The organism is Pseudomonas sp. R32 (assembly GCF_009866705.1).
Lineage (GTDB): Bacteria > Pseudomonadota > Gammaproteobacteria > Pseudomonadales > Pseudomonadaceae > Aquipseudomonas > Aquipseudomonas donghuensis.
Genome location: NZ_CP019396.1, coordinates 3,978,529 through 4,787,500, shown reverse-complemented (window position 1 = coordinate 4,787,500; position 808,972 = coordinate 3,978,529). Strand labels below are relative to the sequence as shown.

The window sequence follows — 808,972 nt, the reverse complement described above, 5'->3', positions numbered from 1 at the left end:
ATGTCGGCTCATCACATCCTGGGGCTGAAGCCGGTCCCAAGGGTATGGCTGTTCGCCATTTAAAGTGGTACGCGAGCTGGGTTTAGAACGTCGTGAGACAGTTCGGTCCCTATCTGCCGTGGACGTTTGAGATTTGAGAGGGGCTGCTCCTAGTACGAGAGGACCGGAGTGGACGAACCTCTGGTGTTCCGGTTGTCACGCCAGTGGCATTGCCGGGTAGCTATGTTCGGAAGAGATAACCGCTGAAAGCATCTAAGCGGGAAACTTGCCTCAAGATGAGATCTCACTGGAGCCTTGAGCTCCCTGAAGGGCCGTCGAAGACTACGACGTTGATAGGTTGGGTGTGTAAGCGCTGTGAGGCGTTGAGCTAACCAATACTAATTGCCCGTGAGGCTTGACCATATAACACCCAAGCAATTTGCGTCGAATGACCAGATTGCGGTGTTGTGAAGACTGCAAAGCCGAGAATTTGTAACTCACAAAACATCACATACCCGATTCGCTGGAGTGTCTTAAACAAGACCTTCTGGCAACAGAATTTCTTGACGACCATAGAGCATTGGAACCACCTGATCCCATCCCGAACTCAGCAGTGAAACGATGCATCGCCGATGGTAGTGTGGGGTTTCCCCATGTGAGAGTAGGTCATCGTCAAGATTAAATTCCGAAACCCCTATCTGCGTACGCAGGTAGGGGTTTTGTCTTTATGGCGTCTGTGGGAGCGGCGGTGCGACGCCTCGACTTGCCCCGCGATGCGATGTGGCTGACAGAAGGGTATCGCGGGGCAAGCCCGCTCCTACATCGGTTAGAATAGCGCCCTCGCGTTGACTCAGAAGTTCACTATGTCAGAATCTGCCGACCCCCATCAGCTCGCCGACCTGCCCCTGGAAAACCTGGTGGCCTGTCACGAATGCGACCTGCTGATGCGTAAGCCTGTGCTCAAACAGGACGAAAAGGCCCACTGCCCGCGCTGTGGCTACGAGCTCTACGCCCATCGACACAATGTGGTCCCGCGCAGCCTGGCCCTGGTGCTGGCGGCCTTGCTGCTCTACGTACCTGCCAACTTCCTGCCGATCATGCAATTGCACCTGCTCGGCCAAAGCTCCAACGATACCGTCTGGAGCGGCGTGGTCGGGCTGTACAACACCGGCATGCGCGGCGTGGCGGTGGTGGTATTCCTGTGCAGCATGGCCATTCCCTTGCTCAAGCTGTTATGCCAGTTGGTAGTGCTGTTGAGCATTCGCCTGAACATTGGCCGCAGTTACGGCTTGCTGCTCTATCGCATTTATCACCATCTACGCGATTGGGGCATGCTCGAGGTGTATTTCATGGGCGTGCTGGTGGCGATGGTCAAGCTGGTCGATCTCGCGGAGCTGAGCCTCGGCCTGGGTCTGGCCTGCTTTATCAGTTTGTTGTTGGTGCAGGTGTGGCTGGAGGTGGTGATGTCGCCCCACCAGATATGGAGTGCTTTATCGGGGGAAGACCTGCATGCGTGCGATTGATGCTGGCATTCTGGTTTGTGGTGAATGCCACGAGCTGAATCGCCAGGAGCCAGACAGTGACGCACAAACCTGCACCCGCTGTGGTGCAGTGGTGCATGCGCGGCGGCCGAACAGCCTGGTGCGAACCTGGGCGTTGCTGATCACCTCGGCAATTTTGTACATCCCGGCCAATGTGCTGCCGATCATGACCGTCAGCGCGCTGGGCCAGGGCAGCCCGGACACCATCATGTCCGGCGTTATTACCTTGATGAAGCACGGCATGCTGCCGATCGCTGCGGTGGTGTTCATCGCCAGTATCCTGGTGCCGACCTTCAAGCTGGTGGGTATTGCCCTGTTGCTTTATTCGGTGCAGCGCCACCAACCGTTGTCGGCGCGGCAACGAATCCTGATGTACCGCTTCATCGAATTCATCGGACGCTGGTCGATGCTGGATATTTTCGTGATCGCCATTTTGGTGGCGGTGGTGAATTTCGGCAGGATCGCCAGTGTCGAAGCCAATCTGGGCGCCGTCGCCTTCGCCAGTGTGGTGATTCTGACGATGCTCGCTGCAGTAACCTTCGATCCCCGACTGATTTGGGATAACACGGAGTCGGATGACGACCATGAGTGATTTGCCTACGGCTAAAACCCGCCCAGCTTCGAACTGGTCGGCCATATGGATATTGCCTCTGATCGCTCTGGTGATCGGTGGCTGGCTTGGCTGGCAGGCCTATCGCGAGTCAGGGGTGAACATCCAGGTCCGCTTTGAAAGCGGTGAGGGTATCGTCGCCAACAAGACCGAAGTGGTCTTCAAGGGCATGTCGGTCGGTAAGGTGAAAGAGCTGGTACTGGATGCCAAGGGCAACAATACCGGGGTCATCGCCACCATCGAGATGAACAAGGAAGCCGAGCCGCACCTGAATACCGGCACCCGCTTCTGGCTGGTCAAGCCGAGTGTCAGCCTGGCCGGGATCACCGGCCTGGAGACCCTGGTTTCGGGTAACTACATTGCCGTGAGCCCTGGGCAAGGCGAGCCGACCAAGCGCTTCAAGGCGCTGGATGAGGCGCCGCCGCTGTCTGACAGCGAGCCAGGCCTGCACCTGACCCTAAAGGCTGACCGCCTGGGCTCGCTCAATCGCGACAGTCCGGTGTTCTACAAGCAGATCCAGGTTGGCCGGGTAAAGAGCTATCGTCTGGCCGAAGACCAGGGCACGGTCGAGGTCAAGGTGTACATCGAGCCGGCTTACGCCGCCCTTGTGCGCAAACATACGCGCTTCTGGAACGCCAGCGGCATCAGCATCGATGCCGACCTTTCCGGGGTGAAGGTCCGTAGTGAATCGCTGGCCAGTATTGTCGCCGGCGGTATCGCCTTCGCCACGCCCGAGCACCGCAAGGACAGCCCGCCAACTGATCCGAGCTTACCGTTCCGTCTGTACGAAGACTTCGATGCGGCCCAGGCCGGGATTCGCGTCAAGGTCAAGCTGAGCGACTTCGAGGGCCTGCAGGCCGGGCGTACCCCGGTGATGTACAAAGGTATCCAGGTTGGTTCGTTGAAGACCCTCAAGGTCGATGCCGACCTGGCCAGTGCCATGGCCGATCTGACCCTCGATCCGCTGGCCGAAGATTACCTGGTCGACGGCACCCAGTTCTGGGTGGTCAAACCGTCGATCTCCCTCGCCGGTATCACCGGCCTGGAAGCGCTGGTCAAAGGTAACTACATTGCCATTCGCCCGGGCGACAAGGGCGCGTCCCCGCAGCGTGAGTTCGAGGCGCGGGCCAAGGCGCCGCCACTGGACCTCAAGGCGCCCGGGCTGCACCTGGTGCTGTACAGCGACAACCTCGGTTCGCTGGAAGTCGGCAGCCCGATCCTCTACCGTCAGGTCAAGGTCGGTACGGTGCAGAGCTACCAGTTCTCCAAAAAGAGCAAGCGCCTGCTGATCGGCGTGCATATCGAGAAAGAGTACGCCGGCCTGGTCAACGGTTCGACGCGCTTCTGGAATGCCAGCGGCATTACCCTGAGCGGTGGCCTGTCGGGCATTCAGATCAAGAGTGAATCGCTGCAGAGCCTGATGGCCGGCGGTATTGCCTTCGACACGCCAATCCCGAATGTGGCGCTCAAACGCCGTATTCCGTTCTTCCTCCTGCATGAAAACCAGGAAGCAGCCAACCGCAGCGGAACCACGGTGACCATCCGTGTCGATCGCGCAGACGGCCTCAAGGTTGGCACGCCGGTTCGCTTCAAGGGCCTGGATGTCGGCAAGGTCGAGCAGGTCGACCTGACCAAGGATCTGCAGGCGGTGCTGCTCAAGGCGCGGATCACCGAGGTGCCGGAGCGCATTGCCCGCGAAGGTACGCAGTTCTGGGTGGTCAAGCCGGCCCTGGGTATCGTCAAGACCGCCAACCTGGAAACCCTGGTCACCGGCCAGTACCTGGAAGTGCAGCCGGCAGTCAGGAGCGCAGGGCCGCAGCTCAACTTCAATGCGTTGCCACAGGCGCCGGACTTCTCCGAGCGCGAAGCCGGGTTGGCGCTGGTGCTCAGCGCCCCGCGGCGGGGTTCGATCAAGCCGGGGGTGCCAGTGACCTACCGCGAGATTCCAGTGGGCAAGGTCACCGGTTTCGAGTTGGGGCAGACGGCCGACCGGGTGCTGATCCATGTCCTGATCGAGCCCAGGTACGCAGCGCTGGTACGCGGTGGTAGCCGTTTCTGGAACAGCAGCGGATTTGGCTTCGACATCGGCCTGTTCAAGGGCGCAACGGTGCGTACAGAGTCGCTGGAGACCCTGATCGAGGGCGGAATTGCCTTTGCAACGCCGGACGGCGAGAAGATGGGTAACCCGGCTCGTCCACAGCAGACCTTCGCCCTGTTCGACAAGGCCGAGGATGAATGGCTGCAGTGGGCGCCGAAGATTCAGATTGGTAAGTAACAAACACCCTGGGCTGCATTGCAGCCCATTGCTGGAGCTGGCTTGCCAGCGATGAGGCCGGTCCAGGCTACCCATCTGGTGTTGCCTGGGTTGCGACCGCTTTGCGGTCGATCGCTGGCAAGCCAGCTCCCACAGGGTTAAAGGTCAATCTCAGGAATCACAGGCAATAAAAAACCGACCCTAGGGTCGGTTTTTCAACAAGCGTGTCGCTTAGGCAGCTGCAGCTTCTTTCAGCGCCTTGATGTGGCCATTCAGACGGCCTTTATGGCGAGCAGCCTTGTTCTTGTGGATGATGCCTTTATCGGCCATACGGTCGATAACTGGAACAGCCAGAGTGTAAGCAGCTTGCGCTTTTTCGGCGTCTTTTGCGTCGATGGCTTTAACTACATTCTTGATGTAGGTACGAACCATGGAACGCAGGCTGGCGTTGTGGCTGCGACGCTTCTCAGCCTGTTTTGCACGTTTTTTGGCGGAAGGTGAGTTGGCCACCGTCGAGCTCCTCGAAAGACTTGGTAAATAGCAAACAAAATAGGCCGCGAATCATGCCGATGAGTTGATCGGTTGTCAAGGGCACTTGCATGGTTCCGCTGAGTGGTCGTTCTGTACAAGGGAGTGATTCCCTTCTGCGGTACGACCTGTAAACTCGGGAGCTTTTGCTCTGCTTGCGTTGCGGCGCGGAGTATCGCACAACTGGGCGCGTTGCGGCACAGCCCTTTATCCTCAGGCGTGAAAAACTTTCGATGAATCTTCTCAAATCCCTGGCCGCGGTCAGCTCCATCACCATGATCTCGCGGGTGCTGGGCTTTGTCCGTGACACCATCCTGGCACGGGTGTTCGGCGCAGGCGTGGCCACCGACGCCTTCTTCATTGCCTTCAAATTGCCCAACCTGCTGCGGCGCATCTTCGCCGAGGGCGCGTTTTCCCAGGCGTTCGTGCCAATTTTGGCTGAATACAAGACCCAGCAAGGCGAGGAGGCGACCCGTACCTTCATCGCCTACGTCAGCGGCCTGCTGACCCTGGTGCTGGCCCTGGTGACTGCCCTGGGGATCCTTGCCGCACCCTGGGTGGTGTGGGTAACGGCGCCGGGCTTTGTCGACAGCACCGAGAAGTACCAGCTGACCACCGACCTGTTGCGGGTGACCTTTCCTTATATATTGCTGATCTCGCTGTCGTCGCTGGCCGGGGCCATCCTCAATACCTGGAACCGCTTTTCGGTGCCGGCCTTCGTGCCGACCCTGCTCAACGTGGCGATGATCGGCTTTACCCTGTTCCTCACGCCGTACTTCGACCCGCCGATCATGGCCCTGGCCTGGGGCGTGCTGGCCGGTGGCCTGGCACAGCTGTTGTATCAGCTGCCACACCTGAAGAAGATCGGCATGCTCGTGCTGCCGCGCCTGAACCTGCGCGATAGTGGCGTGTGGCGGGTGCTCAAACAGATGCTGCCGGCGATCCTCGGGGTGTCGGTGAGCCAGATCTCGCTGATCATCAACACCATCTTCGCCTCGTTCCTGGTGGCCGGCTCAGTGTCGTGGATGTACTACGCCGACCGCTTGATGGAGCTGCCCTCCGGCGTGCTCGGGGTGGCCCTGGGCACCATCCTGCTGCCAACCCTGGCCAAGACCTACGCCAACCGCGACCGCCACGAGTACTCGCGGATCCTCGACTGGGGCCTGCGCCTGTGCTTTTTGCTGGTGCTGCCATGCACCCTGGCCATGGCGATTCTTGCCGAGCCGCTGACCGTGGCGCTGTTCCAGTACGGTAAATTCAGCGCTTTCGACGCGGCCATGACCCAGCGTGCGCTGATCGCCTATTCGGTGGGCTTGCTGGCGATCATTCTGGTCAAAGTGCTGGCCCCAGGCTTCTATGCCCAGCAGAACATCCGGACGCCCGTGAAGATCGCCATCTTCACCCTGGTCTGCACCCAGCTGTTCAACCTGGCATTTATTACCCACCTGGCGCACGCTGGCCTGGCCCTGGCCATCAGCCTGGGTGCCTGCCTGAATGCCGGCTTGCTGTACTGGAAGCTGCGCCAGCAGCAGTTGTTCCAGCCACAACCGGGCTGGGCCAGGTTCCTCGCCAAGCTGGTGGTGGCGGTACTGCTGATGTCGGCGGTATTGCTGGTAGGCATGCATTACATGCCGGCCTGGGCCGAAGGGCAGATGCTCGAGCGCTTCCTGCGCCTGGGTGCGCTGATCCTGGCCGGGGTCGTGACCTATTTCGGCTGTCTGTTGCTGTTTGGTTTTCGCCCGCGTGACTTCGCCCGCAAGGCGTTGCATTAAGGCGTAACGGCGGTCAGACGTCGGTTTTACACATTCCACGCCACGGGGTGACGCTGCTGCCTGTCGTCAGCGCCCGGGTGTGGTTATAATCGACCACTTTATGAGCAAGAAGCGCGTTATGCAGCTGGTTCGAGGCCTCCACAACCTGCGCCCCCAGCACCGGGGCTGTGTCGCCACTATTGGCAACTTCGACGGTGTTCACCGCGGCCACCAGGCAATCCTGGCGCGCCTGCGTGAGCGAGCGGACGAGTTGGGCGTGCCCAGCTGCGTGGTGATTTTCGAGCCACAGCCGCGTGAGTATTTCGCCCCCGACACCGCGCCCGCGCGCCTGGCCCGGCTGCGCGACAAGGTCGCCCTGCTGGCCGCCGCCGGCGTCGACCGGGTACTGTGCCTGGCGTTCAACCAGCGTTTGAGCAAGCTCAGCGCCGCCGAGTTCGTCGACACCATCCTGGTCGATGGCCTGGGGGTGAAACACCTGGAAGTGGGCGACGACTTCCGCTTCGGCTGCGACCGTGTTGGCGACTTCGACTTCCTCGAACAGGCCGGTATCCTCCAGGGCTTTACCGTGGAAGCGGCGCAAACCGTCGAGCTCGACGGCCTGCGGGTCAGCAGCACGCAAGTGCGCGATGCGCTGGCCAGCGCCGATTTCGAGCTGGCCGAGCGTCTGCTGGGGCGGCCGTTCCGCATCCGCGGGCGGGTGTTGCATGGGCAGAAGCTGGCACGCCAGTTGGGAACGCCGACGGCCAACATCCAGCTCAAGCGCCATCGCGTACCGCTCAGCGGGGTCTACCTGGTCAGCGTCGAACTCGACGGCAAGAACTGGCCGGGTGTCGCCAACATCGGCGTACGGCCTACTGTTTCAGGTGATGGCAAAGCCCACCTGGAAGTACATCTTCTGGATTTTGCCGGCGATCTTTATGGCCGGCGTCTGACGGTGGAATTCCACCACAAGCTGCGTGAAGAGCAGCGTTTCGCCTCCCTGGAGGCGCTGAAGTCGGCGATCGATGCGGATATCGCCGCCGCACGTGCCCATTGGCACGGTCAACCGCTAACGAAGAGCCTGAAATGACCGACTATAAAGCCACGCTAAACCTTCCGGACACCGCCTTCCCGATGAAGGCCGGCCTGCCACAGCGCGAACCGCAGATCCTGCAGCGTTGGGACAGCATTGGCCTGTACCAGAAGCTGCGCGAAATTGGCAAGGATCGTCCGAAGTTCGTGCTGCACGACGGCCCGCCCTACGCCAACGGCAAGATCCACATCGGTCATGCGCTGAACAAGATTCTCAAGGACATGATTGTCCGCTCCAAGACCTTGTCCGGTTTCGACGCCCCGTACGTCCCGGGTTGGGACTGCCACGGCCTGCCGATCGAGCACAAGGTCGAAGTGACCCACGGCAAGCACCTGAGCGCCGATCAGACCCGCGAACTGTGCCGCGCCTACGCCGCCGAGCAGATCGAAGGGCAGAAGACCGAGTTCATCCGCCTGGGTGTGCTGGGCGACTGGGACAACCCGTACAAGACCATGAACTTCTCCAACGAAGCCGGTGAAATCCGCGCGCTGGCAGAAATGGTCAAGCACGGCTTCGTGTTCAAGGGCCTCAAGCCGGTCAACTGGTGTTTCGATTGCGGTTCGGCCCTGGCCGAAGCCGAGGTCGAGTACGCCGACAAAAAATCGCAGACCATCGACGTTGCCTTCCCGGTAGTCGATGACGCCAAGCTGGCCGCCGCCTTCGGCCTGGCCTCGCTGGCCAAGCCTGCCTCGATCGTGATCTGGACCACCACCCCGTGGACCATCCCGGCCAACCAGGCGCTGAACGTCCACCCGGAGTTCAAGTACGCCCTGGTCGATACCGGCGACAAGCTGCTGGTGCTGGCCGAAGAGCTGGTCGAATCGTGCCTGAAGCGTTATGCGCTGGAAGGTTCGGTGATCGCTACTGCGCCAGGTTCGGCGCTGGAACTGATCAACTTCCGTCACCCGTTCTACGATCGCCTGTCGCCGGTGTACCTGGCCGACTACGTCGAGCTGGGCGCCGGTACCGGTGTGGTTCACTCCTCGCCAGCCTACGGTGAAGACGACTTCGTCACCTGCAAGCGCTACGGCATGGTCAACGACGACATCCTCACCCCGGTGCAGAGCAACGGTGTGTACGTGCAGTCGCTGGAGTTCTTTGGCGGCCAGTTCATCTGGAAGGCCAACCCGGCCATCGTCGACAAACTCTCGGAAGTCGGTGCGCTGATGCACACCGAAACCATCAGCCACAGCTACATGCACTGCTGGCGCCACAAGACCCCGCTGATCTATCGCGCCACCGCGCAATGGTTCGTCGGCATGGACAAGCAGCCCGACAACGGCGAGACCCTGCGCAAGCGCGCGGTCAAGGCCATCGAAGAAACCAAGTTCGTCCCGGCCTGGGGCCAGGCGCGCCTGCACTCGATGATCGCCAACCGCCCGGACTGGTGCATCTCGCGTCAGCGTAACTGGGGCGTACCGATCCCGTTCTTCCTCGACAAGCAAACCGGCGAGCTGCACCCGCGCACCGTCGAGCTGATGGAAGAAGTGGCCAAGCGCGTCGAAAAAGAAGGTATCGAGGCCTGGTTCAAGCTCGACGCCGCCGAGCTGCTCGGTGACGAGGCCGGCCAGTACGACAAGATCGCCGACACCCTCGACGTCTGGTTCGACTCCGGCACCACCCACTGGCACGTGCTGCGTGGCTCGCACAACATCGGCCACGAAACCGGCCCGCGCGCCGACCTGTACCTGGAAGGTTCCGACCAGCACCGCGGCTGGTTCCATTCCTCGCTGCTGACCGGTTGCGCCATCGACAACCATGCGCCGTACCGCGAACTGCTGACGCACGGTTTCACCGTCGACGAGAACGGCCGCAAGATGTCCAAGTCGCTGGGTAACACCATCGAGCCGCAGAAGGTCAACGACACCCTGGGTGCCGACATCCTGCGCCTGTGGGTTTCGGCCACCGACTACTCCGGCGAAATGGCGGTTTCCGAGCAGATCCTGCAGCGCAGCGCCGACGCCTACCGGCGTATCCGCAACACCGCGCGCTTCCTGCTCTCCAACCTGTCCGGCTTCGACCCGGCCCGCGACCTGCTGCCGGCCGAAGACATGCTGGCGCTGGACCGCTGGGCCGTCGACCGTACCCTGCTGCTGCAGCGCGAGCTGGAAGAGCACTACGGCGAGTACCGCTTCTGGAACGTCTACTCGAAGATCCACAACTTCTGCGTGCAGGAGCTGGGTGGCTTCTATCTGGACATCATCAAGGACCGTCAGTACACCACTGGCGCCAACAGTGTTGCCCGTCGTTCCTGCCAGACCGCGCTGTACCACATCAGCGAGGCGCTGGTGCGCTGGATCGCGCCGATCCTGGCGTTCACCGCCGACGAGCTGTGGCAGTACCTGCCGGGCGAGCGCAACGAATCGGTCATGCTCAACACCTGGTATGAAGGCCTGAGCGAGCTGCCGGAAGGCTTCGAGCTGGGTCGCGCCTACTGGGACCGCGTGATGGCAGCCAAGACAGCCGTCAACAAGGAGCTGGAAAACCAGCGTGCGGCCAAGGCCATCGGTGGCAACCTGCAAGCCGAAGTCACCCTGTTCGCCGACGACGCCCTGAGCGCCGACCTGAACAAGCTGGGCGACGAGCTGCGCTTCGTGCTGATCACCTCGGCAGCCAGCGTTGCGCCGTTCGCCCAGGCTCCAGCCGATGCGGTCGAGACCGAAGTGCCTGGCCTCAAGCTGAAAGTGGTCAAGTCCGGCCACGCCAAGTGCGGCCGTTGCTGGCACTTCCGCGCAGACGTCGGCTCGAACCCCGAGCATCCGGAAATCTGCGCCCGTTGCGCCGACAACATCAGCGGCAATGGCGAGGTGCGCCACTATGCCTAACCCTGGTGTGGGGCGCTTCGGGCGCCTCAGCTGGCTGTGGCTGAGCGTGCTGGTCCTGGTCCTCGACCAGGCCAGCAAGTTCTACTTCGAGGGCGCGCTGAGCCTGTATCAGCAGATCGTGGTCATCCCTGACTACTTCAGCTGGACCCTGGCCTACAACACCGGTGCCGCTTTCAGCTTCCTGGCTGACAGCTCCGGCTGGCAGCGCTGGCTGTTCGCCCTGATCGCCGTGGTGGTCAGCGCCGTGCTGGTGATCTGGCTCAAGCGCCTGGGGCGCAACGAGACCTGGCTGGCAGTCGCGCTGGCATTGGTGCTCGGCGGCGCGCTGGGCAACCTGTACGACCGTATCGTGCTTGGCCACGTGGTCGACTTTATCCTCGTGCACTGGCAGAACCGCTGGTACTTCCCGGCCTTCAACCTGGCCGACAGCGCCATTACCGTGGGTGCGGTGATGCTGGCGCTGGACATGTTCAAGAGCAAAAAGTCCGGAGAGCCCGTCCATGACTGAGACCCGTATCGGCCAGAACACCGAAGTGACCCTGCACTTCGCGCTGCACCTGGAAAACGGCGACACCGTCGATAGCACCTTTGAAAAGGCGCCGGCGGTGTTCAAGGTCGGCGACGGCAACCTGCTGCCAGGCTTCGAAGCGGCGCTGTTTGGCTTCAAGGCCGGTGACAAGCGTACCGTGACCGTGGTCCCGGAAAACGCCTTTGGCCAGCCGAACCCGCAGAACGTGCAGGTCATGCCGCGCTCGCAGTTCCAGGACATGGAGTTGTCCGAAGGCCTGCTGGTGATCTTCAACGATGCCGCCAACGCCGAATTGCCGGGTGTGGTGAAAGCGTTCGATGATGCCCAGGTGACCATCGACTTCAACCATCCACTGGCTGGCAAAACCCTGAACTTCGAGGTGGAAATCCTCGCGGTCAAGGCCCTGTGAGCCTGGAGTCCGCCATGCAAATCAAACTCGCCAACCCCCGTGGCTTCTGTGCCGGCGTGGACCGGGCGATCGAGATCGTCAATCGTGCCCTCGAAGTGTTTGGCCCGCCGATCTATGTGCGCCATGAAGTGGTGCACAACAAGTTCGTGGTCGAGGACCTGCGCGCGCGCGGGGCGATTTTCGTCGAAGAGCTGGACCAGGTGCCGGACGACGTCATCGTCATCTTCAGCGCCCATGGCGTTTCCCAGGCCGTGCGCCAGGAAGCCGCCGGGCGCGGCCTGAAGGTGTTCGACGCGACCTGCCCGCTGGTGACCAAGGTGCATATCGAGGTGGCGCGCTACAGCCGCGACGGCCGCGAGTGCATCCTGATCGGCCACGAAGGCCACCCGGAAGTCGAAGGCACCATGGGTCAGTACGACACCAGCAATGGTGGCGCCATCTACCTGGTCGAAGACGAGGACGATGTTGCCAGCCTGCAAGTCAACGACCCGGATAAGCTGGCCTTCGTCACCCAGACCACTTTGTCGATGGACGACACCAGCCGGGTGATCGATGCCCTGCGTGCGCGCTTCCCGAATATTGGCGGGCCGCGCAAGGACGACATCTGCTACGCCACCCAGAACCGTCAGGACGCGGTCAAGCAATTGGCCGACGAATGCGACGTGGTATTGGTGGTCGGCAGCCCGAACAGCTCCAACTCCAACCGCCTGCGTGAGCTGGCCGAGCGCATGTCGACCCCGGCCTACCTGATCGACGGCGCCGAAGACCTGCAAAAAAGCTGGTTCGATGGCGTCGAGCGCATTGGTATCACCGCCGGTGCTTCGGCACCCGAGGTGCTGGTGCGTGGGGTGATCGAGCAACTGCGGGCCTGGGGTGCCACCGGCGCCGAAGAGCTCGATGGCCGCGAGGAGAACATTACCTTCTCGATGCCCAAAGAGCTGCGTGTGCGTTCATTGATCTGACCCGGCAGCCGCGCACAGCGGCTGTTCGCCGGGCTCCTCGCGCAGGCTGACCCGGCCTGTGTGCGCCAGTACCACCCGGTACTGGCTGTAAGGATCGGGGCGCTGGCAAATAAACAGCGTCCCGGCCTGAAACGCTCCCCCCGCGTGCAAGGGCACCCCCAGCCCACTGAAGCGTATCTGCCGGGCTACCGGTTGATTGCCGACGATACTCACCCGCTCAAGCCGCTGTTCGTACAGCAACTGTGGGCCATCCTGCTCCACGACCATGCGCCAGCCATTACTCCAGTTATCGTCGAACGCCTGCAGGCGAACCACCTGGTTGCGCAGCAAGGCCTCGCTGCGTGCAGTGCGCAAGGCCTGGGCCAGGTCCTTGGCGGCAGCTTGCTGTTGTAGGCCGCTGCTCATGGTGCTGTAGGTCGGCAGGCTGATCTGCGTCAGCATCCCCACCAGCGCTAGTGCGAACATCATTTGTATCAGTGTTACCCCCTGTTGCTTCACCGTGCATTCCTCCCTGGAAGTGCTTCTATAGAGTCAGGCCGGCGGACAGCAGCGTCCAGTCGGCCAGGTTGGCAAAGGGCTGTGGAAAAGTCGCAGGAGGAAGGCGCCATGGATGGCGGACGGCAACAAGGAATGAGCTTGCTCGAGGTGCTGCTGGCCATGCTGGTGCTGGGGGTGGGTGTTTTTGCTGCAGCGGCTGCGCAAGTGCGGGCGTTGCAGGCCACCGACAGTGCCTTGCAGAGTACCCAGGCTGCGTATCTGCAGCATGGCGAGCTCGAAGAAGCGCGCATCAACGCAGGGCCAGGCCGATGAAACGGCAAGCCGGTGTCGGCCTGGTCGAAGTGTTGCTGGCCCTCAGCCTCGGCTTGGTGCTGCTGCTCGGTGCCAGCCGCCTGTTTTTGGCCGCCACTTCGAACTGGCAGGCTCAGGGCGTTGCCGCGCAACTGCAGGAAGACGCGCGCCTGGCGTTGCAGCGTATGGCCCAGGATATTCGCATGAGCGGCATGTTCGGCTGCTTGCGTGAGGATGCAATCAGCCATGTGAACCCGTCCTCGGCACAGGCGTTTGCCCAGCCACTGGCGGTAGTCCGCGCAGCGGACGGCCAATTGCAGCAATTGAGCCTGATCACTGCTGAAGTGGCTGGCGCCGGTGGGCGGCCGAACTGGACGTTGGTGACCGATTGCATTCGCGAAGCGCGGGTCTATCCCGATGTCCAGGCCGCGCCGGCCGGGCACTACGCGATACCGATACGGCGCCAGACCTACCGCGTTGAGGGCACCAGCCTGATGTTCGGCAGCGGTGCCAGCTATGCGCCGCTGATCGACAACCTGGGCGAGCTGCGCGTCGACATCATCAGCCGGAGTGCCACCCGCATCGCCGGGCTGCGTCTGAGCCTGACCTTGCTTGACCCGCTGGCGCGGGTAAGGCCGCAGCAGTATCAACTGACGGTGGCCCTGCGCAATGGCTAGGCCCGGCAGCCAGCGCGGGGTGATCCTGCTGGTCAGCCTGGTGTTGCTGGGACTGTTGGCTTTGCTCGGCGTCTCGGCGATGGTCAGCGCCACCCTGCAGGCGCGTATGGCGGGCAACCTGCAGGCAGCCTTGCACGGCTTCGAGCAGGCGGAGCAGGCCTTGCTGGTTGGAGAGTCGAGCGTGTCGGGCGTGTTGCCGTGCAGTTACTGTTTACCGCCGCCGGAAGCTGCACGGGTGCGGGCGGCTGGCGTCTACCGCGGCGAAGGGCCGACCTCCGGCCTGAGCTGGCAAGGCGGCGCCAGCGGCTTCTACCTCGTACAAAACCTTGGCCAGAGTACCCACGCCGCGCACTGGCCCGCCAACCTCTGCGCCACCTTGTACCGGATCACCGCCGTCAGCCATGCCGGGGCAGGGCGCAGCGTGCTCGAAAGCATTTATGCACAGGCTGTAGAAGAGGGCGCTCAGCCACCCAGGCGCATTCTCTGGCGCCAGCTTCACTAGGAGTTCGACTTATGTCCACCCTGCAGAAAGGTTTGAGCCTGATTGAACTGTTGCTTGTCGTCGCCGTGGTCGGCATTCTTGCGGGCATTGCCTATCCCAGCTACAGCGAACAGGTCCGCAAGGCCGCACGCACGGAAATCGCCGGGTTGCTGTTCGAAAGCGCGCAGTTGCTGGAGCGTCACTATTCACGCACCGGCCAGTACGCCGACAGCGAGGCCCTGGTCACCCCATTGGCGTCCGGGACCGAGCACTACCGGCTGCAAGCCGTTCGTCATTCGACGTCATTCACCCTGACCGCCCGGCGCATACCGGGTGGTTTGATGACCGGTGACCGCTGCGCTGATTTCGTACTCGACCAGGCCGGTGTGCGCCGCAATCCCGGCGCCGTTGATGCTGGCCATGGCTGTTGGGGTGGTTGAGGTTTACTTCAGACGTTGGATCAATACATGACCAAGCAAGTAGTGATTGTCGGTGGCGGGGTGATCGGCCTGCTGACAGCGTTCAACCTGGCGGCCGACGTCGATCAGGTGGTGCTGTGTGACCGTGGCGCGCTCGGCCAGGAGTCTTCCTGGGCCGGTGGCGGCATTGTCTCGCCGCTGTATCCGTGGCGCTATAGCGCAGCGGTAACGGCCCTGGCGCACTGGTCGCAGGATTTTTATCCACAGCTGGGCGAGCGCCTGTTCGCCAGCACCGGGGTCGACCCGCAAGTGCACACCACCGGCCTGTACTGGCTGGACCTGGACGACGAAGCCCAAGCGCTGGCCTGGGCCGAGCGCGAAGGGCGGCCGTTGACGGCTGTGGATATCTCGGCGGCCTATGACGCGGTGCCGGTGCTTGGCGGCGGTTTCCGGCGCGCCATCTACATGGCCGGGGTTGCCAACGTGCGTAACCCGCGCCTGGTCAAATCCCTCAAGGCCGCCTTGCTGGCGCTGCCGAACGTGAGCATTCGCGAGCACTGCGAAATCACCGGCTTCAGCCGTGAGGGCGAGCGCATTAGCGGGGTGGAGACCGCGACCGGGCCGATCCAGGCCGATCACGTCGTGCTGACGGCTGGCGCCTGGAGCGGCGACTTGCTGCGGCCGCTGGGCCTGGAGCTGCCGGTGGAGCCGGTGAAAGGGCAGATGATCCTGTACAAGTGCGCCGAAGACTTTTTACCGAGCATGGTGCTGGCCAAGGGGCGCTATGCGATCCCGCGGCGTGACGGGCATATTCTGGTGGGCAGTACCCTGGAGCATGCCGGTTACGACAAGACCCCGACCGAGGAGGCGCTGGAAAGCCTGAAGGCTTCGGCGGTGGAATTGCTGCCGGCGCTGGCCGATGCCACCCCGGTGGCCCATTGGGCAGGGCTGCGGCCGGGGTCGCCTGAGGGCATTCCGTATATCGGTGAGGTGCCGGGGTATGCCGGGCTGTGGCTGAACTGCGGGCACTACCGCAACGGCCTGGTGCTGGCGCCGGCGTCCTGCCAGTTGTTTGCGGATTTGTTGCTGGGGCGTGAGCCGATGATCGACCCGGCGCCGTATGCACCGGCTGGGCGGGTGGCTGCTCTCTAGGGCCTCATCGCTGGCAAGCCAGCTCCCACAGGAAAGCAGATATCTTCAGATCCCTGCCGTACCTGTGGGAGCTGGCTTGCCAGCGATGGCCGCGCCGCACAATCAGCGCTGCGCCCCAGGCCCCTGCTCCAGGTGCGCCTGGCTGCAATACCACTGCGCCCCGCGATGCAATGCCCGGTCACTGGGCAAATGCACGCCGCAATGGGCGCAGCGGACCATCTTCAGCGGGTCTTCGAGGCTGTTGTTCTGCGTAGCAGCATTGCTGGCCTTGAACTTGCGCCACAGCCAGAAGGCGGCGGCAATCAGGGCAATCCAGAATAGTAGGCGAACCATGGTGTCCAGCTTTGTCAGTGAAGAGCCTTCAGTCTAGGGCTCAGGCATGAAAAAAGGGAGGCCTTGGCCTCCCTTTATCTTTTACACGATGGCTCAGTCGAACACACCGAAGGTCATGTAGCTGAACCAGGAGCGGTCTTCGTTGTTACCTTCCGCTTCGTGGTTCTCTTCTTCGATGACGTCACCGTTGGCATCTTTAGGCAGCAGCTCTTGCGGGATCGCGTCCTTGGCGTCCTGATACTGCTTGATCACGTCCTGGTTGGCGCGGGTCTCGCCCGGCGGCAGCGGCGGGGCGGTATTGATCAGGCCCAGGGTGGCCTTGGACAGCCACGAGCGGTTGTCGGCCTCGTTCTGTTGCGGCACGAACTGGCCATCGACCAGGCTCGGGTGATCCGGGTAGTTGAGCTTGAGGGTTTCCAGGCTGGTGGCGGCCAGTTCGTCCAGGTGCAGGCGCATGTAGGCTTCGGTCATCACCGCCAGGCCGTCGCCGACCGATGGGGTTTCCTGGAAGTTCTCGACCACGTAGCGGCCACGGTTGGCGGCAGCGACATAGGCCTGACGGGTCAGGTAGTAGTCGGCCACGTGGATTTCGTAGGAGGCCAGCAGGTTGCGCAGGTAGATCATGCGCTGCTTGGCGTCTGGCGAGTAGCGGCTGTTAGGGAAGCGGCTGGTCAGCTGGGCGAACTCGTTGTACGAGTCGCGGGCAGCACCCGGGTCACGCTTGGTCATGTCCAGCGGCAGGAAGCGCGCCAGCAGGCCGCGGTCTTGGTCGAAAGAGGTCAGACCCTTGAGGTAGTAGGCGTAGTCGACGTTCGGATGCTGCGGATGCAAGCGAATGAAGCGCTCGGCGGCAGACTTGGCAGCCTCCGGTTCGGCGTTCTTGTAGTTCGCGTAGATCAGCTCGAGCTGGGCCTGGTCGGCGTAGCGGCCGAACGGATAGCGCGATTCCAGAGCCTTGAGCTTGCTCGTGGCACTGGTATAGCTGTGGTTGTCCAGGTCGGCCTGCGCCTGCTGGTACAGCTCGGCTTCGCTCAGGTTTTCGTCGACGACTTCCTTCGAAGAACAAGCAGCGGTCAGTCCGAGGATGGCGATCAGCAGCAGGTGTTTCACTTGCATGGCGGCTTGCGTCCCTATGACGGCCGCTGTCTTGGGCGTGGCCGTCCTGTTATGATGAGCACCCCGATGCAACCCTCGGGGCAAAAGACGTCGTATTTAACCACAAGCGTGCAGTCGAAACCAAAGGCTGTGCCGCCCGCTGATTCGAGCATGTCCGAGATCATTCAACTTCGCGCAGAGGTGCCGTCCGAATTGGGCGGGCAACGCCTCGACCAAGTCGCCGCCCAATTGTTCGCTGAGCACTCGCGCTCGCGCCTGTCCACCTGGATCAAGGAGGGGCGCCTGACGGTCGATGGCGCTGTCCTGCGTCCGCGCGATATCGTCCACGGCGGTGCGCTGCTGGCGCTCGACGCCGAGCAGGAAGCCCAGGGCGAGTGGGTGGCCCAGGACATCGAGCTGGATATCGTCTACGAAGACGACCACATCCTGGTGATCAACAAGCCTGCCGGGCTTGTGGTCCACCCGGCTGCGGGCCACGCTGATGGCACCCTGCTCAATGCCCTGCTGCACCATGTGCCGGACATCATCAATGTGCCGCGCGCCGGTATCGTCCACCGCCTGGACAAGGACACCACCGGTCTGATGGTGGTGGCCAAGACCATCCAGGCGCAGACCCAGCTGGTCGCCCAGTTGCAGAGCCGCAGCGTCAGCCGCATCTATGAATGCATTGTGATCGGCGTGGTAACGGCCGGCGGCAAGATCAACGCGCCGATCGGCCGTCACGGCGGGCAGCGCCAGCGCATGGCGGTCACCGAGGGCGGCAAGCCGGCGGTCAGCCACTACCGTGTACTGGAGCGCTTCCGCTCGCACACGCATGTGCGGGTCAAGCTCGAAACCGGGCGTACCCACCAGATTCGCGTGCACATGGCTCACGTCAACTTCCCGTTGGTCGGCGATCCGGTCTACGGCGGGCGTTTCCGTATTCCGCCAGCGGCCAGCCTGACCATGGTCGACGCGCTCAAGACCTTCCCGCGCCAGGCCCTGCATGCGCGCTTCCTGGAGCTCGATCACCCGGTGACCGGCGAGCGCATGGGCTGGGAATCGCCGCTGCCGGATGACTTCGTCTGGCTGCTGTCGCTGCTCAAGCAAGACCGTGAGGCGTTCATCGGATGAGCGAGTTGACGCAAGCGCTGCTGTTTCCCGACTGGCCTGCGCCAGCCGGGGTGCGCGCCTGCGTCACCACGCGCAGCGGCGGGGTCAGCCTGCCGCCTTATGAAAGCTTCAACCTCGGCGACCATGTTGGCGATGCGCCGGCAGCGGTGGCCGAGAATCGCCGGCGACTGACCGTCGAGTTCGGCATTCAGCCGGCCTGGCTCAAGCAGGTGCATGGCGTGGTGGTGGCCGATGCCGACCCCAGTGTTATCGCCGAAGCCGATGCCAGCTACAGCGCGACCCCGGGCATTGCCTGCACGGTGATGACCGCCGACTGTTTACCGGTGCTGTTCTGCGACCGCGCCGGCACCCGGGTAGCCGCCGCCCACGCCGGCTGGCGCGGGCTGGCCAACGGTGTGCTCGAAGCCACCCTGGACCGCCTGGCGCTGCCGCCCGACGAGGTGCTGGTGTGGCTCGGCCCGGCTATTGGCCCGCAAGCCTTCGAAGTTGGCCTGGAAGTACGCGACGCGTTCACGACCGTTCATCCGGAAACTGCCCGGGCTTTCGTGCCCGGTGCCCAGCCCGGCAAGCTGATGGCCGATATCTACCAGCTGGCCCGCCTGCGCCTGGCAGCACGCGGCGTCAATGCCGTCTATGGTGGTGGCTTGTGCACCGTCAGCGACCCGCGCTTCTATTCTTATCGGCGTACCCCGCAGGGTGGCCGCTTCGCTTCCCTGGTCTGGCTGGCACCGCGCTGACCTGGATCAAGCCCGGCTAGCTTGAATCTTCCAGAATCACCCTTATCTACAGTGGTATCTCTGGCAGGTTTTTCTTCATCAGGTGTGTCCATCGCTCCGACCTGCCCATAAAGGAAGGTAACCCATGCGAATAGACCGTTTGACCAGCAAGCTGCAATTAGCATTATCCGACTCCCAATCCCTGGCCGTGGGCATGGACCATCCGGCCATCGAGCCTGCGCACCTGGTGCAGGCCCTGATCGATCAGCAGGGCGGTTCGATCAAGCCGCTGCTGATGCAGGTCGGCTTTGACGTCAACAGCCTGCGCAAGGCGTTGAGCAAAGAGCTCGACCAACTGCCGAAAATCCAGAACCCCACGGGCGATGTGAACATGTCCCAGGACCTGGCGCGCCTGCTCAACCAGGCCGACCGCCTGGCCCAGCAGAAGGGCGACCAGTTCATCTCCAGCGAGCTGGTGCTGCTGGCGGCCATGGACGAGAACAGCAAGCTCGGCAAGCTGCTGCTCAGCCAGGGCGTAAGCAAAAAGGCCCTGGAAAACGCCATCAGCAACCTGCGTGGCGGCGAGGCGGTCAATGACCCCAACGCCGAAGAGTCGCGCCAGGCCCTGGACAAATACACCATCGACCTGACCAAGCGCGCCGAAGACGGCAAGCTTGACCCGGTGATTGGCCGTGACGATGAAATTCGCCGCACCATCCAGGTGCTGCAGCGCCGGACCAAGAACAACCCGGTGCTGATCGGTGAGCCTGGCGTCGGTAAGACCGCCATCGCCGAAGGCCTGGCCCAGCGCATCATCAATGGCGAAGTGCCGGACGGCCTTAAAGGCAAGCGCCTGCTGTCGCTGGACATGGGCGCGCTGATTGCCGGTGCCAAGTTCCGCGGCGAGTTCGAGGAACGCCTCAAAGCCCTGCTCAACGAGCTGTCCAAGCAGGAAGGGCAGATCATCCTGTTCATCGATGAGCTGCACACCATGGTCGGCGCCGGTAAAGGCGAAGGCTCGATGGATGCCGGCAACATGCTCAAGCCGGCCCTGGCCCGTGGCGAGCTGCACTGCGTCGGCGCCACCACGCTTAACGAATACCGCCAGTACATTGAAAAAGACGCCGCGCTGGAGCGGCGTTTCCAGAAGGTACTGGTTGAAGAACCGAGCGAAGAGGACACCATTGCCATCCTGCGTGGCCTCAAGGAGCGTTACGAGGTGCACCACAAGGTGGCGATCACCGACGGCGCGATCATCGCCGCGGCCAAGCTCAGCCATCGCTACATCACTGACCGTCAGTTGCCGGACAAGGCCATCGACCTGATCGACGAAGCGGCCAGCCGCATCCGCATGGAGATCGACTCCAAGCCGGAAGTGCTCGACCGCCTGGAGCGCCGCCTGATTCAACTGAAGGTCGAGTCCCAGGCACTGAAGAAAGAAGACGACGAAGCCGCGATCAAGCGCCTGGAGAAGCTCACCGAAGAGATCGCCCGGCTGGAGCGCGAGTACGCCGACCTGGAAGAGGTCTGGACGTCGGAAAAAGCCGAAGTGCAGGGCTCGGCGCAGATCCAGCAGAAAATCGAGCAATCGCGTCAGGAGCTTGAAGCGGCCCGCCGCAAGGGCGACCTCAGCCGCATGGCCGAGCTGCAGTACGGGGTGATCCCGGACCTGGAGCGCAGCCTGCAGATGGTCGACCAGCACGGCAAGGCGGAAAACCAGCTGCTGCGTAACAAGGTCACTGAAGAAGAGATTGCCGAGGTCGTGTCCAAGTGGACCGGCATCCCGGTGTCGAAGATGCTCGAAGGCGAGCGGGAAAAACTGCTGAAAATGGAAAGCCTGCTGCACGAGCGGGTGATCGGCCAGGAAGAAGCGGTGGTGGCAGTCTCCAACGCCGTGCGCCGTTCGCGTGCCGGCCTCTCGGACCCGAACCGCCCGAGCGGCTCGTTCCTGTTCCTCGGCCCGACCGGTGTCGGTAAAACCGAGTTGTGCAAGGCGCTGGCCGAGTTTCTCTTCGACACTGAAGAGGCCATGGTGCGTATCGACATGTCCGAGTTCATGGAGAAACACTCCGTGGCTCGCCTGATCGGTGCACCACCAGGCTACGTAGGTTATGAAGAAGGCGGCTACCTGACCGAAGCGGTGCGGCGCAAACCTTATTCGGTGGTGCTGCTCGACGAGGTCGAGAAGGCCCACCCGGATGTCTTCAACGTGTTGCTGCAGGTGCTTGAAGACGGCCGCCTGACCGACAGCCACGGGCGGACGGTGGATTTCCGTAATACCGTGATCGTCATGACCTCCAACCTGGGCTCCTCGCAGATCCAGGAACTGGTGGGCGATCGTGAAGCGCAGCGTGCGGCGGTGATGGATGCCGTGGGTTCGCACTTCCGGCCGGAGTTCATCAACCGTATCGACGAAGTGGTGGTGTTCGAACCGCTGGGCCGCGAGCAGATCGCCGGTATCACCCAGATCCAGCTCGGCCGCCTGCGCAGCCGCCTGACTGAACGTGAGCTGAGCCTGGAACTGAGCCCTGAGGCGCTGGATAAACTGATCGCCGTCGGTTACGACCCGGTCTATGGCGCACGGCCGCTGAAACGGGCGATCCAGCGCTGGATCGAGAACCCGCTGGCGCAGTTGATCCTGTCGGGCAAGTTCCTGCCAGGCAGCGCCATCACGGCGAAAGTGGAGGGCGAAGAGATCGTCTTTGCCTGAGTTTTCGGTGGGTTACGCTAAGGCCTCGATTTTCGAGGCCTTTTTTCTTTGCATTTTTTCTCGAGTGCTTGTAAAGTGCGCCCCGCTGTATGTCGCCCCGCAGCTTCCCGGCAAAATTGGGAATCTGAAAAAAAGTTGCAAATCAGTAAGTTGAATGCAAATTAGGGGTTGACAAGGGTTTTGAAGGTTGTAGAATAGCGCGCCTCAGAGACATGAACGCAGCGATGCACAAGGTCGAAGAGTTCGAAGCGGTAGTGATACAGCACTCGAAATTGCAGCACTGTTGTAATTGAAATTGATAGTTCCGCGATAGCTCAGTCGGTAGAGCAAATGACTGTTAATCATTGGGTCCCAGGTTCGAGTCCTGGTCGCGGAGCCAAATTTCAAGCCGGGGTATAGCGCAGTCCGGTAGCGCGCCTGCTTTGGGAGCAGGATGTCAGGAGTTCGAATCCCCTTACCCCGACCATTTTTGGGTCGTTAGCTCAGTTGGTAGAGCAGTTGGCTTTTAACCAATTGGTCGTAGGTTCGAATCCTACACGACCCACCATTTTTGAAGCCGGTACGCTGGGTTCAAATCTTAAAAGGTTGGTTTGCCATTAGCAGCCAGCCATAAAAAAAGGCGCCTTTATTGGAGCCTTTTTTTTTACCGGGGTATAGCGCAGTCCGGTAGCGCGCCTGCTTTGGGAGCAGGATGTCAGGAGTTCGAATCCCCTTACCCCGACCATCTTCAGAAAGAAGGGCACCTTGCAAAAGGTGCCCTTTTTTCGTTTCTACAGCCTGCCTGATACTATCCGGCTATTTCCTGCAAGGGAGCTGCCCCATGACCCTGAAAACCTCCGTCTATATCGCCACCAGCCTCGATGGCTACATCGCCCGTGAAAGCGGTGAGCTGGACTGGCTGATGGTCGCCACTAGTTCCAGTGACGACCACGGTTACGCCGCGTACATGGCCACTGTCGACACCCTGGTCATGGGCCGCAACACCTTCGAGAAGGTCCTGACCTTTGGCGAGTGGCCGTATCCGCACAAGCGTGTGGTGGTGCTGAGCAGCACCTTGCAGCAGGCCGATATGCAGCATGGCATCGAAGTGCACCCGGGGCCGGTCGCCGACCTGGTCGAGCACCTGAATGAAACAGGCGCCAAGGGGCTGTACCTCGATGGCGGGCAGGTGATTCAGAGCTTCTTGCGCGAAGGCCGGCTGGATGAACTGACCATCACCCGCATACCGGTGTTGCTGGGCAGTGGCATCCCGCTGTTCGGGGCCCTGGCGAAGGACGTGACGCTGCAGCATATGCGCAGCACCACCTTTGAGAGCGGGTTTGTGCAGAGTACCTACCGGGTCCTCAAGTAAAACCTACACCACGGACTTGTGGGAACTGGCTTGCCAGCAGCACATTTACATCGACTGTACCGACGCCATCGCGGGTCAAGCCCGCTCCTACAGAAACACCGCCATACCTGTGGGAGCGGGCTTGCCCCGCGATGAGGCCCTCAAAGCCAATCCAACGTCAGTGCAACTTCAACCGCGGCTCAGTCCCACGCCCGATCCGGCTACCCAGCATCAGCATCAGCGTACGGAATGTCCCGTACAGCGCCATCTGGTGCATGCGGTACAGCGACACATAGAACATCCGCGCCAACCAGCCTTCGAGCATCACGCTGCCGGTCAGGTTGCCCATCAGGTTACCCACCGCCGAGAAGCGCGACAGCGACACCAGCGAGCCATAATCCCGGTACGCATACGTCGGCAACGGCTTGCCTTCCAGGCGCGCCTTCAAGCCCTTGGCCAGCAACGACGCCTGCTGGTGCGCAGCCTGCGCCCGTGGTGGCACGTTGCGGTCGCTACCCGGTTGCGGGCAGGCGGCGCAGTCGCCGAAGGCGAAGATGTTGTCGTCCAGGGTGGTTTGCAGGGTAGGGCGCACCACCAGCTGGTTGATCCGGTTGGTTTCCAGGCCGTCGATGTCCTTGAGGAAACCCGGCGCACGAATACCCGCCGCCCAGACCTTGAGGCTGGCCTGAATCACGTCACCATTGCTGGTGCGCAGCTCATCGGCGGTCACTTCACTGACCGCCGCGTTGGTCATCACCGTCACCCCGAGTTTCTCCAGGGTCTTGTGCACGGGCACGCTGATGCGCTCCGGCAGCGCTGGCAGTACCCGCGGGCCAGCCTCGATCAGGGTGATGTGCATGTCTTTGGGCTGGATACGATCCAGGCCGTAAGCCGCCAGCTCATGGGCCGCGTGGTGCAGCTCGGCGGCCAGTTCCACACCGGTGGCACCGGCGCCGACGATGGCCACGCTGATTTGCTCATTGGCCTGATCGCCGGCGTGGGCGCGCAGGTAATGATTGAGCAGTTGCTGGTGGAAACGCTCGGCCTGCTTGCGGGTATCGAGGAACAGGCAATGCTGCGCCGCGCCCAAGGTGCCGAAGTCGTTGGTGTTACTGCCCACTGCGATCACCAGGGTGTCATAGCCCAGGGTGCGCGCAGGCAGCAATTCGCGACCGTCTTCATCGAGGGTGGCAGCCAGCTGGATCTGCTTGGTTTCGCGGTCCAGGCCGCTCATGCGCCCGAGTTGGAACTGGAAGTGATTCCACTTGGCCTGGGCCACGTAGTTCAGTTCGTCTTCGGAAGAGTTGAGCGAGCCCGCCGCCACTTCGTGCAGCAGCGGCTTCCAGATGTGCGTCAGGTTGGCGTCGACCAGGGTGATGCTGGCGCTACCTTTTTTGCCCAGGGTCTTACCCAGGCGGGTCGCCAGTTCCAGGCCGCCGGCGCCGCCGCCGACAATCACAATACGGTGAGTCATGGAGATATCTCATAAGGTTTACGGAATTCGGGTCTTGAGTGGCAGGCCGCACGGGGCGGGCGTTGTGGGCGAGCGCAAGGCAGCTCATAGCACCAGATGACTCAAGAGGCGGCTCAACAAGCCGAGTGCAACGGTCACGACCACCACCAGCAGAAGGAGCAGCCAGGGCCGGAATGGCTTGCGCTCGACTTGGTGCTGGGGGGCTCGCAGGTATTCATCGACACGACGCTGGTCTTCGGGATTCAGGCGGCTGGTCATGAGGGCCTCGTCAGATAGACGCATGTGACTGTGGGAACGCTACAGTGTTCACTCTAGTCGCTCGAAGGTTGCCCAGCGTTCAGTCACTTGGCTGTCTTTATAACGAATGATTGCGCTTTGTATCACCGGCACAGAATTTATGCCATCGGGCTTTGGCAGGGGGCCAGCTCAGAGGCTTATTCCTACATCGAAAACGATGCTGCGCCCCAAATTACCGCGCAAGAAGTCCGGCGCATCGGGGTGGGCAAACAGCACCCGGGCGAAGGTCGGGCCCACCAGCGACAACGAGCGCCAGCCCTGGCGCAGGTATTCGGTGGGCGGCGGGAAGTGGCTGTTGAGGTCGAGTACTTCGCGCTTGAGGCTGGCAAAGGCAATGATGTCCAGCTCGCTCAGGTCCAGGCCACGCTCCTGGTAGTTGTGCGATTTTTTACGCAGGGTCGGCGCCAGGCGCTGCAGCAGTTCCTGGGCGCTGATCCGCCGGGGCCGGGCTTCGCGGCGTACCAGTTGGCTCAACGAGAAGGCACTGCGCCGACGCTGCAGCTCTTCGCGCCATTCGTCGTTCAGGCGCCGGCCTTCATCGAGGACAAAAAACACCTCGAAGGCGGCATCGCGAAACAGCACATCAGGCGGTTCTTGCCCGGCGGCGGCAAAGTCTTCGCTGCGGTAGGGAATGTTCAAGCCTTGCAGCAGGCGCTGGCATACCCAACGCTCACGTTCCCATTTACGGGCATTGGATAGAAACGCATTGGCTTGTTCGGCCTGAATGGTGAGCAGGCGCAAATAGTCTGAGTCGTCCATGGGCACAAGCTTAGCGTTCAATTGAGCTTTGCAGGAAATGTCTGCAAGCCATTGCTGCGCATGTAAACCAGCGCCTAGACTGCGCACCCGTTGTGGGCTCAGTGAATATCAGGGAAGAAGCATGAGCGTAGTGAAGATGGGCGGCATATTCGGTTCCGGCACGGTGGTCTGTGCCCTGGTGGTGTACGGCGTGGGCTTTTTGTTCTGGACGCCCACCGTGCCTTACGACACTGCAGATGGCCGCTATGTGGTGCTCAAGGAGGGCGACTCACCGCCCTACAGCGTCAAACTCATCGACCATCGCGGCGCAGAGGATGAAATCGTCCGCAGCTATGCCGAGTTCAACCCCAAGGTGCTCAGCGTCATGCCCGGCGACTACCGCTTGCGCCTGACCCTGAACGAGTTCGGCTGCTACGGCGCCTGGGCCGATGTGCAGGTGTCGGCGACCACCATCAGCGTCATCGAGCAGCAGCGCAACCCCAGTTGCCAGCCGCCGGACTGGCTGGTTGAAGGCGCCGTGTTCCGCCTGTTCGAGGCACCGAAAGCACCCGCCGAGGCTGATCAAGCCAACCCCGAGGTGTAGAGCCACTCATGACAGGGACGGAGGTGCGCATGGCCTTATCAACCTGGCGGGTATGGAGCGCGGTGACGGTGCTGTGCATCGCTTCCTTCGCGATGGTGACCTCCGAGTTCGCCCCTATCGGTTTGTTGTCACAGATTTCCGCCGATTTGGCGCAGGAGCCGGCCAGGGTCGGGCTCAGCGTGACCTTGTATGCCTGGATTGGCGCTGTCAGTGGCTTGCTTGCCAACAGCCTGAGCCGCTGGATCGCCCGCAAGCCGCTGATGATTGCCCTGATGTTGATGCTGGCAGCATCGAATGCGCTCTCGGCAATCGCCCCGGAGTTTGCCGCGCTGCTCGGTGCGCGGGCACTGGGGGCGTTGGCCCATGGCGTGTTCTGGGCAACCGTGGCCGCCACCGCCACCCTTATCGCGCCTGCCCGGCAGATGGGCCTGGCCACCTCGATCGTGCTGGGCGGTATTACCCTCGCCACCGTCATGGGCGTGCCACTGGTCAACCTGGTGGGCCAGTACGACGGCTGGCGAACCGCTTTTGCTTGCCTGGCGTTGCTCTGTGTCGCCAGTGCCGGGGCAATCGCCTTGGTAGTCCCTGACCTGGGCCTGGTCGCCGCAGCACCCGGCACCGGGTATGTGGCGGTGCTGCGGCGCCGGGATCTGCTGATCACCTTCGTCATCACCGGGCTGACGGCGGCCGCACATTTTGCCGCCTACACCTTTGTCGAGCCCTTTATCAGTCAGGTGCCAGACGTCACGCCGTGGCTGGTCGCGGCACTGCTTTTCGCCTTAGGCGCCGCCGGTTTTCTGGGCAACCTGCTGAGCGCGATCTTCATCGACCGCCACCTCAAACCCTTCATCCTCCTGGCCCTGATCGCCATGGCAGGGGCGCTGCTGACCCTGGGCCTGCTTGGGCCCGAGTTGAACCTGCTGGCCGTGGCGGCCTTGCTGATGGTCTGGGGCGTTGCCATCTCGGCACTGTTTACCGGTCTGCAGACCTGGGTGTTGAGCATCGCCGGCGCCCATACCGTTCCGGCCACGGCCCTGCATACGGCAGTGCTCAATGGCGCGATCGGCCTGGGGGTGATCATCGGCGGTGGAGCGCTTGAGAGTATTGGCCTGCGGGGCGCCATGCTGGGCGCCAGCATGGTGATACTCCCGGCCATAGTGCTGCTGCTCGCTTCAGGTACGTTGCGCCGCACAACGCCGGTATTTTCCGCAGCCACTGAGGCTGATCAAGCCAGCCCCGAGGTGTAGACTGCCCCCACGCCTATTGCCTCACTCGAACAAGGGTTATATGCCGTGATCAGTGCCGCCGTACTTTCCAGCCAGACCCTGACCATCGCCTGGGTCGCCTATGTGCCCGTGCTGATCTGGGCGGTGGCGCGTACCCGCTGGCTCGAACTGTTCGCCGACAGCCGTCGCCAGCACTTGCTGTTCGGCACGGTGTTCGCCTTGTTTGCCCTGTGGCTGGTGCGGCGCGACTTCGACACCGGGGTGTCTTATCACTTCATCGGCATGACCGCCGTGACCCTGCTGCTGGACTGGCCGCTGGCGATTGTCGGTGGCTTGCTGGCGCAGCTCGGCCTGCTGGCGCTGGGGCGCCAGGACCTGGCGGCGATGGGGGTCAATGGCCTGTTGCTGATCGGCCTGCCGGTGCTGGTCACCGAAGTGTGCGCGATCCTGGTGGAGCGGGCACAGCCGCGCAACCTGTTCGTCTATATCTTCTGTTCGGGCTTTTTTGCCGCGGCGCTGTCGGCACTCTTGTGCCTGCTCGGTGGGCTGGGGTTGCTGTGGATGGACGGGCGCTTCGTCATGCCGGAGTGGATCGAGGACTTTATCGGCTACCTGTGGCTGATCATCTTCCCCGAAGCCTTTATCAACGGCATGGTGGTCAGCGCCCTGGTGGTGTTCTGCCCGGAGTGGCTGGAGACCTTCAACCGGACCCGCTACCTGCAGGCCCCGTGGAAGGACGACGACCCCGGGCGCTGACGGCTCAGTGGCGCGGGTCGAGCTCGCCGGAGAACAGCTCGTCTTCGGCATCCGGGGCGACCGGAATCTTGTGCTCTTCAGCGGCCCAGGCACCCAGGTCGATCAGCTTGCAGCGGTCGGAACAGAACGGCCGGAACGGGCTGGTCGCGTTCCATTCCACAGGGGCGCCACAGGTCGGGCAATCTACGGTCATCGGTTGGCTCATGCTTGGCCTCCTCGCAAAGTCAGGTAAAAGTGGTGCAGGCGGTCGATCTCCGAATGCAGCCAGCCCAGGTCGCGGTCATTGACCAGCACATCGTGGGCGTGGCGCAGGCGCTCTTCGCGGCTGGCCTGGGCCTTGAGGATGGCCTGCACTTGTTCGGCGCTGGTCTGGTCGCGCAGCAGGGTGCGCTGCACTTGCAGCGCCTGCGGCGCATCGATCACCAGCAGGCGGTTGGTGCGCTTGTACTGGCCGGACTCCACCATCAACGGCGAGACGAACACCGCATAGGGCGACTCGGCCTTGGCCAGGTAGCTGAAGATCTCCTGGCCGATCAACGGATGCAGCAGGGCTTCGAGCCACAGGCGCTGCTGCGGGTCGGCAAAGATCAGCTCGCGCAGGGCGGCGCGGTTGAGCTGGCCGTCCTCGAGCAGCACACCCGGGCCGAAACGCTCGACGATACGGGCCAGCGCCGGGCGGCCCGGCTCGACCACCCAGCGCGCGGCCTGGTCGGCGTCGACCAGGTGCACACCCAGCTCGACAAAGCGCTGCGCAGCGGCGCTCTTGCCACTGCCGATGCCGCCGGTAAGGCCGAGAATCCAGGGAGTGAAAGCAGCGGTGGTCATCAGAATCCGGAATATTTCAGATAGGAAGTGGTTATTTGACCACCCCAGAGCAGCGCGATCCAGCCCGCGATGGCCAGATAGGGACCAAAGGGGATCGGCGTGCTGGCCTGCTTGCGCTGCAGGCGCAGCATAATCAGCCCGATCACCGCCCCCAACAAGGACGACAGCAGCAACGTCAGTGGCAGGATCTGCCAGCCGCCCCAGGCACCCAGCATCGCCAGCAACTTGAAGTCGCCATAGCCCATGCCTTCCTTGCCGGTAAGCATCTTGAACAACCAGAACACCGACCACAGGCTCAGGTAACCGGCCACCGTGCCCCACAGGGCATCTTCCAGCGGCACGAACATTTCGAAGGCATTGACGATCAACCCCAGCCACAACAGCGGCAATACCAGGGCATCGGGCAGCAGATGGTGCTCGATGTCGATCATGCTCATGGCCAGCAGGCCCCAGCTCAGCAGCAGCAGGGCCAGGGCGGTGCCGGTGACGCCGAAGCGCCAGGCGACAAACAGGGTCAGCCCCCCGCAGGCGAGTTCCACCAGCGGGTAGCGCGGGCTGATGCGCGCCTGGCAACTGGAACAGCGCCCGCGCAAGGCCAGGTAACTAATGACCGGTATGTTTTCCCAGGGGTGAATACGGTGGGCGCAATGCGGGCACTGCGACGGCGGCAACAACAGGTCGAAGCGCGGCGCTTGTGCCTCGCTAGGCAACTCCAGCACCTCGCGCGCCTCGGCCTGCCATTGGCGTTCGAGCATGATCGGCAGGCGATGCACCAGCACATTGAGAAAGCTGCCGATGATCAGCCCGAGCAACAGGGCGATGCTCAGGTACATCAGTGGCTGGCTGGCCAGGGAGTTCAACAGGTTCATGGTCAGATCACATTGCCCAGCTGGAAGATTGGCAGGTACATGGCGATCACCAGGCTGCCCACCAGCAACCCCAGGATCAGCACGATCAACGGCTCAATCAGGGCCGTGAGGGTGTCGAGCAGGTGGTCGATGGCCTGTTCATAGTGGCTGGCGATCCTGGCGAGCATATCGTCCAGTGTCCCGGCTGTCTCGCCAATGGCGCACATCTGCACCACCAGCGCCGGGAACAAGCCGCTGGCGCGCAATGCCACGTTCAAGGCTAGACCACTGGCCAGGTCCTCGCGCACCTTGTGTAGCGCCTGCTCATACAACGGATTGCCACACGCCCCGGCAACCGGCCCCAGCGCCTCCACCAACGGCACCCCGGCGCCGAACGACGTCGACAAGGTGCGGGCAAAGCGGGCGAGGGCGGCATGCCGGAGCAGGCTGCCAAGCACCGGCAAACGCAGGGCCAGGCGCACCAGCCACAAACGAAACGCAGGCTTGTGTCGATAACCCCAAACCCCCGCGGCACAAGCGCTGCCAAAAGTTATCAACAGCCACCAGAAGTGCGCCCCCAACCACTGCGACAGGCCGATCACCTGTTGGGTAAAGGCCGGCAGCTCGGCACCAAAGCCGCCGAACAGCGACTGAAAACGCGGCACCACCTCCAGCAGCAACAGCGCCGACACCCCAAAGCCCACCAGCAGCACCAGCAGTGGATAGGTCATGGCTTTTTTCAGCCGTGCGCGCAGGGCCTGGCGTTGCTCCTGCAGCGTCGCCACCTGGGCCAGCACGACCTCCAGGCTGCCGGACTGCTCACCGGCGTCCACCAGGTTGCAGTACAGCCGATCGAAATAGTGCGGGTGCCGGCGCAGCGCAGTGGCCAGGCTGCTGCCAGCGGCGATATCGGCCTTGATCGCCCCCAGCAGGCGGGCCATCGCCGGGTTGGCGCTGCTTTGGGCGACCACATCCAGCGCTTGCAGCAGCGCCACCCCCGCCTTGACCAGGGTGGCCAGCTGGCGGCTGAACTGGCTCAGCGCCTTGCCATCCAGTGGCCGGCGCCATTGCCACAGCGGCGGGCGCACACTGGCGATACGCCCCGGGCGAATCCCGCGCTGGCGCAACTGCGCCCTGATCAACGCCGGGCTGCGTGCGGCGCTCTGGCCGCTGATCAAGGCGCCCTGGGCGTTGGTGCCTTGCCAGTTGTACATCTGGTTGCTGTCGGTCATCGCCACATCCTTGCTGCGCGGCCTTGCACAAGCCTGGTAACAGCTCCAGGCCCCAAGCGGCGAGCAGTGATGCCCGCCGCCCACTAGAGTAGTCGAGCCAGGATGACCGAATGACCGTCACGGGGTGACAAAAGGTGTCTGTTCGGGCCTACTGGCGCGCCTGTTGGCGCCGCACCACTGCGGCCCGGCATGAACTGATTTTGTGAGGGAGAGTGTCCATGAAAGGGCAACGCGGTATTACCTTGATCGAACTGATGATCGTGGTGGCGATCATCGGCCTTCTGGCGACCATCGCCTTACCGATTTACACCAACAGCCAGGTACGCACCAAAGCCACGGCGGGCCTGGTAGAAATTTCTGCCCTGAAGACCGCCTTCGACCTGCGCCTGAACGAAGGCAAAGACATCGCCAACGTCGCCGCCCTGGGCGGCCAGGAGCGCACCGCCCACTGCGCCATTGTCGCCAGCGGCACCGCGGCCACGGGCGTGGGCAGCATCGTCTGCACCCTGATCGACGCCCCGGCCATCGCCACCGACAAAACCATCACCCTGACCCGCGCCGCGACTGGCTGGGCCTGCACCAGCACCCTCAGCGAAGACCTCGCCCCGGCAGGCTGCAAAGCCCTCTGAAACCGGCGCAATTGCTGTTAATAAACAGTGATTTGCGAAAGCGACCCGGCAGTGGTAGCGTTATCGCCACGCCGGTGTAGCTCAGTCGGTAGAGCAGCGCACTCGTAACGCGAAGGTCGCAGGTTCGATTCCTGTCTCCGGCACCAGTTCAGGTTCCAGTGAAGGCTACCAAAATCTCTGGAACCCCCGTAAAACCCGCCTTCTGGCGGGTTTTTTCGTTATGGCGTTCCGTCGGATTCCGACAGCTGCCAGCCGATTTAGGGGTAACGTTTGGGATAAAGTCGATTCGATAAAGGGGTTTACCCTTATGGCTCGTACTACTGCTCCCCTGACCGACACCGCATGCCGTTCGGCCAAACCTACTGACCGCCCCTACAAGCTTTTCGACGGTGACGGTCTTTACCTCCTCGTTTACCCCAATGGCCGCAAAGGCTGGCGCTTCAGGTATGTGAAACCGGATGGGCGAGAGGGGCTGACCTCGTTTGGCAACTATCCCGTCATCGGTCTTGCAGATGCTCGGCAGAAGCGTCTGGAGACTAAGCGGATGCTGGCTGAAGGCATTGATCCGATTGCGTCCAAGCAGCAGGCCAAGGCCGAGGCGATTGTCAGAGGCCACACATTCGAACGCGTTGCCTTGGACTGGCATAAGGAAATGTCCGTGAAGTGGGCACCTGGCCATTCCCGGACAGTACTGAGTCGTTTGAAGACTCACGTATTCCCGCTGCTAGGCGCACGGGCCATCGTGGATCTGGATACCTTCGACCTCATGCAGCCGCTTGAGGCAATCAAGAAGCGCGGCACGATTGATGTGGCTTTGAGGGTACAAAACTACCTGCAGAGCATCATGCGTGAGGCAAAGCGGCTGCGGCTGATCACGGTGAACCCGGCATATGACCTTGAGGGCTTCATCAGCGCGCCACGGGTTACGCACCGGCCTGCACTCCCGCTGTCACGCCTGCCTGAGTTGATGGATCGCATCGAGAGCTACAAGGGACGCACGCTCACTCGGCTGACCGTCATGCTCTCGCTGCATGTGTTCGTACGCTCCAGCGAACTGCGCTTCGCACGTTGGAGTGAGTTCGACCTGAAGCGCGGCATATGGGAGATACCTGACACGCGGCCCGCGTTGGACGGCGTTCCGTATTCGACCAGAGGGACGAAGATGGCGGGTGACATCCACCTGGTCCCGCTTTCACCGCAAGCGGTGGCGTTGCTCGAACAGATTCACGCGATCACGGGGTACTTCGATCTGGTGTTCACCAGTGACGCTCGCTCGTGGAAGCCTATGTCCGAGAACACGGTCAATAGCGCTTTGCGGAACATGGGCTACGACACCAAGACCGAAATCTGCGGGCATGGCTTCCGGTCCATGGCGTGCAGTGCCTTGGTCGAATCCGGGCTGTGGTCAGAGACGGCTATCGAACGGCAGATGAGCCACAGGGAACGCAACAATGTTCGGGCGGCGTATATCCACAAGGCCGAGTTCCTGGAGGAACGGCGAATGATCATGAGTTGGTGGAGCCGTTACCTTGAAGCGAACCGGCAGGAGCATATCTCGCCGCATGAGTTCGCGAATCAGACCGGGGCAAACGTTTCTAGCCTAAGAGCAAGGCGTGGCGCGGTCGAGTGAGCGCACGGCTTTGAAAGTTCGGTGATCCGCTTTCCATGCGGGTCCATCCAAACAGGGCTGCAAAGCCGCCCTGTTTGGATGGACCTCACCTAAAAAGTCAAAAGCACCAAATCGGCCGCTGGAAACCACGGGATTCCGTACGCGACCAATGCCATTTTCAACCACAAAATCGTGCGGGCGAGTCGCTTGACCCTCTCGGATTGCGGGCGTAGAAAAGACAGTGCAAAGGCTGTCGTTGACAGCAACCCAGGTGACCCGAGCCTTCAAGGTCACGCCGCTCTCGCGGTGGTTCTCCCCAAGGGCGATTCGCATCCGGCAGCTCGCCCGGTCATTACCCATGTGATGGATGCTCTTACACATATGGCCCTCGTGCGCCAGACACACCGTACCTCGCTGCCCTGCAGCAACCTATCCGCTTGGCCGAATATTGCGCCAACCTGTGCCCGTCTCTTTCTTCAGGAAAGAGACGGGCACTTCTACCACTGCTGCAGCCCTGATCGCACATGGTTTTGCGGCAATTCCCCTCGTGACAATCGGCGTGACAAACGCCGATGTCACCAGCAACAGCCATGTAGATGATGGTGCCGCAGACCAAGGAATGGACTGCACCTGACTGACAGTCAGGAATGCCCCGGTCATCGCATTGCTGCGTTCACCCGGCTCAGGATCTTCAGGTGCTGGTTTCGTCAGCCAGCACTGCCTCCACCCGCCCACCGGCAACGGTGTTAAGGAGGCCAGATCATGAGATGCCCTAGCTCCCGGACGTAAGGAGCCGCCAGTCCCGCGTAGTGGACATTCCCACAGGTCGCAGGGGCCTTGATCCCTGATAACACTCAGCATTCTTGGCGGGATGACGTGGGGCGAGGATCGGAGAGCGAACGATGAGGTGACTGACATGGCATTGGTGGGTAAACGCGATGGCCGTAATTTCGGCTACGGCAGGCAATTGAGTTACGCAGGACCGCAGGCACTGAAAGACATGTTCGGCGGTGGCCATTACGGAACGGTCAAAGCGCACTGTGACCGGTGGTTGGCATTCGTAAAGTGGTGCCGCTCCGAACAGGGGCCCGGTATCAATGATGCGCGGCAGGTTGATCGAAAGGTACTGGCCGACTACGCGGCGTATCTGCGCGACATTGTTAAGCGCGGTGATCTCGCCGTCAGCACCGCACAAAACCGCCTCTCCAGCGTTAACAGGACCATGGCAGCGCTTCGCGGTGATCAATACGTCAAATTGCTAAGTCCGAGTAAGGCGTTGGGTATGCAGCGCACCGGAGTTCGCCAGTCGGTGCCGCAGGGCCAAGACCCCGAACAAGTTAAGCTGATCGTCGGTGCGCTTTGCCGCGATCATCAGCAACGGGCCGCCGCAATTGTTCTGTTGGCGCGAGCCACCGGCATGCGCTTGCGTGAGGCCATCTTGGCTGACCTGCCAAGGCTAAGCCGTGAGGCTAACGACCTAGGCAGGATCAACATTCAGGATGGCACCAAAGGCGGCCGCGCCGGTGCCTCGGCGCCGCGTTGGATTGCGGTGGACGACCATGTTCGAGGTGCACTTAGTTTTGCACGGCAGGTGTCGCCTGCCGGTAGCCGCAATCTGATTGCGCCAAGCGAAAGCTTCCTGAATGTTTTGCAGAAAATCGTCCGCCCTGCCCGGGACATCCTGCATGCACACAATCTCAGAGGCTTCCATGAGCTACGAGCGGCGTACGCATGTGAGCGCTACGAGCAGATCACCCAGCACCGTGCACCTATCAACGGCGGGCAGTGTTACCAGTTATTGAAAAACCTTGATCGTCAGGCCAGAAGGCAAATCAGCTATGAGCTTGGGCACGGTCGGGTCGATGTGGTCGCGGCCTACATTGGAGGACGGTCATGAGCAAGCCATTCGATATGGAGTTGTTCTTGGCTGGCGTGCTCACCGGGTCGCACGCGACGCGGCAGCGCCATATACGTCAGGCGAAAATCATTCAGGCTGAAATAGCAGAGCGCTGGCAGCAACAGACACCTTGGTCTTGGCAGAGAAAGCATCTGATTTGGTTTCTCGAAACTCGTCTAGCTGGGCGGTGCGAGTCGACCAGGTATTACTACCTGCTGACAGTGCGAGTGCTCGCTCTTCGTTTAGAAAAACCATGGACCTTCTACTGCCGAGCGAGAACTTAATTTTGACAGTCACGATCGCCTGTAAACCAGCCGTTGTTGTCGATCAAAATTGGCAGGTGGATTGACGCAAAGGCCCCCATCAGACTTATGAGGGGCGCTTCGCTTCATTCAACTTCATAGCTGCTTGGGATCGCTGTCTTGACTTCAATAGCATGCCCGGCAATCCAGTCTATATAAAATTTAACCAATTGCTATATTGGTTGCATGTGTGGCGTAAGGCGGCTAGTTCACTTGCAGTTGTCCAACAATATGTAGAAGTTCTAAGGCTCTATTTGAAAATCACTCGAGGGGCGAATCTGAAGTGATTTTGAAGATCCTCCACAAGGCGTAATGGAACTCCTCTGACAAAAATGGATTCGACTGTTTTTGGTATTTTCTCACAGAGAGTATATAGTAACATGCCGTCCGATCCGCTCATGCGCGCATACTTAACATCAAGCCATATCTCGCGACAGTCCGCGAGATCTACAACTGACTGGAACCCTAGTGCATAGTCACGCATGTCCTCTGGAGTGAGAAGCAAGGTACAGAAATAGTTTCTACGTAAATCCCCAGCTTCACTCGCGAGCTTGAAGATCAGCGATTGCGTGCCTCGAGCAGACTGCCAGCTTAATTCTATGAGCGAGCTTCCGGATGGTCCGTATTGATTAAGAAAACTCTCAAGCTCTCGTTGTCCACCACCGCTCGCTCTCATTTTTGGGAGTTCATCTAGTGGATTGAACAAGAATCCATCGCTGTCAAGTGAAATTTCGAGGGCGCCACCTCGGAGTTGGACTTGAGAAGACCTACCATGCTTAATAGAATTTTCCGTCATTTCCTTAAGTACGGCAGCTAAATGAAGTTTAAAGTTTTCATCGTACACATCTCCTAGAGAGCATTTATTAACGAACTCCCAAATTTTTTCAGCATACGATCTACTCCCTCTAAGCTCATGTACGGTCGATTCATCTAGTAACTCAAGCGTTGGTTCAGGCACGCTATTGCCAATTGCCGTAATAAGGTCGTTCGATACTGACAGGGCTTTCGCATTTATGAATTCTCGCACCAAGTTGCAGGAAGCAATCGCAGCAACTTTCGCTGAATAGGTCTGAGCATTTCTAGTGCCCTTAGTGCCGCCACCGTTGTCGCTAGGTGATTTTACAAACAACCATGGTATTTCTCGTTGCCCGCATTGTGCTGCAACAGAGTGCCCCTCCATATCTCCACCAACTGCACTTTCATCATCCTTGAAAAGGTCTGCTGAGAAATTTTCGTCTTCGGACAAGATTTCGCCGCTATACACTGTTCCAGTGATGAGTTTTGAGCTTAGTCCTTGCCGCTTTATATCTTGGGTGAACCCGTGAAAAGTAGACTCGATAAGTGCAGATAAATCTCCATCGGTTACAATTGACTCTAATTTTGGCTGTGAACGTAAGGCCAGAGCGCCTTCTTTGGCGATAAAGTCTACGAGAGATACTATCCTGTTGGATACGATTACATCATGCAAGTCACCCACTGTCGGGTTGGAGTAACAGAATCCACAAAGTACAACCAACTGAGGTTGTAATGTGTGCAAAACTTCGGGTAACAACATTCCGACAGACTCAGCTCCGTAACTACCGCGCTCAGCGCTCAACAAACATACTGGGTATCCCGCCAGTACGCCAACTCTTAAGCGCCGCAGCCCATCAATACTCCTACGCTGCATCTTTGCGCCGCAGTCGTTCAAAGCCGAAACCACAGCTGATTTTTCGATACTATTTGATGTAACAAACAATATGGTAGAGTTTCGAAGCTCATTGGATAGATGCATATTATTCTCGTTGAGCGATGGTGGTAAATGAATTTGTGAGTCTGGCTGAGGTTCAATTCAAGAGATTTACAAATTATAAATCGAAACCTACTGGGGTAACAGTGCTCCACAAAAAAATCTGTGCATTGAGTATTCATGGAGGCGGTCATTCTTTAGGTTGGCTCTAGCGTTGGGGAGCCTAGACTCGAATAAAGAAGGTTTTGAAAGGAAAATCACTCCAATAACGGTCCATTTTCCAGGCGCCCGGTGGTCAGGTACTGGCCAATAATACCTTCATCTAAGAGGTGGTTGGCGATATGAGGCCTGAGGAGCTAACAGTAATAAGGGCTGTAACCACCTAATCTTCGTTAGCCGTCCTCATTGAGGGGTAGTAGGGCCTGCCCGGGTTATAAAACGTGAAAGAAAGAGTAGGGGGAAGGTGGTTAAAGTTAAGTGTTCAGCATCACGGATTATCATTGAAGGCTGACGAGCGCCCCCTAAGAAGAGCCTGTGTCACTGAATTGCATAAATCAAATGCATCTGATCTACCTCGGTGAAACCCATGAGCTACAGGTAGTTGAAGTTTAATTGGATTGGCGTCACTATCATGCTTGGCACTTATGGCTATGAAAAACTCGTGGTGCTCTAGTCAGCGGTTTTTAGTGTCTGAAACTACATCCAGCCACGCCGAGTTATTAGTCTCAGTTTGGCTGGATGTTTGTGTGGGTACTTCAATCAAATAGCTCGAGCTGTGTTTTTGTAGTCAATTTAACGGCGACTAAGGAGCAGTCGTCAATCGGCTGGAGTCGAGTGATCCGCCTGCGCAAGTTTGCGGCAAAGCGACTGGGGTCCTCAAGTGTGCTTTCTAAAAAACGCGGCCTAAGTTCCCAGGAGTGATAAGCTCCATCGGACATCAAGAACAAGTTTAGACTTCCATCCTTGGCGCAGATCTCGTCATAGTTTATGGATATCTCTTGGAACTGAAGATTTATTTTTCTCGATATTGCAGAGAAAAGTGTGCTTTTTCCGCCTGAATCCTTGAGTTCTGAGGGTTTATATAGCCCTTCATCTATTAGTTTTTGATGTAGTGTATGATCTTTGGTGATTTGCAATAGTTTTCCATTGTCTTTTATATAAACTCTGCAGTCCCCTACGTGACCAATTCTTAGCCCTTTTTGCCCAGCATAGCAGAACGTCAATGTCGTAGCAGCGTCAGAATAATTTGAGTCATGTGAAACCAGTTCGGATACTCGAATTTTTATCTGTTCGAATATCTGTTCAAAAGAATTATATTCTGTGAAGGCCGTTGACTGTAGACTGGTCAAATAATCAATCGCCGACTCAGAGGCGGCGCTTGCACCAGCATACGCACCGACGCCATCCGCTACAGCCATCAAAATCCCATCTCCCACTTTACGGGGGGGGAGAATAGAATCTTCATTATTTCTAGTCGGCTGTTTGGGGAACGAGAATGAACTTGAGCTTAGGAGCTTAATCATTTTATCTCTCCTTGGGTAGCTGCAACAAAGTCATCTCGCATTTCTTGCACCTCTGCATAACGATCATACGGGCGCCGTGCAGTGCTCTTTTTATATACTTCATGGATGGCCGGGTTATCCAACATCTCCAAGTCTTCCAATAAGACTCCCAAGGCAAAAATGTCGCTTCTTTTACTATATTCTCCTGCGAGCGAAATCTCCGGAGCCATATAGTTTGCTGTGCCCATTGCCATGGCGATTTTAGTAATAACTTCTGATTCAGAGCTTTTGTCAAGATTCTTAACTAGCCCAAAATCAGATAGTTTGTACACGCCGCCATTAAATCTAAGTATATTAGATGGTTTAATGTCGCGGTGAAGATAGCCTAACGAATGCAGGTATATCAATCCATCCGTAACCATCAGGAGAATATCATGCTTCTGAGCAGCGGTTAAACCCCCTTTGTCGATATCTTTCTGCAAGTCACCTTCAGCGAGGTCCATAATAAACCAAGGCTGTTCAGATTTAAGGTCGCAGAGGTAAATGTTAGCTACGTTGGTATGCACGCATGATGCTTGGTACGAAACTTCGCGAGCAAATCGTCTACGAAATTCGTCCCGTATGTCTTGCTGCAGATCACCAAGTGACTTGCGAGCATACTCTCCACATCTGTGGTCAGCGACATTGAAAAGTTCAATTTTTTCTACAAATCCAAAACCACCTTTTCCAATACCTTCGATTATCTTGTACTTATAATTGCCGTGATAGCCATCCATTCTCTGATCCACGCTTCCTGAATTTTTAAATCAATTAAACTGAAAAGCTACAATATTTCAAAAACTCACATGCCCTGCCCATCGCGACATCATAATGCCATGATGTCGCGTTCGGCGTCTCTAGCCTTGAAGGTAATGCTGCGACCGCCTAGCTTATCGGTTTACCTGCGGGGTCCAAGGTTCGAGGCGTGGTTTAGCTTGGGCGAAGCAAGAGGTAAGGGGCAAAGCGAAGCGGACGTGATCCTGTTGTTAGAGAATCACTGCAGCGGAGCGCCCAGCCACATAAAAAGCCTCATGAGACAGCGAGACGGCTCGAGCTCTGTGCCTTCCAAGCGCCTGACCTATGATTGCGGGTCACTTAAGACTAGCTTGGCTGGCTGAGGTTGTGCTTGAGATCGTTTCCAGGCCAGTAAGCAGAATGATGCCTTCTTGCACGGCACCTACCCTGTTGATGATGATGCCGTGAGAGAAGCGCTTCCAGCTTGCTCCTACCATTTCGCCACCACCGTAGCCGCAGCAATATCTGTTGCGAAAATAGATCCCAACCATCACAACTGTTCAAGCCTAGGAGTCTTATCGTTGACAGCAGCCAACACCCTGCGACGGGCTGTCATGGGTCATACCGTGTGAAAGTTGACAAAGGCGCTTCGAATGGCCCAAGGATAAATTTAGAGATAATGAGCTCTGTTTGCAGATTAATAGTCAATAAATTCAGTGGTTTCTGTTTCGATACGATTCCTGTCTCCGCACCAGTCAATAGATTCATGCAGTGCCAAGCAGTTGCATGCCCCCCTTAGAAGCCCGCCTAGTGCGGGCTTCTTGCTTCATGTGGTGCCATCCAGTTTCATCCAAGCGCTTGTCTTGTGAGTACCTCTGCGAGTCCCTTAGGTCAGTTCAATAATCTATGGGTACTCAGCATGCCTTTGACGGCTTTGCAGGTTAAGAATGCTGCACCACGCGAGAGGGAGCATACGCACACTATCGCGAAATACATCTTGCAGAGCATGAGCGGAATGAACAACTGCATTATAGAGCTACATCGGTTGGAATATATCATGTCCGTCACTGGGCAGGCTCATTTGCATTTTTAGATGCAATGTCGACTGATACCCCAATCTTTGATGAGACTGCAAGAGAAATAGTTTGTGGTCTTGCACCTTCCTTTTTTATAAGTGATAGGTATACAAAAGCTGTTGCTTTCAGAGACTACCTAAAGGCGCAGTGGCTGCTGTCAAATATAAATGTCAACTATTTTGGTTTTACAACCCTACTCAATGGTCAGACAAGTTCTTTACTGACAGTATCTAATCACATTGGAAACCGATCTGCTCACCAAAGATGAGGTTTGGCCGCTTCTGGCTGTGAGCTGCCGATCACCAGAGGCAGCCATCCACAACCCATAGCTGCTATTGGCGGATAAAAATGTGAAATTTTCTTAATAACTGATTAACCATAAGCGTGCTCCTCGCCCGGTAAAGTTTCGCGCTTTTACTGTGGAGAAAGTTCCCATGCTTCGAATGCTGTCCTTTGCTGCCCTCTTGACCACTTCATTCGTCTGCTTGGCTGCTGACGTTGTGCAAGGTGGTACGCAAACGCTGACCGTTTTGAGTTCCGGCGGCATCATGGGCGCTATCCGGGAAGTGGCGCCAGCTTATGAGAAGAAATTTGGCGTGAAGCTGGAAGTTCTCGCCGCTCCTTCGATGGGGGAGACCCCGCAGGCCGTCCCGAACAGGCTCGCCCGCGGTGAGCAGGCGGATGTTGTCCTGATGGTGGGTTCGGCGCTCGACAACCTGGTGGCCGGCGGTCAAGCCGATAAAACCAGCCGAGTAGATCTCGGAAAATCGTTCATTGCCATGGCCGTACGCAAAGGCGAACCGAAGCCGGATATAGGCACCATGCAGGGCTTGCGCACGGTGCTGCAGAACAGCAGCTCTGTCGCCTACTCCGACAGCGCAAGTGGCGTATATCTCTCCAAGACCCTGTTCCCTCGCATGCAGCTCGGTGACCAGTTCACGGCCAAGGCTCACATGATACCTGCCGAGCCCGTCGGCGCAGTGATCGCTCGCGGCCAAGCGCAGATCGGCTTCCAACAGCTAAGTGAGCTCAAGCCAGTAAAGGGCATCGACATCGTTGGTCTGATCCCGGCTGAAGCGCAGAAAATGACCATGTATTCGGGCGCTGTCGTCAGCAAGAGCCAGCACCATGCCGCAGCCCAGGCGCTCCTCGACTACCTGGCATCACCAGAAGCTGACGCAGCGATTAAGGACAGTGGGCTGATGCCACTGGACCATACAGAGCGCTGACTGCAAGTACCGGCACCGATACCAGGGATGTGGCAAGAAAGGCATGCATGTTCCACCCTCGTTGACAGCTACCTGCCAACCGTTACCAGTATTGTTGAAGGGGGAACGGGCTATCAATGGGTCGCAAGCAGTCCGTCGCGAACGGCTGCTATCGACCCGACCCGAAGCGGACGGTCGATGTTGGCCCCTGTTTTGTCGGCCGCGATCCCTATCGCTCACCGGCATCCGCACGGCCCGCAATAGAAGCTATGTCATCAACGTATCAACTGGTGGGTATCAGATGCTCAGGACACACTGCTGGGTACATTTGTACCCATACCTTCAGGTAAATAGGGGCGTATTTCTTCTATTTCAGCGTGGCTAAGACGAATTCTCGTGGCGTCGATCAATCCATTCACCTGGTCGGGCCTGCGTGCGCCTACGATAGCGCCGGAGACTGCCCGATTACGTAGTACCCAAGCAATGGCTACGGCCGCCGCTTTGACCCCATGCCTGGCACCGATATTTGCCATGACTTCTACCAAAGCGAGGTTCTTGCCGAGGCGAGGTTCCTGGAAGTCGGCGCTCCGCGATTTTCGCCAATCATCGTCGGACAGCTGTGCAATCCGCTCGCGGGTCATGCTTCCCGTCAGTAAACCAGATTGTAACGTCGAGTAGGCAATTACGCCGACCTGCGCTGTTGCACAATAAGGCAGGATCTGATCCTCGATATCACGCATCAAAGCTGAATACGGCGGTTGAAGGGAGGCGATATCGGTTACGGAGCGGGCTCGCTCAAGCTGAGAAACATCGAAGTTTGACACGCCAATCGCCCTTATCTTGCCCTGAGCCTTGGCTTGGGCCAAGGTCGCCAAAGCCTCCTCGATGCCTTCGCTGTTTCCATCTGCAGGGAACGCTGGCCAGTGAATCTGATAGAGATCGATGACATTCACCTGCAAGCGACGCAGGCTATCCTCGATTTCTTTCATCAATGACTGGGGGGCGAGCGAATGAGAGATCTCACGGGTTTCGGGATCCCACACCAGGCTACCTTTGGTGAATACCAGCGGGCGACGCGAAGCCGGCACCTGACGCAGCAATTGCCCAGTCAATATCTCGGCATGGCCGAGTCCATATACGGCTGCTGTGTCGATCCAGTTCACGCCGCGTTCTACCGCGTACTCCAATGCTGCCAGGCTATCGCCATCATCTTGCGCCCCCCAGCTGAACTCCCATCCTTGCCCGGCAATGGCCCAAGTGCCCATTCCAATTGGCGAAATCAACAACTCGGATGTACCTAGCCGATTCTTTTGCATGCAAACCTCTCGTCGATTGAGGCGCAGAGTATTCATTGAGAGGTTGCCGACGATAAGATAGCTAATCGTGTTTGAACTGCTGAGCTGCATTCATGAAATCCCCTTGCGACCTTTCCGAACTCGACGCCTTCGCCGCAGTGGCTCGCCATCACAGCTTTCGTAAAGCCGCCGACGAGCGAGGGGTATCTGCGTCAGCCCTCAGCCACGCCATGCGTGCCTTGGAAGGCAAGCTGGGGGTCAGACTCCTCAATCGCACCACTCGCAGCGTCACGCCTACCGAAGCAGGTAATCAACTTCTGGCCACGTTGGTTCCGGCGTTGGCACAGGTCGCCAAAGCGCTGCATGAACTGACCTTCAAACAGGAAATTCCCACCGGCACGCTGCGATTGAACGTATCGCGGCCCGCTGCCCGTCTCGTCGTTGCGCCACTGCTGGCGCCATTCACAGCAGCCTACCCACGTATCAACGTGGAGCTGGTGGCCGATGATGGGTTGAGCGACATCGTCGACAAAGGGTTCGATGCCGGAGTGCGCTTCGGCGAGAGCCTGGCTGGTGACATGATCGCCGTCCCGGTGGGCCCACCCCAGGGATTTGTCACCGTTGCTGCCCCCAGTTACCTCAGCAGACACGGGACACCGGACACACCGCAAAGGCTACTTGAGCACGCCTGCATTGGCCGACGCTTTCCCAGCGGCAAACTGTACAAGTGGGAATATCTTGCTGAGGGGCAGCCCATGCGCCTGGCCGTGGCAGGGCCGTTGATACTGGAAGATGACACCATGATGATTCAAGCGGCGAAGGACGGCGCCGGGATCGCGTACGTGTATGAGGAGATGGCAAGGGAATACATGGCTCGGGGGCAACTGGAGGAAGTTCTCGAAGACTGGAAAGCCTTGCCAAGCAGGTTTTTCATCTATTACTCCAGCCGGCGTCACGTACCGCCAGCGCTAAAGGCGCTGATCGAGTTTGTGCGTGAAACGCAGCATCGTTGAATAAATTGATGGCAGTACATGTGTTCGCCGCCTAAATGGGTGTCCGGAATCATTAGACCACCACAGCTACGTGTTCGGCTGTCGGTGCCGGGCATAGAGTATCGAACCACCCACGCCCGACGTGCCTCTGGTTTGCAGTTCAAACGTATCCGGATACCCCTTGATCAACTCACTGAGCTTTTTATAACCATGGGTGCGAGGGTCGAATTCAGGTTTCAATTTGCTGATGTTGGTGCCCAGCGCTCCCAAGTGAGCCCAGCCATCCTCGTCGGCAATGTCATCCAAGATCTTTGCAATGAAACTTACGGGTGCCTTGGGTAGCTTTTTTACCTTGGGCATGCTGGCGACTTTGACGGCCTCGATTGCGGCGGGTGGCTCAGGTTCGGGGCGATCATGCCCATTGCTCGCCGCAACAAGCACTTCACTACGCAGCAATTCGGTATAGATGAACTTGTCGCAGGCCGACACGAACGGCCTGGGGGTTTTTTCTTCACCAAACCCATAGACGGTCAAACCTTCTTCTCGTAGCCGAGAAGCGAGACGGGTGAAGTCACTGTCGCTCGAAACCAGGCAGAAACCGTCGAAGCGTCGGGTGTACAGCAGGTCCATTGCGTCGATGATCAAGGTGCTGTCTGTTGCGTTCTTACCTTTGGTGTACGCGAACTGTTGGATAGGTTGAATCGAATGGTCGAGTAGCACCTTTTTCCATCCACCCAACTGCGGGCCAGTCCAATCGCCATAAATCCGCTTGACGTTGGCGACGCCGTACTTGGCGATTTCTTCGAATAAACCTTCGACAATTGCCGCAGGGGCATTGTCAGCGTCGATTAACACTGCCAAGTGTTTTTGCTTGGGAGGGGAGGTATGGATGGTCATGGGACGTCCTTGAGGTGAAGACTTCAACATGCCGTTAAATTATGGATGAACAAAGGGACCACTGCTCGGCACTAGAGAGCGTGTTGTGCCAACGGGTTTGCGGTGATGTGCACATCGCAGCCGGTTAGCCAATGACTTTCAATCGACTGCTTTCGGCCCCAAGCGGCCCGTGGACAGCTAATGGTCATCTGGCGCTTGATTTTAACGAGTCGTCAGCCGCTTGTTGGCTATTGATTGCTGAAGAGTTGATCAAACGCCGAGGATTCAAACGGATGGGGTCACCCGTCATAGGCGTGAGTGAACAAACTCACCCAAGCTTCCAGTATGCTGAGTTCAACCTTGCGGCTGCAGGGATAATTGGTCTGGACATTACTTGCTTTCTGACTCTGTGGCAGGCGATGTATTTCTGCAACAGTTATTCGACCAGGTCCGCGCATGACGGGCGGCAGTCATCCGTTTTGCGGATTGGGAGTGCGTGCAGAGCATTTGCGAATGGCTGCAATGGGTTGAATCCACAGTCGAAAGCAGCCGTAAGAAATCAGTGGCTTTCGACCAAAAATTGAGCTTCCTTTAAGCTTGGCATTTCTTAGGGCAATCCAGCTGTGCCACGCTCAGTGTTAAATCCAACCATCCCCTGCACCAGATCCTCCACCAACACCTATCGTTTTCAGCACTGAAGCACGATCTTCGCTCATCCATACCTCCCAAAGCAGGCAGCCAGCCTTGCCTAAGCAACACTGGCGCTCGCCTGAAAAACTCAGTGCTTCAACTGAACCTTGCTCAAAGCCACTTCAACCAAGCTTCGGGCGTGTTCAATCTCATGCATGGCCGCCAAGGTCAGCACCTGTCCAGGTGGTCTGGGATGTAGTAGCACCGTCTGCTGAGCAATAGTCAGCGCGCAGACTAGATATTCGGAAGTCTGGACGAGAAGGTCTTCAAGGGATTGGTTGGGATGATGCGGTGGATCTGGGACGATTTTTAACATGGTGTCTCCCCGGTGAATGGAGCCGCCACGAATCTGCTGTCAAACAAATGGGTGGCAACTGTACGCGGGTTGACAGACCGAACACCGGAGAGCTCGGCGCACACGAAGGTGCCCCACGTACAATCGCCATAAAGGCTTGCACATGTCCACGGTGTAGTCGGCCTGTCAAAACCGGTCGTTGAATTGCCAACGACCGGCCGAGACTAGAGCCCCACCGGGACCACTGCAATGCTTTGAAAGCGGCAAAAGTATGATTGGGAAATGGACTACATGGAATCAGGAAATTCTGAAGATTTCCGCCGTTAAAGTACCGTTCTCGCGACTATTCGTTACAAATCCACAACACCTCTCTGGTGACCCTGCCATCACCCACGCCATCATAGGAGGTCACCGCAACCTGGCTCGGCCAGGCGCTGCGTTATATACGAAGGGCAACTAAAGCCCTCTTTTCTGCTGGGGCGATGGATGAAACAAGGGCGAGGGTGGGCGCTGGTGCTTTCGGTTGTGGTCTTGGCGGGCTGCGCCACGGCGCCGCCGAGGGATCAGAACAATCTGTGCAATATCTACCGCGAGTACCCGGACTGGTACGAAGATTCGCTGAAGATGCAGCAGCAGTTCGGCACGCCGCAACATGTGGCGATGGCGATCATGAAGCAGGAAAGCAGTTTCGTTTCCGATGCACTGCCGCCCCGCGATTACTTGCTGTGGGTAATCCCGTGGGGGCGGGTGAGTTCGGCCTATGGTTATGCACAGGCCCAGGACCCGGTCTGGGGTGAGTACAAGGCCGGCACCGGCAATGGTGGCTCGCGGGATAACTTCGATGACGCGGTCATGTTCATTGGCTGGTACACCGCTGGCACCCAGCGCCAGTTGGGGATTTCCAAGTGGGATGTCTACAACCAGTACCTGGCGTACCACGAAGGGCGCGGCGGTTTTAGTCGTGGGACTTATCGCAGCAAGCCGTGGCTGATGCAGGTGGCACGCAAGGTAGAGGCGCAGTCGCGGCTCTATGGTGCCCAGCTCAAGGCGTGCCGCCAGGAGCTGGAAGATGATCGCGGTTGGTTCTAGACCGTTCGGCGCAGGAGTGGGCGGGTCTTGATAAGACCTGCTGCAAGGGCCGCCAGAATGAGGGCAATGGCAATGCCTTCGTTGCGGTCGATGTGGTGGCCGAGCAGGAGGATGGAGCCGGCGATGCCGAATATCGGGATCAGCAGCGACAGCGGCGCAACGGTTGAAACCGGGTACTCGCGCAGCAACAGGTTCCAGCCCCAGTAACAGAAGTGCGTCGCCGCGTAGACCTGGAACAACAGCGATAACACGGTTACGCCCTCGATGTGGCTGGCCAGGGCGGTGAACGGCGCGCTGCCATGGCTGAGCCAGGTGAGCAGCAGCAAGGGGATCGGTGGGAAGAGGCTGGCCCACACCACAAAGGCAAACATCTCACGCACTTTCGAGCGTTTGATGATGACGTTGCCCAGGCTCCAGCTGAAGGCGCTGACCAGCAACACGCTGTACCCCGCGGTCGTCGCCTGGCCGGGGCTGTTGGCGATAATGCAGATCAAGCCCAGGGCGGCGAGTAACACGCCAACGCACTGGCCAAGGCTCATGCCTTCGCGAAACAGCAGCACGCCCCAACCCAAGGTGAAGAAGGCACTGAACTGGATCAGCAGGGCAGCGGTGCCGGGTGGTACGCCCAGGCTGATCCCCAGGTTGATCAGCGCCCACATCGCCACGCCGAAGATCAAGCCGTAGGCGACCAGCCAGCCCAGGGCCACGGGCGGGCGTTTGATCAAGAACACCCAGGGCAGGGCGGCGAGGCTAAAGCGCAGGGCGGTGAGCAACAGCGGGTCGATCTCGGCCAGGGCCAGTTTGCTGATGGGGAAGTTCAGGCCCCAGATGGCTGTCACCAGCACGGCGAGCAGCAGGTGTTTTGGTTGCATGGTGTTGTTATCCACAGGCGGGCAGGGCGCAACTATGCGCAATGCAGGCGCTGGCCCGCTTGCGCTATCGGGTCGCAAGTCGTTAGATTCGGGCCATGATTGCTATCGACCCGTCTGAACACATTCCCCGCGATGCGGTGGTGACCGCCGTTGATTATGCCGATGGCCATCACTTCGCCCTGCATACCCATCAGCGCGGGCAGTTCGCCTATGCGGCCTGTGGGGTGATCACCGTGTTCACGCTCCAGGGCAACTGGGTGGTGCCGCCGCAACGGGCCATCTGGGTGCCGGCGCAGGTGCCCCATGAGATGGTCATGAGCGGGCCGGTGACCATGCTCAACACGTACATCAGCAATGAGGCCGCAGCTCGGCTTGGCCTGCCGGGGTTGTGTCAGGTGTTCGATGTGTCGGTGTTTTTGCGTCAGTTGCTGATCCAGGCGGCGCAGGTGCCGGCGCTGTATGCGCAAGAACAGCGCGACGGTCATTTGATGGCGTTGCTGCTGCACGAAATCGCCAGCATGGCGCCGTTGTCGCTGAATGCGCCGCTGCCGGATGATCCGCGCCTGGCCCAGGCGTGCCAGCGGCTGTTGCAACAACCGTCGCTCGAAGTGAGCATCGATGACATGGCCCGGCAGGTGGGCAGGAGCCGGCGCACGTTCACTAGGCTGTTTCGCCAGCAGACCGGTATCAGCTTTGTCGAATGGCGCCAGCAGGCGTGCCTGTTGGCGGCGGTGGTGCGCCTGGGCAATGGCGAGTCGGTTACCCGGGTGGCGATGGACCTGGGCTATAGCAGCCCGAGCGCGTTCACCAGTGTTTTTCGTAAAGCCTTGGGGGCGGCGCCGAGTCGGTATTTCAGCAAGTAAGGGTGAGGCGTGCGGCAGGGTTATTCCCAGCCAAACAACTCACAAGCATTGCCCGTACTCGCCTCAGCCAACCGCTCAACCTCGATCCCCATGATCCCGGCCAGCGCCTGGGCAATCTGCGGCAGATGCTCCGGGCTGTTGCGCACGCCCGGGAACATCACCGGCGCCATGTCTGGCGCGTCGGTCTCCAACACCACGCTGTCCAGCGGCAACTGCGGCAGCACCTTGTGCAAGCGCAGCGCCTGCGGCCAGGTCGCGGCGCCACCGAGGCCGAGCTTGAAGCCGAGCTTGTGGTACTCGCGGGCTTCTTCAACGCTGCCGGCAAAGGCGTGGATGATGCCGCCGCGCTTGAGCTTGTAGCGCTTGAGCGTGGCGATCACCACGGCGTGGCTGCGGCGCACGTGCAGCAGGGCAGGCAGGTTGCAGTCGACGGCCAGTTGCAGCTGGGCTTCGAACAGCGCCTGTTGGCGCTCGCGGTCGAGTTCGGGCAGGTAGTAATCCAGGCCGAATTCGCCGACGGCGCACAGCTGGCGCTCACCCTGCAGGCGGGTCAGCCAGTCGCCCAGTGCGACCAGGTGTTCGGGGCGGTGCTGGTCGAGGTAGACCGGGTGCAGGCCGAACGCCGCGTACAGCTGCGGGTCGCTGCGCACCAGGTCCCAGACCCGCTGCCAGTTGCTTTGATACACCCCCAGCACCACCATGCGCTCGACCCCGCCGGCCCGGGCATTGGCCAGCAGGGCCGGGCGGTCGGGGTCGAAATCTGGAAAGTCCAGATGGGTGTGGGTGTCGATCAGGCGCATGTTCAGGCCGTGAAGATTCGCTGTTTGAAGGTTCGACCGATGGCGTGCACGCCCGGTTCGTATTGCTTTTGTTCAACAGCGGCGAGGGCCAGTTTAAGCGCGGTTTCGGCGATCAGGCCGTGTTGCTGGGCCATGGCGTTGACCGGCAGCGGCAAGAAGTCGAGCAACTGGTTGTCGCCGAAGGTGCCCAACTGCAGGCTGCGCGAGTCGGCCGGGCGTGCTTGCAGTACATCGAACACGCCTTGCAGCAGCACGTAGGAGGTGGTCACCAGGGCGTCGGGCAGGCGGCCGAGTTCTTCGATCAGTTGGTTCATCAGGCGCTGGCCGCACTCGCGGCTGAAGGCTTCGCCTTGCAGGCGGCTGATCTTGCCGCTGAAGCCTTCCAGGGCCTGGTCGAAGCCGCCGGCGCGGGCCTGGCTGACGCTGAGCTCCGGGCGGGCGCCGATCAGGGCGATGTGCGCGGGCTGGGTGGCCAGCAGGCTGCGGGTCAGTTGCTGGCTGGCGTTGCGGTCGTCGCTGACGATCGAGCAGAAGTGCGCCGGGTCCAGGCTGCGGTCGATGGCGATGATCGGCAGGCCCTTGGCTTGCAGTTCGCGGTAGCTGTCGTCTTCCGGCGGCAGGCAGCTGGCGACGAACAGGGCGTCGCAACGGCGGGCGCGGAACAGTTGCTGGAGCTGGCGCTCGCTCTCGGGCTGGTCGTCGCTGCTGGCGATCAGCAGTTGGTAGCCCTGGGCCCGGGCGCGTTGCTCCAGTTGCTTGGCGATGCGCGCGTAGCTGGGGTTTTCCAGGTCGGGGAGGATGAACCCCAGGGTGCGCGTGTGCCGGCTGCGCAAACCTGCGGCCTGGGGGTTGGGGGTGAAGCCATGGGCTTCGACCACCGCCCGCACCCGCTCGACAGTGCTGTTGCTGATGCGTTGCTGTTCGGCCTTGCCATTGATGACGTAACTGGCGGTGGTCACGGACACACCGGCCAGACGCGCGATATCGCTGAGTTTCACCGCATTTTCCTTGTTATTACCGAGACTGGCTGCAGAGCCTGACCGGGTATTGTCGCCGATCCTACGCGGGTGGCGCAGACGACCATTGTCGCAATTGTCCGACAATATGGGCAATGTTGTTCACATCGGTGTGAGCAACTGTCATTGGCAGGTAGCCAGCATATCAGGCGGTGCCTGGGTTACGACCGCTTCGCGCTCGATCGCCGGCAAGGCCAGCTCCCACAGCGTTGGCGCAGTACCTGTGGGAGCTGGCTTGCCAGCGATGAGGCCAGTGCAGCCAACAACGTAGGTGGTGCCTGGGTTACGACCGCTTCGCGCTCGATCGCTGGCAAGGCCAGCCCCCACAGCGTTGGCGCAGTACCTGTGGGAGAGGTGCAGCTCCAGCAATACGACAAGCAGGGCTTCATTGATCGCACATTATCGAGTAACGTGCTCGTAAATTTAGATTAAACGTTTCAGCAGGCGATTTTCTGCCGATCCAAGCGCCTGGACGGGGTCATTGCAACTGGCCCTCAGCTGAACAATTCACAACAATACCTCAGCACCCACCTGGTGCTGCAAAGGAGAAGGTCATGCTCGAGCTCACCGTGGAGCAGATATCCATGGGCCAGTCGGCTGTGGATAAGTCGGCGGCACTGCACCTGTTGGCCGAGCGCCTGGTCAGTGATGGCCTGGTCGCCGACGGCTATCTGGCCGGGCTGCAGGCCCGTGAAGCGCAAGGCTCGACCTTCCTCGGCCAAGGTATTGCCATCCCCCATGGCACCCCCGAAACCCGCGAGCTGGTGCATGCCACCGGCGTGCGCCTGCTGCAGTTCCCCGAAGGGGTGGACTGGGGCGATGGCCAGATCGTCTACCTGGCCATTGGCATTGCCGCGCGCTCCGATGAACACCTGCGCCTGCTGCAACTGCTGACCCGCGCCCTGGGCGAGACCGACCTTGCCGAAGCCCTGCGCCGCGCCAGCTCCGCCGAAGCCTTGCTCAAGTTGCTGCAAGGCGCGCCGCAAGAGCTGGCCCTGGATGCGCAGATGATCGGCCTGGGCGTGCCCGCCGAAGATTTTGATGAGCTGGTGTGGCGCGCCGCGCGCTTGCTGACCCGCGCAGAATGTGTCGGCTCAGGCTTTGCCGGGGTGTTGCAGCAGGTCGATCCGCTGCCGCTGGGCGAGGGCTTGTGGTGGCTGCACAGCGAGCAGGCGGTGCGCCAGCCGGGCCTGGCTTTCGTTACCCCGCAACAAGCGCTGCGCCACAACGGCCAACCGGTGCATGGCCTGTTCTGCCTGGCCAGCCTCGGTGCTGCGCATCAGGCCTTGCTTGAGCGCCTGTGTACGCTGTTGATCGAAGGCCGCGGCCAGGAGCTGTGCCGCGCCACCAACAGCCGCACGGTGCTCGAAGTGCTGGGCGGCGAGTTGCCCGCCGACTGGCCGAGCGCGCGTATCGGCCTGGCCAACGCCCACGGCCTGCATGCGCGCCCGGCCAAGGAGCTGGCGCAACTGGCGAAACACTTTGACGGCGAAATTCGCCTGCGCCTGATCGACAGCGCCCAGCCGGCGGTGTCGGCCAAGAGCCTGAGCAAGCTGCTCAGCCTCGGCGCACGGCGTGGGCAGATTCTGGAAATCATCGCTGAACCCAGCATTGCCAACGATGCCTTGCCTGCGCTGCTGGCCGCGATTGAAGCGGGCCTGGGCGAAGAGGTCGAGGCGCTGGCGCCGGTCGTCGAGGCGGTCATCGACGTGATGGCTGAGCCTGAACTTGTCGCGCCCGCAGCGGGCGCGCTGATCCAGGGCGTTGCTGCGGCACCGGGCATTGCCAGTGGCCCGGCGCATATCCAGGTGCTGCGCGAGTTCGACTACCCGTTGCGCGGTGAGTCGCTCCCCGTCGAACGGCAACGCCTGCAGCAAGCGCTGGCCAATGTTAACCACGAAATCGAAGCGCTGACCCAGCGCAGCCCGGCCAAGGCCATCCGCGAGATTTTCATCACCCATCAGGAGATGCTCGCCGACCCGGACCTCACTGACGAAGTCGACCAGCGCCTGCGCCAGGGCGAAAGCGCGGCGGCGGCGTGGATGGCGGTGATCGATGCCGCCGCGCGCCAACAGGAAGCCTTGCATGATGCGCTGCTCGCCGAGCGCGCCGCCGACCTGCGCGATATCGGTCGGCGGGTATTGGCCCAGCTGTGTGGCGAAGCCGACGTACCGGCGCCGGAGCAGCCTTATGTGCTGGTGATGGAGGAGGTCGGCCCGTCGGATGTGGCGCGACTCGACCCGCAACGGGTGGCGGGGATTCTTACCGCCCGTGGCGGCGCCACCGCCCACAGCGCGATCGTCGCCCGCGCCCTGGGTATCCCTGCCGTCGTTGGCGCTGGCGATGCCGTGCTGCTGATTGCCCCGGGCACACCGCTGCTGCTCGATGGCCAACGCGGCCGCCTGGCGGTGGCGCCAGCGGCTGAAGAGCTCGAACGTGCCCTGGCCGAACGCGACCGCCGCGAGCAACGCCTGCACGCAGCCAAGGCCCGGCGCCTGGAGCCGGCGGTCACCCGCGACGGCCATGCCATTGAGGTGTTCGCCAATATCGGTGAAAGCGCCGGGATCGAAGCGGTGGTTGATCAAGGCGCCGAAGGCGTCGGCCTGCTGCGCACCGAACTGATTTTCATGGCCCACCAGCAAGCCCCCGACGAAGCCGTGCAAGAGGCCGAGTACCGCCGCGTGCTCGATGGCCTCGACGGTCGGCCGCTGGTGGTGCGCACCCTCGATGTCGGTGGCGACAAGCCGTTGCCCTACTGGCCGATCGCCAAGGAAGAAAACCCTTTCCTCGGCGTGCGCGGCATTCGCCTGACCCTGCAACGCCCGCACGTGATGGAAAGCCAGTTGCGCGCTTTGCTGCGGGCCGCCGGCGACCGGCCGCTGCGGATCATGTTCCCGATGGTCGGCCAGCTCGAAGAGTGGCGCCAGGCCCGGGCCATGGTCGAGCGCCTGCGCGAGGAAATCGCTGTCAGCGACCTGCAACTGGGGATCATGATCGAGGTGCCGTCGGCCGCCTTGCTGGCGCCGGTACTGGCCCAGGAAGTGGACTTCTTCAGCATCGGCACCAACGACCTGACCCAGTACACCCTGGCCATCGACCGCGGCCACCCGAGCCTCTCGGCGCAAGCGGACGGCCTGCACCCGGCGGTGCTGCAACTGATCGACATCACCGTGCGCGCCGCCCATGCCCATGGCAAGTGGGTCGGGGTGTGCGGCGAGCTGGCCGCCGACCCGCAGGCGGTGGCGCTGTTGCTCGGCCTTGGCGTCGATGAGCTGAGCGTTGCGGCGCGCAGCATTGCCGAGGTCAAAGCCGAAGTACGTGAACTGAATTTTGAACATGCCCAGCAGCTCGCGCGCCAAGCGTTGCTGCAGGGCAGTGCCGGCGCAGTGCGGGCACTGGTGGAGACCCGTTGATGGCCAAGATACTGACCCTGACCCTGAACCCGGCGCTGGACCTTACCGTCAGCCTCGACAGCCTGCATGCAGGTCAGGTCAACCGCAGCCAGGCGCAGCACAGCCACGCCGCTGGCAAGGGCCTGAACGTCGCCCAGGTGCTGGCCGACCTCGGCCATAGCGTGACCGTGGGCGGCTTTCTCGGCCGCGACAACCTGGCGCCGTTCGAGGCCCTGATCGCCCGCCGTGGCTTTGCCGATTGCTTCGTGCGGGTGGCAGGCGAGACCCGTTGCAACATCAAACTGGTCGAAGCCAGTGGCCAGGTCACCGATATCAACGGCCCCGGCCCGCAGGTCGATGAGCAAGCGCGCCTGGAACTGCTGACCCGCCTTGAGCAGATCGCCCCCGGCCACGCTGCGGTGGTGGTCGCAGGCAGCCTGCCGCGTGGCATCAGCCCGCAGTGGCTGCAGATGCTTCTGGCCCGGCTCAAGGCCATGGGCCTGAAAGTGGCCCTGGACAGCAGCGGCGAAGCCTTGCGTGCCGGGCTTGCCTGCGCACCGTGGCTGGTCAAGCCGAACACCGACGAGCTGGGCGAAGTGCTCGGCAGTGCTGTGCATGACTTTGCCCAGCAGCAACAAGCGGCGACCCGCCTGATCGGCGAGGGCGTCGAGCATGTGGTGGTGTCCCAGGGCAAGCAGGGGGTCAACTGGTTCTACTCGGGCAGTGCCCTCGGCGCCGTGCCGCCCAAGGTCACGGTGGCCAGCACCGTCGGCGCGGGTGACTCGCTGCTGGCGGGCATGGTCCATGGCCTGCTGAGCGCCGATAGCCCTGCGCAAACCCTGCGCCGGGCCACGGCGATTGCCGCCCAGGCGGTGACCCAGATCGGCTTCGGTATTAACGACCGGGCACAACTGGCGCAGCTGGAAAGCCAGGTGCAGCTGACAGAACAACAAGAGGGTTGCAGATGAACATTGCCATCGTCACCGCCTGCCCCAATGGCCAGGTCTCCAGTGTGCTCAGTGCGCGCCTGCTGGAAGCGGCAGCGCTGCGCCAGGGCTGGAGCACCAGCGTCGAAGTGCACGACCCGCAGCAAGCCGAGCGCCAGCTGTCTGACGCCGCGATTGCCGCTGCCGACTGGGTGCTGGTGATCAACACCGGCCCACTGGACCTTCGCCGTTTTGCCGGCAAGCGGCTGTACCAGAGCACCCCGGCGCAAGCGCTGGCGGATGTGGAAAACTTTTTGCGTGAAGCGGCCGACAAGGCTGTGGTCTATCAGCCCGAAGCCGAGCAGGTGGCAGCCCCTGTCGAGCGCAGCGCCAAAGTCGTCGCGGTCACCGCGTGCCCGACTGGCGTCGCCCATACCTTCATGGCCGCCGAAGCGTTGCAGCAGGCGGCGCAGCAGCTGGGCTACCAGCTCAGCGTCGAAACCCAGGGTTCGGTGGGGGCGCGCAATCCGTTGTCGGCAACGGCCATTGCCGAAGCCGATGTGGTGCTGCTGGCTGCCGACATCGAGGTGCCCACCGCGCGTTTTGCCGGCAAGCGCATTTATCGCTGCGGCACCGGCGTGGCCCTCAAGCAGGCCCAGGCCACGCTGAAAAAAGCCCTCGCTGAAGGCAGGGAGGAATCTGCCGCGCAAGGTGCCAGCGCCGCCCCGGCCCGCAGCGAGAAAACCGGGGTGTACAAGCACTTGCTCACCGGTGTGTCGTTCATGCTGCCGATGGTGGTGGCCGGTGGCTTGCTGATCGCGCTGTCGTTCGTCTTCGGTATCGAGGCCTACAAGGAGCCCGGCACCTTGCCGGCCGCATTGATGCAGATCGGCGGCGAGGCGGCCTTCAAACTGATGGTGCCGTTGCTGGCCGGTTACATTGCCTATTCGATTGCCGACCGTCCGGGGCTGGCGCCGGGGATGATTGGCGGCCTGTTGGCCAGCACCCTGGGGGCGGGTTTTATCGGCGGTATCGTCGCCGGATTCCTGGCCGGTTACAGCGCCAAGGCCATCAGCCGCTGGGCACGCTTGCCGACCAGCCTTGAAGCACTCAAGCCGATCCTGATCATCCCGCTGCTGGCCAGCCTGTTCACCGGCCTGGTGATGATCTATGTGGTCGGTAAACCAGTGGCTGGCATGCTCGAAGGCCTGACCCATTTTCTCGACAGCATGGGCACCACCAACGCGATTCTGCTCGGGGTGTTGCTCGGCGGGATGATGTGCGTCGATTTGGGCGGGCCGATCAACAAGGCGGCCTATGCGTTTTCTGTCGGCCTGCTGGCCTCGCAGAGTTACGCGCCGATGGCTGCGACCATGGCCGCCGGTATGGTGCCGCCGATTGGCCTGGGCATCGCCAGCTTCATTGCCCGGCGCAAGTTCGCCCAGAGCGAGCGCGAAGCCGGCAAGGCGGCGCTGGTGCTGGGCTTGTGCTTTATCTCCGAGGGGGCGATTCCGTTTGCCGCCAAGGACCCGCTGCGGGTGATCCCGGCCAGTGTCGTCGGCGGCGCGCTGACCGGCGCCTTGTCGATGTATTTCGGCTGCAAGCTGATGGCGCCCCATGGCGGCCTGTTCGTCATGCTGATCCCCAATGCGATCAACCATGCCTTGCTGTATGTGCTGGCGATCGTCGCCGGTAGCCTGCTGACGGCGCTGGTGTATGCAGTGCTCAAGCGCGGCGAAGGGGTGGAGCTGGCGGTGCAGCCGGCCAAGGCCTGATCAGTTGCGCGGGCGCGGGTGCTTCTTGCGCAGGGGCACCAGCAGGTCGCTCAGGCCGTTGTGATCGACCTCGTGCATCAGGGCCAGCAGGCCGCCCAGCTCGCCCTTGGGAAAGCCCTGGCGGGCGAACCAGTTGAGGTAATGTCCCGGCAGGTCGGCAATCAGCCGGCCCTGGTATTTGCCATAGGGCATTTCACGGGTGACCAGCAGGACGAGGGCTTCCGGGTTCATGGCAAGGGTATTCTTGGGATGGATGGGCGCCAACATACATGCAATCTGCATGAAGGCCAAAGGACAGTTCATGCAGAACGCGTGAAAGTCATAAGTTCATTTAATTTCAAGCTATTGAAAATTAAAGATATTTTCTAAGCTCTCAGGCTGGCACGAACCCTGCTCCGATCTATTGCATCTTCCCTCATGCAAAGGAGCAATGTCATGACTACTCCCAACAAAGAAGTCGTCTCGGTTCTCAACGAACTGATCGAATTCAGCAAGGATGGCGAAAAGGGTTTCAAAACCTCTGCCGAGGATGTGAAGAATCCGGAGCTGAAAAGCTATTTCATCCAGCGTTCTGGTGAGTGCGGTAGCGCCGCTGTGGAACTGCAGCAGCAAGTGCGTATCCTCGGTGGCGATCCGGAAACCTCGACCAGCGTCAGCGGTGACCTGCACCGTGGCTGGGTCAACCTGAAGTCGATGCTCACCGGCAAGGATGAAGAAGCGGTGCTCAACGAAGTCGAGCGCGGCGAGGACCATGCTCTCAAAGCCTACAAGGACGCCCTGGAAACACTGGCCCGCCTCAACACCCTGCCAAGCAGCGAGGTCTATGCCCTGGTTGAACGTCAGTACCATGGCGTGCAGCGCAACCATGACCAGGTCAAGGCCCTGCGCAACCAGGCGCGCGCCAAGTCTTAAGCGGCTACTTCGACCCGGTTGCGACCGTTGCCCTTGGCACGGTAAAGCGCCTCATCGGCATCGCCCAGCAAGGTCGCAAGCTCTTGCTGGGCGCCTGGCGTGTGGCAACCGATGCCAATGCTGACGGTGACCGGTGCGGTGTCATCGGCAAATGGCGGCAGCGCCTCGACAGCGGCACGAATGCGCTCAGCTAGGAGCCGGGCACCGGGCAGTTCGGTCTCCGGCAACACCACCAGAAACTCCTCCCCACCGTAGCGTGCGGCCAGGTCGGCCGGGCGGCGGATGCTGCTGGCGATGGCGCTGGCCACCTGGCGCAAGGCGGCATCCCCACCCGGGTGCCCGTGGCGCTCGTTGAAGGCCTTGAAGTGATCGACGTCGATCATCAACACCGCCAGCGGCCGGGCATTGCGCAGGCTGCGCGCCCATTCCTGGCGCAGCACCTGGTCCAGGCGCCGGCGGTTGGCCAGGCCCGTCAGGCTGTCGGTGGCGGCGAGGGCGGCCAGGCCTTGTTCGGCGCTGTGCCGGCGACGCAGTTCGCGGCCCAGCAGCAAGGTCAGCCAGAGAATACCGATGCACAGCACGCCGGTGGCCACGCTGACCAGCACCGCTGTGCGCCGCCACGACTGGAACACCTCGTCGGCGGAGTGCGCAACGATAACGATCAGCGGCAGGTCGCCGACCCGGGCGAAGGTGAACAGGCGTTGTTTGCCGGTGCGCGTGGAGACCCCGGCAAAGGTGCCGCTGACATCCGCGCGCATGCGCTGAAAGTTCGGCCGGTCGCTGTAGTTCTGGCCGATGCGCGGCTCGTCGGGCGTAGCCGGGTGACGCACCAACAGCACGCCGTCGGTGTTCATCAGGTTGATACTGCTGTCGCTGCCGATGTCCAGGCGCTGGAACAGCGTGCTGAAGTACGACAGGCGCAAGGCCCCGGCAGCGACCCCGAGAAATTCCCCGTGGGGCCCGGAGATACGCCGGCTGAAGCTGATGCACCAGTCCAGGTCGCCCAGCCGCGCTTTGAACGGCTGGCCAATCAGCAACCCCAGGTTGGGGTTGTCGCGGTGTTGCTGGAAGTCCTTGCTGTTGGCGAAATTGGCCTGGCGCGGGATGGCGCTGGTGGAGTCGGCGACCACATCACCCTTGGCGTCGAGCCAGAGGATATCGCCGCGCACCGGTGCGGTAACGGCTTGGTTGAACAGAATCTGTTGGCGCAGCTCGGTGGGCACCGCGAGCAGTTCCGGGCGCTGTATGGCCCAGATCAGGCTTTGCAGGGACAGGTCATAGAGTTCGACATTGCGCACGATGTCGCTTTCGATCAGTTGCACGATATTGCTGGCCGAGCGCGCGGCGGCCTGTTCGGCGCTGCTGCGTTCGCGCATCAACAGGAAGGTGACGATGGCGACGATGGCGAGCACTGCAAGGCAACTGCCCAGATTGAGGATCAGCTCCGGATGAGACTTGTACAGGGCGGATCGCTGGGATCGGGTGGGCAACGTCATGGTCACTAATGCCGAAGACCGTCTAGAAAGTGCGGTGTTACTGCGCGGCGGCCGTATTCTAGGGGGGCAGGGATTGTCGGACAAGGATTTAATCGTGTCTTCTGACGAGTAGATGCAACTGTTTGCGGTGGGAGCAACTGTCGGTCATCTGGTTAACTGTGGGAGCCGGTCTTGCCGGCGATGGGGGGCGTAGCACCCCCGGCCCGGCTATGCCGGGCATCGCCAGCAAGGCTGGCTCCCACAGGGACTCAACCGCCTTCAAGCCGGCTGTTCTCGCCAGGGCGTTCCGCTTTTGAGCATGGCATTCAATCGCACGATCAATACCCGCATGCACGCAACCACCGCCACTTTCGCGCACTCGTAGCCGCCCGTGGCTTCAAGCAAAACCTCTAGGCACCTCGGATTAGCAACTTGTCATTCACCGCTCCCACTACCGGGTTGGGGCGATCAGAAAATGTTCAGCGGGTAGTCAACGATCACCCGGTACTCGTCGACATCGCTGTCGATATGCGAGTAGCCCTGGGTGCCACGATGCGAGGCCCAGCGCAGCAGCACCGAGAGATCCTTGAGCTGGCCTTCCTGGAACACGTACTGCAGGTCGACGTCACGTTCCCAGTGCTGGGCGTTCTCGCCATCGGCGTTGTACCAGTGGCCGTAGCCGACGCTGTTGGGGTCGACCTTGCTCATGTCCAGCTCACCGCGCGAGTAGGACACAATCGAGGTCAGCCCCGGGATGCCGGCCCCGGCGAAGTCATAGGCGTACTTGAGCTTCCACGAACGCTCGTTGGGGCCGTTGAAGTCCGAGTAGATCTGCGAGTTGTCCAGGAAGATGCTGTCACCCTGGTTGATGTAGTCGAACGGGGTGTTGCCGTTGACCCGCTGGTACACCGCGGTAAGGCTGTTGTAGCCGACGTTGACGGTGAAGTGCAGGCTGTAGGTGTTGTTGTCGATGTGCCCGAGCAGCGCCTGGCCGGTATCCTGGGTGTGATAGAAGTGCAGGCCCGGGTTGAGGCTGACCAGCTCGTTGAGCTGCCAGGTGTAGTCGACATCGAAGTAGTACTGGTTCCAGATGTCCTTGAGCTCGGCGGCATACAGGCTCGAGGTCAGGTTCGGCACGCCGCTCCAGGCCACGCCGGCCCAGTTCAGGTGACGGCTGTCGCGCTCGTCCTGCAGCTTGCCGTAGAAGGTGTCGATACGCCGGTGGCCGCTCTGGTTGTAGGGCTTGGTGAAACTGGCTTGACCGGCTTCGAGCATCACCCCGTCAAAGCTGTTGTTGGTGATGCTGACGCCGCGGAAGGTCTGCGGCAGCATGCGCGACTCGCCACCGGCGATCACCGGGTTGGTGAGGAACAGGTCGCCGGCCTTGAGCACGGTGTCAAACGCCTTGAGCTTGAGCGCAGCACCGGCGGTGGAGAACGAATCATGGGCCTTGCCCGGTTCGCCATCACCCTTGGTGTTGATCGGCAGGATGCTGGAACCGGAGGTGCCGCCTCCGCCGTCGAGTTTCAGCCCGAGCATGGCGTGGGCATCGAGGCCGAAACCGACCGTGCCCGGGGTGTAGCCCGATTCGAACTTGCCGAGAAAACCCTGACCCCATTCGCGGTTGTCACGCACACCCGGCAGCAGCTGGTTGCGGTTCAGGTAGTAGTTGCGTGCGTGCACGTTGAGACTCGACCCTTCGATAAAACCTTCGGCCTTTTCCTCGTCGGCCTGGGCAGTGAAGGGCATCGTTGCAGCCAATGCAACGAACAGCGGGGTGAAGCGTAAAGCAGTGTTCACCGGTGTGGACTCCTTGGGGTGAATGTACGGCAGTTTTTATTGTACGAAAGACGTTCTTGTCATGAACAAACGAGCCAGCGCGCTGGCACTTTTCGACACACGAAAAAAAAGCCGCTGATCGGCAGCGGCTTTGAAAGACAACCGCACAGGCATTCAAGTCACCTGTGCAGCCATCGAGGGAGTCGAAGGGGTGAAACGGGGCCCGATCAGCTCTCGGACGCGTCATCCGCATCAGCCTTTGCAGCGGTCTGTTCCAGGCCCTGGGCCTGCTCGGACTGGTGCTTGGCGATGACTTCCTGAAGAACCGTGGCACGCTCGGCGTTACGGGCAACAAAAGCCTGGGATTCTTCAGCCATGGCCAGTGGCGACAGCAACAGGGAGGACAGGACGAATACGCTGGCAACACCCATACTGTTGGACATTTGCAACAACCTTCTTGCTTGGCAAGTGTGAAGTAGGTCTGAGTAAATTAGTCGGAAATGGCTGAAAGAAACAGTTACTTTTGGGATAAGCACTGTTGCGTCAAAGGTAATAGTCATTGAATTTGCGTTGGCTTCAATCGCGGGCTACCCCACGACCGGTAGTGGCCAAGTGCCAATATCCTGCGCTGGATCAAGGTTGGGCAAAAAATTGCCACTAAAGTCGTACGCCCTGCCGATTCTCCCGACAATAACGAGTGCCTCCGATGAAGAGCAATTTGCCTGTGACCGGTCGCAATGTGGATTATCCCGGTGACGCCAATATCCTTTCCACCACTGACCTGACCAGCCAGATCACTTACGCCAATGACGACTTCATCAAGGTCAGTGGTTTTACCCGCGAAGAGCTGATAGGCAGCGCCCACCATATCGTCCGCCACCCGGACATGCCGCCCCAGGCCTTCGCACAAATGTGGCAGACACTGAAAAGTGGCCAGTCGTGGATGGGGCTGGTGAAGAACCGTTGCAAGAACGGTGATCACTATTGGGTCAGCGCGTTCGTCACGCCCATCTCCAGCAATGGCCAGGCCGTGGAGTATCAGTCGGTGCGGACCAAGCCCAGTGCCGAGCAGGTCGAGGCCGCCGAGCGCTGCTACGCGAGGATGTGCAGCGGTCCGCTGCGCTGGTGGCAGCGTTTGCCGGTGGTTGGTTTGGCCTGGCAACTGTGGGGCGGGGTGACCCTGGCGCTGGCGGCGGTGTTCGCTTTCAGCCGGCTGCTGTTGCCGGCCCTGCCATGGCAAGGTGTGCTGGAGCTGATCCTGGCCAGTGGCCTGGCGGCCTTGATGATCTTCATCGCCTTGCGCCCGCTCGAGCGCTTGCGCGTCCAGGCCCAGGCCATCGCCGACAACCCCTTGAGCCAGCAGCTGTACACCGGTCGACGCGACGGCATTGGCCAGATCGACTTTGCCCTGCGCATGCTCAAGGGCCAGTTGGGCGCGGTGGTCGGCCGTATCGGCGACACCTCGCGGCGCCTGGCCGGGCATACCGGTAGCCTGGCTCAATCGCTGCAAAGCAGTCACAGCAACAGCCTGGAACAACAGAGCGAAGCCGATCAGGTGGCCACTGCGATCAACCAGATGGCCGCCAGCGTCGCCCAGGTCGCCAGCAGTGCCCAGCAAGCCTCCCAGGCCGCCGACCAGGCCGAGGGCGAAACCCAGGCCGGGCATCAACTGGTCGACCTCAACCGCAGCGCCATCCAGAACCTGGCCAATTCGCTGAGCTCGGCCACTGAAGTTATCCACAATCTGGAAAGCCACAGCAGCGAGATCACCGGGGTGCTGGAGGTGATTCGCGGCATCGCTGAGCAGACCAACCTGTTGGCCCTCAATGCCGCCATCGAAGCGGCCCGGGCCGGTGATCAGGGCCGCGGTTTTGCCGTGGTCGCCGACGAGGTACGCGGCCTGGCCCAGCGCACCGCGCAGTCGACCCACGAAATCCAGCGGATGATCAGCGCCTTGCAAAATGGCGCGCGTGAAGCGGTGCAGGTCATGCAGCAGAGCAGCGAACATGCCGGGCACAGTGTCGAGCAGGCCCAGCGCGCCGCCAGTGCCCTGGACGGCATCAGCCTGCGGGTCAACCAGATCAGCGAAATGAGCCTGCAGATCGCCGCGGCGGTAGAGCAGCAGAGCCAGGTCAGCGAGAACATCAACCGCAACATCATCAGCATCCGCCAGGCCAGTGAAGCCACGGTGCAGGTCGGCCAGCAGAGCCACCTGAGCGCCACCGACGTGGCCGGGCTGGCGCAGGACCTGCGCCGGCTGGCGGATGAATTCTGGCGGCGTTGTCAGTAGGGCGGTTCAGAACCCGATGAAGCTGTAGTAGGTGCCGGGTTCGCTGCGAGTCTTCGCACCGCACGCCTCAAGCTCGGCACTCAAGGCCGGATCGATCACATGCAGCGTCCATGCTGCCACGGGCTGATCGAGCGGCGGTTGCTCAAGGGCCTGGGCCAGCGCCGCGGTGTCGGGCAGGTAAGCGGTAAAACCATTGCCCTTGAGCGCGCTGACATCAATGCCCAGCGCCTGGCAGATGGCGAGCTTGGCGCGGATATCGTCGCGATCGGCCTGGCGCGAACGCTCGATCAGTTCAGCCAGGCGCTTATCCACCAACTGATTGCCGTGAATCAGCGCCGGGCCGCTTTGCCAGGCTTCGCTCGGGCAGTCCTTGGCCTCGGGGCGCAGCGGGATGTGCGGGTTGATTTCCATCGGGTAGATACGGCACACCAGCGGGCGGATCTCGTAGATGCCGCAGCGGTTGTCGTCGTCGAGGTTGCGGCAGCGGCCGGGGTTGAAGGCGGCAAAGGTGATGGTCACCCAGGCCTGGCTGCTGCCGCAGGGCACCGGCCAGGAGCGGCGCGTGGCGTGCTCGCGCTGTTCTGCCGGCAGGCCCAGGCCATTGGCCAGGAAGGCTTCGGCCAGGACGATGACCTGGCCGCCGGTACCCGCCCACTGTCGGGCCTCGCTCAGGGTCAGGGGGACATGATGGCCGGTGCAGCACTTGCCACAGCCGGTGCAGTCGAAACGGATATCGGTAATGGGCGCGCTGTTCACGGTTGGCCAGGCGCCCATTCGGTGACGAAGGCAGCCTTGCGCTTTTTATCGAACAGGCACAGTTCGGTGCCCTTGCGGTTGTTCATGTGCTTTTGCGGGTAGCGGCCTTCGAGCAGCAGGGCGCTGTAGCCCACACGGTCGTCGAACTCGGCGGCCTTGCCCAGGGCCTTGACCTGTTTGAGCTGGCTGGCGCCGATGCAGCTTTTCAGCACCTGCTGTTGATGATCGCTCCAGGCCTGGCTGCTGGATGCCTGGGCGCCAGCGCTGAACACAGCGCAGCCGAGCAGGGTGAAGAGGAGGGCTTTCATCGGCGGGATACTCGCAAAAACGTGCGCACAATTGTGCCTGAGCCTCAGGCACATTCAAGCGCAACGCTTCGCGGCTATGTATCAGCGTTCTTCGAAGGCCACGGTGCGGGCGGCGACGATCAGGCAGTCGGTCAGGTCTGGCGAGGAGAACTTGGTCAGTACCGCGTTGGCCCCGGCATCCTTGGCTTTATCGCTGTTCATGGCGCTGTCCAGCGAGGTGTGCAACAGCACGTAGAGGTGCTGGAAATCCGGGGTTTCGCGCAGGGTGCGGGTGAAGGCGTAGCCGTCCATCTCCGACATCTCGATGTCCGACACCACCACGTTGATCTCGCGCTCGGTGCCTTGCAGTTCGAGCAAGGTGTTGATCGCGTCCTTGGCGCTGCGCGCGGTGTGGCATTCGATACCGAGGTTGCGCAGGGTATGCACCGACTGCTGCAGGGCCACTTGGCTGTCATCGACCACCAGGATGTTGGTGGCGGCCAGCACTGCGGCGTCTTCAGCGCTGAGCTCGGAAGTCACCACCTCGTGCGTCGGCGGGGCGATGCCGTGGATGACCTTCTCGATATCCAGCACTTGCACCAGGGTGTTGTCGACCCGGGTCACGCCGGTGATGAACGACTTGCTCCCCGACCCATAGGGTGGCGGCTTGATGTCGGTGCTCAGGCAATGGACGATCTTGCTCACCGCCTGCACATGCAACCCCTGCTTGGAGCGGCTGATGTCGGTGACGATCAGGCAGCCGCCGTCCGGGTCTTCCAGCGGCCGTTCGCCGATGGCCCGGGACAGGTCGATGACCGACAGCGAGTTGCCCCGCAAGGTGGCCACGCCTTTGACGTGGGGGTGCGACTCCGGCAGCTTGGTCAGCGGCGGGCAGGGGATGATTTCACTGACCTTGAGCAGGTTGATCGCCATCAGCTTGCCGCTGCGCAGGGTAAACAGCAGCAGCGACAGCGAATCCGCGCGGGCATTTTGCGACGCCATAGGCACCTTCAGGGCAGAGTAATAGGGGGAGATGCCAGGTTATCGACCCGGCGGCCCGTGGCTTTAATCACTCGGTGAAATCAGCGTAGACCCAAGCGCCGTGCCAGGCGACTGAGATTGGCCCGATCCAGGCCAAGTTCGCGGGCAGTGCTGGCCCAGTTGTGCTGGTGGCGCTCCAGGCACGCCTGGATCAGCTGGCGCTGGTAGTCATCCAGGGCCTGGCGCAGATCGCCGCCGGGCAGCGGTGCCTCGGCCAATGCAGTGGTGTCGATGGGGGCAGGGGCCGACTCAACCGGGCGCAGGTCCAGGTCGGCGGCATCCAGGGTGAGGATTTTCGGTCGCAGGCCATGCTGCCCCAGGGCCTTGAGCGCCGAACGGCCGATCAGGTGTTCCAGCTCGCGCACGTTGCCCGGCCAGTTGTAGGCAATCAGCGCGGCTTGGGCTTCGGGGCTCAGGCGCAGGCTGCCCAGGCCCATGCGCGAGCGGTTCTGCTCGAGAAAATAGCCACTGAGCAGCAGCACATCGCGCCCGCGTTCGCGCAGCGGTGGCACCAGCAGCGGGTATACGCTCAGGCGGTGGTAAAAGTCGGCGCGGTAGCGTCCGGCGCGCACTTCTTCGGCCAGGTCGCGGTTGCTGGCGGCGATCAGGCGCACATCGACGCGGTGCTCCTGGTCCGAGCCCAGGCGCTGTAGCTGGCCGCTCTGCAGCACGCGCAAGAGCTTGGCCTGCACGCTCAGCGACAATTCGCCGACTTCATCGAGAAACAACGTGCCGCCATTGGCCAGTTCAAACTTGCCGCGCCGCTCGCCCACCGCGCCGGTAAAGGCGCCACGGACATGGCCGAACAGCTCGCTCTCGACCAGGGTGTCGGGCAGCGCCGCGCAGTTGAGGCTGATCATCGGCTGCTGGGCGCGGCTTGAGGCTTGATGGATAGCCTGGGCCACCAACTCTTTGCCCACCCCGGTTTCGCCGGTGATCAATACCGTCAGGTCGCTACTGCCGACCAGGCGGATTTCTTCCAGCAGGCGTTTGAGCGCCTTGCTCTGGCCGATCAGTTCCTTGTGCTGCTGGCCGCTGGCTTGGCGGTAAACCTCGGCGCGCTGGTGTTCGTCTTCGGCGCGCAGGGCCAGGTGTTCGATGCGTTCGGCGACATTGACCGTGGCCGCCGCCAGGCTGGCAAAGGCCTGCAGGGCATCGAGTTCGACCTGCTGGAACTGTTCCGGGTTCAGCGCATCGAGGGTGATCAGGCCCCAGGGCCGTTCATCGACAAACAGCGGGCAGCCCATGCAGTCGTGCACCTCCAGGTGCTGATGCAGGCCCTCGACCAAGCCGTCGTAGGGGTCGGGCAGTTTGCTGTCGCTGGCAAAGCGGGTCGGCTCGCTGTGGCTGAGGATGGCCGCAAAGCGCGGATGCTCATCGACCTTGAAGCGCCGCCCGAGGGTATCGGTGCTCAAGCCGTCCACGGCCAGTGGTACCAGCCATTCGCCGTCCAGGCGCAACAGCGCGGCAGCGTCGCAGGGCAGCAGGCTGCGCATGGCTTCGAGCAGGCGCCGGTAGCGTTCGCGCTCGGGCAGTTCGCGGGACAGGTCGCTGACCAGCGGCAGCAAGGCGGTGAGCAGGGATTTTGCGGTCATAAAGACTCCTGTGGGTCAATATGACTATATCGCAGTCGTTGTCTTTATGACTCTTTATTTTGTAAGTTGTTGATTTATATAGATTTAATAGTTGGCACGAAAGCTGTAATAACCAAGGCATTCATCAAGAAGCCACAGGCTCAGGAGTCATCCATGCTTAATGCCCAGGATCGTGCAATCGTCAAAGCCACCGTACCCCTGCTGGAAAGCGGCGGAGAAGCGCTGACCACCCATTTCTACAAGCTGATGCTCAGCGAGTACCCCGAGGTGCGTCCGCTGTTCAACCAGGCGCACCAGGCCAGCGGCGACCAGCCCCGGGCCCTGGCCAACGGCGTGCTGATGTACGCACGGCACATCGACCAGCTCGAACAACTGGGCGGCCTGGTCGGCCAGATCATCAACAAGCATGTGGCCTTGCAGATCCTTCCGGAACATTACCCGATCGTCGGTAGCTGCCTGCTGCGCGCCATCGAAGAAGTGCTCGGCAAGGAGATTGCCACCCCCGAAGTGATCGCAGCCTGGGGCGCGGCCTATCAGCAACTGGCCGATATCCTCATCGGCGCTGAAGGCGATATCTATGCGCAAAAAGCCGCGGCCCCGGGTGGCTGGCGTGGTGCGCGCGAGTTCAAGCTGGTCGAGCGGGTCGAGGAGAGCAGCGAGATCGTCTCCTTCTATTTCGCCCCGGTCGATGGCGGTGCGATTTTGCAGGCTGAGCCTGGCCAGTACATCGGCCTGCAACTGTTCATCGACGGCCAGGAGCAGCGCCGCAACTACTCGCTGTCGGCCCTGAGCACTGCCGGCCAGTACCGCATCAGTGTCAAGCGCGAAGCCGGCGGCAAGGTCTCCAACTACCTGCACGAGCAGTTGGCCGTGGGCGCCACCATCAACCTGTTCCCGCCATCGGGCGAGTTCACTTTGAGCGCCAGTGAAAAACCGCTGGTGCTGATCAGTGGCGGCGTCGGCATCACCCCGACCTTGCCGATGCTCGAGGCGGCGCTGGACAGCGGGCGCCTGGTGCACTTCATTCACTGCGCACGCAACGGCGCGGTGCACGCTTTCCGCGGCTGGGTCGATGAACTGGCGGCGCGCCACCCGCAGGTCAAGCGCTTCTACTGCTATGCCGAAGACGATGGCGTCAGCCAGCCGGCGGACGCCGTGGGCCTGCTCAGCGCCGATCAACTGGGCGCATGGTTGCCGCAAGAGCGTGATGTGGACGCCTACTTCCTTGGCCCGAAAGCCTTCATGGCTACCATCAAGCGCCACCTCAAGGGCCTGGGGGTGCCGGAGCAGCAGAGCCGCTACGAATTCTTCGGCCCGGCGTCGGCGCTGGAGTAAACACGATTCGGTAACCGCGAACTGCAAGGATAAGGGCACAGCCAGCGATGGCTGTGCCTTGCGGCAATCGGTCGCCTTCTCAAACAGGGGGCTTGGCCTTTTTACTGCATGCAGACCAAGCGTCATGCGCCTGGCGCATCATCCTTCCAGCCGTATCAAGGAAACCGTATCGTGAGCATCAATTGGGCTGACAAACTGCGCAAGCGCCTGCATGGCTCGGCCGACTCGCTGGGCAACCTGTGCGTCGAGGCGTTCCACTACCTGGCCCTGTTCGGCATCGGTGGCATCACCGCCTACGCGGCCGTGGCCACCTTCATCGAGATGCTCGGCAAGGGCGTCAGCGTCGACGACATCCTGCTGCTGTTCATCTACCTCGAGCTCGGCGCCATGGTGGGGATCTACTTCAAGACCAACCACATGCCGATCCGCTTCCTGCTGTATGTGGCGATCACTGCGCTGACCCGCCTGCTGATTGGCGACGTGTCGCACCACAAAGCGCCGGACGCGGGCCTGTTGTACGTGTGCGGCGGCATCCTGCTGCTGGCGTTCTCGATCCTGGTGGTGCGCTACGCCTCGTACCGCTATCCGTCGACCAAGGCTATCGATGCCAGTGGCAAGGAGATCGAGGAAGCGAAGTAGCAGGGCACTGGGGGAGCGGGCCTGGCCCCGCGATCGGGCGCGTAGCGGTCGCAATCCAGGCAAAAAAAGGCGAGCCCCCTGGGGCTCGCCTTTTTACCGTCTGCGTTGCTGATTATTCAGTTGAAGCTAGCTTGCTCGTTCTCCAGAAACTCTTCCTGCAACAGCCCGTCATTCTGGGCACCGCTGTCGCTTTGCTGGGTGACCGCGCGTTTGCTGCGCAGCTTGCCGTAGAAGTGCTCCAGGGCGTGGTTGAGCTTGATCGCGGCTCCGTCGACAGCCTGGTCGAGGGATGCGGCTTTGTGGCTTACGGAAATCGGTTGATGGCCTTTTGGGCGTGCCTCCATCTGGCAGCGTTTGTCATGCGGACCTGGCTTGTCGCCATTCTCGTCGCGCAGGTGGACCTCGACGCGGGTGAGGTCTTCTTCGAAACGTTCGAGCGTGCTTTCTACCGTGCTGCGGACCCACTCTTCCAGCCGGATGTTGCCTTGAATATGGTTGTCGCTATTGACTTGGATTTGCATAGTTCAATCCCTTATTCAGCTAGCTCGCAAGAGAATCGATGGGGCCTTTGCGGCCTGTGAGAACCATCGCCTCTTGACTACAAGGTCAGGCACTTGGCCGAACAATTCAAGCCCTTTTGAAATAAAAATATCTTGTAGCAAAAAGCCCGGCGGCGGCCGGGCTTTTGCATGCGCTGGATCAGAACGCGACGGAGGTCTGCAGGTATATCGTACGAGGTTCACCCACGTACTTGCCCTTGTTGTTGTCGTCGAACGAGCGGGTGTAGTACTGGTGATTGAAGATGTTCTTCACCCCCACGGCAACGTTGAGGTTCGCCAGTTGCGGGCCGAAGTCATAGGCTGCGCGGCTGCTGAACAGCATGTAGCCGGGGATGCGCCCGGTGCTGCCGTCGGCGCTTTCGGCCGCGGTGTTGGCGTTGTCGGCAAACTGGTCGCTCTGGTAGGTGCTGTCGAGGTTGAGCTTCCACTGGCCCTCGCTGTAGCCGATGCCCAGGGTGCCTTTGTGGCGGGATGAGAAGGGCACACGATTGCCCTTGTTCGGCCCGTCTTCACGGATTTTCGCGTCGACAAAGGCATAGGTTGCGTACACGTCGAAACCCGCCAGTGCCGGGTTCAGGCCTTCGAGGGCGTACTTGACGCTGGTCTCGATGCCCTGGTGGCGGGTTTCGCCGCGGGCGATCACCGAATCGTTGGTCTGGTTGCTTTCGTACTGGTTGTCGAAATTGATCAGGAATGCGCCGATTTCAGCCTGCAGGTTGCCGTTGTCGTAGCGGGTACCCAGTTCCCAGGTGCGGGCTTTTTCCGGTTTGACTTCGCCACTGCTGACCCGGTTGGGCATCTGGCTATACTGCACGCTGCCGAACGAGCCTTCGGTGTTGGCGTACAGGTTCCAGCTGTCCGTCAGGTGGTACATGACGTTGAGCGCCGGCAGGGCGGTGTTGTAGTCGCCCTGGTAGCGCTGGCCGTTGAGCTTGTTGGACTGCTCGGAGTCGATCATCTCGTAGCGGATGCCCGGGGTGATGGTCCACTGGCCGATGTCGATGCGGTCGTCGAGGAAAATCGCGTGGGCTTCGGTGCTGCCACGGGTGTCGCGGTCGTTGCGGCTGGCGGTGGTCGGCAGCTGGTTGGCGGCGATCGGTTCGCGGTAGCGCAGCTCATGGCCGGCTTCGTTGATGTAGCGGTAGCCAACGCCGACTTCGTGCCAGCTCTCGCCGAGGGCAAAGCCCTGGGAGAAGCGCGTTTCGATGCCGCGTACCCAGTACTCGCGCGGCGACAGCGAGACGAAGCTGCCCTGGTCCAGGTAACCGCTGCGCAGGGTCTTGGTGAAGAAGCTGTTGACGCTGAACTGACGGGCGTCTTCCTTGTAGTCGTAGCCGAAGTTGAACATTGTCCGCCGACCCCAGAACTTGTCCATCAGGCGGGTCGACTGGTACGGGTCGGCATCGTAGTCGGCAGCGCTCAGGCCGCCGGGCATCTGCGCTTCGCCTTCGTAGTACTGGGCCATGGCGTGCAGGCTGTTGGCCTCATCGAGCTGGTATTTGCCCTTGAGGATCAGGTCGTCGATCTGTGTGTCGCTGTGCTCGCGCCAGTCGCCGCCGCGGCTGCCGGAGTAGAGCAGGGCGCCGCCCAGGCCGTTGGCGTTGGTGCCGCCAGCGAGCAGGTTGGCGCTGGTCTTGAAACCGTCATGGCTGGAGGACGGGCTGGTCTGGGTCTGGAAGCCGGCTTTCACCGTCGGCTCGTCGGGGATCGCCCGGGTCACGAAGTTGACGATGCCGCCGACGTTCTGCGGGCCATAGCGTACCGCGCCGCCGCCGCGCACCACGTCCACCGCGTCCATGTTGCCCATGCTGATCGGGGCGAACGACAGCTGTGGCTGGCCGTAGGGGGCGAAAGGCACCGGGATGCCGTCCATCAGCACCGTCGAGCGCGAGGCCAGGCGTGGGTTGAGCCCGCGAATGCCGAAGTTCAGCGCCATGTCGTGGCTGCCGGTGCCGTTGTTTTCCGGGGCGTTGACGCCGGGGATACGATTGAGCACTTCGCGCGCGGTGGTGGCGCCGCTGCGTTCGAAGTCCTCGCGGCGGATCACGTCGCGGGCGCCGGCATGTTCGAAGACGTTGTCCTGCTGCGCCGCGCCCAGCCAGTCGCCGACCACGGTGGAGGCGCCGAGCTCGACCGGTGCATGGGTTGCCGCGAGCGGTTGCAGGCTGAAGGCGTTGTCACCCTCGGCACGCGCTTGCAGGCCGCTGCCTTGCAGCAGCGCATCGAGGCCTTGCTGCGGGCTGTACTGGCCCTGCAGGCCGGGGCTCTGCACGCCGCTGGTAAGGTGCGAGCCGAACGAGATCAGTACACCGCTTTCGCGGCCAAACTGGTTCAGGGCGTTTTCCAGGCTGGTGGGGGCGATCTGGTAGGTGCGCGCCGGGGCCTCTGCTGCCTGGGCGGCAACGGCGGTGAAACTCAGGCTGGCACCCAGCAGCAGGGTGCGCAGGGCCTGGGCAAGTGGGCTCGGTCGAAGGGGCATGCAGGAGGTCCTTGAGAAGGTCGAAGCAAAGGGGTCTGCCTTCTCTGTCACGCGAGAATTGAAAACGGCTCAGGTCCGTTGAAAAAAATGTTTCAGGCCCGCGCTTCGACCGTCACCCAGTAGCGGGTAAAGCGTCTGACGCGCACCGGTAATGCCACTTCCAGCATGTCGAGAATGCGTTCGCTGTCGGCCAGTGGATAACTGCCGGAGATCAGCAGGTTGGCGACCTCTGGCGCGCAATTGAGCTGACCGCGCCGGTAGCGGCCCAGCTCGTCGAGAAACGCCCCCAGGGGCATGTGCGCAGCCACCAGCATACCGTCGACCCAGGCCCCGGCATTGTTGTCCAGCGCCTGAGTGGCCTGCCATTGCGGGCCGTTGAAGCGCGCTTGCTGGCCGCCGGGCAATACCTGCCCGGCCAGGCTGGCGCTGCCTGCAAACACCGCCAGCTGGCTGTACCCGGCAAACTGTCGCAGGTTGTAGCGGCCGCTGCTCAGGTGCAGCAGGCCGTGCGCGCTGAGCAGTTGCAACGGTCGGCTGTCGCCGGCCACCGTCAGTTGCAGCTCACCGTCCAACAGGCGTACCAGGCGCTGGCTGGCGTCGAAACGCACATCGGCGGCGCTGCGGGTGTTGAGCTGCAGCAGGCTGCCGTCGTCCAGGGCCAGGCGCCGGCGTTCGCCGACCGGGCTGCGGTAATCGGCCAGCAGTGTCGGCAGCGGGTTGTGCGAGTGCAAGGCCAGGCCACTGGCACTGCCGACACCGAGGATCAGCAGGGTTTTCAGCGCCCGTCGGCGGCTGGCCGAACGTGGCGCCTGCAAGGCGGCGTGGGCCAGGGGCGAGGACAGGCCGCGCAAGCGCTGGTTGACCCGCTGGATGTGCTCCCAGGCGCGCTGGTGGTTGTCGTCGGCCTGCAACCATTGCTGCAGGGCCTGTTGCTGACGTGCATCGAGGGCACCGCCCTGCAACTCGATCAGCCAGTGCACGGCCTGTTCGGCCACCTGCGGGGAAAACGCCTGATGGCCGTTCACAGGGCGAAGTAACAGCGCATGGCCGCCTTGCTCAGGTAGCGCTTGACTGTGGCCAGGGAGATGCCCAGTTGCGCAGCGATCTCGCTGTAGCCCAAGCCATCGACCTGGGCCATCAGGAAGGCGCGCTTGACCGCCAATGGCAGGCCGTCGAGCAGGCGGTCGAGCTCCAGCAGGGTCTCGAAAATGATTGCCCGGTGTTCTTCCGACGGCGCCAGTGCTTCGGGCAACTGCGCCAGCGCCTGGAGGTAGGCGCGCTCCAGGTCCTGACGGCGGTAGTGATTGCACAGCACGCGCTTGGCCACGGTGGTGAGGAACGCCCGCGGCTCGTTGAGCAGTGGCGTTTCGCGGGCCTGGAGCAGGCGCATGAAGGTGTCCTGGGCCAGGTCCGCAGCGCTGTCGGGGCAGCCCAGACGCCGGCGCAACCAGCCGGTCAGCCAGTTGTGATGGTCGAGGTAGAGGCCTTCGAGCGAGGAAGAGGGAGCGCTGGGCACCGTGAACACTCCGGCGCCGGGATGCGCAACAGAATAAGAATTGTTCGCATTGTAGTAAAGAGTGCCACTACTCGGCAATCGGCGCCTGACTGACGGGCGTAGCAGAGGATCGGGAAAATGTAAAAAACGTAAATACGCTTTACTCTCATTTGAGAATAAATAGCATTCGCTCCCTTGATGAATTTACGCAACCTTTACATTTCTCAGGGAGAGGTCCTCGTGTCCCCGACTTTCAGCAAATCCTGCCTCGCGCTCACCCTCTGCTCGCTGTACAGCGCCCACGCCAGCGCCCAGACCCAGCCACTGGAGCTGGACAACATGGTGGTGACCGCGTCGGGTTTCTCCCAGCAGATCAAGGATGCGCCGGCATCGATTTCGGTGATTACCCGCGAGCAGATCGAGAACAAGTCCTACCGTGACGTCACCGATGCCCTGCGCGATGTGCCGGGCGTGGTGGTCACCGGTGGCGCCAGCTCCAGCGACATCAGCATTCGCGGCATGGCCTCCAAGTACACCCTGATGCTGGTCGACGGCAAACGCCAGGACTCGCGCGCGACCCGCCCGAACAGCGATGGTGCCGGTATCGAGCAGGGCTGGATGCCGCCGCTGGAAGCCATCGAGCGTATCGAAGTGGTGCGCGGGCCGATGTCGTCGCTGTACGGCTCCGATGCCATGGGCGGGGTGATCAACATCATCACCCGCAAGGTCACCCCGCAGTGGTATGGCGGCATCCGCACTGAAGCGACCTTCCAGGACCGCTCCGACTCGGGCAACTACAACAGCACCAACGCCTTTATCTCCGGGCCGCTGGTCGACAACCTGGTCGGCCTGCAGCTGTACGGCCAGCGTTCGCGCCGCGACGAAGACCATATCGTCAACGGCTTCAACGAGCAGAGCACCGACAGTGCCACGGCCAAGCTCTCGTTCACCCCGGATGAACACAACGACATCACCCTGGAAGCGGGCAAGTCCGAGCAAGAGCGCAACGCGCACAAAGGCCGTTCGGCGAGCCGATCCGCCAGCCGCAACGACTACGACCGCACCAACTTCTCCATCACCCACTCCGGGCGCTGGGACAGCCTCACCAGCGAAAGCTACCTGCAGCGCGAGAAAATCGAGAACCCCGGCCGGCGCATGGAACTGGAAAACACCGTGCTCAATTCGCAGGTGTCGTTCTTCAGCGATTCGCACATCACCACCCTAGGCGGCCAGTACAAGTACGAAGACCTCAGCGACGAGGGCAACCAACTGGCCTCGGCGGCCAGCGTCAACCAACTGACCCGCTGGTCGTGGGCACTGTTTGCCGAAGACGAATGGCGCCTGACCGAAGCCTTCGCCCTGACCGGCGGCCTGCGCATGGACCGCGATGAAAACTACGGCACCCACTGGTCGCCACGCCTGTACGGGGTCTATCACCCGACCGAGCAATGGACCATCAAGGGTGGCGTATCCAGCGGTTATCGCTCGCCGGACATCCGCGCCGCCGTGGATGACTGGGGCCAGATCACCGGTGGCGGTGGCGACCCGGCAATCATCGTCGGCAACTCCAGCCTCAAGCCGGAAAAGAGCCTGAGCCAGGAAATCGGCTTTATCTGGGACAACCTTGAAGGTTTCTCCACCGGCCTGACCCTGTTCAACACCGACTTCAAGGACAAGATCACCGAGACCCGCCGCTGCACCGACAGCACCGGCAATGCCTCGGGCCAGTGCCAGATCGGCGGCACCTCGTACAAGTTCATCAGTGACCGGGTCAACGTCGATGAAGCGCAGATGCGCGGTATTGAAGCGACCCTGGACTGGGACATCACCCAGAGTGTGTCGCTGGCCACCAACTACACCTTCACCGCGTCCGAGCAGAAGAGCGGCCCGCAGAAGGGCAAGGCCTTGAACCAGATGCCACGGCACATGTTCAACGCTACCCTCGACTGGCAGGCTACAGACCAGCTGGGGACCTGGGCACGCCTGAACTATCGCGGCAAAACCTCGGATTACCTGGGCCGTACCACCATGTCCGACGGCACGCCGTCGTACACCTTCGTCGATCTCGGCGGCACCTATCGGGTGACCAAGAACGTCAAGCTGCTGGCCGGTGTGTACAACGTCTTCAACAAGGAAGTGGATTACGAAAACTACCAGACCGTACTGGATGGCCGCCGTTACACCGTGGGCGTCGATCTGTCGTTCTGATCCGTCTGGCCGGCGGCTTTGATTATGAGAATATAAATCATTATTATTGTGCGCTTCTCGTAATGGACGGATGCCATGAAAAGCAAAGCCGCCGGGCTGCCCCTCAGTTACCGCCTGGCCGTGACCTCCCGCAGCCTGGCTGCCGTGTTCGGTGGCTATCTGCTGGCGGCCATGGCCAGCGTCTGCATCACCCTGTTGCTGCCAGTGCCGCGTGCCGAGGCGGTGATCAGCGGCATGATGCTGTCCTTCCTGTTCTACCTGGTGGCCTTCCTCTGGTGCTTCGCCTGTCGTAGCGCCTGGCAGGCCTGGCTGGGTGTCCTGGTGCCAAGCCTGGTGCTGGCAATGATCAGCGGCCTGGCCTATTGGATGAAAAGCGCATGAAAGAGGGCTTTCGCCAGGCCATGGCCTGGCTGCACACCTGGACCGGGCTGATCTTCGGCTGGTTGCTGTTTGCGATTTTCCTGACCGGGACAATGTCCTATTTCAAGGAAGAAATCAGTCACTGGACGCAGCCGGAAGTGCCCAGCCGAGCGCTGGACCCGGCGGCGAGCCTGGACCTGGCCCAGCGCTACCTACAGGAGCATGCGCCGACGGCCGGCAGCTGGTTCATCCAGTTGCCCAACGCCCGCGAACCGGCATTGAGCGTGGGCTGGCCCAAGCCTGGAGGCGGGCGCCGCGATTTCACCTCGAAAACCCTCGACCCTGCCACCGGCAGCGAACTGCAGGCGCGCGAGACCCGTGGCGGCGAGTTCTTCTATCGCTTCCACTTCCAGCTGCAGATGCCTCACCCCTGGGGCCGCTGGCTGTCGACCTTTGCCGCGTTCATCATGCTTCTGGGCCTGGTGACCGGAATCATTACCCACAAGAAGATCTTCAAGGAGTTCTTCACCTTCCGTCCGGGCAAGGGCCAGCGTTCCTGGCTCGACGGGCATAACGCCATTGGCGTGCTGGTGCTGCCGTTTCACCTGATGATCAGCTACAGCAGCCTGGTGATCTTCATGGCTATGGTCATGCCGGCCAGCATCATTGCCAGCTATGGCGACAATACCCGTGGCTTTTTCAGTGACCTGTTCGGTGCGCCCGACGAGGTCAAAGTGGCGGGTACACCGGCGCCGCTGATGCCGTTGCCGCAGCTGTACGCCAAGGTTCAGGCACAAGCGCCGGGGGCCAACCTGTCGTGGGTCGAGGTGCAGAACCCCGGTGACCAGAACGCCCGGGTACGCTTCGTGCGCCATGCCGGCGACCGCATCGCTCACCAGCGTGGCGGTGGCTGGCTGTTCGATGGGGTCAACGGCACCCTTCAGGGCGGCAGCCAGATCGATGCCACACCGATGCTGATTTCCGGCGGCATGTACGGCTTGCACATGGGGGTTTTCGCCGGCCCATGGTTACGCTGGTTGTACTTCTTCTTCGGCCTGGCCGGCACGGCGGTGATCGGCACCGGCCTGGTGATGTGGCTGGGCAAGCGCCAGCTCAAGCATGCCAAGAGCGGCACCCAGCCGTTCGAGTTGCGCCTGGTCGAGGTGCTGAACATCGCCAGCATGAGCGGCCTGCTGATCGGCGTGGCGGCGTTCTTCTGGGCGAACCGCCTGTTGCCGATTGGCCTGGAGGGCCGTGCCGACTGGGAGATCAACTGTTTCTTCCTGCTCTGGGCGCTGTCGTTGCTGCACGCCATGCTGCGCCCGGGGCGCCGTGCCTGGGCCGAGCAACTGGGCCTGGGGGCCTTGCTGTGGGCGGCTTTGCCGCTGCTCAACGGCCTGACCACGGGGCAGGGCTTGAACCATTCGATCGCCGTCGGCGATTGGGCCATGGCCGGTTTCGACCTGAGCGCATTGGCCAGCGGGCTGTTCCTGGCCTGGGCCGCCACCAAAATGTGGCGGGCGCCGGTAGTGGCGGCCAAGCGTGCGCCGCGTGAGGCCAAGAGCGCACCCGGCACGTTGATCGAAAGCGAGGTGAACTGATGCTGGCCATTGCCCTGTTTGGTTTTGCCGGCTTTGCCGCCCTGTGCCTGGCCATGGAAAAGCACTACAAGGACCTGCTCGGGCACAAGCCCGGTCATGCGCGGCTCATGGCCCTGCGCATCGCCGGCTGGGTACTGCTGGCTCTGGCGCTGCTACTGGCCGTGCGCCACAGCGGCTGGGCCATGGGCCTGGTCGAGCTGTTCGCGGTGCTGATGGCCGGGGTCACCCTCTGGGTGTTCCTCTTGCCTTACCAGCCGCGCCTGTTGCTGGGCCTGGCAACGGCCAGCGTGGTGCTGGCGCCGTTGACTGCGATGGCATCACTGTAAGGTGGTGAACGAGCCGCTCGATCTGCCCGCCGACGGTGCATGTGACGCCGACGGGGCGAGCGGTCGCGCGCGCTTTGTGCAGGTGTTCCTTGCCCAGCGGGCGCAGATGGAAGCTCTGGTCAGCCGCCGTATCGGTTGCCGGGCCACGGCTTCGGACCTGATCCAGGAGTTGTTTTTGCGCTTCTGGCGGCGCCCGCAGGTCAAGGTCGAGGCACTCGATACCTATCTGCTGCGCTGTGCCGGCAACATCGCCATTGATCACCTGCGCAGCGAAGGCGCGCGAGAGCGGGTCACCGACAGCCTGCAGCTGGAAGTCGCCGACGATCATGTCAGTGAACCGCAAGCGGCCCTGGAGGCAAACAGCGACTTGCAGCGCATTGAAGCGGCGCTGCGGGAGCTGCCCGAGCGTACCCGGCAGATCTTTCTGCTCAACCGCATCCACGGGTGCAAGTACGCCGAGATCGCCAAGGCCATGGGCCTGTCCCAGAGCGCCGTGGAAAAACACATGATGCGCGCTCTGGAGGCGTGCAAGGCAAGTGTTGCGCTGCCGTCGGCCAGCCCGCGCAAGCCAGGGAAAGCACCATGACCGAGATCACCGCCGAGCACGAACAGGCCGCACTGGGCTGGCTGAGCCGGATCAACGAACAGCCGCAATTGGCCGAGCGTGCCGAGTTCAAGCGCTGGCTGCTGGCCAACCCGGCGCATGCCCGGGCCTATGCCCAGGCCCAGGCGTTGTGGCGCCTGAGCGAAGCACCGGCCAGCCTGCTGGCCGCCGAAGAGGACCAGGCCCTGCAAGGTTACCTGCGCGCCATGCAGCAACCGGCGCCGGGGCGCACCTGGCGCCGTGTTGCCAGCTGCGCTGCAGCCGCCTGCCTGGTGCTGGCGCTGGGAACGGCGGCAGGCTGGCATCCGGGGTACTGGCTGGACGACCTGCAGGCGGATTACGTTACAGCCGCGGGGCAGGTTGAGGAGGTGGTGCTGGCCGACAATTCGCACATGACCCTGGATGCCGGCAGTGCGGTATCGGTGGATTTCACGCACGGGGTGCGACAGGTGACGATCCGCCGGGGCGCGGCGTTCTTTCATGTCACGCATACCGGTGAGCCCTTTGTGGTCGACGCGGCAAACGGCCAGACCCAGGTGCTCGGTACCCGGTTCGAGGTCCGCAAGCACAGCGGCGGGGCCCGGGTCACCGTGCTCGATGGCCGGGTCGCGGTGACGGCGGCCCCCGGGCGTTTGCAGCAACAGCTGAGCGGCGGCCAGCAGGTCGCCTATCGCGACGGCACCGCCAGCGCCGTCGAAGCGGTGGACAGCGAATCACGCCTGGCCTGGCGCCAGGGCTGGCTCAATTACTACCAGGTGCCGCTGAGCACGGTGATCGACGACTTGGCCCGCTACTACCCGGGGCGCATCATCCTGCTCGACAGCGAGCTGGGCAAACGCAAGGTCAGCGCCAGCTTCCCGGCCAGCCAGCCACTGGCGGCGCTGGATTCGCTCGGTGCGGTGCTCGGCTTCAAGCGCAATACCCTGCTGGAGCGGGTCACGCTGATCCGCTGAAAAATATTTTTAGAAAGTGCTGAGGTAACCTCGTGCGACAACCGTGTAGTGAGTGAAAGTGCGATTCATTCGCATAAACATCACTCCTTCACAGGTCATCGGTCATGAAGTTCACACCCTCGCCAGCGCGTCGCTTTTCACGTTGGCTCAGTGTCGCGGCGCTGGCTGCGGGTAGCGCATTGCCCTTGGGTGTCGCCGCCGCGCAGCAGGTCTACAGCTTTTCCCAAGCGAGCAAGCCGCTGGTGCAGGCGCTCAATGACTTCAGCCGGTTGACCGGGCAAAGTGTGATCTACACCGCCGACCTGCCATCGATCAATGCTCCGGCCCTCAACGCCAGCCTCAGCGCCGAGCAGGCTTTGCAGCAACTGCTAGGCAATTCCGGCTTCGCCGTTCGCCGCGTCGATGTCCGCACCCTGACCTTCGAACCGCTCGATGCCGGCACTGCGCTCAAGCTTGAGGCGACCACGGTGAACTCGCAGGCCGACGCCGACTACAGCTATCAGCCGCCGCAAAGCAGCTCGGTGATGCGCAGCCAGGCATTGATCATGCAGACGCCCCAGGCCATTAACGTGGTACCGGCCCAGGTGCTCAAGGACCAGGCCCCGCGCAACCTCGACGATGCCCTGGCCAATGTCAGCGGCGTGACCCAGGGCAACAACTTCGGCGGCACCCAGGACACGGTGATGAAGCGCGGCTTTGGCGACAACCGCGACGGCTCGATCATGCGCGATGGCATGCCCATCGTGCAGGGCCGCAGCCTCAATGCCACCACTGAGCGGGTCGAAGTGCTCAAGGGCCCGGCCTCATTGTTGTACGGTATCCAGGACCCGGGCGGGGTGATCAACGTGGTCAGCAAGCGGCCGCAACTGCAACGCTACAACGCCCTGAACCTGCGCGGCTCTACTTATGGCAGCGGCAAGAACGGCAGCGGCGGCGGCCTGGACAGCACCGGCGCGCTGGGCGAGAGCAACTTCGCCTACCGCCTGGTGCTCGACCATGAAGATGAAGACTACTGGCGCAACTTCGGCACCCACCGCGAATCGCTGGTGGCGCCATCGCTGGCCTGGTACGGCGAAGACACCCAGGTGCTGCTGGCCTACGAGCACCGCGAGTTTCTCTATCCGTTCGACCGTGGCACCGCCATCGACCCGCGCACCAACCACCCGCTGGATATCCCCAGCACCCGGCGCCTGGACGAGCCGTTCAATGACATGCAAGGGCGCTCGGACCTCTATCGGCTGGAGGTCGATCATCAGCTTGCGGATGACTGGAAAGCCCACTTGGGCTTCAGTTACAACCGTGAAACCTACGACGCCAGCCAGGTGCGGGTGACCGGCGTCAACGCCGCGCGCGGCACCCTGACCCGCAGCATGGACGGCACCCACGGCGCACTCAGCAGCGACCGTTTCGCCACCTTGAGCCTTGAGGGCACGGTGCAACTGGCGGGGATGCAGCACGACCTGCTGTTCGGCCTGGATAACGAATACCGCAAGGTCTACCGCGCCGACCTGATCCGCCAGAGCAGCCTGAGCACCTTCAGTTACCTGAACCCGGTGTATGGCCGCGAAGTCGAAGGCACCAGCGTGCGTGACAGCGACAGCGCGCAGACCGACAAGCTGCGCAGCGACTCGCTGTTCTTCCAGGATTCGATCCACCTCGATGAGCACTGGATCCTGGTCGCCGGCGCGCGCTACCAGATGTACGACCAGCTCGCCGGGCGCGGGCGGCCGTTCAAGGCCAACACCAACAGCAATGGCCAGGCCTGGGTGCCGCGGCTGGGCCTGGTGTACAAGGTCGACGAGCAGCTGTCGTTCTATGGCAGCTACACCGAATCGTTCAAGCCCAATTCCAGCGTCGCCCCACTGAGCGGCGGCCTGGTGCTGGACTCGGGCGTGGAACCTGAACAGGGCAAATCCTGGGAACTGGGTGCCAAGCTCGACGTGCCGGGGGCGTTGACCGGCACCCTGGCGCTATTCGACATCCGCAAGCGCAACGTGCTGGTGGCCAACTTCGACTCGGCAACCGGCGACACCCTCTACAGCAATGCGGGCGAGGTGCGCTCACGGGGCGTCGAGCTGGACCTGAGCGGGCAGTTGAGCGAGCGCTGGAGCCTGATCGGCAACTATGCCTTCACCGATGCCGACGTCACCCAGGACCCCACGCTCGAAGGCAATCGCCTGCAGAACGTAGCGCGTCACAGCGGCTCGCTGTCGGCGGTGTATGACGCGGGCAGCCTGTTCGGCGGCGATCGCCTGCGCCTGGGCGCCGGTGCGCGCTATGTCGGTGAGCGGGCGGGCAACGCCGAGAATGATTTCGAGCTGCCGGGCTACACCGTCGCCGATGCCTTCGCCAGCTACGAAACCCGCCTGGACGAGCACAAGGTGCGCTTGCAGTTGAACGTCAAGAACCTGTTCGACCGCACCTATTACAGCTCGGCGGTGAACCGTTACTTCGTCTCGGTGGGCGATGCGCGTCAGGTCAGCCTGTCCAGCACCCTCGAGTTCTAAGCGCTGAAGGCGGCCCGGTAAGCACCGGGCGTGGCCCCCAGGGCCTGGCGGAAGCGGTTGCTGAAATGGCTGGCGCTGGCAAAGCCGCACAGCAGGGCCACTTCGCCCAGCGGCAGTTGGCCATGGCGCAGCAGTTGTCGCGCCTTGGCCAGGCGCCGGGCCAGCAGGTACTGGTGCGGCGGCAGGCCGAAGCTTTCGCGAAACATCCGCGCGAAGTGGTACTCGGAGAGGTTGCACAGCGCCGCCAGCTCGCCAAGGCTCAGGGGTTGATCGAGGTGGCCTTCGACATACTCGCGCAGTTGCCGGCGCTGGTGCGCGGCCAGCCCGCCTTTAAGACGCAGGCCCTGGCGCAGGTCAACCTGGCTGAGCAGGGCATGGTCGAGAATCTCGTGGGCCAGGCTGCTGGTCAGCAGGCGCTCGCCCGGTTCGTCCCAGTCCAGGGCGATCAGCTGGCGAAAACGCCGGGCCTGCTCGGGGTCGTCGAGAAAGGTCGCCTCCTGCAGTTGCAGTTCACGGGGTTCGCGGTCCAGCAGGCTGACGCAACCGAGGGCGAATTGCTCCTGGCTGATGTACAGGTGTGCCAGGCGGATCGAGCCGTTGACCACCCAATGCGAGGCCGATCCTGCCGGCATGATGCACAGCTTGTCGGGTGCGCCGGTGTGGCCGGGGCGGTCACGGCGAAAGGTGCCGGTGCCGTCGGCGATGTAACACGACAGGGTGTGATGGCTGGGAGCCTCGTAGTCGCGGGCGTCGTGACGGTTGTTCCACAGGGCTGCTGCCAGGCCGTCCCCCAGGTGCGCGCTGTGTTCCAGGCGGGCATGGGGTGAGTCGTGCATGGCTTTGAAGACTTGCAGCTGGTCCAACGGCGTCATGGTCCTTACCTCTGTGGGCCATCGTACTCCGCCAGGCCGGGGCTGACAGCTGTTGCCTGTGCAAAAGCGCAAGAATGTGCAAGTGCCGGATGAGGTTGCAGTTGCACACTGGTGGCCTGCAATCGAGGAGTGCCGCCATGAACCTGTCGTTATACCTGCTCACTGTGCTGATCTGGGGCACCACCTGGATTGCCTTGAAGCTGCAACTGGGCGTGGTCGCCATTCCTGTGTCGATCGTCTACCGCTTTGCCCTGGCGGCGCTGGTGCTGTTTGCCATCCTGCTGCTCAGCCGCCGCCTGCAACCGATGAATCGCCGCGGCCACCTGATCTGCCTGGCCCAGGGCCTGTGCCTGTTCTGCGTCAACTTCATGTGCTTTCTGACCGCCAGCCAGTGGATTCCCAGTGGCCTGATCGCCGTGGTGTTCTCCACCGCCACCTTGTGGAACGCGCTGAATGCGCGGGTATTCTTTGGCCAGAAGGTTGCCGCCAATGTGCTTGCCGGTGGCGCCCTCGGCCTGGCCGGGCTGGGCCTGCTGTTCTGGCCGGAGCTGTCCGGGCATGCCGCCAGCCGCGAAACCATTATCGGCCTGGGCCTGGCGCTGCTGGGCACCCTGTGTTTTTCGGCCGGCAACATGCTCTCCAGCCTGCAACAAAAGGCCGGCCTGCGGCCGCTGACCACCAATGCCTGGGGCATGCTCTATGGCGCGAGCATGCTCGGGCTGTACTGCCTGGTCAGCGGCATTGCGTTTGCCATGGAATGGAACACGCGCTACATCGGCTCACTGTTGTACCTGGTGATCCCGGGCTCGGTGATCGGTTTTACCGCCTACCTGACCCTGGTCGGACGCATGGGGCCGGAGCGGGCCGCTTACTGCACGGTGTTGTTCCCGCTGGTGGCGTTGAACGTCTCGGCGTTCTACGAGGGGTATCAATGGACGGCGCCGGCGTTGGCAGGCCTGGTGCTGGTGATGCTGGGTAACGTGCTGGTGTTTCGCAAGCCCCGGCCCAAGGTGGTCGAGCCGGTCGTGGCCTTGAGGTAGCAATCGCGGGTCAAGCCCGCTCCCACAAGTTGGGATTAATCTGTGGGAGCGGGCTTGACCCGCGATGAGGCCGACGCAGTACCTGATAAAAATGCCAGGTTTCAGGGACGTTCCAAGGGCGTAACTTGCGCTCAACACATCCGCAGCGTTCGAGGCAACGGTCATGGAAGTGATGATGGGCAAGTCCGATAAACCGGTGGTCGCGCCGCCCACTCTCAAAGATGCGGCCTGGACTGTCAGCCTTTCCCAAGTGGGCGAGGAGGGGCTGACGCTCAGTGGTTATTCCTTGCCAGGCTTGCAGGGCTCTCAAGGAGCAACCTTGCTCCTAGGCTGGATTGGTTTTCCACCGGGAGGGGATCCGGAAACCTACTCGGACTCGCATGCAATCGAGCGTTGGGAAGACTATCGCGGGCACGAGTTCGTGCTGCCCAGGCGCTATTTGCAAAGCGCACTGGGCGGCACTGGTGTGCTGTTTTTCGATCTCTCGGTGCTCAGCCTGCCGTCGCAGATTTCACCACTGATAACGGTAAGGGTGGTTGATTAGGTACTCGTACCGCCTACTTCCACACCTGCGGATTGACCAGATCCCGCGGCCGCTCACCCAGCAAGGCGCTGCGCAGGTTATCAATCGCGCGATTGGCCATGGCCTCGCGGGTTTCAGCGGTAGCCGAACCTACATGCGGCAAGGTCAGGGCGTTTTTCAGCTGGAACAACGGCGAGGCTGCCAGTGGTTCCTTCTCGTACACATCCAGCCCGGCGCCGCGAAGGGTGCCGGCCTGCAGGGCCTCGATCAGCGCCGCCTCATCCACCACCGGCCCACGGGACACGTTGATCAGGAAGGCACTGGGCTTCATCAGCTGCAGTTCACGGGTGCTGATCAGGTGCTTGGTCTGCGCCCCCAGTGGTACCACCAGGCAGACGAAGTCAGCTTCAGCCAGCAGCTCATTGAGGCTGCGGTATTGCGCGCCCAGTTCCTGTTCCAGGGCCGGCTTGCGGCTGTTGCCGCTGTAGAGGATCGGCATGTTGAAACCGAAGCGCCCACGCCGGGCAATGGCCGCGCCGATATTGCCGAGGCCGACGATACCCAGGGTCTTGCCATGCACGTCGCTGCCAAACTGCGCCGGGCCCACGGTGGCCTGCCATTGCCCGGCCTTGGTCCAGGCATCCAGCTCGGCCACCCGCCGCGCCGCGCCGATCAGCAGGGCAAAGCCGAGGTCGGCGGTGCTCTCGGTGAGCACGTCAGGGGTGTTGGTCAGGGCGATGCCGCGCTGGTTGAAGTAGGCCAGGTCATAGTTGTCGTAGCCCACCGAGACGCTGGCGACCACTTCCAGCTTGCTGGCGTTTGCCAGTTGCGCCTGGCCGAGCTTGCGGCCGACGCCGATCAGGCCATGCGCCTCGGGCAAGGCGTCGTTGAACTGGGCACTGATGTCGCCGAGCTTGGGGTTGGGCACGATTACGTTGAAGTCTTGCTGCAGGCGTTCGACCATCGCCGGGGTGATGCGGCTGAAGGCAAGGACGGTCTTTTTCATCGGCGAAATCTCTGCGGGCGGTGGAGAATGGGTAGCACGCTATCATTCTCCACCACCCCTGTGCAGCAAGATTTCAGGTGGCGATGCGCAGTTCGTGGGTTTTCAGGTCCGCTTCGTGGGCGGCGAGAATTTCCGGCAGAGAATTGCGCAGGTACTCGACCCAGGTCTTGATCTTGGCATCCAGGTACTGGCGCGACGGGTAGATCGCGTACAGGTTGAGCTCCTGCAGGCGGTACTCGGGCATCACCCGCACCAGTGAGCCATCACGCAGGCCCTCGATCGCCGAATAGATCGGCAGCACACCAACGCCCATGCCACTGCGGATCGCGGTTTTCATCGCGTCGGCGGAGTTCACCTGGAACGGCGCCTGGGTGATGTTGACCACCTCCTGGCCTTCGGGGCCGTCGAACAGCCATTTCTCCAGCGGGATCACCGGGCTGACCATGCGCAGGCAGGCGTGGTTGAGCAGGTCGCTGGGCTTGTGGGCGATGCCGTGGCGTTTCACGTAGTCGGGCGAGGCGCAGACGATGCTGTAGGTGATGCCCAGGCGCTGGGAGACAAAGCCCGAGTCCGGTAGCTCGCTGGCCAGCACGATGGACACGTCGTAGCCTTCGTCGAGCAGGTCCGGCACGCGGTTGGCCATGGTCAGGTCGAAGGTCACGTCCGGGTGGGTTTCGCGGTAGCGGGCGATGGCATCGATGACGAAGTGCTGGCCGACCCCGGTCATCGAATGCACCTTCAGTTGCCCGGCCGGGCGCGCATGGGCGTCGCTGGCCTCGGCTTCGGCTTCTTCGACGTAGGTGAGGATCTGTTCGCAGCGCATCAGGTAACGCTTGCCGGCCTCGGTCAGGGCGATGCGCCGGGTGGTGCGGTTGAGCAGGCGGGTTTGCAGATGGGCTTCAAGATTGGAGACCGCCCGCGACACGTTGGCGGTGGTCGTATCCAGTTGCACGGCCGCGGCAGTGAAGCTGCCGACTTGCGCGACGCAACTAAAAGCACGCATGTTTTGCAGGGTGTCCATGGGTCGCTCTCAAAGTAGACGACAAATTGTGACATGAAGTAACCGAGGCGGTCTTCAGACTAAAGCCGGATTATCACTGTTTTCGTAACAAAGATTCGCAGTAATGCACGCTTATCGCCAGTGCGGCGGCCCCCTAGAATTGCGTCTCCAAGCGTCATCCACCTTCTATGTCGGGAATTCGCAGCTGTGCCGCGTCGCATCATCAGAGCGCTCAATGCGCTCAGTGCCTGTGCCTTTAGCTTGACCTTGAGCGGCTGTATCGGAACCTGGGGCATTGCCCCGCAAAGCAAGACGCTGCAAGCCAATACCCTGACCACCGACGCGGCGATCCGTGAAGCCGCCCTCGACGCCCATTGGCCCGACCAGCAATGGTGGCGGGCCTACGGCGACCCGCAACTCGATCGCTGGATCGCCCTGGCCGTGCAAGACAGCCCGACCCTGGCCATGGCCGTCGCCCGTGTGCGTGAAGCCAAGGCCATGGCCGGGGTGGTCGAGTCGGCAGAAAAACTGCAGGTCAACGGCCAGTCGACGCTCAAGCGCCACAACTGGCCGCAAGACCAGTTCTATGGCCCCGGCGCGTTGTCCGGGGCCAACACCTGGGACAACAATGCATCGCTTGGCTTGAGCTACGCCCTGGACCTCTGGGGCCGGGAGCGCAATGCCAGCGAGCAGGCCGTGGACATGGCCCACATGAGCGTGGCCCAGGCGCGTCAGGCCCAGCTCGAGCTGCAGAACAACATCGTCAAGGCCTACATCCAGCTGTCGCTGCACTTTGCCCAGCGCGATATCGTCAAGGCCGAGCTTGAGCAGCAGGAGCAGATCCTGGCCCTGGCCGAACGGCGTCTGGCCGGTGGCATCGGCACGCACTTTGAAGTCAGCCAGGCGCAGACGCCACTGCCGGAAACCCACCGCCAGCTCGATGCCCTCAATGAGGAAATCGCCCTGGCCCGTAACCAGCTGGCAGCCTTGGCCGGTAAAGGTCCAGGCGAGGGCGCGCAGCTGCAGCGTCCACGACTGGCGCTGGGCACTGCGCTGAAATTGCCCTCGGCCTTGCCCGCCGAACTGGTCGGCCAGCGCCCGGACGTGGTCGCCAGCCGCTGGCAGGTCGCAGCCCAGGCCCGTGGTATCGATGTCGCCCATGCCGGCTTCTTCCCCAACGTCGACCTGGTTGCTGGCCTCGGTTTCATGGCCACCGGCGGCGGGCCGCTGGAGTTTCTGACCGGGCGCAAGTTCAACTACAACGTCGGCCCGGCGATCAGCCTGCCGGTGTTCGACGGCGGTCGCTTGCGCTCGCAACTGGGGGTTGCCGCGGCTGGTTATGACATCGCCGTGGCGCGCTACAACCAGACCGTGGTCGAGGCGCTCAAGGGTGTTTCCGATCAGTTGATCCGCCGTGAGTCGATGCACGAGCAGCAACACTTTGCCGCCGAATCGGTGGCCTCGGCGCAAAAGACCTATGACATCGCCATGATCGCCTTCCAGCGCGGCCTGACCGATTACCTTAATGTGCTCAACGCGCAAACTCAGTTGTTCCGCCAGCAACAAATCCAGCAGCAGGTCCAGGCCGCACGCCTGAGTGCCCATGCCGAACTGGTCACGGCCCTGGGCGGCGGCCTGGGCGCGGGCAACGATGTGCCCGGAGAAGACCGTCAGCAGGCGCCGAAAACCCCGGTAACCCTGGCAGTCTTCGACAAGCCGGGCCATGCCGAATGAGCGCACTGACCCTGCCGTTTCGCTGGCTGGCCACCCTGGAGTGGCGTCGCGGGTTCTTTGAATGGGTGCGCACCGACGGGGTCACCTGGGTGTACATCTTCAAGGTCCTCAGCGCCGCCTTCCTGACCCTGTGGCTGGCCATGCGCCTGGAACTGCCGCAGCCGCGCACGGCGATGATCACTGTGTTCATCGTCATGCAGCCGCAGAGCGGCCATGTGTTCGCCAAGAGCTTCTACCGGCTGCTGGGCACCCTGGCCGGCTCGTCGATGATGGTCGCGCTGATCGCCTTGTTCCCGCAGAACACCGAGCTGTTCCTGCCGAGCCTGGCGATCTGGGTCGGCCTGTGTTCGGCCGGCGCCATGCGCTACCGTACCTTTCGCGCCTATGGTTTCGTGCTCGCCGGTTACACCGCGGCGATGGTCGGCCTGCCGGCCTTGCAGCACCCTGACGGCGCGTTTATGGCTGCGGTGTGGCGGGTGCTGGAAATCTCCCTGGGGATCCTTGTCTCGACCCTGGTCAGCGCCGCGATTCTGCCGCAGTCGGCCAGTGCCTCGATGCGCAACGCCCTGTACCAGCGCTTTGGCGTGTTCGCCGGCTTCGTTGCCGAGGGCCTGCGCGGCGACAGCCAGCGCGACCGCTTTGAAAGCAGCAACGTGCGCTTTATCGCCGAGGCCGTAGGTCTGGAAAGCCTGCGCAGCGTCACCGCCTTCGAAGACCCGCACATGCGCCGGCGCAATGGGCGCCTGGGGCGGATGAACAGCGAATTCATGGCCATCACCACGCGCTTCAACGCCTTGCACCAGTTGCTGGAGCGCTTGCGTTTGCGTGGGCCGCTGCAGATCGTCACCGCCATCGAGCCGGGGCTCACCGCCCTGGCCGAGCTGCTCGACGCCTATGCCGGTCGCGGTCTCACCGAGGGTGATGCGGCGCGCCTGGCCGAACAGCTGGCGGCCTACAAGGAAGGCTTGCCGGAGCGCGTGCGCACCCTGCGTGCAGCGTATGTCGAGAGCGGCCCGAGCGATGCCGACCTGCTGGACTTCCACACTGCCTACGAACTGCTGTACCGCTTCGTCGACGACATGCACAGCTACGCCCAGACCCACGCTTCGCTGACCGAGCACAACCATGCCCGCGAGCAGTGGGATGAGCCCTATGTAGCGCAGACCAACTGGATGGCCTCGCTGGCGGCCGGCGTGCGCGCCTCGTTCATCCTGCTGGTGCTGGGCAGTTTCTGGATCATGACCGCCTGGCCGAGCGGGGCGATGATGACCCTGATCGCCGCGGCCACCGTCGGCCTCTCGGCGGCCACGCCAAACCCCAAGCGCATGTCGTTCCAGATGGCCTGCGGGACCTTGTTCGGCGCCTTTGTCGGCTTCTTCGAAACCTTCTTCGTGTTCCCCTGGATCGACGGTTTCCCGCTGTTATGCCTGGTGCTGGCGCCGGTGTTCGTGTTCGGCGCGTTCCTCGCCTCGCGACCGGCCTATGCCGGTTACGGGCTGGGCCTGCTGATCTTTTTTGCCACCGGTTCCGTGCCGGACAACCTGACCATCTACAACCCTTACAACTTCATCAACGACTACATCGCCATGGTCATCGGCATGCTGGTCTGCGCCGCTGCCGGGGCAATCATCCTGCCGCCCAACAGCCGCTGGTTGTGGAGCCGCCTGGAGCAGGATTTGCGTGCCCAGGTGCTGTATGCGATCACCGGGCGCCTGCGCGGCTTGGGTTCGAGCTTCGAAAGCCGCACCCGCGACCTGCTGCACCAGGCCTATGGCCTGGCGGTCGGCCAGCCGCGGGTGCAGAGCAAGTTGCTGCGCTGGATGTTCGTGGTGCTTGAGGTCGGTCATGCGATCATCGAACTGCGCAAGGAGCAGGCGATTTTGCCGGTGCACCCGTGCTACGCCGAATCGCAGCCCTGGCGCCAGGCCATCCGGGTCATGGGCCGCGCCCTGGCGCGCCTGTTCATGCAGCCGAGCGCGAGCAACCACGAGCGTGCGCTGGTGGCGGTGGACCATGCCATCAGCCGGGTGCAGGCCACCGACGAGCCGTTCGCCCGCCACTTCGACACCTCGGCCCTGCGCCGGGTGCAGAGCTACCTGCATTTCATCCGTACTTCACTGCTCGACCCTCAGTCGCCGCTGGCCGAACTGGCCCCGGCCAAAGGACTGCCCCATGCCTCGTGAAATCGCCTTCCATGGCGTCTACATGCCGACCATGACCTTGATGTTCCTGTTCGCCGCCGGCCTTGCCTGGGGCCTGGACCGGTTTATCGCCAGTCATGACGGCTACCGCTTCTTCTGGCACCCGGCGCTGCTGCGCCTGTGCCTGTTTATCTGCCTGTTCGGATCCATCGCCCTGACTCTCTACCGTTGAGACCCCTGTTGATGAAAAAGTTTTTCAGCCTGATCGCCACCTTGCTCGTGCTGGCCGCTGCCGTGGTGATCGGTCGCCAGCTCTGGGTGCATTACATGAACACGCCCTGGACCCGCGACGGGCGCGTGCGTGCCGACATCATCAACGTCGCTGCCGACGTGCCGGGTTATGTGGTCGATGTGCCGGTGCGCGACAACCAGTTGGTGAAGAAGGGCGATGTGCTGCTGCAGATTGACCCCGAGCACTACCAAGTGGCGGTCCGCCAGGCCCAGGCGCTGGTCGCCTCGCGCAAGGCCACCTGGGAAATGCGCAAGGTCAACGCCCATCGCCGCGCCGACATGGACAACCTGGTGATCTCGCGGGAGAACCGTGACGATGCCAGCAACATCGCCAACTCGGCGCTGGCCGATTACCAGCAGGCCCAGGCGCAATTGGCGGCGGCCGAGCTGGACCTCAAGCGGACCAAGATCCTCGCCACGGTCGATGGCTATGTCACCAACCTCAACGTCCATCGTGGTGACTACGCGCGCACCGGCGAGCCGAAGATGGCGGTGGTCGACAAGGATTCGTTCTGGGTTTATGGCTTCTTCGAAGAGACCAAGCTGCCGCACGTGCGGGTGGGCGACCAGGCCGAGTTGCAGATGATGAGCGGCGAGCGGCTCAAAGGGCATGTAGAGAGTATCTCGCGCGGTATCTATGACCGCGACAACCCGGAAAGCCGCGAGCTGATCGCTGACGTCAATCCGACCTTCAACTGGGTGCGCCTGGCCCAGCGGGTGCCGGTGCGGATTCATATCGATGAAGTGCCCGAGGGCTTTTTGCTGGCGGCGGGTACCACCTGTACGGTGGTGGTCAAGCCCGGCAAGGCGCAGGGTTGAGTTGATCGCGGGGCAAGCCCGCTTCTACAGGATCTAGGGGCGGGCCAATCGAAATTTTGGGGACTATGATCCTAGGGGTGGGGTGGGATGTTCAGATTGCGAGCTTATCCATTCGTTGTGGCGCTGCGGCTGGCCCCTTCCGCCTTTACGGCGTCCTACTTTTCTCTTGGGAAAAGTAGGCAAAACCGCTCGCTCCCGCATACGGCCCTACGCTGCGCTTCGGGTTCCTTCGCTTCGGTGCCTTCCAGGGGCATCGCGGCCTACGACTTGCTACGCCAAGTCTACGTCTCGCGACTTCGGCTTGGGCCGAAGGGTGCTACGCACCAGCCCCCTCCAGACACCTACGCTCAGCCTCCTGAAGTCGCGAAGTTACGGGCAGCGCCTGCACGGGCGTATCTGCGAAAGCAGATTATGGCGTAGCCAAACTGACCCCGAAGCGAGGACCGACCTGCTTCATCTTGATCTTGATCTTCATGCACGTAATTCCAGGCGCCGCCAAAAGCGACTTCAGGAGGCTGAGCGAAGGTGCCTGTAGGGGCAGTGCGCAGCACCTTCGGCGTTAGCCGAAGACGCGAGACGTAGACTTGGCGTAGCAAGTCGTAGGCCGCGATGCCCCGGAGGGCGCCGTAGCGAAGGGACCCGAAGCGCAGCGTAGGGCCGTATGCAGGAGCAAGCGGTTTTGCCTACTTTTCCCAAGAGAAAAGTAGGACGCCGTAAGGGCGGAAGGGGCCGGCAGCGGCGCCACAGCGAATGGATAAGCTCGCAGCCCGAACAACCCAACCCAACCCAACCCAACCCAACCCAACCCAACCCAACCCAAGGATCCCTAGCCCCCCAGGATTCCGTGAAGAACCAATTTCTTAGCGATGCATGAACTGCGGCGCGCGTTTCTCGGCAAACGCCGCCATGCCTTCCTTCTGGTCCTCGATGGCGAAGGTGGAGTGGAACAAACGCCGCTCCTGGCGCACGCCTTCGCTCAGGGTGGTCTCGAAGGCGCGGTTGACCGCTTCCTTGGCCATCATGCTGACCGGGCCAGAGTAGCTGGCAATCCGCGCCGCAGCCTGCAGGGCTTCGTCGAGCAGGGCCTGATCGCTGACCCGGCGGCTGACCAGCCCGCAGCGCTCGGCTTCTTCAGCATCCATGGTGCGGCCGGTGAGGACCATGTCCATGGTCTTGGCCTTGCCGATCGAGCGGGCCAGGCGCTGGCTGCCACCGGCGCCGGGGATGGTGCCGATCTTGATTTCCGGCTGGCCGAAGCGGGCGCTGTCGGCAGCGATGATCATGTCGCACATCAGCGCCAGTTCGCAGCCACCACCCAGTGCGTAACCGGCCACTGCGGCGATGCTGGGCTTGCGAAAGCTCGCCAGGCGCTCCCAGTCCACGGTCACGAAATCGCTGGTGTAGACATCCATGTAGCTGCGATCACGCATCGCCTTGATGTCAGCGCCGGCGGCAAACACGGTGTCGCCACCGGTCAGTACCAGGGCGCGGACGCTACGGTCCTGCTCAAGGTGGTCAAGCACACCGGCCAGCTCCGCGGCCAGTTCGCAGCACAACGAGTTGAGCACCTCGGGACGGTTGAGGCGGATCAGGGCCACAGCGCCGATCTGTTCCAGTTGCAGGTAGTCGAGTTTCATCCGTGCGATCTCGGTAAAGGGGAAGGGTCAGACGTGGCGGGCATCGACCAGCACCGGGCAGCCGGCCTTGTCGATGACCTTGCTGCTGATCGAAGGGTCGAGCATGCGGTCCAGGCGCGACAGGTGGCGATGGCCCATGACGATCAGGTCGCTTTCCAGGCGCTTGGCCTCGGCGACGATGGTCGATACCGGGTCACCGTTGACCAGGTTGCCTTCGGTCTGGAAGCCGCGGGTGCGCAGGTAGTCCACGGCTTGCTGCATGGTCATGTCGGCCATTTGCTGTTCATGGCTGGCGGCCGGGTATTCACTTTGGTCGAAGGCGCTGATGCGTCTGTTCTCCTCGGCCAGGGCGTAGGCCACGTCGACCGCCAGCAGCACATGCAACTGATGGCGCGCGGGTTCGCAGAAGCGGCTGACGGTTTCGAGGATGCCGCGGCTGCGCGCAGAGCCATCAATGGCGATCAGTACCGAGCTGTACATGGTGACGGGACCCATTCTGAATACAAAGAGCAGGCATTCTTGAAAAAGCGTGCGGCCGGGTAAATGGTGCGCGGTGCAATGACTAGTTGCGCAGAATGCAAGGGCTGGAAAACCTGCAGAAACTGGTAAGATTGCAGCGGATTCACTGAAATACATGAATGGATGCTTACCATGCACTTTCCGGATATGAACTTGCTGGTTGCGCTGGATGCGCTGCTCGATGAAGGCAGTGTGGTCGGTGCGGCTCGTCGCATGAACCTCAGCCCGGCGGCCATGAGCCGCACCCTGACGCGAATTCGCCATGCCGTCGGCGACCCGATTCTGGTCCGCGCCGGCCGCGGCCTGGTACCGACCCCCAAGGCCATGGCCCTGCGCACCCAGGTGCGCAGCGTGGTCGAACAGGCCGGGCAGGTGTTCAGCTCCAGTGACGAGGTTGACCTGCTGACCCTGGAGCGCTCGTTCAACCTGCGCGCCAACGATGTGTTTATCGCGCCGTTCGCGGCCCCCTTGCTGGAAACCATGCGCCAGCAGGCGCCGCGTACCGTGCTGCGTTTTGTCCCGGAAGGCGAGGGCGGTGACGAGGACGACAGCCTGCGCGATGGGCGCCTGGACCTGTACATCAGCGCCACGCGCAACCTCGGCCCGGAAATCAAGGTACAAAGCCTGTTTGCCACCACCTTCGTGGGCCTGGCGCGGGTCGACCACCCGATCTTCAACGATGAGATCACCCCGGAGCGCTTCGCCGCCTTCGAACAGATCAGCGTCTCACGCCGCGGTCGCGCCACCGGGCCGATCGACTCAGCGCTGGCGGGGATGGGCCTGAGCCGGCGGGTGGCGTTGATTACCCCGAGTTTTCACTCGGCGATGTTCTCCCTGCCCGAGTCCGACCTGCTGCTGCCCCTGCCCCAGCACGTGCTGCTCAGTGTTGCCCGTCTGGGCCTGCCGCTACGTTCGTTCCGCATCCCCATGGCGCTGGAATCGGTGACCATCATGCAGGCCTGGCACCCGCGCTATGACAACGATCCTGCCCATCGCTGGCTGCGCCAGACGCTCAAGGAGTGTTGCAGTAAAGCCTGAGTGTTAACGTCAAGATTGACGCTTTTGAGCGCTTATATATACCTGATCGTATAGTTGCGTCTCATGCAGCATAAAGCTGCGAATATGTCAGTTTTCGTCAGTAATCGGCCTCCATAGACTTGCCGGGTACCTCAATTACCCGGAGTTCTGAAGCCATGCGCCTGTACCTGTTTTACCGTGCCCCTGCGCCCGTTCCCGGGGGCAGGCCATGAGTTCGCTGGAGGCCCTGGCCACCCCGGGTGCGGCCGTCGTCGCCGCACCGGCACCTGCCCCGGCCAAGCCTGCGGCACCGGCGGCATTCGGCCCGCGCATCGTCATCGGCCTGCTCGGTGTGCTGCTGGCGGTACTCTGCGCCGGCCTCAACGAGATGGTCACGAAAATGGCCCTGGCCGATATTCGTGGTGGCATGCACATCGGGTCTGACGAAGGTTCATGGCTGGTCGCCTTGTACTCGGCGACCTCGGTCTCGGCCATGGCTTTCGCGCCCTGGTGCTCGGTGACCTTCTCCCTGCGGCGTTTCACCCTCTGCGCGATTGGCGCCTTCGCCCTGCTCGGTTTGCTCTGCCCGTTTGCGCCCAACCAGGAAACCCTGATGCTGCTGCGCACCCTGCAGGGCTTTGCCGGTGGGGCCTTGCCGCCGATGCTGATGAGCGTGGCGCTGCGTTTCCTGCCCCCTGGCATCAAACTCTATGGCCTGGCCGGCTACGCCTTGACGGCCACCTTCGGGCCGAGCCTGGGGCTGCCGCTGGCGGGCTTGTGGACCGAGTACGTCGGTTGGCAGTGGGCGTTCTGGCAGATCATCCTGCCGTCGTTGCTGGCCATGGCTTGCGTGGCCTGGGGGTTGCCGCAAGACCCGCTGCGCCTGGAGCGCTTCAAGCAGTTTGACTGGCGCGGTTTGCTGCTGGGCCTGCCGGCCATTTGCTCGATTGTCATCGGCCTGAGCCAGGGCGATCGCATGGGCTGGTTCAACTCGCCGTTGATCTGCTGGTTGCTGGGCGGCGGCCTGGCACTGTTGGTGCTGTTCATGATCAACGAATGGTCGCACCCGCTGCCGTTCTTCAAATTGCAGATGCTCAGCAACCGCAACCTCACCCATGCCCTGGTCACCCTCGGCGGGGTGCTGGTAGTGCTTTCGGCGGTGATCATCATTCCGTCCAGCTTCCTCGCCCAGATCCAGGGCTACCGGCCGGTGCAGACGGGCCCGGTGATGTTGCTGGTGGCGTTGCCGCAGTTGCTGGCCCTGCCGCTGACCGCAGCGCTGTGCAACATCCGCGCGGTGGACTGCCGCTGGGTTCTGGCCATTGGCCTGGGCATGCTGGCGGTGTCGTGCTTTGGCGGCACGATGATTACCTCGCAGTGGATTCGCGACAACTTCTACGTGCTGCAACTGTTCCAGATCTTCGGTCAGCCGATGGCGGTGATCCCGCTGCTGATGCTCGCCACTGGCGGCATGACCCCGCAAGACGGCCCGTTCGCTTCGGCCTGGTTCAACACCGTCAAGGGCCTGGCCTCGGTGGTCGCCGCCGGGGTGCTGGAGGCGCTGACCACGGTACGCCGGCATTTTCACTCGAACATGCTGGTGGACAACCTGGGCAATTCACCCCTGGCCGATGCCAGTGCACCGGGCCTGGCCAAGCGTATCCATGAACAGGCCGTGGTGCTGACCTCGGCCGACCTCTACCTGTGCATGGCGCTGCTGGCGCTGGCGTTGATCCTGCTGATTCCTTTTGTGCCCACCCGGATCTATCCACCCCGTGCGGTGGCATAGCGTTCCTGCTGAGAGAGATAGTCGTAATGACCCTAAGTAAAAACCATAAATTGGCCTTGATTGCAGCGGCGGTGCTCATCGTCGGCGGCATAGCCTTTACTGCCTTGCCCTCGATCTTCGGTTCGGGCGGCGTGCAATCGACCAACGATGCCTATGTCTCGGCCGACTACACCGTGGTCGCGCCGAAAGTCTCGGGTTTTATCACCCGGGTGCTGGTCGAGGACAACCAGCGGGTCAAGGCCGGGCAGACCCTGGCACTGATCGATGACCGCGATTTTCAGGCGGCCCTGGCGGCGGCCGAAGCGCAGTTGCTGATGTCCAAGGCCCAGGCGCAGAACGCCAGGGCGACCCTGGAACGTCAGGCATCGCTGATTTCCCAGGCGCAGGCAACGGTGGCAGCCGACGAAGCGGAACTTGCCTTCGCCAACCATGAACTGACCCGCCACAGCCGCCTGGCCGAGCAGGGCGCGGGCACCGTGCAGAACGCCCAGCAGGCGCGCAGCCGGGTCGACCAGGCGCGCGCGCGCCTGGCCAACTCCAGCGCGGCGCTGGCGGCGGCGCGCAAGCAGATCGATATCCTCACCGCCCAGGTCGATGCTGCCCAGGGTGGCCTCAAGCATGCCGAGGCGGCGCTGGAGCGCGCCCGCCTGGACCTGTCCTACACCACGATCGTCGCGCCCATCGACGGCATGGTCGGCGAGCGTGCGGTGCGCGTGGGGGCTTACGTCAACCCGGGGGCGCGGATGCTCTCGGTGGTGCCGCTGGAGCGTGCCTATGTGATCGGCAACTTCCAGGAAACCCAATTGACCCACGTGCTGCCTGGGCAAATCGTCGAGGTGAGCGTTGATACCTTTGCCGGTGAACGCCTGCGCGGTCGCGTGCAAAGTGTCGCCCCGGCCACCGGCCTGACCTTCGCGGCGGTCAAGCCGGACAACGCCACCGGTAACTTCACCAAGGTGGTGCAGCGTATTCCGGTGAAGATCGTCTTCGATGCCGACCAGCCGTTGCTGGAGCGTTTGCGGGTCGGCATGTCGGTCGTGGCCAGGATCGACACCCAGAGCAAGGCCAAGGCCGAGGCGGGTAACGAGGTCAGTGTTCGATGAGACTTGCATACACGGCTTCGCCCCTCGTGCTTGGCGCTACGCTGACCTTGAGCGCCTGCACCGTCGGCCCGGACTTCGAGGCGCCGAAAAGCACCGCGCCCTCGGCATGGCCTGCGCTGCAGGAAAAACCGGCCCCCAGCCAGCCGCAGAGCGCGCCCCTGGAGGCGCGCTGGTGGGAAACCTTCGACGACCGCCAGCTGTCGGCGTTGATCCAGCGCGCGGTGGAGCGCAACCTCGATCTGCAGATTGCCACCTCGCGGCTGATGCAAAGCCGTGCGGTGCGCATGAGCATCGCGTCCGACAAGTACCCGGCGGTGGACCTCGATGGCGGCTACAGCCGCACTCGCAACAGTGCCGAAGGCCTCGCTGACCCGTCCGGCAAGGGCGGCAAGTCAGCCTTCAACCTCTGGCAGGGGGATTTCACCGCGTCCTGGGAACTGGACCTGTGGGGCCGCGTGCGCCGTGAGGTGGAGGCCGCGGACGCCAGCGTCGAAGTGGCCGAAAACGATCGCCAGGGTGTGCTCTTGTCGTTGCTGGCCGAAACCGCCCGTGACTACATCCAGTTGCGCGCAGTGCAGAACACCCTGGCGGTGGTGCGCGAGAACCTGGATGTCTCCCGGCATAGCCTGCGCCTGTCGCAGATGCGTTTGAACGATGGCGTGGCGACCAACCTCGATGTCGCCCAGGCCGCCGCCCAGGTGGCCTCGATCGAGGCGCGGCTACCGACTCTGGAAGAGCGTCAGGCGCAACTGATCAACGCCCTGAGCCTGCTGGTTGCCGAGCCGCCGCGCAGCCTGCAGAACGAACTGCTCACGCCGGTCGAGTTGCCGCGCACGGTACAACGCTTTGCCATGGGCGTGCCGTCTGAACTGGCCGAGCGCCGCCCGGACATCCGTCAGGCCCAGGCGCAGTTGCACGCCGCCACGGCCAGCATCGGCGTGGCCAAGGCCAACTTCTACCCGAGCATTCGCTTGTCCGGCAGCGCCGGCTTTCAGTCGCTGCAGCTCTCGGACTTCGGTAACTGGAGTTCCCGCCGCTTTGCGATCGGCCCGCAATTGAGCTTGCCGATTTTTGAAGGCGGGCGCCTCAAGGGCGTGCTCAAGCTGCGCGAGGCGCAACAGCAGGAAGCGGCGTTGCAGTACCAGCAGGTGGTGTTGCGTGCCTGGCACGAGATCGATGATGTGCTTCGCTTGTACAACGCCAGTCAATTGCGTCGCGACCTGCTCGATGAAGCGGTGCGCCAGAGCCGGGTGGCCCTGGAAACCGCGCAGCGCCAGTACGTGGAGGGCGCGGTGGACTTTCTCAACGTCTTGACCGTGCAGGGCACGCTGCTGGCCAACCAGGAGCAGTGGGTAGAAAGCAGTGCCGCGACCTCGCTGGCGATGGTCGGGTTGTACAAATCCCTGGGCGGTGGCTGGCAATCTTTTGCGCCTTCGCTCCAGGCCGCTGCCGAACTCGACTGATGGCAGCGGTCAAACAGCCATGAAGCCGTGGCCAACAGCCTTCAACGCTGTTGGCGGCGTGCTGTTTGTGGGCTCTCATTTCATCCATATAAGGACGCAGGTATGAATATTTCCTTGCACGGCAAACGTGCGATCGTCAGCGGCTCCACGGCCGGTATCGGCTTTGCCATTGCCTTCGGGCTGGCAGAGGCAGGCGCTGAAGTAGTGATCAACGGGCGCAGCAAGGCACGGGTGACCCGCGCCATCGAACAGATCCAGCGCAAGCTGCCGGGCGCGCGGGTAACCGGCGTGACGGCTGACCTGGGGACTGCCGAAGGGGCCGAGACGCTGTTTGCCAAAGTACCGGATACCGACATTCTGGTGAACAACCTGGGGATCTTCGAACCCAAGGGCTTCTTTGACATCACTGACGACGACTGGCGGCGCTTCTTTGAAGTCAACGTGATGAGCGCAGTGCGCCTGTCGCGTCACTACGCCCCGGCCATGGCCGAGCGTGAGTGGGGGCGGGTGTTGTTCCTGTCGAGCGAATCGGCGTTGCAGATCCCGACCGAGATGGTTCACTACGGCACCACCAAGACGGCCTTGCTGGCGATATCCCGCGGCCTGGCGGAAACCCTGGCCGGGACCGGCGTAACCGTCAACGCGGTACTGCCGGGGCCGACTCGCTCCGAAGGCGTCGGTGGTTTCTTCAGCCAGATGGCCGAAGAGCAGGGTGTGCCCGCCGAGGAGCTGGAAGCCAGCTTCATCGCCGAGCATCGTTCCAGTTCGATCATCAAACGCTTGGCGACGGTCGAGGAGGTTGCCAGCCTGGTGGTCTACCTGGCGTCGCGTCAGGCCAGCGCCACGACGGGTGCGGCAATGCGTGTGGATGGCGGGGTGGTACGCTCGATTGCCTGATCACCTGCGGCCTGGGCGACGATGGTCGCCCAGGCCCGGGTTTCAGCTGGCGATTGCTGGCTGGCTGAGCGGTTGCAGGCCGTAGTCGAACTCGGCAAACAGACGGGCAAAGCGCTTGAGCGACTCCGGTGCGTCCATGCGTTCCATCACCACTTCAATGAACACCAGGGTGTCAGCGCCTTCGGCCTCGACCAGCGCGGCCTCCAGCTGGTCTTCGGTGTGCACGGTGAAATGCCGTGAGCGATCGCGGGTATCGAGCACCTGTGGCAGTTGCGCATAGCGCCACGGGTTGATGTCGTTGTAGCTGGAATTCTCGCCGAGGATCAGCCGCTCGATGGTGTAGCCATCGTTGTTGATCAGGAAGATCACCGGCTTGAGTTGGTGGGCGAGGATGGTCGACAGCTCCTGCACGGTCATCTGCAACGAACCGTCGCCAATGAACAGCATTTGCCGCCGCTCGGGCTGTGCCAGCAGGCTGCCGAGCAGGGCCGGCAGGGTGTAGCCGATCGAGCCCCAGATCGGCTGGGTGATGTAGGTCACGCCGCTGGGCATGCGCAGGCCATTGAGCCCCGCCGATGACGTGCCGCTTTCGGCAATGATCAGTTCGTCACCCTTGATCAGGTGGGCTATGCGCTGCCAGAAGCGCAACTGGCTGAGCGGTTGCTCGGGCAAGGCGCGCACCGCTGGCGGGGCGCTGAACGGTGGAATCTGCCGCGGCGTGGCCCGTAGCGTTGGTGGTTGCTGAACGAGCTTTTCCAGCACCTGGCGCATGCTCACCGCGTTGTAGTGCACTTTGCCCAGCGAGGCGGCGTAAGGCTGCAACTGGATCAGGGCGCCATCCTTGAACTTCTGCGAGAACAGCGCGGTGCTGGTGTCGGTGAAGCGGGCGCCGATACTGATCACGCAGTCCGCCTGCTCGATGGCTTCACGCACGCTTGGCGCCGAGCCCGCACCGGCATAGGTACCGAGAAACAGCGGGTGCGATTCCGGCAGCATGGCCTTGGCTGGCGGCAGGTTGGCAAAGGGCAGCTCAAGGCGCTCGATCAGCTCGAGTACCTGCGCGGTCAGACCAAAACGTTCGACGTCGATGTCCACCAGCAACACCGGGTTGCTGGCACTGGCCAGACGCTGGTGCAGTTGCGTGACCACGTTGAGCAACTGGCCCGGCTCGCTGCGGGTTTCGCTCAACTGCAGCGGCGTTTGGGGCACTTCGATGTGCAGGCAGGCCAGATCCGACGGCAGTTGCAGGTAGACCGGCCGGCGCTCGCGGAAACAGGTCTGCAGCACCCGGTCGATTTCCTGGGCGGCGTTTTCCACGGTGATGCGTGCCTGGGCCACGGTGAACTGGCGCAGGGTGACCATGATGTTGTCGTAGTTGCCGTCGCACAGGGTGTGGTGCATCAGGGCGCGGTCGATAATCGCGTGCAAGGGCGGCATGCCGGAAATCATGATGACCGGGACCCGCTCGGCATAGGCGCCGGCAATGCCGTTGAGGGCGCTCAGGTCGCCCACCCCGTAGGTCGTCAGTACCGCGCCAAAGCCCTGGGTGCGGGCGTAGCCGTCGGCGGCATAGGCGGCGTTGAGTTCGTTGCAGTTACCGATGAAGCGCAGTTGCGGCAGGGCTTCGACCTGTTCGAGCAGGGTCAGGTTGTAGTCGCCGGGCACGCCGAACAGATGGCGGATGCCGAATTCCTGCAGGCGACGCAGGAGAAAATCGCCAATGGTCATATCCATGATGGGGTCAACCTCGTGAGTCCTTTGAGGGGGCGGGCAGCAGGCTTTTAGCGTTTGCCGCGCAGATCGATGACTTTTCCGGCCTTGCCTTCAGAGCGCTTGAGGGTGTTGCACGGCTGCAGGACGATGCGCGTGCTGATGCCCACATGCACCTTGATCTGGTGGCTGAGGTGCTGGCAGGCGGCAAGCTGTTCCTCGGTGCTCAGGCGGCTGTGCTCAGGGCGCATTTCGACCTGGACGGTCAGCGAGTCGAGGTTGCCCTCGCGGCTGACGTGCAGCTCATGCACGGGGCTGAAGATGAACAGGTTCAGCAGCTGTTCCTCGATCTGGCTGGGGAACACATTGACCCCGCGAATGATCAGCATGTCGTCGCTGCGGCCGGTAATCTTGTCCAGCCGGCGCATGGCCCGGCCATTCCCTGGCAGCAGGCGGGTGAGGTCACGGGTGCGGTAGCGCACCATCGGCAGCGCTTCCTTGCTCAGGGTGGTCAGTACCAGCTCGCCGAACTGGCCGTCGGGCAGCACTTCGCCGGTTTGCGGGTCGATGATTTCCGGGTAGAAATGGTCTTCCCAGAGGGTCGGCCCATCCTTGGTGTCCAGGTGTTCCATGGCCACGCCCGGGCCCATGACTTCCGACAGGCCATAGATGTCCAGGGCCTGGATTCCCAGGCGTTGCTCCAGCTCGGTGCGCATCTGCTGGCCCCAGGGCTCGGCACCGAAGATCCCGACCCGCAGCGACAGCTCATGAGGGTTGATGCCCTGGCGCTCGATTTCCTCGGCGATGTTGAGCATGTAGGAGGGGGTGACCATGATGATGTCTGGCTGGAAGTCCTTGAGCAGTTGCACCTGGCGTGCGGTCTGGCCGCCTGACATCGGGATCACCGTGCAGCCGAGTTTCTCGGCGCCGTAGTGGGCCCCCAGGCCCCCGGTAAACAGGCCGTAGCCATAGGCGATGTGGATTCGGTCGCCGCGCTTGCCGCCAGCGGCACGGATCGAACGGGCCACCAACGAGGACCAGACGTCGATGTCGTTGCGGGTGTAGCCAACCACGGTCGGTTTGCCGGTGGTGCCGCTGGAGGCATGCAGGCGTGACACCTGGTCCATGGGCACGGCGAACAGGCCGAAGGGGTAATGCTCGCGCAGTTCGGCCTTGCTGGTCAGCGGGAAGCGGGACAGGTCTTCCAGGCTCTCCAGGTCATAGGGGTGCACGTCCCGGGCATGGAACTGCTCGCGGTACCAGGGCACGTTGTTGTAAGCGTGCGCCAGGCTCTGACGCAGGCGCAGCAACTGATGCGCGCGCAGTTCATCGAGGCTGGCATGTTCGAAGCGGTCGTCGACGGGCTGGGCAAAGGCAGCAGGCATCTGGGCGACGGGGGTTCTGTGCAGGGGTATCGATTTGGTTGGCATCCGATCTGCTCTCTTCATGGATGGACGGAATAAAAGGCAGGCAGAATCCCGCCGCCGTGCCACGCCTGGCAGGACCGTACGGGCCTGGCCGGCGTGGTGGCAGGGGTTGCGAAAAAAGGCTTGCGGGCTGCTGGCTCGACCGCTTCAGGCGGCCTGTGTCAGGCGTAGCAGCTGGTTGAAGATGTTTTTCTGGTGCATTTCTTCGGTGCCGCCGACGCTGGCGAACCCCAACGCATCCTTGACCAGGTTGGCGATGTCGCCTTCGTGGTAACCCAGGCTGCCATACAGCTTGAGCAGGCTGATGGCGCTGTTGATGAAGTCCTGGGCCGCGCCGAGCTTGGCGATCGAGCAGCTCATCAACGCCTGTGGATGGTCGTTGAGCAGCTGATCCAGCGCGGCATAAACCATCCAGCGGTTGCGCTCCATGCCCATGGCCAGGTCCACCAGGCGCTTCTGCACATACTGGTGGTTGTCGATAGCGCTGTTGAAGCTTTCGCGCTGCGCCGCGTACTGCATGGCCTCGGTCAGGAACGGAGTCGGCAGGTTGGCGGCCACCAGGCCGTAGTACAGGCGCCCCAGGGAAATGATCTTGATCAGCTGCTGCAGCCCGCGACCAGGCTGACCGAGCACCTGGGACGCCGGGATGGCCAGGTTGTCGAAATACAGCGGGCCGGTGGGCAGGTGCTTGTTGCCCAGCTTGTCGTCAGGCTCGCCGCGGGTCAGGCCCGGGGTGTCCTTGTCGATCATGACCAGGGCAATGTTGGCTTTGGCGTCAGTGTCCAGCTTGGTCACGATCAGCATGAAATCGGCCACTGGTGCGTGGGCGATATTGAACTTGCTGCCGTTCAGGCGATATCCGTCGGTGACCGGCGTCAGCAGGCTGTGGATGCTGCGCACATCGGTACCGGTACCGGGTTCGGCAATGCCGGTGGCACTCAGTGCACCGTTGAGGATCGCGGTCAGGTAGCGGTCTTTCTGCTCGTCGCTGCCGTACAGCATCAGCGCGCGAACCATGCCGGCCTGAGCGATCACCGAGAGCAACAGCTCCGGCGTGCGGATCGAAGAGGCCAGGCCTTCGAGGGCGGCGGTAAAGCCCCACCAGTCCTCGCCCAGGCCGCCATGGCTGGCCGGAATCACCAATTGCCACAGGCCGGCGTCGCACAGGCGTTGCCAACCGTAATGATCGAAACCGGGCGCTGCGGTTTTGCGGGCGGTGGCCAGCTCGGCACCGATTTCCCGATATTTCACCAGCAACTCATGTTGCTGCGGAGTCCAGGAGAGTTTCATTGCTAGGTTACCTTTGCAGTCTGTTCGCCGGCCGCAAGGCGCCCGGCGAAACCGTCATCCTTGAGCAGCTGCTCAGCCTTCCTGGAACGCCAGGACCTGATCCTTGAATGCTTGCGGTACAGGGATGGTGGACTGTTTGTCGTAGTCGAACATGACGTGGTAGGACTTGGCCTTGGCGACCACTTCCTTGCTGTCGTCCTGACGGCGCATGGTGTGCTCGATTTCAAAGCTCTTGGTGCCGAACTTCACGACTTCGCTGGTGACCACCAGGGTTTCGCCATACATGGCTTGCTTGATGTAGTCGCACTCACTGCGAACCATGATGTGCGGCAGCTTTTCGCTCTTTGGCAGTTTCAGCAGATCGTGCATGTAGCAGAGGTAGGCGTGCTGCATGTAGTCATAATAAATCGGGCTGCTGACATGACCCATCGAGTCGGTGTCGCGGTATTTGATTTCAATGACGGTGTCAAAACCCTTGTTGCTCATCGTGAACGTCCTTTTATTGATTTGTGGGGCTGAAGATTGCAAGAAAGTTGAAACATCGTTGAGCGGGTAGTTGTCACTTTTAACAACGTTTCAATTTGTTTCTTATCCTAGGCAAGTTGCCGTGCTATGGCTACTCGCATTCAAATAACCGAGTGCGGCGCTGCGTGATTGCTCAGGTTGAGCTCAGGAAATACGCGGGCTTGCTGGGTTTTAAATGGACGTTATGGTTCGTTATGAGACGCTGCGTCGATTTGTCGCGATGAAAATAAAATGGATTTGCAAGTTGCTCGCATTTCGTCGGCGATAACGAGTCTGGGTATCGGATATTTAACAATTTTGTTAAATGCGAGTTAAACCTGGCAGCGGCTCGGCTTTGCCCCGTTATTATCGGGGGGCGGTAAGCGAGTAGTTGTTGTCTCAACATTCTTTTAGCATGTCGGACAGGCGTGGACTGGTAATGAAAGGTTCACGGTTTGCCTCAAGGAGTGCAGTTGATATGTTGGAACAAACCAAGGTTGCCGTGGTGACCGGCGCGGCCAGCGGGATCGGCGCGGCAACTGCCCGGCAACTGGCTGACGAGGGCTATCGGGTCGCGTGTCTGGACCTCGATGAGCGCGGGTTGGCGGCGACGTTGGCGGCGCTTGGCCCGCAGCATCGCAGCTTCACCCTGGACTTGTGTGACGAGCAGGCAGTGGCGGCAACGTTTACCGAGATTGAACACTGGCAGGGGCGGGTGGACGTACTGGCCACCTGCGCCGGTGTCGTTGATACCGCGCCTTTCGAGCAGTTGAGCGTTGCGCGCTTGCGTCAGTTGCTGGATATCAACCTGATCGCGACCTTCAGTGTGGTGCAGCAGTCGGTTCGCCTCATGGCGCGTGGCGGACGCATTTGCACGGTGGCCAGTGTCGCCGGCATTCGCGGTGGCGGGTTGGCCGGCACACTGGGGTATGCCACCAGCAAGGGCGCGGTCATCACCCTCAGCAAAGGCCTGGCGCGTGAGCTCGGGCCGCGCGGCATCAACGTCAACTGCGTCGCCCCGGCAGTGATCCGCACGCCGATGCTCGACGACACCACCCGTGATGCCGGCAAGCTTGAACAACTGCATGGCATGACGGCCCTGCGCCGCGAAGGCAGCGCCGAGGAAGCGGCCGAAGTGATCTGCTGGTTGCTGTCGGGCAAGGCTTCTTTCGTCAGTGGCACCACCATCGCCGTCGATGGCGGCCTGGCGATGCTCTAGTTGTTTAGTTGTTTTCCATTCTCTTAGTACAGGACGTCATCATGGCTGTTTCCAAGGATAATCCGCTGGCGCTTTGCCGCACCTTCTTCTTCATCCCGGGGGCCGATCAAGCGGCACTGCTCGATGCGCTCAATGGCGGCGGCGATGTGCTGGTCCAGGAGCTGGAGGATTTCACCCCGCCATCCCGCCGCGCCGAAGCGCGGGCCTTGTCGGTGAGCATCATGCAGCACTGGCGCGAATGCGGGCGGATCAGCTCGGTGCGCATCAACCCGTTCGAAACCTGTGGCTACGAAGACCTTGAAGCGGTCATGGCCGCGCGTCCGCAAGTGGTCATGATGTCCAAGGTCGAGGCCTGCGAGCAGATGATCGAGCTGGACAAGCAGATCACTCGCCTGGAAGCGCAGTATGCGATCGAAGCCGGATCGACCTTGATCGTGCCGAATATCGAAACCGCCCTGGGCGTGGTCCGGGCCATCGAGATCGCCCACTCCAGCCCGCGGATCAAGGCAATGCTGGTCGCCACCGAAGACATGGTTGCCGACCTGGGGGCCGGGCGCAGTCGTGCCGGTACCGAACTCTACTATCCGCGTTCGCGGTTTTTGCTCGAATGTGCGGCCGCAGGGGTGCTGGCCATCGACTCGCCTTACACCTTTGCCGATGACGCCGGTGCCGAGGCAGACATGCAATTTGCCCGATCAATCGGGTACCAGGCCAAAGGCGTGGTCAATCCGGCCCATGTGGCCGTTGCCAACCGCTACCTGACGCCGACGGCGGCAGAGGCCGACCTGGCACGGCGGCAGATCGATGCGTTCGAACAAGCGGCCAGTACCGGCAGTGTGCGCGCCGAAGTCGATGGCCTGGTGGTGGAAGTGCCTAGTTACCTGCAATCACGGCGTTTGCTGGAACGCTACCAGCAATTGCAGCGGGTACAGGCTTCACGCGGCGGGAATGCGTGAATGGGCCAGGGCACTGTTGCTGCTGTCGAGCAGGTACGGGCGCCGGGTGAAGGCCGGGTTGGGGCTTGAGCACAGCAGCCCGGTCACCGAGCAACTGATGGCCTGCTCGATTTCCACCTGGCTGATCTGTGGCGCATCAAGGATGTAGGCCTTGACCATCGAGGTGATCATCTGCGCCGTCAGCCAGGCGGCCGACTGCAGGTTGGAGTGGGCCAACTGGTGGCTCCAGCGTTGCAGCAGGCACTCGATCGACTGGGAGATGCGCGCTTTGTACTGATGCTCGCTGGATTCGTTGCTGAGGAAGGCGAAATCCTTGTCGAGCAGACGATGCAGCTCCGGTTCCTGCAGGTGCAACTGCAGCAGGGCGCGCACCAGCAGCTTGATGTGCGCCTGCAGGTCGGCCACTTCGTACTGGCCGGCGACATCGAGGATTACCCGGTTCACCGACTGCGCGTGGCGTTCGTAGAGGGCGGCAATCAGCGCGTCCTTGTTCGGGAAGTACTGGTACACCGAGCCGACACTAACCCCGGCGCGCTGCGCCACCAGGTTGGTGTTGGTACCGGCGTAACCGTGCTTGACCACGACGGTGGCGGTAGTCTTGAGGATGGTCTCGACCATCATCCTCGAGCGGGCTTGTGTGGGTATCTTGCGCGGAAGTTGAGCTTGTTTCACGAATGACTCCAGAATTTACCTGATCGCATTTGTGAGAAAGACTGCCAGCCAGACCACGGGGCTCCGATCCTGGAGGTTTTTCCCTGAATGTCTTTGAACCGGCAGTGTTCTCTGCCCGCAAATGGGGCATGCAGGCCCTAACTCAAGGGCGTGCAAGGACACAGAGGGCTGGCCAGCCGTTCAAATACGGTAGGGATTCTTCGCCTTGGCGAGGCTTTGGAAAATGCTCTAGCGTGCAATTTATAGTTAGCGATAGGGTCAGCTATCGCAGGCGTTCACCCCCGAAAACCGGGAAGATCACAGCATCCGGTTCAGACCGAAACGTTTTTTCAGGACCTTTTGCAGCATACCGTTGGGCAGCCAGCTGGCCAGTAACGGCAATGCCCGGCTGCCATTGCCCAGGCGCACCAGCGTCGGCGTCGGGCTTTTCTGCACGGCATCGAGCACGCCTTTGGCGAATGTGGCGGCCGGTGTCGGGTTGTCCTGGGAGGCCCGGGCGCGGGCGCGGATGCCTTCGCGCAGCGGCCACCAGGGCGAGGTTTCGTCGAGTAATTGCTCGGCCTCGCGCCCGGCGTTACTGGCGAACTGCGAGGCAATTGCGCCTGGCTGCACTTCCATGACCCGTACAGCAAACGGTGCCAGCTCCAGGCGCAGGGTTTCGCTCAGCGCGTGGACTGCGGCCTTGGAAGCGCAATAGGCGCCGGCGAACGGGGTCACCAGAACCCCGGAGACGCTGCCAATGTTCACCACCAGGCCCCGATTGCGTCGCAGTAAGGCAAACAGTGCAGCGGTGACGCCCACCGGGGCGAAGACATTGGTCTCGAATTGCCGGCGCATCGCCTCGACGCCGCCGTCGAGCAGTGGGCCCATGGCACCGTAACCGGCGTTGTTGATCAGCACATCGAGGCCATTGCCGCGTTGCTCAAGCTCGTTTGCCAGTTGGCTCAATGCCGCTGGATCATTGACGTCCAGCTGGCGGGCGGTGAAACCCGAGGCTGCCAGGCGCTGAACATCTTCAGCCTTGCGCGCCGTGGCCCAGACGTCGAAGCCCGCGTTGTTGAAAGCTTCGGCCAGGGCCAGGCCGATACCGCTGGAGCAACCGGTGATCAAGACGCTTGGCATAAGTTGCTGTCCTTGAGCAGTGGGGGTACTGGATCATACTTCAGCGATCAATGTTTTCAGCGCATTTTCCAACTGTTCGGTGCAGATGCCGGTCCACAGCTGGCGCTGGCTTGCAGTGTCATACAGCAGTTGAGTGGGCACATGGGTAACCTGCAGGTCGCAGGACAATGCCTGAAAGGCGGCGAAGGTCAGTTGATAGAACTGAACGCGGTCCCGATAGCCGTTGTTGGCCAGGGTAGTCACATTGCGTTTGGCGTCGGCGCATGCCGGACAGGTGTCCGAATACACCAGGATCACCACCGGCTTGGCCAGGGACCGATGGTTATTGATACGTTCGAAGAGCCGCTTGAATTCGTCCTGAACCGCTGGCGATGTATCGACCATGACCTTACTCCGCTAGGCAGTGAAGTCTGCAGCGATATTCAACAGGGTTTTGCCGCTGGGGTAACCTGGCAAAAATACCAGGTGCTCAGTCGGCGAAGCTGCCTTGCAGGTGCTCGGCGCGGTAGTCGACGCTCTGTGGCCGGTAGCCGGAGCGCAGCGGTGGCAACGGCAGGCACTCTTGCCAGCTGGCGCCAGGTTGCAGCTCGCCCGGGCCGCGGTAGCGCGGTGCAGCATAGGTGTTTTCGGCAAGGTTGACGGTATCGCCCGGGGCATAGGCGGCGACCCGCCAGCGCAGTTCCAGCAAAGGCACCGAGTTGCCGTTGTTGATGTGCACTTGCAGCGGGCGATCGGCCGGGCACTGCTCGGGGGCGTAGGTCAGGCGCAGTTCCAGGCGGGCCAACTGGTTGGCTTCGCGGTTGTCTAGCCACACCACCCACAACGCCACCAGCCCCAGGCCGAGCAATGCTGCCAGGGAAATCGGCAGGGCCTTGGCCGGGTAGCGCAGCAGCAGGACCAGCCAGGTGAGGATCAGCAGGGCACCGATGAACATGGAATGAACCTTGTGTGCGGGGTGCTTTCATCCTAACCGTAAATCGGGTGGGCCTCAAAAAGCTTCGCCGGCAAGGCCGGCTCCCACAGGGATTGTGAATACAGATCCAGTGTGGGAGCCGGCCTTGCCGGCGATGGGCAGGCTACGGGGTTACTGCGCGATGGTCTTGATCGAGATCCCGCGCTCGATCGGCGTCGAGCGCCCGTAGACATCTTCAAAGCGCTCGATATCGTCCTCGCCCAGGTAACTGCCGGACTGCACTTCGATGATCTCCAACGGGATCTTGCCCGGGTTGCGCAGGCGGTGCACCGAAGCGATCGGGATGTAGGTGGACTGGTTCTCGGTGAGCAGGAACACGTTCTCGTCGCAGGTCACCTCGGCGGTGCCGGACACCACGATCCAGTGCTCGGCACGGTGGTGGTGCATTTGCAGCGACAGGCTGGCGCCGGGCTTGACGGTGATGTGCTTGACCTGGAAGCGCCCGCCCATGTCCACCGAGTCGTACGAGCCCCACGGCCGGAACACCTCGCAGTGGTTCTGGGTTTCACTGCGGCCCTGTTCGTTGAGGGTGTTGACCAGTTGCTTGACGCCCTGAACCTTGTCCTTGTGGGCAATCATCATGGCGTCCTTGGTCTCGACCACGACGATGTTCTCAAGGCCGATCACCGACACCAGCTTGCCGTTGCCGTGGATCATGCAGTTACGGCTGTCCTGGACCACCACGTCGCCCTTGGTGACGTTGCCGTTGTGGTCTTTTTCGTGCACATCCCACAGCGACGACCAGCAGCCGACATCGCTCCAGCCGGCCGACAGCGGCACCACGCAGGCACGCCGGGTCTTCTCCATCACTGCGTAGTCGATGGAGTTGTCCGGGCAGCAGGCGAAGGTGGCTTCGTCGATGTTCAGGTTGTCGCCGTCTTGCGTGCTGCGCTCCAGGGTCAGCAGGCAGGTGTCGTAGATGTCGGCATCGTGCTTTTTCAGCTCTTCGAGGAAGCGGCTGGCGCGGAACAGGAACATGCCGCTGTTCCAGAAGTAACCGCCGGCGCGGACGAATTCGGCCGCGCGCTTTTCGTCCGGCTTCTCGACGAACTGCGCCACCCGGCTGACGCCTTCGGGCAGCAGCGCATCCTGGCTCGACTTGATGTAGCCGTAGCCGGTTTCCGGTTTGCTCGCCGGGACTCCGAACAGCACCATCTCGCCGCGCTCGGCGGCCACGGTGGCCAGGGCCAAGGCGCGTTGCAGGGCTTTCTGGTCATCGATCACATGGTCGGCCGGAAGCACCAGCATCAGCTCGTCACGGCCTTCGTTGACCAGCTTCATCGCGGTCAGGGCTACCGCTGGCGCGGTGTTGCGGCCGAAGGGCTCCATGAGGATGCCCTGGGTTTCGAGTTTCAGGTTGTGCAGTTGCTCGCTGACGATGAACTTGTGGTCCTTGTTGCAGACCACGATGGGCGCGTCCATGCCGTCGAACACCAGGCGCTCGATCGTCTGCTGGAACAAGGTGTGTTCACCGGTCAGGGCCAGGAACTGCTTGGGGAATTGCTTGCGCGACAGGGGCCACAGACGCGAGCCGCTACCACCGGACAGAATGACTGGAATCATGAGTGTTCTCCAAAAATTGAAATAGGCAGGTGGTTAACGGGTGGATACCGGGCGCTTGACCCAGACCGGCGACAGGTTGCTGCCGGAGCCGGTGACATACAGCACCGCCGCTTCGCCGCGCTCCAGAGCCACAGGCTTCAGGTCGCTGACTTTCTTGTCGCCTTCATACAGCGCCAGGCTGACCTTGACCGGATTGATCTCGCGCTCGCCACGGGCTTTGGCGGCGACCGGCTTGACCACTTCGGTCTTGCCGTCGGCGGTCTTCAGGGTCAGGGCCTGGTCACTGAGGTTCTGTACCCGAACCAGGGATTTCTGCTTGTTCCTGAACGGTGGCTCCTCGATCAGTTGCGGCTGGCCCGAAGCGTTGTTGACCAGGGTGTAGTAGTGATCAGCGGCGAGCTTGACCGGCAGGCTCTGACTGCCGACCTTGGCGCTGTAATCACCCTGGGGCATGAAGCTGAAATCACTGCTGCCCTGGGCGGCCACCGCGTTGATCTGGGTATTGCCGACGCTGGCGCTCACTGGCTGGGCGCTGGCGTTGTAGATGCGCACGAAGGTCGAGCCTTTCGGTGCGGTTGGGCCATACAGTGCGGCATCGGCGCCGGCGAAGGCTTGCAGCGACAGCAGGCTGAGCCCTGCGGCCAGGGCGCAGGCTTTGGCGATGCGGTGCTTTGGGGTATGCAAGGTCATGTGCGTTTCCTCTTCAGTTTTCCGTCCGATGGGACGACAGGGCCAGGTCTTGATTGGCATTGCGGGTTTTTTTCAGCTGCGCGATCCACTGCGGATCGAATGCGCTGAGGTCGTTTTGCATTGGCAGATAACGTTCCGGGAACTCCCAGATCAGCACTTGCGGCGCGCTGTTCTTGAAGGCGTCGGTTTGCAGGTACTTGAGCATCGGCAGCAGTGGGCCATGGCCGTCTTCGGCGTAATTGACCACGTCGCTGCGCAGCGCCTGTTGCAGGGCACCGAGGAAGTTCCAGTTGGGGTTGGCGCTGTAGCTGGTGCCGATCAGCGCCACCGGGATTTCGTTGTCGGCGAACAGTGCGTCGCCGTTTTCACCTTCAGCCTGGGCTGGGCGGGTGCTGCGTTTTTGCAGGGTGTCCGGCGGCGGCAGCAGGTTGCTGAACAGTGGGTCGAGCGGCAGGAAGTTGGTCAGGTCGCCTTTGTACGGCGCGCTCTGGCGCTGTTCGGTGACAAACTGCTGCGGCTCGCCGTTGAGCAGGGTCTGGCGCGCGACGGCGGCGGCCAGGTGCTGGGCGACCACTTCGGCGCCCAGCGGCGTCCAGTGGGTGTCGGTGCGCAGGAACACCTGGCCACGGGCCTTGGCCTCCTGCAGCGGCGCCAGCAGGTCGGGGGCGAACACACCGGCCTGGCGGGCCTGGGCGTGGAACTCGTTGTACAGGTCAGTGTGCAGGCTGGCTGGGGTCTGCTCGCCGAGGTACTCCGGATACAACCGCGCCTTGGCCGGCACGATCGCCAGCACCAACTGCACGCCGCGTTGTTGCAGGGTGTCGCGTACACCGCGAATCAGCGCGAGGTTTTCCTGTTCGAACTGGTCGCTATTGGCCACCGGCTTGAACTCCTCGTCACTGAACAGCCAGTGCTCGCGGCCCAGCACCACGCCCGGGCGGCCTTCGTTGAACAGCTTGAAATCCAGCGCCGCCCACAGGTTGGTACCGATGCGCTTGAGCGGGAACTGCTCGTCGTAGTGGGTCTCGGCGGCCTTGGCCAGCTTGCCGTCGAGGGCAGTCATTTGCGCGCTGCGCTGGAAGCTGCCAAGGCCGCCCAGCGACCACAGGCCCAGGCCCAGCAACAGGGCGAGGAACAGCAGGGCGTAGAGTTTGCGTAATGATCGGGTCATGGTCGGCTCGCTCAGAACTGGAAGTAGAGGAACGGCGAGTAGCTTTGCGCCGAGAGCTTGAGAATCGAGGCAACGAACAGCAGCAGCACCAGCGCACGGGTGGCGTACAGGCCCCAGTCCAGGCCCAGGCTGCCGTCGGCGTGGACCGCCACGGGGCTGGCCTTGGCTTCGGGCTTGGCGTTGCGGTAGAAGTCGCGCAGGCCGAAGTACGCCAGGGTCGCGTAGGCCAGCACCAGGGTCGCCACTTGCAGGCCGGTGAGGCTGGCGCGGTTGAGCTCCGACAGTTGCCAGTCAGCGAAGCTGAACATGGCGCCGTACATGCGTGCGGCGACGTGCAGGTTTTCGGCGCGGAAGATCACCCAGCCCATCACCACCAGCAGGAAGGTGAAGGCCCAGCGCACCAGGTTGAAGCGCTGCGGCGCGGCGTTGATGCCCAGGGCCCGCTCGATCGCCAGCCACATGCCGTGCCAGGCACCCCAGACGATGTAGGTGAAGTTGGCACCGTGCCACAGCCCGCCCAGGAGCATGGTCAGGAACAGGTTGCGGTAGGTGGCGAAGGTGCCGCCGCGGTTGCCGCCCAGGGTGATGTACAGGTAGTCGCGCAGCCAGGTCGACAGGCTGATGTGCCAGCGCCGCCAGAACTCGGTGATCGACTGGCTGATGTACGGCTGCTTGAAGTTCTCCATGAAGCGAAAGCCCATCATCAGGCCCAGGCCGATGGCCATGTCGCTGTAGCCGGAGAAGTCGAAGTACAGCTGCGCGGTGTAGGCCAGGGCGCCGAGCCAGGCGTCGCCGGTGGTCGGGTTCTGCAGGGCGAAGCAATGGTCGGCGACCACCGCCAGGGTGTCGGCGATGAACACCTTCTTGATGAAGCCCTGCATGAAGCGTGTGCAACCCTCGGAGAACTTGTCCAGGGTGTGGGTGCGGTGGTTGAACTGATCGGCCAGGTCCTTGAAGCGCAGCACGGGGCCGGCGATCAGGTGCGGGAAGATTGCCACGAAGGCGGCGAAGTCGATCAGGTTGCGGGTCGCCGGGGTGTCGCCGCGGTACACGTCGATGATGTAGCTGATCGACTCGAAGATGTAGAACGAGATGCCGATCGGCAGCAGCACGTGGGTGAGGATGAACGGCTCAAGCCCGAACGAGGTCATGATCGCGTTGAGGCTGTCGACGCCGAAGTTGGCGTACTTGAAGTAGCCGAGGATGCACAGGTCGACCGCCACGCCCAGCAGCAGCCAGCGCTGGGCCGGTTTGGTGCGCACGCCGGCGGCGCCGACTTTCAGGCCGATCCAGTAGTTCCACAGGGTGACCCCGGCGAACAGCGCCAGGAAGTCCACCCGCCACCAGGCATAGAACACATAACTGGCCAGCAGCAACAGGGCGTTGCGATAGCGTTGCCCGCTCAAGTAGTACAAGCCGAGAAAGATCGGCAGGAACAGGAACAGGAACACATTGGATGAAAACACCATCCCGATCTCTCCTTGTCGTTATCAGTCGGGGCAGCAGCCCCCCAAACCCCCCGTGAAACCTCCCGGGAGAAACCAGATCAAATCTTTGCCTTGCACCAACCCTGTGGGAGCTGGCTTGCCAGCGAGGCGTCGTATCTGACACACCGCGGTGTTCCGATCGCTGGCAAGCCAGCTCCCACAGGGACAATGCAGATCCTTACTTTTTCTGTTCGGCCTGCGGGTCATAGACCCGGGTCAGGTCGCCGCCCAGGCGGAAGCTCTTGAACGGCTGCATGTCGTGCTTGCGCCCGAGCACATCGCTGTTGCAGCGGTAGAGGCTGCACCAGGGTTCGAGCCAGGCGTACTTGCTGTCGATCTTCAGGTCATCCATGTCCTGCTTTTCACCATTCTTGGCCTTGAACGGGCTCGGGTCTTTCGCCCCCGCCAGCACCCGTTCACCCAGGCGCTTGAGCGCGCCGTTGTTTTCCGGGCGCACATCGACACCGTTGGCCTGGGCGAAGCTGGCGATCATCGCCAGCGGCGGCAGGGCATAGTTGTGGTAGGCCAGGGCACGTTGCTTGCGCTTGAGCTCGTTGGGCAAAAAGCCCTGGGCGTCGACCTGGTTGGCGGCCACCCGGTATTCCTTCAACGACCAGTCGAACAGGTCGCGGCGGTCAGTGGCCACGGCGGTCGCCATCACCGACCAGGCCGCCCAGTAGGAGTGGTTGTTGATCTTCTCCAGCGGCAGGTCGCTCCAGTCCTTGACCACCTGGTCGGCCAGGCGCCCGAACCATTTCTCGATCAGCTCGGCCTGTTGCTGGTGCGCAGCCAACGGCTGGGAGTTGGAGAACTTCAGGTGCAGCCAGGCCGAGCTCAGGCTGCCCAGCGCCCATTTGCGCATCGACTTGCCGGTGTGGTTGTAGTCGGTGGACATCAGCGCATTGGCGCTGGCCCAGCTGCTCAGCCACTCCAGGGTGCAGTCGAGCTGCTGCGGGCGGCCATCGCGCATGTACTGCATGACCTGTTTGCTGACCCCGCGCTCAAGGGTGGTGATGCTCGCGGTGGAATCGCGAAAGGCTTGTTCCGAGGCCTTGTTCAGGGTCGCGCGGGCTTTGTCCGAGCCTTCGTACTTGCTGCGAAACTGCAGCTTGCCGGTGTAGGGGCGGGGGATGGCTTCGCACTTGAAGTCGCTGCCGCCGCTCTTGAGTTTCTCGATCCCGGCGTAGTAACCCTGGGGAGGAACCAGCCCGGCGGCCTGCACGGCCGGGCCGAACAGGGCCAGGGCCAGCGCGAGCACCTTGAAGCCCGCGCCTACAGGGGATGTGCTGAATGTGTTCATAAGCACCTCACTTGCGTTTGCACAGCGTGGCTGCGACTTTCTGGCTGCCGCTCTGCGGCCCCTGAACTTCCACGGCGAGCAGGGTCTGGGCGGCCCAGTCCTCGTCCTCGCGCAGCTCGAAGGCAAAGCGGCCATCGGTGTCGGCGGTCTGCGGCTTCTCGATCTTCAGGTCCTCGTGGCGGCCGTTCATGTACCAGAGGGTGGCTTGCAGGGTCTTGACCGAGGTGTCCTCGAACTGGATGTCCAGTTGGTGACGGCCATTGGTCAGGTCCTTGATCACGCCGTTACGGCCGTTGACCATCAGCTCGTTCTTGCCTGGCTTGAGTGTGGTGCTGGCGCTCATCTGCGCGGGCTTGCCTGCGCAGCCGTTGTCGACCAGGGCGAGCATCTGCCGCCAGATGGTTTCCTGGTCCAGGCGGTACAGCGGCGAGAACTCCCAGATGAGGATCTTCGGTGGGTTTTTCTGGAACGCTTCGCTGCCCAGGTACTGGATCATCGAGCCTTCCAGGCCGCCGCCAGGGAAGGCGACGTTGAGCACGTCGGCGCCGATGTACTGTTCGAGAAAGCCCGAGAAGTTGTAGTTCTTGCCGCTGTGGCTGGTGCCAACCAGGGTGATCTGCGGGTTGCCGGAATCGCCGAACAGGTCGTCGCTGCCACTCTCGCCCTTGGGTTCGGTGACGAACTGGTCCATGTACTGCACCGCGTAGCTGGTGCCGCACAGTTGCCCGGCGACGTTGTGCAGGGTGCCGGTCTTGCCCATGCGCCCGGACTTGTGGCTTTCGAACTCACGCTTGGGCACCTCGGCGAAGGCCGCCATCTTGTGCACGCTGTCGGCGACGATCTTCGCCGCGCGCTCGGCGCCGTAGGGGGTCCAGTGCTGATCGCCGCGGAAGTAGAAATCCTTGCCCTGGTCGGCGGCGGCCAACTGTTCGTTGGTCAGCGGCGACAGGTCGGGCACGGTGTAGCCCATCTTGCTGAAGCGCCCGAGCATGGCCTGGTAGTTGTGCAGCGCCTTGGTGTAGTTGAAGGCGGCCTTGTCGGCGGGTTTGAGCATGTTGCGGTTCACCAGGCCACGGGTCGGCTGGTAGACGATCACCAGTTCCACGCCCCTGGCCTTGAACGCATCGTGCAACTGCTGCAGGCGGCGGTAGCCGGCCGGCGTGGTGTCAAACTCGGTGCGCAGGTCTTCGCGGGTGCGGAACAGCCAGTCGCCTTGGGCTTGTATCAGGGTGGTGAAGTTCTGCTGGTAGCGGGTGGTGTAGCGGCTGGCGTCGTGGGCCTGCGGGCACAGCTGGCAGCACGGTTCGGCGCTGAAGCTGGGTGCTTGGGCCTGCTCGGCCGACGCCTGGGCACTGATCGCCAACAGGGCGGCGGCAAGGCCGGAAAGGCTCAGCAGCTTGGTCAGTTGTGGTTGCATAAGATTGGCTTCCTCAGTCCAGCATTTCGGTCTGGCGCTCGACCGGATCGATCAGCACGGCTTTGCCCTGGCGCACCATCAGGTCGAGAATCTCGTCCTGGCGCTCGCCCAGTACCCCGGAAAAACTGATGCCGCTGGCCTTGCTCGGGGCCAGCATCGAGACCCGGTACAGTTCCACGCTCAGCGGCGAGTCGATCGACAGCGGGCCGCTGCCGTTGGCCGCCAGCTCACCGCCGACGACGATCAGCGAGACCTTGGTGTCGAACGGGTCGAGGGCGATGTCGCGGTCGGTTTCCGACAGGTCTTTGATGTGCCCGTACACGCCCACCAGGCCGTTGGCCATGGCGACGTTCTCGTACAGGCGGATGTTCACGCTGTTGCGCACGCGAATGCCGTGGCGGCGGTTGTTGATCAGCTTGTTGCCCCAGATCAGGTTGTCGCCGCTCTCGTACAGGGTGATGCCGTCGGTGTGGTTGCGGTAGATCTCGTTGTAGGCGATCAGGTTGTTGACGCTGTTACGGTCGATCACCACGCCCGAGAGCTTGTTGTCATAGCTCTTGTTGTTGATGATCCAGCTGTCGTTGACCTCGCGCGAGACGATGATGCCGTGCTTTTTCTTGGTCCCGTACACGGTGTTGCCGGCGATGATCAAGCGGTGCGAGCGGTCGTGGGGGTCGATGCCGTAGACGATGTTGTCGCGGTAGGTGCTGTCCTTGACCACGAAGTCGCTGGTTTCGTAGCAATAGAAGCCGTACCACATGTCGCTGAATTCGGAGCCGATGATCCAGCCGGTGGGTTCCGAACGGCCCATCTGCTTGGCCATGTTCGGCGTGTACTGGGAGATGCTCACGCCGTAGGACTTACTCTTGGCGTAGCCGAAGCTGGCCATCTTGCTGTTGACGATGTAGGTCTCGGTGCCGCCCCAGGACAGCAGGAACGGGCGAAACTCCTTGGGCGAGCGGAAGGTCGCCGGGCCGTTGTCCTGCTCGCGCCAGCCGGTCACCCGGGTATCGCTGACGAACAGCTTGCCGTCGTTGACGATGAACGCGCCGCCCTCCTGGGACAGGCGCAGTTCCTTGACCTTGGCGTCGATCTCGAGCACGCCTTTTGGCCCGACCACGATCGGCAGGCGCGCCAGGTACACGCCCGGTGCGGTTTCGCGCAGGTACTGGCTGGGCACCTGCTTGCTCAACTCGGTGAAGTCGACATGGCCGTCGTCGATGAAGATCGCCTGGGGGATGCCATGCTGGCGCGCCACCCATTCGGCCATCTTGTTGTCGCCGCCGATGAACTCCTTGAGGCTGTTTTCCTGGAGCATGCGCCGCACCGAAACCTTGCCCTTGTGGCTGCGGACGATCTTTTTCTGCACGGCATCAACGGTGTAGCCGGACAGGTCCGGCAGGGTCGGTGCCGGGATCTGCAGCGGCTCGATCGGCGCGCTGCTGACGGTGTAGGTCTTGGCCTGCTGCAGCTCCTTGGCCACCGGCGTCGGCGCCTGGCCGTTGGCCAGGGCGATGCTGCTGGCCAGCAGCAGGGTGCCGGCCAGCAGGGCATGGAGCGTGTTCGGAGGAAGGCTCATTTCATTGCACCCCAGGCGTCAGAAGCGCCAGATCACGTCGACGAAAGCGCGGTGCATGTAGGAGTCCGCTTCCTTGCCATAGGCATCACCGGGCTTGAACACGCCGCCACGAAAGCGCACCAGCGCCGACGGCTCGTCGATCGACTGGCTCAGCGAGGCCGGTAACAGGCCTTGCTTGAAGTACTTGGTGACCACCAGGTCCATCTCCTGGCCGAGGTCTTTCTCGCCCTGGACCAGCGGCCGGTTGATGCCGTTGTCCTCGACCACGGCATTGATGCCACTGCTGCCGATGTTCTGGTCGCCATCGACGCGCCAGAACTTGTGGTAGATCAGGCTGGCGTCGTAGTCGTCGCGCAGTTGCCAGGAGGTGAACAGGGTCGCCGCCTGTACGTTGCCCAGCTCGCCGCGGAAGGCTTCGCCAAAGCGATGGACCCGCGAGCGGGTGCCGGTGAAGTTGGAGCGGTTGCTCTCAAGGCCGGTCTGCTCGTAGTTGCCCGAGCCATCGCTGCCACCGCCGCCGCTGCCGCGGGCGTAGGCGGCACCGACCTGCCAGTTGGGATCCAGGCGCAGGCGGACACCGAGGTCGGTGGCCCAGGCATTGACGTCGCCACTCTGTTTGCCGCTGGCCACCTGCTCGCCGTTGACCGTGGTGGTGTTGAGCCTGTCGCGATCGCCGGTCAGCCAGGTCATGCTGCCCCAGTAGTTGACGCGGTTCTGGTTGCGCCAGTTGTAGGCGTCGCTGTTGGCTTCCAGGCCCAGCCAGGTGAGGTCGCCGGTGCGGGTCTTGTCCAGGGCATCGACGGTTTCGCCCGGGTTTTTCAGCTTGCCGTCGTCGTGGCTGTGGTGAGCGCGCAGGCCGACCCAGTGGCCGGGTGTCCACTGCGTGGCGACGTCGCCGTAAACGTGCAGGCGGTCCTTGTCTTCCGGGGCCAGCTCGGTGAGGTCGGTGCGGTACTCGCTGAAGCGCTCGGCCACGCCCAGGTTGGCGCGCAGCAGGGTGGTGTCGAAGGTCCAGTTCAGCGCTTCGATATTGGTGTCGCGCCACATGCCGTCGTCGTTGCGCAGGCGCTGGCGGCCGAAGCGCAGCTGCTCGCCGGGGTAGGCGGTCAGGCCGCTGTAGCCGACCCAGAACTCACGCATGGCCAGGTAGTTTTTGTCCGCTTCACGGCCATTGGTGCGGCCGCTGTCGGCCTCGGCCTGGTCACCGGACTGGCGCAGGGTGTCGGTCTCGATGATGTCGGTAGCCGCCACCGCCTGGCCCATGGCGAAGGCGCTCCAGTTGCCGCGCTCGCCGTACACCCAGGGGCGCAGGTCCAGGCCCAGGCCGTTGACGTCGCCGCCGGAACGGGTGCCCAGGTCGCGGTCGTCTTCGGACTGGCCGGTGATCTTCACGTCCAGGCCGAAGTTCTTTTCAGCAGTCATCGCTGCCAGGGTCGGGCAGGACCAGAGCAGGGCAAAGCCCAGGCCTACGCCTGCTTTCATCCACGGATTGAGTGTCATAGGGAGTCCTCGCCTTGTTCGGGTTGCGCTTGCAGGGCCAGGGCAGCGGGGCCCATGGCGCCACGGGCCTGGCGTTCTTGTTGCAACAGGCGTTGAGCCTGGGCCTTCTGCGCCGGGGTGAGTTGCTGATCGAGTTGGGCTGCCAGCTCGCGTGACTGGTCGCTGGGATTGGCTTGTGCCAGTTGGCTGAACACCCAGGCGTTGACCAGGTCCTGGCGGATGCCGTGGCCTTCGCTGAACAGCTGGGCCAGGGCGTAGTCGGCACTGAGCTGGCCGCCGCGGGCGGCGCTGAGCAAATGATCGACGGCTTTTTGCGGGTCGACATTGCCCAGGTAGCCACGGCGGTACAGCTGGCCCAGGTAGTAATGGGCGCTGACTTCGCCGGCGTTGGCGGCGCTGAGCAGATGGGTTTCGGCTTTCTGCGCGTCGGCCGCTACAGTCTTGCCTTCGTAGTACAGGCGGCCCAGCAGCAACTCGGCACGCGGCTGTTCGGCGGCGCGGCCCTTGTCGATGTACTCCATCAGCGTGTCGGTGTCGCCAAGCTCGGGGAAGTCATAGAGCAATTGCGCCAGGCTGACCCAGGAGCCGGGGTTGACCGGCGCCACCTGCTCAAGCAGGGCCTGGGCGGTTTTCTCGTCGGTCTGGCCGAGGCTGCGGTCGGCCAGTACGCGGGCAACGCTGTCGACCCGGGTGGCGGGGATCGCGCCATGCTGGTAGGCACTTTTCAGCTGTTCGATCAGTGCCGCCCGTTGCTCGGGCTGGGCGCGTTTCTGGTAGACGGTGGCCAGTTCCACATAGCAGATGTCGGTGCTGCTCAGCGCGGTCTTGCAGATGCGCTCGACCTCGTCCAGGTGCTGGTCATAGGTGTTCTGGGTGCGGTACAGCAGGACCTGGGCCAGGCCGGCTTCGGGGTAACCGGCGGCACGCCACTTATCGATCTGCTGCTGGGCGTTGGTGCCGGGGAAGCTCTGCGGGTATTGCAGGTAAAGCATCGCCAGCGGGATCAGGGTATTGCCCTCGCCATTGGCGAAGGCTTTTTTCAGCAGGGTTTCGGCTTCCTGGCGCTCGGCTTCGGTAGCGTCCGGCTTGGCGGCCAGCAGGCGTCCGAGGCGGGCTTGGGCACGCGGCGAGATATCGGCGGCAGCGCGGTAGGTGGCCTCGGCCTCCTTGAGCTTGGCCGGGTCGCGGGTTTCGATCTGGATATCGGCCAGGCCTACCTGCGCTTCGCTGTAACCGAGGTCGGCGAGCTGGCGGTAGTTCTGCTCGGCCAGGGCGGTGTCACCGCGCTTGAGCGCCTCGTTGGCCAGGCGCTGGTCGGGCAGGCCGGCACAACCGGCCAGGCTGATGGCCAGGGCCAGGCTGCACAGACTGAGGATATAGCTCGACCCCTGTGGGAGCCGGCCTTGCCCATTGGGGCTGCTGCGCAGCCCATCGCCGGCAAGGCCGGCTCCCACGCAGGGGGTGGCAATCTTGGTGTTCACCGGCATGTCTCCCTTAGAGCCCACGGGCCACGGCTTTATCGATCAGCCAGTCCAGCGACGGGCCACGGTTGCTGTCCACCGCCACCGGGCGGCCGGCCAGTTCGCTGGGCAGTGCACCCTCTGGCTTGATCTGCACGCGAATATCCGAAGACAGGTCTTCGCTGTTCAGGCTGGTGCTGCTGACGATCTCGCCCTTGCGCCAGTCGCCTTCACCGGCGATCTGGAAGTTGACGCGCGAGCCTGGTTTGACGTCGTCGAACTGGCGATAGCTGAAGCGCGCTTCAATGGTCGGATTGCTGGTGCGCGGAATCAGTTGGAAAATCACCTGACCCTTGCTCGCGTACTGGCCGTTATCCACCAGTTGGCGGGCGACCACGCAATCACAGGGGCTGGTCAGGGTGCCGCTCATCTGCTTGCCGAACAGCTCCTCGACCTTGGCCGGCTCCAGCTGCTGGTCATCCAGGTGGCCCTTGAGCATGTCCAGCATGCTGGTGCTGAACGAGGCCAGCGGCGCGCCCTTGACCACCTGGCCGCCGTTTTCCACCAGGCCCTGCACGGTGCCGTCGCGCGGCATGGTGACGTTGCTGGTCGGCACGCTGACCACCCCGGCCTGGGCATGGCTGACGAAGTACAGGCCATACACCGACTTGGCAATAAAGCCGAACGCCGCCACGCCGACCACGAACACGCCGAGGCTGAAGGTCACTGCGCGCAGGCGGCCGAACGCGCTCATGCCGCCGCTGGCATCCTTCTGTTTGCGCGCCTTGGTGAAGTTGTCGCGCTGCAGGGTGCTGAGCACATCACCGATGGTGATCAGCTCGCCGGACAGGTGCGAGGTGATGATGTGGCGCAGGGTGGCGATGTCACGCGGTTCGAGGTTCTGGAACTGCACGCCGGTGCGGCCGCTGGACGGGTCGAAAGAGCGCACCTGGATCTCGATGTCCATGGCCAGGCCGAGCTTGTCGACGGTGAACTGCAGGCGCCCGCGCAGCACTTCGCCAACCTTCAACGGGTGCTTGGCGTGGAAGCTCAGGCCGCCGGCGGAGAGGTCGTCGACCTTCACTTCCAGGGTTTCGCGGTTCCCCCCCAGGTAGCGCAGCTTGGCCGGGATGCGCACCCGCGCGTGCTGACGCTGGGCTTCGGACTCATGCACGACATTGACGTTGACGGCGGTATTCATGGCGATTTGTTCCTGTTTAATCCAATCGGGTTCCGGCTCACACGACCATGAACAGCACAGCAATGAAGATGCTGGCCGCCGAGAAGGTCATGGTCCGGGAGGACCAGGTGTTGAACCATTGTTGAAAGCTGGCGAGGTCGCGCTTGAGGGCAGTGGGCTGGCGGGTCCAGGACTGCTTGTCGAGGCGGAAGAACACGTAGATCTTCATGATCGCGCCGACGATCTGGTTGTAATAAAGAATCAGCGGGTAGGCCGGGCCGATGTTGTGACCCGAGCACAGCAGCATGATCGTCAGGATCAGCCGGGTGATGCCGATCCACAGCAGGTACACCAGCAGGAACGCCGGGCCGAACTTGAGGCTGGCGATCACTGCGACGGTCAGGCCCAGCAGGCTGGTCCACATCGACACGCGCTGGTCGAACAGCACCACGCTGGTGAACAGGCCGAGGCGGCGGATACCCAGGCCCAGGGCCCGGGAGTTCTGCCGCAGGTTGTTGCCGTACCAGCGGTACATCAGTTTGCGGCTGGCCTTGATGAAGCTTTTTTCCGGCGGGTGCTCGACCGTGTTGATCGCCGCATCCGGCACGTAGAAGGTGTCGTAGCCCAAGCGCATGAGGCTGAACCAGCTGGACTTGTCGTCACCGGTGAGAAACTTGAAGCGGCCCAGGCGCCAGTGCTGCAGCGAGTCGTTCTCGACGTCGGCGATGAACTCGGGGTTGGTCACCACGGCGGCGCGGAACACCGACATGCGCCCGGTCATGGTCAGCACGCGCTTGGACAGGGCCATCGAGCACATGTTGATGTGGCGTTGGGCGAAGCGCAGCTTGTGCCATTCGCTCATGATGTAGCCGCCACGCACTTCACAGAATTCGTTGGTGGTCAGGCCGCCGACATTGCCGAACAGCTTGAACCAGGGCACGGTCTTGCGGACCACGCCTTCGCCGAGCACGGTGTCGCCATCGATCACCGCGACCACTGCGTTCTCATCCGGCAGGTGGCGGGAGATGGCACGAAAGCCGTAGGCCAGGCCGTCGCGTTTGCCGGTACCGGCGATGCGCACGAAGTCGAGGGTTACACGTTCCGGCGGGTTGTATTTTTCCCACAGGCTTTTCACCAGCAGCTCGTCGGACATTTCCACCAGTGAACAGACCACCGTCGTCGGGTAACCGCAGTCGATCGCCTCGCGGATCACCGAGCTGTAGACCTGGGCGGTAGTCAGGGCATCGATGCGAAAACTGGTGACCATCAGGTACACGTGGGACGGGTCGGCCGCGCTACCGAGCTTGCGCACTTTGCGCCGCAGGTAGGGGTAGACCACGTAGAGGAACAGCATGCCGCGCACAAAGTGCGTGGCTCCCATGGAATAGCGCCAGATGCCGACGGCGCCGACCAGGAAAATGAAGTCCTTCGAGTCGGGGTCGAAAATGGAGTTGGGCAAGGCCAGGGCGATCAACATGAGCAGGCTCACGTAGAACAGCCAACCGGCGACCTGTAACAGGCCGTGCTTGAGCCTTTGCATGTTCTGCATCCGTATCGAATGGAAAGGGCGTTGATGGCGCGCGGGGCCGGGTAGCCCCGCGCAGCCTGTGGTTACCAGCAAATACCTTCGGTACGGCTGGCCGGGCAGGATGGTTTGTTCATGAAACCGACCAGGTCGATGACCTGTTTGCCTTCCGGAGCCTGTTGGGCCAGGGCACGGAATTTCTCGTCGCGGTTGCCCAGGACGATCACGTCGGCGTGCTTGATCACCTGGTCGAAGTCGGCATTGAGCAGCGACGACACGTGGGGGATCTTCGACTCGATGTAGTCCTTGTTGGCGCCGTTGACCCGCGCATACTCGACGTTGCTGTCGTAGATGTTCAGGTCGTAGCCCTTGCCGATCAGGCGTTCGGCCAGTTCCACCAGCGGGCTTTCACGCAGGTCGTCGGTGCCGGCCTTGAAGCTCAGGCCGAGCAGGGCGATCTTGCGCTTGTCGTGGCTCTCGATGATGTCGAAGGCGTTCTGCACCTGCGATTCGTTGCTGGTCATCAGCGAGTTGAGCAGCGGTGCTTTGACGTCCAGGCTGCCGGCGCGGTAGGTCAGGGCGCGCACGTCCTTGGGCAGGCACGAGCCGCCGAAGGCAAAGCCCGGGCGCATGTAGTACTGCGACAGGTTCAGGGCCTTGTCCTGGCAGACCACGTCCATCACTTCACGGCCATCGACGCCGACAGCCTTGGCGATGTTGCCGATCTCGTTGGCGAAGGTGACCTTGGTGGCGTGCCAGACGTTGCAGGTGTACTTGATCATCTCGGCCACTTCGATGTCCTTGCGGATGATCGGTGCGTCGAGTTCTTCGTACAGCGATTGCAGAAGGTCGCCACTGGTCTTGTCCAGCTCGCCGATGACGGTCATTGGCGGTTGGTCGTAGTCTTTGATCGCGGTGCTTTCGCGCAGGAATTCCGGGTTGACCGCCACGCCGAAGTCGACGCCGGCCTTTTTCCCCGAACAGTCTTCGAGGATCGGGATGACCACGTTCTTCACTGTGCCCGGCAATACGGTGCTGCGCACCACGATGGTGTGGCGGCTGGATTTTTCCCGCAGCACGAAGCCGATTTCGCGGCACACCGACTCGATGTATTCCAGGCCCAGGTCGCCGTTCTTCTTGCTTGGCGTACCGACGCAGATCATCGACAGGTCGCTGTCGCGGATGGCGGCGGCAAAATCGGTGGTGCCACGCAGGCGGCCATTGTCGATACCCTGTTGCAGCAGGGCTTCGAGGCCCGGTTCGACAATCGGCGATTTGCCTTGGTTGATCAGGTCGATCTTGGTGGTGGATACATCGACGCCAATCACTTCATGACCCCGTGCCGACAGGCAGCCAGCACAGACTGCACCCACATAACCCAAACCAAAGATGCTGATACGCATCGCATTCACCTCATGTGTTTATCACGCCGGCTCAATAAGAAGAGCCAGACCGGGTTGATTAACCAGCAGTTATCGGGCACACGGCGGCGTGGCAAAAAGATGTCACTTCGCCGTGTGCAGGCATATAAATATCAAGTGCAAAAGTCTTTGCACTTAAACTTGGCAGCCAAAGGCCAATAATTATGGGCGTGCCCTGTTATGCAGCCGTCTTTATTGCAGATCGGTTACCCGGAACTGCAGTGCTTGTTCTTTCAAGTGAATAAAATCCTTTGAAATCAACCACAAGGACGATTTGTAGGGGCGCGTTTCTCCTGGGTTCAACTGTAGGTCGGGCGACCGACACTCAAGTCAAAGTTGTCTGGATGCACAATGGCTGTGCGCTCCAATCAGTGATGTAAGTCATCTCTCACCTGTCGCTCGAGAATCGTTACGGGTGGTATGAGCGACGGCTGAGGGGATAAGTTCCGGGGCGAGTTCAAAGGTCGTGAAAGATTTTTTAATATTTTATCTGATGGCCATACTTTCACTTTGATAGCACTTGGCAGTTTCATCCCTGTATATAAAGGGCGAACGCGAGGGGGGATGTTTTTGTGCCAGTACCGGAAATTATTTTTCGAAATTCGTCAAAAAATTACGAACGGTCTTATGGCATTTTGCAATAAAACTAGGTGGGTGGTTTTTTGTCGTCAGTATTATGGCGATTGTTCAGGCGTCATCGCTGGCAAGCCAGTGCCCACAAAAACCTGTGGGAGCTGGCTTGCCAGCGATTGGGCTGTGAAGCGGCCCCAGAGGGTTACTCGTCCGGATGATCGCGCAGGAACACCAGGTTATCGGCCTTCGACAGCTCGGCACTGTAGTAGTAGCCCTGCACATCGAACTGCTTGAGCTGTTCGGGATCGTTGATGCGTTCCTGGATCACGAAACGGCTCATCATGCCGCGGGCCTTCTTGGCGTAGAAGCTGATGATCTTGTACTGGCCGTTCTTGAAGTCGCGAAATTCGGTATTGATCACCCGCGCCTTGAGGGCACTGCGCTTGACCGCGCTGAAGTACTCGTTGCTGGCCAGGTTCAGCAGCAGCTCGTCGCCTTGCTCGGCCAGGGCCTGGTTCAGCCATTCGCTGATGCGCGTGCCCCAGAAGGCATACAGGTCCTTGCCACGGGCGTTGGCGAGCTTGGTGCCCATTTCCAGGCGATAGGGCTGCATCAGGTCCAGCGGGCGCAGCAGGCCGTACAGGCCGGAGAGCATGCGCAGGTGATCCTGGGCGTAGCTGAAGTCGTCTTCGCTGAGGGTCTGGGCATCGAGACCGGTGTACACGTCACCCTTGAACGCCAGCAGCGCCTGTTTGGCGTTTTCCGGGGTGAAGGCCGGGGTCCAGCTGCCGAAGCGCGCGGCATTGAGACCTGCGAGCTTGTCGGAGAGGTGCATCAGTTCGCTGATCTGCGCAGGCGACAGTTCACGCAGTTGCACGATCAGTTCCTGGGAGTCGTCCAGGTACTGCGGCTGGGTGTAGCGTTGGGTCACCGGCGGGGTGTCGTAGTCGAGGGTCTTGGCGGGGGAAATCACCGTCAGCATCAGGTCGGCTCCTTTATTCGTGGCGCCGATTCTACGGGGCGGGGGCGGCGATCTCCAGCTATCAAGGTAATAGCCACAGACCATCCCGACACTTGGCGCTATAGTGCGCGGCGAGGAAAACGGAGAGCCCGATCGTGCGCATTGCCCTTCTCTTACTGGCCGGACTGTTCAGCGTTGCTGCTGGTGCAGCGCCTGCCCCGGTCGCCACCTTTGACCGCAGCCACTGGCCTGAGCCGCTCGACAGCCCGGCGTTGTTCGATGTCGCCTCGCGCGCCGAGATCCTCGGCTTCGCCCGGGTGCTGGGTGAAAGCGAGGTGCTTGATCAGGGCACCCTGGCGGCGCGGCTGAACCTGCGGCAGATCAACCTGGTGTCGATCAACAGCCTGCGCCAGCGCCTTTGGCAGCGCTTGTGGCGCAACTACGACCTGGCCCAGAAGAGCTGCGAGCAGGACGCCTCATTCTGCTATGCCATCGACGACCTGGCTGATTTTCGCAAACAGACGGCGAGCTTCGAGGTTGCCGCCGATTCCTTTTATGGCGGTTGGGCCGAGCCCGGCCGCGCTTTTCACGAGCGCTACCTGGACGAGTTGCTGCGCAAGGCCGCGCTGTTCCCGCAGACTGCCAGCGAGATCGAGCGCTTCTCCGACCTTGAGCGCAATGGCGACGAGCTCAACGACCGGCTGTTCATGCTGACCTTCGATGGCGGCCCGTCATTGGCGGGCGGTAGTACCGAAGGCCTGGCCGAGTTCCTGCGCCGGCAACGGCTGTCTGCGACCTTTTTTGTGTTGGGCAACAGTCTGCAGAACCGGCGCGACAAGACCTCGCTGGCCGACCTGAGGGCGCTTTACCAGGACCAGTGCGTGGGCTTGCAAGGCTGGCAGTATCGCTCCCACGGGCAGTGGCAGGGCTGGCAGGACTCGGTACTGCGCAGCCAGGCGCGGGTGCAGGGCGACTTGCCACAGCAGTATGTGCCGTTGTTCCGGCCGCCTTACGGCCAGCGCCGTGCCGACAGCCAGGCATTCTTCGCCGGCCAGCATTTGCAGGTGGTGTTGTGGGATATCGACGCCCAGGATCAGGGCGCGTTGAACAGCGAGCAGTCGGCCCAGCGGGTGCTGACCTTGATGCTGCTGTGGCGCAAGGGGCTGATCCAGTTTCACGACGCCCAGCCCAAGGCGCAGGAAGCACTGGCCTGGTTGCTCAAGCAAACGGCGCAGAGTGGAATTGGCTGGGAAGATTGCCGGAATTTCGGCGAAAAGCTGTGAAGATGTGAGGATCGCTTGGCGCCCGGGAATAAAACGCCGCAGGCATTTCACATGACTGGATTTATGACTGTAGCGGTGCTTTGCCCCTGCGCCAAGGGCTAATTGGCCGATCGAAAAATAAACTTCAAAAAAACGTAAAAACGCTTTTTTCGGTCATGGGTTTTGCGGTATTACGAAGACAGACCGCCGAACCCTGCAGCACAGGTGGCGTCCTACGGCCCATTCTTTGTTCGCAGCTCCCTACCCGTAACGACGCGGGCCCGGGGAGAACCGGCGGCCACTTCGCGGCGCAGCACCGTTCAGGTATTGCGTCGTCTGGCTCCCACAAAGGTGACCGAGTATGGATGATCAAGGACGCACCACTTCCTCCAACCAGCCAATCCTTTATGTGCTCGATACCAATGTACTGATTCACGATCCCAACGCATTGCTCAACTTCGAGGAGCATCACGTCGCCATCCCGATGACGGTGCTGGAGGAGCTCGACAAACTCAAGACCGGCAAACACACGATTGCCGCCGAATGTCGCCAGGCCATCCGCCTGATCGACCAGACCCTGGGCGATGCCACGCCGGCCGATGTCGAGCAGGGCGTGCCGATCCAGCGGGGCAAGAGTGGCCCCAAAGGCTTTTTGTCCATTCTCATGAGCCCGCGCAACGAGCCCAACCGCCTGCTGCCGGAAAACCTCGCAGACAACATCATCATCAACCAGTTGCTGGAGCTGCGTGGTCGACGCAAGGAAATGGACGTGGTGCTGGTCACCAAAGATATCAACATGCGCCTCAAGGCCCGCGCCTGTGGAATCGCGGCCGAGGACTACAGCACCGACCAGTTGGTTGACGACGTTTCCCTGCTGTCCAAGGGCTATCACAGCGTCACCGGCTCGTTCTGGGACCGCGTCAGCAAGGTCGAGACCCGCCAGGACCATGGCCGCACCTGGCACCGGGTGCAGATGATCGATAACCTGCCGGCCGTGCATATCAACGAGTTCATCATCGACGAACAGGGCTTCGTCGGCTGGATCAAGGGCATCAAGGATGGCGAGCTGGTGCTGCTCGACCTGCACCAGGAGCCACTGCTGCACCAGGAGGCCTGGGGCCTCAAGCCCCGGGACATTCATCAGAGCCTGGCGCTGTTCGCCTTGCTTGACCCGGACATTCACCTGGTCAACCTGACCGGCGCCGCCGGTTCCGGCAAGACCATCCTGGCCCTGGCTGCCGCCATCGAGCAGACCATGGTCAGCAAGCGCTACCGGCGCATCATCGCCACCCGTAGCGTGCAGGGGCTGGACCAGGAAATCGGCTTCCTGCCGGGTACCGAAGCAGAAAAAATGGAGCCTTGGCTCGGGGCAATCACCGACAACCTCGAAGCCTTGCACATGGATGACGAAAACACCCATGGCAGCGTCGAGTACATCCTCGAGCGTGTACCGCTGCAGTTCAAATCGCTGAACTACATTCGGGGCCGCAGCTTCCAGCAGAGCCTGATCCTGATCGACGAATGCCAGAACCTCACCCCGCACCAGATGAAAACCATCATCACCCGTGCCGGCACCGGTTCCAAGGTGATCTGCCTGGGCAACCTGGCGCAGATCGACACCCCTTACCTGTCCGCTACCAGCTCCGGCCTTACCTACCTGACCGAGCGCTTCAAGGACTTCCCCAACGGCGTGCACATCACCCTGCAGGGCGTGCCGCGCTCGATTCTGGCCGAATACGCCGAATCGCACCTGTAACCATCACGGAGGTTGTAAAAAAGCCCGCATCAGTCGATGCGGGCTTTTTCATTGCCGGTGACTTCATTTCCAGCCACGGCCAAAACCGCTCCAGCCGGTGAAAATCACGCTGATGATGGTGTCGTCCCCGTCGAGAATCAGCAGGTAAGGGCTTTGCCCGGTGTAACCAATGACCCCCGGCCGAATCTCGGTGACTTCACCCCCGCCTGCCGTTTCGCTGATCTGTTTGGCTAGCTGCTTGCTGAATGTTTTGCCAATGTATGGAGCAAAGACGGGTTGCAACTTTTCGTAGTCTTTCGCGTTAATGACCATAGCGGTGCCTCCTGGCGTCGGGTAATGGTGTCTTCAAGTGTGCAGCGTTGCCAGTTTCTACCTGCCCGAGCGCCAGCGTGTAATAGATGAATAACGCACATTAAAAGACGCTGGCATTGCCCGCGCTTGTCGCTAAGGCCTGACTCGAGGGTTTACAATCGGCTGTCCTGAAGCAGGAGTAACGCTGTGCTGACTCATCTCGATTCCCAAGGTCGCGCCAATATGGTCGACGTCACCGATAAAGCCGTGACTTCGCGTGAGGCCGTGGCCGAAGCGCGGGTGCGCATGCTCCCGCAAACCCTGCAGATGATCGTCGAAGGCGAGCACCCCAAGGGTGACGTGTTTGCCGTGGCGCGCATTGCTGGCATCCAGGCGGCAAAGAAAACCAGCGACCTGATTCCGTTGTGCCACCCGTTGCTGCTGACCAGCGTCAAGGTCGAGCTCAGCGCTGAAGGCAACGACACCGTTTACATCGTCGCCCGTTGCAAGCTGGCCGGGCAGACCGGCGTGGAAATGGAAGCCCTGACCGCTGCCAGCGTCGCGGCCCTGACCATCTACGACATGTGCAAGGCGGTCGACCGCGGCATGATCATCGATGGCGTGCGCGTGCTGGAGAAACTGGGCGGCAAGAGCGGCCATTACCAGGCGGATGAAGTCAAATGAACATTAAGGTGATGTATTTCGCCCGTTACCGGGAGGTTCTGGGTATCGACGTCGAGAAGCTCGACGGTTCGTTCGCTACCCTGGATGACGTACGCAAGGCACTGGTCGCAAAGGGCGGCAAGTATGAGGTGCTGAGCGAACAGAACCTGATGTGCGCGCGTAACGAAGAGCTGTGCAAGCTGGACGAGCCGCTCGAAGACGGTGACGAAGTAGCGTTCTTCCCGCCAGTGACCGGAGGCTGAGATGAGCGTTCGAGTCCAGGCCGAGGCCTTTGATCCGGGTGTCGAAGTCAACGCCATGCACGCGGCCAATGTTGGCGTGGGCGCGGTGGTGGGTTTTGTCGGCTACGTGCGCGACTTCAATGATGGCCAGGACGTGGCGGGGATGTTCCTGGAACACTACCCGGGCATGACCGAAAAGGCCCTGGGCAAGATCGTGGTTGAAGCCGAGCAGCGCTGGCCACTGCTCAAGGTCGAGGTGCTGCACCGTATCGGCGGCCTTGAACCGGGTGAGCCGATCGTCTTCGTCGGTGTCGCCAGTGCTCATCGCCAGGCCGCGTTCGACGCCTGCAATTTCATCATGGACTACCTCAAGACCCGTGCGCCGTTCTGGAAGAAGGAACAGACCGGGGACGGCCCGCGCTGGGTCGAAGGCAAGCAGAGTGATGAGGACGCTGCCGGGCGCTGGTAACCCTGTGGGAGCTGGCTTGCCAGCTCCCACAATGCTTTTGCTTGTTGAGTTTTAATACGAAAAAGTCCAGTATGGAATTATGAGTACAAAATAGTTCCAGGCCGCCCCTTGCCTGCCCGCCTTTCCCTCTGTCTTGCAACACACCTCCAACAACGAGCGAGAGAGACCCGTCATGAACAAGTTCACCCTGATCAGCGGTCTGGCCATGAGCCTGTTGGCCAGCAGCAGTCTGTACGCCGCTGGGGATACCCTGCGCATCGGCATCGAAGCCGCCTACCCACCCTTTGCCTCGAAGAATGACAAAGGCCAGATCGTCGGTTTCGACTACGACATCGGCAACGCCCTGTGCGCGCAGATGCAGGTCAAGTGTGAATGGAAAGAAGTCGAGTTCGACGGCCTGATCCCTTCGCTGAAAGTGAAGAAAATCGACGCCGCGCTGTCGTCGATGACCATCAGCGAAGAGCGCAAGAAGTCCGTGGACTTCACCCACAAGTACTACTTCACCTCATCGCGGCTGGTGATGAAAAAAGGTGCGGTGGTCGATGACCAGTACGAAAGCCTCAAGGGCAAGACCGTCGGCGTGCAGCGCGCGACCACCACTGATCGCTACGCCACCGAAGTGTTCGAACCCAAGGGCATCAAGGTCCAGCGTTACGGCAACAACGAAGAAATCTACATGGACCTGGCATCCGGACGGGTCGATGCGATTTTTGCCGACACCATTCCCCTGGAAGACTTCCTGTCCATGCCCCGCGGCGCGGACTACGCCTTTACCGGCCCAGAGCTCAAAGATCCGAAATATGTCGGTGAAGGCGCGGGGATTGCCGTGCGCAAGGGCAATGGCGAGCTGGTCAGCCAGCTCAACCAGGCCATCGACGCTATCCGCGCCAACGGCGAATACCAGAAGATCCAGGCCAAGTACTTCAAGTCGGACATCTACGGCGACTGATCGCCGACTCACTCAAGGCCTGGAGCCAGTCAGGCCTTGAGTTCCTTCAGGTGTTTGTACACCGTCGCCCGTCCCATCCCCAGCACATTGGCCACATAGTTGGCCGCACTCTTGCCTTTGAACGCGCCTTCGGCGTGCAGGGCCAGCACCAGTTCGCGCTTGTGGTCGCGGCTGAGCAGGTTGAGGCTCAGTTGCCGTTGACGCAGCCAGCTGTTGAGGAAGGTGTTGATGCGTTCTTGCCAGTCATCGCGAAACAGCGCATCGGGCTGCGGGATCAACTTGCTTGGCGAGAGGAACAGGTCCAGCGCCGCCTTGGCGTTCTCGAACAGGGAGATATTCAGGTTGATGCACAACACCGCCAGCGGCTTGCCGGCCGGGTCGCGCAGCACGGTGCTCAGCGAGCGGATCTTCTGCCCGTCCCAATTGAGTTTTTCGTAGGGGCCGATGTTGGTCTCGTCGGTGCCCGCCTCGAGCATGTCCTCCAGGGCCGCCTCATCGCCAATCTCGCGCTTGGACAGGTTGTTGGCGATGTAATCGATCTTCTGGCTGCGCAGATCGTGCAGCACTACTTCGGCGTGGGGGAAGAACAGGGTGGCGATGGCGTCGGCGATGGCCCGGTAGTTTTGCAGGGCGGGATCGGGGCGGGGTGTGGGCATTCGGGCAGGCTCCAGGCGGTGTCAGCGCCCTTGGCGAAAGGGCGCTGGGAGTGTGCCGCAATCGCGGCCGGGCGTCACCCTTGCAGGCGGCGCGGCGACAGCATTGCGGCGTTCAGGCCAAAGCCCTTGAGTGCTTCGGGCAAGTCCTCGCCACGCACCAGGGCGGCGCTAGCCTGGCCCATGGCCGGCGAGGTCTGGATGCCATAGCCGCCTTGCGCGGCAACCCAGAACAGGCCCGGTACCTGTGGATCGAAGCCGGCTACCAGGTCGCCGTCGGCAACGAAGCTGCGCAACCCGGCCCAGGTGCGGGTCGGGCGGCGAATGCTCAGGGTGGTGGCTTCTTCGATCTGGTAGATGCCCATGGCGATGTCCAGTTCTTCGGCCTGCACATCATGGGGCTCGACCGGGTCGGCATTGGCCGGAGAGCCGAGCAGCATGCCGGCGTCGGGTTTCATGTAGAACGATTCATCGAGGCTGACCAGCATTGGCCAGGCTTGGCTGTCGATACCTTCGGGGCCGGCGAAGATGAACGCGGCGCGGCGCTTGGGCTGCAAGCCCAGCGGCTGGGCGCCGGCCAGTTCAGCGATCTTGTCGGCCCAGGCACCGGCGGCGTTGATCAGCACGGGGGCGCTGAAGCTGCCACGGCTGGTCTGCACCTGCCAGAGACCGTCGGCGTCGCGGCGCAGTTGCTGAACCTCGCAGTCGCTGTGCACCTCGCCCTGCTGGCGGCGAATGCCGCGCAGATAGCCCTGATGCAGGGCGTCGGTGTCGATGTCGCTGGCGCTCGGGTCATACAGGGCGCCATGCACCTTGTCGCGGCGCAGCACCGGCAGGCGCGCGCAGGCCTGCTCGGCGCTGAGCAGCTCGACTTCCGGCACGCAGGCCTTGGCGCTCTGGTACTGGCGCTGCAACTCTTCAGGGTCGCCGTTGAGGTCGACGGTCATTTCCCCGCGCGGGCTGAGCAGCGGGTGCTCGGCGAAGCCTGCTGGCGGGTGGTCGAAAAACGCGCGGCTGGCCAGGGTCAGCGCGCGCACTTGTGGCGTGCCATAGGCGGCGGTGTACAGCGCCGCCGAGCGGCCGGTGGAGTGGTAGCCCGGCTGCGACTCGCGCTCAAGCAGCAGCACCCGGCCGTGGCCGGCCAGCCAGTAGCCGGTGGAGGCGCCGGCAATACCGGCGCCGATGATGATGAAATCAGCCTGTTGCATGGAGGTTTCCTCAGTCGGCGCGTGGCAGGCGGTACAGGGCGTTGGCCAGGGCGATGTCTTCAAGGCCCAGGCCGATGGAGCGGAAGAAGGCGTGGCGCTGGTAGGTCGGTTTTTGCGCTGCGCCACTGATCAATTGCGCCAGATCGCCGACGATCGCTTCGGCTTGCCAGCCATGTTGCTCGGAGGCGATGCGCATCTCACCGGCGCTGCCCGGGGTGGTCACCCGGTAATCGCAGTAGACGTCCATCTCGTTCAAGCTCGCTGGCGGCACTTCATGGGCGCGGACGGCATTGGTACTGATCGAGGTGATCAACGCGGGCTTGCTCAACTGGCGTGGGTCGAGCACCGGGCTGGCCGAGGAGGTGCACAGCAGGATCACGTCGGCATCCGCCACGGCCTGCTCCAGGCTCGCGCAGAGCACCAGACGTGGATCAAGATCGGTCAGGGCCTGGCGCTGCCCGGCCGACTGTTCGCTAAGGCTTGGCGAGTACAGGCGGATATCCTGCCACTCGCGCAGGCCGCGGGCGTAATGCAGGTGCGCGCGGGCAATCGGGCCGCTGCCGACCAGGGTCAGGCGCCGGGCGTCAGTGGCCGCCAGGGCGTCGACGGCCACGGCGGTGGTGGCGGCGGTGCGCGCGGTGGTCAGCTCGCCGGCATCGCACAGGAGCAGGGGTTGGCCGCTGTCCATGGACATCAGCAGGGTCCAGGCGGTGACCAGCGGGCCTTGCTCACGGACGATGTAGGGCGAGGTCTTGACCCCGTAGACGCGCTCCTGGGCCAGTACGCCGCCATAGTTGATGAAGTCGCCTTTGCCTGCCGGAAACTCCACCAGTTGCTGGGGCGGTTGCACCGCTTGCCCGGCCGCCAGGTCACGGAACAGGTTGCGCAGGATCTGCGGGACATCCACCTGGGCGAGCAGTTGGCGAGCGTGCTGTTGATCGATGACGAGAGGCGCAGACATGCGAAGCTCCAAATGAACTATTTTGTCTATTATGGACTTTTTGTTTATTTGGGCAATATCGGAAGGATTAAATGGACGAAAAGCATCGCGGGGCAAGCCCGCTCCTACAGGTTGGTGTAGGAGCGGGCTTGCCCCGCGATAGGTTCAGCGTTATCAGTGATGCTTGCGCGGTACCGGCTTGAGCAGCTCGGTTGGCGGCATCTCGCAGCTGATCTTGCGTCCCAGCAGCGCTTCGATGGCCGGCAGCTGGTAGGAGTCGTCTTCACCAGCGAAGCTGATTGACACGCCGCTGGTGCCGGCACGGCCGGTACGGCCGATACGGTGCACGTAGTCGTCCGGGTCTTCCGGCAGGGTGAAGTTGATCACATGGCTGATGCCGTCGATATGGATACCGCGGCCAGCCACATCGGTGGCCACCAGCACGGTGATGCGCCCTTCGCGGAAGCTCTCCAGGGTCTTGATCCGCTTGTGCTGCGGCACGTCGCCCGACAGTTGGGCGGCGTTGACGCCGTCGCGCACTAGGCGCTCCTCGATGCGCCGCACTTCGTCCTTGCGGTTGGCAAAGACCATCACCCGTTCCCACTTGTTCTCGGTCACCAGGTTGTACAGCAGCTTGTACTTGTCACTGCCGGCCACGGCATAGACGTGCTGCTCGACGGTTTCGCTGGCGACATTCTCCGGTTCGATCTCGACGATTGCCGGGTCCGTGGTCCACTGCTTGGCCAGGTTCATCACGTCTTCGGTGAAGGTAGCCGAGAACAGCAGGGTCTGGCGCTCGCTCTTGGGTGGGGTCTGGCGGATGATCTGCCGAACCTGGGGGATGAAGCCCATGTCGAGCATGCGGTCGGCTTCGTCCAGGACCAGCACTTCGACCATGTCCAGGTGCGCTTCGCCGCGCTGGTTGAAGTCCAGCAGACGGCCCGGGGTGGCCACCAGGATGTCGCAGTGGCGGGCTTCGAGGGCCTTGAGTTGCTTGTCGAAGTCCATGCCACCGACGAAGGTCATGACGTTCAGGCCGGTGTATTTGGTCAGTGCCGCGGCGTCTTTGGCGATCTGTACGACCAGTTCGCGGGTCGGGGCAATGATCAGCGCCCGAGGCTCGCCCATGTAGCGCTCTTTTGGCGGCGGGGTCTGCTGCAGCTGGGTAATGATCGAAATCAGGAAGGCTGCGGTCTTGCCGGTGCCGGTCTGGGCCCGGCCGATGGCGTCTTTGCCACGCAGGGTGTAACCCAGGACCTGGGCCTGGATCGGCGTGCAATACGGGAAGCCGAGGTCGTGGATCGCATGCATCAGCTCGGGCGAGAGCTTGAAGTCATGGAAGCGGGTCTTGCCTTCCTGCGGCTCGACGGCGAAGTCTTCCAGCTTCCAGGTGGAGGCTGCGGGTTTTGGCTTGCGCTCACGGCGCGGCTTGGCCTCAGCCGGTTTTTCGGCGCGAACCGGGGCAGGGGCCTCGGTCTTGAGCGGTGCCGACGGGGCAGGGGCCTGGGGTGCTGCGGGCGGCTGCTTCACGGGGGCAGCGGTTTCGGTGGCGAGTTGCTCAACCTCGCTCTTGCCGAACATCTTCTTGAGTGCTTTGAGCACGGTCATCTCATCAATTGGTTAAGGAATGTACGCCGGGCAGTGTAATGCAAGATTCGGGCGCGGCGTAGTGGATTGCACTGACAACTACAGGGAAGTCTGCTTTTAGCGCAGGCGTTCGCTCAGCCATTGGCCGATATCGTGGATTTCCTTGGGCAGCACCTCGTGCTCCATCGGGTATTCCTTCCACTCGGCGTCGACACCCCAATGCTGGAGGTGCTCAAAGGCGGTACGGCCCATCGCCGGCAGCACCACAGGATCATAAACACCGTGCAGGCACAGGGCCGGGGTCCGTTGCTGGCAGGCGCTCAGTTCGCGTTCCTGGGCGAAGGTCGGGGCATAGGTCGACAGGGCGATAACGCCACCCAATGCTTCCTGCCACTTTATATAGGCAGTGTGCAGCACCACCGCGCCGCCCTGGGAGAAACCGGCGAGGATGATGCGCGCCAGATCCACCCCCTTAGCCTGTTCGGCCTTGATCAGTTCGATCACCTGGTCGGCTGACGCCTGCAGTTGCTCTTCATCGATGGCCCGTGCCGGGGTCATGGCCTTGATGTCGTACCAACTGGGCATTTCATAGCCACCGTTGATGGTTACCGGGCGGGTGGGCGCCTGGGGCATGACGAAGCGGGTGGTCAGCAGCACTTCCTGCAAGGCCTCGGCGACCGGCATGAAGTCGTAACGATCGGCCCCCAGGCCGTGCAACCAGATCACACAGGCATCAGCGTTTTTTTGTGGTTCGAGAATCAGCGGGTGGGTCATGACTGCTCCGAAAGTGTGCGCGCGCTCTTGTTTGCGTGCATGAAATGAAGGCGCGTCGGGTAAATCCGGGAAAAACCTGTCGCAACGCTGCAAGTTTCCCTCTTGACGTGAACTGAAACGCTTTAGCCCCTCAGTGTGGTACGCGCTTTGCTATGAAACTCCTGATGCGAGGTTACACGTTTTGGACGGTAACACCCGTTAGCGGTCCCCAAGGCTGTCACAGAACAGCGCATTGCGCCAATTGACCCAAAAACAAGCCAACACGGGTCGGATGCGCCTCATAAGGGTGCGGTGCAATCCCGGCTCACACAACAAGAGCAAAACTGGAGGTTTGAATGAAGATGTTGAAATCCACACTGGCAGTGGTTACCGCTGCTACCGCGTTGAGTATCAGCGGTTTCGCACAGGCAGGTGCGACCCTGGACGCAGTACAGAAGAAGGGATTCGTTCAATGTGGTGTCAGTGACGGTTTGCCGGGCTTCTCGGTGCCGGATGCCAAGGGCAACATCGTCGGGATCGACGCCGACGTCTGCCGCGCGGTGGCCGCTGCGGTGTTCGGTGACGCCAAGAAGGTCAAGTTCAGCCAGCTCAACGCCAAGGAACGCTTCACCGCGCTGCAGTCCGGCGAAGTCGATGTGCTGTCGCGTAACACTACCTGGACCAGCTCCCGTGACGCCGGCATGGGCCTGGTGTTCGCCGGTGTTACCTACTACGACGGCATTGGTTTCCTGGTCAACAAGAAGCTGGGTGTTTCCAGCGCCAAGGAACTGGACGGTGCAACCATCTGCATCCAGGCCGGCACCACCACCGAACTCAACGTCTCCGACTACTTCCGCGCCAATGGCCTGAAGTACACCCCGATCACCTTCGACACCTCCGACGAGAGCGCCAAGTCGCTGGAATCCGGCCGCTGCGACGTGCTGACCTCCGACAAGTCGCAGCTCTACGCACAGCGCTCCAAGCTGGCCGCCCCGGCCGATTACGTGGTACTGCCGGAGACCATCTCCAAGGAGCCGCTGGGCCCGGTAGTGCGCAAAGGCGATGAAGAGTGGTTCAGCATCGTCAAGTGGACCCTGTTCGCCATGCTCAATGCCGAAGAGATGGGGATCACCTCGAAGAACGTCGAGGCCGAAGCCAAGGCCACCAAGAACCCTGACGTGGCCCGTATGCTCGGCGCCGATGGCGAGTACGGCAAAGACCTGAAACTGCCGAAGGACTGGGTAGTGCAGATCGTCAAGCAGGTCGGCAACTACGGCGAAGTCTTCGAGAAAAACCTGGGCAAGGAAACCCCACTGCAAATCGACCGCGGTCTGAACGCCCTGTGGAACAACGGCGGCATCCAGTACGCGCCACCGGTGCGCTGACGGTTGCGGCCTGCGGCGGCATTCGGCCGCCGCAGGCTGTTCGGTTCCCTTCCTTTCGGGGCATTACATGCAAAATAATATCGGCGCACCCAAGGGACTATCCCTGAGCGATCCACGTGTGCGTGCGTGGCTGTTCCAGATCCTCACCGTGGTCGCGGTGGTTGGTCTGGGCTGGTACCTGTTTCACAATACCCAGACCAACCTGCAACACCGCGGGATCACCTCGGGCTTCGACTTTCTCGAACGCAGTGCCGGTTTCGGCATCGCCCAGCACCTGATCTCCTATACCGAACAGGACAGCTATGCGCGGGTTTTCGTCATCGGCCTGCTCAACACCCTGCTGGTAACCTTCATCGGCATCATTCTCGCGACCCTCTTGGGCTTCATCATCGGTGTGGCGCGACTGTCACCGAACTGGATGATCAGCAAGCTGGCCACGGTGTATGTCGAGACTTTCCGTAACATCCCACCGCTGTTGCAGATCCTGTTCTGGTACTTCGCGGTGTTTCTGACCCTGCCGGGACCGCGGGGTAGCATCAATCTCAACGACACCTTCTTTATCAGCAACCGCGGCCTGAACATGCCCGGTGCGTCCATGGCCGAGGGATTCTGGCCGTTCGTCGTCAGCCTGGCGCTGGCCATCGTCGCCATTGTGCTGATGGTGCGTCTGGCCAACCGGCGCTTTGAGGCCACCGGCGAGCCGTTCCACAAATTCTGGGTCGGCCTGTTCCTGTTCTTCGGCATTCCGGCACTGGGCGTGCTGCTGTTCGGCTCACCGCTGCACTGGGAAATGCCGCAGCTCAAGGGCTTCAACTTCGTCGGCGGCTGGGTGCTGATCCCGGAACTGCTGGCCCTGACCCTGGCGCTGACCATCTACACCGCAGCCTTTATCGCCGAGATCGTGCGTTCGGGCATCCGCTCGGTGAGCTACGGCCAGACCGAAGCGGCCCGTTCCCTGGGCCTGCGCGAAGGGCCGACGCTGCGCAAGGTGATCATTCCCCAGGCGCTGCGGGTGATCATCCCACCGCTGACCAGCCAGTACCTGAACCTGGCGAAGAACTCGTCGCTGGCGGCCGGTATCGGCTACCCGGAAATGGTCTCGCTGTTCGCCGGTACCGTGCTCAACCAGACCGGCCAGGCCATCGAGGTGATCGCCATCACCATGAGCGTCTATCTGGCCATCAGCATCAGCATTTCCCTGCTGATGAACTGGTACAACAAGCGCATTGCGCTGATCGAGCGGTGAGGACAAGCGCATGAGTACCCATGTTTTCAAACCCGATATGCCGCCACCGGTCAAAGCCGTCGGCGTAGTCGCCTGGATGCGCAGCAACCTGTTCTCCAGCTGGCTCAACACCCTGCTGACGCTGTTTGCCGTGTACCTGGTATGGCTGATCGTGCCGCCGCTGCTGCAATGGTCGATCGTCGACGCCAACTGGGTCGGCACCACCCGCGCCGACTGCACCAAGGAGGGTGCCTGCTGGGTGTTCATCCAGCAGCGCTTCGGCCAGTTCATGTACGGCTACTACCCCAGTGAACTGCGCTGGCGTGTCGATCTGACTGTTTGGCTGGCGGTAATCGGCGCAGCGCCGCTGTTCATCTCGCGCTTCCCGCGCAAGGCGATCTACGGCCTGGGCTTCCTGGTGCTGTACCCGATCATCGCCTACACCCTGCTGCATGGCGGCTACCTGGGCCTGGCCACGGTACCGACCAGCCAGTGGGGCGGGCTGATGCTGACCCTGGTGATCGCCACCGTGGGCATCGTCGGCGCCTTGCCGCTGGGGATCTTGCTGGCGCTGGGGCGGCGTTCGAACATGCCGGCGGTGAAGGTGGTCTGCGTGACCTTCATCGAGTTCTGGCGCGGCGTGCCGCTGATCACCGTGCTGTTCATGTCTTCGGTGATGCTGCCGTTGTTCCTGCCCGAAGGCATGAGTTTCGACAAGCTGCTACGGGCCATGATCGGCGTGATCCTGTTCCAGTCGGCGTACATCGCCGAGGTGGTGCGCGGTGGCCTGCAGGCCATTCCCAAGGGCCAGTATGAAGCCGCCGCGGCCATGGGCCTGGGTTACTGGCGTTCGATGGGCCTGGTGATTCTGCCGCAAGCCCTGAAGCTGGTGATCCCCGGCATCGTCAACACCTTCATTGCCCTGTTCAAGGACACAAGCCTTGTGATCATCATCGGCCTCTTCGACCTGCTCAACAGCGTCAAGCAGGCCGCTGCCGACCCGACCTGGCTGGGCATGGCGACCGAGGGCTACGTATTCGCCGCCCTGGTTTTCTGGATTTTCTGTTTCGGTATGTCCCGCTACTCCATGCATCTGGAGCGCAAGCTGGACACAGGCCACAAGCGTTAGGAGTGTTCCCATGAGTGAAGCGATCAAACAGCCTGTGAGCCCTGAAGGCATTATTCAGATGCAGGGCGTGAACAAGTGGTACGGCCAGTTCCACGTGCTCAAGGACATCAACCTGAATGTGCGCCAGGGCGAGCGTATCGTGCTGTGCGGGCCGTCGGGTTCGGGCAAGTCGACCACCATCCGTTGCCTCAACCGCCTGGAAGAGCACCAGCAGGGGCGCATCGTCGTCGATGGCGTGGAGCTGACCAACGACCTCAAGCAGATCGAAGCGATCCGTCGCGAAGTCGGCATGGTGTTCCAGCATTTCAACCTGTTCCCGCACCTGACCATCTTGCAGAACTGCACCCTGGCACCGATGTGGGTACGCAAGATGCCCAAGCGCAAGGCCGAGGAAATCGCCATGCATTACCTTGAGCGGGTGCGCATTCCGGAGCAGGCCAACAAGTTCCCGGGGCAGCTGTCCGGTGGTCAGCAGCAACGGGTAGCGATTGCCCGGGCGCTGTGCATGAAGCCGAAGATCATGTTGTTCGACGAACCGACCTCGGCGCTGGACCCGGAGATGGTCAAGGAAGTGCTCGATACCATGGTTGGCCTGGCGGAAGACGGCATGACCATGCTCTGCGTGACCCACGAGATGGGCTTTGCCCGTACCGTGGCGAACCGGGTGATCTTCATGGACAAGGGCGAGATTGTGGAGCAGGCAGCGCCGGACGACTTCTTCGACCGGCCGCAGAATGAGCGGACCAAGCTGTTCTTGAGCCAGATTCTGCACTGACCCCATCGCGGGGCAAGCCCGCTCCCACAGGTAAACCACAAAACCTGTGGGAGCGGGCTTGCCCCGCGATGCTGTTAACCCATCAGTTTTCTTCTTTGGCCGCCGGTGCCGGCGGTGGACGCAAGCCGATTTCGGCGGTCAGCTTGAGCTCCTTGCCATTGCGCATGACCTGGATCGCCACTTTGTCGTTGGGTTTGATCCGCGCCACCTGGTTCATCGAGCGGCGGCCATCGCCGGCCGGCTCGCCATTGATGCTCAGGATCACGTCACCCAGCTCCAGGCCGGCCTTTTGCGCCGGACCATCACGGAAAATCCCCGCGACAACGATACCCGGGCGCCCCTGCATGCCGAACGACTCGGCCAGCTCCTGGCTCAGCGGTTGCACCTCGATGCCCAGCCAGCCACGAATTACCTGACCGTGCTCGATGATCGACTTCATCACCTCCAGCGCCAGCTTGGTCGGAATGGCAAAGCCGATGCCTTGCGAACCGCCGGACTTGGAGAAGATTGCCGTGTTGATGCCGGTAAGGTTGCCGTTGGCATCGACCAGCGCGCCACCGGAGTTGCCCGGGTTGATTGCGGCGTCGGTCTGGATGAAGTCTTCGTAGTTGTTCAGGCCCAACTGGTTACGCCCGGTGGCGCTGATGATGCCCATGGTCACGGTCTGGCCGACGCCGAAGGGGTTGCCGATGGCCAGGGCGACGTCGCCGATGTGGATGTTGTCGGAGCGGCCGATGGTGATCGACGGCAGGTTCTTCAGGTCGATCTTCAGTACCGCGAGGTCGGTTTCCGGGTCGCTGCCGATCACCCGCGCCAGGGTTTCACGGCCGTCCTTGAGCGCCACCACGATCTGGTCGGCACCGGAGGTCACGTGGTTGTTGGTCAGCAGGTAGCCTTCCGGGCTCATGATCACCGCCGAACCCAGGCTCGACTCCCAGCGGCGCTGCTTGGGCAGGTTGTCACCGAAGAAGCGGCGGAACTGCGGGTCTTCGAACAGCGGGTGGGCGGTCTTGTTGACCACCTTGGTGGTGTACAGGTTGGCCACTGCCGGGGCGGCGATGCTCACGGCGTCGGCGTAGGACACCGGCCCCTGCATGATCCGCGTGGTTTGCGGTGCCTGTTGCAGGTTGACGTCCTGGCTGGGCAGGCCGACCCATTGCGGAAAGCGCTGAATGACCAACAGGGCGATCAGCACGCCGACCAGCAGCGGCCAGCCAAAGTAACGCAAAGCCTTGAACATTGAACAAATCCTGGGAGTTGGCAGAGGGCCGATGACAGCTGGGAGCGTGAACGCGCGCGATCATACTGCGCTCGGGCGCGTGCAGGAACTGTTTAATCGTCACGAAAACCAACAACGCCAGCCCCCAGGCAACTGCCGTCGGTTTCCCCAAACCCGGCGACGGCCCATAATGACGCTCATTATACGAGGCCTTGGGCCGCGCTGAACTGCGAAATTGAGGAGTCTTTTCATGGCTGTTGCCCTGAGCACCCTGGTCGAGGAAGCCGAACGCTACCTCGGCAGCGCCAAAATCCAGGACTACTGCCCCAACGGCCTGCAGGTCGAAGGCCGCCCGCAGGTGACTCGCATCGTCAGCGGCGTTACCGCAAGCCAGGCCTTGCTCGATGCTGCGGTCGAAGCCGAAGCCGACCTGGTGCTGGTGCACCACGGCTACTTCTGGAAGGGCGAGAACCCGTGCATCACCGGCATGAAGCAGCGTCGGCTGAAAACCCTGCTCAAGAACGACCTGAGCCTGTTGTCCTACCACCTGCCGCTGGACCTGCACCCGGAAGTCGGCAACAACGTGCAGCTGGCGCGTCAGCTCGACATCACCGTCGAAGGCCCGCTGGACCCCGAGAACCCGCGGATCGTCGGCCTGGTCGGTTCGCTGGCCGAGCCGATGTCGGCACGCGATTTTGCCCGCAAGGTACAGGAGGTGATGGGGCGCGAGCCGCTGTTGATCGAAGGCGAGCAGATCATTCGCCGGGTCGGCTGGTGCACCGGTGGCGGTCAGGGCTACATCGACCAGGCGATTGCCGCCGGCGTCGACCTGTATTTGAGTGGCGAAGCCTCCGAGCAGACCTTCCACAGCGCCCGCGAGAACGGCATCAGTTTCATCGCCGCCGGCCACCATGCCACCGAGCGTTACGGTGTGCAGGCGTTGGGTGATTACCTGGCCCGGCGCTTTGCCCTGGAGCACCTGTTCATCGACTGTCCGAACCCGATCTGAGGCTAAAACGGCAGGGCATATTCTTATACTGTTTCGTTCTAGTTGGCCGCCTAAATAGAATCGGGCGCTGTGATAAAGTGGCTCGCTCGAACACGGCCCGCTGGCCGTCCATAAGATCGTATTTCCGTGAGTAACCATGGTCGACAAACTGACGCATTTGAAACAGTTGGAGGCGGAAAGCATCCACATCATTCGTGAGGTGGCCGCCGAGTTCGATAACCCGGTGATGCTGTACTCGATTGGCAAGGACTCGGCCGTGATGCTGCACCTGGCGCGCAAGGCCTTCTTCCCGGGCAAGCTGCCGTTTCCGGTGATGCATGTCGACACCCAGTGGAAATTCCAGGAGATGTACAGCTTCCGCGACAAGATGGTCGAGGAAATGGGCCTGGAGCTGATCACTCACGTCAACCCGGACGGCATCGCCCAGGGCATCAACCCGTTCACCCACGGCAGTGCCAAGCACACCGACATCATGAAGACCGAGGGCCTGAAACAGGCGCTCGATAAGTACGGCTTCGATGCCGCCTTCGGTGGTGCGCGCCGCGACGAAGAGAAGTCGCGGGCCAAGGAGCGCGTCTACTCGTTCCGCGACAGCAAGCACCGCTGGGACCCGAAGAACCAGCGTCCCGAGCTGTGGAACGTGTACAACGGCAAGGTCAACAAGGGCGAATCGATTCGCGTGTTCCCGCTGTCGAACTGGACCGAGCTGGACATCTGGCAGTACATCTACCTCGAAGGTATCCCGATCGTGCCGCTGTACTTCGCGGCCGAACGCGAAGTGATCGAGAAGAACGGCACTCTGATCATGATCGACGACCCGCGCATCCTCGAGCACCTCTCGGAGGAAGAAAAGGCCCGTATCGTCAAGAAGAAGGTGCGTTTCCGTACCCTTGGCTGCTACCCGTTGACGGGCGCGGTGGAGTCGGAGGCCGAAACCCTCACCGACATCATTCAGGAAATGCTCCTGACGCGCACTTCCGAGCGCCAGGGCCGCGTCATCGACCACGATGGCGCCGGCTCCATGGAAGACAAAAAACGGCAAGGTTACTTCTAAGCTTCAAGTTACAAGCGGCAAGCTGCAAGTTAGAAGCAAGATGCGTAGCTTCTGGATTTTGTCGGCTGCCGCCCCATTGTGGGCGCGTGAGAGTGCTCACAATGGACTTTGAGAAGCTTGCTGTTTGGCAGAGAAGCAAAGATTTGACGGTAGCGATTTACAGGCAGCAGAGGGTGTGCCGGGATCTTGGATTCAAGGATCAGATCACGCGGGCGGCACTTTCTATCCCGTCGAATATCGCTGAAGGCATGGAACGGAGAACGGCAAAAGAAAAGGTTCGTTATCTGTGTATTGCCAAGGCTTCCTGCGGTGAGTTGCGTACGCAGATCATCATCGGGGGAGAGGTAGGCTATCTGCCAAAGCCTTTGTCGAATGAGTGGATTACAGAGACTCGTGAGCTTTCAAGAATGCTGAGCGGGTTGATCAACAAAATTTCTGACTAGTTGTATGCCGACAAGCTTGCCGCTTGAAGCTTACAGCTTGGAGCTTGAATGTAATGAGCCACCAATCTGATCTGATCAGCGAGGACATCCTCGCTTACCTGGCCCAGCACGAACGTAAAGAGCTGCTGCGCTTCCTTACCTGCGGTAACGTCGATGACGGCAAGAGCACCCTGATCGGGCGCCTGCTGCACGACTCGAAGATGATCTACGAAGATCATCTGGAAGCCATCACCCGCGATTCGAAGAAAGTCGGCACCACCGGTGACGACATCGACCTGGCGTTGCTGGTCGACGGCCTGCAGGCCGAGCGCGAGCAGGGCATCACCATCGATGTGGCCTACCGCTACTTCTCTACCGCCAAGCGCAAGTTCATCATCGCCGACACCCCGGGCCATGAGCAGTACACCCGCAACATGGCCACCGGTGCGTCCACCTGCGACCTGGCGATCATCCTTGTCGATGCCCGCTACGGCGTGCAGACCCAGACCCGTCGGCACAGCTACATTGCCTCGTTGCTGGGCATCAAGCACATTGTCGTTGCGGTCAACAAGATGGACCTCAAGGGCTTCGACGAGGGCGTGTTCGACAGCATCAAGGCCGACTACCTGAAGTTTGCCGAGGCTATCAACATGACCCCGAGCAGCCTGCACTTCGTGCCGATGTCGGCGCTCAAGGGCGACAACGTGGTCAACCGCAGCGAGCGTTCGCCGTGGTACTCGGGCCCGGCATTGATGGAAATCCTCGAAACCGTGGAAGTCGCGGCCGACCGCAACTTCACCGACCTGCGCTTCCCGGTGCAGTACGTCAACCGCCCGAACCTGAACTTCCGTGGCTTTGCCGGTACCCTGGCCAGCGGCGTGGTGCACAAGGGCGATGAAATCGTCGTGCTGCCGTCGGGCAAGAGCAGCCGGGTCAAGTCCATCGTCACCTTCGAGGGTGAGCTGGAAAACGCCGGCCCAGGGCAAGCCGTGACCCTGACCATGGAAGACGAAATCGACATCTCCCGTGGCGATTTGCTGGTACATGCCGACAACGTGCCGCCGGTGACCGACCAGTTCGACGCCATGCTGGTGTGGATGGCTGAAGAGCCGATGCTGCCGGGCAAGAAATACGACATCAAGCGCGCCACCAGCTATGTGCCGGGCTCGATTGCCAGCATCGCCCACAAGGTCGATGTGAACACCCTGGAGCAGGGCGCTGCCAGTGCCCTGCAGCTCAACGAGATCGGCAAGGTCAAGGTCAGCCTCGACGCCCCGATCGCGCTGGACGGCTATGACAGCAACCGCACCACCGGTGCCTTTATTGTCATCGACCGCCTGACCAACGGCACCGTCGGCGCCGGCATGATCATCGCGCCACCGGTTGTGCCTCATGGCACCGTCGGCCAGCACGGCAAATTGGCCCACGTGGACACTGCAGAGCGTGCCCTGCGCTTCGGCCAGCAGCCGGCCACCGTGCTGTTCAGCGGCCTCTCGGGCGCGGGCAAGAGCACCCTGGCCTACGCCGTGGAGCGCAAGCTGTTCGACATGGGCCGTGCGGTGTACGTGCTCGATGGCCAGAACCTGCGTCACGACCTGAACAAGGGCCTGCCGCAGGACCGTGCCGGGCGTACCGAGAACTGGCGCCGTGCCGCGCATGTTGCGCGTCAGTTCAACGAAGCCGGCCTGCTGACCCTGGCCGCCTTCGTCGCCCCGGATGCCGAAGGCCGCGAACAGGCCAAGGCGCTGATCGGCAAGGAGCGTTTGCTCACCGTCTACGTCCAGGCATCGCCTTTGGCTTGCCGTGAGCGTGACCCGCAGGGCCTGTATGCCGCCGGTGGCGACAACATTCCGGGCGAAAGTTTCCCGTATGACGTACCGCTGGATGCGGACCTGGTTATCGACACCCAGAACCTCAGCCTGGAAGACGGCGTCAAACAGGTGCTGGACCTGCTGCGCAAACGTGGCGCGATCTAAGCGTTAGCGCTGAACAGGAAACCCCACTCAGGTGGGGTTTTTTGTTGGTTGTAAACTCAGATGTGCTTTTCCGACACCGGAATCACCCGTTTCTCCTTCACCGCCTTGAACGAGAAACTCGAGTAAATCTCCTTCACCCCCGGCAAGGTCTGCAGCACTTCCCGCGCAAACTCACCGAATGACTCCAGGTCCCGGGCAAGGATTTCCAGGAGGAAGTCATAGCGCCCGGAGATATTGTGGCAGGCGACGATTTCGGGGATTTCCATCAGCCGCTGCTCGAAGGCGCGGGCCATTTCCTTGGTGTGCGAGTCCATCATGATGCTGACGAAAGCGGTCACGCCAAAACCCAGGGCCTTGGGCGAGAGGATGGCCTGGTAGCCGGTGATATAGCCGGACTCTTCCAGCAACTTCACCCGTCGCCAGCATGGCGAGGTGGTCAGCGAGACCTGGTCGGCCAGTTCGGACACCGTCAGCCGGGCGTTGCCTTGCAGGGCTGCGAGCAAGGCGCGGTCGGTGCGGTCGATGGCTGTAGGCATGTTTTACCCTCCGTGGTCTGGATTTGTTGTTTTTATGTCAATAACCACCCGCAGGGACGGCTACATTTGGAAAAAAATCAGCACCTCAGTGGCATAAGCTTATAACAAACCACTAGAGGCTGTTTGCCATGAGCGGCTCCAATAACAAAACAGGTTTTGCCACCCGCGCCATTCACCACGGTTACGATCCGCTGGAACACAACGGGGCCCTTGTGCCACCGGTCTATCAGACGGCTACCTTCGCTTTTCCTACCGTCGAGTACGGCGCTGCTTGCTTCGCCGGGGAACAAGCCGGGTACTTCTACAGCCGTATCTCCAACCCGACCCTGGCCCTGCTGGAGCAACGCATGGCCTCACTGGAGGGCGGCGAAGCGGGGCTGGCACTGGCCTCGGGAATGGGCGCGATCACCGCCACGCTATGGACGCTGCTGCGCCCCGGCGATGAGGTGCTGGTAGGGCGGACACTGTACGGCTGCACCTTCGCCTTTTTGCACCATGGCATCGGCGAGTTCGGGGTCAAGGTCCGGCATGTCGACATGAGCGATTTACACGCGGTCGCTGCGGCGATCAGCGACAAGACCCGGGTTATCTACTTCGAAACCCCGGCCAACCCGAACATGCACATGACCGACATCGGCGCCGTGGCCAAGCTTGCGCACGCGCACGATATCAGCGTGGTGGTCGACAACACCTACTGCACCCCGTACCTGCAGCGGCCGCTGGAGCTGGGTGCCGACCTGGTGGTGCATTCGGCGACCAAGTACCTCAGTGGCCATGGCGATATCACTGCCGGCCTGGTGGTCGGGCGCAAGGCGCTGGTCGATCGGATTCGTCTGGAAGGCTTGAAGGACATGACCGGTGCGGTGATGTCGCCGCACGACGCCGCCTTGCTCATGCGCGGGATGAAAACCCTGACCCTGCGCATGGAACGCCACTGCAGTAACGCCCAGGCCATCGCCGAATACCTGCAGCAACAGCCGGAAGTCGAACTGATCAATTACCCCGGTTTGCCCGGTTTTGCCCAGTACGAGCTGGCCCAGCGGCAGATGCGCTTGCCTGGCGGCATGATCGCCTTCGAACTCAAGGGCGGCATTAGCGCCGGGCGGCGTTTCATGAACGCCCTGCAATTGTTCAGCCGTGCCGTCAGTCTCGGTGATGCCGAATCCCTGGCTCAGCACCCGGCAAGCATGACCCACTCCAGCTATACCCCAGAGGAGCGTGCCCAGTACGGCATCTCTGAAGGGCTGGTAAGGCTGTCGGTGGGGCTTGAGGACATCGACGATCTGCTGGCGGATATTCAACAGGCGCTCAAGGCCTGCGCCTGAACCCTTCACGGACGAGGTCAAATGCAATGGTGGCAATGATGACCCTTGTGCCTGGCGAAGGTATGCCGCGGCGTCCGGGCGATCCGCAGCTGGACAGTGACCCGGGAGAAACCGCCGAGTGGCTGGAGGCGCTGGATTCGACCCTGCTGCACTGCGGCCCGGAGCGTGCGCAGTTTCTGCTTGAGCAGCTGCAAACCCATGCCCGTGAGTTGGGGCTGGAGCGCGGCGTCCAGGCGTTTTCGGCTTATCGCAATACGCTGTCGGTGGAACAGCAGGGCGCCTATCCGGGCGATCTGGAGCTCGATGAACGCATCACCAGCATCCTGCGCTGGAATGCCCTGGCCATGGTGATGCGGGCCAACCATGCCTATGGTGACCTGGGTGGGCATATCGCCAGCTATGCGTCGGCTGCGGAGATTTTCGAAGTCGGTTTCCAGTATTTCTTTCGCGGTGAGGCGGGCGCTGAGCAGCGTACGGCTGACCTGGTGTTTTTCCAGCCGCATTCGGCTCCGGGCATTTACGCCCGGGCCTTTCTTGAAGGCCGCCTGAGCGAAGAACAACTGGCCAGCTACCGTCAGGAAGTGGCCGGCAACGGCCTGTGCTCTTATCCGCATCCGTGGCTGATGCCCGACTTCTGGCAGTTTCCCACCGGCTCCATGGGCATCGGCCCGATCAACGCCATCTACCAGGCGCGCTTTATGCGCTACCTGCACAACCGCCAGTTGCTCGACACCAGCGCCCGGCATGTCTGGGGGGTGTTTGGCGATGGCGAGATGGATGAGCCGGAATCCATTGCCGGTTTGACACTGGCTGCCCGCGAGCAACTGGATAACCTGACATTTGTGGTCAACTGCAACCTGCAGCGCCTCGACGGCCCGGTGCGTGGCAACGGCCAGATTATCCAGGAGCTTGAGGCACTGTTCAGTGGCGCTGGCTGGAACGTGATCAAGGTGCTCTGGGGCTCGGAGTGGGACCCACTGTTCGCGCGCGACACCGAGCACGTGTTGTTGCGCCAGTTGGCGGCGACACCGGACGGGCAGTTCCAGAACCTTGGGGCCAAGGATGGGGCCTACAACCTCGAGCACTTTTTCAATCAGCAGCCGGCCTTGCAGAAGCTGGTCGAGCACATGAGTTCGGCCGAGATCAACGCACTCAAGCGCGGTGGTCACGATTTTCGCAAGCTTTATGCCGCTTTCGCCGCCGCCAAGGCCTGCAAGGGCCGGCCAACGGTAATCCTGGCCAAGACCAAGAAAGGCTATGGCATGAGCGCTGCGGGCGAGTCGCGGATGACCGCGCACCAGGCCAAGAAACTCGATGTGCAGGCCTTGCTGGCGTTCCGTGACCGTTTCCATTTGCCGCTGTCGGATGCGCAGGTTGAGCAGTTGCAGTTCTATCGGCCGGCCGAGGGCAGCCCGGAGATGCGCTATCTGCGTGAGCGTCGCGCCGCTCTTGGTGGGCCGCTGCCTGCCCGGCGCAGCGATGTGCGTCCGGTGCCGGTACCGGCGCTGGAGGCCATGGGCGGCTTCGCCCTGCAGGCCGACGGCAAAGAAATGTCCACCACCATGGCTGCCGTGCGCATGCTCAGCGCCTGGCTCAAGGCGCCGCAGTTGGGGCCGCGTGTGGTGCCGATAGTGGCCGACGAGGCGCGCACCTTCGGTATGGCCAGCCTGTTCCGCCAGATCGGCATCTATTCACCCCAGGGGCAGTGCTACGAGCCGGAAGACGCAGGGTCGCTGCTGTCCTACAAGGAAGCGCGCGATGGCCAACTGCTGGAGGAAGGCATCACCGAGGCCGGCGCGATTTCTTCCTGGGTGGCCGCGGCGACGTCCTACGCAGTGCATGGCGAGCCGATGCTGCCGGTGTACATCTATTACTCGATGTTTGGCTTCCAGCGTGTCGGCGACCTGATCTGGGCCGCCGCCGACCAGCGTGCCCGTGGCCTGCTGCTGGGGGCCACAGCCGGGCGCACGACGCTGGGTGGGGAAGGGTTGCAGCACCAGGACGGTTCGAGCCTGGTGATGGCTTCGATGGTGCCCAACTGCCGCGCCTGGGAGCCGTGCTTTGCTGGTGAACTGGCGGTGATCCTCGAATACGCCGCGCGGCGCATGCTGGTCGAACAATGCGACGAATTTCACTATGTCGCGGTGATGAACGAAAACTATCCACAGCCGTCCCTGCCAGTGCAGGTGCATGAAGAGGTCTTGCGCGGCATGTACCGTTATGTCGAACAGCAGGTGGCCGATGCCCAGGGGCGCGTGCGCCTGCTCGGCTCCGGGGCGATCCTGCGTGAAGTCATTGCTGCCAGTGAATTGCTGGCCAGCGATTGGCAGGTTGCCAGTGAAGTGTTCAGTGTCACCAGTTTCAGCGAGCTGGCGCGGGAGGCGCGGGATGCTGATCGCGCCAGCCGCCTGGGGCAGGGCAGTGATAATATCAGCCATGTGCAACGCTGCCTGGACGGTGAGGCGCCGGTGATCGCCGCGACCGACTATGTGCGGGCCTGGCCGCAGCTGATTGCCGAGTATGTACAAGCACCTTATGTGACGCTTGGGACTGACGGATTTGGCCGCAGCGATACCCGCCAGCAGTTGCGGCGGTTCTTCGAGGTCGATCGCTTCAGTATCGTACTGGCCAGCTTGCACAGCCTGGTGCGCCAGGGCGGGGTGCAGCGGCGGGTGCTGGATGCGGCGCGGGAGAAGTATGGTTACCGGGAAGGGGAGGCGCCTTGGTACTGCTGACGCTGGCAGGGGCTGCTGCGTAGCCCATATGACCCTGTGGGCGCTGGCCTTGCCAGCGATCGAGCGCATAGCGCTCGCAACGCAGGCGACGCTTATAAAAAAGGCCCCTCACAGGGGCCTTTTATTTTGCTCAGCGCTTGAGCCCGTAATGCTCATCGAGCATGCCCGGCGCGTTGGGCGCTTTCGGTGCGTAGTCGCGCGGCACCTCGGTGTCCTTCGGCGGGGTCAGGCGATCACGCGGGGCCTGGGTGGCCTCGGAGTGCAGGGCGGCCAGCAGGCGTTGGCGGGTGAGTTCGTCCAGGGCCAGGCGGTTGGCGCCTTCGGCCAGGTGATCCTGGACGTCCTGGTAACTTTGGGTCAGTTTCTTGACCAGCGCAGCCGTACTGTTGAAGTGAGTAACCACCTCATTCTGGTAGCTGTCGAAACGTTCCTGGATATCATCCAGCTGACGCTGGGTGCTGCTCGGCGCAGCATTGGGCAGCAGGCGGGCGACCAGGAAACCAACGACGACACCCACGACGAGGGCCAGGGTCGGCAACAACCAAACTAAGAGCGAGAGTTCCACGAGTCCTTCCTCTATAAACGGCTTTGCTTTACGTTAACGGCTCGGACCTGCGCTGTATACCGCGAACGATCGCAAATATCTCAGACAGAATCATTCAGCTAGACGAGTCGACCCTTTCCGAGGTCACGGAGTTTATCCTTGCTTATCCGCGAAACCCCTGTATTCATCGATGGCCCGGTCGGCCAACTGGAAGCCTTGTACCTCGATGTCGCCGACGCCCGCGGCGTTGTGCTGCTGTGCCACCCCAACCCGGTGCAGGGTGGCACCATGATGAACAAGGTGGTGTCGATGCTCCAGCGCACCGCCCGCGATGCCGGCTACATCACCCTGCGCTTCAACTACCGCGGCGTTGGCCAGAGTGCCGGTAGCCATGACATGGGCAGCGGTGAAGTGGACGACGCCCAGGCGGCGGTAGACTGGCTGCGCGAGCAACACCCCGCGCTGCCACTGACGCTGATGGGCTTCTCCTTCGGCGGCTTCGTCGCCGCCAGCCTCGGCGGACGCCTGGAAGCCCGCGGCGTTGCGCTCAAGCACCTGTTCATGGTCGCTCCGGCGGTGATGCGCCTGGGTGATAACCCCTTGCCGCAGCAGGGCGAACTGAGCGTGATCCAGCCGGAAACCGACGAAGTGATCGATCCGCAGATCGTCTACGATTGGTCCGACGCACTGCCGCGCCCCCATGAGCTGCTGAAAGTGGCAGAATGCGGACACTTTTTTCATGGCAAGCTCACCGACCTCAAGGAACTGGTGCTGCCGCGCCTTTCGAACTGATACAAGCCTGATAAGCGATTACCCATGACTACGCGCATCCTTACCGGTATCACCACCACGGGCACGCCTCACCTGGGCAACTACGCCGGTGCCATCCGCCCGGCGATCCTCGCCAGCCGTGAACCGGGTGTCGACTCGTTCTACTTTCTGGCCGACTACCACGCCCTGATCAAGTGCGATGACCCGCAGCGCATCCAGCGCTCGCGCCTGGAAATCGCCGCGACCTGGCTGGCCGGTGGCCTGGACCCTGAGCGGGTGACGTTCTATCGCCAGTCCGACATCCCCGAGATTCCCGAGCTGACCTGGCTGCTGACCTGCGTCGCGGCCAAGGGCCTGCTCAACCGTGCGCATGCCTACAAGGCTTCGGTGGACAAGAACGTCGAGAACGGCGAAGACCCGGATGCCGGGATCAGCATGGGCCTGTACAGCTACCCGGTACTGATGGCCGCCGACATCCTGATGTTCAACGCCAACAAGGTGCCGGTCGGCCGCGACCAGATCCAGCATGTGGAGATGGCCCGCGACATCGGCCAGCGCTTCAACCACCTGTTCGGCCAGGGCAAGGAGTTCTTCGCCATGCCCGAGGCGCTGATCGAGGAAAGCGTGGCCACCCTGCCGGGCCTGGATGGGCGCAAGATGTCCAAGAGCTATGACAACACCATCCCGTTGTTCACCAGCGCCAAGGACATGAAGGATGCCATCTCGCGCATCGTCACCGACTCCCGGGCCCCGGGCGAAGCCAAGGACCCGGACAACGCACACCTGTTCACCCTGTTCCAGGCCTTCGCCACCCCGGCGCAAGCCGACGAGTTCCGTAGCGAACTGCTCCAGGGCCTGGGTTGGGGCGAGGCCAAGCAGCGTCTGTTCCAACTGCTCGATGGCCAGCTGAGTGAACCGCGCGAGCGTTATCACCAACTGATCGGCCGCCCGGCCGACCTGGAGGACATCCTCCTGGCCGGTGCGCAGAAAGCCCGCAAGGTGGCCACGCCGTTCCTCGAACAACTGCGTGAAGCGGTGGGCCTGCGCTCGTTCCGCAACATTGAGCAGGCGCCTGTTCAGGTCAAGAAGAAGGCGGCCAAGACGGCGCGTTTCGTCAGTTTTCGTGAAGACGACGGCAGCTTCCGCTTCCGCCTGCTGGCCGCTGATGGCGAGCAACTGCTGCTGTCGCGCAACTTCGCCGACGGCAAGACCGCAGGTGTGGTGAGCAAGCAACTGCAACAGGGCGGTGAGCTCGATGTGCGCCACGAAGGCCTGGGCTTCAGCCTGTGGCTGGAAGGCGAGTGCGTCGGCGACGGCCCGCAGTTCGCCGATGCCGCTGCCCGCGACGCGGCGATCGAAACCCTGCGAGCGGCCCTGGTGCCACAGCAGGACTGAACGGCTTATCGCAAGTCTGATTGCCATTATCCGGGGCCGTCGCTACAGTGACGGCCCGTTTTTGTTACCTTGCTAACGAATTATGACGCCCCTAGAACGATATCAAGCAGATCTGAAACGTCCCGAATTCTTCCATGACGCGGCGCAGGAAACTGCAGTGCGTCATCTGCAGCGCCTGTACGACGATCTGATCGCGGCGCAGAACAACAAGCCGGGTGTGTTCGGCAAGCTGTTTGGCAAGAAGGACCAGGCACCGGTCAAGGGCTTGTACTTCTGGGGTGGGGTAGGCCGCGGCAAGACCTACCTGGTCGATACCTTCTTCGAGGCGCTGCCGTTCAAGCAGAAAGTGCGTACGCACTTCCACCGCTTCATGAAGCGCGTCCACGAGGAAATGAAAACCCTCAAGGGCGAGAAGAACCCGCTGACCATCATTGCCAAGCGCTTCTCGGAAGAGGCGCGGGTAATCTGCTTCGACGAGTTCTTCGTCTCCGACATCACCGACGCGATGATCCTCGGCACCCTGATGGAGGAGCTGTTCAAGAACGGCGTGACCCTGGTGGCGACCTCCAACATCGTCCCTGATGGCCTGTACAAGGACGGCCTGCAGCGTGCGCGCTTCCTGCCGGCGATCGCCCTGATCAAGCAGAACACCGAGATCGTCAACGTCGACAGCGGCGTCGACTATCGCCTGCGCCACCTGGAGCAAGCCGAGCTGTTCCACTTCCCGCTCGACGAAGCGGCCCACGAAAGCCTGCGCAAGAGCTTCCGCGCGCTGACGCCGGAATGCACCCAGGCGGTCGAGAACGATGTACTGGTGATCGAGAACCGTGAAATTCGTGCCCTGCGCACCTGCGACGACGTGGCCTGGTTCGAATTCCGCGAACTGTGCGACGGCCCGCGCAGCCAGAACGACTACATCGAACTGGGCAAGATCTTCCATGCCGTGCTGCTGAGCGACGTCGAGCAGATGAGCGTGGCGACCGATGACATCGCCCGGCGCTTCATCAACATGGTCGACGAATTCTATGACCGCAACGTCAAGCTGATCATCTCGGCCGAGGTTGAGCTCAAGGACCTGTACACCGGTGGTCGCCTGACCTTCGAATTCCAGCGGACCCTGAGCCGCTTGCTGGAAATGCAGTCCCACGAATTCCTGTCGCGGGCGCATAAGCCTTAAAAGCAGCTGCAAGTTTCAAGCTTCAAGCTGCAAGCAGGATCAAGAGCCGACCGCGCGTTGCTCTTGATCCTGCTCTTGCTCTTGCTCTTGCTTGCCGCTTGAAGCTTGAAGCTTGAAGCTTGAAGCTGAGGAGGCCTTTCAGGCCTCCTGCATAAACTGCTGCCGATACTGATTCGGCGACAACTCCGTGTGCTGCCTGAACAACCGGGCAAAGAAACTCGCATCGTCGTAGCCAACTTCATAGCTGATGGTCTTGATGCTCTTGCGTGTGCCCGACAGCAAGCCCTTGGCCGTTTCGATCCGTAGCCGTTGCAGGTAGTGCAGCGGCTTGTCACCGGTGGCGCTCTGGAAGCGGCGCATGAAGTTGCGGATGCTCATGCCGTGGTTGCGGGCGACGTCCTCGAAGCGGAACTTGTCGGCGAAATGCTCCTCGAGCCAGTGCTGGATCTGCAGGATGATCAGGTCCTGGTGCAGCTTCTGCCCGCCAAAGCCCATGCGCCCCGGGGTGTAGTTGCGCTGCACTTCGTAGAGGATGTCGCGGGCCACTGCTTGCGCCACGTTGGCCCCGCAGAAACGCTCGATCAGGTAGATGTACAGGTCGCAGGCCGAGGTGGTGCCGCCGGCGCAGTAGAGGTTGTCGGCGTCGGTCAGGTGCTTGTCCTGGTTGAGGCTGACTTTGGGAAAGCGCTCGGCGAACTGGCTGAAAAAACGCCAGTAGGTGGTCGCCTCCTTGCCATCGAGCAGGCCAGCTTCGGCCAGCCAGAACACCCCGCTGGCCTCGCCGCACAGCACGGCACCGCGGGCATGCTGCTCGCGCAACCAGGGCAGTACCTGCGGGTAGCGCTGGCAAAGGGCATCGAAATCGTCCCAGAAGGCCGGCAGGATGATGATGTCGGCGGCTTCCAGGCCACTGTCGACCGGCAGTGTCACGTCGCTGAAGCTGCGCACCGGCAGGCCGTCAGGGCTTACCAGGCGGGTTTCGAACATCGATTGCAGGCCCAGCCCCAATTGCTTGCTGTAGCGCAGGCTGGCCAGGTGGAAGAAGTCCTTGGCCTGCATCAGGGTCGATGCAAAGACGTTGTCGATGGCCAGGATGCTGACGCGCCGCAAGGACGCCGTGGGTTGGGTAAACATCATTTTCTTTATTCTTATAGGGTAGAGTGGTCAATCACCGGCTGGATCGTCTTATTTTTTGGCGATTGTGTCTACCCTCGGTTCCCACCTTGTTTGTGGGAACCGGGATCGCGTCTCAGGGCGCGGGGTTGGGCTGGTCCTGATGGATGGCCTCGATGCCCGCCAGCAGCTCGTCAGTGAGCTTCAGGTTGATGCTGGCCAGGTTGCTGTCCAGTTGCGCAAGCGTTGTCGCACCGATGATGTTGCTGGTCACGAACGGCTGGCGAGTGACGAAGGCCAGGGCCATCTGCGCCGGGTCCAGGCCATGGTCGCGGGCCAGCTTCACGTAGCGGCTGCAGGCGCTCACGGTCTGTGGGTTGGAATAGCGCGAGAAGCGGTTGAACAGGGTCAGGCGGCCATCGGCCGGGCGCGCACCGTCTTCATACTTGCCCGAGAGCATGCCGAAGGCCAGTGGCGAGTAGGCCAGCAGGCCGCACTGTTCGCGGATGGCGATCTCCGCCAGGCCGACCTCGAAGCTGCGGTTGAGCAGGTTGTAGGGGTTCTGGATTGAAACCGCACGGCTCCAGCCACGGCTTTCGGCCAGTTGCAGGAATTTCATGGTGCCCCACGGGGTTTCGTTGGACAGGCCGATGTGGCGGATCTTGCCGGCCTTGACCTGCTCGTCGAGCACTTCAAGGGTTTCTTCCAGCGGGGTGAACAGGTCCTGCGGCGCGTGCTGGTAACCCAGCTTGCCGAAGAAGTTGGTGCTGCGCTCGGGCCAGTGCAACTGGTAGAGGTCGATCCAGTCGGTCTGCAGGCGCTTGAGGCTGTCGTCCAGGGCCGCGACGATGTGCTGGCGGTTGTGCTTGAGCAGGCCGTCGCGAATATGGTTGATGCCATTGCCGGGCCCGGCCACCTTGCTGGCCAGGATCCACTGGGCACGGTCGCCGCGCTGGCTGAACCAGTTGCCGATCATGCGCTCGGTGGCGGCGTAGGTTTCCGGGCGGGGAGGGACCGGGTACATCTCGGCAGTATCGATGAAGTTGATCCCGGCGGCCTTGGCCCGTTCGATCTGGGCGAAGGCCTGGGCCTGGTCGTTCTGCTCGCCCCAGGTCATGCTGCCCAGGCACAGGGCGCTGACGTTGAGGTCGGTTCGGCCCAGCTGGCGATAGTCCATTCGGCTGCTTCCTGTCTAAAAGAAGCATAAAAGCAGGTTGAATTTTTTTTCGCAATCTGGATAATTCAGCCCCTCTCCGTGCAGCGGAAGTGATGCCCCGCTCCATAGAAGAACCCTGCCGAATATTGGACGCGCTGACCCGAGCCCCCGATAGCGTCCGTGTGCGGCTGTGTCCTTGACTTGTCAAGGTGCGCACTATCCAGTAAGATCTGCCGTCTTATTTTCGCTGGGCGGCCCCTGAGGCTATAAAGAATGAAAACTTTTACTGCTAAACCGGAAACAGTAAAGCGCGACTGGTTCGTCGTTGACGCTGCTGGCAAGACCCTGGGTCGTCTGGCCACTGAGATCGCGAGCCGTCTGCGTGGCAAGCACAAGCCAGAGTACACTCCTCACGTTGACACCGGCGACTACATCGTCGTCATCAACGCCGAGCAGGTTCGTGTCACTGGTGCCAAGACTTCGGACAAAATGTACTACTCCCACTCCGGCTTCCCGGGCGGTATCAAGGAAATCAACTTCGAGAAGTTGATCGCCAAGGCCCCAGAGCGCGTGATCGAGACCGCGGTTAAAGGCATGCTGCCTAAGAACCCACTGGGTCGCGACATGTACCGTAAGCTGAAAGTCTATGCGGGCGCTACTCACCCTCATACTGCTCAGCAGCCCCAAGAACTGAAGATTTAACGGAATAGTTCATTATGTCGGCGACTCAAAATTACGGCACTGGCCGTCGCAAGACCGCAACCGCTCGCGTTTTCCTGCGTCCAGGTACCGGTAACATCTCCATCAACAACCGTTCTCTGGACGTGTTCTTCGGTCGTGAAACCGCGCGCATGGTAGTACGCCAGCCGCTGGAACTGACCGAGACCACCGAAAAGTTCGACATCTACGTCACCGTTATCGGTGGTGGTGTCAGCGGCCAGGCCGGTGCGATCCGTCACGGTATCACCCGTGCACTGATGGACTACGACGAAACCCTGCGTGGCGCTCTGCGTCGTGCTGGCTACGTCACCCGCGACGCTCGTGAAGTCGAGCGTAAGAAAGTGGGTCTGCGTAAAGCACGTAAGCGTCCTCAGTACTCCAAGCGTTAATTTCGCTTCGGTGTTCAAAAAAAGCCCGGTTCCTGGTGGAACCGGGCTTTTTTTATGTCTTGAATAACTATGCTGTTGTTTGCTGTGACAACTTGCCGCATAGACGCAAGTCAAGAGTTATAAGGGATAGCGGGGTGGCACAAGGCTAATCACCTTGTCAGAGAAGGGTCTTTTCATTACCATGCGGCAAATTTTTAGCAGTTCAGAAATTACTTAGTAGATGCCTGTTGCAACAGGCCATTAAAGCTGATGGGAGAGGACTGAATGAGCAATGACGGCGTCAATGCAGGCCGGCGTCGCTTCCTCGTAGCAGCCACGTCCGTGGTGGGTGCTGCAGGAGCGGTGGGGGCTGCGGTCCCGTTCGTAGGGTCATGGTTCCCCAGTGCCAAGGCGAAAGCCGCAGGTGCACCGGTGAAGGTCAATATCGCCAAGGTAGAGCCTGGTCAGCAGATGATTGCTGAGTGGCGCGGTCAACCGGTGTTCATCGTTCGTCGTACCGAAGAGATTCTCGGCAACCTCAAGAAGATCACCGGCGATCTCTCCGACCCTGAGTCCAAGGCATCGGTTCAACCCACCTACGTCGATCCGTCGAACCGCTCGATCAAGCCGGAAATCCTCGTGCTGGTCGGTCTGTGCACCCACCTGGGCTGCTCGCCGACCTTCCGGCCGGAAGTGGCACCTGTCGACCTGGGTCCGAAGTGGGTCGGTGGCTACTTCTGCCCGTGCCACGGTTCCCATTACGACCTGGCTGGCCGCGTCTACAAATCTCAGCCGGCGCCGCTCAATCTGCCAGTGCCGCCGCACTCTTATGAGTCGGACGACATCATTGTCGTCGGCGTCGATCAGGAGAACGCGTGATGAGTAAGTTCATGGATTGGGTTGACGCCCGCTTCCCCGCGACCAAGATGTGGGAAGACCATCTCAGCAAGTATTACGCACCGAAGAACTTCAACTTCTTCTACTTCTTCGGCTCCCTGGCCCTGTTGGTGCTGGTCAACCAGATCGTCACCGGTGTGTGGCTGACCATGAGCTTCACCCCTTCGGCCGAAGAGGCGTTCGCCTCGGTCGAATACATCATGCGTGACGTCGAGTACGGCTGGATCTTGCGCTACCTGCACTCCACCGGCGCGTCGGCGTTCTTCATCGTCGTCTACCTGCACATGTTCCGCGGCCTGCTGTACGGCTCGTACCAGAAGCCTCGCGAGCTGGTCTGGGTGTTCGGCATGCTGATCTACCTGGCGCTGATGGCCGAAGCCTTCATGGGCTACCTGCTGCCGTGGGGCCAGATGTCCTACTGGGGTGCCCAGGTGATCATCTCGCTGTTCGGTGCCATTCCGGTGATCGGCGACGACCTGACCCAGTGGATTCGCGGTGACTACCTGATCTCCGGGATCACCCTGAACCGCTTCTTCGCCCTGCACGTGGTGGCCCTGCCGATCGTCATTCTCGGCCTGGTGGTGCTGCACATCCTGGCGCTGCACGAAGTGGGTTCGAACAACCCTGATGGCGTCGACATCAAGAAGCTCAAGGACGAAAACGGCGTGCCGCTGGACGGCATCGCGTTCCACCCTTACTACACCGTGAAGGATATCGTCGGCGTCGTCGTGTTCCTCTTCGTGTTCTGCGCCATCGTGTTCTTCTTCCCGGAAATGGGCGGTTACTTCCTGGAAAAACCGAACTTCGAACAGGCCAACGCCTTCAAGACCCCTGAGCACATTGCCCCGGTCTGGTACTTCACTCCGTTCTACGCAATCTTGCGGGCGGTGCCGGACAAGCTCCTGGGCGTGATCGCCATGGGCGCTGCGATTGCCGTGCTGTTCGTCCTGCCGTGGCTGGATCGCAGCCCGGTCAAGTCCATGCGCTACAAGGGCTGGATGAGCAAGGTCTGGCTGCTGGTGTTCTGCATCTCGTTCGTGATCCTCGGTGTGCTCGGCGTTCTGGCGCCTACCCCGGGCCGTACGCTGCTGTCGCAGGTATGCACCTTCCTGTATTTCGCCTACTTCCTTCTGATGCCGTTCTACACCCGGCTCGAGAAGACCAAACCGGTTCCGGAAAGGGTGACTGGCTGATGAAAAAGCTATTTGCAGTATTGATTCTGGCAGTGATGCCCGCGTTCACCTTCGCCGCCGAACACGGCCTGGAGCTGGACAAGGTCGATATCGACCTGACCGACAAGGCCGCCATGCAGGACGGCGCACGCACCTTCGCCAACTATTGCATGGGTTGCCACAGCGCCAAGTTCCAGCGTTACGAGCGCGTGGCTGACGACCTGGGTATTCCTCACGAGCTGATGCTCGAGAAGCTGGTGTTCACCGGCGCCAAGATTGGCGACCACATGAAGATCGGCATGAAGCCTGAAGATGCCAAGACCTGGTTTGGTGCCGCGCCGCCCGACCTCACCCTGGTTGCCCGGGTCCGTGGTACCGATTGGCTGTACAGCTACCTGCGTAGCTTCTATGAAGACAAGTCGCGTCCGTACGGGGTGAACAACAAGGTTTTCCCCAACGTCGGCATGCCTAACGTGCTGGTTGGCCTGCAGGGCAACCAGGTGATCGGCTGCAAGCAAGTGCAGACCGTGGTCGATGGCAAGAAGCAATACGACCCGCTGACCGGCTCGCCGTTGACCCATGAAGCATGTGACCAGCTGACCGTGGAGCCGAAATCCGGTACCCTGACGCCAGAGCAGTTCGACGAGAAGGTCAAGAACCTGGTGACCTTCCTGGCCTACTCGGCTAACCCGGTCAAACTGGAAAGCCAGCGCATCGGCACCTATGTGCTGCTGTATCTGGCCTTCTTCTTCGTATTCGCTTACCTGCTCAAGCGCGAATACTGGAAGGACGTGCACTGATCACGCAGTAGTTTCTGGTAGTTGAACGCGCCCTGGGGCGCCTCTGGATTCACAGGGGCGCTCGCAGGGCGCGTTTGCATTTGCAGCATTTATAAATTCATACGCGAGGAGGACCACTATGGGCGTGACCAACCGGTTAGCCTGCTACTCCGACCCCGCTGACCATTATTCTCATCGGGTGCGCATCGTTCTCGCCGAGAAGGGTGTCAGCGTCGAGATCATCAACGTCGATCCTGGTCGCCTGCCGCCCAAGCTGGTTGAAGTGAACCCCTATGGCAGCGTGCCAACCCTGGTCGATCGCGACCTGGCGTTGTACGAGTCGACCGTGGTGATGGAATACCTCGATGAACGTTACCCGCATCCGCCGCTGTTGCCGGTGTATCCAGTGGCGCGGGCCAACAGCCGCCTGCTGATCCACCGCATCCAGCGCGACTGGTGTGCGCTGGTCGACCTGATACTCGACCCGCGTAGCAAGGAGCCTGCACGCGTCCAGGCGCGCAAGGAATTGCGCGAGAGCCTGACCGGGGTGTCGCCGTTGTTTGCCGACAAGCCTTGTTTCCTCAGTGAGGAGCAAAGTCTGGTCGATTGTTGTCTATTGCCCATACTCTGGCGTTTGCCAGTGTTGGGTATCGAACTGCCGCGGCCGGCCAAGCCGTTGCTCGATTACATGGAGCGACAGTTTGCCCGCGAAGCCTTCCAGGCAAGCCTGTCCGCTGCTGAACGTGAAATGCGCTAGGTTTTAAGGAGCTGTCGATGAACTCCAGTCGCCCCTATTTGGTACGTGCACTCTATGAGTGGATCGTGGACAACGACTGCACACCGCATATGCTGGTCAATGCCGAATACCCGGCCGTCCAGGTACCCCAGAGCTTCGCCAGTGACGGTCAGATCGTCCTGAACATCTCACCCAATGCCGTACGTCACCTGCACATGGATAACGAAGCAGTGAGCTTCGAGGGCCGCTTTGGCGGCGTCGCCCACACCCTGTTCGTGCCGGCCGGTGCGATTCTGGGTATTTATGCCCGGGAAAACGGCCAGGGCATGGTCTTCGAGCTCGAGCCGCCATTGCTCGACGATGAAGATGAAGAGGAAGACGACAACGTTGAGCCGGATGACGATGGTCCGCAGGGTGGTGGCCAGCCGCCACGGCCCAGCGGGCGTCCGAGCCTGAAGGTGGTCAAGTAACGAAAAAGGCGATCCATGCGGATCGCCTTTTTTGTGTCTGCCGGCCTGGATTACAGGTCGGTGATGGTGCGGACCTGGTCCTTGTTGACCTTGATCACCTTGCCATCGAGCTGCTTGAACTCGTAGAAGCCGGCGGCGCGATCGTAGTACGGCGCGTCGACTGCCTGGAATTCGCGGCCGTCGTTGAGGGTGATCTGGCTTGGGGTGGAGCAGCCGGCCAGGGTGGCGAGGGCGCCAATCAGCAAGGTTGGTAGCAGGCCGTTTTTCATGGGGACTTCCTAAGCGGGTGGATGTAAAGGCTGGGGGCGCTTTGCGCCCCATCGCTGGCAAGGCCAGCTCCCACAGGATTGGCGTAAACCTCGCTGTGGGAGTGGCCCTGGGGAATCAGTCGATGTATTCGAACAGCTTGACGATCTTCTGCACGCCCGACACACCCTGCACCAGGTTGGTGGCACGGGTGGCTTCCTGTTGGGTCAGCAGGCCGAGCAGGTAGACGATGCCGTTCTCGGTGATCACCTTGATGCGCGAACCGGGGATGCTGCTGTCGGTGAGCATCTGGGTCTTGATCTTGGTGGTCAGCCAGGCGTCATTGTTGCGCGCCAGGATCGAGGAGGGCGGCAGCACCTGCAGCTCGTTGTGCACCTTTTTCACTCGCTGGACCTGGCTGGCAGCCTGTTCGGCCAGGCTCTTGAGGTCGGCGCGCGGGGTCTGCCCGGCGAGCAGGACGATGCCGTTGTAGCTGCTGACGACGATGTGCGAACTCTTGTCCAGGTCAGGGCTGGCCTTGGCGACGTTGACCGATACTTTGGTTTCGATCAGCGAGTCATCAATTTTGCTGCCGAAGGTACGGGTGCCGCGATCGTCCTCGATTGGCGTATCGCGGGTGGCAGTGAGCACCGAGCTGCAACCGGTGAGGCTCAGGCACAGGGTCAGGGCCATCAGGCCGAGGCGGTTAGGGGTCATTCTTCACTCCCGAACAATTGGCTGTCGATCAAGTCGCAGAGGCAGTGGATCGCCAGCAGGTGGACTTCCTGGATACGTGCGGTGACGTTGGCCGGAACGCGAATCTCGACGTCTTCAGGCAGCAGCAGCGAGGCCATGCCGCCGCCATCGCGTCCGGTCAGAGCTACGACAATCATTTCGCGATCATGTGCGGCCTGGATCGCCTGAATAATGTTCGCCGAGTTACCGCTGGTCGAAATTGCCAGCAGTACATCGCCGGGTTGGCCCAGGGCGCGGATCTGCTTGGAGAAGATTTCGTTGTAGCTGTAGTCGTTGGCGATCGAGGTGATGGTCGAGCTGTCGGTGGTCAAGGCGATGGCCGGCAGGCTCGGGCGTTCGCGCTCGAAGCGGTTGAGCAGTTCGGAAGAGAAGTGCTGGGCATCGCCGGCCGAGCCGCCGTTGCCGCAGGCAAGCATCTTGCCCTCGTTGAGCAGCGCATTGACCATGACCTGACTGGCTTGCTCGATGTGTGGTGCAAGGACTTCCATCGCCTGTTGCTTGGTGTTGATACTGGCCTGAAAAAGCTGGCGAATTCGGGATTGCATGTCCATCAGTGTGACCTTAAGTAGGGCGGCTGGCCGGGCGCGTCGGGAGTATACAAAAAAGGTCCCGGCACATGACTGTGCAGCCCGTGAAGCAAAGAGCAAAAAAAGTTGTAGGGGTAATGGGGCGCAGCGATCGCGGGTTCAGCACTCGAAGGCATTTTTCAGCCAGTTCAGTGCTGGGCCCGAATGGCCTTTGCCTTGCAAGGCGATGACATCGAAACGGCAGGGGTGGTTGGCCCAGCGTGTTTCCTTTTGCAGAAAAGACTCGGCGGCTAGCACCAGTTTGTCCTGCTTGCGCCCGTCGATACTGGCCAGGGCACCGCCAAAGTCCGCGTGCAGCCGGTAGCGGACTTCGACGAATACTACTGTATCGCTGTCGAGCATGACCAGATCAAGCTCGCCGCGTTTGCATCGCCAGTTCTGCGCCAGTAGCTGCAGGCCTTGCCCCTGAAGGTATTCAAGGGCTTGCCGTTCGGCGGCCTGGCCGGCCTGTTGGCGCGAACTGGCGGGCATCAGCGTGGCGTATCGGGCAGGCGTTTGACCTGGCCGCCGGAGAACTCGGCCCAGGGCAGTTGCCGCTCGATGCGCTGGTTCTCGTTCATGCTCAGGCTGCCGGACAAGCCGTCGATGCGGTTTTCAGGCAGCGCGCGCAGCTGGCCCAGACGCGGTGCCAGGCTGAAGGCGTCGATGCCCATGGCGTACAGGCGGCCCAGGCTGCCGGCAGCTTGTGGCCACTGGCGCTCGACCTGCTGACGCAGCGGATTGCCGCTGTCGAGCAGCCACGGGGTATCGCAGAAGCGCACGCCGGTGAGGTCGTTGTACTGGTTGGCGTCGCCGTTGGCGCTGTACACGTGCGAGGTGGCGTACACCGGAACGTCGCCGGCGTACTGGAAGTTCAGGGTCGGCTTGATCTGCTGGCCTTGCTGCGGGGTGGCGGCAAGGAAGATGAAGTCGATGTCCTGGCGGCGCGAAGGCTGGGCCGATACCGCACCGCCTACAGTGTTTTGCAGGCTCTTGGCGCGGCCTTCGCTCTGGCGCAGCTGGAACAGGTCAGCGATCTGCTGAGCCAGGGCCACTGGCTGATCGATGTGCTGGGCGGCCAGCAGGCTGCCGCCGTTGGCTTCCCAGTCCTGGCGGAAGGCCTTGAGCACGCGGTCGCCCCATTCGCCTTTTGGCACCAGGGCTACGGCGCGAACCATGCCGTCGGCGCGGGCGCGACGGGACACTTCACGGGCTTCGTCTTCGGCGGCGAGACCGAACTGATACAGCTGCTCCGGGCCTTTCTGGCCGGCGTCGCTGTAGTTCAGGGCCAGGGTGGTAATAGGCAGCTGCGGGTAGGCGGCGAGCTTTTTCACCAGCGGTTTTTCCAGTGGGCCAACCACCAGTTGCACGCCCGAGGCCTGGGCCTGGCGATAGAAGTCATCCAGCGAGGTCAGTCGCGAGCTGTCGAAGACTTCGATGGTTGGCGGCTTCTGCCCGGCTTGCTGGGCCTGGAAGTGCGCGGCCATGAAGCCGTCACGCAGGGCGCGGGCGACGCCGGCCAGCTGGCCTTCCTGTGGCAGCAGCAGGGCAATCTTGGTCAGCGGCTGGCTGGTCAGTTCCATCAGCTTGATCAGCGATGGCGGCAGTTGGGCGGCGGCCGGGTGATCGGCATGCTGCGTGCGCCAGGCGTCGATGGCGGCTTGTTGCTGTTCGACAGTGCCGGCACCTTTGACCGCCAGGGCCAGGCTGGCCCAGCCAGCCATGGTGTCGGTACCGGCGCTCAAGCCTTTGAGCTGGTCGCGCGGAACTGCCGCCACCAGGTTCCAGATCGCGTCATTGTTGGCGTTGGCGGCATTGCCCTTGAGCAGCGGCGTCAGTTGCACGCGCTCCTGGGCAGCAGCCAGGGGCTGGCCGTTGGCTTCCAGTACCATGGCATGCACGTTGCGGGTGCGGATCTGTTGATCCTCCGGCAGTTCGTTCAGGCGCGCCAGGCTCGGGTGGCTCAGGGCGGTCAGGGCCAGCTTGGGCTGGTTGCGGCTCATGGCCAGTTCTGCCGCCAGGGTACTGGCGAACATCTGCTGGGCCGGTTTGAGCTGCTCCAGCGGCACTTGCTCGAGGATGCGCGCGGCGCGGGCATTGTCCTTTTGCTTGTAGGCCAGGTCGGCGGCGCTCAGGCGCAGCAGTGCTGCTTGCTCCGGGGTCTTGCTGGTAGTGGCCTGTTCAAGCAGTTGCTCGATGCTGGCATCCGGTGTGCGCGGCAGTTCGCCGAGGCTCGACGAGGGCGAGCTGGCGCAGGCTGCCAGCAGGGCGGCGAGGCAAAGGGCTGTGAACAGCCGCAGGCAAGCGATCATGTAAGGGTCCTGTTACTCGATCAAATTAACGGGCGATTGTACCCAAGCGCTGGCCGGGGCGCGATCTTGCTGGCGTTAATCCTTCAATATAGGTGCTGGAACACCGGTTTGCGGTGATCCTGGTTGCCCAATGTTGCCGGGTCTCGGGCTACAATGGCGCTTTGATCATGACGACAGGTGTATGCAGTGACTGATGTTCCAGGGGCTTCCCAATCCACTTCGGGCACGCTTTACGTGGTGGCCACGCCAATCGGCAACCTGGATGACATGAGTGCCCGGGCGCTGAAAGTGCTCGGCGATGTGGCGTTGATTGCCGCTGAGGACACCCGTCACTCCATTCGTCTGTTGCAGCACTTCGGCATCAATACCCCCTTGGCCGCCTGCCATGAGCACAACGAGCGTGATGAGGGCAGCCGCTTTCTCACCCGCTTGCTGGCCGGGGATAACGTTGCGCTGATTTCCGATGCCGGCACGCCGCTGATTTCCGATCCTGGTTATCACCTGGTGCGTCAGGCCCGTGCCGCGGGCATTGCGGTGGTGCCGGTCCCGGGCGCCTGTGCCCTGATCGCGGCGCTGTCGGCCGCCGGCCTGCCATCGGACCGTTTTATCTTCGAAGGCTTCCTGCCGGCCAAGGCTGTAGGGCGTCGTGCGCGCCTGAGTCAGGTCAAGGAAGAGCCGCGTACGCTGATCTTCTACGAAGCGCCGCACCGGATCCTCGAGTGTCTGCAGGATATGGAAGAGGTGTTTGGTGGTGAGCGTCCGGCGCTGCTGGCCCGCGAGCTGACCAAGACCTTCGAGACCCTCAAGGGCTTGCCTCTGGCTGAACTGCGCGCTTTCGTCGAGGCCGACAGCAATCAGCAGCGTGGCGAGTGCGTGGTGCTGGTGGCGGGCTATAGCGCGCCGGAAGATGAGCAGGCGGTGAATAGCGAGGCGATGCGCATTCTCGACCTGCTGCTGGCGGAGATGCCGCTCAAGCGCGCGGCAGCCCTGGCGGCGGAAATTACCGGCGTACGCAAGAACCTGCTGTACCAGGTGGCGCTGGAAAAACAGAAAGCCCACTGATGTTATAGTGACATTATCGGTTTTATCGCTTGTTCTTGACGCTCGCTACCGTTAACCTTTGTGGCGGAGAGTCGATTGGACAGTCGCTGCCTTCTATTGTTTCGCAATAGAGGGGGGAGGAAAGTCCGGGCTCCATAGGGCAGAGTGCCAGGTAATGCCTGGGGGGCGCGAGCCTACGGAAAGTGCCACAGAAAATAACCGCCTAAGCACCTCGGTGCCGGTAAGGGTGAAAAGGTGCGGTAAGAGCGCACCGCATGACTGGCAACAGTTCATGGCTAGGTAAACCCCACTCGGAGCAAGACCAAATAGGGTTCCATATGGCGCGGCCCGCGTTGGAACCGGGTAGGTTGCTAAAGGCGTCCAGTGATGGCCGTCGTAGAGGAATGACTGTCCTCGACAGAACCCGGCTTACAGATCGACTCTCCACCTTTTCCCCTCCTGCTTGAATCGATAGCAGATGCGTCTTTGTAATACCAAAAAAATCTTACTCTTAATAAATCACTTTAAGTTCGCGCTCTATCCATCTGAGTGAGTTTGATTTTTTTCGTCAAAATCCCCTCCGATTTACCCTTTTGCCTTCTCCGTGTGCGCTAAATCTCCGATCTGTAAGGGATTTCCTTATAAGCGCGCCTTGACGGTGTGGTAGGCGGATTCCTATAGTGTGCGCAAGTGGCAGAAAGTGGCATGAAGTGGGTTTTCTGGCACAAAAACGCTAACATTGTGGGGAATCGCAGCCGTGTTCCGCGGAGCCAACGCCATCAACCTCGACGCAAAGGGCCGACTCGCAATGCCGAGCCGGTACCGTGACGAGCTCGATTCGCGTAGTTCCGGGCAGTTGATCGTGACCATCGATGCGGTTGATCCCTGTTTATGCGTGTATCCCCTCGATGAGTGGGAGCTGATTGAAGCCAAGTTGCGCGCCTTGCCGTCATTGCGTGAAGAGAACCGTCGCCTGCAGCGCTTGCTGATCGGCAATGCGGTGGATCTGGAGCTTGATGGCAGCGGGCGTTTCCTGGTGCCGCCGCGTTTGCGCGAGTACGCCAAGCTCGACAAGAAGGCAATGCTGGTGGGGCAACTGAACAAATTTCAGCTGTGGGACGAGGATGCCTGGAACGCGGTTTCGGCAGCCGACCTTGCAGCTATTCAACAACCGGGCGCCATGCCTGATGAACTGCGTGATTTGATCCTGTGACTATAGATAGCGGCTTTAACCACATCACCGTACTGCTTGACGAAGCCGTCGAGGCTCTCGCCGTACGCGCCGATGGCTGCTATCTGGATGGCACCTTCGGGCGCGGCGGGCATAGCCGCTTGATCCTCAGCAAGCTCGGGCCGCAGGGCCGGCTGCTGGGTTTTGACAAAGATCCTCAAGCGATTGCCACCGGGCAAGCGCTGGCGGCCGAAGACGGCCGCTTTGTCATTGTGCAGCGCAGTTTTGCCGAACTCGGCGCCGAAGTCGCCGAACGCGGCCTGGCCGGCAAGGTCAGCGGCATCCTGCTCGACCTGGGCGTGTCGTCGCCACAGCTGGACGATCCTGAGCGCGGCTTCAGTTTCCTCAACGATGGCCCGCTGGACATGCGCATGGACCCGACCCGCGGCGTCAGCGCTGCCGAGTTCATTGCCAGCGCCCCCGAAGAAGAAATCGCCCGGGTCTTCAAGGAATACGGCGAAGAGCGCTTTGCCAAGCGCATGGCCCGTGCCGTGGTGCTGCGCCGCGAAGAAACCCCGTTCACCCGTACCGCCGACCTGGCTGAAGTGCTCAAGGTCGCCAACCCGGCCTGGGAAAAGGGCAAGAACCCGGCTACCCGTGCTTTCCAGGGCCTGCGCATTCACGTCAACAACGAACTCGGCGATCTTGAAGCCGGCCTTGAAGCGGCGCTCGATGCGCTGGAGGTCGGCGGGCGCCTGGTGGTGATCAGCTTCCATTCCCTGGAAGACCGCATCGTCAAGCTGTTCATGCGCAAGCTGGTCAAGGGCGAGGCCGACAACCTGCCGCGCAACCTGCCGGTCCAGCACAAGCATTTCGAGCCGAAGATCAAGGTCCACGGCAAGGCCCAGTTCGCCTCCGAGGCCGAGCTCAAGGCCAACCCACGTTCGCGTAGCGCCGTCATGCGCGTTGCCGAGAAGCTGCGGTGAGCCGCTTGTTCGCCAAGCCTTTGCCAGGCGGAAGCTTCCTGATGCTTCTGCTGTTCGTTGCCGTGCTCGTTTCTTCGGTAGCGGTGTCCTACAGCGCGCACTGGAACCGTCAGTTGCTCAACTCCCTGTACGGCGAACTCAACGAGCGCGACAAGGCCCAGGCCGAGTGGGGCCGGCTGATTCTCGAGCAGAGCACCTGGACCGCCCACAGCCGTATCGAGAACCTTGCCAGCGAGCAGCTGAAAATGCGCATCCCGGCGGCTGACGAAGTACGGATGGTGGCGCCATGATGAAGCTTGAAGGCGCACTCTACCCGTGGCGGTTTCGCGTGGTCATCGCCCTGCTGGCGCTGATGGTCGGTGCGATTGCCTGGCGCATCATCGACCTGCAGGTGGTCGACCGTGACTTCCTCAAGGGGCAGGGCGATGCCCGCAGCTTGCGGCATATTCCTATTCCTGCGCACCGCGGGCTGATCACCGACCGTAATGGCGAGCCGCTGGCAGTCAGTACCCCGGTGACCACCCTGTGGGCCAACCCCAAGGAGATGCAGGCTGCCAAGGACCGCTGGCCGGCCCTGGCCGCCGCGCTCAAGCAGAACCCGCAGCAACTGGCAGCGCGCCTGGAGCAACAGGCCAGCAAGGAATTCATCTACCTGGTCCGCGGCCTGACCCCGGAGCAGGGCCAGGTGGTGCTCGATCTTAAAGTCCCCGGTGTCTACGGCATCGAGGAATTCCGCCGTTTCTACCCGGCCGGCGATGTCGCCGCGCACATGGTCGGCTTTACCGACCTCGACGACCACGGTCGCGAAGGGGTGGAGCTGGCCTACGATGAATGGCTGGCCGGCGTGCCCGGCAAGCGACAGGTGATCAAGGACCGGCGCGGCCGGCTGATCAAGGACATCCAGGTAACCAAAAACGCCAAGGCCGGAAAGACCTTGGCGTTGTCGATCGACCTGCGCCTGCAATACCTGGCCACCCGCGAACTGCGTAACGCCATCGCCGAACAGGAAGCCAAGGCCGGCAGCCTGGTGATCATGGACGTCAAGACTGGCGAAGTGCTGGCGATGGTCAACCAGCCGACCTACAACCCCAACAACCGTCGCAGCATGTTCCCGGCGGCCATGCGCAACCGGGCGATCATCGACGTGTTCGAGCCAGGCTCGACGGTAAAACCGTTGTCCATGAGTGCCGCCCTGCAGAGCGGACGCTGGAAGCCCACCGACAAGGTCGAGGTGTACCCGGGCACCCTGCAGCTGGGCCGTTACACCATTCGTGACGTATCCAAGAGCGAAGGCCCGATCCTCGACCTGACCGGCATCCTGATCAACTCCAGTAACGTCGGCATGAGCAAGATCGCCTTCGATATCGGTGGCGAATCCATCTACCGCGTCATGTCCCAGCTGGGCCTTGGCCAGTACACCGGCCTTGGCTTCCCTGGCGAGCGCGTCGGCAACCTGCCCAACCACCGCGAGTGGCGCAAGGCCGAGACCGCGACCCTGTCCTACGGCTACGGCCTGTCGGTGACCGCGCTGCAACTGGTGCATGCCTACGCCGCGCTGGCCAACGACGGCAAGATGGTGCCGCTGAGCATCCTCAAGGTCGACAAGACGCCGGAGTCTACCCAGGTGGTGCCCAAGGATGTTGCCGAGACCGTGCAGGGCATGCTCCAGCAGGTGATTGAAGCGCCGCGCGGCGTGTTCCGCGCCCAGGTGCCGTCGTACCACGTTGGCGGCAAATCGGGTACCGCGCGTAAGGCCACCATCGGCTCCAAGGGCTACACCGAAAATGCCTACCGCTCGCTGTTCGCCGGCTTCGGGCCGATGAGCGACCCGCGCTATGCGGTGGTGGTGGTCATCGACGAACCGAGCAAGGGCGGTTACTTCGGCGGCCTGGTATCGGCGCCGGTGTTCAGCAAAGTCATGTCCGGCACCTTGCGCCTGATGAATATTCCGCCGGACAACCTGCCGCCAGCAACACCACCGCAGCAAGTCAACGTTGCACCAGTCAAGGGAGGACGCGGTTGATGACAATGCCATTGAGCAAGCTTTTTACCCAGGCCAGTCGCGATCCGTCGATCCGCGAGCTGACCCTGGACAGCCGTAACGTGCGCCCGGGCGACCTGTTCCTGGCGGTACCGGGTACGCGCATGGATGGTCGTGAGCACATAGCCGACGCACTCAGCCGCGGTGCGGCAGCGGTCGCCTACGAAGCCGAAGGCGCCAGCGTGTTGCCGATCACCGACGTGCCGCTGATTCCGGTCAAGGGCCTGGCGGCGCAACTGTCGGACATCGCCGGGCGTTTCTATGGTGAGCCGAGCCGTCTGCTCGACCTGGTGGGCGTCACCGGCACCAACGGCAAGACCAGCGTTACCCAGCTGGTGGCCCAGGCGCTGGACCAGCTCGGTCAGCACTGCGGCCTGATCGGCACCCTGGGTACCGGTTTTTATGGCGCGCTGCAAAGCGGCCGCCTGACCACTCCGGACCCGATCGCCGTGCAGGCGACCCTCAACGACCTGAAGAAGGCCGGGGCCAAGGCCGTGGCCATGGAAGTCTCTTCCCATGCCCTGGACCAGGGCCGGGTCGCGGCCCTGGCATTCGACATTGCGGTGATGACCAACCTGTCGCGTGATCACCTCGATTACCACGGCAGCATGCAGTCTTATGAAGACGCCAAGGCGCGCCTGTTTGCCTGGCCGAACCTGCGTTGCCGGGTGGTCAACCTCGATGACGAGTTTGGTCGTCGTCTGGCGGCCGAGCAGGGCGAGTCGCGCCTGATCAGTTACAGCCTCAAGGATCCAGCCGCTTCGTTGTACTGCCGCGAAGCGCATTTTGACGACGATGGCGTGCGCGCCGTGATCGTTACCGCGCAGGGCGAGCACTCCCTGCGCAGCCGCCTGCTCGGGCGCTTCAACCTGAGCAACATGCTGGCGGCGGTCGGCACCTTGCTGGCCCTGGATTACCCGCTGGACGAAATTCTCAAGGTCACCCCGACGCTGGAAGGCCCGGTCGGGCGCATGCAGCGCCTGGGTGGCGGCCTCAAGCCGCTGGTGGTGGTCGATTACGCGCATACTCCCGACGCCCTGGAGCAGGTGCTGCAAGCGCTGCGTCCGCATGCCAAAGGCCAGTTGCTGTGCCTGTTCGGCTGCGGTGGCGACCGCGATCGCGGTAAGCGTGCGCTGATGGCGGAAGTGGCCGAGCGCCTGGCTGACCGCGTGCTGGTCACCGACGACAACCCGCGCAGCGAAGACCCGCAGCAGATCTTCGCCGATATCCGCCCTGGCTTTGCCCAGGCCGATAGCGTCGAGTTCGTTGCCGGTCGCGGCGCGGCCATCGCACAGTTTATCGCCAGCGCCGGCGTTGACGATGTCATCGTCCTGGCTGGCAAGGGGCATGAGGACTATCAGGAAATCAACGGCGAGCGCCACGACTTCTCCGACCTGGTCGAAGCCGAAAAAGCCCTCGCCGTGTGGGAGGCGCCCCATGCTTAAGCCATTGTCCCTCAGCCAGCTGACCGCGCCGCTCAATGGCCGCCTGCACGGCCAGGACGCAACCTTCAATGGCGTCAGCATCGACAGCCGCGCAATCACGGCCGGGCAGCTGTTTGTCGCCCTGGCCGGGCCGCGCTTCGACGGCCACGATTACTTGAACGACGTTGCCGCCAAAGGCGCGGTCGCCGCCCTGGTGCAGCGCGAAGTGCCGGGTAGCAACCTGCCGCAGCTGGTTGTGGCCGATACCCGTCTGGCCCTGGGCCAGTTGGGCGCGCTGAACCGCGCCGCATTCGACAAGCCGGTCGCCGCCATTACCGGTTCCAGTGGCAAGACCACGGTCAAGGAAATGCTCGCCAGCATCCTGCGTACCCGTGGCCCGGTATTGGCCACCCGTGGCAACCTCAATAACGACTTCGGTGCCCCGCTGACCCTGCTCGAACTGACCCCGGAACATACTGCGGCGGTCATCGAGCTGGGCGCCTCGCGCATCGGCGAAATTGCCTACACCGTCGGTCTGACCAAGCCGCAAGTGGCACTGATCAACAACGCCGGTACCGCTCATGTCGGCGAGTTCGGCGGGCCAGAGAAGATTGTCGAAGCCAAGGGCGAGATCCTCGAAGGTCTGGGTCAGGATGGCGTGGCCGTATTGAACCTTGATGACAAGGCCTTCGGCATCTGGAAAAAACGCGCCGGCAATCGCCCATTGCTGACCTTCGCCCTGAACAACGCAAATGCCGACTTCCACGCCAGCAGCATTGCTCACGACCCGCGCGGTTGCCCGTCGTTCGACCTGCACAGCCCGCTGGGCGTGGCGCGGGTCCAGCTCAACCTGCTCGGTACCCACAACGTTGCCAATGCACTGGCCGCCGCCGCTGCCGCGCATGCCTTTGGTCTGACGCTGGATGGCATCGTTCAGGGCCTCAATGCCGTGCAACCGGTCAAGGGCCGCACTGTGGTGCAGATGGCGCCCAACGGTGTGCGGGTAATTGATGACACTTACAACGCAAACCCCACCTCCATGTGCGCTGCCGTTGATATACTCGCCGGCTTTTCCGGCCGCACCGTCCTGGTGCTCGGGGATATCGGCGAATTGGGCCAGTGGGCTGAGGAAGGGCATCGGCAGGTAGGCGAGTACGCCAAAGACAAGGTTTCGGCACTCTATGCGGTGGGCACCAACATGGCCCACGCGGTAGCAGCGTTCGGCGCCAATGCCCGACATTTCGCTAATCAAGCTGACCTGATCGACGCCGTTCGCGCCGCGGAGCAGGCCACCAACACCACTATTTTGATCAAGGGTTCGCGCAGCGCTGCGATGGAGAACGTCGTGGCGGCTTTGTGCGGTTCCAGCGGGGAGAAACATTAATGCTGCTGCTGCTGGCTGAGTATCTGCAACAGTTCTATAAAGGCTTCGCGGTCTTCCAGTACCTGTCCCTGCGCGGGATTCTCGGTGTCCTGACCGCGTTGTCGCTGGCCCTTTGGCTGGGCCCATGGATGATCCGTACCCTGCAGATTCGCCAGATCGGCCAAGCGGTCCGTAACGACGGCCCGCAATCGCACCTGTCCAAATCCGGCACCCCGACCATGGGTGGCGCACTGATTCTCTCGGCTATCGGCATCAGCACTCTGCTGTGGGCCGACCTGACCAACCGCTACGTGTGGGTGGTGCTGATCGTCACCTTGCTGTTCGGCGCCATCGGCTGGGTCGATGACTACCGCAAGGTGATCGAGAAGAACTCGCGCGGCCTGCCCAGCCGCTGGAAGTATTTCTGGCAGTCGGTGTTCGGCCTGGGCGCGGCGATCTTCCTGTACATGACCGCCCCGACCAGCGTCGAAACCACCCTGATCGTGCCGATGCTCAAGGACGTCACCATCCCGCTGGGGATCGGTTTCGTGGTGCTGACCTACTTCGTCATCGTCGGCTCGAGCAACGCGGTCAACCTCACCGACGGCCTTGATGGCCTGGCGATCATGCCGACGGTCATGGTTGGCGGCGCCCTGGGTATCTTCTGCTACCTGTCGGGTAACGTGAAATTCGCCGAATACCTGCTGATCCCTTACGTGCCGGGCGCAGGTGAGCTGATCGTGTTCTGCGGCGCGCTGATCGGTGCCGGCCTGGGCTTTCTGTGGTTCAACACTTACCCCGCCCAGGTGTTCATGGGCGACGTCGGTGCGCTGGCACTGGGTGCGGCACTGGGCACCATCGCCGTGATCGTGCGTCAGGAAATCGTCCTGTTCATCATGGGCGGTGTGTTCGTCATGGAGACCCTGTCGGTGGTGATCCAGGTGGCCTCCTTCAAGTTGACCGGCAAGCGCGTGTTCCGCATGGCGCCGATCCATCACCACTTTGAACTCAAGGGTTGGCCCGAGCCTCGGGTGATCGTCCGCTTCTGGATTATCACCGTGATTCTGGTGCTGATCGGCCTTGCCACCCTGAAACTGAGGTAGAAACGCGTGTCCTTGATCGCTTCTGACCACTTCCGCATCGTTGTCGGCCTCGGCAAGAGCGGCATGTCCCTGGTTCGCTTCCTGGCGAACCGGGGCATTGCCTTTGCGGTTGCCGACACCCGTGAGAACCCGCCGGAACTGGACACCCTGCGCCGCGATTTCCCGCAGGTGGAAGTGCGTTGTGGCGAGCTGGACGTAGAGTTTCTTTGCCGTGCCGACGAACTGTATGTCAGCCCCGGCCTGGCCCTGGCCACGCCGGCGCTGCAGCAGGCCGCTGCCCGTGGCGTGAAGCTGTCGGGCGACATCGAACTGTTCGCCCGCAACGCCAAGGCACCGATCATTGCCATCAGCGGCTCCAACGCGAAAAGCACCGTCACCACCCTGGTCGGCGAAATGGCCGCCGCGGCTGGCAAGCGTGTGGCGGTCGGCGGCAACCTCGGTACCCCGGCGCTGGACTTGCTCAGCGATGATGTCGAGCTGTACGTGATGGAGCTGTCGAGCTTCCAGCTGGAAACCACCGACCAGCTCAATGCCGAAGTGGCCACCGTGCTCAACGTCAGCGAAGACCACATGGACCGCTACAGCGGCCTGCCGGCCTATCACCTGGCCAAGCACCGGATTTTCCGTGGCGCGCGGCAGGTGGTGGTCAACCGCCAGGACGCCCTCAGCCGTCCGCTGCTGGCTGAAGGCCAGCCGGTATGGACCTTCGGGCTGAACACTCCCGACTTCAAGGCCTTTGGCCTGCGCGAAGAGAACGGCGAGAAGTACCTGGCCTTCGAGTTCCACAACCTGATGCCGGTACGCGAACTGAAGATTCGCGGTGCCCACAACCAGTCCAATGCCCTGGCGGCCCTGGCCCTGGGCCATGCCGTTGGCCTGCCGATGGATGCCATGCTCTCCAGCCTGCGCAGCTTTGCGGGCCTGGCGCACCGTTGCCAGTGGATTCGCGAGCGCAACGGCGTGAACTGGTATGACGATTCCAAGGCGACCAACGTCGGTGCCGCCCTGGCAGCCATCGAAGGCCTGGGCGCCGATATCGACGGCAAGCTGGTGCTGGTCGCCGGTGGCGACGGCAAAGGTGCCGACTTCAGCGCTTTGACTGCGCCGGTCGCGGCCAATTGCCGCGCCGTCGTGCTGCTGGGGCGCGACGCCGAGCGTCTGGCCGAAGCGCTGGGTGACGGCGTGCCGCTGATCCGGGTGAAAACCCTGGATGAAGCGGTGCAGCAATGCGCCGAACTGGCCCGGCCCGGCGACGCCGTGCTGCTGTCGCCGGCGTGCGCGAGCCTGGATATGTTCAAGAACTTCGAAGAGCGTGGGCGCCTGTTCGCCCAGGCCGTAGGAGGGCTGGCATGATCTTCGGCATCATCAAGCCTTACCCATCGCCGCTGATCAGCGGTCGCGGCATCGACCTTGATTTCGCCATGCTCGCCGGTTGCCTGGCGCTGCTCGGCCTTGGCCTGGTGATGATCACCTCGGCGTCTTCGGAAGTGGCCGCCGCGCAGTCGGGCAACCCGCTGTACCACATGTTCCGCCACCTGGTGTACGTGGCCATCGGCGTCTTTGCCTGCATCGTCACCATGATGGTGCCGATCGCCACCTGGCAGAAGATGGGTTTCACCATGCTGGTTGGCGCCTTCGCGTTGCTGGTGCTGGTACTGGTGCCGGGCATTGGCCGTGAAGTGAACGGTTCGATGCGCTGGATCGGCTTCAGCTTCTTCAACGTCCAGCCCTCGGAGATCGCCAAGGTTTTCGTGGTCATTTATCTCGCCGGCTACCTGGTGCGTCGTCAGCAGGAAGTGCGCGAAAGCTGGATGGGCTTCTTCAAGCCGTTCATCGTGTTGCTGCCCATGGCCGGCCTGCTGCTGATGGAGCCGGACTTCGGTGCCACGGTGGTGATGATGGGCGCGGCGGCGGCGATGCTGTTCCTCGGCGGCGTCGGCCTGTTCCGTTTCAGCCTGATGGTGGTACTGGCGGTGGCGGCGGTGTTCATCCTGGTCCAGGCCCAGCCCTACCGGATGGCGCGCCTGATCACCTTTACCGACCCCTGGTCGGATCAGTTCGGCTCCGGCTACCAGTTGACCCAGGCGTTGATCGCCTTCGGTCGTGGTGAGTGGCTCGGCGTTGGCCTGGGCAACAGCGTGCAGAAGCAGTTCTACCTGCCCGAAGCGCACACCGACTTCGTTTTCTCGGTACTGGCCGAAGAGCTGGGCGTGGTCGGCTCGCTGATCACTGTGGCGCTGTTCGTGTTCGTCACCGTGCGCGCGCTGTACATCGGCCTGTGGGCAGAAAAAGCCAAACAGTTCTTTGCCGCCTACATGGCCTTCGGCCTGGCGTTCCTGTGGATTGGTCAGTTTTTGATCAATATCGGCGTGAACGTCGGCCTGCTGCCGACCAAGGGCCTGACCCTGCCGTTCCTCAGTTACGGCGGTAGCTCCCTGGTGATCTGCTGTGCCTGCGTCGGTTTGCTGCTGCGCATCGAGTGGGAGAGCCGCACGCACCTGGGCAGTGAAGAACACGAATTCAATGAAAGCGATTTTGCCGAGGAGCCGAATCATGGCCGCTAACGGCAAGAGCGTACTGATCATGGCAGGCGGCACCGGGGGCCACGTGTTCCCGGCGCTGGCCTGTGCCCGTGAATTCCAGGCGCGCGGTTACAGCGTGCACTGGCTGGGCACCCCGCGCGGTATCGAAAACGAGCTGGTGCCCCAGGCCGGGCTGCAATTGCACCTGATCCAGGTCACCGGCCTGCGTGGCAAGGGCAAGCTGTCGCTGCTCAAGGCGCCGTTCACCCTGGTCAAGGCGGTGCTGCAGGCGCGGCGGATCATCCGTCAGCTCAAGCCGGTGTGTGTGGTCGGCTTTGGCGGTTACGTGACCGGCCCGGGCGGCGTTGCGGCCCGGCTGTGCGGCGTGCCGGTGGTGATTCACGAGCAGAACGCCCGTGCCGGTACCGCCAATCGGCTACTGGTGCCTTTGGCTGGCCGAGTCTGCGAAGCTTTCCCCGACACCTTCGCGGCGTCGGACAAACTGCGCACCACCGGTAACCCGGTGCGCAGCGAACTGTTCATGGAAACCCTGCGCGAGCCCCTGGGCGTGCGCAAGCCTCGTTTGCTGGTGCTCGGCGGAAGCCTGGGCGCCGAACCGCTGAACAAATTGCTGCCCCAGGCTTTGGCCTTGGTGCCTCAGGAGATTCGTCCCGAGGTATTCCATCAGGCTGGCAAGCAGCATGACCAGATTACCGCCGAGCGTTACCGCGAGGCCGGTGTCGAGGCTCAGGTAGAACCGTTCATCAAGGACATGGCCCACGCCTATGGCTGGGCTGATCTGGTGGTCTGCCGCGCGGGTGCGCTGACTGTCAGCGAGCTGGCTGCGGCCGGCTTGCCTTCGATGCTGGTGCCCTTGCCCCATGCCATCGACGACCACCAGACCCACAACGCCCATTATCTGGCCCGTGAAGGCGCTGCCTTCCTGATGCCACAAGCGACAACTGGCGCAGCGCAACTCGCTGAACGCCTGAACGAGGTGCTGATGCAACCGGAAAAACTCATCACCATGGCCGCCACTGCCCGGCGCCTGGCCAAGCCCGCTGCCACCCGCACCGTGGTCGATATCTGCCTGGAGGTGGCCCATGGTTGAAAGTCAGAAAGCCATCCCGCAACCGGAAATGCGCCGTATCCGCCGCATCCACTTCGTCGGTATCGGCGGCGTGGGCATGTGCGGTATTGCCGAAGTGCTGCTGAACCTGGGTTACCAGGTGTCGGGCTCCGACCTCAAGACCTCGCCGGTCACCGAGCGCCTGGAATCCTTCGGTGCGCAGATCTTTATCGGTCACCGTGCCGAGAACGCCGCCAGCGCCGATGTGCTGGTGGTGTCGAGCGCCATCAATACTGCCAACCCGGAAGTGGCCACGGCGCTTGAGCGACGCATTCCGGTGGTGCCGCGGGCCGAGATGCTCGCCGAGCTGATGCGCTATCGCCACGGCATCGCCGTGGCCGGTACCCATGGCAAGACCACCACCACCAGCCTGCTGGCCTCGGTATTCGCCGCCGGTGGCCTGGACCCGACCTTCGTCATCGGTGGCCGCCTCAATGCCGCCGGCACCAATGCCCAGCTCGGCACCAGCCGCTACCTGATCGCCGAAGCCGATGAAAGTGACGCCAGCTTCCTGCACCTGCAACCGCTGGTGGCCGTGGTCACCAACATCGACGCCGACCACATGGCGACCTACGAAGGCGACTTCAACAAGCTGAAGAAAACCTTCGTCGAGTTCCTGCACAACCTGCCGTTCTATGGCCTGGCGGTGATGTGCCTGGACGACCCGGTGGTGCGCGAGATCCTTCCGCAGGTCAAGCGTCCGACGGTGACCTACGGTTTCAGCGAAGAAGCCGACGTGCGCGCGATCAATGTCCGCCAGTCGGGCATGCAGACCCACTTCACCGTGCTGCGCCGCGATCGCGAGCCGCTGGACGTGTCGGTCAACATGCCGGGCAACCACAACGTGCTCAACGCCCTGGCGACCATCGCCATTGCCACCGACGAGGGCATCAGCGATGAAGCCATCGTCCAGGGCCTCTCGGGGTTCCAGGGGGTAGGGCGGCGCTTCCAGGTCTATGGCGAGCTGCCGGTAGACGGCGGCAGCGTGATGCTGGTCGACGACTACGGCCACCACCCGACCGAAGTCGCGGCGGTGATCAAGGCCGTGCGCGGTGGCTGGCCTGAGCGGCGCCTGGTGATGGTGTACCAGCCGCACCGTTACAGCCGCACCCGCGACCTTTACGACGATTTCGTCCAGGTCCTGGCCGACGCCAACGTGCTGCTGCTGATGGAAGTCTACCCGGCCGGCGAAGAACCGATCCCAGGCGCCGACAGCCGTCAGCTGTGCCACAGCATCCGCCAGCGCGGCCAACTCGACCCGATCTACATCGAGCGCGGCATCGAGCTGGCGCCGCTGGTCAAGCCGCTGTTGCGCGCTGGCGACATCCTGCTGTGCCAGGGTGCCGGTGACATCGGTGGCCTGGCCCCGCAATTACTCAAGAGTCCGTTGTTCGCTGGTGCTGTTGCCAGTCAGGGGAAGTCGAAATGACTGTTAACGCATACGCTACATTGCACTCGACCATTGATCCGAAAGCCTTCGGCCGCGTAGCCGTGCTTTACGGCGGCAAGAGCGCCGAGCGCGAGGTTTCGCTGAAGTCCGGCGCCGCGGTTATCGAGGCGCTGAGCGGCGCTGGGGTCGACGTGGTCGCCATCGACGTCGGCGACGACCTGCTCGATCGCCTGCAGCGCGAGAAGATCGACCGCGCTTTCATCATCCTCCACGGCCGTGGCGGTGAAGACGGCAGCATGCAGGGCCTGCTGGAGTGCCTGGGCATTCCTTATACCGGCAGCGGCATCCTCGCTTCGGCGCTGGCCATGGACAAGCTGCGGACCAAACAGGTCTGGCACAGCCTGGGTATTCCGACCCCGCGTCACGCCGTGCTCTCCAGCGAAGTTGACTGTATTTCTGCAGGTGCGGAACTGGGCTTCCCTTTGATCGTCAAACCGGCCCATGAAGGTTCCAGTATCGGTATGGCGAAAGTGAGCAGCGTCGAAGAATTGATCGTTGCCTGGAAGGACGCTGCCACCTACGACTCGCAAGTGTTGGTTGAACAATGGATCAAGGGTCCGGAGTTCACTGTGGCTGTGCTGCGTGGCCAGGTTCTGCCGCCAATCGCCCTGGGCACCCCGCACACGTTCTACGACTACGACGCCAAGTACATCGCCAACGATACCCAGTACCGCATCCCGTGCGGCCTGGACGCAGCCAAGGAACAAGAGCTGATCGACCTGACTGCACGTGCCTGCGACGCCATCGGCATCGCCGGCTGGGGCCGCCTGGACGTGATGCAGGACGAGCAGGGGCGTTTCTGGCTGCTCGAGGTCAACACCGCACCAGGCATGACTGATCACAGCCTGGTCCCGATGGCGGCACGCGCGGCCGGCCTGGACTTCCAGCAGTTGGTGCTGGCGATCCTGGCGGCCAGCGTAGAGGCGCGAGGTTAAGCCCATGCAAGGCGCGATGTTACGTCATCAGCAACCCGCCCCCGGCCGTAACAAGCCGGTGCCGCGTGGTGCCAGCCGGATGGTGGCCAAAGAGCCGCTGTCGGCGCGCCTGCCCAAGGCCAACTTTAGCGTGTTCAAGCGTCTGCTCTGGCCGGTGTTGCTGGTCGCCGCAGGGTTTGCTGCCTACGAGGGTGCCCAGCGCCTGATGCCGTACGCCGACCGGCCGATTACCAAGATCGCCGTACAGGGTGATCTGAGCTACATCAGCCAGCAGGCGGTGCAGCAACGGATCGCCCCGTACGTGGCGGCAAGCTTCTTCACCGTCGACCTGGCGAGCATGCGTGCGCAGCTGGAGCAGATGCCCTGGATCGCCCACGCCGAAGTGCGCCGGGTGTGGCCGGATGAAGTGGTGATCCGCCTGGAAGAACAGTTGCCAGTGGCGCGCTGGGGCGACGAAGCCTTGCTCAATAACCAGGGCCAGGCCTTCACCCCGCGCGAACTTGCCAACTATGAGCACCTGCCGCAGCTGTTCGGGCCGCAGCGGGCGCAGCAAAAAGTAATGCAGCAATATCAGGTACTGAGCCAGATGTTGCGGCCGATGGGCTTTTCGATTGCCCGGCTGGAGTTGCGCGAGCGCGGCAGCTGGTTCCTGACCACCGGTGCCGGTAGCGCCGGGCCAGGTATCGAACTGCTGCTGGGACGCGATCATCTGGTGGAAAAGATGCGCCGTTTCATTGCCATTTACGACAAGACACTCAAAGAACAGATCACGAACATCGCCCGCATCGATCTGCGTTATGCCAATGGCCTGGCCGTTGGCTGGCGGGAACCGATTGCACCGACGACGGCCCAACCCGCCGTTGCGAAGAATTAGAGAGAGGCAGGACCCATGGCAAATGCGCATAGCGGCAAAATGATCGTCGGGCTGGATATCGGCACCTCCAAGGTTGTGGCCCTGGTGGGCGAAGTCGCCGCCGACGGCACCCTGGAAATCGTCGGTATCGGCACTCACCCATCGCGCGGGCTGAAGAAGGGCGTGGTGGTCAATATCGAGTCCACCGTGCAGTCGATCCAGCGCGCGGTCGAAGAGGCCCAGCTGATGGCGGGCTGCCGGATTCACTCGGCGTTCGTCGGTGTTGCCGGCAATCACATCCGCAGCCTGAACTCCCACGGCATCGTCGCCATCCGTGATCGCGAAGTCAGCGCGGCGGACCTGGAGCGCGTGCTCGACGCCGCCCAGGCCGTGGCCATCCCGGCCGATCAGCGGGTCCTGCACACCCTGCCGCAGGACTACGTGATCGACAACCAGGAAGGCGTGCGCGAGCCGCTGGGCATGTCCGGCGTGCGTCTGGAAGCCAAGGTCCACGTGGTCACCTGCGCCGTCAATGCCGCGCAGAACATCGAGAAGTGCGTGCGTCGCTGCGGCCTGGAAATCGACGACATCATCCTTGAGCAACTGGCTTCGGCCTACTCGGTCCTGACCGATGACGAGAAAGAACTGGGCGTATGCCTGGTCGACATCGGCGGCGGCACCACCGACATCGCCATCTTCACCGAAGGCGCGATCCGTCATACCGCGGTGATCCCGATTGCCGGCGACCAGGTGACCAACGACATCGCCATGGCCCTGCGTACGCCGACCCAGTACGCCGAAGAGATCAAGATCCGTTACGCCTGCGCCCTGGCCAAGCTGGCCGGTGCCGGTGAAACCATCAAGGTGCCGAGCGTCGGCGACCGTCCGCCGCGCGAACTGTCGCGCCAGGCCCTGGCCGAAGTGGTCGAGCCGCGTTACGACGAGCTCTTCACCCTGATTCAGGCCGAACTGCGTCGCAGCGGCTACGAAGACCTGGTACCGGCGGGCATCGTCCTGACCGGCGGTACCTCGAAAATGGAAGGCGCGGTGGAACTTGCCGAGGAAATCTTCCACATGCCGGTACGCCTGGGCGTGCCGCACAGTGTTCGCGGCCTTAGCGATGTGGTGCGCAATCCGATCTATTCCACCGGTGTGGGCCTTTTGACCTACGGCCTGCAGAAGCAGTCCGACGGCTTGACCCTGACCGGTATCAGCAGCAGCAACAACGGCTATGGCGATGAACCGAAGGCTCCAGCGTTTGAACGCTTCAAACGTTGGGTCCAGGGCAACTTTTAAAGTTTCAAAGCAGTAGTAGTAGGCGCAAAAAACTAGAGAACTGTAAGGAGAGGGAAAATGTTCGAGCTCGTAGACAACGTCCCGCAAAGTCCGGTCATCAAAGTGATCGGTGTCGGTGGCGGCGGCGGCAACGCCGTCAATCACATGGTCAAGAGCAACATCGAAGGCGTCGAGTTCATCTGCGCCAACACCGATGCTCAAGCGCTGAAAAACATCGGCGCGCGTACCATCTTGCAACTGGGTACCGGCGTCACCAAAGGCCTGGGTGCCGGTGCCAATCCGGAAGTCGGCCGTCAGGCCGCGCTGGAAGACCGTGAGCGTATCGCCGAAGTGCTGCAAGGCACCAACATGGTGTTCATCACCACCGGCATGGGCGGCGGTACCGGTACCGGTGCGGCGCCAATCATCGCCGAAGTGGCGAAAGAGCTGGGCATCCTCACGGTTGCCGTGGTCACGCGTCCGTTCCCGTTCGAAGGCCGCAAGCGCATGCAGATTGCCGACGAGGGCATCCGTGCACTGGCTGACAGTGTCGACTCGCTGATCACTATCCCCAACGAGAAGCTGCTGACCATTCTCGGCAAGGACGCCAGCCTGCTGTCGGCTTTCGCCAAGGCTGACGACGTACTGGCCGGTGCCGTTCGCGGTATCTCCGACATCATCAAGCGTCCGGGCATGATCAACGTCGACTTCGCCGACGTGCGTACCGTGATGAGCGAGATGGGCATGGCCATGATGGGTACCGGCTGCGCCAGCGGTCCTAACCGTGCACGTGAAGCGACCGAGGCAGCCATCCGCAACCCGCTGCTCGAAGACGTCAACCTGCAGGGCGCCCGTGGCATCCTGGTCAACATCACTGCAGGTCCTGACCTGTCGCTGGGCGAATACTCGGACGTCGGTAGCATCATCGAAGCCTTCGCTTCCGATCACGCCATGGTCAAGGTCGGTACCGTTATCGATCCTGACATGCGCGACGAGCTGCACGTTACCGTGGTTGCCACTGGCCTGGGTGCGAAAATCGAGAAGCCGGTCAAGGTTATCGACAACACCATGCAGGCCGCTGCGGCGCAAACCCCGGCACCGGCGCCTGTGCGCAACGAGCAGTCTTCGGTGAACTACCGTGACCTGGAGCGTCCGACCGTGATGCGCAACCAGGCTCACGCCGGTGCTGCCGCTGCTGCAAAACTTAATCCGCAAGACGATCTGGACTACCTGGACATCCCGGCATTCCTGCGTCGTCAGGCCGATTAATGAAATTTATCAGGGGTATAAGGGTGATTGGTGTTCAGCAAAGGCCGGGTCTGGTATTATCCTCAGCCTTTGTTGATACCAGTTCGCAATTTGCGCTGAAGCGGCCAATGCCATGATTAAACAACGCACCCTGAAGAATATTATCCGTGCCACAGGTGTCGGCCTGCACTCCGGGGAAAAGGTTTACCTGACCCTCAAACCTGCACCTGTGGATACCGGCATCGTATTTCGCCGTGCCGACCTCGACCCCGTGGTGGAAATTCCCGCCCGCGCGGCCAACGTCGGCGAGACCACCATGTCGACGACACTGGTCAATGGCGATACCAAGGTAGACACGGTTGAGCACTTGCTCTCGGCCATGGCTGGCCTGGGCATCGATAACGCCTACGTCGAGCTCTCCGCGTCCGAAGTGCCGATCATGGACGGTAGCGCAGGACCCTTTGTATTCCTGATTCAATCTGCCGGCCTGGAAGAACAGGACGCAGCCAAGAAGTTCATCCGCATCCTGCGCGAAGTGACAGTGGAAGACGGCGACAAGCGCGCCACTTTCCTGCCGTTCGACGGGTTCAAGGTGAGTTTCGAGATCGATTTCGATCACCCGGTGTTCCGCAACCGGACTCAAAGTGCCAGCGTGGACTTTTCCAGCACCTCGTTCGTGAAGGAAGTCAGCCGCGCCCGTACCTTCGGGTTCATGAGTGACATCGAGTACCTGCGCAAGCACAACCTCGCACTCGGTGGCAGTGTGGAAAACGCCATCGTGGTCGACAAGGACGGCGTGCTCAACGAAGACGGTCTTCGCTACGAAGACGAATTCGTCAAGCACAAGATCCTCGACGCCATCGGCGACCTCTACCTGCTGGGCAACAGCCTGATCGGCGAGTTCAAGGGCTACAAGTCCGGACACGCGCTGAACAACCAGCTGCTGCGCAAGCTGATCGAGGAAAAAGACGCCTGGGAAGTGGTGACTTTCGAAGATGCCAGCACGGCACCGATCTCTTACATGCGTCCGGTTGCGGCAGTGTAAGTACGAACACTCTCTTCTTTAGTTTTTTTCGGCCACCTTCGGGTGGCCTTTTTTATGCCTGGTTTTTGTGTGGGAGCCGGTCTTGCCGGCGATGGGCTGCGCAGCAGCCCCATGCACGGAATATCAGCCGTCCGCCGCATCCTTGTCCCGCGCATGACTGGCCAACCGCTCCAGCGCCGCCCGCAGCTTGGGATCGCTGATGCCTTCAGCGGTCGCCTGAATGCTCTCGGCCGCCCGGCTCGACAAGTCTGCGGTGTGCCCGACTGCCCGGCTCTGGGTGGTCGGTGGCTGCACCTTGAACAGGATCCGGGTCAGGCTGGCAAAGGCTTCGAGGGTCTGCAACTGGCGCTGCAGGCGTTTTTGCTGGTAGCGCAGGCGGGTGGCCCAGTGGCCGTCGGTGACGATCAGCAGCAGCGTGCCCTCGCGCCAGGAGGCGATATGGCAATGTTCGCGGGCCGCCGGCTGCAGCTGGCTGTCGAGCAGCTTCTGCAGTTGCGCCAGGCGCTGGGCCTGGCTGAACAGGGCTTTGAGCGGCCGGGCTTCGCGCAGAAGAACAGCGGGGGCGCGGGCTGGCGAGGGGCGAAAAGCCATGAAGGGACACCTGAAGTTACAGAGCTGCCATCTTAGCAGATCGCCCGTGCCAGGCCTTGTTTGGGCTGCGAGGGTAAAACTTCATGTTGCAATGGGTTGAAGTTGGCGAAAAAGGCCTTATTTTAACCAGGCCCCGTCAAAGCGCTGTGCCAGCATCGTGGAAATCCGCCACTTTCCTCACCATCGTTTCCGGGTAGAATGCTCGTTCGCATGCGGCCATAAGGGCTGCACGGGCGACTTACGGGGCCGCCCTCCATCCCCACGTGTGGAAGATCCTGCCGATATGTTTGCGCCTTTGTTAAAAAAACTTTTTGGAAGCAAGAACGAGCGTGAAGTCAAACGCATGCTCAAGACGGTACAGATCGTCAATGCCTTCGAAGAGCAGATGGTGGCCCTCTCGGATGAGCAGCTGCGCGCCAAGACCGCAGAGTTCAAAGAGCGCCTGGCCAAAGGCGAGACCCTCGACCAGCTGTTGCCTGAAGCCTTCGCGGTCGCCCGTGAAGCGGGCAAGCGGGTCATGGGCATGCGTCACTTCGATGTGCAACTGATCGGCGGCATGACCTTGCACGAAGGCATGATCGCAGAAATGCGTACCGGTGAAGGCAAGACCTTGGTCGCAACCCTGGGCGTATACCTCAATGCCCTGTCGGGCAAAGGCGTGCACGTGGTCACGGTGAACGACTACCTGGCCCGCCGCGACGCCAACTGGATGCGTCCACTGTACGAATTCCTCGGCCTGAGCGTCGGTGTCGTCACACCGTTCCAGCCGCCGGAAGAGAAGCGCATCGCCTATGCCGCCGACATCACCTACGGCACCAACAACGAATTCGGGTTCGACTACCTGCGCGACAACATGGCGTTCAGCATGGAAGAGAAATTCCAGCGTGAGCTGAATTTCGCCGTGATCGACGAAGTCGACTCCATCCTGATCGACGAAGCGCGCACCCCGCTGATCATCTCCGGCCAGGCCGAAGACAGCTCCAAGCTGTACATCGAGATCAACAAACTGATCCCGCGCCTCAAGCAGCACATCGAGGAAGTCGAGGGCCAGGTTACCCAGGAAGGCCACTACAGCATCGACGAGAAGAGCCGCCAGGTTGAACTCAACGAAGCCGGTCACCAGTTCATCGAAGAGATGCTCACCCAGGTCGGCCTGCTGGCCGAGGGCGAGAGCCTCTATTCGGCACACAACCTGGGCCTGCTGACCCACGTCTACGCCGGCCTGCGTGCGCACAAGCTGTTCCATCGCAACGTCGAGTACATCGTCCAGGACGGCCAGATCCTGCTGATCGACGAGCACACCGGCCGTACCATGCCGGGCCGCCGTCTGTCCGAAGGCCTGCACCAGGCGATCGAAGCGAAAGAGAACCTGAACATCCAGGCCGAGAGCCAGACCCTGGCCTCGACCACCTTCCAGAACTACTTCCGCCTGTACAACAAGCTGTCCGGCATGACCGGTACCGCCGACACCGAGGCCTTCGAGTTCGCCCAGATCTATAACCTCAACGTTATGGTCATCCCGCCGAACAAGCCACTGGCGCGCAAGGACTACAACGACCTGGTGTACCTGACCGCGGAAGAGAAGTACGCCGCGATCATCGCTGACATCAAGGAAAGCATGACCCAGGGCCGTCCGGTGCTGGTGGGTACCGCTACCATCGAGACCTCCGAGCACATGTCCAACCTGCTCAAGCAGGAAGGCATCGATCACAAGGTCCTCAACGCCAAGTACCACGAGAAAGAAGCCGAGATCATTGCCCAGGCCGGTCGCCCGGGTGCGCTGACCATCGCCACCAACATGGCCGGTCGCGGTACCGACATCCTCCTGGGCGGTAACTGGGAAGTCGAAGTCGCCGCCATGGAAAACGCGACGCCTGAGCAGGTCGCGCAGATCAAGGCCGACTGGCAGAAGCGTCACCAACAGGTGATCGAGTCCGGTGGCCTGCACGTGATCGCCTCCGAGCGTCACGAATCGCGCCGTATCGACAACCAGCTGCGTGGCCGTTCCGGCCGTCAGGGCGACCCGGGTTCGAGCCGCTTCTACCTGTCGCTGGAAGACAGCCTGATGCGTATCTTCGCCTCCGACCGGGTGAAGAACTTCATGAAGGCGCTGGGCATGCAGTCCGGTGAAGCCATCGAGCATCGGATGGTCACCAACGCCATCGAAAAGGCCCAGCGCAAGGTCGAAGGCCGCAACTTCGACATTCGCAAGCAGCTGCTCGAATTCGACGACGTCGCCAACGAGCAACGTAAAGTCATCTACCACATGCGTAACAGCCTGCTGGCAGCCGACAACATTGGCGATACCATCGCCGACTTCCGCGAGGAAGTGCTCGACGCCACCGTCGCCCTGCACATTCCGCCGCAGTCGCTGCCCGAACAGTGGGACGTGGCCGGCCTGGAAGCGGCACTGGCCAGCGATTTCGGGGTCAAGCTGCCGATTCAGCAATGGCTCGACGAAGACGACCACCTGTACGAAGAAACCCTGCGTGCCAAGCTGATGGCCGAGCTGCTGGCGGCCTACAACGAGAAGGAAGAACAGGCCAGCGCCGAAGCGCTGCGCACCTTCGAGAAGCAGATCCTGCTGCGCGTACTCGACGACCTGTGGAAAGACCACCTGTCGACCATGGACCACCTGCGTCACGGTATCCACCTGCGCGGTTATGCGCAGAAGAACCCGAAGCAGGAGTACAAGCGCGAGTCGTTCAACCTGTTCCAGGAGCTGCTCGATTCGATCAAGCGCGATACCATCCGCGTGCTCTCGCACGTTCAGGTGCGCCGCGAAGATCCGGTCGAGGAAGAAGCCCGTCTGCGCCGCGAAGCCGAAGAACTGGCCGCACGCATGCAGTTCCAGCACGCCGAGGCTCCGGGCCTGGAAGCTGAACCGCAGGAAGAGGGCGCTGACGTTGCCGTGGCCACCGCGCCCGTGCGCAACGAGCAGAAACTGGGCCGCAACGAGCCATGCTGGTGCGGTTCGGGCAAGAAGTTCAAGCAGTGCCACGGCAAGATCGACTGATCACACCGTCGTTGCACCCCGCTGACATCTGAACACCGCGCCGCGACTGGTCCTGACCGTCGCGGCGTTGTTCCATCTCAAGCGCCGGTTATCTTGATCCGACGCATTTTTTCTAGGAGCGCTTTCATGGCTGTTGGTCTTGGTCCTTTGCCAACGTTGCACCCGGTTCCAGGTTTTGAACTCGGCATTGCCTCTGCGGGCATCAAGCGCCCTGGGCGCAAGGACGTGGTGGTAATGCGCTGCGCCGAAGGCTCCAGCGTTGCCGGCGTGTTCACCCTGAACGCTTTCTGCGCCGCCCCGGTGATCCTCGCCAAGCAGCGCGTGCAGGGCAGCGTGCGCTACCTGCTGACCAACACTGGCAATGCCAACGCCGGCACCGGTGCCCCGGGCCTGGCCGCGGCCGAGCGCACCTGCGCGAAGCTCGCCGAGCTGACCGGCGTTGACGCCAGTGCCGTGCTGCCGTTTTCCACCGGTGTGATCGGTGAGCCACTGCCGGTCGAGAAGATCGAAGGCGCCCTGCAGGCAGCCCTTGATGACCTGTCGGAAAACAACTGGGCCGCTGCCGCCACCGGCATCATGACCACCGATACTCTGCCCAAAGGTGCCAGCCGTCAGTTCCAGCATGACGGCGTGACCATTACCGTCACCGGTATCAGCAAGGGTGCGGGGATGATCCGCCCGAACATGGCGACCATGCTCGGCTATATCGCCACCGACGCCAAGGTGGCCCCGGCGGTGCTCAAGGACCTGATCCTCGACGGCGCCAACAAGTCGTTCAACCGCATCACCATCGACGGCGATACCTCGACCAACGACTGCTGCATGCTGATTGCCACCGGCAAGGCCGATGTCGCCGAAGTCACCGAAGCCAGCGGCCCATTGTTCGACGCGCTGAAAAAGGCCGTGTTCGAAGTGTGCATGGAGGTGGCCCAGGCCATCGTCCGTGACGGCGAAGGCGCGACCAAGTTCGTCACTGTTGAAGTCAACGGCGGCGGCAACCCCCAGGAGTGCCTGGACGTCGGCTATGCCGTGGCCCACTCGCCGCTGATCAAGACCGCCCTGTTCGCCTCCGACCCGAACTGGGGCCGTATCCTTGCCGCCGTCGGCCGTGCCGGCGTGCCGGACCTGGACGTCAGCCTGATCGACGTTTACCTGGGTGATGTGTGCATCGCCAGCAAGGGCGGGCGCAGCGCCAGCTACACCGAAGCCCAGGGTTCGGCAGTCATGGCCAAGGAAGAGATCACCATCCGTATCGAGCTGGGCCGTGGCCAGTGCAGCGAAACCATCTGGACCACTGACCTGTCCCACGAGTACGTGAAAATCAACGCCGAATACCGTACCTGACCGACTGCAATACCGGCTCCCACAATGCCTGTGGGAGCTGGCTTGCCAGCGATAAGGTCCGCAGGACCTTTTCTCCACTCCATCTGGAGCCGAACCATGAGCTATCACCTGATCATCGGCGACAAGCTGTATTCCTCCTGGTCGCTGCGCGCCGCCCTGGCCCTTGAGCTGGCCGGTGTTTCCTATGAAGAAACCCTGATCAAACTCAACCAGCCCGATACCCGCCAGCGTCTGCTCGAGCATTCGCCCACCGCCAAGGTGCCACTGCTCAAGAGCGAGCATGGCGTGATCGCCGACTCCCTGGCGATCGCCGAGTACCTGACAGAGCGTCACCCCGAAGCCAATCTCTGGCCAACCGACATCGCTGCCCGGGCCCAGGCCCGTTCGGCCTGCGCGCAGATGCACAGCGGTTTTTTTGCCCTGCGCGGCAACATGCCGTTCGATCTGTCCCGGGATCAAGCGCTGGAAACCGTGCCGCTGGACGTACAAGTCGATATCGACCGTATCGTCGCGCTCTGGTCCGAATGCCGCCTGGCAGCCAAAGAGGCTGGCCCGTACCTGTTCGGCAGGGTGAGCCTGGCCGACGCCTTCTTCGCCCCGGTCGCGGTGCGCTTGCGCACCTACCGGGTTGAAGTGCCGGCGGAAGCGGCGGCCTATATCGAAACCATCTACCAATGGCCAGCCTTCCAGGCCTGGCAAAAGGCCGGCTTGGCGGAGCGTGAAGGGTGAAGCGTGTGCATGTAGCCGCTGCGGTCATTCGCGGCAGCGACGGGCGTATTCTGATTGCCCGCCGCGCTGACAGCCAGCATCAGGGCGGGCTGTGGGAGTTTCCGGGTGGCAAGGTCGAAGACGGCGAAGCGGTCGAGCTGGCCCTGGCGCGTGAGCTGCAGGAAGAGCTGGGCATCGTCGTCACTGCGGCGCGTCCGCTGATCAAGGTCAAGCATGATTATCCGGACAAGCAAGTGCTGCTGGATGTCTGGGAGGTCAACGGCTTTACCGGCGAGCCCCATGGCGCCGAAGGCCAGCCCCTGGCCTGGGTGACCGCGCGGGAACTGCCGCAGTACGACTTCCCCGAGGCCAACCAGCCGATCGTTGCCGCTGCGCGCTTGCCGGCTGAATACCTGATCACCCCCGAGGGCCTGGAAGTCCCGCAGATGCTGCGTGGCATTCAGAAGGCCATTGCCGGTGGAATCAAACTGGTACAACTGCGTGCACCGAACATGTACGACCCCAAGTACCGCGATGTGGCGGTGGATGCGGTGGGGCTGTGTGCGGGCAAGGCGCAGTTGATGCTCAAGGGCCCGCTGGAGTGGCTGGGAGACTTCCCGGCGGCCGGTTGGCACCTGACCTCCGAGCAGTTGCGCAAGTACGCCAGCAACGGCCGGCCGTTCCCCAAGGAACGCTGGCTGGCGGCGTCCTGCCATAACGCTGAAGAGCTGGCGTTGGCCGAGCAGATGGGCGTGGACTTCGTCACCCTGTCGCCGGTGCAGGCAACCCAGACTCATCCGCACGCCGTGCCGTTGGGGTGGGAGCAGGCGCAGCAACTGATCGAGGGTTTCAGCAAGCCGGTGTATTTGCTCGGTGGCGTGGGTGCTGCCGAGCGCGACAAGGCCTGGCTGCATGGGGCCCAGGGTGTGGCGGGGATCCGCGCGTTCTGGCCTGAGCTCTGAACTGATCGCGGGGCTAGCCCGCTCCTACAGGATCGCCACCTGTAGGAGCGGGCTTGACCCGCGATGAGGCCCTCAGGGTTTGGCCGCAGCCTGCCACAGCACCTCGGCAACGCCCTGGCGCCGTGCAATCAACCGCGCCGCGACAAACAGCAAATCCGACAACCGATTGATGTACGCCAGGCCGACCCCGGCCAATGGCTCGACACTGTTCAACTGCTGGCAACGCCGCTCGGCGCTGCGCGCCAGGCTGCGGCACACATGGGCCTGGGCAATCAGCGCGGAACCACTGGGCAGGATGAAGTTCTCCAGTGGACCCAGCTCTTCGTTCCAACGGTCGATTGCCGCTTCCAGGCGTTCCACTTCAGCGTTGTTCAGCGCCTGATAAGCAGGCATCGCCAGTTCCCCGCCCAGATCGAACAGCCGGTGCTGACAAGGCGCCAACACTTCACTGAGCTCATCCAGCCCCTGCTCGGTCAACCCGGCCAGCAACACACCCAGCTGGCTGTTGAGGCTGTCCACCTCGCCAATGGCTTCGATCCGTGGGTGGTCCTTGGGCACGCGGCGGCCATCGCCCAGACCGGTTTCACCTTTGTCGCCGGTGCGGGTGTAGATCTTCGACAATCGAAAACCCATGCTCATGACTCCGTTTTGGTGGGGGCAAGCGGCAGGCGCAAGGTGAAGCAGGTACCCTGGCCGGGTGCCGATTGCACCTCCATCTGCCCCTTGTGGTTGTTGGTGATGATGAAGTACGACACCGACAGGCCCAGGCCTGTGCCCTGGCCGATTTCCTTGGTGGTGAAGAACGGCTCGAAGGTACGTTTGCGCACCGTTTCGGGCATGCCGATGCCGTTGTCCTCGACCTGGATTTCTGCCCACGGCGGATTGAGCCGGGTGCGCAGGGTGATACGCCCGGGTTCGCTGTCGTCCGGGCGCAGGTGAATGGCCTGGGCGGCGTTTTTCAGCAGGTTGAGCAGCACCTGTTCCAGTTCGTTGGCGGTGCACGGCACCGGGCCCAGGTTGGGGTCGAACTGGCGGACGATGGCCTGGCCCTTGAAGTCGAAACCGATGGTCAGGTCGAAGTCGTTGCCGGCGATTTCCACCGCCTGGTCGATCAGCGCCGGCAGGTCGCAAGGCGCCAACTGGCGGTTGCTGCGGCGGCTGAAGCTGAGCATGTGGGTAACGATCTTCGCGGCGCGGGCACCGGCCTGCTGGATGCCGTCGAGCAACTGCGGCACTTCGCGGTTTTCCAGGTAGCGGTTGACGGAGGGCAGGTCAATGCCGATTTCGTCGGCTTGTTCGATGTTCTTGGCCAGGTCCGGCGACAGCCGCCGGCGGATGTTCTGCACGTTATGCAGGATGGCGCCGAGGGGATTGTTGATTTCGTGAGCCATGCCGGCTGCCAGGCCGCCGACTGAAAGCATTTTTTCCGACTGAACCATCATTTCTTCCAGCGACAGCCGCTGGGTGATGTCGTCGATGCGGATCACCACGCCACGGCCACCGCCGCCCATCAGCGGGTAGAAGGTCAGGGCGTAATGGCGGGCGTCGTCGTCCTTGGTCCAGGTCACCCGTTCGATCTTCGCCACCTGGTGCTTCTCGACGCTCTCCTTGAGCTGCGGGAGGAACGGCTTGAGCGGTTCGAAGGCGAGGAATATCGGCTGGTTCAGCGCTTCATCCAGCGGCGTACCGGAGAGCGCGCTGGCTTCCTGGTTCCATTGGGTGACGTAGAGCTGTTCGTCGAGGGCGATCAACGCCGAGGGCATGGAGTCGATGATGCTGTTGAGGTAATTCTGAAAGCCGGTGAGTTTTTTCTCGATCTTGCTGCGTACCTGGACTTCCAGCTCCAGCTTGCGGTTGGTGTGGCGGGTTTCTTCGGCCAGGCCCTGGGCTTGGTCGTAGGCTTCCTGGAACTCGTCGCGGGTGCGTTTGAGCTGCTGCTCGCGGGCTTCGATACGCGAAAGCATGGTGTTGAAGGCGTCGGCCAGGCTGCCAATTTCATCGTCGTTGCCGCGTTTGGCACGCAGGGCGTAGTTTTCTTCGCGGGTGACCTGGCGCGAAAGTTCTTCAAGCTGGTAGATCGGTTGGGTGATCAGGCGTTTGATCTGCCGGGCGATGATCATCCACAGCAGGATACTGAACACCAGGATGCCCAGGCTGGCGGTCAGAGTGCCGGTGTAGAAGGCCATCGGCAACTCGCTGCTGGCCACCAGCAACAGGTGCCCGGGCGGGCCGCCAGCGCGTGGCAGGTTCACCAGTTGGGTGCTGCGAAACTCGGTCAGGCGCCAGTTTTCGATAGCGCGGTAGCGTTTGGGCAGTGGCAGCTGCTCGCCATGCTGCAACTGCGCCAGCAACTTGCCGTCGCTGCCGTACAGGGCGGCGGCCCGCAGCGGGGTGTAGCTGTCGAGTTCCTTGAGCAGGGTCTTGGCGGCCTCCGGCGAATCGCTGGCCTGCTGCGCCAGTTGCGGGTTGGACACCAGCCGGCCAATGGTCTGCAGGGCTTGCGGGGCCATGCTCTCCTGGGAGATCCAGTAGGCGGCGCTGATAAAGGTCAGGTTGGCCACCAGCAGGATGGTGATCAACAGCACCAGCAGGGCGGCCAGCAACTTCTGGCCGACCGGCAGGTTCTCCAGGCGTTCGCGCAAGGTCATGTGAAAGGCGTAATCCCGGTTTGTAAGTGAAAGGGCAGGGTAGCGCCGTGCTCAGTCGCTGGGCAATCCGCGCGTGTCCAGGTGTTCGACCAGGCGCCGGTACAGCCGTTCCAGGTGCGGCAACTGCCGACCGTGGCGGCTGGCGGTGCGGCAGGCATGGCCGAGCAGGTAATGGATTTCGGTGCGCCGGCCGTGGCGAACATCCTGGTACATGGAAGAGTAGTTGGCCGCCGTCGCCTGGATCACCCGTTCGACTTCATCGACCAGGCCCTCGGCGGCTTCGGGCTGACCGCAGTATTGCAGCAGCTCGGCGAGTTCGGTGCACAGGGTGGCGACTTCGCAGTGATGTGCCTGCAGACCGCCATTGCGGCAGTCATGCAGTACGGTCAGCGGGTTGATCGCGCAGTTGAGCGCCAGCTTGCGCCACAGCCGGGTCAGGATGTCCGGGGTCCACTGGTGAGGAATGCCGGCGTCGCTCAGATCGTCGAGCCAGTCCGGGGCACCCGGGTTGGCCGGATCACCCAGCCAGTTGAAGCCGTGGCCGGCGAAATTCACCTGCCAGTCCTGTTCGCGAAACGCCCCTTCGGTGCTGGAGGCGAATACGCAACGGGCGTGGGGCACGCGATTGGCCACCGCTTCCTGGCTGCCGAGGCCGTTTTGCAGCAGGATCAGCTCGGCGTCCCGGGCCAGGCGCGGCGCCAGGTGCGCCACCGCCTGTTCGGCGTCATAGGCCTTGCACGCCACCAGCAAGCGATGGATCGGCGTGTTGTCGTCGGCCAGCTGCGCGGGAATCGCCTGCAACTGCGTCTTGCCGTGTTCGATCAGGGTCAGGCCGCCAGCGGCCTCATAGGCCTGCAAGCGCGCCGCATCGCGCAGGATCAGCCGCACCGGTTTGCCCGCACGGGCCAGCCGACAGGCCCAGAGGCTGCCCAGACTGCCGGCGCCGAGAATATGCCAGGTGCTGCTCATCAGCGTTTCGCAACCGTTATAATGATCCGGTATTTTAACCGTCAAACCCTGCGCGCTCCATCGCGCTCTTTCAGCAGAGCCGCGAGGGTGCCGTTATTTTTTGGAGAAAAGGTATGCCGTCGTTCGACGTGGTATCGGAACTGGACAAGCACGAAGTCACCAACGCCGTGGAAAACGCGGTCAAAGAGCTGGATCGTCGCTATGACCTCAAGGGCAAGGGCAGCTTCGAGTTCAAGGAAAAGGAACTGACCGTCAACCTCACCGCCGAAGCTGAATTCCAGCTCGAGGCGATGATCGACATCCTCAAGCTGGCCCTGGTCAAGCGCAAGATCGACGTGCAGTGCCTGGAAGTGAAGGACGCCTTCGCCTCGGGCAAGGTCATGAAGCAGGAAGCAGTGCTCAAAGAGGGCATCGATAAAGAGCTGGCGAAGAAAATCGTTGCTCACATCAAGGATGCCAAGCTCAAGGTCCAGGCCGCGATCCAGGGCGAGCAGGTACGCGTCACCGGCAAGAAGCGCGACGATCTGCAAGAGGCGATCGCCGCCCTGCGCGCCAAAGAGTTCGGCATGCCCCTGCAGTTCAACAATTTCCGCGACTGAAGTCACGGAGCCCGGAACCTTGGCGCCTTTTTGGCGTCCGAGGGCCGAGGCGCCGCTGAATCGTTTGCGGCAGGTCTTTTTCAGCTTTTTGCCGCTCGGCATCAGGAGAGTACACGATGGATTTAAACGCTGAGGTCGACCAGCTGGTCAAGGCTTCGCAAACCTGGCTACCGATGATCATGGAATACGGCAGCCGCCTGTTGCTGGCGCTGCTGACCCTGGCCATCGGCTGGTGGGTAATCAACAAGGTCACCTACCGCCTGGGCAAATTGCTGGCCCTGCGCAATGCCGACCTGGCCTTGCAGGGTTTTATCAGCAGCCTGGCCAACATCATTCTGAAGATCCTGCTGATTGTCAGCGTGGCCTCGATGATCGGCATCGAGACCACCTCGTTCGTCGCGGCCATCGGTGCCGCGGGCCTGGCTATCGGCCTGGCCCTGCAGGGCAGCCTGGCCAACTTCGCTGGCGGCGTGCTGATCCTGCTGTTCCGCCCGTTCCGCATTGGCGACTGGATCGAAGCCCAGGGTGTGGCGGGTACCGTCGACAGCATCCAGATCTTCCATACCGTGCTGCGTACCGGCGACAACAAGACCGTGATCCTGCCCAACGGCAGCCTGTCCAACGGCATCATTACCAACACCAACCGCCAGCCGACGCGCAAGGTGGTGTTCGATGTTGGCGTCGACTACGACGCCGACCTGCAAAAGGCCCGCAACGTGTTGCTGGAACTGGCCCAGGACCCGCGGGTACACCAGGACCCGGCACCCCAGGCCGTGGTTTCGACCCTGGGCGACAGCTCGATCACCGTCTCGCTGCGTATCTGGGTCAACACTGCCGACTACTGGGACGTGCTGTTCATGCTCAACGAGCATGCCCGTGACCGCCTCAAGGCCGAAGGCATCGACATTCCCTTTCCGCAGCGGGTGATCCGCGTGGTGCAGGAAGCGGCGGTGCAGTAAACCTTTCGCGGGGCAAGCCCGCTCCTACCAGGTGGGAGCGGGCTTGCCCCGCGATGCTTTCAGCAGCCATTACACTTGTTCACTTCTTCGCGCTATCTGCGCCCGGTGCATTCTGGCATATAGGCTGGCTTACTTTTGTTTGCCCGGTCTTATCATGCTTACCCCCCTGATCAACATCACGCCTTTGCGGGCGTTTTGTTTCGCCATGACCCTGGCGCTGTTCGAGCTGCTCACCTACCTCGCCAGTGACGTGGTGATGCCGGCCATGCCGGTGGTGGTCGGTGACCTGAACGCCAGCCCCGAATTCATTCCCCACGCCTTGAACCTGTACCTGCTCGGTGGCGTGCTGTTGCAATGGCTGATCGGCCCACTGGCCGACCGCTATGGCCGTCGGCCGATGCTGCTGGGCGGCTGCGCGTTCTTCTGCCTGGCCTGCATCGCCACCTTCTGGGTGCAGAGCATCGAGTTGTTCAACCTGCTGCGGCTGCTCCAGGGGATCGGCCTGGGCTTTGTGGTAACGGTCAGCTACCCGGCGCTCAACGAGGCGTTCAGCGAGGCCGATGCGGTGCGAATGATGGCTTTGCTGGCCAACATCGCCTTGCTGTCGCCACTGCTCGGCCCGCTGGTCGGTACCCTGCTGCTGGAGTGGGTGTCCTGGCGCTGGCTGTTCGTGCTGTTTGGCACGGCGGCGGTGTTGGCCTGGTTCGCCCTGTACCGGTTCATGCCGGAAACCCTCGGCGTCGAGCGCCGCGACGGCTCGCGCCTCGCGTTCCAGCCGATCCACCTGCTGCCGTTGCTGGCGGGGTATGGGCAACTGTTGGCCAACCGCCGCTTTGTTGCCGGCAGTGCTGCGCTGGGTCTGGTCGGCCTGCCGCTGATCGGCTGGATCGGGCTGTCGCCGGTGCTTTTGATCCATGACGAGGGCCTGAGCACTTTCGATTACGCCCTGTGGCAGTTGCCGGTGTTTGGCGGCCTGATCCTCGGCAACCTGATCATCAACCGGATTGCCGACCGTCATGCGCTCACCGCCTTGGTGCGCCTGGCGTTGTGGCCATTCCTGATCGGTTTGCTGGGCATGATGCTCGGCACCTGGCTGCTCCCTTCGGTACTGAGCCTGGTGATCGGCATGTCGGTGTATGCGCTGGGCCTGGGTATCGCCAACGCCGTGCTATACCGCATGACGCTGTTCTCCAGCGAACAGAGCAAGGGCCTGGTGTCGGCGATGCTGGGGATGATCACCATTGCCCTGCTGGGCCTTGGTGGGGCGTTGCTGGCGATGCTCGGCGCTGGCGCCAGCCTGTTGCACTTCGCCTTGGCGGCAGGCGCGGCGGGGATTCTGGCGCTGTGGCCGCTGTGGGTCGTTCTGAGCGCTTGCAGTCGCTTGCCAGAGGCTATCCCGGAGTCAATCCGGCAATAGCCTCAGCGCGGTTCAGGGGCGCTCTGCAGCGGCGTTTTCGACGGGCTCCTGCTTGCCCCGCTCCTGGTGCCACTGCAGGGCAATCAGAATCAGGGTCGGCACGCCGAGCAGGGCGGTGATCAGGAAGAAGTCGTGATAACCGAACTTCTCGACCATCACCCCCGAGTAGCCGCCGATCAGCCGCGGCAACAGCAGCATGATCGAACTGAGCAGGGCGTACTGAGTGGCCGAGAACTTCAGGTTGGTCAGGCTCGACAGGTAGGCGACGAACGCCGAAGTGGCCAGGCCTGAGCTGAAGTTGTCCAGCGAGATGGTCACGATCAGCATCTGCAGGTTGGCGCCCATGTCGGCGAGCATCAGGAACAGGATGTTGGTCGCCGCCGAAGCCACGCCGCCGATGAACAGGATCGGCAGAATGCCGAAGCGCACGATCAGCAGGCCACCAAAACCGGCACCCACCAGGGTCATGATCAGGCCGAAGATCTTGCTGACACTGGCGATCTGGTCCTTGGTAAAGCCCTGGTCGATGTAGAACACGTTAGCCATCACGCCCATCACCGTGTCGGACATCCGGTAGGTGGCGATCAGCCCGAGCAGCAGCAGGGCCTGCCAGCGATAGCGGGTGATGAAATCGTTGACCGGCGTGAGGACCGGCGCCAGCCCGCGCCGGCCCATGGACGACAGGCACAGGGCGGTGAGGGTGATGTAGAGGATCGCGCGCAGGAAGGCGCGGTCTTCGAGCAGCAGGTCGAGCAGGCTCACGCCTTCGAACAGCACGCTGGCGAAATCGGTGTTGTACAGCTGGGTGAAGGTCGCCGGTACCGATACCAGCAGGATGATCAGCACGAACACCGACGCCAGCTGGTGGGCCAGGCCATAGCGCGCCGCCGACAGCTGGGTGCGCAGCGGCACGGGTGGTTCGCGCATCAACAGGGTGGTGATGACCGCTGGCAGCATCATCACGCCGAACAGCACGTAGGTGCCGGTCCAGGCTTTGTGCAGGTAGCTGAAGCCGGTGGAGCCGAAGCCTTCGGCGAAGAACAGCGCACCGGCAGTGGCCAGCAGCGCAGCAACCCGGTAGCCGGCCATGTAACTGGCGGCAAGGGCGGCCTGGCGCTGGTCGTCGGCGATTTCCAGGCGGTAGGCATCGACGGCGATGTCCTGGGTAGCCGAAGCAAAGGCCACCAGCACCGCCAGGGCGATCAGCCACGACAGATGTTTTTGCGGGTCGCAAAAGCCCATGCCGACCAGGCCGATGACCACCAGGACTTGCGACAGCACCAGCCAGGAACGGCGGCGTCCGAGTTTGCCAAGCAGCGGCAGGCGCCATTGGTCGAGCAGCGGCGACCACACCCACTTGAAGGCATACGCTAGGCCGATCAGGCTGGCATAACCGATGGTTTCACGGGCCACGCCGGCTTCGCGCAGCCAGACCGACAGGGTCGAAAACACCAGCATGTAAGGCAAGCCGGCGGCAAAGCCGAGCAACAACAGCACCAGTGTCGACGGGCTGGCATAGGCAGCGAGCGCAGCGCGCCAGGTTTTACGGGGCATGGGCCAACATCTGCCTCAAGTTTGCGAAAACAAAGCGCGCACTCTAACCGCTGTGCTCCATCGGGCGCCAGCCATGGCGCAGCATATCCACACGATTATTGTGCAAGGTGATGCCTTCTGCGCGCAGTCGCGCACGCTGTTCGTCGCCCGAAGGGGTGCCCAGCGCCAGGCTCAAGCGCCCGCCGGCGCCCAGTACCCTGTGCCAGGGGAGCTGGGTGTCGCTGGGCAACTGGCTGAGGGTACGCCCGACCCAGCGCGCTGCGCGACCAAGACCGGCCAGTTGCGCGAGCTCGCCGTAGCTGATCACCTTGCCCTCGGGCACCTGGCCAAGCACCAGATAGAGTGCCATTCGTCGGGCTTCGGCGCTTTCGGTCGGATCGCCAGGCATCCCGTTCATCGCGGGATGCGCCCATGCCGTGCGAGGAGCACCGGGTCGTGCGGGCAAATAAGAATTGAACTCATCGACATGGGGCAGGTCAGTCCTTGCTCTGATGGCGGGTATCTGGATAATGCCCGACTTTTTTCGCGAACCCGAGTCCGTTGCTGCTTATGTTTTCTAGAGCCCTGCTGTGCGTTGCCCTCGCCGCTGCCTGTTCCCCCGCCCTTGCGGACACCGTGTGGATGAAAAACGGTGACAGGCTCAGTGGCAAGATCAAGGTCTTCGATGGCGGCAAACTGTTGCTCGAAACACCGTACGGCGGCTCCATCGCCCTGGACTGGAAACAGGTCAAGACCCTGGAAAGCGACCAGGAGCTGCTGGTCAAGCAGGATGCCTACAGTGGTGAGAAGGCCAAGTCGCTGCACGCGGCGGACGCAGGCCAGGTGACGTTGGCCAATGGCGAGACGCCCAAGACCGTCGAGCTTGCCAGCATCCAGCAGATCATGAAGCCAAAGCCGGTGGTCGAGGACCTGTCGTGGAAGGGTAACGTCGACCTGGCCATGGACTACAAGCGCGCCGAAACCGACAGCGACGACTATGACATCGACTTCAAGACCACCGCACGCCACGGCCGCTGGCGGCACCAGGCCGAAGGCGAATACAACCGCGAGAGCAAGAACGACGTCACCACCACCAACAACTGGAGCGGCGAATACGCGCTGGACCGCTTCATCACCGAGAAGTGGTTCTGGCAGGGTCGTCTGGAATACAAGCGCGATCATATCGAAGACCTCGCTCGCCAGCGCACCGTGGGTACCGGCCCGGGTTACCAGTTCTGGGACAATGAACTGGGCGCGTTCTCCCTCGGTTCGCTGCTCAACCGTACCGACTATGAATACGCTGACGGCGGCAAGGACAACTTCTATTCCTTGGCCATGAAGTGGGACTACAACCGCTACCTGATCGGCAAGCGCGTCGAGTTTTTCACCAACGGCGAAGTCGGCAAGCCTCTGGGCGGCGTCGCCGAGTACGCCCTGGATGCCGAAGTCGGTCTGCGCTACAAGGTCACCGAGTGGGCCTCGCTCAACCTCAAGGCCGAGAAGGACATCATCAGTGGTACCCGTGACAGCGACCTGGACAAGACCCGCTATACCGCAGGTTTCGGCGTCGCCTGGTAAGCACGCTGGCAACCCTGAGCGATAATGATTATTTTGTCGGTTAACTAGCCTGACCGTGTGCTCGTGCACACGGCCAGCATTACGAGGTTTATCCAGCGGGGAGTCATACAGTGAGCGCTAAAGCCGCAACACAGGCACGGGAGCTGCTGCTCAAGGAATACCGCGGGGTGCTGTCGACCCATTCCAAGTCAATGCCGGGGTTTCCCTTCGGTTCGGTGGTGCCGTACTGCCTGGATGCCGACGGTAACCCACTGATCCTGATCAGCCGTATTGCCCAGCACACCCACAACCTGCAAAAGGATCCCAAGTGCTCGCTGCTGGTGGGGGAGCGTGACGCTGAAGATGTCCAGGCAGTGGGGCGCCTGACCGTGCTGGCCGAGGCGCACCAGCTGGTTGCGCCCGAAGCGGTCGAAGCCGCTGCCGAGCGTTACTACCGTTATTTTCCCGAATCGGCCAATTATCACGCCGCCCACGATTTCGACTTCTGGGTGCTCAAGCCGGTGCGCCATCGCTACATCGGTGGCTTCGGCGCGATTCACTGGATCGATCACCTGACCCTGGCCAACCCTTTTGCCGGCAAGGCCGAACAGAGCATGATCGAGCACATGAACAGCGATCATGCCAACGCCATCGAGCACTACGTCCAGCTCAGCGGCCTGCCTCAGGGCACGGCGGCGCAGATGGTCGGCATCGACAGCGAAGGCATGCACCTGCGCATTGGCCAGGCGCTGTACTGGTTGCCGTTCGCGGCGCCTTGCAATACGCCGATACAAGTACGCGAAGCCCTGGTTTTTCTGGCCCGCGCTGATCAATGGCCGCAGCGGGAAACCGCCGAGGCTTGAAATGGCGATGGATCGCATCCATTAAAGGTCTACTGCAAGGACATCTTGCGCAGAGGAACCGTTGATGCGTGCTTTTCTATTGCTGTTACTGATTTTTCCGGTGCTGGAGCTGTATGTGTTTTACAGGGTCAGCGTCGCGATCGGCTTTTTTCCGGCGCTGTTGCTGATCATTGCCGGCTCCGCCCTGGGCGTGCTGGTGGTGCGGGTGGCAGGGCTTGCCACCGCCCTGCGTGCCCGCGAGAGCCTGCAGCGTGGCGAATTGCCCGCTGAAGACATGTTCCATGGCCTGATGCTGGCGCTCGGTGGCGGCCTGCTGCTGTTGCCGGGCTTTGTCAGTGATGTGATCGGCCTGGTCTGCCTGCTGCCGTTCACCCGCCGCCTGCTCGGGCGCAAGATGCGTGAGCGCGCCGAGGCCCAGGCCATGCGCCAGCGGGCGTTTGGCGATGACCCGTTCATGGCGCGTCCAGGCCAGCCTGGGCGTGGCCATCAGCCCACCGTGATCGAAGGTGAAGTGGTGGGGCGTACCGACCCTGATCAGCCTAACCTGCGGGGTCCGCGCGATCTTTGATGGTTATCCATGCGTTGCCAACGGCCCCTTTCGGGGCCGTTTTGCTTTATCGGATGGCCGTTGCTAAAAAAATTCATCAGCAAGCCTTGTAATTGCCCTTGGCGACCTCATGTATGGGTCACCGCAAGGTTTCTGGTGATTTGCACCAGACATTACATGTGTGGTCCGCCCTGCGGGCTACGAGCGGCTACGCCGCAAGCATCAACCCGCCGGTGTCGATACCGGCCGATGAAAACCACAATTAGGAGAGATCGACAATGAAGCTTCGTCCTCTGCATGACCGCGTCGTTATCCGTCGCAGCGAAGAAGAATCGAAAACCGCTGGCGGTATCGTTCTGCCAGGTTCGGCCGCTGAAAAACCTAACCGTGGCGAAGTCGTCGCTGTAGGTGCCGGCCGCACTCTGGACAACGGTGAAGTGCGTGCGCTGGCCGTGAAAGTGGGTGACAAGGTGGTTTTCGGCCCTTACTCGGGCAGCAACACTGTGAAAGTTGACGGCGAAGACCTGCTGGTGATGGCTGAGAACGAGATTCTCGCTGTCATCGAAGGCTGATTCCGCTGGTTTCCCGTTACTCCAAAGTATTCAAGGATTAAACGATCATGGCTGCTAAAGACGTAAAATTCGGCGACTCCGCCCGTAAGAAAATGCTCGTTGGTGTCAATGTTCTGGCTGACGCTGTAAAAGCTACCCTGGGCCCGAAAGGCCGTAACGTTGTTCTGGCCAAGAGCTTCGGCGCTCCGACCATCACCAAAGACGGTGTTTCGGTTGCCAAAGAAATCGAGCTCAAAGACGCCTTCGAAAACATGGGCGCCCAGCTGCTCAAAGACGTTGCCTCCAAGGCCAACGACGAAGCTGGTGACGGCACCACCACCGCAACCGTTCTGGCTCAGGCCATCGTCAGCGAAGGCCTGAAAGCCGTTGCTGCCGGCATGAACCCGATGGATCTGAAGCGTGGTATCGACAAGGCCACCATCGCCATCGTCAAAGAGCTGAAGTCCCTGTCCAAGCCATGCGCCGACTCCAAGGCCATCGCTCAGGTCGGTACCATCTCGGCCAACTCCGACAACTCCATCGGTGACATCATCGCCGAAGCCATGGAAAAAGTCGGTAAAGAAGGCGTGATCACCGTCGAAGAAGGCTCGGGCCTGGAAAACGAACTGTCGGTCGTGGAAGGCATGCAGTTCGACCGTGGCTACCTGTCCCCTTACTTCGTCAACAAGCCAGACACCATGGTCGCCGAGCTGGATGGCCCGCTGCTGCTGCTGGTTGACAAGAAAATCTCCAACATCCGTGAACTGCTGCCAGTTCTGGAAGCCGTTGCCAAGGCCGGCCGTCCGCTGCTGATCGTGGCTGAAGACGTTGAAGGCGAAGCGCTGGCTACCCTGGTAGTCAACAACATGCGCGGCATCGTCAAGGTTGCTGCGGTCAAGGCCCCTGGCTTCGGTGACCGTCGCAAGGCCATGCTGCAGGACATCGCCGTCCTGACCGGCGGTACCGTGATCTCCGAAGAAATCGGCCTGAGCCTGGAGTCCGCTACCCTGGAGCACCTGGGTAACGCCAAGCGTGTGACCCTGTCCAAGGAAAACACCATCATCGTCGACGGCGCTGGTGTACAAGGCGACATCGAAGCGCGCATCGCCCAGATCCGCACTCAAGTTACCGAGACTTCCTCGGACTACGACCGTGAAAAACTGCAAGAGCGTCTGGCCAAGCTGGCTGGCGGTGTTGCCGTGATCAAGGTCGGTGCTGGCACCGAAGTCGAAATGAAAGAGAAGAAAGCCCGCGTTGAAGACGCCCTGCACGCTACCCGTGCAGCCGTTGAAGAAGGCGTGGTGCCTGGCGGTGGTGTTGCCCTGGTTCGCGCTCTGCAAGCGATTGCCGAGCTCAAAGGCGACAACGAAGACCAGAACGTCGGTATCCAGCTGCTGCGTCGCGCTGTTGAAGCGCCGCTGCGCCAGATTGTTGCCAACGCCGGCGACGAGCCAAGCGTGGTGGTCGACAAGGTCAAGCAAGGTTCCGGCAACTTCGGTTACAACGCTGCTACCGGCGAGTACGGCGACATGATCGAAATGGGCATCCTCGACCCTGCCAAGGTAACCCGTTCGGCCCTGCAAGCTGCAGCTTCGATCGGTGGTCTGATGATCACTACCGAAGCCATGGTTGCTGACGCTCCAGCTGAAGCTGGTGCTGGCGGCGGCATGCCAGACATGGGCGGCATGGGTGGTATGGGCGGCATGGGCGGCATGATGTAAGCCAGCCTGGCCCGCTTGATAAAAAGCCCCGCCTAGTGCGGGGCTTTTTTTTGCCTGAATTCTGGGGTTGCTGTGCAACCCATCACCGGCAAGACCGGCTCCCACAGGGATCTGTATGTGGGAGCTGGCTTGCCAGCGATGCAGTCACCGCGCAGGCCGGTCTTACGAGGACGGCACGGTAACCGCAGCCTTGTGCTTCAATTCAACCGGCCGGCGATACAGCACCCAGTAATAACACCCAAGGCTGATCAGCCAGCAGAACACCGCCGTCCACACGTTGTGTGAAAAAAAGTGCGCGCCCTGCAGCATGCGCCCCACTGAAAACAGCGTGCCCAGGCCAAAGGCGAACACCAGCGCTGCCTTGGCTAGGCGTGGACGCCGGTCGCGCAAGACAAAAAACAGGGCAAACAGGGTAAAGCCGGTCGCCGCATGGCCACCCGGCCAGCAGCGTCCGGGCTTATCGGTGGCCGGGCGCGGGCTGAGCAGCTCGCTGTAGGTCTCCTTGCCGCCAAATTCGCTCAGGCTCCAGGGGCACTGCACCGCCGTCACGGCTTTGACCGGCGTGACAAAACTGGTCGACAGCCCCATGGCCAGGACCAGGCAGCCCAGCTCCCGACGCCAACTGAACAGGCGTGTCCAGAAGAAACTCGCGGCGAAGGCGACAACCGCCAGCAAGCCGAGGACGATCACCGCCTGTTTGGCCCGGTCATGCAGGATATCTTCGAGAAAGTAGCTGTGCCGGCCGATGAACTGCCCCGCCACCGGGTCGAACGCCAGCTTGGCCAGGTCCATGTCCAGTGAGGTCAGCTCCAGCAGGATCAATATCACCGCGGTGACGGCGGGGATGCCCAGGGCAATCCAGAAATTCAGCGGACGGGAGTAGGCAGGTAGTGACATGGCAAGTCCAGGCAGGTCAAAGGGGCAGTCCGACCGCCAATTTTCGGCTAGCCGCCATCGCCTGTCCGTGAAGGCTCGGTGAAAAAAACGTTAACCTGCAATAAAGTCGCGCCGACCTAGCCGAGCGCTGCTGATGGCCGTAAGCTGCGCCTGCCAAGCAGGCAAAAGCGCCGGACGGGAGACACCCCATGCGAATTCTACTGGTTGAAGACAACCGCGATATCCTCGCCAACCTGGCCGACTACCTGGGCCTGAAGGGTTACACGGTGGACTGTGCCCAGGACGGTCTCTCCGGCCTGCACCTGGCTGCCACCGAACACTACGACCTGATCGTGCTCGACATCATGTTGCCAGGCATCGACGGCTATACCCTGTGCAAGCGCCTGCGCGAAGACGCCCGGCGCGACACCCCGGTGATCATGCTCACCGCCCGTGATCAGCTGGACGATCGCCTGCAGGGCTTCCGCTCCGGCGCTGACGACTACCTGCTCAAACCGTTTGCCCTGTCGGAGCTTGCCGCGCGCATCGAAGCGGTGCTGCGTCGCGCCCAGGGCGGTGGTCGGCGTACCCTGCAGGTCAGTGACCTGGTCTACGACCTCGACACGCTGGAAGTCAGCCGCGAGGGCAAATTGCTCAAGCTCAACCCGGTCGGCCTGAAGCTGCTGGCGGTGCTGATGCAGAAGAGCCCGCATGTGCTGCGCCGCGAAGTACTCGAAGAGGCGCTGTGGGGCGACGATTGTCCGGACAGCGACAGCTTGCGCAGCCACGTTCACCAACTGCGCCAGGTCATCGACAAACCGTTTGAAAAACCCCTGCTGCATACCGTCCACGGCGTCGGCTATCGCTTGGCCGAGGGCCGTGATGGAGTTTAAACAAAGCCTTGCCCAGCGGATCATCATTGCCTTTGCCCTGATGAGTGCGATGGTGGCCGGGGCCTTCGCCTTCGGCATTGTCGCTACGGTCCACCTGGTTGAAGAACGCTTGATCTCCGCCGTGCTGGGCGGCGACCTGCAACGTTTGCTGCGCATGGACAGCGTCAGCGACTGGAGCCACCGGCCGCGGCCGGACCAGCTGTTCTATTTCAGCGGCGGGCGTGATGACTTCGAGCTGCCCAAGGATTTGCGTCACCTTGACCGTGGCTTTCATGAAGTGTTTCGTGAAGATCTGTCCTACCACGCGATGGTCGAAATCGTCGATGGCCGTCGCTACGTGCTGTTGCAGGACCAGAGTGATTTCGAAGAGCGCGAGCGAGTGCTGTTCGCGGTGGTCGTGGTCGGCTTTGTCCTGAGCCTGGCGCTGGCGGTATTCCTCGGCTGGGTCCTGGCCCGGCGGGTGATGGCACCGGTGATTCGCCTGGCCCGCCAGGTGCGCCACCGTGATCAACTGCTGGGCCTGGCGCCGCCCTTGGCGCCCGATTACGCTGCGGATGAAGTCGGTCAGCTGGCCGTGGCGTTCGACGATACCCTGGGGCGTCTGCGCGATGCCCTGACCCGTGAGCGCCTGTTTACCAGTGATGTCAGCCATGAGCTGCGCACGCCGTTGATGGTGCTGGCCAGCTCCTGTGAGCTGTTGCTGGTCAACCCCAACATCGACACCCGCGCCCGATCCCAGGTCGAGCGTATCGCCCGGGCCACCGAAGAGATGCAGGAGTTGGTGAAGACCTTCCTGATGCTCGCCCGTGCCCAGCGTGACGAAGGCGCGGTCGCCTCGCAGGCGAGCATGAAAGAGGTGGCCGATGACCTGATTGGCGTCTGGCGCGATACCATCGAGCAGAAAGGCCTGACATTGCTGTACGACGCCAAGGCCGCAACCCCGACCTTGTACAACGCCACCTTTCTTCAGGCGGTCATGGGCAACCTGCTGCGCAATGCGGCGCACTACACCGATCAGGGCTTTATTCGCCTGACGCTGGAACCGGCGGGGTTCCTGGTCGAAGACAGTGGTGTAGGGATTCCCGAAGAGCAGCGTGAAGCCATGTTCCGGCCGTTTGTGCGCGGCGATGAAAAGCGTGGCGAGGGCCTGGGCTTGGGCTTGTCACTGGTGCAGCGGATTTGTGACGACCAGGGCTGGAGCGTCAGCCTGACCGCCATGGTGCCCCATGGCTGCCGCTTTCACGTAGACCTGAGCCTGGCACTGCAAAGGCCGACTGACCTCGAATAGGGCCATTGGCCAGCCGTGAAAGTTTGTAATTAGTTGAAACTTTTGTCGTGACAACTAACGAATTTTTCACATCAGCATGACCTGACGCCAACGCTTGCCAGCCTAAGGTGGGCACATTGGAGTCAGGAGATGCACAATGCGTAGCCCTATCAAACTCGAGTTTTCGGATAAGTACGACCAGCAGCACGCCCAGGAATACTTCCTCAAGCACCAGGACGGCCTGGCGCGCCGGATGTCCCACCAGCGTGACGAGCAACTGGCCCGTCGCGCCCTGGCCCTGGCTGGCGAACCGGGGCTGGTGCTCGACTTGCCGTGCGGTGCCGGGCGCTTCTGGCCGTTGCTGGCGGAAAAGCCCAACCGGGTGATCATTGGTGCCGACAATTCCGAAGCCATGCTCGAAACCGCGCGGGCCTCGCAGCCGGCTGCGGTGGTGGCACGGGTACGTACCTTGCAGACCTCCGCATTCGCCATCGATTTACCGGACAACTCGGTCGACAGTATTTTTTGCATGCGGCTGATGCACCACATCGGCGATGCGGCCCATCGCAAAACATTACTCTCTGAATTTCAACGGGTTACCCGCGACAGCGTGATCGTCTCGCTGTGGGTGGATGGCAATTTCAAAGCCTGGCGGCGCAAAAAGCTCGAGCAGCGGCGTTACGTCGAAAAAGGGCAGGGCAGTTACCAGAATCGTTTTGTGTTACCTGTTGCCACGGTTGAAAAGGAATTTGAAGCCGCAGGTTTCCGCATTCAGGAACGATTGGACTTTTTACCGTTCTACGCCATGTGGCGAGTCTATCTTTTGCGTAAGGGGTAAGCGGGGAATGGGGTTTGAGCGCACAGCAGCAACGACGAACAAGGATCAGTTCGATCATTTCTGGCAGCAGCAGGGCGAATGGGTCGAGGAGCCCAATCAGCGTCGCGGCGGCGAGAGTGGTGTACAGCGACTGAGCGACGACGCTGGCCATACGTTTTATGCCAAGCGCCAGATCGGCCATATCTACCGCAGCCTGTTGCACCCCTTCGGGCGCCCTACCGTGTTGCGTGAATACGATGCCCTGAACAGCTTCGAGCAGTTGGGGGTGCGGGTGCCGCATATTGTCTATTGCGGCGTTGACCGTGATGCCGAGCATCAGTGGCGAGCCTTGCTGGTCAGCGAGGCGCTGGAAGGCTTCGAGGATATCGACAGCTGGTTCGCCGCTGGTGCCCGAGAGCGGTACCACCCGGCATTGCACGAGCGGGTGCTGGAGGACCTGGCGCAGAACCTGGCGCGGATGCACCGCGGTCATTGGCAGCATGGTTGCCTGTATGGCAAGCATGTCTTCGTCAAGGTCATTGGCCAAGGTGCCGAGGCTCGGGCTGAAGTGGCCCTGCTGGACCTCGAAAAGTGCCGCCGGCGCATCAGTTGTCAGCGTGCTGCGCTCAATGACCTTAAACAACTGCGCCGCCATTCGTCTTTCAACGACGCAGAGTGGCAAAAACTGCTCTATTTTTACCAAGGAGCGTTTGGCAGCGCTGTCAAAGGTTTAGAGTAATGAAACTAGAAATAGCCCGAGGTTTGTTTCTGGTGATTGCCTTGGCCGTGGCAACCGCTGCCGTAGCGGCGTGGGAGGAGCCTCGCCCGCAGGTTTTCAGCAAGGTCGATGCCGGTGCGCAATGCCCGTTGCCACGGGTGGTAAAACCCCAGGTCGATGCCAAGCCGGATCACGACCTGTTGTTATTGCTGTTCGGCCTGAGCCAGGGCGTACGCGCCAGCGGCTGACCCCTGTGGGAGCGGCGGTGTGACGATTCGACTTGCCCCGCGATCGATCCCCAAGCGAAGGTTATTCAGGCACCACCTCTTCGCGGGGCAAGCCCGCTTCCACGGCCAGCAGGGTATAGATGCACGGCAGCACGAACAGGGTGAACAAGGTGCCCACGGACATCCCGGTGGCGATTACCGTGCCGATGTCGAAGCGGCTGACCGCACCGGCGCCGGTGGCGAGAATCAACGGCACCATGCCAAACACCATCGCGGCGGTGGTCATCAGCACCGGGCGCAAGCGAATCGCCGCAGCTTCTTCCACTGCTTCGCGCGCACTGAGGCCTTTTTGCAGGCGCAACTGGTTGGCGAACTCGACGATCAGGATGCCGTGCTTGCTGATCAGCCCGATCAGGGTCACCAGCCCCACCTGGGTGTAGATGTTCATGCTCGAGATACCCAGGAACAGCGGAATCAACGCGCCGCAAATCGACAGCGGCACGGTTACCAGGATCACCAACGGGTCGCGGAAACTCTCGAACTGTGCCGCCAGCACCAGGAAGATGATCGCCAGGGCCAGGCCGAAGGTTACCCACAGGGCGCTGCCTTCCTGGACGAACTGACGCGCCGCGCCGCCATAGTCAAAGCCATAGCCCTCCGGGGCTTCTTCGCGGGCGATGCTGCGCACGGTATCCAGCGCCTCACCCATGCTGACCGTCGGGAAGCCCTGGATGATTACCGAGTTCAATTGCTGGAACTGGTTGAGCTGGCGCGGTCGGGCGCGGTCGCTGATGCTGATCAGGGTCGACAGCGGCAGCATCTGCCCTTGCTGGTTTTTTACGTAGTAGTTGTTCAGCCAGTCGGGGTTATCGCGGTAGGGCCGCTCGACCTGGGCGATGACCTTGTAGCTGCGCCCGTCGATGGTAAAGCGGTTGATCTCCGCTTCAGCCAGCAGCGTCGCCAGGGTACCGCCCAGGGCGTCCATCGACACGCCCATCTGCGCCGCCTTGGCCCGGTCGATATCGACCACCACCTCCGGCTTGTCGAAGGCCAGGTCGATGTCGAGGAAGGCGAATTTGCCAGAGGCCTGGGCGCGCGTCTTGACCCGCTCGGCGACCTCGAGCAGCGACGCATAGTCGTTGGCGGTGTTGATCACGAAGGCGAACGGCAGGCCTTCGCCAGTGCCTGGTAGCGAGGGCAGGTTGAAGCCGAAGATCTGCAGGCCGCTGATGCCCTCAAGCTTGGCCTGCACCAGCGGTAGCAGCTCCATCTGGGTGCGCTCGCGCTCATTCCAGGGCTTGAGCAAAAAGCCGCCGATGCCCGACTGCACGCCATTGAAGCCGTTGATCTGGAACGAAGAGTAATACTCGGGGAAGTCCTTGAAGATCGTGATGAACTCATCGGTATAGCTGTTCAGGTAGTCGAGGTTGGTCGGCTGTGGCGCGGTAGCCATCATGAAGATGACGCCCTGGTCTTCATCCGGCGCCAGTTCATTCTTGGTGAACATCAGGAACACCGGAATCAGGCACAGCACGATCAGCGCAAATACCAGCACCACCGGCCGTGTGTTGAGGGTGCCATGGAGGATTTTCTGGTAACGCTGCTTGAGCCGCTCGAACAGCACATCCAGGCGATGCGCCAGGCCCGTGGGATTCTGCTCGTGACGCAGGAGCAAGGCGCACATCATCGGTGACAGGGTCAGGGCGACGATGCCGGAGATCACCACGGCGCCGGCCAGGGTCAGGGCGAACTCCTTGAACAGCGCGCCGGTCAGCCCCTCCAGAAAGCCGATAGGGGCGTACACCGCGGCCAGGGTGATGGTCATCGACACCACCGGCATGGCGATCTCCCTGGCGCCTTCCAGGGCCGCTTCGTACGGCGATTTACCTTCTTCGATATGACGGTGGATGTTCTCCACCACGACAATGGCGTCATCGACCACCAGGCCGATGGCCAGCACCATCGCCAGCAGGGTCAGCAGGTTCAGTGAGTAGCCCATCAACTGCATGAAGAACAATACGCCGATCATCGACAGCGGAATGGTGACCACCGGGATCAGCACCGAGCGCAAGGCGCCGAGGAACAGGAAAACCACGACGATGACGATCAGCACCGCTTCGACCAGGGTTTTTACCACTTCGTTGATCGACGCCTGGATGAACAGTGTGGCGTCGTAGGCAATCGAGGACTTCAGGTTCGGCGGCAACTGGCTTTCAAGCTCGGGCATGAGCTTGCGCACCTCCTTGATCACCTCCAGCGGGTTGGCCGCCGGGGTAGCCTTGATGCCGATGTACACCGATGGCGTGCCGTCGAAGGAGCTGACCGTGTCGTAGTTCTCCGCGCCCATCTCGACCCGCGCCACATCGCCGAGCAGCACCCGGCTGTCGCCGCTGGTCTTGAGCGGGATCTTGGCGAAGGCTTCGGCGCTCTTCAGTTCAGTGGTGGCGTTGATGCTGGTGACGATGTATTCACCCTTGAGCTCGCCCGCCGCGGAAAGGAAGTTGTAGCCGCGCACCGCCTGGGTCACGTCATTGGCGCTCAGGCCGTAGCCTGCCAGCTTCACCGGGTCGATCCACAGGCGCATGGCGAACAGCTGGTTGCCGAGGATCTCGGCCTCGGCCATGCCGGGCAGGGTCGCAAGCTTGGGCTGGATCACCCGTGACAGGTAATCGGTGATTTGCGGGTTGCTCAGCTCGCTGCTGTAGAAGCTGATGTACATCAGCGCCGAGGCGTCGGCGGCTTCCTTGCTCAGCACCGGGTCTTCGGCATCCTGGGGCAGCTTGTTCTTGACCTCGTTGGCCTTGGCCAGCAGCTCGGTGAACAGACGGTCGCTGTCTGAACCGATGCGTGCATAGATCGAGATCACCGAGAAGTTCTGCCGGCTCACCGAGGTCATGTAATCGATGCCTTCGGCGCTGGCCAGGCTCTGCTGCAGCGGTTGGGTGATGTAGCCCTGGATGGTCTCGGCGTTGGCCCCGGGGTAGGCGGTGGTCACCGTGATCAGGGCGTTTTCCATCTGCGGATATTGGCGGATCGGTAACTTGCTCCAGGCCTGGAAGCCCAGCAGCACGATCAGCAGGCTGACCACGCTGGCCAGCACCGGGCGGCGGATGAACGGATCGGTAAAGGCCATGGCGGTTCCTTGATCAGTTGCTGCGCGGCTGGCGGGTGGGGGCTTGCAGGGTCTTGTCCGGGCTGATGCTGATCGGCGCGCCCTGGGTGAGTTTCAGTTGGCCGGCGGTGACCACCGTTTCACCGGCCTTGAGCCCTTTGCTGATCACCACCAGGCCATCGCGGCGTTCACCGGTTTCCACAAAACGGCGCTCGGCGATCAGTGTCGCCTGGCCTTCGGGGGTGGCCTGTGGCTTGGCGTCCTCGGCCTTCTCGGGCTTTTTCGCCACGGCGACGTACACCGAGTTGCCGTAGAGCGTATAGGTGACCGCGCTTTCCGGCACCACCACCTGTAGCTGCGGATCGGGCAGCAGCACCTGCAGGCTGGTGAACATGCCGGGCAGCAGCTTGCCGTCGGGGTTGGCCAGGGTGGCGCGGACCTGCACGTTGCGGGTGCTGTCCTCAACCTTGGGGTTGATGGCGCTGAGGGTGCCGGGGAAGTTCTCCTGTGGGTAGGCGGCGACGTTGACCAGCACCTGCTGGCCAATGCTCAGCTTGGGAATCGACTGCTCGGGGACAAAGAAGTCGACGTAGAGGCTGCTCAGGTCCTGCAGGGTCGCGATGACTGTGCCGCTGGCCAGGTAGTCGCCGACGTCCACCTGGCGGATGCCGATGGTGCCGCTGAACGGTGCGTTGATGCTCTTTTTCGCCAGTGCGGCCTTGAGTTGTTCGACCACCGCCTTGGTGCGCTTGAACTGTGCGCTCAAGCGATCGAACTCGCCCTTGGAAATGGCCTGGCTGCCGACCAGCTGGCTGCCGCGGCTGTAATCGACCTGGGCCAGGCCCAGGTCGGCCAGGGCGGTACCCAGCAGCGCGGTTTCGACATCACTGTCCAGTTGCAGCAACAGCTGGCCCTTGCTGACCTTCTGCCCGGACTCGAACTGCAGGGCCTTGACCGTGCCGGCGATCTCCAGGCTCAGGTCGACCCCTTGCAGGGCCTTGAGGCTGCCCACTGCCGGCAAGCGGTTCTGCCAGGCGCGTTCGCTGGCCTCGGTCGCCGCCACGTTGATCGGTGGCTTGGGGGCCGCGAACATCTGGATCTGCTGATAGATGGCAAAGGCTTTGTAGCCCCCCAGGATCAGCACGAGCAGCAGGACAACACCCAACATGATCAGCATGCGGCGGCGCAGCATAGTCCAGTTCCTTGGAGACGAATTGTGGTTCGCTTGGCACGACGACGGGCGTCCCTGCCCACGTGCGATGTAGCCGAATATTACTCTGTTGACCGGGCCTGGGAAGCCTGTGTTCCCGGCTATTTTCAGGCCAGGTGCAGGTGGTTGTCCCAGAGCCCCGAGGGCAGTTGCAGCGGCTGGCCGATCAGCTCGTTTTTACGGCAGTCGTACAGGCGGCAACGGCCCTGTCCGGAGGTCACGACAAAACCGTCGGCCACGGCGCCGACGCCGGCGCAATCGGGCATCGGGGCGTCCAGGCGTACCTGGGCGCTGTCCAGGTCCCAGATGAACAAGCGGTTGGCCCGTGGTGCGGTCAGCGCCACCAGGCGCAGCTCATTGTGAACAGCGACGCTGGCGGTGTAGTGGGCCATCGACTGCAACTGCTGCTCGGGCACCGGGAAGGCTTCGAATGCCTGGCCCGGACGTTTGATCGCCAGCAGTTCGGCCGTCTCGTGGCTGGCGCCCATGAACTGTTGGCCGGCGACGATGGTGCCGTCGGCGGCAATCGCCAGGTGGCGCACACTGTTCATCTGCTGGCCGAGTACCTCTTTGCTCAGCAGGGTACCGTCGCGCTGCATCAGCACCAGGCTTGGCTGCATGGCATCGAGGTTCATCTCCACCCGGCTTTCGGCCTCGGTGCGGATACCGCCGTTGGCCACCACCAGGGTCTCGCCGTCGGGCATCCACGACACCTGGTGCGGGCCGATGCCGTGGGTCGGGATTTCACCGCTGTGCTGCAGACGTTCGCCGTCGAACCGATACACCCCGAGCACGCCACGACCGGGGTCGGTGGTGTCGTTCTCGGTGGCATACAGCCATTCACCGCTCTTGTGGATCACCGCGTGGCCGTAGAAGTGCCGGTTCGGCTGCGAGGTGATGGTCTGCAGCAAGCGGCCATCGCGCAGGTCGATCAGGTAGCTCTCGGTGCCGGGGCGGCGGGCGACGAACAGGGCAATCGGCTGCTCGGGGTGGTTGATGATGTCGTGGCAACGCTGGCCCACCTGGGTGGCGAATACCTGGGTACCGTCCAGGCGGTAGCCGACGGCATAGTGCTTGCCGTCGCCATCGTCACGCGCCGAGAGCAGCAGCGGGGCGCTGCTCTTGTTGCGAAACAGGGCCCAGCCGCCGAGGGTGAGGGCGCTGAGCACAACGCTACCGAGTTTGAGAGCCTGGCGTCGCAACATGATCAGTCACCGTCGTTGGCATTGAAGCCCAGCTGGATGCCCAACGCCTTGGCCAGCTCGCCTTCGTGCAGGCGGTGGACGACGTTGAGGCTGTCGTAAATGGCATTCAGTTGCTGGCGACCGGCTTCGTCGTCGAGCAACTCACCCAGGGTTTTCTGGTTGCTGGCCAGCAGCTTGATCGCATTGGCGTAGGCGGCGTCGATCTTGTCGGCCAGGGCCTGCTGATCCTTGCCCAGCAGGCCACGCAGGCCTTTGTTGTCGACCCCGACCCAGACGGTCTGGGCCGCGTTCAGGCTGGCTTCCAGGCTTTTCAGCGAGGAGTGGCTGCGCCAGGCTTCGGCCTGCAGCGGCTGCGGGATGCCCTTGCTCAAGCGGCCCATCGGCGCGCCGAGCTTTTTCTTCAGGGTGTCCAGGGCGGTGACCTGGGCGCGCAGCAGGTCGGCAATGGCTTCGTGGGAGTCGGCATAGCGCTGGTTGGGGAACTTGGTCATCTGCGCCAGCATGCCATCGGTGCTGTTCCAGCCTTTGAGGATTTCTTCGGCCAGGGTCTTCTGGTGTTCGCCGATGGCCACCAGCAGCGGGCAGTAACGGGCTTTCTGTTCGGCGTTGGCGGCGTCCGGCTTGCTGTCGAAGAGGATGTACTCGTAAGCCGACAGGCCGCGCACGACGACACTGGATTTGCCCAGGGTTTCGGCATCGACCGGCGTGTCGCCATTGATCAGTTGCTCGACCTGACGACCGACCAGGTTCTTCTTGTCGGGCCAGAACTGCACCTGCCAGGCGCGGTTGCCTTCCGCCAGCGGGCCAATCAACAGCGGCTGCAGCTCGGCCCAGGCTTTTTGCGCATGGAGGAAGTCGGCGCGGGCAGTGGCCAGGTCCGCCTTGCCTTCACAGAAAGCCAGGGCACTGACGGCCAGTTGGCGGTCGGCTTCGACCCAGCGGCTGTAGGTCGGCAGGATCACCTGTTGGGCGATCGCCGCCGAGGTCAGCGCTTGCGGGTCTTGCGGCGAGCAGGCGCCGAGGGCGAGGGCGGCAAGGCTGGTGAACAACAGTTTGGGACGGAACATGCCCGGCTCCTTTGCTTAAAGTGAATTCAGAAAGGCCAGCAACGCGGCGCGCTGCTCGGCATTGAAGGTCAGTACGTGCTGCTTGGCCGCCTCGGCCTCGCCGCCGTGCCAGAGCACGGCTTCGAGCAGGTCGCGGGCGCGGCCATCATGAAGAAACTGGGTGTGACCGCTGACGGTCTGGTTCAAACCGATGCCCCACAGCGGCGGGGTGCGCCAGTCCTGGCCGCTGGCGGCGAACTCGGTGCGGTTATCCGCCAGGCCCGGGCCCATGTCGTGCAGCAGCAGGTCGCTGTAGGGGCGGATCAGTTGGCTGGCCAGCTCCGGCTCGGCGGCGTCGCTGGCGGTGGTGAACTGTGGCGTGTGGCAGCGTTGGCAACCGGCCTGGTGGAACAGGTTCTTGCCGGCCAGGACCTGGGTTGAATCGACGTCCTTGCGCACCGGCACCGCCAGGTTACGGGTGTAGAACAGCACCAGGCGCAGGATGTTGTCGCTGACTTCCTGCTCGCCATTGGCGCCGTTACCGTTGGCGGCGTTGAGGCAGTCGGTTTGCGCCGGGGTGCAATCGTCCATCGGCCGCAGGCTGGTGGTCAGGCCCATGTCACCGGAAAAGGCGTGGACATTCTGCTGATTGAGGTTTGGCTGCCCGGCCTTCCAGCCAAAGCGGCCGACTACGGTCTGGCCCAGGGCATCGTCCCAGACCCGGTTGGCGCGGCCACGGATGCCATCGCCATTAACGTCATCGGGGTCGGCGTTGGCCAGGATTGCCGCCTCTGGGATGGCTTCGAGCAGGCCCAGGCCGATCATCGGCGGGGCGACCCGGGCGGAGAAACGGGTGTCCGGGTGCATCGGGCCGTAGCCCAGCTGGCTGATCTGCAACCGCGGCGTGCGCAGCTCCACGTGCGTACCGTCCTTGAAGGTTACGGTGTGCGCATCGTATTCAACGCGCACCTTGCCTTCGGGGGCGACACCGGGCACTGCCATGTCCTGCAACTGACCGCCATACACAGGCTCCGGGACGATGCCCAGTTGCTCGATGACCTTGGCGTACTGTGGTTGGTCAGGGATCGACAGGCGCACCAGCATCGACACCGAGTTGGCCGCGTTGGGCCCGGGCGGATGGCCGCGACCGTCCTTGATGTGGCAGTTCTGGCAGGCATTGGTATTGAACAGCGGGCCCAGGCCGTCGCGGGCAGTGGTGGTTGACGGCGCAATCACCCAGGGGCTGCGGAAAAAGCTGTTGCCGACGCTGAAGTCCAGGCGCCGGCTCGGCGGCAGGTTGGCCGAAGGCATGGAGTAGGCGTTCTGGTCGCGCTTGTTCACCGTGGCCTTGCCACCGGCCAGCGCCTCACCGGGCTCGGCCTGGGTGAAATGCGGGGCATCGTCGCAACCGGCCAGGAACAGGGCCAGAAGCAGGGGGCTGAGGCGGGAAAGCAACGAGGACATCAATAATCCTGGGGCTTGGGCAAAAAACCGGCGTGCAAGCTTAGCAGGCTCAGGGAAATTGAATAAGAGGGATTTGCGTTTGCTGGATGAAATCTATCGCGGGGCAAGCCCGCTCCTACAGTGGGAGCGGGCTTGCCCCGCGATAATGCGCATAAAAAAGACGACCCGAAGGTCGCCTTTGTTAACCGCTACTGAATCAGAACTCGTGATCAGCGCTGTCTGGCGCCAGGTTGGCAATCCCCAGCTTGCTTGCGGCCTGTTCGATCGCATCGGTCTGTTTGACCAGGGCGGCGATGGCGTCACGCACGATCTGGTTGCCGGCAGCGTTGTCGGCCGCGATCAGCTGGTCGTAGTGCTCGCCTTTGGCGGCGTGGTCGACCATGACCTGGATCTTGGCTTCGGTCGCTTCCAGGTCGGCCTTGAGGGTGGTGTCGGTAGCCGCGTCGACCTTGGCCACCAGCGACGACAGGCTTGGCCCAGTCAGCTTGGTGCCGTCGGTGCGGGTGTATTCGCCCAGGTAGACGTTGCGGATGCCCTTGGCGTCGTAGAAGTGCGAGTAGTGGGTGTTGTCGCTGAAGCAGTCCTGCTCGTCTTCAGGCGAGTTGGCTTCCAGGGAAACTTTCATGCGCTCGCCAGCCAGTTCGCCCAGCGACAGGCTGCCCATGCCGAACAGCATCTTGCGCAGGCCGTCGTTGACAGGCTCGGCTTCGAGGGTGGCGCGGTAGTTGGTGGCGACGTTCGGCGCCCAGTTGCCGACCATTTCTTCGAGGTCATTGACCAGCAGTTGGGTCACGGCTTTCAGGTAGGCGCGACGGCGTTCGTTGTGGCCGCCGGTAGCGCCCTTGCCTTCCAGGTAGTCGGAGGCAGGGCGGGCGCCAGCGCCTGGGCCGGTGCCATTCAGGTCCTGGCCCCAGAGCAGGAATTCGATGGCGTGGTAGCCGGTGGCGACGTTGGCTTCGGAGCCGCCCAGCTCGTTCAGGCTGGCCAGTTTCTCCGGGGTGATGTCCTTGACGTCGATCTTGTCTTCGCCGACCTGCACTTGCAGGTTGGCGATGATGTTGGCGGTCGCGCCAGGGTTGCCCAGGGCGTGCTCGTAGCTCTTATCGACGTAATCGATCAGGCCTTCGTCCAGCGGCCAGGCGTTCACCTGACCTTCCCAGTCGTCGATGATGGTGTTGCCGAAGCGGAACACTTCACTCTGCAGGTACGGCACGCGTGCGGCGACCCAGGCGGCCTTGGCGGCGTTCAGGGTTTCGTCGTTGGGCTTGGCGAGGAAGGCGTCGATGGCGGTTTGCAGGGTCTTGGCGGTGCTCAGCGAGTCGCTGTAGACGGCATGGACCATGTCGGCGTAATGCTTGACCACGGCCTTGGCCGCTGCCTCGTCAACGGCGCCAGCAGGTGCGGCAGCCGAGGTGGTGGCGGCCGGAGCTTGCGGTGCGGCGGCCTTGTCCTTGTCCTTGCTGTCGCCGCAACCGGCGAGAGAGATGGCAATGGCCAACAGACTGGCGGTGGCCAGAGGCATACGAATCATGGCGAATTCCTGCGTCGAGAGGTTGGACAAGCGTACCGGGGCACGCAAAACTGCAACATAATGCGAAAGATTTGCATTTTGTGTAAAGGGGCAGTCACGTAAATATTCAAATGCGTGTTTTTGTCACTTCTGGCGATGCGGACGGGGGTTACAGAATCGAAACCTGGTTGCGCTGCGCCTGTTTCAGGAACGCGGTCAACTCCCGGGCTGGCAGTGGTTTGCTGTAGTGATAGCCCTGACCTTCATGGCAACCCTGGGCAATGATGTAGGCCTCCTGTTCAGCCGTCTCCACGCCCTCGGCGATCACCTGCATGCCCAGGCTCTTGCCCAGCTGAATGATGGCGCGAACGATGGTGGCATCGTCGTCGTCATCGAGCAGGTCCTGGACGAAGCTCTTGTCGATCTTGATCTTGTCCAGCGGCAGCGATTTCAGGTAGCTGAGCGAGGAGTAGCCGGTACCGAAGTCGTCAATGGCGATCAGCGCCCCGGAGCGGCGCAGGCTCAGCAGGTGCTGGGCGGCGGTGCTGATGTCTTCCATCAGGCCGGTTTCGGTGACCTCCAGCTCCAGGCTGCGCGGTGGCAGGCGGTAGATCTGCAGCAGGTTGTTGACCACCCGCGGCAGCTCGTTGTGGTGCAGTTGCACGGTCGACAGGTTGACCGCCATGCGCAGTTCGCTGAAGCCCTGGTCATGCCAGTCGCGCAGTTGCCGGCAGGCCTGGTCGAGTACCCACTCGCCGATGGTGATGATGTTGCCGTTCTGCTCGGCCAGAGGGATGAACTGGTCGGGCGGGACCATGCCCAGCTCCGGATGCTGCCAGCGCAGCAGCGCCTCGACGCCGACCACGCGGTGGTCGCGGTAGCTGATCTGCGGTTGATAGACCAGAAACAGCTGGTTGCGCGGCAGGGCTTCGCGCAGGTCTTTTTCCAGCTCGCGACGGCGGCGCATCTCGCTGTCGACGCTGGCGATGTAGAACTGGTAGCGGTTGCGTGAGCGGGCCTTGGCCAGGGTCATGGTCTGCTCGGCTTTTTGCAGCAGCTTCTCGGTGCTGTCGCCGTCTTCGGGGAACAGGGTGATGCCGATGGTGGCGCGCAGGCGGATTTCCTGATGGTCGAGCGCGAACGGCGCCTCGAGGTCATCGAGAATGCTCTGAGCCAGTTCTGCCGCTTCGTAGGGCTGCTCGATATCGGCCTGGACCAGGGCGAACTGGTCGCCACCCAGGCGTGCCAGGGCGCCAAGCCGGCCACTGTGGGCGCGCAGGCGATCGGCCAGGGCCAGCAGCAACTGGTCGCCGGCCTGGTAGCTGAATTGCTCGTTGATGCTCTTGAAGTCATCCAGGCCGACACACAGCACTGCCACCCGGCGTTGCAGGCGACCGGCGTCGATCAGGATCTTGTCCAGTTGCTGCTGTAATTGCTGGCGATTGGGCAGGCCGGTGAGAAAGTCGTATTGGGCCATGCGCAGCAGGCTGTTCTCGGCCTCGTGACGCAGGTGGGTGTTGCGCTCGATCGACGCCAGCAATTGGTTGGCGGTATTGACCCACAAGCCCAGCTCGTTCTTTTCGTGGCCCTTGATCAGCGGCAACTGATGCTGGCTGGGGCGGTCGGGGTTGATCTGGGTGAGGTGCTCGATGATCTTCGACAGCGGCTTGGTCAGCATCCAGTGATAGACCAGGTACAGCACCAGGCCCATGGCCAGGGCGCGCAGCACACCGGAAATGAAGATGATCACCGAACTGACCAGAAAGCCCTCGCCATAGGACGCGGTGTCGAGGGTGATGCTCAGGTCGCCGTAATATTCGCTGTAGGGGCCACGGCCGACCAGCTGGGTGGTGAAGCTGCGTTCCTGGCCGAGAATCAGGTCGGTCAACCAGCGGCTGGAGACTTCCTGCAGCGGACGGGATTTTTCCGCCAGCATGGTTTCATTGGGATGGCCGATGGCGGCCATGCGCACGGACTCGTCCTGGAACAAGCCCTCCATGACCTGCATGCCCATTTCCTTGTCCAGGCTGTACACCGCCTGGGTTGAAGGATCACGGAACATGTCGAGGATCCGTTGGGCGTCATTGGCGACGGCCTGGCGGGTCTTGTAGGCATCGAAGACGATCTGCGCACAACTGAGAACTACACCGACGACCAACGCCGAGAGCAGTACTACCCTGAGCAACTTGACCGATAAGCTGTTCTTGAGTTCCAGCTTCAATGGGGTTTCCTTAATCCATGCGCATGGCATCATTTTGCCATCAAACTTGGCAATCCACTATCGGCCGTCAACAGGACTTCTCCAGCTCCGTGAGGGTGCATTTTTGCCCCTGGAGCAGGTTGGGTGCCTGCCGTCACTGTATCGGTTGCCCGGCCTTGCGACTTTAATCCGTGGGAAAGAGTTTCCCAACGTTTGATGTTAGCGTGCTCTGCGTGCGCGGCAAGATGCACGGCGCGGGAATAGGATGAAAAATGTTGCAGCATCGGCGCCCATAAAAAAGCCCACCGCTAGGGTGGGCTTCTCGGTCGCTCGATACCGGATCACGCGTATCGATCAGCAGCCGTCTCAGGCAGTGAAGGTCTTGCCTTCGAACTGCTCGGCAACGAACTTCCAGTTGACCAGGTTCCAGAACGCCTCGACGTACTTCGGACGCAGGTTGCGGTAGTCGATGTAGTAGGCGTGTTCCCAGACGTCGCAGGTCAGCAGCGGGGTATCGCCGCTGGTCAGCGGGTTGCCGGCGCCGATGGTGCTGGCCAGGGCCAGGGAACCGTCGGCTTTTTTCACCAGCCAGCCCCAACCGGAACCGAAGGTGCCGACCGACGTCTTGGTGAACTCTTCCTTGAACTTGTCGAAGGAGCCGAACGCGGCGTTGATGGCTTCAGCCAGGGCGCCGGTTGGTTGGCCGCCGGCGTTTGGCGCCAGGCAGTTCCAGTAGAAGGTGTGGTTCCAGACCTGAGCGGCGTTGTTGAAGATACCGCCCGAGGAGGTCTTGACGATCTCTTCCAGGGTCTTGCCTTCGAACTCGGTGCCAGGCACCAGGTTGTTCAGGTTCACGACATAGGTGTTGTGGTGCTTGTCGTGGTGGTATTCCAGGGTTTCCTTGGAAATGTGCGGCTGCAGGGCGTCGTGGGCGTAAGGCAGCGGCGGCAATTCAAAAGCCATGGTGATTCTCCTAATCAGGTCTGTTGCGGTGAGCGCAAGGCCGATCACGGGCGGCCGGTGTGCGTCGGCGAGTCTGTACTCTTTGCGACGCAAGGGCTGGATCATAGCACCGGGCCCGGTGCTTAACCACGCAACAAGTGTACGGGAAAGAGGTTCCAGAGCCTTTGCCGGTGCCGGACGAGCGGCGCCTCAGGTAAAGATCAGCTGCGCCGCCACGGCAAACATCATCACCGCCACCATCAGGTCGAGCAGCCGCCAGGTCCCTGGCCGCGCCAGCCACGGGGCCAGCCAGGCGGCGCCCAGGGCCAGGGTGAAGAACCACAGCAGCGAGGCGCTGGCGGCGCCGGCCACGTAGGCGCCGGGCACGGTTTGCTGGGCGCCCAGTGAGCCGATCAGCAACACGGTGTCGAGGTACACATGCGGGTTGAGCAAGGTCACCGCCAGGGCACTGAGCAGCACTGCCCGGCGCGAGCGCAGGCCCTGGCCTTCGCCTTGCTGCAGGCTTTGTTGCGAGCAGGCCCGCAACAAAGCCTTGCCGCCGTACCAGAGCAGAAATACTGCACCGCCCCAGCGTGCCACGGCCAGCAGGGTCGGGTTCTGCGCCAGTACCGTGGCCAGGCCGAACACTCCGGCCGCCACCAGGATGGCGTCGCAGACCACGCACAGCGCCGCCACCGGCAGGTGATGTTCACGGCGCAGGCTTTGCGCCAGGACAAAGGCGTTTTGCGTGCCGATCGCCATGATCAGGCCGAAGGCGACCAGCAGGCCGTTCAGGTAGCTTTGCCACATAGGGAGGACTCCACGGACGCCCGCAGGGCGCGGGCGCAAATACAAAGAAGATGCTGGCCATTGTGGGGATGTCATCTGTATAAGAAAAACAAATAAAGCTGATCAGGCATTAGGAAAAATAATGTTCGATTACAAACTGCTTTCTGCCCTCGCTGCCGTCATCGAGCAGGCCGGTTTCGAGCGTGCCGCCCAGGTGCTGGGCCTGTCGCAGTCGGCGATTTCCCAGCGCATCAAGTTGCTTGAAGCGCGGGTCGGCCAGCCGGTGCTGGTGCGCGCCAACCCGCCAAGCCCCACCGATGTTGGCCGGCGCTTGCTCAACCATGTGCAGCAGGTGCGCCTGCTTGAACGCGACCTGCAGAGCCAGGTGCCGGCGCTGGACGAGGAGGGTATGCCGGAGCGTTTGCGCATTGCCCTGAACGCCGACAGCCTGGCGACCTGGTGGGCCGCTGCGGCGGGTGAGTTCTGCGCTGACCAGCAGGTGCTGCTGGACCTGGTGGTGGAAGACCAGGAAGTCGGCCTCAAGCGCATGCGAGCCGGTGAAGTGGCCGCCTGCCTGTGCGGCAGCGAACGGCCGGTGGCGGGCGCCCGCAGCCTGTTGCTTGGTGCTATGCGCTACCGTGCCCTGGCCAGCCCGGCGTTCATGGCCCGCTACTTTCCTTCGGGCTTTGATGCCGGCCGTTTGTCGCGTACCCCGGCGCTGGTGTTCGGGCCGGATGATTTTCTCCAGCACCGTTACCTGGCGTCCCTGGGTATTGAGGACGGTTTCCTGCATCACCTGTGTCCGTCGTCCGAGGGCTTTTTGCGCATGACCGAAGCGGGCCTGGGCTGGGGGCTGGTGCCGGAACTGCAGGTACGCGACCAACTGGCCAGCGGGCGTCTGGTAGAAATATCGGCGGATAAACCCATCGACGTGCCCTTGTACTGGCATCATTGGCGCAATGGCGGGCAGTTGCTTGGCCAACTGACGGAACACCTGCGCCTCACGGCCGGGCAATGGCTGGTGCCCTTGTAGGCACGGGCGGCGTCAGCAGTATCTGAAAAACCTGTTTTAGGCGGAGTGCTACATGCGAATTCTGGTCACCGGCGCGAGCGGCTTCATCGGCGGGCGCTTTGCGCGCTTTGCCTTGGAGCAGGGCTTTGACGTTCGGGTCAACGGCCGCCGCGCCGAAGGCGTCGAGCACCTGGTGCGACGCGGCGCGCAGTTCATCCCGGGTGACCTCAACGACCCGGACCTGGCCCGGCGCCTGTGCCAGGGCGTCGAAGCCGTGGTGCATTGCGCGGGTGCCGTGGGCAACTGGGGGCGCTATCAGGATTTCTACCAGGGCAACGTGGTGGTGACTGAAAACGTGGTGGAAGCATGCCTTAAAGAGCATGTGCGGCGGCTGGTGCACTTGTCTTCGCCGTCGATCTGTTTCAATGGCCGCTCGCAGTTGGGCATCACTGAAGAGCAGGTGCCGCGGCGCTTCCATAACCATTACGGGGCAACCAAGCACCTGGCCGAGCAGAAGGTCTTCGGCGCTCAGGAGTTCGGCCTCGAAGTGCTGGCCCTGCGTCCACATTTTGTCACTGGCGCTGGCGACGTGAGCATCTTCCCGCGCTTGTTGCAGATGCAGCGCAAGCGGCGTTTGGCAATCATCGGCAATGGTTTGAACAAGGTCGACTTCACCAGCGTGCAGAACCTCAACGAGGCGTTGGTCAGTGCCTTGCTCGCCGACGAGGCCGCGCTGGGCCAGGCCTACAACATCAGCAATGGCCACCCGTTGCCATTGTGGGATGTGGTCAATTATGTAATGCGACAAATGCACCTGCCGCAGGTCACCCGTTACCGTTCCTACGGCCTGGCCTACAGCCTTGCGGCCTTGAACGAAGGTGCCTGCCTGCTCTGGCCTGGCCGTCCGCAACCGACCCTGTCGCGCTTGGGCACGCAGGTGATGAGCAAGGACTTCACGCTCGACATCAGCCGCGCCCGGCAGTTGCTTGATTACCGCCCCAGCGTCAGCCTGTGGTCGGCACTGGATGAGTTCTGTGGCTGGTGGAAAGCCCAGGACCTTCCGTCCGGCAAGGACTGAACCGGACCAGGGCTTTGCGGTCGATCAGTGCGCTGATCAGGCTTTATACTACTGACCATTTGCTATCACCGTGGTTGAAGGGATCCCATGCGTAACGATGCTCCAGATGATTTCGATAACGTGCCGACCTTGAGTGCCGGTAGCCGTGATGACGATGATTTCGTCCCGGTAGCGGGTGTGCGTCGTGGCGGGCCGGCAGCTTCGCGTGCTCAGCCCAAGGCCGCGAGCAGCGGCCCGTTGTGGGCATTGCTCGGCGCCTCGTTCATTGCTCTGGCTGGCCTTGGCTGGTGGAGCTTCCAACAGATTTCCCTGATGGAGCAGCAACTGGTTGCCACCCAGGAGAGTTTCGCCCGCATCAGTGAAGACGCGGCGGGACGCCTGCAGGCGATCAGCGGCAAGGTTGCGGCCAGCGAGACCAGTGTCAGCACCGACAGCGAAGCCCTGAAGCTGCAGATCAGGCAGCTGCAGGCGAGCCTGGCCGAGCAGGGCAAGCAACAGCAGGGTGTGGCCGGGCAGACCGGCGATCTGGGCAAGCGACTGGAGCAGGTGTTGGCTCAGGCCAGCGAGCAGCAGGCGGCCAATGCCAAGTTGCAGGAGCAGTTGCAGGCACAGCTCAAGCGGGTAAATGACGAGTTGGCGGCATTGAAGACGGCCCAGGTCGATGGCGGCAAGCTCGATGGTGAGCTCAAGAGCCTGAGCGCAGATGTGGCGACGCTGAAGAAACAGGGCAACCCGGCGGCGGCGATCCAGCGCCTGGAGCAGGACCTGATCGTGCTCAAGAGCGAACAGGAGAACCGCCCGGCGCCTGTGGCCAGTGGCGGTGCGTCAACGGCGGAGTTCGATGCGTTTCGTGGCCAGGTGACTCGAAACATCAATACCTTGCAAAGCCAGGTGCAGAACCTGCAACAGCAGATCAATACCCGGCCTTGAGGGCCTCATCGCGGGGCAAGCCCGCTCCCACAGAGATCACCACTGTTCCTGTGGGAGCGGGCTTGCCCCGCGATGCGTTCAGCACCTACATCCGCGGATAATCGATGTAACCCACCGGCCCCTTGGCGTAGAAGGTCTCCGGGTGCGGCTCGTTCAGCGGTGCATCGGCTGCCAGGCGGGCCGGCAGGTCCGGGTTGGCAATGAACGGAATACCGAAGGCCACCGCATCGGCTTTACCACTGGCCAGCGAAGCGTTGGCGCTGGTCTTGGTGAAGCGCTCGTTGACGATGTACGGGCCGCCAAAAGCCTGCTTGATCAGCGCGCCAATGCTGTCGTCGGCTTCTTTCTCTCGCGAGCAGATAAAGGCAATGCCGCGCTTGCCCAGTTCCCGGGCAACATAAGTAAAGGTTTCGGCACGGTTGGCATCGCCCATGTCATGGGAATCGGCCCGTGGCGCCAGGTGCACGCCGACCCGTTGTGCGCCCCAGACGTCGATCACGGCGTCGGTCACTTCCAGCAGCAGCCGTGCGCGGTTTTCCAGCGAACCACCGTACTGGTCGTTGCGCTGGTTGGTGCTGCTCTGCAGGAACTGGTCGATCAGGTAACCATTCGCCGCATGCACTTCGACGCCGTCGAAACCGGCCGCCTTGGCGTTCTCGGCACCAGTGCGGTAGGCCTCGACGATATCGGCGATTTCTGCGCTTTCCAGTGCCCGTGGCGTCGGGTAGTCGGCCAGTGGGCGCACCAGGCTGACATGGCCTTTGGGCTGGATTGCACTCGGTGCCACCGGGGTTTCGCCGTTGAGGTAGCTCGGGTGCGAGATGCGTCCCACATGCCACAGCTGCAGGAAGATCCGCCCGCCGGCGCCATGCACCGCCTTGGTGACGTTGGTCCAGCCGCGCACCTGATCGTTGGACCAGATCCCCGGGGTGTCCGGGTAGCCGACGCCCATGGGCGTTACCGAAGTGGCTTCGCTGAGGATCAGCCCGGCACTGGCCCGTTGTACGTAGTACTCGGCCATCAGCGCGTTGGGTACCCGGCCTTCATCGGCGCGGCAGCGGGTCAGCGGGGCCATGATGATGCGGTTCGGCAGTTTGAGGTCGCCGAGGGTGATCGGATCGAAAAGAGTCGTCATAAATACCTCAAGGCCTATCAGTGAGTGGCAGGTGCCAGTTCGGCTTTGTTACCGCCCTGGCTGAAAGTGATCAGGGTGACGATCAACGCCAGCACCGCCAGCGCTGCGGCGGCCAGGGGCACGCGGGTCAGGCCCAGGCCCTGGGCGATGACAGTGCCGCCAACCCAGGCGCCCAGGGCATTGCCCAGGTTGAAAGCGCCGATGTTCAGGGTCGAGACCAGGTTCGGGGCGGCCTTGCCGAAGGTCACCACGTTGACCTGCAGGGCGGGGACCGCGGCAAAGGCTGCAGTGGCCCAGAGGAACAGGGTGATTTCTGCCGGGATCAGGGCGACGCTGGTCCAGCTCAATACGGTGGAGACCACCGCCATGCTGGCGAACACGCCGACCAGGGTGGCGCCCAGGCGTTTGTCGGCGAGCTTGCCGCCGAGGATGTTGCCCAGGGTCAGGCCCAGGCCGATCAGCAGCAGGGTCCAGGTCACGCCCCGTGGCGAAACGCCGGTGACGTCTCCGAGCAGCGGTGCGACATAGGTGAACAGGGCGAACATCGAGGCCGAGAACAGTACGGTCATCGACAGCGACAGCCAGATGCCGGCGCCTTTGAGCGCGGCAAGTTCGGCGCGCATGTCGAGAGCCTCTTCGTCATGCCGGAACGGCAGGAAGCGGATCAGACCGATCAGTGCGACGACGCCGATCACCGTCACTGCCCAGAAGGTCGAGCGCCAGCCGTATTCCTGGCCCAGCGCGGTACCCAGCGGCACACCCAGCACGTTCGCCAGGGTCAGGCCGGTGAACATCAAGGCGACCGCCGAAGCACGGCGGTTGGCCGGCACCAGGCTGGCGGCCACCACCGAACCGATACCGAAGAAAGCACCATGGCACAGGGCGGTCACCACCCGGGCGAACATCAGCAGGTTGTAGTCGCTGGCCACCGCACATAGCAGGTTGCCGACGATGAACACGCCCATCAGTGCGATCAGCGCCGCTTTACGTGGCAGGCGCGAGGTGGCCAGGGCCATGAACGGCGCACCGATGGCCACGCCCAGGGCGTAGCCGGTGACCAGCCAGCCGGCACCGGGAATCGATACACCCAGGTCTGCCGCCACATCCGGCAACAGACCCATGATGACGAACTCGGTGGTACCGATGGCGAAGGCGCTGAGCGCCAGGATTATCAGCGAAAGGGGCATTGCAAGGTCCTTGTCAGAGCTCTTGGCTCATCTGCTTGAGGAACGCCTGGATGGTGTCCTCGTTGCGTTTGAAAAAATGCCATTGGCCAATCTTCTGGCTGCTGATCAGGCCGGCGCGCTGCAAGGTCGCCAGGTGGGCGGAGACGGTCGACTGCGACAGGCCGCAGCGTTGATCGATCTGCCCGGCACACACACCGTGTTCGGTGCTGTGGTGCTGGTCGGGAAACTGCGCGTCGGGGTCCTTCAGCCAGTTGAGGATTTCTCGCCGTACTGGGTGGGCCAGGGCTTTTATTATTTCGTCGAGATCGAGAGGCATGGTTGGGCTCGTGGTGTGTGTAGCGGTATATCGCGATGAGGCGAAATATAAATCGGTATTTCGCGATATACAAATATGATGTGGTTCTGAGCTCAGCGTAAATCGCTATATCGGGTTATAACGATATAGATGGCGGGGTGCTAGAATCCCAGTCCATGAACTACCTCGCACACCTTCACCTCGGCGGTCAGCAGCCCGAGCAATTGCTCGGCAGCCTTTATGGCGATTTTGTCAAAGGGCCGCTGCAGGGGCGCTTCGCCCCGTCACTGGAGGCAGCGATCCGCCTGCACCGGCAGATCGACGTCTACACCGACAGCCATCCACTGGTGCTGGCGGCGCTGGCGCGTTTCCCGCAGCAGCGGCGGCGTTATGCCGGGATCATCCTCGATGTGTTTTTCGACCATTGCCTGGCCTTGCACTGGCAGGATTATGCCGAGCAGCCGCTGGGCCAGTTCACTGACCGCGTGTACCGCGTGCTTGCCGCCGAGCCGGCCTTGCCCGGGCGCCTGGCGCAAATCGCGCCGTACATGGTCGCCGATGACTGGTTGGGGTCTTACCGCGAATTCTCGGTGCTCGAACAGGTGTTTCGCGGCATTGCCCGGCGCCTGTCGCGGCCCGAAGGCATGGACGGCGCGCTGGAGGAGGTGGCCGCGCTGTACCAGCCGTTGCTGGATGACTTTCGCAATTTCTACCCAGAGCTGCAGCGCTTCGCCAAGGGCAATACCTAGGCGGCCCTGGCCCGGCGTTGTGGCTGGGCAAGCGGCTCGCTAGCGAACAGTGTCTGCTGGATTGCCTGCTGGGCCTTGAACGCCAGGGCGGCGCGTTCTTCGCCGGCGCTGGCAATTGGCGCGAGCAGATGGATCTCGACCTCGGCGCAGTCATTGCTGAACAGGCGCAGCAGGTGCGAGAGCAGATCATCGTCACCAATAAACGGCGCGATCGAATCGGCTTGTCCACTGCGCAGGTAGCGCAGGGCTACCGGCTGCAGCGGTGTCTGCGTGTCGATGGCGCTGGCCAGCAGGCGGCCGTGAAAGGTGCGCAGGCTGCGCCCGTCAGTGGTGGTGCCTTCGGGGAAGATCAGCAGCGGGCAATCCTGTTGCAGGTGCTGGCTGATCTGTTTGCGCAGCAGTTGGCTGTCGTTGCCGCCACGCCGGATGAACAGGGTACCGGCCTTGTGTGCCAGCCAGCCGGCCACCGGCCAGGTACGCACTTCGGCCTTGGACAAAAACGACAGCGGTGCAAGCATGCCCAGCAAAGGAATATCCGTCCAGGACACGTGGTTGCTGACCCACAGCATCGGCTGGCGTGGCAGTTGGCCCACCACTCGCACCTTGAACGGCAGGGCATTGCTCAGTTTGCCCATGAACAGTTGCGACCAACGCTGGCGGCGCTCGGTCGAGGCCGGCACGCGCAGGCGTTCATAAAGGCTGAACAGGGCTGCCATGGCCAGGCCGAACAGCACCACCAGCAGCACCCGGGCTACGCGTGCATAGACGCGCAGGCGCTGCATCAGACCGCCGCCTTGAAGTGACGGGCATAACGCGGGCACAGTTCGTCGCGCTTGAGCAGGATGAACACGTCGGCGACCTGGAAGTCTTCGTCCCAGCATGGTTCGCCACAGATCTTCGCCCCCAGGCGCATGTAGGCCTTGAGCAGCGGCGGCATTTCGGCGATGACGTTGTTCGGCAGGGCCAGGCTCGGCAGTGGCTTCTTCGGTTCGGCGCGCAGGTGCTCGGTGCACAGGTAGCGTTCGCGCAGGCGCTGCATGATCGCGTGGGCCTGTACACCGCCGTCCTGCATGGGAATGCTGGCGCAGCCCATCAGGTAGCTGTAGCGGCCTTCGTTGAGCACTTCGGCCAGCTCCGCCCAGAGCACGGCGATGGTGCCGCCGTTGCGGTAGGCCGGGTCGACACAGGTGCGGCCCAGCTCGAGGATCGGCCCTTGCAGGTGGCCGAGGCCGTGCAGGCTGAATTCCTCTTCGCTGTAGAAGCGCCCCAGGCTGCTGGCCGCCTGATGATCGAGCAGGCGGGTGGTGGCGACCAGGCGCCCGCTAGTGAGATCGCGCACGCCGATGTGGCGGCAATGAATGTCGTAGTCATCCATGTCCAGGCCCAGTTCGGCGCCTTTGAGTTTGGCCTTGAATTCACCGCTGAATACGCTGAAACGAAGGGCCTGTGCTTCCTGCAGGGCTGCCGGGCCGACCAGGCGTTCGGCTTGCAGACGGCGTTCAGTGCTGTTGTCGCCAGAGCGAGCGATCCGAGTCATTGCGTGTCTCCATAAGCCAGCCATGGGGTTGCGGCCGGTCGACTTTGTTGTGCAAGCTCAGCCTAGGTAGATGCGGTGTCACCCCCGTGAATGTTTGGTGATGCTTGTATGACAGCCCCCTCAAGGAGCGCTTCGATGGCCTGGCTGCAACGACTCAACGATCGACACAGACAACCCCTTGCGGCCACGCTGGCCGATACCTATTCCAGCCTGCTGGCACGCCTGGGTGCGGTTAGCCCGTTCGACCTGGCGGTGCTCGGTGGGCGGGCGATGAGCACCCCGGGCCTGGCCTTCCTGGTCGGCTACCAGGCGGCGCTGCGGGTGCTGTGGCCCAGTGCGCCGCAGAGCCTTGGTGCCCTGTGCGCCAGTGAGCGGCGCAGCGTGCGCCCGGCGGACATGCAGGTGCGTCTGGATGATTTGCGCCTGAGCGGCAGCAAGGACTTTGTCACTGCCGGGCTCGATGCCGAGTGGCTGCTGGTGGCGGCGCGCTGCGAAGCGCAGGGGCAGCCAGTAGAACTGAGCCTGGCGGTGGTCTACGCCGGTGAACCGGGCGTGCGCCTCGAATCGCTGCCGGCCTTGCCGTTGATGCCGGAAGTCGGCCATGCCCGCCTGCATCTGCAAGGAGCGTTGTGCGAGCGCTTGGCGGGGGACGGCTGGGATGCCTACGTCAAACCCTTCCGCTCGCTGGAAGATCTTTATGTGCTCAGTGCCCTGTGTGCCTGGCTCTATGGCGTCGGCCAGGAAACGGGCTGGCCGCAAAACCTGCAATTGCGCCTGATCAGTCTGCTCGGCGCGTGCGCTGAAAGCACTCGCCAGTGCGCCGACACCTCGGCCAGCCATTTGCTGCTGGGCGGTCTGTTTGCCCAGTTCAACAGCTTGAAAGATGAACTCAATCAGGCACTGCTGGCAAGCCCAGGCGAGTGGGCAAGCCTGTGGCAACGCGATCAGGGCCTGCTGGAGATCGCCAGTGCGGCCCGCGCCAAACGCCTGGCCAAGGCCTGGGCCGCCGCCGGATTGTCATGAAACGCTGGCAGGCTGGGCGAACCCTGGCCTTGAGTAAGCGGCATGCGCAACGCGGTGTGGTGGATGCTGGCTGTTTTCGCCTTCAGCAAGGCCGTTTCGGCCGAGGAGTACTGGCCAGTACCTGATTGGACGGTGGCGAACGATGCCAACCGAAGCGCCTGGCAGGCGGTTGAACGCTATGCCTTCGCCCCACGCGATGACCAGCAACGTCAGGGCGTGCGCAGCGACGCGCTGCTGGTGATCGCCGACGGGCGCATTGTCTATGAGCACTATGCCGCGCCCAGCACCGCTAAAACCGCGCACCTGACCTGGTCGATCAGCAAGAGCGTGCTGGCGACCCTGCTGGGCGTCGCCCACGCCGAGGGCCGCTTTGACCTGCAGGATCCGGTTGCGCGTTTCTACGCGCCGATGCGTGCCCACCCCCACGTGCGCATCCAAGATCTGCTGCACTGGGCCAGCGGCCTGGACTGGCAGGAAAATTACGAATACGCGCCGCTCAAGTCCTCGGTAGTGGCCATGCTCTACACTCGCGGGCGCGGCGATATGGCCGGCTACACGGCGGCCAGGCCCGAGGCGGCCAGCCCTGGGCAACGCTTTCTCTATTCCAGCGGTGACAGTAACGTGCTGGCGGCGGCCTTGCGCGGCATGGTCGGCGATGCGGGATATGCGCAGTACCCCTGGCACGCCTTGTTTGAACCGCTGGGGATTGCCAGTGCAGTCTGGGAGCGTGACGCCAGTGCCACCTTGGTGGGTTCTTCCTATCTGTACATGAGTGCTCGCGACCTGGCGCGCGTTGGCCTGTTGATGCTGCGCGAAGGTCGTTGGCAAACGCGACAATTGCTGTCCAGCGCTTGGGTCGACTTCAATCGCCAGCCGTTCCTGCAAGCCACGGCCCAACCCGGTGAAGCCAACCCGGGCGGGCACTGGTGGCTTAATCAACCTTTGCCCGGCAGCCCGCCACCCTGGCCGGATGCGCCAGCTGACACGTATGCGGCCCTGGGGCATTGGGGCCAGGCACTGTATGTGCTGCCGGCGCGCAAGCTGCTGATCGTTCGCTACGCCGATGACCGCGACGCCAGCTTTGCCCATAACGAGTTGCTCAAGCGGGTACTGGCAGCAGTCGACAAGGTGCGGCCATGACGCGCGTGTTGCTGGTACTGGCGCTGCTGGCCGGCGGTTGGGCCTGGTACGAACGCCAGGCGCTGGCGGATTTCCCCGGCATCCTCAGTGCCTACTCGGCCAAGGAGTACTGTTCGTGCCGCTATGTCATGAATTTCGACGAACATTATTGTCGGGGCTATGTGCGCCAATACCTGCCGTTGAGTCGCCTGGATGAAGACGCGCAGCAGCGGCTGGTCAGCGCTGCCGGCCTGGGGGTCGAGAATCGTGCGCAGTGGCAGGGCCCGCGCGAGGGCTGTCGCTTGCTGCCGTGAAGGCAGCCGGGTAAGGTTGACGACCATTGTGTTACAGGATTTCACATGTTCAGTCTGTCGCGTCTTCTGCTTGCCCTGCTGGTCGTTCTCAGTCTCCCTGCCCAGGCCAACTGGCACCTGGACGGCGAATCGTCACGCCTGTCATTTGTCTCCAGCAAGAACGGTGACACCGCTGAGGTGCATCGTTTCCTCGTTCTGCATGGCAAGGTCGATCGCAAGGGCGCCGCCGAGCTGCAGGTCGAGATGGACTCCAACAACAGCGGCGTGCCGCTGCGTGACGAACGCATGCGCAAGGAACTGTTCGAGTTTGCCAAGTTCCCCGAAGCCAAGGTCAGCGCGCAGATCGACCTGCGCCCGATCAACGACCTGGCCAATGGCGCCCAGGTGGAACTGCGCCTGCCGCTGACTGTCAGCCTGCATGGCAAGCAGCACAACTACAGCGCCCTGCTGCTGGCCACCCGCCTGGATGACCGGCGCTTTCAGGTGGTGACCCTGGAACCGTTGATGTTGCGCGCCGATGATTTCGATCTGCTCCCCGGCCTTGCCACCTTGCGCAAGCTGGCCGGGCTCAAGTCCATCAGCCCGTCGGTGCCGGTGGCCGCGGTGCTGATCTTCACGGCGCGTTGAGATGGCCGGACCGGTCTTTCCCTGGCGCGATGGCAATCAGTTCGAGCTATTGATCGACGGTCCGCAGTTTTTCCCGCGCATGCTCACCGCAATCGTGCGCGCCGAGTATCAGGTGGATCTGGAACTGTACCTGGTCGAAGCCGGCGCTTGCGCCGAAACCATGGTCCAGGCCTTGGTGCAGGCCGCCGAGCGCGGCGTGCAGGTGCGTTGCCTGTTCGATGATTATGGTTCGCTGGCCTTCACCTTGAGCCTGCGCCAGCGCCTGTTGGCTGCGGGTGTGGAGCTGCGCTGGTACAACCGCCTGCGCTGGCGTCGTGGCTTTCGCAACCTGTATCGCGATCATCGCAAGCTGCTGCTGGTCGACCAGAAGTGGGCGGTGGTGGGCGGTACTGGCGTCACTGACCAGTTCTGGACGCCAACCGAAGACGTCAGCGAATGGCACGAAGTGATGGTGCAGATGCAGGGCCCGCTGGTGGCCGACTGGCAGATGCTGTTCGACCGCCAGTGGCGCGCCAACCTGCGCCGTACCGCCTGGCGGCCGCCGACGCACTTTGGCCTGCCACGTTTGCCGCGAGTGCCGGTGAGTGGTGCGGGCATGGGCCGGGTGGCCTATGCCGACGCCCGCCAGCACCGGGATATCCTGCAGTCGCTGGTGCGCGCCCTGAACAGCGGCCAGCGGCGCATCTGGCTGGCCACGCCGTATTTCTTGCCGACCTGGAAGGTCCGCCGCTCTCTGCGCCGCGCGGCCTCCCGGGGTGTCGATGTACGTTTGCTGCTGACCGGGCCGCGAACCGATCACCCGTCGGTGCGTTATGCCGGCCATCGCTATTACCCGCGGCTGTTGCGCGCCGGGGTGAAAATTTTCGAATACCAGCCGTGTTTCCTGCACCTGAAAATGGTGTTGGTGGATGACTGGGTCAGCATCGGCTCGTGCAACTTCGATCACTGGAACCTGCGCTTCAACCTTGAGGCCAATGTCGAAGCCATTGACCCACCCCTGACCGCCGACGTGGCGGCGAGCTTTGAGCGCGACTTTGCCCGGAGCCTGACTATCGACCTGGCCCACTGGCATGCGCGGCCGTTGTGGAAGCGCGTGCAGCAACGCTTGTGGGGCTGGCTCGACCGGCTGGTGGTCAACCTGCTCGACCGGCGTGATTGAGCCTGTCGCACGTTGGCGGTCTATGGTGTCTTTATCTTTCCACCGCACTTGAAGGAGTTGATGACATGGCTGCGAAGAAGATTCTGATGCTGGTTGGCGACTACGTTGAAGATTACGAAGTGATGGTGCCGTTCCAGGCCCTGCAGATGGTTGGCCATACCGTGCACGCGGTGTGTCCGAGCAAAAACGCCGGGCAGACGGTGCGCACGGCGATCCACGATTTCGAAGGCGACCAGACCTACAGTGAAAAGCCCGGGCATAATTTTGCCCTGAACTTTGATTTTGCCAAAGTTCAGGCTGACGACTACGACGCGCTGCTGATTCCAGGAGGCCGGGCACCGGAGTATCTGCGTTTGAACGAGCAGGTGCTGGCGCTGGTCAAAGCGATCGATCAGGCCGGCAAACCCATTGCCGCGGTGTGTCATGGCGCACAACTGCTGGCGGCGGCTGGCGTATTGGAAGGCCGCGAGTGCAGCGCTTATCCGGCTTGCGCGCCGGAAGTACGCCTGGCCGGTGGCCAGTATGTCGAGATCGCCGTCGACCAGGCTCACGTGCAGGGTAATCTGGCTTCGGCTCCGGCGTGGCCGGCGCACCCTGCATGGCTGGCGGCGTTCCTGCAGTTGCTGGGCACTCGCATTACCCTGTGAACAAAGGTGCTGGCCGAAATACGAGCGCTTCGCGCTCGATCGCCGGCAAGGCCGGCTCCCACAGGTCAGGTGCATGAAGAGCCATTGTGGGAACTGGCTTGCCAGCGATGAGGCCGGTACAGGCAATAAAAAAGCGGCAGGGGAGTAATCCCCCCTGCCGCTTTTTCATATCAGCAAACCCCGAGGCTTACTTCACTTCCACCGCCAGGCTTTCAGCGATCTTGTGCTGCCAGATCGCAGGGCCGGTGATGTGTACCGACTCGCCGTTGCTGTCGACCGCGACGGTGACCGGCATGTCCTTGACCTCGAACTCGTAGATCGCTTCCATGCCCAGTTCGGCAAAGGCCAGGACCTTGGACTTCTTGATCGCCTGGGCCACCAGGTAGGCAGCGCCGCCGACGGCCATCAGGTACACGGCCTTGTTGTCCTTGATCGCTTCGATGGCGGTCGGGCCGCGCTCGGATTTGCCGATCATGCCCAACAGGCCGGTCTGCTCGAGGATCTGACGGGTGAACTTGTCCATCCGCGTCGCGGTGGTCGGGCCGGCCGGGCCAACCACTTCGTCACCGACCGGATCAACCGGGCCAACGTAGTAGATGAAGCGACCCTTGAGGTCGACTGGCAGTTCTTCGCCCTTGTTGAGCATCTCGACCATGCGCTTGTGCGCAGCGTCGCGACCGGTGAGCATCTTGCCGTTGAGCAGGATGGTCTCGCCCGGCTTCCAGCTCTGCACGTCTTCCGGGGTCAGGGTGTCGAGGTTGACACGGCGGGCCGATGGGCCGGCTTCCCAGACGATTTCCGGGTAGGCGTCCAGCGATGGCGCTTCCAGGTCAGCCGGGCCGGAACCGTCGAGCACGAAGTGGGCGTGACGGGTGGCGGCGCAGTTGGGGATCATGCACACCGGCAAGGAGGCGGCGTGGGTCGGGTAGTCCATGATCTTGACGTCGAGCACGGTGGTCAGGCCGCCCAGGCCCTGGGCGCCGATGCCCAGCTGGTTGACCTTGTCGAACAGCTCCAGGCGGATCTCTTCGATGCGGTTCTGCGGGCCACGGGCCTTGAGCTCATGGATGTCGATGGATTCCATCAACACTTCCTTGGCCATTACCGCGGCTTTCTCGGCGGTACCGCCGATGCCGATGCCGAGCATGCCCGGAGGGCACCAGCCAGCACCCATGGTCGGAACGGTCTTGAGTACCCAGTCGACGATCGAGTCGGACGGGTTGAGCATGGCCATTTTCGACTTGTTCTCGGAGCCGCCGCCCTTGGCCGCCACGTCCACTTCCACGGTATTGCCCGGGACGATGGAGTAGTGGATGACCGCAGGGGTGTTGTCCTTGGTGTTTTTACGGCTACCCGCCGGGTCGGCCAGGATGGATGCACGCAGGACGTTTTCCGGCAGGTTGTAGGCGCGGCGCACGCCTTCGTTGATCATTTCGTCCAGGCTCATGGTCGCGCCGTCCCAGCGCACGTCCATACCGACGCGCACGAACACGGTGACGATACCGGTGTCCTGGCAGATCGGCCGGTGGCCGGTGGCGCACATGCGCGAGTTGATCAGGATCTGGGCGATGGAATCGCGCGCAGCTGGCGACTCTTCACGCAGATAGGCCTCATGCATGGCCTGGATGAAATCAACGGGGTGGTAGTACGAAATGAACTGCAGGGCGTCGGCAACGCTCTGAATCAGGTCGTCTTGCTTGATCACGGTCATGCAGCGCGCTCCTCTTAAAGACGGGAACATTCATTAAGGTATTCCGACGCGGACTGGCCGAGGTGTCGAAACGACCTTCAACAGGCGCCAACGCAAGGCTGTCGGCGCAAAAAAGGCGCGGCAGTATAGCGCGCATCCGCCGCCGGTACACGTACCAAAGGTCCCCACCAAGGTCGGCAGTGGCCGGGCACTGTTCTTGCCTGAGCGCTGACCAGGGTCGATTTGTGCAACCATGGCAATTATTCTTCGCACACCCTAAAGTGGCGGTTGGCCATGCCCCATTCCTCTGCCTTGGCCAGAGCACGGTGAGTCACCAGTGACCGAAACAGCGCTGCAGAAGCTTCTCCTCAATCGCTTCCTCATGGCGGCTGGCACCTATCTGCTGGTGCTGGCGCTACTCTGGGTGGCACTCTTGAGCGGCCATCTGCAAGCCTCCCTGACGGTTTTGCTGCTGGGCAGCAGCCTGTTGCTCGTGTGCCAGTCGCTGCTCGGTTGGGTGTTCGCCAGCGGTCGCAACCTGCGCTTTAACGACCCGAGCCTGACCGAGTTCCAGGTGCTGCTGGCGATCGCCTGGCAGACCTGGCTGTTGGCTCAGCTTGACCAGGGGCGCGGCACTTTCCTGATGTTCTACCCCTTGATCCTGATGTTCGGCCTGTTTCACCTGAGCGGGCGGGTGTTTGTGCGCTGCGCGCTGCTGGTGTTGTGCAGCTTCCTCGGCCTGATCGCCTGGGAGGCCTGGCAAGCGCCGCATTTCGACGGGTCGCTGTTGGCATTGCAGGCCAGTGCCTTGTTGGTGGTGCTGTGCTGGTTGTGCCTGTATGCCCGTTATGTTCAGGCCGCGCGTCAGCGCATGCGCCAGCGGCGCTATGCCCTGCAGGCCCATCAGGACACCTTGCGCGGCATGATGCGCCAGCTCGAAGACCTGGTGGCCACCGATGAACTGACCGGCTTGTTCAATCGTCGGCACTTTCTGGGCCTGGCCACCCGCGAGCTGGAGCGCATGGGCGCTGACAGTTGCCATGGCCTGGCACTGATCGACCTCGATCACTTCAAACGCATCAATGATGTGTATGGCCACGCCGCCGGCGATCAGGTATTGCAAGCCTTTGCCTCGATCGCCAGCGACTGCCTGGGCGACACTGCGGTACTGGCCCGTTACGGTGGCGAAGAGTTCGTGTTGCTGCTGCCTGACTGCACCGACGCGCAACTGGCCACCTGTTGCGAGCGGCTGCGCAGGGCGTTTGCCCTGGCCCAGCCGCCAGCGGTTGGATTGCGGGTCGAGCCTTTGAGCCTGTCGGCGGGGTTGACCCTGTTGTGCGCAGGCGACGATCTCGATGACGCTCTGCAGCGTGCAGATCAGGCCTTGTACCGGGCCAAGCGCAGCGGGCGCAACCGCTGCCTGGCCGCCTGGGAGGCCGTCGATGCCTGAGTTGCGGGTGGGTGAGCGAAAGTGGACGGTGGCACCGGGCAGCAACCTGCTCGATGCCTTGAATGATGCCGGGCTGGCGGTGCCTTACAGTTGCCGTGCCGGCAGCTGTCACGCCTGCCTGGTGCGCTGCCTGCAAGGCCAGCCGGGGGATGCCCGGCCCGAGGCCCTGGCGGCGGACAAACGCCAGCTGGGCTGGCGCCTGTCGTGCCAGTGCAGCGTTGAGGAAGACTTGCAGGTGGCCTTGTTCGACCCGCTCCAGGATGGGGTGCCGGCCCAGGTCAGCGGCCTCGACTGGCTGAGCCCGACGGTGCTGCGCTTGCGTCTTGAGCCACACAGACCGTTGCGCTATCAGGCCGGCCAGCACCTGGTGTTGTGGAGCCCGAGTGGGGTCGCCCGGCCCTATTCTTTGGCCAGCGTGCCGGGGGAGGAGGGCATTCTGGAATTTCATCTCGATTGCCGGCAACCCGGTGCGTTCTGTGATGCCGCGCAGCAACTGAGTATCGGTGCAACGCTGCGCCTGGGCGAGCTGCGCGGCGGAGCCTTGCATTACGACCCGGACTGGCAGGAACGCCCGCTGTGGCTGCTGGCCGCCGGCACCGGCCTGGCGCCGCTGTGGGGGATTCTGCGCGAGGCCTTGCGCCAGGAGCATCACGGGCCGATTCGCTTGCTGCATCTGGCCCACGACGAGCAGGAGCATTATCTGGCGCAGGCACTGACGGCACTGGCCAGTCGGCATCCGCAGTTGCAGGTCGAGCTGCTGACCCCGGCCCAGTTGCCCCAGGCCCTGGCGGCGTTACGCCTGCAGTCGCGCCAGACCATGGCCCTGGCGTGTGGCTCGGCGGCCAGTGTCGAGCAGTTTTCCCGGCGCATGTTCCTCGCCGGCCTGCCGCGCAACCAGCTGTTCGCCGACATTTTCATCGGTCACGCCTGATTCCGGCCAGGCAAAAAAAAGCCCCGCAGCACAGGCTGCGGGGCTTTGTTCAGCAGTGTCCGAGCATCAGACCAGCGAATCACCGACGTGCAGGATCTTCATGCCGTTGGTGCCACCGATGGTGTGGTAGCTGTCGCCTTTGGTCAGGATCGCCCAGTCACCTGGCTCGACCGCGCCGCGCTGCAGCAGCTCGTCGACTGCCGCCTGGCTGACTTTCTCGGCCGGCAGGGCTGCCGGGTCGAACGCTACCGGGTACACACCACGGAACATCGCGGCGCGGGCCAGGGTGGCGCGGTGCGGCGAGAAGGCGTAGATCGGCACCGAAGAACGCAGGCGCGACATGATCAGCGGGGTGTAGCCACTTTCGGTGAGGGCGATGATCGCCTTGACGCCAGGGAAGTGGTTGGCAGTGTACATGGCCGCCAGGGCGATGCTTTCGTCGCAGCGCTCGAAGCGGGTGTGCAGACGGTGGCTGGACTTCTGGCTGGTCGGGTGCTTTTCGGCGCCCAGGCAGATGCGCGCCATGGCCTGTACGGCTTCGATCGGGTAGGCGCCGGCGGCACTTTCGGCCGACAGCATCACCGCGTCGGTGTTGTCTAGCACGGCGTTGGCCACGTCGGAGACTTCGGCACGGGTTGGCATCGGGTTCTGGATCATCGACTCCATCATCTGGGTCGCAACGATCACCGCCTTGTTGTTGCGGCGGGCGTGCTGGATGATCTTCTTCTGGATCGCGATCAGCTCGGCATCGCCGATTTCCACGCCCAGGTCGCCACGGGCAACCATGACCGCGTCACTGGCGGTGATCAGGCCGTCGAGGGTCTCGTCATCGGCGACCGCTTCGGCGCGCTCGATCTTGGCCACCAGCCAGGCGCTGCCGCCGGCTTCGTCGCGCAGGCGACGGGCGTATTCCATGTCGGAGGCATCGCGCGGGAAGGAAACGGCCAGGTAGTCCAGGTCCATTTCGGCTGCCAGCTTGATGTCGGCCTTGTCTTTTTCGGTCAGGGCCGGAGCAGTCAGGCCGCCGCCGCGACGGTTGATGCCTTTGTGGTCGGACAGCGGGCCGCCGATCAGTACTTCGCAGTGCAGGGCATCGGCAGTGGCGCTGGTTACGCGCATGACCACGCGGCCGTCGTCGAGCAGCAGTTCGTCACCGACGCCGCAGTCCTTGACCAGGTCCGGATAGTCGATGCCGACGATTTCCTGGGTGCCTTCGGTCAGCGGGTGGGCGGTGGAGAAGGTGAAGCGGTCGCCGACCTTGAGCTCGATACGCTTGTTGCTGAACTTGGCGATACGGATCTTCGGCCCTTGCAGGTCGCCGAGTAGCGCCACGTGGCGGCCCAGGCGGGCGGCGATATCGCGGATCAGGCGCGCGCGAGCCTTGTGCTCGTCAGGCGTGCCGTGGGAGAAGTTCAGGCGAGCGACATCCAGGCCGGCAAGGATCAGTTGCTCGATTACTTCCGGCGAGTTGCTGGCGGGGCCAAGGGTGGCGACGATTTTGGTACGGCGGATGGTCATGCACAGACTCCTATAGTGAAGCGCAGCGAAAGGCTACTCCGGAAAATTGCTGTAGTCATTGTTCCTTTGCACTACCTGCCGGTTAGCGGGGGTGGCGTTTGAACGGGGGAGTGCTAACCCCGAGAGCGGCGCCAATCCTGTGGGAGCTGGCTTGCCAGCGATCGGCCAGCACGGTCTACAGATTTTCCAGCCAAAGCCGATACACTGCTCAATACAGGAGATCCCCATGCGAGCCTTGATCGTTTTAGCCTTGGCGACCAGCGTCGTCGGCTGCACCCGCTGGTCGATGGACCATCATTTGAACAACGCCTACCGCGCCTATGACCGCGGCAACTGCGAGCAGGCGATGCTGGAGCTGTCCCAGGTCGAGCGCACCAGCCGTGCCCGACCGTTCATCCAGCCGGAAGTGTCGCTGCTGCGTGGCCAGTGCCTGGAGCGGCAGAAGCTGTTCGTCGATGCGGCGCAGACCTACCAGTTCATTCTCCAGCGCTACCCGCAGAGCGAATACGCCTTCCGTGCCCGCGCGCGGCTGCAGACCCTCGAGCAACTGGGCCACTACCGCACTGGCGAAGCCGCGATTGCCCGACCGGCAACGACCACGCCTTGGCGTTAATACTAAAGTCAGCAAGTCTGATTGTGACGTGCGGGTCAGGGTGCGCTAATCTTGTTGCTGAGATGAATGAAAAACAGCAGCTCTAGCGCGGCCCTGCTAAAAGGGTCTTCGACAGCGATCCCGACCATGTTTGACGAGCGCCGCATCGAGCGTCACCAGCTCCCTTATTTTCTCAAAGTCTTCAACCGCTTCACCGACCAGCCCATCGGCTACCTGGGCAATGTGTCGGAAGACGGCCTGATGCTGATCAGCCAGTTGCCGATGCTGGTCGGCCCGGATTTCGAGTTGCAACTCAAAGTTCCGGGCCGCGATGGCGCCGTGCACCCGATCAACCTCACCGCCAGTTGCCTGTGGAGCCATGAAGACCAGACGCCCGGGCATTACGACTCGGGCTTCATGCTGTTGCAGGCACCACGTGACTACGAGCTGTTGGTGCGCGCCCTGCGCAACTATTTCAGCTTCCATCCATTGAACGCCTCGGCCTGACACTGGCCCTGGCGGGCTGCTGGCCCTAGACTCTGGTCGATCTTCTGTTCAGGACGACCCCGTGAGCTCCAGCATTTTCTGGCACGACTACGAAACCACCGGCATCAACCCGCGCAACGACCGGCCCTTGCAGGTTGCCGGGGTGCGCACCGACCTCGAGCTCAATGAGATCGAGGCGCCGATCAACTTCTATTGCCAGCCCAGCGACGACATCCTGCCGCACCCCAAGGCTTGCCTGGTCACCGGCATCACCCCGCAGCAACTGGCCAGCCAGGGCTTGAGCGAAGCCGAGTTCATGACCCGGGTACATGCCGAACTGGCACGTCCGGGCACCTGTGGCGCCGGCTACAACAGCCTGCGCTTCGATGATGAAGTCACTCGTTACAGCCTGTATCGCAACTTCTTTGATCCTTACGCCCGCGAGTGGCAGGGCGGCAACAGCCGCTGGGACCTGATCGACATCGTCCGCGCCGCCTATGCTCTGCGCCCGGACGGGATTGAATGGCCGCAACAGGACGGGCGCACCAGTTTGCGCCTGGAGTTGCTCACCGCCGCCAACGGCATCGACCATGGTCAGGCACACGAAGCGTTGTCGGACGTGCGCGCGACAATTGCACTTGCGCGATTGATCCGACAGAAACAACCCAAGCTCTATGACTGGTTGTTTCAACTGCGCAGCAAGCAGAAAGTCCTCGACCAGATTCGATTGTTACAGCCGCTGGTGCATATTTCCGGTCGTTTTTCGGCGGCACGTAATTATCTGGGGGTGGTATTACCCCTGGCCTGGCATCCGCGTAATCGCAATGCCTTGATCGTCTGTGACCTGCATCTGGATGCGCAGCCCTTGATCGATGAGGATGCTGATTCACTGCGTCAGCGTTTATACACACGTCGCGAGGAAATGCCTGACGGACAATTGCCGGTACCGCTGAAATTAATCCACATCAATCGCTGCCCGGTAGTCGCCCCCTTAAGTGTATTGCGTGGGGAAGATCAGCAGCGGCTGGAACTGGATATGTCTGTTTATCAGGCGCGCGCTGCCAGCCTGATTGCCACAGCAGGGCAATGGCAAGACAAATTGCCAGTAATCTACAGCGCCGAGGAGTTTGCCCCCAGCGAAGATCCGGAACAGCAGTTGTATGATGGCTTTCTTGGCGACCGTGATCGTCGGTTATGCGAGCAAGTGCGCAGTGTCGATCCACAGCAGTTGGGGCAGGGCCAGTGGATGTTCGATGATGAACGTTTACCGGAACTGTTGTTTCGCTATCGTGCGCGTAATTTCAACGAAACCTTGAATGCCGAGGAGCGCCAGCGCTGGCAGACCTTTTGCCAGCAACGCCTGAGTGATCCGTTGATGGGGGCACCCAATACCCTCGGTGATTTCGAGCGGGCCTTGCAGGACTGTTGGGCAGAGGCCGATGCCCAGCAGCAGGCGCTGCTTGGTCAGTGGCGCAGCCATGTGCAGGCATTGAAGTTGCAATTGGGAATGTAAGCAATCGTTGAAAATAAAAAACGCCAGCTAAGCTGGCGTTTTTTTAGCGAGTAACACAAGGTTACCAGCGGGCCAATTAACCCAGCAGGGTTGCCCAGCCTTCAACCACATCGCCACCCCATTTGGCTTTCCATTCTTTCAGGGTTTTGTGGTTGCCGCCTTTGGTTTCGATGACTTCGCCGTTGTGCGGGTTTTTGTATTGCTTGACCTTGCGCGCACGCTTGGTGCCGGTGGTTTTTACTGCGCCGCGTGGGGCTTTGCTCAGTTTGGCTTCTGGATCCAGCAGCGCAATGATGTCACGCAGGGACTTCGAATATTCGCCCATCAGTGCGCGCAGTTTGCCTTCGAACTCAAGCTCGGTTTTCAGCTTGTCGTCTTGCGACAGGTTCTGCAAACGCGCCTGCAGTTCTTTGATGGCTTCTTCGGTGGCGCGATATTCGTTGATCAGGGACATGAGGCGTTCCTTGGAAATGAAGGTTTTCTGAGAGACAGTGCGGCAATAATAATCAGACGTCCTCGCCAAGTAAACATTAAAACAGGCAATTAGCTCAAGGAGTTGTTAATCACGGCGATAGATTAGGTTAAGAAAAATTTACAAACTAATACGCTGCTTCAAAAGTTAACTTAAATCTGTGCCCGGTGCTGCGCCGGCGCCGGCCGCCTGCAGCGACGGCGGGTCAGTCGGCGGGCCGCCAGCAATGAGTACTGCAGTTTTGCCGGGCACTCGCTAGAATGTGCGCCTTTGCGAAAGTTTCTGGAGTCCACTTCATGCGCACCTACCGGCTGGTGATTGCCTGCCCCGACCGCGTTGGCATTGTCGCCAAAGTCAGTAATTTCCTGGCGTCCTACAACGGCTGGATCAACGAAGCCAACCATCACTCCGATGAGCAGAGCGGCTGGTTCTTCATGCGTCACGAAATCCGCGCCGAGACCCTGCCGTTTGGCATCGAGGCGTTCCGCGAAGCCTTCGCACCGATCGCCGAAGAGTTCTCGATGGTCTGGCGTATCACCGATACCGACCAGAAGAAGCGTGTGGTGCTGATGGCCAGCCGTGAGTCCCATTGCCTGGCCGACCTGCTGCACCGCTGGCACGCCAAAGAGCTCGACTGCGACATTCCCTGCGTGATCTCCAACCATGACGACCTGCGCAGCATGGTCGAGTGGCACGGCATCCCGTTCTTTCATGTCCCGGTCGACCCGCAGGACAAACAACCGGCTTTTGCCGAGGTCTCGCGCCTGGTCAAGGCGCACGGTGCCGATGTCGTGGTGCTGGCGCGCTACATGCAGATCCTGCCGCCACAGCTGTGCCAGGAGTACGCTCAGCAGGTGATCAACATCCACCACAGCTTCCTGCCATCGTTTGTCGGCGCCAAGCCGTACCACCAGGCTTCGCTGCGTGGGGTCAAGCTGATCGGCGCTACCTGCCACTACGTCACCGAAGAACTCGATGCCGGCCCGATCATCGAGCAGGACGTGGTCCGTGTCAGCCATAGCGACAGCATCGAAGACATGGTCCGCTTCGGCCGTGATGTCGAGAAGATGGTCCTGGCCCGTGGCCTGCGCTACCACCTGGAGGACCGCGTGCTGGTGCACGGCAACAAGACCGTGGTGTTCAACTAAGCGTCAGTGCAGGAGGTTGCTCCATGGCCGATCCCCTCGACAAGGCAACCTCCAAGGCCCCGCCAACCCTCGGCGAGGGCTGCCTGAGCCGCTACGACCCGGATGCGCTGGACAGCGACGATGGCACCGATTTTCCGGGTGCCGCCGAGCTCTGGGAGCAGCTCAAGCCGGCTAGCGACGACCCCGCGCCTGGCTGAGCCGCAAGCGCTCCAGCAGCGGCCGGCCCAACAGGCAGAGAAACACCGGGCCACCGGCGAGCAGATAGAAGTAATAGGTCACCAACCGCCAGATCAGGATTGCCGCCGCCGCCGTGGAGGTCCCCACCAACGGTGAAAGCAACGCGGCCGAGGTCATCTCGGCGGCCCCCGCGCCCCCCGGCAGCAGGCTGAACTGCCCCGCGCTGAGCGACAGCATCTGCACCAGAAAGCTCGGTATCCACTGCAAGTCGACGCCCAGCCCGCGCAGCGCCAGGTACAGCACGCTGTAACGTAATCCCCAATGCACGCAAGTCAGGGCAAACACCAGCGCCAGGGTGCGTTTGGGCAGGCGCCAGGTGTCGCCGAAGGCACGAAAGAAGTGCAGCAGCTTGCGCGTCCAGCGCCGGCGTCTCTGGGCGGGCACCTTGAGCCTGCGCAGCAGCCGGCCATTGAGGCGCAGCAGCGTGCGGCGGTAGCACATCAGCCCGAGCAAAGCGCCGCAGGCTGTGAACATCAATAGCGCACTGGCGAGCAACATGCCTTCCAGGCTGCGGTTGAGGCTGTGGAACAGTGCGTAGCCGGCGATCCCCAGCATGGCGCAGAAAAAGAACAGCAAGTCGTTGAGCTGGTCGGCGGCGAACGCCGCGCTGCTGCGCGCAGGGCCAATGCGCTCGCGGGCCAGCAAGGCCATCAGGGCCAGCGGCCCGCCGCTGCCGCCAGGCGTGGTGCAAATGGCAAATTCAGTGGCCATGATCACCCCCAGGCTGCGCAAGCGCCCCAGCGCCGCGCCCTGGCTGCCGAGCAGCAAACGCAGGCGGATGGCATTGATGATCCAGCACAGCACGATCATCGCGAACAGGCCAAGCAGCAACGGTGGCGCGAAGCCACGCAGACGCGGCACCAGTTCGCTGCCGCCCAGCAAGGTCGGCACCAGCACTGCCATGATCAGCGCCAGGAGCAGCCAGAGCAGGCGGTTCACCGGCCGTGCCTGCTGGCCAGCCAGGCGGACTTGGTCATCGGCTCGCGGCCCTGGCGCAGCAGGCGTTTCAAGGTCTGTAGCCAGTAACGGCGGGACAAGCCATGGCGCATGTCCACCGGGTGCAGGCCCAGGCGTATGACCGGGGCATTGCCCAGGCGCGCTTCACGTACATCGCAGAGCACTTTCGACAGGCCGCGCCGCCAGCTGCTGCGGGCACTCCAGACCAGACCAGGCGCCGGGAGCGGGGTGAAGTCGGGTAGTCGGTAGAGGTGCTGTGGATCGCTGGTGTAACTCAATGGCAGGCTGCACAGTGCCTGACGGGTGCCGTCGCTCATCAGCCAGGCCGGGGCGACGAAACCTGACAGCGGCCAGGCATAACGCTGGAACAGCGCGATGCCGGCTTCCAGGCGCTCGCGGGCCTGGGCCTGGTCAAGGCTGTAGAACTCACCTTCCCGGGTGTAGATCCGGCGCATGAAGTAGTCCCGTGGCGAACGCGGCGGCGGGCTGTCATCAAGGTGAAAATAGCCATGCAGTGCCATCTCGTCGCCACGCTGCAGGCGCCGTTCGAGCATCAGGCGAAAGCCGGGCGCCTGCTCCAGGGCGTTGCGCTTGTGAAAGTCCGGCACCACCAGCCAGGTCATGGGGATATCGCCCAGGGCATCCACCGCTTCGACGAAGGGCTGGTAGTCAGGCCAGGTTTGCGGCGCAACATCATGCAGCACCAGCAGCAGGCTTGGTCGATCGGTGTGCTCAGGCATGGATGCGCACCGGCATCGGGTGGCCCAGCACTGCCCGGTAATGCTCCAGCAAGCCATTGACCACAGTGTCCCAAGCGTAATATTGCTCGACATGGGCACGCGCCTGCAGGCCCATCTGCCGGGCACCGGCTTCGAACACCTCCCTGACCGTGCGGGCCATGGCCTGGCCATCGTTGGGTGTACACAGGCGGCCGCACTGGTCGTTGACGATTTCGCTGAAGGCCCCGGCGGCCACGGCTATGACCGGGATGGCGCTGGCCATGGCTTCGAGGATCACCAGGCCGAAGGTTTCCTGGTCGCCGGCGTGCAGCAAGGCATCGGCGCTGGCCAGCAGGCGGGCGACTTCGCTGGCCGGGCAGAAGTGATCGATGACACTGACATTGGCCGGCACATGGGTCGGCATATGCGAACCGACCAGCAGCAGATGATAGTGCTTGCCCAGGCGTTTCATGCAGTCGAGCAGCACCGGCAGGTTCTTCTCCCGCGAGCCGCGGCCGGCGAATACCAGCAGCCGCGTGGAATCGGCGATACCCAGTTGCTGGCGCAACGACAGGTCGCGGTTCTGCGGGTTGAAGGTCGCCAGGTCGACGCCCAGGCGCTGCACATGAACATTATCGATACCCAGGCCGCGCAGCTTGTTGGCCATCACCTGGCTCGGCGCCAGGACCCGGTCGAAGTTGCCGTAGAGCTTGCTGACATAGGCCTCGACATTTGGCGTGAACCAGTTGCCCATGCGGTTGCTGACCAGCAGCGGCAGGTCGGAGTGGTAGAAGCCGATCACCGGCACATCGAGCTGGCGGCGGGCATCCAGCGCCGCCCAGGCGGTCAGGTAAGGGTCGCCGACTTCGATCAGATTGGGCTGAAGATCCTGCAGGATATTGCGCCAGGGCGCCAGGCGCAGAGGAAAGCGGTAGCCGTTGCCAAACGGCAGGGCCGGTGCCGGCACCTTGTAGATGCCGTTGTCGTGACTGGCACTGGCGCCGGGGATCAACAGGCTGTGACGGACGCCGGGGGTAAGGCCCAGACGGCGGTGTTTGGCATCAAGATAGGTTCGTACGCCGCCGCTGGCAGGGGCGTAGAACATGGTGATGTCCGCGATGTGCACGATCAGCATCCCTCCGAGATCGTCTCCAAAGTGTGTCGCCAGGCAGCTTTTCGCCACTGGAGACGCGCCCTAAGGTTGACCTCTATGAAGGATAGTTTGTTCGACTGGGTTCAGCAGCGGTCAGCTACAAGCTGCAAGCGGCAAGAAAAAGCAGAGCGCACATGGCACCGCTTCTTCTTGCCGCTTCAAGCTTGCCGCTCAAGTTCAGATACGGAAGCTGCCCACCAGTTGTTTCAGGCGGCTGGCCTGCTGCTCCAGGTCGGCGCAGGCGCGCAGGGTCGACTGCAGGTTCTCGACCCCTTCCTGGTTGAGCATGTTGATTTCATTGATGTCCATGTTGATCGAATCGACCACGGCCGTCTGTTCCTCGGTAGCGGTGGCCACCGACTGGTTCATGCCGTCGATCTCGCCGATGCGCAGGGTCACGCTGCCCAGGCGCTCGCCGGCCTGGTTGGCGATCTCGACGCTGTCCTGGCTGTGGCGCTGGCTCTGGCCCATGGTGTCGACCGACTCGCGGGCACCGACCTGCAGCTCCTCGATCATGTTCTGCACCTGTTGCGCCGATTCCTGGGTGCGGTGCGCCAGGTTGCGTACTTCATCGGCGACCACGGCAAACCCGCGCCCGGCTTCACCGGCCCGTGCCGCCTCGATAGCCGCGTTGAGCGCCAGCAGGTTGGTCTGTTGCGAGATGCTGGTGATCACTTCGAGGATCTGACCGATGTTCACGGTCTTGCTGTTGAGCGTCTCGATGTGGGCGCTGGAGGTGCAGATCAGGTCCGACAGGCGGTTCATCGCCTGGATGCTGCGATCGACCACTTGCTGGCCTTCTTCGGCCAGGTGGCGTGCCGAGCTTGCCTGTTGCGAGGCTTGCGCGGCGTTGTGGGCGATTTCCTGGGCGGCGGCACCCAACTGGTTGATCGCCGCAGCGACGCTGTTGGTGCGGTTGGACTGCTCGTCGGAGTTGACCATCGATGAGTTGGAGGCGCTGACCACCCGCAAGGCTACTTCGTTGACCTGTTCGGTGGCCGAGGACACTTCGCGGATCGAGCCATGAATACGCTCGACGAAGCGGTTGAAGGCGGTACCGAGGATGCCGAATTCGTCGTGGTTGTGAATGGCCAGGCGTTTGGTCAGGTCGCCTTCACCTTCGGCGATGTCTTCCATGGCGCGGGTCATGGTGTGCAGCGGTTGCATCAGCACACGGATCAACAGGCCGAGCAGGGCAATGATGATGACTACCGCCACCAGGGTTGCAATCACCGCAGAGGTGCGGAACTCGCTCAGCATCGAGTAGGCCTCGTCCTTGTCTACCGACAGGCCGATGTACCAGTTGGCCGAAGGCAGGCCCTTGACCGGGGCGAAGCTGAGGATCCGGGTCTTGCCATCGAGCTGGACTTCGCTCGGTTCCTTGCTGATGCGCGGGGTGTTCTGCGGGAACAGGTCCGACAGCGACTTCATCACCAGGTTCTTGTCCGGGTGCACGAGGATCTTGCCCTGATCGTTGATCAAGAACGCATAGCCCATGCCGCCGAAGTTCAGCGAGTTGATGATTTCGGTCAGGCCGTCCAGGGCCAGGTCGCCACCGACCACGCCGACATTGCGCGCAGCGGTCGCCACCACCGAGATGACCATCTTGCCGGTGCTGACATCAATATAAGGTTCGGTCAGGATCGGCCCGTTGGCCGCCATGCCGTCCTTGTACCAGGGGCGCACGCGAGGGTCGTAGCCGTCCGGCATCTTGGTTTGCGGGCGAATGGTGAACCCGCCGTTGACGTCACCCAGGTAAATTGTCAGGAAACTTGAGACCAATGCCTGTTGGCCGAGCAGGGTGCCGATCTTGTCAGCCTCGGGAAACGCGGCGATGTTTTGTGCAACGTTTTGTACCAGCAGAATACGACCGTCAAACAGGTTCTTGATATTGGTCGAAGTGGTTTCGCCCATTTCCTCAAGATAGTTTTCCAGATCCTCGCGAATGGCATTACGCTGCAAGAAATCGTTGTACAAGGTAAACAGGGTAAAGGCGATCATGACGATCAGTGAGGCGGCCAATAGGATCTTGTGGCTGAATCGGAGGCTTTTGTTCATAACGTGTCGGTCCGCTAAGGTCTTGTTGTCCGGGTCGTTCGCACAAAGAACAGCGTGAAAGCAGTGCAGGTCCCAATTCCTTGTCGGGCTATTCCTGTCTTCTGGTGGTCTGTCGCCATTTAATATCGGCCGTTTCCAGCCAAAGCTTTAAACAGAGGGTGAAAAAACATGCCTGACTCTTCGCAATTCGTGCTCGGCGCCGACCTTGCCGGACAGCCGGTGGCCCAGGCCATGCGCCTGGCCAACCGCCACGGCCTGGTGGCCGGGGCCACCGGTACCGGCAAGACCGTGACCCTGCAACATATGGCTGAAGCCTTCAGTGACGCGGGCGTAGCGGTGTTTGCCGCCGACGTCAAAGGCGACTTGTGCGGCCTGGGCGCAGTAGGCAACCCGCAAGGCAAGGTGGCCGAGCGCATTGCCGGCATGCCCTGGCTGGGGCACCGGCCTCAGGCGTATCCGGTCAGCTTGTGGGACATTCACGGTCAGTCCGGTCATCCATTGCGTACCACCCTCAGTGAAATGGGCCCGTTGCTCCTGGGCAACCTGCTGGAACTGACCGACAGCCAGCAGGCGGCGCTGTATGCCGCGTTCAAGGTTGCCGACCGCGACGGCCTGTTGCTGCTGGACATCAAGGACCTCAAGGCGCTGCTGGCACATTTGAAGGACAACCCGCAGCTACTCGGTGAAGACAGTGCGCTGATGACCACAGGTTCCAGCCAGGCCCTGTTGCGGCGCCTGGCAACCCTGGAGCAGCAGGGCGCCGAGGCGTTGTTCGGCGAGCCCGCCTTGCAGCTGGAAGACATCCTGCAACCGGATGCCGATGGCCGCGGGCGTATTCACCTGCTCGATGCCAGCCGCCTGGTGCATGAGGCGCCCAAGGTCTATGCGACCTTCCTGCTCTGGCTGCTGGCCGAGCTGTTCGAGCAATTGCCCGAGCGCGGCGATGCCGACAAACCGTTGCTGGCGTTGTTTTTCGATGAAGCGCACCTGCTGTTCAATGGTACGCCCAAGGCCCTGCAGGACCGTCTGGAACAGGTGGTGCGGCTGATTCGTTCCAAGGGCGTAGGGGTGTACTTCGTCACCCAGTCGCCGAGCGATCTGCCCGATGATGTCCTGGCGCAGTTGGGCCTGCGGGTCCAGCATGGCCTGCGAGCGTTCACTGCCAAGGAGCAAAAGTCCCTCAAGGCCGTGGCCGATGGCTTTCGTCCTAACCCGCAGTTCGACACCCTGAGTGTGCTGACCGAACTGGGCATCGGTGAGGCGTTGGTCGGAACCCTGCAGGAAAAGGGCACGCCGGGCATGGTCCAGCGCGTGCTGATCGCGCCGCCGCAGTCGCGTATCGGGCCGCTGAGCGCTGCTGAGCGGGCGGCGCTGATTGCCGCGTCGCCACTGGCCGGGCGCTATGACAAACCGGTGGACCGTGAGTCGGCCTATGAAATGCTCAACGCCCGTAAAGGCGGCGCGGCCGGGCCTGAACAAGCGCCGGCAGCGGCTGAGGAGAGCTTTGCCGACAAGGCCGGTGAGTTCCTCCAGAGCGCGGCGGGGCAGGCGATCAAGTCGGCGGTACGCCAGGCGGCCAACCAGTTCGGGCGCCAACTGGTGCGTGGCCTGATGGGCTCGTTGCTCGGTAGCAGCAAGCGCCGCTGATTCTGCCAGGTATAAAAAAGGCGCCCTTGGGGCGCCTTTTTTTGTGCGGGTGTCTTAGCCGATGGCTTTGGTCGCCAGCCAGAACAATCCAGCCGCCAGGCCCATCGAGGCTGGCAGGGTCAGGACCCAGGCCAGCAGGATGGTCTTGACGGTGCCGCTTTGCAGGCCGCTCTTGTTCGCCACCATGGTCCCGGCTACACCCGACGACAACACGTGGGTGGTCGAAACCGGCAGGCTGAAGATGTTGGCCATGCCGATGGCGCAGGCTGCGGTGATCTGTGCCGACATGCCCTGGGCGTAGGTCATGCCCTGCTTGCCGATCTTCTCGCCGATGGTCAGCACCACGCGCTTCCAGCCGACCATGGTACCCAGGCCCAGGGCCAGGGCGACCGCGAGGATGACCCAGAACGGGGCATATTCGGTGGTGGCGGTCAGGTCTTTACGCAGTTTTTCCAGGTCGGCCTTCTCGCGCGCTTGCAGGCCCGGCAACTTGCCGACCTTCTTCGCGGTGTCGTCCAGGCAGAGCAGGTAGCGACGGACTTCGACGCGTTTTTCCGCCGACAGCGAGTGGTAGTCGGCTACGCCGTTGAGCGATTGCTGCAGGGCCTTGATGGTCGGCTCGGTCTGCTGCGGGTTGCAGCTGAACTGCTCCGGCAGGTCGCCATCTTTGGCTTTGCCCAGGGCCAGGAATTCACCCAGGGTCGCTTCGTTGCGCTGGTAGAACTGGCTCAGGTGCAGAGTGGCGTCGCGGGTCCGCTCGATCTGGTAGGTGGTGCTGTTCAGGTCGAGAACGAACTGGGCCGGGACGATACCGATCAGCACCAGCATGATCAGGCCGATACCCTTCTGGCCGTCGTTGGAGCCGTGCACGAAGCTGACGCCCATGGCCGAAATGACCAGCACCAGGCGGTTCCAGAACGGTGGGTGCTTCTTGTCGTCAAGCTTGCGGCGCTGTTCCGGGGTCTTGTGCATCTTCGACAGCGGGCGCCACCATTTAAGGCCGATCAGCACCAGGGCCGCCACAGCAAAGCCGGCCATGGGCGACAGTACCAGGGACATGGCGATGTCGATTGCCTTCTGCCAGTTGACCCCGTCACCCAACGGAATGTCGTTGAGCAGGGCGTTGGCCAGGCCCACGCCGAGGATCGAGCCGATCAGCGTGTGCGAGCTGGACGCCGGGATCCCGAAGTACCAGGTGCCCAGGTTCCAGGTGATGGCGGCGGCCAATAGAGAGAAGACCATCGCCAGGCCGTGGCCGGTGTTCACGTTGATCAGCAGTTCGACCGGCAGCAGGTGAACGATGGCATATGCCACGCCGACACCGCCCAATAGAACGCCGAGGAAGTTGAACACGCCGGAGAAGAACACGGCCAGGTGCGGCGGCATGGCTTTGGTATAGATGACTGTAGCTACCGCGTTAGCGGTGTCATGAAAGCCATTGATGAACTCGAAGGCGAGTACGAAGGTCAGAGCGAGCAGCAAGCTCACCAGTACCCAGGCATCAAGTCCGCTGAATAAATCGATCATGAAGGAATTCTGACCCGGTCATAAGGGGGCGCGATTATGCCAGAAATCCCCGGTAATCGATGCCCCTGCTGCTGACCGCTCGACGACTTTTCTACCCCCGTGCCTGACCCGTTGAGTCGGCGATGCTTCGCTTAACGTCGGCTAAAATTCGAAAAAATCGAGAAAAATTAGATATTTGAGAACGTTCTGTTCTGTCAGAAAGAAATCAAACGACCGTATGAAATTTGTGAAATTCCGTTACGGCATGCGCATGCAAGCGCAAAAATCCGTTGCATTACGGTCAGGTAAAAGCGCCTCGGCACGCCGTTGAGCGGCATGTTCCAGTCGCCTGTAACTGCGGCTCAGGGCGCCTGGTCCTTGAGTTCTTTCTCGATTTTTTCCAGCTCCTGAGCAAAGGCCTGGTCAAGCACGCTTGCGCGTTTTCGCCAGGGTTTGCGTTCCGGGTCGGGTTGCGCGGCATAAGTGGTCACTTCACCGCCATAGACGTCCTTGTAACGTTGTTCCTGGCGCTCTAGTTCCGCGCGCAGTTCATCTTTGGTCACAGTACTACCTGTAGTGTGGATATAAACCCTGGCGATTACGTGGGCAAATAGTGCGCGGGGCGCAACATGCACACGGCTACGCTGCCAGAGCGGCATAACTGTCGCAGCAACAGTAGGTTGTGATGATGCAAGCGAATGTGAACAACGGCTATTCACGTGAGTGGCACTTGCAACAATCCAGTTGTGTCTACCTGGGCAGACGCGGATTGGATCCGCACTATCCCTGCCCGAGGGCAGGGATACGAAGTTTTATTATAGCAAGCAGTTTGTCTGACAGTAGCACGCGCTAGGGTTGATAAGAGCACCCGCTTTGTTACCACGTTATGAATGTAGTCAGACGTCCGAGTATTAAATTCGAGCCGAGGGTAAAGAAAAAGTTCGCCGGCTACAAAGCCCCGCATTGTACGGAGGGAAGAAAAACGGCCTCGCTTCGTGGGCAAGGCCGTGCCTGGGACTTCTACGGTGGGTACCTGACCAGTCTCTCCAAGAAGCCACATGGTGGCGGTAGAAAGGTATAAGCAATTGAGGGTAGCGGTCAATTGCGATTATCGGTCGATGGTTCGATAATCGCCCTAGTGACCGTGTTGCCGAGGCTAGCCATGACAGAAGAAACCACGCCCAAAGGGCCAGGATTGAACGACAACGTGCGTAGCTCGTTTGCGTCCCTGGCGCCGCCCATCGTCGCCTCGCCGGCCAAGCGTATCCAGGCCTTCACCGGCGACCCCGACTTCATGACCTCACTGGCCCGGGGCCTGGCAGTGGTGCAGGCCTTCCAGGAGCGCAAGCGCCACCTGACCATCGCGCAGATCAGCCATCGCACGGAAATTCCCCGGGCAGCGGTGCGCCGTTGCCTGCATACCTTGATCAAGCTGGGCTACGCCACTACCGACGGGCGCACTTATTCGTTGCTGCCCAAGGTGCTGACCCTGGGCCATGCCTATCTGTCGTCGACACCCCTGGCGGTGTCGGCACAGCCGTATCTGGACCGCATGAGCGATCAGTTGCATGAGGCCTGCAACATGGCCACCCTGGAAGGCGACGACATTCTCTACATCGCCCGTTCCGCCACCGTGCAGCGCTTGATTTCGGTCGACCTGTCGGTTGGCGGACGGCTGCCGGCCTATTGCACCTCCATGGGTCGCATCCTGCTGGCGGCGCTGGACGACGCGACCCTGCACGAATACCTGGAGCATGCCGACCTGCAGGCCAAGACCAGCCGCACCATTCACGACCCGGTGGCCCTGCTCGAATGCCTGCAACTGGTTCGCCAGCAAGGCTGGTGCGTGGTCGATCAGGAGCTCGAGCAAGGCTTGCGCTCGATCGCCGTGCCGGTCTATGACGCCTCCGGCCAGGTGCTGGCGGCGCTCAACGTCAGCACCCATGCCGGGCGGGTCAGTCGCACCGAGCTTGAGCAGCGCTTTCTGCCGATCATGCTCGCCGCCAGCCGCGACCTCAGCGCGCAACTGTTCGCCTGAACGTTCCTGTTCGATAAACGCACAGAGATGCGTTTATCGAATTGCGCCGCGCCCGCCTGCTTATTAATGTCCCTCGCAGCGGTCAGCCTGCCTTGACCGCCCATAATAATGAGTGAGAGGCAAACGCCCCATGACCGACTTCCTGTCCCCGCACGGCTTGCACCTGTCCTACGCTGGACTGCGCGGCAGCTGATCCAGTTTTCCGAACCTGTTCCTGTTCGCCTGTGCCGTTCATGCGCGCACCCGCACACTCGCGCGCTTCTTCTGGATAAAAATAATGAATAGTCCTCAAGCTGCTGTCGGAAACTGCCTTGATGTGCAGTCCTTTATCAATAGCCAACCGTTGTCACGCTACCAGTGGCGGGTGGTGATCCTGTGCTTCCTGATTGTCTTCCTCGACGGCCTCGACACCGCCGCCATGGGTTTTATCGCCCCGGCCTTGTCCCAGGATTGGGGCATCGACCGGGCCAGCCTGGGGCCGGTGATGAGTGCCGCGCTGATCGGCATGGTCTTCGGGGCGCTGGGTTCCGGGCCGCTGGCCGACCGCTTCGGGCGCAAGGTGGTACTGGTGGGGGCGGTGGTGCTGTTTGGCGCCTTCAGCCTGGCTTCGGCCTACAGCAGCAACGTTGACCAGTTGCTGGTGCTGCGCTTTCTGACCGGGTTGGGCCTGGGGGCGGGCATGCCCAATGCCACGACCCTGCTGTCCGAGTACACCCCGGAGCGGCACAAGTCACTGCTGGTAACCAGCATGTTCTGTGGCTTCAACCTGGGCATGGCCGGTGGCGGTTTCATTTCCGCCAAGCTGATTCCGGCGTTTGGCTGGCACAGCCTGCTGCTGATCGGCGGCCTGTTGCCGTTGGTGCTGGCCGTCGTGCTGGTGTTCTGGCTGCCGGAGTCGGCGCGCTACCTGGTGGTCCGCAACCGGGGCACCGACAAGGTGCGCAAGACGCTCTCCCCGATCGAGCCGGCCATCGTCGGCCAGGCGTCGAGCTTCAGTGTGCCGGAGCAGAAGACGGTAAAAGCCCGCAACGTGTTTGCGGTGATCTTCTCCGGTACCTACAGCACCGGCACCCTGCTGCTGTGGCTGACCTATTTCATGGGCCTGGTGATTGTCTACCTGCTGACCAGCTGGCTGCCAACGCTGATGCGTGACAGTGGCGCGAGCATGGAGCAGGCCGCCTTTATCGGTGCGCTGTTCCAGTTTGGTGGTGTGCTCAGTGCCGTGGGCGTGGGCTGGGCCATGGACCGCTACAACCCGCACAAAGTTATCGGCACGTTCTATCTGCTGGCCGGGGTGTTTGCCTACGCGGTAGGGCAAAGCCTGGGCAACATCACCGTACTGGCGACCCTGGTGCTGGTTGCCGGTATGTGCGTCAACGGTGCGCAATCGGCGATGCCGTCGCTGGCAGCGCGTTTCTACCCCACTCAGGGGCGCGCCACCGGTGTGTCGTGGATGCTCGGTATCGGCCGCTTCGGGGCGATCCTTGGGGCGTGGATGGGCGCGACGCTGCTGGGCCTGGGCTGGAACTTCGAGCAGGTGCTGACTGCACTGGTGATCCCGGCCGCGCTGGCCACCACGGCGGTGATCATCAAGGGCATGGTCAGCCATGCCGATGCCACCTGATATCGGCTCCCACCAGGGTTCTTAGCAAGATAACAATCGGTTCGATAATCGAACGATTAGTCGATTATCGGATTGAACCGCCCCCAGGCCCACCTTAATCTGAACCCACACCCGGCGCCGCCCAAGGCGTCTTGAAACCGACCCCGACTCAGCATATCCAGGAGTCTGCAATGGCTGAAATCCTCTCGCTCCACGACGCCGTGAAGCAGTTCGTCAACGACGGTGACAGCGTCGCCCTCGAAGGCTTCACCCACTTGATTCCGACTGCCGCTGGGCATGAAATCATTCGTCAGGGCAAGAAAGATCTGACTCTGGTACGCATGACACCTGACCTGATCTACGATCAGCTGATCGGTGCCGGTTGCGCCCGCAAGCTGATCTTCTCCTGGGGCGGCAACCCGGGTGTCGGCTCCCTCCATCGCCTGCGCGACGCTGTTGAAAAGCAGTGGCCGCAGGCGATGGAAATCGAAGAGCACAGCCACGCGGACCTGGCCAACGCCTACGTTGCCGGCGCCTCCGGCCTGCCGTTCGCGGTGCTGCGTGCCTACGCCGGTTCCGACCTGCCGAAGGTCAACCCGCTGATCAAGAGCGTCACTTGCCCGTTCACCGGCGAAGTGCTCGCCGCCGTGCCTTCGGTGCGCCCGGACGTCACCGTGATCCACGCGCAAAAGGCCGACCGTAAGGGCAATGTGCTGCTCTGGGGCATCCTTGGCGTGCAGAAGGAAGCGGCATTGGCGGCCAAGCGCTGCATCGTCACCGTCGAAGAGATCGTCGATGACCTCCAGGCACCGATGAACGCCTGTGTGCTGCCGACCTGGGCGCTGTCTGCGGTATGCCTGGTGCCGGGGGGCGCGCATCCATCCTATGCCCATGGTTACTACGAGCGTGACAACCGCTTCTACCAGGCTTGGGACCCGATTGCCCGCAACCGCGAAAGCTTCACGGCCTGGATCGACCAGTACATTCGCGGCACCGCCGACTTCACTGAATTCAAGGCAAAACTGGCCAGCGCTGCGGAGGTTGCACAATGAGCTACTCCACCAATGAAATGATGACCGTTGCCGCAGCCCGTCGCCTGCGCAATGGCGCGGTATGTTTCGTCGGCATCGGCCTGCCGTCCAAGGCCGCCAACCTGGCGCGCCTGACCTCGTCGCCCGACGTGGTGCTGATCTACGAATCCGGCCCGATCGGTGCCAAGCCGAGCGTGCTGCCGCTGTCGATCGGTGACGGCGAGCTGGCCGAAACCGCCGACACCGTGGTGCCGACCGGTGAGATCTTTCGCTACTGGCTGCAGGGCGGGCGCATCGACGTGGGCTTCCTCGGCGCTGCCCAGGTCGACCGTTTCGGCAACATCAACACCACCGTGGTCGGTGACTACCACCAGCCAAAAGTGCGCCTGCCCGGTGCCGGTGGCGCGCCGGAGATCGCCGGTTCCGCCAAGCAGGTGCTGATCATCCTCAAGCAATCGAACCGCGCATTTGTCGACAAGCTCGACTTCATCACTTCGGTCGGCCATGGCGAAGGCGGCGATTCGCGCAAGCGCCTGGGCCTGCCGGGTGAAGGGCCGGTCGGGATCATCACCGACCTGTGCATCATGGAGCCCGAAGCCGGCACCCATGAGTTCGTCGTCACCTCGATCCACCCGGGCGTGACCCGCGAACAGATCGTTGCCGCCACCGGCTGGGCCATCCGCTTTGCCGACGACGTGCAGATTACCGCCGAGCCGAGCGCAGTCGAGCTCAACGCCCTGCGTGACCTCGAAGCGCGCACCGCCAGCGCCCACGGCCAAGCGCCAGGAGAAGCCTGATGCGTGACGTATTTATCTGCGACGCCATTCGCACCCCGATTGGCCGCTTTGGCGGCGCCCTGGCCGGCGTGCGCGCCGATGACCTGGCGGCGGTGCCGCTCAAGGCGCTGATCGAACGCAACCCGCAGGTGCAGTGGGCGCAGCTCGATGAAGTGTTCCTCGGTTGCGCCAACCAGGCCGGTGAAGACAACCGCAACGTCGCGCGCATGGCGCTGCTGCTGGCGGGGTTGCCAGAAAGCGTGCCCGGGGTGACCCTCAACCGCCTCTGCGCCTCGGGCATGGACGCGGTGGGCACGGCCTTTCGCGCCATCGCCAGCGGTGAAATGGAGCTGGCGATTGCCGGTGGCGTCGAGTCGATGTCCCGTGCGCCGTTCGTCATGGGTAAGGCTGACAATGCTTATTCGCGCACCATGAAGCTGGAGGACACCACCATCGGCTGGCGCTTCATCAACCCGCTGATGAAGGCTCAGTACGGGGTCGATGCGATGCCGCAGACCGCCGACAACGTCGCCGATGACTACCAGGTATCACGTGCCGATCAGGACGCCTTCGCCCTGCGCAGCCAGCAGCGTACCGCCGCGGCCCAGGCTGCGGGCTTCTTCGCCGAGGAGATCGTGCCGGTGCGCATCGCCCATAAAAAGGGCGAGACCGTGGTCGAGCACGACGAGCACCCGCGCGCCGACACCACCCTTGAAGCCCTGGCCCGGCTCAAGCCGGTCAACGGCCCGGACAAGACCGTCACCGCCGGCAACGCCTCAGGGGTCAACGACGGCGCTGCAGCGCTGCTCCTGGCCTCGGCCGAGGCCGTGAAAAAGCATGGCCTGACCCCGCGGGCGCGGGTGCTGGGCATGGCCAGTGCCGGCGTTGCGCCACGGGTCATGGGCATCGGCCCGGTACCGGCGGTGCGCAAGCTGACCGAGCGCCTGGGCGTGGCGGTGGCCGATTTCGATGTCATCGAACTCAACGAAGCCTTTGCCAGCCAGGGCCTGGCCGTGTTGCGCGAACTCGGCCTGGCCGACGATGCACCGCAGGTCAACCCCAACGGTGGCGCCATTGCCCTCGGTCATCCGCTGGGCATGAGCGGCGCGCGTTTGATCCTCACCGCCTTGCACCAACTGGAGAAATCCGGCGGTCGCAAAGGCCTGGCGACCATGTGTGTCGGCGTCGGCCAGGGCCTGGCCCTGGCCATCGAGCGGGTGTAAAGCAATGACCCCGAGCCGCCGGCCTCCACGCAAGGTTGGCGGCCTGGGGTGATTGTTCTGTGGATCGTGGATGTTACTGGGTGTATCTAGACTCTCTGTAGTTCCAAGAGAAAGTAGCCATGACTTCAGCCTATTTGAAGCAACGACCGGGCAATCAGCTGTTCGATGCCTATTTCACCGCGCCAGCCATGCGCGAGATCTTCTGCGACCGTGGCCGGGTGCAGGGCATGCTCGATTTCGAAGCGGCCCTGGCCCGTGCCGAAGCGGCCACCGGGGTCATCCCTCAGGTGGCCGTGGCAGCGATCGAAACCGCCTGCCATGCCGAGCGCTACGACTTTGCCGCGCTGGCCGAAGCCATTGCCGTGGCCGGCAACTCGGCCATTCCGCTGGTCAAGGCGCTGGGCAAGGTGATTGCCAGTGGCGTGCCGGAGGCCGAGCGTTATGTGCACCTGGGCGCCACCAGCCAGGATGCCATGGACACCGGCCTGGTACTGCAACTGAGGGCGGCACTGGCGTTGATCGAAACGGATCTGGCGCGCCTGGCCGATGCCCTGGCTCGCCAAGCCCTGACCTACGCTGAGACGCCCTTGGCCGGTCGCACCTGGCTGCAACATGCCACGCCGGTCACCTTGGGCATGAAGATCGCAGGCTGGCTAGGCGCGTTGAGCCGCCACCGCGAGCGCCTGCAGGAGCTCAAGCCACGCTTGCTGACCCTGCAGTTTGGCGGCGCCTCCGGTACCCTGGCGGCGCTGGGCGACAAGGCGCTGCCGGTGGCTCAAGCCTTGGCCGCAGAGCTGAAGCTGACGCTGCCCGAGCAGCCCTGGCACACCCAGCGCGATCGCCTGGTGGAGTTCGCTTCGGTGCTGGGCATGATTGCCGGCAGCCTTGGCAAACTGGGCCGCGATGTCAGCCTGCTGATGCAGACCGAGGCAGCCGAGGTGTTCGAGCCGTTGGCGCCAGGCAAAGGCGGTTCTTCGACCATGCCGCACAAGCGCAACCCGGTCGGCGCCGCCGTGTTGATCGGCGCTGCCACCCGCGTGCCGGGCCTGCTCGCCACGCTGTTTGCCGCCATGCCCCAGGAGCACGAGCGCAGCCTCGGCCTGTGGCATGCCGAATGGGAAACCCTGCCGGAGATCTGCTGCCTGGTGTCCGGTGCATTGCGCCAGGCACAGATCATCGCCGACGGCCTGGAAGTGGACGCCGAGCGCATGCGTCGCAACCTCGACCTGACCCAAGGGCTGGTCCTGGCCGAAGCTGTCAGTGTGGTGCTGGCCCAACGCCTGGGCCGTGACCGCGCCCACCATTTGCTGGAAACCTGCTGCCAGCGTGCCGTAGCCGAACAGCGCCAGCTGCGCGCCGTGCTTGGCGACGAGCCGCAGGTCAGCGCTGAACTTTCGCCCGACGAACTCGATCGTCTGCTCGATCCAGCCCACTACCTTGGCCAGGCCCGAGCCTGGGTCGAGCGAGCGCTGGCTGAACATCACCGCATCAATGCCTGAAGGAGGCTGCAGTGGCACAGGTACAACTCGCCGATGGCGTACTCAACTATCAATTTGAAGGCCCGGAACACCTGCCGGTGCTGGTGCTGTCCAACTCCCTGGGCACCGACCTGCACATGTGGGACACCCAGGTACCGGCCCTGACCGCGCATTTTCGCGTGCTGCGCTATGACACCCGCGGCCATGGCGGCTCGCTGGTCACCCAGGGGCCGTACAGCATCGAGCAACTGGGGCAGGATGTGCTGGCCCTGCTCGATGCCTTGCACATTGAACAGGCGCATTTCTGCGGCCTGTCCATGGGCGGGCTGATCGGCCAGTGGCTGGGGATCAATGCCGGTCACCGGCTCAAGCGCCTGATCGTCTGCAACACTGCGGCCAAGATCGGCACGCTGGAAACCTGGAACCCGCGCATCGAGATGGTCCTGCGTGATCAACAAGCGGCGATGGTTGGCCTGCGTGATGCGTCGATCGAGCGCTGGTTCACCCCGGGTTATGCCGCGGGCAACCCCGAGCAGGCCAAGCGGATTACCGATATGCTCGCCGCCACTTCGCCTGAGGGTTATGCGGCTAACTGCGGGGCAGTGCGCGATGCTGATTTCCGTGATCAGTTGGGCGAGATCAAGGTGCCGCTGCTGGTGATTTCCGGCACTCACGATGCGGTCACGCCGCCGTCGGGCGGGCGCTTCATCCAGGAGAACGTGGCGGGCGCCGAATACGCCGAGTTCCATGCCGCACACCTGTCCAACGTTGAAGTCGGTGCGCCGTTCAGCCGCCGGGTGATCGATTTTCTGCTGGCCCGTGAGGAATGACCGTGGACGAGAAACAACGTTATGAGGCCGGCATGCAGGTGCGCCGCGCGGTGCTTGGCGACGCCCATGTCGACCGCAGCCTGAACAACCTGAGCGAGTTCAATAGCGAGTTCCAGGAAATGATCACCCGCCACGCCTGGGGTGATATCTGGACCCGCCCGGGCCTGCCCCGGCATACCCGCAGCCTGATCACCATCGCCATGCTGATCGGCATGAACCGCAACGAGGAGTTGAAACTGCACCTGCGCGCGGCGGCCAACAATGGCGTGACCCGTGAAGAGATCAAGGAAGTGCTGATGCAGAGCGCGATCTACTGCGGCATCCCGGCGGCCAATGCGACCTTCCACCTGGCCGAGTCGGTGTGGGATGAGTTGGGGGTTGAGTCCAGGGGCTGACCTTCAGGGCTTCATCGCTGACAAGCCAGCCATACCTGTGGGAGCTGGCTTGCCAGCGATGGGCTGCAAATCAGCCCCAATCAGACCGCCGCCTTCTTCTGCCGAATTGCCACCGGTCCGACAGTGTCTTCAATGGCTTTTTTCAGCTCCAGGCGCATGCCCAGCAAGAACCCCAGTTCCGCCACCACGAACAACGGCCCGATGACCAGGCCCATCAGGTCATCGACAAACGCCGGCTTGCGCCCTTCATAGTGGTGGCCGACAAACTGGATCACCCAGCCGATCACGAACAGCGCCAGCCCCGCACCCAGCCACAGCAGGGTGCTGTGCATCGCCAACGCCTGCCCGGCCCACAGGCACAAACCGAGCAATACCGCCATCAGCAGGCCCAGGCGTTGATCCAGGCGCAGGTAGAACCCGCTGCTAACCAGCGCTACCAGCAACGCCGGCGACACCCAGACGCCACCCAGGTCGACCCCCGGTCGTGACAGCAAAACGGTCACCGCCACGACAATCAGCGGAATACCGATAAAGTGGGTGACGATGTTGCGCGGGTCGCGGTGGTAGGCGGCGTATTGACTCAGGTGTTCGACCAGGTTTTTCATTGTTGTTCCTCCTGTAGGTGGCTTGAGCATGTCCTACAGATTTCCGCCTGTCTGTCGCCTAGCCGACAGAGTTCACCTGCGAGGCGCTATGCGCGAAACCCTGCTGCAAGGTCATTGGTTCCAGGCATTGCCTCCCCGCTTTCAGGATAGCCTGTTGGCGCTGGCCCGGCAGCGCGAGCTGGCGGCCGGGCAATACCTGTTCCAGCGCGGTGATGCGCCGTGCGGGCTGTATGCGCTGCTCGACGGGGCGATGCGCGTGGGGGCGGTGGCTACCGATGGCAAAGAGGCGCTGTTGACCCTGATCGAAGCGCCGCACTGGTTCGGCGAGATCAGCCTGTTCGACGGCCAGCCGCGTACCCACGACGCCCAGGCGCTAGGGCCGACCCGGCTGTTGTGGATACCCCAGGCGCCGTTACTCAACCTGCTCGAACAACAGCCACGGCACTGGCGCGATGTGGCCTTGCTGATGAGCCATAAACTGCGCGTGGTGTTTGTCGCCCTCGAGCAGCAGAGCCTGTTGGCCGCCGCGCCAAGGGTGGCCCATCGGCTGCTGCAGATCGCCGCCGGTTATGGCGAGTTGCGGGGCAGCCGGCGCGTGCTGCAACTGTCCCAGGAGCAGTTGGCGCTGATGCTCTCGCTGTCGCGCCAGACCACCAACCAGATCCTCAAGTCGCTGCAGCAGGAGAGCGCCTTGCGCCTGGGCTATGGCGAGATCGAAATCCTCGACCTCGCACGCCTGCAGGTGCTGGCTAGTCCGGCTGGAACGGTGACTGACTGAGGATGACCCCGGTCTGCTCGACGTACTTTTGCCATTCGCCCAGCAGCGCCTGCAATTTTGCCGGTTGTGCCTGGGCCAGGTCGTTGATTTCCCCCGGGTCGCTGGCCAGGTCGTAGAGCTGCCAGGTGGCCGGGCCGACCGGGCCGGGGATGTAAACAGCTTTCCAGTGGCCCTGGCGAATCGCCCGGCGGCCGAACAGTTCCCAGCCGGTGACGGTGTTTTCGTCGTGCACCTGCTCGGTCTCGCCCGACAGGTAGCCCAGCCAGGACTTGCCGCGCAGCGGCGCCACGTCACGGCCGCGCCAACGCTTGCCGGGGTGGCGCACGCCGGCAAGATCAAGCAGGGTCGGGGTGATATCCATCACCGTGCTGAACTGATGGCTGATCTGGCCCTGGCGCGCTAGCGCCGGGTAATGCACCAGCGCCGGCACGCGAATCCCGCCCTCGCTGGTGAAGGCCTTGTACAGCCGCGACGGTGCGGTGGCAGCCTGCGCCCAGTGCGGGCCGTACCAGACGTAGGAGTTGGCCCGGCCGATGTTCTCCAGGCTGTTGTCGTAGTGCTGGTCGAGGTAGCTGGCCAGTTGCGGGCCGAACTTGGGAAAGGCTTCGAGCAGCGCGCCTTCGGCGCCGTTATCGGACATGAACAGCACCAGGGTGTTGTCGAGCAGGCCCTGGTTGCGCAGATAGTCCAGCACCCGGCCAATGTTCCAGTCCATGCGCTCGACCATCGCCGCGTACACCTCCATCGCCCGCGCCGAACGCTGGCGTTGTTCATCGCTGAGACTGTGCCAGTGGTTGTCCACCGGATGGGCCTGGGTATCGGCGCCGATCAGGCCCAGCTGGCGCAGTTTTTCCAGGCGCTCCTGGCGCAGCACTTCGGGGCCGGCGTCGTAGCGGCCCTGGTAGCGCGCCACCACCTCGGCGGGCGCCTGCAACGGCCAGTGCGGCGCCGAGAAGGGCAGGTAGGCGAAGAATGGCCGGCTCTGGTCGCGCTCCTTGAGGTACTGCAGCAGCTTGTCGCCGAAGGCATCGGAGGAATAGAAATCCTTGGGCAGCTCTTCGATAAAGGCCTGGTCTTCGATGTACAGCGCTGGCGTCGATTTGAGCAGGCCTGGGGTCTGATCGTCGTAGGTCGGTTCAAAGCCATAGTGGTTGGCCGCGCCGGGCAGCAGGGCGAAGGAGCGTTCAAAGCCGCGGGCCTGGGGCGCCAGCTCGGCGGTCAGGCCCAGGTGCCATTTGCCGCTCATCAGGGTCTGGTAACCGGCATCGCGCAACAGCTCTGGCAAGGCCACCACGCGGTCGTTGAGGTAGCCTTCGTAGCCCGGCTTGCCGATCAGCTCCGGGGTCAGCGCTTCGGCCATGGTACCGATGCCAGCGATATGGTGGTCGGTACCGGTCAGCAGCATCGAGCGGGTCGGCGAGCAGGTCGGCGCAGTATGAAAATCGGTCAGGCGCAGGCCGGCAGTGGCCAGCTTGTCGAGGTTCGGCGTGGCGATTTCACCGCCGAAGGCGCCGAGGTCGGAGAAGCCCAGGTCGTCGGCAACGATGACCAGAAAGTTGGGGCGTTGGCTCATGGTCGGTTCTCAGTAGGCAAGGTAGGTCAAAGGCAGGTCGCGGATCTGTTCCAGCGCCGGCGGCAGATAGCGTTCGTCGGCGGTCAGTTCGTGCAGCAGGTCTTCGCGCAGACGGTGGAAGGCGTAACTGCCGCGTTGGCGCGGGTGCGCCAGGTCGATGTCGACGATGCGCTTGATCCGCCCGGGGCGCGGCTCCAGGACCACCACGCGGTCGGCGAGAAACAGCGCTTCTTCGACATCGTGGGTCACCAGCAGGGTGGTAATGCGTGCCCGCTCGCGAATCGCCAGCAGCTCGTCCTGCATCTGCTGGCGGGTCAGCGCGTCGAGGGCGCCGAAGGGTTCATCGAGCAACAAGATACGCGGGCTGGCCACCAGGCCACGGGCAATCGCCACACGCTGGGCCATGCCGCCGGAGAGCTGGTGCGGGTAGGCCTGGCTGAAGTCTTGCAGGCCCACCAGGGCGATGTACTGGTCGATGCGTTGCTGGCGCTGCTCGCTGTTCAACGGCGCGTTGACCAGGCCCAGGGCGATGTTCTGCGCCACGCTCAACCAGGGGAACAGGCGGTGCTCCTGAAAGACGATGCCGCGTTCGCTGCCGATGCCATTGAGCGGCTGGCCGTCGATCAGGATCTGCCCCTGGTAGTCGTTGTCCAGGCCGATCAGCAGGCGCAGCAGGGTGGATTTACCGCAGCCACTGGCGCCGACGATGGCGACGAACTCACCGTCGGCGATTTGCAGGTTGAAGTCGCGGATGGCTTCCAGCTCACCGCCGGCCACGGCGAAGTGTTTGCCGACCTGATTGAAACTGACCAGGGCAGGGGCGATGGCGTTCATGCTCGTCTCCAGCGCGTGGCGCGCAATTCGAGGTGTTGTCCGAGGGCACCCAGGAGTGCGCCGGTAAGGCCGACCAGGAGCATCCCGGCCATGATGATGTCCATGCGCAGCAACTGCTGGGCGCCGATCATCAGGCTGCCGATACCGCCGCCCGAGGGCATGAAGTACTCGGCGCCGATGGTGCCCAGCCAGGCGTAGATCAGGCCGATGCGCAGGCCGGCGAAAATCCCCGGCGCCGCTCCCGGTAGTACCAGCCGGCGCAGGCGCTGGGCCAGGTTGAGGTGCAGCACGCGGGCGGCTTCTTCCAGTTGTGGCGAGCGGTTGGCCACGGCCCGTTGGGTGGCGATGAACAACGGGAAGAACGCCGCCAGGCCAACGAATACCCACTTGGCCAGCTCACCGAGACCGAACCAGGCGGTCAGCAGCGGTACCCAGGCGAAGATCGCGATCTGCCGTAAGCCGGCCAGGCTCGGCCCGAACAGGCGTTCGGCGGGCGTCGACAGCCCAAGCCACAGGCCCAGGGCAAAACCCAGGCTGCCACCGAGCAGCAGGCCGCCCAAGGCCCGACCGACACTGATCGCCAGGGCGCCGCTGAGCGAGCCGTCGAGCAGGCCGTTGCCGGTAGTCTCCAGGACCTGCAGCGGGGCGACCAGAATCTGTGTGTCGACCCAGTTCAACTGGTTGGCCAACTGCCACAGCGCCAGCAGTGCCAAGGGCAGCAGCAAGGCCTGCAGGCGCTGGCCACCGTGCAAGCGCGACCCCCGCAGTTCGGCGCTGGACGGGTGCGGCCAGTGCACCAGACGCCGCTCGAGCCAGCTCAGGCCACGGTCCATGACAAAACCCAGCAGGCCAATGACCAGGATGCAGACAAACACGATGTCGAGCATGAACAACTGCCGGGCCCAGACCATCAGGTAACCGATGCCTTCACTGGAGGCCAGCAGTTCCACCGCCAGCAACGATGTCCAGCCGGTGGCCAGGGCCAGGCGCACGCCGGCGAGAAAGGCCGGCAGGGCCGCCGGAAAAATCAGTTGGCTGATCAGCAGGCGCGGCGGCAGGCGCAACACCGTGGTCGCTTCGCGCAGCCGTGGCTGGGCATCGCGCACGCCCACCAGGGTATGCAGGGTTACCGGCACGATGATCGCCTTGACCAGCACCACCAGCTTGAGCACCTCGCCGATGCCGAACAGCACCATGAACAGCGGCACCCAGGCCAGGGTCGGGATCTGCGCCAGGGCATTGAAGGTTGGCAGTACCAGGCGTTCGGCGCGACGGCTGAAACCCAGCCAGGCACCGAGCAGGGCGCCACTGGCAACTCCCAGCAACAGGCCCAGGGCCAGGCGTTGCAGGCTGATCGCCAGGTGCGTCCACAGTTCGCCCCGGGCCAGCTCCACAGCGCTCTGCCAGACCAGGCTCGGCGCTGGCAGTATCTGTTCGCTCATCCACAGGTTGCGGCTGGCCAGCCACCACCATGCGGCCAGCAACAGGGGCAGATACCAGGCCTGCAGGCGACGCAGGGGCAGGCCGTCGAACAGTCGCATGCGGCCTGGCGGGCTGGCCAGTGGCAGGCTGGAAAGTGAAGCTCGGGCCATGGAAACCTCTGCGAGTTGAAATTTGCTTATTCTTAAATTGAATTACAGCTTTGAATATCAATTCGTTTAGGTGATAAGAATCTGCATTTAAAGCTGCTGTCACAACGCGCAGCCAATGCATTCGAAGCATATTTTTCTTGTGCCTGATGCATGGCGCGCTGGAACGCCCGTAGAACGGCTTTTATGCTTACAAGTTATTAAAATGTAATTTATTAGTATTTATTTACTGGTCTGGGTTGTCGGTAGCGTGGCCGCACCATTACAAGGAGTCGCGTGCCATGAACCTGTCGATCAACCGTGTGTTCAATCTGTTTGCCGTTCCCGCCCTGGCCGCGGTGGTCGGCTGGCTGCCGCCGGCCCAGGCTGGCGAGGTCAGGGAAATCCGCATCGCCGTGCCCGACCTGAGCGCCGGCACCCAGCATTCCGGCGGCGGTGTGACCGACGTACTGCGCGACCAGCAATTGCTGGAAAAAGCCTTCGCCGCCGATGGCATCAGCATCCAGTGGAACTACTTCAAGGGCGCGGGCCCGGTGATCAACGAGGCATTCGCCAACGGTCAGGTCGACTTTGCCTACCTCGGCGACCTGGCGGCGATCATCGGCAAGGCCAATGGCCTCGACACCCGTCTGCTGGCCGCCACCGGTCGCGGCATCAAGCACTACCTGGGGGTGGCGCCGGGCAGCAACATCAAGACCCTGCAAGACCTCAAGGGCAAACGCGTGGCGGTGTTTCGCGGCACCGCCACCCAGCTGTCGTTCGACGCCGCCCTGGCCAGCCAGGGCCTGAGCGAGAAGGACCTGAAAGTCATCAACCTGGATTTCAACGCGGCGATCGCCGCCCTGGCTGCCAGGCAGATCGACGCCACCTGGGGCTCGACCGGCATCAGCGCCCTCAAGCAACGCGGCCTGGCCGAGTTGCCCTTGAGTACCCGTGACTTGGGCGGCGCCGGCAATGTGCAGGCCGTGCTGGTGGGCTCCGGGCGCTTTGTCGACGAGCATCCGGAACTGGTGGAAAAACTCCTCGCTACCCAGGAAAAGGCCGTGCACTGGCTGACCCGGGACGACAACAAGGAGGCGTACATCCAGCTGGTCTCGGGGCTGGCCAGTTACCCGCCAGCGATCCTTCAGCAGGACCTGCAGCACGAGCAATTGAGCAAGATCTTCCCTTCGACCCTGGATGCCGACTTCCTGGCCAAATTGCAGGCGTCGGTGGACTTGGCCGCCGAGCAGCGGTTGATTCGCAAACCGTTCAACGTCGAGCAGTGGCTGGCGCCCCAGGCTATCCGGCCAGCACCTGCACCTCTGGCTGCCGATCGAGGCTGATCAGGGTTTCGATCATTGCCCGGGCGGCGGGCGAAAGGCGATAACCGCTGCGGCTGACGATACCGCAGCGGGCATTGAGGCTGTCGAGGTTGGCCGGCAGGTTGCGCCAGTGCAGGCGTATCAGGCGGCCCTGTTCGATGTCCTCGGCAAAGGCTTCTTCGGTGCCGATACCAATGGCGTCGGTGCCCAGCACGATCTTCACCAGGGTCGGCAGGTGCTCGGTCTGCACCTGCGGGGCGAAGTCGGTCTTGCCGCTGAGGTTGGCCAGCAGCTTGCGCACCCCCGGCGGGATCAGGGTGGTGGCCAGCGGGTAGTCGAACATGTCGTTGGTCGACAGGCTGTCCTTGGCCAGCAGCGGGTGCCCCGGACGGCAGAAGAACAGGCCGCGGCGCGGGCTCAGCGGCTGGGTCTGGAAGTTCGGGTCGGCCTCGAAATGACGGATGTCGGCGACGAAGAACTCGATCTCTTCACGGCTCAGCGCGCGGCTGAGTTTTTCCCAGTTATCCACGTCGAAGCAGGTGCGCACCTTGGGGTGGGCGCCGAGAAAGCGTGCCACCGCCTGCGGCACCAGGTGCACCGCAGGCGCCGGGCCGCAGCCGAAGCGCAGCTCGCCGGCATCGAGCTTGGTCATCTGCTGCACTTCGCTGTTCAGCTGTGCTGCGCCTTGCACCAGGCGCAGGGCGTGCTGCAGCACCACCTGGCCTTCGGGCGTGGGGCGCAGGTCCTTGTTGGCGCGATCGATCAGCACGCAGCCGAACTCCTGTTCCAGGCCCTGGATGCTGCGGCTGAAAGCCGGCTGGGTGATGCCCATGGCATCGGCGGCGCGGACAAAACTGCGGTGTTCAGTGAGGGCGATGAAGTAACGCAGTTGGCGAAGATCCATATGCTTTCCCGGCATTCCAAAAATACGGCGAAGGTATTTGCCGCCGCGCAGGCTCAGGTTTTAAATGCAAGCTCTTATTCCGTCAATGAAGCATCTGTTTATTTGTTAGAGCTTATTTGCATATCAATAGAGCAGAGGTTTCAACGCCGCTTCGCGCAACCTAGCCAGATGAGGGTCAAACCATGAGCAATGCCGCACGTGCTGTAGCACCTGTCACCCACGCGCTGGATATCCACCCGGTGGCCGGGCGCATCGGTGCCGAAATTCGCGGGGTCCAGTTGAGCGCCGACCTTGAGCCCGCCGTGATCGAAGCCATCCAGGCCGCCCTGGTGCAACACAAGGTGGTGTTCTTCCGCGCCCAGACCCACCTCGATGACCAGGGCCAGGAAGCCTTCGCCCACCTGCTCGGTGAGCCGATCGCCCACCCGACCGTGCCAGTGCGCGAAGGCACGCGTTACCTGCTCGAACTCGATGGCGGCGAAGGGCGCCGGGCCAATTCCTGGCACACCGACGTGACCTTCGTCGATGCCTACCCCAAGGCGTCGATCCTGCGCTCGGTGGTGGCGCCCGCATCGGGTGGCGACACGGTGTGGGCCAATACCGCCACGGCTTATCAGGACCTCTCTGCAGAACTGCGGGCCCTGGCTGACCAGCTCTGGGCGGTGCACAGCAACGAGTACGACTACGCCGCAGCCAAGCCCGATGTGAGCCTGGAACAACTGGAAAACTACCGGAAGATCTTCACATCGACGGTGTACGAAACCGAGCATCCGGTAGTGCGTGTGCACCCGGTCAGCGGTGAGAAGAACCTTTTGCTCGGGCACTTCGTCAAACGCATCAAGGGCTACTCGCAGAGCGACTCGGCGCACCTGTTCAACCTGCTGCAAAGCCATGTCACGCGCCTGGAGAACACCGTGCGCTGGCGCTGGCAGGCCGGTGACGTGGCGATCTGGGACAACCGCGCGACCCAGCACTATGCGGTCGATGACTACGGCACCCAGGGCCGCGTGGTGCGCCGGGTGACCTTGCAGGGCGATGTACCGGTGGGGGTGGCCGGGCAGCGGAGCCGCACCACACGCGGGGCTTGAAGTAATCGTGGGGCAAGCCCGCTCCTACAGTCCAGGTGTTGTGCACAGCGGACATTGTGGGAGCAACTGTCTTGATCAGGCTGTTTGCACTCGCCAAGGGGTATTGTCCCGCAGCATTGCATTCAGCCTGACGATCAGCACCCGCATGCAGGCTACGAGGGCCACTTTGGCGCACTTGCCACGCTCCCGAAGTGCTTCGTAGCGTGCTTTAAATTCCGTGTTGTGGCGGATGATGATCCAGCTCGACATGTACAGCACTCGCCTTACATGCGCCCGGCCACCCCATATCTGGCGGTGCCCTCGATGGCTACCGCTATCGTTGTTGTAAGGCGCTACGCCCACCAGCGCGGCGATTTGACGGCGGTCCAACTGCCCCAGTTCAGGCAGTGAGGCGAGCAGATTTGCGGCGGTTACCCGACCGATTCCGCTCACCGCCAACAACTGACGCGCCCTGGTATCGTCAAGTTGCACCATCGCCTGATCAATTTCTTCGTCGAGGCGTTTGATCAGCACTTTCAGCTGCTCTATATGCTCATCGAAGTGGGCCATCACTGTTGCCGAGCGACATTGCTGGCGACGCCGCTTGTAGTCATCACGGCTCTGCACAAATTGGGCGCGCTGCTTCACCAACTCGCGCAGTTCTTCGCGTTCCGGGCTGATCGGTTGGCCTTGAGGAGCGCTGAGTTGTGCAGCGAAGTCCGCAAGGACCTCGGCGTCGATCTTGTCGGTTTTGGCTTTTTTACCCATGGCATCGGCGAATTTCCGCGCACGGGCCGGGTTGATGCATTCAGTCGCCCGATCAGCACATCAAAGCCTGGGCGTTCATTGACTACTTCGAAGCGGATTTTCTGAGGTTTGATGCAGATTTCCAAAGTGGCTTTGGCAGTGTCGATTCCAACAGAAGACAACATGGCTGAACCCTCTTACACTCAGTTGTGAGAGCGCTCTGGCTTGGCCCACGCTTGTGATTCGAGAGGCGCTCAATCAACTGTTCGGGCTCGGGCCAGAGTGGAGAGGTGAATGGCAGCTTTGCTCCCACACGTGCTTTAAGCACTACCGGCGTACAGCTTGCCATTCACCGCTCTCACTTCTGATTCTATTCCTACCTCAAGACACAAGCCGGCGTTGCCGGCGATGGGCTGCGTAGCAGCCCCAAGGCAGAGGTTTCAGAGAATACTGATCGGGTAACTGATGATCAGCCGGTTCTCATCAAAGGTATTGGTGCTGTAGTCCCGGCGCATGGTCGAGTTACGCCATTTGACCGACAGGCTCTTCAACGTCCCGGACTGGATCACATAGGCCAGCTCCGATTCCCGCGCCCATTCCTTGCCATCGGTAATGGCGCCGGTGTGCACGTTGTCGCCGCTGATGTAGCGGTTCATCAAGGTCAGCCCGGGCACGCCGAGGCCGGCGAAGTTGTAGTCGTGCCGCAACTGCCAGGAGCGTTCCTGGGCGTTGTCGAAGCTTGAGTTGTAGCTGTCGTTGGCCAGGGTGCCGCCACTGGTGCCGTTGACCCGCATCCAGGCATCGTCGCCGCTGACTTTCTGCAGGCCGAGGTAGAAGGTGTTGGCGCCGTATTTGGCCGAGAGCAGCGCCGAGGCGGTGCGGTTGTCCAGCTTGCCGGCGCGTTCGGCGCCGTCTTCCTTGCCGATGAAGTAGCCGAGGTTGGCGCCCAGGGTCCAGTCGCCCACAGGCTGGCTGTGCACCAGGTTGATGTACTGTTGGTTGTAGATGTCTTTGAGCTCGGCATTCCACAAACCGATCATCGTGCGCTTGTCGTTGAAGCTGTATTCGCCACCGGCAAAGTTGAAGCGGTCGGAGGTGAAGGCCGCCCGGCCGTTCATCGACATGTCTTCCATGCTCGCGTCATTGCGTGGGCTGTTACCGCGAAACTGCCCGGCATACAGGGTCAAGCCGGCGATCTCCTGTGAGGTGATCTGCCCGCCGCGGAAGGTCTGCGGCAGCGAGCGGCCGTCGTCCGAGCGCAGGATCGGCAGCACCGGCATCCATTCGCCAACTTTCAGTTCGGTGTTGGCGATCTTCGCTTTCAGCGCTACGCCCAGGCGCCCGAAGTCATCGGCTGGGCGCCCGTCATCGTGTACCGGCAACAAATGCGTACCCTTCGTGCCCTTGCCGCCATCGAGCTTGACCGAGTACAGGCCCAACACATCGACACCGAAGCCGACCAGGCCTTGGGTAAAGCCGGAGCGGGCGTCGAGGATGAAACTCTGGGTCCATTCCTCGGCCTTGCCCTGGGGGTTGGCCGGGTCGACGAAGTTGCGGTTGATGTAGAAGTTGCGCAGGTTGAGGCTGGCCTTGGCGTCCTCGACAAAGCCGCCTTCGGCCGCCAGGGCGGGCAGGGTGCAAGTCATGGCCAGCAAGCCGGGAAGCAGGTGTCGTGCGGGTGTGGTCATCGTTTGATGTCTCTTGTTTTTATGTAAGCCGAAGCCATCCGCTGCGACGGTTGGAGGTCACAGGCCGGGCTACGATCTTTTGGGGGTACGCTTTGGAAAAGCTGCGAAGCGATGGTGCGGCGGCGGGCGGGGATGAATCAATTCGTTGCAGGCGGAATTGGGCGATAATCGAACGGTAACTGGTTGGTTAATTCATCATCGTGGGGCAAGCCCGCTCCTACAGGCGGTTGCATAAAAAAGCCCACCGCAAGGGTGGGCTCTTTCACAACGCAAACACTCAGCCTTTCGGCGTCTGGGCCGCAGCCTGCTGCTGCGCCTGACCGGTCTGCTCGTACCAGCCGCCACCGAGGGCCTTGTACAGGTTGACCTCGCTGACCAACTGCGACAGGCGATCACTGATCAACGACTGCTGGGTGTTGAACAGCTGACGCTGGGCGTCGAGGAAGGTCAGGTTGCTGTCGATACCGATGCGGTAGCGACGCTCGGCCAGACGGTAGTAGTCCTGGTTGGCGGCAACCAGGTCACGTTGGGCCTGCAACTGCTGATTGAAGGTCTGGCGCGCGGCGAGGCCATCGGAGACTTCCTGGAAGGCGGTCTGGATGGTTTTCTCGTACTTGGCGACGTTGATGTCCTTCTGGATCTTCGAGTAGTCGAGGCTGGCACGCAGGGCACCGGCGTTGAAGATCGGCAGGTTGATCTGCGGCTGGAACAGCCAGGTGCCCGAGCCACCCTTGAACAGGCCGCCCATGTCCGGGCTCAGGGTCCCGGCGTTGGCGGTCAGGCTGATGCTCGGGAAGAACGCCGCGCGGGCCGCGCCAATGTTGGCATTGGCAGCCTTGAGCAGGTGTTCGGCTTCCTGGATGTCCGGCCGGCGTTGCAGCAGGTCGGACGGCAGGCCCGCCGGCACTTCGGCCAACAGGTCGCTGTCAAGATTCTGCGCCGCCGGCAGGTTGGCCGGCACGCCGGTGCCGAGCAGCACGGTCAGGCTGTTGAGGTCCTGGGCAACCTGGCGCTGGAACTGCGCCAGCTTGACCCGCGCACCTTCAACCGACGTGCGTGCCTGGCTCAGGTCCAGGGCCGAAGCGACCCCCACTTCATTGCTACGCAAGGTCAGCTGGTAGCTTTCCTCGTAGGTCTTGAGGGTCTCTTCGGTGAGCTTGAGCAGCGCCTGGTCGGCCTGCCAGGTGAAGTAGGCGTTGGCCACACTGGCCACCAGGCTGATCTGCGTCGAGCGCCGCGCTTCTTCGCTGGACAGGTAGATCTCCAGCTGTTGCTCGGTCAGGCTGCGCACCCGGCCGAACAGGTCGAGCTCGTAGGCGCTGACCCCAAGGGTCGCCGAGTACTGGCTGCTGATACTCGATTCGCCGGTTTGCGACATGTTCGCCGGCATCCGCTGACGGCTGCCGCTGCCATTGGCCGAGACCGCCGGAAACAGATCGGCCCGCTGAATGCGGTACTGCGCCCGGTAGGCATCGATGTTCAGCGCCGCGACCTTGAGGTCGCGGTTGTTGACCAGCGCGGTCTGGATCAACTGCTGCAGCGCCGGGTCATGGAAGAACTGACGCCAGCCCTGTTCGGCGGCGGCCACCTCGGCCGACTCGGTCGGCGAGTAGGCAGGGCCTTGCGGCCACTGCGCGGCCACCGGCGATTCCGGGGTCTGGTAGTCAGGGATCAGCGAGCAGCCGCCAAGAATGAAAGCGGTTACTGCCAGGGACAACAGGGACTTACTCATTGCCCGGCCTCATAGCGTGGAGTTTCAGGGGTGGCGTCCTCTTCGGGCTTCTTGCTACCGAACAGCGACGACACGCTTACAAAGAACAATGGCACCCAGAAGATTGCCAGTACGGTGGCGGTCAGCATGCCGCCGATTACCCCGGTACCGATGGCGTGCTGGCTGCCTGAGCCTGCGCCACTGGAGATGGCCAACGGCACCACACCGAGGATGAACGCCAGCGAGGTCATGATGATTGGCCGCAGACGCATCCGGCAGGCTTCGATGGCCGCATCCATCAGGCTGCGGCCCTGCTCGTGCAGTTCCTTGGCGAATTCGACGATCAGGATCGCGTTTTTCGCCGCCAGGCCGATGGTGGTCAACAGCCCCACCTGGAAGTACACGTCGTTGGACAACCCGCGCAGGCTGGTGGCCAGCAGCGCACCGATGATCCCCAGCGGCACCACGAGCATGACCGCGATCGGAATCGACCAGCTTTCATACAGCGCCGCCAGACACAGGAACACCATCAGCAGCGACAGGGCGTACAGCGCTGGCGCCTGGGAGCCGGACAGCCGCTCCTCGTACGACAGGCCCGTCCAGGAGTAACCGATACCCGCCGGCAGTTGCGCGGCCAGGCGCTCGACCTCGAGCATGGCTTCACCGGTACTGTAGCCAGGGGCTGGCGCACCGAGGATTTCCATGGCTTCTACGCCGTTGTAACGCGACAGCTTCGGTGCCCCGTAGATCCACTCGCCCTTGGCGAAGGATGAGAACGGCACCATCTCGCCAGCGGCGTTGCGCACGTACCACTTCTGCAGGTCTTCCGGGCTCATCCGCGCACCGGCTTCACCCTGGATGTAAACCTTCTTGACCCGGCCGCGGTCGATGAAGTCGTTGACGTAGCTGGCACCCAGGGCAATCGACAGGGTGCTGTTGATGTCGGCGATGGTCACGCCCAGGGCACTGGCGCGCTCGTCGTCGACGGTCAGCTGGTACTGCGGCTCATCGTTCAGGCCGTTCGGGCGTACTGCCGAAAGGATCTTGCTCTGTGCGGCCATGCCGAGGAACTGGTTGCGCGCTTGCATCAGTTTTTCATGGCCGACACCGGCACGGTCTTGCAGGAACACGTCAAAACCGGTGGCGTTACCCAGCTCCAGTACCGCCGGTGGGGCGAAGGCGAACACCATCGCATCGCGGAAGCTGAAGAAGTGCTGCTGGGCACGGTTCGCCAGGTTGAACACGTTGTTCTCGGCAGAGCGCTCGCCCCATGGCTTGAGCATGATGAAGGCCATGCCCGAGCTCTGGCCACGACCGGCGAAGTTGAAGCCGTTGACGGTGAACACCGAGGCAACGGTATCGGCTTCCTTGTCGAGCAGGTAGCTGCGCATTTCGTCGATCACCACCTGGGTGCGCTCGGCACTGGAACCGGCCGGGGTCTGCACCTGGGCGAACAGTACGCCCTGGTCTTCTTCAGGCAGGAACGCCGTCGGAATGCGGGTGAACAGCCAGATCATGCCGACCACGATCAGCAGGTAGGCCAGCAGGTACGGAGCCTTGTGCCGCAGCATGTTGCCGACGCCGCGCTCGTAGCTACGCACGCTGCGGTCGAAGTTGCGGTTGAACCAGCCGAAGAAGCCGCGCTTAGCAACGTGGTGCTCGCCCTTGGCAATCGGCTTGAGCATGGTCGCGCACAGCGCCGGGGTGAAGATCAGGGCCACCAGTACCGACAGGGCCATGGCCGAGACGATGGTGATCGAGAACTGTTTGTAGATCACGCCGGTGGAGCCGCCGAAGAAGGCCATGGGCAGCAGTACCGCCGACAGCACCAGGGCGATACCGACCAGGGCGCCCTGGATCTGGCCCATGGACTTCTTGGTCGCTTCTTTGGGCGATAGCCCCTCTTCGGCCATCACCCGCTCGACGTTCTCCACCACGACGATGGCGTCGTCCACCAGCAAGCCGATGGCCAGCACCATGCCGAACATGGTCAGGGTGTTGATGCTGAAGCCCGCCGCGGCAAGGATGCCGAAGGTACCCAGCAATACCACCGGTACGGTCATGGTGGTGATGATGGTGGCGCGGAAGTTCTGCAGGAACAGGTACATCACCAGGAACACCAGCACGATCGCTTCGATCAGGGTGTGGATTACCCCGCTGATCGACTCGGTCACGACCGGAGTGGTGTCATACGGGAACACCGCCTTCATGCCTTCCGGGAAGAACGGCTCCAGGTCGGTGATGGTCTGGCGCAGGGCCTTGGCGGTATCCAGGGCGTTGGCGCCAGTGGCCAGTTTTACCGCAAGGCCGGAGGCCGGCTTGCCGTTGAACTGGGCGCTGATCGCGTAGTTCTCACCACCCAGGCCGACCTTGGCGACATCGCCCAGGCGCACCTGGGAGCCGTCACGGTTGACCTTGAGCAGAATCTTTTCGAACTGCTCGGCGGTTTGCAGGCGGGTCTTGCCGATGATCGTGGCGTTGAGCTGGGTGCCTGGCAGGGCAGGCAGGCCGCCGAGCTGGCCGGAGGACACCTGGACGTTCTGCGCGGCCACGGCGGTACGCACGTCGACCGGGGTCAGCTGATACTTGTTCAGCTTGGCCGGGTCGAGCCAGATACGCATGGCGTACTGGGCACCGAACACCTGGAAGTCACCGACACCGGCAGTCCGCGAGATCGGGTCCTGCATGTTGGAGACGATGTAGTTGGCCAGGTCATCCTTGGACATGCTGCCGTCTTCGGACACCAGGCCGATCACCAGCAGGAAGTTCTTCACCGCCTTGGTCACGCGGATACCCTGCTGTTGCACTTCTTGCGGCAGCAGCGGGGTGGCCAGGTTCAGCTTGTTCTGCACCTGGACCTGCGCAGTGTCAGGGTTGGTGCCCTGCTCGAAGGTCGCGGTAATGGTCATGCTGCCGTCGGAGTTACTTTCCGACGACACATAACGCAGGTTGTCGATACCGTTGAGCTGCTGCTCGATCACCTGCACCACGGTGTCCTGCACGGTCTGCGCCGAAGCGCCCGGGTAGGTCACGGCGATGGCGATGGCCGGTGGCGCGATGCTCGGGTACTGGTTGATCGGCAATTTGAGGATCGACAAGGCGCCGACCAGCATGATCACCAAGGCGATCACCCAGGCAAAGATCGGGCGATCGATAAAAAATCTCGACATGGTTTATTCCCCTTTGGCCCCTGCAATCGCTGCATTGGCCTGGGTTGGCTGGGCAGGCTTGACGTTGGTGGCTGCGCTGGCCTTGACCTCGATGCCCGGCTTGACGAACTGCAGGCCTTCGGTGATCAGGCGGTCGCCCGGGTTCAGGCCTTCCTCGATCAGCCAGTCGCTACCGACGGTACGGCTGGCCTTGAGCTGGCGCAGCTCGACCTTGTTGTCCTGGTTGACGACCAGCGCGGTCGGCTGGCCCTTGAGGTCGCGGGTCACGCCCTGTTGCGGGGCGAGGATGGCCGCGCTGTTGACCCCGGCAGCCAGGCGCGCATGAACGAACATGCCCGGCAGCAGGTTGTGCTCAGGGTTGGGGAACACCGCACGCAGGGTCACGGAGCCGGTGGTCTGGTCGACCGAGACTTCGGAGAACTCCAGTCGGCCTTCCTTGCTGTAGGTGCTGCCGTCTTCCAGGGTCAGGGTGACCTTGGCGGCGTTGTCGCCGACCTTCTGCAGTTGGCCGCTTTCCAGCTCGCGGCGCAGCTTGAGCAGCTCGGCCGAGGACTGGGTGACGTCGACGTAGATCGGGTCGAGCTGCTGGATCACCGCCATGGCATCGGCCTGGCCGTTGTTCACCAGTGCGCCTTCAGTGACCGAAGAACGGCCAATGCGCCCGCTCAGCGGCGCCAGCACCTTGGTGTAGCGCAGGTCGATCTGGGCGCTGCGCAGCGAGGCTTCGGCCTGCAAACGTTTGGCTTGCGCGTCGTCGTATTCCTGGCGGCTGACAGCCTGTTCGCTGACCAGTTGCTTATAGCGCTCGGACAGCGAGCGGGTCGACTGCAGGTTGGCCTGGGCGCTGGCCAGGGTCGCCTCGTACACCGACGGGTCGATCTGGTACAGCTGCTGACCTTCCTTGACCTCGGTGCCCTCTTTGAACAGGCGCTTGAGAATGATGCCGTTGACCTGTGGTCGAACCTCGGCAATGCGGTACGCGGTGGTACGGCCAGGGAGGTCGGACGTCAGGGTATAGGCCTGGGTTTGCAGGGTTACGACGCCGACCTGAGGAGCTTGCGCCGCGGGCGCCGCCTCTTCCTTTTTACAGCCGCTGAGCAGTGTTGCCAGGGCGACGGCGGAAACCAGAGCGGTAACAGCTGGCTTGAATTGCATGAAGATCCTCGGGTCGCAAGAGCTGAAGACGCTCAAGAATAATGGAAAGGGTGCGCTATAAAAAATGCTGTCGGGTGGATTAATAGCTTGCTAAGGAATATACTTACATTCATGGTTGTTTGTAAATACCTCGCAGGCGACACATTCAGCCGATGCGAGCCCCCAAATTAATACAGCCGGTAACAGCCTGTAGAGGCTGACCCGGCCCGACTCCCAGGCACCCAGCGTGCGTGCCTGGGCCTGATGAGGTTGTACTGCCATGGTCCGTCGAACCAAAGAAGAAGCCCAGGAAACCCGCGCCCAGATTCTCGAGGCGGCGGAAAAGGCCTTCTATAAGCGCGGGGTAGCGCGTACCACCCTGGCCGATATTGCCAAAGAGGCCGGGGTGACCCGCGGCGCCATCTACTGGCACTTCAACGACAAGGCCGAACTGGTGCAGGCCATGCTCGACAGCCTGCACGAGCCGCTGGACGCCCTGGCCCGGGCCAGTGAAAGCGAAGATGAAGTCGACCCGCTCGGCTGCATGCGCAAGCTGCTGGTACGGTTGATGCACCAGATGGTGCTCGATCCGAAGACCCGGCGAATCAATGAAATTCTGCATCACAAATGCGAGTTCACCGATGATAGGTGCGAGATCCGCCAGCAACGGCAGGCCTCGACGATCGATTGTCATGCCCATATCGCGTTGTCGCTGGGCAATGCAGTCAAGCGCGGGCAACTGCCCGCCGACGTGGACCCGGAACGCGCGGCACTGGCCATCTATGCCTATATAGACGGGCTGATTCGCCGCTGGCTACTGCTGCCCGGCAGCTTTGACCTGCTGAACCAGGCCGAGCTGTGGATCGATACCGGGCTGGATATGCTGCGCTTGAGCCCTGCCTTGCGCAAATGACACTTTGTGAAGCTTTGTGATCATTTGTTTCTACGCCAGTTATAAGCGTCTTACTGACGGCCGCGCAATTGCCTGTCAGGCAAAGCCAGCGCCGCCGTCAGCCCCAGCAATGAAACCGTCGCACTGCCCAGCAACAGGTTGCGAAAGGTCAGCAACAACTCGGCCTGCATCGCCGCGGTCGGTTCACCGGCCTGCAGGCTGCCGAGCAGGGCATCGCCGGCCAGGCTCAAGCCGCCCTGGGCGAGCATCGCCAGCAGCAGGGTGGACATGATGGCCACGCCCATGGCCCCGCCGAGCGAGCGGAACAGGTTGGTGGTGCTGGTGGCCACGCCGATATCCCGTGGTTCCACTGCACTCTGGGTCGCTACCAGCGAAGTGGGGAACTGCAGGCCCGAGGCAATCCCGGTCAAGACCATGAACATGCCACTGAACCAGGCCGCTTGCGGCGGGCTGAAGGCCATGCCGACGATGGCAAACGGCATCAGCAGCGCACCGCCGAGAATCTGTGGCTTATAGCGCCCGGTGAGGGAGGTCAGGCGGCCACCGCAATACGCACCGATCGGCAGGCCGATGGCCAGCGGCAGCAAATGCAAGGCAGCGCTGTCGGCACCGGCGCCGGTGATGCTCTGATAGCGCAGCGGCATCAGCATGGTCAGGGAAATGGCCTGGAAGCTGGTGAAGAAGATCGTGCACCAGCACAGGGTGGCGGTGCGATTGGCGAACAGTTTCAGCGGCAGCAGCGGCTCGGCGACGCGCTGTTCATGAAGCACGAACAGCAGCAAGCCGATCAGTGCACAACCGAGCAGGCTGGCAACTTGCGCAGAGTCCCAGGGTTGCCCCTGGCCGATCAGGGTGATGCCCAGCAGCAGGCTGCCCAGGCCAAGAATCAGCAGCGCGGCGCCGAGGTAATCGACCTGCGCCTTGTGCGTTGGTACCAGCAGGCTGCGCAGGGCGCGGCGGGTCACCCACCAGGCGGTCAGGCCCAGGGGCAGGTTGAGCCAGAACACCCAGCGCCATGACAGGTATTCGGTGAGCATTCCGCCGAGCACCGGCCCGGCGACACTGGCCAGGGCATACATGCTGCTGAAGTAGCCCTGATAGCGACCGCGTTCGCGCGGCGGCACGAAGTCGCCGATGATCGCCTGGCTGACCGAGACCATGCCACCGGCGCCGATACCCTGCAGTACCCGCGCCAGCACCAGTTGCTCCATGTTCTGTGCCAGTGCGCAGAAGATCGAAGCCAGGGTGAACAGCGCGGTACCGGTGAGGATCATCCGCCGCCGGCCATACAGGTCGCCGAGCTTGCCGTAGATCGGCACGGCCACGGTCATGGCCACCATGTAACCGGAAATCACCCAGGCCAGCAGGCCGACATCGTTGAACTGCGCCGAAATCGCCGGCATCGACACGGCGACGATGGTCTGGTCCAGCGCGCCAAGAAAGATCGCCAGCATCAGTGCGACGAGCACGCTGCGCAGCACCGGTTGCGGAGTGTTCAGTTGAGTCACGGGCCAGCTCTGAGGCAGGTGAAGCCCGCAGCCGGTAGCGGCGGGCGCAAGTGCTGACCAGTCTACTCGATAGCTTGCTAAGCGTCCTCCTCGATCGGCTCGTAAGGCAGGCCGACGTAGTTTTCCGCCAATACTGTACGACCGGCTTCGGAACTGACGTAGTACTCAAGCTCGGTTTGCTGGATACGCTGGCTGAAGGCATCGCTGTCGGGAAAGCGGTGCAGGAGCGAAGTCATCCACCAGGAAAACCGCTCGGCCTTCCAGATACGCCGCAGGCAGATTTGCGAGTAGCGCTCCAGCAGGTCGCGACGGCCTTCGGCGTAGACCTTGCGCAGGATGTTGTACAGGGTACTGACATCACTGGCCGCCAGGTTCAGGCCCTTGGCGCCGGTGGGCGGGACGATATGCGCGGCGTCGCCAAGCAGGAACAACGTGCCGTATTGCATGGGTTCGACCACGAAGCTGCGCAGCGGCGCGATGCTTTTCTCGATCGACGGACCGGTCACCAGGCGCTCGGCCAGATCAGCCGGCAAGCGCGACTTGAGCTCGCTCCAGAAGCGCTCATCGGACCAGTCCTCGACCTTCTCTTCAGCACCCACCTGCACGTAGTAACGGGTGCGGGTCGGCGAGCGCATGCTGCACAGGGCGAAGCCGCGCTCGTGGCGGGCATACACCAGCTCATCACTGACCGGCGGAGTATCGGCCAGCACGCCGAGCCAGCCGAACGGGTAGACCCGTTCGAAAATCTTCAGTGCCTGGGCGGGAATCGATTGCCGGGCGATGCCGTGGTAGCCGTCGCAGCCGGCAATGTAGTCGCAGTCCAGGCGCTGGATTTCGCCGTTCTTTTCAAAGGTCAGGTAAGGGCGCTCGGATTTCAGGTCATGCAGGCGAACGTTGTCGGCCTGATAGACAGTGACGGCGCCGCAGGCTTGGCGCGCGGCCATCAAATCCCGGGTGACTTCGGTCTGACCATAAATCATTACGCCTTTGCCGCCGGTCAGCGCCTTGAGGTCGATGTGTTCGCGACGCCCGTCGAAGGCCAGTTCGAAACCGCTGTGGGGCAGGCCCTCGGCGTCCATGCGCGCGCCAACCCCGGCTTCGCGCAGCAACTCGACCATGCCCTGTTCCAGCACCCCGGCGCGGATGCGCCCGAGTACGTAGTCGGCGCTCTGGCGCTCGATGATGATGTTGGCGATCCCGGCCTTGTGCAGCAACTGGCCGAGCAGCAGACCGGAAGGGCCGGCACCGATAATTGCGACTTGAGTCTTCATTGTTGTTATCCCAGGCAAGCTTCAGGGCAAGGCCGAAAGCAGCTTATGATTGTTGTGCTTGCATTTTTCGCTTTGAAATGCGAGCGAAGAAGGGATAAAAACGGCATGAAGCAGGACTTTTCACCAATCAGTGCGATTATCGGGCATTGCCCTGGAGCGAGTTGATCAATGAGCAAGGCATCGATCCCGGTGTTCAAGCTGTACGGCGAACAGTTGCAGTGGCCGACCCCGGACCTGCTGCACTGCGAGTCGATTCCGGCGCGCAGCCGATTGCATGATTGGGAAATCGAACCGCATCGGCATGCCGATCTGTGCCAGTTGCTGTTTCTCTATGAGGGGCAGGCCGAGATCGAAGTGGAAGGCCAGGTGCGGCGCCTGGAGCAGGCGGCGATCCAGGTGGTGCCGGCCCTGTGCGTGCATGGTTTTCGCTTTTCCAGCGACGTCGATGGTTACGTGGTCACCCTGGCGGCGCCCCTGGTGAGCCTGTTGCACACCCAACTGGCCGGAGCGCCAGCGGCCCTGGCCCAGGCCGGCACCTACCTGGCAGGCGCCGACCGCACCTACCTGTACAGCCTGTTCAGTGCCTTGCAGCAGGAGTACCAGCAGGACCAACCCGGGCGCGACTTGCAACTGCGCTCATTGATCAACCTGCTGGTGGTGTGGATCAGCCGTCAATGCTTGCAGCGCCATGGCCAGGGGCTGGCGGTGGCCCGCGGGCGTGAATATCTGCAACGCTTCAATAAACTGGTCGAGCAGCAGTATCGTCTGCAGCCAAGCGTCGAGGCGCTGGCCCATGAGGTGGGGATTTCGGTGGCGCACCTGAACAGTATCTGTCGTGAGCTGGCCGGGCAGTCGGCCTTGCAGATCATCCATCAACGCTTGCTACTCGAGGCCAAGCGCGAACTGATTTACACCAGCCTGAGCATCAAGCAACTGGCCGACAGCCTGGGTTTTGTTGACCCTGCCTATTTTTCGCGGTTCTTCCGCCGCCTGACGGGCAAGGCCCCCAGTGACTTTCGTCACCAGGCCCCAGGCCAACCTACTTGAGTGCGCTCAGCGTCGCGGTGTGCGGCACGCAGTGAGCCAGGCTGCAGCTGGCGGCGGAGTAGGGTTGGTTGCGGATCTGTTCGACCCGGTAGGCTGCGGCGGCATACAGCCCGACCACAGCGGCCATGGCACAGATAACGGCGCATTTTCTGGATTTGATGCCCATGCTGCTCACCTCCTGCAAACCACCTACAGGTGCTACTCAAAGCATAGGTCAGCTGGGCTAGGTATGCCCGGCCTAGAGCAGGTCCCGATCCCAGATCGGTTCGGCGGTAAAGCGCTCGGCGAGAAAGTCGAGCATGCTGCGCAGGGTCGCCGGCATGTGTTTGCGTGAGGTGTACACGGCGTTGAGGTTCAGCTCCCGTGGCTTGGCCTGGGGTAACAGGCGAATCAGCTCACCACTGCGTAGGGCGTCGGCGGCCTGATAAGTCGGCAGCATCGCCACACCGGCGCCGGCCAAGGCCGCCCGTTGCAGGGTCATGGCTTCGTTGGCGCTGATGTTGCCCTGCACCGGCACCGACACCACCTCGCCCTCGACGTCGAAATGCCAGAGGCTGCGGCCGAAGTAGGAGTGGGTCAGGCAGTTGTGCTGGCTGAGCTCCTGCACGTGCTGCGGCGCCGGGTGCTGGCGCAGGTAGGCAGGGGATGCGCAGATCACCGAGCGGCATACGGTCAGGCGCCGGGCAATCAGGTTGGGGTCCAGGTCGTTGCTGGTGCGGATGGCCAGGTCGATGCGCTCATCCACCAGGTTCACCGTGCGGTCGAGCATCTGCAGGTCGATTTTTACCCCGGGGTAGCGTTTGACGTAGTCGGCCACCGCGTCCATCAGCTGCGCCTGGCCGAACGAAGTGCTGACGCTGATGCGCAACTCGCCGCGCGGGGCATCGTTCGGGGTGCCGACGGCCGCTTGCAGGTCGCCGGCAAGCTCGAGCATCTGCCGGCAGCGTGGCAGGGTTTCCTGGCCGGCGGCGGTCAGGCTCAGGCGGCGCGTGGTGCGCTGCATCAGGCGTGCGCCAACCCAGTCCTCAAGCTCGGCCAGATAGCGCGAAACGACCGGGCGGGAAAGTTCCAGGTGGTCGGCGGCGGCCGATTGGCTACCCAGGTCGACCACGCTGACGAAGACTCGCATTGCTGTCAGACGATCCATGATTTGCACGCTTTCAGAAACAAACTAATCCTAAGCATCGCATTTTTTGTGACGGATCGTGCAACTAAGCTGTTGTTCATCGCCCACTTCACAGGAATCGCCTTGATGCCTCGTTCGTTCTCCCTGCGTCGCCTGCTGCTGGCTTTCGCCACCCTTGGGGCCATGGCCCAGGCTTCGGCCGCCGAACCGCTGAACCTGGATGTCTACAACCCGGGTACCAACGCCCTGTTCCCGGTCAGCTCAGTGATTGTCAGCGGCAAGCATGACGCCATCCTGGTCGATGCCCAGTTCGGCAAGGCGCAGGCTGAGCAGTTGCTGGCCAAACTGCAATCGAGCGGCAAGCAATTGACCACCATCTACATCAGCCACGGTGACCCGGACTACTACTTCGGCCTGCAGACCCTGACCGATGCTTATCCCAAGGCCAAGGTCGTGGCCTCGGCGGCAACCGTTGCCCATATCAAGCAGACCATGGATGGCAAGCTGGCCTATTGGGGCCCGCAGATGGGCGCCGATAAACCGGCGAAGCTGGTCGTGCCGCAGGTGTTGCAAGGCAATGAACTGAAGCTCGAAGGCCAGCGCCTGCAAGTGGTCGGCCTCGACGGCCCGCAGCCGGACCGCAGTTTTGTCTGGATTCCATCGATCAAGGCGGTGGTCGGTGGTGTGGTGGTCGCCGAGAACCTGCACGTGTGGATGGCTGACACGCAGTCGGCGCAATCGCACCAGGACTGGCTGGCGACCCTCACGCGGATCGAGCAGCTCAAGCCCGACACCGTGATCCCTGGCCATTACCTGGGCCAGAGCAGCCGTTCGCTAAAGGCGGTGCAGTTCACCGCAGACTATATCCGCGCCTTCGACGAAGAAACCGCCAAGGCGGGCAATGCCGCCGATCTGATCGCGGCAATGAAAAAACGTTACCCGGACCTGGGTGAAGAGAGCTCGCTGGAGCTCAGCGCCAAGGTCGCCAAGGGCGAGATGAAGTGGTAAGCGTCATTCAATCCTGACTGGAGATTTCCCATGAGCAAGATCGCAATCATCGGTGCTACCGGCCGTGCTGGTAGCCAGTTGCTGGAAGAAGCCCTGCGCCGCGGCCATCGCGTTACCGCCATTGCCCGCGACATCTCGAAACTGCAGGGGCGCGAAGGGGTGAACGCCGTAGCGCTGGACGTCAGCGACGCCGCCGCCCTGGAACAGGCAGTCGCGGGGCATGACGTGGTGCTCAGCGCCGCGCACTTTTCCAGCATCAAACCGCAGGCCATCATCGAGCCGGTGAAGCGTGCCGGGGTCAAGCGCCTGTTGGTGGTGGGCGGGGCGGGCAGCCTGCTGCTGCCGTCGGGGCACAAGGTCATCGACAGCCCGGATTTTCCCGAGGCCTACAAGGCTGAAGCTACCGCCGGTGGTCACTACCTCGACATCCTGCGCCAGGAAAAGGAACTGGACTGGACCTTCCTGTCACCTTCGGCCGAATTCGTCGAAGGTGCCCGCAGCGGCGCTTACAAATTGGGCAAGGATCACCTGTTGATCGGTACCGATGGCAAGAGCTGGATCAGCTTTGCCGACTACGCCATTGCCATGCTCGATGAAGTGGAGAAGCCGGCGCACTCGCGCCAGCGTTTCACGGTCGGTTACTGAGGGGCCTGGGCCTGCTCGCACAACCACGCGAGCAGCTCCAGCAACGCCGCTGAAGCCGAGCCTTGTGGCCGCACAAGGTAATAGGCCTGGCCGGTGCTGACCTTGAGCGGGAACGGCGTCACCAGCCGCCCGCACTTGAGGTCATCAGCGATCAGCGACCAGTCGCCGATGGCCACACCGGTACCCTGGGAAGCCATCGACATGGCCATGTCCAGGGTTTCGAAATGCTGGCCCTTGCCTTGCCGGGGCAGGCTCGCCCCGGCGGCATCGAACCAGGCATGCCAGTCGCGTTGATCGCGAGTCGGGTGCAGGAGCATGTGCAGGTCCAGATCCGCGACCTGCTGCAAGGGCAGGGCGCCGTTCAGCAGTTGCGGCGCGCACACCGGCGTCAGTTGTTCATCGAACAGCTTCAGGGTCTGCAGGCCATGGTTGGGCCGGGCGCCATAGACCACCGCCGCGTCGAACACTTCCCGACGAAAATCCACCCCATGCTGCACCGTGGTGGTCAGCTCCACCGGCACATCCGGGCGCAGCGCCTGCCATTCCATCAGGCGCGGCAGCAGCCAGCGCATCACGCAGGTCGGTGCCTTGAGCTGCAAGGTGGTGCTACGCGCACCCACCTGCTGCACCCCTTCCTCGATCAAGGTGAACACCTGCTGCACCCGCGGCAGCCAGTCCTGGCCTTCGCGGGTCAGGCTCAGGCCACGGGCCTGGCGCAGAAACAGCGGATAACCGAGGTGGTCCTCCAGCCCGGCAATTTGCCGGCTCACCGCGCCTTGGGTGATGTGCAGCAGTTGCGCGGCGCGGGTGAAGTTGCAGCACTGGGCAGTGATTAGAAAGGTGTGCAGGGCAGGCAGTGGAGGCAGGCGTTTCATCGGCTTGAGCCATGATTTGAGAACATGGCTAGTATGAGCTTTTTTGCATTGTGCAGGTAGCTGTCGGGCGGTCCAATACAGCCTGTTTCCCGAACAATGACAGGCAGACGATCATGGCGACTTGCGGCGAAGTACTGGTCAAACTTCTTGAAGGCTATGGCGTAGACCATGTCTTTGGCATTCCCGGCGTGCATACAGTGGAACTCTATCGCGGGCTGGCAAGCTCGCGCATCCGGCACATCACCCCGCGCCACGAGCAAGGTGCCGGCTTCATGGCTGACGGCTATGCGCGTACCCGTGGCAAGCCAGGCGTGTGCTTTATTATCACCGGCCCGGGCATGACCAACATCACCACCGCCATGGGCCAGGCCTATGCTGATTCGATTCCGATGCTGGTGATCTCCAGCGTGCAGTCGCGCGACCAGTTGGGCGGCGGGCGCGGCAAACTGCATGAGTTGCCGGCGCAGAGCAACCTGGTGGCCGGTGTAGCGGCGTTTTCCCACACCCTGATGAGCGCCGATGACCTGCCGTCGGTACTGGCCCGTGCCTTTGCCGTGTTCGACGGCGCGCGTCCGCGCCCGGTGCATATCGAAATTCCGCTGGACGTGCTGATCGAGGACGCCGATCACCTGCTGGCCTGCGCCCCGGTGCGTATCGCCCGCGCCGGGGCCGCCCCCGCGCCAGTGGCACAAATGGCCGCCATGCTGGCGGCTGCCCGCCGGCCGCTGATCCTCGCCGGTGGTGGCGCCATCGAGGCCAGCGCCGCGTTGACCCGCCTGGCCGAGTACCTGCAGGCGCCGGTAGCGCTGACTATCAACGCCAAGGGCGTGCTGCCGGCCAGCCACCCGCTGCAGATCGGCTCGACCCAATCGCTGGTGGCCACCCGCGCCCTGGTCGCCGAAGCCGATGTGGTGCTGGCGATCGGTACCGAGCTTGCCGAGACCGACTACGACGTGACCTTCAAGGGCGGCTTCGAGATCCCGGGCGAGCTGCTGCGCATCGATATCGACCCCGACCAGACCGTGCGCAACTATCCGCCGAAAGTCGCCCTGGTTGCCGATTCGACCCTCGCCACCCAGGCCTTGCTGGTGGCCCTGGCCGAGCAACCGGCACCAGTGCGCGGCGCCGAGTGGGGCGCGGCCCGTGCCGCGCGCTTGCGTGGAGTGCTGGAGGCCGATCGCGACCTGCCGATGCGCAGCCAGACGCGCATGCTCACCACCCTTGTCGAAACCCTGCCGGGTGCCGTGCTGGTCGGTGATTCGACGCAACCGGTGTACACCGGCAACCTGACCCTGGACATGGACCAGCCGCGGCGCTGGTTCAACGCTTCGACCGGTTACGGCACCCTGGGGTACGCGCTGCCGGCGGCCATGGGCGCCTGGTTGGGCAGCGCTGAAGCGCCGGCCGATCGCGCGCCGGTGGTGTGCCTGATCGGCGACGGCGGTTTGCAATTCACCCTGCCGGAACTGGCCAGTGCCCGCGAGGCGCAGGTGCCGCTGATCGTGCTGCTGTGGAACAACCAGGGCTACGAAGAGATCAAGCGCTACATGGTCAACCGCGCCATCGAGCCGGTCGGCGTCGACATCTACACCCCTGATTTCATCGGCGTGGCCAAGGCCCTGGGCTGCAGCGCCGAGTCGGTTGGCGATGTCGCACAACTGCGCGAAGCATTGCGCCAGGCGTGCGATCGCCAAGGCCCGAGCCTGATCGAAATCGACCAGGCCACCTGGATGCGGGCGGTGCCCGCATGATCAAGCTGCCTGGTGTCTATATCGAAGGTGTCTGGCAGCATGGCCCCCAGGTGCTGACGGTGATCAACCCGAGCAATGAACAGGTGTTGGCCGAGGTAGCCGGTGGCGACGCGGCGGCGGTCGAGCGGGCGACGCTGGTGGCCCGCGCGGCATTTGTTCAATGGTCTACGTCCAGCGGGCCGACCCGTGCGGCCATCCTGCGGGCCATTGCCGAGGGCGTCGAAGCGCGCCGCGAGCGCCTGGTGCAGTTGCAAGCGAGCAACAATGGCAAGCCGCTGGCTGAAGCCCACATCGATGTCGATGATGTCGTCGCCACCTTCCGTTATTACGCGGAGCTGGCGGACAACCTCGGGCGCGATCGCTCGGTGGCGCTGCCCAGCGAGGATTTTGTCGCCCGGGTGCGCCGCGAGCCGTGCGGGGTGGTGGGTCTGATCGTGCCGTGGAACTTCCCCATGGTCACCACCGCCTGGAAGCTCGCGCCGGCCCTGGCGGCAGGCTGCTGCGTGGTGCTCAAGCCTTCGGAAATCACGCCATTGGCCGAGCTGGAACTGGCGGCGATCATCGCCGAAGCGGGGCTGCCGGACGGGGTGTTCAACCTGGTCTGTGGTACCGGGCAGGCAGTGGGCGCGCCGTTGGCGGCCGATCCGCGAATTGCCAAGATTTCCTTCACCGGCAGCAATGCGGTAGGGGTGCAGGTCATGCAGCGCGCGGCGCAGACGATCAAGGGCGTGAGCCTGGAACTGGGCGGCAAGTCGTCGTTGCTGGTGCTGGACGACGCCGACCTTGAGCTTGCGGTGAAGCTGGCCTGCCTGGGCGGTTTCTTCAATGCCGGGCAGATGTGTTCGGCCACCAGCCGGGTACTGGTCGCCCAAGCCCTGTACCCGGCATTTATCGATGCGCTGAAGGCCCGGGCCGAAGCGATCCGCGTGGGCGAGCCGTTCAGCGGCGAAAGCGAAATGGGCCCGTTGGTCAATCAGGCTCAGTACCAGCGGGTACAAGCGCATATTGCGGCGGGCCTGCAAGCGGGTGCGCAGCTGCTCTGTGGTGGCTCACGGCCGGCAGAGCTGCCTTGTGGTTATTTCGTCAGCCCCACGGTGTTTACCGAGGTGCCGTTGGACAGTGCGCTGTGGCGTGAGGAGATCTTCGGTCCGGTGCTGTGCGTACGTGCGTTTGCCACTGAAGCCGAGGCGCTGGCACTGGCCAATGACACTGAGTTCGGCCTGGTGGCCAGTGTGCTCAGCCGTGATTTGCAAGCCGCCGAGCGGGTTGCAAATGCTTTGCAGGCGGGGGTGGTGTGGATCAACGCACCGCAGGTGATCTTCCCGCAGACGGCCTGGGGTGGGTACAAACAGAGCAGCCTGGGTCGGGAGCTGGGGCCTTGGGGCTTGAGTGCGTTTCAGGAGATCAAGCACGTGGTCAGGGCGGTGTAGGCCTCATCGCGGGTCAAGCCCGCTCCCACAGGTTCGATGCTATGCCCTGTGGGAGCGGGCTTGACCCGCGATAGCTATCTAGAGCGCACTGCGCAACCTGGCCAAATCCCGCACCGGCGGCGCCCCATACAAGCGGCTGTACTCCCGGCTGAACTGCGACGGGCTTTCATAGCCCACCCGATAGCCCGCCACCGCTGCTTCAAGCCCGTCGTTGAGCATCAGCCGCCGCGCTTCCTGCAGGCGCAACTGCTTCTGGTACTGCAACGGGCTCATTGAGGTCACTGCCTTGAAGCGGTGATGCAGGGTCGAGGTACTGAGGTTGACCTCGCGCGCCAGGTCATCGATGCGCAGCGGCCGATGAAAGTGCTGGTTGAGCCATTCGATGGCCTGGCACACCCGGTGGGTCTGGCTGTTGGCCATGGCAATTTCGTACAGCCGGTAACCCTGCGGGCCGCGTAGCAACCGATAGAGAATCTCGCGCTGGATCAGCGGTGCGAGGATCGGGATGTCCTTCGGCGAGTCGAGCAGGCGAATCAGGCGCAGCAGGGCATCGAGCAACAGCGGGTCGGTACGCTCCACATACAGCCCACGGCCCGACGGCAAAGCCGGCACACCGAGGGGGCCGGCATCGGCCAGCAGGTTGTTGATCTGCGCCGGGTCGATGTTCAGGCGTACGCCCAGGCTGGGGTTTTCCGGGCTGGCCTCCAGCAATACGCCACTGATCGGCAGCGCCACCGACACCACCATGTAATGCAGCGGGTCGTAGACATAGCGCTCGTCACCCAGGCATACCTCCTTGCTGCCATGGGCCAGGATGCACAACGCAGGCTCCGCCAGGGCGGGCATCGAGCGCACGCTTTCTTCATAGCGCACCAGAAACAGGTCCTCGACCGCTGACTCGACGCCAGACTGACGGGGGGCGTGGCGCTGGATGAGGTCGGCCAGCTCCTGGCGCTGTTGCTCCAGGGCGGGGTCGAGGATCAGGCGGTCAGGGTCGATGGCGGGCATGGGGACGATTCCAGGGAGAACGACTGCAGGATAGGTTTGTGCAAGCCACGGCGCTAGTCGAAAGCTGCCGCCCGCTTGCCTGATCCTGCAGGGCGCGCAGGATCAGGCAAGCGCTCGACAGGAATCGCCTAACCGCCGCGCGGGCGTGTGGCCTAACCTGTGCAGCCTGGCAATTTCATCTGGCTGCACATGGAGAAACGCTCATGACCTCGACACATTCGGTCACCCACCTCGCATTTATCCGGGCCAGCAGCGGTCGTTCAGAAGAACTCGGCGCGCGCCTGCGTGATCTGCTGGAACCGTCGCGCCAGGCTCCCGGCTGCCTGAAATTCAGCCTGCAACGCTCCCAGGCCGACGCCGACCTGTGGCTGCTCAGCGGTTTCTGGCGCGATCAGCAATCGATGAGCGGCTACTTCGCGTCACCGACTCTTGAGCTGTTCGGCGAGCTGGTGCAGGCGCGGGTAGTCGACAGCCTCGACCTGCATACCTTCGGCTCGCCTTGCGCAGGTTAGAATGGCGGCTTCTGGCAATTGATGTGGACTCGAGGCACATGGCACGTAAAGAATTTTCCCGGTTCGAAGCAGTATCGGCAGCCGTACGCGGCGACGACGGCTACCACGCCGCCATCGCCGTCAAAGGCCTGGGGGCCTCCGGGGCGCCGCGTTTTCACAAGGTCCTGGTAGAGCAGACCTTCAACACCGCCCTGGCTGCTGATGAAGCGGCCTGCGCCGAACTTGAGCGCCTGCAGGGCGTCGATGACGACGCCGAGCTGGTCTGGTAACTCAGCCGTTGACCTGCGGGCGGGCCATCTTGAACAGGTTGCCCAGTTCGAAGTAATCCGCCGGGCCGCCGCCACGCAGGATCGGCTGGCCCGCAGCGGTGTCATAGATGCCGTCCTTGAGCAGATGCTCGGCGATATGCACGGCCACCACCTCACCCAGCACCAGCCAGCTCGGCACCAGCGCTTGGTCGGCACGCTGCAGCTGGATGATCTGGGTCACCTTGCATTCGAACGACACCGGGCTCTCTTGCACCCGCGGCACGGCAATCACTTTTGACGCCACCGGGGTCAGACCGCTCAGGGTGAACTCATCGACCTGCGGCGCAACTGCCGCGCAGCTCTGGTTCATGGCCTCGGCCAGCGGCAGGGTGGCCAGGTTCCAGGCGAACTCGCCGGTTTGCTCGATGTTGTTCAGGCTGTCTTTGCGCCCGACGCTTGCGAAACCGATGATCGGTGGAATGTAGTTGAAGGCGTTGAAGAAGCTGTAGGGCGCCAGGTTCAGGCGACCTTCGGCGTCCTGGGAGGAAATCCAGCCAATCGGGCGTGGGCCGACGATGGCATTGAACGGATCGTGGGGCAGGCCGTGGCCTTTTGCCGGTTCGTAGTAATACATCTGCGCTGGCCCGAAGGCCTTCCCTGTGAGTAGGCCGCTAGTGTGCCAAGGCTTTGCCTTGCTGAAAATGACTAAGCCCGGCCGAAGCCGGGCTGACTGCGTCACATCAGCGCTTAACTGATGCGGTGGGCCTGGGTGCGATCGAAGCCGTCTTCTGCATAGGTAGCCGACTGGCTTTTCACGGCGCTGAAGTTGTGGCTGTTGGTACGGTCGAAGCCGTCTTCGGCGAATGCGTTGGCAGCCAGTACCGAGAAGGCCAGGGTCAGGATCAGTTTGTTTTTCATGGTCGTTGCTCCGAGGTGCTGAGGGGTTGTTTGTTTCTATGGGTGTAATGCTACGCTGATCAAATTGATTAAAAAGCGCAAAAAATAACGTATAAGAATCTAAAAAATAGATGTATGTGGCGGCAGTTCGCCCTCATCACCGGCAAGGCCATGCACGGACCTGTGGGAGCTGGCCTTGCCAGCGATGCAGGCGATGCGGTCTACGCTATGAGTGAAGATTGAGGGTGTGGGATTAATTGCGGGTTAAAGCGCCATAAACAAAAAAAGGGGGCAATCCGCTGGCGGATGCCCCCTTTTTTCTGCCGATGACTGGGATCAGTCAGTGGTGATCCGCGAATGCGTGCGGGTGTCCTTCATGAACACATACACCAGCAACGAGCAGGCGATACAGGCAGTCACGTACCAGTAGAAACCGCTCTCCATGCCGATGCTCTTGAACCATAGCGCCACGTATTCAGCGGTACCGCCGAAGATCGACACGGTCAGGGCGTACGGCAGGCCAACGCCCAGGGCGCGGATTTCGGTAGGGAACAGCTCGGCTTTGACCACGGCGTTGATCGAGGTGTAGCCGCTGACGATGATCAGCGCCGCCATGATCAGGAAGAACGCGCCCCACCAGGTCTGGATGGTGTGCAGGGTGGTCAGGATCGGTACGGTGCACAGGGTGCCCAATACGCCGAAGGCGATCAGGATCGGGCGCCGGCCGATCTTGTCGGAGAGGCTGCCGATGATCGGTTGCAGGCACATGAACAGGAACAGGGTGGCCGCCGAAATGGTGGTCGAGTCGGTGATGCTCATGCCCACCGTGTTCACCAGGTACTTCTGCATGTAGGTGGTGTAGGTGTAGAAGGCCAGGGTGCCGCCCATGGTCAGGCCGACCACGGTGGCCAGCTCTTTCGGATGGCGCATCAGGGTGCGCATCAGGCTTTCCTTGGACTTTTCCTTCTTGGTGAAGGAGGCGGTTTCTTCCATGCCGCGGCGCAGGTACAGGGCGACCACTGCGCACAGGGCGCCGATCACGAAAGGTACGCGCCAGCCCCAGGCATACAGTTGTTCGGTGGTCAGGGTCTGCTGCAGGATGATCAGCACCGCCAGGGCGATGAGCTGGCCGGAAATCAGCGTCACGTACTGGAAGCTGGAGAAGAAGCCACGGCGCTCCTTGGTGGCCATCTCGCTGAGGTAGGTGGCCGAGGTGCCATATTCGCCACCCACCGACAGGCCTTGCATCAGGCGGGCGATGACCAGCAGCACCGGTGCGGCGACGCCGATGGTTTCATACCCTGGGGTCAGGGCGATGACCAGCGAGCCTGCGCACATCAGCAATACCGAGGCCATCAGCGCAGCCTTGCGGCCTTTGCGGTCGGCGTAGATACCCATCAGCCAGCCGCCGATCGGGCGCATCAAAAAGCCCACGGCGAAGATCGCGGCGGTGTTGAGCAGTTGTGCGGTGGTGTCGCCGGCGGGGAAGAAGGCTTTGGCGAAATACAGGGAAAACGCGGCGTAAACGTACCAGTCGTACCATTCGACCATGTTGCCGATCGAACCGCTGAAAATCGACTTGAGTCGGCTTCGGGTGGTTTTTACCGCGGCGGGCGCAATGGCCGCCCCGGTTGGCAGGGTGGTGGAGTTATCCATCGAAGGGACCTTCATAGTTGTTTTTGTGGAGCGCGCCGAAACGCAGCCTGCCAGGGCTATAGCAGAAGCTGTGCCAGATGCTGGAGGCCCGGTCTAGAAGGGTTGTACGGATATGATGAGCGGAAATCCGCCTATTCAAATGAGTGGATCGGCGAAAATCCGCTTATGGCGATCCGTTGGGTCGATCAGGTAGGCCCGAGAAAATCTTCGCGCAGCAGGCCGTGGCGCTGCATCTTCTCGTTGAGGGTGCGCCGCGGCAGTTGCAGCTCTTCCATCACGGCCTTGATCTCGCCCTTGTGCCGGCTCAGGGCGGCGCGCAGGCACTGGGCTTCGAAGGCTTCCTGCTGGGCGGCCAGCGATTGCCCGGCTTCGATTTCTGCTGCTGCCGGCTCGCCCAGCCCCAGGGCATGACGTTCGGCGGCGTTGGCCAGTTCACGAACGTTGCCCGGCCAGTCGTGACCGAGCAGCTTGCCCAGCTGCGCGCCACTGAGTACCGGCGCGCTGCGGCCGACGCGCTCGGCGGCCAGGCGGGCAAAGTGGCTGAACAGCAGCGGGATGTCTTCGCGGCGGTCGCGCAACGGCGCCAGGCGCAATTCGGCAACGTTCAAGCGATACGCCAGGTCTTCGCGAAAGCGCCCGGCCCGGGCTGCTTCGAGCAGGTCGGGTTTGGTCGCGGCGATGATCCGCAGGTCGACGCTGATGCTCTGGTTGGCGCCCAGGCGTTCGAGTTTTTGCTCCTGTAACACGCGCAGCAGCTTGGCCTGCTGGGCCAGTGGCATGCTTTCGATCTCGTCGAGGAACACCGTGCCGCCATTGGCGTATTCGAGCTTGCCGATGCGCTTGCCCTGGGCACCGGTGAAGGCGCCGCTTTCATGGCCGAACAGCTCGGCCTCGAACAACTGCTCGGGGATCGCCGCGCAGTTGAGGGCAACGAAGGGCTTGCCGGCGCGCGGACCGAAGTCATGCAGGCAGCGTGCAACCTGCTCCTTGCCGCTGCCGGTTTCGCCACGAATCAGCACGTTGACCGGCAGGCTGGCCAGGTCCAGTACCTGCTTGCGCAAGTGCTGCATGCCCTGGGACACGCCCAGCAGGTTCGCCTCCAGGCGCGCCTTGAGGTCGGCCTGTTCATGCAGGCGGCGGTTCTCCAGCACCAGCTGGCGTTTTTCCAGGGCCCGGCGCAGGCTGCCGAGCAGCGCTTCGGGGCTGAAGGGTTTTTCTAGAAAGTCGTAGGCACCATTGCGCATGGCCTCGACTGCCATCGGCACATCGCCGTGACCGGTGAGCAGGATCACCGGCAGGTCGGCATCACTGGCCTGCAGTCGCTCGAGCAACTGCAGGCCGTCCATGCCGGGCATGCGCACGTCACTGAGGATCACCCCGGGGAAGTGCATCGGCAGTTGCTGCAGGCAGTCTTCGGCACGGCTGAACAGCTGCACGTTGAAGCCGGACAGGCTCAGCCATTGCTCCACGGCTGTGCGGATGCTGGCTTCATCGTCGACGACCATCACTGAGTTCAACATGCGGGTTCCGGGTCCATAGGCAAGGTCAGGCTGAAACGGGCGCCGCCGGGCTGGTTTTCGACCTGCAGGCGGCCGCCGGCTTCGTGAATGATGCCATAGGAAATCGCCAGGCCCAGGCCCAAGCCTTCGCCCACCGGCTTGGTGGTGAAGAACGGGTCGAAGACACTGGCCAGGTGTTCGGCAGGGATACCGCCGCCGCTGTCGAGCACGCTCAGGCGCCAGTGCTCCTGTTCGGCATCGATGCGCACCTCAAGGCGTTTGTAGCTCTTTTCGGCCATGGCATCCAGGGCGTTGCGCAGCAGGTTGATCAGCACTTGCTCAAGGCGTATCGCATCGCCGCGTACCCAGGCCGGGCGGGCCAGGTACAGGGCGACGCTGACGTCCTCGGCGCGAATGCGCGCCTCGAGCAGTTGCAGCGCCTGGTCGACCACGGTGGCCAGGTCCAGGCGTTCGCGCAGGCCGCTGGGGCTGTTGCGGGCGAAGGTTTTCAGGTGCCCGGTGAGGGCCGCCATGCGCGTGAGCATCTGCTCCAGCGGCTCCAGGGCCTGGCGTGCTTCATCCAGGCGTTGGTTATCGAGCAGCAGGCGCAGGGTTGCCAGCTGCATGCGCTGGGTGGTCAGCGGCTGGTTGATCTCGTGGGCCAGCGCCGCGGACATCTGCCCAAGCGCCGCCAGCTTGGCCGATTGCACCAGGCCCTCCTGGGCGGTGCGCAAGTCGCGGGTGCGGGCTTCGACCAGGCGTTCGAGTTCTTCACGGCTGCGCTGGCGCAAGCGTGCCAGGCGCAAGCGCTGGCTGATGAACAACAAGGCGAAGACCAGGCTCAACCACACTGCGGCGGCAGCCAGCGCGGCGTTGCGGCCATCTTCGCTGACCTGCGGCTTGCGCAGCAGGTGCAGGGTCCAGCCCTCGGCTTCCAGCGGCAGGCTTTCCCACAGGTAGTCGGTATTGCCCTCGGGGCCCTGCACGCGCATCAGGTGGCTGTTGGCGTCAAAGCTGCTGAGGATATGGTGCTGTAGCGGCACCAGCGGTTGCTTGTCGTACTGGCGGGTGGCGGCAAGCTCTGCGCGGTCGGCGCTGGTCAGCGGTTGCAGCTCGCGGTAGCGCCAGCCGTCCTGGTTGGCGATGAAGATGATCCCGCGGGCGTCGCTGACCAACAGGATATCGCTGCCCTGGCGCCACTCGCGCTCAAGCTCGGGGAACTCCAGCTTGACCACCATGGCGCCGAGGAAGCGGCTGTTTTCATCCTGCACCGCGCTGGACAAGAAATACCCCGGCACGCCGCTGGTCACGCCGACCGCATAGAAGCGGCCGCTGCCCTGGCTGCGGGTTTGTTTGAAATACGGCCGGAAACCATAGTTGGAGCCAACATAGGTGCTGGGCAGGCGCCAGTTGCTGGCGGCCACGGCCAGGCCGGTGCGGTCGAGCAGCTCGAGGGTCGAGGAATTGGCCGCACCGTTGATGCGCTCCAGCTTGCGGTTCAGGGCATCCTGCACCGGGCCTGCAACTGGGCCGCGCAAGGCGCTGATCAGTTCCGGGTCGAGGGCCAGCACCGCCGGCAGGGCGCGGTAACGTTCGATCAGGGTGTGCAGCGAGTTGGCATACAGCCCCAACTGCTCACTGGCCCGACGGGCATCCTCGACCATCGACTGACGCTTGGCGTGGTGCATGGCCCAGCCTGCGGTCAACAGCGTGCCGGCGAGGATGAAGAACAGAATCAGGCCCAGACGCAGGGCGCGAAAGGAAGAAGGCATGGTGCAAGTCCCGGCAGTGGGGAAGGCCTCCTGGCCTTCCCTTGGAGCATGGCAACGTTGTTACAGCAGCTCGAAGCTCTGTTGTTGCACGGCCTGCGAGTCGAGGCCGACCTGGACCCGGAACTCACCCGGCTCGGCTGCCCATTGCAGTTGGCCGTTGTAGAACTTCAGGTCGTCGGCCTTGATGGTGAAGTGCAGGGTGCGTTCCTCGCCGGCCTTGAGCATGACTTTGTGGAAGTTCTTCAGCTCCTTGATCGGGCGGCTCATGGACGCTGTCACATCCTGCAGGTACAGCTGCACCACGGTCTCGCCGTCACGCTTGCCGGTGTTCTTGACCACGATGCTGGCGTCCAGGTCCTGGCCCTGTTTCACGGTTTTGCTCGACAGGTTCAGGTTCGAGAGGCTGAAGTCGCTGTAGCTCAGGCCGTAGCCGAAGGGGTACAGCGGGCCGTTCGGCTCTTCGAAGTACTGCGAGGTGTAGTTGCCTGGCTTGCCCGGGGTGAAGGGGCGGCCGATGCTCAGGTGGTTGTAGTACATCGGGATCTGCCCGACCGAACGCGGGAAGGTGATGGCCAGCTTGCCCGACGGGTTGTAGTCGCCGAACAGCACATCGGCGATGGCGTTGCCGCCTTCGGTGCCGCTGAACCAGGTCTCCAGGATGGCATCGGCCTGTTCGCGCTCCCAGGCCAGCGACAGCGGCCGGCCGTTCATCAGCACCAGCACCAGCGGTTTGCCGGTGGCTTTCAGGGCCTTGATCAGCTCGCGCTGGGCTGCGGGGATTTCCAGGGTGGTGCGGCTGGACGATTCGTGGGACATGCCACGCGACTCGCCGATCACCGCGACCACCACGTCGGACTGCTTGGCGGCCTTGACCGCTTCGTCGATCAGCACCGCGGCAGGGCGTGGGTCGTCGACGATTTCCGGGGCATCGAAGTTGAGGAAGTTCAGGTAATCGAGGATGGCCTTGTCGTGGGTGACGTTGGAGCCCTTGGCGTAGATGACCTTGGCCTTGTCACCGAGGACCTGGCGCATGCCTTCGCGCACGGTGATCGACTGATGCGGGCGGCCGGCGGCGGCCCAGCTGCCCATCATGTCGATCGGGGCATCGGCCAGCGGGCCGACCAGGGCGATGGTGCCGGCTTTTTTCAGTGGCAGGGTCTGCTTGCGGTTTTCCAGCAGGACCAGGCTGCGGCGTGCCACGTCACGGGCTTCGGCACGGTGCAGGCGGCTGTCGGCATAGGTATCGGCCGGGTCGTCGCTGGCCTTGCCGATACGCCGGTACGGGTCTTCGAACAGGCCCATGTCGTATTTGGCACCGAGCACTTCGCGCACGGCGTTGTCGATATCGGCCTGGTCGACTTCACCGGCCTTGAGCAGGCTGGCCAGTTCTTCGCCGTACAGCGAGTCGTTCATGCTCAGGTCGATGCCGGCCTTGATTGCAAGCTTGGCGGCTTCGCGGCCATCGCGGGCAACGCCGTGGCGCACCAGTTCGGTGATTGCCCCGTGGTCGCTGACGGTCACGCCCTTGAAGCCCCAGTCCTTGCGCAGCAGGTCGTTCATCAACCAGGTGTTGGAGGTGGCCGGCACGCCGTTGATCGAGTTCAGCGCAACCATCACTCCGCCGGCACCGGCATCGATGGCGGCGCGGTAGGGCGGCAGGTAGTCGTTGAACATCTTGGTCGGGCTCATGTCGACCGTGTTGTAGTCGCGGCCGCCTTCCACCGCGCCGTACAGGGCGAAGTGCTTGACCGCGGCCATCAGGCTGGTCGGTGCGGCCGGGCTCTGGCCCTGGAAGGACTCGACCATCACTTTGGAAATGCGCGAGACCAGGTAGGTGTCTTCGCCAAAGCCTTCGCTGGTGCGGCCCCAGCGTGGGTCACGGGCGATGTCGACCATCGGCGCGAAGGTCATGTCGATGCCGTCTGAGGCCGCTTCAAGGGCGGACACCCGGCCGACCTTGGCGATCGCGTCCATGTCCCAGCTGGCGGCCAGGCCCAGGCTGATCGGGAAGATCGTGCGGTGGCCGTGGATCACGTCGTAGGCGAAGAACATCGGGATCTTCAGCCGGCTCTTGGCGGCGGCGTCCTGCATCGGCCGGTTTTCCGCACGGGTGATCGAGTTGAAGGTACCGCCGATACGTCCGGCGGCAATTTCCTTGCGGATCATTTCGCGGGGCATTTCCGGGCCGATGCTGATCAGGCGCAACTGACCGATCTTTTCATCCAGGGTCATCTGCTTGATCAGGTTGGCGATGAACGCCTGCTTGTCCTGCAGCGGGGCGGCAGAGGTATCGGCATAGGCCGACTGACTGGCCAGGCTGACAACCAGACCCAGCAAACACAGCTTGTTCATGAATTCTGTTCTCAAGGCTTACGGCAGTGTTCACGGTGATACTGCCCAGCCGAAGTTGGGGAAGCGGCTATTGTTGTAGTTTGCTGGGGCATCTTTTAGCCGATTGGGCGATTCCGATCCAGCGGCGACGACGGATTATGCCTCAAGTCCGGTGCATCACGGCGATCGAGGAGCGTAGCAACATGCAGGTAATTCATTACAAGGGCGTACGCCTGTGGTTGCTGCTGATGCTTGGCAGCCTGCTGGCCGGTTGCGGGATCAACAACATCCCCAACTATGACGAGCAGGTAAAAGCCGCCTGGGCCCAAGTGCAGAACCAGTATCAGCGCCGCGCCGACCTGATTCCCAATCTGGTCGAAACGGTCAAAGGCTACGCCAAGCAGGAGCAGGAAACCCTGACCTCGGTCATAGAAGCCCGGGCCAAGGCGACCTCGATCCAGGTCGATGCCAGCACCCTGGACGATCCCGAGAAGTTGCGCCAGTTCCAGCAGGCCCAGTCGCAGCTGACTGGGGCGCTGAGCCGCTTGATGGTGGTGTCCGAGCGCTACCCGGACCTCAAGTCCAACCAGAACTTCCTCGCCCTGCAGTCGCAGCTTGAAGGTACCGAGAACCGTATCGCCGTGGCGCGCAAGGACTTCATCGCCGCCGTGCAGCGCTACAACACGGAGATCCGTACCTTCCCTGGGCGCATCTGGCACAGCGTGATGTACAGCGACATGCCGATCCGGGAGAACTTCGAGGCCACCAGCGCCGATGCCGACAAAGCGCCTGAAGTGAAATTCTGATGCGGCTGTTCACGCTCGGGCTGTTGTTGGCGCTGTTGTTGACTACGCCGCTGCGCGCCGAGTTGAGCTTTCCGGCGCTGAGCGGGCGGGTGGTGGACAACGCCGGCCTGCTCGACGGTGCCAGCCGCAGCCAGCTCGACAGCATGCTCAAGGCCCATGAACAGGGCACTGGCGAGCAGGTCGTGGTGGTGACCCTGGCGGATTTGCAGGGGCAGAGCATCGAAGACTACGGCTATCAGCTCGGCCGCCACTGGGGCATCGGCCAGAAGGGCAAGGACAACGGCGCACTGTTGATCGTTGCCCCTCAGGAACGCAAGCTGCGCATCGAAGTCGGCTACGGCCTGGAAGAGCGCCTGACGGATGCGCAGTCCTCGGTGATCATCAATCGCATCATCACCCCGGCGTTTCGCCGTGGCGAATACAGCCAGGGCATTGTCCAGGGTACGGCGGCGATCCTTCAGGTGCTCGGCGGCAACCCGTTGGCCGAACCGTCACGGGCGTTGGGCAATGATGCCGAAGACGGGGCGCCGGCCTGGGCCATCGGCTTGTTCCTCCTGTTGATCGTTGTCGTGTTCGCCCTGCAGTCGCTTGGCCTCGGTAGTAGCGGGCGCGGCGGCATGGGCGGCGGTTTCGGCGGTGGCTACGGCGGTGGCTTTGGCGGCGGCGGGGGAGGCGGTGGGGGCTTCAGCGGTGGCGGGGGCGGCTTTGGCGGTGGTGGGTCGTCGGGTGGCTGGTAAATGATCAACAACGAGAACCGCAGCACATGACTTTGCTTACTGAACATCAACAGCGCCAGGTCGCTGAAGCCATTGCCCGGGTCGAGCGTCACACCGACGCCGAACTGGTCACGGTGTTGGCCAGCCGTGCCGACGACTACGCCTATATCCCGTTGCTGTGGGCAAGCCTGCTGGCTCTGGTGGTGCCAGGCATCATTCATTACCTGAGCGGCTGGATGAGCGTGCACAGTTTGCTGATCGTGCAGTGGCTGACGTTTATTGCCCTGTGCCTGCTGTTCCGCATCCCGGCCCTGACCACCCGCCTGATCCCCCGTTCAGTACGCCACTGGCGTGCGGCGAACCTGGCCCGGCGGCAGTTTCTCGAGCAGAACCTGCACCATACCGTGGGCGGTACCGGCATGCTGATCTTTGTCAGCGAGGCCGAGCGCTATGTCGAAATCCTCGTCGATGAGGGCATATCCCGGCACCTGGACAACCAGGTCTGGGAGGCCATCGTCAGGCGCTTTACCCAGCAGGTGCGCCAGGGCCAGACGTTGCAGGGCTTTATCAGTTGTATCGAGGCCTGCGGCGAGCTGCTCAGTACCCACGTGCCGCTGACCCACGAGCGCAACGAGCTGCCCAATCGCCTGGTGGTGCTTGGTTAGCCGCGGCGGCGGTCGACAAAAGCTGTGCAGGGAAAGCGCATCCACGTAAAATTCCCGGCACTGCGCCTACCTGCGCCCCCTCCGCAACCCGAGGCACCCTTTCCCGATGTCCGATTCCTCCACCGCCCAGGCCGCGCCGGATGCGCGTGCGCAGTTTCTGAGCCTGCTCGCCACCAGCCTGGAACAGAACGCCCTGATCAAGCTGGTGCTGGCGCGCCCTGTCGGCAACGAAGAAACCCTGCAGCGCATCATCGCCAAGCCGCTGACGGTCAAGGGCCAGGCTTGCGTGTCGTTCGTCTACCGCTACAAGACCCGCGACATCACCCGCAACCTGGGCAACGACGAAGCGCTGGCGCTGGTCGACGAGTTGCTCCCGGCCTCGTTTCGCAACGCCCACCTGCTTAGCCTCAGCGACGAAGCGCAGCTGGAATTCAGCAAGAAGGGCAAGCCGATGCTCCACCGCAGCGCCGTGCAGCAGGCGCGCCAGGTGCCGGCCGGTGAGCATGACCGGGAGAAGAAGCGCTACCTGGAACTGAGCCGGCCGTTCTTGCAGGACCTGGGCGTGACCGACAAGCAACAGGCGTTGATCCCGGCGATGTCGCGCAAGTGGAAGCAGATCAACAAGTTCATCGAAGTGTTCTCCCACGCCCTGAATTCGGCGCCGCTGGCCGCCGACCAAGCGCTGCGGGTGGCCGACTTCGGCTCGGGCAAGGGCTACCTGACCTTCGCCATCCACGACTACCTGCGCCATACCCTGCAGCGTGAAGCGCAGGTGACCGGCGTCGAGCTGCGCGCGGACATGGTCGAGCTGTGCAATGCCGCGGCCTCGCGCCTGGAGCATCCGGGCCTGGTGTTCGAATGCGGTGATGTACGCAGCGTGGTGCCCAGCGCCATCGAGGTGATGATCGCCCTGCATGCCTGCGACATCGCCACCGATTACGCGATCCACACCGGCATCCGCTGCGGTGCGGCGATCATCATGTGCTCGCCGTGTTGCCACAAGCAGATTCGCCCGCAACTGCACAGCCCGGGCCTGCTCAAGCCGATGCTGCAGTACGGATTGCACCTGGGCCAGCAGGCCGAAATGCTCACCGACAGCTTGCGCGCGTTGTACCTGGAAGCCTGTGGCTACGAGACCAAGGTGTTCGAGTTCATTTCGTTGGAGCACACCAACAAGAACAAGATGATCCTGGCGGTCAAGCGCCAGGCGCCGGTTGAGGCGTCAGCGCTGCTGGAGAAGATCCAGCAGCTCAAGGCGTTCTATGGGGTCAAGGAGCATTGCCTGGAAACCTTGCTGCGGGCCGATGGCTTGATCCCTGCCTGATAGCATCGCGGGTCGGTGCACGCAGATCCACTGTGGGAGCCGGCCTTGCCGGCGATAGCGTCAGCCCAGCCCCCGCACAGGCGCAGGATGCACCCGCGTCTTGCGCCCCAGCACCACTGTCGCAATCACCCCGGCGGCAAACACCCAGGTAATCGGCTCGACCTGTTCGCCAAAGAACAGCGCCGACAAGGCGATGGTGAAGAAGATCTGCAGCAACTGGATCTGGCTCACCCGGGCAATGCCGCCCAAGGCCAGCCCGGCGTACCAGGCAAAGAAGCCGATGAACTGCGAGAACAGCGACACGTAGCCGAAGGCCCACCAGGCTTTTGCACTCACCGGCCCCTGATGCTGCAAGGCCAGGTAGAGCACCGGCCCGAGCAACAGCGGTGCCGACAGCACCAGCGCCCAGCAGATCACCTGCCAGCCGCCCATTTCCCGCGCCAGGCGGCCGCCTTCGGCATAACCCAGGCCGCCCACGGCAATCGCTGCGAGCATCAGCAGGTCACCGGCGTGGATCTGCCCGGCGCCCATGATCATCGCGTAGGCCAGCACCAGCGCACTGCCCAATGCCGCGCAGGCCCAGAAAGCCTTCGACGGTCGCTCATGGGACAGCCAGGCGGCGTACACCGCCACGCATAAGGGCTGCAGGCCGTTAACCAGCGCGCCGTGGGACGCCGGCACGCTTTGCATCGCCCAGGCCGAGAGCACCGGAAACCCCAGGATCACCCCCAGCGCCACCAGGCTCAGGCCCTTGATCTGTGCCCAGGTCGGCCATTTTTCCCGACGCCAGAGCAGCAGCGCCGCTGCCGGAATCGCCGCCAGCAACGCACGGCCCAGGCCATTGAGCAAGGGGTGCAGTTCCTGCACGACGATGCGGGTCATGGGCAGGGTCAGGCTGAAAATAATCACACCGAGAAGGCCAAGGACCATCCCGGTGTTTTCGCGGCTGGACATACAGGACGCCTGTGGCAGAGAAGTCCACTCATTGAGCCACAGGCGCGGCGGATGATCTTGTTACAGTTGCTAACAAGTTCATCCGTACAGTTGCGTCAGAAGAAACGGGTGATGCTGACCTTGGCATTCCGGCCCTGGCTGTAGGCATATTCGCCGCTGAGCTCGGAGCGGTAGTCCTTGTTGAACAGGTTATCCACCGTCAGGTTGACCTCGGTGCCTTTGAGGTAAGGCTGCTGCGGCTTCCAGTTGGCGAACAGGCCGTGCAGCTGGTAGTCGTCGTTGGCGTAGTGGTCGTAGTAGCGGTCACCCAGGGCACTGGCCGGGCCTTCGCGGTACTTGTCGCTCGGCAGGCGGTCGGTCTTGCGCACGAACTGCGCCTGCCAGCCGACCTTGGCGTCCCAGCTGGGGATCTTCACCCCCAGGGTGGTGATCCACTTCGGTGCCGGAATGTCCTTGGCCCAGACATCCGGCCCCCAGGGGTTGGTGTAGGCGCCTTCATGGCGGCCGGTCATCCACGAGTAGGACACCGAGCCGAACAGGTAGGTCGAGTCGTAGAAGCTTTCGACCTCGAAGCCCTTGATGGTCACGCCCTTGAGGTTACGGTAATTGGACATCAAGCCTTTACCGCAGGCATCGGAGATGTTTTCGCCCTTGGCCAGTTGTGCTTCACAGCCGATACCGGTGGCTTTGAAGATCTCGTCCTTGATTTCATTGCGAAACAGCGTGGTGCGGATCTGCATGCTGTCGTCGGCAGTGAAAACGTTGGCAAAGTCGGTAACGTTACCGGCTCGCAGGGCGGTGATGCGTTCCGGGTCGAGGTTGCGGCTGCTGGCGGTGCGACTGCCCAGGCCCTGGACTTCGTACTGTTCATCCAGCACCGGTGCGCGCCAGGTCTTGCTGTAATCGGCAAAGAAGGCGGTGTTGGCGGTGGCTTTCCAGAACAGCGACAGGCGCGGTGACCAGCCGGTGTAGGTTTTCTCGCTGTAGTCGTGGCCGTTTGCGACAACGTTGTAATACGGCGCCTGGTTTGGCTTACCTTTGTTGGCGACATGGTCGTAGCGCAGCGACGGGGTGATGGTCACATCACCAAGGGTGATGGCGTCCTGGATGAAGTAACCCTGGCTGTCGACGGTGCCGCTGGGCATGAAGTACGGCTGGTAATGGCCGTTATTGTATTTGGGGATCTCGTAGCTTTTGCCGGGCATCCACATCTGCGTGTCACGGTCGTGGTGACGGATCTGCAAGCCACTGGTGAAGGCGTGTTCCAGCGGGCCGGTGGCGAACAGGCTGGTGTTGCGTACATCGAGCATCTGGTCCTGGTACTCGGTGTCCATCTTGCGCCCGCCGGTGGACGGCTGGAAGAACGCGGTGGCGTCACGCTCGTCGGTCTGCAGGGTGTCGGACTCCGAATACTTAACCTGCAGGTCGATCAGCGGGTTGTTCACTGGCTGGTACTTGTAGGTGGTCGACCAGGTGGTGTCGGTGGTCGTGCGGTTGGCCAGGAAGCGCTTGAGGGCATTCTTGTAGCCGAACCGGTTGATGTCCGACTGGGTCGGCGGGGTCGGATAGGCGGTGGAGGAGAACGGCGCCCAGCGCTCACTCTCCGAGCGCGACCAGGAGAACCCCAGGCTGTGTTCGTCGTTGAAGTGCAGGTTGGCCTTGAGCAGCGCGCCGTCCAGGTCCAGGGCACTGTTGGGCAGGCGCTGGGGGTTGATCGGGTAGCGGCCTTCGGGGTCGGGCAGGGTGCCGGCCAGCTTCATGTCGTCGCCGTCGCGCTTGGTCAGGTACACCAGGGCGTCCATGCGGCCATCGTCGGTGCGGCCGAACAACGCCGAGCTGTAGACCTGCTGATGGTCGTTGCTGGCGTAACCATACTTGAGCATGGCGCCGCTGTTGCGCCCGTCCTGGAGCAGGTCGGGGGCGTCCTTGGTGGTCATGTTGACGCTGCCGCCGAAGCCGCCGTTGCCGGTGTAGATCGAGTGCGGGCCCTTTTCCACCTCGATGTTCTTGATCAGCTCCGGCTCGATGAAGACGGTGCCTTGCTGGTAGCGCTCGAAGCCGCTCTTGGTCGCGCCATCGACGGTCATCGGCACGTCTTCGGCATCACCCAGGCCCCAGATATTGATGGTCTGGCCGCCGGGTTTGGCCGAGCCGCCCATGTTCACCCCGGGCAGGGTCGAGAGCACGCTGGGGATGTTGCTCGGCTGGTAGCGGTCGATGTCTTCCTGGGTCAGGGTCGAGCGGCCGACGGTGCTCGGGTCGACCTGCTGGCCGTCGCCTACCACGCTTACCGCGCCGAGCTGGATGCTGTTGTCGGCGGTGGCGTCGTCTTCGCGCAGGCGCACCACATAGGTGTTGCCGACCTTGACCAGGGCAAAGCGGCTGTTGTGCAGCAACTGGCTGATCGCCTCGAGCGGTTCGTAAGCACCTTGCAGGGCCGGGGCCTGGACGCTGTTGAGCAAGGATTCGTCAAACAGCAGCTGCAGTTTGGCCTGCTGCGCCAGTTGGCTCAGCGACGCTGCCAGCGGCTGCGCCGGCAGGTTCAGTTGCAATGGTGCGGCCTGGGCCTGCAGGCTCAGGGCCAGGCACGCGGCCAGCAGTGAAGGACGAACAGACAACGGCTTGAACGGAGCAAACGCACGCAAGATGAACCCCCCCAATATGGCAACAAAGGCCAGAAAAGGCCTGCAGTGATTACGCAGACGGGAGGAAGACGCAGGGCTGCGGAAAACCCTCACATGCGAATGAAAAATATTCTCAAATTACTCTTTGCGTTCGATCCGCAGGCGGCCGTCGGCCAGGTTTACCGCCTTGATCGGCAGCAGCGCCGGCAGGGCGTTGAGCACGGCATCCGGGTCATTGACGTCGAGGTTGCCCGAGACCTTGTAGCGGCCCAGCGCCGGGTCGGCGAGCAGCACCGGCGCCGAGCGGTACAGCGACAGCTCATCGATCAGGCTGGCCAGCTCGCGGTTGCGAAAGCTCACATGGCCGCTGCGCCAGTCGGCCACCTCCTGAGTACTGAGGTTCTGGACGTTGAGGCTGCCGCGGGCCAGGTCGTAGATGGCCCGTTGGCCGGCGCTCAACAGCACTGGCGGGCGATTCTCGCCGGGGGTTTCCAGGGCCACCTGGCCGTGGGCGACGCTGAGCACCAGCTCCTGCTGGCCGCGGCGCAGATCGAACCCGGTGCCGACCACCCGTACCCGCGCATTGCCGGCATCGATGAACAGCGGGCGCTCCTTGTCGGCGGCCACGTCGATGTACAACTGGCCCTGGTCGAGGCGAATCAGCCGGCGCTCGTTGTCGAAGCTCAGGCTCAGCCGGGTGCGGGCGTTGACCTCCAGCTGGCTGCCATCCGGCAGGGCCAGGTGCTGCGGGCGTTCGCTTTGCACGGTCAGTTGTTGCTGATGATGGCGGCTCGGCAGGCCGAGGTTGGCCGCCAGCACGGCGCACACCAGCCCGGCGGCCACGGCCAGCGCCGGACGCCAGCGCAGCGGTTTGCGGCTGGGCAGGGCGACCGGTTTGTTCAGGCTCTTGAGCGCGGCCAGGTCATCCCAGAGTTGTTCGAACTGGGCATAGGCGCGGGCATGCTCGGGGTGCTGCAACCACTGGGCGAAGGCCTTGCGTGATTCGCGCGAGCGGTCGTTGCGGTTACGGGTAAACCAGCTGGCCGCCTGGGCATCGATGCTGCGCTTATCGATTTCAGGAGTGGGGGTCATTCTGGCTGCTCCATGCCGTTGTCACTGTCCAGACGTTGCTTGCAATGCAGCAGGGCCGCGGCGATGTGCTTTTCCACCATGCTCACGGAAATGCCCATGCGCGCGCTGATCTGCGCCTGCGTCAAACCTTCGAAGCGGTGCAGCATAAGGGCTTCGCGGCGGCGCGGCGAGAGTTCGGCGAGGACAAGTTTCAATTGTTCCAGGCGTTGTTGCTGCTGGGCATGCTTGAGCGGGTCGCTGCTGGTGTCGGCCGGTGTCTGCTCGCTGGCCTGGGCTTGTTCGTCGAGCACACTGTGACGCACCTTCTGCCGGCGCCAGTGATCGCTGAGCAGGTTGCGCGCCATCTGGAACAGGAACGCCCGTGGTTGCTCGACCTGCGCGCGGTCGCGATAGCCCAGCCACTGGGTGAACACGTCCTGGGTCATGTCTGCGGCATCGTTGGCATTGTCCATGCGCTTGCGCAAAAAATGCAGGATATCGGCATAGAACCCGCGACAGGTTTCGTGGGTAAAAGGGTCGGGTTTGGGGCGCGGCATGCAAGCTTTCCAGGACGGACCGGAGAGAAAGGTTGCAAATGGTATCGATAATAATTGCTATTTACCATGCCTGTTTTTGTCGCCCATCAACGCCGCTTGCGGATTGGAACCGGTACCGGGACGTCCAGCCCGGGCGCGCCCAGCGGGTGGCTGCTGGCGTCGAAAAAGTACAGTGGCAGCTCGGGCATGTCGGCAAAACGCTGCAGGTAGTGCTGCTTCTGGCTGATGATCGAGGCGTCGCTCAACGGCCGGATGGCGATGGCCAGGTGCGTCGGGCGCGCCTGCTTGAGCGCCTCCAGCAGATGGCGGTCAGTGCTGTCCAGGTGCTGGCCGAAGATGCACAGCCCGCCCCGGTGCCCCGCCAGCTCACCGAGGGCCCAACTGAGGTAGTCGGAACTGCGGATGGCCTTGAGCTTGTCGTCGCTGCTGCTCTCGTTGACGAACAGCGGCACATCGCCCGGGGTGTTGACGGCAAAGCCATCGAGCAACTGGCTGTCGGTGGCACTGCGCTGGCGGGTGCTGCCATCCTGCTGCTTGAGCAAGTGCAGGCCGCCGTGCAGGTACAGCAGGCGTGTGCCGGGGCTGCGGGTGCGGCGGATATCGAAGTCGCCGTCTTCATCGAACAACTGCTGAAAGCCTTCCGGTGCCTGGCTGGCGGCCCAATGGCAGATCAGGTCGTAGTTGCTTGAGTAGACGCTCTGGTAATTGCCCAGCTCGCGGTTGATCAGCAGTAACGTCTGGCTCGGCAGCATGCGCCAAGGGATGTGCACACTGCGAATGGCATGGATCAGCGCTTCCTTGATCGCGTAGTAGCGGTTCAGCGGCGCCGACGCGCTGATCGCCAGCGCGGCGTTGATCCGTACCGTAGTGTTCAGGGCACTGAGCACCGGTTCGAACAGCTCGCTGCCCAGCGACTTGAATAGCGCCTGGTCAGTCAGGCTCAGGGGTTTGTGCCGCACCCGCTGGGCTTCTTCGAACAGCGAAAAATACGTGAAGGGTCGCCACAGCGCACGGCTGGCGCCGTTGCCCAGCAGCAGGCCGCTGCACGGCTGACTGGCGTTCAGGTCTGGCCAGGGGTGGAGGCTGGCGTCGAGGTCGGCGTGGGGCATCGGGCATCTCTGTGGCAGGGCAGGCAATCGCCGGCGACTTTAGCATGCAACCGGTCTGTCATCAGCGTTGGCGACTATGCTGGATTCGCTGTGCACCAAAGGAAGGCTGAAAATGTTGAACGCAATTGGACGTGTGTGTTGCCTGGCGTTGTTGCCGCTGGCGGGGCTTGCCGAAGCCGGGCAGGGCGCCGAGTTGGCCAGGGCTCAGGATATTCCCTACCCGGCGGTGATCGCCCATCGCGGCGCGTCTTATGATGCGCCGGAGTCCACGGCACCGGCCTACCGGCTGGCGCGCGAGTTGGGCGCCGACTACCTGGAGCTGGACCTGCAGCGCTCCAGCGATGGCGTACTGGTTGCCGTGCACGATGACAACCTGCTGCGTACCAGTGATGTTGCCGAGCGCTTTCCCGAGCGCAAGAACAGCCCGGTCAGCGCCTTCACCCTGGCCGAACTCAAGTCGCTGGATGTCGGCAGCTGGTTCAACAAGGCTTACCCCGAACGTGCCCGGGCAAGCTTCAAGGGCCTGAAGATCCAGACCCTCGATGAGGTCATGGCCATCGCCGCGGCTAACCCGCAACACCAGCCGGGCTTGTACATCGAGACCAAGGTGCCAGGCCTGTTTCCCGGCATCGAAGCTGACCTGAAGAACAGCTTGCAGGCCAAGGGCTGGCTCGCGCGGCCGGGCAAGGTGGTGTTGCAGAGCTTCGACCGTAGCAGCCTGGCGCTGCTGCACCAGCACATGCCCCAGGTGCCCAAGGTGCTGTTGCTGTGGATCGGCAAGGGCAGCATGGAACCGGCCTCGCAGCAGACCTTTGCCGAGTCCGGCGAGCGCGACAAGGCGGCGTTCTATGCGCGCCAACAACCCAAAGACAAGGCCGAATTCGAGCGCTGGCTGGATTACGCCAAGGCCGATGGGGCCATCGGCACCGGACCTTCAGCAGCGCTGACCGAGGGCGGTGCCCAGAGTTACGCCGACCTGGTGCAGCCGTGGATGAACCAGCTGACGCACGACAAGGGCCTGTTGGTGCACGTGTACACCGTCGATGAGCCGGTGGATTTTCGCAAGGTGCTGGACGCGGGCGTGGACGGCATCTTCAGCAATCGCAGCGGCCAACTGCTGCGTTACCTGGCCCGGCCCAGTGCCCGCAGCGAGGCGCAGATTCTGCGCGCCGAGGGTTATTGACAGGCTGGCTGGCGCTGCGCGGCTGCCGTAGACTTCGCGCCTTGCACGGACTTTCAGGACACTGCCTCGATGACCTTTTCACTGCTGCTGGCGGTAATCGCTTCCGGTTTTATCTACGGCATTACTCCGGGGCCCGGCGTGCTGGCGGTGCTCGGCATTGGCGCGGCGCGCGGCCGACGCGCCGGGGCGGGGTTTCTCTGCGGTCATTTGCTGGGGGATGTGCTGTGGTGCAGCACGGCATTGGTGGCCATCGTCGGCGCACGGCAGATCGGCAACTCGGTGTTCGACATTCTCGGCGTGCTCAGTGGCCTGTACCTGTTCTGGCTGGGCATGCGTGCCCTGCGTAGCCGCCCGGGCAATGGCGAGGGCGAGCAGGGGCCGGTACGCAAACCGTTCTGGCACGGTGTGGTGTTCGGCCTGACCAACCCCAAGGCCTATCCGGTGGCCGTGGCCACGTTCACCGCCTTGCTTTCCAGTCGCGCCGAAACGCTGGACTGGTCAATGCTGCCGGCGCTGATCGCCTTGAGTTTTGTCGGTGGCCTGCTGGCTTATGCGATTCTCGTCGGTGTGGTCGGTGCCCGCCATGTGCGTACCCTGTACACCCGTTACGAGCTGTGGATCACCCGGGCGTGCGGGGTGATGTTCATCGGCTTTGCCGTCAATGCCCTGGCCCACGCCTTGCCTGGCCTGTTGCCGCGCAACAGCTGAGGGCTGGCAGAAGGCTATACCGATATGTGAGAATGATATGAATTCCTATTCATGTCCTTCTCGCACGCCGGACCTTCATGACTTCGCTCTCCACGCCCTGGACCGCCGCTGCCCCGGCCTTGCAGGCGGTCGTCCACGATCTGCTGGCCAACTATAGCGACCTGCGCCGCTACCTGAGTGGGCGCTTGCGCAATCCGGATGATGCCGCCGACATTGCCCAGTCAAGCTTTGCCCAGGCCTACGCCCATGCCTTGAACGCCCCGGTGCTCAACGCCCGGGCCCTGCTGTTCCAGGCGGCGCGTAACCTGTGCATCGATCAGTACCGGCGACGCAGCAACGAGCTGGCGGCGCTGGAAGACTGGCTGACCCGGGCCGATGCGCTGAGCCCGAGCGTTGAAGAAATCATCATCGCCCGCGAGCAGCTGCAGCAGCTGATCGAGCGTATCGAACGCATGCCGCGCCTGCGCCGTGAAGTGTTCGTCCGCGTGCGCCTGCACGGCCAGCCCCATCGCCAGGTGTGTGCCGAGCTGGAACTGTCGGCCAAGGCAGTGGAGCTGCACATCGCCCGGGCGGTGTTCGATTTGTCCGAACTGAGCCTGGCGGCGCGGCATGCCTGAGTCTTCGCCGGTATCAACGCGCAAGGTGCAGCAGGCCCTGACCTACCTGGCCGCACTCAATAGTGACGACCCTGAACGGGTACAGCAGGCGCGTGGGCAACTGGAGCGCTGGCGCGGTAAAAGCAACGAGCACGAAAGGGCCTGGCAAGAGGCCGAACAACGCTGGCAACTGGTGCATCGGCTGACCCCGCAACTGCGCCCGGCAGTGGCGCCGGAGCCGCTCAACCTCAGCCGTCGGCGCCTGCTGCGTCAGGGCGGCGGCCTGCTGCTGGCGGTGGGGGGGGCCAGTTGGCTGGGCTGGCTGTGGCGGCGTACGCCGCAGTTCGATCGCCTGCTGCAAACCGTGCATGCCGAACCGCCACGCGGCGAAACCCTGCCCGATGGCAGCCAGTTGCTGCTGGCCGCCGAAACCAGCCTGCGCGTCGAGTACAGCAACGGTCTGCGCCAGGTGCGCCTGCTGCATGGCCACGTCTATTTCGACGTGGCGCGCGAGCGCTTGCGACCGTTTGTGATCAGCACCCGGCTGGGCGAAGTGCAGGTGCTGGGCACGGCGTTCAGTGTCAGCGATCGCGGTGCTGAGATTCAGGTCGCGGTGGCGCGCGGGCGGGTCGAGGTGCGTGGCTTGCGTGACGGCTCGCAGGTGTTGCAGGCCGGTGAGCGGATCAGCCTCGATGCGCAAGGCCGATTGCTCCGGCTCAGGTCTGATCCGCATGCCGCGCCGGATATCCAGCATTGGCAGCGCGGTTGGTGGTCGTTCACCGAGACGCCGCTGGCCGAGGTGATTGCCGAGGTCAACGCATATGCGCTGCAACCGGTAGTGCTGGAGCCCGCCGCGGCGCGCCTGCAACTGACCGGCAGCTTCCCCAGCGACCAGCCGGAACTGCTGCTGCAGACGCTGCCGAAAGTCCTTCCGGTGAGCCTGGTTCAGCAGGGGCAGCAGCGCACCCTGCGATTGCGCTGAAAAAGTTTTGAGGGGTAACGGCGAAGTGGCCCGTCTTCATCGCTGAACCCACCTCTGCAAGGACAGATCATGTCGCTTCCCCATGCCCGCCCGGCACCCCCTGCGGCTTTCCCCGGTACCCTGCGTCGGCTGGTGCTGGCCTGTGCCCTGGGCAGCGCCAGCCTGTTGCCACTGACTGGCGTTCACGCCGCCGCCCTGGCTGCTGACGCGCCGGCCCTGAGCTTGAACCTGCCGGGTCAGTCCCTGGAAGCCGCGGTGCATGCCCTGGCCCGTGAAGCCGGGGTTGCTATCGCTGCCGACAGCCAATTGCTGGCGGGTCGCAGCGCACCGGCATTGCAGGGCCAGTTCACCTTGCAGCAGGCCTTGCAGCGCGTGCTGGCCAACACTGGCCTGGTCGCCAGTGAAGAGAACGGTGTGATCATCCTGCGCAGCCTGAACAGCGACGGCGCCCTGACCCTCGGTGAGCTGAACATCAATGCCAGCAGCAATCCCGATGGCCTGCCCGAGGCCTACAGTGGCGGCCAGGTCGCCCGCGGCGCACGCTTGGGCATGCTGGGTAATCGCGATGTGATGGAGACACCGTTCAACGTCACTTCCTACACCGCCCAGCACATGGAAAACCAGCAAAGCGGCACGGTTGGCGCGGTGCTGCGCAACGATCCGTCGATCCGCTTCAGCACCGGCGAAGGCCACGCCTACGAGAACTTCATGATCCGTGGCTACTCCCTTGACTCCACCGAGCTTGCGCTAAACGGGTTGTATGGCCTGGCCCCGGATGGCCATGTGCCGACCGAGTTCCTTGAGCGGGTGGAAGTGCTCAAAGGCCCCGGTGCCTTGCTCAATGGCATGGCACCCAACGGCGGTGTCGGCGGGGTGATCAACCTGGTGCCCAAGCGCGCCGGCGAAGCGCCGCTGACCCGCCTGACCAGCAGCTACGTGTCCGACGGTTATGTCGCTGAACACATCGATCTGAGCCGTCGCCTGGGCGACGAGCAACGCTTGGGCATTCGATTCAACGGTGTATATGGCAGCGGCGAAACCGGCGTCGACCAGCAATCCAAGGACCGCACCCTGGCATCGTTGGGCATGGACTATCGCGGCGACGGCTGGAAGCTTGAACTGGATGCCTATGAGAGCCACGAAAAACTTGAGGACGGCAGCCCGATGATGGCCGGCTTCAGCAAACTGGGCCATGTCACCAAGGCGCCGAAACCGGACACCAACATCCTCGATGGCATTTCCGCCAAGCAAATCAGCAAGGCCGTGGTGCTGCGCGGTGAATACGACCTCAACGACGACTGGACCGCCTACGCCAGCGTCGGCAGCGCCCGCACCCGCTACAAGGGCTTTCTCAACGGCACCCGGGTGATCGTCACCGGTGCCAACGGCGATGCCAGCGGCGAGACCTATAACCAGGCCGGCTACACCCATAGCCTGTCCACCGAAGCCGGGGTGCGTGGCAACTTCGTCACCGGCCCGGTCAACCACCAGGTGGTATTGAGCACCACCTTGCTGCATCAGGACATCGGCCGCGCCGCCACGGTGACCGGCAAGAAGTACGTGACCAACATCTACCATCCGGGCAAGCCGATCATTGCCGGTGACATCGGTTCCAGCGACAAGACCGGCGATAACACCCTGTCCAGCTTCGCCGTCGCCGACACCCTGGGCTTTATCGACGACAAAGTACTGCTGACCCTCGGGGTACGCTCGCAACGAGTGCGGCAGAAGATGAGCAAGCCGGCCTATGACGAGCGCGCCCTGACCCCGGCCCTGGGCCTGGTGCTCAAGCCCTGGGATGCGCCGGTGTCGCTGTACGCCAACTACATCGAGGGCTTGACCCAGGGCGGCATGGTCACCGACCTTGCCGCCGCCAACTACGGCGAGCAGTTCGCCCCGTACAAGGCCAAGCAGATGGAGGCCGGGGTCAAGTGGGACCTGGGCGATTTCACCCACACCCTCAGCGTGTTCCAGATCGAGAAGCCGAGCATGCTCCTGGACCGTGCCAGCAACCGTTACACCGACGATGGCGAGCAGCGTAACCGCGGCGTGGAATGGAACCTGTTCGGCGCGCTGACCCCGAGCGTGCGCCTGCTTGGTGGCGTCACCTACACCCGTGCCGAACTGACTCGCACCGCCGGCGGTACCTTCGATGGCAACACCGCCCGGGGTGTGCCGGCCTGGTCGGCCAACCTCGGCGCCGAATGGGACACCCCCTGGATCCCGGGCCTGACCCTGACCGCACTGGGCATCCACAGCAGCTCGCAGTACCTCGACAGTGCCAACGACCTGAAGATCCCGCAGTGGACCCGCTACGACCTTGGCGGTCGCTACAGCACGCGCATCCTCAGCAAGGATGTAGTGCTGCGTGCAAGCCTTGAGAACGTCGAGAACCGCGCCTACTGGGCCGGGGTGTTCAACGACGGCTATGCCACGGTCAGCGAGCCACGCACGCTGAAACTTTCCGCCAGCATCGACTTCTGAGGTGAACATGCAGACTTTCAGTCAGTGGAGCTGCGCCGTGGCGCTGGCCCTGTGTGTGAGTGGCAACGCGATGGCGAACGCCGACAGGCCCCTGCAACCGGGGCAAACCGTCAGCGCCAGCGTTGCCCAGGGGCAACAACCGGTCTGGAGCTTGCAGCTCAAGGCCGGCGACCTGGTCCAGGGCCGGCTGCAGGGCGATGTCAGCCTGCGCCTGCTCGATGCCCGGGGCCAACCGCTGCGGCTGTTGATCGATGGTCAGGACCAGCCGCGCGAGTTCATCTTCATCGCCGAGCGCGATGGCGCCTACGGCCTGCGTGCCGAGGTGCTGGCCAACCGGCCGCAGGCAACCTACGCGTTGAGTCTGAAACAGGTGATTGCGGCCAGCGAGCAGCAGCGCCGCGCCGTACCGTTGCCGAGCCCGACCCTGCGTGCGCTGCAACAACAGTTGGCCCGGGGGGCGAGCACCGATGCGTTCTGGAAGGCGCGTCAGCAACAGGGCACGCCCATGGTCGAAGCCGTGGCGGACAAGCCGGGCATGAGCCTGGTGACCTTCCTCTGGCGCGGTGCCGAGCACAATGTGCGGGTGTTCGGCGCGCCCTCGGGCAATCACGATGAGCTGCAACGTCTCGGCGACAGTGACGTGTGGTTTCGCAGCTATCTGCTGCCTTCGTCTGCACGCTTGAGCTATCAACTGGCCCCGGACGTACCGGCGTCGGATGATCGGCGGATGATCCTCGCCAGCACCCGGCGTGACCCGCTGAACCCGAACAGCTTTGCTGATGGCAGTGGCGACCCGTACCTGTCGCGCTCGCGCCTGGAACTGCCGGCTGCGCCCGCGCAACCCTGGGTGGCCGAGCGCAAGGATATTGCCCGTGGCAGCCTGGAGCGCAAGGTGCTGAGCAGCACCTTGCTGGGCAACCAACGCGATGTCTACCTGTACCGCCCGGCACAGTGGCAGGCGGGGGCTGAGGGGCAGGGCCTGCTGGTGCTGTTCGATGCGCACGCCTATACGCGCCAGGTGCCGACCCCGACCATTCTCGACAACCTGATCGCCGATGGCTTGATCCCGCCAACCGCGGCCTTGATCATCGCCAACCCCAGCGACCTCAGCCGCCAGCAGGAGCTGCCGCCGAACCCGCAGTTTGCTCGTTTCATGGCTGAAGAACTGATGCCCTGGGCACGCCAGCAAGGCCTGGCGGCAGCGGCGCAGCGCACCGTGGTCGCGGGCTCCAGCTACGGAGGCCTGGCCTCGGCCTACATGGGCCTCAAGCACCCGGAACTGTTCGGCAATGTGCTGAGCCTGTCCGGTTCCTATTGGTGGGGGCAAGAAGGTGAAGAGCCAGGCTGGCTTACCCGCGAGTACGTCAAGGCGCCCAAGCAACCACTGCGCTTCTACTTGCAGTCGGGCTTGTTCGAAGGGCCGAAAATCCTCGACACCAACCGCCATTTGCGTGATGTATTGCTGGCCAAGGGATACCCGGTGGAGCAGGTCGAGTACCCGGCCGGGCATGATTACTTGCAATGGCGGGGCAGCTTGCCGTGTGGCTTGATCAGCTTGATCGGCAAGGCTGCGCAACTGCCGAAAACCTGTCAGCCAGGCTGACAACGGGGCTGCTTTGCAGCCCATCGCCGGTAAGGCCGGTTCCCACAATGGCTCTGCATGCACCGAACTTGTGGGAGCTGGCCTTGCCAGTGCTAGAGCGTTTGTTCCTTGCGACTGCGATTGCGCCACAACCGATACGCCCTGATCCCCGAACGCACCGAACCAAACAGCAAGCCGTTCTCCATCTCCCGTGCGATCCCCGAACGCACCAGCATGCGCAAAAAGCGTCCGCGCGCCCGGGCGATGCCGAAGTAGATACCGCGGGCCTTCAAGGTGTCGCGCACCTCGCGCAGGGCCGCAATGCCGCTGACATCGATCGAGCTGACCGCCTCGGCATCGAACAGCACCGCGCGCGGTTGCTCCTCGCGATGCACCGCCTCGAGCAAACGCATTTTGAAGTAGTCGGCATTGAAAAACAGGATCGCGTCGTCAAAGCGGTACACCACCAGCCCTTGTACTGTGCGCGCCTCCTTGTAGCGGCGGATGTCGACCTGGCCTTCGATGCCCGGCACCCAGCCGAGCACCGCATCGGTGGGCTGGTAGATGCTGTAGAGCAGGCGCAGGATCGCCAGGGTCACGGCGATGATGATGCCCGGCAGCACGCCGACCCCGAGCACGCCGACGGTGGTCAGCACGCACAGCCAGAACTCGAAGCGGCTGAGCGTGTAGATCTTTTTCAGCGACTGCACATCGATCAGCCCCCAGCCGGCCATCAGCAGTACCGCGCCCAACGCCGCTTGCGGAATCCACGCCATGGGCGTGGTGAAGGCCAGCAATATCAGGGCGATGACCAGGGCGGCGATGATCCCTACCAACTGGCTTTTGCCGCCGACCATGTCGTTGACCGCGGTACGCGAGTCGGCGCCGCTGATGGCAAAGCCCTGGGAAACCCCGGCGGCAATGTTGGTGACCCCCAGGGCCAGGAACTCATGGTTGGCGTTGATCGCATAACCATGACGGGCAGCAAAGCTGCGGGCGGTAAGCATGGCGCTGCAAAAGCTGACCGTGGCGATACCCAAGGCATCACGCAGCAGGCTTTTCATTTCTTCCAGATTGGTGTGCGGCCAGGCCAGTTCCGGCATGCCGGCCGGCACCGGGCCGAGAACCGCCACGCCAAAACGGTCCAGACCAAACAGCCCGACCACCAGGGTTGCCACCGCCACTGTCACCAGCGCCGCCGGCAGGCGTGGGTAGCGGCGCGGCAGCCAGATCAGCAAGCCCAGCCCGGCGACGCCGATCACCAGGGTCAGCCAGTGGATTTCCCCCAGGCGCTGCAGCAGGTTGATCAGGCTGAGAATGAAGCCGTTGCCCTCGATCTGGAACCCCACCACCTTGCCCAGTTGCCCGGCCAGCAGGCTCAGGCCGATACCGTTGAGGTAACCGATGAGGATCGGCCGCGAGAAAAAACTGGCAATGAACCCGGCCCGCGCCAGCCCGGCACCGATCAGCATCAAACCGACCAGGATGGTGACAATCACCGACAATTGCGCCAGCCGCGCCGGGTCGCCCATGGCCAACGGCGCGATCGCCCCGGCGACCATGGCGCAGGTGGCGGCATCCGGGCCGACCATCAACTGCCGCGAGCTGCCGATCAGGGCATAGACCATCATCGGCAGGATGCATGCATACAAGCCGTACTGCGGCGGCAGGCCGACGATCTGCGCATAGGCAATGGCGATAGGGATCTGGATCGCGGCCACCGACAAGCCGGCCTGCAGGTCATGGCGAAACCATTCACGGCGGTACTGCAACAGATTGGCCAGGCCAGGCAGCCAGCGGGAGAGAAACATGCACGGATCCTTTCGAGTGTTTCGCGGTGGGCTATTAAAGCGCAGCGCGTAGAGCCTGGGCAGGGCGTCAAATCAAAAACACCGCTGTTAAGTCTGGTGCAAGCCGTGGAAAATGCCGCCCGAATATTTGGATCAGTGAATGGAAGCCGATGGAACGCATACTCAATAGCTGGAAAAAACCTGCAGGCCTGCTGTGCCTGGCCTGGTGCTGCACCGCCCAGGGCATGGGCGACATCTTTGGCGATGGCACTGGCAATGTCGATGGCATGCTGACCCTGGGGGCCACGGTGTACGTGCCCTTCATGCTCACCGGGGCAACCACCTTCGGGCCAACCATGGCCTCCGAGGGGACTTCCGACAGCGATGGCAAGCGGGTGCTTGCGCAAGCCCGCGACGATGCCGCGGCGTTCATTGCCAGCGACGGGGCTTACCGGGGTGTCTATCTGCAATCGGCACTGCACTGGTTGCGCAGCAAGGGGCATGCAACAGGGGCAACGGACAGCGAGCTGGCCCAGCAAATACTGGTGTTGGCGGTGGTTGAGGCGAAGGGCAATTAGCAAAATAGCCACCAGGGCGGTGGCCAAGGTCTCAGCTGCGCTGGAACCTGGAAGAAGCTGGAGCGGGTGAAGGGAATCGAACCCTCGTTATCAGCTTGGGAAGCTGGAGTAATGCCATTATACGACACCCGCTTTCAGGGCTGACTTTGTACCAGAACTTCGCCGCGATTTGAAGCTCTTTGTTGCTGCAGAGCCATCGGCCGGTGGCCGCTAGCGCAAGGTCGTGCATCTTCTTTCTGGCCTTTGGGGCCGTTGATGCAGGAGGCTGCGCTACCGGTCACCGTGTCGCTCAGATAGCCAGTGCATGGTGCTCCTGGGTGTAGCTGTAACGGGGACGCGATTCTTTCAGCGCAGGCTTGAGGAAACCCAGCAGCACTTCACGGGTGTCGCGGCAGGCGGCCTTGTGTTCCATGTCGAGGAAATGGCCGGTGGCGCGGATCTCGCGAAAGTGGCTGTTGCGCACATGCTGACCGAACTGGCGGGCATCCTCGGTGGTGGTGTATTCGTCCCACTCGCCATTCATGAACAGTACCGGAATGTCGATCACCCGCGCCGCCCGCAGAGCGTTGCCCAGGTCGTGGTCGAGTACCTGGTTGATGTGAAAGTGCATCTGCGCGTATTCGTGGTTGTCCAGGCTGCTGAGGTGCCGGTAGTTGAAGCGCTTGAACAGCGACGGCAGGTGCTTGCCGATGGTGTCGTTGACCAGGTTGCCGACCTGATAACGGTCGCAGGCGCTCAGGTACTGGCAGCCGCGTTCGAGGTAGTCGCGCATCGGTTCGTTGATTACCGGCGAGAACGAACTGACCACCGCCTTTTCGATGCGCCGTGGTTTGTGCGCCAGGGCCAGCAGGGTGCAGGCGCCGCCCCAGGAGAAGGACATGACGTGATCGGCGCCAAAGTGGTCGATCAGCTCCAGAAGGATCTGCCCTTCGGTTTCCTTGGTCAGCAAATGCTCATTGCGGTTGTGGGGCTTGGACTTGCCGGCGTAGGGCTGGTCATACAACACCACGTTGAATTGCGGGTGCAGGTTGCGCACCGTCTGGGCAAAGGAGGCCGTCGTGGCCAGCGAACCATTGATCAGGATGATCGTCTTCTCAGCGGCGTCTGCTCGATAGAACTCCGTGTAAACCCGATACTGACCTTGTATATCAAGCACAGCGATTTCTGGCCTCATGTCGTCGACTCCTGGCGCAAAAAAGGGTGTTCGCACATGCAAGGATGCGCGTTCTTTATGACAGGTAGGCATACGCCTTGAAGAAGCTGAGGGCCCTGGTCGATCCCTGTGGCACGCGGGTCGACCGGTATTGTTCTAGGAGGGCAATCTGCCGGACGCCAATGCTTCGAGGCATGGGTCGCCGGCAAAAAGGTGTCTTGGACTACAACTGTGACTGGTGAGTCACAAGCAGACCGACGATTGGATTCAAGCAGGCACTCAGCCAACCCGCAAGTGCCTTTGGGGTAATTGGCGAAAATTTTCCGCCAGGCGGTCGCAGGCTCAGATTGCCTGGATTTCTTCGGGATAGAGCGCCCGGTACTGGCCGGGCTGCAGGTTCGGGTCCAGTTGCAACGGGCCCATGCGTTCGCGGTGCAGGCGCAGCACCTTGTTGTCGAAGTGGCCGAACATGCGCTTGACCTGGTGGTAGCGCCCCTCGACGATGCTCAGGCGTGCGCTGCACGGGCCCAGTAAGGTCAGTTCGGCGGGCAGGGTGGTGAGGTCTTCGAAGGCGAAGTAGAAACCCTGGCGGAACTTGTCGATGTAGTGTTCGCCAATCTCCTGCTCGGTCTCGACGTAGTAGACCTTGGGCAGTTTGGTCTGTGGCTGGGTCAGGCGCCGCGACCACAGGCCGTCGTTGGTCAGCAGCATCAGCCCGGTGGTGTTGAAGTCCAGGCGCCCGGCGATATGCAGGTCCTGGGTGTCGGGCTGGTCGATCAACTCGATCACGGTGGGGTGCTGCGGGTCCTGGGTGGCACTGACGCAGCCCTGGGGCTTGTGCAGCATCAGGTAGCGCAGCGGGCGCCCGGCCTGCAGCAGTTGCTCGTCGACCTCGATACGGCTGAACTCGCGCACGTCCAAGCGCGGATCGCTGACGCACTGGCCATCCACGCGCACGCGCCGTTCCACCAGCAGCAGGCGAACATGCTGGCGGCTGAAGCAGGGCAGGTTGCTGAGGAATCGATCGAGACGCATACAAAGCCAGGCGCAGGGCGCGACAGTTTAACCTTCGGGCGCGGCCTTGGCTGCCTGCAATTGCGCCTCGACCTTGGCGCAGCGTGGGCACAGGCAGGCCTGGTTGCGCAGCTCGCAGGGCAGGGCTTGGAGCACCTTGGGGTCGATGCTCACGCCATAGCACCAGCAGGCCTGGGCGGCCGTGCGCGGGTCGGCGAGGCTGCAATCGTTGCTGGCGCCACAGGCGGGGCAGCGGCGGGTGTCATTCATGATCAAGGCTGTTCATGGTCGGATCGGGGCATCTCGCTGCAGACGCGGTTGCGTCCACTCTGTTTGGCCCGGTAAAGGGCATGATCGGCACGGGCGATCAGGCTGTGCAGGGTATCGTCGGCCTGCAGGTTGCTCAAGCCGATACTGGCGGTCAGATGGATCGGCTGCCCGGCATAAGTAAAGGCCAGTGCTTCGGTCTTGCTGCGAATCTTCTCGGCGACGGCCAGGGCGCTGTGGCTGTCGGTGTCCTTGAGCAGCACGATAAATTCCTCACCACCCCAGCGGCAGATGATATCAGCATGGCGCAGGCAGTCTTCCAGCACCTGGGCGAACTGGCACAGTACTTCGTCGCCGGCCAGATGGCCATGGGTGTCATTGAGCGCCTTGAAGTGGTCGAGGTCGATCAGCAGGGCGATCAGCGGCTTGGGTTCGCGCTGGGCTTCCTGCAGCGCTTGCGCGGCCAGCAGGTCGAAGCCGCGGCGGTTGGGCAGGCCGGTGAGGCTGTCGAGGGTGGCCAGGGTTTCGATGTTGTCCTGATGGCGCTTGACCATGGCATTGAGCAGCGACAGCACCACCAGGGTGATCATCGCGCAGATCGCCAGGTTCAGGTACAGCGACTGGCGTATGGCGTCCATGGCGCCGTCTTCGCGCTTGTCAACGAACAGGAACCAGTTCAGCTCCGGTACCAGGCGCACATTGAGGAAATGGCTGTGGCCGTCGCTGCTGCGGTACTCATGACTGCCGCTGACCGGGGTGGGCATCTGCTTGAGCAGGTTGTGCAAACCGTCCAGCTCGGTCAGCGACTGGCCAGACCGGGCGCCATGGGGGCCGCCGCTGGAGCCGGTCAGCACCACGCGGCCATGGCGGTCGACGAAGAACACCCGGCGCTGGTAGCGCTGTTGGTAATCATCGATCAGGCGAATCACCGCTTCGACCGTCAGGCCGATACCGGCAACGCCAATGAACTTGCCGTCGTAGTCGAACACCCGATAGTTGATGAACACCGTGAGGCGATCCTGGTTGGCCATGTCGAGGTCGACGTTGATCTCGTAGGGCGTGTTCAGGGTCAGCACCCGTTGGTACCAGGCATCGCGGGGCGCCTGCGGGTCGATCTTCTTCAGCACGCCCTTGGCCTGGTAGTAGACGCCGGTAGTGTTTGAGACGAAGAACGCCGTGTAGGCGTGGTGCTGACGCATGACCTCGTTCAGGTAGCGGTTCACCTGAGCAGGGTCCCGTTCGCCGGCCAGCGCCCAGTCACGCAGAAAGGTGTCGTGGGCCATCATCGAGGAGACCAGGATCGGCCGCACCAGGTCCTTTTGGATTTCCGAATACACCGTATCGGAGGTCAGCGGCAGTTCGGTGTTGACGATGTTGTCGCGGATCGAGCTACGCGAGGCGAAGTAACTCAGCAGGGACGTCGCCAAAAAGCCGCAGGCGAGCAAGAGCAGTAATGTCAGGATCAGCGAGCGCTGCGAAAACAGGGCGGAACGAGGCGGCATGACATTCCCGGTCTGTGGGCCAATGGCCTTCATTCTAGTGGTCTGGCAGAAAAATAACTTTACGATTTTTAAGGGTATCGGCCTTGTATCAATTTATTGCAGCAATGGCACCGGACCTGTTTTTGGCAGTCTTATTTCATGTCGATGCACGCTTGCCGATCGACGCCGACCAGCGCCGCTGGGATGGGCAGTTTCGCGGTCCAGGAGGCCGCCATGAATCGCCGACTTTTGCTGATTGTAGTGCTGGGTTTGCTGACTACCGCTTGTGTCCCTTATGGAGGTCACGGTTATTACCGCACTGAAATCTATACCGCCGATAGCTACGGCTATCCGGGTTACTACCGGCCGTCCTATCCCTACAATCGTGGTTATTACGTAGCTCCGCAGCCGCGCTACTACGTGGCACCACCCCCGCGTTACTACGCGCCACCACCGCATTACTACCGTCCTGCACCCCACGGCTATTACCGGGAAACTCCGCATAACTACTACAAGCCGTATCCGGGCCGCGGCCATGACCGCTACCGCCAGGGTTCGTCACGCCACGAGCGCAACCGTGACGGCTGGCCGGATCGCAACTGGCGCCGCTGAGGCGCCGTTCAGGCCAGGTCCGCCAAGGGGTGACGTCCTTCCCACGCCTTGCTGAAATGCGCGTCGACCACCGCCGTTGGCACTTGGGCGATATCCGCCCAGTGCCAGCGCGGTTTCTGGTCCTTGTCGATCAGCCGTGCGCGCACCCCTTCGCTGAACTCCGGATGCTGGCAGCAGTTGAGGCTCATGGTGTATTCCATCTGGAACACCTGGGCCAGTGACAGATGGCGGGCGCGCTGGATCTGCTCCCACACCAGGTGTGCAGTCAACGGGCAGCCTTCGAGCATGGTCTGCGCGGCCTTGGCCAACAGCGGGTCGGCGTGGTTGCGCAACTGGGCGATGGCGCGCCAGGCGCACACTGGGTCGGCGACATCGAGCAGGGCGTCGATCTGCTGGCGCCTGGGCAGCCACTGGGGTTCGGGCCGTTCAGCCTGGGCGCCATGCTGCTGCGCCTTGAACAGGCTGTTGAGCTGCAGGGCGGTCTGCTCCTGCCAGTTCAGTTGCAGCAGGTCATCGAGCAGTTCTTCCTGCTGGCTTTCGCCCAGCAGACGGTCCGCCAGGCCCAGGTCCAGGGCATCGGTGGCGTTGATCGGTGCGCCGGTCAGGCCCAGGAACAAGCCCAGCTTGCCGGGCAAGCGGGACAGGAACCAGCTGCCACCGACATCCGGGTACAGGCCGATGCTGATTTCCGGCATGGCCAGGCGGCTGCTTGGCGTTACCACGCGCACATTGGCGCCTTGCAACAGGCCCATGCCGCCGCCCAGCACGTGGCCATGGCCCCAGCAGATCAGCGGTTTGGGGTAGGTATGCAGGTGGTAATCGAAGCGATACTCGGCGCTAAAGAATTGCGCCGCCAGGGGCGGTACCCGGCCGGGATGGTCGCTGCAGGCCTGGGCCAGGCTGCGCACCTCACCGCCGGCACAAAAGGCTTTGGCGCCACTGCCGCGCAGCAGTACGCAGACGATGTCCGGGTCATCGGCCCAGGCCTTGAGCTGTTCATCGAGTACCTCGATCATTGGCAGCGACAAGGCATTGAGGGTTTGCGGCGCATTGAGCGTGGCGACACCGATGCGCGCGCCGTCGACGCCGGTGAGTTCTTCGCACTGTACTGCAGCCATGGGCGACCTCGTGGTTGATCCGCACAAGTATGGCCGCTGCTGGTGATTTCGGCGGTCGCCGGTCGGATCGATTGACAAGCGCAGGCAGCTTTCCTAGTGTCGCGCCATTGTTTTACGGACCCGACCATGACTGACGACGACCGCATCAAACTTGAACCGAGCTGGAAAGAGGCCCTGCGCGCCGAATTCGACCAGCCCTACATGCACCAGCTGCGCGAATTCCTGCGTGAGGAACACGCCGCCGGCAAAGAGATCTACCCGCCAGGCCCGCTGATTTTCAACGCCCTCAACTCCACGCCGCTGGACCAGGTCAAGGTGGTGATCCTCGGCCAGGACCCGTACCACGGCCCTGGCCAGGCCCACGGCCTGTGTTTCTCGGTGCAACCGGGGGTGGCGCCGCCGCCGTCGCTGGTGAACATCTACAAAGAGTTGCAGCGTGACCTGAACATCGAGATCCCCAAGCACGGCTGCCTGCAGTCCTGGGCCGAGCAGGGTGTCTTGCTGCTCAACACCACCATGACCGTCGAGCGTGCCAATGCCGCGTCCCACGCCAACAGGGGCTGGCAGTTCTTCACCGACCGCATCATCGAGGTGGTCAGCGAACACCAGCCCAACAGCGTGTTCCTGCTCTGGGGTGCCCATGCGCAGAGCAAGCAGAAGCTGATCGATGCCACCAAGCACCTGGTGCTCAAGTCGGTGCATCCATCGCCGTTGTCGGCCTACCGGGGCTTTCTCGGTTGTGGGCATTTCAGCCAGGCCAACCGCTTCCTCGAGCAGCGCGGGCTGACCCCGATCGACTGGCGTTTGCCGCCGGTTTGAGGCCGGGTACCTAGCATTTTTGTCAGTTTCGGCCGATTTGAAATAGGCATCTAATACTTCCAGGTTTTCCACGGCAGCCAGCTACAGGCTGGCTGCCACGGTCCTCTTCGCTGGAAGGAACTGTCGCCATGGGCTCGGATGATTCTGATACTGCTGATGATCCGGTAAAACCTCGGGAGTGCTACGCCGCACCGGTCGTTCCGGCCGCCATGGAACTGGCGGACGATGATGTACTGGGGCATTTGGTGCGCAAGGAAGACCAGTTACGTCCACTGGCGATCAGGATCGAGGAGATCTGGGCGGACTACGATACTGCACCTCCGGGCTTTGACACCAAGGTCGAGTTCCTCTGGCGAGGGGTTGTGGTTGAAACATTCACCTTCCCGCAACCGGTCATCCCGGATGATGTTATTCCAGTGGTCTGCACGATGCCGTCGGACTACATGGCGGCGCCGGGCTCTGCGCGGGTCGAATACCGCGTTACGGTAACGGTGAACCCGTCCCTTTCGCACGCAACGCACTTGTTTATCGACAAGCAGGCGCCAAATGGCGACGAGGAAGGTAAGCCCCTGCAATTTGATCAGGAAGTCCTGATCAACGGCGTCACCGAGGATTACCTCAGTCGGCACGACACGGTCGATGCCCGGGTCGTGCCTTGGCCAGATATCAGAGTGGGCGACCTGCTGATGTATTACTGGGAAAAGTTGCCCGTCATTGAAACGGATGAGCAATCCCTCGAACTGCCCTACGCTGGTGAGCTGCGCATTATTGATGTCAACGCTCCGATCATCGTGCAATACGATGCGATGCTGGTCCGTGAGAGCGGTTCAGGCCCGCATAAAGCCTACTATCGCCTGGAAGATCGAACCGGTAACCGCGGGCCAAAGTCCGAGGACCAGGGGCTTGAGGTGGTGCTGGATGAACTGCCGGGCGCCTTGCCTGATCCTCGGGTGCCCAGGTTCGATGCTGATGGGCTGATCGATCTGGAAGACGCCCAGACAGGCGTCGAAGTTCATATTGACGCCATCACCGACGCACAGGCTGGCGATCAGGTTCAGGCCTACTGGCGTGGGCTGCCGCTTCGCTTGATAACCCTATCAGACAATCAGCAATGGCCTTTGAGGGCCCCGGTCAGTTGGGCAATCCTCGCGGCAGGAGGCTTTGCTGCACCTTTTGTTGATCGGGTGCACTACACCTGGCGACGCAGCGGGGCTTTGCTCACATCCGCGACCTTATGGGTTGACGTCGACCTGACAGTGGCCGGCCCGCCTCCCGGTCCGGATCCGGTAAACCCATTGCTGCAACCCGCTGTGGTCAAGGGATTGACTGCAGACAATGTGCTGACCGGTGCCGATGTCGGCCTCGACGCCCACGTCGAGATCCGCCTGTACGACAACCCGCAAACCGGTCAGGTGCTGGAATTGTTCTGGGGGAGCCATCTGCAGGCGGTAGATCGCTACGAGGTGAAGGCTGAGGATGTCGGCGGGCAATTGATCGTGCTGAGCGTTCCTTGGGCGATTATCCATGGGGTCGGCAATTCACCTGCGCTCCCTATGCAGTACACCACCTTCAACGGGGTTAACCGGCAACGGTCGCCCGTAACACCCGTGCGTGTCGAGGTGCGAGTCATCGAAGGCCTGGCGCCCGCCACTTTCCCAGACGCCGATCGAAACCAGTGGATCAACTGCAGCAACCAGCCGTGGCTGGGCGTGCGGGTTGAAATTCCGAAAGACTCGCAATTTCAGGTAGATGACAAAATTACCCTGCACTGGGAAGGCGACTACGGCCAGATAGGCAATAACCCTATTCCCGGGACCCAGGCGAGTTTCGAACATGTGCTGACCCGGGAGGATCTTGAATCCGAGCAGGGTTACATCTTTACCGTGCTGCCCTACGACCCGTTGATCAAGTTGGCAGCACGGGAGGACGGGCGTGGCGGCGGGAATGTCCGTTACCGACTTGATAAGGCTGACGGAAGCGGTGCGGGCAACTCTGGATTAGCGCGCGCGCGACTCTCGGTCCTCGATCTGAGCACGGGTTTGTACTGTGATCCGGAAACTTGAACAGTGTCGTGCATGAGGTTTTGTTCAGCACGGTGAAGTGCTGAGCACCCGTACTTAGGGTGACGTTCTGCTTTTAACAATGTTTGGCTTTGTTACCACTTGGCTGCTGGACGGCAGGGTGGCGGCTGGGCCGACGGTGTGGTGCTGATGGTGTTCCAAATCTATTTATATTTTCAGGAGATACCAAGATGACCAAGTTTGAAGAGACAACCGGTGTGCCGACTGTAAAAGCCAAGACGCGAGCGCCGCAGCCTAGACGTTTTCGAAATTTGTTCAATCCGCCTGTTCCCACTAACACAGAGCAAAATATTGAAGGGGGACAGATTAATTTGCTGCGTACACCGAAAATCCCCGAAGGGCTCAAGGTGGACATTCCGGCTTTTACTACAGTCGGGCCGCCCAGTACCATCGATACGGTAACCGTTTACATTAACGAAAGGCCCGTTCACAGTTTTGAGTTGCCGGTGCCCCATGTGGTCTCGTTTCCCATTCCCGTGACGCTGCAGGATCCGGTGCTTGAGTCTCACGGTGAGAAAATCGTCTACTTTGATGTAGTCAACTCCATAAATCCCAATGATGGGGTTTCGCAAAATCTTACGGTAACAGTCGACAGGCTAGATCCGAATCTTGGCGCTTTTCCAGCGGCCATCATTCTTCCGGCGGATCTGCCGGATGCCACGGTGACGCCTGAGTATCTGGAAGCGCACGACAATCAGTTAGTGTTGCAGATTCCAGACTACCTTGACCCGCAAGTGGGTGACTATTGGGCAATCCTCTTTGGCGATGAGCAGTCGCAACCCAATAAGGGCGGGCTGGTCAGTGAAAGGCCCATCAATGTAGTGCTGACAACAGAAGAGTTGCTCCTTGCTGGGCCGGGTACCAAGCAGGTGACCTATATACTGGAAGACCGGGCCGGCAATCCGAGCAAGCTGGCACACCGTCAGCAAGTATTCGTAATCCTCGAGCCAACGCCCATCGACCTGCTACCACCCAGGGTGGATGCAGCGCCCATTGATATTGTCGAGGCACGTGAAGGCGTGCTGATCGAGGTGGATGAATATACCAATGCCCTGGCGGGCGATGAAGTACGTGTGTATTGGAATGATCGTTATGTGGATCGAGTCTTCCTGCCGCCAACGCCTAACTGGCCTTTGCCGTTTACTGCATCGTGGGGGACTATTTCCAACGGGGTCGAGGGGACCGCGCATACGGCCAAAGTGCGCTATGAAGTCATCCGCAGCAAAACCTACCCTTCTCCTGTCCTGGACGTGGAAGTTGACCTGGAGTTGATTGGGCCGCCTAACCCGGGCGAGCCCGGTCCGGTCAATCCGGAGCTGGATGTTCCGCTCCTGACCTCGTCGACGGAGGAACTGAATCTTCTGCGCTCAGAGGATGCAGGCCAGCCTGCCGACGTCAGTTTTACCCTGTATGATCCTGCGCAAACGGGGGAGGTTATTCGGCTTTACTATGGTCCGGAAAACCTGTTGGTGGCCACCTACACAGTGCTGAGCACAGACAATCCCGGTGACTCGATCCCGTTGCAGATCAGCTGGGACGATATTGTCACGGTCGGCAATGGAACGGACATTCCGCTGTTCTATAAAATTTTTGCCAATGCGACCACCACCAACTTCCAGTCGTCGGACAGTCAATTGGTGGATGTCAGTGCCATTCCATTGGCAGCGGTCAACGAGCCTGAGTTGAATTTGCTCGGTAACCAAGTGGGTATCAGTTGTTCCGATTTTCCATGGCGAGGCGTTAATGCCAGGATTCTTGATGCTCAACATCTTCAAGTGGGCGACACCATTACTTTGCACTGGCTGGGCCTGGAAGGTTTTACCAATTCGGTGCCTGTCGAAGCGACGCGTTCATCTTTTACACGGGAAGTACTCAATCAAAACGAAGTTGACACTGGGGTAAATCTCATAATCCCATGGATTCCCTGCATGGAACCGCTACGCAGCGGCTTTGTCGAGCTGTATTGGATTCAGGAACGTGGTGGCCAGGCAATTGGCCGTTCTCCAGTGAAGTCTTACTACTACTTTGGCGAACAGGGGACCGGGCTTTGCCCAGGAAGGCCATAAGCTGATTGTTTGATAATGAATGAAGCCGAGCAATGCTCGGCTTCATTTTTTCTATATAGGCGCGACACTACCTGTTGATTGCGCCTACTTCTTATGAGGAATATTCCTACATAAGATTCTGTCAGAAGTTTCTATTCTGCGCTCCGAACAAACGGGGCTTGAACTAGTTGGCTCTGTTTAATCCGGAACTGAATAGTCTCAATGCTGCGGAGTAGAATCTCATGACCAAGCCAAGCATCTTCAAACCCTCGGCGCTTTCGTGCGCCCTGCAGGCAGCCCTTGTCGCTCCCTTGGTGATGGCATCGGCTCAGGCCCTGGCTATCACCAAGGTTGTCGAAAGCAACCAGACCTTTACCGCTACCTCGGGGACGCCGTCCTACAACTATCGCGTATTGGAAAATGCCACTCTGAATGTACAGGGTGCGCGTACCGAGCACATTCAAGTGCGCAAGGGCCAACTGAACATCGAAGGTGGCACCGTCACTGCCGGCGGCTCGAACAACGCTGTTGCCCTGGTGAGCAGTACCGCCCGTATCGCCAACGCACGTATCGATAGCGCCCAGGGCAACGGCCTGACGATTGGTCGATTGCTCGATGGTTCGGCAACCGGTTCTGAGGTCCAGGTCCAGAGCAGCGAAATCAACGGTGGCCGATTTGGTGCAACCCTCAGCGCCTATAGCAATCTGTCGCTCAAAGACTCGAGCCTGACCGGTGCTACGGCTGATGGTCTGTTGATGATCGGCGGCCAGGCCCAGGTGCACAACAGCGTGATCAAGGGCGCCGAGAGCGGTGTACGTTTGTCTCATGAATACTATGGCTCTGAAGCCAACGAGCAGGCCCCGACGTTGCTCCTGGACAATAGCAAAGTGATCGGGGGGACTGGAGCGGCCCTGGTGGTGGACTCTGCAACTACCGCCCGTATCGACGTGCTCAATGGTTCGAGCCTGGAAGGCGCCAACGGCAACTTGCTTGAGCTCAAGAACGCCGGCTCGGCGGATATGCAGGTCAGCCGCAGCACCCTGGCCGGTAACATCCTGGTTGGTGAAGGCAGCACTGCAAATCTGGACTTGAGCAACGCCAGCCTGGAAGGTGACGTGATCGTCGCCGCGGGCGGCGCGGCGCAACTGAGCCTGAACGATCAATCGCTGTTCAAGGGGCGCCTGGAAAACGTCGACGCATTGGCGCTCAATGGCGACAGCACCTGGGCGCTGATTGGCGACAGCCAGGTTGAGCAGTTGAGCCTGCAGGGCGGTCATGTGCAATTCGGCGAGCCTGGCCAGTTCTATCGCCTTGACCTGGGAGAGTTGTCTGGCAACGGCACCTTTCATATATCGGCTGACTTCGCCACTGGCGAAGCTGACCTGCTCAATGTCAGCGGTCAGGCCGATGGTCAGCATACCCTCGCCATCAGTGCCAGTGGTCATGACCCGGCCGCCGTTGAGCGGATCACCGTGGTCACTACCGGTGGCGGCGATGCCGAATTCAGCCTGTTGAACGGTCCTGTAGACCTGGGTGCGTTTTCCTACGGTCTGACCAAGGAAGGCAACGACTGGCACCTGGACACTGAGAAAAAGGTCATCAGCCCCGGCACCCGTTCGGTCCTGGCGCTGTTCAACACCGCACCGACCGTGTGGTACGGCGAGCTGTCGTCGCTGCGCACCCGCATGGGCGAGTTGCGCTACAACGAAGGTAAAAGCGGTGCCTGGGGCCGGGCCTACGGCAGCAAGTACAACGTTGCCGAATCGTCTGGCACCGCCTATAAGCAAACCCAGCAGGGCTTCACCCTGGGTGCCGATGCCCAGGTGGGCGACAGCCAATGGCTGGTTGGCGTACTGGCCGGTCATAGCAAGTCGGACCTGGACCTGAGCCGTGGTACCAGCGGTACGGTCGACAGCTACTACGCCGGTGCCTACACCACCTGGCTGGATCAGGACAGCGGTTACTACTTCGACGCGGTGGCCAAGGTCAACCGCTTCGACAACAAGTCCAAGGTGGCGATGAGCGACGGCAGCCAGGCCAAGGGTAACTACAAGACCAGCGGTGTGGGTGCATCGGCCGAGTTCGGTCGTCACATCAAGCTCGATGACGGCTACTTCGTTGAACCTTTCGCCCAAGTGTCGGCCGTGAGCATCCAGGGTGCGTCCTACGACCTGGACAGCGGCCTGAAGGCTGAAGGTGACCGTACTACCTCGGTGCTTGGCAAAGCCGGTGCCACGGTGGGTCGCAACTTCGACCTGGGCGAGGGCCGTTTTGCCCAGCCGTATCTGCGCGCTGCCGCGGTGCATGAGTTCGCCAAGAACAACCAGGTCAAGGTCAACGACAACGTGTTCAACAACGACCTGTCCGGCTCGCGTGCCGAGGTCGGTGCCGGTATTGCCGTGTCGCTGTCCGAGCGCCTGCAGTTGCATGCCGATATCGATTACAGCAACGGCGACAAGATCGAGAAGCCGTTCGGTGCCAACGTCGGGGTGCGTTTCACCTGGTAAGCGCGTAAAGAAGAAGAGGAAGCCTTGGCTTCCTCTTTTTTTGTTTCAGTCGCAGCGTTTGTCCCAATGCCTGAACAACGGCTCGGCCAGAAACAGCACGAACAGCAAACGCATCACCTGCAGCGCCGTGACCAGCGGTACCGACAGTTGCAAGGTTTCGGCGGTCAGGCTCATTTCGGCGATGCCGCCGGGCATCATGCCCAGGGTCAACGAGCGCAGGTCGAGGTTGGTCATGACGCTGAGCACGCAGGCGGCGATACCGGCGATCAGCATGGTCAAGGCCGTGGCGATCAAGGTGCGCCCGAGAAACGACGGCGCCCGGCGAAAGAACGCGCGGTTGAAGTGGCAGCCCAGGCCGCTGCCGATCAGCCATTGGCCGATCTGGCTGGCGCCGTCGGGCAGGGCAACCTGCAGGTTGGCGCTGACACTGGCCACCGCCGCCACCAGCAACGGCCCGAACAGCCACGGGTTGGGTTGTTTCAAGCGCTGCCAACCCAGGGCCAGCAACACGCCCAGCGGGCAGATCACTACCAGCCAGCTCCAGTTGACGCTGCCGGTGTGGGTCAACGGCACGCCATTGCCGAGCAAAAACTTGAACAGCGCCGGCACGCACAGCACCACCGCCAGTACCCGCAAACTCTGCGCTGCCGCCACCTGGCTGAGCACCGCGCCGTTGCGGGCGCCGAGGTTGACCATCTCCCCGGAGCCGCCGGGCATGCTGGAAAAGAACGCCGTGGCGCGGTCTTCACCAGTACGGCGCAGCAACCACACCCCGACCACACTGGAGACGCTGGTGATCAGTGCCCCGCAGAAAATCAAACCGAAGTTGCTCGCCACCTGCTCGACCACCGCCGGGGTGAAGTGCAGGCCGATACCGATGCCGATGATCCACTGCCCGCATTTGCGCCCACCGGGGATCTCGCTCAGTTGCCAGGGCGTCAGGCAACGCACCAGGATGATCGCCAGCAACGAGCCGACCATCCATGGCAGTGGCCAGCCGACCCTGCTGGCGAGGTAACCGCCAGCCAAGCCGACCAGGCCGGTGGCCCAGTACAGTTTCAGGCGGCCATCAGACATCGGCCAGGGCACGGCGCTGAAGGCTGCGCTTGCGCCAGATGCGCAGCAGCGGCAGGAGCATCATGGCGATGGTCAGGCCCCACACGCTGACGCTGATCGGGCTCGACCAGAGGATGTCCAGGGCGCCGTTGGAGATCGACAGCGCACGGCGCAGGTTCTGCTCCATCAGCCCACCGAGGATGAAGCCGAGGAGGATCGGCGACAGTGGGAAGTCCAGCTTGCGCAGGATGTAGCCGAAGATGCCGATGCCGATCATCAGGAACAGGTCGAAGGTGGTGGCATGCACTGCGTACACACCGATCGCGGTGATGATCGCGATCACCGGCACCAGTGCCCAGTTCGGCACGGCGAGGATGCGGGTGAAGATGCGGATCATCGGGATGTTGAGGATCACCAGCATGATATTGGCGATAAACAACGAGGCGATCAGGCCCCAGACGATGTCTGGCTGCTGTTCGAACAGCATTGGCCCCGGGGTGATGTTGTACAGGGTCAGGGCACCGATCATCACCGCCGTGGTGCCCGAACCCGGTACGCCGAGGGTCAGCATCGGTACCAGGGCGCCGCAGCAGGAAGCACCGATGGCGGTTTCCGGCGCCGCCAGGCCGCGTTTGTCACCCTTGCCGAAGGTGCCGCTGGCACCGGCAATGCGCTTCTCGGTCATGTAGGCCACGGCGCTGGCCAGGGTTGCGCCGGCACCGGGCAACACGCCCATGATGAAACCGAGCAGGCCGCAGCGAATGTTGACCAGGAACACCGAGGCCGCTTCCTTGAAGTTGAACAGCATGCGTCCGGTGGCTTTCACCGCTTCGTGGCCGTGATGGGTTTTTTCCAGCAGCAGGAGGATCTCGCTGATGGAGAACAGGCCCAGGACCAGCACCACGAACTGGATGCCGTCGGCGAGGTGCACGCTGTCACCGGTAAAACGGTACACACCGCTGTTGGCGTCGATGCCGACGCTGGAGAGAAACAGCCCGATCAGCGCCGCGATGAAGGTCTTCAACGGCCGGTCACCGGCCATGCCGCCGAGGCAGACAATGGCGAACACCATCAGCACGAAATATTCCGCCGGGCCAAAGGCGATCGCCCATTTCGCCAATAGCGGTGCGAACAGCACCATGCCACAGGTAGCGATTAAGGCGCCGATGAACGAGCTCCAGGCCGACAGCGACAGCGCCACTCCGGCCAGGCCCTGGCGGGCCATGGGGTAGCCGTCGAGGGTGGTCATTACCGTCGAGGCTTCACCGGGGATGTTGAGCAGGATCGAGCTGATCCGCCCACCGTATTCGCAGCCCAGGTACACCGCTGCCAGCAGGATCAGCGCCGACTCCGGCGGCAGGCCGAGGGCAAAGGCAATCGGGATCAGCAGCGCCACGCCGTTGATCGGGCCCAGGCCCGGCAACAGGCCGACCACGGTGCCGATCAGTGTGCCGGTGAGGGCAGTAACCAGGTTGTAGGGGCTCAGGGCGATGCCGAAGCCCTGGCCGAGATAGCCAAGCGTATCCATGTCAGTTCTCCAGAACGTCGAGCAGGCCGAGGGGCAGGGGCACATCCATCACACGGTCGAACAGCCAGTACAGGGCGATGCTCATCAGGCCGATGATCACCACGCTGGGCAGCCAGCGTCCGCCATACAGGCGCGCCATCGGCACGCCGATGAGGATGCTGCTGACAATGAAACCCAGCGGCTCGAAGGTAGCGGCGAAGACCAGCAGCAAGGCGACGCAGAGGCCGATCTTGTTCAGGGTTTCGCGGTCCAGTTCGGGCTCGTCATCCTTGCGGACGATGGGCGTGGGGCGAAAGGCCAGGTACACAAGGCCCGCAGCCATCAGGCCGAGCATCAGCAAGGGATAGGCGCGTGGCCCGACCGGTTCGTAGGAAAAAGCTGCCTGGTAGGGCCAGGCCATCACTGCCAGGGCGGCGCACACCGCCAGCAAAAACAGGGCGAAGAGGCGTTGCAGGATCATTGGGGAATCCTCTTTTCGCGGGGCAAGCCCGCTCCCACAGGTCAACGCTGCGTCTGTGGGAGCGGGCTTGCCCCGCGATGCGTTCGAAAGGGGAGAGGCTTACTGAATCAAGCCAAATTCCTTGGCCAGGGCCTTGTAGTCAGCCACCTGTTTCTTCACGTAGGTGTCCAGCTCGGCGCCGGTCATGGCGAAAGGGAACAGCTCGCGCTGGTCGCGCAGCTTGGCGAACTCTTCCGAGGCCAGCAGCTTGTCGAACGAGGCTTTCCACCAGTCGTACTCTTCATCGGTCACTTTCGGCCCGAGGTAGAAACCGCGCACCACCGGCCAGACGATGTCATAGCCCTGTTCCTTGGCGGTGGGGATGTTCTTCATTTCCGGCTCGTCCAGGCGGGTTTCGGCAAACACCGCGAGCAGGCGCATGTCTCCGCTCTGGATGTGCGGCATGGAGTCGGAGATATCGGTACTGCCGACCTGAATATGGCCGCCGAGCAGCGCCGTGGCGATTTCGCCGCCGCCTTCCAGGGCTACATAGCGCAGGTCGCGCGGGTTGATCCCGGCGGCCTTGGCGATCAGCGCGGTCTGCATCCAGTCCTGGCTGCCGACGGTACCGCCGGAGCCGATCACCACCTTGCTCGGGTCTTTTTTCAGGGCTGCGACCAGATCGTCGAGGGTCTTGTAGGGCGAATCGCTTTTCACTGCGATGGCACCGTAACTGGTGCCCACCGCCGCCAGCCAGCGCACGGCGTTCTCGTCGAAGCGGCCGAACTTGCCTTGTGCCAGGTTCAGCAGCGAACCACTGGACCAGGCCACCAGGGTGCCGGCATCGGCCGGACGCTGGGCGACCACAGCGTTATAGGCCACCGCGCCGACACCACCGGGCATGTAGGTGACGCGCATCGGCTTGCTGAGGATCTTCTCGTTGATCAGGGCGCTTTGCACCAGCTTGCAGGTCAGGTCGAAGCCACCGCCGGGCGAGGCCGGGGCGATGCATTCGGGGCGTTTCGGTTCTGCGGCCAGGACGTTACCGGCAAGCAGCAGGCAACCGGTGGCGAGGGCAATACGGCGCAGTGAAAAAGTCATCGTCTATCTCCGTGAGCATTATTGTTGTCGGGGATTACCACAGCGCAAGGCTGTAACTCACCAGCAGTCGCACTTCGTCGGCATCGCGGGCGAAGTTGGAACGGAAGGTGGCGTTGCGCAGGCGCACGGCGACGTTTTTCAGGGCGCCACTTTGCACCACGTACTTGAACTCGGTGTTGCGTTCCCACTCCTTGCCCTCACCGCCATCGGCCAGGCTGACATTATCGCCGCTGATGTAGCGGGTCATGAAGGTCAGGCCGGGGATGCCCAGCTTGGTGAAGTCATAGTCGTAACGAGCCTGCCAGGAGCGCTCGTCGGCGCCGGCAAAGTCGTTGATCTGCACGAAGTTGACCAGGTACGGGTCGGCGCCATCGACATAGGGGAAGGCGGTGTCGCCGGACAGGTGCTGGTAGCCGGCGCTGAGCTTGTGGCCATTGAGGCCGTAGCTGAGCATGCCGTTGAGCGCGGTGTTGTCGATGTTGCCGCCGCGGGCCTGGCCCTGGTCGTCGCTGAAGGCCATGCGCAGGTCGGCGCCGAAGGTGCCCGGGCCCCAGGGCTGGGAGGCGATCATGCCGACGAAGTGCTGACGGTAGACGTCATCGAGCTGGGCCCAGTGGTAGCTGCCGGTGATCTTGTCAGTGAACTTGTAGTCCAGGCCGGCCATGTCGAAATGGTTACCGGCGACGGTGCCGAGAAAGCGGCTGTTCTTGTTGTTGAGGGCGATATCTTCGTTGTTGGTACTGTCGCGGTCGCGGGCTTTTTCCAGGCGCCCGCCGGTGAAGGTAAGGTTCTTGATCTCGCCCGAGGTCAGCAGGCCACCCTCGAAGGTCTGCGGCAGGATGCGCCCGTCGTTGGGCTGCAGGGTCGGCAGTTCCGGGATCAGGGTGCCGACCTTCAATTCGGTCTCGGAGAGTTTCACCTTGCCGGTCAGGCCGAGCTTGGAGTACTCGTCGGCGGCGCGGCCATCGTCATGGGTCGGCAGCAGGCCGGTGCCGGTGCGGTCGGGGCTGGAGTCGAGCTTGATACCAAGCATCCCCAGGGCATCAAGGCCAAAGCCTACAGTACCTTCGGTATAACCTGACTCGAAGTTGAGCATGAAGCCCTGGGCCCACTCGTCCCGTTTGGACTGCTGGGCGCTGGTACCGTCGCGAAAGTCGCGGTTGAAGTACATGTTACGGGTTTCGAAGCTCGCCTTGCTGTCATCGAAGAAGGCGGCCTGGCTCAACGGGGCGACGCCGGCAAGGGCGAGGGCGCTGGCAACTGCGGTCTGGCGGGAAGGGCGTCGGGTAGGCGCGTACGCCTGCGGCTGCATGGACAGCATCGTGGAGTGACTCCGTTATTGTTCTTATTAGTTCGGACCTTGGGTCCGGTTTTACGGCAAGCAGAGTGAGCCGTGAGAGGATGCTAGGACGTGAACCTTTCGCTAACCTTTCAGCAGCTTTTGATTGCTGCGAAGGCTTCACAGGCGGGCTGTCGGCTGTACACTCCGCGCCATTGAACGCGACGCAAAGGGGAGAGATCGATGCGTGTGCTGCTCGTCGAAGACCATCTGCAACTGGCCGAAAGCGTGGCCCAGGCCCTGAAAAGCACCGGTCTGACCGTGGATGTGCTGCATGATGGCGTGGCCGCCGACCTGGCCCTGGCCAGCGAGGAATACGCCGTGGCGGTGCTCGATGTCGGCCTGCCGCGCATGGACGGTTTCGAGGTGCTGGCGCGCCTGCGCGCCCGCGGCAAAACCGTGCCGGTGCTGATGCTGACCGCGCGCAGCGACGTCAAGGACCGGGTCCATGGCCTGAACCTGGGCGCCGACGATTACCTGGCCAAACCCTTCGAACTGACCGAGCTGGAAGCGCGGGTCAAGGCCCTGTTGCGCCGCAGCGTCCTCGGTGGCGAGCGCCAGCAGCGCTGCGGGCCGCTGGTCTATGACCTCGATACCCGGCGTTTCACCCTCGGCGAAGAGCTGCTGACCCTGACCTCCCGCGAGCAGGCCGTGCTCGAAGCGCTGATCGCCCGGCCCGGGCGGGTGATGAGCAAGGAGCAACTGGCCGCCCAGGTGTTCGGCCTGGATGAAGAAGCCAGCGCCGACGCCATCGAAATCTACGTGCACCGCCTGCGCAAGAAGCTCGATGGCCATCCTGTGGCCATCGTTACCTTCAGGGGGCTCGGCTACCTGCTCGAGCATAAAGATGCGTGACAGCGGCAGCCTGCGCGGGCGGCTGCTGTGGAACCTGGCGATCCTGCTGGTGGTGCTGATGCTGGCCAGCGGCCTGAGCGCCTACTGGAACGGTCGCGAAGCCGCCGATACCGCCTACGACCGTACCTTGCTGGCCTCGGCGCGGACCATTGCCGCCGGCCTGTCGCAGCGCGACGGCACCCTCAGCGCCGATGTGCCTTATGTGGCCCTGGACACCTTCGCCTACGACAGCGCCGGGCGCATCTACTACCAGGTCAACGATATTCATCAGCGCTTGATCTCAGGCTACGAAAACCTGCCGGCACCGCCGCCCAATACCCCGCGCACTGACGACTACCCGGCCCTGGCACGCTTCTACAACGCCCGCTACCTGGGCCAGGACGTGCGTGTGGTCAGCCTGCTCAAGGCGGTCAGCGAGCCGAACATGAACGGCATGGCCGAAATCCGCGTGGCCGAAACCGAAGAAGCGCGGGTGCGCATGGCCCGCAGCCTGATGGCCGATACGTTGCTGCGCTTGGGCATGCTCGCCCTTGGCGCTCTGATGCTGGTGTGGTTTGCCGTCAGCGCTGCCCTGCGCCCGCTGGAGCGCTTGCGCAGTGCCGTGGAAGAACGTCAGCCCGATGACTTGCGGGCCTTGCCGGTGGTTCAGGTGCAGCGCGAACTGAGCCCGTTGGTACGCGCGCTGAACCACTTTACCGAACGCCTGCGCGGTCAGTTCGAGCGGCAGGCGCAGTTCATTGCCGAAGCCGCCCATGAGCTGCGCACGCCCCTGGCGGCACTCAAGGCACGGGTCGAATTGGGTTTGCGCTCGAATGAGCCGCAGGTCTGGCGCGAAACCCTGGAGTCCGCTGCGCAAGGCACCGATCGCCTGACCCATCTGGCCAACCAGTTGCTATCGCTGGCGCGGGTCGAGAACGGCGCGCGGGCGATTGCCGAGGGCGGCGCGCAACGCCTGGACCTCAGCCAGCTGGCCCGTGAACTGGGCATGGCCATGGCGCCGCTGGCCCATGCCCGTGGCGTGGCCCTGGCGCTGGAGGCCGAGGTGCCGGTGTGGGTGCGCGGCGAGCCAACGCTGCTCAACGAGCTGCTCAGCAACCTGGTCGACAATGCCCTGGCCCATACACCCAAGGGCGGCAATGTGATCCTGCGGGTCAGCGCCCCCGGCATTCTTGAGGTTGAAGACGACGGCCCGGGCATTCCTGAGCACGAGCGGGAAAAAGTCTTCGAGCGTTTCTACCGGCGCAGTGCCCAGGGTACCGGCCTGGGCCTGGCGATTGTCGGCGAGATCTGCCGCGCGCATTTGGCGCAGATCAGCCTGCATGATGGCGAGCGTGGTGGCTTGAAGGTGCGGGTCAGCTTCAGCGCCGACTAGCGGAACATCGCCTTGGCGTCGAGCAGGTCGCTGGCCTGCAACTCGGTGCCGGTGGGCAGGCGCAGATGGCGGTAGGCGGGCAGGGCGGCCAGTGGTCGTTCCTTGCTGTTGCTGCTGAGCACCTGGGCGATCTGCACGATATCGACGTAATCGACCTTGTCGGTGCCGCGGTCCAGGTCCTGGATCAACCCGGGCAGGTGCACCAGTTGCTCGGGGAACTCCCACACGCTGAGGATCTTGTCGCCCAGTGCCGGATGGATCTGCTCGATCACATAGTTCAGGCTGACCGGGTCGGAAAGCAGCTCGTTGTGCTCTTCGGCATACAGCAGGATCGGCAATACACCAATCTGGTGAACCAGCCCGGCCAGTGCCGCCTGGTCCGGCTTGAGCTGGGTGAAGCGCAAGCACAGTTCATAGCTGATGCCGGCTACTTCCAGGCTTTTCGCCCAGATCTCGCGCATTTTTTGTTCAACGACATCGGAGCGGGCGTGGAAGATCTGTTCGATCACCAGGCCGATCGCCAGGTTGCAGCTGTAGTTGATGCCCAGGCGGGTGATGGCCGTGTGCAGGTCGGTGACCTCGGTGGCGGCGCGCAGCAAGGGGCTGTTGACCACCTTGATCAGGCGCGCCGAGAGCGCCGCATCGCGGCCGATCACCTTGCTCAGGGTGCTGACGCTGATCTCGCTGTCTTCGGCGGCTTCGCGAATGCTCAAGGCCACTTCCGGTAGGGTTGGCAGCACCAGGTCATCGTTGTCGATGGCGCTCAGCAGGTGGGCCTGGATCATCTCGGCCATCTTGTTCATGGTGATTCTCTACCGCAATTGAGGAGTGCCCCACCCATAAAGGGCGGGAGCAGGCTCAGCGCTGGATTTCGCGATCGCGATCCAGTTCGTAAGGGAGCGTCAGCAGCGCCAGGCGCGGGCCTTCGGGGCTGCCCAGGTGCAGGTTGTCGTCTTGCACGGCATCGGCGCTCAGCACGGCCAGCAGTTCGCTGCCCTGCTCGCTGCGGGCGGCCAGCACCACTTCACCGACAGAGGAGTTATGGGTTGGCGAGAACACTTCGGTCCCGGGCTCCGGCAGGCTGCCCTCGGCCAGGGCCAGGCGGTACTGGCGGCGCTTGAGCTTGCCCAGGTACTGCATGCGCGCGACGATTTCCTGGCCGGTATAGCAGCCTTTCTTGAAGCTGACGCCACCAACGGCTTGCAGGTTGATCATCTGCGGGATGAACAGTTCGCGGGTTTGCGGCATGACCTGGCCAATGCCGGCACGGATCTGGCCGAGCAGCCAGTCGTTGAGGTCGGCGTTGGCAAGCTTGGCGGCCAGTTGGGCTTGCACCGCTTCGGCCTGCTCGGCAGGTACCCACAACTCGACACGAGCGGCCGATACCGCGATGGCGATCAGGCCGTTGTGACGACTGACGGCGTCGGTCTGCGTCGGCACTTCCAGGCCCAGGGCTTGCAGGGCAGCTTCACCGTCGTGCAGGCCGAAGCGCACCCAGGCGGCACTGTCGTCGGTCAGCTTGGCCTTGGAGAACACCGCGTACTTCTTGAGGTCGGCCAGTTGCGGCTCGAGCAGTTCGCGGGTCATCGCCAGCAGGTAGCCATCACCCTCGGCAAGGATGCGAAAGCTCGACTGCATGCGGCCTTTGACCATGCAGCGGGCGCCGAGGCTGGCGGTATGGTCGTTGAGGTAACTGATATTGCAGGTCAATTGGCCTTGCAGGAACTTGCCGGCGTCCGAGCCGCGGACGGCGAGAACGCCTTCGTGGGAAAGGGTGCAGTAAAAAGCGGAGTCGGCCATGGTTTATCGCAAGGTGATAGGACTGGGGCCCATGATAGAGCGCTGTCGGCAAAATAGGTAGTTGAGTGCAGGCCTCTGTCATTATTTGCTCACATGTCCGGACCAACGTCGCGTGTCCCTCGGGCGCGGGCTCTGTATACTGGCGGCCTATTTTAGGAGGGCTTCATGGTCGAACAATCTGAACTCAACCGGCTCTTTTGGCACAGCCGCCGCGGCATGCTTGAGCTCGATGTATTGCTGGTCCCGTTCAGCGCGGAGGTCTACCCAACCCTGAGCGAGGCCGATCGTGAGTTGTACAAGCGCCTGCTGAGCTGCGAAGACCAGGACATGTTCGGCTGGTTCATGGAGCGCAGCGAGTCCGAAGACCCGGAGCTGCAACGCATGGTTCGCATCATCCTGGACCGTGTCCAGCCCAAGTGAGCGCTTCGAATGTCGCTGGCAGGGCTCAAGGGTTCTGCTGGCGGCTTACCTCGCCAGTCTGCTGCTAGCCCTGTTGGCGCTTGGCCTGCTGCATGTGCCACTGTGGTTGCGCCTGGTAGCCATTGCCCTGTGCCTGTTACACGCGCTGTGGACTATTCCCCGGCGCATTCTGCTGACCCACCCCCAGGCCATTACCGCACTGCGTCGCGATGCTCACGGCTGGCAGTTGTTCAGCCGCGCCCAGGGCTGGCAGGCGGTGCAGCTCAAGCCCGACAGCCTGGCCTTGCCCGGGTGGGTGGTGCTGCGCTTTCGCAGGGTCGGGCGGCGTTTAACCGAAGGCCAGTGCATCGCCTTTGACGCGCTGGAGCCGGTGCAGCACCGGCGCCTGCGTTTGCGCCTGAAGTTCAGTCGGCGTAGGTGGGCGGCTGCAGGATAGTGTCATGGGCCTCACTGAGCATGCCCGGGTAATCCAGGGTGTAGTGCAGGCCACGGCTTTCCTTGCGCTGCATGGCTGAGCGAATCATCAGCTCGGCAACCTGGGCCAGGTTGCGCAGCTCGATCAGGTCGCGGCTGACCTTGTAGTTGCTGTAGAACTCGTCGATTTCGTCGAGCAGCAGGCGCACTCGGTGTTCGGCACGCTGCAGGCGCTTGTTGGTGCGCACGATGCCCACGTAGTCCCACATGAAGCGCCGCAGTTCGTCCCAGTTGTGGGCGATGATCACGTCTTCGTCCGAGTCGGTTACCTGGCTTGCGTCCCAGCACGGCAGCGCCTGCGGCATCTCGACCTGGTCCAGGCGGGCGACGATGTCGTTGGCGGCCGAGCGCCCGTAAACGAAGCATTCGAGCAGCGAGTTGCTGGCCATGCGGTTGGCGCCGTGCAGGCCGGTGAAGCTGGTTTCGCCGATGGCGTACAGGCCCGGCACGTCGGTCAGGCCTTGTTCGTCGACCATCACCCCGCCGCAGGTGTAATGGGCGGCCGGCACCACCGGGATCGGCTGGCGGGTGATGTCGATGCCGAAGGTCAGGCAGCGCTCGTAAACGGTGGGGAAGTGGCTTTTGACGAACTCGGCCGGTTTGTGGCTGATGTCCAGGTAGACGCAGTCCACCCCCAGGCGCTTCATTTCATGGTCGATGGCGCGGGCGACGATATCGCGCGGGGCCAGTTCTTCACGGGGGTCGAAGCGCGGCATGAACCGCTCGCCGTTGGGCAACGTGAGCAGGCCGCCTTCACCACGCAGGGCCTCGGTGATCAAAAAGCTCTTGGCCTGCGGGTGATACAGGCAGGTCGGGTGGAATTGATTGAATTCAAGGTTGGCCACCCGGCAACCGGCGCGCCAGGCCATGGCAATGCCATCGCCGCAGGCACCGTCGGGGTTGCTGGTGTACAGGTAGACCTTGGCCGCGCCGCCGGTCGCCAGCACGGTGAAACGGGCACCGAAGGTGTCGACTTCGCCGGTATTGCGGTCCAGTACATAGGCCCCCAGGCAGCGATCGCCGTCCTGGCCCAGACGCCGCTCGGTGATCAGGTCGACTGCCACCCGCTGCTCCAGCAGCTCGATGTTCGGGCGCAGTTGTGCTTGTGCCAGCAGGGTAGTGAAGATCGCCGCACCCGTGGCATCGGCGGCGTGGATGATGCGTCGATGGCTGTGGCCGCCTTCGCGGGTCAGATGAAATTCAAAACCGCTTTCTTCGTCGCCGGCGTGTTCGTCACGGGTGAAGGGCACGCCCTGGTCAATCAGCCACTGAATCGCTTCGCGGCTATGCTCAACGGTGAAGCGCACGGCGTCTTCATGGCACAAGCCGCCGCCGGCATTGAGGGTGTCCTCGACGTGGGACTGCACCGTGTCGGTATCGTCCAGTACCGCGGCCACGCCGCCCTGGGCCCAGAAGGTCGAGCCATTGGCGAGGTCGCCCTTGCTGAGCACGGCGACGCGCAGGTGGCCGGGAAGGGTCAGGGCCAGGCTGAGGCCGGCGGCACCGCTGCCGATCACGAGAACATCATGTTGGAATTGTTGGCTCATGTCAGGACACTAGTATCTGAAGGGGGGGATCGGCACAATAGTCAGGCGCTTATGGCATTGTGAAACTATCGTGAATCTGGACCGGCTGCCTTTATAGCAGTCACAAGGCCCTGATTTCCAATGGCGCTTGCACAGTCCTGGTAGCCTTTTGTGGGAACTTTCCGTGATGTATGGATATCCATAGAAGGCTGCCCGCACGCCATAATGCCGCGGCGACGCACGACAGGCGCCCCATGAAGGCACTGTTTGCGTATTCGAGACCCGATTATCGACGCAGGCGGCCGTGACCGCGCTGCGTTTTTCGTGCGAGCCGACCAAGGGCCGCAGGAAACTTGCTTGGAGGGGAGAACTTTTGCGCAAAGCCCGAGTCTATGGTTGCAAGCCTGAACGGTGGCGGGTGCGACGCTCCTTCGAGTTCACTGAGGAGTGTTCATGCTAACCCAGGAAGAGGATCAGCAGCTTGTCGAGCGCGTGCAGCGTGGCGACAGGCGAGCGTTCGATCTGTTGGTGCTGAAGTATCAGCACAAGATTCTCGGGTTGATCGTGCGTTTTGTCCACGACACCCATGAAGCCCAGGATGTGGCGCAAGAAGCTTTCATCAAGGCTTACCGCGCGCTTGGTAATTTTCGCGGTGACAGCGCCTTTTATACCTGGCTGTACCGTATTGCTATCAACACGGCAAAGAACTACCTGGTGTCCCGCGGTCGGCGGCCACCGGACAGTGATGTAAGTTCCGAGGATGCGGAATTTTACGACGGCGATCACGGCCTCAAGGATCTGGAGTCCCCCGAGCGCGCGTTGTTGCGAGATGAGATCGAAGGCACCGTCCATCGGACCATCCAGCAGCTGCCAGAAGATTTGCGTACGGCGTTAACTTTACGTGAATTCGATGGTCTGAGTTACGAGGACATTGCGAGCGTCATGCAGTGTCCGGTGGGTACCGTGCGCTCTCGAATCTTCCGCGCTCGGGAGGCCATAGACAAAGCCCTGCAGCCGTTGTTGCAGGAAACCTGAGACAGCGGCGACAGCCAAGAGAGGAACCGCCATGAGTCGTGAAGCTTTGCAGGAATCGCTGTCCGCGGTGATGGATAACGAAGCGGACGAGCTGGAGTTACGTCGGGTATTGAATGCCGTCGACGATCCTGAAACCCGTGCTACCTGGTCGCGTTACCAGGTTGCCCGTGCAGCCATGCACAAGGAGCTGGTGCTGCCACGGCTGGATATCGCCTCGGCCGTATCCGCCGCCCTGGCCGATGAAGCCGCTCCTGCCAAGGTCAGCCGTGGCCCGTGGCGCAGCCTGGGCCGCCTGGCCGTCGCCGCTTCGGTGACTGTCGCGGTACTGGCCGGCGTTCGTCTGTACAACCAGGATGAGATCAGTGGTGCCCAGCTGGCTGCCCAGCAACCGGCCCAGCAAGGTCTGAGCCTGCCACAGGCGCAAGGCCCGGCCGTATTGGCAGGCTATAGTGAGAATGCAGAACAGCCGGGCCCGATGGCCAATGGCGTGCTGCAAGGGCAAACCGGCTGGCATGACCAGCGTCTGCCTGGCTACCTGCGTCAGCATGCTCAGGAAGCAGCCCTCAAGGGTACCGAGAGCGCTCTGCCGTATGCACGTGCAGCCAGCCTGGAAAATCGTTAAGTAAGGAGGATCATGCGCGCGCTACCTCTCATACCGCTGCTGCTTGGTGGCTGGTTGACGGTGCCGGCCCTTGCCGCCAACTCCTCGCCGCAGGCAAGTGACTGGCTCAAACGTCTGGCCCAGGCCGAGCAACAGCAGAGTTATCAGGGTACTTTCGTTTACGAGCGTAACGGTAGTTTCTCCACCCACGACATCTGGCATCGCGTCCAGGACGGCAAGGTCAGCGAGCGGTTGTTGCAGCTCGACGGCTCAGCCCAGGAAGTCGTGCGTGTCGATGGCCATACCCAGTGCGTAAGCGGGGCCCTGGTCCCGGGTGTGGCCAACACCCCGGAAGCGGCGGCGCGAGTGCTTGACCCTTTGAGGTTGATGAGCTGGTACGACCTCGGGGTCGCCGGCAAGTCCAGGGTGGCAGACCGCGAAGCGGTCATCGTCACCCTTACCCCGCGTGATCAACACCGCTATGCCTTCGAGCTGCACCTGGATCGCCAGACCGGGCTGCCGCTCAAGTCGTTGATGCTCGATGATGGTGGACGTTTGCTCGAACGCTTTCAGTTCACCCGTCTGGACACCCGTGACGCACCATCCGACGATCAGCTCAAAGCCAGCGATATCTGCAAGCCGGTCGCGCAACTGACCGCTCAGGCCGCGCAGCCTGCCACCGGTTGGCGTTCGGACTGGCTACCCCCGGGCTTTGAACTGATCAACAGTTCGGTGCGCAAGGATCCGCAAAGCAAGAACGCCGTCAGCAGCCTGATGTTCGACGATGGCCTGGCGCGCTTCTCGGTGTTCGTCGAAGCCCTGGACAAAGGCACTGCCGCTGATATCCGCACGCAACTGGGGCCGACCGTTGCCGTCTCGCGGCGCCTGACCACGCCCAAGGGCGAAATGATGGTCACCGTGGTGGGCGAGATCCCTATCGGTACCGCCGAACGCATTGCGCTGTCCATGCGCGCCCAGGATGCCCAGGCAAAAAAATGAGGCGCAGGCAATGAGGCTGACAAGGCGAGGATTGCTTGGCTGACATGATTGGCAAGCTTTGCAGTTTGCAAAAACTCCAGAATTTTTCTATAGGTCAGTCCTTTCGGGGGCTGGCCTTTCCTGCTTCTGCAGGTCCCTACTGCTAACCACGCTCGTTGTGACGGGAGCCGTATGTCAATACCACGCTTGAAAACCTACCTATCGTTGTTCGCCGCCGTGTTTATGCTCGGTCAGGTGCTCACCGCCCAGGCCGAAGCCCTGCCGGACTTCACCACCCTGGTCGAGCAGGCGTCGCCTGCGGTAGTGAACATCAGTACCAAGCAGAAACTGCCTAACCGCACGTACGCGGCGGGCCAGGTGCCAGATCTTGAAGGCCTGCCGCCGATGTTCCGCGAATTCTTCGAGCGCAACATGCCGCAAGCCCCGCGTTCGCCGCGCGGCGACCGTCAGCGCGAAGCGCAATCGCTGGGTTCGGGTTTCATCATCTCCAGTGACGGTTATGTGCTGACCAACAACCACGTGGTTGCCGACGCCGACGAAATCATCGTCCGCCTGTCGGACCGCAGCGAGTTGCAAGCCAAGCTGGTCGGCACCGACCCGCGCACCGACGTAGCCCTGCTCAAGGTCGAAGGCAAGGACCTGCCGACCGTCAAGCTGGGTGATTCCGAGAAGCTCAAGGTCGGTGAGTGGGTGCTGGCCATCGGTTCGCCGTTCGGCTTCGATCATTCGGTGACCAAAGGTATCGTCAGTGCCAAGGGCCGTACCCTGCCCAACGACACCTACGTGCCGTTCATCCAGACCGACGTGGCGATCAACCCGGGTAACTCTGGTGGCCCGCTGTTCAACATGAACGGTGAGGTGGTCGGTATCAACTCGCAGATCTTCACCCGTTCCGGCGGCTTCATGGGCCTGTCCTTCGCCATTCCGATCGACGTGGCGCTGGATGTTTCCAACCAGTTGAAGAAAGACGGCAAGGTCAGCCGCGGCTGGCTGGGCGTGGTGATCCAGGAGGTCAACAAGGACCTGGCCGAGTCCTTCGGCCTCGACAAGCCGGCCGGTGCCCTGGTGGCCCAGGTCCTAGAAGACGGCCCGGCGGCCAAGGGTGGCCTGCAGGTCGGTGACGTGATCCTGAGCATGAACGGTCAGCCAATCGTCATGTCCGCCGACCTGCCGCACCTGATCGGTGGTCTCAAGGATGGTGCCAAGGCCAAGCTGGACATCATTCGCAACGGCAAGCGCCAGTCCCTGGATGTGACCATCGGCGCACTGCCGGATGATGACGCCGAAGTCAGCACCAACCTCAACGGCGGTGTCGAGCGCAGCAGCAACCGTCTGGGCGTATCGGTGTCCGACCTGACCGCCGAGCAGAAGAAGGCCCTTGAACTCAAGGGCGGCGTGGTCATCAAGGAAGTCCAGGAAGGTCCGGCGGCGCTGATCGGCCTGCGTCCGGGCGATGTCATCAGCCATCTGAACAACCAGGCGATCCTTTCGGCCAAGCAGTTCACCGAAATCGCCAAGGAACTGCCGAAGAACCGTTCGGTGTCCATGCGTGTCCTGCGTCAGGGGCGCGCCAGCTTCATCACCTTCAAACTGGCTGAATAAGTCGGGTTGAACAAAAAAGGGCAGCCTCGGCTGCCCTTTTTGCTGGGCGCCGCCCCAGGCCCCCGCAGGTTTTCCTGGCTCATTTGCGGGTCAGGTTGCCAGCATGCAAGCATTTCCCACAGCTCCCGTGCCCACAGTTCACGTGACGCCAACGTCAAGCTTCAGGTACAATTCCCGGCTATTTTTCGGTGGGCGTCCGGCCCGCAGCCTTTTTGAGTGTTGATCCGTGAGTGATTTGAGTCATATCCGCAATTTCTCCATCATCGCCCACATTGACCATGGCAAGTCGACCCTGGCCGACCGCTTCATTCAGATGTGCGGTGGCCTGACTGCGCGTGAGATGGAAGCCCAGGTACTCGATTCCATGGACCTGGAGCGTGAGCGCGGTATCACCATCAAAGCCCACAGCGTCACCCTGCACTACAAGGCGCAGGACGGCAAAACCTACCAGCTGAACTTCATCGACACCCCCGGCCACGTTGACTTCACCTACGAAGTCAGCCGCTCGCTGGCAGCCTGTGAAGGTGCCTTGCTGGTGGTCGATGCCGGCCAGGGCGTAGAAGCCCAGTCGGTCGCCAACTGCTATACCGCCATCGAGCAGGGCCTTGAGGTCATGCCGGTGCTGAACAAGATGGACCTGCCCCAGGCCGACCCGGACAAGGTCAAGGACGAGATCGAGAAGATCATCGGCATTGACGCCACCGACGCCGTGGCCTGCAGCGCCAAGAGCGGCATGGGCGTGGACGAGGTGCTCGAGCGCCTGGTGCACACCATTCCAGCCCCTACCGGTGACATCGAGGCGCCGCTGCAGGCGCTGATCATCGACTCCTGGTTCGACAACTACCTGGGCGTCGTCTCCCTGGTGCGCGTCCGTCACGGCCGGGTGAAGAAGGGCGACAAGATCCTGGTCAAGTCCACCGGCAAGGTCCACCTGGTCGACAGCGTCGGTGTGTTCACCCCCAAGCACACCCAGACCGCCGACCTCAAAGCCGGTGAAGTAGGCTTCATCATCGCCAGCATCAAGGACATTCACGGTGCGCCGGTGGGTGACACCCTGACCCTGAGCACGACCCCCGAGGTCGAGGTGCTGCCCGGTTTCAAACGTATTCAACCGCAAGTCTATGCCGGCCTGTTCCCCGTCAGTTCCGATGATTTCGAAGATTTTCGTGATGCATTGCAGAAACTGACCCTGAACGACTCGTCGCTGCAGTACCTGCCGGAAAGCTCCGATGCCCTGGGCTTTGGCTTCCGTTGCGGCTTCCTCGGCATGCTGCACATGGAGATCATCCAGGAGCGCCTGGAGCGCGAATACGACCTGGACCTGATCACCACCGCGCCAAGCGTAATCTTCGAGGTCAAGCTCAAGACCGGCGAAACCATCTACGTCGACAACCCGTCGAAACTGCCGGATGTGTCCTCGGTCGAAGACTTCCGTGAGCCGATCGTTTCGGCCACCATCCTGGTGCCGCAGGAGCACCTGGGTAACGTCATTACCCTGTGCATCGAGAAGCGTGGTGTGCAGCGCGACATGCAGTTCCTCGGTTCGCAGGTGCAAGTACGCTACGATCTGCCGATGAACGAAGTGGTACTGGACTTCTTCGACCGTCTGAAGTCCACCAGCCGCGGTTATGCTTCGCTGGACTACCATTTCGACCGCTACCAGTCGGCTAACCTGGTCAAGCTTGACGTACTGATCAACGGTGACAAGGTCGACGCCCTGGCGCTGATCGTGCACCGCGACAATGCGCACTACAAGGGCCGCGCATTGACCGAGAAGATGAAGGAACTGATTCCTCGGCAGATGTTCGATGTGGCAATCCAGGCCGCCATTGGCGGGCAGATTGTTGCGCGTACCACTGTCAAGGCGCTCAGAAAGAACGTACTGGCCAAATGCTACGGTGGCGACGTTAGCCGTAAGCGCAAGCTGTTGGAGAAGCAGAAGGCCGGTAAGAAACGCATGAAACAGGTCGGCAACGTGGAAATCCCACAAGAAGCCTTCCTCGCCGTGCTCAGGTTGGATAGTTAGGTCCTATGTCGCTAAATTTCCCGCTGTTGCTTGTCATCGCCGTTGCCGTCTGCGGTCTGTTGGCCCTGGTCGATCTGCTGTTCCTGGCCCCGCGCCGGCGTTCGGCAATCGCCAACTATCAGGGCAGCGTCAGCCAGCCTGAAATGGCAGTGGTCGAGCGTCTGAACAAGGAACCGTTGCTGGTCGAGTACGGTAAATCGTTCTTCCCGGTGCTGTTCATTGTCCTGGTGCTGCGTTCGTTCCTGATCGAACCGTTCCAGATCCCTTCGGGGTCGATGAAGCCGACCCTGGAAGTGGGCGATTTCATCCTGGTGAACAAGTTCTCCTACGGGATTCGCCTGCCGGTGATCGACAAGAAGGTCATCGAGGTGGGTGACCCGCAGCGCGGCGATGTCATGGTGTTCCGCTACCCGAGCGATCCGAACGTCAATTACATCAAGCGGGTGGTTGGCCTGCCGGGCGACCAGATTCGCTACACCAGCGACAAGAAGCTGACCGTCAACGGTCAGGCGATTGCCGAGCAACTGGTCGGCACTGAGCCTGGGACCCTGGGCAGCGCCGAGCTGTACAAGGAAAAACTGGGCGAAGCCGAGCACCTGATCCGCAAGGAAATGAGCCGCTATCGCATGCCGCCTGACCAGCAATGGACAGTCCCGGCCGGCCATTACTTCATGATGGGCGACAACCGCGACAACTCCAACGACAGCCGTTACTGGGATGACCCGAGCATTCCCAAGGCACTGCACGGCATGGTTCCGGACAAGAACATCGTCGGCAAGGCCTTTGCGGTCTGGATGAGCTGGCCAGAGCCTAAACTGAGCCACTTCCCGAACCTGTCGCGGGTCGGGTTGATCAAGTAACACCACAACGGCGCTGTCCTGGGACAGCGCCGAATGCGTTTCTGGCATAGGCTGTGTTCAGGGATCTCGCGATTCCAGCGAGCATCGCGGCCAGCGAGCATGAGCCAAACAGTCTTTCAGGATGTTGATTTGAACAACGCGTTAAATCCGACGGTAGCCCCGATGGCGGCGTACCGAGCTGTAAAGTGTGAGCCTGGTGCCCTGGCGCGCGGGCTGAATTTCGACCACGAACTGCGCGTGGGTACACTGTGAGCGTTTCCTTGAGCCGCCTCGAGCGCCAGCTCGGTTATACCTTCAAGAACCAGGAGCTGATGCTGCTGGCCCTGACGCACCGCAGTTTTGCCGGGCGTAACAACGAACGCCTCGAGTTTCTCGGCGATGCGATCCTCAACTTCGTCGCTGGTGAAGCGCTGTTCGAGCGTTTCCCCCAGGCCCGCGAAGGCCAGCTGTCGCGCTTGCGGGCGCGTCTGGTCAAGGGCGAGACCCTGGCGGTACTGGCCCGTGGCTTTGACCTGGGCGAATACCTGCGCCTGGGCTCGGGCGAGCTGAAAAGCGGCGGTTTCCGCCGCGAGTCGATTCTTGCCGATGCCCTGGAGGCGCTGATTGGCGCCATCTACCTGGACTCGGACATGCAAACCGCCCGCGAGCGGGTGCTGGCATGGCTGGCAGGCGAATTCGAAAGCCTGACCCTGGTCGATACCAACAAGGACCCGAAAACCCGTCTGCAGGAATTCTTGCAGTCGCGGGCCTGCGAACTGCCGCGCTACGAAGTGGTGGATATTCAAGGTGAACCCCATTGCCGGACGTTTTTCGTCGAATGCGAAGTGACCCTTTTGACTGAAAAAAGCCGAGGGCAAGGCGTCAGCCGGCGTATCGCCGAGCAAGTCGCGGCCGCCGCAGCACTGATCGCCCTGGGCGTGGAGAATGGCAATGACTGATACCAACACTACCCGCTGCGGCTATGTCGCCATTGTCGGCCGCCCGAACGTGGGCAAGTCGACCCTGCTCAACCACATCCTCGGGCAAAAGCTCGCGATCACCTCGCGCAAGCCGCAGACCACTCGCCACAACATGCTCGGGATCAAGACCGAAGGTGATGTCCAGGCGATCTACGTCGACACCCCGGGCATGCACAAGAGCAACGAAAAGGCGCTCAACCGCTACATGAACAAGACCGCCTCGGCCGCCCTCAAGGACGTCGACGTGGTGATCTTCGTCGTTGACCGCACCAAGTGGACCGACGAAGACCAACTGGTGCTCGAGCGTGTGCAGTACGTGCAGGGGCCGGTGATCCTGGCGATCAACAAGACCGACCGGATCGAAGAGAAAGCCGACCTGATCCCGCACCTGCAGTGGCTGCAGGAACAACTGCCAAACGCTGAAATCGTGCCGATTTCGGCCCAGCAGGGGCACAACCTCGACGCCCTTGAAGGGCTGATCGCCAAGCACCTGCCGGAAAACGATCACTTCTTCCCGGAAGACCAGATCACCGACCGCAGCAGCCGCTTCCTGGCCGCCGAACTGGTGCGCGAGAAGATCATGCGTCAGCTCGGCGCGGAGCTGCCATACCAGATCACCGTGGAAATCGAAGAGTTCAAGCAGCAGGGCAAGATCCTGCACATCCATGCGCTGATCCTGGTCGAGCGTGACGGCCAGAAGAAGATCATCATTGGCGACAAGGGCGAGCGGATCAAACGCATCGGCTCCGAGGCGCGCAAGGACATGGAAGTGCTGTTCGACGCCAAGGTCATGCTCAACCTCTGGGTCAAGGTCAAGGGTGGCTGGTCCGACGACGAACGCGCCCTGCGTTCGCTGGGCTACGGCGACCTCTGATTGCTCCAGGCCCGGTAGCGTCCGCTGCCGGGTCGAACCTCTTCTGAAGCGCCGCTCATGGAACTGCCAGTTGGCCAACCGGCCTATGTGCTGCACAGCCGGGCCTACCGTGAAACCAGTGCGCTGGTGGATTTCCTCACCCCGCAAGGGCGCCTGCGCGCCGTCATGCGCCGTGCCCGTGGCAAGGCCGGCAGCCAGGTGCGCCCCTTCGTCCCCCTGGAAGTCGAGTTTCGCGGCCGCGGCGAGCTGAAAAACGTCGGCCGTCTGGACAGCGTCGGCGTGGCCGCCTGGCTGCATGGCGATGCGCTGTTCAGCGGGTTGTACCTCAACGAGCTGCTGATTCGCCTGCTGCCGGCTGAAGACCCGCATCCGGTGGTGTTCGAGCACTATGCGGCGACCTTGCAGGCCCTGGCGGCGGGACGGCCGTTGGAGCCACTGCTAAGGGCGTTCGAATGGCGCCTGCTGGACGAGCTGGGCTATGCCTTTGCGCTCGATCAGGACATCAACGGTGATCCGCTGGTGGTCGATGGCCTGTACCGCTTGCAGGTCGATGCCGGGCTTGAGCGGGTCTACCTGTTGCAGCCGGGGCTGTTCAACGGTGCCGAGCTGTTGGCCATGGCCGATGCCGACTGGGAAATTCCTGGCGCCCTGAGCGCGGCCAAGCGCCTGATGCGCCAGGCCCTGGCCGTGCATCTGGGCGGTCGGCCGCTGGTCAGTCGCGAACTGTTTCGCAAGCGCTGAACAACGTCGTATGCTGTGGGGCTCAATCTTCAGGAGAGCCTCTTCGTGACTCAAAGCAACCGCATGCTGCTCGGCGTGAACATCGACCACGTGGCGACCCTGCGCCAGGCGCGTGGCACCCGCTACCCGGACCCGGTGAAAGCCGCGCTGGACGCCGAAGAGGCCGGTGCCGATGGCATTACCGTGCACCTGCGCGAAGACCGCCGGCACATCCAGGAGCGCGACGTGCTGCTGCTCAAGGACGTGCTGCAGACGCGCATGAACTTCGAAATGGGCGTCACCGAAGAAATGATGGCGTTCGCCGAACGCATTCGCCCGGCGCATATCTGCCTGGTACCGGAAACCCGTCAGGAGCTGACCACCGAAGGCGGCCTGGATGTCGCTGGCCAGGAGGCGCGGATCAAGGCCGCAGTCGAGCGCCTGTCGCGCCTGGGCTCGGAAGTGTCCTTGTTCATCGATGCCGACGAGCGCCAGATCGAAGCCTCGCGCCGTGTCGGTGCGCCGGCCATCGAGCTGCACACCGGCCGTTATGCCGATGCGCAAACCCCCGGCGAAGTGGCCGAAGAGCTCAAGCGCGTGGCCGATGGCGTAGCCTTTGGCCTGGGCCAGGGGCTGATCGTCAATGCCGGTCATGGCTTGCATTACCACAACGTTGAGGCAGTGGCGGCGATCAAGGGTATCAATGAACTGAACATCGGCCATGCGCTGGTGGCTCATGCACTGTTCGTCGGCTTCAAGTCGGCGGTGGCAGAGATGAAGGCGTTGATCCTGGCGGCCAGTCGGCACTAACAGATTCGACGCCAATCCTGTGGGAGCTGGCTTGCCAGCGATCGAGCGCGTAGCGGTCGCCTAATAGGCAGTGGATGTGCTGCCTGTACTGGCCTCATCGCTGGCAAGCCAGCTCCCACACGATTGGGTGTAGGTCCATTTATTCGGTAGTATCGGCAAACACCAGGCTGAACCGCGTCACCCCCTGCAGTTCGCTGTGCACCTCAACCCGTCCGCCATGCACCTGCATGATCGAGCGCACGATCGCCAGCCCCAGCCCCGTCCCGCCTTCCAGGCGTGAGCGCCCCGAACCCACGCGGTAAAAGCGTTCGAACAGATGCTGCAAATGCGCCTGGGCAATGCCCGGCCCGTGATTGACCACCGACACCCACACCGAACCGTCCCGGCGTTCTATGCCAATGTTGATCGGCTGCCCCTCATCGCCATGACGGATCGCATTGCTGAGCAAGTTGGACAGCGCCCGCTGCACCATCAACCGCTCACCCATCACCGTGCCCCAGCCCTGCACATGCAAGGTAATGCCCTTTTGCTCGGCATTGCATTCGAACAGTTCGCACACCCGCTGCACCTCGTCGGCCAGCACCACCGGTTTGAGCGGCACCTGCGCCTGCGGCTGGCTGACCTGGGCGAGGAACAGCATGTCGTTGATGATGCGGTTCAGCCGGGTCAGTTCCTCGATGCTGTTCTCCAGCGCTTCGCGGTACTCGTCGTTGGAGCGCTCGCGGGTCAGGGTGACCTGGGCCTTGCCCATCAGGTTGCCGATGGGGGTGCGCAGTTCATGGGCAAGGTCGTCGGAAAATTGCGACAGCCGCTGCACGCCGTCGTCCAGGCGGTCGAGCATGATGTTGATTCCGCCCGCCAGGTCACCCAGCTCTTGCGGCAGGCCGGCTTCCGGCAGGCGGTGGCTGAGGGTTTGCGCCGAGACCTGTTCGGCAACCCGGCGAAAGCGGCGCAATGGCAGCAGACCGCGCTGGACCAGCTTCCAGGCGCCCAGGCCAATCAGCAACAGCAGCAGCGGCAAGGCCCAGAGGGTCGAGCCCAGATAGGCCTGGAGCAGGGCATGGTCGTCGGCACGGTTGACCGTCAGCAGCACCCGCACCAGGGTGCCGTCCTGCAGGCGCATCAGCCGCGAAGCGGTCAGCAGATGGTCGCCATCCTGATCGCGCCACGGGCTGAAGCTTAGCTGCGGGCCGCTCTCAATCTGCAGCAAGGCGCTGGCTTCCAGGGCCGGGCCCAGGGTCAGCAAGGCCGAATGGCGGCCGGTCAGGGCAATCACGCTCAGGCTCAGGTTGTCGTGGCCCATGATCACATCCAGCAGCGGATGCACCGGTGTGCGCAGGTCGGCGGCTTTCAGGTCAATCGTCAGGCTATGCTCGATCTGCACCATCTTGTTGGCCAGGTGCTTGCGTGCCCGGCTGTCCAGCTCGTGGTCGAGGGCAAATACCGCCAGGCAAGCGAGCAGCAGCACCAGTGCCGCGCCCATCAGGCTGACGCTCAGGCCCAGGCGCAGCGACAGGCGCGCAGGTTTCATTCGCGAGCCTCAAGCACATAACCGACGCCGCGCAGGGTGTGGATCAGCTTGTCGTCGAACGGGTCGTCGATTTTCGCCCGCAGGCGGCGGATCGACACTTCCACCACGTTGGTGTCGCAGTCGAAGTTCATGTCCCAGACCAGCGAAATGATCTGCGTGCGCGACAGCACCTCACCGCTCTGGCGCATCAGCAGGTGCAGCAGGGCGAACTCCTTGGCGGTCAGGTCGATGCGCTGGCCGTTGCGGTAGGCGCGATGGCGGCTAGGGTCCAGCTCGAGGTCGGCGACCTTGAGCGTATTCGGTTGCAGTGCCTGGTCGTTGCGCCGCAGCAGGCTGCGGATGCGCGCCAGCAGCTCGGGGAATTCGAAAGGTTTGAGCAGGTAGTCGTCGGCACCCAGGTCCAGGCCCTTGACCCGGTCGGCCAGCCGGCCGTGGGCCGTGAGCATCATGATCCGCGTACTGGATTCTGCACGCAGGCGCTGCAGTACGGTCCAACCATCGAGCTCGGGCAGGTTGACGTCGAGAATGACCAGGTCATAAGCCTGCTGGCGAGCCAGGTGCAGGCCGTCGGCACCGGTGTGGGCGCAATCGACGATGTAACCGTTTTCGCGCAGGCCCTGTTGCAGGTATTCGGCAGTGCGCAGTTCGTCCTCGACAATCAGTAGACGCATGGGGTGACTCGTTGGTAGTGAAAGACGCTGATTCTCAACCCTATAGTTACTGCAAGGTCAAGCGGTGAAGTGCATCGAGCGGCGGATACTAAGCCATCCGGGCGCACGGTTTACCTGGATTACAGATTTGTAATACTTGAGTCATCCTGGCGATAAACCCCGATTACTAGAGTGCGGGCTCCGATCAAGGCGCAGGAGTCCGCCATGTTTTGCACCCTCGACAGGCCAGGCACAGGCCCAGGCCGAATAGTGCTGGCCCTGCTGTTGCTGGCCTTGCCGTCGCTGGCCCTGGCGCAAGCGCGCGTACTGACCCTGGAGTCGGCCCTGCAGGCGGCCCGCGACAACAACCCCGAGCTTGCCGCTGCGCGCTGGGGCATCGACATTGCCGCAGGCGAACGGCGCCAGGCCGGCGTGTTGCCAAACCCGGAGCTGAGTTGGGAGGTGGAAGATACCCGCAAGGGTTCGCAAACCACCACCGTCGGTGTCAGCCAGCTGTTCGAGCTGGGCGGCAAACGCGGTGCGCGCCTGGACGTTGCCGACCGCGATGCGCAGCTTGCAGCGCTGGAACTGGAGCGCCAGGGCAACGCGCTGCGTGCCGATGTCATTGGCGCCTTCCAGGCCGCTGCCCAGGCCCAGGAAGGTTTGCAACTGGCCGAGCAGTCACTGCGCTTGAGCGAGCGCGCACTGCAGGTGGTGCAAGGCCGGGTCAAGGCCGGCAGCGCCTCGCCGGTCGAGGCAACCCGTGCCCAGGTGCAGTTGTCCGAGGTGCGCCTGGAGCAGGGCCGGGCTGAACAGAGGTTGACCATTGCCTACCAGCAACTGGCAGCGCTGACCGGCGCGCCAATGGCCCCGTTCAGCCGGGTCGACGGCGGCCTGGGCGCTGACAGCTCTCTTCCAAGTCGCACACTGTTGCTCGATCGCCTGGAGCAGACCGCCGATCTGCGTCTGGCCCGTCTGCAGATCGACCAGCGCGAAGCGGCCCTGGGTCTGGCCCGCAGCCAGCGCATCCCCGACCTGACCGTCAGCGTTGGCAGCCAGTACAGCGAAACCGACCGTGAGCGCATCAATGTGGTCGGCCTTTCGGTCCCGATCCCCTTGTTCGACCGCAACCAGGGCAACGTCCTCGCCGCCGCCCGGCGCGCCGACCAGGCCCGCGATCAGCGCAATGGCGCCGAACTGCGCCTGCGCAGCGAAGTGGTCCAGGCCCTGACCCAGTGGAGCACGGCGGCCCAGGAAGTGCAGACCTTCGAACGCTCGATCCTGCCCTCGGCGCAGCAGGCGCTGGATGCCGCCACCCGTGGCTTCGAGCGCGGCAAGTTTGCTTTTCTCGATGTCCTCGATGCCCAGCGCACCCTGGTGGCGGCACGCCTGCAATACCTGCAGGCCCAGGCCCAGAGCAGCGAGGCGCGGGTTCGCCTGGAGCGGATCTTTGGCGACCTGAGCCTCGCCACTCGTTGAACGCGACCTTCACCTGACTATTTGCTGAGGAACCTGCATGAACAAGAAGTCCACCACGCTGCTGGTCGCGGCCCTGCTGCTCGGCCTGGGCCTGGGTGTGCTGCTGGCGCGCCAGGGCGGCCCGGTTGCCGCCGCCCCCGCATCCGCTCACGCCCATACCGAAGGCGATCACGAGGAAGAACAACATGGCGAGTCGGAAAAAACTGAAGACGGTCATGAGGAAGAGGGCGCGCTGACCCTCAGTCAGGAGCAGATCGACCTGGCCGGCATCGAGCTGGCTGCCGTCGGCCCGCGCCAGTTGCAACGCAGCCTGTCGCTGCCGGGCGAGATCCGTTTCGACGAAGACCGCACCGCGCACCTGGTGCCGCGCGCTGCCGGGGTGGTCGAGTCCGTCGCTGTGGTGCTTGGCCAGCAGGTCAAGGCCGGTGACCTGCTGGCAGTGATCGCCAGCCCGCAGATCTCCGAGCAGCGCAGTGAACTGGCGGCCAGCCAGCGTCGCCTGGAATTGGCGCGCAGCAGCTACCAGCGCGAGAAGGACCTGTGGCAGGAGGGCATCTCCGCCGAGCAGGATTACCAGCAGGCCCGCCAGGCCCTGCAGGAGGCGGAAATTGCCCAGGCCAACGCCCGGCAGAAGATCAGCGCCCTGAGCGGCAGCGTGGTCCTGGCTGGCGGCAACCGCTATGAGTTGCGTGCACCCTTTGCCGGGCAGATCGTCGAGAAGCACCTGGTGCCGGGCGAGGTGGTCAACGAAACCAGCGCGGCCTTCACCCTCTCGGACCTGTCGCGGGTCTGGGCGAGCTTCGGCGTGGCCCCCCGTGACCTGCCCAAGGTGCGCGCCGGCATGCCGGTGACCCTTGTCGCCAGTGAGCTGGGCGAGCAGGTCAGCGGCACGGTTACCCACGTGGGCAGCCTGCTCGGCGAGCAGACCCGTACCGCCACCGTGCGCGTCACCCTCGACAACCCACGAGGCGCTTGGCGCCCGGGCCTGTTCGTTGCCGTGCAGGTGCCCACAGAGCAGTACACCGCCGCCCTGAGCGTACCGGACCAGGCCCTGCAGACCCTGGAAGAAAAGCCCACGGTGTTCGTGCGCAGCGCCGAGGGCTTCATCGCCCAAACGGTGGAGCCGGGGGCCAGCGCCAACGGTTTTGTCGAGATCCGCAAAGGCCTGCAAGCCGGCCAGCAGGTCGCGGCGCAGGGCAGCTTCATCCTCAAGTCGGAGCTGGGCAAGGCCAGCGCCGAACACGCCCACTGACCGGGAACCTCACATGTTCGAACGCCTCATACAATTTGCCATCGAGCAGCGCCTGATGGTGCTGCTGGCGGTGCTGCTGATGGCCGGGCTGGGGGTTGCCAGCTACCAGAAGCTGCCGATCGATGCCGTGCCGGACATCACCAACGTCCAGGTGCAGATCAACACCCAGGCCGCGGGCTTTTCGCCGCTGGAAACCGAGCAACGCATCACCTTCGCCATCGAAACCGCGATGGCCGGCCTGCCGGGGCTGGAACAGACCCGTTCGCTGTCGCGTTCGGGGCTGTCGCAGGTGACGGTGATCTTCGAGGAGGGCACCGACCTGTTCTTCGCCCGGCAACTGGTCAACGAGCGCCTGCAGCAGGCGCGTGAACAATTGCCGGAGGGCGTTGAAGCGGCCATGGGCCCGATCTCCACCGGCCTTGGCGAGATCTTCCTGTGGACCGTCGAAGCTGCCGACGATGCGCGCAAGGCCGATGGCAGCCCCTACACGCCGACCGACCTGCGCGAGATCCAGGACTGGATCATCAAGCCGCAACTGCGCAATGTGCGTGGGGTGGCGGAGATCAACACCATCGGTGGTTTCGCCAAGGAGTATCAGATTGCGCCAGACCCCAAACGGCTGGCGTCCTATAAGCTGACCCTGGGCGACCTGCTCACCGCTCTTGAGCGCAACAACGCCAACGTTGGTGCCGGCTACATCGAGCGTCGCGGCGAGCAGTTGTTGATTCGCGCACCGGGGCAACTGGCCGGCACCGATGACATCGCCAATATCGTCCTGGCCAACGTCGACGGCACGCCGATCCGTGTGCGCAACGTCGCCGAAGTCGGTATCGGGCGTGAACTGCGCAGCGGCGCGGCAACCGAGAACGGCCGCGAAGTGGTGTTGGGCACGGTGTTCATGCTGATCGGCGAGAACAGCCGCACGGTGTCCCGGGCGGTGGCGCAAAAGCTGGTGGAGATCAACCGCTCGCTGCCTGAAGGGGTGAGTGCGGTGACCGTCTACGACCGTACCAACCTGGTCGACAAGGCCATTGCCACGGTGAAGAAGAACCTGATCGAAGGCGCGATCCTGGTCATCGTCATTCTGTTCCTGTTCCTCGGCAACATTCGCGCAGCGCTGATCACCGCCATGGTCATTCCGCTGTCGATGCTGTTCACCTTCACCGGCATGTTCGGCAACAAGGTCAGTGCCAACCTGATGAGCCTGGGCGCGCTGGACTTCGGCATCATCGTCGATGGCGCGGTGGTGATTGTCGAAAATGCGATCAGGCGCCTGGCCCATGCCCAGCAGCATCACGGCCGCCTGTTGACCCGTTCCGAACGCCTGCACGAAGTGTTCAATGCCGCCCGCGAAGCACGCCGGCCGCTGATTTTCGGCCAGTTGATCATCATGGTGGTGTACCTGCCGATCTTTGCCCTGAGCGGGGTCGAGGGCAAGATGTTCCACCCGATGGCGTTTACCGTGGTGATCGCCTTGCTCGGTGCCATGCTGCTGTCGGTGACCTTCGTGCCAGCGGCCATTGCCCTGTTCGTGACCGGCAAGGTCAAGGAAGACGAGAACCTGTTGATGCGCAGCGCCAAGCGCGGCTATGCGCCGTTGCTCAAGTGGGTCATGGGCCATCGCCCGCTGGCGTTTTCCCTCGCCGCGCTCACCGTGTTGCTCTCGGGCGTGCTGGCCAGCCGCATGGGTAGCGAGTTCGTGCCGAGCCTCAGCGAAGGCGACTTTGCCCTGCAGGCCCTGCGCGTGCCCGGCACCAGCCTGAGCCAGTCGGTACAGTTGCAGCAGCGCCTGGAGCAGAGCGTGCTCAGTCAGGTGCCGGAAGTAGAGCGCGTATTCGCCCGCACCGGTACCGCGGAGATCGCCTCGGACCCGATGCCGCCGAACATTTCCGACAGCTATGTAATGCTCAAACCACAAGACCAGTGGCCCGACCCGAGCAAGAGTCGCGAACAGCTGATTGCCGACATCCAGCGCGCCAGCGCGCGGGTGCCGGGTAGTAACTATGAACTGTCGCAGCCGATCCAGTTGCGCTTCAACGAGCTGATCTCCGGGGTGCGCAGTGATGTCGCGGTGAAGGTTTTCGGTGATGACATGGCCGTGCTCAACAGCACCGCGGCGAAGATCGCCAGTACCTTGCAGGCGGTGCCGGGGGCGTCGGAGGTGAAGGTCGAGCAGACCTCGGGGTTGCCGGTGCTGACCATTGACGTCGACCGCGACAAAGCGGCGCGCTATGGCCTCAATGTCGGTGACGTGCAGGACACCATTGCCGTGGCCGTGGGTGGTCGTCAGGCCGGTACCCTGTATGAGGGGGATCGGCGCTTCGACATGGTGGTGCGCCTGTCCGACACCCTGCGCACCGATATCGACGGCTTGTCGCAGTTGCTGATACCGGTGCCGGCCAGCAGCGGCAGCGGTGGCCAGATCGGCTTTATCACCCTTGCGGATGTGGCCAGCCTGGACTTGGTGCAGGGCCCCAACCAGGTCAGCCGCGAGGACGGCAAGCGCCTGGTGGTGGTCAGCGCCAACGTGCGCGGCCGGGATATCGGCTCGTTCGTTGACGAGGCGGCGGCGCGCATCGATAGCCAGGTGAACATCCCGGCCGGTTACTGGACCCGCTGGGGCGGGCAGTTCGAGCAGTTGCAGTCGGCGGCGCAGCGTCTGCAGGTGGTGGTGCCGGTGGCCTTGCTGCTGGTCTTTGGTCTGCTGTTCATGATGTTCAACAACCTCAAGGACGGGTTGCTGGTGTTCACCGGTATTCCTTTCGCCCTGACTGGCGGGGTGGTTGCCCTGTGGCTGCGGGATATCCCCCTGTCGATCTCGGCAGGCGTGGGGTTTATTGCCTTGTCCGGGGTCGCGGTGCTCAACGGCCTGGTGATGATTGCCTTTATCCGCGGCCTGCGCGAGCAGGGGCGTTCGCTGCATCAGGCCATCGACGAAGGTGCACTGACGCGCTTGCGGCCGGTGTTGATGACCGCGTTGGTGGCCTCCCTTGGCTTTATCCCCATGGCCCTGGCCACCGGCACCGGCGCCGAAGTGCAGCGGCCGCTGGCCACCGTGGTGATTGGCGGCATCCTTTCATCAACGGCGTTGACCCTGCTGGTACTGCCCGCGCTGTATTACTGGGCTCACCGCAAAGACGAGGAGGAGGTCGTATCTGAGGTGACGAAACTGTAATTCGCCGCTCATCTTCGGGTTATTCAGCCCTTGTCAGGATACCCATGGCGCCCGCATTGCGGGCGCCTTGCGTATTTCTGCGAAAAATCAGGAGTTGAAGATGGGGAACAAATCCACAGCCTGTTTGACCGGCGCCCTGGCCCTGGCCAGTTGTGCGACCGCCAGTGCCGTCAGCCAGCCCGAGGGCGGGGGCTTTATCGAAGACAGCAGCCTGACGGTGCTCAGCCGTAACTTCTATTTCAACCGCGACTACCGTAAAGGCGAACAGTCGCCCACCGGCAAGGCGGGCTACGCCGAAGCCTGGGCCCAGGCCTTTATCGCCCGCTTCGAGTCGGGCTATACCGAGGGCACGGTCGGTTTTGGCCTGGATGCCCACGCCATGCTCGCGCTCAAGCTCGACAGCGGCGATGGTCGCAGCGGCGGGCGCAGTTCGTTCGACATGTTGCCGGTGGACCGCAATGGCGATACCGCCAGCAACTTCAGCAAGCTGGGCGGTGCGATCAAGGCGCGCTTGTTCGACACCGAGCTCAAGTTTGGTGACGTGTTCCCGACCACGCCGGTGGTGCATTTCGGCGACTCGCGCCTGTTGCCGGAAAGCTTCACCGGCTGGACCCTGGAGAACACCAGCCTGGCGGGCCTGAAAGTGCAGGGCGGGCGCTTGCACGCCATGAGCCAGCCGCTGTCGAGCAACAACCGCGACGGCTTCGTGACCTTTTACGCCGGCCCCGTCGATTCGCCCTGGCTGGGCTACTTCGGTGGCGATTACCAGGCCAGCGACAACCTCAGCCTGAGCCTCTACAGCAGCCGTTTGAAGGACGCCTGGGATCAGTACTACGCCGGTATCAGCTACAAGTACCCGATCACCGACGAGCTGACCGGTTTCACCAGCTTCAACTACTACAAGGCCAAGGATGAAGGCCAGCAACTGCTGGGCAAATTCGACAACGATATCTGGAGTGCCCGCGTCGGCGTGAGCTATGGCGCCCATACCCTGGCCCTGTCGCACCAGCGCAACCAGGGCGACAACGATTTCGATTACCTGCGCCAGTCCGACTCGATTTACCTCGACAACTCGATCCAGTACAGCGACTTCAACTCGCCGAAAGAGCGCTCGTGGATGTTGCGCTATGACCTCGACATGGCCGCCTATGGCGTACCGGGCCTGTCGTTCATGAGCCGTTACGGACGTGGCAGCGGCATCGATTACTCCGATGCCAATGGCGTGTACATGCGCCGCGATGCCGAGGGTAATCCGCTGACCGGGCAGAAGCGTTGGGAGCGCGATATCGAAGCGAAGTACGTGGTGCAGTCCGGCAGTCTCAAGGACTTGTCGCTGCGTGTGCGTCAGGCCACGACCCGGGCCTCGGCCTTCGAATCGGACCTCGATGAAGTACGCCTGATTGTCGAGTATCCGCTGACCCTGCTGTAGGGCGAATCTTGCAGCACTGTAATGTGCGGCTCACCTTGGCGTTATCTTGCCCTGCGTAAGATTGAACTGTCCTGAAATTCAATCACGAGGTGAGCAACATGAGCCTGAACAAGTATGTGCTGATGGCTGTATTGGCCCTGGGCAGCAGCGCGGCGCTGGCTGAAGGCGGAGCGGAGCGGTCGAAGCAATTCTGGGAAAACTTCCGCCTCAGCCAGGAACAGATTCACGGCAAGAAGGACCAGGCGCTGGCCGCGTCCGACTCGCAAAAGCGTGACACGGCGACCAAGCAGGTCGCCAAGGAGTAGCTCCATTCACCTTGGAAGCTCCCCGCTCCTTTGGAAAAGGTGAATTTTTGGCGCCCATTTGGGCGCCTGTTTTATTTGCGTGCCACCAGCACCGCGCGCCGTGGTGCCGGCAGGCCTTCGAGGGTGCGGCTATGGTCGTTGGGGTCGAGGAAGTCGCTGAGCGACTGGTAGCGCATCCACTCGGTGCTGCGCTGCTCTTCGACGCTGGTGGTGCTGACATCGACGCAACGCACATCGCTGAACCCGGCGCGGCGCAACCAGCGTTCCAGGGCTGGCACCGACGGCAGGAACCAGACGTTGCGCATTTGTGCGTAGCGATCTTCCGGCACCAGCACCTGATTTTCATCGCCTTCGATCACCAGGGTTTCCAGCACCAGTTCGCCGCCCTTGACCAGGCAGTCCTTGAGCGCCAGCAGGTGCTCGATGGGCGAGCGGCGATGGTAGAACACGCCCATGGAGAACACCGTGTCGAAGCCTTCGAGGTTGGCCGGCAGGTCTTCGAGGGCAAACGGCAGGTGCCAGGCCGGTAGCTCCGGCAGGTAGCGCTGCACGGCCTGGAACTGGCAGAAGAACAGCCAGTTGGGGTCGACACCGATGACGCTGTCGGCCCCGGCGCCGAGCATGCGCCACTGGTAGTAGCCGTTGCCGCAACCGACATCCAGCACCCGCTTGCCCTTGAGGTCCAGGTGCGGGGCGACCCGCGACCACTTCCAGTCCGAGCGCCATTCGGTGTCGACGTGCACGCCGAACAGGTCGAACGGCCCCTTGCGCCACGGTGACAGGCCCATCAGGGCCTGCTGCATGCGCGCTCGGGTGTCGTCATCGCAGTCGCAATCCAGATTGAGGCCGTTTTGCAGGTCGATGTGCGTAGGCACCAGTGCCGGCAGGGCGTCGAGCGCAGCCTGCCAGCGTTCCAGGTCGCCATGACCTTTTTCCATCTTGGCGTCGAGTTGCGCTTGCAGGCCTTGCGCCCATTGCGTCAGGGGGGTGCCCGCCAAGCGGCGGACCAGGGGGGACAGATCAATCATGGCAGGGCAATCAACGAGGCAAAGTTTAGGCATTGGAACCAGGGCACGACCTTGGAGAAACCGGCCGCCAGCAGGCGTTCGCGGTGCTCTTCAAGGCTGTCGGGTTTCATCACGTTCTCGATGGCGCTGCGCTTCTGGGCAATTTCCAGTTCGCTGTAGCCATTGGCGCGCTTGAAGGCCACGTGCAGGTCGGTGAGCAGCGCGTGTTCATCGGCATCTTCAAAGCGCAGCTTCTCCGAAAGGATCAGCGCACCGCCCGGCAGCAGCGCCTGGCGAATACGCGTGAGCAGTTCCAGGCGTTGTTCGGGGGCAATGAACTGCAGGGTGAAGTTCATCGCCACCACCGAGGCCGGCTGGAACTCAAGGGCAAGGATGTCGCCTTCGATCACCTCGACCGGCAACAGCTCCTGGAACATCGAGTCCTGGGCATTGAGGTACTGCCGGCAGCGCTCGACCATGGCCGCCGAGTTGTCGATGGCAATCACCCGGCAACCCTCGCTACGCACATGCCGGCGCAGGGCCTGGGTCACGGCACCGAGCGAGCTGCCCAGGTCGTACAGGGCAGTGTTGGGCTGGGCGAACTGGGCGGCGAGCACGCCGAGGTTCTCGACAATGGTCGGGTAACCGGGCACCGAACGCTTGATCATGTCCGGGAACACCCGCACCACGTCTTCGTTGAAGGCGAAGTCGGGCACCTGGCCAAGGGGCTGGGCGAATAGGCGGTCGGGTTCTTTGCTCACGGGGGCAATCCAGGCGTTGGGCGGTAAAAGGCCGGCATTTTAGCCAAACTGGCGCCAGGATGCATGGCCCGCTGACCAGCGCGGCCTACTTCACCGTGATTGCGCAATCGAAGGTCTGCACCGGGCGCACTTCCGGGGCCCAGGGTTGCTGGTAGACCAACAGCAGATGGCTTTCACCGGCGGCCTGGGCCTGGAAACGCCACAGTGATTGCCCGGCGCTACCGACGATGCCGGCATCTTCCGGGTGGCTGTAGACCTCGGGGCCGAGACTACGCAGGATGCCCGCGGCCGGGTTCTGTAGCAGCCAGCGATAGCCGGTACTGGGGTTGCTGGGCAGGGTCAGGGTCAGGGTCTGGCCCAACTGCAGATGTACAGGGCACTGGCTGGCCTTTTCCAGCACCACATTCTCGTGCCGGCCTGGTGTTTGTGAACAGGCTGCCAGGAGTGACAGGCCAAGGACCAACAGCTTGCATTTGGTGTTCATCGACAATTCTGTCCGTCAGGTTGGTATTGGCTTTCAGGAAAGCCTGCCCTCTGCAGGGCACTTCACAGCGGGATTAGTTTGAAGGTCCCCGCCGAGTCGGCGTTTTAACAGGGACGTGGTCATGAGCAGTACACAGATCAATTTTGACACATTGCAGACTGAGGCTGAGCACCTGCCTGGCAATCTCATTCAGGCAATGGCGGAGCGCGATGGCCCCGACGAGGGTGGGTTGACGCTGACACGAGAGCATATTGTCACCCTTAACCAGTATGCCAACTATACCTTCCAGCTTCCTGTTACCAAGGATGCAGTGATTCGCTGGTTGGGCTATTCCACCATCAAAGAGCCGGACCTGATGCCGGACAAGATGGAGGCGATGCACAAGCAGTTACAGAAACACGGACGCCGTTGGACAGTACTTGCCGACAATAGCAAGAAGCTTGGCTTCGAGTTGGCGGCCAGTGCCAATGGCATCAATACCACTGGCGACGAGATATTGGTCATTCTCGAAAACAGCCGTGCGCTGGGCAAGCGCAGGGACGCGTGGGAAACCATCAAGTTCGACAAGGCGATCAGCCTGGGGACAGAAGACCGCCACAGGGTTCTCGACCTGGTGGACTACATGGAGATACTGCGCGAAGACGTGGACCTGTTTTCTCGGCGTGTGGGCGCTGTCCGGGAAGAGACTGAACAGTTTCGCGATACCGCGCGTGAACAGCTGATCCCCTTGGTCGCGGTAAAAACCCAGGCGATCAAACGTCAGAAGGCGAGCGGGGCAGTACAGCAGCTGCGTGAAGATCTCGCCGAGCTGGACAATGAAATCAAAAAACTTGAAGCCGAGTATGACCAGTATGTCAAAGCCGCGCTGAGTGGCCTGGCTGCGGGGCCGCTGGGCGCGGCTATAACCGGCGGCATCTATGGCAGCAAGGCGGCGAAAGTCCGCAAGGAACGTAACAAGCTGCAGGGCCAGCGCGGTGAACTCAGCCAGAAACTCAAGGCGGCCGTTCACCTGGAAGGGCTGGTGGAAGACCTCGGCACTCAAATGGGACAGCTGGATACTCGACTCAGGGATGTGGTGACAGCCGCCTCTCACCTGCAATCGGCCTGGCAGTTGATCGGGGTGTACATCGATACATCGATTGAGCACCTCCAGCGTATCGAATCCAATCAGGAGTTGTTCAAGTTTGCGATATTTTTCAAACGCTTCATTGGGCAATGGAAAGACATTGAGAAGTTTGCCCAGCATATGAATCGTGTCTTTGATGACGCCGCAGCCGCCAAATAAGGATATAACGTAATGAATGATAATGTTGTCGCTTTGAGTGCTTCGCTTAATGTCCCGGATATGGACAAGGTTCTCTCGGTCGTGTCGGCATACTTGGCGTTTTGGGAGCAGCGTAGATTTGGCTTTCTGCCATTGCTGCATGAATCAGTTGAACGGCACTACAAAGGGATGCAACGGTACGTTGATGGCTTGGCTAAAAATTCGGAAGTGCTGGCGGTCACCATAAAGTCATACCAGCTTGATGAGCTGATTGACGATTTTCGAGAGGCCTCGGGAGACCCTGAAGAAGAGGAGTTCTTCCTGGAGGAACTGCAGATCTCAAAAAACAAGATCGCTGCAGAACTGGATGTCGTGGTCTCTGGGGTGATGACCGCTACAAAGTCCATCGCCAGCCTGCCGGTTTATGATGCGAGCCGCGACCAGGCCAGTTACCTGGAGACTCAGGAGCGCCTGGCCAGCAGGCTACAGGCGCTAACCGATACGCTCAACGGTAAACGCGAAAACCTTGCCGAGCTGGAAAAAGCCATCGGTGTGTTTGAGGCCAATGGCATCGAGCAGCTGTTCCAAGGCAAATTGCCAACGGTTGAACAGCTTCAGGGGCTGGTCGCTCAGGGCGCCACAACGGCCGGCGCTGCCGTAGCGGTCGAGCAGGCACTGGAGGCGCTGGGCAAACTGATGGAGGGCGTGCAGCAAGGCATGCAGTATTCACGGCTGCAAGACCAGCGTCGGGCGCTGCGCACGGAAGTAAACGAACTGATCGCTGAACAACGCGAAAAGGAGCAACGAGCGACTCAAGTGAAGGGCTATCTGCAAGCCCTGGTGGAGTATTCCGTGCTGAAACCAAAGCGCCTGGAATGGCTGGCTGAAAAGCAGAAGATTCATGTGCAACTGGAGACAGTGGCCAGTCAACTACGCAGGATAGAACTGGACAGTTTTGAGGGCGCGCAGGCGTTCAATCAGTTGCTGAAACAATTGCTCGCCTATGTTCAACATATAGTTTTCCAGTTCCGTCGAGCCTTTTAATCATTGCCGTGTCTCCGTGCGCCACCCATTGTTAGTTAAACCGGGTGGCGCGCTGAATGGCGAGCAGGAGAGCGCTAATGATGACTGCAAATGGAATGCTGGATAAAAACTGGCAAGTACAAGCTTCACGTCTTCCCGGCGCGTTGTTGAGCGCCATGGCGTCAGGGCAGGACACCGGTGCCCTGAGTTTGTCGCCAACACACGTGCGTGACCTCAATGAGTATGTCGCCTATACACGGGGATTGCCCAACTCACCGGCTGGCATTTATCAGTGGATGGGTGGAGGGCAGGCGAACCCTTGGACATTGATTCTCAGCGCGTTGATGTCCTCGAACCCTGAGCTGAATGGTAACGCCATGCTGACATTCTCTCGCCAGGTGAAACAGCATGCCAACGGCTGGGAGGTGTTGTATGGGAAAAACCTGCAGCTGACCCATACGTTGGTCACTGTCGCCAGCAACATCAACCGTTCAGGGGAGGTCATTCTGGATGTGTGCGCACAAACCAAGGCATTGGGTAAGCAACGTGAGGCCTGGGATGCTTTGCTGGGCGGTGAGGCGCTGGCGCTTAGTGTGGCCGATCGGCAAATTGTGTCGTCCTTGCCCATGTACGTGAATGCACTCAAGGAGCAATTGAAGGGATACGCCCGCGAGGTCGAGCGTGTGCGCATCGAGGCCACTCGGTTTCGCGATGAGGCTCGGATACAGGTCATTCCTGCGGCGACGAGAAAGGTCAATGAAATTGGCAAGTTGGTAAAACCAGCGACCCAGGGCGGTATCGCGGGGATTCTCGGGCAGATACTGCAATCACGTTTCCTGGAACTCTCAGGAAAACTGCGGAAACTGGAACAACTGCTCAGAGCCGTGGTGACGGCTTCGTCTCATGTTCATTCAGCCTGGCAAAGCCTCACTGCTTACATCGATGCGTCGAGTAATCAGCTGCAGCTCGTTACCTCAGGCCAGCAACTGGCCCGGTTTGCGATCTACTTCGGGCGGTTCCTGGGGCTATGGAAGACAATTGAACAAAGCGCGGTGCAGATGAACCGCACGCTGACCCGGTATCAGCCGTGAGCGTTAGGTAGCCGTACTCGAGCAGGTTGACGCGGGCTCTCAGAGCCCGCGTCTTCCAGAACCCCTTCAGGTGAACAACACCTTCGCCACATCACTGAAGCGCTTGGCGAAGTGCACGCTCAAGCCTTCCTTGAGGTAATCCGGCAACTCCTCGAAGTCTCCCCGGTTGGCTTCCGGCAGGATCAGCTCGAAGATCTTCTGCCGCCGCGCGGCAATGACCTTCTCGCGCACCCCGCCAATCGGCAGGACCTTGCCGGTCAGGGTCAACTCGCCGGTCATGGCCACGCCTTTCTTCGGCGCCTGGTCGCGAGCCAGCGACAGCAACGCACTGGCCATGGTCACCCCGGCGCTGGGGCCGTCCTTGGGTGTGGCGCCTTCGGGCACGTGCAGGTGTATGAAAGCTTCATTGAAGTAGCTTGGATCACCGCCGTATCGCTTGAGGTTGGCGCTGACATAGCTGTAGGCGATTTCGGCAGACTCCTTCATCACATCACCCAACTGACCGGTCAGCTTGAAGCCGCGGTTGAGGGTGTGGATGCGCGTCGCTTCGATCGGCAAGGTGGCGCCGCCCATGCTGGTCCAGGCAAGACCGGTGATCACACCCTTGCCGGAGAGCACCTGTTCGCTGCGAAACACCGGCATGCCCAGTGAGGCTTCGAGGTCCTTGGGGCCGATCTTGATCTTTTTCTCGGGGTCCTCGAGCAGTTGCACTACCGCCTTGCGCACCAGCTTGCCCAGCTGTTTTTCCAGCTGGCGTACACCGGCTTCGCGGGCATAGCCCTCGATCACCGTGCGTAGGGCGCTGTCACTGATGCTCAGGCTGGTCTTGGCCACCCCGGCTTTTTGCAACTGCTTGGGCCACAGGTGGCGCTTGGCGATGGCCAGCTTTTCTTCAGTGATGTAGCCGGACAGGCGAATCACTTCCATGCGGTCGAGCAATGGTCCGGGGATTGAGTCCAGCGTGTTGGCGGTACACACGAACAGCACCTTGGACAGGTCCAGGCGCAGGTCCAGGTAGTGGTCGAGGAAGTCGACGTTCTGCTCGGGGTCGAGGGTTTCCAGCAGCGCCGAGGCCGGGTCGCCCTGGTAGCTCTGGCCCATCTTGTCGATCTCGTCGAGCATGATCACCGGGTTCATCACCTCGACGTCCTTCAGTGCCTGCACCAGCTTGCCCGGCTGGGCACCGATGTAGGTCCGGCGATGGCCCTTGATCTCGGCCTCGTCGCGCATGCCGCCGACGCTGAAGCGATAGAACGGCCGGCCCAGGGATTCGGCGATGGACTTGCCAATGCTGGTCTTGCCGACGCCTGGCGGGCCTACCAACAGCACGATGGAACCGCTGATCTCGCCCTTGTAGGCGCCAACGGCGAGGAACTCGAGGATGCGTTCCTTGATGTCACCCAGGCCGGCGTGATGCTGGTCGAGCACCTTGCGCGCGTGCTTGAGGTCGAGTTTGTCCTTGCCGTACACGCCCCAGGGCAGGGCGGTGGCCCAGTCCAGGTAGTTGCGGGTGACGGCGTACTCGGGCGAGCCGGTTTCGAGGATCGACAGCTTGCCCAGCTCTTCGTCGATGCGCTTTTGCGCGGCGGCGGGCAGGGTCTTGCCTTGCAGGCGCTGCTCGAACTGTTCGAGGTCGGCGCTGCGGTCGTCCTTGGTCAGGCCCAGCTCCTGCTGGATGACCTTGAGCTGCTCCTTGAGGAAGAACTCGCGCTGGTGCTCGCCGATCTGCCGATTCACTTGCGCAGAGATCTCGTTCTGCAGGTGCGCGACTTCGACTTCCTTGCGCAGCATCGGCAGGACCTTTTCCATGCGCTTGAGCATGGGCACGCAGTCGAGCACCTCCTGCAACTGGTTGCCGGTGGCCGAGGTCAGCGCGGCGGCAAAGTCGGTCAAGGGCGATGGGTCGTTGGGGCTGAAGCGGTTCAGGTAGTTCTTCAGCTCTTCGCTGTACAGCGGGTTGAGCGGCAGCAGCTCCTTGATCGCGTTGATCAGGGCCATGCCGTAGGCCTTGATCTCGTCGGTCGGCTCGCTGGGTTGATGCGGGTACTCGACCTCGACCAGGTACGGCGGGCGATGATGCTTGAGCCAGGTGCGGATACGTACCCGGGTCAGACCCTGGGCGACGAACTGCAGCTTGCCGTTTTCGCGGCTGGCATGGTGAACCTTGACCAGGGTGCCGTACAGCGGCAGGGCCGAGGTATCGAAATGACGATGGTCTTCTGGCGGCGAGTCCATGAAGAACAGGGCCAGGGAGTGATGCGGGGTCTTGGCTACCAGATCCAGGGTTTCGGCCCAGGGTTCTTCATTGACGATCACCGGCAACACTTGCGCGGGGAAGAACGGGCGGTTGTGGATCGGGATGATATAGACCTTGTCCGGCAACTGTTGGCCCGGCAAGGCAAGGTTTCGGCCGCTGTGTTCGGAGGCTTCGAGATGCTCGACTTCGGCGGTTTCCTCGGGACGTTCCGGTAGATCCTGCTGATCGCTCATGGCGCACCTGCTCAATGACTATGGTGCTTAGATGGGGCGGGTGGAGGAAAGATTCAAGCTTCAAGCTTCAAGCTACAAGCCGCAAGTGGGGAGCGCGGTGCTTGCAGCTTGAAGCTTGCAGCTAGCAGCTAAGGTCTACTCAGCCAATTTGTAAGCGATTACGTAATCACCCATCTTGGTGCCCAGCGAGCCGTGACCACCGGCGGTCACCAGCACGTACTGCTTGCCGTCCTTGCCGGTGTAGGTCATCGGCGTGGCCTGGCCACCGGCCGGCAGGCGCGATTTCCACAGCTCCTTGCCGGTGTTGGTGTCATAGGCACGCAGGTACTGGTCCAGGGTGCCGCTGAGGAAGCCCAGGCCGCCAGCGGTGACGATCGAGCCGCCCATGCTTGGCACGCCAATCGGCAGGCCGATCGGGATCGGCGAGCTGTCACGGCTGGTGCCGTTTTTGTGCTTCCACACCACCTGGTTGGTGGTCAGGTCGATGCCGGCCACGTAGCCCCAGGCTGGCGCCTGGCATGGCACGCCCAGAGGCGACATGAACGGGTGCATGATCACCGCGTAGGGTGCGCCGGTGTTCGGCTGCACACCGCTGGTTTCGCTCTCGCGCTTGCTGCCGGCGGCGACGTCGGCGCGCGGCACCATCTTCGAGACGAAGGCCATGTAGTTCGGGCTGGTGAACAGCAACTGACGCACCGGGTCGACCGAGACGCTGCCCCAGTTGAACACGCCGACGTTACCCGGGTAGACCAGGCTGCCCTGTAGCGATGGCGGGGTGTACTGGCCTTCGTAGCGCAGTTCGCGGAACTGGATGCGGCAGAGCATCTGGTCGAACGGGCTGGCGCCCCACATGGCCTGTTCGGTCAGCTCCGGGCCGAGCAGGTTGAGGTCCGAGCGGGCCTGGGTTGGCGCGGTGCGGTCGCCTTCGACGGCACCTTGTGGTACCGGGATTTCGCGGATCGGTACGATCGGCGTACCGTCGCGACGGTCGAGCACGTACAGGCTGCCCTGCTTGGTCGGGGCGATCAGCGCAGGCTTCACGCCGTCGGCGGTTTTCAGATCAAGCAGGGTTGGCTGGCTGCCGACGTCCATGTCCCACAGGTCGTGGTGGGTGAACTGGTAGTTCCAGCGTACCTTGCCGTTGGCCAGGTCCAGGGCGACGATACCGGCGCTGTACTTCTCGGCGCCCGGGGTGCGGTCAGCGCCCCACTGGTCCGGGGTCTGGTTGCCCAGCGGCAGGAAGACCATGCCCAGCTTCTCGTCGACACTGGCCAGCGACCACATGTTTGCCGAGTTGCGGCTGTAGGTCTTGCCGGGTGCCAGCGGTGCGGTGTCGTCGGGGTTGTTGCTGTCCCAGTTCCACACCAGGCGACCGTCGTGCACGTCGTAGGCGCGGATCACGCCGGACGGTTCGTTGGTCGACTCGTTGTCGGTAACATGGCCGCCGATGATTACCAGTTCGCGGGTGATCGCAGCAGGCGAGGTGGAGTAGTAACCGCCAGCAGTGAACGGGCCGATGCCGGTGGTGAGGTCGATCACACCCTGGTTGCCGAAACCTTCACAGACCTTGCCAGTGTCGGCGTTCAGGGCGATCAGGCGGGCGTCGGCGGTCGGCAGGTAAAGGCGGCGCGGGCAGGCGACGGCAACGGCCTGGCCGGCGTCGCTGATTTTGGGGGCCGGGCTGCCGTCGGCATTGACGTAGTTGTTCTCGTCGTAATACGACACACCACGGCAGGTCATGTGGGCGAAGCCCTTGAAGCCTACCGGGCTCTTGATCTGCGGGTCGAAACGCCAGATCTCCGCACCGGTGTCCGGGTCCAGGGCCAGCACCTTGCTGTGGGCGGTGCAGGCATACAGCTTGCCGTTGACCTTCAGCGGGGTGTTCTGGTTGGTCAGCTCGACCGGGTCGTTGTCGGTTGGCAGGTCGCCAGTGCGGATGCGCCAGGCTTCCTGTAGCTTGTGCACGTTCTGCGGGGTGATCTGGCGCAGCGGCGAGTAGCGGTCGCCGAATTCGGTGCGGCCATAGGCCTGCCACTCGCCATCAGGCATTTGCGGCGCGGTGCTGCTCATCTCGGCGCTTTCGCGGCCCAGCTCGCCCTTGACTTCACCCGGGTGGGTGAACTGGCTGGCCACCGCCGTGGCACCGGACAGCGCCACGGCCAGGCTCAGCAGGCCGATGTTGGCCTTGGACGGGTTGCCCAGCAGTGGGCGGCGCGCCCACGGCAGCAGCAACACTACGCCCAGGGCGAACCACAGGGCCAGGCGCGGGACCAGTTGCCACCAGTCCAGGCCCACTTCCCACAATGCCCACAGGGTGCTGCCCAGCAGCACCAGGCCATACAGACCCAGGGCGTTGCGGCGCAGGGCCAGCAGCAGGATGCCGGACAGGGCGAAACCGATACCGGCGATCAGGTAATACAGCGAACCGCCCAACTGGCTCAGTTTGATACCGCCAGCCAGCAGGGCCAGGCCCATCAGCAACAGCAGCACACCGATCAGTCGCGGCAGCCAGCGGGTTCTACTCAAGGCACCATCAGTGCTCATCGTGTGTTCTCCGTTAGGTGAAAAGGGGGGTTAGAAACTGCTCTGGATCTTGATCCCGCCGATCAGTGCGTCATTGACCTGGCTCACGCCACCGGGATGGCGGATGTACTGCAGGTTCGGGCGCACGGTCAGCCAGTCGGCCAGGTGGATGCCGTAATACAGCTCGGCGCTGTACTCGGTGTCCTGGATCGGACGGAACAGGGGATCGTTGTAGTCGCTGACGCCGCGGGCCTGATTGATGGCCTGGGCATTCTTGCGGTAGGCAGGGTTGACGTGCACGCGTGCCAGGGCGAAACCGATGTCGTCCTTGGCGCGGGCATCGAAGGGCCCCTTGTACACCACACCTGCCTGAACATAGTTGTCGATGGCATTGGTCTTCTTGTCGTGCAGCGTGGCGTTGGCGAATACGCTCAACCCTCGCGAGTGGTCTGATGCCAGCGACGTCACCTGTTGCTGGGCACCGAGCCAGAAGCCGTGCTTGCTCGAACTGCTGCGATAAGCCTGGCCGCTCAGTGCTGCCGGTTGTTCGTTGCTGTCCTTGTAGACATCGCTTGCCTTGGCATTACTGTAGTAGTAACCGGCGCGATATTCCCCTTTCAGGCCGTTAACCGCCGGGCTCCAGACCAGTTCGACCGGAATCACCGCGCCCTGGGTACCGCTGCCGCTGAGCTTGAAACCGTTGCCGCGATCGAGGTTGGAGGGGTTCTGCTCATAGGCGCCGATTTGCGCGTACAGCTCTGGGGTCAGGTTGTACTTGACCCGCAGCGCCCACTGGCTGACTGGCCAGTTGTACCAGATGTCACCGACCCAGTTGCCCACCTGGGAGCCGCAGAACGCCAGGTTCTGAAAGTCGCACGGGAAGCTGTTGAAGTCCTCGCCCTGGCCGAAACGGCCGAATTTCACATCCAGCGCGCCGTCGAAATACTTCTGCTTGATCCACATCTGGGTCAGCCGCCAGGTCTGGCCACGGCCCCAGATTTCCTGGGCCGAGGTAAAGCCACCGACCCGTGGGTCATTGATGCGGTCGTTGCTGATGTTGTCGCCGTGGCGCTGGGTAACGGTCAACTGAAACTCGGCGTCGTGCCAGCCGAGGATCTTCTGCAGGTCCAGGTGGCTGCCGAGGGCGAACTGGCCGCTGTAGCGCGCGGTTTCGTCATCGTCGTAGCCACCATGCAGGTTGGCGCCCATCTCGCCGGTGTAACCGAGGGTGAAGTCGTAGCCGCGTTCAGCCAGCTCCGTGCGGGTGCCGCCCCAGTCGCCAAGCATCCATGGCGAGTCGCTGGCGAACATCGCCGCGGCCTGGGCGCAAGGCGCGAGGCTGGCGATGGCCAGACCCGAAAGCAGTGTCCGGGTGGCGGGGGAAAAGCGGAAACGATCATTCTGAGGCATGAGATAGCGCTATCTTTTGATTATTGAAAAAACGGCAAGGCCACCGAGTTCCGAGGATCATCGGCGATAAGGCTGCAGGGAAATAAACTGAAGCGGTTCAGCTTGCGGCGGGGAGGATATAGCTGAACTTGTAAGAAAAAAAGTCAATTCAGCAAGAGTCACCGTTGCCGGATCGGTAACAGTCCGGCTGAGGCAGGTGACACTGATCCCTTGTGGGAGCAACTGTCTTGATCAGGCTGTTTGCACTCGCCAAGGGGTATTGTCCCGCAGCATTGCATTCAGCCTGACGATCAGCACCCGCATACAGGCTACGAGGGCTACCTTGGCGCACTTGCCACGCTCCCGAAGTGCTTCGTAGCGTGCTTTAAATTCCGTGTTGTGACGGATGATGATCCAGCTCGACATGTACAGCACTCGCCTTACATGCGCCCGACCACCCCATATCTGGCGGTGCCCTCGATGGCTACCGCTATAGTTGTTGTAAGGCGCTACGCCCACCAGCGCGGCGATTTGACGGCGGTCCAACTGCCCCAGTTCAGGCAGTGAGGCGAGCAGATTTGCGGCGGTTACCCGACCGATTCCGCTCACCGCCAACAACTGACGCGCCCTGGTATCGTCAAGTTGCACCATCGCCTGGTCAATTTCTTCGTCGAGGCGTTTGATCAGCACTTTCAGCTGCTCTATATGCTCATCGAAGTGGGCCATCACTGTTGCCGAGCGACATTGCTGGCGACGCCGCTTGTAGTCATCACGGCTCTGCACAAATTGGGCGCGCTGCTTCACCAACTCGCGCAGCTCTTCGCGTTCAGGGCTGACCGGTTGGCCTTGAGGGGCGCTGAGGTGTGCAGCGAAGTCCGTAAGGACTTCGGCGTCGATCTTGTCGGTTTTGGCTTTTTTACCCATGGCATCGGCGAATTTCCGCGCACGGGCCGGGTTGATGCAGATGGTTTCCAGTCCTGCTGAGGCCAGGGCGATCAACACATCTTTCTCGTAGCCGCCGGTCGCTTCGATCAGCACTCGACTGATCTTGAAGTCCTTCAGACGCTCAAGCAACGCCTCGAAGCCTGCGGAGTTGTTGGCCACTTCGAAGCGGATTTTCTGAGGTTTGATGCAGATTTCCAAAGTGGCTTTGGCAGTGTCGATTCCAACAGAAGACAACATGGCTGAACCCTCTTACACTCAGTTGTGAGAGCGCTCTGGCTTGGCCCACGCTTGTGATTCGAGAGGCGCTCAATCAACTGTTCGGGCTCGGGCCAGAGTGGAGAGGTGAATGGCAGCTTTGCTCCCACACGTGCTTTAAGCACTACCGGCGTACAGCTTGCCATTCACCGCTCTCACTTCTGATTCTATTCCTACCTCAAGACACAAGCCGGCTTTGCCGGCGATGAGGCTGGCACAATCAGCACATCAGGCGCTGACTGGGCGCAGACCAATACGACCAATCGCCGGCAAGGCCGGCTCCCTCGGGATGGGTGTTGACTTAGAAGGTGGTACGCAGGCCAACCTCGACACTACGCCCTGGTGCCGGGGCGATGTCGCGCAGGATCGAGCTTGAGTAGCGCACGGTCTGGTCAGTGAGGTTCTCGCCGCGGACAAAGGCCAGCCACTGGCTCTGGCCGATGTCGAAGCGGTAACCCACGCTGGCGCCGAGGGTGGTGTAACCGTCGGTGCTGGTCTCATTGGCCGGTTTTTTGTGCTGGGCGCTGGCGTGTTGCACATCCACCCGTGCCTGCCAGCGGTCCAGTTCCCACAGCAGGCCGCTGTTCAGGCGCAGCGGGGCGATGCGCGGCAGGTCTTCGCCAGTGTCGAGGTTCTTGGCCCGGGTGTAGTCGCCGGACAGTTCCAGAGCAAAGCTGCCGTAGCGGTTTTGCGCCAATTGCCAGCGGTCCTGGGCCTCGATGCCGTAGAAGCGCGCGCGAACCCCGTGGTAGAGGTATTCGGGCACATCGCCGCCGTGGTCATGATCATGGTCGTGATCGTGCTCTTCATCGCCGTGATCATGGTCGTGGTCATGGCCTTCGCGCAGGTTGCCGCTGGCCAGCAGGCCGATGTAGTTGCGGAAATGACTGTAGAACACGCCGACGCTGCCCTTGTGCGTGCCATTGTCGAAGCGCAAGGCCAGGTCGCTGGAGATGGCTTTCTCCTTGCTCAGGTTCGGATCGCCGACCTCGTAGGTGCCGGTGGCGACGTGGGCGCCGTTGGCGTACAGCTCATAGAAGGTCGGTGCGCGCTCGGTGTAGCCCAAGGTTGCGGCCAGGGACCAGACCGGGGTCAGCTCGTAGACTGCGCCAGACGACAGGCTGGCGGCGGTGAAGCTGCTCGAGCGATCGGCCTCGGCAAAGCGCTCGCTGCCCTTGCTGTCGGGTTCGACCCGGGTGTGTTCCAGGCGTCCGCCCAGGCTCAGGTTCAGGCGTTCGGTGGCTTGCCACTGCTCGAGCATGAACAGCGCCAGGCTGTTGGTGTCGGTCTGCGGTACAAAGGCTTCTTCGCCGAGGGCGGAAAACTCGTTGCGGCTGACCTGGGCGCCAATCACCCCTTCGACCGGCCCCAACGGTTGGTGCCGGGCCTCGACCCGCGCCTCGTAGCCCTTGTTCTTGAACGTGGTGTGCACCTCGCCGCTCTCAAGCTCGCGGTGCTGGTAGTCGGTGTAGCCGAGGTCGACCTTCACCGAACTGAACGGGCCGTCGAGGTCGCGCAGTTCCGAGGCGAAGCCGTAATGATCTTGCTGCATGTCCAGGCGTACGCCCGGCTCGGCCACCGAACCGTAATTGGAGTCGTAGCGGCTGTAGGAAAGGCCGGCGTAGCCGTGATCCCAATGATAGGAACCGCCCAGCGCGCCACCGTCCTGGCGACCGTCGCTGTTTTCCAGGCGATGCTTGCTGCCCGGTTCGTCGGCGTCGCGCACTTTCGAGCTGCGGGCGTAACCGGGAATACGCAGGTCATTGAACTGGCGGCTGTTGGCGTCCAGGTGCAGGGCGAAGCGGCCGTCACCCGCTTCCAGCTTGCCGGCGCTGCTGCGGGTGGTGTCGGCGCCGCCGTAGCGCAACTCACCGGCACCGTGAATGCCGTCGATGGGCGAGGTCGGGATGCGGTTGTCGAAGCTGTTGACTACCCCGCCAATGGCGTTGCCACCGTAGAGCAGGGCCGCCGGGCCGCGGACGATTTCGATGCGTTCAACGGTGGCCGGGTCCAGCGGCACGGCGTGGTCATAGGACAGCGACGAAGCATCCAGAGCGCCGACGCCGTTGCGCAGGATGCGGATCCGGTCGCCGTCCAGGCCGCGGATCACCGGGCGGCTGGCGCCGGGGCCGAACCAGGTCGAGGCAACACCGGGCTGGTTGTTCAGGGTCTGGCCGAGGCTGCCTTTCTGTTGCAGGGTCAGGTCGTCGCCGTCGAGCACGGTGCTGGGCGCGGCCAGTTCACTGTTACCCAACGGGTTGGCGGTGATCACCTGAGGTTGCAGCTCGACGGCTTGGCTCAAGGGTGAGGCCAGCCAGAGCGCGGCGGCGAGGGGGGAGAGGCGCAGGGGTAAGTGACGCATGGAGGGAAGGGGTCCTTGGCAGTGTTATAGTATTGATACAGTATAACATTACCGTTAAAGATAAAACGCCCATGCGCTGGCTAGAGCCTTTGCCCACACTAGAATGTCTGTAAGCAGCACCTTGAATGCGAAAAGTCTGAAGACTTGCAGCCGTGCCTCGGCTAAGGTGCGCACCTTTCGTTGGCTGGAGCACAGGCATGACCGCCGCTAATCAGAACCCGCTGCATGGCGTGACCCTGGAGCAGATCCTTACCGCGCTGGTAGCGCACTACCAATGGGACGGCCTGGCTCAGCGCATCGATATCCGCTGCTTCAAGAGCGACCCGAGCATCAAGTCGAGCCTGACCTTTTTGCGCAAGACGCCCTGGGCCCGGGAGAAGGTCGAGCGCCTGTACCTGAAAATGCAACGCGGCCGCTGAGCCGGTGAGCCGGCGCAGGCTGTTCATCGCCCTGGCCGCGTGCCTGGGCTGGAGCGCGCTGGCGATCCAGATGTACCTGCTGTTGCTGGCGCGCTGGCAAGAGCAGGCCAGCTTGCTGGGCGGCCTGGTGACGTTGTTCAGTTTTTTCACCGTGCTCAGCAACACCCTGGTCGCCGTAGTGCTCAGTCACGCGGCATTCGGCCGCGACTCGCCGCTACGCCGCTTTTTTCTCGCGCCCTGGATCAGTTCCGGGATTGCCGCGAGCATTATTCTCGTGGGCCTCGCCTACAGCCTGTTGTTGCGTCACCTGTGGCACCCGCAGGGCTGGCAATGGCTGGCGGACGAGCTGCTGCACGACGTCATGCCGCTGCTGTTCGTGGCTTATTGGTGGTGTTGTGTAGAAAAGGGCAGCCTGCGTTTCAGGCATCTGCTGGCCTGGCTGCTGTACCCGGCGGGGTATTTTGCCTACACGCTGCTGCGTGGGCATGTGATAGGGGTCTATCCCTACCCGTTCATCGATGTTGCCGAATTGGGTTACGCGCAGGTGCTGCTCAATGCGCTGTCGATCCTGGGCGGATTTGTCGCCATCAGCCTGCTGTTGCTCGGCCTCGATCATTGGCAGGGCGGGCGCCTGGCCAAGGCCAGGACGCAACCCTGAGGTAGCCTGTTACTCGTCGTCGTGCGGGTCGAGGCGCCAGTAGGCGACAGCCTTGATCAGCTCTTCCTTCACGCCTTTTTCATCGACCAGCAAACGCTTGGCCTGGCGCGTCAGCGATTTCTCCAGAGCGACCCAGGTGTACAACTGACCGCCTGGCAGCGACAGCCCCTTGATGACCTCAAGCAAGGCCTGCTGGTGGCGTTGCACCCAGATGACCTCGACTTGCGCTGCGCTCGGCAGCGGTTGTTGTTCCCGGGCATCTTCGATTTCTATCAGCGCCAGTACCTTGCGCCCGGCCGGCAACTCTTCCAGGCGTCGGGCAATGGCCGGGATGGCGGTTTCATCACCGATCAGCAGGTAGCTGTCGAAGATGTCCGGGACCACCATCGATGCACGAGGCCCGGCGATGTTGAGTACCTGGCCGACCTGCGCCTGGGCCGCCCAGGTCGAGGCAGGGCCGTCGCCGTGCAGGACAAAGTCGATATCCATTTCGCCGTTCGTCAGATCAATGCGCCGTGGCGTGTATTCGCGCATGGTCGGGCGCACGCCATCGCGGCTGAAATCGAGGTTGTCGAGCGCAGCCTGCTCTTGTTCCGAGCAGGCAAACATCAACTTGACGTGATCGTCGCTACCGACGCTGGTAAAGCCTTGCAGCTCCGGCCCGCCGACGGTGATGCGGCGCATGCGCGGGGTCAGCTCGGTGACCCGCAGCACGTTCAGGCGACGGTGTTTGATCTCGTGGTTGACGCGGTGAATGGTGGTGTTTTCGCTAACAGTCATTCGGCTTTCTCCGTTGAGGTCGCAATAGGCCCTGCGACGATGGCTTTGGCGGTGTCGTTCAGTAGCGTACGGACCCGCTCGATTTCCGTTGGGTTCCAGCGCCCGCTATGCATTTGCAGGGCATGACGCAGGTTGTGCACGGCTTCGTGGATTTCTGCCGGGCGATCGTGGCCACGCAACGAGCGTTTGCTGACTTCAATGCGCATGCGCACGCCGTCCAGGGCAATAGCTTGGTCCGCGAGGGATTTCTGGCCCGCTGCAGTGATGCCGTAAAGACGCTTGCTGCCTTGGGTTTTGCCGCTGATCAGCTCGGCTTCTTCCAGAAAATTAAGGGTCGGGTAGATCACCCCGGGGCTGGGGCTGTAGCTGCCATCGAAAAGGGTTTCGATCTGGCGGATCAGGTCATAGCCATGGCAAGGCTGCTCGGCCAGCATCGACAACAGCAGCAATTTCAGGTCGCCGGGGGCAAAGACGCGGGGGCCGCGGTCGCCACGTTCGCGGCCGTGACGACGCTCGAAGCCGTCGTGCCGCTCGCCATGCTCGCGGTGATGGGAATGATGGTCACGCATTGGGTGTCTCCGTTTGGGTTAGATGTATCTTCAGATATTACTCAAGATATATCTTAAATCAAGCGGGAGAATAGGAATATTTCTCATGAAGTAAAGGCGGTAACCGGAAAAACGCGTAGGAACTCTTAAGGTTTTTCTTACAGAACTCTCGGATTGCCTTGATCTACACGCGCGGAAGTCATCCCTAAGATTCGCCACGTTTTCTTCATCCGTGAGTATTTCACCGTGGCACCTTCCATTTTTTTCATCGGGCTGCTCTGGGGCCTGTCATTTTTTGCCCAGGCCAATTTCTCGCTTACCCAGACTGCACGTGAGCACAGTGTGCGGCATGAGCTGGACACCAACCTCGATCGTCTGGTCGAGCGTGCACACCAACTGATCGGCGTGCCCTATCGCTGGGGCGGCATGTCGGTAAAGGGCGGGTTCGATTGCAGCGGCCTGCTGGTCTACCTGTTTCGCCATGAGGCCGATATCAAGATACCGCGCACCACGACGGCCATGCTCCAGTCCGCTGCCCAGACCATCAGGCAGAGCCAGCTCAAGCGCGGTGATGCAGTATTCTTCAATCGCAACGGCCAGGGCCGGATCGGCCACGTTGGCCTGTATATCGGCGAAGGGCGTTTCATCCACGCCCCCCGCGCCGGCAAGAACATCCGTATCGATTCGCTGCGCAACAGCTACTGGAGCAAAAGCTTCATGACTGCCAAGCGCTTTCACGGTGGCTAGCGCTGCACCATCCGCGGTGGTTTGCACAGGGTGTGACTGCCAGGCTCCAGGTACGGCATCAGGAGCGGCGCCATGCCTTTGAGCACCTGCACCGGCAGCGCCGAGGTAAAGCGGAAGGATTCCGCCGCTCTGCCGGGCACGAAGGCGGTGAGGGTGCCGAAGTGGTTTTCGCCGAGGAAAAACACAAAGGTCGCGGTGCGGTTCAACGAGCGTGAGCCAATCAGCCGTCCGCCGGCACCGAAGCTTTCGATGCGGTTGTCACCGGTGCCGGTCTTGCCGCCCATCACCAGCGGGGTGCCGTCGGCCAGTTTGAAGCTGCCCGACACCCGCCGCGCGGTACCGGCATCCACCACTTGCGAGAGGGCGCCGCGCAGAGCCCGGGCGACTTCTACCGAGAGCACCCGTTGGCCGAGGTCGGGGTCGCTGGTCAAGCGGGTTTCGTAAGGGGTATCGGCAGCAAAGTGCAGGGTATCGATGCGCAGCACCGGCAGGCGCACGCCATCGTTCTGGATGATGCCGATCAACTCGGCGAGGGCTGCCGGACGGTCGCCGGAGCTGCCGATGGCTGTGGCCAGCGATGGCACCAGGTGGTCAAAGGGGTAGCCGACGCGTTTCCAGCGTTGATGGATATCGAGGAAGGCTTCGATCTCCACCAGGGTGCGAATGCGGCTGTCGCGCGCACCCTTGTGTCGGCTTTTGAACAGCCAGCCATAGACTTCCTGGCGCTCGAAGTGGCTGGCATCGGCCGCTTGCTGGAAGGTGGCGCTGGGGTGTTGCAGCAGGTAGCCGAGCAGCCACAAATCCAACGGATGGACCTTGGCGATAAAGCCCTGGTCGGGCAGGTCGTAAGCGCCGGGCCGGTAGGCTTCGTACAGATCTTGCAGACGTTTCTCGGTAACGGTGTTCTGCTTGGTGGCCGGGGTCTTGTTTTCGATCCGGTCTTTTTTCAGGTGCGCCTGGACGAAGGCGTTGAAGGTGGCCTGGTCGGCCTCCGGAAACAGGTAACGGTGCACCGCGGCCAAGCGGATCGGCGTGACCCGCAGGCTGTCGAGGAAGGTATCCAGACGCTGTTGCGACGTTTTGCGCTGGTACTTCTTCCAGAACCTGCGCATGTAATCGGTGCCTTCCTTGTCGGCAAAGCGTGCCAGGTATTCCTGGCGGCGCGGCTCGGCATCGTCCTTGAGCAGGCTGGCGCTATTACCCGGCTGCTGATAGGTGCTGTAACGCACCAGGTCGCGCATCAGACGAATGAACGGCAGGTTGATCGATTCACGCAGGGCGTCCTTGAGCGTCGGAATGCGGCCGTTGTCTTCCTTGCGAAAGTTGTTGAACACATGCAGGCCACCGCCGGTGAAAAAGGCTTCGCCGGGGCTGGCGGAGTACTTGCGCTCCAGCGCGGCGTTGAGCATGGCGCTGAGGTCGCGGTCCTTGTTCTGGATCAGGTAGTCGATGGCCCAGCGAGTGATGAAGTCCAATTCGGCCACCGGGACTTTCTTAAGCTCCGCAGCCGGGGTGTTGGCGTACTTGTCGTGCAGTTCGCCGATGATTTCCAGGTAGCTGGTCAGTACCCGCAGCTTGGCGGTCGAGCCCAGTTCCAGCTTGCTGCCTTCGTTGATGTCGAACGGTTGGTCGGTGCTGTCGGTCTGCACCCGCACCCTTGAGCCGTCGGCGGTGCGCTCGAGCAGGGTGAAGCTGTAGCGCACCTGGGTGGTACTGGTCGGGGTCAACAGGCGTTCGCCGAACAGGCCCATTTTTTCTGCAAAGGCCGGGTCGGCCAGGTCTTTCAGGTACTGACTGACCTGGCCCTGCAAGTCCGATTGCAGGGTGCTGGTGGCCGACAGATCGAGACGGTCCAGGTCGTACAGCGGTCGGCCGAGGGCCGAAGACAGACGGCTGCGGGCAACGCTGATGCCCTTGTTGGTGACGATCGGCTGAATGGTCGGCTGGGCCACCCAGTCGCGGTAAATGGTCTTGCTGGCCAGGGCGGCATCGGCCAATGGCTTGTCGATGATGTTGCTGGCCGAGAGGACGCGGATATGGCTGTCGGTCAGCAGCGCCAGCTCGGCACGGCCCTTGGATAAAAAGTGCGAGGGCCGGCGCTGGGCGATCATCAGCGACAGCACCTGGCGCAGGGCCAGACCACGGGCAGCCAGGCTTTGCGGATCACTTGCGGTGGACGACAGAGCCTGGTTGACCTGAGCAAAATCGGCGCCGTACCAGACCCGCAGGCCTTCGGCCATGCCATGCACTTCACCATGCCCGGGTACCGCCGACAGCGGCACGCTGTTGAGGTAATCGCGCACGATGCGCTGGCGTGCTTCCAGTGTCTGCGGGCCGCCTTGATAAGCGCGCACGCTGGCGGAAATCATCTGGCGGATCTTCTCGCTCCCCGAGGCCGTCAGGCCGTCGGGCGAATGCCGGTACTTTTCCAACTGGGTCGCCAGGGTGCTGCCGCCCGCCGACTGGCCGGGCAGGGCCAGGTACTTGGCGACCTGGGTGTAGGCCGCCTTGGCAAAGCGCGGCCAATCCACGGCAGGGTTGTTCAGCGGGTCGTTGGGATCAAGCAGGTCGCGGTTCTCGATGAACAGCAGGCTGTGGACGATGATGGGTGGAATCGAGGCGAAGTCCGGGTACAGGTATTGCGGATAGTGGAACTGATACAGCGCATCGCCTTTGCAGTCGGTGATCGACAGACCGGCCTGGATCTTCTCGGCGTACGGTACGAAAAAACCGTGGTCAACATAGTCCATAAGCGCAGGCGAAAAGCGCGTCTGCTCGTTGATCACGTAGTCACGCTTCAGCAGGCGCGGTAGGAATTCACCCAGTGAGCTGTAGCCCAGGCGCTTGTCGAACGGGCCGTCGCCGGGGTAGCGGATGGCATCGCTGGGGCCTGGCTGCATGGAATAACTGAGGGTCGCGGCAAATTGGCTGAATTCCCGTGATTGCAGGCGCGAGGTGTGCATTTCGGCGGTGGCGGCATACCCCAGGGCGATCAGGGCGAGCAGCAGCACCAACCACAACAGCCGCCACCACAGACGGCGCTGGCGTGGGCTTTTCGGCAATGGCGAAGGATCGAGGTGTTCAGAGGGAGTTTCCGTACTGTCTGTTTCCGATTGCCACAATGCGCCCATAGTCTTCAGCTCGGCTACGTATTTTCGTCTTGCTTGCCTGAAGCTTAGACGGTGGCCGGGTTTGGTGAAAAATTTGTAGTCATATGGCAGTGATTTCCCAAAACCGTGTCAGAAATGCGCCTTTGGTGGAGCTTGAATTGCCCCGTTTTGGTGCTATGTTAGCCGCCTTGTTTCCTGCAGTGGTAAAAAGCACGGGGAATGCCCCTCCGTAGAAGCGGTTTTTGCCGAGAGTTCTCGCCAAATAACGGGCTTTATATAGTGAAATACCCTGCAGGGGCCTTTCTATACTGCTCGCCCCTTTCGCTCTGCCGGTTTGCACACCCGGCAGACGGGGCCGCTCACAAGGCGGTGCCCGGCGAGGCAGCGCATCCAGCCTATCGGCGGTGCCAGGCCTGCACGAATGGTCATATCCAATAACAAAATGAGGTTGTATTTCTATGCCAGTCGGCAACCACCCTTCTCATGGTGAGACCGCCCAAGGCGGCCCACTCAAGCGAGAACTCGGCGAACGCCACATTCGCCTGATGGCGCTGGGCGCCTGTATCGGTGTCGGCCTGTTCCTGGGTTCGGCCAAGGCCATCGAAATGGCCGGGCCAGCTATCATGCTGTCCTACATCATCGGCGGCCTGGCGATCCTGGTGATCATGCGCGCCCTTGGCGAAATGGCCGTGCACAACCCGGTAGCCGGCTCCTTCAGCCGCTACGCCCAAGACTACCTCGGCCCGTTGGCGGGTTTCCTCACCGGCTGGAACTACTGGTTCCTGTGGCTGGTGACCTGCGTGGCGGAAATCACCGCAGTGGCCATCTACATGGGCATCTGGTTCCCGGAAGTGCCGCGCTGGATCTGGGCCCTGGCAGCCCTGGGCAGCATGGGCGCGATCAACCTGATCGCGGTCAAGGCCTTTGGTGAGTTCGAGTTCTGGTTCGCCCTGATCAAGATCGTCACCATCATCGCCATGGTGTTGGGTGGCGTCGGCATCATCGCCTTCGGTTTTGGCAACGACGGCGTGGCCATGGGCATCTCCAACCTCTGGAGCAACGGTGGCTTCATGCCCAATGGCGTGACCGGCGTGCTGATGTCGCTGCAAATGGTGATGTTCGCCTACCTGGGCGTCGAGATGATCGGCCTGACCGCCGGTGAAGCGCGCAACCCGCAAAAGACCATTCCGCAGGCCATCGGCTCGGTGTTCTGGCGCATCCTGCTGTTCTACGTCGGTGCATTGTTCGTGATCCTGTCGATCTACCCGTGGAACGAAATCGGCAGCCAGGGCAGCCCGTTCGTGATGACCTTCGAGCGTCTGGGCATCAAGACCGCTGCGGGTATCATCAACTTCGTGGTGATCACCGCTGCGCTGTCGTCATGCAACGGCGGCATCTTCAGCACCGGGCGCATGCTTTATAGCCTGGCGCAGAACGGTCAGGCGCCGGCCACCTTCGCTCGTACCTCGAGCAACGGCGTACCGCGCAATGCCCTGCTGCTGTCGATCGCAGCCTTGCTGCTGGGCGTGCTGGCCAACTACCTGGTACCAGAGAAAGTCTTCGTCTGGGTCACTGCCATTGCCACCTTCGGTGCGATCTGGACCTGGGTGATGATCCTGCTGGCCCAGCTGAAGTTCCGCGCCGGCCTGAGCAACGCCGAGCGTGCAGCCCTGAAATACCGCATGTGGCTGTGGCCGCTGAGCTCCTACCTGGCGCTGGCGTTCCTGATCCTGGTGGTCGGCCTGATGGCTTATTTCGAGGAAACCCGCGTGGCCCTGTACATCGGCCCGGCGTTCCTGGTAATGCTGACGGTGCTGTTCTACGTGTTCAAGCTGTCACCAAGCACCATGGAGCAGCGTGCCGCAGGTTCGGCGTCCTGATCTTCCCGCGATAAGTGAAAAGCCCGTATCTATGGATACGGGCTTTTTTTTTGCCTGCGTTATCAGGTGGCAACCGCACGCATCGGCTGGGTCAGGCGTTTATTGAAGTCCAGCCAGGCACCGAGCAGGGCCATGATCGCGACGCCCACCAGCGCGGTGAAGATCTGCATGGCAAAGGCATCGCCGGCCATGGCATTGATCATGTCCGCCAAGGGCGCCAGCAGTACCCCCAGGCAAAACACTTCAAGCGAGTAGCGGCCCATGCGGCAGGTTTGCTGCGCCAGCCAGTTCTGCGTCCAGCCGCTGCCCGGCAGCAGCTTGGCCGTGACGTAGGCCAGGGCCAGGAAGTGCAGCAGGCGCACCGGCGACAGATCGGTCTTGCTGATCGGGTAGAGCAGGGTGTTGAGACTGGCCGGCATCAGTGCATCGTGAAGCTCTGGCCAGCGCCAGGACAGGGTAACGATGCCAGCCGCCAGCGAATAGGCGGCTGCCGCCAGAAACAGCGGTTGGCGCCGCAACGGCCGGGTTTGCGGCGGCCGAGCCCGTTGCCCGTAAAGCGCCGCGGCGCCGCCGAGCACAAACAGGAACTGCCAGGTAACCGGGTTGAAGTACCACACGCCATCGGAAAAATTCGCCAGGTTCCAGCCGAGTCCGGGTGCCACCAGGTACACCGCCATCGACACACCAACCACGGCCAGGGTGTTGCGCATCAGCAGCGGCAGCAGCAGAGACAAACCGGCCAGCAGCACGATGTACAGCGGTAGCGGGTCCATCAGGTTGGGTTTGAAGCGCAGCAACAGCTCGTCTGTCAGCGCTTGCTGGGGGTTGGTGATGAAATGCACCAGGCCCATTTCCTCAACCAGGTCGCGGGTCTGCACGTGGCTGTTGGCAAAGAACACGATGCCCATCAGCATCGCCAGCAGAAAGATATGCACCACATACAGCACCCAGGTACGCCGCAGGATCTTCACGCAGGCGATCAGGTAACCGTCTCGCTGCAGGACTTTGCCATAGGCCAGTACTGCGGCGTAGCCGGCGAGAAATACGAAGACTTCAGCGGCATCGCTAAAGCCGATGTTACGCAGGGTGACCTGGCCTAAAGGGTTGTGGGGGACGTGATCCCAGAAAATGAAGATCAACGCCAGGCCTCGAAAAAAATCGATGCGCGGGTCGCGTCCGTTAAACATGGCAGCGGGCTCTTGAACAGTGGGTTTAGTAATGACCGGCGGACGACGGCAATCGCTCGCGCCGCACCTCGGGCGGGGGGCAGGGTGGCGGTAATCGTTGGCAATTGCAAAGGGGGCTTATTACTGAATGTCTCTATTCGCCCGTTGCGCGGCAGACCGTTGATCGAAAATCACCCGTACCTGTCAGTTTGGGTAGTAGACGAATTTCGGCTTACGTGGCCTGCTTGGATTCAGCCGCAACAGCCATCGAGGCGCGACGCGCAATGGCCAACGTATGGAAAGGATTTTCCACCTATGCCGTGATCGGTATTGCCAATACCCTGGTCCATTGGCAGCTTTTTTTCGTGCTCAGGGTAGCGTTCGAGTTCAGCCAGGCCTTGAGTAATTTTCTGGCGTTTTGCGTGGCGGCGACGCTGTCCTTTTACGTCAATGCCCTCTACACCTTCGTCGTCCCGCCCTCGATCGGGCGCTATCTGTTGTTCATGTCCTGCCTGGGAGGTGTCAGCCTGGCAGTGGGGTGGCTGGGCGACCACTGGCGGCTGCACGGGATGATCACAGTCGTGAGCTTTTCCCTGATCAGCCTGACCTGCGGCTTCTTGCTGTCCAAGTGGGTGGTCTTTCACAGGTCCGAGCCATGAAGGTTTCACTGATCGTGCCAGTGTTCAACGAAGAGCAGGCCGTCAGCCTGTTTTACCAGGCGGTGCGTCAGGAGACCTCGTTGCAAGCCCACTGCATCGAAATCGTGTTCATCAACGATGGCAGCAGCGACGGCACGGCTGAAGTCGCCCGCTCCATCGCCCTGGCCGACAGTGACGTGGTGTTGATCAACTTCTCGCGTAACTTCGGCAAGGAACCGGCCCTGTTCGCCGGCCTGGAATATGCCAGCGGCGATGCCGTGGTACCCATGGATGTCGACCTGCAAGATCCGGTTGAAGTGATATCGCAACTGATCGAGCAATGGTGCAAGGGCGCTGATGTGGTATTGGCCAAACGCCGGGATCGCTCCAGCGATGGTTACCTGAAACGCCGCAGTGCCTCGCTGTTCTATCGCCTGCTCAATCGCATCGCCTATACCCATATAGAAGAAAACGTCGGCGATTTCCGCTTGATGGACCGCAAGGTGGTGGACGTAATCAAGACCCTGCCAGAACAGCAACTGTTCATGAAGGGCGTGCTGTCGTGGGCAGGGTTCAACGTTGCCATTGTTGAATACGACCGTGCGCCGAGGGCTGTGGGCCGCAGCAAGTTCAACGCTTGGCGGCTATGGAACCTGGCGCTGGACGGCATTACCTCGTTCAGCACCTTGCCCTTGCGCCTGTGGAGTTACCTCGGCGCGTGCATCTCGTTGCTGGCGTTGCTGTATGCCGGTTACCTGGTGCTGGACAAGATCCTGTTTGGCAATGATGTGCCCGGGTATCCGTCCTTGATGACAGCCATTCTGTTCCTCGGCGGGGTGCAACTGATCGGCATCGGCATATTGGGGGAATACATCGGCCGAATTTACATGGAGGCCAAACATCGGCCCCGCTACGTGGTGAAAGAGATCGTGAAGGCCAATGTCACGACCTATCGAAAGGAGACCAAGCGTGCAGGGGAATGAGCGGGCGTTAAGTCAGAGCCACGTGCTGTTGTTTTTTGTCGTTCTGTCCTTTGTTTACGTGTTCCCCATTGTTCGCGCCGATTATGCCTATGTGGATGATAATTGGCGGGCATTGCTCCAGGCTCAGGACGCCTGGCGCAACCAAGGCAGGATCTTGCTTGAGGGTCTGTACCGGGCGCTGACCTTCAGCGAGGCAACGATCAATATTTTCCCGCTGCCCTTGTTGATCAGCGTTTTTGCCCTGGCCTTGGCGATGGCGCGCCTGACCTTCTGGCTGTTTCCGCGTCCCGGGATTACCAGCTGCCTGGTGATCCTGCCGGTGTTATGCAACCCGTTTTTCCTCGGCAACCTGACCTACCAATATGATGGTCCAGGGATGGCGCTGGCGCTGGTCGCGGTCATTTGTGCAATCACCTGCCGGATTGAGCGGCGCTCTGTTCGCGGGTTGCTGGCGGCCCTGTTGATTGCCGTCGCGCTGAGCCTCTATCAGTTGACCATCAGCCTGTTTATCGGCTTGTGTATTGTCGAGTATGTCCGTGGCGTAAAAGACAAGGTTGCGGTCCAGGCATTGCTGGTGACGCTCGTGGAGCGTGTCGTGCAATTGATAGTCGGCGGCCTCATCTATTTTTTTACCGCTTACCAACTGGCTATCGATACGCGGGGCAACCACCTGCCTTTTGATCAGCAGTGGTTCGAAGTGGTGTGGCAGAAGTTCTGCTTCTCCATGCAGATGCTGGGCTTGCTGACAGCGTCTGCCGGCAATGGAGTCGCGGTTGCCCTGCTACTGGGCGCAAGTGCCGGGTTTGTTTTGCTGATGAGCAATATCCCTCAGATGCAAGGGCGGCTATCAGGCAAGCTTGGTGTTGCACTGCTTTACCTGCTCGGCCTGGTGGTGCTGGTCTGCAGCGTGCCGGGCATGATGCTGTTTGTCGCCGAGCCCAACCTTGAGGCCAGAAACTTCATCGGCTTTGCGGCAGTCCTGGTGTTGCTGTTTTTTCTCAATCACGAGTTGTTTGGGCGGGTCTGGCCGGGATTGCGCTGGTTGTTGATCATGCCAACGCTGTTCATGTTTGCATTCAGCTATGCCTACGGTCAGGTCATCATTGCCAAGAAAGAGCTCGAGTCAGCCATGGCGCATTACATTGCCAATGACCTGGTATCGCGAAGTGAGCTACGCAGCGTAACCAAGTACTACTACCTGAGGGCGCCCGGTGACGGTAACTGGTTGCCTAGAGGTCACGGCGCCATGACCCAAATGCCGCTCCTGAGATACATTCTGAGTGGCTCCAACTCAGTGTTGCACGCTCAATTTTTCCCGCGCTTGGGGATCAACAATGTCATCGGCGGTGAGCATTCGGTCTTTGCTCAACTGGCGGCGTCAGGACGCGTGGGGGCACCGTTGGTGGACAACAGGTTTTATTCGATCTACGTGGCCGGTGCGCAGGGCTTCATTGTCATGAAGCCCATACAGGAAGATGAAAACTACAATCAGCACTGGCCCGCTGTCCCCTAGCGCATTGCCGGTCCTCAGGCCGCAGCCACCTCCTGTGGCTCGAAACTGTCCGCCCGGGCCATCTGCCACATCCGCGAATAGAATTCGCCATTGACCTCGCCGCTGAGCAATTCCCCCGGTTTGAGGAACACGTGCATCTGCGAGAACAGCTTGATCTCGGTGGCCGAGATGCGCCGCACCAGGTGCTTGGCTTCCAGTTGCGAGGGGTGATCGAGGCCGGCGGCGGCGAGCATTTCGGCCAGGGCCTTGAGGGTGTTGTGGTGGAAGTTGAGCACCCGCTGGGCCTTGTCGGGTACCACCAGGGCGCGCTGGCGCAGCGGGTCCTGGGTGGCGACGCCGGTCGGGCATTTGTTGGTGTGGCAGCTTTGCGACTGGATGCAGCCGATGGCAAACATGAAGCCACGCGCCGAGTTGGCCCAGTCGGCGCCGATGGCCAGGACGCTGGCGATGTCGAAGGCGCTGACGATCTTGCCGCTGGCGCCAAGCTTGATCTTGTCGCGCAAATTCAGACCCACCAGGGTGTTGTGCACGAACAGCAGGCCTTCGCGCAGCGGCACGCCGATATGGTCGGTGAACTCGACCGGCGCGGCACCGGTGCCGCCTTCCTTGCCGTCGACGACGATGAAGTCGGGGAGGATGCCGGTTTCCAGCATGGCCTTGGCAATACCCATGAACTCCCACGGGTGACCGAGGCAGAACTTGAAGCCCACCGGCTTGCCGCCGGACAGCTCGCGCAACTGGGCGATGAACTGCATCATCTCGATCGGGGTGGAAAAGGCGCTGTGACGCGACGGCGAGATGCAGTCTTCACCCATCATCACCCCGCGGGTTTCGGCGATCTCGCGGGTGACCTTGTGCTTGGGCAGGATGCCGCCATGGCCGGGTTTGGCGCCCTGGCTCATCTTGATCTCGATCATCCGCACCTGCGGGTTGCGCGCTTGTTCGGCGAAGCGCTCGGGGTCAAAGCGCCCGTCCGAGGTGCGGCAGCCGAAGTAGCCGCTGCCCAGCTCCCAGGTCAGGTCGCCGCCGTGTTCGCGGTGATAGGGGCTGATGCTGCCCTCACCGGTGTCGTGAGCGAAGTTGCCCAGCTTGGCGCCCTGGTTCAGGGCGCGAATGGCATTGGCGCTGAGCGAACCGAAGCTCATGGCCGAGATGTTGAACACCGACGCCGAGTATGGCTGTGTGCACTGCGGGCCGCCGACGCTCACCCGAAAGCTCGACGGGTCGCTCAGCGGCGCCGGGCGCATGGAGTGGCCGATGAACTCGAAACCGGACTGATAGACATCGATCAGGGTGCCGAAGGGTTTGTCCGATGCTTCGTTCTTGGCCCGCGCATACACCAGTGAGCGCTGTGCCCGGGAAAACGGCAGGGCATCGCTATCGGCTTCCAGCAGGTATTGGCGGATTTCCGGGCGAATGCCTTCGACCAGGTAGCGAATGTTGCCCAGGATCGGGTAGTTGCGCCGTACCGCGTGACGGCTTTGCAGCAGGTCGCCCAGGCCAATCAGGCTGAGCACGGCGGTCACCAGGGTGAACGGCCACAGCCATTCGTGGTGGAGGAAGGGCAGGCTGGCCAGGGTGAACAGCACACAGGCAGCGAAGAAGGCGTAGCGGCTGAGAAGTGACAGGCTCATACGGTTTCCTTGCGATGGCACGGTCAGGCTCAGGGCCTGGACAAACCCCGACCTTAGCCCGGTTGGGGTTGCCAGCGCCAGCCCGCAGCTCACGTCACCAGGGCGGCATCGCGGATCAGGCGGTCGCGCCACTCCCCGTGCTGCGCCCGTTCATCGTCGCCGCTGAACTGAACCTTGCCGGCAATCAGTGTCGCGACCGGCACACCGTCCAGATAGAGCAGGCGATTGCCACTGACGGCGGGTACCTTGTTGCCTGGCAGCAGGGTGCCGACCAGGTTCAGCGGGTCGCTGGCGCTGACCGCGACCAGGCTGGCATCCAGCGGCCGCCGGCGTACTTCACGCAGCAGCGCCACGGCCTCGGGCAAGGCGAACTGCTCGCCGGCCAGGCCGCTGATAAAGCGCCCGCCACGGATCTCGCCACGGGCCTCCAGGCGGTGGTAGCAGCGCAGCAGCTCGCGCCAGCTGGGCAGCCAGTCGGCCTCGCGTTCGAGCAAGCGCCAGCAGATCACACCGTAGCGGCGCAACAAGGTGCGGGCAATGTGTTCGAGGTCGTCGTCACGCTTGTCCCCGGGCTTGCGCAGCAGGGCCCAGCGCCCGGCGTCTTGCATGCCGCCAAACAACGGCCCGCGACCGCGTCGATGGCTGCGGCCCTGGCGTTTGCTGGCCGGGGTGATCAGGGCGCGCAGGCCAGCGAAGCTGTCGGCGCTGATCAACCCGGCGGCCACCAGCTCCTGCAGGGCGCTTTCCAGTTCGCTGGGCAGCAAGTGGGCGTCGTGCACCAGTTCGTCGAAGAACAAGGCGCCGTATTCGCTCAGCACGCTGTGCACGCGCTGGGCACGCAGGCTTAGCTCGCTGCTGTCCAGCGCCGGGCTCAGGGCGCGCCACAAGCCCAGGCGGGTACGTGGCAACAGCACCAGCGGCGTGCTGCGCAGCGTGCTGCTCGCGGCACTCGGGGCCAGGCGCGCCCAGGCGTATTTACCGGCGCGGCAGGCTTCGTCGAGCCAGCGCGGGCTGTAGTCCTTGAGCCGGGTGGGCAGCAGGTCGCTTTCCCAGGCCGCTGCAGCCGCGGGATAGCCTTCGAACTGGTCGAGCACGGCACTCAGCGCCGCCTGGCCTTGCAGGCGAGCGGTGGGCGACAGGTGCTGCCAGTCGAACAGAAAGCGCATGAAGTCCTGCAGGCTGACCGGCTCGATTTCCCGGCGCAGGCGCTTGATGGTGTAGCGATGAATGCGCGCCAGCAGGTGCCGCTCGCACCATTGCAGCGCTTGCTGGCCCGGCTGCTGGCTCGGCTGAAAGTACCCGCGCATCACGTAGCCTTCGCCTTCCAGGCGGGCCAGGGCTTGCTCGATGGCGCTGGCTGACAGGTGCAGCGGGGCGGCAATCTGCTCGCTGGTCAGCGGGCCGAAACCGCTCAGGCGCGCGCGCAGCAGCTCGACCAGCGCCGCCTCGGCGTCCATGGTTTGATCAAAGCCGGGCAGCGCCGCGACCTCGGGTGTCAGGGCCGCCTGCGGGTACAGGGTGCGCAGCAGCACCAGGCGTTCGCGGGCCAGCCACAATGCTTGATCGCTGGCCAGTTGCAGGCGGCAGGCGCGGCCTTCCTTGGCCAGCGCCGCCAGCCAGGCCTGCCAGCCGTGATTGGCCTCGGCTTCGACCTGGCTGATACAGGCCAGGCTCATCAAGGCTTCATGCATTTCATCGCCGCGGGTGGGTGTGGGCCAGGCTTCGGCTTGCACGGCGGCGATGGCTTGCGGGTCCAGTGCGCCCAGGTCATCGCTGCTCTGTGCCTCGTTCCAGCGCCGGTTGAGCACGGCCTGGGTGCGCCGTTCTTCCAGCGGTGCATCATCCAGAAAGGTATAGGGCCGGGCGTTGAGAATGGCCGAAGCCAGCGGCGAGGGGGCCGGCAGGTCACGGGCAACCAGGGTGATCCGGCCTTGCTCGATACGCCGCAGCAGCGCCAGCCAGCCTTCGCTGTCCATCGCCTCGTGCAAGCAGTCGTCGAGGGTCTGCTCGACCAGTGGGTGATCGGGAATCTGCCGTTCGCCGGCGAGGTTTTCCAGGCAGGCGATCTGGTCGGGGAACACTGCGGCAATCAGGTCTTCGCTTTTCATCCGCTGGATCTGCGGCGCCACCTTGCGCCCGCCGACAAAGCGCGGCAGGGCCAGTGCGGTGCCGGCGTTCCAGCGCCAGCGCACGCCGAACAGCGGCGCATCGAGCAGGGCCTGGATCAGGATCGGCTCGGCGCTGTTGCTGTGCAGGTACCGCCAGACCTCTTCCAGGGCAAAACTGTGGCTGGCCGACAGCGACAGGACAATCGCGTCTTCACTGGCCGCAGCCTGCAGTTCGAAGTTGAAGGTACGGCAGAAACGCTTGCGCAGGGCCAGGCCCCAGGCGCGGTTGATGCGGCTGCCGAACGGTGAATGGATGATCAGCTGGGTGCCGCCGGATTCGTCGAAAAAGCGCTCCATCACCAGGGTTTGCTGCGAGGGCAGGGCGCCGAGCACCTGGCGGGTGTGGGCCAGGTATTCAAGCAGCTGTTCGGCGCTGTCCAGGCCCAGGCCCAATTCTGCAGTGAGCCAGTCGAGCAGCGGTTGCCGCTGGCCATCGGTATCGCTCAGGCGCTGGTCGATCTCGCCTTGCAGGCGTGCAACGCCCGCGGACAGCTCATCACTGCGCCCCGGCGCTTCGCCGAGCCAGAACGGGATGCTCGGCGGCAGGCCCTTGGCGTCCTCGACCCGCACCCGGCCGCTTTCCACCCGCAGGATGCGGTAGGAGGCATTGCCCAGCTGGAAGATATCGCCAGCGATGCTTTCTACCGCGAAGTCTTCGTTGACGCTGCCGATGTTCAGGCCCTGAGGTTCGAGCAGCACGCTGTAGTCGGCGTTATCGGGGATGGTGCCGCCGCTGGTCAATGCCGTCAGTTGGCTGCCACGGCGCCCGCGCAGGGTGCCATTGAGCGCATCGCGGTGCAGATAGGCACTGCGGATGCCCTGGCGGCCATTGAAGCCTTCGCCGAGCATGCGCAACAGCGCCTGGTAATGGCCTTGATCCAGTTCGGCATAGGGCATGGCCCGACGCAGGCAGTCGAACAACGCTTGCTCGTGCCACTCCTGGCTGCTGACTTCGGCGACGATCTGTTGCGCCAATACGTCCAGCGGGGCTTTCGGCACATGCAAGTGGTCCAGCTCGCCGCGGCGCACGCAGTCGAGCAGGGCTGCGCATTCGATCAGGTCATCGCGCGACAGCGGGAACAGCCGGCCTTTGGGGGTGCCTTCGAGCTGATGTCCGGAGCGCCCGACCCTTTGCAAAAACGCGGCAATCGAGCCGGGCGAGCCGATCTGGCAGACCAGCTCGATTTCACCGATATCGATGCCCAGCTCCAGCGAGGCCGTGGCCACCAGTACCTGGAGCTCACCGCGCTTGAGTCGTTGCTCGGCGTCCAGGCGGTGTTCCTTGGCCATGCTGCCGTGGTGCGCGGCCACTGCGTCACGGCCCAGGCGTTCGCTCAAATGACGGGTCAGGCGCTCGGCCAGGCGCCGGGTGTTGACGAACACCAACGTGGTGCGATGCTCGCGGGCCAGGGCCGCCAAGCGGTCGTAAACCCGCTCCCAGACATCGCTGGCCATCACCGCCCCGAGCGGCACCGGCGGCACTTCCAGGCCCAGGTCGCGGGGGCGGGCATGGCCGATATCGACGATGGCGCAGTCGCGCGCCTGGCCCACCAGAAACTGTGCCACCCGCTCAACCGGGCGTTGCGTGGCTGACAGGCCGATGCGCCGCAGTGGCCGCTTGCACAGTGCCTCAAGGCGCTCCAGGCTCAGGGCCAGGTGACTGCCGCGCTTGTTGCCGGCCAGGGCATGGATCTCGTCGACGATCACCGTGTGCACGCTGGCCAGGCCCAGGCGCCCGGAGGTCGAGCCGAGCAACACATACAGCGATTCGGGGGTGGTGACCAGAATGTGCGGCGCCTGGCGGCGCATGGCCGTGCGTTCTTTCTGCGGGGTATCACCGCTGCGCACCGCCGTGCAGATTTCCAGCGACGCGTGGCCTTGTTCGGTCAGGACCGCGTTGATTCCGGCCAACGGCGCCTGCAGGTTGATCTGGATATCATTGGACAGCGCTTTGAGCGGCGAGACGTAGACCACCTGGGTCTGGTCCGGCAGATTTCCACTGGCCAGGCCCTGTTCGAACAGCTCGTCGAGGATCGCCAGGAAGGCCGTCAGGGTCTTGCCTGAACCGGTAGGCGCTGCGACCAGCAAGGATTGCCCGCTGCGAATCAACGGCCAGGCCCGGGCCTGGGCGGCGGTTACCGTCGGGAACTGGCGCTGGAACCAGGTGCGGACCGCGGGGTGGAAAGCGTCCAGTTCCGGGTGCTTGCGGGCGGGGAGGTTCATGGGCTGTTTATGCGGCCATTGATGCGGGGTTGCAAGGGGCGTTCGTCAGACTGGCGTGTGGGAACAGCTGGCTGGAGTGGGAGCGGAATGCACCACCTCTGTTGGAGCGGGCTTGCCCCACGATGCAGTCGCACAGGCCAACCTGATCGCGGGGCAAGCCCGCTCCAACATTGAAAGGCCCTCGCCAACATGTGATCCTTGCGCGCTTTCCCGTCCATGAGCGTCCCATGAGCAAAACCATTCGCATCGCCGCCGCCCTTCTGCTCGACCCGCAAGGCCGTACCCTGTTGGTGCGCAAGCGCGGCACCCAGGCGTTCATGCAGCCTGGGGGCAAGATCGAGGCCGACGAGCAGCCGGTCAATGCCCTGGCTCGCGAGCTGTTCGAAGAGCTGGGCCTGGCGATCGAGCCGCAGGACGCCGAGTTTCTCGGCCAGTTCAGTGCCCCGGCGGCCAACGAGCCGGGTTTTGTCGTCCAGGCCGACCTTTTCAAGGTGCACTCCGCCATGCCGGTCGAGCCTGCCGCTGAAATCGAAGAGGTGGTGTGGGTGTCGGCACGCAAGCCGTTGACCCTTGAGCTGGCCCCGCTCACACGGGACTTGATTCTGCCCCTGTACCGGCAGTTAACTACAACCCCTGTCTGATCCCACTTGCAAAGGAATGCCGATGATCCCTACTCACGAATGGTTGCTGTTTATCGGCGCCGCGCTGTTGATGGTCCTGACCCCGGGGCCGAACATGATTTATTTGATTTCCCGTTCGATCTGCCAGGGCCGTACGGCCGGGGTAACCTCGTTGCTCGGCGTGGTGGGCGGTTTTCTGGTGCACATGAGCGCCGCAGCCATTGGCCTGACCGCCTTGTTCATGGCCGTGCCGCTGGCCTACGACCTGCTCAAGTGGGCCGGTGCCGGCTACTTGATGTGGCTGGCCTGGCAGGCAGTCAAGCCCGGTGCCCGCTCGCCGTTCGAGCCCCGTGAACTGGCCCCGGACTCCCCGCGCAAGCTGGTGCTGATGGGCTTTCTGACCAGCGTACTGAACCCCAAGGTGGCGGTGTTCTACCTTTCGGTGCTGCCGCAGTTCATCTCGCCGGAAAACGGTTCGGTACTGGCGCAGAGCCTGGCCCTGGGCCTGACCCAGATCGCCGTGAGCTTCTCGGTCAACTTGCTGATCGCCCTGTTCGCCGCCGGCATTGCCGGCTGGTTCGTGCGTTATCCGCTGTGGTTGATGCTGCAGCGTTACGTCATGGGCTTCGTCCTGGCTGGCCTGGCGCTGCGCCTGGTGCAGGAGCAACGCCGGGTCGCGTGAGGCTCACCGTACTGCGCTGACGCCGTCGAGGGTGGAGAACGAGGTGTCCTTGGCGGTCAGCAAAAAGTCGCGCATGTACGGCGCATCGAGCATGTCGCTGCGCACTGCCGCGTACAGCGTGGCAAACAGGCCCTTTTCACCCAGGCGCTTGGCCTTCACGTAGCCGCGTGAGCTGTACTCGTGCAGGGCCCAGTGCGGCATGCCGCAGACCCCGCGACCGCTGGCCACCAGTTGCATCATCATCACCGTCAGCTCCGCCGTGCGCACCTGCGCCGGCTCCACGTCGGCCGGCTCCAGGAAGCGGGTGAAGATGTCCAGGCGGTCGCGCTCCACCGGGTAGGTGATCAGTGTTTCCGTGGCCAGGTCCTGCGGCACCATGTACGGCTTCTGGGCCAGGGGGTGCTGGTTGGCCACGGCGAGCATGGCTTCGTAGGTGAACAGCGGCACGTAGGTGATGCCGCTGAGCTCCAGCGGGTCGGAGGTCACCACCAGGTCCAGGTCCCCGCGGGCCAGGGCTGGCAACGGCGCAAAGGCAAAGCCCGAGGCCAGGTCCAGCTCGACTTCCGGCCAGGCATCGCGGAACTGGTCGATGGTCGGCATCAGCCACTGGAAGCAGCTGTGGCATTCGATGGCCATGTGCAGGCGCCCGGCGGTACCACCGGCCAGGCGCGCGATGTCGCGCTCGGCGCCGCGCAGCAGCGGCAGGGTGGCATCGGCCAGTTGCAGCAGGCGCAGCCCGGCGCTGGTGAAGCGGATTGGCTTGGTCTTGCGCATGAACAGCGGCATGCCCAGGCGTTCTTCCAGCTCCTTGAACTGATGGGACAGCGCCGACTGGGTCAGGTGCAGGCGCTCGGCGGCCTCGACCAGGCTGTCGGCTTCGCGCAGGGCGTGCAGGGTTTTCAGGTGGCGAATTTCCAGCACCGGGGGGCTCCATGAATAAACTTTGAGATGAACACGAATTTATTGAGTTTGTCTCATGTTGCTCTGGCTGTCGACAATAGCGTCATCTTTTACAGGGAGGACGTTTTCTCATGGCATTGGCCCACAACCTTGGTTTCCCGCGCATCGGCGCTGACCGCGAACTGAAAAAAGCGCAAGAAGCCTACTGGAAAGGCGATCTCGACCAGGCTGGCCTGGAGGCTGTTGGCCGCGAACTGCGCGCCCGCCACTGGCAGTTGCAGAAGGACGCCGGGATCGAGCTGCTGCCGGTCGGCGATTTTGCCTGGTACGACCAGGTACTGACCCACTCGCTGACCTTCGGGGCGATCCCCGAGCGCTTTGCCCAGGTCACGGGCGCCAATGGCCTGCCGACCCTCGACACCTTGTTCGCCATGGCGCGCGGTGCCAGTACCTGCTGCGGCGCCAGCCACGGCCAGACGCAATATGCGCAAGAGCTGACCAAGTGGTTCGATACCAACTACCACTACCTGGTCCCGGAATTCAGCGCCGACCAGCGCTTTTTGCTCAGTTGGGAGCAGCTGTTCGAAGAAGTTGCCGAAGCCCAGGCCCTCGGCCACGCGGTCAAGCCGGTGCTGATCGGCCCGCTGACCTACCTGTGGCTGGGCAAGGCCAAGGGCGGCGAGTTCGACAAGCTCGACCTGCTCGAGCGCCTGTTGCCGGTCTATGGTGAAATCCTCAGCCGCCTGTCCCGCCAGGGCGTGGAGTGGGTGCAGATCGATGAGCCGATCCTTGGCCTGGACCTGCCGCAGGAATGGAAGAATGCCTTCGAGCGGGCCTATCACATCCTCCAGTACTCACCCCTGAAGAAGCTGGTTGCCACCTACTTCAGCGGCCTGGAAGACAACCTCGGCCTGGCCGTCGGCCTGCCGGTGGATGGCCTGCATATCGACCTGGTGCGCGCAGCAGAGCAACTGCCAGCGGTGCTTGATCGCCTGCCGACCTATAAAGTGCTGTCGCTGGGCGTGGTCAACGGCCGCAACGTCTGGCGCTGCGACCTGGACAAGGCCCTGGAGCAACTGCAGCAAGCCCAGCAACGCTTTGGTGCCAACCTTTGGGTAGCCGGTTCCTGCTCGCTGTTGCACAGTCCGGTGGACCTGTCCCGTGAAGACAAGCTCGATGCCGAGCTCAAAAACTGGCTAGCTTTCGCAGTACAGAAGTGCGAGGAAATCGCCGTGCTGGCCAAGGCCCTGGATACCCCGCACCTGCCGCAGGTGCAAAACGCCCTGAGCAACAGCCGCGCAGTACAGCAGAGCCGTGTTGAGTCGCCGCGCATTCACAAGCCGCAGGTCCAGGCCCGTCTGGCCGCCGTGACCGCCGCCGACAGCCAGCGCCAGTCAGCCTTTGCCCAGCGGATCGAAGCCCAGCGCCAGCGCCTGCAACTGCCGGCGTTCCCGACCACCACCATTGGCTCTTTCCCACAGACCTCGGCGATTCGCCTGGCGCGTCAGGCCTACAAGCAGGGCAAACTCTCGGCCAACGACTACACCGATGCCATGCACAGCGAGATCCGTCATGCCGTGCAGGTGCAGGAGCGCCTGGGCCTGGACGTGCTGGTGCACGGCGAAGCCGAGCGCAACGACATGGTCGAGTACTTTGCCGAGCAACTGGACGGTTACGCCTTCACCCGCTTTGGCTGGGTCCAGAGCTATGGTTCGCGCTGCGTGAAACCGGCGATCATCTACGGTGACCTGAGCCGCCCGCAGGCGATGACTGTGGCCTGGATCGAATACGCCCAGGGCCTGACCAGCAAAGTCATGAAAGGCATGCTGACCGGCCCGGTGACCATGCTGATGTGGTCCTTCCCGCGTGAAGATGTGTCGCGCAAGGTCCAGGCCGAGCAATTGGCCTTGGCCATCCGCGACGAAGTCCAGGACCTGGAAGCGGCCGGCATCAAGATCGTGCAGATCGACGAAGCGGCGTTCCGTGAAGGCCTGCCGCTGCGCCGGGCGCAATGGCAGGCGTACCTGGACTGGGCTGTGGAAGCGTTCCGCCTGTGCTCAAGCGGTGTACGTGACGAAACCCAGATCCACACCCACATGTGCTACAGCGAGTTCAACGACGTGATCGAGGCCATCGCGGCCATGGACGCCGACGTGATCACCATCGAGACTTCGCGTTCGGACATGGAGCTGCTGGACGCCTTCGAAGCCTTCGACTACCCCAACGACATCGGTCCGGGCGTCTACGACATTCACTCGCCACGGGTACCGGACACCGGCGAGATGGTCAAGCTGATGAGCAAGGCGGTCAAGCGTATCCCGGCCGAGCGCCTGTGGGTCAACCCGGACTGCGGCTTGAAGACCCGCGCCTGGCCGGAGACGGAAGCTGCGCTGGTGAACATGGTGGCGGCGGCGCGGCAATTGCGCAGCGAGCTGGCGTGAGAGACGCAACGGCGAGCCCTCTGGCTCGCCGTTGCAGTTAGAGATTACAGACCGGCGAAGTACCGGTTTGCGGTTCGCTGGTTTATTGCGCCACGCCAGATGTCGTCCGGCGTGCTACTGGCACTTGCCTGGGCTTGCTGCCACTGCGGCCCCTTCTTGCGGTCCACCGCCCGTTTGAGATGGGCGGCACTGAAGTTGTCGAACGGTGTATCCAGGCCACGGTAATGGAAGTGGGCGTACCACAGCACAGGCTCGCCGGCAGATTTCAAGTCACGAATCTCGTACTCCTGCAGGTAATCGCGGGCTTTGAGCATCTGGCGCTCTCCCAGTTTGTGAATGCTGATCTGCTGCTGATCATCGAGGTAAGCAAGATGGCCTTCATTGGGCCGAGGGCTGACCTTTATCTGCTCAATGCGCAGCTGGATGCCATCCAGGCGCAACTGTGCCGCCTGGGTGCGCAGTGCTTGCGTATCCGTCGCGTTGCCGCCTAGCGCTTCGATTCGCGCTGCACAGCTTTCAAGCTCATTGGCCTTGGCGATCATCATGTCCTCAAAGTCCGCCGGCAGGGTGTCTGATCTGATATAGCCACGCACCCGCTGACGGAAACTGTCCAGCCCTTGGATCAGTTGTGTAGCGGTCTGCTTGAGGTTGCGCAGTTCATGAGGTCGTGCCGACGTCGCAAGCGCCTGTGGCCGCCACCGTTCACCCACAGGTTCAAAACGCCTGACGGCACTACCTTCAGCGCTATGCACGGTAATCCGCTCGGGAGCATTGCGGCTGGCCGGAGTGTAATCGCCGATGTAGTAGTGGTTGTCCTCTGTCTGGAAAAGGCGCGGACTGCTGTTTTGTCCACGGTTAGGGCGTAGGCCGGGCAAACGCTGGACCGCCTTGTCGCTCTGCAGGATCAACTTGTCGAGATTGTCGTACAGCTTCCCCAGGTAGTGCTCGTCAAACAGTTCCGGAAAGCTGGCGTTGGTGCTTTGCAGTTCTAGTTTGTATTGGCGGTAGATACGCTGGGCTTCGGTTTGGATCGTCAGACGTTGAGGTGCACTGCTTTGTACTTCTGACAATCCCGACAAGGTTCCCTGTATCATTTGCACTTCGTCTTCGATGGTTTGTAGTCGCCCTGTGTAGAACTCTGCGAAGACTGAGGTATTGGCGTATCTTTGTGCCAGGACCATCAGGTGCGAGGTGTTGTGGAAGGTAATGAACGCGTCATTGAAGTATTTCTCCAGCCGCTGGTACGAGTTTTTGAGGAGCTCGTGACTTTCGACCTCCTGCAGGTACTCTGCCGCGCCCTCAAAGCGTTTTCCCAGGCTTGAGAGTTTTTCCCTGAACTGGCTATTGGCTTCATTCAATCGTGTGTCGAATAGGACGGGGTCGTTCTCGAAGCGTTGAACGGCCTGGATGCTGTCGGAAAACTCCGACTTGATGGTCTCCAGCCGCCTCTTGAAATCTGCGCGCTTTATTATTTCAGGTTGAATTGGAGCTTTCGCCAATGGGAACCAGTTCCCGAGTTCCCGTTTTTGCTCAAGCATCTGCTGCTTGCCATCCACGACCCTCAGCGATTTGCTGCGCAGTTCCCGCAACAGGGGGGCTCGATCAACAAGATCGTTCAGGTCTTGCAGCTGTATGCGAATCGTCAGTGATTCATAGAGGCTGCGCAACGTCTCCTCCCTGGACAGGGTGATCAAATTCAGCGTTCGATCACATATAACTCTGGCTGTACGTGCTTTTTGCGTTAGGGCCCTTTGCTTTTCCGCCTTGAGACTGATTTTTTGTAACTCATCCCAGGTGTTATAAGCCTTTTTCGCCGCTGCTATATCTGCCTGGCAGTTTGCTTTCATTGTCGCCAGTGAAGCCTGCCGGGCTTGTAGGCTGGCGTTCTCGAACACCTCGAAACTAGCGTTGGTGCGTGCCAATGCGGTTTGAAGCCGAGCTTCCTCCTTCAGGGACTCTACCGTCAGCATGCGTTGGCGACGATAGTGGCGGTCCACCCAGGTGCGAGGCAGTCGCTCGCGAATGGCGGTTGGCCAATAGGGCTCCAACACATCGACCATATGTCCGAGTATCTGCCCGCCACCCGAACCGCCGCCACGCAGGTGCACGCCATACAGCGAGAAATGGGTGTCCCATTGGCCGTTTTCATTGAGCGCGATGTTTTTCCGCCAGGTCTTGAACTGGGTGCCGCGCAGACGCCAGGTGTGTTCCGTCTCCAGCCATTCCACCTGGCAGGGGCGGTCGCCCACCAGGATGAAATCACCCTCGGCGTGTTGGTAGATGCCTTTGTATTTGCCGCGGCGGCCCGGCTCGATCCCGGCCAGCGACAACGGCGCCTGATATTCATAGCCTTCAAAGCGCGACAGGCGTCGGGCGCTGCTGGCGCCGCTGGGCGCAAAGCCCGCCGCCGGGCCTGCCTGCAACAGCTGCTGTTGGCGCTGACGGGTAAGCTGGCGGGCGCTCAGGGCCTTGAGGGGCAGGCTTGGCGCCAGGTCGATGGCAGCATCGACGAACGCCAGCAGTACCTGTTGCAACGCCTCCAGCGCCTTGTACACCTCATCCTGGCGCAACGCGCTGACCAGCCGGGCACTGGACTCGAAGAAGTCGTAGACGCTGATGACGGTCCCGATCACCGGAATGAAGCCCAGGGCCATCTTGATGTAGTTGAAGATCATGCCGCTCTGGTAGGCGAAGTTTTCCAGCCACAGGTCGCGGTTCGAGCGCGAGGTCGCGCGATGGGCTTCGAGTATCCGGCCACCCTGGGCGTCGAGCAGGTGCTGGGCCAGTGAGGTGGTCGAGGGCCAGGCCGTGCCCAGGCCGATAATGCCGTCGAAGCGATGTTCGATAGCCAGGCGCATCCGCGAGCGGTGGGCATCCGGATTGCCCAATAAGGCGCGCCCGGCCAGGTAGTCGATTTCGCCGCTTTGCTTGCTCAGTTCATACAAGCCCAAGCGGGCGTCTTTCAGGCTGCTGTACTGGCGCACCAGGCGGGTGGGGTGGTCGGGACGGTAGAGCAGGGTGATGCCGCTGTTCTGGTCGCTGACAAAGGTCACCCCGGACAGCGTAGTGCCGTAGCTGTCGGTATCCTTGCCACCTGCAGTCAGGCGAGCGGGGATCAGGCGTATGTTGTGACCGTCAGCCAGGTAGGCCGCCGCGCTGTCGGCGTCGATGGCGATGTTGAAAATCGTCTGGCCCCTGTCGTCCAGTTCGCCCTTGGCCCTGGCCTGGACACTGTGCAGCTTGAGCATCTGGCGAAAAGGCTCGCCCAGGCATTGGCGCCGGTAGGCCCGGGGGAACGCGCTTTCGTGAGTGCCGCGATACACCTCGATGATCTTGTTTTCATATTGCTGGGCCAGGTCAAGGTCGATGGCCAGGCCGCTCAGGTAGTTGGTATTGATGCTGTCCTTGAGCTGTTGAGCAAGCACCTGATTCGATGTCTTGAGCTTCAGCTTGAGAAAACTCAGGCGCTCTTTCATGGCCTCGTCGATGTTGTCCAGCAACAGGGTATCCAGCGCCAGGTCGACCCATTTGTTGCTGGGTCTGAGCGTCGGCTTGGGGGCAATGCCCTGGGGGCTGGTGCTTTCAACCAGAAGGGGCACCCACGAGGTGCTCTCTGGCAGGTAGAGGGTGATGGGGCTGTCATCGTAGTCGGGGAAATCCTGCTTCAGGCGTTGGCTGATGAGCTGGCGGCAGAACAGTTCGCGGTGGGGCAGGTCGCGGGCGACCAGGGCCTGGGCGCGGTGCATGGCGGCGATGAAACCGAGGGTACCGGCCTTGAGCGTCGCGCGATCGCTGGCCGACAGCTTGTCCAGCCAGTCCAGGTAAATACCCGTCAACGTGGCACTGGTTTCCTGTGCCTGGATCAGCTTGAACGCGTACTCGCGTGCGGCGTGGCGGGGGACTTGCAGGCGCCGGGCCAGTGCTTCGTTCACCGCCGCGGGCGATTGCTCGGTGGTCAGCGCGGCCTTGGCCTGGCTCAAGTGATGGGCCAGAACCACGGCCAGGACATCGCCGGTCACCGGGCTCAGGCTCAGTGACTGCCCGTTCGGGTCGTTGATGGCGAAGCAGCGGGCAAGTTCCGCTTGGTTGGCGCAGCGCAGCAGCCCGCCGGCTTCACCCGGCCAGTACACCAGCAGGCTCTGCGGGTTGTCATCGTCCTGCAGGGTCACCACCAGGCAATCGTGGAGCGTGGTGCTGGTACGGGTTTCGACGCCATCAACCATTGATGTCGAATCGAGCACTGGATGCGCCGCGACAAGGCTGGAGCCCAGGCGGGGGAAGGTGTCGGGCTGATCGAGAAGGCTTTCGAGCCACCTCAATTCCTCGTTATCGATTTGCCCCAGCAGGTTCTGGAAGCGGGCATGGGCGCGCAAGCCCTGGTGATGAGCCGTGAGCAGCGCAGCACTGGCGGCGGGGGATTCGTCGGTGTGCCAGGTGTCGGCCTTCAGTTGTTGCTCGATGGCCTCTTCAGCCTCTTGGCAGGCCGCACTCAGCGCATTCTGATGGTCCTTGAGCGCTTGCAGGTCGGTTTCGGCAATGGGGGTCATCAGGGCCTGTTGGGCGCTGATCTGTTGCAGGCGGATGGAGTAGGGAATGTCGAGGTTCAAGCTGCCAAAGTCGTAGAACGAACGCTGCGGCGCGTCCTCGCTGTCGGTTGATTCAATGGCAGGCGGCAGGCTGAAGACACTTGGATTGCGCTGTTGGCTATCGACCCAGTGGACCATCGACAGCGCAAGCTCGCCAAACTGGCGGATATCGGCCCCGGGTTTGGAGTCCAGCGCGCTCAAGCGTTCATTAAGCAGGCTGTTGAACAGTGGGGTGAAACCGGCCGAAAGGTTTTCATGGCTTTCATAGCTGATGCTGGAGGCGGTGGTGCCGAGGGTTGTTTCCAGATCCGTCGGCGATGCATGGCTAGTGAAGCCGCTGTCGGGGCGATACAGCATCAGGTGCGATTCGCCTTCGATCTTGAACAGCAGCGCCCCCGGTATTATCTGTTCGTCTCTCGAAACGGTCTGGATCTCGATACCGTGCTGGCTATGCCATTCAGGGTTGTCGAGCACGCCATTGACCGCGCGCTGCTGTTGCGTATCGAATTGGCCGGTTGCCAGCGCCACATCCCAGCAGGCCTTGAGCACCTCCAGGTACTGGTTCTGGGCATGGGTACGGCGGCTGACGGCGGTGTCCGAGGCTCGCGCTTGCCAGTAATGATCCCATTGCCGCCGGAGCGCTGCGGGAAGGTCCAGCTGCGCAAGCCTGGCGAGCAGTTGCGTGGGTGTCAGGTGCAAGGTCGGATGATCGGGCCCAGGTCCCGTCACCTGGGCGCGCTGGTCGAGGTCGGCGGGCGGCTGGGGATACTGGCGCGTGTGTACTGCCAGGGCGACCAGGCTGACATCGCTGTCGTGCATAGCGGAGATGCGAAATCGCAGGGCAGTGTTCAGCGGGTCGACTCCCAGCTGTTGGCGTACCAGATCCTGGAGTGCCTGGTACACGCCGGGGGCTTGTGCAAGCAAAGTGGCGAAGGTATCGCGATGATCTTTCCAGCGCTTGCTGGCATCGAGCAGCAAGGTGCTGTCGCGGGGTTTGGCTGGAATGAAATCTATAGGGGAAAAGGTCAGGGGTTCGAAGGTTTCTGGCGAGTCGCTCATGGCAGTATCCCGAATGTGAAGTGATGCCGGGAGTGGCGTTCACATTGGGCGCGAGGTTGAGCCGGTGGGTGCGGTACATAAGTAGGGCGGATTGCCGTCGGGCGGCATTCATCAAATTGTCATGCAAGTGTGGCAGCGCGCTTGAACGAACTTCATCAGACTTGCGCTCTACTGGGGATTTGCATTCTGGTGTTTTGCTCATGCGTTTTTTTTGGTTTTTATTCGTTGTTCTTTTTGCCCAAGGTGTTCAAGCGGCATCGCGTTGTGACGTCAATGTGCCGGTCCAGCGCGCCGAGCTGAAGCAGGTCAGCCTGGCTTATCAAAGCATCGGTCGTGAATCGGACCCGGCCCTTCTGCTGGTCATGGGCTTGGGCGGGCAACTGATCCACTGGCCGGATGAAGTGGTGGTCGCGCTCTGTCAGCAGGGCTTTCGGGTGATCCGCTACGATAACCGCGATGTCGGCCTGTCCAGCTGGAACCAGGCGCCCGACGACGACAACCTGGCCTTCGAACTGCTGCGCTACAAGCTCGGCCTGCCGGTGGCCGCGCCTTACACCCTGAGCGACATGGCCGAAGACGGTCTGGGGCTGATGGATGCCCTGCAGGTGCGGCGCTTTCATGTCATGGGCGTGAGCATGGGCGGGATGATCGCCCAGCACCTGGCGGCGCAGGCGCCGGAGCGGGTCGAGAGCCTGACCTTGATCATGTCCAGCTCCGGTGCCCAGGGCTTGCCGGCACCGAGCCCGGCGCTGGTGCAGTTGCTGGCCCGGCGTGGCGCGCCGAATCGCGAGGTGGCACTTGAGCAGCAGGCCGACCTGCTGGCGGCCCTGGGTAGCCCCGAGGTCGAGGATGACCGCCAGGCGCTGCTCGAACAGGCAGCGATTGCCTATGACCGCGCCTTCAATCCCGAGGGGGTCAAGCGCCAGATCATGGCGATCCTGGCCGAGCAAAGCCGCGTCCAGTTACTCAACAACCTGCGCCTGCCAACCCTGGTGGTGCACGGCACCGCCGACCCGCTGCTGCCGGTGATGCACGGTGTGCACCTGGCAGCACATATCAAGGGCAGCCAGTTGCAGCTGATCCCAGGCTTGGCCCATCGCTTTCAGGAGCAGTTCAAAGGGCCGTTGCTGGGTGCGGTGTTGCCCTATCTGAAGACGCAACGGCTGGCCGATACCCATCTGGCGGTGTACCGATCGCGGGGCAAGCCCGCTCCTACAGGATCGGCATGCACCGGATTTTGTGGGAGCCGGTCTTGCCGGCGATGGGCTACGAAGTAGCCCCCAAGCGCTTTAATGCAGCCTTACCCAGACACCCACCAGCACCGTCGCCGCCACCAGCCAGGCCACGGCCGCCAGGGCCAGCGACGCCTCCAGGCGCAGGCGATCGACCAGCAGGTACAACGCCGCCAGGTAGACGAAGTAGGGGATGATCGACCACATGCCGAACAGGATGGTGGTCTTCAAATCGTCCAGTGACCGGCCCTTGCCGACGATGTAGTGGGCGATCAGGGCGAAGGTCGGGAACAGCGGCACCAGGCCGGCAATATAGTAGTTGCGCGTTTTCGCCAGGGCGGCAAGGATCACCACCACGGCAGCGCCCAGGCAGGCTTTGAGTATCAGGTCCACGTGTCATTCCGTCTCAGCACCGGGTTAGCCCAGGCCATACTTTTTCACTTTGTCGAACAGCGTGGTCTTGGCCATGCCCAGCTCCTGGCTGGCCTGGCTGAGGTTGCCGCCGGTACGCTGCAGGGCATCGCTGAGCAGGTTGCGCTCGAACGCCTCGACCGCTTCGGCAAAGCCCAGGCCCTGGTTGGCGCTGGCCCCGGCCTTTTTGAACGCCGGCAAGCCCAGCGCGTAGCGTTCAGCGACGTTGCGCAATTCGCGCACGTTGCCTGGCCAGTCGTGCGCCATCAGCCGCGACAGGGTCTGGCTGTCCAGTTGCGGGGTTTCCCGGTCGAAGCGCAGGGACGATTGCTGCAGGAAGTGCTCGAACAGTTGCAGGATGTCTTCGCGGCGCTCGCGCAGGGGCGGCAGCTCCAGGGTCACCACGTTGAGGCGGTAGTACAGGTCGCTACGGAACTGCCCGCTGTGGCCCAGGGCGTTGAGGTCGGACTTGGTGGCGGCGATCACCCGGCAGTCCACGGCAATGCTCTGGTTTGAGCCCAGGCGCTCCAGGGTGCGTTCCTGCAGTACCCGCAGCAGCTTGATCTGCAGGTTGAGCGGCATGCTTTCGACTTCGTCGAGGAACAGGGTGCCGCCGTTGGCGTGCTCGATCTTGCCGATCCGGCGTTTGCCGGCACCGGTGAAGGCGTTGGCCTCGTGGCCAAAGATCTCGCTCTCGAACAGGTTCTCCGGCAGGCCGCCGCAGTTGAGCGCCACGAACGGCGCGCCCTGGCGGCGGCTGAAATCGTGCAGGCAGCGGGCGACCAGTTCCTTGCCGGTGCCGGTCTCGCCTTCAATCAGTACGTTGGCTGAAGTATCGGCGACGTTGGCGATCAGTTCGCGCAGGTTCTGCATGGCTGGCGAGCGGCCAATGATCCGCCCTTCAAGGGTGCTTTGCCCGGCCAGTTGGCGGCGCAGGGCGAACACTTCACGGGACAGGCCACGTTGCTCCAGCGCACGACGCACCACTTCGACCAGGCGTTCCGGGGCGAAGGGCTTTTCCATGAAGTCGTAGGCGCCGTTGCGCATGGCGCCGACCGCCATGTCGATATCGCCGTGGCCGGTGATCAGTACCACCGGCAGGCTGCGGTCGCGGGCCTTGAGGCGGCTGAGCAGTTCCAGGCCATCGATGCCGGGCAGGCGGATATCGCTGACGACGATGCCGGCGAAGTCATCACCGATGCGCTGCAGGGCTTCTTCGGCGCTGCCGACGCCTTCGCAGGCGATGTCTTCCAGGGCCAGCGCCTGCTGGCAGCCGAGCAGCACATGCGGGTCGTCTTCGACGATCAGGACGGTAAGGGGCGCTTGGTTCATAGGGACTCGGCTGATTCTGTGGGGGCATTGACCAGCGGCAGGCTGAGCACGAACGCGGTACCGCCGCTGGCGGGGTGTTCGACGCTGAGGCTGCCCCTGGCGGCGGCGGCGAGGCTGGCAGACAGGGTCAGGCCCAGGCCCAGGCCGTGCTCTCCCGGTTTGGTGGTGAAAAACGGTTCGAACAGGTGCTTGCGCGTTTCGTCATCGATGCCGTGACCATTGTCGCGCACCCGCAGGCGGTACTTGTCACCCTGCAACTCGCCCTCCAGCCACAACTGCGGCATGGGTTGCGCGGCCATGGCATCAAGGGCGTTGCCGATCAGGTTGACCAGAATCTGCTCCAGGCGGGTCTGGTCGATGGCCAGCGTCGGGTCCGCGTAATTGCTGTGCAACTGCAAGTGGCAGCCGGCGATGCGGTTGCCCAGCACCTGCAGGCTGGCCTCGACGGCCTTGCTCAGGGAGGCCTTGCCGCTGTCTTCACCGCGGCGGGCGAAGGAGCGCAGGCTGGCAGTGATACGGCCCATGCGGTCGATCAGGTCGTTCATGGTGCGCAGGTTGGTGCTGACGGTTTCCAGCGCGCCGCGTTCGAGGAAGCGCACGCTGTTGCCTGACAAGGTGCGCAGGGCGGCCAGCGGCTGGTTCAGTTCATGGGCGATGCTGGTCGACATCTGGCCGATGGCTGCCAACTTGCCGGCCTGGACCAGTTCATCCTGGGCGTGGCGCAAAGTCTGTTCGGCATGCCGGCGTTCGCGGATCTGGCCCTTGAGGCGTTCGTTGCTGGCGCGCAGGTCGGCAGTGCGTTCGGCGATCTTGCGTTCCAGTTGGCTGTTGGCCTCTTCCAGTGCTTCACGGGCGGCCAGGCGGGTGGCGATCACCTTGCGCCGTTCGTTCCAGGCGATCAGCAAGATCGCGAGCAAGGCCAAGGCAACGCCGACCAGAATGCCCTGGACCATGGATTCGCGGCGCAGGTCCTGCAAGGGCGTGAGCAAGGTAAAGTGCCAGGGCGTGTCGCTCAGGCGCCGGGTTTGCGCCAGATAAGCCACTTCGCGGCGGCCATCGCCGAGTTCGGCATTGGCCGGGAAGCTCAGCTTCTCGACACCGTCGGCGATTTTTTCCCGCGACAGCGGTTGCAGTTCATTCAGCGGCCACCAGTAATATTGCAGGCTGCGGGCCAGGCGTTCCTTGATTTCCGGGGTCAGCGGGCGCACCGACTTGAGTCGCCGCGCCGGGTCGCTGGAGAGGATGATGATGCCGTTCTCGTCGCTGACAAAAGCCTCGAGGCGGGCCCGCTGCCAGCGTTCTTCCATGGCTTCCAGGCGCACCTTGATCACCGCCACGCCAATGATCTTGCCGTGTTCTTCCAGGCCGTGGGCAAGGAAATAGCCAGGCTCCCCGGTGGTGCTGCCAATGCCATAGAAGCGCCCGGGCTGACCGCGTACGGCATCCTGGAAATAGGCGCGGAACGACAGGTCTTCGCCGAGGAAACTGTCGATATCGCGCCAGTTGCTGGTGGCCTGGACCCGGCCGCTGGTGTCCAGGACAAAGATCGCCCGACTGCGGCTGCGCCGGTTCAGGCCTTCGAGGTATTCGTTGACCGCCTGGCGGTGTTCGCCGTCGGGTTCGGTCAGCAGGCTGGAAACGCTGCTTTCCAGTTCCAGCAAGCTTGGCAGGTAGGTGTACTTGCTGATTTCGCTCTCGACCGCGCGCGCGTGCAGCTCGAGCTGGCGCTCGCCGTTTTCGCTCAAGGTGCGGATGCCGTTGTGTTCGCTGATCATGAAGCCGGCCACACCCAGGCCGATCATCAGCAGGATGATCAGTGGCGGTAACAGCAGTTGGCGGATCAGACGGGGTTTCACGGCAAGGGCAGGCTTGGCAGGGCGAAAGAGCGTAGGGTCGCATTTCATCACAGTAGCCTTGGTACGACCAGCACGCTCTGCCGGCGTGCACCGGACAGAGCGTGATGATCACCTCAGTGTTGCAGGATCTTGCTGAGGAAGTGCTGGGTACGCTGGTCGCGTACGCTCTGGTCACCAAAGAATTCTTCCTTGGTGCAGTCTTCGATGATGCTGCCCTTGTCCATGAAGATCACCCGATTGGCGACCTTGCGGGCAAAGCCCATTTCGTGGGTCACGCACATCATGGTCATGCCTTCGTGAGCCAGTTCGACCATTACGTCGAGTACTTCGCTGACCATTTCCGGGTCCAGTGCCGAGGTCGGTTCGTCGAACAGCATGACGATCGGGTCCATCGACAGGGCGCGGGCGATGGCCACACGCTGCTGCTGGCCACCGGACAGTTGCCCCGGGTGCTTCTTGGCGTGGGCACTGAGGCCGACGCGCTCAAGCAGGGCCAGGCCCTTCTTGGTCGCTTCGGCTTCACTGCGGCCCAACACCTTGCGCTGGGCAATGGTCAGGTTCTCGGTGATGGTCAGGTGCGGGAACAGCTCGAAGTGCTGGAACACCATGCCGACCCGCGAGCGCAGCTGCGGCAGGTTGGTCTTGGGGTCGGCAATCGAGGTGCCATCGACGACGATGTCACCCTTCTGGAAGGGCTCCAGGGCGTTGACGCATTTGATCAGGGTCGATTTGCCCGAGCCCGACGGGCCGCAGACCACGACCACTTCGCCTTTCTTGACCTCGGTGTTGCAGTCGGTCAGAACCTGGAAGTCCCCGTACCACTTGTTGACGTTCTTGATGGAGATCATACGGTTATCCTTTTCTGCAGACGCTTGACCAGGAAGGAAGCGGAGAAGCTGATGACGAAGTACACGGCGCCGGCGAAGACCAGGAACTCATTGGAGCGCCCGATGATGTCGCCACTGGCCCGTGCCGAGTTGAGGAAGTCGACCAGGCCGACGGTGTACACCAGCGAGGTGTCCTGGAACAGGATGATGCTCTGCTGCAGCAGCAGCGGGGTCATCTTGCGGAACGCCTGGGGCAGGATGATCAGGCGCATGGTCTGGCCATAGGTCATGCCCAGGGCTTGGGCTGCGCCCATCTGGCCCTTGGAGATCGACTGCACGCCGGCACGGACGATTTCACAGAAATACGCCGCCTCGAACATCATGAACGCCACGACGCAGGAGGTGAAGGCCCCGACCGGGGTGTCTTCGCCGGTGATCCAGCGCAGTACGAACGGCACCGCCAGGTAGAACCAGGTGATGACCAGCAGCAGCGGAATGGAACGGAAGTAGTTGACGTAGGCGCCAGCAACGTTCGACAGCAGCTTGCTCGACGACAGGCGCATCAGCGCCAGGAGGGTACCGAGCACGATACCGCCGACCACGCCCATGACCATCAGTTGCAGGGTCATGACCATGCCGTTCCACAGGCCCGGCAGGGCAGGGATGATTCCACTGAAGTCCATTATTTGCCCCCCACGGAGATCAGGCCAGGCACGGCGACTTTCTTCTCGACCATGCGCATCAGCAGCATCAGGCCCATGTTCAGGGTGAAGTAAATCAGGGTGGCCAGGGTGAAGGCTTCAAACAGGTTGGCCGAGAACTCGGCGGTCTGCTTGGTTTGCGCCAGCAGTTCCATCAGGCCGATCAGCGAGGCCACCGAGGAGTTCTTGAACACGTTCAAAAATTCCGAGGTCAGCGGCGGAATGATGATCCGGTAGGCTTGCGGCAGCAGCACGTTCCAGTACACCTGCGGCAGGCTGAAGCCCATGGCGCGGGCGGCGGCTTCCTGGCCGCGGGGCAACGCCTGGATACCGGTACGCACCTGCTCGCAGACGCGGGCGGCGGTGAACAGGCCCAGGCAGACGACCACGCTGATCAGCGCCGAGGTGGTCGGGTTGAGGTCCTGCTTGTACCACTCCTGCAAGTTCTCGGGCAGCAGGTCTGGTACCAGGAAGTACCAGATGAACAGCTGCACCAGCAGCGGTACGTTACGAAAGAGTTCCACGTAGGCGGTGGCAATGCCCGACACCAGACGGTTCGGCACGGTGCGCATGACGCCGAGTACCGAACCCAGCAGCAATGCGATGATCCAGGCGGCGATGGCAATGGCGATGGTCCAGCCCAGGCCGGTGAGGTACCAGTCCAGATAGGTTTCGCTGCCCACGCCGGTGGACTTGAAGAATACGCCCCAGTCCCAGTTGTAATTCATCGGGATCTCCCCTCAGATCAGTTATTTCACGGGCACCTTCGAGCATCCGGGGGCGCAGGGCGCCCTCGGATGAAAGGTTAGACACTAACTAGCTGGGGATCAGGACTTCTTTTCGTCTACAGCTTTGTCGGTAGGATTGGCGATCAACGCCTTGAGCTCGTCGCTCATCGGGAACTGCAGGTTCAGGCCTTTAGGCGGGACTGGCTGGTTGAACCACTTGTCGTAGATCTTGTTGATCTCGCCCGACTTGTAGAGGTTGACGATGGCCTTGTCGACCGCAGCCTTGAACGCCGGGTCTTCCTTGCGGACCATGCAGCCGTAGATTTCATAGGACTGCGGCGTACCGACGATGGCCCAGCCCTTCGGGTTCTTGGCCTTGGCCATTTCACCGGCGAGCAGCGCGTCGTCCATCATGAAAGCCACGGCGCGGCCGGACTCAAGCATCTGGAACGACTCGCCATGGTCCTTGGCCGAGATGACGTTCATCTTCATCTGCTTGTCGGCGTTCATGGCCTTGAGGATGCGCTCGGAAGTGGTACCGGCGGTGGTCACCACGTTCTTGCCGGCCAGGTCCGGGAAGTCCTTGTACTTGGCGTTTTCCGGCTTGCCGTCTTCGGCCTTGGTCAGCAGGCGAGTACCGACTTCGAAGATGCCGACCGAGAAGGCCACTTGCTGCTGGCGCTCGACGTTGTTGGTGGTCGAGCCACACTCGACGTCAACGGTGCCGTTCTGGACCAGCGGGATACGGGTCTGGGAGGTAACGAGGTTGTATTTGACTTGCAGGTCCGGCTTGTTCAGGTCCTTTTTCAGGGACTCGACGATTGCCAGCTGGATGTCATGGGAGTAACCGACGGGTTTGCCCGAAGCGTCGGCGATGTAGGAGAACGGAATGGAAGCGTCACGGTGCCCCAGGGTAATGGTGCCCGACTCGTTGATCTTTTTCAGGGTGCCGGTCAGTTCGGCAGCGAAGGCTGGCGTGCTGATCAAAGCGGCCGCAACAGCGGCGCCCAACAGATGGGGAACGATACGCATCAAAATTTCCTCGACGTTGTTTTTTTTATGGAGCCGTTGGCGGGCTCTTTCGTTCAGCGAACACTGCAGTGAAGCGTTTTGCGCATTCGGGTACTGAGTGTAGAGCATGACTCGTGCCAAGCCCTGATTTCGATCATAACGCCATGAAAAAACGGGGGATTAATCTTTTTTGACGATTTGCGGGAGGTAGGATTCGTCCGGATGGCCGAATGCGGCGGGGTTTGGCGTTCGGAAAACCGAATGATGAGCCGCGTTCCAGGGCAAGCCTGCTCCCAGTGTAGGAGCGGGCTTGCCCCGCGATGTGGGTCAGCAGCTAGGCAGCTTGTACGCGTGCGCGGTTCAGTTCCAGGCGCTGAAGGTACTCCTGCAAAGCCTGCTGCTCTGTAGCGGTCGTGAACAGGCCCAGCTTGCTCCGGCGCCAGAGGATGTCGTCGGCATTCACCGCCCATTCTTCGCTGCACAGGTAGTCCACCTCACGGCTGAACAGGCCGCCACCAATGGCCTCGCCCAGGTCCTGCGGGCCCTGCACGCCTTCGAGCAAGCGCCAGACGCGGCTGCCGTAGGTGCGTGCCCAACGCTTGGCGATCTCGGCTGGCAGCCAGCCGCAGCGGGCCAGGATGGCGTCGACCAGCGCTTGCGGGGTGCTCATGTCTTCACCGCCCGGTAGTGGCGCGGTAGCCGTCCAGCTGCCGCGCATCTGCGCAAAGAACGGTGCCAGCTCGCTCATCGCCGACTCGGCCAGTTTGCGGTAGGTGGTCAGCTTGCCGCCGAACACCGACAGCAGCGGTGCTTCGCCAGTGCTGGCCGACAGCGCCAGGGTGTAATCGCGAGTGACGGCCGACGGGTTGTCGGACTCGTCGTTGCACAGCGGACGAACACCGGAATAGGTGTGCAGGATATCGGCGCGGCTGAGCTGGTGATTGAAGTGTTCGTTGACCACTTTCAGCAGGTAATCGGTCTCGCCCTCGGTGATTGCCACTTTGGCCGGGTCGCCGGTGTATTCGCGGTCGGTGGTGCCGATCAGGGTGAAGCGTTCCAGGTACGGAATGGCGAAGACGATACGCTGGTCTTCGTTTTGCAGGATGTAGGCATGTTCGCCGTCGTACAACTTGGGCACGATCAGGTGGCTGCCCTGGATCAGGCGAATGCCGTAGGGCGCGTCGAGCTTCAGGTCATCCTGGATGAACTTGGCTACCCACGGGCCAGCAGCGTTGACCAGCGCGCGAGCACGGATCGATTGCTGGCTGCCGTCGGCGTTTTCCAGTTGCACGTTCCATACACCATCGACCCGATGGGCGCTGACGCAACGGGTACGGGTGCGGATGTCGGCGCCTTTTTCACGGGCGGCCATGGCATTGAGCACCACCAGGCGGGCATCGTCGACAGCACAGTCGGCATATTCGAAACCGCGGGTGATTGCCGGCTTGAGCGGATTGCCCGGGCCGAAACGCAAGCTGCGCGAAGCACCGAGCTGCTTGCGCTTGCCCAGGTGATCGTAAAGGAACAGGCCGGCGCGGATCATCCATGCCGGACGCAGGTGCGGGCGGTGCGGCAGCACGAAGCGCATCGGCTTGACGATGTGCGGCGCCTTGGCCAGCAGCACTTCACGCTCGGCCAGGGCTTCGCGCACCAAGCGGAATTCGTAATGTTCCAGGTAGCGCAGGCCGCCGTGGATCAGCTTGCTGCTGGCTGAGGATGTGTGGCTGGCCAGGTCGTCCTTTTCGCAAAGGAACACGTGAAGACCGCGTCCGGCTGCATCGGCGGCAATCCCCACGCCGTTGATGCCGCCGCCGATTACGGCGAGGTCATAAATGTCGGCAAGGGCGGGCGATGACAAGCTGGATTGGGACACGGGTGGCCTCCTGAAGGTCTTTCCGACATCGAATCTGAACATCGATGTTCACTTTCGAAAATACTAGCGCAACAAAATGCTGCTCGCCAGTCACTTTCCATAGAAAATACTGATCAGATGACAAATAAATGAAAAATAACGAACATTCGAGCTGCCATCGTCGCGATGGCAGCTTGTGGCCGCTCAGACCACTTCGAGGCGGATCTTGTACTGGTTGAGTAACTGGGTGAGGGCGGGCACTGGCGCCTGGTCGGTCACCAGGCAGTCGATCAGGCTGATAGAGCCCAGGCGCACCATAGCGTTACGGCCGAACTTGCTTGAGTCGGCGGCGAGGATGACCTGGCGGGCATTGGCGATGATCGCCTGGGATACCCGTACTTCCTGGTAGTCGAAATCCAGCAGGCTGCCGTCTTCATCGATGCCGCTGATGCCGACGAGGGCGAAATCGACCTTGAACTGGTTGATGAAGTCGACACTGGCCTGGCCGACCACGCCACCGTCACGGCGCACATTGCCGCCGGCCAGCAGCACTTCGAAATCATCCTTGGCACTGAGGATCGAGGCCACGTGCAGGTTGTTGGTGATGATCTTCAGGTGGTTGTGGTTGAGCAGGGCGCGGGCGATGGATTCGGTGGTGGTGCCGATGTTGATGAACAGCGAGGCGTGGTCGGGAATCTGCGCGGCGATCGCTTCGGCGATGCGCTGCTTCTCGTCGCGCATCTGGTCGGCGCGCATGGCGTAGGCGGTGTTTTCGATACTGGAGTCGTAAGCCGCGCCACCGTGGTAGCGACGCAGCAGATTAACTTCTGCCAGTTGGTTGATGTCTCGACGGATGGTTTGCGGGGTAACGACGAACAACTGCGCCATTTCTTCGATACTGACATAGCCGCGTTCGCGAACCAGTTCGAGGATTTGTTGTTGGCGAGGGGGCAGATTCATGGGCGGTCCTTTTGGGCAGCCGGGAAAATTGCGCCATGAAAACAGCTCAAGCTGCAAGCTGCAAGCCACAAGATGATTCGCGGCCTACAGGCTTGCAGCTTGTAGCTTACAGCTTGTTTCTACTGCTCACTCGTCGTGTGGTTCCCAATCGCGGGTGCGATCCACTGCTTTCAGCCAGCCGGCGTACAGCTTCTCTTTCTGCACTTCATCCAGTTGCGGGTTGAACTCGCGCTCGATGATTGCCTTGCCGCGCAGTTCATCCAGGCTGCTCCAGAAACCACAGGCCAGGCCCGCCAGGTAGGCAGCGCCGAGGGCAGTGGTTTCACGCATTTGCGGGCGTTCGACGCAGGTGCCGAGGATGTCGGCCTGGAACTGCATGAGGAAGTTGTTGGCGACGGCGCCACCATCCACCCGCAGCTCGCTCAGGCGTTGGCCGCAGTCCTGTTGCATGGCGTCGAGCACGTCGCGGGTCTGGTAGGCGATCGACTCCAGCGCCGCGCGGATGATGTGATCGACCTTGACCCCGCGGGTCAGGCCAAACAGTGCGCCACGGGCATAGGGGTCCCAGTACGGTGCGCCAAGGCCGGTGAAGGCCGGTACCAGGTACACGCCGTTGCTGTCTTTGACCTTGCTGGCGAAGTATTCGGTGTCGTGGGCGTCGTTGACGATCTTCAGTTCGTCACGCAGCCACTGCACGGTGGAACCGCCGTTGAAAACGGCGCCTTCCAGGGCGTAGGCCACTTCGCCGCGAGGGCCGCAGGCGATGGTGGTGAGCAGGCCGTGGGAAGATTTGACCGCCTTGTCGCCGGTGTTCATCAGCAGGAAGCAGCCGGTGCCGTAGGTGTTCTTGGCCTGGCCCGGTTCCACGCACATCTGGCCGAACAGCGCGGCTTGCTGGTCGCCAGCGATACCGGCAATGGCGATACCGCTCTTGGTGCGGCCGTAGACTTCCGAGGAGCTGCGCACCTGGGGCAGCATCTGCCGCGGGATGTTCAGCACTTCAAGCATCTTCTCGTCCCACTCCAGGGTGTGGATGTTGAAGAGCATGGTGCGCGAGGCGTTGGTGTAGTCGGTGACGTGGACCTTGCCACCGGAGAATTTCCAGATCAGCCAGCTGTCGACAGTGCCGAACAGCAGGTCGCCACGCTCGGCGCGCTCACGGGCGCCTTCGACGTTGTCGAGGATCCACTTGAGCTTGGTGCCGGAGAAGTACGGGTCGGTGACCAGACCGGTGGTTTCGCGGATGTAGTCCTGCAGGCCGTCACGCTTGAGCTGTTCGCAGATCTCGGTGCTGCGCCGGCATTGCCAGACGATGGCGTTGTACACCGGGCGGCCGGTTTCCTTGTCCCAGACCACGGTGGTTTCACGCTGGTTGGTGATACCGATGGCTGCTACCTGGTCGTGACTCAGGCCTGCCTGGGCCAGGGCTTCGACCATGGTCGCGCTCTGGGTGGCGAAGATTTCCATGGGGTCGTGCTCGACCCAGCCGGCTTGTGGGTAATGCTGTGCGAATTCGCGTTGCGAGGTGCCAACCACGTTGGCGTCACGGTCGAAAATGATGGCCCGCGAACTGGTCGTGCCCTGGTCCAGGGCAATGATGTAGTTCTTGTTCTGGGTGTCTGTCATGTCGTTGGCCTTGCACTTAATAGGGTGGAGATCAGGGCGGGGCGAGCCTGGCTCGCCACTGCAGGCATCAGGACGCCTGGGTCTTGCCCTGAGGGTTGGCGTCGGTCTGGGCGCTTTCGCTCTCGGCAACCGGCAGGTTGCGGGCGATCACGCCGCGGTACAGGGCGGCCCCAAGGCTCGCTCCTATGATCGGCGCAAAAATCGGAATCAGGAAATAGGGAATATCACGACCGCCAGTAAAGGCGACTTCGCCCCAGCCGGCGAGGAAGGTCATCAGCTTGGGCCCGAAATCCCGTGCCGGGTTCATCGCAAAGCCGGTCAGCGGGCCCATGGCGCTGCCGATCACGGCAATCAGCAGGCCGATCAGCAGGGGCGCCATGGCGCCGCGCGGAAGGCCGTTGTTGTCATCGGTCAAGGCCATGATCACCGCCATCAGTACGGCGGTGATGATCACTTCGACCAAAAAGGCCTGGCCGGTGGACAGCGCCGGGTGCGGGTAGGTGGAGAACACCGAGGCCAATTCGAGGCTGGCCTGGCTGCCACGGATCATTTCATGGGCCTGTTCGAAATCGAAGAACAGGTTGCTGTATAGCGTGTAAACCAACGCAGCGCCACAGAAGGCGCCGGCAATCTGGGCGACGATGTAGAACGGCAGTTTGTGCTTCTCGAAACCGGCGAACAGGCACAGGGCGATGCTCACGGCCGGGTTCAGGTGCGCACCGGAAACCCCGGCGGTGAGGTAGATCGCCATGCTCACGCCGACGCCCCAAATGATGCTGATTTCCCACAGGCCAAAGCTGGCACCCGCCACCTTGAGCGCAGCGACGCAGCCGGTGCCGAAAAAGATCAGCAGCGCAGTGCCGAGAAATTCGGCCATGCACTGGCTTGAAAGTGTTGGTTGTCTCAGAGCAGTCGTCATTCGTTACCTCGGTTCTTGTTGTTGTGAGGCGCAGTGAGCGCTCGACAAAAGCCCAACAGAAATCCCCATTTCGGTCGGGCGGCGGCAGAAAATGCACCTTATCGGGGCATGACTATATTCATAATCGAAAAAATATAGACAAGAAACGCTTATGTCAAAGGTCGAAAGTGAACCACCATTCACAATCTGACTATTGGTGACGGTGATGGGCGTTGGTTGCGCTTGGGGTTTTGCCCTAAAGTAGCCAGCGAAATGGCATTCACCCTACTGTCTGGAGCCCTGTATGACCCCCGCCCTGGATCTGCTGAAAAAGGTTCGCGCCGAACACCACATCCACAGTTACGAACATGATCCCAAGGCAGCATCCTACGGGCTGGAAGCGGCGGAGAAGCTCAACCTTGAGCCTGCGCGGGTGTTCAAGACCTTGCTGGCCAGTAGCGAAAAGGGCGAGTTGCTGGTGGCGGTGGTACCGGTGGTCGGTAGCCTGGACCTGAAGGGCCTGGCCCATGCTGCCGGGGTGAAGAAATGCGAGATGGCGGATCCGGCGGCGGCTCAGCGTTCGACCGGTTACCTGCTGGGCGGAATCAGCCCGCTGGGGCAGAAGAAGCGCTTGCGCACTTTCATTGACGAAACCGCTGAATCCTTTGAAACAATTTTCGTCAGTGCTGGCCGCCGAGGGCTGGAAGTCGAACTGGCGGCTGCGCTGCTGGCCGAGCATACCCAGGGCAAATTCGCCGCCATTGGCCGTGACTGACATCTGTATGTTCAAAATCGGTTGATTCTGTCTCTGTCGGTCTTTGCCGCTTGGCGGGCATGCTCTGTGGCCCGCCATCGAGAGATCTGTCCCATGCAGCTTGAGTTCCATCAGGTCGATGCCTTCAGCGACCGTCCCTTTGCCGGCAACCCGGCCATGGTCTATCGCCTGGAGCGCTGGCTCGCCGATGAGTTGATGCAACAGATTGCCGCCGAACACAACCTGGCCGAGACTGCGTTCGTCGTTCCCCATGCCGAAGGCTGGCAGATTCGCTGGTTCACCCCGACCACTGAAGTGCCGCTGTGTGGCCACGCGACCCTGGCCAGTGCTCATGTGTTGCTGGAGGTCTATAAAGAGCCGAGTGAGCGGCTGCTGTTCCAGAGTAAATCCGGCCCGCTGAGCGTAAGCCGCGAAGGCGGGCGTTTGCAGCTGGATTTCCCGCGGGTCGAGCCGCAGCCCTTGAATGACCGGGTGCCGGTGGCTCAAGCCCTGGGCTGCCCGGTGCTGGAAGTCTGGAAAACCAACGAACTGCTGGTGCGGGTCGAGTCCGAGCAGGTGTTGCGTGCCTGTACGCCGGACATGGCGGCGCTGGCGCAATTACCGGGGCTCGGGGTGATCGTCACTGCGCCTGGTATCGAGCACGATTTTGTCTCGCGTTATTTCGCACCGGGAATCGGTATTCCCGAGGATCCGGTGACAGGTTCTACCCATTGCAGCCTGATCCCGTACTGGGCGCAGCGTCTGGGCAAGCGCGAGCTGCGGGCGTTTCAGTGTTCGAGTCGCGGCGGGGAGTTGTTCTGCCGGCTGGAGGGGGAGCGGGTGAAGATTGCTGGGTATGCCAGGCTGGTGGCCAGTGGGACTTTGATGCTTTGAAAGCATCGCGGGGCAAGCCAGCGCCTACATTGACCTTTGTAGGAGCGGGCTTGCCCCGCGATTGGCCCTGCATCAGACCGTCGAGCTGTACCGGCGAACGCCGTTCTCCGGCACCGGCAACTGCGCCGCCACGCTGCCCGGTACGGCAAACACCACCAGGTGGTCCGCCGCCACTTCAATCCCTACTTCGGCACCGACCTGATGGTCGTTGTGGCTTGGGAAGATCGCTTCCAGCTGGCTGCCGGTAGGCAGTTGCAGGCGATACAGGGTCGCGGCACCGAGGAAGCTCTTGCCCACGATCAACGCCTTCAGTTCGCTGTGCGGCGCATGGATGATGTCATCCGGGCGCAGCAACACGTCCACGGCGCTGCCAGGCGTCAGGGTGTAGGCACGGTTGCCGCGCAGCTCACCGAGTTCGGTGCGTACCGATTCAGGGCTGGTCAACTGGCCGCGAATGAAATAGCCCTGGCCAATGAAACTGGCCACGAATGGTGTCAGCGGTTCGTGGTAGAGGTTGTAGGGGGTGTCCCATTGCTCCAGACGACCTTCCTTGAATACACCGACGTGATCGCTGACGGCAAAGGCCTCTTCCTGATCGTGAGTGACCAGGATCGCGCTGGTGCCACGGCTTTTGAGAATGTCGCGCACTTCATGGCTCAGGCGCCGGCGCAGCTCCACATCAAGGTTGGAGAACGGTTCGTCGAGCAGCAGCAATTGCGGCTCGGGAGCCAGCGCGCGGGCCAGGGCCACACGCTGCTGCTGGCCGCCGGAAAGCTCGTGGGGGTAGCGTTTGCCCAGGCCGCCGAGCTTGACCAGCTCAAGCATCTCTTCGACCACCTGGCGTTGCTGAGGATGCTTGCCGATGCCGAAGGCGATGTTCTCGGCCACGGTCAGGTGCGGGAACAGCGCGTAGTCCTGGAACACCATGCCGATCCGGCGTTTCTCCGGGGCCAGGGTGAACCCGGCCCTGGAGATGACCTCGCCACCCAGCTGGATCTCGCCTTCGTGCACCGGCTCGAAACCGGCAATGGCGCGCAGGGTGGTGGTCTTGCCGCACCCCGAGGAGCCCAGCAGGCAACCGATGTCGCCGGCGTTCAGGTGCAGGTTGAGGTTCTGGACGATGCGCTGCTCGCCATAGCCACAGGCGAGCTCGCGCAGGTTAAGCAGTAAAGGTTGACTCATGCGTGGTGATAGGCCGGTTCAACAAGAAATTCGAGAAGCGCCTTCTGTGCATGCAAGCGGTTTTCGGCCTGGTCCCAGGCGACCGAACGGGGGTCGTCGAGCAGGTCCAGGCTGATTTCCTCGCCGCGGTGGGCGGGCAGGCAGTGCATGAACAGGGCATCGGGTGCTGCCAGGTCGAGCAGTTCGCGGGTTACCTGGTAAGGCGCGAACAAGGCCAGACGCCGTGCAGTTTCCTCTTCCTGACCCATGGAAGTCCAGACATCGGTGCTCACCAGGTGGGCGCCCTGCACCGCAGCCTTGGGTTCACGGAAGATCTGTACGCGGTCACCGGCCTGGGCCAGGAACTGCGCATTGGGCTCGAATTCGGCCGGGCAGGCGATGCGCAGCTGGAAGTCGAACTGGATGGCCGCCTCTATATAGCTGTTGCACATGTTGTTGCCATCGCCGATCCAGGCCACGGTCTTGCCCTGGATGGCGCCGCGGTGTTCGAGGAAGGTCTGCATGTCGGCCAGCAACTGGCACGGGTGCAGGTCGTCGGACAGGCCGTTGATGACGGGCACCCGCGAGTTGGCGGCGAATTCGGTCAGGGTGCTGTGGGCAAAGGTACGAATCATCACCGCATCGAGCATGCGCGACATGACGATGGCGCAGTCGCCGATCGGTTCGCCACGGCCCAGCTGGGTGTCCCGTGGCGAGAGGAAGATGGCCTGGCCACCGAGCTGGATCATGCCGGCTTCGAACGACAGGCGAGTGCGGGTCGAGGATTTTTCGAAGATCATCCCCAGCACGCGGTTTTTCAGCGGTTCGAACAGTACGCCGCGGTTACGCAGGTCCTTCAGCTCGATACCTCGACGGATCACACTGAGCAGTTCGTCGGGTGTGAAATCCATCAGGGAGAGAAAGTGCCTAGCGCTCATGTTTGACTACCTTTTTGCAACAGACCGCAGATCAGCCTTACCGGTTTTTCAAAACAACGGAAGTGACCTGCGGCGAAAGCCGCACGGGGCGACGAATTAGGGGAAGACGCAATACTATAATTAAATGTCGCGTCATACCAAGAGGGGGTTTCGTCGCCGATGTTTCAGGCAGTGTCGTAACCCATTGGACAGAAGCTTTTTTTATACGTTACACAAGGGTTTTACACTGCCTGCCTGCGCCTTGGCAAACCGGGCGGCGGGCCGGTTGCGAATCGCTACGCCTGATGCCCGAAGATTCACGTGACAAACCTCGCTGGTACGTGCGCCGGGCCAGGCTCATAGTCAGTTCATCCCAGACACCCAAGCAAGAGGTGGCCATGAACAAGACCCTGCATCACCGTGCCTGTCATCTGTGTGAAGCCATCTGCGGCTTGACCCTGGAAATCACCCACCAGCCCGATGTCGCCCCGCGCATCACCTCGATCAAGGGTGACCCCGAGGACCGCTTCAGCCGCGGCCACATCTGCCCCAAGGCGGTGGCCTTGCAGGATATCCAGAATGACCCGGACCGCCTGCGGGCGCCGCACAAGCGTGTCGGTGACAGCTGGCAGGCGATCAGTTGGGAAGAGGCCTTCGAACTGGCCGCGCAAAAGCTCTGGGCTATCCAGCAGGCCCACGGACAAAACGCCGTGGCGGTGTATCAAGGCAACCCGAGCGTGCACAACTACGGGCTGATGACCCACAGCAACTACTTCCTCGGGTTGCTCAAGACCCGTAACCGCTTCTCTGCCACCTCGGTGGACCAACTGCCGCATCACCTGACCAGCTACCTGATGTACGGCCATGGCCTGTTGCTGCCGATCCCGGACATCGACAACACCGCGTTCATGCTGATCCTGGGCGGCAACCCGCTGGCCTCCAACGGCAGCATCATGACCGTGCCGGATGTCGAGAAGCGTCTCAAGGCAATCCAGGCCCGTGGTGGCAAGCTGGTGGTGGTCGATCCGCGCCGCAGCGAGACGGCGGCCATGGCTGATCAGCATCTGTTCATTCGCCCCGGCGGCGACGCCGCGTTGCTGTGTGGCCTGCTCAATACGTTGTTTGCCGAAGGCTTGACCCGCCAACCGAGCCTGCCGGTGGAGGGCCTGGGCGAGGTGCAAGCGGCGATCGCGCCGTTCACGCCCGAGGCCATGAGCCCGCTGTGCGGCGTCCAGGCGCAGGTAATTCGCCAGTTGGCCCGGGACTTTGCCGCCGCCGACAAGGCAGTCTGTTACGGGCGCATGGGCATCTCGACCCAGGCCTTCGGCACCTTGTGCCATTGGCTGGTGCAGCTGATCAACCTGGTCAGCGGCAACCTCGACCGCGTGGGGGGTGCCCTGTGTACCGAACCCGCGGTGGATCTGGTGGCCAGTACTTCGGGTGGGCATTTCAATGCCTGGCAGAGCCGGGTCTCGGGGCTGCCCGAGTACGGCGGCGAATTGCCGGTGGCGGCCCTGGCCGAAGAGATGCTAGTCGAAGGTGAGGGGCAGGTTCGCGCGCTGGTGACGGTCGCGGGCAACCCGGTGCTGTCCACGCCCAATGGCCGGCAGTTGGAGCGGGCCCTGGACGGCCTTGAGTTCATGCTCAGCATCGACCTGTACATCAACGAGACCACCCGTTACGCCGACCTGATCCTGCCGTCCACCTCGGCACTGGAAAATGATCACTACGACACCACCTTCAACCTGTTGGCGGTACGCAACGTGAGCCGCTTCAACCGGGCTGTCCTGCCCAAACCCGAAGGCGCCTTGCATGACTGGGAGATCTTCGTCGGCCTGGCCAAGGCTTTTGCCGCCCGCAGTAACAAGCCGTTGAAGCCGACCCTGGCGCCGGCGCAGATGATTGATATCGGCCTGCGCCAGGGCCGATACGGTGAGGCCTCGGCGTTCAAACTGTCGCTTGAGACCCTCGACCAGCACCCCCATGGCATCGACCTGGGGCCGCTGCAGCCCAACCTTGCCGCGCGCTTGAAGACGCCTAACCAACGGATTCAAGCCGCACCGCGGGAGATGCTCGGCGACCTGCAGCGCTTTGCCGGGCAACAGCCGCTGGCGGCGGATCAACTGCTGCTGATCGGTCGTCGCCATGTACGCAGCAATAATTCCTGGATGCATAACTACCACCGCCTGGTCAAAGGCAAGCCGCGCCATCAACTGCTGATGCACCCGGATGACCTGGCCGGTCGCCACTTGCAGGACGGCCAACGGGTGCGGGTCAGCTCGCGGGTCGGCGAAATCGAGGTCGAGGTGCAGGCCAGCAGCGACATGATGCCGGGGGTGGTCAGCTTGCCCCATGGCTTTGGCCATGCCCGTGCCGGAGTGCGCCTGGAGATCGCCCAGGCGCACCCCGGCGCCAGTGCCAACGACCTCACCGATGAGCGCCAGTTCGATGCAGTGTCGGGCAACGCGGCGCTCAATGGCGTGCCAGTGCAGGTGGTTGCGGCCTGATATCGGCAAGGCCGAGCGTCCTGCTTGGCTTTCCGATACAATGCGTCACCGTGCCGACAACCAGGTCGGAAAGTTCAGCCGCGAGGTGCTTCATGGATATTATCGAAACAATCAAAGAGCAGATTGCCAACAACACCATTCTGCTTTACATGAAAGGCTCGCCGAATGCCCCGCAGTGCGGCTTTTCGGCCAAGGCGGCGCAAGCCGTGATGGGCTGCGGCGAGAAATTCGCTTACGTGGATATCCTGCAGAATCCGGAAATCCGCGCCAACCTGCCAAAGTACGCTAACTGGCCAACCTTCCCGCAACTGTGGGTTGCTGGCGAGCTGGTCGGCGGTTCCGACATCATGGCTGAAATGTTTGCCAACGGCGAACTGCAGACCCTGATCAAGGAAGCTGCAGCCAAGGCCGCTGACAAGGCCTGATTCCAGGTTTGGTCAAAAAAAAGCCCCGCAATGCGGGGCTTTTTTTGCCTGTAGGGCAGGGGGGGAACTTACTCGCCCATCTGCGACTGCAGGTAGTTCTCCAGGGTGATCTTGTCGATCAGGCTCAACTGGGTTTCCAGCCAGTCGATGTGCTCTTCCTCGGCTTCGAGGATGTCTTCGAGCAGTTCACGGCTGCCGAAGTCGCCGACGGTCTCGCAGTGGGCGATGGCGGCCTTGAGGTCGACCAGGCCTTTTTGCTCGATCTTCAGGTCGCACTCAAGCATTTCCTTGGTGTGCTCACCAATCAGCAACTTGCCCAGGTCCTGGACGTTGGGGATGCCTTCGAGGAACAGAATACGCTTGATCAGTTTGTCAGCGTGTTTCATCTCTTCGATGGATTCTTTGTACTCGTGCTTGCCGAGCTTCTCCAGGCCCCAGTCTTCGTACATGCGGGCATGCAGGAAGTATTGGTTGATTGCGACCAGCTCGTTTCCGAGGATCTTGTTGAGATGCTGGATGACGCTAACGTCGCCTTTCATGATGGGGTCCTGCCCTGTAAGTGTGTCTATCAAGGCAAGTCTGAGCTTCGCAATTTCTACTGTCAAACCTAAGTTGTTGAATAATAAATAAAAATTAATCGGAATAAGAATGTTTGTGTTCCGCGTTAAACCCCTAACTACTTGAATTACAGGCATAAAAAAACCGGACACTGGGTCCGGTTCTTGGAATTCGCTGAATTATGCTGCCGTAAATTCTACAGGATAGGGCAGGGCAGCCTGGCTGACCTGAAGCTCGGTGAGGGTTTCGCGCACTACCTGCTTGGCCAGGCAGGCACATTTGCCACACTGGCTTGCCACGTTGGTGGCGCTTCTGACTTCCTTGTAGCTGCAGCATCCTTCATAGATCGCATCGCGGATCTGTCCGTCGGTCACACCAACACAAAGACACACATACATAGGGCTGGCCATCGCTGGTTAAGGCTCAATTCGAAGAAGCTTAATGTTAATGAGAATGCTTGTCAAAGCTCTTTCTGCAGGGCGCGGACTAGAGCGACCAACGGCTGATTGTCGAGCGTTCGGACTGAAACTCGGCGAGCGGCTCAGGGCGGTGTATGATGGTCGGCCATTTCGATGCCAGGCCGGTGCATGCTGGCCTGTGCAAGATGATTCCACCCCATCAGGAGATATCGCATGAGCGTACTCGTTGGCAAAAATGCCCCGGACTTCACCGTTCCAGCTGTTCTGGGCAACGGCGAAATCGTCGACAGCTTCAACCTGGCTTCGGCCATCAAAGGCAAGTACGGCCTGGTGTTCTTCTACCCGCTGGACTTCACCTTCGTCTGCCCGTCCGAGCTGATCGCTCTGGACCACCGCATGGCTGAATTCAAGGCGCGCAACGTTGAAGTGATCGCCGTGTCGATCGACTCGCACTTCACCCACAACGCCTGGCGCAACACCCCGATCAATGCCGGCGGCATCGGTCAGGTCCAGTACATCATGGCTGCTGACATGAAGCACGACATCGCCAAGGCCTACGACGTAGAGTCCGAAGGCGGCGTGGCTTTCCGTGGCGCCTTCCTGATCGACGACAAGGGCGTTGTCCGCTCGCAAATCGTCAACGACCTGCCACTGGGCCGTAACATGGACGAGCTGCTGCGTCTGGTCGACGCCCTGCAGTTCCACGAAGAGCACGGCGAAGTCTGCCCTGCCAACTGGAAAAAAGGCGACAAGGGCATGACCGCTTCGCCAGAAGGCGTTGCTGCTTACCTGAGCGAGAACGCTGGCAAGCTGTAATTGCCAGGTATAAAAAAACCGGCCTGATGGCCGGTTTTTTTATGCCTGTAGGAGCGGGCTTGCCCCAGCGTCAGTCGTTGAAGTCCTGCCAGCCGCCCATTTCTTTCCAGCGGTTGACGATGCCGCAGAACAGCTCGGCAGTCTTCTCGGTGTCGTAACGCGCCGAGTGCGCCTCACGGCCATCGAAGTCGATGTCGGCGCTCTGGCAGGCCCGCGCCAGCACGGTCTGGCCATAGGCAAGGCCGGCCAGGGTGGCGGTGTCGAAGCTTGAGAACGGATGAAACGGGTTGCGCTTCATGTCGTGGCGGGCCACGGCGGCATTGAGGAAGCCCAGGTCGAAGCTGCTGTTGTGACCGACCAGGATCGCCCGTTTGCAGCCATTGGCCTTGAGCGCCTTGCGCACGCCACGGAAGATGTCGGTCAGGGCCGACTCTTCGCTGACGGCCATGCGCAGCGGGTGGTCGAGCTTGATTCCGGTGAACTCCAGGGCGGCCTGCTCGATGTTGGCGCCTTCGAACGGCTCGACGCGGAAGAAATAGGTGTGTTCCGGGAACAGGAAACCTTTTTCGTCCATGCCGATGGTGACTGCGGCGATCTCCAGCAGGGCGTCGGTCGCGCAATTGAAACCGCCGGTTTCAACGTCGACCACTACCGGCAGGTAACCGCGAAAGCGCTCAGCCATTGGGTGGTGTGGACCGCCACCATGACCTTCCTGGTCGTCTTCGTACTGATCTTCGCTCACGCAGTTTCCTCCAGCAGGCGCCAGCGCAGTTGCTCACCGGCGCGCAGCGGGATAACGGTCTGCTCGCCGAACGGCAAGCTGCTTGGGGCGGTCCAGCTGTCGCGGACCAGGGTAATCGTATCGGTGTTGGCCGGCAGGCCGTAGAAGGCCGGGCCGTGCAGGCTGGCGAAGCCTTCGAGCTTGTCCAGCGCATTGCGTTGTTCGAACGCTTCGGCGTACATCTCGATCGCGGCATAGGCGGTGTAGCAGCCGGCACAGCCACAGGCCGCTTCCTTGGCGTGCTGGGCGTGCGGAGCCGAGTCGGTGCCGAGGAAGAACTTGCTGCTACCGCTGGTGGCGGCGTCCAGCAAGGCCACCTGGTGGGTGTTGCGCTTGAGGATCGGCAGGCAATAGAAGTGCGGACGAATACCGCCCACCAGCATGTGGTTGCGGTTGTACAGCAGGTGCTGGGCAGTGATGGTCGCGCCAACGTTGGCCGGGGCCTCGTTGACGAACTGCACGGCGTCGCTGGTGGTGATGTGTTCAAACACCACCTTGAGGGTCGGGAAGCGCTCGACCACACGGCGCAGGTGCTCGTCGATGAACAGCTTCTCGCGGTCGAACACGTCGATCTCGCTGCGGGTCACTTCACCGTGCACCAACAGCGGCATGCCGACCTCGGCCATGGCTTCGAGCACCGGGAAGATCTTGTCGACACTGGTCACGCCGGAATCGGAGTTGGTCGTCGCGCCAGCCGGATACAGCTTGGCGGCATGGACAAAACCGGTGGCCTTGGCCGCGCGGATTTCCTCGGGCTGGGTACGGTCGGTGAGGTACAGCACCATCAACGGCTCGAAACGGCTGCCGGCAGGGCGTGCAGCGAGGATGCGCTCGCGGTAGGCACCGGCTTCGGCGGCGTTGCGCACCGGTGGCACCAGGTTGGGCATGATGATTGCGCGGGCAAAGGTGCGCGCAACGTCGCCGACGGTATGCGGCAGTACAGCGCCATCACGAAGATGGATGTGCCAGTCGTCGGGACGCAGGAGGGTCAGGCGGTCGGACATTGGGGATTCCAGGCGGGTCGAACTCAAGGTCAATGCTACCGGAAAAGCCGGTTGCGAGCACTCGCTATCAAGTTTTGCCGCGCCCGACCGATAGCGTGCAGGTATACCGTGAAAATCTGTGGAGCCGCCCGTGCGCCAGCGTTATCTAGCCCTGCTCAGTGTGTTTGCCAGCATGCCCGCCATGGCACTCACCTTCCAGACCCGTCTGGAGAACATCGAGTGGAAGGTCGAAGGCGATCAGTTCGAATGTCGGCTGGTTCAACCCATTGCCGATTTCGGCAGCGGCGAGTTCGTCCGTCGCGCCGGCGAGCAGGCGACTTTCCAGCTGCGTTCAAGCAACAATGTGCTCGGCACAGGCTCCGCCACCCTGCTGGCGGCGGCCGCGCCGTGGCAGCCCGGTCGCGGCGATATCAACCTGGGGGCGGTGCGCATGGCTCGCAGTGGCGTGCTCTTCACCAGCTCCCAGGGCCAGGCCAGCCGCCTTATCAACGGTTTGCTCGATGGTCGCAGCACCGTGGTGCGCAACTATGCCGGTGAAGCCGGGCGGACCATGGAAGTGCGGGTGTTGCCAGTCAAGTTCAATAAGGCCTACGGCGATTATCAGGCCTGTGCGGCAAAGCTCTTACCGATGAACTATGACCAGGTGCGCCAGGCGCAGGTTGGCTTCCCTGGCGGGGGCATCGACCTGGATGCCGATGCCAGGGCACGCCTGGATGTGATCCTCGACTTTCTCAAGGCGGACCCTTCGGTCAACCATATCGAACTCGATGGTCACTCCGACAACAGCGGTAACCGCCTGACCAACCGCGACCTGTCACGGCGCCGGGCGCTGGCGGTGATGGAGTACCTCAAGGCCCATGGCATTCCCGAAGAGCAGATCACCGTGCGCTTCCATGGCGAGCGCTATCCGCTGGCGCGCAACAACAGCGCGACCAACCGCGCACGCAACCGGCGGGTGAACATTCAGCTTGATCGGGTAACGCCGGTCGAAAAACCGCTGGAAAAACCGCTCGAGCCTGCCGTCAAAGCTCCAGCCGCACCGGCTGCGGCGACAGAGGCCAGCAAGCCGGTCAGCAAGTCCTGAGCTGCGACAGTCCGTCGCGCTCTCGACAGTTCCTGTCGCTTTGTCGTCACAAGCTGTCGCCCCACTGTAAATTTTGTCGCAAGGTCGGTAGAATCAACGGCTTTCCGTACAACCCCGTGGAGTGATGGCATGGCGGACGTAAAAAAGGTCGTACTGGCGTATTCCGGCGGCCTTGATACTTCGGTGATTCTCAAGTGGCTGCAGGATACCTACAACTGTGAAGTGGTGACCTTCACCGCTGACCTGGGACAGGGCGAAGAGGTCGAACCGGCCCGCGCCAAGGCTCAGGCCATGGGCGTCAAGGAAATCTACATCGACGACCTGCGCGAAGAATTCGTACGCGACTTCGTGTTCCCGATGTTCCGCGCCAACACCGTCTATGAAGGCGAGTACCTGCTGGGTACTTCCATCGCTCGTCCACTGATCGCCAAGCGCCTGATCGAAATCGCCAACGAAACCGGCGCCGATGCCATTTCCCATGGCGCCACCGGTAAAGGCAACGACCAGGTACGTTTCGAGCTGGGTGCCTATGCGCTCAAGCCAGGCGTCAAGGTTATTGCGCCATGGCGTGAATGGGACCTGCTGTCCCGTGAAAAGCTGATGGACTACGCCGAGAAGCACGGTATCCCGATCGAGCGTCATGGCAAGAAGAAGTCGCCGTACTCGATGGACGCCAACCTGCTGCACATCTCGTATGAAGGCGGCGTGCTGGAAGACACCTGGACCGAGCACGAAGAAGACATGTGGCGCTGGACCAAGTCGCCAGAAAACGCCCCGGACGTTCCGACCTACCTGGAACTGACCTACCGCAACGGCGATATCGTTGCCCTGGACGGCGTTGAAATGTCGCCTGCCACGGTGCTGGCCACCCTCAACCGCATCGGCGGCGAGAATGGCATCGGTCGCCTGGACATCGTCGAGAACCGTTACGTCGGCATGAAGTCCCGCGGCTGCTACGAAACCCCAGGCGGCACCATCATGCTGCGCGCCCACCGGGCGATCGAATCGATCACTCTGGACCGCGAAGTCGCTCACCTCAAGGATGAGCTGATGGCCAAGTACGCCAGCCTGATCTACACCGGCTACTGGTGGAGCCCTGAGCGTCTGATGCTGCAACAGATGATCGATGCGTCCCAGGTCAATGTGAACGGTGTCGTGCGCCTGAAACTGTACAAGGGCAACGTCATCGTCACCGGCCGCAAGTCGGACGATTCGCTGTTTGACGCCAACATTGCCACCTTCGAAGAAGATGGCGGTGCGTACAACCAGGCTGACGCAGCGGGCTTCATCAAGCTCAACGCCCTGCGCATGCGCATTGCTGCCAACAAGGGCCGCAAGCTGGTCTGACGCTTGTTACCCCAGAAAACCCCGGCGTGCCGGGGTTTTTTTTGCCTGTTGGTTGCGTGCAGCACTACGCTTTGCTCAATGATTGCCTCATCAGGGTGATTTGCGCGCCCGTGTCGAGGTTGCTCAAGATCCACTTGTTACAAGGCAATCGTGTGGGCTTTAGTGCTTGCAGTACGAAGTACTCTATTAACTCGCTTGCAGCCGGGCCGCGGAATGCGATAGTCACTGTGCTCAGCTCGGACATGTCCGCAAGCACATGCCGTGTTTCAACTTCTTTAACTGGCGTGCTTGGTAAATCAATGTCGGCGACTTCGTGGGTGGGCGGTTCAACCTGGAGGGGGATGTGTGCAGGAGCAGGCGCCGCGGCTGCAGTGAGTTCATTTATTTCGGGGGAATAAAGGGACTTGTAATTGAAATTCAAAGTAAGAAAGAACAATACCGTCAGGAAGAACGGAAAGCCGACCAGAAACCAGGTGTAAATACCTTGGCTATCCTCCCCCAGGAATGGCAGAGAGGCCAGCGCTGATGCTTCGATGATGCCAGCAAAAATCGCAATGATCGTCAGTGGGCTTTTCGGCTCGACTTTACTCATGCAGTTACCCTTGCGCTTGGTGAGTCCGCTCCTATGTTTCCGCAGGTTTAGCATGCTCGGCACAGCCTCGGGCAGCATGGCTCACTTCTCGGGTGGGTAATCTACCCATGAATCATGTAAGGCGGTTTTACATGGCTGAATATTATTGTTTTTATCAAACAGATCTATAGGACTTTTCCTTCAGCTATTAAAGCCGAGTTTCATAGGCGGTTTCTTTGTCTAGTGCTACCTTTATTCAGGAAGTGTGAGGCAGTCTGCACTATGGTTCGAGTGTTGGTTCTTTAGGGACTTTGGTTTTGCTGGCTTGTAGGATAATTCTCTAAAGCCCGTAGGTTGCGTCCTTGTATGCATTTGCTTGTTAACGGCGCAATACAATATGTCGTACAACTAGGCTATTGTGCGAGCTCAAAATAATAGAACAGCGAACAATTGGATTTTGCTCATGAATAAAGTCCTGATCGTGGATGATCATCCGGTCATTCGCCTGGCTGTACGCATATTGATGGAGCGGCATGGTTATGAAGTCATTGCCGAGACAGATAACGGTGTGGACGCATTGCAGCTGGCGCGCGAGCATGGTCCTGATATCGTCATCCTGGACATCGGTATCCCCAAGCTTGACGGCCTTGAAGTGATCGCCAGGTTGACCGCCAACAATGCCAGCATCAAGGTGCTGGTGCTGACCTCGCAGGCGCCCGGGCATTTTTCCATGCGCTGCATGCAAACGGGGGCTGCGGGCTATGTCTGCAAACAGCAGGATCTCACCGAACTGCTCAGTGCCATAAAGGCAGTGCTTTCCGGTTACAGCTACTTCCCCAACCAGGCGTTGCATTCCGTGCGCTCGAACCTGGGTGGCTCGAGCGAGGCGGACATGGTCGAGCGCTTGTCGGGCCGGGAGATGATGGTCTTGCAGCAGCTTGCCCGCGGCAAGACCAACAAGGAGATCGCCGACGGCATGTTCCTCAGCAACAAGACGGTCAGTACCTACAAGACGCGTTTGTTGCTCAAGCTCAATGCTCGCTCACTGGTCGATCTGATCGAGCTGGCCCAGCGTAACGGCCTGGTTTGATACACCCAGAAACAACAAAGCCTCCATCAAGGAGGCTTTTGTGCTTTTACGGCATCGGCCCTTCAGAGGTCGAAGTCGTAGTCAGCCAGCTGCTTCTGCAAGCGACGTTCTTCCAGCAGGTTGTCGATGGTGCGGCGTTTGCTCAGGTTGGTTTTCGCCACTTCAACTGGTACATCGTCATCTGCTTCTTCAGTGACGATGTCATCATCTACAACCAGGTCTTCTTTATCGGTGCTCATAAGTCACTCCAAGCCAAGAGGGCCATTGGCGCACCTTATAGCGAGAATTTCTGAGCGGGTAAAAAAGATTTTTTCAATCGATTGAGCAGTGTTTTCACTATCTTCTCAATCGTCCGAGGTTTTGTGCTTGTACTCGCACAAATCTTCGATCCGGCAACTCCCGCAGCGGGGTTTGCGCGCCTGGCACACATAGCGTCCATGCAGGATCAGCCAGTGGTGGGCGTCCAGCAGGTAAGCCTTGGGCACGAACTTCATCAGGGCCTTTTCAACCTCCAGGACAGTCTTGCCCGGCGCAATTCCAGTACGGTTGCTGACCCGGAAGATATGCGTATCGACGGCCATGGCCAGTTGCCGAAAGGCTGTGTTGAGTACCACGTTGGCGGTCTTGCGGCCAACCCCGGGCAGGGCCTCCAGCGCTTCGCGGGTTTCCGGCACCCGGCTTTCGTGCTGTTCGATGAGCAGGCGGCAGGTTTCGATGACGTTTTTCGCCTTGCTGTTGTACAGGCCGATGGTCTTGATGTATTCGGACAGGCCTTCGACGCCCAGGGCGTAGATCGCTTCCGGGGTATTGGCGACCGGGTACAGCCTGGCCGTGGCCTTGTTCACACTGACATCGGTTGCCTGGGCCGAGAGGATCACCGCAATCAGCAGTTCGAACGGGCTGCTGTAGGCCAACTCGGTTTTCGGCTCAGGGTTGTCTTCGTGCAGCCTGCGAAAGATCTCCAGGCGTTTGGCGGCATTCATGGGGTCAACGCTTTCCTTGACGACGTGTAGGGGCTGGCCGTCGGCAAACCCGGTTGTAAAGGGCCAGCATCAGGCCCAAAAGTATCAGCGCACCGGGCAACAGGCTGGCCAGGCGCAGGTTGGCAAACTCGCCAAGCCCTTGCCTGAACAGCCCCATGGCCATGCACAACAAAGCGAAACCGCCCAGTGTGGCCGCCGCCGTACGCCAACGGCCGCTGGCGCCCTGGGCGAACTCGAATACCAGGCATTGTACGGCGATCAGTGCCGAATAGGGGCCCAGCGCCAGCGACAGTGGCAGGGCCCAGGCGCGTAGGGTCAACTCCAGGCAGGTGACCAGCAAGGCGGCCAGCAGCACGCTGGCGATCAGGCTGGCGCTTGCCTCCAGCACTTTGTGCAGGGGCGTCATGCACAGCCGGTGCAGGCCGATGATCAACAGGCTGAACAGCGCAATGGCACTTGCCTGCGCTAACGTCTGTGTGGCCCCCAGTAAGGGCGCCAGGCTTATGGCCGCGAGCCACTGTCTATTCATTGGCGCCCCCTGTCAGCAGTTGCTGGCGATGCTCGTCGAAATAGCGCAGGGCATCATGGGTGGCCTGAATGACTGCCCGGGAGGTGACGGTGGCGCCGGCCAGTTGATCGAACTGACCGCTATCGCGCTTGAGTGCCCAGGCGGTATCGGCAATGGTGTGCCGGCTGCTGCCGACAAAACCTTGCAGCCAGGTGTTGCCGGGTTCGACCAGCTTGCCGCCCAGGCCAGGGGTTTCCTGTTGTTGCAACACCTTTACGCCGATCAGGCGGCCGCTGTCATCGATGGCAATCAACAAGTCCAGCGGGCCGCCATAGCCCTGCGCCTGGCTGTGCAGCACGACCGCGCGGGGCTGCCCCTGCAAGGTCGCCAGATAGCCTGCGAGCAGGCGGCTGTGATCCAGGGGCGCGGCCCCCAGGCGCAGGGGGTGTTGCAGCGGCTGGTTGTCGTAGTGCTGTTCGGGCAGCACGCTGAGCCAGCGTTGGGCCTTGAGCTGCTGCTCGGCGTCCGTGATGCGCTGGGCGGTGAGCTGGTGCCAGAGTACTGTGCCGCCCACGGCCAGCACGGCAAGGGCCAGCAACAGCGCCGTGGAGCGTATCGACGTGGTGTTCATTGCGCTTGCGCCTGCCCGCGCTCTGCCCAGCGCTCCAGCGTGGGAACACAGAGATTCATCAACAAGACCGCGAATGCGGCACCGTCCGGATAGCTGCCCCAGGTTCGAATCAGGTAAATGAGCACGCCCGCGCCGATACCGAACAGCAGCTTGGCTTTTGGGCTTTTCGGCCCTGACACCGGCTCGGTGACGATGAAAAACGCCGCCAGTATGGTCGAGCCGGACAGCAGATGCAGCAGCGGCGAGCCATTGGAGTCCGAGCCCGAGCCGTTCCAGCACACCAGGCTGATCAGCAGCAAGCTGGCCAACAGGCCGACCGGGGCATGCCAGCTGATGACCTTGCGCTGTAACAGCAGCAAGCCGCCGAGTACAAAGGCCAGGTTGACCGCTTCGCTGCCCCGGCCGCCAAAGTGGCCGAAGCCGGGATGGCTGGCGAACAGCTCATCCATGGTCAGGCTGCGGTTGTTGCGCAGGCCGTCCAGTACCGTGGCTTGCGCCCAGGCATCCGGCTGGTTGCCGGGACCAAGGCCGAATACCTGCTGCAGCGTATCTGCCAGCCCCAGTACCTGGGTGACCGGCCACTGGGTCATATGTTGTGGAAACGACAGCAGCACCAGCACATAGCCGACCATCGCCGGGTTGAACAGGTTCTTGCCGACACCGCCGTAGAGTTGCTTGCCCAGGACAATGGCGCTGCTGGCGGCAATCATTGGCAGCCACCAGGGGGTGTAGGCCGGCAGTGCCGCCGTCAGCAGGACGGCAGTGACCAGGGCGCTGCCATCATTCAGGGCGGGTCGGATCGGCCGGTGTTGCAGTTTCAGCAGTAGCGCTTCACTTGCCAGTGCCGCGCTGGCGCACAGCAGCAGGTTCAAGAGCAGCCCCCAGCCGTGTAGCCACAGCAGGGTCAGCAACCCTGGCGCGCAGGCCAGCAGCACCAGGCCCATGGTGCTGCGCAGGCGTTCGCTGTTATCAGTCGCGGCCATGGTCGGCTGCCGGTTGTAGTGTTTGCAGGCGCGTCTGGGCCTGTTGCGCTTCGCGCTCAAGCTCCGCCAGCTGTGCTTGCTGGGTCTCGCTCGGGGTATCGCCAAAGGCCGCCCTGGCCTTGCTCAATTGCGCCCGGCTCATGGCCGCGGCGATTTTGGCCTGCTTGAGGGCGGCATCGGCGGCCGCGGCTTTCTGTGCCTTGACGCGTTCGATGGCCGCCTTGATCGGGTCGTCGACCGCCGCGCTTGGGGTGGCAGCGGTGGGGTTGGCTGCCCGCTGGCTGCGGGCCAGGCGTTCGGCCTGCTTGCGTGCTTCTTCGCGTTGCAGGCGGTTGTTGCGCTGCTCAAAACGGCGCCGGGCATGGTTGCGCTTATGGCTGCGGGCTGCGAGTGTTTCGGCATCCTGGGCCAGGCCGCCGACAATCGCCACGATGTTGCTGCTGACCGTCAATGGCAGCAGGTCGATGCAGTCCACCGGGCAAGGCGCCACGCACAGGTCGCAGCCGGTGCATTCGGCGCTGATCACCGTGTGCATCAGCTTGGCCGCGCCGACAATGGCGTCCACCGGGCAGGCCTGGATGCATTTGGTACAGCCAATGCATTCGGCTTCGCGAATGAATGCGACCTGCGCCGGAGCACTGCCGCGCTCGGGGTCCAGTTCGATCACCGGCACTTCCAGCAACCTGGCCAGGGCGGCGATGGTCTCGCGGCCACCGGGTGGGCATTTGTTGATCGCTTCGCCCGCAGCCAGGCCTTCGGCGTAAGGCCTGCAGCCTGGGTGGCCACACTTGCCGCATTGGGTCTGCGGCAGCAGGGCGTCGATGCGTTGAATCAGACTCATGGGTTGAATAATCCGTTAAAGCCGAGAAACGCCATGGCCATCACGCCGGCGCCAATCAGCTCGATCGGCAGGCCGCGAAATGCCTCTGGGATGTCGTCGTTGTCGCTGCGTTGGCGCAGGTCTGCGAACAGGCTCAAGGCCAGCCAGAAGCCCAGGCCGCCACCCAGGCTCCAGGCCAGGGTTTGCGCGACGCCAAAACCGTTTTCGCTGGCCTGCAGGCTCAAGCCTAGCAGCGCTACGTTGGCCAGCAGCAAGGGCAGCAAGCCGTCAAAGGGCAGGGCGGGCAGCAGGCGTGTCAGCAGAGTGAGCAGCGGCTTGATCAGCAGCACGCACAGCGGCAGGAACACGAACAGGCGCAGGTACTCAAGCTGCAGGGGCAGCAGCGCCAGGCGGTAGATCAGTTGCCCAAGGCCGACTACCAAAACCAGCAACACCAGGGTTGCCAGCCCCAGTGCATGCACCTGGCGCCGATCCTGATCGGTAGCGCTGCGCAGCAGTGGGTCGATGGCCAGTCCCTGGTGCAGGACCAGGTTGTTGATCAGCGCGGCGCTGACCAGGGCCAGAAAGAATTCGCTCATGAGGGGGCCGAATGCTGAGGCTGTCCGCCATTATCCGGCAATGACGCGAGGATGAGAACGCCCCGGCCGCAATCGGCCGGGGCGTGAACCTTACTTGATGCGCTGGCCCGGCTTGGCGCCGCTGTCAGGGCTGAGCAGGTAGATCTCTTCGCCGCCAGGGCCGGCTGCCATGACCATGCCTTCGGAGATGCCAAAGCGCATTTTGCGCGGTTTGAGGTTGGCGATCATCATGGTCAGGCGACCTTCGAGCTTGGCTGGGTCCGGGTAGGCCGACTTGATGCCGGAGAACACGTTGCGTTGTTCGTCGCCGATGTCCAGGGTCAGGCGCAGCAGCTTGTCAGCACCTTCCACGGCTTCGGCCTTGAGGATCAGCGCGACCCGCAGGTCGACAGCGGCAAAGGTGTCGAAGTCGATCTCGGCCGACAGCGGGTCCTTGGCCAGTTCGCCATTACCGGTGACGACGCTGGTCTGGCTGGCCGCCAGGTCTTCCTTGGAGGCCGCGGTCATGGCTTCGACCTTGGCTGGGTCGATACGGCTCATCAGCGCCTTGAACGGGTTGAGCTGGTGATTGCTCAGGCGGGTCTGATGGTCGGCCCAGGTCAGCGGGGCGACGTTGAGGAACGCCTCGGCGTCGGCGGCCAGCACGGGCAGTACCGGTTTGAGGAAGATCACCAGCTGGCGGAACAGGTTGATGCCCTGGGCGCAGATCGCCTGGACTTCGTCCTGCTTGCCTTCCTGCTTGGCCAGCGACCATGGCGCCTTGTCGGCGATCCAGGCGTTGGCGCGGTCGGCCAGGCCCATGATCTCGCGCATGGCGCGGGCAAAGTCGCGGCCTTCGTAGGCTTCGGCAATGCCCGGAGCGGCGGCAAGGAAGGCTTCGGTCAGCTCTGGTGCGGCGTCGCCGTCAACCATGACGCCGTCGTTACCCTTGTGGATGAAACCGGCGCAGCGGCTGGCGATGTTGACCACCTTGCCGACCAGGTCGGAGTTGACCTTCTGGATGAAGTCTTCCAGGTTCAGGTCGAGGTCGTCGACGCCGCGGCCAAGCTTGGAGGCGTAGTAGTAGCGCAGGTACTCCGGCGCCAGGTGATCCAGGTAGGTGCGGGCCTTGATGAAGGTGCCGCGCGACTTGGACATCTTCGAGCCGTTGACGGTCAGGTAGCCGTGCACGTTGATACCGGTCGGCTTGCGGTAGCCGGCGCCTTCGAGCATGGCGGGCCAGAACAGGGCATGGAAGTTGACGATGTCCTTGCCGATGAAGTGGTACAGCTCGGCTTTCGAGTCCTTGCTCCAGAACGCGTCGAAGTCCAGCTCCGGGCGGCGGGCGCAGAGGTTCTTGAAACTGGCCATGTAGCCGATCGGTGCGTCCAGCCAGACGTAGAAGTACTTGCCCGGCTCATCGGGGATCTCGAAGCCGAAGTACGGCGCATCACGGGAGATGTCCCATTCCTGCAGGCCGGCATCCAGCCATTCGGCGATCTTGTTGGCCACCGCGTCCTGCAGGGTGCCGCTGCGGGTCCACTGCTGGAGCATGGCCTGGAAGTCCGGCAGCTTGAAGAAGAAGTGCTGCGAGTCCTTGAGCACCGGCGTGGCGCCGGAGATCGCCGACTTGGGGTTCTTCAGCTCGGTTGGCGCGTAGGTGGCGCCGCATTTTTCGCAGTTATCGCCGTACTGGTCTTCAGTCGCGCACTTGGGGCAGGTGCCCTTGATGAAGCGGTCGGCCAGGAACATTTTTTTGTCCGGGTCGAAGTACTGGGTGATCGAACGGGTAGCGATGTGCCCGGCGTCACGCAGCTTGAGGTAGATCTGGCTCGACAGTTCGCGGTTTTCTTCGGCGTGGGTCGAGTGGAAGTTGTCGAACTCGACCAGGAAGTCGGCGAAATCCCCGCTGTGCTCGGCCTGGACGGCGGCAATCAGCTGCTCGGGGGTGATGCCTTCTTTCTCGGCGCGCAGCATGATGGCCGAACCGTGGGCGTCGTCCGCGCAGACATAAATGCACTGGTTGCCGCGAAGCTTCTGGAAGCGCACCCACATGTCTGTCTGGATGTACTCGAGCATATGGCCAAGGTGAATGGAACCATTGGCATAGGGCAGGGCGCTGGTGACGAGAATCTGACGTGGCTCGGACATGGGGGCTCGGCTACTTTTTTCGGCTACTTGAGATGAAACGGTGATCGGCCACTATAAAACGCCGGGAAATATATTTCACCCCATGGACGTATCTGAACAGGTATGACGGGTTAGCATAGTGGCCTGTTTTGCTCAGTCTTTATAACGGGAGTCTCCATGAGTGCCGTCACTCGCGCAGCCGTCGAAGCCGTACTTCGCCAGTACACCGACCCTTACCTGAACCAGGACCCGGTCAGCGCCGGCTGTGTCCAGGCCATCGATATCCAGGGCGATCGCGTCAGCGTGCAACTGCAACTGGGTTATGCCGCCGGTCTGTTCAAGAACGGCTGGGCGCAGGTTCTGCAAACGGCTGTCGAAGGTCTCGACGGGGTGGCTTCGGCGCAGGTCGAGATCACCTGCGTGATCGCCGCACACAAGGCCCAGGCGCAGATTCCGGGCCTGGCCAACGTCAAGAACATCATTGCCGTGGCGTCGGGCAAGGGCGGCGTCGGCAAGTCGACCACCGCCGCCAACCTGGCCCTGGCCCTGGCCCGTGAAGGTGCGCGGGTGGGGATTCTCGATGCTGATATCTATGGCCCGAGCCAGGGCGTGATGTTCGGTATCGCCGAAGGCACGCGGCCGCAGATCCGCGAACAGAAGTGGTTCGTGCCGCTCAAGGCCCATGGTGTCGAGGTCATGTCCATGGCCTTTCTGACCGACGACAACACGCCGATGGTCTGGCGCGGGCCGATGGTCTCCGGGGCGCTGCTGCAGCTGGTGACGCAAACGGCCTGGGACGACCTCGATTACCTGGTCATCGATATGCCGCCGGGCACTGGCGATATCCAGCTGACCCTGGCGCAGAAAGTCCCGGTGGCTGGCTCGGTCATCGTCACCACGCCGCAGGACCTGGCGCTGCTCGATGCCAAAAAGGGTGTGGAGATGTTCCGCAAGGTCAACATCCCGGTGCTGGGTGTGGTCGAGAACATGGCCGTGCACATCTGCTCCAACTGCGGTCATGCCGAGCATCTGTTCGGTGAGGGCGGCGGCGAGAAGCTGGCGGCCCAGTACGGTGTCGAGCTGCTGGCATCGCTGCCGTTGTCGATGCTGATCCGCGAGCAGGCCGACAGCGGCAAGCCGACGGCGATTGCCGAGCCGGAAAGCCAGATTGCCATGGTCTATCAGGAGCTGGCCCGTCAGGTCGGGGCGCGGATCGTGCTGCAGGAAGCAGCGGCGCCGGCGATGCCGAATATCACTATCAGCGAAGATTGAGGTGATGCTATCGCTGGCAAGCCAGCTCCCACAGGTTCTGCATGCACTGGACCTTGTGGGAGCTGGCTTGCCAGCGATGGGCCACCAGACAGCCTAAAATCAAGGCATAAAAAAAGCCCCACCTGTTAAGGGCGGGGCTTTTTTCAAGCTGTAAAGCGGAAGTTAGATAACTTCTACTTCTTCAGCCTGCATGCCTTTCTGACCGCGGGTAGCGATGAAAGAGACCGCTTGGCCTTCTTTCAGGCTCTTGAAGCCGTCAGCCTTGATGGCTTTGAAGTGTACGAACAGGTCGTCACCGGATTGTGGGGTGATGAAGCCGAAGCCTTTTTCATCGTTGAACCACTTAACGGTACCGGTTTGGCGATTGGACATGGTCTGTCTCCTTGGACAAAGTTAACTACGACTCAGGAAACGCCCTGGCCGAGACTGAGTGCAAAGAGGCAGAAAATTCATGAAGATGGGTTGATCGAAATCTTGCATCAGGTAGATATTCTCAGTGACACGTGCAGCACAGTGGCGTCACCTTAACCCTTTTTCCAGAACGTGCCAATGGTCTTGTGAAGCTTTCTCATAATTCATGACTGACGGTGCTTCAGGCCCCCGCGCAGGCCCCGTCATACGTGGATCCGACGGTTGATGTCGCATGGAACTTTGAACCCGGCGCCGGGCCCGGTAAGATGCCGCACAGAATTTTTTCACCACGCAATTTCAGGACACTCCGCCATGAGCATCAAATCGGACAAGTGGATTCGCCGCATGGCGCTGGAACACGGCATGATCGAGCCTTTCGTCGAGCGCCAGGTGCGCGGTGAGAGCGACAACCGGCTGATCTCCTTCGGCGTCTCCAGCTACGGCTACGACGTGCGCTGCGCCGACGAGTTCAAGGTGTTCACCAACATCAACTCGGCGACCGTCGATCCGAAAAACTTCGATGCCGGCAGCTTTGTCGACGTCAAGAGCGACGTCTGCATCATCCCGCCGAACTCCTTCGCCCTGGCCCGCACCGTCGAATACTTCCGTATCCCGCGTAACGTGCTGACCATCTGCCTGGGCAAGAGCACCTACGCCCGCTGCGGCATCATCGTCAACGTCACCCCGCTTGAACCGGAGTGGGAAGGCCACGTGACCCTGGAGTTCTCCAACACCACCACGCTGCCGGCAAAGATCTACGCCAACGAAGGCGTGGCGCAGATGCTCTTCCTCGAATCCGATGAAGAATGTGAAGTGTCCTACAAGGATCGTGGCGGCAAATACCAGGGCCAGCGCGGCGTTACCTTGCCACGCACCTGAGGCGACAAAGCGAGGGAATTCCTCGCCCCCGGCACACTCCAATGAGTTGAACTGTTCCGCTCGGCAACACGCCAGGCGGACGTCAACCAGGAGCAACCCATGAAACTCGACCCGACCATCAGTGCCAAGCTGGCCGTGCTGCAGCCCAACAGCGTTGGGGTGCTGGCCTGGTCGTTGCTGGCACATCCGCACCCGCATAGCGTGCAGGCGGGCGGCGTGCCCGGTCAGCCTGACCCGGACACCCCCGATTCACCGCAACCGGGTGAACATCCGCCGATGGAGCCGGGCGAGCCGACCTTGCCCGACGAGCCGCCACCAGCGCCGATCGCCTGACCCCTACTTGAGGTTGCCGCTCAGGAACTGACGCAAGCGCTCGCTTTTCGGATTGCCCAGCACCTCTTCCGGCGGCCCTTGTTCCTCCACCAGGCCCTGGTGAAGGAACATCACCTGGCTCGCCACTTTGCGCGCGAAGGCCATTTCGTGGGTGACCATGATCATGGTCCGGCCTTCTTCGGCCAGGCCCTGAATCACCCGCAGCACTTCGCCGACCAGCTCCGGGTCGAGGGCCGAGGTCGGTTCGTCGAACAGCATGACTTCCGGCTCCATGGCCAGCGCCCGGGCAATCGCCACCCGTTGCTGCTGGCCGCCGGAGAGGAACGCCGGGAACTGATCCGCCACCCGCGGCGCCAGACCGACCTTGTCCAGGTAGCGGCGGGCGCGCTCTTCGGCCTCGTGCTTGCTTACCCCCAGTACCCGCCGCGGCGCCATGGCGATGTTGTCGAGTACGCTCAGGTGGCTCCACAGGTTGAAGTGCTGGAACACCATGGCCAGGCGCGTGCGCAGGCGCTGCAGCTCGTCCGGGTCGGTGACATGCAGGCCATGATGGTCGTGGGTCATGTGCACCGGCTTGCCGTCGAGGGTCATGCTGCCCTCGTTGGGTTGTTCGAGGAAGTTGATGCAGCGCAGGAAGGTACTCTTGCCCGAGCCGCTGGCGCCGATCAGACAGATCACGTCGCCGGTCTTGGCCTTGAGCGAAACGCCCTTGAGCACGTGATGCTCGCCGTAGCGTTTGTGCAGGTCTTCGATGGTCAGTTTGTACATGCGCAGGCTCTAAAGGTAAGGGTTCAAGGCGACAACAGGTAGCCGCTGCGATAGGCCTGGTTGCCTGCCACATGGGCAACGACCATACCGGCGGTGGCCATGCGCCGCAGCGAGCGGGCATAAAGCAGGCCGGGCTGGGTATTGCGCACCGGGGTTACCCGGTCGCTGAGCGGATCGATGACTTCAGCGATCAGCTCATTGGCTTGCAGGTACTGGCCCGGTTTGGCGTGAAACACCAGCAAGCCGCCCAGGGGCGTCGCCACAGGCTCCACACCGGCCAGCGGCGTTGCCGGGTAGCTCAGGGCGGGCAGGGCGGCGGGCTCGCCTTCAATGGCGCCGTAGCGGGTCAGGTAATCGAGGATTGCTGCGCAGTCCTGTTCCGCCAGTGGATGGCTGACATCGCCCTGGCCACGCAATTCGACGGTCACCGAGAAGCTGCCCTGGGGGATCGGGAACTGCTTGGCGAAACGCTGCTGCAATTGCCACCAGACCAGGGTAAAGCACTCATCGAAGGACTGGCCGCCCGAGTCGGTGGCCAGCAGGCTGGCCTGGGCTCCCAGGTAACGTGACAACGGCTCGACCTGTGGCCAGGCCTCCGGGGTGGTGTACAGGTGTGCCACGGCCTCGAAATCGCAGTGCAGGTCGAGCACCATCTCGGCATCGCAGGCCAGGCGTTGCAGGGTCAGGCGCTGGGATTGCAGCGGGGTGTGGGCGACATGGGTGTCCAGGGCGCGGCGCAGGCTTTCGCGAATCAGCGCGATGTTGTGCTGCGGGTCCTGGCTCAGGTGATCGGCGACCTGGTCGCCGACCTGGTCGCTCAGGTCGACGAAGTGGCGGTTGAAGTTTTCCCCGCTCTGCAGCTCATAACGGCCCAGTGGTACATCCATCAGCACCTGTTCCAGGCCCACCGGGTTGGCAATCGGCACCAGCACGATCTCGCGGCGCAGCAAGCCCTGGTCCTCAAGCTCAGCCAGGCGTTGCTTGAGGTGCCAGGCCACCAGCATGCCGGGCAGTTCATCGGCGTGCAGCGAGGCCTGAATGTAGATCTTGCCGGCTTGCGGGGGGCCGAAGTGGAAGCTGTGGATCTGCCGGGCAATGCCTGGAACCGGCGCCAGAATGTCGTGAGTCGAGTGATGCATATCAGTCCTAGTGTGTCGGTCCTAGAAAAGCCAGCCAGCGACGTTCGGCGAGGCGGAACAAGCCTACCAGGGCGAAGGTCACGCACAGGTAGATGGCCGCAGCGATGCTGAACGACTGAAAAGTCAGAAACGTGGCCGAGTTGGCGTCACGGGCGACCTTGAGGATGTCCGGCACGGTGGCGGTGAAGGCCACTGTGGTGGAATGCAGCATCAGGATCACTTCGTTGCTGTAGTAGGGCAGCGAGCGGCGCAGCGCCGACGGCATGATGATATAAGCATAAAGTCTCCAGCCGCGCAGGCCGTAGGCCTTGGCTGCCTCGACTTCACCATGGTTCATGCTGCGGATCGCCCCGGCGAAAATCTCCGTGGTGTAGGCGCAGGTGTTGAGGGCAAAGGCGAGGATGGTGCAGTTCATCGCGTCGCGAAAGAAGCTGTCGAGCAGCGGTTGGGCGCGCACCGCTTCCAGGCTGTAGATCCCCGTGTAGCAGATCAGCAACTGGATATACAACGGCGTGCCGCGAAACAGGTAGGTGTAGAACTGGACCGGCCAGCGAATCCAGAAGCGCGGCGACACCCGGGCTATCGACAGCGGGATCGACACCACGAAACCGATGGCCAGCGATGCGGTCAGCAGCCACATGGTCATGGCCAGGCCAGTGATGTGGGTGCCGTCGGTGTAGAGGAAGGCGCGCCAGTATTCCTGCAAGAGTTCGATCATCGGATGGCCTCCCGGGTGCCGACGTTATAGCGCCGTTCCAGCCAGCGCAGGGCGACGTTCGAGGCGCTGGTGATCAACAGATAGATGAAGGCGGCGACCACCAGGAAGTAGAACAGCTGGTAGCTGCTCTTGCCGGCGTCCTGGGCGGCCTTGACCAGGTCGGCCAGGCCGATGATCGACACCAGGGCGGTGGCCTTGAGCATCACCATCCAGTTGTTGCCGATGCCTGGCAGGGCGAAGCGCATCATTTGCGGAAAGACCACGAAGCGGAAACGTTGCAGGCGTTTGAGCCCATAGGCGGTGGCTGCTTCGACCTGGCCGCGGGGCACGGCGAGGATGGCGCCGCGGAAGGTCTCGGTGAAATAGGCGCCGTAGATGAAGCCCAGGGTGATGACCCCGGCGGCGAATGGATCGATCTCGATGTATTCCCATTCCATGGTGTCGGTCAGGGTGGTCAGCCAGGTTTGCAGGCTGTAGAAAATCAGCAGCATCAGCACCAGGTCGGGCACGCCGCGAATCAGCGTGGTGTAGGCCTGGGCGATCAGGCGTAGCGGGCGCACTGGCGAGAGTTTGGCACTGGCACCGAGCAGGCCCAGGCCAACGCTGACCAGCAGCGACATGAAGGACAGTTTGATGGTCATCCAGGTGCCCTGCAGCAGCAAGGGGCCGAAACCCTTCAAGCTGAATGCCGAGAGCCCCAGAAATTGCAGCAGGTCTTCGAACATGAACCGAACCTATGCCAGTAGACGCGAACAGGTGGGAACCGGCATGGCCGGTTCCCACATGGGTTATTTGCCGCTGTAGAGGTTCAGGTCACCGAAGTGTTTTTTCTGGATTTGGGCATAGGTGCCGTCGTCGTGTAACGCTTTGATACCTTTGTCCAGGAGCGCCTTGAGCTCAGTGTTACCTTTTTTGATACCGATGGCGGTCTTGGATGGCAGCAATTCGCTGTCGACCGGCTCGCTGACTTCGTAGTCGGCGCCTTTGGGCGACTTGAGAAAGCCCAGCTCAGCCTGGAGCATGTCCTGGATCGAGGCATCCAGGCGCCCGGAGGTCAGGTCTGCGTAGACCTGGTCCTGGTTCTGGTAGGCCTGGGTCTTGACCCCGGCCTTGTCCAGCACGGCTTTGGCGTAGGCTTCCTGGATAGTGCCCTGCTCGTAGCCGACGGTCTTGCCCTTGAGCGAGGCCGGGTCGGCGGTCAGGCCGGAACCTTTCTTGAACACCAGGCTGGTGGGACCGGAGAACAGCTCATTGGAGAAATCGATGACTTTCTCCCGCGCCGGGGTAACGGTCATCGACGAGATTACACCATCGAACTTGTTGGCCTTGAGCCCTGGAATCATGCCGTCGAAGTCGCTTTCCACCCACTTGCACTTGACCTTGAGCTCAGCACAGATGGCATTGCCCAGGTCGATGTCGAAGCCCACCAGGGTACCGTCGGCGGCCTTCGATTCGAATGGTGCATAAGACGGATCAACGCCGAAGCGCAGCTCCTTGTATTCCTTGGCCAGGGTATTCCCCGCAGCCAGACACAACGCGAGTGCGGAAAGCGTCAGCCATGCTTTTTTCATTGTGTGTCCTTGGATTCGCAAAGTGTTGGGGTGGCACAAAGCCGTTACCGGTCGATGCCAGACAACACAGTGATAGCAAGTTTCACACCATATTCCAGCCGGCCCCCACAATGGATCGGTGTATGCATGATCCTGTGGGAGCTGGCTTTGCCAGCGATGGGCTGTAGCGCGGCGCTTTTAGTAGCGCGCATCCACCGGTTTGCCACCGTTGGGCCAATCCTTGACCTTGTCCGGGAAGTCCGGCCGTGGTTGCTGCGAGAACCAGGCCGCGACATCCACCGCCTCCTGATCACTCAAGCCACCCTGGCCCAATGGGAACTTCTCGTGGAAGCCAATCGGCATGTTGCGTTTGACGAATGCTGCGGCGGTATAGGTGCGGGCCATGCCGGCGCCGATGTTGAACGACTGCTCGCCCCACAGTGGCGGGTACACCAGGCTGCCGTCTTCACGGGCCAGGCCCTCGCCATTGCTGCCATGGCACACCGCACATTGTTCGGCATACACCTGCTTGCCGTTGTCCAGGTCCGGCTTGATCGCGGTATCGATCTTGCCGACCCCGCGTCCGGCCACTTTGTCGCCCGGCAGGGTGTTCATCTTCATCCAGTCGAAGTAGGCCACCATCGCCTGCATGTCCGCTGATTGCGGCGGTAGCGGTTTACCATTCATCGAACGACGGAAGCAGCCGTTGATGCGCTCTTCGAGGGTGACTTCCTTGCCCGCCCGCGGTGCGTAGCTGGGGAAGAATGCCGAGACGCCGACAAACGGCGAACCATCGGCCACGGTGCCGGCGTTGAGGTGGCAACTGGTGCAGTTCAGCGCGTTACCGACGTTGTTCGGCAGCAACTCGCGGGTTTGCAGGTGCAGGCGCATGCCACGGATGACCTGGTCGGCGTTGGCGGCAGCCAGCAGGTTGGCCAGGCGAGGGGTTTCAAATGCCGTCGAGTCGGTGGTCTGCGGGTTGAGTTGCTCACGCAGTGTCTTCACCTGCTTGGCAGTGATCGGCGAGCTGTTGTTGCCCCAGCGATTGCGCACGAAACTCAGGATCTCGGCGATCTCTTCATCGGCCAGGCGCGCAAACCCCGGCATGGTGTAGACCCGCGAATGGGTGGCGGTCTGCGCGGTCTCCCAGCCGGTGAGGGTGATGTGCAGCAAGGAGGTCGGATTGGCCGAGGCGATGCTCGGGTTGCCGGCCAATGGCGGGAACAGGCCCTTGACCCCGCGCCCGTCGGGGCGGTGGCAGTCGCTGCAGAACTGGGTGTAGCCCAGGCCGCCACGGCTGCTGAACAGGTCATCCGGTGCTGCAGCTGCCAGCGGGATGTCCGGCATCGGCAGGTCGTCCTTGCCCGGCGGCAGGGACTTCAGGTAGCTGGCGATGGCAATCAGGTCGCCATCACTGAAGTGCTGGGTACTGTGATGGATCACGTCGGCCATGTTGCCCGACACCGTGGCGAAGCGGTTCTGCCCGGTCTTGAGCAGTTGCACGGTGTCGTCGACGGTCCACAGGTTGCGCAGGCTCAGGGCGCGCCAGTGCTCAACGGTTTCGCCGGCGAGGAAGTGCTTGCCGCTGCGACCGGCGTCGCTCATGGCTTTTTCCTGGAAGGCGATGCCGCGTGGGGTGTGGCAGGCACCACAATGACCCAGGCCTTGCACCAGGTAGGCACCACGATTGAGCACCTCATCCTTGTTGGGGTCGGGCTCGAAGGGCTGGGTGTCGACGAAGGCGAAGTTCCACAACGACAAGCCCCAGCGCATGTTGAACGGCCAGCTCATGTCCGCTTCCTGGTTGGACTGGCTGATCGGCGTCACGCCGTGCATCAGGTAGGCATAAAGGGCGCGCATGTCCTCTTCGCTCATTTTCGCGTAGGACGGGTAGGGCATTGCCGGGTAGAGGTTGGTACCGTCCGGGGTAACACCTTCGCGCATGGCCTTGTCGAACTGTTCAAAACTGTAGCGGCCGATACCGGTGTCTGGATCGGGGGTGATGTTGCTCGAATAGATGGTGCCCATGGGCGTTTGCAGTTGCAGGCCGCCGGCCATTTGCGGCGCTTGCGGGGCGGTGTGGCAGGCGATGCAGTCGCCCAGTTGGGCGATGTACTTGCCGCGGGCAAGCAGTTCGGGGTCGGCCGCCGCTGCCGGGGGCGGCTCACTGGCGAGTGCACAGAACGACAACACGGTCGTGGCCACCAGGGCCAGACGGGAGAAGGCAGATGCCATTGCATTATTCCTTTAATCACCTGGCGTGGGGTGGTCCCCTGGGCGCAGGGCTGCAATCGTTTTTATGGTTCATCAGGCAGAGGCTGGTAACGAAACCGGCCTCAGTTTCGTTGTAATGGATTTGGTGGCGGGGGCTGTTGATATGGATCAGCGCAGCCGGCATTGCACCGGCTGCGGGTGGTTGTACCGGGGTTACTTGCCCGGCACCAGGGTCAGGCGCTTGCTGCCATAGGCGCGGTCGAAGTTTTGCGGCTGCACCGGCAGGCTCATGTAGCGGCCTTTGAACCAGGCATCCAGGCCGTCGGCAAAGTGCGGGCTGGCCGGGTTGCCGGACTGGCCGCTGCTGCTTTGCAGTTGCAGCGGTTCGACCTGGCCGAAGTCCACCACCATGCGCAGCGACGGTGCCAGTTGCGCGTTGAAGTCCTTGCCCCAGGCGTAGGGCGCCAGGTTCAGGGTACTGTGGTCACCACCGCTGGCCAGCGGGCCGCGGCTGACGGTATCACCCAGGCCGTGGAAGGTCGGTACCGGCCAGCGGTACTGGTGCAGCTTGCCCCATTGCCAGGCGCGGTGGTCATTGCCCAGTTGCGCTTCGCCGGCGCTGACGGCCGCAGCGAGGCTGCGGGCAAGAATGGTCGGTTTGTCTTCCTTTTGCGCGGTTTTCTGATCGTCCCAGAATGGGCTGTCTTCGCGACCGAGCAGGTGGTCGGCCTGGGCCGAATAGGACAACCGGGCATTGCCGACGAACGCCTGCCAGGCCAGGCTGGATTCGGGGCCCAGCTCGTCGAGGAAGGTCAGTTTTGCGCTTTCCTGCAGGAACAGTTCGTACAGGGCGGCATCTGCCGATGTGCTGCTCAGCCGGCCGTCAAAGGCCATCAGCCGGGTGTAAGCCTCACGGGCCCTGGTCCGCTGATCGGCGGGCAGGGCGTCGATCGCCTGCTTCAGGGGCTGGGCCATGCCGGGCGCTTCGAACATCTTTTTCAGCTTGTCGGCAAACAGCGTGGTCTGGTCGTTCTGCATCAGGATCAGGCTGCGGCTGTCATGTTTGCCATTGCCGGCCAGTTGCGCCAGGCGCTCGGCGCGCTCGGGGTAGTACCAGCTGTTGGACAGCTGCATGCCGTAGCCTTTGGGCACACTGCGCTGGTTGGCATTGCCAAGCCAGCCCTGGGGTGGGTCCTGGTCGTAGGGATGGAGCATCGGGTCGGCGTAACCGTCCCAGTCGTAGCGTCCGTCCCAGCCCGGCGACGGCAGCAGGCCCTGGCCTTCGCGGCGGTTGGGGAAGCGTCCGCTGACTTGCCAGCCGATATTGCTGGCGTCGGCAAAGACGAAGTTCAGCGCCGCGGCGCCGATCTCGCGGGTGTTGTCGAACGCGTGCTCGACTTTCTGCGCCCGCGACAGGTTGAAGAAGGCGTCCAGGCTCTGGTCGCCCTTGAACTCGGGCATGCGCAAGGCCAGGCCCAGGCTTGCATTCTGCGGCTGGCCGAGCAGGGTGCCGTGGCGGGTGTCGTACAGGGTCTCACGCAGCGGGCGCTGGCCCTTGATGAAGAAGGTCTCGTTGCGGGCCTGGGCCGGCAGCCATTTGCCGTCGGCCTGGTACATCAAGCGGTTGCCTTCCTTGCGCAGTTTTTCCAGGAACAGGTCCTGGTTGTCGGCCATCACCGCGCTGGCACTCCAGGCCAGCTTGCCGTTGTAGCCGGACAGCACCAGCGGCAGGCCGGCAATCGACACGCCAGCGGCCTGGTACTTGGGCGAGCGGATCTGCACCGGGCTCATGGCCCAGGCACCGAGGGTATCGCTGGCCATCAGGCTCTTGCCGCTGCGGCTGCGCTGCGGGGCAATCGCCCAGTTGCTGGCGCCGGCCGTGCCGAGCAGGTTGAGCGCGGCCAGTTGCTCGCTGGCCGCGGTCAATGGCGCCAGGCCCGCGAGCTGGCTATTCAGGTTAAGGCCTTTGAGCTTGTCGGTTTCGGCCAGGGCCAGGGGCTCGTCAGGATAGCTGGGCAACAGCCAGGCCAGTTTGTCGGTGCCGACTTTCTGCGCCAGGCCCAGGGCTGCGAGTTCTTCCTGCAGGTTGACCGACTGGCTGAAGGTGTACAGGCAGAAGATCAGCGCCGAGTCCTCGGGCTTCCAGTATTCCGGGCGGTAGCCGCTCTGGGCCAAGGGGGCCGGCAGCTTGTCGCGGTAGCGGAACAGGTAGGCGTTGACGCCGCGGGCATACACCTCGAAGAAACGCTTGAGCCGTGGTGAGGCATCGGCATACAGCTGGTTGGCGCTGGCCTTGAGGTTGGCCGCGCGCATCAGGCGGTCGACTTCCAGCACATCGGCGCCGGCCATTTCCGCCAGGCGGCCTTGAGCCAGCAGGCGCATGCCGACCATCTGCCCGATACGGTCGCCGGCGTGGACATAACCCAGGGCGAACAGCGCATCGTGGAAGTTGCTCGATTCGATCAGCGGCATGCCCATGGCGTTGCGGCGTACTGAAACATTCTGCGCCAGGCCCTTGAGCGGCTGCACGCCTGTAGCAGGCAGCACGCTGTCACGCTGGCCGGCCATCTGGCAGCCGCTCAGGCTCAATAGCCCGAGCATCACAGCGGCTACGCCGAACCGGGGGGTAAAAGGGGGAAGGGCTGGCGCGGCCATGATCAGGCTCCTGCAGGGCGTGGCGGTAAAAGGCGCTACGTTAGTGAGCGCGATCACACCATGCAAGCGGGGCGCCGCCTTTATTTTCAGCAGTTGACGAGGCGTCGATCCTGCCGGGAGGGGCTAGCGGCCGCACCTGTGCTGGGCACAAGCGCCGGCCACTGCTACAAGGCCGCTATCAGGCCCCGTGGCACTTCTTGAACTTCTTGCTGCTGCCGCATGGGCACGGATCGTTGCGGCCGACGTCCTTCAGGGCGTTGCGCACCGGCTCCTGGTGGCCGTGGTTGCAGTGCGGGCCGTGTACATGGCCGTGGTCATGGTCGTGATGATCATGATCGTGGTTGCAGTCAGGGCCATGGACATGGGGTTGCTGGGTCATCTTGGGTTACTCCGGAATAAGATCGCCGGGAATTATCTCACCACTGCGCGACAAGTGCAGGTCGCGGGCGAAGAATAATCCGCTGCTCAGTTCACCTTCCAGGCGATAGCGCAGTGGACCTTGGCTGCCTTTGAGCAATTTTGCCAGGGGTTTGACCTGCTGCCAGAGGTTGGTGCGCACCGGGATCTTGAAGGTGCGCCGCGCGTGGGCGCCGACGCTGCGCCAGAGGCTGGCTTCACCTGCGGTCAGCGCCAGGTCGTTGATCAGCACCTTGTAGCTCAGGTAACGGATGAACAGACGGCTGTCGTTGGGGTTGTCGACCTGCACATGGAGCACGAACTCCTGTTGCAGCAGGCGCATCTTTACCGGTTCCACCTTGAGCAGGTGCACCTGCGGGTCTTGATAGTCCGCGTCCAGCCAGCTGGCGCACCCCACCAGTTGCAGGAGCAGAGCGCCAATCAGCAACAGGCGGGCCATCAGGCTCAGCTACCCAGGTAACTGGAGCAGCACTTCTTGAATTTCTGCCCGCTGTTGCACGGGCAGGGGTCGTTGCGCGTGGCCTTGAGGCTGACAGTGGGGTCGATGAAGTACCAGCGGCCCTGGTTCTGTACGAAGGCTGAGCGTTCGCGATGGCAATGCTCGCCGTCGTTGTCGTGCCAGCGGGCGGTGAAGGTTACGAACGCATGTTCAGGCTTGCCGCCGAACACCTCGGCGCTTTCCACCTCAAGGCCCAGCCAGGTGCTTTGCTGGCTCCAGGCCTTGATCGCTTCGCGATCGAGCCCGGCCTGCTGCGCCGGCAGGGTGGTGGCTACCAGGTAGTCGACCAGCCCCAGTACGTAGGCGCTGTAGCGCGAACGCATCAGGGTCTGCGCGTCGGGGGCGGGAAGCCCTGCGTGATAATGCCCGCAACAGGTATCAAGCAGATCGCCGCTACCGCAGGGACAAACCGAGACACTCATTGCTTCACCACCAGTACTTGCCAAAATTTTCCGGGTTGGCCCAGAACTTGGCATTGAGCCAGTCCGGGACCTGTTTGTATTCATGTAGATCATAGGTGAACAGGTTTAGAACCTGCGCATCCCGTTGGAATTTTTCGCTGGCCTGCAGGGCCAGGGCGAAAAAATCGGTTTCCTGCCAGCCGCAGGCGCTCAGGTCGGCCAGTACCGCCACGCGGCTGGCGTTGAGGTTACGGATACCCCCCAGCAACTGCAGACCGTCACGTTTGGGCAGATGCTCCAGGCAATCGACCAGCAGCGCCAGGTCGAAGCGTTGCGCCGCCAGCTCCCCAGGCAGCGGGCCGGGGCTGGCCACGGCGATTTGCACATGCGGATGGGCCTGGGCGAACGCCTCCAGTGCCGGAAATCGCTCACCTATCAATAGCAGCCGCTGTGGCGCATAGCGATCGAGCAGGGCGGCAAGGGCCTGTTGCGGGGTGCGCTGGGAAAAGCCGTCCATCATCGGGAATCCTCGGTCAGATCGGGCAAGATTAACGGTCTGGCGTCCCTTGGCATAGTGCCGCAGCGCCGCATCATGGCCTATTGCTGGCGGATATCAATGAGGCGGTCTTTACTCCCAGAGCATCGGTTTTGCACCGATTCCCCCTAGGAGATGCAACAAAATGAGCATAGTACGCACAGCATTACCTCTGGTTCTGCTAACCAGCGTGTTGACTGGTTGTGCAGGTTTGCAAAAAACCGACTGGCCGAAGTGTGCTGCCGTCGGGGGTGTAGGCGGCGCAGCCCTGGGCGCCATCGAGAGTTCCAGCTGGGCTGGCTGGGGCGCGTTGCTCGGCGCAGGCATGGCGGCGGGCTATTGCTGGGCCCATGGCGATGGCGACGAAGACGGTGATGGCGTGCCGGACAGCCGCGACAAATGCCCGGGTACCCCGCGTGGGGTACAGGTCGATGCCAACGGTTGTCCGCCAGAGCCCGTGGCCGTGGTCGAAGAAGTGGCCGTGGTCAAGGAAGAGGTCATCGTCATCCGCGATGTTCACTTCGAGTTCGACTCCGCCAAACTGACCGCTGCTGACAAGGAGCGCCTCAATACCATTGCCACGCGCTTGAAAAGCGAAGCGGCGAACGCTCGCTTGAGTGTCACCGGCCATACCGACAGCAAAGGCTCTGATACCTACAACCAGAAACTCTCGGAACGCCGTGCCCATTCGGTCACCGAGTACCTGATCGAGAGCGGTGTGCCACGCGCCAGCTTCGTCTCGGTGCAGGGCGCGGGTGAAACCCAGCCGGTTGCCGACAATGCCACCGCCGAGGGTCGGGCACAGAACCGTCGTACGGAAATTCGTATCGAGCGCTGAAACGCCGACGGACCGCGGCCTGCGGCTTGAGAAGTACTGCAGGCCGGTCTTTACTCCTGTGTGACCGGTAGAGGCCGGTGACACAGGAGCAATTCTCATGAGTGTTCTCTCCAAGGCCACACTGCCGGTCCTTCTGGCCGCAAGCCTGCTCTCCGGTTGCGCGACCCACAGCGATGGCAGCGCCCCACTCAATCAAAGGACCTGGCCTATCTGCAGTCTGCTTGGCGGTCTGGTCGGTGGCGGCCTGGGGGCCATCGAAAGTTCTGCCTGGGCAGCTGGCGCCGGTGCTGCCGGTGCGATTGCCGGCGGCTTGATCTGTTATGCCCAGGATGGTGATGAAGACGAAGACGGGGTGTTCGATCGTCGTGACCGTTGCCCCGACACGCCGGCCAATACCCCGGTCAGCCACACCGGTTGCCCGTCGCCGCAGTACCCGGTGAGCCAGAAGGCGCCGGAGCCTGCAGCCACCTCGCAGGTCATCACCCTCAGCGATCAGGGGGCCGTGATGTTCGCCTCTGATTCGGCGCAGTTGACCAGTGCGGCCCAGCAACAATTGCAGGCGCTGGGCAGTAAGCTCAATGGCGCCAATGTGGTCAGCGTCAAGGTCATCGGCCACACCGATAGCCAAGGCTCCGATGCCTACAACCAGGCACTCTCCGAGCGGCGCGCGAGCAGCGTTGCCGAGTACCTGATCAGTCAGGGGCTGGCACCGTCGAAAGTCACCAGCCAGGGGCGCGGCGAGAGCCAGCCCATCGCCGAAAACGACACCGACGCCGGCCGCGCGCAAAATCGCAGGGTGGAACTGCACCTTAATTGATCGAGCCACTGGCACAAGGAGCGTGTCAGCCGTTACTGTTGCAGGCGATGCCGGCGTGGCTGGCATCGCCACCGAAAAATAACAACGGGGGGCGCCTATGCAAGGCTTACTGGGGCTGGCCAAGGCCCTGACCGTGGTGTTCTGGTGGGTGGTGCTGGTGAATCTGCTGATTCCCCTGGAGCATCCCTTCCACCTGCTGATCAATGCCGCCGGTGCCGCCCTGCTTGGCCTGCATCTGCTGGAAGTGTTGATGTTCAATGGTTGCTTGCGCACGCGCAGCCATCGTTGGTTCGATCGCTTGCAGATCCTGCTGGTGGGTATTTTTCATGTCCTTTCGATTCCTGCACCCCGCAAGGAAGCTGCTCATGCGTAAATTGATCATTCTGGCTGCGTTGTTCAGCCCCCTGGCCCTGGCCGATGCCATTAGCGTGGCGAGCCATTCGGTGCTGCGCTTGCCGAACAAGTCCAGCGTCGTGCATTTGCAGCGCTTGGAGGTTGCGGATTCCGCCACGTTGTTGCTGCCAGCCAGCCTGGTCGACCTCAAAATCGATGAGTTGCACCTGGGGCATGACGCGCGGATTGCCATCGTGCCGGCCGACACCACCTTGCAGATCGAGGTGAGCCGGGCCAGTTTGGGCGAGGGTAGCCAGATTGTCGCCCATGGTGCGCCGGGGACCTATGAAAAGGCGGCGAAGGCCGGGCGCAACCTGGCGTTGCAGTTGCATGAACTGCAGGCCTCGACGCTGGCCATTGATGCCCGTGGCGGGGCCGGTGCTCCGGGATACGTCGGGCTCGATGGCGCCAACGGCAAGCCGGGAGGTTGCACCTGGGGCCAGGCCAGCCGCGGGGCCAATGGCGACAATGGCGGCAATGGCCATGACGGCGCGCCTGGTGGCCGGGTACGGCTGGCGCTGCCGGCGGATTTCCCGGCCGAGCGCATCGTGGTTCAGGTCGATGGCGGCGCGCCAGGTGTGGCGGGGGCCGCCGGCAAGCCGGGGGCCGGTGGCGCGAGCAAGGGCTGCCTGGTTTACAGCACCGCTGGCGGTGCCGCGGGCAAGCCGGGTGTGGCAGGCCAGCCAGGTTTGCCCGGGGCGGCTGGGGAGTTGATTCTGCAGCGCCTGTAAAAATACACGCCGACCCTCTGGGAGCCGGCCTTGCCGGCGATGGGCTGCGTAGCAGCCCCCCAGGCTTCAATTCACCACAACACTCCACCCGACAACACCACTGCGATCCCCAGCATCAGGTTGATCCCGACCATCCGGCGAATCCTCGCCATGACCGCCGCGCCCGCAGGCCAGTCTTCGGCCTGCACCGCCTTACGCAGTTCCGGGTACAGCAACGACTGGATACGAAAGAACAGGGCGAACATCGCAATCGCGCCACCGATCATCACCTGAACATGCCGCGGTGTCGTCTCGAAGCTGGCAAAACGGGTATTGATCATGATCACACCGCTGATCGCCAGCACCGCGATCGCGATCCACACCCACACGAAAAAACGCTGAAACACTTCCACCCACAGGCGCAGACGAGCGGGGCCATCCAGGGCTGCAACCGCCGCAGGGCGCAGGATCAGCCAGGCAAAGAACATCCCCCCGACCCACACCAGGGCGGCCAGAACATGCAGGCTATAAGGAAGGGCAAAGATGGGCATCGGGATCTCCATTCGGCGCAAAGGGCAATAGCGGGGTATGATAGCGACCCAACCGAAACACTGAAAATTTATCCAGCCCTTCGGGCGCCCGACACCATGATCAGCAACGAACTCAAAACCACGATTCAGGGCGCCTATTCGCGTTTTCTCGAAGCCAAGAGCCTCAAGCCCCGCTATGGCCAGCGCCTGATGATTGCCGAAGTGGCCAAGGTGCTCGGCGATATCGACTGCGACGACGAAGGTCGGCGCGTCGGTGAACCGGCTGTGGTCGCGGTCGAGGCCGGCACCGGTACCGGCAAGACGGTGGCCTATAGCCTGGCCTCGATTCCTGCGGCCAAGGCGGCCGGCAAGCGCCTGGTAATCGCCACCGCCACGGTTGCCCTGCAGGAGCAGATCGTCTTCAAGGACCTGCCCGACCTGATGCGCAACAGCGGCCTGAATTTCAGCTTCGCCCTGGCCAAGGGCCGGGGCCGCTACCTGTGCCTGTCGAAACTCGACCTGCTGCTGCAGGAAGGCCAGGCACAGTCGGCCACTGCCCAGCTATTCGAAGAAGAAGGCTTCAAGATCGAAGTCGATGAGGCCAGCCAGAAGCTGTTCACCAGCATGATCGAGAAGCTCGCCGGCAACCGTTGGGATGGCGACCGTGACAGCTGGCCCCAGGCCCTGGAAGACCAGGACTGGGCGCGCCTGACCACCGACCATAGCCAGTGCACCGGCCGCCATTGCCCGAACTTCCAGCAGTGCACCTTCTACAAGGCCCGCGAAGGCATGGGCAAGGTCGATGTGATCGTCACCAACCATGACATGGTCCTGGCTGACCTGGCCCTGGGCGGCGGCGCCGTGCTGCCGGACCCGCGCGACACCATTTATGTGTTCGACGAAGGCCACCACCTGCCCGACAAGGCCATCGGCCACTTCGCCCACTACACCCGTTTGCGCTCGACCGCCGACTGGCTCGAGCAAACCGCCAAGAACCTGACCAAACTGCTGGCCCAGCATCCACTGCCCGGCGACCTGGGCAAACTGATCGAGCAGGTGCCGGAGCTGGCCCGCGAGATCAAGGCCCAGCAACAGTTCATGTTCAGTGCCTGCGAGCAGGTCGCCGATTTCCGCCCCGGCGAAGACATGGAAGGCCGCGAGCGGCCCCGTCATCGCTTCGAAGGCGGGGTGGTCCCCGAGCACATGCGCGAGATGGGCATCGAGCTGAAAAAGGGGTTCTCGCGCCTCAACGACCTGTTCACCCGCCTGACCGAGCTGCTCAAGGAAGGCATGGACGGCGAAGTCAACATCGGCATCGCCAGCCATCAGGCCGAGGAGTGGTACCCGTTGTTCGGCAGCCTGTTGATGCGTGCCCAGGGCAACTGGGAACTGTGGACCGCCTTCACCGCCGAGGACCCGGAAGACAGCCCGCCCATGGCCCGCTGGTTGACCCTGGCGGAAAGCGGCGCGCTGTTCGACATCGAGGTCAATGCCAGCCCGATCCTCGCCGCCGAAATGCTCCGGCGCAACCTGTGGAGCGTCGCCCATGGCGCCCTGGTGACCTCGGCCACCCTCACTGCGCTGGGCAAGTTCGATCGTTTCCGCATGCGTGCCGGGCTGCCCAAGACTGCGGTCACCAGCGTCGTGCCGAGCCCCTTCCACCACACCGATGCCGGCGTGCTGCGGGTGCCGGACCTGCGCGCCGACCCGCGCGATGCCGCCGCCCACACTGCGGCGATCATCCGCGACCTGCCGGAGCTGGTGGAAGGTTCGCGCGGTTCGCTGGTGCTGTTTTCTTCGCGCAAGCAGATGCAGGACGTGTTCGACGGCCTGGACCGCGACTGGCGCAAGCAGGTGTTCATCCAGGGCAACCTGTCCAAGCAGGAAACCCTCAACAAGCACAAGGCGCGGGTCGATGGCGGTGATTCCAGCGTGCTGTTCGGCCTGGCCAGTTTCGCCGAAGGCGTCGACCTGCCGGGCGCCTATTGCGAGCACGTGGTGATTGCCAAGATTCCGTTCGCGGTGCCGGATGATCCGGTCGAGGCAGCCCTGGCCGAATGGATCGAGGCCCGGGGCGGCAATCCGTTCATGGAAATCGCCGTGCCGGATGCCTCGCTGCGGCTGATCCAGGCCTGCGGGCGCCTGCTGCGCACCGAAGAGGATCGCGGCACCATCACCCTGCTTGATCGGCGCGTGGTCACCCAGCGCTACGGCAAGGCTATTCTCAATGCGTTGCCACCGTTTCGCAGAGAAATTTCCTGAAACCCGGAGCGCAATGCTCCGGGCGTTGTCTATCACTCAGTTCAAGGCCCTATGGGCCCTCAAGGAGAGCTCCAGCCCTATGATTCGCCGTACCTTGCCTGCCGTATTCGCACTGTTGTTCAGCACGCCGCTGCTGGCCGGGCAACAGACGCTGTTCAGCTTCGTTCGCCCGGCCGCGGTGGTCAATGTGGTGACCGAAGATGCCAGCCTGCCGCAGTACAACGCAGAGCAGACGGCCGAGGGCGAGGTGCTGCGCCGGGTGGTGTTCAACCCGGTGCAACAGCCCAAACTGCGCCTGACTCCGCAGTCCGGTGCCTGGGACTGGTCCAGTGCCACGGCCATGACCTTGCGTCTGCAAAGCGCCATGGACTGGGCGCTGACCGTCGATGTGACGGTACAGAGCAGCGATGGCAAGACCCTCACCAGCCGCATCGACCTGCCGGCGGGCCCGGCGCAAACCGTCTATGTGCCGCTCAAGGCCAGCTCGCCCCTGAGTCAGGGCATGCGTGCCGGGCCGCCGATGCCCTGGGTGCATGAGGGCCAGCGGGTGTTGCTGACCAGCAGCGCCGGCGAGGTCGACCTCAAGCAGGTCGTATCGGTGACCTTGTCGATGAACAAGCCCAATGTCGCCCAGAGCATCCTCATCGAGCGCGTCGGCACTCAGGATGACGACCAGCTGCAGAAGGCCGTGTACTCCGGCTTGATCGATGGCTATGGCCAGTCCACCCGCGGCCGCTGGCCGGAGAAGATTGTCAGCGACGATCAGCTCAAGGCCGCCGCCAGCCGTGAGCAGCAGCAGCTCAAGGGCTGGCTGGGAGAGCGCAGCAAGCTCAAGCTGGACAAGTTCGGCGGCATCAACGAGGGGCCGGCGTTCGAGGCCAAGGGCTTCTTCCGTACTGAAAAACGCGAGGGCCGCTGGTACCTGGTGACGCCGCAAGGGCACCCGTTCTACTCCCTGGGCGTCAACACCGTGGCCGCCGACGGCGGTCGCACTTACGTCGCCGGGCGCGAAGCCATGTTCAGCGCACTGCCGCAACCGGGTGAAGCGCTGGCGCAGTTCTACGGCGAGGGCAACAACAACGACGGCAACGGCTCGGCCCGTGGCCGCAATTTCAACCAGGGGCGCTGGTTCGACTTCTATGCCGCCAATATCGAGCGCAGCCATGGCACACCGTGCACGCCGGTGGCAGCCAGCGACAAGGCCCCGGCGGTTGAATGCCCGGTAGCCAGCTTCGACAAGCAACGCTGGCAGGGGCATACCCTCGATCGCCTGCAGGCCTGGGGCTTCAATACCCTGGGCAACTGGAGCGAGCCGACGCTGGGCCAGGCCAGCCGCATGCCCTACACCTTGCCGCTGTCGATCGTCGGTGACTACGCCAGTATCAGCACCGGCATGGACTGGTGGGGCGGCATGCCCGACCCGTTCGACCCACGCTTTGCCATGGCCACCGAGCGTGCGGTGGCGATTGCCGCCCGCGACCACCGCGACGACCCTTGGCTGATCGGTTATTTCGCCGACAACGAACTGGCCTGGGCCGCCCCCGGGGATGACCCCAAGGCCCGTTACGCCCTGGCCTATGGCACTTTGCGCCTGACTACCGACGTGCCGGCCAAGCGCGCCTTCCTCAAGCAGCTGCGCGACAAATACCGCAACCAGGCTGGCCTGTCCAAGGCCTGGGGCATTGACTTGCCGGCCTGGGAGCTGATGGAAGACCCAGGCTTCGAACCGCCGCTGCCAAGCCCTGAGCACCCGGAGATCGAGGCCGACTTCAAGTACTTCCAGAAGGTCTTCGCCGAAACCTATTTCAAGACCATTGCCGACTCGCTGAAATGGCATGCGCCCAATCACCTGTTGCTCGGTGGCCGCTATGCCGTGAGCACCCCGGAAGCGGTCGCCGCTTGTGCCGAGTACTGCGACGTCATCAGCTTCAACTTCTACACGCCCAAACCGCAGGACGGTTACGACTTCAGCCAGCTCAAGGCGCTGGACAAGCCGGTGCTGGTCTCCGAGTTCCAGTTCGGCTCCCGTGATCGCGGCCCGTTCTGGCCGGGGCCGATGGAAGTGGCCAAGGAAGAAGGCAGGGCGCCAGCCTATGCCGGCTTCGTCAAGGCCGCTGTGGATGAGCCGTCGATCGTCGGCGTGCACTGGTTCCAATACCTCGACCAGCCGGCCAGCGGGCGTCTGCTCGATGGCGAGAATGGTCACTTCGGCCTGGTGGGCATTACCGATGTGCCGTTCCAGGGCTTTGTCGACGGTGTGCGCAAAAGCAACCTGCAGGCTCAGGAGCAGATCGGTAAAACCTTCGTCGCCACGCAGAAAACGCCCAAGGCCCCCTGACAGCAGCCGTCTGGCGTGGACCGCCCGGCTTCTGTCTGTTCCCAAATCGTGCGCAGACTGAAACAATGCACACCCTATTGAGAAGCCGGTTTTGCGGGAGTTGCTGGGTGCAGATTCAGGGTCATTACGAGCTTAAGTTCGAAGCAGTGCGTGAAGCCTTTGCGGCGCTGTTCGACGATCCTCAGGAGCGTGGCGCAGCGCTGTGCATCCAGGTCGGTGGCGAGACCGTCATCGACCTCTGGGCCGGTAGCGCCGACAAGGACGGGGCCGAGGCCTGGCACAGCGACACCATCGCCAACCTGTTTTCCTGCACCAAGATGTTCACCGCCGTGACGGCCCTGCAGTTGGTCGGCGAGGGCAAGCTGGCCCTGGACGCGCCTGTGGCGCGTTACTGGCCGGAATTCGCCCAGGCCGACAAGCAATCGATCACCCTGCGCCAGTTGCTCAGCCATCGCGCCGGCGTACCGGCCTTGCGCGAGTTGATGCCGGCCGAAGCCTTCTATGACTGGCAAACCATGGTCCAGGCGCTGGCTGGCGAATCACCCTGGTGGACGCCCGGCACCGCCCACGGTTATGCGGCCATCACCTTTGGCTGGTTGATCGGCGAGTTGATCCGCCGGGCAGATGGCCGCGAGCCAGGCGAGTCGATCGTCGCGCGCACCGCCAGGCCGCTGGGTCTGGACTTTCATATCGGCCTGGCCGAAGAAGAATTCCATCGAGTCGCGCACATCGCCCGCGGCAAAGGCAACATGGGCGATGAAGCGGCCCAGCGCCTGCTCCAGGTAACCCTGCGTGAGCCACAGGCCCTGTCGACCCGGGCCTTCACCAACCCGCCAGGCATGCTCACCAGTACCAACAAGCCAGAGTGGCGCCGGATGCAGCAACCGGCGGCCAATGGCCATGGCAATGCCCGCAGCCTTGCCGGTTTCTATGCTGGCCTGCTGGATGGCAGCCTGCTGGAGTCGGAACTGCTGGATGAACTGACGCGGGAGCACAGCCTCGGCCAGGACCGCACCTTGTTGACCCAGACCCGTTTTGGCCTGGGCTGTATGCTCGATCAGCCACGCGTGGCAAACGCTACCTTTGGTCTGGGCGCGCGCGCCTTCGGCCATCCGGGGGCGGGCGGCTCGGTGGGCTTTGCCGACCCGGAACATGATGTTTCCTTTGGTTTTGTTACCAATACCCTGGGCCCTTATGTGCTCATGGACCCTCGGGCGCAGAAGCTGGTGCGGGTATTGGCCAGCTGCCTTTGATCGGTTGACCCCGGTGTGGCCTGAACCCTTTGGCTATTCTGAAATCCAAAGCCCTGCATTGCTGGGCCAAATTTCTTTCATTTTCATGGTGTATCGCTGATGTCTTCGCATAAATCCTTAGCTCTCGCCCTGTGCCTGGCTGTCACCGGCTGCGCGCAGCATCCTCAGAAACACGGGGCCGCTGATGCCGGTTTCAACTGGTGGCCATTTGGCTCGGACCAGGTCGTCGACAAGGAAGTTAAGGACGTGGTAACCGAAAAAGTGGCCAAGGCCGACGCCAAGTCGGACAGCGCCAGCCGCTGGTGGTGGCCGTTTGGCGAGAACGACAAGAGCAAGGTCGCTGCCGTGCCGAAAATCGACCGCAAGGCGACCCAGGCCTGGCTGGACAGTTACGAGCCGAAGCTGCGCGAAGCCATCAAGGACAGCAAGTTCGAAGTCGAACGCCGTGAAGACGTGTTGGTCGTGACAGTGCCGGTCGACAGCTCCTACAACCCGGACCGTCCGGCCATGCTCCTGCCGGTCACCCTTGGCCCGATCACCCGTGTGGCCAAGGCCATCGAGACCGACAAGCAGACCGCAGTGCTGGTCCTCGGCCATGCCGATAGCAGTGGGGTCGCGGCAGCCAATACCAAGCTCAGCCAGGAGCGCGCCCAGTCGGTGGCCGCCATTTTCCGTCTCAGCGGCCTAGAACGTGATCGCCTGATGCTGCGTGGCATGGGCTCGCAAATGCCGCGCGCGGCCAACGACAGCCTCGAAGGCCGCTCGCTGAACCGCCGCGTCGAGCTGGTGCTGACGCCGCAGAACACCATGGTTGCCTTGCTGGCCAAGTACAAGCAGCCGACCCCGACCCCGGCCGAACTGGTTGCCGTGCAGGATGCCAAAGCCCCAGCCAAGGTCGCGGCCAAGCCTGCGGCCAAGGCCCCGGCGAAAAAAGCCACTGCAGCCAAGAAAGCCGCACCAGCCAAGACCGCGGCCAAGAAGCCTGTCGCCAAGCCAGCAGCGAAAAAGGCTGCGGCACCGGCGGCGAAAAAAGTCGCTGCCAACACCAGCCCTGCGAAGACCAACTGATCGTCAAGGAACGCAGTAATGACCCAATCCCTGGCCGATATGCGCCGCGATTACACCCGTGACGGCCTGACCGAAGCCTTGGCTCCGGAGCAGCCGTTCGCGTTGTTTCGTCAGTGGTTTGATGACGCCCTGAAAACCGAGCAACCGCCGGTGGAAGCCAATGCCATGACCCTGGCAACGGTGGATGGCGATGGTCGTCCGCATTGCCGGATCGTTTTGCTCAAAGGCCTGGATGAGCAAGGTTTTACCTTCTTCACCAACTATGAAAGCGCCAAGGGCCAGCAATTGCTGGTCAATCCCTTTGCGGCCATGACGTTCTTCTGGCCGGCGCTGGAGCGTCAGGTGCGCATCGAGGGCCGGGTGGTCAAGGTCAGCCAGCAGGAATCGGACGAGTACTATCAGGTGCGCCCGCTGGGCAGCCGCCTGGGGGCCTGGGCTTCTCCGCAGAGTCAGGTGATTGCCGACCGTGCCGAGCTTGAAGGCCTGGTAAAGGCCACCGAGCAGCGCTTTAGCGACAACCAGCCGCATTGCCCGGAGCACTGGGGCGGCTATCGCCTGTTGCCCGAGCGTATCGAGTTCTGGCAGGGGCGTGCCAGCCGCCTGCACGACCGCCTCAATTACCGCTTGCAGCAGGGCAACTGGCTGCGTGAGCGCCTCGCGCCTTAATCGGCCTGGTAACCGGCGGCCTCGCGCTCCAGCCAGGCCGCCAGTTCACTGCGTTTGACCTTTTGCGCCTTGGCGCTGTCCAGACGTTGTAGCATGAAGACCTTCTTGCCTTCGTCTTCGCCTGCCAGTGACAAGGCCAGGTCACGGTCCATCCAGCGCTTGATGCGAACGTAGATCCACCAGTGGAAGTAAAGGCCTGCCACGGTGGTGATGACGACGATGAAGTAATCCATGTCTATCCTTGCGCTAGAAGTTTCTACAGGCTGCCCCGATAGAACAGGCTGTACGGAAGCTGAATGGAAGCAATTTTACCGCGCATCTGTCGTGACAGTCGTCAATGCGCGGAGTCTAATGGGCATCTGTCTTACGGAGATCATCCAATGCGTAAATCTGTTCTGCTGGTGGCAAGCTTCACCACAATGTCGCTGCTGCTTGGCGGTTGTGCCTCGAGCCTGACCGGCGATTCGTACTCCCGTGATGAAGCGCGCCGTGTGCAGACCGTGCGCATGGGCACCATCGAGTCGCTGCGGCCGGTGAAAATCGAAGGTACCAAAACCCCGATCGGCGGTGGCGCCGGTGCAATCGTTGGCGGCGTCGCCGGTAGTGCGGTGGGTGGCGGTCGCGGCAGTATCGTTGCCGCCGTGATCGGTGCCGTGGCCGGCGGCCTGGCAGGTTCTGCGGCCGAAGAAGGCCTGACCCGTACCCAGGGCGTGGAAATCACCGTGCGTGAAGACGACGGCAGCATGCGTGCCTACGTGCAGGCGGTGCAACAGAACGAGATTTTCCGCGTCGGTGAGCGTGTGCGGATCATGACCGTCGACGGTACCAGCCGGGTTACTCACTGAAGTTGTGAACCGGCCATTAAAAACCCCGACTCGGCAGCGCCGGTCGGGGTTTTTTATTGCCTTGAGTTTCAGGCCACGGCGGGCTTGCGACTCGACAGCGCGGTGATGCCATAGCCGATCAGTGCGGCGAGGATGGAACCAGTGAGGATCCCCATGCGGTCCATGCCGGCGTACTCGCTGCTGCCCGGGACGAAGGCCAGGGAGCCGACAAACAGGCTCATGGTAAAGCCGATGCCGCAGAGAATCGCGACCCCAAGCACCTGGCCCCAATTGGCGCCTGCGGGCAACGCAGCCATGCCAGCCTTGATCATCACCCAGGCGAAGCCGAATACCCCGAGGGTCTTGCCCACCAGCAGGCCGACGGCGATGCCCATGGGTACGTGATGGGTAAAGCTTTCAAGGCTGACGCCCGCCAGCGACACACCGGCGTTGGCAAAGGCAAACAACGGCAGGATGCCATAGGCGACCCAAGGGTGCAGGGCATGCTCCAGGCTCAGCAGCGGGGAGGGCTCGGCGTTTTTCGTGCGCAGCGGGATGCACAGCGCCAGGGTGACCCCGGCCAGGGTGGCATGCACACCGCTCTTGAGCACGCAGACCCAGAGGATCAGGCCGACCACCATGTACGGGCCGAGCTTGACCACCCCCAGCCGGTTCATCGCGATCAGCACCAGCAGGCAGGCCGCCGCCAGGCCCAGCGACAGGCTCGACAACGTGCCGGAGTAGAACAGGGCGATGACGATGATCGCGCCCAGATCGTCGATGATCGCCAGGGTCATCAAAAACAGCTTGAGCGAAACCGGTACGCGCTTGCCCAGCAGGGCCAGCACGCCGAGGGCGAAGGCGATGTCGGTGGCCATGGGGATGGCCCAGCCAGCCACGGCGGCCGGGTTGTCCTTGTTGAGGAACCAGTAGATCAGTGCCGGTACCACCATGCCGCCGATGGCGGCAGCGCCGGGCAGGACGATCTGCGAGGGCTTGGAGAGGTGGCCGTCGACCACCTCGCGCTTGACCTCAAGGCCGATCAGCAGGAAGAACAAGGCCATCAGGCCGTCGTTGATCCACAACAGCAAGGGTTTGGCAATTTTCAGGGCGCCAATCTGGGCGACCACCGGAACATCCAGCAGGCCGTTGTACAGGTAAGACAGCGGCGAATTGTTGATGATCAGGGCCAGGGCGGCTGCAGCAATCAGTAATAGACCGCTGGCAGCTTCCAACTGAAAGAAACGTGTGAAAGTGCTACGCAGGGGCAAGGGCGCTCTCCATCCTGAAGGTTCTGATAGGGGCACACCCTACCCTGTGGTGATATTCTTTAAAACAAAAACTATATTCTTTTTTGTTATATGCTGTAACCAACTCACGCCCTGCAGCCTAGCAGTTGCAGTCGATAATTCACCGTGGCTGTATCTTTAGTAGTTATCGGAATTTTCCTAACATGTTCTGTTGAACTTCGACTTTTTTGCCCGAGAATCGACCATGACCGATCACCGCCAGTGGGCCCGTGAAGCCATCCGCATTATTGAGGCGGACTTCCAGCGCAGCGCCGATACCCACCTTATCCCGTTGCTCCTGCCAGGCTTTCCCGAGGTCGAGCTGTATTTCAAGGATGAGTCGAGCCACCCCACCGGTAGCCTCAAGCACCGGCTGGCGCGGTCGTTGTTTCTGTATGCCTTGTGCAATGGCTGGTTGCGCCCGGGGGCGCCGGTGATCGAGGCGTCCAGCGGCTCGACAGCAATCTCCGAAGCTTACTTTGCGCGCTTGCTCGGGCTGCCTTTCATTGCCGTGGTACCTGCCAGCACATCGCAGGAGAAGATCGCCCAGATTGCCTTCTACGGTGGCCAGAGCCATCTGGTGCAGGATCCGACGCAGATCTACGCCGAGTCCGAGCGTCTGGCCCGGGAACGTGGCGGGCACTTCATGGACCAGTTCACCTATGCCGAACGCGCTACCGATTGGCGGGCCAACAACAACATCGCCGAATCGATCTTTGCCCAGATGCGTTTCGAGCAGTTCCCCGAGCCGAGCTGGCTGATCTCCAGCCCGGGTACGGGCGGCACCACCGCCACGTTGGGCCGCTACGTGCGCTATCGCCAGCATGCTACCCGGGTACTGTGCGCCGATGCCGAGCGCTCGGTATTTTTCGACAGCTACAGGACCGGTGACCGTTCCCTGCGCCTGGACTGCGGATCACGTATTGAAGGCATCGGCCGGCCACGGGTGGAGGCTTCGTTTTTGCCACAAGTGATCGATGCCATGGTCAAGGTGCCGGACGCCCTGTCACTGGCGGCCATGCATTACCTGGCGCAGCGCCTGGGCCGACGGGTCGGCGGTTCGAGCGGCACCAACCTGATTGGCGCCCTGGTGGCGGCGCAGCAGATGCGCGCAGCAGGGGAGGCCGGCTCGATCGTGGCAATACTGTGTGATGGCGGCGATCGCTATGCCACCACTTACTATGACCAGGAATGGTTGAGCGGGCAGGGGTATCAGTTGGAGGGCTTGATTGAGGCGGTGCAGGCGTGTGTCGAGCGCGGTGAGGCGTTGCCGGCGTCGGTATTGCGCGAGGGTGTTTGAAGGGCGGGCTGCCTTGCAGCCCATCGCTGGCAAGGCCAGCTCCCACAAGGTCCGCTGCGACTCAGACCCCTGTGGGAGCCGGCGTTGCCGGCGATTACTGTGTTGCGGTATGAATCAGGCCTGCAAGCCCAGCATGCTGCGCGCCACCGCTTCAGCAATGCGAATCCCGTCAACACCCGCCGACAGGATCCCGCCAGCATAACCTGCGCCTTCACCCGCTGGGAACAGGCCCTTGAGGTTCAGGCTCTGCATGCTGGCATCACGGGTGATGCGCAGCGGCGATGAGGTACGGGTTTCGATACCGGTCAGCACTGCGTCAGGCAGGTTGTAGCCCTTGATCTGCCGATCGAAGGCCGGCAACGCTTCACGAATCGCCTCGATGGCAAAATCAGGCAGGCTCGGTGCCAGGTCGCCAAGGCTGATGCCAGGCTTGTACGAAGGCTCGACACTGCCAATAGCCGTGGAGGGTCGCCCGGCGACAAAGTCACCGACCAGTTGCGCCGGCGCCTGGTAGTTGCTGCCCCCCAGCACATACGCGTGGGCTTCGAGCTTTTCCTGCAGCTCGATACCGGCCAGCGGGCCGCCCGGATAATCTTGCTCAGGGGTGATGCCAACGACGATACCGGAGTTGGCATTGCGCTCGTTACGCGAGTACTGGCTCATGCCGTTGGTCACGACTCGGCCCGGCTCGCTGGTAGCGGCAACCACGGTGCCGCCCGGGCACATGCAGAAGCTGTAGACCGAACGGCCGTTCTTGGCGTGGTGCACCAGCTTGTAGTCGGCAGCGCCCAGTTTCGGGTGGCCGGCGTACTTGCCCAGGCGCGCCTGGTCGATCAGCGATTGCGGGTGCTCGATACGAAAGCCGATCGAGAACGGCTTGGCCTCCATGAACACGCCACGGGCATGCAGCATGCGGAAAGTGTCACGGGCACTGTGGCCCAGGGCCAGGACCACGTGGCGCGAGTGCAGCTGTTCGCCGCTTGCCAGCACCACGCCGTTGAGCTGGCCGTCGTCCATCAGCAGGTCGGTGACCTTTTGCTCGAAGCGTACTTCGCCGCCCAACGCCTGGATCTCGTGGCGCATGTTCTCAACCATGCCGGTCAGGCGGAAGGTACCGATGTGCGGCTTGCTGACGTAGAGAATCTCATCCGGCGCACCGGCTTTGACGAACTCGTGCAGCACCTTGCGGCCATGGTGCTGCGGGTCCTTGATCTGGCTGTACAGCTTGCCGTCGGAGAAGGTCCCGGCGCCGCCTTCGCCGAACTGCACGTTCGACTCGGGGTTGAGCACGCTTTTGCGCCACAGGCCCCAGGTGTCCTTGGTGCGCTGGCGGACTTCCTTGCCGCGCTCAAGGATGATCGGCTTGAAGCCCATCTGCGCCAACAGCAGGCCGGCGAAAATCCCGCACGGGCCGAAGCCGACGACGATGGGGCGCTCCTGCAGGTCGGCAGGGGCCTGGCCAACCACTTTGTAGCTGACATCCGGGGCGACGTTGACGTTGTGATCGTCGGCGAACTTTTGCAGCAGTTCGGCTTCGTTGCTCGCTTGCAGGTCGATGGTGTAGATGAACAGCAGCTCGCTGTTCTTCTTGCGCGCATCGTAGCTGCGCTTGAACAGGGTGAAGTCCAGCAGTTGCTCGTCGCTGATCCCCAAGCGTTGCACGATGGCCTCGCGCAGGGCTTCATCAGGATGATCCAGCGGCAGCTTCAGTTCGGTGATTCGTAACATGGCAGGGTCCAGTATCCCGGCCATGAACGGCCGGCGGCTTTACACAAACCGCCAAGTATAAGCTGTTCGCCGCCTTTGCAGGCAGGTTAAACGCGTGCGCCGATGATCAGTCGTTGCGCGAGCCACCGTAATAGGCGCAGCCGCGCAGGGTCTGGCCGTCGACCCGCAGTTCGGCCCTCAGGTGTTGCACACTGCCGGTGGCGCTGTCGACGCAGCGTTGTGGGGCGACCCAGAGTTCGACTTTCTGGCCATTGGCTTCGGTATTGAGGCTGAAGCGGCCGTCGGGCAGTTGTTCTTCCAGGTAGGGCACGGCCAGGGACGGTTGACCGACGCGCTCCAGGACCATGCCTTTGCCGCTGGCCTTGAGGCTCCAGTCCGGCTCGTGGCCGCTGGCGCGCAGGGTCAGGCGCTTGAAGTTGGGGTCGCTGCAGGCGCTGCTGGAATGCTCGACGCGGTACAGGCGCTGCACATTGAACTGGCCGTCGTTGCCGCCTTTCTGGCTGGCCGACAGCGTGCCGCGGACGTCGGCGAACAAGGTGCCGGGGGTTGCCGCCAGTGCACTGGCTTCCTGCAGCAGGCCGGTGTTGCCGCTGTCATTGACGGCAAAGCGGCGGGTTTCTTCGCAGGGTTTGAACAGCAGTTGCCCACCCTGGGCGCTCAGTTCGCCCTGCATGCGGGTCTGGCCGGCGGTAGAGGCAGCCTGGGGCTTTTCAGCCAGCATCTGGCAGCCGGCAAACAGCGGCAACACGGCGACAAGCAACAGCGAAGGGGCGGCACGCATCAAGCAAACTCCAGCATCTCGAGCAAAAGGTGCCGCCACGTTACGCAGGCTTGTCGCCGATCACAAGAGTCTAGCCGACCTGGTAGGTCTGGCCGGTTTGCAAACCTTCGACACTCTTGGCATAGGCCAGTGCCACGTCGGCGGCCGGCACTGGTTTGAAACCACGGAAATACGGGGCATAGGCTGGCATGGCCTCGACCAGCACGTTAGGGCTGATGGCGTTGACCCGCAGGCCACGGGGCAATTCGATGGCGGCGGCTTTGACGAAGGCATCCAGGGCACCGTTGACCAAGGCGGCTGAAGTGCCGGTACGAATCGGGTCGCGATTGAGAATGCCGCTGGTGAAGGTAAACGAGCCGCCATCGTTGATGAACTCGCGACCGATCAGCAGCAGGTTGACCTGGCCCATGAGCTTGTCGTTCAGGCCCAGGGCGAAGTGCTCCGCGTTCATTTGCTCCAGGGCTGCGAAGGTCACGTTGCCAGCGGCGCAGACCAGGGCATCGAAGCGGCCGGTCTGTTCGAACAAGCGGCGAATTGAAGCGCTGTCGCTGATGTCCACCTGATAGTCGCCGCTGTTGCGGCCGATGCGCAGCACTTCGTGGCGTTGTTCCAGCTCTTTGGCAACCGCCGAACCGATGGTACCGCTGGCGCCGATCAACAGGATTTTCATGGGGCCCTTCCTCGTGGGTAGTGAAGACAAGGCTCAAGTCTAGGGTGGATTTTTACGCGGATAAGCGTGCTAATAGGCAACCTTTGGTTTTCATGTGGAAACAATCCATGAGCGACCTCGATGACCTGGCGGCCTTTGCCGTGTTGATGGATGCCGGCAGTTTCACTCTGGCCGCGCAACAACTGGGCTGGAGCAAGGGGCAGCTGTCCAAGCGCATCAGTGCCCTGGAGGCCAGCCATTCGGTGAAATTGCTGCACCGCACGACACGGCGGCTGAGCCTGACGGCTGCGGGCGCCATGTTGCTGCCCCAGGCGCAGGCACTGGTGCGGCAGATGGAAGGGGCGCGGCAGACCCTGGCCATGCTCAAGGACGAACTGGCGGGACCGGTACGTATCACCGTGCCGGTGTCCTTGGGCGAGACGTTTTTTGAAGGGTTGTTGCTGGAGTTCGCCACGCGCTACCCGGACTTGCAGGTAGAGCTTGAGCTGAACAACGGTTACCGCGACCTGCTGGGTGACGGCTTCGACCTGGCGATTCGAACCGAAGTCCAGGATGACGCACGTCTGGTCGCCCGCCCGGTGCTGGCCATGCAGGAACTTACCTGTGCCAGCCCTGGCTACCTGCAGCGCCATGGGGAACCGAAGGCGCCGAGCGAGTTGAGCGACCATCGCTGTCTGCTCAACAGCCACTACAGCGGCCGTGAAGAGTGGTTTTATCACCAGCAGCACGAACTGTTGCGGGTGCAAGTGGCTGGCAGCTTTGCCAGCAATCATTACAGCTTGCTGAAGAAGGCGGCGCTGCTGGGCGCGGGGGTTGCCCGCCTGCCGTCGTACATGCTGCATGCGGAGCTCGCTGACGGCCGCTTGCAGTGGTTGCTGCGCGACTATCAGACGCGCAGCGTACCGTTGTTTCTGGTGCACCCCTATCAGGGCGGGATGCCCAGGCGGGTCCAGGTGCTGGCCGATTACCTGCTGGCCTGGTTCCGGCGCAGCAGCCAGGCGCTACGGACCCTTTAGGGCGTTACATCTTGTCGTCGTGCATTTCGTTTTTCATCATCTTGTCGTCCTTGGGCATCTTCTTGTCCATTTTCTTGTCGTCGCTCATGTCCATCTTTTTGTCGTCGGCCATTTTCTTGTCCATTTTCATCTCCTTGTCCATGCTCGCTTCCTTGCTCATGTTCATGTCGTCGGCTGCGTGTACCGCAGGCAGGAAGGCCAGGCTCGAACCCAGGGAGAGGATGAGTGCGGCGGCGCTGAGGGTCTTGTTCATGATGAGACTCCAGTAGTCAGAGGAGGCAAGAGCCAGCGGTTCTGGCTCACCTGCAGCACTAGAGTCCCTTGCCGTGGAGGCGTTACAGCGGGCAAGAAAAAAGGCCCGAAGGCCTTTTTCCAGTTGGAGCATGCAACTTTGGCGATCAACCGCCCAGGTAGGCGTCGCGAACCTTCGGGTCGGTCAGCAACGCTTCACCGGTACCTTCCATCACCACCCGGCCGTTTTCCAGCACATAGGCACGGTCAGCGACTTTCAGCGCCTGGTTGGCGTTCTGTTCGACCAGGAACACCGTCACGCCATCGCGGCGTAGCTGCTCGATGATGTCGAAGATCTGCTGGATGATGATCGGCGCCAAGCCCAACGATGGCTCGTCGAGCAATAGCAGCTTGGGCTTGCTCATCAGTGCACGGCCAATGGCGAGCATCTGCTGTTCGCCGCCGGACATGGTGCCGCCACGCTGGCTGAAGCGCTCCTTCAGGCGCGGGAACAGTTGCAGGACCTTGTCCATCTGCTCCTGGTAATCGCCCTTGCTGGTGAAGAAGCCGCCCATGGCCAGGTTCTCCTCCACGGTCAGGCGGGCGAACACGCGGCGGCCCTCAGGGACCACGGCGATGCTCTTGCGCATGATGTGCGAGGACGACTGGCCGACCAGCTCTTCGCCCAGGTAGCGGATACTGCCGCTGTGGGCCTGCGGCGAGCCGCAGAGGGTCATCAGCAGGGTCGACTTGCCGGCACCGTTGGCGCCGATCAGGGTGACGATCTCGCCCTGGCGGATCTCGACGTTGACGCTGTGCAAGGCCTGGATCTTGCCGTAGAAGGTGGAAACGTTTTCGAACTGCAGCATTTACGCTTCCCCCAGGTAGGCTTTGATCACTTCAGGGTTGTCGCGGATCTGTTCCGGCGTACCGTCGGCCAGGGGCGTGCCCTGGTTGATCACCACGATGTGGTCGGAGATGCTCATCACCAGCTTCATGTCGTGTTCGATCAGCAGCACGGTGACGTTGTGCTCCTCACGCAACACGCTGATCAGCGCCTTGAGGTCTTCGGTCTCCTTCGGGTTCAGGCCCGCCGCCGGTTCGTCGAGCATCAGGATCCGCGGGCGGGTCATCATGCAGCGGGCGATTTCCAGGCGCCGTTGCTGACCATAGGCCAGGGTGCCGGCAGTACGGTTGGCGAACTCGGTGAGGTTGACCTTGTCCAGCCAGAACTGGGCGAAGTCCATGGCTTCGCGCTCGCTGCGGCGAAACCCCGGGGTCTTCAGCAGGCCGGAAAAAAAGTTGGTGTTCAGGTGCCGGTGCTGGGCGATCAGCAGGTTCTCCAGGGCGGTCATCTCTTTGAACAGACGCACGTTCTGGAAGGTCCGCACCACACCCTTGCGGGCGATCTGATGGCCGGCCAGGCCCTGGATCGGCTGGCCGTCGAGCAGGATGCTGCCGGCGCTCGGCTTGTAGAAACCGGTCAGGCAGTTGAACACCGTGGTCTTGCCGGCGCCGTTCGGGCCGATCAACGCCACCACCTGTTTTTCCTTGACGGTCAGGGCCACGCCATTGACCGCCAACAAGCCGCCGAAGCGCATGCTCAGGCCGCTGACTTGCAGAATTTCGCGGCTCATCGACGCAGCTCCATATGTGGACGTTGCATAGGCAGCAGGCCTTGCGGACGCCAGATCATCATCAACACCATCAGCGCACCGAACATCAACATGCGGTATTCGCTGAAGTCACGCATCAGTTCCGGCAGCAGGATCATCACAACGGCCGCGAGGATCACGCCCAGTTGCGAGCCCATGCCGCCGAGCACGACGATGGCCAGGATGATGGCCGACTCGATGAAGGTGAACGACTCCGGTGTCACCAGGCCCTGGCGGGCGGCGAAGAAACTGCCGGCGAACCCGGCGAAGCAGGCACCCAGGGTGAACGCCGAAAGCTTGATCACGGTAGGGTTCAGGCCCAGTGCGCGGCAGGCGATCTCGTCTTCACGCAGGGCTTCCCAGGCGCGACCGATCGGCATGCGCAGCAGCCGGTTGATCACGAACAGCGCCAGCAACGCCAGCAGCAGTGCCACCAGGTAGAGGAAGATCACCTTGTTGATCGAGTTGTACTGCAGGCCGAAGAACTCGTGGAAGGTCTGCATGCCCTCGGCGGCCTTGCGTTCGAAGGTCAGGCCGAAGAAGGTCGGTTTCTCGATGTTGCTGATCCCGTTGGGACCACCGGTCAGGCCGGTGAGGTTACGCAGGAACAGGCGGATGATCTCACCGAAGCCCAGGGTCACGATGGCCAGGTAGTCACCGCGCAAGCGCAACACCGGGAAACCGAGCAGGAAGCCGAAGGTCGCCGACATCAGGCCGGCGATCGGCAGGCAGATCCAGAAGCTCAGGCCGTAGTAGTGCGACAGCAGGGCGTAGCTGTAGGCGCCGACGGCGTAGAAGCCGACATAACCCAGGTCAAGCAGGCCAGCCAGGCCGACCACGATGTTCAGGCCCAGGCCCAGCAACACGTAGATCAGGATCAGGGTGGCGATGTCGACCGCGCCGCGCGAGCCGAAGAACGGCCACACCAGGGCCACGGCGATCAGGCCGAGGATGATGTAGCGCTGGGTCCGCGGCAGGGTCAGGAAGTGGCTGACCTTGGGCGATACCAGCGGGCCCTTGGGCGCTGACTTCATCAGGCCGCTCCACTGCTTGTCGAACAGCACGCGCAGGAACATCAGCACCGAGCAGGCGGCGATGATCGACAGGGTCAGTGGCCCTTGGCCGTGCACTTCCAGGTTGATGCCGACAATGCTGAGTTTCAGGCCAAGTACCGGGAAGGCCACGGCCCAGACCAGCAAGGCGCTGAAAAACGCCGATTTGAGATGTCTGTTCATACTTTTTCAACCTCCGGACGGCCGAGAATGCCGGTCGGACGGAACAACAGCACCAGAACCAAAAGGCCGAACGCCACAACGTCCTTGTACTGGTCACCGAAGATATCGGCGCCAAAGGCTTCAGCCACCCCCAGCACCAGCCCGCCGAGCATGGCGCCCGGAATGCTGCCGATGCCGCCTAATACCGCCGCGGTAAAGGCCTTCAGGCCCACCAGGAAACCGGCGTTGGGGTTGATCACCCCGTACTGCATGCTCAGCAGCACGGCCGCCACCGCCGCCAGGGCGGCACCGATGACGAAGGTCAGGGCGATGATGTTGTTGGTATTGATACCCAACAGGTTGGCCATCTTGATGTCTTCGGCACAGGCCCGGCAGGCCCGGCCCAGACGCGAGCGGGAGATGAACAGGGTCAAACCGGTCATGGCCACCAGGGTGACGATGAAAACCAGGATCTGCATGTAGGAGATCAGCACTTCCTCTGCGCCGCCCGGGCCGAAGGAGATACTCCCAGGGATCAGGTTGGGGATGGACTTGTCCTTGGAGTCCTGGGATAGCAATACGGTGTTTTGCAGGAAAATCGACATGCCGATGGCAGAAATCAGCGGGATCAACCGGTTGCTGTTACGCAACGGACGGTAGGCGACCCGTTCGATACTGTAGCCATAGGCACTGGTAACGACGATCGTCGCGATGAACGCGGCGGTCATCAGCAGCGGCAGTGAATCGATACCCATCATGGCAAGCCCGGCAAGGGCGATGAAGGCCACGTAGGAACCGATCATATAGACCTCGCCATGGGCGAAGTTGATCATTCCAATGATGCCGTAAACCATTGTGTAGCCAATGGCTATCAAGGCATAGGTGCTGCCAATGGTCAGACCATTAACCAGCTGTTGGAAGAAGTGATAGATCTCAGGCATTACAGCGCTCCTAAAAACCTGATACGCATTTCACTGGTGGGGATGCCCCCGGCCCGGTCTTGTGGTCTTGGCCACTTCGGCACAGGCAACTGCCAGCGAACCGCTGGTGACGGTTTTAAGATTTTCAGGTGAACCTGCTCCCGGATCGCGGGAATCAGGCCCATGAACCTCGTAAAACAAAGCCCACTGCTCGCACAGTGGGCTTGTAGTCATATAGTCAGACGGGATTACTGAGGAGAAACTTCGGTTTTAGGTTTGCCGAAATGCCATTCGTAGACCACGAATTTGAAGTCTTTCAGGTCGCCCTTGGCGTCGTACGACAGGTCGCCGGTCGGGGTCTTGAAGGTACCGGCGTGGATGGCCGCAGCCACCTTGTCGGAGTCTTCGGACTTGGCGGCCTTGATGCCTTCGGCGATCAGCGTGACAGCCGAGTAGGCCGGGAACACGAACGGGCCGCTAGGGTCTTTGCCGTCGGCCTTGATGGCGTCAACGATGGCCTTGTTCGCAGGGTCGGCGTCGAAGGACTTGGGCAGGGTGACCAGCAGGCCTTCGGAGGCGTTCTGGGCGATTTGCGAGATGGAGTCGTTACCGACACCTTCCGGGCCCATGAACTTGGCTTTCAGGCCTTTTTCCTGGGCTTGGCGCAGGATTAGGCCCAGCTCTGGGTGGTAGCCGCCGTAGTAGACGAAGTCGACGTTGGCTTGCTTGAGCTTCTGGATGATCGAGGAGAAGTCCTTGTCACCGGCGTTCAGGCCTTCGAACACGGCAACCTTGGTGCCTTTGCCTTCCAGGGTCTGCTTGACCGCGGTGGCGATGCCTTCACCGTATTGCTGCTTGTCGTGCAGCACGGCAACCACTTTCGGCTTGACGTGGTCGGCGATGTAGTTGCCAGCGGCAGGGCCCTGGGCGCTGTCCAGGCCGATGGTGCGGAAGACCAGCTTGTAGCCGCGAGCGGTGATTTCCGGGCTGGTGGCAGCCGGGGTAATCATGATCACGCCTTCGTCTTCGTAAATGTCGGAAGCGGGTTGGGTGGAGCTGGAGCACAGGTGGCCGATCACGAACTTGACGCCATCGTTGACCACTTTGTTGGCGACTGCCACGGCCTGTTTAGGGTCGCACGCGTCGTCGTATTCCTTGGCTTCAAGCATCTTGCCGTCGACGCCGCCCTTGGCGTTGATGTCCTTGATGGCTTGTTTGGCGCCAACGAACTGCATGTCGCCGTACTGAGTGACCGGACCGGTTTTCGGGCCGGCGATGCCGATCTTGATGGTATCGGCTGCAAACGAATGGCTGGCAACCCCGGCCAGAACCATTGCGGCAAACAGCTTGGAAATCTGCTTAGTAGCCTTACTCATAGTGCTCCACTCATTCTGTTGTAATTTTTATAGTCCTGGCGGCCAGAGCTTGAGGACCGGATCAGGTTCCGTGGGAGGCCACGCCTCGTCACGGACCCGGATAACCCCCGGATTGGCCCTGGCAACTGTACCGGTACAGTGTAGAGCGCTGCTTTGTCGCTTGAAAAGCAGGCCCGCTGGGGCAAAAACCAGGGGTGTCGCCTAATCGACAGAAAGTTACATAAACGCGCCACTGCTTTGCCTGTTTCACTGGCCGAGTCCGGGCATTTACCACCTTGTCGATCAATTACTTATTTTGAAACTGGGTTTTTCTGCAAAAATACCGACCTTTATTGCGGTCGAATTATTTCTGGTAGGAACCCATGACTGATCAACCAAGCACCCTCTATGCCAAATTGCTCGGCGAGACAGCAACAATCGAGTGGAAAGCGCTGGAGCGTTTTTGGGCCAAGGGTGACCTGATTTGGGTCGACCCGAGCCTGGACCTGATCGAAGTTGCGCAGGCAATGGCCGAAAACCGTAGCGAAACCTTTGCTGCATGGCGTAATGCTGGCACTGTCGGCGCGGTCACTACAGAGCAGGCGCTAGACCTTCAGAGCCGCGATCCAGAGATCTGGGCAGTGGTGGTTTCGCCGTTTATCGTGATTCAGGAAAAGACCAACGGCTGATCGCGCGCCAAAATGGTGCGTGAAAATGCACAGCGAGAAGGTTTTGGTGCTCGGGACTGTTCAGCCGGGGTGGCTGTTGGTAACAGTTGAGTGTGCCGAGAGAGTGCGGTAACAGTCTGATCGCGGGGCAAGCCCGCTCCTACAAATGTAGGAGCGGGCTTGCCCCGCGATGATTTCAATCAGTAATCCACTTTGCCGGTGTGGCTGTTCAACGAGATCACCCGGGTCTTGCCGATACGGTGACGGTAAATCTCCCGCAGGTACTTCACCGCTTTCTTCACGCATTCGCGTGACAGCCGGATGTCATTGATCGAGACGAACTTGCTCTTGTCGTTGATCAGCTCGCGGTACTTCTTCTCGTACATCGGTTTGATCGCATACCAGTTGGTATCGAGAATCTTCGCCGGGTTTTCGAACTCGTTGAGCAGGTCGTCGATGCGGTCTTCGTCGAAGGCCTCGCTGGTGATGAACTCGAGGATGGCGTTGTCCAGGGTGTCGTCGAAACGGTACGGATTACGCGCGAAGCAACGCTTGATGAAGGCCACGATCAGGGTCAGGAAGTCGTCCGACAGGCACGGGCTCTTGGCGATCAGAGTGGTCAGCGAGAGGTTGGCCGAGGCGCCGATGACCAGCGCGTAGCGCTTGAGCGTGGTGTTGGGGAACAGGCTGTTGAGGTGCGTCTTGAGCCGGTTCAGGTCCATGTACGACAGCTTGTAGTCCTTGGGCAGCGACACGATCGACACCACCGACGAACAGTTCTTGAAGAAGTGCAGGTCGTGCAGCGCTGCCGCGTCATAGCCGGAGGCCTGGTACTGCTCGAGGGCAGCGCGGTAGCGCCGGGACTCGATCGGCAACAGGCTGATGCCTTCGATCGCCTGGGTCACTTTGTTGAAGTGCGGCAGGTCGATGGAGCGGAAGAACAGGTCGTCGATGTTCAACCGTGGCTGTTCTTTCTCGAACACTTTGAATTTGTCCGAACTTGGCGACGGCTGTTCCGGTACCACCGATTCGGCATAGGCGATGGCCACGGGGCCGGCCAGGCTCATGAACAGGTCGTTGGCATCCAGGCGGATGGTTTCGCCAATGTCGATGCCGGCGCGACGGAAGTAGTTCTGGTCGTAGTCGGTGGTCACCGCCTGGGCGGTGAGGATGTTGAAGATCTGCTGGGAGATGTACTGGTTGGCGTGCTTCTCCATGGCATTGACGTCGATGTTCTGGATGTTGCCGTCATCGTTCTCTTCGGCGTAACGCATGATGTCGTTGGAGATCAGCATCATGGCGTTCCACGGGCGGATACGGCCCATGACGCTGGCTTCGCTGCTGTCTTCATTGTCGAAGTTGTAAGAGAAATCCCATTCCTCTGACAGGTACTTACACAGCAGCCGGCCAGCGTTGATGTGCAGGGCTTCGGACATTTCACTGCGGTGATCGGAAATGTTCGGCAGCACGCAGATGCCGCTGGTGAAGATCGGCTCGAAGACAAACGAATGGCCGCTCTTGCCGTCGTTCTCGTCGGCCGGCTTGGTATCGAAGGTCTTGTTCATGTACGAGTATTGCTGGGCCAGGCCGAACTCCGATGCCATCCCCGAGCCGGTACCACCGCCGGCGCTGAAGATGTAGAAGTACAAACGCGACTGGTTGGCCTTGATCCCGCAGGAGTCAATCAGGTACGAGTGGATCAGCTTCCAGTCGGCGCTGGAAAAACGGTGGGTTTCCTTGTTGAGGATGATCTTGGCCAGGTACTGGCCGAGAATCGGCGCGTTACCGGCACCCCCGGCATGGACTTCCGAGAGGTCCATGATCTTCATCTTGCTGTAATCGCGGATAAAGCCGCTCTTCTCGCCCTTGCGCGAGAAGCGGATGCGCCCGGCGATGTCCTTGTCCAGGTCACCGAGCATGACCAATGGCTCTACCAGGAATACCGGTTTGGTGCCCTTGTTCTGCACCAGGCGCAGGTTGTTGCGAATCCAGCGTGCCGGGCTGTAGTTCGGTTCGTTGCCCGCGCGGTCTTCGTTGTTGAATTCGTTGAGGTAGAAGGTCCTGGCGTTGTATACAAGTTCTGCGACATCCAGGGCGATGTTCGAGCCACAGCGGCCCAGGCCAATCAGGCACACCGAAGGGAACTGCTGGTCCAGGCGCAACTGGGCGTCGTCTTCGACGTGCACGCTGGGCGGGAACACCAGATCGCGCAGGCCGTCGAGGTTGTCGAGGATGCGCTGGATATCGGTTTCGGTGAAATACAGGTACTGCTGCGGGTTAAGCGCCCGCGGGCTGTAGTAACTCGAGCCGGGAGCGCTGTACGCGGGAGTGGATGAAGTCAGCTCGGAAACCGCGTTGGCAGAAGTAGTCTTGGAGGTCATTTTGCGCCATTTGCCTGGGGGTGGGTGGCTGTTCTAGTAGGTAGCATAGAGCCATCACTGGATGAGGTTCGCGACTGTATCAGTGCGCATTTGGCGTGAGCGATAGGGGTTAACCCTAGGCCTTTGTAGGAGTTTTCCTTGCCACGCCTGCAAACTGAATCGTCCGATCAGTCAACTTCTTTAATCTGTCTGGAGCTGTACATGAGCACTGCACGTCCTTCGTTGGGGTTTGCCGGTATCGGTCTGATGGGCTTGCCGATGTGTCGGCGGCTGTTGGCGGCGGGTTATCCGCTGACGGTGTGGAACCGCTCAGCGGACAAATACGCCGAACTGGTGAAGGCCGGTGCCCGCCAGGTGGCGACCCCGGCCGAGCTGTGCCAGCACGCCGATGTGTTGATGCTGTGCCTGGCCGACACGGCGGTGGTGCGCGAGGTGGTGTTTGGCGAACAGGGCATCGTCGAGGGCGGCAAGGCCGGCCAGTTGCTGGTGGATTTCTCCAGCCTCGAACCGACAGCCACCCGCGAGATGGCCCGCGAGCTGGCAGCGAAGACCGGTATGAGCTGGCTCGATACTCCGGTTTCCGGCGGCACCCCGGGCGCCGAAGCCGGCACCCTGGCGATCATGGCCGGTGGCGCGGCGCCAGACCTTGAGCGGGTACGCCCGGTGCTGCTGACCCTCGGTCAGCGGGTCACGCACATGGGGCCGGTAGGGGCAGGGCAGGTGACCAAGGCTTGCAACCAGATGATCGTTGCCTGCAACGCGCTGGTGATTGCCGAGGTGGTGGCGCTGGCCGAGCAATCGGGAGTCGATGCCAGCCTGATCGCCGAAGCGCTGGCCGGTGGTTTTGCTGATTCAAAGCCGCTGCAGATACTCGCCCCGCAAATGGCCGAAAGCCGCTTCGAGCCGGTCAAGTGGCACGTGCGCACCTTGCTCAAGGACCTCGATAGTGCGGTGAAATTCTCCCGCGAACAGGCTTCGGCGACGCCGATCAGCGGCCTGGCCGCCCAATTGATGCGCTTGCATGGTAGTCAGGGCTATCTGCAAAAAGATCCGGCGACGCTGATTGATCTGTACCGGCATAAGGATTGAAGCTGCTCTGCCTCTGCTGATGGCGCTGGTTGAGCTCGCCAAGGATCGGCCGCAGTTCGCCCAGCGGCACTGGCCGGCTGAGCAGGTAACCCTGGACGAAGTCGCAGCCTTGCTGGGCGAGGAACTGGTACTGCTCGACGCTTTCGACGCCTTCGGTGATCACCTGCAGGTGCAGGGTGTGAGCCATGACGATGATTGCCTGGACGATTTCCATGTCCGGTCGGCAACGTGGCACTTCCTGGATGAACGAGCGATCGATCTTCAGCGTGTCCAGCGGCAGGCGCTTGAGGTAGGCCAGTGACGAGTAGCCAGTGCCAAAGTCATCGATTGACAGCGATACGCCCTGGGCGCGAATGCCCTTGAGCAGGGCGATGGTGTTGTGAATGTTGCCCATCAGCGCGTTTTCGGTGACTTCCAGTTCCAGCTGGCGCGCCGAGATCCCGGCCTGGCGCAGGGCATCCTCGATTTCACGGCCCAGCTCTTCACGGGCCAGGGTCAAGGCCGAGCAGTTGACTGTCACCTTGAGCCCGTCATACCCGTGGCGGATGAGCTGAGCCAGGTCTGCGCAGGCATGGCGCAGCACCCACAGATCAAGTTCGGCGATCAGGCCATTGGCTTCGGCAATACCGATAAAGCGGTCCGGGCTGAGCAGGCCGTGCTGTGGATGTTGCCAGCGCACCAGCGCTTCGAGCTTGGCAACCTGACCGCTATGCAGGTCGAAAATCGGCTGATAGTGAATGCGCAGGCCATGCTCTTCCAGCAGGGCAATACGCAGTTCCTCTTCCAGTTGCAGTTCGAGGGTGGCGCGGGTTTTCAGGTTGCTATTGAAGAAGTTCAGGTTGTTGCGCCCGCAGCCCTTGGATTGGTACAGGGCCAGGTCGGCGTTTTTCAGCAGCTCTTCGCAGGTACGGCCGTCGTCGGGGAACACACTGATACCGATGCTGGTGGTCATCACCATGCGCCGCCCGGCCAGGTCGATCGGTTCCTTCATCTTCTGCATGATGCGCTGGGCCAGGTGTCGGGCTTCGTCGCGGCTGTGCAGGGCAGTAAGGATGCAGAACTCATCGCCACCAAACCGGGCGACCACGTCCTGGCTGCGGGTGGCAATCTTGATATGCGCGGCAATCACCTTGAGCAACTCGTCGCCAGCGTCGTGGCCGAGGCTGTCATTGATGCGCTTGAAATGGTCGATGTCGAGAAACATCACCGCCAGCATGCCGTCATTGGCCGTTTGTTCGGCCAGGCGCTCGGCGAATACCTGATTGAAGCCACGACGGTTGACCAGGTTGGTCAGGGCATCGTAATGGGCGGCCTGCTGCAGGGAGACTCGGGCCTGGTCGAGCTGGCTGAGCAGCACGTTGACCCGGCGCAGGTCGTGTTCCTTGCTTTGCAGCTTCTTGTCCGACAGTGCGGCGCTGATGCTGCTGGCGCTGATCAGCAAGGTAATGAAGGCAATGGTCAGGCTCAGTTGCAGGCTATTGTCGCTGACTGGCAGCGACAGCGGGGTATCGGGGGCGATCACCAGGGTCAATGCCGCCATCCCCAATAAATGGGTGCCGACAATGCCTGCAGCCATCAGCACGCTGGCGCCGTACTTCATCAATTGATAGAGGCTGCCGCTGCCATTGCGCAAATAGCGGGCGAACAGCAGTGCCGCGAGGCTGGTGGCGATGGCCGCGGCAACGGAAGCGGCAAACAGGTCGGGACGATAGAACTGCTGGGCGCTGGAGCGCATAGCCGCCATGCCGGCGTAATGCATGGCGATAATCCCCAGGCCGAAGCACACCGCCGCTTGCAGGTAATGGCGCGGCAGCAGCTCCTGGCGGCCCAGGGTATTCATGGCCATCCAGCCGGCCAGCAGCATGATCAGCAGCGAAGCGCCGGTCAGGGCGACGTCATAGTGCACTTCCAGTGGTGTTTGCAGGGCCAGCAGGCTGACGAAGTGCATGGCCCAGATGCCGCCGGCCAGGCAGCAGGCACCGAGCAGGCGCCACCGCCGCTGAGCCGCGGGCAACTCAACGTGGCTCAGGCGCTCGGCCATGTCGAGGGTGGCAAAGCTGCCGGCACAGGCGATCAGGAATGCAAGCAGCACCAGGTAGGGGTTATGCCTGCAATCGAGAAGGATCTTTCCGGTTGCCGGAAGTTCGGCGAGCATTTCTAGCCCCAGCCACTCCATAGCATCCCTCTTAGTCGAGTGTGCACTCGTCCCCCAATAGCCTGCTCGGAGACCGTTCTGCAGGAGTATAGGAACTCGGCATTAGTCCATCCTGATTAATGGCACATTGACTCCTACGATTTGGTCATTGAGGCAATAGCGCCGGGTTCTAAAACTGCAAATGCTTACAATTACCCGGTATCAGTGCGGTCAATGATGGCAGACAGATCGTCGAGGGCCCTCTAGATTCAGCTCGGCGTACTGGAAAGCCCCGAACAATAATAACGAGGGACTGATCGATGCAGAGCTCCACTCAAGCGGCGAACGCCTGGCGAATCCTGTTTCTGTTGTTTCTGGCCAACCTGTTCAACTTCTTCGACCGCACCATTCCCGCCATCATCATCGAGCCGATCCGCCTGGAATGGCATTTGAGCGATTTTCAGATCGGCTTGATCGGGACGGCGTTCACCCTGGTGTATGCGATTGCCGGATTGCCGTTGGGGCGCTTGGCCGATAACGGCTCACGCAGCAAGTTGATGGGCTGGGGGCTGATGGCCTGGAGCGGGCTGACGGCGGTCAACGGCATGGTCGGCAGTTTCTGGAGTTTTTTGCTGGTGCGCATGGGCGTGGGCATTGGTGAAGCCAGTTATGCGCCAGCTGCCAACTCGCTGATTGGCGACCTGTTCCCCGCTGAACGGCGGGCGCGGGCCATGGGCATCTTCATGCTCGGGCTGCCGTTGGGGTTGTTGCTGGCGTTCTTTAGCATCGGCGCCATGGTCCAGGCGTTCGACAGCTGGCGGGCGCCGTTCTTCATCGCGGCGGTGCCAGGGCTGTTGCTGGCGCTGTTCATGTTCATGATTCGCGAACCGGCGCGCGGGGCGGCGGAGCCGGTGGCGATTTCCCAGGCGCCGCTGGACCGGCCGTTGCGCCGGGTCCTGAGTGTGCCGACCTTCTGCTGGTTGGTGCTGGCCGGCCTGACCTTCAATTTCGCCACCTACGCGTGCAACTCGTTCATGGTGCCGATGTTGCAGCGTTACTTCCTGTTGTCGCTGCAGCAGGCAGCGGTGGCCACCGGGGTGATCGTCGGCTTGACCGGCTTGGTGGGCTTGACCCTTGGCGGCTGGATTGCCGACAAGCTGCACCAGCGCTTTGCCAATGGGCGCTTATTGTTTGGCGCCTTGAGCATGCTGATTGCAACCCTGGCCACCGCCTGGGCGCTGCATGCCGGGCGGATCGAGATCGGTGTGTTCGTGGCTGTGTTCGGCGTCGGCTGGTTGTTTGCCTACAACTTCTATACCTGCGTCTACACCGCGATTCAGGATGTGGTGCAGCCGCGTCTGCGAGCGACGGCGATGGCGTTGTTCTTTGCCGGGCTTTATCTGCTGGGCGGCGGCCTGGGGCCGGTGGTGGTCGGTGCGCTGTCGGACCATTTTGCCGTGGCGGCGATGCAGGCGGCGGGGCAGGTGCAGATGAGCGAGGCATTCAAGGCTGAAGGCCTGCATGGGGCAATGTACCTGATACCGGTGGCGTTGATGCTGACGCTGGTGTTCCTGCTGCTGGCCTCGCGGTGCTTTAGCCGCGATGCGCAGAGGATGAGGGAAGGGATGCTGGCAGACAGTGAGGGGGGCGCGGGCAAACTTGCGCAGGCCTGAGGGGCCTCATCGCCAGCAAGGCTGGCCCCCACAAGGTTCAATGTTTGCCTGCAATCTGCAGGTTGATAAAGATCCTGTGGGAGCGGGCTTTGCCAGCGATGAAAACGGCGCGGTTTATCCGGCGACCAACACCCGAATCGCTTCCAGGCGCAGCGCCGCTTTCTCCAGCATTGCCAGGCCTTGTTCACGCTGCTTGCGCAGGGCTTCGATTTCGCTGTCGCGTACGGTCGGGTTGACCGCTTGCAGCGCAGTCAGGCGCGCCAGCTCTTCGTCGGTTTCCGCCGCCAGGCGCTGCTGCGCTTGGGCAACACGCTCGGCATGGCGCGGCATGATCTTGGCTTCGCCGCTGTTGATCCGCGGCGCCAGTACGTCGCGCTGGGCCTGGATGAACTTGTTGGCGCTGGCCTTGGGCACGCTTTCGAGCTGGTCGTTGAGGGTTTCGAAGGACACCCGCGAAGCCAGGTCGTTGCCATTGGTGTCGAGCAGGCAGCGCAGGGCGGCCGGTGGCAGGTAACGGCCCAGTTGCAGGGCGCGCGGGGCCACCACTTCACTCACGTACAGCAGTTCCAGCAGCACGGTGCCGGGCTTGAGCGCCTTGTTCTTGATCAGCGCCACCGAGGTGTTGCCCATCGAGCCGGACAGTACCAGGTCCATGCCGCCCTGGACCATCGGATGCTCCCAGGTGATGAACTGCATGTCTTCGCGTGACAGCGCCTGGTTGCGGTCGTAAGTGATGGTCACGCCTTCGTCGTCGCCCAGCGGGAAGCTGGCGTCGAGCATTTTTTCGCTCGGCTTGAGGATCAGGGCGTTTTCCGAGTGGTCTTCGCTGTCGATGCCGAAGGCGTCGAACAGGGTTTCCATGTAGATCGGCAGGGCGAACTGGTCGTCCTGTTCGAGGATCGCCTCGACCAGCTCCTGGCCTTCACCTGCGCCACCGGAGTTGAGTTCGAGCAGACGGTCGCGGCCGCTGTGCAGCTCGGCTTCGAGGCGCTCGCGCTCGGCGCGGGCTTCGTCCACCAGCGCTTGCCATTCGTCATCGTCACCGCTTTCGAGCAGCGGCAGCAGGCGCGGGCCGAACTGATGCTGCAGGGCGTTGCCGGTTGGGCAGGTGTTGAGGAAGGCGTTCAGGGCCTGGTGGTACCACTGGAACAGCCGCTCTTGCGGGCTGTTCTGCAGGTGCGGCACGTGCAGTTCGATAGTGTGCTTCTGGCCGATCCGGTCCAGACGGCCGATACGCTGCTCGAGCAGGTCCGGGTGGGCGGGCAGGTCGAACAGCACCAGGTGATGGGCGAACTGGAAGTTGCGGCCTTCACTGCCGATCTCCGAGCAGATCAGCACCTGGGCGCCGAATTCTTCGTCGGCGAAGTAGGCGGCGGCGCGGTCACGCTCAAGAATGCTCATGCCTTCATGGAACACCGTCGCGGGAATACCGGAACGCACGCGCAGGGCGTCTTCCAGGTCCATGGCGGTTTCGGCGTGGGCGCAGATCACCAGGACCTTGACCCGCTTGAGCATCTTCAGGGTGTCGATCAGCCAGTCGACCCGGGGGTCGAAGCGCCACCAGCGCTCTTCTTCGCTGCCTTCGCCCTGGGACTGGAAGGCCACTTCCGGGTACAGCTCGGCGTGTTCGCCCAGCGGCAGCTCCATGTACTGGTCGGGGTTGGGCAGCGGGTAGGGGTGCAGGTTGCGCTCAGGGAAACCCTGGACGGCGGCGCGAGTGTTGCGAAACAGTACGCGGCCGGTGCCGTGGCGGTCGAGCAGCTCGCGGATCAGGCGGGCGCTGGCCTGGGTGTCGCCATCGTTGACCGCGGCCAGCAGGGCTTCGCCTTCGGCACCGAGGAAACCTTCGATGGTGGCGTGGGCCTGGGGCGACAGGCGGCCTTCGTCGAGCAGTTCCTGTACCGCTTCGGCTACCGGGCGATAGTGTTCGCTTTCGGCGCGGAAGGCGGCCAGGTCGTGGAAACGGTTCGGGTCAAGCAGGCGCAGGCGGGCGAAGTGGCTGTCCTGGCCCAGTTGCTCCGGAGTTGCGGTCAGCAGCAGGACGCCGGGGATGACCTCGGCCAGTTGCTCGACCAGGGCGTACTCGGGGCTGACCTGGTCTTCATGCCAGACCAGGTGGTGCGCCTCGTCGACCACCAGCAGGTCCCAGCCGGCGGCAAACAGCGCGTCCTGCGCCTTCTCGTCTTCTGTCAGCCACTCCAGGGCGACCAGCGCCAGCTGGGCATCCTCGAAGGGGTTGCTGGCGTCGCTTTCGATAAAGCGCTCGGCATCGAACAGCGCAACCTCAAGGTTGAAGCGCCGGCGCATTTCCACCAGCCACTGGTGCTGCAGGTTCTCCGGGACCAGGATCAGCACGCGGCTGGCGCGGCCCGACAGCAGCTGGCGATGGATCACCAGGCCCGCTTCGATGGTCTTGCCCAGGCCCACTTCGTCGGCCAGCAGTACCCGCGGAGCGATACGGTCGGCCACTTCCCGGGCGATGTGCAACTGGTGGGCAATCGGTTGTGCGCGGGTGCCACCCAAGCCCCAGAGCGACGACTGCAGCTGACGGCTGGTGTGCTCCAGGGTGTTGTAGCGCAGCGAGAACCACGGCAGCGGGTCGATCTGCCCGGCAAACAGGCGGTCGCTGGCCAGGCGGAACTGGATGAAGTTCGACAGCTGGGTTTCCGGCAGGGTGCGAGCCTGATTCTGGGCATCGAGGCCGTGATAGACCAACAGGCCATCGACGTCCTCGACCTCGCGCACGGTCAGCTTCCAGCCCTCGAAATGGGTAATCTGATCGCCAGGCGAGAAGCGCACCCGGGTCAGGGGCGCATTGCGCAGGGAGTACTGGCGGGTGTCGCCAGTGGCCGGGTAGAGCACGGTCAACAAGCGGCCGTCCTGTGCCAGAACGGTCCCCAGACCTAGCTCGGCTTCGCTGTCGCTGATCCAGCGTTGCCCCGGTTGATACTGCTGCGCCATACTGCCTGACTCCCGCCATGAAAAAGCCGACTATCTTAACGGATAGCTCTGTGCAGACCAAAGAGTCTAGCAACTTCATCGACGAAAACCGCTGTCGCCATTGAGGGCCCGATACAGCCATGCCGATCTCCAACCCGTGGTTCATCCGAACGCTGGCCGTGGCGGGACTGCTACTGCTGGGGGCCTGTGACAAGAAAGCTTTCGAAATACTGGCGCCGATTCCCCCCGGGCAGCTCGAGGCGCTGGGTGTGCAATCGCCCGTTCAGAGCGTGCATTACCGCGACCGCGAAGGTGAAGGCCTGCTGGTGCTCAGCCGCAACGATGACCAGGTCCGTGACGAAGAAACCGATCAGGACGTTGACCGGGTGCAGCTCAGCGCCACGCTCTACGGTCGCCAGGACGATGACAGCTTCAAGCCGCGCTGGAAAATCGAAAACGACACTACTTGCGCCGGGCTCGACCTGGATGTCGGCTTTTATACCGATGTCAGCGGCGTCAGCGATCTCAACAACGACGGCCTGGCCGAACTGACGGTTGCCAGCCACGCCTTTTGCGGCGGCGGTGTCGATCCCCTTGAACTGCATGTCGAGCTGCGGGAAGGCCAGGCCAGCTATGCTATCAATGGCCAGTCGCTGATCGCCATCGAGGGCGAGGAGCCTTTTGGCGGTGAGCGTGAAGACAGCCCGTCGCTCAAGAGCGCGCCGCAAGTGTTGCGCGATCACCTCAACGAGGTCTGGAACAAGGTGCTCAAGCGCCCGTGGAGCGAAAGCCAACCCACCCCGGCGGACGAGGCGGACGATCAGTAGCCGGCAATTGTGAAGCGGCCCGCACATTTTACCGGCACTGGCTCAAGGCCCATGGCCATCAGCCGACACACTGGCGACAGGAGATCATCCCATGCTGCCGCCCCTCATCCCGCTCAGCGCTGCACCCGTGACCCAGCAACTGGACCCGGTAAAGCCGACGCCAGATATCAAGCCCGTGGTCCCGGCCCAGCCTACTTCCAGCGACAGTACAATCGACCTCAAGCAGCGTGACCCGGAGCAGGCGGCGATCCTCTTGCGTGAGGAGCAGCGCCGTCAGCACCGCAGGCGCCAGTCGAGCCAGGATGAAGAACTGTACCAACCGCTGCCTGGCGATGAAGTCAACGCCGACAACACCGTACCGGTGGCGCCGTTGATAGGCGAGCAGCCACGCCAGGGGCTGCTGGTGGACATCGAAGTCTGAGGATACAAGCGCTACTGGTCAGCGCCGGCCGCAGCCTTCATCATTGCAGCACTGCAGTCAGCTTTCCGAGCCCACCATGAGCCAAGACGACAACCTGATCGACCTCGGTGCCGAACGTGCACGCCGGGTCCACGACCTCAATGAAAAGCGCCTGAACGAAGTTCGCCAGGCGTTCGAGCAGGCCATGCCGCTGGGCAAGGCGAAGAAGAAGCCCAAGGGCAAACCCAAGAAGCGTTGAAAACTTGATGCAGGTCAAGCCTGTACCCGCCTTGCGCGCCCGCTTCCGGGCGCTATTGACCTCGGTCAATTTCCTTCCCCGAGCCATTCGTTACCTTAAGCCCATCGGACAGGTGCAGGCAAATGGAGGCCGACATGTTCTTCGATAATGTGGTTATCGCTGGAGTGATTACAGTCGGTCTGATGCTGATGTTCTTCGTCGGATTCGGAATTTTCATCTGGAAAGATTCGAACAAGCGCAAAGAGCGCTGATCCTTTCCAGTCACGGGCACGCAAGGCATTTAGGGCGACTTCGGTCGCCCCTTTTTTTTGCCTGTGAAAAAACCTTTAATCAAGCACTGGACTATTAATAGTTAGCTAGCTAATAATTGAGCCCTGAACTTCTCGCTTCATCCTGACTATCTTTACAACACCGTCGTTCAAGGTGCGTCCCGTGCCCATCACGTTGCAGGCCCTGCTGGCGCCAAACACATCCGCTGTGCAATTTGCCCTCAAGACGCTGCTTGGCGGTGGCTTGGCCTTGTGGCTGGCGCTGCGCTGGGGGCTTGAGCAGCCGTCCTGGGCATTGATGACGGCATTCATCGTTGCCCAGCCATTGTCGGGCATGGTGGTGCAGAAGGGCCTGGCGCGGCTGCTGGGCACGCTGGTCGGGACCGTCATGTCGGTGTTGTTCATCGGCGCCTTCGCCCAGACCCCATGGTTGTTTTTGCTGGCCCTGGCCTTGTGGCTGGCGCTGTGTACCGCCTGTTCGACCTTGCTGCGCAGTGCCTGGGCCTATTCGTTCGTGCTTGCCGGTTACACGGTGGCGATCATTGCCTTGCCGGCAATCAACCATCCGCTGCTGGTGTTCGACCAGGCGGTGGCGCGTTGTACCGAAATCTGTCTGGGGATTGTCTGCGCGACGGCCACCAGCGCCTTGCTCTGGCCCATGCGTGTCGAGCAACAATTGAGCGGGCAGGCGCGCCAGGCCTGGCAAAGCGGGCTACAGGCCGCCAGTGCCGCCTTGAGTGGCGAAGAACAGGGGCGCAAGGGGCTGCTGGAGATTCTTGGGCGCATCGTCGCCGTTGACTCCCAGCGCGAGCATGCCTGGTTTGAAGGCAGCCTCGGCCGCCAGCGCGCTCGGGCGATTCGCGGGCTGAGCCAGAAGCTGCTGGTGCTGTTGCGTATTTCCCGCTCGGTGCGTCGGCAATGGCGGCAACTCGATGAGCAGCAGGCGCAGCACATGGCCCCTTGGCTTGAGGAGGTCCAGGCGCTGTTGGCCCATCCCGATCAGGCCAGCCTGTTGCTGCTGCGCCAGCGCGTTTGGGATGCAGCCCACGATGAGCGCATCAGCTCGGCCGAACACTACTGCCTGGCGCGCCTGACCTTGCTGCTGGATAACGCCATGGCCGCGACCCAGGCCTTGCGCGGGGTGGAGGAGGGCAAACCGGCCGCCGATGTGCCCGACAGCCTGGCTGCCCATCGCGATGTGTCGCTGGCCCTGCTGTTCGGCTCGCGCAGCGCCTTGGCATTTTTGGCCATGGCCAGCTTCTGGCTGGCCACTGCCTGGCAGGCGGCTCCCGGTGGGTTGGTGCTGACCTGCGTGGTCTGTAGCTTATTCGCCAGCCGCGAGAACGGCGCGCAGATCGGCATGAGCTTTTTGCGCGGGATCCTGCTGGCGATACCGGTGGCGTTTGTGGTCGGGCAGATCTTGCTGCCGGAGCTCAGCAGTTTTGCCATGCTCTGCCTGGCCATGGGCGTGCCGCTGTTCTTTGGCGCCTTGGGCATGGCCAACCCGAAGATCGGCGCCACCGCGACTTCTTATTGCCTGCATTTTATCGTGCTGGTAGCGCCGCTGAATGTCATGAGCTTCGATGTCGCCAACTTCTTCAATAGCGCCCAGGCCATGCTGATGGGCGTCGGCGCCGCGGTGCTGGCGTTCAAGTTGCTGGTGCTGCGCAACCCGGCCTGGCATGGCAAGCGCCTGCGCGCCGCCACTCAGAGCGACCTGGTGCGCCTGACCCGCCGTGAGCTGCGGGGCGCCGACAGCTGGTTCGGCGGGCGCATGGCCGATCGCTTGCTGCAACTGGCCCGGCATTACAGTGCCTTGCCCGAACATGAGCGCGGGCGCTGGGATGATGGCCTGCACGGCCTGGATATCGGTGACGAACTGCTGCACCTGCGCATGTGCCTGGCGGTTGCCCAAGCGCCGGTGGTCACGGCCGAGCGCCAGTACCTGCAGCAACTTGAAGCGGTATTGGCCAGCGGCCCGGCCCCGGGGCGCGGCCAGCGCCTGGACGCGGCTAGCGAGCAGTTCATCGAGGCGCTGCAACATGTTCCCGGCAGTGACCCGCTGCGCCTGGCCATTGGCGCCGTGCTGCAATTGCAGAAGAGCTGGGGCAAGTGGTGCCGTCGGCAGGAGGAAATCCATGGGCTTGCGTGAATGGGCGCTGGGCGGTGTGCTGCTCAGCCCGTTTCTGGTTTATGTGTTGTTGGCCTTGCTGCTGACCGGCGTGGTGCGCCTGCTGTTGCGCTACACGCCGTTGGGGCGTTGGGTCTGGCATGAGGCGTTGTTCGACTGCGCGCTGTTCGTTTGTATTCTGACCTTGGTGACCCACGTGCTGGGGCCGTTATAAGGAGTGTGACCATGCGTGCTGCTGTACGTATCGCAGTAACCCTGTGCCTGGTGGCGGTGGCCATATTTGCCGGCTGGAAGCTCTGGCAGTACTACATGCTCACGCCCTGGACCCGTGATGCGAAGATTCGTGCCGACGTGGTGATCATCGCCCCGGACGTGTCCGGCTGGGTGCGTGAGCTGAAAGTGCATGACAACCAGCAGGTCAAAGCTGGCGAGCTGCTCATGTCGATCGATCGCGACCGCTTCGAAGCCGCCCTGGACAAGGCCAACGCCGTGGCCGAAACCCGCCAGCAGCAACTGCGTCTGCGTGAACACGAAGCGTCGCGCCGTGCCGCCCTGGGGCCCCAGGCGATCAGCGCCGAACTGCGCGAGAACGCCCAGATCAATGCTGCCGTTGCCCGTGGCGAACTGCGCGAGGCGCAAGCCGAGGTCAAGGTCGCGGCCATCAACCTGGCGCGCAGCCAGGTCAAGGCGCCGCGCAGCGGGCACATCACCAACCTGCGCCTGGCCGAAGGCAACTACGTCAATGCCGGGCAATCGGTGATGGCCTTGGTGGATGACTCGACCTTTTACGTACAAGCCTATTTTGAAGAGACCAAGCTGCCGCGCATTCATGTCGGCGACCCGGTCAAGGTCTGGCTGATGAGCGCTGGCGAGCCGATGCAAGGGCATGTCGAAAGCATCAGCCGCGGCATTACCGACCGCAACGCCAACCCTGACAGCCAGTTGCTCGCCGAAGTTGAACCGACGTTCAACTGGGTGCGCCTGGCCCAGCGCATTCCGGTGCGGATCAAGCTCGATCAGGTGCCGGATGGGGTCAACCTGAGCGCCGGCATGACCGCCAGCGTGCAGGTGCGCGAGGACCAAGTGCAGCATTGAGCGCTTACAGGAACATCCCGCCCGACACTTCCAGGCGCTGACCGGTAATCCAGCCGCCGCCATCGCCCAGCAACAGGGCAACTGCGGCGCCGATATCGTCCGGCAGGCCGACTCGCCCCAGGGCGGTGTTGCCGGCGATGAAGTCATTGACCTCATTGTTATCACGCACCACGCCACCGCCGAAGTCGGTTTCGATCGCGCCCGGCGCAAGTATGTTGACGCGAATGCCGCGGGCGCCGAGTTCCTTGGCCTGATAGCGGGTCAGCACTTCCATGGCGCCTTTCATCGCGGCATAAGCGGCATAGCCGGGCAGGGCAAAGCGGGTCAGGCCGGTGGAGATGTTGACGATCCGGCCCTGGTCGGCAATCAGCGGCAGCAGGCGCTGGGTCAGGAAGAACGGGCCCTTGAGCTGGATATTGAACAGCTGCTCGAACTGCGCTTCGCTGGTTTCACTGAACGGCGCGTTGATACCGATGCCGGCGTTGTTCACCAGAAAGTCCAAGTGCTGGCGGCCGAATACCTTGTGCAGGGTTTCGCTCAACTGCTGGGCAAAAGCCTCGAAACTGGCGCTGTTACCCACGTCCAGTTGCAACATGGCCGCACGCACGCCGCTGGCCTCGAGGGTTTTAACCAGTGCCTGGGCCTCATCAGCCTTGCTGTTGTAGGTACCGATGATGTCGATGCCCTGGGCGGCCAGGTGCAGGGCGGTATTCTTGCCCAGGCCGCGGCTGGCGCCGGTGATCAGTGCGAGTTTGCGGGTCATGGTGTGGTCCTCGTGGTCGAGCCGGTGGCTGAAGTTGGGAGGAGTTTATTGGTCGGTTACTGGCTGATAAATCCATGGAAATCGGAAATACTGATCGGGTAGTCCGAACAGTTGAGCGTTCATCCATGAACAAGCTGGAACTGCTGCGCACCTTTGTACGGGTCAGCGAATTGTCGAGTTTCACCCACGCCGCCGAGAGCCTGGGGCTACCGCGTTCGTCTGTTTCCGAACAGGTTCAGGCCCTGGAAGCGCTGCTTGGCGCGCGCCTGTTCAATCGCACCACGCGGCGGGTGCAGGCCACCCAGGATGGCCTGCAACTGTACGAGCGTAGCAAAGACCTGTTGGCGCGAATGGATGAGCTCGAAGGGTTGTTTCGCACCGATGCGGCAACGCTCAGTGGCCGTTTGCGCATCGATTTTCCGACCTTGGTGGCGCGGCGCATCATTCTGCCGAACTTGCCGCAGTTCATGGACCGCCACCCTGGCCTGACGCTGGAGATCAGCTGCACCGATCGTCAGGTCGACCTGCTACGTGAAGGTTTTGATTGCGTGCTACGCATCGGCACGCTGAGTGACCTGAACCTGGTCGCCCGGCCCCTGGGCAGCCTGCGCATGCTCAATTGCGCCAGCCCCGCGTACCTGGCTCGTTTTGGTACACCGACCAGCCTTGCGGATTTATCCAACCATCGGTTGATTCACTATGTGCAGCATCTGGGGGCGCGCAGCCCGGGTTTTGAGTATGAACAGGACGGCGCGACGCTGTACCAGGCCATGCCCGGGGGCATTACGGTCAACAGCACCGAAGCCTATGAAAGTGCCTGCCTGGCCGGGCTTGGCCTGATTCAGGCGCCGGCTGCCGGGCTGCGCGAATTCCTGGATCGCGGCGAACTGGTGCCGGTACTGCAGGCATTCAATGCGCCACCGATGCCGGTGTCATTGCTCTACGCCGGGCAATTGCACCTGCCACAACGGGTGCGGGTATTTATGGAGTGGCTGGCGCAACTGCTTCAGGCTCAACTCGATCCAGTGGCAGGCGGAAGGTAAACAGCGTTCCGGCTTCGGCGCTCGACACCACTTCCATGCGCCCGCCGTGGGCCAGGGCAATCTGGTTGGCAATGTACAGGCCCAGGCCAAGACCGGGTTGCGGTGCATCGTCACGTGGTCGTGAAAAGGGCTGGAACAGTTGCGCCATCACCTGCGGGGCAATCGGTTCGCCCTGATTGTGCACACCGAGGACGAACACCCGATCGCGGATGTCCGCCATGACATTCACGGGGCTGTCGGCAGCGCCATGGGTCAGGGCATTGGCAATCAGGTTGGACAGCAACTGGGTGACCCGCTCGCGGTCGCAGTGCATGTTGCCGAGGTTGCCGATGTTCAGGTGTATCAAGCGCTCCGGGTGCACCCGTTGCAGCTCCGAAGCCACGTGGCTGAGGGCTTCGGCCAGGTCCGGGCAGGGCTGGACGTTGATCATGATGCCGTTGCCCAAGCGCCCGCGGGCAAAATCCAGGACATCGCGCACCAACTGGTTGGCGCGTCGTCCGCAGGTCAGGATGTGCTGGGCGATGGCGCGGCTTTTTTCATCCTGCAGGCGCTGGCTGAGCAGTTCGGCGCCTGCGGTAATGGCGAACAGTGGATTGCGCAGGTCGTGGCCGAGCACGGCGATGAACTGTTCACGCAGTTCGGCGATGGCGCGCTCTTCTTCCAGGGCCTGTTCGGTTTGCTGGACGTTCTCTTCGCTTTCGATCTGGATCGACAACAGGCGGGCGAAGGACTCCATCATTGGCTGGATGGCACTGCCCTTGAGCTCGGCGGGCAGAGGGTCAAGGGCGCAGATGGTGCCGAAGAAGCTGCCGTCGGTGCGAAACACCGGCACGGAAATGTAGCTCTCGAACTTGTAGATGCGCGGGGTGTGGTGGTTGCAGTACTGCTCGTCTTCGCTGGCCTTGTCGATCACGATGGTCTGGTGGCTGGCGCGGATCTCGTGGCACAGGGTGGTGATCAGCTCCAGTTCGCCGCCGACTTTCAGGCCAAAGCCCAGTGAGTCGAGCACGGCGCAAGCCGTCCAGCTGCTGTCGGTAACCCGGGCGACCGCCGCGAAGCGCATGCCGGTGGTCTCGCAGATAACCTGCAGGATGGCAGGTACTGCATTGATACGGCTGATCGTGGCGATATCTGAAGTGACGGCGGTGCTCATGAATCATCCACGTTCGCTGACTACTGGAGGGCGTTGAGTAGGTTAAGTCTAGCGAGCAACAGCTGCTTCGGTGAAAAAATCCTTTACCGGATGCGATGAATTTCCATTAACCTTGACCTCGAGTTGCCCGCCAGAGCGCAACCCCTTTCGCCCAGCGTGCCAATCCCCTTTTCAAGTGAGGTTTGACATGCACATCACATCCCAGGACATCTGCGCCGCCGCCGACCAGCTCAAGGGCTTTGTCGGTTTTCACCGCAAGCTTGGCAAGCATATCGTGCGTTTCAGCGAAGACTCGTTCGGCATGGACGTGGCTGACGACAGCATCACCCCCAGCAGCGAGTTTGTCTGGCAGGCCGGTGACGGCGAGATCATGACCTTGAGCCGTGCCTTGATCGAGGTTCTGCTGGCGCAGAATGTCGATGAGCGGCTCAATGTTACCGAGCCGCTGCGAATTTACCTGCGCCGCAAGGATTTGCCGGAGATTGCCGCACAGCGGCGGTTGCGGGCCTGAGGCAAGACCGCACTGGGCGCATCGCTGGCAAGCCCGCTCCCACAGGGGGTGGTGCACGCCGATCTACACTGGGAGTCGGCCTTGCCGGCGATGCTTTTCAAGCTGACGCTGCCCAGACTGGCGGGGTTCGCCCGCTCCAGGGCAGCGTCTGTTCCAACTGCCCGGCCAGGCTCAGCAGCAGACGCTCACCCGCTGCACCCGCGGTAAACTGCATACCGAGCGGTAGGCCGCTAGCCGCATCCTGGTACAACGGCACCGACATCGATGGCGTACCGCAAATGTTCGCCAGGGCAGTGAAGGGGGAGTGATTGAATACCCGGTGCATCCAGCCCAGCCCATCGACCTGTTCTTGACCTGCGTTGTAGTCGCCGATGACCGGCGGCAGCTCGCTCAGGGTCGGGCTCAGCAACAGGTCAAAGCGTTGGAAGAACCCGCCCAGTTTCCGACTGACCAGGTTGCGCTGATCCATCGCCGCGAGCAGCTCGGTAGCCGACAGTGCTTTGCCATAACGGTGCAGCGCCAGGGTTGCCGGCTCCAGCCATTGAGCGTTGAGCGGGCGGCAAGTCTCGGCACTCAGGGCATCAAGCCAGGCTGCGGTGTTGCTGCCCCAGAAGCGCGCGTTCATCTCGACGAAAGCCTCCCACGACAGACCGATATCCAGGTCTACCTGCTGGCAGTGGTGACCAAGACTCTCCAGGGTTCGGACCAATCCCTGAAGCGCCTCGACCATCAGCGGATTGCTGCGCCGGCCATTGAGCGGATGCCACTGCACGGCAATTTTCAAGGTGCCAGGTGCTTGCTTCAGCGCGCTCAGGTAACTGCCTTGTGCAGGGGCCAGCGGGTACGGATCGCCCGCTTGCGCCCCGGCCATGCAATCGAGCAGCAGGGCGCTGTCGCGCACCGTACGGCTGAGCACACCCTGAACCGCTAGGCCGTTCCAGGCTTCGTCCATGAATGGCCCCATGGAAATCAGCCCGCGTCCGGGCTTGAGCCCGAACAAGCCACAGGCCGCCGCTGGCACCCGGATCGAGCCGCCGCCATCGGTGGCATGGGCAACCGGTACCATGGCGCTGGCCACCGCGGCCGCCGAGCCACCGCTGGAGCCACCGGCGCTGCGGTTCAGGTCCCAAGGGTTGCGGGTCGGGCCGCACAGGCGCGATTCGGTGGTGGTGCTGATGGCCAGTTCCGGCGTGGTGGTACGCCCCAGGGTGAGCAGTCCGGCGCGGCGAAAACGCTGCATCAGGAACGAGTCGGCCGTGCTGGCGGTGCCTTGCGCCAGGCGACTGCCGAACTCGTGGGCGCGGCCCTGCATGCTGATGGCCAGGTCCTTGATCAGAAATGGCACGCCGTACAACGGTCCTTCGGCGCAGGCGGGCAGCGGTTCGTCGTGCCAGTGTTCGGCCAGGGCATTGACCTTTGGCTCCACGCTGGCGATAGCCTGCTGCGCCGCTGCCAGCACTTCATCGGCACTGACTTGTCCTTGAGCAATAAGCTCGGCCAGGCCGATGGCATCGAATTGCACATATTCACTCACCTTCATGGCGCACTCCCGTGACAATTGACGATAAAATACCGATGGGTATCGAAAGATACTCATGAGTATAGAGTGATACTTGTTAGTATCGTCGTCAACTGGAGTGAGCCCATGCGTTCGCAACGAATCGCCCGTCTGCCCCCGCGCGAGCGGGTCCTGGATGCTGCCCACGAGCTGTTTTTCAACGAGGGCATCACTCGCGTCACTGTCGATGCCATTGCCGCGAAGGCCGAAACCACCAAGATGACCGTGTACCGGCACTTCGAGTCCAAGGATGTGTTGGTACTGGAGTGGTTGCGTCTGATGATGGCCGAGTACGACGAAGTCTGGGGGCGTTTGGCCGAGCAGTTCAGCGCTCAGCCCGCGCGACAGATCCTCGGTTTTGCCGAGTTTCTGGTACAGGAGCCGGTGCTTTCTTCGCACCGTGGTTGCGCCTATACCAATACCCTGGCAGAGCTACCGGTGTGCGACAGCCCGGCGCGCGAGCTGATCGAGGCGCACAAGCGTCGTCAGGCGGCCCGTCTGGTGCGCTTATGTGAAGCGTCGGGGATCGCCGAGCCTGAGCAGGCAGCGTTCGAACTGACGCTGCTGCTCGAAGGCGTGCAGATCGTTGCGCAGAACAAAGGTTTTGACGAGGTCGGCCCGAACCTGCTCAAGCTGGTACGCGCCCGGCTTGGTTTACCTGCGGCCTAGGAGACGTCGGCGCGGCTGTTCTCACCGGCTTGCAGCAGTGCTTCGAAGGCCAGCTTGTCGATCGGCTTGCTCAGGTAGTAGCCCTGCACCTCATGGCATTGCTCCTTGCCCAGGGCCTTGAGTTGCTGCTCGGTTTCCACCCCTTCGGCGGTGACGGTCAGGCCCATGGCCTTGCCCAGGTTGATGATCGCCTGAACCACGGCGCGGTCGTTGCCGTCGCTGCTGAGCCCGGCGATGAAGCGCTTGTCGATCTTGATGCTGTCGAATGGGTAGGTGCGCAGGTAGCCCAGTGACGAGTAACCGGTGCCGAAATCATCCATGTTCAGGCGCACGCCCAGCTCCTTGAGCGCATTCATGGTGCTCAACGCGCCTTCGATATCGTTGAGCATGACGTTTTCGGTGATCTCCAGCTCCAGGCGCTGGGCCGGGAATCCGGTCGCGACCAGGATCTCATGAACATCCTTGACCACGTCGCTGCGCGAAAACTGTGCGGGCGACAGGTTGACCGACACCAGCAGGCCCTCCGGCCAGTGGCGGGCGGTCTCGCAGGCTTCGCGCAATACCCAGCGGCCCAGGGGCACGATCAGGTCGGTCTGTTCGGCCAGGGGAATAAAGGTGTCCGGGCCCAGCAGGCCTTCGACCGGATGCTGCCAGCGCACCAGCGCCTCGACCGACACGATCTCAAGGGTTTCCAGGCGGTAGCGTGGCTGGTAGTGAAGGATAAACTCACCGTTCTTCAGTGCCTTGCGCAAGTCGTTTTCCAGTTGGCGGCGGTACTGGATCTGCTTGTTCATTTCTGGCGAGAAGTAGCGCCAGGTGTTCTTGCCTTCTGCCTTGGCCTGATACAGGGCGATATCGGCGCAGCGGATCAGCTCGCCGGCATCGAAGCCCTGCAGGCGCGTCTGCGCCACGCCCAGGCTGGCGCCGATGTGCAGGGCCTGTTCTTCGTAGTGGATCGGCTGGTGCAGGCTGTCGATCAAGCGTGCACAGAAGCGATCGATCTCGTTGCGGCTGTCCATGCCGTTCATTACCAGCACGAATTCATCACCACCCAGGCGCGCCACCAGGTCGCCGTCGCGGGTCGATTCGCGCAGGCGGGCAGCGACTTCCAGCAGCACGGCGTCGCCGGCGGGATGGCCAAGGGAGTCGTTGATCGGCTTGAAGCTGTCCAAGTCAAGCAACAACAGGGTCAGCGGTGTAGCGTCCGGGCCCTTGAGCAAGGCCTGGTCGAGAAAACGCGAGAGCTTGTTGCGATTGGCCAGGCCCGTCAGCGCATCATGCATCGACAGGTGCTGGATGCGCGCGTGGGCAGCGACTTCATCGGTAATGTCGCTGGCGGTGCCTCGATAGCCGGCCAGTTTGCCGTCAAACACAATCGAGCGGGCTGAAACCCGGCAAAACCGTACCTGGCCACTCTGGTCGCGATAGGCGCAGCGCAGGTTGGCAACTTGCTGCGAGTCGGTATCGGCCTGGTTGTCGAGCCACTGTATCAGCGGCGTGGTCTCGCAACTGAGCAGTTGGTTGAGCGGTTGGCCGAGCCAGTCCTCGCTCTGAAAGCCCGTCACGGTGACGAAGCGCTGGGACAGGTAGCTCAGGCGATGATGACGGTCGGTTTCCCAGATCCAGTCCGATGCGGCCTCGGCCACTGCGCGAAAGCGCTGCTCGCTGGCTTCCAGCGCCTGGTTAGTAGCCTGCAGGTTGCGCAGGTTGGCGTCGATTTCCTGTGATGTGCGCAAGGCATAGCGGAAGAAGTAGACCATCAGCAAACCCAGTACCAGCATGGCGCCGAGCAACGGCGGCAGCACGGCCCAGAGCAATTGTTCGCCGGGGCGCGGGGTGATCCAGTCAAGCCGGTAGCCGGTATCGCCAAGCTTCAGGCTGGGTTGATCCGCCAGCGGCGCGTCGGCTTTTTCGATGTGCATGCCGCTCAGGCCGACGCCGCTGCCCAGGCGGGTGAGTTTTTCCGGCGTCAGTTGATCAACGAAGAGCATCACCGAGGTGGTTTGCGGGTCGATGCCCAGCACTTCGTCATCGGGCCGAATGGCCGCAGCCACCAGTACTGCGGGCCAGCCGTTGAACAGCACGTGTTCGGTAATCTGCTGGCGTTCGGCAGCGACGCTGCGCGCCTTGTCGATGATCGGGCCTAGTGGGCTTTCTATATAGGTATCGGCCGGGGCCTTGCTTAGCTGGCCCTTGAACAGGGCGTACTTGGTCGTCTGGTCATCGATGACGAACACCCCCTCGTAGCCGCTGGCGGTGTACAGCGAGTCGCCAACGTTTTTCTCTTCATACGCCCAGTGCAGGTCGGCGCTGCCATTGAGGTGATCATAAGCGGCGTTCCATACCGCGTAACTGGAAAGAAACTGCCGGGATGACTCCAGCCGCTGCTCCAGGGCCTTATGGGCGTAGAAGCTGCTTTTTTCCCGCTCGTTGGTGTTGAGCGTGGCAGCGATATTGAACAGTGCCCCCAAGGCAATCAGACAGGCAAGTGCGAACAACGCCGCGATGGCGGCAATGAGTTTGCGTGTTTGCAAGCTGGGGCGTTGGCTGGCTGGCAGAGCATCGGCAATCCTGTCCATACTCGGGCTGGTCCTTGTTGAGCTGCATCCCTGCGGCCTGGCCGCGCGGACGAACGTTCACTCAGGATAGGCCAGCTTCAGCGCAGTGAGGTCCGAATCGGCGAAATTGACCTGATTACGGCCACCTTTCTTGGCGCAATACAGGGCTTTGTCCGCTTCATTGAGCCAGGCTTCCGGGTCGGGCAGGGCGTCGCTGCAACTGGCCAGGCCGATACTCAGGCTGATGTGCAGCTCCGGTAGCTGTGGGTTGCGGTAGCTGCCGACCCGTTCGCGCAGGCGTTCCATGGCCTGCCTGGCGTCTTCCAGGCGGGTATCCGGAAGAATGACGCAAAATTCGTCGCCCCCGTAGCGTCCGGCCAGGTCATCATCGCGCAGGGTGCGCTTGAGCTCATTGCTCAACTGGTGCAGGACGCAATCGCCGACGACATGGCCGTAGGTATCGTTGATGGTTTTGAAGTGGTCGATGTCGATGATTGCGATCACCGCTTCGCGGCCTTGCTGCTGGCAGATCTGGAACTTGAGCTGCAGCAGGTCTTTCCATGAGCCATGATTGAGCAGGCCGGTCAGGCTGTCGGTGCGGCTCAGGGCGCTTAGCCTGCGCTTGTGTTCAGACAGCTTCATCGCCAGGCGATAACAGACCCAGCCGACCGCCATGGGGTAGAGCGTCAGCATCGGCAGGCACGCATAGACTTGCAGGGTGGTTGCGTGCAGTTGTAGCCCGGGGCCGAACAGGGCGATCGACAACAGCATGCCCAGGCCCTGGATCAGCAGGCCCCTGAAGAACAGACGCTGGCCGCCTGCAGCGAAGTTGTTCATGGCCATCATCGCCAGGATAGTCACGCTGGGCAGCGGGTTGAACTGCAGGGTGGCGGTCCAGAACCCGCCCATCAGCGAGTCCAGTTGCAGGTTGCGGTACTCGGCGTGGTACGGGACGTTGGCGCGCAGGGCGATTTGATAGGCCAGGTGCGGCCAGACCAGGCCGTTGAACAGCAGCAGGGTCCAGGCCCATGAGGGCACAGGCAGGCTTGAAATCCCGGCCATTACGCTGAGCATGCCGATCCCCAGGCCGATGATGCGCGGCAGGTAAATCCGCTTTACAAATGAAAGTCCCTTGCCGCTTTTCTTTTCCATCATGGATGCTGGTCTATTCCGGGGCGCCGTTTATCGCATAAATGCTGTCAATATTGTTGAACAATCGCAGGCTATTGAAAAATGGCCTTACAAGCCATTTCACGGTTGATGCAATCACTGTGGGGTACCATGAAACTGATCTTCATCCTTGGAGTGTTTCTGCTCATGGCCCCGCTGACTCCCCAGGCCGGTGAACCGGCGCAACGCCAGGATGGGCGCTATCGCAACCAGGTGCAGTTGCCCCAGGACGGGGTGATGAAAAAACTGCGCATCGGCCTTAAATACCTGCTCCTGAGAAAGCCCGCCGATACCCGGCCCAGTGTCAGCATTGCCGTGCAGCCCCTGAGCCGCCAGCAGCTGCTTGAAGCACCGGATCATAGCGTCTGGCGCTTGGGGCATTCCACGGTACTGTTGAAACTGAGCGAGCGCTTCTTCATCACCGACCCGGTGTTCGCCGAGCGCGCCTCGCCAGTGCAATGGGCCGGCCCCCGGCGTTTTCACCCGCCACCACTGAAGCTCGACCAATTACCGCCGTTAACCGCGGTGATTCTCTCCCACGACCACTTCGATCACCTCGACGAGCAGGCCATACGTCAACTGGCCAACAGTGCCGAATACTTCATTGCGCCTCTGGGGGTGGGCGATATTCTGATTGGCTGGGGTGTGCCGGCGAGCAAGGTCCGGCAATTGGATTGGTGGCAGGAAACCAGCGTCGAAGGCGTAAGGTTTGTCGCAACCCCGGCGCAGCATTTTTCCGGGCGCGGCCTGTTCGACAGCAACAGTACCCTGTGGGCATCCTGGGTGATGATCGATGACCAGCTGAAGGTGTTTTTCAGTGGCGATACCGGCTATTTCGACGGCTTCAAGGAGATCGGCAAGCAGTACGGCCCCTTCGACCTGACCCTGATCGAAACCGGCGCCTACAACGTCAACTGGCCCGATGTACACATGCAGCCCGAGCAAAGCCTGCAGGCGCACCTTGACCTGCGCGGGCGCTGGTTGCTGCCGATCCATAACGGTACGTTTGACCTGTCCACCCACAGTTGGCGTGAACCGTTCGACCGCATCCTGGCGTTGGCCAATGCCGCACAGGTATCGCTGAGCACGCCGCAGATCGGCGAGCGGGTCAGCCTCGATCAACCGCACAGTGGTCCGGCCTGGTGGCAGTCCAAGCCACAACGGGAGCTGCGTCAGGGCGGCGAACGGGTGCTGGCGGCGCGAGAGCCCTAGGGTTTCTTGCCTGCCGACTGGTCTTTTTGCCGGTCACGCCGGGGTAGGGCAGTGGGCGGCTTGCTGCTGTCGCTACGCACCTGGGCGTGGCTGATCAGGGCGAAAATGAAGCTGCCGCCAATGATGTTGCCGATCAGGGTCGGCACGGCGAAATCCAGCCAGAATGCCGTCCAGCTGACTTCGCCGGCCCAGACCAGGTAGGACACTTCCACCGAGCCGACGACGATATGGGTGAAATCACCCAGGGCCATCAGGTAGGTGATCATCAGGATGATCCACGCCTTGGCGCTTTCCATCGACGGGATCATCCAGACCATGGTGGCGATCATCCAGCCCGAGATGATGCCTTTGGCAAACATCTGGTTCAGGTCGTTATCCATCACCTTGTGGCCGACGTCGAGGAAGGCGACGTCGGTCTTGCTGTCGAAGATCGGCAGGTTGAGCATCACATAGGACACCAGGATGGTGCCGGCCAGATTGCCGAGCAGTACCACCGACCATAAACGTAGCAAGCGACCGAAGTTGCGCAGGCTCGGTTCGGTCATCACCGGTAGTACCGCGGTCAGGGTGTTTTCGGTAAACAGTTGCTGGCGGGCCAGGATCACGGCAAGAAATCCGGCCGAGTAACCCAGGCTGGCGATCACCTGGCTGCTGTCGTCTTCGGGCAGGCGCGAATAGAACAGCCCCATGGCCATCAGCGACAGGCCCATGCTCAGCCCGGCGGCAAGCGCCGACCAGAACAGCGCGGCGATGGTGCGCTCCAGCTCCTGGTCACCCTGGAAACGAATGATCTCGTGCAATACCGCCGCGCGGGGTGGCTGGTTATGGCTGACTTCCTGCTCTTCGTCTGCAGACAGGCCGGGGGTTTTGCCGCTTTGCGCTTCACTCATGGCGGTGGCTCATCTATGGGGTGCCTTATCTACAGATCGACGCTGCTTCGATTAGTTGCTTGCCTCCAGCAGGTTCAGTGCCAGTTGCGCGACCTGCAGGGGCGTGCGGGCGTCTTCGTGCAAGTCATCCTCGAGAAACCAGGCCGCCGACAAACCACACCAGGCGACGATCCACTGCAGCATGTGCTGACGAGGCAGGTCGGCTGTTTCGCATACAATCTGCAAGCGCCGCTGAAAACAGTGTGGGTCGGTGGCCAGAGCGTGGGTCGGATTACAGAACAGGTTGGCATAGTCGAAGGCGCGGTCGCCGTAGAGGTGCTTGGGGTCGATGGCCAGCCAGCCTCTGTTGCCGAAGTCGAGAACGTTGCCGTGGTGGATATCTCCATGCAGCACCCTCTGTTCGCCGGGGGAGGCGAGCAACTGGCTGGCAATGTCGGCGCAACGTCGGTACAGCCCGCCATTTTCTTCGGCGGCGGGCCACAGGCCGGAAAACCAGCGTTGTAGCTCGACCAGTGGCGGCAGCGGCTGGTCCCGTGGTGCATGCAGGCGGGCAATCGCCGCGCAAAGGATGCGCGTGGCCTCTTCGTCGCGACCGTGTTGAGCATGATCGGCCAGTGAGGCGGTCCCCTGAGCACGCTCAAGCAATACGGCGTGATCGATGTGTTCGAGCACCGCGGCGGCGCCTTGGCCATCCCACCACTGCATCAACAAGGCACCGGACTGTTCTTCGGGTTCGTGGGCGATCTTGAGCATCGCTGCCTTGCCTTTATAAAGGACGGGCAGCAAGTGGCTGCTGTGGGTGATGATTGGCTCGCCGTCGGCGGTCAATTGCCAGCGTTGCAGGTAAGGTTCAAACATAGTGCCTCCCAGGGCAGGCCGGTACTCTCTATACAAGGTGCTCATTCTATATAAGGTGCTCATTTTGCCTTTGTTCAATGTTTTTTGAATTAACCCTTGACGCCCGATTTAATCTCTCTATAATTCGCCCCACTTCCGGCGCAGTCGGAGCTGAAAACTCCTTGAGTTTCAAAGAGTTAGCAGTTTCAGGGCATTCCGGAGGGGCTTCGATCGAAAGATCGGCAGCGGTGAAAAAGGCAGTTGACAGCGGTTTGAAACGCTGTAGAATTCGCCTCCCGCTGACGAGAGATCGCAGCGAGTCAAGTGGTTGAAGTTGAAAGAGAAATTCTGAAAAACTTCAAAATAAACGCTTGACAGGCCCTGAGGAAAGCGTAGAATGCGCGCCTCGGTTGAGACGAAAAGCTCTTAACCAACCGCTCTTTAACAACTGAATCAAGCAATTCGTGTGGGTGCTTGTGAGCTCAGGCTGATAGTCAAAAAGATTATCAGCATCACAAGTGGCTACACGAAAAATCGAAAGATTTGAAAGTAAGTCATTTGAGATTGCTGAGCCAAGTTTAGGGTTTTCTCAAAACCCAAGCAGTATTGAACTGAAGAGTTTGATCATGGCTCAGATTGAACGCTGGCGGCAGGCCTAACACATGCAAGTCGAGCGGATGAGAAGAGCTTGCTCTTCGATTCAGCGGCGGACGGGTGAGTAATACCTAGGAATCTGCCTGGTAGTGGGGGACAACGTTTCGAAAGGAACGCTAATACCGCATACGTCCTACGGGAGAAAGCAGGGGACCTTCGGGCCTTGCGCTATCAGATGAGCCTAGGTCGGATTAGCTAGTTGGTGAGGTAATGGCTCACCAAGGCGACGATCCGTAACTGGTCTGAGAGGATGATCAGTCACACTGGAACTGAGACACGGTCCAGACTCCTACGGGAGGCAGCAGTGGGGAATATTGGACAATGGGCGAAAGCCTGATCCAGCCATGCCGCGTGTGTGAAGAAGGTCTTCGGATTGTAAAGCACTTTAAGTTGGGAGGAAGGGTACTTACCTAATACGTGAGTATTTTGACGTTACCGACAGAATAAGCACCGGCTAACTCTGTGCCAGCAGCCGCGGTAATACAGAGGGTGCAAGCGTTAATCGGAATTACTGGGCGTAAAGCGCGCGTAGGTGGTTCGTTAAGTTGGATGTGAAATCCCCGGGCTCAACCTGGGAACTGCATCCAAAACTGGCGAGCTAGAGTAGGGCAGAGGGTGGTGGAATTTCCTGTGTAGCGGTGAAATGCGTAGATATAGGAAGGAACACCAGTGGCGAAGGCGACCACCTGGGCTCATACTGACACTGAGGTGCGAAAGCGTGGGGAGCAAACAGGATTAGATACCCTGGTAGTCCACGCCGTAAACGATGTCAACTAGCCGTTGGAATCCTTGAGATTTTAGTGGCGCAGCTAACGCATTAAGTTGACCGCCTGGGGAGTACGGCCGCAAGGTTAAAACTCAAATGAATTGACGGGGGCCCGCACAAGCGGTGGAGCATGTGGTTTAATTCGAAGCAACGCGAAGAACCTTACCAGGCCTTGACATGCAGAGAACTTTCCAGAGATGGATTGGTGCCTTCGGGAACTCTGACACAGGTGCTGCATGGCTGTCGTCAGCTCGTGTCGTGAGATGTTGGGTTAAGTCCCGTAACGAGCGCAACCCTTGTCCTTAGTTACCAGCACGTTATGGTGGGCACTCTAAGGAGACTGCCGGTGACAAACCGGAGGAAGGTGGGGATGACGTCAAGTCATCATGGCCCTTACGGCCTGGGCTACACACGTGCTACAATGGTCGGTACAGAGGGTTGCCAAGCCGCGAGGTGGAGCTAATCTCACAAAACCGATCGTAGTCCGGATCGCAGTCTGCAACTCGACTGCGTGAAGTCGGAATCGCTAGTAATCGCGAATCAGAATGTCGCGGTGAATACGTTCCCGGGCCTTGTACACACCGCCCGTCACACCATGGGAGTGGGTTGCACCAGAAGTAGCTAGTCTAACCTTCGGGAGGACGGTTACCACGGTGTGATTCATGACTGGGGTGAAGTCGTAACAAGGTAGCCGTAGGGGAACCTGCGGCTGGATCACCTCCTTAATCGACAGACATCAGCTGTCTTATAAGCTCCCACACGAATTGCTTGATTCATTGAAGAAGACGATATCGGTAACAGCTCTTAACTGGGTCTGTAGCTCAGTTGGTTAGAGCGCACCCCTGATAAGGGTGAGGTCGGCAGTTCGAATCTGCCCAGACCCACCAGTTTCTTGTTGGGGCCATAGCTCAGCTGGGAGAGCGCCTGCCTTGCACGCAGGAGGTCAGCGGTTCGATCCCGCTTGGCTCCACCACCCCTTGCTACCGTGTCAAAGCTTAGAAATGAATATTCGCATCGAATATTGATTTCTGAACTTTTTCAGAATCGTTCTTTAAAAATTTGGGTATGTGATAGAAAGATAGACTGAACAGCACTTTCACTGGTGTGTGTTCAGGCTAAGGTAAAATTTGTGAGACATTACAAATTTTCGGCGAATGTTGTCTTCACAGTATAACCAGATTGCTTGGGGTTATATGGTCAAGTGAAGAAGCGCATACGGTGGATGCCTTGGCAGTCAGAGGCGATGAAAGACGTGGTAGCCTGCGATAAGCTTCGGGGAGTCGGCAAACAGACTTTGATCCGGAGATGTCTGAATGGGGGAACCCACTCAGCATAAGCTGAGTATCTTGTACTGAATACATAGGTGCAAGAGGCGAACCAGGGGAACTGAAACATCTAAGTACCCTGAGGAAAAGAAATCAACCGAGATTCCCTTAGTAGTGGCGAGCGAACGGGGACTAGCCCTTAAGTGGCTTTGAGATTAGCGGAACGCTCTGGAAAGTGCGGCCATAGTGGGTGATAGCCCTGTACGCGAAAATCTCTTAGTCATGAAATCGAGTAGGACGGAGCACGAGAAACTTTGTCTGAATATGGGGGGACCATCCTCCAAGGCTAAATACTACTGACTGACCGATAGTGAACCAGTACCGTGAGGGAAAGGCGAAAAGAACCCCGGAGAGGGGAGTGAAATAGAACCTGAAACCGTATGCGTACAAGCAGTGGGAGCCTACTTTGTTAGGTGACTGCGTACCTTTTGTATAATGGGTCAGCGACTTATATTCAGTGGCGAGCTTAACCGAATAGGGGAGGCGTAGCGAAAGCGAGTCTTAATAGGGCGTTTAGTCGCTGGGTATAGACCCGAAACCGGGCGATCTATCCATGGGCAGGTTGAAGGTTAGGTAACACTGACTGGAGGACCGAACCGACTACCGTTGAAAAGTTAGCGGATGACCTGTGGATCGGAGTGAAAGGCTAATCAAGCTCGGAGATAGCTGGTTCTCCTCGAAAGCTATTTAGGTAGCGCCTCATGTATCACTGTAGGGGGTAGAGCACTGTTTCGGCTAGGGGGTCATCCCGACTTACCAAACCGATGCAAACTCCGAATACCTACAAGTGCCGAGCATGGGAGACACACGGCGGGTGCTAACGTCCGTCGTGAAAAGGGAAACAACCCAGACCGTCAGCTAAGGTCCCAAAGTTATGGTTAAGTGGGAAACGATGTGGGAAGGCTTAGACAGCTAGGAGGTTGGCTTAGAAGCAGCCACCCTTTAAAGAAAGCGTAATAGCTCACTAGTCGAGTCGGCCTGCGCGGAAGATGTAACGGGGCTCAAACCATACACCGAAGCTACGGGTATCACTTAGGTGATGCGGTAGAGGAGCGTTCTGTAAGCCTGTGAAGGTGAGTTGAGAAGCTTGCTGGAGGTATCAGAAGTGCGAATGCTGACATGAGTAACGACAATGGGAGTGAAAAACTCCCACGCCGAAAGACCAAGGTTTCCTGCGCAACGTTAATCGACGCAGGGTTAGTCGGTCCCTAAGGCGAGGCTGAAAAGCGTAGTCGATGGAAAACAGGTTAATATTCCTGTACTTCTAGTTATTGCGATGGAGGGACGGAGAAGGCTAGGCCAGCTTGGCGTTGGTTGTCCAAGTTTAAGGTGGTAGGCTGAGATCTTAGGTAAATCCGGGATCTTAAGGCCGAGAGCTGATGACGAGTTGCCATTAGGCGACGAAGTGGTTGATGCCATGCTTCCAAGAAAAGCTTCTAAGCTTCAGATAACTAGGAACCGTACCCCAAACCGACACAGGTGGTTGGGTAGAGAATACCAAGGCGCTTGAGAGAACTCGGGTGAAGGAACTAGGCAAAATGGCACCGTAACTTCGGGAGAAGGTGCGCCGGTGAGGGTGAAGGACTTGCTCCGTAAGCCCATGCCGGTCGAAGATACCAGGCCGCTGCGACTGTTTATTAAAAACACAGCACTCTGCAAACACGAAAGTGGACGTATAGGGTGTGACGCCTGCCCGGTGCCGGAAGGTTAATTGATGGGGTTAGCTAACGCGAAGCTCTTGATCGAAGCCCCGGTAAACGGCGGCCGTAACTATAACGGTCCTAAGGTAGCGAAATTCCTTGTCGGGTAAGTTCCGACCTGCACGAATGGCGTAACGATGGCGGCGCTGTCTCCACCCGAGACTCAGTGAAATTGAAATCGCTGTGAAGATGCAGTGTATCCGCGGCTAGACGGAAAGACCCCGTGAACCTTTACTATAGCTTTGCACTGGACTTTGAATTTGCTTGTGTAGGATAGGTGGGAGGCTTTGAAGCGTGGACGCCAGTTCGCGTGGAGCCATCCTTGAAATACCACCCTGGCAACTTTGAGGTTCTAACTCAGGTCCGTTATCCGGATCGAGGACAGTGTATGGTGGGTAGTTTGACTGGGGCGGTCTCCTCCTAAAGAGTAACGGAGGAGTACGAAGGTGCGCTCAGACCGGTCGGAAATCGGTCGTAGAGTATAAAGGCAAAAGCGCGCTTGACTGCGAGACAGACACGTCGAGCAGGTACGAAAGTAGGTCTTAGTGATCCGGTGGTTCTGTATGGAAGGGCCATCGCTCAACGGATAAAAGGTACTCCGGGGATAACAGGCTGATACCGCCCAAGAGTTCATATCGACGGCGGTGTTTGGCACCTCGATGTCGGCTCATCACATCCTGGGGCTGAAGCCGGTCCCAAGGGTATGGCTGTTCGCCATTTAAAGTGGTACGCGAGCTGGGTTTAGAACGTCGTGAGACAGTTCGGTCCCTATCTGCCGTGGACGTTTGAGATTTGAGAGGGGCTGCTCCTAGTACGAGAGGACCGGAGTGGACGAACCTCTGGTGTTCCGGTTGTCACGCCAGTGGCATTGCCGGGTAGCTATGTTCGGAAGAGATAACCGCTGAAAGCATCTAAGCGGGAAACTTGCCTCAAGATGAGATCTCACTGGAGCCTTGAGCTCCCTGAAGGGCCGTCGAAGACTACGACGTTGATAGGTTGGGTGTGTAAGCGCTGTGAGGCGTTGAGCTAACCAATACTAATTGCCCGTGAGGCTTGACCATATAACACCCAAGCAATTTGAGCGAAAGCCAGATTGCGGTGTTGTGAAGACTGCAAAGCCGAGAATTTGTAACTCACAAAACATCACATACCCGATTCGCTGGAGTGTCTTAAACAAGACCTTCTGGCAACAGAATTTCTTGACGACCATAGAGCATTGGAACCACCTGATCCCATCCCGAACTCAGCAGTGAAACGATGCATCGCCGATGGTAGTGTGGGGTTTCCCCATGTGAGAGTAGGTCATCGTCAAGATTAAATTCCGAAACCCCTATCTGCGTACGCAGGTAGGGGTTTTGTCTTTATGGCGATTTAATTGCTAGCCGTGGTCCCTGTGGGAGCCGGCCTGCAGGCACCGCCTGATTAGCTGGAAACACCAGCTACCATGATTGCCCTTTCCCCAACCTAAGACCATTCCTGCCCCAGCTTCAGACCCGCCTGACTGTCTTATCTAACCGAGTGTCCGCTTAACTGGCGTCCCTCCCATAACGATAAGAAGGCCAAAGCCCATGTCTGCAAATGCTGCCCCGATCAGTCCCGTCCGTGTCGCAGTCATCCAGTTCGACCCGCAGGTCGGTCTTGAGCACTGCGACAACAACCTCTGCCATGGCCTGCAGCTCGCAGAACAGGCGGTCGGCGAGGGCGCCAATCTGATAGTCCTGCCTGAGCTGGCCAACACCGGCTACAGCTTCAATACTCGAGCCGAAGCCTGGGCTCACGCCGAAGCTCTGGCGGACGGTCCTAGCCTGAAAACCTGGGCAGCATTTGCCCGTGAACACCATGTCTACCTGGTTGCAGGCTTTGCCGAGCGCGACGGCTTGAAACTGTATGACAGTGCTGTGCTGTTCGGCCCGGAAGGCCTGCTGGGGCATTACCGCAAAGCCCATCTGTGGAACCAGGAGAAGCTCTGGTTCAGCCCGGGGAACCTCGGCTTCCCGGTGTTCGAGACGCCCATCGGCCGTATCGGCCTGTTGATCTGCTGGGACATCTGGTTCCCGGAAGTGCCACGTCTGCTGGCCATGCAGGGGGCCGATATCATCTGCGGCCTGAACAACTGGGTATGGACGCCACCGCCGTTGTTCGATGCCAGTGGCCGCTGCATGGCCTCTTACCTGACCATGACCGCCGCCCATGTCAACAATGTGCATATCGCCGCCGCCAACCGGATCGGCAGTGAGCGTGGTGGGCGGTTTCTGGGCTGCTCGTTGATTGCCGGCACCAACGGCTGGCCCCTCGGTGAGATCGCCGGGCCGGAAGACCAATGCATCCTCTACGCCGATCTCGACCTCAGTAGTGCTCGCAGCGCACCGATCTGGAACAGCCTCAACGATCTGCCCCGCGACCGACGGACCGACCTCTACGGTTCGATGCTCGGTTATGACCTGCACCCAGCCTTGCCGCGCTAAGGAGGAGGGATGGACAACTCAATCGAAACCTCCCGTTCCACCTTCTGGCCTTTGCTGTTGTTGTGCCTGACGGTGTCGTTGGTCACCACGGTGCTGCTTGAAGTCATCAGCGGTCGCGCCGACGCTTGGATTGGCCTGTGGCCAGACTATGTGCACATGATGAGCAACATCAACCAGCCCTTGGCGCGTTTGCGCTGGGTCATCGGCGATATCAGCGAAGTGGCCTTCTACAAGCATGAGCTGCCAGCGCTGGGGTTGCTCGCAGGTGCTGCCCTGGCCCATTGGGCCAACCGCAACGGCAAGCGCTGGCAAGGCTTCGCCATTTGCTACGGTACGGGCTTGTGGCCGTGGCTGGTGACCAGTTCGCTGCTGGGGTTGTGGTTCAGTCATGCGCTGTGGGGCTGGACCTTGAACAGTGGCACCTGGCAACCGACCTTCGTCGCGTTCGTTTCGTTGCCGGCGGCTATGGTGCTGGTGTTTGGTCCAGGCTGGAAGGTCGCTTTAAGCGGCGCACTGATGGGCGCTTTGCTGGTCACGCCGGCCAGCCTGTTGCTGGTCAACTACCTGTGCTACCCCTTGAAGCTGCCAGTGGTCGTCGGCAATGTCGGCGGCATGGCGGTTGCCAGTGTGCTGGCGTTCATCTTGATCCGCCGATTTCCGCTGCTGGTGAGGTCAACCGCGTCGGAACACACCCCGCAAGCGGTCGGCCAGATCCAAGCCGATTACGGCATCACCTGGACATTGCGCCGGGTATTGGCCGACTTCAGTGAAGCCCCGTTCTTCGGCAATGAGCTGGCGAGCCTGGGTTTGTTGTTGGGCCTGTTGCTGGCGTACATCCTGTCTCCCACGGGCCCGGCCTACGGCTCGCAACTTGTCGTGCAGATGGTGGCGGGGCAGGTGCTGGCCTCGTTCATCGGTGTGCTGATCTGGCGTAGGCAATGGATGCGCCTGGGCTGGTATCCAACCTATATCCCGATCGTTTCCGTCGTCCCGGCTGCCGTGCTCACCTTCGGCGGTAGCTGGCAGGTGGTCGGGCTCAGTGCGGTGTTGGGAGCACTGCTGGCCCCGCCATTGGCGGCCGCTATCAGCCAGCGCCTGCCAAGCCATATGCATGGCTTCATCGGCAATGTGCTGTCCATGGCTGTTTCTACCCTGGCAATCCTCCCCTTCATCAGTCTGGTTACAGGAGGTGACGCATGACCCTGCCCAAACTTGCCATAGGAACCCTGGGCGGCACCCTCAGCATGCTCCAGTCAGCAGTAGGCGAAGGTGTCACTCCTGGTCTGGACAGCACGCAGATGCTCGCCGAGGCACCCCAGCTTGCAAGCCTTGCGCACATCTCGACGAAAACCCTGCAGATGCTACCCAGTGCATCGTTGTCCTTCATTCAGTTGATCGATGTCCTGTATTGGGCCAAAGCCCAGGTGGAGGAGGGTGCACAGGGGGTGGTGCTGACCCAGGGCACCGATACCCTCGAGGAAGTGGCCTACTTTCTCGAACTGCTCTGGCCCTTTGATGCGCCATTGATCCTGACTGGCGCCATGCGTGCGGCCAGTGAGCCCGGCGCCGATGGCCCGGCCAATCTGCTGGCAGCGGCGCAGGTGGCGCTGGCTGCGCAGAGTCGGGGCCGCGGCGTACTGGTAGTGATCAATGATCAGATCCACGCCGCTGCCCATGTGCGTAAAACCGAGAGCCTGGCCATGGCAGCCTTCAGCTCAGCGCACTTCGGCTGCGAGGGTTTGGTTGTGGAGGGGCACGCGTGCTACCTGAAGCCTGTGAGGCCTCGCCAGCCCCTGCCAGAGCCTTGGCGTCTCGATCAACGTGTAGCGCTGCTGGAGGCCAGCCTGGCTGCTGACACCCTGCTGCTCGAGCAAATGACCGGGTTGGGCTATGAAGGCTTGGTCGTCGCCGGGTTTGGCGCCGGGCATGTATCCGAAGGGTGGGCAAAGAGTGTGGGATACATCCTCACTAGAATGCCGGTGATTATCGCCTCGCGAACCGGCTCCGGCCCTACGGCGCGGTATACCTATGGCTTTGACGGCGGCGAAATGGACCTGCAACGCAAGGGCGCCCAGATGGCGGGGTTCCTGTGCCCGCGCAAGTGCCGGGTATTGTTGTGGGTGCTGATTGGCTGCGGGATGGATGACGAGCTGGAGCACTGGCTGGCCGAGTATCGTCAGCCGCGATGAAGGGGGATCACGTGGGGCCGTGTGTCGGCACCCACGTGTCCTCGGGCGTGCGCTTAGACCAAGCGCTGAGGCACTACGCCGCGCGGCAGGCGGCTGCTGCCGGGCAGGGCGGTCAGGCGATCACGCCAGTTGGCCTTGAAGCAGAACGCGGTGGGGCTGGCCTTGGCCATGCGCTGTTTGCGCAGCTCTGCCAGGGACGGGGTGGATTTTTTGGCCGGCGCAGACGACTCCGTCTTGACCAGGGACCGCTGACACGACTTGCAGGAAACCTGGTCAGGGGTGGAGGTGCTGGTGAGGTTATTACCGGCGCGACCGCAAGCGACTGCGTCGCCGCTGGTTGAGTAGTGCATTACCAAGCTGTACATCTCCAAACATAGGAACAAAAGCCCCCTATTTTCGCACAGGTTGGCGGCGGATGCGGCGCCATCGTCAACGCCGTGCCGCAGGCTTGAGTCAGAAGGTTGGAGAACAGCGGTGTTTATAGCGGTGAAATAGTACCGAGTGCGCCAATCGCGATGGCCAGCGCCAGAAAACCCACGACGAAGAATGCAAGCTTACCCATTGAGCGCTCCAGATGACGGTTTTGCGGTGCAGCGCCAGGCTGCACTAGCGAGATGCGCCCGGTAGAGCGGGACGCAGGACTATTTTCGCTCTGGCGCTGTTACCGAAACAGATTCAGTTGGCGCTGCAAAATACGGATCAGATCAACTGTCACGCCGCCACTTAACGCCGCCAGGCACCTTCAGGCACTTCAACCTCACGCTCGGCTTGCGCCAGGGCCCGCTTCAAGCCCTCTACACCAAAGGGGATGCAGTAAGCCGGCTTGGCCCGCTCGAACCGCCAACTGTCGTCCAGGCCACCGGCATCGACGGTGTCGTAACCCAGGTCGTCGAGCAGCGTGCTCACAACGGTCTTCGCTTCACCATCATCGCCGGCAATAGGCAGGGCACGCCGATCTGTTGCGCCACTGATACGTGCGTCTTTCTCCAGGTCCTGGGCAAGAATTGCATTGAACACCTTCACCACCCGCGAACCCGGCAGATGCTCGGCAAGCAGGCGGCTGGTGGTGGTCTGGAAGCTGTACAGCGCGGGAAAATGACCATCGCGGTCCGGGTAGTAGTTGTTGGCGTCCATAACGATCTTGCCCTCCAGCCACTGCGCGGGCACGCTGCGGTAGTGCCCGAAGGGGATCGCCACCAGTATCAGCTCAGCAAACCGCGCCGCATCTTCTGCACTGCCCACCTCGCAGCCCAGAATGCCGCTGCGCACGCTGCTCATGGTCTGCGGCCCGCGTGAGTTGCTGAGCATCACCTCATGCCCGGCGGCCAGCGCCAGCTGCGCCACTGCCCGACCGATAAAACCTGCTCCGATAATGCCGATACGCATGTCCTTGCTCCGTTGCGTGATAGGAGCGTTTATGATGATTGGCAACCAGATGGAGATAAATTACCGGTCTGGATAGGGTGTCGTTACCAGGAGTGTTGAATGATGGATCGTCTGAGCAGCATGGGTGCCTTTGTGATGGCGGCTGAAGCAGGTTCCTATGCCAGCGCCGCGGAGCGTCTGGGCATGTCGCCACAAATGGTTGCCAAGCATGTAGCCGCTCTGGAACATCGCCTGGGCGCGCGCCTGCTCAACCGCACTACCCGCCGCCAGAGCCTGACCGAGCTTGGCAACGCCTACTACGAGCGCTGCAAACACATCCTCAGCGAGGCGCAGGCGGCCGACTCCCTGGCGCAGATCATGAACGATACGCCGCGGGGCAAACTGAAGGTCAGTGCGCCGGTCACCTTCGGCTCCTACAGCCTGATGCCGCTGGTGACTGACTTTCTGCGCCAGTACCCCGAGGTTGAGATCGACCTGCACCTGACCGACCGCTTCGTCGACCTGGTCGAGGAGGGCTTCGAGGTGGCGTTTCGCATCGGCCCCCTGGGCACCTCCAGCCTGACCGCCAGGCCGCTTGCGCCTTACCGCCTGGTGGCCTGCGCTGCGCCGTGCTACCTGGCCGCCCACGGCACCCCACGAACGCCAGCCGACCTCGAACAGCACGAATGCCTGGGCTACGCCTATTGGTCGCGCCCGGCCGATCGCGAGTGGCAGTTCGTCCAGGGCGATACCCTGCACAAGGTGCAGGTCGCCAGCCGTTTGCAGGTCAATGAGAGCAGGGCGCTGATGTCAGCGGCGCTGGATGGCTTCGGGATTGTGCTGGGGCCGGAAGACTTTCTGCGCCCGGCGCTGCAAAGCGGCGAGCTGGTGCGGGTTCTGGCTGACTACCAGCCGCCGAGTCGGCAGATGCATTTGCTCTATACCGCCAACCGGCAGAGAACCGCCAAGCTGCGACGGTTCATCGATGCGGTGCTGGCGCGCTTTGCGACCAGTGTGGAAACCGACCATGCAGCTCATTAGCCCCTGACTCAAAGCCGCAGCCAGCGCGCCGCCACCTGCCGCCAGGGTGGGGGGCTTTGATGGCGCTTCTATGCGCCATGGAGCCTGGCTCGAACAGCACCTCAGGCACATCGCGCAAACGAATCCACGGTTCGTGCTGCCACTGCAGCACGCTAAGCGAATGCCTGCCCCAATCCATCTGGCCGATCCTTGGCACGTCCTGCACTGGCAGAACCGCGGCAAGGTTCGCCGTTGATCGGCATCGAGCTTGCGCACGATATGTTCGTCAAGGTAACGGCCAATCAGCCGGCGAGTTCGCGAGCGCAGAACCAGGCTTGGGACTCGAGCTGCCCGGCACAGGCCGCAATGCTGTTCCCTCAAGCGGAGCAGCCTTGCGATCCACCGGAAACCGGGTCTTTGATCGCTTCACCGTCCTTGGCCTTGAGGGTCTTGGACGGTGATCCTTAAATATCCCTCCGACGGGCCAACAACACGGCCCACACGGCCTGATAAAGGACGGATACAAAAAGTAACATTAAGAAAACTCATTTAAATCAATATATTAGGTGTTTTCTGGAATTCAGATACAAAAAATTTCAAAACTCACGTGTACAGATGTGAAATGCCAAGGGTAATTTCACCCTCAAGCTGTGCGGTCAACTGCAATGGAATGCAGCCTGTAGCAACCCGGATCTTCATGCCTCCACCGGGTTTGCACCTACTACAATAGAGGGAGCTAATCGTGAACTGCATTTTCTGTGCAATCGCCAAGAAAGAATCACCGGCTGCCGTTGTCTACGAAGACGAGCAGTGCCTGGCCTTTCTCTCCATCCAGCCGATTACTCCTGGTCATGTCCTGGTCATTCCCAAGGCCCACGCAAGCGGCCTGGGTGATATCCCTCCTCAAACCTGTGGCCACATGATGCGTGTGGGTCAACGGGTGGCGGCCGCCCTGCGTGAAAGCGGCTTGAGCCTCAATGAACACCCCTGCGAAGGTATCAACCTGCTGCTGTGCGATGGCGCTGTGGCCGGGCAGACGGTGGGCCACGCCCACCTGCATGTACTGGCCCGCTTTGTCGGTGACGGTTTCAACCTGGGTCATGCGGACCTTCCACTCGCTACGCCCCAAGTGCTGGGCGAGCGCGCAGAGCAGATCCGTCGAGCCTTGACCTCGCTGCCACCGGTTTAACTGCAAGTCGCTTTAGTTTAAAGGCACGCCCGCGATAAGAGGGGTGCGTGCCTTGCTGTGCGCAGTAAGCAAATCATCAACTTGTAGGCATCTACGCAAGGAGGCGAAGCTATGTATTGTCCTGTGGAAACTTAGGTCGTGCGCTGGGCTGAGTTGAATACTACAGATCACAATAAGAAGGGAATTCTCATGCCATCACTCGCAAGTAATAAGGCTGCCTTGCCTTCGGCAAATATGCAGTTGGTAAAGGATGATTCAGCCGGTTCGGCAATCTACAGTTTCTATGATTCAGTACTTCAAGACTTGTGCCAATCTGACAAGGTCAACGTCAGGCAGGTGGTTACGCCAGCGCAGTTTCTCGAACTGTCTCGTGCCCGCAGCCGGTTGTACGGGCAGCGAAAGACTTACTACAAGACGTTGTTCGGTAACGCGGTCGACGACACCGTATGCCTGGATGAATATGACCCGCGTTCCTACGTGTTTGCCTTTTATTATGATGGTGAAATTATCGGCACCCAGCGTATTACGCCTTTCCCTCACGAGTCGGGCGAGTTCATCAGCCATGAACAACTGGTGCGGTTCTCCGGGCCCAATTACGAGAATGAGTGCGTCGAACTCTCGCGACTTATTGTCGACAAGCATTCCCCGGTCAAGAACGTGGTCAACGGATTGGCGATGACCGGCGCCTCGCTGGTCGCCCTGGAAGGCGGCTACAAAACCTTCATCACCTACGTAAAACCACGGCTTGCGCCGAAGTTCGACAGCTTCGTCTTTGATCAGGACGGTATCTTCTTCCAGATCAAAGCCCGCGGTGATCACTACTACGCCCTGTACAAAGGCGATCTGATGCCGTCGGTCACGCCCTTCTTCGGCTTGCAAAGCTGCCCTGCAGACCTGAAGAACATTGATGACTTGATTCGCTACACCTTGGCCGCCCGTGCCGCGAGGCAGTCACTGGCGGGATGAGCATCCAAAAACAACGACAACATTGAGGTTGATCCAAGATGGAAGCCAGGAACAAAGAAGTGGTCATCGAGTTTTACGAGCGCATGTTTGGCCAGCGGGAACTGGCGGTCGCCGATACGTTGATTGCCGAGGATTATGTACAACACAACAATGTATTTATTCCACCGCGCCGCGAAGGCTTCAAGACCTACTTTACGCAGTTCTTCAAAACATTCCCCGAGTCGGGTACCAGCATTGAACGGGTATGCGCCGAAGGCGATTATGTCTTCCTGTATGCCAAGCACTGGGCCAAGCACAGATTCTTTACGGTGAATTACAAGGTGATCGATATCTATCGTGTGGAAAACGGTGTGCTGATGGAACACTGGGATACTATCGAAGGCCTGGGGTTCTTCTCCAAGTTCATCTACATCATAAAGTCCTTACTGCGCCTGTAAGTCCGTGTTCGCTTGATAGTATAAAAAGTGTCATGAATGATTTATCAACCCGCCAAGGAAGAGAGTGAAATGACTGAAGTGACCGCGTTTCGCAAAGAGCTGAAAGCCATCTGTGATGCCGAATGGGAAAAGATCAAGGCCGGCCGCTTTTTCCAGATGATGAAGCGCCCCGAGTTGCAGCGTGACCTCTACATCAAGTCGATTGTCCAGGTGTATCACTACACCAAGAACAACGCGATCAACCAGGCGGTGGCGTGCTGGAACCAGGACCATAAAAAGGTCGGCCTGCTGCGTTTTGCGATGAAGCATGCGCTGGAAGAACTGGGCCATGAAAACATGGCGTACAACGACCTGATCGCCATTGGCGTCGACAAGTCCGAGTTCGATAAGCCGATGCTGCCGGCCACAGAGGCGTTCTACGGCTACCTGGATTTCGTCTCTGTGTGCCGCGGCATCATTCCACGGCTGGGCTACAGCTTCTGGGCCGAGGACTGCTACGAGCACCTCGAGCCATTGATGGATGTCTGCAAGAACCATCTCAAGCTGACCGATCAACAACTTACCTTCTTTGTCGCCCACGCGATCATCGACGAGAAACACTCCGAGCAAGTCAACGCAGCCATCGACCGCTGGGTCGTGACCGACGAAGAAAAAGAGTCGGTCAAGCAAGTCGCACGCACCACGGTTTACTTGATGGGCAAGATCCTCGAGTCGGTCGCCGACGAGTTCTGAGGCTTGGCAACAGGCGTCCTCGCGCACCCCGCTGCGCGAGGACTTTTTACATGGCGTGCACAACAATAAAGCGATCGGCCGGTCTGGCGCTTGTCCAACCGCCTGGCTGCCACGGTCAATTCACTAGGAGGTGACATGAGTAGCAATAGCGACATGATTACCTGGGGCATGATGCTGCGCAAAATCCCCTTGATCGCCCGGGCCATTCCTCGGCTCATCAGGGGAATCAAAGCCTCCAAGCTCAAGGTCGATCAGCCCTGCGGCCTGGGGTGGGCCTTCGAACAGGCGGTTGCGCGCAACCCTCAAGGACCGGCGCTGCTCTACGAGGACAATCGTTTCAGTTATGAACAGGTCAACCAGTGGGCCAACCGTTTCGCCCACTACCTGCTTGCCCGTGGCCTGAAAAAAGGCGATGTGGTCGGCATATTTATTGAAAATCGCCCGGAATTGCTGGTCAGCGTGCTGGCGGTCAGCAAGATCGGCGGTATCTGCGCCATGCTCAACACCTCGCAGACCAACAACGTCCTGATCCACAGCTTGAGCCTGGTCAATCCCTCGGCGATTATCGTCGGCGAAGAGTTGGTGCCATCCTTTGACGCGGTGCGTAACGAGGTTGCCATCGATGAGCTGAGCACGTTCTTCCTGGCTGACACCGACACCACTCGCGATGCGGGCGTCGCGCCCGAGGGTTACATCAACCTGACCCGCGTCAGCGAAGTGCACTCCGCTGTCAATCCGGCGACCACCCAGCAGGTCTACCTGGACGACGCCTGCTTCTACATTTACACCTCCGGCACCACCGGTTTGCCCAAGGCCGGGGTGTTCAAGCACGGGCGCTGGATGAAAGTCTACGGTAGCTTCGGCATGATCGCCCTGGATATGCGCCCCGATGACATCGTCTATTGCACCTTGCCGCTCTATCACGGCACCGGGCTGTGCGTGAGCTGGGGCTCGGCATTGGCCGGCGCCTCGGGTTTCGCCATCCGCCGCAAATTCAGCGCCAGTCAGTTCTGGAATGACACACGCAAATTCAAGGCCACCACCATTTGCTATGTCGGTGAATTGTGTCGCTACCTGATCGACCAGCCTCCCGCCGGCAACGATGGCGACAACCCGGTGGTGAAAATGATTGGCAACGGCCTGCGCCCGGGCGTGTGGATCGACTTCAAGAGACGCTTCAACATCGAACGGGTCTGCGAGTTTTATGCCGCCAGTGACGGCAACATTGGCTTTACCAACATCCTCAACTTCGAAAACACCATCGGCTTTGCCATCAACGCCTGGTCGCTGGTGGAGTACGAACACGACACCGGCGAGCCACGGCGCAGCGCGAACGGTTTCATGCAGAAAGTCGGCAAGGGTGGCCAAGGCTTGTTGCTGGCCAAGATCGACGACGACGCCCCATTCGACGGTTACACCGATCCGGAGAAGAGCAAAAAGGTGGTGCTGTACGACGTTTTCGAAAAGGGCGATCGTTACTTCAACAGCGGCGACCTGATTCGCGATATCGGCTTTGGCCACGCCCAATTCGTCGACCGCCTGGGGGACACCTTCCGCTGGAAAGGTGAAAACGTCTCCACCACCGAAGTCGAAAACATCATGGTGCAACACCCCCACATCGCCGAAGCCGTGGCCTACGGTGTGGAAATCAAGAACACCAACGGTCGTGCCGGGATGGCGGCCATCACCCCATCGGCCCCGCTGGAGCAACTGGATTTTTGCGACCTGCTGCGCTTCGTCAAAAGCCAGATGCCTCACTACGCGGTGCCGATGTTCCTGCGCATCAGGACCTGCATGGAAACCACCGGCACGTTCAAATACCAGAAAACCAAGCTAAGGACCGAAGCCTTCGACCCCAGCCAAACCGGTGAAGACCCGGTCTACGCTTGGCTACCGGGCACCGAAACCTACGTGCGCGTGACTGAGCAGGTGCTGCAGGACATTCATGGCGGCAAGTTCCGCTACTGAAGGGCAACTGCGCGAGCGTCAAACCACAAGGCCGAACAAATGCGTAATGCTGCTCACTCAAGCGGAGCAGCATTACGCTTCCTGGTATCCCCGTCATAGTGCTCCGCACCCCATTGCTGAGCGAGTGACGTACCGGCCTTATGCTGGACACCGGGAGCTGCTTCAGTGGATCGCCTGGATGCGCAGTCGTCGTAACAGTGAAGCCGTGAGTTTCGTACGCAACGGAGGTCATTTGGACAACTCCACTCGCTCTATCTATCCGCAAGGGACGCGAAAGGGCCGGTTTGTCGTTCACATGAGCACGTGATACTCGACGGATTTGAACCATCCCTTATCCCACCAGCCAACTTCAGATGCGAGCCTGGATCTCGCGAGCGAGCGTCAGGGTGTCTACAACCGCTGCGTTTGAGCTAGCAACCTGCGACTCCAACCTGTCGATCTCATGTAGTTGCGTCGTTGATGGCGAACACTTCTCCCGCCAATGGGCGATTTGCTGGTCCTAGATCGGCATCAACTCCGTAGTCTCCGAGAAAACCCGCAATACATGGTTGCTTGTCCCAGCGTCCATCGAGCCTAGTCGTGCTTTGGCCTCCAGAAGGGCCTTGCGTTGATCAACGAGTGTAGTCAGCTGTCCTGCGACCACGTCAGCAACAACCATAAGCATACTGAGCGGCTGAAAGTTCGGTCGGTGCTGGATCTTCACAGTAACTCCCATTTTCTGTCGGTTACACTTGCTCAGCCAACGGCAGGCAGTCCTTAAACTTTGCCTGGATGACCAGCTTTATCCGTAAGCGGAAGAAAAATGGACATCGAAAAATCACCTAAAATAGGGAGTCTGTAGCAACCTTCACGTCCATCTAGGCACCATTATAAAATGGACTCCGTGCACCGAGCTGTCCATGTTCGATACAGATTCGTAGAATTGGACGGTCGGTCACACAATGCCTTACCACAACAGTAAACACCGCCGTGAACACAGACATGAAAACCTATCGCTTCGGTCAAGTAACAGCTTCGATGAGAGCGGGATAAAACAATGGCTTTCAGCCAGCCTTCTATTTATGCTGGGGTTTACAGTACGGAGGCTGTGCGATGTTCAAACTAAAACGGAAAACATGGACGTTACTCTTGGTCTACATCGTTGGGGTCAGTGGCTATATCTACTACCTCTACGACGAAACTCAAAAAATTCTTACTGACAGTATCAATAGCAAGCTGCTGCATGCCGCGCTGGGCGCTTCGGCCATCCTCGGCGACCGGTACCATGATGATCTGGTCGACAAACAATCCAAATCACCCGAGCAAGACTGGGACGCGATCCAGCGACTCTCCAGGTTCAACGTGTCAATGGGCACCGCCTTTGTCTACAGCGTGATAAAACGGGATGGGAAAGCTTATCTGATCAGCTCAAGCGCATCGGAAAAAGAAATCCAAGAACAGAATTTCGTGCGCTTTTTCGATCCTTATCCCGATGCCAGCCAAGCTTTGCTCGACAGCTTTGAGCACAGCGAACCCACCTGGATCGATTACACGGATCATTGGGGAGATTTTCGCGCGGTCTTCGTCCCGATGAAGTCCCATGATGGCACTGTTTATGTCGCAGGTGCGGAAATGAGGTTGGCGGCCTATCACCAACAACTTAATGAAGAGTCCCTGCACCATATCATTCTTGCCATCTTGGTATTTCTTGCCTTCAGTTTATTGTTCGTAGTCGATCTATTACGCATGCGCGCTCATCTCCAGCAATTGCAGATAAACGAACGGATATTGAGTCAGGCAAAAAATGCCGCTGAGGATGCTGATCGTTCAAAATCCAGATTTCTGGCCACCATGAGCCATGAAATTCGCACCCCCATGTACGGTGTCATCGGGGCGACCGAGTTATTAACCAGGTCTCCCCTGACACCTGAACAAAGCAGCCTCTTAAACACGATTCATACCAGCGGACGCACTCTTCTCTCTCTGATCGACAATATTCTCGACCTGGCAAAAATTGAAACGGGCAAACTTCAATTGAGGCCCCGTGTATTCGAAATAAGGCTACTGCTTTCGTCCAGTATTGAAATTATCCGGCGAAATATTCAGAAGAAGCCGATCGTTGTTGAAGTGCAAGTCTCAGCGGACGTACCTCGCTGGGTCAAAACCGATGCCGATTGTCTGCGCCAGATCTTGATCAACCTGCTAGGCAATGCGGTCAAATTCACCGAAACCGGCACAGTATCCCTCATCGTCACGAGCAGCGGTCAAGGCTCTCAAGCCCGACTCGACTTTTCCATACGCGATACCGGCATAGGTATTCCCAAAGAGCAGCAAGACAGTCTGTTCGAGCCCTTTGCTCAATTTAAAGCACCCTCTAGCCAAGGCTTCAACGGAAGCGGGCTCGGCCTTTCAATCTGCAAGAATCTAGTCGAGGCGCAACAGGGGACTTTATCCTTTGTCAGTCAGCCTGGCGTCGGCTCGACGTTTTCTTTTTCACTTCCCATGGAAGTTTTTCCAGCGTCGGAAATACCCTTCGATAACGATTATGCAGCAGTGAGTTTCGATTCATCTTTTGCCAGGAATTGCCCGCTCGATATCCTGCTGGTGGAAAATCATCCAATGAACCAGAAAGTTGCCATGGCGATGCTGCAAGAACTGGGTTATACACCCGATCTTGCGTCGGATGGTCTGGAGGCAGTCAATCAGTGCATGACTTCGATGCCCGATATCATTTTCATGGACATCAACATGCCTGTCATGGGTGGGTTGGAGGCGGTCCGCAAGATCCGCCAACTTCCACAAGGCGATAGCTGCTACATCATAGCTTTCACCGCCAGTGCATTTTCGAGCGAAATAGAACGTTTCAGGGCCGCTGGTGCCGATGACATTTTAACCAAACCAGCGAACTTCCAGGCCTTGACCCAAGTGCTTCAACGTGCTGCCAACTACCGGGTCAGAACGCCGGTAGTGGATACTATTTCAAGTTGAAAGGATCTCAGGGGGTAAAGGCCATCACGGAAACAGGAGAACCCGAGCCCTCTTTCAGTCGGAGCACGCCAATGACCAGCGTCGTACCTTTTGCGGGCAACTGATCGAGGTTGGTCAGGCACTCCAGGACAATCCCATCTTTCGCCAGAATCTGACTATTGGTGGCGTAGACCGTGTCCTGACCAGGATCGGCGCCATGGGTATCGATACCGACACCTGCTATCTGGCGCTCTTCAAGCAGAAACTTCGTGGTTGCAGCGCCCACCCCGGGGAAGTGGGGCCCCTTCGAATCTTCATTGATAAAGCGCTTGGGATCGTTCCACAGCGCTTGCCACCCTGTATAAAACAGCACGACAGAGCCCTGGTCGATGCGCCCATGTGCCTGCTCCCATTTCTCGATGTCCTGGACGCCAATCACATAGTCTGCGTCGTCATGGGCCTGGGCTCGGATATCAATCACGACGGCCGGTCGCACCAAGGACTCCGGTTTATAGGCATCAATCCCATTAGCGTTGGGATGAAAACTGTTAGGTGCGTTCATATGGGTTGCGCTGTGCTCGCCGATGCTGAAACGCCGCAGGTAATAACCGTCTTTTTCCTGTGAAGCCACCACATCGAATACCACCGGTGGGTCATTAGGCCAAAGCGGGATGGTCGGGCTAATGATATGGCTGAGGTCGACGACCTTTCGAAATTGGATACTTTGCATTCCCGTGATTTCCTTATTCTCTGCGTAAGCCTTAGCGACGCCGACCGACAGCAAAGCGGCCAGAACGCCTACGGACATCCGTTTAAAACAACTCTTTTTTTGCGTTGGCATCGTCATGACGATCCCCTCTTCGATCATTGAAGAACTGCTCCCCTCACGTCCAGTGCTGGCTTGATGAAATTTGCCCTGCACTTTGTCAACAGCACTCAGCTCATAGCGAGACCTCACTCACAAGATCGGTCCCATCTGGGAACACAACGAAAAAAAGGCGCGCATCCCACCACCGACAACAGCGCCGGGCCAGCACGCCGGTAATGGAGACGTTTTTGTATTGAATGATCTCAGGAGGGGAACGCCTGGGCGGAACAGGAAAACAATCGGGGAGCATGTACGAGCGCGAAATCGATATTACCTGCCGGGCGCCTGTAGTGGTCAACTAATCCCGGACACTGCGTTAAGTTTTTCCTCGGCCACAGCGGGCGCCAGCCCGCTGTTAAATTGATGTGGCCGTTGCCAGTTGTAGCGCTGCATCAAAAACCGGCCGATATCCTGCTGTGCTAACGAAGCGCTCATGTAGCCCACGGTCGGTATCCATTCCGTTTTCAGACTGCGAAACAACCGTTCCATCGGTGCATTGTCGTGGCAGTTTCCACGTTGACTCATGCTCTGTTTGAAGCGATAGCGCCACAGTCGCTGACGAAAGCCTCGGCGGCCGTAGTGGCTTCCTTGGTCGCTGTGAAACAGAACGTTCTGAGGCCGACCACGCTGCTCATAGGCCATATCCAAAGCCTTGATAACCAGGTCAGCGTCAGGCTTCGATGAAAACGCCCAGCCCACCACGCGACGGGCGAACAGATCGATCACAGCCACCAAATAGTGCCAGCGACCTTGAGCCCAGACATACGTGATGTCACCGCACCAGACCTCATTCGGCGCCGACACGGTGAACTCTCGATCCAACACGTTCGGGATATCCGGCCGCTCCACCGTCGCCTTTTTATAGGCATGTGAGCCAGGTTGCTTGCTGATCAATTTCATTTCGTTCATCAGCTTGCGCACCTTGAATCGCCCAATCTCTATGCCGTCCGCGCGCATCATGAGCATGATGCTTCGGCTACCCGCCGCGCTGCGGCTTTGAGTGAACAGCTCGTTCACTCGGCTGCGTAAAACCAATCGCTCAACGTCCGGAGATCGGCGCTTGCGGCAGTGCGCGTAATAGCAAGATCGGGTGACTTCAAATACCGAGCACAACAGATCAACAGGCTCTTCAGAACGAAGTTGATCAATTAACGCGAACGCTCGTGCTCCTCGGCCATCAAGAGCGCGGTGGCCTTTTTTAAGATCGATTTTTCCCGTTCCAGCCGATTGATTCGAGCTTCCAGCTCTTGGATTTTTTGCTGCTCGGGCGTGAGCGCCTTACTGGTAGGAGTGACACCGCCTCGTTCTTGCTGGAGTTGGTTGACCCAGCGACGCAGGGCAGACTCAACCAACCCTAGTGATCGAGCTGCATCGATATGGCTGTAGCCCTGATCGAGCACCAGGCTGGCAGCTTCGCGCTTGAATTCTGGGGTAAAGGTACGACGTTGTTTGGTCATCAGACACCTCTCTATGGCGAGCATTCTCGCCTAAATAGGTGTCCGGAATCATTAGACCACTACATCTGCAGCGTATCGAGTTAGGGCATTATCACCGAGGCTCGCCTTTCTTAAGCTTTTATCTATGCACAAAAAAGCCACCTCAGCTTTCGGCTGAGGTGGCTATGCGGCTGAGGCTATGGTTTCAGCCGATTTTGAAAAAAGTTCAGCCGATCATGAAAACCTACGAACAGGGAAATCAATCCCAGCTCAACGCCCCACCGGTCTGATACTCGATAACCCGAGTCTCGAAGAAGTTCTTCTCTTTCTTCAAGTCCATGATCTCGCTCATCCATGGGAACGGGTTGGTGGTACCTGGGTACTCTTCCTTCAGGCCGATCTGCGACAGGCGACGGTTGGCGATGAACTTGAGGTAGTCCTCCATCATCGCCGCGTTCATGCCCAGCACGCCGCGAGGCATGGTGTCGCGGGCGTATTCGATTTCAAGCTGAGTGCCCTGCAGAATCATCTGCGAGGCTTCTTCCTTCATTTCGGCATCCCACAGGTGCGGGTTTTCGATCTTGATCTGGTTGATCACGTCGATACCGAAGTTCAGGTGCATGGACTCGTCACGCAGGATGTACTGGAACTGCTCGGCAACGCCAGTCATCTTGTTGCGGCGACCCATGGACAGGATCTGGGTGAAGCCGCAGTAGAAGAAAATGCCTTCCAGGACGCAGTAGTAAGCGATCAGGTTGCGCAGCAGCTCTTTGTCGGTCTCGACGGTGCCGGTGTTGAACTCCGGGTCGGAGATCGCGCGGGTGTAGCTCAGGCCCCAGGCGGCTTTCTTCGCCACCGACGGGATCTCGTGGTACATGTTGAAGATCTCGCCTTCATCCATGCCCAGCGATTCGATGCAGTACTGGTAGGCGTGGGTGTGGATCGCCTCTTCGAATGCCTGGCGCAGGATGTACTGGCGGCACTCGGGGTTGGTGATCAGGCGGTACACGGCCAGGGCCAGGTTGTTGGCAACCAGGGAGTCGGCGGTGGAGAAGAAGCCCAGGTTGCGCATGACGATACGACGCTCGTCGTCGGTCAGGCCTTCCGGGTTTTTCCACAGGGCGATGTCCGCGGTCATGTTGACCTCTTGCGGCATCCAGTGGTTGGCGCAACCGTCCAGGTACTTCTGCCAGGCCCAGTCGTACTTGAACGGTACCAGCTGGTTGAGGTCGGCGCGGCAGTTGATCATGCGCTTTTCGTCAACCGCGACACGGGCAGCGGAACCTTCCAGCTCAGCCAGGCCTTCGGCGATGTCGAGTTGGTCCAGAGCAGCCTTGGCGCGCTTGACTGCTTCGGAGTCATCGGCAGTTACGGCGCGAGCTTCCAAGGCAGCAACACCGCCAGCGTTATCGAGCTTGTCGATGCCTGCGGCAGCGGCTTGAGTGGCGGTTGCACCTTTGGTGGTTTCCTCGCCTTCGTCTTTGTCGAATTCGTCCCAGCTCAGCATGATGATGAGGCTCCTGCATGAGGGTCGCCCTGAAGGCAACCGCTTGGATTTTAATAAGGTGATGCACTCACTACGCAAACCACGAAGGCAATACGGCAGCTCGGGAGGCGTACCCCCCACACATCTATAAGTTATTTAGGTTTCGTATCTGGCCAGCCCTGCTCGAGGGGCCATGACACGAGAAACGGTGCCAAAACAGGTTCAGGTTTTGCCCTATTTTTGGGGGGTCGAAGTATACCGGAAATTACGTCCGGTCGGGGCTTCTAAACCCTTGAATGTATCTAATTTTGACCGAATTTCAGCGTGGTTGTTCATGCCAGCCCGCTTACGATTCCGGTGTGGGAGTTTAGACCAAAAATCCTACATTTGGTGGTTTGTATTTAAAAAAAACACAGGATACGGTGTTTGGCTCAGGAAATCATGAGCCAGATCACGGTCTGGTTTTTTTCGAATCGTCTTGAAACGACCGGTGTTGACAGGGTGGAGCGAGGGAGTAGAGGAGGGCAAGCGCCGACGGCCCCAAGAGCAATCGGCACTTGACGTTTACTTGGGCTTTTACACTGTTTCAATGATGTGCATCTTGGGATGCTTGCGTGCCTTTTCGACAGGGCTCCGTGCTCCTGTCTGCAGCAGTCTGTAATACCCCCGGAAACACAAAGGCCGAGATAAAAATCCCGGCCTTTGCTGATTACAGTTGGCGCTTAAACAACGCGCCCTTTACTGCTTATTGGCAGGCTTCGCAATCCGGCTCGTCGATCGCGCAGGCCTTCGGTACCGGAGCAGGGCCGGCTGGCGCTGCCTGTACCGGGGCGCTGTCGCCACCGCTGGAAACGGCGTTGAGCTTGCCGGTGTTGATGGTCGACTTCTCGGTGCTGGTCGCGGCCAGGGCACGGAGGTAGTAGGTGGTTTTCAGACCACGGTACCAGGCCATGCGGTAGGTCACGTCGAGCTTCTTGCCCGAAGCGCCGGCGATGTACAGGTTCAGCGACTGGGCTTGGTCGATCCACTTCTGACGGCGGCTGGCGGCGTCGACGATCCACTTGGTTTCCACTTCGAAGGCAGTCGCGTAGAGGTCTTTGAGCTCTTGCGGGATGCGCTCGATCTGCTGCACCGAACCGTCGTAGTACTTCAGGTCGTTGATCATGACCGGGTCCCACAGGCCGCGGGCCTTGAGGTCGCGAACCAGGTACGGGTTGATCACGGTGAATTCGCCCGAGAGGTTCGATTTCACGTACAGGTTCTGGTAGGTCGGCTCGATGGACTGCGACACGCCGGTGATGTTGGCGATGGTCGCGGTCGGCGCGATGGCCATGATGTTCGAGTTACGAATACCTTTTTGTACGCGAGCACGCACCGGTGCCCAGTCCAGGGTCTCGTTCAGGTCGACGTCGATGTACTTCTGGCCACGGGCTTCGATCAGGATCTGTTGCGAATCCAGCGGCAGGATGCCTTTGGACCACAGCGAGCCCTGGAAGGTCTCGTAGGCGCCGCGCTCGTCGGCCAGGTCACAGGAGGCCTGGATGGCGAAGTAGCTGACCGCTTCCATCGACTTGTCGGCGAACTCGACGGCAGCGTCGGAGCCGTAAGGGATGTGCTGCAGGTACAGCGCGTCCTGGAAGCCCATGATGCCCAGGCCGACCGGACGGTGCTTGAAGTTCGAGTTACGCGCTTGCGGCACCGAGTAGTAGTTGATGTCGATCACGTTGTCGAGCATGCGCACGGCGGTGTTGACGGTGCGTTGCAGCTTGGTGGTGTCCAGCTTGCCGTCGACAATGTGGTTCGGCAGGTTGATCGAGCCCAGGTTGCAGACCGCGATCTCGTCCTTGTTGGTGTTCAGGGTGATCTCGGTGCACAGGTTCGAGCTGTGCACTACGCCCACGTGCTGCTGCGGGCTGCGCAGGTTGCACGGGTCTTTGAAGGTCAGCCATGGGTGGCCGGTCTCGAACAGCATCGAGAGCATCTTGCGCCACAGGTCTTTGGCCTGGATGGTCTTGAACACCTTGATCTTGTTGTACTCGGTCAGGGCTTCGTAGTACTCGTAGCGCTCTTCGAAGGCCTTGCCGGTCAGGTCGTGCAGGTCTGGCACTTCCGATGGCGAGAACAGGGTCCACTTGCCGTCATCGAAGACGCGCTTCATGAACAGGTCAGGGATCCAGTTGGCGGTGTTCATGTCGTGGGTACGACGACGGTCATCACCGGTGTTCTTGCGCAGCTCGATGAATTCTTCGATGTCCAGGTGCCAGGTTTCCAGGTAGGCACACACAGCGCCCTTGCGCTTGCCACCCTGGTTAACGGCGACGGCGGTGTCGTTGACCACTTTCAGGAAGGGTACGACGCCCTGGGATTTACCGTTGGTGCCCTTGATGTAGGAACCCAGTGCACGCACAGGAGTCCAGTCGTTGCCCAGGCCGCCGGCGAATTTCGACAGCATGGCGTTGTCGTGGATCGCGTGGTAGATGCCCGACAGGTCGTCCGGCACGGTTGTCAGGTAGCAGCTCGACAGCTGTGGACGCAGGGTACCGGCGTTGAACAGGGTCGGGGTCGAGGCCATGTAGTCGAAGGACGACAACAGGTTGTAGAACTCGATGGCACGGGCTTCTTTGTCTTTCTCTTCCAGCGCCAGGCCCATGGCCACGCGCATGAAGAACACCTGAGGCAGTTCGAAACGCACGCCATCCTTGTGGATGAAGTAACGGTCGTACAGGGTCTGCAGGCCCAGGTAGGTGAATTGCTGGTCGCGCTCGTGATCGATCGCCTTGCCCAGTTTGTCCAGGTCGAAGTCGGCCAGGGCAGGGTTGAGCAGTTCGAACTCGACACCCTTGGCGATGTAGGCAGGCAGGGCCTTGGCGTACAGGTCGGCCATTTCGTGGTGGGTGGCGCTGTCGGCGACGTTGAGGAAGCCCAGGCCTTCGGCGCGCAGGGTGTCCATCAGCAGGCGGGCGGTGACGAACGAGTAGTTCGGCTCACGCTCTACCAGGGTACGGGCGGTCATCACCAGGGCGGTGTTGACGTCCTTGATGGCCACGCCGTCGTAGAGGTTTTTCAGGGTTTCGCGCTGGATCAGGTCGCCGTCGACTTCGGCCAGGCCTTCGCAGGCTTCGCTGATGATGGTGTTCAGGCGGTTCATGTCCAGCGGCGCCAGGCTGCCGTCGGCCAGGGTGATGCGGATGCTTGGGTGCGGCTGCACGCTTGCGTCTTCGGCGTGGCCACGGGTGGCACGCTCCTTGGCACGCTGGTCGCGGTAGATCACGTAGTCACGGGCGACTTTCTGCTCGCCGGCACGCATCAGGGCCAGTTCGACCTGGTCCTGGATTTCTTCGATGTGGATGGTGCCGCCCGAAGGCATGCGACGCTTGAAGGTCGCGGTGACCTGCTCGGTCAGGCGGGCAACGGTGTCGTGGATGCGCGACGAGGCGGCAGCGGTGCCGCCTTCAACTGCGAGGAACGCTTTGGTGATGGCCACGGTGATCTTGTCATCGGTATAGGCGACGACAGTGCCGTTACGCTTGATCACGCGCAGTTGGCCCGGGGCGGTGGCTGCCAGATCCTGGTTCGAATCGGCGGCCTGCGGCGCCAAAGCCAGCGGGTTCTCGCGAGTTGTGTCGGTTTGCATGGGTGTCTCCACGTTCTCTAAGTATGTTTTAGGCGCTTTTTGAGCGCCAACCGTTCCGTCCGAAAGCTCAACAACCGACCCCGAGGGCGCGCAGGAACGCGAGGTTCCGGCATGCCGCACAGGTCGGGCATACTCACTTCGGGACAGTTCAGGAATTAGGGCAAATGCTTGCCGCTCCCTGGCCGAAGTCAAAGGTCTTGAATCTACGACTCAAAACTGTTGCTGTCGGGTGTGCTGATGGTCTCACCCGTACCCGAAACAACACCCTCCAAGGGTTTGCAACGGAAGCCTGCGCAGGAGCGGTTTGGCTGCTGATCTCTTCTAAAGTTCAAGCAAAAAATCTACCCGTTGAGGGCTTGAGTTCTCTGCTTGACTTGTGCTTGGGATTTTCAGGAAACCCCAAGATGTAGTGTTTTGTTTCGATGGGGATACAAGATAATGCGGTCTTGGGGGTAATGCAAGGTCGGGCTCTGTGGATAACTTGTGCGTATTTTGTGAGTGATTTCACTCAACCCCTTGTAGGCCGCGTCTTAGCGCTGAATGACCGCCCGTCACCGATTTTTTCGCGGGTCTTAGGGTCGCAGGCAGATTTTGCGGGCGCGAACCCTATCACAAAAAATCGGCTTGTCCGAGCAGCTTTCCCGTTGGTTTTTCACCACCGGTAACGGCGGTTGGCAGGCGTCGGTGCCCGACGTAGTATCCGGGGCCAATGTTGCCTTTTGGTGATGTGGGTACTCTTTATAACAACAAGCTGTTGAGGTGAGCCGTGGAGCAGAGCAGTCGGGTATTGATCGTCGAAGATGACCAGCGGCTGGCCGACCTGACCTGTGAGTACCTGCAGGCCAATGGCTTCACCGTGGACGTGGAAGGCGATGGCGCCCGGGCGGCGGCGCGGATTATCGCCGAGCAGCCGGACCTAGTGATCCTCGACCTGATGCTGCCGGGCGAAGACGGCCTGAGCATCTGCCGCAAGGTGCGCCAGCAGTACCCCGGGCCGATCCTGATGCTCACCGCACGCAGCGACGATCTCGACCAGATCCAGGGCCTGGACCTGGGTGCCGACGACTACGTCTGCAAGCCGGTGCGCCCGCGCTTGCTGCTGGCACGTATCAATGCCCTGTTGCGTCGCAGCGAGGCGCCGGCCGAGGCTCAGGCGCCGCAAACCCTGCAGTTCGGCCCGTTGCGGGTCGACAACACCTTGCGCGAGGCCTGGCTGTACGACAGCGGCATTGAACTGACCAGCGCCGAGTTCGACCTTTTATGGCTGTTGGTGAGCAACGCCGGGCGCACCTTGTCGCGCGAAGAAATCTTCACCTCCCTGCGCGGCGTCGGCTACGACGGCCAGGACCGCTCCATCGATGTGCGGATTTCGCGCATCCGCCCGAAAATAGGCGACGACCCGGAGCACCCGCGGATGATCAAAACCATCCGCAGCAAAGGTTACCTGTTCGTCCGTGAGGCGGCCGAAGCCATGGGCCAGGTGCAATGAACTCGATCTTCCTGCGCATCTATGGCGGCATGCTCGCCGCGTTGGTGCTGGTGGCGGTGCTCGGCGTGCTCAGCCTGCACCTGCTCAACGAGGTGCGCGCCGGCCAGTACCGTGAGCGCCTGGCCCACGGCACCTTTACCCTGATGGCTGACAACCTGGCGCCGCTGGATGGTGTCGAGCGCAAGCGCGCCTTGCTGATCTGGGAGCGCCTGCTGGGGATTCCGCTGGCGTTGCAGGCGCTGAGCAGTACTGCCCTGGACGGTGGTCAGCGCAGCCAGTTGCAGCGCGGCCAGGTATTGGTCGAGAAGACCGGCCCGCACGCGGCCAAGGTGCTGCGCCAGGTGGGTGACCTGGATTTGCTGCTGGTTGGTGAAGTGCAGCAAATCAGTGAGCAACTGGCGCGCGCCACGATCTACCTGCTGGCCGATGAGCTGGTGCGCTATCCGGTGGCCGAGCAGCCGCAGCGCCTGGCGGCCCTCAAGCAGAGCAAGGGCTTTGGCTTTGACCTGCGCCTGCAGCGGGTCAACCAGACCGACATGGACGAAGACCAGCGCCGGCGCATCGACGAAGGCGATACGGTGCTGGCGCTGGGCAAGGACGGCGACTCGATCCGGGTGTTCGCCGGCCTGGTCGGTACGCCCTGGGTGCTGGAAATCGGCCCGCTGTACCAGATGAACCCCTATCCGCCGCAACTGCTGGTGCTGATTGCCGTGCTGGGCCTGTGCCTGATCGGCCTGATCGTTTACCTGCTGGTGCGCCAGCTGGAACGGCGCCTGTCGGGGCTTGAGGCCGCCGCAACCCTGATTGCCCAGGGCAGCCTGGAAACCCGCGTGGCGGCCGACGACGCCGATTCGGTCGGGCGCCTGGCCGCGGCGTTCAACGGCATGGCCGAACACCTGCAGCGCTCGCTGACCATCCAGCGCGAACTGGTGCGGGCGGTATCCCATGAACTGCGTACGCCGGTAGCGCGGCTGCGTTTTGGCCTGGAGATGATTGCCAGCGCCAGCAACGACCAGGCCCGGGACAAGTACCTGACCGGTATGGACGGCGATATTCAGGACCTGGATAAACTGGTCGATGAAATGCTCACCTACGCGCGCCTGGAGCAGGGCGCGCCAGCCCTGCATTTTCAACGGGTCGATCTGGATGCCTTGCTGGATCAGGTGATCGCCGAGCTGGCGCCATTGCGCCGCGAGGTCCGGGTGCTGCGCGGCCCGTGCCGGGGCGCGGAGAAGGCGGCGGACGGCCAGGGGGCGTGGGTCGAGGCCGAACCGCGTTACCTGCACCGGGCGTTGCAGAACCTGGTCAGCAACGCCATGCGCCACGCCGAGTCACAGGTCAGCCTCAGCTATCAGTTGGGGGGACAGCGCTGCCGGATCGATGTCGAGGACGATGGCCCTGGTGTGCCGGAAGGTGTCTGGGAACGTATCTTCACCCCCTTCACCCGTCTCGACGATAGTCGCACCCGCGCATCAGGTGGGCATGGACTGGGCCTGTCGATCGTCCGGCGGATCATCTACTGGCACGGTGGGCGGGCGTCGGTGGGGCGCAGCGAGCGTCTGGGCGGCGCCTGTTTCAGCCTGAACTGGCCGCGCCATCAGGACCGCGAATGAACACGGCGATTGCCCTGCCGGTATTGCTCGACGAAGCACGGTTCGATGCCTTGCTGCTGGCGCTCTACGGCCCGCAGCTGATGCCGGCGCAACGGCCGGTGCTGGTCTCGCAATGGTCCAAGTACTACTTTGCCCTGGTGTGGCGAATGGTGCGTGAGGGGCAGCCGTTGTCGGCGTTCAGCGCGACATCGGTGAAGGTCGACGCGCACGGTTTGCCCGTCGCACTGGTCGCCGAGGGCGTCGCTTGCCAAGGCCTGCAGGCGGTCATGGCGGCACATCTGCAACCCGTTGTTGCGCGTTTGGTGGTGTTGGGCGCCGTACCGCCAGCGGTATTGTGGGGCAATGCCGGCGATTGCCTGGATCAGGCGCTGCAAGGCATCAGCGACAACACAGGACTGCAGGTGCTGTTGGAAACGCCCGGCAGCCCTTTATTTGCCGCCATCAGCCAGGATTCCGCAGGTCGGCGTCGGCGCCGCACCTGCTGCCTCAGCTACAAGGTCGACTGGGTCGGGCACTGCGAGCACTGTCCGCTGCTGCCCTGACGCTCAGACGCTGACCAGGCTCAACAGCTGATCATCCTGCAGACAGAACTGGCCCGCCAGCTCGCGGCCGTGGTGCCACTGCGCCGACAGGTCGATGAGCAGGCGCAGGCGTGCATGGCCATCAGCGGACCATTCCAGTACTTCGGCGTGCTCAAAATAGAAGCGCTGCCTGACGATGGGGTAGAGCGCTTTGAACAGACTTTCTTTCAGCGAGAAGGTCAGGGTCACGGTCAGCCCGATTTGGCTGGGGTCCATACGCTGTATTTCGGCCTCGGTGAGAATCTCCCGGGCCAGGCGCTCGGCGCGCTCGTCGCTGAGCAGGCTTTCCTGATCCAGGCCCAGGCCCAGGCAGTCGCTGCTGCGCGCAACCACGGCGGCGGCCCAGCCTTTGCCGTGGGTGATCGAGCCGCTGATGCCGGCGGGCCAGATCGGCGCGCGGTCTTCATCAGTACCCGGGACATAGTCGCGGCCATCGAGTTGCAGCAAGGCTGCGCGAGCGCACACCCGGCCGGCCAGGTACTCGGCCTGGCGCTTGGCCACTGAGCGTTGCAGGCTGGCGGTCTGCTCGATGCCGGCGCGGCTGAAGTCGTCGCTGGCGAGCAGGGCGGGGTCGAACGGGCAACTGACCAGGATCGCGCCGGGGACCGGACGCGGCAGGGGCCAGTGGTGCAGGAGCGGGGCGCAGCAGGTGGGCAGTCGGTTCATGGCCGGTATTGTGCCGTGGCTGTTGCCGGCGTGCCACTGTGTAGGAGCGGGCTTGCCCCGCGATTGCGGTGTAACAGACACACCGCTATCGCGGGGCAAGCCCGCTCCTACAGGGGTTAACCTTTAGTGAAGATCTTTTTGAAGAACGCCTGCAAATCCGCCCAGGAGCTCTCATCCGCCGACTTGTTGTAGCCAATATCAGGCCCACCATGCCCGCCGTGGCTCAGGCGGTCGGCATCGGGGTTGGTAAAGCCATGCTTGGCCCCGGGAATACTGACGAACTCATAGCTCGCCCCGGCCGCGTCCATTTCTTCCTTGAATTTTTCCACCTGCTCCGGCGTCACCATGCTGTCGCTGGCGCCATGCTCTACCAGCACCTTGGCCTTGACGCTGCCCGGCGTCGCTGGCGCATTGGTGACCAGCGCACCGTGGAAGCTGGCCACCCCGGCCAGTGGCTCACCGCGGCGCGCGGCATCGAGCACCACCTTGCCGCCAAAGCAGTAGCCAATGGCGGCGATCCGCTTGGTATCGGTCTGTGGCTGGATCTTCAGCAGTTCAACCCCGGCATCAAAGCGCTGGGCTGCAGTGTTCGGGTTTTTCAGCGCTGCGGCCATGAATGCCTTGGCTTCGGCCGGGTGCTCGCTGTTCTTGCCGTCGCCATACATGTCGATGGCCAGGGCGCTGTAACCGAGGCCGGCGAGGTCGCGGGCGCGGCGCTTGGCATAGTCGTTGAGCCCCCACAGTTCATGCACCACGACCACGCCCGGGCGCTTGCCCTTGGCGGCGTCGTCGTAGGCGTAATAGCCGACCAGGCGCTTGCCGTCGGCGTCCTGGTAGGGAATCTCACGGGTTTGCACTGCAGCCTGGGCCAGGCTGGCGGCGCCGATCAGGGCCAGAGCGAGCAGACAACGCATGGTCGGTACTCCTTTTTTTTTCGGGCGGCTCGTGCAGTCGGTTTTTTGCAATCGGTGCAGCTGTTCAGCCGAGGTTCAGCCAGGGTTCAGCGGCGGTTCAGGACGGCTTGCTTACTCTAGCTTCCACACCAACACAGTGCATCACCTGGAGTACCACACGATGAAAAAGCTCAACACCCTGCTGCTCACCGTTGCTTTCCTTGGCGCCAGCGCCGCCGCCCAGGCCGCTGACACCACCTTCGCTGGCGTCACTTATGGTCAGACCAGCGACAAGATCAAAAAATCCGGCCTGCTGAGCCGCAACACGGATCACCTGAACACCGACGGCATCATCAGCAAGGACAGCACCTACGGCATCCGCGTCGGCCAGATGAACGACCAGGGCCGCTACTACCTCACCTACGACAACGTCTCCAACGACCACAGCGGCCTGAAAGTGCGTCAGGAAAACCTGCTGGGCAGCTACGACCTGTTCTACCCGCTGGGCAGCACCACCAAGCTGTTCGGTGGCGCCAGCGCCGGCCTGACCAAGATGAGCATGGAGTCCTCCGGCTACAGCCGCGACACCGACACCGGCTACGCCATCGGCCTGCAAGCCGGCCTGCTGCAGCAAGTCACCGACAATGCTTCGGTGGAACTGGGCTACCGTTACCTGCGCAGCAATGCCAGCACCGAACTGTCCGAGCATGACGGCCCGAAAGTCGGCAGCCTGCGCCTGAACAGCAGCGCCCAGACCTACCTGTCGGCCAACTACGCGTTCTAAGTCGCCTGGCGATGTCCGAACCGGCCTGCATGCGCACGGCCGGTTCGCTGTTATTCTGCATTCGGTCTACAAAACTGACTGGCCAATGAAGGCCGGCACGGGTCTGGAGGAGCGTATGAAACTGCTGGTGGTCGAGGATGAAGCACTTTTGCGTCATCACTTGTACAGCCGCTTGACGGAAAGCGGGCATGTGGTCGAAGCGGTGGCCAATGCCGAGGAGGCCCTGTACCAGGCCGAGCAGTTCAACCATGACTTGGCGGTGATCGACCTGGGCCTGCCGGGCATGAGCGGGCTCGACCTGATCCGCCAGTTGCGGTCCCAGGGCAAGAGCTTCCCGATCCTGATCCTCACCGCTCGCGGCAACTGGCAGGACAAGGTCGAAGGCCTGGCCGCCGGCGCCGACGATTATGTGGTCAAGCCCTTCCAGTTCGAAGAGCTCGAAGCCCGCCTCAACGCCTTGCTGCGCCGCTCCAGCGGCTTTACCCAGTCGACCATCGCCGCAGGCCCCCTGGTACTCGACCTCAATCGCAAGCAGGCAACCCTCGACGAACAGCCCCTGGCGCTGACCGCCTATGAGTACCGCATCCTTGAGTACCTGATGCGTCATCACCAGCAGGTGGTGGCCAAGGACCGCTTGATGGAGCAGCTGTATCCGGACGATGACGAGCGCGATCCGAACGTCATCGAGGTGCTGGTCGGCCGTTTGCGGCGCAAGCTTGAGGGCAGCAACGGCTTCAAGCCGATCGATACCGTGCGTGGTCTGGGCTACCTGTTCACCGAGCGTTGCCGATGATCCGTTCGCTACGCCTGCGTCTGATGCTGGCGGCCGCGGTGCTGGCGCTGCTGTTCATGCTCGGCTTGCTGCCGGCTTTGCAAAAGGCCTTCAGCCTGGCCTTGCAGGAGTCGATCGAGCAGCGCCTGGCGTCGGACGTCACCACGTTGATCTCTGCCGCACGCATTGAAGACGGCAACCTGCAGATGCCGGTGTTGTTGCCCGACGAAAAATTCAACCTGCCCGACAGCCGCCTGCTCGGTTACATCTATGACCGCCAGGGCAACCTGGTGTGGCGTTCGCGGGCCACCGCGGACGAGAACATCAACTACACCCCGCGCTACGACGGGCGTGGCAACGAGTTCGCACGGATTCGTCAGGACGACGGCGAGGAGTTTTTCGTCTATGACGTCGAGGTCAAGCTGCTCGGTGGCAAGACCGCCGCCTTCAGTATCGTCGCCCTGCAGCCGGTACGTGAATACCAGCACACCCTCGACGGCCTGCGCGAAAAGCTCTACCTGGGCTTCGGCGCGGCGTTGCTGGCGCTGCTGGCGCTGCTCTGGGCCGGCCTGACCTGGGGGCTGCGTTCGCTGCGGCAGATGAGCCGCGAGCTGGATGATGTCGAGTCCGGCGCCCGCGAAGGCTTGAGCAGCGAGCATCCACGTGAACTGCTGCGCCTGACCGACTCGCTCAACCGCCTGTTGCGCAGCGAGCGCGAGCAGCGCCGCCGCTACCGTGATTCCCTGGGGGATCTGGCCCACAGCCTGAAAACACCGCTCACCGTGCTTCAGGGCGTCAGCGAAAGCATGGCCCAGCGCCGCGAAGACCGTGAGCAGGCACGGGTGCTGCAAAGCCAGATCGAACGCATGAGCCAGCAGATCGACTACCAACTGCAACGGGCCAGCCTGCGCAAGAGCGGCCTGGTGCGCCACCAGGTGCAACTGCGGCCGTTGCTTGACAGCCTGTGCAGCACCCTGGCCAAGGTCTACCGCGACAAGCACGTGCACATCAGCGTGGATCTGCCAGCGAACGCAATGGTACCGATGGAGCAGGGGGCCTTGCTGGAACTGCTCGGCAACTTGCTGGAAAACGCCTACCGCCTGTGTCTGAGCCAGGTTCGCATCAGCCTGCTGGCCAACCAGGCGCAGGTTGTACTGTGTATCGAGGACGACGGCCCCGGCGTGCCCGCCAACCAGCGTGAGCGGATTCTCCAGCGTGGCGAGCGCCTGGACCGGCAGAACCCGGGGCAGGGCATCGGCTTGGCGGTGGTCAAGGACATCATTGAAAGCTACGACGCGACCCTGACCCTCGATGACTCGCCGCTGGGCGGTGCTGCCTTTCGGATTCGCTTTGAACTGGAGCGCAACCCCTAGGCGGATTATCGCCATCATTGTCGGAATCTTTTCTGCAGCGTGCGGAAATCCGCCAACCCCACCCCGTCAACCTGCAACCTCTTTGTGCATGACAGCCCCGTAAAACCGGGGCTTGCACCGTTAAAGCGCATTTTGGCATCGGGCTTGCTATGGACTCATCAGAGTTCTGCCAGGCAGCTCGACACAACAAATCCCTCCAGTGCAGGAGGGTTCGCGCTTTAGGTACCCCGCATCCTGGCAAGGATGAGCCGGTACCCTTGAGGAATTAGCCATGACGACGCGTCAGCCACTGTACAAATCGCTGTATATCCAGGTGTTAGTAGCGATCACCATCGGTATCCTGCTGGGCCACTACTACCCTGAAACCGGCGTAGCCCTGAAGCCACTGGGTGACGGGTTCGTCAAACTGATCAAAATGGTCATCGCCCCGATCATCTTCTGCACCGTGGTCAGCGGCATCGCTGGCATGCAGAACATGAAATCGGTCGGCAAGACCGGTGGCTACGCGCTGCTGTACTTCGAAATCGTCTCGACCATTGCCCTGATCATCGGTCTGGTCGTGGTCAACGTGGTCAAGCCTGGCGCCGGCATGCACATCGATGTCAGCACCCTGAACGCCAGCAGTGTGGCCGCCTATGCCGCCGCCGGCGCGCAGCAGACCACCGTGGGCTTCCTGCTCAACATCATCCCCAACACCGTGGTCGGCGCCTTCGCCAACGGCGACATCCTGCAAGTGCTGATGTTCTCGGTGATCTTTGGCTTCGCCCTGCATCGCCTGGGTGCCTACGGCAAGCCATTGCTGGACCTGATCGACCGCTTCGCCCATGTCATGTTCAACATCATCAACATGATCATGAAGCTGGCGCCGGTCGGTGCCTTCGGTGCCATGGCCTTCACCATCGGCCAGTACGGCGTCGGTTCGCTGGTGCAACTGGGCCAGCTGATGATCTGCTTCTATGTCACCTGCGTGCTGTTCATCCTGGTGGTGCTCGGCAGTATCGCCCGCGCTCACGGCTTCAGCATCCTCAAGCTGATCCGCTACATCCGTGAAGAGCTGATGATCGTGCTGGGTACTTCGTCTTCGGAATCGGCGCTGCCACGCATGCTGACCAAGATGGAGCGTCTGGGGGCGAAGAAATCCGTGGTTGGCCTGGTGATCCCGACCGGCTACTCGTTCAACCTCGACGGTACCTCGATCTACCTGACCATGGCCGCCGTGTTCATCGCCCAGGCGACCGACACCACCATGGACATCACCCACCAGATCACCCTGCTGCTGGTGCTGCTGGTCGCTTCCAAGGGGGCTGCGGGCGTTACCGGCAGTGGTTTCATTGTGCTTGCCGCGACCCTGTCGGCCGTTGGCCACCTGCCGGTTGCCGGTCTGGCGCTGATCCTCGGCATCGACCGCTTCATGTCCGAAGCCCGTGCCCTGACCAACCTGATCGGCAATGCCGTGGCCACCGTGGTCGTGGCCAAGTGGGTCAATGAGCTGGACGAAGACAAGCTGCAGGCCGAACTGGCTTCCGGTGGCTCGCCGCTGACCGATACTCGCCCGATGGATGACCTGGGCGTGGCTGAAGGTCCTGCTCGCTAAGATGCAGGCGGTGTAACGCAAAAAGCCCATCTTCGGATGGGCTTTTTTGTGTCTGCGGGGGCTTCCACAGATTGGGTGGGAGCGGGCGTGCCCTGCGATGCTTTATTCCACCCGGGTCTCGCCGCTATACACCAGGGTATTGCGACAGCGCCGGCACAGATAGCGCCGCCCCTGGCGCACCAGGCTATGGCGTTGCGCCGAGAACGGGAAGTCGCTGCCAGCGCACGGGCAGCGGTAGATATAGCGGGTCACCGTGCGGCGCTTGACGGCGTAGTTATGGCAGCGGTGGGGCGGCAGTTCATAGACGCCGCGCATGATCAGCTGCCATTCCTCGCCATGGGGCTGGATGCGGTCGCCAAACAGCTGGTGCGCCACCAGGTGGGCGACCTCGTGGGGCACCGTCTGCTTGAGGAAATCTTCGCTGTTTTCGCGGTACAGCTGCAGGTTGAAGCGCAGCAGGTTCTCGTGCAGGTGGGCGACGCCAGCCTTTTGTCCGCGCAGCTTGAAGCTGACTTCGGGGCGCGGGAAGGGGCGTTTGAAAAAGGTTTCGGCTTGCTGGTAACAGGTTTCGACGCGGGATTTGAGCAGTTCGGGCATATCGGGGAACACTCCTGGCCGACGATTATGCCGCAACCGCAGCGACGCTGCCGAGCCACCTGTCAGCGCACAGTATCAGGCCGCCTTGCGGCGGCCTGAGGGTTGGTGCACCTATGTTGCTGTTCTAATAGTTTGCGTCAGTTGGTATAGACGGGCCCCACGCCCAGTCCCCAGACAATCACGGTGAAGGCCATGATAGCGACCAGCACCACCAGCCCTACTGCCAGTACCGAACTCGAGAACAGGAAGCCCTCGTCGGATGGAATGTTCATGAAGGTCGGCAAGCCGACATACAGCAGGTAGACCGTGTAGCACACCGCTGCGGTGCCAACGATCATACCCAGCCACAGGTGCGGGTACAGCGCCGCCAGGCCACCGATGAACAGCGGCGTTGCGGTGTAGGTGGCAAAAGCGATGCAGCGTGCCAGGCTGGGGTTGGCGTCGTAGGTGCGGGCCATCCAGTGGATGAATGCGCCCATGACCGCCACGCCGCCCAGCATGGCCAGGTAGGACATGATGGTCATCCACAGCGCGCTTTCCTGGGTGAGCATGACCGGAGCGCGATCGCCGATGACCCAGCCGACCTGGGTGGTGCCGATAAACGCCGAAATCGCCGGGATCGCGGCGAGGATCAGCGTGTGGGTCAGGTACATGTGACTGATGCTTTCTTCTTCACCGCGAATTTCTTTCCATTCCTGATCGGGATGGGTAAATAGCCCAACAACGTGATGGATCATGCCGGTCACTCCTATCGCTGTTGCCATCGCCCCCCAGCGGAGCGCTGCGGCCCCAAGTCTGGGCCAGAGGTTGGAGGTCACCTTTGTGTGGCCTTATGTCGCAGTATAGAAAGGCGTTCGCTGCATAAAGCCGGCTTTTTAGAGCAAATCGCGCTGTCAGGGCGCTGCTTAATCACGATGCAGTCTTTATCGGATTGGCCTACGCCCGCTGTTGGTTTAAGGGTAAAATGTTCGGCTTTTGTCACACCTCGCGGATTCCAAGCGCTATGGGCACCCTTTCGGTCAACCAGAACAAACTGCAAAAACGCCTGCGTCGTCTCGCTGGCGAAGCCATCACCGACTTCAACATGATCGAAGACGGTGACAAGGTCATGGTCTGCCTGTCCGGCGGCAAAGACAGCTACACCATGCTCGATGTTCTGCTGCACCTGCAGAAAGTGGCGCCGATCAAGTTCGACATCGTCGCGGTGAACATGGACCAGAAGCAGCCGGGCTTCCCCGAGCACGTGTTGCCGGCTTACCTGGAAACCCTCGGCGTCGAGTACCACATCGTCGAGAAGGACACCTACTCGGTGGTCAAGGAGCTGATCCCGGAAGGCAAGACCACCTGCTCGCTGTGCTCGCGCCTGCGTCGCGGCACCCTGTACACCTTTGCCGACGAGATCGGCGCGACCAAGATGGCCCTGGGGCATCACCGCGACGACATCGTCGAAACCTTCTTCCTCAACATGTTCTTCAACGGCACCCTCAAGGCCATGCCGCCCAAGCTGCGTGCCGATGACGGGCGTAACGTGGTGATCCGCCCGCTGGCCTACTGCAGCGAGAAGGACATCCAGGCCTACTCGGACATGAAGGAATTCCCGATCATCCCGTGCAACCTCTGCGGCTCGCAGGAAAACCTGCAGCGCCAGGTGGTCAAGGACATGCTGGTGGAGTGGGAGCGCAAGACCCCGGGGCGTACCGAGAATATCTTCCGTGGCCTGCAGAACGTGGTGCCGTCGCAACTGGCGGACCGCAATCTGTTCGACTTCACCAGCCTGAAGATCGACGAGACCGCCACCCCGCGGTTTGTCGACGTGTTGAACATCTGACTGCCATGCGTGATTACCAATGGCTGCATGAGTACTGCCTGAACCGCTTCGGCTCGGCCGCGGCCCTCGAAGCGCACCTGCCCCAGGCGAAAAGCCCCGAGCAGTTGCGCGCGATCGGCGCCGACCGTTACCTGTCGACCCTGGCCCTGCGGGTGTTTCGCGCCGGTTTGAAGCACAGCCTGGTGGACGCCAAATGGCCGGCCTTCGAGCAGGTGTTCTTCGCGTTCGACCCGCAAAAGGTCGTGCTGATGGGCGCCGAGCGCCTGGAGCGGCTGATGCAGGACACGCGGATCATCCGCCATTTGGGCAAGCTCAAGAGCGTGCCGCGCAATGCGCAGATGATCCTCGATGTCGAGAAGGAATTCGGCAGTTTCGGTGGGTTCATTGCCGATTGGCCGGTGACCGATATCGTCGGCCTGTGGAAGTACCTGGCCAAGCATGGCAACCAGTTGGGCGGGCTGTCGGCGCCGCGTTTTTTGCGCATGTGCGGCAAGGACACGTTCATCCCTACCAATGACATGGCTGCGGCGTTGATCGCCCAGGACATCATCGACAAGCCGCCGACCAGCCAGCGCGATCTGGCCCTGGTGCAGGATGCCTTCAATCAGTGGCATGCCGAGAGTGGGCGGCCGCTGTGTCAGCTGTCGGTGATGCTGGCGCATACCGTCAATCACTGAGATCGGTGGTGCCATCATCGCTGGCAAGCCCGCTCCCACAAAACCCTGTGGGAGCTGGCTTGCCAGCGATGAATTCAACTCTTAGTTCGAACCTTCCCCCGCCAGCCGCCGCTCATACTGAAAGCGCCAGCGCACATACAGCAGGGCACTGACGAACAGCGCCAGGCTGATCGCCACTTCCAGCCAGCCAAACAGCGCCCGGGCCGGGTCGAATGCGGCCAGTACACCTTTGATGAAGTACAGGTTGACCACAAAGCAGGTCCAGGCATGCGCACGGGCGTTGCCCAGCAGCATGCCCGGCAGCAGCAGGGCCAGCGGCACCAGTTCGATTGCCAGGATCACCCCGACCCGCGCACCGTGCAGGTCGGCGAACAGCAGGTTGTTCAGGGTCAGCAAGGCGATCAGGCCGAAAAAGCTCGCCAGGCTCAACGCCCGGGTCAGGCGCAGGCGCGGTGTCAGCCATTCGATTGGGGGCAGCACCTTGGGCTTTTTAGCCACGGCCGTTCTCCAGCAGTTTGGCGGTGCTCGCCAGGCGTTGGCCAAGAGCGCGGCACAGGGCGATTTCGTCGGCATCCAGGTCACGCTTGCCGTCGGCACCGGCATGGTGGCTGGCGCCGTAAGGCGTGCCGCCGCCGCGGGTTTCCAGCAGCGCCGACTCGCTGTAGGGCAGGCCCATGATCAGCATGCCGTGGTGCATCAGTGGCAGCAGCATCGACAGCAGGGTCGACTCCTGGCCGCCGTGCAGGCTGGCGGTGGAGGTGAACGCCGCCGCCGGCTTGCCCACCAGGCCGCCGCTCAGCCACAGGCTGCTGGTACCGTCGATGAAGTACTTGAGCGGCGCAGCCATGTTGCCAAAGCGCGTCGGGCTGCCCAGGGCCAGGCCCGAGCAATGGCGCAGGTCATCCAGGGTGGCATACAGGGCGCCGGTTTCCGGGATGTCCGGGGCGACGGCTTCGCACTCGGTGGAAATCGCCGGTACCGTGCGGATGCGCGCTTCCAGGCCGGCCATTTCGACGCCGCGGGCAATCTGCCGGGCCATCTCGCTGGTCGAGCCGTGGCGACTGTAGAACAGAATCAGGATGTACGGCGCGCTCACGGCAGGATCTCCAGCACCTTCTCCGGTGGCCGGCCGATCACGGCTTTATCGCCGGCAATCAGGATGGGCCGCTCGATCAGCTTGGGGTGCTGGGCCATGGCGTCGATCAACTGCGCCTCGCTGAGGCTGGCGTCGGCCAGGTTGAGCGTTTTGTATTCGTCTTCACCGCTGCGCAGCAACTGGCGTGCACTGATGTTCAGCTTACCGAGCAGGGCCTTGAGCTCGACGGCAGTCGGCGGGGTTTCCAGGTAGCGCACCACGGTCGGGGCCAGGCCGCGGGCTTCGAGCAGCTCGAGGGCGCCACGGGATTTGGAGCAGCGCGGATTGTGATAGAGGGTCAGGTCAGTCATGTTCGGGTCGCATCCAGCAGGGTGTGGCGGCTATTCTAACCGTAGCGACTTCGCATTTTGTTTGAATCTTCGAGAAGGATTGACCCATGACAAGGCGTTTGGCAGCAGCACTGGCCATCACCGCGAGCCTGTTGCTCGGTGGTTGCGGTGCGGATTACGGCCTGGACCAGCACGGCCAGGCGGTGAAGGCCGAGCAGATTGAAGGGCACTGGCTGGTGCTCAACTACTGGGCGGAATGGTGTGGCCCATGCCGTACGGAAATTCCCGAACTCAACGCAGCGGCCAAGCAATGGCAGGGGCAGGGCGTGCAGGTGCTCGGGGTGAACTTCGACGGCCTGCAGGGTGAAGACCTGAAGAAGGCCAGCGAGGCGCTGGGCATCGGCTTCACGGTACTCGCCAGCGACCCGGCCGAGCGTTACGAGCTGCCGCCTAGCGAAGCCTTGCCGGTGACCTACATCATCGATGACAAGGGCAAGGTGCGCGAACAGTTGATGGGCGAGCAGACCCTTGAGGGGTTGAAGCAGAAGATCGAGGCGCTCAAGGGCGCTTGACAGCAGATTCAAGCTACAAGCGACAAGCTGCAAGATAGAGCAAGACCGCGCACAGTCTGCTTTTACTTGCTGCTTGAAGCTTGTGGCTTGCCGCTTAAGTCAGCCTTCCTCAGGCCAGAAACGCAGCGGCTTGCCCTCGGCCGGCCAGAAACGCACCTGCTCGATCGGCGAGATGTCCCAGCGTTGCACGGTCTCCAGCGCCTGGAGGAAGCGTTTTTCCTGCTCCATCAGTGCCGGCGCGCAGAGCTTGCGGGTGCTGCCGACCTTGCCGAAGGTCAACTTCTCGCCCTCTAGCTGATACGGCGCGAACCAGTGGTTGCAGCCGGCGTTGCCATAGGCGCGGCCGTCGGCGGCCAGGGTCAGGGTCAGGTGGCTGTAGTCCATCAGCGGACGTTCGCCAATCCACTCCAGCAGGTAGCTGCGTTCCTGTTCCAGCTTCATCGGCTCGGCGGCGCAACCCAGCAGGGCCGTGCCGATCAGGGCTGAGAGCAACAGCGTTTTCACTGGGCCGTCTCCTTGCATTTCGGGCACAGGTGCTTGTCGCCACGGCTGACCCAGCCCAGTTCGGCAATGCGCGCGCTGGCGGCCGGTTGTTGGGCCTTTTTGCCCAGTTTGGCATCGACCGCGAATTCGAAGCTCAGGTTCGCCTGGCAGCTGTCGCAGTTGACCTCCCAGGTGTGGATCGCCAGTTCGCCGAATACCGGGCCGCTGGCCACCGCGACCCATTGGCCGGTGGGGTTGATCAGGTGACGCACGGACTCCACGGTCAGGCGCATGGACAAGTCCTTGCTGCCCTTGAGGGTCACCAGCAGAACGTCGTTCTTCTGGATCGAGCCGCCGTTGCCGGTCACTTGATAGCGGCCTGGCACCAGGGCGCGGCACTCGATCAGGGTGTGTTGCGGGTTAAACAGGGTGTAGCGGAAATCGTGTTCGACCATGGGTCCTCCAAATCTGCCGCGTATCCTAGCATCAACCCTCGACCAAGTTCTGCGGATTGCCTGCCGCCCAGCGGGTTATGTTGTCCAGGGTGGTGGCGGCAATGGCGGCCAGTGCCTCGCGGGTGAGGAAGGCCTGGTGGGCGGTGACGATGACATTGGGGAAGGTCAGCAGCCGCGCCAGCACGTCGTCCTGCAACGGCAGGTCGGAGCGGTCTTCGAAGAACAGCTGGGCTTCCTCTTCATAGACATCCAGGCCCAGGTAGCCGAGCTGGCCGCTTTTCAGCGCCTCGATCAATGCCGGGGTGTCCACCAGTGCGCCACGGCCAGTGTTGATCAGCATGGCGCCAGGCTTAAGGTCAGCCAGGCTCTGGGCGTTGATCAGGTGGCGGGTGTCGTCGGTCAGCGGGCAATGCAGGCTGATCACCTGCGCCTGGCGCAGCAGCTCTGGCAGGCTCAGGTAGCGTGCGCCGAGGGCCAGCAGCTCGGGGTTGGGGTAGGGGTCGTACGCCAGTAGTTGGCAACCGAAGCCGGCCATGATTCGCGCAAAGGCCGCGCCGATCTGCCCGGTGCCGACTACACCGACGGTCTTGCCGTGCAGGTCGAAGCCGGTCAGGCCGTGCAGGCTGAAGTCTCCCTCGCGGGTGCGGTTGTAGGCCCGGTGCAGGCGCCGGTTGAGTGCCAGGATCAACGCCACGGCATGTTCGGCCACGGCGTGGGGCGAGTAGGCCGGTACTCGCACCACGGCCAGGCCCAGGCGTTTGGCGGCGGCCAGGTCGACATGGTTGTAGCCGGCCGAACGCAGAGCGATCAAGCGCGTGCCGGCGGCCGCCAGGCGTTGCAGTACGGCAGCGCCGAGGTCATCGTTGATGAAGGCGCAGACCACTTCATGGCCGGCGGCCAGCGGTGCGGTGTCTTCGCTAAGGCGTGCGGGCTGAAAGTGCAGCTCCAGCCCCGGAGCGGGGGCGGCACTGGTGAAGCTGTCCTGGTCGTAGGTCTGGCTGCTGAAAAACAGTACGCGCATGGGATCCTCCTGAAGGCTTTGCCTGAAAGTTTAACCAAGGGGCAAGGATCAAGCCTTGCCCCAGGTCAGCCAGGGTTCAGGCGCTCATGCGCGCCTGGGCCGTGAGCCGGGTAATGGCCCGGTCCAGTTCGTCGAGGGCTTGCGGGGCTTGTGGGTCATCCTGCTTGAGCAAGGTTTCACTGCGTTGGCAGGCCGCGCGCAGTTGTGGCACGCCGCAGTAGCGCGAGGCGCCATTGAGCCGGTGCACGCGCTCGATCATGCCATTGCGGTCGGCTGCCTCGCGGGCGGTGCGAATCGCTTCGCGGTCGGACTCCAGCGACGCCAGCAGCATCGCCAGCATGTCAGCGGCCAAGTCCGGTTTGCCCGCCGCCAGGCGCAGGCCCTCCTCGGGGTCGAGGACCTTCAATTCGCTGCTGTCGGGGATGCGCTCCAGCAGTCGTTCCGGGCGCGGTGCGCCGAGGGTCAGGCCGGTCCATTTGAGCACCACCTGGGCCAGTTGGCGTTCGCTGATCGGCTTGGTCAGGTAGTCATCCATGCCACTGTGCAGCAGTGCGCGTTTTTCGTTGGCCATGGCGTGGGCGGTCAGGGCGACGATCGGCAAGGGTGCGCCGCTCTGGCTGCTTTCCCACTGGCGGATCTGCTCGGTGCATTCGCGCCCGTCCATGCCGGGCATCTGCACATCCATCAGCACCAGGTCGAAACGCTCGTCCTGCACGGCCTGAACCGCCGCATAGCCGCTGTCGACCGCCAGCACTTCGGCACCGAGGTCTTCCAGCAGGGTTTGCACCAGCAGCAGGTTGGCCGGGTTGTCGTCGACGCACAGCACTTTCGGCAACGGCTGGTCGGACACCGGCTTGCTTTCGCTGCCCGGGCGCCGCGGTTGGACCATCTCCATCAGGGCCCGGCGCAATTTACGTGTACACGCAGGCTTGGCCTGCAACTGGCTGTGGGGGTTGGGCAGGTACGGATGGTAGAGCGCCTGCTCGGTCGTCGGGCACAGCACCAGGGCCTGGCAGGCAAGGTGCTCCAGTTGCTGGATGTGCTGGCCGAGGCGTTCCGGCGAAAGGCTGTCGAGGTTGACCCCGAGCACCGCCAGCTCGAAGGGTTGCCCGGCAAGGGTGGCGGCCTCGACCGCGTGCAGCAATTGTTCGACGGTAGCGAACAGGCTGACGCTCAGGCCGCAGTCTTCCAGTTGATGCTCCAGGGCCTGGCGTGCCAGTTCGTGGCTGTCGACAATCGCCACCCGGCGGCCCACCAGCGGTTGCATGGGCAGGTCTTCGGCATCGTCACGGGCCTTGGGCAGGCTCAGGCTGATCCAGAACTGCGAGCCTTCGCCTGGCGTGCTGTCGACGCCGATCTCGCCGCCCATCTGTTCGATCAGACGCTTGGAAATCACCAGGCCCAGGCCGGTGCCGCCGGGCTGGCGCGACAACGAGTTGTCAGCCTGGCTAAAGGCCTGGAACAGCGCTCGCACGTCCTGGTTGGACAGGCCGATACCGGTGTCCTGAACGCTGATGCGCAACTGCACGCTGTCTTCGCGCTCGTCCTCGAGCATGGCCCGGGCGACGATGGTGCCTTCACGGGTGAACTTGATGGCGTTGCTGACCAGGTTGGTGAGGATCTGCTTGAGCCGTAGCGGGTCACCGACCAGCGACAGCGGCGTATCGCGATACACCAGGCTGACCAGCTCCAGCTGTTTGGCGTGGGCGGCCGGGGCGAGGATGGTCAGGGTGTCCTGGATCAGGTCGCGCAGGTTGAACGGAATGCTGTCGAGCACCAGCTTGCCGGCCTCGATCTTGGAGAAGTCGAGGATCTCGTTGATGATGCCCAAGAGGCTGCCGGCGGACTTTTCGATGGTGCCCAGGTAGTCGAGCTGGCGCGGAGTCAGTTCGCTTTTTTGCAGCAAGTGGGTAAAGCCGAGGATGCCGTTGAGCGGCGTACGGATTTCGTGGCTCATGTTGGCCAGGAACTCGGACTTGATCCGGCTGGCCTCCAGGGCCTCCTTGCGCGCCATGTCCAGCTCGATGTTCTGGATCTCGATGGTTTCCAGGTTCTGGCGAACGTCTTCGGTAGCCTGATCGATGCTGTGCTGCAGTTCTTCATGGGCGTTGTGCAGGGTTTCGGCCATGCGGTTGATGCCCGCCGCCAGTTCGTCCAGCTCGTAGCTGCCCATTTGCGGCAGGCGTTCTTCCAGGTTGCCGTCCTTGAGCTGGGTGACGGCATATTTGATCTGGCCGATCGGGCCGTTGATGGTGCGGCTCATGCGCAAGGCCAGCAGCGCGGTGGCGGCCAGGCCCAGTAGAATCAGCAGCAGGCTGGTGAACAGGCTGCGGTAGCCACGCAACAGGGTGCCGTCGTGGGACAGCTCGATTTCCACCCAACCCAGCAGGCGATCGGCTTCGCCAGGAATCAGCTCGCCGGCCAAGTCGCGGTGACGGCCGAACACCGGCAGCAGATAACGGGTGGCGTCATTGCCGGTGCGTTGCAGCAGTTGCGTGCCGCCACCGGTGGGCGCCTGGTTGAGCATGCTCGGGCCGGCGTGGGCCAGGGCGTTGCGATCAGGGCCGAGGAAGGCCACGGCCCGTACATCGGACTGCTCCAGGGCCTGGGCGGCGATGCGCTCCAGCTGCGCCGGGTCGTGACGTACCAGCGCCGGCGCCACCAGCGGTGCCAGTTGTTCGGCAATCATCTTGCCGCGTTGCAGCAGTTGGGTTTGCAGCTCGTTCTGCTGCAACCAGGTGAAATAGCCGCCCAGCACCAGTGCCATCAGGCTGGCCGGCAACAAGGCGAGCAACAGCACGCGGCTTCTGATCCCCAATCTATTCAGCACGCCACTCTCCTGTGCGCGGTAAGCGCTGTAAGTCCCCGCCAGCTCCTGCTGACAGACCAAGTCGGAAAAGTACCGCGCCTACTCGCGTAATGCACTCATTTGTATCTGCTTTTGTCTATTCCAAGCGATAAGCCAGGCTTTGCCCGAGCCTTGGTTGCCTGTGCGCAGTGAATACCCAATAATCGCGCAATTGAGAATTGCTAGCATCGGCCAATGACTCCTGTATCTACTTGCGCGTCCAACATCCTTGCCATCGAGGACGATCCGGTCCTGGGCGCCTACCTGCGTGAGGAGCTGCAGCGCGGCGGCTTCAAGGTCACCTGGTGCCAGAATGGCAGCGATGGCCTGCAGGTTGCCCAGCGCGGCAGCTTTGACGTGGTGTTGATGGACATCCTGCTACCCGGCCTCAACGGCCTGGATGTGCTGGCGCAGCTGCGGCAGAACAGTTCGACACCGGTGATCCTGATGTCCGCCCTGGGGGCCGAAGCTGACCGCATCACCGGCTTCCAGCGCGGTGCCGATGATTACCTGCCCAAACCCTTCAGCATGGTCGAGCTGCAGGTACGTATCGAGGCGATCCTGCGCCGCGTGGCGCTGGAGCGACGCCATCACCAACCGGCACAGGTACAGGCCGGGAAATTGCACTTCGATGAAACGACCAGTGATGTCTGTTACGGCAAGCAATGGGCGGGGCTGACCCTCAGCGAATACCGCCTGCTCGATACCCTGCACCGCAGCGATGAGGAGGTACTGAGCAAAGCCTTCCTTTACCAGCACGTGTTGCAGCGCGGCTATGCCCGCCATGATCGCAGCCTGGACATGCATGTCAGCCAGATTCGCCGCAAGCTCAAGGCCATCGGTTATCTCGAGCGCGAAGTGCGGACGGTATGGGGCAAGGGGTATGTGCTCAGTGGCGCAGAGGTGCACTGAAGTGCCCAACCGTCATTCATTGTTCTGGAAACTGGCGATCCTGCTGGTCGGCTTCTGCCTGCTGATGATCGGCCTGAGCTGGACCTGGGGCCGGCATATGGAAACCCAGAACGCGTTCCTCTCGGACCAGGCCAAAAGCACGTTGCAAGGCTATGCCAGTGAAGCCGAGCAGGCCTGGGCGCGTGGAGGGCAGGCCGGTATCGACGCCTGGCTGGCGGCAGTCCGCGACAAGGAGTCCGGCTGGGTCGGGGTGATCGGCCCGGACCTGCAGTCCCTGAGCAGCACGCCGCTCAACGAGGTTGAAAACCGGCGCCTGACCTTTCTGCGCGGTATCGACTGGCCGGTGAGCCCGCGGTCGATCGGCATGCCATGGATGCGCCTGCCGTTTACCGAGCAGCCGCACCTGGGCACCCTGGTCATGGAACTGCCGCAACGTCTGGCGCCGGGGCAGTACCGGGTGCTGTGGCGGGTAGTCACCAACGGCATCATCCCCGGGCTGTTCACCTTGCTGCTGTGCGTTGGCCTCTACCGCATGCTGATTGTGCCGCTGATCCAGTTGCGCGAGCAGGCCAATGCCTGGCGCGCCGACCAGCTCTCGGCACGGGTGGCCAGCAGCACCACCAGCCGGCAGGACGAGCTGGGTGAACTGGGCCGCGCTTTCGATGACATGGCCGAGCGCCTGCAGGGCACGGTCGCCCTGCAGCAGCAACTGTTGCGTGACCTCTCCCATGAGTTGCGCACACCGTTGAGCCGTTTGCGCGTGGCCTGTGACAGCGAAGCCGATGCGCAGCACCTGCGCGAGCGCCTGGGGCGGGAGATCGACTGCATGCAGCGGCTGGTCGAAGATACGCTGCAACTGGCCTGGCTGGACACCGAGCGTGCGCCGCTGAGCAAGGAGCCCATCCAGGTCCAGGCCTTGTGGGACATGCTGGCCGAAGATGCCTGCTATGAAAGTGGCTGGCCCGCCGCGCAACTGCATTGTGCGCTGGAGGCCTCGTGCTGGGTGCAGGGTAACCTCAACAGCCTGGCCCAGGCGCTGGAGAACATCTTGCGCAACGCCATTCGGCATTCCCCCGCCGGGAGCGTTATCCGCCTGGACGGGCGGCGTCAGGGCGATCACTGGTTGATCTGGCTGCAAGACCAGGGCGGTGGGGTGGCGCAAAGCGAGCTTGAGCGCATTTTCGCGCCCTTTACCCGCCTGGACGGTTCGCGGCCCGGCGATGGCGGCTTCGGGCTGGGCCTGAGCATTGCCCGCAATGCCATCGTCCGCCAGGGCGGGCGATTGTGGGCGCAAAACACTGGCCAGGGCCTGCGGCTGAACATGCAACTGCCGGCGGTGTGATCCCGGGGCCGCTTCGCGGCCCATCGCCGGCAAGTCCGGCTCCCACAGGTACTAGGTGCATGCAAATCCACTGTGGGAGCTGGCTTGCCAGTGATAGGGCCGTAAACTCTTGCTTATAGCTTGCAGCTATAACCCCAACACATTGCGTGATATGGGCAAATCCCGTTTGCCGGTATGATAGGCGCCCCCGCAGTCTGGATTGCGAATACGCCATGACCTTGCAGTACCCAACCATCGCCGATTGCGTCGGCAACACGCCTCTGGTCCGCCTGCAGCGCATTGCCGGCGACACCAGCAATACCCTCCTGCTCAAGCTCGAAGGCAACAACCCGGCAGGCTCGGTCAAGGACCGGCCGGCGTTGTCGATGATCACCCGCGCCGAGCTGCGTGGGCAGATCAAGCCGGGCGATACCCTGATCGAAGCGACCTCGGGCAACACCGGTATCGCGCTGGCCATGGCGGCGGCGATCAAGGGTTACAAGATGATCCTGATCATGCCCGACAATTCCAGCGCCGAGCGCAAGGCGGCGATGACGGCCTATGGCGCCGAGCTGATCCTGGTCAGCAAGGAAGAGGGCATGGAAGGCGCCCGTGATCTTGCCGACCGTCTGCAGGCGGAAGGCCGTGGCCTGGTGCTCGATCAGTTTGGCAATGTCGACAACCCTGAAGCTCACTATGTGAGCACCGGCCCGGAAATCTGGCGCCAGACCCAGGGCACCATTACCCACTTCATCAGCTCCATGGGTACCACCGGAACCATCATGGGCTGCTCGCGCTACCTCAAGGAGCAGAACCCGGCGGTGCAGATCATCGGTCTGCAACCGATGGAAGGCTCGGCCATCCCAGGCATCCGTCGCTGGCCGCAGGAATACCTGCCGAAAATCTACCAGTCCGAGCGCGTTGACCGCGTGGTCGACATGACCCAGAGCGAAGCCGAAGAAACCACCCGCAGGCTGGCCCGAGAAGAGGGCATTTTCTGTGGCGTGTCCTCCGGTGGTGCAGTGGCAGCCATGCTGCGCTTGTCCCGCGAGCTGGAAAACGCCGTGATGGTGGCGATCATTTGCGACCGTGGCGACCGTTATCTGTCGACCGGCATTTTCGATTCAGTGAACTGATGTCCAAGAACAAACGTAACAGCGGCCTGCGCTTTCAGCCGGCCGGTGGCACCCGCGCGCCACAGATCCCTACCGGTAAAAAACAGCGCCTGAGCATCGAGCGCCTGGCCGGTGATGGCCGCGGTATTGCCTTTCTCGACGGCCGCACCTGGTTCGTCAGTGGCGCCCTGGCCGAGGAAGAGGTCGAAGCGCGGGTGCTCAATACCCACGGCAAGGTGGTCGAGGCCCGTCTGGAGCGGGTGTTCATTGCCAGCCCGGCGCGCCGCGAGGCCCCGTGCAAGTACTTCGACCGCTGTGGTGGCTGCAACCTGCAGCATCTGCCCCATGCCGATCAACTGGCGCTCAAGCAGCGCCTGCTGGCCGAGCAGTTGCAGCGGGTCGCGGGCGTGCAACCCGAGCACTGGGCAGCGCCGCTGACCGGGCCGGAGTTCGGCTACCGGCGTCGGGCGCGGGTTGCCGTGCGTTGGGACAACAAGGCGAAAAATCTCGAAGTGGGTTTTCGCGCCGAAGCCAGTCAGGACATCGTCGCCATCGACGATTGCCCGGTGCTGGTACAACCCTTGCAGTCGATCATGCGCCACCTGCCGACGCTGTTGCGTAGCCTGAGCAAGCCGCAGGTGGTTGGCCACGTCGAGCTGTTCAGCGGTACCGCGCTGGCGCTGCTGTTGCGTCATACCGGGCCATTGGGCGAGGGTGACTTGGCGCGCCTGCAGGCGTTCTGCGTCGAGGCGGGTGTACAACTGTGGTTGCAAGGCGAAGGTGAACCTTCGCCAGTGGATGCCGGTCAGAGTCTTGGTTTTTACCTTGAACCCTGGAACCTTGAGCTTGCCTACCGGCCCGGCGATTTTGTCCAGGTCAACGCCCAGGTCAACACCGCGATGATCGAGCAGGCCCTGGCCTGGTTGGCGCCGCAGGCGGATGAACGCGTGCTTGACCTGTTCTGTGGGCTGGGCAACTTCGCTCTGCCGCTGGCCCGGCAGGCGCGGGAAGTGGTGGCGGTGGAAGGGGTACAGGCAATGGTCGAGCGGGCGGCAGCCAATGCTCGTAGCAACAATTTGCATAACACGCAGTTTTTTCAGGCCGATTTATCGCAGCCTTTGGCGGCGTCGGGCTGGGCCGCAGGAGGCTTTTCTGCGGTACTCTTGGACCCACCGCGCGACGGCGCTTATGAGGTGGTGCGAAAAATCGCAGACCTTGGGGCGAAACGTCTTGTTTATGTATCGTGCAACCCGGCGACCCTGGCCCGCGACACCGTCGAACTGGTCAGGCAGGGTTACCGGTTAAAATGTGCCGGGATTCTCGACATGTTTCCTCAGACGGCGCATGTCGAAGCCATGGCGTTATTCGAAGCGGGTTAGCCAGGCTGACGCGTTCGGCGCTGCACCTTGGGTCCGGCAGGGGCAGCACCAGTGATTTCAAGCGCATCGCGAATGCGCTGTAGGGAAAGGTAAACAAAGATGGTACAGGTGAGAGTGCACCAGCCGGTCAATACCGACGGCAGTATCAATCTCGAAGCATGGCTGGATCATGTGGTGAGCGTCGACCTGGCGCTGGACCGGGAGGCCCTCAAGGCCGCCTGCGAGTTCGCCCAGGACGTCGAGAAGAAGGGCAACCCGGCCAAGCATTCCTGGGCCGATGGTACGTCGAGTTTTCAGGCCGGCCTGGAAATCGCCGAAATCCTCGCCGACCTCAAGCTCGACCAGGACTCGCTGGTTGCCGCGGTCATCTACCGCGCCGTGCGCGAAGGCAAGGTAACCCTGGCTGAAGTCGGCCAGCGCTTTGGCCCGGTGGTCTCCAAACTGATCGACGGTGTGCTGCGCATGGCCGCCATCAGTGCCAGCCTCAGCCCGCGCCAGTCGCTGGTGCTGGGCTCCCAGGCGCAGGTCGAGAACTTGCGCAAGATGCTCGTGGCCATGGTCGACGATGTCCGTGTGGCATTGATCAAGCTGGCCGAACGTACCTGCGCGATCCGCGCGGTCAAGGGCGCCGACGACGAGAAGCGCAACCGCGTCGCCCGCGAAGTGTTCGATATCTATGCGCCGCTGGCCCATCGCCTGGGTATCGGTCATATCAAGTGGGAGCTGGAAGACCTGTCCTTCCGCTACCTCGAACCCGACCAGTACAAGCAGATTGCCAAGCTTTTGCATGAACGCCGGCTGGACCGCGAGCGCTTTATCAGCGACGTGATGAGCCAACTGCAGAACGAGCTGCTGGCCACCGGCGTCAATGCCGATATCAGCGGCCGGGCCAAGCATATCTATTCGATCTGGCGCAAAATGCAGCGCAAGGGCCTGGAATTCAGCCAGATCTACGACGTGCGCGCGGTGCGCGTGCTGGTCCCGGAAATGCGCGACTGCTACACCGCGCTGGGCATCGTCCACACCCTCTGGCGGCACATCCCCAAAGAGTTCGACGACTACATCGCCAACCCCAAGGAGAACGGCTACCGCTCGTTGCACACGGCGGTGATCGGCCCTGAGGGCAAGGTGCTCGAGGTGCAGATCCGTACCCATGCCATGCACGAAGAGGCCGAGCTCGGCGTCTGCGCGCACTGGCGTTACAAGGGCACCGACGTCAAATCCAGCTCCAACCACTACGAGGAGAAAATCTCCTGGTTGCGTCAGGTGCTGGAATGGCACGAAGAACTGGGGGACATCGGCGGCCTGGCCGAACAGTTGCGCGTCGATATCGAGCCGGACCGGGTCTACGTGTTCACCCCGGATGGCCACGCCATCGACCTGCCCAAGGGCGCCACGCCGCTGGACTTCGCCTACCGGGTGCACACCGAGATCGGCCATAACTGCCGCGGGGCGAAGATCAACGGCCGTATCGTGCCGCTCAACTACAGCTTGCAGACCGGTGAGCAGGTCGAGATCATCACCAGCAAGCACGGTAACCCCAGCCGCGACTGGCTGAACTCGAACCTGGGCTATGTCACCACCTCGCGGGCGCGGGCGAAGATCGTCCACTGGTTCAAGTTGCAGGCCCGCGACCAGAACGTCGCCGCCGGCAAGACCCTGCTCGAGCGCGAACTCAACCGCCTGGGCCTGCCGCAGGTCGACTTCGAGCGCCTGGCGGAAAAAGCCAACCTGCGCACCGCCGAGGACATGTTTGCCTCGCTGGGCGCCGGTGACTTGCGCCTGGCGCACCTGGTCAACGCCGCCCAGCAACTGGTGGAGCCGGAGCGCAGCGACCATGTCGAGCTGGTGCCACGCAAGGCCACCGGCTACAAGCCGGGCAAGCGTGGCGACATCCAGATCCAGGGTGTCGGCAACCTGCTGACGCAGATGGCCGGTTGCTGCCAGCCGTTGCCGGGCGATGCGATCGTCGGCTACATCACCCAGGGCCGCGGCGTCACCATCCACCGCCAGGATTGCGCCTCGGTGCTGCAACTGGCCGGACGCGAGCCGGAGCGGATCATTCAGGTCAGCTGGGGCCCGGTGCCGGTGCAGACCTATCCGGTGGATATCATCATCCGTGCCTACGATCGTCCGGGCTTGTTGCGTGACGTTTCCCAGGTCCTGCTCAACGAGCGGATCAACGTGCTGGCGGTCAACACCCGCTCGAACAAGGAAGACAACACCGCATTGATGTCGCTGACCATCGAGATCCCTGGCCTGGATGCCCTCGGGCGCTTGCTGGGGCGGATCTCGCAGCTGCCGAACATCATCGAGACGCGGCGTAACCGTACGCCGTAAGACTGCTATCGCGGGTCAAGCCCGCTCCCACAGCATCCTCTGTGGGAGCGGGCTTGACCCGCGATAAGGAACCCAAGATGTATACCCTAGACGACCTGCTCCACCTCATGGCCCGCCTGCGCGACCCGCAGCACGGCTGCCCCTGGGATCTCAAGCAGACTTACGCGACCATCGTCCCCTACACCCTCGAAGAAGCCTACGAAGTGGCCGACGCCATCGAACGCAGCGACTTCGAGCACCTGCAGGGTGAACTCGGCGACCTGTTGTTCCAGGTGGTCTACTACAGCCAGCTGGCACGGGAAGAGGGCCGCTTCGAATTCGACGGCGTGGTCGACAGCATTACCCGCAAGCTGATCCGCCGTCACCCGCACGTGTTCCCTAACGGTGAGCTCTACGCCGCGCTCGACACGCCCAAGCTCGACGACACCCAGGTCAAGCAGCGCTGGGAAGAAATCAAGGCCCAGGAGCGCGCCGAGAAGGGCGAGCCCGAGCAGTTGTCGTTGCTCGATGATGTGCCGGCAGCCTTGCCGGCGTTGTCGCGGGCGGCCAAACTGCAAAAGCGCGCGGCCCAGGTCGGTTTCGACTGGCCGGATGCCTTGCCGGTGCTCGACAAGGTCCGTGAAGAGCTCGATGAAGTGCTCCAGGCCATGGCCGACGACGACAGCGTGGCCCTCGCCGATGAGCTCGGTGACCTGTTGTTCGCTGCAGTGAATCTGGCCCGGCACCTTAAGGTCGACCCGGAAAACGCCCTGCGCGGGGCCAACAAAAAGTTTGAACGACGTTTCCGTTTTATCGAACAGGCATTGCGCGACATAGGCCGTCCGATCGAAGATTGCACCCTCGAAGACATGGATGCGCTCTGGGGCGAAGCCAAACGTCAGGAAAAGAACCTGCCCAGCTGCGGCTGAGCTGTTGCATAAGTGAGTGAACGATGAGCCTTTCCCTTCGCGACCAATTGCTCAAGGCCGGTCTGGTCAACCAGAAACAGGTCAAGCAGGTCAGTAAAGAACAGAAGAAACAAAAGCGCCTGGAGCACAAAGGCCAGGTCGAAGTCGACGATACCCAGCAGCGGCTGGCCAAGGAAGCCATGGCCGAGAAAGCCAAGCGCGACCAGGAGCTCAACCGCCAGCAGCAGGAGAAGGTCGAGCAGAAGGCCCGCGCCGCCCAGGTCAAGCAATTGATCGAGGTCTCGCGCCTGCCCAAGCTGACCACCGAGGACTACTACAACTTCGTCGACGACAAGAAGGTCAAGCGCCTGTCGGTCAACGCGCTGATGCGCAGCAAGCTGAGCAGCGGCTCACTGGCCATCGTTGCCCATGCTGGCGGTTATGAAGTGATCCCCCGTGAGGCGGCGCTGAAGATCCAGGAGCGCGACCCACAGCGTATCGTCCTGCTCAACACCCAGGTTGAAGAGCCGGATGCCGACGATCCGTACGCGGCCTACGTGATCCCTGACGATCTGATGTGGTAATAACGACAAACCCCGCTTCGGCGGGGTTTGTTTTTTTGCATGGGGTTATTGCTGTTGCCGTCTGGTCTCGAGGTATTCCAGCTCGATGCGGTAGCTGTGGGCCTCGTGCTCGTTGTGGAACATGCCGACCAGCTCGCCCTGCTGATGCACATCCCAGATGCGCACGCCTGCAGCCAGGCCTTCGTGAGACATTTTGCTTTCGTCGCGCTCAGTTACTTTGACAGTCATCTGCAAACTCCACTTTCAGTTAACTGCGGCACCGTGTCGCAGGTCTCTTTTATAGAATTTGTTAGCAGGCTAAGTAAATGACTGGCGCATGAAACATCTTTCACGTAGGCGCGGGCTCTTGGGGCTGACTGGCCAAGGGCAATAAAAAACCCCGCACCAGGCGGGGTTTCGGTTGCTACCAGCAATCAGGGCTATCAGTTGCCCTTGACCGCCTTGCCATCGACCGTACCGTCCTGCAGCACGATCACGTACTCCTTGCCGTCCGTTTCGACCTGACGCAGTTGTACCAGCAGGTAGTCCCAGTCCTTGGCGAACCACAGTTCGGTGATGCGCTTGCTCTGGCTCGGGTCGCGCACGCGCTCGACCTTGATGGCTTCGACCTGGCCGGTCTTGGTGGTGACCTTTTCCGTACCCAGGACACGGAAGTCGTAGGTATCGATCTCGTCGCCATCGACCACCTGGTAGCTCACGCTCTTCTTGCCCGCTGCCACGTCGTGCTGCAGGGCCAGTTGATAGGTGGACTTGTCCAGCACGCCGCGGTTGAGCGGCAGGTTGATCGCGTCGCCGCGGTCAGTGCCGGTGATCTTCTTGCTGTTCCAGTCGAAATCCAGATCGACCTTCTTGGCCTTGCCCAGGCCGCCACGTTCGAAGTGGTAGGTCTGAGGCAGCAGGGTGTCCTTGTCCAGGCGCAGGGTACTTTGCTCAGTCAGGCTGGCGATCATCATCGACGCCTTGAAATTGAGGTTCCAGGTACCGTTGGCGTTCTTTTCCAGGCTGCGCTCGGCAGTGCCGCTCATGGGCAGCTGCTTCCAGTCGGCGGTGTAGCTGGCCGAGAACGGCTTCAGATCGGCTGCCTGCAGCGGCAAGGCGAGCACGGCGAGAGCGAAGAGCAGGGCACGACGCATAATTTCTCCTAGGGTCGAATCAAGTGGCCGCTGGCCGCCAGAGGCTGGCCATCCAGTAGAGCACCGTGTTCGCCCAGGCGCAAACGGCCCTCGGCAAACCAGCGCACCGCCAGCGGATAGATCAGGTGTTCCTGGCTGTGAACCCGCTGTGCCAGACGTTCTGGCGTGTCATCCAACTCTACCGGTATTACTGCCTGTACGACCAGCGGCCCGCCATCGAGTTCCTCGGTGACGAAGTGCACGCTGCAGCCATGCTCGGCATCGCCGGCCTCGAGCGCCCGTTGATGGGTGTGCAGGCCTTTGTACTTGGGCAGCAGGGAAGGGTGGATGTTCAGCAGGCGGCCCTGGTAGTGACGGACGAAACCGGCACTGAGGATGCGCATGAAGCCGGCCAGTACCACCAGCTGCGGCTGGTAGCCATCGATCAGCTCGACCAGCGCCGTGTCGAACGCCTCGCGGCCGTCAAAGGCCTTGTGGTCGAGCACGGCGGTGGCGATGCCGGCGTCTTTGGCGCGCTGCAGGCCATAGGCGTCGGCGCGGTTGGAGATGACCGCGCAGATCCGCACCGGGCTGTCGCCGGTGCGGGTGTTGTCGATCAACGCTTGCAGGTTGCTGCCGGTGCCGGACAACAGCACCACGACATCACAGGTCGTGCTCGGCATCAGTGCGCCTTGACGTTCTTCAGCTCGACCTGGGCAGCGCCTTCGGCGGCTACGCCGATCTGGCCGATCACCCATGGCTGCTCGCCGGCTTCACGCAGGACGTTCAGGGCGTTGTCGACCTGGTCCTGGGCAACGCAGATGACCATGCCGACGCCGCAGTTCAGCACGCGGTGCATTTCGTGCTCGTCGACGTTGCCTTGCTGCTGCAGCCAGTTGAATACCGCCGGGCGTTCCCAGCTGGCCACGTCAACCACGGCCTGGGCGCCTTTTGGCAGCACCCGTGGAATGTTGTCGAGCAGACCGCCACCAGTGATGTGGGCCATGGCCTTGACCGCACCGGTGTCCTTGATCAGCTTGAGCAGCGGCTTGACGTAGATGCGGGTCGGGGCCATCAGCAGTTCGGTCAGCGGTTTGCCGTCGAGCTGTACGGTTTCGATATCGGCGCCGGAGACTTCGATGATCTTGCGGATCAGCGAGTAGCCGTTGGAGTGCGGGCCGGACGATGGCAGGGCGATCAGGGCGTCGCCGGTGGCAACCTTGGAGCCGTCGATGATTTCGGCTTTTTCCACCACGCCGACGCAGAAACCGGCCAGGTCGTAGTCTTCGCCTTCGTACATGCCTGGCATTTCAGCGGTTTCACCGCCGACCAGGGAGCAGCCAGCCAGTTCGCAGCCAGCGCCGATACCGGTAACCACGGTGGCGGCAACGTCGACATTCAATTTGCCGGTGGCGTAGTAGTCGAGGAAGAACAGCGGCTCGGCACCACAGACCACCAGGTCGTTGACGCACATCGCGACCAGGTCCTGGCCGATGCTGTCGTGCTTGTTCAGGTTCAGCGCCAGACGCAGCTTGGTGCCGACGCCGTCGGTACCGGAGACCAGAACCGGCTGCTTGTAGCCGGCCGGGATTTCGCAGAGGGCGCCAAAACCGCCCAGGCCGCCCATGACTTCCGGGCGCGCCGTGCGCTTGGCAACGCCTTTGATGCGTTCGACCAATGCTTCACCGGCGTCGATGTCTACACCGGCGTCCTTGTAGCTCAGGGAGGGTTGCTTGCTCATGATCCAGGCCTTTAGGGGGAGGGATTCGGGGGAATCGACCGTGACCTGCCAGGCAAGGCGGAGGGAAATCCGGCTGCCCGACCGTCGCCGGTCTGCGAAGGCGCGCGATTTTATCAGGGTTGCCCGGTAGCGGCCATCCTCAGGCCGACGGGCAGAGCTATTATCTGGCTAAAAATACGCTTTAACAGTGCGCGACTGGTTGCCACGGCGCAGGCTGTATAAGGTATAGCAAAGGCGATGGGCACAATTTAGTGCTCGCGGTTGAATGATTTGCCGGGGGCTGCGGTCTGAGCTGCATCCGTTTGTTGAGCCCACGCTTCTTTATTTTCAGGACAGGAATCCTTCATGCGTTTGCGTAATTACCTGGCCGCCAGCTGTCTGGCCCTGTTCGGCCTCTCGGCTCAGGCCGAAACCCTCTCCGGCCTGTACCAGGTCCGCGAACCGGTCAGCGGTCAGGGCGCCGATGCCCGTACCCAGGCCACCGAAAAAGCCCTCGAGACCCTGGTGTTGCGCCTGACCGGCGATGCCAAGGCGGCGCAAAGCCCGGGCCTGGCGGCACTGCGTAAAGATCCGCAACAAATCATCAGTCAGTTCGGTTTCGAGGCCGGTCCGCCGGAAACCGTGCTGGTCGACTTCGACCCGGGCAGTACCGAGCGCGCCTTGCGCCAGGCTGGCTTGGCCCTGTGGGGTAACAACCGGCCATCGATCCTCGGTTGGTGGTTGAACGACAGCGCCGAAGGCTCGAGCCTGGTTGGCGACGGCCAGGGCAGTGCCGAACCGCTGCGTCGTGCCGCCCAGCATCGCGGCTTGCCGCTGCGCTTGCCACTTGCCGATTTGCAGGAACAACTGGTGGCCACCGGCAAGAACCTTGAAGGCACAGACCCGGCGCCGCTGCGTGAGGCTTCCGAGCGTTATGGCGCCGATGCCTTGCTGGCGGTGCACGCCAGCGAAGCCGATGGCAAATGGCAGGGTAAATGGCGCCTGTGGTTGGGTGAGCAACGCGAGCAGGGCACTGCCGAAGGCGCTGATCAGGCTGCCCTGGCCGATGCGGTGATGCTTGCGGTCAGTAGCCGCCTGGCTCCGCGTTTTGTGGCCCGTCCAGGCGCCAGCAGCGATATGCAGGTGCAGGTCCAGGGCATGACCCTGGAGCGCTATGCCGAACTGGGGCGGGTGCTCGAGCCCTACGGTGCACGCCTGAAGGCCGTGCAGGGCGATACCCTGACCTACCAGGTCACTGGCAACAGCGATCAGCTGCGCGCGCAACTGGGCCTGGCCAAATTGCAGGAACTGCCGCCCGAAGCGCCAGCGACACCTGCCGCCGTCGATCCGGCCCACCCCGGGGCAACCCAGGCTGCGGCTGCGCAAGCCTTCAACGGGTTGCGTTTCCGTTGGTAAACCCTGACCTGGCTGGGAGCCGTTCATGACTGATACACGCCGCTGGGTATGGGTAGGCGGGGCGCTGCTGTGCGCGGCCTTGCTCTATTGGCTGCACCCGATTCTTTCGCCGTTTCTGGTCGGCATCCTGCTGGCCTACCTGGCCGACCCGCTGGTCGATCGCTTGGAGCGCGCCGGCCTGTCGCGCACCTGGGGCGTGGTGGTGGTCTTTACCCTGTTCACCCTGCTGTTGACCGTGTTGCTACTGGTGCTGGTGCCGATGCTGGCCAAGCAACTGGTGCGCCTGTACGAGCTGGCGCCGCAGATGCTCGACTGGCTGCAGCATGTGGCCTTGCCCTGGGTGCAGGCGCGCCTGGGCCTGGCCGACGGTTTCTGGAAGTTCGACAAGATCAAGGCCGCCATCAGCGAGCACATGGGCCAGACCACCGACATCGTCGGGATCATCCTGTCCCAGGCCACGGCTTCGGGCCTGGCCCTGATCGGTTGGCTGGCCAACCTGGTGCTGATTCCGGTGGTGAGCTTCTACCTGTTGCGCGACTGGGACCTGATGATGGCCAAGATCCGCAGCCTGCTGCCGCGTCAGCGCGAGGAGCGGGCGGTGGCGCTTGCCGGTGAATGTCACGAGGTGCTCGGCGCCTTCGTCCGTGGCCAGCTATTGGTGATGCTGGCCCTAGGGATCATCTATGCCTCGGGGTTGATGCTGGTGGGCCTGGAGCTTGGCCTGTTGATCGGCCTGCTGGCGGGCCTGGCGGCGATCGTGCCGTACATGGGCTTCATCATCGGTATCAGCGCGGCGATGATCGCCGGGCTGTTCCAGTTCGGTGGCGCCCCTTATCCATTGCTTGGTATCGCTGCCGTGTTCATGGTCGGCCAGGCGCTCGAAGGCATGGTGCTGACGCCGCTGCTGGTGGGTGACCGTATCGGCTTGCACCCGGTGGCGGTGATTTTCGCGATTCTCGCCGGTGGCGAAATGTTCGGCTTTACCGGGGTGCTGCTGGCCCTGCCGGTGGCGGCGGTGATCATGGTGCTGCTGCGCCATGTGCATGACCTGTATAAAGAGTCGGATATTTACGCCGGCGAAATCGACCCGGATCTCTAGCTTGATAGCACCTGGCTTGTATTGGCGCTTGTACGCTTATGCAAGCCTTTGATTTTACTTGTGGTCTGCGCCGATTGTGCGACCGGCGCCACGGGTATAAACTTTGCAGACTTTTCACAAAAGGCCCCTTGCGGTTCCCCGGAACTGCCCAGCCAGCATGAAACCGATCCAGTTGCCCCTGGGTGTGCGTCTGCGTGATGACGCCACCTTCATCAACTACTATCCGGGTGCCAACGCCGCCGCTTTGGGCTACGTCGAGCGACTCTGCGAAGCCGACGCCGGCTGGACCGAAAGCCTGATCTACCTGTGGGGCAAGCAAGGTGTAGGCCGTACCCACCTGCTGCAGGCTGCCTGCCTGCGCTTCGAGCAACTGGGGGAGCCGGCGGTCTACCTGCCCCTGGCGCAATTGCTCGACCGCGGCGTCGAACTGCTCGACAACCTCGAGCAGTACGAACTGGTTTGCCTCGACGACCTGCACGTGATTGCCGGCAAGCCGGAGTGGGAGGAGGCCATGTTCCACCTCTTCAACCGCCTGCGCGACAGTGGCCGGCGCCTGCTGCTGGCCGCCTCCAGCTCGCCCCGCGAACTGCCGATCAAACTGGCTGACCTGAAGTCGCGCCTGACCCTGGCACTGATCTTCCAGATGCGTGCGCTGTCGGATGAAGACAAGCTGCGCGCCCTGCAATTACGCGCTTCGCGCCGTGGCCTGCACCTGACCGACGAGGTCGGGCACTTCATTCTCACCCGTGGTACCCGCAGCATGAGCGCATTGTTCGACCTGCTCGAGCGCCTCGATCAGGCCTCTTTGCAGGCTCAGCGCAAGCTCACCATCCCGTTTTTGAAAGAAACGTTGGGCTGGTAAGGCAGGGGCTAGAGCCTCGGCACATAAAAGTCACATTTTTTTCGATTGAATTTGCAAATCGATGCGATAGAAGGCATAGTCTCGGCTTCTTTAAATTCCAGACACGGTCGTGCCCATGCTAAATCGCTTCGCACCCCTCGTGCCCCTCGCACTCGTGACCCTGCTTTTTGGCTGCGCGACCACCGGTCCCGTATCGCAGCAGCAGGTTCAGCAGCAACCGGTTTCCGCTCAGGTTTCGACCAAGTCCTCCGTCCAGGCGACGCTCGAGGAAGAGCTGGCCACCGAAGCAGAGCTGCAAGATTTCGCCAGCAGCAAGCCTTACCAGCTGCCAGCCCTGGCCGACAACATTCTCGAGCGCGGCATGTCGCTGATCGGTACCCGCTACCGTTTCGGTGGTACCTCCGAGAACACCGGCTTTGATTGCAGCGGCTTCATCGGCTACCTGTTCCGCGAAGAAGCCGGCCTCAACCTGCCGCGCTCCACCCGCGAAATGATCAACGTCAAGGCCCCGCTGGTTGCTCGCAACAACCTCAAGCCAGGCGACCTGCTGTTCTTCAGCACCAATGGTCGCGGGCGCGTCAGCCACGCCGGGATTTACCTCGGTGACGACCAGTTCATCCACTCCAGCAGCCGCCGCAGCGGTGGTGTGCGCATCGACAAGCTCGGTGATCGCTACTGGAGCAAGACCTTCATCGAAGCCAAGCGTGCACTGGCCATGGCTCCGGCCGCGACCACCATTTCGCGCAACTGATTCTTCGACAGGTTCGACCACGGCGACGCAGCTGAAAAGCTCGTCGCCGTGCGTGTTTACAGAAAGCGTCTAATCTAAACTCTCAACTCTTTTCGGCTCTGGCCGGAGCGGCTTCAGACAGGATGTTCTGACCATGGCGATGATGGCGCGCTTCGCGGTACTTTCCCTCGCGGCACTGCTTGGTGCCTGCTCAAGCCATGCCCCGGCCCCGCGTAAAGTGGTCGAGCCTGCGGTGATGGCACCGCAAGTGTACTTCTCCCCGGTTGCCGAAGACGTGTTGTTCCGTGCCCTGGGCCTGGTTGGCACGCCTTACCGCTGGGGTGGCAATACCCCGGATTCGGGTTTCGATTGCAGTGGCCTGATTGGCTATGTGTATCGCGATGCCGCCGGTATCTCGCTACCCCGTTCGACCCGCGAAATGATCGGCATCCGTGCGCCGAGCATCGAGCGCAACGAGCTGCAATCCGGTGACCTGGTGTTCTTCGCCACCAATGGTGGATCGCAAGTCAGCCATGCCGGTATCTATGTCGGCGAGGGGCGCTTCGTCCATGCCCCGGCCACCGGTGGAACGGTGCGCCTGGACTACCTGTCCAACAGTTACTGGCAAAAAACCTACCTGAACGCCAAGCGCGTGCTGCAGCCGGCACACCTGGCGCGTAACCCCTGACTTTCGCGAGGTAGACGATGACCGCTCAGACGCTCTACCTCGACGACCCGCTCTACCACTACCTGCAAAGCGTATCGCTGCGCGAATCGCCCTTGCTCGCCCGCTTGCGTGCCGAAACCCAGGCCTTGCCTGAAGCGCGCTGGCAGGTGGCGCCGGAGCAGGGCCAGTTGCTGGCGCTGCTGGTGCGCCTGATCGGCGCCCAGCGGATCATCGAGGTGGGCACGTTCACCGGCTACAGCGCCTTGTGCATGGCCCAGGCCATGGCGCATGGGCAGTTGCTCTGTTGCGACCTTGAAGGCAGCTATAACGCCGTGGCCTGGCGCTACTGGCAGGAGGCCGGAGTCGCTGAGCGCATTGAACTACGCCTGGCACCCGCCTTGCAAACCCTGGCGACACTGCCGTCAGAACGCTATGACCTGATCTTCATCGATGCCGATAAGGCCAATTACCCGCAGTACCTGGAAGAGTCCCTGCGCTTGCTGCGTACTGGCGGGCTGGTGCTGTTCGACAACACCTTGTGGAGCGGACGGGTGCTTGAGAAAAAGCCGGACAGCGAAGACACCCGGGCCATCCAGGCACTGAACCACAAGCTCAAGGATGACCCGCGGGTGGACCTGTCGATGCTGCCGATTGGCGATGGCTTGACCTTGTGCCGCAAGCGCTGAGAGGGCGCAGGGTAATAGTGTATGCGATCTGTGTGGGAGCCGGCCTTGCCGGCGATGGGCCGCATAGCGGCCTCCGGATCACTTGGCCTTGGTCACCCGCCAGATCTTGTTGCCCACATCATCAGCCACCAGCACGCCACCACGCTGGTCATTGATCACCCCCACCGGCCGGCCCATGGCCTTGCCCTCGTCATTGAGAAACCCGCTCAGCAGGTCAATCGGTTTGCCTGCGGGCCTGCCAGCGGTGCTGAAGGGCACGAAGATCACCTTGTAGCCACTGTGCGGCTTGCGGTTCCATGAGCCATGCTGGCCGATGAATGCGCCTTGCTCGAACGGCGACGGCAGCACGCCCGGCTCGGCAAAGGTCAGGCCCAGCGAAGCCGTATGCGGCCCAACGGCATAGTCCGGGGCGATGGCGCTGGCCACCAGGTTCGGGTCGGAAGGGTTGACCCGCTGATCGACGTGCTGACCGAAATAGCTGTAAGGCCAACCATAGAAGCCGCCATCCTTGACTGAAGTGATGTAGTCGGGCACCAGGTCGCTGCCGATCTCGTCGCGCTCGTTGACCGCGGTCCACAGCTGGCCGGTGTGTGGTTCCCACGCCAGGCCGTTGGGGTTGCGCAGGCCAGAGGCGAAGATGCGCTGCTGGCCGCTGGCCGGGTCGATTTCCCAGATCGCCGCACGGCCTTTTTCCTGGTCCATGCCGTTCTCGCCGACATTGCTGTTGGAGCCGACAGTGACGTAGAGCTTCTTGCCATCCCGGCTGGCGATCACGTTCTTGGTCCAGTGATGGTTCAGCGTACCGCCCGGCAGGTCAGCCACCGGCGTGCCGGGGCCGTGGATCGAGGTGGCGCCGGGTTGGTAGTGAAAGCGCAGCAGGCGATCGGTGTCGGCGACGTAAAAGTCATTGCCAACCAGGGCCATGCCGAAGGGCGAATTGAGGTGCTCGATAAAGGTCGTGCGGGTTTCCGCCACGCCGTCATGGTCGCTGTCGCGCAGCAGGCTGATACGGTTGGCACTGGGGACGCTGGCGCCCGCCCGGTCCATGATCTTGCCCACCACCCAGCCACGAATGCCCATGCCGTTATCGGGCTTGGGTGGGGCATTGGTTTCGGCAACCAGGATATCGCCATTGGGCAGGGCATAGAGCCAGCGCGGGTGGTCCAGGCCTTCGGCGAAGGCCACTACCTGGGTGCCGGGGGCGGCCTTGGGCGTCATGCCCGGGGGCCAGCCTATGGCAGGGGCGATGTTGACGGTGGGGATCAGGGTCTTGTTGGGTTCAGGCAACTGCGGCGACGGGCCAACCCCGTCGCTGACATCCAGGCGCGCGTGCTCGCCGCAGCCGCTTAACCCCGCTGTCACTGCCAGCAGCAGTGCAATCGGCTTGATACCCATGTCGTTTCCCTCGCAACATTGGCCGCTATTGCCAGTAGAGGCGGGCCAGGCGTGGGAGGTTCCCCGCTTCAGGCCTGCTTGAGCAGCAGGGCGATGCCGGGGTAATACTGGCCGGCTTCGTTGTGCAGCTTGCGGTAAGCGTAGGGGAAGTACCAGGCGATGGCGCAGGCGTTGTGCTTTTGCAGGTCGTCGACCAGGTCCTGCAGCTCTTCGGGGCTGGCGTGCTGGCCGGCTTTCCAGGGGCTGGCGAACAGCGCGGCAACCTTGAGCTGGCTGGGCGCAGCGATCTGCCGGGCGGCGTAAACGGTCTCGGCCAGGGCGTTGTTCAAATCGAGCTTGGCAATCTTTGGCCAGCGCTGGCTGCCTTGCAGGTAGGCGGCTTCTTCGTGGTTGGCGATGTACAGGTCGCAGCGGCCTTCACGATCACCGTCCTCGCGCTGTTTCTTGCTCTGGTGCTGTTGCAGGGTCACCAGCTCGGCTTGCCAGGCGGCGGCCGAGAGCAGGCCGAGGTTGGCCTGGGCGCCGTGCCAGTAGGGCGCCTCGCCATCGCCGAGGGTCTGGTTGAAGCGGTCGATGCAATCAACCCAACGTTCCAGGGCGGAGCGCAGGAACTCCAGGCGCGCGTTATTGATGATCAGGCCTTGCATGCTGCTCTCCCTTATAGTTGTGATCGAGTACAGCCGAAGTTATGGCTATTTGATATCACTGAAGTCAGTGTTACACAAGATGACAAAGGCGCCATTGATCCAGGCCAGTTCAGCGCCTTTCATTGACGCTCCGGGTGCAACCCTCTAACCTTCGCGACTTGTTTCAGGTGCTCTGTGGGCTATGGCCTGGCAGGGTGAAACAGGGAAGCCGGTGGGCGTGCAAGGCGCGCGAATCCGGCGCTGCCCCCGCAACGGTAGGTGAGTCAAGGCCGCGCAGGGCCACTGGGTGTTCAACCCGGGAAGGCGCGCGGTCCCGGGTGTTCATGGCCCCGCTCACAAGCCCGGAGACCGGCCTGTAACAGCCAACGGCATCACGGAGGGTGATGCGCGGTTCCTCCGGCCTGTGCCGCAGCCCTGCGCGTTTTCCGTCTGCCATATCCATTCATCTGTCACGCCGTTTCCTTCGCGATCCTTGAGCAACCACAGGCTGCCAGGCTCGTTGCGGGCCGGCCGACAGTGGTTTGCGGAGAACCTCATGACTGAATCCACCGAGCGCGACGAACGCCACCTGGCCCGTATGCAGCGCAAGAAGGCCGTCATCGACGAGCGCATCGCCAATTCGCCCAACGAATGCGGCCTGCTGCTGGTGCTCACCGGCAACGGCAAGGGCAAGAGCAGTTCGGCCTTCGGCATGCTTGCCCGGGCCATGGGCCACGGTATGCAGTGCGGTGTGGTGCAGTTCATCAAAGGCCGCAACAGCACCGGTGAGGAGCTGTTTTTCCGCCGTTTTCCCGAGCAGGTGCGCTACCACGTGATGGGCGAGGGCTTTACCTGGGAAACCCAGGACCGCCAGCGTGATATCGCCGCCGCCGAAGCCGCTTGGGCGGTGTCGCGGCAGATGCTCCAGGACCCGTCGATCGCCTTCGTGGTGCTCGATGAACTGAACATCGCCCTCAAGCACGGTTACCTCGATCTGGACCAGGTCCTCAGCGACCTGCAGGCGCGCCCGCCGATGCAGCACGTGATCGTCACCGGTCGTGCGGCCAAGGATGAAATGATCGAACTGGCCGACACCGTCACCGAAATGGGCATGATCAAGCACGCTTTCCAGGCCGGTATTCGCGCCCAGAAGGGCGTCGAACTATGAGTGACGCGCTCCATTGCCCGGCGGTATTGATTGCCGCACCGGCCTCCGGCCAGGGCAAGACCACAGTGACCGCCGCGCTGGCGCGCCTGCATCGCAACCAGGGGCGCAAGGTCCGGGTGTTCAAGTGCGGCCCGGATTTTCTCGACCCGATGATCCTTGAGCGCGCCAGCGGTGCGCCGGTGTATCAGCTTGACCTGTGGATGGTCGGCGAGCAGGAAAGCCGCCGGTTGTTGTGGGAAGCGGCGGCTGAGGCCGACCTGATCCTGATCGAAGGGGTCATGGGGTTGTTCGATGGCACGCCATCGAGCGCTGACCTGGCCCGTCATTTTGGCGTACCGGTGCTGGCGGTGATCGATGGCACGGCCATGGCCCAGACGTTTGGCGCCCTGGCCCTGGGCCTGGCGCGCTATCAGCCGGACCTGCCGTTTGCCGGGGTACTGGCCAACCGCGTCGGTACCCTGCGCCATGCCCAGTTGCTCGAAGGCAGCCTGACCGAAGGCTTGCGCTGGTACGGCGGTCTGTCACGGGAAACCGGCATCGAGCTGCCCAGCCGCCACCTGGGCCTGGTGCAGGCCAGTGAGCTGAACGACCTCGATGCCCGCCTGGATGCGGCTGCCGCCGCCCTGGGTGCCAGTTGCGATGCGGCCTTGCCGCCGGCGGTGAGGTTCGCCGCGCCGACCGAGCGGGCGATCGAGCCTTTGTTGCAGGGTGTGCGCATCGCGGTTGCCCGCGACGAAGCCTTTGCCTTCACCTATGGCGCCAACCTCGACCTGCTGCGGGCCATGGGGGCGCAGCTGGCGTTCTTCTCGCCGCTGCATGATGCCAGCCTGCCGGATGCTGACAGTTTGTACCTGCCCGGTGGTTACCCGGAGCTGCATCACCAGGCGCTGGCGAGCAACACACCGATGCTCGAAGCCATTCGCGCCCACCATCACGCCGGCAAGCCATTGCTGGCCGAATGCGGCGGCATGCTTTACCTGCTCGAGGCCCTTACCGATGTCGGCGGCGAGCGTGCCGAACTGCTCGGCCTGCTGGCCGGCGAGGCGGTGATGCAGAAGCGCTTGGCCGCCCTGGCTCTGCAGGCGGTGGAACTGCCCGAAGGCACCTTGCGCGGGCACACCTACCATCACTCGCTGACCAGCACCGAACTTGAACCGATTGCCCGTGGCCAGAGCCCCAACGGTGGCCGCGGTGCCGAGGCGGTCTATCGCCACGGGCGGCTGACGGCGTCCTACGTGCATTTCTACTTTGCTTCCAACCCCCAGGCGTCGGCGGCGCTGTTGTGTCCATGAACGAACATGCTTTTACCGAAGCCGAACGCGCGGCGGTCTATCGCGCGATCGGCGAGCGCCGTGACATGCGCCATTTCAGCGGCGGCGAAGTCGCCCCTGAACTGCTCGCCCGTTTGCTTGAGGCTGCGCACCAGGCGCCCAGCGTCGGCTTGATGCAGCCCTGGCGGTTTATCCGCATCACTCAACGGGAACTACGTCAGCGTATCCAGGCCCTGGTGGAAGAGGAGCGGTTGCGTACCGCGCAAGCCCTGGGCGAGCGCTCCGACGACTTCATGAAACTCAAGGTCGAAGGGATCAACGACTGCGCCGAACTGCTGGTCGCCGCGCTGATGGATGAACGCGAAGCGCATATCTTCGGCCGCCGGACCTTGCCGGAGATGGACCTGGCGTCGCTGTCCTGTGCGATCCAGAACCTCTGGCTGGCCGCCCGCGCCGAAGGCTTGGGCATGGGCTGGGTGTCGCTGTTCGAGCCCCAGGCCCTGGCCGAGTTGCTGGGCATGCCGGCCGGCGCCAAGCCGCTTGCGATCCTTTGCCTGGGCCCGGTGCAGGCGTTTTACCCGGCGCCGATGCTGGTGCTCGAAGGCTGGACCACGGCGCGACCGCTGCACGACATGCTGTTTGAAAATCACTGGGGAGAGTCTTGATGAGTGTGGCGTTGCTGACGGTGGCCGGGGTGGCGTTGGATGCGCTGCTGGGCGAGCCCAAGCGCCGGCATCCACTGGTGGCCTTCGGGCGCCTGGCCGGGCGTCTGGAGCAACGCTTGAATGCCGGTGGCCGTGGTTGGCGCAGCCATGGTGTCAGCGCCTGGTTCCTGGCGGTGGTGCCGCTGACCTTCGTGGCCATGCTGCTGTCCTGGCTGCCGTACATTGGCTGGCTGGTCGAAGTGCTGGCGTTGTACTGCGCCCTGGGCCTGCGCAGCCTCGGCGAGCACGTGACGCCGGTGGCCGAAGCCTTGCGCCAGGGCGACCTGGAAAAAGCCCGGCAGCGCGTAGGTTATCTGGTCAGCCGCGAAACCCGCGAGCTGGATGAAACCGCCGTGGCCCGCGCCGCCACCGAATCGGTGCTGGAGAACGGCAGCGATGCGGTGTTTGCCGCGCTGTTCTGGTTCGTCGTCGCTGGCGTACCGGGGGTGGTGCTCTATCGCCTGAGCAACACCCTCGACGCGATGTGGGGCTATCGTAATGAACGCTTCGAACGCTTCGGCTGGGCCGCCGCGAAAATCGACGACTTGCTCAACTATATTCCCGCGCGGCTGGTGGCCCTGACCTACGCGCTGCTGGGCAAGACCCGCCTGGCCCTGAGCTGCTGGCGGCGCCAGGCGCCGTTGTGGGACAGCCCCAACGCCGGCCCGGTGATGGCTGCCGGCGCCGGGGCGCTGGGTGTCGAGCTGGGCGGCCCGGCGGTGTACCACGGCGAGCTGCACCAGCGCCCGCAACTGGGCGAAGGCCCGCAGGCCGATGCCGAGGCCATCGAGCGCGGCTGGCGCCTGGTCTGCCAGGGCGTGTGGTTGTGGTTGCTGTTGGTGTGCCTGGGGGCTGAATTCTATGCTTGAACACGGTGGTCGCCTGCAACGCGCAGTGCAGCAGTACGGCATTGCCCGCGAAGACTGGCTGGACCTGTCCAGCGGCATTGCTCCCTGGCCTTATCCAATCCCCGAGATCCCGCTGCGCGCCTGGGCGCGCCTGCCCGAGACCGACGACGGCCTGGAGCGGGCGGCCTGCGAGTATTACCAGGTCGAGCAACTGCTGCCGGTGGCCGGTTCCCAGGCGGCGATCCAGGCCTTGCCGCGTCTGCGCCGCCCCGGCACGGTCGGCGTCCTGTCGCCATGCTACGCCGAACACGCCGAAGGCTGGCGCCGCGCCGGGCACCGGGTGCGCGAATTGCCTGAAGATCAGGTCGATTACTACCTCGACAGCCTCGACGTGCTGGTAGTGGTCAACCCCAACAACCCCAGCGCTCGGTTGATATCTGCCGAGCAACTGTTGGAATGGCACGCGCGCCTGGCTCGCCGGGGCGGCTGGCTGCTGGTCGATGAAGCCTTCATGGACAACACCCCGCAACACAGCATCGCCGCGCATGCCGAGCGCTCCGGGCTGATTGTGCTGCGCTCGTTCGGCAAGTTCTTTGGCTTGGCCGGTGTACGCCTGGGCTTTGTCCTGGCTGAACGTCATCTGTTGCAGCTGCTCGCCGAACAGCTCGGGCCCTGGACCATCAGCGGCCCGACCCGGGTCCTCGGCCAGGCCTGCCTGCTCGATAGCGTCGCGCATCAACAGCAGATTGTTCGCTGCGCCGCTGCCAGCCAGCGTTTGGCCGGGGTACTCAGCGCGGCAGGTTTTGCCCCCCACGGCAGCTGCGACCTGTTCCAGTATCTGGTCACCGATCAGGCGGCGCAGCTGCATGAATTCATGGCCCGGCGCGGTATCCTCCTGCGCCTGTTCACCCAGCCGCCCAGCCTGCGCTTCGGCCTGCCGGCCAGCGAGCAGGACTTCCAGCGCCTGGCCCTGGCCTTCAGCGAATACCGCAAGGAACAACCATGACCACCCTGATGGTGCAGGGCACCACCTCCGATGCCGGCAAAAGCACCCTGGTGACCGCGCTGTGCCGCTGGCTGCTGCGCCAGGGCGTTGCGGTGGTGCCGTTCAAACCGCAGAACATGGCGCTCAACAGCGCCGTGACCGCCGAAGGTGGCGAGATCGGCCGGGCCCAGGCGGTCCAGGCCCAGGCGGCCGGCCTGGCGCCGCACACCGACATGAACCCGGTGCTGCTCAAGCCCAACAGCGACACCGGTGCCCAGGTGATCGTCCATGGCCGCGCGGTCACCAGCATGAATGCCGTGGCCTATCACGACTACAAGGCCATCGCCATGCAGGCGGTACTGGCCTCGCACCAGCGCCTGAGCGCGGCCTATCCGCTGGTGATGGTCGAAGGTGCCGGCTCGCCGGCCGAGATTAACCTGCGTGCCGGCGACATCGCCAACATGGGCTTCGCCGAGGCGGTGGACTGCCCGGTGATTCTGATTGCCGACATCAACCGCGGCGGGGTCTTCGCCCATCTGGTCGGCACCCTGGAATTGCTCTCGCCGAGCGAACAGGCACGGGTCCAGGGCTTTGTCATCAACCGTTTTCGCGGTGATATCGCTTTGCTCCAGCCGGGCCTGGACTGGCTCGAAGCACGTACCGGCAAACCGGTGCTGGGCGTGCTGCCCTATGTGCTGGACCTGCACCTGGAAGCCGAAGACGGCATCGACCAGCGCCAGGGCCTCAAGGCCGGGCGTCAGCTCAAGGTCATCGTGCCGGTGCTGCCGCGTATCAGCAACCACACCGATTTCGACCCGCTGCGCCTGCACCCGCAGGTCGATTTGCAGTTCATCGGCCCCGGCCAGCCGATTCCGCCGGCCGACCTGATCATCCTGCCTGGCTCCAAGAGCGTACGCGGCGATCTGGCACAGTTGCGTGAGCGCGGTTGGGACGAGGCGATCAGCCGCCACCTGCGTTATGGCGGCAAGGTGCTGGGCATTTGCGGCGGGCTGCAGATGCTCGGCCAGCGTGTGGAAGACCCATTGGGCCTGGAGGGGCCTGCCGGTGCCAGCGATGGCCTGGGGCTGCTGGACTTTGTCACCGTGCTGGAAGCCGAGAAGCAGTTGCGCAATGTCGCTGGCACCCTGCAACTGGAACAGGCAGCCATCAGCGGCTACGAGATTCATGCCGGCGTAACCCAGGGGCCGGCCCTGCAGCGCCCGGCGGTGCAACTGGACGATGGCCGCGCCGACGGCGCCCTCAGTGCCGACGGGCAGATCTTCGCCACCTACCTGCATGGCCTGTTCGAGGCGCCGCATAGCTGCGCCGCGCTGTTGCGCTGGGCTGGGCTGCAGGAGGTAGAGCAAATCGACTATCACGCCCTGCGCGAACGCGACATCGAGCGCCTGGCCGACCTGGTCGAGCAGCATCTGGACACCGCGCGCCTGCGCCAACTCTGCGGACTGAACTGACATGCTCAACCTGATTCTTGGCGGCGCCCGTTCGGGCAAGAGCCGCCTGGCCGAACAGTTGGCCAGCCAGAGCGGCTTGGCGGTCACCTACATCGCCACCAGCGAACCGCTCGATGGCGAGATGAATGCGCGGGTGCAGTTGCACCGCGAGCGGCGTCCGGCCGAGTGGGCATTGATCGAAGAACCGCTGGAACTGGCTCGGGTGCTCTGCGCCACTGCCGGTGCCGAACGTTGCCTGCTGGTCGACTGCCTGACCCTGTGGCTGACCAACCTGCTGATGCTCGACAACCCCGAGCGCCTGGCGGCTGAACGCTCGGCGCTGCTCGACTGCCTGGCGGGCCTGCCGGGCGAAATCATCCTGGTCAGCAACGAAACCGGCCTGGGCGTAGTGCCCATGGGCGAATTGACCCGCCGTTATGTCGATGAAGCCGGCTGGCTGCATCAGGCCATTGCCGAGCGCTGCCAGCGCGTGGTGCTGACCGTCGCCGGCCTGCCACTTACCCTCAAAGGACCTGCACTATGAGTCAAACCTGGTGGCTTGAAGCCTGCCGTCCTGTTGACCAGGCTGTTCGCGAACAGGCCCTGGCGCGTCAACAGCAACTGACCAAGCCGGCCGGTTCGCTGGGCCGCCTGGAGCAACTGGCGGTGCAACTGGCCGGCCTGCAGGGCCAGCTCAAACCGAGCGTCGAGCAGGTCTGGATCGCCATCTTCGCCGGCGATCACGGCGTGGTCGCCGAAGGCATCTCCGCCTATCCGCAGGCGGTGACCGGGCAGATGCTGCACAACTTCGTCAGCGGCGGCGCCGCTATCAGTGTGCTGGCGCGGCAGTTGAATGCTCAACTGGAAGTGATCGACCTGGGCACCATCGACCTGGCGCTGGAACTGCCGGGTGTGCGCCACCTGCGCGTCGGCCCCGGTACGGCCAACTTCGCCCAGGTGCCGGCGATGACTCACGAACAGGGCCTGCTGGCCCTGCAGGGCGGGCGCGAGAGTGCCTTGCGCGCCGCTGCCAGCGGTGCCCGGCTGTTTATCGGCGGGGAGATGGGCATCGGCAACACCACTGCCGCCAGCGCCTTGGCCTGTGCCTTGCTCGGTTGCCCGGCTACCGAGCTCAGCGGCCCGGGCACCGGCCTGGATGCCGCCGGTGTACGGCACAAGGCCGAGGTCATCGAGCGTGCCCTGAAACAGCACGCGGACCTTGGCGACGACCCGCTGCAACGGCTGTTGTGTTTTGGCGGCTTCGAGATCGCCGCGCTGGTCGGTGCCTACCTGGGGTGCGCCCAGGCCGGTGTCGCGGTGCTGGTGGATGGCTTTATCTGCACCGTCGCCGCCCTGGTAGCCACGCGCATCAACCCGCAGTGTCGTGACTGGCTGCTGTTCGGCCATCGCGGCGCCGAGCCCGGGCATCGCCGGGTGCTTGCCGCGCTCGACGCCGAGCCGCTGCTGGAGCTGGGCTTGCGCCTGGGCGAGGGCAGTGGTGCGGCGTTGGCGGTGCCGCTACTGCGCCTGGCTTGCGACCTGCACGGGCAGATGGCGACCTTCGCCGAAGCCGCGGTTGCGGACCGTCCGGCATGATCATCGACCTGCTGCGCCACGGCGAAACCGAACGGGGCGGCGGCCTGCGCGGCAGCCTCGACGATGCTCTGACCGACACGGGCTGGGCGCAGATGCAGGCGGCGGTGAAGGCTGCGGGGCCCTGGGATGCGCTGGTCAGTTCGCCATTGCAACGCTGCGCACGCTTTGCCGAAGCGTTGGGCACCCAGCTGGACCTGCCGCTGCAACTGGCGCCGGGGCTGCAGGAGCTGCATTTCGGCGAGTGGGAAGGGCGCAGTGCGGCAGACCTGATGCTCACCCACGAAGCCGAACTCGGGCAATTCTGGGCTGACCCTTATGCTTTCACACCGCCAGGCGGCGAGCCCGTGGCGGATTTCTCCGCACGGGTATTGCAGGCCATCAGCGCCTTGCACCAGGGGCATGCCGGCAAGCACTTGCTACTGGTCACTCATGGCGGCGTGATGCGCCTGTTGCTGGCCCGCGCCCGTGGCCTGCCCCGAGAACAATTACTGCAGGTCGAAGTGGCCCATGGCGCCTTGTTTCGCCTTGAGCTGCTGGCCGACGGCAGCCTGCGGGAAGTGCACTGAGATGCTGGCGTTCTGGATCGCCCTGCAGTTTCTCAGCAGCTTGCCGGTGCGCTTGCCGGGCATGCCGGCGCCGGAGCAGATGGGCCGCTCGCTGCTGTTCTACCCATTGGTGGGGCTGTTGTTCGGGGCGCTGCTCTGGGGGCTGAACGCGCTGCTGGCTGGCAGCCCGTTGCTGCTTCATGGTGCTTTGCTGCTCAGTGCCTGGGTGCTGCTCAGCGGTGCCTTGCACCTGGATGGCCTGGCTGACAGTGCTGATGCCTGGCTGGGCGGTTTCGGCGACCGCGAGCGCACCCTGCTGATCATGAAAGACCCACGCAGCGGGCCGATTGCCGTGGTTGCCCTGGTGCTAGTGCTGCTGCTCAAGTTCTGTGCCTTGCTGGCGCTGATCGAGCGCGGCGAGGGGCTGCTGCTGTTGCTCGCGCCGTTGATTGGCCGTGCGGCGTTGCTGGGCTTGTTCCTCAGCACGCCGTATGTGCGCAGCGGCGGGCTGGGCCAGGCCTTGGCGGATCACCTGCCGCGTCGGTCGGGCACGCTCGTTTTGCTGCTCAGCGCGCTGGCCTGTGTACTGCTGGCAGGGCTCAAAGGGCTGTGGGCTGTGCTGGTTGCCGCAGCGGTCTTCGCCTGGCTGCGCCGGTTGATGGTCCGTCGTCTGGGCGGTACTACCGGTGATACCGCCGGGGCCATGCTGGAGCTGCTGGAGCTGGCGGTATTGATCGCCCTGGTGCTGTGAGCGGCGAATAAAGGCTTGCAGTTGCCCAGGTGCGGGTATATACACGCATTATGTTGACCAGCGAATGCATCTGCACCCACCTGCGTCGCGCCGCCCGCGGGGTGAGCCGACACTATGACGAGGCCCTCGACGGCTTCGGGATCAATGTTGCGCAGTTTTCCCTGCTACGCCATTTGCGGCGCCTGGACCAACCGAGTATTTCCACCCTGGCCGAGGCCATGGGCCTGGACCGCAGCACCCTGGGGCGCAACCTGCGGGTGCTGGAGGCCGACGGCCTGGTGGCGTTGGCCGAAGGGCAGGACCTGCGCAATCGTATCGTCCTGTTGACCGAGCAGGGCAGGGCCCGCCTACAGGCAGCGGAACCGGCCTGGGAGCAGGCTCAAAGCGATTTGATCAACACCCTTGGCGAGGGCCAGCGCGACGAACTGGTGCGCCTGCTGGAGTTGCTGGCCTGAGCTTTTTACGATTATAAGCGGGTATATACCCGCATAACCTTGCGGCACTGGAGACAACAAAAATGACATCGGTATGGCGAACCAGTGGGTGGATTCTCCTTGGCGCGGCGCTGATCCTGGCGCTGTCGCTGGGCGTGAGGCACGGCTTTGGCCTGTTCCTGGCGCCGATGAGTGCTGACTTTGGCTGGGGCCGTGGCGTGTTCGCCTTCGCCATTGCCTTGCAGAACCTGATCTGGGGCCTGGCCCAGCCGTTTGCCGGCGCCCTGGCTGATCGCCTGGGGGCGGCCAAGGTAGTGATGGTCGGCGGTATTCTCTATGCCGTCGGCCTGGTGCTGATGGGTATGTCCGACTCGGCCCTGACCCTGTCGCTCAGTGCCGGCCTGTTGATCGGTATCGGCCTGTCGGGCACTTCGTTCTCGGTGATCTTCGGCGTGGTCGGCCGTGCCGTACCGGCGCAGAAGCGCAGCATGGCCATGGGTATCGCCAGTGCCGCCGGCTCCTTTGGCCAGTTCGCCATGTTGCCCGGCACACTGGGCCTGATCGGCTGGCTGGGCTGGTCGGCGGCCTTGCTGGTGCTGGGTTTGCTGGTGGCCTTTATCGTGCCGTTGGTAGGGTTGTTGCGCGATCGACCGTTGCCCAGCGATGGCCATGAGCAGACCCTCGGCCAGGCCTTGCGCGAAGCTTGCTCGCATTCAGGCTTCTGGCTGCTGGCCCTGGGCTTTTTCGTCTGCGGTTTCCAGGTGGTGTTCATTGGCGTGCACCTGCCGGCCTACCTGGTCGACCAGCACCTGCCGGCCACCATCGGCACCACCGTGCTGGCGCTGGTTGGGCTGTTCAATATCGTCGGCACCTACACCGCCGGCTGGCTGGGCGGGAGGATGTCCAAGCCGCGCCTACTGACCGCCCTGTACCTGTTGCGCGCGGTGGTCATCGTGCTGTTCCTGTGGGCACCGATCACCCCGTTCAGTGCCTATCTGTTCGGTATCGCCATGGGTCTGCTGTGGCTGTCGACCGTGCCCTTGACCAATGGCACCGTGGCCACCCTGTTCGGTGTGCGTAACCTGTCGATGCTGGGTGGGATCGTTTTCCTCTTTCACCAGTTGGGCGCGTTTCTCGGTGGCTGGCTGGGTGGGGTGGTGTATGACCAGACCGGTAACTATGACCTTGTCTGGCAGATTTCCATCCTTCTCAGCCTGCTCGCCGCAGCACTCAACTGGCCGGTACGCGAGCGCCCGGTCGCGCGCTTGCAGGCGCAAGCGGCATGAGCCCTATGGCCATTCGCACCGTGCTCGGCCTCGCCGCCGTGCTGGTGCTGGCGCTGGCCTGGTGGGGCTGGCATGAAGGCGGTCTGGCGTTGATGCAGTTGGGCATGGGCGTGTGCTAGGAGTACTCTGATTTCTCCAGGTCCGTTTCAAGGAGAAAAAAGATGCGCACACGCTGGATGTTGGTTCCACTGTTGACCCTGGCCGCCGCTGCCAATGCCCTGGCCGGCGAGTGCCCGGCGCTGCTCGACAGCACGCTGCCGGAGCTGCGCGGCAAGGAGCAGATCAACCTCTGTGAGCGCTTTGCCGGCAAACCGCTGGTGGTGGTCAATACTGCCAGCTATTGCGGCTTCGCCCCGCAGTTCAAAGGGCTGGAGAGCATCTATCAGCAATACCACGGGCAGGGTCTGGAAATGCTCGGGGTGCCGTCCAACGACTTCAAGCAGGAAGACGCCGACGCCGAGAAGACCGCCAAGGTCTGTTACGCCAACTACGGCGTGACGTTCACCATGACCCAGGCCCAGCCGGTGCGCGGCAGTGATGCCACGCCACTGTTCAAGGCGCTGGCTGTGCAGAGCAGCGCGCCGAAGTGGAATTTCTACAAGTACGTGATCGACCGCCAGGGCAAGGTGGTGGCTAACTTCTCCAGCCGAACCAAGCCGGATGATCCGGCGTTCAAGGCGGCGATCGAGAAGGCCATCGCTTCCCAGCCCTGAGCTGCCTCAGTGGCTGGCGTGCACGGTCCAGGCCACCAGCTTGAGCACGATCGGGCGCACCACCAGTACGCAGGCGAAGGCCACCGGCATGGCCAGTTGGTAGGCCCTGAGCACGTTGCCCAGGTACTGCTCGTCGATGCCGGCGTTGGCGGCGGTAATCACAAAGCACATCAGCAGGGCCATGATCGCCGACATGTAGAAGGCGAACACGTAAGGGGTGGCGCGAACGCCGAGCTTGCGTCGGCTGCGGACGCTGGTCTGGGTCGTCATGCGGACTCCGTTGGCAGTGGATGAGGGCGCAGCCTAACAAGGCTGCCTGTGGCCGGGGTAGACGCCTCGGACTTAGGTCTTTATAAAGAAGATCTTACGAATGCCCGGAAGCCTGTCATGAACCTGCTCGGTTCGATCAAGAGTTTCATCAAGGTTGTCGAAGCCGGCAGCATTGCCGGTGGCGCTCGTAGCCTGGGCCTGAGTGCCGCCGCCGTGAGCCAGAATATCGCCCGCCTGGAAGCCCACCTGCAGGTGCGCCTGCTCGCGCGTACTACCCGTAGCATGGCCCTGACCCCCAGTGGCAGCCTGTACTACGACAAGGTCAAACACATTGAGCGCGACCTCGAGCAGGCGCAGCAGGCGGTCACCACCCCGGATTGCGAGCCCAAAGGGCGCTTGTGCATCGCTTCGTCCTCGGCGTTCGGCCGTCACGTACTGGCACCGTTGATTCCGGCGTTCAGCGCGCGCTATCCGCAGCTTTCAATTGAGTTGGTTACGAATGATCGGCGCGTCAACCACGTTCAGGAAGGTGTCGATGTCAGTCTGCGAATCCAGCCGCAACTTGAAGATGGCCTGCTGGCCCGGCACATCGCCCGGGTGCCGTTCATTTGCTGTGCGTCGCCGGGTTACCTGGCGGCAGCCGGTTGGCCGCAATCGCCAGAGCAACTCAAGGAGCATCGCTGCCTGGTGTTCCGCTACCCGGTGGACGGTCGTTTTCTGCGCTGGGGTTTTGTCCGCGAAGGGCTGCGCTTCGATGCCGAGTTCGACAAGGTGCTGATCAGCGATGACATCGATGTGCTGACCCAGATGGCCGTGCAGGATGGCGGCATTGCCCGCCTGGCCGAGTTTGTCGCCCGGCCCTTGCTCGAGCGCGGCCAGCTGGTGGCGTTGTTCGAGTATTCGCAATCGGCCATGGCCTATGCCCAGACCGAGCCGATGGACGTCTACCTGTGCGTGACCGACCGCTTTGCCATGACGGCCAAGGTGCGGCTGTTCATGGACTACTTACAGGGCCGCCTGGCCCACCTCTGGCCTTGCGAGCAAGCATGAAAAATCTATGGTCACCCCATTTTTTGCAATACTGATTAACGGATGAAATGGTTGGCTTGCTTAAATCTATCCGGCGTCAAATTGGGGCAAGCCCCGCGCCACGATGAGAGTCGCGCCTGACGATCCTTAAAAACCGCTCGGCTTCGAGAGCCGATTTTTATGCCAGGATCTTCGCCAGGCCGGTAGGCCGTTCAGTTCATCTATTGCTCAGCTATCGCAAAACCTGAAAGGTGAGTCGTGGTACAGCAACAACCGCAGGGTCAGGCGCTCAAGGCGCCTGGCCCTGTTTCGTATTGGGTGTGGTGAGCAGAAATCGCCCAAGCTATGCGGGCGAGCTTGTTGGCCAGCGCGCAGGCGACTACGTTTGAGTGCCGCCGCGTCAGAAGTGCTCGCACCCAGTCCGCCAACGGCCCTTTCTGCCGCTCCAGGTGCTGCATGTAGACTCTGGCGCATTGCACCAACAGCCGTCGCAGATTCTTGTCGCCACGCTTGCTGATACCTAGCAAATTAGCTTTGCCGCCTGTGCTGTATTGCCTGGGCACCAAGCCTAGAGATGCCGCAAAATCTCGACTGCAGCCGTATTGCTGGCCGTCGCCCATTTCCACAGCCAGCAGGCTGGCGGTGATCGGCCCGACACAGGGCATGCTCAGCAAACGACGCCCTAGATCATCGTCGGCCAGCTGGCCTGCCAGCTCTTTATCCAGCTCCTTAATTTGCTCGTCCAGATACACAAAATGGCCGTGCAGACGTTGCAGTAGCACCGTCAGCCGAACAGGCAGCTCGTGCTCCGCCAGTACAGCAGACAGACGCTTCATGACCGCCAGCCCCTGCGGCAAGCTAATGCCGAACTCAAGCAAGAACCCATGCATCTGGTTGACGGCCTTGGTGCGGTCGCGGATTAGTGACTCGCGTAGGCGATGCAACACAGAAAGGGTCTGCTGGGCTTCGGTCTTGGGCGAAACGAAACGCATCGAGGGGCGTGAAGCGGCTTCGCAGATTGCTTGCGCATCGACGAAATCGTTTTTATTGCCTTTGACAAAGGGCTTAACGAATTGAGGCGAGATCAGCCTGACCTGATGCCCTAAGGCAGCCAGCTCGCGAGCGACGAAGTGTGCACCGGCACACGCTTCCATAACCACGGTGCACGCTGGCAAATTGGCAAAAAACCGCATCATTTGCTGTCGTGAGAGTTTCTTGCGAAACAGCTCTCGGCCGGACTTATCCTGGCCGTGCAAATGGAAGGTGTGTTTGCCTAGGTCGATACCGACCAGTGCCAAATCGCTCATGGTGATGGCCTCCGGAAATAAAACACCCTGCGAAAGCGTAGCCCTCGCAGGGTGTCGGGGTGACCATCTCATTAACCGCCAGGATTGGCGGTTTTCTGCGACGTGGAATGAATCAGAAGCGGTAGGTGAGCGATGCTCCCAGGCCGTGAGCGCTGTTTTCGTACTTGGCGTTGTAGGAGCCTTTGAAGTGCGCCGGGTCGGTAGGCGAAGTGTTCTGGCGAACCTTGACGTCTTCTTCCATCAGGTAGGAGTAGGCGATGTCGACAGTCATGTCGTCGTTCGGGCTCCAACCTGCACCGAGGCTGAACACCTTGCGGTCGCCTGTAGGGATGCGTGGCGAGCGGTTGGTATTGTTGGTCGGCGACTGGTCGACGCTGAAGCCGGCGCGCAGGGTCCATTCCTTGTTCAGCTTGTAAGCTGCGCCAATGGCGTGAGCCCAGGTATCGTGCCAGTTCTGTTCTTCGCTGATCTGCCCCAGGGCAGGTGCCAGGGGGGCAGGAACACCTTCGTTGTTGACGGTGATGGCTTCCAGGCGGCTCCAGCGCGTCCAGGTGCTACCGACATAAAGTGTCCAGTTGGCATCCAGCTCGTGAGTGACGGAGAAGTCGACCGATTCCGGCGTTTTGATCTTCAACGAGGCATCAAACTTGCTGCCGTTCAGTGGGCCAAAGCCGGAGCCGCTGATTTTGGTGTCACCCTCGAGCTTGTAGTCGACCATCGAGTGGTAGGTCAGGCCTACGCGGGTGCTGTCGGTTGCCTGTACCAGCACGCCGATGTTGTAGCCGATGGCGGTGTCATCACCGGAGATCTTGACCTTGCCGTCATTTCTGCCCAGGGAGGTGCGGTTCAGCGAGGCGGATTCCAGGGTGCCGTCGATACGGTTGATAGTCGGACCGAAACCGATCGAGACCTTGTCGTTGAAGGCGTAGCTGATGGTTGGCTGCAGGGTGATGACCTGGACTTCGCTGTTGCTGCCGAAGTAGCGGCCGGCAAAGCCGCTTTCATAGTCGGTTACCAGGCCGAACGGCACGTACATGCCGATACCGAAGGCCCAATGGTCATCGATAGGTTTGACGTAATAGCCCATCGGCACACCGACGACCGGAACCATGTCGCCGTCGTTGCTGCCACCGAAGGTGCCGCTGCCGCTGATATCGGACTTGGCGATGAGAGCGGCACCACCGACGGTGACTTGCTCGCGTTTCAGGCGCGACATGCCGGCGGGGTTGCCGAAAATGGTGCTGGCATCATCGGCAGAAGAAGAGCGACCCGCGAAACCTGTGCCCATGCCGCTGACGCTTTGTTCGTTGAGGGCGAAGCCGCTGGCGAACAGTTGAGTCGAGGCGAGAGTGACGGCGAGGCTGAGAGAGGTTTTGAGCATGACTTTTTTCATTATTAGAACTCCTTGGGATCTCCGGGGCGAAAACTACCAACATTTCGCCCGCAGCGCTATAGGCTGTATCGCAGGAGATAGAGCGGTTTTGTAGGACAATCCTACCAAGATGGCGGGAATTTTCCGATTTTGGGAAGCAGTGACTCTCAGCAGGCCTGAAGAGTCACAGGGGCGACGCAGGTTTGCCAGGCGCTGGTGAAATCGCGCAGGCGACCCTGGGGTTGGAAGGTTTGTCGCCAGATGCGTGCCAGGCCCAGTAAATCGTCGGCGGCGGGTAGTTCGGGGGCCTGTTCTTCGATCAGCATCCAGGCGATGGCGGTGGCGTAGCGCAGGTTGACGGTCAGTTCCAGGTGCGGGCCGCTGAGAAAGGCATGCTGGCTGGCCAGGCCGCGGACCAGGCTGGCAAGGTCCGGGTCGCGGGCCAGGAACTGGTCCCAGAGGCTTTGGTGGCGCAGTTCGCCGATGCGGTACAGGCCGTGGCCGCGGCGGTCGTGCAGGGCCGAGCCGAGGGCCGACTGGCTGGCGGCGACACCGAGCAGCAGGGCTTCGGCGCTGGCGCAGTGACGGCCCAGATAAACCAGGGTTGGACGAATGACAAATTGGCTCAACTCGCTCGCGGCGATACCCATGATGCCCTCGAACTTGAAATTGACCGGCGGACGCTGGAGCTTGGCAGCTGGTGAGTCGGTCCGGCCCGCCGGAAGCGGCCTTTGCCGCTTGAGTTGAAGTCTAGTGTCATATTCGTGCTGTAAAGGCCTGTTTTTAAAACATTTACGGCTTTTAGTTATAAATCATATGCCGTGTGGCGATTAGTGATTCGCACTAAAGGATGGCCAAATTCCTGTGGGAGCTGGCTTGCCAGCGATGGCCGCAACACGTTAGCCAGGGCTGCCCTCATCGCTGGCAAGCCAGCTCCCACAGGGGGATTCGGCAGATTTACCAGGCATAAAAAAGCCCCGCCAGAGGGCGGGGCTTGAGCGTTTGCAGCATCGTGCGGATCAGGCCACCAGGGCCTGACGGGTGCGCTCGATGACGGCCTGCAGCGGCTCGGCTTCGGAGTATTGCTCTGGGTACAGGCGCTCGCTGTGACGGGCAATGCCGTGCTCGTTGACCAGGGTGAAGCTGAAGCCGCCTTTGCGCGACGCCAGGATCAAGCAGTTCAGAGGGGCAAATGCCTGGGAAAGGGTGCGAATGGCAGCCTGAGTATGGATAGAGTGATTCATAGTTATTAGATGTTCCTGCAATAGACACGGTTTTGATCCGTGCACATATAAAACGTTCCAGTAACGCAGGCATTTAAGCCGGTGCGAAGAACCTGACTGGAACAGGGCAGCCAGTTTTGGGCGCATTTATCATGTGGCGCTGGGGCTGACTGGTAGGTACGTCAGAGGACAGGCAACACACCAGGGTCGGGTTCAATGCCGCTGGGTGAAGATCCTGATCAATCTGCAGGTTGGCTCGGTCAGAGTAAGAAGTGATTTACCTGGGGAGCCATCGAGTGGGCCGGTCCTGGTTTCAACAGGCCTGTCCGAAGTGAGGGGCAGGGCACTGTAAGGACTGCTTTGGCCAGAATTGACTTTCAGCTTGGTACTAACGGCGGCAAGACTACAGGAGTCTGCCGGTCTTGGCAAGCTTTGTAAGTTTTCGTCTGGCGAGCCGGCCAGTATGTCGCGTTCCTGGCTCGCTGTGAAGTGCTATTTCACCACCTTTCCAGCGCTGTAAGGCAGGGAACGTGCCAATTTCGTGCAGGGAAATGCCTCGCTTCGGGGCGGTTGTGCACACATGGGGCAGCCGCTGTTACAGCTCTGCAACAACGCGGCAGGTGGCTCCCAATGACTTGGCCGTTGCCTTAAGTCAATGAAAAAAAACACTTATTTTAGCTGGTGAAAAAATCGACAGTTTGACTGGAAGCCCCATTTCATAGGGGTTTGCGGGGTGGTTTAGGGGGTTGTCCACCGAGTTATCCACAGCTTCTGTGGATTGTCCCGAGCGCTTGCTCTAGGACGGGCGTGCCAGCTTTTTAGCCGGTGTCCGACAATCCTTCGGCAGTCTTCTGCCAGGGACAAAATGCCCGCCCTGACGTCAAGAAAAAACGCTGAAATATTTTGAAAAAAAGTGCAAAAAAGCACCGGGCCATTGTCAGAGAAATGGAGTAGAGTGGCGCGCCTCTCGAGTTGCCTTCGCTGTTTTTTATGAAGTTTCGCTCCAAAACCCTCGTTGCTCCTGCTGCCCAACCGCCCCTGCCCGAGCCCAAGCGCTTCTCCTTGAAGGTTGCCTTGTGGTTGCTCGACAGCCCGCGCCTGGGTGACAACCCCAACGTCAAGCACTTCGCCGGGCGCCTGCTCAAGCAGCCGGCGCGCCAGGGTGTGGTGGTCGCCCAGAGCCGCCTGGGGCAGATGCTCTGCCGTGACTGCGGCAATGCCCGCGACCGGCGTATCGGCCATGAACTGCTGCGCCAGGCCGCGCGGGCCGGTGACCGCCGGGCGCAGCTCGAGTACGGCCGCCTGTGTGCCCAGGGGCAATTGAATGAGCCGGCCCAGGGCCGTTACTGGCTGGAACAGGCGGCGGCCCAGGGCTCGCAGGAAGCCGTGCGCCTGCTCAGGCAATTGCCTGACGCCTGAGTGCGGCGCGCAGGCCCAAGGCTGATAAGCTGAGCCGTTGATCGTTGGCCGAGGGAGATCGGGGTGGGTATGGCAGTGGATCTGACCAGTATTCTGCTGGGTATCGTGGTGGCGGCCGTGCCGTGCCTGACGCTGGTGCTGCAGGTGCAGCGGCGCCTGAGTGCGCGCCAGGCGCAAGCAGCCTTGCTCGAGGAGCGCCTGAGCAACGTGCAACTGGCCCAGGAAGGCCTGCTCGCCCAACTGGATGCCAGTCGCGACGAAATCAGCGACCTGGGCCAGGCCAACGCCGCCAAGCAGGCTACCCTGGCTGCCCAGGCCCGTGAGCTTGAGCTGTTGCAGATCGATCGCGACAACGCTCGCGACGCCGCGCACGCCTGGCAGCTCGAACGCGCTGCCCGCGAAGCCGAATTGCGTCGCCTGGATGCCCACAGCGCAGCCCTGAGCGCCGAGCTGCGTGAACAACAGGAAAGCCATCAGCAACGCCTCGACGACCTGCAGGGCTCGCGTGACGAGTTGCGCGCGCAATTCGCCGAAATGGCCACGAAGATCTTCGATGAGCGCGAGCAGCGCTTCGCCCAGACCAGCCAGCAACACCTGGGGCAGTTGCTCGACCCGCTCAAGGAGCGCATCCAGGCCTTCGAAAAACGCGTGGAAGACAGCTACCAGCAGGAAGCCCGCGAGCGCTTCTCGCTGGCCAAGGAGCTGGAGCGCCTGCAGCAGCTCAACCTGCGCCTGAGCGATGAAGCCACCAACCTGACCCAGGCGCTCAAGGGCCAGAAGACCCAGGGTAACTGGGGCGAGCTGATTCTGGAGCGGGTCCTGGAGCACGCCGGGCTTGAGAAAGGCCGCGAGTACCAGACCCAGGTCAGCCTCAAGAGCGCCGACGGCGAGCGCTTCCAGCCCGACGTGCTGATCATGCTGCCGGGCGACAAGCAAGTGGTGGTCGACTCCAAGGTCAGCCTCACCGCTTACCAGCAGTATGTTGCCGCCGATGACAGCGAGATCGCTCAGGCCGCGCTCAAGCAGCATGTGCTGTCGCTGCGCAATCACGTCAAAGGCTTGTCCGGCAAGGACTACAATCGCCTCGAAGGGCTGCACAGCCTGGATTTCGTTTTGCTCTTCGTGCCCATCGAAGCCGCGTTTTCGGCGGCCTTGCAGGCTGAACCGAATTTGTTCCAGGAAGCCTTCGACCGCCAGATCGTGATCGTCAGCCCGACCACGTTGCTGGCCACCTTGCGGGTTATCGACAGCCTGTGGAAGCAGGAACGCCAGAGCCAGAACGCCCGGGAAATCGCCGAGCGCGCCGGCTGGCTGTATGACAAGTTCGTGTTGTTCATCCAGGACCTGGACGAGCTGGGCAACCGCCTGCAGCAGGTCGACAAAGCCTACAGCGCGGCGCGCAACAAACTCTGCGAAGGCCGTGGCAACCTGATCAGCCGCAGCGAACAGCTCAAGCTGCTCGGCGCCCGGGCCAGCAAGAGCCTGCCTGCCGAGCTGCTCGAACGGGCCATGAGCGAAGGCGACCCACTGGCCGCCAGCGCCCTTACTGGGCCAGGCTCAGATGCCGATTGAGCAGGGCGCGCAGGGCCGCCGGCTTGACCGGCTTGGCCAGGTAGTCGAGGCCGGCGGCATGCACCTGGGCGACCATCTCGCTGCGCCCGTCGGCGCTGATCACCACGCCAGGTACCGGCTCGCCGAGGCGGGTGCGTAGCCAGGCCATCAGTTCGGTGCCGATCTCGCCGTCGTCCAGGTGATAGTCGACCAGCGCCAGGTGCGGGCGCAGGCCGTTTGCAAGCAGGGCATCGCATTCTGCGCGGTTGCGCGCGGTGGACACCTGGCAACCCCAGCGGCTGAGCAGGCTGTTCATGCCGATGAGAATGCTGTCTTCGTTGTCGACGCACAGCACCTGCAGGCCCGCCAGTGGCTGCCCGGCCTGTTCGGCGGGGCTGGCCAGCGCTACCGCCGGCGCCGTGGCCAGTGGCACGCTGACGCGGAACACGCTGCCCTTGCCCGGCCAGGAGCGCACCTCAAGCGGATGCCCGAGCACTTTGCACAAGCCGTCGGCGATTGCCAGGCCCAGGCCCAGGCCTTTTTCCGCGCGGGTCTGGTGGCTGTCCAGGCGTTTGAACTCCTCGAAAATCACCTGCAGCTTGTCATCGGCGATGCCGCTGCCACGGTCCCAGACCTCCAGCCACAACCGTCCTTGCTGGCGGCGCACACCCAGCAGGATCGGGCTCTTGCCGTAGCGGAAGGCGTTGGTGAGGAAGTTCTGCAAAATTCGCCGTAGCAGTTTCATGTCGCTCTGCACCCGCAGGCGGCTGCCGCGCAGGCGAAAATCCAGGCCTTGCTGCTGGGCCAGGACCTTGAATTCGGCGCCGAGGGTGTCGAACAGCTCGTTGAGGGCAAAAGGCTTGGCGTCGGGAGTGATCTTGCCGTTCTCCAGGCGCGAGATGTCCAGCAGGTCGCTGATCAGCTCTTCGGCCGAGCGCAGCGAGCTGTCCATGTGCTGGACCAGTTGCTGGGCGTCGGCCGACAAGCCATCGCCCTGATGCGACAGCGCCGCCGAGAACAACCGCGCGGCGTTCAGCGGCTGCATCAGGTCGTGGCTGACCGCAGCCAGGAAGCGAGTCTTGGACTGGTTGGCGGCTTCGGCGTGGCTCTTGGCTTCGGTCAGTGCCTGGTTGAGTTGCGACAGTTCATGGGTGCGTTCGGCCACCCGTTGTTCGAGGCTTTCGTTGGCACCCTTGAGGGCCTGTTCGGCTTCGCGGAACGGGGTGATGTCGGTAAAACTCATGACAAAGCCACCGCCGGGCATCGGGTTACCGATCAGCTCGATCACCCGGCCATTGGGGAACAGGCGTTCTGAGGTGTGCGCGCGGCCCTGGCGCATCCAGTGCAGGCGCCTTGCCACGTGCACCTGGGCCTCGCCCGGGCCGCACAGGCCGCGCTCGGCGTTGTAGCGGATGATGTCGGCAATCGGCCGGCCGACGCTGATCAGCCCGTCGGGGTAGTTGAACAACTCCAGGTAGCGGCGGTTCCAGGCCACCAGGCGCAGCGACTGGTCGACCACGCTGATGCCCTGGCTGATGTTCTCGATCGCCCCTTGCAGCAAGGCGCGGTTGAACTGCAGCACTTCCGAGGCTTCGTCGGCGATACGCACCACATCCTCAAGCTGCATGTCGCGGCCTTCGATGGCCGCCTTGACCACCGCGCGGGTCGAGGAGGTCCCCAGTACGCCGGCGAGCAGGCGCTCGGTGTGTTCGATCCAGTCGCCGTCGGCGTTCTGGTTGGGGTTGAAGCCCTTGCCCTGGCGGTAGGCAAAGCGGATGAAGCTTTGCCGGGCGCGCTCTTCGCCGACAAAGCGTGCGGCCAGGTGCAGCAGGTCGTCGATCTGCACCGCCAGCAGCGAACGGCTGCTCGGCCGTGCGCTGGTCTGCTGGCCGATGAAACGCCCGGCCTGCCAGTGCTCGGACACCCGGGTTCGCGAGAGGATCGACACCCAGGCGAACAGGGTGAAGTTACCCGCCAGCGACAGCACCACGCCCTGGGTCAGCGGGGTGATCGGCAGGTTCAACGGGTTGCCGTGCAGCCAGGCCAGGCCCGGGAACAGCGTCAGCGACCAGCCCAGGCTGTGGGCGGCAATCGGCAGCACCAGGGTGTAGAACCACAGGAACACCCCGGCGGCCAGGCCGGCGAACACGCCGCGGCGGTTGGCCTGCTTCCAGTACAGGGCGCCGAGCATGGCCGGGGTCAATTGGGTCACGGCGGCAAAGGCCACCTGGCCGATGGTCGCAAGGCTTGCGGTGGAGCCGAGCAGGCGGTAGCTGACGTAGGCCAGCAGGAGGATGACGACGATGGTCACCCGGCGCACCGAGAGCATCCAGTGGCGGAAGGCTTCGAACGGCCGCTCGGCGTTGTTGCGGCGCAGCAGCCAGGGCAGCAGCATGTCGTTGGAGACCATGGTCGACAGCGCCACGGCTTCGACGATGACCATGCCGGTGGCCGCCGAAGCGCCGCCGATAAAGGCCAGCAGCGCCAGCGCCGGATGGGCTTCGGCCAGCGGCAGGCTGATGACGAAGGAGTCCGGTAGCACCGAACCTGGCAGCAGCATCTGCCCGGCCAGGGCGATCGGTACCACGAACAGTGCGGCGAGGATCAGGTACATCGGGAACACCCAGCGTGCCAGGCGCAAGTCCTGGGGCTCGATGTTCTCTACCACGGTGACGTGGAACTGGCGCGGCAGGCAGATGATCGCCATCATCGCCACGCCGGTCTGCACGATCATCGACGGCCAGTTGATGGTCTCGTTCCAGAAGCCTTCCAGGCGCGGCGCCAGTTGCGCCTTGCTGAACAGGTCGTCGAAGCCGTCGAACAGGCCGAAGGTGACAAAGGCGCCGACGGCGAGGAAGGCCAGCAGCTTGACCAGGGATTCAAAGGCAATCGCCAGGACCATGCCGCGGTGGTGTTCGGTGACATCCAGGCTGCGCGTACCGAAGACGATGGAGAACAGCGCCAGCACCAGCGACACCACCAGCGCGGTGTCCTGCACGCGGCTGCCGGTGGCATCGGCGCCAGCCCCGATCAACAGGTTGACGCCGAGCACGATGCCCTTGAGCTGCAGGGCGATGTAGGGCAGCACGCCGATCAGGCAGATCAGCGCCACCACCACCGCCAAACTCTGGGATTTGCCGTAGCGCGCGGCGATGAAGTCGGCGATCGAGGTGATGTTTTCCTGTTTGCTGATCAGCACCATCTTCTGCAGCACCCAGGGGGCGAACAGCAGTAGCAATACAGGGCCCAGATAGATCGGCAGGAATGCCCAGAGTTGTTCGGCGGCCTGGCCGACGGCGCCGAAGAAGGTCCAGCTGGTGCAGTACACCGCCAGTGACAGGCTGTACACCCAGGCACGCAGGCGCGGCGGCAGCGGCGTGCTGCGGCGGTCGCCGTAGAAGGCGATGGCGAACATGATGGCCATATAGGCCAGGGCGACCACGGCGATCAGCCCACTGGACAGCGACATGACAACTCCGAAGCAAAAGGGTGATTCAGCCCGACAGCGAACCTCGATCAATCAGTCTGGCACGCCGCAGAGGCTTCGTCAGCGCCGACGATGGTCGCAGTGGCAGAGCGTCGCAGGCCTTAGCCGGGCAAGGCCAGGTCAAGCAGGCAGTAGAGCTGTTCCAGGGTTGGCGGGGCTTCGGCGAACAAGGTGCGGTAGACGGTCGGCGCGACGAGCAAATCGAGCAGGCGCTCGATGTCCGGCAAGGCCTCGCCGCGCGCCTGTGCACGATCGAGAATGACCTGCAGCTGCCCGCGCAGGATATGGGTGCAGTAACCCGGGCAGGCGCTGCTGAGTACGTCGCGCATCAGGTTGCGGCCTGGCTCGGAGGTGATTTCGTCGAGGTATTGCTCGGTCCAGGCGCGCAGGTCGGCGCGCAGCTCGCCGGTGTCGAGCGGTGCAACGTCGGGCAGCACACGCTCGACGGCGACATCGGCCAGCAAGGCTGCCAGTTCGCCCCAGCGCCGGTAGATGGTCGACGGGGTGACGCCGGCGCGGGCGGCAATCTGGGGCACAGTCAGGCTCGCCCGGTCCTGCTCCTGGAGCAACGTGCGTACGGCCGCATGGACTGATTGCTGCACACGGGCACTGCGGCCGCCCGTGCGGATACCTTCTTTGATCGCCATGGGCCAAACCTTAACACAAAGGGTTTGCGTTAAGGCTGGAGGGCGCGCACACTGCACTAAAGCTAATCGTTAGCTTTTATTGGGAGTGCTGATGGTTTTTGAATCCATACCCCCGGGCGCCCGGGGTTTTCGCCTGGTGTACCTGGCCGTTGCTTTGCTGGGCTTTCTCGCCGCCTCCAGTGCGCCGACGCCGTTGTACCATCTGTATCAACAGGCCTGGCAGTTCTCGGCGGCGACGTTGACGCTGATCTTTGCCGTCTATGCCCTGAGCCTGCTGGCGGCGCTGCTGACGGTCGGCTCGTTGTCGGATTACCTTGGCCGCCGGCCTTTGATCCTTGCGGCCTTGCTCCTGGAAATCGGCGCCATGGGCCTGTTCATCGTCGCCGACAGCGTCGCCTGGTTGCTCGCTGCGCGGGTGTTGCAGGGCTTTGCCACCGGCATGGCCACCAGCGTGCTGGGGGCGGCCTTGCTCGATACCGATCGCCACCAGGGGCCGCTGGTCAACAGCCTGGCGCCGTTACTGGGTATGGCCTGCGGTGCGCTGGGGACCAGCCTGTTGGTCGAATATGCTGCATGGCCATTGCGCTTGGCCTACTGGCTGCTGCTGGGCTTGTTTGCCGTGCTGACCCTGTTGCTGCTGCGCCTGCCGGAAAGCGTCAGCCGCCAGCGCGGAGCCTGGGCGTCCCTGCAGCCGGCCTTGAGCGTGCCGGTGCAAGCCCGTCGCGCCCTGTGGCGGATGTTGCCAGTGGATATCGCGGTGTGGGCGTTGGGTGGATTCTTTCTGTCGCTGGCACCGTCGCTGGTGCGCGAAACCACGGGGTCCACCTCCAACCTTACCGGTGGGGCGCTGGTCGCCGCGCTGACGTTGAGCGGCGCGGCGGCAATCTTCAGCCTGCGCCAGCAACCGGCACTACGCGTTCTGCGTCTGGGCACGGTGCTGCTGGCCAGTGGTGTGGCGCTGATTTTGCTGGCGCTGCACAGTGCTGCGCTGGGTTTGTTCTTCATCGCCACGCTGGTGGCCGGCAGCGGCTTCGGCGCCGGTTTTCTCGGTGCCTTGCGCAGCACCCTGCCACTGGCCGAAGCTCACGAGCGGGCCGGGTTGATGTCGACCTTCTATGTGCTCAGTTACCTGGCGTTTTGCCTGCCGGCCTTGTTGGCCGGCTTCATGGTTCGCCACTTTGGCCTGATCGCGACTAGCCAGGTGTATGCCCTGGGCTTGTTGGCCCTGTGTCTGCTGGCCGCGTTCGGCCTGTTCGGTCAGCGTTCGGCCGCCACCTGTTCGGCTTGAGGTGCGGCAGGGCGGGCCCCCAGGTAATAGAACAGCGCTGCCAGCAGCACCGAAAAAATCAACAGGTAAAAGGTCGCCACCGGCACCAGGTGCGCCAGGGCAAAGCCGCAGATCACCGGGCCCAGCGCCGCGCCGAGGTTGGACAGGTTCTGCGCGCCGTAGTACACGCCACGCAGATGCTCCGGGGCAATGCTGTCGATGAACATGTACTCGGCGGGGATGACAATGATCTCGCCGAGGGTGAACACCAGCATCGCCAGGCACCAGACCAGCAGCGACTGGGCCAGCGAGAAACCCAGCAGGCCGACCAGGAACAGCGCCATGCCGGCGATCAGCCAGGGCATCAGCTGGCGGCTGCTGATGCGCCGGCCAATCACATACTGCAAGGCAATCACCGTCACCGCGTTGGTGGCCACCAGGTAGCTGATGTAGCGCGCCGCCTCGCTGGCGCTGCTGGTTACCACCAGGTACTGCGACAGGTAGGCGGTGAACTGGCCGAACACCACCGCGCTGAGGGCTCCACCGAGGGTGAAGCAGATCAGCCGGCGGTCTTTCACCAGCTGCACGCCGACACTGAGAAACCCGGCCTGTTCGTTGCCTTCGACCCGCGCCCGCGCCGCGCGCTCGCCCCAGCGCCGGTAGCTCAGGCACATGGCCAGGCCGAGCAGCGCCGAGAGCAAAAACGGCAAGTGATCATCCAGCAGCACCAGCGCCACGCCGACGAAGGGGCCGACCGCGTAGGCGACGTTGCTGAGGGTGTACTTGATCGAGAACACCTCGCTGCGCTCCTCCAGCGGCAGCAGCGCGCAGAAGCCGGCCTTGGCGGCAATGTCCACCACTGCCAGGGCCAGGTTGATCAGCACCAGGCAGAGGAAGAACAGGCTGAGTTCGCGGCTGACCACCGCGCCAATGAAGGCCAGGGTAAAGGTCAGGGTCGCGGCGATGATCACCGTGTAGCTGCGCAGGGTATCGATCAGGTAGCCGCCGTACAGGCTCAGCAATGAGGCGACGATCAGTGCGCCGCCGATCATCAGGCCGATGCCGCTGATGTCCAGGGCGAAGTTCTGTGCAAGGTAGACCACCAGGTAGGGCAGGGTGATCGCCCGGGCCAGGGTCAGGATGAAGGTGGTCGCCAGTAGCAGGCGAACCTGCGCCGAGTAGCTTTTGATAGCGGTGAGCATTGTTAACCACGTCCTTGTTGTTATCGGTGCTGAGCATACGCGTTGGGCGAGGTAATCTGTATATCTGTAAAACCGATAACAGATAGAGAAAATACCCGTTATATAGATATATTTTTCAGGCATAAGATGAGCTCAACCTCACCGGAGGACAGGAGAATCCATCATGCCTTGCAGCCAAACCCGCACCTCGCCGTTACGCCCGCTGAGCCAGCTGGCGCACCCGCGCGAAGTGATTCGTCAGTTCACCCCCAACTGGTTCGCCGCGACCATGGGCACCGGCGTGCTCGCCCTGGCCCTGGCGCAGGTTGATGTACCAGGCCTGCGCGGCCTGGCCGAATCCCTGTGGTTGCTGACCATCGGCCTGTTCGTGCTGTTTACCTTGCTGTACACCGCGCGCTGGGTGCTGTTCTTTGACGAAGCGCGGCGGATCTTCGCCCATTCCACTGTATCGATGTTCTTTGGCACCATCCCCATGGGGCTGGCGACCATTCTCAACGGTTGCCTGGTGTTCGGCATCAATCGCTGGGGCGAAGGCATCCTGCCCTGGGTCGAGGCGCTGTGGTGGTTCGACGTCGGCCTGGCGCTGCTGTGCGGCGTGGCCATTCCCTACCTGATGTTCACCCGCCAGGAACACAGCATCGACCAGATGACCGCGGTATGGTTGCTGCCGGTGGTGGCGGCTGAAGTTGCCGCCGCCAGTGGCGGCCTGTTGGCGCCGCACCTGGTGGATGCGCACACGCAGTTTCAGGTGCTGATCACCAGCTATGTGCTGTGGGCGGTGTCGTTGCCGGTGGCGTTCAGCATCCTCACCATCCTCATGCTGCGCATGGCCCTGCACAAGCTGCCGCAGGCCAACATGGCGGCGTCGAGCTGGCTGGCCCTGGGGCCGATCGGTACCGGTGCCCTGGGCATGCTTCTGCTCGGCGCCGATGCCCCGGCGATCTTCGCCGCCAATGGCCTCGGCAGCCTCGGTGAAATCGCCCGTGGCCTGGGCCTGATTGCCGGGATCGTGCTGTGGGGCGCGGGCCTGTGGTGGTTGCTTACCGCAGTGCTGATCACCCTGCGCTACATCCGCCACGGCATGCCGTTCAACCTCGGCTGGTGGGGCTTTACCTTCCCGCTGGGGGTGTACACCCTGGCCACCCTGAAACTGGCGGCCTGGCTGGGCCTGGGTTTCTTCCATGAGCTGGGCATGCTGCTGGTGGTGGCCCTGGCCACACTGTGGCTGCTGGTCACCGCCCTGACCCTGCGCGGTGCCTGGCATGGCGAGCTGTTCGTGTCGCCGTGCATTGCCGGCCTGAACAAGTAGATTGCATTTACCTGGGTGTTTGTGGCTTTGTGCGGCCTGCGCGTATCCAATAACAAAGCCTCACTCAGGTACACGGACGATGAGTCAATCTTCACAATTCAGCCTGCTTGGCAAACGGCGCTTTTTGCCGTTCTTCGTCACCCAGTCGCTGGGTGCGTTCAACGACAACCTGTTCAAGCAGTCGGTCATCCTGCTGTTTCTCTACAAGATCGCCAGCCCCCACGGCCAGGACACTGCCATCTGGGTCAACGCCTGCGCGTTGATGTTCATCCTGCCGTTCTTCCTGTTCTCGGCGCTGGCCGGGCAGTTCGGTGAGAAGTACGCCAAGGACGCGCTGATCCGCGTGATCAAGCTGGCCGAGATCGCGATCATGGCGGTCGGTGCCATTGGCATCATGACCCAGATACCCTTGCTGATGCTCCTGGCGTTGTTCGGCATGGGCACCCACTCGGCCATGTTCGGCCCGGTGAAGTACTCGATCATGCCCCAGGCCCTGCGCGAGGAAGAGCTGGTCGGCGGCAACGGCCTGGTGGAAATGGGCACCTTCCTGGCGATCCTCGCCGGTACTATTTGTGCCGGGGTACTGATGTCCAGCGCCGATTACGGCGTCTGGGCGTCATCGGCGGTGGTGCTGGTGGCGCTGCTGGGCTACCTGGCCAGTCGTGGCATTCCGCGCGCCGCAGCTTCTACGCCGGAGCTGAAAATCAACTGGAACATCGCCAACCAGACCCTGGCCACCCTGCGCATGGGCCTCAAGCAGACGCCTGCGGTGTCGCGCTCGATCGTCGGCAACTCGTGGTTCTGGTTCATTGGCGCGGTGTACCTGACGCAAATCCCCGGTTACGCCCAGCAATGGCTGCACGGCGACGAGACCGTGGTGACCCTGATCCTTACCCTGTTCTCGGTGGGCATCGCCGTCGGTTCGCTGTTGTGCGAGCGCATGAGCGGGCACAAGGTGGAAATCGGCCTGGTGCCGTTCGGCTCCTTCGGCCTGAGCCTGTTCGGCCTGCTCTGGTGGTGGCACTCCGGCGAGATCCTGCCGGCGGCCGCGCCGTACGACTGGCTGGCGGTACTGGGCATCGCCCAGGCTTGGTGGGTGCTGGGGTCGATTCTCGGTCTGGGTGTGTTCGGCGGCTTCTATATCGTGCCGCTGTATGCACTGATCCAGTCGCGCACCCCGCAAGACCAGCGTTCGCGGGTGATTGCCGCCAACAACATCCTTAACGCACTGTTCATGGTGGTCTCGGCGATCTTCAGCGTGGTGCTGCTGAGCTTCTTGGAGCTGAGCATTCCGCAGCTGTTCCTGGTGGTGTCGCTGCTCAACATCGCGGTGAATTTCTATATCTTCCGCATCGTCCCCGAGTTCACCATGCGTTTCATGATCTGGCTGCTCAGCCATTCCATGTACCGCGTCGAGCACCGTGACCTGCAGCAGATTCCTGATCAGGGCGCAGCACTGTTGGTCTGCAACCACGTGTCGTTCGTCGATGCGTTGCTGATCGGTGGCGCGGTGCGCCGGCCGATTCGCTTTGTCATGTACTACAAGATCTACCGCTTGCCGGTGCTCAACTTCATCTTCCGTACCGCCGGGGCGATTCCGATTGCCGGGCGCAGTGAAGATATCGAGACCTACGAGCGGGCGTTCAAGCAGATTGCCGCTTACCTGGCTGACGGTGAACTGGTGTGCATCTTCCCCGAGGGCAAGCTGACCAGCGACGGTGAAATCGACGAGTTCAAGGGCGGCCTCAGCCGGATCATCGAGCAGACACCGGTGCCGGTGATTCCGATGGCGTTGCAGGGCCTGTGGGGGAGTTTCTTCAGCCGCGATCCGGCCAAGGGCTTCTTTCGCCGCTTGTGGTCGCGGGTGACCCTGGTGGCCGGTTCTGCCGTCCCGGTGGAAGCGGCAGAGCCGGCAATGCTGCGTGAGCGGGTCAGCGCACTGCGCGGCGACTCACGCTGAAGCGGCGGGGCAGGGTCAGCTGGTGCTGACCTTGAGCCCGACCAGGCCGCAGATGATCAGCGCCACGCTGACCAGCCGTACCAGGGCCATGGATTCACCGAACAGGATGATCCCGGCGATCACCGTGCCGACTGCGCCGACGCCGGTCCAGATTGCGTAGGCAGTGCCCAGCGGCAGCTCTTTCATGGCCAGGCCCAGCAGGCCGAGGCTGATGACCATCGCGGCAACGGTCAGTACGGTGGGCAGGGGGCGGGAAAAGCCGTCGGTGTACTTCAGACCGACGGCCCAGCCGACTTCGAACAGGCCGGCGAAAAACAGGATGATCCAGGACATGCAGAGTCTCCATCAAGCGATGGGGCCGTCCCCGGAATGGTCACGCGGTGCGTCGTGAGGCCGTCCTCACAGGGGGCATAAGCTATCAGCTGCAAGCGACAAGCTGCAAGCAAAGGCAGCGCGCGTGGCTGTTGCTCTTTCTTGCAGCTTGAAGCTTGCAGCTTGAAGCTTGAAGTCAGATCCCCTGCGGGATTTCTTCTCCTCCCAACGCCTCGAACAGCGCCGGCAGGAACTCGCCAAAGGTCAGCATCATCAGGGTGAAGCTGGCATCGAGCTGGCCCAGGGCCTCGTCGCCGCCGTCTTCTTCAGCCTGGTCCTGCAGCAGCTCTTCAAAGCGCAGGCGCTTGATGACCATCTTGTCGTCGAGCACGAACGACAGTTTGTCCTGCCAGGCCAGCGACAGTTGCGTCACGACCTTACCGGTGCCCAGGTGCAACTGGATCTCGTCGCTGGTCAGGTCCTGGCGCTTGCAACGGACGATGCCGCCGTCTTCGTGGGTGTCGCGCAGCTCGCACTCATCCAGTACATAGAAGTCAGGCGCGGCCTGCTGGGTCTTGACCCAGTCGGTCATGGTCGCGCTCGGGGCGATCTTCACGGTCACCGGGCGCACCGGCAGCGAGCCGATGACTTCACGCAGGGTCGACAGCAGGTCTTCGGCACGCTTGGCGCTGGCCGAATTGACCAGGATCAGGCCTTGCTTGGGGGCGATGGCGGCGAAGATCATCGAGCGACGAATAAAGGCGCGCGGCAGGAAGGCCTGGATGATCTCGTCCTTGATCTGGTCGCGCTCCTTCTTATAGACCTTGCGCATCTGCTCGGCTTCGATCTCGTCGATCTTCTCCTTGACCGCATCGCGCACCACGCTGCCCGGCAGAATGCGTTCTTCTTTACGTGCGGCGATCAGCAGGAAGTCACCGCTGACATGCACCAGCGGTGCGTCTTCACCTTTGCCGAACGGGGCGATGAAGCCATAAGTGGTCAACTCCTGGCTGGCGCATGGGCGAGCCGGCTTGCTGGCCAGAGCGGTTTCCAGTGCCTCGGGGTCGAACGGGATGTCCTGGGTCAGGCGGTAGGTCAGCAGGTTTTTGAACCACATGGGGTGAATCTCTCCTCAACACATAAGGAGGGCATTATTCTCCGAGCGGGCGCTTCAGGCCAAGTCCGCTAAGTCTTTGGAACGCCTGAAAATTTTTTTTAAAAAAGTACTTGCCAGAGTGTGCGGTGCTCCGTAGAATGCGCGCCACACCGAGACGAAGGGTGATTAGCTCAGCCGGGAGAGCATCTGCCTTACAAGCAGAGGGTCGGCGGTTCGATCCCGTCATCACCCACCACTTCTCAGTGTATCGCGCAGCGGTAGTTCAGTCGGTTAGAATACCGGCCTGTCACGCCGGGGGTCGCGGGTTCGAGTCCCGTCCGCTGCGCCATATTTAGCTTCCAGGGCCCACTGAACACCCGGAAGCCACAAAGAAAGCGACCTTAGGGTCGCTTTTTTTGTTTCTGGAATTCGTCCAGAATCCACCAGTACGCTGGGACGCTACTGTTTTCTCCGTGCCAGCCCCACTTCTGAGCAAGAGATCGAACATGCAGGATGCAAGCACTTCCCCGGCGCCAATGCTGGGTATCGACCTGGGTACCACCAACAGCCTGGTGGCGGTCTGGCAAGATGGCCGGGCACAACTGATTCCCAATGCCCTCGGCGACGTGCTCACTCCTTCGGTGGTCAGCCTCGACGAAGACGGCAGCATCCTGGTCGGCAAGGCTGCGCGCTCGCGCCTGACCACCCACCCGCAACGTACCGCAGCCGCCTTCAAACGCTTCATGGGCAGCGAAAAAAAGATCACGCTCGGTGACCAGACCTTCAGCCCCGAAGAACTGTCGGCGCTGGTGCTCGGCTCGCTCAAGGCCGATGCCGAAGCTTTTCTCGGCTGCCCGATCAGCGAAGCGGTGATTTCCGTGCCGGCTTACTTCAGCGACGAGCAGCGCAAGCGCACCAGCTTTGCCGCCGAGCTTGCCGGGCTGAAAGTCCAGCGCCTGATCAACGAACCGACGGCTGCGGCCATGGCTTACGGCCTGCACGAGCAGAAGTTCGAGCGCACGCTGATCTTCGATCTTGGCGGCGGCACGTTTGACGTCACGGTGCTGGAGTACGCGCTACCGCTGATCGAGGTGCATGCCTCGACCGGCGACAACTTCCTCGGTGGCGAAGACTTTACCGCCGCCTTGCTGCAGGCCTGCCTGCAGGACTGGCAACTCAAGCCCGCGATGCTTGCGCCCCAGGCCCTGGCCAGCCTTGCCGATGCCATCGAGCAGCTCAAGTGCAAACTGGGCGAGGGCGAGCAGCACTTGAGCTGGAACGGTGACGGCGTCAGCCGCCAGTGGTCGCTGGATGAAGCCCGTGCGCAGAAGATCTGGGCGCCTTTGCTGGCGCGGATTCGTGCGCCGATCGAGCAGGCCCTGCGCGATGCGCGCCTGCGCGCCAGTGACCTCGACAGCCTGGTGCTGGTCGGCGGTGCCACGCGCATGCCAGTGATCCAGCAGATGGTCTCGACCCTGTTCGGCCGCCTGCCTTACCGCCACCTCGACCCGGACACCATCGTTGCCCTCGGCGCCGCCACCCAGGCGGCGTGCAAGGCGCGCGATTCGGCGATCGAAGAGCTGATCCTCACCGATGTCTGCCCCTACACCCTGGGTATCGCCGCGGTGGATGGTGAATACCAGAGCGAGATCTTTGCGCCGATCATCGACCGCAATACTGTGATTCCGACTTCACGGATCAAGCCGTTCTATAGCACCCACATTGAACAGAAAATGATCAGCATCCGGGTCTATCAGGGCGAGCGACCGAGTGTCGAAGACAACATCTTTGTCGATTCCTTCAAGGTCCCGCTGACGCCAAACGGCAAGCTCCAGCGCCTGGACGTGCGCTTTAGCTACGACATCAACGGCCTGCTGGAAGTCGATGTCACCTTGCCGGGTACTGGCGAGCAGTTCAGCCACGTGATCGATCGCAGCCCTACCGGGCTGGATGAAGAAGCGCGCCAAGCCAGCCATGCGCGCCTTGCCGGGCTGAAGATCCACCCGCGCGACGCATTGCCCAACCGGACCTTGCTGGCCCGCCTGGAGCGCGCCTGGTCGCAGACCCTGGGCGATGACCGCGACTTGATCGGTGACTGGCTCAAGGAGTTCAGCGCGATCCTGGCCGGCCAGCATTCGACAGAGATCGCCAACGCTCGCCAGCGCCTCATCGAGGCGCTGGACGAACTGCGTTACTGACCGTTGAGCCGCCGCAGGGCGGCTTGCAGGCCACTGTCCAGGCTGTCCTGTGGCTGATGGACGGGCGGTACGCCGTAGCGGTTGGGCAGCGGTTCGCCTGGCAGTATCAGCAGCACCAACGGCAAGAAGTGCAGGAACGGGAGCAGCATCGCGAAGATGATCATCGTCGGGATGCCCCGGCCAATATCGTGCAGACGGCGCAGGGTGGCACTGCCGAGCAGGCCGAAGAACAACAGGCCGAAGAAGGCCTGCCCGAGCGAGGTGCTGGCCGTCAGGGTGAGGATCGGCCCGAGCAAGACGCTGCCGACCACCTGTACGCCATAGCCCTTGCGACCCAGGCGGCTGCCCAGTTTCCATAGGTGCGAGGCCGGTACCGGCTGGCTGCCGGTGTTGGCCAGCAGCAGGCGCTCAGACCACGACAGCAATGCCGTCAGTGCTGCGCGAATGCCGGCGTCCATGCCCGGGTAATCCTTGCCGCGCTGCAGCTCCTTGAGCACCTTGGCCCGCGGTACCCCGGCGCTGCCGTAGCGTGCCAGGTTCTTGAGGGCGTCGAGCATGCTGTAGAACAGCGTGCTGTTGATCAGCTCGTCTTCTTCCAGCACCTTGCGTGGCGGGCGCACCGGTTCGCCCTTGATCAGGCCGCTGCGAAACGGTTCGAACCAGGCATCCGGGCAGGTCAGGGTGGAGATGCGCCGCAGCAGGCTGCCATGCTGCTCGGCGCTCAGGCTCGGGTCGTGATAGAGGATGCCGCACAGCACCATCATGCCCAGCACGTCATCGTCAAACGCGTGCGGGTCGTGCTCCAGGCAGGCATACAGTTGCAGGTTGCTGGGCAGCTTGGCGCTGTCCAGGGCTTGTTGCACGGTGAGCAGGCGCTGGCTGATAAAGTGCTGCAGCGGATCGTTGTCGTCCAGCCAGCCCAGCAGGCCATTGACGTTGCCTTGCTGGCTCTGCAGGCGTAGCAGCAACTGCTGCAACCCGGCGAACGGATGGCCAGGTGCATACGGCAGGCTTGCCAGCAGTTGCGTCGGCACCATCGCCAGCCAACGCTCGGGTTCATCGATCAGGGCGAGCATGAACAGGTTCTGCCGGTGCCAGGTCCACAGGCCGTCATCGGCAGGCGGGCGCGGCAGCTCGATACCGGCCTCGGCCAGTTCCGAAAGCAGCTGCACGCCATAGGGCTCGGGCATCAGGTTGCCCGGCTTGATCAGCTCGGTGAGCTTGGGCAGGGTTGCGGCCGGGTAGCTGCGTACCCGCCGCAGCCAGTCGCGGGCCACCGGCGAGCCGCTGTCTTCGCGCAGCACCTCGGGCAGTTGCGGGTGCGCCGAAGGGCTGTTGATGAAGGCGGTCAGGGCCAGGGCCAGCGGCGACTGGTTGAGCCAGCGCAACTGTTGCTCGGCCTGGTACTTGAAGCCTTCGAGGATCAGGATCTCCAGCGGATCATCGCCCAGTGGTTCGTCCAGGATTTGCCGCAGCAGGCCGCTGTCACCGCGGGTCAGTGCCCAGGCGTGGCGGTACAGGCGCTGCAACTGGCGGTCCGGCTGATCGTCGAGCAGCCAGGCCAGCAGCGGCAGTTCATCTTTGCCGTCCAGGCGCCATTTGACGAAAATCCCGGCGATACCTTCGTGCTCGTTACGCGCGGCTTCGAACAAGCGCGTCACGGTTTCCGGGCGCTGCGACGGGCTGCCCCAGGTCTGCCCTGGATCGTTCAGGTCTTGCGGCCATTCGTATACCGGATCCAGGCGATCCATGGCCAGGATCAGCAGCGGCAGGCGCTGCGGCTGTTGCTTGGCGTACAGGTTCAGCAACCAGCGGGCGGCTTCCGGGTACTGGTGTTCGCGCCACAGGCGGGTCCAGCACTGGCGGGCCAGCTCTACCTGGCCGGTGTCGCTGGCCTGGCAGGCGAGCATATACAGCAGGTCGATATCGTCCGGCGCCTGGCGTTGTTGCTCGGCGATCAAGGCAAAGAAGCAGGTGTTGCCGATGCCGGCCTGGCACAGCTGTGCCAGCAGGCGCTGGATATAGGCCTGGTCATCCGGGAACGGCATGCAGGTGTGCAGGGTGGCGAAGCTCTCGAATTCGAACAGCGGCCGGTTATGGTAGAAGTAATCCAGGTTCCTGGCGAACCACAGGGCTTCGACCTGCGCTTCGGCCGACCAGTGTTTCATCACGCGGGTGTCGAACGGGTCTGGCTCGCTGATACTTTCGAGGAATTCGTCGGCCTGGCGCGGATCCTCCAGACGCAGCACTTCGTTTTCCCAGCCCAGGTGAGTGGCCATCAGCTGCACGCAGGCGTGCGACAACGGGCCGGCCTCCATCAGGTTGTACAAAAGGTGCCAGCTGATCTGTTCCTGGTCACCCAGGCTCAAGCTGCTGAAACCATCGATGAAGGCCTGCCAGGCCGGCGGATCGAAGCGTCGGGTCGGGTCGGCGAGCAGCTTGGCGAAGTCCGCCATGGTCTGTTCGATCAGTGTATTGCGCGCAGGCACCGGATCGTTGTGCTCAAGGTCCTCATCCTGCTCGTCGCGGGCCAGGCGCAGGGCGTGCTCATAGGCCTCGCGCAGGGCCTGGAAACCTTGCGGGTCGGTTTCCGGGTGGTGCTGCGGCAACAACGCGCGGTAAGCGCCGCGGATGACATCGGGATCGTTGGTCGGCTCGATGCCCAGGCGAATCCAGCAGCTCATGACCAGCAATCCTTTGGCAGGGTGTCGGGGCATTCAGGCAGGTTTAGCGGCAGGTCCCAAGGAATGTTGGCGAAAAAGTCCAGGGCGTTTTGGCTCAGGTTCATCATGATGCAACGGTTCCAGTGTTCGCTGCCCTGGCGTTCCAGGTTCTGGGCCAGTTCCTCGTCGCTGCTGCTGGAGCAGTTCCACAGCGCCCTGCCAAACAGGTAACCGGCCAGGTAGCGGTCCCAGTCGTTGTAGTAGTGGCGTGCACGCAGGGCCAGGCGGCCGTGCAGCCAGAGGCTTTCATCGAGGCTGACGTAGCCCTTGCGCAGGCCGGCACGCAGCAGGTAGCTCATGCGCCCGATGTCCCAGGCGCGTACGCCGCCTTGGCCGCAGTCGGCGAGAGTGCGCAGGGCGAATTGGTACTGGATGCGTTGGCGTGGGCTCAACAGCTCAAGCACCTGCTGCCATTCGCTGGGCAGGCAGCGCGCGGCTTGCCAGTAGGCGTCCTTGACCTGCTGGGCGTGGCCAGTGTCGGCCATGGTGAGGATTTTAAGCAGCTCCTGGCGATTGCTGATGCCCCACCACTTTTTCAGGTCGGCCTCGTCTTCCACGTCGGTTTCGAAGTAGGTCGCCGCGGTGTAGCTGGCGCCGTTGAGGGCGACCATGGGCGCGGAAAGGGCGTACAGCCAGTGCTGCTCGATTTCTTCCATGAAAAAGCTCCGGGGCCGGTAGAGGAGTGTGCGGGTGCCGGCCGTAATGGCGCGGATTGTAGAGAGCCGCGCGGTGCGCGGCAAACCGGATTCGCTGCGTTAAGCGCTGGCCAGCATGGCGCGCTCTTCTTCGCGCAGGGTCAGCACTTCAAAACCGTCGGCGGTGACGGCGATGGTGTGTTCCCATTGCGCCGACAGGCTGCGGTCGCGGGTGATCACCGTCCAGCCGTCCTTGAGGGTGCGCACGCCACGTCCGCCCTGGTTGATCATCGGCTCGATGGTGAACACCATGCCGGGCTTGAGCGGCAGGCCGCTGCCCGGGTGGCCGTAGTGCAACACTTCGGGCGCCTCGTGCATCTGCCGGCCGATGCCGTGGCCGCAGTACTCACGCACCACGTTGTAGCCAGCGGCTTCGGCGTGGCGCTGGATGGCGTGGCCGATATCGCCCAGGGTCGCGCCGGGGCGCACATGGCGAATGCCTTGCCAGAGCGCGGCATAGGTGGTGTCGACCAGTCGCCGGGCGGCGGCATCGATCTGTCCCAGGCAGTACATCTTCGATGAGTCGGCAATGTAGCCGCCTTGCTCCAGGGTGATGTCGACGTTGACGATGGAGCCCGCCTTGAGCACCTCGTCGGCGTGCGGCACGCCGTGGCACACCACGTGGTCGACCGAGGTGTTCAGCGAATAGGCAAAGCCGTACTGGCCCTTGCTCGCCGGTCGCGCCTTGAGCACATCGACGATGAACGCCTCGGCCCGGTCGTTGATCTGCAGGGTGCTGACCCCGGGGGCGATGAAATTGTCGAGGTGGGCGAACACCTGGCTCAGCAACTGGCCGGCAGTGCGCATCAGGGCCAGCTGTTCGGCGTTTTTCAGGACCACTTGGCTCATGGGGGAAGGTATTTCGTCTCTTTGAATGTACGCCAATGATACGGCCACGCCTGCTGGCTGTGCCATCCGATGGTGCAAGCGGGCCCAATGCGGTGCAGCCTGGCAGCCGCCGGTGAGTGCCCGAGCCCCGCACAGCAAGGCCTTGCCGATTCTGGCGCGGCCCTTGCTATAGCTTGAACATCCGGCAATCAACGCAGATTGCCCCGTTCACGACAAAGGCGCCGTGTTGCCCCCGCTTGTTGATTCAAGCCGGGGCAGCAGGGCGCCTTTTTGTTTGCGCAATCAGGAGGTAGGCCGATGAGCAGCACCAGCGTGCGCAGCGTGTGCCCGTATTGTGGCGTCGGTTGTGGCATCGTCATGACCGTGGAAGGCGGGCGGGTGACCAAGGTCAGTGGCGACAAACAGCACCCCAGCAACTTTGGCCGCCTGTGCACCAAGGGCCTGACCGCCCATCAACCGCTGCGCGAGTCCGGGCGCATGGAGCACGCCTACTTGCGTGACCAGCGTCAGCGCGACCCGGTGCAGCGCGGCATGCAGACCGCCATCGAACAGGCCGCGCAGCGCCTGCGGGCGATTATTGATGAGCATGGGCCCGACGCCCTGGGGTTCTATGTCTCCGGACAGATGTCGTTGGAGGCCCAGTACCTGATCAACAAACTGGCCAAGGGCTTTGTCCGCAGCCGGCATATCGAGTCCAACTCGCGCCTGTGCATGGCCAGTGCCAGCAGCGGCTACAAACTGTCGCTGGGCGCCGATGGGCCGCCGGGCAGTTACCAGGATTTTGATCGCGCCGAGGTGTTTTTCGTGATTGGCGCGAACATGGCCGATTGTCACCCGATCCTGTTCTTGCGCCTGCTCGACCGGCTCAAGGCCGGCGCGCGGCTGATCGTCGTCGACCCCAGGCACAGCGCCACCGCCGCCAAGGCCGACCTGTTCCTGCAGATCAAGCCAGGCACCGACCTGGCGCTGCTCAATGGCCTGCTTTATCTATTGCGGCAGAACGGCCAGTGCGACGCCGATTTCATCCAGCGCTACACCGAAGGCTGGGAGGCGATGCCGGCCTTTCTCGAGGACTACACACCTGAGCGGGTCGCCGCCATCACCGGGCTGCGCGAAGCCGATATCCGCCAAGCTGCAACGTGGATCGGCCAGGCCCCGGAGTGGATGAGTTGCTGGACCATGGGCCTGAACCAGAGCATCCATGGCACCTGGCAGACCAACGCCCTGTGCAACCTGCACCTGGCCACCGGCGCCATTTGCCGGCCGGGCAGCGGGCCGTTTTCGCTGACCGGCCAGCCCAATGCCATGGGTGGGCGCGAAATGGGTTACATGGGCCCCGGCCTGCCAGGGCAGCGTTCGGCGCTGGTCGCGGCAGATCGTGCCTTCGTCGAGCAGCTCTGGCAGATCCCAGCCGGCAGCCTGCGCAGCGAAGCCGGTGACGGCACGGTGGCGCTGTTCGAAAGCCTGGCGGCCGGGCAGATCAAGGCCTGTTGGATCATCTGCAGCAACCCGGTGGCCAGCGTCGCCAACCGCCAGCAGGTGATCGAAGGCTTGCAGGCGGCGCAGCTGGTGATCACCCAGGATGCCTTCCTCGACACCGAGACCAATCGCTACGCCGATATCCTCCTGCCCGCCGCCTTGTGGGCCGAGGGCGAGGGGGTGATGGTCAACTCCGAGCGCAACCTGACCCTGATGAACCAGGCCGTCGAGGCGCCGGGCGAGAGTTTGCCCGACTGGCAGATCATTGCCCGTATCGCCTGTGCCATGGGCTACGCCGAGGCGTTCAGCTACGCCAATGCCGAGGCGGTGTTCGACGAGCTGCGTCAGGCCTGGAACCCGGCCACCGGCTACGATGTGCGCGGCGTCAGCTATGCCGGCTTGCGTGAGGCAGCGCAGCAGTGGCCGTGTGAACCCGGACGCGAGGATGATCGCAGCCCGCTGCGCTATCGCAACGACGGTGTCAGCCAGGTCCTGCTGCGTGATGCGCAAGGCCAGGTGCCTGCCATTGCCTTCCCCACCCCCAGCGGCAAGGCACGCTTCTTTGCCCGGCCTTGCCTGCCCAGCGCCGAACGGCCAGACGCTGACTTTCCGCTGGTGCTCAACACCGGCCGGGTCCAGCACCAGTGGCACACCCTGACCAAGACCGGCAAGGTGGCGGCGTTGAACAAGCTCGACCCCGGGCCGTTCGTGGAGATTCATCCGGACGATGCCGAGCGCCTGGGCATCGCTGAAAAGGATCAGGTGCAGATCCGTTCACGCCGCGGGCAGGTGCTGCTGCCGGCACGGATCACCACCCGGGTACTGGCGGGCAACTGCTTTGCGCCGTTTCACTGGAACGACGTCTACGGCGACAACCTGGCGATCAATGCGCTGACCAGCGACGCGGTCGATCCGCTGTCGCTGCAACCGGCCTTCAAGTACTGCGCGGTGGCCCTGAGCCGGGTCGCTGGCGAACGTATCGAGGCCGTCCAGGTCGATCAGCAGCACGCCTCGGTACAGGACAAGCACCTGCTGCTCTGGGCCTCGCAAACCGGCAACGGTCAGGCCCTGGCCGAACAGTGCGCCGAGCGCTTGCGCCAGGTCGGCTTGCCGGTCCAGTTGCGCTGCATGGAAGACGTGGCTGTGGAGCAACTGGACAATCCCGCCAGCCTGCTGCTGATCGCCAGTACCTTTGGCGACGGTGACGCGCCGGACAGCGGCGCGGCGTTCTGGCGTGGCCTGCATGGTGAGCACTCCCAACGCTGCGCCGGTGTGCCCTATGCGGTGCTGGCCCTGGGGGATTCCAGCTATGAACAGTTCTGCGGGTTTGGTCGCAAGCTCGATCAGCGCCTGGCAGAACTGGGGGCTGAGCGCTTGCTGGACAGGGTCGATTGCGAGGGCGATCTCAATGAACCGGCCGGGCAATGGTTGCAGGCGCTGCTGGGCAAACTGGGCCACGGCGAGCTGCTGCTCGAAGCGCCAGTGGCAGCGCCGGCCGCAACCGGCTTCAGTAAAACCAGGCCGCTGGCAACGACCCTGGTCGGCAATCGCCTGCTCAATGGCCCCGGCGCGCTCAAGGAAACCCGCCAACTGGTATTCGACCTGGGCGACAGCGGTTTCACTTATCAGTCCGGTGACGCCCTGGGTGTATGGCCGCGCAACTGCCCGGCGTTGGTCGACGAACTGCTGACCGCCACCCGCTTCGATGGCAGCCGCTGCATCAGCCTCAAGGGCCAGGCCGACATGCCGTTGGCCGAGGCGCTGCTGGAGCACCTGGAGATCGCCCGCATCACGCCGCCATTGCTCGAGGCCTTCGCGGTTGGCAATGAGCAACTGCGCGAGTTGCTTGCACCGCACAACAAGGCTGCGCTCAAGGACTGGCTGTGGGGCAAACAGCTGATCGACCTGGTGCACGCGTGCAAACCCGAGCTGAGCCTGGATAGCTGGTTGGGCCTGCTCAAACCCTTGCAGCCGCGGCTGTACTCGATCAGCTCAAGCCAGAAGCTGCATCCGCATCAGGTGCACCTGACGGTATCCACCGTCCGTTACGGCCAGCGCAAGGGCGTGTGCTCGACCTACCTGGCCGACCGCAGCGAGCCCGGCCGGGTAGAAATCTTCAGCCAGCCGACCGCGCACTTTCGCCTGCCCAGTGACAGCTCGGCGCCGGTGATCATGGTTGGCCCCGGCACCGGTGTGGCGCCGTTCCGGGCGTTTCTTCAGGAGCGTCAGGCCGAGGGTGCCACAGGCCGCAACTGGCTGCTGTTCGGTGAGCAGCAAGCGGCCACGGACTTCTACTACCGCGACGAGCTGCTGGCCTGGCAGCGGGACGGCCACCTGAGCCGCCTGGACACCGCGTTCTCCCGCGACCAGGCGCAGAAGATCTACGTCCAGCAGCGCATGCTCGAACACGGCGCCGAACTCTGGCGCTGGCTGGAGGAGGGCGGGCACTTGTATGTCTGTGGTGACGCCGAGCGCATGGCCAGGGACGTCGATGCGGCGCTCAAGCAGGCGGTTCATCAGCACGGCGGCATGAGTGTGGAGCGGGCCGAGGCCTATGTCAGCGAACTGAGCCGCGCCAAGCGCTACCTGCGCGACGTCTACTGAGTGCCCCATAAGGGGGAGGGCTGCACCAGCCTGGGTCGATAACGGCCCGGACGGATAGCGTAGAACCCCCGGTTTCAAAGGCTTTGGCAGTTGGCACGCTACCTGCTTTTGCTTGCTTACAACGTCCTCGCGGGTCAATGGCGATTCGCAACCGGGACTACATAAAACGACCAGGCAAAGGCGCCTGGAGCTTCGGCTCCAGGCGCCTTTTTTGTTTTTCGGGGTTGGCCCCCAGCAGCAAAGCCACCGTGAATGGCCTTGAGTGAGGATCGGGTATGAATGGGTTTACCAGCATCGAAGCGCGGCAACAGCTGATCATCGTCGGCAACGGCATGGTCGGTCATCACTGCATCGAGCAACTGATCGAACGCGGTGCCCTGGGCCGCTTCCAGGTGCGGGTGTTCGGCGAAGAGCGCCAGCGCGCCTACGACCGTGTGCACCTGTCGGAGTACTTCAGTGGCAGTGATGCCGAGACCCTGGCGCTGGGCGAGGCGGGTTTGTACGCCGGGCACGGCATCCACCTGCACCTGGGTGAGCCGGTCCTGGAGATCGACCGCGAACGCTGCGAAGTGGTCACCCGCGCCGGGCGCTACCCTTATGATCAATTGGTCCTGGCCACCGGCTCCTATCCGTTCGTGCCGCCGATTGAAGGCTCGCACGGGGCGGCGCGCCTGGTCTATCGCACCCTCGATGATCTCGATGCCATCCGCGCCGCCGCCAGCAGTGCCCGCCGTGGCGTGGTGGTCGGCGGTGGCCTGCTCGGCCTTGAGGCGGCCAATGCCTTGAAGTCCCTGGGCCTGGAGGCCCACGTGGTGGAGTTCGCCCCGCGCTTGATGCCGGTGCAACTGGATGCCGAAGGCGGCGCGGCCTTGCGTGCGCAGATCGAAGCCCTGGGGGTTGGCGTGCACCTGTCGCGGGCGACCCAGGCCATCGTTGCCGGTGAAGACTATCGCTACCGGATGAACTTCGACGGCGGCGCGTTTCTTGAAACCGACCTGATCGTGTTCTCCGCCGGTATCCGCCCACAGGACGCCCTGGGTCGCAGCAGCGGCCTGGACATCGCGCCGCGCGGCGGGGTGGTGATCGACAGCGCGTGTCGCAGCAGCGACCCACGGATCTTCGCCATTGGCGAATGTGCCTCATGGAACGGCAGCGTATTCGGCCTGGTCGCGCCGGGCTACAGCATGGCGCGCAATGTCGCGGCGGCCCTGGCCGGTGAAGACGCTGGCAATTTTACCGGTGCCGACATGTCGACCAAGCTCAAACTGCTCGGCGTCGATGTCGGCTCCATCGGCGACGCTCACGGCGCCACGCCGGGCGCACGCAGCTATCGCTTTATCGACGAAGCCGCATCGGCCTATCGCCGGCTGGTGGTCGATGCCAGCGGCAAACAGGTGATCGGCGCGGTGCTGGTCGGCGACAACAGCTACTACGACACCTTGCTGCAATACGTGCAGAACGGCATTGCCCTGCCAGCCGACCCGGCCGGCCTGATCCTGCCGCAGTCGGCCGGCGCGCCGGCACTGGGCGTCGATGTCTTGCCCGCCAGCGCGACCCTCTGCTCCTGCCACAACGTCAGCAAGGGCGCGGTCTGCGCGGCTATCGACAACGGTTGCGGCGACCTCGGCGAGCTCAAGCAGCAGACCAAGGCCTGCACCGGTTGCGGTGGTTGTGCGGCGTTGCTCAAGCAGGTGTTCGAGCATGAACTGATCGCCCGTGGGGTCAGCGTCGACAAGAGCCTCTGCGAGCACTTCGCCTACACCCGCCAGGAGCTGTACGCGCTGGTGCGGGTCGAGGGCATCCTCAGTTTTGACGAGATGCTCGCCAGGCATGGTCGCGGCCATGTCGGCTGCGATATCTGCAAACCCACGATCGGCTCGATTCTCGCCTCGTGCTGGAACCAACCGATCATGGACCCGTCGCTGGTACCACTGCAGGACACCAACGACACCTTCATGGCCAACATGCAGAAGAACGGCACTTACTCGGTGGTGCCGCGGATTCCCGGCGGCGAGATCACCCCCGAGAAGTTGATCGTCATCGGCGAAGTGGCGAAAAAATACGACCTCTACACCAAGATCACCGGCGGCCAGCGCATCGACCTGTTCGGCGCCCAGCTGCATGAATTGCCAGAAATCTGGGCCGAACTGATTGCCGCAGGCTTCGAGACCGGCCACGCCTACGGCAAGTCGACGCGCACAGTGAAGTCCTGCGTGGGCAGTACCTGGTGCCGCTACGGCGTACAGGACAGCGTACAGATGGCCCTGACCCTGGAAGACCGCTACAAGGGCCTGCGTTCGCCGCACAAGCTCAAGTTCGCGGTGTCCGGCTGCACCCGCGAATGTGCCGAGGCACAGAGCAAGGACATCGGCGTGATCGCTACCGAGAAAGGCTGGAACCTGTACATCTGCGGCAACGGCGGCATGCGCCCGCGGCATGCCGAACTGTTCGCCACCGACCTGGACGACGCCAGCCTGATCCGCATCATCGACCGCGTGCTGATGTTCTACATCCGTACCGCCGACAAGCTGCAGCGCACCTCGGTGTGGCGCGAAAGCCTGGAGGGCGGCCTGGACTACCTCAAGCAGGTGATCCTCGACGACAGCCTGGGCCTGGGCGCAGAACTGGAAGCGCAGATGCAGCTGGTGGTCGACCGCTACGAGTGCGAGTGGGCCAATGCCCTCAAAGACCCGGAGAAACTCAAGCGCTTCCGTACCTTCGTCAACGACCAGCGCCCGGACCCGGGGGTGCACTTTGTCCGCGAGCGCGGCCAGCGCCGGCCCATTGGCGCTGGCGAACTTCACTTGATCCCGACCACCGAGGAGGTGCTTTGATGAGCCAGTCCAACGCTGCGATAACTGTTCAGGCGCAACACTGGCAGGCGGTCTGCAGCCGTGCCGACCTGATCGCCCAGTCCGGGGTGGTGGTGTGGTTCGACGGCCGCCAGGTGGCGCTGTTCTACCTGCCCGGGCATGCCACGCCACTGTTTGCCGTGGACAACCACGACCCCAAGTCAGGGGCCAATGTGATCGGCCGCGGGCTGGTGGGGGAGCTCAAGGGCGAGTTGGTGGTGGCGGCACCGTTGTACAAGCAGCATTTCTGCTTGCGTGACGGGCGTTGCCTGGAGGATCCGCAGCAGGCCTTGCAGGTGTGGCCGGTGCGCATCAGTGGTGAGCAGATAGAGTTGGGGCGCTGCTGATGGCCTCATCGCTGGCAAGCCAGCCCCCACAGTGTCTGGGGTATGCAGTACCTGTGGGAGCCGGTCTTGCCGGCGATCGACCGCAAAGCGGTCGCAGTCTTGCCGGAGCCCCGATAAACTCCCGGGATGAACCTCGACACCCGGATCAAATTCCGCCACTTGCTGTGCTTTCTCGAAATCGCCCGCCAGGGCAGTTTCGCCAAGGCTGCCGACGCCATGGCGATCAGTCAGCCGGCTATCTCCAAGACCCTCAAGGAGCTTGAAGAGCTGCTTGAGACGCGGCTGTTCGAGCGCAGCAAGCAGGGCGTCGAGCTGACCCCGGCCGGGGTGCGTTTCATGCGCTACGCCGGCCCCAGCGTGCAGGCCCTGCGCGAAGGGGTGAGCACCCTGCGCGGTGAAGAGCACGCACCGCCCCAGGTGCGTGTCGGCGTGTTGTCGACGGTTGAAAGCCTGCTGATGCCCGAGGTGCTGTGCCGCCTGCACCAGCGCCATGAGGCCCTGGTGGTCAGCGTTGCCACTGGCCCCAGTGCGCACCTGCTGGGGCAATTGCATGTGGGCGAACTGGACCTGGTGATCGGGCGCATGACCGACAGCCCGCAGATTCAGGGGCTGATGTTCGAGCACCTGTACAGCGAGTCGATGTCGCTGGTGGTGCGCCCAGGTCACCCTTTGCTCGGCCGCCAGCCGATCGAGCGCAGCCAGGTCGGGCACTACCCGCTGGTGCTGCCGCTGGCCGGCACGACCATCCGCAAGCATGCCGACAGCCTGTTCGTGCAGTGCGCCATCGAGCAACCGGCGCAACGCCTGGAAACCCTGTCGCCGGCCCTCAGCCGACGTTATGTGCAAGGCAGCGATGCGGTCTGGGTCGCCCCCCGGGATGCGGTGCGCGTTGACCTCAGCCGCGGTGAACTGTGCGAGCTGGACCTGGGCGTCAGTGAACCGGGCGGCTCAGTCGGCATCTGCAGCAACGCCGCCTTGCCCCTGGCGTTGCCTGCGCAATGGTTATGCGAGGTTTTGCGCGAGGTGGCGGCGCAGTACCGCGACGGCCACTACCCTTGAGCGCCCGCTGAGAGCAGGGCGTTGATCTCTTGCAGGCCGGCGTCGCCGAGGCTGCCGCTGGCGGCCAGCAACCTGAGCTGGGCCAGCACGATCGCATAACGCTGCTCGGCCAGTTGCTGTTCGGTCTGGGTCACCTGTTGTTCGGCGTCCAGCACATCGGAACTGATCCGCGCGCCGGCCTCGAAGGCGCGGGTGGTCGAGGTCAGGTTGGTCTGGCTGGAACGCAGCGCCTGCTGCAGCGCCGCGTACTGGCTGATGCCGCTGGTCAGGGTCAGGTAGGCCTGGCGCGCCATCAGGCCGGCCTCGCGGCGGGCGTCCTCGACTTCATCCAGGGCCACACCGTGCAGGGCGCGGGCTTCGCGGGTGCGGCTGGTGGTGCCGCCACCGGCGTACAACGGCAGGCTGACCTGCACACCGACCACGGTCTGGGTGTACTTTTCTTCCGGCAGGGTGACGTCGTAGAGGCTGCCGCCCACCGAGGCGAAGCGGCCGTGAGCGGCCACCAGGTCGACCGTGGGCAAATGCCCGGCTTGCTGCTTGTCGATTTCCTTTTCTGCCACCAGGCGCTTGATCTGCGCCGCCTGGACCTTGAGGTTGTGCTGTTGCGCCTGCTCGGCCCAAGTGCCGATCAGCGCTGGCTGCGGCCCCTGGAAGCGCACCTGCGGGTCGAGCCGCGCCAGGGCCGCGGGCACACTGCCGGTCAACTGCGCCAGGGTTTCCTGGTGCAATTGCACGGCGTTGTGCGCGGCCATCTGCCGGGCATAGGCCAGGTCGTAGCGGGCCTGGATGCGCTGCACTTCGCTTTCGGTGCCGGAGCCGGCCTGGTAGAAGCGTTCAGCCTTGCTGCGCTGCTCCTGCAGGGTGCGCACCTGCTGGCGGCTGGTGCTGAGCAGGTCTTCGGCCAGCAGCAGGTCAAAGTAGGCGTCGGCGACTCGCAGCATCAGGTCCTGGCGGGCGGCCTGCAGGTTGATTTCCCCGGCCAGCACCAGGGCCTTGCTCTGGTCATGGCCGATCACGTTCTGCCAGCGCAGCAGCGGCTGGATCAGCACCAGTGCGTAGGCATTGGAGTTGTCGCGGTTGCGTGTGGACGCGCCGCTGTCGTCGCGGTCGACCCAGGCGGCGCCCCCTTCAAGTGACAGGTTGGGCAGCAGCAGGGCGCGGCCCTGGGGTTCTTTCTCGTTGCTGGCACGTTGTTGTTCGATGGCCGCGGCGTATTTCATGTCATGGGCCAGGGCTTTTTGATAGAGCTGGTAGAGGTCATCAGCCCGGGCCTGCTGGCTGCTGGCGAGCAGTAGCAGGGCGATCAGGCTTGCGCGGATTCGCGAGAGTTGTTCGAGCACGGCAAGGCTTCCTGTTCGGATTGAGCGATTCGTTTGGGGTTGCGCATCAGCAGGACCATCGGCACACCGATCAGCATTACTGCGCCAAGCAGGCCGAAGAGCATGCTGAAGCCGAGCATCTGTGCCTGTTCACGGGTATTGACCAGGGCCAGCAGGGCTTGCGCCTGGGCCGGATCGCTGGTGCCCAGCGAAAGCACGCGCGGGTCGTAGCGGGCAACATCCCAGCCGCTGGCGATGATGCTCGACTCGGTGACGTGCTCGGATAATTGCCGGTAGCGCGCCCAGGAAAAGCGCGTCAGCAAGGTCGCGGCGATGGCGATGCCGACGCTGCCACCGAGCTGGCGCATGAGGTTGAGCACCCCCGAACCGACCGAGATCAGCTGTGCAGGCAGTTGGCGCATGGCCAGGTTGGTGAGCGGAACGAAAATCATGCCCAGGCCAAGCCCGCGGATGATCAGCGGCCAGTACAGGGTGTCGGGGCTGCTTTGCAGGGTGAACTGGGTGTGCAGGTACATCGCATAGCCGTAGATGAGGATGCCGACGCTGACGAACAACCGTTCATCGATCTTGTTTTCCTGGGACAGCTTGCCGATCACCAGGGTGCTCACGGCGCTGGCCAGGGCCCCGGGAAAGATCACCATGCCGCTCTGGTAGGCGCTCTGGTCCAGCAGCGTCTGCAGCAGTAACGGCACCATGAACAGCGTGCTGTACAGGCCGAAGCCGACACAAAAGGCACAGACCGAGCCCATGAGGAACTCGCGGTTGCGAAACAGCGCCATATTGACGATCGGCGTGGCCACGCGCTGCTCCCACCAGAAAAACGCCAGCAGGCCGAAGCTGCCCAGCAGCAGGCAGGCGATGGTCAGGTCCGATTCCAGCCAGTCCCAGTGTTCGCCGCGCTCGAGCATGATCTGCAGGCTGCCGACGCCCAGGGCGAGCAGGGCGAAGCCGATGTAGTCGATGCTTTGCGGGCGTTTCTCGTTGATTGAGTCATGCACGCAGAGCCACGACAGAAGGATCGCCACAGCACCGATCGGCAGGTTGATCAGAAAGATCCAGTGCCAGGAGAATTCATCGATCAGGTAACCGCCCACCGAGGGCCCCAGGGTCGGTCCCATCATTACCCCGACCCCGTACAGGGCCAGGCCAGTGCTGACCTTTTCCTTGGGGAACACGTCGTAGATGATTGCCTGGGAGATACCCAGCAAGCCACCGCCAGCCAGGCCCTGGATAATCCGGAAGGCCACCAGTTGCCAGAGCTCGGTGGACATCGCGCAGCCCAGCGAGGCCAGTACGAACAGGGTCGAGGAAACCAGGTAGTAGTTGCGCCGGCCGAACCAGGCCGACAGCCAGCCACTGGCCGGGAGGATTACTACGTTGGCGACGATGTAACCGGTCGAGACCCAGGAGATTTCATCCACCGAGGCGCCGAAGCTGCCCATCAAGCTGGGAATGGCAACGTTGACGATGGTGACATCGAGCAGCTCCATCATCGAGATCAGGGTGACCGTGAAGGCCACCAGCCAGGGCGATTTCATAGGGTCTGCTCGGCGTCCCGGATGTTCACCTCAACGAACACGCTCATGCCCTGGCTCAACGCATTGCGGTATCGCTCGGGCACCTGGTCGAGTTCGATGCGCGCCTGGATGCGTTGCACTACCTTGGTGAAGTTGCCGGTGGCGTTTTCCTGGGGCAGCAGTGAGAAGCGCGCACCAGTGGCCGGCACCAGGCTTTGTACGACGCCTTCGAAGCGTTCACCGGGGAAGGCATCGACGCTGATCCGGGCCTTCTGTCCGACCCGCACGCGGCCGATGTGGGTTTCCTTGAAATTGGCGATTACCCACAGGTGCTCGGTACTGACCAGGCTCAAGAGCTTTTGCCCGGCGACCACGAATTGCCCGGGCTCGACTTCCTTTTTTGCGATGATGCCGGCCTGGGGCGAGGTCTGGCGGGTGTCCTGCAGCTGGATCCGAGCCAGTTCAAGTTCCGCTTCGGCAGCACCGATGCGGTATTCCTCGACTTTCAGTGCCGCCTTGTTGGCCAGGGTGCCTTCGACGGCGGCGCGGGAGTTACTGCGGGCTGCCTGTAGCTCGTGGTTCAGGGCATTGAAGCGCGCCTGGGCGGCTTCCAGGTCCTGGGTGCTGACTACGCCCTGGCTGGCCAGGCGCCGGGTACGCTGGTAGTCGCTGCGGGCTTGCTCGAGGTTGGCACCGAGCTGGGCGATGGCGGCTTCGGCGGCAAGGCTGCGGGCCGCGGCGCTGCGCACCTGGCTGTCCATTAGGCCGGGCATGCCACCCTGGCCGGCGGCGACCATCAGGCCGAGGTAGTTGGCCTGGGCTTGCTCGACCCGCCGGCGGTACTCGTCCTCGCGTACCTGGTAGAGCAGTTCGCCCTGTTCGACCCGGGCGTTTTCGCGGATCGGAACCTCGACCACGGTTCCGGAGAGTTTGGCACGGATCGGGATGATGACCCCCTCCACCTCGGCATTGTCGGTACTGACGTATTCCCGGGCGTATTGCCAGCGCTGCCAGCCAAGAAACAGCAGGCCACCGATTACCAGTGCACATACCGCCAATTTGCCGTATTTGCTTTTCACCATGTCATACGCTCTTCGTCTGGATTTTTATCGCGCAGGAAGGGCTGTGCACCGGGCCGTAGCCCGGCACGCAGGTGCTGCCCTCAGCCCAGTTCGGCCTGGTACTGGTGTTGTAATTCGGGTGTCGGCAGGCGCTCGGCCAACAGGTGCTGCACGCCGTCCCACAGGCCGATGCGGGCATTGATGGCGCTGCGCGCGCTGTTGACCAACTGGGTTTGCTGGGCCGGTTCGGTGATGATGGCGGCGATGATGCGTTTGGCCGCCGGGCCGTGGTCGTCGCCGTCCATCTCGATGTGGCGTTTGAGGTAGTAGGTCAGCATCGGCACGCTATCCTCGCTGACCGACCAGTTCTCCAGCAGGCGCCCGAACATGTCCGGGATGATGTCTTCGCGACCGAAGAAGAAATACGCCAGGGCTTGCTCCGTGGTGCCGTACAGGGCGACGTCGAGGGTCTGGCTGACGAAGATCTTGGCCGGCAGCGGAATGTCCGGGGCCGCCAGGGCCTGGCCAAGCGGGGCGCCGTTACCGAGCTGGGTGAGGAAGTTGCGAAACGGCGCGGTGTTGGCACCAATTTCTTCCATGGCGTTGACATACAGCTCCATGTGGCTGATGAAGCCGCCACCTGGACGCTCGTCGGTTTCCTCGCCGATGACTATCTCGTTGATCAGGCGGGCGGCGGTGATGTGCTTGGGCGCCAGCCACGGCAGCTCGACGCAGGTCAGGTCACGCTGGATGCGTTTGAGCAGGGTCATGAAGTCCCACACCGCAAAGACGTGGACCTCCATCAGCAAGCGCACGTCATCCAGGGTGGCGATATTGGCGAACAGCGGGTGCTCCAGCAGGGTGCGGCGTTCGTCCTGGATATATTGATCGATCTCGAAAGACATACTCGGCTCCATGAGTGTCATTGTTGGAAGTGTCAGCGGGCGGGTCCGCTGCCCTCGAGCGAAGCGGGTGCCCGCTCGGGTGTTGCCTGCACCTCCCCGCTGTAGGGGAACTGGCTGGAGCAGTACCTGAACGAGCCGATGAAGCTGGGCTCGAGCAAGGCCTGCCGGTCCTGGTACCAGCCACTGGCGAGCAAGCGCCGATGGACCTGGGGGAGCCGCCAGCACGGCACCCGAGGGTACAGATGGTGTTCCAGGTGATAGTTCGAGCCCGCGTGTAGCAGGCTGCACAGCAGCGAAGTGCGCGAACGGGCGATCGGCGTTTCGACGTCGCTGGCGAAGGCATGCTCCTGGTAGGCATTGACGCCGGAAATCAGCAGGGCCAGCAGCAGGCACACCACGAGCGCCGGCAGCAACACTGGCCAGTGGCTGGCCAGGCCAGCCCAGAGGACGATCCAGCCGGCCTGGCACAGCAGGTTGACCCGTGCCAGCAGGCGGATCTGCTGCGCCGGCAATGGCAAGCGGCCCTCGACCCTGGCCCCGGGCAGCGCCAGTTGCACGGTCTGCAGCAAGTAGCGAGCGGTGGCCTGCAAGCGCGAGACAATCATCCGCATCAACGGATGCCGATAGCGGCGAAACAGTCGCCAGTCCGGGTCTTGCGGGCCGTTGCTGTGGCGGTGGTGCTGCCAGTGGTCGACGAAGTAGCCGGTGACACAGAACCCTGTAAGTATCGAACTGCACAGCACGCCTAGCAGGCAACTGAGCAGGCGCTTGTCGCTGAAGTTGAAGTGAAACCCCTCGTGGCCGAGGATGCCCTGCAGGAACATCCCGTACGCCGCCGGTATCAGCAGCGGCAGGGCGCCCAGGGCCCACGCCGGGCCATGTCCTGCAAGGCCCACATAGGCCAGCAGGGGCACGGCGAACAGCAGCAGGGCATAGCCGATGACCAGGGCCGACTCCAGCGCGGACGTCGCGAACAGGCGCCGTTCGAGCTTGAGTTCAGGCTTGTGAAATGCCGGCCGGTGCATGCCTGGCTCCTTACTCGATCAGCTCGGGTTTGAGCGTCAGTTGTCCAGCCTTGGTCAGCGTGCGCAGGCGCAAGGCGATGAAGGCGTCGACCAGGCTCGGCATGCAGCGCGCACTGTACATGGCCACGGTGCCGAGGAAGGTCAGGCCGCGATTGCGCAAACCGCGCTTGAGGCAGGCACGAACCAGGCCGTCGCTGGCAGCGCCGATTTTTTCTTCAAGCGACAGCAGGGTCTTGTCGCCCAGCTTGAAGCTCACCAGGCGCTTGACCGACAGCCCCACCCGCTGGGCGGGCTGGTGGATGGCGGTATCGATGAAACCGGGGTAGACGGTGACCACATCCAGCTCCCCGGGGTACTGCATGCGCAGCACGTCTGAGTAGGCGCTCATGGCCCGCTTGCTGGCGGCATAGGCGGCAACATAGGGGGCGTTGACCAAGGCGAACAGTGACGACACGTTCACCACCTTGCCGCGGCTGCGCAGCAACCCCGGGAGGAAGGCGGCGGTGAGTTGCCAGGGGGCGAGCAGGTTGATTTCCATGGCCCGGCGCACTTCATCGGTAACCCCGGTCTCGCCGCGTTCGAGGGTCAGGGTGCCGGCATTGTTGACCAGGATATCCAGGTCGCCGAATCGTTCCTGGATTGAGTGCACGGCCTCGGCCAGGGCTTGCTGGTCGCACAGGTCGAGCAGGTAGAAGGCATCCAAGTGCAGGCTGGCGTCGCTTTCCAGGCGGTCGATACCGATCACCGTCGCGCCCAGGCGCTTGAGCTTGTGGGCGGTCTCCAGGCCCAGCCCACGGGCGACACCGGTGATCACCACGGTCTTGTTCATCAGGTTCACGCTGCAACTCCTTTGGCAATGCTGAATGAGGCGTCCTGCAGGTAGGCGTCGAGATTCTTGCTCATCGCTATCTTGGCTGGCGGATGGAACTGCAGCCCGCGGCAACTGAGCATCCACTGCGAGCTGTCGGTGGAGCGGATGAAGTCCAGGCCGCCGAGCATCTGGTGAGCCTGGTCCGAAGTACTGGCCAGCAGTTGCTCTATGCCGTAGCGCACCAGCAGCAGGCGGGCCAGGACCGCCGAGAGGTCGTCGGGGTGGCGCTGGATATCAAGTGCTGCGCCTTCCAGTGCGCTCAGGCACAGTTGCATCTGCGCGGCCAGTTCGACCCGGTGGTGTTCGCTCCAGCGCTGCTGCGCCACCACCGCTTCCACCAGGCCCAGGCAGGCGCCGAGGTAAGAGGCGCTGATCAACAGCTCGAACCAGATGAAACCGATAGTCTGGACTTCGCCCAGCTGGGTCTTGAGGCCGGCGGAAAACACCATCTTGTTGTCGACCAGCACCCGGTCCAGGCGCACCTCGACGCTTTCGGCTGCCGCCAGGGCGCTGTTTTGCCAGAACGGCTGGTGGCTGATGCCCGGCGCGCTGGCCGGGATAAGCGCGACCATCAGTTCTTCGCCCGCCGGGCTGATGCGGCTGTAACTGGCGGTCAGCAAGTCCATGGACTTGCCCAGGCTGCAGGGTTTCTTGCTGCCGCTGAGGATTACGCCGGAGGGGGTTTGTTCAGCCTGCATGCCGGCGTCGAGAATGCCACCGCCGGGTACGCCCTCGGCAAAACCCGAGGCCAGCAGCAAGCGCTGGCGGGCAATGGCTGAGAGCAACAGGCCTTCGGCGCCCGCGCCGTTCTGGCCGATGGCGACCAGGCTTGCCACCGAGAACTGGTGCATGGTGCTGGCCACCGCCAGTGACGGCGAGCGTGCGCCCAGGGCGAGTTGTACATGCACGGCCTGGAAGGCGTCGGCGCCCAGTCCACCAGCTTCCTGGTTGATCAGCAGGCCCACCGGACCGTGATGCTTGAACCAGCCAACCACCGGGCTGTCGGCTGCTTCCCGTGCGGCGAAGGGGATTTCGCCAAGCAGGGCATCAAAGCCTGGGGCAAAGTGCTCGAGAATGGCCCGCGAGCGTTGCAGTAAAGCCAGGGTCATGGTCATCAATCCTTGATGTAACTGGCCGGGAACAGGCCGCTGATGATGGCGCGGATGTTTTCCGAGATTGCCTGTTCGGCGACCGGATCGAGCATGTCGGCAAGCATCGGCAAACCGAGGTCGAAGCAGGAATCGAAGGCAATGGTGGCGTCGTTGCCATCGGCCTCTACGTGCCAGGAGCCGGAGAAGTGGTCGATGTCACCGGCGGTCTGGCGGAAGGAGATCTGGCGGTTGCTCGGGTCGAAGGTGTCGTGTTCCTGCCACTTGAGGATGCCGTTGTGAAAGTTCACCTCCCAGTCAGTGAGCGTCACGTTTTCGCTGAGGTTCTTGACGTCGATCTTGCGTACCGACGTGCAGTACTGCGGATAGGCGCTGAAATTGCTGATGGCGGCGTAGACTTCATCGGCGCTTTGACGGGGGATGAAGGCATTCAGGCGGACTTCTTTCATGGGCGGGTACCGGTCGGGAGTGAGGAGGTGAGTGCCACGGCAAAGCCGTCCAGTAGCCATTCGACGTCGGTTTCGCTGTACAGCGCCGGTGGGGTCAGGCGGATGACCCGGTGATCGTTGAGCGAATGGCAGACGATGATGCGTTGGTCGAGCAGGGCCATGACCATGTTGGCGGCGATGGACGCATCGACGAACTCGAAGCCCAGCAGCAGGCCGGCGCAACGCAGTTGTACCTGTTTGGTCCAGCCGTTTTGCTCCAGTAGCTGTTCGAAGCGCCCGCGCAGCAACTCGCCCAGCGCACGGGCTTTCTGTACCAGGCCGTCACGCTGCATCACCTGCAAGGTGGCCTGCACCGCCGCCATGGCCAGCGGGTTGGCACCGAAGGTGGTGGTGTGCATCAGCGGGTTGCGGTTCAGCGGTTCCTGCATCCGCGCCGTGGCGACCATGGCGCTGACCGGCACGCAGCCACCGGACAGGCTTTTGCCGACCAGCATGATGTCGGCCACCACGCCTTCGCGCTCACAGGCCCACCAGTAGCCGGTTCGGCCCAGGCCCGACTGGATTTCGTCGAGGATCAGCACGGCGTCGTGATCGTCACAGAGTTCGCGCACCCGGCGCAGGTAGCCCGGCGGCGGGATCAGCACACCAGCTTCGGCCTGGATCGGCTCGAGAATCACGCAGGCACGGCAATCGAGGCTGGCCAACTGCTGTTCCAGGGCCTGGGTGTCACCAAAGGGCAGGAAATGGGTGTTGCCCAGCAGGCCGGCGAACGGCTCGCGGTAGGTCGCGCGGCCGGTCACGGCCAGGGCCCCGAGGGTCTTGCCGTGGTAGCCGCCGATGGTTGAAAGGGTTGCCTGGCAGCCGTTCATGCAGGCCAGCTTCAGCGCCGCTTCGGTGGCTTCGGTGCCTGAGCTGCAGAAGTACACATATTGCAGCCCGGGCGGACAGACCTCGGCCAGTGCCGCCGCAGCGGCGGCCTGATAGGGGTTGAGCAGCAGCTTGCTGGCCATGGCGTGGCTGTGCAGTTGCTCGCTGACCTTGGCCAGCACCTCGGGATGGCCGTGGCCAAGCAGGAACACGCCATAACCGCCGGCATCCAGGTAGCGATTGCCATCGATGTCGTAGATGTACACACCGGCACTGGAGGCTTCGATCTGCAGGTTCATCATTGACGCCAGGCGCGCATAGCCGGCATTCACATGATTGCGGTACTGCTGCTGGATCTTTGCCTTGAGGGCTTCGTTGGGGTTGGCCGTAATGCTGTTCATTCATGCCTCCATGGCAATGGCGGATCGTTGGGGACCCGGCGCCGGCACCTTGAGCATGCGCTGCATGGCCGAGAGCTTGGGCGAGAGCTGGCCGAGGGTGCGGGCCAGTTCCCGCTGCGGGTCGCGGGTATGCATGCGGTGCGCCGGCAGCAATTGCGCCAGGGAGCTGGGCAGCGGCGTACGCAGGCTGGCGTAGCGGCACATCTGCGTGGCCCGGCCCAGTGCGGCACGTACGTTCTCTTCCAGTGCCGGCAGGAATACCGGACGGATCAGCCGGTCGTAGATGTCCGGGTTCATGCAGCGCGGGCGGTCGAAGGGCTTTTGCTGGTTGGCCATCTCCGCGCACATCAGGTCCAGCAGGGTTGTGATGTCCAGGGCATCGGGGCCGTTGGTGAGGTAGTAGTCATCGCCAATCAGGCGCTGGTCCAGGGCGCTCTTGATTGCCGCGGCAGCGACGTCACGGGCGATCAGGTCGACATAGCCGCGTTCCGGGCAGGGGATGATTGGCAGGTAGCCGGACATCATCAGGCCCATGGTCAGGTGAAACCCCTGGAAGTTGGGCATATGCCCGTTCTCGGCATCGCCGATGATGATCGAGGGGCGGAAGATCGACACCGGGATGTCGGCGCTGCGCACCAGTTTTTCGGCCTGGCGCTTGGCGATTTCATAAGGCGTTTGCGGCACCACGCCAGGGTAGTAGTCGCAAGGGTGGGTGAAGGCTGTACTGATGTGGTACAGCGGCGTGCCCGCCTCCTGGACGAAGCTGACAATGTTTTCCGTGCCCTGGTAGTTCACTGAAAAGATCTGCTCGGCCTGGCCGTCGAGGCGGGTGATGGCGGCCGAATGGATCACCCAGTCGACCCTGGCCAGCAACGCCCGGTAATCGCTGTCGCTCAGGCCCAGGTAGGGCTGGCAGATATCCCCGCGCAGCACTTCGACGTTGCTCTGGCGAATCCGGCTTTTGCGCGCCAGGCAGATAATCCGGTAGTCATCACCCAGCTGGTCGATCAAGGTTTCGCCCAGTACACCGGCTCCGCCGGTCAGTAGAACGGTCATCCGTGAATGTTCAGACATGTGCTTACGCTCCTTGCAGACATGAAGTGAATGAAGAGGGTTGGCGCTGAAGGCGACCGGGCAGTCAAAGGGCGGGCACTGTGCCCGTCGCGAAGCGAATTTTTATTGTTTGGCCGCAGGCCCCATTAAACCGGGGCCGCAGCCGAGCCTTCCCGCCACTGATTGGAGATCCCGAGGAGGAGGGCGGGGCAAGGATGGCGGTTTGTCAGGAGAGGGTCTTGAACGATTCGCTTGTCTTGCGCAGTACCAGCGCGGCACGGCTGGGCGACATGCCGATCATGCGCCGCATCATGCGGGTCAGGTGGGCCTGGTCGGAGAATTCGCCGTCGGTGGCCGCCTCGGTGAGGCTGGCGCCGGCGGCCAGGGACTGGCAGGCGCGTTCCAACTTGCGCCAGATGATCCACTGCGACAGCGGCACGCCCATCTGGCTATGGGCGAAGAAGCGCAGGCGCGGGCTGGACAGCCCCACGGCGTTTGCCGCCCGCGATACGGCGCCGGTGCCGCCACAATATTCACGCAACAGCAGCAGGGCATTGGACAGGCGCGGGTCGAAACTGTCATCGGCCACCAGCACCGCATTGAGCGCTGCCATCACCTCTTCGAAGCTGTCGGCCTGGCGAAAACACTCGAGGATTTCGTCACTCGCCAGGACCGTGCCGCTGGCATCGAGCAGCGCATTGAGGGCGCGGCCCAGCGGCGCGTCCGGATAGACATAAAGGAAGGCGACGCGATCGGCATTGGGCCGCGAGCGGTGATTGACGAAGGGCCCGATGATCACCCCGGCACCGCACAGCGTCCGTTCCTTCAGTTCGACGGTGACATCGCTGTGAATACCGATGCACAACTGGATTGCCACGTGGGCATGAGCACTGGTCTGGTCGGTCTTGCCGACATAGCCGAACCAGTAGTCGCCAAAGGTAACCTTGCCATCCCACATCATCTGATTTCCTTTTCGATTGCGCGGGTCCTCTTGAATGAACGAGTAGCCTCATGCCGTAATCTACCCGGTCAGACGCCGATGATAACTGTGTGCCATGGGCTGGTCGATAAAGGTGGTTACAAATGTACTCTGGCAGATTTGTCATATGCTGCTACGCCTGATGAGGTGCAAGCGCAGGCCCGCTCACCCGGTAATATCCTGCTTAGGCTACAGCGGTGAACTTATCCGGCGTTTCTCGCTCTTATCCCGGTAGCCATTGGTCGTGGCCGCCTGATAAGCTCGCGGCTTTACTCGATTGCCCTATTGGCGCATGAACAAGGAAATAGCATGAAACAGCATCGGTTGGCGGCTGCGGTTGCCCTGGTTAGCCTGGTACTGGCGGGTTGCGATTCGCAGACCAGCGTCGAGCTGAAGACCCCGGCACAGAAAGCCTCCTACGGTATTGGCCTGAACATGGGCAAAAGCCTGGCTCAGGAAGGCATGGACGACCTTGATTCGAAAGCTGTCGCTCAAGGTATCGAAGATGCCATCGGTAAGAAAGAACAGAAGATCAAGGACGAAGAGCTGGTTGAAGCCTTCGCCGCCTTGCAAAAGCGCGCTGAAGAGCGCCTGGTCAAGATGAGCGAAGAGTCGGCTGCCGCCGGCAAGAAGTTCCTTGAAGAAAACGCCAAGAAGGCTGGCGTGGTCACCACCGCTTCGGGCTTGCAGTACGAAGTGATCAAGAAGGCCGACGGCGCCCAGCCCAAGCCGACTGACGTGGTTACCGTTCACTACGAAGGCAAGCTGATCGATGGCAAGGTGTTCGACAGCTCCGTCGAGCGCGGCAGCCCGATCGACCTGCCGGTCGGCGGCGTGATCCCGGGTTGGGTCGAAGGCCTGCAACTGATGCACGTGGGCGAGAAGTACAAGCTGTACATCCCGTCGGACCTGGCTTACGGTGCCCAGAGCCCGAGCCCGATGATCCCGGCCAACTCGGTACTGGTGTTCGAGCTGGAACTGCTGGGTATCAAGGACCAGGCCAAGGCTGAAGAGCCTGCCGATCCAGCTGCCGAGTAAGGCCAGCGGATCCCCGCAACGCCCCGTCTCGACGGGGCGTTGTCGTTTCTGGGGTTTACCGAACCCTGGGGGCCGTGCAGGGTCTTAAGCGCTGCACCTGTTGATGGATCAGCGCGCGGCGGGCAAAACGTTTGCGTGATTGAAACAGGTGTGTAAAAAACGCCCGATTTAACCCGGACCCTTGCCGGGCGGGCGCCTTGAGCCTGAAACTGAGCTCTGTTCACAAGGTTATCCACAATTATTGTGGATAACCTTCCTTGGCACTGGCCCTGGAGGCCGTATGAAAGCACCGTGGAACTTCGCCCGATTTCTGCCCCTGGCCGAGCGTCTGCTCAGCCGCGGACGTTTGCCGGCGCTGATTTTTGCCGTGGCGCGCAAAGGCCCACGGCTGGGCAAACTGCGCGAGGACGTGCGCCTGATGCAGGCCCTGTGCCTGGCCTGGTGGCGCGGCGAGTACCGGGCGATCAGCCCCAAGGCGCTGATCACCGTGGTGGCCGGGCTGCTGTACTTTGTCAGCCCGCTGGATGCAATCCCCGACTGGTTGTTGGGCGTCGGCCTGCTCGATGACATCGCCGTACTGGCCTGGGTGATGAAAGCGGTGGCCGATGAACTGGCCGCCTTCAGCGCCTGGCGCAACCGTCAGGCACCGGAAAAACTGCGGGTGGTCGAACGCCTGCCCGACACCCCCGAAGCCCTGCGCCTGGAGCAAGAAAAAAGCTGATCACATCACGACCCTGCACACCCTTATTGGCTGGTAATATAATTGGCATAAGGATTATGCCTACCGATTACATATCGTAATCCTACAAGGGGGTTGTAATGGGTATTCAGGTCATCAGCCGAGACGGTCAACCCGAGTACGCGGTTGTTCCCTGGGAGCAGTACCAGGCGCTGCTCAAAGCCGCCGGGCAAGGCGAGCCGGGTGCCGCCGAAAACACACCATCCAACATTACCGACAGCGCCAGCTTGCCGAGTTTCAGTGAGCTGGCGCGTTTGCGTGAGGGCAAGGGCCTGGCGCCGGAGCAGTTGGCACGCAGCGTTGGCATCAGCCCGGTGTACCTGGCGCTGATCGAAAGTGGTGAGCGCCAGCCGGATGCTGCGATTCGCCGCAGCCTGGCCTGGGAACTGGGTGTGGCCGGCTGGAGCGAGCCGTCGTGAGCGTTCGGATCAGCCGCCAGCACTGGGAAGGCCTGCTCGGCGAGCTGGACGTCGCCCGCCGCCAACGCCACCTGCTGACTTACCGTGCCTTGCTTGAGCGCTTGCAATTGCCCAGCCCGGCCATGCAGACCCTGACCGCTGCCCTGGAGCACCTGGCGGCGCTTGATGCCCGCGCCGAGCAGCCACTGCGTAGCTCGCTGGTGATCAGCCAGGGCGCCAGCCGCTTGCCGCGTACCGGGTTTTTCGAGTGCGTCGAGCGCCTGGGGCGTTTCTCCGGCCCCTCCGATGGCATGGCTGCGGCCTCCTGGCATGCTTCGGAAGTGGTGCGGGTGTTCGAGTACAGCTACCCCGAACACGAAGAAGCCTGAGCGGCGGGCGCGGTATCGATCAGGTACAGGCTGTGCCCCGGCACATCCTTGGCCTGATGCTTGGCCTGTGAGGCCAGCTCGGCCAGTTGCCCGGCATCGAGCCCGGCACAGGCCTGTGGGTGCAACTGCACTACGCCGATCGACAGCGACAGCAAGGCGAATTCCTGGCGCCGGCCCTGACGGTCGGTGGCAATGAAGCACCCGGCTTGCAGGTGCTCAGCACGGTAGAAGCGCCGGCACTGTTTGTGAAAATCCTCCAGCAACAGCTGCAAACGCTGTTGCCAATCCTCTGAACCGAGCACCAGCATGAAATCGTCGCCTCCGATGTGGCCGACGAAGTCCCGGCTGGGGTCGACCCGTTCGTTCAGGCACTGAGCCAGGCACAGCAGCACTTCATCGCCGCGAGCGTAGCCGTAGATGTCGTTGAACGGCTTGAAGCTGTCGATATCGACGTAGCAGATCGCCGCAGCGCGCTGCTGTTGCAACAGGCGGGTCAGGCACTGCTGGATCGGCACATTGCCTGGCAGCAGGGTCAACGGGTTGGCGTAACGGGCCTGCTGGATCTTCTGCTCGGTGATCAGCTTGAGCACGTCGATCACCCGTCCCAGGCCCAGGTAACGGCCGTTGTGGGTGATGATGAAATCTTCTTCGATACGCTGGCGGGCGCGGCTGGTGAGCAGGCGGCTGACCTGCTGCAGCGACTGGCCAAGATCCACCGCGAGAAAATCGTCGCTCATCAAGCGGCTGATCGGCTTGCGCGCGAACAGCTCGGTGGCAAACGGCTTGAGCAGGGCATCGGAGAGCGAGTGGCGATGGACGATGCCACAGGGTTGCTGGTGCTGATCGAGTACCGCCAGCGAGTTGAGGTTGGCCTGGCTGCGAAACAGCTCGAGTACCTGCGGGGTTGGCGCGTCGCGGTTCACTGCGGGCTGTTCGATCAGCAGTGCGGCGAGGTTGCCGCTGTCTTCGTGGAGGCTCTGCAGCGCCTGCGTCGGTTGTCCGAGCATGTTCTGCACATCCCGCGCCGCCTGTTCCTGCGGACGGCCCAGCAGGTAGCCCTGGACCAGGTCGATGCCCATCTCGGTCAGTACCTTGAGCTCTTCGGCCAGCTCGATGCCTTCGGCGATCACCTGGGCGCGCGAGGCCCGGGCGATTTGCAGGATCGAGCCGACGAACTCGCGCTTGACCGCATCCAGGTGAATGCCGTCGATGAAATGGCGGTCGATCTTGACGTAGTCCGGGCGCAGCTCCGACCACAGGCGCAGGCTCGAGTAACCGGCGCCCAAGTCGTCGAGGGCGATTGAGAAGCCCATGTCGCGGTAATGGTGCAGGGCATTGAACAGCAGTTGGAAGTCGTCGGTGGGAGTTTGTTCGGTCAGTTCGATCACCACCCGGCTGGGCGGCACGCCAAGCTCGTGAAGCATCTTCAGGGTGCGTCCGGACTGGTACTGCGGCTCGAGCAAGGATTCGGGCGAGACGTTGAGGAACAGCTTGCCCTCGAGGTTCTGCTGGCTGAAGCGCCGGCAGGCGTTTTCCCGGCAGGCCACTTCCAGTTCGGTCAGGCGTCCGGCCTGGCGGGCCACGGCAAACAGGTTGATTGGCGAGTGCAACGGGCTGTTGGATGGGCCGCGGCTGAGGGCTTCGTAGCCAAGGATGCGCCGTTCGGAAAGGCAGACAATGGGTTGGAACAGGCTGTGCAAGCCGCTTTGAGCGAGGATGGTGCTCAACGCGCTGAGCTGTTCGTTGACGGTCATTGTCAGGGCTACCTTGAAAAAAAGGGACTGGGCACCTACGGCGCTCAGTCCCTTATTTCACGACAGTCTGATGACTATTTGATGACGCAATGACGCGCAGTCACATTATTTTGCCATCACCGCTTTCACGGGTTGTTTTTCGCCACCGCCGTATTCAGGCCCAGGTAGTCCAGCAGGATTCGTCCGGACTCCGCCAGGTAGGCGTCGTCTTCCGGCTTGGTATCGTCCGGTTCGACCGGCAGGGCGTCTTCGTCTTCCTTTTTCAGTTCCTTGAGCGGCTCTTCGCCCTTGGCCTTGCGGCGGGTGTTTTCCAACGCCAGCTGCTTGCTTTCGATATCGGCGTGCTGGGCACGGCGTTCGGCTTCGTTGAGGCTGACGGTTTTCTCGTTCATCAGCTTCTGGGTCAACGCCAGGCGGTCGCGGATGTAGACGAACTCCGGGTCCTTGGCCGTACGGGTGTCGTGACGGGCCTTGAGCTGGGCCAGGAACGGCTTGAACGGGTCGAGCGCAGGCTTGATCGCCGGGCGGATGGTGTCCCATGGCATGGCTTCGGGCAGGGCGCTTTCGCCGATTTCCTTGGTGTCGATGATCGACGGGTAATTGATGTCCGGCAGCACGCCCTGGTGCTGGGTGCTTTGCCCGGACACCCGGTAGAACTTGGCCAGGGTCAGCTTCAGCTCGCCATGGTTGAGCGGCTGGATGGTTTGCACGGTGCCTTTGCCGAAGGTCTGCCCGCCGAGGATCAGCGCGCGGTGATAGTCCTGCATGGCGCCGGCGAAAATCTCCGATGCCGAGGCTGACAGGCGGTTGACCACCAGTGCCAGCGGGCCTTTGTAGAAGGCGCCGTTGTTTTCGTCTTCGAGCACGTCGACGCGGCCGTCGCTGTTGCGCACCAGCACCGTCGGGCCCTTGTCGATGAACAGGCTGGTCAGCTCGGTGGCTTCCTGCAGCGAACCGCCGCCGTTGTTGCGCAGGTCGATGACCACGCCGTCGACTTTTTCCTTCTGCAGTTCAGTCAGCAGTTTCTTCACATCGCGAGTGGTGCTCTTGTACTCGGGATCGCCAGCACGGAAGGCCTTGAAGTCCAGGTAGAAGGCCGGGATCTCGATGATGCCGAGCTTGTAGTCGCGCCCATCCTGCTTGAGCTTGAGCACCGATTTTTTCGCTGCCTGCTCTTCGAGTTTCACCGCTTCACGGGTGATCGGCACGATCTTGGTGGTCTGGTCGTTCGGCGCATTGCTGGCCGGGATGATCTCCAGGCGCACCACCGAGCCCTTCGGCCCGCGGATCAGCTTGACCACTTCATCCAGGCGCCAGCCGATCACATCGACCATTTCCTTGTTGCCCTGGGCCACGCCGATGATCTTGTCGGCCGGTGCCACCTGCTTGGTCTTGGCGGCAGGACCGGCCGGTACCAGGCGCACGATCTTGACCTGGTCGTTGTCGCTTTGCAGCACGGCACCGATACCTTCGAGCGACAGGCTCATGTTGATATCGAAGTTTTCCGCGTTGTCGGGCGACAGGTAATTGGTGTGCGGGTCGTAGGACTGGGCGAAGGTGTTGATGTAGGCCTGGAAGATGTCTTCGGCACGGGTCTGGTCCAGACGCGTGAGCTGGTTCTTGTAGCGCTTGGTCAGCAACTCCTGGATCGCCTTGGGTTCTTTGCCGGCGATTTTCAGGCGCAGCACTTCATCCTTGACGCGTTTGCGCCAGAGGTCGTCGAGCTCGGCCTGGTTCTTCATCCACGGCGCGTCCTTGCGGTCGATCAGCAGGGACTCCTTGGTGGTGAAGTCGAAGTTGTCGACGCCCTTGCTCAGCTCGGCCAGGGCGAAGTCCAGGCGCGATTTGACCCGATCCAGGTAGCGCTTGTAGATGGTGAAGCCGGGGTCGAGATTACCGCTCTTGAGGAAATCGTCGAACTGGGTCTTCCACTTGTCGAACTCGGCGATGTCGCTGGCGGTGAAGTAGCTGCGCGCAGGATCGAGGAGTTTGAGGTAGCTGTCGTAGATGATGACCGAGCGTGCATCGTTGAGCGGCGGCTTGCTGTAGTGGTGGCGCTTGAGCAGCTCGACCACGTTGAGGCTGGCGACCACTTCATCGCGGTCGGGCTGGAGCTTATCCCAGCTGTTGGCGGCCCATGCACTGCCCGCCAATGGCAGACTGCCCAGACCGATCAACAGGGCGAGGGTGGTGCTTGGCAGAAAATGCTTCATGCTGATTCGACGTAGGGACAATTGATCACGCATATTAGGCCGTCTTTGAATTCGCCGGTTCCATGAAAACCGGACGCATAATGCAAAAAGCCCGGGGCTACAGCACCCGGGCTCAGTCATGACTCAACTATGGAGGCACTGTGAAGGCATTGCAAGGCGTTGACGGACATGTGGAGTGGGTTGCGACGACAAGTCCAGCTTGCGATATCGGTCAAGTACGAATTCGCGTGGCCGCAGCCGGCCTCAATCGCGCCGACCTGCTCCAGCGTGCCGGGCTCTACCCGCCACCGCCGGGGGCCAGCGAGTTTCTCGGCCTGGAATGCTCGGGGGTGATCAGCGAAGTGGGCGCAGGCTCCTCCTGGCAGGTCGGCGACCGGGTCTGTGCCTTGCTCGCCGGTGGCGGCATGGCCGAGGAAGTGGTGGTCGACGGCCGTCACGTGCTGCCGGTCCCCGAAGGCCTGAGCCTGCAGGAAGCGGCGGCGATCCCCGAGGTGTACGCCACCGCCTGGCTCAATGTGTTTCAGCTGGCCGGGCTCACGCCGGGCGAGAAGGTCTTGCTGCATGCCGGTGCCAGTGGTGTCGGCTCGGCGGCGATCCAGTTGTGCAAGGCCTTTGGCAGCCCGTGCTGGGTCAGCGTCGGCTCGGCCGAGCGCCTGGCTTATTGCCAAGGGCTGGGTGCCAGCGGCGGCGTGGTGCGCAGTGAAGACCTCAACGCGCTGAACGATTTTGCCCCGTTCAACGTGATCCTCGACCCGGTCGGCGCCAACTATGCCGAGCTCAACCTCAAGCTGCTGGCACGGGACGGACGCTGGGTGATCATCGGCTTGATGGGCGGGCGCAAGGCCGAGCTGGACCTGGCGCAGTTGCTGGGCAAGCGCGTGCAGGTAATGGGTTCGACCCTGCGTACGCGGGACGATCAGTTCAAGGCTGACCTGCTCAGCGACCTCGGCCAGCAGGTGTGGCCGCTGTTCGGCGAAGGCCGGCTCAAGCCGCAACTGGCCAAGGCCTTCCCGGTCCAGGATGCAGAAGCGGCGTTTGCCGAGCTTGCCAGCAACCAGGTGTCGGGCAAGCTGGTGCTGGTGATCGACGAGAGTCTGGTGTAGGCCGCCAATCGTTGGCAAGCCAGCTCCCACAGGTCAGGTGTATGCAGTACCTGTGGGAGCTGGCTTGCCAGCGATGCCTTTCATTTCCAGGTATGAATCGGCCACTTGTTCTTCTCGGCATGCTCACGCAACACCGGGTCCGGATTGACCACATGCGGGTAATCCACCTTCAACAGCAACGGCAAGTCGTTGCGTGAATCCGAGTAGAAGCTCGCGCCCTCCAGGTTCTCTTCCTGCTCATCCAGCCAATCCAGCAAGCGGGTGATCTTGCCTTCGCGGTAGGTCAGCACGCCAGTGGTCTTGCCGGTATAAACGCCGCGCTCAACCTCCAGCTCAATGCCGAGAATCTCATCGATGCCCAGGCGTTCGGCAATCGGCTTGACCAGGTGGGTGCCGGAGGCGGAGATCACCAGAATCCGGTCGCCGGCCTTGCGGTGGGCGGCAATGGTTTTGCTGGCGTCACTGAAGATGATCGGTTCGATGAAATCTTCCACCCAGGGTTCGACCAGGTGCTCGACCTCTTCCGGGGGGCGGCCAATCAATGGCTCGAGGCTGAAGGCCATGTAGTCCTCCATGGCCAGGTGACCCTTGCCATAGGCGTCCATCAGTGCCTTGTCACGGCGCAAAAAGGATTCGCCATCGACCCAGCCAAGGCGGACCATCTGCTCGCTCCACAGCGACGCGCAGTCACCGTGGATCAGGGTTTCGTCCAGATCGAAAATCGCTAGTGCCATATTCAGAGCAACTCCTGTGCAACCCTCAGGCGACTTCGCAGAGGGCGGTGGGATCGATCGACAAGGCTACCCACTGGCCGTCCGGATGCAGGTCGGCGGACGAGCGGTTGAGCACATCGACCAGCAATTCTACCCCGCGCGCTTCGACACGGTAGCGGATCACGTTGCCAAGCAGGCTATGGCTGCGCACCCGCCCCTCCAACTCGCCTTCCAGGCCCAGGGCGATGGCCTCCGGGCGGATCGCCAGGCGGCTGCTCACCGGGCGTTGCAGCAGGCGGCTGGCGCTGTCGGCGTCGAGCAGGTTGTAGTTGCCGATGAAGCCGGCGGCAAACACGTCCACCGGTGCGGTATAGAGGGTTTCGGCATCGCCGCTCTGGACGATGCGGCCCTGGTTCATGAGGAAGATGCGGTCGGACAAGGTCAACGCTTCTTCCTGGTCATGGGTGACGAAGATGGTGGTCAGGCCCAGCTCGCGCTGGATGGCGCGGATCTGCTCGCGCAGGTGTTTGCGAATGCGCGCGTCCAGCGCCGACAGCGGCTCGTCGAGCAGCAGCAGGCGCGGGCGGGTGACCAGCGAGCGGGCCAGGGCCACGCGCTGGCACTGGCCGCCGGACAGCTGGTGCGGGTAGCGGCGGGCAAAGTCCTGCAGCTCGACCAGGTGCAGCACTTCGCGGACCCGCGCCTGGCTGTCGTCGCTGTTGACCTTCTGCATGCGCAGGCCGAAGGCGACGTTCTGCTCGACGGTCATGTTGGGGAACAGCGCGTAGCTCTGGAACACCATGCCGATCCCGCGCTTTTGTGGGCTTAGCGGCACCAGGTCGTTGCCATCGAGCAAGATCCGCCCGCTGTCTACGGCGGTCAGCCCGGCGATGCAGCGCAGCAGGGTGGATTTGCCGCAACCGGAAGGGCCGAGCAGGGTGACGAATTCGCCGCGTTCGATCTGGCAGTTGATGTCGTTGAACACCGTGCTGCCGGCATAGCTTTTTTGCAGGTTCTGTACGCTGACAAAGCTCATATCAGGACTTGTCCTTGTTCAGGCGGTTGGCTGCCCAGGTCAGCACCAGCACGAAGAGGAAATAGGAAATCACCAGGGCACTGTTGAAGTGGCCGCTGCTGTTGCGCATGTTGTTGAGGTACACCTGCAGGGTCTCGTAGCGGGTGCCGACCAGCAGGTTGGCGAACACGAACTCGCCGAACAGGAACGAGAACGACAGCAGCAGGGCCACCATCAGGCCCTTGCGCAGGTTCGGCAGCACCACCAGGAAGGCGGCCTGGAAGGTGCTGGCGCCGAGCAACTGGGCAGCGTCCATCAGGTCGCGCAGGTTGATCGCCTGCAGGTTGTTGGTAATCGCCCGGTACATGAACGGCAGGGCCACGGTGAAGTAGCAGCCGATCAGGATCCACGGCGTGCCGACCATGGCCATCGGCCCCGAGCCGTAGAGCTGCAGCAGGCCCACCGACGACACCACCGGCGGCACCGCGAAGGGCAGCAGGATGAGGATGTTCATCAGCGCATCGAGCCGCGGGAAGTGGTAATGCACCACGAACAACAGCGGCAGTATCAGCAGCACCGACAGCAGCAGCGCGCCGACACAGACCAGCAGCGACTGGCCGAAGGCTGCGAGAAAACGCGGGTCGCTCCACAGCGCCAGGTACCACTTGAAGGTCAGGCCGCTGGGCAACAGGCTTGCCGACCAGCTGGTGGCCAGCGAGTAGAGCAGGGTGCCGGCCAGTGGCAGCAGGAGGATGATGAACAGCAGGTAGACCACCAGGCGGTGGTACAGCGACGAGGTGCCCGGTTCAGCGCGCGACATGGTAGCTCCGCTTCAACAGCCATTGATGGACGAAGGTCACCAGGGTCATCAGCCCGACCAGGATGACCGCCAGGGCGCTGGCCAGGTTCGGGTCCAGCGAGATGTCGCCGGCTACCAGCGCGGCGATGCGGATTGGCAGCACGTTGAAGTTGCCGGTGGTCAGCGCATAGACCGTGGCGTAGGCGCCCAGGGCGTTGGCCAGGAGGATCACGAAGGTGCCCAGCAGGGCCGGTGTGAGCACCGGCAGACCGATGTGCCGCCAGTATTGCCAGGCGCCGGCACCGAGCAGCTCGGCCGATTCACGCCAGTCCTCGCGTAGGGCGTCGAAAGCCGGGTAGAGCAGCAGCACGCCAAGGGGGATCTGGAAGTAGGTGTAGAGGATGATCAACCCGCTCTTGGAATAGAGGTTGAAGTCTTCGATGATCCCGGCCTGCTTGAGCAGCATGGTCAGCGCGCCGTTGAAGCCGAGCAGGATGATGAAGGCGAACGCCAGCGGCACGCCGGCGAAGTTGCTGGTCATGTTGGCAAAGGCGTTGACGAAGTCGCGCAGGCGCGAATCGACCCGGCGCAACGAGTAGCTGCCGAGGATGGCGATGAGGATGCCGAACAGGCTCGACCAGAAGCTGATCTGCAGGCTGTGCTGGATCGCCTGGCGGTAGAACTTCGAGTTGAACACCTTGCTGAAATTGTCCAGGCCCCAGCTTGATTCCACCTGCACGCTGTGGAGCATTACCCAGGCCAGCGGGGCGATCTGGAAGATGATGAAAAACACCGCGAAAGGCGCCAGGCAGAGCAGTGCCAGCCATTTGCCGCGCTTGATCGAATTCACTTGAGCAGCTCCCGGCACACCGGTTTGTCGTGGGGCACGCCGAGCAGTTCGCAGAGGGTGCCGCACAGCTCGGTCTGCAGCGGCTTGGCGACCGGGTCGAGGCTGAACGCCTCGCCGAAGACGAACAGCGGTACTTCGCGTTCCTCGGCCAGCAGGCCGTTGTGCGAGCGGTCGTTGTTCATGCCGTGATCGGCGGTGACCAGTACCTGGTAACCCTCTTCGAGCCAGGTGCGCAGGTAGTCGGCCAGGAGGATGTCGGCGCTGCGTGCGCTGTTGCGGTACTGGCTGCTGTCCAGGCCGTGGCGATGCCCGGCGTCGTCGATGTTCATCGGGTGCACCAGGAGGAAGTTCGGTGCATGACGGCGGCGCAGGTATTCGGCGTCGGCGAACAGGTGCGAATCGGGGTAGTGGTCGGCGTAGTAGAACAGCCCGTGCTGGATCGGCAGCTTGGGCGCGTGGGTGTGGCGGTCGCGCAGCGGGTCGAAGGGCGAGCGGTTGTACAGCTCGCTCATCCAGTGATAGGCCGCCGCTGCCGTGCCCAGGCCGGCTTCGCGGGCGTAGTGGAACACGCTGCGCTGGTTGGACAGGCGGTTGACGTTGTTGTGGACGATGCCGCTGTCGATGGGCGCGACACCGGTGAGGATGCATTCGTACAGCGGGCGCGACAACGACGGTAGCTCGCACTCGACCCGGTACAGCGCTGCGCGGTCAGCTTCGACATAGGCATGCAGATGGCCCATGGCGTGGTGTGCGACCTGATGGTTGAGGCCATCGAGCAGGACCAGGATGACGTTGTGGTTCATAGGGACTCCGCAATTGTGGCTGACCTCATCGCTGGCAAGCCAGCTCCCACAGGCACTGCATACACCGGACCTTGTGGGAGCTGGCTTGCCAGCGATCGGGGCGGCAGGGGCTGCCTGACGCCCCCAAAGGGTTCACTCCATCTCGATGATCACTTGCTCCTGCCACAGCTGTGGCAGCTTCTTGGAGGTCGCTTCCCACGCCGGCGCATCCTTGATCGGCTGCACCGCCTTGTACTGCTCGTTGGGCAGCAGCTTGGCCTGTACCTCCGCCGGCAGTTTCAGGTGCTCGGCACGGATCGGCCGGGCGTGGCCTTCAGCCAGGTTGATCTGCCCGGCATCGCTGAAGATGTACTCGCGGGTCAGCTTGGCGGCGTTGGGGTTTTTCGCGTACTTGTTGATGATCGTGGTGTAGCCGGAGATCACCGAGCCGTCAGACGGGATCAGCACCTCGAAGCGTTTCGGGTCGATCTGCTGGCGGTAGCTCAGGCCGTTGAAGTCCCAGACCACACCGACTTCGATCTCGCCCTTCTCCAGGGTCTGGATGGTCGGGTTGGCCAGCGACAGGCGCTTTTGCTGGGCCAGCTTGGTGAACAACTGCAGGCCCGGTTCGATGTTTTTCTCGTCGCCCTTGTAGGCAATGGCGGCGGCCAGTACGCCGTTGGCGGCCTGGGCGGCGGTACCGACGTCACCGATGGCGACTTTGTACTTGCCTTTTTCCAGGTCATGCCAGGTTTTCGGCATGTCTTGTTCCTTCACCAACTGTTTGTTGATGATGAAGGCGATGGTGCCGGTGTAGGCCAGGGCCCAGTGGCCGTCTTTATCCTTGGCCCAATCCGGGATCTGCGCCCAGGTGCTTGGCTTGTACGGCTGGGTCACGCCCTTGGTCACGGCGATCGGGCCGAAGGCGGCGCCAACGTCACCGATGTCGGCACTGGCGTTGTCTTTTTCAGCCTCGAACTTGGCCACTTCCTGGGCCGAGCTCATGTCGGTGTCGATGTGCTTGAGGCCGTATTTTTTCGCCAGGTCGTCCCAGGTGCCTTTCCAGTTGGCCCAGGCATCGGGCATGCCTACGCTATTGACCACGCCTTCCTTGCGGGCAGCGTCCTCGAGGGCCTTGAGGTCGGTGTCGGCGGCCATGGCCGTGGTGCACAGAGCAATGCTCGAGCCTAACAGTGACGCCAGAAAAAACTGTTTCATCCGAAGCTCCTTGATGGGGTGCCTTGCAAAACGCGAATGGTGTTGTTGGACGTTGTTGCGGTTCGGTTGGTCTAGGTCAGCAATACCTGAGCCAAGGTAGGCCTGTTGCATGACAATTTGATGTCCAGGCGTGCTGCCGGCTAGGGCTTGGGGCCCTGAAAATCAAGCGTAGACCACCCTGGCTGTCATCTGGCATTCATCTGCAGTGCCTAGGCTTGCACTATTCTCATAGCCCTGAAGGCGCCAAAAGTGGGCGCTGCCGGTGCTGGACTAGTCCAGATAGGTAACCTTTGATGCAGCCACTGCCACCGCGAGCAGTAACAGCCATCTGTCATGCCCTGCAGGAGCAGATCGAGCATGGCCTCCTGTCGCCCGGCTGCAAGCTGCCGGCCGAACGCAAGCTCAGCGAGGTGTTCGACACCACGCGCATCACCCTGCGGGAAGCGCTGGTGCAACTGGAGGCGCGCGGCTTGATTTACCGCGAGGAGCGGCGCGGCTGGTTTGTCGCGCCCGAGCGGCTGACCTACGACCTGATCGAGCGCAGCCATTTTCACGCCATGGTCCGCGACCAGGGCCGCGAAGCGCGCACCGAGCTGTTGTCGGCGCGTCTGCAACCGGCGGCGGCAGCGGTGTGCGCACGGTTGCAACTGGCGCCGCTGTCGAGTGTGATTCAGATCTGCCGGTTACGCCGGATAGATGGCCGTGCGGTGCTGTATGCCGAGCACTACCTGAACCCCGACTACTTCCCGGGGATTCTTGAACACGACCTGAGCCAGTCGCTGACCGAGCTTTATGCGCGTCGCTATGGCATCGAATACGGCCGGGTGCGTTTCGAGATTTTGCCCACCGCCTTGCCGGTGGCGGCGGCCACCGCGCTCAAGGTCTCGGCCGGCAGCCCCGGCCTGCACATCACCCGGGTCAACAGCGACCAGCACGGGCGGCTGATCGACTGTGACCTTGAGTACTGGCGCCATGACGCGATCCGCATCAAGGCCGAAGCCGGTTAGGCCTTGGTGGGGGTTTCGCTGAACGGGGTGCTGGCGTCGGCGGTGATCACCTGCACGCTCAAGCGCGGGGTGGCCAGGTCCAGGCCAGCTTCGTCGAGCTGACGCTTGAGCGCCAGGTTGAAGGCCCGCGACACTTCCCACTGCTTGATCGGCGCGGTCTTGAAGCGGGCACGCAGGATTGCCGAACCCGACTCGAAGCTCTCCACGCCTTGCAGCTCCAGCGGCGACCAGATGTTGCGGCGCATCAGCGGATCGTTGCGCATCTTCTGCCCGACATCGCGGATCAGGGTAATGGCCTGGTCGATGTTCATGCTGTGCGGGATGGCCACGCGGAAGATCGCGTAGCCGAACTCGCGGGAGTAGTTCTTGATGCTTTTGATTTCGCTGAACGGGATGGTGTGGACGATACCGTCGATGTCGCGCAGGCGCACGGTGCGGATGGTCAGACCTTCGACCGTGCCCAGGTGGCCGCCGACATCGACATAGTCGTCGATGGCCAGGGAGTCCTCGATGATGATGAACAGCCCGGTGATCAGGTCGGCAACCAGCGATTGCGCACCAAAACCGATGGCCAGGCCGATGACACCGGCACCGGCCAGCAACGGGGTGACGTTCATGCCCATGTTGGCCAGGGCGACGATCACCGCAATGATGAAAATCGCCACGAACAGCACGTTGCGGATCAGCGGCATCATGGTTTGTGCGCGGGCGTTGGCCAGGCCCTTGCGCGAGCGGGTCAGGGCGTGGTGCACGGCGGTGTCGGAGAGAATCCAGACCAGCCAGGCGGCGATCAAGGTGCCGGCCAGGCCGAACAGGCGCACCGCCACTTCATGGCCTTCGCCTTCGGCAAAGCCGATCAGCGAGAAGCCCCAGACGCGCAGACCGAGTTCGATGAACACCAGCCAGATGCTCAGGTGCACCAGGGTGTAGCCGAAGCTTTTCAGGCGCTCCGAGTACACCGCCTGGCGGCGGTTGGCCCGTTGCGGCTTGAGTGCGTGGCGGCGGACCAGGCCGTTGATGACCATGCACAGGATCACCAGCACCGTGCACATCAGCGACTGGCGCAGGGCGGTGCTGGTGTCGCCAGCGGAAATAAAGGTGGCGAACAGCGAAATCGCCACCAGCACCAGCGCTGGCAGGTACCAGAAAGTGCCGAGGATTTCGATGGTGTCGCTTAGCGCCCGGCGGGTCAGGCGCCGTGACAGCGGCTGGTTGCGGATCAGGTGGGCAATGGGCCGGCGAAAGCGCAGGATGAACAGCCCGGTGGACAACCCGGCGAGGATGTTGGCCAGGGTCGCCAGGGTGTGCGACAGGTGATCGCCCAGGGCACCGGCCATGCGCGGGTCGTTCATCGCCTCGCCGAAGGCGGCGAAGCTGCCAATCAGCCACAGCGGGCGGAAGGCCTGGTGGCGGAGGATGTGCAAGGCGCGGTGACGGTGCGGGCCGTCGAGCAGGGAGAAGGCGATGACGCAGATCGCCGAGAAGCAGGTGCCCACCACCAGCGCATAGGCCAGGACCATGGCCATCGACTTGCCCAGCGACGAGGGCAGGGCGAAGCTCAGGTACACGGTGATCACCAGCGCCACCAGCCAGGGCCCGAGCTTGCGCAGGGCAAAGCGCACCAGGTCCCAGGTGCGTGGATGTTGCGGCAGTTCTTCGGTGAGGCCAAAGCGCAGGCGCAGCTGGTGGCCGACCCAGTTCAGGGCGTAGGCCAGCAGGCTCCACAGGGCAATGATCGCGGCAAAGCCGAAGAGGATCGGCGGCCATTCGTGCCAGGGCACCAGGCGGGCGTCGAGCTCGATCTGCGCCAGCTCCAGTTCGCGGGTCCAGCGGTTGAACGGGCTGGCCTCGCCACTGAACTGTTTTTCCAGCTCGTTGAAGGTGCTGCCGATCAGGCCCAGCACGCCTTGCTCGGCACTGGGTTGCGCTTGCTTGGTACTGTCGCGCAGTTTTTTCAGGTCGGCCAGCAGCTTGCTGCGTTGCTGGTCGTTCTCCAGGGTCTTGATCACTTCGTCCAGCGACTGGCCCAGGGGCTCCGTGGCTTCGGGCTGGGCCTTGCTGCCGCCGCCGAGCAGGCCCGGCAGGCCGGCGGCGTGCGCTGGCGCTATGAAGAGCAAGGGTAGGAGCAGGAGAACAACGCGGAAAAAGGCAGGCACCGGACAATCAACCTCAAAACGATCAATCGCCCGAGTGTAGTGTATTTGTCAGTTGAGTTTCTCGAGGATCTTCCAGCACATGATGCCGATCATGCCCAGGGTACCGATCCACATCATCAGCACGCCGATATTGCGGTCGCGCAGGTTGAAGCCCACGGTCAGCAGGATCAGGCCGGCGATGACTGGAAGGAACAGGGATTGGAAGGCTGACATGCGGCAAGGTCCTTGTGCTTGAGAGTTATGGCTCAAGCATAGCGGGAATCGCCGGGGTGGGGGTTGATCGGGGTCAGGCTGGTGGGCCTCATCGCTGGCAAGCCCGCTCCCACCGGTTCGGCATGTGGGAGCTGGCTTGCCAGCGATGCAGGCGCCGCGCAGTTACGGCAGGTCGCGGCTGTGATAGAACGCCGTCAGCACCTTGACCAGATGCGCCAGGTCATGGCTGCCGCACAGTTCGCGGATCGAGTGCATGGCGAAGGTCGGCAGGCCGATGTCAACGGTGCGCACGCCCAGATGGCTGGCGGTGATCGGGCCGATGGTCGAGCCGCAACCCATGTCGCTGCGCACCACGAAGCTCTGCACCGGTACTTCCTCGGCCATGCACAGGTGGCGGAAGAAGCCGGCGGTTTCGCTGTTGGTGGCGTAACGCTGGTTGTTGTTGACCTTGATCACCGGGCCGGCATTGAGCTTGGGTCCGTGGTTGCCGTCGTGCTTCTCGGCGTAGTTGGGGTGCACGCCGTGGGCGTTATCGGCCGAGACCAGCAGCGAACGCTGGATCGTGCGGACAAAATCGTCACCGTCGGGCAGCAGGCGGCGCAGGGTCTGTTCGAGCATCGGGCCGTCGGCGCCACAGGCCGAGCAAGAGCCCACCTCTTCGTGGTCGTTACATACCAGCACGCAGGTTTCATCGCTGTCGGCAGTGAGCAGCGCCTGCAGGCCTGCATAGCAGGACAGCAGGTTGTCCAGGCGGGCACCGGCGATGAACTCGCCGTGCAGACCGACCAGGGCGGCGCTCTGGGTGTCGTAGAAACTCAGTTCGTAGTCCAGCACCACATCGGCGTTCAGGCCGTGCTCGCGGGCCAGTTGGTCGGTGAGCAGGGCGCGAAAATCCACGCGCTCGTCACCGGCGACCTGGGCCAGGATCGGCGGCAGTTCGGTCTGCGGGTTGATTGCCCAGCCTTCGTTGGCGGTACGGTTGAGGTGGATCGCCAGGTTCGGGATCACCGCGATCGGCAGCTTGAAGTCGACCAGCTGGCTTTCGACCTTGCCATCACGGCGGAAGGTCACCCGCCCGGCCAGCGACAGGTCGCGGTCGAACCACGGCGCGAGCAGGGCGCCGCCATAGACTTCTACGCCCAGTTGCCAGAAGCCCTGGCGTTGCAGCTCGGGCTGCGGCTTGACCCGCAGGCACGGGCTGTCGGTGTGGGCGCCGACCAGGCGGATACCGTCGAGCAGCGGCGAGTGACGGCCGAGCTTGAAGGCGATGATCGAGGAATCGTTACGGGTAACGTAGTAGCGACCGCCGGCCACGGTGGCCCAGCTGTCGCGCTCGTCCAGGCGCTGGTAACCGGCGGCATCGAGGCGCTGGGCCAGGGCGGCGGTGGCATGGAACGGCGTAGGGGAGGCCTTGAGGAAGTCGATCAGGCCTTGATTCAGTGCATCGCGCATAGGTCACTCCAGACAGCAGTGGCGGCATTTTAGCGGGTGAGCTGCAAGCTGCAAGCTGCAAGAGGCGGCGCAACTCGATGCAGGGTGACTGCTTGAAGCTTGAAGCTTGAAGCTTGCCGCTGGCGCCGTCAGAACGGCGCCGGACACTCGAAGCGCAGCCGCTCCCCGGAAACCGGATGGGTAAAGCTCAGCATGCTCGCGTGCAGGCACAACCGCTCGTGGGCCGCCAGCGCCTCGGGGCAGGCATACAGGCGATCGCCCAGCAGCGGGTGACCGATCGACAGCATGTGCACGCGCAACTGGTGCGAGCGCCCGGTGATCGGCGTCAGCTCGACCCGGCAATGATCGCCACAGCGCTCGACGATACGCCAGAACGTCAGGGCATGCTTGCCTTGCTCATGGTCGACCACGTGGCGCGGCTTGGTCGGCGGGTCGTAGCGCAGCGGCAGGTCGATGCTGCCGCTGTCCAGCTCCGGTTGGCCCCAGCACAAGGCGGTATAGGCTTTTTCGGTTTCACGGTCGTGAAACTGGCGGGACAGTTCGCGGTGACTGTCGGCGTCGCGGGCCAGCAGGATGATCCCCGAGGTTTCCCAGTCCAGGCGATGGACGATCAGGGCATCGGGGTAGCCGTTTTCCTGCAGGCGGGTGATCAGGCAATCCTTGTTGTCTTCGGCCCGGCCCGGCACGGACAGCAGCAGGGTCGGCTTGTTGACCACCAGGATGGCGTCATCTTCATGCAGGATGTGAACGTTGGACAGCGGCATTGCGTGTTCCAAAATAGTTGTGGGAGCGGGCTTGCCCCGCGATGCGATATGACTGACAGATCGCTATCGCGGGGCAAGCCCGCTCCCACAGGGTGCTCGAAAACGCTATCAGCGATCGGGCAGGGTGATGTTGAGTTCCAGGATCGAGCAGCTGCCCTGGTTTTCCAGAGCGACCTGCACATCATCGGAGCCGATGTTGACGTACTTGCGGATCACTTCCACCAGTTCCTTCTGCAGGGCTGGCAGGTAGTCCGGAGTACTGCGCTGACCGCGCTCGTGCGCCACGATGATCTGTAGACGCTCTTTCGCGACCGAGGCGGTGCTTACTTTTTTGCTGGCACGAAAGAAGTCAAAAAGGTTCATTGGTTAGTTGCCTCCAAACAGGCGCTCGAAGAATCCCTTCTTCTTCACATCAAGGAACCGATGTTCCACGTTTTTGCCCAGCAGGCGGTCAACGGTATCGCTATAGGCCTGGCCAGCATCGCTCTGGTCGTCAAGGATCACCGGCACGCCCTGGTTGGATGCCTTGAGCACCGCCTGGGATTCCGGAATCACGCCCAGCAGGGTCACCGAAAGGATTTCCTTGACGTCTTCGACGCCGAGCATTTCGCCCTGGCTGACGCGCTCGGGGTGGTAGCGGGTGATCAGCAGGTGTTCCCTGATCGGGTCTTCGTTGCGTTCGGCGCGGCGCGATTTGCTCGCCAGCAGGCCCAGCATACGGTCCGAGTCACGTACCGAGGAGACTTCCGGGTTGGTCACGACGATCGCTTCGTCAGCGAAGTACATGGCCAGGTGGGCACCTTTCTCGATACCGGCCGGCGAGTCGCAGACCACGTATTCGAAGTCCTCTTTGAGCTGCATCAGGACTTTTTCCACGCCTTCCTGGGTCAGCGCGTCCTTGTCGCGGGTCTGGCTTGCGGCCAGCACGTAGAGGTTTTCAAGGCGCTTGTCCTTGATCAGTGCTTGCTGCAGGTTGGCTTCGCCGTTGACCACGTTGACGAAGTCGTATACCACGCGGCGTTCGCAGCCCATGATCAGGTCGAGGTTACGCAGGCCGACGTCGAAGTCGACAATGACAGTCTTGTGGCCGCGCAATGCGAGGCCGGTACCAATAGCGGCGCTGGTGGTGGTCTTACCCACACCACCCTTGCCGGATGTAACCACGAGAATCTTGGCCAAGGTGTTTCACCCCTAAAGAAAAGGACGTCGAGTCCCAAAAAATACAAAAAACGGCAACATCAAAAAAAGTTGCGCAGAAAATGGCGGCAAGTATCCGTTAAAGACGGGTGATGTTCAACACGTCACCGGACAGGCTGACCTGCACCCCTGCCCCCCACAGCGGATCGCGGCGCAGGTCTTCGGAGACCTTGTATTGCCCGGCGATCGAGACCATCTCGGCGGTCAACTGCTGGCAGAAGATCCGCGCCCGGGTGTTGCCCTTGATCCCGGCCAGTGCCCGCCCACGCATTGCACCGTACACATGGATGTTGCCATCGGCGAGAAGTTCCGCCCCCGGGCTGACCGACGACACCACCACCAGGTCGCCGCCCTGGGCGTAGATCTGCTGGCCGCCGCGTACCGGCGTGGTGATGATCTTGGTCGGGCGGATGCTCGGTTCCGGCGGTGGCGGCGGGGCCGGGGCCGGCTCGGGCTTCTTCACTTCCGGCTCTGGCTCCAGCGGCCGCTCACGGGCACCGGACGGTGGCAGCACCGGCAGGTCGATGGCGATCGCTGCGGCGATGTCTTCGATTCGGCTGGCACGGATGGCCAGGGTGCGCAGGCCGTGATGGCGGCAGACGCGCATCAGCCCGGGCAGGTCGACTGCGCCTTCGCCGGCCGGGAGCTTGTCCAGGGCCAGCACCAGCGGGGTGTTGCTGAAGAAATTCGGCGCCTGGGCCACCTTGGCCGCCAACTGCCGGTCGAGGCCTTCGAGGTTGTTCCGGGCAAGCTCGAGCACGGTAATGGCGAGCATGCTGCCCTTGAGCTGGAACACGGGGTCTTGGTCTGGCGTTTGGGTTTGGCTCATGGTCTGCATTAGGGCGGCTTGTTACGAAAAAGTGCCCAGACTTATAACGAGAACACCGGTTGGCCGCAACCCGTGCCGAACCGTTGTAGAATGCCCGGCCCTTGTCTTTCCGGAATCTTTAATGGATCGCCCGCGTTTTCGTCGTTACTTTCTGCACCCGCGCTTCTGGCCGCTGTGGCTGGGCCTGGGCCTGCTGTGGCTGATCGTGCAGCTGCCATACCGGGTATTGCTGGTGATCGGCCGTGCCCTGGGGGCGCTGATGTACCGGGTGGCCGGCGAGCGCCGCTACATTGCGGCGCGTAATCTGGAGCTGTGTTTCCCCGAGCTACCGTCCGTCGAACGGCAGCGTCTGCTCAAGGAAAATTTCGCTTCCACCGGCATCGCCTTCTTCGAAATGGCCATGAGCTGGTGGTGGCCAAAGGCCCGGTTGGCGCGCCTGGCGCACATCGAGGGGCTTGAGCACCTGCAGGCCGCCCAACGTGATGGCCAGGGTGCCATCCTCATGGCCCTGCACTTCACCACCCTGGAGATCGGCGCTGCACTACTGGGCCAGGAGCACACCATCGACGGCATGTACCGCGAACACGGCAACCCGGTGTTCGATTTCATCCAGCGCCGTGGCCGCGAGCGGCACAACCTTGATTCGCTGGCGGTGGAGCGTGAGGACGTGCGCGGCATGCTCAAGCTGCTGCGCGCCGGGCGCGCCATCTGGTACGCACCGGACCAGGACTACGGCGCCAAGCAGAGCCTGTTCGTGCCGCTGTTCGGCATCGAGGCGGCGACCGTCACCGCGACGACCAAGTTTGCCCGGCTGGGCAAGGCGCGGGTGATTCCCTTCACCCAGCAGCGCCTGGCCGATGGCAGCGGTTACAAGCTGGTGATCCATCCGCCGCTCGCAGACTTCCCTGGCGAGACCGAAGAGGTCGATTGCCTGCGCATCAATCAATGGATCGAAGCGGCCCTGCGTGAATGCCCGGAGCAGTACCTGTGGGCGCATCGGCGCTTCAAGTCGCGCCCGCCAGGGGCGCCGAAACTCTACGAAAAACGGCGTTGAGGCTATCGCTGGCAAGCCAGCTCCCACAGGGTCGAGCCAGCCCTGAAGCTGTGGGAGCCGGCCTTGCCGGCGATAGGGGCGACACAATTGGCGGGAGGAACCCATGGCAGCAAAACCGATCACCGGCTTGATCCTCTCCGGCGGCGGCGCCCGCGCCGCCTATCAGGTCGGTGTGCTGGCCGGCATCGCCGACCTGTTGCCGCCGGGTGCGGCCAATCCCTTTCCGGTGATCGTCGGTACCTCGGCCGGCGCCATCAATGCCGTGACCCTGGCCAGCGGCGCGATCCACTTTGCCGACGCCATCCGCCGCCTGACCAGCTTCTGGCAGGGCTTTCGCAGCCATCAGGTGCTGCGCAGCGACTGGCCCGGAGTGATCCGCCAGGCCAGCCGTTTCGTTTGCCACAACCTGCTCGGCCTCGGCACGCCAGTGCCGGTGGCGCTGCTCGACAGCTCACCCTTGCGCAAGCTGCTCAACCAGCACCTGGACATGAACGGCATCGACCAGGCCATCGAGCGACAGCACCTGCATGCCGTGGCGGTAACCGCCTTCGGTTATGAGTCCGGTCAGGCGGTGACCTTCTACCAGGGCAGAGGTGCTATCGATCCCTGGCTGCGCCACCGGCGGATCGGCCTGCCGACCCGCCTGAGCGTCGAACACCTGCTGGCAAGTTCGGCGATCCCGTTGCTGTTCGCGCCGATCAAGCTTGGCGAGGAGTTCTTCGGCGATGGCGCGGTGCGCCAGTCGGCGCCGATCAGCCCGGCGCTGCACCTGGGCGCCAGCCGGGTGCTGGTGGTCGGGGTCAGCGGCAACCCGCAGCGGCCCACGGCAGGCGACCTGCAACCGCGCATCTTCAGTGGCCAGCAACCGAGCCTGGCACAGATTGGCGGGCACATGCTCAACAGTACGTTCATTGACAGCCTGGAAGACGATATCGAGTTGCTGCAGCGGCTCAATCACCTCAGCCACCTGATGCCGGAACACCTGGAGCGCCGGCGTTTGGGCCTGGCGCCGGTCGAGGTACTGGTGGTTGCGCCCAGCCAGCCCCTGGATGAGATCGCCGCCCGCCACCGGCGTGAATTGCCTGCCGCCTTGCGCCTGTTCCTGCGTGGTCCGGGGGCGACCAAAACCAGCGGGGCGGGGGTACTCAGCTACCTGCTGTTCGAAGCCGGCTACTGCAGCGAACTGATCGAACTCGGGCGCCGCGACGCCTTGGCCAAGCGCCGCGAACTGTGCACGTTTCTTGGTCTGCCGCCGCTCAGCTGAAGCCGCTTACTCGGCGATCTGCAACTTGCGCGCTTCGGTGTAGACGTAGCGCACCTTCTCGTACTCGAACGGCGAGTTCAGCTGGCCATAACGGAAACTGGTGGTGTAGCGCTTGTCGATGGCGCGCAAGGCCAAGACTTCCGGGTGGTTGCTGCTGACCTCGGCGACATTGAGAAAGTTGATCCAGTTCTCGGCGCTGTAGTCCACCACCAGGCCACCGGTATCGCGCAGGTTCGAGGGGCCGAGGATTGGCAGCATCAGGTATGGGCCGTCTGGCACACCGTAGAAGCCCAGGGTCTGGCCGAAGTCCTCGCTCTGGTGCGGCAGGCCCATCTTGCTGGCCGGGTCCCACAGGCCGGCGACGCCGATGGTGGTGTTGAGCAGCAACCGTGCGGTGATTTCCATCGAGCGCTTGCCCTTGAACTGCAGCAGGCTGTTGAACAGGTTCGGCACATCGCCAACGTTGCTGAAGAAGTTGCTTACGCCACTGCGCACGAAATGCGGGGTGATGTAGCGGTAGCCATTGACCACCGGCAGAAATACCCATTGGTCGAAGCGGTAGTTGAAGTGATAGATGCGCCGGTTCATCGATTCCAGCGGGTCGTAGACGGTCAGCGCCGCCAGGGTCGAGCGTTCGAATTCGCGCTGGTCCAGGCCCGGGTTGAATTTCAGTGCCTTGAGCGGCTCGGTGAAACCATCGCTATCGACGTTATTGGCTTCGATGACGCTGGCGCGCGGCGCGGTTTCTTCAACCGCCTCGGCCATGCCACAGGCCAGCAGCGCGCTAATGATCAATAGGCGTTTAACCACGGAAGAACTCCAGCATGTCGTCGCTGTTGACGCGGTAATTGAGGTTGCCGCAATGGCCGCCATGAGGGTACAGGGTCAAGCGCTCGCCAAAGGCGCTACGCAGGAACCCCAGGTCGCCAGGGCCAAGGATGACGTCGTCGGCGTTATGCATCACGGCGATTTTCGGGCTTTGCTGCAGGTAGTCCTTGAGTGCATAGAGGCTGACCTGGTCGACCAGTTGCAGCAGGCTGCCGCCGTCGGTGCGGGCGCGCCACATGGGGATTACCTGCTCGGTCAGGTAGCAGTCGAAGTCGCATTGCAGGGCCCGCTTGAAGAACGGTGTGAGGCTGCTGCCTTCGGTGATCGGGTACTTGGGCGGGATGATCAGGCCGCGGCGGTTGATCAGGTCGGAGGTAAAGGCGATATCGGCCGCCGAGAAGCGGAACGAGGTCCCGATGACCATCGCCATCTGCTCATTGGACAGGTGCTGGCGTGACTGCTGGAAGTCGTAGAGCAGGGCATCGTTGAGGTCGATGTAGCCCTTCTGCTGGAAATAGCGGGTCAGCTTGTTGAGCACCAGCTCATAGAACGTCGTGCTGTTGTTGACCCCCTTGACCTCGGTCTGCACCAGCTTGTCGAGGTTGCTGATCGAGGTGTAGAGGTTGACCGGCGGGTTTAACAGCAGCACGCGCTTGAAGTTGAAGCTGCGCCGGGTCTCGTCCAGGTGGCTGACGAATGCGGCGTCCAGGGCGCCGAGGCTGTAACCGCTGAGGTAGTACTCGCTGACCGGCAGGCGCGGGTGCTGGGCGCGCACGCCCTGCATCACCCGGTACAGGTCTTCGGCATCCTCCTTGGTCACCCCGGGGGTGGCATAGCGCGAGGCGGCGGTGATGAAGTCGAAGCTGGTCGGCGACGACAGCTGCACCACGTGATAGCCAGCTTTGTAATAGAGCTTCTTCAGGTATTCGTTGATGCTGCTGGAGTAGGGCGCGCCGGTGCCGGCGATCAGAAACATCAGCGGCGCTTCGTGGTCCTGGCGGGCCAGGCGGTACTTGAGCTTTTTGACCGGCCAGAAGTTGTCCGGCAGGGTGAAGGCCCGCTCCGGACGCAGGTTCAGGCTGTAGTCGGACTGGGTGATGTCGTCGTCGCTGGGCAGTTCCGGGCGCAGCTCCGGAGGCGTCGTGGCGATGGTCGCCTCGAACGGGTTGGTCAACGGGTAGCCGTAACTGGCGGCGTCGATGGTTTGTGCCCAAGCGCACGCACTCGAGATAAGGCCGCCCAACAGGGCAGCGAGGCGCAGAGAACGAAGCATGACGGATCCCCAAAAATGCAGCGGCAAAGTGCGTTACGCAGGCTAGGACCATGATGGCCCTGGCAAAGTTGCCTGGCGCTCCGGCATTTATCGTCCCAGATGTTGCCGATGCCCGTTGAGGATACGCAACATTTGGTTCCACTTATCTACAGGACAAAGTAGTTGAGGCTGGCGCTTTTGCCTTGCATAGACGCCTCGGACGATTATGCTGGGCGCCGATTTCACGTTTCTGGAGTGTCGCATGTCCCGTCGTTTACCGCTGATCGCTTTGCTGGTGTTCCTGCCTTTGTGGCTGGCGGCAAGCTATGGGCTGCGCTATGTGCTGATGGAGGACGCCCACTGGCTCGCCACCTGCGCCGATCAGGCACAATTGTGGGGCTGCCAGGCGCGCTCGGTCATGGGCTTGATGATTCACTTCAGGCTGCTGGCCTGGTCGGCCCTGGGCCTGGCGCTGCTGGCCACGCTGGTGCCTGGGCGCGCAGGTTGGCGCCTGGGGGTGGCGGCGCTGGTGTGCGGGATTCCGGCGCTGGTGTTGTATACCGCGAGCATTGCGGTGTTCGCGGTGGTGCTGGCGGGGTTGCGCCTGGTGCGGCGCTCCAGCTGACATTGCGGCGCTGCCATCGCTGGCAAGCCAGCGCCCACAGGGTCTGTTGTGGGAGCTGGCTTGCCAGCGATGGGGTGCGAAGCAGCCCCGGTTACTGCTGAAGCCGAACCCTCAGGCTGCGCCACAACGCCGCCACCATCAGTACGCTCACCCCGGCCCAGACCAGCGCTTGCTGGTTGCTCAGCCCTTCAAGGAACAACTGCGGGGCAATGCCGCCGCCAACGATCAACGCCAGCAAGGCTGCTTCGGCCCGGCGTGCCGGTACCGGCCGCAACAGGTACACGACCGCTGGCAACAACAGTGCCGGGCTCGGGAAACTGCGATAGCGCGGGTCGAACACCAGCGCCAGCATACTCACCGCCGCCGCAAAACCTGCCGCCAGCAACCACCCTCCGGCACGTGCTTCAAGCCAGGCGAAGGCGCGCCCACGCCAACCCTGACGCTGCGACAACGCCAGCGCGCCATGGGCCAGTACCAGCAGGTTGAGGCCCGCCAGCAGGAGCGCCCAGATCCACTCTCCGGCAAATCGGCTATTGATTCGCACCATTTCGCCCCACAGGCCCAGGCTGGCGGCGCCCAGTGCCGCCAGCAACGGCACCAGCAAGGCCGCGCGGGTACCGCGCACACGCCCGGCCAGCAGCAGGGTGGTGGCGAATAGCGCAACACCGACGCCCAGCCACTGCGGCCAGAACGCCAGGTTGCTCACCGGCCCTTCAAGGATGCCCTTGTCCTGGCGATCGGCGTCATACAGGCCCCAATAACCGCCTACGGCGCCTTCGCTGGCACGTTTCCACGGTTGGTCGAAGGCTTCGATCAGGTTGTACTTCCAGCCCTGCTGTTCGGCCATGGCCACGAAGCCACGGATGAAACGCGCTTCGTTGACCCGGCTGGGCAGGGCGGTTTCGCGCTGGCGGCCTTCGCTCGGCCAGCCGGTTTCGCCAATGACGATGTCCTTGGGCGCGAAGCGGTTGCCGAACACCTGGCGAATCTCGCCAACGTGCACCAGGGCATCGTCGATGCTCTTGGGATCATCTTCCCAGTAGGGCAGCAGGTGGATGGTCAGGAAGTCCACCGTCGGGGCGATCTCGGGGTGTTGCAGCCAGAACTCCCAGACATCGGCGTAGGTCACCGGCACGCTGACCTGGCTTTTCACCTGGTTGATCAGCGCCGCCAGTTGCGGGCCGGTGACCTCCTTGCGCAGCAGGGTTTCGTTACCGACGATCACCGCCTTGACCACATCCGGGTTGGCATTGGCCGAGGCGATCAGGGCCTTGACCTCCTTTTGCGAATCCACCGGGTTGGCGTTGATCCAGGCGCCGAGCATCACCTTCAGGCCATGCTTGCGGGCCAGGTCCGGGATCGCCTCAAGCCCGGTCATCGAATAGGTACGGATGCACTCGAAGCGCTGCGCCAGCAAGGCCAGGTCCGCGTCCATGCGCGCCGGGCGCAGCTGGAACGGCTGGTCGAAGGGTGATTGGTCCTTGTCGAATGGCGTGTAGGAGGCGCACTGCAGCTTGTGTGAAGCGCTGGCCGCATCCGGCAGTACCACCGGTTTGCCCAGGCCGTACCACAGGCCCCCCAGGGCAAACAGGCCCAGTAGGCAGGCGAACAGGTAGGGTAAAAGCGGGAAGCGCGCAGTCGAGGACATGGATCGGACCGTCTGGGAACAAAGCCGGCAATAGTACCTGCAAATGGCTCAGGCCAAAGCCTTGGGCGGCAAAGTTAGCCGCGGTGGATGTTGCTTGGTGTAACGATCCACGTTGCTGGCGATGTGATGTCGTTTCTCGTTGCCTTGAGGTCGTTACCAGAGCAGGTCAGCAACCATGCGCGGTTGATGATGCAGCTTCCGTGACGTGACGAGGGGATGCTTGGATGAAAATGCGACGACTCCTGGGGGTGGGCACCGCCCTGGTAATGGCCATTGGCGCGGGGCAAGCGCTGGCCAAGGAAGTGAGCATCGGCTATGTCGATGGCTGGTCCGACAGTGTGGCGACCACTAACGTCGCCGCCGAAGTCATCAGGCAGAAACTCGGCTATGACGTCAAACTGCAGGCCGTGGCCACCGGCATCATGTGGCAGGGGGTGGCTACCGGCAAGCTCGATGCCATGCTCTCGGCCTGGCTGCCGGTAACCCATGGCGAATACTGGACCAAGAACAAGGACAACGTGGTCGACTACGGCCCCAACTTCAAGGATGCCAAGATCGGCCTGATCGTCCCCGAGTACGTCAAGGCCAACTCCCTGGCCGACCTCAAGGCCGATGACAGCTTCAAGAAGAAAATCGTCGGCATCGACGCAGGTTCCGGCGTGATGCTCAAGACCGACCAGGCGATCAAGGACTATGACCTGAGCGGCTACAAACTCCAGGCCAGCTCCGGCGCGGCGATGACCGCAGAGCTGGGCCGCGCCTATGCCAAGCAGCAATCGATCGCGGTGACCGGCTGGGTACCGCACTGGATGTTCGCCAAGTGGAAGCTCAAGTTCCTCGAAGACCCCAAAGGCGTGTATGGCGCTGCTGAAACCGTCAACAGCATCGGCAGCAAGGAACTGGACAAGAAAGCCCCGGAAGTGGCGGCATTCCTGAAAAACTTCCAGTGGCAGTCCAAGGATGAAATCGGCGAGGTCATGCTGGCCATTCAAGAGGGCGCTAAACCCGAGGCCGCAGCCAAGGACTGGGTAGCCAAGCACCCGGAACGCGTAGCACAGTGGACCGGCAAATAATGGCCTAAGGCTTCTATCTGGCACCTTCCAGGGCCGCGGCAGCGAAAACGCTGTCGCGGCCCTTGTCGTTTCAGGCTGTTACCGATTCGGTAAAAGAGTTTTGCATCTAAGACTAAGGTCGTCTGGAGTGCGTCCGAAGGCAGCATAAAGTGGAGTGGGTTCTACCTAATCTGTGCTGCGAGGACAAAAACAATGAACGACAGCATTTATCTCTCGATACAAAACAGCCCGCGGTTCAAGGAGCTGGTTTCAAAACGCGAACGCTTCGCCTGGATTCTCTCGGCGATCATGCTCGGTCTCTATTCCGCCTTCATCCTGTTGATTGCCTATGGCCCGCATGTATTGGGTGCCAAGCTCAGCCCTGACTCGTCGATCACCTGGGGTATTCCCCTCGGCGTCGGTCTGATTGTCTCGGCCTTCATCCTCACGGCCATCTACGTGCGTCGCGCCAACGGCGAGTTCGACGAGATGAACAAGGCGATCCTCAAGGAGGCTCAGCAATGATCCGGCGTCTACTGGCAACCCTGGCCTTCGGCGTTTTTGCACCCGCCGTCTGGGCCGCTGACGCCCTCACCGGCGCGGTGCAGAAGCAACCGTTGAACGTGTCGGCGATCGTCATGTTCGTCGCCTTCGTCGGTGCCACCCTGTGCATCACCTACTGGGCATCCAAACGTAACAAGTCCGCCTCTGACTACTACGCCGCCGGCGGGCGCATCACCGGTTTTCAGAACGGTCTGGCGATTGCTGGCGACTACATGTCGGCAGCCTCTTTCCTGGGTATTTCCGCCCTGGTGTTCACCTCTGGCTACGATGGCCTGATCTACTCGATCGGTTTTCTGGTCGGCTGGCCGATCATCCTCTTCCTGATCGCCGAACGCTTGCGTAACCTGGGCAAATACACCTTTGCCGACGTCGCTTCGTACCGCCTTGGGCAGAAGGAAATCCGCACCCTGTCGGCCTCCGGTTCGCTGGTGGTGGTGGCCTTCTACCTGATCGCGCAGATGGTTGGCGCCGGCAAGCTGATCCAGTTGCTGTTCGGCCTCGACTACCATGTCGCGGTGATTCTGGTCGGCATCCTGATGTGCATGTACGTGCTGTTCGGCGGCATGCTCGCGACCACCTGGGTGCAGATCATCAAGGCCGTGTTGCTGCTCTCCGGTGCCAGCTTCATGGCGCTGATGGTGATGAAGCACGTCAACTTCGACTTCAACGCGCTGTTCTCCGAGGCGATCAAGGTTCACCCCAAAGGTGAAGCGATCATGAGCCCCGGTGGCCTGGTCAAAGATCCGATCTCGGCGTTCTCCCTTGGCCTGGCACTGATGTTCGGTACCGCCGGCCTGCCGCACATCCTGATGCGCTTCTTCACCGTCAGCGATGCCAAGGAAGCGCGCAAGAGCGTGCTCTACGCCACGGGCTTCATCGGCTACTTCTACATCCTGACCTTCATCATCGGCTTCGGCGCGATCCTGCTGGTCAGCACCAACCCGCAATTCAAGGACGTCGCTGGCGCCCTGATCGGCGGCAACAACATGGCCGCGGTACACCTGGCCAACGCGGTAGGTGGCAGCGTGTTCCTCGGCTTCATCTCGGCAGTGGCCTTCGCCACCATCCTGGCAGTGGTTGCCGGCCTGACCCTGGCCGGTGCTTCGGCGGTCTCCCACGACCTGTATGCCAGCGTGATCAAGAAGGGCAAGGCCAACGAGAAGGATGAAATCCGCGTCTCGAAGATCACCACCATCGCCCTGGGCGTACTGGCGATCGGCCTGGGTATCCTCTTTGAAAGCCAGAACATCGCGTTCATGGTTGGCTTGGCGTTCTCCATCGCTGCCAGCTGTAACTTCCCGGTACTGCTGCTGTCGATGTACTGGAAGAAGCTGACCACCCGTGGCGCCATGATTGGCGGCTGGATGGGCCTGGTCAGTGCGGTGGCGCTGATGGTTCTCGGCCCGACCATCTGGGTGCAGATTCTCGGCCACGAGAAGGCGATCTACCCGTATGAGTACCCTGCGCTGTTCTCGATGCTCATTGCCTTTGCCGGTATCTGGTTCTTCTCGATCACCGACAAGTCCAAGGCCGCCGATGATGAACGGGCGCTGTTCTTCCCACAGTTCGTGCGCTCGCAGACTGGCCTGGGTGCCAGCGGTGCGGTGTCTCACTAAGTAGGCAAAAGGCAGCCTTTGGCTGCCTTTCCAGCCACAAGCCACAAGCCGCAAGTTGAAGCCGTACGCGTACTGCTTTGACTTGCGGCTTGCCGCTTATGGCTTGCAGCTTTTCTATATCTTGCCGAGCAATAACAGGATCAACAGGATGATCAGCACCGTACCGATGATGCCGGATGGCCCATAGCCCCAACTTCTGGAGTGCGGAAAGACGGGTAAGCCACCGATCAACAGCAGAATCAGGATGATGATAAGTATGGTGCCCATGGCAGTTTCCTTGTTTGGCTTGAGAAGTAGGCGTTACGCTGCAATCCATCTCTTCGGTCATGTGTTTCATGCCCGCCTGTTAATTCCGACTGCTGCCAGTGGCTAAAAGTTTTATCGGTTGTTAACACGCCACTTTCACCGCTGTTTGCCCCGCCCATTCAGCATCCTGATACAGCGTGGGTCGCGGCCTTGCCTTCGCTACACTGGCCTGAACTTTCCAGAACAGTACAAGGCAGCCTGCTATGCAAAAGCGCATGATGATTACCGGTGCCGGCTCAGGGCTTGGGCGCGAAATTGCCTTGCGCTGGGCGCGCGAGGGGTGGCGGTTGGCCCTGGCCGATGTCAACGAGGCCGGCCTCAAGGAAACCCTGGCGCTGGTACGCGAAACTGGCGCTGACGGCTTTGTGCAGCGCTGCGATGTGCGCGACTACAGCCAGTTGACCGCCCTGGCCCAGGCCTGTGAAGAAAAGCTCGGTGGTATCGATGTGATCGTCAACAACGCCGGGGTGGCCTCTGGCGGCTTTTTCGCCGAGCTGTCGCTGGAAGACTGGGACTGGCAGATCGCGATCAACCTGATGGGCGTGGTCAAGGGCTGCAAGGCCTTCCTGCCGCTGCTGGAGCGCAGCAAGGGCACGATCATCAACATCGCTTCGATGGCGGCCTTGATGCAAGGCCCGGCGATGAGCAACTACAACGTTGCCAAGGCTGGTGTGCTGGCCCTGTCGGAAAGCCTGCTGATCGAGCTGCGCCAGCATGAGGTCGCCGTGCATGTGGTGTGCCCGTCGTTCTTCCAGACCAACCTGCTCGACTCGTTCCGCGGTCCGACCCCGGCAATGAAGGCCCAGGTCGGCAAGCTGCTGGAAAGCTCGCCGATCAGCGCCGCCGATATCGCCGACTACATTCACCAGCAAGTGGCCGCCGGCGAGTTCCTGATTCTGCCCCATGAACAGGGCCGTGAAGCCTGGAAGCTCAAGCAGCGCACCCCGCAGCTGCTCTACGACGAAATGGCCAGCATGGCCGAGAAAATGCGCGCCAAGGCCCGACCGTCCCAGGCTTGAGCGTCGGCATCAGGTATTCTTGGCCATCCCTTGAACAGCCTTGAGTACCTGGTGTGATCAATTACCTGTGGTTTTTTCTCGCGGCGGTCTTCGAGATCGCCGGTTGTTATGCCATCTACCTGTGGCTGCGCCTGGGCAAGAGCGCTTGGTGGATTGCCCCGGCCCTGCTCAGCCTGTCCCTGTTCGCCCTGATCCTCACCCGGGTCGAGGCCGCTTACGCCGGGCGCGCCTATGCCGCCTATGGCGGTATCTACATCGTCACATCGTTGCTCTGGCTGGCGCTGGTCGAGCGAGCCCGGCCGCTGGGCAGTGACTGGATCGGCGCGCTGCTGTGCGTGCTGGGTGCCAGCATCATCGTGCTCGGACCACGTCTACAGACTGCCTGAAGGGTCTAAAACAACAAGAATCTGTAGGCAAAATCGCCTAGTTGGGTGGGATCTGTCTAATTAGTTGTCAGAGCATTGAAGGCGTCCGGCGCCCCGTGCAGTCTCCGAACTTCCTGATTTGTGGAGGATCGGAGCATGTTGGTAATAGGCCGCGAAATAGGCGAAATCATCGCCATTGACGATCACATCAAGATCAAGGTGTTGTCGGTGGACGGCAATACGGTGCGCTTTGGCATCAGTGCCCCCCGGCACGTCGAGGTGCACCGGGCAGAGATCTACAAGCGCATTGTCGAGCAGTTGGCCAAGCAGGTGGTGGCCGGCTGAATCAATCGAGCAGTTCCCTGGGCACGTCGTGCTTGGCCAGCAGCTGGCATTGCTGGCTGTCGAGATCAAACAGGATGAATGCCTGTTTTTTTGCCAGCGCCTGGCGTACCCGCAGCACGCGGGTTTCCAGCGGCGTGTCGTCACCGTTGTCGGTGCCGTCGCGGGTGACGAAATCCTCGATCAGGCGGGTGAGGGTTTCGGCTTCCAGTTGGTCGTAGGGAATCAGCATGAACAGGACAGGTCTGGCGAAAAGGTACTGCCATGCTACGCGAAACCTGTCCTGGCTGTGTAGGCGCTAATGCTTGTTGCCGACCAGGCTGTCTAATCCGCACATAAGTCCTTAAGACGGAGCCGGGCCGGTCAGCTTTTAGCGTGTGGCTTGCCGCTTGCCGCTGCATTTTTGCTTCTGACCAGATCACGCAACATGAAGCGATTCGGGTGGCACGCTTCGGCGACGGCGCGAGGCACTGGCAGCGGCGCGTTGTCGGCCCAGGCGGCGATCAATTCGCCAGAAAGTGGCGCGGTGATCAGCCCGCGCGAGCCATGGCCGCTGTTGATGAACAGGCCTTCGAGCCAGGGGCAGGGGCTGTCGGGGATCTGCCGGGCATCCCGGGCCAGCACGGCGTAAACCTCGTTGAACTGCGCCTGGTCGGCCAGCGGGCCGACAATCGGCAGGTAGTCGGGGCTGGTGCAGCGAAATGCGGCGCGGCCCTGCAACGCGTGCGGGTCGAGGTCGTGGGCGCCCAGGCGCTGGGCCAGGTCGCTGGAGATCGCTTCGAGCAAGCCGAGGTTACCGACATGCTCGCCAGTGGTGGGCGTCAGGTCGGTGCTGTGGAAATCGAAGCTGGCGCCGAGGGTGTGCTCGCCATTGCGCGGTGGTGCCACGTAGCCGTCGGCACAGACCACGGTGCTCAAGGCCTGGCTCTGTGCAGTAACCGGCAGGCGGGTGATCTGGCCACGAATCCGCTTGAGCGGCAGCCCGGCGCAAGGCTCGAAGCTATGGATCTCGGCGGCGGTGGCGAGTACCACCAGCGGTGCGCTGGCCAGCAGCTTTTCACTTTCCCAGGCTTGCCACAGGCCGTCGACCTTGCGCAGTTGCAGCACCTGATGATGGGGCAGCAGGGTGATGTTCGGGTGCTGCAACTGGGCCTGGCACAGCGCCGGCGGATGCACCCAGCCGCCTTCGGGGTAGAACAGCCCGCCACTGCCCAGGGCAACCCCGGCCAGCTGCTCGGCCTGCTCGCGGTCCAGGCGTTGCAGCAATTGCGGGTTGAAGGCCTCGGCCAGTTGCTGCTGGCGTTGGTCTTCCTTGGCATCGAACGCCAGTTGCAGCACCCCGCAGCCATCCCAATCCTGCCCGCGCTGCAGGCGTTCGAGCAGCCGCCTTGTGTAGCCGAAACCGCTGAGGATCAAGCGCGACAAGGCCGTGCCGTGCGCGGATAACTTCAGGTACAGCACCCCTTGCGGGTTGCCCGAGGCTTCCGCCGCCGGCGTTGCATGGCGCTCCAGCACTTTCACCTGCCAACCGCGGGCGGCAAGGCTGGCGGCGCTGGCGCAACCGGCCAGGCCGGCGCCGATCACCAGCGCCTGGCGCGGCCCTGGCAATACCGGCGGGCGGGCAAACCACGGTGCGCTGGCGGGCGGCAGTGGCTGCTCGGCTGGCCGGCCATTGAAGGTCCCGCGCAGGATTTCCCATTTCTTGCCGATGCCGGGAATGCGCTTCATGGTAAAGCCCACGGCGATCAGGCCCCGGCGCACCCAGCCAGTGCTGGTGAAGGTGCCGAGGGTGGCCGTGGGCGATGACAGCCGGCCGATCTGGGCGAACAGTTCCGGGGTCCACATTTGCGGGTTCTTGGCCGGGGCAAAACCGTCGAGGAACCAGGCGTCGACCTGGGCATCGAGCTGCGGCAATTGCTCCAGCACGTCACCGATCATCAAGGTCAGGCGCACCCGGCCCTGCTCGAACACAAACGGCTGGAAGCCTTGGTGCACCGCCACGTACTGAGCCAGCAACTGGCTGCTGAACGGCGCCAGTTGCGGCCACAGAGCCAAGGCGCGGCCGAGGTCGGCGCGGGTCAGGGGGTATTTTTCGACGCTGATGAAATGCAGCCGCGCATCACGCGGGGCGCACTCGGCAAACAGCTGCCAGGCGCAGAAGAAGTTCAAGCCGGTACCGAAGCCGGTTTCACCGATCACCAGGCACTGGCCCGGCTGCAGCGCAGTGAAACGCCGGCGCAGGTCGTTCTGGTCGATGAACACATGACGGGTTTCCTCCAGGCTCTGCTCCTTGGAGAAATAGATGTCGTCGTATTGGCGCGAGTGCGGTCGGCCTTGGTCATCCCAGTCGATCTGGGCGTATTGGGTTACTTCGGTCATGTTCGGCTCAGCGTTGGCAAGAGGGCCATTTTAGCTGATCGGTGCCAGGCTGTTTGACCTGCGGCAGGCTTTGTTTTGTACCGACAAAGGTTTTTACAATCCGCTAGTCTTGCTTATCCATGTAGGGAGCCTGGTATGTTCGAATCCGCTGAAATTGGTCACGCCATCGATAAAGACACCTATGAAGCCGAGGTTCCGGCACTGCGTGAAGCGCTGCTGGAAGCCCAGTTCGAACTCAAGCAGCAGGCGCGTTTTCCGGTGCTGGTGCTGATTAACGGCATCGAAGGCGCCGGCAAGGGCGAGACAGTCAAGCTGCTCAACGAATGGATGGACCCGCGCTTGATCGAGGTGCGCACCTTCGACCAGCAGACCGACGAAGAACTCGCCCGGCCACCGGCCTGGCGCTATTGGCGGGCACTGCCGGCCAAGGGGCGGATGGGCGTGTTTTTTGGCAACTGGTATAGCCAGATGCTCCAGGGGCGGGTGCATGGCCAGTTCAAGGATGCCGTGCTCGACCAGGCCATTCGTGGCGCCGAGCGCTTGGAGGAGATGCTCTGCGATGAAGGCGCGCTGATCTTCAAGTTCTGGTTCCACCTGTCCAAGAAGCAGATGAAGGCCCGGCTCAAGGCGCTCAATGACGACCCGCTGCACAGCTGGCGGATCAGCCCGCTGGACTGGCAGCAGTCGGAGACCTACGACCGTTTCGTGCGCTTTGGTGAGCGGGTGCTGCGGCAAACCAGCCGTGACTACGCGCCCTGGCACGTGATCGAAGGCGTCGATCCGCATTACCGCAGCCTGGCCGTGGGCAAGATTCTGCTCGAAGGGCTGCAGGCGGCGCTCAAGGCCAATCACGCACCGATCCACCAGGCCAACATCGCCCCGCTGGGCGAAAGCATCGACCAGCGGAGCCTGCTTGGCAGCCTCGACCTGAGCCTGCACCTGGACAAGGACGACTACCAGGAGCAGTTGATCACCGAGCAAGCGCGCCTGGCCGGTTTGCTGCGTGACAAACGCATGCGCCGGCATGCGCTGATCGCGGTTTTCGAGGGCAATGATGCGGCGGGCAAGGGCGGTGCCATCCGCCGGGTTGCGGCGGCGCTCGACCCGCGTCAGTACCGCATCATACCGATTGCCGCGCCCACCGAAGAAGAGCGCGATCAGCCTTATTTGTGGCGTTTCTGGCGGCACATTCCGGCGCGCGGCAAGTTCACCGTGTTCGATCGCTCCTGGTATGGCCGGGTGCTGGTCGAGCGGGTCGAAGGCTTTTGCAGCCAGGCTGACTGGATGCGTGCCTATGGCGAGATCAACGACTTTGAAGAGCAACTGAGCAACGCCGGGGTCGTGCTGGTCAAGTTCTGGCTGTCGATCGATGAACAGACCCAGCTCGAGCGCTTCCAGGAACGGGAGCAGATCCCGTTCAAGCGCTTCAAGATCACCGAGGAAGACTGGCGCAACCGCGAAAAATGGGGGCAGTACGCGGAGGCGGTGGGCGACATGGTTGATCGCACCAGCACCGAGATCGCGCCCTGGACCCTGGTTGAGGCCAATGACAAGCGCTGGGCGCGGGTCAAGGTTTTGCGCACCATCAATGAGGCGCTGGAGGCGGCGTTCAAGAAGGACAAGAAATAGGACCTCATCGCCGGCAAGCCAGCTCCCACAGAAAGGGTGCAAACCTGGCCTTGTGGGAGCCGGCCTTGCCGGCGATGGGGCGCGTAGCGGCGCCAGCAGGAACTCAGGGAATGAAGTACTGAATTCTTTTCCACAATCGCGCCTGTCTCCCCATCAGCCCACCCCGTAGAATCCGGTTTCCCCCCACCACAGGGCTATCGAGGCTGGTTATGCATATTTCTTCCGGACGCTGGGTTTACGGTCTGTCCTTGTCGCTACTGACCGCCGTGCTCTGGGGCATCTTGCCGATCAAGCTCAAACAGGTGCTGCAGGTGATGGACCCGATCACCGTGACCTGGTTTCGCCTGCTGGTTTCCGGTGGTCTGCTGCTGGCCTGGCTGGCGGCGAGCAAGCGCCTGCCCTCGTTCGACAACCTCGGGCGCAAGGGCTGGGGCCTGGTGTTGCTGGCCACCTGCGGCCTGGTTGGCAACTATGTCCTGTACCTGGTCGGGCTCAAGTTGCTCAGCCCCGGCACTGCGCAACTGGTGGTGCAGATGGGCCCGGTGCTGTTGCTGGTGGCCAGTGTGTTCCTGTTCAAAGAGCGATTCAGCCTGGGGCAGGGCATGGGCCTGGCGATCCTGCTGGTGGGCTTTGGCCTGTTTTTCAATCAGCGCCTGGATGAGCTGTTGAGCTCCTTGAGTGTCTATACCACCGGCGTGCTGACCATTTTGCTGGCGACCACCATCTGGGTGTTCTATGCCCTGAGCCAGAAGCAACTGCTGACGGTGTGGAATTCACTGCAGGTGATGATGGTGATCTACCTGTGCTGCGCGGCGCTGCTGACGCCCTGGGTGCATCCGCTCGAAGCCCTGCAATTGAGCCCGCTGCAAGGCTGGCTGTTGCTCGCCTGCTGCCTGAACACCCTGGTGGCCTATGGCGCCTTTGCCGAAGCCCTGGCGCACTGGGAAGCCTCCAAGGTCAGCGCGACCCTGGCGATTACGCCGTTGATCACCTTCGTCGCCGTGGCCCTGGCGGCCTGGTTCTGGCCCGACTACGTGCACGCCGAGCAGATCAACACCCTGGGCTACATCGGTGCGCTGGTGGTGGTGCTGGGTTCGGCGCTGACCGCCCTGGGCCCGTCGATCATGGCCGGCTGGCGGGCCAGGCGCGTACGCCTGGCCCGGTGACTCAGCCCTTGTCGCCCGGTTCGAGCATTTTTTCCGGGCGTACCCACTGGTCGAACTGCTCGTTGGTCAGGTAGCCCAGGGTCAGCGCCGCCGCGCGCAGGGTGGTGCCTTCGCTGTAGGCCTTCTTGGCGATTTCCGCCGCCTTGTCGTAGCCGATGTGCGGGTTGAGCGCGGTCACCAGCATCAGCCCGCGCTCCAGGTGCGCGGCCATCTGTTCGGTATCCGGTTCGATACCGGCAATGCAGTGCTGCTGGAAGTTGCTGCAACCGTCAGCCAGCAGGTCGATGGACTGCAGCAGGTTGTGGATGATCACCGGCTTGAACACGTTCAACTGCAAGTGCCCTTGGCTTGCGGCAAAGCCGATCGCGGTGTCATTGCCCAATACCTGGCAGACCAGCATCGACAGGGCCTCGCATTGGGTCGGGTTGACCTTGCCGGGCATGATCGAGCTGCCCGGCTCGTTGGCCGGCAGGCGCACTTCGGCAATGCCGCCGCGCGGGCCGGAGCCGAGCAGGCGCAGGTCGTTGGCCAGCTTCATCAGCGCCACGGCGAGGGTTTTCAGGCCGCCGGCGAGGGTGGTCAACGGTTCATGGCCGGCCAGGGCGGCGAACTTGTTCGGCGCGGTAACAAAAGGCAGGCCGCAAAGGGCGGCAAGCTCGGCGGCAATGGCTTCGGCAAACCCGTGCGGGGCATTCAGGCCGGTGCCCACGGCAGTGCCGCCCTGGGCCAGCTCGCACACCGCTGGCAGCGCCGAGCGAATGGCGCGTTGGGCGTAATCGAGCTGGGCGACATAGGCCGAGAGTTCCTGGCCGAAGGTGATCGGCGTGGCGTCCATCATGTGGGTACGGCCGGTCTTCACCAGATGCTGATGGCGCGCTGCCAGTTCCGCCAGCCCCGACGACAATTCGCCAATCGCTGGCAGCAGCTTGTGCTGCACCGCCTGGGCGGCGGCGATGTGCATGGCGGTGGGGAAGCAGTCGTTGGAGCTCTGCGAACGGTTGACGTGATCGTTGGGGTGGACTGGCGCTTTGCCGCCTCGACCCTTGCCGGCCAGTTCGTTGGCCCGGCCGGCTATCACTTCGTTGACGTTCATGTTGCTCTGGGTGCCACTGCCGGTCTGCCAGACGACGAGTGGAAACTGGTCATCCAACTGGCCGTCGAGCACCTCGTCGGCGGCCTGTTCGATCAGTCGGGCGATGTCCGCCGGAAGGTCTCCGTTGCGGTTGTTGACCCGTGCTGCGGCTTTTTTGATCAGTGCCAGGGCATGCAAGACCGCCAGCGGCATGCGCTCCTTGCCGATGGCAAAATTGATCAGCGAGCGTTGCGTCTGGGCACCCCAGTAGGCCTGGTCAGGAACTTCGACCTGCCCCAGGCTGTCAGTTTCGATACGGCTCATGCTGCGCTCACTCCCTTGTGGTCTGAATTCGCAGTTTAGGTCCTTATTCGACATCGCGGTTCCATCGCGCGTCGATCCACTTGAGCACTGTGCCACTGTCGGCGCAGAATGCTCTACTCTGGGGTACTACCTCCTCTGTCTACTTGAAGGAATTCCGATGACCCGTCTTCGCGCCCTCTGCACTGCTGTAGCGCTGGTCTGCGCCAGCGGCCAGGTGCTTGCAGATACCGCCAGCCACAACGCCAGTGCTGAAAAATTCCTCATGATGGCACATGCCGACAAGCTCGGTACTCCGGTCTACATGCAGGTGCAGCAGATGTTTGCCCAGCGTTTCGAGCAGACCAAGGCACCCGCCTCGAAGAAGTCCGTGCTCGACAGCTACCAGGCCAAAGCCAACGCCGCCCTGGACCAGGCCATTGGCTGGAACAAGCTCAAGCCGGACATGGTCAAGCTCTACACCAACACCTTCACCGAAAGCGAACTCAAAGACCTGGTAGCGTTCTACCAGTCGCCACTGGGCAAGAAAGTCCTGGAGAAGATGCCGCAGGTGACTCAGCAATCGGCCCAGCTGACCCAGCAGAAACTGGAAAGCGCGGTACCGGTGGTCAACAAGCTGCTGGCTGACATGACCAATGAACTCGATCCGAACGCCGGCAAGGCCGCGCCGGCCAAGAAGTAACCAGCGGAGCCTGACATGACCATGCAGCAAAAAATCGAGCAGAGCCTGCAGGCGCTGGCACCCCAGCACCTTGAGGTGCTCGATGAAAGCCACATGCACAGCCGTGGGCAGCAGACCCACTACAAGGCGGTGCTGGTGAGCGAGCAGTTCGAAGGCCTGAACAGTGTCAAGCGTCACCAGAAGGTCTACGCCACCCTCGGTGAGCTGATGAGCCAGTTCCATGCCCTGGCACTGCACACCTACACGCCGCAGGAATGGCAGAAAATCGGTGTCGCCCCGGCCTCGCCGACCTGTGCCGGTGGCAGCAAGCACTGATTTCCTCGTCAGGTTTTTGCTAGAATGCTCAACGCGCCGCTTGTCGGCGCGTTTTTATTTGGCATCCGGTCCGCCCTTTGCGAGGGCGACCACCTGGAGAAGTTACTGCATGTCCCAAGCTATCGTCGTCGCGGCGCTGTACAAATTCGTCACCCTGAAAGATTACGTCGAGCTGCGCGAGCCGCTGCTCGAGAGCATGATGGCCAACGGCATCAAGGGCACCTTGTTGCTGGCCGAGGAAGGTATCAACGGCACCGTCTCCGGTACCCGTGAAGGCATCGACGGCCTGCTGGCCTGGCTGCGCAGCGATGCGCGCCTGGTGGATATCGACCACAAGGAATCCTACTGCGACGAACAGCCGTTCTACCGCACCAAGGTCAAGCTCAAGAAAGAGATCGTCACCCTCGGCGTGCCGGGCGTGGACCCGAACTACAAGGTCGGCACCTACGTCGAGCCCCAGGACTGGAACGCGCTGATCAGCGACCCTGAAGTGCTGCTGATCGATACCCGCAACGACTACGAAGTGGCGATCGGCACCTTCGACGGCGCGATCGACCCCAAGACCACCACCTTCCGCGAGTTCCCCGAGTACATCAAGGCCAACTTCGACCCGGCCAAGCACAAGAAAGTGGCGATGTTCTGCACCGGTGGCATCCGCTGCGAGAAAGCCTCCAGCTATATGCTCGGCGAGGGTTTTGAAGAGGTCTATCATCTTAAAGGCGGGATCCTCAAATACCTCGAAGAGGTGCCACAGGATCAAAGCCGCTGGCAGGGCGACTGCTTCGTGTTCGACAACCGGGTCACCGTGCGTCACGACCTGACCGAGGGCGATTACGACCAGTGCCATGCCTGCCGCACCCCGATCAGCGTGGAAGACCGTGCGTCCGAGCACTACTCGCCAGGCATCAGTTGCCCGCATTGCTGGGACAGCCTGAGCGAAAAGACCCGACGCAGTGCCATTGACCGGCAGAAGCAGATCGAGCTGGCCAAGGCGCGCAATCAGCCTCACCCGATCGGTCACAACTACCGCAAAGCTGCCGAGGCCTGATTGATGTCCGCACGCCTGCTTTATGTGATGGACCCGATGTGCTCCTGGTGCTGGGGCTTTGCCCCTGTCGCCGAGGCCCTGATCGCCCAGGCGCGGGCAGCAGGCGTACCGACCCAGGTAGTGCTGGGTGGCCTGCGATCCGGCAGCCGGGCGCTGGATGCCTCGACGCGCGGTTACATCCTCGATCACTGGCAGGCGGTGCACGACGCCACCGGGCAGGATTTTCAGTTCGAAGGTGCGCTGCCTGACGGTTTTGTCTACGACACCGAGCCTGCCTGCCGGGCCCTGGTCACCGCGCGCAGCCTTGACCCGCAGCATGTCGGCACGTTGCTCAAGCTGATCCAGCAAGCGTTCTACCTGCGTGGCGAAGACGTCACCCGCGCGCCTTTGCTGGTGGAGCTGGCCGAGCAGGCCGGTTACGAGCGCGCAGCCTTTGCCGAGGCCTTTACCAGCGCCGAACAACGCTCGGCCACGGCGGCGGACTTCACCTGGGTCCAGGACCTGGGCATCGCCGGCTTCCCGACCCTGCTGGCCGAACGCAATGGCCAGCTGGCTTTGCTGACCAACGGCTACCAGACCCTCGAATCCCTCGAACCGCTGCTCGGCCGCTGGCTGAAGCAGGCCGCCTGTGCTTGACCTGCCGGGTTCACCCGACCCGGTACCAGGGCCAGGCCCTGTGCATGCTGATCGCTTGAGCTGGGCAGAAATCCGCCGCCTGGCCCTGCGGCATAAAAAAGCCCTGTGGATCGCCAATGGCGTGGCCGTGCTGGCAGCGCTGTGCAGTGTGCCGATCCCCTTGCTGCTGCCGTTGCTGGTCGATGAAGTGCTGCTGGGGCATGGCGATGCCGCGCTGAAGTGGATGAACCAGTTCCTCCCCGGCAACTGGCAGGTTGCCGCCGGCTACATCGGCCTGATGCTGCTGTTCACCCTGACCCTGCGTTGCGCCGCCTTGGCCTTCAATGTGGTGCAGGCCAAGTTGTTTGCGGGCCTGGCCAAGGACATCGTCTACCGCTTGCGCATTCGTCTGATCGAGCGCCTCAAGCGCATCTCCCTCAGCGAATACGAGAGCCTGGGCAGCGGTACCGTGACCACCCACCTGGTCACCGACCTCGATACCCTCGACAAGTTTGTCGGCGAAACCCTCAGTCGCTTCCTGGTGGCCATGCTGACCCTGACCGGCACCGCCGCCATCCTGATGTGGATGCACTGGAAGCTGGCGCTGCTGATTCTGTTGTTCAACCCGTTGGTGATCTTTGCCACGGTGCAGTTGGGCAAGCGGGTCAAGCACCTGAAAAAACTGGAGAACGACAGTACCTCGCGCTTCACCCAGGCACTGACCGAAACCCTCGACGCGATCCAGGAAATCCGCGCCAGCAACCGTCAGGGCTATTTCCTCGGCCGCCTTGGCCTGCGCGCCCAGGAGGTACGCAACTACGCTGTCGCCTCGCAATGGAAAAGCGATGCCAGCGGACGTGCCAGCGGCTTGCTGTTCCAGTTCGGTATCGATATTTTCCGCGCCGCGGCGATGCTCACGGTGCTGTTCTCCGATTTGTCGATCGGGCAGATGCTGGCGGTGTTCAGCTACCTGTGGTTCATGATCGGCCCGGTCGAGCAACTGCTGAACCTGCAGTACGCCTATTACGCCGCCGGTGGCGCCCTGAGCCGGCTCAACGAACTGCTGGCGCGTGCCGACGAGCCGCAGTATCCCGGTGGCGTAGACCCGTTCAAGGGGCGCGACACCGTTGGCATCGAAGTGCAGGGGTTGCGCTTTGCCTACAACGACGAGCCGGTGCTCGATCAGCTCAACCTGTCGATCGCCCCGGGCGAGAAGGTCGCGATCGTTGGTGCCAGCGGCGGCGGCAAGAGCACCTTGGTGCAATTGCTGCTGGGCCTGTACAGCGCCCAGGCCGGGACCATCCGCTTTGGTGGCTCGACCCTGCAGGAAATCGGCCTGGAAACCCTGCGTGAGCATGTGGCGGTGGTGCTGCAGCACCCGTCACTGTTCAACGACACGGTGCGCGCCAACCTGACCATGGGGCGCGACTGCAGCGATGATGCCTGCTGGCAGGCGCTGAACATCGCCCAGCTCGACACCACCATTGCCGCCTTGCCGCAAGGCCTGGACAGCGTGGTTGGCCGCTCTGGCGTGCGCTTGTCCGGCGGCCAGCGCCAGCGCCTGGCGATTGCGCGGATGGTGCTGGCCGAGCCCAAGGTGGTGATCCTCGACGAGGCCACCTCGGCCCTGGATGCGGCCACCGAATACAACCTGCACCAGGCCCTGACTCGTTTTCTCAGTGCCCGCACCACCCTGATCATTGCCCACCGCCTCTCGGCGGTGAAGCAGGCCGACCGGGTGCTGGTGTTCGACGGCGGCCATGTCGCCGAGGACGGCGATCACCAGCAATTGATCGCCGAAGGTGGCTTGTACGCCAAGCTGTACGGCCATTTGCAACAGAGTTAGGGCAAATTGCTGTGCATGTGAGAAAAGCTCTCCAGTATTAATAGCAAATAGCCTAGGCTGTGCTTTTGTAGGTGAGATTCATCCGGCTCTGTTGCAAGGGACCTCATGAAGCGAAAACGGACTCTCGAAGCGCCAAAGTTGTTGGGCATTATCTGGCCATTTGTTGCTGTTGTACTGTTTCAGGCCTTGCTCGGGAGCATCAGCCTGTACGCGCTGTCGGCAGTGCGTGGTTATGTGGCGGGCGAGAGCTTGTGGTCCAAGGGCCAGAAAGACGCTATCTATTACCTCAACCTGTACGCTGACAGCCGCGACGAGGCGGTTTTCAAAAAGTATCGCAAGGCGATTGCCGTGCCTCAGGGTGGCCATGACCTGCGCGTAGCCCTCGACCTGCCGAGCCCGGATATCGACGCCGCGCGCCGTGGCATTCTCCAGGGCGGCAACCACCCCGACGACGTGTCCAGTGTGATCTGGCTGTACCTGAACTTTCACCAGGTCAGCTATATGCAGGAGGCCATCGAGCTGTGGGCGGTCGGTGACGGATTCCTGCGCCAGCTGGATGAAGTCGCCGAGCAGATGCACAACGGTTTTCGTTCAGGCCAGGCCGATGCCCGTAGGGTCGCGGGCTGGAAGGCGCAGATTGCTGCGATCAACGATGCCGTGACCCCGGCCGCGCGGGCTTTCAGCGACGCCCTGGGCGAAGGCTCGCGAATGTTGCTGCGGGTATTGCTGGTCACCAACCTTGCGACTGCACTGTTCCTGATTGCCCTGGCCTGGATGCGCTCGAGCAAGCTGCTGGCCCAGCGCCAGGCCTTTGCCAATGCCCTGGAAGTGGAGAAGGAGCGGGCGCAGATCACCCTCGAATCCATCGGCGATGGCGTCATCACCACCGATGTCGAAGGCTGTATCGCCTACATGAATCCCGCGGCCGAACAGTTGACCCACTGGCATGCGGCCCAGGCCCAGGGTTTGCCCCTGGCGGCGCTGTTCAGCCTGCTGGACGAGAATGCCGAAAAAGACAGCCTGACCCTGGTCGAGCGCGTACTTGAGGGCGGGCTCAAGGGCGGCAGCGAACACACCAAACTGATCCAGCGTCTGGACGGCAGCACTGTGTCGGTCACCCTGGTGGGCGCGCCGATCATGGCTGAGGGCAAGGTCAGTGGCATCGTCCTGGTGCTTCACGACATGACCCAGGAGCGTCAGTACATCGCCAACCTGTCCTGGCAGGCGACCCATGATGCCCTGACGGGCCTGGCCAATCGCCGCGAGTTCGAATACCGCCTGGAACTGGCGCTCAATGCGCTGGCACGCAAACCGGCGCGCCACTCCTTGATGTTTCTTGACCTGGACCAGTTCAAGCTGGTCAACGATACCTGTGGCCATGCTGCCGGGGACGAGCTGCTGCGCCATATCTGCGCCGTGTTGCAGGCCGGGCTGCGCGAAGGCGATACCCTGGCGCGGCTGGGCGGCGACGAGTTCGGCATCCTGCTGGAGAACTGCCCCCAGGAGCAGGCTGAACGCATTGCCGAGAGCTTGCGCCAGGCGGTGCAGAGCCTGCACTTCGTGTGGAAGGGGCGGCCATTCATGACCACCGTGAGCCTGGGGCTGGTGCATATCGCCCAAGGGCCGGCCACCCTGGAAGCCTCGCTGCGGGCAGCCGACATGGCGTGCTACATGGCCAAGGAAAAGGGCCGCAACCGCGTGCAGGTGTACCACGCCGACGACAGTGAGCTGTCCATGCGTTTTGGCGAGATGGCCTGGATCCAGCGCCTGCACGTGGCCCTGGAAGAGAACCGCTTCTGCCTCTATGCCCAGGAAATTGCCGCCCTGGGGCCCCATGAAGGCGTCGGGCATATCGAGATCCTCCTGCGCCTGCACGACGAGAGCGGCCGCATCATCCTCCCTGACAGCTTCATTCCCGCCGCCGAGCGCTATGGCCTGATGACCGCGCTGGACCGTTGGGTGGTGCGCAGTGTGTTCAAGGTCATCCGCCAATGCCTGGACGAGCAACGCGACGGCCCATTGGCCATGTGCGCGATCAACCTGTCGGGCAGCAGTATCGGTGACGACAAGTTTCTTGAGTACCTGCAGCGGCTGTTTGCCGAGTTCGCCATTCCGCCGCACATGATTTGTTTCGAAATCACTGAAACCAGCGCAATCGCCAACCTGGGCAGTGCCATCCGCTTTATCAACGAGCTCAAGGGGCTAGGTTGCCGGTTCTCGCTGGATGACTTCTGCGCCGGTATGTCGTCGTTCGCCTATTTGAAGCATTTGCCTGTAGACTTCCTGAAAATCGACGGAAGTTTTGTCAAGGACATGCTCGATGACCCGATCAACCGGGCCATGGTCGAGGTGATCAACCACATCGGTCACGTGATGGGTAAACGCACCATCGCCGAGTTTGTCGAAACCCCGTTGATCGAGCAGGCCCTGCAGGAGATTGGCGTCGACTACGCCCAGGGATACCTGATCGAGCGGCCACAGGTGTTCACCTGTGACAGCTTGCAGCGCAAACGGATTGCTGCAAGGCCCCTGTTGTTCAAGGCGCCGGGGACCTTTCGCTGAGATCCACCGAAAATCACAAGGAACAAGGAGCTGACAGTGATTGACGCGTTTATTCGTACTGGTCCATTGATGGACCCCAGCAGTTACCCGTTTTGGGCCCAGCAGTTGATCAAGGACTGCAGCGAGAGCAAGCGTCGGGTGGTGGAGCACGAGCTTTATCAACGTATGCGTGATGGTCGCCTCAGTGGCCGGACCATGCGCCAGTACCTGATTGGCGGCTGGCCGGTGGTCGAACAGTTCTCCCTGTACATGGCCAAGAACCTCACCAAGACCCAGTACGCCCGCCACCCCGGCGAAGACATGGCGCGGCGCTGGCTGATGCGCAACATCCGCGTCGAACTCAACCATGCCGATTACTGGCTGTTCTGGGCCCAGGCCCATGGCGTCAGCCTCGAAGACCTGCAGGCGCAGCAAGTCCCCAGCGAACTCAATGCCCTCAGCGACTGGTGCTGGCACACGTGTGCGACCGATTCGCTGGTGGTTGCCATTGCCGCTACCAACTACGCCATCGAAGGTGCAACCGGTGAGTGGTCGGCGCTGGTTTGCTCGACTGGCGTCTACGCCCAGGGTTTCCCGGAGGAAGGCCGCAAGCGCGCCATGAAATGGCTGAAGATGCACGCCCAGTACGACGACGCACATCCGTGGGAAGCCCTGGAGATCGTCTGCACCCTGGCCGGCAACAACCCGTCGGTGGCGCTGCAAACCGAACTGCGCCGGGCCGTCTGCAAGAGCTACGACTACATGTTCCTGTTCCTTGAGCGCTGCATGCAGCACGAGCAGGAACAGCGCCAGCAGCCCGCCCGGGCGCGGGCGGAGCTGGCCGAGGGCTGAGCTTACTGGGCGTTGAAGGCCTGGCCGTTGATGCCAGTGCTGTCCGGGCCCATCAGGTACAGGTAGACCGGCATGATCTGCTCTGGCAGCGGATTGTTTTCCGGGGTTTCCGCAGGGTAGGCCTGGGCGCGCATGCTGGTACGGGTGGCGCCTGGGTTGACACTGTTGGCACGCACCGGCGCCACCCCTTCAAGCTCGTCGGCGAGGGTCTGCATCAGGCCCTCGGTGGCGAACTTCGACACCCCATAGGCACCCCAGTAGGCTCGGCCTTTGCGCCCGACGCTGCTGGAGGTGAAGATCACCGAGCCATCCGCCGACAGCTTGAGCAGCGGCAGCAGGGTGCTGGTGAGCATGAACATGGCATTGACGTTGACCTGCATCACGCGCATGAAGTTGTCGCCCGAGAGCTGCTCCAGCGGCGTGCGCGGGCCGATGATCGAGGCATTGTGCAGCAGGCCGTCGATATGGCCGAACTCGGCTTCGATCATCGCTGCCAGCTCGTCGTACTGGTGCGGCAGGGCGGTTTCCAGGTTGAACGGAATGACCGCGGGTTTCGGGTGGCCAGCCGCTTCGATCTCATCGTAGACCTGGCTCAGGTTGGCTTCGGTCTTGCCCAGCAGCAAGACGGTGGCGCCATGGGCGGCGTAGCTCTTGGCCGCGGCCGCACCGATACCGCGACCGGCGCCGGTGACCAGAATGGTCCGGCCTTTGAGCAGGTCGGGGCGGGCAGAGTAATCGAACATGGGGTTACCTCTAGATAGGTGATGGCTTCATCGCTGGCAAGCCAGCTCCCACAAGGTTGGTGGTGACCTGTGGGAGCCGGCCTTGCCGGTACGAAGGTTCAGCAGCCGCAAAGCGCGTTATCGAGCACCTTGCGCAGCTCCAGCGGATGATCGACCACCACATCCGCGCCCCAGTTGTTGGGGTTGTCATCTGGATGAATGTAGCCGTAGCGCACCGCCGCAGTGCGGGTGCCGGCATCGCGGCCCGACTCGATGTCACGCAGGTCGTCGCCGACGAACAGCACGCTGGCCGGGTCCAGGTTGAGGGTCTTGCAAGCGAGGATCAGCGGCTCGGGGTCCGGCTTGCTGTTCTTCACGTGGTCCGGGCAGATCAGCAGCGCCGACCGTTCGCTCAGGCCCAGTTGCTGCATGATCGGCTCGGCGAAGCGCACCGGCTTGTTGGTGACCACGCCCCAGATCAGGTTGCCTTTCTCGATGTCGGCCAGCAGTTCGGCCATGCCGTCGTAAAGCTTGCTGTGCACCGCGCAACCCTGCTGGTAACGCTCGAGGAACTCCAGGCGCAGGGCCTCGAAACCTTCGGCTTCAGGGTCGAGGTCGAAGGTCGCCGACACCATGGCCTTGGCGCCGCCCGAGACCACGTCGCGGATTTTCTTGTCGTCGATGGCCGGCAGGCCGCGCTCGGCGAGCATGGCCTGGCAGATGGCGATGAAGTCCGGCGCCGTGTCGAGCAGGGTGCCGTCCATGTCGAAAAGTACCGCTCGCAAACGCATGCTTATTCCTCGCGCAGGGTCTGGATCATGTAGTTGACGTCAACGTCGTTGGCCAGCTTGTAGTGCTTGGTCAGCGGGTTGTAGGTCAGGCCGATGATGTCCTTGACGGTCAGGCCGGCATCGCGGCTCCAGGCGCCAAGCTCGGACGGGCGGATGAATTTCTTGAAGTCGTGGGTGCCGCGCGGCAGCAGCTTCATGATGTATTCGGCGCCGATGATGGCGAACAGGTAGGCCTTGGGGTTGCGGTTGATGGTCGAGAAGAACACCTGGCCGCCGGGCTTGACCATGCGCAAGCAGGCGCGAATCACCGAGGACGGGTCCGGCACGTGCTCGAGCATCTCAAGGCAGGTAACCACGTCGAACTGCTCGGGCATTTCTTCGGCCAGGGCTTCGGCGGTGATCTGCCGGTACTCGACGTTGACCCCGGACTCGAGCTGGTGCAGCTGGGCCACGGCCAGCGGCGCTTCGCCCATGTCGATACCGGTGACGGTGGCGCCGCGCAGGGCCATGGCCTCGCTGAGGATGCCACCGCCGCAGCCGACGTCGAGGACTTTCTTGCCGGCCAGCTTGACCCGCTCGTCGATCCAGTTGACCCGCAGCGGGTTGATGTCGTGCAGCGGCTTGAACTCGCTCTCGCGGTCCCACCAGCGGTGGGCCAGGGCTTCGAACTTGGCGATTTCGGCGTGGTCGACGTTGCTCATGGAACAGTCCTCTGAATCTTGGATAATTTGCTCTTGCCCGCCAGCACTGGCTGCCGGGCGCTTATTCGTTGCGCTCGCCGATCCGCTGGCCCCAGGCGCAGGCGGTGGCGTGCAGGGCCTGTTCGTCCAGGCGGGTCAGGCGCCGGTCGTCAAGCAGTGGCTTGCCGGCAACCCAGACGTGCTTCACGCAGTCCCGGCCGCTGGCGTAGATCAGTTGCGAAACCGGGTCATACACCGGTTGCTGGGCCAGCCCCGAGAGGTCGAAGGCGACCAGGTCGGCGGCCTTGCCCAGCTCCAGCGAACCGGTAATCGCCTCCAGGCCCAGGGCCCGGGCGCCATTGAGGGTGGCCATGCGCAGCGCCCGGTGGGCGTCCAGGGCGCTGGCCGAACCGGCCACGGCCTTGGCCAGCAGTGCCGCGGTACGGGTTTCGCCGAGCAGGTCGAGGTCGTTGTTGCTGGCCGCGCCATCCGTGCCGACGGCAACGTTGACGCCAGCCTGCCACAAGCGCTCGACCGGGCAGAAGCCGCTGGCCAGCTTGAGGTTGGACTCCGGGCAGTGCACCACACTGGTGTTGCTTTCTACCAGCAGGGCCAGATCCTCGTCGCTGACCTGGGTCATGTGAACCGCCTGCAGGCGCGGGCCGAGCAGGCCGAGACGGGCCAGCCGAGCCAGCGGGCGCTCGCCACGGGTCTGCAGCGATTGCTCGACCTCGAAGGCGGTTTCATGGATGTGCATGTGGATCGGCGCGTCCAGCTCTTCGGCAATGACGCGGATCTTTTCCAGGTTGTCGTCGCTCACCGTGTACGGCGCATGCGGGCCCAGCGCTACACTGATGCGTGGGTGGTGGCGCAGGTCGCCGAACAGCTCGATGCCCAACTGCAGGGCTTCGTCGGTGCTGCGTGCGCCGGGGATCGGGAAGTCCAGCAGGGGCACGGCGATCTGCGCGCGAATGCCGCTGAGGTGCACGCGCTCGCTGGCGACCTTGGGGTAGAAGTACATGTCGCTGAAGCAGGTGATACCGCCTTTGACCTGCTCGGCAATGGCCAGGTCGGTGCCGTCACGCACGAACGCTTCATCGACCCAGCGCCCTTCGGCCGGCCAGATGTGCTCTTCGAGCCAGGTCATCAGTGGCAGATCGTCGGCCAGGCCGCGAAACAGGGTCATCGCCGCGTGGCCGTGGGCGTTGATCAGCCCGGGGCTGAGCAGGCAGCCCGGCAATTCGCGGGTTTCGCTGGCAATAAACGCCTGGGCCTGGCTGCGCGGGCCGATGAACACGATCTGCCCATCGCGGATGCCCAGGCCGTGATCCTTCAATACCACCCCGGCAGGTTCGACCGGCACCAGCCAGGTAGGCAGGAGCAGCAGGTCGAGCGGCGTAGCGGGTTTGGGCATGACAGGTTTCCCTGGGCGACTGGAAGTGAGGGCGAAGTATACCCGAGCGTCCGCGCCTGGGGCTCGCTATAATCGTCCGCTTTTGATGTCCGAATGATGGGGTGAGGCATGCGCGATCGACTAATGGCTGCAGAGAAGGTGAAAGCCATCGATTGGCGGGATGGCACCCTTTATCTGCTCGACCAGCGCGCGCTGCCGGGCGCGCAGGTCTGGCTGGCCTGCGGCGATGCCGCTGCGGTGGCCGAAGCCATTCGCTCGATGGCGGTGCGCGGCGCTCCGGCCATCGGCATCAGTGCCGCCTACGGCCTGGCCATGGCGATTCGCCAGCGCCTGGCCGCTGGTGGTGATTGGGAAATGGCCCTGGAAGAGGACTTCGAGCTGCTGGTGCATGCCCGGCCAACCGCCGCCAACCTGTTCTGGGCCCTGAACCGCATGCGTGAACGCCTGCTGCGGCTCAAGCCGGGCGATGACGTGCTGGCCATCATGGAGGCCGAAGCCATGGCCATCCACGACAGCGACCGCGAAGCCAACCTGACCATGGCCCAGCTGGGCGTGGAACTGATCCGCAAGCACCAGGGCAACGAGCAGACCATCCTTACCCACGGCAATACGGGTGCTCTGGCCACCGGTGGTTTCGGCACGGCCCTTGGGGTGGTGCGCGCCGCGTACCTGGAGGGCATGATCGAGCGTGTCTATGTCGGTGAAACCCGCCCGTGGCTACAGGGTTCGCGCCTGAGCGCCTGGGAGCTGGCAGGCGAGGGCATCCCGGCAACCATCACCGCCGATTCCGCCGCCGCCCACCTGATGAAAACCAAGGGCATTACCTGGGTGATCGTCGGCGCCGACCGCATCACCGCCAATGGCGATGTGGCGAGCAAGATCGGCACCTATCAGCTGGCGGTCAACGCCATGCACCATGGCGTGCGTTTCATGGTCGTGGCGCCCAGTTCGAGCATCGACATGAATCTTGAGAGCGGCGATGACATCCTCCTCGAAGAGCGCAGCGCCAGCGAGTTGCTGGAACTTGGCGGCGAGCCGCTGGGCGCCGCTTTCGAGGCGTTCAACCCGGTGTTCGACGTGACCCCGGCCGACCTGATCGACGTGATCATCACCGAAAAAGGCATTGTCGAGCGCCCGGATACGGTGAAGATGGCGCAACTGATGTGCCGCAAGCGTTTGCATTGAGTCTTTGCCCTCGTCTGCGGCCTGCTGTAGCGGCTAACGGGCGTTATCGACGAGCAGTAGGGTAGTAGTGCCGCAGGCTACTCCCACCCTCTGGGCGATTGTGGTAACATCCGACGGTTTCCAAGGCCGCCCTGCGGGGCTGTCTTTACTGCGCAGATCCATGGCATAACTCGTTGATTTGTCGTAAGTCGTTGCAAGGAGTCACTTTGCAGCGGCGAGCTTCGTTCGTCCCATATGGATGTGACGAGGTTTCACCAGAAAAAGGAATCAGGCTTCTCATGGGCGAACTGGCCAAAGAAATCCTCCCGGTCAATATCGAAGACGAACTGAGACAGTCCTACCTCGACTACGCGATGAGCGTCATTGTCGGGCGTGCACTGCCCGATGCGCGTGATGGCTTGAAGCCCGTGCATCGCCGCGTTCTGTATGCGATGAGCGAACTGGGTAACGACTGGAACAAACCGTACAAGAAATCCGCCCGTGTGGTCGGTGACGTGATCGGTAAGTACCACCCGCATGGTGATACCGCCGTTTACGACACCATCGTACGTATGGCCCAGCCGTTCTCGCTGCGTTACCTGCTGGTCGACGGCCAGGGTAACTTCGGTTCGGTCGACGGCGACAACGCCGCCGCCATGCGATACACCGAAGTGCGCATGACCAAGCTGGCCCACGAACTGCTGGCCGACCTGCACAAGGAAACGGTCGACTGGGTACCCAACTACGATGGTACCGAGCAGATCCCGGCGGTCATGCCGACCAAGATCCCCAACCTGCTGGTCAACGGTTCCAGCGGTATCGCCGTGGGCATGGCGACTAACATTCCGCCGCACAACCTCGGTGAAGTCATCGACGGTTGCCTGGCGCTGATCGACAACGCCGACATCACCGTCGATGAACTGATGCAGTTCATCCCCGGCCCCGACTTCCCGACCGCGGCGATCATCAACGGCCGCCAGGGCATCATCGAGGCCTACCGCACCGGCCGTGGCCGCATCTACATGCGCGCCCGCTCGATGGTCGAAGACATCGACAAGGTCGGTGGCCGCCAGCAGATCGTCGTCACCGAGCTGCCGTACCAGTTGAACAAGGCGCGTCTGATCGAGAAGATCGCCGAGCTGGTAAAAGAGAAAAAACTCGAAGGCATCACCGAGCTGCGCGACGAGTCCGACAAGGACGGTATGCGCATCGTCATCGAGCTGCGTCGTGGTGAAGTGCCGGAGGTGATCCTCAACAACCTCTACGCCCAGACCCAGCTGCAGAGCGTCTTCGGCATCAACGTGGTGGCGCTGATCGACGGCCGTCCGCGGGTGTTGAACCTCAAGGAGCTGCTCGAGGCCTTCGTTCGCCACCGCCGCGAAGTGGTCACCCGCCGTACCGTGTTCGAACTGCGGAAGGCGCGCGAACGCGGGCATATCCTTGAAGGCCAGGCGGTTGCCCTGTCCAACATCGACCCGGTGATCGCCCTGATCAAGGCTTCGCCGACGCCGTCCGAGGCCAAGGAAGCGCTGATCAGCACGCCGTGGGAATCCAGCGCCGTGCAGGTGATGGTCGAGCGCGCTGGCGCCGACTCCTGCCGCCCGGAAAACCTTGACCCGCAGTTCGGTCTGCGTGATGGCAAGTACTTCCTGTCGCCGGAACAGGCCCAGGCCATTCTGGACCTGCGCCTGCACCGCCTGACCGGCCTTGAGCACGAGAAGCTGCTGGCCGAGTACCAGGAGATCCTCAACCAGATCGGCGAGCTGATCCGCATCCTCAACAGCGCCGAGCGCCTGATGGAAGTGATCCGCGAAGAGCTGGAGCTGATCCGTGCCGAATACGGCGACGTGCGCCGCACCGAGATCCTCGATGCGCGCCTGGACCTGACCCTGGGCGACATGATTCCGGAAGAAGACCGGGTCGTGACCATCTCCCATGGTGGCTACGCCAAGACCCAGCCGCTGGCCGCCTACCAGGCCCAGCGTCGCGGTGGTAAAGGCAAGTCGGCTACCGGCGTCAAGGACGAGGACTACATCTCGCACCTGCTGGTCGCCAACAGCCATACCACCCTGCTGCTGTTCTCCAGCAAGGGCAAGGTGTACTGGCTCAAGACCTATGAAATTCCCGAGGCCTCCCGTGCCGCGCGCGGTCGACCGCTGGTCAACCTGCTGCCGCTGGACGAGGGCGAGTACATTTCGACCATGTTGCCGGTCGAGGAGTACACCGAAGGTCACTTCATCTTCATGGCTACCGCCAACGGCACCGTGAAGAAGACCCCGCTGGAGTCCTTCAGCCGTCAGCGCAGCGTTGGCCTGATCGCTCTGGAGCTGGACGAAGGCGATGTGCTGATTTCCGCGGCCATCACCGATGGCGAGCGTGAGGTCATGCTGTTCTCCGACGCCGGCAAGGTCACCCGCTTCAAGGAGTCCGACGTTCGCGCCATGGGCCGTACCGCCCGCGGTGTGCGTGGCATGCGCCTGGCCGAAGGGCAGAAGCTGATCTCCATGATCATCCCGGAAGAAGGCAGCCAGATCCTCACCGCTTCCGAGCGTGGTTACGGCAAGCGGACCGAAATCGGCGAGTTCCCCGAGTACAAGCGTGGCGGTCAGGGCGTTATCGCCATGGTCAGCAACGAGCGTAACGGCCGCCTGGTCGGTGCGGTGCAGGTGCAGGACGGTGAGGAAATCATGCTGATTTCCGACCAGGGCACCCTGGTCCGTACCCGTGTCGGCGAAGTCTCCAGCCTGGGCCGTAACACCCAGGGTGTGACCCTCATCAAGCTGGCCAGCGACGAGACCCTGGTGGGTCTGGAGCGGGTCCAGGAGCCGTCCGAAGAGGAAGGTGACGAGGACTTCGACGCCGAGGTGGAGGGCGCTGACGTGGACGCCGATGCGGCGCCACAGGCCGACGCTGCCGACGAAGAGGCACAGCCGGAATAATCAAGTAGTAGCGTAACCCTGGTGGGGGAGGTCGCGGCAGTCGGGCACAGCTCGCTGCCCGACCGGCTCCTGCGGACATCAAGAGCAGAGCGAGAGTGGATGTGAGCAAACGAGCCTTTAACTTCTGCGCAGGCCCTGCTGCGCTTCCCGACGCTGTTCTGCAGCGCGCCCAGGCTGAAATGCTGGACTGGCGTGGCAAAGGCCTGTCCGTGATGGAAATGAGTCACCGTAGCGATGACTACGTGGCCATTGCCGAGAAGGCCGAGCAGGATCTGCGCGACCTGATGTCCATTCCCACCAATTACAAGGTCCTGTTCCTGCAGGGCGGTGCGAGCCAGCAGTTCGCCGAGATCCCGCTCAACCTGCTGCCCGAAGAGGGGACCGCCGACTATATCGAAACCGGTATCTGGTCGAAAAAAGCCATCGAAGAGGCTCGCCGCTACGGCAACATCAACGTTGCTGCCAGCGCCAAGCCTTATGACTACCTGGCCATCCCTGGCCAGAACGAGTGGAAGCTGAGCAAGAATGCCGCCTACGTGCACTACGCCTCGAACGAGACCATTGGTGGTCTGGAGTTCGATTGGGTGCCGCAGACCGGTGACGTGCCGCTGGTGGTCGACATGTCCTCGGACATCCTCTCGCGTCCGATCGATGTCTCCAACTTCGGCCTGATCTACGCCGGCGCCCAGAAGAACATCGGCCCGAGCGGCCTGGTGGTGGTGATCGTCCGCGAAGACCTGCTCGGCCGCGCCCGCAGCAGCTGCCCGACCATGCTCGACTACAAGGTCGCGGCCGACAACGGCTCGATGTACAACACCCCGGCGACCTATTCCTGGTACCTTTCCGGGCTGGTCTTCGAGTGGCTGAAAGAGCAGGGCGGCGTCGAGGCCATGGAGCAGCGCAACCGGGCCAAGAAGGACCGCCTGTACGGTTTCATCGACAGCAGCGAGTTCTACACCAACCCGATCAGCGTCAATGCCCGTTCGTGGATGAACGTGCCGTTCCGCTTGGCTGACGAGCGCCTGGACAAGGCGTTCCTCGCTGGCGCCGACGCTCGCGGCCTGCTCAACCTCAAGGGGCACCGCTCGGTCGGCGGCATGCGCGCCTCGATCTACAACGCCCTGGGGCTGGATGCCGTTGAAGCGCTGGTTGCCTACATGGAAGAATTCGAGAAGGAGCATGGATGATGTCTGAGCAGGAACTCAAAGCGCTGCGGGTGCGCATTGACAGTCTCGATGAGAAGATCCTCGAGCTGATCAGTGACCGTGCCCGTTGCGCGCAGGAAGTGGCGCGGGTCAAGACTGCGACCTTGGCCGAAGGCGAGACCCCGGTATTCTATCGCCCCGAGCGTGAAGCCCAGGTGCTCAAGCGCGTGATGCAGCGTAACCAGGGGCCGCTGGGCAACGAAGAGATGGCGCGTTTGTTCCGCGAAATCATGTCGTCGTGCCTGGCCCTGGAACAGCCGCTCAAGGTGGCCTACCTGGGCCCTGAGGGGACCTTTACCCAGGCGGCGGCGCTGAAGCATTTCGGCCATGCGGTGATCAGCAAGCCGATGGCGGCCATCGACGAAGTGTTCCGCGAAGTGGCGGCCGGTGCCGTCAACTTTGGCGTGGTGCCGGTGGAAAACTCCACCGAAGGTGCGGTCAACCACACCCTCGACAGCTTCCTTGAGCACGATATGGTGATCTGCGGCGAAGTCGAGCTGCGTATTCACCACCACCTGCTGGTGGGCGAGAACACCAAGACCGACAGCATCAGCCGTATCTACTCCCACGCCCAGTCGCTGGCCCAGTGCCGCAAGTGGCTGGACGCTCACTACCCGAATGTCGAGCGCGTCGCGGTGTCGAGCAACGCCGAAGCGGCCAAGCGGGTCAAGGGCGAGTGGAACTCGGCGGCGATCGCCGGCGACATGGCGGCTGACCTGTACGGCCTGACCCGTCTGGCCGAGAAGATCGAAGACCGTCCGGACAACTCCACGCGCTTCCTGATGATCGGTAACCAGGAAGTGCCGCCGACCGGCGATGACAAGACCTCGATTATCGTTTCCATGAGCAACAAGCCGGGCGCCTTGCACGAGTTGCTGGTGCCGTTCCATGAGAACGGCATCGACCTGACTCGTATCGAGACTCGTCCTTCGCGCAGCGGTAAATGGACCTACGTATTCTTCATCGATTTCGTCGGCCACCACCGCGACCCGCTGATCAAAGCCGTGCTGGAGCAGATCAGCCAGGAAGCCGTGGCCCTGAAGGTGTTGGGTTCCTACCCCAAAGCGGTACTCTGAAGCGATGAGTGGCGTACATGCAGTCTTGAACAGGGTCCAGCTCCGTGGTTGAAGTCGTGGTAAACAAGCCTGAGCCGATCATCGGTCGGCTGGTGGTGGTCGGGTTGGGCCTGATTGGCGGGTCCTTCGCCAAGGGCTTGCGTGAAAGCGGCCTGTGCCGCGAAGTGGTCGGTGTCGATCTGGATCCGCAGTCGCGCAAGCTGGCGGTGGAGCTGGGCGTGGTCGACCGCTGTGAGGACGACCTTGCCGTCGCCTGCGTCGGCGCTGATGTCATCCAGCTTGCCGTGCCGATCCTGGCCATGGAAAAACTCCTCGCCCGCCTGGCTCGGCTTGATCTGGGGCAGGCGGTGCTGACCGACGTCGGCAGTGCCAAGGGCAATGTCGTGCGCGCAGCTCGCGAGGCCCTTGGCGGGCATTTGCCGCGCTTCGTGCCCGGGCATCCGATTGCCGGCTCCGAGCAGAGCGGGGTGGAGGCTTCCAATGCTGCTCTGTTCCGCCGCCACAAAGTCATTCTCACGCCGCTGGCCGAAACCGATCCTGCTGCCCTGGCGCTGGTCGACCGGCTTTGGCGTGCGCTGGAGGCCGATGTCGAGCATATGCAGGTCGAGCGCCATGATGAAGTCCTGGCGGCGACCAGTCATCTGCCGCACCTGCTGGCCTTCGGCCTGGTCGATTCCCTGGCCAAGCGCAATGAAAACCTCGATATCTTCCGTTACGCTGCCGGAGGTTTCCGCGATTTCACGAGAATCGCTGGAAGCGACCCGGTCATGTGGCACGACATTTTCCTCGCCAACCGCGAGGCTGTCCTGCGCACGCTGGATACATTTCGCAGCGATCTCGACGCCTTGCGCGACGCGGTCGATGCAGGGGATGGGCATCAGTTGCTGGGCGTCTTCACCCGCGCCCGTGTTGCCCGCGAGCATTTCAGTAAAATCCTGGCCCGACGGGCCTATGTGGACGCTATGAACTCCAACGACCTGATTTTCCTGGCAAATCCTGGTGGCCGCGTATCTGGCCGTATTCGTGTACCAGGTGACAAATCGATTTCCCATCGCTCGATCATGCTCGGCTCCCTGGCTGAAGGCACCACTGAAGTGGAAGGCTTCCTCGAGGGTGAAGATGCCCTGGCGACCTTGCAGGCCTTCCGCGACATGGGGGTGGTCATCGAAGGCCCGCACCATGGCCGGGTAACCATCCACGGCGTCGGCCTCAACGGCCTGAAGCCGCCACCGGGCCCGATCTACCTGGGCAACTCCGGCACCTCGATGCGTCTGCTGTCGGGCCTGCTGGCCGCACAGCCGTTCGATACCGTATTGACTGGCGATGCCTCGTTGTCCAAGCGGCCAATGAACCGCGTGGCCAACCCGCTGCGGGAAATGGGCGCAGTAATCGAAACCGCCGCCGAAGGTCGTCCGCCGATGACCATCCGCGGTGGCCACGCGCTCAAGGCCTTGACCTACACCCTGCCGATGGCCAGTGCCCAGGTCAAATCCTGCCTGCTGCTGGCCGGTCTGTATGCCGAAGGCAAGACCACTGTCACCGAGCCTGCGCCGACCCGTGACCACACCGAGCGCATGCTCCGTGGTTTTGGCTACAGCGTTAAGGTCGACGGCCCTACGGCTTCGCTGGAGTCGGGCGGCAAGCTCAGCGCCACGCATATCGAAGTGCCGGCCGACATTTCCTCGGCGGCCTTCTTCCTGGTGGCGGCGTCGATCGCCGAAGGCTCCGAGCTGCTGCTCGAGCACGTTGGCATCAACCCGACCCGTACCGGCGTCATCGACATCCTGCGCCTGATGGGCGGCGACATTACCCTGGAAAACCAGCGTGAAGTCGGCGGTGAACCGGTGGCTGACTTGCGCGTGCGCGGGGCTAAACTCAAGGGTATCGAGATCCCCGAGCACCTGGTGCCACTGGCTATCGACGAGTTCCCGGTGCTGTTCGTCGCCGCGGCCTGTGCCGAAGGCCGTACCGTGCTGCGCGGCGCCGAAGAGCTGCGGGTCAAGGAGTCCGACCGCATCCAGGTCATGGCCGACGGCCTGCTGGCCCTGGGCGTGAAGTGCGAGCCGACGCCGGACGGCATCATCATCGATGGCGGCATTATTGGCGGTGGTGAAGTTCATGGTCATGGCGACCATCGCATCTCCATGGCCTTCAGTGTTGCCTCGTTGCGCGCCACGGCGCCAATCCGCATCCATGACTGCGCCAACGTCGCGACCTCGTTCCCGAACTTCCTCGCCCTGTGCGCCGAAGTCGGCATTCGCGTGGCAGAAGAGGGCAAGTCGTGAATTCCAACGCACCGGTCATCACCATCGACGGGCCGAGTGGTTCGGGCAAGGGTACCGTTGCCGGCCTGCTGGCCCGTGAGCTGGGTTGGCGCCTGCTGGATTCCGGCGCGCTGTACCGGTTGCTGGCCTTTGCCGCCAACAACCACGGCGTCGACCTGACCAATGAAGAGCTGTTGGTCAAGATCGCTGCGCACCTGGATGTGCAGTTCATCGCTGCCGAGCCGGGCAAGCTGCAGCAGATCATTCTCGAGGGCGAGGATGTCAGTCATGTCATTCGCACCGAAACCGTCGGTGCCGGTGCCTCGATGGTCGCCTCGCTGCCGGCGGTGCGCGAGGCCTTGTTGCAACGTCAGCGGGCATTCCAGGAAGCCCCGGGGCTGATTGCCGATGGTCGCGACATGGGCACCGTGGTGTTTCCGGATGCACCGCTCAAGGTGTTTCTGACCGCCAGCGCCGAGGAACGTGCTCGCCGCCGTTACTTGCAGTTGAAGGCAAAAGGCGAAGATGTTAGTCTGTCAAGTCTGCTAGAAGAGATCCGTGCGCGTGATGAGCGTGACACCCAGCGCGCAGTGGCCCCGCTCAAACCGGCGGCCGATGCGATCCAGCTGGATTCCACGGAGTTGTCCATCGAGCAGGTGTTGCAACGCATCAAGAGCGAGATCGCCCTGCGCGATATCGCCTGATGGCCAGGAGAGCAGGCAGGGGCACCAGTCAACGTCCTGCTGGCTTTCCTTTATATGAACGAAACCCACATTGTCTGGAATGTGGCTGATGGGCGTTTGTCCCGCCCGAATCTACAGGAATTAAAATGAGCGAAAGCTTTGCAGAACTCTTTGAAGAAAGCCTGAAAACCCTCAATCTTCAGCCGGGTGCGATCATCACCGGTATCGTTGTCGACATCGACGGCGACTGGGTTACCGTACACGCTGGCCTGAAGTCCGAGGGCGTCATCCCGCTCGAGCAGTTCTACAACGAAGCTGGCGAGCTGACCATCAAGGTCGGTGACGAAGTTCACGTTGCGCTGGACGCGGTCGAAGACGGCTTTGGCGAAACCAAACTGTCCCGTGAAAAAGCCAAGCGCGCCGAGTGCTGGATTGTTCTGGAAGCAGCTTTCGCCGCCGAAGAAGTGGTCAAGGGCGTTATCAACGGTAAGGTTAAAGGCGGCTTCACTGTCGACGTTAACGGTATCCGTGCGTTCCTGCCTGGTTCCCTGGTTGATGTCCGCCCAGTGCGCGACACCACCCACCTGGAAGGCAAAGAGCTGGAATTCAAGGTCATCAAGCTGGACCAGAAGCGCAACAACGTTGTCGTTTCCCGTCGCAGCGTCCTGGAAGCCGAGAACAGCGCCGAGCGCGAAGCTCTGCTGGAATCCCTGCAGGAAGGCCAGCAAGTCAAAGGTATCGTCAAGAACCTCACCGACTACGGCGCATTCGTTGACCTGGGCGGCGTTGATGGCCTGCTGCACATCACCGACATGGCCTGGAAGCGTATCAAGCACCCATCGGAAATCGTCAACGTTGGCGACGAGATCGATGTCAAGGTTCTGAAGTACGATCGCGAGCGTAACCGTGTATCCCTGGGTCTGAAGCAACTGGGTGAAGACCCATGGGTTGCTATCAAGGCTCGTTACCCAGAAAGCACCCGCGTCATGGCGCGTGTTACCAACCTGACCGACTACGGCTGCTTCGCAGAGCTGGAAGAAGGCGTGGAAGGCCTGGTACACGTTTCCGAAATGGACTGGACCAACAAGAACATCCATCCTTCGAAAGTCGTACAAGTCGGCGACGAAGTGGAAGTCATGGTTCTGGACATCGACGAAGAGCGTCGTCGTATCTCCCTGGGCATCAAACAGTGCAAGTCCAACCCATGGGAAGACTTCTCTGGCCAGTTCAACAAGGGCGACAAGATCTCCGGCACCATCAAGTCGATCACCGATTTCGGTATCTTCATTGGTCTGGACGGCGGCATCGACGGCCTGGTTCACCTGTCGGACATCTCCTGGAACGAAGTCGGCGAAGAAGCCGTACGTCGCTTCAAGAAGGGCGACGAGCTGGACACCGTCATCCTGTCTGTTGACCCAGAGCGCGAGCGCATCTCCCTGGGTATCAAGCAGCTGGAAAGCGATCCGTTCTCCGAGTACGTTGCTGCCAACGACAAGGGTGCAATCGTTAAGGGTGTTGTAAAAGAAGTTGACGCCAAAGGCGCCATCATCACCCTGGCCGACGACATCGAAGCCACTCTGAAAGCTTCCGAAATCAGCCGTGACCGCGTTGAAGACGCGCGTAACGTCCTGAAGGAAGGCGAAGAGATCGAAGCGAAGATCATCAGCGTTGACCGCAAATCGCGCGTCATCCAGCTGTCGATCAAGTCGAAAGACGACGCTGAAGAGAAAGAGGCTATCCAAAGCCTGAAAGAAGCTGCTCCTTCGGAAGCTGCTGACACCACCATGGCTGCGCTGCTGCGTCAGGCAATGGCCAAACAGAACTAAGTTCTGCTGGTGTTAAAAAAGGGCGACTTCGGTCGCCCTTTTTTGTGCCTGCGATTCCTCCCGCGCGCTGAAACCCTTGTGCCAGTGAGCTTCGGTGAAATTGGCGGCAAACCGCCATCATCTATTGTGCCAAGGTGTATTTCTTCAAATTCCGATTAAGTCAAGAACCGCCCTGTTCAAATCCCTCAGGTCATGCTAAAAACAACGAAGCAATGATCTAGCTGCTTGATAAAGAAGGGAAAAATATGACGAAGTCGGAGCTGATCGAACGTATTGTCACCCATCAAGGGCTGCTCTCATCCAAGGATGTCGAGCTGGCCATCAAGACTATGCTTGAGCAAATGTCCCAGTGCCTGGCCACTGGCGACCGCATCGAAATTCGCGGCTTCGGCAGCTTCTCCCTGCACTATCGCGCCCCCCGCGTAGGCCGCAACCCGAAAACCGGGCAGTCCGTCAGCCTGGACGGCAAGTTTGTGCCACACTTCAAGCCGGGGAAGGAGCTGCGGGATCGGGTGAATGAGGAGGAGGGGGTTGGCGAGCGTGAAGGAGAGGCTCGTGCGTAAATTAAGCCGTTTGATGATTGCCGTACTGCTGGCGGCGCTTGTTTTGATTACTGTTACGTTCATCCTAGAAAATCAGCAGGAAGTGACGCTATCTTTTGCCAGCTATTCTCTTCCATCGTTGCCTGTGTCGGCATTGCTGGTGGTTGCGCTTGTGGCGGGTCTGTCAGTGGGGCCTTTGTTGGTGATGATGACTGCTTGGCGCACTCGCGGCCCCCGTAAGAAGCCGCTCTCGGGTGCGTGATCCTGTTGCCAGTTCGTGCCTTGCAGCTCTGTGTTCTTGGTGGTTGGGTATTGCCGGTCCTGGCGTTGAAGTAGGGCTTTGAGTGGGTTTCAGCCTTGAGCCCTTGAACTTTGCCGAGTGTCAGTGGTCTCACCATTGAGTGCAGGGTGTGGCAAAACAATACCGGAGTTTTGACCAGTTTAGCCTTTCGGTGTAAGAAAATTCTGATTCTGCTTCTCGGACTAGATCAAGCAGCTATTGTTCTCTATTCTGCAGATGTCTGGCGTCCGTCGTTAATGCGAGCGCAGGCGCAGTCAAGTTACCTTTGTGAGAGTAGCGCCGCCGTCAGGTGCTGTCTGAGTCTTGCGCAAGGGGAGGGGCTTGGTCGGGAGGGCTTTAGCGCTATTCCTCGCACTTGTTTCCAATATTCAGCTAAGCTTGGGTGAGTTAAATTTGGTAGTACCCTGTTGAGTTTGGGAAGACAGTTGAGGTGGGGTAAAAACCATCCCCCTCATGTATTTGATTCGTTGCTGCGTATACTGAGAACTGAATGCCGGCAGTACTTGATGAGACAGATCTAAGGAAAAAAGACAATAAATGACCCGTGATCAAGAGCGTTTGGTACAAAGTAATGAAATCGATTTGGTTGACTTGATTCAGGGGCTGTGGCGGCGCAAGCTTTTGATGTTCGGCACCGCACTAGTGGTTTTTCTCGCTGCGGTCGTTTATGTGCTATTCGCCTCTCCGGTTTATCAAGCAAAGGTTTTTGTCCAGCCCCCTACTCAGAATGACATTGCCTATCTTAATTATGGGCGTGGCAGTGATGCCGGCTTAGAGTTGTTTTCTGTCAAGGATGTCTACGAGGTTTTCCTAAGGCATCTGCAGTCTGAATCCTTGCGTCGAAGCTTCTTCCAGACGGTGTATCTGCCTACGTTGCCAGAAACTCAGCGTAAAGGCTCTCAAGATGAGCTGTACGCCCGTTTTGGCAAGTTGCTGTCTGTGAGTCTTGAGAACAAGGATGCACCAGCGCGCTTTGCGATCACTGCCAATCTGCTTAGCCCGCAACAGGCAGTGGATTGGGTGGCTAGTTACGCGCAACTGGCCGGAGATCGGGCCAAGCAGGAGGTGTTGAAGAATGCAAAAAGCGATGCGTTGGTGAAAGCAAACAACTTGCAGAGACAGATCTCGGCAGCGCGTGAAAGCACTCGTAAGCAGCGCGAAGACGAAATTGTTCAGCTCAAGGAAGCCCTTCTGATTGCGAAGTCCATTGGCTTGGAAAAGCCTCCAATAATTTCTGACAGCCTATCGACAGAGGTTTCTGCGAAAATGGACGGTTCGTTGATCTACATGCGAGGGAGCAAAGCTCTGGAAGCTGAGATCAGAAACCTGCAGGATCGCCAGTCGGATGATCCATTCATTGCGAACCTCAGGGTGCAACAGTCTTCGTTGTCGTTCTACAACGATTTAAGCATTGATCCTGCGTTGGTGGCGGTCTATAGGCAGGATGGCGTCGTCGAATTGCCCGATCAGCCTGTCCGTCCGAAAAAGCTGTTGATTGTCTTGCTTGGGCTGGTGCTTGGCCTGATTTTGGGCGGAATTGTAGCGCTGATCCATTACCTGTACGCACAGGCCACGCATCATAAGCGCCAAAACTGAACCGGTGGCAATGGATATGGGGGCGTGGGTGATTTGAGGCTGGTTCATCGTTTCGGAAAATGTCACAATCCGTTTTTCGTCGTCTGACGACAGGGATTGTTGGGACCGTAGTCGGTAGCGATGGCGGCGTGACTTGGTCTGTCGTGGGCGAGCGCTTAACCCAACCGACAGGCTTTTTGGTGTGACCAACATTTCTCGCGTACCTCATGTTGTTGCCCACGATGAAACTGACCTAATCGCAATGATCCAGTCCATTTGGCGGCAAAAAAAGCTAATTGCCTCAGCCGCTTTGCTTGTCGGCGTCATTGCTGGGGCGTATGCATTTATTACTACGCCAGAATACGAGGTGGGCACAGTCCTGCGGCCTGCCGCGCTCAATGACCTGGATGCTTTGAATCGCTCGGAAGTCTACTCCTTGCCACCAGGGAGCGCTCTGGTGCGGGTAGGGGCGGCGCTGGACTCCTACGACACCCGACTTAATTATTTCCGCGCGAACCCTGAGTTGTTCTCGGCATTTGGTCGTCCAGACCAAACGCCTGAACAAGTTTTCGCAGAGTTTAACCGCAGCTCTCTAAAGCTGGTTCAACCCGATCCTAATAAAGCTGATTTGCTGAGCTCTTTCATTGGGCTGCAACTGCGTTACCCAAAAGGGGTTAAGGGTGAAGAGATTCTTAATGGTTTTGTTCAGTATGCCATTGAGAACGAGCGCAAACAAATTGCCGACGACCTTAAGGTTATCATCGGCAACCGACTGGCCGAAGTAGATGCCAAGTTGGCCGCTGCGCGTGCTGCGTATGAATCAAGTAAAGACAGTAAAATTGCTGTCTTGCTGGAGGGTGATAATCTCAAACGGGCAAAATTGGTTGATGAGCTTAAAGCACTTCGAGTGCAGCTCAAAATTCAGCGTGATGATCGTGTTGCCCAGCTCGATGAGGCGATTAGCATTGCTCATTCTCTAGGGTTGAAGAAACCTTCGTCACCGTCTTCAATGGCCAACGAGAGCCCATCGACCGGCAGTGTCATCCGGACCGAAGTAAATAACCAGCAATTCCCGCTGTATTTTATGGGGGCCGATGCGCTTGAAGCAGAACGGCGCGTGCTTCGCCAGCGTACCTCCGATGATTTCTCTGACCCACGTGTCGCACAAATTCGCAAAGAATTGCTGCTGTTGGCTACCAACCGTGAGGTTGAGGTACTGAAGCAGCGAGAGAATGAAGATGTGTTTCTTAAAGGTATTGAGTCACTGCGGGCTGAGCGTGTCCGCTTGACGAATATTGGTACTGATATGCAACACCTCAGTTTGGTCAATATTGACCAGAGGGCCATTGAGCCTACAAGCCCAATCAGGCCGAACAAGGCTTTGCTCATCGCGTTGGGGCTGTTTATCGGTGGTTTGTTGGGTGTCATGGTTGCCATTTTCCGTCATTTCATGGTGCTACGACGCATGCGAGAGCGCTCTTCTGCCCCTCAAGCGTTGTCTCAGGTGATTGTGAATGAGCCGAGCCAGAGCATTAAGGGGCCTACCAGTAATGTGCTGTGAGAGTTTTTGACCAATTCTCTGGATTAGTTGAATCGGTATTTTCGCTCTTGGCGGGCGTTATGATTGCTCCAGGGCATCGGGCCAGAGCCTGGTGCTCATCGGTGTGGGTAGGGGCAAGAAGCGATGCCGATTCAACCCAAAGCACCTACTCCATCTGTTTGGACAAACGCGATTTACGCCATCTGTTTTCTGTAGAATGGCAGCATCACACTGATTGAAGGAGTGCTTTGAGTGAAAACGCTTTGTATTTTTGGTACGCGTCCAGAAGCCATCAAAATGGCTCCGCTGGCACTCGCGCTGGCGGCGGATGAGCGTTTTGACGCAAAGGTATGTGTTACCGGCCAGCATCGGGAGATGCTCGATCAGGTAATGGGGTTGTTCGCCATTACGCCAGATTATGACTTGAATATCATGAAGCCGGGTCAGGACCTGAGCGATGTGACAACGGCGATACTGCAAGGCCTGAAAAGTGTGCTTTCCGAGTTTCGCCCGGATGTAGTATTGGTGCATGGCGACACCGCGACTACTTTCGCCGCAAGCTTGGCTGCATATTATCAGCAAATTCCGATTGCGCATGTCGAGGCGGGATTACGCACCGGGAATATATATTCTCCTTGGCCAGAAGAAGCCAATCGTAAATTGACCGGTGTACTTGCCAATTTGCATTTTGCTCCGACAGAGACCTCTCGGGATAACTTGCTGAGGGAAGCGGTTCCTGCAGATAAGGTTATTGTAACTGGCAACACAGTTATTGATGCCCTGCTGGATGTGGTAGAGCGCCTTGGCCAAGACGCTGATTTGCGCGCCAAAGCAGCGGCGCCTTCGGAGTTTCTGGACCCGTCTCGAAAACTGATCCTGGTGACAGGGCACCGCCGTGAGAGCTTCGGTGAGGGGTTCGAGCGAATCTGCAAGGCACTTATTGACGTGGCTCAGCAATATCCGGATATTGATATCGTCTATCCTGTGCACCTTAATCCGAATGTACGTGAGCCCGTCAATCGTCTGCTGACCGGAATTGACAACATTCACTTGATTGCCCCACTGGACTATTTGCCTTTCGTCTATTTGATGAGTCGCTCCCATATCATTTTGACTGACTCGGGAGGTATTCAGGAAGAGGCTCCGTCCTTGGGCAAACCTGTTCTGGTCATGCGGGATACAACTGAACGTCCCGAGGCGGTGGCTGCTGGAACTGTCAAGTTGGTAGGGACAAACAATGAAAATATCGTGCGTGAATTAAGCCTTTTGTTGAGCGATCAGTCGTACTACGAAGCGATGAGCCGTGCCCATAACCCGTACGGGGATGGTGCAGCCTGTGCTCGCATATGCGAAGCGCTTTTGACTCTTTAAGTAGTTTGGAGCGTCGTATGCAGGAGTACCGTCGTGGTGCAGTGAACGCCTTGTATCTGATTTTAGTACAGGGCGCTAACTATGTTGTTCCTTTGGCTGTGATGTTTCATTTTATGAAAGAGCTGGGGATCGCGGGGTTTGGGCAGTATGCGTTCTGGTATTCTGTCATGTTATACGTACAGACCTTTGTGGATTACGGTTTTTCATTTTCAGGGACGCGTGACATCGCTGCGTCAGACGGTAGCTCTGCAAAAATTTCAGCTATTTTTTCTCAGGTGACAGTAGCAAAACTATTACTGTCCGCCTGCGTGTTGACGTTGGCGCTAACCTACTACTTTTTCATGGCGGATAGCGCTCAACCTGTTTTAGTGGTTGCTGCAACCGGCATGCTTACTGCGCTCATTCCGAATTGGTATTTTCAGGGTATCCAGCAGCTGCGAGAAATTTCCCTTTTCAACGTACTGGGGCGAGTGGTTTTTCTGGTCCTAGCGTTTTCGTTGATCGACAGTACGTCGCAGGTGAGTGATATTTTTCTGCTGCATTTTGTCGCAGTTTTCCCTCCATTGATTTTCGGTTATTGGTTTATATATAAGCGGATACGCTGGTCTTTGATGATTTCCAAACAGGACCTGGCAAAACAATATTCTGCCGGCTGGCATATATTTTCCACTACCATGCTGTCGATGCTTCTAAGTAATGGTGGGGTGTTTTGGTTAGGGCTCTCAACCAGTCCCGCTATTGTGGGCATTTACGCCGCCGTCGAACGCGTAGTAAAAGCTATTGTCGGATTGTTCATTCCGATTAGCCAGGCGTTCTATCCGTTAAATAGCAGGATGTTTTCCCAGTCCTTTGAAAAAGGCCTAAGAAGCGTAGGGGTTACTGGGGTGGCAATGTTGTCACTGTGCGCTATGGCTATTGCAGTCTTTTATTTTTCCAGTTCTATCTGGTTTGAGATATTCAAGATTCCTGCTGAGGGAACGGCTTACTTGGGGGTACTACTAACGTGGGTATTTTTTAGTGTCTTCAACAATGTCGCGGGTATACAGACGCTCAGCGCGTCAGGTGCCGCTGCACGTTATGCATACAGTTTTAATATTGCCGCAGTCATATTTGTTTTGGTTATTTATCTTCAGATGTCCACCGATGCTGGGAAGGTGGTTGCTCAGGCACTTCTGACATCAGAGATCGCTTTGTCAGTTCTCCTTGTACTGAATATCCTGCATATTATTGTGGTTAAGCGACGTTGTGCCTGAAGGTTCCACTGATCAGGTGTTGGCCTTGCCGTTTGCGCGACCTGTTGCATAAGCAGTGGGGGATTCTAGAGTGGGTTGTGGATTATGAATGTTGATACTGTTGGTGCGAAAAGAAAAGCTTACATTTTTAGAGGCTTGCCTCTGATCGCCGATTCGCGCACTCTGAGAAACGGAGCTTTCTTTTCCAACGTAACCTACTGTACGTGGGAGAAAAAAGAGCGTAGTGCGGCGGGGGATAAAAAAGTCGTCACGTTTCCACTGGCAAAAGATGGTGGCTGGATGGCGCTTAAATACCCTATGTATCTCCTTTACCTCTTCTTTTTTTCGCTCTTCAAGGTTGGCAGAAAAGATACCTGTGTGTGCATGGATCTGGATACATTCGTGCCGGTTTGGATGGGGAGTTTTTTTAAAGGGGCGACATTGATTTTTGATGTCGTAGATCCTGCATCGCAAGCTCGATTCAAAAAAATTCCGTGCCCTAAGCTCATTGATCGTATTGAGTTTTTCTTTATTAATCGGGCCAGTCTGGCGGTATTTCCCCATGAAAGCAGGCTGCGTTACTATCACGACCTATTAGGTGCTGATACCACTGGCGTGAGAGGCTTTGTTATTGAAAATATGCCGTCCTTTGCAAAGGACGAAAAGTGCAGCTCTAATTCGGTGAAAGAAGAAAAGCAGCCGCGTGTACTGACAGTTGGTTATTTTGGTACCTTGGATGCAAGCCGTGGGCTTGATTTGATAGTAGAGTTGGTGAGTGCTAATGCCGACCGGGTAAAACTGTTAGTGGCAGGGGATGGGCCGTTGAAGGGGTATATTGAAGAGCAGGCGCAGCGCTTTTCAAATATTGCCTACGTCGGACGTTACACAGGGGATCAGCTGGAAGGGCTGTATGAGCAAGTTGATTTTTCATGGATGTACTATGATCCCGATATTTTTTTGCATAAATACGCAGCGCCTAATAAGTTCTATGAACATCTGTGCTTTCAGGTGCCGGTTATTACAAATGTGGTGATACCTCAGGCTGGGTTTGTATTTGAAAACAATACCGGCGTGGTTATTGATCAGGATGGGCAAAACTTTATTAGTGGCGGGAAAATAGCAGCTGAGTTCCTGCTAAGCCTTGAGCAGTTTGTACCCGGCCCGGTGCTGCACAACTATTGGCAGACTACCTGCGTTGATTACTACGCTGCTATCGCCAAGCAGTTTCCAGCGATAGCGAATGAGGGTAGTGGTCGATGAATTATTCCCTGTTCTTCGCGCTTCTCTTCATATGCTCGAGGGGCTTAGCGGAATATTTTCTTCCAAAATCGCTTTCTTACCTGGTGTCATTGGGTGGCTTTTTTTTCTTTGTCATATGCTTTTATGCCAGTTGTCGGCCGGTGCTGGTGCTTCGGCCCGCAGTCATTATCATATCGATAGCTTTTATCATTAGCTCGATATCGTCGTTACTGTTTACGTTGGCAGATGGAGCGGACACCGCTTATGGTTTTTATTTGGCTTACCCCGTGGCCATCTCGTTCTTTTTTCTGATGTTCTATTCCATTAAGGTAACCTCTGTCGACCTCAGGGGGGTTGAGCGTGCGGTATCAGCATTAGTTCTTGTTCTTTTTGTGACGGCTACATTACAAGAATTTAAAATTATTGATCTTCCCGGGGCAACCCCAGCCTATGGTTTACCCGTCGACCTGGCTAGGCCCTCATCATTGACAGGGAGCTATCTGCATTACCCTTTGATCATGGTAATGCTGGGGGTTTTTTTACAGGCGGTCAATCAACGGGTGACCTTTGTATCCTTGCTTGCGTTTTCAAGCGTGTTTCTCGCGTTCTCGCGTTCGGGGATGATGCTGGTTTTCGCACATTTCTCGTTTTTTATCGTTTATAACATCCTGACTAATGGCTTTCGGTTCAGTTTGAAAGGTCTGTTAGTATTTTACTTTTCATTATTGACTGGCTTAGTAGCGCTACTGGCGTCAGGGTTCCTCGAGCTGTTCGTTGAAAGGATTTCTTCATCGTTCGATCAGCAGGGCGTGGGTAATGACGATAGAATTGAAGCTTGGCGTCATGGTCTCGAAGTGTTCTCTAGCGGCGATTGGTGGTTTGGGAATAATTTCGGTATCGCGACCAACTTAACAGCCAATCTGGTGGGGGCCGATTCTTATGTCGTTGAGTCTGCAGTTCTGCAGAACCTGATCAATTTTGGTATTGTGGGATCAATTATTTTTTTCTGTTTTTTTGGCTATATGTATTTTTTCTCGAAAGAACGAATTTTCAGATTTTTCCTTCTAGCCTTCCTTTTTCAGTCCCTGGTGTACCAGTCAACCGAAGTTTTGCCTTTCATTTTGGGTGTGCTTTTTCTGAGGTCGCTTGATCTCCTGCACCCAGCCAAACTCAGCCCGTTGAGTGAGTCTAGGAGGTTGAGTTGACCATGATTGAGGAGATTATAAAAATGCCCTTTGATTTCGAGCATCCCTGGGTGGTGGCTACGTGCGTCTAGGTGAATTGCTGGGAAGAAATGCGAATAATCTGGATGTTTTTCGCATGGTTGCAGCTTGTATGGTTATCTACGGGCATGCGTATGCTATCGCTCCTCAGGCGGGGTATTCCGACTGGGTTGAGCGACTATTAGGCTATGACTATTCAGGCTTACTTGCGGTAAAGATTTTCTTCTTTATCAGCGGGCTGGTGGTGACGAATAGCCTTTTATCCCGACGGGACGCCATCGCTTTTGTGTGTTCGCGGTTTTTTCGGATTTGGCCGGCATTTATGTTGGTTGTGGTAGTCAGCGCGTTGGTGATCGGCCCGATTTACTCCAGCTTGTCCCTGGTTGAATATTTTTCAAGTCGTCAGTTCAAAGTGATTGACTATGTGACCTCCAATTTTCTGATGGATATAAGGTACTATTTACCTGGGGTGTTTTTCGAATTGCCTTACGAGGCTGCAGTTAATGGTTCGCTGTGGACGCTCTACTATGAGGTAGGCGCTTATCTTGGGCTGTTATTAATGTTTCTGCTCGGAATCTTCAGGGATAAATTCCTGGCTACGCTTGCGCTAGTGTTTTTGTTGGTAAGTCAGCACTTTGTCAATGCAGACGCCATGCATCCAATTTTCCATCAGCCGATACTCGTCCAATGCTTTGCATTCGGTGCGTTATTGGCTTTGTATAAAGACTCCTTCGAGTTGCATTCAGGTGTTGTCTTCTTTTGCTGGATAGTATTTTACGCGTGTGCAGCGTCGGCATTCTCCAAGTACCTTCTGTACATCGCTATATTTTTGACCATTTTGTACCTGTCTGGCACGAAGCTGTTGTTGGCGATTAAGCCTAAGACTGACGTCTCCTACGGCATTTACTTGTGGGGCTTTCCGGTCCAGCAAATGCTGGCGTATCATTTTCTTGATTGGGGGGTCCGTTTCAATCAGGTCGCGGCGATTGTGGTGTGCATCGGCCTTGGTTATCTCTCTTGGTATCTAGTTGAAGAGCGCTCTATTGCTTTCGGAGGAAGGGTTGCAAAAAATCTGAAGGCTCGTGTCGATCGACTTGTAAGTCGTCTATCACTGAAGTGGAAATCACAGTCCGCCTGAAGGCGGTTTAAAGTGTTGGGTGTAAACGAAATTTTCTTATTTTGGTGCTGAATTGTGATTTCATATTTTGACGAAAAGATCGGGTTGCGAGTGGCATGTATTGTACCGACCTACAATGGTCGTGAAGATTTTGCTCGTTTGCTGAAGTCGATACGTAGCCAACAGGGCAGCTTTGATCTTTTCGTTGTTGACTCCAGTTCCAGTGATGGTACACAGGAGTTGGCCAAGGCTGAACTTGAAAACGTCACGGTCATTCCGGGAATCGAGTTTAATCACGGTGGCACCCGACAGATGATGGTGGCCAACAATCCAGGCTACGATGTTTATGTTTTTCTCACTCAAGATGCCTACCTTGAAGACCCTCAGGCACTTGCAAATCTTGTGGCACCTTTCGTAGATGAGCAGATTGCCGCTGTTTGTGGTAAGCAGCTACCTCACTTGAACGCTGACCTGCTTTCACAGCATGCCCGCCATTTCAACTACCCCAACGACTCAAAAGTTAAATCGCTGGCGGATGCCGCAGTCTTAGGGATCAAAACGCCTTTCATGTCGAACTCCTTTTCGGCTTATCGAGGAAGTGTGTTGTTGAGTGTTGGTGGTTTTCCACAACACGTCATCCTTTCTGAAGATATGTATGTTGCCGCAAAAATGCTACAAGCCGGTTGGAAGGTTGCTTATAGCGGCAGTGCGGTATGTCGACACTCCCATAATTATAGTTTGAAAGAAGAGTTCTGTCGGTACTTCGATCAAGGGGTTTTTCATGCGCGTGAGGCGTGGATTCGCGAAACGTTTGGTGGTGCAGGGGGCGAAGGGTTGCGGTATGTGAAGTCAGAACTAAAGTTCCTGGGTGTTCGACGTGTATATCTGTGGCCTGGCGCAATGCTACGCAATGCGCTCAAACTGGTTGCCTATAAGCTGGGGCAAAAGGAAAAGAGCCTGCCTATTGAGTTGAAGAAAAAGCTCAGCATGCACAAGCGCTATTGGCAGGGGCCTTTTGCATAAATTGTCCCGGCGCTGCTCTGTATCGACGGCCTCTTCAGTGAACGGCCATCGACGGGGCTCGGCCAAGACCTATCGATTCGTTCGGTTCTGAAGGTTGACTGGCGGGTAGAGATAACAGATATCCGCTTCGCCAGTTGGCCTTTCCCTCGCTTGCGCACTCGCAGACTCGTCCTCGTGTGGTGCCACTGTGTACTAGCTGCTCATCTACCCCTGCTCAACCCGCGTTATGTGGGCTACACAATTTTTAGCTGCATGGGTTCCCCTGACTAAATGCATGCCTGCGTTTTGGCAGGGCGTAGGCATGGATGAAGCCTCTGAATTGGGTCATAATGGTTCAGTGTGCAGCGTTTGGCGTAATTCAGTGCGGCGCGCATCCAGTCGTGGAAGCCGGTAGCTTGGGGGAGCGAGTTCGACGGCCCCCAGTTCTTGGTTCGGCGAATGGAGGCATTGACGTTTCGCACTGGACTAGGAGCGGTAAGTCGGTACCTATTATTATTAGGAAATAGTTTTAGGTGCTCGTGTTCAGACGTAATGAGGGTGATCGTCTGATAACGTAGCGCTCCGTTTAAAATTATGATTGCTAAAAGTTGGGGCCTATTCAAAGACATGCAAGTCAACCATCGATATCAACCAACATTTGCTGAGCGTTATCCAGTACCGTTTTTCGTCGCTTTGATGGACATGATTATAGTCCTTATGTCAGGCTTGTGCGCTTATTACTATCGCTTTGAGCACTTTGACATGACCGGTCGTTATAATACGGCGACGATGCTAACCGCTATTATTGTTGTTGTTTGTTTGGCGTCTGGCGGGGTGTACGGTTCTCAGCGCGGGCAATCGCTCTGGCATCAACTGGGAATGTTGATTGTCTGTTGGCTGGCTGCAGCGGGAGTGCTTTTGTCCTTGACCTTTTTTCTAAAGGTTTCGGGTAATTACTCTCGTATATGGTTTACTGTGATGCTGTTCCTGGGTGGAACATTCTGTTTGTTGTTGCGGTTATCGGTATTTTTTATACTGCGCCGTGTGCGTGGCGCTGGACGAAACCTGAAGAGTATATTGCTGGTTGATTCGGGAGGGGAGTCCGCAAGTCAGTTAAACAACGGCCGGGCCTTGGAGGGAGATGGCTTTTGCGTTGCTCAGAGTTTAGCGTTCAGCCAGGAAGAGGACTGGATGGAGCGTCTGGTCGCTAAAGTTGACGAACTGGGGGTGCATGAGGTTTGGCTGTGTCTGCCCTTGAGTGAAGGCGGTGTTATACGTTCGATACTTTACGCATTGCGTCACCATACAGTCGCCGTGCGTTTTATTCCTGAGTGGGGCGATATCCGCCTGCTCAATCATAAGGTCAGCCATATCGCCGGCTTGTACTCGTTGGACTTGAGCTGCAGCCCAATGGACGGTCCGGCGCGTGTAGTGAAGCGTATTGAGGATCTGCTGATCGGAGGAATAATCAGTCTGATGATTCTTCCTGTTTGCATGGTAATTGCCTTGAGTATTCGTTTGTCGTCTCCGGGGCCAATTCTGTTCAAACAGTATCGCACTGGTATTAACGGCAAGAGTTTCAAAGTCTATAAGTTTCGCTCAATGGTCGTTCACAGTGAGGGTGGCGTGACTCAGGCTTCTCGTAATGATGCGCGGGTTACTAAGGTCGGAGCGTTCCTCCGTCGCACCAGCCTTGACGAGCTACCTCAGTTTTTCAACGTACTGCAAGGACGTATGTCAATTGTTGGACCCCGTCCCCATGCATTGGCACATAACGAATATTATAAAGAGCTCGTGGAGTCATATATGCAGCGCCACAAGGTCAAGCCTGGGATTACGGGTTGGGCTCAAGTCAGTGGCTACCGTGGAGAAACTGATACATTGGAGAAAATGCAAAAACGTGTTGAGTACGATTTGTGGTACATCGATAACTGGTCATTGTGGATTGACTTGAAGATTATTTTTCTGACGATCTTCAAAGGGTTCATTAATAAAAACGCATTTTGACTTCAGTTTAACGGTAATGGATAGCTATGAAAGGCATGATGCGCTGGTGGAGTAATAGCACCGAAAGGCTCAAGTGGCCCCGTCTGTTGGTTTGGATGCTGGCGATTGGGCTATTTATCCAGATCAGTGGCAAAGTGTGGATAGAGTCCGGAAGTGCTAGAAATGCTCAGATCTATATCTGGCTTCTCTTACCTGCACTGATCTTCTTGGTGCATGGGTTTTGCGTTCGGGGTATAGAACTTCCAACGTGGCATTACTTACCATGGGCAGCCTTTCTTTTTTGGGTCGGCCTTAGCACAGTATGGGCAGAGGGTGCGGAGACTGGTGCTTTCTCGCTGGCTAAGCGAGGATTGTTAATCGCGCTTTATCTTGTGGCGATCTACTGGTTAATGCTTCGCGACCAGGTTTTTTTGAGGCGCGCGCTGCTGGCCGGGATTTTCGTGGTTGCAATGGGGGCATTAGCCAGTCTGATATATCAGTTTGGCGTTCTCGATCGACCGCTAGCTTATCGAGCCTACCGAATTGACCGATTGGGTATCGGAGATTTTGCCAACTATGGTTGGCCTGTAGCCGCAGGGATATTTCATGGTGCGTTAGCCGTTTGGGCGCTGGGACTGGCGTTGGAGCAAGGGGGCAAGCTTAGGCAGGTTATTATCTGGCTTGGCATTTTTAGTATTCTGGCCCTTTACGTGCTCCTCACATACACACGAGGTGCCTGGTTTGCGCTAGCGGGTGCCAGCATTCTTGTTGTTTTTTTGCAGAAGTCGAAGCTGGGATGGTTTTTATTGCTAGCCGGCTTTGCATTAGTGCTGCTTCTGGTGGTGATATTCTCGTCAGAGTTGGTTGTCGAGATTGAGCAGAGGCAGCTTTCGGGGCGCGGGCCGATTTGGGAGTATTACTTTGAAGTCATGTCCGGTCATTGGATATTCGGACAGGGTCTTGGGACACCGTTTGAGTTTCGGTGGGAAAACGGTGTAACTGTTTCACCCCATGCACACAGTCTCTATTTACAGCAGGTGTATGACAGCGGCATCATTTCACTTTTGCTACTGGGCACAGGCGTGGTTGCCATTTTTCATAAAGTCTGGCGTATGCGAAATAATGTCTGGGTCCGCCTTGCGCTGCCCGCCCTGGTATTTGCACTCATTGCCTTGCTTACGGATGTTGAGAGAATATTTACGCGCCCCGGTGATTACTGGACATTATTCTGGTTGCCCATTGGCATTTTGCTCGCTATTAACAGTCGTGCTGAAGGCGATAGCGATTCTACTCAGTACACACCGGCACGCTGAAAGTAAACCTCCTCAAGGATGAGGAGGTTTCGTCTGAGCCGGGCTGCCTCGTGTTATTTCAGGATAGATAAAGAGTAGAGCCAGTCTGGGTAGAGTGAAACGATCGCTTTGTACCCCATGTTCGCTTCGTTAGTACAAATAGAATGTTCGTTCGCGAAGTTGTATGCCGGCACGCCCGAGTTGATAAAGTCAGTGTCCAGTATTTGCGATAAACAGAAGAATGGTTTCCCGTTCGATTGCTCAACAAATTGGTTGACGCGTCCTGCGTCTTTACCTAGTACGTATACGGGTACGTCACCGCGAATTTCAGGGGCTGAGTTAGCGGAGAAAGTGAACTCCCCATTCGTCTCGCCAACCGTGTCGAAGTGATCCTTGGGCAGTATTCCTTCCTTGTAGAAAAACGTGTTCAGTGCTGGTTTATGATCACCGACGACCATAATCAAAGCATTATTGTCGTATGCCTTGACTTTTTCTGCGAACGCGGCAACCCGCTGAATTGCTGTGGATAACTTGCTTAAATAGTAACCTTGGCCATAATCATTGATGAACGGGTACGGGCCGTGAGTAGACACGGTGGTCAAAAACATAAAATTTGATTGGTTTTTTTTCAACTCAGAGAGTGCATGGTCAAATAGAATTTCGTCATCCGCCCAATTAATGGTTACCGCTTGGCCCATGTCCTCCAGGCCGACGAATTTATCGAAACCAAACTTAGGCGAAACAATGTCTCTCTTCCAGAATTGTTTACCATGGTTGTGTTCTTCAGTCGTATTGTACCCTGCAGCTTTTAGGTAACGAGGTAACGTATGCGCAGAGTTTGAAATAAGCGACGCGTACTCTTGGTAAATAACACCACTGAGTGATCCGGTTGACGGTAATCCAGTAAGCAGCTCGAATGTGGCGTTTACGGTGGCGCCTCCATACACGGGGGAGACAGAGCGTGTTTCTATGAATCCGGCGTTAACCAACGGTAGGAAGGCTGACTTGAAGTGCTGTTCATCATGCCAGCATGCTTCGCATAAGATAAAAATTATATTTTGCGGACGGTTGTTGTCAGCGACTGCGTGACCTTGCAACGATGCAAATGCACTGGCTTGTGCCTCGGTGGCCTCGGTGGGGATCGTTCTTCGGCTAGTATGTATCAAGTGTAACGGCAGGCCATTTCGCTCAATGTTTACTGGCCAATCCCACGAGATATAGTAAACTCCTAACTTTTTACTTAGCTTGTCTGCCTGTACGGCAAAAGACTGGCTAATGAGATCGCTGTACGAACATAAGGCAATCGGGGCGATGATCACGCACGCCGTTAGGTTTAACGCAATACCTCGCTTTGAAAGCATATTATAGGGATTGATTCGCAACGCTAGAGTACACAGCACAGATGCTGCCAGTAAAATACCTACGTGCTGAAGGGTCAGGTAGTGCCAAATGACTGATGCATTTGCCGTCGAAGAGATATCACTCCATGACAGCGGATCGTTTGTCAGGGCCAACTTCATGTTGTTGACCAGGGACAGTACCACCAAGGTTGTTGAAATTAGCGCCGTCGTCAGCAAAGGAGGGAAGGCGAAGCGTGCGAGCAAATAGAAGAGCGCGACGGGTGTCAAGGAAACCAGCAGGGGAAGTAACCTCAGGCTTCCATCGGCATAGAGTGTGAAGTTTTGCAAGTATATTGAAAGTAGAACTTGTGTCCCCAAAAGTATAAGAATGCAAAGTGTTTCTATTATAATTTTTGCCGCTGCTTTCACGATCGACCTTTCCCCTGTGAGACGAGGTCGCGAATTATACTGAATGTCGTGAGGTGGTAAAGCAGAATTTGTTGATATTTAAGCCATTCGAAAATGGCTTGTCACGGCGTTAGGCTGGAGCGCCTTCAGCAGGGTTGGAAACGTAGGTGCTGGATCATAATGTAGAGCGCTTTTCAGCTGGTATGGTTTCACTGCTTTCTGTTGCAGATTCAGGGGCGTAATTGTTGTTGATGACGATAATTGAGTATGTGTTGATGTCATCGTTGTTTCGTTGGAGTTTCATGGAGACATGCTGGCCGCTCCAGATCAGCACTTCGCTTACGAACGAATAACCCGATTTTGACTCGAGACGGCTTAGTTCCCAGGTCGTCGGATCGCCGTAGGTTGTTGTGAGTGTTTCGCTCAGGTTTCTGATGGTTTCTGCGTTGCCTGAAATAATTAAGCGCTGGATTTTTCCATTGTTTAGCTGGACTGTCGTATTACTTTTTTTTCCCCCAAAGGGAATCTCGCCTTGCAGCAAGTAAGTATTATCGTGCTCAGTCAGTTCCCGGCACAGACTAGCGACAGATTGTTGCGCAGCTTTCGCTGCGCACTCGGGGATGTCCTTGAGAAAATCGCCCTTCAAATTCAAACCAATGAAGCTCTCTGGTTCGAGACGCCAAGAACTCCCGTGTTGCGCGTCTTGCGTTGCCCAAGCTGTCGGTATGGTCAGAAATCCGCTGATAATAACTAGGGCCAAAGCCTTCATGGCTGTCTCTCCGTCTTGAGAATGCGAGCGATTCTATCACTTGGATGTGGGAAAACGCTGTTTTCTCGCAGGAAAACGGCCTGGCAAATGTAGGAGATTTTCATGCTTTTGAGGGGTTTCCGACGAAAGGCGTCACCCATGCCATGAAACCGCCTAGGCGGCGCCGGGGACGTTCGAGAGAGATGGAGTAGATGTCCGACTCGGTACGATTGCTTACAGTTGGAAACGCTGTGGGAGGGGGACGTCGCCCGGAGTGAAGCGCCCGTTTTTATTGGGTACGAGGCTCATGCGCGCCTCATGTTTAATTTGGTAAATATTCCACTGAGCTACTTAGTTTGACTCTGAAGCGAGACGTTCTAGGTTTCAGTGGCAGCCACGGAAAAGCTGCCTTAATCAATTTCCCAAGGAGTTTCATCAATGCGCAATACGGTCCTGCTCTATCTCCTGCTTTCCCTATTTGCCAGTGCCTCTTTACCCGTGAATGCTGCAACACAACCCATGGCAGAATCACCGCCGACTGCTGTCATAGAGCGACAGGCAGGCCTGGTGAATCTGAACCAAGCGGACGTAATGACGTTGCAATCAAAGCTCACCGGAATTGGAAGGAGCAAGGCTGAAGCTATTGTCGCTTACCGCAGCGAACATGGTGCCTTTGAGACAGTAGATGAATTGCTGGAGATCAAAGGTATAGGTAAAGCTTTGCTGGATCGCAACCGCGATAAGCTCACCGTCAAATAGCATCCGCTGATGTGAAAAGCCGGTCAGCGACCGGCTTTTTCGTTGAAAGAGGCGTCGTGGATTGCAGAATGTCGAGCGAAGGTGGCGTTTTAACGATCCTGCGCATCCTTGGCATCCTTGGCATCCATTTCAGCATTTCGCTCATGCACGCGCTTAAGCTGTTCCTCGGTCAAAGGCAGCTTTTTCGCGGTATCGCGCAGCAGCATCAGGCCACCGACGATGGAGCCGATTGCGAGGACCAGAATCAACCAGGCATACCAGGGCATGTAGTTCTCCTTTTAAACAGCGAATGACGCTGCCTCATTAAATTGGAGCAAACACATCATTCATTGGTTCAATTATAGGGGCTGGGGCGGGACGCGGTCATTTCGCGATCATCGGCCCCCCACAGGCCGCCGCTTCGTTTACAATGCGCGCCGTTCAAGACTTGCCAAGAGACCAGCCCATGTCCGCCTGCCAGACGCCCATCATCGTCGCCCTGGATTTCCCTACCCGTGACGCCGCCCTGAAGCTGGCCGATCAGCTTGATCCCGCCCTGTGCCGGGTCAAGGTCGGCAAGGAGCTGTTCACCAGCAGCGCGTCGGGCATCGTCGAATCCCTGGTCGAGAAGGGCTTCGAAGTGTTCCTCGACCTGAAATTCCATGATATCCCCAACACCACCGCCATGGCCGTCAAGGCCGCGGCGGAGATGGGCGTGTGGATGGTCAACGTGCACTGCTCCGGTGGCCTGCGCATGATGGCAGCCTGCCGTGAGGTGCTGGCCCAGCGCAGCGGCCCGCAGCCGCTGCTGATCGGCGTGACCGTGCTGACCAGCATGGAGCGTGAGGATCTGGCCGGTATCGGCCTGGACATCGAGCCGCAAGAACAGGTGCTGCGTCTGGCGGCCCTGGCCGAGAAGGCTGGTATGGACGGGCTGGTGTGCTCGGCCCTGGAAGCTCCGGCGCTGAAGGCTGCGCACCCGTCTCTGCAACTGGTGACCCCGGGTATTCGCCCGGCCGGCAGCGCCCAGGACGACCAGCGTCGCATCCTGACCCCGCGCCAGGCCCTGGATGCCGGCTCCGATTACCTGGTGATCGGTCGCCCGATCAGCCAGGCCGCCGATCCTGCCCAGGCACTGGCGGCCGTGGTCGCTGAAATCAGGGCTTAAGCACCAGCTTGCCGAAGTTTTCCCCGCTAAACAGCTTCAACAGTGTTTCGGGGAAGGTTTCCAGCCCTTCGACCACGTCTTCCTTGCTCTTCACCTTGCCGGTTGCCAGCCAGCCGGCAATTTCCTGCGCTGCCTTGCCATAGTTGGCGGCATGGTCCATCACCACGAAGCCTTCCATGCGCGCACGGTTGACCAGCAGTGACAGGTAGTTGGTCGGGCCTTTGACCGCTTGTTTGTTGTTGTACTGGCTGATGGCGCCGCAAATGACCACGCGTGCCTTGAAGTTCAGGCGGCTGAGCACGGCATCGAGAATGTCGCCACCAACGTTGTCGAAATAGACATCGACGCCTTTCGGGCACTCGCGCTTGAGGCCTTCGAGGACATCTTCGGCCTTGTAGTCGATGACGCCGTCAAAGCCCAGTTCACTCTTGAGGTACTGGCATTTCTCGGCGCCGCCGGCGATCCCCACCACGCGACAACCCTTGAGCTTGGCAATCTGCCCGGCAATGCTGCCGACGGCGCCGGCAGCGCCGGAGATCACCACGGTTTCTCCTGCTTTGGGCGCACCGACTTCGAGCAGGGCGAAGTAGGCGGTCATGCCGGTCATGCCCAGGGCCGACAGATAACGCGGCAGCGGCGCCAGTTTCGGGTCGATCTTGTAGAAGCCCTGGGGCTCGCCGACAAAATAGTCCTGGATGCCCAGCGCGCCGTTGACGTGATCACCGACGGCGAAGCCCGGGTGTTTGGATGCAATCACTTCGCCGACGCCCAGCGCGCGCATCACCTGGCCCAGGGCTACCGGTGGGATGTATGACTTGCCTTCGTTCATCCAGCCGCGCATGGCCGGGTCCAGGGACAGGTAGAGGTTCTTCACCAGCACCTGGCCTTCAGCCGGTTGAGCCACTGGCACTTGTTCGTAAGTGAAGTCGTCGCGGGTGACAGCGCCGATCGGGCGTTTGGCGAGGAGGAAGCGGCGGTTGCTCTGGGCAGTCATGGCAAGGCTCTCGTTTGAAGGGCAATGTTTGTTGATAGACCCAGATCGGCCAACCGGCAAGGTTTACCCGCCTGGCGAATACACTGCAATCCACTGAGCTGATTGAGCAGGGCAAAGACAATCACCCACGCCGATAGTGCTTCAACCGGCGTCCTGATGATGCTGCCCAACGCTGCTGATCGCTGCCTAGACTCCTCAGCACTGACCTCACTTTGTTGCGGGAGCTAGCGATGAGCATGAGTTTTTCCGGCCAGGTTGCCCTGGTCACCGGTGGTGCTGCGGGGATTGGCCGGGCGACGGCACTGGCGTTTGCCGCCGAAGGGTTGAAGGTAGTGGTGGCCGACCTGGATCAGGCTGGCGGCGACGGCACGGTCGAGTTGATCCGCAGTAGCGGCGGCGAGGCTTTGTTCGTCAGTTGCAACGTCACTCGCGAGGCGGATGTGCGGCAACTGATGGCGCGCACCGTGGAGGCGTATGGGCGCCTGGACTACGCCTTCAACAACGCCGGCATCGAGATCGAGCAGGGTCGCCTGGCCGAAGGCAGCGAAGCGGAGTTCGATGCGATCATGGGTGTCAACGTCAAGGGCGTGTGGCTGTGCATGAAGTACCAGTTGCCGTTGATGCTGGCCCAAGGGGGTGGCGCTATCGTCAATACGGCGTCGGTGGCGGGGCTGGGGGCGGCGCCGAAGATGAGCATCTACAGCGCCTCCAAGCATGCGGTGATCGGCTTGAGCAAGTCGGCGGCCATCGAATACGCCAAGAAAAAAATCCGCGTCAACGCCGTGTGCCCGGCGGTGATCGACACCGACATGTTCCGCCGCGCCTATGAGGCTGACCCGCGCAAGGCCGAGTTCGCCGCCGCCATGCACCCGGTTGGGCGCATCGGCAAGGTCGAGGAAATCGCCAGTGCGGTGCTTTACCTGTGCAGCGACGGCGCCGCGTTCACCACCGGCCAGGCCCTGGCGGTCGATGGTGGCGCCACGGCTATTTGACTGCCGTCAGCATTGGCTCGGCGAGCGCCTTGTGGCTGCGTGCCAGGGCCAGGCCGACCAGCAGGCAGCCGGCCAGCAGCACCAGGCCGAACACCAGCAGGGCGGTGCCCGGCCCGAGGCGGTCGACCAGCAACCCGGTGAGGATTACCGGCAGGCTGAAGCCCATGTAGGCCAGAAGGAAGAAACCTGCGCTGGCACGGGTTTTTTCCTCGCCTGCCAGGCTGTTCACTGCTGACAGGCCGCCAAGGTAAACAAAGCCATAACAAGCGCTGCTGGCGGCGATGGTGCCCAGCAGCACAACGGCCAGCGCGCCGCCGTCCGCCCCCCAGGCCAGCAGTGCATAGCTGCAAGGCAGTATCACCAGGCCAATGGCCGTGGCCCGCACTGGCGCCAGACGCTTGGCCAGCGGCTGGAACAGCAGCCCGCAACTGATCACGCAAAAGGTCGAGAACCCTGACCAGTTGGCCAGGCCATGCTGTTTGAGGATCGACGGCAGCAAGGCGATCACCAGGCCGACACAGGCCCAGGCCAGCAGGATTGCCAGGCCGTAGGGCAAGCTGCCGGCAGGGTAGTAGGGCAAGCGCAACAGGGCGGCGGGATTGTCCAGGCGCCGGTCGGGCAACTGCCATACCGCCAGCATCGCCAGGCAAGCCAGCGCCAGGTGCAGGTAGAAGCTGCCAGGCGTCAGGCTTGGGCCGCTGAGCAGGAACAGGCTGGTCAGTGCCGCGCCGAGGCCAAAACCCAGCGAGGTGCTGGCGGTGACCCAGGTGGCAGCATGGCGGTTGTCGCCAGCGTGCATCAGTTCGCTCATGTAGGCGGTGCCGGTGGCCGACGCCAGTGCGGTGCCGATACCGAGCAGCAGGCGTGCCAGGCCCAGGGTTTCCAAGACAGGGGCCAGCAGCATCAGCAGGGTGGCAAGCATCGACAAGGCCAGGGCGACGAGGATCAACGGACGGCGCCCGACCCGGTCGGCCAGGCCGCCGAGCAACAGCAGCACCGGTATCACCCCCAGCACATAGCCGGAGAACGCCATGGCCGTGGCCCCGGCACCATAACCGGAAAGCTCGGCATAGGTGGTGTACAACGGTGCCTGCAGATTGACCGCGAAGGTGATCAGGCACAGGGCAAAAGCCAGTAGGGCGGGGTGGCGCTGGGTGGGCATGGTCGGCTCCTTGTCGAGGGGCTGACTATCCGGCGCCCGGCAGGGCGTCACAAGGCACACTGGCGAGGGTTTTGTGATTAACTGTTCGGACAAAATATACGAACACTTTGCCATGCACCTCAGCCTTGATCGTCACTCCGCCATCCCGCTGGTACAGCAATTGACTGGGCAACTGCAGGCCTGGATCGAAGGCCAGCGCCTACGTCCCGGTAGCCGCTTGCCGTCGATACGTCAGTTGGCCCGGGAGCAGGGCGTCAGCCAGTCCTGCGTGATCGAAGCCTACGACCGGCTGGTGGCGGCGGGCTGGTTGCAGGCGCGTCATGGCGCCGGATTTTTTGTTGCCGAACAGCGGCTCAAGATGCCTCTGGTTGATCAGCCGATCCGCGACGAGGCATTTGACAGCCGATGGCAGCAGTTCACTGACGATCCGGCTGAGCTGCTCAAGCTCTGCTGTGGCTGGGTGCCTTCCAACTGGCGCGCCACCGAGGCGATTGCCCAGGCGGTGCGTCAGGTCAGCCGTGGCGCGCTTGAAGACTTGATCGACTATTGCCCGCCGTTGGGCCTGGCCAGCCTGCGCGCGCAGTTGCACAAGGGCCTGGAGCAGATCGGCATCCAGGCCGCGCCTGAGCAGATCCTCACCACCCAGGGCGCCAGCCACGCCCTCGACCTGCTGGTGCGCACACTGCTCAAGCCCGGCGACAAGGTGCTGGTAGAAAGCCCGGGTTACTACAACCTGTACAGCCTCCTGCGCCAGCATCAGGTGGACATGCTCCACGTGCCGCGAACCCCTCAGGGCCCTGATCTGCATGTGCTGGAAGACCTGCTCAAACGGCACCGCCCGCGTTGCCTGTACATCAACAGCCTGTACCAGAACCCCACCGGCAGCAGCCTGTCGCCCAAGGTCGCTTATCGCTTGCTGGAACTGGCCCGTGAACATGACGTGTTGATCATCGAGGATGACATCTACGCGGATTTTCAGGACGGTGCGGTCACGCGTCTGGCAACCCTGGATGCCGAGCAGCGGGTGATTTACCTGGCCAGTTTCTCCAAGACCCTGAGCAGTTCGCTGCGGGTTGGCTATCTGGTGGCCAGGCCTGATCTGGTCGCTCGCCTGGCTGAATTGAAAATGGTCAGTGGTCTGGGCACTTCACGCTTTACCGAGCAGGTCGTGGCGCAGATGCTGGGCAACGGTAGTTACCGAAAAAGCATCGCCCGCTTGCGCGTGCGCCTGGCCCAGCATATGGCCAAGGCCCTGGGGCAATTGGAAGCCAATGGCTGGGAAGTGTTCACGGAGCCGTACGGCGGCATGTTCGTCTGGGCCCGCTGCCCGGGGCGGGATTTCGCTGAGCTGAACCGTGAGGCGCAGGCCTGTTCGGTGCTGCTGGCGCCGGGCAGTGCTTTCGATCCGCAGGGCGCTGCTTGCGACTGGTTACGGATCAATGTCGCCTATGCGCAGGACCAGCGCGCGCAGGCGTTCTTCCAACGTGCCGGGCGACCTCGGCTGTCCTGAAAACGACGCGACTGTAGCTTTTTGCCATTATTCCGACGCCGGGATCTTGTGCCGCTGGCCGCGCCATTGCCACTCTTCACCCTTGATGCATTTGCGGGTATCGGGGGGAAGTGCGATGAGTTCGGCCAAGCGTGGTTTTTTCGCCAACCTGGGCATGGCCCGCAAGCTTGGGTTGGGGTTTGCCCTGGTGTTGCTGTTGACTGCGGTGGTGGCTGCGGCGGGGGTCGCCGCGCTGCACAGCGTCGGGCAACGTTTCGATGGCTTGAAGCAGATGGCGGCGCTCAATACCGCACTGCTCGACACCCGTTTGCAGGAGCAGGCATTCGCCCTGCGCTCCGATCCCAAGGCGGTAGAGGCTGTGCATCAGCGTGTCGAAGCGCTGCAGGAGCAAGCGCGGGCGCTGGTGCAACTGGCCGGCGTCGAGCAGGCGCTGAGCGACTACCGCCAGGCCTTCGACCAGTTCGTCGAGCTGACCCAGGCCAAGGAGCTGGCACTGGACATGGCCAGCTGGTCGGTCTCCAGCGTTGCCAACAACCTCGATGTGCTGCAGTCCGGGCTGGCCGATGACGGTACTTACACCCTCAAGGACACCCAGGGCCAGCAGGGCGCCGAGTTCGTCGAGCAGGCCGGGCAGGTGGCCCAGGTCGCGCGCCTGATGCTGCAGGCCATGGATGAGGCGCGGGTGCGCCTGGAGCAGAACCGCAAGGGCGCCGAAGACGCGCGCCAGGGTCGCATTGAACAGACCGAACAGGCTGCTGCCCTGGTCGAGCAGTTGAAGGCCGCCGTGACCGATGCCGGTTATCAGACCGTGCTTGGCGAAGTCGGCACGCATATCGTCAGTTTCAGTGAAAAGCTCGCCGAATACACCGACCTGCTCGGCCGCGAGCAGCAGCTCAAGCAGCAATTGCAGGCACGTGCCGAGCAGGTCACCGGCCAGGTCGATCAAGCCTATCTCGCTGAAGACCGGGCCATGCAAAGTGAGTTGAAGAACAACGCCATACTGATCCTTGCGGCCTCGCTGCTGGCACTGCTGGTGGGCGTGCTGGCGGCCTGGTTGATCACCCGTGCGGTGGTCGGGCCGCTGCGCCAGGTAATGGGCCGTGCCCAGCAGATTGCCGCCGGCGACCTGCGCGGTGACATCGGTGTCGACCGCCAGGATGAGGTCGGGCAGTTGATGCTGGCCATGCAGCAGATGGGCACGGGCTTGAGCGCAATCGTCAGCGGCCTGCAAAACGGTATCGAACAACTGGCCAGCAACGCCCAGTCGCTGTCGGCGGTCACTGAACAGACCAATCGCGAGGTCAACAGCCAGAAGGATGAGACCGAGCAGGTGGCCACTGCCATGCAGCAGATGACCGCCACCGTGCATGATGTCGCACGCAACGCCGAAGAGGCTGCCCAGGCGGCGCAAACGGCGGATGACAAGGTGGAAAGCGGTCAACAGGTGGTACGCCAGAGCATGCAGCGTATCGAACAGTTGGCAACTTCCGCCGAGTCAGCCAGCCAGAGCATCGAGACTCTCAGCAGCGAAGTGCAGAACATCGGCCAGGTACTTGAAGTGATCAAGAGCGTCGCCGAACAGACCAACCTGCTGGCGCTCAATGCCGCCATCGAGGCCGCGCGGGCGGGTGAGCAGGGGCGTGGTTTTGCCGTGGTCGCCGACGAGGTGCGGGCGCTGGCCCGGCGCACCCAGCAATCAACCGAGGAAATCGAGCGCCTGGTCAGCAGCTTGCGCAGTGGTGCCCAGGCCTCGGTGGCGCAGATCCAGGGCAGTGCCGAGTTGGTCAAGTTGGCCGTCAGCGATGCCCTGCACACGGAAAGCGCCCTGGGCAGCATTGCCGCGGCGGTGTCGTTGATCCAGCAGATGAACCAGCAGATTGCCGCGGCGGCGCAGCAGCAAAGTTCGGTGGCCGAAGAGATCAACCGCAGCGTCACCCAGATCCGCAGCAGCGCCGATCAGTCGGCGCTGGCCATGCAGGGCAACGCCAGCTCAAGTATCGAGCTGGCGCAGTTGGGCAATGACTTGAAGGGGATGGTCGGGCATTTTCGCCTGTAGGAGCGGCGTCCCTACGACTATTTACGCCAGTTGAGAATCATCAAGGTCAGCACCCCGGCAACAATCCCCCAGAACGCCGAACCGATCGAGAACAGGGTAAAGCCGGACGCTGTGACCATGAAGGTGATCAGTGCAGCTTCGCGCTCCCTGGCCTCGTTCATCGCCACGGTCAGGCCGTTCATGATCGAGCCGAACAGCGCCAGGGCGGCAATCGACAGCACCAGCTCCTTGGGCAGGGCCGCGAACAGCGCCGCCAGGGTGGCGCCGAAAACCCCGGCGATGCCGTAGAAAATCCCGCACCAGACCGCTGCGGTGTAACGCTTGTTCGGGTCTTCGTGGGCATGCGGCCCGGTGCAGATCGCCGCACTGATGGCCGCCAGGTTGACGCCGTGGGAGCCGAACGGGGCCAGCACCAGCGAGGCCAGGCCGGTTACCGTGATCAGCGGCGAGGCCGGTACCTGGTAGCCGTCAGCACGCAGCACGGCGACACCGGGCATGTTCTGCGAGGTCATGGCTACCACGAACAATGGAATGCCGATGCTGATGGTGGCGGCCAGGGAGAAGCTTGGCGTGGTCCACACCGGCGTGGCCACTTCCAGGCTGAAACCGCTGAAGTCGAGCAGGCCCATGGCTGCGGACAACACAGTACCGACCACCAGCGCCGCCAGCACCGAGTAGCGCGGCGACACGCGCTTGATCAGCAGGTAGCTGAAAAACATGCCCAGCACCAATGCGGTCCGATGCTGGGCGGCAATGAAAATCTCGCTACCGATCTTGAACAGGATCCCCGCCAGCAACGCCGAGGCCAGCGACGCCGGAATGCGCTTGACCAGGCGCTCGAAGCTACCGGTCATCCCACAGATCACCACCAGCACTGCGCAGGTGATGTAGGCACCAATCGCTTCGCCATAGCTGACCCCACCCAGGCTGGTGATCAGCAGCGCCGCGCCGGGCGTCGACCAGGCGACGGTGATCGGCGTGCGATAACGTAGCGACAGGCCGATGCTGCACACTGCCATGCCGATCGACAGCGCCCAGATCCACGAAGAAATTTGCCCGGTGGTCAAACCGGCTGCTTGACCGGCCTGGAACATCAGCACCAGGGAGCTGGTGTAACCGGTGAGCATGGCAATGAAACCGGCCACTAGCGCGGACGGCGAGGAGTCGGCCAAAGGGCGCAATTGCGCGGACGTGGCATCGGGCATCGGGGCATTCCTTGTGCTGGATGTAAGCAGGTATTTCAGACTACCGCGCACACTGTTGATCTTTGCCATACAGCAGGCATTGCAATTAGCCGTACAGTCGCCAACTATGGGCGCGGGTACGATTGAGCCTTACGAAGAGGGGGAGTGATGTACAAGGTTTACGGCGACTACCAGTCGGGCAACTGCTACAAGATCAAGCTGATGTTGCACCTGCTCGACTTGCCTTACGAATGGCATTCGGTGGATATCCTCAAGGGCGAGACGGAAACCCCGGCGTTCCTGACCATGAACCCCAACGGCAAGGTGCCGGTGCTGGAGCTCGAAGATGGCACCTACCTGTGGGAGTCCAACGCGATTCTCAACTTCCTGGCCGATGGCAGCGAGTTCCTGCCCACCGAACCGCGTTTACGCACCCAGGTGCTGCAATGGCAGTTCTTCGAACAGTACAGCCATGAGCCGTACATCGCCGTGGCGCGCTTCATCCAGTTCTACCTGGGGCTGCCGCAAGACCGGCTGGAGGAATACAAGACCCTGCACAAGGGCGGCTACAAGGCCCTGCGGGTGATGGAGAAGCAACTGCAGCTGACGCCATACCTGGTGGGCGATAACTATTCTATCGCCGATGTCGCGCTGTACGCCTACACCCATGTCGCCCATCAGGGCGGGTTCGACCTTAATGAGTACCCGGGCATCCAGGCATGGCTGGAACGTGTGGCCAGCCATCCCCGTCACGTGACCATGCTCAGTTGAGCGATCAGGCGGCAAAACGCTTGTTGAGGTAGTCGATGATCACCTTGGATTCATACATCCAGGTGGTCTTGCCGTCTTCCTCGATACGCAGGCACGGTACCTTGATCTTGCCGCCTTCGGCGAGCAGGGTCTGGCGATCCTGTTCGTTGTTCTTGGCGTCGCGCAGCGCAACCGGCACATTCAGGCGGTGCAGGGTGCGGCGGGTTTTCACGCAGAATGGGCAAGCGTGGAACTGGTACAGGCTCAGGCCCTCGGCCTGTTGCTCGACCCGGGCCTGGGCGGCCGGGTCGCGCTTGAGCTTGGCCGGGCGGCTGATCCAGTCACCGAACACAATCAATTGGCCGAGGCCCACACGCAGTGCTTTGACGATCATGGCAACTCCTGAGAATAAAAAAAGCCGACCACGAAAGGTCGGCTTGCAGTCTGGTTCGCTTACTTGATCAGGCTGAGAAACTCGCTGCGGGTCGCGGCGTTTTCACGGAACTCGCCGAGCATCACCGAAGTGATCATGGTCGAGTTCTGTTTTTCCACACCGCGCATCATCATGCACATGTGCTTGGCCTCGATGACCACCGCCACGCCCAGGGCGCCGGTGACCTTCTGGATCGCTTCGGCGATCTGGCGGCTGAGGTTTTCCTGGATCTGCAGGCGACGTGCGTACATGTCGACGATCCGCGCCACCTTCGACAGCCCCAGGACTTTGCCGTCAGGGATGTAGGCAACGTGGGCCTTGCCGATGAACGGCAGCATGTGGTGCTCGCACAGCGAGTACAGCTCGATGTCCTTGACCAGGACCATCTCGCTGTTATCGGAGCTGAACAGGGCGCCGTTGGTCACTTCTTCCAGGGTTTGCTCATAACCGCGGCAAAGGTACTGCATGGCCTTCGCTGCCCGTTTGGGCGTGTCGAGCAGGCCCTCGCGGGAGATATCCTCGCCAAGCTGGCCAAGGATCGCGGTGTAGTTCTGTTCCAGGGACATGGATCTACCTGTGGGATTTTATCGCAAACGCGAAGGGTACGGCGGCGACGGCGGCGCTGCAAGTACGGCGTTACTCGTCGCGGCCTTCGAGCATGGTTCGCTTGAGCATGACATACACCGCGCCAGTACCGCCATGGCGGGCCTGGCACGAGGTAAAACCAAGGACTTGCGGGTGCTGGCGCAGCCAGGTGTTGACGTGGCTCTTGATCATCGGCCGCTTGCCATCCAGGCGTACCGCCTTGCCATGGGTGACGCGCACGCAGCGCACTTCGAAACGGGTCGCTTCGGCGAGGAAGGCCCAGAGGGTTTCCCGCGCCTTTTCGACATTCATGCCATGCAGGTCAAGGCTGCCTTCGAAGCCGATCTGGCCAAGCTTGAGCTTGCGCATCTGGCTTTCCTGGACGCCGTCACGGCTCCAGTGCAGGTCGTCTTCAGGGCCGACATCAATGACGAACTGGTCCGACAGGCCATCGACCACGGTCTGGTCGCTGCGCACTGTCGCGGCCTGGCGCAGGCCCGCCAGTTTCTTGCGGTCGGCCTTGGGTTTACCGACTTCGGCGCGATCATGCGTGATCGGCTTGACACCGCGCATCTCGCTTTTGAACAGGGAAAAATCGTCGTCTTGCATGTAAGCCTCCGCCTGGGCGGCGTAGTTTACGCGACTCCCCCACGGTGTGCAGTCAATCGTGTTTTTTCATCAGGTGCGGTGACAGGTTGAGCTCGCGGCTGCGACGCAGGCGCAAACGGCTGCGGCGCCAGAACCACACGCCCAGGTACAGCAGCAACAGGCCAAGGCCGAGCAAGACGCTGGCACCGGCCGGGTTGGCATTGAGCTCGCCCAGGGCAGCGGGGCGTCCCAGCAGGCTGGCGGCGCCGGCCATGGCCAGGAGCACGCCAGCGGTTGCCAGCAACGCCGAGAACGCCGCCGCAAAGCGCATGCCCCAGTTGCGGGGCGTGCGTGGGCGTAAGCGCTTGGCATCGAAACCATCGGATATTTTCATTCCGATTTCCTCTATGGATATCCGGCGTTGGACCGAAAAGCCCTGAGGTGGTTCCGCCCGGCTGCCGGGCGGTCGCTCAGATCAGGCTGGTGGTCGGCGCTACACAGGCAAAGTTGTCGGCCATGATCGCCATCTCGCTCTGCTGAATCTGCGCCGCCGGGATCACGCCATCCTTGAAGGGCAGGTCGCGGGTGGCGCAAGCATCTTCGATCAGGGTGCAGCGGTAGCCGTAATCCTTGGCCCGGCGCACGGTGGTGCTGACGCTGGAGTGGCTCATGAAGCCGCAGACGATCAGGTCCAGGTGGCCGTATTTCTGCAGGGTTTCATGCAGGGTGGTGTTCTTGAAGGCATTGGGCATGCGTTTTTCGATGATCACCTCATCGCCCTGCGGCTCAAGGCCCGGGATGAACTCACCGCGAGGGCCCTGCGGGTCGAACATGCCGCCGACGGTACCCAGGTGACGCACGTGGATGATCGGGCGCCCGGCCTTGCGGGCCGCCTCGAGCATTTTAGCGATGTTGGCCACGGCAGCATCCATGCCCGAGAGCGCCAGGGGACCGCTGAGGTACTCCTTTTGCGCATCGATAATCACCAGGCTGGCATTGTTCAGCTTGGCCGGCGGATAGCCGCGACCGCTGAGGTGGAACATCGTCGTTGGAACAGACATCAAGGGCTCCTTTGGATAGGGCTTTTACCCTATTGTCCCCTGCCTGAGCACTTATGTGAATCGCTTCGCGTACAACCAGCGTCGTTAGTGGCCTGCAGCCAGCTTGGCGATATCCTTACAGGGTGTTTTTGCCGATCATTTCTGCTGCCGGGCTGTTAGAATCGCAGGTCGTCTTTCAAGGAGTCTGTTGTGATCACTTCTCGCTTGCGCACCCTGCGCGATCATATCCGTTGGGCCGTCAGCCGTTTCCACGAGCAGGGCCTGTTTTTCGGTCATGGCGCCGACAACGCCTGGGATGAAGCGCGGCTGCTGGTGCTGGGGTCGGTGCATCTGCCCTGGGAAGTCGCCGACGCCTATCTGGACTGTCAGCTGGAAGACGACGAACTGGTCAATCTCCAGCGCCTGCTCAAGCGCCGCATCGAAGACCGCGTACCCACCGCCTACCTGCTCGGTGAGGCCTGGTTCTGTGGTTTGTCGTTCATCGTTGACGAGCGCGTGCTGATTCCGCGCTCACCCATTGGCGAGCTGATCGAAAAACGTTTCGAACCGTGGCTGGCCAGCGAGCCTGCGCGCATCCTCGACCTGTGCACCGGCTCTGGCTGCATCGGCATCGTCAGCGCCGAAGTGTTCCCGGACGCTGAAGTGGTGCTGGCCGACCTGTCCTTCGAGGCACTGGAGGTGGCGAACCAGAACATCGAGCGTCATGGCCTGGAAGAGCGCGTCTATACCGTGCAGGGCGATGGCTTCGGCGGTCTGCCGGGGCAGCGCTTCGACCTGATCCTGTCCAATCCGCCGTATGTCGATGCCGAAGACTTTGCCGACATGCCCGAGGAATATCATCACGAACCGGAACTGGGCCTGGCCTGCGGCAATGACGGCCTGGACCTGGTGCGGCGGATGCTGGCCGAAGCGGCCGATCACCTGACCGAGAAGGGGTTGCTGATCGTCGAGGTTGGCAACAGCCAGGTGCATGTCGAGGCGCTGTATCCGCAAGTGGATTTCGCCTGGCTGGAGTTCGAGCGGGGTGGGCACGGGGTGTTCATGCTCACGGCGCAGCAGTGCCGGCAGCATCAGGAGTTGTTTGCCTCGAAGGTGTAAGGCTTCAGGTTTGCAGTGCATCCATCGCTGGCAAGCCAGCTCCCACAATTGCCCTTGTGGGAGCTGGCGTGCCAGCGAGGCTTTTTAGCGGTGAGTCGCAATCCAGATCAACAACCCCGCCTGAAACACCGCAAAGGCCACCAGGCAGGTGATGGTAAAGCGCAGCCCGCTGTCTTCACGGCGGTACTTGCTGACCCGCTCGTCACGCTCGCGCAATTGCGCCTCTTTTTCCTGCAGGCTCTGCTCGGCCTGTTGCAGCATCTGCGCAGCATCGAGTATCTCCACCCGCTGCACCTTGTCACTGTTCCAGCCGCCCTTGAGTTCACCGACCTGCACATCGACAAAGCGTCCCTTCAGGTGCTGGGCATCAGCGTACTCGACCTCCAGGCCATGACTGCGCAGCACATGGTCACGGCGCAGACGGGTGTCTTCGTTGAGGGCGTCCTTGTTCGGCAGGGCCGCGCCTTCGACCCGATAGTGCGGCCACTTGCGTTGCGCCCAGGTCACCGCCTGGTTCATCAGAAAACGCCCCAGGCCGCGGTTCAGCGGCTCGATCTGCAGGCCGGAGTCAGGGCTGAAGGTCACGCGTTTTTCTTCGTGGTCGACCCATACATCCAGGTGGTTCTGTTCCTTGCGCACCTTCTGCGCCGGCAGCTGGATAGCCATGCGTAGCAGGCTGGTCTGTTTGTTGTGGCGTTCGGCATAGCCGTACTGGACGAAGCGCAGCGGCCGCGCACCGCTGTTGCGGTCGGTCGGCAGCGGCGCCAGGCGCAGCATCTGGAAGTGTTCGGGGGCAACATCGGCCCAGGGCAGGGGGGCAACTTCCGCTGCTGCCTGTTCGGCAGTCGTCTCGGCGGTGTCCTGGGGGGCGGCTTCGGTCATCACGGCAATCCTCATGTGCGCAGCAGGCTGGTCGCATTGACGAAGCCAGCACCACTTTATCGGCAGGACTGGCCCGGACTGGAGGCGTAATTTCTGCGATTGGGCCTCAGCTGGCGGGCAACCGCTGAATGAAGTCGACAACGCGCTTGCCCAGTTCGGCCGCTTGCGGCAGTTGCGGATCAAGATAACTGTCGCGTTGCTGGCTGATTTGCTCCGGTGCGATGCGCAGCATGTGGTTCATGCCCTTGATCAAGGCAAGCTCGGCATCCGGCTTGGCGGCCTTGAGGATCTCGGCGTTGTCGACATTGACCTGGAAGTCATGGGTGCCCTGGATGATCAGCGCCGGTACCTTGACTTTGGCAAAGGCCTCGGCCGGGTCCTGGCGGAACAGCGAAATCAGGTAGGGCTGGACGCTGGGGCGCAGTACATCCTGCAGGGGCAGGGGCACGCGAGAGGAGGTCTTGCCGTTTTTCAGGCGATCAAGGATATCGCCGGCACTGGCCATGTAGCGCCCGGGCACCCGCTCAAATATCTGTGCGCGCAGCGCCTTGTCGATCGGCCAGCCACTGCCGGCAATGCTGATCACGGCGCTGGCGCCGCTTTGCTCGGCGGCAAGGCTGGCGATCAACGCACCTTCGCTGTGGCCAAGCAGAATCAGGCGGCCGAAACGTGGGTCGGATTTGATCTTCTGGCTCCAGGCCACGGCATCGGCGACATAGCGCTCTACCGTCAGGTCGCGCTCGTCCGGGGTGGCCGCGAGGCTGGCCGCGACGCCGCGCTTGTCGTAGCGCACGCTGGCGATATTGTTTTTCGCCAGGGTCAGGGCCAGTTGCTTGAGGTTGTCCGTGTTGCCGCCGTAGGGGTTGTTGCCATCGCGGTCGGTGGGCCCGGAGCCGGCAATGATCAGCACCACCGGTGGTGGCTGCTCGGTACGCGGCAACAGCAGGCTACCGTGCAGCACGCCGCTGCCGGTATCGAGGCTGACCGGGCGCTGGAACACGGTGGGAGCGGCAGCCTGGACCAGGCCGCTGAACAGCAGGGTGAGTACCGCAACAATACGCAACATCATCAGGCCACTATCGAGAGAGTGCGGTTTGGACCGGGCCGGGCGCAGAAGGTTCGCCGTCAGGGATGAACTGAATGGTTAGCCTGCGTATACTGGCGCTCTTGTTCAAATCTGGCTGATTCGCGGAGCGTCCTGCATGTCCGGCAATACCTACGGCAAGCTGTTCACTGTCACCACCGCTGGCGAAAGCCATGGCCCGGCGTTGGTCGCCATTGTCGATGGCTGCCCGCCAGGCCTGGAGATTTCCCTGGCCGACCTGCAGCACGACCTGGACCGGCGCAAGCCCGGCACCAGCCGCCACACCACCCAGCGCCAGGAAGCCGACGAAGTCGAAATCCTCTCGGGAGTGTTCGAAGGCCGCACCACCGGCTGCTCCATTGGCCTGTTGATCCGCAACACCGACCAGAAGTCCAAGGACTACTCGGCGATCAAGGACCTGTTCCGCCCGGCCCACGCCGACTACACCTACCACCACAAGTACGGTGAGCGTGATTACCGTGGCGGCGGCCGCAGCTCGGCGCGGGAAACCGCCATGCGCGTGGCCGCCGGTGCCATCGCCAAGAAGTACCTGGCCACCCAGGGCATCCGCATCCGCGGCTACATGAGCCAGCTCGGGCCGATTGAAATCCCCTTCAAGACCTGGGATTCGGTAGAGCAGAACGCCTTCTTCAGCCCGGACCCGGACAAAGTCCCGGAGCTCGAGGCCTATATGGACCAGCTGCGCCGCGACCAGGATTCGGTCGGGGCGAAAATCACCGTGGTCGCTGAAGGCGTCATGCCCGGCCTGGGCGAGCCGATCTTCGATCGCCTGGATGCCGAGCTTGCCCACGCGCTCATGAGTATCAACGCGGTCAAGGGCGTGGAAATCGGCGCAGGTTTTGCCAGCGTCGCCCAGCGCGGTACCGAGCACCGTGACGAGCTGACCCCGGAAGGCTTCCTCAGCAACAACGCCGGCGGCATTCTTGGCGGTATTTCCTCCGGTCAGCCGATCGTTGCCCACCTGGCCCTCAAGCCGACCTCGAGCATCACCACCCCTGGCCGCTCCATCGACGTCGATGGCAACCCGGTTGAGGTGATCACCAAGGGCCGTCATGACCCGTGCGTGGGTATCCGCGCCACGCCGATTGCCGAGGCCATGATGGCCATCGTGCTGATGGACCACCTGCTGCGCCACCGCGGGCAGAACGCCGACGTGCGCGTGAAGACGCCGGTGCTGGGCCAGCTGTAATGCTGGCGCCTGCCAATCGCGCCGCGGCTCGCTGAGCCGTGGCGCCGATTCCCTACTGGCGGCTGTCCAGTTTCTACCTCTTTTACTTCGCCTTGCTCGGCTCGACAGCGCCGTTTCTGGCGTTGTATTTCGATCACCTGGGTTTTTCCAGTGCGCGCATCGGCGAGCTGGTGGCCATCCCCATGCTGATGCGCTGCGTGGCCCCCAACCTGTGGGGCTGGCTGGGCGACCGCAGTGGCCAGCGCTTGCTGATCGTGCGCCTGGGCGCCTTGTCGACCCTGGCGACCTTTTCGTTGATCTTCTTCGGCAAAAGCTACGCCTGGCTGGCGCTGGTGATGGCCCTGCATGCGTTCTTCTGGCATGCGGTACTGCCACAGTTCGAGGTCATCACCCTGGCCCACCTGCAAGGGCAGACCGCACGCTACAGCCAGATCCGTCTGTGGGGCTCGATCGGCTTCATCCTCACCGTGGTCGGCCTTGGCCGATTGTTCGACTGGCTTAGCCTGGATATCTACCCGGTTGCCTTGGTGGTCGTCATGGCCGGTATCGTCGTGGCCAGCCTCTGGGTACCCAATGCCCAGCCGCCGGGGCAGAATGAGCGTGCGGCCGGCGGCGGCTTTCTCAGGCAACTGGCAAGCCCGGGTGTTGCCGCGTTTTACCTGTGCGTGGCACTCATGCAGCTTAGCCATGGCCCGTATTACACCTTCCTGACCCTGCACCTTGAGCACCTGGGTTACAGTCGCGGCACCATCGGCATGCTCTGGGCCCTGGGGGTGGTGGCCGAGGTGCTGATGTTCCTGGCCATGAGCTGGATCCTGGCGCGGGTCTCGCTGCGCCGGGTGCTGCTGGCCAGTTTTGCCCTGGCGGCCGTGCGCTGGGTGTTGCTGGGCAACTTTGCCGAGCACCTGGGCGTACTGCTGCTTGCCCAGGTCCTGCACGCAGCCACCTTCGGCAGTTTTCACGCGGCCGCCATCGCCTTCGTGCAACGCAGTTTCGGCGCCCGCCAGCAAGGCCAGGGCCAGGCGCTGTATGCAGCGCTCGCCGGCACGGGCGGCGCCTTGGGCGCCTTGTGTTCGGGGTACAGCTGGAACCTGCTGGGGCCGGCTACCACCTTTAGTATTGCCAGCGTCGCGGCCCTGGCCGCAGCCGTTATCATTGCACTTCGAATGAAAGAGGACAGGGCATGAGCCTTGGCCGTGAACCATTGGCCGGTAGTAAGGAGTTGCCCTGATGAGCAGCCTGACCGTGTATCACCAGTCCACCCCGGATATTCCCAACAAAGTCTTGACTCATCTTGAAGACATTGCCGCGACCCTGGCCGAGCAGGGCGTGCGTTTCGAGCGTTGGCAGGCCGCCGCGCCCATTCAGGCGGGGGCCAGCGATCAGGATGTGATCGGCGCTTATCAAGCCAGTATCGACGCGCTGAAGGCCGAGAAGGGCTATGCCGGTGTCGAGGTAACCCGCGAAGCGGACGCCCGCTTGCTTGCCGAGCATACCTGCGACGAAGATCAACTGCGCTTTTTCGCCGCCGGGCGCGGGCTGTTCAGCCTGCGGATCGAGGATTACATCTATGCGGTGTTGTGCGAGAAGGGCGACCTGATCGGCGTGCCGGCGGGGGTTCGGCATTGGCTCGATCTGGGCGAGGAGCCGCGGTTTGTGGCGATCCGGGTGTTTAACCAGGCACAGGGTTCGGTTGCCAACTTTACTGGCGACAAGATTGCTGCAGACTTTCCTCGGCTTGATGACTGAGTGATCGCATCGCGGGGCAAGCCCGCTCCTACACAGACTTGTAGGAGCGGGCTTGCCCCGCGATGCGATCTCCATGCTTACCGATAAGTCGGCAAGGCAAACCGCTGCTGGCTCTGCAAATTTGAAATCACTGGCAACTCACTGGCCTGACCGGCCAGGTCGCGGCGAATCGCACTGATCGCCCACGACAGCTGTTCGGCGCTGTGCAGTTGGGCATAAGAAATCGAGCGCTGGGTCTGGGTGCCGTCCGCTGCCCGCAGGGTCAGCAGAATTCCACCGTCGGGGCGCGCCTGAGTGGTGACGTCGTAGGCGGAGAATACCGAGGCGAATTTTTCCTGGATGAGGTCCATATCAGCTCCTGACTGTTAGTGGCAGACATGGAGTGACTGGTGCAGTGACTGTGCCAGCTTTTCTTTGAGATAAAATCGTTATAAATCAATAAGTTATAATTTATGTCGAAGAGCGCTATCGTGCACTCTGCACGGTCGTGCATTTTGCACAGTGCATTTTGCAGTGCTGCCCTGGCCAATAGATTTCTTCTGTCATGGCCATGAGTTATCCACCGTTGACCCGGCGTGCTCGCTGACAAAGACTTGGGCCTTTCCGATAGCCAGGAGGTTCCCCATGTCTGACCAACGTAGCCCCACGCCGATGAACGATGACGAGGCGGCAGCGTTCGCCGAAGAAGTGTTCGACCGGGCGCGCAAGGGCGACGCGGTGATGCTCGGGCGCTTGCTGGAAAATGGCCTGCCGGTGAACCTGCGCAATGGCAATGGCGATACCTTGCTGATGCTTGCCAGCTATCACGGGCATCTGCAGGCCGTTACAGTGCTGCTCGAGCACGGTGCCGACCCGCAGATTGCCAATGACAAGGGCCAATTGCCCATCGCCGGCGCCGCTTTCAAGGGCCACCTGGAGATGGTCCAGTTGCTGGTGGATAAAGGCGCCGAGGTCGATGGGACGTCTGCCGATGGGCGTACGGCGCTGATGATGGCGGCGATGTTCAACCGCACGGTCATCGTCGATTACCTGCTGGGCAAGGGCGCTAACCCGCGCCACCGTGACGCCCGTGGCAGCGATGCCCTGGGCGCGGCGCAAACCATGGGTGCCCCTGAGACCAGCGAGCAGTTGCTCAAGCTGCTCGGCTAACCCCCCGGGGCCTTTTGCGGCTATCCTTGGCGACTTTTTTACCGTCGCAGGGCCCCCACATGAAATCCCAACTGGTCGAACTCATCGGCAAAATCAGCGCTGGCTGCATGCGCGAGGAAGACATCGCGCGCATCGCCGACGAAGCCGCCCAGGCCTATGCCGACCCGCAGGCGTTCCTCGCCGCCAACCCGGACATCAACTACGACGACAGCTTCCCGATCCCGCTGGGTGAATGGATTGTGGTCGGCAGCCTGCCCGATACCGTGCTGTTCCAGGCCGATACCTACCAGGACCTGTTTGCCCAGATCGTCGACTCCTTCGACAAGAGCGTGCCGTTCAACCTCAAGCCCAAGCAGTTGGCCAAGGTCGAGCCGCTGACCGCGCTCAACCGCATCCAGGTGCAGATGGGCGCGATGAACAAGGAAGCTGGCGGCTACGTGCTGATGAACTTCAGCCAGTTGCTCGATGACGAGCTGCAGATGGTGCTGGTCGGCAACGACGAGCTGCCACGGGTGCTGGAACTGTGCGCCGAGGTCGGCATTGCCGCAGCGCCGGCTCTGGAAGCGCTACGGGTTGCCGTGCACGTTTAACCGAGGGCGGTATCGAGGAACATCATCACCGCAAAGCCGCCCATCAGGCCCAGGGTTGCCGAGGTCTGGTGGCCGTTGCGGTGGGTTTCCGGGATCACTTCGTGGGACACCACGAAGATCATCGCCCCGGCCGCCAGGCCCATGCTCACCGGGTAGGCGATAGCAAAACCGCTGGAGATGCCCAGACCGATCACGGCACCCAAGGGTTCCATCAGGCCCGAGCCGATCGCCACCAATGCCGCCTTGAAGGTCGAAAGGCCGGTTGCGCGCAGCGCCAGGGCCACGGCCAGGCCTTCGGGAATGTCCTGGATGGCGATGGCGCTGGTCAGCGGCAGGCCGACATTGAGGTCGCCGTTGGCAAAACTGACGCCGATGGCCATGCCCTCGGGCAGGTTGTGCAGGGTGATCGCCAGCACGAACAGCCACACCCGGTTGATCCGCTCGGCCTGTGGGCCGCAGGGGCCGGTGCTCTCGTGTTCGTGCGGGGTAAAACGGTCGAGACCGAGCATCAGCAGCACGCCCAGGCCCATGCCGACGACCACCGTCAATGCCGCGTAAGGGCCATTGCCGGTGATCCCACGGGCCGCGTCGAGGCCGGGCAGAATCAGCGAGAACGAGCTGGCAGCGAGCATCATGCCGGCGGCAAAGCCGAGCATGACATCCTGCGTTCGCGCGCTGATCTCGCGCAGCACCACGGCCATGACCGCACCCAGGGCGGTAGCGGCAAAGCCGGCAAGGCCACCGAGCATGGCCATGTGCAGGTTTTGCTGGTGCTCGCCTTGCACAGCGTTCCAGGCACTGGCGACCAGCAGGCCGAGCACCGCCAGCAGGCTCAAACCCAAGCCTGCGCTGAGCCACGGGCTGCTTTGTGCCTGTTGTATCCAGGCGCTCCATAGTGGCGCGGGGGCAGGGCTGCTGTGGCTGTGGGCGGGTGGCATAGGGACCTCTGGCTGCAATTCAATGAACCGAGTGTAACCAGCGCTGCTGGGCTGCGGCGAACGATTCGCCTCTATCGGGCTGATAGCCAGCTATCCTGAGGGCAGGCGTGATCATGGGAGCAATACCATGGGGTCTACCTTCAATAGCGTGGTTGGGCTGATCATTCTGGCCCTGGACATCTGGGCGATCATCAATGTGATCAAGAGCGGTGTCAGTGGCGGCGTCAAGATTCTCTGGGTGCTGCTGATTCTGCTGTTGCCTGTGCTGGGCCTGATCATCTGGGCGATCGCCGGGCCGCGGGGCAATGTGCGGCTATAGTCCGCTATCGCGGGGCAAGCCGGCTCCTGCCCCGCGATAATTTTCAGATCAACCAGGTCCCCTCCAGTTCCAGCAAGATCTGCTTGCGCTCGATCCCCCCGGCAAACCCGGTGAGGGTGCCATTGCTGCCGATCACCCGATGGCAGGGCACAATGATCGCGATCGGGTTGGCGCCATTGGCGGTGCCCACTGCCCGCACCGATTTCGGCTTGCCAATGGCCTGGGCAAGCTCGCCGTAGCTGCAGGTGGTGCCATAGGGAATGCGCTGCAGGGCCTGCCACACCTGGCGCTGAAATGGCTTGCCGTGGGCCGCCAGGCGCACTTCGAAATGTTCGCGCTTACGGGCAAAGTACTCGTCGAGCTGGCGTGCCACATCGTCCAGCTGGCGAGTGGCCGGCTGCCAGTCTTCGGCCAGTTCCCAGGGCTGGGCGGCATCCATGTGCAGCATGCGCAGGCCCTGTTCATCGCCTGCCAGTAGCAGCGGGCCAAGCGGGCTTGGGAGGTAGCGATAAAACATGGCGTAATGATCTCGATGCGGATAACACTGATTCTATTACGAAATTTTCACAATCGATTGCCGACAATTTGCTCGCGCAATTATCCAATCGCCGAATGGCCGTGCAACGTGCTCGCGTTTAGGGCACATTTGCCGATTCGTTTTACCGCCTTCCTCGAACCTGAACCCTAGGGATCTTCCAATTCATGGCTACCACGGACGCCTTGAGTCAACAGCGGGCTGCGTCGCGCCCGTTGCAACCGACGCTGAAATCGCACCTGGCCTACACCCTGCTGTGCGGTCTGGTGATCATGCTGATGCTCAGTCTGGTCCGCCTGGCCCTGCTGGCCTATAACAATGACATGATCGGCGACACGCCGATGTCGACTGTAGCCGAGGGCTTCTTCAACGGTCTGCGTTTCGACCTGCGGGTCGCGGTGTACCTGAGCATCCCGCTGCTGCTGGCCATCCTCAGTGCCCGGGCCATGGCCGCACGCGGCCTGTTCCGTGCCTGGCTGACCATCGCCTCGAGCATCGTCATGTTCCTCGGCCTGATGGAGATGGATTTCTATCGCGAGTTCCACCAGCGCCTCAACGGCCTGGTGTTCCAGTACGTCAAGGAAGACCCGAAAACCGTGCTGAGCATGCTCTGGTACGGCTTCCCGGTAGTGCGCTACCTGCTGGCCTGGGCCTTTGGCACCTGGCTGCTGAGCCTGCTGTTCAAGGGCATCGACCGCCTTACCCGGCCCGATGGCGTGTATGAAAGCCAGGTCGCTGGCAAGCGTAGCGTAGCACCTTGGTATGTGCGCGGCGTGGTGTTCTTCATGGTCTTGCTGGTGGCGGTCATCGCTGCTCGCGGCACCCTGCGCCAGGGCCCGCCAATGCGTTGGGGCGACGCTTTCACCACCGACTCGAACTTCGTCAACCAGTTGGGCCTGAACGGCACCCTGACCCTGATCGATGCGGCCAAGAGCCGTTTCGGCGAGGACCGCGCCAACATCTGGAAGTCGACCATCGAGCAGGGCCTGGCTACCCAGGCCGTGCGTGACATGCTACTGACCGCCAACGACAAGCTGGTCGATGCCGACAGCGCCGCGGTGCGCCGTGATTTCACCCCGCCAGCGGACAACACCCTGCCGATCAAGAACGTCGTGGTGATCCTCATGGAGAGCTTCGCCGGTCATTCGGTAGGCGCCCTGGGCAGCCCGAACAACATCACCCCGTACTTCGACAAACTGGCGAAAGAGGGCGTGCTGTTCGACCGCTTCTTCTCCAACGGCACCCACACCCACCAGGGCATGTTCGCCACCATGGCCTGCTACCCGAACCTGCCGGGCTTCGAGTACCTGATGCAGACCCCGGAAGGCGGCCACAAGCTGTCGGGCCTGCCGGCGCTGCTCAGTGCCCGTGACTACGACGACGTCTACGTCTACAACGGCGACTTTGCCTGGGACAACCAGTCCGGGTTCTTCGGCAACCAGGGCATGACCACCTTCATCGGCCGTAACGACTTCGTCAATCCGGTGTTCTCCGACCCGACCTGGGGCGTGTCCGACCAGGACATGTTCGACCGCGGTAACGAAGAGCTGGCCAAGCACGATGGCAAGAAGCCGATCTACGCGCTGCTGCAGACCCTGTCCAACCACACGCCGTATGCACTGCCCAAGGATTTGCCGGTCGAGAAGGTCACAGGCCAGGGCCGCCTGGACGAGCACCTGACCGCCATGCGCTACTCCGACTGGGCCTTGGGCCAGTTCTTCGAGAAGGCGCGCAAGGAGCCTTACTTCAAGCAAACCCTGTTTGTCATCGTCGGCGACCATGGCTTCGGCAACCACCAGCAGGTCACCGAGATGGACCTGGGGCGCTTCAACGTGCCGCTGCTGCTGATCGCCCCGGGTATCCAGGACAAGTTCGGTGCGGTCAACCACACCGTGGGTACCCAGATCGACATCGTGCCGACCATCATGGGCCGCCTGGGCGGCGAAACCCGTCACCAGTGCTGGGGCCGTGACCTGCTCAACCTGCCAGCCGGTGACCAGGGCTTCGGCATGATCAAGCCATCGGGCAGCGAGCAGATCGTCGGGCTGGTCAAGGGCGACCGGATCCTGATCGAGTCCAAGGACATGTCGCCACGCATGTACCGCTACGAGCTCGGTGCCAACTTCAAGGCTGAGCTGATCGAAGCCCCGGACCAGAAGGACCTGACCCACAAGCTCGAGTCGTTCATCCAGACGGCGACCAAGAGCTTGCTGGACAACACCGCTGGTGTAGTGCACGGCACCCCGGAATAACGTCGTTGCTAGCGCTGTAAACAGGACCCCGGCTTGCCGGGGTCTTGGCTTTCTGGGCCATGGGTGCTCAAATCGCGCGCTTGAGGAAGCGGGGGCTGCAACGGCGCCCATCAAAAAAGGATTTTTACGTGCGCGTGTTCGTGTTGTTTGCCTGCCTGTGCCATTCACTGTGGGCGCTGGCCGATGTTGCACCGGCGGATTACCAGACGCCCCCCGGCTGGCGTACCGAATGCATGGGCCGGGTGCAGTTCGATGTGCCCAAGGACATTGCCTGGCACACCTCCAGTGGCTACTGGCAGTACTACAATTTCGAGCTCCCCGACCCCACGATCACCCCTGGGGACAAGCAGATTGCCTACGGCGAAGGGTTGACTGGCGAGCTGCCCTTTCTGGTCGACATCGAGGTCAGCCCGTTGACCACCCGTGCACTCTACGAGCAGATCCGCTATGTGCAGAGCCTCACCCGTGGCCCGGCGCAGGAGCGGGTGGTGAAGGCGCAGATGGAGACGCTGGATGCCGCCATCTCTGCGAGCCGTGACGATGAAACGCGCTACAGGGCACTGAGTGATCAGTACTACGACTTGCGTGAAAAGCTCCAGCGCATAGGCTATGTGAATTCGCAACTGGTAGTGCTTGACGACATGATCAAGCAATTTACTGGCGAGGGGCGGTCGGTGGCGAAGCTGCAGGTCGAGCGTGATGCCTTCTTCGAGGAGCAGGCGCAATGGCCGACCGATGTAGAGTACGAGCATGAGCGCTTTATCGAGCTGGGTGTGCCGGACGCCTCTACAAACTGGTATGAAGGCAATCTGACTGCCTACCTGTGGCGCGATCAACGCATCTACCGATTCAAATTCTACAGTGGCGCCAATACCGCGACAGACACCGCGGCGCTGGCCCGGCTGGAGCCCAGGGCGCGCGCTGTGCTGGCCGCGTTCCGCATCCGCAAGCAATACGAAATTCCCCAGGACAACGGCTTCTGTGTGCCCTTCGGCTTCATCGCAGACGATGGCACACCGCGCCATGCCATCACTCTGGGCTTCAACCCCGCAGACAACCCGAACCTGTTGCACCGCCTGAGCATGAGCAGTGACAGCGACAAGGCCGTCGAGATGGTGCCGATGCTGCTGGATCGACTGATCGCCAATCCGTTTCCGCTGCAGATCAGCGTCGATAAGTTCGGGCCCTCAAGCGTGCGGATCGGGGCCGCCAAGGGCCGGTTCGGCGGTGCACGCTTTCGCGTCTATGAGCCCGACAGTTTGAAGCCGGCAGCCACTGAAACGTTCAGGATGGTCGCTGGCGCCTTGAGCTCCGGCTACCAGCCCACCGTGGTACTGGGAGTGACCGATGAACACTCCGAGCCGCCGCTGCAGTTCGAGCCCTCCAGGGACGAGTTTCTGCGCACGCTGCAAAGCATACGTGCGCTGCCGGGCGGCCATCGCTTTGAGCCGCAAGTCGACTGAACAACCACCCCGCGGCGAGGTCAACGGTAGGTAGGCCAGATTCACCCCGAACATCGGTACAGAGGAGCGTCCAATGAAAGACTGGGTCATTACTTTTGTTGATCAGAAGGGCGAACGTACCTCGCTGCCTTTCACCGCAGAGCTTGAGCCGAGCATCGAAGAGGCTGCGCGGCTGATTCGTACCCATCTGTTTCCGGTCCTGGGCGAACTGGACCTCAATGATTTCCAGGACCGCGAACCCTCGCCGACCGCCAAATGGCTCAAAGAGCAGAACGGCGTGGAGATCACTGCCATCACTGAAGCACCCTGAGCCCGTTGGCTGGCACGCCCGGCAATCAGGCGCTACGCTGCAGACAAGGTCGGGCGATTGTTTCTGATTGTCCGGGCTTGCCGATCCACGTCACGCAACAGCTCGAATTGCCCCCGCACGTCTTGTGTGGCGGGCAGGTGCGTTTTGCACTGAAAGTCTATCCATCGGTAATGAGGAGGACGATTCATGAGCAGCCAATACGAGGACATCAGCAGCACGGTCTTGCGTCGGATGAAAGAAGGGGGGTTCAACTTCGCCCAGATTCATCCCATCGAGTTTTATGCGGTATTTCCGGACGAGGCACGGGCGCGGCGAGCGGCAGGAAAGTTTCGCGGCGAATCACTCAGTGCCCAGGTACATGAGCGCGATGATGGCGCCTGGCACCTGGAGCTGAGCAAGGTGATGTTTGCAACCTATGGCGGTATCGGCGAATTCGAACAGGATTTCGAAGCGGTCATCGCGCCATTGGGCGGTGAGATTGAAGGCTGGGGAGTCAAGCAGGAGCGTCAACTGGCTTGAATCCAGGGCCCGGCGAGGGCGGCTGTTGCCGCCCGGTACGGGCTGATCAGCGCTTCGCAATGAAGCGTTGCTGCCAACGCAACCGGAACGCTTGCACAGATCTGGTGCGATCGTCCTTTTGTCAAAGTACAAGCTATTGAAAAACAAGGAATTATGCCGCTGGCACGGGGCTTGCGATGGCTCGGGTGCACGGGTGACAAGGAGTTCGGCATGATCCGCACCTTTTATGACGAAATGTACGCCGCTGACGGTCTGGTCCGTCCGCATTACCGGGCGTTCGCCCGCTGGCTGGCCGAAACCCCGCCGGAGCTGCTGGCCCAGCGTCGACGTGAAGCCGACCTGCTGTTCCACCGCGCCGGCATCACCTTCACCCTCTATGGCGACGAGCAGGGCACCGAGCGGCTGATTCCCTTCGATACGATTCCGCGCAGTATTCCCGCCAGTGAATGGCGGGTGGTGGAGCGGGGCTGCATTCAGCGGGTCAAGGCGTTGAACCTGTTTCTGGCTGACCTGTACCACGACCAGCGCATCATTCGCGCCGGGATCATCCCGGCCGAGCAGGTCCTGGCCAACGACCAGTACCAACTGGCGATGCAAGGCCTGGACCTGCACCGCGACCTCTATTCGCACATTTGCGGGGTCGACCTGGTGCGCGACAGCGACGGCAGCTACTACGTGCTCGAAGACAACCTGCGCACTCCCAGCGGCGTCAGCTACATGCTCGAAGACCGCAAGATGATGATGCGCCTGTTTCCCGAGCTGTTCGCCGCCCAGCGCATCGCCCCCATCGATCATTACCCTAACCTGTTGCTCGATACCCTCAAGAGCTCAAGCCCGCTGGATAACCCCAGCGTGGTGGTGCTGACGCCCGGGCGTTTCAATAGTGCGTTCTTCGAACACGCCTTCCTCGCCCGCGAGATGGGCGTCGAACTGGTCGAGGGCGCCGACCTGTTCGTGCGTGACGAGCGGGTGTTCATGCGTACCACCGACGGCCCCAAGGCGGTGGATGTGATCTACCGGCGCCTGGACGATGCCTTCCTCGACCCCCTGGCGTTCAATCCCGATTCGATGCTCGGCGTGCCCGGGCTGCTGGCCGCCTATCGCTGCGGCAACGTGGTGCTGGCCAATGCGATTGGCACCGGCGTTGCCGACGACAAGTCGATCTACCCCTATGTCACCGACATGATCCGTTTTTACCTCGATGAGGAGCCGATCCTGAAGAACGTGCCGACCTGGCAGTGCCGCAAGCCTGAAGAGCTTTCCCACGTGCTTGCGCATTTGCCGGAGCTGGTGGTCAAGGAAACCCAGGGCTCCGGTGGCTACGGCATGCTGGTCGGGCCGGCAGCGACCCGCGCCGAGATCGAGGCGTTTGCCGCACGGATCAAGGCCTGGCCGGCGGCCTACATCGCCCAGCCAACGCTGTCGCTGTCGACTTGCCCGACCTTTGTCGACAACGGCATTGCCCCGCGGCATATCGACTTGCGGCCTTTCGTGCTGTCCGGGCGCGAGACCCGGGTGGTGCCTGGCGGCCTGACCCGGGTTGCCCTGCGTGAAGGCTCACTGGTGGTCAATTCGTCCCAGGGCGGCGGTACCAAGGACACCTGGGTGGTCGAGGATTAAGCCATGTTGAGTAGAACTGCCTCCGATTTGTACTGGATGTCACGTTACCTGGAGCGCGCGGAAAACCTCGCGCGGATGCTTGATGTCAGTTATTCGCTGTCGCTGATGCCGCAGGATGGCCGCGGTGACGGCCTGGATGAAATGGCCATGCCGCTGTTGATCACCGGTACTCTCGACGATTACCTGGAGCGCCACGGCCAGTTGCATGCCGAGCGCCTGCTGCACTTCTTTGCCCTGGACCCGGAAAACCCGGCAAGCATTTACAGTTGCCTCGGCGCGGCGCGGGCCAGTGCCCATGCGGTTCGTGGGCGGATCACCGCCGACATGTGGGAAAACATCAACGCCACCTGGCTGGAGATTCGTGGCATCGCCGAGCAGGGCCTGGGGCGCTACGGCATGAGCCGTTTCTGCGAGTGGATCAAGGAGCGCTCGCACCTGTTCCGTGGTGCTACCTACGGCACCATCATGCGCAACGACGCCTTTCGCTTCATTCGCCTGGGCACCTTCATCGAGCGCGCCGACAACACCCTGCGCCTGCTCGATGCCCGCTACGAGATGCTCGGCGACGAGGCCGAGGCGGTCAGCGACAGCTCGGCGCGCGGCTATTACCAATGGAGCGCCTTGCTGCGCGCGCTGTCGTCATTCGAGGCCTACACCGAAATCTACCGTGACGCCCCGGCTGCCCGCCATGTCGCCGAGCTGCTGCTGTTGCGCGCCGATGTACCGCGCTCGCTGCGAGCCTGCACCGAAGAGATCGACCAGATCCTCGCCAGCCTGCCCGGTGGCAACGGCCGCCCGGCCCAGCGCCTGGCCGCCGAGGTGGACGCACGCCTGCGCTACACCTCGATCGATGAAATCCTTGCCGAGGGCCTGCACCCCTGGTTGACCCATTACATTCCGCTGGTGCGTGAACTGGGCAATGCCATTCACAGTGCCTACCTGGAGGCTGTATGAGACTGACCATTAGCCACGAAACCGCCTACCACTACGAAGAGCTGGTGCGCTCGAGCATCCAGTACCTGCGCTTGACCCCGCACGACAGCGAACGCCAGCAGGTGCTCAGCTGGCAGCTGGACCTGCCGCGGCCGGTGCGGGCGCAACTGGACCCGTTCGGCAACATCCTGCATGTGCTGAGCCTGGAGGAGCCGCATGCGGACCTGGTCATCGGCGCCCGCGGCCTGGTCGACATCGATGAAAGCCGTGAAACCGAGCACGAGCTGCAATCACCGCTGCCGTTCCTGCGCTTCACCCGCCTCACCGAAGCGGATGATGCGTTGCGCGCCTTCGCCAGCCAGCAATGCCGCAAGCGGCGTGACCGCTCGGCGTTGATCGAGCTGATGAACGCCCTGAACCAGCGCATGGCCTACCGGCCGGGCAGCACCGCCGTCGACACCAGCGCGGCTCAGGCGTTTGCCGGTGGGGCCGGGGTTTGCCAGGACCATACCCATGCCTTCCTGGCGTGCGCGCGCAGCCTGGGCGTGCCGGCGCGCTACGTGTCCGGGTACCTGTTCGACAGCGACAGCCAGCAGATGGCCAGCCACGCCTGGGCCGAAGCCTGGCTTGAGGATGCCTGGTACAGCTTCGATGTCACCAACCAATTGGCCCGGCCCGAACGGCACCTGAAGCTGGCCGTGGGCCTGGACTACCTGGATGCCTGCCCGGTACGCGGCATGCGCCGGGGTGGCGGTTTCGAGCAGATGCACGCCAAGGTGCTGGTGACTCCGGCCCTCAACGCCCAGCAGCAGTGAGCTTCAGGGTTTGCGCGTGACCATGTGGCGCAGGTACGCAAGCAGTGCGTCCAGCTCACTGTCGTTGATGACCGTTTCGGTAAACCCGGGCATTTTCGCCTGGGGCCATTGGCGCAGGCTTTGCGGGTCGCGGATATAGCGCCGCAGATAGTCGGCCTGGAAGTATTCGGTGGGGTTGTGCGGCAGGTTCAGGTCCGGGCCGAACTGGGCGTCACCGGCAGCGTTGAGGCGATGACACGCCAGGCAGTTTTTCTGGAACACGGCAAAGCCTTGGTTGATCGGATCATCGGCGGCCAACCCCGGTGCCGGGCGCATGGCTGGGAACCGCTCGGCCACCGTCGCCAGACGGCGAATGCTGGCGACCTGGAACGGCCACTGCTCCGGGCTGATGCGCCCGGCTTGCGGGTCGGTCCAGACCAGATAGAAAGGCCCGGCGCTGGTTTTGCTTTTGGCCAGGGGTGGCCAGGGCTTGGCCGGGTCTTCAATGGCTAGCCAGGCTCGGGCAGGGCCGTCCTTGAGCAAAGGCGCAGCCGGCATCTCGGCAGCAAAACCATCCAGGGCTACGGCCTGCAGGTGATCATCAGCCCGTACGCCCTGCAGGAGCGCAGCCAGCGGCACCGCGCGGTAGTGCATGGTTTTCTTGTAGGAAACATCGTTGTCGATCTGGATGTCCTGCACCAGCGGGTGTTTGAGCAGCTCGGCGCTCTGCCAAGGGCGACTGCCATTACCCAGGTCCAGGGTCAGTTGTGCCGCCTGCAAGGGCAGGCAGAGCAGGGCAATGAGCAAGGTAAAGCACTGGCGCATGGGCACTCTCCAACCATCAGGGTCGGCAGATTACCTGCACACAAGCGGCTTGTGCCAGGCACAAACCCAGGGAAGAGGGCATGTCGCTCAGCCGAACAGGCGCGAAAGGTTCGGCAGGATCAACAGCAGCGTAGTGGCGAAGAGGATGAGCCCGGCTTGACGTACTTTGTGTTGTTTGAACATGGCTGACCGCCTTTTTGTTGTTATTCCTGAGTGCCCAGAGGCTTCCTTGTCATCGATCTGGCGAACATCATTTAACGCTGTGAAACCATTAAGACGCGAACTGTTGCTAATGGGTATACAGCTAACCTTAGGGTCAACGTCACCCGTGTTTTAGAACGCTTTAATCTGTACTTAAACAGTTACGTGCAGTTTTTGCTATGAGGCCTTTGGCCATCCATCAGCATTCCCCTTGCTAGACACTTGCGTGCCTTTAGTGAGTGGATCCACAGATCGTGACCGTTCGTCCGAGCATCATACTTGCCTGCGCGCCTTATTCGGGGCAGGCTTTACGGGGCAATCCCGCCTTTGTCGTTCAGGACTATTTATATGTCGCTACGCATCTGCATCCTGGAAACCGACGTCCTGCGACCCGAGCTGGTCGAGCAGTATCAGGGCTACGGACGGATGTTCGAGCAGCTGTTCTCCCGCCAGCCAATCGCCGCCGAGTTTCGCGTCTACAACGTGTTGAACGACGAGTATCCCGATGAAGACCAGGTGTTCGATGCCTACCTGGTCACTGGCAGCAAGGCCGACTCGTTCGGTGATGATCCGTGGATTCAGAAGCTCAAGGCGTTCCTGCTGGACCGCTACCAGCGTGGCGACAAATTGCTTGGCGTGTGTTTCGGTCATCAGTTGCTGGCGCTACTGCTGGGTGGCAAGAGCGAGCGCGCGCACCAGGGCTGGGGGGTGGGTACCCACCGCTATGTGATGAACGCCAAGGCGCCGTGGATCAGCCCGCAGGTCGAAGAACTGACCTTGCTGATCAGCCATCAGGACCAGGTCACGCGCCTGCCGGAAAACGCCACGGTGATTGCCTCCAGCGATTTCTGCCCGAACGCGGCCTACCACATCGGCGATCAGGTGCTGTGCTTCCAGGGCCACCCGGAGTTCATCCACGACTATTCGCGGGCGCTGCTTGAGTTGCGCCAGGACAGCCTCGGCCAGGAGGTGTACCACAAGGGTATCGACAGCCTGGTGCATGAGCATCACGGCAGTACGGTGGCCGAATGGATGATGCGTTTTGTCGCGCACAAACCTCAGGGCAGCTCGAACTGAGGCCTGCCGTTACAGCCAGCCGGAGCGCTTGAAGCTGGCATACAACGCCGTGCAGCCCACGGCGATCCCGCCCAGCACGGCAAAGTAGCCGTAGTGCCAGCTCAGTTCCGGCATGTTCTGAAAGTTCATCCCGTAAATCCCCGCCACTGCGGTGGGGAACGCCAGGATCGCCGCCCAGGCGGCAAACTTGCGCTGCACGATGCTCTGGCGCGAGGACTCCAGCAGCATGCCGATTTCGATGGTCTGGCTGGCGATATCGCGAATCCCGGCCAGGTCTTCCATCTGCCGGGTGACGTGGATCTGCACATCGCGAAAATACGGGCGCATGTTCTTGTCGATAAAGGGGAAGGTCAGGCGCTGCAGTTCTTCGCTGACTTCGACCATTGGCGCCACGTAGCGGCGCAGGCGCAGGATGTCGCGGCGCAGGCTGTGGATGCGCTGGATGTCTTCTTCCTTGAGCGAGCCGCTGAGCACGCTGCGCTCCAGTTCCTCGATCTCGCCATGAATGGCTTCGCTGACCGGCTGGTAGTTTTCGGTCACGAAGTCGAGCAGGGCGTAGAGCACGAAGTCCTCGCCGTGCTCCAGCAGCAGCGGGCGGGCCTCACAACGCTGGCGCACCAGGGCATAGGACTTCGAATGACCGTTGCGCGCGGTGATGATGTAGCCATTGCCGGCGAAGATATGCGTCTCGATGAACTCCAGCTTGCCTTCATGGCGCACAGGCGAGTACGTGACGATGAACAGGGCGTCACCGAAGGTTTCCAGCTTGGGCCGGCTGTGTTTTTCCAGTGCGTCTTCGATGGCCAGCTCATGCAGGTTGAACTGGCGCTGCAGATTGGCCAGCTCCTGGGCATCGGGCTCTTCCAGGCCAATCCAGACAAAATGCCCGGGCTTGCTCGCCCATTGGCTGCCTTCGTCCAGGCTGATGTTGGTGACCTTTCTGCCGGCGCTGTACACCGCCGCTGCAACGACTCGACCCATGGTTGTCCGCTTCTTCTGTTAACCGTGCCAGTAGCTTGGTCTGACTGGCACAATTCGGCAACTGTTCACGCCAGGGCCAGCTCGCCTTCCATGCGATCGATACAGTGCTGCATCTGCACGCGGCATTGCTCGGCCAGCGCCGGTACATCCTGCTGGGTCAGGCCACTGGTAGCGATGGGGGGCAGTGAGCGGATGATCACCTTGCTGCGGCGCCAGCCGTTGAGGCTCAGGCGGCAGGCATAGCGGCTGACGCATACGGGCACGATCGGCACGCCGGCTTCTACGGCCATGTGAAAGGCACCTTTCTTGAAGGTGATCAGGTGCTCGCCGGCATTGCGCGTGCCTTCGGGGAACACCCAGATCGAGGTGTCGTCTTCGCTCAGGGTGCGGGTGGTGGTCTGGATTGCCCGGCGCGCCTGGTAGGCATTGCCGCGATCGACCAGCACGTTGCCGCCCAGCCAGAACAACTGGCCGAACAGGGGAATCCACTTCAGGCTCTTCTTGCCGATGCACACGGTGCGCCGCGGCACCACATGACCCAGCACGAACAGGTCGTAGTTGGACTGGTGGTTGGCGATGATCACGCAGCCCGGCGGCTGATCGAACAGCGGGCCGACCTCGGCCTTGATCTCAAGGCGCATCAGCCAGGTGGCAGGCAGCCCATAAAGGCGTGCACAGATTCGGCTGTTGTCCGGGTTGAACGGTCGGCACAGGCCAACCAGCACACCGAGAACACCGGCCAGGAGAAAATGCAGCCCCAACAGGAACATGCGGATAATAAAAAGCATCGTACGACTCACACCAGGCAAACGCGGCGCAGTGTACGGGTGTGCACTTCTATCGGCAAACGCTCATTGGCGCGGGGCAGGCCCGATTGCGCGAATAATCGCAATCAGGCCTTGGTAGGGGGTCAGCCCAGGTGTTCCTGGTCGCGGATGATCGCGTCGTCGAGGATCTCGAACAGTGCTTTGCGCACCTTGAGCTTGGTGTGCTTGTGGGCGTTCATGTTGATCTTCTTCAACTGGCGGGCTGCCGTCAGCGCAGCTTCCTGCAGCTGTTCGACCGGCACTACCTTGTCGAGGAAGCCGGCGTCGACGGCGCTGGCCGGGTCGAACATCTCGGCGTTGATCACCGACCGGTGGAACGCCGAGCGGCGCAGGCGATCCCGGGCCAGTTCGATACCGGCGTGGTGCATGGTCATGCCGATCTGCACTTCATTAAGGCCGATGCTGAACGGGCCTTCGACACCGATGCGGTAGTCGGCCGAGAGCAGCAGGAAGGCGCCTTTGGCCACCGCGTGGCCCGGGCAGGCAACGATGATCGGAAACGGGTGCGAGAGCATGCGCCGGGCCAGGGTGGAGCCGGCGGTCACCAGGCTGACGGCCTCTTTGGGGCCGGCGGTCATGACTTTCAGGTCGTAGCCGCCGGAGAGAATGCCTGGCTGGCCGGTGATGATTACCACCGCGCGGTCCTGCACGGCCTGGTCGAGGGCGGCATTGAACGCCTTGATGACGTCAGGCGAGATGGCGTTGACCTTGCCGTTGTTCAGGGTCAGGGTCGCAATGCCGTCTTCGAGGTGGTAGGTAATCAGCTCACTCATCACAGGGTTCCTTAAGGGGGAGTGGGGCAGACGTTACTCAGGCAAGTGCCCGAGGTAAAGCGCTGTGACTGACTGACCGGTCAGCGTCCCGGCCCACGTGCTTGTCCTGACGGGAGCGCGGTAAACCGGGCTGCCGAAGCACGCCAGAGAATGGCGGCTTTGCCCTGTGTGCCGTGTTTTTTCGATTAAATGGCTTAAGCACATGAATATTCTGAAAAAAACCTTTGCCATTAGAACCTCTTTCGACTACATTAGCGCGCCTCGACAGGCTGAACTGCTTGGCGAGAACCGGTGAAGTGTCCGAGTGGCTGAAGGAGCACGCCTGGAAAGTGTGTATACAGGAAACTGTATCAAGGGTTCGAATCCCTTCTTCACCGCCACATCTAGAAAAGCCCCCGACCTGAACAAGGCCGGGGGCTTTTTGTTTTGCCCATGAAAAAGGATGTTTCAGATGCTCAAAGAATGTTTTACCAAGGCCCAGATCCTTGCCGCTGAACAATTGCTGACCCTGATCAGTCCGTCGGCGGCAATGGCCAGCCAGCATGTCCAGGCCCTGCGCGAGGTCGAGCTGGATGAAGACGACGTCGAGGAATTCGAGGACGATCCGCAGCAACTGATGTATATCGTCAAGGATGTGGCTGACTGGGAGTCGGTGTTCTTCGTCGACTGGAAAGACACCGAGTCGTTTGTACAGAGCGTGCAACAGCTGGCCGAGGCGCGGGATGCCGAAGTCACTTTCGGTGTCGAAGACGCGGAGGATGAAGACTTCCTCGACGACACCACGGTGCCCGAGCTGATGGTCACGGCCCACGACGAACTGCACAAGCAGGGCCTGGTGCTGTGGAACTGGTCCACCGACAGTGACTGCTACAGTGGCTTCATCACCACCAGGGACGTGGCGGCGCAGCTGGTTGCGTTGGGCGAGGTGTTGGAAGTGGAAATTCGCGAGGGTAGCGAGCCGTTCTGACGGCGGTGCTTGGTGGGAGCTGGCTTGCCAGCGATGGGGCCAGTGCAGTCAGCACATCAGGTGCTGCCTGGATTACGACCGCTTCGCGCTCGATCGCTGGCAAGTCCAGCTCCCACAGGTCCGGCGGCGTACACAGATTCATTGTGGGAGCGGGCTTGACCCGCGATGAGGCCCTCAGAAACTCACAGAAGCCGAAACCCGTGCGGTGCGCGGCGCACCCTGAAACAGATAACCATCCCCCAGGTACTCCCCGGCATCGCGCCAGTAGCGTTTGTCGAAGACGTTATCCACCATCAGCCGCAGTACTGTGTCGTAGCCGCCAACCTTGGTGCTGTAGCGGCTCCCCAGATCGAACACCGCATAGCTGCCGACTTCCACCGTACCGGCCTGATTGGCGTACTTGCTGGCGCTGTAGCGCGCGCCGCCGAGCACGGCCAGGCCCGGGATTGGCAGGCTGTAGTCAGCCTGCACCGCGGCACGCAAGTTCGGTACGTTCAGCGCCTGATGGTCTTCGTAGTCAGCCGTGCCGCTGTTCTTGACCCGCGCGCGAATCGCCGCGGCACTGGCATTGATCTGCAAGTTGGAAGTCAGCCAGCCGCTGGCGCCCAGCTCCAGGCCGATGTTCTTCTGCTGGCCTTGCTGCACATAGGTGAAATGTCCGGCGCCATCAGGTTGCGAATACTGATAGGCCTGGCGCAGCTGGAACAGCGCTGCGCTCAGGCTCAGGCGTTGCCAGTCGCGCTTGATGCCCAGCTCGATCTGCTGCGAGGTGGTCGGGGCGAGGATGTCCTGGTTGTTCTGGGCAAACCATGGCGCCGCGCTGCCTGCTGAAAGGCCTTTGCTGAAGCTGGTGTACAGCGAGATATCAGCACGTGGTTTGTAGATCAGCGCTGCGTTGGGCAGCAGCTCGTACTGGCGGGTATGGCGGCGATCGTTGCCGGCTTCATCGAAGGCTCTTTCGTCCAGGCGCACCACGCGAGCGCCCAGTTGGGTCTGCCACTGCTCGTTGAAAGTGATCCGGTCACTGACAAAAACACCGTATTGACGGCTGTCCAGACGCCGCTCGGAGTGCCCTGGCGAGCCATCGAACGGCTCCAGTGCAGGGGTTGGCTGGTAGATGTTGCCGCTGGTAATCGGATAGTTGAACGTCGGTCGTTGATCGAGGGTGCGCCGCTGTGCGCTGCTGCCGACCGTCAACTCATGGCCCAGCCCGGCCAGCTCGAAACGCCCGTTCAGCAGCGCTTGGGCTTCGTCGATACGGCGTGTGTCGTCCGGGCTGCGGAAATCATAGATGTCGTAGTCGCCTTGCGGGCTGAAATAGTTCGGTACGCTGGATTCGGCGCAACTGGGCGCGCCATAGCAGCCCCAGGCAAACGAACTGTAGTCATCGATCACCACCTTGCTGCGCGAGGCGCTGAGGCTGCCCGTCCAGTTGTCACTGAAGCGATACTCGAAGCGCCCGCCAAGGTTCAGCGAATCGATTGTCACCGGGTTGGCCCAGTGCTGATAGGCCAGGCGGTCATGCGGGTCGATACCGTGGGGCAGGCTGTTGCCGCCCAGTAGCTGATAACCCGGCACCGAGCGCTGTTCGCGCTGCTGGTATTCGGCGTCCAGTTGCAGCACCGCGTCGGGGTTGATTTGCCAGTCGAAGGCCAGGGAGGCGAAGTCGCGCTTGCCGTCGGCATGGTCGACGTAGGAGCGGATATCTTCATGGGCCAGGTTGGTGCGCAGGCCGAACTGGCGCTCGCTGCCGAACCAGTCGCCCAGGTCGGTGGCGATGTAGCGTTCACCCTGCTCGTTGCTCGACACTGTCACCGAACGCACATCTTGCGCTCGCTTGGTCACGTAATTGATCAGCCCGCCGGGTTCCGACACGCCGCTCTGCAAGCCCGACAGGCCCTTGAGCAACTCGACCTGCTGTTTGTTCTCCAGGGCCACGTTCTGCTCGCCGGCGATGGTCTGGCCGTTGATCCTGTAGCTGCTGGCGGCATTGAGCTCAAAACCGCGCACGTTGAAGTTTTCGTAGTAGCCGATCGGGGCATAGCTTTCACCCACCGAAGCATCGCTTTGCAGGACTTCGCTGAGTGTGCGCACCTGACGATCAGCCAGCAGTTGCTCGCTGAACACCGCAATCGACGCCGGGGTGTCCAGCAATGGTGCCGACTGGAAGCCGCCGACGGCCGCTTCGCGGGCCTGATAGCCCTCGCTGTAGGCCTCGGACACCTGCACCGGGGCCAAGGTAATGCTGTCCTGAGCCAGGCTGTGCGTGGCTGGCAGGGCCAGGCTCAGGCCGAGCAGGCGCAAGGGCAGGCGAGGGCGGGGCAGGGTCATGCAGGAGCTCCTTGACGGCGAACGCGGACGCGCCGTTATTGATCGGCTGCAGTCCGAAAGGGTTTTTTGCCCAGTAGGTAGAGGGGCGTGGGCCCAGGCATTGATAGCCTGCCGGTATTGCGCCGGGCAGGCGGGGACGCAATCTTAGCAGGGGCAACCGGCTGGCGGCGCCCCTGTTTTCAATCGGCTGCTACTGCCATGAACGAGCGGGCGTCGCGCGGCTTCAACCGTTTGCTGCGGTCTGGGAATGGCGCCGCCAATTACCGTCGATTTTCGACCAGGTTTTCTTGTCGGTGATGGCCATCAGCTTGCGACCATCCTTGAAGGTTGCGAGGAAGGTCACCTCCTCTTCCTTGCCGCCTAACCACAGGCCGGCGATCAGGCCAACCGGGCCGGCCACCAGGGCGCCGGCCACACCCCAGCCAAGGGCACTGCTCAGGCTGCGGCTGGACTCCTGATTGGCAACGACCAGGTCGGTAATGCGGGTAAGGGCGATTTTCTCGCCGGGTGAAGGGCTACGGGCGGTCTTGAGTGTGAGCGATCCATTGCGGTACTCGCCTTCACCTTGCAAGAAATCGCCGGATTGAACCGTGAGTCTTGTCATAGTGGCGTCCAGGTTGAAAGGGCTATTGACCAATCCCTACTCAGCGCCAGCGCACGGCACAAGTCAATGGTCAGGCGACGGAGGGTACTCTTCTAGTTGTCACAAAAAAGTAAAGGTTCTGGGCCCACGAGTTATAACGGCATGTCGCATTCTTATAATTAAAGTTCGGATTCGCAACTAAAGCCTCCTGCTCGGTTTTCGTCTGTCGCTCGCTTTTTTAGTGGAGTCGATATATCGCCGTTTGCGCAAATTGATGCCGCTAAGCTAAATCAAGGGTTTTAAAATTGTAGGACAATAAACAACTTGGGTTAATGAAAATTGGCGTCAAAAAAAGCTGGACAGTTCAATTCCTGGTGTGTCAGTTTTTCCCCGCCTCATTCAGGCGAGTGATAGGACGATCTCGCCGCGGGAGCGTCCTGTCGGACAACAACTGCTTTTTTGTAAACAAGGAAGTGTCTGTATGTCGAAAGTCAAAGAAAGCGCTATTGTTTCAGCTGGCTCTGTATTGCAACCGCACGGTGCAAGTTCCGCTTACAGCCTGATCAATAGTTTCGGCCATCAATATGATCGCGGCGGCAGTGCGACAGTGAATGGCAAACCTTCGTTCTCGGTCGACCAGGCCGCTACCCAGTTGCTGCGTGACGGCGCTGCCTGGAAAGACCTGAACAAGGACGGCACCATCAACCTGACCTATACCTTCCTGACCAAGGCGCCTGCTGGCTTCGACAGTCAGGAACTGGGCTCGTTCAGCGCCTTTTCCGCCCAGCAGAAGGCTCAGGCCAAACTGTCCATGCAGTCCTGGGCAGACGTGGCCAAGGTCACCTTCAAGGAGGCCGCGACAGGTGGCGACGGTCACATGACCTTCGGCAACTACAGCGATGGCAGCAGCGGCGGTGCGGCATTTGCCTACCTGCCATTTGACCGGCCAGGCTCGCACAAGGGTGAATCCTGGTACCTGATCAACAGCCAGTACCAGGCCAACGTCAACCCGGAAAACGGCAACTACGGGCGTCAGACCCTGACCCACGAAATCGGCCACGTGCTGGGCTTGTCTCACCCGGGCGACTACAACGCCGGGGAAGGCTACCCGACCTACGCCGATGCTTTCTACGGTCAGGACACCCGTGGCTACAGCGTCATGAGCTATTGGGGCGAGAGCAACACCAACCAGAACTTCACCAAGGGCGGCGTGCAGGTGTACTCCTCGGCACCGCTGATGGATGACATCGCGGCAATCCAGAAGCTGTATGGCGCCAACTACGCGACCCGCTCCGGCGACACCGTGTACGGCTTCAACTCCACCGCTGACCGCGACTTCTACTCGGCCACCTCGGCCTCGTCGAAAGTCGTCTTTTCGGTGTGGGACGGCGGCGGCAACGACACCCTGGACTTCTCCGGTTTTACCCAAAACCAGAAGATCAACCTCAATGACGCGTCGTTCTCTGATGTCGGCGGCATGATTGGCAATATTTCCATTGCCAAGGGTGCCATCGTCGAGAATGCCATCGGCGGCTCGGGCAACGACCTGCTGATCGGCAACGCCGTGGCCAACGAGCTCAAGGGTGGTGCCGGCAACGACATCATCTACGGCGGCGGCGGTGGCGACAAACTCTGGGGTGGTGCCGGTTCCGACACCTTCATCTTCGCTGCCAGCAGCGATTCGACCCCGAGCAATCCTGACCGGATCATGGATTTTGTCAGCGGTCAGGACAAGATCGACCTGTCGGCCATCTCGGCCTTTGCCGTCAACAAGCTGCCACTGCAGTTCGTTGATGCCTTCACCGGTCATGCCGGCGAGGCGGTACTGAGCTTCGATCAGGCCAGCAACCTCGGTAGCCTGTCGATCGACATCACCGGCAACAGCCTGTCTGATTTCCTGGTGACCACCGTAGGTCAGGCGGTCGCCACGGATATCGTGGTCTGACAACAGCCTGGAAGGGCGGCGCGCAAGCGCCGCTTCTTCTGAGAGGATTACAGGCAGATGATGGCTCTCAAGCGAATGATCGCGCTCGGCGCGGTTCCCCTGATGTTGATGACCGAGGTCGGTATGGCAAGCAGCCTGCTACTCCCCACTCCCGCACAACTGGCCGGTGACTGGACGCTTTACCCCGAAGCCGATCGGGCTGCAGGTTGCGAGCTGTACCTGGATGTAACGCAAACCTTGCGCGGTGATCTGCAATGCGTAGAAGTGCTGATAGGCAAGCGCCCCAGCGGCTGGTTGCCAACCCCCGATACCCTGGCCTTGCTGGATGGCAGCGGCAGCGCATTGGTGCACTTCAACCGTTATAAGCCCGGTATGTTCAAGTGGACTTCCGCGTCCGGCGAGACACTGTTGTTGGAACGTAAGAGTAAAGAATAAAACCTTGTAGGCGATTGCCGATTTTTCAGGGATAGAAAGGCGGACAATGAACAGGCCGACTCATAAAGCCGGTGCGCCCTTGTGGGCAGCACTGGCCGATCACACGTCCACGCTTCTGAGTGTGGGTTGTTTTACCGCGTTGATTAACCTACTCATGCTGGTGCCCTCGATTTATATGCTGCAAGTGTATGATCGGGTACTGTCTTCGCAAAACGAAACAACCCTGTGGATGTTGACGTTGATGGTGGTCGGCTTCTTTGTGTTTATTGGTGCACTGGAAGCGATCCGCAGTTTCATTGTTATTCGGGTCGGCAACCAACTGGAACAGGGCTTTAACCTGAATGTCTATCGGGCGGCCTTTGAGCGTAACTTGCGCCGGGGCGACGGACAGGCAGGGCAATCGCTCAATGACCTGACGCAGGTGAGGCAATTTGTCACCGGTCCCGCGTTGTTCGCTTTCTTCGATGCCCCCTGGTTTCCGATTTACCTGGCGGTGATCTTTCTGTTCAACGTCTGGCTGGGTGTCATGGCCTGCGCTGGTGCGTTGTTGCTGATTGCCCTGGCAATCCTCAACGAACGCCTGACCCACAAGCCGCTGGTTGAAGCCAGCGGTTTCCAGCAGCAGTCCACGCACCTGGCCAGCAGTCAGTTGCAAAACGCCGAGAGCATCCAGGCCATGGGCATGCTCGCAGCGTTGCGCCAGCGCTGGTTCGCCTTGCATTCGCGTTTTCTGACCTTGCAGAACCAGGCCAGTGATACCTCGGCGGTGATCACCGCGATCAGCAAGTCGCTGCGCCTGTGCCTGCAGTCGCTGGTGCTGGGGCTGGGCGCCTTGCTGGTGATCGAGGGGCAGATGACCCCGGGCATGATGATCGCCGGGTCCATCCTCATGGGCCGGGTGCTCAGCCCCATCGATCAGTTGATTGCCGTGTGGAAGCAGTGGAGCGGGGCGCATATGGCCTATCAGCGTCTGGACGGCCTGCTGCGCGAGTTTCCCGAGCCGCCGGCACCGATGGCCTTGCCTGCGCCAAGCGGGCGCCTGAGCTTCGAGCAGGTCAGTGCCGGGCCGCCAGGCAAGCGCGTGGCAACCCTGCAGCAGATCAGCTTCAACCTGAGTGCCGGTGAAGTGCTCGGGGTACTGGGTACCTCCGGCTCGGGCAAGTCGACCCTGGCCAAGGTGCTGGTCGGCGTCTGGCCGACGCTGGCCGGTACCGTGCGCCTGGACGGCGCCGACCTGCACCGTTGGGATCGCGAGGCCCTGGGCCCGCACATCGGTTACCTGCCACAGAACATCGAACTGCTGCGCGGCAGCATTGCCGAGAACATTGCCCGCTTTGCCGAACTGGACGGCCACAAGGTGGTCGAGGCGGCGCGTCAAGCCGGTGTGCACGAGCTGATTTTGCGCTTGCCGCAAGGCTACGACACCCGCCTGGGCGAAGACGGCGGCGATCTTTCCGGCGGGCAGAAGCAGCGCATCGCCCTGGCTCGTGCCCTGTACGGTGGGCCGAGCCTGATCGTGCTCGACGAACCCAATTCCAACCTCGACACCAGTGGCGAGGCGGCGCTGGCTACCGCCATTGCGCAAATGAAAGCCCGGGGCCGCACCGTGGTGCTGGTTACCCATCGCTCGGCCGCGCTGGCCCAGGCCGACAAGCTGCTGGTACTCAGCGAGGGCCGGATGCAGGCATTTGGGCCGGCGCATGACGTCATGCAGGCCCTGAGCCGGGCCCAGGAGCAGGCTCAGCGCCAACCGGCCAATGCCGCATTGGCAACCGGAGGTGGCGCATGAGCCAGGTCGATAAAAGCCGCAGTGCACGCTTTTATGTACGCCTCGGCTGGTTGCTGACCCTGGTCGGCTTTGGCGGTTTTATCGCCTGGGCAACCCTGGCGCCGCTTGATCAGGGCATTGCCGTGCAAGGCACGGTGGTGGTCTCGGGCAAGCGCAAGGCGGTGCAGTCCCTGGCCGGCGGCGTGGTAAGCCGCATCCTGGTCAGTGAAGGCCAACGGGTTAAGCAGGGGCAGCCACTGTTTCGCTTGGACCAGACCCAGGTCCAGGCTGACGTGCAGTCGCTGCAGGCCCAGTACCGGGTGGCATGGGCCAGCCTGGCACGCTGGCAGAGCGAGCGCGATAACCTCGGCGAAGTCGTCTTCCCGGCAGAACTCAGCGCCGACCCCGACCCGCAGTTGAGCCTGGTGCTTGAAAGCCAGCGGCAGTTGTTCAGCAGCCGCCGCGACGCCCAGGCCCGCGAGCAGGCCGGGCTGACCGCCAGTATCGACGGTGCGGTCGCCCAGTTGGCAGGCATGCGCCGCGCCCGTGGCGACCTGCAGGCCCAGGCCGATTCACTGCGCGAACAACTGGAGAACCTCAAGCCGTTGGCCAGCCAGGGCTATATCCCGCGCAACCGCTTGCTGGAGTATCAGCGTCAGTTGTCCCAGGTCCAGCGCGACCTGGCGCAGAACAACGGCGACAGTGCGCGGTTGGAGCAGGGCATCGTCGAGTCGCGGCTGAACCTGCAACAGCGTCGTGAGGAGTATCAGAAGGAAGTGCGTAGCCAACTGGCGGAAGCGCAGTTGAAAAGCGTCACCCTGGAGCAGCAACTGACCTCGGCCGGTTTCGACTTGCAGCACAGCGAAATTCTCGCCCCGGCCGATGGCATCGCGGTCAACCTGGGCGTGCATACCGAAGGTGCGGTGGTGCGTGCCGGAGAAACCCTGCTGGAGGTGGTGCCCCAGGGCACTGCCCTCGAGGTCGAAGGGCGCTTGCCGGTCAACCTTGTGGATAAAGTCGCGGTACAGCTGCCTGTGGATATCCTTTTCACGGCCTTTAACCAGAGCAGCACGCCGCGGGTAGCGGGCGAGGTGGCGCTGATTTCCGCCGACCAGTTGCTCGATGACAAGACCGGCCAGCCGTACTACGTGCTACGCAGCACGGTCAGCGAACAGGCACTGGCGCGCCTTGACGGCCTGGTGATCAAACCGGGAATGCCGGCCGAACTGTTCGTGCGCACCGGCGAGCGCTCGATGCTCAATTACCTGTTCAAACCCCTGCTCGATCGGGCAGGCACTGCGTTGACCGAACAATAAGGAAGCCCGTGCATGAAAAGCTTGATGACCGGGCTGCTGGCGGCGTTCGCCCTGACAACAGGGGCGGGCGCGCAGGCCATGGGGCCGTTTCAGGTGTATGAGCAGGCGCTGCGCAAGGACCCGGTGTTCCTTGGCGCGCTCAAGGCCCGCGAAGCCGGGCAGGAAAACCGCGCCATTGGCCGCGCCGGTTTGCTGCCGAACCTGTCGTACAACTACAACAAGGGCCGCAACGATTCCAAGGCCCGCTACCTGGGCGACTCGCGGCGCGAGGATGAAGACCGTCACTACAACAGCTATGGCTCGAGCTTCATCCTCCAGCAGCCCTTGCTCGACTACGAAGCCTACACCAGCTACCGCAAGGGCGTGGCCCAGGCGCTGTTCGCCGACGAGGCGTTTCGCGACAAGAGCCAGGAGTTGCTGGTGCGGGTAATGACCAGCTATACCCAGGCGCTGTTTGCGCAAGACCAGATCAGCATCAGCGTAGCCAGCAAGCAGGCGTATCAACAGCAGTTCCAGCAGAACCAGCAACTGTTCCAGCAGGGCGAGGGTACCCGTACCGATATTCTCGAAGCCCAGGCCCGCTTTGAGCTGGCCGACGCCGAGGAGATCCAGGCGCGCAACGATCAGGACGCCGCCTTGCGTGAGCTGGGGGCATTGATCGGCGAACCCTCGGCACGCATCGACGAACTGGCGCCGCTCAACGACGGCTTTGCCTTGCTGGCGCTGCAACCGGCGACCTATGAGGCCTGGCATGAGCTGGCGCTGGCCAATAACCCGCAACTGGCATCCCAGCGCCAGGCCCTGGAGGTGGCCGAATACGAAGTGGAACGCAACCGTGCCGGGCACCTGCCCAAAGTCACCGCCTACGCTACATCGCGGCAAATGCAGTCTGACAGTGGCAACACCTACAACCAGCGCTACGACACCAACACCATCGGCATCGAAGTCAGCCTGCCGTTGTTTGCCGGTGGCGGGGTGTCGGCGGCCACCCGTCAGGCCAGCCGCAACCTGGAGCAGGCCGAATACGAACTGGACGGCAACACCCGGGCAACCCTGATCGAGTTGCGCCGCCAGTACAACGCCTGCCAGTCGGGCGTCAGCCGCCTGCGCGCCTATCAGCGGGCGCTGACCTCGGCCGAGGCGTTGGTACAGTCGACCCGCCAGAGCGTGCTGGGGGGGGAGCGGGTCAACCTCGATGTGCTCAATGCCGAGCAGCAGTTGGCGACCACCCGCCGCGACCTGGCCCAGGCCCGCTACGACTACCTGCTGGCCTGGGTCAAGCTGCATTACTACGCCGGGACCCTGCGCGAAGAGCACCTGGCCCGGGTCGATGAGGCCTTTGTACGCCGTTAGGCGGTACGCAGGCGCACGGCGCGCTGGCGTTCGGCCAGGCCCCAGACCAGCAAGGCCAGGGCGCCGATGCTCAGACCGGCGATGACAATACCGTCCCAGCCGTAGCGCTGGAACAGTTGCGTACCGAGCAGCGAGCCGAGTGCACCGCCGATGAAGTAGCAGGTGATGTAGCCGGCATTCAGGCGGTTGCGGGCTTCCGGGCGCAGGGCAATCACGGCATTCTGGTTGCTCACGTGCACCAGTTGAACCGCCAGGTCGAGCAACAGCACACCGAGCAACAGTGCCGCCAGCGACGACTGTGCATAGGCCAGCGGCACCCATGAGAGCAGCAAGGCCAGCAAGCCTACCGTGGTGCCCAGCGGGCCTTTGCCACGGTCGGCCAGGCGCCCGGCCCAGTTGGCCGACAGGGCACCGGCGGCACCAGCCAGGCCGAACAGTCCGATCACGGCGTCAGAGAAATGGTAGGGCTCGGCCGACAAGAGAAACGCCAGCGGGGTCCAGAACAGGGCAAACAAACTAAACGACAACAGGCCCAGCAACGAGCGCAAGCGCAGGATCGGCTCGTCAACGAACAGGCGGAACACCGAGCCGAGCAGCGCTGGATAGCTGAGCCCGGCGTGCTGATGACGCTCGGGCAGGGCGCGGAACAAGGCGATCGCCGACAGCCCCATCAACGCCGCAGCCAGCAGGTAGATGCTGCGCCAGCTGCCCAGTTCGGCCATGAAGCCGGCTGCGGTGCGCGCCAGCAGGATGCCCAGCAGCAACCCGCTCATCAGCGTGCCGACGACTCGCCCGCGCTGCGCTGGATCACTGAGGCCGGCGGCCATCGGCACCAGCACCTGAGCGACTACCGAGAACAGGCCGGTGAGGGTGGTGCCGATCAGCAGCCATGCCAGGCTGGGCGAAAAGGCGCTGATCAGCAGGCCCAGGGTGCTGATGGCGATCATGCTGACGATCAGTTTGCGCTGTTCGAACAGGTCGCCCAGAGGGGCCAGCAACAACAGGCCGGCGCCGTAGCTCAGCTGTGCGGCGATGACGATGGCCCCGGCGCTGGCGGTGGTCAGGCCGAAGTGCTCGGCGATGCTGTGCAGCAAGGGTTGGGCGTAATAGTTGCTGGCGACGGCAAGGCCCGTGGCGGTCGCCATCAGCAGAATCAGGCCGCGGCTCAGGGTGTGGCTGGAAGAGGTCATGGACCGTCTCGATCAGTGGCAGTTGGGAAGTGACAGTATCGGAAATACGCTAGCATGACGCCAATGTATCGTTTTCATTCTATCCATCTTGAAAATAGATCAATCCATGAACCTCAAGCAGATTGAATATGCCCTGGCGGTGGTCGACACCGGTAGCTTTACCCGTGCCGCCGAGCGCTGCCATGTGGTGCAGTCGGCCTTGAGCCACCAGATTGCCAGGCTGGAAGAAACCCTCGGCGTCAGCCTGTTCGAGCGTAGCTCGCGGCGCGTGCGCCTGACGCCGGCGGGCGAAGCCTTCGCGCAGAGTGCCCGGCCAGCGCTGGAAGCCACCCGGCGGATTGCCGAAGATGTCGCCGCGGCCTGTGGCGAAGTACGCGGGCAATTGTCCATCGGCGAGATCACCTCGCTGACCGAACTTGACCTGGTCGATCTGCTGGCCGATTTTCATGCTCAGCACCCGTTGGTGGATATCCGCTGGCTGATGGCCAAGAGCGAGTTGCTCATTGCCGATGTGCGCGAACGGCGCCTGGACGTGGGCTTTATCGGGGTTTGGCCGGGCGAGCGGCTGGACGGCGTCGAGTACCGCCTGCTGGCCGAAGAGGAACTGGTGGCGGTCATGGCCGTCGAGCATCCCTTGGCGGGTGCCGCGCGCTTGTCTCTGGTTGATCTCCAGGCCCAGCCACTGGTGGATTTTCCGGCCGGTAGCGGCGCCCGCCGGCAAACCGACGAGGCCTTTGCCGCCGCCGGCGTGCGTCATCGGGTGCAGTTCGAGGTGACCAATATCCGCCTGGTGGAGAAGTTTGCCAAACGCGGCCTTGCCATCGGCCTGGTGCCGGCGCGAATTGCCAACAGCTTCAACGGCGTGATGTCGGTGGCAATCGAGGATGCGCCGGTGCGTCACGTGTATGCGATCTGGTCGATGCACCCGACCCCGGCCGCCAGGGCCTTTGCCCAGCTGATTGAACAGCGCCTGGCGGTCAGGGATGGCCATTGACCCGCCTCAGGCCGCGAAGCCGCCGTCGATGCTCAGGCTGGCACCGGTAATGTAGGCTGCCTCGGGGCCGGCCAGGTAGGCGACGAAGCTGGCAATCTCGTCGACATGACCGTAGCGACCCACGGCCATCAAGCCCATCAGGCTTTCGGCGAATTCGCCTTGGGCCGGGTTCATGTCGGTGTCCACCGGGCCCGGCTGGACATTGTTGATGGTGATGCCCAGCGGCCCGAGGTCACGGGCCAGGCCGCGAGTCAGGCCGACCAACGCCGATTTGCTCATGGCATAAGGGCCGCCACCGGCGAAGGGCATGCGTTCGGCATTGGTGCTGCCGATGTTGATGATCCGCCCGCCCTGGCCCATGTGCCGGACGGCCGCTTGCGTGGCCACGAAGACGCTGCGCACGTTCACCGCCAGGGTGCGGTCGAAGTCCTCCAGGCTGAAGTCCGCAAGCGGCCCCACCGCCAGAACCCCGGCATTGTTGACCAGAATATCCAGGCGACCGAACGCTTCAACAGTGCTTTGCACCGCCTGCTGCACAGCGCTGGCATCGGCACTGTCGGCCTTGATGGCCAGGGCCTTGCCGCCGGCGGCGATGATGCTCTGTTGCAGGGCGTCGGCCTGGGCCGTGGCGTTGGCATAGGTGAAGGCGACACTGGCGCCTTCGGCGGCCAGGCGTTTGACGATGGCGGCGCCGATACCGCGCGAACCGCCCTGGATCAGGGCTACTTTGCCGTGGAGGCTGGATTGGGTCGACATGCTGTGCTCCCGAAAGAACAAGGCTGGATGCCTTGGATGGGGCTCAGTATCGGCCGCTGATTACCCTGTCGGTAGCCAGTAATCGCTATAGTCTGTGTAAACCAGAAGTATGGAATCATCGGTATGGAATCCTTCAGCAGCATCGAGTGTTTTGTCCGCAGCGCCGAAGTCGGCAGCTTTGCCGAAGCGGCGCGGCGCCTGAGCCTGACCCCGGCGGCGGTGGGCAAGAACGTCGCCCGGCTGGAGGCGCGCCTGGGCGTGCGCTTGTTTCAGCGCAGTACCCGGCGCTTGACCCTGACCGAGGCCGGGCAGCGCTTTCTCGGCGAGGTGGCGGCGAGTTTTCAGACCATCCAGTACGCCGTGGCTAACCTGGCCAGTGCCGAAGGGCAACCGGCCGGCACCCTGAGGGTGAGCATGGGCACGGTGTTCGGCCGCTTGTACATCGTGCCGCTGCTGGCCGAGTTCCTGCGGCGCTATCCGGCAATCAGCCCTGACTGGCATTTCGATAACCGTCAGGTCGACCTGATTGGCCAGGGCTTTGATGCGGCCATTGGCGGTGGCTTCGACCTGCCCCAGGGCGTGGTGGCGCGCAAGCTGACCCCGGCGCACCGGATTCTGGTGGCGGCGCCGACGTACTTGCAGCAGCATCCGCCCATTACCCAGCCCGCCGATTTGCACGCGCTGGACGGCATCCTCATTCGTTCTCCGCAGACCGGGCGGGTACGTTCCTGGCCGTTGACCAGCCGCGAGCGGGAGCAGAGCCCTTTGAGCTTGCGTTTGCGCATGACCATGAGTGACTCGGAGGCAGCCTGTGCGGCGGCGGAGCAGGGCCTGGGCGTGGCGCTGGTGAGCATGCCGTTCGCCGTGCCGTACCTGCAGGCTGGCCGGCTGCTGCGGGTGTTGCCGGACTGGTATGTGGACGACGGCAATATCTCGCTGTACTACACCGAGCACAAATTGCTACCGGGCAAGACCCGGGCGTTTGTCGATTTTGTCATCGAGCAGTTTGCCCGGCAGGGGTTGGCGCAGCGGTTTGATGCGTTGGGTTCCTTGTGAAGGGGGCTGCGCAGCCTTGCCGATCACAGCACTTTAAGGATGTAATAACTCTGGCATACCCCGCCGAGCACCAGGCTCACCTCATCCTCTTCAACCTTGCCGATCAAACGTTGCCCCAGTGGCGAGCGCGGGGTGATCACCGTGACCAGTTGCGCCCCCTGGCCAATCTTCAGCCCGGCGCCTTCGGGCCCTAGAAACAGCTGCTGGCAAGTGCCGTTTTCGGCCTCGAGGGTCACCAGGTTGCTGACCTGGATCCCGCGTTGCGGGTCATAGTCGCGCAGCAACAAGTGCTGGTACGCCGCCCGCGCCTGGCGGATTTCCTCCATGCGCCGGGCTTGCCCGGTGGCCAGGTACGACGCTTCAAGGCCCAGGGTGTCGTACTTGTTCTCGGCGATGTTCTCTTCGGCGGTGGCCGCTTCATAGGCGGTTTGCGCGGCGCGCTGGGCGACATCCAGATCAAAGCTCAGGGTATCGATGATGCGTTGCAGCAGGTCGGCTTTGGTCATGGGCTCAGCTGCAGAATTCAAGAACGAGGGCACGGCTTTTTTCGGTCGGCGCGGTGCGGTTCTGTTGCAGCCAGAACTGGCATTTGGGGTTGGACAGATTGCGCAGGCTGCCTTGCGCCTGCTCTTCGGCCTGCTGTACTTGCTGGTTGCGCAGGATCTGTTTGTATTGCTCGAACATCTGCTTTTGCGAGTCGGCTGTCTCCGGCGACGCCGGCGCCGTGGCTGGCGGCGCCAGCACCTGGCCGATCGGCTGCACCGTCGCTGGCAGCAGGCGCCCGGCCAGCCACAGGCTCAGGGCAATAGCCACAGCGCCAAGCCACAGGCCTAGCGCAATGCACAGGATCAGTTGCAGGGGTTTTAGGGTGATCTTCAATTCGCGAGGGCGGGGCATGATGGCCTCCTGGCCAGGACACGGGTTGCCATTGTCGCACGGTGCAACGGATTTTTTTCGTGCCACGCTTTTGTCAGTGATGATTTACCCGGACAATCGGCGCTTTTTCCAAGGGGCCAGCGATGAAAGCGCGGTGGGACATCTTCTGTTGTGTCGTCGATAACTACGGCGACATCGGCGTGACCTGGCGCCTGGCCCGGCAACTGGTGGCCGAGCAGGGCCTGGCGGTGCGCCTGTGGGTGGATGACCTGAAGGCGTTCGTGCGTATCTGCCCCGAAGCCCAGGCCGACGTCGCCCAGCAATGGCAGCAGGGCGTGGATGTGCGCCAATGGCCTTCCGATTGGCAGAACACTTCGGTAGCTGATGTGGTGATTGGCGCTTTCGCCTGTCAGCTACCGCCTGCCTATGTGCAGGCCATGCTCGAACAACCCCGTGCGCCATTGTGGTTGAACCTGGACTACCTCAGCGCTGAAGACTGGGTCGAAGGTTGCCATGGCTTGCCGTCGCCCCAGGCCAATGGCTTGCGCAAGGTGTTTTTCTTCCCAGGCTTTACCGCCAAGACCGGCGGCTTGCTGCGTGAGGCGAGCTTGCTGCCACGTCGCCAGGCGTTTGAGCAGGACCCGGCCGCACGCAAGGCGTTTCTGCAGGGGCTAGGTGTAACGCCAGAACGCAATGCCCGGCTGATTTCGCTGTTCGCCTACGAAAACCCCGGCGTCGCCAGCTGGCTGGATGCCCTGGCTGCCGACTGCCGCGCCAATCACCTGCTGGTGCCCGAAGGCCGGGTGCTGGGCGACGTTCAGGCCTGGCTCGGCGAGCAGGCGCTGAGCGTAGGCAGCATTGCCCGGCGCGGTGCCTTGACCGTGCAGATCCTGCCTTTCGTCAGCCAGGACGATTACGACCGGCTGCTCTGGTGCTGCGATTTCAACGCGGTGCGTGGCGAAGATTCGTTCGTCCGCGCGCAATGGGCCGCACGGCCGCTGCTCTGGCATATCTATGTGCAGGAAGAGTATGCCCACTGGGAAAAACTCGAAGCGTTTCTCGATCTGTACATCCAGGGATTGTCCGCGCCCGCCGGGGCCGCGCTGGTACAATTGTGGCGTGCCTGGAACATGGACAACGACATGGGCCAGGCCTGGCAACAGGTGCTGGCGCACTGGGACGAGCTGGACCAGCACGCCCGCCGCTGGAGCGCGGTGCAAGCCGCTCAGCCGGACCTTGCCACGGCGCTGGTACAGTTTTACCGAAATTGGCTATGATATGCGGCCTCGATTTTTGTAAATCCATCCAAATTCGGATATCTCGCAATGAAAACTGGTAAAGAGCTGAAACCCGGTACCGTACTGCGGATCGACAACGACCCGTGGCTGGTTCAGAAAACTGAATTCACCAAGTCGGGCCGTAACAGCGCGATCATGAAGACCAAGCTGAAGAACCTGCTGACCGGCTACAAGACCGAGACCGTTTACGGTGCGGACGACAAGCTGGACGACGTGATCCTGGATCGCAAAGAAGCGACCCTGTCGTTTATCAGCGGTGACTCGTTCACCTTCATGGACACCACCGACTACACCATGTACGAACTGAACGCCGAAGACATCGAGGCCGTTCTGCCGTACATCGAAGAAGGCATGGAAGACGTCTGCGAAGCCGTATTCTTCGAAGGCCGCCTGGTATCGGTAGAACTGCCGACCACCATCAGCCGTCAGGTTGTCTACACCGAGAACGCTGCTCGCGGCGACACCTCGGGCAAGGTCATGAAACCTGCCAAGCTGAAAAACGGCACTGAAATCAGCGTTGCTGACTTCATCCAGATCGACGAGTGGATCGATATCGACACCCGCGACAACAGCTTCAAGGGCCGTTCCAAGAAGTAATTCTTGCGCCCATGAAAAACCCGGCCTTGGCCGGGTTTTTTTATGCCTGGTGTTTTATCGCTCAGACAGTGACATGCAAGCGTACATCGACGTTGCCACGGGTGGCATTGGAGTACGGGCAAACCTGGTGGGCAGCTTCAACCAGTTGCTCTGCCTCAGCCTGTTCCAGCCCCGGCAGGTCGATGTTCAGGTCGATATCCAGACCGAAGCCACCCGGAATCTGGCCAATACCAACCTTGGCAGTGATCGAGCTCTCGGCTGGCAGGGCCTTTTTCTGCTGGCCGGCAACGAACTTCAGGGCGCCGATAAAGCAGGCCGAGTAGCCGGCGGCAAACAGTTGCTCGGGGTTGGTGCCGTCGCCACCTGCGCCGCCCAGTTCTTTGGGGGTGCTCAGCTTGACTTCCAGCTTGCCGTCGCTGGAGCGCGAACTGCCGTCGCGGCCACCGGTGGATTTGGCTTGGGCAATGTACAGCGGAGTGACCTTTTGCATGATGAGCCTCGCTTGTGGGTTGCGCCGCGGCGCTGAGTGGGTACGGGAATTAAATTAGCGCGCAATTATTTAGTGCGCAAGATAATTTTCGGCTGACCTACCAACGGTCATTTCTCAGCATAGCGCTCAGAGGTTTTTTTGCAGGTTGGCGCGCAGTTCCAGCAAATCGGCCTGCAGCTGTTGCAGGCGTTCGAGGTTCTCGCCGCTGGCGGCCAGAATGCAGTGGGGCACGTCTTTGGCCCGGGCTTGCAGGGCTCGGCCCTGATCGCTCAGTTGCACCAGCACCACCCGTTCATCTTCGCGGCTGCGGCTGCGCTTGAGCAGGCCTTCGGCTTCCAGGCGTTTGAGCAACGGTGTCAGAGAACCCGGATCGGTCAGCAGGCGCTGGCTGATCTCTCCGACGGTCAAACCGTCCTGTTCCCACAGCACCAGCATTGCCAGGTACTGTGGATAAGTCAGCCCGAGTTTGTGCAGCAGCGGTTTGTAGACCTTGGTCATCAGCAACGAAGTCGAGTGCAGGGCAAAGCACACCTGGTTGTCCAGGAGCAGTTCGTCGCAAGGAACAGGCGCTTTAGGGTCGGCGTTCATGCACATCCTTCAATGGGTTGGGTCCTTTAAATTTAGCACGCAGGTCATTAGCGCACTTACTGCCAGCGCAGCTCGCTTTGCAGCGCCAGGTCCCACGGCGGGATCGGGCTGAAGCGGTGCTTGAGGAATTCGAGCAGCAAACGGCTGCGAGAGTTCGTTTCATGTTCCAGGCGCAGGGCATAGATGCCGCTGCTTTCGGCGCTGGGCAGGCCGTTGTCACAGAATAGCGGCAGCAATTCGCCACGCAGCAGGTATTCGCTGATCAGCCAGGTGGGCAGGTGGGCAATGCCCAGGCCTGCCAGGGCGCCGAACAACAGGGTTTCGGCGTTGTTGGCACTCATGCGCATGCGGGTGGGGCGATACAGGCGCATCTGCCCCTCGACCGCGAAGCGCCAGGCGAAGGGCGGGGCCAGGCCGTCCCAGTCCAGGCCGTGGTGTTCGGGTAATTCAGCGGGGCTGGCGGGAATGCCGCGCTGGGCCAGGTAAGCGGGGCTGGCGCAGGCAATGCGGACCATGTAGGCCAGCGGTGTGGCCACCAGGCGGGTATCGGCCAGGGGCCCTGCGCGCAACACCAGGTCGACTTCGCCCAGGTGCGAGCCGTGCAGGTCGACGAAGCTGTCGATCAGGCGCAGTTGCACATCCAGCCCCGGATAGGCCACCAGAAAGTCGGCGATGGCCGGGGCCAGGTGGCGGCGGCCAAAGGCGGCCGGGGCGTCGATGCGGATCAGGCCTTCCGGGGCGTTGCTCAGCGATACCGCTTCAGCGCGGGCCAGGCGCAGCTCTTCGACAATCCTGCGGGCGCGTTCGGCAAAGGCATTACCCGCCGGGGTCGGCCGTACCGCATGGGTGCTGCGCACGAACAGGCGGCTGCCGACCGCGTTTTCCAGGGTGTCGATACGCCGCGCCACCGCCGAAGGCGTCAACGGATGGCGTCGGGCGGTGGCGGAGAAGCTGCCGGTTTCCAGTACATCAAGAAACAGGCTGAGTTGTTCGGTCAGGGCATCGGGGTTCATGCTGCAGTCTGCTTTTGCGTAAATAGCATAGCCATTGTGCGTTGCTGTGCGTTTCCCCGCTAGCACCAGCTCGGTAGCATGCACCGATTGGTATTTCAGAGAGACGGCAATGATCGAGTGGGCGATGTACATAGCGCTGGGCGCGGCACTGGGCACGGTGGGCGGGTTGTTCGGCATCGGTGGCGGGCTGATCGCGATTCCGGCGCTGGGGGTGTTGTTCGGCCTCGACCAGCAACTGGCCCAAGGCACCGCGCTGGTGATGGTGGTACCGAATGTGCTGCTGGCGCTGTGGCGGTATCACCAGCGAAATCGCATCGAACTCAAACATGCCTTGCCGCTGGCCGCGACCAGCTTTGTTTTCGCCTGGCTCGGTTCGATCTGGGCGGTGGGTGTGGATGCCCAGGCCATGCGCTTTGGCTTTGTGCTGTTCTTGGTGGCGCTGGCCGCCTGGAACCTGGCGCGGATGTTCATGCGTACGGCGCAGCCGTCCAGCGAGCTGCGCCAGCCCTGGCCGTGGCTGGGCGTGCTGGGCAGCGGCGCCGGGGTGCTGGGCGGCTTGTTCGGGGTCGGTGGGGCAGTGGTGGCGACCCCGGTGCTGACCAGCGTGTTCGGCACCACCCAGGTGGTTGCCCAGGGGTTGTCACTGGCCCTGGCAGCCCCCAGTACTGCCGTCACCTTGCTGACTTACGGCGTGCATCAGCATGTGCAGTGGAGCATGGGCATCCCGCTGGCTATCGGTGGCCTGCTGAGCATCAGCTGGGGTGTGAAACTGGCTCACGCCCTGCCGGAAAGAGTCCTGCGTTCACTGTTCTGTGGGTTTCTGGTGCTCTGTGCGGTGATGCTGGCCTTCAAGATCTGAAGCCTTCGATGATGTAGTCGGCCAGGCAGTCGGTCATTTCCGACTGCGTGGTGCGATTGCGCAGCAGCATGATGCTGGCGGTGGGCAAGGGTGGCAGGCCTTCGGCTTCGCCAATGATCTGCAGGTCGCTGGTGATCAGGCTCTGCAACTGCGCGGTGACCGCCAGGCCGGCACTGACCACGGCCATGATCGCCGCGGTGCTAGCGCTGGTGTAGGCGATCCGGTACTCCTTCTCGATGGCATCCAGGGCATTGCAGGCCCAGGTCCGGCAATAGCAATCGCAGTTGAACATCGCCAGCGGCAGAGGGTTGTGCTCATGCGGGCAGAAGCCCCGGGCTTGCACCCACACTGCGCGCTCGCGGCGCAGCAACTGGCCGATTTCGTTGCCCGGTTCGCGGGTGATGATGGTCAGGTCCAGATCCTGGCGTTGCATCAACTGCCGCGAGCTTTCGCAGTGCACTTCGACCTGAACCAACGGGTAGGCCTGGGCGAAACTGGACAGGATGCCCGGCAAAAAGCGCATGGCGTAGTCGTCCGGCGTACCGATGCGCACCACCCCGACCATGTGCGGCATGCGCAGGGTATTGAACACCTCGCCGTGCAGCTTGAGGATGCGCCGGGCGTAGCCGAGCAGCACCTGGCCCTCGGCAGTCAGGCGCACCTGGCGGCCATCGCGCTCGAACAGCTGGCGCTGGATGATGTCCTCCTCCAGGCGCTTCATCTGCATGCTCACCGCCGACTGGGTACGATTGACCACTTCGCCAGCACGGGTGAAGCCGCCGTGTTCGGCAATGGCGACGAAGGTGCGCAGCACGTCGGAATCGATACTCTGGTACTGGGACAAGGCATCAATCTCCTAGATGTATTACATAAGAAACATTCGTTAGATTGATCTTATGCCGGACCTGACACTGTCGTCATCCCAACAGGAGGGTAAGACGATGAAAGGTCAGAAATCGCTTGTTCTGCAGTACTCAACGTCCCAGCACAGCTGGTTTTACCAGCTCACCCACGTCGCGGCCCAACGGCTGATGCGTTGGCGCCAACTGCACCGCGAGCGCCGCGAACTGGCGCGCCTGAGCGATGCGGCACTGGACGATATCGGTCTTAGTCGGGCGGATATCCTGCGCGAGGTGGAGCGGCCATTCTGGGAGGATCCACTGAAAAAATGAGTCGCATCATCGAGGTGCCACGACTAGTGTAAGTGGGCTTGTTCACAAGGAGCCGGGCATGCCCACCACACAGTCCCTTTCCCTGGCCCAGGCGCGCCGCCTGGCACTGTCGGCACAAGGCTTCAACACTCGCCAGACAAGCGCGTCGATGGGGGCCGCGCAGCTGCAGCGGATGATCGAACGCCTGGGGGTGGTGCAGATCGACTCGGTCAATGCCCTGGTACGCTCCCACTACCTTCCGCTGTTTTCCCGTCTTGGCAGTTATCCACAGGCGCTGCTTGATCAACTGGCCTGGGGCCGCAACCGTCAACGCAAACTCTTCGAGTATTGGGGTCATGAGGCCTCGCTGCTGCCGCTTTCGCTGTACCCGTTGCTGCGCTGGCGCATGGACCGTGCGCGTCAGGGCCAGGGCATCTATCAACAGCTGGCGCGCTTTGGCCGCGAGCAGCAAGCGACCATCGCCCGGGTGCTGGCGGCGGTGACCGAACAGGGCGCTCTGGGCGCGGGCAGCCTGTCGACCCGCCAGGAGCGTGCCGGCCCGTGGTGGGACTGGAGCGCTGAAAAGCACGCGCTGGAGTGGCTGTTTGCCGCGGGATTGGTCAATGTCGCCGGTAGGCGCGGTTTCGAGCGCCTGTACGATTTACCCGAGCGGGTGCTGCCGGCGGCATTGCTTGAGCAACCGCCAATGAATGAGGCCGACGCGCAACGCGGACTGTTACTGCATGCCGCGGGTGCGTTGGGGGTGGCTGCCGAGAAGGACCTGCGAGACTACTTTCGCCTGGCCCCCGGCGATAGCCGCGCACGGCTGGCCGAGTTGGTCGAGGAGGGCGCATTGCAGGCCTGTGCGGTGCAGGGCTGGACGCAAGCGGCATACTGCCTGGGTTCGCCACGGGTGCCACGCAAGGTGAGCAGCAGCGCCTTGCTTTCGCCCTTTGACTCGCTGGTCTGGGAGCGGGAGCGCACCGAGCGTCTGTTTGATTTCCGCTACCGGTTGGAGATCTACACGCCTGCGCACAAGCGGGTGTATGGCTATTACGTGCTGCCGTTCCTGCACAACGAACGCATTGCCGCACGGGTCGACCTGCGTGCCGAGCGCGCTAACGATTGCCTGGCGGTACACGCGGTGCATGAAGAACAGGCGGGGCTGGATGAGGCGGGCATGCAGGCCCTGGCTGAAAGCCTGCAGCGCATGGCCGCCTGGCTGGGCCTGGCCGAGGTGCAGTTGAACTGCCCGCGTGCCAGCGCCGCACGCTTGCGCGAGGCGCTGGCACGCAGTGACCTCAGCGACGTACCTGCTTGAGGGTTTCGGCAATCAGGAAGGCCAGCTCCAGTGACTGATCGGCGTTCATCCGCGGGTCGCAATGGGTGTGGTAGCGGTCGGAGAGGGCGTCTTCGGTGATTGGCCGGGCGCCGCCGATGCACTCGGTGACGTTCTGCCCGGTCATTTCGATATGAATCCCCCCGGCATGGCTGCCTTCGGCCTGATGGACCTGGAAGAACTGCTTGACCTCGCTGAGGATCTGGGCGAAATCGCGGGTCTTGTAACCGCTGCTGGCCTTGATGGTGTTGGCGTGCATCGGGTCGCAGCTCCACAGCACCTGGCGCCCTTCGCGCTCGACGTTGCGGATCAGGGCCGGCAGATGTTCGCCGACCTTGTTCGCCCCCATGCGCACGATCAGGTTGAGGCGGCCGGGGTCGTTGTCCGGGTTGAGCACGTCGATCAGGCGAATCAGCTCTTCGCTGTTCATGCTCGGGCCGACCTTGACCCCGATCGGGTTGTTCACCCCGCGCAGGAACTCGACATGGGCGCCATCGAGCTGGCGGGTGCGGTCGCCGATCCAGAGCATGTGCGCCGAGCAGTCGTAATAGTCGTTGGTCAGGCTGTCGCGACGGACGAAGGCTTCTTCATAGTTCAGCAGCAGCGCTTCGTGGGCGGTGAAGAAGCTGGTTTCGCGCAACTGCGGCGAGCTGTCCAGGCCGCAGGCGCGCATGAAGGCCAGGGTTTCGTCGATGCGGTCAGCCAGCTGGCTGTACTTTTCTGCCAGCGCCGAGTTGGCGATGAAGTCCAGGTTCCACTTGTGTACCTGATGCAGGTCGGCGAAACCGCCCTGGGCAAAGGCGCGCAGCAGATTGAGGCTGGCAGTGGACTGGTGGTAGGCCTGCAGCAGGCGCTCCGGGTCCGGGATCCGGCTCTTTTCATCGAAGCCGATGCCGTTGACGATGTCGCCGCGGTAGGCCGGCAGGGTGACGCCGTCAATGGTTTCATCGCCTGCCGAGCGCGGCTTGGCGAACTGCCCGGCCATGCGCCCTACCTTGACCACCGGGCAACCGGCGGCAAAGGTCATGACAATGGCCATTTGCAGCAGCACCTTGAAGGTGTCACGAATCTTGGCTGCCGAGAACTCGGCGAAACTCTCGGCGCAATCGCCGCCTTGCAGCAGGAACGCGCGGCCCTGGGTGACCTCGGCGAACTGACGGCGCAGTTCCCGGGCCTCGCCGGCAAAGACCAGCGGCGGGTAGCTGGCCAGGGTCTGCTCGACCTTGAGCAGGTGCGCGGCATCGGGGTAGCTCGGTTGTTGCTGGATCGGCAGGGCGCGCCAGCTGTCAGGACTCCAGGGGTGGTTCATCACGGGCTCGATCTGGTCGGAAAAGGGCTGTCTGCCATGTTAACAGGTGCCACGTACCTTGTTGCACTGGCGCCATTGACGGACAATGGCGGTTTTTGCTTGGTACAGCGGCGCCTGCCGGGAGACAGCATGACAGAGGAACGGGTAGAGCGGCTGCTGGCCCAGGTCCACGATCAGTACGGCACCATCAGCGTGCTGGAAGTCGATGACTATCGCTTTCTCGAATTTGGCGAGGCGATCGAGCAGAGCTGTGTGTTCACCGCCGACCCGAGCTGGCTGGAGTACGACTACACCCGGGCCATGCTGATTGGCGCGCTGGCCCACCCCGAACCCGAGAGCGCGCTGTTTCTGGGCCTGGGGGCCGGTACCCTGACCCAGGCGTGCCTCAAGTTCCTGCCGCTGGAAGACGTCGAAGCCATCGAACTGCGCCCGGATGTGCCGCGCCTGGCCATCGAATACATGGGCCTGGATGATGATCCGCGCCTTTATATCCGCATTGGCGATGCGATGGAGCTGCTGGAAACCGCCGAGTCCGCTGACCTGATTTTCGTCGACCTGTACACCGATCATGGCCCGGGTGTTGCGCACCTGGCCTGGCGTTTTCTGGAGGATTGCCAGAAGCGTCTGAATCCCGGTGGCTGGCTGGTGATCAACCAATGGGCCAGCGATGACGGCAAGCCGTTGGGCGCTGCGTTGTTGCGCGGGCTCTACCATCGTCATTACTGGGAACTGCCGGTCAAGGAGGGTAACGTCATCCTCATGGTGCCGGCGGACCTTGAGCAGCAGCTCGATCTGCCCGGCCTCACCGCCAGGGCCGAGGCGCTGGCGCCACAACTGGGCTACTCGTTGCAACCGCTGATCGGCGCGATCCGCCCGGCGTCCTGAGGCGCGTCACTGGGTCACTGGCAGAAAATCGATTCAGCCGCCGGTGCGGTTATCTTCCCGGGCCCGCCTTGGCGTGGCCTGGCGCTGGCGTGTTTGATTAAAAAAAACTCCCGTGAATTGCGAATTCAGGTATAGTACGCGCCGGTCTTTCACCGGACCTCGTTTAAGGTAGTGCAATTCCCCGAAGCCAGCTTCGGCTGCGCGTCCGCCCCGCGGACTCTCCTTGACGTTCCTTTTTTTCTTCAATCGTTTTCGCAAATCCCCGCCGACAAAGCTGCCAGGGTGACCTTCGGGTCTTACAAGGCATGTGCAGCTTTGGAGCATGGGTCTTTGCGGATGCACTTAGAGGCAGACCCATGACCCAGGAAACCGGCGGCTTCGCCGCTCTCGAACTTCATCCGAGCATTGTTGCTGCAGTGCTGGCTACCGGCTACGAAGAGCCGTCCGCCATTCAGCAGCAATCGATCCCGATTATTCTCGCTGGTCACGACATGATCGGTCAGGCGCAGACCGGTACCGGTAAAACCGCTGCCTTCGCTCTGCCAATCCTGCACCGCATCGACCCGAGCAAGCGCGAGCCGCAAGCCCTGATCCTGGCGCCAACCCGTGAGTTGGCGCTGCAAGTAGCCACCGCTTTCGAAACCTACGCCAAGCAGATGCCGGGCGTAACCGTGGTGGCCGTGTACGGTGGTGCCCCGATGGGCCCACAACTGAAAGCTATCCGTAACGGCGCGCAAATCGTCGTTGCTACCCCGGGCCGTCTGTGCGACCACCTGCGTCGCGACGAGAAGGTCCTGGCGACCGTCAACCACCTGGTGCTCGACGAAGCCGACGAAATGCTCAAACTGGGCTTCATGGATGACCTCGAAGTGATCTTCAAGGCCATGCCGGAAAGCCGTCAGACCGTGCTGTTCTCGGCCACCCTGCCTGCTTCGATCCGTGCCATCGCCGAGCGCCACCTGCGCGAGCCGAAGCACGTCAAGATCCAGAGCAAGACCCAGACCGTCACCGCCATCGAACAAGCCCACCTGATGGTCCACGCCGACCAGAAGGTTTCCGCTGTCCTGCGCCTGCTGGAAGTGGAAGAGTTCGACGCGCTGATCGCCTTCGTGCGGACCAAGCAAGCCACCCTGGACCTGGCCAGCGCCCTGGAAGCCAAAGGCTACAAAGCCGCTGCGCTGAACGGTGACATTGCCCAGAACCAGCGTGAGCGCGTGATCGACTCGCTCAAGGATGGCCGTCTGGACATCGTCGTCGCCACCGACGTCGCTGCCCGTGGCCTGGACGTACCGCGCATCACTCACGTGTTCAACGTCGACATGCCGTATGACCCTGAGTCCTACGTTCACCGTATCGGCCGTACCGGCCGTGCGGGTCGTGAAGGCCGTGCGCTGCTGCTGGTTACCCCGCGCGAGCGTCGCATGCTGCAGGTGATCGAGCGTGTGACCGGTCAGAAAGTTGCCGAAGTTCGCCTGCCGAACGCTCAGGCCGTTCTCGATGCCCGCATCAAGAAGCTGACCAACAGCCTGGCGCCGTTGGTTGCCGATGCTGAGTCGACCCACGGTGATCTGCTTGATCGCCTGACTGCCGACATCGGTTGCAGCCCGCGTGCCCTGGCCGCTGCCCTGCTGCGCAAGGCTACCAACGGTCAGGCCCTGACCCTGGAAGCCGTCGAGAAAGAGCAGCCGCTGGTTCCGACCTACACCCCGCGTGAGCGCACTGGCGATCGTCCAGAGCGTGGCGAGCGTGAGCGTCGTGCACCGATGCCGCTGGGCGAAGGTCGTGCTCGCTGCCGTACCGCGCTGGGCGCGCGTGACGGTATCGCCGCCAAGAACCTGCTGGGCGCCATCCTCAACGAAGGCGGCCTGGCCCGCGAAGCCATCGGCCGCATCCAGGTGCGCGACAGCTTCAGCCTGGTCGAGCTGCCGGAAGAAGGCCTGGAGCGTCTGCTGACCAAGCTCAAGGACACTCGTGTTGCCGGCAAGCAGCTGAAGCTGCGCCGTTACCGCGAAGACTGATCCGCGAGCGATAAAAAAATCCCCGACTGGTTCGGGGATTTTTTTTGCCTGTGCCAAGCTGTGGCGCTGTCCGTGGGAGCAATTGTCTGTAGTGGGAGCGTGCATCTACCCTGTGGGAGCCGGTCTTGCCAGCGATCGAGCGCGCAGGATCAGTCGAACCGGTAGATATCCATCCCCAGCGCCCCGAGCGTAAACCCCTGGTGGGCAATCCCGAAGCGCCCACCTGCACCCCGGGCGAAGTTCAGCGGCAACAAGTGCTCATCGCTCGGATGGTTGCGCACTGCAAACGGCGCCCGCTGGCGGTAGTCATGCAGGGCAGGGGTGTCGTCGGCTGCCAGCTTGTCGATCATCCAGTCACGAAATGCCAGGGCCCAGGGCTCGACGCTGTCCGGGCCGGCCTGCCAATCCAGTTCGCGCAGGTTGTGGGTAATGCTGCCTGAGCCGATCAGCAGGATGCCTTCTTCGCGCAGCCCGGACAGCGCTTTGCCCATCCGTTCCTGCAGTTGTGGGCCCAGCTGGCTGGGTAGTGAAACCTGTACCACGGGAATGTCGGCGGCCGGGTACATCAGCGACAAGGGTACCCAGGTGCCATGATCGAACGGTCGCTTGGGGTCCAGGCGGGCCGGCAGGCCGGCATCGCACAGCAGGTGCTTGAGGCGTTCGGCCAGCGCCGGCTCGCCGGGCGCGGGGTATTGCACGGCAAACAGGGCGGCGGGAAAACCGCCGAAGTCATGCCAGGTCTCGGGGTGGGGATGGCTGGATACCCACAGCTCGCGGCTCTCCCAGTGCGCGGAGACCACCACGATGGCCTTGGGTCGCGCTAGTTGCCTTGCCAGGCGCTGCAGGGCCGGGCCGCTGGCGCCTGGCTCGAGGGCGAGCATCGGCGAGCCATGAGAAATAAACAGGCTGGGCAGCATGGGGAGCGTCCTGAAGGTTAAGATGGGGCTATCTTCAGGCAGATCATTGATCTAATTCCAATATAAGTTTTTGCATAATCTGATCGAATAATTCGAGGTATGCCATGCAGGCAGAGTTCTGGCACAAGCGCTGGGCAGACAACCAGATCGGCTTTCATCAGGGGCAGGTCAACAGCTACCTGCAACAATATTGGCCGGCCCTGGGCCTGGCGTCCGGCAGCAAGGTGCTGGTGCCCCTGTGTGGCAAAAGCCTGGACCTGGCCTGGCTGGCCGGGCAGGGCCATCGGGTGCTCGGCATCGAGCTTTCCCAGCGTGCCGTGGAGGACTTTTTCAGCGAGCAGCAGTTACAGCCTGAGGTCGCTCAGCAAGGTGTGTTCACGACCTATCGCAGCGGTAATCTGGAGCTTTGGTGCGGAGATTTCTTTGCCCTGAATGCTGAAGATATCGCTGACTGCAGTGCGCTGTATGACCGAGCGGCGGTGATCGCCTTGCCGCCGGCGTTGCGCGAGCGCTATGCGGCGCTGCTCAGCGGGTGCCTGGCGCAAGGTTGCCAGGGGCTGTTGATCACCATGGATTACGACCAGGCCCTGCTGCCGGGGCCGCCCTTTGCCGTGGTCGATGCTGAGGTGCAGCAGTTGTTTGCTGACTGGCAGCCTCTTGAGCTGGAGGCGCGGGACATTCTCGCCGAAAGCCCCAAGTTCGTTCAGGCCGCAGTGCCGCAGCTGTCCGAGCGGGTGTACCGCCTGCAGCGCTGAAATGCAAAAGGGCGACCGAAGTCGCCCTTTTTTGTTACCGGTGTCCGATCAGCCGCGACGGCGCAGGGCTTCGATACGGTCTTCCAGCGGCGGGTGGCTCATCAGCAGGCCAGCCAGGCCCTGCTTGAGGCCGCCATTGATGCCGAAGGCATTGAGGGTGTCGGGCATGTGCACCGGCACGCCTTGTTCCGAGCGCAGGCGCTGCAGGGCGCCGATCATTGCGTTGGTGCCGGCCAGGCGGGCACCGGCTTCGTCGGCGCGGAACTCGCGTTTGCGCGAGAACCACATGACGATGATGCTGGCCAGAATGCCCAGTACCAGTTCGGCGACGATGGTTGCAATGTAGTAGGCAATGCCCTGGCCTTCTTCGTTCTTGAAAATCACCTTGTCGACGAAGTTGCCGATGATGCGGGCAAAGAACATCACGAAGGTGTTGACCACGCCTTGCACCAGGGCCAGGGTGACCATGTCGCCGTTGGCCACGTGGCCGATTTCGTGGGCCAGTACGGCGCGCACTTCATCGGGCGAAAAACGCTCGAGCAGGCCCTGGCTGACCGCTACCAGGGCATCGTTGCGGTTCCAGCCGGTGGCGAAGGCGTTGGCCTCGTAAGCCGGGAAGATACCGACTTCCGGCATCTTGATGCCGGCTTCGCGGGACAGCTCCTCGACGGTCTGCAGCAGCCATTGTTCGTGGCGGGTGCGCGGTTGGCTGATGATCTGGGTGCCGGTGCTCATCTTCGCCATCCACTTGGAGATGAACAGCGAGATCAGCGAGCCGGCAAAGCCGAATACCGCGCAGAAAATCAGCAGCTGGTCGAGTTTGAGGTCAACCCCGTTGGCCGCCATGAACCCGTTGAAGCCAAACAGGCTCAGGGTAATGCTGGCAATCAGCACAACCGCGAGGTTGGTGGCCACAAACAGTAAGATGCGCATCATGGTTGTTACGTTCTCCTGACGGATAAAAGTGTCACGTATGCGGGGTATATAAGGTGCGCGCTGCGGTGATTCAACCGGGCGACTATTTCAAACTGTGTACTTGCCTGTATTACAGACGAATTCCAGCAACCCGCACGCCAGAGCGGCGGGTGATATCAGTGCTGAAAACTCGGTGTGTAAGGTCTGCGCCGCTAATGGCGCAGACGATTCCATATCAACGGTAGGTTACTGCTGATATGTCTTCAGGAAGTTTCCGATACGGCCAATGGCCTGCTCCAGGTCGTCGACCCGGGGCAGGGTCACCACGCGGAAGTGGTCCGGCCACGGCCAGTTGAAGGCTGTCCCCTGAACGATCAGCAGTTTCTCCGAGAGCAGCAGGTCGAGGACGAATTTCTCGTCGTTGTGGATCGGGCAGACCTTCGGATCAATGCGCGGGAACGCATACAGCGCACCCATCGGCTTGACGCAACTGACCCCGGGAATGCTGTTGAGCAGCTCCCAGGTACGGTTGCGCTGCTCGAGCAGGCGGCCTTGCGGCAGTACCAGGTCGTTGATGCTCTGGTAGCCACCGAGGGCGGTCTGGATCGCGTGCTGGCTCGGCACGTTGGCGCACAGGCGCATGTTGGCCAGCATGTCGATGCCTTCGATGTAGCTCTGGGCGTGATGCTTGGGCCCGGAGATGGCCAGCCAGCCGGAACGGAAACCCGCCACCCGGTAGGACTTGGACAGGCCGTTGAAGGTCAGGCAAAGCAGGTCCGGCGCCAGCGAAGCGGTGCTGATGTGCACGGCTTCGTCGTAGAGGATCTTGTCGTAGATCTCGTCGGAGAACACCACCAGGTTGTGCTGGCGGGCCAGTTCGAGCATACCCAGCAGCAGCTCGCGCGAGTACACCGCGCCGGTCGGGTTGTTCGGGTTGATGATCACCAGGGCCTTGGTGTTGGAGGTGATCTTGGCCTTGATGTCGTCCAGGTCCGGGAACCAGTCGGCCTGCTCGTCGCACAGGTAGTGCACCGGGTTGCCGCCGGCCAGGCTTACCGCGGCGGTCCACAGCGGATAGTCCGGAGCCGGGATCAGCACTTCGTCGCCATTGTTGAGCAGCGCCTGCATCGACATCACGATCAGTTCGGAGACGCCGTTGCCCAGATAGATGTCTTCAATGCCGACACCTTCTACCTGCTTTTGCTGGTAGTACTGCATGACCGCCTTGCGCGCGCTGAACAGGCCTTTGGAGTCGCTGTAGCCCTGGGCGGTCGGCAGGTTGCGGATCACGTCCTGGAGGATCTCGTCCGGCGCCTCGAAACCAAAGGGTGCCGGGTTGCCGATGTTCAGCTTGAGGATGCGATGGCCTTCCTCTTCCAGGCGTTTGGCGTGCTTGAGCACCGGGCCGCGAATGTCGTAGCAGACATTGGCGAGCTTGTTCGATTTGCTGACCTGCATGATGTGATCCCGATTAGAAAAGATCGCCGCGCAATGCGCTGTGAAAACGTTTGATATGCGTGTGACGCGGGTGCCAGACTGATGTCTGATGAGGCGCAATAATATACGTGCCGCCCGCCCTGTGGAAAAGCCATGGCGCGGGGTTTTTGGACAGATGAGGCCTGATGATGGAAAAACTCGAGAAAACCCTCGAAGAATGGCGCGCCATGCTCGACCCCGAGCAGTACAACGTGTGCCGCCTGAAGGGCACCGAGCGGCCGTTCAGCGGCAAGTACAATGGCACCAAGACCGACGGCGTCTACCATTGCATCTGCTGCAGCGAAGCGCTGTTCGATTCGAAAGCCAAATTTGACTCCGGATGCGGCTGGCCCAGTTTTTACGAGCCGATTGCCGACAGCGCGATGATCGAGATTCGCGACACCTCCCACGGTATGATCCGCACCGAGGTGACCTGCGCCAAGTGTGACGCCCACCTGGGGCACGTGTTCCCTGACGGCCCGCCGCCGACCGGGCTACGCTATTGCATCAACTCGGTCTGCCTGGACCTGGTGCCCCGCTGATAAAAGGAGAAAGGTCATGGCCGACGCAATGCTGAAGATCCCCTGCATTACCCTCACCGGTGAGCAAAAAGCCCTGGCCGATTACCCCGCCAAGGCGCTACTGGTGGTCAACACCGCCAGCCAGTGCGGTTTTACTCCGCAGTACAAAGGCCTGGAGCAGCTCTGGCAGCGTTATCGCGAACAGGGGCTGGTGGTGCTGGGCTTTCCCTGCAATCAGTTCGGCAAGCAGGAACCCGGTGATGCGCAGGAGATCGCGCAGTTCTGCGAGCTCAACTTCGGTGTCAGCTTCCCGTTGTTTCGCAAGATCGAGGTCAACGGCAGCGGTGCCCATCCGTTGTTCGTCGAGTTGAAAAAGCGCGCGCCCGGTTTGTTCGGCTTGCAAGGGATCAAGTGGAACTTCACCAAGTTCCTGATTGATCCGGCCACCGGCAAGGTCAGCCGCTATGCGCCAAGCACCAAGCCGGACGCCTTGACCGGCTCGATCGAAAAGCTGCTCAGGTAGCCTTCAGCGGCACCCAGTGATCGATCAGCGCCAGCAGTTCTTCGCGGCGAAACGGTTTGGCCAGGTAATCACTCATCCCCGCTGCCCGGCAACGTTCGCGTTCCTCGGGCATGGCGTTGGCGGTCAGGGCGACGATCGGCAGGTCTGGCCAGCGTCCGCTCTGGCGGATGCGCCGGCTGGCTTCGTAGCCGTCCATCACTGGCATGTTGCAGTCCATCAGCACCAGGTCGAATGGTGCCTGTTCCAGCTGTTCCAGGGCTTCGGCGCCATGGGCGGCAACGCTGACCTCGCAGCCGAGCTTGGCCAGCATGCCCTTGGCCACCAATTGATTCACCGGGTTGTCCTCGACCAGCAGGATGCGCGCGCGCCGTTCACTGTGCTGGGCGCCGTCCAATGGGGACTGGTTGATGTTGTCGGTGCCATGCAGGGTGCGCCGCAGCGTCTGATACAGGGCATTGCGCGCCAGCGGTCGCGCCTGCTGCTGCAACGGCGCCAGGTGTGCGGCCTGTTCACCGGGCAGGAAGTTGCCATAGGCGGTCACCAGCAGAATCGGCGCGCTGATCTGCGGGCGCAGGCTGAACAGGCAGTCCAGGTCGTCGGTGATCAGCAGATCTGGCTGTGCCTGCCCAAGTTGCGTCGGATGATCGTAGCGCTGGTAGTCCAGGCCCCAGCCGGGCAGCAGGGTGAGCAACAGTTCGGCCAGGCCGCTGCTGGCATTACTGATTGCGGCAACGCTACCCTGCAACGGTTGTGCAGGGACTGCCGGGGTGTGGCTGGGCAAGGGCAATTCGGCGCTGAACTGGCTACCGAAACCGGCTTCGGAGCTGATGCTCAGGCGCCCCTGCATGGCTTCGCAGAGGTTGTTGGTGAGCGCCAGCCCCAGGCCGGTACCGCCGTACTGGCGTGTGATTCCGGCACCGGCCTGGGTGAAGGGCTGGAAGATCCGCACCTGGGCTTCACTGGGGATGCCGATGCCGGTATCGCAGACGTCCAGGCGAATACCGCCGGGGTAGCTGGTCAGGCGCACATCGACACGGCCGAAGCGGGTGAATTTCAAGGCATTGGACAGCAGGTTGCTGACGATCTGCCGCACCCGGGTTGGGTCGCCGAGTACCATCGAGGGAAACAGCGGATCGATCAGGCAGGTCAGCTCGACACTCGGTGCGGCGTTCTGCGACAGCAGATTGGCGGTGTCTTCGACCAGGGCGCCGAGGTCGAAGGGGATGCGCTCGAGTTCAAGCTGCCCGGCGTCGAACTTGGACAGGTCGAGAATATCGTTGAGCAGCTCGACCAGCACTTTTCCCGAGTCGTGGGCGATCGACAGCTGTTGACGTTGCTCGGCATTGAGCGGGCTGTCCAGGGACAGGGCGATCATGCCCAGCAGGCCATTGAGCGGCGTGCGAATTTCGTGGCTCATGTTGGCCAGGAAGGCCGCGCGGGCCTGAGCCATGTCCAGGGCGCGGCGCCGGGCGACTTCGAGCTCTTCATTGGACTGGCTCAGACGGGTGTTGCTGGCCTTGAGCTCATTGGTGCGCGCCGAGACGATGTTCTCCAGTTCGTTGAGGTAATCGGTCAGGCGGTTTTCGGCGTTGCGCCGTTGCTGGATCTCGGTGGCCATGCTGACGAACTGCTGGTTGGCGACCTTGACCAGCACGCCGATCTCGTCGAGTTCATGGCCCGGTGGGAACGACAGCTTGGACTGCGACGGATTGCGTGAATCGCTGTTGCTTAAGGCCCTGATCACCCGTACCAGCGGTTGGGTCAGCATGATGTAGAACAGGCCGAGAAGAATGCCGGTCAGAATCAGGCTGCGGATGAAACCGTTGAGCAAGGTGACTTCGGCACGCTTGAGAAAGCGGCTGCCGAAGGCAAAAGTGTCGACGTCCAGGAACAGCGTGCCCAGGGACTCGTCGGGCATATGGCTGAGAAACAGCCGGTCCTGGAACTGGCGTGACTCACTGAAGAGGAAATCGCTGATCAGCCGGTAGCTGCTTTCCTGGCGTGGGCGCTGAACATCGGCGAGTACGGTGTCGTTGTTGTCGATCAGCCAGGCGCGGGTGATCGCCGGCGATTGCAGCAAGCCGCGGGTCAGCTCCTGGGCCAGCTCGGCATCGATGTTGTACGCGATGCGCGAGGCCGGGTTATGGCTGATTTCCAGCAGCGACAGCATCTCGCGGTTGATAGAGGCGTCTTCACTGGCATAATCGATACCGATCTGGATGAGACTGAGCAATGTACCCAGGATGAAGCCGACCAGGACCGTCAGCCGGGCTTGCTTGTAGGACAGGCGATTGGTGAACTTGATATCCATGAGTCCCGAGCCAGTTTCACATTCCGTGCGCTGCGCAAGCATAGCCGATCAGTCCCGGCTGCTGGCACGCCCTGTCACACATTCAGCTATGCCTTTGTCCTTGCAACTGTCTTGAGGAAATCTTGTGGACTCTCGTTTGAATGCTTTTCTGGAACGTGCAGAAACCGTGCTTGCCCGCCTTGAGCCCTTGTTGCCGGCGGTGCGTGCGAACATCGACTGGTCGCAATGCCTGGCTGCGCGCTGGCAGCGTGATGGCCGTAGCGGCTACCTGTTGCCGCTGGAGGTCAGCCTCGACATGCGCCTGTCCGACCTGATCGGTGTCGATCAGCAGCGCGAGCAACTGGGGCGCAACACCCGCCAGTTTCTTGATGGCATGCCTGCCAACCATGCACTGCTCTGGGGTTCGCGCGGTACCGGCAAGTCATCGCTGGTGCGAGCGTTGCTGGCCGAGCATGCCGAGGCCGGCCTGCGCCTGATCGAAATCGAGCGTGATCACCTGGCCGACTTGCCGCGGGTGGTTGAGCAACTGCAGAAACTGCCGCAACGCTTCGTGCTGTTCTGCGATGACCTGTCGTTCGAAGCCGGGGAGGGCGATTACCGGGTGCTCAAGAGCGTGCTCGATGGCTCGCTGGAGCAGGCCCCGGATAACGTGCTGCTGTACGCTACCTCGAACCGCCGCCACCTGGTGCCGGAGAAACAGAGCGACAACGAAAACTGGAAGATGGTCGACGGCGAGCTGCACCCCAACGAGGCGGTGGAAGACAAGATTGCCCTGTCTGACCGCTTCGGCCTGTGGCTGTCGTTTTACCCCTTCACCCAGGAGCACTTCCTCAACGTGGTCGAACACTGGATCGGCCAGCTGGCCCGGCGCGCGGAGCTGGTCTGGAGCCGCGACGAGGAGCTGGACATTCTCGCTGTACGCTGGGCGACCGGCCGCGGCAACCGTAACGGCAGATGCGCCTACCAGTTCGCCCGCTATTGGGTCGGGCTGAAACTGTTGGAGCAAAAACCATGATCGACCTCAACGCTACCGGCGCTGGCCTCGAAGGCTACGGCCTGCTGGCGGCTCAGCTGGAAGCCCTGTTTGCCGATGAGCGTGACTTCATTGCCAACGCCGCGCAGTTTTCGGCGTTCCTCTATAGCCAGGTCGATGACTTGAACTGGGCTGGCTTCTACCTCAATCGCAACGAGCAACTGGTGCTCGGGCCGTTTCAGGGGCAGGTGGCCTGTGTGCGTATTCCCTTCGGTCGCGGTGTATGCGGTGCGGCCGCGGCCAGCCGGGAAACCCAGCGGGTCGAAGACGTGCACGCATTTCCCGGGCACATTGCCTGTGACAGTGCATCGAACAGTGAGCTGGTGATTCCGCTGGTCAAGGACGGGCGCTTGATTGGCGTGCTGGACCTGGACAGCCCTAAGCTGGCGCGCTTCAGTGAGGTGGATCAGGCGGGGCTGGAGCGCTTGGCGGGGATCTTTCTGCGTTTGACTGATTGCTGACGAGCGCTTTGCACTCGATCGCCGGCAAGGCCGGCTCCCACAAGGTTCGGTGTATACAGGACCTGTGGGAGCCGGCCTTGCCGGCGATCGGGTCAACCAGAACTCAGTCGTAGATGACTTTCTTCTTCCAGTCTTCGGTGGTGTCGGTTTTCAGGCCTTCGGTCAAGGCGTTGGTTTCGTCCGCGGCCGGTTCCAGCTGGCTCAGCACCTGAGCGTTGGCGCGGGCCAACAGCTTCTCCATGTACTCGAGCTGCTCGCGGTAAACCGCCGGGTCCGGCTGCTTGCGCAAGTACTGCACGCCGCGCTCGAACGCCAGGCGTGCATGCCCTGGCTGGTTTTGCTGCAGCGCCTGCTGGCCGAGGTTGTTGAAGAACTCGATGTGCAGCAGTACCAGGATATGGCGGATTTCCTTGACCCAGTACTTGGCCTCGTTGGTCGGCAGGAAGCCTTCCTGAGCAGCACGGGTAATCTGGTTATGCATGCCTTCGAGCAGGAAGCGGACATCCTTGGCCCGGGCTTCGGTTTGAATCGGCATCGGCGGATTGTTCACCGGCAGCGCCTCACCCTTGGCGATCAGCCCTTCAAGCTCGGCAATCCGCGCCCGGATGTCGCGGCTGTGTTTGTCCAGGGCCAGTCGGCGCTGGTTGAGGTTGAGTTCCAGGCGGGTCAGTAGCAACTTGAGTGCCGGGGTCATCAACTGGCCAGGAAAGGTTTCGGTGATTTCGCCACAACGGCGCAAACGTTCGGCCAGCTCGATCTTCAGCCGGGCACGCTCGAGCTTGTTGTTCTCGACCACGTTGTTCAGGTAGCCGATCACGATCAATAACGCGATCCCCGCTACTATAAGCAGGGTGATCAGAAGTGGTGTCACCGTTAACGCCTCATACAGGATGATTTACTGTTTGAGTGTAGTGGCTTAGCTTTTAGCCGGATAGAGCTGTTTGGCAGTTGCCTGGGGGGTAGTTGATGGCCTTTTGCTTTCAACCTGCCGTGGCTGCTGGGCCGAAGGCGGGTAGAGCGTCAGAAAAAAAACGTCAAGCGTAAGGCGCGCGATGGCCTGGCAGAAGGCTGCAAAGCTTCGCGAAGTCATTGATTTAAATAAATTTATACAGAGGGGTTGACGGCTTATCAAAGCATCCCTAGAATGCGCGCCACTTGCAGCGTAAAGCACACAGCGAAACGCGGCAGGGAGTGAATGTTGTAGTGTGTCCCCTTCGTCTAGTGGCCTAGGACACCGCCCTTTCACGGCGGTAACAGGGGTTCGAGTCCCCTAGGGGACGCCAATGCGGGAATAGCTCAGTTGGTAGAGCACGACCTTGCCAAGGTCGGGGTCGCGAGTTCGAGTCTCGTTTCCCGCTCCAGTTTACAAAGGCTTTGCTTAACGGCAGGGCTTGTAAAAACCCAGCGTCAGATCTTAACGGTTTGAGTTGGTAACTGAAGCATGCATTGCATGTTTCGGGCGTCGTCCCCTTCGTCTAGTGGCCTAGGACACCGCCCTTTCACGGCGGTAACAGGGGTTCGAGTCCCCTAGGGGACGCCATTTTTGCGGGAATAGCTCAGTTGGTAGAGCACGACCTTGCCAAGGTCGGGGTCGCGAGTTCGAGTCTCGTTTCCCGCTCCAAATATGGTGCTCCAGCGTTTGATAACGCTGTAGTGATGGAACAAGGGCATCAGCGCTTGTTCTTGCCGGTTTGCCGGTCGCTACAAAATTTGCGGGAATAGCTCAGTTGGTAGAGCACGACCTTGCCAAGGTCGGGGTCGCGAGTTCGAGTCTCGTTTCCCGCTCCAAATAAAGAAACGCCGTTCATTTGAACGGCGTTTTTTTTCGTCTCGGTTTTAACCGCCACCTGCAGACGGCAGGACTGTTGTCAGCCCTGCGCGCCTGTAGCGCTTAATGCTTGCTGTCGTCGTCCGACATGCTCAGCAGCTGTTTTTCCTGATTCCAGTCGAAGGGCTCGTCATTCTGCTCGGCTTCGAAGCGGCGCTCTTCCAGTTCCTGGTACATGTCCAGCTCGTTCTCCGGCATGAAGTGCAGGCAGTCGCCGCCAAAGAACCACAGCAGGTCGCGCGGGACCAGGTGAGCGATTTGCGGGTAGCGCTGGATGACCTGGCAGATGATGTCCTGGCCAAGATAGGTGCTTTCCGGGTCGACCGGCAGTTGCAGCATCAGCTCGTCGAAGCGCTCCAGAAACAGCGCGTGGCTTTCTTCCGGTACCTGCTCGGCTTCGCCCAAGGCAACCAGGATGGTGCGCAGGTGGGTGAGCAGGGCGAGATGATATTCCAGGCGATCGGTAGCCATGCTGGCAATCCTCTTGAGCAAAAACGGGCGCGGGAGTATACGGCGCCCGGCGCCCGATGTCCCGGCTCTTAGCGAATCTTGCCGTCGGCCGGTAGCAGTTCCTCCTTGTTGAAGGCGTCCACATCGATCACCCGGCGGCGTGCCGTTTCAGCGGCATGCAGGCTTTGCGCCTCAACGGCTTGCAGCACGCCGGCATGCAGGGCAGCATCGATTACCGATTCGCCCGGGGCGGCGGCGACCTGGCCGCTCTTGAGTGCCTGCTGCAGCTTTTTGCGCAGCGGCTCGCTTGCGCTGAGTTGCTCGTAGGCCTGTTGCAGGGCCGCAACCGGGTCACCCTCCGCTTGCGGTCGGTAGCAACCGGCAAGCAGTTCTTCCAGGGCCGGGTCGCCCTTGGCGCGGCCAATCAGTTCGGCGATCTCGGCGTCCAGTTCATCGCTTGGCCCGCTGTGGCGGCGCCCGAACGGGAACACCACCAGGCGCAGGGCGTAACCGAGCAAGCGATTGGGGAAGTTGTCGAGCAGCCGGTCCAGGGCTTTTTCGGCTTGGCCGAGGCTTTCTTCCATGGCCCAGCGCAATAGCGGTTGCAGGTGCTCGGGCGAGTTCAGGTCGTGGTAACGCTTGAGTGCAGCCGAGCCCAGGTACAGGTGGCTGAGCACATCGCCCAGGCGCGCCGACAGGCGTTCGCGGCGTTTGAGTTCGCCGCCGAGCAGCATCATGCACAGGTCCGCGAGCAGGGCGAAGGCCGCCGCCTGACGGTTGAGGGCACGAAAGTAACCCTGGCTCAAGGCATCGCCCGGGACTTTCTCGAAGTGACCCAGGCCCAGGCCGAGGACCAGGGTGCTGGCGGCGTTGCCCACGGCAAAGCCGATGTGCTGCATGAGCAGTTGGTCGAACTCCTTGAGTGCCTGGTCGTGGTCTTCGCGGCCGGCCAAAGCCATTTCCTTGAGCACGAACGGATGGCAGCGAATCGCGCCCTGGCCGAAGATCATCAGGTTGCGCGAGAGGATGTTGGCACCCTCGACGGTAATAAAGATCGGCACGCCTTGCCAGTTGCGCCCCAGGTAGTTGTTCGGGCCCATGATGATGCCCTTGCCGCCATGCACATCCATGGCGTGCTGGATGCACTCACGGCCGCGCTCGGTGAGGTGGTACTTGAGGATCGCCGAGAGCACCGAGGGTTTCTCGCCCAGGTCCACGGCCTTGGCGGTGAGCAGGCGCGCGCTGTCCATCAGGAAGGCGTTGCCGCCGATGCGCGCGAGGGATTCCTGGATACCTTCGAAGGCCGCCAGTGGCACATTGAACTGCTCACGGATACGCGCATATTGGCCGGTGACCAGGCTGGTGTATTTGGCCGCGCCCGTGCCCACTGCCGGCAGGGAGATCGAGCGGCCCACCGACAGGCAGTTCATCAGCATCATCCAGCCCTTGCCGAGCATGTCCTGGCCGCCGATGAGGAAGTCCAGCGGCACGAACACATCCTTGCCGCTGTTGGGGCCGTTCATGAACGCCGCGCCCAACGGCAGGTGGCGCTTGCCGATCTCGACGCCAGGGATGTCGGTGGGGATCAGTGCCAGGCTGATGCCCAGTTCTTCCTTGTCGCCCAGCAGGTGTTCGGGGTCGTAGGCCTTGAAGGCAAGACCCAGCAGGGTGGCGACAGGGCCGAGGGTGATGTAGCGCTTTTCCCAGTTGAGGCGCAGGCCGATGACTTCCTCGCCTTGCCACTGGCCTTTGCAGATGACGCCGGTATCGGGCATGGCGCCAGCATCGGAGCCGGCCAGCGGGCCGGTGAGGGCGAAGCAGGGGATCTCGTCACCACGGGCCAGGCGCGGCAGATAGTGATTGCGCTGCTGGTCGGTACCATAGTGCAGTAGCAGTTCGGCCGGGCCGAGGGAGTTGGGCACCATGACTGTCGAGGCGAGGTCGCCGCTGCGGGTCGCCAGCTTCATCGCCACCTGCGAGTGGGCATAGGCCGAGAAACCCTTGCCGCCGTACTCCTTGGGGATGATCAAGGCGAAGAAACCATGGTGCTTGATGTGCTCCCAGGCGGCGGGTGGCAGGTCCAGGTCCTGGCCGATCTGCCAGTCGCTGACCATGGCGCAGAGTGCTTCGGTGGGGCCATCGATAAAGGCCTGTTCTTCTTCGGTGAGTTCGGCCTTGGAATAGCCGAGCAGGGTGTTCCAGTCCGGGCGGCCGCTGAACAATTCGCCGTCCCACCACACGGTGCCGGCGTCGATGGCTTCGCGTTCGGTCTGCGACATCGGCGGCAGGGTACGCTGGAACCAGCCGAACAACGGTGCGCTGAGCACGTTGCGGCGCAGGTCGGGGAGCAGCAGCGGGGCGGCCACGGCGGCCAGCAACAGCCAGAAGATCGTCAGCAACCAGACCGGTGAATGGCTGAAAATGCCCATCGCCAGCAGGTACAGGGCGACGATGCCCAATGCTGGCAAGGCGGCAATGCGACGGTGGGCCAGGTAAGCCACGCCGATCACCAGGACCACTAACCACAACAGCAACATAGGAAGTTCCTCCGTGAAACATCAGGGCATTTCGCCATCCATCGAAGCTTAGACCGCATCGGCTAAACGGCTTGCCTGAACAGTGACAGGACATGACCTCAGGAGTTCGCCTGAATGCCAGACGATTGCCAGCGTGATCGCCTGGAGTAGACTGGGCGACCCGTCAAACCAATAGGGATATGTCATGCTCAAGATCTGGGGTAGGAAGAACTCGACCAATGTCAGGAAAGCACTGTGGTGTGCCGAAGAGCTTGGCCTTGAGTATGAGTCGATAAATGCCGGGGGCGCCTTCGGCCTGGTCAATGACCCGCAATACCGGGTATTGAACCCCAACGGCCTGGTGCCGATGATCGAAGACGACGGTCTGGTGCTTTGGGAGTCCAATGCCATCGTACGCTACCTGTGCGCGCAATACGGTAGCGCGTCGGGTTGGTATGAGACGGACGCGCGCAAGCGCGCCGAGGCGGACAAGTGGATGGACTGGGTCACCTCGTCGCTCGCCACGCCGTTTCGCCCCTTGTTCTGGGGCATGGTGCGCACGCCTGAAGAGCAGCGGGATTGGCTGGCAATCAACGCCGCGCACAAGACCTGCGCGCAGCTGCTTTCGATTGCAGATCAGGCCTTGGCCAATTCGCCGTATCTGTCCGGCGATACCCTGGGCATGGGCGACATTCCGCTGGGCTGTTTTGCGTATGCCTGGTTCGAGATGCCTATCGAGCGTCCCGAAATGCGTCACCTGCGCGCCTGGTATGAACGCTTGCGGGAGCGCCCGGCGTACCAGGCGGCAGTGATGACCGCACTGACCTGATCGCTGTTGATCGGGTAACTACGGTCAATCTGATAGTTATTATCGATACACATGACTGTACTTGTCCGGTCTGCACAAGCACCATGGTCATATTCACTGCGGCCGGCCTTGCCCGGCCGCGTCTAGAACCTTCCACACTGGTACGCGACCCGCTATGAGTTCTGCTCTGTCCATAAGGCAGCTAACCAAAACCTACGGCAACGGTTTCCAGGCCCTCAAGGGTATTGACCTGGATGTCGCCGAAGGTGACTTCTTCGCCTTGCTCGGCCCCAATGGCGCCGGTAAATCCACCACCATCGGCATCCTTTCGACCCTGGTCAACAAGACCAGCGGCAGCGTGAATATTTTCGGTCACGACCTTGATCGTCAACCCGCCGCGCTCAAGCGTTGCATTGGCGTGGTGCCGCAGGAATTCAACTTCAACCAGTTCGAAAAGACCTTTGACATCGTCGTGACCCAGGCCGGTTACTACGGCATTCCGGCCAAGGTGGCCAAGGAGCGTGCCGAGCAGTACCTGACCCAGCTCGGCCTGTGGGACAAGCGCAATGCACCGTCGCGTGCGCTGTCCGGCGGCATGAAACGCCGGTTGATGATCGCCCGCGCCCTGATTCACGAGCCGCGCCTGTTGATCCTCGACGAGCCCACCGCGGGCGTCGACATCGAGCTGCGCCGTTCGATGTGGAGCTTCCTTACCGAGCTCAACCAGAAAGGCATCACCATCATCCTCACCACCCATTACCTGGAAGAGGCTGAACAGTTGTGCCGCCACATCGGCATCATCGACCACGGCACCATCGTCGAGAACACCAGCATGCGTGCCTTGCTGAGCAAACTGCATGTCGAGACCTTCCTGCTCGACCTCAAGCAGGACTTGCCCCAGGCGCCACACCTGGTCGGTTATCCGTGCCGTCTGATCACCCCGCACACCCTGGAAGTGCAAGTGGACAAGGAAGTGGGCATCACCGCGCTGTTCGGCCAGCTGGCGCTGCAGAACATCGAGGTGCAGAGCCTGCGCAACAAGACCAATCGTCTCGAGGAGCTGTTCGTGTCCCTGGTTGAGAAAAACCTGGCAAAGGTGGCGGTATGAGTTCGGAACTGAGCGCCAACCTGGTCGCCCTCAATACCATCGTCTACCGCGAAGTACGCCGCTTCACCCGGATCTGGCCGCAGACCTTGCTGCCTCCGGCAATCACCATGGTTCTGTATTTCGTGATCTTCGGTAACCTGATTGGCCGGCAAATTGGCGACATGGGCGGTTTCACCTACATGGAGTACATCGTCCCGGGGCTGATCATGATGTCGGTGATCACCAACTCCTACGGCAACGTGGTGTCGAGCTTTTTCGGCAGTAAATTCCAGCGCTCGATCGAGGAGCTGATGGTGTCGCCGGTGTCGCCGCACACCATCCTCGTCGGCTACACCCTGGGCGGTGTATTGCGCGGCCTGGCGGTGGGGGTGATCGTCACGTTGCTGTCGTTGTTCTTCACCGACCTGCAGGTGCACCACCTGGGCGTGACCATTGTCGTGGTGCTGCTGACGGCGACGATCTTCTCGTTGCTGGGCTTCATCAATGCGGTGTTCGCACGCAACTTCGATGATATCTCGATCATCCCGACCTTCGTGCTGACGCCGCTGACCTACCTGGGCGGGGTGTTCTACTCGATTACCCTGCTGCCGCCGTTCTGGCAGACCGTGTCGATGGCCAACCCGGTGCTGCACATGGTCAACTCGTTCCGCTATGGCATTCTCGGCGTGTCGGATATCCGTATCGGCGTGGCCATCAGCTTCATGCTGGTCGCCACTGCGGTGCTGTATGTCGGTTGTACGCGCCTATTGGTCAGCGGGCGAGGAATGCGTACCTGATTGCTTGACCTTGCGCCGGCGCCACTGCCGGCCTACCCACCAGCGCCAGTAGAGCATAGTCAGGCAGTAGGCGAGGGCGCCGAGCAACACGCCACACACCACTGAACCGAGCAGGAACGGCTGCCACAAGGTCGACAGCTGGTCGGTGATCCATTCGAAGGTCAGTTCTTCGGGCAGGCTGCGTGGCGGAATCTGCATCAGCCAGGCGCCCATCTGGTAGGTGCAGAAGAACACCGGCGGCATGGTGATCGGGTTGGTCAGCCACACCAGGCTGACCGCGATCGGCAGGTTGCCGCGCACCATGATCGCCAGGCTGGCGGCCAGTAGCATCTGCATCGGAACCGGGATAAAGGCGGCGAACAGACCGACGGCCATGGCCCGCGCAACCGAATGCCGGTTGAGGTGCCAGAGGTTGGGGTCGTGCAACAGCCGGCCGAGAAAGCGTAAGGATTTGTGTTCCCTGATGCTGGTCGGATCGGGCATGTAGCGTTTGAAGAGACGACGCGGCATGTGGGGTCTCGGCAATCTGAAGGGTGCCAGTATGCACGGATTCTAAAAGTGCCTTATTCAGACTTTGTGACAATTATTTAGCGAGCGCTTGCCGTCACTGATCTAAGCCTCAGGAGGTGGTTCACTTCTGGAGCTTCAACCTTATGCGCACAGGGATGTTGGCGCTTGCGCTCGGGCTGATCAGCCTCGGGTTTCTACCGGCTTTGCCGTCTGTCTGGGGACTTGTCCTGCTGACAGTTGTCGGACTTTCCTGCTTGCCTTCGCGGCTCTGGCCAATCGGGTTGTTTCTGCTGGGGTTGAGCTGGGCCTGTGTCTCGGCGCAATCGGCGCTGGACCAGCGTCTGGCGGCAGAACTCGATGGCCGTACCTTGTGGATTGAAGGCCGGGTCACAGGCTTGCCGGAGCAGGGCGCGCGCTCGGTGCGCTTCGAGCTGAGCGCTGCCCACTCTCGCCGTGCGCAATTGCCCCGGCGAATACAGCTCAGCTGGTTTGGCGGGCCAGCGGTCAACAGCGGTGAGCGTTGGCGATTGGCCGTCAGCCTCAAACGCCCCTCCGGTTTGCTCAATCCTCATGGTCCCGATCAGGAAGCGAGCCTGTTGGCCCGGCGTATCGGTGCCACCGGCAGCGTCAAGGCCGGCGAGCGCCTGGCACCGGCGACAGCGGCCTGGCGCGATCACCTGCGCCAGCGCTTGTTGGCTGTGGATGCCCAAGGCCGGGAGGCGGCGCTGGCCGCGCTGGTACTGGGTGATGGCGGCGGGTTGGCGCGCGAAGACTGGCAGGCGTTGCAGGCAACCGGTACGGTGCACTTGCTGGTGATCTCTGGCCAGCATGTGGGGCTGCTGGCCGGGTTGGTGTATGCCTTGATTGCCGGGCTGGCGCGCCTTGGCTGGTGGCCGCCAAGGTTGCCCTGGTTGCCTTGTGCCTGTGCGCTGGCACTTGCCGCCGCACTGGTCTACGGCGTGCTGGCCGGTTTTCAGGTGCCGGTGCAGCGTGCCTGTGTGATGCTGGCCATGGTGCTGCTCTGGCGCCTGCGTTTTCGCCATCTGGGCGTTGGCTTGCCGCTGTTGCTGGCGATGAACGCGGTGTTGCTGTGGGAGCCGCTGGCCAGTTTGCAGCCGGGCTTCTGGTTATCGTTCGTGGCCGTGGCGATTCTGATCTTTACCTTCAGCGGCCGCCTTGGCGCCTGGAACCCGTGGCTGGCCTGGGGTCGCGCCCAGTGGTTGATCGCCATCGGCTTGTTGCCGGTGTTGCTCGCGCAAGGTTTGCCGGTGAGCTTGACGGCACCGCTGATCAACCTGCTGGCGGTGCCGTGGATCAGCCTTGCGGTGTTGCCGGCGGCGTTGCTCGGCACCCTGTTGCTGCCGGTGCCGTATCTGGGGGAGGGGCTGTTGTGGCTGGCCGGTGGCTTGCTCGACGGTTTGTTCCGGATGTTGGCAGAAGCCGCTGTCTGGCGCCCGGCCTGGCTGCCTGCGGCACTGCCTTTCTGGAGCTGGTTGCTGGTGTGCCTGGGGGCGTTCCTGCTGCTGTTGCCGCGCGGCTTGCCGATGCGCGCCCTCGGCTGGCCTTTGTTGCTGCTGGCGGCATTTGCGCCACGGGAGCGCGTACCCGAGGGCCAGGTGGAGGTCTGGCAACTGGATGTCGGCCAGGGGCTGGCGTTCATCTTGCGCACCCGTCACCACGCCATGCTCTATGACGCGGGCCCGGCCATGGGCGATTTCGATTTGGGCGAGCGGGTGGTGCTACCCAGCTTGCACAAGCTGGGCGTGCGCCAGCTCGACCTGATGCTGCTCAGCCACGCCGATGCCGACCACGCCGGCGGCGCTCGCGCCGTTCAGCGCGGTTTGCCGGTACTACGGGTGCTCAGTGGCGAAGCGTCGGCCTTGCCTGCTGTGCTACAAGCGCAATCTTGCGGTAGCGGCGAGGGTTGGCAGTGGGACGGGGTCAATTTTTCCCTCTGGCAATGGCATGACGCCGGTGATAGCAACCAGGATTCCTGTGTGTTGCTGGTCGAGGCGCAAGGCGAGAAGCTGCTGCTCACCGGTGATCTCGATGCCCGTGGCGAGCGGGCCTGGGTGCGGGATTGGCAGGCGGGCCAGGTCGATTGGCTGCAGTCGCCCCATCACGGCAGCCGCAGTTCCTCCAGTGAGGCGCTGTTGAGCGCAACCGCCCCGCGTGGCGTGCTGATCTCCCGGGGGCGCTACAACGCCTTCGGTCATCCTCACCCCGAGGTCATGGCGCGCTATCGGACGCACGGTATCCAGGCTTACGACAATGTCGAACACGGTGCGCTGCGCCTGCGCCTGGGGGCGTTCGGCGAGCCTGAAGGGCTGCGCGCCCAGCGGCGTTTCTGGCGTGAGCCGAGATGACGACCTTCGGCAGATGAGCCCCCTGGGGTCCTATGGTAAAGTGGCGGACTTTTTCGAGGGGATGCTTACTGTGTGGGAATTGGTCAAGTCCGGTGGCTGGATGATGCTGCCGATCATTCTGAGCTCCATCGCTGCCATGGCGATCGTCGCCGAGCGTCTCTGGACCCTGCGCGCCAGCCGGGTCACGCCACCGCATCTGCTGGGCCAGGTGTGGATGTGGATCAAGGACAAGCAGCTCACCAGTGACAAACTCAAGGCCCTGCGTGCCGATTCGCCACTGGGCGAGATCCTCGCTGCGGGCCTGGCCAACTCGCGCCATGGCCGCGAGATCATGAAGGAATGCATCGAAGAGGCCGCCGGCAGGGTCATTCATGAGCTGGAGCGCTACATCAATGCCCTGGGCACCATCGCCGCCATGGCGCCGCTGCTCGGCCTGCTCGGCACCGTGCTGGGCATGATCGATATCTTCAGCGCCTTCATGGGCACCGGCATGACCACCAACGCGGCGGTGTTGGCCGGTGGTATCTCCAAGGCGCTGATCACCACGGCGGCCGGCCTGATGGTTGGTATCCCTGCGGTGTTCTTCCACCGTTTCCTGCAGCGCCGTATCGATGAGCTGGTGGTCGGCATGGAGCAGGAGGCGATCAAGCTGGTCGAAGTGGTGCAGGGCGACCGTGATGTCGACCTGGCCGAGGGCAAGGCGTGAAATTCCGGCGCAAGCCACGGGAGACCGTGGACATCAACCTGGCCTCGCTGATCGATGTGGTGTTCATCCTGCTGCTGTTCTTCGTGGTCACCACCACCTTCACCCGCGAAACCCAGTTGCGCGTCGAGCTGCCGGAATCGGTCAGCGGCGCGCCGGCACCGGATTCCGAGCTCAAGCAGCTGGACATCACCATCAGCGCCGATGGCGTCTACTCGGTGAACAACCATCTGTTGCCCAAGAGCGACCTGGCGACCCTGACCGAAGCCCTGCAGCAGGAATCCGCAGGTGACACCAAACTGCCGTTGTCGATCAGCGCCGACGGCAAGACCCCGCATCAGGCGGTGGTGACTGCCATGGATGCGGCCGGCAAGCTCGGTTTCAGCCAGTTGCGCATGACCACGGTCGAGGCGGCTCAGGGGACGCCCTGATGGCAATTGCCGATCGCCTGCTCGATGCCTGGTACGCCGGGCATCCTGCCCTGGCCCTGCTGCGTCCGCTTGAAGCCCTGTATCGCCGCGTGGTGCTGGGCAAGCGCGCGCGCTTTCTCAGTGGTGAAAGCCAGCGTTACCGCGCGCCGGTACCGGTGATTGTGGTGGGCAACATCACCGTCGGCGGAACCGGCAAGACCCCGATGATTCTCTGGTTGATCGAGCATTGCCGTCAGCGCGGCCTGCGCGTCGGCGTGGTCAGCCGCGGTTATGGTGCCAAGCCACCGCAGTTGCCTTGGCGCGTGCGTGCCGAGCAGGGCGCGGCCGAGGCGGGCGATGAGCCTTTGCTGATCGTCCAGCGCAGCGGCGTGCCGCTGATGATCGACCCGGACCGCTCGCGCGCCGTACAGGCGTTGCTGGCCAGCGAGACGCTGGACCTGATCCTTTGTGACGACGGCATGCAGCACTACCGCCTGGCGCGCGATCTGGAGCTGGTGCTGATCGATGCCGCCCGCGGCCTGGGTAATCGCCGCTGCCTGCCAGCCGGCCCCTTGCGCGAGCCGGTGGAGCGCCTGCAGGAAGTAGACGCGGTGCTTTACAATGGCGCCACGGCCGACCGGGAAGACGGTTTTGCCTTTGCCCTGCAGCCTACCGCGCTGGTCAACCTGCGCAGCGGCGAGCGTCACCGTCTCGACTATTTCCCTCCTGGCCAGGCCCTGCATGCGGTGGCCGGCATTGGCAACCCGCAACGTTTCTTCAACACCCTGCAGGGGCTAAACTGGCAGCCTGTGCCACACCCTTTTGCCGATCATGCCGAGTACAGCGGCCAGGCCCTGAGCTTCACGCCTGCGTTGCCTGTGGTCATGACCGAGAAGGACGCGGTCAAATGCCGCGCCTTTGCTGCTGACGACTGGTGGTACCTTGCGGTCGATGCTGTGCCTTCGCCGGGCTTCCAGGCCTGGATCGATGCCCAGCTCGCTCGCTTGCTGCCCGGATCGCAGCCCTCCTGATTCGTTTCTTTTCCGGCCATTGGCCCGAGGAATTTCCATGGACACCAAACTGCTCGATATTCTTGCCTGCCCGATCACCAAAGGCCCACTCAAGCTCAGCGCCGACAAGACCGAGCTGATCAGCAAGGGCGCCGGTCTTGCCTACCCGATCCGCGATGGCATCCCGGTAATGCTTGAAAGCGAAGCGCGCACTCTGACTGATGACGAGCGTCTGGACAAATGAGCCTGGCCTTTACCGTTGTGATTCCGGCGCGGCTCCGGTCGACCCGCTTGCCGGGCAAGCCGTTGCTGACGATTGCCGGCAAGCCGATGATCCAGCATGTCTGGGAACAGGCGTGCAAAAGCAGCGCCAGCCGCGTGGTGATCGCTACCGATGACGCGGGTATTTTCAAAGCCTGTGAGGCCTTCGGCGCCGAAGTGCTGATGACCCGCGAAGACCATGACTCCGGTACCGACCGCCTGGCCGAAGTGGCTGCCAAGCTGGGCCTGGCCGCCGATGCCATCGTGGTCAATGTTCAGGGCGACGAGCCGCTGATCCCGCCGGTGATCATTGATCAGGTGGCGGCCAACCTGGCGGCCCATCCTGAAGCGGGCATCGCCACCCTGGCCGAACCGATCAGCGACATCGAAGCGCTGTTCAACCCCAATGCGGTCAAGGTGGTCAGCGATTGCAACGGTCTGGCCCTGACCTTCAGCCGTGCCCCGTTGCCGTGGGCGCGTGATGCCTTTGCCCACAGTCGTGAGCAAATGCCGCAAGACGTGCCGTACCGCCGTCACATCGGCATGTACGCCTACCGCGCTGGCTTCCTGCAGGATTTCGTCGCCTGGGGCCCGTGCTGGCTGGAGAGGACCGAAGCGCTGGAGCAGTTGCGCGCGCTCTGGCATGGCGTGCGTATTCACGTCGCCGATGCCATCGATGCGCCGCCCGTGGGCGTCGACACCCCTGAAGACCTGGAGCGCGTGCGGCGCTTGCTGGAGGCCTGATGCGGGTACTGTTCGTGTGCCTGGGCAATATCTGCCGTTCACCCACCGCCGAAGGCGTGTTGCGTCACCAGTTACAGGCTGAGGGCCTGGGCGAATTGATCGAGGTGGCTTCGGCCGGTACCGGTGACTGGCATGTCGGCAAGCAACCCGATACCCGTACCTGTCGTACCGCCCGCATACGTGGCTATGACTTGTCGCAGCAGCGTGCGCAACAGGTCAAGGCCGCGCACTTCAATGAATGCGACCTGATCCTGGCCATGGACAAGAGCAATCTTGGCCATCTGCGGGCAATGCAGCCTGCCGGGTCAAAAGCCGAGCTGGACTTGTTCCTGCGTCGCTATGACGGTGCGCTGGATGAGGTGCCGGATCCTTACTACGGCGCCGAAGAGGATTTCGAGCAGGTCCTGGACCTGATCGAAGTCGCCTGTCGCCGATTGGTCATCGAACTCAAGGGCCGTCTATGAGCGGGCAGTGGCAGCAACACGTATCGCTCAAGCCGTACAACACCTTCGGCATTGACGTGAAGGCCCGCTATTTCACTGAAGTCCATAGCGACGATGAGGTGCGCCAGGCCTTGGCCCGGGCGAGTGAGCAGGGCGTACCGGTGCTGGTGGTCGGCGGTGGCAGCAACCTGCTGCTGACTGGCGATATCCAGGCGTTGGTTATGCGCATGGCCAGTCGTGGCCTGCGCATCCTGTCTGACGACGGTGAGCGGGTAGTGGTCGAGGCCGAAGCCGGTGAGCCCTGGCATCCGTTCGTGCAGTGGAGCCTGGCCCAGGGCCTGGCCGGGCTGGAAAACCTCAGCCTGATCCCGGGCACGGTCGGCGCCGCGCCGATGCAGAACATTGGTGCCTATGGCGTCGAGATCAAGGATGTGTTCGCCGGGCTCACCGCGCTGGATCGCGAGACTGGCGAGTTGCGCGATTTCAGCCTGGAAGAATGCGCCTTTGCCTACCGTGACAGCCTGTTCAAGCGTCATCCGGGCCGCTGGTTGATTCTGCGGGTGCGCTTTGCCTTGAGTCGGGTTATGCACGCGCACCTGGAGTACGGTCCGGTGCGGCAGCGCCTGAGCGAGCAGGGCGTCAGTCAGCCGACTGCGCAGAATGTCAGCGATGCGATCTGCAGCATTCGCCGCGAGAAGCTGCCCGACCCGCTCGAACTGGGCAATGCCGGGAGCTTCTTCAAGAACCCGGTGGTGGCTGCGGTGCTGGCCGAAAAGATCCGCTTGCAGTACCCGGGGCTGGTGGCTTATCCACAGGCTGATGGTCAGTTCAAACTGGCTGCGGGCTGGTTGATCGAGCAGGCTGGCTGGAAGGGGCATCGCGAAGGCGATGCCGGGGTGCACCGCTTGCAGTCGCTGGTGTTGGTCAACTATGGCCAGGCTAGCGGTGTGCAGTTGCATCAACTGGCGCAGAAAATCCAGGCCGACATCCTTGAGCGTTTCGGGGTCGAGCTGGAAATGGAGCCGAATCTGTACTGATTTGTGCTGTCCTTGTGGAAGCTGGCGTTGCCAGCGATCGAGCCCGAAGGGGTCGTAGGCTGTGCTGGCCCTATTGCCGGCAAAGCCGGCTGCCACAGGTGATCCGCTTTCCTACAGGCAATAAAAAAGCCCCGCCAGTTACCTGGCGGGGCTTTTTTTCAGCCTGGATAATCAGACGAGCGGTTTGTGCTCTTCTGTGGTTTCCAGTTTCTCCTCGACCACTTCTTCAGCCGGTGCAGCAGGCGCCTCTTCAGCGACCACGGCAGCGCTGGCTTCGGCGGCGGCCGCTGCAGCGGCGGCTGCGGCAGCTTCGGCTTCACGCTTGCGACGGCGTACTTCACGTGGATCGTTCGGGGCGCGACCACTGCTGGTCAGGGCGCTGGCCGGTGCTTCAACAGCAGGTGCCGGCGCTTCGACCGGTGCTGGCTCGACAACGGGCGCAGGCGCTTCGACTGCTTCGGCAACGACTACCGGTTCAGCCACAACCGGTGCCTGCACTGCAGGCTCTGGCTCGACTGCAGCAACCGGCTCGACCGCTTCAACTGGTGCAGGCACGGATGCTTCGACCACTGGAGCGATGCTGGCTTCGATGGCCTGCGGCGCTTCGACCGGGGCAGTGAACGGTTGTTCGACAACCGGTGCGGCAGCGACTTCAGCAGCCTGGACGGTTTCAACCACTTCGGCGACTTCAGTGACTTCAACCACTGGCTGGGCAGCTTCGACAGCGACGGTTTCGCTGGCAGCGACTTCAACAACGGCCTGCTCTTCGACAGCAGCAGTGGCGCGTTCGGCCTGCTGGTTGGCTTCGGCTTCGGCAGCGGCGCTGATGTTGCTGGTGGCAACAGCGGCGGTCACGGCCAGGCCGGCGGCCAGTTCAGCGCCCAGCTCGGTGGCTTGAGGCTGCTCTTCGCTGCCTTCTTCCGAGCCTTCTACCAGGTTGCCGTTGGCATCGCGTTGACGCTCGCGACGGTTGCTGCGACGACGCTGGCCACGGGAGCGGCGGCGAGGGCGTTCGCCTTCGGTGCCTTCCTGGTTGTCATCTTGCAGCAGCTCTTCGTTCGGCAGTTGTTCATCAGCCGCTTCTGCAGCCTGTTCGGCTGGGCGAGGCTGACGCTCTTCACGCGGCGGACGCGGTTGACGCTCTTCACGTGGTGCGCGCTCTTCACGCGGAGCACGTTCTTCGCGCGGGGCGCGCTCTTCACGTGGGGCGCGTTCTTCGCGTGGTGCACGTTCTTCACGAGGCTGACGCTCTTCACGCGGGGCACGCTCAGGGCGCTCTTCGCGTACGGCCGGGGCGACGGCGTCCAGTGGCTCGCGCAGTTCGCGGACCGGACGCTCCTCGCGGGAGCGGCGTTCTTCACGTGGTGCGCGTGGTTGGCGCTCTTCACGCGGCTGGCGTGGTGCGCGCTCTTCACGGGCAGGGGCTTCTTCGCGAGCTTCGCGTGGCTGACGCTCCTCACGCGGGGCGCGCTCGGCACGCTCTTCACGCGGCTTGCGCTCTTCGTCGCGGCGGCCGTTGCGGTTGCGGCTCTGCTGACGACCGTTGCGACGCTCTTCGTTGCGCTGCGGGCGTTCGCTGGCAGGTTTCTCGGCAACTGCAGGGGCGGCGGCGGCAGGTTCGTCCTTGCCGGCGAACAGACTGACCAGCGACTTCACCAGGCCTTTGAACAGGCTTGGTTCAGGTGCGTGCACCGGGGCAGCCACTGGCGCGGCAGCTTCGGTCGGCACCGGGGCGTTGGCGCGGGCCGGGGCAGTCTTGACCGCGGCTTCCTGGCGTACCAGGGTGCGGGTGGCGGCAGCCGGTTGGACTTCTTCGGTCTCGGCGGCAGCGATTTCGTAGCTGGACTGGCCGCTCAGGGCTTCCGGGCTGTCGTCGCGCAGGCGCTGGACTTCGAAATGCGGGGTTTCCAGGTGATCGTTCGGCAGGATGACGATACGGGCCCGGGTGCGTAGCTCGATCTTGGTGATCGAATTGCGTTTTTCGTTGAGCAGGAAGGCGGCAACCGGAATCGGCACTTGGGCGCGGACTTCGGCGGTGCGGTCTTTCAGGGCTTCTTCTTCGATCAGGCGCAGGATTGCCAGCGACAGCGATTCGACGTCACGGATGATGCCGGTACCGCTGCAGCGTGGGCAGACGATGCCGCTGCTTTCGCCGAGCGAAGGGCGCAGGCGCTGACGGGACATTTCCAGCAGGCCGAAGCGCGAGATGCGGCCAACCTGTACGCGGGCACGGTCGGCTTCCAGGCATTCGCGGACTTTTTCTTCCACGGCGCGCTGGTTCTTGGCTGGGGTCATGTCGATGAAGTCGATCACGATCAGGCCGCCGATGTCGCGCAGGCGCAGCTGGCGGGCGATTTCCTCAGCCGCTTCCAGGTTGGTCTGCAGGGCGGTTTCCTCGATGTCGCTGCCTTTGGTGGCGCGCGCCGAGTTGATGTCGATGGAGACCAGGGCTTCAGTCGGGTCGATGACGATCGAGCCGCCGGACGGCAGGTCGACGACGCGCTGGAAGGCGGTCTCGATCTGGCTTTCGATCTGGAAGCGGTTGAACAGCGGCACGCTGTCTTCGTACAGCTTGATCTTGCTGGCGTACTGCGGCATCACCTGGCGAATGAAGGTCAGGGCTTCTTCCTGGGCGTCGATGCTGTCGATCAGTACTTCGCCGATGTCCTGGCGCAGGTAGTCGCGGATCGCGCGGATGATGACGTTGCTTTCCTGGTAGATCAGGAATGGCGCGGCGCGGTCCTGGGACGCTTCCTTGATCGCGGTCCACAGCTGCAGCAGGTAGTCGAGGTCCCATTGCATTTCTTCGCTGCTGCGGCCAAGGCCGGCAGTGCGCACGATCAGGCCCATGTCGGCAGGGGCGACCAGGCCGTTGAGGGCTTCGCGCAGTTCGTTGCGCTCTTCGCCTTCGATGCGGCGGGAGATGCCACCGGCACGCGGGTTGTTCGGCATCAGTACCAGGTAGCGACCGGCCAGGCTGATGAAGGTGGTCAGGGCCGCGCCCTTGTTGCCGCGCTCTTCTTTCTCGACCTGGACGATGACTTCCTGGCCTTCGCTGAGCACTTCCTTGATGTTCACCCGGCCTTCGGGCGACTTCTTGAAGTATTCGCGGGAGATTTCCTTCAGCGGCAGAAAGCCGTGACGCTCGGAGCCGAAGTCGACGAAAGCGGCTTCCAGGCTGGGTTCGATCCGGGTGATCCGGCCTTTGTAGATGTTGGCCTTCTTCTGCTCACGCGCGCCGGACTCGATGTCCAGGTCGTAGAGACGTTGGCCGTCCACCAGAGCTACACGCAACTCTTCGGGTTGAGTCGCGTTAATCAGCATTCTTTTCATGTAATACCGTCGGTTTCCGGGCTGCCGGAAACGGCGTTCGGCACACACGACTTCTCACGGTCTGTGTCAGGTGCGCAAGGGGTGGCGGGCCACCCCCGTGTCCAGCAACTTTCGAGTCCGACTGGTCACCCAGTACTGCCGAAGTCGCGACGACGCGTCCTGCTTGCTGTGGTGTCAAATGCACTCAGTCAGGAGGAGGAATCAGCCTTCGGCCGTGGACGCCCGTGGGGCATCTTGATCAAGACCGGGTCCGGTCGCCTGGCCAATAGGCCGGTGGACTGGACGCAGTACTACACGGTCCGACGGTTGTGCATCTCCACCCTACACGTATCCCTGATAATTCGGGTGCTGCCGCGCGCTGAATCCGCAACGGGTTGCATTTTCGCCAGCTCCATACGGGAGCCCGCGCCTTTTATGTCCAAGGCTGGTATTTCCGAAGCCGTCGCCATGACTGCGTGAAATTGACGGCACTGACAGAGTGGCAGCGAAAAAAACGTGGGGGAGGGTGAAATACCGCTCTTGTAGTTTTTTATCGGTCTTCTCTGCACGGCGCTGGTGGCGATTCCAGGCATTTCTGTAAACTGGCGAAAGCCCCGTCGGACGGCCTCGCGTCCTCGAGAATTGCGTCGGTCAGGGCCGGCTGTAAGCCGTGAGTCCGCTGGCCAGCCGCTTTTGGCGGCGTTCGCGACTATAGCAGCAATCATTAAGTGCTTCAAATCCATAAAAAATTGTTATGATTGGCAAATGACGACTAATGCCCCTCCGACCTCCGGCGTCCAGCTGATCGAGGTCGCGCCGGAACTTGCCGGCCAACGAATCGATAATTTCCTCATCACTGCACTCAAGGGTGTTCCCAAGACCTTGATTTACCGCATTTTGCGCAAAGGCGAAGTGCGTGTGAACAAGGGCCGGATCAAGCCCGAGTACAAGTTGCAGGCCGGTGACATCGTGCGCGTGCCGCCCGTTCGTCTGCCCGAACGTGACGAACCGGTGCCGGTGGCTCAGGGTTTGCTTCAGCGCCTTGAAGCGGCGATTGTCTACGAAGACAAGGCTCTGATTGTGCTCAACAAACCGGCCGGTATTGCCGTGCACGGTGGTAGTGGCCTGAATTTCGGTGTGATCGAAGCCTTTCGTCAGATGCGTCCCGACGCCAAGGAGCTGGAGCTGGTCCACCGCCTCGATCGCGATACCTCTGGCCTGTTGATGATTGCCAAGAAGCGCAGCATGTTGCGTCACCTGCACGCCGCCCTGCGTGGTGATGGCGTCGACAAGCGCTACATGGCGCTGGTTCGCGGTCACTGGGCCACCGCCAAGAAGCAGGTCAATGCGCCCTTGCTCAAGAGCAACCTGCGCTCCGGCGAGCGCATGGTCGAGGTCAATGACGAGGGCAAGGAGGCGCTGACGATCTTCCGTGTGCTGCGCCGTTTCGGCGAGTTCGCCACGATCGTCGAGGCGCGGCCGATCACCGGGCGTACCCATCAGATTCGCGTGCATGCCCTGCATGCCGGGCATTGCATTGCCGGCGACAGCAAGTATGGCGATGAAGATTTCACCCGCGAGATTCGCGACCTTGGTGGCAAGCGCCTGTTCCTGCATGCCTACGCCCTGACCGTGCCGTTGCCCGATGGCGGCGAGCTCAAGCTTGAGGCGCCGGTGGATGAAATGTGGGCCAAGACCGTGGAGCGCCTGAGTGCAGCGTGATTACGATCTGCTGATCTTCGACTGGGACGGCACCCTGGCCGACTCCATCGGTCGCATCGTCGAGGCCATGCACCTGGCCGCCGGTCGCGCGGGCTATGCCGCCTGCGATGACGAGGCGGTCAAGGGTATAATTGGCCTGGCGTTGCCAGAAGCCATCAGTGTGTTGTATCCGCAGCTCGATGCGGGGCAGGTGGCGCAGTTCCGCCAGCACTATGCTGACGTGTACATGGTCCTGGATGACCAGCCTTCGCCGCTGTTCGAAGGTGTGGTGGAGTCGCTGGAGGCGTTCCGTGCCGAGGGCTATCGCCTGGCGGTGGCCACCGGCAAGGCGCGTCGCGGTCTCGATCGTGTGCTGCGCGCCAATGGCTGGGAGGGCTACTTCGACATCACCCGGGCGGCCGACGAGAGTCGCGGCAAACCGCACCCGCAGATGCTCGAGGAGATCCTTGCTCATTGCCAGGTCGAACCGCAGCGAGCGTTGATGGTTGGAGATTCATCATTCGACCTGTTGATGGCCAGCAATGCTGGCATGCATTCGGTAGCGGTTGGTTACGGCGCCATGTCGCTGGAGGCCTTGAGTGCCTTTGGGCCGCAGCTGTGTATTGATCATTTTTCTCAGTTGCAGGCCTGGCTTAGCCAATCGCCTGTGGCAGCAGATTCCAGGGTAGGTGAGCATGACTGACGAGTGGAAGGCGCCCAGCGCCGAAGACAACGAAGAGCGCAAGAGCTGGAAGCTGCTGGAGAAAACCCTCCTGGCTGGTGTTCAGGAGCAGCGTCGGGCGCGGCGCTGGGGGATTTTCTTCAAGCTGATGGGCTTTGTGTACCTGTTC

Annotated in this window: 726 protein-coding genes, 16 tRNA genes, 5 rRNA genes, 1 other RNA gene, 9 pseudogenes and 1 riboswitch (2 of these 758 running past the window's edge); of the genes and pseudogenes, 418 read left to right on the top strand and 339 right to left on the bottom strand. The window is 62.0% G+C overall.

Annotation, left to right across the window (positions count from 1 at the left end; all coding sequences use genetic code 11):
* The 5 genes from PspR32_RS22090 to PspR32_RS22070 all read left to right on the top strand — a co-directional run.
* Positions 1–402 (top strand): 23S ribosomal RNA (locus PspR32_RS22090); it begins 2,489 nt to the left of the window's first position.
* 139 nt (positions 403–541) lie between these two features.
* Positions 542–657, top strand: a 5S ribosomal RNA gene (gene rrf, locus PspR32_RS22085).
* Positions 658–842: 185 nt separating this feature from the next.
* Positions 843–1,502 (top strand): paraquat-inducible protein A, encoded by a 660-nt coding sequence (locus PspR32_RS22080; protein WP_010220588.1) that lies wholly within the window; start codon positions 843–845, stop codon positions 1,500–1,502.
* On the top strand, positions 1,489–2,112 hold the full coding sequence (locus PspR32_RS22075; RefSeq protein WP_010220589.1) for a paraquat-inducible protein A: 624 nt from the start codon (positions 1,489–1,491) through the stop codon (positions 2,110–2,112). Before PspR32_RS22080 ends, PspR32_RS22075 begins: the two co-directional genes overlap by 14 nt.
* A complete protein-coding gene (locus PspR32_RS22070; protein WP_159389170.1) occupies positions 2,105–4,405 on the top strand; it encodes a PqiB family protein in 2,301 nt (766 codons plus the stop codon). Before PspR32_RS22075 ends, PspR32_RS22070 begins: the two co-directional genes overlap by 8 nt.
* A gap of 210 nt (positions 4,406–4,615) precedes the next feature.
* On the opposite strand, the gene rpsT is transcribed toward PspR32_RS22070, so the two are convergent.
* On the bottom strand, positions 4,616–4,894 hold the full coding sequence (gene rpsT, locus PspR32_RS22065) for a 30S ribosomal protein S20 (RefSeq protein ID WP_010220592.1): 279 nt from the start codon (positions 4,892–4,894) through the stop codon (positions 4,616–4,618).
* A gap of 251 nt (positions 4,895–5,145) precedes the next feature.
* Between rpsT and murJ the strand changes: the two genes are divergently transcribed.
* The 6 genes from murJ (at position 5,146) to ispH (ending at position 12,481) form a co-directional block, all read left to right on the top strand.
* Entirely contained in the window at positions 5,146–6,684 is a 1,539-nt protein-coding gene (murJ, locus tag PspR32_RS22060) for a murein biosynthesis integral membrane protein MurJ (RefSeq protein ID WP_010220594.1), read from the top strand.
* Positions 6,685–6,802: 118 nt separating this feature from the next.
* Positions 6,803–7,753, top strand: a complete 951-nt coding sequence (gene ribF, locus PspR32_RS22055; RefSeq protein WP_010220595.1) for a bifunctional riboflavin kinase/FAD synthetase — start codon at positions 6,803–6,805, stop codon at positions 7,751–7,753.
* Positions 7,750–10,581, top strand: coding sequence for an isoleucine--tRNA ligase (ileS, locus tag PspR32_RS22050; RefSeq protein WP_010220596.1), 2,832 nt, complete (start codon positions 7,750–7,752; stop codon positions 10,579–10,581). Before ribF ends, ileS begins: the two co-directional genes overlap by 4 nt.
* Positions 10,574–11,089: a signal peptidase II gene (gene lspA, locus PspR32_RS22045; protein ID WP_010220597.1), complete on the top strand. Its 516-nt coding sequence runs from the start codon at positions 10,574–10,576 to the stop codon at positions 11,087–11,089. The genes ileS and lspA overlap by 8 nt, the downstream gene beginning before the upstream one ends.
* Positions 11,082–11,519: an FKBP-type peptidyl-prolyl cis-trans isomerase gene (gene fkpB, locus PspR32_RS22040; protein WP_010220598.1), complete on the top strand. Its 438-nt coding sequence runs from the start codon at positions 11,082–11,084 to the stop codon at positions 11,517–11,519. The genes lspA and fkpB overlap by 8 nt, the downstream gene beginning before the upstream one ends.
* A gap of 14 nt (positions 11,520–11,533) precedes the next feature.
* Positions 11,534–12,481 (top strand): 4-hydroxy-3-methylbut-2-enyl diphosphate reductase, encoded by a 948-nt coding sequence (gene ispH, locus PspR32_RS22035; protein WP_010220599.1) that lies wholly within the window; start codon positions 11,534–11,536, stop codon positions 12,479–12,481.
* Here the strand turns inward: ispH and PspR32_RS22030 are convergent.
* Positions 12,470–12,946, bottom strand: a complete 477-nt coding sequence (locus PspR32_RS22030; RefSeq protein WP_232531783.1) for a GspH/FimT family pseudopilin — start codon at positions 12,944–12,946, stop codon at positions 12,470–12,472. The two genes, ispH and PspR32_RS22030, sit on opposite strands and share 12 nt — an antisense overlap.
* A gap of 141 nt (positions 12,947–13,087) precedes the next feature.
* Here PspR32_RS22030 and PspR32_RS22025 point away from each other — a divergent pair, with 141 nt between their 5' ends.
* Genes PspR32_RS22025 through thiO form a run of 5 tightly spaced genes read left to right on the top strand, consistent with a single transcriptional unit; the run spans position 13,088 to position 15,999 of the window.
* Positions 13,088–13,291, top strand: coding sequence for a type IV pilus modification PilV family protein (locus PspR32_RS22025; protein WP_036996891.1), 204 nt, complete (start codon positions 13,088–13,090; stop codon positions 13,289–13,291).
* Positions 13,288–13,947 carry a PilW family protein gene (locus tag PspR32_RS22020; RefSeq protein ID WP_159389169.1) on the top strand — a complete coding sequence of 220 codons (660 nt, stop codon included), beginning with the start codon at positions 13,288–13,290 and terminating at the stop codon, positions 13,945–13,947. Before PspR32_RS22025 ends, PspR32_RS22020 begins: the two co-directional genes overlap by 4 nt.
* Positions 13,940–14,449, top strand: coding sequence for a PilX N-terminal domain-containing pilus assembly protein (locus PspR32_RS22015; protein WP_010220604.1), 510 nt, complete (start codon positions 13,940–13,942; stop codon positions 14,447–14,449). The genes PspR32_RS22020 and PspR32_RS22015 overlap by 8 nt, the downstream gene beginning before the upstream one ends.
* A gap of 20 nt (positions 14,450–14,469) precedes the next feature.
* Complete coding sequence (locus tag PspR32_RS22010; RefSeq protein WP_026001166.1) at positions 14,470–14,868, top strand: type IV pilin protein; 399 nt, start codon at positions 14,470–14,472, stop codon at positions 14,866–14,868.
* 27 nt (positions 14,869–14,895) lie between these two features.
* Complete coding sequence (gene thiO, locus PspR32_RS22005; protein WP_010220606.1) at positions 14,896–15,999, top strand: glycine oxidase ThiO; 1,104 nt, start codon at positions 14,896–14,898, stop codon at positions 15,997–15,999.
* Positions 16,000–16,101: 102 nt separating this feature from the next.
* On the opposite strand, the gene PspR32_RS22000 is transcribed toward thiO, so the two are convergent.
* Positions 16,102–16,332 carry a PP0621 family protein gene (locus tag PspR32_RS22000; protein ID WP_010220607.1) on the bottom strand — a complete coding sequence of 77 codons (231 nt, stop codon included), beginning with the start codon at positions 16,330–16,332 and terminating at the stop codon, positions 16,102–16,104.
* Between the two features lie 93 nt (positions 16,333–16,425).
* Positions 16,426–17,448 (bottom strand): outer membrane protein assembly factor BamD, encoded by a 1,023-nt coding sequence (locus PspR32_RS21995; protein ID WP_010220608.1) that lies wholly within the window; start codon positions 17,446–17,448, stop codon positions 16,426–16,428.
* A gap of 150 nt (positions 17,449–17,598) precedes the next feature.
* On the opposite strand from PspR32_RS21995, the gene rluD reads away from it, so the two are divergent.
* The 8 genes from rluD to PspR32_RS21955 all read left to right on the top strand — a co-directional run bounded on the left by rluD (position 17,599) and on the right by PspR32_RS21955 (position 23,338).
* Positions 17,599–18,561 carry a 23S rRNA pseudouridine(1911/1915/1917) synthase RluD gene (rluD, locus tag PspR32_RS21990; RefSeq protein WP_010220609.1) on the top strand — a complete coding sequence of 321 codons (963 nt, stop codon included), beginning with the start codon at positions 17,599–17,601 and terminating at the stop codon, positions 18,559–18,561.
* On the top strand, positions 18,558–19,298 hold the full coding sequence (gene pgeF, locus PspR32_RS21985; protein ID WP_010220610.1) for a peptidoglycan editing factor PgeF: 741 nt from the start codon (positions 18,558–18,560) through the stop codon (positions 19,296–19,298). The genes rluD and pgeF overlap by 4 nt, the downstream gene beginning before the upstream one ends.
* A gap of 124 nt (positions 19,299–19,422) precedes the next feature.
* Positions 19,423–21,987 carry an ATP-dependent chaperone ClpB gene (clpB, locus tag PspR32_RS21980; RefSeq protein ID WP_010220611.1) on the top strand — a complete coding sequence of 855 codons (2,565 nt, stop codon included), beginning with the start codon at positions 19,423–19,425 and terminating at the stop codon, positions 21,985–21,987.
* Between the two features lie 303 nt (positions 21,988–22,290).
* Positions 22,291–22,366, top strand: a tRNA-Asn gene (locus PspR32_RS21975).
* Between the two features lie 10 nt (positions 22,367–22,376).
* Positions 22,377–22,453: transfer RNA gene (locus PspR32_RS21970), tRNA-Pro, on the top strand.
* 5 nt (positions 22,454–22,458) lie between these two features.
* Positions 22,459–22,534: transfer RNA gene (locus tag PspR32_RS21965), tRNA-Lys, on the top strand.
* A gap of 100 nt (positions 22,535–22,634) precedes the next feature.
* Positions 22,635–22,711, top strand: a tRNA-Pro gene (locus PspR32_RS21960).
* A 96-nt stretch (positions 22,712–22,807) separates the two neighbouring features.
* A complete protein-coding gene (locus PspR32_RS21955) occupies positions 22,808–23,338 on the top strand; it encodes a dihydrofolate reductase family protein (RefSeq protein WP_100782486.1) in 531 nt (176 codons plus the stop codon).
* Positions 23,339–23,495: 157 nt separating this feature from the next.
* Here the strand turns inward: PspR32_RS21955 and PspR32_RS21950 are convergent, their stop codons facing one another.
* The 3 genes from PspR32_RS21950 to PspR32_RS21940 all read right to left on the bottom strand — a co-directional run bounded on the left by PspR32_RS21950 (position 23,496) and on the right by PspR32_RS21940 (position 25,847).
* Positions 23,496–24,791, bottom strand: coding sequence for an NAD(P)/FAD-dependent oxidoreductase (locus PspR32_RS21950; RefSeq protein ID WP_010220616.1), 1,296 nt, complete (start codon positions 24,789–24,791; stop codon positions 23,496–23,498).
* A gap of 84 nt (positions 24,792–24,875) precedes the next feature.
* Positions 24,876–25,049, bottom strand: a complete 174-nt coding sequence (locus PspR32_RS21945; protein ID WP_081492759.1) for a DUF3094 family protein — start codon at positions 25,047–25,049, stop codon at positions 24,876–24,878.
* 168 nt (positions 25,050–25,217) lie between these two features.
* A complete protein-coding gene (locus PspR32_RS21940) occupies positions 25,218–25,847 on the bottom strand; it encodes a DUF1780 domain-containing protein (RefSeq protein WP_010220617.1) in 630 nt (209 codons plus the stop codon).
* A gap of 121 nt (positions 25,848–25,968) precedes the next feature.
* Between PspR32_RS21940 and PspR32_RS21935 the strand changes: the two genes are divergently transcribed.
* From PspR32_RS21935 to PspR32_RS21925, 3 genes are read left to right on the top strand one after another with little or no spacing between them, the layout of a single operon-like run.
* Positions 25,969–26,430: a hypothetical protein gene (locus PspR32_RS21935; RefSeq protein ID WP_145959289.1), complete on the top strand. Its 462-nt coding sequence runs from the start codon at positions 25,969–25,971 to the stop codon at positions 26,428–26,430.
* Between the two features lie 29 nt (positions 26,431–26,459).
* The gene (locus tag PspR32_RS21930) at positions 26,460–27,677 is read left to right on the top strand and encodes an MFS transporter (protein ID WP_159389168.1); all 1,218 of its coding nucleotides are present in this window, start codon (positions 26,460–26,462) and stop codon (positions 27,675–27,677) included.
* 45 nt (positions 27,678–27,722) lie between these two features.
* Complete coding sequence (locus PspR32_RS21925; protein WP_036996886.1) at positions 27,723–28,412, top strand: energy-coupling factor ABC transporter permease; 690 nt, start codon at positions 27,723–27,725, stop codon at positions 28,410–28,412.
* A gap of 4 nt (positions 28,413–28,416) precedes the next feature.
* Here the strand turns inward: PspR32_RS21925 and yacG are convergent, their stop codons facing one another.
* Genes yacG through PspR32_RS21905 form a run of 4 tightly spaced genes read right to left on the bottom strand, consistent with a single transcriptional unit; the run spans position 28,417 to position 31,317 of the window.
* Positions 28,417–28,617 (bottom strand): DNA gyrase inhibitor YacG, encoded by a 201-nt coding sequence (yacG, locus tag PspR32_RS21920; protein ID WP_010220621.1) that lies wholly within the window; start codon positions 28,615–28,617, stop codon positions 28,417–28,419.
* Positions 28,614–29,237, bottom strand: a complete 624-nt coding sequence (gene coaE, locus PspR32_RS21915) for a dephospho-CoA kinase (protein ID WP_159389167.1) — start codon at positions 29,235–29,237, stop codon at positions 28,614–28,616. The genes yacG and coaE overlap by 4 nt, the downstream gene beginning before the upstream one ends.
* Complete coding sequence (locus PspR32_RS21910) at positions 29,237–30,106, bottom strand: prepilin peptidase (RefSeq protein WP_159389166.1); 870 nt, start codon at positions 30,104–30,106, stop codon at positions 29,237–29,239. The genes coaE and PspR32_RS21910 overlap by 1 nt, the downstream gene beginning before the upstream one ends.
* Positions 30,107–30,108: 2 nt before the next feature.
* Positions 30,109–31,317: a type II secretion system F family protein gene (locus PspR32_RS21905; protein ID WP_159389165.1), complete on the bottom strand. Its 1,209-nt coding sequence runs from the start codon at positions 31,315–31,317 to the stop codon at positions 30,109–30,111.
* A gap of 218 nt (positions 31,318–31,535) precedes the next feature.
* On the opposite strand from PspR32_RS21905, the gene PspR32_RS21900 reads away from it, so the two are divergent.
* The 5 genes from PspR32_RS21900 (at position 31,536) to PspR32_RS21880 (ending at position 35,736) form a co-directional block, all read left to right on the top strand.
* Positions 31,536–31,946 carry a pilin gene (locus PspR32_RS21900; RefSeq protein WP_159389164.1) on the top strand — a complete coding sequence of 137 codons (411 nt, stop codon included), beginning with the start codon at positions 31,536–31,538 and terminating at the stop codon, positions 31,944–31,946.
* 70 nt (positions 31,947–32,016) lie between these two features.
* Positions 32,017–32,092 (top strand) — tRNA-Thr (locus tag PspR32_RS21895).
* A 161-nt stretch (positions 32,093–32,253) separates the two neighbouring features.
* Positions 32,254–33,576, top strand: a complete 1,323-nt coding sequence (locus PspR32_RS21890) for a tyrosine-type recombinase/integrase (protein WP_159389163.1) — start codon at positions 32,254–32,256, stop codon at positions 33,574–33,576.
* A gap of 895 nt (positions 33,577–34,471) precedes the next feature.
* Positions 34,472–35,452 carry an integrase domain-containing protein gene (locus PspR32_RS21885; RefSeq protein ID WP_159389162.1) on the top strand — a complete coding sequence of 327 codons (981 nt, stop codon included), beginning with the start codon at positions 34,472–34,474 and terminating at the stop codon, positions 35,450–35,452.
* A complete protein-coding gene (locus PspR32_RS21880; protein WP_159389161.1) occupies positions 35,449–35,736 on the top strand; it encodes a hypothetical protein in 288 nt (95 codons plus the stop codon). Before PspR32_RS21885 ends, PspR32_RS21880 begins: the two co-directional genes overlap by 4 nt.
* A gap of 268 nt (positions 35,737–36,004) precedes the next feature.
* Here the strand turns inward: PspR32_RS21880 and PspR32_RS21875 are convergent, their stop codons facing one another.
* From PspR32_RS21875 to PspR32_RS21865, 3 genes are all read right to left on the bottom strand, one after another.
* A complete protein-coding gene (locus PspR32_RS21875; protein WP_159389160.1) occupies positions 36,005–37,528 on the bottom strand; it encodes a 5'-methylthioadenosine/S-adenosylhomocysteine nucleosidase family protein in 1,524 nt (507 codons plus the stop codon).
* 710 nt (positions 37,529–38,238) lie between these two features.
* Entirely contained in the window at positions 38,239–39,006 is a 768-nt protein-coding gene (locus PspR32_RS21870; RefSeq protein ID WP_159389159.1) for a PP2C family protein-serine/threonine phosphatase, read from the bottom strand.
* The gene (locus PspR32_RS21865) at positions 39,003–39,761 is read right to left on the bottom strand and encodes a serine/threonine-protein kinase (protein ID WP_151925806.1); all 759 of its coding nucleotides are present in this window, start codon (positions 39,759–39,761) and stop codon (positions 39,003–39,005) included. The genes PspR32_RS21870 and PspR32_RS21865 overlap by 4 nt, the downstream gene beginning before the upstream one ends.
* Positions 39,762–41,269: 1,508 nt before the next feature.
* Here PspR32_RS21865 and PspR32_RS21860 point away from each other — a divergent pair.
* Complete coding sequence (locus tag PspR32_RS21860; protein ID WP_036996882.1) at positions 41,270–42,064, top strand: substrate-binding domain-containing protein; 795 nt, start codon at positions 41,270–41,272, stop codon at positions 42,062–42,064.
* Positions 42,065–42,348: 284 nt separating this feature from the next.
* Here PspR32_RS21860 and PspR32_RS21855 read toward each other — a convergent pair whose 3' ends face one another.
* The gene (locus PspR32_RS21855) at positions 42,349–43,359 is read right to left on the bottom strand and encodes an aldo/keto reductase (RefSeq protein ID WP_159389409.1); all 1,011 of its coding nucleotides are present in this window, start codon (positions 43,357–43,359) and stop codon (positions 42,349–42,351) included.
* Between the two features lie 92 nt (positions 43,360–43,451).
* Here PspR32_RS21855 and PspR32_RS21850 point away from each other — a divergent pair, with 92 nt between their 5' ends.
* Entirely contained in the window at positions 43,452–44,351 is a 900-nt protein-coding gene (locus PspR32_RS21850) for a LysR family transcriptional regulator (protein ID WP_159389158.1), read from the top strand.
* Between the two features lie 66 nt (positions 44,352–44,417).
* On the opposite strand, the gene PspR32_RS21845 is transcribed toward PspR32_RS21850, so the two are convergent.
* Together PspR32_RS21845 and PspR32_RS21840 are read right to left on the bottom strand one after the other, a co-directional pair.
* A complete protein-coding gene (locus tag PspR32_RS21845) occupies positions 44,418–45,227 on the bottom strand; it encodes an NYN domain-containing protein (protein ID WP_036996880.1) in 810 nt (269 codons plus the stop codon).
* A 757-nt stretch (positions 45,228–45,984) separates the two neighbouring features.
* Positions 45,985–46,212 (bottom strand): hypothetical protein, encoded by a 228-nt coding sequence (locus PspR32_RS21840; RefSeq protein ID WP_159389157.1) that lies wholly within the window; start codon positions 46,210–46,212, stop codon positions 45,985–45,987.
* A 465-nt stretch (positions 46,213–46,677) separates the two neighbouring features.
* Between PspR32_RS21840 and PspR32_RS21835 the strand changes: the two genes are divergently transcribed.
* Positions 46,678–47,280 (top strand): transglycosylase SLT domain-containing protein, encoded by a 603-nt coding sequence (locus PspR32_RS21835; RefSeq protein WP_026001169.1) that lies wholly within the window; start codon positions 46,678–46,680, stop codon positions 47,278–47,280.
* Here PspR32_RS21835 and PspR32_RS21830 read toward each other — a convergent pair.
* Positions 47,277–48,152, bottom strand: coding sequence for an EamA family transporter (locus PspR32_RS21830; RefSeq protein ID WP_159389156.1), 876 nt, complete (start codon positions 48,150–48,152; stop codon positions 47,277–47,279). The genes PspR32_RS21835 and PspR32_RS21830 overlap by 4 nt on opposite strands.
* A gap of 95 nt (positions 48,153–48,247) precedes the next feature.
* Between PspR32_RS21830 and PspR32_RS21825 the strand changes: the two genes are divergently transcribed.
* Complete coding sequence (locus PspR32_RS21825; protein ID WP_159389155.1) at positions 48,248–49,015, top strand: AraC family transcriptional regulator; 768 nt, start codon at positions 48,248–48,250, stop codon at positions 49,013–49,015.
* A gap of 20 nt (positions 49,016–49,035) precedes the next feature.
* Here PspR32_RS21825 and PspR32_RS21820 read toward each other — a convergent pair whose 3' ends face one another.
* Both PspR32_RS21820 and cra read right to left on the bottom strand, forming a co-directional pair.
* The gene (locus PspR32_RS21820; RefSeq protein ID WP_159389154.1) at positions 49,036–49,815 is read right to left on the bottom strand and encodes a TatD family hydrolase; all 780 of its coding nucleotides are present in this window, start codon (positions 49,813–49,815) and stop codon (positions 49,036–49,038) included.
* A 2-nt stretch (positions 49,816–49,817) separates the two neighbouring features.
* Positions 49,818–50,813: a catabolite repressor/activator gene (cra, locus tag PspR32_RS21815; RefSeq protein ID WP_036996873.1), complete on the bottom strand. Its 996-nt coding sequence runs from the start codon at positions 50,811–50,813 to the stop codon at positions 49,818–49,820.
* A gap of 572 nt (positions 50,814–51,385) precedes the next feature.
* Between cra and ptsP the strand changes: the two genes are divergently transcribed.
* Genes ptsP through PspR32_RS21800 form a run of 3 tightly spaced genes read left to right on the top strand, consistent with a single transcriptional unit; the run spans position 51,386 to position 56,924 of the window.
* Complete coding sequence (gene ptsP, locus PspR32_RS21810; protein WP_159389153.1) at positions 51,386–54,244, top strand: phosphoenolpyruvate--protein phosphotransferase; 2,859 nt, start codon at positions 51,386–51,388, stop codon at positions 54,242–54,244.
* Entirely contained in the window at positions 54,244–55,191 is a 948-nt protein-coding gene (pfkB, locus tag PspR32_RS21805; protein WP_159389152.1) for a 1-phosphofructokinase, read from the top strand. Before ptsP ends, pfkB begins: the two co-directional genes overlap by 1 nt.
* The gene (locus PspR32_RS21800) at positions 55,188–56,924 is read left to right on the top strand and encodes a PTS fructose-like transporter subunit IIB (protein ID WP_159389151.1); all 1,737 of its coding nucleotides are present in this window, start codon (positions 55,188–55,190) and stop codon (positions 56,922–56,924) included. The genes pfkB and PspR32_RS21800 overlap by 4 nt, the downstream gene beginning before the upstream one ends.
* On the opposite strand, the gene PspR32_RS21795 is transcribed toward PspR32_RS21800, so the two are convergent.
* The gene (locus PspR32_RS21795; protein ID WP_010220643.1) at positions 56,925–57,155 is read right to left on the bottom strand and encodes a DUF3820 family protein; all 231 of its coding nucleotides are present in this window, start codon (positions 57,153–57,155) and stop codon (positions 56,925–56,927) included.
* Positions 57,156–57,359: 204 nt separating this feature from the next.
* Here PspR32_RS21795 and PspR32_RS21790 point away from each other — a divergent pair, with 204 nt between their 5' ends.
* A complete protein-coding gene (locus tag PspR32_RS21790; RefSeq protein WP_010220644.1) occupies positions 57,360–57,836 on the top strand; it encodes a PA2169 family four-helix-bundle protein in 477 nt (158 codons plus the stop codon).
* On the opposite strand, the gene PspR32_RS21785 is transcribed toward PspR32_RS21790, so the two are convergent.
* The 4 genes and pseudogenes from PspR32_RS21785 to PspR32_RS21775 form a co-directional block, all read right to left on the bottom strand.
* Positions 57,833–59,326 carry a sensor domain-containing diguanylate cyclase gene (locus tag PspR32_RS21785; RefSeq protein ID WP_010220645.1) on the bottom strand — a complete coding sequence of 498 codons (1,494 nt, stop codon included), beginning with the start codon at positions 59,324–59,326 and terminating at the stop codon, positions 57,833–57,835. The two genes, PspR32_RS21790 and PspR32_RS21785, sit on opposite strands and share 4 nt — an antisense overlap.
* 264 nt (positions 59,327–59,590) lie before the next feature.
* Positions 59,591–59,692: pseudogene (locus PspR32_RS26770) on the bottom strand (IS110 family transposase); the annotation flags it as partial.
* Positions 59,693–59,779: 87 nt separating this feature from the next.
* Complete coding sequence (locus tag PspR32_RS21780) at positions 59,780–61,111, bottom strand: OprD family porin (protein ID WP_036996865.1); 1,332 nt, start codon at positions 61,109–61,111, stop codon at positions 59,780–59,782.
* A 206-nt stretch (positions 61,112–61,317) separates the two neighbouring features.
* The gene (locus PspR32_RS21775; protein ID WP_010220647.1) at positions 61,318–61,533 is read right to left on the bottom strand and encodes a hypothetical protein; all 216 of its coding nucleotides are present in this window, start codon (positions 61,531–61,533) and stop codon (positions 61,318–61,320) included.
* A gap of 263 nt (positions 61,534–61,796) precedes the next feature.
* Here PspR32_RS21775 and PspR32_RS26765 point away from each other — a divergent pair.
* Positions 61,797–62,078 (top strand): annotated as a pseudogene (locus PspR32_RS26765) (PAS domain-containing protein); the annotation flags it as partial.
* 255 nt (positions 62,079–62,333) lie between these two features.
* Complete coding sequence (locus tag PspR32_RS21770; RefSeq protein ID WP_374045287.1) at positions 62,334–63,380, top strand: methyl-accepting chemotaxis protein; 1,047 nt, start codon at positions 62,334–62,336, stop codon at positions 63,378–63,380.
* Between the two features lie 6 nt (positions 63,381–63,386).
* Here PspR32_RS21770 and PspR32_RS21765 read toward each other — a convergent pair whose 3' ends face one another.
* The 4 genes from PspR32_RS21765 to norR form a co-directional block, all read right to left on the bottom strand.
* Positions 63,387–64,121, bottom strand: coding sequence for a YkgJ family cysteine cluster protein (locus tag PspR32_RS21765; protein ID WP_442967037.1), 735 nt, complete (start codon positions 64,119–64,121; stop codon positions 63,387–63,389).
* Positions 64,122–64,132: 11 nt separating this feature from the next.
* Positions 64,133–64,444 (bottom strand): hypothetical protein, encoded by a 312-nt coding sequence (locus PspR32_RS21760; protein WP_159389149.1) that lies wholly within the window; start codon positions 64,442–64,444, stop codon positions 64,133–64,135.
* An 81-nt stretch (positions 64,445–64,525) separates the two neighbouring features.
* Entirely contained in the window at positions 64,526–65,425 is a 900-nt protein-coding gene (locus PspR32_RS21755) for a chemotaxis protein (protein WP_010220652.1), read from the bottom strand.
* 80 nt (positions 65,426–65,505) lie between these two features.
* Positions 65,506–67,059 (bottom strand): nitric oxide reductase transcriptional regulator NorR, encoded by a 1,554-nt coding sequence (gene norR, locus PspR32_RS21750; RefSeq protein WP_010220653.1) that lies wholly within the window; start codon positions 67,057–67,059, stop codon positions 65,506–65,508.
* Positions 67,060–67,212: 153 nt separating this feature from the next.
* Between norR and hmpA the strand changes: the two genes are divergently transcribed.
* The gene (hmpA, locus tag PspR32_RS21745; RefSeq protein WP_036996862.1) at positions 67,213–68,394 is read left to right on the top strand and encodes an NO-inducible flavohemoprotein; all 1,182 of its coding nucleotides are present in this window, start codon (positions 67,213–67,215) and stop codon (positions 68,392–68,394) included.
* Positions 68,395–68,565: 171 nt separating this feature from the next.
* Positions 68,566–69,033 carry a phosphate-starvation-inducible protein PsiE gene (locus PspR32_RS21740; RefSeq protein WP_010220656.1) on the top strand — a complete coding sequence of 156 codons (468 nt, stop codon included), beginning with the start codon at positions 68,566–68,568 and terminating at the stop codon, positions 69,031–69,033.
* A 116-nt stretch (positions 69,034–69,149) separates the two neighbouring features.
* On the opposite strand, the gene PspR32_RS21735 is transcribed toward PspR32_RS21740, so the two are convergent.
* The 4 genes from PspR32_RS21735 to PspR32_RS21720 form a co-directional block, all read right to left on the bottom strand.
* Positions 69,150–69,554 carry an HPF/RaiA family ribosome-associated protein gene (locus PspR32_RS21735; RefSeq protein ID WP_010220657.1) on the bottom strand — a complete coding sequence of 135 codons (405 nt, stop codon included), beginning with the start codon at positions 69,552–69,554 and terminating at the stop codon, positions 69,150–69,152.
* 178 nt (positions 69,555–69,732) lie between these two features.
* On the bottom strand, positions 69,733–72,072 hold the full coding sequence (fecA, locus tag PspR32_RS21730; protein WP_159389148.1) for a TonB-dependent Fe(3+) dicitrate receptor FecA: 2,340 nt from the start codon (positions 72,070–72,072) through the stop codon (positions 69,733–69,735).
* Between the two features lie 92 nt (positions 72,073–72,164).
* On the bottom strand, positions 72,165–73,097 hold the full coding sequence (locus PspR32_RS21725) for a FecR domain-containing protein (protein WP_036996857.1): 933 nt from the start codon (positions 73,095–73,097) through the stop codon (positions 72,165–72,167).
* Positions 73,094–73,588, bottom strand: a complete 495-nt coding sequence (locus tag PspR32_RS21720; protein ID WP_010220662.1) for a sigma-70 family RNA polymerase sigma factor — start codon at positions 73,586–73,588, stop codon at positions 73,094–73,096. The genes PspR32_RS21725 and PspR32_RS21720 overlap by 4 nt, the downstream gene beginning before the upstream one ends.
* Positions 73,589–73,807: 219 nt before the next feature.
* Between PspR32_RS21720 and PspR32_RS21715 the strand changes: the two genes are divergently transcribed.
* The 7 genes from PspR32_RS21715 (at position 73,808) to PspR32_RS21685 (ending at position 82,126) form a co-directional block, all read left to right on the top strand.
* On the top strand, positions 73,808–75,775 hold the full coding sequence (locus tag PspR32_RS21715; RefSeq protein WP_010220664.1) for a ligand-gated channel protein: 1,968 nt from the start codon (positions 73,808–73,810) through the stop codon (positions 75,773–75,775).
* A 75-nt stretch (positions 75,776–75,850) separates the two neighbouring features.
* Positions 75,851–76,156 (top strand): DUF3649 domain-containing protein, encoded by a 306-nt coding sequence (locus PspR32_RS21710; RefSeq protein ID WP_100782513.1) that lies wholly within the window; start codon positions 75,851–75,853, stop codon positions 76,154–76,156.
* On the top strand, positions 76,153–77,736 hold the full coding sequence (locus tag PspR32_RS21705) for a PepSY-associated TM helix domain-containing protein (RefSeq protein ID WP_159389146.1): 1,584 nt from the start codon (positions 76,153–76,155) through the stop codon (positions 77,734–77,736). Before PspR32_RS21710 ends, PspR32_RS21705 begins: the two co-directional genes overlap by 4 nt.
* The gene (locus PspR32_RS21700) at positions 77,736–78,062 is read left to right on the top strand and encodes a DUF3325 domain-containing protein (RefSeq protein ID WP_010220668.1); all 327 of its coding nucleotides are present in this window, start codon (positions 77,736–77,738) and stop codon (positions 78,060–78,062) included. Before PspR32_RS21705 ends, PspR32_RS21700 begins: the two co-directional genes overlap by 1 nt.
* A gap of 1 nt (position 78,063) precedes the next feature.
* Positions 78,064–78,648: an RNA polymerase sigma factor gene (locus PspR32_RS21695; protein WP_010220669.1), complete on the top strand. Its 585-nt coding sequence runs from the start codon at positions 78,064–78,066 to the stop codon at positions 78,646–78,648.
* The gene (locus PspR32_RS21690; protein WP_010220670.1) at positions 78,645–79,619 is read left to right on the top strand and encodes a FecR family protein; all 975 of its coding nucleotides are present in this window, start codon (positions 78,645–78,647) and stop codon (positions 79,617–79,619) included. Before PspR32_RS21695 ends, PspR32_RS21690 begins: the two co-directional genes overlap by 4 nt.
* A 104-nt stretch (positions 79,620–79,723) precedes the next feature.
* Positions 79,724–82,126: a TonB-dependent siderophore receptor gene (locus PspR32_RS21685; RefSeq protein WP_159389145.1), complete on the top strand. Its 2,403-nt coding sequence runs from the start codon at positions 79,724–79,726 to the stop codon at positions 82,124–82,126.
* On the opposite strand, the gene PspR32_RS21680 is transcribed toward PspR32_RS21685, so the two are convergent.
* Entirely contained in the window at positions 82,123–82,998 is an 876-nt protein-coding gene (locus PspR32_RS21680; RefSeq protein ID WP_159389144.1) for an AraC family transcriptional regulator, read from the bottom strand. The two genes, PspR32_RS21685 and PspR32_RS21680, sit on opposite strands and share 4 nt — an antisense overlap.
* A gap of 137 nt (positions 82,999–83,135) precedes the next feature.
* Here PspR32_RS21680 and PspR32_RS21675 point away from each other — a divergent pair, with 137 nt between their 5' ends.
* On the top strand, positions 83,136–84,038 hold the full coding sequence (locus PspR32_RS21675; protein ID WP_010220673.1) for a DMT family transporter: 903 nt from the start codon (positions 83,136–83,138) through the stop codon (positions 84,036–84,038).
* 163 nt (positions 84,039–84,201) lie between these two features.
* Complete coding sequence (locus tag PspR32_RS21670; RefSeq protein ID WP_010220674.1) at positions 84,202–84,582, top strand: hypothetical protein; 381 nt, start codon at positions 84,202–84,204, stop codon at positions 84,580–84,582.
* A gap of 13 nt (positions 84,583–84,595) precedes the next feature.
* On the opposite strand, the gene PspR32_RS21665 is transcribed toward PspR32_RS21670, so the two are convergent.
* Together PspR32_RS21665 and PspR32_RS21660 are read right to left on the bottom strand one after the other, a co-directional pair.
* Positions 84,596–85,567, bottom strand: coding sequence for a 2-hydroxyacid dehydrogenase (locus tag PspR32_RS21665; RefSeq protein ID WP_159389143.1), 972 nt, complete (start codon positions 85,565–85,567; stop codon positions 84,596–84,598).
* Positions 85,568–85,640: 73 nt separating this feature from the next.
* Positions 85,641–86,588, bottom strand: coding sequence for a LysR family transcriptional regulator (locus PspR32_RS21660; protein WP_010220676.1), 948 nt, complete (start codon positions 86,586–86,588; stop codon positions 85,641–85,643).
* Positions 86,589–86,774: 186 nt separating this feature from the next.
* Between PspR32_RS21660 and PspR32_RS21655 the strand changes: the two genes are divergently transcribed.
* From PspR32_RS21655 to PspR32_RS21640, 4 genes are read left to right on the top strand one after another with little or no spacing between them, the layout of a single operon-like run.
* A complete protein-coding gene (locus PspR32_RS21655) occupies positions 86,775–88,301 on the top strand; it encodes an efflux transporter outer membrane subunit (RefSeq protein ID WP_100782519.1) in 1,527 nt (508 codons plus the stop codon).
* Positions 88,298–90,484, top strand: a complete 2,187-nt coding sequence (locus PspR32_RS21650) for an FUSC family protein (RefSeq protein WP_159389142.1) — start codon at positions 88,298–88,300, stop codon at positions 90,482–90,484. The genes PspR32_RS21655 and PspR32_RS21650 overlap by 4 nt, the downstream gene beginning before the upstream one ends.
* Positions 90,474–90,674: a DUF1656 domain-containing protein gene (locus PspR32_RS21645; RefSeq protein ID WP_010220679.1), complete on the top strand. Its 201-nt coding sequence runs from the start codon at positions 90,474–90,476 to the stop codon at positions 90,672–90,674. The genes PspR32_RS21650 and PspR32_RS21645 overlap by 11 nt, the downstream gene beginning before the upstream one ends.
* A gap of 11 nt (positions 90,675–90,685) precedes the next feature.
* Positions 90,686–91,552, top strand: a complete 867-nt coding sequence (locus PspR32_RS21640) for an efflux RND transporter periplasmic adaptor subunit (protein WP_010220680.1) — start codon at positions 90,686–90,688, stop codon at positions 91,550–91,552.
* An 860-nt stretch (positions 91,553–92,412) separates the two neighbouring features.
* Here PspR32_RS21640 and PspR32_RS21635 read toward each other — a convergent pair.
* Entirely contained in the window at positions 92,413–93,189 is a 777-nt protein-coding gene (locus PspR32_RS21635) for an enoyl-CoA hydratase (RefSeq protein ID WP_010220681.1), read from the bottom strand.
* 27 nt (positions 93,190–93,216) lie between these two features.
* Positions 93,217–93,669, bottom strand: a complete 453-nt coding sequence (locus PspR32_RS21630; protein WP_010220682.1) for a universal stress protein — start codon at positions 93,667–93,669, stop codon at positions 93,217–93,219.
* 171 nt (positions 93,670–93,840) lie between these two features.
* Here PspR32_RS21630 and PspR32_RS21625 point away from each other — a divergent pair, with 171 nt between their 5' ends.
* The 5 genes from PspR32_RS21625 to PspR32_RS21605 all read left to right on the top strand — a co-directional run bounded on the left by PspR32_RS21625 (position 93,841) and on the right by PspR32_RS21605 (position 99,977).
* A complete protein-coding gene (locus PspR32_RS21625) occupies positions 93,841–94,746 on the top strand; it encodes a LysR family transcriptional regulator (RefSeq protein ID WP_010220683.1) in 906 nt (301 codons plus the stop codon).
* A 208-nt stretch (positions 94,747–94,954) separates the two neighbouring features.
* On the top strand, positions 94,955–96,514 hold the full coding sequence (locus tag PspR32_RS21620; protein WP_010220684.1) for an MFS transporter: 1,560 nt from the start codon (positions 94,955–94,957) through the stop codon (positions 96,512–96,514).
* 26 nt (positions 96,515–96,540) lie between these two features.
* Positions 96,541–97,617, top strand: coding sequence for an HlyD family secretion protein (locus PspR32_RS21615; RefSeq protein WP_026001173.1), 1,077 nt, complete (start codon positions 96,541–96,543; stop codon positions 97,615–97,617).
* Positions 97,614–99,080 carry an efflux transporter outer membrane subunit gene (locus PspR32_RS21610; protein ID WP_036996834.1) on the top strand — a complete coding sequence of 489 codons (1,467 nt, stop codon included), beginning with the start codon at positions 97,614–97,616 and terminating at the stop codon, positions 99,078–99,080. The genes PspR32_RS21615 and PspR32_RS21610 overlap by 4 nt, the downstream gene beginning before the upstream one ends.
* 102 nt (positions 99,081–99,182) lie before the next feature.
* Positions 99,183–99,977 (top strand): SDR family NAD(P)-dependent oxidoreductase, encoded by a 795-nt coding sequence (locus tag PspR32_RS21605; protein WP_010220688.1) that lies wholly within the window; start codon positions 99,183–99,185, stop codon positions 99,975–99,977.
* A 42-nt stretch (positions 99,978–100,019) separates the two neighbouring features.
* Here the strand turns inward: PspR32_RS21605 and PspR32_RS21600 are convergent, their stop codons facing one another.
* The 4 genes from PspR32_RS21600 to PspR32_RS21585 form a co-directional block, all read right to left on the bottom strand.
* Positions 100,020–101,711 (bottom strand): alpha-keto acid decarboxylase family protein, encoded by a 1,692-nt coding sequence (locus PspR32_RS21600; protein WP_159389141.1) that lies wholly within the window; start codon positions 101,709–101,711, stop codon positions 100,020–100,022.
* Between the two features lie 47 nt (positions 101,712–101,758).
* Positions 101,759–103,072, bottom strand: coding sequence for a phenylacetate--CoA ligase PaaK (paaK, locus tag PspR32_RS21595; protein ID WP_010220690.1), 1,314 nt, complete (start codon positions 103,070–103,072; stop codon positions 101,759–101,761).
* Between the two features lie 189 nt (positions 103,073–103,261).
* Complete coding sequence (locus tag PspR32_RS21590) at positions 103,262–104,404, bottom strand: acyl-CoA dehydrogenase family protein (protein WP_159389140.1); 1,143 nt, start codon at positions 104,402–104,404, stop codon at positions 103,262–103,264.
* A 72-nt stretch (positions 104,405–104,476) separates the two neighbouring features.
* Positions 104,477–104,890 (bottom strand): acyl-CoA thioesterase, encoded by a 414-nt coding sequence (locus PspR32_RS21585; RefSeq protein ID WP_010220692.1) that lies wholly within the window; start codon positions 104,888–104,890, stop codon positions 104,477–104,479.
* 496 nt (positions 104,891–105,386) lie between these two features.
* Here PspR32_RS21585 and PspR32_RS21580 point away from each other — a divergent pair, with 496 nt between their 5' ends.
* Together PspR32_RS21580 and PspR32_RS21575 are read left to right on the top strand one after the other, a co-directional pair.
* Positions 105,387–106,127 (top strand): SDR family NAD(P)-dependent oxidoreductase, encoded by a 741-nt coding sequence (locus PspR32_RS21580; protein WP_010220694.1) that lies wholly within the window; start codon positions 105,387–105,389, stop codon positions 106,125–106,127.
* 41 nt (positions 106,128–106,168) lie between these two features.
* Positions 106,169–107,083, top strand: coding sequence for an HpcH/HpaI aldolase/citrate lyase family protein (locus PspR32_RS21575; RefSeq protein ID WP_159389139.1), 915 nt, complete (start codon positions 106,169–106,171; stop codon positions 107,081–107,083).
* Here the strand turns inward: PspR32_RS21575 and PspR32_RS21570 are convergent.
* The 17 genes from PspR32_RS21570 to yaaA form a co-directional block, all read right to left on the bottom strand.
* Positions 107,063–107,755, bottom strand: coding sequence for a TetR/AcrR family transcriptional regulator (locus PspR32_RS21570; RefSeq protein ID WP_145959290.1), 693 nt, complete (start codon positions 107,753–107,755; stop codon positions 107,063–107,065). The two genes, PspR32_RS21575 and PspR32_RS21570, sit on opposite strands and share 21 nt — an antisense overlap.
* A 297-nt stretch (positions 107,756–108,052) precedes the next feature.
* A complete protein-coding gene (locus PspR32_RS21565) occupies positions 108,053–108,877 on the bottom strand; it encodes an SDR family oxidoreductase (protein WP_159389138.1) in 825 nt (274 codons plus the stop codon).
* 33 nt (positions 108,878–108,910) lie between these two features.
* The gene (locus PspR32_RS21560; protein ID WP_159389137.1) at positions 108,911–109,261 is read right to left on the bottom strand and encodes a thioredoxin domain-containing protein; all 351 of its coding nucleotides are present in this window, start codon (positions 109,259–109,261) and stop codon (positions 108,911–108,913) included.
* An 85-nt stretch (positions 109,262–109,346) separates the two neighbouring features.
* A complete protein-coding gene (locus PspR32_RS21555) occupies positions 109,347–109,811 on the bottom strand; it encodes a hypothetical protein (protein ID WP_010220699.1) in 465 nt (154 codons plus the stop codon).
* Between the two features lie 150 nt (positions 109,812–109,961).
* Entirely contained in the window at positions 109,962–111,413 is a 1,452-nt protein-coding gene (locus PspR32_RS21550) for a mannose-1-phosphate guanylyltransferase/mannose-6-phosphate isomerase (protein ID WP_010220700.1), read from the bottom strand.
* A 33-nt stretch (positions 111,414–111,446) separates the two neighbouring features.
* Positions 111,447–112,103: an alginate O-acetyltransferase AlgF gene (locus PspR32_RS21545; protein WP_010220701.1), complete on the bottom strand. Its 657-nt coding sequence runs from the start codon at positions 112,101–112,103 to the stop codon at positions 111,447–111,449.
* A gap of 13 nt (positions 112,104–112,116) precedes the next feature.
* Positions 112,117–113,274: an alginate O-acetyltransferase gene (locus tag PspR32_RS21540; protein ID WP_010220702.1), complete on the bottom strand. Its 1,158-nt coding sequence runs from the start codon at positions 113,272–113,274 to the stop codon at positions 112,117–112,119.
* An 11-nt stretch (positions 113,275–113,285) separates the two neighbouring features.
* Complete coding sequence (locus PspR32_RS21535; protein WP_159389136.1) at positions 113,286–114,743, bottom strand: MBOAT family O-acyltransferase; 1,458 nt, start codon at positions 114,741–114,743, stop codon at positions 113,286–113,288.
* A gap of 196 nt (positions 114,744–114,939) precedes the next feature.
* A complete protein-coding gene (locus PspR32_RS21530) occupies positions 114,940–116,061 on the bottom strand; it encodes a mannuronate-specific alginate lyase (RefSeq protein ID WP_010220705.1) in 1,122 nt (373 codons plus the stop codon).
* A 7-nt stretch (positions 116,062–116,068) separates the two neighbouring features.
* Positions 116,069–117,478, bottom strand: coding sequence for an alginate O-acetyltransferase (locus tag PspR32_RS21525; RefSeq protein ID WP_159389135.1), 1,410 nt, complete (start codon positions 117,476–117,478; stop codon positions 116,069–116,071).
* A 13-nt stretch (positions 117,479–117,491) separates the two neighbouring features.
* Positions 117,492–119,057, bottom strand: a complete 1,566-nt coding sequence (gene algG, locus PspR32_RS21520) for a mannuronan 5-epimerase AlgG (protein WP_100782532.1) — start codon at positions 119,055–119,057, stop codon at positions 117,492–117,494.
* An 18-nt stretch (positions 119,058–119,075) separates the two neighbouring features.
* Positions 119,076–120,557, bottom strand: coding sequence for an alginate export family protein (locus tag PspR32_RS21515; RefSeq protein WP_100782533.1), 1,482 nt, complete (start codon positions 120,555–120,557; stop codon positions 119,076–119,078).
* Complete coding sequence (gene algK, locus PspR32_RS21510) at positions 120,554–122,044, bottom strand: alginate biosynthesis TPR repeat lipoprotein AlgK (RefSeq protein WP_232531779.1); 1,491 nt, start codon at positions 122,042–122,044, stop codon at positions 120,554–120,556. Before algK ends, PspR32_RS21515 begins: the two co-directional genes overlap by 4 nt.
* Before the next feature lie 7 nt (positions 122,045–122,051).
* A complete protein-coding gene (locus PspR32_RS21505) occupies positions 122,052–123,218 on the bottom strand; it encodes an alginate biosynthesis protein Alg44 (protein ID WP_159389134.1) in 1,167 nt (388 codons plus the stop codon).
* A gap of 37 nt (positions 123,219–123,255) precedes the next feature.
* Positions 123,256–124,746 (bottom strand): mannuronan synthase, encoded by a 1,491-nt coding sequence (alg8, locus tag PspR32_RS21500; protein WP_026001177.1) that lies wholly within the window; start codon positions 124,744–124,746, stop codon positions 123,256–123,258.
* A gap of 62 nt (positions 124,747–124,808) precedes the next feature.
* The gene (locus PspR32_RS21495) at positions 124,809–126,125 is read right to left on the bottom strand and encodes a nucleotide sugar dehydrogenase (RefSeq protein WP_010220716.1); all 1,317 of its coding nucleotides are present in this window, start codon (positions 126,123–126,125) and stop codon (positions 124,809–124,811) included.
* A gap of 793 nt (positions 126,126–126,918) precedes the next feature.
* Positions 126,919–127,698, bottom strand: a complete 780-nt coding sequence (yaaA, locus tag PspR32_RS21490) for a peroxide stress protein YaaA (RefSeq protein ID WP_036996821.1) — start codon at positions 127,696–127,698, stop codon at positions 126,919–126,921.
* A 134-nt stretch (positions 127,699–127,832) separates the two neighbouring features.
* Between yaaA and PspR32_RS21485 the strand changes: the two genes are divergently transcribed.
* Together PspR32_RS21485 and PspR32_RS21480 are read left to right on the top strand one after the other, a co-directional pair.
* Positions 127,833–128,960: a polysaccharide deacetylase family protein gene (locus tag PspR32_RS21485; protein ID WP_159389133.1), complete on the top strand. Its 1,128-nt coding sequence runs from the start codon at positions 127,833–127,835 to the stop codon at positions 128,958–128,960.
* 340 nt (positions 128,961–129,300) lie between these two features.
* On the top strand, positions 129,301–130,695 hold the full coding sequence (locus PspR32_RS21480; RefSeq protein WP_010220720.1) for a PhoH family protein: 1,395 nt from the start codon (positions 129,301–129,303) through the stop codon (positions 130,693–130,695).
* A gap of 63 nt (positions 130,696–130,758) precedes the next feature.
* Here the strand turns inward: PspR32_RS21480 and PspR32_RS21475 are convergent, their stop codons facing one another.
* Positions 130,759–131,007 (bottom strand): hypothetical protein, encoded by a 249-nt coding sequence (locus PspR32_RS21475; RefSeq protein WP_010220721.1) that lies wholly within the window; start codon positions 131,005–131,007, stop codon positions 130,759–130,761.
* 186 nt (positions 131,008–131,193) lie between these two features.
* Between PspR32_RS21475 and moaC the strand changes: the two genes are divergently transcribed.
* From moaC to PspR32_RS21455, 4 genes are all read left to right on the top strand, one after another.
* Complete coding sequence (moaC, locus tag PspR32_RS21470) at positions 131,194–131,670, top strand: cyclic pyranopterin monophosphate synthase MoaC (RefSeq protein ID WP_010220726.1); 477 nt, start codon at positions 131,194–131,196, stop codon at positions 131,668–131,670.
* On the top strand, positions 131,667–131,912 hold the full coding sequence (locus PspR32_RS21465; protein WP_010220727.1) for a MoaD family protein: 246 nt from the start codon (positions 131,667–131,669) through the stop codon (positions 131,910–131,912). Before moaC ends, PspR32_RS21465 begins: the two co-directional genes overlap by 4 nt.
* 1 nt (position 131,913) lies before the next feature.
* A complete protein-coding gene (gene moaE, locus PspR32_RS21460) occupies positions 131,914–132,360 on the top strand; it encodes a molybdopterin synthase catalytic subunit MoaE (RefSeq protein ID WP_010220728.1) in 447 nt (148 codons plus the stop codon).
* A 172-nt stretch (positions 132,361–132,532) separates the two neighbouring features.
* The gene (locus tag PspR32_RS21455; RefSeq protein ID WP_010220729.1) at positions 132,533–133,309 is read left to right on the top strand and encodes an ABC transporter substrate-binding protein; all 777 of its coding nucleotides are present in this window, start codon (positions 132,533–132,535) and stop codon (positions 133,307–133,309) included.
* A gap of 29 nt (positions 133,310–133,338) precedes the next feature.
* On the opposite strand, the gene PspR32_RS21450 is transcribed toward PspR32_RS21455, so the two are convergent.
* The 5 genes from PspR32_RS21450 to PspR32_RS21430 all read right to left on the bottom strand — a co-directional run bounded on the left by PspR32_RS21450 (position 133,339) and on the right by PspR32_RS21430 (position 138,471).
* Positions 133,339–133,965: a helix-turn-helix transcriptional regulator gene (locus PspR32_RS21450; protein ID WP_010220730.1), complete on the bottom strand. Its 627-nt coding sequence runs from the start codon at positions 133,963–133,965 to the stop codon at positions 133,339–133,341.
* Positions 133,966–134,039: 74 nt separating this feature from the next.
* Positions 134,040–135,170: an NAD(P)/FAD-dependent oxidoreductase gene (locus PspR32_RS21445; protein ID WP_036996817.1), complete on the bottom strand. Its 1,131-nt coding sequence runs from the start codon at positions 135,168–135,170 to the stop codon at positions 134,040–134,042.
* 10 nt (positions 135,171–135,180) lie between these two features.
* On the bottom strand, positions 135,181–136,131 hold the full coding sequence (locus tag PspR32_RS21440; protein WP_159389132.1) for an ornithine cyclodeaminase family protein: 951 nt from the start codon (positions 136,129–136,131) through the stop codon (positions 135,181–135,183).
* 153 nt (positions 136,132–136,284) lie between these two features.
* The gene (gene rhlB / locus PspR32_RS21435) at positions 136,285–137,712 is read right to left on the bottom strand and encodes an ATP-dependent RNA helicase RhlB (protein ID WP_232531776.1); all 1,428 of its coding nucleotides are present in this window, start codon (positions 137,710–137,712) and stop codon (positions 136,285–136,287) included.
* Between the two features lie 102 nt (positions 137,713–137,814).
* Positions 137,815–138,471, bottom strand: a complete 657-nt coding sequence (locus tag PspR32_RS21430; protein ID WP_010220734.1) for an alpha/beta hydrolase — start codon at positions 138,469–138,471, stop codon at positions 137,815–137,817.
* A 335-nt stretch (positions 138,472–138,806) separates the two neighbouring features.
* Between PspR32_RS21430 and PspR32_RS21425 the strand changes: the two genes are divergently transcribed.
* The 4 genes from PspR32_RS21425 (at position 138,807) to PspR32_RS21410 (ending at position 142,964) form a co-directional block, all read left to right on the top strand.
* The gene (locus tag PspR32_RS21425; protein WP_010220735.1) at positions 138,807–139,835 is read left to right on the top strand and encodes an amino acid ABC transporter substrate-binding protein; all 1,029 of its coding nucleotides are present in this window, start codon (positions 138,807–138,809) and stop codon (positions 139,833–139,835) included.
* Between the two features lie 67 nt (positions 139,836–139,902).
* Positions 139,903–141,081, top strand: a complete 1,179-nt coding sequence (locus tag PspR32_RS21420; RefSeq protein ID WP_159389130.1) for an amino acid ABC transporter permease — start codon at positions 139,903–139,905, stop codon at positions 141,079–141,081.
* A 10-nt stretch (positions 141,082–141,091) separates the two neighbouring features.
* The gene (locus PspR32_RS21415) at positions 141,092–142,189 is read left to right on the top strand and encodes an amino acid ABC transporter permease (RefSeq protein ID WP_010220737.1); all 1,098 of its coding nucleotides are present in this window, start codon (positions 141,092–141,094) and stop codon (positions 142,187–142,189) included.
* Between the two features lie 10 nt (positions 142,190–142,199).
* On the top strand, positions 142,200–142,964 hold the full coding sequence (locus tag PspR32_RS21410) for an amino acid ABC transporter ATP-binding protein (protein ID WP_010220739.1): 765 nt from the start codon (positions 142,200–142,202) through the stop codon (positions 142,962–142,964).
* An 82-nt stretch (positions 142,965–143,046) separates the two neighbouring features.
* Here the strand turns inward: PspR32_RS21410 and algW are convergent, their stop codons facing one another.
* A complete protein-coding gene (gene algW, locus PspR32_RS21405) occupies positions 143,047–144,204 on the bottom strand; it encodes a Do family serine endopeptidase AlgW (protein ID WP_010220741.1) in 1,158 nt (385 codons plus the stop codon).
* Between the two features lie 229 nt (positions 144,205–144,433).
* Here algW and PspR32_RS21400 point away from each other — a divergent pair, with 229 nt between their 5' ends.
* The 4 genes from PspR32_RS21400 to cysN all read left to right on the top strand — a co-directional run bounded on the left by PspR32_RS21400 (position 144,434) and on the right by cysN (position 148,644).
* A complete protein-coding gene (locus PspR32_RS21400) occupies positions 144,434–145,192 on the top strand; it encodes a Nif3-like dinuclear metal center hexameric protein (RefSeq protein WP_010220743.1) in 759 nt (252 codons plus the stop codon).
* 136 nt (positions 145,193–145,328) lie between these two features.
* Positions 145,329–146,246, top strand: coding sequence for a sulfate adenylyltransferase subunit CysD (gene cysD / locus PspR32_RS21395; RefSeq protein ID WP_010220744.1), 918 nt, complete (start codon positions 145,329–145,331; stop codon positions 146,244–146,246).
* A 101-nt stretch (positions 146,247–146,347) separates the two neighbouring features.
* Positions 146,348–146,689: a four helix bundle protein gene (locus tag PspR32_RS21390; RefSeq protein WP_010220745.1), complete on the top strand. Its 342-nt coding sequence runs from the start codon at positions 146,348–146,350 to the stop codon at positions 146,687–146,689.
* A 53-nt stretch (positions 146,690–146,742) separates the two neighbouring features.
* Complete coding sequence (gene cysN / locus PspR32_RS21385; RefSeq protein WP_159389129.1) at positions 146,743–148,644, top strand: sulfate adenylyltransferase subunit CysN; 1,902 nt, start codon at positions 146,743–146,745, stop codon at positions 148,642–148,644.
* Between the two features lie 56 nt (positions 148,645–148,700).
* Here cysN and PspR32_RS21380 read toward each other — a convergent pair whose 3' ends face one another.
* On the bottom strand, positions 148,701–149,180 hold the full coding sequence (locus tag PspR32_RS21380; RefSeq protein ID WP_010220747.1) for an Lrp/AsnC family transcriptional regulator: 480 nt from the start codon (positions 149,178–149,180) through the stop codon (positions 148,701–148,703).
* 128 nt (positions 149,181–149,308) lie between these two features.
* On the opposite strand from PspR32_RS21380, the gene PspR32_RS21375 reads away from it, so the two are divergent.
* On the top strand, positions 149,309–150,505 hold the full coding sequence (locus tag PspR32_RS21375) for a methionine gamma-lyase (protein WP_010220748.1): 1,197 nt from the start codon (positions 149,309–149,311) through the stop codon (positions 150,503–150,505).
* A 38-nt stretch (positions 150,506–150,543) separates the two neighbouring features.
* The gene (gene mdeB, locus PspR32_RS21370) at positions 150,544–153,240 is read left to right on the top strand and encodes a pyruvate dehydrogenase E1 component (RefSeq protein ID WP_442966934.1); all 2,697 of its coding nucleotides are present in this window, start codon (positions 150,544–150,546) and stop codon (positions 153,238–153,240) included.
* A 130-nt stretch (positions 153,241–153,370) separates the two neighbouring features.
* Here mdeB and PspR32_RS21365 read toward each other — a convergent pair whose 3' ends face one another.
* Positions 153,371–153,805, bottom strand: a complete 435-nt coding sequence (locus PspR32_RS21365) for a YhcB family protein (protein ID WP_010220751.1) — start codon at positions 153,803–153,805, stop codon at positions 153,371–153,373.
* Between the two features lie 138 nt (positions 153,806–153,943).
* Here PspR32_RS21365 and PspR32_RS21360 point away from each other — a divergent pair, with 138 nt between their 5' ends.
* The 3 genes from PspR32_RS21360 (at position 153,944) to zapE (ending at position 157,127) form a co-directional block, all read left to right on the top strand.
* Positions 153,944–154,576, top strand: a complete 633-nt coding sequence (locus PspR32_RS21360) for an alpha/beta hydrolase (RefSeq protein ID WP_010220752.1) — start codon at positions 153,944–153,946, stop codon at positions 154,574–154,576.
* A gap of 24 nt (positions 154,577–154,600) precedes the next feature.
* Positions 154,601–155,950 (top strand): tryptophan--tRNA ligase, encoded by a 1,350-nt coding sequence (locus PspR32_RS21355; protein ID WP_010220753.1) that lies wholly within the window; start codon positions 154,601–154,603, stop codon positions 155,948–155,950.
* A gap of 82 nt (positions 155,951–156,032) precedes the next feature.
* Positions 156,033–157,127 (top strand): cell division protein ZapE, encoded by a 1,095-nt coding sequence (gene zapE, locus PspR32_RS21350; RefSeq protein WP_010220754.1) that lies wholly within the window; start codon positions 156,033–156,035, stop codon positions 157,125–157,127.
* 138 nt (positions 157,128–157,265) lie between these two features.
* On the opposite strand, the gene PspR32_RS21345 is transcribed toward zapE, so the two are convergent.
* Both PspR32_RS21345 and PspR32_RS21340 read right to left on the bottom strand, forming a co-directional pair.
* Positions 157,266–158,162 (bottom strand): GlxA family transcriptional regulator, encoded by an 897-nt coding sequence (locus tag PspR32_RS21345; RefSeq protein ID WP_162835469.1) that lies wholly within the window; start codon positions 158,160–158,162, stop codon positions 157,266–157,268.
* Positions 158,163–158,376: 214 nt separating this feature from the next.
* On the bottom strand, positions 158,377–159,417 hold the full coding sequence (locus tag PspR32_RS21340) for an NADP(H)-dependent aldo-keto reductase (protein WP_100782546.1): 1,041 nt from the start codon (positions 159,415–159,417) through the stop codon (positions 158,377–158,379).
* Positions 159,418–159,669: 252 nt separating this feature from the next.
* Here PspR32_RS21340 and rplM point away from each other — a divergent pair, with 252 nt between their 5' ends.
* The 7 genes from rplM to PspR32_RS21305 all read left to right on the top strand — a co-directional run bounded on the left by rplM (position 159,670) and on the right by PspR32_RS21305 (position 164,538).
* Positions 159,670–160,098 carry a 50S ribosomal protein L13 gene (gene rplM / locus PspR32_RS21335; RefSeq protein WP_010220758.1) on the top strand — a complete coding sequence of 143 codons (429 nt, stop codon included), beginning with the start codon at positions 159,670–159,672 and terminating at the stop codon, positions 160,096–160,098.
* Positions 160,099–160,112: 14 nt separating this feature from the next.
* Positions 160,113–160,505 carry a 30S ribosomal protein S9 gene (gene rpsI / locus PspR32_RS21330; protein WP_036996798.1) on the top strand — a complete coding sequence of 131 codons (393 nt, stop codon included), beginning with the start codon at positions 160,113–160,115 and terminating at the stop codon, positions 160,503–160,505.
* 264 nt (positions 160,506–160,769) lie between these two features.
* Positions 160,770–161,363: a ubiquinol-cytochrome c reductase iron-sulfur subunit gene (gene petA, locus PspR32_RS21325; protein ID WP_010220763.1), complete on the top strand. Its 594-nt coding sequence runs from the start codon at positions 160,770–160,772 to the stop codon at positions 161,361–161,363.
* The gene (locus PspR32_RS21320; protein ID WP_010220764.1) at positions 161,363–162,574 is read left to right on the top strand and encodes a cytochrome b; all 1,212 of its coding nucleotides are present in this window, start codon (positions 161,363–161,365) and stop codon (positions 162,572–162,574) included. Before petA ends, PspR32_RS21320 begins: the two co-directional genes overlap by 1 nt.
* Positions 162,574–163,353 (top strand): cytochrome c1, encoded by a 780-nt coding sequence (locus PspR32_RS21315; RefSeq protein ID WP_010220765.1) that lies wholly within the window; start codon positions 162,574–162,576, stop codon positions 163,351–163,353. Before PspR32_RS21320 ends, PspR32_RS21315 begins: the two co-directional genes overlap by 1 nt.
* A 118-nt stretch (positions 163,354–163,471) precedes the next feature.
* Positions 163,472–164,089: a glutathione S-transferase N-terminal domain-containing protein gene (locus tag PspR32_RS21310; protein ID WP_010220766.1), complete on the top strand. Its 618-nt coding sequence runs from the start codon at positions 163,472–163,474 to the stop codon at positions 164,087–164,089.
* Between the two features lie 17 nt (positions 164,090–164,106).
* On the top strand, positions 164,107–164,538 hold the full coding sequence (locus PspR32_RS21305; protein ID WP_010220768.1) for a ClpXP protease specificity-enhancing factor: 432 nt from the start codon (positions 164,107–164,109) through the stop codon (positions 164,536–164,538).
* A 50-nt stretch (positions 164,539–164,588) separates the two neighbouring features.
* Here PspR32_RS21305 and PspR32_RS21300 read toward each other — a convergent pair whose 3' ends face one another.
* The 5 genes from PspR32_RS21300 to PspR32_RS21280 form a co-directional block, all read right to left on the bottom strand.
* The gene (locus tag PspR32_RS21300; protein ID WP_010220769.1) at positions 164,589–164,807 is read right to left on the bottom strand and encodes a YgdI/YgdR family lipoprotein; all 219 of its coding nucleotides are present in this window, start codon (positions 164,805–164,807) and stop codon (positions 164,589–164,591) included.
* A gap of 115 nt (positions 164,808–164,922) precedes the next feature.
* Positions 164,923–165,501, bottom strand: coding sequence for a BON domain-containing protein (locus PspR32_RS21295; RefSeq protein ID WP_010220770.1), 579 nt, complete (start codon positions 165,499–165,501; stop codon positions 164,923–164,925).
* Positions 165,498–166,091, bottom strand: a complete 594-nt coding sequence (locus tag PspR32_RS21290) for a phosphoheptose isomerase (protein WP_026001179.1) — start codon at positions 166,089–166,091, stop codon at positions 165,498–165,500. Before PspR32_RS21290 ends, PspR32_RS21295 begins: the two co-directional genes overlap by 4 nt.
* A 135-nt stretch (positions 166,092–166,226) precedes the next feature.
* Positions 166,227–166,598, bottom strand: coding sequence for a YraN family protein (locus tag PspR32_RS21285; protein ID WP_010220772.1), 372 nt, complete (start codon positions 166,596–166,598; stop codon positions 166,227–166,229).
* Entirely contained in the window at positions 166,598–168,418 is a 1,821-nt protein-coding gene (locus PspR32_RS21280) for a penicillin-binding protein activator (protein WP_159389127.1), read from the bottom strand. Before PspR32_RS21280 ends, PspR32_RS21285 begins: the two co-directional genes overlap by 1 nt.
* A gap of 186 nt (positions 168,419–168,604) precedes the next feature.
* Here PspR32_RS21280 and rsmI point away from each other — a divergent pair, with 186 nt between their 5' ends.
* The 18 genes from rsmI (at position 168,605) to lpxC (ending at position 188,004) form a co-directional block, all read left to right on the top strand.
* The gene (gene rsmI, locus PspR32_RS21275; RefSeq protein WP_026001180.1) at positions 168,605–169,480 is read left to right on the top strand and encodes a 16S rRNA (cytidine(1402)-2'-O)-methyltransferase; all 876 of its coding nucleotides are present in this window, start codon (positions 168,605–168,607) and stop codon (positions 169,478–169,480) included.
* Positions 169,481–169,547: 67 nt separating this feature from the next.
* Positions 169,548–169,907: RNase P RNA component class A (gene rnpB / locus PspR32_RS21270), an RNA gene on the top strand.
* A gap of 309 nt (positions 169,908–170,216) precedes the next feature.
* A complete protein-coding gene (gene mraZ / locus PspR32_RS21265) occupies positions 170,217–170,672 on the top strand; it encodes a division/cell wall cluster transcriptional repressor MraZ (protein WP_010220775.1) in 456 nt (151 codons plus the stop codon).
* Positions 170,669–171,616 (top strand): 16S rRNA (cytosine(1402)-N(4))-methyltransferase RsmH, encoded by a 948-nt coding sequence (rsmH, locus tag PspR32_RS21260; protein WP_010220777.1) that lies wholly within the window; start codon positions 170,669–170,671, stop codon positions 171,614–171,616. The genes mraZ and rsmH overlap by 4 nt, the downstream gene beginning before the upstream one ends.
* Positions 171,613–171,906, top strand: coding sequence for a cell division protein FtsL (gene ftsL, locus PspR32_RS21255; RefSeq protein ID WP_036996796.1), 294 nt, complete (start codon positions 171,613–171,615; stop codon positions 171,904–171,906). Before rsmH ends, ftsL begins: the two co-directional genes overlap by 4 nt.
* Complete coding sequence (locus PspR32_RS21250) at positions 171,906–173,639, top strand: peptidoglycan D,D-transpeptidase FtsI family protein (protein ID WP_162471121.1); 1,734 nt, start codon at positions 171,906–171,908, stop codon at positions 173,637–173,639. The genes ftsL and PspR32_RS21250 overlap by 1 nt, the downstream gene beginning before the upstream one ends.
* On the top strand, positions 173,639–175,102 hold the full coding sequence (locus tag PspR32_RS21245) for a UDP-N-acetylmuramoyl-L-alanyl-D-glutamate--2,6-diaminopimelate ligase (RefSeq protein WP_010220781.1): 1,464 nt from the start codon (positions 173,639–173,641) through the stop codon (positions 175,100–175,102). Before PspR32_RS21250 ends, PspR32_RS21245 begins: the two co-directional genes overlap by 1 nt.
* A complete protein-coding gene (locus PspR32_RS21240; protein ID WP_036996793.1) occupies positions 175,095–176,465 on the top strand; it encodes a UDP-N-acetylmuramoyl-tripeptide--D-alanyl-D-alanine ligase in 1,371 nt (456 codons plus the stop codon). The genes PspR32_RS21245 and PspR32_RS21240 overlap by 8 nt, the downstream gene beginning before the upstream one ends.
* Positions 176,465–177,547 (top strand): phospho-N-acetylmuramoyl-pentapeptide-transferase, encoded by a 1,083-nt coding sequence (gene mraY / locus PspR32_RS21235; protein WP_036996790.1) that lies wholly within the window; start codon positions 176,465–176,467, stop codon positions 177,545–177,547. Before PspR32_RS21240 ends, mraY begins: the two co-directional genes overlap by 1 nt.
* 6 nt (positions 177,548–177,553) lie before the next feature.
* A complete protein-coding gene (gene murD / locus PspR32_RS21230) occupies positions 177,554–178,900 on the top strand; it encodes a UDP-N-acetylmuramoyl-L-alanine--D-glutamate ligase (RefSeq protein WP_010220784.1) in 1,347 nt (448 codons plus the stop codon).
* Positions 178,897–180,111, top strand: a complete 1,215-nt coding sequence (gene ftsW, locus PspR32_RS21225) for a putative lipid II flippase FtsW (RefSeq protein ID WP_010220786.1) — start codon at positions 178,897–178,899, stop codon at positions 180,109–180,111. Before murD ends, ftsW begins: the two co-directional genes overlap by 4 nt.
* Positions 180,101–181,180, top strand: a complete 1,080-nt coding sequence (gene murG / locus PspR32_RS21220; RefSeq protein WP_159389126.1) for an undecaprenyldiphospho-muramoylpentapeptide beta-N-acetylglucosaminyltransferase — start codon at positions 180,101–180,103, stop codon at positions 181,178–181,180. The genes ftsW and murG overlap by 11 nt, the downstream gene beginning before the upstream one ends.
* Complete coding sequence (gene murC, locus PspR32_RS21215) at positions 181,173–182,627, top strand: UDP-N-acetylmuramate--L-alanine ligase (RefSeq protein WP_010220790.1); 1,455 nt, start codon at positions 181,173–181,175, stop codon at positions 182,625–182,627. Before murG ends, murC begins: the two co-directional genes overlap by 8 nt.
* Positions 182,624–183,583: a D-alanine--D-alanine ligase gene (locus tag PspR32_RS21210; protein WP_159389125.1), complete on the top strand. Its 960-nt coding sequence runs from the start codon at positions 182,624–182,626 to the stop codon at positions 183,581–183,583. Before murC ends, PspR32_RS21210 begins: the two co-directional genes overlap by 4 nt.
* Positions 183,584–183,587: 4 nt before the next feature.
* Complete coding sequence (locus tag PspR32_RS21205) at positions 183,588–184,457, top strand: cell division protein FtsQ/DivIB (protein ID WP_010220792.1); 870 nt, start codon at positions 183,588–183,590, stop codon at positions 184,455–184,457.
* 15 nt (positions 184,458–184,472) lie between these two features.
* A complete protein-coding gene (gene ftsA / locus PspR32_RS21200; RefSeq protein ID WP_010220793.1) occupies positions 184,473–185,732 on the top strand; it encodes a cell division protein FtsA in 1,260 nt (419 codons plus the stop codon).
* 57 nt (positions 185,733–185,789) lie between these two features.
* Positions 185,790–186,980, top strand: coding sequence for a cell division protein FtsZ (gene ftsZ, locus PspR32_RS21195; RefSeq protein WP_010220794.1), 1,191 nt, complete (start codon positions 185,790–185,792; stop codon positions 186,978–186,980).
* Between the two features lie 112 nt (positions 186,981–187,092).
* A complete protein-coding gene (gene lpxC, locus PspR32_RS21190) occupies positions 187,093–188,004 on the top strand; it encodes a UDP-3-O-acyl-N-acetylglucosamine deacetylase (protein WP_010220795.1) in 912 nt (303 codons plus the stop codon).
* Between the two features lie 123 nt (positions 188,005–188,127).
* On the opposite strand, the gene PspR32_RS21185 is transcribed toward lpxC, so the two are convergent.
* On the bottom strand, positions 188,128–188,595 hold the full coding sequence (locus tag PspR32_RS21185; RefSeq protein ID WP_010220796.1) for a DUF721 domain-containing protein: 468 nt from the start codon (positions 188,593–188,595) through the stop codon (positions 188,128–188,130).
* A 283-nt stretch (positions 188,596–188,878) separates the two neighbouring features.
* On the opposite strand from PspR32_RS21185, the gene secA reads away from it, so the two are divergent.
* The 4 genes from secA to PspR32_RS21165 all read left to right on the top strand — a co-directional run bounded on the left by secA (position 188,879) and on the right by PspR32_RS21165 (position 194,625).
* Positions 188,879–191,611, top strand: a complete 2,733-nt coding sequence (gene secA / locus PspR32_RS21180) for a preprotein translocase subunit SecA (protein ID WP_010220798.1) — start codon at positions 188,879–188,881, stop codon at positions 191,609–191,611.
* 126 nt (positions 191,612–191,737) lie between these two features.
* Positions 191,738–192,955, top strand: a complete 1,218-nt coding sequence (gene argJ / locus PspR32_RS21175; RefSeq protein WP_036996784.1) for a bifunctional glutamate N-acetyltransferase/amino-acid acetyltransferase ArgJ — start codon at positions 191,738–191,740, stop codon at positions 192,953–192,955.
* A gap of 96 nt (positions 192,956–193,051) precedes the next feature.
* Positions 193,052–193,684, top strand: coding sequence for a glutathione S-transferase (locus PspR32_RS21170; RefSeq protein WP_159389124.1), 633 nt, complete (start codon positions 193,052–193,054; stop codon positions 193,682–193,684).
* On the top strand, positions 193,681–194,625 hold the full coding sequence (locus PspR32_RS21165; RefSeq protein ID WP_010220802.1) for a Nudix family hydrolase: 945 nt from the start codon (positions 193,681–193,683) through the stop codon (positions 194,623–194,625). Before PspR32_RS21170 ends, PspR32_RS21165 begins: the two co-directional genes overlap by 4 nt.
* Positions 194,626–194,697: 72 nt before the next feature.
* Here the strand turns inward: PspR32_RS21165 and PspR32_RS21160 are convergent, their stop codons facing one another.
* Genes PspR32_RS21160 through PspR32_RS21150 form a run of 3 tightly spaced genes read right to left on the bottom strand, consistent with a single transcriptional unit; the run spans position 194,698 to position 198,242 of the window.
* On the bottom strand, positions 194,698–195,258 hold the full coding sequence (locus PspR32_RS21160; RefSeq protein WP_010220803.1) for a cob(I)yrinic acid a,c-diamide adenosyltransferase: 561 nt from the start codon (positions 195,256–195,258) through the stop codon (positions 194,698–194,700).
* A 2-nt stretch (positions 195,259–195,260) separates the two neighbouring features.
* Positions 195,261–197,273: a sensor histidine kinase gene (locus tag PspR32_RS21155; RefSeq protein ID WP_010220804.1), complete on the bottom strand. Its 2,013-nt coding sequence runs from the start codon at positions 197,271–197,273 to the stop codon at positions 195,261–195,263.
* Positions 197,274–197,324: 51 nt separating this feature from the next.
* Positions 197,325–198,242, bottom strand: coding sequence for a putative 2-dehydropantoate 2-reductase (locus tag PspR32_RS21150; RefSeq protein ID WP_010220806.1), 918 nt, complete (start codon positions 198,240–198,242; stop codon positions 197,325–197,327).
* A gap of 113 nt (positions 198,243–198,355) precedes the next feature.
* Here PspR32_RS21150 and PspR32_RS21145 point away from each other — a divergent pair, with 113 nt between their 5' ends.
* The 3 genes from PspR32_RS21145 (at position 198,356) to PspR32_RS21135 (ending at position 201,217) form a co-directional block, all read left to right on the top strand.
* Entirely contained in the window at positions 198,356–198,841 is a 486-nt protein-coding gene (locus PspR32_RS21145) for a YajQ family cyclic di-GMP-binding protein (RefSeq protein ID WP_010220808.1), read from the top strand.
* A 116-nt stretch (positions 198,842–198,957) separates the two neighbouring features.
* On the top strand, positions 198,958–199,800 hold the full coding sequence (locus tag PspR32_RS21140; protein ID WP_010220809.1) for a mechanosensitive ion channel family protein: 843 nt from the start codon (positions 198,958–198,960) through the stop codon (positions 199,798–199,800).
* A gap of 154 nt (positions 199,801–199,954) precedes the next feature.
* Entirely contained in the window at positions 199,955–201,217 is a 1,263-nt protein-coding gene (locus tag PspR32_RS21135; protein ID WP_036996779.1) for an MFS transporter, read from the top strand.
* Between the two features lie 12 nt (positions 201,218–201,229).
* On the opposite strand, the gene PspR32_RS21130 is transcribed toward PspR32_RS21135, so the two are convergent.
* The gene (locus tag PspR32_RS21130; RefSeq protein WP_010220811.1) at positions 201,230–202,771 is read right to left on the bottom strand and encodes an AmpG family muropeptide MFS transporter; all 1,542 of its coding nucleotides are present in this window, start codon (positions 202,769–202,771) and stop codon (positions 201,230–201,232) included.
* Positions 202,772–202,814: 43 nt separating this feature from the next.
* Positions 202,815–203,168 (bottom strand): MGMT family protein, encoded by a 354-nt coding sequence (locus PspR32_RS21125; RefSeq protein ID WP_026001181.1) that lies wholly within the window; start codon positions 203,166–203,168, stop codon positions 202,815–202,817.
* A gap of 152 nt (positions 203,169–203,320) precedes the next feature.
* On the opposite strand from PspR32_RS21125, the gene PspR32_RS21120 reads away from it, so the two are divergent.
* From PspR32_RS21120 to groL, 5 genes are all read left to right on the top strand, one after another.
* On the top strand, positions 203,321–204,328 hold the full coding sequence (locus PspR32_RS21120) for a DUF481 domain-containing protein (RefSeq protein WP_010220813.1): 1,008 nt from the start codon (positions 203,321–203,323) through the stop codon (positions 204,326–204,328).
* Positions 204,329–204,438: 110 nt separating this feature from the next.
* Complete coding sequence (locus tag PspR32_RS21115) at positions 204,439–205,170, top strand: HugZ family pyridoxamine 5'-phosphate oxidase (protein ID WP_010220814.1); 732 nt, start codon at positions 204,439–204,441, stop codon at positions 205,168–205,170.
* 64 nt (positions 205,171–205,234) lie between these two features.
* Positions 205,235–205,738 (top strand): FxsA family protein, encoded by a 504-nt coding sequence (locus tag PspR32_RS21110; RefSeq protein WP_159389123.1) that lies wholly within the window; start codon positions 205,235–205,237, stop codon positions 205,736–205,738.
* Positions 205,739–205,995: 257 nt separating this feature from the next.
* Entirely contained in the window at positions 205,996–206,289 is a 294-nt protein-coding gene (locus PspR32_RS21105) for a co-chaperone GroES (protein ID WP_010220816.1), read from the top strand.
* A gap of 47 nt (positions 206,290–206,336) precedes the next feature.
* Positions 206,337–207,989, top strand: coding sequence for a chaperonin GroEL (gene groL, locus PspR32_RS21100; RefSeq protein WP_010220817.1), 1,653 nt, complete (start codon positions 206,337–206,339; stop codon positions 207,987–207,989).
* A 162-nt stretch (positions 207,990–208,151) separates the two neighbouring features.
* Here groL and PspR32_RS21095 read toward each other — a convergent pair whose 3' ends face one another.
* A complete protein-coding gene (locus PspR32_RS21095; RefSeq protein ID WP_010220818.1) occupies positions 208,152–208,886 on the bottom strand; it encodes a phosphatase PAP2 family protein in 735 nt (244 codons plus the stop codon).
* Between the two features lie 188 nt (positions 208,887–209,074).
* On the opposite strand from PspR32_RS21095, the gene colR reads away from it, so the two are divergent.
* The 5 genes from colR to PspR32_RS21070 all read left to right on the top strand — a co-directional run bounded on the left by colR (position 209,075) and on the right by PspR32_RS21070 (position 212,808).
* On the top strand, positions 209,075–209,758 hold the full coding sequence (colR, locus tag PspR32_RS21090; RefSeq protein ID WP_100782556.1) for a two-component system response regulator ColR: 684 nt from the start codon (positions 209,075–209,077) through the stop codon (positions 209,756–209,758).
* Positions 209,748–211,046: a sensor histidine kinase gene (locus tag PspR32_RS21085; RefSeq protein WP_010220820.1), complete on the top strand. Its 1,299-nt coding sequence runs from the start codon at positions 209,748–209,750 to the stop codon at positions 211,044–211,046. Before colR ends, PspR32_RS21085 begins: the two co-directional genes overlap by 11 nt.
* 136 nt (positions 211,047–211,182) lie before the next feature.
* Entirely contained in the window at positions 211,183–211,863 is a 681-nt protein-coding gene (locus PspR32_RS21080) for a class I SAM-dependent methyltransferase (RefSeq protein WP_036996775.1), read from the top strand.
* 7 nt (positions 211,864–211,870) lie between these two features.
* Entirely contained in the window at positions 211,871–212,581 is a 711-nt protein-coding gene (locus tag PspR32_RS21075) for a lipopolysaccharide kinase InaA family protein (protein ID WP_036996773.1), read from the top strand.
* The gene (locus PspR32_RS21070; protein WP_026001182.1) at positions 212,581–212,808 is read left to right on the top strand and encodes a hypothetical protein; all 228 of its coding nucleotides are present in this window, start codon (positions 212,581–212,583) and stop codon (positions 212,806–212,808) included. Before PspR32_RS21075 ends, PspR32_RS21070 begins: the two co-directional genes overlap by 1 nt.
* Before the next feature lie 61 nt (positions 212,809–212,869).
* Here the strand turns inward: PspR32_RS21070 and PspR32_RS21065 are convergent, their stop codons facing one another.
* The 9 genes from PspR32_RS21065 to PspR32_RS21025 form a co-directional block, all read right to left on the bottom strand.
* On the bottom strand, positions 212,870–215,920 hold the full coding sequence (locus PspR32_RS21065; RefSeq protein WP_100782559.1) for a multidrug efflux RND transporter permease subunit: 3,051 nt from the start codon (positions 215,918–215,920) through the stop codon (positions 212,870–212,872).
* 13 nt (positions 215,921–215,933) lie between these two features.
* Positions 215,934–217,091 carry an efflux RND transporter periplasmic adaptor subunit gene (locus PspR32_RS21060; RefSeq protein WP_159389122.1) on the bottom strand — a complete coding sequence of 386 codons (1,158 nt, stop codon included), beginning with the start codon at positions 217,089–217,091 and terminating at the stop codon, positions 215,934–215,936.
* 125 nt (positions 217,092–217,216) lie between these two features.
* Complete coding sequence (locus tag PspR32_RS21055) at positions 217,217–218,314, bottom strand: DUF1513 domain-containing protein (RefSeq protein ID WP_100782560.1); 1,098 nt, start codon at positions 218,312–218,314, stop codon at positions 217,217–217,219.
* A 2-nt stretch (positions 218,315–218,316) separates the two neighbouring features.
* Positions 218,317–219,381: an imelysin family protein gene (locus PspR32_RS21050; protein ID WP_159389121.1), complete on the bottom strand. Its 1,065-nt coding sequence runs from the start codon at positions 219,379–219,381 to the stop codon at positions 218,317–218,319.
* Between the two features lie 15 nt (positions 219,382–219,396).
* Positions 219,397–220,824: a di-heme oxidoreductase family protein gene (locus tag PspR32_RS21045; protein WP_010220829.1), complete on the bottom strand. Its 1,428-nt coding sequence runs from the start codon at positions 220,822–220,824 to the stop codon at positions 219,397–219,399.
* Between the two features lie 196 nt (positions 220,825–221,020).
* On the bottom strand, positions 221,021–222,355 hold the full coding sequence (locus PspR32_RS21040) for an imelysin family protein (protein WP_159389120.1): 1,335 nt from the start codon (positions 222,353–222,355) through the stop codon (positions 221,021–221,023).
* Between the two features lie 148 nt (positions 222,356–222,503).
* Positions 222,504–224,585, bottom strand: a complete 2,082-nt coding sequence (locus PspR32_RS21035) for a putative bifunctional diguanylate cyclase/phosphodiesterase (RefSeq protein ID WP_374045286.1) — start codon at positions 224,583–224,585, stop codon at positions 222,504–222,506.
* 315 nt (positions 224,586–224,900) lie between these two features.
* A complete protein-coding gene (locus PspR32_RS21030; protein ID WP_010220832.1) occupies positions 224,901–225,497 on the bottom strand; it encodes a superoxide dismutase in 597 nt (198 codons plus the stop codon).
* A gap of 189 nt (positions 225,498–225,686) precedes the next feature.
* Entirely contained in the window at positions 225,687–226,286 is a 600-nt protein-coding gene (locus PspR32_RS21025; protein ID WP_010220834.1) for a LysE/ArgO family amino acid transporter, read from the bottom strand.
* A 121-nt stretch (positions 226,287–226,407) separates the two neighbouring features.
* Here PspR32_RS21025 and PspR32_RS21020 point away from each other — a divergent pair, with 121 nt between their 5' ends.
* From PspR32_RS21020 to PspR32_RS21010, 3 genes are all read left to right on the top strand, one after another.
* Positions 226,408–227,298 carry a LysR family transcriptional regulator ArgP gene (locus tag PspR32_RS21020; RefSeq protein WP_036996756.1) on the top strand — a complete coding sequence of 297 codons (891 nt, stop codon included), beginning with the start codon at positions 226,408–226,410 and terminating at the stop codon, positions 227,296–227,298.
* A gap of 52 nt (positions 227,299–227,350) precedes the next feature.
* Complete coding sequence (locus PspR32_RS21015; RefSeq protein WP_036996754.1) at positions 227,351–228,355, top strand: NAD-dependent epimerase/dehydratase family protein; 1,005 nt, start codon at positions 227,351–227,353, stop codon at positions 228,353–228,355.
* Positions 228,356–228,442: 87 nt separating this feature from the next.
* Positions 228,443–229,285, top strand: a complete 843-nt coding sequence (locus PspR32_RS21010; protein ID WP_159389119.1) for an ATPase — start codon at positions 228,443–228,445, stop codon at positions 229,283–229,285.
* Between the two features lie 85 nt (positions 229,286–229,370).
* Here PspR32_RS21010 and PspR32_RS21005 read toward each other — a convergent pair whose 3' ends face one another.
* Genes PspR32_RS21005 through PspR32_RS20995 form a run of 3 tightly spaced genes read right to left on the bottom strand, consistent with a single transcriptional unit; the run spans position 229,371 to position 231,923 of the window.
* On the bottom strand, positions 229,371–230,420 hold the full coding sequence (locus PspR32_RS21005; protein ID WP_010220841.1) for an alkene reductase: 1,050 nt from the start codon (positions 230,418–230,420) through the stop codon (positions 229,371–229,373).
* A 17-nt stretch (positions 230,421–230,437) separates the two neighbouring features.
* Positions 230,438–231,607 carry an MFS transporter gene (locus PspR32_RS21000; RefSeq protein ID WP_036996752.1) on the bottom strand — a complete coding sequence of 390 codons (1,170 nt, stop codon included), beginning with the start codon at positions 231,605–231,607 and terminating at the stop codon, positions 230,438–230,440.
* Between the two features lie 13 nt (positions 231,608–231,620).
* Positions 231,621–231,923, bottom strand: coding sequence for an ArsR/SmtB family transcription factor (locus PspR32_RS20995; protein WP_010220843.1), 303 nt, complete (start codon positions 231,921–231,923; stop codon positions 231,621–231,623).
* A 155-nt stretch (positions 231,924–232,078) separates the two neighbouring features.
* Here PspR32_RS20995 and PspR32_RS20990 point away from each other — a divergent pair, with 155 nt between their 5' ends.
* Entirely contained in the window at positions 232,079–232,651 is a 573-nt protein-coding gene (locus tag PspR32_RS20990; RefSeq protein ID WP_100782566.1) for an acyl carrier protein phosphodiesterase, read from the top strand.
* Here PspR32_RS20990 and PspR32_RS20985 read toward each other — a convergent pair.
* Positions 232,648–233,433 carry a lysophospholipid acyltransferase family protein gene (locus PspR32_RS20985; RefSeq protein ID WP_159389118.1) on the bottom strand — a complete coding sequence of 262 codons (786 nt, stop codon included), beginning with the start codon at positions 233,431–233,433 and terminating at the stop codon, positions 232,648–232,650. The genes PspR32_RS20990 and PspR32_RS20985 overlap by 4 nt on opposite strands.
* Entirely contained in the window at positions 233,433–234,188 is a 756-nt protein-coding gene (olsB, locus tag PspR32_RS20980; RefSeq protein WP_036996749.1) for an L-ornithine N(alpha)-acyltransferase, read from the bottom strand. The genes PspR32_RS20985 and olsB overlap by 1 nt, the downstream gene beginning before the upstream one ends.
* 135 nt (positions 234,189–234,323) lie before the next feature.
* Here olsB and PspR32_RS20975 point away from each other — a divergent pair, with 135 nt between their 5' ends.
* The 6 genes from PspR32_RS20975 to PspR32_RS20950 all read left to right on the top strand — a co-directional run bounded on the left by PspR32_RS20975 (position 234,324) and on the right by PspR32_RS20950 (position 239,077).
* Complete coding sequence (locus PspR32_RS20975) at positions 234,324–235,211, top strand: hypothetical protein (RefSeq protein ID WP_010220847.1); 888 nt, start codon at positions 234,324–234,326, stop codon at positions 235,209–235,211.
* A 63-nt stretch (positions 235,212–235,274) separates the two neighbouring features.
* Complete coding sequence (locus PspR32_RS20970; RefSeq protein WP_232531773.1) at positions 235,275–236,351, top strand: serine hydrolase domain-containing protein; 1,077 nt, start codon at positions 235,275–235,277, stop codon at positions 236,349–236,351.
* Positions 236,348–236,644 carry an amidase gene (locus tag PspR32_RS20965; RefSeq protein ID WP_010220849.1) on the top strand — a complete coding sequence of 99 codons (297 nt, stop codon included), beginning with the start codon at positions 236,348–236,350 and terminating at the stop codon, positions 236,642–236,644. Before PspR32_RS20970 ends, PspR32_RS20965 begins: the two co-directional genes overlap by 4 nt.
* A gap of 45 nt (positions 236,645–236,689) precedes the next feature.
* Positions 236,690–237,271 carry a YceI family protein gene (locus PspR32_RS20960; protein WP_010220850.1) on the top strand — a complete coding sequence of 194 codons (582 nt, stop codon included), beginning with the start codon at positions 236,690–236,692 and terminating at the stop codon, positions 237,269–237,271.
* A 1-nt stretch (position 237,272) separates the two neighbouring features.
* On the top strand, positions 237,273–238,430 hold the full coding sequence (locus PspR32_RS20955) for a phospholipase D-like domain-containing protein (protein ID WP_036996748.1): 1,158 nt from the start codon (positions 237,273–237,275) through the stop codon (positions 238,428–238,430).
* A 65-nt stretch (positions 238,431–238,495) separates the two neighbouring features.
* Positions 238,496–239,077, top strand: coding sequence for a DJ-1/PfpI family protein (locus PspR32_RS20950; RefSeq protein ID WP_159389116.1), 582 nt, complete (start codon positions 238,496–238,498; stop codon positions 239,075–239,077).
* A 187-nt stretch (positions 239,078–239,264) separates the two neighbouring features.
* Here PspR32_RS20950 and PspR32_RS20945 read toward each other — a convergent pair whose 3' ends face one another.
* Positions 239,265–240,788: a fumarate hydratase gene (locus PspR32_RS20945; RefSeq protein WP_159389115.1), complete on the bottom strand. Its 1,524-nt coding sequence runs from the start codon at positions 240,786–240,788 to the stop codon at positions 239,265–239,267.
* 316 nt (positions 240,789–241,104) lie between these two features.
* Between PspR32_RS20945 and PspR32_RS20940 the strand changes: the two genes are divergently transcribed.
* Together PspR32_RS20940 and PspR32_RS20935 are read left to right on the top strand one after the other, a co-directional pair.
* A complete protein-coding gene (locus PspR32_RS20940; protein ID WP_010220855.1) occupies positions 241,105–242,217 on the top strand; it encodes a GGDEF domain-containing protein in 1,113 nt (370 codons plus the stop codon).
* Positions 242,210–243,148, top strand: a complete 939-nt coding sequence (locus PspR32_RS20935; RefSeq protein ID WP_159389114.1) for an iron-sulfur-binding ferredoxin reductase — start codon at positions 242,210–242,212, stop codon at positions 243,146–243,148. The genes PspR32_RS20940 and PspR32_RS20935 overlap by 8 nt, the downstream gene beginning before the upstream one ends.
* A gap of 66 nt (positions 243,149–243,214) precedes the next feature.
* Here the strand turns inward: PspR32_RS20935 and pyk are convergent, their stop codons facing one another.
* Positions 243,215–244,666, bottom strand: coding sequence for a pyruvate kinase (pyk, locus tag PspR32_RS20930; protein WP_159389113.1), 1,452 nt, complete (start codon positions 244,664–244,666; stop codon positions 243,215–243,217).
* 226 nt (positions 244,667–244,892) lie between these two features.
* Here pyk and PspR32_RS20925 point away from each other — a divergent pair, with 226 nt between their 5' ends.
* From PspR32_RS20925 to sbcB, 3 genes are all read left to right on the top strand, one after another.
* Positions 244,893–245,279: a tetratricopeptide repeat protein gene (locus PspR32_RS20925; protein ID WP_010220859.1), complete on the top strand. Its 387-nt coding sequence runs from the start codon at positions 244,893–244,895 to the stop codon at positions 245,277–245,279.
* A 126-nt stretch (positions 245,280–245,405) separates the two neighbouring features.
* Positions 245,406–245,765, top strand: coding sequence for a PilZ domain-containing protein (locus PspR32_RS20920; protein WP_010220860.1), 360 nt, complete (start codon positions 245,406–245,408; stop codon positions 245,763–245,765).
* A gap of 61 nt (positions 245,766–245,826) precedes the next feature.
* Complete coding sequence (sbcB, locus tag PspR32_RS20915) at positions 245,827–247,257, top strand: exodeoxyribonuclease I (RefSeq protein WP_036996743.1); 1,431 nt, start codon at positions 245,827–245,829, stop codon at positions 247,255–247,257.
* Positions 247,258–247,333: 76 nt separating this feature from the next.
* On the opposite strand, the gene mvaT is transcribed toward sbcB, so the two are convergent.
* Positions 247,334–247,711 carry a histone-like nucleoid-structuring protein MvaT gene (mvaT, locus tag PspR32_RS20910; protein ID WP_010220862.1) on the bottom strand — a complete coding sequence of 126 codons (378 nt, stop codon included), beginning with the start codon at positions 247,709–247,711 and terminating at the stop codon, positions 247,334–247,336.
* 314 nt (positions 247,712–248,025) lie between these two features.
* On the opposite strand from mvaT, the gene purU reads away from it, so the two are divergent.
* Together purU and PspR32_RS26230 are read left to right on the top strand one after the other, a co-directional pair.
* A complete protein-coding gene (purU, locus tag PspR32_RS20905; protein ID WP_036996741.1) occupies positions 248,026–248,877 on the top strand; it encodes a formyltetrahydrofolate deformylase in 852 nt (283 codons plus the stop codon).
* A gap of 23 nt (positions 248,878–248,900) precedes the next feature.
* On the top strand, positions 248,901–249,074 hold the full coding sequence (locus PspR32_RS26230) for a hypothetical protein (protein WP_162835467.1): 174 nt from the start codon (positions 248,901–248,903) through the stop codon (positions 249,072–249,074).
* Here the strand turns inward: PspR32_RS26230 and PspR32_RS20900 are convergent.
* The 5 genes and pseudogenes from PspR32_RS20900 to PspR32_RS26755 form a co-directional block, all read right to left on the bottom strand.
* Entirely contained in the window at positions 249,049–250,053 is a 1,005-nt protein-coding gene (locus tag PspR32_RS20900; RefSeq protein WP_010220865.1) for a lysylphosphatidylglycerol synthase transmembrane domain-containing protein, read from the bottom strand. The two genes, PspR32_RS26230 and PspR32_RS20900, sit on opposite strands and share 26 nt — an antisense overlap.
* On the bottom strand, positions 250,050–250,811 hold the full coding sequence (locus PspR32_RS20895) for a DUF2334 domain-containing protein (RefSeq protein ID WP_036996740.1): 762 nt from the start codon (positions 250,809–250,811) through the stop codon (positions 250,050–250,052). The genes PspR32_RS20900 and PspR32_RS20895 overlap by 4 nt, the downstream gene beginning before the upstream one ends.
* A complete protein-coding gene (locus PspR32_RS20890) occupies positions 250,804–251,925 on the bottom strand; it encodes a glycosyltransferase family 4 protein (protein WP_036996739.1) in 1,122 nt (373 codons plus the stop codon). The genes PspR32_RS20895 and PspR32_RS20890 overlap by 8 nt, the downstream gene beginning before the upstream one ends.
* A 195-nt stretch (positions 251,926–252,120) precedes the next feature.
* Positions 252,121–252,717: pseudogene (locus PspR32_RS26760) on the bottom strand (methyl-accepting chemotaxis protein); the annotation flags it as partial.
* Between the two features lie 261 nt (positions 252,718–252,978).
* Positions 252,979–253,857: pseudogene (locus PspR32_RS26755) on the bottom strand (HAMP domain-containing protein); the annotation flags it as partial.
* Between the two features lie 312 nt (positions 253,858–254,169).
* Between PspR32_RS26755 and PspR32_RS20880 the strand changes: the two are divergent.
* On the top strand, positions 254,170–255,648 hold the full coding sequence (locus PspR32_RS20880) for a helicase HerA-like domain-containing protein (RefSeq protein ID WP_159389112.1): 1,479 nt from the start codon (positions 254,170–254,172) through the stop codon (positions 255,646–255,648).
* Positions 255,649–255,702: 54 nt separating this feature from the next.
* Here PspR32_RS20880 and PspR32_RS20875 read toward each other — a convergent pair whose 3' ends face one another.
* Both PspR32_RS20875 and PspR32_RS20870 read right to left on the bottom strand, forming a co-directional pair.
* Complete coding sequence (locus PspR32_RS20875) at positions 255,703–257,175, bottom strand: inorganic phosphate transporter (protein WP_010220872.1); 1,473 nt, start codon at positions 257,173–257,175, stop codon at positions 255,703–255,705.
* A 341-nt stretch (positions 257,176–257,516) separates the two neighbouring features.
* Positions 257,517–257,717, bottom strand: coding sequence for a hypothetical protein (locus PspR32_RS20870; protein WP_010220873.1), 201 nt, complete (start codon positions 257,715–257,717; stop codon positions 257,517–257,519).
* A gap of 599 nt (positions 257,718–258,316) precedes the next feature.
* Here PspR32_RS20870 and pcaR point away from each other — a divergent pair.
* The 8 genes from pcaR (at position 258,317) to pcaC (ending at position 266,528) form a co-directional block, all read left to right on the top strand.
* On the top strand, positions 258,317–259,192 hold the full coding sequence (gene pcaR, locus PspR32_RS20865) for a pca regulon transcriptional regulator PcaR (RefSeq protein WP_174242307.1): 876 nt from the start codon (positions 258,317–258,319) through the stop codon (positions 259,190–259,192).
* Positions 259,193–259,469: 277 nt separating this feature from the next.
* The gene (locus PspR32_RS20860; RefSeq protein WP_010220875.1) at positions 259,470–260,816 is read left to right on the top strand and encodes an MFS transporter; all 1,347 of its coding nucleotides are present in this window, start codon (positions 259,470–259,472) and stop codon (positions 260,814–260,816) included.
* A gap of 170 nt (positions 260,817–260,986) precedes the next feature.
* The gene (locus tag PspR32_RS20855; RefSeq protein ID WP_010220877.1) at positions 260,987–261,847 is read left to right on the top strand and encodes a CoA transferase subunit A; all 861 of its coding nucleotides are present in this window, start codon (positions 260,987–260,989) and stop codon (positions 261,845–261,847) included.
* Positions 261,844–262,623 (top strand): CoA-transferase subunit beta, encoded by a 780-nt coding sequence (locus tag PspR32_RS20850; RefSeq protein WP_010220879.1) that lies wholly within the window; start codon positions 261,844–261,846, stop codon positions 262,621–262,623. Before PspR32_RS20855 ends, PspR32_RS20850 begins: the two co-directional genes overlap by 4 nt.
* Complete coding sequence (gene pcaF, locus PspR32_RS20845) at positions 262,620–263,825, top strand: 3-oxoadipyl-CoA thiolase (protein ID WP_174242337.1); 1,206 nt, start codon at positions 262,620–262,622, stop codon at positions 263,823–263,825. The genes PspR32_RS20850 and pcaF overlap by 4 nt, the downstream gene beginning before the upstream one ends.
* Positions 263,826–263,944: 119 nt before the next feature.
* Entirely contained in the window at positions 263,945–265,324 is a 1,380-nt protein-coding gene (locus tag PspR32_RS20840; protein ID WP_159389111.1) for a 3-carboxy-cis,cis-muconate cycloisomerase, read from the top strand.
* A gap of 11 nt (positions 265,325–265,335) precedes the next feature.
* Positions 265,336–266,133, top strand: coding sequence for a 3-oxoadipate enol-lactonase (pcaD, locus tag PspR32_RS20835; RefSeq protein ID WP_010220885.1), 798 nt, complete (start codon positions 265,336–265,338; stop codon positions 266,131–266,133).
* Between the two features lie 2 nt (positions 266,134–266,135).
* Positions 266,136–266,528, top strand: a complete 393-nt coding sequence (gene pcaC, locus PspR32_RS20830) for a 4-carboxymuconolactone decarboxylase (protein WP_010220888.1) — start codon at positions 266,136–266,138, stop codon at positions 266,526–266,528.
* Positions 266,529–266,608: 80 nt separating this feature from the next.
* On the opposite strand, the gene PspR32_RS20825 is transcribed toward pcaC, so the two are convergent.
* The gene (locus PspR32_RS20825; RefSeq protein WP_010220890.1) at positions 266,609–267,133 is read right to left on the bottom strand and encodes an Mpo1 family 2-hydroxy fatty acid dioxygenase; all 525 of its coding nucleotides are present in this window, start codon (positions 267,131–267,133) and stop codon (positions 266,609–266,611) included.
* 88 nt (positions 267,134–267,221) lie between these two features.
* Between PspR32_RS20825 and PspR32_RS20820 the strand changes: the two genes are divergently transcribed.
* Positions 267,222–267,911, top strand: coding sequence for a Crp/Fnr family transcriptional regulator (locus tag PspR32_RS20820; RefSeq protein WP_159389110.1), 690 nt, complete (start codon positions 267,222–267,224; stop codon positions 267,909–267,911).
* Here the strand turns inward: PspR32_RS20820 and PspR32_RS20815 are convergent.
* Genes PspR32_RS20815 through PspR32_RS20805 form a run of 3 tightly spaced genes read right to left on the bottom strand, consistent with a single transcriptional unit; the run spans position 267,883 to position 271,910 of the window.
* Complete coding sequence (locus tag PspR32_RS20815) at positions 267,883–269,484, bottom strand: arylsulfatase (protein WP_036996731.1); 1,602 nt, start codon at positions 269,482–269,484, stop codon at positions 267,883–267,885. The genes PspR32_RS20820 and PspR32_RS20815 overlap by 29 nt on opposite strands.
* 9 nt (positions 269,485–269,493) lie before the next feature.
* Entirely contained in the window at positions 269,494–270,318 is an 825-nt protein-coding gene (locus PspR32_RS20810; RefSeq protein ID WP_010220896.1) for an ABC transporter ATP-binding protein, read from the bottom strand.
* Entirely contained in the window at positions 270,315–271,910 is a 1,596-nt protein-coding gene (locus PspR32_RS20805) for an ABC transporter permease (RefSeq protein ID WP_159389109.1), read from the bottom strand. The genes PspR32_RS20810 and PspR32_RS20805 overlap by 4 nt, the downstream gene beginning before the upstream one ends.
* A gap of 278 nt (positions 271,911–272,188) precedes the next feature.
* Between PspR32_RS20805 and PspR32_RS20800 the strand changes: the two genes are divergently transcribed.
* Complete coding sequence (locus tag PspR32_RS20800; protein ID WP_010220899.1) at positions 272,189–273,232, top strand: ABC transporter substrate-binding protein; 1,044 nt, start codon at positions 272,189–272,191, stop codon at positions 273,230–273,232.
* On the opposite strand, the gene PspR32_RS20795 is transcribed toward PspR32_RS20800, so the two are convergent.
* Positions 273,189–274,115: a LysR family transcriptional regulator gene (locus tag PspR32_RS20795; protein WP_010220900.1), complete on the bottom strand. Its 927-nt coding sequence runs from the start codon at positions 274,113–274,115 to the stop codon at positions 273,189–273,191. The genes PspR32_RS20800 and PspR32_RS20795 overlap by 44 nt on opposite strands.
* A gap of 182 nt (positions 274,116–274,297) precedes the next feature.
* Here PspR32_RS20795 and PspR32_RS20790 point away from each other — a divergent pair, with 182 nt between their 5' ends.
* Complete coding sequence (locus tag PspR32_RS20790; RefSeq protein WP_010220902.1) at positions 274,298–275,203, top strand: TauD/TfdA dioxygenase family protein; 906 nt, start codon at positions 274,298–274,300, stop codon at positions 275,201–275,203.
* 75 nt (positions 275,204–275,278) lie between these two features.
* Here the strand turns inward: PspR32_RS20790 and PspR32_RS20785 are convergent.
* The 5 genes and pseudogenes from PspR32_RS20785 to PspR32_RS20765 form a co-directional block, all read right to left on the bottom strand.
* A pseudogene (locus PspR32_RS20785) lies at positions 275,279–276,114 on the bottom strand (IS110 family transposase).
* 255 nt (positions 276,115–276,369) lie between these two features.
* Positions 276,370–277,575: an OprD family porin gene (locus PspR32_RS20780; RefSeq protein WP_374045285.1), complete on the bottom strand. Its 1,206-nt coding sequence runs from the start codon at positions 277,573–277,575 to the stop codon at positions 276,370–276,372.
* A 319-nt stretch (positions 277,576–277,894) separates the two neighbouring features.
* Positions 277,895–279,349 (bottom strand): AdeC/AdeK/OprM family multidrug efflux complex outer membrane factor, encoded by a 1,455-nt coding sequence (locus PspR32_RS20775; protein ID WP_010220906.1) that lies wholly within the window; start codon positions 279,347–279,349, stop codon positions 277,895–277,897.
* Complete coding sequence (locus PspR32_RS20770; protein WP_010220908.1) at positions 279,346–282,498, bottom strand: efflux RND transporter permease subunit; 3,153 nt, start codon at positions 282,496–282,498, stop codon at positions 279,346–279,348. The genes PspR32_RS20775 and PspR32_RS20770 overlap by 4 nt, the downstream gene beginning before the upstream one ends.
* 3 nt (positions 282,499–282,501) lie before the next feature.
* Positions 282,502–283,653: an efflux RND transporter periplasmic adaptor subunit gene (locus tag PspR32_RS20765; protein WP_010220909.1), complete on the bottom strand. Its 1,152-nt coding sequence runs from the start codon at positions 283,651–283,653 to the stop codon at positions 282,502–282,504.
* Between the two features lie 259 nt (positions 283,654–283,912).
* Here PspR32_RS20765 and PspR32_RS20760 point away from each other — a divergent pair, with 259 nt between their 5' ends.
* Complete coding sequence (locus PspR32_RS20760) at positions 283,913–284,545, top strand: TetR family transcriptional regulator (protein ID WP_010220910.1); 633 nt, start codon at positions 283,913–283,915, stop codon at positions 284,543–284,545.
* Positions 284,546–284,595: 50 nt separating this feature from the next.
* On the opposite strand, the gene PspR32_RS20755 is transcribed toward PspR32_RS20760, so the two are convergent.
* Together PspR32_RS20755 and pobA are read right to left on the bottom strand one after the other, a co-directional pair.
* A complete protein-coding gene (locus tag PspR32_RS20755; protein WP_051636816.1) occupies positions 284,596–285,999 on the bottom strand; it encodes an MDR family MFS transporter in 1,404 nt (467 codons plus the stop codon).
* A gap of 131 nt (positions 286,000–286,130) precedes the next feature.
* Positions 286,131–287,324, bottom strand: coding sequence for a 4-hydroxybenzoate 3-monooxygenase (gene pobA, locus PspR32_RS20750; protein ID WP_100783457.1), 1,194 nt, complete (start codon positions 287,322–287,324; stop codon positions 286,131–286,133).
* 168 nt (positions 287,325–287,492) lie between these two features.
* Between pobA and PspR32_RS20745 the strand changes: the two genes are divergently transcribed.
* Positions 287,493–288,371: a helix-turn-helix domain-containing protein gene (locus tag PspR32_RS20745; RefSeq protein ID WP_036996723.1), complete on the top strand. Its 879-nt coding sequence runs from the start codon at positions 287,493–287,495 to the stop codon at positions 288,369–288,371.
* Here the strand turns inward: PspR32_RS20745 and PspR32_RS26225 are convergent.
* Together PspR32_RS26225 and PspR32_RS20740 are read right to left on the bottom strand one after the other, a co-directional pair.
* Positions 288,364–288,537: a hypothetical protein gene (locus tag PspR32_RS26225; protein ID WP_010220914.1), complete on the bottom strand. Its 174-nt coding sequence runs from the start codon at positions 288,535–288,537 to the stop codon at positions 288,364–288,366. The genes PspR32_RS20745 and PspR32_RS26225 overlap by 8 nt on opposite strands.
* Positions 288,538–288,609: 72 nt before the next feature.
* Positions 288,610–289,518, bottom strand: coding sequence for a LysR family transcriptional regulator (locus PspR32_RS20740; RefSeq protein ID WP_010220915.1), 909 nt, complete (start codon positions 289,516–289,518; stop codon positions 288,610–288,612).
* A gap of 105 nt (positions 289,519–289,623) precedes the next feature.
* Here PspR32_RS20740 and PspR32_RS20735 point away from each other — a divergent pair, with 105 nt between their 5' ends.
* Positions 289,624–290,505 (top strand): MBL fold metallo-hydrolase, encoded by an 882-nt coding sequence (locus PspR32_RS20735; RefSeq protein ID WP_010220916.1) that lies wholly within the window; start codon positions 289,624–289,626, stop codon positions 290,503–290,505.
* A 30-nt stretch (positions 290,506–290,535) separates the two neighbouring features.
* Entirely contained in the window at positions 290,536–291,150 is a 615-nt protein-coding gene (locus tag PspR32_RS20730; protein WP_159389108.1) for an NAD(P)-dependent oxidoreductase, read from the top strand.
* Here the strand turns inward: PspR32_RS20730 and PspR32_RS20725 are convergent.
* On the bottom strand, positions 291,144–292,025 hold the full coding sequence (locus tag PspR32_RS20725) for a LysR substrate-binding domain-containing protein (protein ID WP_036996721.1): 882 nt from the start codon (positions 292,023–292,025) through the stop codon (positions 291,144–291,146). The two genes, PspR32_RS20730 and PspR32_RS20725, sit on opposite strands and share 7 nt — an antisense overlap.
* 113 nt (positions 292,026–292,138) lie before the next feature.
* Between PspR32_RS20725 and PspR32_RS20720 the strand changes: the two genes are divergently transcribed.
* Together PspR32_RS20720 and PspR32_RS20715 are read left to right on the top strand one after the other, a co-directional pair.
* Entirely contained in the window at positions 292,139–293,776 is a 1,638-nt protein-coding gene (locus PspR32_RS20720) for a 5-guanidino-2-oxopentanoate decarboxylase (protein ID WP_036996719.1), read from the top strand.
* Positions 293,773–295,206, top strand: a complete 1,434-nt coding sequence (locus PspR32_RS20715) for an aldehyde dehydrogenase family protein (RefSeq protein WP_159389107.1) — start codon at positions 293,773–293,775, stop codon at positions 295,204–295,206. The genes PspR32_RS20720 and PspR32_RS20715 overlap by 4 nt, the downstream gene beginning before the upstream one ends.
* A gap of 78 nt (positions 295,207–295,284) precedes the next feature.
* On the opposite strand, the gene PspR32_RS20710 is transcribed toward PspR32_RS20715, so the two are convergent.
* The gene (locus tag PspR32_RS20710) at positions 295,285–296,214 is read right to left on the bottom strand and encodes an AraC family transcriptional regulator (protein WP_036996717.1); all 930 of its coding nucleotides are present in this window, start codon (positions 296,212–296,214) and stop codon (positions 295,285–295,287) included.
* Between the two features lie 203 nt (positions 296,215–296,417).
* On the opposite strand from PspR32_RS20710, the gene PspR32_RS20705 reads away from it, so the two are divergent.
* Positions 296,418–296,726, top strand: a complete 309-nt coding sequence (locus tag PspR32_RS20705; protein ID WP_010220922.1) for an antibiotic biosynthesis monooxygenase family protein — start codon at positions 296,418–296,420, stop codon at positions 296,724–296,726.
* Between the two features lie 38 nt (positions 296,727–296,764).
* On the top strand, positions 296,765–296,995 hold the full coding sequence (locus tag PspR32_RS20700) for a hypothetical protein (protein WP_010220923.1): 231 nt from the start codon (positions 296,765–296,767) through the stop codon (positions 296,993–296,995).
* A 1-nt stretch (position 296,996) separates the two neighbouring features.
* Here PspR32_RS20700 and PspR32_RS20695 read toward each other — a convergent pair whose 3' ends face one another.
* The 6 genes and pseudogenes from PspR32_RS20695 to bglX form a co-directional block, all read right to left on the bottom strand.
* Positions 296,997–297,608, bottom strand: coding sequence for a flavin reductase family protein (locus PspR32_RS20695; protein WP_010220924.1), 612 nt, complete (start codon positions 297,606–297,608; stop codon positions 296,997–296,999).
* A 116-nt stretch (positions 297,609–297,724) separates the two neighbouring features.
* Positions 297,725–297,892: pseudogene (locus PspR32_RS20690) on the bottom strand (heme utilization protein); the annotation flags it as partial.
* Between the two features lie 315 nt (positions 297,893–298,207).
* Complete coding sequence (locus tag PspR32_RS20685) at positions 298,208–299,527, bottom strand: MFS transporter (protein ID WP_010220926.1); 1,320 nt, start codon at positions 299,525–299,527, stop codon at positions 298,208–298,210.
* A gap of 185 nt (positions 299,528–299,712) precedes the next feature.
* On the bottom strand, positions 299,713–301,047 hold the full coding sequence (locus PspR32_RS20680) for a sigma-54-dependent transcriptional regulator (protein ID WP_159389105.1): 1,335 nt from the start codon (positions 301,045–301,047) through the stop codon (positions 299,713–299,715).
* Complete coding sequence (locus PspR32_RS20675) at positions 301,041–302,798, bottom strand: ATP-binding protein (protein ID WP_036996713.1); 1,758 nt, start codon at positions 302,796–302,798, stop codon at positions 301,041–301,043. The genes PspR32_RS20680 and PspR32_RS20675 overlap by 7 nt, the downstream gene beginning before the upstream one ends.
* Positions 302,799–302,858: 60 nt before the next feature.
* Positions 302,859–305,150: a beta-glucosidase BglX gene (bglX, locus tag PspR32_RS20670; RefSeq protein ID WP_159389104.1), complete on the bottom strand. Its 2,292-nt coding sequence runs from the start codon at positions 305,148–305,150 to the stop codon at positions 302,859–302,861.
* Positions 305,151–305,332: 182 nt separating this feature from the next.
* Here bglX and PspR32_RS20665 point away from each other — a divergent pair, with 182 nt between their 5' ends.
* The 4 genes from PspR32_RS20665 to PspR32_RS20650 all read left to right on the top strand — a co-directional run bounded on the left by PspR32_RS20665 (position 305,333) and on the right by PspR32_RS20650 (position 308,640).
* Positions 305,333–305,935 carry a LemA family protein gene (locus PspR32_RS20665; protein WP_159389103.1) on the top strand — a complete coding sequence of 201 codons (603 nt, stop codon included), beginning with the start codon at positions 305,333–305,335 and terminating at the stop codon, positions 305,933–305,935.
* Entirely contained in the window at positions 305,935–306,672 is a 738-nt protein-coding gene (locus PspR32_RS20660; protein ID WP_159389102.1) for a TPM domain-containing protein, read from the top strand. The genes PspR32_RS20665 and PspR32_RS20660 overlap by 1 nt, the downstream gene beginning before the upstream one ends.
* A 26-nt stretch (positions 306,673–306,698) precedes the next feature.
* Entirely contained in the window at positions 306,699–307,316 is a 618-nt protein-coding gene (locus PspR32_RS20655) for a TPM domain-containing protein (protein WP_036996708.1), read from the top strand.
* Between the two features lie 106 nt (positions 307,317–307,422).
* Complete coding sequence (locus PspR32_RS20650) at positions 307,423–308,640, top strand: class I SAM-dependent methyltransferase (RefSeq protein ID WP_010220933.1); 1,218 nt, start codon at positions 307,423–307,425, stop codon at positions 308,638–308,640.
* A 60-nt stretch (positions 308,641–308,700) separates the two neighbouring features.
* Here the strand turns inward: PspR32_RS20650 and PspR32_RS20645 are convergent, their stop codons facing one another.
* The 5 genes from PspR32_RS20645 to PspR32_RS20625 all read right to left on the bottom strand — a co-directional run bounded on the left by PspR32_RS20645 (position 308,701) and on the right by PspR32_RS20625 (position 314,955).
* On the bottom strand, positions 308,701–309,594 hold the full coding sequence (locus PspR32_RS20645; RefSeq protein ID WP_159389101.1) for a DMT family transporter: 894 nt from the start codon (positions 309,592–309,594) through the stop codon (positions 308,701–308,703).
* A 95-nt stretch (positions 309,595–309,689) separates the two neighbouring features.
* Positions 309,690–312,242 (bottom strand): TonB-dependent receptor, encoded by a 2,553-nt coding sequence (locus PspR32_RS20640; protein WP_374045284.1) that lies wholly within the window; start codon positions 312,240–312,242, stop codon positions 309,690–309,692.
* A gap of 114 nt (positions 312,243–312,356) precedes the next feature.
* Positions 312,357–313,310, bottom strand: a complete 954-nt coding sequence (locus PspR32_RS20635; RefSeq protein WP_036996706.1) for a FecR family protein — start codon at positions 313,308–313,310, stop codon at positions 312,357–312,359.
* Positions 313,307–313,846, bottom strand: a complete 540-nt coding sequence (locus PspR32_RS20630; protein WP_159389099.1) for an RNA polymerase sigma factor — start codon at positions 313,844–313,846, stop codon at positions 313,307–313,309. The genes PspR32_RS20635 and PspR32_RS20630 overlap by 4 nt, the downstream gene beginning before the upstream one ends.
* Positions 313,847–313,932: 86 nt before the next feature.
* Entirely contained in the window at positions 313,933–314,955 is a 1,023-nt protein-coding gene (locus tag PspR32_RS20625; RefSeq protein WP_010220939.1) for a DUF4917 family protein, read from the bottom strand.
* Between the two features lie 112 nt (positions 314,956–315,067).
* Here PspR32_RS20625 and PspR32_RS20620 point away from each other — a divergent pair, with 112 nt between their 5' ends.
* From PspR32_RS20620 to fes, 6 genes are all read left to right on the top strand, one after another.
* Positions 315,068–316,138, top strand: coding sequence for a glycerophosphodiester phosphodiesterase (locus tag PspR32_RS20620; protein ID WP_010220940.1), 1,071 nt, complete (start codon positions 315,068–315,070; stop codon positions 316,136–316,138).
* A 69-nt stretch (positions 316,139–316,207) separates the two neighbouring features.
* Positions 316,208–316,846: a LysE family translocator gene (locus PspR32_RS20615; RefSeq protein ID WP_010220941.1), complete on the top strand. Its 639-nt coding sequence runs from the start codon at positions 316,208–316,210 to the stop codon at positions 316,844–316,846.
* Positions 316,847–316,923: 77 nt separating this feature from the next.
* Positions 316,924–317,463 carry an RNA polymerase sigma factor gene (locus tag PspR32_RS20610; RefSeq protein WP_010220942.1) on the top strand — a complete coding sequence of 180 codons (540 nt, stop codon included), beginning with the start codon at positions 316,924–316,926 and terminating at the stop codon, positions 317,461–317,463.
* Entirely contained in the window at positions 317,456–318,424 is a 969-nt protein-coding gene (locus tag PspR32_RS20605; protein ID WP_159389098.1) for a FecR family protein, read from the top strand. Before PspR32_RS20610 ends, PspR32_RS20605 begins: the two co-directional genes overlap by 8 nt.
* Before the next feature lie 69 nt (positions 318,425–318,493).
* On the top strand, positions 318,494–320,908 hold the full coding sequence (locus tag PspR32_RS20600) for a TonB-dependent receptor (protein ID WP_159389097.1): 2,415 nt from the start codon (positions 318,494–318,496) through the stop codon (positions 320,906–320,908).
* Positions 320,909–320,915: 7 nt separating this feature from the next.
* Positions 320,916–322,511, top strand: a complete 1,596-nt coding sequence (gene fes, locus PspR32_RS20595; protein ID WP_232531769.1) for an enterochelin esterase — start codon at positions 320,916–320,918, stop codon at positions 322,509–322,511.
* Positions 322,512–322,603: 92 nt separating this feature from the next.
* Here the strand turns inward: fes and PspR32_RS20590 are convergent, their stop codons facing one another.
* Complete coding sequence (locus PspR32_RS20590) at positions 322,604–324,301, bottom strand: SulP family inorganic anion transporter (protein ID WP_036996698.1); 1,698 nt, start codon at positions 324,299–324,301, stop codon at positions 322,604–322,606.
* A gap of 149 nt (positions 324,302–324,450) precedes the next feature.
* On the opposite strand from PspR32_RS20590, the gene PspR32_RS20585 reads away from it, so the two are divergent.
* Positions 324,451–324,858: a DUF2388 domain-containing protein gene (locus tag PspR32_RS20585; RefSeq protein WP_232531767.1), complete on the top strand. Its 408-nt coding sequence runs from the start codon at positions 324,451–324,453 to the stop codon at positions 324,856–324,858.
* Between the two features lie 58 nt (positions 324,859–324,916).
* Here the strand turns inward: PspR32_RS20585 and PspR32_RS20580 are convergent.
* The 5 genes from PspR32_RS20580 to PspR32_RS20560 all read right to left on the bottom strand — a co-directional run bounded on the left by PspR32_RS20580 (position 324,917) and on the right by PspR32_RS20560 (position 328,794).
* A tRNA-Gly gene (locus PspR32_RS20580) sits at positions 324,917–324,990 on the bottom strand.
* 157 nt (positions 324,991–325,147) lie between these two features.
* Complete coding sequence (locus tag PspR32_RS20575; protein ID WP_159389096.1) at positions 325,148–326,032, bottom strand: alpha/beta fold hydrolase; 885 nt, start codon at positions 326,030–326,032, stop codon at positions 325,148–325,150.
* Between the two features lie 321 nt (positions 326,033–326,353).
* Positions 326,354–327,046: a pseudouridine synthase gene (locus PspR32_RS20570; RefSeq protein WP_036996696.1), complete on the bottom strand. Its 693-nt coding sequence runs from the start codon at positions 327,044–327,046 to the stop codon at positions 326,354–326,356.
* 27 nt (positions 327,047–327,073) lie between these two features.
* Positions 327,074–327,295 (bottom strand): cysteine-rich CWC family protein, encoded by a 222-nt coding sequence (locus tag PspR32_RS20565; protein WP_010220950.1) that lies wholly within the window; start codon positions 327,293–327,295, stop codon positions 327,074–327,076.
* 2 nt (positions 327,296–327,297) lie between these two features.
* Complete coding sequence (locus PspR32_RS20560; RefSeq protein WP_026001186.1) at positions 327,298–328,794, bottom strand: sensor domain-containing diguanylate cyclase; 1,497 nt, start codon at positions 328,792–328,794, stop codon at positions 327,298–327,300.
* A gap of 213 nt (positions 328,795–329,007) precedes the next feature.
* On the opposite strand from PspR32_RS20560, the gene PspR32_RS20555 reads away from it, so the two are divergent.
* On the top strand, positions 329,008–329,385 hold the full coding sequence (locus tag PspR32_RS20555) for a hypothetical protein (RefSeq protein ID WP_010220952.1): 378 nt from the start codon (positions 329,008–329,010) through the stop codon (positions 329,383–329,385).
* Positions 329,386–329,393: 8 nt separating this feature from the next.
* Here PspR32_RS20555 and PspR32_RS20550 read toward each other — a convergent pair whose 3' ends face one another.
* On the bottom strand, positions 329,394–330,503 hold the full coding sequence (locus PspR32_RS20550) for an enoyl-CoA hydratase/isomerase family protein (RefSeq protein WP_159389095.1): 1,110 nt from the start codon (positions 330,501–330,503) through the stop codon (positions 329,394–329,396).
* A 126-nt stretch (positions 330,504–330,629) separates the two neighbouring features.
* Between PspR32_RS20550 and ung the strand changes: the two genes are divergently transcribed.
* From ung to PspR32_RS20530, 4 genes are all read left to right on the top strand, one after another.
* Positions 330,630–331,322: a uracil-DNA glycosylase gene (gene ung / locus PspR32_RS20545; RefSeq protein ID WP_010220954.1), complete on the top strand. Its 693-nt coding sequence runs from the start codon at positions 330,630–330,632 to the stop codon at positions 331,320–331,322.
* A gap of 128 nt (positions 331,323–331,450) precedes the next feature.
* On the top strand, positions 331,451–333,385 hold the full coding sequence (locus tag PspR32_RS20540) for a hypothetical protein (RefSeq protein ID WP_159389094.1): 1,935 nt from the start codon (positions 331,451–331,453) through the stop codon (positions 333,383–333,385).
* 188 nt (positions 333,386–333,573) lie between these two features.
* Positions 333,574–335,469 (top strand): hypothetical protein, encoded by a 1,896-nt coding sequence (locus tag PspR32_RS20535; protein ID WP_159389093.1) that lies wholly within the window; start codon positions 333,574–333,576, stop codon positions 335,467–335,469.
* A gap of 221 nt (positions 335,470–335,690) precedes the next feature.
* Positions 335,691–337,955, top strand: a complete 2,265-nt coding sequence (locus PspR32_RS20530; protein WP_159389092.1) for an autotransporter outer membrane beta-barrel domain-containing protein — start codon at positions 335,691–335,693, stop codon at positions 337,953–337,955.
* Between the two features lie 45 nt (positions 337,956–338,000).
* On the opposite strand, the gene PspR32_RS20525 is transcribed toward PspR32_RS20530, so the two are convergent.
* The 5 genes from PspR32_RS20525 to PspR32_RS20505 all read right to left on the bottom strand — a co-directional run bounded on the left by PspR32_RS20525 (position 338,001) and on the right by PspR32_RS20505 (position 343,400).
* The gene (locus PspR32_RS20525; protein ID WP_010220958.1) at positions 338,001–339,032 is read right to left on the bottom strand and encodes an AbrB family transcriptional regulator; all 1,032 of its coding nucleotides are present in this window, start codon (positions 339,030–339,032) and stop codon (positions 338,001–338,003) included.
* The gene (locus tag PspR32_RS20520) at positions 339,025–340,539 is read right to left on the bottom strand and encodes a tripartite tricarboxylate transporter permease (protein WP_159389091.1); all 1,515 of its coding nucleotides are present in this window, start codon (positions 340,537–340,539) and stop codon (positions 339,025–339,027) included. The genes PspR32_RS20525 and PspR32_RS20520 overlap by 8 nt, the downstream gene beginning before the upstream one ends.
* Position 340,540: 1 nt before the next feature.
* On the bottom strand, positions 340,541–340,999 hold the full coding sequence (locus tag PspR32_RS20515; protein ID WP_010220960.1) for a tripartite tricarboxylate transporter TctB family protein: 459 nt from the start codon (positions 340,997–340,999) through the stop codon (positions 340,541–340,543).
* A gap of 99 nt (positions 341,000–341,098) precedes the next feature.
* Positions 341,099–342,079, bottom strand: a complete 981-nt coding sequence (locus PspR32_RS20510; protein ID WP_036996685.1) for a Bug family tripartite tricarboxylate transporter substrate binding protein — start codon at positions 342,077–342,079, stop codon at positions 341,099–341,101.
* 34 nt (positions 342,080–342,113) lie between these two features.
* On the bottom strand, positions 342,114–343,400 hold the full coding sequence (locus tag PspR32_RS20505; protein ID WP_010220963.1) for an OprD family porin: 1,287 nt from the start codon (positions 343,398–343,400) through the stop codon (positions 342,114–342,116).
* Between the two features lie 201 nt (positions 343,401–343,601).
* Between PspR32_RS20505 and PspR32_RS20500 the strand changes: the two genes are divergently transcribed.
* Complete coding sequence (locus PspR32_RS20500; RefSeq protein WP_010220964.1) at positions 343,602–344,273, top strand: response regulator; 672 nt, start codon at positions 343,602–343,604, stop codon at positions 344,271–344,273.
* Positions 344,266–345,645, top strand: coding sequence for a sensor histidine kinase (locus tag PspR32_RS20495; RefSeq protein WP_010220965.1), 1,380 nt, complete (start codon positions 344,266–344,268; stop codon positions 345,643–345,645). Before PspR32_RS20500 ends, PspR32_RS20495 begins: the two co-directional genes overlap by 8 nt.
* Here PspR32_RS20495 and PspR32_RS20490 read toward each other — a convergent pair.
* Together PspR32_RS20490 and ygfZ are read right to left on the bottom strand one after the other, a co-directional pair.
* On the bottom strand, positions 345,642–346,448 hold the full coding sequence (locus PspR32_RS20490) for an HDOD domain-containing protein (RefSeq protein WP_010220966.1): 807 nt from the start codon (positions 346,446–346,448) through the stop codon (positions 345,642–345,644). The two genes, PspR32_RS20495 and PspR32_RS20490, sit on opposite strands and share 4 nt — an antisense overlap.
* Positions 346,449–346,503: 55 nt before the next feature.
* The gene (gene ygfZ, locus PspR32_RS20485; RefSeq protein WP_159389090.1) at positions 346,504–347,445 is read right to left on the bottom strand and encodes a CAF17-like 4Fe-4S cluster assembly/insertion protein YgfZ; all 942 of its coding nucleotides are present in this window, start codon (positions 347,443–347,445) and stop codon (positions 346,504–346,506) included.
* Positions 347,446–347,610: 165 nt separating this feature from the next.
* Between ygfZ and PspR32_RS20480 the strand changes: the two genes are divergently transcribed.
* Both PspR32_RS20480 and PspR32_RS20475 read left to right on the top strand, forming a co-directional pair.
* Positions 347,611–347,865 (top strand): FAD assembly factor SdhE, encoded by a 255-nt coding sequence (locus PspR32_RS20480; RefSeq protein WP_010220968.1) that lies wholly within the window; start codon positions 347,611–347,613, stop codon positions 347,863–347,865.
* Positions 347,849–348,301, top strand: coding sequence for a protein YgfX (locus PspR32_RS20475; RefSeq protein ID WP_159389089.1), 453 nt, complete (start codon positions 347,849–347,851; stop codon positions 348,299–348,301). The genes PspR32_RS20480 and PspR32_RS20475 overlap by 17 nt, the downstream gene beginning before the upstream one ends.
* On the opposite strand, the gene nadB is transcribed toward PspR32_RS20475, so the two are convergent.
* The gene (gene nadB / locus PspR32_RS20470; RefSeq protein WP_010220970.1) at positions 348,270–349,886 is read right to left on the bottom strand and encodes an L-aspartate oxidase; all 1,617 of its coding nucleotides are present in this window, start codon (positions 349,884–349,886) and stop codon (positions 348,270–348,272) included. The genes PspR32_RS20475 and nadB overlap by 32 nt on opposite strands.
* Positions 349,887–350,318: 432 nt before the next feature.
* Between nadB and rpoE the strand changes: the two genes are divergently transcribed.
* The 10 genes from rpoE to pdxJ all read left to right on the top strand — a co-directional run bounded on the left by rpoE (position 350,319) and on the right by pdxJ (position 360,351).
* A complete protein-coding gene (gene rpoE, locus PspR32_RS20465; protein ID WP_010220971.1) occupies positions 350,319–350,900 on the top strand; it encodes an RNA polymerase sigma factor RpoE in 582 nt (193 codons plus the stop codon).
* 31 nt (positions 350,901–350,931) lie between these two features.
* Positions 350,932–351,522, top strand: a complete 591-nt coding sequence (locus PspR32_RS20460) for an RseA family anti-sigma factor (protein ID WP_010220972.1) — start codon at positions 350,932–350,934, stop codon at positions 351,520–351,522.
* A 12-nt stretch (positions 351,523–351,534) separates the two neighbouring features.
* On the top strand, positions 351,535–352,500 hold the full coding sequence (locus PspR32_RS20455; RefSeq protein WP_010220973.1) for a MucB/RseB C-terminal domain-containing protein: 966 nt from the start codon (positions 351,535–351,537) through the stop codon (positions 352,498–352,500).
* Positions 352,501–352,722: 222 nt separating this feature from the next.
* A complete protein-coding gene (locus PspR32_RS20450; protein WP_162835468.1) occupies positions 352,723–354,102 on the top strand; it encodes a DegQ family serine endoprotease in 1,380 nt (459 codons plus the stop codon).
* A 226-nt stretch (positions 354,103–354,328) separates the two neighbouring features.
* Complete coding sequence (gene lepA, locus PspR32_RS20445) at positions 354,329–356,128, top strand: translation elongation factor 4 (protein ID WP_045197631.1); 1,800 nt, start codon at positions 354,329–354,331, stop codon at positions 356,126–356,128.
* 5 nt (positions 356,129–356,133) lie between these two features.
* A complete protein-coding gene (gene lepB, locus PspR32_RS20440) occupies positions 356,134–356,988 on the top strand; it encodes a signal peptidase I (RefSeq protein WP_010220976.1) in 855 nt (284 codons plus the stop codon).
* Positions 356,989–357,236: 248 nt separating this feature from the next.
* Positions 357,237–357,926: a ribonuclease III gene (gene rnc, locus PspR32_RS20435; protein ID WP_010220977.1), complete on the top strand. Its 690-nt coding sequence runs from the start codon at positions 357,237–357,239 to the stop codon at positions 357,924–357,926.
* Positions 357,919–358,821, top strand: a complete 903-nt coding sequence (gene era / locus PspR32_RS20430) for a GTPase Era (RefSeq protein ID WP_010220978.1) — start codon at positions 357,919–357,921, stop codon at positions 358,819–358,821. The genes rnc and era overlap by 8 nt, the downstream gene beginning before the upstream one ends.
* A gap of 57 nt (positions 358,822–358,878) precedes the next feature.
* Positions 358,879–359,562 carry a DNA repair protein RecO gene (gene recO / locus PspR32_RS20425; RefSeq protein ID WP_010220979.1) on the top strand — a complete coding sequence of 228 codons (684 nt, stop codon included), beginning with the start codon at positions 358,879–358,881 and terminating at the stop codon, positions 359,560–359,562.
* 63 nt (positions 359,563–359,625) lie between these two features.
* Positions 359,626–360,351: a pyridoxine 5'-phosphate synthase gene (pdxJ, locus tag PspR32_RS20420; protein WP_249684443.1), complete on the top strand. Its 726-nt coding sequence runs from the start codon at positions 359,626–359,628 to the stop codon at positions 360,349–360,351.
* A gap of 139 nt (positions 360,352–360,490) precedes the next feature.
* On the opposite strand, the gene PspR32_RS20415 is transcribed toward pdxJ, so the two are convergent.
* Both PspR32_RS20415 and PspR32_RS20410 read right to left on the bottom strand, forming a co-directional pair.
* Positions 360,491–361,882, bottom strand: a complete 1,392-nt coding sequence (locus PspR32_RS20415; protein ID WP_010220981.1) for a heavy metal sensor histidine kinase — start codon at positions 361,880–361,882, stop codon at positions 360,491–360,493.
* On the bottom strand, positions 361,879–362,553 hold the full coding sequence (locus PspR32_RS20410; protein ID WP_010220982.1) for a heavy metal response regulator transcription factor: 675 nt from the start codon (positions 362,551–362,553) through the stop codon (positions 361,879–361,881). The genes PspR32_RS20415 and PspR32_RS20410 overlap by 4 nt, the downstream gene beginning before the upstream one ends.
* A 204-nt stretch (positions 362,554–362,757) precedes the next feature.
* On the opposite strand from PspR32_RS20410, the gene PspR32_RS20405 reads away from it, so the two are divergent.
* From PspR32_RS20405 to PspR32_RS20385, 5 genes are all read left to right on the top strand, one after another.
* Positions 362,758–364,011: a TolC family protein gene (locus tag PspR32_RS20405; protein WP_159389088.1), complete on the top strand. Its 1,254-nt coding sequence runs from the start codon at positions 362,758–362,760 to the stop codon at positions 364,009–364,011.
* A 37-nt stretch (positions 364,012–364,048) separates the two neighbouring features.
* Positions 364,049–365,263: an efflux RND transporter periplasmic adaptor subunit gene (locus PspR32_RS20400; RefSeq protein WP_100782818.1), complete on the top strand. Its 1,215-nt coding sequence runs from the start codon at positions 364,049–364,051 to the stop codon at positions 365,261–365,263.
* Positions 365,264–365,276: 13 nt separating this feature from the next.
* A complete protein-coding gene (locus PspR32_RS20395; protein ID WP_159389087.1) occupies positions 365,277–368,438 on the top strand; it encodes a CusA/CzcA family heavy metal efflux RND transporter in 3,162 nt (1,053 codons plus the stop codon).
* 100 nt (positions 368,439–368,538) lie between these two features.
* Positions 368,539–369,867 carry an OprD family porin gene (locus PspR32_RS20390; RefSeq protein ID WP_103143303.1) on the top strand — a complete coding sequence of 443 codons (1,329 nt, stop codon included), beginning with the start codon at positions 368,539–368,541 and terminating at the stop codon, positions 369,865–369,867.
* 98 nt (positions 369,868–369,965) lie between these two features.
* On the top strand, positions 369,966–370,172 hold the full coding sequence (locus tag PspR32_RS20385; protein ID WP_010220987.1) for a hypothetical protein: 207 nt from the start codon (positions 369,966–369,968) through the stop codon (positions 370,170–370,172).
* 71 nt (positions 370,173–370,243) lie between these two features.
* Here the strand turns inward: PspR32_RS20385 and cmoB are convergent, their stop codons facing one another.
* The 3 genes from cmoB to PspR32_RS20370 form a co-directional block, all read right to left on the bottom strand.
* Positions 370,244–371,200 carry a tRNA 5-methoxyuridine(34)/uridine 5-oxyacetic acid(34) synthase CmoB gene (cmoB, locus tag PspR32_RS20380; protein ID WP_159389086.1) on the bottom strand — a complete coding sequence of 319 codons (957 nt, stop codon included), beginning with the start codon at positions 371,198–371,200 and terminating at the stop codon, positions 370,244–370,246.
* Complete coding sequence (gene cmoA / locus PspR32_RS20375; protein WP_010220989.1) at positions 371,197–371,940, bottom strand: carboxy-S-adenosyl-L-methionine synthase CmoA; 744 nt, start codon at positions 371,938–371,940, stop codon at positions 371,197–371,199. Before cmoA ends, cmoB begins: the two co-directional genes overlap by 4 nt.
* Before the next feature lie 85 nt (positions 371,941–372,025).
* Positions 372,026–372,424 (bottom strand): protease inhibitor I42 family protein, encoded by a 399-nt coding sequence (locus tag PspR32_RS20370; protein WP_010220990.1) that lies wholly within the window; start codon positions 372,422–372,424, stop codon positions 372,026–372,028.
* Between the two features lie 121 nt (positions 372,425–372,545).
* Between PspR32_RS20370 and PspR32_RS20365 the strand changes: the two genes are divergently transcribed.
* From PspR32_RS20365 to PspR32_RS20355, 3 genes are all read left to right on the top strand, one after another.
* Complete coding sequence (locus tag PspR32_RS20365; RefSeq protein ID WP_010220991.1) at positions 372,546–373,709, top strand: alpha-xenorhabdolysin family binary toxin subunit A; 1,164 nt, start codon at positions 372,546–372,548, stop codon at positions 373,707–373,709.
* A gap of 12 nt (positions 373,710–373,721) precedes the next feature.
* Entirely contained in the window at positions 373,722–374,732 is a 1,011-nt protein-coding gene (locus tag PspR32_RS20360; protein ID WP_159389085.1) for an alpha-xenorhabdolysin family binary toxin subunit B, read from the top strand.
* A 77-nt stretch (positions 374,733–374,809) separates the two neighbouring features.
* Positions 374,810–375,802: a hypothetical protein gene (locus PspR32_RS20355; RefSeq protein ID WP_010220993.1), complete on the top strand. Its 993-nt coding sequence runs from the start codon at positions 374,810–374,812 to the stop codon at positions 375,800–375,802.
* 66 nt (positions 375,803–375,868) lie between these two features.
* On the opposite strand, the gene lon is transcribed toward PspR32_RS20355, so the two are convergent.
* The 5 genes from lon to PspR32_RS20330 all read right to left on the bottom strand — a co-directional run bounded on the left by lon (position 375,869) and on the right by PspR32_RS20330 (position 385,766).
* Positions 375,869–378,292, bottom strand: a complete 2,424-nt coding sequence (gene lon / locus PspR32_RS20350) for an endopeptidase La (protein ID WP_010220994.1) — start codon at positions 378,290–378,292, stop codon at positions 375,869–375,871.
* 135 nt (positions 378,293–378,427) lie between these two features.
* Positions 378,428–380,836 (bottom strand): glucose/quinate/shikimate family membrane-bound PQQ-dependent dehydrogenase, encoded by a 2,409-nt coding sequence (locus tag PspR32_RS20345; RefSeq protein WP_010220995.1) that lies wholly within the window; start codon positions 380,834–380,836, stop codon positions 378,428–378,430.
* A 30-nt stretch (positions 380,837–380,866) separates the two neighbouring features.
* On the bottom strand, positions 380,867–382,225 hold the full coding sequence (locus PspR32_RS20340; protein ID WP_159389084.1) for a carbohydrate porin: 1,359 nt from the start codon (positions 382,223–382,225) through the stop codon (positions 380,867–380,869).
* A gap of 231 nt (positions 382,226–382,456) precedes the next feature.
* Positions 382,457–383,386, bottom strand: coding sequence for an IS110 family transposase (locus PspR32_RS20335; RefSeq protein WP_159389083.1), 930 nt, complete (start codon positions 383,384–383,386; stop codon positions 382,457–382,459).
* Positions 383,387–383,705: 319 nt separating this feature from the next.
* The gene (locus tag PspR32_RS20330; RefSeq protein ID WP_100782823.1) at positions 383,706–385,766 is read right to left on the bottom strand and encodes a TonB-dependent receptor; all 2,061 of its coding nucleotides are present in this window, start codon (positions 385,764–385,766) and stop codon (positions 383,706–383,708) included.
* A 197-nt stretch (positions 385,767–385,963) separates the two neighbouring features.
* Here PspR32_RS20330 and PspR32_RS20325 point away from each other — a divergent pair, with 197 nt between their 5' ends.
* Together PspR32_RS20325 and PspR32_RS20320 are read left to right on the top strand one after the other, a co-directional pair.
* Positions 385,964–386,185 carry a VF530 family DNA-binding protein gene (locus PspR32_RS20325; protein ID WP_010220998.1) on the top strand — a complete coding sequence of 74 codons (222 nt, stop codon included), beginning with the start codon at positions 385,964–385,966 and terminating at the stop codon, positions 386,183–386,185.
* Positions 386,186–386,189: 4 nt separating this feature from the next.
* Entirely contained in the window at positions 386,190–386,843 is a 654-nt protein-coding gene (locus tag PspR32_RS20320; RefSeq protein WP_010220999.1) for a Pr6Pr family membrane protein, read from the top strand.
* Between the two features lie 9 nt (positions 386,844–386,852).
* On the opposite strand, the gene PspR32_RS20315 is transcribed toward PspR32_RS20320, so the two are convergent.
* Positions 386,853–387,623 carry a siderophore-interacting protein gene (locus PspR32_RS20315; protein WP_010221000.1) on the bottom strand — a complete coding sequence of 257 codons (771 nt, stop codon included), beginning with the start codon at positions 387,621–387,623 and terminating at the stop codon, positions 386,853–386,855.
* On the bottom strand, positions 387,620–388,192 hold the full coding sequence (locus PspR32_RS20310) for a PadR family transcriptional regulator (RefSeq protein WP_010221001.1): 573 nt from the start codon (positions 388,190–388,192) through the stop codon (positions 387,620–387,622). Before PspR32_RS20310 ends, PspR32_RS20315 begins: the two co-directional genes overlap by 4 nt.
* A gap of 225 nt (positions 388,193–388,417) precedes the next feature.
* Between PspR32_RS20310 and PspR32_RS20305 the strand changes: the two genes are divergently transcribed.
* On the top strand, positions 388,418–388,918 hold the full coding sequence (locus PspR32_RS20305) for a C40 family peptidase (RefSeq protein WP_159389082.1): 501 nt from the start codon (positions 388,418–388,420) through the stop codon (positions 388,916–388,918).
* On the opposite strand, the gene PspR32_RS20300 is transcribed toward PspR32_RS20305, so the two are convergent.
* Positions 388,915–392,049, bottom strand: a complete 3,135-nt coding sequence (locus PspR32_RS20300; protein ID WP_159389081.1) for a transglycosylase domain-containing protein — start codon at positions 392,047–392,049, stop codon at positions 388,915–388,917. The two genes, PspR32_RS20305 and PspR32_RS20300, sit on opposite strands and share 4 nt — an antisense overlap.
* Before the next feature lie 437 nt (positions 392,050–392,486).
* Here PspR32_RS20300 and PspR32_RS20295 point away from each other — a divergent pair, with 437 nt between their 5' ends.
* Complete coding sequence (locus PspR32_RS20295) at positions 392,487–393,908, top strand: amino acid permease (RefSeq protein ID WP_010221004.1); 1,422 nt, start codon at positions 392,487–392,489, stop codon at positions 393,906–393,908.
* A gap of 62 nt (positions 393,909–393,970) precedes the next feature.
* On the opposite strand, the gene PspR32_RS20290 is transcribed toward PspR32_RS20295, so the two are convergent.
* A complete protein-coding gene (locus tag PspR32_RS20290) occupies positions 393,971–395,095 on the bottom strand; it encodes an OpgC family protein (protein WP_036996666.1) in 1,125 nt (374 codons plus the stop codon).
* 263 nt (positions 395,096–395,358) lie between these two features.
* On the opposite strand from PspR32_RS20290, the gene PspR32_RS20285 reads away from it, so the two are divergent.
* Genes PspR32_RS20285 through PspR32_RS20275 form a run of 3 tightly spaced genes read left to right on the top strand, consistent with a single transcriptional unit; the run spans position 395,359 to position 398,208 of the window.
* Entirely contained in the window at positions 395,359–395,733 is a 375-nt protein-coding gene (locus tag PspR32_RS20285; RefSeq protein ID WP_100782826.1) for a GtrA family protein, read from the top strand.
* Entirely contained in the window at positions 395,730–396,695 is a 966-nt protein-coding gene (locus PspR32_RS20280) for a glycosyltransferase family 2 protein (RefSeq protein ID WP_010221007.1), read from the top strand. Before PspR32_RS20285 ends, PspR32_RS20280 begins: the two co-directional genes overlap by 4 nt.
* The gene (locus PspR32_RS20275; RefSeq protein WP_232531765.1) at positions 396,682–398,208 is read left to right on the top strand and encodes a glucosyltransferase domain-containing protein; all 1,527 of its coding nucleotides are present in this window, start codon (positions 396,682–396,684) and stop codon (positions 398,206–398,208) included. The genes PspR32_RS20280 and PspR32_RS20275 overlap by 14 nt, the downstream gene beginning before the upstream one ends.
* 14 nt (positions 398,209–398,222) lie before the next feature.
* Here PspR32_RS20275 and PspR32_RS20270 read toward each other — a convergent pair whose 3' ends face one another.
* Positions 398,223–399,842 (bottom strand): FMN-binding glutamate synthase family protein, encoded by a 1,620-nt coding sequence (locus tag PspR32_RS20270; protein ID WP_036996665.1) that lies wholly within the window; start codon positions 399,840–399,842, stop codon positions 398,223–398,225.
* 89 nt (positions 399,843–399,931) lie between these two features.
* Positions 399,932–404,233, bottom strand: coding sequence for a DEAD/DEAH box helicase (locus PspR32_RS20265; RefSeq protein ID WP_159389079.1), 4,302 nt, complete (start codon positions 404,231–404,233; stop codon positions 399,932–399,934).
* Between the two features lie 227 nt (positions 404,234–404,460).
* Here PspR32_RS20265 and PspR32_RS20260 point away from each other — a divergent pair, with 227 nt between their 5' ends.
* Both PspR32_RS20260 and PspR32_RS20255 read left to right on the top strand, forming a co-directional pair.
* Positions 404,461–404,874, top strand: a complete 414-nt coding sequence (locus PspR32_RS20260; RefSeq protein WP_010221012.1) for an NUDIX hydrolase — start codon at positions 404,461–404,463, stop codon at positions 404,872–404,874.
* Between the two features lie 22 nt (positions 404,875–404,896).
* Positions 404,897–405,535 (top strand): LysE family translocator, encoded by a 639-nt coding sequence (locus PspR32_RS20255; RefSeq protein ID WP_010221013.1) that lies wholly within the window; start codon positions 404,897–404,899, stop codon positions 405,533–405,535.
* 3 nt (positions 405,536–405,538) lie between these two features.
* On the opposite strand, the gene metR is transcribed toward PspR32_RS20255, so the two are convergent.
* Positions 405,539–406,456 carry a transcriptional regulator MetR gene (gene metR, locus PspR32_RS20250; RefSeq protein WP_010221014.1) on the bottom strand — a complete coding sequence of 306 codons (918 nt, stop codon included), beginning with the start codon at positions 406,454–406,456 and terminating at the stop codon, positions 405,539–405,541.
* A gap of 110 nt (positions 406,457–406,566) precedes the next feature.
* On the opposite strand from metR, the gene metE reads away from it, so the two are divergent.
* Positions 406,567–408,876, top strand: a complete 2,310-nt coding sequence (gene metE / locus PspR32_RS20245; RefSeq protein ID WP_159389078.1) for a 5-methyltetrahydropteroyltriglutamate--homocysteine S-methyltransferase — start codon at positions 406,567–406,569, stop codon at positions 408,874–408,876.
* A gap of 44 nt (positions 408,877–408,920) precedes the next feature.
* On the opposite strand, the gene PspR32_RS20240 is transcribed toward metE, so the two are convergent.
* Positions 408,921–414,521 carry a hypothetical protein gene (locus PspR32_RS20240; RefSeq protein ID WP_159389077.1) on the bottom strand — a complete coding sequence of 1,867 codons (5,601 nt, stop codon included), beginning with the start codon at positions 414,519–414,521 and terminating at the stop codon, positions 408,921–408,923.
* Positions 414,522–414,721: 200 nt separating this feature from the next.
* On the opposite strand from PspR32_RS20240, the gene PspR32_RS20235 reads away from it, so the two are divergent.
* Positions 414,722–415,798 (top strand): alpha/beta fold hydrolase, encoded by a 1,077-nt coding sequence (locus tag PspR32_RS20235; RefSeq protein WP_232531763.1) that lies wholly within the window; start codon positions 414,722–414,724, stop codon positions 415,796–415,798.
* A 12-nt stretch (positions 415,799–415,810) separates the two neighbouring features.
* On the opposite strand, the gene PspR32_RS20230 is transcribed toward PspR32_RS20235, so the two are convergent.
* The 11 genes from PspR32_RS20230 to PspR32_RS20180 form a co-directional block, all read right to left on the bottom strand.
* Complete coding sequence (locus PspR32_RS20230) at positions 415,811–416,137, bottom strand: GlpM family protein (protein ID WP_162471122.1); 327 nt, start codon at positions 416,135–416,137, stop codon at positions 415,811–415,813.
* A 33-nt stretch (positions 416,138–416,170) separates the two neighbouring features.
* On the bottom strand, positions 416,171–417,496 hold the full coding sequence (locus PspR32_RS20225) for a sigma-54-dependent transcriptional regulator (protein ID WP_010221019.1): 1,326 nt from the start codon (positions 417,494–417,496) through the stop codon (positions 416,171–416,173).
* A complete protein-coding gene (locus tag PspR32_RS20220; protein ID WP_159389076.1) occupies positions 417,493–419,400 on the bottom strand; it encodes a sensor histidine kinase in 1,908 nt (635 codons plus the stop codon). Before PspR32_RS20220 ends, PspR32_RS20225 begins: the two co-directional genes overlap by 4 nt.
* A gap of 65 nt (positions 419,401–419,465) precedes the next feature.
* Complete coding sequence (locus PspR32_RS20215; protein ID WP_010221022.1) at positions 419,466–420,200, bottom strand: amino acid ABC transporter ATP-binding protein; 735 nt, start codon at positions 420,198–420,200, stop codon at positions 419,466–419,468.
* A complete protein-coding gene (locus PspR32_RS20210) occupies positions 420,197–420,865 on the bottom strand; it encodes an ABC transporter permease subunit (protein ID WP_162471123.1) in 669 nt (222 codons plus the stop codon). The genes PspR32_RS20215 and PspR32_RS20210 overlap by 4 nt, the downstream gene beginning before the upstream one ends.
* Positions 420,862–421,608 (bottom strand): amino acid ABC transporter permease, encoded by a 747-nt coding sequence (locus tag PspR32_RS20205; RefSeq protein WP_010221024.1) that lies wholly within the window; start codon positions 421,606–421,608, stop codon positions 420,862–420,864. The genes PspR32_RS20210 and PspR32_RS20205 overlap by 4 nt, the downstream gene beginning before the upstream one ends.
* 99 nt (positions 421,609–421,707) lie before the next feature.
* Positions 421,708–422,640, bottom strand: a complete 933-nt coding sequence (locus PspR32_RS20200; protein ID WP_159389075.1) for a glutamate/aspartate ABC transporter substrate-binding protein — start codon at positions 422,638–422,640, stop codon at positions 421,708–421,710.
* Positions 422,641–422,953: 313 nt separating this feature from the next.
* Complete coding sequence (gene glpD, locus PspR32_RS20195; protein ID WP_159389074.1) at positions 422,954–424,492, bottom strand: glycerol-3-phosphate dehydrogenase; 1,539 nt, start codon at positions 424,490–424,492, stop codon at positions 422,954–422,956.
* Between the two features lie 183 nt (positions 424,493–424,675).
* Positions 424,676–425,431 (bottom strand): DeoR/GlpR family transcriptional regulator, encoded by a 756-nt coding sequence (locus PspR32_RS20190; protein ID WP_010221027.1) that lies wholly within the window; start codon positions 425,429–425,431, stop codon positions 424,676–424,678.
* Positions 425,432–425,557: 126 nt separating this feature from the next.
* Complete coding sequence (glpK, locus tag PspR32_RS20185) at positions 425,558–427,057, bottom strand: glycerol kinase GlpK (protein WP_010221028.1); 1,500 nt, start codon at positions 427,055–427,057, stop codon at positions 425,558–425,560.
* 67 nt (positions 427,058–427,124) lie between these two features.
* Positions 427,125–427,976, bottom strand: a complete 852-nt coding sequence (locus PspR32_RS20180; protein ID WP_010221029.1) for an MIP/aquaporin family protein — start codon at positions 427,974–427,976, stop codon at positions 427,125–427,127.
* Positions 427,977–428,259: 283 nt separating this feature from the next.
* On the opposite strand from PspR32_RS20180, the gene ybaK reads away from it, so the two are divergent.
* Together ybaK and PspR32_RS20170 are read left to right on the top strand one after the other, a co-directional pair.
* Positions 428,260–428,730, top strand: coding sequence for a Cys-tRNA(Pro) deacylase (gene ybaK / locus PspR32_RS20175; RefSeq protein WP_010221030.1), 471 nt, complete (start codon positions 428,260–428,262; stop codon positions 428,728–428,730).
* Positions 428,731–428,823: 93 nt separating this feature from the next.
* Positions 428,824–429,603 (top strand): PhzF family phenazine biosynthesis protein, encoded by a 780-nt coding sequence (locus PspR32_RS20170; protein WP_010221031.1) that lies wholly within the window; start codon positions 428,824–428,826, stop codon positions 429,601–429,603.
* 72 nt (positions 429,604–429,675) lie between these two features.
* Here PspR32_RS20170 and PspR32_RS20165 read toward each other — a convergent pair whose 3' ends face one another.
* A complete protein-coding gene (locus tag PspR32_RS20165) occupies positions 429,676–430,785 on the bottom strand; it encodes an ABC transporter ATP-binding protein (RefSeq protein ID WP_010221032.1) in 1,110 nt (369 codons plus the stop codon).
* Positions 430,782–431,702: an ornithine carbamoyltransferase gene (gene argF, locus PspR32_RS20160; protein WP_010221033.1), complete on the bottom strand. Its 921-nt coding sequence runs from the start codon at positions 431,700–431,702 to the stop codon at positions 430,782–430,784. The genes PspR32_RS20165 and argF overlap by 4 nt, the downstream gene beginning before the upstream one ends.
* Before the next feature lie 377 nt (positions 431,703–432,079).
* Here argF and PspR32_RS20155 point away from each other — a divergent pair, with 377 nt between their 5' ends.
* Positions 432,080–434,188 (top strand): molybdopterin oxidoreductase family protein, encoded by a 2,109-nt coding sequence (locus tag PspR32_RS20155; protein ID WP_159389073.1) that lies wholly within the window; start codon positions 432,080–432,082, stop codon positions 434,186–434,188.
* Positions 434,189–434,280: 92 nt separating this feature from the next.
* The gene (gene grxD, locus PspR32_RS20150; protein ID WP_010221035.1) at positions 434,281–434,613 is read left to right on the top strand and encodes a Grx4 family monothiol glutaredoxin; all 333 of its coding nucleotides are present in this window, start codon (positions 434,281–434,283) and stop codon (positions 434,611–434,613) included.
* A gap of 68 nt (positions 434,614–434,681) precedes the next feature.
* Here grxD and bfr read toward each other — a convergent pair whose 3' ends face one another.
* Together bfr and PspR32_RS20140 are read right to left on the bottom strand one after the other, a co-directional pair.
* Positions 434,682–435,152, bottom strand: a complete 471-nt coding sequence (gene bfr / locus PspR32_RS20145) for a bacterioferritin (RefSeq protein WP_010221036.1) — start codon at positions 435,150–435,152, stop codon at positions 434,682–434,684.
* Positions 435,153–435,350: 198 nt separating this feature from the next.
* Positions 435,351–435,569 (bottom strand): bacterioferritin-associated ferredoxin, encoded by a 219-nt coding sequence (locus PspR32_RS20140; RefSeq protein ID WP_010221037.1) that lies wholly within the window; start codon positions 435,567–435,569, stop codon positions 435,351–435,353.
* Positions 435,570–435,803: 234 nt separating this feature from the next.
* Here PspR32_RS20140 and PspR32_RS20135 point away from each other — a divergent pair, with 234 nt between their 5' ends.
* Positions 435,804–436,406: a peroxiredoxin gene (locus PspR32_RS20135; RefSeq protein ID WP_010221038.1), complete on the top strand. Its 603-nt coding sequence runs from the start codon at positions 435,804–435,806 to the stop codon at positions 436,404–436,406.
* A 70-nt stretch (positions 436,407–436,476) separates the two neighbouring features.
* Here the strand turns inward: PspR32_RS20135 and rnt are convergent, their stop codons facing one another.
* Both rnt and pyrC read right to left on the bottom strand, forming a co-directional pair.
* The gene (gene rnt / locus PspR32_RS20130; RefSeq protein WP_249684437.1) at positions 436,477–437,088 is read right to left on the bottom strand and encodes a ribonuclease T; all 612 of its coding nucleotides are present in this window, start codon (positions 437,086–437,088) and stop codon (positions 436,477–436,479) included.
* A 56-nt stretch (positions 437,089–437,144) separates the two neighbouring features.
* Complete coding sequence (gene pyrC / locus PspR32_RS20125) at positions 437,145–438,191, bottom strand: dihydroorotase (protein WP_010221040.1); 1,047 nt, start codon at positions 438,189–438,191, stop codon at positions 437,145–437,147.
* 130 nt (positions 438,192–438,321) lie between these two features.
* On the opposite strand from pyrC, the gene PspR32_RS20120 reads away from it, so the two are divergent.
* The gene (locus PspR32_RS20120; RefSeq protein WP_010221041.1) at positions 438,322–439,275 is read left to right on the top strand and encodes a flagellar protein MotY; all 954 of its coding nucleotides are present in this window, start codon (positions 438,322–438,324) and stop codon (positions 439,273–439,275) included.
* A 129-nt stretch (positions 439,276–439,404) separates the two neighbouring features.
* Positions 439,405–440,622, top strand: a complete 1,218-nt coding sequence (locus tag PspR32_RS20115) for an argininosuccinate synthase (protein ID WP_010221042.1) — start codon at positions 439,405–439,407, stop codon at positions 440,620–440,622.
* Positions 440,623–440,686: 64 nt separating this feature from the next.
* Here PspR32_RS20115 and PspR32_RS26420 read toward each other — a convergent pair whose 3' ends face one another.
* On the bottom strand, positions 440,687–441,214 hold the full coding sequence (locus PspR32_RS26420) for a hypothetical protein (RefSeq protein WP_232531760.1): 528 nt from the start codon (positions 441,212–441,214) through the stop codon (positions 440,687–440,689).
* Positions 441,215–441,656: 442 nt separating this feature from the next.
* On the opposite strand from PspR32_RS26420, the gene PspR32_RS20105 reads away from it, so the two are divergent.
* Positions 441,657–442,283, top strand: coding sequence for a response regulator transcription factor (locus tag PspR32_RS20105; protein ID WP_010221044.1), 627 nt, complete (start codon positions 441,657–441,659; stop codon positions 442,281–442,283).
* Positions 442,284–442,345: 62 nt separating this feature from the next.
* Here the strand turns inward: PspR32_RS20105 and PspR32_RS26220 are convergent, their stop codons facing one another.
* The 8 genes and pseudogenes from PspR32_RS26220 to metG all read right to left on the bottom strand — a co-directional run bounded on the left by PspR32_RS26220 (position 442,346) and on the right by metG (position 448,937).
* Positions 442,346–442,522, bottom strand: a complete 177-nt coding sequence (locus tag PspR32_RS26220) for a PA3496 family putative envelope integrity protein (RefSeq protein ID WP_174242306.1) — start codon at positions 442,520–442,522, stop codon at positions 442,346–442,348.
* Positions 442,523–442,627: 105 nt separating this feature from the next.
* Positions 442,628–443,266, bottom strand: a complete 639-nt coding sequence (gene nth, locus PspR32_RS20100; RefSeq protein ID WP_010221046.1) for an endonuclease III — start codon at positions 443,264–443,266, stop codon at positions 442,628–442,630.
* A 4-nt stretch (positions 443,267–443,270) separates the two neighbouring features.
* Positions 443,271–443,795 (bottom strand): Rnf-Nqr domain containing protein, encoded by a 525-nt coding sequence (locus tag PspR32_RS20095; protein WP_159389071.1) that lies wholly within the window; start codon positions 443,793–443,795, stop codon positions 443,271–443,273.
* Positions 443,788–444,405: an RnfABCDGE type electron transport complex subunit G gene (locus PspR32_RS20090; RefSeq protein WP_036996649.1), complete on the bottom strand. Its 618-nt coding sequence runs from the start codon at positions 444,403–444,405 to the stop codon at positions 443,788–443,790. The genes PspR32_RS20095 and PspR32_RS20090 overlap by 8 nt, the downstream gene beginning before the upstream one ends.
* A complete protein-coding gene (locus PspR32_RS20085; RefSeq protein ID WP_159389070.1) occupies positions 444,402–445,388 on the bottom strand; it encodes an RnfABCDGE type electron transport complex subunit D in 987 nt (328 codons plus the stop codon). Before PspR32_RS20085 ends, PspR32_RS20090 begins: the two co-directional genes overlap by 4 nt.
* Positions 445,389–445,392: 4 nt before the next feature.
* A pseudogene (gene rsxB / locus PspR32_RS20080) lies at positions 445,393–446,229 on the bottom strand (electron transport complex subunit RsxB); the annotation flags it as partial.
* Complete coding sequence (locus tag PspR32_RS20075) at positions 446,226–446,807, bottom strand: Rnf-Nqr domain containing protein (RefSeq protein ID WP_159389068.1); 582 nt, start codon at positions 446,805–446,807, stop codon at positions 446,226–446,228. The gene PspR32_RS20075 and the pseudogene rsxB, both read right to left, overlap by 4 nt.
* 90 nt (positions 446,808–446,897) lie before the next feature.
* Positions 446,898–448,937 (bottom strand): methionine--tRNA ligase, encoded by a 2,040-nt coding sequence (gene metG / locus PspR32_RS20070; RefSeq protein ID WP_010221052.1) that lies wholly within the window; start codon positions 448,935–448,937, stop codon positions 446,898–446,900.
* 156 nt (positions 448,938–449,093) lie between these two features.
* Between metG and apbC the strand changes: the two genes are divergently transcribed.
* Positions 449,094–450,188, top strand: a complete 1,095-nt coding sequence (gene apbC, locus PspR32_RS20065; protein ID WP_100782840.1) for an iron-sulfur cluster carrier protein ApbC — start codon at positions 449,094–449,096, stop codon at positions 450,186–450,188.
* 162 nt (positions 450,189–450,350) lie between these two features.
* On the opposite strand, the gene PspR32_RS20060 is transcribed toward apbC, so the two are convergent.
* Complete coding sequence (locus tag PspR32_RS20060; RefSeq protein WP_010221054.1) at positions 450,351–450,560, bottom strand: cold-shock protein; 210 nt, start codon at positions 450,558–450,560, stop codon at positions 450,351–450,353.
* A 351-nt stretch (positions 450,561–450,911) separates the two neighbouring features.
* Here PspR32_RS20060 and dcd point away from each other — a divergent pair, with 351 nt between their 5' ends.
* Positions 450,912–451,478 (top strand): dCTP deaminase, encoded by a 567-nt coding sequence (dcd, locus tag PspR32_RS20055; protein ID WP_010221055.1) that lies wholly within the window; start codon positions 450,912–450,914, stop codon positions 451,476–451,478.
* 99 nt (positions 451,479–451,577) lie between these two features.
* Positions 451,578–451,811, top strand: coding sequence for a hypothetical protein (locus PspR32_RS20050; protein WP_010221056.1), 234 nt, complete (start codon positions 451,578–451,580; stop codon positions 451,809–451,811).
* Between the two features lie 3 nt (positions 451,812–451,814).
* On the opposite strand, the gene PspR32_RS20045 is transcribed toward PspR32_RS20050, so the two are convergent.
* The 11 genes from PspR32_RS20045 to PspR32_RS19995 form a co-directional block, all read right to left on the bottom strand.
* Positions 451,815–452,579, bottom strand: a complete 765-nt coding sequence (locus PspR32_RS20045) for an ABC transporter ATP-binding protein (RefSeq protein WP_010221057.1) — start codon at positions 452,577–452,579, stop codon at positions 451,815–451,817.
* Between the two features lie 23 nt (positions 452,580–452,602).
* The gene (locus PspR32_RS20040) at positions 452,603–453,718 is read right to left on the bottom strand and encodes a succinylglutamate desuccinylase/aspartoacylase family protein (RefSeq protein WP_100782841.1); all 1,116 of its coding nucleotides are present in this window, start codon (positions 453,716–453,718) and stop codon (positions 452,603–452,605) included.
* Positions 453,719–453,725: 7 nt separating this feature from the next.
* Positions 453,726–454,436, bottom strand: coding sequence for an ABC transporter permease (locus tag PspR32_RS20035; RefSeq protein ID WP_010221059.1), 711 nt, complete (start codon positions 454,434–454,436; stop codon positions 453,726–453,728).
* Positions 454,433–455,161, bottom strand: a complete 729-nt coding sequence (locus PspR32_RS20030) for an ABC transporter permease (RefSeq protein WP_010221060.1) — start codon at positions 455,159–455,161, stop codon at positions 454,433–454,435. The genes PspR32_RS20035 and PspR32_RS20030 overlap by 4 nt, the downstream gene beginning before the upstream one ends.
* 63 nt (positions 455,162–455,224) lie before the next feature.
* Positions 455,225–456,007 (bottom strand): transporter substrate-binding domain-containing protein, encoded by a 783-nt coding sequence (locus PspR32_RS20025; protein ID WP_010221061.1) that lies wholly within the window; start codon positions 456,005–456,007, stop codon positions 455,225–455,227.
* A gap of 177 nt (positions 456,008–456,184) precedes the next feature.
* Positions 456,185–458,221, bottom strand: coding sequence for a c-type cytochrome (locus PspR32_RS20020; protein WP_159389067.1), 2,037 nt, complete (start codon positions 458,219–458,221; stop codon positions 456,185–456,187).
* 192 nt (positions 458,222–458,413) lie between these two features.
* Positions 458,414–460,855 (bottom strand): penicillin acylase family protein, encoded by a 2,442-nt coding sequence (locus tag PspR32_RS20015; protein ID WP_010221063.1) that lies wholly within the window; start codon positions 460,853–460,855, stop codon positions 458,414–458,416.
* 178 nt (positions 460,856–461,033) lie between these two features.
* On the bottom strand, positions 461,034–461,234 hold the full coding sequence (locus tag PspR32_RS20010; protein WP_010221064.1) for an SEC-C metal-binding domain-containing protein: 201 nt from the start codon (positions 461,232–461,234) through the stop codon (positions 461,034–461,036).
* A 6-nt stretch (positions 461,235–461,240) separates the two neighbouring features.
* Positions 461,241–461,711 carry an LEA type 2 family protein gene (locus PspR32_RS20005; protein ID WP_010221065.1) on the bottom strand — a complete coding sequence of 157 codons (471 nt, stop codon included), beginning with the start codon at positions 461,709–461,711 and terminating at the stop codon, positions 461,241–461,243.
* A gap of 5 nt (positions 461,712–461,716) precedes the next feature.
* Positions 461,717–462,193, bottom strand: a complete 477-nt coding sequence (locus tag PspR32_RS20000; RefSeq protein ID WP_010221066.1) for a YchJ family protein — start codon at positions 462,191–462,193, stop codon at positions 461,717–461,719.
* A gap of 4 nt (positions 462,194–462,197) precedes the next feature.
* The gene (locus PspR32_RS19995; RefSeq protein WP_026001193.1) at positions 462,198–462,692 is read right to left on the bottom strand and encodes a DUF6231 family protein; all 495 of its coding nucleotides are present in this window, start codon (positions 462,690–462,692) and stop codon (positions 462,198–462,200) included.
* A gap of 160 nt (positions 462,693–462,852) precedes the next feature.
* On the opposite strand from PspR32_RS19995, the gene PspR32_RS19990 reads away from it, so the two are divergent.
* The 4 genes from PspR32_RS19990 (at position 462,853) to PspR32_RS19975 (ending at position 465,486) form a co-directional block, all read left to right on the top strand.
* Positions 462,853–463,545 (top strand): OmpA family protein, encoded by a 693-nt coding sequence (locus PspR32_RS19990; RefSeq protein ID WP_010221068.1) that lies wholly within the window; start codon positions 462,853–462,855, stop codon positions 463,543–463,545.
* Between the two features lie 97 nt (positions 463,546–463,642).
* Positions 463,643–464,362 carry an OmpA family protein gene (locus tag PspR32_RS19985; RefSeq protein WP_010221069.1) on the top strand — a complete coding sequence of 240 codons (720 nt, stop codon included), beginning with the start codon at positions 463,643–463,645 and terminating at the stop codon, positions 464,360–464,362.
* A gap of 97 nt (positions 464,363–464,459) precedes the next feature.
* Positions 464,460–464,735 carry a DUF1145 domain-containing protein gene (locus PspR32_RS19980; RefSeq protein ID WP_010221070.1) on the top strand — a complete coding sequence of 92 codons (276 nt, stop codon included), beginning with the start codon at positions 464,460–464,462 and terminating at the stop codon, positions 464,733–464,735.
* On the top strand, positions 464,728–465,486 hold the full coding sequence (locus tag PspR32_RS19975) for a hypothetical protein (RefSeq protein WP_036996639.1): 759 nt from the start codon (positions 464,728–464,730) through the stop codon (positions 465,484–465,486). The genes PspR32_RS19980 and PspR32_RS19975 overlap by 8 nt, the downstream gene beginning before the upstream one ends.
* Positions 465,487–465,557: 71 nt before the next feature.
* Here PspR32_RS19975 and PspR32_RS19970 read toward each other — a convergent pair whose 3' ends face one another.
* Positions 465,558–466,016, bottom strand: coding sequence for a CopD family protein (locus PspR32_RS19970; RefSeq protein ID WP_010221072.1), 459 nt, complete (start codon positions 466,014–466,016; stop codon positions 465,558–465,560).
* A 96-nt stretch (positions 466,017–466,112) separates the two neighbouring features.
* Here PspR32_RS19970 and dinG point away from each other — a divergent pair, with 96 nt between their 5' ends.
* The 5 genes from dinG to pdxH all read left to right on the top strand — a co-directional run bounded on the left by dinG (position 466,113) and on the right by pdxH (position 473,582).
* A complete protein-coding gene (gene dinG / locus PspR32_RS19965) occupies positions 466,113–468,257 on the top strand; it encodes an ATP-dependent DNA helicase DinG (RefSeq protein ID WP_010221073.1) in 2,145 nt (714 codons plus the stop codon).
* 79 nt (positions 468,258–468,336) lie between these two features.
* Positions 468,337–470,595 carry a beta-galactosidase gene (locus PspR32_RS19960; RefSeq protein ID WP_159389066.1) on the top strand — a complete coding sequence of 753 codons (2,259 nt, stop codon included), beginning with the start codon at positions 468,337–468,339 and terminating at the stop codon, positions 470,593–470,595.
* 107 nt (positions 470,596–470,702) lie between these two features.
* Positions 470,703–471,848 (top strand): EstA family serine hydrolase, encoded by a 1,146-nt coding sequence (locus PspR32_RS19955; protein ID WP_010221075.1) that lies wholly within the window; start codon positions 470,703–470,705, stop codon positions 471,846–471,848.
* Positions 471,849–471,947: 99 nt separating this feature from the next.
* Positions 471,948–472,916 (top strand): OmpA family protein, encoded by a 969-nt coding sequence (locus PspR32_RS19950; protein WP_159389065.1) that lies wholly within the window; start codon positions 471,948–471,950, stop codon positions 472,914–472,916.
* An 18-nt stretch (positions 472,917–472,934) separates the two neighbouring features.
* On the top strand, positions 472,935–473,582 hold the full coding sequence (gene pdxH / locus PspR32_RS19945; protein WP_010221077.1) for a pyridoxamine 5'-phosphate oxidase: 648 nt from the start codon (positions 472,935–472,937) through the stop codon (positions 473,580–473,582).
* On the opposite strand, the gene PspR32_RS19940 is transcribed toward pdxH, so the two are convergent.
* Positions 473,579–473,815 (bottom strand): hypothetical protein, encoded by a 237-nt coding sequence (locus tag PspR32_RS19940; protein ID WP_010221078.1) that lies wholly within the window; start codon positions 473,813–473,815, stop codon positions 473,579–473,581. The genes pdxH and PspR32_RS19940 overlap by 4 nt on opposite strands.
* A gap of 147 nt (positions 473,816–473,962) precedes the next feature.
* Here PspR32_RS19940 and PspR32_RS19935 point away from each other — a divergent pair, with 147 nt between their 5' ends.
* Positions 473,963–474,427: a glycine zipper 2TM domain-containing protein gene (locus PspR32_RS19935; protein WP_010221079.1), complete on the top strand. Its 465-nt coding sequence runs from the start codon at positions 473,963–473,965 to the stop codon at positions 474,425–474,427.
* Positions 474,428–474,495: 68 nt separating this feature from the next.
* On the opposite strand, the gene nhaA is transcribed toward PspR32_RS19935, so the two are convergent.
* On the bottom strand, positions 474,496–475,677 hold the full coding sequence (gene nhaA / locus PspR32_RS19930; protein ID WP_010221080.1) for a Na+/H+ antiporter NhaA: 1,182 nt from the start codon (positions 475,675–475,677) through the stop codon (positions 474,496–474,498).
* 223 nt (positions 475,678–475,900) lie between these two features.
* Between nhaA and PspR32_RS19925 the strand changes: the two genes are divergently transcribed.
* Complete coding sequence (locus PspR32_RS19925) at positions 475,901–476,995, top strand: PLP-dependent cysteine synthase family protein (protein ID WP_159389064.1); 1,095 nt, start codon at positions 475,901–475,903, stop codon at positions 476,993–476,995.
* A 114-nt stretch (positions 476,996–477,109) separates the two neighbouring features.
* Here the strand turns inward: PspR32_RS19925 and PspR32_RS19920 are convergent, their stop codons facing one another.
* The 3 genes from PspR32_RS19920 to PspR32_RS19910 form a co-directional block, all read right to left on the bottom strand.
* A complete protein-coding gene (locus tag PspR32_RS19920; protein ID WP_036996632.1) occupies positions 477,110–478,723 on the bottom strand; it encodes an NAD(P)/FAD-dependent oxidoreductase in 1,614 nt (537 codons plus the stop codon).
* A 106-nt stretch (positions 478,724–478,829) separates the two neighbouring features.
* Positions 478,830–479,504 (bottom strand): COG3650 family protein, encoded by a 675-nt coding sequence (locus PspR32_RS19915; RefSeq protein WP_010221083.1) that lies wholly within the window; start codon positions 479,502–479,504, stop codon positions 478,830–478,832.
* 70 nt (positions 479,505–479,574) lie between these two features.
* Positions 479,575–480,174 carry a short chain dehydrogenase gene (locus PspR32_RS19910; RefSeq protein WP_036996631.1) on the bottom strand — a complete coding sequence of 200 codons (600 nt, stop codon included), beginning with the start codon at positions 480,172–480,174 and terminating at the stop codon, positions 479,575–479,577.
* A 107-nt stretch (positions 480,175–480,281) separates the two neighbouring features.
* On the opposite strand from PspR32_RS19910, the gene PspR32_RS19905 reads away from it, so the two are divergent.
* A complete protein-coding gene (locus PspR32_RS19905; RefSeq protein WP_159389063.1) occupies positions 480,282–481,190 on the top strand; it encodes a LysR family transcriptional regulator in 909 nt (302 codons plus the stop codon).
* 4 nt (positions 481,191–481,194) lie between these two features.
* Here PspR32_RS19905 and PspR32_RS19900 read toward each other — a convergent pair whose 3' ends face one another.
* The 6 genes from PspR32_RS19900 to PspR32_RS19875 form a co-directional block, all read right to left on the bottom strand.
* Entirely contained in the window at positions 481,195–481,443 is a 249-nt protein-coding gene (locus tag PspR32_RS19900; RefSeq protein ID WP_010221087.1) for a hypothetical protein, read from the bottom strand.
* A gap of 145 nt (positions 481,444–481,588) precedes the next feature.
* Entirely contained in the window at positions 481,589–482,290 is a 702-nt protein-coding gene (locus PspR32_RS19895) for an ABC transporter ATP-binding protein (RefSeq protein ID WP_010221088.1), read from the bottom strand.
* Positions 482,291–483,058: a high-affinity branched-chain amino acid ABC transporter ATP-binding protein LivG gene (gene livG / locus PspR32_RS19890; RefSeq protein WP_010221089.1), complete on the bottom strand. Its 768-nt coding sequence runs from the start codon at positions 483,056–483,058 to the stop codon at positions 482,291–482,293.
* Positions 483,055–484,311, bottom strand: a complete 1,257-nt coding sequence (locus PspR32_RS19885; protein WP_100782847.1) for a high-affinity branched-chain amino acid ABC transporter permease LivM — start codon at positions 484,309–484,311, stop codon at positions 483,055–483,057. The genes livG and PspR32_RS19885 overlap by 4 nt, the downstream gene beginning before the upstream one ends.
* Positions 484,308–485,231, bottom strand: coding sequence for a high-affinity branched-chain amino acid ABC transporter permease LivH (gene livH, locus PspR32_RS19880; protein WP_010221091.1), 924 nt, complete (start codon positions 485,229–485,231; stop codon positions 484,308–484,310). Before livH ends, PspR32_RS19885 begins: the two co-directional genes overlap by 4 nt.
* Positions 485,232–485,458: 227 nt before the next feature.
* The gene (locus PspR32_RS19875; RefSeq protein ID WP_010221092.1) at positions 485,459–486,586 is read right to left on the bottom strand and encodes a branched-chain amino acid ABC transporter substrate-binding protein; all 1,128 of its coding nucleotides are present in this window, start codon (positions 486,584–486,586) and stop codon (positions 485,459–485,461) included.
* Between the two features lie 362 nt (positions 486,587–486,948).
* Between PspR32_RS19875 and PspR32_RS19870 the strand changes: the two genes are divergently transcribed.
* Positions 486,949–487,254 (top strand): DUF2288 domain-containing protein, encoded by a 306-nt coding sequence (locus tag PspR32_RS19870; protein ID WP_010221093.1) that lies wholly within the window; start codon positions 486,949–486,951, stop codon positions 487,252–487,254.
* A 179-nt stretch (positions 487,255–487,433) separates the two neighbouring features.
* Here the strand turns inward: PspR32_RS19870 and PspR32_RS19865 are convergent, their stop codons facing one another.
* Positions 487,434–489,614 (bottom strand): hypothetical protein, encoded by a 2,181-nt coding sequence (locus tag PspR32_RS19865; protein WP_010221094.1) that lies wholly within the window; start codon positions 489,612–489,614, stop codon positions 487,434–487,436.
* A 201-nt stretch (positions 489,615–489,815) separates the two neighbouring features.
* On the opposite strand from PspR32_RS19865, the gene PspR32_RS19860 reads away from it, so the two are divergent.
* Positions 489,816–490,703 carry an NAD(P)-dependent oxidoreductase gene (locus PspR32_RS19860; protein ID WP_159389062.1) on the top strand — a complete coding sequence of 296 codons (888 nt, stop codon included), beginning with the start codon at positions 489,816–489,818 and terminating at the stop codon, positions 490,701–490,703.
* Here PspR32_RS19860 and PspR32_RS19855 read toward each other — a convergent pair.
* Positions 490,603–492,879: a putative bifunctional diguanylate cyclase/phosphodiesterase gene (locus tag PspR32_RS19855; RefSeq protein ID WP_010221096.1), complete on the bottom strand. Its 2,277-nt coding sequence runs from the start codon at positions 492,877–492,879 to the stop codon at positions 490,603–490,605. The two genes, PspR32_RS19860 and PspR32_RS19855, sit on opposite strands and share 101 nt — an antisense overlap.
* A 278-nt stretch (positions 492,880–493,157) precedes the next feature.
* Between PspR32_RS19855 and PspR32_RS19850 the strand changes: the two genes are divergently transcribed.
* On the top strand, positions 493,158–494,510 hold the full coding sequence (locus tag PspR32_RS19850) for a spinster family MFS transporter (RefSeq protein ID WP_036996626.1): 1,353 nt from the start codon (positions 493,158–493,160) through the stop codon (positions 494,508–494,510).
* A gap of 114 nt (positions 494,511–494,624) precedes the next feature.
* On the opposite strand, the gene rapA is transcribed toward PspR32_RS19850, so the two are convergent.
* The gene (rapA, locus tag PspR32_RS19845) at positions 494,625–497,471 is read right to left on the bottom strand and encodes an RNA polymerase-associated protein RapA (protein WP_010221098.1); all 2,847 of its coding nucleotides are present in this window, start codon (positions 497,469–497,471) and stop codon (positions 494,625–494,627) included.
* A 119-nt stretch (positions 497,472–497,590) separates the two neighbouring features.
* Between rapA and PspR32_RS19840 the strand changes: the two genes are divergently transcribed.
* From PspR32_RS19840 to PspR32_RS19820, 7 genes are all read left to right on the top strand, one after another.
* Positions 497,591–498,277 (top strand): M949_RS01915 family surface polysaccharide biosynthesis protein, encoded by a 687-nt coding sequence (locus PspR32_RS19840; protein WP_036996625.1) that lies wholly within the window; start codon positions 497,591–497,593, stop codon positions 498,275–498,277.
* Positions 498,278–498,368: 91 nt separating this feature from the next.
* Entirely contained in the window at positions 498,369–498,698 is a 330-nt protein-coding gene (locus tag PspR32_RS19835) for a hypothetical protein (protein ID WP_010221100.1), read from the top strand.
* A 76-nt stretch (positions 498,699–498,774) separates the two neighbouring features.
* The gene (locus PspR32_RS26215; protein WP_010221101.1) at positions 498,775–498,936 is read left to right on the top strand and encodes a hypothetical protein; all 162 of its coding nucleotides are present in this window, start codon (positions 498,775–498,777) and stop codon (positions 498,934–498,936) included.
* 134 nt (positions 498,937–499,070) lie between these two features.
* Positions 499,071–499,187, top strand: a complete 117-nt coding sequence (gene ccoM / locus PspR32_RS26530) for a cytochrome c oxidase subunit CcoM (protein ID WP_010221102.1) — start codon at positions 499,071–499,073, stop codon at positions 499,185–499,187.
* 181 nt (positions 499,188–499,368) lie between these two features.
* On the top strand, positions 499,369–501,357 hold the full coding sequence (locus PspR32_RS19830) for an FUSC family protein (RefSeq protein WP_100782850.1): 1,989 nt from the start codon (positions 499,369–499,371) through the stop codon (positions 501,355–501,357).
* Positions 501,344–501,550 (top strand): DUF1656 domain-containing protein, encoded by a 207-nt coding sequence (locus PspR32_RS19825; protein ID WP_010221104.1) that lies wholly within the window; start codon positions 501,344–501,346, stop codon positions 501,548–501,550. The genes PspR32_RS19830 and PspR32_RS19825 overlap by 14 nt, the downstream gene beginning before the upstream one ends.
* An 11-nt stretch (positions 501,551–501,561) precedes the next feature.
* The gene (locus PspR32_RS19820) at positions 501,562–502,431 is read left to right on the top strand and encodes an efflux RND transporter periplasmic adaptor subunit (RefSeq protein ID WP_010221105.1); all 870 of its coding nucleotides are present in this window, start codon (positions 501,562–501,564) and stop codon (positions 502,429–502,431) included.
* A gap of 4 nt (positions 502,432–502,435) precedes the next feature.
* Here the strand turns inward: PspR32_RS19820 and PspR32_RS19815 are convergent, their stop codons facing one another.
* The gene (locus PspR32_RS19815) at positions 502,436–503,194 is read right to left on the bottom strand and encodes an SDR family NAD(P)-dependent oxidoreductase (protein ID WP_010221106.1); all 759 of its coding nucleotides are present in this window, start codon (positions 503,192–503,194) and stop codon (positions 502,436–502,438) included.
* Positions 503,195–503,319: 125 nt separating this feature from the next.
* Between PspR32_RS19815 and PspR32_RS19810 the strand changes: the two genes are divergently transcribed.
* Positions 503,320–504,237: a LysR family transcriptional regulator gene (locus PspR32_RS19810; RefSeq protein ID WP_159389061.1), complete on the top strand. Its 918-nt coding sequence runs from the start codon at positions 503,320–503,322 to the stop codon at positions 504,235–504,237.
* Here PspR32_RS19810 and PspR32_RS19805 read toward each other — a convergent pair.
* Positions 504,176–505,390, bottom strand: a complete 1,215-nt coding sequence (locus PspR32_RS19805; protein WP_036996622.1) for a GAF domain-containing sensor histidine kinase — start codon at positions 505,388–505,390, stop codon at positions 504,176–504,178. The genes PspR32_RS19810 and PspR32_RS19805 overlap by 62 nt on opposite strands.
* Positions 505,391–505,577: 187 nt before the next feature.
* Here PspR32_RS19805 and PspR32_RS19800 point away from each other — a divergent pair, with 187 nt between their 5' ends.
* Entirely contained in the window at positions 505,578–505,901 is a 324-nt protein-coding gene (locus PspR32_RS19800; RefSeq protein ID WP_010221109.1) for a DUF2025 family protein, read from the top strand.
* A 97-nt stretch (positions 505,902–505,998) separates the two neighbouring features.
* Here PspR32_RS19800 and PspR32_RS19795 read toward each other — a convergent pair whose 3' ends face one another.
* Positions 505,999–507,441 (bottom strand): amidase, encoded by a 1,443-nt coding sequence (locus PspR32_RS19795; protein WP_159389060.1) that lies wholly within the window; start codon positions 507,439–507,441, stop codon positions 505,999–506,001.
* A 105-nt stretch (positions 507,442–507,546) separates the two neighbouring features.
* On the opposite strand from PspR32_RS19795, the gene PspR32_RS19790 reads away from it, so the two are divergent.
* The gene (locus tag PspR32_RS19790) at positions 507,547–508,128 is read left to right on the top strand and encodes a TetR/AcrR family transcriptional regulator (protein WP_010220522.1); all 582 of its coding nucleotides are present in this window, start codon (positions 507,547–507,549) and stop codon (positions 508,126–508,128) included.
* Here the strand turns inward: PspR32_RS19790 and PspR32_RS19785 are convergent.
* Positions 508,125–510,707, bottom strand: coding sequence for a bifunctional diguanylate cyclase/phosphodiesterase (locus PspR32_RS19785; RefSeq protein ID WP_159389059.1), 2,583 nt, complete (start codon positions 510,705–510,707; stop codon positions 508,125–508,127). The genes PspR32_RS19790 and PspR32_RS19785 overlap by 4 nt on opposite strands.
* A 57-nt stretch (positions 510,708–510,764) precedes the next feature.
* Positions 510,765–511,838 (bottom strand): diguanylate cyclase, encoded by a 1,074-nt coding sequence (locus PspR32_RS19780; protein WP_026001161.1) that lies wholly within the window; start codon positions 511,836–511,838, stop codon positions 510,765–510,767.
* A 129-nt stretch (positions 511,839–511,967) separates the two neighbouring features.
* On the opposite strand from PspR32_RS19780, the gene PspR32_RS19775 reads away from it, so the two are divergent.
* Entirely contained in the window at positions 511,968–513,068 is a 1,101-nt protein-coding gene (locus tag PspR32_RS19775; protein ID WP_159389058.1) for an MBL fold metallo-hydrolase, read from the top strand.
* Here PspR32_RS19775 and PspR32_RS19770 read toward each other — a convergent pair.
* Together PspR32_RS19770 and PspR32_RS19765 are read right to left on the bottom strand one after the other, a co-directional pair.
* Positions 513,065–513,958, bottom strand: a complete 894-nt coding sequence (locus PspR32_RS19770) for a formate/nitrite transporter family protein (RefSeq protein ID WP_100782854.1) — start codon at positions 513,956–513,958, stop codon at positions 513,065–513,067. The two genes, PspR32_RS19775 and PspR32_RS19770, sit on opposite strands and share 4 nt — an antisense overlap.
* A gap of 51 nt (positions 513,959–514,009) precedes the next feature.
* Positions 514,010–514,816, bottom strand: a complete 807-nt coding sequence (locus tag PspR32_RS19765; protein ID WP_159389057.1) for an aminoglycoside phosphotransferase family protein — start codon at positions 514,814–514,816, stop codon at positions 514,010–514,012.
* Between the two features lie 587 nt (positions 514,817–515,403).
* Here PspR32_RS19765 and PspR32_RS19760 point away from each other — a divergent pair.
* The 8 genes from PspR32_RS19760 to PspR32_RS19725 all read left to right on the top strand — a co-directional run bounded on the left by PspR32_RS19760 (position 515,404) and on the right by PspR32_RS19725 (position 523,894).
* Positions 515,404–516,940 (top strand): 16S ribosomal RNA (locus tag PspR32_RS19760).
* Between the two features lie 85 nt (positions 516,941–517,025).
* Positions 517,026–517,102, top strand: a tRNA-Ile gene (locus PspR32_RS19755).
* Positions 517,103–517,112: 10 nt separating this feature from the next.
* A tRNA-Ala gene (locus PspR32_RS19750) sits at positions 517,113–517,188 on the top strand.
* A 222-nt stretch (positions 517,189–517,410) separates the two neighbouring features.
* A 23S ribosomal RNA gene (locus PspR32_RS19745) occupies positions 517,411–520,301 on the top strand.
* Positions 520,302–520,438: 137 nt separating this feature from the next.
* A 5S ribosomal RNA gene (gene rrf / locus PspR32_RS19740) occupies positions 520,439–520,554 on the top strand.
* The 16S, 23S and 5S rRNA genes sit together here with 2 tRNA genes alongside, the layout of an rRNA operon.
* Positions 520,555–520,808: 254 nt before the next feature.
* Positions 520,809–521,705: a nitrilase family protein gene (locus PspR32_RS19735; protein WP_159389056.1), complete on the top strand. Its 897-nt coding sequence runs from the start codon at positions 520,809–520,811 to the stop codon at positions 521,703–521,705.
* A gap of 9 nt (positions 521,706–521,714) precedes the next feature.
* On the top strand, positions 521,715–522,905 hold the full coding sequence (locus PspR32_RS19730; protein ID WP_159389055.1) for a hypothetical protein: 1,191 nt from the start codon (positions 521,715–521,717) through the stop codon (positions 522,903–522,905).
* The gene (locus PspR32_RS19725) at positions 522,902–523,894 is read left to right on the top strand and encodes an asparaginase (RefSeq protein WP_010220488.1); all 993 of its coding nucleotides are present in this window, start codon (positions 522,902–522,904) and stop codon (positions 523,892–523,894) included. The genes PspR32_RS19730 and PspR32_RS19725 overlap by 4 nt, the downstream gene beginning before the upstream one ends.
* A gap of 53 nt (positions 523,895–523,947) precedes the next feature.
* On the opposite strand, the gene PspR32_RS19720 is transcribed toward PspR32_RS19725, so the two are convergent.
* Both PspR32_RS19720 and PspR32_RS19715 read right to left on the bottom strand, forming a co-directional pair.
* Positions 523,948–524,244: a hypothetical protein gene (locus PspR32_RS19720; protein ID WP_010220486.1), complete on the bottom strand. Its 297-nt coding sequence runs from the start codon at positions 524,242–524,244 to the stop codon at positions 523,948–523,950.
* 373 nt (positions 524,245–524,617) lie between these two features.
* Positions 524,618–525,280: an NADPH-dependent F420 reductase gene (locus tag PspR32_RS19715; RefSeq protein ID WP_159389054.1), complete on the bottom strand. Its 663-nt coding sequence runs from the start codon at positions 525,278–525,280 to the stop codon at positions 524,618–524,620.
* Positions 525,281–525,379: 99 nt separating this feature from the next.
* Between PspR32_RS19715 and PspR32_RS19710 the strand changes: the two genes are divergently transcribed.
* The 7 genes from PspR32_RS19710 to PspR32_RS19675 all read left to right on the top strand — a co-directional run bounded on the left by PspR32_RS19710 (position 525,380) and on the right by PspR32_RS19675 (position 534,538).
* Positions 525,380–526,300, top strand: coding sequence for a LysR family transcriptional regulator (locus tag PspR32_RS19710; protein ID WP_174242305.1), 921 nt, complete (start codon positions 525,380–525,382; stop codon positions 526,298–526,300).
* 721 nt (positions 526,301–527,021) lie between these two features.
* Positions 527,022–527,468, top strand: a complete 447-nt coding sequence (locus PspR32_RS19700) for an HIT family protein (protein ID WP_010220483.1) — start codon at positions 527,022–527,024, stop codon at positions 527,466–527,468.
* A gap of 189 nt (positions 527,469–527,657) precedes the next feature.
* Positions 527,658–528,434: a hypothetical protein gene (locus tag PspR32_RS19695; protein WP_223253920.1), complete on the top strand. Its 777-nt coding sequence runs from the start codon at positions 527,658–527,660 to the stop codon at positions 528,432–528,434.
* A 38-nt stretch (positions 528,435–528,472) separates the two neighbouring features.
* Positions 528,473–528,871 carry a nuclear transport factor 2 family protein gene (locus PspR32_RS19690; RefSeq protein ID WP_010220481.1) on the top strand — a complete coding sequence of 133 codons (399 nt, stop codon included), beginning with the start codon at positions 528,473–528,475 and terminating at the stop codon, positions 528,869–528,871.
* Between the two features lie 69 nt (positions 528,872–528,940).
* Positions 528,941–529,603, top strand: coding sequence for an iron-containing redox enzyme family protein (locus tag PspR32_RS19685; RefSeq protein WP_010220480.1), 663 nt, complete (start codon positions 528,941–528,943; stop codon positions 529,601–529,603).
* A gap of 135 nt (positions 529,604–529,738) precedes the next feature.
* A complete protein-coding gene (locus PspR32_RS19680; RefSeq protein ID WP_159389053.1) occupies positions 529,739–531,571 on the top strand; it encodes a long-chain-acyl-CoA synthetase in 1,833 nt (610 codons plus the stop codon).
* 1,092 nt (positions 531,572–532,663) lie between these two features.
* On the top strand, positions 532,664–534,538 hold the full coding sequence (locus PspR32_RS19675; RefSeq protein WP_159389052.1) for an ATP-binding protein: 1,875 nt from the start codon (positions 532,664–532,666) through the stop codon (positions 534,536–534,538).
* 7 nt (positions 534,539–534,545) lie between these two features.
* Here the strand turns inward: PspR32_RS19675 and PspR32_RS19670 are convergent, their stop codons facing one another.
* From PspR32_RS19670 to PspR32_RS19655, 4 genes are all read right to left on the bottom strand, one after another.
* Positions 534,546–535,385 carry a cyclase family protein gene (locus tag PspR32_RS19670; RefSeq protein WP_223253822.1) on the bottom strand — a complete coding sequence of 280 codons (840 nt, stop codon included), beginning with the start codon at positions 535,383–535,385 and terminating at the stop codon, positions 534,546–534,548.
* Positions 535,386–535,679: 294 nt separating this feature from the next.
* Positions 535,680–536,842 (bottom strand): IS3 family transposase gene (locus tag PspR32_RS19665; protein ID WP_159389051.1). Its coding sequence is split into 2 segments (ribosomal slippage): positions 535,680–536,590 and positions 536,590–536,842, totalling 1,164 coding nucleotides; the frame shifts between segments, so codons are not numbered across the junction.
* Positions 536,843–537,080: 238 nt separating this feature from the next.
* The gene (locus PspR32_RS19660) at positions 537,081–538,328 is read right to left on the bottom strand and encodes a ribonucleotide-diphosphate reductase subunit beta (RefSeq protein ID WP_159389050.1); all 1,248 of its coding nucleotides are present in this window, start codon (positions 538,326–538,328) and stop codon (positions 537,081–537,083) included.
* Between the two features lie 724 nt (positions 538,329–539,052).
* Positions 539,053–541,941, bottom strand: a complete 2,889-nt coding sequence (locus tag PspR32_RS19655) for a ribonucleoside-diphosphate reductase subunit alpha (protein ID WP_010220476.1) — start codon at positions 541,939–541,941, stop codon at positions 539,053–539,055.
* 766 nt (positions 541,942–542,707) lie between these two features.
* Here PspR32_RS19655 and PspR32_RS19650 point away from each other — a divergent pair.
* From PspR32_RS19650 to fhuF, 3 genes are read left to right on the top strand one after another with little or no spacing between them, the layout of a single operon-like run.
* On the top strand, positions 542,708–543,430 hold the full coding sequence (locus PspR32_RS19650) for a response regulator transcription factor (protein WP_026001155.1): 723 nt from the start codon (positions 542,708–542,710) through the stop codon (positions 543,428–543,430).
* The gene (locus tag PspR32_RS19645; protein ID WP_159389049.1) at positions 543,427–545,043 is read left to right on the top strand and encodes an ATP-binding protein; all 1,617 of its coding nucleotides are present in this window, start codon (positions 543,427–543,429) and stop codon (positions 545,041–545,043) included. Before PspR32_RS19650 ends, PspR32_RS19645 begins: the two co-directional genes overlap by 4 nt.
* Entirely contained in the window at positions 545,040–545,585 is a 546-nt protein-coding gene (fhuF, locus tag PspR32_RS19640; RefSeq protein WP_159389048.1) for a siderophore-iron reductase FhuF, read from the top strand. The genes PspR32_RS19645 and fhuF overlap by 4 nt, the downstream gene beginning before the upstream one ends.
* A gap of 3 nt (positions 545,586–545,588) precedes the next feature.
* Here fhuF and PspR32_RS19635 read toward each other — a convergent pair whose 3' ends face one another.
* A complete protein-coding gene (locus tag PspR32_RS19635) occupies positions 545,589–546,290 on the bottom strand; it encodes a 4'-phosphopantetheinyl transferase family protein (RefSeq protein ID WP_036996600.1) in 702 nt (233 codons plus the stop codon).
* Between the two features lie 116 nt (positions 546,291–546,406).
* Positions 546,407–547,204 (bottom strand): dienelactone hydrolase family protein, encoded by a 798-nt coding sequence (locus tag PspR32_RS19630; RefSeq protein ID WP_010220393.1) that lies wholly within the window; start codon positions 547,202–547,204, stop codon positions 546,407–546,409.
* Positions 547,205–547,364: 160 nt separating this feature from the next.
* On the opposite strand from PspR32_RS19630, the gene PspR32_RS19625 reads away from it, so the two are divergent.
* The 4 genes from PspR32_RS19625 (at position 547,365) to PspR32_RS19610 (ending at position 551,706) form a co-directional block, all read left to right on the top strand.
* Entirely contained in the window at positions 547,365–547,967 is a 603-nt protein-coding gene (locus tag PspR32_RS19625; RefSeq protein WP_010220391.1) for an outer membrane protein, read from the top strand.
* Between the two features lie 115 nt (positions 547,968–548,082).
* Positions 548,083–548,760: a response regulator gene (locus PspR32_RS19620; protein ID WP_010220390.1), complete on the top strand. Its 678-nt coding sequence runs from the start codon at positions 548,083–548,085 to the stop codon at positions 548,758–548,760.
* Positions 548,757–550,112, top strand: a complete 1,356-nt coding sequence (locus tag PspR32_RS19615) for an ATP-binding protein (protein WP_036996598.1) — start codon at positions 548,757–548,759, stop codon at positions 550,110–550,112. The genes PspR32_RS19620 and PspR32_RS19615 overlap by 4 nt, the downstream gene beginning before the upstream one ends.
* 271 nt (positions 550,113–550,383) lie before the next feature.
* Positions 550,384–551,706: a dicarboxylate/amino acid:cation symporter gene (locus PspR32_RS19610; protein ID WP_010220388.1), complete on the top strand. Its 1,323-nt coding sequence runs from the start codon at positions 550,384–550,386 to the stop codon at positions 551,704–551,706.
* A gap of 102 nt (positions 551,707–551,808) precedes the next feature.
* On the opposite strand, the gene PspR32_RS19605 is transcribed toward PspR32_RS19610, so the two are convergent.
* Both PspR32_RS19605 and PspR32_RS19600 read right to left on the bottom strand, forming a co-directional pair.
* Positions 551,809–552,303 (bottom strand): SprT family zinc-dependent metalloprotease, encoded by a 495-nt coding sequence (locus PspR32_RS19605; protein ID WP_010220387.1) that lies wholly within the window; start codon positions 552,301–552,303, stop codon positions 551,809–551,811.
* Positions 552,304–552,440: 137 nt separating this feature from the next.
* A complete protein-coding gene (locus PspR32_RS19600) occupies positions 552,441–553,040 on the bottom strand; it encodes a Yip1 family protein (RefSeq protein WP_010220386.1) in 600 nt (199 codons plus the stop codon).
* A 266-nt stretch (positions 553,041–553,306) separates the two neighbouring features.
* On the opposite strand from PspR32_RS19600, the gene ttcA reads away from it, so the two are divergent.
* Together ttcA and PspR32_RS19590 are read left to right on the top strand one after the other, a co-directional pair.
* Positions 553,307–554,131, top strand: a complete 825-nt coding sequence (gene ttcA / locus PspR32_RS19595) for a tRNA 2-thiocytidine(32) synthetase TtcA (protein ID WP_010220385.1) — start codon at positions 553,307–553,309, stop codon at positions 554,129–554,131.
* 5 nt (positions 554,132–554,136) lie between these two features.
* Positions 554,137–554,808, top strand: coding sequence for a DNA-3-methyladenine glycosylase I (locus tag PspR32_RS19590; RefSeq protein ID WP_159389047.1), 672 nt, complete (start codon positions 554,137–554,139; stop codon positions 554,806–554,808).
* Between the two features lie 81 nt (positions 554,809–554,889).
* Here the strand turns inward: PspR32_RS19590 and PspR32_RS19585 are convergent, their stop codons facing one another.
* Genes PspR32_RS19585 through arsC form a run of 3 tightly spaced genes read right to left on the bottom strand, consistent with a single transcriptional unit; the run spans position 554,890 to position 556,254 of the window.
* On the bottom strand, positions 554,890–555,306 hold the full coding sequence (locus PspR32_RS19585; RefSeq protein WP_010220381.1) for a DUF2069 domain-containing protein: 417 nt from the start codon (positions 555,304–555,306) through the stop codon (positions 554,890–554,892).
* Positions 555,299–555,904 (bottom strand): NAD(P)H:quinone oxidoreductase, encoded by a 606-nt coding sequence (gene wrbA / locus PspR32_RS19580; protein WP_010220380.1) that lies wholly within the window; start codon positions 555,902–555,904, stop codon positions 555,299–555,301. Before wrbA ends, PspR32_RS19585 begins: the two co-directional genes overlap by 8 nt.
* On the bottom strand, positions 555,901–556,254 hold the full coding sequence (gene arsC, locus PspR32_RS19575; RefSeq protein ID WP_010220378.1) for an arsenate reductase (glutaredoxin): 354 nt from the start codon (positions 556,252–556,254) through the stop codon (positions 555,901–555,903). The genes wrbA and arsC overlap by 4 nt, the downstream gene beginning before the upstream one ends.
* An 86-nt stretch (positions 556,255–556,340) precedes the next feature.
* On the opposite strand from arsC, the gene PspR32_RS19570 reads away from it, so the two are divergent.
* Complete coding sequence (locus tag PspR32_RS19570) at positions 556,341–556,805, top strand: TlpA disulfide reductase family protein (protein WP_010220377.1); 465 nt, start codon at positions 556,341–556,343, stop codon at positions 556,803–556,805.
* 99 nt (positions 556,806–556,904) lie between these two features.
* On the opposite strand, the gene PspR32_RS19565 is transcribed toward PspR32_RS19570, so the two are convergent.
* From PspR32_RS19565 to PspR32_RS19550, 4 genes are all read right to left on the bottom strand, one after another.
* Positions 556,905–557,309 (bottom strand): META domain-containing protein, encoded by a 405-nt coding sequence (locus tag PspR32_RS19565; protein ID WP_010220376.1) that lies wholly within the window; start codon positions 557,307–557,309, stop codon positions 556,905–556,907.
* Positions 557,306–557,743 (bottom strand): hypothetical protein, encoded by a 438-nt coding sequence (locus PspR32_RS19560; protein ID WP_010220375.1) that lies wholly within the window; start codon positions 557,741–557,743, stop codon positions 557,306–557,308. Before PspR32_RS19560 ends, PspR32_RS19565 begins: the two co-directional genes overlap by 4 nt.
* Positions 557,744–557,774: 31 nt before the next feature.
* Complete coding sequence (locus tag PspR32_RS19555; protein ID WP_159389046.1) at positions 557,775–558,764, bottom strand: 2-hydroxyacid dehydrogenase; 990 nt, start codon at positions 558,762–558,764, stop codon at positions 557,775–557,777.
* 76 nt (positions 558,765–558,840) lie between these two features.
* Positions 558,841–561,594 carry a response regulator gene (locus tag PspR32_RS19550; protein WP_026001148.1) on the bottom strand — a complete coding sequence of 918 codons (2,754 nt, stop codon included), beginning with the start codon at positions 561,592–561,594 and terminating at the stop codon, positions 558,841–558,843.
* Positions 561,595–561,807: 213 nt separating this feature from the next.
* On the opposite strand from PspR32_RS19550, the gene PspR32_RS19545 reads away from it, so the two are divergent.
* The 7 genes from PspR32_RS19545 (at position 561,808) to PspR32_RS19515 (ending at position 570,150) form a co-directional block, all read left to right on the top strand.
* Positions 561,808–562,524 (top strand): response regulator transcription factor, encoded by a 717-nt coding sequence (locus PspR32_RS19545; RefSeq protein WP_036996594.1) that lies wholly within the window; start codon positions 561,808–561,810, stop codon positions 562,522–562,524.
* The gene (locus PspR32_RS19540; protein ID WP_159389045.1) at positions 562,496–563,866 is read left to right on the top strand and encodes a sensor histidine kinase; all 1,371 of its coding nucleotides are present in this window, start codon (positions 562,496–562,498) and stop codon (positions 563,864–563,866) included. Before PspR32_RS19545 ends, PspR32_RS19540 begins: the two co-directional genes overlap by 29 nt.
* A 212-nt stretch (positions 563,867–564,078) precedes the next feature.
* Positions 564,079–564,981 carry a cysteine synthase CysM gene (gene cysM / locus PspR32_RS19535; protein WP_026001147.1) on the top strand — a complete coding sequence of 301 codons (903 nt, stop codon included), beginning with the start codon at positions 564,079–564,081 and terminating at the stop codon, positions 564,979–564,981.
* Positions 564,981–566,339, top strand: coding sequence for a 23S rRNA (uracil(1939)-C(5))-methyltransferase RlmD (gene rlmD, locus PspR32_RS19530; RefSeq protein ID WP_159389044.1), 1,359 nt, complete (start codon positions 564,981–564,983; stop codon positions 566,337–566,339). The genes cysM and rlmD overlap by 1 nt, the downstream gene beginning before the upstream one ends.
* 99 nt (positions 566,340–566,438) lie before the next feature.
* Positions 566,439–568,679: a GTP diphosphokinase gene (gene relA / locus PspR32_RS19525; protein WP_010220367.1), complete on the top strand. Its 2,241-nt coding sequence runs from the start codon at positions 566,439–566,441 to the stop codon at positions 568,677–568,679.
* Positions 568,680–568,756: 77 nt separating this feature from the next.
* Positions 568,757–569,587, top strand: coding sequence for a nucleoside triphosphate pyrophosphohydrolase (mazG, locus tag PspR32_RS19520; RefSeq protein WP_010220366.1), 831 nt, complete (start codon positions 568,757–568,759; stop codon positions 569,585–569,587).
* 23 nt (positions 569,588–569,610) lie between these two features.
* Positions 569,611–570,150 (top strand): DUF2058 domain-containing protein, encoded by a 540-nt coding sequence (locus PspR32_RS19515; protein WP_159389043.1) that lies wholly within the window; start codon positions 569,611–569,613, stop codon positions 570,148–570,150.
* 45 nt (positions 570,151–570,195) lie between these two features.
* On the opposite strand, the gene PspR32_RS19510 is transcribed toward PspR32_RS19515, so the two are convergent.
* From PspR32_RS19510 to purM, 4 genes are all read right to left on the bottom strand, one after another.
* Complete coding sequence (locus tag PspR32_RS19510; RefSeq protein ID WP_010220364.1) at positions 570,196–570,378, bottom strand: hypothetical protein; 183 nt, start codon at positions 570,376–570,378, stop codon at positions 570,196–570,198.
* 194 nt (positions 570,379–570,572) lie between these two features.
* A complete protein-coding gene (locus tag PspR32_RS19505; RefSeq protein WP_010220363.1) occupies positions 570,573–571,283 on the bottom strand; it encodes a DUF3108 domain-containing protein in 711 nt (236 codons plus the stop codon).
* A gap of 8 nt (positions 571,284–571,291) precedes the next feature.
* Positions 571,292–571,945, bottom strand: coding sequence for a phosphoribosylglycinamide formyltransferase (gene purN, locus PspR32_RS19500; RefSeq protein ID WP_010220362.1), 654 nt, complete (start codon positions 571,943–571,945; stop codon positions 571,292–571,294).
* On the bottom strand, positions 571,945–573,003 hold the full coding sequence (gene purM, locus PspR32_RS19495) for a phosphoribosylformylglycinamidine cyclo-ligase (RefSeq protein WP_010220361.1): 1,059 nt from the start codon (positions 573,001–573,003) through the stop codon (positions 571,945–571,947). Before purM ends, purN begins: the two co-directional genes overlap by 1 nt.
* Positions 573,004–573,348: 345 nt before the next feature.
* Here purM and PspR32_RS19490 point away from each other — a divergent pair, with 345 nt between their 5' ends.
* The 6 genes from PspR32_RS19490 to PspR32_RS19465 all read left to right on the top strand — a co-directional run bounded on the left by PspR32_RS19490 (position 573,349) and on the right by PspR32_RS19465 (position 578,442).
* Entirely contained in the window at positions 573,349–574,398 is a 1,050-nt protein-coding gene (locus PspR32_RS19490) for a DUF2066 domain-containing protein (RefSeq protein WP_036996591.1), read from the top strand.
* 25 nt (positions 574,399–574,423) lie between these two features.
* The gene (locus PspR32_RS19485) at positions 574,424–575,497 is read left to right on the top strand and encodes an AI-2E family transporter (protein ID WP_036996590.1); all 1,074 of its coding nucleotides are present in this window, start codon (positions 574,424–574,426) and stop codon (positions 575,495–575,497) included.
* Positions 575,498–575,654: 157 nt separating this feature from the next.
* Positions 575,655–576,359: a DnaA regulatory inactivator Hda gene (gene hda / locus PspR32_RS19480; protein WP_010220358.1), complete on the top strand. Its 705-nt coding sequence runs from the start codon at positions 575,655–575,657 to the stop codon at positions 576,357–576,359.
* A 115-nt stretch (positions 576,360–576,474) separates the two neighbouring features.
* Complete coding sequence (locus PspR32_RS19475) at positions 576,475–577,110, top strand: C40 family peptidase (RefSeq protein ID WP_036996589.1); 636 nt, start codon at positions 576,475–576,477, stop codon at positions 577,108–577,110.
* Between the two features lie 133 nt (positions 577,111–577,243).
* A complete protein-coding gene (locus PspR32_RS19470; protein ID WP_010220355.1) occupies positions 577,244–577,777 on the top strand; it encodes a C40 family peptidase in 534 nt (177 codons plus the stop codon).
* 17 nt (positions 577,778–577,794) lie between these two features.
* Positions 577,795–578,442: an O-methyltransferase gene (locus PspR32_RS19465; protein ID WP_010220354.1), complete on the top strand. Its 648-nt coding sequence runs from the start codon at positions 577,795–577,797 to the stop codon at positions 578,440–578,442.
* Between the two features lie 78 nt (positions 578,443–578,520).
* Here PspR32_RS19465 and PspR32_RS19460 read toward each other — a convergent pair whose 3' ends face one another.
* Positions 578,521–579,837, bottom strand: coding sequence for a PQQ-dependent sugar dehydrogenase (locus PspR32_RS19460; RefSeq protein ID WP_159389042.1), 1,317 nt, complete (start codon positions 579,835–579,837; stop codon positions 578,521–578,523).
* Positions 579,838–579,905: 68 nt separating this feature from the next.
* Positions 579,906–580,484, bottom strand: a complete 579-nt coding sequence (locus tag PspR32_RS19455) for a hypothetical protein (protein WP_159389041.1) — start codon at positions 580,482–580,484, stop codon at positions 579,906–579,908.
* A 148-nt stretch (positions 580,485–580,632) separates the two neighbouring features.
* Positions 580,633–580,855: riboswitch (cobalamin riboswitch) on the top strand.
* A gap of 164 nt (positions 580,856–581,019) precedes the next feature.
* On the opposite strand from PspR32_RS19455, the gene cobO reads away from it, so the two are divergent.
* The 14 genes from cobO to PspR32_RS19390 all read left to right on the top strand — a co-directional run bounded on the left by cobO (position 581,020) and on the right by PspR32_RS19390 (position 592,215).
* Positions 581,020–581,631, top strand: a complete 612-nt coding sequence (cobO, locus tag PspR32_RS19450; RefSeq protein WP_010220352.1) for a cob(I)yrinic acid a,c-diamide adenosyltransferase — start codon at positions 581,020–581,022, stop codon at positions 581,629–581,631.
* A complete protein-coding gene (locus PspR32_RS19445; RefSeq protein WP_159389040.1) occupies positions 581,628–582,923 on the top strand; it encodes a cobyrinate a,c-diamide synthase in 1,296 nt (431 codons plus the stop codon). The genes cobO and PspR32_RS19445 overlap by 4 nt, the downstream gene beginning before the upstream one ends.
* A complete protein-coding gene (bluB, locus tag PspR32_RS19440; RefSeq protein WP_162471120.1) occupies positions 582,914–583,567 on the top strand; it encodes a 5,6-dimethylbenzimidazole synthase in 654 nt (217 codons plus the stop codon). The genes PspR32_RS19445 and bluB overlap by 10 nt, the downstream gene beginning before the upstream one ends.
* A complete protein-coding gene (cbiB, locus tag PspR32_RS19435; RefSeq protein WP_010220348.1) occupies positions 583,567–584,475 on the top strand; it encodes an adenosylcobinamide-phosphate synthase CbiB in 909 nt (302 codons plus the stop codon). The genes bluB and cbiB overlap by 1 nt, the downstream gene beginning before the upstream one ends.
* Positions 584,468–585,460, top strand: a complete 993-nt coding sequence (cobD, locus tag PspR32_RS19430) for a threonine-phosphate decarboxylase CobD (RefSeq protein ID WP_010220347.1) — start codon at positions 584,468–584,470, stop codon at positions 585,458–585,460. Before cbiB ends, cobD begins: the two co-directional genes overlap by 8 nt.
* Positions 585,457–586,911: a cobyric acid synthase gene (locus PspR32_RS19425; RefSeq protein WP_159389039.1), complete on the top strand. Its 1,455-nt coding sequence runs from the start codon at positions 585,457–585,459 to the stop codon at positions 586,909–586,911. Before cobD ends, PspR32_RS19425 begins: the two co-directional genes overlap by 4 nt.
* Before the next feature lies 1 nt (position 586,912).
* Positions 586,913–587,434 (top strand): bifunctional adenosylcobinamide kinase/adenosylcobinamide-phosphate guanylyltransferase, encoded by a 522-nt coding sequence (cobU, locus tag PspR32_RS19420; RefSeq protein WP_010220345.1) that lies wholly within the window; start codon positions 586,913–586,915, stop codon positions 587,432–587,434.
* Positions 587,431–588,486, top strand: coding sequence for a nicotinate-nucleotide--dimethylbenzimidazole phosphoribosyltransferase (cobT, locus tag PspR32_RS19415; RefSeq protein ID WP_010220344.1), 1,056 nt, complete (start codon positions 587,431–587,433; stop codon positions 588,484–588,486). Before cobU ends, cobT begins: the two co-directional genes overlap by 4 nt.
* Positions 588,483–589,052 (top strand): alpha-ribazole phosphatase family protein, encoded by a 570-nt coding sequence (cobC, locus tag PspR32_RS19410; protein ID WP_010220343.1) that lies wholly within the window; start codon positions 588,483–588,485, stop codon positions 589,050–589,052. Before cobT ends, cobC begins: the two co-directional genes overlap by 4 nt.
* Before the next feature lies 1 nt (position 589,053).
* Positions 589,054–589,782, top strand: coding sequence for an adenosylcobinamide-GDP ribazoletransferase (locus PspR32_RS19405; protein ID WP_100782159.1), 729 nt, complete (start codon positions 589,054–589,056; stop codon positions 589,780–589,782).
* A gap of 50 nt (positions 589,783–589,832) precedes the next feature.
* Positions 589,833–590,237, top strand: a complete 405-nt coding sequence (locus PspR32_RS19400; RefSeq protein ID WP_010220341.1) for a MarR family winged helix-turn-helix transcriptional regulator — start codon at positions 589,833–589,835, stop codon at positions 590,235–590,237.
* A 62-nt stretch (positions 590,238–590,299) separates the two neighbouring features.
* Positions 590,300–591,502 (top strand): MFS transporter, encoded by a 1,203-nt coding sequence (locus tag PspR32_RS19395; protein WP_159389038.1) that lies wholly within the window; start codon positions 590,300–590,302, stop codon positions 591,500–591,502.
* Positions 591,499–591,621 (top strand): hypothetical protein, encoded by a 123-nt coding sequence (locus tag PspR32_RS26490; protein ID WP_257792352.1) that lies wholly within the window; start codon positions 591,499–591,501, stop codon positions 591,619–591,621. The genes PspR32_RS19395 and PspR32_RS26490 overlap by 4 nt, the downstream gene beginning before the upstream one ends.
* Positions 591,622–591,663: 42 nt before the next feature.
* Entirely contained in the window at positions 591,664–592,215 is a 552-nt protein-coding gene (locus PspR32_RS19390; protein WP_159389037.1) for a glutathione peroxidase, read from the top strand.
* Between the two features lie 6 nt (positions 592,216–592,221).
* Here the strand turns inward: PspR32_RS19390 and PspR32_RS19385 are convergent, their stop codons facing one another.
* Entirely contained in the window at positions 592,222–592,485 is a 264-nt protein-coding gene (locus PspR32_RS19385; RefSeq protein WP_010220336.1) for a DUF2798 domain-containing protein, read from the bottom strand.
* A gap of 117 nt (positions 592,486–592,602) precedes the next feature.
* On the opposite strand from PspR32_RS19385, the gene PspR32_RS19380 reads away from it, so the two are divergent.
* Positions 592,603–593,535: a LysR family transcriptional regulator gene (locus PspR32_RS19380; protein ID WP_159389036.1), complete on the top strand. Its 933-nt coding sequence runs from the start codon at positions 592,603–592,605 to the stop codon at positions 593,533–593,535.
* A gap of 260 nt (positions 593,536–593,795) precedes the next feature.
* Here PspR32_RS19380 and PspR32_RS19375 read toward each other — a convergent pair whose 3' ends face one another.
* The 4 genes from PspR32_RS19375 to PspR32_RS19360 all read right to left on the bottom strand — a co-directional run bounded on the left by PspR32_RS19375 (position 593,796) and on the right by PspR32_RS19360 (position 597,437).
* The gene (locus PspR32_RS19375; RefSeq protein WP_159388107.1) at positions 593,796–594,821 is read right to left on the bottom strand and encodes an IS110 family transposase; all 1,026 of its coding nucleotides are present in this window, start codon (positions 594,819–594,821) and stop codon (positions 593,796–593,798) included.
* A 112-nt stretch (positions 594,822–594,933) separates the two neighbouring features.
* Positions 594,934–596,214: an OmpP1/FadL family transporter gene (locus tag PspR32_RS19370; protein ID WP_159389035.1), complete on the bottom strand. Its 1,281-nt coding sequence runs from the start codon at positions 596,212–596,214 to the stop codon at positions 594,934–594,936.
* A 146-nt stretch (positions 596,215–596,360) separates the two neighbouring features.
* A complete protein-coding gene (locus PspR32_RS19365) occupies positions 596,361–596,843 on the bottom strand; it encodes a hypothetical protein (RefSeq protein ID WP_010224273.1) in 483 nt (160 codons plus the stop codon).
* Positions 596,844–597,212: 369 nt separating this feature from the next.
* On the bottom strand, positions 597,213–597,437 hold the full coding sequence (locus PspR32_RS19360) for a hypothetical protein (RefSeq protein ID WP_010224272.1): 225 nt from the start codon (positions 597,435–597,437) through the stop codon (positions 597,213–597,215).
* A 969-nt stretch (positions 597,438–598,406) separates the two neighbouring features.
* Here PspR32_RS19360 and PspR32_RS19355 point away from each other — a divergent pair.
* Together PspR32_RS19355 and rmuC are read left to right on the top strand one after the other, a co-directional pair.
* Positions 598,407–598,835 (top strand): tetratricopeptide repeat protein, encoded by a 429-nt coding sequence (locus PspR32_RS19355; protein WP_026001396.1) that lies wholly within the window; start codon positions 598,407–598,409, stop codon positions 598,833–598,835.
* 183 nt (positions 598,836–599,018) lie between these two features.
* The gene (gene rmuC, locus PspR32_RS19350; RefSeq protein WP_162835466.1) at positions 599,019–600,407 is read left to right on the top strand and encodes a DNA recombination protein RmuC; all 1,389 of its coding nucleotides are present in this window, start codon (positions 599,019–599,021) and stop codon (positions 600,405–600,407) included.
* On the opposite strand, the gene PspR32_RS19345 is transcribed toward rmuC, so the two are convergent.
* Both PspR32_RS19345 and PspR32_RS19340 read right to left on the bottom strand, forming a co-directional pair.
* Positions 600,379–603,855 (bottom strand): PAS domain-containing hybrid sensor histidine kinase/response regulator, encoded by a 3,477-nt coding sequence (locus PspR32_RS19345; RefSeq protein WP_036996579.1) that lies wholly within the window; start codon positions 603,853–603,855, stop codon positions 600,379–600,381. The two genes, rmuC and PspR32_RS19345, sit on opposite strands and share 29 nt — an antisense overlap.
* A gap of 119 nt (positions 603,856–603,974) precedes the next feature.
* Positions 603,975–604,520: a TetR/AcrR family transcriptional regulator gene (locus PspR32_RS19340; protein ID WP_036996578.1), complete on the bottom strand. Its 546-nt coding sequence runs from the start codon at positions 604,518–604,520 to the stop codon at positions 603,975–603,977.
* A 91-nt stretch (positions 604,521–604,611) separates the two neighbouring features.
* On the opposite strand from PspR32_RS19340, the gene PspR32_RS19335 reads away from it, so the two are divergent.
* The gene (locus tag PspR32_RS19335; RefSeq protein ID WP_051636807.1) at positions 604,612–605,808 is read left to right on the top strand and encodes an MFS transporter; all 1,197 of its coding nucleotides are present in this window, start codon (positions 604,612–604,614) and stop codon (positions 605,806–605,808) included.
* Here the strand turns inward: PspR32_RS19335 and PspR32_RS19330 are convergent.
* Positions 605,778–606,989, bottom strand: coding sequence for an MFS transporter (locus PspR32_RS19330; RefSeq protein WP_036996577.1), 1,212 nt, complete (start codon positions 606,987–606,989; stop codon positions 605,778–605,780). The two genes, PspR32_RS19335 and PspR32_RS19330, sit on opposite strands and share 31 nt — an antisense overlap.
* A 163-nt stretch (positions 606,990–607,152) precedes the next feature.
* Here PspR32_RS19330 and PspR32_RS19325 point away from each other — a divergent pair, with 163 nt between their 5' ends.
* Both PspR32_RS19325 and PspR32_RS19320 read left to right on the top strand, forming a co-directional pair.
* Positions 607,153–608,298 carry a TDT family transporter gene (locus PspR32_RS19325; RefSeq protein ID WP_010224257.1) on the top strand — a complete coding sequence of 382 codons (1,146 nt, stop codon included), beginning with the start codon at positions 607,153–607,155 and terminating at the stop codon, positions 608,296–608,298.
* Between the two features lie 79 nt (positions 608,299–608,377).
* Complete coding sequence (locus PspR32_RS19320; protein ID WP_010224256.1) at positions 608,378–610,258, top strand: MFS transporter; 1,881 nt, start codon at positions 608,378–608,380, stop codon at positions 610,256–610,258.
* Between the two features lie 15 nt (positions 610,259–610,273).
* On the opposite strand, the gene sugE is transcribed toward PspR32_RS19320, so the two are convergent.
* Positions 610,274–610,591 (bottom strand): quaternary ammonium compound efflux SMR transporter SugE, encoded by a 318-nt coding sequence (gene sugE / locus PspR32_RS19315; RefSeq protein WP_010224254.1) that lies wholly within the window; start codon positions 610,589–610,591, stop codon positions 610,274–610,276.
* Positions 610,592–610,766: 175 nt separating this feature from the next.
* On the bottom strand, positions 610,767–611,687 hold the full coding sequence (rdgC, locus tag PspR32_RS19310) for a recombination-associated protein RdgC (RefSeq protein WP_010224252.1): 921 nt from the start codon (positions 611,685–611,687) through the stop codon (positions 610,767–610,769).
* A 159-nt stretch (positions 611,688–611,846) separates the two neighbouring features.
* Here rdgC and PspR32_RS19305 point away from each other — a divergent pair.
* The 3 genes from PspR32_RS19305 to PspR32_RS19295 all read left to right on the top strand — a co-directional run bounded on the left by PspR32_RS19305 (position 611,847) and on the right by PspR32_RS19295 (position 613,864).
* Positions 611,847–611,922, top strand: a tRNA-Val gene (locus tag PspR32_RS19305).
* Positions 611,923–611,938: 16 nt separating this feature from the next.
* Positions 611,939–612,015, top strand: a tRNA-Asp gene (locus PspR32_RS19300).
* A 157-nt stretch (positions 612,016–612,172) separates the two neighbouring features.
* A complete protein-coding gene (locus PspR32_RS19295; protein ID WP_159389034.1) occupies positions 612,173–613,864 on the top strand; it encodes a molecular chaperone HscC in 1,692 nt (563 codons plus the stop codon).
* Here the strand turns inward: PspR32_RS19295 and PspR32_RS19290 are convergent.
* The 3 genes from PspR32_RS19290 to map form a co-directional block, all read right to left on the bottom strand.
* Positions 613,858–616,548, bottom strand: a complete 2,691-nt coding sequence (locus PspR32_RS19290) for a DUF805 domain-containing protein (RefSeq protein ID WP_036996574.1) — start codon at positions 616,546–616,548, stop codon at positions 613,858–613,860. The genes PspR32_RS19295 and PspR32_RS19290 overlap by 7 nt on opposite strands.
* Positions 616,545–617,243, bottom strand: a complete 699-nt coding sequence (locus PspR32_RS19285) for a DUF1266 domain-containing protein (RefSeq protein WP_010224245.1) — start codon at positions 617,241–617,243, stop codon at positions 616,545–616,547. The genes PspR32_RS19290 and PspR32_RS19285 overlap by 4 nt, the downstream gene beginning before the upstream one ends.
* 99 nt (positions 617,244–617,342) lie before the next feature.
* Positions 617,343–618,131, bottom strand: a complete 789-nt coding sequence (map, locus tag PspR32_RS19280; protein ID WP_010224243.1) for a type I methionyl aminopeptidase — start codon at positions 618,129–618,131, stop codon at positions 617,343–617,345.
* Between the two features lie 297 nt (positions 618,132–618,428).
* Here map and PspR32_RS19275 point away from each other — a divergent pair, with 297 nt between their 5' ends.
* The 4 genes from PspR32_RS19275 to pcaQ all read left to right on the top strand — a co-directional run bounded on the left by PspR32_RS19275 (position 618,429) and on the right by pcaQ (position 626,472).
* The gene (locus PspR32_RS19275; protein WP_159389033.1) at positions 618,429–622,214 is read left to right on the top strand and encodes a bifunctional nitrate reductase/sulfite reductase flavoprotein subunit alpha; all 3,786 of its coding nucleotides are present in this window, start codon (positions 618,429–618,431) and stop codon (positions 622,212–622,214) included.
* 275 nt (positions 622,215–622,489) lie between these two features.
* The gene (nirB, locus tag PspR32_RS19270) at positions 622,490–625,048 is read left to right on the top strand and encodes a nitrite reductase large subunit NirB (RefSeq protein ID WP_159389032.1); all 2,559 of its coding nucleotides are present in this window, start codon (positions 622,490–622,492) and stop codon (positions 625,046–625,048) included.
* Positions 625,048–625,413: a nitrite reductase small subunit NirD gene (nirD, locus tag PspR32_RS19265; RefSeq protein WP_159389031.1), complete on the top strand. Its 366-nt coding sequence runs from the start codon at positions 625,048–625,050 to the stop codon at positions 625,411–625,413. The genes nirB and nirD overlap by 1 nt, the downstream gene beginning before the upstream one ends.
* Positions 625,414–625,539: 126 nt before the next feature.
* Entirely contained in the window at positions 625,540–626,472 is a 933-nt protein-coding gene (gene pcaQ, locus PspR32_RS19260; RefSeq protein WP_010224234.1) for a pca operon transcription factor PcaQ, read from the top strand.
* Here the strand turns inward: pcaQ and PspR32_RS19255 are convergent.
* From PspR32_RS19255 to PspR32_RS19205, 11 genes are all read right to left on the bottom strand, one after another.
* Positions 626,463–627,812, bottom strand: coding sequence for a TolC family outer membrane protein (locus tag PspR32_RS19255; RefSeq protein ID WP_010224232.1), 1,350 nt, complete (start codon positions 627,810–627,812; stop codon positions 626,463–626,465). The two genes, pcaQ and PspR32_RS19255, sit on opposite strands and share 10 nt — an antisense overlap.
* The gene (locus tag PspR32_RS19250) at positions 627,776–629,350 is read right to left on the bottom strand and encodes a DHA2 family efflux MFS transporter permease subunit (RefSeq protein ID WP_010224230.1); all 1,575 of its coding nucleotides are present in this window, start codon (positions 629,348–629,350) and stop codon (positions 627,776–627,778) included. The genes PspR32_RS19255 and PspR32_RS19250 overlap by 37 nt, the downstream gene beginning before the upstream one ends.
* Positions 629,347–630,411: an HlyD family secretion protein gene (locus tag PspR32_RS19245; RefSeq protein ID WP_010224228.1), complete on the bottom strand. Its 1,065-nt coding sequence runs from the start codon at positions 630,409–630,411 to the stop codon at positions 629,347–629,349. The genes PspR32_RS19250 and PspR32_RS19245 overlap by 4 nt, the downstream gene beginning before the upstream one ends.
* Positions 630,412–630,491: 80 nt before the next feature.
* Positions 630,492–631,295 carry a DUF3050 domain-containing protein gene (locus PspR32_RS19240; protein WP_010224226.1) on the bottom strand — a complete coding sequence of 268 codons (804 nt, stop codon included), beginning with the start codon at positions 631,293–631,295 and terminating at the stop codon, positions 630,492–630,494.
* Positions 631,296–631,327: 32 nt separating this feature from the next.
* The gene (locus PspR32_RS19235) at positions 631,328–632,320 is read right to left on the bottom strand and encodes a fatty acid desaturase family protein (RefSeq protein ID WP_010224225.1); all 993 of its coding nucleotides are present in this window, start codon (positions 632,318–632,320) and stop codon (positions 631,328–631,330) included.
* A 10-nt stretch (positions 632,321–632,330) separates the two neighbouring features.
* A complete protein-coding gene (locus PspR32_RS19230) occupies positions 632,331–633,149 on the bottom strand; it encodes an SDR family NAD(P)-dependent oxidoreductase (RefSeq protein ID WP_223253828.1) in 819 nt (272 codons plus the stop codon).
* Positions 633,150–633,154: 5 nt separating this feature from the next.
* A complete protein-coding gene (locus tag PspR32_RS19225) occupies positions 633,155–634,300 on the bottom strand; it encodes an acyl-CoA dehydrogenase (RefSeq protein ID WP_159389030.1) in 1,146 nt (381 codons plus the stop codon).
* Between the two features lie 5 nt (positions 634,301–634,305).
* On the bottom strand, positions 634,306–634,749 hold the full coding sequence (locus PspR32_RS19220) for a type II toxin-antitoxin system RatA family toxin (protein WP_036996566.1): 444 nt from the start codon (positions 634,747–634,749) through the stop codon (positions 634,306–634,308).
* The gene (locus PspR32_RS19215) at positions 634,746–636,017 is read right to left on the bottom strand and encodes an aspartate aminotransferase family protein (RefSeq protein ID WP_010224221.1); all 1,272 of its coding nucleotides are present in this window, start codon (positions 636,015–636,017) and stop codon (positions 634,746–634,748) included. Before PspR32_RS19215 ends, PspR32_RS19220 begins: the two co-directional genes overlap by 4 nt.
* Positions 636,018–637,091, bottom strand: a complete 1,074-nt coding sequence (locus PspR32_RS19210) for an SDR family oxidoreductase (protein WP_010224220.1) — start codon at positions 637,089–637,091, stop codon at positions 636,018–636,020.
* Positions 637,092–637,296: 205 nt separating this feature from the next.
* Positions 637,297–638,031, bottom strand: coding sequence for a helix-turn-helix domain-containing protein (locus PspR32_RS19205; protein ID WP_223253819.1), 735 nt, complete (start codon positions 638,029–638,031; stop codon positions 637,297–637,299).
* A 327-nt stretch (positions 638,032–638,358) separates the two neighbouring features.
* Between PspR32_RS19205 and PspR32_RS19200 the strand changes: the two genes are divergently transcribed.
* The 4 genes from PspR32_RS19200 to PspR32_RS19185 all read left to right on the top strand — a co-directional run bounded on the left by PspR32_RS19200 (position 638,359) and on the right by PspR32_RS19185 (position 640,613).
* Complete coding sequence (locus PspR32_RS19200; protein WP_010224217.1) at positions 638,359–639,087, top strand: FKBP-type peptidyl-prolyl cis-trans isomerase; 729 nt, start codon at positions 638,359–638,361, stop codon at positions 639,085–639,087.
* Between the two features lie 280 nt (positions 639,088–639,367).
* Positions 639,368–639,808 carry a YkvA family protein gene (locus PspR32_RS19195; RefSeq protein WP_010224215.1) on the top strand — a complete coding sequence of 147 codons (441 nt, stop codon included), beginning with the start codon at positions 639,368–639,370 and terminating at the stop codon, positions 639,806–639,808.
* Between the two features lie 98 nt (positions 639,809–639,906).
* Positions 639,907–640,245 carry a helix-turn-helix domain-containing protein gene (locus tag PspR32_RS19190; RefSeq protein ID WP_010224213.1) on the top strand — a complete coding sequence of 113 codons (339 nt, stop codon included), beginning with the start codon at positions 639,907–639,909 and terminating at the stop codon, positions 640,243–640,245.
* Complete coding sequence (locus PspR32_RS19185; protein ID WP_010224211.1) at positions 640,242–640,613, top strand: hypothetical protein; 372 nt, start codon at positions 640,242–640,244, stop codon at positions 640,611–640,613. The genes PspR32_RS19190 and PspR32_RS19185 overlap by 4 nt, the downstream gene beginning before the upstream one ends.
* On the opposite strand, the gene PspR32_RS19180 is transcribed toward PspR32_RS19185, so the two are convergent.
* Complete coding sequence (locus PspR32_RS19180) at positions 640,589–642,367, bottom strand: bifunctional diguanylate cyclase/phosphodiesterase (RefSeq protein ID WP_036996565.1); 1,779 nt, start codon at positions 642,365–642,367, stop codon at positions 640,589–640,591. The two genes, PspR32_RS19185 and PspR32_RS19180, sit on opposite strands and share 25 nt — an antisense overlap.
* Positions 642,368–642,492: 125 nt before the next feature.
* Entirely contained in the window at positions 642,493–644,580 is a 2,088-nt protein-coding gene (locus tag PspR32_RS19175; RefSeq protein ID WP_174242304.1) for a carboxy terminal-processing peptidase, read from the bottom strand.
* A gap of 140 nt (positions 644,581–644,720) precedes the next feature.
* Here PspR32_RS19175 and PspR32_RS19170 point away from each other — a divergent pair, with 140 nt between their 5' ends.
* Positions 644,721–645,683, top strand: a complete 963-nt coding sequence (locus PspR32_RS19170) for an NAD(P)H-quinone oxidoreductase (RefSeq protein WP_036996564.1) — start codon at positions 644,721–644,723, stop codon at positions 645,681–645,683.
* 80 nt (positions 645,684–645,763) lie between these two features.
* Here the strand turns inward: PspR32_RS19170 and PspR32_RS19165 are convergent, their stop codons facing one another.
* From PspR32_RS19165 to PspR32_RS19140, 6 genes are all read right to left on the bottom strand, one after another.
* Positions 645,764–646,417, bottom strand: a complete 654-nt coding sequence (locus tag PspR32_RS19165) for an HAD family hydrolase (protein ID WP_159389028.1) — start codon at positions 646,415–646,417, stop codon at positions 645,764–645,766.
* Between the two features lie 25 nt (positions 646,418–646,442).
* Positions 646,443–647,432, bottom strand: coding sequence for an ABC transporter ATP-binding protein (locus tag PspR32_RS19160; protein ID WP_159389027.1), 990 nt, complete (start codon positions 647,430–647,432; stop codon positions 646,443–646,445).
* A 1-nt stretch (position 647,433) separates the two neighbouring features.
* On the bottom strand, positions 647,434–648,231 hold the full coding sequence (locus PspR32_RS19155) for an ABC transporter permease (RefSeq protein ID WP_010224204.1): 798 nt from the start codon (positions 648,229–648,231) through the stop codon (positions 647,434–647,436).
* Positions 648,218–649,051, bottom strand: a complete 834-nt coding sequence (locus tag PspR32_RS19150; RefSeq protein WP_162471133.1) for an ABC transporter permease — start codon at positions 649,049–649,051, stop codon at positions 648,218–648,220. The genes PspR32_RS19155 and PspR32_RS19150 overlap by 14 nt, the downstream gene beginning before the upstream one ends.
* A gap of 5 nt (positions 649,052–649,056) precedes the next feature.
* Positions 649,057–649,863, bottom strand: coding sequence for an alkaline phosphatase family protein (locus PspR32_RS19145; RefSeq protein ID WP_010224202.1), 807 nt, complete (start codon positions 649,861–649,863; stop codon positions 649,057–649,059).
* A 132-nt stretch (positions 649,864–649,995) separates the two neighbouring features.
* The gene (locus tag PspR32_RS19140; RefSeq protein WP_010224201.1) at positions 649,996–651,060 is read right to left on the bottom strand and encodes an ABC transporter substrate-binding protein; all 1,065 of its coding nucleotides are present in this window, start codon (positions 651,058–651,060) and stop codon (positions 649,996–649,998) included.
* Positions 651,061–651,353: 293 nt separating this feature from the next.
* Between PspR32_RS19140 and phnR the strand changes: the two genes are divergently transcribed.
* Entirely contained in the window at positions 651,354–652,067 is a 714-nt protein-coding gene (phnR, locus tag PspR32_RS19135; protein ID WP_010224200.1) for a phosphonate utilization transcriptional regulator PhnR, read from the top strand.
* On the opposite strand, the gene PspR32_RS19130 is transcribed toward phnR, so the two are convergent.
* The 7 genes from PspR32_RS19130 to minC form a co-directional block, all read right to left on the bottom strand.
* Positions 652,064–654,223, bottom strand: coding sequence for a mechanosensitive ion channel family protein (locus tag PspR32_RS19130; RefSeq protein ID WP_010224198.1), 2,160 nt, complete (start codon positions 654,221–654,223; stop codon positions 652,064–652,066). The two genes, phnR and PspR32_RS19130, sit on opposite strands and share 4 nt — an antisense overlap.
* Positions 654,224–654,271: 48 nt before the next feature.
* Complete coding sequence (locus PspR32_RS26210; protein ID WP_010224196.1) at positions 654,272–654,436, bottom strand: hypothetical protein; 165 nt, start codon at positions 654,434–654,436, stop codon at positions 654,272–654,274.
* A 162-nt stretch (positions 654,437–654,598) separates the two neighbouring features.
* Positions 654,599–655,888: a M18 family aminopeptidase gene (locus PspR32_RS19125; protein ID WP_010224194.1), complete on the bottom strand. Its 1,290-nt coding sequence runs from the start codon at positions 655,886–655,888 to the stop codon at positions 654,599–654,601.
* A 128-nt stretch (positions 655,889–656,016) separates the two neighbouring features.
* A complete protein-coding gene (locus PspR32_RS19120; RefSeq protein WP_100782145.1) occupies positions 656,017–656,652 on the bottom strand; it encodes an RluA family pseudouridine synthase in 636 nt (211 codons plus the stop codon).
* A 108-nt stretch (positions 656,653–656,760) separates the two neighbouring features.
* Positions 656,761–657,015 (bottom strand): cell division topological specificity factor MinE, encoded by a 255-nt coding sequence (minE, locus tag PspR32_RS19115; RefSeq protein ID WP_010224188.1) that lies wholly within the window; start codon positions 657,013–657,015, stop codon positions 656,761–656,763.
* A gap of 3 nt (positions 657,016–657,018) precedes the next feature.
* Positions 657,019–657,831: a septum site-determining protein MinD gene (gene minD, locus PspR32_RS19110; protein ID WP_010224187.1), complete on the bottom strand. Its 813-nt coding sequence runs from the start codon at positions 657,829–657,831 to the stop codon at positions 657,019–657,021.
* Positions 657,832–657,928: 97 nt separating this feature from the next.
* Positions 657,929–658,678 (bottom strand): septum site-determining protein MinC, encoded by a 750-nt coding sequence (minC, locus tag PspR32_RS19105; RefSeq protein ID WP_010224186.1) that lies wholly within the window; start codon positions 658,676–658,678, stop codon positions 657,929–657,931.
* 121 nt (positions 658,679–658,799) lie between these two features.
* Between minC and PspR32_RS19100 the strand changes: the two genes are divergently transcribed.
* Both PspR32_RS19100 and PspR32_RS19095 read left to right on the top strand, forming a co-directional pair.
* Entirely contained in the window at positions 658,800–659,732 is a 933-nt protein-coding gene (locus PspR32_RS19100) for a lipid A biosynthesis lauroyl acyltransferase (RefSeq protein WP_010224185.1), read from the top strand.
* A gap of 103 nt (positions 659,733–659,835) precedes the next feature.
* Positions 659,836–660,996 carry a patatin-like phospholipase family protein gene (locus PspR32_RS19095; RefSeq protein WP_159389026.1) on the top strand — a complete coding sequence of 387 codons (1,161 nt, stop codon included), beginning with the start codon at positions 659,836–659,838 and terminating at the stop codon, positions 660,994–660,996.
* 6 nt (positions 660,997–661,002) lie between these two features.
* Here PspR32_RS19095 and PspR32_RS19090 read toward each other — a convergent pair whose 3' ends face one another.
* Together PspR32_RS19090 and PspR32_RS19085 are read right to left on the bottom strand one after the other, a co-directional pair.
* Positions 661,003–661,761, bottom strand: coding sequence for an MlaA family lipoprotein (locus tag PspR32_RS19090; RefSeq protein WP_302184141.1), 759 nt, complete (start codon positions 661,759–661,761; stop codon positions 661,003–661,005).
* A gap of 37 nt (positions 661,762–661,798) precedes the next feature.
* On the bottom strand, positions 661,799–663,097 hold the full coding sequence (locus tag PspR32_RS19085; RefSeq protein ID WP_010224181.1) for a hypothetical protein: 1,299 nt from the start codon (positions 663,095–663,097) through the stop codon (positions 661,799–661,801).
* 241 nt (positions 663,098–663,338) lie between these two features.
* Between PspR32_RS19085 and PspR32_RS19080 the strand changes: the two genes are divergently transcribed.
* The gene (locus PspR32_RS19080; protein ID WP_010224179.1) at positions 663,339–663,701 is read left to right on the top strand and encodes a hypothetical protein; all 363 of its coding nucleotides are present in this window, start codon (positions 663,339–663,341) and stop codon (positions 663,699–663,701) included.
* Positions 663,702–663,792: 91 nt separating this feature from the next.
* Here the strand turns inward: PspR32_RS19080 and PspR32_RS19075 are convergent, their stop codons facing one another.
* A complete protein-coding gene (locus PspR32_RS19075; RefSeq protein ID WP_036996560.1) occupies positions 663,793–665,349 on the bottom strand; it encodes a glycoside hydrolase family 17 protein in 1,557 nt (518 codons plus the stop codon).
* A gap of 224 nt (positions 665,350–665,573) precedes the next feature.
* On the opposite strand from PspR32_RS19075, the gene PspR32_RS19070 reads away from it, so the two are divergent.
* The 3 genes from PspR32_RS19070 (at position 665,574) to PspR32_RS19060 (ending at position 668,581) form a co-directional block, all read left to right on the top strand.
* Positions 665,574–666,422: a glycine betaine ABC transporter substrate-binding protein gene (locus tag PspR32_RS19070; RefSeq protein WP_010224175.1), complete on the top strand. Its 849-nt coding sequence runs from the start codon at positions 665,574–665,576 to the stop codon at positions 666,420–666,422.
* A gap of 192 nt (positions 666,423–666,614) precedes the next feature.
* The gene (locus PspR32_RS19065; RefSeq protein WP_010224173.1) at positions 666,615–666,926 is read left to right on the top strand and encodes a DUF485 domain-containing protein; all 312 of its coding nucleotides are present in this window, start codon (positions 666,615–666,617) and stop codon (positions 666,924–666,926) included.
* Positions 666,923–668,581, top strand: coding sequence for a cation acetate symporter (locus tag PspR32_RS19060; protein WP_010224171.1), 1,659 nt, complete (start codon positions 666,923–666,925; stop codon positions 668,579–668,581). Before PspR32_RS19065 ends, PspR32_RS19060 begins: the two co-directional genes overlap by 4 nt.
* A gap of 114 nt (positions 668,582–668,695) precedes the next feature.
* Here the strand turns inward: PspR32_RS19060 and PspR32_RS19055 are convergent, their stop codons facing one another.
* On the bottom strand, positions 668,696–668,848 hold the full coding sequence (locus PspR32_RS19055) for a DUF3309 family protein (RefSeq protein WP_010224169.1): 153 nt from the start codon (positions 668,846–668,848) through the stop codon (positions 668,696–668,698).
* 242 nt (positions 668,849–669,090) lie between these two features.
* Here PspR32_RS19055 and PspR32_RS19050 point away from each other — a divergent pair, with 242 nt between their 5' ends.
* The 3 genes from PspR32_RS19050 (at position 669,091) to csrA (ending at position 670,616) form a co-directional block, all read left to right on the top strand.
* Positions 669,091–669,906 carry an SDR family oxidoreductase gene (locus PspR32_RS19050; protein ID WP_010224167.1) on the top strand — a complete coding sequence of 272 codons (816 nt, stop codon included), beginning with the start codon at positions 669,091–669,093 and terminating at the stop codon, positions 669,904–669,906.
* Between the two features lie 53 nt (positions 669,907–669,959).
* Positions 669,960–670,292 carry a YnfA family protein gene (locus PspR32_RS19045; protein ID WP_010224166.1) on the top strand — a complete coding sequence of 111 codons (333 nt, stop codon included), beginning with the start codon at positions 669,960–669,962 and terminating at the stop codon, positions 670,290–670,292.
* 135 nt (positions 670,293–670,427) lie between these two features.
* Positions 670,428–670,616 carry a carbon storage regulator CsrA gene (csrA, locus tag PspR32_RS19040; RefSeq protein ID WP_159389025.1) on the top strand — a complete coding sequence of 63 codons (189 nt, stop codon included), beginning with the start codon at positions 670,428–670,430 and terminating at the stop codon, positions 670,614–670,616.
* A 1-nt stretch (position 670,617) separates the two neighbouring features.
* Here the strand turns inward: csrA and PspR32_RS19035 are convergent, their stop codons facing one another.
* Together PspR32_RS19035 and mnmC are read right to left on the bottom strand one after the other, a co-directional pair.
* The gene (locus PspR32_RS19035) at positions 670,618–670,845 is read right to left on the bottom strand and encodes a YheU family protein (RefSeq protein WP_010224164.1); all 228 of its coding nucleotides are present in this window, start codon (positions 670,843–670,845) and stop codon (positions 670,618–670,620) included.
* Positions 670,846–670,976: 131 nt separating this feature from the next.
* Positions 670,977–672,992: a bifunctional tRNA (5-methylaminomethyl-2-thiouridine)(34)-methyltransferase MnmD/FAD-dependent 5-carboxymethylaminomethyl-2-thiouridine(34) oxidoreductase MnmC gene (gene mnmC, locus PspR32_RS19030; protein WP_159389024.1), complete on the bottom strand. Its 2,016-nt coding sequence runs from the start codon at positions 672,990–672,992 to the stop codon at positions 670,977–670,979.
* Positions 672,993–673,127: 135 nt separating this feature from the next.
* On the opposite strand from mnmC, the gene pap reads away from it, so the two are divergent.
* The gene (gene pap / locus PspR32_RS19025; protein WP_010224162.1) at positions 673,128–674,621 is read left to right on the top strand and encodes a polyphosphate:AMP phosphotransferase; all 1,494 of its coding nucleotides are present in this window, start codon (positions 673,128–673,130) and stop codon (positions 674,619–674,621) included.
* A gap of 209 nt (positions 674,622–674,830) precedes the next feature.
* The gene (locus PspR32_RS19020; RefSeq protein ID WP_010224161.1) at positions 674,831–675,787 is read left to right on the top strand and encodes a DMT family transporter; all 957 of its coding nucleotides are present in this window, start codon (positions 674,831–674,833) and stop codon (positions 675,785–675,787) included.
* A 1-nt stretch (position 675,788) separates the two neighbouring features.
* On the opposite strand, the gene PspR32_RS19015 is transcribed toward PspR32_RS19020, so the two are convergent.
* Positions 675,789–677,183 (bottom strand): class II fumarate hydratase, encoded by a 1,395-nt coding sequence (locus PspR32_RS19015; protein ID WP_010224159.1) that lies wholly within the window; start codon positions 677,181–677,183, stop codon positions 675,789–675,791.
* A gap of 157 nt (positions 677,184–677,340) precedes the next feature.
* Here PspR32_RS19015 and PspR32_RS19010 point away from each other — a divergent pair, with 157 nt between their 5' ends.
* From PspR32_RS19010 to PspR32_RS18980, 7 genes are all read left to right on the top strand, one after another.
* The gene (locus tag PspR32_RS19010; protein ID WP_159389023.1) at positions 677,341–677,862 is read left to right on the top strand and encodes a DUF2059 domain-containing protein; all 522 of its coding nucleotides are present in this window, start codon (positions 677,341–677,343) and stop codon (positions 677,860–677,862) included.
* 15 nt (positions 677,863–677,877) lie between these two features.
* Positions 677,878–678,177 carry a BolA family protein gene (locus PspR32_RS19005; protein WP_010224156.1) on the top strand — a complete coding sequence of 100 codons (300 nt, stop codon included), beginning with the start codon at positions 677,878–677,880 and terminating at the stop codon, positions 678,175–678,177.
* Positions 678,178–678,286: 109 nt separating this feature from the next.
* Entirely contained in the window at positions 678,287–679,225 is a 939-nt protein-coding gene (gene trhO / locus PspR32_RS19000) for an oxygen-dependent tRNA uridine(34) hydroxylase TrhO (RefSeq protein WP_010224155.1), read from the top strand.
* Between the two features lie 3 nt (positions 679,226–679,228).
* The gene (locus tag PspR32_RS18995) at positions 679,229–679,861 is read left to right on the top strand and encodes a DsbA family protein (protein ID WP_159389022.1); all 633 of its coding nucleotides are present in this window, start codon (positions 679,229–679,231) and stop codon (positions 679,859–679,861) included.
* Entirely contained in the window at positions 679,854–681,686 is a 1,833-nt protein-coding gene (locus tag PspR32_RS18990; RefSeq protein WP_010224153.1) for an ABC transporter ATP-binding protein, read from the top strand. Before PspR32_RS18995 ends, PspR32_RS18990 begins: the two co-directional genes overlap by 8 nt.
* Before the next feature lie 105 nt (positions 681,687–681,791).
* Positions 681,792–684,248 (top strand): EAL domain-containing protein, encoded by a 2,457-nt coding sequence (locus PspR32_RS18985; protein WP_010224152.1) that lies wholly within the window; start codon positions 681,792–681,794, stop codon positions 684,246–684,248.
* A 36-nt stretch (positions 684,249–684,284) separates the two neighbouring features.
* On the top strand, positions 684,285–685,079 hold the full coding sequence (locus PspR32_RS18980) for a TenA family transcriptional regulator (protein ID WP_036996556.1): 795 nt from the start codon (positions 684,285–684,287) through the stop codon (positions 685,077–685,079).
* Positions 685,080–685,081: 2 nt separating this feature from the next.
* Here PspR32_RS18980 and PspR32_RS18975 read toward each other — a convergent pair whose 3' ends face one another.
* The 4 genes from PspR32_RS18975 to PspR32_RS18960 all read right to left on the bottom strand — a co-directional run bounded on the left by PspR32_RS18975 (position 685,082) and on the right by PspR32_RS18960 (position 688,686).
* Positions 685,082–685,822: a YciK family oxidoreductase gene (locus tag PspR32_RS18975; protein ID WP_010224149.1), complete on the bottom strand. Its 741-nt coding sequence runs from the start codon at positions 685,820–685,822 to the stop codon at positions 685,082–685,084.
* A 98-nt stretch (positions 685,823–685,920) separates the two neighbouring features.
* Positions 685,921–686,592, bottom strand: a complete 672-nt coding sequence (gene mupP, locus PspR32_RS18970; protein ID WP_010224148.1) for an N-acetylmuramic acid 6-phosphate phosphatase MupP — start codon at positions 686,590–686,592, stop codon at positions 685,921–685,923.
* 2 nt (positions 686,593–686,594) lie between these two features.
* Positions 686,595–687,293 carry a bifunctional 2-polyprenyl-6-hydroxyphenol methylase/3-demethylubiquinol 3-O-methyltransferase UbiG gene (ubiG, locus tag PspR32_RS18965; protein ID WP_010224147.1) on the bottom strand — a complete coding sequence of 233 codons (699 nt, stop codon included), beginning with the start codon at positions 687,291–687,293 and terminating at the stop codon, positions 686,595–686,597.
* Positions 687,294–687,354: 61 nt separating this feature from the next.
* On the bottom strand, positions 687,355–688,686 hold the full coding sequence (locus PspR32_RS18960) for a TRZ/ATZ family hydrolase (RefSeq protein WP_159389021.1): 1,332 nt from the start codon (positions 688,684–688,686) through the stop codon (positions 687,355–687,357).
* 108 nt (positions 688,687–688,794) lie between these two features.
* Between PspR32_RS18960 and mtnA the strand changes: the two genes are divergently transcribed.
* The 19 genes from mtnA to PspR32_RS18865 all read left to right on the top strand — a co-directional run bounded on the left by mtnA (position 688,795) and on the right by PspR32_RS18865 (position 714,284).
* On the top strand, positions 688,795–689,871 hold the full coding sequence (gene mtnA / locus PspR32_RS18955) for an S-methyl-5-thioribose-1-phosphate isomerase (RefSeq protein ID WP_159389020.1): 1,077 nt from the start codon (positions 688,795–688,797) through the stop codon (positions 689,869–689,871).
* Positions 689,872–690,149: 278 nt separating this feature from the next.
* The gene (gyrA, locus tag PspR32_RS18950; protein ID WP_010224144.1) at positions 690,150–692,789 is read left to right on the top strand and encodes a DNA gyrase subunit A; all 2,640 of its coding nucleotides are present in this window, start codon (positions 690,150–690,152) and stop codon (positions 692,787–692,789) included.
* 101 nt (positions 692,790–692,890) lie between these two features.
* A complete protein-coding gene (gene serC / locus PspR32_RS18945; protein WP_159389019.1) occupies positions 692,891–693,976 on the top strand; it encodes a 3-phosphoserine/phosphohydroxythreonine transaminase in 1,086 nt (361 codons plus the stop codon).
* The gene (gene pheA / locus PspR32_RS18940) at positions 693,976–695,070 is read left to right on the top strand and encodes a prephenate dehydratase (protein WP_010224140.1); all 1,095 of its coding nucleotides are present in this window, start codon (positions 693,976–693,978) and stop codon (positions 695,068–695,070) included. Before serC ends, pheA begins: the two co-directional genes overlap by 1 nt.
* A 77-nt stretch (positions 695,071–695,147) precedes the next feature.
* Positions 695,148–697,355 (top strand): bifunctional prephenate dehydrogenase/3-phosphoshikimate 1-carboxyvinyltransferase, encoded by a 2,208-nt coding sequence (locus tag PspR32_RS18935; RefSeq protein WP_232531892.1) that lies wholly within the window; start codon positions 695,148–695,150, stop codon positions 697,353–697,355.
* A complete protein-coding gene (gene cmk, locus PspR32_RS18930; protein ID WP_036996552.1) occupies positions 697,352–698,038 on the top strand; it encodes a (d)CMP kinase in 687 nt (228 codons plus the stop codon). The genes PspR32_RS18935 and cmk overlap by 4 nt, the downstream gene beginning before the upstream one ends.
* Before the next feature lie 125 nt (positions 698,039–698,163).
* Positions 698,164–699,843: a 30S ribosomal protein S1 gene (rpsA, locus tag PspR32_RS18925; protein WP_010224136.1), complete on the top strand. Its 1,680-nt coding sequence runs from the start codon at positions 698,164–698,166 to the stop codon at positions 699,841–699,843.
* A gap of 245 nt (positions 699,844–700,088) precedes the next feature.
* Entirely contained in the window at positions 700,089–700,406 is a 318-nt protein-coding gene (ihfB, locus tag PspR32_RS18920) for an integration host factor subunit beta (protein WP_036996551.1), read from the top strand.
* The gene (locus PspR32_RS18915; protein WP_036996550.1) at positions 700,399–700,647 is read left to right on the top strand and encodes a lipopolysaccharide assembly protein LapA domain-containing protein; all 249 of its coding nucleotides are present in this window, start codon (positions 700,399–700,401) and stop codon (positions 700,645–700,647) included. Before ihfB ends, PspR32_RS18915 begins: the two co-directional genes overlap by 8 nt.
* Positions 700,648–701,223: 576 nt before the next feature.
* A complete protein-coding gene (locus tag PspR32_RS18910) occupies positions 701,224–702,282 on the top strand; it encodes a Wzz/FepE/Etk N-terminal domain-containing protein (protein WP_036996549.1) in 1,059 nt (352 codons plus the stop codon).
* A 181-nt stretch (positions 702,283–702,463) separates the two neighbouring features.
* Positions 702,464–703,822, top strand: a complete 1,359-nt coding sequence (locus tag PspR32_RS18905; RefSeq protein WP_081839703.1) for a Wzz/FepE/Etk N-terminal domain-containing protein — start codon at positions 702,464–702,466, stop codon at positions 703,820–703,822.
* Positions 703,823–704,098: 276 nt separating this feature from the next.
* Complete coding sequence (gene wecB, locus PspR32_RS18900) at positions 704,099–705,172, top strand: non-hydrolyzing UDP-N-acetylglucosamine 2-epimerase (RefSeq protein ID WP_051636808.1); 1,074 nt, start codon at positions 704,099–704,101, stop codon at positions 705,170–705,172.
* A 17-nt stretch (positions 705,173–705,189) separates the two neighbouring features.
* Positions 705,190–706,425, top strand: coding sequence for an oligosaccharide flippase family protein (locus tag PspR32_RS18895; protein WP_036996547.1), 1,236 nt, complete (start codon positions 705,190–705,192; stop codon positions 706,423–706,425).
* Positions 706,426–706,509: 84 nt separating this feature from the next.
* Positions 706,510–707,664, top strand: coding sequence for a glycosyltransferase (locus tag PspR32_RS18890; protein WP_081839701.1), 1,155 nt, complete (start codon positions 706,510–706,512; stop codon positions 707,662–707,664).
* Positions 707,661–708,848 (top strand): hypothetical protein, encoded by a 1,188-nt coding sequence (locus PspR32_RS18885; protein WP_159389017.1) that lies wholly within the window; start codon positions 707,661–707,663, stop codon positions 708,846–708,848. Before PspR32_RS18890 ends, PspR32_RS18885 begins: the two co-directional genes overlap by 4 nt.
* A 61-nt stretch (positions 708,849–708,909) precedes the next feature.
* On the top strand, positions 708,910–710,004 hold the full coding sequence (locus PspR32_RS18880) for an acyltransferase family protein (RefSeq protein ID WP_036996542.1): 1,095 nt from the start codon (positions 708,910–708,912) through the stop codon (positions 710,002–710,004).
* A gap of 84 nt (positions 710,005–710,088) precedes the next feature.
* Positions 710,089–711,006, top strand: a complete 918-nt coding sequence (locus PspR32_RS18875; protein ID WP_036996608.1) for a glycosyltransferase family 2 protein — start codon at positions 710,089–710,091, stop codon at positions 711,004–711,006.
* 606 nt (positions 711,007–711,612) lie between these two features.
* Positions 711,613–712,992: an undecaprenyl-phosphate glucose phosphotransferase gene (locus PspR32_RS18870; protein WP_036996607.1), complete on the top strand. Its 1,380-nt coding sequence runs from the start codon at positions 711,613–711,615 to the stop codon at positions 712,990–712,992.
* A 26-nt stretch (positions 712,993–713,018) separates the two neighbouring features.
* Positions 713,019–714,284, top strand: a complete 1,266-nt coding sequence (locus tag PspR32_RS18865; RefSeq protein ID WP_036996541.1) for an O-antigen ligase family protein — start codon at positions 713,019–713,021, stop codon at positions 714,282–714,284.
* Positions 714,285–714,337: 53 nt separating this feature from the next.
* Here the strand turns inward: PspR32_RS18865 and PspR32_RS18860 are convergent, their stop codons facing one another.
* A complete protein-coding gene (locus tag PspR32_RS18860; protein WP_145997612.1) occupies positions 714,338–716,032 on the bottom strand; it encodes an LTA synthase family protein in 1,695 nt (564 codons plus the stop codon).
* 154 nt (positions 716,033–716,186) lie between these two features.
* Positions 716,187–716,780 carry a hypothetical protein gene (locus PspR32_RS18855; RefSeq protein WP_036996539.1) on the bottom strand — a complete coding sequence of 198 codons (594 nt, stop codon included), beginning with the start codon at positions 716,778–716,780 and terminating at the stop codon, positions 716,187–716,189.
* 417 nt (positions 716,781–717,197) lie between these two features.
* Here PspR32_RS18855 and PspR32_RS18850 point away from each other — a divergent pair, with 417 nt between their 5' ends.
* A complete protein-coding gene (locus PspR32_RS18850; protein WP_036996538.1) occupies positions 717,198–717,518 on the top strand; it encodes a ComEA family DNA-binding protein in 321 nt (106 codons plus the stop codon).
* A gap of 89 nt (positions 717,519–717,607) precedes the next feature.
* Here PspR32_RS18850 and PspR32_RS18845 read toward each other — a convergent pair whose 3' ends face one another.
* Positions 717,608–717,784, bottom strand: a complete 177-nt coding sequence (locus PspR32_RS18845) for a DUF2897 family protein (protein WP_159389016.1) — start codon at positions 717,782–717,784, stop codon at positions 717,608–717,610.
* Positions 717,785–717,963: 179 nt separating this feature from the next.
* On the opposite strand from PspR32_RS18845, the gene pyrF reads away from it, so the two are divergent.
* Positions 717,964–718,665, top strand: coding sequence for an orotidine-5'-phosphate decarboxylase (pyrF, locus tag PspR32_RS18840; protein WP_010224100.1), 702 nt, complete (start codon positions 717,964–717,966; stop codon positions 718,663–718,665).
* On the opposite strand, the gene PspR32_RS18835 is transcribed toward pyrF, so the two are convergent.
* The gene (locus PspR32_RS18835; RefSeq protein WP_010224099.1) at positions 718,655–719,659 is read right to left on the bottom strand and encodes an NADP-dependent oxidoreductase; all 1,005 of its coding nucleotides are present in this window, start codon (positions 719,657–719,659) and stop codon (positions 718,655–718,657) included. The two genes, pyrF and PspR32_RS18835, sit on opposite strands and share 11 nt — an antisense overlap.
* 230 nt (positions 719,660–719,889) lie before the next feature.
* Here PspR32_RS18835 and PspR32_RS18830 point away from each other — a divergent pair, with 230 nt between their 5' ends.
* Positions 719,890–720,651, top strand: a complete 762-nt coding sequence (locus tag PspR32_RS18830; RefSeq protein ID WP_010224097.1) for an SDR family oxidoreductase — start codon at positions 719,890–719,892, stop codon at positions 720,649–720,651.
* On the opposite strand, the gene PspR32_RS18825 is transcribed toward PspR32_RS18830, so the two are convergent.
* Positions 720,644–721,813: an MFS transporter gene (locus tag PspR32_RS18825; RefSeq protein ID WP_159389015.1), complete on the bottom strand. Its 1,170-nt coding sequence runs from the start codon at positions 721,811–721,813 to the stop codon at positions 720,644–720,646. The genes PspR32_RS18830 and PspR32_RS18825 overlap by 8 nt on opposite strands.
* A gap of 112 nt (positions 721,814–721,925) precedes the next feature.
* On the opposite strand from PspR32_RS18825, the gene PspR32_RS18820 reads away from it, so the two are divergent.
* The 3 genes and pseudogenes from PspR32_RS18820 to PspR32_RS26745 all read left to right on the top strand — a co-directional run bounded on the left by PspR32_RS18820 (position 721,926) and on the right by PspR32_RS26745 (position 725,379).
* Entirely contained in the window at positions 721,926–723,323 is a 1,398-nt protein-coding gene (locus PspR32_RS18820) for an aminotransferase-like domain-containing protein (protein ID WP_159389014.1), read from the top strand.
* Positions 723,253–724,518, top strand: a pseudogene (locus PspR32_RS26750) (HAMP domain-containing protein); the annotation flags it as partial. The gene PspR32_RS18820 and the pseudogene PspR32_RS26750, both read left to right, overlap by 71 nt.
* The gene (locus PspR32_RS26745) at positions 724,498–725,379 is read left to right on the top strand and encodes a methyl-accepting chemotaxis protein (RefSeq protein WP_374045282.1); all 882 of its coding nucleotides are present in this window, start codon (positions 724,498–724,500) and stop codon (positions 725,377–725,379) included. The pseudogene PspR32_RS26750 and the gene PspR32_RS26745, both read left to right, overlap by 21 nt.
* A gap of 17 nt (positions 725,380–725,396) precedes the next feature.
* Here the strand turns inward: PspR32_RS26745 and PspR32_RS18810 are convergent, their stop codons facing one another.
* Entirely contained in the window at positions 725,397–726,584 is a 1,188-nt protein-coding gene (locus tag PspR32_RS18810) for a benzoate/H(+) symporter BenE family transporter (protein ID WP_010224092.1), read from the bottom strand.
* A gap of 147 nt (positions 726,585–726,731) precedes the next feature.
* Between PspR32_RS18810 and PspR32_RS18805 the strand changes: the two genes are divergently transcribed.
* Positions 726,732–727,334, top strand: a complete 603-nt coding sequence (locus PspR32_RS18805; protein ID WP_159389013.1) for a glutathione S-transferase family protein — start codon at positions 726,732–726,734, stop codon at positions 727,332–727,334.
* A gap of 4 nt (positions 727,335–727,338) precedes the next feature.
* Here PspR32_RS18805 and PspR32_RS18800 read toward each other — a convergent pair whose 3' ends face one another.
* From PspR32_RS18800 to PspR32_RS18780, 5 genes are all read right to left on the bottom strand, one after another.
* Positions 727,339–727,707 carry a glutathione S-transferase N-terminal domain-containing protein gene (locus PspR32_RS18800; RefSeq protein ID WP_010224089.1) on the bottom strand — a complete coding sequence of 123 codons (369 nt, stop codon included), beginning with the start codon at positions 727,705–727,707 and terminating at the stop codon, positions 727,339–727,341.
* Positions 727,708–727,766: 59 nt separating this feature from the next.
* The gene (gene folE, locus PspR32_RS18795; protein ID WP_010224088.1) at positions 727,767–728,312 is read right to left on the bottom strand and encodes a GTP cyclohydrolase I FolE; all 546 of its coding nucleotides are present in this window, start codon (positions 728,310–728,312) and stop codon (positions 727,767–727,769) included.
* Positions 728,313–728,382: 70 nt separating this feature from the next.
* Positions 728,383–728,940 carry a Smr/MutS family protein gene (locus PspR32_RS18790; protein WP_010224087.1) on the bottom strand — a complete coding sequence of 186 codons (558 nt, stop codon included), beginning with the start codon at positions 728,938–728,940 and terminating at the stop codon, positions 728,383–728,385.
* Between the two features lie 52 nt (positions 728,941–728,992).
* The gene (locus PspR32_RS18785; RefSeq protein ID WP_010224086.1) at positions 728,993–729,313 is read right to left on the bottom strand and encodes a hypothetical protein; all 321 of its coding nucleotides are present in this window, start codon (positions 729,311–729,313) and stop codon (positions 728,993–728,995) included.
* Between the two features lie 76 nt (positions 729,314–729,389).
* Positions 729,390–729,980 (bottom strand): cysteine hydrolase family protein, encoded by a 591-nt coding sequence (locus tag PspR32_RS18780; protein WP_010224084.1) that lies wholly within the window; start codon positions 729,978–729,980, stop codon positions 729,390–729,392.
* A gap of 189 nt (positions 729,981–730,169) precedes the next feature.
* On the opposite strand from PspR32_RS18780, the gene prmB reads away from it, so the two are divergent.
* The gene (gene prmB, locus PspR32_RS18775) at positions 730,170–731,078 is read left to right on the top strand and encodes a 50S ribosomal protein L3 N(5)-glutamine methyltransferase (RefSeq protein WP_010224082.1); all 909 of its coding nucleotides are present in this window, start codon (positions 730,170–730,172) and stop codon (positions 731,076–731,078) included.
* Between the two features lie 84 nt (positions 731,079–731,162).
* Here the strand turns inward: prmB and PspR32_RS18770 are convergent, their stop codons facing one another.
* Together PspR32_RS18770 and PspR32_RS18765 are read right to left on the bottom strand one after the other, a co-directional pair.
* Positions 731,163–731,960 carry a hypothetical protein gene (locus PspR32_RS18770; RefSeq protein WP_010224080.1) on the bottom strand — a complete coding sequence of 266 codons (798 nt, stop codon included), beginning with the start codon at positions 731,958–731,960 and terminating at the stop codon, positions 731,163–731,165.
* A gap of 106 nt (positions 731,961–732,066) precedes the next feature.
* A complete protein-coding gene (locus PspR32_RS18765) occupies positions 732,067–733,029 on the bottom strand; it encodes an alpha/beta hydrolase (protein WP_010224078.1) in 963 nt (320 codons plus the stop codon).
* A gap of 133 nt (positions 733,030–733,162) precedes the next feature.
* On the opposite strand from PspR32_RS18765, the gene aroC reads away from it, so the two are divergent.
* From aroC to PspR32_RS18750, 3 genes are read left to right on the top strand one after another with little or no spacing between them, the layout of a single operon-like run.
* Entirely contained in the window at positions 733,163–734,254 is a 1,092-nt protein-coding gene (gene aroC / locus PspR32_RS18760; protein WP_010224075.1) for a chorismate synthase, read from the top strand.
* Between the two features lie 38 nt (positions 734,255–734,292).
* Positions 734,293–735,441, top strand: coding sequence for an MFS transporter (locus PspR32_RS18755; protein WP_159389012.1), 1,149 nt, complete (start codon positions 734,293–734,295; stop codon positions 735,439–735,441).
* Positions 735,442–735,484: 43 nt separating this feature from the next.
* Positions 735,485–736,003, top strand: coding sequence for a 1,2-dihydroxy-3-keto-5-methylthiopentene dioxygenase (locus tag PspR32_RS18750; RefSeq protein WP_100782066.1), 519 nt, complete (start codon positions 735,485–735,487; stop codon positions 736,001–736,003).
* 77 nt (positions 736,004–736,080) lie between these two features.
* On the opposite strand, the gene PspR32_RS18745 is transcribed toward PspR32_RS18750, so the two are convergent.
* A complete protein-coding gene (locus PspR32_RS18745) occupies positions 736,081–736,353 on the bottom strand; it encodes a DUF3509 domain-containing protein (protein ID WP_010226363.1) in 273 nt (90 codons plus the stop codon).
* 274 nt (positions 736,354–736,627) lie between these two features.
* Here PspR32_RS18745 and PspR32_RS18740 point away from each other — a divergent pair, with 274 nt between their 5' ends.
* Both PspR32_RS18740 and PspR32_RS18735 read left to right on the top strand, forming a co-directional pair.
* A complete protein-coding gene (locus tag PspR32_RS18740) occupies positions 736,628–737,152 on the top strand; it encodes an ankyrin repeat domain-containing protein (protein ID WP_010226362.1) in 525 nt (174 codons plus the stop codon).
* Positions 737,153–737,211: 59 nt separating this feature from the next.
* On the top strand, positions 737,212–737,742 hold the full coding sequence (locus PspR32_RS18735) for a hypothetical protein (RefSeq protein ID WP_010226361.1): 531 nt from the start codon (positions 737,212–737,214) through the stop codon (positions 737,740–737,742).
* Here the strand turns inward: PspR32_RS18735 and PspR32_RS18730 are convergent.
* A complete protein-coding gene (locus tag PspR32_RS18730) occupies positions 737,739–738,680 on the bottom strand; it encodes a ZIP family metal transporter (RefSeq protein ID WP_026001503.1) in 942 nt (313 codons plus the stop codon). The genes PspR32_RS18735 and PspR32_RS18730 overlap by 4 nt on opposite strands.
* 127 nt (positions 738,681–738,807) lie before the next feature.
* Between PspR32_RS18730 and PspR32_RS18725 the strand changes: the two genes are divergently transcribed.
* The gene (locus PspR32_RS18725; RefSeq protein ID WP_010226359.1) at positions 738,808–738,999 is read left to right on the top strand and encodes a PLDc N-terminal domain-containing protein; all 192 of its coding nucleotides are present in this window, start codon (positions 738,808–738,810) and stop codon (positions 738,997–738,999) included.
* Positions 739,000–739,042: 43 nt separating this feature from the next.
* Here the strand turns inward: PspR32_RS18725 and PspR32_RS18720 are convergent, their stop codons facing one another.
* Positions 739,043–739,516, bottom strand: coding sequence for a methylated-DNA--[protein]-cysteine S-methyltransferase (locus tag PspR32_RS18720; RefSeq protein ID WP_159389011.1), 474 nt, complete (start codon positions 739,514–739,516; stop codon positions 739,043–739,045).
* A 185-nt stretch (positions 739,517–739,701) separates the two neighbouring features.
* Between PspR32_RS18720 and PspR32_RS18715 the strand changes: the two genes are divergently transcribed.
* From PspR32_RS18715 to PspR32_RS18685, 7 genes are all read left to right on the top strand, one after another.
* On the top strand, positions 739,702–741,786 hold the full coding sequence (locus PspR32_RS18715; RefSeq protein WP_159389010.1) for an LTA synthase family protein: 2,085 nt from the start codon (positions 739,702–739,704) through the stop codon (positions 741,784–741,786).
* A gap of 128 nt (positions 741,787–741,914) precedes the next feature.
* Complete coding sequence (locus PspR32_RS18710) at positions 741,915–743,249, top strand: T6SS immunity protein Tli4 family protein (RefSeq protein WP_159389009.1); 1,335 nt, start codon at positions 741,915–741,917, stop codon at positions 743,247–743,249.
* Positions 743,250–743,322: 73 nt separating this feature from the next.
* Complete coding sequence (locus PspR32_RS18705; protein WP_010226352.1) at positions 743,323–743,559, top strand: hypothetical protein; 237 nt, start codon at positions 743,323–743,325, stop codon at positions 743,557–743,559.
* 186 nt (positions 743,560–743,745) lie between these two features.
* Entirely contained in the window at positions 743,746–744,078 is a 333-nt protein-coding gene (locus tag PspR32_RS18700) for a ribonuclease E inhibitor RraB (RefSeq protein ID WP_010226349.1), read from the top strand.
* A gap of 210 nt (positions 744,079–744,288) precedes the next feature.
* Positions 744,289–745,698 (top strand): circularly permuted type 2 ATP-grasp protein, encoded by a 1,410-nt coding sequence (locus tag PspR32_RS18695; protein WP_159389008.1) that lies wholly within the window; start codon positions 744,289–744,291, stop codon positions 745,696–745,698.
* Positions 745,699–745,701: 3 nt separating this feature from the next.
* Positions 745,702–746,652 (top strand): alpha-E domain-containing protein, encoded by a 951-nt coding sequence (locus PspR32_RS18690; protein ID WP_010226344.1) that lies wholly within the window; start codon positions 745,702–745,704, stop codon positions 746,650–746,652.
* Entirely contained in the window at positions 746,649–747,446 is a 798-nt protein-coding gene (locus tag PspR32_RS18685; RefSeq protein ID WP_010226342.1) for a transglutaminase family protein, read from the top strand. The genes PspR32_RS18690 and PspR32_RS18685 overlap by 4 nt, the downstream gene beginning before the upstream one ends.
* A gap of 3 nt (positions 747,447–747,449) precedes the next feature.
* Here the strand turns inward: PspR32_RS18685 and PspR32_RS18680 are convergent, their stop codons facing one another.
* Positions 747,450–748,250: a cytochrome c gene (locus PspR32_RS18680; protein ID WP_159389007.1), complete on the bottom strand. Its 801-nt coding sequence runs from the start codon at positions 748,248–748,250 to the stop codon at positions 747,450–747,452.
* Between the two features lie 549 nt (positions 748,251–748,799).
* On the opposite strand from PspR32_RS18680, the gene PspR32_RS18675 reads away from it, so the two are divergent.
* Positions 748,800–749,528: an amidotransferase gene (locus PspR32_RS18675; RefSeq protein ID WP_010226339.1), complete on the top strand. Its 729-nt coding sequence runs from the start codon at positions 748,800–748,802 to the stop codon at positions 749,526–749,528.
* 9 nt (positions 749,529–749,537) lie between these two features.
* Here the strand turns inward: PspR32_RS18675 and PspR32_RS18670 are convergent, their stop codons facing one another.
* From PspR32_RS18670 to PspR32_RS18660, 3 genes are all read right to left on the bottom strand, one after another.
* Positions 749,538–750,509: a magnesium and cobalt transport protein CorA gene (locus PspR32_RS18670; protein ID WP_010226338.1), complete on the bottom strand. Its 972-nt coding sequence runs from the start codon at positions 750,507–750,509 to the stop codon at positions 749,538–749,540.
* Between the two features lie 65 nt (positions 750,510–750,574).
* A complete protein-coding gene (locus tag PspR32_RS18665; protein WP_159389006.1) occupies positions 750,575–751,297 on the bottom strand; it encodes a lysophospholipid acyltransferase family protein in 723 nt (240 codons plus the stop codon).
* 122 nt (positions 751,298–751,419) lie between these two features.
* Complete coding sequence (locus PspR32_RS18660; RefSeq protein ID WP_010226334.1) at positions 751,420–752,109, bottom strand: crotonase/enoyl-CoA hydratase family protein; 690 nt, start codon at positions 752,107–752,109, stop codon at positions 751,420–751,422.
* Between the two features lie 290 nt (positions 752,110–752,399).
* Between PspR32_RS18660 and PspR32_RS18655 the strand changes: the two genes are divergently transcribed.
* Together PspR32_RS18655 and PspR32_RS18650 are read left to right on the top strand one after the other, a co-directional pair.
* A tRNA-Ser gene (locus tag PspR32_RS18655) sits at positions 752,400–752,489 on the top strand.
* 71 nt (positions 752,490–752,560) lie between these two features.
* On the top strand, positions 752,561–753,076 hold the full coding sequence (locus PspR32_RS18650) for a DUF6630 family protein (protein ID WP_010226332.1): 516 nt from the start codon (positions 752,561–752,563) through the stop codon (positions 753,074–753,076).
* 174 nt (positions 753,077–753,250) lie between these two features.
* Here the strand turns inward: PspR32_RS18650 and PspR32_RS18645 are convergent, their stop codons facing one another.
* Entirely contained in the window at positions 753,251–755,407 is a 2,157-nt protein-coding gene (locus PspR32_RS18645) for a TonB-dependent siderophore receptor (protein ID WP_159389005.1), read from the bottom strand.
* Positions 755,408–755,630: 223 nt separating this feature from the next.
* On the bottom strand, positions 755,631–756,011 hold the full coding sequence (locus PspR32_RS18640) for a hypothetical protein (protein ID WP_010226328.1): 381 nt from the start codon (positions 756,009–756,011) through the stop codon (positions 755,631–755,633).
* A gap of 460 nt (positions 756,012–756,471) precedes the next feature.
* On the opposite strand from PspR32_RS18640, the gene PspR32_RS18635 reads away from it, so the two are divergent.
* From PspR32_RS18635 to PspR32_RS18615, 5 genes are read left to right on the top strand one after another with little or no spacing between them, the layout of a single operon-like run.
* Positions 756,472–757,935, top strand: coding sequence for a serralysin family metalloprotease (locus PspR32_RS18635; protein ID WP_159389004.1), 1,464 nt, complete (start codon positions 756,472–756,474; stop codon positions 757,933–757,935).
* A 57-nt stretch (positions 757,936–757,992) separates the two neighbouring features.
* The gene (locus PspR32_RS18630) at positions 757,993–758,370 is read left to right on the top strand and encodes an AprI/Inh family metalloprotease inhibitor (RefSeq protein WP_036996512.1); all 378 of its coding nucleotides are present in this window, start codon (positions 757,993–757,995) and stop codon (positions 758,368–758,370) included.
* Between the two features lie 46 nt (positions 758,371–758,416).
* Positions 758,417–760,159, top strand: a complete 1,743-nt coding sequence (locus PspR32_RS18625; RefSeq protein WP_159389003.1) for a type I secretion system permease/ATPase — start codon at positions 758,417–758,419, stop codon at positions 760,157–760,159.
* A complete protein-coding gene (locus PspR32_RS18620; RefSeq protein ID WP_010226317.1) occupies positions 760,156–761,454 on the top strand; it encodes an HlyD family type I secretion periplasmic adaptor subunit in 1,299 nt (432 codons plus the stop codon). The genes PspR32_RS18625 and PspR32_RS18620 overlap by 4 nt, the downstream gene beginning before the upstream one ends.
* Positions 761,455–761,466: 12 nt before the next feature.
* Positions 761,467–762,807, top strand: coding sequence for a TolC family outer membrane protein (locus tag PspR32_RS18615; RefSeq protein WP_442966899.1), 1,341 nt, complete (start codon positions 761,467–761,469; stop codon positions 762,805–762,807).
* Here PspR32_RS18615 and PspR32_RS18610 read toward each other — a convergent pair.
* The gene (locus PspR32_RS18610) at positions 762,804–763,997 is read right to left on the bottom strand and encodes an MFS transporter (protein ID WP_036996509.1); all 1,194 of its coding nucleotides are present in this window, start codon (positions 763,995–763,997) and stop codon (positions 762,804–762,806) included. The genes PspR32_RS18615 and PspR32_RS18610 overlap by 4 nt on opposite strands.
* Before the next feature lie 106 nt (positions 763,998–764,103).
* Here PspR32_RS18610 and PspR32_RS18605 point away from each other — a divergent pair, with 106 nt between their 5' ends.
* On the top strand, positions 764,104–764,991 hold the full coding sequence (locus tag PspR32_RS18605; protein ID WP_100782060.1) for a LysR family transcriptional regulator: 888 nt from the start codon (positions 764,104–764,106) through the stop codon (positions 764,989–764,991).
* 6 nt (positions 764,992–764,997) lie between these two features.
* Here the strand turns inward: PspR32_RS18605 and PspR32_RS18600 are convergent, their stop codons facing one another.
* Positions 764,998–765,747: a 3-oxoacyl-ACP reductase family protein gene (locus PspR32_RS18600; RefSeq protein ID WP_010226313.1), complete on the bottom strand. Its 750-nt coding sequence runs from the start codon at positions 765,745–765,747 to the stop codon at positions 764,998–765,000.
* A 117-nt stretch (positions 765,748–765,864) separates the two neighbouring features.
* Between PspR32_RS18600 and PspR32_RS18595 the strand changes: the two genes are divergently transcribed.
* Positions 765,865–766,803, top strand: coding sequence for a LysR family transcriptional regulator (locus tag PspR32_RS18595; protein ID WP_159389405.1), 939 nt, complete (start codon positions 765,865–765,867; stop codon positions 766,801–766,803).
* 23 nt (positions 766,804–766,826) lie between these two features.
* On the opposite strand, the gene PspR32_RS18590 is transcribed toward PspR32_RS18595, so the two are convergent.
* Together PspR32_RS18590 and PspR32_RS18585 are read right to left on the bottom strand one after the other, a co-directional pair.
* Positions 766,827–767,309 (bottom strand): transcription elongation factor GreAB, encoded by a 483-nt coding sequence (locus tag PspR32_RS18590; protein ID WP_159389002.1) that lies wholly within the window; start codon positions 767,307–767,309, stop codon positions 766,827–766,829.
* Positions 767,310–767,313: 4 nt separating this feature from the next.
* Complete coding sequence (locus PspR32_RS18585) at positions 767,314–767,700, bottom strand: hypothetical protein (RefSeq protein ID WP_159389001.1); 387 nt, start codon at positions 767,698–767,700, stop codon at positions 767,314–767,316.
* 122 nt (positions 767,701–767,822) lie between these two features.
* Here PspR32_RS18585 and earP point away from each other — a divergent pair, with 122 nt between their 5' ends.
* Together earP and efp are read left to right on the top strand one after the other, a co-directional pair.
* Complete coding sequence (earP, locus tag PspR32_RS18580; RefSeq protein WP_159389000.1) at positions 767,823–768,956, top strand: elongation factor P maturation arginine rhamnosyltransferase EarP; 1,134 nt, start codon at positions 767,823–767,825, stop codon at positions 768,954–768,956.
* 48 nt (positions 768,957–769,004) lie between these two features.
* Complete coding sequence (gene efp / locus PspR32_RS18575; RefSeq protein ID WP_010226307.1) at positions 769,005–769,574, top strand: elongation factor P; 570 nt, start codon at positions 769,005–769,007, stop codon at positions 769,572–769,574.
* Between the two features lie 61 nt (positions 769,575–769,635).
* Here the strand turns inward: efp and PspR32_RS18570 are convergent, their stop codons facing one another.
* From PspR32_RS18570 to PspR32_RS18560, 3 genes are all read right to left on the bottom strand, one after another.
* Positions 769,636–770,064 carry an organic hydroperoxide resistance protein gene (locus PspR32_RS18570; protein WP_010226306.1) on the bottom strand — a complete coding sequence of 143 codons (429 nt, stop codon included), beginning with the start codon at positions 770,062–770,064 and terminating at the stop codon, positions 769,636–769,638.
* A 126-nt stretch (positions 770,065–770,190) separates the two neighbouring features.
* A complete protein-coding gene (locus PspR32_RS18565) occupies positions 770,191–770,652 on the bottom strand; it encodes a MarR family winged helix-turn-helix transcriptional regulator (RefSeq protein WP_010226305.1) in 462 nt (153 codons plus the stop codon).
* A 56-nt stretch (positions 770,653–770,708) separates the two neighbouring features.
* Entirely contained in the window at positions 770,709–771,665 is a 957-nt protein-coding gene (locus PspR32_RS18560; RefSeq protein WP_010226304.1) for a LysR family transcriptional regulator, read from the bottom strand.
* Between the two features lie 109 nt (positions 771,666–771,774).
* Here PspR32_RS18560 and PspR32_RS18555 point away from each other — a divergent pair, with 109 nt between their 5' ends.
* Positions 771,775–772,524, top strand: coding sequence for a sulfite exporter TauE/SafE family protein (locus tag PspR32_RS18555; RefSeq protein ID WP_010226303.1), 750 nt, complete (start codon positions 771,775–771,777; stop codon positions 772,522–772,524).
* Here the strand turns inward: PspR32_RS18555 and PspR32_RS18550 are convergent.
* The gene (locus PspR32_RS18550; protein WP_010226302.1) at positions 772,514–773,368 is read right to left on the bottom strand and encodes a LysR family transcriptional regulator; all 855 of its coding nucleotides are present in this window, start codon (positions 773,366–773,368) and stop codon (positions 772,514–772,516) included. The two genes, PspR32_RS18555 and PspR32_RS18550, sit on opposite strands and share 11 nt — an antisense overlap.
* Before the next feature lie 97 nt (positions 773,369–773,465).
* Between PspR32_RS18550 and PspR32_RS18545 the strand changes: the two genes are divergently transcribed.
* On the top strand, positions 773,466–773,696 hold the full coding sequence (locus tag PspR32_RS18545; RefSeq protein WP_010226301.1) for a DUF1127 domain-containing protein: 231 nt from the start codon (positions 773,466–773,468) through the stop codon (positions 773,694–773,696).
* A gap of 58 nt (positions 773,697–773,754) precedes the next feature.
* On the top strand, positions 773,755–774,996 hold the full coding sequence (locus PspR32_RS18540; protein WP_159388999.1) for a winged helix-turn-helix domain-containing protein: 1,242 nt from the start codon (positions 773,755–773,757) through the stop codon (positions 774,994–774,996).
* Here PspR32_RS18540 and PspR32_RS18535 read toward each other — a convergent pair.
* Complete coding sequence (locus PspR32_RS18535; protein ID WP_010226298.1) at positions 774,977–776,323, bottom strand: class II 3-deoxy-7-phosphoheptulonate synthase; 1,347 nt, start codon at positions 776,321–776,323, stop codon at positions 774,977–774,979. The genes PspR32_RS18540 and PspR32_RS18535 overlap by 20 nt on opposite strands.
* 129 nt (positions 776,324–776,452) lie before the next feature.
* On the opposite strand from PspR32_RS18535, the gene PspR32_RS18530 reads away from it, so the two are divergent.
* Entirely contained in the window at positions 776,453–777,208 is a 756-nt protein-coding gene (locus tag PspR32_RS18530) for a spermidine synthase (RefSeq protein ID WP_159388998.1), read from the top strand.
* 322 nt (positions 777,209–777,530) lie between these two features.
* Positions 777,531–779,226, top strand: a pseudogene (locus tag PspR32_RS18525) (DEAD/DEAH box helicase).
* Positions 779,227–779,375: 149 nt separating this feature from the next.
* Here the strand turns inward: PspR32_RS18525 and PspR32_RS18520 are convergent.
* Entirely contained in the window at positions 779,376–780,143 is a 768-nt protein-coding gene (locus PspR32_RS18520) for a DODA-type extradiol aromatic ring-opening family dioxygenase (RefSeq protein ID WP_159388997.1), read from the bottom strand.
* A gap of 104 nt (positions 780,144–780,247) precedes the next feature.
* Here PspR32_RS18520 and PspR32_RS18515 point away from each other — a divergent pair, with 104 nt between their 5' ends.
* A complete protein-coding gene (locus PspR32_RS18515; RefSeq protein ID WP_100782056.1) occupies positions 780,248–780,898 on the top strand; it encodes a thiopurine S-methyltransferase in 651 nt (216 codons plus the stop codon).
* Between the two features lie 48 nt (positions 780,899–780,946).
* Here PspR32_RS18515 and htpX read toward each other — a convergent pair whose 3' ends face one another.
* Positions 780,947–781,834, bottom strand: a complete 888-nt coding sequence (htpX, locus tag PspR32_RS18510; RefSeq protein ID WP_036996500.1) for a protease HtpX — start codon at positions 781,832–781,834, stop codon at positions 780,947–780,949.
* Positions 781,835–782,059: 225 nt separating this feature from the next.
* Positions 782,060–783,271: a pyridoxal phosphate-dependent aminotransferase gene (locus PspR32_RS18505; RefSeq protein WP_010226289.1), complete on the bottom strand. Its 1,212-nt coding sequence runs from the start codon at positions 783,269–783,271 to the stop codon at positions 782,060–782,062.
* A gap of 167 nt (positions 783,272–783,438) precedes the next feature.
* On the opposite strand from PspR32_RS18505, the gene msrB reads away from it, so the two are divergent.
* Entirely contained in the window at positions 783,439–783,831 is a 393-nt protein-coding gene (gene msrB / locus PspR32_RS18500; RefSeq protein WP_036996498.1) for a peptide-methionine (R)-S-oxide reductase MsrB, read from the top strand.
* 16 nt (positions 783,832–783,847) lie between these two features.
* Positions 783,848–784,333: a glutathione peroxidase gene (locus PspR32_RS18495; protein WP_036996497.1), complete on the top strand. Its 486-nt coding sequence runs from the start codon at positions 783,848–783,850 to the stop codon at positions 784,331–784,333.
* On the opposite strand, the gene PspR32_RS18490 is transcribed toward PspR32_RS18495, so the two are convergent.
* Positions 784,326–786,686: a response regulator gene (locus PspR32_RS18490; RefSeq protein WP_174242302.1), complete on the bottom strand. Its 2,361-nt coding sequence runs from the start codon at positions 786,684–786,686 to the stop codon at positions 784,326–784,328. The two genes, PspR32_RS18495 and PspR32_RS18490, sit on opposite strands and share 8 nt — an antisense overlap.
* Positions 786,687–786,768: 82 nt before the next feature.
* Here PspR32_RS18490 and PspR32_RS18485 point away from each other — a divergent pair, with 82 nt between their 5' ends.
* Positions 786,769–787,659: an ATP-binding protein gene (locus tag PspR32_RS18485; RefSeq protein WP_010226285.1), complete on the top strand. Its 891-nt coding sequence runs from the start codon at positions 786,769–786,771 to the stop codon at positions 787,657–787,659.
* A complete protein-coding gene (locus tag PspR32_RS18480; RefSeq protein ID WP_010226283.1) occupies positions 787,656–788,138 on the top strand; it encodes a GAF domain-containing protein in 483 nt (160 codons plus the stop codon). The genes PspR32_RS18485 and PspR32_RS18480 overlap by 4 nt, the downstream gene beginning before the upstream one ends.
* Before the next feature lie 103 nt (positions 788,139–788,241).
* Here PspR32_RS18480 and PspR32_RS18475 read toward each other — a convergent pair whose 3' ends face one another.
* The gene (locus PspR32_RS18475; RefSeq protein ID WP_010226281.1) at positions 788,242–789,009 is read right to left on the bottom strand and encodes a hypothetical protein; all 768 of its coding nucleotides are present in this window, start codon (positions 789,007–789,009) and stop codon (positions 788,242–788,244) included.
* A gap of 336 nt (positions 789,010–789,345) precedes the next feature.
* Here PspR32_RS18475 and PspR32_RS18470 point away from each other — a divergent pair.
* The 5 genes from PspR32_RS18470 (at position 789,346) to PspR32_RS18450 (ending at position 789,926) form a co-directional block, all read left to right on the top strand.
* Positions 789,346–789,421: transfer RNA gene (locus PspR32_RS18470), tRNA-Glu, on the top strand.
* Positions 789,422–789,423: 2 nt separating this feature from the next.
* Positions 789,424–789,499: transfer RNA gene (locus PspR32_RS18465), tRNA-Gly, on the top strand.
* A gap of 103 nt (positions 789,500–789,602) precedes the next feature.
* A tRNA-Glu gene (locus tag PspR32_RS18460) sits at positions 789,603–789,678 on the top strand.
* A gap of 5 nt (positions 789,679–789,683) precedes the next feature.
* Positions 789,684–789,759, top strand: a tRNA-Gly gene (locus PspR32_RS18455).
* Between the two features lie 91 nt (positions 789,760–789,850).
* A tRNA-Gly gene (locus PspR32_RS18450) sits at positions 789,851–789,926 on the top strand.
* Positions 789,927–790,029: 103 nt separating this feature from the next.
* Here PspR32_RS18450 and PspR32_RS18445 read toward each other — a convergent pair.
* Positions 790,030–790,437: a PA2817 family protein gene (locus PspR32_RS18445; protein ID WP_010223202.1), complete on the bottom strand. Its 408-nt coding sequence runs from the start codon at positions 790,435–790,437 to the stop codon at positions 790,030–790,032.
* A 68-nt stretch (positions 790,438–790,505) separates the two neighbouring features.
* Positions 790,506–792,953, bottom strand: a complete 2,448-nt coding sequence (locus PspR32_RS18440; RefSeq protein ID WP_159388996.1) for an acyl-CoA dehydrogenase — start codon at positions 792,951–792,953, stop codon at positions 790,506–790,508.
* Positions 792,954–793,137: 184 nt separating this feature from the next.
* Here PspR32_RS18440 and PspR32_RS18435 point away from each other — a divergent pair, with 184 nt between their 5' ends.
* The 3 genes from PspR32_RS18435 to PspR32_RS18425 all read left to right on the top strand — a co-directional run bounded on the left by PspR32_RS18435 (position 793,138) and on the right by PspR32_RS18425 (position 795,624).
* Positions 793,138–793,761 carry a glutathione S-transferase gene (locus tag PspR32_RS18435; protein ID WP_159388995.1) on the top strand — a complete coding sequence of 208 codons (624 nt, stop codon included), beginning with the start codon at positions 793,138–793,140 and terminating at the stop codon, positions 793,759–793,761.
* A 154-nt stretch (positions 793,762–793,915) separates the two neighbouring features.
* Complete coding sequence (locus PspR32_RS18430) at positions 793,916–794,848, top strand: ABC transporter ATP-binding protein (RefSeq protein ID WP_010223205.1); 933 nt, start codon at positions 793,916–793,918, stop codon at positions 794,846–794,848.
* Positions 794,845–795,624, top strand: a complete 780-nt coding sequence (locus PspR32_RS18425) for an ABC transporter permease (protein WP_010223206.1) — start codon at positions 794,845–794,847, stop codon at positions 795,622–795,624. The genes PspR32_RS18430 and PspR32_RS18425 overlap by 4 nt, the downstream gene beginning before the upstream one ends.
* Here PspR32_RS18425 and PspR32_RS18420 read toward each other — a convergent pair.
* A complete protein-coding gene (locus tag PspR32_RS18420; protein ID WP_010223207.1) occupies positions 795,592–796,134 on the bottom strand; it encodes a DUF2062 domain-containing protein in 543 nt (180 codons plus the stop codon). The genes PspR32_RS18425 and PspR32_RS18420 overlap by 33 nt on opposite strands.
* Positions 796,135–796,277: 143 nt before the next feature.
* Here PspR32_RS18420 and PspR32_RS18415 point away from each other — a divergent pair, with 143 nt between their 5' ends.
* The 8 genes from PspR32_RS18415 (at position 796,278) to murB (ending at position 803,108) form a co-directional block, all read left to right on the top strand.
* On the top strand, positions 796,278–798,500 hold the full coding sequence (locus PspR32_RS18415; protein ID WP_159388994.1) for a DNA internalization-related competence protein ComEC/Rec2: 2,223 nt from the start codon (positions 796,278–796,280) through the stop codon (positions 798,498–798,500).
* A 70-nt stretch (positions 798,501–798,570) separates the two neighbouring features.
* On the top strand, positions 798,571–799,206 hold the full coding sequence (locus PspR32_RS18410; protein ID WP_010223209.1) for a MotA/TolQ/ExbB proton channel family protein: 636 nt from the start codon (positions 798,571–798,573) through the stop codon (positions 799,204–799,206).
* On the top strand, positions 799,203–799,634 hold the full coding sequence (locus PspR32_RS18405; RefSeq protein ID WP_010223210.1) for an ExbD/TolR family protein: 432 nt from the start codon (positions 799,203–799,205) through the stop codon (positions 799,632–799,634). Before PspR32_RS18410 ends, PspR32_RS18405 begins: the two co-directional genes overlap by 4 nt.
* Positions 799,634–800,644, top strand: coding sequence for a tetraacyldisaccharide 4'-kinase (gene lpxK / locus PspR32_RS18400; protein WP_010223211.1), 1,011 nt, complete (start codon positions 799,634–799,636; stop codon positions 800,642–800,644). The genes PspR32_RS18405 and lpxK overlap by 1 nt, the downstream gene beginning before the upstream one ends.
* Before the next feature lie 37 nt (positions 800,645–800,681).
* Positions 800,682–800,867 (top strand): Trm112 family protein, encoded by a 186-nt coding sequence (locus PspR32_RS18395; RefSeq protein WP_003247142.1) that lies wholly within the window; start codon positions 800,682–800,684, stop codon positions 800,865–800,867.
* The gene (gene kdsB, locus PspR32_RS18390) at positions 800,864–801,628 is read left to right on the top strand and encodes a 3-deoxy-manno-octulosonate cytidylyltransferase (RefSeq protein WP_036996492.1); all 765 of its coding nucleotides are present in this window, start codon (positions 800,864–800,866) and stop codon (positions 801,626–801,628) included. The genes PspR32_RS18395 and kdsB overlap by 4 nt, the downstream gene beginning before the upstream one ends.
* Positions 801,628–802,092, top strand: a complete 465-nt coding sequence (locus PspR32_RS18385) for a low molecular weight protein-tyrosine-phosphatase (protein ID WP_010223213.1) — start codon at positions 801,628–801,630, stop codon at positions 802,090–802,092. Before kdsB ends, PspR32_RS18385 begins: the two co-directional genes overlap by 1 nt.
* Positions 802,089–803,108, top strand: a complete 1,020-nt coding sequence (gene murB / locus PspR32_RS18380; protein WP_010223214.1) for a UDP-N-acetylmuramate dehydrogenase — start codon at positions 802,089–802,091, stop codon at positions 803,106–803,108. The genes PspR32_RS18385 and murB overlap by 4 nt, the downstream gene beginning before the upstream one ends.
* 171 nt (positions 803,109–803,279) lie before the next feature.
* Here murB and rne read toward each other — a convergent pair whose 3' ends face one another.
* Positions 803,280–806,441, bottom strand: coding sequence for a ribonuclease E (gene rne, locus PspR32_RS18375; protein WP_081492796.1), 3,162 nt, complete (start codon positions 806,439–806,441; stop codon positions 803,280–803,282).
* Between the two features lie 744 nt (positions 806,442–807,185).
* Between rne and rluC the strand changes: the two genes are divergently transcribed.
* The 3 genes in view from rluC to PspR32_RS18360 are tightly spaced (each overlapping or abutting the next) and all read left to right on the top strand, a layout consistent with a single transcriptional unit that may run on beyond the window.
* Entirely contained in the window at positions 807,186–808,142 is a 957-nt protein-coding gene (rluC, locus tag PspR32_RS18370) for a 23S rRNA pseudouridine(955/2504/2580) synthase RluC (protein ID WP_010223216.1), read from the top strand.
* On the top strand, positions 808,132–808,824 hold the full coding sequence (locus PspR32_RS18365) for an HAD family hydrolase (RefSeq protein WP_100782050.1): 693 nt from the start codon (positions 808,132–808,134) through the stop codon (positions 808,822–808,824). The genes rluC and PspR32_RS18365 overlap by 11 nt, the downstream gene beginning before the upstream one ends.
* Positions 808,817–808,972, top strand: partial view of a S49 family peptidase gene (locus tag PspR32_RS18360; RefSeq protein ID WP_010223218.1) — the 5' end (the start) only. Its footprint extends 828 nt past the window's final position; the window shows 156 of its 984 coding nt (coding positions 1–156); its start codon is at positions 808,817–808,819; the stop codon falls past the right edge of the window. Before PspR32_RS18365 ends, PspR32_RS18360 begins: the two co-directional genes overlap by 8 nt.

Bases quoted from the DNA above. Each gene is read 5' to 3' on its own strand.
- PspR32_RS22080 (WP_010220588.1), top strand. From the start codon at position 843: ATGTCAGAATCTGCCGACCCCCATCAGCTCGCCGACCTGCCCCTGGAA.
- PspR32_RS22075 (WP_010220589.1), top strand. From the start codon at position 1,489: ATGCGTGCGATTGATGCTGGCATTCTGGTTTGTGGTGAATGCCACGAG.
- PspR32_RS22070 (WP_159389170.1), top strand. From the start codon at position 2,105: ATGAGTGATTTGCCTACGGCTAAAACCCGCCCAGCTTCGAACTGGTCG.
- murJ (WP_010220594.1), top strand. From the start codon at position 5,146: ATGAATCTTCTCAAATCCCTGGCCGCGGTCAGCTCCATCACCATGATC.
- ribF (WP_010220595.1), top strand. From the start codon at position 6,803: ATGCAGCTGGTTCGAGGCCTCCACAACCTGCGCCCCCAGCACCGGGGC.
- ileS (WP_010220596.1), top strand. From the start codon at position 7,750: ATGACCGACTATAAAGCCACGCTAAACCTTCCGGACACCGCCTTCCCG.
- lspA (WP_010220597.1), top strand. From the start codon at position 10,574: ATGCCTAACCCTGGTGTGGGGCGCTTCGGGCGCCTCAGCTGGCTGTGG.
- fkpB (WP_010220598.1), top strand. From the start codon at position 11,082: ATGACTGAGACCCGTATCGGCCAGAACACCGAAGTGACCCTGCACTTC.
- ispH (WP_010220599.1), top strand. From the start codon at position 11,534: ATGCAAATCAAACTCGCCAACCCCCGTGGCTTCTGTGCCGGCGTGGAC.
- PspR32_RS22030 (WP_232531783.1), bottom strand. From the start codon at position 12,946: ATGTTCGCACTAGCGCTGGTGGGGATGCTGACGCAGATCAGCCTGCCG.
- PspR32_RS22025 (WP_036996891.1), top strand. From the start codon at position 13,088: ATGGATGGCGGACGGCAACAAGGAATGAGCTTGCTCGAGGTGCTGCTG.
- PspR32_RS22020 (WP_159389169.1), top strand. From the start codon at position 13,288: ATGAAACGGCAAGCCGGTGTCGGCCTGGTCGAAGTGTTGCTGGCCCTC.
- PspR32_RS22015 (WP_010220604.1), top strand. From the start codon at position 13,940: ATGGCTAGGCCCGGCAGCCAGCGCGGGGTGATCCTGCTGGTCAGCCTG.
- thiO (WP_010220606.1), top strand. From the start codon at position 14,896: ATGACCAAGCAAGTAGTGATTGTCGGTGGCGGGGTGATCGGCCTGCTG.
- PspR32_RS22000 (WP_010220607.1), bottom strand. From the start codon at position 16,332: ATGGTTCGCCTACTATTCTGGATTGCCCTGATTGCCGCCGCCTTCTGG.
- PspR32_RS21995 (WP_010220608.1), bottom strand. From the start codon at position 17,448: ATGCAAGTGAAACACCTGCTGCTGATCGCCATCCTCGGACTGACCGCT.
- rluD (WP_010220609.1), top strand. From the start codon at position 17,599: ATGTCCGAGATCATTCAACTTCGCGCAGAGGTGCCGTCCGAATTGGGC.
- pgeF (WP_010220610.1), top strand. From the start codon at position 18,558: ATGAGCGAGTTGACGCAAGCGCTGCTGTTTCCCGACTGGCCTGCGCCA.
- clpB (WP_010220611.1), top strand. From the start codon at position 19,423: ATGCGAATAGACCGTTTGACCAGCAAGCTGCAATTAGCATTATCCGAC.
- PspR32_RS21955 (WP_100782486.1), top strand. From the start codon at position 22,808: ATGACCCTGAAAACCTCCGTCTATATCGCCACCAGCCTCGATGGCTAC.
- PspR32_RS21950 (WP_010220616.1), bottom strand. From the start codon at position 24,791: ATGACTCACCGTATTGTGATTGTCGGCGGCGGCGCCGGCGGCCTGGAA.
- PspR32_RS21945 (WP_081492759.1), bottom strand. From the start codon at position 25,049: ATGACCAGCCGCCTGAATCCCGAAGACCAGCGTCGTGTCGATGAATAC.
- PspR32_RS21940 (WP_010220617.1), bottom strand. From the start codon at position 25,847: ATGGACGACTCAGACTATTTGCGCCTGCTCACCATTCAGGCCGAACAA.
- PspR32_RS21935 (WP_145959289.1), top strand. From the start codon at position 25,969: ATGAGCGTAGTGAAGATGGGCGGCATATTCGGTTCCGGCACGGTGGTC.
- PspR32_RS21930 (WP_159389168.1), top strand. From the start codon at position 26,460: ATGGCCTTATCAACCTGGCGGGTATGGAGCGCGGTGACGGTGCTGTGC.
- yacG (WP_010220621.1), bottom strand. From the start codon at position 28,617: ATGAGCCAACCGATGACCGTAGATTGCCCGACCTGTGGCGCCCCTGTG.
- coaE (WP_159389167.1), bottom strand. From the start codon at position 29,237: ATGACCACCGCTGCTTTCACTCCCTGGATTCTCGGCCTTACCGGCGGC.
- PspR32_RS21910 (WP_159389166.1), bottom strand. From the start codon at position 30,106: ATGAACCTGTTGAACTCCCTGGCCAGCCAGCCACTGATGTACCTGAGC.
- PspR32_RS21905 (WP_159389165.1), bottom strand. From the start codon at position 31,317: ATGACCGACAGCAACCAGATGTACAACTGGCAAGGCACCAACGCCCAG.
- PspR32_RS21900 (WP_159389164.1), top strand. From the start codon at position 31,536: ATGAAAGGGCAACGCGGTATTACCTTGATCGAACTGATGATCGTGGTG.
- PspR32_RS21890 (WP_159389163.1), top strand. From the start codon at position 32,254: ATGGCTCGTACTACTGCTCCCCTGACCGACACCGCATGCCGTTCGGCC.
- PspR32_RS21885 (WP_159389162.1), top strand. From the start codon at position 34,472: ATGGCATTGGTGGGTAAACGCGATGGCCGTAATTTCGGCTACGGCAGG.
- PspR32_RS21880 (WP_159389161.1), top strand. From the start codon at position 35,449: ATGAGCAAGCCATTCGATATGGAGTTGTTCTTGGCTGGCGTGCTCACC.
- PspR32_RS21875 (WP_159389160.1), bottom strand. From the start codon at position 37,528: ATGCATCTATCCAATGAGCTTCGAAACTCTACCATATTGTTTGTTACA.
- PspR32_RS21870 (WP_159389159.1), bottom strand. From the start codon at position 39,006: ATGATTAAGCTCCTAAGCTCAAGTTCATTCTCGTTCCCCAAACAGCCG.
- PspR32_RS21865 (WP_151925806.1), bottom strand. From the start codon at position 39,761: ATGGATGGCTATCACGGCAATTATAAGTACAAGATAATCGAAGGTATT.
- PspR32_RS21860 (WP_036996882.1), top strand. From the start codon at position 41,270: ATGCTTCGAATGCTGTCCTTTGCTGCCCTCTTGACCACTTCATTCGTC.
- PspR32_RS21855 (WP_159389409.1), bottom strand. From the start codon at position 43,359: ATGCAAAAGAATCGGCTAGGTACATCCGAGTTGTTGATTTCGCCAATT.
- PspR32_RS21850 (WP_159389158.1), top strand. From the start codon at position 43,452: ATGAAATCCCCTTGCGACCTTTCCGAACTCGACGCCTTCGCCGCAGTG.
- PspR32_RS21845 (WP_036996880.1), bottom strand. From the start codon at position 45,227: ATGACCATCCATACCTCCCCTCCCAAGCAAAAACACTTGGCAGTGTTA.
- PspR32_RS21840 (WP_159389157.1), bottom strand. From the start codon at position 46,212: ATGTTAAAAATCGTCCCAGATCCACCGCATCATCCCAACCAATCCCTT.
- PspR32_RS21835 (WP_026001169.1), top strand. From the start codon at position 46,678: ATGAAACAAGGGCGAGGGTGGGCGCTGGTGCTTTCGGTTGTGGTCTTG.
- PspR32_RS21830 (WP_159389156.1), bottom strand. From the start codon at position 48,152: ATGCAACCAAAACACCTGCTGCTCGCCGTGCTGGTGACAGCCATCTGG.
- PspR32_RS21825 (WP_159389155.1), top strand. From the start codon at position 48,248: ATGATTGCTATCGACCCGTCTGAACACATTCCCCGCGATGCGGTGGTG.
- PspR32_RS21820 (WP_159389154.1), bottom strand. From the start codon at position 49,815: ATGCGCCTGATCGACACCCACACCCATCTGGACTTTCCAGATTTCGAC.
- ptsP (WP_159389153.1), top strand. From the start codon at position 51,386: ATGCTCGAGCTCACCGTGGAGCAGATATCCATGGGCCAGTCGGCTGTG.
- pfkB (WP_159389152.1), top strand. From the start codon at position 54,244: ATGGCCAAGATACTGACCCTGACCCTGAACCCGGCGCTGGACCTTACC.
- PspR32_RS21800 (WP_159389151.1), top strand. From the start codon at position 55,188: ATGAACATTGCCATCGTCACCGCCTGCCCCAATGGCCAGGTCTCCAGT.
- PspR32_RS21795 (WP_010220643.1), bottom strand. From the start codon at position 57,155: ATGAACCCGGAAGCCCTCGTCCTGCTGGTCACCCGTGAAATGCCCTAT.
- PspR32_RS21790 (WP_010220644.1), top strand. From the start codon at position 57,360: ATGACTACTCCCAACAAAGAAGTCGTCTCGGTTCTCAACGAACTGATC.
- PspR32_RS21775 (WP_010220647.1), bottom strand. From the start codon at position 61,533: ATGTCCAACAGTATGGGTGTTGCCAGCGTATTCGTCCTGTCCTCCCTG.
- PspR32_RS21760 (WP_159389149.1), bottom strand. From the start codon at position 64,444: ATGAAAGCCCTCCTCTTCACCCTGCTCGGCTGCGCTGTGTTCAGCGCT.
- PspR32_RS21755 (WP_010220652.1), bottom strand. From the start codon at position 65,425: ATGGCGTCGCAAAATGCCCGCGCGGATTCGCTGTCGCTGCTGCTGTTT.
- norR (WP_010220653.1), bottom strand. From the start codon at position 67,059: ATGACCGCAAAATCCCTGCTCACCGCCTTGCTGCCGCTGGTCAGCGAC.
- hmpA (WP_036996862.1), top strand. From the start codon at position 67,213: ATGCTTAATGCCCAGGATCGTGCAATCGTCAAAGCCACCGTACCCCTG.
- PspR32_RS21735 (WP_010220657.1), bottom strand. From the start codon at position 69,554: ATGCAAATCCAAGTCAATAGCGACAACCATATTCAAGGCAACATCCGG.
- fecA (WP_159389148.1), bottom strand. From the start codon at position 72,072: ATGCCCCTTCGACCGAGCCCACTTGCCCAGGCCCTGCGCACCCTGCTG.
- PspR32_RS21710 (WP_100782513.1), top strand. From the start codon at position 75,851: ATGAAAAGCAAAGCCGCCGGGCTGCCCCTCAGTTACCGCCTGGCCGTG.
- PspR32_RS21705 (WP_159389146.1), top strand. From the start codon at position 76,153: ATGAAAGAGGGCTTTCGCCAGGCCATGGCCTGGCTGCACACCTGGACC.
- PspR32_RS21700 (WP_010220668.1), top strand. From the start codon at position 77,736: ATGCTGGCCATTGCCCTGTTTGGTTTTGCCGGCTTTGCCGCCCTGTGC.
- PspR32_RS21690 (WP_010220670.1), top strand. From the start codon at position 78,645: ATGACCGAGATCACCGCCGAGCACGAACAGGCCGCACTGGGCTGGCTG.
- PspR32_RS21685 (WP_159389145.1), top strand. From the start codon at position 79,724: ATGAAGTTCACACCCTCGCCAGCGCGTCGCTTTTCACGTTGGCTCAGT.
- PspR32_RS21680 (WP_159389144.1), bottom strand. From the start codon at position 82,998: ATGACGCCGTTGGACCAGCTGCAAGTCTTCAAAGCCATGCACGACTCA.
- PspR32_RS21675 (WP_010220673.1), top strand. From the start codon at position 83,136: ATGAACCTGTCGTTATACCTGCTCACTGTGCTGATCTGGGGCACCACC.
- PspR32_RS21670 (WP_010220674.1), top strand. From the start codon at position 84,202: ATGGAAGTGATGATGGGCAAGTCCGATAAACCGGTGGTCGCGCCGCCC.
- PspR32_RS21665 (WP_159389143.1), bottom strand. From the start codon at position 85,567: ATGAAAAAGACCGTCCTTGCCTTCAGCCGCATCACCCCGGCGATGGTC.
- PspR32_RS21660 (WP_010220676.1), bottom strand. From the start codon at position 86,588: ATGGACACCCTGCAAAACATGCGTGCTTTTAGTTGCGTCGCGCAAGTC.
- PspR32_RS21650 (WP_159389142.1), top strand. From the start codon at position 88,298: ATGAGCGCACTGACCCTGCCGTTTCGCTGGCTGGCCACCCTGGAGTGG.
- PspR32_RS21645 (WP_010220679.1), top strand. From the start codon at position 90,474: ATGCCTCGTGAAATCGCCTTCCATGGCGTCTACATGCCGACCATGACC.
- PspR32_RS21640 (WP_010220680.1), top strand. From the start codon at position 90,686: ATGAAAAAGTTTTTCAGCCTGATCGCCACCTTGCTCGTGCTGGCCGCT.
- PspR32_RS21635 (WP_010220681.1), bottom strand. From the start codon at position 93,189: ATGAAACTCGACTACCTGCAACTGGAACAGATCGGCGCTGTGGCCCTG.
- PspR32_RS21630 (WP_010220682.1), bottom strand. From the start codon at position 93,669: ATGTACAGCTCGGTACTGATCGCCATTGATGGCTCTGCGCGCAGCCGC.
- PspR32_RS21625 (WP_010220683.1), top strand. From the start codon at position 93,841: ATGCACTTTCCGGATATGAACTTGCTGGTTGCGCTGGATGCGCTGCTC.
- PspR32_RS21620 (WP_010220684.1), top strand. From the start codon at position 94,955: ATGAGTTCGCTGGAGGCCCTGGCCACCCCGGGTGCGGCCGTCGTCGCC.
- PspR32_RS21615 (WP_026001173.1), top strand. From the start codon at position 96,541: ATGACCCTAAGTAAAAACCATAAATTGGCCTTGATTGCAGCGGCGGTG.
- PspR32_RS21610 (WP_036996834.1), top strand. From the start codon at position 97,614: ATGAGACTTGCATACACGGCTTCGCCCCTCGTGCTTGGCGCTACGCTG.
- PspR32_RS21605 (WP_010220688.1), top strand. From the start codon at position 99,183: ATGAATATTTCCTTGCACGGCAAACGTGCGATCGTCAGCGGCTCCACG.
- PspR32_RS21600 (WP_159389141.1), bottom strand. From the start codon at position 101,711: ATGGATATGACCATTGGCGATTTTCTCCTGCGTCGCCTGCAGGAATTC.
- paaK (WP_010220690.1), bottom strand. From the start codon at position 103,072: ATGCCTGCTGCCTTTGCCCAGCCCGTCGACGACCGCTTCGAACATGCC.
- PspR32_RS21590 (WP_159389140.1), bottom strand. From the start codon at position 104,404: ATGAAACTCTCCTGGACTCCGCAGCAACATGAGTTGCTGGTGAAATAT.
- PspR32_RS21585 (WP_010220692.1), bottom strand. From the start codon at position 104,890: ATGAGCAACAAGGGTTTTGACACCGTCATTGAAATCAAATACCGCGAC.
- PspR32_RS21580 (WP_010220694.1), top strand. From the start codon at position 105,387: ATGTTGGAACAAACCAAGGTTGCCGTGGTGACCGGCGCGGCCAGCGGG.
- PspR32_RS21575 (WP_159389139.1), top strand. From the start codon at position 106,169: ATGGCTGTTTCCAAGGATAATCCGCTGGCGCTTTGCCGCACCTTCTTC.
- PspR32_RS21565 (WP_159389138.1), bottom strand. From the start codon at position 108,877: ATGCCAAGCGTCTTGATCACCGGTTGCTCCAGCGGTATCGGCCTGGCC.
- PspR32_RS21560 (WP_159389137.1), bottom strand. From the start codon at position 109,261: ATGGTCGATACATCGCCAGCGGTTCAGGACGAATTCAAGCGGCTCTTC.
- PspR32_RS21555 (WP_010220699.1), bottom strand. From the start codon at position 109,811: ATGTTCATCGGTGCCCTGCTGATCCTCACCTGGCTGGTCCTGCTGCTG.
- PspR32_RS21550 (WP_010220700.1), bottom strand. From the start codon at position 111,413: ATGATTCCAGTCATTCTGTCCGGTGGTAGCGGCTCGCGTCTGTGGCCC.
- PspR32_RS21545 (WP_010220701.1), bottom strand. From the start codon at position 112,103: ATGACCTTGCATACCCCAAAGCACCGCATCGCCAAAGCCTGCGCCCTG.
- PspR32_RS21540 (WP_010220702.1), bottom strand. From the start codon at position 113,274: ATGACCCGATCATTACGCAAACTCTACGCCCTGCTGTTCCTCGCCCTG.
- PspR32_RS21535 (WP_159389136.1), bottom strand. From the start codon at position 114,743: ATGGTGTTTTCATCCAATGTGTTCCTGTTCCTGTTCCTGCCGATCTTT.
- PspR32_RS21530 (WP_010220705.1), bottom strand. From the start codon at position 116,061: ATGAACACATTCAGCACATCCCCTGTAGGCGCGGGCTTCAAGGTGCTC.
- PspR32_RS21525 (WP_159389135.1), bottom strand. From the start codon at position 117,478: ATGCAACCACAACTGACCAAGCTGCTGAGCCTTTCCGGCCTTGCCGCC.
- algG (WP_100782532.1), bottom strand. From the start codon at position 119,057: ATGAGCCTTCCTCCGAACACGCTCCATGCCCTGCTGGCCGGCACCCTG.
- PspR32_RS21515 (WP_100782533.1), bottom strand. From the start codon at position 120,557: ATGACACTCAATCCGTGGATGAAAGCAGGCGTAGGCCTGGGCTTTGCC.
- algK (WP_232531779.1), bottom strand. From the start codon at position 122,044: ATGCCGGTGAACACCAAGATTGCCACCCCCTGCGTGGGAGCCGGCCTT.
- PspR32_RS21505 (WP_159389134.1), bottom strand. From the start codon at position 123,218: ATGAATACCGCCGTCAACGTCAATGTCGTGCATGAGTCCGAAGCCCAG.
- alg8 (WP_026001177.1), bottom strand. From the start codon at position 124,746: ATGCAGAACATGCAAAGGCTCAAGCACGGCCTGTTACAGGTCGCCGGT.
- PspR32_RS21495 (WP_010220716.1), bottom strand. From the start codon at position 126,125: ATGCGTATCAGCATCTTTGGTTTGGGTTATGTGGGTGCAGTCTGTGCT.
- yaaA (WP_036996821.1), bottom strand. From the start codon at position 127,698: ATGCTGACGGTGATTTCCCCCGCCAAGACCCTCGACTACGACACCCCG.
- PspR32_RS21480 (WP_010220720.1), top strand. From the start codon at position 129,301: ATGGATGATCAAGGACGCACCACTTCCTCCAACCAGCCAATCCTTTAT.
- PspR32_RS21475 (WP_010220721.1), bottom strand. From the start codon at position 131,007: ATGGTCATTAACGCGAAAGACTACGAAAAGTTGCAACCCGTCTTTGCT.
- PspR32_RS21465 (WP_010220727.1), top strand. From the start codon at position 131,667: ATGAACATTAAGGTGATGTATTTCGCCCGTTACCGGGAGGTTCTGGGT.
- moaE (WP_010220728.1), top strand. From the start codon at position 131,914: ATGAGCGTTCGAGTCCAGGCCGAGGCCTTTGATCCGGGTGTCGAAGTC.
- PspR32_RS21455 (WP_010220729.1), top strand. From the start codon at position 132,533: ATGAACAAGTTCACCCTGATCAGCGGTCTGGCCATGAGCCTGTTGGCC.
- PspR32_RS21450 (WP_010220730.1), bottom strand. From the start codon at position 133,965: ATGCCCACACCCCGCCCCGATCCCGCCCTGCAAAACTACCGGGCCATC.
- PspR32_RS21445 (WP_036996817.1), bottom strand. From the start codon at position 135,170: ATGCAACAGGCTGATTTCATCATCATCGGCGCCGGTATTGCCGGCGCC.
- PspR32_RS21440 (WP_159389132.1), bottom strand. From the start codon at position 136,131: ATGTCTGCGCCTCTCGTCATCGATCAACAGCACGCTCGCCAACTGCTC.
- PspR32_RS21430 (WP_010220734.1), bottom strand. From the start codon at position 138,471: ATGACCCACCCGCTGATTCTCGAACCACAAAAAAACGCTGATGCCTGT.
- PspR32_RS21425 (WP_010220735.1), top strand. From the start codon at position 138,807: ATGAAGATGTTGAAATCCACACTGGCAGTGGTTACCGCTGCTACCGCG.
- PspR32_RS21420 (WP_159389130.1), top strand. From the start codon at position 139,903: ATGCAAAATAATATCGGCGCACCCAAGGGACTATCCCTGAGCGATCCA.
- PspR32_RS21415 (WP_010220737.1), top strand. From the start codon at position 141,092: ATGAGTACCCATGTTTTCAAACCCGATATGCCGCCACCGGTCAAAGCC.
- PspR32_RS21410 (WP_010220739.1), top strand. From the start codon at position 142,200: ATGAGTGAAGCGATCAAACAGCCTGTGAGCCCTGAAGGCATTATTCAG.
- algW (WP_010220741.1), bottom strand. From the start codon at position 144,204: ATGTTCAAGGCTTTGCGTTACTTTGGCTGGCCGCTGCTGGTCGGCGTG.
- PspR32_RS21400 (WP_010220743.1), top strand. From the start codon at position 144,434: ATGGCTGTTGCCCTGAGCACCCTGGTCGAGGAAGCCGAACGCTACCTC.
- cysD (WP_010220744.1), top strand. From the start codon at position 145,329: ATGGTCGACAAACTGACGCATTTGAAACAGTTGGAGGCGGAAAGCATC.
- PspR32_RS21390 (WP_010220745.1), top strand. From the start codon at position 146,348: ATGGACTTTGAGAAGCTTGCTGTTTGGCAGAGAAGCAAAGATTTGACG.
- cysN (WP_159389129.1), top strand. From the start codon at position 146,743: ATGAGCCACCAATCTGATCTGATCAGCGAGGACATCCTCGCTTACCTG.
- PspR32_RS21380 (WP_010220747.1), bottom strand. From the start codon at position 149,180: ATGCCTACAGCCATCGACCGCACCGACCGCGCCTTGCTCGCAGCCCTG.
- PspR32_RS21375 (WP_010220748.1), top strand. From the start codon at position 149,309: ATGAGCGGCTCCAATAACAAAACAGGTTTTGCCACCCGCGCCATTCAC.
- mdeB (WP_442966934.1), top strand. From the start codon at position 150,544: ATGACCCTTGTGCCTGGCGAAGGTATGCCGCGGCGTCCGGGCGATCCG.
- PspR32_RS21355 (WP_010220753.1), top strand. From the start codon at position 154,601: ATGACTACGCGCATCCTTACCGGTATCACCACCACGGGCACGCCTCAC.
- zapE (WP_010220754.1), top strand. From the start codon at position 156,033: ATGACGCCCCTAGAACGATATCAAGCAGATCTGAAACGTCCCGAATTC.
- PspR32_RS21340 (WP_100782546.1), bottom strand. From the start codon at position 159,417: ATGGACTATCGCCAGCTGGGCCGAACCGACCTCAACGTCAGCGCCCTG.
- rplM (WP_010220758.1), top strand. From the start codon at position 159,670: ATGAAAACTTTTACTGCTAAACCGGAAACAGTAAAGCGCGACTGGTTC.
- rpsI (WP_036996798.1), top strand. From the start codon at position 160,113: ATGTCGGCGACTCAAAATTACGGCACTGGCCGTCGCAAGACCGCAACC.
- petA (WP_010220763.1), top strand. From the start codon at position 160,770: ATGAGCAATGACGGCGTCAATGCAGGCCGGCGTCGCTTCCTCGTAGCA.
- PspR32_RS21320 (WP_010220764.1), top strand. From the start codon at position 161,363: ATGAGTAAGTTCATGGATTGGGTTGACGCCCGCTTCCCCGCGACCAAG.
- PspR32_RS21315 (WP_010220765.1), top strand. From the start codon at position 162,574: ATGAAAAAGCTATTTGCAGTATTGATTCTGGCAGTGATGCCCGCGTTC.
- PspR32_RS21310 (WP_010220766.1), top strand. From the start codon at position 163,472: ATGGGCGTGACCAACCGGTTAGCCTGCTACTCCGACCCCGCTGACCAT.
- PspR32_RS21305 (WP_010220768.1), top strand. From the start codon at position 164,107: ATGAACTCCAGTCGCCCCTATTTGGTACGTGCACTCTATGAGTGGATC.
- PspR32_RS21300 (WP_010220769.1), bottom strand. From the start codon at position 164,807: ATGAAAAACGGCCTGCTACCAACCTTGCTGATTGGCGCCCTCGCCACC.
- PspR32_RS21295 (WP_010220770.1), bottom strand. From the start codon at position 165,501: ATGACCCCTAACCGCCTCGGCCTGATGGCCCTGACCCTGTGCCTGAGC.
- PspR32_RS21290 (WP_026001179.1), bottom strand. From the start codon at position 166,091: ATGGACATGCAATCCCGAATTCGCCAGCTTTTTCAGGCCAGTATCAAC.
- PspR32_RS21285 (WP_010220772.1), bottom strand. From the start codon at position 166,598: ATGCCCGCCAGTTCGCGCCAACAGGCCGGCCAGGCCGCCGAACGGCAA.
- PspR32_RS21280 (WP_159389127.1), bottom strand. From the start codon at position 168,418: ATGATCGCTTGCCTGCGGCTGTTCACAGCCCTTTGCCTCGCCGCCCTG.
- PspR32_RS21250 (WP_162471121.1), top strand. From the start codon at position 171,906: ATGAAGCTTGAAGGCGCACTCTACCCGTGGCGGTTTCGCGTGGTCATC.
- PspR32_RS21245 (WP_010220781.1), top strand. From the start codon at position 173,639: ATGACAATGCCATTGAGCAAGCTTTTTACCCAGGCCAGTCGCGATCCG.
- PspR32_RS21240 (WP_036996793.1), top strand. From the start codon at position 175,095: ATGCTTAAGCCATTGTCCCTCAGCCAGCTGACCGCGCCGCTCAATGGC.
- mraY (WP_036996790.1), top strand. From the start codon at position 176,465: ATGCTGCTGCTGCTGGCTGAGTATCTGCAACAGTTCTATAAAGGCTTC.
- ftsW (WP_010220786.1), top strand. From the start codon at position 178,897: ATGATCTTCGGCATCATCAAGCCTTACCCATCGCCGCTGATCAGCGGT.
- murG (WP_159389126.1), top strand. From the start codon at position 180,101: ATGGCCGCTAACGGCAAGAGCGTACTGATCATGGCAGGCGGCACCGGG.
- murC (WP_010220790.1), top strand. From the start codon at position 181,173: ATGGTTGAAAGTCAGAAAGCCATCCCGCAACCGGAAATGCGCCGTATC.
- PspR32_RS21210 (WP_159389125.1), top strand. From the start codon at position 182,624: ATGACTGTTAACGCATACGCTACATTGCACTCGACCATTGATCCGAAA.
- PspR32_RS21205 (WP_010220792.1), top strand. From the start codon at position 183,588: ATGCAAGGCGCGATGTTACGTCATCAGCAACCCGCCCCCGGCCGTAAC.
- ftsA (WP_010220793.1), top strand. From the start codon at position 184,473: ATGGCAAATGCGCATAGCGGCAAAATGATCGTCGGGCTGGATATCGGC.
- ftsZ (WP_010220794.1), top strand. From the start codon at position 185,790: ATGTTCGAGCTCGTAGACAACGTCCCGCAAAGTCCGGTCATCAAAGTG.
- lpxC (WP_010220795.1), top strand. From the start codon at position 187,093: ATGATTAAACAACGCACCCTGAAGAATATTATCCGTGCCACAGGTGTC.
- PspR32_RS21185 (WP_010220796.1), bottom strand. From the start codon at position 188,595: ATGGCTTTTCGCCCCTCGCCAGCCCGCGCCCCCGCTGTTCTTCTGCGC.
- secA (WP_010220798.1), top strand. From the start codon at position 188,879: ATGTTTGCGCCTTTGTTAAAAAAACTTTTTGGAAGCAAGAACGAGCGT.
- argJ (WP_036996784.1), top strand. From the start codon at position 191,738: ATGGCTGTTGGTCTTGGTCCTTTGCCAACGTTGCACCCGGTTCCAGGT.
- PspR32_RS21170 (WP_159389124.1), top strand. From the start codon at position 193,052: ATGAGCTATCACCTGATCATCGGCGACAAGCTGTATTCCTCCTGGTCG.
- PspR32_RS21160 (WP_010220803.1), bottom strand. From the start codon at position 195,258: ATGGGTTTTCGATTGTCGAAGATCTACACCCGCACCGGCGACAAAGGT.
- PspR32_RS21155 (WP_010220804.1), bottom strand. From the start codon at position 197,273: ATGACCTTGCGCGAACGCCTGGAGAACCTGCCGGTCGGCCAGAAGTTG.
- PspR32_RS21150 (WP_010220806.1), bottom strand. From the start codon at position 198,242: ATGAGCAGCACCTGGCATATTCTCGGCGCCGGCAGTCTGGGCAGCCTC.
- PspR32_RS21145 (WP_010220808.1), top strand. From the start codon at position 198,356: ATGCCGTCGTTCGACGTGGTATCGGAACTGGACAAGCACGAAGTCACC.
- PspR32_RS21140 (WP_010220809.1), top strand. From the start codon at position 198,958: ATGGATTTAAACGCTGAGGTCGACCAGCTGGTCAAGGCTTCGCAAACC.
- PspR32_RS21135 (WP_036996779.1), top strand. From the start codon at position 199,955: ATGCTTACCCCCCTGATCAACATCACGCCTTTGCGGGCGTTTTGTTTC.
- PspR32_RS21130 (WP_010220811.1), bottom strand. From the start codon at position 202,771: ATGCCCCGTAAAACCTGGCGCGCTGCGCTCGCTGCCTATGCCAGCCCG.
- PspR32_RS21125 (WP_026001181.1), bottom strand. From the start codon at position 203,168: ATGAACGGGATGCCTGGCGATCCGACCGAAAGCGCCGAAGCCCGACGA.
- PspR32_RS21120 (WP_010220813.1), top strand. From the start codon at position 203,321: ATGTTTTCTAGAGCCCTGCTGTGCGTTGCCCTCGCCGCTGCCTGTTCC.
- PspR32_RS21110 (WP_159389123.1), top strand. From the start codon at position 205,235: ATGCGTGCTTTTCTATTGCTGTTACTGATTTTTCCGGTGCTGGAGCTG.
- PspR32_RS21105 (WP_010220816.1), top strand. From the start codon at position 205,996: ATGAAGCTTCGTCCTCTGCATGACCGCGTCGTTATCCGTCGCAGCGAA.
- groL (WP_010220817.1), top strand. From the start codon at position 206,337: ATGGCTGCTAAAGACGTAAAATTCGGCGACTCCGCCCGTAAGAAAATG.
- PspR32_RS21095 (WP_010220818.1), bottom strand. From the start codon at position 208,886: ATGTCACTACCTGCCTACTCCCGTCCGCTGAATTTCTGGATTGCCCTG.
- colR (WP_100782556.1), top strand. From the start codon at position 209,075: ATGCGAATTCTACTGGTTGAAGACAACCGCGATATCCTCGCCAACCTG.
- PspR32_RS21085 (WP_010220820.1), top strand. From the start codon at position 209,748: ATGGAGTTTAAACAAAGCCTTGCCCAGCGGATCATCATTGCCTTTGCC.
- PspR32_RS21080 (WP_036996775.1), top strand. From the start codon at position 211,183: ATGCGTAGCCCTATCAAACTCGAGTTTTCGGATAAGTACGACCAGCAG.
- PspR32_RS21075 (WP_036996773.1), top strand. From the start codon at position 211,871: ATGGGGTTTGAGCGCACAGCAGCAACGACGAACAAGGATCAGTTCGAT.
- PspR32_RS21070 (WP_026001182.1), top strand. From the start codon at position 212,581: ATGAAACTAGAAATAGCCCGAGGTTTGTTTCTGGTGATTGCCTTGGCC.
- PspR32_RS21065 (WP_100782559.1), bottom strand. From the start codon at position 215,920: ATGGCCTTTACCGATCCGTTCATCCGCCGCCCGGTGCTGGCCAGCGTG.
- PspR32_RS21060 (WP_159389122.1), bottom strand. From the start codon at position 217,091: ATGCTGCGCCGCCGCATGCTGATCATGTTGGGTGTTGTCCTGCTGCTC.
- PspR32_RS21055 (WP_100782560.1), bottom strand. From the start codon at position 218,314: ATGTTGCGACGCCAGGCTCTCAAACTCGGTAGCGTTGTGCTCAGCGCC.
- PspR32_RS21050 (WP_159389121.1), bottom strand. From the start codon at position 219,381: ATGTTCCGTCCCAAACTGTTGTTCACCAGCCTTGCCGCCCTCGCCCTC.
- PspR32_RS21045 (WP_010220829.1), bottom strand. From the start codon at position 220,824: ATGTCCTCGTTGCTTTCCCGCCTCAGCCCCCTGCTTCTGGCCCTGTTC.
- PspR32_RS21040 (WP_159389120.1), bottom strand. From the start codon at position 222,355: ATGATTCGTATGCCTCTGGCCACCGCCAGTCTGTTGGCCATTGCCATC.
- PspR32_RS21035 (WP_374045286.1), bottom strand. From the start codon at position 224,585: ATGCCATGCGCATGGATTAAGGAAACCCCATTGAAGCTGGAACTCAAG.
- PspR32_RS21030 (WP_010220832.1), bottom strand. From the start codon at position 225,497: ATGGCTTTTGAATTGCCGCCGCTGCCTTACGCCCACGACGCCCTGCAG.
- PspR32_RS21025 (WP_010220834.1), bottom strand. From the start codon at position 226,286: ATGTGGCAAAGCTACCTGAACGGCCTGCTGGTCGCCTTCGGCCTGATC.
- PspR32_RS21020 (WP_036996756.1), top strand. From the start codon at position 226,408: ATGTTCGATTACAAACTGCTTTCTGCCCTCGCTGCCGTCATCGAGCAG.
- PspR32_RS21015 (WP_036996754.1), top strand. From the start codon at position 227,351: ATGCGAATTCTGGTCACCGGCGCGAGCGGCTTCATCGGCGGGCGCTTT.
- PspR32_RS21010 (WP_159389119.1), top strand. From the start codon at position 228,443: ATGCGTAACGATGCTCCAGATGATTTCGATAACGTGCCGACCTTGAGT.
- PspR32_RS21005 (WP_010220841.1), bottom strand. From the start codon at position 230,420: ATGACGACTCTTTTCGATCCGATCACCCTCGGCGACCTCAAACTGCCG.
- PspR32_RS21000 (WP_036996752.1), bottom strand. From the start codon at position 231,607: ATGCCCCTTTCGCTGATAATCCTGGCGCTCAGCGCCTTCGCCATCGGT.
- PspR32_RS20995 (WP_010220843.1), bottom strand. From the start codon at position 231,923: ATGCCTCTCGATCTCGACGAAATAATAAAAGCCCTGGCCCACCCAGTA.
- PspR32_RS20990 (WP_100782566.1), top strand. From the start codon at position 232,079: ATGAACTACCTCGCACACCTTCACCTCGGCGGTCAGCAGCCCGAGCAA.
- PspR32_RS20985 (WP_159389118.1), bottom strand. From the start codon at position 233,433: ATGCAGCGCCTGCGCGTCTATGCACGCGTAGCCCGGGTGCTGCTGGTG.
- olsB (WP_036996749.1), bottom strand. From the start codon at position 234,188: ATGACTCGGATCGCTCGCTCTGGCGACAACAGCACTGAACGCCGTCTG.
- PspR32_RS20975 (WP_010220847.1), top strand. From the start codon at position 234,324: ATGGCCTGGCTGCAACGACTCAACGATCGACACAGACAACCCCTTGCG.
- PspR32_RS20970 (WP_232531773.1), top strand. From the start codon at position 235,275: ATGCTGGCTGTTTTCGCCTTCAGCAAGGCCGTTTCGGCCGAGGAGTAC.
- PspR32_RS20965 (WP_010220849.1), top strand. From the start codon at position 236,348: ATGACGCGCGTGTTGCTGGTACTGGCGCTGCTGGCCGGCGGTTGGGCC.
- PspR32_RS20960 (WP_010220850.1), top strand. From the start codon at position 236,690: ATGTTCAGTCTGTCGCGTCTTCTGCTTGCCCTGCTGGTCGTTCTCAGT.
- PspR32_RS20955 (WP_036996748.1), top strand. From the start codon at position 237,273: ATGGCCGGACCGGTCTTTCCCTGGCGCGATGGCAATCAGTTCGAGCTA.
- PspR32_RS20950 (WP_159389116.1), top strand. From the start codon at position 238,496: ATGGCTGCGAAGAAGATTCTGATGCTGGTTGGCGACTACGTTGAAGAT.
- PspR32_RS20945 (WP_159389115.1), bottom strand. From the start codon at position 240,788: ATGACCGTGATCAAGCAAGACGACCTGATTCAGAGCGTTGCCGACGCC.
- PspR32_RS20935 (WP_159389114.1), top strand. From the start codon at position 242,210: ATGCCTGAGTTGCGGGTGGGTGAGCGAAAGTGGACGGTGGCACCGGGC.
- pyk (WP_159389113.1), bottom strand. From the start codon at position 244,666: ATGACCATCCGCCGTACCAAAATCGTCGCCACCCTTGGCCCCGCCAGC.
- PspR32_RS20925 (WP_010220859.1), top strand. From the start codon at position 244,893: ATGCGAGCCTTGATCGTTTTAGCCTTGGCGACCAGCGTCGTCGGCTGC.
- PspR32_RS20920 (WP_010220860.1), top strand. From the start codon at position 245,406: ATGTTTGACGAGCGCCGCATCGAGCGTCACCAGCTCCCTTATTTTCTC.
- mvaT (WP_010220862.1), bottom strand. From the start codon at position 247,711: ATGTCCCTGATCAACGAATATCGCGCCACCGAAGAAGCCATCAAAGAA.
- purU (WP_036996741.1), top strand. From the start codon at position 248,026: ATGCGCACCTACCGGCTGGTGATTGCCTGCCCCGACCGCGTTGGCATT.
- PspR32_RS26230 (WP_162835467.1), top strand. From the start codon at position 248,901: ATGGCCGATCCCCTCGACAAGGCAACCTCCAAGGCCCCGCCAACCCTC.
- PspR32_RS20895 (WP_036996740.1), bottom strand. From the start codon at position 250,811: ATGCCTGAGCACACCGATCGACCAAGCCTGCTGCTGGTGCTGCATGAT.
- PspR32_RS20890 (WP_036996739.1), bottom strand. From the start codon at position 251,925: ATGCTGATCGTGCACATCGCGGACATCACCATGTTCTACGCCCCTGCC.
- PspR32_RS20880 (WP_159389112.1), top strand. From the start codon at position 254,170: ATGCCTGACTCTTCGCAATTCGTGCTCGGCGCCGACCTTGCCGGACAG.
- PspR32_RS20875 (WP_010220872.1), bottom strand. From the start codon at position 257,175: ATGATCGATTTATTCAGCGGACTTGATGCCTGGGTACTGGTGAGCTTG.
- pcaR (WP_174242307.1), top strand. From the start codon at position 258,317: ATGACAGAAGAAACCACGCCCAAAGGGCCAGGATTGAACGACAACGTG.
- PspR32_RS20860 (WP_010220875.1), top strand. From the start codon at position 259,470: ATGAATAGTCCTCAAGCTGCTGTCGGAAACTGCCTTGATGTGCAGTCC.
- PspR32_RS20855 (WP_010220877.1), top strand. From the start codon at position 260,987: ATGGCTGAAATCCTCTCGCTCCACGACGCCGTGAAGCAGTTCGTCAAC.
- PspR32_RS20850 (WP_010220879.1), top strand. From the start codon at position 261,844: ATGAGCTACTCCACCAATGAAATGATGACCGTTGCCGCAGCCCGTCGC.
- PspR32_RS20840 (WP_159389111.1), top strand. From the start codon at position 263,945: ATGACTTCAGCCTATTTGAAGCAACGACCGGGCAATCAGCTGTTCGAT.
- PspR32_RS20825 (WP_010220890.1), bottom strand. From the start codon at position 267,133: ATGAAAAACCTGGTCGAACACCTGAGTCAATACGCCGCCTACCACCGC.
- PspR32_RS20820 (WP_159389110.1), top strand. From the start codon at position 267,222: ATGCGCGAAACCCTGCTGCAAGGTCATTGGTTCCAGGCATTGCCTCCC.
- PspR32_RS20815 (WP_036996731.1), bottom strand. From the start codon at position 269,484: ATGAGCCAACGCCCCAACTTTCTGGTCATCGTTGCCGACGACCTGGGC.
- PspR32_RS20810 (WP_010220896.1), bottom strand. From the start codon at position 270,318: ATGAACGCCATCGCCCCTGCCCTGGTCAGTTTCAATCAGGTCGGCAAA.
- PspR32_RS20805 (WP_159389109.1), bottom strand. From the start codon at position 271,910: ATGGCCCGAGCTTCACTTTCCAGCCTGCCACTGGCCAGCCCGCCAGGC.
- PspR32_RS20800 (WP_010220899.1), top strand. From the start codon at position 272,189: ATGAACCTGTCGATCAACCGTGTGTTCAATCTGTTTGCCGTTCCCGCC.
- PspR32_RS20795 (WP_010220900.1), bottom strand. From the start codon at position 274,115: ATGGATCTTCGCCAACTGCGTTACTTCATCGCCCTCACTGAACACCGC.
- PspR32_RS20790 (WP_010220902.1), top strand. From the start codon at position 274,298: ATGAGCAATGCCGCACGTGCTGTAGCACCTGTCACCCACGCGCTGGAT.
- PspR32_RS20780 (WP_374045285.1), bottom strand. From the start codon at position 277,575: ATGACTTGCACCCTGCCCGCCCTGGCGGCCGAAGGCGGCTTTGTCGAG.
- PspR32_RS20775 (WP_010220906.1), bottom strand. From the start codon at position 279,349: ATGAGTAAGTCCCTGTTGTCCCTGGCAGTAACCGCTTTCATTCTTGGC.
- PspR32_RS20770 (WP_010220908.1), bottom strand. From the start codon at position 282,498: ATGTCGAGATTTTTTATCGATCGCCCGATCTTTGCCTGGGTGATCGCC.
- PspR32_RS20765 (WP_010220909.1), bottom strand. From the start codon at position 283,653: ATGCAATTCAAGCCAGCTGTTACCGCTCTGGTTTCCGCCGTCGCCCTG.
- PspR32_RS20760 (WP_010220910.1), top strand. From the start codon at position 283,913: ATGGTCCGTCGAACCAAAGAAGAAGCCCAGGAAACCCGCGCCCAGATT.
- PspR32_RS20755 (WP_051636816.1), bottom strand. From the start codon at position 285,999: ATGCTGGCGATCTTTCTTGGCGCGCTGGACCAGACCATCGTCGCCGTG.
- pobA (WP_100783457.1), bottom strand. From the start codon at position 287,324: ATGAAGACTCAAGTCGCAATTATCGGTGCCGGCCCTTCCGGTCTGCTG.
- PspR32_RS20745 (WP_036996723.1), top strand. From the start codon at position 287,493: ATGAGCAAGGCATCGATCCCGGTGTTCAAGCTGTACGGCGAACAGTTG.
- PspR32_RS26225 (WP_010220914.1), bottom strand. From the start codon at position 288,537: ATGGGCATCAAATCCAGAAAATGCGCCGTTATCTGTGCCATGGCCGCT.
- PspR32_RS20740 (WP_010220915.1), bottom strand. From the start codon at position 289,518: ATGGATCGTCTGACAGCAATGCGAGTCTTCGTCAGCGTGGTCGACCTG.
- PspR32_RS20735 (WP_010220916.1), top strand. From the start codon at position 289,624: ATGCCTCGTTCGTTCTCCCTGCGTCGCCTGCTGCTGGCTTTCGCCACC.
- PspR32_RS20730 (WP_159389108.1), top strand. From the start codon at position 290,536: ATGAGCAAGATCGCAATCATCGGTGCTACCGGCCGTGCTGGTAGCCAG.
- PspR32_RS20725 (WP_036996721.1), bottom strand. From the start codon at position 292,025: ATGAAACGCCTGCCTCCACTGCCTGCCCTGCACACCTTTCTAATCACT.
- PspR32_RS20720 (WP_036996719.1), top strand. From the start codon at position 292,139: ATGGCGACTTGCGGCGAAGTACTGGTCAAACTTCTTGAAGGCTATGGC.
- PspR32_RS20715 (WP_159389107.1), top strand. From the start codon at position 293,773: ATGATCAAGCTGCCTGGTGTCTATATCGAAGGTGTCTGGCAGCATGGC.
- PspR32_RS20710 (WP_036996717.1), bottom strand. From the start codon at position 296,214: ATGCCCGCCATCGACCCTGACCGCCTGATCCTCGACCCCGCCCTGGAG.
- PspR32_RS20705 (WP_010220922.1), top strand. From the start codon at position 296,418: ATGACCTCGACACATTCGGTCACCCACCTCGCATTTATCCGGGCCAGC.
- PspR32_RS20700 (WP_010220923.1), top strand. From the start codon at position 296,765: ATGGCACGTAAAGAATTTTCCCGGTTCGAAGCAGTATCGGCAGCCGTA.
- PspR32_RS20695 (WP_010220924.1), bottom strand. From the start codon at position 297,608: ATGTATTACTACGAACCGGCAAAAGGCCACGGCCTGCCCCACGATCCG.
- PspR32_RS20685 (WP_010220926.1), bottom strand. From the start codon at position 299,527: ATGGATAACTCCACCACCCTGCCAACCGGGGCGGCCATTGCGCCCGCC.
- PspR32_RS20680 (WP_159389105.1), bottom strand. From the start codon at position 301,047: ATGTTGAACTCAGTGATGGTCGTCGACGATGAAGCCAGCATCCGCACA.
- PspR32_RS20675 (WP_036996713.1), bottom strand. From the start codon at position 302,798: ATGCCTTCTTCCTTTCGCGCCCTGCGTCTGGGCCTGATTCTGTTCTTC.
- bglX (WP_159389104.1), bottom strand. From the start codon at position 305,150: ATGAACAAGCTGTGTTTGCTGGGTCTGGTTGTCAGCCTGGCCAGTCAG.
- PspR32_RS20665 (WP_159389103.1), top strand. From the start codon at position 305,333: ATGCAGGTAATTCATTACAAGGGCGTACGCCTGTGGTTGCTGCTGATG.
- PspR32_RS20660 (WP_159389102.1), top strand. From the start codon at position 305,935: ATGCGGCTGTTCACGCTCGGGCTGTTGTTGGCGCTGTTGTTGACTACG.
- PspR32_RS20655 (WP_036996708.1), top strand. From the start codon at position 306,699: ATGACTTTGCTTACTGAACATCAACAGCGCCAGGTCGCTGAAGCCATT.
- PspR32_RS20650 (WP_010220933.1), top strand. From the start codon at position 307,423: ATGTCCGATTCCTCCACCGCCCAGGCCGCGCCGGATGCGCGTGCGCAG.
- PspR32_RS20645 (WP_159389101.1), bottom strand. From the start codon at position 309,594: ATGTCCAGCCGCGAAAACACCGGGATGGTCCTTGGCCTTCTCGGTGTG.
- PspR32_RS20635 (WP_036996706.1), bottom strand. From the start codon at position 313,310: ATGACCCCCACTCCTGAAATCGATAAGCGCAGCATCGATGCCCAGGCG.
- PspR32_RS20630 (WP_159389099.1), bottom strand. From the start codon at position 313,846: ATGCCGCGCCCCAAACCCGACCCTTTTACCCACGAAACCTGTCGCGGG.
- PspR32_RS20625 (WP_010220939.1), bottom strand. From the start codon at position 314,955: ATGCCCCACGCCGACCTCGACGCCAGCCTCCACCCCTGGCCAGACCTG.
- PspR32_RS20620 (WP_010220940.1), top strand. From the start codon at position 315,068: ATGTTGAACGCAATTGGACGTGTGTGTTGCCTGGCGTTGTTGCCGCTG.
- PspR32_RS20615 (WP_010220941.1), top strand. From the start codon at position 316,208: ATGACCTTTTCACTGCTGCTGGCGGTAATCGCTTCCGGTTTTATCTAC.
- PspR32_RS20610 (WP_010220942.1), top strand. From the start codon at position 316,924: ATGACTTCGCTCTCCACGCCCTGGACCGCCGCTGCCCCGGCCTTGCAG.
- PspR32_RS20605 (WP_159389098.1), top strand. From the start codon at position 317,456: ATGCCTGAGTCTTCGCCGGTATCAACGCGCAAGGTGCAGCAGGCCCTG.
- PspR32_RS20600 (WP_159389097.1), top strand. From the start codon at position 318,494: ATGTCGCTTCCCCATGCCCGCCCGGCACCCCCTGCGGCTTTCCCCGGT.
- fes (WP_232531769.1), top strand. From the start codon at position 320,916: ATGCAGACTTTCAGTCAGTGGAGCTGCGCCGTGGCGCTGGCCCTGTGT.
- PspR32_RS20590 (WP_036996698.1), bottom strand. From the start codon at position 324,301: ATGTTTCTCTCCCGCTGGCTGCCTGGCCTGGCCAATCTGTTGCAGTAC.
- PspR32_RS20585 (WP_232531767.1), top strand. From the start codon at position 324,451: ATGGAACGCATACTCAATAGCTGGAAAAAACCTGCAGGCCTGCTGTGC.
- PspR32_RS20575 (WP_159389096.1), bottom strand. From the start codon at position 326,032: ATGAGGCCAGAAATCGCTGTGCTTGATATACAAGGTCAGTATCGGGTT.
- PspR32_RS20570 (WP_036996696.1), bottom strand. From the start codon at position 327,046: ATGCGTCTCGATCGATTCCTCAGCAACCTGCCCTGCTTCAGCCGCCAG.
- PspR32_RS20565 (WP_010220950.1), bottom strand. From the start codon at position 327,295: ATGAATGACACCCGCCGCTGCCCCGCCTGTGGCGCCAGCAACGATTGC.
- PspR32_RS20560 (WP_026001186.1), bottom strand. From the start codon at position 328,794: ATGCCGCCTCGTTCCGCCCTGTTTTCGCAGCGCTCGCTGATCCTGACA.
- PspR32_RS20555 (WP_010220952.1), top strand. From the start codon at position 329,008: ATGAATCGCCGACTTTTGCTGATTGTAGTGCTGGGTTTGCTGACTACC.
- PspR32_RS20550 (WP_159389095.1), bottom strand. From the start codon at position 330,503: ATGGCTGCAGTACAGTGCGAAGAACTCACCGGCGTCGACGGCGCGCGC.
- ung (WP_010220954.1), top strand. From the start codon at position 330,630: ATGACTGACGACGACCGCATCAAACTTGAACCGAGCTGGAAAGAGGCC.
- PspR32_RS20540 (WP_159389094.1), top strand. From the start codon at position 331,451: ATGGGCTCGGATGATTCTGATACTGCTGATGATCCGGTAAAACCTCGG.
- PspR32_RS20535 (WP_159389093.1), top strand. From the start codon at position 333,574: ATGACCAAGTTTGAAGAGACAACCGGTGTGCCGACTGTAAAAGCCAAG.
- PspR32_RS20530 (WP_159389092.1), top strand. From the start codon at position 335,691: ATGACCAAGCCAAGCATCTTCAAACCCTCGGCGCTTTCGTGCGCCCTG.
- PspR32_RS20525 (WP_010220958.1), bottom strand. From the start codon at position 339,032: ATGTCTGATGGCCGCCTGAAACTGTACTGGGCCACCGGCCTGGTCGGC.
- PspR32_RS20520 (WP_159389091.1), bottom strand. From the start codon at position 340,539: ATGGATACGCTTGGCTATCTCGGCCAGGGCTTCGGCATCGCCCTGAGC.
- PspR32_RS20515 (WP_010220960.1), bottom strand. From the start codon at position 340,999: ATGATCCTGCAACGCCTCTTCGCCCTGTTTTTGCTGGCGGTGTGCGCC.
- PspR32_RS20510 (WP_036996685.1), bottom strand. From the start codon at position 342,079: ATGACTTTTTCACTGCGCCGTATTGCCCTCGCCACCGGTTGCCTGCTG.
- PspR32_RS20505 (WP_010220963.1), bottom strand. From the start codon at position 343,400: ATGCTGTCCATGCAGCCGCAGGCGTACGCGCCTACCCGACGCCCTTCC.
- PspR32_RS20500 (WP_010220964.1), top strand. From the start codon at position 343,602: ATGCGTGTGCTGCTCGTCGAAGACCATCTGCAACTGGCCGAAAGCGTG.
- PspR32_RS20495 (WP_010220965.1), top strand. From the start codon at position 344,266: ATGCGTGACAGCGGCAGCCTGCGCGGGCGGCTGCTGTGGAACCTGGCG.
- PspR32_RS20490 (WP_010220966.1), bottom strand. From the start codon at position 346,448: ATGAACAAGATGGCCGAGATGATCCAGGCCCACCTGCTGAGCGCCATC.
- ygfZ (WP_159389090.1), bottom strand. From the start codon at position 347,445: ATGGCCGACTCCGCTTTTTACTGCACCCTTTCCCACGAAGGCGTTCTC.
- PspR32_RS20480 (WP_010220968.1), top strand. From the start codon at position 347,611: ATGGTCGAACAATCTGAACTCAACCGGCTCTTTTGGCACAGCCGCCGC.
- nadB (WP_010220970.1), bottom strand. From the start codon at position 349,886: ATGAGCCAACAATTCCAACATGATGTTCTCGTGATCGGCAGCGGTGCC.
- rpoE (WP_010220971.1), top strand. From the start codon at position 350,319: ATGCTAACCCAGGAAGAGGATCAGCAGCTTGTCGAGCGCGTGCAGCGT.
- PspR32_RS20460 (WP_010220972.1), top strand. From the start codon at position 350,932: ATGAGTCGTGAAGCTTTGCAGGAATCGCTGTCCGCGGTGATGGATAAC.
- PspR32_RS20455 (WP_010220973.1), top strand. From the start codon at position 351,535: ATGCGCGCGCTACCTCTCATACCGCTGCTGCTTGGTGGCTGGTTGACG.
- PspR32_RS20450 (WP_162835468.1), top strand. From the start codon at position 352,723: ATGCTCGGTCAGGTGCTCACCGCCCAGGCCGAAGCCCTGCCGGACTTC.
- lepB (WP_010220976.1), top strand. From the start codon at position 356,134: ATGTCGCTAAATTTCCCGCTGTTGCTTGTCATCGCCGTTGCCGTCTGC.
- era (WP_010220978.1), top strand. From the start codon at position 357,919: ATGACTGATACCAACACTACCCGCTGCGGCTATGTCGCCATTGTCGGC.
- recO (WP_010220979.1), top strand. From the start codon at position 358,879: ATGGAACTGCCAGTTGGCCAACCGGCCTATGTGCTGCACAGCCGGGCC.
- pdxJ (WP_249684443.1), top strand. From the start codon at position 359,626: ATGCTGCTCGGCGTGAACATCGACCACGTGGCGACCCTGCGCCAGGCG.
- PspR32_RS20415 (WP_010220981.1), bottom strand. From the start codon at position 361,882: ATGAAACCTGCGCGCCTGTCGCTGCGCCTGGGCCTGAGCGTCAGCCTG.
- PspR32_RS20410 (WP_010220982.1), bottom strand. From the start codon at position 362,553: ATGCGTCTACTGATTGTCGAGGACGAACTGCGCACTGCCGAATACCTG.
- PspR32_RS20405 (WP_159389088.1), top strand. From the start codon at position 362,758: ATGTTTTGCACCCTCGACAGGCCAGGCACAGGCCCAGGCCGAATAGTG.
- PspR32_RS20400 (WP_100782818.1), top strand. From the start codon at position 364,049: ATGAACAAGAAGTCCACCACGCTGCTGGTCGCGGCCCTGCTGCTCGGC.
- PspR32_RS20395 (WP_159389087.1), top strand. From the start codon at position 365,277: ATGTTCGAACGCCTCATACAATTTGCCATCGAGCAGCGCCTGATGGTG.
- PspR32_RS20390 (WP_103143303.1), top strand. From the start codon at position 368,539: ATGGGGAACAAATCCACAGCCTGTTTGACCGGCGCCCTGGCCCTGGCC.
- PspR32_RS20385 (WP_010220987.1), top strand. From the start codon at position 369,966: ATGAGCCTGAACAAGTATGTGCTGATGGCTGTATTGGCCCTGGGCAGC.
- cmoB (WP_159389086.1), bottom strand. From the start codon at position 371,200: ATGATTGATCTGTCCCCCCTGGTCCGCCGCTTGGCGGGCACCCCCCTG.
- PspR32_RS20370 (WP_010220990.1), bottom strand. From the start codon at position 372,424: ATGAACACCAAATGCAAGCTGTTGGTCCTTGGCCTGTCACTCCTGGCA.
- PspR32_RS20365 (WP_010220991.1), top strand. From the start codon at position 372,546: ATGAGCAGTACACAGATCAATTTTGACACATTGCAGACTGAGGCTGAG.
- PspR32_RS20360 (WP_159389085.1), top strand. From the start codon at position 373,722: ATGAATGATAATGTTGTCGCTTTGAGTGCTTCGCTTAATGTCCCGGAT.
- PspR32_RS20355 (WP_010220993.1), top strand. From the start codon at position 374,810: ATGATGACTGCAAATGGAATGCTGGATAAAAACTGGCAAGTACAAGCT.
- lon (WP_010220994.1), bottom strand. From the start codon at position 378,292: ATGAGCGATCAGCAGGATCTACCGGAACGTCCCGAGGAAACCGCCGAA.
- PspR32_RS20345 (WP_010220995.1), bottom strand. From the start codon at position 380,836: ATGAGCACTGATGGTGCCTTGAGTAGAACCCGCTGGCTGCCGCGACTG.
- PspR32_RS20340 (WP_159389084.1), bottom strand. From the start codon at position 382,225: ATGCCTCAGAATGATCGTTTCCGCTTTTCCCCCGCCACCCGGACACTG.
- PspR32_RS20335 (WP_159389083.1), bottom strand. From the start codon at position 383,386: ATGTTGTCTTCTGTTGGAATCGACACTGCCAAAGCCACTTTGGAAATC.
- PspR32_RS20330 (WP_100782823.1), bottom strand. From the start codon at position 385,766: ATGCGTCACTTACCCCTGCGCCTCTCCCCCCTCGCCGCCGCGCTCTGG.
- PspR32_RS20325 (WP_010220998.1), top strand. From the start codon at position 385,964: ATGACCGCCGCTAATCAGAACCCGCTGCATGGCGTGACCCTGGAGCAG.
- PspR32_RS20315 (WP_010221000.1), bottom strand. From the start codon at position 387,623: ATGACTGTTAGCGAAAACACCACCATTCACCGCGTCAACCACGAGATC.
- PspR32_RS20310 (WP_010221001.1), bottom strand. From the start codon at position 388,192: ATGCGTGACCATCATTCCCATCACCGCGAGCATGGCGAGCGGCACGAC.
- PspR32_RS20300 (WP_159389081.1), bottom strand. From the start codon at position 392,049: ATGGGCGCATTGTGGCAATCGGAAACAGACAGTACGGAAACTCCCTCT.
- PspR32_RS20295 (WP_010221004.1), top strand. From the start codon at position 392,487: ATGCCAGTCGGCAACCACCCTTCTCATGGTGAGACCGCCCAAGGCGGC.
- PspR32_RS20290 (WP_036996666.1), bottom strand. From the start codon at position 395,095: ATGTTTAACGGACGCGACCCGCGCATCGATTTTTTTCGAGGCCTGGCG.
- PspR32_RS20285 (WP_100782826.1), top strand. From the start codon at position 395,359: ATGGCCAACGTATGGAAAGGATTTTCCACCTATGCCGTGATCGGTATT.
- PspR32_RS20280 (WP_010221007.1), top strand. From the start codon at position 395,730: ATGAAGGTTTCACTGATCGTGCCAGTGTTCAACGAAGAGCAGGCCGTC.
- PspR32_RS20270 (WP_036996665.1), bottom strand. From the start codon at position 399,842: ATGAGCCTGTCACTTCTCAGCCGCTACGCCTTCTTCGCTGCCTGTGTG.
- PspR32_RS20265 (WP_159389079.1), bottom strand. From the start codon at position 404,233: ATGAACCTCCCCGCCCGCAAGCACCCGGAACTGGACGCTTTCCACCCC.
- PspR32_RS20260 (WP_010221012.1), top strand. From the start codon at position 404,461: ATGAGCAAAACCATTCGCATCGCCGCCGCCCTTCTGCTCGACCCGCAA.
- PspR32_RS20255 (WP_010221013.1), top strand. From the start codon at position 404,897: ATGATCCCTACTCACGAATGGTTGCTGTTTATCGGCGCCGCGCTGTTG.
- metE (WP_159389078.1), top strand. From the start codon at position 406,567: ATGGCATTGGCCCACAACCTTGGTTTCCCGCGCATCGGCGCTGACCGC.
- PspR32_RS20240 (WP_159389077.1), bottom strand. From the start codon at position 414,521: ATGAGCGACTCGCCAGAAACCTTCGAACCCCTGACCTTTTCCCCTATA.
- PspR32_RS20235 (WP_232531763.1), top strand. From the start codon at position 414,722: ATGCGTTTTTTTTGGTTTTTATTCGTTGTTCTTTTTGCCCAAGGTGTT.
- PspR32_RS20225 (WP_010221019.1), bottom strand. From the start codon at position 417,496: ATGAACCAAGCGCCCCTTACCGTCCTGATCGTCGAAGACGACCCGCAT.
- PspR32_RS20220 (WP_159389076.1), bottom strand. From the start codon at position 419,400: ATGAAATGCGACCCTACGCTCTTTCGCCCTGCCAAGCCTGCCCTTGCC.
- PspR32_RS20215 (WP_010221022.1), bottom strand. From the start codon at position 420,200: ATGATCTCCATCAAGAACGTCAACAAGTGGTACGGGGACTTCCAGGTT.
- PspR32_RS20205 (WP_010221024.1), bottom strand. From the start codon at position 421,608: ATGAATTACAACTGGGACTGGGGCGTATTCTTCAAGTCCACCGGCGTG.
- PspR32_RS20200 (WP_159389075.1), bottom strand. From the start codon at position 422,640: ATGCGTATCGTTCCCCATCTGTTGGGCGCCGCTGTTGCGGCCGCTTTG.
- PspR32_RS20190 (WP_010221027.1), bottom strand. From the start codon at position 425,431: ATGAATCTGCCCCCTCGCCAACAACAAATCCTCGAACTGGTTCGCGAA.
- glpK (WP_010221028.1), bottom strand. From the start codon at position 427,057: ATGACAGACACCCAGAACAAGAACTACATCATTGCCCTGGACCAGGGC.
- PspR32_RS20180 (WP_010221029.1), bottom strand. From the start codon at position 427,976: ATGACGACTGCTCTGAGACAACCAACACTTTCAAGCCAGTGCATGGCC.
- ybaK (WP_010221030.1), top strand. From the start codon at position 428,260: ATGACCCCCGCCCTGGATCTGCTGAAAAAGGTTCGCGCCGAACACCAC.
- PspR32_RS20170 (WP_010221031.1), top strand. From the start codon at position 428,824: ATGCAGCTTGAGTTCCATCAGGTCGATGCCTTCAGCGACCGTCCCTTT.
- PspR32_RS20165 (WP_010221032.1), bottom strand. From the start codon at position 430,785: ATGAGTCAACCTTTACTGCTTAACCTGCGCGAGCTCGCCTGTGGCTAT.
- argF (WP_010221033.1), bottom strand. From the start codon at position 431,702: ATGAGCGCTAGGCACTTTCTCTCCCTGATGGATTTCACACCCGACGAA.
- PspR32_RS20155 (WP_159389073.1), top strand. From the start codon at position 432,080: ATGAACAAGACCCTGCATCACCGTGCCTGTCATCTGTGTGAAGCCATC.
- grxD (WP_010221035.1), top strand. From the start codon at position 434,281: ATGGATATTATCGAAACAATCAAAGAGCAGATTGCCAACAACACCATT.
- bfr (WP_010221036.1), bottom strand. From the start codon at position 435,152: ATGAAAGGCGACGTTAGCGTCATCCAGCATCTCAACAAGATCCTCGGA.
- PspR32_RS20140 (WP_010221037.1), bottom strand. From the start codon at position 435,569: ATGTATGTGTGTCTTTGTGTTGGTGTGACCGACGGACAGATCCGCGAT.
- PspR32_RS20135 (WP_010221038.1), top strand. From the start codon at position 435,804: ATGAGCGTACTCGTTGGCAAAAATGCCCCGGACTTCACCGTTCCAGCT.
- rnt (WP_249684437.1), bottom strand. From the start codon at position 437,088: ATGGCTGAGCGCTTTCGCGGTTACCTGCCGGTAGTGGTCGACGTTGAA.
- pyrC (WP_010221040.1), bottom strand. From the start codon at position 438,191: ATGTCCGACCGCCTGACCCTCCTGCGTCCCGACGACTGGCACATCCAT.
- PspR32_RS20115 (WP_010221042.1), top strand. From the start codon at position 439,405: ATGGCGGACGTAAAAAAGGTCGTACTGGCGTATTCCGGCGGCCTTGAT.
- PspR32_RS26420 (WP_232531760.1), bottom strand. From the start codon at position 441,214: ATGAGTAAAGTCGAGCCGAAAAGCCCACTGACGATCATTGCGATTTTT.
- PspR32_RS20105 (WP_010221044.1), top strand. From the start codon at position 441,657: ATGAATAAAGTCCTGATCGTGGATGATCATCCGGTCATTCGCCTGGCT.
- PspR32_RS26220 (WP_174242306.1), bottom strand. From the start codon at position 442,522: ATGAGCACCGATAAAGAAGACCTGGTTGTAGATGATGACATCGTCACT.
- nth (WP_010221046.1), bottom strand. From the start codon at position 443,266: ATGAATGCCGCCAAACGCCTGGAGATCTTTCGCAGGCTGCACGAAGAC.
- PspR32_RS20095 (WP_159389071.1), bottom strand. From the start codon at position 443,795: ATGAATAGACAGTGGCTCGCGGCCATAAGCCTGGCGCCCTTACTGGGG.
- PspR32_RS20090 (WP_036996649.1), bottom strand. From the start codon at position 444,405: ATGAACACCACGTCGATACGCTCCACGGCGCTGTTGCTGGCCCTTGCC.
- PspR32_RS20085 (WP_159389070.1), bottom strand. From the start codon at position 445,388: ATGGCCGCGACTGATAACAGCGAACGCCTGCGCAGCACCATGGGCCTG.
- PspR32_RS20075 (WP_159389068.1), bottom strand. From the start codon at position 446,807: ATGAGCGAATTCTTTCTGGCCCTGGTCAGCGCCGCGCTGATCAACAAC.
- metG (WP_010221052.1), bottom strand. From the start codon at position 448,937: ATGTCCGAGCCACGTCAGATTCTCGTCACCAGCGCCCTGCCCTATGCC.
- apbC (WP_100782840.1), top strand. From the start codon at position 449,094: ATGAGTGCCGTCACTCGCGCAGCCGTCGAAGCCGTACTTCGCCAGTAC.
- PspR32_RS20060 (WP_010221054.1), bottom strand. From the start codon at position 450,560: ATGTCCAATCGCCAAACCGGTACCGTTAAGTGGTTCAACGATGAAAAA.
- dcd (WP_010221055.1), top strand. From the start codon at position 450,912: ATGAGCATCAAATCGGACAAGTGGATTCGCCGCATGGCGCTGGAACAC.
- PspR32_RS20050 (WP_010221056.1), top strand. From the start codon at position 451,578: ATGAAACTCGACCCGACCATCAGTGCCAAGCTGGCCGTGCTGCAGCCC.
- PspR32_RS20045 (WP_010221057.1), bottom strand. From the start codon at position 452,579: ATGTACAAACTGACCATCGAAGACCTGCACAAACGCTACGGCGAGCAT.
- PspR32_RS20040 (WP_100782841.1), bottom strand. From the start codon at position 453,718: ATGCATCACTCGACTCACGACATTCTGGCGCCGGTTCCAGGCATTGCC.
- PspR32_RS20035 (WP_010221059.1), bottom strand. From the start codon at position 454,436: ATGATCGAACTCTTGCAGGAATACTGGCGCGCCTTCCTCTACACCGAC.
- PspR32_RS20030 (WP_010221060.1), bottom strand. From the start codon at position 455,161: ATGTTCGAAGACCTGCTGCAATTTCTGGGGCTCTCGGCATTCAGCTTG.
- PspR32_RS20025 (WP_010221061.1), bottom strand. From the start codon at position 456,007: ATGAAAAAAGCATGGCTGACGCTTTCCGCACTCGCGTTGTGTCTGGCT.
- PspR32_RS20020 (WP_159389067.1), bottom strand. From the start codon at position 458,221: ATGGCATCTGCCTTCTCCCGTCTGGCCCTGGTGGCCACGACCGTGTTG.
- PspR32_RS20015 (WP_010221063.1), bottom strand. From the start codon at position 460,855: ATGGCCGCGCCAGCCCTTCCCCCTTTTACCCCCCGGTTCGGCGTAGCC.
- PspR32_RS20010 (WP_010221064.1), bottom strand. From the start codon at position 461,234: ATGACCCAGCAACCCCATGTCCATGGCCCTGACTGCAACCACGATCAT.
- PspR32_RS20005 (WP_010221065.1), bottom strand. From the start codon at position 461,711: ATGGCCCGCCTGTTGCTGATTGGCGCTCTGCTCCTGCAACTGGTGGGG.
- PspR32_RS20000 (WP_010221066.1), bottom strand. From the start codon at position 462,193: ATGAGTGTCTCGGTTTGTCCCTGCGGTAGCGGCGATCTGCTTGATACC.
- PspR32_RS19995 (WP_026001193.1), bottom strand. From the start codon at position 462,692: ATGATGGACGGCTTTTCCCAGCGCACCCCGCAACAGGCCCTTGCCGCC.
- PspR32_RS19990 (WP_010221068.1), top strand. From the start codon at position 462,853: ATGAGCATAGTACGCACAGCATTACCTCTGGTTCTGCTAACCAGCGTG.
- PspR32_RS19985 (WP_010221069.1), top strand. From the start codon at position 463,643: ATGAGTGTTCTCTCCAAGGCCACACTGCCGGTCCTTCTGGCCGCAAGC.
- PspR32_RS19980 (WP_010221070.1), top strand. From the start codon at position 464,460: ATGCAAGGCTTACTGGGGCTGGCCAAGGCCCTGACCGTGGTGTTCTGG.
- PspR32_RS19975 (WP_036996639.1), top strand. From the start codon at position 464,728: ATGCGTAAATTGATCATTCTGGCTGCGTTGTTCAGCCCCCTGGCCCTG.
- PspR32_RS19970 (WP_010221072.1), bottom strand. From the start codon at position 466,016: ATGCCCATCTTTGCCCTTCCTTATAGCCTGCATGTTCTGGCCGCCCTG.
- dinG (WP_010221073.1), top strand. From the start codon at position 466,113: ATGATCAGCAACGAACTCAAAACCACGATTCAGGGCGCCTATTCGCGT.
- PspR32_RS19960 (WP_159389066.1), top strand. From the start codon at position 468,337: ATGATTCGCCGTACCTTGCCTGCCGTATTCGCACTGTTGTTCAGCACG.
- PspR32_RS19950 (WP_159389065.1), top strand. From the start codon at position 471,948: ATGTCTTCGCATAAATCCTTAGCTCTCGCCCTGTGCCTGGCTGTCACC.
- pdxH (WP_010221077.1), top strand. From the start codon at position 472,935: ATGACCCAATCCCTGGCCGATATGCGCCGCGATTACACCCGTGACGGC.
- PspR32_RS19940 (WP_010221078.1), bottom strand. From the start codon at position 473,815: ATGGATTACTTCATCGTCGTCATCACCACCGTGGCAGGCCTTTACTTC.
- PspR32_RS19935 (WP_010221079.1), top strand. From the start codon at position 473,963: ATGCGTAAATCTGTTCTGCTGGTGGCAAGCTTCACCACAATGTCGCTG.
- PspR32_RS19925 (WP_159389064.1), top strand. From the start codon at position 475,901: ATGACCGATCACCGCCAGTGGGCCCGTGAAGCCATCCGCATTATTGAG.
- PspR32_RS19920 (WP_036996632.1), bottom strand. From the start codon at position 478,723: ATGTTACGAATCACCGAACTGAAGCTGCCGCTGGATCATCCTGATGAA.
- PspR32_RS19915 (WP_010221083.1), bottom strand. From the start codon at position 479,504: ATGCGTGCCGCCCCTTCGCTGTTGCTTGTCGCCGTGTTGCCGCTGTTT.
- PspR32_RS19910 (WP_036996631.1), bottom strand. From the start codon at position 480,174: ATGAAAATCCTGTTGATCGGCGCCAGCGGTACCATCGGTTCGGCGGTT.
- PspR32_RS19905 (WP_159389063.1), top strand. From the start codon at position 480,282: ATGAGCGACCTCGATGACCTGGCGGCCTTTGCCGTGTTGATGGATGCC.
- PspR32_RS19900 (WP_010221087.1), bottom strand. From the start codon at position 481,443: ATGAACAAGACCCTCAGCGCCGCCGCACTCATCCTCTCCCTGGGTTCG.
- PspR32_RS19895 (WP_010221088.1), bottom strand. From the start codon at position 482,290: ATGCTGCAGTTCGAAAACGTTTCCACCTTCTACGGCAAGATCCAGGCC.
- livG (WP_010221089.1), bottom strand. From the start codon at position 483,058: ATGAGCCGCGAAATTCTGCAAGTCAGCGGCCTGAGCATGCGCTTCGGC.
- PspR32_RS19885 (WP_100782847.1), bottom strand. From the start codon at position 484,311: ATGAACAGACATCTCAAATCGGCGTTTTTCAGCGCCTTGCTGGTCTGG.
- livH (WP_010221091.1), bottom strand. From the start codon at position 485,231: ATGCCTGAGATCTATCACTTCTTCCAACAGCTGGTTAATGGTCTGACC.
- PspR32_RS19875 (WP_010221092.1), bottom strand. From the start codon at position 486,586: ATGAGTAAGGCTACTAAGCAGATTTCCAAGCTGTTTGCCGCAATGGTT.
- PspR32_RS19870 (WP_010221093.1), top strand. From the start codon at position 486,949: ATGACTGATCAACCAAGCACCCTCTATGCCAAATTGCTCGGCGAGACA.
- PspR32_RS19865 (WP_010221094.1), bottom strand. From the start codon at position 489,614: ATGACCTCCAAGACTACTTCTGCCAACGCGGTTTCCGAGCTGACTTCA.
- PspR32_RS19860 (WP_159389062.1), top strand. From the start codon at position 489,816: ATGAGCACTGCACGTCCTTCGTTGGGGTTTGCCGGTATCGGTCTGATG.
- PspR32_RS19855 (WP_010221096.1), bottom strand. From the start codon at position 492,879: ATGGAGTGGCTGGGGCTAGAAATGCTCGCCGAACTTCCGGCAACCGGA.
- PspR32_RS19850 (WP_036996626.1), top strand. From the start codon at position 493,158: ATGCAGAGCTCCACTCAAGCGGCGAACGCCTGGCGAATCCTGTTTCTG.
- rapA (WP_010221098.1), bottom strand. From the start codon at position 497,471: ATGGCGCAGCAGTATCAACCGGGGCAACGCTGGATCAGCGACAGCGAA.
- PspR32_RS19840 (WP_036996625.1), top strand. From the start codon at position 497,591: ATGCCGATCTCCAACCCGTGGTTCATCCGAACGCTGGCCGTGGCGGGA.
- PspR32_RS19835 (WP_010221100.1), top strand. From the start codon at position 498,369: ATGCTGCCGCCCCTCATCCCGCTCAGCGCTGCACCCGTGACCCAGCAA.
- PspR32_RS26215 (WP_010221101.1), top strand. From the start codon at position 498,775: ATGAGCCAAGACGACAACCTGATCGACCTCGGTGCCGAACGTGCACGC.
- ccoM (WP_010221102.1), top strand. From the start codon at position 499,071: ATGTTCTTCGATAATGTGGTTATCGCTGGAGTGATTACAGTCGGTCTG.
- PspR32_RS19825 (WP_010221104.1), top strand. From the start codon at position 501,344: ATGGGCTTGCGTGAATGGGCGCTGGGCGGTGTGCTGCTCAGCCCGTTT.
- PspR32_RS19820 (WP_010221105.1), top strand. From the start codon at position 501,562: ATGCGTGCTGCTGTACGTATCGCAGTAACCCTGTGCCTGGTGGCGGTG.
- PspR32_RS19815 (WP_010221106.1), bottom strand. From the start codon at position 503,194: ATGACCCGCAAACTCGCACTGATCACCGGCGCCAGCCGCGGCCTGGGC.
- PspR32_RS19810 (WP_159389061.1), top strand. From the start codon at position 503,320: ATGAACAAGCTGGAACTGCTGCGCACCTTTGTACGGGTCAGCGAATTG.
- PspR32_RS19805 (WP_036996622.1), bottom strand. From the start codon at position 505,390: ATGAGCACCGCCGTCACTTCAGATATCGCCACGATCAGCCGTATCAAT.
- PspR32_RS19800 (WP_010221109.1), top strand. From the start codon at position 505,578: ATGCACATCACATCCCAGGACATCTGCGCCGCCGCCGACCAGCTCAAG.
- PspR32_RS19795 (WP_159389060.1), bottom strand. From the start codon at position 507,441: ATGAAGGTGAGTGAATATGTGCAATTCGATGCCATCGGCCTGGCCGAG.
- PspR32_RS19790 (WP_010220522.1), top strand. From the start codon at position 507,547: ATGCGTTCGCAACGAATCGCCCGTCTGCCCCCGCGCGAGCGGGTCCTG.
- PspR32_RS19785 (WP_159389059.1), bottom strand. From the start codon at position 510,707: ATGGACAGGATTGCCGATGCTCTGCCAGCCAGCCAACGCCCCAGCTTG.
- PspR32_RS19780 (WP_026001161.1), bottom strand. From the start codon at position 511,838: ATGGAAAAGAAAAGCGGCAAGGGACTTTCATTTGTAAAGCGGATTTAC.
- PspR32_RS19775 (WP_159389058.1), top strand. From the start codon at position 511,968: ATGAAACTGATCTTCATCCTTGGAGTGTTTCTGCTCATGGCCCCGCTG.
- PspR32_RS19770 (WP_100782854.1), bottom strand. From the start codon at position 513,958: ATGAGTGAAGCGCAAAGCGGCAAAACCCCCGGCCTGTCTGCAGACGAA.
- PspR32_RS19765 (WP_159389057.1), bottom strand. From the start codon at position 514,816: ATGTTTGAACCTTACCTGCAACGCTGGCAATTGACCGCCGACGGCGAG.
- PspR32_RS19735 (WP_159389056.1), top strand. From the start codon at position 520,809: ATGTCTGCAAATGCTGCCCCGATCAGTCCCGTCCGTGTCGCAGTCATC.
- PspR32_RS19730 (WP_159389055.1), top strand. From the start codon at position 521,715: ATGGACAACTCAATCGAAACCTCCCGTTCCACCTTCTGGCCTTTGCTG.
- PspR32_RS19725 (WP_010220488.1), top strand. From the start codon at position 522,902: ATGACCCTGCCCAAACTTGCCATAGGAACCCTGGGCGGCACCCTCAGC.
- PspR32_RS19720 (WP_010220486.1), bottom strand. From the start codon at position 524,244: ATGCACTACTCAACCAGCGGCGACGCAGTCGCTTGCGGTCGCGCCGGT.
- PspR32_RS19715 (WP_159389054.1), bottom strand. From the start codon at position 525,280: ATGCGTATCGGCATTATCGGAGCAGGTTTTATCGGTCGGGCAGTGGCG.
- PspR32_RS19710 (WP_174242305.1), top strand. From the start codon at position 525,380: ATGATGGATCGTCTGAGCAGCATGGGTGCCTTTGTGATGGCGGCTGAA.
- PspR32_RS19695 (WP_223253920.1), top strand. From the start codon at position 527,658: ATGCCATCACTCGCAAGTAATAAGGCTGCCTTGCCTTCGGCAAATATG.
- PspR32_RS19690 (WP_010220481.1), top strand. From the start codon at position 528,473: ATGGAAGCCAGGAACAAAGAAGTGGTCATCGAGTTTTACGAGCGCATG.
- PspR32_RS19685 (WP_010220480.1), top strand. From the start codon at position 528,941: ATGACTGAAGTGACCGCGTTTCGCAAAGAGCTGAAAGCCATCTGTGAT.
- PspR32_RS19680 (WP_159389053.1), top strand. From the start codon at position 529,739: ATGAGTAGCAATAGCGACATGATTACCTGGGGCATGATGCTGCGCAAA.
- PspR32_RS19675 (WP_159389052.1), top strand. From the start codon at position 532,664: ATGTTCAAACTAAAACGGAAAACATGGACGTTACTCTTGGTCTACATC.
- PspR32_RS19670 (WP_223253822.1), bottom strand. From the start codon at position 535,385: ATGATCGAAGAGGGGATCGTCATGACGATGCCAACGCAAAAAAAGAGT.
- PspR32_RS19660 (WP_159389050.1), bottom strand. From the start codon at position 538,328: ATGCTGAGCTGGGACGAATTCGACAAAGACGAAGGCGAGGAAACCACC.
- PspR32_RS19655 (WP_010220476.1), bottom strand. From the start codon at position 541,941: ATGCAAACCGACACAACTCGCGAGAACCCGCTGGCTTTGGCGCCGCAG.
- PspR32_RS19645 (WP_159389049.1), top strand. From the start codon at position 543,427: ATGAACTCGATCTTCCTGCGCATCTATGGCGGCATGCTCGCCGCGTTG.
- fhuF (WP_159389048.1), top strand. From the start codon at position 545,040: ATGAACACGGCGATTGCCCTGCCGGTATTGCTCGACGAAGCACGGTTC.
- PspR32_RS19635 (WP_036996600.1), bottom strand. From the start codon at position 546,290: ATGAACCGACTGCCCACCTGCTGCGCCCCGCTCCTGCACCACTGGCCC.
- PspR32_RS19630 (WP_010220393.1), bottom strand. From the start codon at position 547,204: ATGCGTTGTCTGCTCGCTCTGGCCCTGATCGGCGCCGCCAGCCTGGCC.
- PspR32_RS19625 (WP_010220391.1), top strand. From the start codon at position 547,365: ATGAAAAAGCTCAACACCCTGCTGCTCACCGTTGCTTTCCTTGGCGCC.
- PspR32_RS19620 (WP_010220390.1), top strand. From the start codon at position 548,083: ATGAAACTGCTGGTGGTCGAGGATGAAGCACTTTTGCGTCATCACTTG.
- PspR32_RS19615 (WP_036996598.1), top strand. From the start codon at position 548,757: ATGATCCGTTCGCTACGCCTGCGTCTGATGCTGGCGGCCGCGGTGCTG.
- PspR32_RS19610 (WP_010220388.1), top strand. From the start codon at position 550,384: ATGACGACGCGTCAGCCACTGTACAAATCGCTGTATATCCAGGTGTTA.
- PspR32_RS19605 (WP_010220387.1), bottom strand. From the start codon at position 552,303: ATGCCCGAACTGCTCAAATCCCGCGTCGAAACCTGTTACCAGCAAGCC.
- PspR32_RS19600 (WP_010220386.1), bottom strand. From the start codon at position 553,040: ATGATCCATCACGTTGTTGGGCTATTTACCCATCCCGATCAGGAATGG.
- ttcA (WP_010220385.1), top strand. From the start codon at position 553,307: ATGGGCACCCTTTCGGTCAACCAGAACAAACTGCAAAAACGCCTGCGT.
- PspR32_RS19590 (WP_159389047.1), top strand. From the start codon at position 554,137: ATGCGTGATTACCAATGGCTGCATGAGTACTGCCTGAACCGCTTCGGC.
- arsC (WP_010220378.1), bottom strand. From the start codon at position 556,254: ATGACTGACCTGACCCTCTATCACAATCCGCGCTGCTCCAAATCCCGT.
- PspR32_RS19570 (WP_010220377.1), top strand. From the start codon at position 556,341: ATGACAAGGCGTTTGGCAGCAGCACTGGCCATCACCGCGAGCCTGTTG.
- PspR32_RS19560 (WP_010220375.1), bottom strand. From the start codon at position 557,743: ATGGTCGAACACGATTTCCGCTACACCCTGTTTAACCCGCAACACACC.
- PspR32_RS19555 (WP_159389046.1), bottom strand. From the start codon at position 558,764: ATGCGCGTACTGTTTTTCAGCAGCCAGACCTACGACCAGGACAGCTTC.
- PspR32_RS19545 (WP_036996594.1), top strand. From the start codon at position 561,808: ATGACTCCTGTATCTACTTGCGCGTCCAACATCCTTGCCATCGAGGAC.
- PspR32_RS19540 (WP_159389045.1), top strand. From the start codon at position 562,496: ATGTGCTCAGTGGCGCAGAGGTGCACTGAAGTGCCCAACCGTCATTCA.
- cysM (WP_026001147.1), top strand. From the start codon at position 564,079: ATGACCTTGCAGTACCCAACCATCGCCGATTGCGTCGGCAACACGCCT.
- rlmD (WP_159389044.1), top strand. From the start codon at position 564,981: ATGTCCAAGAACAAACGTAACAGCGGCCTGCGCTTTCAGCCGGCCGGT.
- relA (WP_010220367.1), top strand. From the start codon at position 566,439: ATGGTACAGGTGAGAGTGCACCAGCCGGTCAATACCGACGGCAGTATC.
- mazG (WP_010220366.1), top strand. From the start codon at position 568,757: ATGTATACCCTAGACGACCTGCTCCACCTCATGGCCCGCCTGCGCGAC.
- PspR32_RS19515 (WP_159389043.1), top strand. From the start codon at position 569,611: ATGAGCCTTTCCCTTCGCGACCAATTGCTCAAGGCCGGTCTGGTCAAC.
- PspR32_RS19510 (WP_010220364.1), bottom strand. From the start codon at position 570,378: ATGACTGTCAAAGTAACTGAGCGCGACGAAAGCAAAATGTCTCACGAA.
- PspR32_RS19505 (WP_010220363.1), bottom strand. From the start codon at position 571,283: ATGCGTCGTGCCCTGCTCTTCGCTCTCGCCGTGCTCGCCTTGCCGCTG.
- purN (WP_010220362.1), bottom strand. From the start codon at position 571,945: ATGCCGAGCACGACCTGTGATGTCGTGGTGCTGTTGTCCGGCACCGGC.
- purM (WP_010220361.1), bottom strand. From the start codon at position 573,003: ATGAGCAAGCAACCCTCCCTGAGCTACAAGGACGCCGGTGTAGACATC.
- PspR32_RS19490 (WP_036996591.1), top strand. From the start codon at position 573,349: ATGCGTTTGCGTAATTACCTGGCCGCCAGCTGTCTGGCCCTGTTCGGC.
- PspR32_RS19485 (WP_036996590.1), top strand. From the start codon at position 574,424: ATGACTGATACACGCCGCTGGGTATGGGTAGGCGGGGCGCTGCTGTGC.
- hda (WP_010220358.1), top strand. From the start codon at position 575,655: ATGAAACCGATCCAGTTGCCCCTGGGTGTGCGTCTGCGTGATGACGCC.
- PspR32_RS19475 (WP_036996589.1), top strand. From the start codon at position 576,475: ATGCTAAATCGCTTCGCACCCCTCGTGCCCCTCGCACTCGTGACCCTG.
- PspR32_RS19470 (WP_010220355.1), top strand. From the start codon at position 577,244: ATGGCGATGATGGCGCGCTTCGCGGTACTTTCCCTCGCGGCACTGCTT.
- PspR32_RS19465 (WP_010220354.1), top strand. From the start codon at position 577,795: ATGACCGCTCAGACGCTCTACCTCGACGACCCGCTCTACCACTACCTG.
- PspR32_RS19460 (WP_159389042.1), bottom strand. From the start codon at position 579,837: ATGGGTATCAAGCCGATTGCACTGCTGCTGGCAGTGACAGCGGGGTTA.
- PspR32_RS19455 (WP_159389041.1), bottom strand. From the start codon at position 580,484: ATGCAAGGCCTGATCATCAATAACGCGCGCCTGGAGTTCCTGCGCTCC.
- cobO (WP_010220352.1), top strand. From the start codon at position 581,020: ATGACTGAATCCACCGAGCGCGACGAACGCCACCTGGCCCGTATGCAG.
- PspR32_RS19445 (WP_159389040.1), top strand. From the start codon at position 581,628: ATGAGTGACGCGCTCCATTGCCCGGCGGTATTGATTGCCGCACCGGCC.
- cbiB (WP_010220348.1), top strand. From the start codon at position 583,567: ATGAGTGTGGCGTTGCTGACGGTGGCCGGGGTGGCGTTGGATGCGCTG.
- cobD (WP_010220347.1), top strand. From the start codon at position 584,468: ATGCTTGAACACGGTGGTCGCCTGCAACGCGCAGTGCAGCAGTACGGC.
- PspR32_RS19425 (WP_159389039.1), top strand. From the start codon at position 585,457: ATGACCACCCTGATGGTGCAGGGCACCACCTCCGATGCCGGCAAAAGC.
- cobU (WP_010220345.1), top strand. From the start codon at position 586,913: ATGCTCAACCTGATTCTTGGCGGCGCCCGTTCGGGCAAGAGCCGCCTG.
- cobT (WP_010220344.1), top strand. From the start codon at position 587,431: ATGAGTCAAACCTGGTGGCTTGAAGCCTGCCGTCCTGTTGACCAGGCT.
- cobC (WP_010220343.1), top strand. From the start codon at position 588,483: ATGATCATCGACCTGCTGCGCCACGGCGAAACCGAACGGGGCGGCGGC.
- PspR32_RS19405 (WP_100782159.1), top strand. From the start codon at position 589,054: ATGCTGGCGTTCTGGATCGCCCTGCAGTTTCTCAGCAGCTTGCCGGTG.
- PspR32_RS19400 (WP_010220341.1), top strand. From the start codon at position 589,833: ATGTTGACCAGCGAATGCATCTGCACCCACCTGCGTCGCGCCGCCCGC.
- PspR32_RS19395 (WP_159389038.1), top strand. From the start codon at position 590,300: ATGACATCGGTATGGCGAACCAGTGGGTGGATTCTCCTTGGCGCGGCG.
- PspR32_RS26490 (WP_257792352.1), top strand. From the start codon at position 591,499: ATGAGCCCTATGGCCATTCGCACCGTGCTCGGCCTCGCCGCCGTGCTG.
- PspR32_RS19390 (WP_159389037.1), top strand. From the start codon at position 591,664: ATGCGCACACGCTGGATGTTGGTTCCACTGTTGACCCTGGCCGCCGCT.
- PspR32_RS19385 (WP_010220336.1), bottom strand. From the start codon at position 592,485: ATGACGACCCAGACCAGCGTCCGCAGCCGACGCAAGCTCGGCGTTCGC.
- PspR32_RS19380 (WP_159389036.1), top strand. From the start codon at position 592,603: ATGAACCTGCTCGGTTCGATCAAGAGTTTCATCAAGGTTGTCGAAGCC.
- PspR32_RS19375 (WP_159388107.1), bottom strand. From the start codon at position 594,821: ATGAGCGATTTGGCACTGGTCGGTATCGACCTAGGCAAACACACCTTC.
- PspR32_RS19370 (WP_159389035.1), bottom strand. From the start codon at position 596,214: ATGAAAAAAGTCATGCTCAAAACCTCTCTCAGCCTCGCCGTCACTCTC.
- PspR32_RS19365 (WP_010224273.1), bottom strand. From the start codon at position 596,843: ATGGGTATCGCCGCGAGCGAGTTGAGCCAATTTGTCATTCGTCCAACC.
- PspR32_RS19360 (WP_010224272.1), bottom strand. From the start codon at position 597,437: ATGAATCACTCTATCCATACTCAGGCTGCCATTCGCACCCTTTCCCAG.
- PspR32_RS19355 (WP_026001396.1), top strand. From the start codon at position 598,407: ATGAAGTTTCGCTCCAAAACCCTCGTTGCTCCTGCTGCCCAACCGCCC.
- PspR32_RS19345 (WP_036996579.1), bottom strand. From the start codon at position 603,855: ATGTCGCTGTCCAGTGGGCTGATCGCCGTGGTCGCCCTGGCCTATATG.
- PspR32_RS19340 (WP_036996578.1), bottom strand. From the start codon at position 604,520: ATGGCGATCAAAGAAGGTATCCGCACGGGCGGCCGCAGTGCCCGTGTG.
- PspR32_RS19335 (WP_051636807.1), top strand. From the start codon at position 604,612: ATGGTTTTTGAATCCATACCCCCGGGCGCCCGGGGTTTTCGCCTGGTG.
- PspR32_RS19330 (WP_036996577.1), bottom strand. From the start codon at position 606,989: ATGCTCACCGCTATCAAAAGCTACTCGGCGCAGGTTCGCCTGCTACTG.
- PspR32_RS19325 (WP_010224257.1), top strand. From the start codon at position 607,153: ATGCCTTGCAGCCAAACCCGCACCTCGCCGTTACGCCCGCTGAGCCAG.
- PspR32_RS19320 (WP_010224256.1), top strand. From the start codon at position 608,378: ATGAGTCAATCTTCACAATTCAGCCTGCTTGGCAAACGGCGCTTTTTG.
- sugE (WP_010224254.1), bottom strand. From the start codon at position 610,591: ATGTCCTGGATCATCCTGTTTTTCGCCGGCCTGTTCGAAGTCGGCTGG.
- rdgC (WP_010224252.1), bottom strand. From the start codon at position 611,687: ATGTGGTTCAAAAACCTGCTGACCTACCGCCTGACCCAGGACATCCCG.
- PspR32_RS19295 (WP_159389034.1), top strand. From the start codon at position 612,173: ATGCAGGATGCAAGCACTTCCCCGGCGCCAATGCTGGGTATCGACCTG.
- PspR32_RS19290 (WP_036996574.1), bottom strand. From the start codon at position 616,548: ATGAGCTGCTGGATTCGCCTGGGCATCGAGCCGACCAACGATCCCGAT.
- PspR32_RS19285 (WP_010224245.1), bottom strand. From the start codon at position 617,243: ATGGAAGAAATCGAGCAGCACTGGCTGTACGCCCTTTCCGCGCCCATG.
- map (WP_010224243.1), bottom strand. From the start codon at position 618,131: ATGAGCCAAGTGGTCCTGAAAAACGCCGAACAGCTGGCCCTGATGCGC.
- PspR32_RS19275 (WP_159389033.1), top strand. From the start codon at position 618,429: ATGAGCAGCACCAGCGTGCGCAGCGTGTGCCCGTATTGTGGCGTCGGT.
- nirB (WP_159389032.1), top strand. From the start codon at position 622,490: ATGAATGGGTTTACCAGCATCGAAGCGCGGCAACAGCTGATCATCGTC.
- nirD (WP_159389031.1), top strand. From the start codon at position 625,048: ATGAGCCAGTCCAACGCTGCGATAACTGTTCAGGCGCAACACTGGCAG.
- pcaQ (WP_010224234.1), top strand. From the start codon at position 625,540: ATGAACCTCGACACCCGGATCAAATTCCGCCACTTGCTGTGCTTTCTC.
- PspR32_RS19250 (WP_010224230.1), bottom strand. From the start codon at position 629,350: ATGAAATCGCCCTGGCTGGTGGCCTTCACGGTCACCCTGATCTCGATG.
- PspR32_RS19245 (WP_010224228.1), bottom strand. From the start codon at position 630,411: ATGGTGAAAAGCAAATACGGCAAATTGGCGGTATGTGCACTGGTAATC.
- PspR32_RS19240 (WP_010224226.1), bottom strand. From the start codon at position 631,295: ATGTCTTTCGAGATCGATCAATATATCCAGGACGAACGCCGCACCCTG.
- PspR32_RS19235 (WP_010224225.1), bottom strand. From the start codon at position 632,320: ATGCACCGGCCGGCATTTCACAAGCCTGAACTCAAGCTCGAACGGCGC.
- PspR32_RS19230 (WP_223253828.1), bottom strand. From the start codon at position 633,149: ATGAACAAGACCGTGGTGATCACCGGTGTCGCCCGTGGGCTGGGCCTG.
- PspR32_RS19225 (WP_159389030.1), bottom strand. From the start codon at position 634,300: ATGACCCTGGCTTTACTGCAACGCTCGCGGGCCATTCTCGAGCACTTT.
- PspR32_RS19220 (WP_036996566.1), bottom strand. From the start codon at position 634,749: ATGAAAGAAGTCCGCCTGAATGCCTTCATCCCCCGTCAAAGCGCCGAT.
- PspR32_RS19215 (WP_010224221.1), bottom strand. From the start codon at position 636,017: ATGAACAGCATTACGGCCAACCCCAACGAAGCCCTCAAGGCAAAGATC.
- PspR32_RS19210 (WP_010224220.1), bottom strand. From the start codon at position 637,091: ATGTCTGAACATTCACGGATGACCGTTCTACTGACCGGCGGAGCCGGT.
- PspR32_RS19205 (WP_223253819.1), bottom strand. From the start codon at position 638,031: ATGATGTGGGATGGCAAGGTTACCTTTGGCGACTACTGGTTCGGCTAT.
- PspR32_RS19200 (WP_010224217.1), top strand. From the start codon at position 638,359: ATGAAACAGCATCGGTTGGCGGCTGCGGTTGCCCTGGTTAGCCTGGTA.
- PspR32_RS19195 (WP_010224215.1), top strand. From the start codon at position 639,368: ATGAAAGCACCGTGGAACTTCGCCCGATTTCTGCCCCTGGCCGAGCGT.
- PspR32_RS19190 (WP_010224213.1), top strand. From the start codon at position 639,907: ATGGGTATTCAGGTCATCAGCCGAGACGGTCAACCCGAGTACGCGGTT.
- PspR32_RS19180 (WP_036996565.1), bottom strand. From the start codon at position 642,367: ATGACCGTCAACGAACAGCTCAGCGCGTTGAGCACCATCCTCGCTCAA.
- PspR32_RS19175 (WP_174242304.1), bottom strand. From the start codon at position 644,580: ATGAAGCATTTTCTGCCAAGCACCACCCTCGCCCTGTTGATCGGTCTG.
- PspR32_RS19165 (WP_159389028.1), bottom strand. From the start codon at position 646,417: ATGGCACTAGCGATTTTCGATCTGGACGAAACCCTGATCCACGGTGAC.
- PspR32_RS19160 (WP_159389027.1), bottom strand. From the start codon at position 647,432: ATGAGCTTTGTCAGCGTACAGAACCTGCAAAAAAGCTATGCCGGCAGC.
- PspR32_RS19155 (WP_010224204.1), bottom strand. From the start codon at position 648,231: ATGTCGCGCGCTGAACCGGGCACCTCGTCGCTGTACCACCGCCTGGTG.
- PspR32_RS19145 (WP_010224202.1), bottom strand. From the start codon at position 649,863: ATGAACCACAACGTCATCCTGGTCCTGCTCGATGGCCTCAACCATCAG.
- PspR32_RS19140 (WP_010224201.1), bottom strand. From the start codon at position 651,060: ATGAAACAGTTTTTTCTGGCGTCACTGTTAGGCTCGAGCATTGCTCTG.
- phnR (WP_010224200.1), top strand. From the start codon at position 651,354: ATGCAGCCACTGCCACCGCGAGCAGTAACAGCCATCTGTCATGCCCTG.
- PspR32_RS26210 (WP_010224196.1), bottom strand. From the start codon at position 654,436: ATGTCAGCCTTCCAATCCCTGTTCCTTCCAGTCATCGCCGGCCTGATC.
- PspR32_RS19125 (WP_010224194.1), bottom strand. From the start codon at position 655,888: ATGCGCGATGCACTGAATCAAGGCCTGATCGACTTCCTCAAGGCCTCC.
- PspR32_RS19120 (WP_100782145.1), bottom strand. From the start codon at position 656,652: ATGCCGCTGTCCAACGTTCACATCCTGCATGAAGATGACGCCATCCTG.
- minE (WP_010224188.1), bottom strand. From the start codon at position 657,015: ATGAACCTTTTTGACTTCTTTCGTGCCAGCAAAAAAGTAAGCACCGCC.
- minC (WP_010224186.1), bottom strand. From the start codon at position 658,678: ATGAGCCAAACCCAAACGCCAGACCAAGACCCCGTGTTCCAGCTCAAG.
- PspR32_RS19100 (WP_010224185.1), top strand. From the start codon at position 658,800: ATGGATCGCCCGCGTTTTCGTCGTTACTTTCTGCACCCGCGCTTCTGG.
- PspR32_RS19095 (WP_159389026.1), top strand. From the start codon at position 659,836: ATGGCAGCAAAACCGATCACCGGCTTGATCCTCTCCGGCGGCGGCGCC.
- PspR32_RS19090 (WP_302184141.1), bottom strand. From the start codon at position 661,761: ATGGCCGAGGCGGTTGAAGAAACCGCGCCGCGCGCCAGCGTCATCGAA.
- PspR32_RS19085 (WP_010224181.1), bottom strand. From the start codon at position 663,097: ATGCTTCGTTCTCTGCGCCTCGCTGCCCTGTTGGGCGGCCTTATCTCG.
- PspR32_RS19080 (WP_010224179.1), top strand. From the start codon at position 663,339: ATGTCCCGTCGTTTACCGCTGATCGCTTTGCTGGTGTTCCTGCCTTTG.
- PspR32_RS19075 (WP_036996560.1), bottom strand. From the start codon at position 665,349: ATGTCCTCGACTGCGCGCTTCCCGCTTTTACCCTACCTGTTCGCCTGC.
- PspR32_RS19070 (WP_010224175.1), top strand. From the start codon at position 665,574: ATGAAAATGCGACGACTCCTGGGGGTGGGCACCGCCCTGGTAATGGCC.
- PspR32_RS19065 (WP_010224173.1), top strand. From the start codon at position 666,615: ATGAACGACAGCATTTATCTCTCGATACAAAACAGCCCGCGGTTCAAG.
- PspR32_RS19060 (WP_010224171.1), top strand. From the start codon at position 666,923: ATGATCCGGCGTCTACTGGCAACCCTGGCCTTCGGCGTTTTTGCACCC.
- PspR32_RS19055 (WP_010224169.1), bottom strand. From the start codon at position 668,848: ATGGGCACCATACTTATCATCATCCTGATTCTGCTGTTGATCGGTGGC.
- PspR32_RS19050 (WP_010224167.1), top strand. From the start codon at position 669,091: ATGCAAAAGCGCATGATGATTACCGGTGCCGGCTCAGGGCTTGGGCGC.
- csrA (WP_159389025.1), top strand. From the start codon at position 670,428: ATGTTGGTAATAGGCCGCGAAATAGGCGAAATCATCGCCATTGACGAT.
- PspR32_RS19035 (WP_010224164.1), bottom strand. From the start codon at position 670,845: ATGCTGATTCCCTACGACCAACTGGAAGCCGAAACCCTCACCCGCCTG.
- mnmC (WP_159389024.1), bottom strand. From the start codon at position 672,992: ATGACCGAAGTAACCCAATACGCCCAGATCGACTGGGATGACCAAGGC.
- pap (WP_010224162.1), top strand. From the start codon at position 673,128: ATGTTCGAATCCGCTGAAATTGGTCACGCCATCGATAAAGACACCTAT.
- PspR32_RS19020 (WP_010224161.1), top strand. From the start codon at position 674,831: ATGCATATTTCTTCCGGACGCTGGGTTTACGGTCTGTCCTTGTCGCTA.
- PspR32_RS19015 (WP_010224159.1), bottom strand. From the start codon at position 677,183: ATGAGCCGTATCGAAACTGACAGCCTGGGGCAGGTCGAAGTTCCTGAC.
- PspR32_RS19010 (WP_159389023.1), top strand. From the start codon at position 677,341: ATGACCCGTCTTCGCGCCCTCTGCACTGCTGTAGCGCTGGTCTGCGCC.
- PspR32_RS19005 (WP_010224156.1), top strand. From the start codon at position 677,878: ATGACCATGCAGCAAAAAATCGAGCAGAGCCTGCAGGCGCTGGCACCC.
- trhO (WP_010224155.1), top strand. From the start codon at position 678,287: ATGTCCCAAGCTATCGTCGTCGCGGCGCTGTACAAATTCGTCACCCTG.
- PspR32_RS18995 (WP_159389022.1), top strand. From the start codon at position 679,229: ATGTCCGCACGCCTGCTTTATGTGATGGACCCGATGTGCTCCTGGTGC.
- PspR32_RS18985 (WP_010224152.1), top strand. From the start codon at position 681,792: ATGAAGCGAAAACGGACTCTCGAAGCGCCAAAGTTGTTGGGCATTATC.
- PspR32_RS18975 (WP_010224149.1), bottom strand. From the start codon at position 685,822: ATGTTCGATTACTCTGCCCGCCCCGACCTGCTCAAAGGCCGGACCATT.
- mupP (WP_010224148.1), bottom strand. From the start codon at position 686,592: ATGCGTTTGCGAGCGGTACTTTTCGACATGGACGGCACCCTGCTCGAC.
- ubiG (WP_010224147.1), bottom strand. From the start codon at position 687,293: ATGAGCAACGTCGACCACGCCGAAATCGCCAAGTTCGAAGCCCTGGCC.
- PspR32_RS18960 (WP_159389021.1), bottom strand. From the start codon at position 688,686: ATGCCCAAACCCGCTACGCCGCTCGACCTGCTGCTCCTGCCTACCTGG.
- mtnA (WP_159389020.1), top strand. From the start codon at position 688,795: ATGCGCGATCGACTAATGGCTGCAGAGAAGGTGAAAGCCATCGATTGG.
- gyrA (WP_010224144.1), top strand. From the start codon at position 690,150: ATGGGCGAACTGGCCAAAGAAATCCTCCCGGTCAATATCGAAGACGAA.
- pheA (WP_010224140.1), top strand. From the start codon at position 693,976: ATGTCTGAGCAGGAACTCAAAGCGCTGCGGGTGCGCATTGACAGTCTC.
- rpsA (WP_010224136.1), top strand. From the start codon at position 698,164: ATGAGCGAAAGCTTTGCAGAACTCTTTGAAGAAAGCCTGAAAACCCTC.
- ihfB (WP_036996551.1), top strand. From the start codon at position 700,089: ATGACGAAGTCGGAGCTGATCGAACGTATTGTCACCCATCAAGGGCTG.
- PspR32_RS18910 (WP_036996549.1), top strand. From the start codon at position 701,224: ATGACCCGTGATCAAGAGCGTTTGGTACAAAGTAATGAAATCGATTTG.
- wecB (WP_051636808.1), top strand. From the start codon at position 704,099: ATGGCTCCGCTGGCACTCGCGCTGGCGGCGGATGAGCGTTTTGACGCA.
- PspR32_RS18895 (WP_036996547.1), top strand. From the start codon at position 705,190: ATGCAGGAGTACCGTCGTGGTGCAGTGAACGCCTTGTATCTGATTTTA.
- PspR32_RS18890 (WP_081839701.1), top strand. From the start codon at position 706,510: ATGAATGTTGATACTGTTGGTGCGAAAAGAAAAGCTTACATTTTTAGA.
- PspR32_RS18885 (WP_159389017.1), top strand. From the start codon at position 707,661: ATGAATTATTCCCTGTTCTTCGCGCTTCTCTTCATATGCTCGAGGGGC.
- PspR32_RS18870 (WP_036996607.1), top strand. From the start codon at position 711,613: ATGCAAGTCAACCATCGATATCAACCAACATTTGCTGAGCGTTATCCA.
- PspR32_RS18865 (WP_036996541.1), top strand. From the start codon at position 713,019: ATGAAAGGCATGATGCGCTGGTGGAGTAATAGCACCGAAAGGCTCAAG.
- PspR32_RS18855 (WP_036996539.1), bottom strand. From the start codon at position 716,780: ATGAAGGCTTTGGCCCTAGTTATTATCAGCGGATTTCTGACCATACCG.
- PspR32_RS18850 (WP_036996538.1), top strand. From the start codon at position 717,198: ATGCGCAATACGGTCCTGCTCTATCTCCTGCTTTCCCTATTTGCCAGT.
- PspR32_RS18845 (WP_159389016.1), bottom strand. From the start codon at position 717,784: ATGCCCTGGTATGCCTGGTTGATTCTGGTCCTCGCAATCGGCTCCATC.
- pyrF (WP_010224100.1), top strand. From the start codon at position 717,964: ATGTCCGCCTGCCAGACGCCCATCATCGTCGCCCTGGATTTCCCTACC.
- PspR32_RS18835 (WP_010224099.1), bottom strand. From the start codon at position 719,659: ATGACTGCCCAGAGCAACCGCCGCTTCCTCCTCGCCAAACGCCCGATC.
- PspR32_RS18830 (WP_010224097.1), top strand. From the start codon at position 719,890: ATGAGCATGAGTTTTTCCGGCCAGGTTGCCCTGGTCACCGGTGGTGCT.
- PspR32_RS18825 (WP_159389015.1), bottom strand. From the start codon at position 721,813: ATGCCCACCCAGCGCCACCCCGCCCTACTGGCTTTTGCCCTGTGCCTG.
- PspR32_RS18820 (WP_159389014.1), top strand. From the start codon at position 721,926: ATGCACCTCAGCCTTGATCGTCACTCCGCCATCCCGCTGGTACAGCAA.
- PspR32_RS26745 (WP_374045282.1), top strand. From the start codon at position 724,498: ATGCTGGCCATGCAGCAGATGGGCACGGGCTTGAGCGCAATCGTCAGC.
- PspR32_RS18810 (WP_010224092.1), bottom strand. From the start codon at position 726,584: ATGCCCGATGCCACGTCCGCGCAATTGCGCCCTTTGGCCGACTCCTCG.
- PspR32_RS18805 (WP_159389013.1), top strand. From the start codon at position 726,732: ATGTACAAGGTTTACGGCGACTACCAGTCGGGCAACTGCTACAAGATC.
- PspR32_RS18800 (WP_010224089.1), bottom strand. From the start codon at position 727,707: ATGATCGTCAAAGCACTGCGTGTGGGCCTCGGCCAATTGATTGTGTTC.
- folE (WP_010224088.1), bottom strand. From the start codon at position 728,312: ATGTCCCTGGAACAGAACTACACCGCGATCCTTGGCCAGCTTGGCGAG.
- PspR32_RS18790 (WP_010224087.1), bottom strand. From the start codon at position 728,940: ATGCAAGACGACGATTTTTCCCTGTTCAAAAGCGAGATGCGCGGTGTC.
- PspR32_RS18785 (WP_010224086.1), bottom strand. From the start codon at position 729,313: ATGAAAATATCCGATGGTTTCGATGCCAAGCGCTTACGCCCACGCACG.
- PspR32_RS18780 (WP_010224084.1), bottom strand. From the start codon at position 729,980: ATGTCTGTTCCAACGACGATGTTCCACCTCAGCGGTCGCGGCTATCCG.
- PspR32_RS18770 (WP_010224080.1), bottom strand. From the start codon at position 731,960: ATGACCGAAGCCGCCCCCCAGGACACCGCCGAGACGACTGCCGAACAG.
- PspR32_RS18765 (WP_010224078.1), bottom strand. From the start codon at position 733,029: ATGATGTTGCGTATTGTTGCGGTACTCACCCTGCTGTTCAGCGGCCTG.
- aroC (WP_010224075.1), top strand. From the start codon at position 733,163: ATGTCCGGCAATACCTACGGCAAGCTGTTCACTGTCACCACCGCTGGC.
- PspR32_RS18750 (WP_100782066.1), top strand. From the start codon at position 735,485: ATGAGCAGCCTGACCGTGTATCACCAGTCCACCCCGGATATTCCCAAC.
- PspR32_RS18745 (WP_010226363.1), bottom strand. From the start codon at position 736,353: ATGGACCTCATCCAGGAAAAATTCGCCTCGGTATTCTCCGCCTACGAC.
- PspR32_RS18740 (WP_010226362.1), top strand. From the start codon at position 736,628: ATGTCTGACCAACGTAGCCCCACGCCGATGAACGATGACGAGGCGGCA.
- PspR32_RS18735 (WP_010226361.1), top strand. From the start codon at position 737,212: ATGAAATCCCAACTGGTCGAACTCATCGGCAAAATCAGCGCTGGCTGC.
- PspR32_RS18730 (WP_026001503.1), bottom strand. From the start codon at position 738,680: ATGCCACCCGCCCACAGCCACAGCAGCCCTGCCCCCGCGCCACTATGG.
- PspR32_RS18725 (WP_010226359.1), top strand. From the start codon at position 738,808: ATGGGGTCTACCTTCAATAGCGTGGTTGGGCTGATCATTCTGGCCCTG.
- PspR32_RS18720 (WP_159389011.1), bottom strand. From the start codon at position 739,516: ATGTTTTATCGCTACCTCCCAAGCCCGCTTGGCCCGCTGCTACTGGCA.
- PspR32_RS18715 (WP_159389010.1), top strand. From the start codon at position 739,702: ATGGCTACCACGGACGCCTTGAGTCAACAGCGGGCTGCGTCGCGCCCG.
- PspR32_RS18705 (WP_010226352.1), top strand. From the start codon at position 743,323: ATGAAAGACTGGGTCATTACTTTTGTTGATCAGAAGGGCGAACGTACC.
- PspR32_RS18700 (WP_010226349.1), top strand. From the start codon at position 743,746: ATGAGCAGCCAATACGAGGACATCAGCAGCACGGTCTTGCGTCGGATG.
- PspR32_RS18695 (WP_159389008.1), top strand. From the start codon at position 744,289: ATGATCCGCACCTTTTATGACGAAATGTACGCCGCTGACGGTCTGGTC.
- PspR32_RS18690 (WP_010226344.1), top strand. From the start codon at position 745,702: ATGTTGAGTAGAACTGCCTCCGATTTGTACTGGATGTCACGTTACCTG.
- PspR32_RS18685 (WP_010226342.1), top strand. From the start codon at position 746,649: ATGAGACTGACCATTAGCCACGAAACCGCCTACCACTACGAAGAGCTG.
- PspR32_RS18680 (WP_159389007.1), bottom strand. From the start codon at position 748,250: ATGCGCCAGTGCTTTACCTTGCTCATTGCCCTGCTCTGCCTGCCCTTG.
- PspR32_RS18675 (WP_010226339.1), top strand. From the start codon at position 748,800: ATGTCGCTACGCATCTGCATCCTGGAAACCGACGTCCTGCGACCCGAG.
- PspR32_RS18670 (WP_010226338.1), bottom strand. From the start codon at position 750,509: ATGGGTCGAGTCGTTGCAGCGGCGGTGTACAGCGCCGGCAGAAAGGTC.
- PspR32_RS18665 (WP_159389006.1), bottom strand. From the start codon at position 751,297: ATGCTTTTTATTATCCGCATGTTCCTGTTGGGGCTGCATTTTCTCCTG.
- PspR32_RS18660 (WP_010226334.1), bottom strand. From the start codon at position 752,109: ATGAGTGAGCTGATTACCTACCACCTCGAAGACGGCATTGCGACCCTG.
- PspR32_RS18650 (WP_010226332.1), top strand. From the start codon at position 752,561: ATGCTCAAAGAATGTTTTACCAAGGCCCAGATCCTTGCCGCTGAACAA.
- PspR32_RS18645 (WP_159389005.1), bottom strand. From the start codon at position 755,407: ATGACCCTGCCCCGCCCTCGCCTGCCCTTGCGCCTGCTCGGCCTGAGC.
- PspR32_RS18640 (WP_010226328.1), bottom strand. From the start codon at position 756,011: ATGACAAGACTCACGGTTCAATCCGGCGATTTCTTGCAAGGTGAAGGC.
- PspR32_RS18635 (WP_159389004.1), top strand. From the start codon at position 756,472: ATGTCGAAAGTCAAAGAAAGCGCTATTGTTTCAGCTGGCTCTGTATTG.
- PspR32_RS18630 (WP_036996512.1), top strand. From the start codon at position 757,993: ATGATGGCTCTCAAGCGAATGATCGCGCTCGGCGCGGTTCCCCTGATG.
- PspR32_RS18625 (WP_159389003.1), top strand. From the start codon at position 758,417: ATGAACAGGCCGACTCATAAAGCCGGTGCGCCCTTGTGGGCAGCACTG.
- PspR32_RS18620 (WP_010226317.1), top strand. From the start codon at position 760,156: ATGAGCCAGGTCGATAAAAGCCGCAGTGCACGCTTTTATGTACGCCTC.
- PspR32_RS18615 (WP_442966899.1), top strand. From the start codon at position 761,467: ATGAAAAGCTTGATGACCGGGCTGCTGGCGGCGTTCGCCCTGACAACA.
- PspR32_RS18610 (WP_036996509.1), bottom strand. From the start codon at position 763,997: ATGACCTCTTCCAGCCACACCCTGAGCCGCGGCCTGATTCTGCTGATG.
- PspR32_RS18605 (WP_100782060.1), top strand. From the start codon at position 764,104: ATGAACCTCAAGCAGATTGAATATGCCCTGGCGGTGGTCGACACCGGT.
- PspR32_RS18600 (WP_010226313.1), bottom strand. From the start codon at position 765,747: ATGTCGACCCAATCCAGCCTCCACGGCAAAGTAGCCCTGATCCAGGGC.
- PspR32_RS18590 (WP_159389002.1), bottom strand. From the start codon at position 767,309: ATGACCAAAGCCGACCTGCTGCAACGCATCATCGATACCCTGAGCTTT.
- PspR32_RS18585 (WP_159389001.1), bottom strand. From the start codon at position 767,700: ATGCCCCGCCCTCGCGAATTGAAGATCACCCTAAAACCCCTGCAACTG.
- earP (WP_159389000.1), top strand. From the start codon at position 767,823: ATGAAAGCGCGGTGGGACATCTTCTGTTGTGTCGTCGATAACTACGGC.
- efp (WP_010226307.1), top strand. From the start codon at position 769,005: ATGAAAACTGGTAAAGAGCTGAAACCCGGTACCGTACTGCGGATCGAC.
- PspR32_RS18570 (WP_010226306.1), bottom strand. From the start codon at position 770,064: ATGCAAAAGGTCACTCCGCTGTACATTGCCCAAGCCAAATCCACCGGT.
- PspR32_RS18565 (WP_010226305.1), bottom strand. From the start codon at position 770,652: ATGAACGCCGACCCTAAAGCGCCTGTTCCTTGCGACGAACTGCTCCTG.
- PspR32_RS18560 (WP_010226304.1), bottom strand. From the start codon at position 771,665: ATGAACCCCGATGCCCTGACCGAACAACTCAGCCTGTTTCTTGATGTA.
- PspR32_RS18555 (WP_010226303.1), top strand. From the start codon at position 771,775: ATGATCGAGTGGGCGATGTACATAGCGCTGGGCGCGGCACTGGGCACG.
- PspR32_RS18545 (WP_010226301.1), top strand. From the start codon at position 773,466: ATGAAAGGTCAGAAATCGCTTGTTCTGCAGTACTCAACGTCCCAGCAC.
- PspR32_RS18540 (WP_159388999.1), top strand. From the start codon at position 773,755: ATGCCCACCACACAGTCCCTTTCCCTGGCCCAGGCGCGCCGCCTGGCA.
- PspR32_RS18535 (WP_010226298.1), bottom strand. From the start codon at position 776,323: ATGAACCACCCCTGGAGTCCTGACAGCTGGCGCGCCCTGCCGATCCAG.
- PspR32_RS18530 (WP_159388998.1), top strand. From the start codon at position 776,453: ATGACAGAGGAACGGGTAGAGCGGCTGCTGGCCCAGGTCCACGATCAG.
- PspR32_RS18520 (WP_159388997.1), bottom strand. From the start codon at position 780,143: ATGCTGCCCAGCCTGTTTATTTCTCATGGCTCGCCGATGCTCGCCCTC.
- PspR32_RS18515 (WP_100782056.1), top strand. From the start codon at position 780,248: ATGCAGGCAGAGTTCTGGCACAAGCGCTGGGCAGACAACCAGATCGGC.
- htpX (WP_036996500.1), bottom strand. From the start codon at position 781,834: ATGATGCGCATCTTACTGTTTGTGGCCACCAACCTCGCGGTTGTGCTG.
- PspR32_RS18505 (WP_010226289.1), bottom strand. From the start codon at position 783,271: ATGCAGGTCAGCAAATCGAACAAGCTCGCCAATGTCTGCTACGACATT.
- msrB (WP_036996498.1), top strand. From the start codon at position 783,439: ATGGAAAAACTCGAGAAAACCCTCGAAGAATGGCGCGCCATGCTCGAC.
- PspR32_RS18495 (WP_036996497.1), top strand. From the start codon at position 783,848: ATGGCCGACGCAATGCTGAAGATCCCCTGCATTACCCTCACCGGTGAG.
- PspR32_RS18490 (WP_174242302.1), bottom strand. From the start codon at position 786,686: ATGCTTGCGCAGCGCACGGAATGTGAAACTGGCTCGGGACTCATGGAT.
- PspR32_RS18480 (WP_010226283.1), top strand. From the start codon at position 787,656: ATGATCGACCTCAACGCTACCGGCGCTGGCCTCGAAGGCTACGGCCTG.
- PspR32_RS18445 (WP_010223202.1), bottom strand. From the start codon at position 790,437: ATGGCTACCGATCGCCTGGAATATCATCTCGCCCTGCTCACCCACCTG.
- PspR32_RS18440 (WP_159388996.1), bottom strand. From the start codon at position 792,953: ATGTTGCTGTTGTGGTTAGTGGTCCTGGTGATCGGCGTGGCTTACCTG.
- PspR32_RS18435 (WP_159388995.1), top strand. From the start codon at position 793,138: ATGCTCAAGATCTGGGGTAGGAAGAACTCGACCAATGTCAGGAAAGCA.
- PspR32_RS18430 (WP_010223205.1), top strand. From the start codon at position 793,916: ATGAGTTCTGCTCTGTCCATAAGGCAGCTAACCAAAACCTACGGCAAC.
- PspR32_RS18425 (WP_010223206.1), top strand. From the start codon at position 794,845: ATGAGTTCGGAACTGAGCGCCAACCTGGTCGCCCTCAATACCATCGTC.
- PspR32_RS18420 (WP_010223207.1), bottom strand. From the start codon at position 796,134: ATGCCGCGTCGTCTCTTCAAACGCTACATGCCCGATCCGACCAGCATC.
- PspR32_RS18415 (WP_159388994.1), top strand. From the start codon at position 796,278: ATGCGCACAGGGATGTTGGCGCTTGCGCTCGGGCTGATCAGCCTCGGG.
- lpxK (WP_010223211.1), top strand. From the start codon at position 799,634: ATGGCAATTGCCGATCGCCTGCTCGATGCCTGGTACGCCGGGCATCCT.
- PspR32_RS18395 (WP_003247142.1), top strand. From the start codon at position 800,682: ATGGACACCAAACTGCTCGATATTCTTGCCTGCCCGATCACCAAAGGC.
- kdsB (WP_036996492.1), top strand. From the start codon at position 800,864: ATGAGCCTGGCCTTTACCGTTGTGATTCCGGCGCGGCTCCGGTCGACC.
- PspR32_RS18385 (WP_010223213.1), top strand. From the start codon at position 801,628: ATGCGGGTACTGTTCGTGTGCCTGGGCAATATCTGCCGTTCACCCACC.
- murB (WP_010223214.1), top strand. From the start codon at position 802,089: ATGAGCGGGCAGTGGCAGCAACACGTATCGCTCAAGCCGTACAACACC.
- rne (WP_081492796.1), bottom strand. From the start codon at position 806,441: ATGAAAAGAATGCTGATTAACGCGACTCAACCCGAAGAGTTGCGTGTA.
- rluC (WP_010223216.1), top strand. From the start codon at position 807,186: ATGACGACTAATGCCCCTCCGACCTCCGGCGTCCAGCTGATCGAGGTC.